The organism is Pseudomonas sp. AC247, from assembly GCF_979258015.1.
Genome location: NZ_OZ409829.1, coordinates 2,099,869 through 3,022,614, shown reverse-complemented (window position 1 = coordinate 3,022,614; position 922,746 = coordinate 2,099,869). Strand labels below are relative to the sequence as shown.

776 protein-coding genes, 6 tRNA genes, 20 pseudogenes and 3 riboswitches (1 of these 805 only partly in view) are annotated in these 922,746 nt (G+C 59.4%); of the genes and pseudogenes, 426 read left to right on the top strand and 376 right to left on the bottom strand.

Going from position 1 to position 922,746, the window contains the following annotated elements:
* The first annotated feature begins 115 nt into the window (after positions 1 to 115).
* Positions 116 to 1,525, top strand: coding sequence for a serralysin family metalloprotease (locus ACZZ0B_RS13805; protein WP_463545482.1), 1,410 nt, complete (start codon positions 116 to 118; stop codon positions 1,523 to 1,525).
* Between the two features lie 172 nt (positions 1,526 to 1,697).
* On the top strand, positions 1,698 to 2,066 hold the full coding sequence (locus ACZZ0B_RS13800; RefSeq protein WP_463545481.1) for a DUF427 domain-containing protein: 369 nt from the start codon (positions 1,698 to 1,700) through the stop codon (positions 2,064 to 2,066).
* 190 nt (positions 2,067 to 2,256) lie between these two features.
* Here ACZZ0B_RS13800 and ACZZ0B_RS13795 read toward each other — a convergent pair whose 3' ends face one another.
* A complete protein-coding gene (locus ACZZ0B_RS13795; RefSeq protein ID WP_463545480.1) occupies positions 2,257 to 3,879 on the bottom strand; it encodes an MFS transporter in 1,623 nt (540 codons plus the stop codon).
* Between the two features lie 160 nt (positions 3,880 to 4,039).
* Positions 4,040 to 5,686: a GMC family oxidoreductase gene (locus ACZZ0B_RS13790; protein ID WP_463545479.1), complete on the bottom strand. Its 1,647-nt coding sequence runs from the start codon at positions 5,684 to 5,686 to the stop codon at positions 4,040 to 4,042.
* A gap of 133 nt (positions 5,687 to 5,819) precedes the next feature.
* On the opposite strand from ACZZ0B_RS13790, the gene ACZZ0B_RS13785 reads away from it, so the two are divergent.
* The 4 genes from ACZZ0B_RS13785 to arsH all read left to right on the top strand — a co-directional run bounded on the left by ACZZ0B_RS13785 (position 5,820) and on the right by arsH (position 8,438).
* On the top strand, positions 5,820 to 6,719 hold the full coding sequence (locus ACZZ0B_RS13785; protein WP_440096109.1) for a LysR family transcriptional regulator: 900 nt from the start codon (positions 5,820 to 5,822) through the stop codon (positions 6,717 to 6,719).
* A 173-nt stretch (positions 6,720 to 6,892) separates the two neighbouring features.
* A complete protein-coding gene (locus tag ACZZ0B_RS13780) occupies positions 6,893 to 7,240 on the top strand; it encodes a metalloregulator ArsR/SmtB family transcription factor (protein ID WP_045122919.1) in 348 nt (115 codons plus the stop codon).
* A gap of 19 nt (positions 7,241 to 7,259) precedes the next feature.
* A complete protein-coding gene (locus ACZZ0B_RS13775) occupies positions 7,260 to 7,730 on the top strand; it encodes an arsenate reductase ArsC (protein WP_463545478.1) in 471 nt (156 codons plus the stop codon).
* Between the two features lie 9 nt (positions 7,731 to 7,739).
* On the top strand, positions 7,740 to 8,438 hold the full coding sequence (gene arsH, locus ACZZ0B_RS13770) for an arsenical resistance protein ArsH (protein ID WP_463545477.1): 699 nt from the start codon (positions 7,740 to 7,742) through the stop codon (positions 8,436 to 8,438).
* 20 nt (positions 8,439 to 8,458) lie between these two features.
* Here arsH and ACZZ0B_RS13765 read toward each other — a convergent pair whose 3' ends face one another.
* Positions 8,459 to 9,571: an aromatic ring-hydroxylating dioxygenase subunit alpha gene (locus ACZZ0B_RS13765; protein WP_008077300.1), complete on the bottom strand. Its 1,113-nt coding sequence runs from the start codon at positions 9,569 to 9,571 to the stop codon at positions 8,459 to 8,461.
* 306 nt (positions 9,572 to 9,877) lie between these two features.
* On the opposite strand from ACZZ0B_RS13765, the gene ACZZ0B_RS13760 reads away from it, so the two are divergent.
* The 5 genes from ACZZ0B_RS13760 to dapF all read left to right on the top strand — a co-directional run bounded on the left by ACZZ0B_RS13760 (position 9,878) and on the right by dapF (position 13,632).
* Positions 9,878 to 11,140: an MFS transporter gene (locus ACZZ0B_RS13760; protein ID WP_463545476.1), complete on the top strand. Its 1,263-nt coding sequence runs from the start codon at positions 9,878 to 9,880 to the stop codon at positions 11,138 to 11,140.
* A gap of 124 nt (positions 11,141 to 11,264) precedes the next feature.
* Entirely contained in the window at positions 11,265 to 11,717 is a 453-nt protein-coding gene (locus ACZZ0B_RS13755) for a GNAT family N-acetyltransferase (RefSeq protein WP_463545475.1), read from the top strand.
* 404 nt (positions 11,718 to 12,121) lie between these two features.
* A complete protein-coding gene (locus ACZZ0B_RS13750) occupies positions 12,122 to 12,337 on the top strand; it encodes a DUF4287 domain-containing protein (RefSeq protein ID WP_008077296.1) in 216 nt (71 codons plus the stop codon).
* A 13-nt stretch (positions 12,338 to 12,350) separates the two neighbouring features.
* Complete coding sequence (locus tag ACZZ0B_RS13745) at positions 12,351 to 12,854, top strand: GNAT family N-acetyltransferase (protein WP_463545474.1); 504 nt, start codon at positions 12,351 to 12,353, stop codon at positions 12,852 to 12,854.
* Positions 12,835 to 13,632: a diaminopimelate epimerase gene (gene dapF, locus ACZZ0B_RS13740; protein WP_463545473.1), complete on the top strand. Its 798-nt coding sequence runs from the start codon at positions 12,835 to 12,837 to the stop codon at positions 13,630 to 13,632. The genes ACZZ0B_RS13745 and dapF overlap by 20 nt, the downstream gene beginning before the upstream one ends.
* Before the next feature lie 199 nt (positions 13,633 to 13,831).
* On the opposite strand, the gene gabP is transcribed toward dapF, so the two are convergent.
* Complete coding sequence (gabP, locus tag ACZZ0B_RS13735) at positions 13,832 to 15,232, bottom strand: GABA permease (RefSeq protein WP_463545472.1); 1,401 nt, start codon at positions 15,230 to 15,232, stop codon at positions 13,832 to 13,834.
* A gap of 351 nt (positions 15,233 to 15,583) precedes the next feature.
* On the opposite strand from gabP, the gene ACZZ0B_RS13730 reads away from it, so the two are divergent.
* Complete coding sequence (locus tag ACZZ0B_RS13730; protein ID WP_440096100.1) at positions 15,584 to 16,000, top strand: hypothetical protein; 417 nt, start codon at positions 15,584 to 15,586, stop codon at positions 15,998 to 16,000.
* A gap of 183 nt (positions 16,001 to 16,183) precedes the next feature.
* Here ACZZ0B_RS13730 and ACZZ0B_RS13725 read toward each other — a convergent pair whose 3' ends face one another.
* Entirely contained in the window at positions 16,184 to 16,891 is a 708-nt protein-coding gene (locus tag ACZZ0B_RS13725; RefSeq protein ID WP_463545471.1) for a DUF2059 domain-containing protein, read from the bottom strand.
* A gap of 870 nt (positions 16,892 to 17,761) precedes the next feature.
* Between ACZZ0B_RS13725 and ACZZ0B_RS13720 the strand changes: the two genes are divergently transcribed.
* The 7 genes and pseudogenes from ACZZ0B_RS13720 (at position 17,762) to ACZZ0B_RS13690 (ending at position 22,789) form a co-directional block, all read left to right on the top strand.
* Positions 17,762 to 18,127, top strand: a complete 366-nt coding sequence (locus tag ACZZ0B_RS13720; protein WP_463545470.1) for a DUF6124 family protein — start codon at positions 17,762 to 17,764, stop codon at positions 18,125 to 18,127.
* A 196-nt stretch (positions 18,128 to 18,323) separates the two neighbouring features.
* Positions 18,324 to 18,716 carry a DUF6124 family protein gene (locus ACZZ0B_RS13715; protein ID WP_463545469.1) on the top strand — a complete coding sequence of 131 codons (393 nt, stop codon included), beginning with the start codon at positions 18,324 to 18,326 and terminating at the stop codon, positions 18,714 to 18,716.
* 116 nt (positions 18,717 to 18,832) lie between these two features.
* Positions 18,833 to 18,999: pseudogene (locus tag ACZZ0B_RS13710) on the top strand (DUF6124 family protein); the annotation flags it as partial.
* Positions 19,000 to 19,138: 139 nt separating this feature from the next.
* A complete protein-coding gene (locus tag ACZZ0B_RS13705; protein ID WP_463545468.1) occupies positions 19,139 to 20,680 on the top strand; it encodes a T6SS phospholipase effector Tle1-like catalytic domain-containing protein in 1,542 nt (513 codons plus the stop codon).
* A complete protein-coding gene (locus ACZZ0B_RS13700) occupies positions 20,680 to 21,333 on the top strand; it encodes a DUF2931 family protein (protein WP_440095029.1) in 654 nt (217 codons plus the stop codon). The genes ACZZ0B_RS13705 and ACZZ0B_RS13700 overlap by 1 nt, the downstream gene beginning before the upstream one ends.
* Positions 21,334 to 21,836: 503 nt before the next feature.
* Positions 21,837 to 22,202 (top strand): DUF6124 family protein, encoded by a 366-nt coding sequence (locus tag ACZZ0B_RS13695; protein ID WP_008083877.1) that lies wholly within the window; start codon positions 21,837 to 21,839, stop codon positions 22,200 to 22,202.
* A gap of 194 nt (positions 22,203 to 22,396) precedes the next feature.
* Positions 22,397 to 22,789 carry a DUF6124 family protein gene (locus tag ACZZ0B_RS13690; RefSeq protein ID WP_008084229.1) on the top strand — a complete coding sequence of 131 codons (393 nt, stop codon included), beginning with the start codon at positions 22,397 to 22,399 and terminating at the stop codon, positions 22,787 to 22,789.
* A gap of 813 nt (positions 22,790 to 23,602) precedes the next feature.
* Here the strand turns inward: ACZZ0B_RS13690 and ACZZ0B_RS13685 are convergent.
* From ACZZ0B_RS13685 to ACZZ0B_RS13670, 4 genes are all read right to left on the bottom strand, one after another.
* A complete protein-coding gene (locus tag ACZZ0B_RS13685) occupies positions 23,603 to 24,397 on the bottom strand; it encodes a hypothetical protein (RefSeq protein ID WP_463545467.1) in 795 nt (264 codons plus the stop codon).
* Between the two features lie 313 nt (positions 24,398 to 24,710).
* The gene (locus tag ACZZ0B_RS13680; RefSeq protein WP_463545466.1) at positions 24,711 to 25,832 is read right to left on the bottom strand and encodes a DNA alkylation repair protein; all 1,122 of its coding nucleotides are present in this window, start codon (positions 25,830 to 25,832) and stop codon (positions 24,711 to 24,713) included.
* 2 nt (positions 25,833 to 25,834) lie between these two features.
* Positions 25,835 to 26,440 (bottom strand): glutathione S-transferase, encoded by a 606-nt coding sequence (locus tag ACZZ0B_RS13675; protein ID WP_463545465.1) that lies wholly within the window; start codon positions 26,438 to 26,440, stop codon positions 25,835 to 25,837.
* A 62-nt stretch (positions 26,441 to 26,502) separates the two neighbouring features.
* Positions 26,503 to 27,411, bottom strand: coding sequence for a MurR/RpiR family transcriptional regulator (locus ACZZ0B_RS13670; RefSeq protein ID WP_463545464.1), 909 nt, complete (start codon positions 27,409 to 27,411; stop codon positions 26,503 to 26,505).
* A 442-nt stretch (positions 27,412 to 27,853) separates the two neighbouring features.
* Here ACZZ0B_RS13670 and ACZZ0B_RS13665 point away from each other — a divergent pair, with 442 nt between their 5' ends.
* From ACZZ0B_RS13665 to ACZZ0B_RS13655, 3 genes are all read left to right on the top strand, one after another.
* Entirely contained in the window at positions 27,854 to 28,258 is a 405-nt protein-coding gene (locus ACZZ0B_RS13665; RefSeq protein WP_008084239.1) for a TraR/DksA family transcriptional regulator, read from the top strand.
* Positions 28,259 to 28,482: 224 nt separating this feature from the next.
* Positions 28,483 to 30,087, top strand: coding sequence for a methyl-accepting chemotaxis protein (locus ACZZ0B_RS13660; protein ID WP_463545463.1), 1,605 nt, complete (start codon positions 28,483 to 28,485; stop codon positions 30,085 to 30,087).
* Positions 30,088 to 30,200: 113 nt separating this feature from the next.
* Positions 30,201 to 30,404: a hypothetical protein gene (locus ACZZ0B_RS13655; protein ID WP_008084245.1), complete on the top strand. Its 204-nt coding sequence runs from the start codon at positions 30,201 to 30,203 to the stop codon at positions 30,402 to 30,404.
* 6 nt (positions 30,405 to 30,410) lie between these two features.
* Here the strand turns inward: ACZZ0B_RS13655 and ACZZ0B_RS13650 are convergent, their stop codons facing one another.
* On the bottom strand, positions 30,411 to 30,647 hold the full coding sequence (locus ACZZ0B_RS13650; protein ID WP_463545462.1) for a DUF2789 family protein: 237 nt from the start codon (positions 30,645 to 30,647) through the stop codon (positions 30,411 to 30,413).
* Positions 30,648 to 30,695: 48 nt separating this feature from the next.
* A complete protein-coding gene (locus tag ACZZ0B_RS13645; RefSeq protein WP_256677687.1) occupies positions 30,696 to 30,917 on the bottom strand; it encodes a hypothetical protein in 222 nt (73 codons plus the stop codon).
* Positions 30,918 to 31,396: 479 nt separating this feature from the next.
* Here ACZZ0B_RS13645 and ACZZ0B_RS13640 point away from each other — a divergent pair, with 479 nt between their 5' ends.
* The 3 genes from ACZZ0B_RS13640 to ACZZ0B_RS13630 all read left to right on the top strand — a co-directional run bounded on the left by ACZZ0B_RS13640 (position 31,397) and on the right by ACZZ0B_RS13630 (position 33,181).
* Positions 31,397 to 31,846 (top strand): hypothetical protein, encoded by a 450-nt coding sequence (locus tag ACZZ0B_RS13640; RefSeq protein ID WP_177323325.1) that lies wholly within the window; start codon positions 31,397 to 31,399, stop codon positions 31,844 to 31,846.
* Entirely contained in the window at positions 31,843 to 32,040 is a 198-nt protein-coding gene (locus tag ACZZ0B_RS13635; protein ID WP_463545461.1) for a hypothetical protein, read from the top strand. The genes ACZZ0B_RS13640 and ACZZ0B_RS13635 overlap by 4 nt, the downstream gene beginning before the upstream one ends.
* Before the next feature lie 127 nt (positions 32,041 to 32,167).
* Positions 32,168 to 33,181, top strand: coding sequence for an ABC transporter substrate-binding protein (locus ACZZ0B_RS13630; protein ID WP_440095043.1), 1,014 nt, complete (start codon positions 32,168 to 32,170; stop codon positions 33,179 to 33,181).
* Positions 33,182 to 33,287: 106 nt separating this feature from the next.
* Here ACZZ0B_RS13630 and ACZZ0B_RS13625 read toward each other — a convergent pair whose 3' ends face one another.
* Together ACZZ0B_RS13625 and ACZZ0B_RS13620 are read right to left on the bottom strand one after the other, a co-directional pair.
* The gene (locus ACZZ0B_RS13625) at positions 33,288 to 35,420 is read right to left on the bottom strand and encodes a TonB-dependent receptor (RefSeq protein WP_463545460.1); all 2,133 of its coding nucleotides are present in this window, start codon (positions 35,418 to 35,420) and stop codon (positions 33,288 to 33,290) included.
* A 92-nt stretch (positions 35,421 to 35,512) separates the two neighbouring features.
* Positions 35,513 to 35,902 carry a DUF2946 domain-containing protein gene (locus ACZZ0B_RS13620; RefSeq protein WP_463545459.1) on the bottom strand — a complete coding sequence of 130 codons (390 nt, stop codon included), beginning with the start codon at positions 35,900 to 35,902 and terminating at the stop codon, positions 35,513 to 35,515.
* A 94-nt stretch (positions 35,903 to 35,996) separates the two neighbouring features.
* Here ACZZ0B_RS13620 and ACZZ0B_RS13615 point away from each other — a divergent pair, with 94 nt between their 5' ends.
* A complete protein-coding gene (locus tag ACZZ0B_RS13615; protein ID WP_463545458.1) occupies positions 35,997 to 36,437 on the top strand; it encodes a DUF3995 domain-containing protein in 441 nt (146 codons plus the stop codon).
* An 83-nt stretch (positions 36,438 to 36,520) separates the two neighbouring features.
* On the opposite strand, the gene ACZZ0B_RS13610 is transcribed toward ACZZ0B_RS13615, so the two are convergent.
* From ACZZ0B_RS13610 to ACZZ0B_RS13580, 7 genes are all read right to left on the bottom strand, one after another.
* Positions 36,521 to 36,883: a Na+/H+ antiporter subunit G gene (locus tag ACZZ0B_RS13610; protein WP_008085860.1), complete on the bottom strand. Its 363-nt coding sequence runs from the start codon at positions 36,881 to 36,883 to the stop codon at positions 36,521 to 36,523.
* Entirely contained in the window at positions 36,880 to 37,158 is a 279-nt protein-coding gene (locus ACZZ0B_RS13605; protein ID WP_463545457.1) for a K+/H+ antiporter subunit F, read from the bottom strand. The genes ACZZ0B_RS13610 and ACZZ0B_RS13605 overlap by 4 nt, the downstream gene beginning before the upstream one ends.
* Positions 37,155 to 37,643, bottom strand: a complete 489-nt coding sequence (locus ACZZ0B_RS13600; protein ID WP_008085858.1) for a Na+/H+ antiporter subunit E — start codon at positions 37,641 to 37,643, stop codon at positions 37,155 to 37,157. Before ACZZ0B_RS13600 ends, ACZZ0B_RS13605 begins: the two co-directional genes overlap by 4 nt.
* Positions 37,640 to 39,319 (bottom strand): monovalent cation/H+ antiporter subunit D, encoded by a 1,680-nt coding sequence (locus tag ACZZ0B_RS13595; RefSeq protein WP_463545456.1) that lies wholly within the window; start codon positions 39,317 to 39,319, stop codon positions 37,640 to 37,642. The genes ACZZ0B_RS13600 and ACZZ0B_RS13595 overlap by 4 nt, the downstream gene beginning before the upstream one ends.
* Entirely contained in the window at positions 39,316 to 39,660 is a 345-nt protein-coding gene (locus tag ACZZ0B_RS13590) for a Na+/H+ antiporter subunit C (RefSeq protein WP_008085854.1), read from the bottom strand. The genes ACZZ0B_RS13595 and ACZZ0B_RS13590 overlap by 4 nt, the downstream gene beginning before the upstream one ends.
* Positions 39,660 to 42,578 (bottom strand): monovalent cation/H+ antiporter subunit A, encoded by a 2,919-nt coding sequence (locus ACZZ0B_RS13585; RefSeq protein ID WP_463545455.1) that lies wholly within the window; start codon positions 42,576 to 42,578, stop codon positions 39,660 to 39,662. The genes ACZZ0B_RS13590 and ACZZ0B_RS13585 overlap by 1 nt, the downstream gene beginning before the upstream one ends.
* Positions 42,579 to 42,795: 217 nt before the next feature.
* Positions 42,796 to 43,734 (bottom strand): DMT family transporter, encoded by a 939-nt coding sequence (locus tag ACZZ0B_RS13580; protein ID WP_008085851.1) that lies wholly within the window; start codon positions 43,732 to 43,734, stop codon positions 42,796 to 42,798.
* 85 nt (positions 43,735 to 43,819) lie between these two features.
* On the opposite strand from ACZZ0B_RS13580, the gene ACZZ0B_RS13575 reads away from it, so the two are divergent.
* The gene (locus tag ACZZ0B_RS13575; RefSeq protein ID WP_440095051.1) at positions 43,820 to 44,383 is read left to right on the top strand and encodes a helix-turn-helix domain-containing protein; all 564 of its coding nucleotides are present in this window, start codon (positions 43,820 to 43,822) and stop codon (positions 44,381 to 44,383) included.
* The gene (locus ACZZ0B_RS13570) at positions 44,384 to 45,778 is read left to right on the top strand and encodes an FAD/NAD(P)-binding protein (RefSeq protein ID WP_463545454.1); all 1,395 of its coding nucleotides are present in this window, start codon (positions 44,384 to 44,386) and stop codon (positions 45,776 to 45,778) included.
* A gap of 260 nt (positions 45,779 to 46,038) precedes the next feature.
* Here ACZZ0B_RS13570 and ACZZ0B_RS13565 read toward each other — a convergent pair whose 3' ends face one another.
* Together ACZZ0B_RS13565 and ppnN are read right to left on the bottom strand one after the other, a co-directional pair.
* A complete protein-coding gene (locus ACZZ0B_RS13565; RefSeq protein WP_463545453.1) occupies positions 46,039 to 46,773 on the bottom strand; it encodes a substrate-binding periplasmic protein in 735 nt (244 codons plus the stop codon).
* A gap of 217 nt (positions 46,774 to 46,990) precedes the next feature.
* A complete protein-coding gene (gene ppnN / locus ACZZ0B_RS13560) occupies positions 46,991 to 48,364 on the bottom strand; it encodes a nucleotide 5'-monophosphate nucleosidase PpnN (protein ID WP_105704980.1) in 1,374 nt (457 codons plus the stop codon).
* Positions 48,365 to 48,587: 223 nt separating this feature from the next.
* Between ppnN and ACZZ0B_RS13555 the strand changes: the two genes are divergently transcribed.
* Positions 48,588 to 49,115, top strand: coding sequence for a DUF3087 domain-containing protein (locus tag ACZZ0B_RS13555; RefSeq protein WP_463545452.1), 528 nt, complete (start codon positions 48,588 to 48,590; stop codon positions 49,113 to 49,115).
* Here the strand turns inward: ACZZ0B_RS13555 and ACZZ0B_RS13550 are convergent.
* Together ACZZ0B_RS13550 and ACZZ0B_RS13545 are read right to left on the bottom strand one after the other, a co-directional pair.
* Positions 49,112 to 49,492 (bottom strand): DUF2784 domain-containing protein, encoded by a 381-nt coding sequence (locus ACZZ0B_RS13550; RefSeq protein WP_158830856.1) that lies wholly within the window; start codon positions 49,490 to 49,492, stop codon positions 49,112 to 49,114. The genes ACZZ0B_RS13555 and ACZZ0B_RS13550 overlap by 4 nt on opposite strands.
* Before the next feature lie 52 nt (positions 49,493 to 49,544).
* Positions 49,545 to 50,480, bottom strand: coding sequence for a GGDEF domain-containing protein (locus ACZZ0B_RS13545; RefSeq protein ID WP_463545451.1), 936 nt, complete (start codon positions 50,478 to 50,480; stop codon positions 49,545 to 49,547).
* Positions 50,481 to 50,663: 183 nt separating this feature from the next.
* On the opposite strand from ACZZ0B_RS13545, the gene ACZZ0B_RS13540 reads away from it, so the two are divergent.
* From ACZZ0B_RS13540 to ACZZ0B_RS13530, 3 genes are all read left to right on the top strand, one after another.
* Entirely contained in the window at positions 50,664 to 51,362 is a 699-nt protein-coding gene (locus ACZZ0B_RS13540; protein WP_045123274.1) for an AzlC family ABC transporter permease, read from the top strand.
* The gene (locus ACZZ0B_RS13535; RefSeq protein WP_176472272.1) at positions 51,362 to 51,673 is read left to right on the top strand and encodes an AzlD domain-containing protein; all 312 of its coding nucleotides are present in this window, start codon (positions 51,362 to 51,364) and stop codon (positions 51,671 to 51,673) included. Before ACZZ0B_RS13540 ends, ACZZ0B_RS13535 begins: the two co-directional genes overlap by 1 nt.
* 63 nt (positions 51,674 to 51,736) lie before the next feature.
* Positions 51,737 to 51,883, top strand: a complete 147-nt coding sequence (locus tag ACZZ0B_RS13530; protein ID WP_178116848.1) for a hypothetical protein — start codon at positions 51,737 to 51,739, stop codon at positions 51,881 to 51,883.
* Between the two features lie 47 nt (positions 51,884 to 51,930).
* Here the strand turns inward: ACZZ0B_RS13530 and ACZZ0B_RS13525 are convergent, their stop codons facing one another.
* The 4 genes from ACZZ0B_RS13525 to ACZZ0B_RS13510 form a co-directional block, all read right to left on the bottom strand.
* Positions 51,931 to 52,203, bottom strand: coding sequence for a hypothetical protein (locus ACZZ0B_RS13525; protein WP_158830860.1), 273 nt, complete (start codon positions 52,201 to 52,203; stop codon positions 51,931 to 51,933).
* Between the two features lie 345 nt (positions 52,204 to 52,548).
* Positions 52,549 to 53,229 carry an SOS response-associated peptidase gene (locus ACZZ0B_RS13520; protein ID WP_008085829.1) on the bottom strand — a complete coding sequence of 227 codons (681 nt, stop codon included), beginning with the start codon at positions 53,227 to 53,229 and terminating at the stop codon, positions 52,549 to 52,551.
* A 47-nt stretch (positions 53,230 to 53,276) separates the two neighbouring features.
* Entirely contained in the window at positions 53,277 to 54,116 is an 840-nt protein-coding gene (locus tag ACZZ0B_RS13515; protein WP_463545450.1) for an ABC transporter permease, read from the bottom strand.
* Positions 54,117 to 54,178: 62 nt separating this feature from the next.
* Positions 54,179 to 55,159 (bottom strand): aliphatic sulfonate ABC transporter substrate-binding protein, encoded by a 981-nt coding sequence (locus ACZZ0B_RS13510; protein WP_463545449.1) that lies wholly within the window; start codon positions 55,157 to 55,159, stop codon positions 54,179 to 54,181.
* Positions 55,160 to 55,454: 295 nt separating this feature from the next.
* Between ACZZ0B_RS13510 and ACZZ0B_RS13505 the strand changes: the two genes are divergently transcribed.
* The 3 genes from ACZZ0B_RS13505 (at position 55,455) to ACZZ0B_RS13495 (ending at position 57,787) form a co-directional block, all read left to right on the top strand.
* Positions 55,455 to 56,402: an ABC transporter substrate-binding protein gene (locus ACZZ0B_RS13505; RefSeq protein ID WP_463545448.1), complete on the top strand. Its 948-nt coding sequence runs from the start codon at positions 55,455 to 55,457 to the stop codon at positions 56,400 to 56,402.
* 131 nt (positions 56,403 to 56,533) lie between these two features.
* Positions 56,534 to 57,433, top strand: coding sequence for a polysaccharide deacetylase family protein (locus tag ACZZ0B_RS13500; protein WP_463545447.1), 900 nt, complete (start codon positions 56,534 to 56,536; stop codon positions 57,431 to 57,433).
* Between the two features lie 111 nt (positions 57,434 to 57,544).
* On the top strand, positions 57,545 to 57,787 hold the full coding sequence (locus ACZZ0B_RS13495) for a DUF1652 domain-containing protein (protein WP_008085818.1): 243 nt from the start codon (positions 57,545 to 57,547) through the stop codon (positions 57,785 to 57,787).
* A gap of 4 nt (positions 57,788 to 57,791) precedes the next feature.
* Here the strand turns inward: ACZZ0B_RS13495 and ACZZ0B_RS13490 are convergent, their stop codons facing one another.
* On the bottom strand, positions 57,792 to 58,154 hold the full coding sequence (locus ACZZ0B_RS13490) for an NUDIX hydrolase (protein ID WP_158830865.1): 363 nt from the start codon (positions 58,152 to 58,154) through the stop codon (positions 57,792 to 57,794).
* Between the two features lie 223 nt (positions 58,155 to 58,377).
* Between ACZZ0B_RS13490 and ACZZ0B_RS13485 the strand changes: the two genes are divergently transcribed.
* Complete coding sequence (locus ACZZ0B_RS13485) at positions 58,378 to 58,575, top strand: DUF2188 domain-containing protein (protein ID WP_463545446.1); 198 nt, start codon at positions 58,378 to 58,380, stop codon at positions 58,573 to 58,575.
* Positions 58,576 to 58,644: 69 nt separating this feature from the next.
* Here the strand turns inward: ACZZ0B_RS13485 and ACZZ0B_RS13480 are convergent, their stop codons facing one another.
* Positions 58,645 to 58,884 (bottom strand): hypothetical protein, encoded by a 240-nt coding sequence (locus ACZZ0B_RS13480; RefSeq protein WP_008085812.1) that lies wholly within the window; start codon positions 58,882 to 58,884, stop codon positions 58,645 to 58,647.
* A gap of 186 nt (positions 58,885 to 59,070) precedes the next feature.
* Between ACZZ0B_RS13480 and ACZZ0B_RS13475 the strand changes: the two genes are divergently transcribed.
* The gene (locus ACZZ0B_RS13475; RefSeq protein WP_008085810.1) at positions 59,071 to 59,406 is read left to right on the top strand and encodes a hypothetical protein; all 336 of its coding nucleotides are present in this window, start codon (positions 59,071 to 59,073) and stop codon (positions 59,404 to 59,406) included.
* Between the two features lie 78 nt (positions 59,407 to 59,484).
* On the opposite strand, the gene ACZZ0B_RS13470 is transcribed toward ACZZ0B_RS13475, so the two are convergent.
* Positions 59,485 to 60,033 (bottom strand): RrF2 family transcriptional regulator, encoded by a 549-nt coding sequence (locus ACZZ0B_RS13470; RefSeq protein ID WP_463545445.1) that lies wholly within the window; start codon positions 60,031 to 60,033, stop codon positions 59,485 to 59,487.
* 292 nt (positions 60,034 to 60,325) lie between these two features.
* Here ACZZ0B_RS13470 and ACZZ0B_RS13465 point away from each other — a divergent pair, with 292 nt between their 5' ends.
* Positions 60,326 to 61,531 (top strand): NAD(P)/FAD-dependent oxidoreductase, encoded by a 1,206-nt coding sequence (locus ACZZ0B_RS13465; protein WP_463545444.1) that lies wholly within the window; start codon positions 60,326 to 60,328, stop codon positions 61,529 to 61,531.
* A 163-nt stretch (positions 61,532 to 61,694) separates the two neighbouring features.
* Positions 61,695 to 62,285 carry a DUF6338 family protein gene (locus ACZZ0B_RS13460; protein ID WP_008085806.1) on the top strand — a complete coding sequence of 197 codons (591 nt, stop codon included), beginning with the start codon at positions 61,695 to 61,697 and terminating at the stop codon, positions 62,283 to 62,285.
* A 143-nt stretch (positions 62,286 to 62,428) separates the two neighbouring features.
* Here ACZZ0B_RS13460 and ACZZ0B_RS13455 read toward each other — a convergent pair whose 3' ends face one another.
* Positions 62,429 to 63,328, bottom strand: a complete 900-nt coding sequence (locus ACZZ0B_RS13455) for a LysR family transcriptional regulator (protein ID WP_008085804.1) — start codon at positions 63,326 to 63,328, stop codon at positions 62,429 to 62,431.
* Between the two features lie 120 nt (positions 63,329 to 63,448).
* Between ACZZ0B_RS13455 and ACZZ0B_RS13450 the strand changes: the two genes are divergently transcribed.
* Positions 63,449 to 64,816 carry an MFS transporter gene (locus ACZZ0B_RS13450; protein WP_463545443.1) on the top strand — a complete coding sequence of 456 codons (1,368 nt, stop codon included), beginning with the start codon at positions 63,449 to 63,451 and terminating at the stop codon, positions 64,814 to 64,816.
* A gap of 30 nt (positions 64,817 to 64,846) precedes the next feature.
* Positions 64,847 to 66,121, top strand: coding sequence for a glucarate dehydratase family protein (locus ACZZ0B_RS13445; protein ID WP_463545442.1), 1,275 nt, complete (start codon positions 64,847 to 64,849; stop codon positions 66,119 to 66,121).
* Between the two features lie 121 nt (positions 66,122 to 66,242).
* Here ACZZ0B_RS13445 and ACZZ0B_RS13440 read toward each other — a convergent pair whose 3' ends face one another.
* The gene (locus ACZZ0B_RS13440; RefSeq protein ID WP_463545441.1) at positions 66,243 to 67,127 is read right to left on the bottom strand and encodes a LysR substrate-binding domain-containing protein; all 885 of its coding nucleotides are present in this window, start codon (positions 67,125 to 67,127) and stop codon (positions 66,243 to 66,245) included.
* 158 nt (positions 67,128 to 67,285) lie between these two features.
* On the opposite strand from ACZZ0B_RS13440, the gene ydiJ reads away from it, so the two are divergent.
* Positions 67,286 to 70,312 (top strand): D-2-hydroxyglutarate dehydrogenase YdiJ, encoded by a 3,027-nt coding sequence (gene ydiJ, locus ACZZ0B_RS13435; protein WP_463545440.1) that lies wholly within the window; start codon positions 67,286 to 67,288, stop codon positions 70,310 to 70,312.
* Here ydiJ and ACZZ0B_RS13430 read toward each other — a convergent pair.
* The 3 genes from ACZZ0B_RS13430 to ACZZ0B_RS13420 all read right to left on the bottom strand — a co-directional run bounded on the left by ACZZ0B_RS13430 (position 70,245) and on the right by ACZZ0B_RS13420 (position 73,301).
* Positions 70,245 to 70,931 (bottom strand): paraquat-inducible protein A, encoded by a 687-nt coding sequence (locus ACZZ0B_RS13430; protein WP_463545439.1) that lies wholly within the window; start codon positions 70,929 to 70,931, stop codon positions 70,245 to 70,247. The two genes, ydiJ and ACZZ0B_RS13430, sit on opposite strands and share 68 nt — an antisense overlap.
* Entirely contained in the window at positions 70,928 to 71,524 is a 597-nt protein-coding gene (locus ACZZ0B_RS13425; RefSeq protein ID WP_008085792.1) for a paraquat-inducible protein A, read from the bottom strand. Before ACZZ0B_RS13425 ends, ACZZ0B_RS13430 begins: the two co-directional genes overlap by 4 nt.
* A gap of 385 nt (positions 71,525 to 71,909) precedes the next feature.
* A complete protein-coding gene (locus ACZZ0B_RS13420; RefSeq protein ID WP_463545438.1) occupies positions 71,910 to 73,301 on the bottom strand; it encodes an aldehyde dehydrogenase family protein in 1,392 nt (463 codons plus the stop codon).
* A gap of 103 nt (positions 73,302 to 73,404) precedes the next feature.
* Between ACZZ0B_RS13420 and ptrR the strand changes: the two genes are divergently transcribed.
* The 4 genes from ptrR (at position 73,405) to ACZZ0B_RS13400 (ending at position 75,907) form a co-directional block, all read left to right on the top strand.
* Complete coding sequence (gene ptrR, locus ACZZ0B_RS13415) at positions 73,405 to 74,283, top strand: putrescine utilization regulator PtrR (RefSeq protein ID WP_463546938.1); 879 nt, start codon at positions 73,405 to 73,407, stop codon at positions 74,281 to 74,283.
* A gap of 82 nt (positions 74,284 to 74,365) precedes the next feature.
* A complete protein-coding gene (locus ACZZ0B_RS13410) occupies positions 74,366 to 75,028 on the top strand; it encodes a M24 family metallopeptidase (protein ID WP_008086100.1) in 663 nt (220 codons plus the stop codon).
* A gap of 9 nt (positions 75,029 to 75,037) precedes the next feature.
* Positions 75,038 to 75,382 (top strand): gamma-glutamylcyclotransferase family protein, encoded by a 345-nt coding sequence (locus tag ACZZ0B_RS13405; RefSeq protein ID WP_282357002.1) that lies wholly within the window; start codon positions 75,038 to 75,040, stop codon positions 75,380 to 75,382.
* 96 nt (positions 75,383 to 75,478) lie between these two features.
* A complete protein-coding gene (locus tag ACZZ0B_RS13400) occupies positions 75,479 to 75,907 on the top strand; it encodes a TOBE domain-containing protein (protein ID WP_463545437.1) in 429 nt (142 codons plus the stop codon).
* 55 nt (positions 75,908 to 75,962) lie between these two features.
* Here the strand turns inward: ACZZ0B_RS13400 and ACZZ0B_RS13395 are convergent, their stop codons facing one another.
* Both ACZZ0B_RS13395 and ACZZ0B_RS13390 read right to left on the bottom strand, forming a co-directional pair.
* A complete protein-coding gene (locus ACZZ0B_RS13395) occupies positions 75,963 to 76,586 on the bottom strand; it encodes a glutathione S-transferase family protein (protein WP_463545436.1) in 624 nt (207 codons plus the stop codon).
* A gap of 225 nt (positions 76,587 to 76,811) precedes the next feature.
* On the bottom strand, positions 76,812 to 78,227 hold the full coding sequence (locus tag ACZZ0B_RS13390; protein WP_282357007.1) for a purine-cytosine permease family protein: 1,416 nt from the start codon (positions 78,225 to 78,227) through the stop codon (positions 76,812 to 76,814).
* Between the two features lie 464 nt (positions 78,228 to 78,691).
* On the opposite strand from ACZZ0B_RS13390, the gene ACZZ0B_RS13385 reads away from it, so the two are divergent.
* The gene (locus tag ACZZ0B_RS13385) at positions 78,692 to 79,603 is read left to right on the top strand and encodes a LysR family transcriptional regulator (RefSeq protein ID WP_463545435.1); all 912 of its coding nucleotides are present in this window, start codon (positions 78,692 to 78,694) and stop codon (positions 79,601 to 79,603) included.
* Positions 79,604 to 79,621: 18 nt separating this feature from the next.
* On the opposite strand, the gene argE is transcribed toward ACZZ0B_RS13385, so the two are convergent.
* The 5 genes from argE to ACZZ0B_RS13360 all read right to left on the bottom strand — a co-directional run bounded on the left by argE (position 79,622) and on the right by ACZZ0B_RS13360 (position 84,544).
* Positions 79,622 to 80,770, bottom strand: a complete 1,149-nt coding sequence (gene argE / locus ACZZ0B_RS13380) for an acetylornithine deacetylase (protein WP_463545434.1) — start codon at positions 80,768 to 80,770, stop codon at positions 79,622 to 79,624.
* Positions 80,767 to 81,444, bottom strand: a complete 678-nt coding sequence (locus tag ACZZ0B_RS13375; RefSeq protein WP_158830883.1) for a DUF1028 domain-containing protein — start codon at positions 81,442 to 81,444, stop codon at positions 80,767 to 80,769. Before ACZZ0B_RS13375 ends, argE begins: the two co-directional genes overlap by 4 nt.
* 120 nt (positions 81,445 to 81,564) lie before the next feature.
* Positions 81,565 to 81,981, bottom strand: a complete 417-nt coding sequence (locus ACZZ0B_RS13370) for a RidA family protein (protein WP_008086115.1) — start codon at positions 81,979 to 81,981, stop codon at positions 81,565 to 81,567.
* Positions 81,982 to 82,039: 58 nt separating this feature from the next.
* Complete coding sequence (locus ACZZ0B_RS13365) at positions 82,040 to 83,359, bottom strand: flavin-containing monooxygenase (RefSeq protein WP_463545433.1); 1,320 nt, start codon at positions 83,357 to 83,359, stop codon at positions 82,040 to 82,042.
* A gap of 366 nt (positions 83,360 to 83,725) precedes the next feature.
* A complete protein-coding gene (locus tag ACZZ0B_RS13360; protein WP_463545432.1) occupies positions 83,726 to 84,544 on the bottom strand; it encodes an alpha/beta fold hydrolase in 819 nt (272 codons plus the stop codon).
* A 163-nt stretch (positions 84,545 to 84,707) separates the two neighbouring features.
* Between ACZZ0B_RS13360 and ACZZ0B_RS13355 the strand changes: the two genes are divergently transcribed.
* Together ACZZ0B_RS13355 and ACZZ0B_RS13350 are read left to right on the top strand one after the other, a co-directional pair.
* On the top strand, positions 84,708 to 85,157 hold the full coding sequence (locus ACZZ0B_RS13355) for a winged helix-turn-helix transcriptional regulator (RefSeq protein ID WP_158830886.1): 450 nt from the start codon (positions 84,708 to 84,710) through the stop codon (positions 85,155 to 85,157).
* Between the two features lie 208 nt (positions 85,158 to 85,365).
* The gene (locus ACZZ0B_RS13350; protein ID WP_008086125.1) at positions 85,366 to 85,752 is read left to right on the top strand and encodes a hypothetical protein; all 387 of its coding nucleotides are present in this window, start codon (positions 85,366 to 85,368) and stop codon (positions 85,750 to 85,752) included.
* 551 nt (positions 85,753 to 86,303) lie between these two features.
* Here ACZZ0B_RS13350 and ACZZ0B_RS13345 read toward each other — a convergent pair.
* Positions 86,304 to 87,347 (bottom strand): LLM class flavin-dependent oxidoreductase, encoded by a 1,044-nt coding sequence (locus tag ACZZ0B_RS13345; RefSeq protein WP_463545431.1) that lies wholly within the window; start codon positions 87,345 to 87,347, stop codon positions 86,304 to 86,306.
* Between the two features lie 203 nt (positions 87,348 to 87,550).
* On the opposite strand from ACZZ0B_RS13345, the pseudogene ACZZ0B_RS13340 reads away from it, so the two are divergent.
* Positions 87,551 to 88,591 (top strand): annotated as a pseudogene (locus tag ACZZ0B_RS13340) (cache domain-containing protein); the annotation flags it as partial.
* A gap of 138 nt (positions 88,592 to 88,729) precedes the next feature.
* On the top strand, positions 88,730 to 89,497 hold the full coding sequence (locus ACZZ0B_RS13335; protein WP_463546937.1) for a methyl-accepting chemotaxis protein: 768 nt from the start codon (positions 88,730 to 88,732) through the stop codon (positions 89,495 to 89,497).
* Between the two features lie 139 nt (positions 89,498 to 89,636).
* Here the strand turns inward: ACZZ0B_RS13335 and ACZZ0B_RS13330 are convergent.
* The 3 genes and pseudogenes from ACZZ0B_RS13330 to ACZZ0B_RS13320 form a co-directional block, all read right to left on the bottom strand.
* Positions 89,637 to 89,735: pseudogene (locus ACZZ0B_RS13330) on the bottom strand (flavin reductase family protein); the annotation flags it as partial.
* Between the two features lie 187 nt (positions 89,736 to 89,922).
* Positions 89,923 to 90,033 (bottom strand): annotated as a pseudogene (locus ACZZ0B_RS13325) (flavin reductase family protein); the annotation flags it as partial.
* Between the two features lie 171 nt (positions 90,034 to 90,204).
* On the bottom strand, positions 90,205 to 90,690 hold the full coding sequence (locus ACZZ0B_RS13320; RefSeq protein WP_463545430.1) for a flavin reductase family protein: 486 nt from the start codon (positions 90,688 to 90,690) through the stop codon (positions 90,205 to 90,207).
* A 323-nt stretch (positions 90,691 to 91,013) separates the two neighbouring features.
* Between ACZZ0B_RS13320 and ACZZ0B_RS13315 the strand changes: the two genes are divergently transcribed.
* Both ACZZ0B_RS13315 and ACZZ0B_RS13310 read left to right on the top strand, forming a co-directional pair.
* Entirely contained in the window at positions 91,014 to 92,420 is a 1,407-nt protein-coding gene (locus ACZZ0B_RS13315) for a purine-cytosine permease family protein (RefSeq protein ID WP_008082749.1), read from the top strand.
* Between the two features lie 358 nt (positions 92,421 to 92,778).
* On the top strand, positions 92,779 to 93,879 hold the full coding sequence (locus tag ACZZ0B_RS13310) for a polyamine ABC transporter substrate-binding protein (protein WP_008082750.1): 1,101 nt from the start codon (positions 92,779 to 92,781) through the stop codon (positions 93,877 to 93,879).
* Positions 93,880 to 94,006: 127 nt separating this feature from the next.
* Here ACZZ0B_RS13310 and ACZZ0B_RS13305 read toward each other — a convergent pair whose 3' ends face one another.
* Entirely contained in the window at positions 94,007 to 94,984 is a 978-nt protein-coding gene (locus ACZZ0B_RS13305) for a TerC family protein (RefSeq protein ID WP_463545429.1), read from the bottom strand.
* A 196-nt stretch (positions 94,985 to 95,180) separates the two neighbouring features.
* Between ACZZ0B_RS13305 and ACZZ0B_RS13300 the strand changes: the two genes are divergently transcribed.
* Positions 95,181 to 96,125, top strand: coding sequence for a Dyp-type peroxidase (locus tag ACZZ0B_RS13300; protein ID WP_463545428.1), 945 nt, complete (start codon positions 95,181 to 95,183; stop codon positions 96,123 to 96,125).
* Here the strand turns inward: ACZZ0B_RS13300 and ACZZ0B_RS13295 are convergent, their stop codons facing one another.
* Positions 96,126 to 96,914, bottom strand: coding sequence for an AraC family transcriptional regulator (locus ACZZ0B_RS13295; protein WP_463545427.1), 789 nt, complete (start codon positions 96,912 to 96,914; stop codon positions 96,126 to 96,128).
* Between the two features lie 84 nt (positions 96,915 to 96,998).
* On the opposite strand from ACZZ0B_RS13295, the gene ACZZ0B_RS13290 reads away from it, so the two are divergent.
* Positions 96,999 to 97,997 (top strand): bile acid:sodium symporter family protein, encoded by a 999-nt coding sequence (locus ACZZ0B_RS13290; protein ID WP_463545426.1) that lies wholly within the window; start codon positions 96,999 to 97,001, stop codon positions 97,995 to 97,997.
* A gap of 92 nt (positions 97,998 to 98,089) precedes the next feature.
* Here the strand turns inward: ACZZ0B_RS13290 and ACZZ0B_RS13285 are convergent, their stop codons facing one another.
* Positions 98,090 to 98,692: a LuxR C-terminal-related transcriptional regulator gene (locus ACZZ0B_RS13285; protein ID WP_440095096.1), complete on the bottom strand. Its 603-nt coding sequence runs from the start codon at positions 98,690 to 98,692 to the stop codon at positions 98,090 to 98,092.
* A 115-nt stretch (positions 98,693 to 98,807) separates the two neighbouring features.
* Between ACZZ0B_RS13285 and ACZZ0B_RS13280 the strand changes: the two genes are divergently transcribed.
* Positions 98,808 to 100,436, top strand: a complete 1,629-nt coding sequence (locus ACZZ0B_RS13280) for an ATP-binding response regulator (protein ID WP_463545425.1) — start codon at positions 98,808 to 98,810, stop codon at positions 100,434 to 100,436.
* Between the two features lie 116 nt (positions 100,437 to 100,552).
* On the opposite strand, the gene yecR is transcribed toward ACZZ0B_RS13280, so the two are convergent.
* The 4 genes from yecR to ACZZ0B_RS13260 form a co-directional block, all read right to left on the bottom strand.
* A complete protein-coding gene (gene yecR, locus ACZZ0B_RS13275; protein WP_008082757.1) occupies positions 100,553 to 100,861 on the bottom strand; it encodes a YecR family lipoprotein in 309 nt (102 codons plus the stop codon).
* A 190-nt stretch (positions 100,862 to 101,051) separates the two neighbouring features.
* Positions 101,052 to 101,660, bottom strand: coding sequence for a phage infection protein (locus ACZZ0B_RS13270; protein WP_463545424.1), 609 nt, complete (start codon positions 101,658 to 101,660; stop codon positions 101,052 to 101,054).
* A 553-nt stretch (positions 101,661 to 102,213) separates the two neighbouring features.
* Positions 102,214 to 103,386, bottom strand: coding sequence for a cystathionine gamma-synthase (locus tag ACZZ0B_RS13265; RefSeq protein WP_440095101.1), 1,173 nt, complete (start codon positions 103,384 to 103,386; stop codon positions 102,214 to 102,216).
* On the bottom strand, positions 103,383 to 104,759 hold the full coding sequence (locus tag ACZZ0B_RS13260; RefSeq protein WP_008085127.1) for a pyridoxal-phosphate dependent enzyme: 1,377 nt from the start codon (positions 104,757 to 104,759) through the stop codon (positions 103,383 to 103,385). Before ACZZ0B_RS13260 ends, ACZZ0B_RS13265 begins: the two co-directional genes overlap by 4 nt.
* Positions 104,760 to 105,182: 423 nt before the next feature.
* Between ACZZ0B_RS13260 and metE the strand changes: the two genes are divergently transcribed.
* Together metE and ACZZ0B_RS13250 are read left to right on the top strand one after the other, a co-directional pair.
* Positions 105,183 to 107,471, top strand: a complete 2,289-nt coding sequence (gene metE / locus ACZZ0B_RS13255) for a 5-methyltetrahydropteroyltriglutamate--homocysteine S-methyltransferase (RefSeq protein WP_463545423.1) — start codon at positions 105,183 to 105,185, stop codon at positions 107,469 to 107,471.
* Between the two features lie 214 nt (positions 107,472 to 107,685).
* Entirely contained in the window at positions 107,686 to 108,237 is a 552-nt protein-coding gene (locus ACZZ0B_RS13250; RefSeq protein ID WP_463545422.1) for a GNAT family N-acetyltransferase, read from the top strand.
* On the opposite strand, the gene ACZZ0B_RS13245 is transcribed toward ACZZ0B_RS13250, so the two are convergent.
* The 4 genes from ACZZ0B_RS13245 to ACZZ0B_RS13230 all read right to left on the bottom strand — a co-directional run bounded on the left by ACZZ0B_RS13245 (position 108,176) and on the right by ACZZ0B_RS13230 (position 112,280).
* Positions 108,176 to 108,940: an ABC transporter ATP-binding protein gene (locus tag ACZZ0B_RS13245; protein ID WP_463545421.1), complete on the bottom strand. Its 765-nt coding sequence runs from the start codon at positions 108,938 to 108,940 to the stop codon at positions 108,176 to 108,178. The two genes, ACZZ0B_RS13250 and ACZZ0B_RS13245, sit on opposite strands and share 62 nt — an antisense overlap.
* Positions 108,937 to 109,941: a FecCD family ABC transporter permease gene (locus ACZZ0B_RS13240; RefSeq protein WP_177323340.1), complete on the bottom strand. Its 1,005-nt coding sequence runs from the start codon at positions 109,939 to 109,941 to the stop codon at positions 108,937 to 108,939. The genes ACZZ0B_RS13245 and ACZZ0B_RS13240 overlap by 4 nt, the downstream gene beginning before the upstream one ends.
* Positions 109,942 to 109,949: 8 nt before the next feature.
* Positions 109,950 to 110,963, bottom strand: coding sequence for an ABC transporter substrate-binding protein (locus tag ACZZ0B_RS13235; protein WP_463545420.1), 1,014 nt, complete (start codon positions 110,961 to 110,963; stop codon positions 109,950 to 109,952).
* A gap of 145 nt (positions 110,964 to 111,108) precedes the next feature.
* Positions 111,109 to 111,302, bottom strand: a riboswitch (cobalamin riboswitch).
* Positions 111,303 to 111,344: 42 nt separating this feature from the next.
* Positions 111,345 to 112,280: a Ppx/GppA family phosphatase gene (locus ACZZ0B_RS13230; protein ID WP_158830904.1), complete on the bottom strand. Its 936-nt coding sequence runs from the start codon at positions 112,278 to 112,280 to the stop codon at positions 111,345 to 111,347.
* Positions 112,281 to 112,288: 8 nt separating this feature from the next.
* On the opposite strand from ACZZ0B_RS13230, the gene ACZZ0B_RS13225 reads away from it, so the two are divergent.
* The 3 genes from ACZZ0B_RS13225 to map all read left to right on the top strand — a co-directional run bounded on the left by ACZZ0B_RS13225 (position 112,289) and on the right by map (position 113,698).
* Positions 112,289 to 112,498, top strand: coding sequence for a hypothetical protein (locus ACZZ0B_RS13225; RefSeq protein WP_463545419.1), 210 nt, complete (start codon positions 112,289 to 112,291; stop codon positions 112,496 to 112,498).
* Between the two features lie 184 nt (positions 112,499 to 112,682).
* Positions 112,683 to 112,910 (top strand): ParD-like family protein, encoded by a 228-nt coding sequence (locus ACZZ0B_RS13220; RefSeq protein WP_007918027.1) that lies wholly within the window; start codon positions 112,683 to 112,685, stop codon positions 112,908 to 112,910.
* Positions 112,907 to 113,698 (top strand): type I methionyl aminopeptidase, encoded by a 792-nt coding sequence (map, locus tag ACZZ0B_RS13215; RefSeq protein WP_463545418.1) that lies wholly within the window; start codon positions 112,907 to 112,909, stop codon positions 113,696 to 113,698. Before ACZZ0B_RS13220 ends, map begins: the two co-directional genes overlap by 4 nt.
* Positions 113,699 to 113,908: 210 nt before the next feature.
* Here map and ACZZ0B_RS13210 read toward each other — a convergent pair whose 3' ends face one another.
* Entirely contained in the window at positions 113,909 to 114,802 is an 894-nt protein-coding gene (locus tag ACZZ0B_RS13210; RefSeq protein WP_463545417.1) for an alpha/beta hydrolase family protein, read from the bottom strand.
* Positions 114,803 to 114,833: 31 nt separating this feature from the next.
* Positions 114,834 to 115,631 carry a crotonase/enoyl-CoA hydratase family protein gene (locus ACZZ0B_RS13205; RefSeq protein WP_110720953.1) on the bottom strand — a complete coding sequence of 266 codons (798 nt, stop codon included), beginning with the start codon at positions 115,629 to 115,631 and terminating at the stop codon, positions 114,834 to 114,836.
* Positions 115,632 to 115,780: 149 nt separating this feature from the next.
* Between ACZZ0B_RS13205 and ACZZ0B_RS13200 the strand changes: the two genes are divergently transcribed.
* Entirely contained in the window at positions 115,781 to 116,356 is a 576-nt protein-coding gene (locus ACZZ0B_RS13200; RefSeq protein ID WP_463545416.1) for a TetR/AcrR family transcriptional regulator, read from the top strand.
* 81 nt (positions 116,357 to 116,437) lie between these two features.
* Complete coding sequence (locus ACZZ0B_RS13195; protein ID WP_463545415.1) at positions 116,438 to 117,163, top strand: transporter substrate-binding domain-containing protein; 726 nt, start codon at positions 116,438 to 116,440, stop codon at positions 117,161 to 117,163.
* Positions 117,164 to 117,443: 280 nt separating this feature from the next.
* Here the strand turns inward: ACZZ0B_RS13195 and ACZZ0B_RS13190 are convergent, their stop codons facing one another.
* From ACZZ0B_RS13190 to ribBA, 5 genes are all read right to left on the bottom strand, one after another.
* The gene (locus ACZZ0B_RS13190) at positions 117,444 to 118,598 is read right to left on the bottom strand and encodes an ABC transporter ATP-binding protein (RefSeq protein ID WP_463545414.1); all 1,155 of its coding nucleotides are present in this window, start codon (positions 118,596 to 118,598) and stop codon (positions 117,444 to 117,446) included.
* Positions 118,599 to 118,614: 16 nt separating this feature from the next.
* Positions 118,615 to 119,424, bottom strand: coding sequence for an ABC transporter permease (locus ACZZ0B_RS13185; RefSeq protein ID WP_463545413.1), 810 nt, complete (start codon positions 119,422 to 119,424; stop codon positions 118,615 to 118,617).
* A gap of 6 nt (positions 119,425 to 119,430) precedes the next feature.
* Positions 119,431 to 120,378 carry an ABC transporter permease gene (locus tag ACZZ0B_RS13180; protein ID WP_463546936.1) on the bottom strand — a complete coding sequence of 316 codons (948 nt, stop codon included), beginning with the start codon at positions 120,376 to 120,378 and terminating at the stop codon, positions 119,431 to 119,433.
* The gene (locus tag ACZZ0B_RS13175) at positions 120,375 to 121,400 is read right to left on the bottom strand and encodes an ABC transporter substrate-binding protein (protein WP_008088087.1); all 1,026 of its coding nucleotides are present in this window, start codon (positions 121,398 to 121,400) and stop codon (positions 120,375 to 120,377) included. The genes ACZZ0B_RS13180 and ACZZ0B_RS13175 overlap by 4 nt, the downstream gene beginning before the upstream one ends.
* Positions 121,401 to 121,720: 320 nt before the next feature.
* A complete protein-coding gene (gene ribBA, locus ACZZ0B_RS13170; protein WP_064119862.1) occupies positions 121,721 to 122,830 on the bottom strand; it encodes a bifunctional 3,4-dihydroxy-2-butanone-4-phosphate synthase/GTP cyclohydrolase II in 1,110 nt (369 codons plus the stop codon).
* Positions 122,831 to 122,898: 68 nt separating this feature from the next.
* On the opposite strand from ribBA, the gene ACZZ0B_RS13165 reads away from it, so the two are divergent.
* Positions 122,899 to 123,195 carry a DUF1330 domain-containing protein gene (locus ACZZ0B_RS13165; protein ID WP_008088081.1) on the top strand — a complete coding sequence of 99 codons (297 nt, stop codon included), beginning with the start codon at positions 122,899 to 122,901 and terminating at the stop codon, positions 123,193 to 123,195.
* A gap of 197 nt (positions 123,196 to 123,392) precedes the next feature.
* Here ACZZ0B_RS13165 and ACZZ0B_RS13160 read toward each other — a convergent pair whose 3' ends face one another.
* The 7 genes from ACZZ0B_RS13160 to ACZZ0B_RS13130 all read right to left on the bottom strand — a co-directional run bounded on the left by ACZZ0B_RS13160 (position 123,393) and on the right by ACZZ0B_RS13130 (position 128,811).
* Positions 123,393 to 123,956, bottom strand: a complete 564-nt coding sequence (locus tag ACZZ0B_RS13160; protein WP_158830922.1) for an NUDIX hydrolase — start codon at positions 123,954 to 123,956, stop codon at positions 123,393 to 123,395.
* Between the two features lies 1 nt (position 123,957).
* A complete protein-coding gene (locus ACZZ0B_RS13155; RefSeq protein ID WP_110720961.1) occupies positions 123,958 to 124,722 on the bottom strand; it encodes a GntR family transcriptional regulator in 765 nt (254 codons plus the stop codon).
* A 42-nt stretch (positions 124,723 to 124,764) separates the two neighbouring features.
* Positions 124,765 to 125,169: a carboxymuconolactone decarboxylase family protein gene (locus ACZZ0B_RS13150; RefSeq protein ID WP_008088075.1), complete on the bottom strand. Its 405-nt coding sequence runs from the start codon at positions 125,167 to 125,169 to the stop codon at positions 124,765 to 124,767.
* A gap of 210 nt (positions 125,170 to 125,379) precedes the next feature.
* On the bottom strand, positions 125,380 to 125,865 hold the full coding sequence (locus ACZZ0B_RS13145) for a flavin reductase family protein (RefSeq protein WP_038368096.1): 486 nt from the start codon (positions 125,863 to 125,865) through the stop codon (positions 125,380 to 125,382).
* 12 nt (positions 125,866 to 125,877) lie between these two features.
* On the bottom strand, positions 125,878 to 127,359 hold the full coding sequence (locus tag ACZZ0B_RS13140; protein ID WP_463545412.1) for an aldehyde dehydrogenase: 1,482 nt from the start codon (positions 127,357 to 127,359) through the stop codon (positions 125,878 to 125,880).
* On the bottom strand, positions 127,356 to 128,189 hold the full coding sequence (locus ACZZ0B_RS13135) for an alpha/beta fold hydrolase (protein WP_129392924.1): 834 nt from the start codon (positions 128,187 to 128,189) through the stop codon (positions 127,356 to 127,358). The genes ACZZ0B_RS13140 and ACZZ0B_RS13135 overlap by 4 nt, the downstream gene beginning before the upstream one ends.
* 31 nt (positions 128,190 to 128,220) lie before the next feature.
* Positions 128,221 to 128,811: an amino acid synthesis family protein gene (locus ACZZ0B_RS13130; protein ID WP_007917992.1), complete on the bottom strand. Its 591-nt coding sequence runs from the start codon at positions 128,809 to 128,811 to the stop codon at positions 128,221 to 128,223.
* 426 nt (positions 128,812 to 129,237) lie between these two features.
* Between ACZZ0B_RS13130 and ACZZ0B_RS13125 the strand changes: the two genes are divergently transcribed.
* The gene (locus ACZZ0B_RS13125) at positions 129,238 to 130,281 is read left to right on the top strand and encodes a WD40/YVTN/BNR-like repeat-containing protein (RefSeq protein WP_463545411.1); all 1,044 of its coding nucleotides are present in this window, start codon (positions 129,238 to 129,240) and stop codon (positions 130,279 to 130,281) included.
* Positions 130,278 to 132,662 carry an efflux RND transporter permease subunit gene (locus ACZZ0B_RS13120; RefSeq protein WP_008088046.1) on the top strand — a complete coding sequence of 795 codons (2,385 nt, stop codon included), beginning with the start codon at positions 130,278 to 130,280 and terminating at the stop codon, positions 132,660 to 132,662. Before ACZZ0B_RS13125 ends, ACZZ0B_RS13120 begins: the two co-directional genes overlap by 4 nt.
* A gap of 180 nt (positions 132,663 to 132,842) precedes the next feature.
* On the opposite strand, the gene ACZZ0B_RS13115 is transcribed toward ACZZ0B_RS13120, so the two are convergent.
* Together ACZZ0B_RS13115 and ACZZ0B_RS13110 are read right to left on the bottom strand one after the other, a co-directional pair.
* Entirely contained in the window at positions 132,843 to 133,562 is a 720-nt protein-coding gene (locus ACZZ0B_RS13115; RefSeq protein WP_463545410.1) for a FadR/GntR family transcriptional regulator, read from the bottom strand.
* Positions 133,563 to 133,785: 223 nt separating this feature from the next.
* Positions 133,786 to 135,522, bottom strand: coding sequence for an IlvD/Edd family dehydratase (locus ACZZ0B_RS13110; RefSeq protein ID WP_008088043.1), 1,737 nt, complete (start codon positions 135,520 to 135,522; stop codon positions 133,786 to 133,788).
* A 193-nt stretch (positions 135,523 to 135,715) separates the two neighbouring features.
* Between ACZZ0B_RS13110 and ACZZ0B_RS13105 the strand changes: the two genes are divergently transcribed.
* The 8 genes from ACZZ0B_RS13105 to ACZZ0B_RS13070 all read left to right on the top strand — a co-directional run bounded on the left by ACZZ0B_RS13105 (position 135,716) and on the right by ACZZ0B_RS13070 (position 142,474).
* The gene (locus ACZZ0B_RS13105; protein WP_008088041.1) at positions 135,716 to 137,038 is read left to right on the top strand and encodes an MFS transporter; all 1,323 of its coding nucleotides are present in this window, start codon (positions 135,716 to 135,718) and stop codon (positions 137,036 to 137,038) included.
* A gap of 145 nt (positions 137,039 to 137,183) precedes the next feature.
* A complete protein-coding gene (gene araD1 / locus ACZZ0B_RS13100; RefSeq protein ID WP_440095130.1) occupies positions 137,184 to 138,176 on the top strand; it encodes an AraD1 family protein in 993 nt (330 codons plus the stop codon).
* Between the two features lie 9 nt (positions 138,177 to 138,185).
* Positions 138,186 to 139,766 (top strand): aldehyde dehydrogenase (NADP(+)), encoded by a 1,581-nt coding sequence (locus tag ACZZ0B_RS13095; protein ID WP_463545409.1) that lies wholly within the window; start codon positions 138,186 to 138,188, stop codon positions 139,764 to 139,766.
* A gap of 154 nt (positions 139,767 to 139,920) precedes the next feature.
* Positions 139,921 to 140,232: a DUF5629 family protein gene (locus ACZZ0B_RS13090; RefSeq protein ID WP_440095133.1), complete on the top strand. Its 312-nt coding sequence runs from the start codon at positions 139,921 to 139,923 to the stop codon at positions 140,230 to 140,232.
* Positions 140,219 to 141,394 carry a lactonase family protein gene (locus tag ACZZ0B_RS13085; protein ID WP_463545408.1) on the top strand — a complete coding sequence of 392 codons (1,176 nt, stop codon included), beginning with the start codon at positions 140,219 to 140,221 and terminating at the stop codon, positions 141,392 to 141,394. The genes ACZZ0B_RS13090 and ACZZ0B_RS13085 overlap by 14 nt, the downstream gene beginning before the upstream one ends.
* A gap of 156 nt (positions 141,395 to 141,550) precedes the next feature.
* Positions 141,551 to 141,730, top strand: coding sequence for a hypothetical protein (locus ACZZ0B_RS13080; RefSeq protein ID WP_008088024.1), 180 nt, complete (start codon positions 141,551 to 141,553; stop codon positions 141,728 to 141,730).
* 277 nt (positions 141,731 to 142,007) lie between these two features.
* Positions 142,008 to 142,220, top strand: a complete 213-nt coding sequence (locus ACZZ0B_RS13075) for a hypothetical protein (RefSeq protein ID WP_158833268.1) — start codon at positions 142,008 to 142,010, stop codon at positions 142,218 to 142,220.
* The gene (locus ACZZ0B_RS13070) at positions 142,217 to 142,474 is read left to right on the top strand and encodes a hypothetical protein (RefSeq protein ID WP_008088022.1); all 258 of its coding nucleotides are present in this window, start codon (positions 142,217 to 142,219) and stop codon (positions 142,472 to 142,474) included. The genes ACZZ0B_RS13075 and ACZZ0B_RS13070 overlap by 4 nt, the downstream gene beginning before the upstream one ends.
* Positions 142,475 to 142,792: 318 nt before the next feature.
* Here the strand turns inward: ACZZ0B_RS13070 and ACZZ0B_RS13065 are convergent, their stop codons facing one another.
* Genes ACZZ0B_RS13065 through ACZZ0B_RS13055 form a run of 3 tightly spaced genes read right to left on the bottom strand, consistent with a single transcriptional unit; the run spans position 142,793 to position 148,256 of the window.
* The gene (locus ACZZ0B_RS13065) at positions 142,793 to 143,377 is read right to left on the bottom strand and encodes a glutathione S-transferase (protein WP_463545407.1); all 585 of its coding nucleotides are present in this window, start codon (positions 143,375 to 143,377) and stop codon (positions 142,793 to 142,795) included.
* Entirely contained in the window at positions 143,374 to 147,015 is a 3,642-nt protein-coding gene (locus ACZZ0B_RS13060) for an SbcC/MukB-like Walker B domain-containing protein (RefSeq protein ID WP_463545406.1), read from the bottom strand. Before ACZZ0B_RS13060 ends, ACZZ0B_RS13065 begins: the two co-directional genes overlap by 4 nt.
* Positions 147,012 to 148,256, bottom strand: a complete 1,245-nt coding sequence (locus ACZZ0B_RS13055) for an exonuclease SbcCD subunit D C-terminal domain-containing protein (RefSeq protein ID WP_008088019.1) — start codon at positions 148,254 to 148,256, stop codon at positions 147,012 to 147,014. Before ACZZ0B_RS13055 ends, ACZZ0B_RS13060 begins: the two co-directional genes overlap by 4 nt.
* 269 nt (positions 148,257 to 148,525) lie before the next feature.
* On the opposite strand from ACZZ0B_RS13055, the gene ACZZ0B_RS13050 reads away from it, so the two are divergent.
* From ACZZ0B_RS13050 to ACZZ0B_RS13040, 3 genes are all read left to right on the top strand, one after another.
* Positions 148,526 to 149,023, top strand: a complete 498-nt coding sequence (locus tag ACZZ0B_RS13050; RefSeq protein ID WP_463545405.1) for a hypothetical protein — start codon at positions 148,526 to 148,528, stop codon at positions 149,021 to 149,023.
* Between the two features lie 144 nt (positions 149,024 to 149,167).
* Positions 149,168 to 149,632 (top strand): hypothetical protein, encoded by a 465-nt coding sequence (locus ACZZ0B_RS13045; protein ID WP_463545404.1) that lies wholly within the window; start codon positions 149,168 to 149,170, stop codon positions 149,630 to 149,632.
* 824 nt (positions 149,633 to 150,456) lie between these two features.
* Positions 150,457 to 150,849 carry a hypothetical protein gene (locus ACZZ0B_RS13040; RefSeq protein WP_463545403.1) on the top strand — a complete coding sequence of 131 codons (393 nt, stop codon included), beginning with the start codon at positions 150,457 to 150,459 and terminating at the stop codon, positions 150,847 to 150,849.
* Between the two features lie 188 nt (positions 150,850 to 151,037).
* On the opposite strand, the gene ACZZ0B_RS13035 is transcribed toward ACZZ0B_RS13040, so the two are convergent.
* The 7 genes from ACZZ0B_RS13035 to ACZZ0B_RS13005 all read right to left on the bottom strand — a co-directional run bounded on the left by ACZZ0B_RS13035 (position 151,038) and on the right by ACZZ0B_RS13005 (position 158,551).
* Positions 151,038 to 152,675, bottom strand: coding sequence for a BatD family protein (locus ACZZ0B_RS13035; protein WP_463545402.1), 1,638 nt, complete (start codon positions 152,673 to 152,675; stop codon positions 151,038 to 151,040).
* The gene (locus ACZZ0B_RS13030) at positions 152,672 to 154,405 is read right to left on the bottom strand and encodes a vWA domain-containing protein (RefSeq protein WP_463545401.1); all 1,734 of its coding nucleotides are present in this window, start codon (positions 154,403 to 154,405) and stop codon (positions 152,672 to 152,674) included. Before ACZZ0B_RS13030 ends, ACZZ0B_RS13035 begins: the two co-directional genes overlap by 4 nt.
* Complete coding sequence (locus ACZZ0B_RS13025; RefSeq protein WP_463545400.1) at positions 154,402 to 155,481, bottom strand: vWA domain-containing protein; 1,080 nt, start codon at positions 155,479 to 155,481, stop codon at positions 154,402 to 154,404. Before ACZZ0B_RS13025 ends, ACZZ0B_RS13030 begins: the two co-directional genes overlap by 4 nt.
* Positions 155,474 to 155,971: a DUF4381 domain-containing protein gene (locus ACZZ0B_RS13020; protein WP_064119837.1), complete on the bottom strand. Its 498-nt coding sequence runs from the start codon at positions 155,969 to 155,971 to the stop codon at positions 155,474 to 155,476. Before ACZZ0B_RS13020 ends, ACZZ0B_RS13025 begins: the two co-directional genes overlap by 8 nt.
* Positions 155,968 to 156,912 (bottom strand): DUF58 domain-containing protein, encoded by a 945-nt coding sequence (locus ACZZ0B_RS13015; RefSeq protein ID WP_008088002.1) that lies wholly within the window; start codon positions 156,910 to 156,912, stop codon positions 155,968 to 155,970. The genes ACZZ0B_RS13020 and ACZZ0B_RS13015 overlap by 4 nt, the downstream gene beginning before the upstream one ends.
* Positions 156,913 to 156,917: 5 nt before the next feature.
* Positions 156,918 to 157,877 carry an AAA family ATPase gene (locus tag ACZZ0B_RS13010; protein ID WP_003218556.1) on the bottom strand — a complete coding sequence of 320 codons (960 nt, stop codon included), beginning with the start codon at positions 157,875 to 157,877 and terminating at the stop codon, positions 156,918 to 156,920.
* A 320-nt stretch (positions 157,878 to 158,197) separates the two neighbouring features.
* Positions 158,198 to 158,551, bottom strand: coding sequence for a hypothetical protein (locus ACZZ0B_RS13005; protein WP_008088001.1), 354 nt, complete (start codon positions 158,549 to 158,551; stop codon positions 158,198 to 158,200).
* Between the two features lie 504 nt (positions 158,552 to 159,055).
* Between ACZZ0B_RS13005 and ACZZ0B_RS13000 the strand changes: the two genes are divergently transcribed.
* Entirely contained in the window at positions 159,056 to 163,951 is a 4,896-nt protein-coding gene (locus ACZZ0B_RS13000) for an NAD-glutamate dehydrogenase (protein WP_008087999.1), read from the top strand.
* 98 nt (positions 163,952 to 164,049) lie between these two features.
* Here the strand turns inward: ACZZ0B_RS13000 and ACZZ0B_RS12995 are convergent, their stop codons facing one another.
* From ACZZ0B_RS12995 to pdxR, 5 genes are all read right to left on the bottom strand, one after another.
* Positions 164,050 to 165,297, bottom strand: coding sequence for a hypothetical protein (locus ACZZ0B_RS12995; RefSeq protein WP_463545399.1), 1,248 nt, complete (start codon positions 165,295 to 165,297; stop codon positions 164,050 to 164,052).
* A gap of 251 nt (positions 165,298 to 165,548) precedes the next feature.
* The gene (locus tag ACZZ0B_RS12990; RefSeq protein WP_463545398.1) at positions 165,549 to 166,262 is read right to left on the bottom strand and encodes an ATPase; all 714 of its coding nucleotides are present in this window, start codon (positions 166,260 to 166,262) and stop codon (positions 165,549 to 165,551) included.
* 229 nt (positions 166,263 to 166,491) lie between these two features.
* A complete protein-coding gene (locus ACZZ0B_RS12985) occupies positions 166,492 to 166,896 on the bottom strand; it encodes a cupin domain-containing protein (RefSeq protein ID WP_463545397.1) in 405 nt (134 codons plus the stop codon).
* 231 nt (positions 166,897 to 167,127) lie between these two features.
* Complete coding sequence (locus ACZZ0B_RS12980; RefSeq protein WP_008087993.1) at positions 167,128 to 167,421, bottom strand: putative quinol monooxygenase; 294 nt, start codon at positions 167,419 to 167,421, stop codon at positions 167,128 to 167,130.
* A gap of 123 nt (positions 167,422 to 167,544) precedes the next feature.
* Entirely contained in the window at positions 167,545 to 168,978 is a 1,434-nt protein-coding gene (gene pdxR, locus ACZZ0B_RS12975) for a MocR-like pyridoxine biosynthesis transcription factor PdxR (RefSeq protein WP_463545396.1), read from the bottom strand.
* A gap of 307 nt (positions 168,979 to 169,285) precedes the next feature.
* On the opposite strand from pdxR, the gene ACZZ0B_RS12970 reads away from it, so the two are divergent.
* The gene (locus ACZZ0B_RS12970; RefSeq protein WP_095122853.1) at positions 169,286 to 169,726 is read left to right on the top strand and encodes a carboxymuconolactone decarboxylase family protein; all 441 of its coding nucleotides are present in this window, start codon (positions 169,286 to 169,288) and stop codon (positions 169,724 to 169,726) included.
* A 99-nt stretch (positions 169,727 to 169,825) separates the two neighbouring features.
* Here the strand turns inward: ACZZ0B_RS12970 and ACZZ0B_RS12965 are convergent, their stop codons facing one another.
* Positions 169,826 to 170,140 (bottom strand): hypothetical protein, encoded by a 315-nt coding sequence (locus ACZZ0B_RS12965; protein ID WP_008087988.1) that lies wholly within the window; start codon positions 170,138 to 170,140, stop codon positions 169,826 to 169,828.
* Between the two features lie 207 nt (positions 170,141 to 170,347).
* Between ACZZ0B_RS12965 and ACZZ0B_RS12960 the strand changes: the two genes are divergently transcribed.
* Genes ACZZ0B_RS12960 through ACZZ0B_RS12950 form a run of 3 tightly spaced genes read left to right on the top strand, consistent with a single transcriptional unit; the run spans position 170,348 to position 172,531 of the window.
* Positions 170,348 to 171,013 carry a secretin and TonB N-terminal domain-containing protein gene (locus ACZZ0B_RS12960; RefSeq protein WP_463545395.1) on the top strand — a complete coding sequence of 222 codons (666 nt, stop codon included), beginning with the start codon at positions 170,348 to 170,350 and terminating at the stop codon, positions 171,011 to 171,013.
* A complete protein-coding gene (locus ACZZ0B_RS12955) occupies positions 171,010 to 171,561 on the top strand; it encodes an RNA polymerase sigma factor (RefSeq protein WP_007913935.1) in 552 nt (183 codons plus the stop codon). Before ACZZ0B_RS12960 ends, ACZZ0B_RS12955 begins: the two co-directional genes overlap by 4 nt.
* Before the next feature lie 31 nt (positions 171,562 to 171,592).
* Positions 171,593 to 172,531, top strand: a complete 939-nt coding sequence (locus tag ACZZ0B_RS12950; RefSeq protein WP_463545393.1) for a FecR family protein — start codon at positions 171,593 to 171,595, stop codon at positions 172,529 to 172,531.
* Positions 172,532 to 172,738: 207 nt separating this feature from the next.
* On the opposite strand, the gene ACZZ0B_RS12945 is transcribed toward ACZZ0B_RS12950, so the two are convergent.
* Both ACZZ0B_RS12945 and gspH read right to left on the bottom strand, forming a co-directional pair.
* A complete protein-coding gene (locus ACZZ0B_RS12945) occupies positions 172,739 to 173,347 on the bottom strand; it encodes a prepilin-type N-terminal cleavage/methylation domain-containing protein (protein ID WP_463545392.1) in 609 nt (202 codons plus the stop codon).
* Complete coding sequence (gspH, locus tag ACZZ0B_RS12940) at positions 173,344 to 173,790, bottom strand: type II secretion system minor pseudopilin GspH (protein ID WP_007913940.1); 447 nt, start codon at positions 173,788 to 173,790, stop codon at positions 173,344 to 173,346. The genes ACZZ0B_RS12945 and gspH overlap by 4 nt, the downstream gene beginning before the upstream one ends.
* 120 nt (positions 173,791 to 173,910) lie before the next feature.
* Here gspH and ACZZ0B_RS12935 point away from each other — a divergent pair, with 120 nt between their 5' ends.
* Positions 173,911 to 174,342, top strand: coding sequence for a type II secretion system protein N (locus tag ACZZ0B_RS12935; protein WP_463545391.1), 432 nt, complete (start codon positions 173,911 to 173,913; stop codon positions 174,340 to 174,342).
* A gap of 234 nt (positions 174,343 to 174,576) precedes the next feature.
* The gene (locus tag ACZZ0B_RS12930; RefSeq protein WP_463545390.1) at positions 174,577 to 177,474 is read left to right on the top strand and encodes a DEAD/DEAH box helicase; all 2,898 of its coding nucleotides are present in this window, start codon (positions 174,577 to 174,579) and stop codon (positions 177,472 to 177,474) included.
* A 201-nt stretch (positions 177,475 to 177,675) separates the two neighbouring features.
* Here the strand turns inward: ACZZ0B_RS12930 and ACZZ0B_RS12925 are convergent, their stop codons facing one another.
* Both ACZZ0B_RS12925 and ACZZ0B_RS12920 read right to left on the bottom strand, forming a co-directional pair.
* Positions 177,676 to 179,160 carry a DUF6602 domain-containing protein gene (locus ACZZ0B_RS12925; protein ID WP_463545389.1) on the bottom strand — a complete coding sequence of 495 codons (1,485 nt, stop codon included), beginning with the start codon at positions 179,158 to 179,160 and terminating at the stop codon, positions 177,676 to 177,678.
* A gap of 383 nt (positions 179,161 to 179,543) precedes the next feature.
* Positions 179,544 to 179,738 (bottom strand): annotated as a pseudogene (locus tag ACZZ0B_RS12920) (GNAT family N-acetyltransferase); the annotation flags it as partial.
* Between the two features lie 60 nt (positions 179,739 to 179,798).
* On the opposite strand from ACZZ0B_RS12920, the gene ACZZ0B_RS12915 reads away from it, so the two are divergent.
* A protein-coding gene (locus ACZZ0B_RS12915; RefSeq protein ID WP_202949186.1) for an IS3 family transposase occupies positions 179,799 to 180,982 on the top strand; the annotation gives its coding sequence in 2 pieces (ribosomal slippage) (positions 179,799 to 180,063 and positions 180,063 to 180,982; 1,185 coding nt in all).
* Positions 180,983 to 180,991: 9 nt separating this feature from the next.
* Here the strand turns inward: ACZZ0B_RS12915 and ACZZ0B_RS12910 are convergent.
* From ACZZ0B_RS12910 to gspI, 4 genes and pseudogenes are all read right to left on the bottom strand, one after another.
* Positions 180,992 to 181,285: pseudogene (locus ACZZ0B_RS12910) on the bottom strand (GNAT family N-acetyltransferase); the annotation flags it as partial.
* A gap of 357 nt (positions 181,286 to 181,642) precedes the next feature.
* Positions 181,643 to 182,212 carry a LemA family protein gene (locus ACZZ0B_RS12905; RefSeq protein WP_008087941.1) on the bottom strand — a complete coding sequence of 190 codons (570 nt, stop codon included), beginning with the start codon at positions 182,210 to 182,212 and terminating at the stop codon, positions 181,643 to 181,645.
* A gap of 3 nt (positions 182,213 to 182,215) precedes the next feature.
* Complete coding sequence (locus ACZZ0B_RS12900) at positions 182,216 to 183,319, bottom strand: hypothetical protein (RefSeq protein ID WP_463545388.1); 1,104 nt, start codon at positions 183,317 to 183,319, stop codon at positions 182,216 to 182,218.
* A gap of 309 nt (positions 183,320 to 183,628) precedes the next feature.
* Positions 183,629 to 184,003: a type II secretion system minor pseudopilin GspI gene (gspI, locus tag ACZZ0B_RS12895; protein WP_463545387.1), complete on the bottom strand. Its 375-nt coding sequence runs from the start codon at positions 184,001 to 184,003 to the stop codon at positions 183,629 to 183,631.
* 147 nt (positions 184,004 to 184,150) lie between these two features.
* Here gspI and gspG point away from each other — a divergent pair, with 147 nt between their 5' ends.
* The 10 genes from gspG (at position 184,151) to ACZZ0B_RS12845 (ending at position 206,935) form a co-directional block, all read left to right on the top strand.
* On the top strand, positions 184,151 to 184,609 hold the full coding sequence (gene gspG, locus ACZZ0B_RS12890; RefSeq protein ID WP_007918211.1) for a type II secretion system major pseudopilin GspG: 459 nt from the start codon (positions 184,151 to 184,153) through the stop codon (positions 184,607 to 184,609).
* An 8-nt stretch (positions 184,610 to 184,617) separates the two neighbouring features.
* Positions 184,618 to 185,577 (top strand): type II secretion system minor pseudopilin GspK, encoded by a 960-nt coding sequence (gspK, locus tag ACZZ0B_RS12885; RefSeq protein ID WP_463545386.1) that lies wholly within the window; start codon positions 184,618 to 184,620, stop codon positions 185,575 to 185,577.
* Entirely contained in the window at positions 185,574 to 186,752 is a 1,179-nt protein-coding gene (gspL, locus tag ACZZ0B_RS12880) for a type II secretion system protein GspL (RefSeq protein ID WP_463545385.1), read from the top strand. Before gspK ends, gspL begins: the two co-directional genes overlap by 4 nt.
* On the top strand, positions 186,745 to 187,293 hold the full coding sequence (gspM, locus tag ACZZ0B_RS12875) for a type II secretion system protein GspM (protein ID WP_463545384.1): 549 nt from the start codon (positions 186,745 to 186,747) through the stop codon (positions 187,291 to 187,293). Before gspL ends, gspM begins: the two co-directional genes overlap by 8 nt.
* The gene (gene gspD / locus ACZZ0B_RS12870) at positions 187,290 to 189,677 is read left to right on the top strand and encodes a type II secretion system secretin GspD (RefSeq protein ID WP_463545383.1); all 2,388 of its coding nucleotides are present in this window, start codon (positions 187,290 to 187,292) and stop codon (positions 189,675 to 189,677) included. The genes gspM and gspD overlap by 4 nt, the downstream gene beginning before the upstream one ends.
* Positions 189,674 to 190,027 carry a hypothetical protein gene (locus ACZZ0B_RS12865; protein WP_463545382.1) on the top strand — a complete coding sequence of 118 codons (354 nt, stop codon included), beginning with the start codon at positions 189,674 to 189,676 and terminating at the stop codon, positions 190,025 to 190,027. The genes gspD and ACZZ0B_RS12865 overlap by 4 nt, the downstream gene beginning before the upstream one ends.
* Positions 190,024 to 191,430 carry a type II secretion system ATPase GspE gene (gene gspE, locus ACZZ0B_RS12860; protein WP_463545381.1) on the top strand — a complete coding sequence of 469 codons (1,407 nt, stop codon included), beginning with the start codon at positions 190,024 to 190,026 and terminating at the stop codon, positions 191,428 to 191,430. Before ACZZ0B_RS12865 ends, gspE begins: the two co-directional genes overlap by 4 nt.
* Entirely contained in the window at positions 191,430 to 192,641 is a 1,212-nt protein-coding gene (gene gspF, locus ACZZ0B_RS12855) for a type II secretion system inner membrane protein GspF (RefSeq protein WP_463545380.1), read from the top strand. The genes gspE and gspF overlap by 1 nt, the downstream gene beginning before the upstream one ends.
* Positions 192,642 to 193,127: 486 nt before the next feature.
* On the top strand, positions 193,128 to 194,234 hold the full coding sequence (locus ACZZ0B_RS12850) for a substrate-binding domain-containing protein (protein ID WP_440095192.1): 1,107 nt from the start codon (positions 193,128 to 193,130) through the stop codon (positions 194,232 to 194,234).
* Between the two features lie 203 nt (positions 194,235 to 194,437).
* On the top strand, positions 194,438 to 206,935 hold the full coding sequence (locus ACZZ0B_RS12845; RefSeq protein ID WP_463545379.1) for a filamentous haemagglutinin family protein: 12,498 nt from the start codon (positions 194,438 to 194,440) through the stop codon (positions 206,933 to 206,935).
* Between the two features lie 189 nt (positions 206,936 to 207,124).
* On the opposite strand, the gene ACZZ0B_RS12840 is transcribed toward ACZZ0B_RS12845, so the two are convergent.
* The gene (locus ACZZ0B_RS12840) at positions 207,125 to 208,072 is read right to left on the bottom strand and encodes a SphA family protein (RefSeq protein WP_440095196.1); all 948 of its coding nucleotides are present in this window, start codon (positions 208,070 to 208,072) and stop codon (positions 207,125 to 207,127) included.
* A gap of 210 nt (positions 208,073 to 208,282) precedes the next feature.
* Between ACZZ0B_RS12840 and ACZZ0B_RS12835 the strand changes: the two genes are divergently transcribed.
* The 11 genes from ACZZ0B_RS12835 to ACZZ0B_RS12785 all read left to right on the top strand — a co-directional run bounded on the left by ACZZ0B_RS12835 (position 208,283) and on the right by ACZZ0B_RS12785 (position 219,003).
* Positions 208,283 to 209,320, top strand: coding sequence for an AraC family transcriptional regulator (locus tag ACZZ0B_RS12835; protein ID WP_463545378.1), 1,038 nt, complete (start codon positions 208,283 to 208,285; stop codon positions 209,318 to 209,320).
* Positions 209,321 to 209,548: 228 nt separating this feature from the next.
* The gene (locus ACZZ0B_RS12830) at positions 209,549 to 210,436 is read left to right on the top strand and encodes a Dyp-type peroxidase (protein WP_440095199.1); all 888 of its coding nucleotides are present in this window, start codon (positions 209,549 to 209,551) and stop codon (positions 210,434 to 210,436) included.
* A gap of 10 nt (positions 210,437 to 210,446) precedes the next feature.
* Entirely contained in the window at positions 210,447 to 211,415 is a 969-nt protein-coding gene (locus ACZZ0B_RS12825) for a Gfo/Idh/MocA family protein (protein WP_440095201.1), read from the top strand.
* 220 nt (positions 211,416 to 211,635) lie between these two features.
* Complete coding sequence (locus ACZZ0B_RS12820; RefSeq protein ID WP_463545377.1) at positions 211,636 to 212,388, top strand: GntR family transcriptional regulator; 753 nt, start codon at positions 211,636 to 211,638, stop codon at positions 212,386 to 212,388.
* Entirely contained in the window at positions 212,385 to 214,115 is a 1,731-nt protein-coding gene (locus ACZZ0B_RS12815; RefSeq protein WP_463545376.1) for a fumarate reductase/succinate dehydrogenase flavoprotein subunit, read from the top strand. The genes ACZZ0B_RS12820 and ACZZ0B_RS12815 overlap by 4 nt, the downstream gene beginning before the upstream one ends.
* A gap of 28 nt (positions 214,116 to 214,143) precedes the next feature.
* Complete coding sequence (locus tag ACZZ0B_RS12810; protein WP_401389261.1) at positions 214,144 to 214,389, top strand: 4Fe-4S dicluster domain-containing protein; 246 nt, start codon at positions 214,144 to 214,146, stop codon at positions 214,387 to 214,389.
* Between the two features lie 230 nt (positions 214,390 to 214,619).
* Positions 214,620 to 216,023, top strand: coding sequence for an ABC transporter substrate-binding protein (locus ACZZ0B_RS12805; protein ID WP_463545375.1), 1,404 nt, complete (start codon positions 214,620 to 214,622; stop codon positions 216,021 to 216,023).
* Positions 216,024 to 216,144: 121 nt separating this feature from the next.
* Positions 216,145 to 216,927 (top strand): ABC transporter permease, encoded by a 783-nt coding sequence (locus tag ACZZ0B_RS12800; protein ID WP_463545374.1) that lies wholly within the window; start codon positions 216,145 to 216,147, stop codon positions 216,925 to 216,927.
* A complete protein-coding gene (locus tag ACZZ0B_RS12795) occupies positions 216,927 to 217,775 on the top strand; it encodes an ABC transporter ATP-binding protein (protein ID WP_463545373.1) in 849 nt (282 codons plus the stop codon). The genes ACZZ0B_RS12800 and ACZZ0B_RS12795 overlap by 1 nt, the downstream gene beginning before the upstream one ends.
* Positions 217,772 to 218,734 (top strand): HEAT repeat domain-containing protein, encoded by a 963-nt coding sequence (locus ACZZ0B_RS12790; protein ID WP_463545372.1) that lies wholly within the window; start codon positions 217,772 to 217,774, stop codon positions 218,732 to 218,734. The genes ACZZ0B_RS12795 and ACZZ0B_RS12790 overlap by 4 nt, the downstream gene beginning before the upstream one ends.
* On the top strand, positions 218,731 to 219,003 hold the full coding sequence (locus ACZZ0B_RS12785) for a DUF971 domain-containing protein (RefSeq protein WP_463545371.1): 273 nt from the start codon (positions 218,731 to 218,733) through the stop codon (positions 219,001 to 219,003). Before ACZZ0B_RS12790 ends, ACZZ0B_RS12785 begins: the two co-directional genes overlap by 4 nt.
* A 133-nt stretch (positions 219,004 to 219,136) precedes the next feature.
* Here the strand turns inward: ACZZ0B_RS12785 and ACZZ0B_RS12780 are convergent, their stop codons facing one another.
* From ACZZ0B_RS12780 to ACZZ0B_RS12770, 3 genes are all read right to left on the bottom strand, one after another.
* A complete protein-coding gene (locus ACZZ0B_RS12780; RefSeq protein ID WP_463545370.1) occupies positions 219,137 to 220,795 on the bottom strand; it encodes a phosphoethanolamine transferase in 1,659 nt (552 codons plus the stop codon).
* Between the two features lie 216 nt (positions 220,796 to 221,011).
* A complete protein-coding gene (locus tag ACZZ0B_RS12775; protein ID WP_463545369.1) occupies positions 221,012 to 221,749 on the bottom strand; it encodes a TorF family putative porin in 738 nt (245 codons plus the stop codon).
* Positions 221,750 to 221,896: 147 nt separating this feature from the next.
* Positions 221,897 to 223,639 carry an amidohydrolase gene (locus tag ACZZ0B_RS12770; protein WP_463545368.1) on the bottom strand — a complete coding sequence of 581 codons (1,743 nt, stop codon included), beginning with the start codon at positions 223,637 to 223,639 and terminating at the stop codon, positions 221,897 to 221,899.
* A 103-nt stretch (positions 223,640 to 223,742) separates the two neighbouring features.
* Here ACZZ0B_RS12770 and ACZZ0B_RS12765 point away from each other — a divergent pair, with 103 nt between their 5' ends.
* The 8 genes from ACZZ0B_RS12765 to ACZZ0B_RS12730 all read left to right on the top strand — a co-directional run bounded on the left by ACZZ0B_RS12765 (position 223,743) and on the right by ACZZ0B_RS12730 (position 232,585).
* Positions 223,743 to 224,660, top strand: a complete 918-nt coding sequence (locus tag ACZZ0B_RS12765) for a LysR family transcriptional regulator (protein WP_038368857.1) — start codon at positions 223,743 to 223,745, stop codon at positions 224,658 to 224,660.
* Between the two features lie 199 nt (positions 224,661 to 224,859).
* Positions 224,860 to 225,477, top strand: coding sequence for a transcriptional repressor LexA (gene lexA, locus ACZZ0B_RS12760; protein WP_008085871.1), 618 nt, complete (start codon positions 224,860 to 224,862; stop codon positions 225,475 to 225,477).
* Positions 225,477 to 226,094, top strand: a complete 618-nt coding sequence (gene imuA / locus ACZZ0B_RS12755; RefSeq protein ID WP_053120911.1) for a translesion DNA synthesis-associated protein ImuA — start codon at positions 225,477 to 225,479, stop codon at positions 226,092 to 226,094. Before lexA ends, imuA begins: the two co-directional genes overlap by 1 nt.
* A 7-nt stretch (positions 226,095 to 226,101) precedes the next feature.
* Complete coding sequence (locus tag ACZZ0B_RS12750; RefSeq protein ID WP_463545367.1) at positions 226,102 to 227,517, top strand: Y-family DNA polymerase; 1,416 nt, start codon at positions 226,102 to 226,104, stop codon at positions 227,515 to 227,517.
* Positions 227,493 to 230,591, top strand: coding sequence for an error-prone DNA polymerase (locus tag ACZZ0B_RS12745; RefSeq protein ID WP_463545366.1), 3,099 nt, complete (start codon positions 227,493 to 227,495; stop codon positions 230,589 to 230,591). The genes ACZZ0B_RS12750 and ACZZ0B_RS12745 overlap by 25 nt, the downstream gene beginning before the upstream one ends.
* Before the next feature lie 250 nt (positions 230,592 to 230,841).
* Positions 230,842 to 231,528 carry a CsgG/HfaB family protein gene (locus tag ACZZ0B_RS12740; protein ID WP_440095317.1) on the top strand — a complete coding sequence of 229 codons (687 nt, stop codon included), beginning with the start codon at positions 230,842 to 230,844 and terminating at the stop codon, positions 231,526 to 231,528.
* A gap of 32 nt (positions 231,529 to 231,560) precedes the next feature.
* On the top strand, positions 231,561 to 231,929 hold the full coding sequence (locus ACZZ0B_RS12735; protein WP_463545365.1) for a DUF4810 domain-containing protein: 369 nt from the start codon (positions 231,561 to 231,563) through the stop codon (positions 231,927 to 231,929).
* Positions 231,926 to 232,585 carry a DUF799 domain-containing protein gene (locus tag ACZZ0B_RS12730; protein WP_008085883.1) on the top strand — a complete coding sequence of 220 codons (660 nt, stop codon included), beginning with the start codon at positions 231,926 to 231,928 and terminating at the stop codon, positions 232,583 to 232,585. Before ACZZ0B_RS12735 ends, ACZZ0B_RS12730 begins: the two co-directional genes overlap by 4 nt.
* 194 nt (positions 232,586 to 232,779) lie before the next feature.
* Here the strand turns inward: ACZZ0B_RS12730 and ACZZ0B_RS12725 are convergent, their stop codons facing one another.
* The 7 genes from ACZZ0B_RS12725 to ACZZ0B_RS12695 all read right to left on the bottom strand — a co-directional run bounded on the left by ACZZ0B_RS12725 (position 232,780) and on the right by ACZZ0B_RS12695 (position 240,148).
* Positions 232,780 to 233,442, bottom strand: coding sequence for a flavin reductase family protein (locus ACZZ0B_RS12725; protein ID WP_008085884.1), 663 nt, complete (start codon positions 233,440 to 233,442; stop codon positions 232,780 to 232,782).
* Between the two features lie 11 nt (positions 233,443 to 233,453).
* Positions 233,454 to 234,941: an amidohydrolase family protein gene (locus tag ACZZ0B_RS12720; protein ID WP_463545364.1), complete on the bottom strand. Its 1,488-nt coding sequence runs from the start codon at positions 234,939 to 234,941 to the stop codon at positions 233,454 to 233,456.
* The gene (locus ACZZ0B_RS12715; RefSeq protein WP_463545363.1) at positions 234,938 to 236,134 is read right to left on the bottom strand and encodes an amidohydrolase family protein; all 1,197 of its coding nucleotides are present in this window, start codon (positions 236,132 to 236,134) and stop codon (positions 234,938 to 234,940) included. Before ACZZ0B_RS12715 ends, ACZZ0B_RS12720 begins: the two co-directional genes overlap by 4 nt.
* A 156-nt stretch (positions 236,135 to 236,290) precedes the next feature.
* The gene (locus ACZZ0B_RS12710; protein ID WP_463545362.1) at positions 236,291 to 237,343 is read right to left on the bottom strand and encodes an extracellular solute-binding protein; all 1,053 of its coding nucleotides are present in this window, start codon (positions 237,341 to 237,343) and stop codon (positions 236,291 to 236,293) included.
* A 15-nt stretch (positions 237,344 to 237,358) separates the two neighbouring features.
* Positions 237,359 to 238,147 (bottom strand): ABC transporter permease, encoded by a 789-nt coding sequence (locus ACZZ0B_RS12705; RefSeq protein ID WP_038368894.1) that lies wholly within the window; start codon positions 238,145 to 238,147, stop codon positions 237,359 to 237,361.
* A complete protein-coding gene (locus ACZZ0B_RS12700; protein ID WP_158830061.1) occupies positions 238,144 to 239,061 on the bottom strand; it encodes an ABC transporter permease in 918 nt (305 codons plus the stop codon). The genes ACZZ0B_RS12705 and ACZZ0B_RS12700 overlap by 4 nt, the downstream gene beginning before the upstream one ends.
* A 1-nt stretch (position 239,062) precedes the next feature.
* Positions 239,063 to 240,148: an ABC transporter ATP-binding protein gene (locus ACZZ0B_RS12695; protein ID WP_008085894.1), complete on the bottom strand. Its 1,086-nt coding sequence runs from the start codon at positions 240,146 to 240,148 to the stop codon at positions 239,063 to 239,065.
* 140 nt (positions 240,149 to 240,288) lie between these two features.
* Here ACZZ0B_RS12695 and ACZZ0B_RS12690 point away from each other — a divergent pair, with 140 nt between their 5' ends.
* The 3 genes and pseudogenes from ACZZ0B_RS12690 (at position 240,289) to ACZZ0B_RS12680 (ending at position 247,059) form a co-directional block, all read left to right on the top strand.
* Complete coding sequence (locus ACZZ0B_RS12690) at positions 240,289 to 240,978, top strand: GntR family transcriptional regulator (RefSeq protein WP_008085895.1); 690 nt, start codon at positions 240,289 to 240,291, stop codon at positions 240,976 to 240,978.
* Positions 240,979 to 241,112: 134 nt separating this feature from the next.
* Positions 241,113 to 243,224, top strand: a complete 2,112-nt coding sequence (locus ACZZ0B_RS12685) for a hybrid sensor histidine kinase/response regulator (RefSeq protein ID WP_463545361.1) — start codon at positions 241,113 to 241,115, stop codon at positions 243,222 to 243,224.
* Positions 243,225 to 244,425: 1,201 nt separating this feature from the next.
* A pseudogene (locus tag ACZZ0B_RS12680) lies at positions 244,426 to 247,059 on the top strand (excinuclease ABC subunit UvrA).
* A 106-nt stretch (positions 247,060 to 247,165) separates the two neighbouring features.
* On the opposite strand, the gene ACZZ0B_RS12675 reads toward ACZZ0B_RS12680, so the two are convergent.
* From ACZZ0B_RS12675 to ACZZ0B_RS12650, 6 genes are read right to left on the bottom strand one after another with little or no spacing between them, the layout of a single operon-like run.
* Complete coding sequence (locus tag ACZZ0B_RS12675; protein ID WP_463545360.1) at positions 247,166 to 249,109, bottom strand: response regulator; 1,944 nt, start codon at positions 249,107 to 249,109, stop codon at positions 247,166 to 247,168.
* Complete coding sequence (locus tag ACZZ0B_RS12670) at positions 249,099 to 249,974, bottom strand: sensor histidine kinase (protein WP_440095227.1); 876 nt, start codon at positions 249,972 to 249,974, stop codon at positions 249,099 to 249,101. The genes ACZZ0B_RS12675 and ACZZ0B_RS12670 overlap by 11 nt, the downstream gene beginning before the upstream one ends.
* On the bottom strand, positions 249,967 to 250,977 hold the full coding sequence (locus ACZZ0B_RS12665; protein ID WP_463546935.1) for an ATP-binding protein: 1,011 nt from the start codon (positions 250,975 to 250,977) through the stop codon (positions 249,967 to 249,969). The genes ACZZ0B_RS12670 and ACZZ0B_RS12665 overlap by 8 nt, the downstream gene beginning before the upstream one ends.
* Entirely contained in the window at positions 250,974 to 251,378 is a 405-nt protein-coding gene (locus tag ACZZ0B_RS12660; protein ID WP_008084828.1) for an anti-sigma regulatory factor, read from the bottom strand. Before ACZZ0B_RS12660 ends, ACZZ0B_RS12665 begins: the two co-directional genes overlap by 4 nt.
* Positions 251,375 to 251,737 carry an STAS domain-containing protein gene (locus ACZZ0B_RS12655; protein ID WP_034155679.1) on the bottom strand — a complete coding sequence of 121 codons (363 nt, stop codon included), beginning with the start codon at positions 251,735 to 251,737 and terminating at the stop codon, positions 251,375 to 251,377. The genes ACZZ0B_RS12660 and ACZZ0B_RS12655 overlap by 4 nt, the downstream gene beginning before the upstream one ends.
* Before the next feature lie 3 nt (positions 251,738 to 251,740).
* The gene (locus tag ACZZ0B_RS12650; protein WP_440095228.1) at positions 251,741 to 252,592 is read right to left on the bottom strand and encodes an STAS domain-containing protein; all 852 of its coding nucleotides are present in this window, start codon (positions 252,590 to 252,592) and stop codon (positions 251,741 to 251,743) included.
* Between the two features lie 251 nt (positions 252,593 to 252,843).
* Here ACZZ0B_RS12650 and ACZZ0B_RS12645 point away from each other — a divergent pair, with 251 nt between their 5' ends.
* Entirely contained in the window at positions 252,844 to 253,113 is a 270-nt protein-coding gene (locus ACZZ0B_RS12645) for a hypothetical protein (RefSeq protein ID WP_463545359.1), read from the top strand.
* Positions 253,114 to 253,168: 55 nt separating this feature from the next.
* Here the strand turns inward: ACZZ0B_RS12645 and ACZZ0B_RS12640 are convergent, their stop codons facing one another.
* Positions 253,169 to 253,690, bottom strand: a complete 522-nt coding sequence (locus ACZZ0B_RS12640; RefSeq protein WP_008084823.1) for a DUF4142 domain-containing protein — start codon at positions 253,688 to 253,690, stop codon at positions 253,169 to 253,171.
* A gap of 206 nt (positions 253,691 to 253,896) precedes the next feature.
* On the opposite strand from ACZZ0B_RS12640, the gene ACZZ0B_RS12635 reads away from it, so the two are divergent.
* The gene (locus ACZZ0B_RS12635) at positions 253,897 to 254,139 is read left to right on the top strand and encodes a DUF465 domain-containing protein (RefSeq protein WP_463545358.1); all 243 of its coding nucleotides are present in this window, start codon (positions 253,897 to 253,899) and stop codon (positions 254,137 to 254,139) included.
* 109 nt (positions 254,140 to 254,248) lie between these two features.
* Positions 254,249 to 254,413 carry a hypothetical protein gene (locus tag ACZZ0B_RS12630; protein WP_008084820.1) on the top strand — a complete coding sequence of 55 codons (165 nt, stop codon included), beginning with the start codon at positions 254,249 to 254,251 and terminating at the stop codon, positions 254,411 to 254,413.
* A gap of 265 nt (positions 254,414 to 254,678) precedes the next feature.
* Here ACZZ0B_RS12630 and ACZZ0B_RS12625 read toward each other — a convergent pair whose 3' ends face one another.
* The 4 genes from ACZZ0B_RS12625 to ACZZ0B_RS12610 all read right to left on the bottom strand — a co-directional run bounded on the left by ACZZ0B_RS12625 (position 254,679) and on the right by ACZZ0B_RS12610 (position 260,033).
* Positions 254,679 to 255,755 (bottom strand): SMP-30/gluconolactonase/LRE family protein, encoded by a 1,077-nt coding sequence (locus tag ACZZ0B_RS12625; protein ID WP_463545357.1) that lies wholly within the window; start codon positions 255,753 to 255,755, stop codon positions 254,679 to 254,681.
* Complete coding sequence (locus ACZZ0B_RS12620; protein ID WP_463545356.1) at positions 255,752 to 256,897, bottom strand: sterol desaturase/SRPBCC family protein; 1,146 nt, start codon at positions 256,895 to 256,897, stop codon at positions 255,752 to 255,754. The genes ACZZ0B_RS12625 and ACZZ0B_RS12620 overlap by 4 nt, the downstream gene beginning before the upstream one ends.
* Positions 256,898 to 257,009: 112 nt before the next feature.
* On the bottom strand, positions 257,010 to 257,873 hold the full coding sequence (locus ACZZ0B_RS12615; protein ID WP_158830068.1) for a LysR family transcriptional regulator: 864 nt from the start codon (positions 257,871 to 257,873) through the stop codon (positions 257,010 to 257,012).
* A 441-nt stretch (positions 257,874 to 258,314) separates the two neighbouring features.
* Complete coding sequence (locus tag ACZZ0B_RS12610) at positions 258,315 to 260,033, bottom strand: hydrogenase maturation protein (protein WP_463545355.1); 1,719 nt, start codon at positions 260,031 to 260,033, stop codon at positions 258,315 to 258,317.
* A 298-nt stretch (positions 260,034 to 260,331) separates the two neighbouring features.
* On the opposite strand from ACZZ0B_RS12610, the gene ACZZ0B_RS12605 reads away from it, so the two are divergent.
* From ACZZ0B_RS12605 to ACZZ0B_RS12545, 13 genes are all read left to right on the top strand, one after another.
* Positions 260,332 to 260,838, top strand: coding sequence for a sigma-70 family RNA polymerase sigma factor (locus ACZZ0B_RS12605; protein WP_463545354.1), 507 nt, complete (start codon positions 260,332 to 260,334; stop codon positions 260,836 to 260,838).
* Entirely contained in the window at positions 260,835 to 261,785 is a 951-nt protein-coding gene (locus tag ACZZ0B_RS12600) for a FecR domain-containing protein (RefSeq protein ID WP_463545353.1), read from the top strand. Before ACZZ0B_RS12605 ends, ACZZ0B_RS12600 begins: the two co-directional genes overlap by 4 nt.
* Positions 261,786 to 261,998: 213 nt before the next feature.
* Positions 261,999 to 264,920 (top strand): TonB-dependent receptor domain-containing protein, encoded by a 2,922-nt coding sequence (locus tag ACZZ0B_RS12595; RefSeq protein ID WP_463545352.1) that lies wholly within the window; start codon positions 261,999 to 262,001, stop codon positions 264,918 to 264,920.
* A gap of 271 nt (positions 264,921 to 265,191) precedes the next feature.
* On the top strand, positions 265,192 to 265,668 hold the full coding sequence (locus ACZZ0B_RS12590) for an antitoxin Xre/MbcA/ParS toxin-binding domain-containing protein (RefSeq protein ID WP_081500502.1): 477 nt from the start codon (positions 265,192 to 265,194) through the stop codon (positions 265,666 to 265,668).
* Positions 265,665 to 266,168 carry an RES family NAD+ phosphorylase gene (locus ACZZ0B_RS12585; protein ID WP_008080452.1) on the top strand — a complete coding sequence of 168 codons (504 nt, stop codon included), beginning with the start codon at positions 265,665 to 265,667 and terminating at the stop codon, positions 266,166 to 266,168. Before ACZZ0B_RS12590 ends, ACZZ0B_RS12585 begins: the two co-directional genes overlap by 4 nt.
* 118 nt (positions 266,169 to 266,286) lie before the next feature.
* Entirely contained in the window at positions 266,287 to 268,941 is a 2,655-nt protein-coding gene (locus ACZZ0B_RS12580) for a TonB-dependent receptor (RefSeq protein WP_463545351.1), read from the top strand.
* 304 nt (positions 268,942 to 269,245) lie between these two features.
* The gene (locus tag ACZZ0B_RS12575; protein ID WP_463545350.1) at positions 269,246 to 271,087 is read left to right on the top strand and encodes an extracellular solute-binding protein; all 1,842 of its coding nucleotides are present in this window, start codon (positions 269,246 to 269,248) and stop codon (positions 271,085 to 271,087) included.
* Positions 271,074 to 272,138: a microcin C ABC transporter permease YejB gene (locus tag ACZZ0B_RS12570; RefSeq protein WP_463545349.1), complete on the top strand. Its 1,065-nt coding sequence runs from the start codon at positions 271,074 to 271,076 to the stop codon at positions 272,136 to 272,138. The genes ACZZ0B_RS12575 and ACZZ0B_RS12570 overlap by 14 nt, the downstream gene beginning before the upstream one ends.
* A complete protein-coding gene (locus ACZZ0B_RS12565; protein ID WP_463545348.1) occupies positions 272,138 to 273,160 on the top strand; it encodes an ABC transporter permease in 1,023 nt (340 codons plus the stop codon). The genes ACZZ0B_RS12570 and ACZZ0B_RS12565 overlap by 1 nt, the downstream gene beginning before the upstream one ends.
* A gap of 1 nt (position 273,161) precedes the next feature.
* Positions 273,162 to 274,781: an ABC transporter ATP-binding protein gene (locus tag ACZZ0B_RS12560; RefSeq protein ID WP_463545347.1), complete on the top strand. Its 1,620-nt coding sequence runs from the start codon at positions 273,162 to 273,164 to the stop codon at positions 274,779 to 274,781.
* A 43-nt stretch (positions 274,782 to 274,824) separates the two neighbouring features.
* Complete coding sequence (locus tag ACZZ0B_RS12555) at positions 274,825 to 275,352, top strand: PAAR domain-containing protein (protein WP_158830043.1); 528 nt, start codon at positions 274,825 to 274,827, stop codon at positions 275,350 to 275,352.
* A gap of 12 nt (positions 275,353 to 275,364) precedes the next feature.
* The gene (locus ACZZ0B_RS12550) at positions 275,365 to 276,405 is read left to right on the top strand and encodes a hypothetical protein (protein ID WP_008080459.1); all 1,041 of its coding nucleotides are present in this window, start codon (positions 275,365 to 275,367) and stop codon (positions 276,403 to 276,405) included.
* Between the two features lie 92 nt (positions 276,406 to 276,497).
* Positions 276,498 to 276,998, top strand: a complete 501-nt coding sequence (locus ACZZ0B_RS12545; RefSeq protein ID WP_008080460.1) for a hypothetical protein — start codon at positions 276,498 to 276,500, stop codon at positions 276,996 to 276,998.
* 59 nt (positions 276,999 to 277,057) lie between these two features.
* On the opposite strand, the gene ACZZ0B_RS12540 is transcribed toward ACZZ0B_RS12545, so the two are convergent.
* Together ACZZ0B_RS12540 and ACZZ0B_RS12535 are read right to left on the bottom strand one after the other, a co-directional pair.
* Entirely contained in the window at positions 277,058 to 277,375 is a 318-nt protein-coding gene (locus ACZZ0B_RS12540) for an SCP2 sterol-binding domain-containing protein (protein WP_007912567.1), read from the bottom strand.
* Positions 277,376 to 277,439: 64 nt separating this feature from the next.
* Positions 277,440 to 278,150 (bottom strand): histidine phosphatase family protein, encoded by a 711-nt coding sequence (locus ACZZ0B_RS12535; RefSeq protein WP_463545346.1) that lies wholly within the window; start codon positions 278,148 to 278,150, stop codon positions 277,440 to 277,442.
* Positions 278,151 to 278,355: 205 nt separating this feature from the next.
* On the opposite strand from ACZZ0B_RS12535, the gene sohB reads away from it, so the two are divergent.
* The 3 genes from sohB to ACZZ0B_RS12520 all read left to right on the top strand — a co-directional run bounded on the left by sohB (position 278,356) and on the right by ACZZ0B_RS12520 (position 283,576).
* Entirely contained in the window at positions 278,356 to 279,387 is a 1,032-nt protein-coding gene (gene sohB / locus ACZZ0B_RS12530; protein ID WP_008080462.1) for a protease SohB, read from the top strand.
* Between the two features lie 191 nt (positions 279,388 to 279,578).
* Positions 279,579 to 283,436 (top strand): leucine-rich repeat domain-containing protein, encoded by a 3,858-nt coding sequence (locus ACZZ0B_RS12525; RefSeq protein WP_463545345.1) that lies wholly within the window; start codon positions 279,579 to 279,581, stop codon positions 283,434 to 283,436.
* Positions 283,433 to 283,576, top strand: a complete 144-nt coding sequence (locus tag ACZZ0B_RS12520) for a hypothetical protein (RefSeq protein WP_440095247.1) — start codon at positions 283,433 to 283,435, stop codon at positions 283,574 to 283,576. Before ACZZ0B_RS12525 ends, ACZZ0B_RS12520 begins: the two co-directional genes overlap by 4 nt.
* On the opposite strand, the gene ACZZ0B_RS12515 is transcribed toward ACZZ0B_RS12520, so the two are convergent.
* Together ACZZ0B_RS12515 and ACZZ0B_RS12510 are read right to left on the bottom strand one after the other, a co-directional pair.
* Positions 283,573 to 284,067 carry a DUF934 domain-containing protein gene (locus tag ACZZ0B_RS12515; protein ID WP_008080464.1) on the bottom strand — a complete coding sequence of 165 codons (495 nt, stop codon included), beginning with the start codon at positions 284,065 to 284,067 and terminating at the stop codon, positions 283,573 to 283,575. The genes ACZZ0B_RS12520 and ACZZ0B_RS12515 overlap by 4 nt on opposite strands.
* On the bottom strand, positions 284,051 to 285,709 hold the full coding sequence (locus ACZZ0B_RS12510) for a nitrite/sulfite reductase (protein WP_158830036.1): 1,659 nt from the start codon (positions 285,707 to 285,709) through the stop codon (positions 284,051 to 284,053). Before ACZZ0B_RS12510 ends, ACZZ0B_RS12515 begins: the two co-directional genes overlap by 17 nt.
* A 525-nt stretch (positions 285,710 to 286,234) precedes the next feature.
* On the opposite strand from ACZZ0B_RS12510, the gene ACZZ0B_RS12505 reads away from it, so the two are divergent.
* A complete protein-coding gene (locus ACZZ0B_RS12505; protein WP_463545344.1) occupies positions 286,235 to 287,308 on the top strand; it encodes an ABC transporter substrate-binding protein in 1,074 nt (357 codons plus the stop codon).
* A gap of 6 nt (positions 287,309 to 287,314) precedes the next feature.
* Here the strand turns inward: ACZZ0B_RS12505 and ACZZ0B_RS12500 are convergent, their stop codons facing one another.
* Entirely contained in the window at positions 287,315 to 287,533 is a 219-nt protein-coding gene (locus ACZZ0B_RS12500; RefSeq protein WP_008080467.1) for a DUF2970 domain-containing protein, read from the bottom strand.
* Between the two features lie 152 nt (positions 287,534 to 287,685).
* On the opposite strand from ACZZ0B_RS12500, the gene ACZZ0B_RS12495 reads away from it, so the two are divergent.
* Positions 287,686 to 294,348: an NEL-type E3 ubiquitin ligase domain-containing protein gene (locus tag ACZZ0B_RS12495; RefSeq protein ID WP_463545343.1), complete on the top strand. Its 6,663-nt coding sequence runs from the start codon at positions 287,686 to 287,688 to the stop codon at positions 294,346 to 294,348.
* Between the two features lie 62 nt (positions 294,349 to 294,410).
* On the opposite strand, the gene metH is transcribed toward ACZZ0B_RS12495, so the two are convergent.
* The gene (gene metH, locus ACZZ0B_RS12490) at positions 294,411 to 298,121 is read right to left on the bottom strand and encodes a methionine synthase (RefSeq protein ID WP_463545342.1); all 3,711 of its coding nucleotides are present in this window, start codon (positions 298,119 to 298,121) and stop codon (positions 294,411 to 294,413) included.
* 155 nt (positions 298,122 to 298,276) lie between these two features.
* Here metH and ACZZ0B_RS12485 point away from each other — a divergent pair, with 155 nt between their 5' ends.
* The 3 genes from ACZZ0B_RS12485 to nfuA all read left to right on the top strand — a co-directional run bounded on the left by ACZZ0B_RS12485 (position 298,277) and on the right by nfuA (position 302,486).
* A complete protein-coding gene (locus tag ACZZ0B_RS12485; RefSeq protein ID WP_008080470.1) occupies positions 298,277 to 300,595 on the top strand; it encodes a fatty acid cis/trans isomerase in 2,319 nt (772 codons plus the stop codon).
* Positions 300,596 to 300,821: 226 nt separating this feature from the next.
* On the top strand, positions 300,822 to 301,844 hold the full coding sequence (locus ACZZ0B_RS12480; protein WP_463545341.1) for an acyltransferase family protein: 1,023 nt from the start codon (positions 300,822 to 300,824) through the stop codon (positions 301,842 to 301,844).
* 57 nt (positions 301,845 to 301,901) lie between these two features.
* The gene (gene nfuA, locus ACZZ0B_RS12475) at positions 301,902 to 302,486 is read left to right on the top strand and encodes a Fe-S biogenesis protein NfuA (protein ID WP_007912592.1); all 585 of its coding nucleotides are present in this window, start codon (positions 301,902 to 301,904) and stop codon (positions 302,484 to 302,486) included.
* A gap of 211 nt (positions 302,487 to 302,697) precedes the next feature.
* Here nfuA and cobM read toward each other — a convergent pair whose 3' ends face one another.
* From cobM to ACZZ0B_RS12455, 4 genes are all read right to left on the bottom strand, one after another.
* Positions 302,698 to 303,444, bottom strand: a complete 747-nt coding sequence (cobM, locus tag ACZZ0B_RS12470; protein ID WP_463545340.1) for a precorrin-4 C(11)-methyltransferase — start codon at positions 303,442 to 303,444, stop codon at positions 302,698 to 302,700.
* Between the two features lie 81 nt (positions 303,445 to 303,525).
* Complete coding sequence (locus tag ACZZ0B_RS12465; protein WP_008080473.1) at positions 303,526 to 303,939, bottom strand: cobalamin biosynthesis protein; 414 nt, start codon at positions 303,937 to 303,939, stop codon at positions 303,526 to 303,528.
* Positions 303,936 to 304,637 carry a CbtA family protein gene (locus tag ACZZ0B_RS12460; protein WP_463545339.1) on the bottom strand — a complete coding sequence of 234 codons (702 nt, stop codon included), beginning with the start codon at positions 304,635 to 304,637 and terminating at the stop codon, positions 303,936 to 303,938. Before ACZZ0B_RS12460 ends, ACZZ0B_RS12465 begins: the two co-directional genes overlap by 4 nt.
* Positions 304,638 to 304,648: 11 nt before the next feature.
* Positions 304,649 to 304,846 (bottom strand): CbtB domain-containing protein, encoded by a 198-nt coding sequence (locus ACZZ0B_RS12455; protein WP_008080475.1) that lies wholly within the window; start codon positions 304,844 to 304,846, stop codon positions 304,649 to 304,651.
* 124 nt (positions 304,847 to 304,970) lie between these two features.
* Positions 304,971 to 305,192: riboswitch (cobalamin riboswitch) on the bottom strand.
* Between the two features lie 969 nt (positions 305,193 to 306,161).
* Positions 306,162 to 306,373: riboswitch (cobalamin riboswitch) on the top strand.
* A gap of 99 nt (positions 306,374 to 306,472) precedes the next feature.
* Between ACZZ0B_RS12455 and cobW the strand changes: the two genes are divergently transcribed.
* The 5 genes from cobW (at position 306,473) to ACZZ0B_RS12430 (ending at position 314,942) form a co-directional block, all read left to right on the top strand.
* Entirely contained in the window at positions 306,473 to 307,546 is a 1,074-nt protein-coding gene (cobW, locus tag ACZZ0B_RS12450) for a cobalamin biosynthesis protein CobW (protein WP_463545338.1), read from the top strand.
* Positions 307,547 to 307,549: 3 nt separating this feature from the next.
* Positions 307,550 to 311,398: a cobaltochelatase subunit CobN gene (cobN, locus tag ACZZ0B_RS12445; RefSeq protein ID WP_463545337.1), complete on the top strand. Its 3,849-nt coding sequence runs from the start codon at positions 307,550 to 307,552 to the stop codon at positions 311,396 to 311,398.
* A 138-nt stretch (positions 311,399 to 311,536) separates the two neighbouring features.
* Positions 311,537 to 312,541 (top strand): ATP-binding protein, encoded by a 1,005-nt coding sequence (locus tag ACZZ0B_RS12440; protein WP_463545336.1) that lies wholly within the window; start codon positions 311,537 to 311,539, stop codon positions 312,539 to 312,541.
* Positions 312,542 to 312,561: 20 nt separating this feature from the next.
* A complete protein-coding gene (locus tag ACZZ0B_RS12435) occupies positions 312,562 to 313,206 on the top strand; it encodes a vWA domain-containing protein (RefSeq protein ID WP_463545335.1) in 645 nt (214 codons plus the stop codon).
* Between the two features lie 89 nt (positions 313,207 to 313,295).
* On the top strand, positions 313,296 to 314,942 hold the full coding sequence (locus ACZZ0B_RS12430) for a phospholipase D-like domain-containing protein (protein WP_463545334.1): 1,647 nt from the start codon (positions 313,296 to 313,298) through the stop codon (positions 314,940 to 314,942).
* Between the two features lie 64 nt (positions 314,943 to 315,006).
* Here ACZZ0B_RS12430 and ACZZ0B_RS12425 read toward each other — a convergent pair whose 3' ends face one another.
* Positions 315,007 to 315,324, bottom strand: a complete 318-nt coding sequence (locus tag ACZZ0B_RS12425; RefSeq protein ID WP_008088645.1) for an ElaB/YgaM/YqjD family protein — start codon at positions 315,322 to 315,324, stop codon at positions 315,007 to 315,009.
* 154 nt (positions 315,325 to 315,478) lie between these two features.
* Between ACZZ0B_RS12425 and ACZZ0B_RS12420 the strand changes: the two genes are divergently transcribed.
* Positions 315,479 to 315,733 carry a hypothetical protein gene (locus ACZZ0B_RS12420; protein ID WP_008088647.1) on the top strand — a complete coding sequence of 85 codons (255 nt, stop codon included), beginning with the start codon at positions 315,479 to 315,481 and terminating at the stop codon, positions 315,731 to 315,733.
* A 3-nt stretch (positions 315,734 to 315,736) separates the two neighbouring features.
* On the opposite strand, the gene ACZZ0B_RS12415 is transcribed toward ACZZ0B_RS12420, so the two are convergent.
* Entirely contained in the window at positions 315,737 to 316,645 is a 909-nt protein-coding gene (locus ACZZ0B_RS12415; protein ID WP_008088649.1) for a LysR family transcriptional regulator, read from the bottom strand.
* A gap of 84 nt (positions 316,646 to 316,729) precedes the next feature.
* Here ACZZ0B_RS12415 and ACZZ0B_RS12410 point away from each other — a divergent pair, with 84 nt between their 5' ends.
* The gene (locus tag ACZZ0B_RS12410; RefSeq protein WP_440095263.1) at positions 316,730 to 317,653 is read left to right on the top strand and encodes a carbon-nitrogen hydrolase family protein; all 924 of its coding nucleotides are present in this window, start codon (positions 316,730 to 316,732) and stop codon (positions 317,651 to 317,653) included.
* Positions 317,654 to 317,755: 102 nt separating this feature from the next.
* On the opposite strand, the gene ACZZ0B_RS12405 is transcribed toward ACZZ0B_RS12410, so the two are convergent.
* From ACZZ0B_RS12405 to ACZZ0B_RS12390, 4 genes are all read right to left on the bottom strand, one after another.
* A complete protein-coding gene (locus ACZZ0B_RS12405) occupies positions 317,756 to 318,301 on the bottom strand; it encodes a GNAT family N-acetyltransferase (protein WP_158831601.1) in 546 nt (181 codons plus the stop codon).
* 53 nt (positions 318,302 to 318,354) lie between these two features.
* The gene (locus tag ACZZ0B_RS12400; protein WP_008088652.1) at positions 318,355 to 318,828 is read right to left on the bottom strand and encodes an LEA/WHy family protein; all 474 of its coding nucleotides are present in this window, start codon (positions 318,826 to 318,828) and stop codon (positions 318,355 to 318,357) included.
* 65 nt (positions 318,829 to 318,893) lie between these two features.
* Positions 318,894 to 320,360 carry a nucleobase:cation symporter-2 family protein gene (locus tag ACZZ0B_RS12395; protein WP_008088653.1) on the bottom strand — a complete coding sequence of 489 codons (1,467 nt, stop codon included), beginning with the start codon at positions 320,358 to 320,360 and terminating at the stop codon, positions 318,894 to 318,896.
* 377 nt (positions 320,361 to 320,737) lie between these two features.
* A complete protein-coding gene (locus ACZZ0B_RS12390; RefSeq protein ID WP_463545333.1) occupies positions 320,738 to 321,631 on the bottom strand; it encodes a LysR family transcriptional regulator in 894 nt (297 codons plus the stop codon).
* A 99-nt stretch (positions 321,632 to 321,730) separates the two neighbouring features.
* Here ACZZ0B_RS12390 and ACZZ0B_RS12385 point away from each other — a divergent pair, with 99 nt between their 5' ends.
* Positions 321,731 to 322,822: a polyamine ABC transporter substrate-binding protein gene (locus tag ACZZ0B_RS12385; RefSeq protein WP_463545332.1), complete on the top strand. Its 1,092-nt coding sequence runs from the start codon at positions 321,731 to 321,733 to the stop codon at positions 322,820 to 322,822.
* Between the two features lie 29 nt (positions 322,823 to 322,851).
* Positions 322,852 to 323,811: an agmatinase gene (gene speB, locus ACZZ0B_RS12380; RefSeq protein ID WP_463545331.1), complete on the top strand. Its 960-nt coding sequence runs from the start codon at positions 322,852 to 322,854 to the stop codon at positions 323,809 to 323,811.
* A 105-nt stretch (positions 323,812 to 323,916) separates the two neighbouring features.
* Here the strand turns inward: speB and ACZZ0B_RS12375 are convergent, their stop codons facing one another.
* A complete protein-coding gene (locus ACZZ0B_RS12375) occupies positions 323,917 to 324,969 on the bottom strand; it encodes an aldo/keto reductase (RefSeq protein WP_463545330.1) in 1,053 nt (350 codons plus the stop codon).
* A 353-nt stretch (positions 324,970 to 325,322) separates the two neighbouring features.
* Here ACZZ0B_RS12375 and zapE point away from each other — a divergent pair, with 353 nt between their 5' ends.
* From zapE to ACZZ0B_RS12360, 3 genes are all read left to right on the top strand, one after another.
* Positions 325,323 to 326,441, top strand: coding sequence for a cell division protein ZapE (gene zapE, locus ACZZ0B_RS12370; protein WP_463545329.1), 1,119 nt, complete (start codon positions 325,323 to 325,325; stop codon positions 326,439 to 326,441).
* Positions 326,442 to 326,461: 20 nt separating this feature from the next.
* Positions 326,462 to 327,043 (top strand): DinB family protein, encoded by a 582-nt coding sequence (locus ACZZ0B_RS12365; protein ID WP_008088659.1) that lies wholly within the window; start codon positions 326,462 to 326,464, stop codon positions 327,041 to 327,043.
* A 209-nt stretch (positions 327,044 to 327,252) separates the two neighbouring features.
* A complete protein-coding gene (locus tag ACZZ0B_RS12360; protein WP_008088660.1) occupies positions 327,253 to 327,750 on the top strand; it encodes a GNAT family N-acetyltransferase in 498 nt (165 codons plus the stop codon).
* An 83-nt stretch (positions 327,751 to 327,833) separates the two neighbouring features.
* On the opposite strand, the gene ACZZ0B_RS12355 is transcribed toward ACZZ0B_RS12360, so the two are convergent.
* The 4 genes from ACZZ0B_RS12355 to ACZZ0B_RS12340 form a co-directional block, all read right to left on the bottom strand.
* Complete coding sequence (locus ACZZ0B_RS12355) at positions 327,834 to 328,043, bottom strand: hypothetical protein (protein WP_158835594.1); 210 nt, start codon at positions 328,041 to 328,043, stop codon at positions 327,834 to 327,836.
* Between the two features lie 235 nt (positions 328,044 to 328,278).
* Complete coding sequence (locus ACZZ0B_RS12350; protein ID WP_463545328.1) at positions 328,279 to 330,525, bottom strand: TonB-dependent siderophore receptor; 2,247 nt, start codon at positions 330,523 to 330,525, stop codon at positions 328,279 to 328,281.
* 236 nt (positions 330,526 to 330,761) lie between these two features.
* The gene (locus ACZZ0B_RS12345) at positions 330,762 to 332,510 is read right to left on the bottom strand and encodes a phosphoethanolamine transferase CptA (protein ID WP_463545327.1); all 1,749 of its coding nucleotides are present in this window, start codon (positions 332,508 to 332,510) and stop codon (positions 330,762 to 330,764) included.
* A gap of 199 nt (positions 332,511 to 332,709) precedes the next feature.
* On the bottom strand, positions 332,710 to 332,892 hold the full coding sequence (locus ACZZ0B_RS12340) for a DUF6026 family protein (RefSeq protein ID WP_008082537.1): 183 nt from the start codon (positions 332,890 to 332,892) through the stop codon (positions 332,710 to 332,712).
* Positions 332,893 to 333,165: 273 nt separating this feature from the next.
* Here ACZZ0B_RS12340 and gnd point away from each other — a divergent pair, with 273 nt between their 5' ends.
* Genes gnd through ACZZ0B_RS12325 form a run of 3 tightly spaced genes read left to right on the top strand, consistent with a single transcriptional unit; the run spans position 333,166 to position 336,481 of the window.
* Positions 333,166 to 334,146: a phosphogluconate dehydrogenase (NAD(+)-dependent, decarboxylating) gene (gene gnd, locus ACZZ0B_RS12335; protein WP_008082539.1), complete on the top strand. Its 981-nt coding sequence runs from the start codon at positions 333,166 to 333,168 to the stop codon at positions 334,144 to 334,146.
* On the top strand, positions 334,143 to 335,666 hold the full coding sequence (gene zwf, locus ACZZ0B_RS12330) for a glucose-6-phosphate dehydrogenase (protein WP_008082541.1): 1,524 nt from the start codon (positions 334,143 to 334,145) through the stop codon (positions 335,664 to 335,666). Before gnd ends, zwf begins: the two co-directional genes overlap by 4 nt.
* Complete coding sequence (locus ACZZ0B_RS12325) at positions 335,663 to 336,481, top strand: HAD family hydrolase (RefSeq protein WP_463545326.1); 819 nt, start codon at positions 335,663 to 335,665, stop codon at positions 336,479 to 336,481. Before zwf ends, ACZZ0B_RS12325 begins: the two co-directional genes overlap by 4 nt.
* A gap of 114 nt (positions 336,482 to 336,595) precedes the next feature.
* Here ACZZ0B_RS12325 and nhaB read toward each other — a convergent pair whose 3' ends face one another.
* The 3 genes from nhaB to ACZZ0B_RS12310 all read right to left on the bottom strand — a co-directional run bounded on the left by nhaB (position 336,596) and on the right by ACZZ0B_RS12310 (position 340,114).
* A complete protein-coding gene (nhaB, locus tag ACZZ0B_RS12320; RefSeq protein ID WP_463545325.1) occupies positions 336,596 to 338,098 on the bottom strand; it encodes a sodium/proton antiporter NhaB in 1,503 nt (500 codons plus the stop codon).
* Between the two features lie 172 nt (positions 338,099 to 338,270).
* Entirely contained in the window at positions 338,271 to 339,563 is a 1,293-nt protein-coding gene (locus ACZZ0B_RS12315) for an NHL repeat-containing protein (protein ID WP_463545324.1), read from the bottom strand.
* A 284-nt stretch (positions 339,564 to 339,847) separates the two neighbouring features.
* Positions 339,848 to 340,114, bottom strand: coding sequence for a hypothetical protein (locus tag ACZZ0B_RS12310; RefSeq protein ID WP_008078918.1), 267 nt, complete (start codon positions 340,112 to 340,114; stop codon positions 339,848 to 339,850).
* A gap of 355 nt (positions 340,115 to 340,469) precedes the next feature.
* Here ACZZ0B_RS12310 and ACZZ0B_RS12305 point away from each other — a divergent pair, with 355 nt between their 5' ends.
* Positions 340,470 to 341,795, top strand: coding sequence for a sigma-54 dependent transcriptional regulator (locus ACZZ0B_RS12305; RefSeq protein WP_008078919.1), 1,326 nt, complete (start codon positions 340,470 to 340,472; stop codon positions 341,793 to 341,795).
* An 89-nt stretch (positions 341,796 to 341,884) separates the two neighbouring features.
* Here ACZZ0B_RS12305 and ACZZ0B_RS12300 read toward each other — a convergent pair whose 3' ends face one another.
* The 9 genes from ACZZ0B_RS12300 to ACZZ0B_RS12260 all read right to left on the bottom strand — a co-directional run bounded on the left by ACZZ0B_RS12300 (position 341,885) and on the right by ACZZ0B_RS12260 (position 350,105).
* Positions 341,885 to 343,192, bottom strand: coding sequence for a hypothetical protein (locus ACZZ0B_RS12300; RefSeq protein ID WP_463545323.1), 1,308 nt, complete (start codon positions 343,190 to 343,192; stop codon positions 341,885 to 341,887).
* 45 nt (positions 343,193 to 343,237) lie between these two features.
* The gene (locus ACZZ0B_RS12295; protein WP_463545322.1) at positions 343,238 to 343,984 is read right to left on the bottom strand and encodes a hypothetical protein; all 747 of its coding nucleotides are present in this window, start codon (positions 343,982 to 343,984) and stop codon (positions 343,238 to 343,240) included.
* A 44-nt stretch (positions 343,985 to 344,028) separates the two neighbouring features.
* Positions 344,029 to 344,709, bottom strand: coding sequence for a C39 family peptidase (locus ACZZ0B_RS12290; RefSeq protein WP_463545321.1), 681 nt, complete (start codon positions 344,707 to 344,709; stop codon positions 344,029 to 344,031).
* 63 nt (positions 344,710 to 344,772) lie between these two features.
* Positions 344,773 to 345,780, bottom strand: a complete 1,008-nt coding sequence (locus ACZZ0B_RS12285) for a heme utilization protein (protein WP_463545320.1) — start codon at positions 345,778 to 345,780, stop codon at positions 344,773 to 344,775.
* A gap of 73 nt (positions 345,781 to 345,853) precedes the next feature.
* On the bottom strand, positions 345,854 to 346,429 hold the full coding sequence (locus tag ACZZ0B_RS12280; protein ID WP_463545319.1) for an adhesin: 576 nt from the start codon (positions 346,427 to 346,429) through the stop codon (positions 345,854 to 345,856).
* A 1-nt stretch (position 346,430) separates the two neighbouring features.
* Positions 346,431 to 346,880, bottom strand: coding sequence for a hypothetical protein (locus ACZZ0B_RS12275; RefSeq protein ID WP_463545318.1), 450 nt, complete (start codon positions 346,878 to 346,880; stop codon positions 346,431 to 346,433).
* 357 nt (positions 346,881 to 347,237) lie between these two features.
* On the bottom strand, positions 347,238 to 347,762 hold the full coding sequence (locus ACZZ0B_RS12270) for an AAA family ATPase (RefSeq protein WP_158835647.1): 525 nt from the start codon (positions 347,760 to 347,762) through the stop codon (positions 347,238 to 347,240).
* Complete coding sequence (gene pnuC / locus ACZZ0B_RS12265; protein WP_158835632.1) at positions 347,759 to 348,322, bottom strand: nicotinamide riboside transporter PnuC; 564 nt, start codon at positions 348,320 to 348,322, stop codon at positions 347,759 to 347,761. The genes ACZZ0B_RS12270 and pnuC overlap by 4 nt, the downstream gene beginning before the upstream one ends.
* Positions 348,323 to 348,470: 148 nt before the next feature.
* On the bottom strand, positions 348,471 to 350,105 hold the full coding sequence (locus ACZZ0B_RS12260) for a methyl-accepting chemotaxis protein (RefSeq protein ID WP_440095280.1): 1,635 nt from the start codon (positions 350,103 to 350,105) through the stop codon (positions 348,471 to 348,473).
* Positions 350,106 to 350,410: 305 nt separating this feature from the next.
* On the opposite strand from ACZZ0B_RS12260, the gene ACZZ0B_RS12255 reads away from it, so the two are divergent.
* Complete coding sequence (locus tag ACZZ0B_RS12255; RefSeq protein WP_463545317.1) at positions 350,411 to 351,241, top strand: undecaprenyl-diphosphate phosphatase; 831 nt, start codon at positions 350,411 to 350,413, stop codon at positions 351,239 to 351,241.
* Positions 351,238 to 351,666: a DUF1294 domain-containing protein gene (locus ACZZ0B_RS12250; protein WP_463545316.1), complete on the top strand. Its 429-nt coding sequence runs from the start codon at positions 351,238 to 351,240 to the stop codon at positions 351,664 to 351,666. Before ACZZ0B_RS12255 ends, ACZZ0B_RS12250 begins: the two co-directional genes overlap by 4 nt.
* Before the next feature lie 124 nt (positions 351,667 to 351,790).
* Here the strand turns inward: ACZZ0B_RS12250 and ACZZ0B_RS12245 are convergent, their stop codons facing one another.
* Both ACZZ0B_RS12245 and ACZZ0B_RS12240 read right to left on the bottom strand, forming a co-directional pair.
* Complete coding sequence (locus tag ACZZ0B_RS12245; protein WP_008078931.1) at positions 351,791 to 352,150, bottom strand: MmcQ/YjbR family DNA-binding protein; 360 nt, start codon at positions 352,148 to 352,150, stop codon at positions 351,791 to 351,793.
* Complete coding sequence (locus ACZZ0B_RS12240) at positions 352,147 to 353,055, bottom strand: LysR substrate-binding domain-containing protein (RefSeq protein WP_158831914.1); 909 nt, start codon at positions 353,053 to 353,055, stop codon at positions 352,147 to 352,149. Before ACZZ0B_RS12240 ends, ACZZ0B_RS12245 begins: the two co-directional genes overlap by 4 nt.
* Positions 353,056 to 353,183: 128 nt before the next feature.
* Here ACZZ0B_RS12240 and ACZZ0B_RS12235 point away from each other — a divergent pair, with 128 nt between their 5' ends.
* Positions 353,184 to 353,795 (top strand): FMN-dependent NADH-azoreductase, encoded by a 612-nt coding sequence (locus tag ACZZ0B_RS12235; protein WP_008079110.1) that lies wholly within the window; start codon positions 353,184 to 353,186, stop codon positions 353,793 to 353,795.
* A gap of 236 nt (positions 353,796 to 354,031) precedes the next feature.
* Positions 354,032 to 355,069, top strand: a complete 1,038-nt coding sequence (locus tag ACZZ0B_RS12230; protein WP_008079112.1) for an alpha/beta hydrolase family protein — start codon at positions 354,032 to 354,034, stop codon at positions 355,067 to 355,069.
* A 92-nt stretch (positions 355,070 to 355,161) separates the two neighbouring features.
* Here ACZZ0B_RS12230 and ACZZ0B_RS12225 read toward each other — a convergent pair whose 3' ends face one another.
* Entirely contained in the window at positions 355,162 to 356,349 is a 1,188-nt protein-coding gene (locus tag ACZZ0B_RS12225) for an MFS transporter (RefSeq protein ID WP_463545315.1), read from the bottom strand.
* Between the two features lie 39 nt (positions 356,350 to 356,388).
* Between ACZZ0B_RS12225 and ACZZ0B_RS12220 the strand changes: the two genes are divergently transcribed.
* The gene (locus ACZZ0B_RS12220) at positions 356,389 to 356,562 is read left to right on the top strand and encodes a hypothetical protein (protein ID WP_463545314.1); all 174 of its coding nucleotides are present in this window, start codon (positions 356,389 to 356,391) and stop codon (positions 356,560 to 356,562) included.
* Here ACZZ0B_RS12220 and ACZZ0B_RS12215 read toward each other — a convergent pair.
* Positions 356,559 to 358,145 carry an ABC-F family ATPase gene (locus ACZZ0B_RS12215; protein WP_081500496.1) on the bottom strand — a complete coding sequence of 529 codons (1,587 nt, stop codon included), beginning with the start codon at positions 358,143 to 358,145 and terminating at the stop codon, positions 356,559 to 356,561. The two genes, ACZZ0B_RS12220 and ACZZ0B_RS12215, sit on opposite strands and share 4 nt — an antisense overlap.
* A 381-nt stretch (positions 358,146 to 358,526) precedes the next feature.
* Between ACZZ0B_RS12215 and lpxO the strand changes: the two genes are divergently transcribed.
* The gene (lpxO, locus tag ACZZ0B_RS12210) at positions 358,527 to 359,426 is read left to right on the top strand and encodes a lipid A hydroxylase LpxO (RefSeq protein ID WP_463545313.1); all 900 of its coding nucleotides are present in this window, start codon (positions 358,527 to 358,529) and stop codon (positions 359,424 to 359,426) included.
* On the opposite strand, the gene ACZZ0B_RS12205 is transcribed toward lpxO, so the two are convergent.
* On the bottom strand, positions 359,419 to 359,925 hold the full coding sequence (locus tag ACZZ0B_RS12205; RefSeq protein ID WP_463545312.1) for a hypothetical protein: 507 nt from the start codon (positions 359,923 to 359,925) through the stop codon (positions 359,419 to 359,421). The two genes, lpxO and ACZZ0B_RS12205, sit on opposite strands and share 8 nt — an antisense overlap.
* Before the next feature lie 21 nt (positions 359,926 to 359,946).
* Complete coding sequence (gene ku / locus ACZZ0B_RS12200; protein WP_008079127.1) at positions 359,947 to 360,801, bottom strand: non-homologous end joining protein Ku; 855 nt, start codon at positions 360,799 to 360,801, stop codon at positions 359,947 to 359,949.
* A 190-nt stretch (positions 360,802 to 360,991) separates the two neighbouring features.
* Here ku and ACZZ0B_RS12195 point away from each other — a divergent pair, with 190 nt between their 5' ends.
* Both ACZZ0B_RS12195 and ACZZ0B_RS12190 read left to right on the top strand, forming a co-directional pair.
* Positions 360,992 to 361,333: a hypothetical protein gene (locus ACZZ0B_RS12195; RefSeq protein ID WP_463545311.1), complete on the top strand. Its 342-nt coding sequence runs from the start codon at positions 360,992 to 360,994 to the stop codon at positions 361,331 to 361,333.
* A gap of 52 nt (positions 361,334 to 361,385) precedes the next feature.
* Positions 361,386 to 362,531, top strand: a complete 1,146-nt coding sequence (locus tag ACZZ0B_RS12190) for a PQQ-dependent sugar dehydrogenase (RefSeq protein ID WP_463545310.1) — start codon at positions 361,386 to 361,388, stop codon at positions 362,529 to 362,531.
* A 114-nt stretch (positions 362,532 to 362,645) separates the two neighbouring features.
* Here ACZZ0B_RS12190 and ACZZ0B_RS12185 read toward each other — a convergent pair whose 3' ends face one another.
* A complete protein-coding gene (locus ACZZ0B_RS12185; RefSeq protein WP_463545309.1) occupies positions 362,646 to 363,746 on the bottom strand; it encodes a peptidase C39 family protein in 1,101 nt (366 codons plus the stop codon).
* Positions 363,747 to 363,838: 92 nt separating this feature from the next.
* On the opposite strand from ACZZ0B_RS12185, the gene ACZZ0B_RS12180 reads away from it, so the two are divergent.
* Positions 363,839 to 365,413: a RimK family alpha-L-glutamate ligase gene (locus ACZZ0B_RS12180; RefSeq protein ID WP_008079134.1), complete on the top strand. Its 1,575-nt coding sequence runs from the start codon at positions 363,839 to 363,841 to the stop codon at positions 365,411 to 365,413.
* A 7-nt stretch (positions 365,414 to 365,420) separates the two neighbouring features.
* Positions 365,421 to 366,344 carry a magnesium transporter CorA family protein gene (locus ACZZ0B_RS12175; RefSeq protein WP_463545308.1) on the top strand — a complete coding sequence of 308 codons (924 nt, stop codon included), beginning with the start codon at positions 365,421 to 365,423 and terminating at the stop codon, positions 366,342 to 366,344.
* Positions 366,345 to 366,487: 143 nt separating this feature from the next.
* Here the strand turns inward: ACZZ0B_RS12175 and ACZZ0B_RS12170 are convergent, their stop codons facing one another.
* Positions 366,488 to 366,823: a DUF2834 domain-containing protein gene (locus ACZZ0B_RS12170; RefSeq protein ID WP_008079139.1), complete on the bottom strand. Its 336-nt coding sequence runs from the start codon at positions 366,821 to 366,823 to the stop codon at positions 366,488 to 366,490.
* 340 nt (positions 366,824 to 367,163) lie between these two features.
* On the opposite strand from ACZZ0B_RS12170, the pseudogene ilvA reads away from it, so the two are divergent.
* Positions 367,164 to 368,159: pseudogene (gene ilvA / locus ACZZ0B_RS12165) on the top strand (threonine ammonia-lyase, biosynthetic); the annotation flags it as partial.
* A 30-nt stretch (positions 368,160 to 368,189) separates the two neighbouring features.
* On the opposite strand, the gene ACZZ0B_RS12160 reads toward ilvA, so the two are convergent.
* A complete protein-coding gene (locus ACZZ0B_RS12160) occupies positions 368,190 to 368,495 on the bottom strand; it encodes an NIPSNAP family protein (protein ID WP_008079542.1) in 306 nt (101 codons plus the stop codon).
* A gap of 21 nt (positions 368,496 to 368,516) precedes the next feature.
* Entirely contained in the window at positions 368,517 to 369,002 is a 486-nt protein-coding gene (gene eco, locus ACZZ0B_RS12155) for a serine protease inhibitor ecotin (protein ID WP_008079540.1), read from the bottom strand.
* Between the two features lie 368 nt (positions 369,003 to 369,370).
* Between eco and ACZZ0B_RS12150 the strand changes: the two genes are divergently transcribed.
* The gene (locus tag ACZZ0B_RS12150; protein ID WP_008079538.1) at positions 369,371 to 369,640 is read left to right on the top strand and encodes a DUF1652 domain-containing protein; all 270 of its coding nucleotides are present in this window, start codon (positions 369,371 to 369,373) and stop codon (positions 369,638 to 369,640) included.
* Here the strand turns inward: ACZZ0B_RS12150 and ACZZ0B_RS12145 are convergent.
* The 6 genes from ACZZ0B_RS12145 to ACZZ0B_RS12120 form a co-directional block, all read right to left on the bottom strand.
* Entirely contained in the window at positions 369,637 to 370,035 is a 399-nt protein-coding gene (locus ACZZ0B_RS12145) for a hypothetical protein (RefSeq protein WP_008079537.1), read from the bottom strand. The genes ACZZ0B_RS12150 and ACZZ0B_RS12145 overlap by 4 nt on opposite strands.
* A gap of 90 nt (positions 370,036 to 370,125) precedes the next feature.
* The gene (locus tag ACZZ0B_RS12140; RefSeq protein ID WP_463545307.1) at positions 370,126 to 370,395 is read right to left on the bottom strand and encodes a DUF2790 domain-containing protein; all 270 of its coding nucleotides are present in this window, start codon (positions 370,393 to 370,395) and stop codon (positions 370,126 to 370,128) included.
* Between the two features lie 225 nt (positions 370,396 to 370,620).
* Positions 370,621 to 371,169, bottom strand: coding sequence for a hypothetical protein (locus ACZZ0B_RS12135; RefSeq protein ID WP_463545306.1), 549 nt, complete (start codon positions 371,167 to 371,169; stop codon positions 370,621 to 370,623).
* A gap of 34 nt (positions 371,170 to 371,203) precedes the next feature.
* Entirely contained in the window at positions 371,204 to 371,866 is a 663-nt protein-coding gene (locus ACZZ0B_RS12130; protein ID WP_463545305.1) for a hypothetical protein, read from the bottom strand.
* A 68-nt stretch (positions 371,867 to 371,934) separates the two neighbouring features.
* A complete protein-coding gene (locus tag ACZZ0B_RS12125) occupies positions 371,935 to 372,771 on the bottom strand; it encodes a hypothetical protein (RefSeq protein WP_463545304.1) in 837 nt (278 codons plus the stop codon).
* 183 nt (positions 372,772 to 372,954) lie between these two features.
* Positions 372,955 to 374,952: a type VI secretion system Vgr family protein gene (locus tag ACZZ0B_RS12120; protein ID WP_463545303.1), complete on the bottom strand. Its 1,998-nt coding sequence runs from the start codon at positions 374,950 to 374,952 to the stop codon at positions 372,955 to 372,957.
* A gap of 374 nt (positions 374,953 to 375,326) precedes the next feature.
* On the opposite strand from ACZZ0B_RS12120, the gene ACZZ0B_RS12115 reads away from it, so the two are divergent.
* Positions 375,327 to 376,628 (top strand): OprD family porin, encoded by a 1,302-nt coding sequence (locus ACZZ0B_RS12115; RefSeq protein WP_463545302.1) that lies wholly within the window; start codon positions 375,327 to 375,329, stop codon positions 376,626 to 376,628.
* 143 nt (positions 376,629 to 376,771) lie between these two features.
* On the opposite strand, the gene ACZZ0B_RS12110 is transcribed toward ACZZ0B_RS12115, so the two are convergent.
* The 13 genes from ACZZ0B_RS12110 to ACZZ0B_RS12050 all read right to left on the bottom strand — a co-directional run bounded on the left by ACZZ0B_RS12110 (position 376,772) and on the right by ACZZ0B_RS12050 (position 391,126).
* The gene (locus ACZZ0B_RS12110) at positions 376,772 to 377,392 is read right to left on the bottom strand and encodes a transglycosylase SLT domain-containing protein (RefSeq protein WP_008079528.1); all 621 of its coding nucleotides are present in this window, start codon (positions 377,390 to 377,392) and stop codon (positions 376,772 to 376,774) included.
* Between the two features lie 45 nt (positions 377,393 to 377,437).
* The gene (locus ACZZ0B_RS12105) at positions 377,438 to 378,376 is read right to left on the bottom strand and encodes a carbohydrate kinase family protein (RefSeq protein ID WP_463545301.1); all 939 of its coding nucleotides are present in this window, start codon (positions 378,374 to 378,376) and stop codon (positions 377,438 to 377,440) included.
* 13 nt (positions 378,377 to 378,389) lie between these two features.
* On the bottom strand, positions 378,390 to 379,886 hold the full coding sequence (gene xylB, locus ACZZ0B_RS12100) for a xylulokinase (RefSeq protein WP_463545300.1): 1,497 nt from the start codon (positions 379,884 to 379,886) through the stop codon (positions 378,390 to 378,392).
* Between the two features lie 126 nt (positions 379,887 to 380,012).
* Positions 380,013 to 381,488, bottom strand: coding sequence for a mannitol dehydrogenase family protein (locus ACZZ0B_RS12095; RefSeq protein ID WP_463545299.1), 1,476 nt, complete (start codon positions 381,486 to 381,488; stop codon positions 380,013 to 380,015).
* A gap of 19 nt (positions 381,489 to 381,507) precedes the next feature.
* Positions 381,508 to 382,611 carry an ABC transporter ATP-binding protein gene (locus ACZZ0B_RS12090; protein ID WP_463545298.1) on the bottom strand — a complete coding sequence of 368 codons (1,104 nt, stop codon included), beginning with the start codon at positions 382,609 to 382,611 and terminating at the stop codon, positions 381,508 to 381,510.
* A gap of 164 nt (positions 382,612 to 382,775) precedes the next feature.
* Positions 382,776 to 383,606, bottom strand: coding sequence for a carbohydrate ABC transporter permease (locus ACZZ0B_RS12085; protein ID WP_003225143.1), 831 nt, complete (start codon positions 383,604 to 383,606; stop codon positions 382,776 to 382,778).
* 8 nt (positions 383,607 to 383,614) lie between these two features.
* The gene (locus ACZZ0B_RS12080; RefSeq protein ID WP_053119886.1) at positions 383,615 to 384,541 is read right to left on the bottom strand and encodes a carbohydrate ABC transporter permease; all 927 of its coding nucleotides are present in this window, start codon (positions 384,539 to 384,541) and stop codon (positions 383,615 to 383,617) included.
* Between the two features lie 154 nt (positions 384,542 to 384,695).
* Positions 384,696 to 386,006 carry an ABC transporter substrate-binding protein gene (locus ACZZ0B_RS12075; RefSeq protein ID WP_008079510.1) on the bottom strand — a complete coding sequence of 437 codons (1,311 nt, stop codon included), beginning with the start codon at positions 386,004 to 386,006 and terminating at the stop codon, positions 384,696 to 384,698.
* Between the two features lie 332 nt (positions 386,007 to 386,338).
* Positions 386,339 to 387,244: an AraC family transcriptional regulator gene (locus tag ACZZ0B_RS12070; RefSeq protein ID WP_008079509.1), complete on the bottom strand. Its 906-nt coding sequence runs from the start codon at positions 387,242 to 387,244 to the stop codon at positions 386,339 to 386,341.
* A 76-nt stretch (positions 387,245 to 387,320) separates the two neighbouring features.
* Positions 387,321 to 388,202: a PI-PLC domain-containing protein gene (locus ACZZ0B_RS12065; RefSeq protein WP_440095301.1), complete on the bottom strand. Its 882-nt coding sequence runs from the start codon at positions 388,200 to 388,202 to the stop codon at positions 387,321 to 387,323.
* Between the two features lie 196 nt (positions 388,203 to 388,398).
* On the bottom strand, positions 388,399 to 389,262 hold the full coding sequence (locus ACZZ0B_RS12060; RefSeq protein WP_463545297.1) for a phospholipase: 864 nt from the start codon (positions 389,260 to 389,262) through the stop codon (positions 388,399 to 388,401).
* A gap of 133 nt (positions 389,263 to 389,395) precedes the next feature.
* Positions 389,396 to 390,688: a glycosyltransferase gene (locus ACZZ0B_RS12055; RefSeq protein WP_463545296.1), complete on the bottom strand. Its 1,293-nt coding sequence runs from the start codon at positions 390,686 to 390,688 to the stop codon at positions 389,396 to 389,398.
* A 69-nt stretch (positions 390,689 to 390,757) separates the two neighbouring features.
* Positions 390,758 to 391,126 carry a response regulator gene (locus tag ACZZ0B_RS12050; RefSeq protein ID WP_463545295.1) on the bottom strand — a complete coding sequence of 123 codons (369 nt, stop codon included), beginning with the start codon at positions 391,124 to 391,126 and terminating at the stop codon, positions 390,758 to 390,760.
* Between the two features lie 253 nt (positions 391,127 to 391,379).
* Between ACZZ0B_RS12050 and ACZZ0B_RS12045 the strand changes: the two genes are divergently transcribed.
* From ACZZ0B_RS12045 to ACZZ0B_RS12025, 5 genes are read left to right on the top strand one after another with little or no spacing between them, the layout of a single operon-like run.
* Entirely contained in the window at positions 391,380 to 394,871 is a 3,492-nt protein-coding gene (locus ACZZ0B_RS12045) for a response regulator (RefSeq protein ID WP_008079504.1), read from the top strand.
* The gene (locus ACZZ0B_RS12040) at positions 394,871 to 395,704 is read left to right on the top strand and encodes a CheR family methyltransferase (protein ID WP_008079503.1); all 834 of its coding nucleotides are present in this window, start codon (positions 394,871 to 394,873) and stop codon (positions 395,702 to 395,704) included. The genes ACZZ0B_RS12045 and ACZZ0B_RS12040 overlap by 1 nt, the downstream gene beginning before the upstream one ends.
* A complete protein-coding gene (locus ACZZ0B_RS12035; protein WP_008079502.1) occupies positions 395,701 to 396,294 on the top strand; it encodes a chemotaxis protein CheB in 594 nt (197 codons plus the stop codon). The genes ACZZ0B_RS12040 and ACZZ0B_RS12035 overlap by 4 nt, the downstream gene beginning before the upstream one ends.
* Positions 396,288 to 397,502, top strand: a complete 1,215-nt coding sequence (locus tag ACZZ0B_RS12030; RefSeq protein WP_008079501.1) for a hybrid sensor histidine kinase/response regulator — start codon at positions 396,288 to 396,290, stop codon at positions 397,500 to 397,502. Before ACZZ0B_RS12035 ends, ACZZ0B_RS12030 begins: the two co-directional genes overlap by 7 nt.
* 44 nt (positions 397,503 to 397,546) lie before the next feature.
* Positions 397,547 to 397,924 (top strand): response regulator, encoded by a 378-nt coding sequence (locus ACZZ0B_RS12025; RefSeq protein ID WP_008079490.1) that lies wholly within the window; start codon positions 397,547 to 397,549, stop codon positions 397,922 to 397,924.
* A gap of 103 nt (positions 397,925 to 398,027) precedes the next feature.
* Here the strand turns inward: ACZZ0B_RS12025 and ACZZ0B_RS12020 are convergent, their stop codons facing one another.
* From ACZZ0B_RS12020 to ACZZ0B_RS12010, 3 genes are all read right to left on the bottom strand, one after another.
* On the bottom strand, positions 398,028 to 399,698 hold the full coding sequence (locus tag ACZZ0B_RS12020) for a response regulator (protein ID WP_463545294.1): 1,671 nt from the start codon (positions 399,696 to 399,698) through the stop codon (positions 398,028 to 398,030).
* Positions 399,695 to 401,197 (bottom strand): ATPase domain-containing protein, encoded by a 1,503-nt coding sequence (locus ACZZ0B_RS12015; RefSeq protein WP_158832926.1) that lies wholly within the window; start codon positions 401,195 to 401,197, stop codon positions 399,695 to 399,697. The genes ACZZ0B_RS12020 and ACZZ0B_RS12015 overlap by 4 nt, the downstream gene beginning before the upstream one ends.
* Before the next feature lie 132 nt (positions 401,198 to 401,329).
* Positions 401,330 to 402,385, bottom strand: coding sequence for a tetratricopeptide repeat protein (locus tag ACZZ0B_RS12010; RefSeq protein ID WP_008079483.1), 1,056 nt, complete (start codon positions 402,383 to 402,385; stop codon positions 401,330 to 401,332).
* 172 nt (positions 402,386 to 402,557) lie between these two features.
* Between ACZZ0B_RS12010 and ACZZ0B_RS12005 the strand changes: the two genes are divergently transcribed.
* Genes ACZZ0B_RS12005 through ACZZ0B_RS11995 form a run of 3 tightly spaced genes read left to right on the top strand, consistent with a single transcriptional unit; the run spans position 402,558 to position 405,841 of the window.
* Positions 402,558 to 404,693, top strand: coding sequence for an FUSC family protein (locus tag ACZZ0B_RS12005; RefSeq protein ID WP_463545293.1), 2,136 nt, complete (start codon positions 402,558 to 402,560; stop codon positions 404,691 to 404,693).
* Positions 404,683 to 404,883 carry a DUF1656 domain-containing protein gene (locus ACZZ0B_RS12000; protein ID WP_008079479.1) on the top strand — a complete coding sequence of 67 codons (201 nt, stop codon included), beginning with the start codon at positions 404,683 to 404,685 and terminating at the stop codon, positions 404,881 to 404,883. Before ACZZ0B_RS12005 ends, ACZZ0B_RS12000 begins: the two co-directional genes overlap by 11 nt.
* A gap of 4 nt (positions 404,884 to 404,887) precedes the next feature.
* On the top strand, positions 404,888 to 405,841 hold the full coding sequence (locus ACZZ0B_RS11995; protein WP_440095308.1) for a biotin/lipoyl-binding protein: 954 nt from the start codon (positions 404,888 to 404,890) through the stop codon (positions 405,839 to 405,841).
* A 193-nt stretch (positions 405,842 to 406,034) separates the two neighbouring features.
* On the opposite strand, the gene ACZZ0B_RS11990 is transcribed toward ACZZ0B_RS11995, so the two are convergent.
* From ACZZ0B_RS11990 to ACZZ0B_RS11960, 7 genes are all read right to left on the bottom strand, one after another.
* On the bottom strand, positions 406,035 to 407,456 hold the full coding sequence (locus ACZZ0B_RS11990; protein ID WP_463545292.1) for an efflux transporter outer membrane subunit: 1,422 nt from the start codon (positions 407,454 to 407,456) through the stop codon (positions 406,035 to 406,037).
* On the bottom strand, positions 407,453 to 410,644 hold the full coding sequence (locus ACZZ0B_RS11985) for an efflux RND transporter permease subunit (protein ID WP_463545291.1): 3,192 nt from the start codon (positions 410,642 to 410,644) through the stop codon (positions 407,453 to 407,455). Before ACZZ0B_RS11985 ends, ACZZ0B_RS11990 begins: the two co-directional genes overlap by 4 nt.
* 15 nt (positions 410,645 to 410,659) lie before the next feature.
* A complete protein-coding gene (gene mexE / locus ACZZ0B_RS11980) occupies positions 410,660 to 411,913 on the bottom strand; it encodes a multidrug efflux RND transporter periplasmic adaptor subunit MexE (RefSeq protein WP_158832914.1) in 1,254 nt (417 codons plus the stop codon).
* 267 nt (positions 411,914 to 412,180) lie between these two features.
* A complete protein-coding gene (locus ACZZ0B_RS11975) occupies positions 412,181 to 412,633 on the bottom strand; it encodes a DUF805 domain-containing protein (protein ID WP_463545290.1) in 453 nt (150 codons plus the stop codon).
* Positions 412,634 to 412,648: 15 nt separating this feature from the next.
* Entirely contained in the window at positions 412,649 to 412,996 is a 348-nt protein-coding gene (locus ACZZ0B_RS11970) for a DUF4190 domain-containing protein (RefSeq protein ID WP_008086479.1), read from the bottom strand.
* A gap of 159 nt (positions 412,997 to 413,155) precedes the next feature.
* A complete protein-coding gene (locus ACZZ0B_RS11965; RefSeq protein ID WP_463545289.1) occupies positions 413,156 to 413,809 on the bottom strand; it encodes a hypothetical protein in 654 nt (217 codons plus the stop codon).
* Positions 413,810 to 413,950: 141 nt separating this feature from the next.
* Positions 413,951 to 414,865: a LysR family transcriptional regulator gene (locus ACZZ0B_RS11960; protein ID WP_008086482.1), complete on the bottom strand. Its 915-nt coding sequence runs from the start codon at positions 414,863 to 414,865 to the stop codon at positions 413,951 to 413,953.
* Between the two features lie 269 nt (positions 414,866 to 415,134).
* On the opposite strand from ACZZ0B_RS11960, the gene ACZZ0B_RS11955 reads away from it, so the two are divergent.
* The 4 genes from ACZZ0B_RS11955 (at position 415,135) to pgm (ending at position 421,375) form a co-directional block, all read left to right on the top strand.
* Positions 415,135 to 416,157, top strand: coding sequence for a zinc-dependent alcohol dehydrogenase family protein (locus tag ACZZ0B_RS11955; RefSeq protein WP_008086484.1), 1,023 nt, complete (start codon positions 415,135 to 415,137; stop codon positions 416,155 to 416,157).
* Positions 416,158 to 416,705: 548 nt separating this feature from the next.
* Complete coding sequence (locus tag ACZZ0B_RS11950; protein ID WP_463545288.1) at positions 416,706 to 418,172, top strand: hypothetical protein; 1,467 nt, start codon at positions 416,706 to 416,708, stop codon at positions 418,170 to 418,172.
* Between the two features lie 49 nt (positions 418,173 to 418,221).
* Complete coding sequence (locus ACZZ0B_RS11945) at positions 418,222 to 419,622, top strand: aminotransferase-like domain-containing protein (RefSeq protein WP_463545287.1); 1,401 nt, start codon at positions 418,222 to 418,224, stop codon at positions 419,620 to 419,622.
* Positions 419,623 to 419,728: 106 nt separating this feature from the next.
* Positions 419,729 to 421,375 (top strand): phosphoglucomutase (alpha-D-glucose-1,6-bisphosphate-dependent), encoded by a 1,647-nt coding sequence (pgm, locus tag ACZZ0B_RS11940; protein WP_463545286.1) that lies wholly within the window; start codon positions 419,729 to 419,731, stop codon positions 421,373 to 421,375.
* 140 nt (positions 421,376 to 421,515) lie between these two features.
* Here the strand turns inward: pgm and ACZZ0B_RS11935 are convergent, their stop codons facing one another.
* Positions 421,516 to 422,211 (bottom strand): pirin family protein, encoded by a 696-nt coding sequence (locus ACZZ0B_RS11935; RefSeq protein ID WP_463545285.1) that lies wholly within the window; start codon positions 422,209 to 422,211, stop codon positions 421,516 to 421,518.
* A gap of 238 nt (positions 422,212 to 422,449) precedes the next feature.
* Between ACZZ0B_RS11935 and ACZZ0B_RS11930 the strand changes: the two genes are divergently transcribed.
* The gene (locus ACZZ0B_RS11930) at positions 422,450 to 424,924 is read left to right on the top strand and encodes a UvrD-helicase domain-containing protein (RefSeq protein ID WP_463545284.1); all 2,475 of its coding nucleotides are present in this window, start codon (positions 422,450 to 422,452) and stop codon (positions 424,922 to 424,924) included.
* A gap of 49 nt (positions 424,925 to 424,973) precedes the next feature.
* Here the strand turns inward: ACZZ0B_RS11930 and ACZZ0B_RS11925 are convergent, their stop codons facing one another.
* Positions 424,974 to 425,246 carry a DUF1652 domain-containing protein gene (locus ACZZ0B_RS11925; RefSeq protein WP_008086496.1) on the bottom strand — a complete coding sequence of 91 codons (273 nt, stop codon included), beginning with the start codon at positions 425,244 to 425,246 and terminating at the stop codon, positions 424,974 to 424,976.
* Positions 425,247 to 425,509: 263 nt separating this feature from the next.
* On the opposite strand from ACZZ0B_RS11925, the gene ACZZ0B_RS11920 reads away from it, so the two are divergent.
* From ACZZ0B_RS11920 to ACZZ0B_RS11850, 15 genes are all read left to right on the top strand, one after another.
* On the top strand, positions 425,510 to 426,325 hold the full coding sequence (locus tag ACZZ0B_RS11920) for a helix-turn-helix domain-containing protein (RefSeq protein ID WP_463545283.1): 816 nt from the start codon (positions 425,510 to 425,512) through the stop codon (positions 426,323 to 426,325).
* Between the two features lie 52 nt (positions 426,326 to 426,377).
* A complete protein-coding gene (locus ACZZ0B_RS11915; RefSeq protein WP_463545282.1) occupies positions 426,378 to 427,784 on the top strand; it encodes an NAD(P)/FAD-dependent oxidoreductase in 1,407 nt (468 codons plus the stop codon).
* A 30-nt stretch (positions 427,785 to 427,814) separates the two neighbouring features.
* Positions 427,815 to 428,159, top strand: a complete 345-nt coding sequence (locus ACZZ0B_RS11910; protein WP_463545281.1) for a cupin domain-containing protein — start codon at positions 427,815 to 427,817, stop codon at positions 428,157 to 428,159.
* Between the two features lie 54 nt (positions 428,160 to 428,213).
* The gene (locus ACZZ0B_RS11905) at positions 428,214 to 429,299 is read left to right on the top strand and encodes a polyamine ABC transporter substrate-binding protein (RefSeq protein WP_463545280.1); all 1,086 of its coding nucleotides are present in this window, start codon (positions 428,214 to 428,216) and stop codon (positions 429,297 to 429,299) included.
* Positions 429,300 to 429,827: 528 nt separating this feature from the next.
* Positions 429,828 to 431,294, top strand: coding sequence for a serralysin family metalloprotease (locus tag ACZZ0B_RS11900; protein ID WP_008086507.1), 1,467 nt, complete (start codon positions 429,828 to 429,830; stop codon positions 431,292 to 431,294).
* Between the two features lie 94 nt (positions 431,295 to 431,388).
* Positions 431,389 to 431,811, top strand: a complete 423-nt coding sequence (locus tag ACZZ0B_RS11895) for an AprI/Inh family metalloprotease inhibitor (protein ID WP_463545279.1) — start codon at positions 431,389 to 431,391, stop codon at positions 431,809 to 431,811.
* Positions 431,812 to 432,021: 210 nt separating this feature from the next.
* A complete protein-coding gene (locus ACZZ0B_RS11890; protein ID WP_008086511.1) occupies positions 432,022 to 433,797 on the top strand; it encodes a type I secretion system permease/ATPase in 1,776 nt (591 codons plus the stop codon).
* A complete protein-coding gene (locus ACZZ0B_RS11885; protein WP_008086513.1) occupies positions 433,794 to 435,143 on the top strand; it encodes an HlyD family type I secretion periplasmic adaptor subunit in 1,350 nt (449 codons plus the stop codon). Before ACZZ0B_RS11890 ends, ACZZ0B_RS11885 begins: the two co-directional genes overlap by 4 nt.
* Before the next feature lie 2 nt (positions 435,144 to 435,145).
* Positions 435,146 to 436,519 carry a TolC family outer membrane protein gene (locus ACZZ0B_RS11880; protein WP_463545278.1) on the top strand — a complete coding sequence of 458 codons (1,374 nt, stop codon included), beginning with the start codon at positions 435,146 to 435,148 and terminating at the stop codon, positions 436,517 to 436,519.
* A 197-nt stretch (positions 436,520 to 436,716) separates the two neighbouring features.
* Positions 436,717 to 436,932: a hypothetical protein gene (locus ACZZ0B_RS11875; RefSeq protein ID WP_463545277.1), complete on the top strand. Its 216-nt coding sequence runs from the start codon at positions 436,717 to 436,719 to the stop codon at positions 436,930 to 436,932.
* A 364-nt stretch (positions 436,933 to 437,296) separates the two neighbouring features.
* Positions 437,297 to 440,251 carry an autotransporter serine peptidase EprS gene (eprS, locus tag ACZZ0B_RS11870; protein ID WP_463545276.1) on the top strand — a complete coding sequence of 985 codons (2,955 nt, stop codon included), beginning with the start codon at positions 437,297 to 437,299 and terminating at the stop codon, positions 440,249 to 440,251.
* A gap of 210 nt (positions 440,252 to 440,461) precedes the next feature.
* Entirely contained in the window at positions 440,462 to 443,539 is a 3,078-nt protein-coding gene (locus ACZZ0B_RS11865; RefSeq protein WP_463545275.1) for an autotransporter domain-containing protein, read from the top strand.
* 70 nt (positions 443,540 to 443,609) lie between these two features.
* On the top strand, positions 443,610 to 445,298 hold the full coding sequence (locus tag ACZZ0B_RS11860) for a polyurethane esterase (RefSeq protein ID WP_463545274.1): 1,689 nt from the start codon (positions 443,610 to 443,612) through the stop codon (positions 445,296 to 445,298).
* A gap of 210 nt (positions 445,299 to 445,508) precedes the next feature.
* Positions 445,509 to 447,362, top strand: a complete 1,854-nt coding sequence (locus tag ACZZ0B_RS11855; RefSeq protein ID WP_463545273.1) for a polyurethane esterase — start codon at positions 445,509 to 445,511, stop codon at positions 447,360 to 447,362.
* Between the two features lie 199 nt (positions 447,363 to 447,561).
* On the top strand, positions 447,562 to 447,936 hold the full coding sequence (locus ACZZ0B_RS11850) for a hypothetical protein (RefSeq protein WP_463545272.1): 375 nt from the start codon (positions 447,562 to 447,564) through the stop codon (positions 447,934 to 447,936).
* Positions 447,937 to 448,032: 96 nt separating this feature from the next.
* Here ACZZ0B_RS11850 and ACZZ0B_RS11845 read toward each other — a convergent pair whose 3' ends face one another.
* Positions 448,033 to 448,257: a YgdI/YgdR family lipoprotein gene (locus tag ACZZ0B_RS11845; protein ID WP_008084086.1), complete on the bottom strand. Its 225-nt coding sequence runs from the start codon at positions 448,255 to 448,257 to the stop codon at positions 448,033 to 448,035.
* Between the two features lie 192 nt (positions 448,258 to 448,449).
* On the opposite strand from ACZZ0B_RS11845, the gene ACZZ0B_RS11840 reads away from it, so the two are divergent.
* The 4 genes from ACZZ0B_RS11840 to ACZZ0B_RS11825 all read left to right on the top strand — a co-directional run bounded on the left by ACZZ0B_RS11840 (position 448,450) and on the right by ACZZ0B_RS11825 (position 455,031).
* The gene (locus tag ACZZ0B_RS11840) at positions 448,450 to 450,102 is read left to right on the top strand and encodes a VRR-NUC domain-containing protein (protein WP_463545271.1); all 1,653 of its coding nucleotides are present in this window, start codon (positions 448,450 to 448,452) and stop codon (positions 450,100 to 450,102) included.
* Entirely contained in the window at positions 450,099 to 452,429 is a 2,331-nt protein-coding gene (locus ACZZ0B_RS11835; RefSeq protein ID WP_463545270.1) for an ATP-dependent DNA helicase, read from the top strand. Before ACZZ0B_RS11840 ends, ACZZ0B_RS11835 begins: the two co-directional genes overlap by 4 nt.
* Before the next feature lie 66 nt (positions 452,430 to 452,495).
* Entirely contained in the window at positions 452,496 to 454,415 is a 1,920-nt protein-coding gene (locus ACZZ0B_RS11830) for a hybrid sensor histidine kinase/response regulator (protein WP_463545269.1), read from the top strand.
* 79 nt (positions 454,416 to 454,494) lie between these two features.
* Positions 454,495 to 455,031, top strand: coding sequence for a hypothetical protein (locus ACZZ0B_RS11825; RefSeq protein ID WP_008084092.1), 537 nt, complete (start codon positions 454,495 to 454,497; stop codon positions 455,029 to 455,031).
* Positions 455,032 to 455,085: 54 nt separating this feature from the next.
* Here ACZZ0B_RS11825 and ACZZ0B_RS11820 read toward each other — a convergent pair whose 3' ends face one another.
* The 4 genes from ACZZ0B_RS11820 to ACZZ0B_RS11805 form a co-directional block, all read right to left on the bottom strand.
* Positions 455,086 to 455,382: a hypothetical protein gene (locus ACZZ0B_RS11820; protein WP_008084094.1), complete on the bottom strand. Its 297-nt coding sequence runs from the start codon at positions 455,380 to 455,382 to the stop codon at positions 455,086 to 455,088.
* A 262-nt stretch (positions 455,383 to 455,644) separates the two neighbouring features.
* Positions 455,645 to 456,973: a cation:proton antiporter gene (locus ACZZ0B_RS11815; RefSeq protein WP_463545268.1), complete on the bottom strand. Its 1,329-nt coding sequence runs from the start codon at positions 456,971 to 456,973 to the stop codon at positions 455,645 to 455,647.
* 147 nt (positions 456,974 to 457,120) lie between these two features.
* Positions 457,121 to 457,978 (bottom strand): glucose 1-dehydrogenase, encoded by an 858-nt coding sequence (locus ACZZ0B_RS11810; RefSeq protein WP_463545267.1) that lies wholly within the window; start codon positions 457,976 to 457,978, stop codon positions 457,121 to 457,123.
* Positions 457,979 to 458,186: 208 nt separating this feature from the next.
* Entirely contained in the window at positions 458,187 to 459,341 is a 1,155-nt protein-coding gene (locus tag ACZZ0B_RS11805; protein ID WP_463545266.1) for a MalY/PatB family protein, read from the bottom strand.
* 333 nt (positions 459,342 to 459,674) lie between these two features.
* Between ACZZ0B_RS11805 and fdnG the strand changes: the two genes are divergently transcribed.
* From fdnG to ACZZ0B_RS11765, 8 genes are all read left to right on the top strand, one after another.
* Positions 459,675 to 462,740, top strand: a complete 3,066-nt coding sequence (gene fdnG / locus ACZZ0B_RS11800; protein ID WP_463545265.1) for a formate dehydrogenase-N subunit alpha — start codon at positions 459,675 to 459,677, stop codon at positions 462,738 to 462,740.
* Positions 462,741 to 462,754: 14 nt separating this feature from the next.
* A complete protein-coding gene (fdxH, locus tag ACZZ0B_RS11795; protein ID WP_008082738.1) occupies positions 462,755 to 463,690 on the top strand; it encodes a formate dehydrogenase subunit beta in 936 nt (311 codons plus the stop codon).
* Positions 463,687 to 464,352 (top strand): formate dehydrogenase subunit gamma, encoded by a 666-nt coding sequence (locus ACZZ0B_RS11790; protein ID WP_463545264.1) that lies wholly within the window; start codon positions 463,687 to 463,689, stop codon positions 464,350 to 464,352. The genes fdxH and ACZZ0B_RS11790 overlap by 4 nt, the downstream gene beginning before the upstream one ends.
* A 3-nt stretch (positions 464,353 to 464,355) precedes the next feature.
* Positions 464,356 to 465,282 carry a formate dehydrogenase accessory protein FdhE gene (gene fdhE / locus ACZZ0B_RS11785; protein WP_463545263.1) on the top strand — a complete coding sequence of 309 codons (927 nt, stop codon included), beginning with the start codon at positions 464,356 to 464,358 and terminating at the stop codon, positions 465,280 to 465,282.
* A 45-nt stretch (positions 465,283 to 465,327) separates the two neighbouring features.
* Positions 465,328 to 466,731 (top strand): L-seryl-tRNA(Sec) selenium transferase, encoded by a 1,404-nt coding sequence (gene selA / locus ACZZ0B_RS11780; protein WP_463546934.1) that lies wholly within the window; start codon positions 465,328 to 465,330, stop codon positions 466,729 to 466,731.
* Entirely contained in the window at positions 466,728 to 468,644 is a 1,917-nt protein-coding gene (selB, locus tag ACZZ0B_RS11775) for a selenocysteine-specific translation elongation factor (protein ID WP_463546933.1), read from the top strand. The genes selA and selB overlap by 4 nt, the downstream gene beginning before the upstream one ends.
* A 6-nt stretch (positions 468,645 to 468,650) precedes the next feature.
* Positions 468,651 to 468,746 (top strand) — tRNA-Sec (locus tag ACZZ0B_RS11770).
* Between the two features lie 196 nt (positions 468,747 to 468,942).
* Positions 468,943 to 469,197 carry a hypothetical protein gene (locus ACZZ0B_RS11765; protein ID WP_463545262.1) on the top strand — a complete coding sequence of 85 codons (255 nt, stop codon included), beginning with the start codon at positions 468,943 to 468,945 and terminating at the stop codon, positions 469,195 to 469,197.
* A 15-nt stretch (positions 469,198 to 469,212) separates the two neighbouring features.
* Here ACZZ0B_RS11765 and ACZZ0B_RS11760 read toward each other — a convergent pair whose 3' ends face one another.
* The 3 genes from ACZZ0B_RS11760 to ACZZ0B_RS11750 all read right to left on the bottom strand — a co-directional run bounded on the left by ACZZ0B_RS11760 (position 469,213) and on the right by ACZZ0B_RS11750 (position 474,720).
* A complete protein-coding gene (locus ACZZ0B_RS11760) occupies positions 469,213 to 470,508 on the bottom strand; it encodes an OprD family porin (protein WP_463545261.1) in 1,296 nt (431 codons plus the stop codon).
* Positions 470,509 to 471,082: 574 nt separating this feature from the next.
* Positions 471,083 to 472,786, bottom strand: a complete 1,704-nt coding sequence (locus ACZZ0B_RS11755) for an amidase (RefSeq protein ID WP_463545260.1) — start codon at positions 472,784 to 472,786, stop codon at positions 471,083 to 471,085.
* A 551-nt stretch (positions 472,787 to 473,337) separates the two neighbouring features.
* The gene (locus tag ACZZ0B_RS11750; RefSeq protein ID WP_463545259.1) at positions 473,338 to 474,720 is read right to left on the bottom strand and encodes an aspartate aminotransferase family protein; all 1,383 of its coding nucleotides are present in this window, start codon (positions 474,718 to 474,720) and stop codon (positions 473,338 to 473,340) included.
* A gap of 148 nt (positions 474,721 to 474,868) precedes the next feature.
* On the opposite strand from ACZZ0B_RS11750, the gene ACZZ0B_RS11745 reads away from it, so the two are divergent.
* The gene (locus ACZZ0B_RS11745) at positions 474,869 to 475,474 is read left to right on the top strand and encodes a TetR/AcrR family transcriptional regulator (protein ID WP_463545258.1); all 606 of its coding nucleotides are present in this window, start codon (positions 474,869 to 474,871) and stop codon (positions 475,472 to 475,474) included.
* A 158-nt stretch (positions 475,475 to 475,632) separates the two neighbouring features.
* Here ACZZ0B_RS11745 and ACZZ0B_RS11740 read toward each other — a convergent pair whose 3' ends face one another.
* Positions 475,633 to 476,910, bottom strand: coding sequence for an OmpP1/FadL family transporter (locus ACZZ0B_RS11740; protein ID WP_463545257.1), 1,278 nt, complete (start codon positions 476,908 to 476,910; stop codon positions 475,633 to 475,635).
* Between the two features lie 175 nt (positions 476,911 to 477,085).
* On the opposite strand from ACZZ0B_RS11740, the gene ACZZ0B_RS11735 reads away from it, so the two are divergent.
* The 3 genes from ACZZ0B_RS11735 to aspT all read left to right on the top strand — a co-directional run bounded on the left by ACZZ0B_RS11735 (position 477,086) and on the right by aspT (position 481,628).
* Positions 477,086 to 478,201 carry an AI-2E family transporter gene (locus tag ACZZ0B_RS11735; protein ID WP_463545256.1) on the top strand — a complete coding sequence of 372 codons (1,116 nt, stop codon included), beginning with the start codon at positions 477,086 to 477,088 and terminating at the stop codon, positions 478,199 to 478,201.
* A 96-nt stretch (positions 478,202 to 478,297) separates the two neighbouring features.
* Positions 478,298 to 479,911: a mechanosensitive ion channel family protein gene (locus ACZZ0B_RS11730; protein WP_008082716.1), complete on the top strand. Its 1,614-nt coding sequence runs from the start codon at positions 478,298 to 478,300 to the stop codon at positions 479,909 to 479,911.
* Between the two features lie 25 nt (positions 479,912 to 479,936).
* Positions 479,937 to 481,628 carry an aspartate-alanine antiporter gene (gene aspT, locus ACZZ0B_RS11725; RefSeq protein ID WP_463545255.1) on the top strand — a complete coding sequence of 564 codons (1,692 nt, stop codon included), beginning with the start codon at positions 479,937 to 479,939 and terminating at the stop codon, positions 481,626 to 481,628.
* A gap of 699 nt (positions 481,629 to 482,327) precedes the next feature.
* Here the strand turns inward: aspT and ACZZ0B_RS11720 are convergent.
* From ACZZ0B_RS11720 to ACZZ0B_RS11700, 5 genes are read right to left on the bottom strand one after another with little or no spacing between them, the layout of a single operon-like run.
* Positions 482,328 to 484,424, bottom strand: a complete 2,097-nt coding sequence (locus ACZZ0B_RS11720; protein WP_463545254.1) for an HlyD family efflux transporter periplasmic adaptor subunit — start codon at positions 484,422 to 484,424, stop codon at positions 482,328 to 482,330.
* The gene (locus tag ACZZ0B_RS11715) at positions 484,424 to 485,773 is read right to left on the bottom strand and encodes an efflux RND transporter periplasmic adaptor subunit (RefSeq protein WP_463545253.1); all 1,350 of its coding nucleotides are present in this window, start codon (positions 485,771 to 485,773) and stop codon (positions 484,424 to 484,426) included. The genes ACZZ0B_RS11720 and ACZZ0B_RS11715 overlap by 1 nt, the downstream gene beginning before the upstream one ends.
* Positions 485,770 to 486,543: an efflux RND transporter periplasmic adaptor subunit gene (locus ACZZ0B_RS11710; protein WP_463545252.1), complete on the bottom strand. Its 774-nt coding sequence runs from the start codon at positions 486,541 to 486,543 to the stop codon at positions 485,770 to 485,772. Before ACZZ0B_RS11710 ends, ACZZ0B_RS11715 begins: the two co-directional genes overlap by 4 nt.
* The gene (locus ACZZ0B_RS11705) at positions 486,524 to 488,062 is read right to left on the bottom strand and encodes a TolC family protein (RefSeq protein WP_440093714.1); all 1,539 of its coding nucleotides are present in this window, start codon (positions 488,060 to 488,062) and stop codon (positions 486,524 to 486,526) included. The genes ACZZ0B_RS11710 and ACZZ0B_RS11705 overlap by 20 nt, the downstream gene beginning before the upstream one ends.
* Before the next feature lie 44 nt (positions 488,063 to 488,106).
* On the bottom strand, positions 488,107 to 499,422 hold the full coding sequence (locus tag ACZZ0B_RS11700; RefSeq protein ID WP_463545251.1) for a VCBS domain-containing protein: 11,316 nt from the start codon (positions 499,420 to 499,422) through the stop codon (positions 488,107 to 488,109).
* A gap of 262 nt (positions 499,423 to 499,684) precedes the next feature.
* On the opposite strand from ACZZ0B_RS11700, the gene ACZZ0B_RS11695 reads away from it, so the two are divergent.
* Together ACZZ0B_RS11695 and ACZZ0B_RS11690 are read left to right on the top strand one after the other, a co-directional pair.
* Positions 499,685 to 500,473, top strand: coding sequence for a DUF2092 domain-containing protein (locus ACZZ0B_RS11695; protein WP_463545250.1), 789 nt, complete (start codon positions 499,685 to 499,687; stop codon positions 500,471 to 500,473).
* 1 nt (position 500,474) lies between these two features.
* Positions 500,475 to 501,071 (top strand): hypothetical protein, encoded by a 597-nt coding sequence (locus ACZZ0B_RS11690; RefSeq protein ID WP_440093718.1) that lies wholly within the window; start codon positions 500,475 to 500,477, stop codon positions 501,069 to 501,071.
* A gap of 15 nt (positions 501,072 to 501,086) precedes the next feature.
* On the opposite strand, the gene ACZZ0B_RS11685 is transcribed toward ACZZ0B_RS11690, so the two are convergent.
* The 5 genes from ACZZ0B_RS11685 to ACZZ0B_RS11665 form a co-directional block, all read right to left on the bottom strand.
* Positions 501,087 to 501,680, bottom strand: coding sequence for a DUF502 domain-containing protein (locus ACZZ0B_RS11685; RefSeq protein WP_008077553.1), 594 nt, complete (start codon positions 501,678 to 501,680; stop codon positions 501,087 to 501,089).
* A 219-nt stretch (positions 501,681 to 501,899) separates the two neighbouring features.
* Positions 501,900 to 503,402: a glycine betaine/L-proline transporter ProP gene (gene proP / locus ACZZ0B_RS11680; protein WP_158830965.1), complete on the bottom strand. Its 1,503-nt coding sequence runs from the start codon at positions 503,400 to 503,402 to the stop codon at positions 501,900 to 501,902.
* Positions 503,403 to 503,673: 271 nt separating this feature from the next.
* Entirely contained in the window at positions 503,674 to 504,033 is a 360-nt protein-coding gene (locus tag ACZZ0B_RS11675) for a DUF6124 family protein (protein ID WP_463545249.1), read from the bottom strand.
* A 1,060-nt stretch (positions 504,034 to 505,093) separates the two neighbouring features.
* Complete coding sequence (locus ACZZ0B_RS11670) at positions 505,094 to 505,753, bottom strand: DUF3313 domain-containing protein (RefSeq protein WP_463545248.1); 660 nt, start codon at positions 505,751 to 505,753, stop codon at positions 505,094 to 505,096.
* Positions 505,753 to 506,067 carry a hypothetical protein gene (locus tag ACZZ0B_RS11665; protein ID WP_008077389.1) on the bottom strand — a complete coding sequence of 105 codons (315 nt, stop codon included), beginning with the start codon at positions 506,065 to 506,067 and terminating at the stop codon, positions 505,753 to 505,755. The genes ACZZ0B_RS11670 and ACZZ0B_RS11665 overlap by 1 nt, the downstream gene beginning before the upstream one ends.
* 147 nt (positions 506,068 to 506,214) lie before the next feature.
* Here ACZZ0B_RS11665 and ACZZ0B_RS11660 point away from each other — a divergent pair, with 147 nt between their 5' ends.
* The 3 genes from ACZZ0B_RS11660 to ACZZ0B_RS11650 all read left to right on the top strand — a co-directional run bounded on the left by ACZZ0B_RS11660 (position 506,215) and on the right by ACZZ0B_RS11650 (position 509,534).
* The gene (locus ACZZ0B_RS11660; RefSeq protein WP_463545247.1) at positions 506,215 to 506,937 is read left to right on the top strand and encodes a response regulator; all 723 of its coding nucleotides are present in this window, start codon (positions 506,215 to 506,217) and stop codon (positions 506,935 to 506,937) included.
* Positions 506,934 to 508,262, top strand: coding sequence for an ATP-binding protein (locus ACZZ0B_RS11655; RefSeq protein WP_463545246.1), 1,329 nt, complete (start codon positions 506,934 to 506,936; stop codon positions 508,260 to 508,262). Before ACZZ0B_RS11660 ends, ACZZ0B_RS11655 begins: the two co-directional genes overlap by 4 nt.
* Positions 508,263 to 508,349: 87 nt before the next feature.
* The gene (locus ACZZ0B_RS11650; protein WP_463545245.1) at positions 508,350 to 509,534 is read left to right on the top strand and encodes a DUF2252 family protein; all 1,185 of its coding nucleotides are present in this window, start codon (positions 508,350 to 508,352) and stop codon (positions 509,532 to 509,534) included.
* A 13-nt stretch (positions 509,535 to 509,547) separates the two neighbouring features.
* On the opposite strand, the gene ACZZ0B_RS11645 is transcribed toward ACZZ0B_RS11650, so the two are convergent.
* Positions 509,548 to 510,651, bottom strand: a complete 1,104-nt coding sequence (locus ACZZ0B_RS11645) for a GlxA family transcriptional regulator (RefSeq protein WP_463545244.1) — start codon at positions 510,649 to 510,651, stop codon at positions 509,548 to 509,550.
* 48 nt (positions 510,652 to 510,699) lie between these two features.
* Between ACZZ0B_RS11645 and ACZZ0B_RS11640 the strand changes: the two genes are divergently transcribed.
* From ACZZ0B_RS11640 to ACZZ0B_RS11610, 7 genes are all read left to right on the top strand, one after another.
* Positions 510,700 to 511,686, top strand: coding sequence for an ABC transporter substrate-binding protein (locus ACZZ0B_RS11640; RefSeq protein ID WP_463545243.1), 987 nt, complete (start codon positions 510,700 to 510,702; stop codon positions 511,684 to 511,686).
* A gap of 64 nt (positions 511,687 to 511,750) precedes the next feature.
* A complete protein-coding gene (locus ACZZ0B_RS11635; protein WP_463545242.1) occupies positions 511,751 to 512,869 on the top strand; it encodes an aryl-sulfate sulfotransferase in 1,119 nt (372 codons plus the stop codon).
* A gap of 102 nt (positions 512,870 to 512,971) precedes the next feature.
* Entirely contained in the window at positions 512,972 to 515,269 is a 2,298-nt protein-coding gene (locus ACZZ0B_RS11630; RefSeq protein ID WP_463545241.1) for a TonB-dependent receptor, read from the top strand.
* Between the two features lie 84 nt (positions 515,270 to 515,353).
* Complete coding sequence (locus tag ACZZ0B_RS11625; protein WP_463545240.1) at positions 515,354 to 516,643, top strand: NAD(P)/FAD-dependent oxidoreductase; 1,290 nt, start codon at positions 515,354 to 515,356, stop codon at positions 516,641 to 516,643.
* Positions 516,644 to 516,656: 13 nt separating this feature from the next.
* On the top strand, positions 516,657 to 517,214 hold the full coding sequence (locus tag ACZZ0B_RS11620) for a helix-turn-helix domain-containing protein (protein WP_463545239.1): 558 nt from the start codon (positions 516,657 to 516,659) through the stop codon (positions 517,212 to 517,214).
* 21 nt (positions 517,215 to 517,235) lie between these two features.
* The gene (locus ACZZ0B_RS11615; protein WP_463545238.1) at positions 517,236 to 518,582 is read left to right on the top strand and encodes a glutamine synthetase family protein; all 1,347 of its coding nucleotides are present in this window, start codon (positions 517,236 to 517,238) and stop codon (positions 518,580 to 518,582) included.
* Between the two features lie 137 nt (positions 518,583 to 518,719).
* The gene (locus ACZZ0B_RS11610; protein WP_158830987.1) at positions 518,720 to 519,016 is read left to right on the top strand and encodes a DUF3144 domain-containing protein; all 297 of its coding nucleotides are present in this window, start codon (positions 518,720 to 518,722) and stop codon (positions 519,014 to 519,016) included.
* 192 nt (positions 519,017 to 519,208) lie between these two features.
* Here ACZZ0B_RS11610 and ACZZ0B_RS11605 read toward each other — a convergent pair whose 3' ends face one another.
* Positions 519,209 to 519,949 carry a hypothetical protein gene (locus tag ACZZ0B_RS11605; RefSeq protein WP_463545237.1) on the bottom strand — a complete coding sequence of 247 codons (741 nt, stop codon included), beginning with the start codon at positions 519,947 to 519,949 and terminating at the stop codon, positions 519,209 to 519,211.
* 333 nt (positions 519,950 to 520,282) lie between these two features.
* Between ACZZ0B_RS11605 and ACZZ0B_RS11600 the strand changes: the two genes are divergently transcribed.
* From ACZZ0B_RS11600 to ACZZ0B_RS11585, 4 genes are all read left to right on the top strand, one after another.
* On the top strand, positions 520,283 to 522,607 hold the full coding sequence (locus ACZZ0B_RS11600; protein WP_463545236.1) for a hypothetical protein: 2,325 nt from the start codon (positions 520,283 to 520,285) through the stop codon (positions 522,605 to 522,607).
* Positions 522,598 to 523,830: a hypothetical protein gene (locus ACZZ0B_RS11595; RefSeq protein ID WP_463545235.1), complete on the top strand. Its 1,233-nt coding sequence runs from the start codon at positions 522,598 to 522,600 to the stop codon at positions 523,828 to 523,830. The genes ACZZ0B_RS11600 and ACZZ0B_RS11595 overlap by 10 nt, the downstream gene beginning before the upstream one ends.
* A gap of 10 nt (positions 523,831 to 523,840) precedes the next feature.
* The gene (locus tag ACZZ0B_RS11590) at positions 523,841 to 524,524 is read left to right on the top strand and encodes a DUF1266 domain-containing protein (RefSeq protein ID WP_463545234.1); all 684 of its coding nucleotides are present in this window, start codon (positions 523,841 to 523,843) and stop codon (positions 524,522 to 524,524) included.
* A 100-nt stretch (positions 524,525 to 524,624) separates the two neighbouring features.
* Positions 524,625 to 526,484 (top strand): ABC transporter ATP-binding protein, encoded by a 1,860-nt coding sequence (locus ACZZ0B_RS11585; protein ID WP_463545233.1) that lies wholly within the window; start codon positions 524,625 to 524,627, stop codon positions 526,482 to 526,484.
* A gap of 63 nt (positions 526,485 to 526,547) precedes the next feature.
* Here the strand turns inward: ACZZ0B_RS11585 and ACZZ0B_RS11580 are convergent, their stop codons facing one another.
* Together ACZZ0B_RS11580 and ACZZ0B_RS11575 are read right to left on the bottom strand one after the other, a co-directional pair.
* A complete protein-coding gene (locus tag ACZZ0B_RS11580; RefSeq protein WP_463545232.1) occupies positions 526,548 to 526,679 on the bottom strand; it encodes a hypothetical protein in 132 nt (43 codons plus the stop codon).
* A gap of 30 nt (positions 526,680 to 526,709) precedes the next feature.
* Positions 526,710 to 527,186: a hypothetical protein gene (locus ACZZ0B_RS11575; protein WP_008077423.1), complete on the bottom strand. Its 477-nt coding sequence runs from the start codon at positions 527,184 to 527,186 to the stop codon at positions 526,710 to 526,712.
* A gap of 179 nt (positions 527,187 to 527,365) precedes the next feature.
* Here ACZZ0B_RS11575 and ACZZ0B_RS11570 point away from each other — a divergent pair, with 179 nt between their 5' ends.
* On the top strand, positions 527,366 to 527,566 hold the full coding sequence (locus ACZZ0B_RS11570) for a hypothetical protein (protein WP_008077425.1): 201 nt from the start codon (positions 527,366 to 527,368) through the stop codon (positions 527,564 to 527,566).
* Positions 527,567 to 527,633: 67 nt separating this feature from the next.
* Here the strand turns inward: ACZZ0B_RS11570 and ACZZ0B_RS11565 are convergent, their stop codons facing one another.
* The gene (locus ACZZ0B_RS11565) at positions 527,634 to 528,932 is read right to left on the bottom strand and encodes a carbohydrate porin (protein ID WP_463545231.1); all 1,299 of its coding nucleotides are present in this window, start codon (positions 528,930 to 528,932) and stop codon (positions 527,634 to 527,636) included.
* Positions 528,933 to 529,035: 103 nt separating this feature from the next.
* The gene (locus tag ACZZ0B_RS11560) at positions 529,036 to 531,441 is read right to left on the bottom strand and encodes a glucose/quinate/shikimate family membrane-bound PQQ-dependent dehydrogenase (RefSeq protein ID WP_463545230.1); all 2,406 of its coding nucleotides are present in this window, start codon (positions 531,439 to 531,441) and stop codon (positions 529,036 to 529,038) included.
* 372 nt (positions 531,442 to 531,813) lie between these two features.
* Between ACZZ0B_RS11560 and solA the strand changes: the two genes are divergently transcribed.
* The 3 genes from solA (at position 531,814) to ACZZ0B_RS11545 (ending at position 540,655) form a co-directional block, all read left to right on the top strand.
* Positions 531,814 to 532,992, top strand: coding sequence for an N-methyl-L-tryptophan oxidase (gene solA, locus ACZZ0B_RS11555; protein ID WP_463545229.1), 1,179 nt, complete (start codon positions 531,814 to 531,816; stop codon positions 532,990 to 532,992).
* Positions 532,989 to 533,768: a MetQ/NlpA family ABC transporter substrate-binding protein gene (locus ACZZ0B_RS11550; RefSeq protein ID WP_158831011.1), complete on the top strand. Its 780-nt coding sequence runs from the start codon at positions 532,989 to 532,991 to the stop codon at positions 533,766 to 533,768. The genes solA and ACZZ0B_RS11550 overlap by 4 nt, the downstream gene beginning before the upstream one ends.
* Positions 533,769 to 534,019: 251 nt before the next feature.
* Complete coding sequence (locus tag ACZZ0B_RS11545) at positions 534,020 to 540,655, top strand: DUF3320 domain-containing protein (protein ID WP_463545228.1); 6,636 nt, start codon at positions 534,020 to 534,022, stop codon at positions 540,653 to 540,655.
* 11 nt (positions 540,656 to 540,666) lie between these two features.
* Here the strand turns inward: ACZZ0B_RS11545 and ACZZ0B_RS11540 are convergent, their stop codons facing one another.
* The 3 genes from ACZZ0B_RS11540 to ACZZ0B_RS11530 form a co-directional block, all read right to left on the bottom strand.
* Complete coding sequence (locus ACZZ0B_RS11540; protein ID WP_463545227.1) at positions 540,667 to 541,569, bottom strand: bestrophin family protein; 903 nt, start codon at positions 541,567 to 541,569, stop codon at positions 540,667 to 540,669.
* Between the two features lie 186 nt (positions 541,570 to 541,755).
* Positions 541,756 to 542,280 (bottom strand): hypothetical protein, encoded by a 525-nt coding sequence (locus ACZZ0B_RS11535; RefSeq protein WP_463545226.1) that lies wholly within the window; start codon positions 542,278 to 542,280, stop codon positions 541,756 to 541,758.
* 122 nt (positions 542,281 to 542,402) lie between these two features.
* Positions 542,403 to 543,536 (bottom strand): aminotransferase class V-fold PLP-dependent enzyme, encoded by a 1,134-nt coding sequence (locus tag ACZZ0B_RS11530; protein ID WP_463545225.1) that lies wholly within the window; start codon positions 543,534 to 543,536, stop codon positions 542,403 to 542,405.
* 221 nt (positions 543,537 to 543,757) lie between these two features.
* On the opposite strand from ACZZ0B_RS11530, the gene ACZZ0B_RS11525 reads away from it, so the two are divergent.
* Positions 543,758 to 544,369: a dTMP kinase gene (locus ACZZ0B_RS11525; RefSeq protein WP_463545224.1), complete on the top strand. Its 612-nt coding sequence runs from the start codon at positions 543,758 to 543,760 to the stop codon at positions 544,367 to 544,369.
* A gap of 189 nt (positions 544,370 to 544,558) precedes the next feature.
* On the top strand, positions 544,559 to 545,623 hold the full coding sequence (locus ACZZ0B_RS11520) for a restriction endonuclease (protein WP_463545223.1): 1,065 nt from the start codon (positions 544,559 to 544,561) through the stop codon (positions 545,621 to 545,623).
* Positions 545,624 to 545,971: 348 nt separating this feature from the next.
* Here the strand turns inward: ACZZ0B_RS11520 and ACZZ0B_RS11515 are convergent, their stop codons facing one another.
* From ACZZ0B_RS11515 to ACZZ0B_RS11500, 4 genes are all read right to left on the bottom strand, one after another.
* Complete coding sequence (locus ACZZ0B_RS11515; RefSeq protein ID WP_463545222.1) at positions 545,972 to 546,487, bottom strand: cupin domain-containing protein; 516 nt, start codon at positions 546,485 to 546,487, stop codon at positions 545,972 to 545,974.
* 104 nt (positions 546,488 to 546,591) lie between these two features.
* Positions 546,592 to 548,061, bottom strand: coding sequence for an MFS transporter (locus tag ACZZ0B_RS11510; RefSeq protein WP_463545221.1), 1,470 nt, complete (start codon positions 548,059 to 548,061; stop codon positions 546,592 to 546,594).
* Between the two features lie 56 nt (positions 548,062 to 548,117).
* Positions 548,118 to 548,933, bottom strand: coding sequence for a shikimate dehydrogenase (gene aroE, locus ACZZ0B_RS11505; RefSeq protein ID WP_463545220.1), 816 nt, complete (start codon positions 548,931 to 548,933; stop codon positions 548,118 to 548,120).
* 20 nt (positions 548,934 to 548,953) lie between these two features.
* Entirely contained in the window at positions 548,954 to 549,718 is a 765-nt protein-coding gene (locus ACZZ0B_RS11500) for an SDR family oxidoreductase (protein ID WP_463545219.1), read from the bottom strand.
* Between the two features lie 141 nt (positions 549,719 to 549,859).
* Between ACZZ0B_RS11500 and ACZZ0B_RS11495 the strand changes: the two genes are divergently transcribed.
* The 3 genes from ACZZ0B_RS11495 (at position 549,860) to ACZZ0B_RS11485 (ending at position 552,354) form a co-directional block, all read left to right on the top strand.
* Positions 549,860 to 550,741, top strand: a complete 882-nt coding sequence (locus ACZZ0B_RS11495) for a LysR substrate-binding domain-containing protein (protein WP_158831388.1) — start codon at positions 549,860 to 549,862, stop codon at positions 550,739 to 550,741.
* A gap of 270 nt (positions 550,742 to 551,011) precedes the next feature.
* Entirely contained in the window at positions 551,012 to 551,704 is a 693-nt protein-coding gene (locus tag ACZZ0B_RS11490) for a 3-oxoacid CoA-transferase subunit A (RefSeq protein WP_463545218.1), read from the top strand.
* Between the two features lie 8 nt (positions 551,705 to 551,712).
* On the top strand, positions 551,713 to 552,354 hold the full coding sequence (locus tag ACZZ0B_RS11485) for a 3-oxoacid CoA-transferase subunit B (protein ID WP_158831392.1): 642 nt from the start codon (positions 551,713 to 551,715) through the stop codon (positions 552,352 to 552,354).
* A 122-nt stretch (positions 552,355 to 552,476) separates the two neighbouring features.
* Here ACZZ0B_RS11485 and ACZZ0B_RS11480 read toward each other — a convergent pair whose 3' ends face one another.
* On the bottom strand, positions 552,477 to 553,655 hold the full coding sequence (locus ACZZ0B_RS11480) for a M20 aminoacylase family protein (RefSeq protein ID WP_008077445.1): 1,179 nt from the start codon (positions 553,653 to 553,655) through the stop codon (positions 552,477 to 552,479).
* Between the two features lie 3 nt (positions 553,656 to 553,658).
* On the bottom strand, positions 553,659 to 554,978 hold the full coding sequence (locus tag ACZZ0B_RS11475) for an MFS transporter (protein WP_463545217.1): 1,320 nt from the start codon (positions 554,976 to 554,978) through the stop codon (positions 553,659 to 553,661).
* A 388-nt stretch (positions 554,979 to 555,366) separates the two neighbouring features.
* On the opposite strand from ACZZ0B_RS11475, the gene ACZZ0B_RS11470 reads away from it, so the two are divergent.
* Complete coding sequence (locus ACZZ0B_RS11470; protein WP_463545216.1) at positions 555,367 to 556,506, top strand: porin; 1,140 nt, start codon at positions 555,367 to 555,369, stop codon at positions 556,504 to 556,506.
* Here the strand turns inward: ACZZ0B_RS11470 and ACZZ0B_RS11465 are convergent.
* Entirely contained in the window at positions 556,503 to 557,426 is a 924-nt protein-coding gene (locus ACZZ0B_RS11465) for a LysR family transcriptional regulator (RefSeq protein WP_463545215.1), read from the bottom strand. The genes ACZZ0B_RS11470 and ACZZ0B_RS11465 overlap by 4 nt on opposite strands.
* A 160-nt stretch (positions 557,427 to 557,586) precedes the next feature.
* Here ACZZ0B_RS11465 and ACZZ0B_RS11460 point away from each other — a divergent pair, with 160 nt between their 5' ends.
* Positions 557,587 to 558,648, top strand: coding sequence for an SDR family oxidoreductase (locus tag ACZZ0B_RS11460; protein ID WP_463545214.1), 1,062 nt, complete (start codon positions 557,587 to 557,589; stop codon positions 558,646 to 558,648).
* Positions 558,649 to 558,908: 260 nt separating this feature from the next.
* On the opposite strand, the gene ACZZ0B_RS11455 is transcribed toward ACZZ0B_RS11460, so the two are convergent.
* Positions 558,909 to 559,145 carry a hypothetical protein gene (locus ACZZ0B_RS11455; RefSeq protein ID WP_007917634.1) on the bottom strand — a complete coding sequence of 79 codons (237 nt, stop codon included), beginning with the start codon at positions 559,143 to 559,145 and terminating at the stop codon, positions 558,909 to 558,911.
* Positions 559,146 to 559,374: 229 nt separating this feature from the next.
* Here ACZZ0B_RS11455 and ACZZ0B_RS11450 point away from each other — a divergent pair, with 229 nt between their 5' ends.
* Both ACZZ0B_RS11450 and ACZZ0B_RS11445 read left to right on the top strand, forming a co-directional pair.
* Positions 559,375 to 559,695 (top strand): hypothetical protein, encoded by a 321-nt coding sequence (locus ACZZ0B_RS11450; RefSeq protein ID WP_463545213.1) that lies wholly within the window; start codon positions 559,375 to 559,377, stop codon positions 559,693 to 559,695.
* Between the two features lie 52 nt (positions 559,696 to 559,747).
* Positions 559,748 to 559,921: pseudogene (locus ACZZ0B_RS11445) on the top strand (HAD family hydrolase); the annotation flags it as partial.
* 157 nt (positions 559,922 to 560,078) lie between these two features.
* Here the strand turns inward: ACZZ0B_RS11445 and ACZZ0B_RS11440 are convergent.
* Positions 560,079 to 560,177 (bottom strand): annotated as a pseudogene (locus ACZZ0B_RS11440) (transcriptional regulator); the annotation flags it as partial.
* 343 nt (positions 560,178 to 560,520) lie between these two features.
* Here ACZZ0B_RS11440 and ACZZ0B_RS11435 point away from each other — a divergent pair.
* The 4 genes from ACZZ0B_RS11435 to ACZZ0B_RS11420 all read left to right on the top strand — a co-directional run bounded on the left by ACZZ0B_RS11435 (position 560,521) and on the right by ACZZ0B_RS11420 (position 563,473).
* Positions 560,521 to 560,952, top strand: coding sequence for a LexA family protein (locus tag ACZZ0B_RS11435; RefSeq protein ID WP_008077459.1), 432 nt, complete (start codon positions 560,521 to 560,523; stop codon positions 560,950 to 560,952).
* Positions 560,939 to 562,219, top strand: a complete 1,281-nt coding sequence (gene umuC, locus ACZZ0B_RS11430) for a translesion error-prone DNA polymerase V subunit UmuC (RefSeq protein WP_463545212.1) — start codon at positions 560,939 to 560,941, stop codon at positions 562,217 to 562,219. The genes ACZZ0B_RS11435 and umuC overlap by 14 nt, the downstream gene beginning before the upstream one ends.
* A gap of 128 nt (positions 562,220 to 562,347) precedes the next feature.
* Positions 562,348 to 562,905: a lipocalin family protein gene (locus ACZZ0B_RS11425; RefSeq protein WP_463545211.1), complete on the top strand. Its 558-nt coding sequence runs from the start codon at positions 562,348 to 562,350 to the stop codon at positions 562,903 to 562,905.
* 43 nt (positions 562,906 to 562,948) lie between these two features.
* Positions 562,949 to 563,473: a DUF3833 domain-containing protein gene (locus ACZZ0B_RS11420; RefSeq protein WP_440093794.1), complete on the top strand. Its 525-nt coding sequence runs from the start codon at positions 562,949 to 562,951 to the stop codon at positions 563,471 to 563,473.
* Positions 563,474 to 563,541: 68 nt separating this feature from the next.
* On the opposite strand, the gene ACZZ0B_RS11415 is transcribed toward ACZZ0B_RS11420, so the two are convergent.
* Positions 563,542 to 564,129 carry a TetR/AcrR family transcriptional regulator gene (locus tag ACZZ0B_RS11415; RefSeq protein WP_463546932.1) on the bottom strand — a complete coding sequence of 196 codons (588 nt, stop codon included), beginning with the start codon at positions 564,127 to 564,129 and terminating at the stop codon, positions 563,542 to 563,544.
* 149 nt (positions 564,130 to 564,278) lie between these two features.
* Here ACZZ0B_RS11415 and ACZZ0B_RS11410 point away from each other — a divergent pair, with 149 nt between their 5' ends.
* The 4 genes and pseudogenes from ACZZ0B_RS11410 (at position 564,279) to ACZZ0B_RS11395 (ending at position 568,204) form a co-directional block, all read left to right on the top strand.
* Positions 564,279 to 565,379 carry an alkene reductase gene (locus ACZZ0B_RS11410; RefSeq protein ID WP_463545210.1) on the top strand — a complete coding sequence of 367 codons (1,101 nt, stop codon included), beginning with the start codon at positions 564,279 to 564,281 and terminating at the stop codon, positions 565,377 to 565,379.
* Positions 565,380 to 565,418: 39 nt separating this feature from the next.
* Positions 565,419 to 566,207 carry an SDR family NAD(P)-dependent oxidoreductase gene (locus tag ACZZ0B_RS11405; RefSeq protein ID WP_463545209.1) on the top strand — a complete coding sequence of 263 codons (789 nt, stop codon included), beginning with the start codon at positions 565,419 to 565,421 and terminating at the stop codon, positions 566,205 to 566,207.
* A gap of 82 nt (positions 566,208 to 566,289) precedes the next feature.
* Positions 566,290 to 567,156 (top strand): annotated as a pseudogene (locus ACZZ0B_RS11400) (alpha/beta fold hydrolase); the annotation flags it as partial.
* A gap of 49 nt (positions 567,157 to 567,205) precedes the next feature.
* Positions 567,206 to 568,204, top strand: coding sequence for an NADP-dependent oxidoreductase (locus ACZZ0B_RS11395; protein ID WP_463545208.1), 999 nt, complete (start codon positions 567,206 to 567,208; stop codon positions 568,202 to 568,204).
* A 382-nt stretch (positions 568,205 to 568,586) separates the two neighbouring features.
* On the opposite strand, the gene ACZZ0B_RS11390 is transcribed toward ACZZ0B_RS11395, so the two are convergent.
* A complete protein-coding gene (locus tag ACZZ0B_RS11390; protein WP_463546931.1) occupies positions 568,587 to 569,093 on the bottom strand; it encodes a P-loop nucleotide/nucleoside kinase family protein in 507 nt (168 codons plus the stop codon).
* Between the two features lie 204 nt (positions 569,094 to 569,297).
* Here ACZZ0B_RS11390 and ACZZ0B_RS11385 point away from each other — a divergent pair.
* Positions 569,298 to 569,576 (top strand): annotated as a pseudogene (locus tag ACZZ0B_RS11385) (M24 family metallopeptidase); the annotation flags it as partial.
* Positions 569,577 to 569,798: 222 nt separating this feature from the next.
* On the opposite strand, the gene ACZZ0B_RS11380 reads toward ACZZ0B_RS11385, so the two are convergent.
* The 3 genes and pseudogenes from ACZZ0B_RS11380 to ACZZ0B_RS11370 all read right to left on the bottom strand — a co-directional run bounded on the left by ACZZ0B_RS11380 (position 569,799) and on the right by ACZZ0B_RS11370 (position 571,895).
* Positions 569,799 to 570,137 (bottom strand): MarR family winged helix-turn-helix transcriptional regulator, encoded by a 339-nt coding sequence (locus tag ACZZ0B_RS11380; protein ID WP_463545207.1) that lies wholly within the window; start codon positions 570,135 to 570,137, stop codon positions 569,799 to 569,801.
* A 23-nt stretch (positions 570,138 to 570,160) separates the two neighbouring features.
* Positions 570,161 to 570,283: pseudogene (locus ACZZ0B_RS11375) on the bottom strand (LysR family transcriptional regulator); the annotation flags it as partial.
* Between the two features lie 106 nt (positions 570,284 to 570,389).
* The gene (locus ACZZ0B_RS11370) at positions 570,390 to 571,895 is read right to left on the bottom strand and encodes a diguanylate cyclase (RefSeq protein ID WP_463545206.1); all 1,506 of its coding nucleotides are present in this window, start codon (positions 571,893 to 571,895) and stop codon (positions 570,390 to 570,392) included.
* A 257-nt stretch (positions 571,896 to 572,152) separates the two neighbouring features.
* On the opposite strand from ACZZ0B_RS11370, the gene ACZZ0B_RS11365 reads away from it, so the two are divergent.
* Complete coding sequence (locus ACZZ0B_RS11365) at positions 572,153 to 573,274, top strand: SMP-30/gluconolactonase/LRE family protein (RefSeq protein WP_463545205.1); 1,122 nt, start codon at positions 572,153 to 572,155, stop codon at positions 573,272 to 573,274.
* Positions 573,275 to 573,461: 187 nt separating this feature from the next.
* Here the strand turns inward: ACZZ0B_RS11365 and ACZZ0B_RS11360 are convergent, their stop codons facing one another.
* Entirely contained in the window at positions 573,462 to 574,628 is a 1,167-nt protein-coding gene (locus ACZZ0B_RS11360; protein ID WP_463545204.1) for an MFS transporter, read from the bottom strand.
* A 94-nt stretch (positions 574,629 to 574,722) separates the two neighbouring features.
* On the opposite strand from ACZZ0B_RS11360, the gene ACZZ0B_RS11355 reads away from it, so the two are divergent.
* From ACZZ0B_RS11355 to ACZZ0B_RS11345, 3 genes are all read left to right on the top strand, one after another.
* Entirely contained in the window at positions 574,723 to 575,652 is a 930-nt protein-coding gene (locus ACZZ0B_RS11355) for a LysR family transcriptional regulator (RefSeq protein WP_463545203.1), read from the top strand.
* 288 nt (positions 575,653 to 575,940) lie between these two features.
* A complete protein-coding gene (locus ACZZ0B_RS11350; protein WP_158831416.1) occupies positions 575,941 to 576,612 on the top strand; it encodes a lipopolysaccharide kinase InaA family protein in 672 nt (223 codons plus the stop codon).
* A 317-nt stretch (positions 576,613 to 576,929) separates the two neighbouring features.
* A complete protein-coding gene (locus ACZZ0B_RS11345; RefSeq protein WP_463545202.1) occupies positions 576,930 to 578,273 on the top strand; it encodes an MFS transporter in 1,344 nt (447 codons plus the stop codon).
* A gap of 152 nt (positions 578,274 to 578,425) precedes the next feature.
* On the opposite strand, the gene panB is transcribed toward ACZZ0B_RS11345, so the two are convergent.
* The 7 genes from panB to ACZZ0B_RS11310 are packed head-to-tail and all read right to left on the bottom strand — an operon-like array spanning position 578,426 to position 585,465.
* Positions 578,426 to 579,250: a 3-methyl-2-oxobutanoate hydroxymethyltransferase gene (panB, locus tag ACZZ0B_RS11340; RefSeq protein WP_158831420.1), complete on the bottom strand. Its 825-nt coding sequence runs from the start codon at positions 579,248 to 579,250 to the stop codon at positions 578,426 to 578,428.
* Positions 579,251 to 579,290: 40 nt separating this feature from the next.
* Positions 579,291 to 580,088: an alpha/beta fold hydrolase gene (locus ACZZ0B_RS11335; RefSeq protein ID WP_463545201.1), complete on the bottom strand. Its 798-nt coding sequence runs from the start codon at positions 580,086 to 580,088 to the stop codon at positions 579,291 to 579,293.
* Positions 580,085 to 581,293 carry an MFS transporter gene (locus ACZZ0B_RS11330; RefSeq protein ID WP_158831424.1) on the bottom strand — a complete coding sequence of 403 codons (1,209 nt, stop codon included), beginning with the start codon at positions 581,291 to 581,293 and terminating at the stop codon, positions 580,085 to 580,087. The genes ACZZ0B_RS11335 and ACZZ0B_RS11330 overlap by 4 nt, the downstream gene beginning before the upstream one ends.
* 6 nt (positions 581,294 to 581,299) lie before the next feature.
* The gene (locus ACZZ0B_RS11325; RefSeq protein WP_463545200.1) at positions 581,300 to 582,481 is read right to left on the bottom strand and encodes an acyl-CoA dehydrogenase family protein; all 1,182 of its coding nucleotides are present in this window, start codon (positions 582,479 to 582,481) and stop codon (positions 581,300 to 581,302) included.
* Positions 582,482 to 582,519: 38 nt separating this feature from the next.
* Positions 582,520 to 583,647, bottom strand: coding sequence for an acyl-CoA dehydrogenase family protein (locus tag ACZZ0B_RS11320; protein WP_463545199.1), 1,128 nt, complete (start codon positions 583,645 to 583,647; stop codon positions 582,520 to 582,522).
* Positions 583,648 to 583,676: 29 nt separating this feature from the next.
* Complete coding sequence (locus ACZZ0B_RS11315) at positions 583,677 to 583,937, bottom strand: acyl carrier protein (RefSeq protein ID WP_463545198.1); 261 nt, start codon at positions 583,935 to 583,937, stop codon at positions 583,677 to 583,679.
* Positions 583,930 to 585,465, bottom strand: coding sequence for an AMP-binding protein (locus ACZZ0B_RS11310; protein WP_463545197.1), 1,536 nt, complete (start codon positions 585,463 to 585,465; stop codon positions 583,930 to 583,932). The genes ACZZ0B_RS11315 and ACZZ0B_RS11310 overlap by 8 nt, the downstream gene beginning before the upstream one ends.
* 133 nt (positions 585,466 to 585,598) lie before the next feature.
* On the opposite strand from ACZZ0B_RS11310, the gene ACZZ0B_RS11305 reads away from it, so the two are divergent.
* Positions 585,599 to 586,495: a LysR family transcriptional regulator gene (locus ACZZ0B_RS11305; RefSeq protein WP_158831434.1), complete on the top strand. Its 897-nt coding sequence runs from the start codon at positions 585,599 to 585,601 to the stop codon at positions 586,493 to 586,495.
* A gap of 153 nt (positions 586,496 to 586,648) precedes the next feature.
* On the opposite strand, the gene ACZZ0B_RS11300 is transcribed toward ACZZ0B_RS11305, so the two are convergent.
* The 4 genes from ACZZ0B_RS11300 to ACZZ0B_RS11285 all read right to left on the bottom strand — a co-directional run bounded on the left by ACZZ0B_RS11300 (position 586,649) and on the right by ACZZ0B_RS11285 (position 591,562).
* Positions 586,649 to 589,048 (bottom strand): TonB-dependent siderophore receptor, encoded by a 2,400-nt coding sequence (locus ACZZ0B_RS11300; RefSeq protein WP_463545196.1) that lies wholly within the window; start codon positions 589,046 to 589,048, stop codon positions 586,649 to 586,651.
* A gap of 67 nt (positions 589,049 to 589,115) precedes the next feature.
* Positions 589,116 to 590,063 (bottom strand): FecR domain-containing protein, encoded by a 948-nt coding sequence (locus ACZZ0B_RS11295; protein ID WP_463545195.1) that lies wholly within the window; start codon positions 590,061 to 590,063, stop codon positions 589,116 to 589,118.
* On the bottom strand, positions 590,063 to 590,572 hold the full coding sequence (locus ACZZ0B_RS11290) for a sigma-70 family RNA polymerase sigma factor (RefSeq protein WP_463545194.1): 510 nt from the start codon (positions 590,570 to 590,572) through the stop codon (positions 590,063 to 590,065). Before ACZZ0B_RS11290 ends, ACZZ0B_RS11295 begins: the two co-directional genes overlap by 1 nt.
* A gap of 90 nt (positions 590,573 to 590,662) precedes the next feature.
* Complete coding sequence (locus ACZZ0B_RS11285) at positions 590,663 to 591,562, bottom strand: helix-turn-helix domain-containing protein (RefSeq protein ID WP_463545193.1); 900 nt, start codon at positions 591,560 to 591,562, stop codon at positions 590,663 to 590,665.
* A gap of 162 nt (positions 591,563 to 591,724) precedes the next feature.
* Between ACZZ0B_RS11285 and ACZZ0B_RS11280 the strand changes: the two genes are divergently transcribed.
* From ACZZ0B_RS11280 to ACZZ0B_RS11245, 8 genes are all read left to right on the top strand, one after another.
* Positions 591,725 to 593,083 (top strand): glutamine synthetase family protein, encoded by a 1,359-nt coding sequence (locus ACZZ0B_RS11280; RefSeq protein WP_045123278.1) that lies wholly within the window; start codon positions 591,725 to 591,727, stop codon positions 593,081 to 593,083.
* A 155-nt stretch (positions 593,084 to 593,238) separates the two neighbouring features.
* Positions 593,239 to 594,327, top strand: a complete 1,089-nt coding sequence (locus ACZZ0B_RS11275; RefSeq protein WP_440093824.1) for a polyamine ABC transporter substrate-binding protein — start codon at positions 593,239 to 593,241, stop codon at positions 594,325 to 594,327.
* Positions 594,324 to 595,625 (top strand): NAD(P)/FAD-dependent oxidoreductase, encoded by a 1,302-nt coding sequence (locus ACZZ0B_RS11270; protein WP_463545192.1) that lies wholly within the window; start codon positions 594,324 to 594,326, stop codon positions 595,623 to 595,625. The genes ACZZ0B_RS11275 and ACZZ0B_RS11270 overlap by 4 nt, the downstream gene beginning before the upstream one ends.
* A 228-nt stretch (positions 595,626 to 595,853) precedes the next feature.
* Positions 595,854 to 597,509, top strand: coding sequence for a PqiB family protein (locus ACZZ0B_RS11265; RefSeq protein WP_008086011.1), 1,656 nt, complete (start codon positions 595,854 to 595,856; stop codon positions 597,507 to 597,509).
* Between the two features lie 16 nt (positions 597,510 to 597,525).
* Complete coding sequence (locus ACZZ0B_RS11260) at positions 597,526 to 598,077, top strand: PqiC family protein (protein ID WP_463545191.1); 552 nt, start codon at positions 597,526 to 597,528, stop codon at positions 598,075 to 598,077.
* 211 nt (positions 598,078 to 598,288) lie between these two features.
* Positions 598,289 to 599,302 (top strand): iron ABC transporter substrate-binding protein, encoded by a 1,014-nt coding sequence (locus ACZZ0B_RS11255; protein ID WP_463545190.1) that lies wholly within the window; start codon positions 598,289 to 598,291, stop codon positions 599,300 to 599,302.
* A gap of 3 nt (positions 599,303 to 599,305) precedes the next feature.
* On the top strand, positions 599,306 to 600,901 hold the full coding sequence (locus ACZZ0B_RS11250) for an ABC transporter permease (RefSeq protein WP_463546930.1): 1,596 nt from the start codon (positions 599,306 to 599,308) through the stop codon (positions 600,899 to 600,901).
* Complete coding sequence (locus tag ACZZ0B_RS11245) at positions 600,898 to 601,956, top strand: ABC transporter ATP-binding protein (RefSeq protein ID WP_463545189.1); 1,059 nt, start codon at positions 600,898 to 600,900, stop codon at positions 601,954 to 601,956. Before ACZZ0B_RS11250 ends, ACZZ0B_RS11245 begins: the two co-directional genes overlap by 4 nt.
* On the opposite strand, the gene ACZZ0B_RS11240 is transcribed toward ACZZ0B_RS11245, so the two are convergent.
* Positions 601,957 to 602,802 (bottom strand): site-specific integrase, encoded by an 846-nt coding sequence (locus ACZZ0B_RS11240; protein WP_463546929.1) that lies wholly within the window; start codon positions 602,800 to 602,802, stop codon positions 601,957 to 601,959. It lies immediately after the preceding gene.
* A gap of 446 nt (positions 602,803 to 603,248) precedes the next feature.
* Between ACZZ0B_RS11240 and arnB the strand changes: the two genes are divergently transcribed.
* The 11 genes and pseudogenes from arnB to ACZZ0B_RS11185 all read left to right on the top strand — a co-directional run bounded on the left by arnB (position 603,249) and on the right by ACZZ0B_RS11185 (position 614,648).
* Complete coding sequence (gene arnB, locus ACZZ0B_RS11235; RefSeq protein ID WP_463545188.1) at positions 603,249 to 604,397, top strand: UDP-4-amino-4-deoxy-L-arabinose aminotransferase; 1,149 nt, start codon at positions 603,249 to 603,251, stop codon at positions 604,395 to 604,397.
* A complete protein-coding gene (gene arnC, locus ACZZ0B_RS11230; RefSeq protein ID WP_463545187.1) occupies positions 604,394 to 605,410 on the top strand; it encodes an undecaprenyl-phosphate 4-deoxy-4-formamido-L-arabinose transferase in 1,017 nt (338 codons plus the stop codon). Before arnB ends, arnC begins: the two co-directional genes overlap by 4 nt.
* The gene (arnA, locus tag ACZZ0B_RS11225; protein WP_463545186.1) at positions 605,407 to 607,398 is read left to right on the top strand and encodes a bifunctional UDP-4-amino-4-deoxy-L-arabinose formyltransferase/UDP-glucuronic acid oxidase ArnA; all 1,992 of its coding nucleotides are present in this window, start codon (positions 605,407 to 605,409) and stop codon (positions 607,396 to 607,398) included. The genes arnC and arnA overlap by 4 nt, the downstream gene beginning before the upstream one ends.
* The gene (gene arnD, locus ACZZ0B_RS11220) at positions 607,398 to 608,282 is read left to right on the top strand and encodes a 4-deoxy-4-formamido-L-arabinose-phosphoundecaprenol deformylase (RefSeq protein ID WP_463545185.1); all 885 of its coding nucleotides are present in this window, start codon (positions 607,398 to 607,400) and stop codon (positions 608,280 to 608,282) included. Before arnA ends, arnD begins: the two co-directional genes overlap by 1 nt.
* Complete coding sequence (gene arnT, locus ACZZ0B_RS11215) at positions 608,279 to 609,931, top strand: lipid IV(A) 4-amino-4-deoxy-L-arabinosyltransferase (RefSeq protein ID WP_463545184.1); 1,653 nt, start codon at positions 608,279 to 608,281, stop codon at positions 609,929 to 609,931. Before arnD ends, arnT begins: the two co-directional genes overlap by 4 nt.
* On the top strand, positions 609,928 to 610,275 hold the full coding sequence (gene arnE / locus ACZZ0B_RS11210) for a 4-amino-4-deoxy-L-arabinose-phosphoundecaprenol flippase subunit ArnE (protein ID WP_008086033.1): 348 nt from the start codon (positions 609,928 to 609,930) through the stop codon (positions 610,273 to 610,275). Before arnT ends, arnE begins: the two co-directional genes overlap by 4 nt.
* Positions 610,272 to 610,676 (top strand): 4-amino-4-deoxy-L-arabinose-phosphoundecaprenol flippase subunit ArnF, encoded by a 405-nt coding sequence (gene arnF / locus ACZZ0B_RS11205; protein WP_463545183.1) that lies wholly within the window; start codon positions 610,272 to 610,274, stop codon positions 610,674 to 610,676. Before arnE ends, arnF begins: the two co-directional genes overlap by 4 nt.
* Positions 610,673 to 612,087, top strand: a pseudogene (locus tag ACZZ0B_RS11200) (UDP-glucose dehydrogenase family protein). The gene arnF and the pseudogene ACZZ0B_RS11200 overlap by 4 nt, the downstream one beginning before the upstream one ends.
* A 115-nt stretch (positions 612,088 to 612,202) precedes the next feature.
* Positions 612,203 to 612,379, top strand: a pseudogene (locus ACZZ0B_RS11195) (GNAT family N-acetyltransferase); the annotation flags it as partial.
* Positions 612,380 to 612,626: 247 nt separating this feature from the next.
* On the top strand, positions 612,627 to 613,805 hold the full coding sequence (locus ACZZ0B_RS11190) for an MFS transporter (protein ID WP_463545182.1): 1,179 nt from the start codon (positions 612,627 to 612,629) through the stop codon (positions 613,803 to 613,805).
* A gap of 156 nt (positions 613,806 to 613,961) precedes the next feature.
* Positions 613,962 to 614,648, top strand: coding sequence for an HPP family protein (locus ACZZ0B_RS11185; protein ID WP_008082558.1), 687 nt, complete (start codon positions 613,962 to 613,964; stop codon positions 614,646 to 614,648).
* A gap of 89 nt (positions 614,649 to 614,737) precedes the next feature.
* On the opposite strand, the gene ACZZ0B_RS11180 is transcribed toward ACZZ0B_RS11185, so the two are convergent.
* From ACZZ0B_RS11180 to ACZZ0B_RS11170, 3 genes are all read right to left on the bottom strand, one after another.
* Positions 614,738 to 615,097 carry a hypothetical protein gene (locus tag ACZZ0B_RS11180; RefSeq protein ID WP_008082559.1) on the bottom strand — a complete coding sequence of 120 codons (360 nt, stop codon included), beginning with the start codon at positions 615,095 to 615,097 and terminating at the stop codon, positions 614,738 to 614,740.
* Positions 615,098 to 615,185: 88 nt separating this feature from the next.
* Positions 615,186 to 615,887, bottom strand: coding sequence for a hypothetical protein (locus ACZZ0B_RS11175; RefSeq protein WP_463545181.1), 702 nt, complete (start codon positions 615,885 to 615,887; stop codon positions 615,186 to 615,188).
* 303 nt (positions 615,888 to 616,190) lie between these two features.
* Positions 616,191 to 616,355 carry a PAAR domain-containing protein gene (locus ACZZ0B_RS11170; protein WP_463545180.1) on the bottom strand — a complete coding sequence of 55 codons (165 nt, stop codon included), beginning with the start codon at positions 616,353 to 616,355 and terminating at the stop codon, positions 616,191 to 616,193.
* 432 nt (positions 616,356 to 616,787) lie between these two features.
* Here ACZZ0B_RS11170 and ACZZ0B_RS11165 point away from each other — a divergent pair, with 432 nt between their 5' ends.
* Positions 616,788 to 617,894 (top strand): enoyl-CoA hydratase/isomerase family protein, encoded by a 1,107-nt coding sequence (locus ACZZ0B_RS11165; protein ID WP_463545179.1) that lies wholly within the window; start codon positions 616,788 to 616,790, stop codon positions 617,892 to 617,894.
* A 3-nt stretch (positions 617,895 to 617,897) separates the two neighbouring features.
* Complete coding sequence (locus ACZZ0B_RS11160) at positions 617,898 to 619,049, top strand: acyl-CoA dehydrogenase family protein (RefSeq protein WP_463545178.1); 1,152 nt, start codon at positions 617,898 to 617,900, stop codon at positions 619,047 to 619,049.
* A 111-nt stretch (positions 619,050 to 619,160) separates the two neighbouring features.
* Here ACZZ0B_RS11160 and ACZZ0B_RS11155 read toward each other — a convergent pair whose 3' ends face one another.
* The 6 genes from ACZZ0B_RS11155 to ACZZ0B_RS11130 all read right to left on the bottom strand — a co-directional run bounded on the left by ACZZ0B_RS11155 (position 619,161) and on the right by ACZZ0B_RS11130 (position 626,302).
* Entirely contained in the window at positions 619,161 to 619,934 is a 774-nt protein-coding gene (locus ACZZ0B_RS11155) for an enoyl-CoA hydratase (RefSeq protein ID WP_463545177.1), read from the bottom strand.
* Between the two features lie 122 nt (positions 619,935 to 620,056).
* Positions 620,057 to 621,184, bottom strand: coding sequence for an acyl-CoA dehydrogenase (locus ACZZ0B_RS11150; RefSeq protein WP_007918873.1), 1,128 nt, complete (start codon positions 621,182 to 621,184; stop codon positions 620,057 to 620,059).
* A 138-nt stretch (positions 621,185 to 621,322) separates the two neighbouring features.
* Positions 621,323 to 622,516, bottom strand: coding sequence for an acetyl-CoA C-acyltransferase (locus ACZZ0B_RS11145; protein WP_463545176.1), 1,194 nt, complete (start codon positions 622,514 to 622,516; stop codon positions 621,323 to 621,325).
* A gap of 11 nt (positions 622,517 to 622,527) precedes the next feature.
* Positions 622,528 to 623,289 carry an SDR family NAD(P)-dependent oxidoreductase gene (locus ACZZ0B_RS11140; RefSeq protein ID WP_053120266.1) on the bottom strand — a complete coding sequence of 254 codons (762 nt, stop codon included), beginning with the start codon at positions 623,287 to 623,289 and terminating at the stop codon, positions 622,528 to 622,530.
* 16 nt (positions 623,290 to 623,305) lie between these two features.
* Complete coding sequence (locus ACZZ0B_RS11135) at positions 623,306 to 624,970, bottom strand: AMP-binding protein (RefSeq protein ID WP_463545175.1); 1,665 nt, start codon at positions 624,968 to 624,970, stop codon at positions 623,306 to 623,308.
* Positions 624,971 to 625,285: 315 nt separating this feature from the next.
* On the bottom strand, positions 625,286 to 626,302 hold the full coding sequence (locus ACZZ0B_RS11130; protein WP_463545174.1) for an AraC family transcriptional regulator: 1,017 nt from the start codon (positions 626,300 to 626,302) through the stop codon (positions 625,286 to 625,288).
* A gap of 263 nt (positions 626,303 to 626,565) precedes the next feature.
* Here ACZZ0B_RS11130 and efeU point away from each other — a divergent pair, with 263 nt between their 5' ends.
* The 4 genes from efeU to efeO (ACZZ0B_RS11110) are packed head-to-tail and all read left to right on the top strand — an operon-like array spanning position 626,566 to position 630,788.
* A complete protein-coding gene (gene efeU / locus ACZZ0B_RS11125) occupies positions 626,566 to 627,411 on the top strand; it encodes an iron uptake transporter permease EfeU (RefSeq protein ID WP_008082581.1) in 846 nt (281 codons plus the stop codon).
* Between the two features lie 8 nt (positions 627,412 to 627,419).
* Positions 627,420 to 628,619, top strand: coding sequence for an iron uptake system protein EfeO (gene efeO, locus ACZZ0B_RS11120; RefSeq protein ID WP_463545173.1), 1,200 nt, complete (start codon positions 627,420 to 627,422; stop codon positions 628,617 to 628,619).
* A gap of 17 nt (positions 628,620 to 628,636) precedes the next feature.
* A complete protein-coding gene (gene efeB / locus ACZZ0B_RS11115) occupies positions 628,637 to 629,935 on the top strand; it encodes an iron uptake transporter deferrochelatase/peroxidase subunit (protein WP_463545172.1) in 1,299 nt (432 codons plus the stop codon).
* Between the two features lie 28 nt (positions 629,936 to 629,963).
* The gene (efeO, locus tag ACZZ0B_RS11110) at positions 629,964 to 630,788 is read left to right on the top strand and encodes an iron uptake system protein EfeO (RefSeq protein WP_008082584.1); all 825 of its coding nucleotides are present in this window, start codon (positions 629,964 to 629,966) and stop codon (positions 630,786 to 630,788) included.
* A gap of 123 nt (positions 630,789 to 630,911) precedes the next feature.
* On the opposite strand, the gene pssA is transcribed toward efeO (ACZZ0B_RS11110), so the two are convergent.
* The gene (pssA, locus tag ACZZ0B_RS11105) at positions 630,912 to 632,255 is read right to left on the bottom strand and encodes a CDP-diacylglycerol--serine O-phosphatidyltransferase (protein WP_440093858.1); all 1,344 of its coding nucleotides are present in this window, start codon (positions 632,253 to 632,255) and stop codon (positions 630,912 to 630,914) included.
* Positions 632,256 to 632,459: 204 nt separating this feature from the next.
* Here pssA and ACZZ0B_RS11100 point away from each other — a divergent pair, with 204 nt between their 5' ends.
* Both ACZZ0B_RS11100 and ACZZ0B_RS11095 read left to right on the top strand, forming a co-directional pair.
* Positions 632,460 to 633,023, top strand: a complete 564-nt coding sequence (locus ACZZ0B_RS11100; RefSeq protein WP_440093860.1) for a TetR/AcrR family transcriptional regulator — start codon at positions 632,460 to 632,462, stop codon at positions 633,021 to 633,023.
* Between the two features lie 55 nt (positions 633,024 to 633,078).
* On the top strand, positions 633,079 to 633,558 hold the full coding sequence (locus ACZZ0B_RS11095) for a nuclear transport factor 2 family protein (RefSeq protein WP_008082590.1): 480 nt from the start codon (positions 633,079 to 633,081) through the stop codon (positions 633,556 to 633,558).
* Positions 633,559 to 633,662: 104 nt separating this feature from the next.
* On the opposite strand, the gene sfnG is transcribed toward ACZZ0B_RS11095, so the two are convergent.
* Positions 633,663 to 634,745 (bottom strand): dimethylsulfone monooxygenase SfnG, encoded by a 1,083-nt coding sequence (gene sfnG, locus ACZZ0B_RS11090; RefSeq protein WP_158834493.1) that lies wholly within the window; start codon positions 634,743 to 634,745, stop codon positions 633,663 to 633,665.
* Between the two features lie 333 nt (positions 634,746 to 635,078).
* Between sfnG and ACZZ0B_RS11085 the strand changes: the two genes are divergently transcribed.
* Positions 635,079 to 635,858 (top strand): TSUP family transporter, encoded by a 780-nt coding sequence (locus tag ACZZ0B_RS11085; protein WP_463545171.1) that lies wholly within the window; start codon positions 635,079 to 635,081, stop codon positions 635,856 to 635,858.
* Here the strand turns inward: ACZZ0B_RS11085 and nudC are convergent.
* The 3 genes from nudC to ACZZ0B_RS11070 form a co-directional block, all read right to left on the bottom strand.
* Entirely contained in the window at positions 635,826 to 636,656 is an 831-nt protein-coding gene (gene nudC, locus ACZZ0B_RS11080; RefSeq protein WP_463545170.1) for an NAD(+) diphosphatase, read from the bottom strand. The genes ACZZ0B_RS11085 and nudC overlap by 33 nt on opposite strands.
* Positions 636,657 to 636,662: 6 nt before the next feature.
* A complete protein-coding gene (locus tag ACZZ0B_RS11075; RefSeq protein WP_440093865.1) occupies positions 636,663 to 637,475 on the bottom strand; it encodes a crotonase/enoyl-CoA hydratase family protein in 813 nt (270 codons plus the stop codon).
* Between the two features lie 194 nt (positions 637,476 to 637,669).
* Complete coding sequence (locus ACZZ0B_RS11070) at positions 637,670 to 638,440, bottom strand: class I SAM-dependent methyltransferase (protein WP_463545169.1); 771 nt, start codon at positions 638,438 to 638,440, stop codon at positions 637,670 to 637,672.
* Between the two features lie 159 nt (positions 638,441 to 638,599).
* Here ACZZ0B_RS11070 and ACZZ0B_RS11065 point away from each other — a divergent pair, with 159 nt between their 5' ends.
* The 3 genes from ACZZ0B_RS11065 to ACZZ0B_RS11055 are packed head-to-tail and all read left to right on the top strand — an operon-like array spanning position 638,600 to position 640,435.
* Complete coding sequence (locus tag ACZZ0B_RS11065) at positions 638,600 to 639,133, top strand: tetratricopeptide repeat protein (protein WP_440093867.1); 534 nt, start codon at positions 638,600 to 638,602, stop codon at positions 639,131 to 639,133.
* Between the two features lie 19 nt (positions 639,134 to 639,152).
* On the top strand, positions 639,153 to 639,683 hold the full coding sequence (locus ACZZ0B_RS11060) for an RNA polymerase sigma factor (RefSeq protein ID WP_440094260.1): 531 nt from the start codon (positions 639,153 to 639,155) through the stop codon (positions 639,681 to 639,683).
* Positions 639,680 to 640,435, top strand: coding sequence for an anti-sigma factor family protein (locus ACZZ0B_RS11055; protein WP_463545168.1), 756 nt, complete (start codon positions 639,680 to 639,682; stop codon positions 640,433 to 640,435). The genes ACZZ0B_RS11060 and ACZZ0B_RS11055 overlap by 4 nt, the downstream gene beginning before the upstream one ends.
* A gap of 126 nt (positions 640,436 to 640,561) precedes the next feature.
* Here ACZZ0B_RS11055 and ACZZ0B_RS11050 read toward each other — a convergent pair whose 3' ends face one another.
* Together ACZZ0B_RS11050 and ACZZ0B_RS11045 are read right to left on the bottom strand one after the other, a co-directional pair.
* Positions 640,562 to 641,863 (bottom strand): ATP-binding protein, encoded by a 1,302-nt coding sequence (locus ACZZ0B_RS11050; RefSeq protein ID WP_463545167.1) that lies wholly within the window; start codon positions 641,861 to 641,863, stop codon positions 640,562 to 640,564.
* 4 nt (positions 641,864 to 641,867) lie between these two features.
* The gene (locus ACZZ0B_RS11045) at positions 641,868 to 642,569 is read right to left on the bottom strand and encodes a response regulator (RefSeq protein ID WP_007912171.1); all 702 of its coding nucleotides are present in this window, start codon (positions 642,567 to 642,569) and stop codon (positions 641,868 to 641,870) included.
* 291 nt (positions 642,570 to 642,860) lie between these two features.
* On the opposite strand from ACZZ0B_RS11045, the gene ACZZ0B_RS11040 reads away from it, so the two are divergent.
* The 4 genes from ACZZ0B_RS11040 to ACZZ0B_RS11025 all read left to right on the top strand — a co-directional run bounded on the left by ACZZ0B_RS11040 (position 642,861) and on the right by ACZZ0B_RS11025 (position 648,493).
* Positions 642,861 to 644,018, top strand: a complete 1,158-nt coding sequence (locus tag ACZZ0B_RS11040) for an efflux RND transporter periplasmic adaptor subunit (protein WP_463545166.1) — start codon at positions 642,861 to 642,863, stop codon at positions 644,016 to 644,018.
* Between the two features lie 15 nt (positions 644,019 to 644,033).
* On the top strand, positions 644,034 to 647,129 hold the full coding sequence (locus ACZZ0B_RS11035) for a multidrug efflux RND transporter permease subunit (protein WP_463545165.1): 3,096 nt from the start codon (positions 644,034 to 644,036) through the stop codon (positions 647,127 to 647,129).
* 138 nt (positions 647,130 to 647,267) lie between these two features.
* On the top strand, positions 647,268 to 647,909 hold the full coding sequence (locus ACZZ0B_RS11030; RefSeq protein WP_158834838.1) for a DUF1345 domain-containing protein: 642 nt from the start codon (positions 647,268 to 647,270) through the stop codon (positions 647,907 to 647,909).
* Between the two features lie 149 nt (positions 647,910 to 648,058).
* Positions 648,059 to 648,493, top strand: a complete 435-nt coding sequence (locus ACZZ0B_RS11025; RefSeq protein ID WP_440093875.1) for a hypothetical protein — start codon at positions 648,059 to 648,061, stop codon at positions 648,491 to 648,493.
* A gap of 52 nt (positions 648,494 to 648,545) precedes the next feature.
* Here ACZZ0B_RS11025 and ACZZ0B_RS11020 read toward each other — a convergent pair whose 3' ends face one another.
* From ACZZ0B_RS11020 to ACZZ0B_RS11010, 3 genes are all read right to left on the bottom strand, one after another.
* A complete protein-coding gene (locus tag ACZZ0B_RS11020; RefSeq protein WP_463545164.1) occupies positions 648,546 to 651,443 on the bottom strand; it encodes an autotransporter outer membrane beta-barrel domain-containing protein in 2,898 nt (965 codons plus the stop codon).
* Between the two features lie 238 nt (positions 651,444 to 651,681).
* A complete protein-coding gene (locus ACZZ0B_RS11015) occupies positions 651,682 to 653,751 on the bottom strand; it encodes a hypothetical protein (RefSeq protein WP_463545163.1) in 2,070 nt (689 codons plus the stop codon).
* An 85-nt stretch (positions 653,752 to 653,836) separates the two neighbouring features.
* Positions 653,837 to 654,634: a hypothetical protein gene (locus ACZZ0B_RS11010; protein ID WP_463545162.1), complete on the bottom strand. Its 798-nt coding sequence runs from the start codon at positions 654,632 to 654,634 to the stop codon at positions 653,837 to 653,839.
* Positions 654,635 to 654,889: 255 nt separating this feature from the next.
* On the opposite strand from ACZZ0B_RS11010, the gene ACZZ0B_RS11005 reads away from it, so the two are divergent.
* The 5 genes from ACZZ0B_RS11005 (at position 654,890) to ACZZ0B_RS10985 (ending at position 660,234) form a co-directional block, all read left to right on the top strand.
* Entirely contained in the window at positions 654,890 to 655,918 is a 1,029-nt protein-coding gene (locus tag ACZZ0B_RS11005) for a LacI family DNA-binding transcriptional regulator (protein WP_463545161.1), read from the top strand.
* A gap of 175 nt (positions 655,919 to 656,093) precedes the next feature.
* Positions 656,094 to 656,876: a sugar phosphate isomerase/epimerase family protein gene (locus tag ACZZ0B_RS11000; RefSeq protein WP_463545160.1), complete on the top strand. Its 783-nt coding sequence runs from the start codon at positions 656,094 to 656,096 to the stop codon at positions 656,874 to 656,876.
* Complete coding sequence (locus ACZZ0B_RS10995; RefSeq protein ID WP_463545159.1) at positions 656,869 to 657,840, top strand: sugar kinase; 972 nt, start codon at positions 656,869 to 656,871, stop codon at positions 657,838 to 657,840. Before ACZZ0B_RS11000 ends, ACZZ0B_RS10995 begins: the two co-directional genes overlap by 8 nt.
* Before the next feature lie 104 nt (positions 657,841 to 657,944).
* Positions 657,945 to 659,243, top strand: a complete 1,299-nt coding sequence (locus tag ACZZ0B_RS10990) for an MFS transporter (RefSeq protein ID WP_463545158.1) — start codon at positions 657,945 to 657,947, stop codon at positions 659,241 to 659,243.
* A 13-nt stretch (positions 659,244 to 659,256) separates the two neighbouring features.
* Positions 659,257 to 660,234: a 2-hydroxyacid dehydrogenase gene (locus tag ACZZ0B_RS10985; RefSeq protein WP_463545157.1), complete on the top strand. Its 978-nt coding sequence runs from the start codon at positions 659,257 to 659,259 to the stop codon at positions 660,232 to 660,234.
* A 127-nt stretch (positions 660,235 to 660,361) separates the two neighbouring features.
* Here ACZZ0B_RS10985 and ACZZ0B_RS10980 read toward each other — a convergent pair whose 3' ends face one another.
* The 4 genes from ACZZ0B_RS10980 to ACZZ0B_RS10965 form a co-directional block, all read right to left on the bottom strand.
* Positions 660,362 to 661,549 carry a pyridoxal phosphate-dependent aminotransferase gene (locus ACZZ0B_RS10980; protein WP_158834868.1) on the bottom strand — a complete coding sequence of 396 codons (1,188 nt, stop codon included), beginning with the start codon at positions 661,547 to 661,549 and terminating at the stop codon, positions 660,362 to 660,364.
* 41 nt (positions 661,550 to 661,590) lie between these two features.
* Entirely contained in the window at positions 661,591 to 663,216 is a 1,626-nt protein-coding gene (locus ACZZ0B_RS10975; RefSeq protein WP_440093888.1) for a methyl-accepting chemotaxis protein, read from the bottom strand.
* A 294-nt stretch (positions 663,217 to 663,510) separates the two neighbouring features.
* On the bottom strand, positions 663,511 to 664,647 hold the full coding sequence (locus ACZZ0B_RS10970) for a glycerate kinase (RefSeq protein WP_463545156.1): 1,137 nt from the start codon (positions 664,645 to 664,647) through the stop codon (positions 663,511 to 663,513).
* A 242-nt stretch (positions 664,648 to 664,889) separates the two neighbouring features.
* Complete coding sequence (locus tag ACZZ0B_RS10965; protein WP_463545155.1) at positions 664,890 to 666,011, bottom strand: sugar diacid recognition domain-containing protein; 1,122 nt, start codon at positions 666,009 to 666,011, stop codon at positions 664,890 to 664,892.
* A gap of 171 nt (positions 666,012 to 666,182) precedes the next feature.
* Here ACZZ0B_RS10965 and ACZZ0B_RS10960 point away from each other — a divergent pair, with 171 nt between their 5' ends.
* The 3 genes from ACZZ0B_RS10960 (at position 666,183) to rarD (ending at position 669,758) form a co-directional block, all read left to right on the top strand.
* Positions 666,183 to 667,493, top strand: coding sequence for an MFS transporter (locus ACZZ0B_RS10960; RefSeq protein ID WP_008082649.1), 1,311 nt, complete (start codon positions 666,183 to 666,185; stop codon positions 667,491 to 667,493).
* Between the two features lie 173 nt (positions 667,494 to 667,666).
* The gene (locus ACZZ0B_RS10955) at positions 667,667 to 668,680 is read left to right on the top strand and encodes an aldo/keto reductase (RefSeq protein ID WP_440093894.1); all 1,014 of its coding nucleotides are present in this window, start codon (positions 667,667 to 667,669) and stop codon (positions 668,678 to 668,680) included.
* A gap of 196 nt (positions 668,681 to 668,876) precedes the next feature.
* Positions 668,877 to 669,758 carry an EamA family transporter RarD gene (gene rarD, locus ACZZ0B_RS10950; protein ID WP_463545154.1) on the top strand — a complete coding sequence of 294 codons (882 nt, stop codon included), beginning with the start codon at positions 668,877 to 668,879 and terminating at the stop codon, positions 669,756 to 669,758.
* 145 nt (positions 669,759 to 669,903) lie between these two features.
* On the opposite strand, the gene hppD is transcribed toward rarD, so the two are convergent.
* Together hppD and ACZZ0B_RS10940 are read right to left on the bottom strand one after the other, a co-directional pair.
* Complete coding sequence (hppD, locus tag ACZZ0B_RS10945; RefSeq protein WP_016984437.1) at positions 669,904 to 670,980, bottom strand: 4-hydroxyphenylpyruvate dioxygenase; 1,077 nt, start codon at positions 670,978 to 670,980, stop codon at positions 669,904 to 669,906.
* Between the two features lie 244 nt (positions 670,981 to 671,224).
* A complete protein-coding gene (locus tag ACZZ0B_RS10940; RefSeq protein WP_440093898.1) occupies positions 671,225 to 672,172 on the bottom strand; it encodes a DMT family transporter in 948 nt (315 codons plus the stop codon).
* A gap of 79 nt (positions 672,173 to 672,251) precedes the next feature.
* Here ACZZ0B_RS10940 and ACZZ0B_RS10935 point away from each other — a divergent pair, with 79 nt between their 5' ends.
* The 3 genes from ACZZ0B_RS10935 (at position 672,252) to ACZZ0B_RS10925 (ending at position 675,375) form a co-directional block, all read left to right on the top strand.
* Positions 672,252 to 673,124, top strand: a complete 873-nt coding sequence (locus ACZZ0B_RS10935) for a LysR family transcriptional regulator (RefSeq protein WP_463545153.1) — start codon at positions 672,252 to 672,254, stop codon at positions 673,122 to 673,124.
* Between the two features lie 115 nt (positions 673,125 to 673,239).
* Positions 673,240 to 674,775, top strand: coding sequence for an EAL domain-containing protein (locus ACZZ0B_RS10930; RefSeq protein WP_463545152.1), 1,536 nt, complete (start codon positions 673,240 to 673,242; stop codon positions 674,773 to 674,775).
* Positions 674,776 to 675,009: 234 nt separating this feature from the next.
* Positions 675,010 to 675,375 carry a histone-like nucleoid-structuring protein, MvaT/MvaU family gene (locus ACZZ0B_RS10925; RefSeq protein WP_007912217.1) on the top strand — a complete coding sequence of 122 codons (366 nt, stop codon included), beginning with the start codon at positions 675,010 to 675,012 and terminating at the stop codon, positions 675,373 to 675,375.
* Positions 675,376 to 675,593: 218 nt separating this feature from the next.
* Here the strand turns inward: ACZZ0B_RS10925 and ACZZ0B_RS10920 are convergent, their stop codons facing one another.
* Positions 675,594 to 676,112, bottom strand: coding sequence for a DUF4946 domain-containing protein (locus tag ACZZ0B_RS10920; protein WP_158834933.1), 519 nt, complete (start codon positions 676,110 to 676,112; stop codon positions 675,594 to 675,596).
* A 139-nt stretch (positions 676,113 to 676,251) separates the two neighbouring features.
* Here ACZZ0B_RS10920 and gloA point away from each other — a divergent pair, with 139 nt between their 5' ends.
* Positions 676,252 to 676,773, top strand: a complete 522-nt coding sequence (gene gloA, locus ACZZ0B_RS10915) for a lactoylglutathione lyase (RefSeq protein ID WP_008082664.1) — start codon at positions 676,252 to 676,254, stop codon at positions 676,771 to 676,773.
* A gap of 169 nt (positions 676,774 to 676,942) precedes the next feature.
* Here gloA and ahpF read toward each other — a convergent pair whose 3' ends face one another.
* From ahpF to ACZZ0B_RS10900, 3 genes are all read right to left on the bottom strand, one after another.
* A complete protein-coding gene (gene ahpF, locus ACZZ0B_RS10910; RefSeq protein WP_463545151.1) occupies positions 676,943 to 678,505 on the bottom strand; it encodes an alkyl hydroperoxide reductase subunit F in 1,563 nt (520 codons plus the stop codon).
* Positions 678,506 to 678,629: 124 nt separating this feature from the next.
* Complete coding sequence (gene ahpC, locus ACZZ0B_RS10905) at positions 678,630 to 679,193, bottom strand: alkyl hydroperoxide reductase subunit C (RefSeq protein ID WP_007912224.1); 564 nt, start codon at positions 679,191 to 679,193, stop codon at positions 678,630 to 678,632.
* A 139-nt stretch (positions 679,194 to 679,332) separates the two neighbouring features.
* Positions 679,333 to 680,268, bottom strand: a complete 936-nt coding sequence (locus ACZZ0B_RS10900; RefSeq protein ID WP_463545150.1) for a site-specific integrase — start codon at positions 680,266 to 680,268, stop codon at positions 679,333 to 679,335.
* A 177-nt stretch (positions 680,269 to 680,445) separates the two neighbouring features.
* Between ACZZ0B_RS10900 and ACZZ0B_RS10895 the strand changes: the two genes are divergently transcribed.
* Complete coding sequence (locus ACZZ0B_RS10895) at positions 680,446 to 681,462, top strand: DNA-binding protein (RefSeq protein WP_440093910.1); 1,017 nt, start codon at positions 680,446 to 680,448, stop codon at positions 681,460 to 681,462.
* Here the strand turns inward: ACZZ0B_RS10895 and gorA are convergent.
* Entirely contained in the window at positions 681,459 to 682,817 is a 1,359-nt protein-coding gene (gorA, locus tag ACZZ0B_RS10890; protein ID WP_008082669.1) for a glutathione-disulfide reductase, read from the bottom strand. The two genes, ACZZ0B_RS10895 and gorA, sit on opposite strands and share 4 nt — an antisense overlap.
* A 128-nt stretch (positions 682,818 to 682,945) precedes the next feature.
* Positions 682,946 to 683,785 (bottom strand): UTP--glucose-1-phosphate uridylyltransferase GalU, encoded by an 840-nt coding sequence (galU, locus tag ACZZ0B_RS10885; RefSeq protein WP_008082670.1) that lies wholly within the window; start codon positions 683,783 to 683,785, stop codon positions 682,946 to 682,948.
* 258 nt (positions 683,786 to 684,043) lie between these two features.
* On the opposite strand from galU, the gene ACZZ0B_RS10880 reads away from it, so the two are divergent.
* Positions 684,044 to 684,229, top strand: a complete 186-nt coding sequence (locus ACZZ0B_RS10880) for a hypothetical protein (protein ID WP_008082671.1) — start codon at positions 684,044 to 684,046, stop codon at positions 684,227 to 684,229.
* 145 nt (positions 684,230 to 684,374) lie between these two features.
* Positions 684,375 to 684,656, top strand: a complete 282-nt coding sequence (locus ACZZ0B_RS10875) for a hypothetical protein (RefSeq protein WP_045123167.1) — start codon at positions 684,375 to 684,377, stop codon at positions 684,654 to 684,656.
* 3 nt (positions 684,657 to 684,659) lie between these two features.
* Here the strand turns inward: ACZZ0B_RS10875 and ACZZ0B_RS10870 are convergent, their stop codons facing one another.
* A complete protein-coding gene (locus ACZZ0B_RS10870) occupies positions 684,660 to 684,890 on the bottom strand; it encodes a hypothetical protein (protein ID WP_008082673.1) in 231 nt (76 codons plus the stop codon).
* Positions 684,891 to 684,962: 72 nt separating this feature from the next.
* Positions 684,963 to 685,319 (bottom strand): hypothetical protein, encoded by a 357-nt coding sequence (locus ACZZ0B_RS10865; RefSeq protein WP_008082674.1) that lies wholly within the window; start codon positions 685,317 to 685,319, stop codon positions 684,963 to 684,965.
* Between the two features lie 211 nt (positions 685,320 to 685,530).
* On the opposite strand from ACZZ0B_RS10865, the gene ACZZ0B_RS10860 reads away from it, so the two are divergent.
* The 5 genes and pseudogenes from ACZZ0B_RS10860 (at position 685,531) to ada (ending at position 688,173) form a co-directional block, all read left to right on the top strand.
* Entirely contained in the window at positions 685,531 to 685,833 is a 303-nt protein-coding gene (locus tag ACZZ0B_RS10860; RefSeq protein ID WP_007946189.1) for a DUF1883 domain-containing protein, read from the top strand.
* A gap of 28 nt (positions 685,834 to 685,861) precedes the next feature.
* Positions 685,862 to 686,035: a hypothetical protein gene (locus ACZZ0B_RS10855; protein WP_008082676.1), complete on the top strand. Its 174-nt coding sequence runs from the start codon at positions 685,862 to 685,864 to the stop codon at positions 686,033 to 686,035.
* Between the two features lie 221 nt (positions 686,036 to 686,256).
* Positions 686,257 to 686,337 (top strand): annotated as a pseudogene (locus tag ACZZ0B_RS10850) (2OG-Fe(II) oxygenase); the annotation flags it as partial.
* 5 nt (positions 686,338 to 686,342) lie between these two features.
* Positions 686,343 to 687,008: a DNA oxidative demethylase AlkB gene (gene alkB / locus ACZZ0B_RS10845; RefSeq protein WP_463546928.1), complete on the top strand. Its 666-nt coding sequence runs from the start codon at positions 686,343 to 686,345 to the stop codon at positions 687,006 to 687,008.
* 100 nt (positions 687,009 to 687,108) lie between these two features.
* Entirely contained in the window at positions 687,109 to 688,173 is a 1,065-nt protein-coding gene (ada, locus tag ACZZ0B_RS10840; protein ID WP_463545149.1) for a bifunctional DNA-binding transcriptional regulator/O6-methylguanine-DNA methyltransferase Ada, read from the top strand.
* Here ada and ACZZ0B_RS10835 read toward each other — a convergent pair.
* Both ACZZ0B_RS10835 and acuI read right to left on the bottom strand, forming a co-directional pair.
* A complete protein-coding gene (locus ACZZ0B_RS10835; RefSeq protein ID WP_463545148.1) occupies positions 688,170 to 688,628 on the bottom strand; it encodes a GyrI-like domain-containing protein in 459 nt (152 codons plus the stop codon). The genes ada and ACZZ0B_RS10835 overlap by 4 nt on opposite strands.
* Before the next feature lie 62 nt (positions 688,629 to 688,690).
* Positions 688,691 to 689,674, bottom strand: coding sequence for an acrylyl-CoA reductase (NADPH) (acuI, locus tag ACZZ0B_RS10830; RefSeq protein WP_463545147.1), 984 nt, complete (start codon positions 689,672 to 689,674; stop codon positions 688,691 to 688,693).
* Positions 689,675 to 689,862: 188 nt separating this feature from the next.
* Between acuI and ACZZ0B_RS10825 the strand changes: the two genes are divergently transcribed.
* The 11 genes and pseudogenes from ACZZ0B_RS10825 (at position 689,863) to ACZZ0B_RS10775 (ending at position 700,298) form a co-directional block, all read left to right on the top strand.
* Positions 689,863 to 692,313 carry an autotransporter gene (locus tag ACZZ0B_RS10825; RefSeq protein ID WP_463545146.1) on the top strand — a complete coding sequence of 817 codons (2,451 nt, stop codon included), beginning with the start codon at positions 689,863 to 689,865 and terminating at the stop codon, positions 692,311 to 692,313.
* A gap of 100 nt (positions 692,314 to 692,413) precedes the next feature.
* The gene (locus ACZZ0B_RS10820) at positions 692,414 to 693,493 is read left to right on the top strand and encodes an NAD(P)H-dependent flavin oxidoreductase (RefSeq protein ID WP_463545145.1); all 1,080 of its coding nucleotides are present in this window, start codon (positions 692,414 to 692,416) and stop codon (positions 693,491 to 693,493) included.
* Positions 693,494 to 693,648: 155 nt separating this feature from the next.
* The gene (modA, locus tag ACZZ0B_RS10815; protein WP_008082689.1) at positions 693,649 to 694,416 is read left to right on the top strand and encodes a molybdate ABC transporter substrate-binding protein; all 768 of its coding nucleotides are present in this window, start codon (positions 693,649 to 693,651) and stop codon (positions 694,414 to 694,416) included.
* Entirely contained in the window at positions 694,417 to 695,097 is a 681-nt protein-coding gene (gene modB, locus ACZZ0B_RS10810; protein ID WP_008082690.1) for a molybdate ABC transporter permease subunit, read from the top strand.
* A gap of 3 nt (positions 695,098 to 695,100) precedes the next feature.
* Positions 695,101 to 696,180 (top strand): molybdenum ABC transporter ATP-binding protein, encoded by a 1,080-nt coding sequence (modC, locus tag ACZZ0B_RS10805; protein WP_463545144.1) that lies wholly within the window; start codon positions 695,101 to 695,103, stop codon positions 696,178 to 696,180.
* 72 nt (positions 696,181 to 696,252) lie between these two features.
* Positions 696,253 to 697,290, top strand: coding sequence for a DNA topoisomerase IB (locus ACZZ0B_RS10800; protein ID WP_463546927.1), 1,038 nt, complete (start codon positions 696,253 to 696,255; stop codon positions 697,288 to 697,290).
* A 260-nt stretch (positions 697,291 to 697,550) separates the two neighbouring features.
* A pseudogene (locus tag ACZZ0B_RS10795) lies at positions 697,551 to 697,904 on the top strand (ATP-binding cassette domain-containing protein); the annotation flags it as partial.
* A 90-nt stretch (positions 697,905 to 697,994) separates the two neighbouring features.
* The gene (locus tag ACZZ0B_RS10790; RefSeq protein WP_463546926.1) at positions 697,995 to 699,074 is read left to right on the top strand and encodes an ATP-binding cassette domain-containing protein; all 1,080 of its coding nucleotides are present in this window, start codon (positions 697,995 to 697,997) and stop codon (positions 699,072 to 699,074) included.
* A gap of 71 nt (positions 699,075 to 699,145) precedes the next feature.
* Positions 699,146 to 699,376, top strand: a complete 231-nt coding sequence (locus tag ACZZ0B_RS10785) for a hypothetical protein (RefSeq protein WP_158834930.1) — start codon at positions 699,146 to 699,148, stop codon at positions 699,374 to 699,376.
* A gap of 121 nt (positions 699,377 to 699,497) precedes the next feature.
* Positions 699,498 to 699,728 (top strand): hypothetical protein, encoded by a 231-nt coding sequence (locus ACZZ0B_RS10780; protein ID WP_008082703.1) that lies wholly within the window; start codon positions 699,498 to 699,500, stop codon positions 699,726 to 699,728.
* Between the two features lie 285 nt (positions 699,729 to 700,013).
* The gene (locus ACZZ0B_RS10775; protein WP_463545143.1) at positions 700,014 to 700,298 is read left to right on the top strand and encodes a hypothetical protein; all 285 of its coding nucleotides are present in this window, start codon (positions 700,014 to 700,016) and stop codon (positions 700,296 to 700,298) included.
* 120 nt (positions 700,299 to 700,418) lie between these two features.
* Here the strand turns inward: ACZZ0B_RS10775 and ACZZ0B_RS10770 are convergent, their stop codons facing one another.
* The 9 genes from ACZZ0B_RS10770 to ACZZ0B_RS10730 form a co-directional block, all read right to left on the bottom strand.
* Positions 700,419 to 700,790 (bottom strand): c-type cytochrome, encoded by a 372-nt coding sequence (locus ACZZ0B_RS10770; protein WP_463545142.1) that lies wholly within the window; start codon positions 700,788 to 700,790, stop codon positions 700,419 to 700,421.
* A 226-nt stretch (positions 700,791 to 701,016) separates the two neighbouring features.
* A tRNA-Leu gene (locus ACZZ0B_RS10765) sits at positions 701,017 to 701,103 on the bottom strand.
* A 193-nt stretch (positions 701,104 to 701,296) separates the two neighbouring features.
* Positions 701,297 to 701,370: transfer RNA gene (locus ACZZ0B_RS10760), tRNA-Cys, on the bottom strand.
* Between the two features lie 47 nt (positions 701,371 to 701,417).
* Positions 701,418 to 701,493 (bottom strand) — tRNA-Gly (locus ACZZ0B_RS10755).
* A gap of 60 nt (positions 701,494 to 701,553) precedes the next feature.
* Positions 701,554 to 702,114, bottom strand: coding sequence for a CDP-diacylglycerol--glycerol-3-phosphate 3-phosphatidyltransferase (gene pgsA, locus ACZZ0B_RS10750; RefSeq protein WP_008080159.1), 561 nt, complete (start codon positions 702,112 to 702,114; stop codon positions 701,554 to 701,556).
* 32 nt (positions 702,115 to 702,146) lie between these two features.
* A complete protein-coding gene (gene uvrC / locus ACZZ0B_RS10745; protein WP_463545141.1) occupies positions 702,147 to 703,970 on the bottom strand; it encodes an excinuclease ABC subunit UvrC in 1,824 nt (607 codons plus the stop codon).
* Positions 703,971 to 703,972: 2 nt separating this feature from the next.
* Positions 703,973 to 704,614 (bottom strand): response regulator transcription factor GacA, encoded by a 642-nt coding sequence (gene gacA / locus ACZZ0B_RS10740; protein WP_024012761.1) that lies wholly within the window; start codon positions 704,612 to 704,614, stop codon positions 703,973 to 703,975.
* 127 nt (positions 704,615 to 704,741) lie between these two features.
* Entirely contained in the window at positions 704,742 to 705,185 is a 444-nt protein-coding gene (locus ACZZ0B_RS10735; RefSeq protein ID WP_008080157.1) for a GNAT family N-acetyltransferase, read from the bottom strand.
* The gene (locus tag ACZZ0B_RS10730) at positions 705,182 to 705,943 is read right to left on the bottom strand and encodes a carbon-nitrogen hydrolase family protein (protein WP_463545140.1); all 762 of its coding nucleotides are present in this window, start codon (positions 705,941 to 705,943) and stop codon (positions 705,182 to 705,184) included. The genes ACZZ0B_RS10735 and ACZZ0B_RS10730 overlap by 4 nt, the downstream gene beginning before the upstream one ends.
* Positions 705,944 to 706,559: 616 nt before the next feature.
* Between ACZZ0B_RS10730 and ACZZ0B_RS10725 the strand changes: the two genes are divergently transcribed.
* Positions 706,560 to 707,636, top strand: coding sequence for a 3-deoxy-7-phosphoheptulonate synthase (locus ACZZ0B_RS10725; RefSeq protein ID WP_463545139.1), 1,077 nt, complete (start codon positions 706,560 to 706,562; stop codon positions 707,634 to 707,636).
* Positions 707,637 to 707,683: 47 nt separating this feature from the next.
* Here the strand turns inward: ACZZ0B_RS10725 and ACZZ0B_RS10720 are convergent, their stop codons facing one another.
* The gene (locus ACZZ0B_RS10720; RefSeq protein ID WP_463545138.1) at positions 707,684 to 708,874 is read right to left on the bottom strand and encodes a hypothetical protein; all 1,191 of its coding nucleotides are present in this window, start codon (positions 708,872 to 708,874) and stop codon (positions 707,684 to 707,686) included.
* A gap of 333 nt (positions 708,875 to 709,207) precedes the next feature.
* Here ACZZ0B_RS10720 and ACZZ0B_RS10715 point away from each other — a divergent pair, with 333 nt between their 5' ends.
* The 10 genes from ACZZ0B_RS10715 to ACZZ0B_RS10670 all read left to right on the top strand — a co-directional run bounded on the left by ACZZ0B_RS10715 (position 709,208) and on the right by ACZZ0B_RS10670 (position 722,247).
* Positions 709,208 to 710,077, top strand: a complete 870-nt coding sequence (locus ACZZ0B_RS10715; protein ID WP_463545137.1) for an esterase/lipase family protein — start codon at positions 709,208 to 709,210, stop codon at positions 710,075 to 710,077.
* A 96-nt stretch (positions 710,078 to 710,173) separates the two neighbouring features.
* Positions 710,174 to 710,455 carry a peptidylprolyl isomerase gene (locus ACZZ0B_RS10710; RefSeq protein ID WP_008080151.1) on the top strand — a complete coding sequence of 94 codons (282 nt, stop codon included), beginning with the start codon at positions 710,174 to 710,176 and terminating at the stop codon, positions 710,453 to 710,455.
* A 136-nt stretch (positions 710,456 to 710,591) separates the two neighbouring features.
* Positions 710,592 to 712,460, top strand: coding sequence for an extracellular solute-binding protein (locus ACZZ0B_RS10705; protein WP_463545136.1), 1,869 nt, complete (start codon positions 710,592 to 710,594; stop codon positions 712,458 to 712,460).
* Positions 712,460 to 713,521: a microcin C ABC transporter permease YejB gene (locus ACZZ0B_RS10700; protein WP_008080149.1), complete on the top strand. Its 1,062-nt coding sequence runs from the start codon at positions 712,460 to 712,462 to the stop codon at positions 713,519 to 713,521. Before ACZZ0B_RS10705 ends, ACZZ0B_RS10700 begins: the two co-directional genes overlap by 1 nt.
* Complete coding sequence (locus tag ACZZ0B_RS10695; RefSeq protein ID WP_440093950.1) at positions 713,521 to 714,543, top strand: ABC transporter permease; 1,023 nt, start codon at positions 713,521 to 713,523, stop codon at positions 714,541 to 714,543. Before ACZZ0B_RS10700 ends, ACZZ0B_RS10695 begins: the two co-directional genes overlap by 1 nt.
* A 14-nt stretch (positions 714,544 to 714,557) precedes the next feature.
* Positions 714,558 to 716,132 carry an ABC transporter ATP-binding protein gene (locus ACZZ0B_RS10690; RefSeq protein ID WP_463545135.1) on the top strand — a complete coding sequence of 525 codons (1,575 nt, stop codon included), beginning with the start codon at positions 714,558 to 714,560 and terminating at the stop codon, positions 716,130 to 716,132.
* 139 nt (positions 716,133 to 716,271) lie between these two features.
* A complete protein-coding gene (locus ACZZ0B_RS10685; protein ID WP_463545134.1) occupies positions 716,272 to 717,684 on the top strand; it encodes a sigma-54 interaction domain-containing protein in 1,413 nt (470 codons plus the stop codon).
* A gap of 277 nt (positions 717,685 to 717,961) precedes the next feature.
* A complete protein-coding gene (locus ACZZ0B_RS10680; RefSeq protein ID WP_463545133.1) occupies positions 717,962 to 719,353 on the top strand; it encodes a GntP family permease in 1,392 nt (463 codons plus the stop codon).
* A gap of 7 nt (positions 719,354 to 719,360) precedes the next feature.
* Entirely contained in the window at positions 719,361 to 720,134 is a 774-nt protein-coding gene (gene hbdH, locus ACZZ0B_RS10675) for a 3-hydroxybutyrate dehydrogenase (protein ID WP_008080141.1), read from the top strand.
* Positions 720,135 to 720,291: 157 nt separating this feature from the next.
* Positions 720,292 to 722,247 carry an acetoacetate--CoA ligase gene (locus ACZZ0B_RS10670; protein WP_463545132.1) on the top strand — a complete coding sequence of 652 codons (1,956 nt, stop codon included), beginning with the start codon at positions 720,292 to 720,294 and terminating at the stop codon, positions 722,245 to 722,247.
* Positions 722,248 to 722,253: 6 nt separating this feature from the next.
* Here ACZZ0B_RS10670 and ACZZ0B_RS10665 read toward each other — a convergent pair whose 3' ends face one another.
* Positions 722,254 to 723,360 (bottom strand): PilT/PilU family type 4a pilus ATPase, encoded by a 1,107-nt coding sequence (locus tag ACZZ0B_RS10665; protein ID WP_463545131.1) that lies wholly within the window; start codon positions 723,358 to 723,360, stop codon positions 722,254 to 722,256.
* 132 nt (positions 723,361 to 723,492) lie between these two features.
* On the opposite strand from ACZZ0B_RS10665, the gene ACZZ0B_RS10660 reads away from it, so the two are divergent.
* The gene (locus tag ACZZ0B_RS10660; RefSeq protein ID WP_463545130.1) at positions 723,493 to 726,030 is read left to right on the top strand and encodes a PAS domain-containing hybrid sensor histidine kinase/response regulator; all 2,538 of its coding nucleotides are present in this window, start codon (positions 723,493 to 723,495) and stop codon (positions 726,028 to 726,030) included.
* Between the two features lie 52 nt (positions 726,031 to 726,082).
* The gene (locus ACZZ0B_RS10655; protein WP_007912322.1) at positions 726,083 to 726,358 is read left to right on the top strand and encodes a peptidylprolyl isomerase; all 276 of its coding nucleotides are present in this window, start codon (positions 726,083 to 726,085) and stop codon (positions 726,356 to 726,358) included.
* A gap of 96 nt (positions 726,359 to 726,454) precedes the next feature.
* On the opposite strand, the gene kdgK is transcribed toward ACZZ0B_RS10655, so the two are convergent.
* The 9 genes from kdgK to ACZZ0B_RS10610 all read right to left on the bottom strand — a co-directional run bounded on the left by kdgK (position 726,455) and on the right by ACZZ0B_RS10610 (position 733,928).
* Positions 726,455 to 727,399 carry a 2-dehydro-3-deoxygluconokinase gene (kdgK, locus tag ACZZ0B_RS10650; RefSeq protein ID WP_463545129.1) on the bottom strand — a complete coding sequence of 315 codons (945 nt, stop codon included), beginning with the start codon at positions 727,397 to 727,399 and terminating at the stop codon, positions 726,455 to 726,457.
* Positions 727,400 to 727,539: 140 nt separating this feature from the next.
* Positions 727,540 to 728,754, bottom strand: a complete 1,215-nt coding sequence (locus ACZZ0B_RS10645) for an amino acid deaminase (protein ID WP_440093964.1) — start codon at positions 728,752 to 728,754, stop codon at positions 727,540 to 727,542.
* Between the two features lie 39 nt (positions 728,755 to 728,793).
* Complete coding sequence (locus ACZZ0B_RS10640) at positions 728,794 to 729,558, bottom strand: IclR family transcriptional regulator (protein WP_008080131.1); 765 nt, start codon at positions 729,556 to 729,558, stop codon at positions 728,794 to 728,796.
* A 163-nt stretch (positions 729,559 to 729,721) separates the two neighbouring features.
* Positions 729,722 to 730,111 carry a RidA family protein gene (locus tag ACZZ0B_RS10635; RefSeq protein WP_440093966.1) on the bottom strand — a complete coding sequence of 130 codons (390 nt, stop codon included), beginning with the start codon at positions 730,109 to 730,111 and terminating at the stop codon, positions 729,722 to 729,724.
* Between the two features lie 31 nt (positions 730,112 to 730,142).
* The gene (locus ACZZ0B_RS10630) at positions 730,143 to 730,940 is read right to left on the bottom strand and encodes an amino acid ABC transporter ATP-binding protein (protein WP_463545128.1); all 798 of its coding nucleotides are present in this window, start codon (positions 730,938 to 730,940) and stop codon (positions 730,143 to 730,145) included.
* Positions 730,937 to 731,599: an amino acid ABC transporter permease gene (locus tag ACZZ0B_RS10625; protein ID WP_463545127.1), complete on the bottom strand. Its 663-nt coding sequence runs from the start codon at positions 731,597 to 731,599 to the stop codon at positions 730,937 to 730,939. The genes ACZZ0B_RS10630 and ACZZ0B_RS10625 overlap by 4 nt, the downstream gene beginning before the upstream one ends.
* 9 nt (positions 731,600 to 731,608) lie before the next feature.
* Positions 731,609 to 732,271 carry an amino acid ABC transporter permease gene (locus ACZZ0B_RS10620; RefSeq protein ID WP_003225455.1) on the bottom strand — a complete coding sequence of 221 codons (663 nt, stop codon included), beginning with the start codon at positions 732,269 to 732,271 and terminating at the stop codon, positions 731,609 to 731,611.
* 51 nt (positions 732,272 to 732,322) lie between these two features.
* On the bottom strand, positions 732,323 to 733,171 hold the full coding sequence (locus ACZZ0B_RS10615) for a transporter substrate-binding domain-containing protein (protein ID WP_008078012.1): 849 nt from the start codon (positions 733,169 to 733,171) through the stop codon (positions 732,323 to 732,325).
* A 346-nt stretch (positions 733,172 to 733,517) separates the two neighbouring features.
* On the bottom strand, positions 733,518 to 733,928 hold the full coding sequence (locus tag ACZZ0B_RS10610) for a hypothetical protein (RefSeq protein ID WP_463545126.1): 411 nt from the start codon (positions 733,926 to 733,928) through the stop codon (positions 733,518 to 733,520).
* A 183-nt stretch (positions 733,929 to 734,111) separates the two neighbouring features.
* Between ACZZ0B_RS10610 and ACZZ0B_RS10605 the strand changes: the two genes are divergently transcribed.
* Positions 734,112 to 734,576, top strand: a complete 465-nt coding sequence (locus ACZZ0B_RS10605; RefSeq protein ID WP_463545125.1) for a thioredoxin family protein — start codon at positions 734,112 to 734,114, stop codon at positions 734,574 to 734,576.
* 120 nt (positions 734,577 to 734,696) lie between these two features.
* On the opposite strand, the gene ACZZ0B_RS10600 is transcribed toward ACZZ0B_RS10605, so the two are convergent.
* Both ACZZ0B_RS10600 and ACZZ0B_RS10595 read right to left on the bottom strand, forming a co-directional pair.
* On the bottom strand, positions 734,697 to 736,256 hold the full coding sequence (locus ACZZ0B_RS10600) for a TerC family protein (RefSeq protein WP_463545124.1): 1,560 nt from the start codon (positions 736,254 to 736,256) through the stop codon (positions 734,697 to 734,699).
* Positions 736,257 to 736,599: 343 nt separating this feature from the next.
* Positions 736,600 to 737,640, bottom strand: a complete 1,041-nt coding sequence (locus ACZZ0B_RS10595) for an Ldh family oxidoreductase (RefSeq protein ID WP_463545123.1) — start codon at positions 737,638 to 737,640, stop codon at positions 736,600 to 736,602.
* A 240-nt stretch (positions 737,641 to 737,880) separates the two neighbouring features.
* Between ACZZ0B_RS10595 and ACZZ0B_RS10590 the strand changes: the two genes are divergently transcribed.
* Positions 737,881 to 742,665 carry a dermonecrotic toxin domain-containing protein gene (locus ACZZ0B_RS10590; protein ID WP_463545122.1) on the top strand — a complete coding sequence of 1,595 codons (4,785 nt, stop codon included), beginning with the start codon at positions 737,881 to 737,883 and terminating at the stop codon, positions 742,663 to 742,665.
* Between the two features lie 61 nt (positions 742,666 to 742,726).
* Here the strand turns inward: ACZZ0B_RS10590 and ACZZ0B_RS10585 are convergent, their stop codons facing one another.
* Positions 742,727 to 742,996: a PepSY domain-containing protein gene (locus ACZZ0B_RS10585; protein WP_008077864.1), complete on the bottom strand. Its 270-nt coding sequence runs from the start codon at positions 742,994 to 742,996 to the stop codon at positions 742,727 to 742,729.
* A gap of 152 nt (positions 742,997 to 743,148) precedes the next feature.
* On the opposite strand from ACZZ0B_RS10585, the gene ACZZ0B_RS10580 reads away from it, so the two are divergent.
* Complete coding sequence (locus ACZZ0B_RS10580) at positions 743,149 to 744,153, top strand: FecR family protein (protein ID WP_463545121.1); 1,005 nt, start codon at positions 743,149 to 743,151, stop codon at positions 744,151 to 744,153.
* A 56-nt stretch (positions 744,154 to 744,209) separates the two neighbouring features.
* On the opposite strand, the gene pvdQ is transcribed toward ACZZ0B_RS10580, so the two are convergent.
* On the bottom strand, positions 744,210 to 746,555 hold the full coding sequence (pvdQ, locus tag ACZZ0B_RS10575; RefSeq protein ID WP_463545120.1) for a bifunctional acylase PvdQ: 2,346 nt from the start codon (positions 746,553 to 746,555) through the stop codon (positions 744,210 to 744,212).
* A gap of 297 nt (positions 746,556 to 746,852) precedes the next feature.
* Here pvdQ and ACZZ0B_RS10570 point away from each other — a divergent pair, with 297 nt between their 5' ends.
* Complete coding sequence (locus ACZZ0B_RS10570; protein ID WP_463545119.1) at positions 746,853 to 747,227, top strand: fe2+ zn2+ uptake regulation protein; 375 nt, start codon at positions 746,853 to 746,855, stop codon at positions 747,225 to 747,227.
* An 18-nt stretch (positions 747,228 to 747,245) separates the two neighbouring features.
* Here ACZZ0B_RS10570 and ACZZ0B_RS10565 read toward each other — a convergent pair whose 3' ends face one another.
* Positions 747,246 to 747,434 carry a hypothetical protein gene (locus ACZZ0B_RS10565; RefSeq protein WP_008077621.1) on the bottom strand — a complete coding sequence of 63 codons (189 nt, stop codon included), beginning with the start codon at positions 747,432 to 747,434 and terminating at the stop codon, positions 747,246 to 747,248.
* A 157-nt stretch (positions 747,435 to 747,591) separates the two neighbouring features.
* Between ACZZ0B_RS10565 and ACZZ0B_RS10560 the strand changes: the two genes are divergently transcribed.
* The 6 genes from ACZZ0B_RS10560 (at position 747,592) to ACZZ0B_RS10535 (ending at position 755,015) form a co-directional block, all read left to right on the top strand.
* Complete coding sequence (locus ACZZ0B_RS10560) at positions 747,592 to 747,732, top strand: hypothetical protein (RefSeq protein WP_008077622.1); 141 nt, start codon at positions 747,592 to 747,594, stop codon at positions 747,730 to 747,732.
* A gap of 243 nt (positions 747,733 to 747,975) precedes the next feature.
* A complete protein-coding gene (locus ACZZ0B_RS10555) occupies positions 747,976 to 749,223 on the top strand; it encodes an MFS transporter (protein WP_463545118.1) in 1,248 nt (415 codons plus the stop codon).
* 10 nt (positions 749,224 to 749,233) lie between these two features.
* On the top strand, positions 749,234 to 750,364 hold the full coding sequence (locus ACZZ0B_RS10550; protein WP_463545117.1) for a LuxE/PaaK family acyltransferase: 1,131 nt from the start codon (positions 749,234 to 749,236) through the stop codon (positions 750,362 to 750,364).
* A 1-nt stretch (position 750,365) separates the two neighbouring features.
* A complete protein-coding gene (locus tag ACZZ0B_RS10545) occupies positions 750,366 to 752,768 on the top strand; it encodes an aldehyde dehydrogenase family protein (protein WP_463545116.1) in 2,403 nt (800 codons plus the stop codon).
* Between the two features lie 43 nt (positions 752,769 to 752,811).
* Complete coding sequence (locus tag ACZZ0B_RS10540; protein ID WP_463545115.1) at positions 752,812 to 754,101, top strand: phenylacetate--CoA ligase family protein; 1,290 nt, start codon at positions 752,812 to 752,814, stop codon at positions 754,099 to 754,101.
* Positions 754,101 to 755,015, top strand: coding sequence for an N-acetyltransferase family protein (locus tag ACZZ0B_RS10535; RefSeq protein WP_463545114.1), 915 nt, complete (start codon positions 754,101 to 754,103; stop codon positions 755,013 to 755,015). Before ACZZ0B_RS10540 ends, ACZZ0B_RS10535 begins: the two co-directional genes overlap by 1 nt.
* Positions 755,016 to 755,065: 50 nt before the next feature.
* On the opposite strand, the gene ACZZ0B_RS10530 is transcribed toward ACZZ0B_RS10535, so the two are convergent.
* Entirely contained in the window at positions 755,066 to 755,599 is a 534-nt protein-coding gene (locus ACZZ0B_RS10530) for a hypothetical protein (RefSeq protein WP_158835285.1), read from the bottom strand.
* Between the two features lie 381 nt (positions 755,600 to 755,980).
* Between ACZZ0B_RS10530 and ACZZ0B_RS10525 the strand changes: the two genes are divergently transcribed.
* The 18 genes from ACZZ0B_RS10525 to ACZZ0B_RS10440 all read left to right on the top strand — a co-directional run bounded on the left by ACZZ0B_RS10525 (position 755,981) and on the right by ACZZ0B_RS10440 (position 779,334).
* Positions 755,981 to 757,972, top strand: coding sequence for a methyl-accepting chemotaxis protein (locus tag ACZZ0B_RS10525; protein ID WP_158835282.1), 1,992 nt, complete (start codon positions 755,981 to 755,983; stop codon positions 757,970 to 757,972).
* Positions 757,973 to 758,238: 266 nt separating this feature from the next.
* The gene (locus ACZZ0B_RS10520; RefSeq protein ID WP_463545113.1) at positions 758,239 to 758,685 is read left to right on the top strand and encodes a DUF411 domain-containing protein; all 447 of its coding nucleotides are present in this window, start codon (positions 758,239 to 758,241) and stop codon (positions 758,683 to 758,685) included.
* Positions 758,685 to 759,119 (top strand): YqaA family protein, encoded by a 435-nt coding sequence (locus ACZZ0B_RS10515; RefSeq protein ID WP_158835275.1) that lies wholly within the window; start codon positions 758,685 to 758,687, stop codon positions 759,117 to 759,119. The genes ACZZ0B_RS10520 and ACZZ0B_RS10515 overlap by 1 nt, the downstream gene beginning before the upstream one ends.
* An 86-nt stretch (positions 759,120 to 759,205) precedes the next feature.
* The gene (locus tag ACZZ0B_RS10510; protein ID WP_008077638.1) at positions 759,206 to 760,252 is read left to right on the top strand and encodes an alpha/beta fold hydrolase; all 1,047 of its coding nucleotides are present in this window, start codon (positions 759,206 to 759,208) and stop codon (positions 760,250 to 760,252) included.
* 13 nt (positions 760,253 to 760,265) lie between these two features.
* A complete protein-coding gene (locus tag ACZZ0B_RS10505) occupies positions 760,266 to 761,225 on the top strand; it encodes a D-2-hydroxyacid dehydrogenase family protein (protein WP_463545112.1) in 960 nt (319 codons plus the stop codon).
* 646 nt (positions 761,226 to 761,871) lie between these two features.
* Positions 761,872 to 763,458, top strand: a complete 1,587-nt coding sequence (gene glgA / locus ACZZ0B_RS10500) for a glycogen synthase GlgA (RefSeq protein WP_463545111.1) — start codon at positions 761,872 to 761,874, stop codon at positions 763,456 to 763,458.
* 14 nt (positions 763,459 to 763,472) lie between these two features.
* Entirely contained in the window at positions 763,473 to 765,275 is a 1,803-nt protein-coding gene (gene treZ / locus ACZZ0B_RS10495) for a malto-oligosyltrehalose trehalohydrolase (RefSeq protein WP_463545110.1), read from the top strand.
* Positions 765,272 to 767,350 carry a 4-alpha-glucanotransferase gene (malQ, locus tag ACZZ0B_RS10490; RefSeq protein WP_463545109.1) on the top strand — a complete coding sequence of 693 codons (2,079 nt, stop codon included), beginning with the start codon at positions 765,272 to 765,274 and terminating at the stop codon, positions 767,348 to 767,350. Before treZ ends, malQ begins: the two co-directional genes overlap by 4 nt.
* Positions 767,347 to 770,115: a malto-oligosyltrehalose synthase gene (locus ACZZ0B_RS10485; protein ID WP_463545108.1), complete on the top strand. Its 2,769-nt coding sequence runs from the start codon at positions 767,347 to 767,349 to the stop codon at positions 770,113 to 770,115. The genes malQ and ACZZ0B_RS10485 overlap by 4 nt, the downstream gene beginning before the upstream one ends.
* Positions 770,116 to 770,142: 27 nt before the next feature.
* The gene (locus ACZZ0B_RS10480; protein ID WP_463545107.1) at positions 770,143 to 770,448 is read left to right on the top strand and encodes a DUF2934 domain-containing protein; all 306 of its coding nucleotides are present in this window, start codon (positions 770,143 to 770,145) and stop codon (positions 770,446 to 770,448) included.
* Between the two features lie 328 nt (positions 770,449 to 770,776).
* Positions 770,777 to 772,936 (top strand): glycogen debranching protein GlgX, encoded by a 2,160-nt coding sequence (gene glgX / locus ACZZ0B_RS10475; RefSeq protein WP_440093999.1) that lies wholly within the window; start codon positions 770,777 to 770,779, stop codon positions 772,934 to 772,936.
* Position 772,937: 1 nt separating this feature from the next.
* Positions 772,938 to 773,936 (top strand): acyl-CoA dehydrogenase family protein, encoded by a 999-nt coding sequence (locus tag ACZZ0B_RS10470; RefSeq protein WP_440094001.1) that lies wholly within the window; start codon positions 772,938 to 772,940, stop codon positions 773,934 to 773,936.
* Positions 773,933 to 774,691: a PIG-L deacetylase family protein gene (locus ACZZ0B_RS10465; RefSeq protein WP_008084146.1), complete on the top strand. Its 759-nt coding sequence runs from the start codon at positions 773,933 to 773,935 to the stop codon at positions 774,689 to 774,691. Before ACZZ0B_RS10470 ends, ACZZ0B_RS10465 begins: the two co-directional genes overlap by 4 nt.
* The gene (locus ACZZ0B_RS10460) at positions 774,688 to 775,287 is read left to right on the top strand and encodes an SAM-dependent methyltransferase (protein ID WP_008084143.1); all 600 of its coding nucleotides are present in this window, start codon (positions 774,688 to 774,690) and stop codon (positions 775,285 to 775,287) included. Before ACZZ0B_RS10465 ends, ACZZ0B_RS10460 begins: the two co-directional genes overlap by 4 nt.
* A complete protein-coding gene (locus ACZZ0B_RS10455; RefSeq protein ID WP_463545106.1) occupies positions 775,284 to 775,940 on the top strand; it encodes a glycosyltransferase family 2 protein in 657 nt (218 codons plus the stop codon). The genes ACZZ0B_RS10460 and ACZZ0B_RS10455 overlap by 4 nt, the downstream gene beginning before the upstream one ends.
* Positions 775,941 to 776,125: 185 nt before the next feature.
* Entirely contained in the window at positions 776,126 to 776,884 is a 759-nt protein-coding gene (locus tag ACZZ0B_RS10450) for a PIG-L deacetylase family protein (protein WP_008084139.1), read from the top strand.
* A 191-nt stretch (positions 776,885 to 777,075) separates the two neighbouring features.
* Complete coding sequence (locus ACZZ0B_RS10445; RefSeq protein WP_463545105.1) at positions 777,076 to 777,858, top strand: endonuclease/exonuclease/phosphatase family protein; 783 nt, start codon at positions 777,076 to 777,078, stop codon at positions 777,856 to 777,858.
* Between the two features lie 405 nt (positions 777,859 to 778,263).
* Positions 778,264 to 779,334 carry an autotransporter domain-containing protein gene (locus ACZZ0B_RS10440; protein ID WP_463545104.1) on the top strand — a complete coding sequence of 357 codons (1,071 nt, stop codon included), beginning with the start codon at positions 778,264 to 778,266 and terminating at the stop codon, positions 779,332 to 779,334.
* Between the two features lie 875 nt (positions 779,335 to 780,209).
* Here ACZZ0B_RS10440 and glgB read toward each other — a convergent pair.
* From glgB to ACZZ0B_RS10425, 3 genes are all read right to left on the bottom strand, one after another.
* Positions 780,210 to 782,441: a 1,4-alpha-glucan branching protein GlgB gene (gene glgB, locus ACZZ0B_RS10435; protein ID WP_463545103.1), complete on the bottom strand. Its 2,232-nt coding sequence runs from the start codon at positions 782,439 to 782,441 to the stop codon at positions 780,210 to 780,212.
* 2 nt (positions 782,442 to 782,443) lie between these two features.
* Positions 782,444 to 785,785, bottom strand: coding sequence for a maltose alpha-D-glucosyltransferase (gene treS / locus ACZZ0B_RS10430; RefSeq protein ID WP_463545102.1), 3,342 nt, complete (start codon positions 785,783 to 785,785; stop codon positions 782,444 to 782,446).
* Positions 785,786 to 785,931: 146 nt separating this feature from the next.
* Positions 785,932 to 787,929, bottom strand: coding sequence for an alpha-1,4-glucan--maltose-1-phosphate maltosyltransferase (locus ACZZ0B_RS10425; RefSeq protein WP_463545101.1), 1,998 nt, complete (start codon positions 787,927 to 787,929; stop codon positions 785,932 to 785,934).
* Positions 787,930 to 788,145: 216 nt separating this feature from the next.
* On the opposite strand from ACZZ0B_RS10425, the gene ACZZ0B_RS10420 reads away from it, so the two are divergent.
* Positions 788,146 to 788,304: a hypothetical protein gene (locus ACZZ0B_RS10420; RefSeq protein WP_008087190.1), complete on the top strand. Its 159-nt coding sequence runs from the start codon at positions 788,146 to 788,148 to the stop codon at positions 788,302 to 788,304.
* Positions 788,305 to 788,449: 145 nt separating this feature from the next.
* Here ACZZ0B_RS10420 and ACZZ0B_RS10415 read toward each other — a convergent pair whose 3' ends face one another.
* Positions 788,450 to 788,962, bottom strand: a complete 513-nt coding sequence (locus tag ACZZ0B_RS10415) for an MgtC/SapB family protein (protein WP_158835580.1) — start codon at positions 788,960 to 788,962, stop codon at positions 788,450 to 788,452.
* A 123-nt stretch (positions 788,963 to 789,085) separates the two neighbouring features.
* Here ACZZ0B_RS10415 and ACZZ0B_RS10410 point away from each other — a divergent pair, with 123 nt between their 5' ends.
* From ACZZ0B_RS10410 to mapR, 3 genes are all read left to right on the top strand, one after another.
* Positions 789,086 to 789,334, top strand: a complete 249-nt coding sequence (locus ACZZ0B_RS10410) for a DUF3203 family protein (RefSeq protein WP_008087195.1) — start codon at positions 789,086 to 789,088, stop codon at positions 789,332 to 789,334.
* A gap of 195 nt (positions 789,335 to 789,529) precedes the next feature.
* A complete protein-coding gene (ccoG, locus tag ACZZ0B_RS10405) occupies positions 789,530 to 790,960 on the top strand; it encodes a cytochrome c oxidase accessory protein CcoG (RefSeq protein ID WP_463545100.1) in 1,431 nt (476 codons plus the stop codon).
* Between the two features lie 240 nt (positions 790,961 to 791,200).
* A complete protein-coding gene (mapR, locus tag ACZZ0B_RS10400; RefSeq protein WP_008087199.1) occupies positions 791,201 to 792,610 on the top strand; it encodes a GntR family transcriptional regulator MpaR in 1,410 nt (469 codons plus the stop codon).
* 150 nt (positions 792,611 to 792,760) lie between these two features.
* On the opposite strand, the gene ACZZ0B_RS10395 is transcribed toward mapR, so the two are convergent.
* The 7 genes from ACZZ0B_RS10395 to tpx all read right to left on the bottom strand — a co-directional run bounded on the left by ACZZ0B_RS10395 (position 792,761) and on the right by tpx (position 806,416).
* Positions 792,761 to 793,507 carry an SDR family oxidoreductase gene (locus ACZZ0B_RS10395; protein ID WP_008087201.1) on the bottom strand — a complete coding sequence of 249 codons (747 nt, stop codon included), beginning with the start codon at positions 793,505 to 793,507 and terminating at the stop codon, positions 792,761 to 792,763.
* 123 nt (positions 793,508 to 793,630) lie between these two features.
* Complete coding sequence (locus tag ACZZ0B_RS10390; protein WP_463545099.1) at positions 793,631 to 795,712, bottom strand: putative bifunctional diguanylate cyclase/phosphodiesterase; 2,082 nt, start codon at positions 795,710 to 795,712, stop codon at positions 793,631 to 793,633.
* An 895-nt stretch (positions 795,713 to 796,607) separates the two neighbouring features.
* Positions 796,608 to 798,077 carry an efflux transporter outer membrane subunit gene (locus ACZZ0B_RS10385; protein ID WP_463545098.1) on the bottom strand — a complete coding sequence of 490 codons (1,470 nt, stop codon included), beginning with the start codon at positions 798,075 to 798,077 and terminating at the stop codon, positions 796,608 to 796,610.
* Positions 798,074 to 801,181: an efflux RND transporter permease subunit gene (locus tag ACZZ0B_RS10380; RefSeq protein ID WP_008086444.1), complete on the bottom strand. Its 3,108-nt coding sequence runs from the start codon at positions 801,179 to 801,181 to the stop codon at positions 798,074 to 798,076. The genes ACZZ0B_RS10385 and ACZZ0B_RS10380 overlap by 4 nt, the downstream gene beginning before the upstream one ends.
* 142 nt (positions 801,182 to 801,323) lie before the next feature.
* Entirely contained in the window at positions 801,324 to 804,425 is a 3,102-nt protein-coding gene (locus ACZZ0B_RS10375) for an MdtB/MuxB family multidrug efflux RND transporter permease subunit (RefSeq protein WP_463545097.1), read from the bottom strand.
* A complete protein-coding gene (locus ACZZ0B_RS10370) occupies positions 804,422 to 805,729 on the bottom strand; it encodes an MdtA/MuxA family multidrug efflux RND transporter periplasmic adaptor subunit (RefSeq protein ID WP_008086448.1) in 1,308 nt (435 codons plus the stop codon). The genes ACZZ0B_RS10375 and ACZZ0B_RS10370 overlap by 4 nt, the downstream gene beginning before the upstream one ends.
* A gap of 186 nt (positions 805,730 to 805,915) precedes the next feature.
* The gene (gene tpx, locus ACZZ0B_RS10365) at positions 805,916 to 806,416 is read right to left on the bottom strand and encodes a thiol peroxidase (RefSeq protein ID WP_008086450.1); all 501 of its coding nucleotides are present in this window, start codon (positions 806,414 to 806,416) and stop codon (positions 805,916 to 805,918) included.
* A 351-nt stretch (positions 806,417 to 806,767) separates the two neighbouring features.
* Here tpx and ACZZ0B_RS10360 point away from each other — a divergent pair, with 351 nt between their 5' ends.
* The 13 genes from ACZZ0B_RS10360 to ACZZ0B_RS10300 all read left to right on the top strand — a co-directional run bounded on the left by ACZZ0B_RS10360 (position 806,768) and on the right by ACZZ0B_RS10300 (position 821,261).
* Positions 806,768 to 807,196 carry a YciI family protein gene (locus ACZZ0B_RS10360; protein ID WP_008079293.1) on the top strand — a complete coding sequence of 143 codons (429 nt, stop codon included), beginning with the start codon at positions 806,768 to 806,770 and terminating at the stop codon, positions 807,194 to 807,196.
* A gap of 275 nt (positions 807,197 to 807,471) precedes the next feature.
* The gene (locus ACZZ0B_RS10355; RefSeq protein ID WP_463545096.1) at positions 807,472 to 808,263 is read left to right on the top strand and encodes a hypothetical protein; all 792 of its coding nucleotides are present in this window, start codon (positions 807,472 to 807,474) and stop codon (positions 808,261 to 808,263) included.
* A 10-nt stretch (positions 808,264 to 808,273) separates the two neighbouring features.
* Positions 808,274 to 808,459, top strand: a complete 186-nt coding sequence (locus tag ACZZ0B_RS10350) for a hypothetical protein (protein WP_463545095.1) — start codon at positions 808,274 to 808,276, stop codon at positions 808,457 to 808,459.
* On the top strand, positions 808,459 to 809,409 hold the full coding sequence (locus ACZZ0B_RS10345; RefSeq protein WP_440094027.1) for a SphA family protein: 951 nt from the start codon (positions 808,459 to 808,461) through the stop codon (positions 809,407 to 809,409). The genes ACZZ0B_RS10350 and ACZZ0B_RS10345 overlap by 1 nt, the downstream gene beginning before the upstream one ends.
* Before the next feature lie 23 nt (positions 809,410 to 809,432).
* Positions 809,433 to 810,413: an AAA family ATPase gene (locus tag ACZZ0B_RS10340; protein WP_440094029.1), complete on the top strand. Its 981-nt coding sequence runs from the start codon at positions 809,433 to 809,435 to the stop codon at positions 810,411 to 810,413.
* On the top strand, positions 810,410 to 811,345 hold the full coding sequence (locus ACZZ0B_RS10335; RefSeq protein ID WP_463545094.1) for a DUF58 domain-containing protein: 936 nt from the start codon (positions 810,410 to 810,412) through the stop codon (positions 811,343 to 811,345). Before ACZZ0B_RS10340 ends, ACZZ0B_RS10335 begins: the two co-directional genes overlap by 4 nt.
* The gene (locus ACZZ0B_RS10330) at positions 811,342 to 811,917 is read left to right on the top strand and encodes a DUF4381 domain-containing protein (RefSeq protein WP_463545093.1); all 576 of its coding nucleotides are present in this window, start codon (positions 811,342 to 811,344) and stop codon (positions 811,915 to 811,917) included. The genes ACZZ0B_RS10335 and ACZZ0B_RS10330 overlap by 4 nt, the downstream gene beginning before the upstream one ends.
* Entirely contained in the window at positions 811,904 to 812,896 is a 993-nt protein-coding gene (locus ACZZ0B_RS10325; RefSeq protein ID WP_463545092.1) for a vWA domain-containing protein, read from the top strand. The genes ACZZ0B_RS10330 and ACZZ0B_RS10325 overlap by 14 nt, the downstream gene beginning before the upstream one ends.
* Position 812,897: 1 nt before the next feature.
* On the top strand, positions 812,898 to 814,478 hold the full coding sequence (locus ACZZ0B_RS10320) for a VWA domain-containing protein (RefSeq protein ID WP_463545091.1): 1,581 nt from the start codon (positions 812,898 to 812,900) through the stop codon (positions 814,476 to 814,478).
* Positions 814,475 to 815,899: a BatD family protein gene (locus ACZZ0B_RS10315; RefSeq protein WP_463545090.1), complete on the top strand. Its 1,425-nt coding sequence runs from the start codon at positions 814,475 to 814,477 to the stop codon at positions 815,897 to 815,899. Before ACZZ0B_RS10320 ends, ACZZ0B_RS10315 begins: the two co-directional genes overlap by 4 nt.
* Positions 815,896 to 816,918 carry an HAD family hydrolase gene (locus ACZZ0B_RS10310; protein ID WP_463545089.1) on the top strand — a complete coding sequence of 341 codons (1,023 nt, stop codon included), beginning with the start codon at positions 815,896 to 815,898 and terminating at the stop codon, positions 816,916 to 816,918. Before ACZZ0B_RS10315 ends, ACZZ0B_RS10310 begins: the two co-directional genes overlap by 4 nt.
* A 73-nt stretch (positions 816,919 to 816,991) precedes the next feature.
* Positions 816,992 to 818,572 (top strand): arylsulfatase, encoded by a 1,581-nt coding sequence (locus tag ACZZ0B_RS10305; protein ID WP_008079323.1) that lies wholly within the window; start codon positions 816,992 to 816,994, stop codon positions 818,570 to 818,572.
* A gap of 184 nt (positions 818,573 to 818,756) precedes the next feature.
* Complete coding sequence (locus ACZZ0B_RS10300) at positions 818,757 to 821,261, top strand: fused MFS/spermidine synthase (protein ID WP_463545088.1); 2,505 nt, start codon at positions 818,757 to 818,759, stop codon at positions 821,259 to 821,261.
* 133 nt (positions 821,262 to 821,394) lie between these two features.
* Here ACZZ0B_RS10300 and ACZZ0B_RS10295 read toward each other — a convergent pair whose 3' ends face one another.
* Entirely contained in the window at positions 821,395 to 822,072 is a 678-nt protein-coding gene (locus ACZZ0B_RS10295) for a DUF3313 domain-containing protein (protein WP_463545087.1), read from the bottom strand.
* Positions 822,073 to 822,286: 214 nt separating this feature from the next.
* On the opposite strand from ACZZ0B_RS10295, the gene ACZZ0B_RS10290 reads away from it, so the two are divergent.
* Complete coding sequence (locus ACZZ0B_RS10290) at positions 822,287 to 824,653, top strand: tetratricopeptide repeat protein (protein WP_463545086.1); 2,367 nt, start codon at positions 822,287 to 822,289, stop codon at positions 824,651 to 824,653.
* A gap of 150 nt (positions 824,654 to 824,803) precedes the next feature.
* Here ACZZ0B_RS10290 and ACZZ0B_RS10285 read toward each other — a convergent pair whose 3' ends face one another.
* The 3 genes from ACZZ0B_RS10285 to ACZZ0B_RS10275 all read right to left on the bottom strand — a co-directional run bounded on the left by ACZZ0B_RS10285 (position 824,804) and on the right by ACZZ0B_RS10275 (position 828,148).
* A complete protein-coding gene (locus ACZZ0B_RS10285; RefSeq protein WP_008079337.1) occupies positions 824,804 to 825,778 on the bottom strand; it encodes a hypothetical protein in 975 nt (324 codons plus the stop codon).
* A gap of 220 nt (positions 825,779 to 825,998) precedes the next feature.
* A complete protein-coding gene (locus tag ACZZ0B_RS10280) occupies positions 825,999 to 826,478 on the bottom strand; it encodes a DUF934 domain-containing protein (protein ID WP_463545085.1) in 480 nt (159 codons plus the stop codon).
* Entirely contained in the window at positions 826,475 to 828,148 is a 1,674-nt protein-coding gene (locus ACZZ0B_RS10275) for a nitrite/sulfite reductase (RefSeq protein WP_463545084.1), read from the bottom strand. Before ACZZ0B_RS10275 ends, ACZZ0B_RS10280 begins: the two co-directional genes overlap by 4 nt.
* A 345-nt stretch (positions 828,149 to 828,493) precedes the next feature.
* On the opposite strand from ACZZ0B_RS10275, the gene ccoN reads away from it, so the two are divergent.
* Positions 828,494 to 829,921, top strand: coding sequence for a cytochrome-c oxidase, cbb3-type subunit I (gene ccoN, locus ACZZ0B_RS10270; protein ID WP_463545083.1), 1,428 nt, complete (start codon positions 828,494 to 828,496; stop codon positions 829,919 to 829,921).
* An 18-nt stretch (positions 829,922 to 829,939) separates the two neighbouring features.
* A complete protein-coding gene (locus ACZZ0B_RS10265; RefSeq protein WP_008081551.1) occupies positions 829,940 to 830,158 on the top strand; it encodes a hypothetical protein in 219 nt (72 codons plus the stop codon).
* 149 nt (positions 830,159 to 830,307) lie between these two features.
* On the opposite strand, the gene ACZZ0B_RS10260 is transcribed toward ACZZ0B_RS10265, so the two are convergent.
* Positions 830,308 to 830,799, bottom strand: a complete 492-nt coding sequence (locus tag ACZZ0B_RS10260) for a hypothetical protein (protein ID WP_158834049.1) — start codon at positions 830,797 to 830,799, stop codon at positions 830,308 to 830,310.
* A gap of 211 nt (positions 830,800 to 831,010) precedes the next feature.
* On the opposite strand from ACZZ0B_RS10260, the gene ACZZ0B_RS10255 reads away from it, so the two are divergent.
* From ACZZ0B_RS10255 to ACZZ0B_RS10240, 4 genes are all read left to right on the top strand, one after another.
* The gene (locus ACZZ0B_RS10255) at positions 831,011 to 832,399 is read left to right on the top strand and encodes a hypothetical protein (protein WP_463545082.1); all 1,389 of its coding nucleotides are present in this window, start codon (positions 831,011 to 831,013) and stop codon (positions 832,397 to 832,399) included.
* Between the two features lie 74 nt (positions 832,400 to 832,473).
* The gene (locus tag ACZZ0B_RS10250) at positions 832,474 to 833,442 is read left to right on the top strand and encodes a halovibrin HvnC (protein WP_463545081.1); all 969 of its coding nucleotides are present in this window, start codon (positions 832,474 to 832,476) and stop codon (positions 833,440 to 833,442) included.
* Positions 833,439 to 833,894 carry a DUF2599 domain-containing protein gene (locus ACZZ0B_RS10245; RefSeq protein WP_440094048.1) on the top strand — a complete coding sequence of 152 codons (456 nt, stop codon included), beginning with the start codon at positions 833,439 to 833,441 and terminating at the stop codon, positions 833,892 to 833,894. Before ACZZ0B_RS10250 ends, ACZZ0B_RS10245 begins: the two co-directional genes overlap by 4 nt.
* Before the next feature lie 115 nt (positions 833,895 to 834,009).
* Complete coding sequence (locus ACZZ0B_RS10240; RefSeq protein WP_463545080.1) at positions 834,010 to 834,702, top strand: aspartate/glutamate racemase family protein; 693 nt, start codon at positions 834,010 to 834,012, stop codon at positions 834,700 to 834,702.
* Between the two features lies 1 nt (position 834,703).
* Here ACZZ0B_RS10240 and ACZZ0B_RS10235 read toward each other — a convergent pair whose 3' ends face one another.
* On the bottom strand, positions 834,704 to 835,222 hold the full coding sequence (locus ACZZ0B_RS10235) for a GNAT family N-acetyltransferase (protein ID WP_440094052.1): 519 nt from the start codon (positions 835,220 to 835,222) through the stop codon (positions 834,704 to 834,706).
* 244 nt (positions 835,223 to 835,466) lie between these two features.
* On the opposite strand from ACZZ0B_RS10235, the gene ACZZ0B_RS10230 reads away from it, so the two are divergent.
* Positions 835,467 to 836,258, top strand: a complete 792-nt coding sequence (locus ACZZ0B_RS10230) for a hypothetical protein (RefSeq protein WP_463545079.1) — start codon at positions 835,467 to 835,469, stop codon at positions 836,256 to 836,258.
* Positions 836,259 to 836,301: 43 nt separating this feature from the next.
* Here the strand turns inward: ACZZ0B_RS10230 and ACZZ0B_RS10225 are convergent, their stop codons facing one another.
* The 13 genes from ACZZ0B_RS10225 to ACZZ0B_RS10165 form a co-directional block, all read right to left on the bottom strand.
* Positions 836,302 to 837,282 carry a LysR substrate-binding domain-containing protein gene (locus tag ACZZ0B_RS10225; RefSeq protein ID WP_463545078.1) on the bottom strand — a complete coding sequence of 327 codons (981 nt, stop codon included), beginning with the start codon at positions 837,280 to 837,282 and terminating at the stop codon, positions 836,302 to 836,304.
* 149 nt (positions 837,283 to 837,431) lie between these two features.
* A complete protein-coding gene (locus tag ACZZ0B_RS10220) occupies positions 837,432 to 838,373 on the bottom strand; it encodes a peptidylprolyl isomerase (RefSeq protein ID WP_463545077.1) in 942 nt (313 codons plus the stop codon).
* Positions 838,370 to 838,840: a YbjN domain-containing protein gene (locus ACZZ0B_RS10215; RefSeq protein ID WP_463545076.1), complete on the bottom strand. Its 471-nt coding sequence runs from the start codon at positions 838,838 to 838,840 to the stop codon at positions 838,370 to 838,372. The genes ACZZ0B_RS10220 and ACZZ0B_RS10215 overlap by 4 nt, the downstream gene beginning before the upstream one ends.
* Before the next feature lie 30 nt (positions 838,841 to 838,870).
* Entirely contained in the window at positions 838,871 to 839,500 is a 630-nt protein-coding gene (locus tag ACZZ0B_RS10210) for a hypothetical protein (protein ID WP_008081530.1), read from the bottom strand.
* A gap of 17 nt (positions 839,501 to 839,517) precedes the next feature.
* Positions 839,518 to 841,221 carry a putative porin gene (locus ACZZ0B_RS10205; RefSeq protein WP_463545075.1) on the bottom strand — a complete coding sequence of 568 codons (1,704 nt, stop codon included), beginning with the start codon at positions 841,219 to 841,221 and terminating at the stop codon, positions 839,518 to 839,520.
* A gap of 52 nt (positions 841,222 to 841,273) precedes the next feature.
* Positions 841,274 to 841,978, bottom strand: coding sequence for an energy transducer TonB family protein (locus ACZZ0B_RS10200; RefSeq protein WP_463545074.1), 705 nt, complete (start codon positions 841,976 to 841,978; stop codon positions 841,274 to 841,276).
* Positions 841,979 to 841,981: 3 nt separating this feature from the next.
* Positions 841,982 to 842,407 carry an ExbD/TolR family protein gene (locus tag ACZZ0B_RS10195; protein ID WP_007915482.1) on the bottom strand — a complete coding sequence of 142 codons (426 nt, stop codon included), beginning with the start codon at positions 842,405 to 842,407 and terminating at the stop codon, positions 841,982 to 841,984.
* 11 nt (positions 842,408 to 842,418) lie between these two features.
* A complete protein-coding gene (locus ACZZ0B_RS10190) occupies positions 842,419 to 844,218 on the bottom strand; it encodes a DUF2341 domain-containing protein (RefSeq protein WP_463545073.1) in 1,800 nt (599 codons plus the stop codon).
* A 14-nt stretch (positions 844,219 to 844,232) separates the two neighbouring features.
* Positions 844,233 to 845,831, bottom strand: a complete 1,599-nt coding sequence (locus ACZZ0B_RS10185) for a ShlB/FhaC/HecB family hemolysin secretion/activation protein (RefSeq protein WP_463545072.1) — start codon at positions 845,829 to 845,831, stop codon at positions 844,233 to 844,235.
* Between the two features lie 59 nt (positions 845,832 to 845,890).
* A complete protein-coding gene (locus ACZZ0B_RS10180; RefSeq protein WP_008081526.1) occupies positions 845,891 to 846,502 on the bottom strand; it encodes a transposase in 612 nt (203 codons plus the stop codon).
* A gap of 260 nt (positions 846,503 to 846,762) precedes the next feature.
* Positions 846,763 to 847,971 (bottom strand): DSD1 family PLP-dependent enzyme, encoded by a 1,209-nt coding sequence (locus ACZZ0B_RS10175; protein WP_463546925.1) that lies wholly within the window; start codon positions 847,969 to 847,971, stop codon positions 846,763 to 846,765.
* Positions 847,972 to 848,045: 74 nt separating this feature from the next.
* Complete coding sequence (locus ACZZ0B_RS10170) at positions 848,046 to 849,374, bottom strand: D-arabinono-1,4-lactone oxidase (protein ID WP_463546924.1); 1,329 nt, start codon at positions 849,372 to 849,374, stop codon at positions 848,046 to 848,048.
* 76 nt (positions 849,375 to 849,450) lie between these two features.
* Positions 849,451 to 849,804 carry a c-type cytochrome gene (locus ACZZ0B_RS10165; RefSeq protein ID WP_463545071.1) on the bottom strand — a complete coding sequence of 118 codons (354 nt, stop codon included), beginning with the start codon at positions 849,802 to 849,804 and terminating at the stop codon, positions 849,451 to 849,453.
* Between the two features lie 353 nt (positions 849,805 to 850,157).
* Between ACZZ0B_RS10165 and ACZZ0B_RS10160 the strand changes: the two genes are divergently transcribed.
* The 5 genes from ACZZ0B_RS10160 to ACZZ0B_RS10140 all read left to right on the top strand — a co-directional run bounded on the left by ACZZ0B_RS10160 (position 850,158) and on the right by ACZZ0B_RS10140 (position 856,316).
* Positions 850,158 to 851,783 (top strand): NADP-dependent glyceraldehyde-3-phosphate dehydrogenase, encoded by a 1,626-nt coding sequence (locus tag ACZZ0B_RS10160; RefSeq protein WP_463545070.1) that lies wholly within the window; start codon positions 850,158 to 850,160, stop codon positions 851,781 to 851,783.
* 130 nt (positions 851,784 to 851,913) lie between these two features.
* Positions 851,914 to 852,264 carry a DUF3302 domain-containing protein gene (locus tag ACZZ0B_RS10155; RefSeq protein WP_008081520.1) on the top strand — a complete coding sequence of 117 codons (351 nt, stop codon included), beginning with the start codon at positions 851,914 to 851,916 and terminating at the stop codon, positions 852,262 to 852,264.
* A 5-nt stretch (positions 852,265 to 852,269) separates the two neighbouring features.
* Complete coding sequence (locus ACZZ0B_RS10150) at positions 852,270 to 853,229, top strand: HlyD family secretion protein (RefSeq protein ID WP_008081519.1); 960 nt, start codon at positions 852,270 to 852,272, stop codon at positions 853,227 to 853,229.
* A 61-nt stretch (positions 853,230 to 853,290) separates the two neighbouring features.
* On the top strand, positions 853,291 to 854,331 hold the full coding sequence (locus tag ACZZ0B_RS10145) for an FUSC family protein (RefSeq protein WP_440094068.1): 1,041 nt from the start codon (positions 853,291 to 853,293) through the stop codon (positions 854,329 to 854,331).
* A gap of 83 nt (positions 854,332 to 854,414) precedes the next feature.
* On the top strand, positions 854,415 to 856,316 hold the full coding sequence (locus tag ACZZ0B_RS10140) for an acyltransferase family protein (protein ID WP_463546923.1): 1,902 nt from the start codon (positions 854,415 to 854,417) through the stop codon (positions 856,314 to 856,316).
* Here the strand turns inward: ACZZ0B_RS10140 and ACZZ0B_RS10135 are convergent.
* Positions 856,313 to 857,212, bottom strand: a complete 900-nt coding sequence (locus ACZZ0B_RS10135; protein ID WP_463545069.1) for a DMT family transporter — start codon at positions 857,210 to 857,212, stop codon at positions 856,313 to 856,315. The genes ACZZ0B_RS10140 and ACZZ0B_RS10135 overlap by 4 nt on opposite strands.
* Positions 857,213 to 857,361: 149 nt before the next feature.
* Between ACZZ0B_RS10135 and ACZZ0B_RS10130 the strand changes: the two genes are divergently transcribed.
* Both ACZZ0B_RS10130 and ACZZ0B_RS10125 read left to right on the top strand, forming a co-directional pair.
* Positions 857,362 to 857,799, top strand: a complete 438-nt coding sequence (locus ACZZ0B_RS10130) for an Lrp/AsnC family transcriptional regulator (RefSeq protein WP_008081511.1) — start codon at positions 857,362 to 857,364, stop codon at positions 857,797 to 857,799.
* Between the two features lie 58 nt (positions 857,800 to 857,857).
* A complete protein-coding gene (locus tag ACZZ0B_RS10125) occupies positions 857,858 to 858,184 on the top strand; it encodes a YceK/YidQ family lipoprotein (protein ID WP_008081509.1) in 327 nt (108 codons plus the stop codon).
* Between the two features lie 71 nt (positions 858,185 to 858,255).
* Here ACZZ0B_RS10125 and ACZZ0B_RS10120 read toward each other — a convergent pair whose 3' ends face one another.
* Positions 858,256 to 858,927: a Bax inhibitor-1/YccA family protein gene (locus ACZZ0B_RS10120; RefSeq protein WP_008081508.1), complete on the bottom strand. Its 672-nt coding sequence runs from the start codon at positions 858,925 to 858,927 to the stop codon at positions 858,256 to 858,258.
* A 122-nt stretch (positions 858,928 to 859,049) separates the two neighbouring features.
* Here ACZZ0B_RS10120 and ACZZ0B_RS10115 point away from each other — a divergent pair.
* Positions 859,050 to 859,137: transfer RNA gene (locus ACZZ0B_RS10115), tRNA-Ser, on the top strand.
* Between the two features lie 255 nt (positions 859,138 to 859,392).
* Here ACZZ0B_RS10115 and ACZZ0B_RS10110 read toward each other — a convergent pair.
* On the bottom strand, positions 859,393 to 859,689 hold the full coding sequence (locus ACZZ0B_RS10110) for a hypothetical protein (protein WP_463545068.1): 297 nt from the start codon (positions 859,687 to 859,689) through the stop codon (positions 859,393 to 859,395).
* Positions 859,690 to 859,759: 70 nt separating this feature from the next.
* Complete coding sequence (locus tag ACZZ0B_RS10105) at positions 859,760 to 859,948, bottom strand: hypothetical protein (protein ID WP_463545067.1); 189 nt, start codon at positions 859,946 to 859,948, stop codon at positions 859,760 to 859,762.
* A gap of 114 nt (positions 859,949 to 860,062) precedes the next feature.
* On the opposite strand from ACZZ0B_RS10105, the gene ACZZ0B_RS10100 reads away from it, so the two are divergent.
* Positions 860,063 to 860,410: a hypothetical protein gene (locus ACZZ0B_RS10100; protein WP_463545066.1), complete on the top strand. Its 348-nt coding sequence runs from the start codon at positions 860,063 to 860,065 to the stop codon at positions 860,408 to 860,410.
* Between the two features lie 32 nt (positions 860,411 to 860,442).
* Here ACZZ0B_RS10100 and ACZZ0B_RS10095 read toward each other — a convergent pair.
* Both ACZZ0B_RS10095 and ACZZ0B_RS10090 read right to left on the bottom strand, forming a co-directional pair.
* Positions 860,443 to 860,566 (bottom strand): annotated as a pseudogene (locus ACZZ0B_RS10095) (phage holin family protein); the annotation flags it as partial.
* Positions 860,567 to 860,590: 24 nt separating this feature from the next.
* Positions 860,591 to 862,717, bottom strand: coding sequence for a TonB-dependent siderophore receptor (locus ACZZ0B_RS10090; protein ID WP_463545065.1), 2,127 nt, complete (start codon positions 862,715 to 862,717; stop codon positions 860,591 to 860,593).
* A gap of 287 nt (positions 862,718 to 863,004) precedes the next feature.
* On the opposite strand from ACZZ0B_RS10090, the gene ACZZ0B_RS10085 reads away from it, so the two are divergent.
* Together ACZZ0B_RS10085 and ACZZ0B_RS10080 are read left to right on the top strand one after the other, a co-directional pair.
* Complete coding sequence (locus tag ACZZ0B_RS10085) at positions 863,005 to 864,162, top strand: response regulator (RefSeq protein WP_440094088.1); 1,158 nt, start codon at positions 863,005 to 863,007, stop codon at positions 864,160 to 864,162.
* Positions 864,163 to 864,205: 43 nt separating this feature from the next.
* Entirely contained in the window at positions 864,206 to 868,585 is a 4,380-nt protein-coding gene (locus ACZZ0B_RS10080; protein ID WP_463545064.1) for a response regulator, read from the top strand.
* Between the two features lie 169 nt (positions 868,586 to 868,754).
* On the opposite strand, the gene ACZZ0B_RS10075 is transcribed toward ACZZ0B_RS10080, so the two are convergent.
* Together ACZZ0B_RS10075 and ACZZ0B_RS10070 are read right to left on the bottom strand one after the other, a co-directional pair.
* Entirely contained in the window at positions 868,755 to 869,120 is a 366-nt protein-coding gene (locus ACZZ0B_RS10075) for a DUF6124 family protein (protein ID WP_463545063.1), read from the bottom strand.
* 186 nt (positions 869,121 to 869,306) lie between these two features.
* Entirely contained in the window at positions 869,307 to 869,672 is a 366-nt protein-coding gene (locus tag ACZZ0B_RS10070) for a DUF6124 family protein (RefSeq protein ID WP_008080779.1), read from the bottom strand.
* Between the two features lie 931 nt (positions 869,673 to 870,603).
* Between ACZZ0B_RS10070 and ACZZ0B_RS10065 the strand changes: the two genes are divergently transcribed.
* The 6 genes from ACZZ0B_RS10065 to ACZZ0B_RS10040 all read left to right on the top strand — a co-directional run bounded on the left by ACZZ0B_RS10065 (position 870,604) and on the right by ACZZ0B_RS10040 (position 876,868).
* The gene (locus ACZZ0B_RS10065) at positions 870,604 to 871,758 is read left to right on the top strand and encodes a dsDNA nuclease domain-containing protein (RefSeq protein WP_463545062.1); all 1,155 of its coding nucleotides are present in this window, start codon (positions 870,604 to 870,606) and stop codon (positions 871,756 to 871,758) included.
* Positions 871,755 to 872,240 (top strand): hypothetical protein, encoded by a 486-nt coding sequence (locus ACZZ0B_RS10060; protein ID WP_463545061.1) that lies wholly within the window; start codon positions 871,755 to 871,757, stop codon positions 872,238 to 872,240. The genes ACZZ0B_RS10065 and ACZZ0B_RS10060 overlap by 4 nt, the downstream gene beginning before the upstream one ends.
* Positions 872,230 to 874,011 carry a hypothetical protein gene (locus tag ACZZ0B_RS10055; protein WP_463545060.1) on the top strand — a complete coding sequence of 594 codons (1,782 nt, stop codon included), beginning with the start codon at positions 872,230 to 872,232 and terminating at the stop codon, positions 874,009 to 874,011. Before ACZZ0B_RS10060 ends, ACZZ0B_RS10055 begins: the two co-directional genes overlap by 11 nt.
* 232 nt (positions 874,012 to 874,243) lie before the next feature.
* A complete protein-coding gene (locus ACZZ0B_RS10050) occupies positions 874,244 to 875,146 on the top strand; it encodes a hypothetical protein (protein WP_463545059.1) in 903 nt (300 codons plus the stop codon).
* Between the two features lie 53 nt (positions 875,147 to 875,199).
* Entirely contained in the window at positions 875,200 to 875,928 is a 729-nt protein-coding gene (locus ACZZ0B_RS10045) for a hypothetical protein (protein WP_463545058.1), read from the top strand.
* A 304-nt stretch (positions 875,929 to 876,232) separates the two neighbouring features.
* Positions 876,233 to 876,868, top strand: coding sequence for a hypothetical protein (locus ACZZ0B_RS10040; RefSeq protein WP_463545057.1), 636 nt, complete (start codon positions 876,233 to 876,235; stop codon positions 876,866 to 876,868).
* A 219-nt stretch (positions 876,869 to 877,087) separates the two neighbouring features.
* Here ACZZ0B_RS10040 and ACZZ0B_RS10035 read toward each other — a convergent pair whose 3' ends face one another.
* Both ACZZ0B_RS10035 and ACZZ0B_RS10030 read right to left on the bottom strand, forming a co-directional pair.
* A complete protein-coding gene (locus tag ACZZ0B_RS10035) occupies positions 877,088 to 877,618 on the bottom strand; it encodes a glyoxalase superfamily protein (protein ID WP_008080772.1) in 531 nt (176 codons plus the stop codon).
* Positions 877,619 to 877,886: 268 nt separating this feature from the next.
* Positions 877,887 to 878,348 carry an anti-virulence regulator CigR family protein gene (locus ACZZ0B_RS10030; protein ID WP_463545056.1) on the bottom strand — a complete coding sequence of 154 codons (462 nt, stop codon included), beginning with the start codon at positions 878,346 to 878,348 and terminating at the stop codon, positions 877,887 to 877,889.
* A 189-nt stretch (positions 878,349 to 878,537) separates the two neighbouring features.
* Between ACZZ0B_RS10030 and ACZZ0B_RS10025 the strand changes: the two genes are divergently transcribed.
* Both ACZZ0B_RS10025 and ACZZ0B_RS10020 read left to right on the top strand, forming a co-directional pair.
* The gene (locus ACZZ0B_RS10025; protein ID WP_463545055.1) at positions 878,538 to 879,140 is read left to right on the top strand and encodes a hypothetical protein; all 603 of its coding nucleotides are present in this window, start codon (positions 878,538 to 878,540) and stop codon (positions 879,138 to 879,140) included.
* Between the two features lie 179 nt (positions 879,141 to 879,319).
* On the top strand, positions 879,320 to 880,120 hold the full coding sequence (locus ACZZ0B_RS10020; RefSeq protein ID WP_463545054.1) for a hypothetical protein: 801 nt from the start codon (positions 879,320 to 879,322) through the stop codon (positions 880,118 to 880,120).
* A gap of 118 nt (positions 880,121 to 880,238) precedes the next feature.
* On the opposite strand, the gene ACZZ0B_RS10015 is transcribed toward ACZZ0B_RS10020, so the two are convergent.
* The 6 genes from ACZZ0B_RS10015 to ACZZ0B_RS09990 all read right to left on the bottom strand — a co-directional run bounded on the left by ACZZ0B_RS10015 (position 880,239) and on the right by ACZZ0B_RS09990 (position 888,218).
* A complete protein-coding gene (locus ACZZ0B_RS10015; protein ID WP_463545053.1) occupies positions 880,239 to 882,629 on the bottom strand; it encodes a TonB-dependent siderophore receptor in 2,391 nt (796 codons plus the stop codon).
* A 121-nt stretch (positions 882,630 to 882,750) separates the two neighbouring features.
* Complete coding sequence (locus ACZZ0B_RS10010; protein WP_463545052.1) at positions 882,751 to 883,731, bottom strand: FecR domain-containing protein; 981 nt, start codon at positions 883,729 to 883,731, stop codon at positions 882,751 to 882,753.
* A complete protein-coding gene (locus ACZZ0B_RS10005; RefSeq protein ID WP_158829841.1) occupies positions 883,718 to 884,233 on the bottom strand; it encodes a sigma-70 family RNA polymerase sigma factor in 516 nt (171 codons plus the stop codon). The genes ACZZ0B_RS10010 and ACZZ0B_RS10005 overlap by 14 nt, the downstream gene beginning before the upstream one ends.
* Positions 884,234 to 884,498: 265 nt before the next feature.
* The gene (locus ACZZ0B_RS10000; protein WP_463545051.1) at positions 884,499 to 885,449 is read right to left on the bottom strand and encodes a LysR family transcriptional regulator; all 951 of its coding nucleotides are present in this window, start codon (positions 885,447 to 885,449) and stop codon (positions 884,499 to 884,501) included.
* Between the two features lie 154 nt (positions 885,450 to 885,603).
* Complete coding sequence (locus ACZZ0B_RS09995; protein WP_008080744.1) at positions 885,604 to 886,734, bottom strand: alkene reductase; 1,131 nt, start codon at positions 886,732 to 886,734, stop codon at positions 885,604 to 885,606.
* Between the two features lie 284 nt (positions 886,735 to 887,018).
* A complete protein-coding gene (locus tag ACZZ0B_RS09990) occupies positions 887,019 to 888,218 on the bottom strand; it encodes an MFS transporter (protein ID WP_463545050.1) in 1,200 nt (399 codons plus the stop codon).
* A 232-nt stretch (positions 888,219 to 888,450) separates the two neighbouring features.
* On the opposite strand from ACZZ0B_RS09990, the gene ACZZ0B_RS09985 reads away from it, so the two are divergent.
* The 6 genes from ACZZ0B_RS09985 (at position 888,451) to ACZZ0B_RS09960 (ending at position 895,765) form a co-directional block, all read left to right on the top strand.
* Positions 888,451 to 889,383 (top strand): AraC family transcriptional regulator, encoded by a 933-nt coding sequence (locus tag ACZZ0B_RS09985; protein WP_463545049.1) that lies wholly within the window; start codon positions 888,451 to 888,453, stop codon positions 889,381 to 889,383.
* 88 nt (positions 889,384 to 889,471) lie between these two features.
* The gene (locus ACZZ0B_RS09980; RefSeq protein ID WP_463545048.1) at positions 889,472 to 889,927 is read left to right on the top strand and encodes a (2Fe-2S)-binding protein; all 456 of its coding nucleotides are present in this window, start codon (positions 889,472 to 889,474) and stop codon (positions 889,925 to 889,927) included.
* Positions 889,927 to 892,179 (top strand): xanthine dehydrogenase family protein molybdopterin-binding subunit, encoded by a 2,253-nt coding sequence (locus ACZZ0B_RS09975; protein ID WP_463545047.1) that lies wholly within the window; start codon positions 889,927 to 889,929, stop codon positions 892,177 to 892,179. Before ACZZ0B_RS09980 ends, ACZZ0B_RS09975 begins: the two co-directional genes overlap by 1 nt.
* 17 nt (positions 892,180 to 892,196) lie before the next feature.
* Positions 892,197 to 893,549, top strand: a complete 1,353-nt coding sequence (locus ACZZ0B_RS09970; RefSeq protein ID WP_463545046.1) for a c-type cytochrome — start codon at positions 892,197 to 892,199, stop codon at positions 893,547 to 893,549.
* Between the two features lie 11 nt (positions 893,550 to 893,560).
* Complete coding sequence (locus ACZZ0B_RS09965) at positions 893,561 to 894,577, top strand: XdhC family protein (protein ID WP_463545045.1); 1,017 nt, start codon at positions 893,561 to 893,563, stop codon at positions 894,575 to 894,577.
* 228 nt (positions 894,578 to 894,805) lie between these two features.
* The gene (locus tag ACZZ0B_RS09960) at positions 894,806 to 895,765 is read left to right on the top strand and encodes an EamA family transporter (RefSeq protein ID WP_463545044.1); all 960 of its coding nucleotides are present in this window, start codon (positions 894,806 to 894,808) and stop codon (positions 895,763 to 895,765) included.
* 93 nt (positions 895,766 to 895,858) lie between these two features.
* Here the strand turns inward: ACZZ0B_RS09960 and ACZZ0B_RS09955 are convergent, their stop codons facing one another.
* Genes ACZZ0B_RS09955 through galB form a run of 3 tightly spaced genes read right to left on the bottom strand, consistent with a single transcriptional unit; the run spans position 895,859 to position 898,397 of the window.
* Entirely contained in the window at positions 895,859 to 896,947 is a 1,089-nt protein-coding gene (locus ACZZ0B_RS09955) for a 4-oxalomesaconate tautomerase (protein WP_463545043.1), read from the bottom strand.
* A gap of 2 nt (positions 896,948 to 896,949) precedes the next feature.
* Entirely contained in the window at positions 896,950 to 897,666 is a 717-nt protein-coding gene (locus ACZZ0B_RS09950; RefSeq protein ID WP_008080734.1) for a 4-carboxy-4-hydroxy-2-oxoadipate aldolase/oxaloacetate decarboxylase, read from the bottom strand.
* A complete protein-coding gene (gene galB / locus ACZZ0B_RS09945; protein ID WP_008080733.1) occupies positions 897,663 to 898,397 on the bottom strand; it encodes a 4-oxalmesaconate hydratase in 735 nt (244 codons plus the stop codon). The genes ACZZ0B_RS09950 and galB overlap by 4 nt, the downstream gene beginning before the upstream one ends.
* Before the next feature lie 156 nt (positions 898,398 to 898,553).
* On the opposite strand from galB, the gene ACZZ0B_RS09940 reads away from it, so the two are divergent.
* Entirely contained in the window at positions 898,554 to 899,789 is a 1,236-nt protein-coding gene (locus ACZZ0B_RS09940) for a LysR family transcriptional regulator (RefSeq protein ID WP_463545042.1), read from the top strand.
* Here ACZZ0B_RS09940 and ACZZ0B_RS09935 read toward each other — a convergent pair.
* From ACZZ0B_RS09935 to ACZZ0B_RS09910, 6 genes are all read right to left on the bottom strand, one after another.
* The gene (locus ACZZ0B_RS09935; RefSeq protein ID WP_463545041.1) at positions 899,764 to 901,011 is read right to left on the bottom strand and encodes an OprD family porin; all 1,248 of its coding nucleotides are present in this window, start codon (positions 901,009 to 901,011) and stop codon (positions 899,764 to 899,766) included. The genes ACZZ0B_RS09940 and ACZZ0B_RS09935 overlap by 26 nt on opposite strands.
* A gap of 124 nt (positions 901,012 to 901,135) precedes the next feature.
* Positions 901,136 to 902,398, bottom strand: coding sequence for a gallate dioxygenase (locus ACZZ0B_RS09930; RefSeq protein ID WP_463545040.1), 1,263 nt, complete (start codon positions 902,396 to 902,398; stop codon positions 901,136 to 901,138).
* A 24-nt stretch (positions 902,399 to 902,422) separates the two neighbouring features.
* Positions 902,423 to 903,760, bottom strand: coding sequence for an MFS transporter (locus tag ACZZ0B_RS09925; protein WP_008080727.1), 1,338 nt, complete (start codon positions 903,758 to 903,760; stop codon positions 902,423 to 902,425).
* A gap of 371 nt (positions 903,761 to 904,131) precedes the next feature.
* Entirely contained in the window at positions 904,132 to 904,767 is a 636-nt protein-coding gene (locus ACZZ0B_RS09920; RefSeq protein WP_463545039.1) for a DUF2625 domain-containing protein, read from the bottom strand.
* Between the two features lie 197 nt (positions 904,768 to 904,964).
* Positions 904,965 to 905,117, bottom strand: coding sequence for a hypothetical protein (locus ACZZ0B_RS09915; protein WP_158829799.1), 153 nt, complete (start codon positions 905,115 to 905,117; stop codon positions 904,965 to 904,967).
* A 73-nt stretch (positions 905,118 to 905,190) separates the two neighbouring features.
* A complete protein-coding gene (locus ACZZ0B_RS09910; RefSeq protein ID WP_463545038.1) occupies positions 905,191 to 905,436 on the bottom strand; it encodes a hypothetical protein in 246 nt (81 codons plus the stop codon).
* Between the two features lie 357 nt (positions 905,437 to 905,793).
* On the opposite strand from ACZZ0B_RS09910, the gene ACZZ0B_RS09905 reads away from it, so the two are divergent.
* A complete protein-coding gene (locus tag ACZZ0B_RS09905; RefSeq protein WP_158829795.1) occupies positions 905,794 to 906,156 on the top strand; it encodes a hypothetical protein in 363 nt (120 codons plus the stop codon).
* Between the two features lie 15 nt (positions 906,157 to 906,171).
* On the opposite strand, the gene ACZZ0B_RS09900 is transcribed toward ACZZ0B_RS09905, so the two are convergent.
* Together ACZZ0B_RS09900 and ACZZ0B_RS09895 are read right to left on the bottom strand one after the other, a co-directional pair.
* Complete coding sequence (locus ACZZ0B_RS09900; RefSeq protein WP_238552702.1) at positions 906,172 to 906,357, bottom strand: YceK/YidQ family lipoprotein; 186 nt, start codon at positions 906,355 to 906,357, stop codon at positions 906,172 to 906,174.
* 92 nt (positions 906,358 to 906,449) lie between these two features.
* Positions 906,450 to 906,995: an NADAR family protein gene (locus ACZZ0B_RS09895; RefSeq protein ID WP_463545037.1), complete on the bottom strand. Its 546-nt coding sequence runs from the start codon at positions 906,993 to 906,995 to the stop codon at positions 906,450 to 906,452.
* 45 nt (positions 906,996 to 907,040) lie between these two features.
* Between ACZZ0B_RS09895 and ACZZ0B_RS09890 the strand changes: the two genes are divergently transcribed.
* The gene (locus ACZZ0B_RS09890; RefSeq protein ID WP_158829791.1) at positions 907,041 to 907,250 is read left to right on the top strand and encodes a hypothetical protein; all 210 of its coding nucleotides are present in this window, start codon (positions 907,041 to 907,043) and stop codon (positions 907,248 to 907,250) included.
* A gap of 15 nt (positions 907,251 to 907,265) precedes the next feature.
* On the opposite strand, the gene ACZZ0B_RS09885 is transcribed toward ACZZ0B_RS09890, so the two are convergent.
* Positions 907,266 to 907,499: a YceK/YidQ family lipoprotein gene (locus tag ACZZ0B_RS09885; protein WP_158829789.1), complete on the bottom strand. Its 234-nt coding sequence runs from the start codon at positions 907,497 to 907,499 to the stop codon at positions 907,266 to 907,268.
* A gap of 135 nt (positions 907,500 to 907,634) precedes the next feature.
* Positions 907,635 to 908,522: a transcriptional regulator GcvA gene (locus tag ACZZ0B_RS09880; RefSeq protein WP_463545036.1), complete on the bottom strand. Its 888-nt coding sequence runs from the start codon at positions 908,520 to 908,522 to the stop codon at positions 907,635 to 907,637.
* 110 nt (positions 908,523 to 908,632) lie between these two features.
* Here ACZZ0B_RS09880 and gstA point away from each other — a divergent pair, with 110 nt between their 5' ends.
* From gstA to ACZZ0B_RS09865, 3 genes are all read left to right on the top strand, one after another.
* Positions 908,633 to 909,244 carry a glutathione transferase GstA gene (gene gstA / locus ACZZ0B_RS09875; protein ID WP_463545035.1) on the top strand — a complete coding sequence of 204 codons (612 nt, stop codon included), beginning with the start codon at positions 908,633 to 908,635 and terminating at the stop codon, positions 909,242 to 909,244.
* Between the two features lie 144 nt (positions 909,245 to 909,388).
* Positions 909,389 to 909,769, top strand: coding sequence for a RidA family protein (locus ACZZ0B_RS09870; RefSeq protein ID WP_158829783.1), 381 nt, complete (start codon positions 909,389 to 909,391; stop codon positions 909,767 to 909,769).
* Positions 909,770 to 909,967: 198 nt separating this feature from the next.
* Positions 909,968 to 911,956: a peptidase U32 family protein gene (locus tag ACZZ0B_RS09865; RefSeq protein WP_463545034.1), complete on the top strand. Its 1,989-nt coding sequence runs from the start codon at positions 909,968 to 909,970 to the stop codon at positions 911,954 to 911,956.
* 113 nt (positions 911,957 to 912,069) lie between these two features.
* Here ACZZ0B_RS09865 and ACZZ0B_RS09860 read toward each other — a convergent pair.
* The 6 genes and pseudogenes from ACZZ0B_RS09860 to ACZZ0B_RS09835 all read right to left on the bottom strand — a co-directional run bounded on the left by ACZZ0B_RS09860 (position 912,070) and on the right by ACZZ0B_RS09835 (position 917,973).
* Positions 912,070 to 912,144 (bottom strand) — tRNA-Gln (locus tag ACZZ0B_RS09860).
* A gap of 512 nt (positions 912,145 to 912,656) precedes the next feature.
* Positions 912,657 to 913,682, bottom strand: coding sequence for a GlxA family transcriptional regulator (locus ACZZ0B_RS09855; RefSeq protein ID WP_158829779.1), 1,026 nt, complete (start codon positions 913,680 to 913,682; stop codon positions 912,657 to 912,659).
* A 50-nt stretch (positions 913,683 to 913,732) separates the two neighbouring features.
* Positions 913,733 to 914,854, bottom strand: coding sequence for an agmatine deiminase family protein (locus tag ACZZ0B_RS09850; RefSeq protein WP_463545033.1), 1,122 nt, complete (start codon positions 914,852 to 914,854; stop codon positions 913,733 to 913,735).
* Positions 914,855 to 914,902: 48 nt separating this feature from the next.
* Positions 914,903 to 916,006, bottom strand: coding sequence for an extracellular solute-binding protein (locus tag ACZZ0B_RS09845; RefSeq protein ID WP_463545032.1), 1,104 nt, complete (start codon positions 916,004 to 916,006; stop codon positions 914,903 to 914,905).
* Position 916,007: 1 nt separating this feature from the next.
* A pseudogene (aguB, locus tag ACZZ0B_RS09840) lies at positions 916,008 to 916,916 on the bottom strand (N-carbamoylputrescine amidase).
* A 4-nt stretch (positions 916,917 to 916,920) separates the two neighbouring features.
* Positions 916,921 to 917,973: an agmatine deiminase family protein gene (locus tag ACZZ0B_RS09835; protein ID WP_463545031.1), complete on the bottom strand. Its 1,053-nt coding sequence runs from the start codon at positions 917,971 to 917,973 to the stop codon at positions 916,921 to 916,923.
* A gap of 111 nt (positions 917,974 to 918,084) precedes the next feature.
* Between ACZZ0B_RS09835 and ACZZ0B_RS09830 the strand changes: the two genes are divergently transcribed.
* Positions 918,085 to 918,945 carry a LysR substrate-binding domain-containing protein gene (locus tag ACZZ0B_RS09830; protein ID WP_463545030.1) on the top strand — a complete coding sequence of 287 codons (861 nt, stop codon included), beginning with the start codon at positions 918,085 to 918,087 and terminating at the stop codon, positions 918,943 to 918,945.
* Here the strand turns inward: ACZZ0B_RS09830 and ACZZ0B_RS09825 are convergent.
* Positions 918,932 to 919,849, bottom strand: a complete 918-nt coding sequence (locus ACZZ0B_RS09825) for a LysR family transcriptional regulator (RefSeq protein WP_008080674.1) — start codon at positions 919,847 to 919,849, stop codon at positions 918,932 to 918,934. The genes ACZZ0B_RS09830 and ACZZ0B_RS09825 overlap by 14 nt on opposite strands.
* Positions 919,850 to 919,965: 116 nt before the next feature.
* Here ACZZ0B_RS09825 and ACZZ0B_RS09820 point away from each other — a divergent pair, with 116 nt between their 5' ends.
* The 5 genes and pseudogenes from ACZZ0B_RS09820 to ACZZ0B_RS09800 form a co-directional block, all read left to right on the top strand.
* Positions 919,966 to 920,367, top strand: a complete 402-nt coding sequence (locus ACZZ0B_RS09820) for a RidA family protein (RefSeq protein WP_463545029.1) — start codon at positions 919,966 to 919,968, stop codon at positions 920,365 to 920,367.
* A 73-nt stretch (positions 920,368 to 920,440) separates the two neighbouring features.
* Entirely contained in the window at positions 920,441 to 920,998 is a 558-nt protein-coding gene (locus tag ACZZ0B_RS09815) for a helix-turn-helix domain-containing protein (RefSeq protein WP_158829763.1), read from the top strand.
* Between the two features lie 75 nt (positions 920,999 to 921,073).
* A pseudogene (locus ACZZ0B_RS09810) lies at positions 921,074 to 921,634 on the top strand (HD domain-containing protein); the annotation flags it as partial.
* Complete coding sequence (locus tag ACZZ0B_RS09805; protein ID WP_463546922.1) at positions 921,635 to 922,141, top strand: GNAT family N-acetyltransferase; 507 nt, start codon at positions 921,635 to 921,637, stop codon at positions 922,139 to 922,141.
* 116 nt (positions 922,142 to 922,257) lie between these two features.
* A protein-coding gene (locus tag ACZZ0B_RS09800; RefSeq protein ID WP_463545028.1) for an SDR family oxidoreductase crosses the window boundary here: on the top strand, positions 922,258 to 922,746 show its 5' portion. Its footprint extends 231 nt past the window's final position; the window shows 489 of its 720 coding nt (coding positions 1-489); the start codon lies at positions 922,258 to 922,260; its stop codon lies off the right edge, out of view.

Sequence of the window (922,746 nt, the reverse complement as noted above, 5' to 3'; positions counted from 1 at the left end):
GTGTGGGCGTGTGTCAGGTTCCCAGCGTCTCAACAACGCGCGCGACAGGACGGCCTCGCCAGGAGATCGCCGTAGTCTGTCGGACACTGACTACTTTGAAACAAGGACGTACACCATGCCTCAAGCATCCTCCAGCGCCAGCACGGCGTTCACCACCGTCGACACCTTCAGCCACCTCTACGACCGTGGCGGTGACACGTTGGTCAACGGCAAACCGTCGTTCACCGCCGACCAGGCCGCTGACGAAATCCTGCGCAAGGGCCTGTCGTGGGGCGATAAAAACGCCGACGGCAAAATCGACCTCAGCTACAACTTCCTCAGCGAAAAACCGGCGAACTACAACGCCAAACTGGGCAACTTCAGCGAATTCAGCGCTCAGCAAAAGGCGCAAGCGGTGCTGGCCATGCAGTCCTGGGCCGACGTCGCCAACGTCACGTTCAGCGAAGGCAAGGGCGGTGACGGTCACATGACCTTCGGCAACTACGACGTCAGTACCGGCGGCGCCGCGTTTGCCTACCTGCCGAGCGGTGGCAGCTATGACGGCCAGTCGTGGTACCTGATCAACGATCAATATCAGGTCAACAAGACCCCGGACACCAACAACTACGGGCGGCAGACCCTGACCCACGAAATCGGGCACACCCTCGGTCTGTCACATCCAGGCGCCTACAACGCCGGCAATGGTAACCCGACCTACGGCGACGCCAAATACGCCGAAGACAGCCGTGGCTACAGCCTGATGAGCTACTGGAGTGAAACCAACACCGGCCAGGATTTCAGCAAGGACGGCAGCGGTGCCTATGCTTCGGCGCCGCTGCTGGACGACATTGTGGCGGTGCAAAAGCTGTACGGCGCCAATTATGAAACCCGCGCCGGTGACACCACCTACGGCTTCAGCTCCAACGCAGAGCGTGATTTTTACAGCGCGACTTCGGCGTCGTCGAAAGTGGTGTTTTCGGTGTGGGACGGCGGTGGCAATGACACCCTGAACTTCTCCGGCTTCAAACAGAATCAGAAAATCAACCTCAACGAAGGTTCGTTCTCCGATGTCGGCGGCATGGTCGGCAACGTTTCGATCGCGCATGGCGTGACCGTGGAAAACGCCATTGGCGGCACGGGCAATGACTTGCTGATCGGCAACGCGGCGGTCAATGTCCTGTTCGGCGGTGCCGGCAACGACATTCTCTACGGCGGCGGTGGCGGTGACACATTGTGGGGCGGTGAGGGTGCCGATACGTTCGTGTTCGGCGCGGCCAGCGATTCGACCAATAACCAGCCTGACTGGATCATGGATTTCAAAAGTGGTCTGGACAAGATCGACCTGTCGGGCATTGCCGGGTTCGCGTCGGGCGCGGCGTCGTTGAATTTTGTCAGCCACTTCACCGGGCATGCCGGCGATGCGATCCTGACGTACTACGGACAAAGCGATCAGACCACGTTGCTGGTTGACCTTACGGGGCAGGGTGCGATTGATTTTGCCGTGGGTGTCGTGGGGCAGGCGTTGGCGAGCGATATCGTCGCCTGATCTGACGCACCGGGCATCGGTTGTAGCTGTGTGGTGAGGGGATCAATCCCCTCACCACACAGCTAACGTCGTGCAGCGTATTGCTTGATAGCCGTTCGGCTGCGAATCCGGCGCGATTGGCAACCATGAGTTATACCTGAGCCGGTCTCTTCGCCGTCTCCAGGAGAACCCCATGAAAAGCTCCGGCCCCAGCCCCGTCATCAACCTCGAACAACTCGCCGGCTGCCTGCTGGTGAAGTTTCACGGCATTCAGGTCGCTGCCTCCTCCCATGCGCTGATCCTCAACGAAGCCAACTACCCGCCGGTCTATTACGTCCCCCGCGAAGACATCGACGAGAAGTACTTCGCCCGCACCGACCATACCAGTTACTGCCCGTACAAGGGCGACGCCAACTACTTCAGCCTGCAAGTGCCGGGGCACGAAGGGGCGAACGCGGTGTGGACTTACGAAAATCCGAAAGTGTCGGTCGCGCCGATCCGCGATTACGTGGCGTTCTACCCCGATCAAGTGAAGTTCGAGGTGATCAAGGTCGAGGCCTGAACTCAGTTATTCAGATCGATAAGTTGTGGCGAGGGGATTTATCCCCGTTGGGCTGCGCAGCGGCCCTGATGGCTGCAACCTTGGTGTGTCTGACTCGCCAAGGTTGCAGGGTTGGGGGCTGCTGCGCAGCCCATCGGGGATAAATCCCCTCGCCACGGGGGGGTAATCAGGCAGTTTTTTTCGGGTAGGCTCAGTTTTTGTCGAGGTCGATGTTTTTGGTTTCGCGCAGGCAGATCATTCCGACGACCAGGCTCACCCCGGTAATCAGCACCGGGTACCACAGCCCATAGAAGATGTCCCCGGTGTACACCACCAAGGCAAACGACACCGTCGGCAGGAAACCGCCAAACCAGCCGTTGCCGATGTGGTACGGCAGCGACATCGAGGTGTAGCGAATCCGCGTCGGAAACAGCTCAACCATTAACGCCGCCAGCGGCCCGTAGCACATGGCCGAAATAATGATCAGCGCCACGATCAGCGCGACAATCATTGGCTTGTTGATCTGTTGCGCATCGGCCTGTTGCGGGTAGCCGGCGAGGGTGATCGCGCCGCGCAATGCCGCTTCGTCGTAGCCGTCGAGTTTCACGTCACCGACGCTGATTTGTATCGCACTGCCAGCCGGCGCAGCGACGCTGGAGTAGGGCAGGCCTTGCTTGACCAGGAAGGTTTTCGCCTTGTCGCACGGACTGTCGAATTTCGCCTTGCCGACCGGATCGAACTGGAAAGTGCAGGTCGCCGGGTCCGCCATCACCGTAATCGGCGCCTGACGGCTGGCCTGATCGATTGCCGGGTTCGCATAGTGCGCCAGCGATTTGAAAATCGGAAAGTACAGCGCCGTCGCCAGCAGCAAGCCGAGCATCAGCACCGGTTTGCGCCCGACCTTGTCCGACAGCCAGCCGAAAATGATGAAGAACGGCGCACCGATCACCACGCTGATGATCAGCAAGGTGTTGGCCACCGCCGGGTCCATTTTCAGGAACTGGGTGAGGAAGAACAGCACGTAGAACTGCGCCGCGTAGAAAGTCACCGCTTGCCCGGCGTTGATGCTGAACAGGGCGATCAGCACGACCTTGAGGTTTTCCCATTTGCCGAACGATTCGCGGATTGGCGCCCTCGAGGTTTTGCCTTCTTCCTTCATTTTCAGGTACGCCGGCGACTCGTGCAGGCTCAGGCGAATCCAGGTGGAAATGCCCAGCAGCACGATCGACAGCAGGAACGGAATGCGCCAGCCCCACACTTCAAACTGGTCACCGGTGAAGTAGCGGCAACCGAGCACCACCAGCAGCGAGAGCAGCAGGCCGAGGGTCGCGGTGGACTGAATCCAGCTGGTGTGAAAGCCGCGCTTGCCGATTGGCGCGTGCTCCGCCACGTAGGTCGCCGCGCCGCCGTATTCACCGCCGAGCGCCAGGCCCTGAAGCATGCGCAGCACCACGAGGATGATCGGTGCGGCGATGCCGATGCTGGCGTAGGTCGGCAGCAGGCCGACGCAGAACGTCGCGATGCCCATCAAAATGATCGTCGCGAGGAAGGTGTATTTGCGCCCGATCATGTCCCCCAACCGACCAAACACCAGCGCCCCGAACGGCCGCACGATAAAGCCTGCGGCGAAGGCCATCAGCGCAAAGATGAACGCCGTGGTGTCGTTGACCCCGGCGAAAAACTGCTTGCTGATCACCGCCGCGAGGGCGCCGTAGAGGAAAAAGTCATACCACTCGAACACCGTACCCAGTGATGAAGCGAAGATGACTTTCTGCGTGGCATTGCTGGTACTGGCGCTGCTCGCAACGTCCAGCGGCTGAGCGTGTTCTGACATATCGGTATCCCTCACAGTGATTGTTTTTGTTGTTCCACTGATGCTCGATGTCCATGAATCAAACGCAATCCCCTGTAGGAGCTGCCGCAGGCTGCGATCTTTTGATCTTGGTTTTGATTTCAAAAATTCAAAGTCAAAAGATCGCAGCCTTCGGCAGCTCCTACAGGGTTTGGGCCAGTTCCGGTTTTGCGGTGCTGCTCCTGGTGGTGGGGTTGAGGATCAGTTGGGCCGCTTTTTCGGCAATCATCAGCGTAGGCGAACAGGTGTTGCCCGAGGTGATACGCGGCATGATCGAGGCGTCGGCGATGCGCAAACCGGGGACACCGTGCACACGCAACTGTGCATCGACCACCGCGTCACCGTCATTGCCCATGCGGCAGGTGCCGACCGGGTGGAAAATCGTCGTGCCGATTGTCGCCGCCGCTTGCTGTAACTCTGCTTCGCTTTGCAGGCTGGCGCCGGGCAGGTACTCGACCGGTTTGAACGCTTGCAGGGCAGGGGCGCTGACGATGCGCCGGGTCAGGCGAATCGCATCCGCTGCCACGCGCAAATCTTCCGGATGGCTGAGGTAGTTGGGTTGAATCAGCGGCGCGTGCTGTGGGTCGGCCGAACGGATTTCGATGCGGCCACGGCTCTGCGGACGCAGATCACACACCGACGCAGTAAACGCCGGAAAGCTGTGCAACGGTTCGCCAAAGCGCTCCAGCGACAACGGCTGCACGTGATATTCCAGATTCGCCGAAGTCTGCTCCGGCCCCGAACGCGCAAATGCGCCCAACTGACTCGGCGCCATCGACAGCGGCCCGCTGCGGTCATACAGATAACGCAGGCCCATGCCCATCTTGCCCCAGACGCTGCCGGCGATCTGATTCAGCGTGCGCGCGTTTTCCAGCTTGTAGATCAGGCGCAGTTGCAGGTGATCCTGCAGGTTGCCGCCGACGCCCGGCAATTCATGGATCACGCCGATACCGAGGCGTTCCAGCAACGGCCGCGGACCAATCCCGGAGCGCTGTAAAATGCTCGGCGAGCCGACCGATCCGGCGCACAAGACGATCTCTTTGCGCGCCTTGAACTGTTTGACCTGACCTTCATGTCGCGCACTCACTTTCGATGCGCGCCCGTCCTCCAGCACAACCCGATCCACTTCAACCCCGGTCAGCACCGTCAGGTTCGCCCGATCACGCACAGGTTTGAGAAAAGCCTTCGCCGCGTTCCAGCGCACGCCGGCCTTCTGATTGACCTGAAAGTAGCCGCAACCCTCGTTGTCGCCCTGATTGAAGTCTTCGATGCTGGCGATGCCGCTTTGCTCGGCGGCGCTGCGAAACGCATCCAGAATCGGCCACGAAAGCCGCTGTTGTTCGACGCGCCATTCACCCTTGGCGCCGTGGAATTCAGCCGCGCCGGCAAAGTGGTTTTCGCTCTGTTTGAACAGCGGCAGCACGTCATTCCAGGCCCAGCCCGGATTGCCCTCGGCCGCCCAGCCATCATAGTCGTTGGCCTGGCCGCGCATGTAGATCATGCCGTTGATGGAAGAACACCCGCCGAGCACTTTGCCGCGCGGATAACTCAGCGCACGACCGTTGAGGCCCGCTTGTTCTTCGGTCTTGAAGCACCAGTCGGTGCGCGGGTTACCGATGCAGAACAGGTAACCGACAGGTATGTGAATCCACGCATAGTTGTCGCGCCCGCCGGCTTCGAGCAACAGCACGCGCTGCTGCGGATCCGCCGACAGTCGATTGGCCAGCAGGCACCCGGCAGGGCCGGCGCCGACCACGATGTAGTCGTATTCATCGAGGGAAGTCTGCATTCCCTGACCTCGCTTTTTGTTTTTATTGTCGGACACTCTAGTTGTTAGCTTTCGTCAAAAGAATGTTAGTTTTTGCGCAGCCGCTGTGCGTTTTTAAACAGCCTGCATAGACCTTAGCCGACAAGGACACAGCATGTTCGACTGGAACGACCTGCGGTTTTTTCTCGAACTGCAACGCAGTGGGCGCCTGCTCACCGCTGCCCGCCGTCTCAACACCACCCACGCCACCGTCGCCCGGCACATCGAGGCCATCGAAAAGAGCCTCGGCACTGCGCTGTTCGTCCAGCATGCGCAAGGCTATGAGATGACCCCGGCGGGGGAGGCGCTGCTCAAACATGCGGAAGCGATGGAGAACGTGGCATTGTTGGCGCAGGAAGAAATCACCCAATCGACCGCGCCGCTGGGCAAGATTCGCGTGGGGGTTACTGAAGGGCTGGGGATCAAGTTTCTGGCCAGTCGGATGATTGGACTGTTTGAGCGTTATCCGGGGCTGGAAGTGGAACTGGTGGCGGTGCCGCGCTTTGTCAGCATCCTCAACCGTGAGGCGGAAATCAGCATTCATCTGGAGCGCCCGGCGGCGGACATGCTGGTGACGCGCAAACTCACCGATTACCGCCTCGCGCTCTATGCCAGTCAACGCTACCTCGACAAAGCGCCGCCGCTGCAAAGCCGTGAAGATTTGGGCCGGCATGCGTGGATCGGCTATGTCGACGATTTGCTGTTCAGCCAGGAACTGATGTTCCTCAACAGCTTCTGTCGCAGCCCGCGGGTGGTGTTTCACAGCACCAGCGTCATCGCCCAACAGGAAGCCGCGCGGTCGGGTTTGGGCATTGCGGTGTTGCCGTGCTACATGGCCGAGTCCGATCCGGATCTGGTGCCGTTGTTGCCGGATGAAAGTATCGAGCGCAGTTACTGGATCAGCACGCGGCGCGAGTTGCATAAATCGGTGCGGCTGCGGGTGGTCTGGGATTATGTGGTGGGGTTGTGTGAGGCGGAGCAGGGGTTGTTACGCGGACAGTCCTGCCTACCGTAGATCCTTTGTAGGAGTGAGCCTGCTCGCGATAGCGGTGTGCCAGTCGACATCTGACTCACAGACATAACGCTATCGCGAGCAGGCTCACTCCTACAGGGGGGGCAACAAATTCAACGTTGATTAATATATGGATATCCGTATATTCGGGTTTCCGTATGTATTGGTGCCGTTCCATGCTCACCCCTACCGAAGTCTTCAAGAGCCTCGCCGACGAAACCCGCGTGCGCGCCATCCTGCTGATTGCCGATCAAGGTGAACTCTGTGTCTGCGAGCTGATGTGTGCGCTTGACGACAGTCAGCCAAAGATCAGCCGTCACCTCGCGCAACTGCGCAGCAACGGCCTGCTGCTCGATCGCCGTCAGGGGCAATGGGTCTACTACCGCCTTAATCCGCAGTTGCCCGATTGGGTTCGCGAAATTCTCCAGGTGACGTCCGGGGCCAACACTGACTGGCTCAAGGACAACGCGTCTCGCCTGCAAAACATGGATGGCCGCCCGGTTCGCGAAGCCGCCTGCTGCTGACACTTCACTGGAGCACCTCATGCGAATCCTGTTCATGTGCACGGCCAACAGCTGCCGCAGCATCCTCTCGGAAGCCATGTTCAATCACTTGGCACCGCGCGGATTTGAAGCGGTGAGTGCCGGCAGTTTTCCCAAAGGCCAAGTGCTGCCGCGCAGTCTGTTGACCCTGCAACACGCCGGCATTGCCATCAATGGCTTGCACAGCAAAGGCAACGACGCTTTCGAAGGCAACCCGCCAGACATCGTCATCACCGTGTGCGACAAAGCCGCCGGCGAGACCTGCCCGGTGTATTTCCGCCCGGCGCTCAAGGCCCATTGGGGATTGGAAGATCCCTCCGAAGTATCAGGTGACGAGGCCACGGTGAATGGCGCTTTCCACGCGACATTGATGCGTATCGGCCAGCGCTGCCAGGCCTTCCTCGATCTGCCCTTTGAAACCCTCAGCCGCGATGAATTGAAAACCGCGCTCGACCGCATCGGCGCGCTTTAAGGAACACTCATGTCAGCCCACCTGCCAAACCTCGATGCCAGCTTGTTCGATAACGCCAACCCCGCGAAGCCCGGCGAACACAAACCGCGCATTCTGTTGCTGTACGGCTCGACCCGTGAGCGCTCCTTCAGCCGTTTACTGGTGGAGGAGGCCGCTCGGTTGCTGGAACACTTCGGCGCCGAAACGCGCGTCTTCAATCCGTCGGGTTTGCCGCTGCCCGACGACGCCCCGGTCGACCATCCCAAAGTGCAGGAACTGCGCGATCTGGTGCTGTGGTCGGAAGGGCAAGTGTGGTGTTCACCCGAACGTCACGGCGCCATGTCTGCTGTGTTCAAGGCGCAGATCGACTGGATCCCGCTGGAGCTCGGCGCTGTGCGTCCGACCCAGGGCAAAACCCTGGCGGTGATGCAGGTCTGCGGCGGCTCGCAGTCGTTCAACGTGGTCAACCAGTTGCGCGTGTTGGGTCGCTGGATGCGCATGTTCACCATCCCCAACCAATCCTCGGTGCCCAAGGCCTACATGGAGTTCGACGAGGCAGGGCGGATGAAACCGTCGCCGTTCTACGACCGAGTGGTCGACGTGATGGAGGAGTTGGTGAAGTTCACCGTGTTGCTGCGCGATCAGCAGACGCATCTGGTCGACCGCTACTCCGAACGCAAGGAAACTGCTGAGCAGTTGATGGCAAGGGTCAATCAGCGCTCGATCTGAATGCGAGAAAAAGCCCTGATTCAACTGCTGGCGGTTACGTCGATCAGCGGAATCGGTTCGATCGCCCAGGCACGGCTGTTGCGTCTTTCGGGGCACGGAATGGCGCAGGCCTTGCGCCCGGTAAAGTCGCGGGCGAGCCGTGCTTCATCGATCTGCCAGCCCAGGCGCTCCAGTTCGCGAAGGCGTTTGCGCAAGGCGATCTGCAGCGCATCGGACTTCAACGAAACTTCTTGCTGCCAGGAGTCCGGTACGCGCTCCGGGCGCACGTTGCGCAGTACTGCGTGATCCTGTCGGAAAATCTTCAGATTGCTGGCGACGAAGCGTCCGTCGAGCAAGCGCGAGCGTAGAAACGTGCGGCCCATCATCCACCACGTGCGCGTGCGGTTGGCGTCCACTGGCACATGGGCCGCAACAATGTAGATCCGCCAGCCATTGGGTAATTGCAATTGCAGCGTGGTACACGGGCCTGACAAATGAAACCCGGGCACGGTTGTCACGCTGACCTGCTCGGTGGCTGATTTGCGCCTGAACAGCCCGGTGCGCTTGGGTCGCTTCATCAACATTCGGGCCTGACCCTGCCACGCATCGCTGTCGACGTCGAACGCTTCGATTTCCGGATGAGCCGGGTCGCCGAAGGTCGAACCATGCACGAAAGGCGCGTGTGCAAAATCCAGCCCGTTCTCGATGACCCGATCCCAACTGGCTTCCCAGTCAAAGTGCCCACTGACTACGCGAACGTTGGCATCATCGAGCCAATCCAGGGCAGGAAGCGGCGGGCGTTCAGCCTCTGGCAAATCGCCTAGAAAGGCCCAGATCCAGCCGTAGCGTTCCTCTGTCGGGTACGCATCAACCCGCGCCTTCTCCGGGATCCGCAGAGTGGGCTGAGCGGGAATCTGCACGCACCGGCCGTCACCGTCGAAGCGCCAGCCGTGGTAGGGGCACTGCACGCTGTCGCCGACCTTGGCCCCGGCCGATAGCGAACCCCCACGGTGCACGCAAATATCGGACAGCAGACGTGCCTTGCCGTGGCTGTCGCGGAAGGCGACAAACGACTGGCCGAGCAGGCGTATCGGCGCGATCTCTTGGCTCAACTGCGATGAGGGAAGGATGACGTACCAAAGGTTTTTGAGCATGGGTTGGGATGACCGAAAGGGTAGGGACGGGGCTCTGGACGCTTTGAGCATAGATCCGGGCTGGCAGTTCACCGAATGAACTGCATGCGCTCAGATTCGATCATGGTTTTGCAGAAAATCGCCATGCGTCGCTTCGGCCTGCTGGACGAGGTGCCGGGCGAAGACCTACACGGAGGGGGTTTCAGCTCTGGTTTTAATCGCAGGCGAGAACAGTTGGCCCATGCAACTAACTGGTCGAGCCACAGGTCACTCAATCAGCGGAGGTCGATTCAATTCGCACGACCTCGAATATCGAAGACGCTGCCCGTGGCCACTCATCTCGATCGTCGCAACAACCTGTCACTGGACAGCCTGAATTTCTTCCTCGCCGATGTGCGCGACGGGCTCGGGCCCTATCTGGCGATTTACCTGCTGGCGGTTCATCAATGGGACCCGGCCAGCATCGGCCTGGTCATGACCCTTGCCGGAATCGCCGCGCTCATCACGCAAACGCCAGCAGGCGCATTGGTCGATAGTACGCGTCGCAAACGAGCGATCATTGTCATTGCGGCGTTGCTGGTGACGGGCAGTTGTCTAGTGTTGCCTTTCGTCACCTCGTTCAGTCTTGTGGCGCTGACTCAAGCCCTCAGCGCTGTCGCCGCATCGATTTTTGCGCCGGCGATTTCGGCGATCACCTTAGGCATTACCGGGCCGCGCGCCTTCACGCGACGCACCGGGCGCAACGAAACGTTCAACCATGCAGGCAATGCCTGTGCGGCGCTGTTGGCCGGGCTGTTTGCTTACCTGTTCGGCCCGGTAGCCGTGTTCTATCTCATGGCGGCGATGGCGCTCGCCAGCGTCATCGCCGTGTCCTTTGTTTCGCCAGAGGCCATCGACCATGATCTGGCCCGAGGCCTGAACCCCGGCGGTGCCGGGCATGGCACACAACCCTCTGGTTTGTCGGTACTGCTCAAGAACAAACCGCTGCTGATGTTTGCCGTGTGCTGCGCGTTGTTCCACTTGGCGAACGCGGCGATGCTGCCGCTGGTGAGCCAGAAACTGGCGCAGGCCAATCTGCAGATGGCCACGCCGTTGACGTCCGCCTGTATCGTCGCGGCGCAATTGGTCATGGTGCCCGTCGCCTTGCTGTGCGGGGCCAAGGCCGATGTCTGGGGGCGCAAGCCGTTGCTGCTCGCAGGCTTCCTGATTTTGCCGTTGCGTGGCGTACTGTATGTGTGGTCCGACGACCCTTATTGGCTGGTCGCGGTGCAGTTGCTCGACGGTGTGGGCGCGGGGATTTTCGGCGCGCTGTTTCCAGTGGTGGTGAAAGACCTCACGTTGGGCACCGGGCATTTCAACGTCAGCCTGGGCGCGCTCTCGACTGCGTTCGGTCTGGGCGCTGCATTGAGTAACGGCCTTGCGGGATTCGTGGTGCAGGCCGCTGGCTACAGTGCGGCGTTTTTGACACTGGCCGTGGTCGCCGCCGCTGCGTTGATTCTGCTTTGGGTGGCCGTTCCCGAGACGTTGCAGTGTTCAAGTGCGCAAGCAGATACGCCGCAAGGCGCTCTTCGAAGTTCATCTTGCCCATGAGCATCAGCCTGTCGTGATCCCGAACGAACGGCCATTCTTGATTGAGCCTCTAGGCTGCGCATCGCGGGTTGGCGCCGCTTTTGCTTGAAACAGCTGCAAGGCCTTTCAAGAATGGAGAGATGCAATGAGGGAATGGGTTACGGGCGGCGACATCCACAAGGATAACTTGCAGGCGATCTGTGACGGTGTCATAGAGCATGGCCGCGCTTTATCTGAGGCACGCGGCGGGCGGGCGCAGCCCATCGCCTGTCTGGTCATGGAGAATGGGCAACTCGTCGGCGGTGCAACCGGCAGAACCGAGTTCAGACGCTTGTTTGTCAATTACCTGTGGGTCGATGCGCAACGGCGCAGCATGGGGCTGGGGGCTGAAGCGTTGCACAGGCTTGAGGCGCGAGCCGTTGAACGGGGATGCGTGGACGCCTTGATCGAAACCCTCGATGACGACGTCGCCGAGTGGTACTCGCGGTGTGGATATCAAGTGATAGCGCATGTGCCGCAGTACTGCGGGCCATGGAGTCGGCATACGTTGTTGAAAACGCTCGACGGAGCTCATGGAAATGCTGCCGATGAGCAATAGCCATACCCGCAGTAGCATGCCAATCAGCGGCATGCTTCATCACGGCGAGATCAATGTTTCATCCCTGGAAGCATCGCTGCGCTTCTGGCGACCGTTGCTGTGGCCCGCAACACTACGGCCTTTACTGTGAAGATCCGGACAAGATCAAGGTAGAGATCGTTGCGTCGGGGCTTTGTGCTGTTCAGGGTGAATGCCCTTGGGTTGATCCAGCGTGACAACGACACCCGGAGTAAACCCGATATTGCCGGCAGGCCAGGATTCATGGTCGTCCGAGCGATCCGTCAAAGTCGGTTTGAACTGAAGCACTGAAGCCACTTGCCGGGACCACGACGCGCGTCCACTCTATGGCATGCCGACAAGGAGCGTCAGCCGACTCTCCGTCGCGACCACAGGGAGCTTGCAGCATGAGCGAAGACAGCAAAGTCAAAGGCCCGGCATCCTACTTTCCCGCCATCGAAAAAAAGTACGGCCAACCCATCGAACATTGGCTGAACCTGCTCGCCAGCCTCCACGACAAAAAACACATGGAACGGGTTGCCTGGCTCAAGACTGAGCACGGCATGGGCCATGGCCACGCCAACGCGCTGGTCGCGTACCATCTGGCCAACAGCAAACAGTGAGGGCAGGGTAGCCATGAACTTCAGCCACCGGCCAGTGACGGCCGACGATGTCCAAACCGTCTGCGGTTTTCCGCAGGGTGTTCAAGAGTTGTACTTCATGTTCCCGAAGGCGCAATACCCGCTGACGGCAGAGCAGATGCACACCGCGATCAGCCAGCGCTTCGACTCCACGGTGTTCCTGGCCAACGGCGAGTTCGTCGGTTTCGCCAACTTCTACCGTGCTGAACACAACGCTATCTGTTGCATCGGCAACGTCATCGTCGCGCCCTATGCGCGAGGCCAAGGCGTGGCCCGATACATCATCGAAACGATGACGGCACTGGCCTTCGAAAAGTACCAGGCCCGCGAAGTGCAGTTGTCCTGCTTCAACGAAAACACCGCCGGCCTGTTGCTCTACCCTAAACTCGGCTTCGTGCCGTTCGCCATTGAAGAGCGACCGGCACCGAACGGCGGGCGTTCGGCGCTCATTCACATGACCCGCAGTCGAGGCGCCATCGATGCCGCTCAGCTTCCATAAAATGCACGCCAACGGCGATGACTTCGTCGTGGTCGATGCGCGAAACACCACCAACCCGATCACCAGCCAACTGGCCCGACAGTTGGGTGATCGCCACCGAGGCATCGGTTTCAACCAACTCGCCGTAGTGCTCGATTGCGCGGATGCCGATGCACAGTTGCAGTTCTGGAACGCCGACGGCTCGGCGCTCGATGTGTGCGGCAGCGCCACCCGTGGCGCCGCCGACCGACTGATGCGCGAAGCCAGCCGAAAATCGATCACCCTGCGCACCCAGCGCGGTGTGCTCCACTGTGAACGCACGCCCAGCGGACTGATCTCGGTCGACATGGGCCAACCGCTGCTCGCCTGGGAGGACATTCCTCTGACCGAGGCACACGACACGCTTGTGCTGCCGCTGCCCGGCGACCCCGCCGCGTGCAGCATGGGCAACCCGCATTGCACCTATTTCGTCGAAGACCTCAGCATCCTCGACCTCGCCGCCGTCGGCCCAACCCTCGAAACGCATCCGCTGTTCCCGCACAAAACCAACGTGCACTTCGTCCAGATCCTCGACCGCAGCCACATCCGCCTGCGCATCTGGGAACGCAACGGCGCAATCCCGCTCGGCTCCGGCTCCTGTGCTTGCGGCGCCGCAGTAAACGGCATCCGCCGAGGCCTGCTCGACCCAACCGTCATCGTCGAATGCGACGGCGGCCCCGTCACCGTCCACTGGAACGGCACCGACAGCGTCACCCTGAGCGGCCCGGTCGAACCGATCTTCTCCGGCACAATCCCTTAAGCATTCCGGTCGGCCCGCTCTCTGCAGAAAAACCCCCTGATTCCCCCGCAGGAGCGGCCCATGCTCAACGGTCTGAGCACGGCGCTCAGCCCCACGTGGGCGTTCTTTTGCTGAAAGCGGATGCCATCGAGCTGCCGAATTATGCCGAGCAACAGCGGGGATAGATTTGGATGTGATTTCCTACAGCTCAGGCGTCGGTTTACCCCGCAGACGTCACCCGCGCAGCCTGCGTAGGATCACGCGACGTCACCAGCCCGAGGAAGGAAATCACCAGCGCCAGGCCGATGGTTGTGGTGACTTCGGTGCGGTGTTGCGGCGTGAGCATCATCACCGCCAGCGCCGCGCAGATGAACACAATCACCAGCCAGGTCAGCCAGGGAAACAGCCACATGCGAAAGGTCAGCTCGACGTTGCGCTGACGCAACAGCTTGCGCATACGCAACTGCGACACCGCAATCGCCAGGTACACCAGCAACGCAATCGCCCCGGAACTGGCCAGCAGGAACTCGAACAGCCCGGCGGGCATGATGTAACTCCACACGGTAATCGCCGCGCCGAGCACGGTGCTGGCGATAACGGCTGCGCGTGGCACGCCTTCCGAAGAGGTCGCTTTCAGCGCCTTCGGCGCATCGCCACGACGGCCCAGCGAGTACAACATGCGCGAGGCAATGTAGATCGAGGAGTTCATGCAACTGGCCACGGCAATCAGCACGACCACATCGACCATGAACTTGGCGTGGGGAATGTTCATGATTTCCAGCGCCCGCTGATACGAACCGACCGAGGCCAGCAACGGGTCGTTCCAGGGCACCACGGAAATCACCACGAAAATCGACAGCAGGTAAAACACGCCGATGCGCCAGATCACCGAGCGCGTCGCCTTGGCAATGTTGCGCGCCGGGTCATTCGATTCGGCGGCGGCGATGGTCACAGCTTCCGTACCGATGAAACTGAACATGATGGTGATGAAAGCACCGACGACCGCCGACAGCCCATTAGGGGCAAAGCCACCGTGTTCAGCCATCAAACCGCTCAACCCGCTGACCTCCCGGTCGGGCACCCAGCCCATCAACACAGCAAAACCGACGCCGATAAAACCAATGATCGCCACGACCTTGGCCATCGCGAACCAGAACTCGAATTCACCATATTTCGACACGCTGAACAGGTTGGTCACCACCAACGCAATGATCGACACCAAGGCGAACAGCCAGGCATCGATCTGCGGAAACCATTGGTGCAGCACATGGCCGGCCGCCAGCGCTTCAATCGGAATCACCAGCACCCAGAACCACCAGTAAAGCCAACCGATGGTAAAACCGGCCCAGCGCCCGATGGCCTGATCGGCATAGGTGGAAAACGAGCCGGTGTCGGGATTGGCCACCGCCATTTCGCCGAGCATGCGCATGACCAGAACGACGAGCAACCCTGAGAAAAGATACGCCAGCAGCACGGCGGGGCCGGCCGCTGCGATGGCGTGTCCTGAGCCTACGAACAAACCGGCACCGATGATGCCGGCGATTGACAGCATGGTGACGTGACGAGGCTTGAAGCCCTGCGCCAATTGGCTACTCGAATCCTTGGAGTTCGGGCTAATCATCGGTTTTTTTATTCTCTGCTGATCGACATTTAAGCGGGTTGAAAGGGGCAACCAAGCATTGCTGTTGCCTGCTGAATGGCTTGGAAACAGCCCCCTTCAAACGCTGCAGTTCTTATCAAACCGATCATCTCGATACGGCTATTTTTATGAAAAGACGCGTCACCTTACCCGGCTTTTCTGCTGATTCAGATGCCTGATCACGCCACCATCGTGTCTGATATCGACACACGGACACCTTACGGTCTTGTTGGAAACCCGTCAGTCACTGGGAGCTGCGTATTCGCTACAACCGGCGTTCTCAACACTTTTCGTCTATTATCCCGACCACTTTTCAAGCGTTGAGACCTTGCCATGCAAGAGGATTACTGGCCCTTCCATCTTTTCGGGGCGACATTCGCCAGTGAGGCCGAGGCACAGCAATTTGTTTTCGAACAGTGGGAGCCGCAGCCTCTCGAAACGGCATCAGACAGCGTGTACTCTGCATGGGAAGAGCGCAATCCGACGTGGCGGTTATCAGAGGAGCTAGGGTTCCACATGGACTCGGATTTCGTGGAGCTCGCCAATAATCCGGAAGATCTCATCGCGCAGATCCAGAGCCCGTCCGAGAGAGAAAGTGTGGCAGCTACAGCGACAGCATTTACCCACCTCATTCTGGTGGGGATGAATGCTATCTGGGGGGATAGACGCTCGGCGTCAACTCAGCTTGAGTCGCCAGTGCGCTCACCAGAAAGCACAGCAACGTTTACCTACCTCGGGAAATTCAACTGAACGCAAAGTTCTACAGCGAAGGAAGCAGGGCGGATCCATTCTGCTAGAGCAGGTTGGCGGACAGCTTCAAACCATCAGCCAAGCGGCGTCGGCTGAACCCAGGCCGCCCTTCACGAAGTGTGCACTTCGCCAAAACGGACAACCCGGGCCTGTCGTCACAGGCACTGCATCGGGCCTGAGCGCTTAGCGATTAAATCTCGTATTCATCTCATCCAGCACTTCAACGATCTCCGGATCTCGTTCCTTCAACCTGTTTTCGAAGGTGTCCTGCGCGTTGGAATAAGCGTCGCCCATTTTGCTCATGAAGCCGCGACCTTCGGGTGTGTCAGCAAAAATGCTCTTGGCTTGTTCGGGATGGAAGTGGGCACGAATCGCCGCATCCAATTCATCCGCCTGCAAATTGGCCGCATAGGAGTCGATAAACAGCTCCTGCATCTCCTTGAACGGGGCTTTGTCTTCCAAGACTGTGCGGATGTCTTCGTCCATCACTTCCAAGAAGCGCGGCGAGTAGCTTTGCATCGTCGTTTGCACGAGGTCGTCGTAAACCTCTTTGAGCTGACTCACTTCGACCAATTCCCTGGCCTTGTCCTGACTCCCTCCGCAGGCGGTCATTGACGTTGCAAGCAACAAAACCAGCGCTGCCGTTCTCAAACCCATGAGCCATTGTCCTTGTTCAATGTAAAGGTGCCGATTGCCTGGCGCAGGTTCGAACACTGCTTCCATAGCAAACCCGCAGAAGTGCAGGGCGCCGCATTTTAAGCCGACTCCCCCCATTCCCCAAACCCCCAACGCCCCTGCTTCCGTAGGAGCAAAGCTTGCTCGCGAAAACGCCTTCAGCAGCACCAAAAAATCCAATCCAGCTAAAACCCAAACGAGCCAAGCCAAATCCATGCCGCTGACCAATAAACAGGAAATAACCCGCTTGTTTAAACGAAGCCTCAAGCAACCACATAAGCCCTATAACGCCTTGCGCCATTGCCTACGACTAAGCCAGAATCCGCCGGCTTGTGCGCCTGGAACTCCCTCCGTATCTTGATTCCCGTCACTGCTCATCAGTGATCGGGTCTGCAAGCCCGCCGGAAAACCAGTCGCATAGCCCTGCCAACAGGACACTTGTTCGTGTCTACTCAATGGCGGCTTTGTGCGGGAGACCTTCGGGTCTGCCGGGTTCCTGGTTTCCCGGTCTTGCAGACCCGCGCATAGCTGCCACCCATCCTGCTTTCCATAGCAAACCCGCAGAAGTGCAGGGGCCGCAATTCTAAGCCGACTGCCCCCATTCCCCAAACCCCCACCGCCCCTGCTGCCGTAGGAGCAAAGCTTGCTCGCGAAGACGCCTTCAGCCGCACCAAAAAATCCAATCCAGCTAAAACCCAAACGAGCCAAGCCAAATCCATGCCGCTGACCACTAAACAGGAAATAACCCGCTTGTTTAAACGAAGCCTCCAGCAACCACCTAAGCCCTACAACGCCTTGCGCCATTGCCTACGACTAAGCCAGAATCCGCTGGCTTGTGCGCCTAGCTCGCGGGTTCTATTGTCTGTCGGTCGCTGAAAAACAGTGATCGGGTTTGGTAGCCCGCCATAACTAGTCGCATCGCACACCGTTTGCAGACCTCTCCAGGTCGCTGCTCAATGGTGGCCATGCGCAGGACACCTTCGGGTGTGCCGGGTCCTAGTTACCGGTCTACCAACCCGCGTATGGCCGCCACCTTCGTTTGGTAGCGAATGTGAAGGCTCCTTTTTATTAACTAGGAGTTTCACCGTGTTCAAAGTAACGCCAAACCCACCGGACGCCGATCCGATCCCGTACGACCCAACGCTTGAACCTCAAAAGATAAAAGAGGCGACCGACCGCGCCATCAACTTCTATCTCAACCCAGGCACACTGAAACTCTCAATCCCCTCCCGCAAGTCCAGCAAGATCTTCCTCGTCGATCCCGCCGTGGACGAAGAAACCCTGCTCGTCGAAGCCTGCGAATCATTGGCAGCCGCCAGCGACATGGCACGCGACATCGGCGACGTCGTCGACCACTCCCAGCGCCGAGCCATGCTGATGCTGCATCAGGTGATCATGCTGAGCGAACTCATGGTCAATCGAATACTGGATAGCCGCCGCTTACCCAACTAGCCGACAGACCAACGGATGAGGGGGCTCGCCCCTTCATACTCAAATCAGAGTTCCATGTAGGAGCTGCCGCAGGCTGCGATCTTTTGATCGTGTTTTTTCACAATCAATATCAAGATCAAAAGATCGCAGCCTTCGGCAGCTCCTACGGGATGTTCATTTTTTCGCAGTACCGATGGGTACTCACCTGGAGTTCCAGATGCCTGAAACCACACCCCAATCAGCGGTAACAGATCCGATATCCCCCTACGAATCCCTAAATTCAAGAAAGCTCCACGAAGCCGCCGAACGCGCCCTCGATCATTACCTTTTACCAGCAGGCACGAGCAAACCCGAGCCCTACAGCCCCAGCAGCATGTTCATGGTCAACCCGCAAACCGACACCGAGTCATTACTCGCAAACGCCTGCGAGTCCCTGGCATCGGCAACGGTGATGCTCGGCGATTTCGCTGGAACGCTGGACGGGCCGAACCGCCACACCTTGCAAGGCATCGCTCAAGTAGTGATGTTGGGGGAATTGGCGGTCAACCAGGCGTTGGATAACGTTGAACTGAAGCAGCCAGTTTCAGAGGTCGCAACCGGAATGAAATAGTCCGAGCAGCCCACAATCTGTGGCGAGGGGAGCTTGCTCCCGACCAGGCGCGAACCTCCCTTAGCCACTAAACCAACGAATCAAACAAGACCGGCGTACTTTCCGAAAATAAATCCGTCGCCAACAACAGCAAAACCCTCGGTTCGGCCAGTGCAATGCTCATCAACTTCGCCCCGGGTTCGACAAGTCCCACCGCAAGACTGCGTTCGGCATTGCGCAGAACGTGATGCTCGGCGAACTCGCAGTAAATCAGGCGTTGGACAGCGTAAAAATCGCCCTCTGACCACCCACCGCGACGAGGGGAAACCCTCGTCACTAAACGCGGTCTGAACAACGCTGGCACAGGGCCACGGCTTGTGCCGCGCAGTCTCGACTGTCACCCTTCGCGCCGTTCTTCAAGGATCAGAACAAGGAATCAAGGATTGAGTGGTTACGTCCCCAACCCACCAAAAAACCATCGCTACGCAGAAGCCAAACCCGTCGATATTCATGCCCAGCGTTGGGCTGAGTATGAGAAGCACGGGAAAGAGCCTGCGCGTGAACCTGAGAAAGTCGGGATCGCGCTGAGGATTGGGGTGTTCTTCGATGGCACAGGCAACAACGCAAGTAATGCTGCCGCAGGCCTGATCTGTGGTGCGCATCACCCTATTGCGCCCAAAGACATTCCTGCTAGCTGCCAGCCGTACATGAGTAATCCGGATAGCAGCTACGGTAACGATGTCAGTAATGTGAAGAAGCTGAGCGATTTGTATGACGTTCCTCGAGCTGCTGAAGGCCCGGGGGCTCGGAAAAAAGCTTTTGGTATGGTCTATGTCGAAGGTATTGGCACCCGCTCAGGTGAAGAAGACAGTACCCTGGGAGCGGGGGCCGGACGAGGCGAAACGGGCGTCGCAGGGCGTGTCCAATCTTCTTTTGCGTCGATCAGCCAACGTATCACTGAGGTCTTGGAGAAAAATCCAGGCTGTGAAATCACATCGTTGACTTTCGATACTTTCGGTTTCAGTCGTGGCGCGGCAGCAGCTCGGCACTTTGCCAACGAAATCGTTCGCGGCAAGCAGGGTCCACTAGGTGACGTCCTTCGGAGCAATTCCGATGCCTTCAGTCAGACCTTCGTTGATCAATACAAGTCGGATATCAACATGGGTTTTATCGGCTTGTTTGATACTGTTCCATCAATTGCCGGCTGGTCTAATCTCGGCAACATCAAAAGTTCGATCGCGACGGGCATCCGGCTCTATCTGGATCGACGGTTTTTCACCGATGTTGTCCAATTGGTTGCTCGTGATGAATGCAGAGGTAACTTCGCGCTCAGTCGCGTAGCTCCCGATCATGCAGAGATCGTACTGCCTGGTGTTCATTCCGATATTGGTGGAGGCTATCTTGAGGACGCTGAAGAATGCGTGCTCGTCAGCCCAATGCAAACATTTGAAGTGTCTATCCACACCGACGTCGCAACCACATCGATCTACCAGGACGCAGTAGCTGTAAAAAATAAATGGCTAGCGAGAGGCTGGCCGTCTGAAATGTTGGAAATTGTTACACCGCCTGCGCTGCTGATACCGAACAGTTCACAGGATCGAATGAGTCCTCAAGTCAAACGCATCTACGCCGCTGTACAGCTTAAACGGCCGGTGAGTGGAATGCTGTCGAGGGTGCATTTACGCGTCATGTATCAGCAGGCAAAAGCGAAAGGTGTTCGTTTCCAAGAAATCCCCGAAACGGCAGAGTTTGCAATTCCAGAGGAGCTTCAAGCCTTATGTGATCGGTTTGTCTCTGGCGATTACACGACTACACCCCAAGAAGAGCAAATGCTAAGGCTTAAGTACATTCATACATCTGCCAACTGGAATCACCCGCTAGGGCGACGTGATGGGAGCGGCTTGAGAGCGGTCTACATCAACGCCCCCACGAGTGATTCAGTACGAGTTCGGCACCCTCATGTACCCGACTGGACGCTTTGGTAATGAAATTAATACTGGCCTCGCTCTGCATATTGTTAGTGTCCGGTTGTAATGCTGACCCACTCTCTGCAAAAAAAGACCCGAAATCCCCATGGTGGGAGCTTGGCTTTGTCGAACCGGATTACATGAAAGTCTGGGTTGAAGATACGGCAGTTGAGGACATCAAGGGGAAGACGATCCCACGCACTGGCGGTGGGTCCGCCTCGGGCGGGCAGCCAGAAGACGGAACAGATTCTGCCCGTGGCTGGGACGGAGTTGGCGCCTCTGCGAGGCCGGTAGTCGGCGCCGATCTTCCCAAGCGAATCTTCGTTCGCTGGCAGTCCATCGTAGAACCTCAAACCTATCGAGCCTGGGTGGATATACCCGAAGAGGCCAGACAACTGATGCTGACATCGGTGAATCAACGCTGCGCGAAAACTCCAGACCAGACAGCTACCTATATATCTTCGGTCTATCTGGGTTTAGCTCCCGGCGGTGCCATCCAGGTTTGGGTAAGAGATTCATGTCACCATCCGGTCGAAGTGGCGAAAGCTCAGGCCGAAATCGAGCCGTTGGGGCCAAGTCAGGGGAAAACCCAAGGACGATACGCCTATCCCGTCAGTGAGAAGTCCAAACGGTATATCGAGAAATGGGGCATTCCTTACGGGAGTTGGTAAACCGTCATGCAATAAAGGAAAAGGGCGGTGGCAGGATTTAATCGTGGCCTGGCGCCGATTTCTCCCCGGGACCTGTGCGGCTGGATCAGTAACGGTTTGTAGGAAAACACCACGAAGGAGGCGGGCGTTTTCCGCGCGTAAACGTAACGCTTAAAGCGCGTTTAAATTACACGAACTGTTACTCCATAAAGGCTACGTCAGCTTGCGCCGTTGCCTACGCCTACTACAGAATCCGCCGGCATACGCCGCTATGGGGCGGGCTATATCGTTTCCCGGTCACTGCAAAACAGTGATCGGGTTTGGTAGCCCGCTTTGATACGTTCGTATTGCGCCACCTTATGTCGTCATTCTATTTGACTGCGTTTTTTTGGGGGACATGCGTGGGGCTCATTCGTGAGCGCCGGGTTTCGTATCGACCGGTCTACCAACCCGCGCATGGCCGCCACCCATCGTTTGGTAGCGAGGGTGAGGGCTCTTATTTATTTCGATACGAGACTTCATCTATGTTCAAAGTAACGCCAAACCCACCGGATGCCGATCCGATCCCGTACGACCCAACGCTTGAACCTCAAAAGATAAAAGAGGCGACCGACCGCGCCATCAACTTCTATCTCAATCCAGGCTCACTGAAACTCTCAATCCCCTCCCGCAAGTCCAGCAAGATCTTCCTCGTCGATCCCTCCGTGGATGAAGAAACCTTGCTCGTCGAAGCCTGCGAATCATTGGCAGCCGCCAGCGACATGGCCCGCGACATCGGCGACGTCGTCGACCACTCCCAGCGCCGAGCCATGTTGATGCTGCATCAAGTGATCATGCTGAGCGAACTCATGGTCAATCGAATACTGGATAGCCGCCGCCTACCCAACTAGCCGACAGACCATATGAAGGGCCCCCCCCCCTTCATACACAAATCAGAGTTCCATGTAGGAGCTGCCGAAGGCTGCGATCTTTTGATCTTGTTTTCTCACAATCAATATCAAGATCAAAAGATCGCAGCCTGCGGCAGCTCCTACAGGATGTTCATTTTTTCGCAGTACCGATGGGTACTCACCTGGAGTTCCAGATGCCTGAAACCACACCCCAATCAGCGGTCACAGATCCGATATCCCCCTACGAATCCTTAAACTCAAGAAAGCTCCACGAAGCCGCAGAACGCGCCCTCGATCATTACCTTTTACCAGCAGGCACGACCAAACCCGAACCCTACAGCCCCAGCAGCATGTTCATGGTCAACCCGCAAACCGACACCGAGTCATTACTGGCAAACGCCTGCGAGTCCCTGGCATCGGCAACGGTAATGCTCGGCGATTTCGCCGGCACGCTGGACGGGCCGAACCGCCACACCTTGCAAGGAATCGCTCAAGTAGTGATGTTGGGGGAATTGGCGGTCAACAAGGCATTAGATAACGTCGAACTTAAGCAGCCAGTTTCAGAGCCCGTCAGCGGACTGAAATAGGCTGGGTGACCAACAACCTGTGGCGAGGGAGCTTGCTCCCGCTCAGGCGCGATTATCCCTTCGCCACTAAACCAGCGAATCAAACAAGATCAACTTATCTTATGAAAATAGATCCGTCCTTTTTTTCGCATTGGCCCGGCAGAATCGATCTACTCCGGCACAATTCCCGACAGCCAATTACAACCTAACGCAATCCCACTGTAGGAGCTGCCGAAGGCTGCGATCTTTGACCGGTTATAGCTGAACGAGATAACGCACTCTTTTTAATTCGGAATGGTTTTAAAAGACTGTCAGTTTTTACAGTGCTGTAAATTTATGTGAAGAGTTAATCTAAAACCTTACAAAAACTCACGGATTTCTTACTTGCCCGTATGGCAAATCGAGGGAAAGAAATGGTACAGACTACTACTTCAACGCGTAATGGGGTCATCTTATCAGTAACCATTGATGAGGAATATTATAAGGATCGGTGTTCGTTGGAACAAATAAAGTCAATGCGTAATAGTGGTGTGCCCGTCTTTTATTATCGTGTTAGGTGGGAGGATTGTTCTGAGGGTGCCTTGATTTCCAAGGGTCAATTTCCAAGTGTAGCTGTCGGTGATTCAGTTGTAGTGGATGTTACCGATGGTTCAATGGGTAGACATTATGGCTGGCCTGAAAAAGTTTGAACTTAAATCAAGTGGGGCCTGTTAGATAGTGCATCCATGCAATTCCTTATGAAAAACAAAGGGGACGTATTTATTTTCTGAAAATAGATCCGTCCCTTTTTCTAAATAGCCCGGTCGAGAAAAGAAAGAAAATTGTTCGTCATGGCTATTTGATAATGAAGCCGCTGTATGGTGTTGAAGGTGGAATCTCGAAATAATCTCCTTTGTTATTTATGGTGGGCGTTGTATGTAGAAATAGGTTGATGTTCGTGTCGTGTGTTAGTTGTGAAAAATAGGCTTGACCAGGTCTAACAATTATTCGAATACGTGCCCGATTAATGCCGTCGTTCAGCTTGTTGAACGTTTGTATAAAAAAAGACCCGCCATACAGTTTGACCGAAGCAGGCCCCCAAGCAATAGAGCTGTTGTTTACTGCGCTTAGGTTTCCTCCTCCCGTGTGGATCAGCGAGGTAAATGCGTTGGCGTAACTTGATGTTTGATTCGCAATCGTAAGCTGATGCTGATTTCTTTCACCAGTGCTCATAGTTTGCCATGCATCGACTACCTCCTGAAAAGTACCTGGGTGGGTTACTGGGGATGTTCGCACTTGTTGTGAGAGTCGAAGCAATTGTGTTGGATCAGGGTCGGTCTTTCTGCTGGAAACAGGGATTATCCCCAAATGAGTTGGTACGGTTGTGGGAGGCACCGCTGTGGTGAATTTTTTCGGTTTTCCGGGGGCTCCGGAAGACTCGGTGGTTTCTTTCTCGTGCCTGCATCCCGTTACATGTCTGTTTAAAGCGCGGAAAAAGATATTAATTTTACCTTGTACAGGGGCGACCCTCTCTAAGCATTCAGGTTCTGGGCAAAAATAGTAGAGGGTCGAATTACTGTTTGCATATTCCACCGACACTTTTTCCCCAAGTTCCCAGCAGATTGCAATGGTCATCAAGTCGGAGCTCATTGGTGTTTTTCCTTTGGTCTGTATATGGGGGTCAAGAAATTCAGTAATAAAAGAATTTCCATTATTTGAGTATATATTTCTGGGTGCTTAAATAAATTTTCTATATGACTTTTGAGTTTTTGAAGCTCTGTTATTGTGCTGGTTTGATCAAGAAATTTATTCGCTTTATAAAAGCTTGAGAATACAGCGGCATTCTTGAGGTGAAAAATGGTCTGATGGGAGCTGTTGAAGTTGATAGCAATCATCTCCGCTTTTAGCTGCAACTAAACTTAAGTGACAGCCAACTTCCTCCACGATTTTGCTAGATCAATCATTATGCAGATGTTGTGTCATTTTGTATGATTTCGAACATGCTACCGGCCAACACCTCCCCGTTAACCATCACCCGAACCCCATGTCGCCCAACATGATGCTTGCGCGTCGTAAAATCCTTAATCACCTGCCGCCTCACCAAAACCTCACTCCCAAACCCCGCCAACTCCAACGTCTTCAACTTAAAAACCTTCGCCGAAACCCCGCCATTCGCCTTCACATAGTCAATCGCATAATCAATCACCAACCGCTGTTCCACCGGCACGGTCGACTTCACTGTAAACGACAACGTAATCGTCTCGCCCAACCGCACCACCGCCGGCTCCACCCGCACATCCAACAACTCAACCTCAGCCTTCGCCCCCGCGCCGATCACCGTCAGCGCGCGCACGTCCCCCTGTTTGATCAAACTCCGCAACGCATGCTTGGCAATCCACGCGGTGTGCTTATTCTCCAGCGACCACCCCTCAATCACATCCAGCACCCATTCCGGGTGCTCCTTGGTGACGTCATTCAGGTGGTTCGCCACCGACTTGCGCACGTAGAGGCTGTCGTCGGCCTTCAGCCGGTCCAGTATCCCGGCGGCCAACTGAGGATTGGCTTGTACCGCTTCCAACCGAAACGACCAAGGCAGGCGAGGGCGGCTGCCTTCGCTGGCCAGGCGGCGGACGTGGTGGTTTTCGTCTTGCGCCCAGTCGTGCATCAATTCCAGCGAGCGCTCCAGGTCGCTGCGCAGAAAGTGGCGGATGGCGAATTCGGATGAGCCGAAAGCGGTGAAGTACTTCAGCGCTTGCATCGAGGTGTCAAACTCGTGCCCGCCGTAGCTCGCCACGTAGTGCGGCAGGCACATGCTGACGAATCCACTGTTCAGCCGTGGTGCTAGCTGAAAAAGCACGTCGAGTGAGTCTTCGTAGCCCAGCGGCAGCACGGCATGCAGGCTTTCGCTGACTCGCGCCATGCGTTGCATCACTGATAATTCAGCGAGTCCGTCCTGAGCCTGTTTTAGAAACGCCTTGGCCTTGAACGCGGGATACACGGCGCTCAATTCCTCAGCGATATGGCGCAGGCGTTCGGCGTTGAAGATTTCCTTTAACGCCGGGGCGGCGGTGTCGGTGGTGCTCATGGTCAGGTCATCGGCGTGCTGACGAACGCTTCGAGCGTTTCGGCGTAGGCGGTGTATTGCGCGATGTGGGGGTAGCGGCGGGTGTCGATCTGGTCGGGGACGACGAGGTCGGTGAAGCTCCAGGCCACAGCGAGGCTGATGCCCGCCTGGGTCAGGGTGCCGTTGGTGGGTAGGCCGTTTTGCGCAAGTTCTTGTTCGAGGGCGGTGAATGCGGCGGCGAGTTGGTCTTCGACGCGTTCGACCCACGGCTGGTATTGAATGTCGGCCGGGCGCAAGTTGCGCTCGTAATAGAGCTGCACGGATTTTTCGCAGGCGGCGAGGCTGAGGCCGATCAGGCGCAGGGCGTGGGCGCGTTGTTTGAGGTCGGCCGGTAGCAGGCTTTTGCTGACGCTGGCTTCGAGGTAGTCGAGGATCAGTGTCGAGTCCATCAGGACCACGCCGTCGTCGAGGATCAGCGTCGGCGCTTTGACCACCGGGTTGATTTGCTGGAATTGCTCGAAGTGACGGAACACCGAGACTGACTCGTGTTCGAGGTCGATGCCCAGGCGTTTGGCGGAGATCGCCACGCGACGCACGTACGGGGAGTCCAGCATGCCGATCAGTTTCATGACGCGTTCCTTCAAGTCGAACCGGTGGGGTAGGCATAACCTAGCCGAGCTTGAAGCAATTGTCAGTCGTCGAATCCCGCTTGTTCGTGGATCTCATCGACATTCAGTTCCAGGCGATAGGCCACTGCCACGAACAACGCTTGGCACAGGCACAACGTTGCGCTCAGTGAACGAAAGGCGAGGGCGCTGCCTTCGTTGACCAGCAGAACGCTGTTCGCGCGTTTGGCCAGGGGCGAGAGGTGGCTGTCGGTGAGGATCAGTGAGTTGGCCTCCTGCTGGCGGGCGTAGCGCAGGCAGTGTTGGGTTTCCTTGGCGTAGGGGGTGAAGCTGATGGCGATGACCAGGTCGTTGGCGCGCACGCTGCGCATCTGCTCGCGATAGCTGCCGCCGAGCCCCGAGACCAGGTGAATCCGCTTGTGAGTGTGTTGCAAGTTGTAAACGAGGTAATCGGCGACGGCGAAGGAGCGGCGCACGCCGATGACGTAGATGTTGTCGGCATTGACGATGAGGTCGACGGCTTTTTCGAAGGCGACGTCGTCGAGTTCGCGGCCCAGGCGTTCGATGCCGGAGCGCGTGGCGTCGATGCATTCACGGGCGAGGTCGCCGTCACTGGCTTGCTGCGACTGGTTGGCGATCATGCTGCGGATGCGTTGCTGATAGTTCTGCACCGGTGAGGCTTTGTGGGTGTAGGCGGTGCGGAACAGCGCCTGCATCTCACTGAAGCCGCTGAAACCGAAGCGCTGCGAGAAACGCACGATGGCCGACGGATGCACTTCGCATTCGCGGGCGATGTCGCTGATGCGGTCGACCATGATCCGGTCGCTCTGCTGGCTCATGTAACTGGCGACGCGTTTGAGCTGGCGCGGCAGGGCTTCGTATTGCTCGGTGATCAGATGCAGCAGGCGCTCGGCATTGATCGGAGGGCTGGCGAGCGGGCGCTCTTCGTTGGCCGGCAGATCGGGGCGGGGCATAAAGTATCCTTCGGGCTGGTCGATCAACCTGTGGCGAGGGAGGTTGCTTCCTCACCACAAAGTGCTAGGTTGCGGCTGATATTAGGAGGCCTTCGCCGGCTCTGCTGTGCTGAAACGATGCACCGGTTGATGAAAATGTTGCGGCGGGTTGCGGCTGGTTTAGCCGTTTGTCTTCTATATACCTCCACTCGACTGAATTTCTTGCTATAAACGCACTCCGATGACCGCTGTGAAGCTCGTGTCAGAGCAGTTTCCGGGCTTTGTCGGACAAATTCCCTGTATTTACAGTTGCTGAGGCCTCAAACGGGCCTTAGACTGCCGCCCCTCGTAAATTGAGTGCCGGGTGGCGTTTGCAATAAACGATGCCTTTTCGTCGACCGGACACGGTTCGCCGGAACGCTCCCTATTTCGCCTTAATGCACGTTTTTTTATAGAGATATCAATGACAAAGGACAAGTTGCTGGCCATGCCGGCAGATGACTACATGAATTCCGAGCAACACGCTTTCTTCACTGAGCTGTTGCAGAACATGAAAGTCGAAACCCATGAGCGCATTGAGCAAAATCGTATCGCCATCGAAAGCCTGGACACCCCGGCTGACCCGGCGGACGCGGCTTCGGTTGAAGAAGAGCGCACTTGGCTGGTCAACGCGATCGATCGCGACCAGCGCATGCTGCCGCAACTGGAACAAGCCCTTGAGCGCATCAAGGAAGACAGTTTTGGCTGGTGCGACGACAGCGGCGAGGCCATTGGCCTGAAGCGCCTGCTGATCAGCCCGACCACCAAGTACTGCATCGAAGCTCAAGAGCGTCACGAGCAGATCGACAAGCACCAGCGTCAGGCCTGATTCTGTGGGGTGACCCCTTGAATAGGGGCGCCTGGAAAAGATCGCAGCCTTCGGCAACTCCTACAGGGGTTGTTGGGGCTGCGATCTTTGCTTTTTGTCGTCTGTGATATTTCCACGCGGTTCATTGACCTGCTGCAGAGCCCACGACTAACGGACCATGGATAATGGCGTTGTAGTGGCGTTTAATGCAGTCACAACAATGAGAACAAGCGTGGGGTGTTGATATGACGAGAGATGGATCTCTGGTTGGGGCTCTGCCTGCACCAGTGCTTTTGCCGAAAAACCGCTGGATCGCTCCGACCCTGCAAAGCATCGCCCTGATGTTGTTGCTGGCCGGCATGACGCTGGGTGAGTGGTCGCTTTACCTCGGTATGCCGTTAGCGGTGCTGATTGTCTGGCTGCCGCGCCTGCGTTCCCGAGCCGTCCCCGCTGTACCGCCTGCCGACACCGGCAGCGCAATGTCTGAACTGACCCGCGACCTTTCCTACACCACCAGCCATAACGCGTTGTCGGCGGCGGGCGTGGCGTTTTCGGTCAAGGAACTGGCCAGCAAACTCGAATCGCAACTCGATGCGGCGGCGCAGATCGTCAGCAACGCCGAGGCGATGATCGCCACCGAACACGCCACCTCGCAGCTCAGCCGTGAAGCGTTGGCAGCCGCCAGCGAGGCGCATCACAGCAGTGCGGCCGGGCGTAGCGAACTGGTCGATTCGATTGCGCTGATGCACCAGCTCAGCCAGCGCGCCAATGCCAGCCGTGAACTGATCGAAGCCTTGAGCGTGCGCAGCGATGACATTCAGCGGGTGACGCTGGTGATTCAGTCCATCGCCAGCCAGACCAACCTGCTGGCGCTGAACGCGGCGATTGAAGCCGCGCGGGCTGGTGAGCATGGGCGTGGTTTTGCCGTGGTCGCGGATGAGGTGCGTGGCCTGGCCGCGCGGACGGCGGCGGCGACGGGCGAGGTCGGTGAGATGGTTGCCGACATTCAGCAACGCACGGCGCAAGTGGTGGAGCAGATTCGCGAGCTGTCCAGCGATCTGCACACCGGTGTCGAGCAGGTCGAGCACACCGGTCAGCACCTGCAGAACATCGCGCGACTGGCCGCCGGGGTGGAAGGTCAGGTGGGCGAGATTGCCCGTGGCGCCGAGACCAACCGCGAACAACTCGACAGTCTGTTCAAGGCGATCGAGCAGATGCGCAGCGACTTGGCGATCAGCGATCAACAGACCCGACGCCTCGCCGACGCCGCCGTGCAGATGGAAGGGCAGGCCGAAACGATCAGCGAGCGTCTGGCCGAAGTCGGTCTGGATGACTATCACCAGCGCATCTACGACTTGGCCCGCGAGGGTGCGAGCCAGATTGCCGCGCGCTTCGAGGCGGACGTCGAGCAGGGGCGGATCAGCCTCGAAGATCTGTTCGATCGCCAGTATCAAGCGATCGGCAATACCCAGCCACCCAAGTATCAAACCCGTTTCGACCGTTATACCGATCAAATCCTGCCGGCGATTCAGGAGCCTTTGTTGCCGCGTCACGAAGGCCTGGTGTTTGCCATCGCCTGCACGCAGCAGGGTTATGTGCCGACGCATAATCAGCTGTTCAGTCAGCCGCTGACTGGCGATGCGCAGGTTGATGCCGTCAACAACCGCACCAAGCGCAAGTTCGCCGATCGCACCGGGATTCGTTGCGGCAGCCATCAACAACCGGTGCTGTTGCAAACATACACGCGCGATACCGGTGAGCTGATGCATGACCTGTCGGTGCCGATCATGATCAAGGGCCGGCATTGGGGTGGTTTGCGCCTGGGCTATAAGCCGGAACGCGCGCGCTGAGCGATTGTTACCGCCGATGCAATGAATCTGTGCACGGCGGTTGCTGTTTCCTCTCGACAGAAAGCATTAATCTGACCACTTAGTTAGGTTGCTAATGATTTCGGGAGGTCTGCATGCAGTGCAGAGTTGATGTTGCCGTGATGATCGGCAGCGGTGTACCCGCCGGTTTGCGCGCGATGGGGCAAAGCGTTTGCTGGGTGGTGTTGCTCAACGGTGAGCGCCGCGGTACCGCGTTTGCCAGTCGCGACGAGGCCGAAGAGTGCAAGGCTGCCTGGCTCGCGCAATTGCAAGCCGAGGCCGGTGACAGCCTGCACTGATCAGATTTACTTGCCGGGGTGCAGGCGCACGTTCAGCTCATCGACCACGACCGCTTCTTCGCCGTCGGCACGTAACCATTCCTTGAGCAGTTGCGCCTGTTGCGGCGACCAAAAGTCGGCGTCGATCAGTTTGGTGTTGGCGTCCAGTGGATGCGCTTCGATGAAGTCGTCAATTGCATTGCCTTCGGAAGGCAGGCCCAGTTGGTCGAACAGGGTTTTCAGATCGTAGGCTGGCAGTTCCATCGTGTGCTCCTTGGGTTGATGCCGAAATGGCACGGTCGATCATTCTCTTTATCTGAGGCAGCCACTCGCCAGGAGTTCGATTTTCGACTCCAGTGAGCGGGCGAGGGCGCAGGCTTCGTTGTGGTCCTTGCGGAAACCTCTTACGCGGCCGGTCGAGATTTCCTGGATATGAAAGAACGCCGTCCCAGCCGGGATCACCAGAAAACGTGGGTTTCTGGAGCGCTCGGCTGGCTCCGCCGGATTCTTGAGCGGGCTGATATGCAGCGTCATCGGTGATTGGTTGGTGGCGTCAGGCTTTGAGGCAAAGTGAGTCAGAGTGCACATATGAAGTCCTTTTCATCGGTCGGCAGCTATTTACCGGCCGTTTCGGGTAGTCGTAATGAGCATTGCTGCTCTAGAATCGCCAGTACCTGTTGACGACAGGGCTTATCTAAAGCAATTTTTCACGGGCGATATGTCGGAAAAGTGCTTTTTTTCGTGAGAATTTTCCCTAAAGTTCGTAGTCAGCTTTCTCTGTCCGCCAGTAAGGATTTTTCCTTCAAGGTTTGGCGACATCGGGGCAAGTTTCGCGAGTGACATTCCAGTAGTCTTACGAGCCTCGCGATCGATTGAGCACTCTGCTCACTTCGGGCTTTTATTTGAGTCATTTGGCAGCACCGTCGGCCTGGCCGTTTTTTTTGCCGTGCGCGTTTTCCGTGGACGGTTTTTTCAGATGTGGGGATGTTTCTTTGGCAGTCAGTAACCTCGATATGCATGCTTTGTTCGTGCTGGGTGATTTGCGCGCAAAGCTGGTCAAGTTGTTCCAGTCGCGTTTTGTTTACATCACCGAGCAAAATCCCGAAGGCATTTACGTCGCCGAGATCGACACCGAAAGCGCGTTGGTGGTCGATGACAAACCGGGGCTCAAGCTCAAGGTTGGCGATCATTTCAGCGCCTCGGTCCTGCCCAGCCGTGAAGGCGGCAAGATGGATATCCGTTTTCGCGAAATCAAACTGACGGTGTATGGCCTGGGCGATTACGCCTTCGTCGAGACGGCTGACGGCAGCGCGATTCTGTTCAAGGAAGGCCATAGCGTGGTGACCGTGTTTGCCGCTCATGCGCAGTTGCAGGAAGGCCTGACCAAGACCCTCAAAGCCGTCACCGCCAAAGCCGCCAAGTGGCGCAAGGGCGAATTGGTGACCTTCAAGGCCAGCGAGTGAGTCGCGCCGATTTCCATGCGCAAAACATCGACACCGCGCGCGAGGAGGCCCAGCGATTGTTCGCTGCGAAGGCCGAGTTGCAAGGCGCGTGGTTGAATTGGGTGGCGGCGCAGATCTACACGTTGCGTCCAGCGGAATACGCCAGCATGGTCAGACGCGAGCTGCAAAGCTTGCAGGAAAAATCTGATTCGTAACCTCGTCCGGGTTCGGGCCCGGAAAAAGCAGGAACCTCGGCTACAGTCAGTTGACTGAGTATTCAGAGGCTTGCGGTCTTCTGTCAGGCCATCCTGCTATTGCTGTGAACAGCACGAGGTGCAATGCATGAACGGATTTCGACGGTTGTTGGCCGCGAGCGTGGCCACATTCGGTTTGCTGACGTCAGCGCAAACGGTGGTCGCGGCAGAGACGCCGATCCATTTTGCCGACCTGAACTGGGAAAGTGGCAGCCTGATCACGGATGTCCTGCGGATCATCGTCGAGAAAGGTTACGGGTTGCCGACCGACACGTTGCCCGGCACTACCATCACGCTGGAAACCGCACTGGCCAACAACGACATTCAGGTGATTGGCGAAGAGTGGGCGGGGCGCAGTCCGGTGTGGGTCAAGGCTGAAGCCGAAGGCAAAGTGGTCAGCCTCGGCGATACGGTCAAGGGCGCCACCGAAGGCTGGTGGGTGCCGGAATACGTGATCAAGGGCGACCCGGCCAAGGGCATCAAAGCGCTGGCGCCGGACTTGCGCAGTGTCAGTGATCTGAAAAAATACAAGGATGTGTTCAAGGATCCGGAGAACCCAAGCAAGGGGCGTTTCCTCAACAGCCCGATCGGCTGGACCTCGGAAGTGGTCAACAAACAGAAGCTGACCGCGTATGGGCTGCAGGATGACTTCACCAATTTCCGCAGTGGCTCCGGCGCGGCGCTGGACGCGGAGATCAGTTCTTCGATCCGTCGCGGCAAACCGGTGTTGTTCTACTACTGGTCGCCGACGCCGCTGCTGGGCAAATTCAAACTGGTGCAGCTGGAAGAACCCGCGTTCGATGCCGAAGCCTGGAAGACCCTGACCGACGCGGACAACCCCAATCCGAAACCCACGCGCTCGCTGGCCTCGAAGCTGTCGATTGGCGTGTCGACGCCGTTTCAGAAGCAATATCCGCAGATCACCGAGTTCTTCAGCAAGGTCGACTTTCCGATCGAGCCGCTGAACAAGGCGCTGGCCGAGATGAGCGAAAAACACACCGCGCCGCGCGACGCGGCGGTCGCGTTCATGAAGGCGCACCCGGACGTGTGGCAGGCGTGGTTGCCGAAGGATGTCGCGGAAAAAGTATCCACCAACCTCTAACGCACCGCTTCATGTAGGAGCTGCCGCAGGCTGCGATCTTTTGATCCTGTCTGTAAAAAAACAGATCAAAAGATCGCAGCCTTCGGCAGCTCCTACAGGGTGGGGTTTAGAATCGGGTTTGTATGGCCAATTCGAAGGTGCGTGGGGTGCCGAGGTAATACGCGGGCGAAACATGCGCAAACTCGGCGTACACCTCATTAGTCAGGTTGCGTACCCGGCCGGTCACGGTGGTGTGCGAGTCGACCTTGTAGCTGAGGAAACTGCCGAACAATGTATACGACGGCACCGTCATGGTGTTGGCGGTGTCGGCGTACACCGACGCCACGTAGCGCGCATCCACCCCACCTTGCCATTGCGGCGAAAAATCATAGGTCAGCCACAGATTGCCGACCCGATCCGGCACGTTGGTGGGCGTATTCCCTTTGCGTGAAACCACCACGCCGGCGGCATTCTTCTCGGTGAAATCGTCGTACTGCGCGTCGACCCAGGCGAAATTGCCTTCCGCCAGCAGCTTGTCTGTAAGGCGTAATGAGCTGGCGATCTCTATCCCTTTCGAGGTCTGCTGGCCGACTGGAATACTGCTGGTCGGGTCCAGCGGGTCGGTCACGGCGAAGTCCTTTCGCTCAATCGTGTAAGCGGCAACGGTCGCCGAACCACGGCCATTCAGATAATCGAATTTGCTGCCGATTTCCCACTGCTTGCCCGTCGAGACGTCAAAGTCCTGTGTGCCATTCGGTTGCTCGGCGGCGGTGCTGTATTGCACGTAAACGTTGGCCGATGGAATGAACTGGTAGGTCAGGCCGGCGCGTCCGGTCAGCGGTTCCCAACTGCGCTTGAGGTGTTTTGGATTGGTCGCGGTCACGGCGCGGTGGTTGGTTACGTCGAGGTCGATGTCGTCGTAACGCAGGCCAGTGAGCAGCGACAGTTTGTCGGTCAGCGCCAGGCGATTTTCCACGAACAACGCTTGGGTGGTGACCTCGTTGGTCTTGTCGCTGACCAGCTTGGGGTTGGTGCCAGGAATGTCATAGAAATACCCCGGACGATAGTTGTCCGGATCGACCGTACTCGCACCTTTGATGTTGAGCGGTGAGTTGGTCGTCTGGTTGACCTTGTACTCGAAGCCCCCCGACCAGGTCGTATCGAGGCCAAGCAACGTGTTGTCGTGGCGCAGTTCGAACTGGTTGCCATTCTGCTCGCCCTGATGGCGCACTTGATAGGCGGTGGAGCGATTCACCGCCGTGTTGTCGGCGTTGTACTGATAGGTTTCGAGGTTGCGGTAATCGCGCTGGCTGTCGAGGTGGTACAGCGTATTGCGCAGTGTGGTGCTGTCGTTGATGCGGTAGTCGATGATCGAGCGCACCCAGATCGTCCGCTGTTCGTAACGGCCGTCCTCGACGTTGTAGTTGTTGAAGCGATTGTGTTTGTCGATCTTCAACTCGCCGGCCTTGGGGTTGAGTACCGGCGTACCCCAATAGGGGCTGTCTTCGTGTTCGTCCTGATATTCCAGGGCGAGGGTGTGCGAGAGGTTGGGCGTGAGGTCGCTGAGTAATGAGAACGCCACGCTCCAGGCATCGCGCTCCTGGCGGTCGATGTAGCCGTTGCCGGTGTTGTGGCTGACGTCGAGCCGCGCGTAGTGCTGCACGTCGGCGCTTGGGTCGGTCAGGGCGTGGTTGAGGCCGAACGCGGTTTCGGTGGTGTCATAAGTGCCGTAGCTGACGCGGCCTTCAATGGCCTGCTCCTGGCGGGAGGCAAGTTTGGTCACGTAGTTGAGCGAGCCGCCCACGGAACCTGCGCCGTTGATCAGCGACGAGGGGCCGCCGACCAGTTCAACCCGATCATAGATCCACGCATCCACCGGCCGGGCGAGGCCGCCGGACACGTTGATGCCGTTGAACATCTGGGTGATCTGGCTGCTGGTGAAGCCGCGATAGGAGACGAAACCGCCGAAGCCCGGCGGTGCGCTGGCGTTGACGCCGGGCAGGGTGTTGGCGGCGTCCTGGAAATTCTGCGCGCCGTGGCGTTCGATGTCGTTGCGATTGGCGATGGCCACCGAGGCCGGCGTGTCACGCACGCTCAAGCCGAGGCGTGAGGCCATGCCGCTGGACTGGTCGAGGGCAAGGCCCGGCTCATTAGCGGCTTCGCCATCGATGGTGATCGGCGCGAGATCCACAGTGGATTGCGCCCAGACGTTAACGGACAGGCAGCCGCACAGGCTCGCCAGCAGAGTGAGTTGTTTCATCATTGAATCCTGAATGCTTGTCTAGGAGTCAGCGCACAGGCGAATGCCGCGCGTTGGCGCAGTGGGCTGACAAATCAAAAAGGCAGGGACACTCAGGCGAGCGGCGGGGCGCGAGGGTTGGCCGAGGGCCAGGTGAAGCGGGCAGGAAGGTCGGCGCTGACGATGGGCGCCAGCGGCGGGCTGTGCTGTTCCGGGAGGATCGCCAGGGTCAGGCTGGAGTTGAACGCCGGGCCCATGCCGCCACCGACCGAGCACAGCGGGCAGCCGAATGCCTTGGACAGGGTCGGCAGTTGTTCTTCGTTGGGATTGGACGCCAACGGCGCTTGAGTGGCCGGGTCGACTGTACAGAATTGGCCGCCGATGCCGTTGAGCTGCATGCCGACCATTTGTCCGTGACCGATGCTGCACGCGAACACGTTGAACAGGACGCAGCAATAAAGCATCCAGGCCAGCAGTGAGCGATCGGTTCGGGAGAATTTCATGGGGCGGCACTTTACCGTACCGCTGATCGGTCGTGCACTTGAAAAAAATGCGACTAGGATGATTTGTTCAAATCCCTTTCCAAGGATTTCAACCATGACCTTTGTGTTGGCTCAATGGCTGGTGACAATTTTTGCAGTGATCGCCTTGATGCATGTGTATTGGGCGTTGGGTGGGCAGTGGGCGGCGGCAGTGGTGGTGCCGCAGGTGCCAGTGCGCGGTTTTGTCGCAACGGTGCGACCGGCGTTCAAACCGTCGGGCTGGCTGACGCTGGTCGTGGCTGCCGCGCTGCTAACGATTGCAGCGTTGGTGTGTATGCGGGTTGGCTGGGGAATGCCGGCGGTCAGTCACAAAGCGTTGCAGTGGGTGATCAGCGCGATTGCGCTGTTGATGTTTGCACGGGCGATTGGTGATTCGAATCTGGTGGGGTTTTTCAAAGAGGTGAAGGGTTCGCGATTTGCCCGGCTGGATACGTGGGTGTATTCGCCGTTGTGCGCGATCTTGGGATCAGGGTTGTTGGCGGTGGCTTGGGTGTAAGAGCGGGATCAAAAGATCGCAGCCTTCGGCAGCTCCTACAGGGATCAATGTAGGAGCTGCCGAAGGCTGCGATCTTTTACGGGTCAACTGCCGCTTTCGGTGCGACGGCTGCTGACTTCGGCCGGCACATCGTCGCCAGCCATACGCTTGCGGAACAATGCCGCCCGCGCCAGCAGCAATGTCGTCACCGGCACGGTGATCGCCAGCAAAATCGGAATCAGCCAGGCGTGTACCACCGGCCCGGACTTCAGTGCCGAGAAGCAGATGATCGACGCCAATGCCACGCACCAGGCGCCCAGCGTCGAAGCCAGTGCTGGCGGGTGCATGCGTTGGAAATAATCCTTCATCCGCAACAAACCTAGCGCACCGATCAGCGCAAACACGCCGCTGAGCACCAGCAGGATCGCCACCGGAATTTCCACCCACAAAGACAATTCAGCGGTCATTCGATCACCTCGCCACGCAGCAGGAATTTCGCCAGGGCAAATGAGCCGACGAAGCCGAACAGCGAAATCAACAGCGCTGCTTCGAAGTAAGTATCGCTGGAATAACGAATGCCCAGGGTCAGCATCATCAGCATGGCGACGATGTACAGGTAGTCCAGCGCCAGGACCCGATCCTGCGCTGACGGCCCTTTGAACAGACGCACCAGCGTCAATACCATCGCCAGCGAAAACAGGAACAGCGTCAGCAGGATCGCGTTTGACAGTAAGGGGCTCATTCGAAAATCTCCATCAACGGCCGCTCGTAAGTGCTCTTGAAGTGCTCGATGAACTGCGCTTCGTCGTCCAGATCCCAGACGTGCAGCAACAAAATGCTGCGATCCAGCGCCAGCTCCGACCACACCGTGCCGGGCACCACGGTGCAGATCATCGCCAGTGTCGCCAGACCGTGGGCGTCGCGCAGGTCGAGCGGCACTTTGACGAAGCGTGAGCGCAGTGGACGGCGACCGGCATTGAGCACGCCCCAGGCGACGATCAGATTGGACACCACCACGTCACGACCAACGAGCAAGAACAGTCGCACGATCGTCCCCGGACGACGGATGCGCACTTGTTTCGGGCGCAGTTTGCGCATCATCAATGGCGCGGCAAAACCGAGTATTGCGCCGATGAGCAAGTTGCCCGGGCTGATCGACAGGTTCAGCGTCAGCCACAAGGCCCACAGCGCCAGCGACAGCAAGGGTGCAGGAAACACGCGCTTCATGGCTGCACCTCGAGCATGGCGGCTTTGCTTGCCGGGCTCGGTACCGCGCAGGTACCGAGCACCGCCATCACGTATTGCTGCGGATTGTTCAGCGCCTCGGCGGTGGCCTGGGTGTAGCGCAGCAGCGGTTCTGCCTTGAAGGTCAGGGCAATGCTCAGCCCCAGCAGCAGGAAGATCGGTGCGCATTCAAGTTTGCGCAGCAGTGGCGAAGGGCGCTCCTCGGGTGTCCAGAAACGCTGAATGCCGAGACGCGAGAACGCCATCAGCGAGGCCAGCCCGGAGAGAATCAACAGCGCCAGCAAGGCCCACGCGCCAGTGGAAATCGGCGCGCCAGTGCCCAGGCCCAGCGGATTGAGTAACGCACCGATCAGGCTGAGTTTGCCGATGAAGCCGGACAGCGGCGGCATGCCGATGATCAACAGCGCACAGGCAATGAAGCTCAGGCCGAGAAACGCCATGGTCCACGGGATGACCTGGCCGACCACGGCTTTTTGCTCGTCGTCGAGGTTGATGCCTTTGGGCGGTTGCAGGGATTCCTGCGGGCGCGGCAGCAATTCGCTTTCGTCTTCCAGCGGGATCTCATTGGCCGAGCGCGAACGTTCGATCAATTCGGCCAGCAGGAACAGTGCGCTCAGTGCCAGCGTCGAGCTGACCAGATAGAACAGCGCCGCGCCGATCAGGTTCGGCTGGGCAAAGCCAATGGCCGACAACAGGATCCCGGCCGACACCAGAATGCTCAGGCTGGCCATGCGTTCCAGCCGTTGCGCGGCAAGAATCGCCAGCGCCGCACAGGCCATGGTCGCCATGCCGCCGTAGATCAGCCAGTCGCCGCCGAAGAATGCCGACGCCCCGGCTTGCCCGGAGAACAGCAGCGTCCACAGGCGCAGCAGGGTGTAGATGCCGACCTTGGTCATGATCGCGAACATCGCCGCCACCGGGGCACTGGCCGAGGAATAGGCTGGCACCAGCCAGAAGTTCAGCGGCCACATGCCAGCCTTGGCCAGGAACGCTACCGCCAGAATCGCCGCACCCGCGTGCAACAGGCCTCGGTCGGCTTCCGGCACCAGCGGAATCTTCAGCGCGAGGTCGGCCATGTTCAGCGTGCCGGTGACGCCGTAGATCAGCGCCGCGCCGATCAGGAACAGCGACGAGGCGAGCAGGTTGATCGAAATGTAATGCAGCCCCGACGACACCCGCGCCCGGCCCGAGCCATGCAGCAACAGGCCATAGGACGCAGCGAGCAACACTTCGAAGAACACGAACAGGTTGAACAGGTCCGCCGTCAGGAACGCGCCATACAGCCCCATCAACTGAATCTGGAACAGCGCATGGAAACTTGAACCAGCACCGTCCCAGCGCGCCATCGCGAAGAGCAGGGCGCTGACACCGATGATCCCGGTCAGCACGAGCATCAGTGCCGACAAACGATCGACCACCAGCACGATGCCGAACGGAGCCTGCCAGTTGCCCGGCAGGTACACGCCGATGGAGCCGGGCACACCGGTGGTTTGCGTCCATTGCAGGAGCATCACCGAGATGAACAGGCCGACCAGGCTGGAGAACAGGTTGATTTTCGCCTTCAGAGGCCGGTGCCGTTCGCCGAGCATCAGCATGATGGCGGCGGTCAGCAGCGGCAGCAGAATCGGTGCGGCGATCAGGTGAGTCATCGCCATCATTCTTTAGGCTCCCGGCCGTCGACGTGGTCAGTGCCGGTCAGACCGCGCGAGGCGAGCAGAACGACGAGGAACAATGCGGTCATGGCGAAGCTGATGACGATCGCGGTGAGGACCAGTGCCTGCGGCAGCGGGTCGGTGTAGTGCAGCAAGTCTTGCGTGACGCCGTCCTTGATCACCGGTTCCTTGCCGATAAACAGGCTGCCCATGCTGAAGATGAACAGGTTGACCGCGTACGACAGCAGGCACAGGCCCATGACCACCTGAAAGGTCCGTGGCCGCAGGATCAGCCAGACGCCCGAGGCGGCGAGGACGCCGATGGCGATTGCGATGACTTCTTCCATCAGACGGCTCCTTTGCTGGCGACGGACTTGGGCAGCGATGCAGTCTTGTGACCCCGCACCGATTGGTGGGCGAGGGCGGTGAGGATCAACAGCGTCGAACCGACCACCACGCCATACACGCCGATGTCGAAGAACAGTGCGCTGGCGACATGAATGTCACCCAGCACCGGCAGGCTGAAATGCCAGGTGTGCGTGGTCAGGAACGGATAACCGACCAGCATTGCGCCCAGGCCTGTGGCCGTGGCGAACAGCAGCCCGGTGCCCATCCAGCGCAGCGGTCGCAGGCTCATTTGCGCTTCGACCCACTGTGTACCGGCGACCATGTATTGCAGGATGAACGCCACCGACATCACCAGCCCGGCGACGAAACCGCCGCCCGGCTGGTTGTGCCCGCGCATGAACAGATAGAACGACACCACCAGCGCAATCGGCAGCAGCAGGCGCACCAGCACCGCCGGCACCATCATGAAGCCGAGTGCGGTGTCGCTGGCCGAACGCGGGTTGACCAGGTCGGTGACCACGTCGGGCGCGAGCAGGCGCTGCTGGGCTGGCAGTTGCAGGCTTTCTTTCGGCGGGCGGAAGCGTCGCAGCAGGGCGAACACGGTCAGCGCCACCGCGACCAGAACGGTGATTTCACCGAGCGTGTCGAAGCCACGGAAGTCCACCAGCATCACGTTGACCACGTTGCTGCCACCGCCCTCGGGCATGGCGCGGCTGAGGTAGAACGAAGAAATGTCGTTAGGCGTCTGCCGCGTGAGCATCGCGTAGGACAGCAGCGCCATGCCGCCACCGACGGCAATCGACAGCAGCAAGTCGCGCAGACGACGAATGCGCGCCTTGCGCAGGGTGCTCGGCAATGGCGAGACTTCTTCGATCCGCCGTGGCAGCCAGCGCAGACCGAGCAGGATCAGCACCGTGGTCACCACTTCGACCGCCAGTTGCGTCAGGGCCAGATCCGGTGCGGAGAACCAGACGAAGGTCACGCAGGTCATCAGGCCACAGACGCTGACCATGGTCAGTGCGGCGAGACGGTGATACTTGGCCTGCCATGCGGCGCCGAGGGCGCAGACAATCGCCAGCAGCCACAGGGTCACGAAGACGATCGAACCGGGAATCTTCGGCCGGTCGCCCCAGCTCAGGCTGCTGTGCAACATCGGGATCAGGCCGGCGAGCACTGCCGCCAGCACCATCAGGAACAATTGCATCTGCAGGCGCTTGGTGCCCAGACGTCGCTCGACGCGACGGGCCATGCGCATCATCACCACCAGGCTGCGCTCGAACAGGCGCTTGCCGTTGAAGCGACCCACCAGTGGCGGATATTTGAAACGGCCGAGCTTGAATTGGTTACGCAACAGCAGATACAAGACGATGCCGCCGGACATGGCGATCAGGCTCATGATCATCGGCGCGTTCAAGCCGTGCCAGATCGCCAGGCTGTATTCCGGCAACGTGCCGCCCACCACTGGCAACGCAGCAGCAGCAAGCAGCGGGCCGACGATCTGCGCCGGGAAAATCCCCACCAGCAGGCAGGTAAACACCAGCAGCTCGACCGGCGCGCGCATCCAGCGCGGCGGTTCGTGCGGGGTGTGCGGCAGGTCGGTGGCCGGCGGGCCGAAGAACACGTCGACAGTAAAGCGCAACGAGTAGGCGACGCTGAACGTACCGGCGATGGTCGCGACAATTGGCAACGCCGCTTCGACCCACGCCGTGGCATTGATGAACACGGTTTCGGCGAAGAACATCTCTTTCGACAAGAAACCGTTGAGCAGTGGCACGCCGGCCATCGAGGCGCTGGCGACCATGGCCAGTGTCGCGGTGAACGGAATCAGTTTGATCAGGCCGCTGAGTTTGCGGATGTCACGGGTGCCGCTTTCATGGTCAATGATGCCCGCCGCCATGAATAGCGAGGCTTTGAATGTGGCGTGATTGAGGATATGGAACACCGCTGCGACGGCCGCCAGCGGGCTGTTCAGGCCCAGCAACAGGGTGATCAGGCCGAGGTGGCTGATGGTCGAGTACGCCAGTAATCCTTTGAGATCGTTCTGGAACATCGCGCAATAGGCGCCGAGCAACAACGTACACGCGCCGGCACCGCTGACGATGTAGAACCATTCTTCACTGCCGGACAGTGACGGCCACAGGCGCGCCAGCAGGAAAACCCCGGCCTTGACCATGGTGGCCGAGTGCAGATACGCAGAGACTGGCGTGGGCGCCGCCATGGCGTGGGGCAGCCAGAAGTGAAACGGGAATTGGGCACTTTTGCTGAGTGCGCCGATGAGGATGAGGGGTAACAGGATAGGGTAGAGGGCGTGTGCGCGAATCATGTCGCCGGCGGCCAGGACCTTGTCGAGGTCATAGCTGCCAACGACATGGCCGAGAATCATGACCCCCGCCAGCAGGCATAACCCACCCGCACCGGTGACCATCAGCGCCATGTAAGCGCCGCGACGCGCATCGGCGCGGTGGTGCCAATAGCCAATCAACAGAAACGAGAAGAGGCTGGTCAGCTCCCAGAAAAACACGATCTGGATCAGGTTGCCGGAAATCACCAGGCCGAGCATGGCGCCCATGAACGCCAGGAAAAACGCGAAGAAACGCGGCACCGGGTCATCCGGCGACATGTAATAACGCGCGTATAAAGAGACGAGGGTACCGATGCCCAGTACCAGCATCGAGAACAGCCAGGCAAAGCCGTCCATGCGCAGGACAAAGTTCAGACCGAGGCTGGGCAGCCACATGAACTCTTCGCGGATGACGCCGCCATGGGCGATTTGCGGGTACAACAACGCAACCTGGACGGTGCCGATCAAAGCGACCAGACCCGCCAGCAGGGATTCGGTATTACGCGCGTTGTGTGGCAGCACCGCTGCCAGACAGCTGCCAATGAATGGCAGAAGCAGTAGAACTATCAGGGACATAGGCTTCTAATCTGCGGAAGTTTGTGAAGCATCATACGTGCCAGTTCCCCGATCACCAAACGCCAGGATGTCTCAGAATCCTACAAAGTAGTCCGAATGTTTATGTTTGGCATTGTTTCGAGGAGTTCGTGGAGGCCGAAAAGATCGCAGCCTGCGGCAGCTCCTACATTAATCCCGTGTAGACGCTGCCGCAGGCTGCGATCTTTTGATCGTGCTTTCAGTTGCTGCTTTCACCCTCCAACTCTTCATCGACTTCAGCAACAACCTTACCCTTGGTCTTCAACTCACTGACAATCACTGCCGCGACAATCAACCCGGCCCCGACCAGCGCAATCGCCGGCAGCCGCTCCCCCGCAATCCGCCCGACAATCCCGGCCCACACCGGCTCACCGGCATAGATCAACGTCGCCCGAGTCGGCGAAACACTCTTCTGCGCCCAATTCATCGCCACCTGAATCGCCGCACTCGCCGCGCCCAGCCCCAGCGCAGTCACCAGCAACGTCCAGGAAAAGTCCGGAATCAATTCACCGGTCGGCACCACCAGCAAAAACGACAACACTGACGTCGTCGCCAGTTGCACAACAGTCACCCGGCGTACATCGACCTGGCCGGCGTAGGTGCTGATCAGAATAATTTCCGCCGCAATCGCGATGGCGCTGATCAGCGTGGCAATTTCACCGGGGCTGAAATTCAGCGCGGCGCCCGATGGCCCCGACAGCAGCATCAAACCGGTAAACGCCAACATGATGCCGATGCTCGGCATCAACCCCGGGCGCCGGCCAAGCACCAACCATTGCAGCAGCGGCACAAACGGCACGTAAAGCGCGGTAATAAATGCCGATTGGCTGCTGGGGATCGTCTGCAATCCAACCGTCTGCAAGCCGTAACCGAGCATGATCGCCACACCGATAAAGGCACCGGCCTTGAGTTCGAACAGGGTCAGGTCGCGCAGGTGACGCCAGGAGAACAGCGCGACGATGCATGCCGCTGCGGCAAAGCGCAGGCCGACGAAGAACATTGGTCCGCTGACGGTCATCGCGTGCTGAACCAGCAAAAAGGTGCCGCCCCAGATCATGGTGATCAGTACCAGCACGCATTCGGCTTTGCTGAATTTCGAGAAACGGAGGGAGGTGGGGGAGTTGTTCACCGACGTCATGACCTTGCGCACTGTAAAAGGCAGGACGCACAATGCGCCCAACGTTGCGCAGTATACTGCCCAACCCCACCGAGTGAGCAATATAGTGCCCAAAGATTCCAGCCCAAGAATGTCCGTCCTTCAGCACGTCAGTCAGAACGTTCGGCGCCTGCGCCATGCGGCGGACATGAGTCAGACCGTGCTCGCGGAAAAGTCCGGCGTCAGTCGGCGGATGCTGGTGGCGATCGAGGCCGGTGAGAAAAATGTCAGCCTGACCACGCTCGATCGCGTTGCCGCTGCGCTGGAAGTCGCCTTCAGTGATTTGATCCAGGCCCCGGAGGCGCGCGACCCGAGCCGGATCAATGAGCTGGCGTGGGCGGGTACCATTCCGGGCAGCAAAGCGGTGCTGCTGTCGAAAGCCACCGCCACCCGCGAAGTCGAGCAGTGGGAGTGGTGCCTGCAACCGGGCGAAGTCTATCCCTCGCAACCGGATGCCGAGGGTTGGAGCGAGCAGATTTATGTCTTCGCAGGTTGCTTGACGTTGATGCTCGGCGATCAGCCGCAGCACATTGGCACCGGCGAGTTTTTCATGTTCGCCAGCAATCAGCCGCACACCTATCGCAATGATGGCGACGTCGCGGCGCGGTTCGTTCGTAATGTGGTGATTTGAATGAGTCAGAACGCAGACATCCTGATCATTGGCGGGGGCCTCAGCGGCACGATGCTGGCGGTGCAACTGCTGCGCCTGCCTGGCCAGCGCACGATTGTGATTGTCGAGCCGCGTACCGAGTTGGGGCGTGGCGAGGCCTATAGCGCCGTCGAGTTGGGCCATACGCTCAATGGCAACGCGGCACGGATGAGTGTCGAGCCGGACAACCCTGATGACCTGACGCAATGGCTGACCGCGCACATTGCCGCCGGTGGCTGGCCGGAATCGGCCGAGCAGGCTGTGCCGATCAGTGAACTGTTCCCGCCGCGCGGGCTGTTTGGTGTGTATGTACAGCAGCGCTTGGCCGAAGCGCAGGCGATTGGTGCGACGTACGGTTCGACGGTTGAGCATGTGCGGGCGGAAGTGGGTGATCTGCAGGCGGATGTCGACGCCGTGCAGCTGACTTTGAGCGATGGGCAACGATTGCGGGCCGGGTTTGCGGTCATTGCAACAGGCATGTTTCCTGCGGCTCGCACCCCGCAGACCGAATCCAGTGGTGTTAACGCGGCCGCGCTGGATCCGTGGGACGTTGCGGCCATGCGCCAACTCGATCCGCAATCGACCGTGCTGATCATCGGCTCCGGCCTGACCATGGTCGATGCTGTCGTCTCACTGGAGCAGGCCGGGCATCGCGGGCCGATCGAGGTGTTTTCCCGGCACGGCCTGTTACCCCATGTACGTCGACAACCACCGGCCTGGGTGGATTTTCTGGGCGAAGATCACAGCCTCCGTTCGCCGCGACAGTTGCTGCGCGAATTACGTCGGCAGTGTCGTGACGCAATCGCCCAAGGCATCGATTGGCAAGCACCCCTGGACACCGTGCGTGTGCACATTGCCCGATTGTGGAGTCAGGCGACTGACGAGCAGCGTCGACAATTCGTACGTCACGTGCGGCCGTGGTGGGAGAGCCATTATCATCGCTCACCGCCGTTGAGCGCCGAACTGCTGCAGCGGTTGCACAGCCAAGGTCGGTTGCGTATTCACGCAGCCTCGTTCAAAGGCCTTGAGCCCGATTCGAACGCTGCTGTGAGCATCCGCATCCGTCGTCGTGGCGAACACGAGACGTGCGTCGTGCAGGGCGCGGCGTTGATCAACTCCAGTGGCATCGAGTACGACTGGCGGCGTGTCGCACGACCGTTGCCGCAACAGTTGCTGGCTCGCGGATTGGCGCAACCGGGGCCGTTGGCGTTGGGGATTGCAGCGACAGCTGAAGGTGCGGTGCTGGATGCGAACGGGGTGCCCGCCAAGCGGTTGTTCGCCATGGGGCCGCCGTTGCGGGGGATGTGGTGGGAGAGTACGGCGGTGACCGATGTTGCGTTGCAGGCGAAGGCACTGGCGGCGCGTCTTGTGGTTTGAGGCTGCCTGAATTGGCCCCATCGCTGGCAAACCAGCTCCCACAGGTTTCTGCTGCCGCCACAAAGTCTTCATTCAACCAAATCCCTGTAGGAGTGAGCCTGCTCGCGATAGCGGTGTGTCAGCCCCATTCATCCAGGCTGATACACCGCGATCGCGAGCAGGCTCACTCCTACAAGGGATTGTGTGTAGCCATTAATCTTGAGCCCCCTGAATCCCTGTGGGCGCTGGCTTGCCAGCGATGGGGCCTTTTGAGCCAGTAGCTATCTTGGCAGTGCACCTACCAGCCAGCGCTGACGCAGCTGTTCCAGCCGACCATTGGCGCGCAATTTGTTCAGGGCGCGTTGCCAGCGGGCGACCTGGTGCGGATCGGTTTGCAGCGAGAAGGCGATGTAGGTGTCCTGTTTCATCAGCGGGATCTGATACTGCAAGCGCCCGGGTTCCATGCCTTGGCCGCGCGCCAGTGAGGCGATCGACAAGGTGTCGGAGACCACGAAGTCGGTTCGGCCAAGACTGAACAGACGCATCATCTGCTCGGGTGTTTCCACGCCGTAGAGATTGTTCAGGTTTTGCTGTTGCAGAAAACTGTAGGCCAGCCATTTGCGCGGCACGGTGATGCGGCCGATCGCATCGGCTTCGCGCAAATCGTGCACCGGCGGGTGTTGGTTGTCCTGGGCGTACAGGGCAGTTTCCACTTCAATCAACGGCCCGACCCACTGATAGCGATTGTCGCGCTCATCGGTGCGCAACACGGTGAACACACCGGTGTCCGGATGCTCACTGGCCAGATGCAGCGCGCGCAGCAACGGCACTTGTTGCAGGTGGATCTGATCACCGGTTTGCTCGGCCAGCGCACGGACCACGTCGACGCCGTAGCCGACCAGTTGATCACCTTGCAGGAAATGCAGGGGCGGGTGGTTGTCGCTGAGCAGTTGCAGATCCGCCGCGTTGGCCGTGAGGGCCAACAACGAGAGCAGACACGCGGCAATCCGTTTCATGAAACGTCCCTGAAAAAACAATCGCGCAGCTTATTACGGGCCGAGGGTGGCTGTCGTGAGGAATCTGCGGGGCTTTTGTGTCAGAAAACAGGACGGATCGGTTAGGTGGTATGGATGCGAACTGTAGGAGTGAGCCTGCTCACGATGGCGGCGAATCAATCAACATTGATGCTGATTGACAGACCGCTATCGCGAGCAGGCTCGCTCCTGCAGGGGGTTATGCCACGACTCGGTAGCACGGCACGTACGCCGCGCCGCCCGGCAGCTTCATCCGGTGCTGGGCGACGAAGGCTTTGAGCAGTGCATCCAGCGGCTGCATGATCGCTGCGTCGCCACGAATCTGATACGGCCCGTGTTCTTCGATCAAACGAATGCCCTTGTCCTTGACGTTGCCGGCAACGATTCCTGAAAACGCCCGACGCAGATTCGCCGCGAGTTCATGCGGTGGCTGGTCGCGGTGCAGCTTGAGGTTGGCCATGTTTTCGTGGGTCGGATCGAACGGACGCTGGAAGCCTTCGTCGATCTTCAGGAGCCAGTTGAAGTGGAACGCGTCGTTGCGCTCGCGACGGAACTGCTTCACCGCTTTCAGGCCTTGAGTCATCTGCCGCGCCACTTCGGCCGGGTCGTCGATGATGATCTCGTAGTGCTGCTTGGCGGCTTCACCGAGGGTGGCGGTGACGAAGGCGTCGAGCTGCTCCAGATACGGCGCAGCGTGTTTCGGCCCGGTGAGAATGACCGGGAACGGCAGGCCGGCGTTGTCCGGGTGCATCAGGATGCCGAGCAGATAAAGGAATTCTTCAGCGGTACCGGCACCGCCCGGGAAGATGATGATGCCGTGGCCAACGCGCACGAAGGCTTCCAGACGTTTCTCGATGTCCGGCAGAATCACCAGCTCGTTGACGATCGGGTTTGGCGCTTCGGCGGCGATGATGCCCGGCTCGGTCAAGCCGAGGTAGCGGCCGCCATGAATACGCTGTTTGGCGTGGGCGATGGTCGCGCCTTTCATCGGGCCTTTCATCACGCCGGGGCCGCAGCCGGTGCAGATGTCGAGGCTGCGCAGGCCCAGTTCGTGGCCGACTTTCTTGGTGTATTTGTATTCTTCGGTGTTGATCGAGTGGCCGCCCCAGCACACGACGATCTTCGGCTCGACGCCCGGACGCAGGGTGCGTGCGTTGCGCAGCAGGTGGAAGACATAGTCGCTGATGCCTTGCGAGGTGGTCAGGTCGATGCGCTGGCTGTCGAGTTCGTTTTCGGTGTAGACAATGTCGCGCAGGGCGCTGAAGAGCATTTCACGGGTGCTGGCGATCATTTCGCCGTCGACGAAGGCATCGGCCGGAGCGTTCAACAGCTCCAGGCGTACGCCACGATCCTGTTGGTGAATGCGGATTTCGAAGTCCTTGTAGGCTTCGAGGATGGTCTTGGCGTTATCAACATGGGCGCCGGTGTTGAGGATGGCCAGGGCGCACTGGCGGAAGAGGGTGTAGGTGCTGCCGGATCCGGCTTCGCTCAGTTGCTGAACTTCACGTTGAGAAAGGGTTTCCAGGCTGCCTTTCGGGCTGACCGAGGCATTGATTACGTGTCGTTGGGTCATGCAATGATCCTTAAAACGATGTCATCTCAAGACTAGGCGATGGCATCCGAATAGTGTGTATCCATGAATGAAGATGGCACGATCTGCGCTGTACCGCCATGTCCCCGTTGGACGCTGAAAAGATGAAAAGGAGCCCCAGCATAGCTAAATCCCTCGTGGAGGCGATAATGCGCCGACGAGTTTTTTTGATTGCCCCTTTTGTCGCTCAAGGAAGTCATTTGTGATGTTCGAGATTCAACCGATGGACGCCGCCACCTTTCGCCAGCAGACCCGCCGCAGCACGATCATCATCGCCGTGCTGTTCCTGGTGCTGGCGATGTTGTTTTCCAGCGTCGCGGTGGCGCTGTTCGGCGAGCCTGGCGGCGATAACCTGCGGTTCAATGTCGGCGGCGTGTTTGTGGCGTTTCTGCTGACGGCGGGTTTGCTGCGCGGGCGCTTCTGGCATCAGACCTGGATGGCCCCGGCGGTGTACAACTGGCGGCTCAAGCGCAGCCTGATGAGCATCACCAATGTGATGCATCAGGTGACGGCAGCCGTCGAGAAGAATGATCCGACGGCCATGAAAGTGCTGCGTTTCTACCATCTGGGGCTGACGCAGATGCATGAACTGGATGGCAACTCCAGTGATCACGGGCAACTGTGGCGCGAAGTCGAGGCGCACAAGGAGCGGATGCAGGCGCTGGATCTCAATACCGAACAGACGCGCCTGGATCCAGCGTGGCTGGAACACCTCAAACAGGCTTCGCGTTAAAGCGCCTGCTTGCTGCGCAGTTTCCAAGCGCGGAACAGGCGACCGTAGACCAGCAGATTGACCGCCAGCACCACGCTGCCAAGCGCCAGTTGAATCTGCGGAGTAAGCCCGGCCGGGTAGATGATCGGCCAGATGTAATGCTCGATGAAGCCGCCGGCGTATTCGGTCTGCCCGGCGGCGTGGCGCATGAGGTTTTCCCAGTACGTCAGCGGGCAGGTCAGGTGCAGCACTTCGACCGCCACGCCCCAGGCGGCTGCGGGTAAGTGCAGCCACATCAAACGCGGCCACTTGAGCACCAGCAGTCCGCCGAACAGCACGAACAAAATAAAGCACAAATGAAACAGCACCAGCCCGTCGGCTGCGATTCGGTACAGCATGGTGTCTCCCTGACGTCGTTGCGATGGCCGCTATGTTACGCCAGCGAGCGCGTTATCGCTCACTGCGAAAGTCGGCAAACTCGGCGCGCATCCGTCCATTGTGTTTGGCCTGGTAGAGCAGTTTGTCGACTTGTTCGATGAAGGGCAGGGGATCGCTGGCAATTGCCGGCTGCGCAGTGCCGACACCAAGACTCAGGCTGACCAGCGAAGACACCGGCGAATGCGCGTGGGCAATCTGCTGCTGACGAATCAGGTGCAGGCATTTGCGCGCCACCAGGCGGGCTGACTCGGCGTCGGTTTCCGGCAATAGCCAGACGAACTCTTCACCGCCGATCCGTGCAATGAAATCCCGTGGTCGGTTGGCCGCCAGCGACAGCGTCTTGGCTACTTGGCGCAGGCATTCGTCGCCTTTGAGATGGCCGTAATGGTCGTTGTATTGCTTGAAATAATCGATATCGAGGATCAGCAGCGACAACGGCAATCCGCTGCGCTGCGCGCTGACCCACTCGCGTTCGAGCACGGTGTCGAACATCCGCCGGTTGGCGATGCCGGTGAGGCCGTCCTGGAACGAATACTCTTCCAGTTGCTTTTGCAGGCGGATCAGGTGTTCTTCGGTTTTCTTGCGTTCACTGATATCGAACATGAACCCCACCAGCGCCTCGACTTCGCCGTCCTTGCGCACCACGTGCACGACGTCGCGGATCCACACGTAATCACCGCTGCGGGTCAGGGCGCGATAGTCGGCCTCGTGATCGACGCCGGCGCGGGATTGCGAAACGCAAAACTCGACGACGTAATCACGATCATCCGGGTGCATGCGCTCGACCCAATCGTTGACCCCGATCCAACTGTCCTGCTGCCAGCCCAGCAGGGTTTCGATCTGCGGGCCGATGTAGCTGAAGGTCATGGTTTTCCAGTCGATCCGCCACGGGATGGCTTTGGTCGATTCCAGCAGAGTCTTGTACACGTCACTGTCGATGGCGGTCATGGCGGGGCACGGTCTCGGAGGGAAAATGCGCTGCCAGCATGTTGTTGGCGCGCAACGCTTGCAAGCAGCACGCCGATGAACGGCGACGTTGCGGAGATTTCTTGCAAGTGCGCAAGATTGTTCAAGCCAAAAAACAGCCATTACTGGCAGAGTTGGCGACTGTTTCCTCGGTTGAAGAGCGTTATGTCTGACTCACTCATGCCGCGCAGTGCGTTTCTTCGCGGCGCTGCGGCGATCATGCCGCTGTCACTGGCCACCGCACCCTGGGGGCTGTTGGCCGGTTCCATGGCGATTGAAGCCAACCTTACGCCGTTGCAAGGTCAGGGTCTGTCGAGCATTGTCTTTGCTGGCGCTGCGCAGTTGGTGGCGATCGGCATGCTCAAGGGCGGCGCAGGGATTTTCTCGATTCTGCTGACGACGTTGCTGCTGACCTCGCAGCATTTGTTGTACGGCATGAGCATGCGCTCGGTGATTTCACCGCTGCCGGGGCGTTGGCGGATCGGTTTGGGCTTTTTGCTCACCGATGAATTGTTCGCGCTGACCAGTCAGCATGATCGCCAACAGTTCAATCGCTGGTATGCGCTGGGCGTCGGTCTGACGTTCTACATCGCCTGGAATCTCTTTACCCTGGCTGGCATCGTCTTGGGCAGCAGCATTCCGGGGCTGGAACATCTGGGGCTGGATTTCTCGATCGCGGCCACCTTCATTGCCTTGATCACGCCGGTGGTGCGTAACGTGCCGACGGTGGTTTGCGTGGCGGTATCGCTGTTCTGTTCGGTGCTGTTCAGTTATTGGCAATGGGGTTCGGCGCTGGTGCTGTCGGGGTTGGCGGGCATGACCGCCGGGTTTATCTGCAACAAGCTGTATCGGGGGCGCGCATGATGGTTTGGGCAGTGATATTCGGCATGGGCATTCTGGTGTTCCTCAACCGTTACGTGTTTCTCGAACCGCGCTTGCCGGTGCGTTTGAGCAGCAATGCTCGGCAGTTTCTCGGGTTTGCGGTGCCGGGCATGCTCACCGCCATTTGCGGGCCGATCGTGTTCATGCCGGACAAACAGCTGAATCTGCAGTGGGACAACCCTTATCTGCTTAGTTCGCTGGTGGCCATTGCCCTGGTGATCTACACACGCAATACCTTGCTCAGCATGTTATTGAGCATGGCGTTCTTCTTTTTACTGCGTTGGTGGTTGTAAGTTGTCTGATGGAAACTGTTCTACGCTGTAAAGATGACCCTTTACTTGTGACAGGAGGCGAGCATGGCGACTGAGCAGAAGCATCCGGAACCGGATGACGAAGACAACGATGAGCCGACGCAAGAAGAAATAGAGCGGGAGAAGCACAAGGAACAAACCTGGAAGCACGATGACGGCAGAGAGCTTTCAGATCCTGACCGCAAGTTTTGACCAGTTACCACAAAAAAAGCCCCGCAAATGCGGGGCTTTTTGTTGTGTCAGAGATCGTCCAACTGCGTGAAATCGGGGTGTGAAGCCCGATATCCCAAGGTTCTGTCGATCCAGGCATTCAACTCGTTGACCATCACCGGCGGATGACCGGGATACCCTTCGAGGGTGGTGCGCAGGACGCGTTCGATGTCGGGAACGGTACGCAGGTTTCGGGTCTTGATGTAGTGGCCGATAAAACAGTCGAGTTCAAAGCGTTCTGTCATCGACAGATAAACACACTCCAGGCCGCTGACCTGTTTGATTGCAAAATCGTCGCGCAACTTATTTCTCTGCAAGGCTTGTAAAAGTTGTTGTGGATTCCTGGTTTCTTGACTCTTTGGTCAACTGGTATACCAATCGGAAATGCGGCGCGCATGCTAGCCGTAGTGCTACTAAATGTATGTATGACGATTGAAATGTCAGACAGGCGGTTAGTTCACTCAAACGACTGTTTTATTCAGGCTGTCTCAAGGATGAAACACCCCTTGTAACGCCAACGGCTCACCGGTAGGAGCTGCCGCAGGCGGCGATCTTTTGATCTTGCTTTTGCTCATGAAGAAACAAGGGCAAAAGATCGCAGCCTGCGGCAGCTCCTACATGAGTGAACGGGTGAGGTTGGGGGATGTTTAGGCTTGCTGAATAATTAAGTTGGCGCCCTGATTGCGTGAGTTACCGACTGCTTTACCGACTTTGTACCATTCGAACGTTTCAGGGCTTTCACCTTCGAACAAGAGCATTTGTTCGGCGCGTTCGGCGGGCGTCGCCGGGTCGAGCCATTCCTGCGCCAATTCTGCGCGAAACACCACTGGCCGTCGGTCATGGATATCGAGCATGCCGCCCACGCTGTCGGCGGTGATGATCACGAAACCATCGTCGTCCCGAGCCTGCGCCTCGGGCGTAGGACATTGACCGATGGCTGCGCAGAAAACCGGACCTTGATCTGCCCGACGAATCAGCCAGGGTTGTCGGGTTTTGTCGTCGTCATCGACCCATTCAAACCAGTTGTCGACGGGGACGATCAGCCGATGGCGCCAGATCGCGCGAAAGAACGAGCCATGGGCGACTTTCTCCACCCGCGCATTGATTGGCGCGGCGCGATCCTTGGCCCAATGCGGACGCCAGCCCCAGCGCAGGTTGTCGGCGAAAAGCGTTTGCCCCTGCTGGTGGAGCACGGCCAGTGCGGTGGTCGGTGCAGCGTTGTAGCGAGCCAATGGCGCGTCGCCGACATGATTGATCAGCGCATCGGGAATGCTCAGGACGGCGACAAAGTCGTGGATGCCTCGGTACTGCGAGAGTCTTCCGCACATGGGCTGAATCTCCGGTAGGAAATTTCAGCGTAGTTGCTTCTTCGCACTCAATCCTGTGCGCCCTGACCGGTGAACGTATCGCGCCATTTCAGCCAGCGTCGTTCGAGCACCGCCAGCACACCGTCGCTGAGCTTGCCGAGCAAGGCCAGCACGATAATCGCCGCCAGTACGATGTCCGGCCGTGAGGTTTCGCGGCCGTCACTGAGCAGATAGCCCAGGCCTTTGGTGGCGGCGATCAACTCGGCCGCAACGAGAAACATCCACGCCAGACTCATGCCGCTGCGCAACCCGGTGAACAAACCGGGCAGGGCGGCGGGCAGCAAGATTCGCCGCACCAATTGCAGGCGGCTGAAGCCGTAGATATGACCGACCTCGACCAGTTTGCGATCGATGTTGCGAATGGCCGCGACGACGTTGACGTACACCGGGAAGAACGCGCCAATGGCGATCAAGACGATTTTCGAGGTTTCATCAATGCCCAGCCACAGCAACAACAGTGGCACCCAGGCCAGACTCGGAATTGCGCGCAGGGCGGCATAGGTCGGCTCCAGATACGCCTCGGCTTCGCGGCTCAAACCGACCCACGCGGCAAATACCAACGCCAGACTGGCGCCAATGGCGAAGCCCAACAGCACGCGAATCAGGCTCGCGCCGATGTGTTTCCACAAGGCGCCTTCGGCGAGGTCGGTGAGGGTCAGGGCGATCTCGCTGGGCGCGGGCATCTGGTAGGACGGCAGCCAGCCGATGCGTACGATAATTTCCAGCAGCACAACGATCAGCAGCGGTAAGGCCAGACCTTTGAAACGGCGCTGCCAGGTCGGATGAAGGGGCGACGTGCGTCGCGGCGCAACGAGTGGCGCGGGCAGTTGTTTGCTGTGACTGTTCATGAAATCGGGCTCCGCTCACGACAAAACCGCGACGGGCGCGGATTTGTCATGAAACTGTTCGGTTACTGGCGGGCGACGGCTTGCTGCACACCGCTGTCGAGCAATTGATCGATGACTTGATCGACATTCCCCCCGCGCCGCACCAACTCTTCGGAGACCAGAATCGGCGCGGCAGCCTTGGAGGCACTGACATCGTTTGTCGTCAGTTGCGGGCTGCTCAGGTCGGTGCGCGACAGCTGCAATTTGGCCACGTCCAGCGGCAGTCCGGATTCCTTGGCGAGCAGGGCGGCGAACGCGTCAGGGTTTTTCAGCGCCCAGTCGCGGGCCTGTTCGTAGGCCTTGATCACCGTCTCGATGGTTTGCGGATGCTCCTTGGCGTACTGCTCAGTGACGCTGATCACCCCGTAACTGTTGAAGGCCGGGTTGCGGTAGAGCAAGCGCGAACCCGCCTGCACCTGGCTGGCGGCCATATGCGGATCAAGGCCGGCCCAGGCGTCGACATCGCCTTTTTCCAGCGCCGTGCGGCCATCGGGATGTTGCAGGTGCACCAGTTCGACGTCGTCTTTTTTCAAGCCGGCCTGTTGCAGGCTGCGCAAGGTAAACAGGTAAGGATCGGTGCCTTTGGTCGCGGCGATCTTTTTGCCCTTGAGGTCGGCGATGGATTGATACGGCGAATCTTTGCGCACCACCAGCGCAGTCCATTCGGCGCGGCTGTAGACGTAAACCGATTGGATCGGACTGCCATTGGCACGGCTCAGCACTGCCGCGAGGCTGGCGCTGGAGGCGAAATCAACGCCGCCGCTGTTGAGGTATTCCAGCGAGCGGTTGCTGCCCTGGCTCAACACCCAGCTGACTTTGGTGTTGGGCAGGGCCTTTTCGAGGAAGCCGAAATTCTTCAGCACCAGGCTCACCGGCGAGTAATAGGCGTAATCAAGGTGCACCTCCGCCGGTGCGATTTCGGCGGCATGAGCGATGGGTTGCAGGCTCAGGGCAATGGCGCTGGCAGCCAGCAGTGTCTTGATACGAGGGAAGAACGATGTCATGGGCGCGCTCCGGCGAAGGCACAGGTTTCTTATGTCAAAAAAGATATTTTTATCGAATGCTTCCTGCATGAATGGAATATTGCAGGCTCTGTGCCATGTGCGCCAAAGCCCCGGAATACGGGGGATTTATTGCTTGGGAGGAGTATTCAGGTGTTGCGGGTGGAACAGTGTGGACGGCCACTGTTGCTCAGCCAACAGTCGATAGTGACGGTGCTGAGCTTATGCGTTAATCGAATTTCAAAAGTAAATATTAAGAGCGTTATGGTCTATGCAAACCCTCTTTGCAGGACTCGCCATGAAGCTTTCCCGTTTCCTACGTCGCGCGCTGACCGCGGCTTTATTTACCTCACCACTTTCCTACGCCGCCGAGCCGTTAGTCCTGCACGTGGGTGATCAGAATTACTACAACATCCGCGCTTCGGTGGAAGCCTCCGGGGTTTTGAAGGACGCGCCTTACACCGTCGACTGGAAACACTTTCAGGCCGCAGCGCCGCTGGCAGAAGCCTTGCAGACTGGATCGCTGGATCTGGGCTTTCTCGGAGACTCGGGCTTTCTGTTTCTGGCGGCAAAACAGGCACCAGTGAAACTCATCGGTGTTTCACGGCAGAACCCCGACACCATTGCCCTGCTGGTGCCGAAGGACTCGCCGGTGCAAACCATTGCCGACCTGAAGGGCAAGAAAGTCGCCTATTGGCCGGGGGCGTGGAGTCAACAGTTGACGCTGCGCGCACTGGAGCAGGGCGGTCTGCCGGAAAACTATGTCGACTTCGTCAAATTGATGCCGATCGATGCCGCCGCCGCATTGCCGCAGGGCAGCATCGATGCCTTCCCGGTCTGGGAACCGTACATTTCCCAGCAGATCCTGTTCTCCGGCGCACGGCCGATTCTCACTGCCAAAAACCTGATGCCGGGGCTCAGCGCTATCGCGGCCTCGACGCCATCGATCGATAGCAAGCGTGAGGCAATCGCCGATTTTCTCGGGCGTTTGAAGCAGGCACGGGCCTGGGTTGACAACCATACCGACGAGTACGCCGATCTGTGGGCGAAGAAGGCCAATCTCGATCAGCAGGTTTCCCGGCATTGGTTGCGCCAAGCGCACATGACCGTCGGGCCGGTGGATCAGCAAGCCGCGACGGACCTGCAAAGCACCGCAGACTTCCTGTTCAAGGTCAAAGCGCTGCCGACACCGTTGGCGACTGCGGGGATCATCGACAACTCTTTCCAACAAGCGTTTGCGCGCTGAACGAGCGTCGGAACCAAACCCTGTGTACCTTATCCAACCTCGGCTCGTAGCGCCGGGCACAAGGATGGATGAGGGCGAGGGAGTTTTGCCAGTCGACAACCTGACCACAGTGGTCGAAAGCAAGGCAAAACATGACCTCCGGATTCAAACTTGTGTGGGCCGCGGTGATTGCCCTAGGGCTGGCCGGCTGCATCGCCGCGCCCATCGAAATGACCGCGCAAACCGAAACACGCCTCAAGGCCCGGGCGCCCGTGCGCTTCCTGCTGACGTTCGATGATGGCCCCAGTGCGTCGAGTTTCTGGAACCCATCGGCGACCGTGCTCGACAGCCTCAAGGACAATCCGCTGCAACCCGGCATCAAAGCGGTGTTTTTCGTCCAGACCCGCGCCCCCCGCGCCGGTAACAGCGACATTGGCCGCGGCATCATGCGTCGCGAACACGCAGAAGGGCATATCCTCGGTTTTCACACCGCCACGCATTGGCACACCAACCATCGCTCGCTCGATCCGCAAGAACTCGAAGAATCGCTGACTCACGGCACGGCTGATATCGCGGCGATCACCGGCGCGCCGCCGACATTGCTGCGCCCGCCTTTCTGGAATTATGACAAGCGCACGTTTGCCGCTTATCAGCAGCATGGCTTACACGTTTTACTCACGGATATAAGCGCCAATGACGGCAAAATCTGGGGATTCAATGCCAGCCCGCGTCGCCGGGCAAACATGCTGCGGCAACTGTCGGTCGTGCGTGAAGAGGTGGCGCTGGGTAAGTTTCCGACGGTCGATGGGGTGATTCCGGTGGTGGTGACCTTTCATGACCTCAACCGCTACACCGCGCGGCATGCGCGCGAATACCTGCAGATCCTGCTCGACAGCGCCGCAGCGACGGGGGTGAGATTGGCGGACAAGCCGTTCTATGATGATCACGCTGCCCTGGAGAAAGCCGCGCTGGCGCGAACGGTTCAGCAAAGTTCGGAAGCGGTGGAGCTGCCCGGCATCTGGAACTGGATCTGGAATCACGACGCTGAATGAAGAGGTAAATGAAAGTTGTGATCCAGTTGGCATTTTTGTATCGAGCACGACACATATTGCTCATCTATGCTCAACGGATCGATCGATTTACCGCCTGCGAGGCGTCCGCCCATGCTTGCGATCACTGACATTTGCCGCATCGTCGAGTCCGGCTTTCCTGCGCTCAAATGTGACTGCACGCCATCCGCACAGGGGCTTTTGCAGATCAAGGTGTATGAGCCGGAAAGTGGCCGGGTGGACTTACTGCTCAATGGCGTTTCCCCGGAGCACCTCGTCACCATCCGTGACATTTCCAACTTCATCGGCGAGTTGCGCACCGAAATGACGGCGGGGCGCCGCGCCTTTGCGGGCTGAGCCCCTATAAACGACGTTGGAAAGCCTGCACGATGCGCAGCGTCGCCTCGCTGGTGTTGAGATTCTGCACCGCGTCCAGCGGGTGCCAGATGCAATCGATGATTTCATTCTGCGGGCGCACCTCATCGATGTTCAGCACTGAAGCTTCGTAGACGTGATGCCTTGTGCCGCCGGTTTGCAGTTCCATCAAATACAGCACATCGTCGGCGTCCAGCCCGGTTTCCTCCTGCAATTCGCGCACGGCTGCATGGGCTCGGGTTTCCCCTGGCTCGACTTTGCCGCCGGGCAAAGTCCAGCGACAGTGGGGTTTGCGCACCAGGAGAATGTGGCGATCCTGTTCGCAAATGACGGTGGCACGTACTTTCATCTGTTACCTATTTACTGCTTGTCACGAAAATGTAATGAAACTGCAATATTCGAGCCGCGCCCGGATTTAAAGGTTCCCGTTGAGTTTAGGAGCGCTTGACTGAGCGAAAAGTGCCGGCACTTTGACTTGTTGCGTTGGCGACACCCGGTTGGCATCCGATTTTGATCCGGGTGTAAGGTTAGAACGTGAAGCTGAATCCACCGTTAGCAAAAAGGAGGTGCCCATGAGCATTCCGATGCTGAACAAGATGCACATGAACGGGTATGACGTGCTCAGCGTAAATAACGGCCCATGGCGGGTTTGCACCCAGGGTGATCGTCTGGCCTCGTTTGCCAGCAAAGAGGAAGCGCTGGCGTATGCCGCAGCACTGCCTGGCTACAAAAAACGCCCGACGCGCGTGCAAAGTCACAAAACAAGCTGATTGGCGGTTAAAAAAAACAGCCCCGGTATAGACCGGGGCTGTTTGTTTGGGGTCGGATGGAGCTCGGGATCAGTGCACTTTGGTTCGACTGATGGCGCGTGCTTTCACTTCTTTGGCGTAAAGCTGCAAGCGTTCTTCATCGCTTTGCAGTACTTCGCAGGATCTCAATACAGTCTGCGCATCCGCTTCATTGCCGGACTTGCGCAACTGTTCAGCAATACGTTTAAGGTCGACTGCCGACCATCTCAGGTCCGATGCGACACTTTGCAGGTCGCGTTGAAGTTCGTGTTCGTATTCATTGAGCCGCATGATCACCTCCAGAACGTTCTCGGTAGAAAATAGTAGTCGCATTTTCCGCCAGCGGTGCAAGGCTTGCCTGTCGTTGGGCTGAGCGGTTGTGAAAAATTGTCCAAAGTTTCGCAAAGACGCTGTGCCACGATGGATGTACACCCGGTTACACGTTACATTCGCTTTTTTTCAGAGCAGGGAAACACCATGCGGATGTGGATCGGGAGTTTGGCGTTGGTCATGTTGGCAGGGTGCTCGTTGCCGGCGTCACTGGTGCCGGGTGAGCCGAATGTCAGCAAGATCAGTGGCAAGGCCCCCAAAGACTATGCCGCGTGTGTATTACCGTTGTGGCAGCAAGACGTTGCCAAGACTACGCAAACGTCGATCTCCAACGGTTATCGCATCACCGCGCCGAGCGTCATTACCGCTGACGAAATTCTCGACATCGTCAAATACAAGGACGGCAGCCGGGTGTCGTTGTACCAGGGGCCACCGTGGGCCAAGTCGGGTTCGTTGCGCAAATCGGTGCGCGACTGCCTGTAACGTCATTTGAAGGTGCAAAAAAAGCAGAAGCCGGGTCAACGGCTTCTGCTTTTTTTTCGACTTTTTGACACGAGGCCGTCAGTCTGAAATGTCGGTGAGCGGGATGCTCCCCACGTTGCCCTTTTTCTCTCGTCGATCCTGAATCCAGTCTTCCACTTGCTGGCCGAACTGCGCCGGCGCCTTGCGCCCGACCTTGCGCGCAATGTCGAGGATGGTTTGTTGGGCGAGGGCTTCTTCCATGCGTTTTTGCGCGTTCATCATCGCACCATGGATCGAACAGGTGCCCTCGATCGCCCACTCTGGCGGATTGCCTTCAAACAGGGCGCAACGCCCGCGGATGTCGCGGCATTCGAAAATATTCTTGCGTCCGTCGATGGCGTTGACGATATCGAGCAGGGTGATTTCATCCGCCGGCCGCGCCAGGCTGAAGCCGCCGCGCACGCCTTCACTGGCTACCACCAGTTTGGCCTTGGCCAGTTTGGTGAAAATCTTCGCCAGATACTCCACTGGCACGCCCTGCAATTCGGCGAGATCACGCACGCTGGCCTCGCGGCTGTTACCGCCGTTGCCAACCAGAAAGGCCAGGCAATGAATACCGTATTCGACGCCTGCACTGTAAAGAGACATAGATAAGTCCGACTTGATTTGTCGCAAATACTAGCAGTCCGAGCGGCGATCGGCAATCCGCTGGATTGGCCAGATTTACCGTTTTACGGGCTTTTAACCCATGTATTTGAGGGTTTTTCTGTTAAATGTGAGCGTTTAAGTATCGGTTAATTAGATTAAACCAATCGAATAATCTGACTTGTTGGATTTATATCCGACCAATACAGTCGGCGCTATCGGGGAGATAGCCAAACACCTCCGGACCTATTCATGACGCCCTTTTAAAGGGCACGGCTTTTCTGGAGATTCACAAATGAAGCAGCAGATTCTGGTAATTGGCGCCGGTTTTGGCGGCATGTGGTCGGCATTGAGCGCGACACGTCTGGTCGATATTCATGGCCGTGTCGATGTTCAAATCAGCGTGCTTGCACCGCAGGCGGAACTGCGTGTGCGCCCACGTTTCTACGAGCCGAACGCTCATCAACTGGCAGCACCGCTGCACGAACTGTTCGAAGCGGTCGGCGTTCACTTCATCAAAGGAGCGGCCGAGACCATCGACGTGGCGGCCAAAACTGTCGGTTACACCGATGCCTCCGGCAGCAAAAAAACCGTCCACTTCGACAAGCTGGTGTTGGCCAGTGGCAGTGGTCTGGCTCAGTCCGACACGCCGGGCGTCGCGCAGCATGCTTTTGACGTTGATCAGATCGAGGCGGCAATCCGCCTGGAAACGCATCTGAAATCACTGAAAGACCAGCCTGAGAGTCCGGCACGCAACACCGTGGTCGTCGCTGGTGGCGGCTTCACCGGGATTGAAACCGCGACCGAAATGCCAGGGCGTCTGCGCGAAATACTCGGTGAGCAGGCCGATCTCAAGGTGATCATCGTGGATCGCGGGCAGAAGATCGGTATTTCGATGGGCGAAGAAATCAGCCAGTCGATCATCGAGGCCAGTGCAGAACTGGGCGTCGAATGGCGTTTGGGTGTCTCGGTGCAGTCGGTCGATGCCAGTGGCGTGACACTGTCTGACGGCCAGCACATCGAGGCGAAAACGGTGATCTGGACTACAGGTGTGCGCGCCAGTTCGTTGACCGAGCAGATTCCGGCCGAGCGCGACAAGCAGGGTCGCCTGCATGTCGATTCCCACCTGAAAGTGATCGGCCAGGACGACATCTTTGCCACGGGTGACGTGGCTTACGCGGCCACCGACGATATCGGCAACTATGCACTGATGACCTGCCAGCACGCGATTTCGCTGGGGCGGCACGCCGGTAACAACGTTGCTGCGCAACTGCTCGGGGTCGAGCCGACGCCGTACAGCCAGCCGAAATACGTGACCTGCCTGGACCTCGGTGCCTGGGGCGCGGTGTACACCGAGGGCTGGGATCGTCAGGTGAAACTGGTCAAGCAGGAAGGCAAAACCTTGAAGACCCAGATCAATACGCAGTGGATCTATCCGCCGGCGGCTGATCGCGTGAGTGCGCTGGCAGCGGCGGATCCGATGATTCCTGTGGTCGCCTGAGCCACGGCAGAGAAGGGCGCGGATCTGATGCGCTGGAGGCGGTTCGCAATGCGCTGTGACAGTTGCTGGCAGAGGGTTTTTTCTGCAGCGACTAGGCTTTTGAGTGCCAGCCACAGGAGGGGCTGGCATTTTTGTTTGTTGGCTGTTTCAAGGAGCTTGGATCATGGATGATCTGGTGAAAGATGTTATTCCGCTGTTGCAGTATTTGATTCCCGGGTTTTTATCGACGTGGATTTTTTATTCACTTACAGCGTTCAGGCGGCCTGATACGTTTGGCCAGATCGTGCAGGCGCTGATTTTCACGTTCGTGATTCAAGGGGCGGTACTGGGGATTGGCGTGCTGTGTCTGTGGGTAGGCAGCCAAGGATTTTCCTTGGGCCAATGGAATGCCAAAACCGAAACAGGGTGGGCATTTGTTGTTTCACTGTCACTCGGACTGTTTTTCTGCCGCATAGTCTCCAGCGACAAATTGCATGGATGGTTACGTACTAGAAATCTGACGAAACAATCTTCCTACCCCAGTGAATGGTTCAGTTCTTTCGCCCAGTATCATCGCCTGGTCACTCTGCATTTGACTGATGACAGGCGCCTGTTTGGTTGGCCTGCGCAGTGGCCTCCGGAGTCTGCCAATGGCCAATTCGTGATGCAGAATCCGCGATGGCTGAAAAGCGATGGCACCGTGGTGCCTTCCGGGGCCGAATTTTTGCTGATAGATTCCGCGAAGGTTCAGTGGGTTGAGTTCAGCCCGTTATAAGAGGTTACGTCATGACCGCCAGAGCATCTCAACCCATGCCACCAAACGTGGCGCGTCTTTTCGCAGGCCCGGACGGCAAGCCTTCGCCGAATCTCAAAGGCCCCAGTGCGCCACCTCCGGCACCAAAACGCTAAATAACCCTTTCAGCCCCAACCTTCCTTCACCGCCCGGCGAATCGCCTCCAGCAACATCGCGAACGCCGGGTTGTCGTTGTTCTCCCGCCAGATCAGGTGCAGTTCGCTCTGCACCCCTTCACCCAGATCGATCTCGCGAAACACCACATTCCGGAACACCACACTGGTGGCGCAGCGCGGCACCAGCGCCAGGCCCATGCCGGCGTTGACCAGCGCCAGAATCGTCAGCGACGACCCCAGCCACTGCACATAATCCGGCGCGACCCGGGCTGAGCGCAGCATGCCGGTCAGCAGTTCGTTGAATGGCGGATAGGCAGCGTGGGAGTACATCAGGAACGGCTGTTTATCCAGATCACCGACTGATACTTCAAGCGCAGTCGCCAGTGGATGATTGCTCGGCACTGCCAGCACAAACGGTTCACGCACCAGGCATTCGGTGGCGTAGCCCGGCTCCAGCAACGGAGCGCGGGCGATGCCCAGATCGATGCGTCGCGCGCGCAGTGCTTCGTGCTGCTGGTAGGTGTTCATCTCCGAGAGATCGATTTTCACCTGCGGCTGTTTCAGCCGGGCTTCGGCGATGACCTTGGGCAAAAATTCATACACCGCGCTGCCGACAAAGCTGATGTTCACCGAACCGATATCGCCCTCGGCAAACCGTCGGGCGGTGACGGCGGCTTGCTGGGCGCGCTCGAGCAGGTTCTGTGCTTCGATGAAGAAAGCCCGGCCTGCCGCCGTGAGCGCGACGCTGCGCGTGCTGCGGGTAAACAGTTCGACGCCGAGGTGATGTTCCAGCAACTGGATCTGCCGGCTCAGCGGTGGCTGGGTCATGTTCAGTCGCTCGGCGGCGCGGCGAAAGTTCAGTTCCGTGGCGACGGTGGTGAAGCAGCGTAGTTGGGTGAGTTCGAACATTGATCTAATCCAGGTATCAATCGAATGCCAAGTTAGATTAGACGGGATCAATGATCGCCGTCCATGATCAACTCCATCGCTTCACGCCATCCCTAAAAAAACAAGATCGGGAGTCGCCTCTTGAAAACCCTGCAGAGTTCGCCGGATGTCACGGTACTCGCCCGTGCCGCCGCCAAGGTCAAGCGCCATGTGCTGCCGCTGTTCGTGGTGATGTTCATCGTCAACTACATCGACCGGGTCAATATCGGTTTCGTGCGCAGCCACCTGGAAACCGATCTGGGCATCGGCGCTGCGGCCTATGGGCTTGGCGCCGGGCTGTTTTTCGTGGGCTACGCACTGTTCGAAGTGCCGTCCAACATGCTGCTGCAACGCTACGGCGCGCGGGTCTGGCTAACGCGGATCATGTTCACCTGGGGTGCCGCCGCCATGGCCATGGCGTTCGTCAAAGGTGAAACCAGTTTCTACGTGCTGCGCTTTATTCTCGGTGCGGCGGAGGCGGGGTTCTTTCCGGGGATCATTTATTACTTCACCCAATGGCTGCCGGCCTCTGAGCGCGGCAAGACCATGGCGGTATTTCTCAGTGGTTCGGCGATTGCCTCGGTGATCTCCGGACCGGTGTCCGGTGCGCTTCTGCACATCAGCGGGCTGGGCCTGCATGGCTGGCAGTGGATGTTCCTGATCGAGGGTGCGGCATCCGTGGTGCTCTGTGGGTTTGTCTGGTTCTGGCTGCAATCGCATCCGCGTCAGGCCAAATGGTTGAGCGAAGAGGAGCGTGAAGCGCTGGTCGCGGCGATTGCCGAAGAGCAGCGAGCCCGTGAAGCGGTGCAAGAGGCCAAACCGTCGATGTTCAAACTGTTGGCGGATCGGCAGATCGCGCTGTTCTGTTTCATCTATTTTTCCATCGCCCTGACCATTTACGGCGCGACGTTCTGGCTGCCGAGCATGATCAAGAAGATGGGCAACCTCGGCGACTTCCAGGTCGGCCTGCTCAATTCGATCCCGTGGATTATCTCGATTGTCGCCATGTACGGCTTCGCGGCGATGGCCGGCAAGTGGAAGTTCCAGCAAGCCTGGGTCGCCCTGACGCTGGTGATCGCGGCGATCGGCATGTTCATGTCGACCACCGGCGGACCTATCTTCGCCTTCGTCGCGATCTGTTTCGCGGCCATCGGTTTCAAGGCGGCGTCGGCGCTGTTCTGGCCGATTCCGCAGAGCTATCTGGATGCGCGCATCGTCGCTGCGGTGATCGCATTGATCAACTCGATCGGCAACCTCGGCGGCTTCGTGGCGCCCACCGCGTTCGGCTTTCTCGAGCAAACCACCGGCTCCATCGAGGGCGGTCTGTATGGCCTGGCCGCGACGTCGCTGATCGCTGCGGTGGTGATCTTTTTTGCCCGCACGGCGCCCGGCGCAAAAGGTAAAAACCTTGCAAAGCCGCATGACGGGGCCGCCGTTGTCGTGACGGCCAGCCCGGCCGCGAGCCATTGAATTGATTGTTGATCTGTCAGGAGCGTTACCTTGAAAATCACCCGCGTAACCGTGACCCCGATTGCCTTCCGTGATCCGCCGTTGCTCAACGCCAGCGGCATCCACGAACCCTTCGCCCTGCGTTCGATCATCGAGATCGAAAGCGACAACGGCTACATCGGCCTCGGCGAAAGCTACGGCGACGCCCCGGCGCTGGCGATCCAGCAGCAGTTGCAGTCGCAGCTGATCGGCCTCGATCCATTCAACCTCAACCAGTTGCGCGCCATCGTGCAGGCCACCGTCGCGGCGAACAAACCGGCCAGTGTTGCCGGTGCCGAGCTGGCACCCGGTTCCCACGCGAGCAAAGCGGTGAGCAACGCCTACTCGGCGTTCGAGGTGGCCTTTCTCGATTTGCAGGCGCATTACCTGAACGTGCCATTGGTGGACCTGCTCGGCGGCGCCATTCGCGATGAGGTGCCGTTCAGTGCCTATCTGTTCTTCAAGTACGCACAGCACGTCGATTCGCCGTACAAACCAGATAACTGGGGCGAAGCGCTCAGCGAGCAGCAAATCGTTGCGCAGGCTGCACGGATGATCGAGGCGTACGGTTTCAAAAGCATCAAGCTCAAGGCCGGTACATTGCCGCCGGAGCATGAAGTGGCGTGCATCAAGGCCTTGAAAAAAGCTTTTCCCGGTTATCCGTTGCGCATTGATCCGAACGGCAACTGGTCACTGGCAACGTCTATTCGCATGGCCGAGTTGCTCGGTGATGATCTGCAGTATTACGAAGACCCGACCCCGGGCCTCGATGGCATGGCCGAATTGCACAAGCGCACGGGCCTGCCGCTGGCGACCAATATGGTGGTCACCGATTTCGACGAATTTCGCCGCAGTGTCGCGCAGAACAGCGTGCAGATCGTCCTCGCCGACCATCATTATTGGGGCGGCCTGCGCGACACGCAGACGCTGGCGAAGATGTGCGATGTGTTCGGTGTTGGCGTGTCGATGCATTCCAATTCGCACCTGGGCATCAGCCTGATGGCGATGGCGCATGTGGCGGCGGCCGTGCCGAATCTGGATTACGCCTGCGACACGCATTACCCGTGGCAGGAGTCGGATGAAGAAGTCATCAAGGGCGGCAAGCTGCCGATTGTCGACGGCTGCGTGAAGATCACGCGAGCGCCGGGGCTTGGGCTGGAACTGGATCACGAGCAGTTGGGCAAGCTGCATGATCAGTACCTGACGTGCGGGATTCGTCAGCGTGACGATGTGCGGCAGATGCAACGCTATAAGCCGGACTGGAAGGCGGTCAAACCGAGGTTTTGATAGCGTCAGGACTGGCCTCATCGCGGGCAAGCCCGCTCCCACAGGTTCTTCGTTGAATACAGAGTTTGCAATCGACACGACAACCTGTGGGAGCGGGCTTGCCCGCGATGAGGTTCTCCAGTCAGAGTGTCTTTACCAGCCAATCCCGAAACGCTTTCAGCGATGGCAGATTTTCATTGCGCGGCGGATACACCAGGTAATAGCTGCGTCGGCTGGTAATCGCTTCCCCGAGTTGCAGCAGATCACCATTCAATAACTCATCCTCCACCAAAATCCGCGGCACCAATCCCACCCCGATATTCGCCCGCACTGCCTGAATCAAGTGCGAGGTCATCTCAAAACTCGGGCCGATGCGCATGCTGCGGTGGGGCAGGCCGTGATGACTGAACCATTCCGCCCATGCCTGCGCATTGCTGCTGACGTTGAGCAGCAGTTGCCCGGCGATCCGCTGTTCGGCGTCATTACGCTCGGCAGCCGAGAGCTGCGCGCTGGCGATCACCACCAGCTCTTCGGTGTGCAGGGGCAGGGCGGTCAGCCCCGGCCACTCTCCGCTGCCGACGCAAATCGCCGCATCGATTTCGCTGGTATCAAAGTCGATTGCTTCGATACGCGAATGCAAATGCACCGTCATGCCCGGGTGGGCGTTATAGAAATCCTTGAGTCGCGGCAACAGCCACTTCGAACCGAAGGTCGGTAGCGTCGCCAGGCGCAAACTGTGAACGCCGGAACCAAACGCCATCGCCTGCAATGTCGCGCTGCGAATTTGCCCCAACGCCTCTGCCAGCTCGCGCTGATACATGCGCCCGACGTCGGTGAGCACCACTTGCCGGCCTTCACGAGTGAACAAGCGCATGCCGAGCATTTTCTCGAGAATCTGCACTTGCCGGCTGACCGCGCTTTGCGTCAGCGACAGTTCATGCGCCGCGCGGGTGTAGCTTTCATGGCGTGCGGCAGCCTCGAACGCCAGCAATAACGACATCGACGGTGTGAGCGTGCGCGGATTCATTCGTAAAAGTCATCAATAGCGGGTCGAATTTACGGTTGTCCCAAGGTCGTTCAGCAATGAACATGGGCACCATTAGATGGCGCAGCCTGACGCAATCATTCATTGCGTACAACTGTTCAGCGCCACATAGCCCGATGTTGACCGAGATTTCCTGACCGATGATTGCCCAGCTGTCCCCCGCCAAAGCCCTGGCCGCCGATTACCAACAGTTCCTGAATGCGCTGAAGAACAGCGGTTTTCGCGGTGAAATCAGCGCCGATTACGCCAGCCGCGTGGTGCTGGCGACCGACAACTCGATCTATCAGCGCTTGCCGCAAGCGGCGGTGTTTCCGATGGACGCCGATGACGTCGCGCGGGTGGCGCGACTGATCGCCGAGCCGGCCTATCAACACGTGGTGATCACCCCGCGCGGCGGCGGCACCGGTACCAATGGCCAATCGTTGACCGATGGCATCGTCGTCGACCTGTCGCGGCACATGAACCGCATCCTCGAAATCAACGTCGAGGAGCGCTGGGTGCGCGTGCAGGCCGGGGTGGTCAAGGATCAGCTCAACGCCGCACTGAAATCTGCCGGGCTGTTCTTCGCCCCTGAGCTGTCGACCTCCAACCGCGCCACCGTCGGCGGCATGATCAACACCGATGCCAGCGGGCAGGGCAGTTGCACCTACGGCAAGACCCGCGACCATGTGCTTGAACTCGACATGGTCTTGCGCGGTGGCGAGCGTTTGCACGGTCAGCCGCTGGAAGAGCGCGAACTGCAAGCGCTTTGCGCCCGCACAGATCGCGTCGGCGAAGTCTATCGCTGTGCTCGGCAGATCATTGATGAGCAGGGTGAGCTGATCAAAGAACGCTTCCCCGATCTCAATCGTTGCCTGACCGGTTATGACCTCGCGCACTTGCGTGAAGCGGACAACCGTTTCAACCTCAACAGCGTGCTGTGCGGCGCCGAAGGCTCGCTGGGTTTCGTGGTCGAGGCACGCCTGAATGTGCTGCCGATCCCCACGCACACGATGCTGGTGAACATCCGCTACGCCGGGTTCATGGACGCCTTGCGCGATGCGCGGGCGTTGATGGCGCTCAAGCCGTTATCGATCGAAACCGTCGACTCGAAAGTCTTGCTGCTGGCGATGCAGGACATCGTCTGGCACGGTGTCGCCGAATACTTCCCGGCGAGCGCCGAGCGGCCGACTCTGGGCATCAATCTGGTCGAGTTCTGTGGTGACGATCCGGAAGAGTTGAAACGGCGGGTCGAGGCGTTTGTCGAGCACTTGAGCAGCGACCGCACGGTCGAGCGTCTGGGCCACACACTGGCGGTCGGCCACGCGGCGGTAAACAAGGTCTACGGCATGCGCAAACGGGCGGTGGGCTTGCTCGGCAACGTCGCCGGTGAAGCGCGGCCGCAGCCGTTTGTCGAAGACACGGCGGTGCCGCCGCAGCATCTGGCCGAGTACATCGCCGAATTGCGCGACCTGCTCGACAGCCACGGTTTGCAGTACGGCATGTTCGGTCACGTCGATGCGGGCGTGCTGCACGTGCGACCGATTCTCGACATGAAAGACCCGCAGCAAGCCGCGCTGGTGCGTCCGGTGTCCGATGGCGTCGCGGCGCTGACCCAGCGTTACGGCGGTCTGCTGTGGGGCGAGCACGGCAAAGGTCTGCGTTCGGAATACGCGCCGGCATTTTTCGGTGAACTCTATCCGGCGCTGCAAGCACTGAAAGCGGCGTTCGACCCGTTCAACCAGTTCAACCCCGGCAAGATCGCCACCCCAGCCAACACCGATGCGGCGTTGCTGAAGATCGACGAAGTGACCCTGCGCGGTGAACTCGATCGGCAGATCGACGAAAAGGTCTGGCAGGACTACGGCGCGGCCATGCACTGCAACGGCAACGGCGCCTGCTACAACTTCGACCCGGATGATGCGATGTGCCCGTCATGGAAGGCCACCCGCGAGCGTTCGCAGTCGCCGAAGGGGCGCGCGTCGTTGATCCGCGAGTGGCTGCGTTTGCAGGGCGAGGCGGGCGTCGATGTGTTGTCTGATGCCATGCGCAAACCGGCGTTTTTCAGCACGCTGTGGCAGCGCTGGCGCAACACGCGTCAGCAGTCCGAAGATTTCTCTCATGAGGTTTACGACGCCATGGCCGGTTGCCTGGCGTGCAAGTCCTGCGCGGGGCAGTGCCCGGTGAAGGTCAATGTGCCGGAGTTTCGTTCACGCTTTCTTGAGCTGTATCACGGCCGCTATCTGCGTCCGGCGCGGGATTATCTGATCGCCTCGCTGGAGTACAGCATTCCGTACATGGCGCGAATTGCGGCGCTGTACAACGGCATGATGGGCGCTGCGTGGGTGCGTGGTCTGCTAGAGCGTGTCGGCGGCATGGTCGATGTGCCGTTGCTCAGTCGTTTTGATTTTCATGCCGCCATGCGTCGCTGGCAAGTGCAACCGGCCACGGTCTCGACCTTGTCCGCACTGACCGAGGCGCAACGTGAACGCAGTGTGGTGATCGTCCAGGATGCGTTCACGCGTTACTTCGAAGCGCCGCTGCTGGCCGACCTGGTCGAGCTGATTTCGCGTCTTGGTTATCAGGTTTATCTGGCACCGTTCAGCGCCAATGGCAAGCCGTTGCACGTGCAGGGTTTCCTGTCGGCGTTCAATCGCGCGGCGTTGCGCAATGCGCGGCAGTTGCGTGAGCTTGCAGATATTGGCGTGCCGCTGCTGGGCCTTGATCCGGCCATGACCCTGGTCTATCGCCAGGAATATTTGAAAGTACCCGGCATGCAACAATGCCCGGACGTGGCGCTGGTGCAGGAGTGGCTGCTCAAGGTCATGCCGGAGCAAGCGCCTCAGGATCATCGCGAAGAATTCCGACTGCTCGCCCATTGCACCGAAAAAACCAACGCACCGGCCGCGACCCGCCAGTGGGAGCAGGTATTCGAGCGTGCCGGTTTGCAACTGGCGACGCAGGCCACGGGGTGCTGCGGCATGTCCGGCACCTATGGCCACGAGGCGCGCAACCGTGAAACCTCAGCGGTGATTTACCAGCAGTCGTGGGCGCGTCAGGTCGATGCGCCGGCAGAGAAGGGCGAAGCACTGGCCACCGGTTATTCTTGCCGCAGCCAGGTTAAACGCCAGTCGGATCAGGCACTGCGCCACCCGTTGCAGGTGTTGCTTGAGGTTCAACGTCGCTGAGGTCGTTGCCCGTGTCCTTGTCCCAGATCAGGCGCGGATCGAAACTCATCGCCGCGAGCATGGTGAACACCACGACCAGGCCGAAAAACAGAATGCCCGGTCGTGGCTCGATATCGCCCAGCGCCTGGAATTTCACCAGCGCCGCGACTAGCGCCACCACCAGCACGTCGAGCATTGACCAATAGCCGATCAGCTCGACGAAGCGGTACAGTTTCGAACGCTCTTTGCGCGCCCAGGCGCTGTCGCGTTGCACGGTGGTCAGCAGCAGGGTCAGGGCAACAAACTTGATCCCCGGCACGGCAATACTGGCGATGAAGATGATCAGCGCAATGTCCCACGCCCCAGCCTCCCAGAACTCCAGCACGCCGCTCATGATCGTGCTGTCGGCGCCGCTGCCGAGCATGGTGGTGTTCATCACTGGCAAGAGATTGGCCGGCACGTAAAACGCCAGCGCGGCGAGCATGTAGGCCCAGGTGCGCGTCAACGAATTGGTCTTGCGCCGATGCAGCGGCGCGTCGCAGCGCGGACATTCATGCGGCTCGTCGGTCATGTCGCAAGCCAGCCCGCAGCTGTGACACAGGCACAGATTGAGTTCGCTGGCGGTCGGTGGTCGCTTCATAGAATGTCCCAGAGGTCACGGATGTCGCGACCGGCAATGCGGATCATCATCAGGCTCAGTACCGCCAGCGCGAACAGGCCGATGCCGGGCAACACGTCGAGCAAGCCGGCGAGTTTGAACACCGCGACCATGGCGCCGAGCAAACACACTTCGAGCATGCTCCAGGGGCGCAGGGTTTCCAGCCAGCGCATGCACAGCTTGAACCCCGGCGCACGCTGTCCGCCGAGGGCGAAGCCCAGCACCCAAATCAACAATACGAGCTGAAATGCCGGGGCAATGATGATGGCAATGGCCGCGACCATGGCGATGAAGGTGATCGGCCCCTGACTCAGCGCCAGCACCGAGTCCCACAGCGTCGCGCTGTTTTTCAGGCCTTTCATGCTGATGCTCATCACCGGGTAGAAGTTGGCAAACAGCCACAGCACCGCCGCCGTGAACGTCAGCGCGAGCCGCTGCTCAACGCTCAAACCATTGAAGCGCTGAAGCACGCCACCGCAGCGTACGCACGAGGTTTTCTGGTGTTTGCCGAGCACGGCTTTTTCATACACACAATCGCAGTGCTCGCAGATGATCAGGTGTTCGGTGTTGACCATGGACAACGCTCGACAGCAAAGACCTGATCACTATAGACGCTCCCTTGTAGGAGCTGCCGCAGGCTGCGATCTTTTGATGTTGTTTTTTAAAAGGCAAGATCAACAGATCGCAGCCTGCGGCAGCTCCTACAGGGGCAATGGATTGAGTGCGGGATTCGCTGACCACGTCTGCAAACACACACCCCAACCCCAACAGGTCTGGCGAATGAGTGTCTGGTTCAAGGTTATGCTTCGGCGTTCCAGTGAACATCTGTTTTGACTGACGCGACGCCTTCGCGCATCCAACCCTGTAGGAGCTGCCGCAGGCTGCGATCTTTTGATGTTGTTTTTAAGACAAGATCAACAGATCGCAGCCTTCGGCAGCTCCTACATGGCGTCGGATCGGTTATTTGCGGTCGAGCCATACGGTTTGGGCGTTGCAGAATTCGCGGACGCCGAAGTGCGACAGTTCGCGGCCGAAACCGCTTTTCTTCACGCCGCCGAAGGTTACGCGCGGGTCGCTGGCGGAGTAGCCGTTGATGAACACGCCGCCGGTTTCCAGTTCGCTGGTCAGTTGCTGGGCCAGTGGCACGTTGGCGGTGTAGATCGTCGCGGTCAGGCCGAACTCGCTGTCGTTGGCCAGCGCTACTGCATGGGCGCAATCGCGGGCGGTAATGATCGAGGCGACCGGGCCGAACAGTTCCTGTTTGAACGAGGTCATGCGGTCGGTGACATCGGCCAGCACGGTGGGCTCGTAGTAGTTGCCGGCGCCTGCGGTTTTGCCGCCACCGAGCAACAGCGTCGCGCCTTCTTCAAGGGTGTCGCGCACTTGCTGATCGAGTTCATCACGCAGATCGAAACGCGCCATCGGGCCAATGTAAGTGTCGGCGGCCAATGGGTCGCCCACTTTCAGCTTGCGCGTGGCTTCGACGAATTTGCGGGTGAACTCTTCAACCACGCCTTCTTCGATGATCAGACGCTTGGCCGCTGCGCAGACCTGGCCGGAGTTCTGATAGCGGCCGATGACTGCTGCCTGCACGGCTTCGTCGATATCAGCATCGTTGAGCACGATGAACGGGTCGGAGCCGCCCAATTCAAGCACGCATTTCTTCAGCGCAGCACCGGCCTGAGCGCCGATGGCCATGCCGGCACGGACGCTACCGGTCAGGGTCACCGCAGCAATGCGCGGGTCGGCAATGGCGGTCGAAACGCCTTCCGGGGTGACGTTGATCACTTCAAACACGCCGTCAGCAAAACCGGCACGGGTGAAGGCGTCGCGCAGCAGATAAGCGCTGCCCATCACGTTCGGCGCATGCTTAAGCACGTAAGTGTTGCCGGCGATCAGCGCAGGAACGGCGCCGCGCAGCACTTGCCAGATCGGGAAGTTCCACGGCATCACAGCAAGGATCGGGCCGAGCGGACGGTACTCGATGCGTGCCTTGCCGCCTTCAACCTGAGTCGGCTCCGCGTCGAGCATGGCCGGGCCGTTTTCGGCGTACCACTCGCAGAGCTTGGCGCATTTCTCGATTTCGCCACGGGCCTGAGCGATCGGCTTGCCCATTTCCTGAGTGATCATGGTCGCCATGGCTTCAGCGGTGTCACGCAGCGCGCCGGCGAGGGCGGTCAGCAAACGCGAGCGATCCTGCAGCGGCTTGCGTTTCCATTTGCCGAAGCCGTAAGCAGCGCGGGTCAGCGCGGCGTCGAGTGCGGCGGCGGATTCAAATGCGTAGTGGCCGATCTGCTCGCCGGTGGCTGGGTTGATCGAGATGGCGTGGGTCTGGCTGGAAATCTGGCTCATGGTCTCGTCCTGCATGTTCGTCGGATGAGCCTAGAGTAGGGTGGTGTTTGTTTTCTGGAAACTGAATAATAAAGATCGTTTCTTTCACGATTGGAGAATGACTGTGGATCTGGTGCAGCTGGAAATCTTCAAAGCCGTTGCCGAACACGGCAGCATCAGCGCCGCCGCCACGCAGATCCACCGCGTGCCGTCGAACCTGACCACGCGGATCAAGCAGCTTGAGCAGGATCTGGGTGTCGATCTGTTCATTCGCGAGAAAAGTCGTCTGCGCCTGTCGCCGGCCGGATGGAGTTTTCTCGAATACGCGCGGCGCATTCTCGACCTGGTGCAAGAGGCCCGCGCCACCGTGGCCGGCGAAGAACCGCAGGGCGCGTTTCCTTTGGGTTCACTGGAAAGTACAGCAGCGGTGCGCATCCCCGAACTGCTCGCGGCGTATAACCAACTTCATCCGAAAGTTGATCTGGACCTGTCCACCGGGCCCTCGGGGACGATGATCGACGGCGTGCTCTCCGGGCGTCTCGCGGCAGCATTCGTCGACGGCCCGGTGCTGCATCCGACGCTGGAAGGCGTACCGGCCTTCGAAGAAGAAATGGTCATCATCGCGCCACTCAATCACGCCCCGGTAAAGCGTGCAGCGGATGTGAATGGCGAGAATATTTACGCCTTCCGCTCCAACTGCTCCTACCGTCATCACTTCGAAAAATGGTTCAGCACCGATGCCGCCGTGCCGGGCAAGATTTTCGAAATGGAGTCCTACCACGGCATGCTCGCGTGTGTCAGTGCAGGTGCTGGGCTGGCGCTGATGCCGCGCAAAATGCTGCAAAGCATGCCCGGTAGTGCGACGGTCAGCGTCTGGCCGCTGGCGAAGGATTTCCGCTATCTGACCACGTGGCTTGTTTGGCGACGGGGGACGGTGTCGCGCAGTTTGAGCATGTTTGTCCGTTTGCTTGAAGAGCGCGGGGTGGTACGCGCAGAAGAGTAATTGACACCTTGTGTCATGGCTGTATCTTTATCGGCTTTTCGCAATATAAAAAACTATACAGCGCGGCCATGAGGACAAGGAAATGACCACAGCATTAAGCGGTAAAGAAGCGGTCGGCGAACGTTTTGTGCTGGAAACGATGCGCCACGCCCAACAACTCACCTGGAAAGCCGTCGACGCCATTGCCGAGGTGATCAAACCGGGCATGCTTGAATCCGAAGCGACGGCGCGAGGCAAGGAAATCCTCGCCGAATTGGGCATGGACCGGATCTGGCATCCGCTGCTGATTCGCTTCGGTGCCAACACGCTGAAGACCTTCAAACAGCGCTCCGACGGCGATCCGGTGCTCGGTGAGGACGACATTTTCTTCATCGACATGGGCGTGGTCTGGCAAGGTCACGAAGGCGATGCGGGTGCGACTTACACCACCGGTTCCGACTCGCAAATGATTGCCTGCGCGGCGGCTGCCAAGGAATTGTTCGACCGGGTCGAAGCGTTCTGGCGCAAGGGTGTTTCCGGCGTTGAGCTTTACCGCTATGCGACTGAACAGGCCGAAGCGATGGGTTGGGTACTGAACCTGAACATTAAAGGGCACCGGGTCAGCGATTTCCCGCATGCGATTCACCGTGGCGGCGATCTGGGCGATTTCGAGCAGGCGCCGAACGCCGGCGTTTGGATTCTGGAAATCCAGATCGCCCATCCGACGCGGCCGTTCGGCGCTTTTTACGAAGACTTGCTCATTTAGGAAAGCCTCATGACTACACCTGATGTTTTGCTTTTTTCCTACGGCACTTTGCAGGATCGCGCCGTGCAACTCTCCAACTTCGGCCGCGAGCTGCAAGGGCGCCCGGACAGTCTGCCGGGCTATAAGCAGGAAATGGTCGAGATCACCGATCCTGCGGTGCTCGCCACCAGCGGCAAGACCCACCATCCGATCGTGCAGGAAAGTAGCAATGCGGCCGATGAGATTGCCGGCACGGTTTTCCAGATCACCGCGCAGGAGCTGGCGGCAGCTGATGAATACGAAGTGGCGGACTACAAACGCGTCAGCGTGCTGCTAAAGTCTGGAGTCGATGCATGGGTTTACGTGCAGGCGTGACAACAGAGCGCAGCGCTGTAGTTGTTTTTATATAGCGCCAGCTTCGATGATGCATGCCGTTTCCTAACTCCAAAGTCAAAAAACAGGACGTCAATCATGAAAGTCAGCGCACGCAACGTATTCAAAGGCAAAGTCAGCAATGTTCAGGCCGGCGCCGTCAACGCCGAAGTGGTTCTGACCCTGGCTGGCGGTAAGCAGTTGGTTGCCGTCGTGACCATGGAAAGCATCAAGAACCTTGGCATCGCCGTCGGCAAGGAAGCCGTTGCGCTGATCAAGGCGCCGTGGGTGATGCTGATGACTGAATCCAGCGACATTCGCCTGTCGGCGCGCAATTGCCTGGAAGGCAAAGTGCTGAGCGTGACGGACGGTGCGGTCAACGCTGAGGTGGTGATCGAGTTGGCTGGCGGTTCAAAGGTCTACTCGATCGTGACCCGCGATGCCGTTGCCGAACTGGGCCTGGCCAAAGGCGTCAGCGCGACGGCAGTGATCAAGGCTTCGCACATCATTCTGGGTGTTCCGGCCTGATAGTTTTTTCAGGCAAATAAAAAACCGCTGATTCCGGGATCAGCGGTTTTTTGCGTTATGGCGTGCCGTTTCGGCCGTACAGGCGATAGCCCTCGCGTTGGTTCAGGCGGTCGTAATAGGCGCTGACGGCGGGCAAGTGCGGATGCTTGAGCGGTGTTTCGAACCAGCGGTTAACCGAGAGTCCGATCGGGATGTCCGCCAGTGAAAACTCGTTGCCGCTGACGTAAGCACCGGCAGATTCCAGCTGTCGATTCAGAATCTCCATGTTCTTCGACCATTGCTCGATCCCGACCGCCAGTGCAGCGCTGTCCTGATAGTCCGGCGACTTGCGCACCAGCGACATCAGCGGATACGACCACGAGCGATTCAGTTCCGAAGCCTGCCAGTCAATCCACTGATCGACCCGCGCCCGGGCCATCGGCTCAGTCGGATAAAGCTGCGCGCCGCCGTAGCGCGAGGCCAGATAACGAATGATCGTATTCGATTCCCACAACGTGAAATCGCCGTCCTGAATTACCGGCACCATGGCGCATGGATTCAGCTTCAAAAAATCCGGTGTATTCGTGGAGTGGAACCCTGATCCCCAATCTTCGCGCTCGAACGGGATCTCCAGCTCAGCGCAAGTCCAGAGCACTTTACGCACGTTGATTGATGAGGCCTTACCGAGTATTCGCAACATTGGATGTCCCTTTCCCTCGAGTCGTAAGACCTCAAGAAATAACACATCACCCTTCAGCAGGCCCACTGTCGTTCAGTTAAAACGTCGGCGTGAAGAAAGTTAATCGGTGGCGAGGGAGCCTGCTCCCGCTGGGGCGCGTGGCGGCCCCACTCGTTATCTCATGAGTGCAGGGCCTGCTGTGCAGTCCAGCGGGAGCAAGCTCCCTCGCCACAGAAAGGTGTCAACTCACAGACTGCTCGCCAGTTTCCCGCCCATCATCCGTCGACGATAGGACGTATCCCGATTCGCCAACCAGAAGTACAGCGGCGACGTCACCAGCAAGCCCACCAGCCACGACAGATCCGCGCCGTTGATGTGTGCCGACACCGGGCCGACGTACAGCGGCGTGTTCATGAACGGGATCTGCACGGCGATGCCGATCGCGTAGGCCAGCAAGGCCTGCGGGTTGTAGCGGCCGTAGATGCCGCCATCGACCTGGAAGATCGACTGGATGTCGTATTGGCCTTTGTGGATCGCGTAGAAGTCGATCAGGTTGATCGCCGTCCACGGCACAAGCACCACCAGCAGCACCAGAACCATGTCGACGAAGTGACCGATAAAGTCTTTAGAGGCGCCGACAGCGGCGAAGCAGCAGGCCAGCAGCACGATGATCGAGATCACTGCGCGGCTCTTGGCGGTGGGGATCCAGCGGTAGGCGAAGGTCTGCACCAGAGTGATCAGCGACAGCACCGCGCCGTAAAGATTGAGGGCGTTGTGGCTGATCACGCTGAGCAGGAACAACACCAGCATCAGCGGGCCAATCGAGCCAGTGGCCATTTTCACCGCGTCCATGGTGTCCATGCCAACCGGTGTGGCAAGCACGGCAACGGCACCGAAAATGAACGCCAGGCTCGAACCGAGCGCCGAACCCAGATAGGTCGTCCAGAACGTCGAAGAGACTTTCACGTCCGCCGGCAAGTAACGCGAATAGTCGGACACGTAAGGTGCGAACGCGATTTGCCACAGCGCCGCCAGTGACACGGTGGCCAGCCAGCCGGAGAGGTTGAAGCTGCCACGGGTGAGGAAGTCATCGGTTTGAATGTGGGTGAAGATGTAGCCGAACCCCACAACGATGCCGATGCCCAGCACCCAGGTGCCGATGCGGTTGAGCACGTGGATGAAGCGGTAGCCGATGATGCCGATGATCCCCGAACCCACGGCGCCGATAACAATGCCGACCGGCACCGGAACGCTGTCGACCACGCCGTGCAACGACTTGCCGGCAAGGACGATGTTGGAGGCGAAGAAGCCGATGTACATGACGCCGGCAATCAGCACCACCAGCAGGGCGCCGAGGGAGCCGAACTGCGCGCGGCTCTGGATCATCTGCGGAATGCCCATCTGCGGGCCTTGCGCCGAGTGCAGCGCCATCAGCACGCCGCCGACCAGATGGCCGACGAGGATCGCGACGATGCCCCAGACCAGATTCAAGTGAAACAACTGCACGCCCAGCGCACCGGTGACGATGGGCAACGGCGCGATGTTACCGCCGAACCAGAGCGTGAACAGATCCCTGACCTTTCCGTGGCGATCTTCGGGGGGCACGTATCCTATCGTGTGTTTTTCAATCAGCGGAGCGGAGGATGCTGCAGGGGTAGCCATGACGAACTCCAAGGCAAGGATGAGTACGTGGACGTACTTCGGCAAGCGCCGGCACGGGCGGCGCAATTCTTGTTGAAGCGATCATGGGTAAAGCGTCGGGATAGATAAATTAGTAAGTTTGTTGCTACAGACGTTAAAAAAAATATGCTCTGGGGGAGGCATGGCTCCGGTATGTTCAGTCGTCACCCTCATCCGGCTTTGCTCAGTCCTGTGGGGAGGGCATCTTTTGTGGCGAGGGGATTTATCTGTGGCGAGGGGATTTATCCCCGATGGGGCGCGAAGCGGCCCCTCTTTTGATTTTAAAAACAGGGGCCGCTGCGCAGCCCAACGGGGATAAATCCCCTCGCCACATATAAATCCTCTGACACAGATAAGTCCTTCTGCCACAGATGGTTCCCCTCACCAAAGGTGCATTCTGCAGGAGCTGCCGAAGGCTGCGTTCCTTTGATTTTCTGGAGATTTCCATGGCCGCCTACAACCTGCGTCAGCTCAAATACTTCGTCACCACCGCCGATTGCGGCAGCGTCGCCGAAGCCTCGCGCAAGCTGTACATCGCGCAGCCGTCGGTCTCCACCGCGATCAAGCATCTGGAAGAAAGCTTCGGTGTGCAGTTGTTCATCCGCCATCACGCCCAGGGCGTTTCACTGACGCCGAGCGGTTCGCGCTTCTATCGCAAGGCGCTGGAGCTGTTGCGCGTTGCCCACGAGTTCGAACAAAACGCCCTGGCCGACAACGACGTGGTCTCCGGACAGATCGATATCGGCTGTTTCGAAACCGTCGCGCCGCTGTACCTGCCGCGCCTGATCGCCTGCTTCAAAAAGCGCTGGCCCGGCGTGGAAATCCGCATTCGCGACGGCGAACAACAGGAACTGGTGCAAGCCCTGACCGCCGGCAGCATCGACGTCGCGATGATGTTCGAGCACGACCTCGACAGCACCATCGAAACCACACCACTGATGCCCCCACAGCAGCCGTACGCCTTGCTCCCGGCCAACCATCGCTTCGCGCAACAGGCCAAGGTCTCGCTGCATGATCTGGTGCTGGAACCAATGATCCTGCTCGACGTGGTGCCGAGCCGCACCTACTTCGTGAGCATCTTCGAAGAGCGCGGACTGACGCCGAATATCGTCTTCAGCTCACCGTCGATCGAGATGGTGCGCGGCATGGTCGGCAACGGTTTCGGCTTTTCGATTCTGGTGACCAAACCGTTCAGCGACTACACCTACGACGGCCAGCAAGTCGTGTGTGTGCCGCTGGCGGAAACGGTGACCGGTTCGGGCTTGTCGGCGGCATGGTTGCGCCGTGTGCAACTGACCAAACCGGTGCAGTTGTTTGTCGACCATTGCCGTGAGGAATTGGCCCGACTGTACGCGTGAGCGCAGTCGAGCCGGGTTTCAATCGCGGATATACGCCAGCACACGTTGGAGCATGTCATCGCAAGCACTCAGTTGATCGAGGCTGACAAACTCATCGGGTTTGTGGCCCTGATCCATGCTGCCGGGGCCGCAGACCACGGTCGGAATGCCCACCGCATCAAACAAACCACCTTCAGTGCCGAACGCCACCGTGCCGAATTCCGTTGAGCCGCAGAACGCCGCAATCAACTCGGCAGCCTGACTCTGCGCATCGGTGACCAGCCCTGGATAGGCCGACAACTCGCTGAAACGAATTTCACTCTGCGCACTGACCGCACGCATACGCGGCAGCACTTCACGCTCGGCATAGTTCTTCAATGCCTCGGCAACCAAGGCTGGATCCTGCGAGGGCAGGGCGCGGATTTCGAAATCGAAACGGCAATCGGCGGGCACGATGTTCAGTGCTTTGCCGCCGCTGATCACGCCGGTTTGCACGGTGCTGTAAGGCGGATCGAAGCGTTTGTCGTGATGCTCCGGCGCTTTCAGTTGCTGACCGAGGCGCCCCAGCTCGCCGATCAGTTCGGCGGCGTACTCGATGGCGTTGACCCCAAGCGGGGCGTAGGCCGAATGGCACGGATGGCCGTGCACATCGCAGCGCATCGCCAGTTTGCCTTTGTGCCCGAGCACCGGTTTCAGTTCGGTCGGCTCGCCGATGATGCACAGCAGCGGTTTGACCGGACGTTGCTGCAGAACCCTGAGCAGCGAGCGCACGCCGAGGCAGCCGACTTCTTCGTCATACGACAACGCGATGTGCACCGGGACGCGCAACGACGCCTGCACCAGCGCCGGCACCAAGGCGAGCACGCAGGCGATGTAGCCCTTCATATCCGCCGTGCCTCGGCCAAACAGCTTGCCATCGCGCTCAGTAAGTTCGAACGGTGGCAGTGTCCACGGCTGGCCGTCGACCGGCACCACATCGGTGTGCCCGGACAGCACGATGCCCGGTTGATCCACCGGGCCGATCGTGGCGAACAGGTTGGCTTTGCTGCGCTCATCGTTGTAGATCAGCGCGCACGGTACGTCGAAACCTTCGAGGTAATCGCGGACGAATTCGATCAGTTGCAAGTTGGATTCGCGGCTGGTGGTGTCGAACGCCACCAGCGCTCTGAGCAACTCGACGCTGTTCATCGATCATCACCGGCTACGCCGTAACCTGGAGCCTTGGCGGGGTCGAGGGCGCGGTCGATGTAGTCCTGCAGTTGCGGCTGGTAGGCGTCCCAGAGTTTTTGCAGCTGACCGATCGGGTTTTCATCGGCCCAGTCGACGCGCAGGTTGACGATCGGCCAGGTCTGTTCGCCGACCACCACGACCGCTGCCGAATGCACCGGGCCGGCTTCGCCACCGAGGGCTTGCGCCGCGTGCAGGGCTTTGAGCAGACGGTCGGCGAGTTGGCCTTCGCCGTCTTCAAAGGCGCGGACCATGGCTTCGATCACCGAGCGACCGGCGAGCATGTTGCCGGCGGCCACGCATTGTTCACCGGAGACGGCGTTGTGCACGCCGAGGGTTTGCGAGCCGCTGAAATGCGCGGTCTGGCCCAGATGATTGATCGCGGTAATCTGGCGGTACTGGCTGTAGCCGTTGCGCGTGAGAACTTTGTCCAGCGCGTCGTCCGGGGCCAGGCCTTGCTCCATCAACGCGAGGACTTCCGGGCCGAGGGAGGGCAGGGTGATGTTCTGGCTCGATACCGCGCCGACGCCCGGCAGCAGCCAGGGGCAGCGCGCGCCGACGGCGATGCTGGAGGAACTGATGGCGACACCGAACTGGCCGGTTTCGGCGCAGCGGGCTGCGATTGAAAAGGTCATCTAATGAACTCCTTGTGTGTCTGGGCCGGCCTCATCGCGAGCAGGCTCACTCCTACAGGTGAACGCATTCCCAATGTAGGAGTGAGCCTGCTCGCGATGGCCACAACTCGGTGTGATGTCTTACTCGGGAATCACTGCAATCACATCAATCTCCATCAACCACTGCGGTTGCCCCAGCGCCGACACCACCAGACCGGTGGAGATCGGGAACACGCCCTTGAGCCACTTGCCCACTTCGCCATACACCGCCTCGCGATAACGCGGGTCGATCAGGTAGGTGGTGGTCTTGACGATGTGGCTCATGTCGCTGCCGGCTTCTTCCAGCAGTTGCTTGACGTTGCGCATGGCTTGTTCGGCCTGCGCACGCGGATCACCCAGCCCCACCAGGTTGCCGTCGAAATCAGTGCCGACCTGACCACGCACATAGACGGTGTTGCCGGCACGCACGGCTTGGCACAGGTCGTTGTCCAGCGTCTGGTTCGGGTAAGTGTCTTTGGTGTTGAACATACGAATGCGCGTGTGGGTTGGCTTGCTCATGTGCAGCTCCAGAATCAGGTTTGCCCGGTGCAATCGGCGCCGGATCGAAAGAGAAAAATCAGGCGTCGACGGTGTCGGCGACTTTGTTGTGCGCAGGCGAGTGCAGCTCGGCTTCACGCTGCTCGGCATCGCGGTAGTCGAGATACTTGCGCTGGGTGGCGATGTGATCGGCGACGTGTTTGGCGTCGTGCCAAACACCCCAGATGAACGACGAACCGCGACGCGACTGCCACGGCAAACCGAGGAAATACACACCCGGTTCGCTCGACACACCGCGCTGATGCACAGGCTTGCCTTTGTCATCGAACGCCGCGACTTGCAGCCAGGAATAATCCACGGCAAAACCAGTGGCCCAGATGATCGAGGTGATGCCAACCTTGGCCAGATCCAGATCGGCCAGCGGATGCTTCACGCACTCAGGCTCTGGAAACGTTTCGCGAGCTTCAGGTTCTTCCGGCAGATCGAGGCCGTTACGCTCGATGTAGGCGTCGGCCGCATCGAGCAGCGCCAGATAGTTTTCGTCACCGCGATTGAGGTTGCCGACCAGATCCTGTTTGAAGGTCACCACGCCGTTGTTGAACGATTCTGTGACGCCGACCAGGGTCATGCCGCGATGGGCCAGGCCACGAAAATCGATGGTGCGGCCACCATGGGCACCACTGACTGCAATGGTCACGTGCTCGCGGCCAGGTTTCATCGCCGCTTGATCCCACTCGCCGAGCACGCCCAGCCACCAGCAGAAATCACGGTTGCGGTAAGCGCGAGGCGGGCGGTCGTGAGCGCCGACAGACAGGTAAACCTGCTTGCCCGAGCGCTGCAGTTCATCGGCAATCTGCACGCCAGAAGAGCCTGCACCGACCACCAGCACCGCGCCCTGAGGCAATTGCTGCGGGTTGCGATAGTCAGCGGAGTGGATTTGCAGCAGGCGTTCGTCTTGCGGGGCGATCGCGGGAATCACCGGTTTCTGGAACGGGCCGGTGGCGGCGACCACGCGGCTGGCTTCGATCACACCTTCGGAGGTCTCGACGGTGAAACCGGGGCGACCGACATTGCGCACCACGCTTTTCACGTCGACGCCGGTACGAATCGGTGCGTTGAATTTCTTCGCATAGGCTTCGAAGTAATCGGCCACACGTTCTTTCGGGGCGAAACCGTCGGGGTCGACGTCATCGAATTCCAGACCCGGAAAGCGGTCGTGCCACGCCGGGCCGTTGGCGACCAGCGAATCCCAGCGCCCGGTGCGCCAGCGTTCGGCGATGCGATTGCGCTCCAGCACCAGGTGCGGCACACCGAGTTTGCTCAGGTGCTCGCTCATGGCTACGCCTGCCTGGCCGGCACCCACGATCAGCGTGTCTGTTTTTATTATTTCAGTGGTCATCTCTACATCCTTCCTAGCAAGGCAGTTGGATTCGGGCGCTGTTGGCTTGTCCGTTTGGCTTGAGGTCAGACTAGGGAGAGGGGCGATATCGGTAAAATATTATTAAGCTGGGATGTGAAGATAAAATTCTGATGCAGGGAGGTTAAGGCCTTTAAATCCGGGGGTTCTGGCAGTGGACGAACCTGCAACTACAAACAAAAATCTTCAACCAGCGTGCGATCCTTGTGGTGAGGGGATTTATCCCCGTTGGGTCGCGAAGCGGCCCCTCTTTTGATTTCAAAAAAGAGACTGCTGCGCAGTCCAACGGGGCAGTGCGACGTTTCGCTAAATCCCCTAACCACAGTGGTTACGGGAACCTTGGAGGGTTTATCGGTTGAGGAACGCCAGCAAATCTTCATTCAATGCTTGCGCATGCGTCACTGCGAACCCATGCGGTGCACCGGCATACACCTTCAACTCAGCACCCTTGATCTGCGCAGCAGCCTGCTTACCCGTGGTTTCAAACGGCACGATCTGATCGCCGTCACCATGGATCACCAGCGTTGGCACATCGATCTTGGCCATGTCCGGGCGGAAGTCGGTTTCCGAGAACGCCGTCACGCAATCCACCGTGCCCTTGAGCGACGCCAGCAGTGCGACGTTGAGGGTTTGGGTGAGTACGCCGGCAGAAACGGTCTGGCCCTGATTGGTGCCATAAAACGGAGCCGCGAAGTCAGCGATGAACTGCGCACGATCCTTCAGCAAACCCGCCTTGATCCCGTCAAACACTGACTTGTCGACACCCTGCGGGAAGTCAGGCTTTTTGCCGAACAACGGCGTCACCGCGCCCAGCAACACAAGGCCAGCAACACGTTCGCTGCCATGCCGGGCGATGTAGCGGCTGACATCGCCGCCGCCCATGGAGAAGCCCACCAGGGTGACGTCTCGCAGGTCGAGATGGTTGATCAGTTGCGCGATGTCGTCGGCGAAGGTGTCGTAGTCGTAGCCGTTCCACGGCTGTTCCGAGCGCCCGAAACCGCGACGGTCGAAAGCGATCGTGCGGTAACCGCGACTGCTCAGGTATTCCATCTGGTATTCCCACATGTCGGCATCCAGCGGCCAGCCGTGGCTGAACAGCACGGGCTTACCACTGCCCCAATCCTTGTAATAGATTTCGATGCCGTCTTGAGTGAAGAACGTGCTCATGCAAACTCCTTGCGTCAGGGATCGCTCGTAAAGCCGAAATGGCCGACTTCACTATCGGCGCAAAGCGCGACGGCTACTTGTATGCAGGTGCTGGGTTATACAGGTGCTAATCCACAGCAGAGTTGTATGATGCAACCTTTGATCCGTCAGTGGAGTACCTTTCGTGAAGCGCAAAAGCCTGCAAGGCGCGGCCTGCCCGGTGGCGCGGACACTGGATCTGATCGGTGACTGGTGGTCGTTGCTGATCATTCGTGACGCGCTGGAGGGGATTCGGCGATTCAGTGATTTTCAGAAAAACCTGGACATCGCCAAGAACATGCTCAGCGCCCGGCTCAAGGGCCTGGTCGAGCAGGGCATCCTGCAAACGGTGCCCGCAGCGGATGGCGGTGCGCATAAGGAATACGTGCTGACCGAGCGTGGCAAAGCCCTGCAGACGGTGATCGTGGCGTTGTCGCAATGGGGCGGGGAATTCATGTACGCGCCGGGCGAGCCGGGCTCGGTGATGGTCGATGCGCAGAATCGCCAGCCGCTGCGCAAGTTGGAGCTGGTGGCCGAGGATGGTCGTGTGCTTGCACCGCAAGATGTGTCCACGCGGCTCGGCGTTGCGCATTGAGGTATATTTTCCGGGCTCGTCAGTGCCCAAGGATTACGTGCTTCGGGAGTTGGAGGCCGCGTTCGAAGCCAAGGACGCCGACAGTGTTGAATGTGTGCAGGTCTTTGCGGCGACTGTCCCAGGCGCAGATTCCTGTTCTATCCTAGCGTGCGGCCAGATTGTCAGCCGCGATGAGTTGACCCTGATCCAGCAGAGGAGGCCGGAGTAAATGTCGTTATCCGCAATGATCATTTCCTCAAGAAAACTAACCGTAGAAGATTTCAGAGCGGCTGTTCTCGCCGCCGGTGGATTCGTTAACACTGGCGGGAAGCCTCGGGGGACAATCGGTGAAGGCGACTCGGATATATGGCTGTCATTGCTTCCGGAGTATTGGTTTTACGAGATGTACGACAGCGAAGATCGTCTGGAATGGCAGAACGTATTGGGTGATCCTCCCCAATCGCTGATTGAAATAAACCTTGACCATACACAACACTCGAGATTGATGTACCGGGTGTTCTTTTTGAGCGTTGCGAAACTCTGGCCTTGTATTTTGTCCGACGTCGACGATGCTCTGCTGTCCGGTGATCAGGTTGCTCAAAAATATGGGTGTTGAGTAGAACGCGTTAGCCGATTCGCTTGAGAAGTTGAGGTGGCATCGCAGCGAGTGGCTGTGAGGCTGGCTCGCTTTCTCGTCAAAGGGCTGTTTAATTGTGATCCGCCGTGGGGGAGGGGAATGTCTGATGGCGTGCGAGCAGTGTGGCGCAAGATTGGTTGCTTTTAAGGCTGGCCGCACTCAGGGCTTACAGTGTGTCCAGTGTGGCGCATCGGTGGTGACCACCCATTTTTCGCCTATGGAAATGGATGAGACCCAATATGAGGTGCACTGTCGCGGGGACTATCGAGATTAGGCGCATGTCAGAGCGGTAGCAGTAGCGACCGGTGGCAATCTTTTAGAGGCAAGAACTTTGCTGCAGCAGGACCTTCCTCTAGTGATGGTCGGTCAGGCGCAAGAGGTTTTAAAGGTTCGAAAGAATCTTCTGGCTGCTGGAGTGACTTGCGAAATCCGCCCCGAATTTCATTGGCAATAAAGTTGTCAGGACTGTTAAAAAAACGCCCCGAATCAATCGGGGCGTTTTCATCGGCCAGGCCTGATCAGCAGATCACTTAGCGAAACGCCGGCACCACGTGTTTGATAAACAGCTCCAGCGACTTTTTCTTCTCTTCATGCGGCAAGCTGTTGTCGCACCAGAAACTGAACTCATCCACGCCCAGCTCCTGGTAGTACTTGATGCGCGGAATAATCTCTTCCGGCGTACCGATCATCGCGGTCTTGTGCAGGCTTTCCAGCTCGAACTCAGGACGTCCGGCAAACTTCTCTTCCGGGCTTGGCGCGAGGAAGCCGTTGAGCGGGGTTTGCTTGTTGCCGAACCACGCATCGAAGGTGCGATAGAACCGCGAAATCGCTTTGGCGCCGACTTTCCAGCCGTCCGGATCGTCGGCGGTGTGTACGTGGGTGTGGCGCAGCACCATCAATTGCGGGCGCGGCACGTCCGGGTTGTTGTCCAGCGCCGTCTGGAATTTGTTCTTCAGGTCGAGGACTTCTTCGTCGCCCTTCATCAACGGTGTGACCATGACGTTGCAGCCGTTGGCCACGGCGAAGTTGTGCGAATCCGGGTCGCGGGCGGCGATCCACATCGGTGGGTTCGGCTGCTGAATCGGCTTCGGCACGCTGGTCGAAGTGGGGAATTTCCAGATGTCGCCGTCATGGGCGTAATCGCCTTGCCACAGGGCGCGGACCACCGGAACCATCTCGCGCAGCGCCTGGCCGCCGCTTGAGGCAGGCATGCCGCCGGCCATGCGATCGAATTCAACCTGATAGGCGCCACGCGCCAGACCGACTTCCATGCGACCGTTGCTGATGACGTCGAGCAGGGCGCATTCACCGGCGACCCGCAACGGGTGCCAGAACGGCGCAATGATGGTGCCGGCGCCGAGATGAATGGTGGTGGTTTTCGCCGCGAGGTAGGCCAGCAGCGGCATCGGGCTTGGCGAGATGGTGTATTCCATGGCGTGGTGTTCGCCAATCCACACGGTGCTGAAACCGCCGGCCTCGGCCATCAGGGTGAGTTCGGTCAGGTCTTCGAACAGTTGGCGGTGGCTGACGCTTTCGTCCCAGCGTTCCATGTGTACGAACAGGGAAAATTTCATGACGCTACCTCGGATCTTTTGTTGATGGCCGGTCGTTTGCGGGCCTGTGTCACTGGCATGAGCGATGAACGCTCGCAAGTCTTCTCACCATTCAAGCACGCCTTCGAGGACGGCTGGTCGGTTGATTGAATATTGGTATACCATAATACGGAATATCCGCAAAATATTTCTGACCGACACTTCGAACAAGGAAGGCGCAGTAGATGAACATAAAACAAAAATTGACCATGGCGTTCGCGGTGATCGCCAGCCTGCCGGTTTTGCTGGTGGCGGTGCTGATCATCCTCAACGTACGCGATGGTGCGCGGGACACCTTTATCGACAGCACCGGGAGGGAGGTGCGTCAGGTCGAAAACGCCATGCAGCTGTTCTTCGAAGGTATCAGCCAGAACGTGGCGTATCTGGCTGAACATCCGCAATTGCAGGGGATTGATGGCAGCCTCAAGCGCTACCTGAGCAGTGATGCCGCGCAGATCCCGGTGGGGCCGCAGGATCAGCAGGTATTCAGTTTGTTCGCCGGACTGGCCAAGGCCCATCCGGCTTACACCTATCTGTCGTTGGGGACGCAGGAGGGCGGTTATCTGTTCTGGCCGGGTGACCCGAAGCTGGGCAGTTACGATCCGCGCACGCGGCCCTGGTACAAAACCGCGATGGCCAATCCTGGCAAAACCCTGCGCACCGACGCCTATTACTGGGCGGCGGATGACGTGGTGCTGGTGAGTACTGTGCGCAGCTTCAACAATCAGTTGGGCAGCAACGCCGGTGTGGTAAACATCGACGTGTCGCTCAAGCAACTGACCGATCTGGTCAAGCAGATCCGCCTCGGCGACAGTGGTTACCTGATGCTGATGGAAGCCAACAACACCGTGCTGGTCGACCCCAGCGATCCGGCGCACAACTTCAAAAAACTCAACGATCTGGGCGATGGCTACAAACAACTGGCCGAGGCCGGCAAGGGCTTGGTGGAAGTGGAATTGGCCGGCGAGCGTTACATGGCGCTGGTCTGGCCATCGGAGACACTGGGCTGGCGTTTTGTCGGGCTGGTCAAGGCCAGTGAAGTCATGGCCGGCGCCACGCGGCTGACGTGGATCATCGGCGCCATCGCGGTGGTGTGCGCGTTGCTGTTTGCCATGGCCGGTGCGTGGTTTGCCGGGTTGATGGTCAAGCCGATCCGTGGTGTGGCCAGCGGTCTGGAAGGCATTGCCCAAGGCGAAGGCGATCTGACCGCGCGGCTGACGGTGCGCGGGCAAGATGAAACCGCGCAACTCGCGGGCTGGTTCAACCAGTTTCTTGAGGCGATCCGTACCCTGATTCAGCGCATCGGTCAGGCGGCCGGGCAGATCCACAGTAGCTCCGGCAGCGCTACCGAGGTTTCGGCGGAAATGGCCGAAGTCGCCTTGCGGCAGCGCGAGGCGGTCGAGATGGTCTCGACGGCATTTCATGAAATGGTCGCCACCTCCAACGAGGTCGCGCGTTCGTGCAGCCAGGCAGCGGACTCGGCCGATAACGGCCAGCGTCAGGCGCACACCGGGCAGCAGCAGATCGATGCGGCGGTGAGCAATGTCGGCCGGCTGAGTCAGGAGATCGGTCACAGCGCCGAGTCGATGCAGCAACTGGAGAAGGACAGCAACGATATTCAGTCGATTCTCGGCACCATCCGTTCGATTGCCGAGCAGACCAACCTGCTCGCGCTCAATGCGGCGATCGAAGCGGCGCGGGCGGGCGAGCAGGGCCGTGGATTTGCGGTGGTTGCCGATGAAGTCCGGGCGCTGGCCAAACGCACGGCGGATTCCACCGGCGAGATCGACGCGCTGCTGGGTAATCTGGCGCGACGCACCCATCAAATGGGCAAGCAGATGCACGCCAGCCTCGAGGTGTCGCAGGAGACCGTGGTGTCGATCAATGAGGCGCGGGCGAGTTTCGAGTTGATTCGCGAATCGGTGGACGTGATCCGCGACATGAACACGCAGATCGCCACGGCGGCGGAGGAGCAGCATCAAGTAGCCGAAGACATCAATCGGCACATCAGCCAGATCCATGGCGATGCGCAGTTGGTGGCCAGTCTGGCGGATTCAACCCGCGAGGACGCGCAAAACCTGACGGCGTTGTCACAGACGTTGAATCAACTGGTGAGCCGCTTCCGCACCTGACCGCGCCAGCCCAGACACCACAAAACCTGTGGGAGCTGGCTTGCCAGCGATGGCGTCATCACAGTCAACATTAATGCTGACTGCACTGACGCTATCGCTGGCAAGCCAGCTCCCACAGGGTTATGTGTTGAAAAGGGGATCAGGCCACAGCGGGCAGGGCGCCCATCTTGCCGTGGCAGTACACCAACGGCGCGGCAACTTGTTCGGGCACGATCAGGTTCTTCACCGCGCCGACCATGGCGTTGTCACAGACATTGAATCAACTGGTGGCCGCTTCCAAACCTGACCGCGCCAGCCCAAATACCAAAAAACCTGTGGGAGCTGGCTTGCCAGCGATGGCGTCATCACAGTCAACATTAATGCTGACTGCACTGACGCTATCGCTGGCAAGCCAGCTCCCACAGGGTTATGTGTTGAAAAGGGGATCAGGCCGCAGCGGGCAGGGCGCCCATCTTGCCGTGGCAGTACACCAACGGCGCGGCAACTTGTTCGGGCACGATCAGGTTCTTCACCGCGCCGACCATGATCGCGTAGTCGTGGTGTGACGGTTGTGCACCTGACCCCGCCAGTCCAAACACCAAAAAAACCTGTAGGAGTGAGCCTGCTCGCGATAGCCTCATGTCAGTCGACCTTTAGTTAACTGACACACCGCTATCGCGAGCAGGCTCACTCCTACAGTTGATTTGTGTTGATCCAGGGGTTCTGGATCAAGCCACAGCGGGCAGGGCGCCCATCTTGCCGTGGCAGTACACCAGCGGCCCGGCAACCTGCTCGGGCACGATCAGGTTCTTCACCGCGCCGACCATGATCGCGTGGTCACCCCCTTCATATTCGCGCCACAGCTCGCACTCGATCACTGCCGTTGCATTGGCCAGAATCGGGTTGCCCAACTCGCTCAACGTCCACTCGATGCCCTGCGCCTTGTCCTTGCCTTTACGGGCGAAGGCGTAGGCTTCGCTTTGCTGGCTACCGGATAAAAGGTGAATGGCAAAACGTTTGTTCTTGATCAAAACCGGATAGGAATCAGAGCTGTAGTTGGGGCAGAACAGCACCAGCGCCGGGTCCATCGACAGCGAACTGAACGCGCTGGCGGTCAGGCCGACGATCTGGCCATCGTCATCCAGCGTGGTGATGACAGTGACGCCGGACGGGAACGAGCCCATGACTTGTTTGTAGATGGCAGCATCGATCATTGGGTGGTCCTCGGGTGGTGTGACGCGGTTTTTATGTGTTTGTAGGTCTGATGGTATACCGTAATACATTCTTTGCAAGGGATTTTCAGGTGAACCGATAAACGTGCTGCTTTCGTCGGAAAGTCAATGTTTACGGGGCTTTCACCTGGTCAGAGGCGTGCGGAATCAGCGAGGATGGCGGATCAGATAGCGTTCAAATTAGCGGATCAGTCTTGTGCAAAGTTTGGAATACCATAATATGGTTTGCATCTGAGGGGCGACCAGAGAGTCCCCCGGTTTGGCTTCATACAACGATAAGAACAGACAAACTCGAGTTCATGCATATGTCCCAGATGTCCCGGCAAGATCCGTTGATCGAGAATCATACGGTCGACTACGTCCCACTCGCGGAACGCCACGGGAAGGCCCGCGACCTGTTCACCCTTTGGTTCAGCACCAACATTGCGCCACTGCCCATTGTCACCGGCGCCATGGTGGTTCAAGTGTTCCATCTCGATTTGTTCTGGGGGCTGCTGGCGATTGCGCTCGGGCACATGATCGGCGGCGTGGTGATCGCGCTGGCGTCGGCCCAGGGCCCGCGCATGGGCATTCCGCAGATGGTCCAGAGTCGTGGTCAGTTCGGCCGCTATGGTGCGCTGCTGATCGTGTTTTTTGCGGCGATCATCTACATCGGCTTTTTCATTTCCAACATCGTGCTGGCCGGTAAATCCATCGTCGGCATCGCGCCGTCGGTGCCGGCGCCGCTGAGCATTCTGATCGGTGCGTTGGCGGCCACGGCGATTGGCGTGATCGGCTACAACTTCATTCACACGCTGAACCGCATCGGTACCTGGGTGATGGGCAGCGCGTTGCTGGCCGGTTTCATCTACATCTTTGCCCATGACTTGCCGGCGGACTTCTTTACGCGCGGCAGTTTCAACCTGTCGGGCTGGCTGGCGACGGTGTCGCTGGGGATCATCTGGCAGATCAGTTTCTCGCCGTACGTCTCTGACTATTCGCGTTACCTGCCGGCCGATATTGGTATCGCCAAGCCGTTCTGGGCGACGTATCTGGGCGCGACGCTGGGCACGATTTTGTCTTTCACGTTTGGCGCCGTGGCCGTGCTGGCGACGCCGGAAGGCACTGAAGCGATGGTCGCGGTCAAGCAGTCCACCGGGTGGCTGGGTCCGATTCTGATGGTGCTGTTCTTGCTCAATATCATCAGCCACAACGCGCTGAATCTGTACGGCGCGGTGCTCTCGATCATCACCTCAATCCAGACCTTCGCCAGCCAATGGACGCCAAGCATCAAGGTGCGCGTGGTGCTGTCGAGCGTGGTGTTGGCCGGTTGCTGCGTGGTGGCGCTGGGGGCGTCGGCGGATTTCATTTCCGAGTTCATCGGCCTGATTCTGGCGCTGTTGCTGGTGCTGGTGCCGTGGGCTTCGATCAACCTGATCGACTTCTACCTGATCAAGCGTGGCTGCTACGACATCACCTCGATCTTCCAGGCTGACGGCGGCATCTACGGTCGCTTCAATCTGCACGCGATCGTTGCCTACTTCATTGGCATCATTGTGCAGTTGCCGTTTGCCAACACTTCGCTGTACGTAGGGCCTTACGCCAATCTGGTGGATGGTGCGGACTTGTCTTGGCTGGTTGGTCTGGTGGTTACTGTGCCGCTGTATTACTGCCTGGCGACACGTGGCCAAGCGCAGCAGAGCAGGGTGGCAAAACTGGGCTACACAGACTGAGTCCCCCCGCAGCCAAAACTGTGGCGAGGGGATTTATCCCCGATCGGCTGCGAAGCAGTCGTGAAATCAGCGAATGCGTTCCTCCCTGGGATTGAACGGGGGGCGCTTCGCAGCCCATCGGGGATAAATCCCCTCGCCACAAGTGATTTGCAGGATGCTCGCGCATCCGGGTGGTCATTCATATTGGCCACATCGATCCCCTTTTGGCCCATCCCCCACTGTGATCCGTCTACGCTGTCGGCAAGAATCAAAACCACAACTAGACGCTGGACCTTTTTACCCCGGCTACCCTTACAGCCGCTGCCGTGTACAGAACATAAAAACCATCGAACTCACGCCGCATTCTGGGGATACAACCATGGTCACGATGAAACGCATTCTGGGTGCCACCGTGTGTGGGCTGACGCTGCTGGCCAGCGCCGTCCAGGCCGAGCAACGCGAACTGCGGGTATACAACTGGGCGGATTACATTCTGCCGTCGGTGCCCAAGGATTTCGCTGCAAAAAGTGGCATCAAAGTGATCTGGGACACCTTCGACACCAATGAATCGCTGGAAGCCAAACTGCTCACCGGCAACTCCGGCTACGACCTCGTCGTGCCGTCGAACCAGTTCCTCGAAACGCAGATCAAGGCGGGCGTGTTCCAGAAACTCGACAAGTCGAAACTGCCGAACTGGAGCCACCAGGATCCGGAGCTGTTGAAACTGCTGGGCAAGAACGACCCGGGCAACCAGTACGGCGTGCCTTACATGGTCGGCACCGTGCTGATCGGCTTCAACCCGGCGAAGGTCAAGGCTGCGCTGGGCGATAACGCGCCGGTCGACAGTTGGGATCTGGTGTTCAAGCCGGAGAACATGGAAAAGCTAAAATCCTGCGGCGTAGCAATGCTCGATTCACCGACGGAAATTCTGCCGCTGGCCCTGCATTATCTAGGACTCGATCCAAACAGCCAGAACCCCGCCGACTATGAAAAAGCCAAAGAACTGATGCTCAAGGTCCGCCCCTACGTGACCTACTTCAACTCGGCCAAGTACATGACCGACATCGCCAACGGCGACATCTGCGTGGCCATCGGGTATTCGGGCAGTTTCTACCAGTTCGGCAACCGTGCCAAAGAGGCGAAAAACGGTGTCGTGGTCGACTGGCGCTTGCCGAAGGAAGGCGCGCCGATCTGGTTCGATACCTTCGCGATTCCGAAGAGCGCGAAAAATGTCGAAGAGGCGCACGAATTCCTCAACAACTTGCTCGATCCGAAAGTGATCGCGCCCATCAGTGACTTCCTCGGCTACCCGAATGCGAACAAGGATTCGATCCCGCTGATCAACAAAGAAATCACTGACAACCCGAACCTGACACCAACGCCGGAGGCGCTGAAAAACCTCTACGTCGTCCAGCCATTGCCGCAAAAACTGGAACGCGTACGCACCCGCGTCTGGACCAACATCAAATCCGACAAATAACCCTCTGTTTCTATTACATCTACATCGCCGGATCGTGAAAACAACCCGTGTAGGGGCTGCCGCAGGCTGCGATCTTTTGACTTTGTTTTAAAAGACAAGATCAAAAGATCGCAGCCTGCGGCAGCTCCTACAGGAGGTTTGTGCGGTTCTCTTTGCGGGAGATGAGCAGGCTCAACAGGACCGAGCCGAGAACCACCCCACCCACTACCGCCAGCGACCACTCCACCGGCATGTGCAACCACGGCATCAACACCATCTTGGTGCCGATAAATACCAACACAATCGCCAGCCCATACTTGAGCAAATGAAAGCGCTCAGCCATGTCCGCCAGCAGGAAGTACAGCGCCCGCAGGCCCATGATCGCGAAGATGTTCGAGGTGAAAATGATGAACGGGTCGGTGGTCACAGCGAAGATTGCCGGGATGCTGTCGACCGCAAACATCAAGTCGCTCGCTTCGATCAACACCAACACCAGAAACATCGGCGTCGCCCAACGCACGCCGTTTTGCACAATGAAAAACCGCTCGCCATGAAAGCCGCTGGTAATGCGCAAATGCCCGCGTACCCAGCGCAGCAAGGGATTGTTGTCGAGGTCCGGTTGATGCTCGGCGAACACCAGCATCTTGACCCCGGTGATGATCAGGAACACACCGAACGCGTACAGCAGCCATGCGAACTGTGACACCAGCCACACGCCGGCGAAGATCATCGCCGCGCGCATCACAATCGCCCCGAGCACGCCGTACAGCAGCACCCGTCGCTGCAACTCGGGCGGCACGGCGAAGTAGCTGAAGATCATCACGAAGATGAACATGTTGTCGATCGACAGCGATTGCTCGATCAGGTAACCGGTGAGAAATTCCAGAGTCTTCTGCCGGGCGATATCCGCGCCGAACGTGCCGTTCAGGTACCACCAGAGCAGGGCGGCGAAGCTCAGCGCCAACAAGCACCAGGCAATGACCCAGGACAAGGCTTCGCGCACTGACACCCGGTGCGCCTTGCGTCCACCGAAAACAAACAGGTCCAATGCCAGCATCGCTAGCACAAAGACGATGAAGGCGCCCCACATCCAGGGTTCGCCGATGTTGATGTGAGTGGTTGGCATGTCACGCTCCCTGTCTGTGATTCGATTAGGCTCAGACGAAGCCATGCTAGCGGTGCGTTGGCGGGCAAGAAAAATCGTTTATTTCTGCGGTAGAGTTCGATAAAAACGAAGTCTCGGGCCAACAGGGGCATCCGATTCTTTCCTCGATTTCGGGTCGCACCGTTGGTGTCACCCTTACGGAGCGGCATTTTCAGCCATGCAAACCGACATTCTCGAACCGCAAGCCGTGTGCAGCCCGATCACCCGCAGCGCGATTTTTATCGTCGCGACACTCAATGAGGGGGCCGACGCCGCCGCAACCGTGAAAGGCTGGTGCGGTGATGTTGCCGGGCTGGTGCGGTCGGTCGGCAAGCGCGTGCCGTCAGGCAATCTGACCTGTATCTGCGGCTTTTCCTCGAACGCCTGGGATCGCCTGTTCGGCCACCCGCGCCCGGCGTCCCTGCACAGCTTTCGCGAATTCGGTGGAGAAGGGCGCCACGCACCGTCAACTCCGGGCGACCTGCTGTTGCACATCCGTGCCGATCAGATGGACCTGTGCTTTGAACTGGCCACGCAAATCATGGCCGTGCTGGGCGACGCCGTCACCGTGGTCGACGAGGTGCAGGGCTTCCGCTATTTCGACATGCGCGGCATCATCGGTTTTGTCGACGGCACGGAAAACCCTGTCGGGCGCAAAGCGGTCAATTTCACCATCGTCGGTGACGAAGATCCGGACTTCAGCGGCGGCAGCTACGTGCTGGTGCAGAAGTACCTGCACAACATGACTGCGTGGAATTCGCTGAGTGTCGAAGCGCAGGAACGGGTGATCGGTCGCAAGAAACTCTCCGACATCGAACTGGACGACTCGGTGAAACCGAGCAACTCGCACAGTGCGCTGACGACGATCACCACGGCGGAGGGCGAGGAAGTGAAGATCCTCCGTGACAACATGCCGTTCGGGCGGCCGGGCGCTGGCGAATTCGGCACTTTTTTCATCGGTTACGCACGCAAACCTGAACCGATGGAGCAGATGCTGGAGAACATGTTTGTCGGCAAGCCGGTGGGTAACTATGACAAGTTGCTCGACTTCAGCACCGCCGTCACCGGCGGCTTGTACTTCGTACCTTCAGCCGATCTGCTGGAAGAACTCGCGGAGCGTTGATCAGCGAAAAAACTCCCCCGGCGTTTCGCCAAACTGTTGTCGGAACGCCGCGATAAACGCCGACGTCGAGTCGTAGCCGCAGGCCAGCGCCACATCGGTGACGCGTTCGCCTTTCTCCAGCGGCGTCAGCGCCCCGAGCAAGCGCAGGCGTTGACGCCAGGCGCGGAAGGTCAGGCCGGTGTCGCGCAGGAACAGGCGGGTGAGGGTTTTTTCAGTGACGCCGAATTTCTCGCTCCAGTGGCTCAGCGTGGTCTGTTGTTCTGGATGTTGTTCAAGGCTCAGGTAGATCTGCTTTAAGCGGACGTCTTGCGGCAGCGGCAGCATCAGGTCGATCTGCGGCGCTTCGGCCAGTTGATCGAGGATCACTTGGGCGAGGCGTCCATGCGGGCCGCTCTGGTCGTATTCCACCGGAACCTGACTGAACGCGCGGATCAGTTCCCTGAGCAGATCGCTGACGCCGAGCACGTGACAACGCTCGATTGCCCATCCGGCAACGCTGCAATCGATGTACAGACTGCGCATTTCGGTGTGCGGCGAGCTGAACACCCGATGCGGCACACCCGCCGGAATCCACACGGCGCGCTCGGGCGGGGCGACGAAGCGTCCTGCGCTGGTCTGTATTTCCAGCACGCCCTGAATCGCGTACGACAACTGCACCCACGGATGACTGTGGCGCCGGGTCAGGGCGCGATTGGGCAGCGATTCGGTGCGCCCGTACAGCGGACGCGGCAGGCTGGGCAGCCCGGGAATGCTGCGGCGCACGCTTTTGTCATGTCCTTTAGGCGGCATCTTGTGGCCCTTCGGCGTTAGTCGGTAATTTGTAGTCACGTTAGAGTCGTCGGCACGCACTGGCAACCCCCGGATGAGCACACCATGACGCGCCCCAGATTTTTACCCGACAATTTCACCCTCACGCTGGTCGGCGTGGTCCTGCTGGCGAGTTTTCTGCCGGCCAGCGGCCAAGTCGCGGTCGGCTTCGGCTGGCTGACTAACCTGGCGATTGCCCTGCTGTTTTTCCTGCATGGCGCCAAACTGTCCCGTGAATCGATCATTGCCGGCGCCGGCCACTGGCGCCTGCACTTGCTGGTGTTCGGCCTGACCTTTGTGCTTTTCCCGTTATTGGGCCTGGCGCTGAAACCACTGCTGTCACCGTTGATCGGCGACAAGTTGTACATGGGCATGCTGTATCTCTGCGCACTGCCCGCCACGGTGCAGTCGGCGATTGCTTTCACTTCTTTGGCACGGGGCAATATTCCGGCGGCGATTTGCAGCGCGGCGGCGTCGAGTCTGTTCGGGATTTTCCTCACGCCGTTGCTGGTGACCCTGCTGCTCAACGTCCACGGTGATGGCGGCTCGACGCTTGATGCAATCCTGAAAATCAGCGTGCAATTGCTGCTGCCATTCATTGCCGGGCAGATCGCCCGTCGCTGGATCGGCGCGTGGGTCGGGCGCAACAAGAACTGGCTGAAGTTCGTCGATCAGGGCTCGATTCTGTTGGTGGTTTACGGTGCGTTCAGCGAAGCGGTCAACGAAGGCATCTGGCATCAGATTCCGCTGTTCGAGTTGCTGGGGCTGGTGGTGGTCTGCTGCATCCTGCTGGCGCTGGTGTTGCTGGCCTCGACCCTGTTGGGCAAGGTGTTTGGCTTCAATCAGGAAGACCGCATCACCATCCTGTTCTGCGGTTCGAAAAAGAGTCTGGCCACTGGCGTGCCGATGGCGCAGGTGCTGTTTGCCGGTAGCACGATTGGCGTGTTGATTCTGCCGCTGATGCTGTTCCACCAGATTCAGTTGATGGTCTGCGCGGTGTTGGCCCAGCGCTACGCCAAGCGCCCTGAGTCGGTGCCCGAGCTGATGGCGCAAGTCGACCCATAACACACCGTCTACGTGTAGGAGCTGCCGAAGGCTGCGATCTTTTGATCTTGTCTTTAAAAACAAAGTCAAAAGATCGCAGCCTGCGGCAGCTCCTACAGAGTTCCTGCGTATTTCACGGCTGCCGCCCGCGAGGGCACGTTTAACGTGCGCAACAACGAAGACACATGAATCCGTACCGTGAACGGTGAAATATCCAGTTCGCGGGCGATTTCCTTGTTGGTCTTGCCTTGGGCAATCAAGCGCAGCACGTCCTGCTGACGAGGCGTGAGGGCGGCGCCGGTTTCCAGCGGCAACAAGCCCGAAGGCGCAAACTTCACCAGCACCTCACCTTCACGAATCGCCAGAATCGCCTGACCGATTTCATCGGGGGCAATGTTCTTGCCGATAAAACCGTCGATCCCGGCGGCCATGACTTCGCTGATCAGCGACTCATCATCCACCATCGACACCACTATCAACGTGGTACGCGGCAAGCGTCGACGCAGTTCGGCCAACTGGCTGACGCAGGTCAGCCCGGGGAACCTGAGATCGAGAATCAGCGTCTCGGGTTCGTCACCCAAGGGCAGCAGGGCCAGTACGGCGTCGAGGTCACCGGCTTCGTCGATAACGGCTTCGGGCAGCAAACGCTGAACCGTGTGCAGCATTGCTTCGCGAAACAGCGGGTGATCGTCGGCTATGATAATTCGGCAGGTCATGGCATGACCCTCCCTGGGTCAGGCGTTGCTTAAGGCCTGCACATTAGCACCGAGCGCAAGGGTTGCCTGTAGGTTCCTTTTGATTTTGACGATTGCCGCACAAGGATGTTTAACCATGAAGTTCGAGAAAAACACCGAACTCGACCAGGCCAATCTGCGCATTATCATCGCCAGTATTGCCGTGGTTTACATGCTCATCCTCGGTTTTTTGCCGGGCCAGCGCTTCGATACGTATCTGCCGGTGGTCACCTACATCTTTGTGTTTTTGCTGGCCTCGATAGGCTTGCGTCAGGCGATTGCGCGCTGGCCGGGGCATTACCCGGCGCGGCGGATTTTCGCCATGGTCCACGATTACACCGGCACCTGCTTTGGCCTTGTGGTCGGTGGCGAGGCGGCGTTGCCGCTGTATGCGGTGATCATCTGGGTCAACCTCGGCAATGGTATGCGCTATGGCTCGCGTTATCTGGCGATTGCCACGGCATTGGCGTTGCTGGCGCTGGTGTGTGTTTATCGTCTGACCCCGGTGTGGCAGGCGCAACCGTTCATGGTGTTGATGCTGATCATCACCAGCACGGTGATCCCGTTTTATGCGCACTTGCTGTTGGAGCGTACGCGCAAGGCCTCCGAAGAGGCGGTGGCGGCGAATCTGGAAAAGTCGCGGTTTCTTGCCCAGGCCAGTCATGATTTGCGCCAGCCTATTCACTCTATCGGCCTGTTCACCGCGTGCCTGCGTGAGTCACGATTAGGCGATGAGGAGCGGCGTCTGGTCGACAATATCGACCGTTCATTGCTCAATGTTTCACAGCTGTTTCGCTCGATTCTCGATCTGTACACCCTCGATAACGGTCGCGTCCTGCCGAAACTGCAAAGTGTGAATCTGGGCGAATGGCTGGCGGAGCTGATTCGCCAGAACGCTGAAGCCGCACATTGGGCCGGCGTTGAGCTGCGCTTGCGACCTTGCCCGTACTGGGTTCAGACCGATCCGGCACTGCTGGCGACCATGGTGCAAAACGTGCTTTCCAACTGCTTCAAATACGGTGCGCATCGGCCGGTTTTGATCGGCGTGCGTCGGCGCGGGGCAGGGCTGGCCATTGTGATTTATGACCAAGGCCACGGAATTGCCGAAGAGCATCTGGCCAAGGTGTTCGAGGAGTTTTATCGGGTGCGGCAAGTGCGTGACAAAGACGTCGAAGGCGTGGGGCTGGGGCTGGCGATCGTCAAGCGTCTGGGAGAGTTGATCGGCGTAAGTGTTGCCCTGCGCTCGCGGCTCGGGCGGGGAACGGCGGTGACCTTGTACGGGTTGCCGATCACCTCACCGCCGCAGTCAGCGGTCAATCGGGATGAGGCGCGTCAGGTCGGTTTGCTGACCGGGCTGAAGGTGTGTCTGGTGGAGGATGATCGCAACGTATTGCTCGCGACTTCGGCGCTGTTGGAGCGTTGGGGCTGCTCGGTGCAGGCGGAGCTAAGTGCGCAGAATCTGGTTACCGACTGCGACATCATCGTTGCCGACTATGACCTCGGCACCCACGCTACCGGAATCGAATGCATCGACGATGTGCGCAGGCAACGCGGTTGGGCCGTGCCAGCGATGATCATCACCGGACATGACGTCGAAAAAATCCAGGCAGCCCTGCACGACCGTGACATCGCCATTCTGTCCAAACCGGTACGCCCGGCCGAACTGCGCGCGACCTTGCGAGCCCTGCGCGATCGCCAGCCCGAACTCACCGAAAATGCCTTGTAGGTGTCCATGGGTCTGTAGGCGCTGCGGCACGCTGCGATCTTTTGATGTTGATGAGAAGAGCAGGATCAAAAGATCGCAGCCTCGTTGCACTCGACAGCTCCTACAGGGTCAAGCGTCTAGCGCTTGCACAGGTAATCCTGGGTGATGGTGGTCTGCAGGCAGTTGTATTGCCCCATGGTGCGGCAGATGTTTTTCTCGGAGCCGGTGACCTCGGCGTTTTTGTATCCCCAGGTCTTGCAGCGTTGCGCGGCGACGGTCAGGCCTTGTTCGGCGCTGGTCTGGCCGCTTTCGAATTGGCCCAGTTCATAGGAGACCTGGACGACGCCATCGTTTTTGCTGCCGCCAGTGGCTTCCCATTGTTTCGGCGTGGCGCAGCCAGTGAGGAACAGGGCGCTAAGCGTGAGTGTTGCGATCAGGGATTTCATAGTGTTTCTTCCTTGGTGTTGTTCTGATTTCCAGGCACAACGATCCGCACGCTGCGAACAGGCAACGTCGAGGAGCATCGGGGATGCGGGGAATATAACGCCAGGTGAGGAGGCGGTCGATTAGCACAAATGTGCTAGTGCGGTGCTCAACAGGCGGCTCGTGGGAACCGCCCGTTGGGCCAAGGGATGATTACTGAGGGCTGTTGAACTGGTCGGAATAACTGCCTGTCATCAATGCGGAGGCGACCCGATCAGAGCCGACGCCGACCCGCGAATAGGCAACTCGGTTGACACCGGTACGATCAGCGCCATCAGCCGCCAATGCGCCTGCACCGACATGATCGGCACCATCAGCCGCCAATGCGCCTGCACCGACATGATCGGCACCATCAGAAGCGACTGCGCCCGCACCGACATGCTCAGCCCCGTCGGAAGCGACCGCGCCCGCACCAACATGGTCAGCCCCATCAGAAGCCACCACGCCTGCACCGACATGATCGGCGCCGTCAGAAGCCACCGCGCCTGCACCAACATGGTCGGCGCCGTCAGACGCCACCGAGCCTGCACCAACATGATCGGCGCCGTCAGAAGCCACCGCGCCTGCACCGACATGATCGGCGCCGTCAGAAGCCACCGCGCCCGTACCGACATGATCGGCGCCGTCAGAAGCCACCGCGCCCGCACCGACATGATCGGCGCCATCGGACGCCAACGCCTGCGGCTGCGCCGCCCAGACATTGGGCACCACAACGGTCGCCACGACCGCCAGAAGCACGCCTGACAACAGCTTGTGTTTCATAGTTTTCTCCATGACCCGTCAGCCACAACGCGATGAGGCATCGTTCGTCGCTTATTCGTTGGCGCTGCGACTCATTGGCTTGGGTCAGTCTGGTGGGCGAAAGGCACGGGCACACCGTCTGGCGTGCGGGTGTCGACATAATCATGATCGAACTGGTTGAGTATAGATCGCGCTAGCGAGGCGGCGTGGCGGGGGGATCGACGGGCGTTAGGCGCTTCTCTTCCTGTACCGGTCAGACACAGTTGAAATCAATCTAAAAACGACGAAGCGGTTCGGCGAGCCTTTGCTAGTCTCAAAGAGGTAGGCGAAGACGCAGACTGATGCGCAATCGGATAGCAAGGGGGCGTGGGGCGCGCTCCGAAAGGTACACGGTTAGAAAGATCTCCGCGCTGAGATCCAGCCCTTATGCCGTGTGAAGCAGCCGAGGCCGTACCTTTTCAATTTGGCCCGGTACTGTGGGAAGCCCGATAAACCTTGTAAGCCAGAGACCAGCACTGGCCGCCTGCTCGAACACCAAAGCCCGCTTCGTGCGGGCTTTGTCGTTCTTGCCCGGTCAGATCGATTGCAGCGCCTGCGCCAGATCGGCGCGCAGGTCTTCGACGTCCTCGACGCCCACCGACAGACGCACCAGACCATCGCCAATGCCCAGTTTGGCGCGGGTATCCGCCGGAATGGTTGCGTGGGTCATGATCGCCGGATGCTCGATCAGGCTTTCCACGCCACCGAGACTTTCCGCCAGGGCGAAGATCTTCACGTTCTCAAGGAAGCGCCGCGCGCCCGCCAGATCACTGTTCAGATCGACGGAAATCATCCCGCCAAAACCACGCATCTGGCGCTTGGCCAACTCATGTTGCGGGTGCGACTCAAGGCCCGGATAGTAGACGCGTTTGATTTGCGGCTGTTGCTCCAGCCACCGCGCCAGATCCAGCGCGTTGCTGCAATGACGTTCCATGCGCAGCGCCAGGGTTTTCACCCCGCGCAGGGTCAGAAACGCATCGAACGGCCCGGCAATCGCACCGACCGCGTTCTGCAGAAAGCCCAGCTTCTCGGCCAGTTCTTCGTTCTGGCCGACCACGGCAATGCCGCCGATCACATCGGAGTGACCGTTCAAGTATTTGGTGGTCGAGTGCAGCACGATATCGAAACCCAACTCCAGCGGACGCTGGATATAAGGGCTGGCGAAGGTGTTGTCGGCTACGCAAATAATTCCGCGAGCGCGGCAGATACGGGCGATCGCGGCCAGATCCGAGAGGCTCAGCAGCGGGTTGGTCGGGGTCTCGACCATGACCATGCGCGTGTCGTCCTGCAAAGACGCTTCGAACGCCGACAGATCGGCCAGATCGACAAAGCTGAAGCGGTGCCCGGCACTGCGCTGACGGACCTTGTCGAACAGGCGGAAGGTGCCGCCGTACAAGTCATTGCCGGAGACGATGTGCGAGCCGGCATCGAGCAATTCCAGCACCGTGGAAATGGCCGCCAGCCCGGAAGCGAAGGCGAATGCGCGGGTGCCACCTTCCAGATCCGCCACGCAGCGCTCCAGGGCAAAACGCGTCGGGTTGTGCGAGCGCCCGTAATCGAAACCCTTGTGTACGCCGGGGCTGTCTTGCAGGTAGGTGGAGTTGGCGTAGATCGGCGGCATCAGTGCGCCGGTGGTCGGGTCCGGCGTTTGCCCGGCGTGGATCACCCGGGTCGCGAAGCCTTGGGATTTGTCGTCGTGCTGACTCATGCGAGGGATCTCCGTAATTGGTTGAGCATGTCGGTGCGGGTGATCAGGCCATGGAAGCCCGATGCATCGGCAATGATGGCGACGAGGCCACGGCTGAGTACCGATTCGAGCTCGGACAGGCTGGCGCCGGGTGCAAGGGTTTGCAGTTTGTCGGTCATCACGCTGGAGACCGATTGGCTGAAGCGAGCGGCGTCTTCATGCACTGGCAGGAGGATGTCCGATTCATCGATCACGCCGACCAGTTGCTTGCCTTCCACCAGCACCGGCAATTGCGAGACATCCGCCAGGCGCATGCGCTGGAATGCGGTCAGCAGGGTGTCGTCAGGGCCGACACTGATCACCCGGCCGTCTTCGAAACGGCGGGCGATCAAGTCACGCAAATCGCCGTAGCCCTTACGCTGCAACAGGCCTTGATCGGTCATCCATTGGTCGTTGTAGACCTTCGACAGATAACGCGTGCCGGTGTCGCAGACAAAACTCACCACGCGTTTCGGCTCGGTCTGTTCGCGGCAATAACGCAGTGCGGCGGCGAGCAGGGTGCCGGTCGACGAACCACCCAGAATGCCTTCGGCCTTGAGCAACTGACGGGCGTGGTCGAAGCTTTCCTCATCGCTGATCGAGTAGGCGTGGCGCACGCTGGAGAGGTCGGTGATCGATGGAATGAAGTCTTCGCCAATGCCTTCCACCGCCCATGAACCGGGCGTCGGCATTGTGCCGTCACGGCTGTATTGGGCCATGACCGAACCGACCGGGTCAGCCAGGACCATTTCCAGATCCGGCTGCACGCGTTTGAAGAAACGGCTCAGGCCCGTCAGCGTGCCGGCCGAACCGACACCGACGACGATGGCGTCCAGATCATGTTCGGTCTGCGCCCAGATTTCCGGCGCGGTGCTGCATTCGTGGGCCAGCGGGTTGGCCGGGTTGTTGAACTGGTCGGCGAAGAATGCGCCGGGAATGTCCTTGGCCAGACGCGCGGCGACGTCCTGGTAATACTCGGGATGGCCCTTGCCGACGTCGGAGCGGGTGATGTGTACTTCGGCGCCCATGGCCTTCAGGTGCAGGACTTTTTCGGTGGACATTTTGTCCGGCACCACCAGCACCACACGATAGCCTTTGGCGCGACCAACCAGTGCCAGGCCCAGGCCAGTGTTACCGGCAGTGGCTTCAACAATGGTGCCACCGGGTTGCAGACGCCCATCGCGTTCGGCGGCGTCGATCATCGCCAGACCGATGCGGTCCTTGATCGAACCCCCGGGGTTCTGCGATTCAAGTTTGAGAAACAGCGTGCACGGCCCGGTATCGAAGCGGGTGACTTGCACCAGCGGAGTATTGCCGATCAGCCCAAGTACGGCAGGGCGTGATTCCTTTGACATTTCTTCACCTCTTAGTGGTGTTGATCGCGTTCCAATCGCGGGGAAAAGACTCGCGTGCAACATAGGCTCAGACATCCTCTGTCGCAACCATTAGTCCGTCGCCAATACAGCCAATTCGATCTAACGATAGATCGAAATCAAAGACCTGTAGGGGGGCTTTTGGGGGCGTTTATACGGAGGCGTCATTGAGTTTTCAAAGGGCGCCTTCATGGCGACGAACAGCTTGAATTGCCGAGAAATTTCCTGCCGCAAAAACCGTTCAACCGTCGTCCGCGATTTCAACTTTGCAGTGTTTTCAGGTGACAGGCTGCGATTAGTTGATCATGAGGGAAACTCGCGATGATCAAGATTAAAATGAGTTTGTCTCACTAGTCGCTGCTGCCGACAATGGCCGCCATCAACAAGACATTGGAGTTGTTTGTTATGGCACTGGCCCATTCCCTTGGATTTCCGCGCATCGGTCGCGACCGCGAACTGAAGAAAGCGCAAGAGGCGTTCTGGAAAGGAGAACTGAACGAGGCAGGCCTGCGTGACGTCGGTCGCGAGCTGCGCAAGGCCCATTGGGACTTGCAGAAAAACGCCGGCATCGAGTTGCTGCCAGTTGGCGATTTCGCCTGGTACGACCAAGTGCTGACGCACTCGCTGATGTTCGGTGTGATCCCTGAGCGCTTCCGTCCGCACGACGGCAAAGCCAACCTGCACACCCTTTTTGGCATGGCGCGCGGCGTCAGCGACAGTTGCTGCGGCGGGGCACACGCTCAGGAAATGACCAAGTGGTTCGACACCAATTACCACTATCTGGTCCCGGAATTCAGTGCGGATCAACAGTTCCAATTGGGCTGGGAGCAGTTGTTCGAAGAAGTCGAAGAAGCGCGCGCACTGGGGCATAACGTCAAACCGGTGATCATCGGCCCGCTGACTTACCTGTGGCTGGGCAAGGCCAAAGGCGCGGAGTTCGACAAACTCGAATTGCTTGATCGCCTGCTGCCGCTGTACGGGCAGATCTTCTCGCGTCTCGCGGCCCAAGGCGTCGAGTGGGTGCAGATCGATGAGCCGATTCTGGTGCTCGACCTGCCGCAAGAATGGAAGAACGCTTTCGAGCGTGCCTACAACCAGATCCAGCGCGATCCGCTGAAGAAACTGCTGGCTACGTACTTCGGGGGCCTGGAAGAAAACCTCGGTTTGGCCGCCAACCTGCCGGTCGACGGTTTGCACATTGATCTGGTGCGCGCACCGGAGCAATACCCGACCATTCTTGATCGCTTGCCGGCTTATAAAGTGTTGTCCCTGGGCGTGGTCAACGGCCGTAATGTCTGGCGCTGCGATCTGGAAAATGCCTTGGCGACTTTGCAGCATGCGCACGAGCGTCTGGGCGATCGCCTGTGGGTCGCGCCGTCCTGCTCGTTGCTGCACAGCCCGGTGGATCTGGGCCGTGAAGACAAGCTCGATGCCGAGCTGAAAAGCTGGCTGGCCTTTGCCGTACAGAAGTGCGAAGAAGTGGCGGTGCTGGCTCAAGCCGTCAACCAACCGGAAGCGCCGAAAGTGCTGCGTGCCCTGACCGTAAGCCGTTCGGTGCAGGCCGCCCGCGCGGCGTCGCCACGTATTCACAAGCCTGCCGTTCAGGCTCGGGTGGCGGCAATCACCGCCAAGGACAGCCAGCGTCAATCGCTGTTTGCCAAGCGCATTGCCAAGCAGCGCGCTGGTCTCGATCTGCCGCTGTTCCCGACCACAACCATCGGTTCGTTCCCGCAAACCGGGTCGATTCGTCTCGCACGCCAGTCGTTCAAGCAAGGCAAGCTGACCCTTTCCGAATACACCGAAGCGATGCACAGCGAAATCCGCCACGCGGTGGAAATCCAGGAGCGTCTGGGCCTCGATGTGCTGGTGCACGGTGAAGCCGAACGCAACGACATGGTCGAATACTTCGCCGAGCAACTCGACGGCTACGTTTTCACCCGCTTTGGCTGGGTGCAAAGCTACGGTTCGCGTTGTGTGAAACCGGCAGTGATCTTCGGCGACTTGAGCCGTCCGAAAGCCATGACCGTCGAGTGGATCCGCTACGCTCAGGGCCTGACCGACAAGGTCATGAAAGGCATGCTGACCGGTCCGGTGACGATGCTGATGTGGTCGTTCCCGCGTGAAGACGTCAGCCGTGAAGTGCAGGCCCGGCAACTGGCGCTGGCAATCCGTGACGAAGTGGTTGACCTGGAAGCTGCCGGCATCAAGATCGTGCAGATTGACGAAGCGGCGTTCCGTGAAGGCCTGCCGTTGCGTCAGGCGCAGTGGCAGCCTTATCTGGATTGGGCGACGGAAGTGTTCCGCCTGTGCGCCTCGGGTGTGCGCGACGAAACGCAGATCCACACGCACATGTGCTACAGCGAGTTCAACGACGTGATCGAGTCGATCGCGGCGATGGATGCCGACGTGATCACCATCGAAACCTCACGTTCGGACATGGAGCTGCTGGACGCCTTCGAAGCCTTTGCCTACCCGAACGACATCGGCCCGGGCGTCTACGACATCCACTCGCCACGCATTCCGGATGCTTCGGAAATGGCTAATCTGCTGCGCAAGGCGGCCAAGCGTATTCCGGCAGAACGCCTGTGGGTCAACCCGGACTGCGGCCTGAAAACCCGCGGCTGGCCGGAAACCGAAGCGGCGCTGGTGCACATGGTCACCGCCGCCCGCCAACTGCGCAAAGAGCTGGCCTGACACCTACAGCTGGAATACACACAATCCCCTGTAGGAGTGAGCCTGCTCGCGATGGCGTCGCATCAGTCACTAATGAGTTGACTGACACACCGCTATCGCGAGCAGGCTCACTCCTACAAGGGTTGTGTATGAAGTTCAGAATCGGGGATTTCCTTGGCATCGCCGGGAGGCTGTTGCTACTGTGCCCAGCCGCAGTTCAGGTGTTTGCCGCTACATGAGTGATCAACCCGTTATCCAGACCGTATCCGACGCCGACATTCCTGAAGTGCTGGATTTTGTTCTAAAGGCCCGCGCCGAGCTTTTCCCGAAGCTGAGCGCGACGGGCATGCCCGACGATCTGGCGCGTTTTGCCGAGGTTTATCTGCATGGGGCAGGGCGCTTTCTGATCGCTCGCCACGAAGGGCAAATCGTCGCGTCCATCGGCTATCTCCCTTATGACCGACGCTTCCCGCACCTTGCCTATCCCGACCGCACAGTGGTGGAGGTCGTGCGTCTGTTCGTCCTGCCTGCGCAGCGCCGTTCAGGGCTGGCCGGCGCACTGTATGGATCACTCAAGGATCTGGCACTCGCCAACGCAGTAGACGTGATTTACCTGCACACCCATCCGTTTCTGCCGGGCGCCATCGCGTTCTGGCAGCGGCAGGGTTTCGAGATCATTGATGCCGACGCTGACCCGGTGTGGCAGACCACACACATGCACGCCGTCATGCGTGGAAACGTAGAATCTGCGCCCCGTCAAACGGATCCGTCAGGTAATGCGCTCTGACCCCGAATGTTTCCTGCAACCGCTGCGGTGTCAGCACCTCCAGCGGTTCGCCCAACGCCACCAGCCGCCCGCGCTCCAGCACCGCCAGACGATCGCATTTTAACGCCTGATTCAGATCATGCAGGGCGATCAACGTGGTCACCGGCAACGCCTGCACCACGTTGAGAATGGTCAGTTGATGCTGAATGTCGAGATGATTGGCCGGCTCATCCAGCAATAGAATTTGCGGTCGCTGCGCCAATGCCCGAGCGATGTGTACGCGTTGTCGCTCACCGCCCGACAGGCTGCGCCAGAGACGATTGCGCAGGTGCGTCGCGTCAACGTCGGTCAGCGCCTGTTGGACGATGGCATCGTCAGCCGCCGACCACGGTTGCAGCGCCGACAGCCACGGCGTGCGCCCCAGCGCTACAGCGTCGAACACGCGAATGCCGTCGTCGGTGTCAGCCTGTTGCTCGACCACTGCAAGTTTCTGCGCAATGCTGCGGCGGGACATTTTGCCCAGACGCTGACCGTCGAGCAGTACTTCGCCAGCGCTCGGTTCGCGCAACCCGGCCAACAGTTTCAACAGGGTCGATTTGCCCGAACCGTTGGGCCCGACGATACCGAGGGTCTCGCCGCGCTCGACCGCAAGGCTGACACCGTTGAGCAACTCGGCACCGCGCACCTTGAAGGTCAACCCGGAACAACTCAGAACGCCGCTCATCGAGCAGACCTGCGTGCGACCAGAATCAACGCGAACACCGGCGCACCGACCAGCGCGGTGATCACGCCGACCGGAATCACCTGCCCCTTGATCAAGGTGCGCGACAACACGTCGGCGGCGATCAAAAACACCGCGCCCCCCAACGCACTGGCCGGCAACAGCCGAGCATGCCCGGTGCCGAGCAGCAGACGTGCGGCATGCGGAATCACCAGCCCGACAAAGCCTATCGAGCCGACAATCGAGACCATCACCGCTGTCACCAGCGCCGCACAGCCGATCAGCAGAATCTGCACCCGGCGCACCGCAATGCCGAGGGACGCCGCCGAGTCTGCGCCAAAGGTAAACGCATCCAGCGCGCGACGATGCCACAGGCACACGACCAGACCGGCGAATGCCACCGGCACTGCCAGCCACACCGACGGCCAACGCACGCCGCCGAGATTGCCAAGCAGCCAGAACATGATGCCGCGCGCCTGTTCCGAGCTGGCTGAGCGGGTAATCAGAAACGCGGTCAGTGCATTGAACAGCTGCGAGCCGGCGATGCCCGCGAGAATGATTTGTCCGGTGCCACTGGCCGAGCCGCTGACCCGCGCCAGCACAATCACCAGCACAAACGCCGTCACCGCCCCGGCAAACGCGCCCGCCGACAGCGAAACCACCCCGGCGCCGACGCCGAGCAATGCCACCATCACCGCGCCGGTCGAGGCGCCGGCGGAGATGCCCAGCAGATACGGATCGGCCAACGGGTTGCGCAACAGCGACTGCAAAATCACCCCGCACGTCGCCAACCCGGCACCACAGGCCGCGGCGACCAGTGCGCGGGTCAATCGATAGTTCCAGACAATGCCTTCGTCGATGGGGTCGAGCGCATAGCCGGCGCCCCACAGTTTGTTGGCGAGGACTTGCAACACCACGCCCGGTTCAATCGAGGTCTCACCGATGGCCACGCCGGCAACCACTGCAATCAACAGTGTCGCCAAGGCCAGCAGCGTACGGATCAGGCTTGCACTCATTGCGACAGGTCATAGCCGTTGATGGCCGTGGCCAGTTGTTCCAGGCCATCGAACATGCGCAGGCTCGCCTGCATGGCCATGGCGTCGAGAACGATGATGCGGTTGTGTTTCACCGCGTCCATGTTGCGCGTCACCGGGTCGCTGCGCAGGAAGGCGAGTTTCTTTTCATGGTCGTCAGCGGGGAAGCGTCGACGGTCCATTCGGGCGATGACGAGGAAGGTCGGGTTGGCCTTGGCGATGGTTTCCCAGCCAACCGTTGGCCACTCTTCATCGGATTGCACCACGTTGCGCACGCCGAGGGTGCTGAGCATGAAATCGGGAATGCCTTTGTGTCCGGCCACGAACGGCTCGATGTCCATCTGTGCGCTGGAGAACCAGACCAGCGCGCTGGCGTCCTTCAGCTGTTTGCCCTGGGCGATGGCAATCGAGCGGGCGAGACTGGCCTTGAGTGCGTCGTTGAGCTGCTGGCCACGCTCCTGCACATCGAAGATTTGCGCCAGTTGACTCACGCTCTTGTAGATCGTGTCGATGCGAAACGGTGCCAGGCGCGTGCCGTCGGCGCCGACGAGGTTGTCCTTGGCTTCGCAATCGGAGGGCAGCAGGTACGTCGGAATCTTCAGTTCATGAAACTGTTCGCGAGTGCCGACCGCGCCTTGCGGGCCGACCATCCATTCCAGCTCCACGGCGACCAGTTCCGGACGCTTGCCGATCACCGATTCAAAACTCGGCTCGTTATCGGCCAGGCGCTCGATCTGGTCGTTCTGCGCCTTGTACTTGGCCAGCACGTTGTTGAACCACAGCGAAGTGCCGACGACTTTGTCGCCCAGACCCAGGGCGTAAAGCATTTCCGTGCCGGCCTGGCCGATGGTCACCGTGCGCGTCGGGGCGTGTTGGAAGGTGAGGGTGCTGCCGCAGTTTTCCACCGTCAGCGGGTAAGCGGTCGGTGCCGCGTGGGCCAGGGTGCAAAGGCTCAGGCCAGTGATGAAGGTGGCAACGCGGGGCAGCAGCATGAGGCAGTCTCCGGGGAATCCGTACGCGGAGCGGGAGAGTACGGATTGGAAACACACCATCGAACGCGGTCAGGGCAACAGCGCAAGGCCGGTCATCCATTGAAGATGCGCACGGCACGATGTCCTTCCCGGACACCCCGCCGGTTAGTGAGTCACTGTGCCGGCAGGTCTCCTGACTGATGCGTCATCGCCTGGCTCCGGCCTTCCCGGGATTCACCCAGTGGCAGTCGTGGAGCAGGCTCGGCACCTACAGTTGCGGGGGCAGTTCCGGTCAGTGCTGTGCGAGCACCTCGGATTCCCTCTTAGTCCCCTTCGGGAACCGGCGGCGGCATGGTAGTCGATCGAGCCGCTGAAGGGGAGACGAATCTGCCGCAGCGAGGATTAGTGTTGGCTCATCAAACCGTGCAACACGCCCAAACGCAGGCCCGGTTCGGATGGCAGCATTTGCGCGATGCCAAACACTTTGAACGCCGCCAGCATCAACACCAGTCCACCGGGGAGAATGCTTTGGCGGTGCGGTTGCAGGCCGGCGAGTTGCAATTGCTGGACGTTGTTGACTTTCAGCAGCAGCAGCGACAGGCGCAGCAGTCCGCCGTAGGTGATGCCGTCCTGACCCAAATCGTTGAGGCGGTTGGCCTTGAGCACTTTGGCCAGCATGCGCGCGGTGCCGGAAGAGCCGATGGTCTGCTGCCAGCCCTGAGCACGATAGCGCCGGGCAACTTTTTCAAACTGCAGGATGGCGAAGCGCTCGGCTTCCTGCAGCGCGCCGGCGGACACATCGCCGCCGCGAAAGAAACGCGTGCTCAAGGTGCCGCTGCCGATGGCGATGCTCTCGGTCAGCAACGGCTGTGAACCCTGGCCGAGGATCAGCTCGGTGGAACCGCCGCCGATGTCGACCACCAGGCGCAGGTCTTCGGCGCTCGGCAAGGCGTGAGTCACGCCGGCGTAGACCAGGCGCGCTTCTTCATGGCCGCAAATCACATCGATGGGGAAGCCCAGATGCCGTTCGGCACTGGCCAGAAACAGCTGCGCGTTATCCGCTTCACGCACCGCACTGGTCGCCACCGCACGTACCCGGCCGGCCTCGAAACCGCGCAGTTTTTTGCCGAACCGCGCCAACGCCTGCCAGCCGCGATCCAGCGCCAGCGCATCCAGCGCGCCGCCATCAAAGCCTTCGGCAAGACGCACCGGTTCGCGCAGGGTTTTCACTTCCTGAATCAAGAAGCCTTTGCGACTGCGCACCGACTGGCCGATCATCAGGCGAAAGGCATTCGAACCCAAGTCGATGGCAGCGAACAGCGGGGCGTGTTCTTTCATGGGAATCCTTGCAAAACAGCCGTCACGCGGCGCAAGACGGTTTGCGAGGATTCTGCCGCGATCTTGATGACAGCCTGATGACGGGGCAGGGGCGGTTCAGTGAATTTACGGCTGTCATGACACTGTCATTATTCAGCGTCTATGCTTGGCTCAATACATCGCGTGTTCTTGAAGTTTCTGCTGCCATTCGTGGCAGCTTTTTTTTGCCTGCGATTTGAGCGAAGCAAACCATTACACATACCCCTGTAGGAGCTGCCGAAGGCTGCGATCTTTTGACTTTGTTTTTGGAGAGCAAGATCAAAAGATCGCAGCCTTCGGCAGCTCCTACAGGGGTCGTATTTGCAATTTTTAATAGAGGCTGGCTAATATACGTTCCATATACACATCGTATCGGATTCATATATGGGCATCGTAAAGATTTCAGAGGACATGCACGAGAACCTGCGTATCTCCAGCAACGCTCTCAGCCGCTCGATCAACGCGCAAGCCGAGCACTGGATGCGCATCGGCATGCTCGCCGAACTGCACCCCAACCTCGACCACAGCGCCATTTGCCGCTTGCTGATCCGCGCCGAACAGAACGGCGGGCTGGATCTGCAACAACTGACTCAGGAAGCCGTCAGCGCATGAGAAACCAGATCAAGATCAACACCCCGGCCGACATCGCGCAATCGCGCGCCGCCGGCAAACTCGCCGCTGAAGTACTGGCGATGCTGGTGCCGCACGTCAAGGCGGGCGTCACCACTGATCAGCTCGATCAACTGTGCAACGACTACATCGTCAATGTGCAAAAAGCAGTGCCGGCCAACGTCGGTTATCACGGCTTTCCGAAAACCGTCTGCGCCTCGGTCAATGATGTGGTCTGTCACGGCATTCCGTCGGGCACGCCGTTGAAGGATGGCGACATCGTCAACCTCGACATCGCGGTGATCAAGGACGGCTGGTTCGGCGACACCAGCCGCATGTACATGGTCGGCGAGGCAACACCCGAGGCGCAGCATCTGATCAAGACTACCTATGACGCCATGTGCGCGGGGATTCGCGTGGTCAAGCCAGGCGCCACCTTGGGCGATATCGGCCACGCGATCCAGACGTTGGCGGAGAAGGAAGGCTTCAGCGTCGTACGCGAGTATTGCGGGCACGGGATCGGCAAGGTCTATCACGATGAGCCGCAGATTCTGCATTACGGCCTTCCCGATCAAGGCATGAAACTCAAGGCCGGGATGATTTTTACCGTGGAGCCGATGCTCAATGCCGGTAAACGTCACGTGAAGAACATGCCGGACGGCTGGACGGTGCTGACCAAGGATGGCTCGTTGTCAGCGCAGTGGGAGCATATGGTGGCGGTGACGGAGACGGGCTTCGAAATCCTCACCGCCTGGCCCGACGACATCGAAGGCTATTCCCCGATCACCTAAACACCATAAACCCTCTGTGGGAGCTCGCTCGCGAAGACGCCGTGTCAGTCAACATCAACATTGAATGACACAGCGCATTCGCGAGCAGGCTCGCTCCCACAGTTGGAATGCACTCCTGTAGGAGCTGTCGAGTGAAACGAGGCTGCGATCTGTTGATCTTGTTTTTAACAGCAAGATCAACAGATCGCAGCCTGCGCCAGCTCCTACAAGTTATGTGGTGTATGCAGGGATGCTTTGCAGCCAATCAAGCACCTCATCCCACAACGGCTGTGCGCTTTCACGGAAGTAACCCATGTGCCCGTACGGTTTGCTGCCCAGTGGCGGCTGCAGATCCAGCAATGTCAGCGGCGCATTCACCATGGCTTTGACAAACGCATCGCGCGAACGCGGCGGCGCCCACGGATCATCGACCGACGTGGCGAAAACGCATGGCGTTGTGACCTCGGCGTAGAGCGCATGCAGATGGCTCATCTCGGGGTCGTCGAAGTAGTAGTGGGGGAATTTGCACCAGCGTTTCCAGTCGTTGTAAACGCCCAGCGGCAAATCATCGCCCATGCCTAGCATGCTCCAGGCCATGTAGCCCTTGCGAGCAACGATCGCCGGCAGGACCCATTTCCACATCAGGCTGATTTTCCACGCCTCGGTTCGGGACATCCAGCCGCTCCACCCCGCGCCACTGCCCAGGGTGTAGCAAGCTGTCAGGGCGGGGTGATTGGGCAACAGACCAATCGCGTGACCACCAAACGAATGGCCGACCCAATACAACGGCAACGCTTCCTGGCTTAGCAGATCCACTGCCGCCGCCAGATCCTGATAAGCCCAATCCAGATAAGACATCTCAAAGCCTTTGAGGGAAGCCGGCTTCGATTCACCGATGCCCCGGTAATCGAGGGTCAGCACGTGAAAGCCCTGGCGCGCCGCGTGCTCGGCAAAACGCCGATAAAAGCGCTGCTGGACCCCGGTGGCACCGGCCATGATCAGGTTACCTTTGACGACGCCCGCTGCGCCGTAGCGCTTGGCGGACAACGGATAACCATCGCGGGCAATGAGGGCGATGTCCTGTCTCTGGATCGATTCGGCAAAGGCTGCGGCCATGGTGTTCATGAAATTGTTCCGAGTGAGTTGAGCAAAGCCTTCAGCGACCTTTGAACTGCGGTTCGCGCTTTTGCATCATCGCCATGACGCCTTCGCGGACATCCTCGGTTTTGATCAGGGCCAGCAGTTGTTCATCAAGCTTCGACAGTGCCGCATCGTCTCCCTGATCCTGCGCCAGAAACGCCGATTGCAGCGTCGCCTGAATCGCCAGAGGCGCAGCCTTGGCAATGCGTTCGGCGTATTCGATGGCGCGTGCCAGAGTCTGACCGGGTGCGACCACTTCGGTCAGCAGGCGCATGTGCAGGGCGGCAGTGGCATCGAACTCTTCCCCCGTGAGCATGTAGCGCATGGCGGCGGTCCAGCCCGCTGCGCGGGTGAAGCGCACGGTGGAACCGCCGGCGGGTGAGATCCCGCGCAACACTTCCAGATGAGCGAAACGGGCACTGGTGGCGGCAATGCTGATGTCGGCGTTGAGCATCAATTCGATGCCCGCCGTCCAGCAAATGCCTTCAATGGCAACCACCACTGGTTTACGCCTGCGCGGTTTGGAAACGCCCCATGGGTCGATGCCTTCTTCAGGATACTTGAAGGCGCCTGACACCAGTTTCGGCGTCAGCTCCATCAAGTCCAGGCCTGCGGTGAAGTGCTCGCCATACGCGAACAGCACGGCGCAGCGCAGTTCGTCATTGCGCTCATACTCGCCGATGGCCAATGCCAGGTCCGTCAGCATTGCACTGTCGAATGCGTTGCGTTTGCCGGCGCGATCCAGACCGATCAAAAACAACTGACCGCGTTGTTCGCGGGTGACTCGGCCGGGGCCACTGTTGGCTTCGTTCATCTCTGCTCTCCCTGATTTTTTGTCGGCGGCCAGTTACTGACCATCTGTTCGGTAAATAGAAACTAAACGAACAGTTGGTAACCGTCAAATTGAGAAGGGCAGGCTTATGTCATAGAATCACCGCCAGTTATCCGGATCAGGAAATACCCGTGCGACCGTTGAAAATCCCCCGTGAAGAGCTGCTCCTGCGGTGCGCCAATACCTTCAAACGCCTCGGCTACCATGGCACCACCATGGACGTACTCGCGTCCGCTTGCGGCTTTACCAAGGCTTCGTTCTATCACCACTATCCGAACAAGGAGGCCTTGCTGCGTGACGTGCTCGACTGGACGCATCAGGTCATCAACCAGACCTTGTTTGCCGTTGCCTTCGACGAAAAACTCACGCCACAAGAACGCCTGAGCAAAATGGGCCGCAAGGCTGCGCGGCTGTTTCAGGATGACTCGATTGGTTGCCTGATGGGCGTGGTGGCGGTCGATGCGGCGTACGGTAAAAGTGAATTGCTGGAGCCGATTCGCGGCTTTTTCGATGCATGGACCAAGGCGTTTGCGCATTTGCTGGAAGGCCAGGCCGATGAGGGACAAGCCTTGCTGACCGCTCGACAATGGGTGGCGGATTACGAGGGGGCGATTCTGCTGGCGCGGGTCTATGGTGACGCGGCTTACATCGATGCGGTGACGCGTCGGGCGCTGGAACACTTGAGTGCCTGTCAGGCACCGACATAAGGTTTACGCGCTGTGTGTTGTGTCCTCGACAGTGTCAGCCACGACGCACACTGACTTTTTATCCGATCAGGGAGCAACACCATGAGTGCAATCACCCCGGCCGTGATGGCCGATCTCGCGCCCGACGGCGTGCTGCATGCCGCCATCAATTTTGGCAACCCGGTGCTGGCACAGCGCGGGGCGGACGGTGCGCCGCAGGGTGTTTCGGTGGCATTGGCCAAAGCATTGGCTGCCGAGTTGGGTGTCGAATTGGAGATGCGCACCTTTGATGCGGCGGGCAAGGTCTTCGCGGCGTTGGAAGAGGGCGTATGGAATCTGGCGTTTCTTGCGATCGAGCCGGTGCGTGAGGCGCAGATCGCGTTCAGCGAGCCGTACGTGATTATTGAAGGGACTTATCTGATCGAAGCGCAGGCACCGTATCGCAACGTCGAGGATCTCGATCAGCCAGGATTGCGACTGGCCGTTGGCAAAGGCGCAGCCTATGACCTGTTCCTCAGTCGTACGCTGCAGCACGCACAATTGGAGCGTGCCGAAACCTCGGCGGGTGCCGTTGACCTGTTTATCGAGCAACACCTGGATGCCGCCGCCGGTGTCCGTCAGCCATTGCAGAAGGTCGCGGATGCCGACGCGCGTTACCGCGTGCTGGACGGTGCATTCACGGCGATTCGCCAGGCCATGGCCGTGCCCCGTGGGCGCAGGGCCGGCGCGGCGTATGTGCGGGCGTTTGTCGAGCGCAAGAAGGCTGAGGGGTTTGTCGCTGCAGCGCTCGCCGAGAGCGGGCAGGGCGATGTGACGGTGGCGCCTTGAGACCAAAAAAAGGGCCACCGCGGCCCGACGCTTGGGTGGCCCTGAGGGGGACATTCTTGAAATGACGGCAGACCCTGTGGGAGCGAGCCTGCTCGCGAAGAGGCCGTGTCAGTCAACCTTAACGTTGAATGACACACCGCATTCGCGAGCAGGCTCGCTCCCACATTTGGAATGCATTCCTGTAGGAGCTGTCGAGTGAAACGAGGCTGCGATCTTTTGATCTTGTTTTTTCACAGCAAGATCAGAAGATCGCAGCCTTCGGCAGCTCCTACAGGGGGTTTCAGTGGGAACCGGCGGCTTTGTTGAGGTCGCTTTCGCTCCATTCGGTGTAGACGCAGGCATCAGCCGTGGCCCAGCGTACTTGCACCGGGTCGCCAGCCTTGAGCGGCATGCCTGCCGCCGACAGTGCTTTCACCGTCATCGACGTGCCGCCCGAGGTGACCACGCTGCACGTCTGGCTCTCGCCGAGGAACAGCACTTCTACGACCTTCGCTGAAACCTCATTCCAACCCGACGGCAACGGTTCGCTGATTGCCTGCGACACGCTCAACGCCTGCGCCTTTTCCGGCCGCACCATCAGCAAAACATCCTGATCGGTGTGCAACCCAGCGGTCAGTCGAATCGACAATGACTGCCCTTCAAACGAAGCCGCCGCATTACCCTGCGCCTTGAGCTTGAGGAAGTTCGAGTTGCCGAGGAACGACGCCACAAACGCATTCGGCGGGTTCTGATAAAGGTCGTAACCGCTGCCCAATCCCACAATCTTGCCATGACTGAAAATCGCAATGCGCTGCGACAAGCGCATGGCTTCTTCCTGGTCGTGGGTCACGTAAACGATGGTGATGCCCAGACGGCGATGCAGTTGGCGCAGTTCGTCCTGCAAATCCTCGCGCAGTTTTTTATCCAGCGCACCGAGCGGTTCGTCCATCAGCAAAATGCGTGGTTCGTAGACCAAGGCGCGGGCGATGGCGACACGTTGTTGCTGGCCGCCAGACAACTGCGAAGGGCGACGATGGGCGAACTGTTCCAGTTGCACCAGTTTCAGCATCGCATCGACGCGCTTTTCACGTTCGGCGGCCGCGAGTTTGCGAATCGCCAGCGGGAAGGCAATGTTGTCGCGCACCGACAAATGCGGGAACAACGAATAGCGTTGAAACACCATGCCGATGTCACGCTTGTGCGGCGGCACATTGACCAACGATTCACCGTTGACGAGGATTTCGCCGCTGCTCGGCGTTTCAAACCCGGCGAGCATCGACAGCGTGGTGCTTTTGCCCGAGCCGCTGGAGCCGAGAAAGGTGAGGAATTCACCGTCCTTGATGTCCAGCGAGATGTTGTCGACGGCGGCAAAGTCGCCGTAGTGCTTGTTCAGGTTGCGCAGGCTGACCAGGGGTTTGTCGTTCTGCTGGGAAGCGTCTTTGATCACGGCACTCATGTCGTACTCCTGGCGCTCAGGCGCTGATTTCGTTGCGCCGGCGCAGGGCGGCGGCGATGACCATGACCAATACTGACAAGCCGATCAGCAGCGTCGAAGCGACGGCGATCACTGGCGTCAGGTCCTGGCGCAAGGTGGTCCACATTTTCACGGGAAGGGTTTGCAGGGTCGGGCTGGCCATCATCACGCTGAGCACCACTTCGTCCCACGAAACCAGGAAGGCGAAGAGGGCGCCGGCGACCATGCCCGGACGAATCGCCGGGAAGGTCACCTTGAACACCGCTTGCAACCGTGAGGCGCCGCAGATCACCGCCGCGTCTTCAATCGACTGATCGAACAGCTTCAGCGAGTTGATGATCGAGATGATGGTGAACGGCAGCGCGACGATCACATGGCTGACGACGAAGGCGAACATCGTCCCGGTGTAACCGAGCTTGAGGAACAGCGCGTACACCGCCACGGCGATGATCACCAGCGGCACGATCATCGGCAGGGTGAACAGGCCGTAGAGCATTTCCCGGCCGGGAAAACGTCCGCGCACCAGCGCAAACGCCGTCGGCAAACCAAGGGCCACGGCGCAGATCGTCGTCAGCACAGCAACCTTGAGGCTGGCGGCAGCGGCGCTCATCCAGTCCTGGTTGGAGAAGAACTGGCCGTACCATTTCAGCGTCCAGCCCGGTGGCGGAAACACCAGCCACTGCGAGGAGCCGAACGACAGCAGCACGATAAAGACGATCGGCAACAGCAGGAACAGACCGATCAGCCCGGTGGTGGCGTACAAGCCGAAGCGCATGCGCCGGCTCATCGCATTGGGGGTCAGGAGCATGTCGGCTTACCTCGCGTTACTGGCGCCAACCGGGGATTCCGGCTGAAGCTTCAGGTAGAAGTAGAACAGCACCAAAGTGATCGCGATCAGCAACGCGGCGCCGGCACTGGCCAGGCCCCAGTTGAGGAACGATTGCACCTGCTGAATGATGAACTCCGGCAGCATCATGTTCTGCGCCCCGCCGAGCAGCGCCGGAGTCACGTAGTAACCGAGTGACATGACGAACACCATCAGGCCACCGGAGGCCAGACCCGGCCGACACAGCGGCAGGAACACCCGGAAGAAGTTGGTCCATGGACTGGCACCGCAGATCGAGCCGGCCTGCAGAATCATCGGATCGATGGCCTGCATGGTCGCCTGCAACGGCAGGACGATGAACGGGATCATGATGTAGCTCATGCCGATCACCACGCCGGTGAGGTTGTGCACCATCTCCAGTGGCTGATCGATGATGCCCATCGCCATCAAGGCCTTGTTGATCACGCCCGAAGCCTGCAGCAACACCAGCCACGAATAGGTGCGGGCGAGCAGGCTGGTCCACATCGACAACAGCACGATGTTGAGAATCCAGCGCCCCCAGCCGCGCGGCACCAGCGTGATCGCCCAGGCCAGTGGAAAGCCCAGCAGCAGGCTGAACAGCGTTACCAGCCCAGCCACCGAAAAGGTGTTGAGCAGCACTCGGGCATAGGCCGAGTTGGCGAACAGTTGTTCATAGTTGCCAAGGCCAGGCGTCGGTTCGAGCACGCCGCGCAACAGCAGGCCAATCAACGGTGCGAGAAAAAACAGGCCGATGAACAGCAGCGCCGGTAAGAGGTTGCCGGCGCCGCGCCAGCGTTGTCTGAGGGACGGGGCTTGCTGCATCGCAACCGCCTGTGTTCCGTGGGCCGAGCCGGCAGCGCTGGTCGCGCTGCCGGTGGCAGTGGAGGGACGGGACGCGGTGGCCGCCATTTTCATTTGACCAGCCATTCGTTCCACCGTGTCGCGATGGCCTGGCCGTTTTTGGCCCAGTACGCGAAATCAAGAGTGATCTGATCCTTAGCGTAGGCAGTCGGCAGGTTGGGGGCCAGCGTCGAATCCAGACGCTCCACACTGTCGAGGTTGACCGGGGCGTAGGCGGTCAGGTTGGAGAAGTCGGCCTGGCCTTTGGCGCTGCTGGCGCTGGCGAGAAACTTCATCGCCGCGTCCTTGTTTTTCGAACCTTTTGGAATCACCAGAATGTCGGCCATGACCAGGTTCTGTTTCCAGCTCACGCCCACCGGGGCGCCGTCTTCTTGCAGGGCGTGGATACGACCGTTCCAGAACTGGCCCATGCTCGCTTCACCGGACGCCAGCAGTTGCTGCGACTGCGCGCCGCCGCCCCACCAGACGATGTCTTTCTTGATGGTGTCGAGTTTCTTGAAGGCGCGATCCAGATCCAGCGGGTAGAGCTTGTCGGCGGCTACGCCATCGGCCAGCAGCGCCAGTTCGAGCACGCCTGGGCTTGGCCATTTATAGAGGGCGCGTTTGCCGGGGTAGGTTTTGGTGTCGAACAGGGCGCTCCAGTCCTGCGGCTTGTTGGCGCCGAGTTTGCCCTCGTTGTAGCCGAGGACGAAGGAGAAGAAGAACGAGCCGACGCCGTGATCGCTGACGAAGCGCGGGTCGATCTTGTCGCGCTGAATCACTTTGAAATCGAGGGGTTCGAGCAGGCCTTCAGCGGCGGCGCGTAGCGCGAAATCGGCTTCGACATCGACCACGTCCCATTGCACGTTGCCGCTCTCGACCATGGCTTTGAGTTTGCCGTAGTCGGTCGGGCCGTCCTGCACGACGGTGATGCCGCTGGCCTTGCTGAACGGATCGGCCCAGGCCTGTTTCTGCGCGTCCTGGGTGCTTCCGCCCCAGCTGACGAAGTTCACGCTTTCGGCCGCCATTGCAGCCTGGCCGGTGACGCTGAGCAGTCCCGCAAAAAAGATCGCGGTTGCAGCTTTGTTCAACACCATGTTCACGCCCTCATTGTTGTGTTTTTGAGCGGGCTTGCGTTGTTGCCCGCCTGTCGGGAGCAGTAGCTGGACGTTCGTTGAAGCGTCCGGTCTATGGAATATCATATTATGGTATTCCAAACTTTGTGCAAGCACTTTGCCTTACCGGTTATCTGGCGGCTGTCCTTTTTTGTGGTTCGAAGAAATGGATCTGAAAAGCAAAACCCCTGTAGGAGTGAGCCTGCTCGCGATTGCGGTGTATCAGCCAATATCATTGTTGAATGTCACACCGCAATCGCGAGCAGGCTCACTCCTACATTTGGATTTGTGTTCGTCGTGGGTTATTCGGTGAAGGGGATGCTTTCGACCACTTCCAGGTCATACCCGGTCAACCCGGCGTATTTGAGCGGCGGGCCGAGATGGCGGAGTTTGCCAACCCCCAGATTCTGCAGAATCTGCGCCCCAGTCCCCACCTCGGAATAAATCCGCGATTGCGAACGACTGAACTGCCGTGGCGGTTGGGTCAATTGCGGCACCCGCTCCAGCAGCGCCTGCGACGACTCGTGATTGGCCAGCACCACCACAACCCCATGCCCCTCAGCCGCGACCCGTTGCAGCGCCGCCCACAGCGTCCAGTTGGTCGGCCCGCTGTACTCGGCGCCGACCAGATCCCGCAACGGATCGATCACGTGCACGCGCACCAGCGTCGGTTCTTCACGGCGCAAATCGCCCATGACCATCGCCATGTGCACGCCGCCCTCGATGCGATCCTCAAAGGTGATCAAACGGAACGTGCCATGCACCGTCGGCAGCTCGCGTTCACCAATCCGTTCAATGGTGTGTTCGGTGCTCAGGCGATAGTGGATCAGGTCGGCGATGGTGCCGATCTTGATCCCGTGCTTGCGCGCAAACACCTCCAGATCCGGGCGGCGGGCCATGGTGCCGTCGTCGTTCATCACCTCGACGATCACCGAGGCTGGCGTAAACCCTGCGAGGCGTGCAAGGTCACAACCCGCCTCGGTATGCCCGGCGCGGGTCAGCACGCCACCTTCCTTGGCGCGCAGCGGGAAGATGTGGCCCGGCTGCACCAGGTCTTCGGCGCGGGCATTCGGAGCAACGGCAGCAGCAACGGTGCAGGCGCGATCAGCCGCCGAGATGCCGGTGGTCACGCCCACCGCCGCTTCGATCGACACGGTAAACGCGGTGCTGAACACGCTGCCATTGGCCGGCACCATTTGCTCCAGGCCCAGACGCTGGCAGTGGGCGTCGGTGAGCGTCAGGCAAATCAGCCCGCGCGCTTCACGGGCCATGAAGCTGATCGCCTCAGGCGTGCAACGGTCGGCGGCCAGCAACAGGTCGCCTTCGTTTTCGCGGTCTTCGTCATCGACCAGCAAAACCATTTTGCCGAGGCGATAATCTTCGATGATTTCTTCAATGCTGTTGAAGGCCATGCTGGACTCTCAAGGTTCGTTGGAAATATATTGGTATACCATAATACAAAATCAACAAAGAGGTCACTATGAAGGCGTACTGGATTGCTCATGTGGATATAGCCGATGCCGATCACTACAGCCAATACACCCAGCGCGCGCCGGCAGCCTTCGCCGCGTTTGGCGCGAAGTTTCTGGCAAGAGGCGGGCGCAGCGAGGCGATGGAAGGGCGCGAGACGCCGCAGCGCAGCGTGGTGATCGAGTTCGAGAGCTATGAAAAGGCTGTGGCGTGCTACCACTCGGCGGCGTACCAGGAGGCGAAAAGTTACCGCGAGGAATGGGCGAGGGCGGAGATCATCATCGTCGAAGGCATGCCGCCAGTTTAAGCAGCATCACAAACCCCCTGTAGGAGCTTGATCGTTCCCACGCTCCGCGTGGGAATGCCTCTTCGGACGCTCCGCGTTCGGCTTTGAAAGGGACGCGGAGCGTCGCGGGCTGCATTCCCACGCGGAGCGTGGGAACGATCAAAGATCGCAGCCTTCGGCAGCTCCTACAGGGATTTTTGGGTGTCAGAGGGATGTGATCAGCGGATAAAGTGGATCTTGCCGCTATCATCATTGCCCATGTAAATCCCATACACCCCAGCCTGACGCTCTTCGATGTAGCGCTCAAGAATCTGCCGGATCGCCGGGTAATAGATCTGCTCCCACGGAATGTCTTCCGGGGCGAAGAATTTGTAATCCATGGTCTCCGGCCCATACTGCCCGGTAATCTCCAGCGCGATCGCGCGGAAGATGATGTACACCTCGCTGATCTTCGGCACGCTGAAAATCGAGTACGGCGAGACGATTTCCGCGCGCACGCCGCTTTCTTCCCAGACTTCGCGGACGGCCGCTTGCTCGGTGGTCTCGCCGCTTTCCATGAAACCGGCGGGCAGCGTCCAGGTGCCCGGGCGCGGGGGAATCGCCCGTTGGCACAGCAGGTATTTGCCGTCCTGCTCGATGATGCAGCCGGCAATGATTTTCGGATTGATGTAGTGGATGTAACCGCAGCCACGGCACATCAGGCGCTCGTGCGTATCGCCCGGCGGCACCTGCTGACCGAGGTCAGGGCCACCGCATTTCGGGCAAAAGCTCGGGCTGAACATATCAGTGACCTATACGGGGTTCTTTCAGCGCGATCGGCAGGGTCATGGCCGGCGTGCCTTTAACGACAGAGCCGGTCTCTTCCTGTTTGCGCTTGAGGTAGTCGAGCGCTACCGCAGCGGCAGCGCGTACGTGGTCGACACAGGCCTGATGCGCCACCAGCGGATCGCCGCCCTTGATCGCCTCGACCATTTTTTCCATTTCCTGATTACTCGCGCCGCGACGGTTTTCCTGCGATACCGAAGTCGCGCGCAGGTAGCTGATGCGCGCCTGCAACTGACGCAACTGAGTGGCCGCGACATGGTTGCCCGAACCTTCGAGCAGCACGTCGTAGAAGCCTTGCACCGAGTCGATCACCTGTTGCAGTTCGCCGTCCTTGAGCGCCTTGCGGTTCTCGTCGAGGGCTTTTTCCAGGGCCTTGATGTCCTTGGCTTTGGCGCGCAGGGTGAACAACTGCACGATCAAGCCTTCGAGCACGCAACGCAGTTCGTAGATGTCGACGGCATCGGCGAGGGTGATGATCGCCACGCGCGGGCCTTTGGCATCGGCGAACTCGACCAGGCCTTCGGATTCCAGGTGACGCAAGGCCTCGCGCACGGAGGTGCGGCTGACGCCCAGGCGATCGCACAGATCGCGCTCGACCAGACGATCACCGGGCATGAGCTGGAAATTCATGATCGCGCTACGCAGTTTATCCAGCACGATTTCGCGCAGGGTAACGGGGTTGCGATTGACCTTGAAGCTGTCGTCGAGGGGCTGGCGTTTCATGGGGTCCGCTCTTTCGGTTGGCTGTCCATGCCAGACGGGCATCTAAACAGCCGAGGGGTTAACTGGGGCTTCGGCGTCGGCTTCGGCAAAGGCTTCACGGGCCAGCCGGAAACTGTCCACGGCTGCCGGAACGCCGCAATAGATGCCGACCTGAAGCAGAATTTCGCGTATTTGCTCACGACTCAGGCCGTTACGCAAGGCGCCACGCACATGCAGCTTGAGTTCGTGCGGACGGTTGAGCGCCGAGATCATCGCCAGGTTGATCATGCTGCGCTCCTTGAGCGACAAGCCTTCACGCCCCCAGACGTGGCCCCAGCAGTATTCGGTGACCATTTCCTGCAGGGGGCGGGTGAAGTCGTCGGCGTTCTCGATTGAGCGCTGCACGTAGGCTTCACCCAATACCTGAGTGCGGATCTTCAGGCCTTTTTCATACTTTTCGTTACTCATCATTCCTCCTCACAACGCATACCCACCTGTTGGAATGAAACCTGTGGTGAGGGGATTTATCCCCGACGGGGTGCGAAGCAGCCCCAACACCTGCAACCGCGATTTGCCAGACATACCGCGTGCGATGGTTTTACGGCTGCTTCGCAGCCGGTCGGGGATAAATCCCCTCACCACAATGGGCAGTTCCACAGTGGGATGTGTGTGGATCTGTCAGGCCAATGTCGGCAACGGGCCGAGCTTGCCTTTGTGGTAGATCATCGGTGTCACCGGTTGCTCGGGCAGGATCAGGTTCTTCACCGCACCGACGATGATCGCGTGATCACCACCATCATATTCCCGCCACAATTCGCACTCGATGATCGCCGTCGCCTTGGCGAGGATCGGGTTACCGAGTTCGCTTAAATGCCACTCGATACCGGCGGCCTTGTCCTTGCCTTTACCGGCGAAAGCATAGGCCTCGGCGGTCTGGTCAGCCGACAGCAAGTGAATCGCAAACTTCTTGCTGTCACGCAGAATCGGATAAGTGTCGGAGGCGTAGTTGGGGCAGAACAGCACCAGCGCCGGGTCGATCGACAGCGCGCTGAACGCACTGGCGGTGATGCCGACGATCCCGCCCTCCGGGTCAACAGTGGTAACCACCGTGACGCCGGACGGGAACGAGCTCATGACGTCTTTATAAATGCCGGGTTCGATCATTTCGCAGGACTCCTAGCGCATCACAAACGGATCAGGCATTGGCGCCTGAGACAAGTTGATCCACACCGTTTTCAGTTCGGTGTAGGCCAGCACCGAATCGATGCCGCTTTCGCGTCCATAGCCACTGTTCTTGAAGCCGCCGATCGGTGCCATCGCTGACACCGCGCGGTAAGTGTTGACCCAGATAATCCCCGAACGCACATCGCGAGCGAGGCGATGAGCCCGGCCCAGGTCGCGCGTCCAGATGCCGGCCGCGAGGCCGAACTGCGAGTCGTTGGCGATCGCCAGCGCTTCGGCTTCATCTTTAAAGCGGATTACCGAAGCCACCGGGCCGAAGACTTCTTCCTGCATGATCTTCATCGAATTGCGGTCGCATTCGAACAGCGTTGGCTCATAGAACCAGCCTTCGCCGAGATCGGTCGGCCGCTTGCCGCCAGTGCGCAGACGCGCGCCTTCAGCGATGGCATCAGCGACCAGACCTTCCACTACCGCCAGTTGCTGCGCGGTAGCCATCGGGCCCATCTCGCTGTTGTCTTCTTGCGGGTTGCCGATGCGGATGCGCTGGGCGCGTTCGACCAAGCGATTGACGAATTCTTCGTAGATTTCGTCCTGCACCAACAGCCGCGAACCGGACACGCAGCTCTGCCCGGACGCCGCATAAATCCCGGCAATCGCGCCGTTGATCGCGCTGTCCAGATCGGCGTCGGCGAAGATGATGTTCGGCGACTTGCCACCCAGTTCCAGCGACAGCTTGGCGAAGTTCTCGGCGCTGCTGCGCACCACATGCCGCGCTGTCGCCGCGCCGCCGGTGAAGGCGATTTTGCGGATCAGCGGATGGCGGGTGAGGGCGGCGCCCGTGCTCGGGCCGTAACCGGTGACGACGTTGACCACGCCCGGAGGAATCCCGGCTTCGAGGGCCAGACGCGCCAGTTCCAGAATCGTTGCCGAGGCGTGCTCGGACGGCTTGATCACAATCGTGTTGCCAGCGGCGAGGGCCGGGGCGAGTTTGATTGCGGTCAGATACAGCGGGCTGTTCCACGGAATGATCGCGGCCACCACACCCATCGCTTCGTGCACGGTGTAGGCGAACAGATCCGGCTTATCCAGTGGCAGCGTGCCGCCTTCAAGCTTGTCGGCAAGGCCGGCGGTGTAGTGGAGGAACTCCGGCAGATAACTGACCTGGCCACGGGTTTCGCGGATCAGCTTGCCGTTGTCGCGGCTTTCCAGCTGCGCCAGTTGTTCTTTATTTTCGGCGATCAAGTCACCGAGACGGCGCAGCAGTTTGCCGCGTGCGGTGGCGGTAAGGCCACGCCAGGCCGGGCTGTCGAAGGCAGTCTGTGCCGATTGCACGGCGCGTTCGACGTCCGCCTCATCAGCGTCGGGCAGCTCGGCCCAGGCTTGCGCCGTAGCCGGGTTGAGGCTTTCGAAGGTCTTGCCGGAGAGGGCGTCGACCCATTCTCCGCCGATGCACATCTGGAAGCGTGCGAGTGTCATGCAACGATCCCCTTTATATGGTTTTGTCGGGAGTGTGCGAATTGGAGAAATTCCAACAGCGTCTGATTGACCAGACGCGGCGACTCTACGGGCATCATATGCCGTTGCTCGGGCAGCACGGCAACCTTTGCACCGGGGATGCGTCGAGCCAGTTGCTCGGCCATTTCCGGGGTCGAACCCGGGTCGAGTTCGCCGGTGGCGATCAGCGTCGGCGCCTGAATGCTGCCCAGATCGTCAACGCGGTACATGTCTTGGGTGGCGAACAATTCGTAAGTGGTCAGGTAGCCTTGCGGATCATTGCCGGCGAGGGTCTGGCGAATCGCCGCGATCTGCGCCGGATTAGCCGCCTGATATTCGCGGCTGAACCAGCGTGACAGCGCCGCTTCGGCATTCGCGTCCGGGCCATGTTCGGCCGCTTGCGCGGTGCGAGCAATGACGCCGGCACGCTGTTCTTCGCTGCGGTTGAACACGCTGTTCAACACTACCAGGCTTTGCAGGCGCTGCGGGTAATGCAGGGCAAAGGCCCGCGCGACCAGACCGCCCATGGAGAAACCGATCACCGCTGCCTGCGGCAGATTCAGATGATCAAGCAGCTCCAGCAACTGATCGGCGTAACCGAGCAGATTGGTGCCGCTGGCCGGTCGCGGGCTGGCGCCATGGCCGAGCATGTCGTAGGCGATCACTTGGTATTGGCTGGACAGGCCGACAATCTGGCCGCCCCACATTTCTTTATTCAGGCCCACGCCGTGGATCAAAACCACGGGCTGGCCTTGGCCGGTCGCCAGGTAACTGGTGCCAGCCGGGGTGAGTTCAGCGGTGAGCCGAATCATGGAGCGCTCCTGCAATGCCTTTTTATTGTGGTTACTGGGCTTTTTCGGCGGCCAGTTCTTCCAGATCGATGTAGCGGTTGCCAATGCGCGGGTGCAGGCGACCACCGTCGGCGCAGCCCAGCACGACAACGATTTCGTCGGCACGCGGCGCGTCTTCGATCTGCATTTCCAGAGTGATGTAGTGCGAACGCTGACCTTCGTCGTCCTTGTGCATCATCGGGATCTGGATCGAGGTGCCCGGGCCGCCGCGCTTGTTGGTGAAGCTCAAGTAGCTCTTGGCGTTGACGGCTTCACGGTAGTGGTTGCCGAAGCGCAGGGTGTGGATCACGGCGGAGGCGTGTTCGATCTCGCCGTCAGCACCGACCACGGCGGCTTTGCCGTAGGCCTCGATCTTCTCGGCACCGCCGATGATGCCGACCAGACGCTCAACCATCAGCGCACCGAGGTCGGAGCAGTTGGCGCGGATCTGCGGCTTGAGGTCTTCGACGAAACCGTTGCCCACCCAAGGGTTTTTCATCACCACGGCGAGGCCGACCATGGTCACTGGCTTGTCAGTGGCTTTGCCGCCTTCGATGAAGGTTTCTTCGACATAGCTGACGATCTTGCGAATTTCGAAACTCATGAGCTGCTCCGTAGGGGATTGAGAGTGTCTGTGCGTCTGATGGTATACCATAATACCGATCGTGCAAGTCCCCTCCGCAAGATTCCCCTCATCCATCCGACGAATCCTCCGTCATCACAACGCAAAATCCCTGTAGGAGCTGCGGCACGCTGCGATCTTTTGATCTTTAAAGACCAGGATCAAAAGATCGCAGCCTCGTTTCACTCGTCAGCTCCTACAGGGGGATGCGTTCATTCCGTGCGGTTAACAAAAGATAACGTGGCGCCGATTGTCAGACGTTTCGAAAGCCCGATAGGATGAGCCAGCTTCCGAAGTGGCTCTGGATTGCGGGTTTCAGGACTATGCTCCTGAGCAGCCATCAGCGGAGCACACTTGCGGCGCCCTTGAAGGCCAGATGGCCTAACAATAATAAAGAGGGGAAGGTCTATGAGTCGTTGCCGCCCGCCGGCGTTACGCAACACCGCGTTGCTGGCCACAGCACTGTCCATGCTGGGTCTGGCCACGTTATCGGCACCGGTGATCGCCGCCGAGGCCCCAGCCGACGTGGTCTATGCCACCGAATCCGGCAAAGCCGCGAAAAGCCTGATTCTCGATGTTGTCCACGCCGGAGCTCGGTTGGTGGCGGTCGGGGATCGCGGGCACATCCTTTATTCCGATGATCAGGGCAAAACCTGGACCCAGGCCAAGGTGCCGAGCCGGCAACTGCTCACCGCCGTGTATTTTGTCGACGACAAACACGGCTGGGCGGTCGGGCATGACGCACAAATCCTCGCCAGCGCAGACGGCGGTCTGACCTGGACCAAGCAATTTGAAGACCTCAAACGTGAATCGCCGCTGCTCGATGTCTGGTTCAAGGACGTCAACAGCGGCTTCGCCGTGGGCGCTTATGGTGCGCTGTTGGAAACCACCGACGGCGGCAAGAATTGGCAAGACGTCAGCGATCGCCTCGACAACGAAGACCAGTTCCACCTCAACGCCATCGCGGCGGTGAAGGATGCCGGGCTGTTCATCGTCGGCGAGTCGGGCAGCATGTTCCGCTCCGCCGACGACGGCCAGACCTGGGAAAAACTCGAAGGCCCGTACGAAGGTTCGCTGTTCGGCGTGATCGGCACGGCCCAGCCACAAACCCTGTTGGCCTATGGGCTGCGCGGCAACCTCTACCGCTCTACCGATTTCGGCAGCAGCTGGGAGCAGGTCGAGCTGAAAGCCGCGCGCGGTGCGCTGGAGTTCGGCCTCTCAGGCGCAACCTTGCTGCCGGACGGTTCGATTGTGATCGTCGGCAACGGCGGCTCGGTGGTCAGCAGCAGCGACAACGGCGAAACGTTCAGCGTGTTCAACCGTCCGGATCGCATCTCGCTGTCTTCCGTCACCGCGGCCGGCGACGGCAATCTGATTCTGACCGGGCAGGGTGGCGTTCACACCACTCAGCCAAACGGCGCCGAAGTTAATAATAAGAAGGCGGGGCTATGACTTCCTTGATCACTCCTCAGCAGGAAAAGGCGACGTTCCTTGAACGCCTGATCTTCAACAACCGCCCGGCAGTGATTCTGATCTGTCTGGTGGTGAGCATTTTCCTGTTCTGGCAGGCGACGCTGATCCGGCCGTCGACCAGTTTCGAAAAAATGATCCCGCTCAAGCATCCGTTCATCGAGAAGATGATGGAGCACCGCAACGACCTGGCGAACCTCGGCAACACCGTGCGCATTTCGGTCGAAGCCACTGACGGCGACATCTTCTCGAAGGAATACATGGAGACCCTGCGCCAGATCAACGACGAGGTGTTCTACATTTCCGGCGTTGACCGTTCCGGTCTGAAGTCGCTGTGGAGCCCGAGCGTACGCTGGACCGAAGTGACCGAAGAGGGTTTTGCCGGCGGTGAAGTGATCCCGCAGAGCTACAACGGCTCGCAGGACAGCCTCGATCTGCTGCGCAACAACGTGCTCAAGTCCGGCCAGGTCGGGCGTCTGGTGTCCAACGACTTCAAGTCGAGCATCGTCGACATTCCGCTGCTGGAGTCCTATCCGGACCCGCAGGATCAGGGCAAGTTGCTGGCGCTGGACTATCGCCAGTTCTCCCATGAACTCGAAGACAAGATCCGCAACAAGTTCGAAGCGCAAAACCCCAACATCAAGATCCACATCGTCGGTTTCGCCAAGAAAGTCGGCGACTTGATCGACGGTCTGGTGATGGTGGTGCTGTTCTTCGGCATCGCGTTTGTCATCACCCTGATCCTGCTGCTGTGGTTCACCAACTGCGTGCGCAGCACCATCGCGGTACTGAGTACGACGCTGGTGGCGGTGGTTTGGCAGCTTGGTTTGATGCACTTCTTCGGTTTCGGGCTCGATCCCTATTCGATGCTGGTGCCGTTCCTGATCTTTGCCATCGGTATTTCCCACGGCGTGCAGAAGATCAACGGTATCGCCTTGCAATCCAGCGAGGCCGACAACGCCCTGACCGCAGCGCGGCGCACCTTCCGGCAGCTGTTCCTGCCGGGGATGATCGCGATTCTCGCGGATGCGGTGGGCTTCATCACGCTGCTGATCATCGATATCGGTGTGATCCGTGAACTGGCCATTGGCGCGTCGATCGGCGTGGCGGTGATCGTGTTCACCAACCTGATCCTGCTGCCGGTGGCGATTTCCTATGTCGGCATCAGCAAGCGCGCCATCGCCAAGAGCAAGAAAGACGCGAATCGCGAACATCCTTTCTGGCGCTTGCTGTCGAACTTCGCCAACCCGAAAGTTGCACGCATCTCGGTAGTGCTGGCGCTGATCGCCTTCGGTGGCGGCCTCTGGTACAGCCAGAACCTGAAAATCGGCGACCTCGACCAGGGCGCACCGGAACTGCGTCCGGACTCGCGCTACAACAAGGACAACAACTTCATCATCAACAACTACTCGACCAGTTCCGACGTGCTGGTGGTGATGGTCAAGACCAAGTCGGAAGGCTGCTCACGCTACGAAGCCATGGCGCCGATCGACGAGCTGATGTGGAAGATGCAGAACACCGAGGGCGTGCAGTCGGCGATCTCGCTGGTGACCGTGTCCAAGCAGATGATCAAGGGCATGAACGAGGGCAACCTGAAGTGGGAAACCCTGTCGCGTAACCCGGACGTGCTGAACAACTCGATTGCCCGCGCAGACGGCCTGTACAACAACAGTTGCTCGCTGGCACCGGTGCTGGTGTTCCTCAACGATCACAAGGCTGAAACTCTGGATCGGGCCGTTCACGCGGTGCAGGAATTCGCCAAGGACAACAACAAGGACGGTCTGGAATTCATCCTCGCCGCCGGTAACGCCGGGATCGAAGCGGCCACCAACGAAGTCATCAAACAGGCTGAGCTGACCATCCTGATTCTGGTGTACATCTGCGTGGCGGTGATGTGCATGATCACCTTCCGTTCGTGGGCGGCGACCTTGTGCATCGTCCTGCCGCTGGTGCTGACCTCGGTACTCGGCAACGCGCTGATGGCGTTCATGGGCATCGGCGTGAAAGTCGCGACGCTGCCGGTGGTGGCGCTGGGTGTGGGCATTGGTGTCGACTACGGCATCTATATTTACAGCCGCCTGGAAAGTTTCCTGCGTGCCGGCCTGCCATTGCAGGAAGCCTATTACCAGACGCTGAAATCCACCGGTAAAGCCGTACTGTTTACCGGTCTGTGCCTGGCGATCGGCGTGTGCACGTGGATCTTCTCGGCGATCAAGTTCCAGGCCGATATGGGGCTGATGCTGACCTTTATGTTGCTGTGGAACATGTTCGGTGCGTTGTGGCTGCTGCCGGCACTGGCGAAGTTCCTGATCAAGCCGGAGAAACTGGCGGGGCAGAAGGGTAATTCGCTGTTTGCGCATTGATCTGAAGGGCTGAAACGACAAAGCCGCAACCTAGGGTTGCGGCTTTTTTATTTCCCGAATTCCACGCAGATCAAATGTAGGAGTGAGCCTGCTCGCGATAGCGGTGTGCCAGTCGGGAAATGGTTTACTGATACACCGCTATCGCGAGCAGGCTCACTCCTACAGGGGAATAGTGGTGTGTCAGGAGAGTTCTGTGCCAAGCACGACGCTGAGCGCACTGCGCGCATCATCCAGCTGCACCAGCGTTGCGTGGCGAGCGCCAAGGGCATCACGGTTTTCGATGGCGGTCAGAATTGCTTTGTGCCGAGGCAACGCCAGCTCATGCAGATTCGGCCGCTGATTCGAATGCTTCAACGCCTCGGCAATCGCCACCGAGAGCATGTTGCACAGATTCGCCAGCAAATCGTTGTGTGTCGCATCGGCAATCCGGCTGTGGAAATCCAGGTCCGGCTGCAACAACGCTTCTGGCGTCGGCGCCGCTTCCATGCGTTGATACGCCTCGCCAATCGCGGCAATATCAGCCTCGGTCGCGTGCTGAGCAGCGAGGGCAGCGGCGGCCGGTTCAATAATGCTGCGCACACTCGTCAGCACATTGAAAAATTCATTCTGCGGGCTGCTTTGCATCAGCCAATGCAGTACGTCCGGGTCGAGCATGTGCCATTCGCGGCGTGCCTTGACCACTGTTCCCACACGCGGCCTGGAATACACCAGACCCTTGGCCACCAACACCCGCGTGGCTTCACGCAACACCGGCCGGCTGACCGCGTACTCCTCGCAGAGCAAAGCTTCGGCGGGCAGTTTGTCGTCGGGCTTGAAGCGTCCGGAGACGATCTGCATGCCCAGTTCCTGGACGATGCGCGAGTGCATGCTTTTGCGGTCGGAGGGTTTGCGGTAATCCATGGGGAACGGCGCGATCCTGAGCGATGGAGATGCCGCGCATCATAGCAGGCACCAGACAAACTTGAGGGAGTACACAAAAGCAAATGTAGGAGTGAGCCTGCTCGCGATTGCGGTGTGTCAGCTGAACAATTGCTGACTGACACACCGCAATCGCGAGCAGGCTCACTCCTACAGGGGAATGCATTCCGATGTAGGAGCTGCCGAAGGCTGCGATCTTTTGCTCTTAATGGGAATGGCGCGGCACTTCAGCCCCTCGGCAACCGACCAGGAAGTCAAAGTCACAGCCCTGATCCGCCTGCAGCACATGGTCGATGTACAACTGACGATACCCCCCCACCAACAATTGCTGCGGCGGTTGCAAATCTGCCATGCGCGCCGCCAGTTCGGCATCCGGAATATCCAGGTGCAAACGCCCGGTGGCGCAATCCAGCTCGATCCAGTCGCCTTCCTTCACCGTCGCCAAAGGCCCGCCAGCCGCCGCTTCCGGCGCCACGTGCAAGACCACCGTGCCGTACGCGGTGCCGCTCATCCGTGCATCGGAGATACGCACCATGTCCGTCACACCCTGCGCCAACAGCTTTGCCGGTAAACCCATGTTGCCGACTTCGGCCATGCCCGGATAACCCTTCGGCCCGCAGTTCTTCATTACCAGAATCGAATCTTTATCGACGTCCAGCTCCGGATCGTTGATCCGCGCCTTGTACATGTCGAAGTTCTCGAACACCACCGCACGGCCGCGATGCTGCATCAGTTCCGGCGTGGCGGCGGACGGCTTTAGCACTGCACCGAGCGGCGCCAGATTGCCGCGCAACACACAAATTCCGCCGTCGGCGCGAATCGGATTGTCGAGCGTGCGGATCACCTCGTCTTCGCCATAGATCGGCGCGTCCTTGGTGTTCTCGCCGATGGACTTGCCATTGACGGTCAACGCATTCGGATGAGGAATCAGATTGGCTTCACCGAGACGGCGCAGCACCGCTGGTAAACCACCGGCGTAATAGAACTCCTCCATCAGGAAACGTCCGGACGGTTGCAGGTCGACAATGGTCGGCATGCCGCGCCCCATGCGCGTCCAGTCATCCAGATCCAGCTCGACACCGATGCGCCCGGCGATGGCTTTCAAGTGAATCACCGCGTTGGTCGAACCACCGATGGCCGCGTTAACCCGAATAGCGTTTTCGAAGGCTTCCTTAGTGAGGATCTTCGATAGACGAAGGTCTTCGCGCACCATCTCCACCGCGCGCATGCCGGACATGTGCGCCAACACATAACGTCGCGCATCCACCGCCGGAATCGCCGCGTTGTGCGGCAGCGAAGTGCCGAGTGCTTCAGCCATGCACGCCATGGTCGACGCGGTGCCCATGGTGTTGCAGGTGCCCGCCGAACGCGACATGCCGCCCTCGGCTGCAAGGAAATCGTCGATGGTGATGGTGCCAGCCTTGACCTGTTCGCTGAGCTGCCAGACCACAGTGCCCGAGCCGATGTCCTTGCCCTTGTGCTTGCCGTTGAGCATCGGCCCGCCGGTCACGACAATCGCCGGCACGTCGCAACTGGCCGCGCCCATCAGCAGCGCCGGGGTGGTTTTGTCGCAACCGGTCAGCAGTACCACGCCGTCAATCGGGTTGCCGCGAATCGCTTCTTCGACGTCCATGCTCGCCAGGTTGCGGGTGAGCATGGCGGTCGGGCGCAGGTTCGATTCGCCGTTGGAGAACACCGGGAATTCCACTGGAAAACCACCGGCCTCGATCACCCCGCGTTTGACGTGCTCCGCGATCTGGCGGAAGTGCGCGTTGCACGGGGTCAGTTCCGACCAGGTGTTGCAGATGCCGATGATCGGCTTGCCGTGGAACTGGTGGTCGGCGATGCCCTGATTCTTCATCCAGCTGCGGTACATGAAGCCGTTCTTGTCGGCCGTGCCAAACCATTGGGCGGAGCGCAGGGTGGGTTTCTTATCAGACATGATCGATTCTCTTATTGTATGACTATAGTGTTCCAGCTACGGCTTAATCTAAGCTCAAAATCCTAGGTTTGGAAGTGTTGTTGGTGAATTAGTATTACTATATAGTCGTTTTCGACGGAGGGATGGCCCTGGCGGTTTACCGTGAGAGGCGTCCCCCGAGGTTCTATAAAAACAACAATCGGAGACCGATCTCATGAGCCAGGAACTGCGGCTGATACGGCGCATTACGCTGAAACTGATTCCCTTCCTGATCCTGCTGTACCTGATCGCCTATGTGGATCGCTCCGCCGTCGGCTTCGCCAAGCTGCACATGGGCGCCGATATCGGCATCGGCGATGCGGCTTACGGCCTCGGTGCCGGGCTGTTCTTCATTGGCTACTTCCTTCTCGAAATCCCCAGCAACCTGATGCTCGAACGCTTCGGCGCACGGCGCTGGTTCGCGCGAATCATGATCACCTGGGGCGCCATCACCATCGGCATGGCCTTCGTCCAGGGCCCGCACAGTTTCTACGTGATGCGCTTTCTGCTCGGCGCGGCCGAGGCGGGGTTCTTCCCCGGCGTTCTCTACTACATCACCCAATGGTTCCCGGTACGCCACCGCGGCAAGATTCTGGGGCTGTTCATTCTTTCCCAGCCCATCGCGATGATGATCACCGGCCCTGTGTCCGGCGGTTTGCTCGGCATGGACGGCGTGCTCGGCCTGCACGGCTGGCAGTGGCTGTTCATCGTCATCGGCACCCCGGCGATCCTGCTGACCTGGCCGGTCTTGCGCTGGTTGCCGGACGGTCCGCAGCAAGTGAAATGGATGGATCAGGCCGAGAAAGACTGGCTTACCGGTGAACTGAAAAAGGATCTGCAGGAATACGGCCAGACCCGCCACGGCAACCCGCTGCATGCGCTGAAAGACAAACGCGTGTTGCTGCTGGCGCTGTTTTACCTGCCGGTGACGTTGAGCATTTATGGCTTGGGTTTGTGGTTGCCGACGCTGATCAAACAGTTCGGTGGCAGCGATCTGGTCACCGGTTTCGTCTCATCGGTGCCGTACATCTTCGGGATCATCGGTCTGCTGATCGTGCCGCGCAGTTCTGACCGTTTGAATGATCGCTACGGGCACCTCGCCGTGCTTTATGTGCTGGGCGCGATTGGTCTGTTCATGAGCGCTTGGCTGTCGTTGCCGGTGGCGCAACTGGCGGCATTGTGTCTGGTGGCGTTTGCGCTGTTTTCCTGCACGGCGGTGTTCTGGACCTTGCCGGGGCGGTTCTTTGCCGGTGCGAGTGCGGCGGCGGGGATTGCCTTGATCAATTCGGTGGGCAATCTCGGCGGGTACATCGGGCCGTTCGTGATTGGTGCGTTGAAGGAATACACCGGCAATCTGGCGTCAGGGCTGTACTTCCTCTCGGGGGTGATGGTGTTCGGCTTGATCCTGACCGGCATCGTCTACCGTGTACTGGAACGCAAACACGTGCTGCCGGTTGACCAATTCGCCGCCAGTGCCCGCGGTGCAACCCGTACCTGACTGACCAACACCGGTCCTCTGTAGGAGTGAGCCTGCTCGCGATAGCGGTCTATCAGTTGACAACTTTTTGGCTGACACACCGCTATCGCGAGCAGGCTCACTCCTACAAGGATCTGCGGTGTTTCGAATAACACAGGAGAAAATCATGCATCTGGTTCAATTCGAATTAAGCAACCGCGAACGCCGCGTCGGCGTGGTCGACAACGGTCTGGTGCGCGAAGTGCAGGACGCCCGCACAGTGCGCGATCTGGCCCTGGCCGCGATCGAGGCCGGCAACACCCTTGAGCAGCAAGTGCAAACCTTGGGCCTCGGCATCAGCCACGACTACGCCGAACTGCTGTCACAACTGCGCATCCTGCCGCCACTCGACCACCCGGACCCGGCGCACATGCTGATCAGCGGCACCGGCCTGACCCATCTGGGCAGCGCTTCGGCGCGTGACAAGATGCACCAGCAAGCCGGCGACGAAGCGACGATGACTGACACCATGCGTATCTTCAAATGGGGCGTGGAGGGCGGCAAACCGGCGGCGGGGCAGGCCGGTGTGCAACCGGAATGGTTCTATAAAGGCGATGGCAGCATCGTCGTCCGCCCCGGCCAGCCGTTCCCGGTACCGCCGTTTGCCGAAGACGCCGGCGAGGAGCCAGAAATGGCCGGCCTCTACCTCATCGGCAACGACGGCAAGCCTTATCGACTGGGCTTTGCGGTCGGCAACGAGTTCTCCGATCACATCATGGAGCGCAAGAATTACCTGTACCTCGCGCACTCGAAATTGCGCAGTTGCAGCTATGGCCCGGAACTTCGCACCGGTCAATTGCCTCAACATCTGGCAGGCACCAGTCGCATCCTGCGTGACGGCGAAGTGCTCTGGCAGAACGAGTTTCTCAGTGGCGAGGCGAACATGTGCCACAGTCTCGCCAACCTCGAATACCACCACTTCAAGTACAGCCAGTTCCTGCGTCCCGGCGACGTGCACATCCATTTCTTCGGCACCGCGACCCTGTCGTTTGCCGATGGCATCCGCACCCAGCCGGGCGACGTCTTCGAAATCAGCCAGGCCGAATTCGGCGCACCGCTGGTCAACGGCATCGTTCCGGTTCCAGCGGCGTTTGAACCGGACAGCATCGGCACCCTTTAAGGAGATCCCATGACTCAGATTCTCGGTCACAACTACATTGGCGGTCAGCGCAGCGCCGCTGGCAATGTAAAACTGCAATCGGTCGACGCCACCACGGGCGAGCAACTGCCCCACGATTTCATTCAGGCCACGGTTGAAGAAGTCGACGCCGCCGCCAAAGCCGCCGCTGCCGCGTACCCGGCCTATCGCAGCCTCAGCGCCGAACGCCGCGCGCAGTTTCTCGACGCGATTGCCGATGAGCTGGACGCGCTGGGTGATGACTTCGTTGCCGTGGTCTGCCGCGAAACCGCGTTGCCGGCCGGTCGTATTCAGGGGGAGCGCGGGCGTACCAGCGGGCAAATGCGCTTGTTTGCCAAAGTGCTGCGTCGCGGCGATTTTTACGGTGCACGAATTGATTTGCCGTTGCCGGATCGTCAGCCGTTGCCACGTCCGGATCTGCGTCAATACCGCATCGGCCTCGGCCCTGTAGCGGTGTTCGGCGCGAGCAACTTTCCATTGGCATTTTCCACCGCTGGCGGCGACACCGCGTCGGCATTGGCCGCCGGTTGCCCAGTAGTGTTCAAGGCCCACAGCGGTCACATGGCGACAGCAGAACTGGTCGCCGATGCACTGATCCGCGCAGCGGAAAAAACCGCGATGCCGGCGGGCGTGTTCAACATGATCTACGGCGGTGGCGTCGGTGAATGGCTGGTCAAGCACCCGGCGATTCAGGCGGTCGGTTTCACCGGTTCGCTCAAGGGGGGTCGTGCGCTGTGCGACATGGCTGCCGCGCGCCCGCAGCCGATCCCGGTGTTCGCCGAGATGTCGAGCATCAACCCGGTGATCGTTTTGCCGCAGGCACTGGCCGAGCGATCCGAAACCATCGCCCGCGATTTGACCGCCTCGGTGGTGCAGGGCTGCGGTCAGTTCTGTACCAATCCGGGTCTGGTCATCGGGATTCGCTCGCCAGAGTTCAGCGCGTTCGTGCAGCAGGTCGCTGGTTTGATCGGTGATCAACCGGCGCAAACCATGCTCAACGCTGGCACCCTTGGCAGCTACGGCAAAGGCTTGCAGAAGCTGATGGCGCATCCTGGCATCGAGCATCTGGCGGGCAATGCGCAGCAAGGCAATCAGGCGCAGCCGCAGTTGTTCAAGGCGGACGCCAGCCTGTTGATCGATGGCGATGAAGTGCTCCAGGAAGAAGTGTTTGGCCCGACCACGGTGATTGTCGAAGTGGCCGACAAAGCCCAGCTCAGCGCCGCGCTGCACGGCCTGCATGGGCAACTGACGGCGACGATTATCGGTGAGCTGGCGGACTTCGAGCGCTTCGCCGAACTGACGCCGCTGCTGGAACAGAAGGTCGGGCGCATTCTGCTCAACGGCTATCCGACCGGTGTCGAAGTGTGCGATTCGATGGTCCACGGCGGGCCATACCCGGCAACGTCCGATGCGCGCGGCACCTCCGTCGGCACGCTGGCCATCGACCGTTTCCTGCGCCCGGTGTGCTTCCAGAACTACCCGGACAGCTTGTTGCCCGAGCCCCTGAAAAACGCCAACCCATTGCGCATCCAGCGCCTGGTCGACGGCAAACCTAGCCGCGAAGCCCTCTGAAAAACACCCCTGTAGGAGCTGCCGAAGGCTGCGATCTTTTGATCTTGATCTTAAAAACAAAATCAAAAGATCGCAGCCTTCGGCAGCTCCTACAGGGGGAGTGGGGCGCCATGAGCTATCATTGGCCCTTTCCCCCCTAGAAAGACTGTTTGCCATGACTGCCCAAACCCTTCTCAACGCCCTCGAACACTGCGGTATGGTCGAAATCGACGGCCTGCATGCCTTCGAATTCGCTCTCGACGAAGACGACAACCTGCACATCGAATGCATCGATGGTCGTGCGGCCAAGCATTGGGAATTCACCCCGGCCCAGGTGGCAGCGGCGACGTTTGATGACTCGCTGCAGAGCTGGTTGATCATCGGCTATTTCAATGAAACCAAAGCGATCGGCGAACACCGCCTGGTGTGCCATGGCGATGTCGTCAGCAGCAGCGACGACGAGGATGAGACTGATGAAAATGCGTAAATTCTGGCCGCTGCTGATGGCCGGCAGCGTCGGCGCCATGGGCCTGTCCACGGCCTCCGCAGAAAGCTTCCAGTTGCTGGTCGGTTCTTACACCGCCGGCACCAGCCAGGGCATATATCGAATGAATTTCGACAGCGCCACTGGCCAGATCGAGGCCAAGCCGCTGCAAGTGGTCAAGAGCGAAAACCCGTCGTGGCTGACCCTGTCCAAAGACCAGCATCGCCTGTTCGTGGTCAATGAAAACGGCCCGGGCCAGAAAGACCCGGTCGGCCGCGTCAGCAGCTATTCGATCGATCCGAAAACCCACGCCCTGACCCTGATCAATCAAGTGCAGAGCCTGGGCAACGAGCCGACCCATTCGAGCCTCAGCGCTGACGCCAGCCATTTGTTCGTCAGTAACTATTCGGTGGTGGAAGATCCGGGTGGAACGCTGGCGGTGTTGCCGGTCGGTGCCGACGGCAAGCTCAAACCCGTTGTGCAAATGAGTGCGCACCCGGCGAGTCGGGTCAATCCTGAGCGCCAGGCCTCGAACCACGTGCACTCGACAGTTTCCTCGCCGGACGGTCGCTACGTGTTCTCCAATGACCTGGGCGCGGACAAGGTCTTCATTTACCAATTCGATCCGAAAGCCAACCCGGACTTGCCGCTGACCCCGGCGAAAACCGCCTCGATCGCCTTGCCGGCCGGCAGCGGCCCGCGTCATCTGCTGTTCAGTGCTGACGGTAAACACGCCTGGCTGAGCATGGAAATGAGCGCGCAGGTTGCGGTGTTCGATTACAACGACGGCGTGCTGACGCAAACCCAGCTGGTCGATCTGGCCGCGGGTCAGCCGACTTCGGACAAGGCCGGTGCCGCGCTGCACACTTCGGCGGATGGCAAGTTCCTCTACGTCAGCAACCGTGGCACTGCCAATCAACTGGTGGTGTTCAGCATCGATCCGGCGACCGCCCAACTCAAAGAGCTGCAAAAGCGTTCGGTGGAAGGTGATCACCCGCGCGAATTCAGCCTTGATCCGAGCGGCAAGTTCTTGCTGATTGCCAACCAGAAGAGCAACCAGATTGTCGTCGTTGAACGCGACAGCAAGACCGGTTTGCTCGGCAAAACCGTGCAAAAACTGCCGATGGACGCCCCGAGCGATCTCAAGTTTCTAGTGCGACAATAAGCCACAGGCCCCGTTTTACGGGGCCTGTCTCTTTGTATTAATCGCGCTGATATCCGGTAATGCTACAAAGCATTTCAAGCGATCAACCCTCGAGCGTTAAGTTTGCTTCACAGCCCAACCGGGCAAGCAAGCCAACCGAACACGAGGGTTACCGCCATGAACTTCAATCTCTTCTCCGTTATCGCCGCTTCCGCCATCTCCGCCACCGTGGTGCTGCCAGCCGGTGCCAACGTTGAAATCGCCAGCAAAAAATCCCACACCCAGAGCTACACCCAAAAATACCTGCAACAGAGCGCCAACTTCTACGCCGCCCTGGATCACAAAACCCAACACTGAACGCCTGCACACAACTCCCCTGTAGGAGCTGCCGAAGGCTGCGATCTTTTGACTTTCAAGATCAAAAGATCGCAGCCTTCGGCAGCTCCTACATGTTTGTGCGCGTGTTGATCGTCGCCCTCGTGTGCGTTTCGTAGCGTCATAGGTTTTCTCGAATGCGCAAATAGACCGGCTAAATAATCAACGAAGCTGATGTTCACTATGGCAAACCCTGAGTGGTTACCCCGGCTTTTTTGATCGATTCTGTGGCCATCGAAACATGCCCACGGAGAACACCATGGCCAGCGCAATCCTTCATTCAGCCAAACGCGGCGCCTACCTGGCCATCGGTCTTTACTTGGCCGTGGTGCTGGTTGTCAGCATCGCCTCGCAGATGGAACACACCTTCGACGCGCCGATCGACGTCGCCCACCCCGGCATCCAGTTTGAAGTCCGCTCGCAGAGCGTGATGGTCGACCGGGCGGAACTCGCGGGAGTTGGCGGCGCATGAAAGGCTACAGACTTTGGGTCATCGCCAGTCTGGCGGTCATGACCAACGGCGCCTCGTTATTGGGCGTCGGCCAAGGCTCGGTGGGCGGTTTGGCGCGGGCCATAGAGGCCAATCACAGCATTGCGCACAATATCGAACGGGCGAATACGTTGGGACTGATGGCGGGGAATCCGCCGGTGAAGGCCGCCGCCAATTTCCTCGGCCCCTTCGAAGTGGATTGCATGGCGCTCGGGATGTGCAATGCGCTTGCCTAGACATCGCAATTCATTGTGGTGATGGAATTTATTGTGGCGAGGGGATTTATCCCCGTTGGGCTGCGAAGCAGCCCCAAATCCTGCAACTCAAATTTGCCTGATACACCGCATAGAATGGTTTCACGACTGCTTCGCAGCCGAACGGGGATAAATCCCCTCGCCACAATAAATCCCCTCACCACAGGGTTGATCGTTCCCACGCTCTGCGTGGGAATGCAGCCCCGGACGCTCTGCGTCCAATTGGAACGCGGAGCGTCCCTCGAGGCATTCCCACGCGGAGCGTGGGAACGATCAATCAGGCAGGAAGGAAGGAGAGGGTTACTTCTTCATGATCGAGGTGAAGAGGTCGGACTCGAGGAAATTGTGCAACCAAGCCTGCAGACGCGGATAAGGCGTCTGCGCAAACCACTCACGATCGACATGCGCAAACTGCCGAACAAACGGCAGCAGGGCGATATCCGCCAGGCTCGGATGATCCGCCAGCAAATAATCGCGATCCTGCAGCAACCCCTCCAGCCGCTGCAAATACACCGCACCCTCAGCCCGATAAACCTCCATCGGTTGCTCCGGATAACGCTCGGCATACTTGTAGCGATTCAAATCAACCTTGAACCCCTGATCATTCGCCTCGATCAACTCGGCAATTCGCGAATCGCCATCAAGCAACCAGTTCTGCGGGTCATTCTGCGCCAACGCCCAGCGCATGATCTCCAGGCTCTCATCAATCACCCGACCGTCCGCATCCAGCACCGGCACCGTGCCCTTGGGCGAGATCGCCAGCATCTCCGCCGGTTTGGCCTTGAGGCTGACTTCAACGATGTCCACCGGCACACCCGAATAACGCAACGCCATCCGCGCCCGCATCGCATACGGGCAGCGGCGGAACGAGTACAGCGTGTTCATTTCACCTCCAGTGTGCTCAAACCGTTGCCCTGACGCTGCACCTGAATCTGCACGGGAATCCGTTCGTGCATTTCCTGCACATGGGAAATCACCGCGACCTTGCGCCCTTGCGCCTGCAAGCCGTCCAGCGCATCCATCGCCAGTTGCAGCGACTCCGGATCGAGGCTGCCGAAGCCTTCGTCGATAAACAGCGATTCGATCTTCAGCGTGCTAGACGCCATCGACGCCAGGCCCAATGCCAACGCCAGCGACACCAGGAACGTTTCGCCGCCAGACAACGAATGCACCGAGCGCAGTTCGTCACCCATTTCGGTGTCCATCACCAGCAAGCCGAGCATGCTGCCGCCGCGTTTCAGGCGGTAGCGTTTGACCAGTTGGCGCAATTGCACGTTGGCGTGATGCACCAGCAGGTCGAGGTTGTAGGCCTGGGCGATCTTGCGGAAGGTGTCGCCGGTCGCGGAGCCGATCAGCGCACTGAGCCGCGCCCAACGCTGATACTCGGCGTAGGCATCAGCAATCTGCTGGGCCAGCGCCTGATTGGCGTTCTGTCGGCGCTGGTCTTCGACCTGTTCGGCACGCAGTTCGGCGCATTGCTGTTCGCTGACGGTGAACTGGTTCTGCAGATCCGTCAGGGCCGTGGCGAGTTGCTCGGCGTCGAGATTGCCGTTGCTTTGGGCTTGATGGTCGACCAGTAACCGCTCACGTTCCTGCAACAAGACCGTGGCTTGCTCGATGGCTTTTTCGTTCAGTTGCAAGCGCTGGCGCAGCTCGGTGAACTGCGCGTCGTCGACTCGCAGCAAGTCTTCGAGACCGCCATCATCCAGCTCGGGATGGCGCGCGCGCCAGTCGGCTATCTTGCCGGCCAGATCCTGGTCCTCGCTTTCCAGTGCCTGCAAACGCTGTTGCTGCGCCTTGAGCTCAGCGGCGATCTGCACCAACTGCGTGCGCACGCTTTGCAGTTCCTGCGCCGTGGCGGTTTCGGCGTTGCGCGCCTGTTCCACGGCGTGTTCCAGCTGCTGCTGCCAGTGCTCGGCGCAGTTGTGCTCGCCAAGCAATTGCGCGAGTTTCTGCTGGCAGACTTGCTGCTGTTCGGCCAGCGCGTTGAACTGCTGCTCGGCCGCTTGCGCTTGCTGCACGCGGGTCAGCTGTCGGTCCTGTTCTTTCTCCAGCGTCTGCTGGCGTTGCTGCTGCTCGCTCAATTCTTCCTTTTGCTGCTCGACCTGTGCCAGGCGCTCGGCGATCTGCCGGTCGAGTTGCATGAACGTCGCCGCCGGTTCCTGGCGCAGGGCTTCAAGGGTGTCGGCCGGTAGCAGCGTGCCAAACGCCGTCAGTTCCTCGTCGAGGCGTTGACGGTCGCTGCTCAGCTCGCGCTGCTGATTGCTCAAGTGCTGCGCGGCTTGTTGATGTGCGGTTTCCGCCTGACGCAACTGTTGAGTCAGGCGCGCGGCATCCTGTTGCAGGGTGAGCAGGGCGCTCTGGCGCTGTTCGTCCTGCGTGATGCTCTGGTTCAACTGCTCGTTCTGGCGGAGGAGCCAGGCGTCGCGCTTGTCAGCGTCCTGATTCAGCAACTGCGCGGACAACGGATGGGCTTCGAAGCTCGGCGCAAGCGCCTGTTGCTGGCTCGCCAGTTGTTCTTGCTGTTGCAGCAGTTCTTTCTGCTGCGCGATGACGCCACCGACTTCGGCGCGCAGTTCGATGAGCTTTTCCTTGAGCTGATCGACCACTTGCTGGGCGTTGGCCTGCTCACTTTCATCGTGACGGCCGAGGCTTTGCAGCAGTGCTTCGGGCTGGTGATACGGATGCTCATTGCTGCCACACACCGGGCACGGTTGATCGTCCTGCAACTGCGCACGCAACTCTTCGACACTGGCACTGCGCGCCAGGCGCTGGCGCTCAAGCAGTTCGCGGGTGACGTTGAGGGTTTGCTCGGCGACGGTCAGTTCGGCTTTGCTTTTCACCCCGTCCTGCGTCAGGCGCTCGCGTTCCTGTTGAGCGCTGAGCTGGCGTTGTTGCAGTTCGGCACCGCGCTTGTCCAGATCCTGCTGGCTGGCCCACAGGCGCGACAGGTCTTCAAAGGCGCGCAGCTGTTTGCGGTTGTCCTGCAACAGCGTGCCGAGGATGCCTATCTGTTCGGCGACGGCATCCGGCTCGGCGCCGGCCTCTTTGAACAGCACCTCAAGTTGCTGCTTCTGCGTGGTCAACGCTTCGGCGCTGCGCGTGGCGTTTTCTTCGAGGCTCGCCAGTTCGGCCTGGCCCTTGTTCAGGCGATTGCCGATCAGCATCAGCTGCTGCAGACGATCGCGATAGGCATTCCACGCATCGCTCAACGGCGCCAGATGCGCGCTTTGCGCAAGCTCGGCAGCGATGCGCTGCAAGCGTTCGGCGACCTCGCTCTGTTTTTCCTGCAAGGCTTGAATGGCGCCCTGGCCGTCGCTGCACTGCTGTTGCGCGTTGGTTTTGGCGTCAGCGCAAGCGGCGACATCTTTGGCCAGGCGGGCGAGGGTGCTTTGCTCTTCGAAAGCCTGACGCAACAATGGCGCATTTTCCGACTGACGCTGCTGCGCTTCGCTCAGGGCCACTTTTGCCGCACTGAGATCTTGCTCAAGTTGCGTCTGGCGTTCAGTCAGTTCGGCGTGCTGCCGGGTGTGCTCGGCAATCTGTGCCGCCAACGGTGTCAGCAGCGCATCGAGCTCGGTTTTGCGCGCGAACTGGTGACGTTGCGGGCCGAGCTGCTCCAGGCGGTTGAGCTTCACGCGTTCGCCGGCCAGACCTTCCCATTGCTGTCGGGCGCTGTGCAATTGTTCGGTGGCAGCTTGCTGTGCATCCTGCAACAGCCGCAAATCCTTGAGCCAGCTGTGCTGTTGCTCAAGCTGTTTGAGTTGCGCCTGCTGCAACTTCAGTTGCTGTTGCGCGGCGTTGAAACGCTCATCCAGTTCCGCCCGCGCTTCGGGCGCGAGCGGAGTGACGCCGGTGGCCTGATCCTGCAACAGCTTGTGCGCTTCGCGGGCCTCTTTGGTCTTGTCGAAGGCGCGGCGGCCGAGACGGGTGTACAGCGCGGTGTCGGTGAGCTTTTCCAGCAGTTCGCTACGGTCGTTATCGTCCGCTTTGAGGAAGGCGCTGAACTCGCTCTGCGCCAGCAGCACGGCGCGGGTGAACTGTTCGAAGTTCAGGCCGAGTGCCGCTTCCAGTTGGGTTTTGTACTCGCCTTTCTGGCTGGCGAGCAGCTGATCCTGATCGATGTCGCGCAGGCTCTGACGGCTGGCCTGCAACTTGCCGCCGGCCTTTTCGCGGGCGCGATTGGCTTCCCAGCGCGCGCGATAGCGCCGGCCATCGACACCGACAAAATCCACTTCGGCATAGCCTTCACCGGTGCCGCGACGCAACAGGGTGCGCGGGTCGCCAGTGGCGATTTCGCCGTCGGCATCGGGGACTTTGGCGTCACGGCCGGTGTTGTTCAGGCGCGGCACGGCGCCGAACAGCGCCAGGCACAACGCATCGAGCAGGGTGCTTTTACCCGCGCCGGTCGGGCCAGTGATCGCGAACAAACCGGCGCTGGCCAGCGGTTCAGCGGTGAAATCGATTTCGAATGGCCCGGCCAATGAGGCGAGGTTCTTCAAGCGAATGGCGAGAATCTTCATGGCTGCTCGCCCTCCAGTTGCACGTCTTGCAGCAGTTCGGCGAAGTCCTTCAGCGTCTGCTCATCGACTTCGTTGCCGTAGTTGTCGAGCCAGGCGCGGCTGAACAACTCCTGCGGGGTCAGTTGGTCGAGTTCGATCAGCGTAGTGCCGTCCGCCTCGCCGTCAGCGCCCCGGTTGCCGGCGTATTCAGCGGCGATACGCACCAGGCGCACGGCTTTGCCTTGCAGGGCGTTTTCCACTTGGTGGCGCAGATCCGGTTGCGGCTCGTCGAGGGTTACGCGCACTTCGAGCCACGGCTGGCGTTGGGTTTCGGCGAGCAGGTCGATGTTCGGCAAATCTGCCAGTTGCAGCAGGATCTCGGCCAGCGGTGCCGGGCCGATGCGTTGGAGCTGGACCGATCTCGGAATGTGTTTCGACTCGACGCTGATCAGGGTTTCACCCTCAAGCAGGACGTCGAGAATCTGATGTTCATATTTGATCTCGGAGAACGACAACGGAATCGGCGAACCGCTGTAGCGAATGCGCTCCTCACCGTTGACCTTCTGCGGCTTGTGCAAATGGCCGAGGGCGACGTAACTGATGCTCGGCCCGAACAGGCTGGCGGGCAGGGCTTCGGCGTTACCGATGATCAGGCTGCGCTCGGAATCTTCCGATACCGAGCCGCCGGCCATGTGCGCGTGGCTGATGGCAATCAAAGCCTGACCGGGTTGGCGCTTGGCGTTGGCCGCTTCGATCAGCCATTCGTGCACCTGACCGATGCCGCGCAAATAGTTGTCGCCCAGATGCGCGCCCGTCACTTCCGCCGGGCGCAGGAACGGCAGCGCCAGGCACCACGCGGCGATCTCGCCTTGGGCATTGGGCAGTGGCAGCAGCAGACGTTCGGCATCGAGTTGGCCGTCATCCAGCCACAACACCCGACCCAGCGCGTGCGTACGCAAACGGCGCATCAACGGCGCCGGCAGTTCAATCCGCGAGCCGGAATCGTGGTTGCCGGCGATCATCACGATGGTCAGCAACGGCTGCTGCTCGTGGGCGCTGACGATGAAGTCGTAGAGACGTTCCTGGGCTTTGACCGGCGGGTTGACCGTGTCGAAGATGTCACCGGCAATCAGCAGCACATCCGGCTGCGCCAGTTTCAGTTGATCCAGCAGCCATTCGAGAAAACAGGCGTGCTCGAAATCGCGCTCCTGGCCGTGCAGGTTTTGCCCAAGGTGCCAGTCGGAGGTGTGAAACAGACGCAAGGCGGACTCCGCAACAATTAAGGAGGTGATGGCCGCGCGGGAATGAAGAGGCGGCGAAAGAGGGGAGAGTTTACAGATTATTGCGGTGCGAGGGCTTGTCCGGAAGGTGGAGGCGATGATTTCGGTGAGTCCCTTAATTGACGACCCAACGCCGGTTACCTACCATTTAGCCATTATATTGATATCATTTTGAGGTCGAACAATCCGTCGGGCTTCATCCTCCGCGCCACGATAGCCCACACAGCGATATAGAGTTTGGAGCAAGTGCAATGAAACGGGTCAATTCGATACCTTCTGTTACTGACACCCACGCGTATTGTTCCTGGAAAAAACAATGGTCGAGCCAAGAAGATCTGGATGTTCATTCGTACATCTTTGATCAATGCAGGCCCGACCATGTTTTGATGTTTTCCAATATGCTCTTCCCTGACTTTGTGGTAGCCGAGGGTGGTGTATTTTTAGGGCGAAATTTTTCAGATGAAGTGTTTGACAGGTGCTTTGCCCTTGCCTCCGGTAATCTTTCAAAGACTGAGCAGTTATTGAATGTTGTGAGGATCTATGACGTTTTTGGTTTGGGTGCCCGTGATGTTTCGGATGATGTTTTTCTTCAATTGTGCAATGTGATTGGTTTTTCGTGGCGCATGGTGCTGAAAGAGAAGTTTCCAGAGAAGGTCTTCTGCGTAGAGGTGTCGAACTCAGAGCAAAACTATGGCCCGGCTATTACTTTTCACCAGGTTGGGCCACTGAGTTTGGGAGCCGGAACATGAGACGTCGGGACTCGGAGCAAGAGGCGGATTTTTATGGGACTTTGAGAAAACTCTCGTCTTTGGATGAGTGGCATCTATCCGTGCGCTATACACCTGTGCAGCACCCGGTGCTTGGCGGAGTGGCATGATGCTTGAGGGAAGCGTGTGAAACTTAACAATGAAATGGAGCAAATGCTCACTCGTGCGGGACGTGCTTCTCTGGACGGCGAGTTGGCGGATATCGCAAGGTCCGGTTTCGTGGAACGGGATGGCTGTGTTTTTCTGGCGAGTCTGGAGAGCTTCCAGAAGCATGTAAGCCTGAAGAATTTCCCAGATAGAACGGGATATGAATGTTTCGTAAATTCGATCCATGCCGATGATTATGTAAACGCTGATTTTTTGGCATGCGCGTGCTCCTACCTGTCTTTAGTGTTTGAGGCGTGGAACAAGTCATGTATGCCGGGAGTTCTGCGGGGAGTCATTTCGGGTGACGAATTCGATGCGACGGTGAAGTTTCATCTACTGCGCCCAGGGGAAACCTGGCTGAGCGATGACCTTGAAGGGTATGAGGAAGCAGTGCTTACCGTTGAATCGAGTGACAAGGGATTTGTTGAGGCATACGGAGTATGAAAATCTAACGACGGCATGGGAGCTCGAAGAGTTGGAAGCCCAGCCAGAATTGGCAGCCATCTTTCTGGGTTACGCGGAGACGATGGCCAAATTCGCCAGTGGCTGGATCCGGTGGAGGAATATTTATTTGCCTACGAATTTTTGGCCCGTGACGAGTCGAGGTCAGCCCTTGAAAGCCCCTTTGACGAGTTTTTGAAACGTCCGTATTCCGTAGTCCCGACTGACGCATACGATGATTTGGGACTTCATGTCTACTTCGATGATGCCTTGATGGTCGTCGGTGTAGAATTTTTGAAATGGGCCCAATTCACTTGGCGCGGTCAGCGATTGGCAGGTGAAGAGGTACTTTTCGTTCAGCCGTTCCTGACAGGATAAAGTGGTCTGTCGCCGGTTTACTTCAGTACACCGTGAAAAAATTTTTATCACGTGGGTGTGACTCTAAAATTGCCATAAGGCAAAACTTGAACAGAAAAAGGAAGCTTCAGTAGCCATGCCAAAATTTGCTTGTGTATGCGGTCACGTCATTAACCTGTCGCGAGGGACGTCCGAGTTTGAAATGTCTCTGGTGGCTGAACAGAAGATAGATGAAATTGGCTGTGCGCTAGCAAATCGCTGGCTGTCTGAAGAAGAATTCTACGAAACGATAGACCAAGGGGCTGTTACGGTTTATCGATGCCAGCCGTGCGGGCGGATGCATGTGGATCAAGGGGGTGGAATGTTTACTTCTTATATAAAGGAAGTAAACGAGTCGTCTGAGGCTTGATATGACGACACAGAGCGCGTTGGATAACGCTGTGCGACGTTCTTTTGATTGGGGAGTAGAAATGAATGTTGGCGGTCGTGTTGACTTGCAAGGTTGGCTTGTAATTATAAATCATAGTTTGTTCCTCGTTCCGGAGAACTACTCCGAAAACTATGAGGAGGGTGATCGCTATGAGATTTCAAGGCCAGAGATAATATTTGCTATTGCGGAGTTAATACTTCCACTTGGTGGAGGGAAGAGCTTTATATTTCACAGGTCGAATTTGTCGGGAGTCGTGGTAGGCGACTCTCCGACCAAAATAGATCCCGTGTCGCTGTCTGTTGAGGAGAGAGGGCGTGGATATATTTGCATAGACGTTGCAGCTGCTTCTATAGATAGATACAGAGAGCGATATGAGGCTTTTTGTGAAAAGGGGTATTCGGTTAATTCAAATGACTGGTTGGATTATTTATAAGAATGTAATCGTCTGTCCTCTGGAAATGACAGGTAAACTTTAAATCTGCGCATCAATCTGCGTGCCGCCGATTGCCTTCAGTCTTTTTTAATCTTTAGCAAAATCGAAAGATCGCAGCCTTCGGCAGCTCCTACACGGGGAATACACTCCCCTGTAGGAGCTGCCGAAGGCTGCGATCTTTTGATCTTTTACTTCGGATAAAGCGGTGGCAAACCACTGTCGCCCACTGGGTCGTGTACGCGCTCAGCGGTCGGAATCGTGCGGATCGCTCGCCACAAATCTTCACCTTGCCAATGTTGGCCGGTTTCGCTGTACAGCGCGCCGTTGAGCCCGTCGAGGGCATCTGACAACGGCACAAACCGCGCCGCCATGTCCGCCAGGGTTTCCGGCTGCTGACGCGCCCATGCATCCAGCGCCTGCCGTGTCGCTTGCGGGTCGTTGGCCTGGCTTGCGCGTTTGATGTCGTCCATCAAGGTGCGCGGGCTCGGGCCGGTTTGGGCGGCGCGATGCACCGCCGGTTGCCAGCGCGCGCGCCACCACAGGCCGAAGCCGAGCAGGGTGGTGCAGGCGAGAATCAGTGTGCTCAACTTCCACCACCACAACACATCGTTATCGACGACACTCGGTTGCAGCGTACCGGCCGGGGTGTCGACCTGCAGGCTCGGGTTGTTCGCCACTTGCAGCGTGCGCGCCGGCAGGCTGCTGTGTTCCAGGTGATCTTCGAAGGTGTTCCACCACACCACGTCCACCGTCGGCAGGTCGATTGCACCGCTGCGGCTCGGCACCAGCGCTTCGCGTTCTTCGCGGCTGCCGACCAGCCCGCGGTCGGTGCTTTGATTGCTCAGCACCGGTTGATCGGGGTAGCGGCGCAAACCGTTGACGTCGGTGGCGGGCAGCGCCGGCAGTTGCGAGCTGGCCAGGCCTTCGACTTTCAGGGTCAGGCTGCGGGTCAACGAGTCGCCGATCTGCGTGTGTTCCGGTTCAGGGTTCCAGCTCTCGCTCAAACTCAGGCTGCGCGCCGGCAGCCAAGGGGCATCGACCGGATAAGTGAGCGGCTTGGGTTTGACCGTCAACGGGATCGCCGAGGAACTGACGCGCATCAGTTTGCCCGGCTTCGGCCCCTGCGCATTGTTGTCTTGTGCGGGCTGCGTATCGACCAGCGTGGCGCTGAACGTTTGCGGGGTAATCGTCAGCAAACCACTGTGCTGCGGGTAGATCGCATAGCGCATTTCGATCACGCCATGGCGCACGCCGTTGAGGTCTTTTTCGTAGGTGCGCGTATCGCCCAGTTGCTCGATGCGCGCATCGGCGATCTGCAACGGGGTCAGGCTGCTGTCGTCGTACAGCGACACCGAATGGTAGATGCGCAACGTCAGGATCGCCTGGGCCTGCACGTAGACGCTGGACTGGTCGAGGCTGGCTTCGATGAACACCGGATCGAGGCTGTTCTTGTCTTCGCGGGTATCGCTTTCAACCACTTGCACGGTGATCGGCTGGCTCTGCACGTCGCCCATCTGCAACGGCGGAATGACCACGCTGCCGTTCTCTTTCGGCAACAGCGTGATGATCCAGCGCGTGGTCGCGCGGTTGTCGCCATTGAGGGTGTTGAGCTGGTTGACCTGGCGCGTGCCACGCACTTCGAACAGCGGCTCCAGCGGTGTCAGGTCAGGTTTGCCGAACTGGGTGACGTCGCTGGTTTCGAGGGTGAGCTCGACCGTCTCGCCGGAGTTCAGGCGACTGCGATCCACACTGGCGGTCAGCTCGGCGCCATCAGCGATGGCCGAGCAAATCAGCAGGGGCAGCAAGAGAGCGGTGAAGCGGGTCATCGAGTGTTTTCCTGATCCTGATGTTGTTGCTGTTCGTACCAGAATTTGCGTCGCAGCAGTTCGCCCGGATCGTCCGGGATCTTGCCCAGCCATTGTTCCAGTGCCTGACGCTGCTCGCCGTCGAGGTTGTTCTCGCTTGGGCGCAGGGTCGGCACGGTGTCCGTCTGTTCTTCCTCATCGCTGCCCGGTATTTCATTGGGGCCGGGCTGCGGCGGTGTGGTCGGTGGCGGTTCGCTGGCAGGCTCGGCGGGTTGCGCCTCGCTCGGGCTTTCGCTTTTCACTGCTGGCGGCGGTGCGGTCGCGGGCGGCTCGTCGCCGGGCAAGTTCTGCTCGGTCGGTTTGCGTTCCGGTTCGGCGGGCGGCGGCGTGCGTTTCTGCTTCAGCAGGTTCTCTACCAGCGCCTTGTTGGTCTGCGCCGGGCGCAAATCCGGTTGCAGCTCCAGGGCCTGTTCATAGGCATCGATCGCCGCTTCCAGCTCACCACTTTTTGCCAGCGCGTTGCCACGATTGTAGTGGGCGCGGGCATCGCTGCCTTCGGCGAAGCGCTGAGCGGCGCCACTGTAGTCGCCGGCCTCGTACAACGCCACCCCTTGCCACTGGTGATCAGCAAAATGTTGCGCCGCTTCGGCGGGGCGTTTCTGCTTGAGCAAGTGCAGGCCCTGTTGATCCGGGCGCAGCCACAAATCTTCGAAGTCGAAAGCGTAGCTCTGCTGCGGCAAGCAGAACAGCAGCGGCAGGCAGAACAACCAGCCACGCCGCCCGGCGCACGCAGCCAGCAACAACAGCGGCAACAGCAGCCAGTAACCCTGATCGGCCCAGGTATCCAGGCGCACGGTCTGGCCATCGTCGCGCAGACTGCGCGGGCCGTTGAGCAGGCCGAGCGCGCCAAGATCCGCCTCGTCGAGGCGGGCAGGGTGGTATTCACCACCGACGCTGTTGAGGAATGCGCTCAGGCCCGGGCTGTCGAGTTGCGGCACACGAATCGCGCCTTGTTCATCCTTGAGGAAGCTGCCGTCCTCCTGGGCAATCGGCGCACCTTCAGCGGTGCCGACACCGAGCATCAGCAGTTGCGCCGATTCACCGCTGAGCGCACGACGAATGCCTTGGCGTTCCTCTTCGTTCAAGGAAGAGCCGATCAGCAGAATCCGTCCCTGACCGAGCGCGCCCTGTTTCAACAACGCCAGCGCTTTGCGCACCGCCAGATCGGCGCGATGACCGCTTTCCGGCATCAGCGACGGTTTCAGCGCATCGAGCAGATTGCGACTGGTGGCCAGATCATCCGACAGTGGCACCAACGTGTGTGCGCTGCCGGCGTAAACGACAATCGCGGTCTGCGCATCGCTGCGTGCTTGTAACAGGTCGAACAGCTTGCGCCGTGCCTGTTCCAGCCGCGTCGGCGGCGAGTCGGTGGCGAGCATTTCCGGGGTCAGCTCCAGCACCACCACCAACGGGTCGGCGGGTTTCTGGCTGGTCTGTTCGACGCGCTCCCAACTCGGCCCGAGCAGCGCCAGAATCGTCAGCAGCCACGCCACGCCAAGGGCGATCCACGGCAGTTTGCTGTCGCGCCCGCTGCCACCGCTGAGCAGGGTGGCGTGGAACGCTGGCGGCAGGATCATCTGCCAGCGCCCGGCACGTTTCTGCCGGTGCCAGAGCTGCCAGATCAGCCAGCCGAGCAGCGGCAATAACAGCAACCACCAAGGGCGGAACCAGTGCGGCCAGAGCGCGATCATCGGCGCCTCCGCAGACGCAGGCGCTTGAGGCGCTCGCGCCAGTCAGGCAGCGGACTTTGCAGATACAGCTCCTTGGTGAACAGGCGTTGCAGCGGGTTATCCGGCCACAATTCGCGGGCGACCAGCAATAGGCTCAACCACAACGCGAGCGCCAGCGGCCAGTGATACAAGGCTTGCGCCGGACGCGCCTGGGTCGGTTGTTGAGTCACCGGTTCGAGCTGGTCGAGGGTGTCCTTGATCGCTTGCAGCTCTTTGCCGTCGTGCGCGCGGAAGTATTGCCCGCCGGTGACTTCGGCGATGGCCTTGAGCGCCGGTTCGTCGAGGTCCAGGCTCGGATTGACGCCGAGCAGACCGGTCGAACCGCTGTCCTCGGGATTGGCGCCGATGCCGATCGGATAGATTTTCACGCCTTCGCTGGCTGCCAGTTTCGCGGCCGTCAGCGGATCGATCTCGCCGCCATTGTTGGCGCCGTCGGTGACCAGAATCAGTACGCGGCTTTGCGCCGGGCGCATGCGCAGGCGTTTCAGCGCCAGACCGATGGCGTCGCCGATGGCGGTGTTCTTGCCGGCGATGCCGATTCGCGCCTCGTCGAGCCAGACGCGCACGGTGTGGCGATCAAACGTCAGCGGCGCTTGCAGGTACGCCTGACTGCCGAAGAGGATCAAGCCAACGCGGTCGCCGTCGCGGCTTTCCAGGAAGTCGCCGAGCAAATGCTGAACCAGCGAAAGACGGCTGACGTCTTCGTCCTGCCACTGCATGTCGGGGAAATCCATGGAGCCGGACACGTCCACCGCCACCAGCAGATCACGGCCGCTGGCGGCAATCGGCAACGGTTCGCCGAGCCATTGCGGGCGGGCGGCGGCGGTCAACAGCAACAGCCACAGGAGCATGAAAGGCGCCTGTTGGCGCCACGCTGGCAGGTTGGCACGGGCGCGACGGCGGGCGAGGCCTTCGAGGTCGGACAGAAAGCTGACTTTCAGCGCCGGTTCGCCGCTGTCGGCCACCGGCAATACGAGGCGCATCAACCACGGCAGCGGCAACAGCGCAAAGATCCACGGCCAGGCGAACTCAAACATGTTTGCGAATCCACGTGTCGACGGCTTGGGTCAGGCCGGCGATGGCCTTGTCGTCGAGTTTGCATTCCGGTTTGTACGCGCCTTCGACCAGCACCATCCAGCGCGTCAGGCCCGCCGCCGGGCAGCGGTTATCAAGGAACGCCAGCCATTTACGCCCGTTGAGGGTGTGGCTCTGGCTGTACGGATAATGGTTGCGGCACAGGCGTTTGAGCAGGCCGTTGAGTTGTTGCAGCCAGGCGCCAGCCGGGGCGCCGTCGTAGGGCTTGGGCATCTGCGCCAGTTCGGCGAGGGCGGCAATGCGCACCGGGTCGAGCGGCTGTTCGGCACGTACGATCGGGCGTTTCTTCATGGGAATGAAACGGCGCAGCTTCCAAGCGGCGAAACCGAGCAGCGGCAGCAACAGAAGCAGCAGCCACCAGCCCGGCGCCGGTGGCCAGAAGGCAATCGGTGGCGGCGAGATCAGCGGTTGCAGTTGTTCGAGGCCGTTCATCGACCTTTCCCCGGACGCTGCGGATTGAGGAACTCGCGCATCTGCTCGACCATTTCACTTTGCGTGCTCAGCGGCATCAGCAACACCCGCAACTTTTGCGCGAGCAGTTCCCAGCGGGCGATGCGTGCTTCGGCTTGGGCGCGATAAGTCTGGCGCAGGTCGAAATTCAGCGTGTCGAGTTCCAGTTGTGCGCCGCGCTCGGCAAACCTCAGCAGGCCGGCGGCGGGGAGGGCGTGATCCAGCGGATCAGAGATGGGCAGCATCAGCAGATCGCAATGGCGCGCCAGCAGGCTCAGCTGTTGTTCGGCGCTGTCGGACAACGCGCGTTCATCGCAGATCACGATGGCCAGGCTGCCGGGCCGCAGCACTTCGCGGGCGCGGCGCAGGGCTACGCCGAAGGCATCGCGATCTGGCTCACGCTCGGTGTGCAGCGACTGATTGACCTTCACCAGACGGTTGAGCAGTTGCAGCAGGCTTTGCTTGCTGCGTCGTGGCTTGATTTCGTAATGCTCGTTGTCACCGAATACCAGTCCGCCGACCCGATCGTTGTGGCCAAGCGCGGCCCAGCCGATCAGCGCCGCCGCTTGCGCCGCCAGTACCGATTTGAACATCAGCCCGGAACCGAAAAACAGCCGCGTGCTTTGCTCGACCATGATGAAAATCGGCCGTTCGCGTTCTTCATGGAACAGCTTGGTGTGCGGCTCTTGCGTGCGCGCCGTCACGCGCCAGTCGATGGTGCGCACGTCGTCGCCGGCCTGATACACCCGCACCTGATCAAAGTCGACGCCGCGACCACGGAATTTCGAGTGATGCAGGCCGATCAGCGGGCTGCGCTGGCTCGGCGTGGAAAACAGCTGCACTTCGCGCACCCGGTGGCGCATCTCGATCAGCTCGGCGAGGCTGACGCGGATGCCCGGTTCGGACGGCAGGGGGGCGTTCATAGGGGTCAAGCGACGGCTACGACGTCGAGAATCCGCTGCACCACCCGATCCTGATCGATGCCGGCGGCTTCGGCTTCAAACGACAAAATGATGCGGTGACGCAACACGTCGAACAGCACCGCTTGAATGTCTTCCGGGCTGACGAAGTCGCGACCGGCCAGCCAGGCGTGGGCGCGGGCGCAGCGGTCGAGGGCGATGGAACCGCGCGGGCTGGCGCCATAGGCGATCCACTCGGCCATTTCCGGGTCGAACTTGGCCGGCGTACGGGTGGCCATGACCAGTTGCACGAGGTATTCCTCCACGGCGTCGGCCATGTACAAACCAAGGATTTCCTTGCGTGCAGCGAAGATCGCCTGCTGGCTGACCCGGCGCTCGGGTTTGGTCTCACCGTTCAGCGCTTCGCCACGGGCCTGCTGGAGGATGCGCCGTTCGACGGCGGCATCCGGGAAACCGATTTTCACGTGCATCAGGAAACGGTCGAGCTGCGCTTCTGGCAACGGATACGTGCCTTCCTGCTCGATCGGGTTCTGTGTGGCCATGACCAGGAAGAGAGGCGACAGCTCGTAGGTGCTGCGGCCGACACTGACCTGACGCTCGGCCATGGCTTCGAGCAGCGCCGATTGCACCTTGGCCGGCGCGCGGTTGATTTCGTCCGCCAGCACCAGGTTGTGGAAGATCGGCCCTTGCTGGAACACGAAACTGCCGGTTTCCGGGCGATAGATCTCGGTGCCGGTGATATCGGCCGGCAGCAGGTCCGGGGTGAACTGGATGCGATGGAACTGGGCCTCGATGCCCTCGGCGAGTTCTTTGATCGCTTTGGTCTTGGCCAGACCCGGAGCGCCCTCGACCAGCATATGGCCGTCGGCGAGCAGGGCGATGAGCAAACGCTCGATGAGTTTTTCCTGGCCGAGAATCTGCGTTGAAAGAAAGGTTCGCAGCGCCAATAGCGCTTCACGATGTTCCATCGGTGACTGTTCCTGGAAAGGGATGGCCACGGGCGTTCGGATAACGCCGGGGCTGGGGGCGTTACTTTAATCCATCGCGGGGGGTGGCGACTAACGGCATTTTGTAGAAAAGGGCAAAAGATCGCAGCCTTCGGCAGCTCCTACAGGTGATTGCATTCCAATGTAGGAGCTGCCGCAGGCTGCGATCTTTTGGCTGTCTGTGAAGGCCTCATCGCTGGCAAGCCAGCTCCCACAGGGACCGATGTGTTGCATAGATCGCGTTCACACCGCTGATACCTGTGGGAGCTGGCTTGCCAGCGATGGGGCCAGTTCGAGCGCAATCAAACTTCGTTAATGAAGGTACCCGTCCCATCAAGGATGTTCTTCAGGGTCTCGACAACCTCATCCATGTCCACCATGTCCGGATTGAAGCTGATCTCCAGCACATCATCCCCATTCAACGCATCAGCATCCGCCGCCGCGATCTCGATCTTCAGCAGCGTCGAAGTCAACGTGACTTTCACCCCGTCGAGCGTCGAAGGCTCGCCATCCAGGGTGATCTCCAGCTCATCCTCATCCGGGTAGCGGCTCATCAGGAACATGTCGCCCTTGTCGCTGTGGCAGCACAGCATGGCCATGTTGTCTTCTTCGTCGTCGCACGGGTTGACGATCAGTAGGGCGGTGGTCATTTGCATGGTCAATTCCTGCCTCAAGGGGCGTATCGGTCGCTAATGGGCGCGATTCTGCCAGTCCTCGGGAATTTCTGCATGTGAGAGTGTCAGAGGATGTGTCGTGAACGCGACGTGGGTCAATGGTCATTTCTGGCACGCATGTACCGTAAAAACGGGGATTCAGACCAGCGTTTTGCGCCACGAGTGCTAGTGTTTACCGGTGCGAAAGCCTTGGTTTACGTGCCGATGACCGAATATGTCGCAGCACCGCAAGCAGACACATTGTCGCACCCATTAAGCTGCGCAACGGATGAGCACCCGTAAAGGCATTGCCGGCACCGTCGGCAGTCGCTTTTGCAGATGCCCATTCAATGGAAGGTGAATGTGACCTGAGTGTCTCGTCCAGCTTCACCCACCTGTCCCCCTGTTTCCTCTGCCCGAGAATCAGGAACAGGGCGACACAAGCCCCGAAAGGGGTGTTGCACGCGACGCTTTCCATCAATAACAAGCTTAAGCGGAGTACCACAGATGGCGTTCTTCACCGCAGCCAGCAAAGCCGACTTCCAGCACCAACTGCAAGCGGCACTGGCGCAGCACATCAGTGAACAGGCACTGCCACAAGTGGCGCTGTTCGCTGAACAATTCTTCGGCATCATTTCTCTGGACGAGCTGACTCAACGTCGCCTCTCCGACCTCGCTGGCTGTACTCTTTCTGCGTGGCGCCTGCTTGAGCGCTTCGATCACGCGCAACCGCAAGTGCGCGTCTACAACCCCGATTACGAGCGTCATGGCTGGCAGTCGACCCACACCGCGGTCGAAGTCCTGCACCATGACCTGCCATTCCTCGTCGACTCGGTTCGTACCGAACTGAACCGTCGCGGCTACAGCATCCATACCCTGCAAACCACCGTGCTCAGCGTGCGTCGTGGCAGCAAGGGCGAGTTGCTGGAAATCCTGCCGAAGGGCAGTACCGGCGAAGGCGTTCTGCACGAATCGCTGATGTACCTGGAAATCGACCGCTGCGCCAACGCGGCCGAACTGAATGTGCTGAGCAAAGAGCTGGAACAGGTTCTCGGTGAAGTCCGCGTTGCGGTCGCCGATTTCGAGCCGATGAAAGCCAAGGTGCAGGACATCCTCACCCAGCTCGACAACAGCGCGTTCGCCGTCGATGCCGACGAAAAGAACGAAATCAAAAGCTTCCTGGAATGGCTGGTGGGCAACCACTTCACCTTCCTCGGCTACGAAGAATTCGTGGTCACCGATCAGGCCGATGGCGGCCACATCGAGTACGACCAGAATTCCTTCCTCGGCCTGACCAAACTGCTGCGCACCGGCCTGACCTACGATGACCTGCGCATCGAAGACTACGCGGTGAACTACCTGCGCGAACCGACCCTGCTGTCGTTCGCCAAGGCTGCGCACCCGAGCCGTGTACACCGTCCGGCTTACCCGGACTACGTGTCGATCCGTGAAATCGACGCTGACGGCAAAGTCATCAAGGAACACCGTTTCATGGGCCTGTACACCTCCTCGGTGTATGGCGAGAGCGTGCGGGTTATCCCGTTCATCCGCCGCAAGGTCGAAGAAATCGAAACGCGCTCCGGCTTCCAGTCCAAGGCTCACCTGGGCAAGGAACTGGCGCAGGTGCTTGAAGTATTGCCGCGTGATGACCTGTTCCAGACCCCGGTCGACGAACTCTTCACCACGGTGATGTCGATCGTGCAGATCCAGGAACGCAACAAGATCCGCGTGTTCCTGCGCAAAGACCCGTACGGTCGTTTCTGCTACTGCCTGGCCTACGTGCCGCGCGACATCTACTCCACCGAAGTTCGCCAGAAGATCCAGCAAGTGCTGATGGAACGTCTGAAGGCTTCCGATTGCGAATTCTGGACGTTCTTCTCCGAATCGGTGCTGGCGCGCGTGCAGTTGATCCTGCGTGTCGACCCGAAAAACCGTCTCGACATCGACCCGGTGCTGCTGGAAAAAGAAGTCGTGCAAGCCTGCCGCAGCTGGCAGGACGACTACGCCGCACTGACCGTCGAAAGCTTCGGCGAAGCCCACGGCACCAACGTGCTGGCCGACTTCCCGAAAGGCTTCCCGGCCGGTTACCGCGAGCGTTTCGCAGCGCATTCGGCCGTGGTCGACATGCAGCACCTGCTGAGCCTCAACGAAAAAAATCCGCTGGTGATGAGCTTCTATCAGCCGCTCGGTCAGGTCTCCGGCCAACGCGAGCTGCATTGCAAGCTGTACCACGCCGACACGCCGCTGGCGTTGTCCGACGTCTTGCCGATTCTGGAAAACCTCGGCCTGCGCGTGCTGGGTGAATTCCCGTACCGCCTGCGTCACACCAACGGCCGCGAGTTCTGGATTCACGACTTCGCGTTCACCGCCGCTGAAGGTCTGGACCTCGACATCCAGCAGCTCAACGACACCCTGCAGGACGCCTTCGTCCACATCGTCCGTGGCGAAGCCGAGAACGATGCGTTCAACCGTCTGGTGCTGACCGCCGGCCTGCCTTGGCGCGACGTCGCACTGCTGCGCGCTTACGCCCGTTACCTGAAGCAGATTCGTCTGGGCTTCGATCTGGGTTACATCGCCAGCACCCTGAACAACCACACCGACATCGCTCGTGAGCTGACCCGGTTGTTCAAGACCCGCTTCTATCTGGCGCGCAAGCTCAGCGACGACGATCTGGAAGACAAGCAACAGCGTCTGGAACAAGCGATTCTGACCGCACTGGACGACGTTCAGGTGCTCAACGAAGACCGCATCCTGCGTCGTTACCTCGATCTGATCAAAGCCACGCTGCGGACCAACTTCTATCAGACTGATGCCAACGGCCAGAACAAGTCGTACTTCAGCTTCAAGTTCAACCCACACGCGATCCCTGAACTGCCGAAGCCAGTGCCGAAGTTCGAAATCTTCGTCTACTCGCCACGCGTTGAAGGCGTGCACCTGCGCTTCGGTAACGTCGCTCGTGGTGGTCTGCGCTGGTCCGACCGTGAAGAAGACTTCCGTACCGAAGTCCTCGGCTTGGTTAAAGCTCAACAAGTGAAGAACTCGGTCATCGTGCCAGTGGGCGCGAAGGGCGGCTTCCTGCCGCGTCGCCTGCCACTGGGCGGCAGCCGTGACGAGATCGCGGCCGAGGGCATCGCCTGCTACCGCATCTTCATTTCTGGTCTGTTGGACATCACCGACAACCTGAAAGACGGCGCGCTGGTGCCGCCATTGAACGTGGTTCGCCACGACGATGACGACCCGTACCTGGTAGTGGCAGCGGACAAGGGCACTGCGACCTTCTCCGACATCGCCAACGGCATTGCCATCGACTACGGCTTCTGGCTGGGTGACGCGTTTGCGTCCGGTGGTTCGGCCGGTTACGACCACAAGAAAATGGGCATTACCGCCAAAGGCGCGTGGGTCGGCGTACAACGTCACTTCCGCGAGCGCGGCATCAATGTTCAGGAAGACAGCATCACTGTTGTCGGCGTCGGCGACATGGCCGGTGACGTGTTCGGTAACGGCCTGTTGATGTCCGACAAGCTGCAACTGGTCGCGGCCTTCAACCACCTGCACATCTTCATCGATCCAAACCCGAACCCGGCGACCAGCTTCGTCGAGCGTCAGCGCATGTTCGACCTGCCGCGTTCGGCCTGGACCGACTACGACACCAGCATCATGTCCGAAGGTGGCGGTATCTTCTCGCGCAGCGCGAAGAGCATCGCAATCTCCCCGCAGATGCAGGAACGCTTCGACATCAAGGCTGACAAGCTGACCCCGACCGAACTGCTGAACGCCTTGCTCAAGGCGCCGGTGGATCTGCTGTGGAACGGCGGTATCGGTACTTACGTCAAGGCCAGCACTGAAAGCCACGCCGATGTCGGCGACAAGGCCAACGATGCACTACGCGTGAACGGTAACGAGCTGCGCTGCAAAGTGGTGGGCGAGGGCGGTAACCTCGGCATGACCCAACTGGGTCGTGTGGAGTTCGGTCTGAATGGCGGTGGTTCCAACACCGACTTCATCGACAACGCCGGTGGTGTGGACTGTTCCGACCACGAAGTAAACATCAAGATCCTGCTGAACGAAGTGGTTCAGGCCGGTGACATGACCGACAAGCAACGCAACCAGTTGCTGGCGAGCATGACCGACGAAGTCGGCAATCTGGTGCTGGGCAACAACTACAAGCAGACTCAGGCGCTGTCGCTGGCGGCGCGTCGTGCTTATGCGCGCATCGCTGAGTACAAGCGTCTGATGGGCGATCTGGAAGGCCGTGGCAAGCTGGACCGTGCCATCGAGTTCCTGCCGACCGAAGAGCAGATCAACGAGCGTATTGCCGAAGGCCACGGTCTGACCCGTCCTGAGCTGTCGGTGCTGATCTCGTACAGCAAAATCGATCTCAAAGAGCAGCTGTTGGGCTCGCTGGTGCCGGACGACGATTACCTGACCCGCGACATGGAAACGGCGTTCCCGCCGACGCTGGTCAGCAAGTTCTCCGAAGCCATGCGTCGTCACCGTCTGAAGCGCGAGATCGTCAGCACCCAGATCGCCAACGACCTGGTCAACCACATGGGCATCACCTTCGTTCAGCGACTCAAAGAGTCGACCGGCATGAGCCCGGCGAACGTGGCCGGCGCTTATGTGATCGTGCGCGACATCTTCCACCTCCCGCACTGGTTCCGTCAGATCGAAGCGCTGGATTATCAGGTTTCCGCTGACGTTCAGCTGGAGCTGATGGACGAGCTGATGCGTCTGGGCCGCCGCGCCACGCGCTGGTTCCTGCGTGCCCGTCGCAACGAGCAGAACGCTGCCCGTGACGTCGCGCATTTCGGTCCGCACCTGAAAGAGCTGGGCCTGAAACTCGACGAACTGCTGAGCGGCGAAATCCGTGAAAACTGGCAGTCTCGCTATCAGGCGTACGTCGAAGCCGGTGTGCCGGAATTGCTGGCGCGTATGGTGGCGGGCACCTCGCACCTGTACACCTTGCTGCCGATCATCGAAGCGTCCGACGTGACTGGCCAGAACCCTGCCGAAGTGGCGAAAGCCTACTTCGCCGTGGGCAGCGCGCTGGACATCACCTGGTACCTGCAACAGATCAGCGCACTGCCGGTTGAAAACAACTGGCAAGCCCTGGCCCGTGAAGCGTTCCGTGACGACGTCGACTGGCAACAACGTGCGATCACCATCTCCGTCCTGCAACAGGGCGACGGCACTCAGGACGTGGAAACACGCCTGGCGCTGTGGATGGAACAGCACGAAAGCATGATCTCGCGCTGGCGCGCCATGCTGGTGGAAATCCGCGCTGCGAGCGGCACGGACTACGCCATGTATGCAGTGGCCAACCGTGAACTGCTGGATCTGGCGTTGAGTGGGCAAGCGGTAGTGCCTGCGGTTGCTGCGAATGCCGAGCTTGAACTGGCGTAAGTAGTGGCTGAATGAAAAAGCCCCGGTGTCGAGAGATGCCGGGGCTTTTTTATACCTGAAAGCTGTCCAGTTCAGGTGCTAAGGAGCGATGCGTTGGTTCAAGCAATAAAGCGCAGCAGCTTCGGACGCTTAAGATTCTCAGTAAATGCCGTGGTGCCGATGACCACAACTCGCCCGAGCGTATCAACGGAGATGGCTTCCCCTTGAGACGCTTTCGCTCGTGTCCAGCCGATTCGCGGGGCAAATGAGGTGTCAGGACTTCCATTCGGCAAGTACCGTGCAATCGCGATGGCGTTGAGGTCGTCGAAGTTGGTCATTGAATCGCTAACGGTTAACACACGGTTTTCGGTATCTACTGCGCCGCTGTTCCAAACGAAATGTGGTATTGCATCATCGGGTGTCAGTACGGGGGCACCGCTGTTGAAGTTGAGGTCAGTCTCTCCGTTCTCATCCACGCAAATGAGCAACCCTTTTTTCGACTCCGAGTCAAAGCTGCCAATGCCAATCACCCTTTTTTTATCGATGGCCACTAATTTGAAGAGACGGCTGAACGCTTTCAAAGAGGTGAGAAAGTAAAAGCCGTTTTTTGCATAGTTTGTGTCCAGCTCGCCTGTCATATGGTAGCGAGCCATCATCCCGAAATGCTTTCCGTTGACCCGGGCAATGCCACCCACCAGAATAAAATCCGGGTCGGTCTGCAACAGGCAGTTGGTAGTCAGCTGATATTCCGCGTGCGTGACGTTGATGTAGCCCATGCCATGGTTGAAACCCTCATCCGTGCTGTCATCGCTTTTTAGTCGAATGATGTACCCGTTTGAAACAAACAGAATTCCTCCGTCATTAGTAACGACTGGATGGCTGTTAACGCTGACTGACGCCTGTGCAGACTCATCAGACTGCTGCAGTGTTCGGGCTCCGAGGGGAAGGGCAACAATGACTTTGCCTTCATTGCCAAACTCCCTTACGTATCTGCCGTTCGAGTCAAACAGGGCGAAAGCGGGGAGGTACCCCATTTTGCCTGTGTAGCCGCCGCTGAGCAGAATTCTTCCGGTGCCAGGCATGACTGAAACACTGGTCGCAGACGAAGCATAACCTTCGGCAAATTCATCTTTGAGCTGGCTTTCATCCGCGAAAGTCAGATCAGGTTCGCCGTTTGGCCGAATCCTGCCAATGACGAACTTGCGATCGGAGTTGGCGACGTAGACGATATTGTTGTTGGCGTCCGTGTCGACACCCGCACCGACGCCTATTTCGTGGTCTGGCATATTGATGATGAGCTCACCTTTGCCGGCGAAATCAAAGTCGAGATGGGCCGGTATCTTCGGTTCAAGCTGTACGGTAGTCATGACTGAGTCTCGTGTTTGCAATATTCCGATGACTTGAACATTCATTGCAGCCGTTCAAATCGGAGAGGCTCATTAGGAAACTGGCGACCGATGACCGTCTACTGTCAACTCTGACAGTGGACGGCCTGGGTTTCGTATGACTGGGAGAGAATTTGTCGTCAGAACTGGCGCCATCGCGAGCAGGCTCACTCCTACAGGGGGAACGCATTCCAACTGTAGGAGTGAGCCTGCTCGCGATGGCGCCCTTTATCTCAATACAACTTCTGACCTTGCTGACTATCAAGCATCGACACTTTGTCCGCAGGCCGTGCGACTAAATTGTTGAGCGACTGGTCAAACTTCTGCAACGCTCGAACTTGCACATCCTGCTGCTGATTAATATCCGCCACGATCTCTTCCGAACGCTTGAAGTCCGCCCACACCGGCGTCAATTCCCGTGCATCCGAACCTTTCGCCGTACCGATATAGTTCAACCGCGCATCATAAAAATCGGCACTGACATCGGCCTTGATATCGGAGCTGCGCGAAGTAATCAGTTGGCTGTGGGTGTCGACGATCGCCACCACATCTGGCCGGGCCGCACGCAGGCTTTGTATGTCCGGATACACCGTCACTGAGCCGAATTGACGCTGTAAGGAGGCGTTGACCCATTCCACCGCCATGTCTGGTTTTGAGCTGGCGACGTAGGCATCGTGGATCGGTTGCACCAGCAGGCTCTGGCCGAAACCGGTGCCGGCGTTGGCCTGGTAGTCGCGCAGGTATTCGCGGTTGGTCTGGGTGCTCGGGCTGTAGACCACGCCCAGGGAAACACCGGGGCCGCTTTTGACCAACGTGGCGCTGCTGCGGCCGGTTGGATGAGGCAGCAACGTATCCAGGGATGAGACTGCTTTCGGGGCGGTAGGGACCGAACAGGCGGACAAGGTTAAAACCGATATCGCCAACACACTGGCAAACGCAAGTTTCATGGTGTTTCTCCCGTGAAACAACATCAGTCGGAAAGTTTTAAGTTGTCGTCAATGACGGCAGTTAATTCAGACTAACCCCGTCAAGCTTTAAGTAACCTGACAATTTGCTGTCTGGTTTGCTGTTGAATAGTTTTATTCGCTGTAACCCGATTCGGTTAATTGCGTCGGGAAATAAAAAGGCGCAAATCGATGATTTGCGCCTTTTTATTTATGGCTGATTAAACATCCATCAGTTTTTCAGCGGAATCAGCACTTGCTCATCCGGCGACAGCACCATGAACACCAGCAACTTCGCCGGCTTGGTTTTGCTGGCGTTTTTCGAGACCAGATGTTCGGAGCCGGCGGGCTCGTACCAGAATTGACCCTTCTTGTAGGTGATCGCCTGTTCGCCCTTCACCTGGGAAATCACCTCGCCGTCGAGTACGTAAGCCATCGCGGTGCCGTCGTGTTTGTGGGCGATGGAGGACTGGCCGGGTTTGTAGTCGACCTCGATCATCATGGCTTTTTTGCCAGGGGCGTTTTTCAGCATCTGGTCCTGGAGGACGGTGACTTTTTCCGAGGGGTCGTGGGCGAAAGCGGCCGAGGCGCAGAGGCTCAAGGCGAGGGCGGCGGCGAAGAAGGGCAGGGTTTTCATGGCGGGTTACCTGTGAGGGTTGGGGGTGCAATCACAGTAGTCCGCAGGGTGGCGCATTCAAACGGCCAATATTCGGGAAGATTGGGTGACCAATTGGAGGTTATTCAGCGTGTTTGAGTATGCCATCGCTGGCAAGCCAGCTCCCACAGGGTTCAGCGTCGTTCGATAATTTAATCAACGACACAAAACCCTGTAGGAGCTGCCGCAGGCTGCGATCTTTTGATCTTGCTCTCAGACGATAGGGAAACTATTGAAATCGACGCTATTGGCCAATCGACTATCGATCAGGTCAATAAACCCTTGCGCCTCGGGCCGGTTGAAATGCGCCTGCATCGCCGCTTCCGACTGCCAGCGCGCACTGACCGTCCAGCGGTGGCTGTCCTCGGGGCAGCGGTCGACCAGGTAGGAATCGCAGCCCGGCGTTTCGCGCAGGGTTTCAACGATCTTCTGCAGTTGCTTGCCCAGTTCATCCGAGCGGCCGGCGGCGGCCTGCACCTGGACCGTATTGATCACTTCGTTGGACATTGCTCACACTCCTGAATCAGGCCGGACGAATCCTGCTCATTGAGGGATAACGCCTGTGCAGGATAGGCCTGCACCCCCTGAACACCAATAACCAATCGGCGGTTAAATCTTTAGGCCAATCATTCAGGCAACTTGTTGCAGGATGTCGCGCAAGCGATCCAGGGCGATATCGATGTCCAGGGTTTCGATGGCGCCGAAGCCGAAGTACAGGCCATTTTTTGGCGGCTGCTGATAATAGAAGCCGTTGATCGAGTACAAACCGACTTCGACTTTTCTCGCCAGCTCGATCACCAGCGCCAGGTCGATCGGCACCTTGCAGAACACCGCCATATGGAACCCGGCGCTGGCCGGCACCGCGTCCAGCCATGGCGACAGATCAGTCGCCATACGCGCGAGAATCCGCTCGCGGCGCTGCGCGTAGATCGCATGACAGCGGCGGATATGTTTGAGCAGACAACCCTCGGCGATGAACTTGGCCAGCGCCCATTGCGGCAGGGTCGAGGCGTGCAGGTCGGTGAGTTGCTTGGCACGGATCACCGCTTCGAGGATCGCCGGCGGCAGAATCGCATAACCCAGGCGCAATTCCGGCAGCAGGGTTTTCGAGAACGTCCCGACGTAGGCGACGATGCCGCGCTGATCGAGATTGAACAGCGAATCGGTCGGCCGGCCTTCGTAGCGGAACTCGCTGTCATAGTCGTCCTCGATGATGATCGCGCCCAACTCATGAGCGCGAGCCAGCAAGGCTTCACGGCGCGCCTGACTCATCGGCATGCCTAGCGGAAACTGGTGCGACGGCGTCACATAGATGAGGCGCGTGCCATCGGGAATGTGCTCAACCTGAATGCCCTCGGCATCCACCGGAATCCCCACCACCTCAGCGCCATGGGTGCCGAACAGCAGGCGCGCCGGCGGATAACCGGGGTCTTCCATCGCCACCAGACTGCCGGGGCGAATCAACACGCGGGTGATCAGGTCCAGCGCCTGTTGCGCCCCGTTGCACACGACGATGTCTTCGTCCTGACAGTTGATCCCACGGGAAAACGCGATGTGCCGGGCAATCGCATTGCGCAGCGCCGGCAGGCCTTCGGCGACACTGTAGAAACCCTTGGACTGGCCCATCTGGCGCATCGCATGGGCGACGCAGCGGCGCCAGTCATCCTGCGGAAACTGGCCCTTACTGGTCGCACCACCGATGAAGTCGTAGCGCAGCGAGCCTTCCAGTGTCGGATGGCGCAGGAACACCGGCAGATTGCGCCAGCTCTCGATCACCTCGGCACTGGCCAGTTCGGTGTGGCTTTGCTTGCGCTGGACCTGCGCCGGGCGCGCGTTGACGTAGGTGCCTTTGCCGATCACCCCGGTGAGGAAGTTTTCGTAGGTCAGTTGCGCGTAGGTGTCGGAAATGGTCTTGCGCGAGATGCCCAGTTGCTCGGCGAGCAGACGGCTGGGCGGTAATTGCGTGCCAGCGGCCAGGCGCCCGGACTCGATGGCACCGCGCAGCTGCTGATACAGCTGACCGGCAAGATCCTTGCGGCCGTTGATCACGACATGAAGTTCCATACCGACGAGGCTCCCGAGCTATTAGGCGTGCCGGCCAGATTACCGCTGAAGCGTGATCCACAACAGTTGCGCACCCCAAAAACCCAAAATTGGCGCAGTCCTCTGTAGGAGCTGCCGAAGGCTGCGATCTTTTGATCTCGCTTTTCAAAAGACCACACCAAAAGATCGCAGCCTTCGGCAGCTCCTACAGGGGGATTGGTGTTTGGCGGGGATTCAGTGGTGTAGCGGTTTTCCGTGCAATTGGGGCTGTAATGCATCGCTGTCGGCGTTTACGGTGAAGTCATTATTCCGTCCACCGAGAACCGCTATGTCCCCGCGCCTGGATTACTACAACGCTTCGCCCAAGGCGATGAAAGCGATGATTGCCATGGAGGCGCTGACCGCCAACCTCAGTATCGAGCAGCCGCTGCTGCAACTGATCCGCATCCGTGCTTCACAACTCAACGGCTGCGCATTCTGCACCGACATGCACTCGGTGGACGCGCGGCGGGCCGGGGAGAGTGATCGGCGCCTGTATGCCATTGCAGTGTGGCGCGACAGCAACTTCTTCAACCCGCGTGAGCGTGCAGCGCTGGCCTGGGCGGAGGCGGTGACGTTGTTGGCGGAAAGCCGCGTGCCTGATGACGTTTATGAACAGGCGCGCGAGCAATTCAGCGAAGGCGAAATGGTCGACCTGACCATGGCCGTCACCACCATCAACAGCTGGAACCGCCTCGCGGTGAGCTTTCGCCAAACGCCTAGCGATTGAAGATCAAAAGATCGCAGCCTTCGGCAGCTCCTACAGGGAACGATCAAAATCCCATGTAGGAGCTGCCGAAGGCTGCGATCTTTTGATTGTGACGTTGCCCTAATTCGCCGGCCGTTGCGGTTTCACCGAGGTGCCAAAGGTATTGCCCATCCGCGTACTGGTCGCCGCCGGTGTCGCCAGCCCAACCTGATTCGGTGGACGCTTATTCACCGGCACATTCAGCGCCTCTTGATTCTTCTCTGCCGCCGCAGCGCCTTCCGGGTTGTTGCCCATCTGCTGGCTCAAACAGTCGTAATTCGGCGCCTTGTAGCCGCCGACTGTCACTTCCACGCAGCCCAACGGCTGCTCGGCATAAGCGCTCGACAGCGCCATCAACAACAGCCCGCCAAGGCTCAATCGCCACAGTGTGTTCATGCTCGCCTCCTGGCCGGCCCGACGGGGCCGCGCTTTGGCTTGAGTCTAGTGCAAGCCGTGCGCAATTCCCGTGATGGTTTTTTTGCACCGCCCGTCACACCAGATTCATAAACAGCCCTCAGGATGACGATTTCCAAGGATTCGTCAGCCGTGCAGCGAGGCAATTCCACGGACGGTTTTCAGCGTTCAACAAGGCTTGTGCGCCGGATGTGTCTGGGGTGGCTGCTTGGCTGTGCGGCGGGCCAGGCCATGGCCGACGCTGTGCCGGCGGACCTGCGGATGACGCTGCACATTCCGGCACAGGATCTGGCCCGCGCGCTGGATCAGTACAGCCACGCTACTGGCGTTGCGGTGCTGGTCGACAGCCAGTTGAGTCGCGGTCGTCGCTCGCTGGCGGTGGACGGTGAATTCACCGCCGCCGATGCCCTGCGTCGATTGCTCGGCGGCAGCGGTTTGATGGCGCGTTATGCCCGCGACGATGCGTTTACGTTGCAAGTGGCGCAGGTCGAAGACGTGCCGACGCCGCCGCAAAAACAGACGCCGGAAAGCGTCGCGGTCAACCGCAGTTACGCGACAGCGGTGCAAGCAGCGATCGAGCGCAACCTGTGCCGCTCGCCGCTGACCCGTCCGGGCAGTTACCGCGCGGTGTTGCAGGTCTGGGTCGGCCGCGACGGCTTGGTGCAGCACAACCGGTTGGTCACTTCGACCGGTGATGTACGGCGCGACAACGCGCTGGTGGAAAGTTTTCGCAACCTCAAAATCGACCGGCCGACGCCCAGCGCCTTGCGTCAGCCGGTCACGTTGCTGTTGTTACCGGAGTCGTCAGGGAAACGCATGGAATGCACCAAATGGGAAGGAGTTTCCGGGGGATGAAAGACACCGGACAAGGTTCGATGGTCCAACTGTTCCTGACGTCCTACGAGGACTTTCGGGTGCGCCTGCGCCGGCGTCTCGGCTCGGAGGATCTGGCCAACGACGTGCTGCACGAAACCTACCTGCGCGTCGACCGTATGGAGACGCCGCCGAACGTCCTGCGGCCCAACGCCTACCTCTATCGCATGGCCCTGAACATCGCCGCCGACCGCCGTCAGGCCGATGCGCGCCTGCTCACCGGCGAGGAAGTCGAGGAGCTGCTGCAAATCGGCGACGAGGCACTGGACCCGGCGCGAGTGGTCGGTGGGCAAAAGGAAATCCAGTCACTGCTCAGTGCGTTGTATGAGCTGCCAGCACGGCGCCGGAAGATCTTCATCGCCGCGCGCCTGGAAGAGGCGCCGCACCTGGAAATTTCCCAGCGTTTCGGCATTTCCACGCGCATGGTCGAGAAGGAAATCAAAGCCGCATTGGGCTTCTGCGCCGCAAAACTGGAAAGAAAAGTGTTTCAGCGGTTCGGTCGCGGGGCCGGAAAACCGTCTTCTGAATAGTGCCCGATCAATTCGTTGAGAATCTGCGCGTTTGAACATCTTTCGACTGACACCTGCCGAGCCATCGGCGGCCGACAATCTGCACAGCGAAGCCCGCGACTGGCTGGTCCTGCTGACCTCCGGCCGCGCCACCGTGGCCGACGCCCGCGCCTTGCGCGAATGGTGCGCGCAGAGCGCCGAACATGCGCAGGCTTTCGAGCAGGCCAAGGTGTTGTGGCACAACCTGCAACCCGCCGCAGAAGGCGTGCAGGCACCGCGCGGGTTTGGCCGTCGCGCCTTTCTCGGCGGCGCGATTGCCGCGTCCGCGGCGTTTTTGCTGGTACGCGGGACCATTCCCGGCGGCTTCGAAGGGCTCGGCGCCGACTACATCACTGAAGTTGGCCAACAGCGCCGCTTCGAACCGGCGCAAGGCGTGAGCCTGGAGCTGAACACCCAGACGCGGATCAATCAGCGCTCCATCGATAACGGCGTGCAAGGCTTTGAACTGGTCAGCGGCGAAGTCGAAGTGCAGACCGCGCGGTTGCCGCTGGCGATGCAGGCTGGAGGAGGGTGGTTGCGCGCCAGTCAAGCACGTTTCAACCTGCGCAACACCGATCAACAAGTCTGCGTGACCTGCCTTGATGGCGCGGTTGAAGTGGATGTTGAAGGTCGCAGCTTGCGCCTCGAACCGGGCCAGCAAGTGACCTACGACGCCCGGCAAGTCGGCAGCGTACAAAGCGTCGACACAGCCGCCGTGATGAACTGGCGCCAACAAGTCCTGGTCTTCAACGGCGCGACCCTCAGCCAGATGATCGACGAAATCAACCGCTACCGCCCCGGCATGTTGCTGCTGCTCAACCGCGAACTCGGCCAACGCCGCGTCCAGGCCCGCTTCAGCCTCGACCAACTCGCCGGCGTCGCACTGCTCATCCGCGATGCCTACGGCATCAAATGCACCGAACTACCCGGCGGCGTAGTCGTCCTCAGCTAACCCACACCCACCAACACAGCGCCACCCCCTGTGGGAGCTGGCTCGCCAGCGATGGCGGCCTCACAGCCAACCACCCCCCAACTGACTACCCCCAATCCAAATGTAGGAGCTGCCGAAGGCTGCGATCTTCTGATCTTCAAAATCAAAGTCAAAAGATCGCAGCCTTCGGCAGCTCCTACAGGAATATCCGAGCAGAAGGGATACATGTCACTCCAACGGCCCAATCACCTGCCGATACTTCTCCACCCCCTGCGCCGTCCCCCGACTCAACCGAATCTCCAACCCCAACGGATCCTCCCGCCGATTCCCGCTCAACTGCCGCCACCCCTTATCCACCTCCCAAACCCGCACCTGCACATCACTGACATCACTCAAAACAGCCACCCCATTCCCAGGCGCCGGCAGCGGATACCGACTCCGCGCCTCAGCCACCGCCCGATACAACGTGTCGCCCTTGACCCACCATCGCACCCGCTGCAACGCCCCCGGCTGATCCGCCGCCGTACGAATAATGTCCAACCGAAACCCCTTACTGTCGCTACTGCGTACAGTCAGAGCGGGCGGCGCCGTCACTGGCTCATCATCCACGCCAACCTTCTTCGGCTCCGTCAACTCAATCCCCGCCCGCATCTCCACATCCCGCTGCAACTGATTCAGCGCCCGCAACAAACCGTCACTCTGCTCACTGCTCGCCTGCAAATGACTGTCCGCCCGCGTCACACTGTCCAGCCCCCGCCAGGCAATCAAACTCACCACCGCCATCAACAGAATCGCGACCATCACCTCAATCAACGTAAACCCTTGCTGGCGCTTCATTGCAGGCTGATCCTTCCGCTGCCATCACGCAGCACACTCAAGCGATTCAACCCATCCGACAACGTCAATTGCAGCGGCGGATTAATCCACTCAGCGTTCAGCACGACCTTCTGTTTCGGCTCCACCCGCACCTCCATCTTCGGACTCTGCCAGGCACGCGGCCGCAACTGCGGATCCTGCGCGAAATGATCAAACCCCTTGCCACTGTCACTGCGCCGACTAAAGCGAAACCCCTTGGCATCACTCACCCACACAATCGGCCGGCCATCGGCCCGAGCCTCCGCCTGCGCCACCTGCAGCAACTGCGCCACCCGCTCAGCATCCTTGCGCAGCAACTGCAACGGATCCGGCTTGATACTCAGGCTGATCGCCGCACTGGCGATGCCGATGATCACCAGCACCACCATCAACTCGATCAGCGTAAAACCCTGTTGCCTGTTCATCGCGCGCGCGCTCCTTTGCGTCCTGCGCCATCGTGCACGGCCAACATGTAAGGCGTGTGAAATAAAACGGAGAGAATTGCCGCGTAGGCTGACAGCAGGGATAAAAAGGAGATTCAACCCATGACCTTCACCGCACGCATTTCCCCACCCCAAATAGTCCAGGCCCTCGCGCTGCTCGCCGCGCTGGTCGGCGTGGCGACATGGTCGTCGCTGCTGCTGACCTCCGCCGAATCACACACCCCGGCAGCGGCCCCGCAGTTGCTGGCGGCGCGCAGTGATAGCCCGGCGTTGCAGTGGTTTTCCAATCAAACGGCGCCGATGGATATCAAGGTGAGCGGGGTGATGGCGGGGAGTCGGGGGGCGGTGGCGATACTGAGTTTGAACGATGGGCCGCCGAGGAGTTTTTTGCAGGGGGAGAAGGTGGGGCCTGGGGTGAAGTTGGTGGCGGTGGAGGGGGATGGGGTGGTGATTGAGCAGGGTGGGGAGACGGTGCGGTTGGGGGTGGAGAGGTTGGGGGAGGGGGTGGTGTTGCCGAGGTTGGTGAGGCCGTGATTTGCAGGGGAGGGGTCAGTATTTTTGCCGTTTCTTTAAGTGCCAGTTCAGTTCGAGTGACTCTGTAAAGGCTCTGCATTTCACAGCCCCGCTTTAACCAAATTGCCGCTCTGACGCTTAGTAGGATGGCCAAGATGGCCATTTAATGCTACGTATACTTCTACCAATTCGGACATTCAGCGCCCAGATTGCTCTGGACGCTTGCACCCAAACGCGTAACAGGAGTTGCTAGGCATGAGGGATACCTTTCCAGTTGAACACGGTCTATCCGCTTCTGTGGCCGATGGGTTGGTCTACCGATCCGAGGGGGCGATTTCCCTCACTGATGTTCAGTACCTCGCGTTGGAGTCTGGCGTGGCGCATGGACGAAGCATGCTGGTGGTTTCCCCCACCTCCACCGGAAAGACTCAAATTGGGCTCTGGGCTATTGCTGAAGGACTACTGACGGGGAATAAAACAGTCTATCTGGTGACCCACCGCGCACTGGCCAAGCAGAAGTTTGAAGACTTCAAAACGTTGTTGTTGGATAAATATTTAGAGAACGATGGTGCTTCCATGGTTATTGCCACGGGGGACTACGTCGAAGATGCCATGGGGCAGTATTCTGCGGCTCCTCTAAGTGCTCCTTTGGTAATTGCTACATATGAAAAATATTTAGCGCTACTGTCGGCATCTGGGGTGCCGAAAAGCATGCAAAATACGATTGTCGTGTGCGATGAAATTCAGCTGATGGGAGACGAAAACCGCGGGCAAAATGTTGAAGTCCTTTTAACTCTTATGCGGAACGCGGGTTGGAAACAGTTTGTAGGATTGTCAGCAGTTTTAAAAAGCAAGGACGCCCAGGACTTAGCTAACTGGCTGCGGGTTCAGCTTATTTTCGAGCAAAAGCGCGAGAAACATTTACGGTATGAATGCTGGATTGGCGATCAGATTTATTCGGTAAGCAGTGCGAAACCTGATGTGATGGAATCGGACAAGCGACTGCCTGCTGGCGTTAAAGCCGAAACGATTTCAGCTTTAACATATCTGCTTAAGCAAGAAAGTCCCCCGCTTCCAATCATCGTCTTTTGCATGAAAAAGCAAGATACTTATGATCTTGCTGAGGCTTTTGTAGCTTCGTACCACAAGGGTAAGCAAGGACAGCTGTCGTTAGAGTTTGATACCTTGCCTGAAACTTCAGCTAACACGATGCTAGCGAAGATACTGGATCTCCGAGTTGCGAGTCATAATGCGGATTTGACTGACGAAGAACGAGGAGTAGTGGAACGTTATTTGTCAGAAAATAAGCTGGATGTTGTATTTGCTACAAGTACTTTAGCAGCAGGAGTGAATTTTCCTCTAGGGGCAGCAGTATTTGCTAATTGGGAACGTTGGGACGGCCAGCAAAGGCAGTATGTCGCAATAGATAGCGCAGAGTTCCACAACATGTCCGGGCGGGTCGGGCGTATGGGGTTTGAACATGCAGAAGGGCGTGTAATATATTTTGGTACCGGGCCGCAACGCGCACTAGCTACAAGTTATCTATCAATAGAGCAGCTTCCTGAAATCAAAGCGCGAATTGTGCCTGGTAGGTTCGGTCAGCTTTCACTGCAACTGATATCTTCAGGGTTGTGCAACAACAGAGCCGAGCTTGAAGAGCTCGTTTGCACAACGTTCAGTGCGTTAAGGGAAGAAGATAACAACTTAACTGCATTTAAGACGTGGCCGAGTAAAGTCGGTCTTGCTCTGGCTGGGTTGATTGATGCTGGCTTCGTCGTTGAAACATCTGGTGGGGACCTAAGCCCTACGCCAGTGGGGCGAGCGGTCGGGTTCAGTGGTTTGCTACCTGAAACCGGGGTGTTTTTAATCAACTTTCTGTCTAGGAAATCACTTTATTTGGCAGAGCTCATTGGGCATCTTGAATCGGCGGATCTCAAGTCCAGGCTAGAGATGCTTATCTTTTCCGCATGCTTATCCAGCCCTGAGTTTCGTCCGAGAAATGGAGTCAAACCTACTCGGTTCCTGCATTATCAGTTGAAAGATCCTATTTATGATGCGCAGCACCTCGCAGATGACCTAATGGAATCAATTTGGCAAGTTGATCCAGTACCTACTAACGCGGCATGGTTGTGCCAGAAATGGACTAGCGGTGTTGAGATTAGGGCGATTGAGCGTGAAGTTAAATCTCTGAGTGCTGGCGCTATCAAAGAAATGAACAGAAACCTATCCTGGGTCCTGCAGGGCTTAGCTGGGATAGCTATGTCCGCCGCCGATAAGCGCGTGCCGCCAGTTCTTCGTCCGCCACAATTAAGAGTGGATGATACTTTGCTGCGCGCTATATCTAAGTTAACGCGCTACATTCGAAGATTGGCATATAGAGTCCAAGAGGGGTTGCCTGATGACATTCTCTGGATGACAGGTGTATCTCCGGCGGGTAGCGCTCTAAAGCTATATAGGCATGAAATGCTACTCTTGAAGCAGCATGGAGTTATAACGCCGCAACTGCTTATGCTTGGCAGTCCTGAGGCAAACTCAGCAAGAATTTTAGCTTTTGTAAAATCTAAGCCTAATGCTCAAGCTAAAGCAAATTGGGTACGAGACGCTTGTCGAGATTGGAAAGTTGATCAGCGAAAACGAATGTCTGTGAGACATCTGAAACGAGCTAGCAGATGCGATAGCAAGGCTCTAATCGAGAACTATTATGAAGCGAAAGGTGATGCGTTTGAAGTGGCGTTTGAACAGGTTCTTGTACAGCTAAATGTAGCGTTCGAGAAATTAGATGATAAGACTAAAACTGGTGCGCCCGACTATTTAATCAAATTCTTCGATTCGCCTCCTGTTGTGGTCGAGCTAAAATCGAAAGAGGGAGATAAACTTGTCGATTACAACAAGGCGGTAGAGGTTTTAGCGGCCTCCGAAATACATGGTTTTAGAGACTGCTTTTGCGTAACTCTTTGCCATCCAGGAGTAGATCCGAGTGTGCCACAGCAAATTGCATTCTGTGGCCGGTTAAGCGTAGTTGAAAGTGGGGATTTAGGTGAGGCTCTATTACGATTGTGTGAGGGAAGCCTAACGCAACAACAAGTGTGGCAGTGGCTCTGCACCCCTGGGCAAGCCGTCGCAGAAGATCTACCATTTCGTTTGTATAATTGATTAGTTTCTACAATAAAATGGTGAGGCCTATAGCCCTGCTATTTCTAGTAGGGCTGAAGGCCTTATATCTAGTGCGTAGGCGATTTTGATAACTTTCAAAATTCTTACTGATCGCCCATGGTCTCATGGATATTTTCGATTGACTGGTTATGGTCGGAAGCTGCTGTGCGTGACTTCTTCCGATTAATAGTGGGCGCTTGCCTATTCGCCCATAAAAATAATTGACATATAGTTAGGCTCAATGCTGTTTTCTGAGCACCACAAGTCAAAACGCTCAATCTCCGATCCGACGAACCCTGTCTCATCGTCATTGGTGATCACGTACGTTTGTGAATGTATTGGTCTGACGTATCCGTCAACACGCATGAACTGTCGAGTACTTACTAAGGCCTCAGCCATTTGTTCAATAGTTACACCATGATTTTGGATTAGATATTCACTCATGCCGTCATCCAAAGGAAGATATCCTCCATGCATTGCCATTATATTTATTGCAGATATTTCAGCCTGATCTACCTTCGAAGGCGACCAAAGATTATTATCGTCTCGTACCATATGTTTTTCTTGGAATTCTTCAGTTCTATAAGCCCAGCCTGCGGCATCACCGATTTCCTTTGCCTCCGCAATTAATAGGGGCTGAACACTATCCATATGAAGTCCATCATCCCAAGGCATTTTGGCGTTAAAGTACTCGCCAATTTTTGACCAGATCAATTCTAAAATCAACTTTGCAGAGTTGTGCCTGGTAGAAAATACCGAAACCCATTCATTTTTATTCTGAATAACTAAAAAAGGATTGCCGCCACCTTTCACGAGGCAGAAGTTATTGGATGTAACAAGTGTAGGGATGCTTGGTATCCCCCAGCCACCTCCGCTTTTCCAAGCTTCTTCAAGAATATCTGAAAATGCAGTTCTAAGACCTTTTTCGGTTTTATATCCCTCGTAACCATGGATTATAGAAATAGGCGCCAATGACTCTTGAACAAGTGCATAAAATAATATGCCATCAGCTTTCGATAAGTGGTGCATGTCAAGATATTCCTCAGGTCCTACTCTGCCAGTTAATTGAGAGAAACGTCGGCGCGCATTAGTGATATCTGGTTTGTATCCTTCATTAATCAATCGATCTTCGAAATTATCAGCAAATTTTCTTCTGATTTTGGCCAAGTGCTGCATTGCATCAGCGTAATCAGCCTTACGCAAACTTTTCTTGACTTCGAAAATGCAAAGCACGCTATTTATGTCATATTTGTGCTGCTGCGTAAGCCCAAATCTTTCCCCCTGGCCATGAACCAACATACAATCAATTTGCTCAGCTAGCATCTCACCCCCAATTGAGATAAAACCTGAAACAACACGCAAATCTAAGTGCTTGGGAATGGCGAAATCTTGATATAGACCTTGCTTCGTTATCTCTTCATAGGCAGTGCCGAGAGTCGGCATGTGAGGCATATCAAATCCATCGAGCTTTCTTTTCTCGATTTCAATGAATTCTTCAAGAAGCTCCGATGCTTTGCGAATCATATAACCTCCATTGGCAATTTTTTCTATAGGTTGTGAAATAACTTTATTATCGCCGTCTACAATTGTCGCTTGTAACCGATTCAAGTCCGTTAAGATCGGTAGTAAGCGTCCACTCATGGTATCAAAGAAAGAATCCACTTCCGCTTGGTAGTAACATGCCATCGCTGCTCTCGCCGATTACCTGCGCGAACTGTAGTTTATTATTTTTTATAACGAACGCATCACTTCTCGCACAAGCTTTTCAAACAGGTTCCGGTGGTGGGGCTGGTTGATTTGGATGCGGCCGATTGAATGGTCGCTTTGGTTCGGGCCATTGCCTGGAACGTTGCCAGTCTGTTGCCGGTTTTGGGGGGCTTGCGAGTAGAAGCGGCCCTCACCCCAGCCCTCTCCCGGAGGGAGAGGGGGCCGACCGAGTTGTCTTGCGGGGTATATCGACCTGAAAGATTTTGGCGATTGTGGCTTTCAGGAAAAGGACCTGGATTTATTCTTGAAAAATACATCCGTACCTTTGAATGTTCCTGACGGGGCACCGTATCAAGATGTGCCTAGTCGCTCAAATCAACGGCATTACCGTTAGCCCGGACATAATAATTATCGAATTCACCGCTTTCGACGAACACGAAGCCATGGCGAGTGTAGAAGCGATTTGAAGCGCTTTCCTTGAGTGCACCCACCTTGATGGGACGCCCGATCTCATCAGCCTCTCTGAAAATCCGAGTAAGCACTTCAGAGCCGATGCAGTGGTCTAATTTCCCCGGACACCCCGATAGGTGGAAAATACATCTATCGAGGAGTTATTCATGACCAAAAAACGCAGGGCATTCGACGACAGCTTCAAGCTGCAAGTCGTGAAGATGATCAAGGATCAGGGGCTAACCGTTACGCAGGTTTGCCAAGATTTGAACATTGGTGAGACAGCCGTTCGACGCTGGGTTCAACAGTACGAGGCAGAGCAACTGGGGCAGGCCGGAATCGGCAAGCCATTGACGGCAGAGCAACAGCGCATCCGGCAATTGGAACAGGAAAATCGCCAGCTCAAGATGGATAACGACATCTTAAAAAAGGCTACGGCCTTCTTTGCCCGCGAGCTGAAGTAAGGTATCGACTGGTTCGGCAGCTGCAACAGAAGGCCTACTCAGTGACACATGTCTGTCGGTTACTGAGCATCAGTCGCTCGGGCTTCTATGAGTCGCAAAAGCGTGCTGATGCGCCCGTCCGGCAGAGTTGTCCTGTCGTTGTGCAACTCAAGGCGTCTTTTGCCGAGAGTGGTGGCTGCTACGGCAGCCGGCCCTTGCGCGACGCTTTGCGCGGCAAAGGCCTGTCTGTTGGGCTGTATAAAATCCGCCGTTTGATGCGTGCCAATGGGCTACGTTCGGCTTGGAAGCGCAAGTTTGTGCACACGACCGATAGCAATCATGATCTGCCGATTGCCGAAAATGTACTGAGCCGAAAATTTGATCCGGCGGCGCCAAACAAGGCTTGGGTGGCAGACATCACCTACATCCGCACCCGCAGTGGCTGGCTGTATCTGGCCGTGGTGTTGGACTTGTTTTCACGCAAGATCGTGGGCTGGTCGATGGCTCCGAACATGCCGGCAGAGCTGGTGTGCACTGCGATGCAACTGGCCATCGCACAGCGCCAACCGCCGCCAGGCCTGATTGCCCACTCGGATCGTGGCAGCCAATACGCGAGTGCAACTTACAGAGAGTTACTGGCAAGAAACGACATGCAGCAGAGCATGAGCCGTAAAGGTAATTGCTGGGACAATGCGGTGATGGAACGCTTCTTCCTGAGCTTGAAAATGGAGCGGGTATGGCGACGTGACTACGCCAATCATACCGAAGCGATCCGCGACATCACCGAGTACATCGTTGGGTATTACAACAACGAACGGCTTCACTCGAAACTGGGATATCTGCCACCGACAGTCTATGAGCGGGCGATGGCGTCAAAACCACCTATCGAGGTGTCCGGAATTAGTTGACCACTGCACGATTCCTGCTCCTTGAGCACTGGGTATCACATACAAGTGGTCAAGCAGCAGCTCGCTGTGCTGGTCTTTGATTACGACAAAACCGACCAGATCACCTGAGACTTCTATGCGGCGTGTGCTGTTAGCGTCGAACCCAGCAAGAAATCGTTCGCGCGCACGATCCGGGTTAAATCGTCCAAGCCGTTCAAGGCTCTCGCGCATGGCCTCAATCCTTATGGCTACCAGATCTTCCAGGTCGTTATTGGACGCTGCGCATAAAACGACAGCGGAGTTTTGATCAGCGGAGGCTGGCATAACGAGCACCCTAAACATGGCCGGTCGGTGATTATAGAGAACAGCATCCGCATAACCACTGCGGCCTCGGTTCAGGGGAGGCGATGGCTCCTTGTCAGCTTCAGGGGGATGTGTTCGCCGGACGCTTACGTCTGTTGAGGCAAGGGGACGGATCTGTGGTGGGGGCCGAGACGCAATGAAGATTCCGATAGATATGCGGGGGGCGGGATCACTGGGTGATTGAGCGGTGTTGGTTCTGGCGCTTTCGCGAGCAGGCTCACTCCTACAGGGGGGTTGGGTCGGTACGGATATTTTGTTCGGCTGAGGTAGGGGGGCGAACCATCACCCTCATGGGTGATGGTCGACGTATTGTGCGAATTAGAAATTCGGGGTGTAGGAGAAGCCTTGCGATGCTTCGGTATCGGAGAACGGTATTACCGGCGATTTCTTGTTGAACAGGCTGTTGACGACGGAGCCTGGGAACATTTCGATGGAGTTGTTGAACAGTTCGACGTTGCGGTTGTAGATGGTGATGGCCGCGCCGACGTTTTCTTGCTGTTCGGTAATCTCACGCATCATGTTGTTCGCCGATTCAGATGCTTTCAGGTCAGGGTAAGCCTCGAAGGTGACGCGCAAGCCACCCATCAGCTCCCTTGAAGCGGTTTCTACTGTCGCGAGGGCATTGCCGTCCGCTCCAGCAGGCAGGCTGTGGATCGCGCTGCGCAGGCCGGCGATTTTTTCGAGGAGGCTGGACTCGAAGACCATGAAGTCTGCGAGCACTTTTTGCAGTTGGTCGAGCACCTTGGTCTTCTGGCGTTCGTAAACGAGGACGTCCGACCAGGCACGTTGGACTCGGTTGTGACCGCCAACAATGCCGTTATAGATGACGACGCCCGCTACGATGATGACTACAGCGATAACAATGGCGAGGGTGAGTGTAGTGTCCATGTCTTACTTCTCTTGGCGGCTTGTTAGGGGAGAGGCGGCAAAGTTGTCATCGTGCAGTTCACTGAGTGCATGACTCCATTGGAGTGCAGACACCAGGCCCGGCAGTTCGACACCCGCAGCAATTTCTGCGTAAAACTCGTTGGGTGAAGACAGCGAATATTGAGTACCGTACGTGAGCAGGTCGCTGTTGGCGAAGCTGAGGCAGAGTTTTCCACTGTCGGCGAACTCCAGGTTCGGAACCTTGAGTACGTTGAATACCTTCAACAAGTGCAGCACCGTCGAAGGTTTGATGAACTTCGCACAGGTCATCTCGCTGCGCCCGGTCAAACGGAACGCTTTATTAAAATCCGGAGACGCCGTGTCCATGCGGCTCGGATAGTCGTTTTGTGATTGCCCGTCAGTTCTGACCGATACGCCGGTGACCCACGGAAAGTCGATGACCAGACTGTAGCGGTCGTAGTGGTCATACACCACTCGAGTCTCTGTTTTAGTGCCTCCCTTGCCGTCGTTAACGGTGATTTTTACCTTTCGTTTGTCGACGTAGTGCAGGCGGTGGTACTCGTAAGCGAGGTTGTGCAGCGGGCCGGTAAATACACCCTGCATCGACTGCAGCAATTCGCGGCTGTAGTTACCCCGCCGGTAATCAGCAAATTGCGCATCCAACTTGCTGAGGGTATAGCGCGGGTCTTCTGCCAGGCGGGTCAATCCGTTGTGGAAGTAGGATGACAGGCGAGCGATTCTGCTACTGAGTGAAGGCAAACGATCAGATTTGGTCTTCATCCATGCCAGACTTCCACCGGTAGAAACGATGCCGAGCACACCAAGGATCACGGGGAACAAGTCGGGGTCAATTTGCAGACGGTAAAAAAAAGAAGCGACGGTGTAGGTGTTCGCATACTTGGGAAAGGCCACCGCGCTCGCGATCAATAGCAGGCCCGCGCCGAAAAACCACCATGCGCGTGTGAAACTGAATTTGAGCGGGCCGTTGTACGAGACGAACTCTTGGATCGTCTTCAATAGGTCGGTATTGGATTGAGCCGTGGCAAGACTGGCTTCGCTGTCAGCCAGCAACTTGTTTAACTTCGCGTTCTGCGATGTGTTGGCCATGTCAGGTATCCATTGATTCAGGGATGCCTGATGCGCGAGCAACGGCCTGGATTGAGGATTTGGCTTTGTTCATAAACTGTCAGAAATGTTGAAAAGGAGTGGACGATACCATTGTTGTGCCATCACTGCTTCTGGTGGATAGCAAGCGTTGGCAATGGTCGAGCATTGCGACAGGCAATCCCCTGTTAAAGCGAAGCACACGCGCTGTTTCCGCTGCCCAAGATATTCATGTAGGAGCTGCCGAAGGCTGCGATCTTTTGATTTTGCCTTTTAAAAGCCAGATCAAAAGATCGCAGCCTGCGGCAGCTCCTACAGGGGGTGGTTTAGTAGGGTTTCGAGTTTTGCTAGGGGCGGTGCATCCTGGTTACGGTCGAATACCTGGATGCCGATTTTTAGCAATCGACCATGTTCTGCCGACGCGATCACTTGTTCACAGCGCAGCAACAACCGCCCCTGATCGCAGTCCTGCGCTTTCATGCCCATCGGCAACTTGCCTTCCAGGCGCAGCTCGGCCATGCGGCTTTGCGCCGCCAGCATTGCAACCGAGCGATCCCGCAGAATCCCGCTGCTCTGCGTCATCAACCCCGCCACGCGCACAGCCGCCGACATCGCCACGGCAATAATCGCCAGCGCCACCAGCACTTCAATCAATGTGAAACCGTCTTCCCGCGAACGCGCACGCATAAACCGCCCAAAACCAAAACCCAGCCGTCGACGCTAACCCCCGTGCTTGACGGCTTGACGACGAAAACACCCGAGGATTTTCAACATCACTGACATATCTTCTTGCAACACTGCGCGTCGAATCGAATCAAGCCAGGGATTGTCGAGATGGATATCGCACCTTTCAAATCGCTTCAGCAACCGTTGCGCACGCCGCGTGGGCAGCAGGGTTTTACCCTGATCGAGATCATGGTGGTCGTGGTGATTCTGGGGATTTTGGCAGCGATGGTGGTGCCCAAGGTGCTCGACCGGCCGGATCAGGCGCGGGCGACGGCGGCGAAGCAGGACATTGGTGGGTTGATGCAGGCGTTGAAGTTGTATCGCCTCGATCACGGCACTTACCCGAGCATGAATCAGGGGCTGAAGGTGTTGGTGGAGCGGCCGGCGGATGCGAAGAACAGCAATTGGCGTTCGTACCTGGAGCGCTTGCCGAACGATCCGTGGGGGCGTCCTTATCAGTACCTCAACCCCGGCGCCAATGGCGAGATCGACATCTTTTCCCTCGGTGCCGACGGTCAGCCTGACGGCGACGGCGTGAATGCCGATATCGGTTCCTGGCAGTTGTAAGGCCGGCCATGAACAGCCGCTCGCCTGAGGGGGCGAAGCAACAGGGTATGGCGATTATCAGCGCGTTGTTGATTGCGGCCGTGGTGGCGGTGATTGCGGCGGGCATGTTGACGCGCCAGAGCGTGTCGACCCGTGCGCTGGAGGCGGATCAGCAGCGTGTGCAGGGGCGTTGGCTGGTGCAGGGCGGGTTGGAGATCAGCCGACAATTGCTCTGGGACGACCGTCAGCGCGACCCGTTGACCCGGCTCGATCAGCCGTGGGCGAAGCGTCTCTCCACGCAAGGTTTTGAAGGGCGGCTGGAGGATGAGCAGGGCAAATTCAACCTGCGCAATCTGGTGGCCAACGAGCGGGTTGATGAGGCGCAGGTCGCGGCGTTTCAGCGCTTGTGCGAGTTGATCGGGGTCAGTGCCGGGTTGAGTCAGCGCATCAGTCAGCGGGTGATTGCTTCGTACCCGCGACTGCTGAATGCGCAGATGGCCGAGGCGCCGAAAAGTGGTTTCGACAGCGGTCGCGCGACGTCGCCCAACGCTTCACACAAACCGCAGAATCCGACAATGCCGATGCTGCGCAGCCTTGATGATTTGCGCAGCCTGGACGGCGTGAATGAGGCGGTGATGGGCAAACTGGCGCCGTACCTGACGGTGATTCCGGCGACGACCTGGCTCAACGGCAACACCGCCACGGCGCCGGTCTTGGCTGCGTATGTGCCGGGGCTGTCGCTGGAGCGTGCCAATGCGTTGATCGCCGAGCGTGATGCCGGGCGCTGGTTTATCAACCGTGGCGATTTCTTCAACCGTTTGCGCATGCCGCAACTGGAGTTGACCAGCGTCAAAGTCGGCATCACCAGTGACTGGTTTCGCCTGCGCGGCGAGGCGCGACGCGATCAGCGGCGGGTCAGTCTTGAGGCGTTGTTGCATCGCAGCGAGGACCGCTTGCCGCAGGTGATCTGGTCGCGGGTGGGCGTATGAGTCAGTTGAAAGTGGCGTTGCCGCCGTTGGCGGAACTGGATCTGCACAGTCAATTGCACTGCGCTTGGCTGGATCGTCAAGGCCAGGTCACGCGGGAAGAACGCCATAGTCTGAGCCAGTTGGGCCAGCAGTCGAAACTGCCACCGCTGGTGTGTTTTCTGCACCCGGCTGACAGCCTGTTGGCGAGTCTCGATTTACCGCCGTTGCCCGCCAACAAGATTGTCGCGGCGGTGCAGTGTGCGGCGCAGGCGTTGATGCTGGGCGACAGCAGCGAGATGCACATTGCGCACAGCTCGCGGGACGAGGCCGGGCAGGTGCAGATCGCCTGGGCGCCTCGGCAGGCGTTGTTGCGTTTTGGTCAGTTGCTGAAAAGTGCTGGGCTGAACCTGCGCGGACTCTACCCGGCGCCGTACTGTTTGCCTGTGTTGCCCGGCACCGTTGCTTGCGTGCAGGACGGGCATTTATTGCTGCGTGACAGTGTGCAAGCGGCGCGGGTGCAGCCGTTGTTCGATGACGGCCTCGACGGTGTTGTTTGGGAACCGGGTGCGACTCTTCACTGGATCGGCGATCAACCGCCGCCGGGTGCTGAATTGCCGATGAGTGATGCGCAGCGCTGGACTGGGCCGTTGCCCGGTTGGGGGCTGCACGGCGCGGTGCAAACGCAGAACACCGAGCATCGCGGTTGGGGCCGAGCCATTGGATTTTCGGCGTTGGCCGTGGCGGTGTGGGTGATCGGTTTGAACCTGTATGCCGCCCGCGAAGCTGGGCAGGGTCAGCAGTTGAAAACCCAGATGAACCTGCGGGTAAAACAGGCCTTCCCTGAGTTGCCGGTGATCCTCAACCCGCTGCAACAGGCCCGTCAGCAACTGGCGGCGCGGCAGAAGGGCGCGGCGGATGATCCGGCGCAGACTTTTAATCGGCTGGTGTTGCAGGCGGGCAGCGGCATGCCGTCGATGGCCGGCAGTGTCGAGCGGCTGGCGTTTGTCGACGGTGTCTTGCAACTGAGTCTGCTGAGCGATGCCCGTCGCGGCGGCAATGATCAGGAGTGGCAAAGCACTTTGGCCCAGGCCGGTATCAGCGTGACGGCAGATGACGAGGGCTGGACTTTGCGTCCGGCCACTGAAGCCACCCCAAGCGAGAGCGATGACAGCGGCGGAGCAGAAGAAGATGAATAGGGCCTCGCTCGCGCTGTACCGCGCCAAGTGGCAACGCTTTAACGCTCAGGTGCAGGCGCGCTGGCAGCCGTTGGCGTTGCGCGAAAAACGCATGGTCGCCGGCATGGCCGTTGCGCTGATCGGCTTGCTGCTGTGGGTCGCGCTGATCCAGCCGCCGCTGAAGAAAATCACTTATTGGCAAGCGGAGACGCCAAAGCTGCGTGCGCAGACCGAAGCGCTGGAAGTGCTGCTGCGTGAAGTCAGCGTGCGCCCGGACGGGCAAAACGTGGCGCAGTCGCTGGAGCAGACTCTGCAAGCCAGCGGCCTGGCCGGGCACTATCAATTGCAGGCCGGGGAGGCCGGTGCCTGGCAGTTGACCTTCGACGCGGCGCCGGCCGACGCCGTGCTCGACTGGCTGTTGAGCAACCCGGCACAACTTTCTCTGCAAGTGGTCGAGGCCCGTTTGCAACGCGCAGACAACCCCTCGACCGAAGTCACTGCCGGCACTTTGTCAGGCACCGTTCGCATGGATCAGGCGCTGGGCGCTAAGGAAGCTTCATGAAGGGGTCAGGATCCAAACCGGCACGTCTGGCGTTGCCGATGCTGCTGATGGCGTTGAGCGCGTGCAGCAACACCACCACACTGCAGAACCAGCCGCCATTGCTGGTCGACAGTGAACTGGGCCGGCCGCTGGCCAACACCCAGCGCAGCGGCGACGCGGTGCTCGACCGCGAACGTGCGCAGGCCCAGGCGCGACCGGCGCCGAAGCAATTGCACAACATCAGCAAGAGTGCGCGCAGTGGGGCGGCGGCGTCATCGGGCATTGCCTTGGCGAGTAATCCTTTGGGCGATCAACCGGTGACGCTGAATTTTGTCGACGCCGATATTCAAGCGGTGGTGCGGGCGTTGTCGCGTTCCACCGGGCAGCAGTTTTTGGTCGACCCTCGGGTGAAGGGCACGTTGACGCTGGTGTCCGAAGGTCAGGTGCCTGCGCGGCAGGCTTACGACATGCTGCTGGCGGCGCTGCGCATGCAGGGTTTCAGTGTGGTTGATGTCGGCGGTGTGGCGCAGGTGGTGCCGGAGGCGGATGCGAAACTTTTGGGTGGGCCGATTTACAGCGCTGACAAACCGGCGGGCAATGGCATGCTCACGCGCACGTTTCGTCTGCAATACGAGAACGCGGTGAACCTGATTCCGGTGCTGCGGCCGATCGTTTCGCCGAACAATCCGATCAATGCCTATCCGGGCAATAACACCATTGTCATCACCGATTACGCGGAGAACCTGACCCGCGTTGCGCAGTTGATTGCGAGCATTGATTCGCCGAGCGCGATTGACACCGATGTGGTGCAGATTCAGAACGGTATCGCTGCTGACATTGCGCCGATGGTGGCGGATTTGTTGGATGCGCCGGGCAATGATCCGACGCAGAAAATTGCGGTGATTGGTGATCCGCGTTCCAACACCATCATCATTCGTGCCGGCAGTCCGGAGCGTACCGAGCTGGCGCGTAATCTGATCTACAAACTGGATAACGCGCAGAGCAATCCGAGCAATCTGCATGTGGTTTATCTGCGTAATGCGCAGGCTGCGAAACTGGCGCAGGCTTTGCGGGGTTTGCTCACGGGAGAGAGTGACAGCGGCACCAGCGACAGTGCGCGATCGGTGCTCAGTGCGATGGGTGGCAGCACCGGTGGCAATGCTGGGCAGAATGGCCAGAGCGGTACGCAAAGCAGCGGCTCAACATCGACTAACAGCAGCGGCGGCACGGGCGGCAGTTACGCGCAGGGCAGTAGTGGCGGCGGAACCAGCAGTGGCGGCGCGCAGAATAGTGAACAGAACGTCGCTTTCAGCGCCGGTGGCGTGACCATTCAGGCTGACGCCACCACCAACACCTTGCTGATTTCTGCGCCGGAGCCGTTGTATCGGAACTTGCGTGAGGTGATCGATCTGCTTGACCAACGCCGCGCGCAAGTGGTGATCGAAAGCCTGATCGTCGAAGTCGGCGAGGACGATGCCAGTGAGTTTGGAGTGCAGTGGCAGACCGGCAACCTCGGGGGTAATGGCGTGATCGGTGGCGCGAATCTGGGTGGTTCGGGGATCAACGTCACCGGCAAGACCAGCATCGACGTGTTGCCGCAGGGTTTGAACCTGGGCTACGTCAACGGCACCGTCGATATTCCGGGGATCGGCAAGATTCTCGACCTGAAAGTGCTGGCCCGGGCGTTGAAGAGCAAGGGCGGCACCAATGTGCTGTCGACGCCGAACCTGCTGACGCTGGACAACGAAGCGGCGAGTATTTTTGTTGGCCAGACCATTCCGTTTGTCAGCGGCAGTTACGTGACTGGCGGTGGGGGCACCAGCAACAACCCGTTCCAGACGGTGACCCGAGAAGAGGTCGGCTTGAAGCTCAACGTGCGCCCGCAGATTTCCGAGGGCGGCACGGTCAAGCTCGATATTTATCAGGAAGTCAGCAGCATTGATGAACGCGCCTCGAACAGTGCGGCGTCGGCGGGGATTGTCACCAACAAACGCGCGATTGATACCAGCATTCTGCTGGATGACGGGCAGATCATGGTGCTCGGCGGGTTGCTGCAGGATGGCTACAGTCAGAGCAACGACGCGGTGCCATGGCTGGGCAGTCTGCCGGGGATTGGTGCGTTGTTTCGCAACGAGCGCCGGGCGATCACCAAGACCAACCTGATGGTGTTCCTGCGCCCGTACATCATCCGCGACAGCGAAGCGGGGCGCAGCATCACGCTCAACCGCTACGACTTCATGCGCCGCGCCCAGGGCGGTTTGCAGCCGGAACGCAGCTGGGCAATGCCGGACATGCAGGCGCCGCAGTTGCCGACGGCGGCACAGGGCGTGCCGGCGGTGGCGCCTACCGCAGGCCCACGCGCCACGATAAAAGCCGTGCCAATTGAAGGGAGCACGCGCTTTTGAAACCGACCCTCAATCTGAAAAATAACCCTGTGGCGAGGGGATTCATCCCCGATGGGTTGCGAAGCAGCCCCAAAACCTGCAACCACATTTTTTCAGACATGCCGAGTGTTTCGGATTTGCGACTGCTGCGCAGCCGATCGGGGATGAATCCCCTCGCCACAGGGGACCGGATTGCCAAAGCAATCGAGTGCAACACCGGACCTGTAGGAGCTGCCGAAGGCTGCGATCTGTTGATCTTTGGCCCCTTGGGTCCGTCGAAGAGCCAGATCAACAGATCGCAGCCTTCGGCAGCTCCTACATGGGGTTGGCGGGTGGGCAATGCCGCAGGGGATCTGGAGGGTTTGAGATGAGTGTGTTGCCTTACGCCTGGGCCAAGGCGCAGCGGATTTTGTTGTGTGATGGGGTGTTGACGGTGTGTCCGTCGACGCCGGGCTGGTCGATCAGTGAGGCGCGGCGGCAGTTTGCTGCGACCACGATTCAGCGGGTGCGCGATGATGAGCTGGATGGTTTGCTAGCCGCCGCTTACGCCGACACCGGCAGTGCGGCGGCGGTGGTCGGGGCGGCGGAAAACGAAGTCGACCTCGATCGGCTGATGCAGGACATGCCGGAAATCACCGACCTGCTCGACACTCAGGACGGTGCGCCGGTGATTCGCATGATCAACGCGCTGCTGACCCAGGCTGCGCGCGACGAGGCCAGTGACATTCACATCGAACCCTTCGAAACCCATTCGGTGGTGCGCTATCGGGTCGACGGCACGCTGCGTGACGTGGTCTCGCCGCGCAAGGCGTTGCACGGTGCGCTGGTGTCGCGGATCAAGATCATGGCCCAGCTCGACATCGCCGAAAAACGCCTGCCACAGGACGGTCGCATTGCCCTGCGTGTGGCCGGTCGGCCGATCGATATTCGTGTTTCAACCGTGCCGACCGGTCACGGCGAACGCGTGGTGATGCGTCTGCTCGACAAACAGGCCGGGCGTCTGCACCTGGAAACGTTGGGCATGGATGCGCAAGTATTGGCCAAACTCGATCACCTGATCCGCCAGCCCCACGGCATCGTCCTGGTCACTGGCCCCACCGGCAGCGGCAAAACCACCAGCCTCTATGCGACACTCGCGCGCCTCGATGCGAGCACCAGCAACATCCTCACCGTGGAAGACCCGGTGGAATACGACCTCCCGGGCATCAGCCAGATTCAGGTCAACGCCAAGATCGACATGACCTTTGCCCTGGCGTTGCGAGCGATCCTGCGGCAAGACCCGGACATCATCATGATCGGTGAGATCCGCGATCTGGAAACCGCACAAATCGCCGTGCAGGCCTCGCTGACCGGGCATTTGGTGTTGGCCACCTTGCACACCAACGATGCGGTGTCGGCGGTCAACCGCTTGATCGACATGGGCGTCGAACCGTTTCTGTTGGCGTCTTCAATGCTCGGCGTGCTCGCGCAAAGATTGGTGCGACGCCTGTGCAATCAGTGCAAGCAAGAAGACCCAACGGCACCGGACACCTGGCGCCCGGTGGGTTGCCCGGCGTGCAATCAAACCGGTTACAGCGGCCGCACCGGCATACACGAATTGTTCTGCATCGACGACGACATCCGCACCCTGATCCATCAAGGGGCAGGGGAGCAGGCCTTGCGCGCCTCAGCGGCCAAAGCCGGGATGTTCAGCCTGCGTGAGGACGGCGAGCGCTGGATTCGCAGCGGCGCCACGGCCCCTGAAGAAATCTTGCGTGTGACACGGGACGCCTGATGAATCGCTATCGTTTTGAAGCTGCTGATGCCACTGGCAAGATCGAATCCGGGCACCTTGAGGCGGACAGTCAAAGCGCCGCTTTCACAACATTACGCGGGCGCGGGTTGACCGCACTGTCGGTGCACAAGGAAAGCAATGTCGCCCAACACGGCGGTGGTGGATTGTTCAGCGCCAAACTTTCGGACAACGATCTGGCCTGGGCCACGCGGCAATTGGCGAGTCTGCTGGGCGCGAGTCTGCCGCTGGAAGCTGCACTCAGCGCCACAGTCGAACAGGCCGAGAAAAAACACATCGCCCACACCCTCAGCGCTGTGCGTGCAGATGTGCGCAGCGGCATGCGTCTGGCGGAATCGTTGGCGGCAAGGCCACGGGATTTTCCCGAGATCTACCGCGCACTGATTGCGGCTGGCGAGGAGTCCGGCGATCTGGCGCAGGTCATGGAGCGGCTGGCGGATTACATCGAGGAGCGTAATAACCTGCGCGGCAAGATTCTCACCGCGTTTATCTATCCGGGTGTGGTCGGGCTGGTCTCGATCGGCATCGTGATTTTCTTGCTCAGCTACGTAGTGCCGCAGGTGGTCAGTGCGTTTTCCCAGGCGCGGCAGGACTTGCCGGGATTAACCCTGGCGATGCTCAACGCCAGTGATTTCATCCGCAGTTGGGGCTGGTTGTGTGCGGCGATCATCGCAGGCGCGTTCTGGAGCTGGCGCTTGTATCTGCGCAATCCGGCAGCACGTTTGAGTTGGCATCATCGGGTGTTGAAGTTGCCGTTGTTCGGGCGATTTATTCTGGGCCTGAACACCGCACGTTTCGCCTCAACGTTGGCAATTCTCGGTGGCGCCGGGGTGCCGTTGTTGCGCGCACTGGAGGCGGCGCGGCAGACCTTGTCCAACGACCGCTTGAGTTTGAGTGTCACTGAAGCAACGGCCAAGGTGCGTGAGGGCGTGAACCTGGCGGCAGCGTTGCGCGTGGAGAATGTGTTTCCACCGGTGTTGATTCACCTGATCGCCAGCGGCGAAAAGACTGGGTCGCTGCCTCCGATGCTTGAGCGCGCGGCGCAAACCCTGTCGCGCGATATCGAACGCCGGGCAATGGGCATGACGGCGCTGCTTGAACCGCTGATGATTGTGGTGATGGGCGGGGTGGTGTTGGTGATTGTGATGGCGGTGTTGTTGCCGATCATTGAGATCAATCAATTGGTCCAGTAGCAGGTTTTGATGGTGTCTGACCTGGCCTCATCGCTGGCAAGCCAGCTCCCACAGGGGGCGGAGTTGTTGATGCGATCTGTGTCACAACAGAAAACCTGTGGGAGCTGGCTTGCCAGCGATGGGGCCAGTCGGGGCAATAAATAATCCAGATTTTTTCCCAGGACTGCGGCATCACCCGACCCTCGATTCCCCCATCCTCGGGTTCTCCTTTCTGTCATCTGCAACCACCCGCCAACGGCTCCAGCCCGATTCCGCCAAACCCCCAATCCAGACGCGCCGCCGGCCAGCGCAAACACCCGAGAAAATGCCTTCAGAAACACCTCGCAGCTCCCGAGGTTTTTTCCTTTATCTGTCACCGGAAACTGCGAATTTCTCAGTGCGACTTCACCACGGCCAACGCCAGCGAGGGCCCGGTGAGTCTTCCCAGTGTCATGCAAGCAACCCCGAAAACCTGTGTTCACAAACCAGTTGAAAAGGAGATTCTTCATGTTCAAGCGCACTCTGATCGCCGCCTCCCTGACCGTCGCCGCTCTGGCTTCCGCGCAAGCCATGGCCGTTACCGGTGGTGGTGCAACGCTGCCTGCCGCTCTGTACAAAGGTTCTGCCGACAGCATCCTGCCAGCCAACTTCTCCTACGCCGCCATCGGTAGCGGCGGTGGCAAGACTGCTTTCCTGAAGAACAACCCGGCTGGCTTCGGCACCACCGGCACCGTGCACTTCGCCGGTAGCGACTCGATCCTCAGCGCTTCGGAACTCAGCACCTACAACACCGACTTCGGTGCTTCGTACGGCCCGCTGATCCAACTGCCTTCGGTGGCCACTTCGGTTGCTATCCCTTACAAAAAATCCGGCCAGACTGCTCTGAACCTGACCAGCGCTCAGCTGTGCGATGCTTTCTCCGGCGCTAAAACCACTTGGGGCGCTCTGCTGGGAACGGCTGACACCACCCCGATCCGCGTGGTTTATCGCAACGTTTCCAGCGGTACTACGGAAATCCTCACCCGTCACCTGAACTCGGTTTGCTCGAGTCAGTTCGTGACCAACTCGACCTTCACTGCCGCTCGCGTCGGTGGCGGCGCTCTGCCTACTGGCTGGGTCGGCGTTGCCAACACTTCTGATGTTGCCACTGCCGTTAACGCGGTTGATGGCTCCATCGGTTATGTCGGTCCGGACGGTGTCGACGCTACCAGCAACGCTGTCGTTGCTCGCGTAAACGGCGTTCAGCCAACGTCGGCCAACGTCACGCTGGCACTGTTGTCGGCGTCCGCGCCTTCGACTGCAGCCCAGGCCGCAAACCCGGCCAACTGGTCGCCAGTGGTGCCTAACCCGACTTCCGGTTACAAACTGGCTGCTTACACCAACTTCATCTTCGGCCAGTGCTACAAGGATGCAGCCGTGGCCGCTGACGTTAAAGCGTTCCTGACCACCCACTACAGCAACCCGGGCAATAACGCCGCGACTCAGGCTCACAAATTCGTCGCTGTGCCTACCGCCTGGAAAACCGCTGTAACCGCCAACTTCATCACCAACTCGTCGGGCAACAACCTGGACATCAACAACGCCAGCGTCTGCAACGCTATCGGTCGTCCTTAAGCTCAGACTGCCGTAACACAAATGACGGCAACCTTCGGGTTGCCGTCATTTTTTTTGCCCGACTACTCCTCGAACATGAAGTTTGTGTGACATCCGTTCGGTCGCGGCCCTCGCCAACGGCCTATGTCGTAACAGCAGGTTTTTGCAGGCCTGCGGCAGCTTTGGCCACCCAAGTGTGGCAATCAAAAAAGGATCTCGTAGTGATGCTCGCTCGCCCATCCCGTCGTCGTACCCGTGTTCTGTCCTCCAGGCGTGAAGCTCTGGAGCCGACGCTGTGGCTGCTCAAGCCGTTGGCGCACGCCGTGGCGTTGTGTCTGGTGGCGGGCAGTGCGCAGGCGCAGACGGCGTTCAGTTCGAGCTGGTTTGCTGCCAAGGGCGCAGCGCAGCAAGCCGCGGCGGCACGGCCGAGCATGGGCGGTTTGCCGGGCATGACGCCACCGCTGGCTCAACAACAAAAAGCCAATCAGCAGCTGCAGCGTTCGATCCAGACCTTGAACAACACCGTTGCCGCGATTGCCGCACAACAAGCGGCGCAGGCGGCCGGACGTGCAGCGGCGCTGGGCACGGTGCAGTTTGTGCCGGACGGTCTGGGTGAGGGCGGTTTGAAAGTCGATAACAGCCTCGCCCAGGGTTGGCAGAACGCCAAGGGCCCACAGCAGACTCAGGCTGACGGCAAGACCACGGTGCAGATCGAGCAGACCGCCGACAAAGCGATCCTCAACTGGGAAACCTTCAACGTCGGCCGCAACACCACGGTCGAATTCGCTCAACAAGCGAACTGGGCGGTGCTCAACCGGGTCAACGACCCGAGTGCGCGGGCCAGTCAGATTCAGGGGCAGATCAAGGGCGCCGGCACGGTGATGCTGGTCAACCGCAACGGCATCGTTTTCAGCGGCAGCAGCCAGGTCAACGTGCGCAACCTGGTGGCGGCGGCGGCCAATATCACCGATATCCAGTTCCGCGACCGTGGGCTGTATTTCGACAGCACCGGCACTCAGCCGACGTTCACCGACGCGGCTGGCAAGGTGTTGGTGGAGCGCGGCGCGTCCATCGAGACGCACAAACCGGCGGTGTCCACCGATGCCGGTGGCTATGCGTTACTGCTGGGCAACGAAGTGCAGAACGACGGCAGCATCAGTACCGCCAAAGGGCAGACGGTGTTGGCTGCTGGTGATCGCTTTTACATTCGCAAAGGCTCGGGCACTGAGGGTAATACCTTTTCGACGACGTTTGGCAGTGAGGTCACGCCGGGCTTCAAGGCCGGGGCCGTTGCCGGCAAAGTCACCAACAACGGGCTGATTCAGTCCGCCACCGGCGACATCACCCTGGCCGGTCATGAAGTGGTGCAGAACGGTGTTTTGCTCGCCAGCACTTCGGTGTCCACGCGCGGCACGATTCATTTGCTCAACCCGAGCACTGACAGCACCGGCAGCGTCACGCTGGGGCAGGGCAGCGCCACGGCAATCATGCTCGACAGCAGCGACCTCACGGCGCTCGACAGTCAACGCGACGCCGCGCTGACCGGCGTCAACGCCAACAACCGCATCCGTGGCGATCAATCGCGCATCGAGATCCAGAGCGGCGGCAGCGTCGAGTTCCAGAACGGCTCGATTACCTTGGCGACCGGCGGCCAGGTCGCGGTCAGTGCGCAACGACGCAGTGTGGTCCGTGATGGCGCGATGATCGATGTGTCCGGCGCCCTCGGCGTCAAGGTCGCGATGGAAAACAACAACATCAAGATCAACGTGCAGGGCAACGAACAGCGCGACGCGTCGATCAACCGCGAGAAGGGCGCGCTCAACAGCAACGACGTCTGGGTCGATGTCCGCGAATTGGTCTACGTGCCGGCCGGCACCAACGGCTATGCCACGGATCGCTGGTACACGGCGGGTGGCTTGCTGGAAGTGGGCGGTTACCTCGGCACCCAAGGCCACAGCATCGGCGAATGGATGGCCCAGGGCGGTACGGTGAGTTTCGCCGGTAACGACGTGGTCACCGAGAAGGGGTCGCTGATCAATCTGTCTGGCGGCACGCTGGATGTGCAGAGCGGCCAGATTCGTCAGAGCTGGCTGCGCGGTGCCGACGGCAAACTTTACGAAGTCTCGCACGCGCCAGGCGATCTGCTCTACACCGGGCTGTACAAAGGCTATGAGGACAGCAGCGAACGCTGGGGCCAGACCAGTTACTTCTACAACCCGCTGATCGCGCCGCGCTCACGGTTCGAGTCGGGTTACACCGTCGGCCGCGACGCCGGGCAACTGGTGATCGCCACTGCCAATGCGGTACTCGACGGGCAAATGATCGGCGAGGTGTATCAGGGCGAACGGCAGAATCAGGCGCCGAAACCGGTGCTCGACGGCTATGAACAAAGTCAGACAGCACTGGCGCGGCGAGCGCAATTGATCGTCGGCAGTTACGAGCCGACCTACGTCGCGGCGGCGAGTGGCTTGTTGTATACGCTCAATCCGACTCTGGACCAGGTGCAAATGGGCGGCGAACGTCCGCTTGCCGGCAGTGATCTGGACCTGGCCGGGGCGGTGTCCGATGCACGCAAGGGCAAGTTGTTTCTCGATAACGATCAACTCAATGGCTTGCGCCTCGGTGCGCTCAAAGTGGCGGCTAAGGATCAGGTCGTCGTCGACGGCGCACTGACGGTCGATAACGGTGGCGACATCACCCTGTATGCCCCGGATGTGCAGATCGGCTCTGACCTGACTGCGCGTGGCGGTAGCCTGCGCCTGGGCAACGTGCTCAATCAATTCCTCTCCAGCGATACCGCCGACACTCGGCTCACGGCCAAGGCCGACAAGACGACGCAGGTCAACGTGGCCGACGGTGTGCGACTCGATACGCGTGGCGTGTGGAGCAATTTGCGCACTAACCCGGACGATGGCGCGAACCTCGCGTACTTGAATGGCGGCCTGGTATCGGTCCGCAGCAGTGGCGATATCGATATCGGCGCGGGCAGTCTGCTCGATGTGTCCTCCGGCGGCGCTGTGCTGGCCAACGGCAAGACCCGGGGTGGCAAGGGCGGCGACTTGACGCTGGAATCCAGTGCGATTTCGGCGCCCGGTAAAACCCATCTCGACCTTGCGGGTGAGTTGCGTGGCTACGGCGTTACGGGCGGCGGCACGCTGACGGTGCAGGCCAACAAGATCCTCGTTGGCCAGACCGACCAGGCATTGACCGACAACACCCTGCAACTGTCCGGCGATCTGTTCAGCAAGGGGTTTTCCGCCTACAACCTGATCGGCCTGAGCGGGCTGGATGTTGCCGAAGACACCGCGATTGACGTCACCCTGCCGGTGTTCCGATTCGGTGATGCCGCGCCGAATCAGGTCAGTGGTGTCGATCCGCAAACGGCGCTTGAGTTGTGGACGCCGACGCTGTTCCAGGAAAACCCGGCCAAGGGCCTGCTGACCCAACGCGCCGGCGCCAGCCTGATGCTGCAGGGCGGCGCCAGCCTGATCGGCTTGATTGATGCCGCCAACAGCCCGTTGACCCTGGGCCGCGGTTCGCGCATCAGTGTCGATCCGGGGCAGAGCATCAAGCTGCGCGGGGCGGGGCAGATTACGGTCGAAGGTGAACTGAATGCCTGGGGCGGGACGATTGATATTCGTCAGCAACAGTTTGGCGCGATCAACCCGGGCACCTCCAATCAAGTGGCGGATTCGACTGCGCACAACCGTTCGATCTGGATCGGCGAGCAGGCCGTACTGGATGTCGCCGGACGCGCCAATACGGCCATTGATGTTCTGGGGCGCACGTACGGTCAGGTCGGCAAGGGCGGCAGCATCATCATTGGTGGCGAAATTGACCCGAAACTGGCGACGGCCACAGCGGCCGATGCCTATGTCATCGTTCGTCAAGGGGCTCGAATCGATGCGTCCGGCACCGAAGCTGTTCTCGATATCGCCGATCAGGAGCCGACCCGCGTTGCAACCGATGGCGGGCGCATCAGCCTGAGCTCCTACAACGGCTTGTTCATGGAGGGCAGCTTGCGTGCGGCGGCCGGAGGTGTCGGCGCTGCCGGTGGGCGTCTGGAGCTGGCGCTTGAGGTCCCGTTGTACTTGGATTCGGCAGGCAATGCGGTGCGCGCGCCGAGGGAAATCATTATCGGGCAAGGCTCTGGGGACCAGAAGCTGTCCGCCAACCTGCGGCCGGGCGATGGCGACGATAGTTTGCGCTACGGGCAGACGCGCCTGAGTGCGGATGAGTTGATGGCCGGCGGTTTCGACAACCTGAGTCTGCTGAGCAACGGCTTGCTGTCGTTTGACGGTGACGTCAATTTGCACATGAATCAGAGCCTCAATCTGTATGCCGGGGCGCTCTCGCTGGCAGAAAATTCCACTGATGCGGCACGTATCGATTTGCGCGCGCCGTACCTGCGCCTGTCCGGTGTCGGTACTTACTTTGAAGCGCCCACCATGACGCGGCCACGGGTGACCCTCAATCCCACGAACCGATTGTCGCAGGCCACGTTCAATGCCTCGGCGAATCTGCTGGATGTGGGCAACGGACTGTCGTTCGGTACGCAGGGTGCGATCTTGCAACAGCAAGGACCTGCCGTTGCATACAGCCGCCGGGCATTCGGCCTGGTGTCGCTCGACAGCAGCGGTGACCTGCGTTTCCTCGCGCCCAATGACCGTGCCGAAAAAACCCGCGTGTGGACCCCGGGAGACTTGAATCTCGGTGCGGCGCAAATCTACCCCGCCACGGGCGTGCAGGCTGACGTCCGCGCCGGCTATCAGGGCGCCGACCGGGCGAACGAACACACCCTGCGGATCAGCGGTCGCGGCGCGGCACCTGCGGCGGTGCCTTATTCTGTATTCGGCAGTTTGAGCCTGACCGCAGGCACCATCGAGCAGGGCGGGGTGATCCGTGCACCGTTGGGCCTGATTACCCTGGGTGACGATGTTCTAACCGCCACACGTGAGGTGCGCCTGTTGCCGGGCAGCATGACGTCGGTCAGCGCCGCCGGGCTGGTCATGCCTTACGGTGGCACCACCGACGGCATCGACTATCGCTACAACGACAAGTCGGTCATCTTGAATGGCATCACTGGCCAAACCAATGGCGTGGTCGTCAACTCGCAATACATCGATGTACAGGGCGGTGCGACTCTTGATCTGTCCGGTGGCGGTGATCTTCGCGGCGCCGGTTTCGTTTCAGGGCGCGGCGGCTCCACCGATGCCCGTCTCAATCCGTTGGTGCGCAATGCCGCTGACGGCACCTTCAGCTTGCCAGGGCTTGCGAGCAATCCGGTGTACGCCATCGTGCCGGGCAATCAGAGCGTGTATGCGCCGGTGGTGGCAGAGGCCGCTGCGGTAGATCCGCGGGTCGGCCAGCAGATCACCCTTGGCGCCGGCGTGCCCGGTCTGGCAGCCGGCACCTATACCTTGTTGCCCTCCAGCTTTGCCCTGTTGCCGGGGGCGTTCCGCGTTGAAGTGAATGCTCAGGCGACGCCGAGCGGGACGACGCCTGCGCTACAACTGCGCAACGGTTCCTGGACCAGCAGCGGGCAGATGTCGATTGCCAATACCGCTTTGCGTGACAGCCTCGCCAGTCAAGTGATCCTGACGTCTGCCGATGTGTTGCGCCGCTACTCGCAATACAACGAAACCAGCTTGACCCAGTTCATCTACAGCGATGCCGCGCGACGGGGCGTGCCGCGTGCGCTGGCACCCATGGACGGCAAGACGCTGGACTTGCGTCTGAACGCCGGTGGCGAACAAGACATTGCTTTGCAGTTCAACGGGCAGGCGCTGTTCAAGGCCGCCGAGGGTGGCTTTACCGGCACCGCCGTATTGCGCGGGGGCAATGCCGGCGCGAACTTTGAAATCCTTGGTGCAGGGCTTGCGCCAACCGCTGACTTCGATGGCGTCTCGGTCTACGCGGACACGCTCAACAACCTCAACGCCGGACGCCTGAGCATCGGAGCGATGCCGAATGTCATGTACGGCAACTCGGCCAACATCATCGGATTCCTTGGCACCAGCAAAGACATTGTTCTGCGTGAAGGGGCGATCCTGTCGGCGCCGGAAGTCTTGTTGCGCACCACGTCGACCCTTGGTGGCATCACGGTCGAGGCGGGGGCCGGGATCAATACACTGGGACGCGGCGATGTGGCCTACGACTCAACGGCCGGCTATTTCTATCAGCCTGACCAATCCAGTCTGTTGCTCGCTTCCAACGGCTGGACCCATGTTCTGGCGCCGAAAGCGGCCAGCGGCATTTCCGGCGGTGGCAGCATCCGCATCGGTGTCTGCACCACGACTGTGTGCAGCAACCCGGCGATCCTTTATTCGGACGGCAGTCTGACGGCCGCCACGGATAATCAATTCGAACTCGACGAAGCGGTGCGTTTCGGCACGCGCCACCTGGCGCTTTCGGTCGGCTCGGTCAACGCCGGCAGCGCCGAAGCACTGGCAGCGGCAGGCAGTCGCGTACCGGCGGGGTTGATGCTCAACCAAAACGTGCTCAATCGCCTGCTGCGTGGCGATACGCAGTACGGCGCACCGGCGTTGGAAACCCTGAGCCTGACCACCCGCGATGCTTTCAATTTCTACGGCAACGTGAGCCTCGACACTCTCGATCCGCAGACCGGCCAGAGTAAATTGCAGAACCTGGTGCTGGTCACTCCGGCGATCTATGGCTTGGGCAATGCCAACGATGTGGCGAGCATCCGCACCGCCAATTTGATCTGGAACGGCGCCACGCAAAGCCCTGGCGGCGTGATCACCGCTGGCGCCGGTACGGGCAGCGGCACGCTGGACATTCAGGCGCAACGTATCGAGTTGGGTTACGACTCGATGCCGCAAGCGAGCGGCCTGGATCAGAACAATCGTCTGGCGCTGGGTTTTGCCAACGTCAACCTGACCGCCAGCGACCGCATCACCGCCAACCACAAGGGCAGCCTCGCGGTGTATCAGGAGCAGGGCACTTACGACCCGGTCAAGGGTTACCGCTACAGCGGCGGCAACCTGAATCTGCGTACGCCGTTGCTTACCGGTGAAGCGGCGTCGGTCAGTGTGCTCAAGGCTGGCAACAATCTGACGCTCAGCGGTGGCGGGGCTGCCGGGGTGGCGGACGCGCTGGGTGCCGAGTTGAACCTTGAGGCTCGCAACATCGTGCTCGATAGCCGTATCGCCCTGGCCAGCGGCAAGCTGACGGTCAAGTCCGAAGGCGATTTGACCCTCGGCAATGCTGCGGTGCTGGACATTGCCGGGCGTACGTTGCCGTTCAACGATGTGAACAAGTACAGCTGGGGCGGCGACGTGTCGCTGTACAGCGCCAACGGCAATATCCGGCAGGCGGCGGGCTCGCGGATTGATCTGTCGGCGAAGAATCATCAGGCCGGCAACCTCACGGCCACTGCGCTGGGCGACGTTGCCGGGACAGTCGACTTGCAGGGTGAAATCCTCGGCGGCAGCAGCGGTTATTACGATGCCGGCGGCACGCTGGTGCCGTACAAGGCCGGGGGCGTGGACATCCGCGCGCAAAACCTCGGTGGGGATGCCTCGGCGCAGTTCGCCGCACTCAATCAACGCCTGAACGCCGGACAGGTGTTCGGCAGCCGCAGTTTGCAGCTCAAGCAAGGCAATCTTGTGATCGGCGATGGCCTCAAGGCCGGTGACATCAATGTCTCGGTGGACAACGGCAGCCTGACGGTGGCCGGTCTGATTGACGCCAGTGGCGAGCGCGTCGGCAACATTCGTCTGGCGGCGAAAAACGGTATGACGCTGGCCGGCAACAGCGTGCTCGACGCCCACGGTCGAGTCTTGCGCGTCGACAGCTACGGCAAGATCATCGATGCGCCGAACCGCGCCACGGTGGAGCTCAATTCCGGCGAGGGCGTGCTCACGCTGGCATCCGGCGCGCGCATCGACCTGCGTCACGGCACCGATGCGCTGCCCGGTTTCCTCGCCGGTCAACACGACGGAATGCTGCGCGGCACCCTGGAATTGAACGCGCCGCGTCTGGGCAGCAATGACATCGCCATCGACGCCAGCGGTGCGTTGACCATTCAGGGCGCTCGCTCCATTGGCCTCAACGCTACACGCCGCTACACCGATGCCCGCGATGGCGTCGATCAAGCGGTCAGTGGCCGACCGTATCAAGTCATCGATCAGGCCATGCTTGATCGCATCCATGGCGACAGCAACACCTTCATCAATGCGGCGCTGGGCAACAGCGATCTGCTGCAACGCAAACTCGCCGGTCTGAACAACGCTGCCTACGCCGATGCATTCCATTTGCGTCCGGGCGTGGAAATCGCCAGCAAGACGGCCGACGGCGACCTGGTGGTGGAGGGCGATCTGGACTTGTCCGGTTATCGCTATGCCAGCCTCAATCCGCACACGCGCTTGAACCCGGCGGTGTACGGTTCCGGTGAGGCCGGCAACCTGGTGATCCGCGCGGGTGGCAACCTCGATATTTACGGCAGCATCAACGACGGTTTCGCGCCGCCGCCGGTAACTCAGGACGACGCCGGCTGGAAATTGATTGCCGGTGTGCAGCCGTTCGGCGCTGATCTGATCGTGCCGGGCAGCGGGGTTTCGCTGGCTGAAGGGACACAGTTCCCGGTTGGCGCCACGCTCAATTACGACGTGACAATTCAGGGCGCGGTGTTGGCCAGCGGCACGTTGCTGCCGACTCAGGCAGTGTTGGCTGAGGCGTATACCTTTAGCGCCGGCACGGTGTTGGCCGGGGCCATCCATGATGCCAGTGGCAACCTGCTGTACGCGGCGGGGACGTTGTTCAGTGACAGTGTGACGGTGCCGGCGAACAGCCGTTTGGGTGCCGGTATCCGTCTGAACAAGGCGACCAGCCTGCAAGCCATGAACTGGCCCAAAGGCGTGCCGTTGCCGGGGGTTTACAACGCCGACCTGCAAAGCGTTTCCGGGGTCAGGCTGAGTGGTTCGCTGGCATTGCTGCGCGGATCGCTGATTCCTTCCATGACCGACGTGAAACTGGCCGACGGCACTTCATTGATCGAACTGCGTCCGTTTACCGGCGACCAGCAAGGCAAGAACTGGGCAGTGGCGAGCATGTTGCCGTCGGGCAGTGCGTCGTGGTCGATGCGGGTGGTGGCGGGTGCAGATCTTGGCGCCGCTGACAGTCGGGCGGTGCGGCCGCTGACCACTGAGGGCAATCTGCGCCTGGCGGATACTCACTACGGGGTGAAAGTGACAACTTCGGCGGGGAAACTGGTCTGGACTGCTGACAACCCGTTTGGTTTTGCCGAGTTTGAGCCTGTGCCAGATGAGTATCTTCCCCTTTGCGATGTACAGGTGGGTAGCTGCGCACCCATGGCGCGCTGGGTCTGGGCACCAGGCAGCGGATTGGGAGCCGATTATGAGCCAGTCCCGGAAGACTTCCAGATTATCTGTGAAGTACAACCTGATCTGTGCATCGGCAACAATCCGGGGAAATCCGCCAATGCCCATACGCAGATGTTCAGCGTATTACGCACCGGCACTGGCGATCTCGACCTGATCGCCGCCGGCAATCTGAGCATGGACTCGCCGTTCGGCGTGTATACCGCAGGCACTCAGTCAGCCAACGTTGACCCGCTCTATAACCAGAAACGCGGGCATCTCTCGGACAGCGATTCGGTGCTGGGCACGGCGGGTGCCGACTATGAGAAATGGGTCAACGGTGGCGCGGACAGCTTGTATCAAGCCTGGTATCCGCAGTTGGGCGGCAACCTGACGATCAACGCCGGGGGCTCGGTTTCCGCCGATTCAATAGGCAAGAAGGCGCTATCGTCGGGTGGCGGTTTCCGTGAGCAGATTGCCAGCGCGTCAGTGGGTAACTGGCTGTGGCGCCAAGGCACAGGCAATCCGGATGTGCCCACCGCCTGGTGGATCAACTTCGGCAGTTACGCCACTCAGTTGATGACAGCCGACGGCAATACCGAACCGTATCTGATGGGCTTCACCGGTTTCGGCACCTTGGGCGGCGGTAATATCAGCCTGCGTGCCGGAGGTGACGCCGGTATGCTCAAACCGTTGGGCGATGCCATCAATTATCCGCGCAGCCAAGGGCTTATCGTTGCCGTGGGTAGCACGGGTCGTATAGCCAGCGATGGCAGCGTGCAGATGACCGGCGGCGGCGATATGGACATTCGCATCGGCGGCGCACTGAACCCATCGCTGCAAGCGCGGGCCGGGGATAACGGGACTAAGCCGCCGAGGCACGACCTGCAAGGCGCGCTGATCAATTTGCGCGGGGCGGCGCAATTGACGGGCGGGGCACTGGGCGGCATCAACCTGCAATACGGTGCCATTTCACAGTCGCATGATGTCCGTGAAACCCGACCGCTGGATCCTTTCACCTCGACCACCAGCAACGCGTCCGGTGGTCTGGTGCTGATTCCTGGTGACTCGGGCATGAGCCTCAACACCCGGGGTGATCTGGTGCTGGGCGGTGCGGCCGATCCCGGTCGGGTGCGTCTGTTCAATGCCTCGCCGCTGCTCGATAGCAGCGGCAATATGGGTATCGGCGGCATCCTGAGCGGCTTCTCGCTCTGGACCGATCACACCGCCATCGATCTGTTTTCTGCCGGTGGCAATCTCACGCCGAGTACTCAATTGGCGGAGGTCGATGGGCGTCTCGACCCTGTGAACGGCGCCAATACCTCGCCCACCGATGGGCGCTTTGTCTATCCGTCGATTCTTCGAGCTGTGGCGGCTCAGGGGTCGATTTATGCCGGTCCATCGGCGGCATACGGCGAGGGCAACGCAGCGCCGACTACCGCGTATTCACTGTTGTTGGCACCTTCGGCAGCCGGACAACTCGAACTGTTGGCCGGCGATTCCATCTATGCCGGTGGCTATGCGATCAATCAATCCGGCGCTAGCCCACTGGCCATTGCCACGCCTTTCAAACCGGCATTCCAAGCCTTCTCCAGCAGTAGGGTCCAGAAGCCCCTCAACAGCAACTACGCCAGCGACGGTGTCAAGCCTGACGCCAATTCGCGTTATCCGTTGTTCGCTTTTGGTCCCAACAGCTATTCCGGATTGAATGACGTGCAGGGACCCGCAAGGTTTTATGCCTTGACCGGCGATCTGGTGGGGATACGCAGTGGTGAGACGTTGAGATTCGATAACTCGAAACGCACGTGGTACGAAGCCGCAGGCCCGGTCTGGATGGTTGCCGGACGTGACATCGTGGCATCCGGGACCAACCTGGGCCAACCGACAGCCGTGCGGCCCGATGAGATGGGCGTGGGTCGGGAAGGCATCACCTCGACCGGCAACCTGTTCGTTCATAACGACCCGCGAGATGTATCGCGGGTGTCGGCCGGACGCGACATTCTTTACAGCAGCTTCGATATTGCCGGCCCAGGCACGCTGGACATTAACGCCGGGCGCAACATCCTCATGGAGAACCGCGCCAGTATCACCAGCCTGGGTTCGTTGGTGGCCGGGGATCAGCGGCCTGGCGCCAGTGTGGTGCTGCAGGCGGGCACAGGCGCGCAAGGGCTGGATTACTCACGGTTCATCGCGCGTTACCTGAACCCGCAGAACCTCGCTGATCCGCAGGCCTCTCTCAACGGCCAGCCAGGCAAAGTGGTCAAGACCTACCTGGACGAGTTGCAGAGCTGGCTGACCCTCGGCTATGGCTTCAGCGGCAATGCCGAACAGGCACAAGCGTTCTACGCCGCGATGCCGAGCGCTGAACAGGCAATCTTCGCGCGTCAGGTGTACTTCGCTGAACTGCGTGCCGGCGGTCTGGAATACAACGATGTCGACGGCCCGCGCACTGGCAGCTATCTGCGCGGTCGCAACGCCATTGCCGCGTTGTTCCCGAGCACTGATGTGGCGGGCAATCCGATCCGCTACGACGGCGATATCACGCTGTACGGCGGCGCTGGGGTCAAGACCCTGTTCGGCGGCGACATCCAGATGCTCACGCCGGGCGGTGGTCAAGTATTCGGCATCGAAGGCGCGGCACCACCGTCGACGGCGGGGATCATCACCCAAGGCTCGGGCAACATTCAGCTTTACTCGCAGGGCAGCATCTTGCTCGGCCAGAGCCGGATCATGACCACCTTCGGTGGCTCGATTCTCGGCTGGTCCGCCGAGGGCGACATCAACGCCGGTCGCGGTTCGAAAACCACCGTGGTCTACACCCCGCCGAAACGGGTTTACGACACTTGGGGCAACGTGACCCTGTCGCCGTCGGTACCGAGCACCGGCGCCGGTATCGCCACACTCAACCCGATCGCCGAAGTGGCGCCGGGTGACATCGACCTGATCGCGCCGCTCGGCACCATTGATGCCGGCGAGGCGGGGATTCGTGTGTCGGGCAACGTCAACATTGCCGCACTGACGGTGGTCAACGCCGCTAACATTTCGGTGCAGGGCAAGGCGTCGGGTGTGCCGGTGGTGTCGGCGGTGAACACCGGCGCGATCACATCAGCCAGTTCCGCTGCATCCTCGGCCACGCAAGCGGCGGAAGACGTCGCCCGTCAGCAGCAAGCAGCAGCGCGGCAGAACCAGGCGTCGGTGTTTACCGTGCAGGTATTGAGTTTCGGCAATGAGCAACTCGCGCCGTCGCGCGATGGTGCAAGCCGTGCCCCGGCGCCGGGCTACAACCCGAACAGCCCGGTGCAGGTGCTGGGGGCAGGGGCGCTGGATGAACAGGCGAAACAGCAGTTGACCGAGGAGGAGCGTGGGCAACTGACCTTGTAACAGACTCTCGTGCAGTACGTTTGGGCGGCCGGTTGGTCGCCCTTTTTTTGTCTGCTAAAAACTTCGGAACTGGCCACATCCCTTGTAGGAGTGAGCCTGCTCGCGATAGCGGTTTGTCAGTTGCTGATGTGTTGTCTGACACACCGCTATCGCGAGCAGGCTCACTCCCACAGGGGATTGCGGTGGGTTTCAGAAGGCGTAGGGGATGCTGACTTTTGCCCAGAGCATTTCGCCTTGCGGGCGGTTCTCCACATCAAATTCCTTGGCCCAGCGAATCTCCGCGCTGGCGTACTTGAGAAAGGTGAAGTGCAGCGCCGGGCCAATCGCGAAGACTTCGCCGCGCACGCCGTCATCGACGTCCTGTCCGGCAAACTGCACGGTGTGGCCGAACTGTTTGTCGTCGGTGGTCTGCTTGAGGTAGTAGCCGTTGAGGCCGAGCATCAAGTCATCAGTGATCTTGTAGCTGGCCGAATAATCGAAGTGGAAGATCTGCCCGGATTTGTAGTCGGTGTCCTTGTTCTTCTCGTTGAAGCTGTAGGTGGTCTTCATCGACACTTCGGTCTTGTCGGTCGGCAGCCAGGTGAAGGAGAACAACGGTTTGTAGGTGTAGAAATTGTTGCTGGTGTTGGCCAGCCGATCGACGCTGTATTCGCCGGTCGGCACGGTGACTTCGATGGCCGCGCCGAGGGTCAGGTTCTTGCCCATGTCCCACAGAATGATCGGCGCAATGGTGGTATCGCCCATGCCTTCGCGGGTGTCGCTCAGGCCGAACACCGAGACTTCCTGCTTCAACCACGGCTGCGCGATGTAGCCGGCCAGCCGCCCGCCAAACACGCGCACCGGGCTCAGGTAGTCGAGGCGGGGGATCACTGCGGTCGACTCGATCTCGACATCGTGCACTTTGCCGCCCAGTGAACTGATGTTCAGGCTGCGCGATTTGTAGTGGTTGTAGTAGAGGTTGAACGCGACCATGTTCTCCGGAAGGCTGTCTACTTCCAGCGGCAACATGAAGAAACCGTCGGTGCCGGGGCCGATGTTGTCGACGCCGGCTTCGGTCGCCAACGCTGGTAGGGTCACGGCGCCGCCCAGCAAGCAAAGGGCCAGGCGCAGGGGGAATGTCGCGCGGTTCGGGTGCATATCCGTCCTCATTATTATTGTGTTTTGGGCGCAACGCCGGCACGCAGTCCGCCCGGCACTCTAGAAATAAGCGCTTGGCGCCCGGCAGGGCAGGGTATTGGCGGACACTGAGGGGGACTTCTGCGGACAGCTGGCAAACCCTGTGCTAACTTCCATCGACATAACCGGTTACAAAAATAACAATCAAGCGTGATCCGGAATGTCATCCCCATGAATGTAAAAGTCCAAGACCCGACTTTCGAACTGGCGCTGGTCTCGCCGTTCCTCCTGCAAACCCTCGCCGAAGTCGCGCAGAACAAGGGCGTCGACCCCGAAAGCCTGTGCCGTGGCCTGGGCTTCACCCTTGAAGATCTGCAAGACCCGGCGCAGCGAATTTCCTATCGCCAGGCCGTGGCAATGATTCAACGCGCACTCAAAGTGCTGCCCAATCAAGGTTTGGGGCTGTGGGTCGGCGCGCAGAACGTGCTGGGTACGCTGGGTTTGCTTGGGCATGTGTTGTCGCTGTGCAAGACTTTGCGCGATGCCTTTGCCCTCGGGATTCGTCATCAGCACACCTCGGGCGGGATTGTGGTGTCCAGTGTCGATGTGGTCGGCGCTCAGGTGCATCTCGATGCTGAATGTCGCTTGCTGTTTGCCGATGTTCAGGTGTTCGCGGTGGAAGAGTTTTTCGCCAGTTTGCTGGTGTACGGCCGAGCTTTGGCGGGCGCTGATTTCAAGCCGATTGCCGTCGAGTTTGTGCACGCCGCGCCGGATTACCTCAGCGAATACCATCGTCTGCTGGGACCGGAGGTGCGTTTTGGTTGCTTGCACAATCGCATGCTGATCGATGTGCAATGGCTGGACGTCAACTTGCCCAATCATCATTCGCTGGCGCTGCGTCAGGCCGTCGCCTTGCTGGAGCTGGAAGCGGCGCAGGTGCATCAGAAGCTTGATCTGATTCAGGCGGTGGAGCGGGCGATTGCCCGGGATCTGAGTCGCGGCAGCCATATCGAAAAGATTGCCGGTGATTTGAACATGAGCAGTCGCACATTGCGTCGGCGCTTGACCGAGCATGCGCTGACGTTTGAGGCGCTGCTGGAGCAGGTGCGCCAGGCGCGGACGATGAGTTTGCTGGCCAATCCTGATATGCCGATCGAGCGGATCACTGAAGAAGTCGGCTACAGCGATGTGCGCAGTTTTCGCCGGGCGTTCAAGCGCTGGACGGGGCTCAGCCCGAGTGCGTGGCGGCATGAGAGCACTACGGCTTAGTGCACATGACCCTTTGTGGCGAGGGGATTTATCCCCGATGGGCTGCGAAGCAGTCCTGAAAACCGGTCACCGCGATTTATCAGATGTACCGAATTGAATGAAATTGGGGCTGCTTCGCAGTCCATCAGGGATAAATTCCCTCGCCACAGGTCATCGTCAGCGCCTTCTGAATCCCCACAAACTGTCCGGCCACAGGTAAACTCCCGCGCACTTTTCCAAGGAGTTCACATGAGTTACTACCAGCCGGGCATTCTCGCCACCCCCGTTCCTGCGCAAGCGCGCCACCTGTTTTTCGCCCTCGAGTCGGTAGCAGCACTGCCGCAGGCGATCGACAACCTGATCAATCAGGTGGACGGCAAGTCGGCAGTGGTCGGTTTTGGCGAGTCCCTGGCCAAGGCCCTCAACGTGCAGATCGACGGCCTGCGCAGCTTCCCGGCCATGAGCGGCGTCGGCGTCGAAAACCCGTCGACCCAACACGCACTGTGGGTCTGGCTGCACGGCGTCGACCGTGGTGAACTGCTCAATCGTTGCGACGCCCTCGAAGCCGCACTGGCCCCGGCGCTGCGCCTGGTCGAAATGCAGGAAGCCTTCCGCCACAAGGACGGCCACGACCTCACCGGTTACGAAGACGGCACCGAAAACCCGCACGACGAAGCCGCCATCGCCGCCGCCCTGCAAAGCGCCGGCACTGACGGCATGATCGGTGGCAGCTTCGCCGCGATCCAGCAGTGGCAGCACGACCTCAAGGGTTTCCACAAACTCTCGGCCGATGACAAAGACAACATCATGGGCCGTCGCCTCAGCGACAACGAAGAGATCGACGACGCGCCCGTTTCCGCCCACGTCAAACGCACCGCGCAGGAAAGCTTCGCACCGGAAGCGTTCGTCGTGCGCCGCTCGATGCCGTGGATTGAAGGTGATCGCGCCGGGCTGATGTTCCTCGCCTTTGGTTTCTCGCTGGATGCCTTCGAAGCGCAATTGCGGCGCATGAGCGGCCTGGAAGATGGCATTACCGACGGTTTGTATCGCATCAGCCGGCCGATCACCGGCGGCTACTACTGGTGCCCGCCGCTGAAGGACGGTCACCTCGATCTGCGCGCCTTGCGCATCGGCTAAAGGAATGGACATGGACGTGGTGCGTTGGGGCATGATCGGTTGCGGCAGCGTCGCTGAACGCAAGAGCGGGCCGGCCTTCTATAAGGCGCCCGGTTCGGCGCTGGTGGCGGTGATGGGCCGACGCCTTGAGGCGGTGACTGACTACGCCGCGCGCCACGGCATTGCGCGGGTCTACACCGACGTCGATGCGCTGATCAACGATCCCGAGGTCGACGCGGTGTACATCGCCACGCCGCCCGACAGCCACCACGCCTACAGCCTGAAAGTCGCTGCCGCCGGCAAACATTGCTGCGTGGAAAAGCCGATGGCGCTGAACGCCGGGCAAAGCCGCGAGATGCAGCAGGCGTTTGCCGAGGCCGGATTGCATTTGTTTGTTTCCTACTACCGCCGTTCGTTGCCGCGTTTTGCGCAGGTTCGGCAGTGGCTGGAGGAGGGGCGTATTGGTGAGGTTCGGCATCTGAGCTGGACGCTGAGCAAAGCGCCGTCGCCGGTTGATCTGGACGGTCGCGACAACTGGCGTACCGATCCGGCGGTGGCCGGTGGCGGTTACTTTGCCGACCTCGCCAGCCATGGCTTTGACCTGTTCCAGTATCTGCTCGGCGACATTGTCGAAGTCGCTGGATTCACCGCGCGTCAAGCCGGTTTGTATGCCGCCGAAGATGCCGTCAGCGCCAGTTGGCGGTTTGCCTCCGGGGCGCTGGGCATGGGTTGCTGGAATTTTGTTGCGGATCGGCGCGAGGATCGCGTCGAGATTATCGGCAGCCTTGGGCGGATCAGTTTTTCGGTGTTTGATGAGCATCCCGTGCAATTGCATGCCGATGAAATCATTAGCCTGGAAATCCCGCATCACGAACATATTCAGTGGCATCACGTGCTGGGCATGAATGCGCATATTCGTGGTGGTTCAGAACATCCCGCCGTCGCCGAACAAGCGCTCAAGACCGATTGGGTCATGGATCAAATTCTCAAACGCCACTGACCTCCAGTCTTACACCATCCCCTGTGGGAGCTGGCTTGCCAGCGATAGCGGTGGTTCAGATAGCCAATCAGTTGGCTGACAGAACGCCATCGCTGGCAAGCCAGCTCCCACAGGGAATCGCGTGTGTCATGCATCTAAGGTTATGCCCAAACAATCTTTCTAACCTTGTCATAACAACTCTAAGATCACGTCATAACTCGTTATAACAAGTGATCCCGTGATGACCGATAACGTTCTCTCCCTCAGTAGCGTTCCTCTGCACACCCAATTACGCGACGTCCTCCGTGCGCGCATTCTCGACGGCGAATACCCGCAAGACAGCCAGATGCCTTCCGAAAGCGAGCTGGGTGCGCTGTTCAAAGTCAGCCGCATCACCGTGCGTCAGGCGCTCGGCGATCTGCAAAAAGAGGGGCTGATCTTCAAGATCCACGGCAAAGGCACCTTCGTCGCCAAGCCGAAAACCTTTCAAAACGTCAGCAGCCTGCAAGGCCTCGCCGAGTCGATGACCGGGCGTGGCTACGAGGTGATCAACCGCCTGCGCAGCTTCAAATTCATCCCGGCCGACAAGCGCGTCGCCGAGCGTTTGCAGGTCGCCGAAGGCGAGATCGTCGCGCAGATCAAACGCGTGCGGTTGATCAATCGCGAGCCGATTTCGCTGGAAATCACTTACCTGCCAAAAGCCGTCGGCGAGCGCCTGGAGAAGGCCGATCTGGTCACCCGCGACATCTTCCTGATCCTCGAAAACGACTGCGGCATCGCCCTCGGCCACGCAGATCTGGCCATCGACGCGGTGCTGGCCGACAGCGACCTGACCCAGGCGCTGAACGTCGAGGCTGGCTCGCCGATCATGCGCATTGAACGCCTGACCCACGACGCGCAGGGCGAGCCGCTGGACTTCGAACACCTTTACTACCGTGGCGATGCGTTCCAGTACCGCCTGCGGATCGACCGGCAAAAAGGGGAGCAGGCATGACCCGCAACGTTCTCGAACAGGAATACGACATCGTCGTCATCGGCGGTGGCACAGCAGGCCCGATGGCCGCGATCAAAGCCAAGGAAAAGAACCGCGACTTGCGCGTGTTGCTGGTCGACAAGGCCAACGTCAAACGCAGCGGCGCGATCAGCATGGGCATGGACGGCCTGAACAACGCGATCATTCCCGGGCACTCGACGCCTGAGCAGTACACCAAGGAAATCACCATCGCCAACGACGGCATCGTTAACCAAGCTGCGGTGTATGCCTACGCGACCCACAGCTTCGAAACCATCGAACAGTTGGATCGCTGGGGTGTGAAGTTCGAGAAGGACGAAACCGGCGATTACGCGGTGAAAAAAGTCCATCACATGGGCGCCTACGTGCTGCCGATGCCGGAAGGGCACGACATCAAAAAGGTCCTTTATCGCCAGTTGAAACGTGCGCGGGTGAGCATCACCAATCGCCTCGTCTGCACGCGGTTGCTGACTGACGAGGAGGGCGCCGTCAACGGTGTGATGGGCTTCGACTGCCGCACCGCCGACTTTCATGTGATCAAAGCCAAAGCGGTGATCCTCGCCTGCGGCGCCGCCGGACGACTCGGCCTGCCATCGTCGGGCTACCTGATGGGCACCTACGAAAACCCGACCAATGCCGGCGACGGCTATGCGATGGCTTATCACGCCGGCGCCGAACTGGCCAACCTCGAATGCTTCCAGATCAACCCGCTGATCAAGGATTACAACGGCCCGGCCTGCGCTTACGTCACCGGCCCGTTGGGCGGCTATACCGCCAACAACAAGGGCGAACGCTTCATCGAGTGCGACTACTGGAGCGGGCAGATGATGTGGGAGTTTCATCAGGAACTGGAGAGTGGCAACGGCCCGGTGTTCCTCAAACTCGATCACCTGGCCGAGGAAACCATCCAGAACATCGAGGAAATCCTGCACAGCAACGAGCGCCCGAGTCGCGGCCAGTTTCACGCCAATCGCGGCACCGATTACCGCACGCAAATGGTTGAAATGCACATCTCCGAAATCGGTTTTTGCAGCGGTCACTCGGCGTCTGGCGTGTGGGTCAATGAACGCGCCGAGACCTCGGTGAAAGGCTTGTACTCGGCGGGTGACATGGCCGCTGTGCCGCATAACTACATGCTCGGCGCGTTCACCTACGGCTGGTTTGCCGGGCACAACGCCGCTGATTTCGTCGCCGGGCGCGAGTTTTCCGCGCTGGATGCCGAGCAGATCGAGAAAGAAAAAGCCCGGGTCTACGCACCGCTGGATCGCGAACATGGCCTGCCGCCGGCACAGGTCGAGTACAAGCTACGACGCTTCGTCAACGATTACCTGCAACCGCCGAAAGTCACCAAGAAAATGCAGATCGGCCTGCAACGCTTCAGCGACATCGAACGCGATCTCGAGCAGATGAAGGCCAACAACGCCCACGAACTGATGCGTGCGATGGAGACCAGCGTGATCCGCGACTGCGCCGAAATGGCCGCCCGCGCCTCATTGTTCCGCGCCGAAAGCCGTTGGGGTCTGTACCACTATCGCGTCGATCACCCGCAGCGCAACGACAGCGAGTGGTTCTGCCATTGCCACCTGAAGAAGGGTGATGACGGCCAGATGACCAGTTTCAAGAAAGCCGTCGAGCCTTACATCATCCCGCTCGATGCCGAAGAAATGCAGGCCTACGACCGCTTGCGGGTCGGCGCTTTCGCCGCTTGATACATCAATAAATCAAAGAGTCCGAACCATGGCCTATCAAGCTCAGGAAATCTTCTTCCGCTCCAACGCCCCCGTCACCGTGGACGAGGACAAATGCATCGCCGAAAAGGGCTGCACCGTGTGCATCGACGTTTGCCCGATGGACTTGCTGGCGATCAACCCGGCGACGCAGAAGGCCTACATGGCGTTCGATGAATGCTGGTACTGCATGCCGTGCGAGAAGGATTGCCCGACGGGCGCCGTGAAAGTCGACATCCCCTATCTCCTGCGTTGAAACCCGATCCCTTGTAGGAGTGAGCCTGCTCGCGATAGCGGTGGGTCAGATGTAGATGTGCTGGCTGACACACCGCTATCGCGAGCAGGCTCACTCCTACAGTAGATCTACGACACCGCAAAGCCATCCGGAAACACCGGACGCTGGATTCACCGAAAACCCCTCGTTTCCCACCGCGCCCTGATCGCGGCGGAGACGAACTCAAATAAATGATTCGAGGGGAAACAACCATGTTGCGTGCAGCAATCGCCGGTCTGGTACTGGCTTCGTTCACCTTGTCGGCCTCGGCCGAAACCATCCGCATCGCCATCGGCACCCAGGACACCACCATCAACTGCGCCGCTGGCGGGTTGTTGATTCGAGAGCTGGGCCTGCTCGACAAATACCTGCCCCACGACGGCGCCTACAAAGACGCCAAGTACGACGTGCAGTGGAAGAACTTCACCAGTGGCGCACCGCTGACCAACGAGATGGTTGCCGGCAAACTCGACTTCGGCGCCATGGCCGATTTCCCCGGCGCGTTCAACGGCGTGGCGTTTGAAACCGCTGGCAAGCACAGCCTGTTCATCAGCGTGTTGTCGGGCAGTATCAAGGGCAGCGGCAACGGCATCGTCGTGCCGAGCGCGTCGGGTGTGCAGTCGCTGAGCGAACTCAAAGGCAAGACTATTTCCGTACCGTTTGCCTCCACCGCCCACGGCATGTTGCTGCGTGCCGTGGCGGCGCAGGGTTGGGACCCGCTGAAAGACGTCAACATCATCGCCCAGCCACCAGAAGTCGCCGGCTCCGCGTTGCAGGCCGGCAAGATCGACGCCCACGCCGATTTTGTGCCGTTCGCCGAACTGTTCCCAAGCCGGGGCTTCGCCCGCAAGATCTACGACGGCGCCCAGGCCAATGCACCGACGTTCCACGGTGCGCTGGTGGATCAGGCGTACGCGAAGAAGTATCCGGAGGTCGTCGTTGCTTACCTGCGCGCGAGCATCGAGGCCAATCAGTTGCTCACCGCTGAGCCTGAGAAATACAGCGAACTGATCGCCAAAGTCACCGGTGTCGATGCCGAGGTGAATTACCTGTTCCACGGCCCGCTCGGTGTGCAAACCCGCGACCTGAGCTGGAAGCCTGAATATCGCCAGGCGGTCGGCACGGCGATCGATACGCTGAAGCTGCTGAAGAAGGCTGATCGCGGGCTCGATCTGAACAATTTCATCGACGACCAGTACATCCGTGCGGCGTTCAAAGCATCGAACCTCGATTACACCGCGCAACTGGCCAACTACGCGCAGACGCCGCTGAAGGCCACGGATGCAGCGTCCGGTAAAGCGATCACTGACTTCAGCCATGTCGCTGAAATCTGGGTGCGCGGCGAAGACAAAGTGCGCCAGTACGCCTCGGCGGAAGAGGCGTTCACTGCACTGGCCGCGTTGAAGCAGGAAGGCAAAAACATCCGTGCGGTGTATGCGCAGGCCAGTGACAGCGGGATCAAGTTGCTCGCTGAACAGGCGTGGTTTGCCAGTGATGCGAAAGGGCGTCTGAGCGCGTTCCTGCTCAAAGGCCAGGCCCAGCAATACGCCTCGGCCCAGGGCGGCAAAGTCCTCGATTTCACCGACGCCACCACCCAGGCCGTCGCCACCCGCTAACCGACATCCCCCTGTAGGAGCTGCCGCAGGCTGCGATCTTTTGATGTTGACTTTAAAAAACAAGATCAAAAGATCGCAGCCTGCGGCAGCTCCTACAGGGGTTGGGTTGAGAGGAATTATCGTGTACCGATCATTTACGCGTTGGGTTCCGCGGGCCGCCTCCTTGCTGCTCTGCCTGCTGTTCTGGCAACTCGCCGCCAGTCACCACTGGAACCTCGGCCTCGTTACCTTCGCCAACGTGCCGACGCCTGTCGCGGTGATCGAAGCAGCATTGGGCCTGGGCGACTCCGGCAAGCTCCTGCAACACCTGACCGCCAGCCTCAGCCGTGTCTTCGCCGGCTATCTCGCCGCGCTAGTGATCGGCATCGCCCTGGGCTTGGCCATCGGCCGCTCGAAATGGGCCGAAGACTTGCTGCTGCCACCGCTGGAAGTCCTGCGCCCGATCCCCGCCGTCGCGTGGATTCCGCTGGCGATCCTGATGTTCCCGTCCTCTGAACTGTCGATGGTCTTCATAACCTTCACCGGCGCACTGTTCCCGATCCTGCTCAACACCGTGCACGGCGTAGAAGGCGTCGATCCACGCCTGATCGCCTCAGCCAAAAGCCTTGGGGCAGGGCACCGGGCGATCCTGCTGGAAGTGATTCTGCCGGGTGCTGCGCCAAGCATCATCACGGGGCTGGCGATCGGCATGGGCACTTCGTGGTTCTGCCTGGTGACGGCGGAAATGATCTCCGGCCAGTTCGGCATCGGTTACTACACCTGGGAGTCCTACACGATTCAGAACTACGCCGACATCGTCGTCGGCATGCTCTTGATCGGTGTGCTGGGCATGGGCAGCAGTCTGCTGATCAAACGTCTGGGCGGGTTGTTCACGCCCTGGCATCGACCGCGAGGAAAAGCCTGATGAGCGCGATGCAAACCCCGGAAGGGCGGATCGATATTCGCCAATTGTCCATCGTCCTCGGCCAAGGAAGTGAAGCGTTCGAAGCGGTGCGGGAACTCGATTGCCAGATCGAACCCGGCCAGTTCGTGTGCATTCTCGGCCCGTCCGGTTGTGGCAAATCGACCTTGCTCGGTGCGCTGGCCGGGCATTTGAGTGCGCACGCCGGCAGCCTCAAAGTCGATGGCGGCGAAGTGTCCGGGCCGTCACCGCAGCGCGGCATGGTGTTCCAGCATCACACGCTGTTTCCGTGGCGCACGGTGCGTGACAACGTGGCATTCGGCCTGAAAATGCGCGGCATCGGCAAGGCTGAACGGCATCGCGCCGCCGATGACATTCTCAAACTGGTCGGCCTCGAAGGCTTCGCCGAGCGTTGGCCCGATCAACTGTCCGGCGGCATGCAGCAACGCGTGGAAATCGCCCGGGTGCTGGTCAATCGCCCGCGCCTGTTGCTGATGGACGAGCCGTTCGGCGCGCTGGATGCGCTGACCCGGCTGAACATGCAAGAGCTGCTGCTGGACATCTGGACGCGCATCCGCACCACCGTAGTGTTCGTCACCCACGATATCGACGAGGCGCTGTTCCTCGCCGATCGCTTGCTGGTGATGAGCGCGCGGCCGGGGCGAATCATCGAAGATTTGCGTCTGGAGTTCGCCCGCCCGCGCACCAGCGAACTGGTGACCAGCGCCGAATTTTCCCGCCTCAAGCGCCACTGCCTCGACCTGCTGCGCCACGACGACGACCGACCGCTGCCGCGCCTCAATCCGCTCGGCCTGCCTCCCGAAAACCCTTTGCCGCGATTTGCCCTATGACCTCTATTTTTGCTGTGACCGATAACGACGACATCCTCGCCCTGCAACCGCGCCTGACTGCAGAAGACGCTGGCGTGCGCCGTATTGCCCTGATTGATCTGGCCGATCTCGAAGAGCCGGATGGCTTGCTCTGGCTGGTTGATCGGCTGGGACAAGATCCTGCCGAAGAAGTCCGCGCCGAAGCCGCGCGGTTGCTGGAAGCCTGGGAGGATGAGGAAGTCGTGCAAGCGCTGTGCGAGGCGCTGACCGATTCGGCGCCCGCCGTGCGATCCGCTGCCGCGCAGAGTCTGAGCTTGCTGAAAACCGAAGCGGCGGGGCAGGTGATTCTGCCGTGGACTGATCATGCGGATGTCAGCGTGCGTATCGCGGCGTTCCGTGCCTTGCGTGAGTTGCGTTTCGCCGATGCCGCGCCTGCTGCAGTCACCGCGCTGAACGATGCCGACGCCAGTGTTCGTCGCGAAGCCGTCGGGGTGCTCGGCTGGCTCAAGCAACTTGACGCATTACCGGCATTAGCCCGATTGGCCAGCGATGACCCCGACACCGAAGTGCGCCGCGCGGCCACCGGCGCGTTGGGCCTGGCCTCCAGCGCCGAAGTCCTGCCGGCTCTGCGTCAGGCCTTGCAGGACAGCGCCTGGCAAGTGCGCGAAGAAGCCGCGACGACCTTGGGCAAGGTCGGCCACATTGATGCGGGCTCAGCGTTGGTCGAAGCGCTGAGCGACGATTATTGGCAAGTGCGTTTGCGCGCCACCCGCAGCCTCGGTCGTTTGCGTTTCGCGCCGGCACTCGACGCGTTGATCGACACCCTCGGCCATCGCATCAGCAATCTGCGCAAAGAGGCCGCGCTGGCCTTGGGCGAGTTGCATGATCGCGGTGCCGTGGCCGCGTTGCAGGCTGCGCAGGATGACGGCGACCCGGAAGTGCGCAAAGCCGTGCGCATTGCCCTGAGTCAATTGCAATGAACCCGCTGTCGGTCAGTAACTCGCAAAGCGAGCGGACGTTACGCCTGGGTTGGCCAGACGGCCGCGAACAGCAACTCAACCACGCCGAACTGCGCCGCCAGTGTCCCTGCTCGCAATGCCGCGCCTTCCGCCTGAAAGGCCTGACGCCGATGGTCGATGATCGCGTACGCCTGATCGAACTCAACCCCCAGGGCTACGGCGTACAACTGATCTTCAGCGACGGCCACCAACGCGGCATCTACCCGTGGCCCTATCTGGCAAACCTATGACAATCCCTGTAGGAGCTGCCGAAGGCTGCGATCTTTTGATCCTGTTTTTAACAATCAACATCAAAAGATCGCAGCCTTCGGCAGCTCCTACATTGATCATTGCCAATTGCCAATCAGCAATCAGCCAGTCGGGTTATTGCGCGGCGGTCATTGAAGGCCGGCAGCCATGGAAAATATCCAGCCCCGGTTGATACAGCGAGGTCTTTACCTCAAACAACCCCAGCAACGAGTGAAACAGGTTGTCGTGGCTCAGATCTGCCTGCGCAGTCTTGCCTTGCAGGCACCCGCGATCAATCCCTTCATTGGCCAGTGTGTGATCACCAAACCACATCACCATCGGCACATGCGTTTGCGCTTCAGGCGCCAGCGCATAGGGCGCCGCATGCAGATAGAGGCCATTTTCGCCCAGCGATTCACCGTGATCGGAGACGTACACCATCGACGTATCCAGTGTCTGTTGATTGCGCTTGAGCAACTCGATGACCTTGGCGAGAAAGTGGTCGGTGTACAAAATCGTGTTGTCGTACACGTTCACCAGTTCATCGCGGCTGCAACTGCCCAACTGGTTGGTGTGGCAGATCGGCTTGAAACGCTCCATGTCTTGCGGGTAGCGCTGGTAATACTCGGGGCCGTGGCTACCGTCCGCATGCAGGACGATGATCGCGTGGCCCTTGAGGCTGTCGATGTAGCCTTGCAGGTCCGCCAGCAGCGATTCATCGAGGCAGTTGTTGCCGTCGCAGAACGGCCCCGGCTGGTTCTTCGCGATGTCGCGGTGCGGTACGCGCAGGCAGGTGCCTTTGCAGTCGCTGTTGTTGTCCAGCCACAGCACCTGCACGCCGGCGCGCTGGAGGATGTCGAGCAGGCCTTGGTAGGTTTTGCCTTTCTTGTCGCTGTAGTCCTCACGCGGGAACATCGAGAACATGCACGGTACCGACACCGCCGTCGACGTGCCGCAGGAATGCACTTGAGTGAAATTGAGGATGTCGAGTTTGCTCAACTCGGGATTGGTCTCGCGCTCATAGCCGTTCAGCGAAAAGTGATCGGCGCGGGCGGTTTCACCGACCACGAAGACCATCAGCGATTTTTTCTCGCGACTGGCAGCCTTGGCGCTCATCACCGCGTCTTCGCCGATGGCCTGCACCACGAAGTGCTTTTTGATGCCCAGGCGTTGCTTGGTGTATTTGCTGATCGCGTAGATGTAATTGGTCGGGTTGATGAAGTGAGTGAGCTTGTCTTCTTCGCGAAAGATCGGCGCGTAAGTCGAATAGAACGTGCCCACTGAGGCGGCGATCACCAGCACGCAACCGACGATCACCAGAACCTTGTTGAGCAACCCGCGAAAGAACGGCCGATAACTCACCGGCCAACGCCAGATCAGCGCCGCCGGCAACACACCGAGCAGCAACACGTAAGCGAGCAACTTGCCGTTGAACAGCGCGGCGGCTTCGGATGGATTGGTTTCAAAGACGTTCTGGATCATCACCGTGTCGATGGTGATCCCGTATTCATTCATGAAATACGCCGCGCAGGCCGAGAGCAGGGCAACCACGGTGAGCACCGGTTTCAGCGTCCAGCGAAATGACACCAGCGTCAGCAGCAGAGTGATAGCCGCCCACAAAAACAGCCCGAACGAGGCGAAGAACCCCAGTTTGTGCGCGCCTTGCAAAGTGATCAGCGTGCCCAGCGCCTTCCAGGTCGCCAGGTTGTACAGCGCGACCAATGCCAGGGAAAACAGCAGCACCAGTCGGGTCGGAGTGATGGACGGTAAGCGCAGTCCGTTGCCCAAAGCCATTCGCACTTTTCCTCTACTCAAATAGAAAACACACACGGTTGCGCGTGTAACAGTAGAAGAACAATAGTAAAAATTCCGTAAACATCCTGTAACAAGTCGAAAGCACAGCAAAACCCTGTAGGAGCTGCCGAAGGCTGCGATCTTTTGATCTTGATCTTTAAAAACAAGATCAAAAGATCGCAGCCTTCGGCAGCTCCTACAGTGGGGGCGTGGGGTTCAGAAGGATTTGCTTAGGCTGGCGACGACGGTGGCGGTGCAGACGTCTTTGAAGCCCCAGTTGCTCAGGCATTGGCTTTGTGAGAGGTCAGTGTCGATGTAGCTCAGGCCCAACACCACGCCGGCGAGGTTGTGAGTGAGTTTCACCTCCCATTCGCGGTACGAGTCTTCAGCGCTGCCCGACGCCGAGTACAAATGCGGATCCTTGAAATCCATGTTGCCGTAACGCAGCTTCAGCCCCGAGTCATACGGCAGTTCAGTTTCATAACCGATGTAGGTGTACAGCGAGTTCTGCTTGCTATCGATCCCCGGCGCGTCGCTGGAGTAATACGCCGCCAGTTTCACCCCGTACACGCCGAGAATTCCGTAGACCTCGCTCTGGTTGAACTGGCTTTCCTTGGGGTAGGCGTATTTGATGTAGCCCAGATCAAGGCTGACATCCTCGGTCGCCTGCCACAGCCAACCGCCGTAGTAATCGACTTCCTGGCGGGTTTTCAGGCCGCCGCCGAAATCAACGTTGGAGCTCCATGCGCCAAGGTACAGTCCGCTGCTGTGAGCGAGGGTCAAACCGGCCTGCACGGCAGGATCGTTTTGCGTTTGCGAGATGCCGCGAGTGCGGTAATCGCTGACTAAATTCAGGTCCACCACCAGCGCAAAATCATCGTTCAAAGGGATCGCTTGGCTGCTCAAGGGCAGCGCGCTCAATAAACTCAGGGCGAACAGGGGCAAGGCTTTCATGTGAAGTCCCGATGTTGTGATTGTTTTGGGGGCAGGAGGTAAACCTGTAGGAGCTGCCGAAGGCTGCGATCTTTTGATCTTGGTTTTTAAAATCAAAGTCAAAAGATCGCAGCCTGCGGCAGCTCCTACTTGGGAGAGATTTTCTTGTTATTGGGTGGCGGTGTAGACCTGACGGCCGCCGAACCAGGTTTGCAGCACTTTGGTGTCATGCAGGGCTTTGTTGTCGACGCTGAACACGTCGCGATCCAGCACGATAAAGTCCGCCTGCTTGCCCGGCGTCAGCGAGCCGATCTGTTTCTCCAGACCAATCGTGCGCGCCGCGTTGACCGTGTAGGCGTAGAACATGGTGTCGCGGTCCAGACGCTCATCAGCATTGAGTACGCCCAACGGGCCGACGCGGGTGATCGCCTGCGCCATGGCGTTGAACGGGTTCGGCGACGACACCGGCCAGTCACTCGCGCCGGCAATCGTCGCGCCTTGTTTGAGCAGCGAATGCGCCGGGTACTGATAGCGGAAGGCGAGGGCGCTGACGTAGGGCTTGATCATGTCAGTGGTGTAGTCGTCGGCGCTGGCCCAGAGCAATTGCATCGAGGCGATGACGTTGAGCGGTTTGAAACGGGCGAACTCTTTCGGGTTGACCATTTGCAGGTGAGTGATCGAATGGGTCACACCGCTCTGGCGATCCTTGCGCGCCTGGGCGATGCCGTTCAGCGATTCACGCACCGCGCGGTCGCCGATGGCGTGGATGTGCACCAGCCAGCCGCGTTGGTCGATGGCGCTGACCAGTTCGCCGAAATGCTGCGGGTCGATCAGCAGTTCGCCCTGTTTGTGCGAATTGCTGTACGGATCGATCATCGCCGCGCTCTGCGCCGGGAACTCGATCACGCCGTCGGCGAAGATCTTGATCCCGGGTAACGTCAGATTCGGGATGCCTTGGAATTGCTGGCGCACCTTGTCCAGCGTGTCGAGGTCGGCGGGCACGCTTTTCGGGTTGGCGACCAGCAGCGCCGCGACATGCACGCTCATGTCGCCGCTTTCCGACAACGCTTTATAGGCCGGCAGCACGCCGACGGTTTTCTCGGTGGGTTTGAGCGCGAACACCGCTTCGCCCGGGGCGGCGTTGGCGGCCGGGTCCATCCACGCGGTGATGCCGAGGCTGTTGTTGTAGCGCACGGCGGATTTGGCGGCATTGAGCATGTCGGCGGGGCTCGGCACCGGCATTTTCGAGGCGACCCGATCCCAACCGGCGTCGACCACAAAGCCGTTCGGTTCGCCGCTGGCCAGTTTGCCGATGGTGTCTTTTTCCGCGTCGGGCAGGGTTTTCAGCAGGGCCGCATCAATCCCGGCACGCTTGAGCATGACGTTGTTGGCCCACGCGGTGTGGTGGTCGCTGCCGATAAACACCACCGGCACATCGGCCCATTCGCCGCTGTTGAAGGTGTTGCCCAAGGCCTCGGCTTGCGCCCAATAAGCCGAACTCATCCCGGCAATGCTCAGCACGTCGCCATGTTTGGCCTTGCCGTCTGCACGCCAGTCGCGCAGACGTTTTTGCAGCTCGTCGAGATCGACGACTTCGTCTTCCATGTTCGCCGAAACCATTTCCAGTCCGCCGAAAATCGCGTGGGAGTGGCTGTCGATCAGGCCGGGCATCAGCGCTTTGCCCTTGAGGTCGATGACTTGAGTGCCGGGTTCGATCAAGGCTTTGATCTGCGCGTCGGTGCCAACTTTCAACACTTTGCCGTTTTCCACGGCGAGGGCCTGAACCTTCGGTTGCGCACGGTCGGCGGTGAAAATCTTGCCGTTGAGCAGGATCAGATCAGGGGCGGCCATGGCTTCCATCGAGGCAAAACTTACAGCGGCTACCAACAGACTCGGGATGAATCTTTTCATTGAAGATTTCCTTGTTATTGCGTCTGATGGCGAGATTAGTGGCTGGCAGCGGCTGACAGAACGCCTCCCGCACGAAAAACGTTTTTGCCTGAATGGAAAAAGCATGGACAAGTTGGGTGCATTGAAAATGTTCGTGGTCACTGCGCAACTCGGCAGTTTCAGCCGCGCTGCCGAGCAGTTGGGCAAGACCCCGTCGGCGCTGACCAAAGCGGTCAATCATCTGGAGTCTGAACTGGGTGCGCGGTTGTTCGAGCGCAGCACGCGGCGGATCTTGCTGACTGAAATCGGCCGGGTCTACCTGGAAACCGCGCGGCTGGTGTTGCAGCGGCTGGACGAGGCCAGCGAGGAAATCGAGCAATTGCAGCACGGCTTGCGCGGCAGCCTGAAAATCACTGCACCGCTGGCGTATGGCCGGGCGTTTCTCGATCAGGTGTGTGACGGCTTTTTGCAGCAATACCCGCAGATCAGTCTGCAAGTGGACCTGTGCGATGCCTTCGTCAATCTGCTGGAAAGTGGTTATGACCTGGCGTTGCGCGAGGGCCACGATGATTTGCCGGGGTTGATTGCGCGGGTGGTCGGCAGCAATCGCCTGGCGTTGTGCGGCAGCCCGGAATACTTGGCGCGCAAGGGCTTGCCGGTGAATCCGCAGACCCTTGAACAGCATGAATGGCTGCTTTATCAGCATCCGTTGCTCAGCCGCGAATTCTGGTGGGCCGAGCGCGATGGCCAGCGTTTGAGTCTGGCGCAACCGACGGCGCCGTTGTTGCGCAGTGATAATTACGATTTGTTGCTGGCCAGTGCTCTGGCCGGGCGAGGATTGCTGCACACGCCACTGTGGAGCGCCGCGCCGTACATTGCCGATGGGCGACTGGTGCGGGTCATGGCGGATTACGAGATCGACCCGGACACCTTTGGCCCGCACATTCTGGCGGTGTATCCGAGCCATCGGCGGGCCACGGCGAAAGTGGTGGCCTTCATTGATTACATCGCCGAATTCCTCGCCGAACGTGGCCTTAACTGACACCCCCCGCACTGATCGTTCCCACGCTCTGCGTGGGAATGCCTCTAGGGACGCTCTGCGTCCAGTGACGCGGAGCGTCACGGGCTGCATTCCCACGCAGAGCGTGGGAACGATCAATCGCGGCCCGAGCCTTCGGCAGCTCCTACGTCGGCCTAGGCCGACTGGCGGCGCTTGTCAGGAAAATCCTACAGGAGTACAAATGTACTCCATGACAAACCTCACTCCCCGCCGTACCGCCATCCTGACCTTCATCCGCGATCGCATCGCCGAACACGGTCAGCCCCCAAGCCTCGCTGAAATCAGCGAGGCTTTTGGTTTTGCCTCGCGCAGCGTGGCGCGCAAGCATGTGCTCGCGCTCACTGAAGCCGGGTTCATCGAGGTCAATCCGAATCAGGCCCGGGGCATTCGTTTGCTCGGGCAACCGCCGCGTCCGGAGCTGCTCGACATCCCCGTGCTTGGCCGCGTCGCTGCCGGTGCGCCGATTGGCGCCGATGCCGACGTCCATAGCCGCTTGCTGCTCGACCCGGCGCTGTTCTCGCGCACGCCCGATTACATGCTGCGGGTGCAGGGCGATTCGATGATCGAGGACGGCATTCTCGACGGTGATCTGGTCGGCGTGCGGCGCAATCCCGAGGCGCTCAACGGCCAGATCGTCGTGGCGCGGCTCGACGGTGAAGTCACCATCAAACGCTTCGAACGGCTCGGCGATGAAGTGCGGCTGTTGCCGCGCAACCCGGCGTACCAGCCGATTGTCGTGCGCGACGATCAGGATCTGGCGATCGAAGGGGTGTTCTGCGGTCTGGTGAGGCAAGGCTGATGGGCGCCGTCGTTGCGTTGGATACGCTGTTCAATGGCGGCCAGGTCTGGAAGGGCCGGCCTGCGCCACCGGCCGCCAGCCCGCAACCGACCGGGCATGCGGCGCTGGACGCGGCACTGCCCAGCGGTGGCTGGCCGGAAGCGGCGCTGAGCGAAATTCTCCTGGCCGGCCCCGGTGTTGGTGAGTTGCAACTGGTCTGGCCGACGCTGGCGCGGTTGTCGGCGGCGGGCGAGCGCATCGTGCTGGTGGCGCCGCCGTTCGTGCCGTACCCGCAGGCGTGGGAGAACGCCGGGGTCGATTTGCGTCAGTTGTCGGTGATTCAAGCCAGCGAGCGCGATGCCTTGTGGGCGGCCGAACAGTGCTTGCGTTCGGGCAGTTGCGGCGCGGTGCTGTGCTGGCCGCACAAGGCCGATGACCGTGCCTTGCGGCGTTTGCAGGTGGCGGCGGAAACCGGCCAGACCCTGGCGTTTGCCTGGCGACCGTTGAGCGAAGCGGTGAATCCGTCACCGGCGGCGCTGCGCATTGCCATCGACGCCAAACCCGCACAGTTGCGCGTGCTCAAGTGCCGTGGCGGCCTCGCACGTACGGCGCCGATTGCCTTTGCCGTGGGGCACTGAGGTCGCCATGCGCTGGGTCTGTATTGTTTTTCCGCAATTGGCGCTGGACGCGGTGTTGCGCCAACGTCCCGACCCCGATGAGCCGTTGGTGCTGCTCAGCGGCCCGGCCCAACGTCGGGTGCTGCAAGCGGTCAACCCGGCAGCGCGCAAACTCGGTTTGCGCGCTGGCCAGTCGATGACCGCTGCGCAGGCGATGAGCAAAGGCTTTGCCACCGCCGATTACGAAGCGGCCGAGGTCGAACACTGGCAGCAGTTCCTCGCCGCGTGGGCCTACGGCTTCAGCGCGCAGGTCAGCGTGCATTACCCGCGCGCCGTGGTGTTCGAGATCGAGTCGAGCCTGGGCCTGTTCGGTTCCTGGGCCCAGTTCGAAGCGCGGCTGCGCAAGGAACTGACCGAACTGGGCTTTCGCCATCGCATCGTTGCCGCACCGAATCCGGTGGCGGCGCGGGTGCTGGCCAATGCTTATGACGGCTTGGTGGTGCCGGACGGCGAGGCTTTGCAGCATCACCTCGGCCAATTGCCTGTCGACCGCGTCGGCCTGGAACCGGCCGTGGCCACGGCGTTGTCGCGCATGGGCCTGCGCAACCTCAGTCAGCTGCAGAGCCTGCCGCGTCAGGCGCTGGCCCGGCGTTTCGAGGCGCAGATGCTCAAACACCTCGACACCTTGTTCGGTGCGCGGCCATTGGCGCTGGAGTTCTACCTGCCGCCGGATCGTTTTGATGTGCGCATCGAACTGAATTTCGACGTGCAATCGCATCAGGCCTTGCTGTTCCCGTTACGGCGTTTGACCGGTGACCTGTCGGCGTTCCTCTGCGGGCGTGACAGCGGCGTGCAGCGTTTCGATCTGCATCTGGAACACGCCGGGTTGCCGGACACGCTGATCAAAGTCGGCCTGCTCAGCGCCGAACGGGATCCGGCGATGCTCTTCGAACTGGCGCGCGGACGGCTGGAACAAGTGCAGGTCGAGGCACCGGTGCGTGGCTTTCGCTTGCGTGCCGAGGACCTGCCGAGTTTCGTCCCGCAGTTTCAGGAACTGTTCGATGACCGTCCGCAGCAGACGTTGCCGTGGGAGCAATTGCGCGAACGCCTGCGCGCGCGGTTGGGCGATGACGCGGTGCAGGGGCTGCGCTTCCAGGCCGATCACCGCCCTGAGTGCGCTTGGCAGCATGGCGTCGATAAACAACGCTGCAGCGGGTTGCCGAGCGTGCACCGTCCCGGCTGGTTGCTCGGTGAGCCGCAGAGTGTGGCAGAAGGTTCGGCGCGGATTCTCATGGGCCCGGAACGCATCGAATCGGGCTGGTGGGACGGTGACGATGTGCGCCGCGATTACTACCTGATCCAGAACCGTGCCGGTCAGCAGGGCTGGGCTTATCGGGCGGTGGGTGAGGGCGGTCCGCTGTGGCTGCAGGGCTGGTTTGCATGAGCGAGGGTTATGCCGAACTGCACTGCCTGTCGAACTTCAGTTTCCAGCGCGGTGCGTCCAGTGCCCTTGAGCTGTTTCAGCGGGCAAAAAAACACGGTTATCAAGCGCTGGCAATCACCGATGAATGCACGCTGGCCGGGATTGTGCGGGCGTGGCAAGCGGCGAAGTCGGTGGAGCTGCCGCTGATCATCGGCAGCGAAATCCGCATCGAAAACGGCCCGAAGCTGGTGCTGCTGGTGGAGAACCTGGCGGGCTATCAGGCGCTGTGCGGCTTGATCACCCGTGCCCGCCGGCGCACGCAAAAGGGCCAGTATCAGGTGCTGCGCGAGGATTTTGACGAACCCTTGTCGGGCCTGCTGGTGTTGTGGGTGCCGGACTCGCTCGATGCAGTGGAAGAGGGCCGCTGGTTGCAGCAGACCTTCGGCGAGCGCTTGTGGCTGGCGGTGCAGTTGCATTGCGGACAGAACGATCAGCAGCGTCTGGCAGCGCTGTTGAGTCTGGCCGCTGAGTTGCAGATTCCGGCGGTGGCCAGCGGTGATGTGCACATGCACGCCCGTGGCCGTCGCGCTTTGCAGGACACCATGACGGCGATCCGTCATCACGTGCCGGTGGCCGAGGCCGGGTTGCGTTTGCACCCCAATGGCGAGCGGCATTTACGGACTGTCGAGGTGCTACACGAGTTGTATCCGCCGGCCTTGCTGGATGCCTCGGTGGCTCTGGCCCGGCGTTGCACGTTCGATCTCGGCGAATTGCGTTATCAATATCCCAAGGAGTTAGTGCCCAAGGGGCACAGCGCCAGTTCCTGGCTGCGTCACCTGACCGAAGAAGGCATCGCCTGGCGCTGGCCCAAAGGCCCGCAAGCGAAAGTGCTCAAGCAGATCGACGATGAACTGCAACTGATCGCCGAACTCGGCTACGAAAGCTACTTCCTCACCGTGCATGACGTGGTGCGCTTTGCCCGTGAGCAAAACATCCTCTGTCAGGGCCGTGGTTCGGCGGCCAACTCGGCGGTGTGTTTCGCCTTGGGCATCACCGAAATCGATCCGGATCGCACCACGCTGCTGTTTGAGCGTTTCATGTCCAAGGAGCGTAACGAGCCACCGGACATCGACGTCGACTTCGAGCACGAACGCCGCGAAGAAGTCCTGCAATACGTATTTCGCCGTTATGGTCGCCAGCGCGCGGCGTTGACCGCTGTGGTCAGTACTTACCACGCCGCCGGTGCGGTACGTGATGTGGCCAAGGCCCTGGGCCTGCCGCCGGATCAGATCAACGCATTGGCCGATTGCTGTGGCCACTGGAGCGATGAAACGCCGCCGCTGGAACGCTTGCTTGAGGGTGGCTTCGACCCGCAGAGCCCGGTGCTGCGCCGAGTGCTGAGCCTGACCGGGCAACTGATCGGCTTCCCCCGGCACCTGTCGCAACACCCCGGCGGCTTCGTGATTTCCGAGCAACCGCTGGACACCCTGGTGCCGGTCGAGAATGCGGCGATGGCTGATCGCACGATCATTCAATGGGACAAGGACGACCTCGACGCGGTCGGCCTGCTCAAGGTGGATATTCTTGCCCTCGGCATGCTCAGTGCGATCCGCCGTTGCTTCGACCTGCTGCGTCGCCATCGCGATCTCGATCTGAGCCTGGCGAAGATCCCGGCCGAAGACAAACCGACCTACGAGATGATCAGCCGCGCCGACACCATTGGCGTGTTCCAGATCGAGTCGCGGGCGCAGATGTCGATGCTGCCGCGCCTGAAACCAGCGAAGTTCTATGACCTGGTGATTGAGGTGGCCATCGTCCGGCCGGGGCCGATTCAGGGCGGGATGGTCCATCCGTACCTGCGCCGGCGCAATAAAGAAGAAAAAGAAACCTATCCGTCGCCAGAACTCAAGGTCGTTCTGGAAAGAACCCTGGGCGTGCCGCTGTTTCAGGAACAGGTGATGCAGATTGCCATCGTCGCCGCCGATTATAGCCCCGGCGAGGCCGATCAGTTGCGCCGCTCGATGGCCGCATGGAAACGCCACGGCGGGCTCGAACCGCACAAGGAGCGCCTGGCTGCCGGGATGAAAAAGAACGGCTATACGCCAGAGTTCGCCGCGCAGATTTTCGAGCAGATCAAAGGTTTCGGCAGCTACGGTTTTCCCGAATCCCACGCCGCCAGTTTTGCTTTGCTGACCTATGCCAGTTGTTGGCTCAAGTGCCACGAGCCGGCGGCGTTCGCCTGTGCGCTGATCAACAGCTGGCCGATGGGTTTCTACAGCCCCGATCAGATTTTGCAGGACGCCCGCCGGCATCATTTGCAGATTCGCCCGGTGGACGTGCGCGCCAGTGACTGGGATTGCAGCCTGGAAACCACCACGGCGGCGCAACCGGCGATCCGCATGGGCCTGCGGATGATCAAGGGCTTTCGCGAGGACGATGCCCGGCGTATCGAGGCGGCGCGGGCGCGCGGGGCGTTTGCCGATGTCGCCGATTTGGGTGAACGGGCCGCACTCGACAGTCGGGCGCAGGCGTTGCTGGCCGATTCCGGGGCGTTGCGCGGTCTGGCCGGGCACCGGCATCGGGCGCGCTGGGAGGTGGCGGGGGTGCAGAAACAACTTGGCTTATTTGCCGGGTTGCCGAGCCAGGAAGAGCCTGATGTAGTGCTGCCCAAGCCGAGTGTCGGTGAGGATCTGCACGCGGATTACACGACGATTGGCACCACGCTGGGCCCGCATCCACTGGCGCTGTTGCGCGGTGAATTGAAGGCGCGACGCTGCCGCAGTTCGCAGGAATTGCTCGACGTTGAACACGGCCGGCCGGTGAGCGTTGCCGGGCTGGTTACCGGGCGACAACGTCCGGGTACCGCCAGTGGCGTGACCTTCGTGACCCTGGAAGACGAGTTCGGCAACGTCAATGTGGTGGTCTGGCGCGATCTGGCCGAGCGTCAACGCCAGGTTTTGGTCGGCTCGCAACTGCTCAAGGTCGACGGCCGCTGGGAACGCGAAGGCGAAGTGCGCCACCTGATCGCCGGACGCCTGAGCGACCTCAGCCCGCTGCTCAACGGCATCCGCGTGCAGAGCCGCGATTTCCACTGACGTCGCCTTTCAGCCGCACCACAATAATGTAGGAGCTGCCGAAGGCTGCGATCTTTTGATCTTGTTGTTGAAGATCAAAAGATCGCAGCCTTCGGCAGCTCCTACAGAGGGTGAGCAAGCCAATTCGTTGGCGTCAAAAAAACCTGTTAGTAGTGATGGCACTTTGTCATAATGCCGGCCCTTTTCCGCTCCCCACCACGTTTGTCGTGCCGGGATACCCCCTGTTTTTCAAAAGGAATACTCAGTGAGAATGATCTCCCGGATGTTGGTTTCAGGCGTTGCGATTGCTGTGCTCGGCACGTTGGCCAGCACGCTCGCCGGCTGCGCCACCGAAAGCTCCCGCGCGTTGCCGGTAGCCAAGGTTGAAAGCGCTACTCAAGTCTGGACCGGCGTTCGTGTGCCAATGGCCGTGGGCAAGTTCGACAACCGCTCCAGCTATATGCGCGGCATTTTCTCCGACGGCGTCGACCGTCTCGGCGGTCAGGCCAAGACCATCCTCATCACCCACCTGCAGCAGACCAACCGCTTCAGCGTGCTGGATCGCGACAACATGGGCGAAATCCAGCAGGAAGCGGCGATCAAGGGCCAGGCCCAGCGGCTGAAAGGTGCTGATTACGTGGTCACCGGTGACGTTACCGAGTTCGGCCGCAAAGAGATTGGCGATCATCAGTTGTTCGGCATTCTCGGCCGTGGCAAGACCCAGATCGCTTACGCCAAGGTCAACTTGAACATCGTTAACATCAGCACTTCCGAAGTGGTTTATTCGACGCAAGGCGCTGGCGAGTACGCCTTGTCCAACCGCGAAATCGTCGGCTTCGGCGGCACCGCTGCGTACGACTCCACCCTCAACGGCAAAGTACTGGATCTGGCCATGCGCGAGGCGATCAATCGTCTGGTCGATGGCATGAATGCCGGTGCCTGGAAGCCGGGCAACTGATCGACGCCCATTCATTGCAAGGAGCAACACCCATGAATTTGACGTTGTCGCGCTCGCTGATGGCGCTGACGCTGGCCGCCAGTGCCCTGCTGGCCGGTTGTGCCGGCCCGAAAACCCTGTACCAGTGGGAAGACTACCAACCGCAGGTCTACGAATACTTCAAGGGCGAAGAGCCCAAGGAAGCACAGGCTGAAGTGCTCGAACGTGATCTGCAAAAGATCCGCTCCACCGGCAAAGCCGTGCCGCCGGGTTACCACGCGCACCTTGGCTTGCTCTATCTGAGCATGGGCAAGGACGATCAAATGGTGCAGCAGTTCCGCACCGAGAAAGCGCTGTTCCCCGAGTCCGGCCCGTACATGGATTTTCTGCTTAAAAACGCCAAGACCGGAGACGCCCGATGATCTCGCGTACGCTGAAACTATTGGCCGCCGGTTTGGCCCTGACCGTACTCGGTGGCTGCGTTGCGCCCAAGTCCGTGGATTATTCGGCCTACAAACAGGCGCGGCCGAAGACCATTCTGGTGTTGCCGCCGCTGAATACCTCGCCGGATGTGAAGGCCTCGTACAGCCTGTTGTCGCAGGTGACGTTCCCGCTGGCCGAGGCCGGTTACTACGTGTTGCCGATCGCGCTGGTGGACGAAACTTTCCGCCAGAACGGCCTGACCACCCCGGATGACATCCATCAGGCACCGCCGAACAAACTGCAGGAAATCTTCGGTGCGGACGCGGCGCTGTACATCACCGTGACCGAATACGGCACGCGTTACATGGTGATCAGCAGTGAAACGGCGGTGACCGCGACAGCGAAGCTGGTCGACCTGAAGAGCGGCACCACGCTGTGGACCGGTTCGGCACGGGCGTCGAGCGAAGAGGGCGGCAATAACGGTGGTGGCGGTCTGATCGGCATGCTGATCACCGCGGCGGTGAAGCAGATCATCAACAGTTCCACCGATGCCGGTTACCCGATTGCCGGTGTGGCGAGCAATCGCCTGCTCTCTGCGGGGCATCCGGCGGGCCTACTGTACGGGCCGCGTTCGCCGAAATACGGCACTGACTGAAAAATCAAAAGATCGCAGCCTTCGGCAGCTCCTACAGGGAGAATGCATTGATCGTTCCCACGCTCTGCGTGGGAACGCATCCCGTGACGCTCCGCGTCACAGTGGACGCAGAGCGTCCATGGCGGCATTCCCACGCGGAGCGTGGGAACGATCAGTAGGAGCTGCCGCAGGCTGCGATCTTTTGCTGTTGGCGTTTATTTGCCAGCGGGCCAAAACCGTTCGCCACCGCCCGGTGCCTCCGTCCACGCTTGCAACGAGCGGGTCGGCAAATCGAAGTAATCGCGGGTGCGCGCGTAGCCATGGCCGCCCATCCGGCCAATCGCATCCAGCCCCAATTGATCGATGTACAAGGTTTTCGGGTCGATCAACTCATCGCGCACATGCGCCATCAATACCTCGCCAAAAATGATCTCCCGCGACTGGCCGATGTTCAGTGCCATCATCCGCCGGCACTCCAGCGCCACCGGGGCTTCGCCGATGCGTGGGCATTTCACCGTGGTGCCGGCAATCGCCGTCAGCCCTGCAGCGGTCAGCTCATCGAAGCCCGGCGCGAACGGCACAGCGCAGACATTCATGGCTTCCACCAGTGCATCGCTGACGATGTTAACGGTGAATTCCTGATTGAGCTGGATATTGCGCGTGGTGTCTTTCGGGCTCTGGTCGCCGTAATTCTCTACGCCCAACGCGAGGATCGGTGGGTCCGCCGACAGCGCATTAAAGAAACTGAACGGCGCGGCATTGATCCGGCCCTCGCCATCAATGGTGGTTACCAGCGCAATCGGCCGGGGCACGACGCTGCCGATCAGGATCTTGTATTTTTCCCGTGGGCTGAGTTGGCTGAAATCAAAACTGTGCATGGCAAAAACCTCTAGGAAAGTGGATCGATGGCGCTCAATGGTGCGTCGGCGCTGTAGTCATCGGCGAACGGAATGGCCGGCTGGAACAGGTTTTTCCAGTCTGGCCGGTTAAACGCGCGGTCGCTGTGGCTGCGCATGAGCTTTTCAAATTGGCGTTGCGCCTGGCGTTGCAGGGCGGGGTAGTCGACGCCGCTGACCTGACCGTCGTGCATCACGCAACGACCGTCGATGTAACTGGCGATGCAATCGTCGCCGCGCCCGGTCAACAGCAGGTTTTTCAAAGGGTCGAACAACGGGCCCAAATGCAGGCCGCGCAGGCTGAACACGGTGATGTCGGCTTTAGCGCCGGGGGCCAGACGCCCGAGGTCATCGCGCCCCAGCGCCCGCGCGCCGCCGAGGGTGGCGGCGTTGTACAGATCAAGGCTGCTGGTCAGCGCCGAGCCGCCCTCCATCAACCGCGCGATGTTCAAACCGTGGCGCATGTTTTCCAGCAGATCTGCCGGCCAGGTATCAGTGCCGAGGGCAAAGTTGATGCCTTTGGCCCGGTAGCGACCGAACGAGTTCAGCGCCTCGCCATCACGGGCGAACACCAACGGGCAATGCACCAGACTCGCGCCGCCATCAATGACCCGCTGCAAGTCGTCATCGCCCGTGGTGTAAATGCCGTGCGGTAACAGACTGCGCGGCGTGAGCAAGTTCAGCTGCTGCAACCAACCGAGCGGCGAGGCGCCGCGCAATTGCTCGACCATCGCCACTTCGCTGAGCGCCTGACAGCAATGCACGCGCATCGGCGCATTCAGTTCGCGGCTCAGCGCCGAGGTGCGTTGCAGCAGCGCCGGGGTGCAGGTCTGGATGCGATCGGGCAGCAGCGCGCCGCGAATCAAGCCGTCATGCGCGCCGTCAAAATCCTTGAAGAAACGTTCTGCCGCATCAAGGCCGGCCAACCCGCGAGCCTCATCCCAGTGATGGGCCAAGGTGTCGTCGGCCTGCCAATAACTCATGCCACTCATGTAGCAGGGGCCGAGGTAAGTGCGTAAACCGAGTTCACCGGCAACGTCGGCGACGGCGGCAAATTCGTCGTAGGTTTCCGCCCACTCGCGGTAGTACATCGAGGTGATCGGCATCGCCGTGGTGATGCCGTTGCGGATCAACTGGGTGAAGGCGTAGCGGTATTTGAAGACCTCTTCTTCCGGGCTGTAAGTTTCACGCGGGCCGGCGGCCAGATACTCGGCAGACCACATGCGGCCCATGGCGCGCTCGTCGCCGTTGTCCAGCGTCAGCACCGTGGAATCGAGATCGCCCAGCGCATCCAGGTCGATGAAGCCGGGGCCGATCAGCGCATTGCCGTAGTCGATCCACTGATCCACCGGCCCCGCATAACCGCGTCCGACAAACTCGATGCGCGAGCCGGCAAACACCACTTCACCGTCGCGCCACAGCACATGCTGCGTGCCGTCGAAGCCGACCACGCAACTGGCGCGCAGGCCGATGCGTTTCACAGCCGGCTGTCCAGCAAGCGACCGCCACTGGCGATCAAGCAACCCGCGCGATAGACCTGGCGCAACGGCCGCGCAACGACCGCTTCGCCAAGGGTCTCGACCGGCATCAGCAAGAAGTCCGCGCGCTGACCGAGCGCAAAGCCGTAATCCTCAATGCCCAGCGCCCGAGCGCCATTCACCGTGGCCGCTTCAAACGCCGCCGCCAGTTCATCGTCCTTGCCCAGGTCAAAGCGAAACGCCAGCAACATCGCCCGTTCGAGCATGTCGCCATTGCCCATCGGCGACCACGCATCACGAATGCCGTCGGAACCCAGGCAGACGTTCACCCCGGCCTCGCGCAACGCCAGAAACGGAGGCACGGCGGTGTCGGCCGGCGCTGAACTCATCAGCGAAATCCCCAGCGCCGCCAAGCGCTCGGCAACCGGTTTGACCTGACTCCACGGCAACATGCCGAGGCAATAGGCGTGGCTGATCATGACTCGTTTTTGCAGGCCGAAACGCTCGGTGTAATCGGCGATCAGCGCGATCTGCCACAAGCCCAGTTCACCTTTGTCGTGCAGGTGAATATCCACGCCACGACCGAACTCGGCCGCCAGTTTGAAGACGAAATCCAGTTGCGCAATCGGGTCGTTGTCGATGCCGCAAGGGTCGAGTCCACCGACGTTTTCCACGCCCAGCGCCATCGCTTCGCGCATCAGTTCGGCGGTGCCGGGGCGACTGATCAAACCGGTTTGCGGGAACACCACCAGTTGCAGGTCGATCAGGTCTTTGTAGCGTTCGCGCAATTGCTGCATGGCTTCGACGTGGCGCAGGCCGAATTCCGGGTCGATGTCGACGTGGCAGCGCATCGTCAGCGAGCCGCGGGCGATGCAGTTTTCCAACAGCGTGCCGGCGCGTTCGGCGATCGGCGCGGTGACTTCACGGAGGATACGGCGCTCGTTGCTGATGTAGTCCTTGAGCGTCGGCCCGGCGCTGTTTGGGCGCCAGGGTTGGCCGTAGAGGGTTTTGTCGAGGTGGACGTGGCTTTCGACCAAAGCGCTGGTGAGCAATTGGTTGTGGCCATCGATGTCGGTGGCGCCCAGCGGTGCATTGTTGGCCGGACGGCGCTGAGTGAAGCGGCCGTTTTCGATCAGCAGGTCTTCGGCGGCGGCGCCGTAGGGGCGCACGTTGCGTAGCCAGTGTGGCTGGGTCATTTCTTTACCTCTAGTTCAATGGTATCTGGGCGGGCCTCATCGCTGGCAAGCCAGCTCCCACAGGTGTCGAGGTGTGCCCACTTTCTGTGTGCGACACAGATCCCTGTGGGAGCTGGCTTGCCAGCGATGGTCGCCCCTCGATTTCAGATCAGGTGATCAACCCTTGAGCTTCGACCAGATCCGATCCTGCAGCTCGCGAGCCTTGTTGCTGCATTCCTTCTCCGGGCGCAAACGCGAGGCGTATTCCTCCGGCATGTTGATCGCGTCCATCACCTTCCACTTCGGATCAAGCAACGAATCGCTTTGAATCCCGTTGGCGTAAGCAATAGCGTTGGAGACGGCGGCGGCGTTCTCCGGCTTCATCATCCAGTCGATAAAGATCTTCGCGTTACCCGGGTGCGGCGCGCTTTTCGGCACGGCGAAGTTGTCCTGGAACATCGCCACGCCTTCACGCGGATAGACGTATTTGATCGTGCTCTTCTGCAAGGTCGCCCGCGCGGTCGAGCCGTTCCAGTTCTGCATCATGATCACCTCGCCCGAGGCCATGCGGTCGACGGTGTTGTCGGAGCTGTACATCTTCAAAAACGGTTTCTGTTTTTGCAGCAATTCCAGAATGCGCTTGGCGTCCTGCGGGTTTTCGCTGCACTCATCAACGTTCAGGTAATGGCTGGCGGCGTTGATCACGCTGCTCGACGTATCGAGGGCGGCGAGCTGGCCTTGCAGCTCTTTGCGCGGTTCGAAGAACTCTTTCCACGAGTCATCCAGTTTGCCGCCGGGCACCCGCGCACTGTCGTAGGAGAAGCCGGTGGTGCCCCACAGATACGGCGCCGAGAACTTGCGCCCCGGGTCGAAACCCGGATCGCGGAACGGCCCCTTCACGTACTGGAAGTTGCTCAGGCTCGGCGCGTCGATTTCCATCAGCAGGTCCTGCTTGATCAGCGTCTGCATGATCGACTGCGACGGCACGATCACGTCATACGCGGCGCCGCCGGCCTGCAATTTCGCGAGCAAAGTTTCGTTGCTGTCGTAACCGTCCATGGTCACTTTGATGCCGGTTTCCTTCTCGAATTTGGCCAACAGATCGACCGGGTAGTAGTCGGTCCAGTTGTAGAAAAACAGTTCTTTTGGTTCGGCAGCGTGGGCGCCGAACGCGGCGAAACAACTCAGGGCCAGACCGGATACTGCCAAACGCAGGCTTTTGACTTTCATGAGAGTGCTCCAGATTTATTGTTGTTTACCGCGTTGGCCCAGCCAGAAGGCCAGCACCACCAGGACAATCGAGATCAGCAGCATCAGCGTCGAGATCGCATTGATTTCCGGCGTCACGCCAGCCTTGATCGCCGAGAAGATGTACACCGGCAACGTTGTCGAACCGGGGCCGGCGACGAAAAAGGTCATGATGAAATCGTCGAGGCTGACCACGAACGCCAGCACCGCACCGGACAACACCGCCGGCCACAACAGCGGCAAGGTCACGCGGCGGAACACCTGCCACGGATTGGCGTAGAGATCGTTCGCCGCTTCCAGCAGGCTCTTGTCCAGATCGTTGAGCCGCGCACGGATCGGCAGATAAGCAAAAGGAATGCAGAAGCCGATGTGCGCGACGATCACCGTGAGCAAACCTAGCTTGATGCCCAGCGCCATGAACAGCAGCAGGGTGGCCACAGCGGTGACGATCTCTGGCAGGATCAGCGGCAGGTTGATCCCGCCCTCGACCATTTTCTGCCCGTAGAACGGCCGGTACGTGGCCAGCGCCGCGAGCAGGGCAATGGCCGTGGCGCAGACCGTGGCAATCGTTGCGACGATGATCGAATTCAGCGCCGCCGTCTGAATCGACGGGTTGGCCAGAATCCGCCCGTACCAGGCAAAGGAAAACTCGGTCCACACCGTCGCCGAGCGGTTGGCGTTGAAGCTGTAGGCGATCAACACGAAGATCGGCAGGTACAGATAAGCGAGGATCAGCAGGCTGATTTCGCGGGTTGCCGGGAGTTTTTTCAGGTGCAGGGAAATCATGCTTTCGCCCCCCGATTAATAGTCTTCGCCGTGCGACGGCTGTACAGCGCGTAAAGCACCAGCGACACCAGCAGAATCGCCAGCAACAGGAACGACAGCGAACTGCCCAGCGGCCAATTGCGCGCCGTGCCGAACTGTTGCTGGATCAGGTTGCCGATCATCAGCGTCTTGCCGCCGCCAAGAATCGCCGGGGTTATGAAGGCGCCGAGGCTCGGCACAAACACCAGCAACGCGCCGGCAATCACGCCCGGCATCGACAGTGGCAGAATGATCCGGCGCAACGCGTGCCAGCGATTCGCCCCGAGGTCATAAGCGGCTTCCACCAGACGCCAGTCGAGTTTTTCCAGCGTCGAGTAGATCGGCAGAATCATGAACGGCAGGAAGCTGTAAACCAGACCGACACTTACCGCGAAATCGTTGTAGAGCAGGGTGATGCCGCCGGCGCTGGGGAACAGGGCGTTAAGGCTTTGCGCAACCCAGCCGTGTTCGCGCAGGATGATCAGCCACGCGTAGTTGCGGATCAGCAGGTTGGTCCAGAACGGAATGGTGATGAGCAAGACCATCAGGTTGCGTCGGCGCGGGGTCAGGCTCGACATCCACAACGCCACCGGAAAACCGAACAGGAAACACAACACGGTGGTGCCACCGGCCTGCAGCACCGAGCGCAGCAACGCTTGGGCATAGACCCAGTTCAGTTCCAATTCGCCGTCAAAACCTTCCTGGAAAAACAGCTGCACGTAACTTTGCAGCTGCCATTGCGCTTGCCAGTCGACGCCACCGTAGGTATTGCGCGGTAGCAGGCTGATGTAGCCCATGATCCCCAGCGGAATGGCGATCAGGGCGAGCAGGGTCAACACCACCGGGCTAAGCAACAGCGCGCGGTTGAGGGCAGGGGAAGTGCTGCTGACGCTCATCTCAGGCCTCCATCAACAGGCAGGCGTGCGGCGGCAGGTGCACGGCAACGCGTTCGCCGACTGCGCGGCCAGGGTTCAGGCCTTCGTTGTTTTCGCGCAGCATGACTTTGATGTCGTTGTTCAGCCGGCACTGGTACAGCGTCGCGGTGCCGACGTAGAGCACCGCTTCGATCACTCCGCGCAGGTGATGCGGCTGGCTGGCATCGACCAGTTGCGAACGCTCCGGGCGGAACGCCAGTTGCACGCTGCTGCCATTGAAGCCCTGCGGCTGACAGGCAATCTCGACCGGCATGCCGTTGGGCACGAAGAGTTTTTCGTTGTGTTCGCCGTGCTTGAGCTGGCCGGGGAGGAAGTTGATGTCGCCGATGAACTGCGCGACAAAGCGGTGTTTGGGGTGCTCGTAGATATCGGTCGGGGTGCCGATCTGCAGGATCTTGCCGGCCGACATCACCGCGATGCGGTCGGACAGGGTCAGCGCTTCTTCCTGATCGTGGGTGACGAAGATGAAGGTGATCCCGGCTTCTTTCTGCACGCGCTTGAGTTCGACCTGCATTTCTTTGCGCAGCTTGAGGTCGAGCGCTGACAGCGGTTCGTCGAGCAACAGCACTTTCGGTTTCGGCGCCAGGGCCCGGGCCAGAGCCACGCGCTGCTGTTGACCGCCGGAGAGTTCCGCCGGTTTGCGTCCGGCCAGATGCTCCATTTGCACCAGCGCGAGCATTTCGTTGACGCGATCGGCAATCAACTTGCGCTCAAGACCCTGCATCTCGAGCCCGAAGGCGATATTCTGCGCCACACTCATGTGTGGAAACAGCGCGTAACTCTGGAACACCGTGTTGACCCGGCGCTTGAATGGCGGCAGGTCATTGACCGGTTCACCGGCCAAACGAATCTCGCCTTCACTGACGTGTTCGAAGCCGGCGATGGTGCGCAGCAGGGTGGTTTTACCGCAGCCCGAGGGGCCTAGCAGAGTAAAGAATTCATTGTCGGCGATGTTCACCGAAACATTGTCGAGGGCCGGCGCGAGGCCTGGATCATCGGAATACCGTTTTGAGACGTTGCGCACTTCAATTGCTATTGGTTGACCCATAATGGTGCAATCCTCTATTTATTGTATGCAATATCTGAATGCAATTTAGAAATACCCGGATTAATCTGCGTGTGCAACCCCCTTTTTCCATGGCCGTGCATCGCCAGGGGATGGTTGCCTGACGCCAAAGGAGTGTTCGAATGACCGAGAAGAAACTGGAAACCACGGTCGACCGCGTCTACCAAGGGGTTTACGAGGCGATCAGCAAGCGTTCATTGCGCCCGGGGATGAAGCTGGGCGAGGCCTCGCTGGCTGAGTTATTTAATGTCAGCCGCACGTCGGTGCGCGCTGCATTGAAGCAGTTGGAGGCCGATGGACTGGTCACAACCGAGCCCAACAAAGGGGCATCGGTGTCGCTGCCGAGCAATGAAGAAATCCGTTCGCTGTTCGAAACCCGCCGGCTGATCGAGATCGGCATCGTCACCGAACTGTGCCGACGCAAGGACAGCGCGGCGATGCAGGACTTGCGTGAACATTTATTGCTGGAGGATGAAGCCCACGCTGCCGGTGACCACGAACGGCTGATCCATCTGCTTGGCGAGTTCCACATCAAACTGGCGCGCAGCCTGAACAACCCGGTGTTGCTCGACTGGTTCCAGAAACTGATCTCGCGCGCCTCGCTGTATGCCGCTGCACTGGATGACGACAGCCACGAGGTGTGCCGCGATGACGAACACCTGCGCCTGATCGAATACATCGAGGCCGGCAATCAGAGCGCCGCCATCGAGCTGACCTGCATGCATTTGAACGGCATCGAAAAAGCCATTCTCGACGTCGCCGCGAAGATGAAAACTGGCTACCATCCGCTCAAACACCTGATCGGGGTCTAGCCTCCAAACGGCGATGAAATCGGCTATACCTCAAATGAAACCAATACGACTGAAGACGCTCGAAACAGACGGGCGTCGCGTCGTTCTGGCGTTGCGATTTATCGGGCAATCACCACAGGACACCGAGTCAGTCGATGCAGTTTTTATCCGATAGCCACGGTTGTGATGGCTGGCAAGGCGAAATGGCCGAACGCATCCGCGCGTTCGATTGGCGCCACACCGAACTTGGCCCGTTGCATAGCTGGCCGGCGAGCCTGTGCAGCACGGTGCAATTGATGCTGGCCTCGCCGCTGCCGATGGTCATGCTTTGGGGCCGTGCCGGCTACATGATCTACAACGACGCCTACTCGAAATTTGCCGGTGGCCGCCATCCGTATCTGCTCGGTGTGCCGGTAGAGCTGGGCTGGCCGGAAGTCGCCGAATTCAACCGGCATGTGGTCGATACCTGTCTGGCCGGCGGCACCTTGTCGTTCCGCAACAAAGAGCTGGTGCTGTTGCGCGACGGCGTCCCCGAAGATGTCTGGATGGACCTGTATTACAGCCCGGTGGCCAACGATGACGGCGAGCCGGCCGGGGTCATGGCGATGGTGGTCGAGACCACCGAATTCATGCGTTCCGAGCGCCTGCGCCAGGCGGCCGAAGATGCCTATCGCGCCGACAATGAACGGGTGCGCCTGGCGCTGAATGCCGGGGCCTTGCTCGGCTCGTTTGTCTGGGACGTGAAGAACAACAGGCTGTCGGCGGACGAACGTTTTGCCCGCACGTTCTCCTATCCACCGAATCAGGACCTGAGCAACCTGGCTCAAGACATCGCCGAGTCGCGCGTCCACCCCGATGATTTCGCCTGGGTGCAGGAACGTGTTGCGCATTCCGTGCAGACCGGCGAGCCGTACAACGCTGAGTATCGGGTCATGCGCAGCGATGGCAGTTACATCTGGGTGCTGGCCAGCGGTGGTTGCGAGTTTGATGAGGACGGCCGGCCGCTGCGTTTCCCCGGGGTGTTGATCGATATTCATGAACGCAAGAATGCTGAAGAATCCCTGCTCAAATTCACCCGTAATCTCGAACAGCGTGTCGGCGAAGAGGTCGAGGCGCGCCTGGCGGCTGAAGAACAGTTACGCCAGTCGCAGAAGCTTGAGGCCATCGGCGGTCTGACCGGCGGCGTTGCCCATGACTTCAATAATCTGCTGCAAGTGATCGCCGGCAACCTGCACTTGCTGGCCCGGCACGAGCCCGACAACGCCAACGTGCAGCGCCGCGTCAGTGCTTCGCTGGCAGCAGTGGAACGCGGAGCCAAGCTGTCTTCGCAGTTGCTCGCATTTGCCCGTCGTCAGCCGCTGTCGCCGGCGGTGTGCAATCCGCAGCAGATCTTCGAAGGCGTCGGCGAGTTGCTGCAGCGGGCACTGGGCGAAACCATTCAGATCGATGTGCAACTGCCGCCCGTGCCGTGGCACATCAACGTCGATCGCAATCAGCTGGAAAACGCCATTCTCAATCTGGCGATCAATGCTCGCGATGCCATGAAAGGCGAGGGCACCATTGGTCTCAGCGCTGCCAATGTGCGGCTCGACCGCGAGTTCTGTGCCGGCAAAGGCATCGTCCCCGGCGAGTTTGTAAGGGTGGCGGTCAGCGACAGCGGCGCGGGGATCCCGGCGCACATTCTGGAGCAGGTGTTCGAACCGTTTTTCACCACCAAGGCGGATGGCCAAGGCACCGGGTTGGGTTTGAGCATGGTCTTCGGTTTCGTCAAACAGAGCGGCGGGCATGTCGACATCGACAGTGCGGTGGGCGAAGGCACGCGCGTGCAGTTGTACTTTCCGCGCAGTTTGCGCCCGATCCTTGATGAAGCGCCCAACTTGCAACGACAGCAGAGCGGTGGCCACGAATCGATTCTGGTGGTCGAGGACAACGACGCGGTACGCGCCTCGGCGGTCGAGTTGCTGCGCGAAGAAGGCTATCGCGTATTGACCGCCGGTAACGGCGATGTGGCGATGCAAATGCTGCTGGAAGGCGTCGAGGTCGACCTGATCTTCACCGACGTGGTCATGCCGGGCCTGATCAAAAGCTCCGACCTGTTTGCCTGGGCCAAGGTGCAGACGCCGCCGGTGGCAGTACTGTTCACCTCCGGGCATACCCGCGACATCATTTCACGCAATCACCAACTGAGCCCCGATACGCATTTGCTGGGTAAACCGTACAGCCCGGAGGCAATGCTGCAGATGATTCGCGCGGTGCTTAATGCCTGACTGACAGAACCCTGTGTCTACCGGGATTCTGTGGCGCAAGGAAGTTACCTGAGGTGCAAGGAAACTATCCGAGGTCTAAGGAAAGTACCCGAGGGGTAAGGAAATTACCTGAGGTGTAAGGAAATTACCTGAGGTGTAAGGAAACTACCCGAGGTGTAAGGAAACTACCCGAGGTGTAAGGAAATTACTTGTGGCGAGGGGATTTATCCCCGCTGGAGTGCGAAGCGCTCCCCTGCATTTCTTCAGGTATACCGAGGGGGCAGGATCTACGACTGCTGCGCAGCCGATCGGGGATAAATCCCCTCGCCACAGGAACTCACCTGTCACACAAAACTCACTAGTCATAGAGATCTGATCTGGCACCAGAGTTTTTCAAGCAATCTTCCGATCAAGGCCCGCCAATGACTTCGAAGCTTAATTCCGAAGCGCTCCCCTGCATTTCTTCAGGTATACCGAGGGGCAGGATCTACGACTGCTGCGCAGCCGATCGGGGATAAATCCCCTCGCCACAGGAACTCACCTGTCACACAAAACTCACTAGACATAGAGATCTGATCTGGCACCAGAGTTTTTCAAGCAATCTTCCGATCAAGGCCCGCCAATGACTTCGAAGCGTAATTCCAAAGCGCTCCCCTGCATTTCTTCAGGTATACCGAGGGGCAGGATCTACGACTGCTGCGCAGCCGATCGGGGATAAATCCCCTCGCCACAGGAACTCACCTGTCACACAAAACTCACTAGACATAGAGATCTGATCTGGCACCAGAGTTTTTCAAGCAATCTTCCGATCAAGGCCCGCCAATGACTTCGAAGCGTAATTCCGAAGCGCTCCCCTGCATTTCTTCAGGTATACCGAGGAGCAGGATCTACGACTGCTGCGCAGCCGATCGGGGATAAATCCCCTCGCCACAGGAACTCACCTGTCACACAAAACTCACTAGTCATAGAGATCTGATCTGGCACCAGAGTTTTTCAAGCAATCTTCCGATCAAGGCCCGCCAATGACTTCGAAGCGTAATTCCAAAGCGCTCCCCTGCATTTCTTCAGGTATACCGAGGGGCAGGATCTACGACTGCTGCGCAGCCGATCGGGGATAAATCCCCTCGCCACAGGAACTCACTTGTCACACAAAACTCACTAGTCATAGAGATCTGATCTGGCACCAGAGTTTTTCAAGCAATCTTCCGATCAAGGCCCGCCAATGACTTCCAAGCGTAACTCCAAAGCGCCCGCCGGCATGGTTCGGGTGCGTGGCGCCCGTGAACATAACCTGAAGAACGTCGACATCGACATCCCTCGCGATGCGCTGGTGGTGTTCACCGGGGTGTCCGGTTCGGGCAAATCCTCGCTGGCATTTTCGACTCTGTACGCCGAAGCGCAGCGGCGTTACTTCGAGTCGGTGGCACCGTATGCACGACGCCTGATCGATCAGGTCGGCGTACCAGACGTCGATTCCATCGAAGGCCTGCCGCCCGCCGTGGCCCTGCAACAACAGCGCGGCACGCCGAGTACGCGCTCGTCGGTGGGCAGCGTCACCACGTTATCGAGTCTGATCCGCATGCTCTATTCGCGCGCCGGCAGTTACCCGCCGGGGCAGGCGATGCTGTACGCCGAAGACTTTTAGCCGAACACCCCGCAGGGTGCGTGCCCGGACTGCCATGGCCTCGGCCGGGTCTATGAGGTTACCGAAGCGCTGATGGTGCCCGATCCGAACCTGACCATCCGCCAGCGCGCCGTGGCGTCCTGGCCGCTGGCGTGGCAAGGGCAGAACCTGCGCGACATCCTCGTGACCATGGGCATCGACGTCGACATCCCGTGGAAGAAACTGCCGAAAAAGCAGCGCGACTGGATTCTCTTCACCGAAGAAACCCCGACCGTGCCGGTGTACGCCGGGCTGACCCCGGAAGAAACCCGCGTCGCCCTCAAGCGCAAAATGGAGCCGAGCTACCAAGGCACCTTCACCGGTGCGCGCCGCTACATCCTCCACACCTTCACCCACTCGCAAAGTGCGCTGATGAAGAAGCGCGTTTCGCAGTTCATGCTCGGCAGCCCTTGCCCGTTGTGTGACGGCAAACGCCTCAAGCGTGAAGCGTTGTCGGTGACCTTTGCCGGCTACGACATTGGCGAGCTGTCGCAGATGCCGTTGCTGCAAGTGGCCGAGGTGTTGCGGCCCGTCGCGGCGCAGAGTTATCTGGAGCACGCCGAAGAAACCGGCGAGACCTTGAGCCATGCGCAAACCCGCGAGGCCCGTCAGCAACGGGTGGCCCATGGCGCCAGTGGGCATGCCAGCGCGCCGGACGTGCGACACACGCCGAACCTGTCACTGGAGAAACGTCTGGCGGCGCAGCGTATTGCCGAGGATCTGCTGGAGCGGGTCAGCACGCTGACCGACCTGGGCCTCGGTTATCTGGCGCTGGAGCGCAGCACGCCGACATTGTCGTCCGGTGAGTTGCAGCGCTTGCGGCTGGCGACACAATTGGGGTCGCAATTGTTTGGCGTGATCTATGTGCTCGACGAACCCTCGGCCGGTTTGCACCCGGCGGACGGCGAGGCGCTGTTCGAGGCCTTGCAACGGCTGAAAGCTGACGGCAATACGCTGTTCGTGGTCGAGCATGACCTGGAAACCATGCGCCGCGCCGACTGGCTGATCGACGTTGGCCCGGCGGCGGGCGAGCAGGGTGGGCAGGTGTTGTACAGCGGCCCTCCGGCAGGATTGGCCGGGATTGAAGCGTCGCAGACTCGCGCTTATCTGTTTGCCGAAACCGGGCGGCCAACCCGTGCGGCACGCAAGCCGACGGCGTGGTTGAAACTGGACGGTATCACTCGCAACAACCTGAATAATCTCAGCGCTGAATTCCCGCTGGGCTGCTTCACTTCGGTGACCGGCGTGTCCGGGTCCGGCAAGTCGAGTCTGGTCAGTCAGGCGTTGCTGGAGCTGGTCGGCGCGCAACTCGGGCGGCCGACTGCCGAGGCGGAGCCTGAAGAACTCAGCCTTGAAGATGATGCGCCGCAGTTCAGCAGCGGCCAGGTCACGTCAGGGCTGGAGTCGATCAAACGGCTGGTGCAAGTCGATCAGAAACCCATCGGCCGCACGCCGCGCTCCAATCTGGCGACCTACACCGGCCTGTTCGATAACGTGCGCAAGCTGTTCGCCGCGACGCCCGAAGCCAGGGCTGCGGGTTACGACGCCGGGCAATTCTCCTTCAACGTCGCCAAGGGCCGTTGCGCCACGTGCGAGGGTGAAGGCTTTGTCAGCGTGGAATTGTTGTTCATGCCCAGCGTGTACGCGCCGTGCCCGACCTGTCATGGCGCGCGGTACGACCCGCAGACGCTGGCAATTCTTTGGGAGGGCTTGAGCATCGCGCAGGTGCTGCAATTGACCGTCGATGAAGCGGTGACGGTGTTTGCCGGGCAGCCGGGGATTCGGCGTTCTTTGGAAGTGCTGCGTGATATCGGCCTCGGGTATTTAAGGCTCGGGCAACCGGCCACGGAGCTGTCGGGCGGTGAAGCGCAACGGATCAAACTGGCCACCGAGCTGCAGCGTAATCAACGTGGCGCGACGTTGTATGTGCTGGATGAGCCGACCACAGGGTTGCATCCGCGCGATGTCGATCGGCTATTGGAGCAACTGGACACGCTGGTGACGGCGGGGCACACGGTGATCGTGGTCGAGCACGAAATGCGCGTGGTTGCGCAGAGTGACTGGGTGATCGACATTGGGCCGGGAGCGGGGGATCAGGGCGGCAGGATTGTCGCCGCTGGCACGCCGCAGAAGGTTGCGGCGAGCAAGAAGAGCAAGACTGCGCCGTTTTTGGCCCGTGCCTTGAGCCGATGAGATTTGGTGCCCTTATTGGCCCCATCGCTGGCAAGCCAGCTCCCACATTGGTTCTGTAAATGACACTAATCCCTGTGGGAGCTGGCTTGCCAGCGATGACGGTCTGTCAGGCGCCGTCGAGGGTGCGGCGGACTTTTTCGAGCAGTTCGCTGATCTGGAACGGTTTGACCAACATGTCCATGCCGCTGCCCAGAAACACCTGCCGATTGATCGCCGTTTCTGCATACCCGGTCATGAACAGAATCGGCAAACCCTCACGCCAGCCCCGCGCAACGTCTGCCAATTCACGGCCACTCATGCGCGGCAAGCCGACATCGGTCAGCAGCAGGTTGATCGAGGCATCGTTCTGCAAGCGCTCCAGCGCCGTTTCGATATCCGCCGCCTGCGTGCAGCGGTAACCCGCGTCTTCCAATACTTCGGTGACGAACATGCGCACCGACGGCATGTCCTCGACGATCAACACATGCTCACCCGTGCCTTGTGGGTCGACAACCGGTGACGGCACATCAGCGCCGGTAGGATCGCTGGTAGCCGGCAACATGATCGTCACCTCGGTGCCGCGCCGCGCCACGCTGCGAATGTGTGCGTCACCCCCGGATTGGCGGGCAAAACCATAGATCGTCGACAGCCCCAACCCCGTGCCCTGGCCCAGCGGTTTGGTGGTGAAGAAGGGGTCAAACACCTTGTCGATGACATTGTGCTCGATCCCGGTGCCGTCATCGCGCACCGACAACGCCACATACGCGCCATCGGCCAGATTCGGATCGCCATGGGAGTAGGCGGCATAGGTGTTGACCCAAATGTTGCCACCCGAAGGCAACGCATCGCGGGCGTTGATAACCAGGTTGAGCACCGCGCTTTCCAGTTGCACCGGGTCGACCAGCGCAATCGCCGGTTTCGATGTCAGCTCAAGCTTGAGGTTGATCCGTTCACCGATGGTGCGCACCAGCAATTCTTCCAGCGAGCGCACCTGCTCATTGATGTCCACCGGCCGCGTATCCAGCGGTTGCTGGCGGGCAAACGCCAGCAGACGATGGGTCAGCGACGCGGCACTCATGGCCGAATTCAGCGCGGCCTCGGAGTAAAACTGCACCTTGTCCAGACGTTGATCGGCGACGCGTTTCTGGATCAGTTCCAGGCTGGTGATGATCCCGGTCAGCAGGTTGTTGAAGTCATGCGCGATGCCGCCAGTGAGCTTGCCCAACGCATCCATTTTCTGCACTTGCAGCAGTTGCGATTCGGCGCGCACGCGCTCGGCGACTTCCTTGGCCAATTGCGTGGTGGTGTCGTTCAGTTGCGCCAGGTGCGAGCGTTCGCGATGACGGTGCTCGGTGACGTCCTCGACAAACACCAGGCTCAACTCTGGCGTGCGATAGGGCGAAATCTGCCACTCGGTCTCGCGAAGCTCGCCGAGCACACGCATGTTCAGCGTGCCCTTCCAGCGCTCGCCATCGACCAGGCGCAGACGCAGTTCGTTGAGAATCGCGCTCTGATCGTCGGCGAAGCATTCGCACAGGGTTTGCGGGTCCTGATTGTCGAGGATCAGTTGCGCGAAAGCGTGGTTGCATTCATGCACTTTCAAATGTGCATCAAGCACTGCAATCGGTGCCGAGACGTTGACGAAAATCTCGCGAAAGCGCGCCTCGCTCTCACGCAGGGCATTTTCGGTGTCGCGTACTCGCAGCAGCGTGCGCAGGGTCGCCAGCAGCACGTCGGGATCGACCGGGTGAATCAGGTAAGCGTCGGCACCGGCGTCGAGGCCGGTGATGATGTCGCCGGTCTGGATCGAGGCGGCGGACACGTGGATCACCGGCAACAACGCCGTGCGCGCGTCAGCGCGCAAAATCCGCACGATGTCGAAACCGCTCATGTCCGGCAGATTGACGTCGAGGATCAGCGCATCGAGCGGTTCGCTTTCGATCAGCGCCAGCCCATCAGTGCCGGTGCCGGCTTCCAGCACCTCATAATCGTGGCGCTCCAGGCGTCGGCGCAGGGCGTAGCGAGTGGCGACGTTGTCGTCGACGATCAACAGGCGGATGTCACGTTTCATCGACGTTCTCCAGAGCGATCGCCAGCGGAATGATCACGAAGAAGGTCGAACCGACCCCTGGCGTGCTTTCCAGCCCGACTTCACCGCCCAGCAGGGCCGCGAAGCGTTTACACAGCGACAGGCCCAGCCCGGTACCGCGCAGACGCTTCTGCAACGGCGAGTCGACCTGGGAAAAGTCCTCGAACAATGCGCCATGCAGCTCGGCAGCGATACCAATACCGGTGTCGCTCACGGCAAAACGCACTTTGTCGACGCCTTCGAGCCGCGCCGATACCCGCACTTCGCCACGGGTGGTGAACTTCAGCGAGTTGGAAATGAAGTTACGCAGGATCTGTGCGAGCTTCTTATCGTCGGTGTACAGGCGCGGCAAGCCGACCGGTTCTTCGAAGATCAGATCGACGGCGGAGGCATCGACAATCGGCCGGAACATCCCGCGCAGGGCGGAGAACAGGTCGAACATGTCGAACCACGCCGGAGAAATGGTGATGCGCCCGGCCTCGATTTTGGCCAGATCGAGCAGGTCATCGACCATGTCGCTGAGTTCGCGCGCAGCCGTGCTGACGAACGCCACCTGCTTGTGTTGTTCGGGACTGAGCGGGCCGTCGAGTTCATCGGCGAGCAGGCTGTTGATACTGAGGATCGAGCCCAATGGCGTGCGAAATTCGTGGCTCATGTACGACAGAAAACGGCTTTTCAGATCCGAGGCCTGACGCAGCTCTTCGGCCTGGGTGTCGAGTTCGGCGTACAGGGCCAGCACGCCCTGATTGGTTTCATCGAGTTCTTCGCGCAGGGCCGCGGTTTCGCTCTGCAACTGCGCGATCAGCGCGGTCTGCTCGGCGCTGCTCAGAATGGGCGACTCAGCCATGGGCGGCCTCCAGGGCAACGACCAGCACCGTTACATCGTCGCGCCCGCGACAGAAGTCGCGGTGCAGGACGCTGGCTATCACGGCGGGGTGGCGGTGCACCAGGCCGGGGTAGTCTTGAAGGTTCCAACGGGACTGCAAGCCGTCGCTGTACATGATCAATAGATGTCCGTTCACGTGAGCATAGTCAAAGGGCCGGGCTTTCCGGTATTGCACGCCGACGATTCCCGGGTGCGAGGCCAGTCCGCGGGATTTGTCGGCGGCGATCAGGCTGGCGCCGATGTTGCCGACGCCGGCGAAGGTCAGGTGGTCGCGCCGCGCATCGAACTGGGCAAAAGCGACGGCGCCACCGCGGCTGCCGATCATGTCACGGTGCAGATCTTCCATCAGCATGACTGGTTCGGCGAAGGGTGTCAGGGCAAAGGTTTCGGCGCCTGCAAGACCGGCGCGTTCGGCTTCTTCGCCATGGCCCAGGCCGTCGATGATCAGCGCGCTGATGTTGTCGTCTTCATAGGCCAGGTGCCAGACATCGCCGCAGGCAGGATCGTTGTGCAGTGAGTGCTGGCTGACTCCGAAACGAATGTCCGGCGCCCGATCGGTGCGCGGATACAGTCGCGCCAACAACACCGCGCCACGGGCATCGGCGTACACGTCAAACACTTCGGTCTGGCGTGATATTGAGCCAAGACCGATGCCTTGAGTGCCTCCGGTCGAGAAACCGTCGGCCAGACAAGCCTCCAGATCAAAGCCCTGCGCGCGGTCTACGGCGAGCATTTCGATGCCGAAACCCTTCGGGCGCGTTAACACCCGCAAGTGCATTTCGCCGTGGCTGGCGTGCTTGAGCACGTTGCTTGCCAGCTCTGTTGCCACCAGCGCCACGCGTCCGGCATCGCGCTCATCGAAGCCATGCCGTTCGGCCAGTTGCTGCGCGGTACGCCGTGCGTAGCCGATCTGGCTGCTGTCCTCGATCGGCAGCACTTGGGTCAGGCTTGTGCCGATATTCATGTCCATCGGGTAATCGTTATTCGAGTGCCTTTGCCGGGCTCGGTGTCCAGTTCAAACTCTTCCACCAGCCGTTTGGCGCCGGTCAGGCCCAGCCCCATGCCACTGCCGGAGGTCCAGCCATCGGTCATTGCCAGTTTCAAGTCGGGAATGCCCGGGCCTTCATCGCGGAAGGTCAGGCGCAGACCGACCTTGTGATCCTCATCGAGAATTTGCCAGTCCATGTCACCGCCGCCACCGTACACCATGGTGTTGCGTGCCAGTTCGCTGACGGCCGTGACCATTTTGGTCAGGTCGATCAGGCGCATGCCGCACTCGGTGGCGAGCTTGCGCGCGGTCTGACGCGCGAGCACGACATCCTGCTCGATGTGGATGGGTTGAGTACCGCTACTGCGCACGGTCATTGCTGCAATACTCGTTCTCGCAGCAGTTTCATCCCTCGCTCGACATTCAGCGCGGTACTTACGCCGGGCAAGGTCATGCCGAGTTCAACCAAGGTAATCGCGACCGCTGGCTGCATTCCCACCAATACAGTTTCGGCGTCCATGATTTTCGACAGGCCGGAAATCGTGCCGATCATCCGCCCGATGAACGAGTCGACCATGTCCAGCGCCGAGATGTCGATCAACACCCCGCGCGCCGAGGTTTTACTGATGCGCTCGGACAAATCGTCCTGCAGGGTGAGGGCGAGTTGGTCGTGCATGTCGACCTGAATCGTCACCAGCAGGAAGTCGCCCATTTGTAGGATCGGGATACGTTCCATTGCTTAAGCCGTTTTGACGAAGGTGGTACCCAAACGGGTCAGCGCCAGCTTCAGCGCATCCGCCAGATTGGCCTTGGTGACTACGCCTTGCAGATCGAGGCCCAGATGCACGATGGTTTGCGCGATTTGCGGGCGCACGCCGCTGATGATGCAGTCGGCACCCATCAGGCGGATCGCCGTCACGGTTTTCAGCAGGTGTTGGGCGACGAGGGTGTCGACGGTCGGCACGCCGGTGATGTCGATGATGGCGATTTCCGAACCGGTGTCGACGATGCGCTGCAGCAGCGATTCCATCACCACTTGGGTGCGCTGCGAGTCGAGGGTGCCGATCATCGGCAGCGCCAAAACGCCGTCCCACAGCTTGACCACCGGGGTCGACAGCTCCAGCAATTCTTCCTGTTGACGCTTGATCACCGCTTCGCGGGATTTCTGGAAAGTACGGATGGTGTGCATGCCGAACGCGTCGAGCAGCTCGGAAACTTCCCAGAGTTGTTCGGCGAGCAGTGCCGGTTGTTCTTTGTAATGGGCCTGGAGCAGGTTAAACAACGGGCCTTTGAGGGCGAAGATGAAGCTGGCGGTCTGCTGCGAATCCTGACCGAGCAGGGCGCGGCTGTGGGAAAGCTTTTCGAGGAACTGACGGGTCGATTCCCAGCCCGGGGCATTGATATTGGTGCCGTTGTCGCTTTCCAGGCCGCTGACCACCAATTGCAGGAACTCGCTGGTCTGTTGCTGTACATCGTGACCTTTCAAATTACGCGTGGCACCGCTGGTTTCCAGCCCGTTGACCCATTCGCCCAGCAGTTGTGTCTGTTTGTTTTTCATCGCATCGAGTGTGCTGTTCTGCAGTGCTGCCATGTGCCTGTTGCTCCGTAGCGAATTAGGGGCCGATCCTGGAAAAATGACCGGCGCGGAATCAATGACATTTGCCGTTTGAAATAGTTGTTCGTTGCCGCGAGGATATTTTTGATCTGGCGCAAAGAACGCCCCGGTAACTTTAGTCGGCGTGGCAAGGAGTGGAGATGTTTTGAACGTTGGCGCGGGCCAGCCTTCGAATGTTCAAGGCCCGACTGGTTTCAGTCGCGCTTGCTTTGACGACCGAGGTGAACATGAACGAGCAATCGAAGCAACAACAGAATCAGTCCGCCGAACCGATCAACCGTAACGACCCGGCGATCGACCCGCAAGTGCCGGGGCAACCGGTGCCAACGCAGCAACAGGGTGATAAAGAACAGGCGCAAAGCGCTGACCCGGCGGTGGATCAGAAGAATCAGCACACGGACAACGACAATGAATTCAGTCCGGGTTTCGAGCCGAAGCCGGATCGGGCGAAGCCGGGGGAGGAGACGGATGCCGATATTGATACGGACGGCGGTTAAGATCGGCGGACATGACAAGGCCGCATCCAATGGATGCGGCCTTTTTTATGGACAGTTACTTGCTCGGGTGTTTGGCCTGCAACTCTTTCGCCGCGGCCAGGTGCTTCTCCAGCGCCGGGAGCATTTTCTGCGCAAACGCCTTCAATTCAGTCGCGCCCTTGACCTTGTCATCCGTCACGGTATTAGCCTGTTTCTTGAACAGCTCGATGGTTTCTTCGTGGGCTTTCACCTGATTATTGGCGTAAGCGGCATCGAACGATTCATCGCGCAGGTCGAGGATTTTTTCCTTGGCCTGTTTGACCAGCGTCGTGGTGTCCGGGACTTCGATATCGTTGGCCTTGGCAATGCTCGCCAGTTCATCGTTGGCCTTGCCATGGTCAGTGATCATCATGTTGGCGAAGGCCTTGATGTCGGCAGACGCGCTTTTTTCCAGGGCCAGCCGGCTGGTTTCGATTTCGGCAATGCCACCGGCGGCCGCGTTATCGACAAAGTCATTGTCAGTGGCGGCGAAAGCGCTGCCCATGCCGGTGCTCAAAGCGACAGCCAAAAACAGATGACGCAGGTTGAATCCGTCCATTGGTGTATCTCCACGCAGGTTTTTATGGGTGTTATGCAATGGAGGCAACGCGGCGAATAAAGGTTTTATCGCATTTGCGACAGGGCGACGAACGGGCACCGCTGGTCTGACAGGTGGTCGACAGAACCGTCCAACCAAGGCCATTCTGATACTTGGCCCGCGCAATCGGTCGCGTTGGCCAGCCGATCAACTGACGGAGGTGTTCCATGCCGGTTTCCCATGACCTGTTTCAGGACTTGAGTTGCACAAAGGAAGAGATCCAGCAAAAACGCACCCAGGATCCACGACTGGATTCACTGATCAACAAGTATTCCCAGGCTGACGCCGACGTGGTCAAGGCCGAAAAGGCCACATCGGATGCCCCCAGCGACGACACACTGAAAAAACTCAAAGAGAAGCGTCTGAAGGTCAAGGACGAGATCGTCAGCCATTTACAGATATCGTCATGATCCACATTTGATCCGCCGACCTGCGGTTGCGGATTGACGGGAACGACAGCCACGACCGGCACCTCGAATGTTCAGAGTCTTCAATCAGCGACTCTTTGCGAGGTGCCTTATGAACGATCCCAAATTTCCCAGTGAAGAGCAGGGCGCTTTTGACCCGGTTCCGACGCATCCCGAGCCTAATAGCCCGGCGCACACCACGGCCAATCCTGATGAGCCGGATGAAGAATTGCCGGAAGACGAAGATCCCGACAAGTTCGATAAATCCAGCAACTGACAGACCGCCATCGCTGGCAAGCCAGCTCCCACAGTGGAGGGTGTTGACCACAAACCCTGCGACCAACATTCCCCCCTGCAGGAGTGAGCCTGCTCGCGATGAGGCCAGCCCGGTCAACATCCTCATTGACTGAACCAACGTCATCGCGAGCAGGCTCACTCCTACAGAGTTCTGTAGTACATCCATAATCCCGAGCGACACAAAAACCTGTGGGAGCTGGCTTGCCAGCGATGGCGTCAGTCAATCCAATACATATCCTGCGGTTTCACTTCAGCGCCGCATCCAATGGCAACCGCGCCATGTGCGTCGCCTTCAGCGAGCCGAAATACAACCACTGCCCATACTCGCGCACCGTGGTGATTGGCGAATAATTGCCGCTGCTGGTGTCTTGCAGATTGGCGATCACCTTGCCGTCCAGATCCAGCCCCAGCACAAACCCGCGTTTCTCCACCGGTTTGGGCAATACCGTCAGTGACCGCGCGATCATCTTGCGCACGAACGGATGCCCGGCCGTGCCATCCAGCAGCGGCGTACGTGGCGCATACAGCGCGACCCAAAACCGCTTGCTGCCATTGAACGCCAGGTTGTCCGGCAGCCCGGGGAGGTTGTCGATGAACAGGTCATGCGTGCCGGCCTTGGGGCCGGTCAGCCAGTAACGACTGATGCGGTAGGCGCCGGTTTCGTTGACCAATACATAGGCGTCATCCGGGCCGAGGGTCACGCCGTTGGCAAACTGCAGCTTGTCCAGCAGAACACTGGTTTTGCCGCTCTGGAAGTCATAGCGCAGCAGACGGCCATCGCCGCTGTGTTCGATGATCGCCTCGCCGTCGTGCCCGTAGCCCCAACGGCTGGAAGCATCGCTGAAGTAGGCGTAGTGCCCGGACTGGTCGATGGCGACATCATCGGTGAAACCGAACGCCACGCCATTGGCCTCCGTGGTCAATGGGATCAGGCGGCCCTGCGCGTCGAGCGAGAGCAAGCCCTTGACCGCGTCGGCGATCACCAGCAGACCGTTCGGATGCCGCGCCAGTCCCAGCGGCCGCCCGCCCGTATCCGCCAGCACCTGGCGCGCCTTGCCGTCGAGGCTGGTGCGGATCAGTCGGCCGTCGTGCAGCCCGGTGATCAAGAAGTCTTCCTCCAGCAACAACGCCTCAGGCCCTTCAATGTCGCTCGGCCCGACCTGTGCCGCACCTTTGAGTCGCTGGTTTTCGGCATACAGCCCAGCGGTCAGCGAGGGCGCTGGCTGGGGATTCCAGGCGACGGGTTCGACTTTGGTGGGCATCAGCAGCAAAAAGGCGATGACGATGACGATCAGCAGCAGAAAAATGTGCCGCAGCTTCATGCGCTCGCCCTCGCTGACAGCGTGTACTGCGCTGCCATATCGCGTAACGCCAGCATTGAAGCGGCCGATTCGCGCTCGATGCGCCGTTTGAGTAGTAACCGGTTGGCAATGCGCATGCCCAAGCCCTCGAAACGGTAGTCGAGGGTGCGAACAAACCGTGTAGCGCTGGCATCCCCTGAACATTCATACGTCAGCAGCAGTGACAGACCATGATCGCCTTGGGCGCGTGCGCACCAGCGCCGGCCAGGCAAATATTCGGTGACTTCCCAACGCAAGTGACCCGCCCGCCCGCCGGCATGAATATCCTCCTCGAAGTGCGCGCCGGCGTGCAGCGGGCCTTGCGCGCCGTCGATCTTCAGCGACGACGGATGCCATTCTGGCCAGCGGCTGACGCTGGCGGCGTAGGCGAGGACGGCGATCGGCTCGCCGGCGATATCGATCTGGTGCTGCATGCGGGTCATGGGCATTCTCGAATAGCTCAAGGGGCTGGCTTCGGGCTCCCAGTACAGGGTGCCGAACAGGTAATCCATCAACGGCAAAACGATATTGAAATTGCGCTCCTGCATGCGCTCGCGCCGGTGATGCAGCTCGTGCAGGCGGCGCATCTGGCGGATCCACGGCAAGCGGGCCAGCGGGTTGTTCGGCGGCAGATGCTCACAGGCGTGAAACACCTCATACGTCAGGTAACCGAGCACCATGCAACCGCCAAACAACCCGGCCACGTTGGCGTTGAATTGTGCGAACAGCCACCACAAGGGCAGGGTGATGACCAGCGTGTGGATGACGATCAGCCACGCCGGAAACAGAATCACCCGCCAGTCGCGAGCGCTGTCGTAGGTCATGTGGCCGGGGGTGAAGAAGCTGTGATGGTCGCCGGCGTGCCGCGCGTAGAACAGTTTGGCGAAGGCCTTTTTTTGATGGCCGAGATGGCGATGAACCATGTACACGGCACAGTTGAAAAACAGCAACGTCAGCGGCACGGTCAGCCATTCGAGCGCGCTTGCCTGATGCACTCGGCCCCAGAACACACCAATGGCGAGCGCACCGAACAGCAGCACAAACGCGCCGTGCAGCCACGGGTTGTACAACGGATGGATCGCCGCACGGTAGCGGCTGCGAAATGCCTCGGTGGTCTGCCTCACTGCGTTCACCTGTGGGTATTGTTGTTATACCCGGCAGATTAGCCGATCCGGCGGTTTGTGCAGGTCAGACCTTGAGGTCACATGCGCCAGGATCCGGTGCAAAGCGGCCGCTTCAGCTCAACGGGTTCCAGCGTTGTGACCAGTCGTCATCGGTCCGGATCACTTCGCGCAGCAGGTCGAAGGCGTGCTGCAGCGTCGCCGAGTCGCGGTCGCGCGAATAGACCAGGTAGGTCGGGTAGCTGAATTCCGGGGCTTTGGTCACCGGTTCCAGTGCGCCGCTTTCCAGGTAGGTGCGCACGACGCGGGTGCGGAAATAGCCGCTGCCGCCGTTTTCGAGGATGTATTGCAGGGCCAGCGGGCCGAGGTTGAAACTCAGCGCAGCCTTGGCCTTTTCGGGCAGGGCGGCGTCGTGCTGCCGGCGGAAATCCGGACCCCAGTCGATGTAGACGTAGGGATCCGGACGGTCGGGTGCGCGCACCAGAATCAGTTTCTCTTCGAGCACTTGCTCGACCTGCAGGCCCGGCCAGTATTCCGGCTGATAGACCAGCGCCGCGTCGAGTACGCCCAATTCGAGTTGGCGCAGCAGGTTTTCGCCATCGCGGATTTCCATGCGCAGCGCATGGCCAGGGATTTTCTCACGCAGTTCGGCGGCCCAACTGAGCATCAGCGGGTTGCACAGGCTGACTTCGCCGCCGATGTGCAGCACGTTGTGATAACCCTCGGGCAGCGGCAGGTCACGGCGGGCGGCCTCCCAGGTCTGCACCAGTTGGTTGGCGTAGACCACGAACGCTTCGCCATTGGGCGTCAGCTTCGCCCCGGCGCGGTTGCGCACGAACAGCGTGCTGCCCAACTGGCTTTCGAGTTTCTGCACCCGAGCGGTGATCGCCGTTTGCGTGACGAACAGCTTTTGCGCGGCAGCGGCGAGACTGCCGTGGCGGACGATTTCAAGAAAGGTGCGGGCGAGGTCGATGTCCATGGGCTGGCCGGTGTTTGAAGTGCGCGCATTGTAAGTGGCCACTCGGTACCGCGTCATCGTTCATCGCTGGCAAGCCAGCTCCCACAATTTTAGAGGCGTTTTCAAAACCTGTGCCTAAACGCAAAACCCTGTAGGCGTGAGCCCGCTCGCGATGGCGTTGGTTCAGCCAATGAGGATGTTGGCTGGGCTGGCCTCATCGCGAGCAGGCTCACTCCTACAGGATTTTGTGGCGCTCAGGATTACGGATCTACCCCCGAACGGTGTAGGAGTGAGCCTGCTCGCGATGGCGTCGGTTCAGCCAATGAGGATATTGGCTGGGCTGGCCTCATCGCGAGCAGGCTCACGCCTACAGGGGGCAATGTTGATCACAGGGTTTGTGGTCAACACCGTCCACTGTGGGAGCTGGCTTGCCAGCGATGGGGGCATTGCAGACGCTGGAGATCAGTCAGTCAGCTCAACGTCCTGGACTCGTGCCCAGTCTTCGATCAATCGCGCCGGCGTGTCGCAGACTTTGCGTTTGTAGACGAAGTGGCGGCATTTCTCGGCGAATTGACTGCGGTTGTAGAGCATGTCTTCCTGCATTTCTTGCAACTCGTTGGCGCGGCATTGCTGGATCAGCAGATGATCGACCCGCGACTTGCGTTCACGCACTGCCGCGTAGGTCGGGTCGTTCAACGCACCATTGGCGCGTTGCAGCAGCCACAGGGCAAATTCATCCGGGCAGCGCGGGCCGATTTCCTGGACCATGCCCAGTTGCAACGCCTGCTGGGCACTGACCGGCAAACACGCCTGGGTCAGTTGTTCGGCCATCGCCGGGCCGACCGCACGGGGCAAACTGTAGGTCCAGTATTCCGAGCCATACAAACCCATACTCTTGTAATGCGGATTGAGCACGATATCGGCCCGCGCGAAGACGACGTCCGCCGCCAGCGCGAGCATCACGCCGCCCGCGCCGGCATTGCCGGTCACGCCGCTGACCACCAGTTGCCGCGCGCTGAGCAGCTCTGCGCAGACATCATCGATCGCCTGGATATTCGCCCACGCCTCTGCGCCCGGATCCTGAGCGGCCTGAATCACGTTCAGGTGCACACCGTTGGAAAAGCTGCCGCGACCGCCCTTGATCAACAGCACTTGCGTATCACGGGCCTTGGCCCAGCGCAGCGCCTCGACCAGGCGCTGGCACTGCTCGGTGCTCATCGCGCCGTTATAGAACTCCAATGTCAGCTCGCCAACATGCCCGGACTCGCGATAGGCAATCGGCTGATACGCTTCGGCGCTGAACGGCTGACTGGCGATTGACCAATCCAGGTTCGGCACATTCGCCAGTTGCCCGGCCAGCACATGCCGTGCCGGCTGCTTGAAGGTTTCCTCGTCCGGTTGCGGTTTGCGTCGCAGGGCACCGATCCACACGCTGTGATCACCGGTGGCCACCAGCACCGCGTCGTCATGCACCGCGAGAATGTCGCCGGGCATGCCTGTGCGCGAATCCAGGTGTGCGTCGTACACGTAGTACTGACCGCCGGCCAGACTCGCCAGCACACCCGGCTGGCCGTCCGCCGCATCGATGCAGCGTTTGATAAAGCGTGCGCAGTCGTGCCATGTAAAGCTGCGATCATCCTGCTTCATGTTCGGCTGCAAGCGCCCGCGCACGGCGGGATTGCTGTAATCCAGCGGCACTGGGACAAACCCTTCGCGAAATTTTTCCACCACCTCGCGAATGCACAGCATCGCCGCGTCGCTGACCCGGCCGTTATACAACTCGGATTTGCGCAGACCCGCCGGCAGGTTGAATTCGCAGGTCGCCCAGACTGGCCCGGCGTCCATTTCTTCCACCGCTTGCAAGGCGGTCACGCCCCAGCTCGGCAGCTCGTTGGTGATTGCCCAGTCCAGCGCGCTGGCACCCCGATCGCCGACGATGCCCGGATGAATGATCACCACCGGTCGCTGGGTATTTCGCCACAGCGCCTCGGGTACGCGGTCCTTGAGGAATGGACAGATCACCAGATCTGCGGCGCTGTTTTCGATCTGTTCGCACACGGCGCTTTCATCGGTAAACAGCACGACGCTGGGTGAATGGCCGGCCTGACGCAATTCCAGCCAGGCACGTTGGGTCAGTCCGTTAAACGCTGACGACAGCAGAATGATGTTGAGCGATTGCATGGTGAGTCTTCCTTGAGTGGGATCAGCCGCGGGCTCCCGGTGAGCCGTCCTTGGCCTTCGATGGAGCGAGGAGATTAATCAGTGGTTGGGGCTGCGCCAGTGATCGAAGTCAACGTTGTGTCAGCCAGTGTTTCCGCAGCGACGAAGCGCCTTATTCTAAAAGGTTTGCTTGTGATGTTTTTTTATTACTTCAAATGTGCGCAACCCTATTGCACAGTCGCGCCTGATCAGAGCCGGACGATCCCGGCAGAACGATGGTTTTTCGCAGCGGGTGGGACCCGTTTTCAGGGAGCAAGGCATGGGTGGACATAACCCGCATTATCAGATCGTCGGGCAGATGTTCCAAAAGGACTATCGCTGGCTGTGCGCTGCCGTTAGCCGCACGCTGGGCTGCCCGCACAGTGCACAGGACATCGCATCGGAAACGTTTCTGCGAGTATTGGCCTTGCCGGACCCGACAGCGATTCGCGAGCCCAGGGCGTTGTTGACCACCATTGCCCGGCGGTTGGTGTACGAAGGCTGGCGGCGCCAGGATCTCGAACGCGCTTATCTGCAAAGCCTGGCGCTGGCGCCAGAGCCGGTGCATCCGTCGCCGGAAGAGCGGGCGTTGGTGATCGAAGCGCTGTTGGCGGTCGATCGCTTGCTCAACGGGTTGTCGGCCAAGGCCAAAGCAGCGTTTCTCTATCATCAGCTCGACGGTCTGACCTACAGCGAGATCGGCGAGCGCCTCGGCGTGTCCACCAGTCGCGTGCAGCAATACATGGTCGAGGCGTTCAAGCGTTGCTATCAGGCGATGCAGGCATGAGGGCGGACGAAACGCTGATCGATGAAGCCGCGCAATGGATGGCGCTGTTGCAATCGGGTGACGTCAGCCTCGGCGAGCGGGCGGCGTTCGAAGCCTGGCGCACGGCCGATCCACGGCACCAGCAGATCATCGAGCAAATGGGCGGTGGCCTGAACCTGTTGCGCAATCCGAACTTGCGCGCAGTGCCGCGCAACAGTCTGCTGCACAGCCTCAATGCACCGTCGAGTCGGCGGCGATTTATCAGCGGCAGTTTGAGTGTGCTCGGTGTGGCGGTGTTGGCCGGGTTGCTCGGGCGGCGTTATGGCTGGCTGCCCGAGGCTGGTGAATTATCGACGGGAACCGGCGAACGACGGGATTTTGCGTTGCAGGATGGCAGTGCGTTGACCCTCAACGCGCGCAGTCGCGTGGTGCCGTTGTTCGACAGTACGCAGCGCCTGCTGGCCTTGCGCAGTGGCGAGTTGCTGGTGGACGTGGCGAAGGACCCGTCGCGGCCGTTTGTGGTCGAGACCGAGCACGGTCGCATTCGCGCCCTCGGGACGAAATTTCTCGTGCAGCACAATGACGATTCCACACGATTGGTGATGTTGCATTCACAGGTCGAAGTGGTCACGGCCAGCGGTGCGCGGCAAGTGGTCGAGGCGGGGGAGAGTCTGCTGTTCAACGATCGCGGCATCCTGTCATTGCAGCGCAGCAACAGTCACGAAAGTGCCTGGACGCAAGGTCGTCTGGAGGTTCGCGACCGGCCGCTCAGTGAGGTGATTGACAGCTTGCGTCGCTACCGTCGCGGCATTGTGCATGTCAGCGCTGAGGTCGCCGATTTGCGCCTGAGCGGCCTCTATCCGCTGGACGACAGTGACCGCACGTTGCAGTTGCTCGAGCGCTCTTTACCGATCCGCATCCTTTGGCACAACCCCTACTGGATCAGCATCGAACCTCGCCCCAGTTAAACCCGAACACCACCCCTGTAGGAGCTGCCGCAGGCTGCGATCTGTTGATCTTGTTATTCAAGGATCAAGATCAAAAGATCGCAGCCTGCGGCAGCTCCTACAGGGGGGGATTCTGGTTATAGGGATATGACTTCTTGGCCTAATCGATGCTCTATAAAAAGCGCCGGTTCACTGCTCATTCCCTGCAGACGCCTTCAACAGGGAAACCCCTCGATGTACTCATTCAAACAACAATTACCTCGACTGACCCTCGCCGCCGCTTTGGCGCTGGGCATGGGACCATTGACTGCGTTGGCGCAGTCGCCCGCAGCGGCGGTGTTCACCTTCGACATTGCCAGCGGCCCGCTCGATGAGGTGCTGCTGGACATCTCGCGGCAGACCGGCGTACCGATCTCCTTCAGCCAGGACCTGGTGCAAGGCAGACGCAGTGCGGCGGTGCGCGGTGCATTGGGCGGGCGTCAGGCCGTGGAAAAAGCGCTGCTTGGCAGCGGCCTGCAAGTCGAGCAAAGCGCTCAGGGCTTGAGTGTTCGCGAAGGCGATGTGGCGGCTGTCGCGCCGGCAAAAGTCAGCGCCGTGACGCCGGCCAGCAGCGCCGATTACCGCATGGAAAAAGTCACCGTCACTGGCTCGCGCATCGCCCGTGCGCAGAGCGATGGAGCGACGCCAGTCAACGTCATCACCCACGAAGAAATGGAAGCGCGCGGCTACAAAAACGTCTACGACGCCTTGGCCACCCAGACTCAAAACACCGGCATGACTCAGGGCGAAGACTACGGCAATACCTGGCAGCCGGCGGCCAGCGCGCTGAACCTGCGCGGTCTTGGGCCCAACCACACGCTGGTGCTGATCAATGGCCGTCGCGTCGCCGATTACCCGACGCCCTACGATGGCAAGGTCAACTTCACCAACCTGGCGAACATTCCGTCGGCGGTCATCGAACGCATCGAAATCCTCAGCAGCGGCGCGTCGGCGATTTACGGCTCGGACGCGATTGCCGGGGTGGTCAACATCATCCTCAAAGACAAGATCAACGGCGTCGACGTCAACCTCAAGGGCGGCACCAGTGAGCGCGGTGGTGGCGACAATCAGCGCTTGCAGATCAGTGGCGGCGGCAGCTGGGGCGACTTCGATGGTTTGTTCGGACTTGAACTGACCAACCGCGATCCGATCTGGGCCGATGATCGCGGCTTCATGCAGAGCGGCCCGCTGGCCGATGTCGGTTACCGCCGCGACCTGAGCAACAGCCGTTATCTGGGGCCGGGCTGCGGCGCCTACCAAGGCACGTTCGACAACAAACTGTTCAACAACGGCGGTCGCTGCCGCACCGACCAGATGTACAACGATTACTGGACGGTGCAGACCCAGAAGGAAAACTACGACGGTTACACGCGCGGCACCTGGCACTTCAGCGACAGCGGTCAGGTCTTCGCTGACTTGATGTATGGCCTCGATCACATTCAGAACAACACCCGCGGCCCGACCTTCACCTCCCCGGACTTCGTCAACCAGAACAGCGGCAATCTGGAGCGCTGGTATCGTCGTTTCGGTGAAGAGGAAATCGGCGGCCGTACCAGTAACAACAGCAAGTGGCGCGACACCTCGTGGACCGGCACCCTTGGCCTTTCCGACAAGATTGCCGACACCGGCTGGAACTATGATCTGGCGGCCAACCGTTCCGAGTATCGCAGCGTCCGCACCACGCGTTACACGCCGCTGTCGTCGATTCAGGACTTCTACCTCGGCCCGCAGTTGGGTGTCAGCGGCGGCTATCCGGTGTTTGCTCCGGACGCTTCGCGCCTCGACCGGCCATTGACGCCGCAGGAGTGGCAGCAATTTCGCGGCAACATGACCCAAAGCAGCAAATCGGTGTCGACCAGTTACAACGCGTCGGTCAATGGCGATCTGTTTGATTTGCCGGCAGGGCCGGTAGGGTTCGCCGGTGTGCTGGAAGCGGGTAAACAGGAATATCGCGTGGACCCGGACGACGGCCTCAACGACGGCACCTTTTACGGCGTGAGCCCGGCACAAAGCTCCGGCGGCTCGCGCAAGCGTTACGCGGCGGGCGGCGAGTTCAGCATCCCGGTCACCGACACCGTGCTGGCCACTGCGGCGGGGCGCTGGGATCAATACAAGTTCAGCGGTCGCACCGAGCAGCAGAAAACCTACAACCTCGGTCTGGAATGGCGCCCGGTGACCAGCCTGTTGCTGCGCGGCAGTTACGGCACCAGTTTCCGCGCGCCGGACCTCAATTACATCTACCAGTCCGACAGCAACGGCTACTACCCGGCGCAGATCGACTATTACGGTTGCAGCCAGGGCGTGGAGGGCGCCTGTGATCGCGGGCGGGTCGATTACACGCAAAGCGGCACGGCGAATCTGGAGTCGGAACGGGGCAAGTCGTGGACCTACGGTTTTGTCTGGTCGCCGTCGCGCAACTTCGATTTTTCCACTGACTTCTGGCGCGTCGAGATCGATGACCTGCTGACCACCGTTGACGAAAACCGCTTGCTGCAAGAAGAGAATGAATGCCGCAACGGCAGCCAGGACATCAACTCGGCCAATTGCCAATCGACGCTGGCACGCATTGATCGTAACGCCGGCAACGCCGCCATTGATCCCAATCAGTTACAGCGCGTGCGGGTCAATGCGATCAACGCCGCCAGTGAACGGGTCAGCGGCCTCGATTTCAAGAGCAACATTCGCTGGGGCGCGGGGCAGTACGGCGCGTTCAGCTCGGCGCTGGGCTATACCTTGGTGCTTTCGCATTATTACAAGGAGTCCGACGACGCACCGACCCAGGACTGGCGCACCTCGCGCACCAATTACGACTGGCGCAGCAAGGTCAACGCGAGCCTGACCTGGGATTACCAGAACGCCACGGCCACGCTGATGGGCATTCGTTACGGTTCGGTCACCAACGGCGCCGGTGACGGGCGTCTGTCGCCCTGGACAGTGTTCAACGCCAGTGCGCGTTACAAATTGAATGACCGGGCCAGCGTCGGCCTGACGGTGAACAACCTGCTCAATCAGGTTAAACACGATGATTCGGCGGGCTGGCCTTATTACCCGACCGGTAACTACGACCCTTACGGCCGGCAGTGGTGGCTGGATATGAGTTATCACTTCGGCAGTTAAACAGGGCAAGTACGTCGTATACGTCCTACGGAAACTGGAGCCGCTTGTGCGTTATTGGGGATTTTTCCGACGACTTTTTCAGGTTGGTCGTCGGAAGCGCGATCTATAGCATCGGACCTGACATTGAAGTCGCTGAGCGGCTTGAACGCTCAGGTTCCCAGATAAAGGATCGATTATGCGTACCCCACACATCGAGCATGAAACGCCTGCTTATTCCCTGCGTAACTTCTGGATCGACGATCGCGCCAGATGCCCCATGGAGGATGTCGCAATGCCCACGCCAAAAACGCCCCGGCTGACGGGGCTAAAGAAGGTCGCGGGCAAGCCTGTCGATTTGCTCGTGCATGGCCAGGACCTCGGTGACGATGCCATGCTGATTGTCCGCCTTACCGACCAGGGCTTTGAGCTGAGCGACGTCGTCAACATGCTTTCAACTTCCGAAATGTACCTGCGCGAAGACATGGTCAAACGCATCACCGGCAGGTCTGTCAGAACCGTGCAGCGGTTGTTGAAGGAAGGCAAATCGATACGGCTTGACTCGCAGCAGAGTGTCGTCGCCTACCAATATGCGCTGGTGCTGGAGATGGCCACTCGGGCGTTCGGGGGGCTGTCACAGGCGGAGATATGGATGCAAAAACCCACCCCTTACCTTAACGGCTACGTACCGTTGGAACTGACCCGCCACCCACTGGGTTTCCAGATGGTCGAGCAATACTTGTGTCAGCTCCTGTACGGGGGTTACCCATGAATCCCTTGCCCTGGGAAGGGCACTGGTATGGCTGGCGCCTGGATCAGGAGGCCTACGGAGAGACGTGGGACAGCGGGATGGGTTCAAAACTGAAGGGTGGTCGATGGAATGCGCCTGGCCGGCGAGTCGTCTATGCATCTGTCGACCCGTCCTCGGCCATTCTGGAGGTAGCAGCCAATAATAGTTTTGATGCACTGGACAGAGAGCCCTATGTGTTGACGTGCTTTGAGGTCATCCGCGATGCACGGGTCAAAGTCGTTCAGCCCGAAGAGGTACCGAATCCTTACTGGTTGAGTCCCGCGTGGCCGTCTCCCAATCAACAGCGGTTTGCCGACGCTTTACTGGATGAGCATCCATTTCTCCTGATTCCCTCGGCGGCAACCCGCCACTCGTGGAATCTGCTGGTGAGCTGCGACCTGGCAGAGGGGCAATTCAGGATGGTCTCCCAGGAGCGGTTTGGCCTGGATACCCGGTTGTTGAGGGAGGTGACATTGGCTTGATACGGACGCACGGCATTTTGTGCATAACCTCATCACCCAACGGTCTAAACCGCCCTCTATAAATCCTTATTCTTCATCGCACATCCCTGCATAAACCAAAACGCAGGGATGGCTGTTCATGATTCAGTTTTCACCCGTCAAATCACCTTTGAGCCTGGCCTTGCTGCTGGCAATCAACACGCTGCCAGCCATTGCCGCCGACAGCACAGCAACCGAACCGACCACCCAGTTGCAACGCGTCGAAGTCACGGGTACGGCGATCCGCCGGGTCGATGCCGAAACGGCAGTGCCAGTGACCATTCTGCGCGTCGAAGAGTTGCGCGAGCAGGGCGTTTCGACCACGGAGGAGCTGGTCAGCCGCATTTCTGCCAACCAGTCTTCGGTCGGTTCCGGGCGCTCGGTCGGGTCGAGCAGCGGCGGTGCGGCTTATGCGGACTTGCGCGGCATCGGCGCTAACAAGACGCTGGTGCTGCTCAACGGACGGCGTCTGAGCAACAACGCCACCAATGCGATCAATGGCTCCGGTGTCGACCTCAACACCATTCCATTCGCTGCCATCGACCGCGTTGAGGTGCTGCGCGATGGTGCTTCGGCGTTGTATGGCACCGACGCGATCGGCGGGGTGATCAACTTCATCACCAAGACCAGTCTCACCGAAGGTCAGATCAGCACCAATTACGACACGCCGACGCATTCGGGCGGCGGCGAAAGTCGCAATTTCAGCGGTAGCTGGGGCTTCGGCGATTTGCAGGATGACCGCTTCAACGTCTTCGGCGTGGTCAGTTACGACAAACAGCAACGACTGGCCGCCGATGACCGCGATTACACGTACAACTACCAGCCCGGTCGCGGCCTCGATTACACCTCCGGGACTGCGTCGCCCGCCAACTGGAGCCAGGGCCGCAATGCGACTAATCCATTGGCCGGTTCCGGTTGCAACGCCCCGGGGCTGCTGTCGCGCAACGGTATCTGCCGTCAAAGCCTGTGGAATTATCTTGATCTGGTGCCGGAAACCGAGAAGACCTCGGCGTTCGCCAAAGCCACCGGCAAGCTCTCGGACGATCACAACGTCAGCCTCGAATACTTCTGGGCTCGCAACGAGAACCGTACACAGATCGGGCCGGGCACCTTGATGGGCAATCAGGTCAATCCTGGTACTGCGTTCTATCCGGGCAACGGCATCACGCCTGGGCCAAGTGGTTTCGCCCTTGATCCGACACAACCGGTCGACGTCAACTGGCGTGAAACCGCCGTTGGCGCACGCCAGCATGAAGATGACAACACCAGTCAGCGTCTGCTCCTGAGTTTCGATGGCACGCTCGCCGGTTGGGATTACAACCTCGGCGCCTCGTACAACCAGAACAAAGTGGTCAACAGCATTGAGGCCGGCTACGTCAACGACCGTGCGGTCAGTGACGGCATTGCCAACGGCGTGATCGACCCTTTCGGTCCACAGACGGCGGCAGGTTCTGCGCTGTTGGCGGCCAACGCGGTCGACGGTGACTACGCCACAGCGGTAGGGCGCGTGAAGGCGATCGACGGGCGCATCAGCCGCGAGATCGGCGACTGGTTCGGTGCCGGCCCTTCGGCGCTGGCGCTGGGAGGCGAGTATCGCAAGGAAGATTTCCATCAGGACTTTGCGCAGTTTGCCGGCGACGTACAGAGCCTCGGCGTTGACCCTAACGGCAGTGTCGCCGGGGATCGCAGCGTCTCGGCCGAATACGCCGAGGTCAACGTGCCGGTGCTCGATAGCCTGGAATTGTCCGCCGCGGTTCGTCACGACAAGTACAGCGATTTTGGCAGCACCACCAATCCTAAATACTCGTTCCGCTTCCAGCCGTTCAAGGAACTGGTGGTGCGTGGAGCCTACAGTGAAGGCTTCCGCGCGCCGTCGTTGTATGAGCTGTACAACCCGAACTTCACGACCTTCACCAATGCCAACTACAACGATCCGCGTTTGTGCGCCGGTGGTAATCCGAGCAACGGCGGCATCGCCAACCGTGACTGCGCACAACAGTTCAACCGCAGCACCGGTGGCAACACCGACCTGAGCCCGGAAACCGCGCGTAACGTCACCCTCGGTTTTGTCTATCAACCGTTCGAACGCCTGACCACGGGCCTCGATTTCTGGTGGATCGACATTGCCAACCAGATCGCCGAGTTCCCGGAATCGGCTGTGTTCGAGAACCCGGAGTTGTACCCGGAACGGCTGATCCGCAAGCCTGATGGCTCCATCGACCATATCGTCACGGGCCTGGCCAACCTCGGCAAGATCAAGACCAACGGCGTCGATGTCAGCTTCGACTACCGCTTGCCGAGCACCCCGTACGGCAATTTCGGCATCGGCCTGCAAGGCACTTACGTCACCCGATATGACTACCAGCAGCAACAGAAGGGCGACTACATCGACAAGCTCGGCGACTTCCGGGGCGGCGACTTTGCCTCGGCCGGCGCGGTGGCACGCTGGCGGCACAGCCTGACCGGCAGCTGGAATTACGGCGCGTACGGCGTAGCGCTGACCAACCGCTACACCAGCGGTTACCACGACTCCGACCGCGACACCCATGACTACGTCGGCTCGTACAACGTTTGGGATCTGGCCGGTACCTACACCTGGCGCAAAACCCTCAGCGTGACCCTCGGCGCGAAAAACCTGTTCGACCGCGAGCCACCGTTCAGCAACCAGACCTACACGTTCCAGAGCGGTTACGACCCGAAATATGGCGATCCGTTTGGGCGGACGCTGTACACGCGGGTCGCCTACAAATTCTGAATAAGCCCCTGCAGGAGCTGCCGCAGGCTGCGATCTGTTGATTTTCCAACGGCAAAAGATCGCAGCCTCCGCGGCTCCTGCAGAACAGGTTTTAGCAGTTGGTGCGGATTTTAGTCAGTTATTGATCTAAAGCCTGCCCTATAAACATGGCCGGCCTGTTGCACATCACAGGTAGGCAGAAGGTGTGTTGACTGTTCTGGCCCCATCGCTGGCAAGCCAGCTCCCACATGGAATACAGACCCTGTGGGAGCTGGCTTGCCAGCGATGAGGCCAGTAGCAGCAACCTGTAAAAAGGGATCTGCCCATGTTCTCTAGGCTTATTGTGTTCAGCGCTTTCGCGCTTTTAACCCCGCTCAGTTGGGCGGCGCCGCAACCGGCACTCACGGTCTACGGCGAAGCGCCCAAGTACGCCGCTGATTTTCAGCATCTGGCCTACGCCAACCCCAATGCGCCGAAGGGCGGAAGCTTGCGTCGCTCCTCGCTGGAAAGCGGCCCGTTCGATCACCTGATTCCCTACACCGACAAAGGCACCGGCGTGGCCGATATCGATGGCTGGCTCTACGCGCCGCTGGCCTATCGCAGCAAAGACGAGCCCTACAGCGTCTACGGTCTGGTGGCGCAGCAGATGGAGCTGGACAGCGACCGCCGCTGGTTGCGTTTTTACCTCAACCCCAATGCGCGTTTCGACGACGGCACGCCGATCACCGCTGAAGATGTGCGCTACACCTTTAACCTCTTCATCACGCAGGGCAGCCTCAAATACCGTCAGCAGTTTCGCGATGTCGCCGAGGTTGTTGTGGAGTCGCCGACGCAAGTGCGCTTCATCTTCAAGAACAACGACAGCCGCACCTTGCCGCTGGATCTGGCGACACTACCGGTGCTGCCCGAACATTGGTGGCGGACACGTGATTTCGCCGAGGGCGGCGGTTTCGAAATTCCGCCGGGCAGCGGCCCGTATCGGATCAGCGCCGTCGATGCCGGGCGCAGCGTGAAATTCCAACGGGTGCAGGACTGGTGGGCCAAGGATCTGCCAATCACCCGTGGGCTCTACAACTTCGATCAATTGAGCGTGGAGTTCTTCGCCGACACCGACGTGTCGCGGCAAGTGCTCAAGGCCGGCGGCTTCGATTACAACCGCGAGTTCTCCGCCACCAGCTACACCATCGGCTATGCCGGGGCCGCGCTGGAGCAAGGCAGATTACTTCGTGAACATCTCGCACCCGGCGCCGCTCAAGGTGCGCAGGGTTTTGTGTTCAACCTGCAGAAACCGCCGTTTCAGGATCGCCGCGTGCGCCAGGCAATCGCCATGCTCTGGGATTTCGAATGGACTAACCGGCAGATGATGCGCGGCATGTACCTGCGTCAGCACAGCTACTTCTCCCACAGCGCACTGGCGGCCCGTGAACTGCCGGACGCCGAGGAATTGAAAATCCTCGAACCCTGGCGCGGCAGGATTCCCGACGAGGTCTTCACTCAGGTGTTCCAGGCGCCGAAAACGGATGGCAGCGGCAACATTCGCGCCGAGCAATTACAGGCGCTGAAGTTGCTCGAAGAGGCTGGCTGGAAACCGCGCGGCGATCAGTTGGTGAACGCCAATGGCGAGCCACTGCACTTCACCTTCCTTAACGGCCAGAAGGGCTTCGAACGACTGCTGTTGCCCTTCAAACGCAATCTCGCACAGATCGGCATCGGCTTCGATATCCGCCAGGTCGACACCGCGCAATACACCAACCGCGTGCGCAATCGCGACTACGACATGATCGTCGCCGGCTACCCGGTGAGCCAGGCACCGGGGCGCGAGCTGTTCAATTACTTCGGTTCCGATGGCGCCGATGATCCCGGCTCGAACAATTACATGGTACTGCGCGATCCGGCCGTCGATGCACTGCTCGAAGGGCTGGTGCAGGCCGACAATCGCGAGAGTCTGCTGCGTCACGCGCACGCCCTGGATCGCGTGCTGCAGTGGGGTTACTACTGGGTTCCGAATTATTACCCGCCGGGGATTTCCACGGTGTGGTGGAACCGCTTCGGTCGTCCGGCCATTGCGCCGCTGTACGACGCCGGTCTCGACAGCTGGTGGGAAATCAGCCCGACCGCACTGACTTCGACTCAGATGCAAAAGGAGTACAGCCATGTGGGGTTATAGCCTGCGGCGTCTGCTGTTGATCGTGCCGACCTTGTTGGCGATTCTGCTGGTCAACTTCGTCATCGTCCAGGCCGCGCCCGGTGGCCCGGTAGAGCAGGCCATCGCACGCTTGCAAGGCATTGGCGTCGGCGCGGCCGTGGGCTCCAGCCATGTCGAAACGGTGGGTGGTGAATCCCGCGCGACACGAGGGCTGGACCCGAAACTGGTGGCCGACATCGAGCGTCAGTACGGCTTCGACAAACCCGCCAGCGAGCGCTTGTGGCTGATGCTCAAAAGCTATGCACAACTGGATTTCGGTCAGAGTTTCTTTCGCGGTGCCAGCGTCACTGAACTGATCTGGCAGAAGCTGCCGGTCACCTTGTCGCTGGGCCTGTGGGCGACACTGATCACCTATCTGGTGTCGATACCGCTGGGTATTCGCAAAGCGGTGCACAACGGCTCGGCGTTCGATGTCTGGAGCAGCGTGGCGATCATCGTCGGTTATGCGTTGCCGGGATTTCTGTTCGCGCTGCTGCTGATCGTGGTGTTTGCCGGCGGCACGGCGCTGGACTGGTTTCCGGTGCGCGGGCTGGTGTCCGAGAATTTCGCCGAGCTGACCCCGTGGGGCAAGGTCGCCGACTATTTCTGGCACCTGGTCTTGCCGGTGACGGCGTTGGTGATCGGCGGTTTTGCCACCTTGACGATCCTCACCAAGAACAGCTTTCTCAACGAGATCTCGCGCCTGTACGTGGTGACTGCGCGCGCCAAAGGGCTGAGTCAACGGCAGGTGTTGTACGGCCATGTGTTTCGCAACGCGATGCTGCTGGTCGTCGCCGGTTTGCCGCAAGCGTTGGTGACGGTGTTCTTCGGCGGTTCGCTGCTGATCGAAGTGATCTTTTCCCTCGATGGCCTCGGTCGGCTCAGTTACGAAGCGGCGGTGGCGCGCGATTACCCGGTGGTGTTCGGCTCGCTGTTCATCTTCACGTTGTTCGGCCTATTGATAAAACTGCTCGGCGACCTCTGCTACACGCTGGTCGACCCGCGCATCGACTTCACCGCGAGGGCTGCCTGATGCTGACCTTATCTCCAATCGGCCAGCGCCGCTGGGCGCGCTTCAAGGCGCATCGGCGTGGCTGGTGGTCGTTGTGGCTGTTTCTCGCGCTGTTCGGCCTGAGCCTCGGTGGTGAGCTGGTGGCCAATGACAAACCGCTGTTGGTGACGTATCAGGGCGACTGGTACTTTCCGGCGTTCAAGCGCTACACCGAGGAGGATTTCGGCGGCGAGCTGCCTTTTCAACCGGACTATCGCAGCGCGCAGGTGCGGCAATTGATCGAAGGGCAGGGCGGACGGATGTGGTTTGCGCCGATTCCGTTTGCGTTCGACACGGTCAATTACGACCTGACGGAGCCTGCGCCGAGTCCGCCCAGTGGCGCCAACTGGCTGGGCACCGATGATCAGGCGCGGGACGTGCTGGCGCGGGTGATTTTCGGCACACGCGTATCGCTGTTGTTTGCCTTGGCGCTGACGGCGGCGAGTGCGCTGATCGGTATCGCCGCCGGGGCATTGCAGGGCTACTACGGCGGCTGGGTCGACCTGATCGGTCAGCGCGTGCTGGAGGTGTGGTCGGGGCTGCCGGTGTTGTACCTGCTGATCATTCTGTCCGGGTTTGTCGAGCCGAATTTCTGGTGGCTGCTGGGGATCATGGCGCTGTTTTCCTGGTTGAGCCTGGTCGATGTGGTGCGGGCCGAGTTCCTGCGCAGCCGTGGCCTGGAATATGTGAAAGCGGCACGCGCGCTGGGTGTGGGCGATGCGCAAGTGATCGTTCGGCACATCCTGCCCAACGCCATGAGCGCAACACTGACTTATCTGCCGTTCATTCTCACCGGGGCGATCGCGACCTTGTCGGCGCTGGATTTTCTCGGGTTTGGCATGCCGGCCGGCAGTGCTTCGCTGGGCGAGTTGATCGGCCAGGGCAAAAGTAATCTGCAAGCGCCGTGGCTCGGTCTGACCGCGTTCTTTGCCTTGGCGCTGATCCTTTCATTGCTGGTATTCATCGGCGAGGCCTGCCGCGATGCGTTTGATCCGAGGACTTGATATGCCTGAACATCTGATCGAAATACGCGACCTGCGCGTCGCTTTCAATGGCCAGCCAGTGGTGCACGGCATCGACCTCGATATCCGCCCCGGCGAATGTCTGGCGCTGGTTGGTGAGTCCGGCTCGGGTAAATCGGTGACGGCCCACAGCATTCTGCAATTGCTTGACCCGGCCATCACGCAGATTGACGGCAGCATCCGCTATGCCGGCGAGGAGTTGCTTGGCGTGCATGAGCGCTACTTGCGGCAATTGCGTGGCAACCGCATTGCGATGATTTTTCAGGAGCCGATGAGTTCACTGAACCCTTTGCACACGATTGAGCGGCAACTGGGCGAAAGCCTGGCGCTGCACAAGGGGCTGGCCGGGGCGGCGGCGCGTCAGCGCATTGTGCAGTTGCTCGAACTGGTGGGCATTCAACGCCCGCGCGAACGGCTCAAGGCCTATCCGCATCAACTCTCGGGCGGTCAGCGCCAACGGGTGATGATTGCCATGGCGCTCGCCTGCGAGCCGCAGTTGCTGATCGCCGATGAGCCGACCACGGCGCTGGACGTGACCGTGCAACGCAAGATTTTGTTGCTGCTCAAAGAACTGCAGGAGCGGCTGGGCATGGCGCTGTTGATCATCAGTCATGATCTGAACCTGGTGCGCAATATCGCTCAGCGGGTGGCGGTCATGCGTGGCGGATTGATCGTCGAGCAAGCGCCCTGTGACCAGTTGTTCAGCGCGCCGCAGCATCCTTACAGCATTGAGTTGCTCAACGCCGAGCCCGGTGGTGAGGCGTTGTGCCGGGAGCCCGCTGAGAATTTGCTGGAGGTGCGTGACCTCCATGTGCGCTTTCGTTTGGGCGGCGGTTGGTTGCGCGCGAAGTCCTGGTTGCACGCGGTCAACGGCATTGATTTGAATCTTCAGCGCGGCAAAACCCTGGGGATTGTTGGCGAGTCTGGTTCAGGCAAGTCGACATTGGGCCAGGCCATTCTGCGTTTGCTGGATGCCCAGGGCAGCATTCGCTTTCAGGGCGAGGCGCTGGAGCACTTGAGCGGCAAGCAACTCAGGCCGCTGCGCAAACGCCTGCAAGTGGTGTTTCAGGATCCGTTCGGCAGCCTCAGTCCGCGCCTGTGCGTGGAGCAGATCATCGCTGAAGGTTTACAGGTGCACAGCGATTTGAACGCCGGCGAGCGTGAGAGGGCGGTGATCGATGTGCTGCGTGAAGTCGGCCTCGATCCGGCCACCCGCCATCGCTATCCCCACGAGTTCTCCGGTGGTCAGCGGCAACGCATCGCCATTGCCCGGGCGCTGGTGCTCAAGCCCGACTTGATCCTGCTGGATGAACCGACGTCGGCTCTGGATCGCACGGTGCAAAAGCAGATCGTGGCTTTGTTGCGGCGTTTGCAGCAAGAACATGGCCTGACTTACCTGTTCATCAGCCACGATCTGGCGGTGGTGCGAGCGCTGGCGCATGACCTCATCGTGATGAAGGAGGGCCAGGTGGTGGAGCATGGTCAGACGGATCAACTGTTTGCGGGGGCGCGGCATCCTTATACGCAGGAGCTATTGGCGGCATCGTTTGCCACAGCGGTTTTGCCTGTGACACATACCGACAGACTTTTATCCGTCGTGTAGATCCGGTACATTCCGCGTCCTGGCCAATACAAGGAAGTAGATGATGGCAAAACCTGCCGCTCGACTCAGTGATCTCAATGCCTGCCCGGTGACCGGTCACGGTACCAATGCAAGCAACAGCGGTTCACCCGACGTGAACATCAACGGCATGCCCGTGCTGCGTGTTGGCGATACCACGGCTTGCGGCGACTCGGTCACCGAAGGCATCGGCAACATCCTGATCAATGGCAAACCCATTGCCTTTCTTGGCAGCGCCACCGCGCATGGCGGTGTGATCATCACCGGCTCCGGTGACGTCTTCGTCGGCACTGCCGTCGGCTCTGCGCCATTTACCCCGATCATCACCGTGCCCAAGCACAGCGAACGTTTCCAACTGGTCGATGAAACCACCGGCGAAGCCATTCCCGACATGCTCTTTTGCATCGAAACCGGTGACGGCCAGCGCCTCGTCGGCCATACCGACAACCATGGTAACGCCGCGCGGGTATTCACCGCCGATCCCACCTCCATTGTCGTGCAATGGGGCAAGGAAGCCGCCGCTCATCTGGATGCACTGGGCATCGCTTACTAAGGAAGGTTCAACGTGGCGACACCGGAAAAGAAACAGGGCGAGACCAGCGATCAACACGCGACGACGCAGGTGAAGGGCACACTGGCGCAGGACTATGTGACAGTCGTGGGCGCCTCTTACCTCGGCTTTATCGCCAACATGCGTGGTCAGCGCGGCAACATGATGAACTTCATAAATCAGGGAATTCGTCAGATCAGAAGTTATCCGCCGTCCACGCCGAGTTACTCGATTCAAAGGGCATTTCTGATCTTCAAGGATGAGTACGACCCGAAGCTGTTGGCGGAGGTCAAAAAAATCGTGACCGAGCGTTACGGTGCCGAGTATCGCGAGTACGACTCCATTTCGCAGTTGGTTGATTTCGTCGCCACGCGAAAGCGCAGGGGTCGAGAAATCAAGCAAATGGATTTCTTTTCTCATGGTGTGGTGGGGAGCATCGAATTGGGATACGAACTGGATAAGCGCGACAGTTACCGACTGCGCGATGCCCAGGCTCGCATGTTTACTCCTGATGCGTTCGCCTATGGCGCGAAGATTTACTCGTATGCCTGCCGTACCGGATTGGGTATCAACGCAAACCTGAAAGTGGCGGAAAATGAAGACCCGCACTTTGAACTCAGTCTTGCCCAAATCATGGCTGACGCGACGGGCGCAACCGTGTGGGCGTTTCCGCGGCGAAGTTTGTACGATCAGACCTATGGCACCGATGAAGATCGCGCGGCGGTGGATAAGGCGCCGGCCAAACAGGAAGCCGACAAGGCTGCGAGCCGTGCTTACCGCAAAAGTCTCAGTGATTACCAGCGTCGGCTGACGGCCCATCGCGCCGCCAGCAAAAATCCTGACGCTCAGTTGCCGAATGAGAGTCCACCTGTCCAGCCCACCAAAACGTTGAGCGAGAAAGATGCCGCGCTATTGAAACAGGCTCAAGGCAGAGAGCACTACAACGATACACTGGGTTATCCCCTGGACGCTGAAGGTGCTGTCCATGGTGTGCGATCGGGTAATACGCCGGACGGCGTTCCGAAAAAATTGTGCGAATACAAGCCAGCCAAATGACGCTAACCCTTAAAAAAACCACAGTTTGTGCGGCTGGCCTATTGGCCATCGCGGTTTTGCTGGGTCTATATCTTGTTGGCAAGGAAGACGACATGTCCTCGAAAGTAATGATGTATTACGGCATCTGGAGTCCAGACGACAATCGTTTCGACGCCACTCGCTGGTTCAGCAGCGGAATGTACAAAAGGCGCCTGATGGGCACTCCGGCCGAAGCCAGTACAGAAACCATGTTGCGCAGTAAACCTCTGCCCATTGTCGCGAACATGAATGATGACCTGGTCGCTATCGCTGGCGTGGCGCTTGAGTATGATTTTCCCGAGGTCAATACCGACTCCCTGATCAATGATCCGCCGATTCTGACAGGACGCGTCAAGTACTGGGCCAGCAAGTTCGACAAGCCGGACAAGCCGGTTGATCTCTATAACCTGTTCTTGAATTTGGGGCAGGAGCGGTTTGTCATCACCTTCAGTCGAGACGCGCAGACCGGTGAACTGATAGACAAAAACAGTGCAAGGCGGGTGTCTGCGGATCAAGAAGCCGATGCGCAATATGTTCAGATCTTCAAGGAGCTGGACGCCGCCGGCAACCCTTAACCCAGAAACGACAAATCCCGCCATCAAGGCGGGATTTGTTTTTCAAGCGGACCGCAGTCTTACGACGGGAACAGCTCGGACAGTTTCATCGACAGCATCATGTCGCCTTCAACGCGCAGCTTGCCGCCCATGAAAGCCTGCATGCCGTCGGTTTCGCCGCTGACGATACCTTTCAGGGTTTCGCTGTCCAGCACCAGTGTGCAGTTGGCGTCCGGGTTTTCACCTTCCTGGATATCGCAGGTGCCATCTTTGACGATCAGCGAGTACTGCTTGTCTTCGTCGGTGATGTTGAAACCGAAGACCAGATCCAGACCGGCAGCAGCGGCTGGGTTGAACTTGGCTTGCATTGCTTTTACGGCATCGGCTACGGAGGTCATGGTTCGATCCTTTCTTGGATAGTAGGCGCTGGTTGATTACAGCAAGGTTCACAGCTAACCGGACTCAACGGAAAGTGATGAGTTCCGGAGCCTTCAACAGCTGCAGATGTGCATGACTGTTAAAGGAGGCCAAAGCCACCTCGCGACCGCGGAACTTCAGCTGGTTGAGCGAGGTGTTGACGATTTGCCAGTTCAATTCAAAGGCCTGTTTTGCCGGCATTTGCGTAATGAGGTGGAGCAGGGCGGTGATGGTGCCGCCGGAGGTAAAGACTGCGATCTTCTGGTTTTTTTCAGCCTGTTCAAGGATTCGATGCAATCCAGCCTGGACCCGTTCAACGAAGCCCAGCCAGCTTTCCAGCCCTGGCGTGTCGTAAGTGCCGGCCAGCCAGCGCTCGATGATCAGGGCGAAAATACGCTGGAACTCGGCACGGTTCTGTGCGGCGTTGCGCAGGATGTCGAGGGCTTCCGGTTCGTCTTCCAGCATCGCCGGGAGCAGGGCGCGGATCACCGCGTCGGCATCGAATTCATTGAATGCGGAATCAGTCTCCAGCGTCGGCACTTTCAGGCCTTTGGCGCTGAACTGCTCAAGTGCGCTGGTGGCTGTGTGCTGCTGACGACGCAAGTCGCCGGCAATGCAGCGATCGAAGCTGAGCCCCAGTTCAGCCAGGTGCTGACCGAGGATTTCTGCCTGGCGCACACCGGTCGGCGACAGGACGTCATAGTCGTCTGCACCAAAAGAGGCCTGGCCATGTCGAATCAAGTAGATGCTGCCCACGTCCGCGTCATCCCGGTACGTTGAAGGTTGTGGCGAGGTTATGAGGATGATGGGTAGCTGTCAATGAAAAAACATACGCTTGTTTGAAATGCCCGTTACAGGCGTGTTGCCAGAGGTTTCACGGCTGGCCGACGAGCCGGCGCATGGGTATGCTGACGTCATCCCGCGTGTGTTGCACATCCGCGCATTGTTTTAAGGAGTCTCTGTGGAGTTTTTGACTGAATACGCCAGCTTCCTGGCAAAGACCGTGACCCTGGTGATCGCCATTCTGGTGGTGCTCGCCAGTTTTGCCGCGTTGCGCAGCAAGGGCCGGCGCAAATCGGCCGGTCAGCTGCAGGTCAGCAAGCTCAATGATTTTTACAAAGGCCTGCGCGAGCGTCTGGAGCAGACCCTGCTCGACAAAGACCAGCTCAAGGCTTTGCGCAAGGGGCAGGCCAAGACCGAAAAAACCGAGAAGAAGCAGAAGAACAAACCTGACGCCAAAGCGCGGGTATTCGTGCTGGATTTCGACGGCGACATCAAGGCCTCGGCCACCGAAAGCCTGCGCCATGAAATCACTGCACTGCTGACCCTCGCCACGCCGAAAGACGAAGTTGTCCTGCGTCTGGAAAGCGGCGGCGGCATGGTTCACAGCTATGGCCTGGCGTCCTCGCAACTGGCGCGGATCCGTGAAGCCGGTGTGCCATTGACCGTGTGCATCGACAAGGTCGCGGCCAGCGGCGGCTACATGATGGCGTGCATCGGTGAGAAGATCATCAGCGCCCCGTTCGCGATTCTCGGCTCGATCGGCGTGGTCGCGCAGCTCCCCAACGTCAACCGCCTGCTGAAAAAGCACGACATCGATTTCGAAGTGCTGACCGCCGGCGAATACAAACGCACCCTGACCGTGTTTGGCGAAAACACCGAAAAGGGCCGGGAGAAATTCCAGGAAGACCTCGATATCACCCATCAACTGTTCAAGAACTTTGTATCGCGCTATCGCCCGCAACTGGCGATCGACGAAGTGGCCACCGGTGAAGTCTGGCTCGGGGTCGCAGCGCTCGATAAACAACTGGTCGACGAACTGAAAACCAGTGACGAGTACCTGGCGGAGCGCGCGAAGAAGTCCGAGGTTTACCACTTGCATTACGCCGAGCGCAAAAGCCTGCAGGAGCGCATCGGCATGGCCGCCAGCGGTTCGGTGGATCGCGTGCTGTTGACCTGGTGGAGCCGCTTGACCCAACAACGCTTCTGGTAACGCTCGAAATCAAAAGATCGCCAGCCCCTACAGATATCCCCATGTAGGAGCTGCCGAAGGCTGCGATCTTTTGATCTTAACCCCCCCCACTAAGCGAATTTTCCTCGCCCATCGCGGAAACGTCCTGCATTTTTCTCGCCGCGCATCCTCTAGGTTAATGACTCCTGTAGCGATGCAAAGGATTGCAGAGAATGATGGAGAACGCAGAAACCCGCCGAAACAGGCATCAGCAGTGGGCCCTCGAACTGGAAACCGCGTTGCCGCACAGCGCCACCCGGTTCACCAGCAACCTGATTGAAAGCCGCTGGGGTGCCGATATCGCGCCGATGACGTCGCAACTGGCGTATCTGCAATACGATTTTCGTGGTTATCCCGCGCTTGAAGGGATTCATCAGGGACGCCTCAAGAGGACTGAAAGTCTGCTTCACGCGGCCATGAGCAATCAGCAGACGGTCGGCGCCGGGCGTTTCGGTGAAACAGTATTTGGTCTGTACACCCCGCCTCCAGTGGGGCCGCGTATCAATATCGCCGACATCGATGAATCGGCGTTTCCCGAGGGCGGGCATGCGGACTATGAAGGCATCTACCGACAAACCATTCCCCAGCGTTACGAACCGCAAACGCAACTCGCACTGCAGCCACACGCCTTCAAACGCTGGGTATGGACACTGGAACTCAAAAATCAATACAGCGCCTACGTCAAACAGGCCTGGCCGGCCGACGCCGACATTGAGACAGGCAACGATTTTCCTCTGAAAACCACAGTAAAGTTCGCCTATGTCTTGGCTGCTTACCTGCAACATCAAGAACAAACGCTGTCTGACGATGGGCTGAAACTGGCATTGCGCGGAGCAGGGCTGGATCCGCAACAATCCTGGGAATCACTCACCCTTGAGCATTTGCAAGGGCGCTTTATCGAGCCAAAGGACATCCAGTTCAGCCGCTTGCGCATCTATCGTTATGTCGCGACCGACATCTGGTGTTTCTCTCAACAGGGCCACGGTCGAAGGTTGCTCTATGTCCCCGGCAACTCGTCGCCCTTTCAGGAGTTCGCCGATGTTCAAGCGATGCGCCACTGGCTGACCGAGGTGGGGCGCAATTTCGACATGAGCAGCGCCCTGGCCGCGCACTTCATGGAGGATGATCGCGTTGACGGCGTTCTGCACGCCGGTGTGCTTACGGCCCTGCAAGGCATGGCGATATACCCGCGGCAACATCACCTGACCCCCTCCGCCGGTTTCTTTAACAACGATGGTTACTGGAAGCCGGCCGACTACGCCAATCTGGACAAGGTCGCTGAGGGCACTGATCCATTTGCGCAGATGGTGAGGGCGATGAAACAAGCGGCGCTCGCCAGCATTGCCACGATCCATGATGACGCCGAGGTCAATCGTCAGCAATTGAACGCAGTGGTCGAGCCGCTGGTGCAGTGGCTCAACCGATACGGGCCGTTGGCGCTATTGATTCCCGGCGGCGAAGGCTTGTTGGCATTGGCCGGTCTGATTGATGCCGGATACGGGCTCGCCGAGACGGTCAACGCGACAAACACAACCGAACGTTCGCAGGGCATTACTCGAACCGTGTTCGGTGTATTGAACGCGCTACCGGTGCTGGCAGGGCAATTGATCGCTCACGCAGAACCCGCCATCGTAAAAAGCCTGCAAGAGGAGTCAGTTGCCGCGCGCCAGGCTACGGAGCATTCTGCCGGGGTGGCCGAGCCCGGCGTAGCACTGTCGGTCGAAGAGCAAATTGCCTTGATGCAGGGTATCGGGCCAAGCATCGAGCGGTTCAGCAATCATGTCTTGCTGCAGATTCGCCATGTCAGTGGCGTGAGCGATGACGCTCTGCGCCTGATGCAGACTGACGGCCGAGTGCTCACGCCAATTTTGCAGGACACCATCAGCCGTTTCGCCATTGATCAGGATCTGCAAGAGGCCATCGATGCGCTCCCTGAATACTCGGCGCAGGCTCAACAACTGCAACGCACCCGAGCCGAAACCTTCCATCAGCGTCATGAAGCCCTGCAACAATCTGATAATTCCTGGGTCAGGCTGTTTCGCCAGCAATATCCGCAACTCCCCACGAGTGCGGTGGAGCAAATGCTTGACCGCTCAGGCGTGGACATCGCTGCGCCGCATACCCTCGCCGACAGCAAGCGTGTTTTCAGCCGGTTGGCTGATAAGGCGCAACAGTACGAACAACACTTTCGGGTCTGTCGAGCCTTTGAAGGGCTCTATCTGAAGTCGTCGATTAGTGCAGACAGCGATGTTCTGGTTCTGCATACCCTCGAGCGTTTGCCCGGCTGGTCGTCATCAACACGAATCGAAGTACTTGAGGGCGGCGCAGGTTCGAGGGTGATCGACAGTATTGGCATACCCTCCGCAGGCGTTAAAACGCAACTGGCCAAAACGTCCGGGATGGCGTTTGAGCAGCGCCTGCTCAATGTTCTGACAATTGAACAGCGCTCGGCGCTGGGGTTGCGCCTCGATCATGAACTGGCTGACCTTCGGGCGAAAATCCGATTGCACGCTTTAACACAACCCGAGCTGATGCTCGGACTGCGTCGGATGGATACGGGGGCTCACTTTCATTTCGCCGGGTTACGCGGCGGCGGTTTTCCCGCTACGGCCCACGACGCAGACTTTTCCAGGCAGGTGATGAGGCTCCAGGTCAAAGAAATTTACCCGGCTGTTTCCGATGCTCAAGCCGACGATTTTTTGCGTGCGCTCGGCTCGGGGGCGCAGGTTGAACTGGATAGGCTAAGACTGCAAACGGCACAGTTGCGCAACGACATCACCGAGTGGATCGAAGACATCCACACGGACATCCATGACATGGATGTCGAATTACTGCCGGACAGCGAAGGCCTCGCACGGGGCATGAGTGCTGTCGAAATCGAAGAAGAAAACGATGCCCGCCTCGAAGTCCGGATGGACAGGGAGCGCGAAATTCGTTACGAGCTGGCCGAAGAGTTGATTGCCATTTGGCAAAAACGCAGTGGGCCTGAGAGCCGAGTGTATGAGGATGGCCGGTTTATCGGTTTTCACCTGGACATGGATTTCGATCCCATGCACAGCTTGCCGCAACTCAACGTCAAGTTTCGCGACGTCATTTCGCTATCGATGCCTGATTTTCAAGTGACCCAGCGCGGCAGCATCAATGGCTTTCTCGAATGCTTCCCGAACCTGCGCTGGTTGGGCATGAGGGGCGTCGATTTACGTCTTTTCAATGAACTGGCCCAGGAGGTTGGCAAATTGCCCCCCGCCATCAGCCAGATGAGCCAATTGGAGACGCTTGATCTGAGTTCAACCGGGTTGGTTTTAACGGATGAAACCGCCGGAAAAATCGCCGGGTTGAAGCGACTGCGTATCATCGACCTCAGTAGTAACCCGTTGGGCGTTGCGCCACTGCTGATGGGTATGCCTGAACTGCGCCAGCTCAAGCTGCGCGGCGCCGGCCTCACCGTGAGCCCTGTCGGCATTTTTGACTATCCCTACCTACGGCGTCTGGATCTGCGCGATAACCGACTGACCCGCATACCCGAAGCCGTGCGGCGACAGTCGGTGGCAGAGGGGAACGTGCTGCTGTCCGGCAATCCGCTGAGTGATCCCGACAGTTTGCGCTGGGTGGTGGAGCATCGTCAGCAAAGCGGCATCAATGTGTGGATGGGGATGCCGACACACACTGTGTTTCTTCCGGGGGCCTGGACGGCTGGATTATCGGCTGAGCGTGCGGAGCTGTTCAGCGCACGCTGGGAGCGGATAGCGGTCATGCCGGGGGGAGACCGACTCTTTGGCACACTTGGAGTGCTGACCCGTACAGCGGATTACATCGTTGATTATGTACCGTTGCAAAGTCGTGTCTGGCGGATGTTTGAGGCCATGGATGCTTCCCCCGCACTGCGCCGGTACCTGTTTCAGGATGTGCAATGGCCAGCGCTGGACGGTCAGGATCCGTTTGCCAGTTTTACTCGGCTTGAAGAAACAATAGCCACTTACATTGAGTCACCGGTGAAAAAACCTAGGCTCGATGGAGGGGAGCGATCATGAATACGCCTACTGCAATGACGCCCGAAGTGCTTTTGCGCGAATGGCGGCGACTGCAACAGCGTCAATTTTCAACGCAAAAAAAATCTGAAACCGGATCAGCTCCGGTTTCAGATTCGGGTGTTGCGGCTAACGCGGGTTAGCGACGACGGAACAGCGGCAGCGGCTCGTCGGTGGCAGCCTGGTAAGTCACCGAGAAGTCCTTGAGACCTTCAAGGGCTTCGTACGGGTCTTTATCAGGGCGCACGGCAAAGGCGTCGAAACCGCAGCGGTGCATATAGAACAGCTGGTCGCGCAGCACGTCGCCAATCGCCCGCAGTTCGCCTTTGAAACCATAACGGTCGCGCAGCAAACGGGCGTTGGAGTAATTACGGCCGTCGGTGAATGCGGGGAAGTTCAGGGCAATCACCTGGAACTCAGCCACGTCTTCACCGATTTCTTCAGCTTCTTCGTCGGCGTCCAGCCAGACACCCAGGCCACCGTCGCGAGCCTTGAGCATGCGGCTGTGTTCACGCCACAGTTGCAACGGCACGATCAGATCGTCGCAGTTGCTGATCTCGTCGATGTTGAAATCCTTGGGCAGCAAGTGCCAGGTTTCGTCGACGACCTCGTTGTTCTTAATGATTCGCTGCATAGACGCGTTCCTTGAAGAGGTCGATGCCAATACGCTGATAGGTGTCAATGAAGCGCTCGTCTTCGGTACGTTGTTCAACGTACACGTCGATCAGCTTCGAAATCACGTCAGGCATGACTTCCTGAGCGAAGGACGGGCCGAGGATCTTGCCCAGGCTTGCGTCACGGCTGGCGCTGCCGCCGAGGGAGACCTGATAGAACTCTTCGCCTTTCTTGTCCACCCCGAGAATGCCGATGTGGCCGACGTGGTGGTGACCACAGGCGTTCATGCAACCGGAGATGTTCAGGTCCAGCTCACCAATGTCGAACAGGTAGTCGAGGTCGTCGAAACGACGCTGGATCGACTCGGCAATCGGGATCGACTTGGCGTTGGCCAGCGAGCAGAAATCACCGCCAGGGCAGCAGATGATGTCGGTCAGCAGGCCGATGTTCGGCGTGGCGAAACCGCCTTCACGCAGTTCGCCCCACAGGGTGAACAACTGGCTTTGCTCGACGTCGGCGAGAATGATGTTCTGTTCGTGCGAGGTGCGCAGTTGACCGAAGCTGTAGCGGTCGGCCAGATCGGCGACGGCGTCCAGCTGCTTGTCGGTGATGTCGCCCGGGGCAACGCCGGTCGGTTTCAGCGACAGGGTCACAGCCACATAACCCGGCTTCTTGTGCGCCAAGGTATTGCGAGTGCGCCAGCGGGCGAAACCCGGATGCTCTTTGTCGAGATCGGCCAGTTGCGCGGTCTGGTTGTCCAGCGCCTTGTAGTCCGGGTCGACGAAGTGCTTGGCCACACGCTGCAGTTCGGCTTCGGTCAGTGTGGTCTGGCCACCGCGAAGGTGTTCCATTTCCGCATCGACTTTCTGTGCGAACACTTCAGGCGTGAGCGCTTTGACAAGGATCTTGATCCGCGCCTTGTATTTGTTGTCGCGACGGCCGTAGCGGTTGTACACCCGCAAAATGGCGTCGAGGTAGCTCAACAGATCCTGCCACGGCAGGAATTCATTGATGAATGCACCCACTACCGGCGTACGCCCGAGGCCACCGCCGACCAGTACACGGAAGCCCAGTTCGCCAGCGGCGTTGTGCACCGGCTCAAGGCCAATGTCGTGGACTTCGATGGCGGCGCGGTCAGCGGTCGAACCGTTGACGGCGATTTTGAATTTGCGCGGCAGGTAGGCGAATTCCGGGTGGAACGTCGTCCACTGGCGGACGATCTCGCACCATGGGCGCGGGTCGATCACTTCGTCGGCGGCGACACCGGCGAACTGGTCGGTGGTGACGTTGCGCAGGCAGTTGCCGCTGGTCTGGATCGCGTGCATCTGCACGGTGGCCAGTTCAGCGAGGATGTCCGGGATGTCTTCCACCGCCGGCCAGTTGAACTGCACGTTCTGCCGCGTACTGATGTGGGCGTAGCCCTTGTCGTAGTCGCGGGCAATCTTGGCCATCATGCGCATCTGACGCGAAGTCAGTTGGCCGTAAGGCACCGCCACACGCAACATCGGCGCAAAACGCTGGATGTAGAGGCCATTTTGCAGGCGCAGGGGGCGGAATTCTTCTTCGCTCAGCTCACCTGCCAGATAGCGTCGGGTCTGATCACGGAACTGCTTGACGCGGTCCTCGATGATCCGCTGATCGTACTCGTCATATACGTACATATAAGTCCTGTTCTCAGGCTTGGGCCACTCGGAAAACGCTGCGTTTTCGCTTGCTGGAGTCCGAATTGTGCCTCTGCAATTCTGCGCGCACGGCCGCGCACTCCCTAACGGAGCCGGGGCAATATACCCGTTTGCAGTTATGCGCAAAAGTGATGTTTGAGTATATGTAAAGAACCAAATGGCCTAACGAGAATGGCTGTCAACTAATCCACATTTGTCGTGCGGACAATCATCGTCTTAACTGTGGTCGAGTCTTTCTGCAATCACCGATAAAACCGACAAGAGGCGATGCAATGAGCAATCCGACCAAGGCAAGAAAAAGCGATAGCAGTGTCGATGCGTGGGCCATTCTGTTCCTGATCATTTTGGTCGTAGGGACGGCGGTATTCTGGGTCAGTCATCAGTAAACGACCCATCCGGGCCCGCTTCCGACAGATTGTCGGACAAAAAACGGGATCAGGCATCAATAGCCGGTGGTTCGATGGCTATAATGCGCGGCCATTTTTCCCTGGGCCCGGATGACTCATGTTCAAGCTTTTGCACCTCAGTCTGCTGCTGTTAAGCGCGGCTTTTGCTACCGCTGCGCGAGCGGAGTCGGTGCTGTTTCTCAGTCCAGGCTCGACCGAGGAAGCGTTCTGGGTCAGCTATTCGCAATTCATGCAGGCGGCTGCGCGTGACCTTGGCATCGACCTGCAGATTGTCTATTCGCAACGTCAACCTGAACGGACCCTGGCCCAGGCTCGCGTGGCTTTGCAGGGGGCGACGCGGCCCGACTACCTGATTTTCGTCAACGAACAATATGTCGCGCCACAGATCCTGCGTCTGGCGCAGGACAGCGGGGTCAAGCTGTTCATGGTCAACGCCGCGTTGACGGTCGATCAAGAGGCATTGATCGGCAAACGCAGTGACCGGATCGGCAGCCTGGTACCCAATGACGAGCAGGGCGGCTACCTGATGATGAAGGAGCTGATTCGTTTGCATCGGCCCGTGGCTGGCAATGAGTCGATTGAAGTACTGGCCTTCTCCGGCCTGAAGATCACCCCGTCGGCGCAACTGCGTGAACACGGCATGCAGCGGGCCCTGGCCGAGCATCCACAGGTGCGTTTGCGGCAACTGGTCTACAGCGGCTGGACGCAGGAGCGCGCCTATGAACAGGCCAAGCAACTGTTTGGCCGATATCCGAATGTTTCGCTGGTGTGGTCGGCCAATGATGAAATGGCCTTCGGGGCGATGCGCGCGTTTGCCGAGACCGGCAAGGTGCCCGGCAAAGACGCCTTGTTCAGTGCGGTCAATACGTCACCGGCGGCGTTGCAGGCATTGGTTGACGGCCGCCTCAGCGCATTGGTCGGCGGGCATTTCACGCTCGGTGGCTGGGCATTGGTCGAGTTGCACGACGTCGAGCAAGGCGTGGATCTGAATCGCTACGGCGGCCGTGATCGACAGATCCCCTTGCTGCAACTGATCGACAGCGCCCACGCGCGAAAACTGCTTGCCATGGGTGAATCGCCGAACTACGGGGTGAATTTTCGCAAACTCTCGGCAAAGGATCGGCCGGCGTCCTATCGCTACCCGTTCAATCTGCAAACCCTGATGCGCTGAACGCCATCAGACACCGGCGAAATGCAGCACCAGTTTGACGATGGCAAACAGCGTCAGGGCGAACACTGCCGTGAACAAAATACCCAGCACCACGAAATGGCTGGGCTTGCCGTGGGTGAAATCCCTTGCCCGGTTCTTGCCACTTTGCACCCCGAACGCCGCTGCCATGACGCTGTGCAGCATCTGCCAGAAGGTTGGCGGTTTATTGTCGACTGGATCGTCCATAAATCCCTCGTCATCACAGTGTGAAATCCAAGCATAGACAATTAAATGCCTGCGGGTCGCTGACAAAAGTGACGGCATATATATATGTACCGCCATCGCCAACGCCGCAGGTGATTGACTGACGCCTCATTCACAAGCCGTCAGGATTTCACATGCGAGCACTCATACCGGGCCGGGAGGAGGGCCTGTACAAGCATTTCGTCAAACAGAAACTGCACAAGCGGCTGCGTCATTTCAGCCCCGAAAACATCCGGCAACTAGATCGGGCCAGAACTCCCGGAGGTCTGCCCGAAGGGGCGCTGCCCGAGTGGTTCGAAGTGCTGAGCGAGGTGCAACGGCAAATCGTGCGCGACAGTCAGCAACGCAGCCGCGAGTCCAGTCAGAATCTGGCGAAAACCCTCAAAGGGCTCAAGGGTGTCGTCGAATTTGCGCAACCCTTGCTTGAAGACGCGCTGCTTGAAAAGTTTGGCATCAAGGTCGATACGGCCAACACCTGGCTTTACACCGAGCTTTACCGCAACAGGCTCATCACCGATGAAAACCTGCTGCAATTGGCGTTACGAAATTTTGCCGACGAGCAGCCCTTCGCTGAAACAGACATCATCGCGGAACAGGGGGAGAGGGCGCCCATCGTTGATGAAAACCAAGGACTTTATGGCTGGTATTACCCCAAATTCGGCCACTCCCAGTGCTACAGAATCAAGAAGCTGGCGATCAAGCCCAGCGACTTTGCGCTGTTATGCCGTGAGCTGGATATCGGCAAGCAATATCAGCAGCACTTGGCGGCAATATTTGATGCGGCCGACACCGCTGCAACGGTCAAGGCACAGACCATTGAAGCGTGGAAAGACAGCCTGAGGGCCCATGCGCACATTGCTCGCCTGAAGTCGCTGCTGAGCCCGACCGCCTATCTGGCGGTGCTCGGCGTACTTAACGAAGAGCCGGCGACGACGCTGGATGGCGAACCCGTTGTGTTCAGCCAGCTGCATGTACTGGGCTTGCCTGCGAGCGAGATGTTTGTGCTGGGGGCGAATCGACGCAAACAGAAAAAAATTGACCTGAGCTTGAGCAATCCCGGCACCAACCTGTTCAACGTGCTCGCGTACACGGACTCACGGATCATCGTCTGCATACCGGGTGACCCGGTGGCTCCGATCAAGGAATACGCGTCGCTCAAGGCATTCGAAAAGGATTTAGCGTCGCGCCTGCGGGACGACGCCTATCAGCGCGCGTTTTTACGTCTTATCCCGCATGGCGACGCTGGCAGGTTTCTTGGCAGCGTTCAGTCAGCGTTGCAGACGCTGAAATGGAATCCAGACGCACCGCACCGGGAACAAACGCTGTTCGGGCATCTCGACGGAATTTATCAACGGGTTTATCGAGACGACCCAGTGCTGGATCTGGCGGAAAGTTTTTTTGACGAAAACTTGTTCGGCGAGTTGTACAGCCGCCACGAGGCGCGTCTTAAGGAGTCCTCCGCACAGTTGGCGGTGCCGACCGCCACGGTCGACCATGACGCCTGGTATGCGCGGTTGGCGCGCTATGCCGAATGGGGCTTGAACATATTGAACGTCGCAGCGTTCTTTATCCCGGGGCTGGGCGAAGTGATGATGGCCGTGATGGCCGTGCAGTTGACGCTGGACGTGTATCACGGCGTGGAAGCCTGGAGCGTTGGCGACCGTGATCAGGCATGGCGTTATCTCAGCGCTGTCGCAACGAACCTGGCGTTTATGGCTGTTATCGGCGCGGCTGTCAGTAAAGCGCCGAAAATCCTCTCGGCACCGTTAGTCGACGGCATGGTCAAGGTCAAACTGCCGTTTGGTGACGAGCAACTCTGGCGGCCGGGCCTGGCGCCGTACAAAAGCTCGGTTGTGCTGCCGTCCACGCTTGAACCCAATCGTCTTGGGCAATATGAAGTAGACGGTAGAACGTTCATTCGCGTGGACGGTGAGGTGTATGAGCAAACCTTTGACGCGAGCCTCGGCCGCTGGCGCCTCAAACATCCGAGCAACCCGAATGCCTATCAGCCAGCGCTGCGCTCCAATGGCCAGGGCGCCTGGCGTCACGATTTCGAACGCCCGCTGCAATGGGATCGTACGACGCTGCTCAGACGCATGGGCCACGCAACCGATGGGCTGGATACGGCAACATTGGAGAACATCGCGCGGATCAGTGGGGTCAACGACAGCGTGCTGCGCAAAATGCACGTCGATCACCAATCCATGCCCTCGGTCTTGTCCGATGCCTTGCGCCTGTTTCACGAGGGTGTTCCCGCCGAAACGGCGCTAACGCCTGAAATCAAACAGCTGCAAAGCACCTTCCCGAGCCTGTCGAATGACGCTGCACAAGAGGTGTTGAATGCTGCCACCGCTCGGGAGCGCCGGTTTAACCGACGTAGCGGGCGGCTGCCGGTGAGTCTCCTGCTGAAGGCGCGCACTCGCGCCAGAGTCGGGCGAATGAACCGGGCGCTGGCCGGCATGCAACTGCCAGGCCTGGCGTCCTTCGACAGTCAGCGTCTGGCGTTACAGGCGTTGGAGAAACAACCAGGCTGGCCGCGATCATTGCGACTCGAAGTGCGCCAACACGACTGCACCGGCAAGGTGCTTGCGAGTATCGGCAGCGAGTCGGCCGAAGATGTCAAATACGTGGTCACTGACGGCGGTCAACATCATCAACCCGGGCAGTTCCAAGCCTTCGACAGCCAGGGCAGTGCGTTAAACAGTGTGCCCCGCCACGGCGACAACTTTTATCAATCGTTGATGCACGCCTTACCGGACAATGCGCGCATCAAGCTCGGCCTGCCAGACGTCTGGCAGAGCGCAGAGTTGCAGAAAACGCTGAGCCAATATGCTCTGGCGCATCGAGCGGAGATGCTCGAAACCTTATTCCCGAATGTTTCCAGCCGACGGTTCAAGTCGCCGTCACGTCTGGCGGACAATCGTACTGGCTACCTCTTGAGCGGCCGTGGTGCGGACGCGATGGTCAACCCCTCGTTGATCTCAAGGGTTCGCGACCTCTATCCGGACTTTTCGGATGACTCGGCGCAGATGATGATCAATCACCTGTTGCTGGGTGGAAGTACCGAGACGCAAATTGCGCATTTGCTCAACCTGCGCGCCATGGAGTACGAGACGCTCGCCATAGAACTTGATCAGTGGAGCGCCCAGGATGACGTGTCGTTGGCCCGTCAACAAACGGCGCAAATGGTCAAGGACGCCTGGCGGCTGCGGGGGCTGGTCGACGTCCCGGCCGGGATTCATCTGGAATGGGGTAACGCCGGTTTGTTGCCGGAGCTGACAGCGCATTTCCCTCACGTCAGCAGTCTGCAGTTAAGTGTCGACAGTTTGCTCAGTCAGAGCAGCGAATCGTTGATGCGGCAGTTTCCTAACGTCCGTTCACTTGAGCTTTACGTCTGGAGTCCCCTCCAGTCAGCACGGCTGGCCGAGAAACTCAAAACGCTCCCCGGCATTCGTGAATTGCTGCTGGGTGGCAATCTCGGCAACGAGTTCAGTGAGGCGGCGCAGTCGCTGGTCAATGTCATGCCGCAATTGGAGAGCCTGACGCTGCGCGGAATATCCAGCGAACTGGATGTCAGCCAATTGCCCCGGCTGCGGGCATTGAATGTGGCGGGTACCCTCGAACATTGGCCCAAAGGCATTCTGGAATTGCCCGGGCTTGAGCAAGTAAACCTTCGACAAGCCAACATAAAGGCGTTGCCTGCCGAGTTGTTTGCAGGTCACGAAAAACTGTGGCGAGGGCTGGATCTCAACTGGGCGCGGCTCGACGCTGAACAATTCGTCAAAGCTTATGAATACGTCCGAGACAATCCTGCGCATGTGTTGGACAGCGTGCAGATACTCGAACGCTACAGTCGGGATTCATTACAGATAGCGATGGATTGCGGCAGCGATCTTTCCTCCGCCGCGCTCAGGCAACTGAAGGCGCGAGGCCTGTCAGGCCGGGCACTGCTCGAGCACATTAATGCGGTGCGCCGGGATATGCAGGTATTGTCCGGGCAACTGACCGAATGGCAGGAACGCTCACCCATCGTCAACGGCCGTGCTGTTGATCAGAACGCTCGGCGCAACACGGCCCGACTGATTCGTGAATCCTGGCAAGAGGGGTTGCGCCAACGCGTCGGCATAAGTGAGGAAGTACCTGTCAGTGCTGAACCTCAACCGGGATCTTCAAGCTCGCACACCTTGCCGGTTGTTGCGGCGGATAATGTATTCCTGCTGGACTTGTCGGGGGCGCCACTCGGTGACTTGCCTGATTTATCCGCGTTGACCGCCACGGATTTTTCCCATGTGCTGACACTCAAGTTGTCAGAAGTGGTGGCTCCGGTTGATGCCTTGAATCAATTTCTGCCGCACTTCAGCGAGGTTCGCACGCTGGATCTGAGCCGCAATCAGCTGTTCGATTTGCCCTCGACACTCAAGCAACTGGCAAAGCTGAAAGACCTCGGGCTGCAGCACAATTATCTGACCATCACGCCCTCGTTGCAGGGGCGTTTGAACGGACTGTCAGGGCTGGAAACCCTCGATTTGCGCTACAACCGTGTCGAGTCGCTGAACGTTACGACTTTGCGCGCGCTGAAGCGCTTGCGCCTGGGCCACACCGCGCTCGCCGCTTGGCCCGAGGGCGTGCTGGAGTTGCCTGCGCTGACCCGGCTGGAGCTGAACAACAGCGCAGTCGTGAATGTACCCGAGGCCGTGTTCAGCGGGCACGACCAGCTCCAGGTCGATCTGGGAGGATGTCGACTGACGACCAAGGCCCGACACGATCTGCTGGCCAACAGTCATGAATTTGCGCCAATGGGCATTTCCAGAACTGACTTGCGTGAGGGGTTCACCCTGGGCGGCCCCGCGTATTTTCCGCCATTGGTCAGCCAGTTTCCGGAGCTGTTGTTGCCGCTGAGAGTGGAGTCTGCAGAGCAGTTGGCGAGAATGACGGCCAAGGCACGCCTGCAAAGGCTTGACCCGGATCTGCGCGACTCCGAGGCGTTGCAGGCGGTTGATGATCTGACACTGAGTCACGGAGCTGGAGCGTTGTTCGCCCGGATGGATGATTGGAACCAGCAGTTTCAGGCGTTGACCGAATCCCTGAATCAATGGATCACTCAGCCGCCGTTTCAGTTGAGGGAAATGAGTCTGCCGCTCTGGGTCAGCGCTGTGGAGCGGCGTAAAGCCGCCGATCAGATAATGGCGTGCTGGCGTCAGAATCTGCGGGGAGTACCTGCGGCGGAACGTGGCAGCGCCGTTTTCACCCTTGATCTGTCCGAGAATCCCTTAGGCGATTTGCCGACGCTGGCAGGGGATTTCTCTCATGTCGGCACGTTGAAACTGAACAAGGTTTTTATTAGCGAGCAGGGCCTGGACGGTTTTCTCGGGGCATTCCAAGGCATCCATACACTGGAGCTGAACGGCAATCTTCTGGCGAACCTGCCCGCGCCTGTTTTTGCGATCCATGATCTCAAGCGCCTGTCGGCGTCGGTAAACCGATTGAGATCGACGCCGCAACTGACAACGCAACTTGCGACGTTGCCTCAGTTGCAGTCGCTGAACCTGTCGCACAACTGGCTGGAATCGCTGGACGTCAGGCCACTCACCCAGCTTGAGGCACTCAATCTGCAAACCAATCGACTGGTAGCGTGGCCCGAAGGAGTGCTCGAACTGCCTTCGCTCACAACGCTGAATCTGCGAGACAACATGCTCGAAGCCGTGCCCCCGGCCTTGATGACTGAGCGCTACCGCCGATTGCGTGAAGGCGTGGATTTGTCGAGCAATGACAGCCTGAACGGGCAGAGCCTGATAATGCTGCGCAACGAGATTAATCCCGGTGAGACAATCATGGGCTGGTCTGCCGAGGAGCTCGACGAGGTACTGGACAGCGAGGACACTGAAAGCATTTTCGGCAGTGATACCTCGCCGCTCAGTGATGAAGAGGTGGATGTCGACCATGTCACCGGTGACGAGGCCCGCCGCCGCTGGATCGATCCAGCGTCAAATGACGCCCAAGAACTAACGCGAATCTGGGGCGATTTCGAGCAGCAGCCTGACAGTGCGGCGTTCTTCAATCTGCTCGACCGCATGGAGGGCACCAAGGACTTTGCGCTTGGGCGTACTGACCTCACTCGTCGTGTACATCGGGTGTTGAAAGCCGCTGACAGCGATGAAAGCTTGAGGCGCACGGTGTTTGCGATGGCGCAATCGGCGCAGACCTGTGGTGACGGGCGCATCCTGTTATTCAGCGACATTGAGGTGAAGGTCTTCGAGTTCGAAACCGTCAAATCCACGCCCCTGAATCAGCAGGACAGTGTGCTGTTCAAACTGGGCAGAAAGCTGTTTCGCCTCGGTCGAATTGAAAAAATCGCCAATCGCGACGTGTTGCAACGCCAGGCGCTAGGCGGCAGACCGGATCCGGCGGAAGTCCGGCTGGCTTATCGGATTGGTCTGGGTGACAGGCTGGAACTGCCAGGGCAGCCGAAAGACATGCTCTACAGTGGCAACGTCAGCGCCGGCACACTGGACACCGCTTACGCCGAAGTGATTGCGGCCGAGCAGTCGGCTGACTTCGTGGAGGATCTGGTCACGCGCGATTACTGGATCGCCCAATTGAAGCGCAAATACCCACGGCGATTCGCTGCTTTAAAAGACAAACAGGCGCAAATTCAGGGCGAGCTGGAAGATCGTTATACAGAGATAACCGAGGCGTACCTGACGGAAGTCGGGGCGCTGGAGGTAGAGTTCAAAACCCAGGAAACCGGGTTGTTGCTTGAGCTGACGACCACTGAACGGCAACAGTTCAGCGTGTAAGAGAGACGCATGAAACCTCGGTAGCCAGACGGTCTACCGAGGTTTTTTTCAAGCTGCGTTGATCAGTTGTCGTAGCCCAGATTCGGCGCCAGCCAACGCTCGGTCACGCTCAGCTCCTGGCCTTTGCGCGAGGTGTAGCTGGCGATCTGATCCTTATCGACTTTGCCCACAGCAAAGTACTGCGCCTGTGGATGCGCGAAGTACCAGCCACTGACCGCTGCCGCCGGGAACATTGCATAGTGCTCGGTGAGGAACACACCGCTGCGACCGGCACGCATTTCTTCGGCTTCCGGGTCGAGCAAGGCAAACAGCGCGGCCTTCTCAGTGTGATCCGGGCAGGCCGGATAACCCGGGGCAGGGCGGATACCGCTGTATTGCTCTTTGATCAGCGCTTCGTTGTCGAGGGTTTCGTCCTTGGCATAACCCCAGTGCTCTTTACGCACCTGCTGGTGCAGCCATTCGGCGCAAGCCTCGGCCAAACGGTCGGCCAGCGCTTTGACCATGATCGAGTTGTAGTCGTCGCCAGCGTCTTGGTAAGCCTTGGCGACTTCTTCGGCGCCGATGCCGGCGGTGGTAATGAAACCACCGACGTAGTCGGTCACTTCGCTGTCTTTCGGTGCAACGAAGTCGGCCAGCGAGAAGTTCGGTTTGCCGTCGGTCTTGATGATCTGCTGGCGCAAGTGATGCAGTTTGGCCAATGGCTGACCGTCATCGCCGTACAGCTCGATGTCGTCTTCATGCACCTGATTGGCCGGCCAGAAACCGAACACCGCGCGGGCGCTGATCAGCTTCTCGTCGATCAGCTTGGCGAGCATTTCCTGCGCATCCTTGTACAGCGAAGTCGCGGCTTCACCGACCACTTCGTCTTCGAGAATGCGCGGGAATTTGCCGGCCAGATCCCAAGAGATGAAGAACGGCGTCCAGTCGATGTATTCAGCGAGGACTTTCAGGTCAATTTTGTCCAGAACCTTGCTGCCGGTGAAGGTTGGTTTGACGGGCTGATAAGTCGCCCAATCAAACTGCGGCTTCTTGGCGATCGCAGCGGCGTAGCTTAGGCGTTCGGTGCGGGCACTGCGGTTGGCGGTACGTTCGCGCACTTCAACGTATTCGGCGCGGGTTCTTTCGACGAAACCGGCCTTCAGTTCCCTGGACAGCAACTGCGTCGCCACACCCACCGCGCGGGAAGCGTCGGTCACGTAAACCACGGCATCGTTGCTGTACTTCGGCTCGATCTTCACCGCCGTGTGCGCTTTGGAGGTGGTCGCACCACCGATCATCAGCGGCAGGTGGAAGTCCTGACGCTGCATCTCACGCGCAACGTGGACCATTTCATCCAGCGAAGGGGTGATCAGGCCGGACAAACCGATGATGTCGCACTTCTGCTCTTTGGCCACCTGCAGAATCTTCTCGGCCGGCACCATCACGCCGAGGTCGACGATGTCGTAGCCGTTGCAACCGAGCACCACGCCAACAATGTTCTTGCCGATGTCGTGCACGTCACCCTTGACGGTGGCCATGAGGATCTTGCCCTTGGCTTCCGGCTTGTCGCCTTTTTCCAGTTCGATGAACGGGATCAAGTGCGCTACGGCCTGCTTCATCACACGGGCGGATTTCACCACTTGCGGGAGGAACATTTTGCCGGCGCCGAACAGGTCGCCGACGATGTTCATGCCGGACATCAGCGGGCCTTCGATCACTTCGATCGGGCGGGCGAACGACTGGCGCGATTCTTCGGTGTCTTCAACGATGTGCGTGGTGATGCCTTTGACCAGCGCATGCTCCAGACGCTTGTTGACCTCCCAACTGCGCCACTCTTCGGTCTCGGCTTCTTTGACGCTACCGTCGCCCTTGTATTTGTCGGCGATGGCGAGGAGGGCGTCAGTGCCGTTTGGCGTGCGGTTGAGCACCACGTCTTCAACGGCGTCGCGCAACTCTTGCGGGATCTGGTCGTAGATCTCCAGCTGACCGGCGTTGACGATGCCCATGGTCAGGCCCGCGCGGATCGCATACAGCAGGAACACCGAGTGGATCGCCTCGCGCACCGGGTTGTTGCCCCGGAACGAGAACGACACGTTGGACACGCCGCCCGAGGTCAGCGCGTACGGCAGCTCGTCGCGGATGTAGGCACAAGCATTGATGAAGTCCACAGCGTAGTTGTTGTGTTCTTCGATACCGGTGGCGACGGCGAAGATGTTCGGGTCGAAGATGATATCTTCCGGCGGGAAGCCGACTTCGTTGACCAGAATGTCGTAAGAGCGTTTGCAGATCTCTTTCTTGCGCGCTTCGGTGTCGGCCTGGCCGGCTTCGTCGAACGCCATCACCACAACGGCGGCGCCGTAGCGCTTGCACAGTTTGGCGTGGTGGATGAACTGCTCGACGCCTTCTTTCATGCTGATCGAGTTGACGATGCCCTTGCCCTGAATGCACTTCAGGCCCGCTTCGATGACTTCCCATTTCGACGAGTCGATCATGATCGGCACGCGCGAGATGTCCGGTTCGCCGGCGATCAGATTGAGGAAGGTCACCATGGCCTTCTTCGAATCGAGCATCCCTTCGTCCATGTTGATGTCGATCACCTGCGCGCCGGCCTCGACCTGTTGCAGGGCGACTTCCAGCGCTTCGGTGTAGTTGTCTTCACGGATCAGCCGGGCGAATTTCGCCGAGCCAGTGATGTTGGTGCGCTCGCCGACGTTGACGAACAGCGAGCTGCGATCGATGGTGAACGGCTCCAGACCCGAGAGGCGGCAAGCTTTGGGGATGTCCGGAATCTGCCGCGGCGCGTAACCGGCGACGGCTTTGGCGATGGCTTCGATGTGCCCCGGCGTGGTGCCGCAGCAACCGCCGACAATATTGAGGAAGCCGCTCTGGGCGAATTCTTCGATGACCTTGGCGGTTTCCGACGGCAGTTCGTCGTACTCGCCGAATTCGTTCGGCAGGCCGGCGTTCGGATGCGCGGACACGTGGGTGCTGGCCTTGTTCGACAGCTCTTCCAGGTACGGACGCAATTCACTGGCGCCGAGTGCGCAGTTGAGGCCGACGGAAATCGGCTTGGCGTGCGCTACCGAGTTCCAGAACGCTTCGGTGGTCTGGCCCGACAGGGTGCGGCCAGACGCATCGGTGATGGTCCCGGAAATCATGATCGGCAGTTCGATGTGCAGCTCTTCGAACACGCCTTGCACGGCGAAGATCGCCGCTTTGGCGTTGAGGGTGTCGAAAATGGTTTCGATCAGGATCAGGTCGGCGCCGCCCTCGATCAGACCTTTGGTGGCTTCGGTGTAGTTCTCCACCAGCTCATCAAATGTGACGTTGCGATAGCCCGGGTTGTTGACGTCTGGCGACAGCGAGCAGGTGCGGCTGGTCGGGCCGAGCACGCCGGCAACGAAGCGTGGCTTGTCCGGGTTCTCAGCGGTCTTGGCATCGGCGACCTTGCGCGCCAGGCGAGCGCCTTCTACGTTTAACTCGTACGCCAGTTCTTCCATGCCGTAGTCGGCCATGGAAATGCGCGTGGCGTTGAAGGTGTTGGTTTCGAGGATGTCGGCGCCGGCATCCAGATAGGCTTTCTCGATGCCGCCGATCACGTCGGGACGGGTGATGACCAACAGGTCGTTGTTGCCCTTGACGTCACTCGGCCAGTCAGCGAAGCGTTTGCCGCGATAATCCTGCTCTTCGAGCTTGTAGCTCTGGATCATCGTGCCCATACCGCCGTCGAGTATCAGGATGCGCTCTTTGAGAGCCTGCTTGAGAGCTTGAAGACGGACGCTGCGATCGGACATTTGGACTACTCGGAAAGACCATTACGAAGGAGCGGGATCATAACAAACCTGTGCGGTTTTGGAGCATGCGGCGCTTTTGCATGAATATCGCTCATGTTGGTACGGACGTCATAATGTAGAATCGCGGCGTTTTTTATAAAATCGAGATCAGCAGCATGTCTTACCGCGTCATGGGTTTTGTGTTGCTGTTTCTCAGCTGGGGCGCCGTGGCGCAAGAGCCAGCGGCTGCACCGGCCATTTCTCCTTCGATTTCCCCTTCTATTTCCTACACCCGCGATATCCAGCCGATCTTCACCGAGAAATGCGTGGCCTGTCATGCGTGCTACGACTCCGCCTGCCAGCTCAATCTCGGCAGTGGCGAGGGCGCAGCCCGTGGTGCGAGCAAAATGCCGGTGTATGACGGCGAGCGCACTGTCGCGGCGCCGACCACTCGCTTGTTTTACGACGCCTTCGGCAAGCGCGCCTGGCAGCAAAAGGACTTCTATTCGGTACTCGACGCCCAAGGCAGCCAAGCAGCGTTGATGGCGCGGATGCTGGAATTGGGGCACACGACGCCGCTGACGCCTAACGCGAAACTTCCCGAAGACATCGTCTTGGGTCTGAATCGGGCAAACCAGTGCGCCATGCCCGCCGAATTCGAGGGTTACGCCGGGGCGCACCCGAAAGAGGGCATGCCGCTGGCAGTCACTGGCCTGACCGATCAGCAATACCAGACCTTGCAACGCTGGCTCGCCTCCGGTGCACCGATCGACGAACAAGGCCTGGCGCCGAGCGCTAAAGAATCCCTGCAAATCGTCCAGTGGGAAAATCTGCTCAACAGCCCCGGTGCCCGCGAAAGCCTGGTCGGCCGTTGGTTGTACGAGCATCTGTTCCTCGCGCACCTTTATTTCAAGGACGGCGAGCCTGGGCATTTCTTCCAGTGGGTGCGTTCGCGCACACCGACTGGCCAGCCGATCGACCTGATCGCCACCCGTCGCCCGAACGACGATCCCGGCACGCAGGTGTATTACCGCTTGTGGCCGGTGCAAGGGGTGATCGTGCACAAGACCCACATCACCTATCCGCTGAGCGCGGCGAAGATGGCGCGGGTCAAGAGTCTGTTCTACAGCGGCAACTGGCAGGTCAATGCCTTGCCGGGCTACGGCCCGCAGAGCCGCGCCAACCCGTTCGCCACGTTTGAGGCGATTCCGGCGCAGGCGCGTTATCAGTTCATGCTCGATAACGCCGAATACTTTGTCCGCACGTTTATTCGCGGGCCGGTGTGCCGCGGGCAGATCGCCACCGACGTGATCCGCGACAACTTCTGGGCGCTGTTCCAGGCGCCGGAACATGACCTGTACATCACCGACCCGAACTATCGCGGCCAGGCCACGCCATTGCTGGCGATGCCGGGGCAGAACGACGATGTCGGCAGCGTCCTGAGCCTGTGGCACAACTATCGCGACAAACGTAATGAATACGAGGCGTTGCGTCGCGACAGTTATGCCGAAGTCCCTGCGCCGAGTTGGTCGACGCTGTGGGCCGGCAACGACAACGCGCTGCTGAGCATTTTCCGCCACTTCGACAGTGCTTCGGTGACCAAGGGCTTGATCGGCGAAGTGCCGCAGACGATGTGGTTGTTCGACTATCCGCTGCTTGAACGCACGTATTACCAGTTGGCGGTCAATTTCGACGTGTTCGGCAACGTCTCCCACCAGGCGCAGACTCGCCTGTATTTCGACCTGATTCGCAACGGCGCCGAGCAGAACTTCCTGCGCCTGATGCCGGCCGATTCGCGCGAGGACTATCTGGACGATTGGTACCAGAACAGCGGCCAGTTCAAGATGTGGCTCGATTACGAAGCCATCGATGACGACAAGCCAACCGCGCTGAAACTCAACGAGAAAGACCCGAAATACGACTTCGCCATGCAATTGCTGGCGCGTTACGGCGACTTGAATGCGCGCCCCGACCCGATCAATCGCTGCGACGGCGCTTATTGCTCGCGGCCGAACATCGAGCCAGCGCTGCAAAATGCTGAACAGGCGCTGAGCCGCCTGACTTCACGCCCGGCGGCTGGTTTAAAGGTGATTGATCAGTTGCCGGAAGCAACGATGCTGCGCGTTGAAACCGCCAGCGGCAAACGCGAGGTGTACAGCCTGTTGCGCAACCGCGCGCACAGCAACGTGGCGTTTTTGCTCGGTGAGTCGCTGCGCTATCAGCCCGGATTGGACACGCTGACTGTTTATCCGGGCGTGCTTAGCAGCTACCCGAATTTCATCTTCAACGTTCCGGCGCAGCAGGTGCCGGACTTCGTCGACGCGATGGAGAATGCCAAGGACGCCAACCGGTTCGAGAAAATCGTCGAACGTTGGGGCATCCGCCGCAGTCACCCGCAGTTCTGGTTCTATTTCCACGACCTGAGCCAGTACCTGCACGAAACCGACCCGGTGGAAGAGGGCGTGCTGGACATGAACCGCTACGAGAATCTTTGATCTTTTGCGGCCGACCCGCTGTCCCACCCATAAGCAACACCGCAAAACCCCTGTAGGCGCTGTGTAGGAGCTGTCGAGTGCAACGAGGCTGCGATCTTTTGACCTTGAAAATCAAAATCAAAAGATCGCAGCGTGCCGCAGCTCCTACATGAATTCAGCGCCATATCGAAGTATTCGGATGACGTTGGGGCGGTGCTGGATTTGAGGGTGTGGACGGGAGCGGGCGATGTTGATTTCAGTGCAGGCCCTGCGTGCGCTTGCCGCGTGGACGGTGGTCTGCCATCACTTCATGCAGATTTTTTTCAATTTCGAAGCACGCGGGCCGATCGGCCAGTTGTTCATCGACAAAGGCGCGGTGGGCGTGGATATCTTCTTCGTCATCAGCGGTCTGGTGATTTTCCTCTCCACCGAGAACAAACCGCTGCCGCCCGCGCGCTTTCTGCTGTACCGGTTGTTCCGCATTGTCCCGGCGTACTGGCTGTACACCGTGCTGATGGCGTTACTGGTGGTGTTTGCCCAGCCGCTATTGCCCGATCAAACGGTGGACTGGAACCATCTGCTGCTGTCCTTGCTGTTTATCCCGACTGAAAACCCCGGCGGCTACGGCATTTACCCGACGTTGAATGTCGGCTGGACGCTGAATTACGAAATGCTCTTCTACGTGCTGTTCGCCTGGGCGCTGCTGTTTCGCTTGCAGGTGCGCCTGCTGGTGGTCGCGGCGCTGCTGTTTGCGGTGAGTCAGGCGTGGACGGGGTTTGGCTGGATCAGCGAATTTTATCGTTCGGACATCGTCTACGAGTTTTTGCTGGGGATCGGCATCGGCATGCTCCATCGTCGGGGCTGGATTGGCGCCGGTCTATGGCTGCCGCTGGCCGGGATCGTCGCGGCATTGTTGGCGATTTATCACCTGGCGCCGGCGCCTCGCCTGCTCAATTGGGGCGTGCCGAGTGCGGTGCTGGTGATGTCGTGCATGGCGCTGGAGCGTTATGTCGAGCGCAGTCGGCTGCTGAAACTGCTCGGCGACTGCTCGTATTCGGTGTACTTGATGCACGTGCTGGTGCTGTCGGCGGGCGGTTTTCTGGCGCGGCGCTACGGGATCAACCCGTATTTCATGTTCGTCGTGTGTGCGCTGGCGATTGGGATCGGCTCGTGGTTGAGCTACGAGTGGGTGGAAAAACGCAGCTATCGTTGGCTCAAGGCACGAATCGACGGCGAGTCGGACGCGAATCTTTCCCGACAAAAATACTAGGACTTTGTCCGGCGCAGCGATTGGCGTAAACTGCGCCCAAGCCTGCGAGGAGTTTCCATGACCGCTATTACCATTACCGACGCCGCCCACGATTACCTGGCCGATCTGCTCTCCAAGCAGAACACCCCGGGCATCGGCATCCGCGTCTTCATCACCCAGCCTGGCACTCAGTACGCCGAAACCTGCATTGCCTACTGCAAGCCGGGCGAAGAAAAACCTGAAGACACCGCGCTGGGGCTGAAAAGCTTCACCGCGTACATCGATCACTTCAGCGAAGCGTTTCTTGACGACGCCGTTGTCGACTATGCCACCGACCGTATGGGCGGTCAGCTGACCATCAAGGCGCCAAACGCCAAAGTACCGATGGTCAACGCCGACAGCCCGGTCAACGAGCGCATCAACTATTACCTGCAAACCGAAATCAACCCGGGGCTGGCCAGCCACGGCGGTCAGGTCAGTCTGATCGATGTGGTTGAAGACGGCATCGCTGTTCTGCAATTCGGCGGCGGCTGCCAAGGCTGCGGCCAGGCGGACGTGACCCTCAAGGAAGGCATTGAGCGCACTTTGCTTGAGCGCATTCCTGAGCTGAAGGGCGTTCGTGACGTGACCGACCATACGCAGAAAGAAAACGCCTACTACTGAGTAAGGTGTTCGCTGCGGAGAAGAAAAACGGCGCTGTGGCGAGGGGATTTATCCCCGATGAACTGCGCAGCAGTTCCAATTCAGGCAATGCATTTTCCCGTGATGAATGCATTGTCTGAAGCCACAGAATCAAAAGATCGCAGCCTTCGGCAGCTCCTACATTGGAATGTGTTTCCCTGTAGGAGCTGCCGAAGGCTGCGATCTTTTGCTTTCAGGGTCTGTAAAGGTGTGCATGCCCCGCGCGGTACAGCGATGACTCGCTAAACACCTCACTCCCCAACACCCGCCCGACCAGTATCAACGCCGTACGCCGAAAGCCTTTCGCTTCAACCTTCCCGGCAATATCCGCCAGCGTCCCGACCACCCAATCCTGATCCGGCCACGTCGCCCGGTGAATCACCGCAATCGGGCAATCAGCGCCGTAATGCGGCAATAGCTCGGCCAGAATCTTGTCTAGGTGATTAACGCCCAAATGAATCGCCATGGTCGCACCGTGCTGCGCCAGACTGCCGAGTTCTTCACCCGCGGGCATCGCGGTTTTATCGGCATAGCGGGTCAGAATCACGCTTTGTGAAATGTCCGGCAGCGTCAGCTCCGCACCCAGCAATGCCGCACACGCCGCCGTTGCCGTCACGCCGGGAACGATCTCAAACGGAATATTCAGCTCGCGCAAATAGCGAATCTGCTCACCAATCGCGCCATACAGACTCGGATCGCCGGAATGCACCCGCGCCACATCCTGACCGTTCGCGTGCGCGGTTTTGATCAGTTCGATGATCTGTTCCAGATGCAATTCGGCGCTGTTGACCACCGTTTCAGCCTGATGACCTTCAAGCACCGCCGTCGGCACCAGCGAGCCTGCATAGATGATCACCGGGCAACTGCGGATCAGCCGCTGGCCTTTGACGGTGATCAGTTCCGGGTCGCCGGGGCCGGCGCCGATGAAGTAGACGGTCATCGTAGAATCCTGTGAAAAAGAGGCGCAGCAATGGCTTCAGATGAAGATTGCTCATGATCGATGGCGGGGATTATCGGGTTTTTACGCGGCGCCGGCCAATGCGAAGGTGGCCTGGGCGTATTTTTGCCGGGAAATCAGCAGTTTTGCCGGTGCCTGAATCAACTGTTCGGCGAGGGCCAGCGCAGCACTTTCGGCAACGCCGTAACAACCGGTGCGTTCGTAAGCGATCTCGGAACGATGGCTGAGTCGCTCTTGGTAACTGGCCAATTCCTCGCTGCTGAAGTACAGCAATGGCAACGCCAGTTGTGCGGCGAGTTCCTGTAAACCGGGTTCATCGCGTTTCAGGTCGATACTGGCCAGAGCCTTGACCGCATGAAGCTCGATGCGATGTGCCTGTAACGCCTGATCAAGTAACGCGCGCAGCGTGCTGGCAGGGCAGCCGCGCTGGCAGCCCAGGCCGACCACAAAGGTCGGCGCTGCGCTGTCATTTGTCATGCGTGGTATTGGCCAGCGCTTTTGCGGCGGAACAACCAGGCACTGATCAGGCCCAGGGTCAGCCAGAACACTACGTTGGTCAGCTGCGAAGCGATTTTGAACTGCGCTTCCAATGCTTCAGGGGCGAGCATCGAATGCACTTGCGGCTGTGGGGCGCCGATCACGTGCGGCACGGCGAGAATCGCCACACCGAGGACTTTCATCAGCCAGTGACGGCTGAACGCGATCAATGACAGGCCGACGGCAGTCGACGCGGCAGTGCCGATCCACCACATCTGTCGCGAAGCCAGATCAGCGGCCGCGGTGCCCGGCAGTTCTGGCGGCAGGCCCAAAGTCGGCGCGAGGACGAACGTGGCGTAGCCGGCCAGGCCCCAGAGCAGGCCTTGCGAGGTTTTGGTCGGTGCGCGCAGGGTGTAAAGGCCGGCGAGCATCAGGGCGAAACCGACGGCTACCACCAGATTGCCGCCCGTGGTCGAGACCACGCGCTGCCAGCCGTCTTCCGGCTCCCAGGCTTCGGCGTCGTGGGTGTGGCCGGCCATGGCGCCTTCGGCGTGTTCATGCACGGCGATGGGTTCGGCTTTTTCGAAAGTTTCCGCTTGAAGAATCAGCGGCGAGACCCAGAAGCTTTGCAGCAGGGTGAGGAGCAGGGCGGCCAGAAGACCGGTGAACCCTGCGGTTTGCGCAATACGCTTGATCATGTCGGCAGGTCTCAGTGGCACGGGAACGCGGCGCTGTGGCGGGTATCGTGGGCGGCGTTGTGCACCGCTTCGATGTGCGAGAAGCCGGCGAAGTAGACCAGGCTGGCGCCGAGGATCGACGCGAAGATCGCGGCGCTCAGGCGTTGGCTCAGTGTGGCGCTGCTGGTGATTTTGTCCGTGTTGCTGCCGGTGCTGCTGATGATCGACATGGCGCTTCCCTCTGGAGTGTCAGCGGGTGAATCGAGCGCATGAAAACCCCTGCGGGTCGGGCTCGCAGAGGTTCGAACAGCGCCCGCCCACCGCGGGTTTGTTATGTTCAGCGACGCACGAGGTGCGAGCTGTGTGTTGCGGGCCGGTCTCCGGGCTCACGAGGGGTTGGCGTCAGGCCGACCTGCAAGCGTCTCCTTCCCATGCCGTACGGGCACAGTGGTTTTGACGCTTCGCTCGCTTACCGTTGCGGGGGCAGCACCGGACTGACATGGGCTTGAGTAAAGCACATGATTCACCGGTTTCCCGTTTCACCCTGTGAAGGGCACCCGTAACAAGTTGTGTAGGAGAGCATGGGGTTGGGTTTTTAGTCAATTTTTTGGGGTGGATCCGTTGCTGCGGTAACGGCGTCTTAGGGTTCCGCCCTTACGGCGGGTCACCTTTTCCAAACGCCGAAAAGGTAACCGAAAAGGCTTGCTCCTACGTGCGGCCCGCTCGCTGGGGCTCGGGGTCCCTTCGCTCCGGGATCGATCCGGGCGCAGCGCCTACGGTTTGCTTCGCTGCACCTCCTCTCGCTGTGTTTGGCTGCGCCAAACGGTCGCTGCGCTCCCACGCCCGGATCAATCCCTCCACTCAGCCTTCCGACGTCGCCTTACAGATCAAAAGCCGCAGCCGAGCTAACGCTCATCCTGTTGAGTGGTGAGGAGCGTGGGTGTTCCGCTTTTGATTTTCGTAGGAGCAAAGCTTGCTCGCGATGACAACATACTTTCCGATGCGATCACCTGTAGGAGCTGCCGAAGGCCGCGATCCTTTGACTTTATCTTTTAAGAGCAAGATCAAAAGATCGCAGCCTGCGGCAGCTCCTACATGGGTTATCGGCTGTGCTTTTTGTTCGCTGGCGAAAGCAGGCTGGCAGCCTACCCACCTTTCGACGCAATCCCCTGTAGGAGCTGCCGAAGGCTGCGATCTTTTGATCTGCTTTGGCTCTGGCTTTTGATCTTTTGCCCCTTCGGCAGGCCGAGCGTAGGTGTCCATCCGGGGGGCAGGCGCGCAGCGCCGTGCGGCGCAGCCGCACACATCGAGAGGAGGTGCAGCGAAGCAAACCGTAGGCGATGCCCCCGGATGGACACCGTAGTGAGGGAACACTGAGCCTCAGCGAAGTGCCGTACGCCGGGGCAAAGCCTTTTGGGTTACCTTTTCGGCGTTTGGAAAAGGTGACTCGCTGTAAGAGCGAAACCGCCAGCGGCAGCACCCGCAGCAACGGATATGCCCCCAATACCAAAACTCAACGCCCATTGACCCACCACCAACCGATGCGTAGCCTTGCGCTTTCGAGGTTCTTCGGCCCACGCCGAAGCTAAGAAGGGAACGCGGTCAATGCCGCGGCTGCCCCCGCAACTGTGAACGGTGATGTTCGCTGCCACGCCACTGCCAGCTCAATCGATGAGCCCGCGGGAAGGCGCAGCAAACGCCAGGCCTCGCGCCTGAACACCGTCAGCCAGGAGACCTGCCTCGTCACAGATTCTCACTACAACCGGGCGGGGTGATCCGGTGGCGAACTCTCCAGGCACGCACGCGCGCTGCCGGTTCTCGTCCCGTATGCCCGCCGCTTGCCAAAGGGCATACCGATGAAAACACTGGCCAAACTCCCCGTCACCATCGTCACCGGCTTCCTCGGCTCGGGCAAAACCACGCTCCTGCGGCACATGCTCGACAACGCGCAGGGCCGTCGTATCGCGGTGATCGTCAACGAGTTTGGCGAGCTGGGCATCGACGGTGAAATCCTCAAGCAATGCACCATCGGCTGCAGCGAAGAAGAAGCGGTTGGTCGCGTCTACGAACTGGCCAACGGCTGCCTGTGCTGCACCGTTCAGGAAGAATTCTTCCCGGTGATGCGCGAACTGGTCGCGCGTCGTGGTGACCTCGACCACATCCTCATCGAAACCTCGGGCCTGGCCCTGCCGAAACCTTTGGTCCAAGCCTTCCAGTGGCCGGAAATCCGCAGCGCCTGCACCGTTGATGCAGTGATCACCGTGGTCGACAGCCCGGCCGTGGCCGCTGGCACCTTCGCCGCGTTCCCGGATCAGGTCGATGCGCAGCGCAAACTCGACCCGAACCTCGATCACGAATCGCCGCTGCACGAACTGTTCGCCGACCAATTGGCCAGCGCCGACCTGGTGATCCTCAACAAGGCCGACCAGACCAGCCCGGAAGACCTCGCTCGCGTACGTGCCGAAGTCGCCGAAGAGTTGCCTCCGGCGGTGAAAATCATCGAGGCCAGCAACGGTCGTCTGCCGCTGGACGTGCTGATCGGCCTCGGCGCCGGTTCCGAAGAACACATCGACAGCCGTCACAGCCATCACGATCACCACCACGGTGATGGCGATGACGATCACGATGACCACGATCACGACGCTTTCGACTCGATCTCCATCGAACTGCCGCAAGCCGACGAAAGCCTGCTGCTCGACGCCCTGACGCAACTGGTGGTCAAGCACGGCATCCTCCGTGTCAAAGGTTTCGCCGCTATCCCGAACAAACCAATGCGCTTGCTGATCCAAGGCGTGGGCACGCGTTTCGACAAGCATTTCGACCGTCAGTGGGGCGCCGAGGAAGTGCGCGTGACGCGTCTGGTGTTGATCGGTCAGGAACTCGACGCGGCGCAACTCGAAGCGCAACTGCGCGCTGCGCTCAGCGTTTAAGCCATGCACCTGCTCAGGACTCAGCCCGGCGGTTTCGTCTCGGATGACAACATTGCCGACCTTGGCCAAACCCCCGCCGAGCTGGTGATCCTGTGCAGCGGTGATTCCAGCCTGGCGCTGCTCGCCGAAGCGGCGCAGCAGTTGCCCGAGGATTATCCGAGCCTGCGTCTGGCCAATCCGATGCAGGTGCAGAATCACGCTTCGGTCGACTTGTACGTCGATGAAGTGTTGCGTCACGCCAAGGTCATCCTGATTTCGCTGCACGGCGGCATCGCCTATTGGCGGTATGGCGTCGAGCGTATGATCGAGTTGGCCGAGCGCGGTGTGCAGGTGATTCTGGTGCCGGGTGATGATCGGCCCGATCCGGAGCTCAGCGACTTGAGCACCGTCAACGCCGAAGATCGCGACCGGCTCTGGCAGTTCTTGCGCCAAGGCGGCCTGGGCAACGCACTGGATTTCTTCCGTTGCATGGCCAGCCGTTGGCTCGGCCGCGATTACGCATGGAACGAGCCGCAAACCCTGCCGCGCACGGCGATTTACCACCCGACTAAAAACACCGCTGCACTGAGTGACTGGCAAGCCGAATGGCGGCCTGAGCAACCGGTTGCGGCAGTGCTGTTTTACCGCTCGCATTTGCAAGCGGCGAACACCGCGTTCATCAATGTTTTTTGCCAGCGTTTGCAGGCGGCGGGGCTTAATCCGCTGCCGATCGCGGTGGCCAGTTTGAAAGAGCCCGGCTGCCTCTCGGTGGTCGAGGATTGGCTGGATGAAGTCGAGGCAGGGGTGATATTGAACACCACCGGTTTCGCTCAATCCAGCCCTGAAGCGCCGCATTTGCGGCCGTTTCGCCGCAACATTCCGGTGATTCAGGCGATCTGCGCGCAAGACAACGAGCCCGGCTGGCGCGACAGTGAGCAGGGCCTCGGCCCGCGTGATCTGGCGATGCACATTGCCTTGCCGGAACTCGACGGGCGCATTATCAGCCGGCCGATCAGCTTCAAGGATCTGGCCTGGCGCAGCGAGCGCAGTCAGTCCGATGTGGTCTGCTATCGCGCGCAGCCTGAGCGTATGGATTTTGTCGCTGAACTGGCAAGGCGCTGGATCGATCTGGCGCGGGTGCCGAATGGCGAAAAACGCATCGCCTTGATTCTCGCCAACTACCCGACCCGCGATGGGCGCATCGGCAATGGCGTCGGCCTCGACACCCCGGCGGCGGCGCTGAATATTCTTCGCGCCTTGCAGGCCGAGGGCTATCCGATCACGGCAGAACTGCCGAATAGCGGCACCGAGTTGATCCAGCAATTGCTCGGCGGCGTCAGCAACGATCTCGACACCATTGACTTGCGGCCCTGCCAGCAAAGCCTGGCCATGGACGCTTACCTGGCGATGTTCAACGCGTTGCCCGAAGCCAATCGCAGCGCCGTGGTCGAGCGCTGGGGATCGCCGCAAAACGATCCGCTGTGCCGCGACGGGCGGATGATGATCGCCGGCATTCGTTTCGGCCTGACCTTCGTCGGCATTCAGCCGGCGCGCGGTTATCAGGTCGATCCGAGCGCGGTCTATCACGATCCGGATCTGGTGCCGCCACACGGCTATCTGGCGTTCTATTTCTGGTTGCGCAACACCTACGGCGCGCACGGCGTGATTCACGTCGGCAAGCACGGCAACCTCGAATGGCTGCCGGGCAAAGGCGTCGGCCTCTCGGAAAACTGCTGGCCGGATGCGCTGCTCGGGCCGCTGCCGAATATCTACCCGTTTATCGTCAACGATCCGGGTGAGGGCGCCCAAGCCAAGCGGCGCACGCAAGCGGTGATCATCGACCACCTGATGCCGCCGCTGACCCGCGCCGAAACCTACGGGCCGTTGCGCAATCTGGAACTGTTGGCCGACGAATATTACGAGGCGCAACTGCTCGATCCGCGCCGTGCCCGTGAGTTGCAGCGCGACATCCTGCAACTGGTCCGCGACACGCAGATTGATCGTGAACTGCAACTGGATGCGGGCCTGGACAGTGACGCCGATGCGGCGATCTGGCTGCCGCGCCTGGATACCTATTTGTGTGATCTGAAGGAATCGCAGATTCGCGATGGCCTGCACATCTTCGGTGAGTCGCCGAGCGGACGTTTGCGCATTGATACGTTGTTGGCCTTGCTGCGGATTCCGCGAGGGGACGGCAAAGGCGCGCAATCGAGCCTGCTGCGCGCACTGGCCAAGGCGTTCGAACTCGGCTTCGATCCGCTCGATTGCGCGCTGGCTGAGCCATGGATCGGCCCGCGCCCGGAGGCGCTGCAATCGCAAAGCAACGAAGCCTGGCGCACCGCCGGCGACACCCGCGAACGCCTCGAACTGTTCGCCACCCAACTGATCTCCCAGTCACTGCAATCCCCTTGTAGGAGTGAGCCTGCTCGCGATAGCGGAGTGTCAGTCGCTGGAGATTTACCTGATCCACCGCTATCGCGAGCAGGCTCACTCCTACAGGGACCGCGTTGGGCGGAGGTCAGCGCAATCATTCAGAATCTGCGGGAGGTCGTCGCGCCACGTCTGGACGCCTGCGGCCCCGCCGAAATGCGTGGTCTGCTCGACGCCCTCGGCGGTCGTTTTGTGCCCGCCGGCCCCAGCGGCGCACCCAGCCGTGGCCGCCTCGACGTCCTGCCCACCGGCCGCAACTTCTACTCGGTCGACGTGCGCAACCTGCCGACCACCACCGCGTGGCGCATCGGTTTCCAATCGGCGACGTTGATTCTAGAACGGCACCTGCAAGACCACGGCGATCACCTGCGCCAGCTCGGCCTGTCCGTGTGGGGTACCGCGACCATGCGCACCGGTGGCGACGACATTGCCCAAGCGATGGCATTGATGGGCGTGCGCCCGGTCTGGGCCACGGGCAGTCAGCGTGTCGATGATTTCGAGATTTTGCCGCTGAGCCTGCTCGACCGCCCGCGCGTCGATGTCACGCTGCGGGTCTCGGGGTTCTTCCGTGATGCGTTTGCCAATCTGATCCGCCTGTTCGACGCCGCCGTGCAAGCCGTGGCAGCGCTCGACGAACCGGACGATCTCAATCCGTTGGCGGCCAAAGTGCGCGCGGAACGCGAGGCGCTGCTGCAATCCGGCCTCGACGAAGACACTGCACGACGTCAGGCCGGTTGGCGGATTTTTGGTGCCAAACCCGGTGCCTACGGCGCGGGCGTGCAGGGCGCCATCGACGGGCGTTTGTGGCAAAGCCGCGACGATCTGGCCGAGGTCTATCTGAACTGGGGCGCTTACGCTTATGGCGGTGCCGACGAAGGCACGGCCGCCCGCGAGCAATTCGTCCAGCGCCTGAGCCAAGTGCAAGCGGTGCTGCAGAATCAGGACAATCGCGAGCACGACTTGCTCGATTCCAACGACTATTACCAGTTTCAGGGTGGCATGCTCGCCGCCGTCGAAACGTTGCGCGGCGAAACTGCCGCCAGTTATCACGGCGACCACAGTCAGCCGGATCTGCCGAAAATTCGCACCTTGAAGGAAGAGCTGAACCGGGTGATCCGCTCGCGGGCGGCGAATCCGAAATGGATCGACGGGGTCAAGCGCCATGGCTATAAAGGCGCGTTCGAACTGGCGGCGACGGTCGACAACCTGTTCGCGTTTGATGCGACGACGCAGTTGATCGACGATCATCAGTACGCTTTGCTGGCAGACGCGTATCTGTTGGATCCGGCGACGCGGGATTTCGTCCGCGAGCACAACCCGCATGCGCTGCGCGACATGACCGAGCGCATGCTCGAAGCGCAACAGCGGGGGATGTGGCAGGAGCCGGGGGCTTATAAAGAAGCGCTGGAAAATCTACTGCTGGATATAGAAGAAGATAACTGACGCGATCCCTTGCAGGCCTTCGCCTGCTTGCGATAGCGCTGTGTCATTGAGAACTGAATTGCCTGACACGCCGCCATCGCGAGCAGGCTCGCTCCTACCGTTTGAAAACTTTTCACCGACCATGACTGAGTAACCAAGATGACCGACACTCCGCATTTCCCGCTCTCCGCCGTGGTCGGCGCCGATGACTTGAAACTCGCCCTGTGCCTCACCGCCATCGACCCGAAAATCGGCGGCGTGCTGATCGAAGGCCCGCGCGGCATGGCCAAATCGACATTGGCGCGCGGCTTGGCCGACTTGCTCGCCAGCGGTCAGTTCGTCACCTTGCCGCTGGGCGCCACCGAAGAACGGCTGGTCGGCACCCTCGACCTCGACGCGGCCCTGAGCGAGGGCCGGGCGCAGTTTTCGCCGGGCGTACTGGCGAAGGCCGACGGCGGGGTGCTGTATGTCGATGAAGTCAATTTGCTGCCCGATCATCTGGTCGATCTGCTGCTCGACGTCGCCGCCAGCGGCACCAACTTGATCGAACGCGACGGCATCTCTCATCGCCATTCGGCAAAGTTCGTGTTGATCGGCACGATGAACCCGGAAGAGGGCGAGTTGCGTCCGCAGTTGCTCGATCGTTTCGGCTTGAACGTTGCTCTCAGCGGTCACACCGCACCGGTCGAGCGTGGGCAAATCATTCGCCGTCGACTGGATTTCGACAGTGACCCGCAAGCCTTCTGCGCACAGTGGGAAACCCAGCAGCAAACCCTGCGCGAACGCTGCGAGAACGCCCGCGTTGCGCTGGTCAATATTGCCCTGGACGATGGCGCACTTGCCCAGATCACCGAGCGTTGTTTCGCCGCCGGGGTCGACGGTTTGCGCGCTGATCTGGTCTGGCTGCGCGCCGCTCGGGCGCATGCCGCGTGGCGCGGTGCCAAGGTAATCGGGGACGAGGATATCGACGCCGTTGCCGAATTTGCCTTGCGCCATCGACGTCGCGAACAGTCCGCGCCCAGCCAGCAACAGCCGCCTCAATCCCAAGGCAATGCGCCGTCCGAATCGCGTGAAGGGCAGGGCCAGTGGGGCGATCTGCCCGCACCGGCACTCGCCACCGGCGCGCGCCGTGAAGTGCCGAGCTGGCCGCCAAAAAAGCCCTAGGCATTCGCCCCCGATCCGACGTGGGGGCGAATGCCAGACCCCGTGCCGGGCGCCTCGACAACGGCCGTCAGGGCCAGCGTCACGCGGCCCGCAGTGGCTCGGTGAACTGGCCGGGCACGCTGCTCAAGGGACGTCCGCAACGTCGCGCCGATCTGTTGTTTCAATGGCGTAGCCGTTCTGCGCATGAGCTATGGCTGGTGATTGTCGATGCGTCGGCCTCGACACGCCGTCATCAAGCACTGAGCGATGCCAAAGGATTGCTCGCGCAATTGTTTGACGATGCCTACCGCCAGCGCGCGCGGCTGGCGTTGCTGACGGCCAGCGGTGCAGCGCCGAAGTGGCAGGTGCAAGGCTTGAAGGCTTCTTCGGGCTTGCGCGCATGGCTCGATGGGCTGGGCGCCGGCGGTGGCACGCCGCTGGTGGCGGCGTTACTCCAGGCGCAGCAATGGTTGACGCTGCGGCGCAAGCGTTTTCCTGCCGAGCAGCAGCGCTTGCTGGTGGTGACGGATGGACGCTTGAAGGATGTGTCTGGCGTGTCGGCACCGCAATGTCCGGGGCTGTTGATCGACATCGAGCGCGGGCCGATCCGCTTGGGTCGCGCCCGGGAGCTGGCGACGGCGCTGGATCTGGGCTATCGGCACATTGATGAGGTCAACAGGGTTTGATCTGACCTCTTCGCGGCAAGCCTTGCTCCTGCACGCGAAAGCCGCCACTCGGTCTATGCTGGCCGCAAACCAATCACAAGGAGTGAGCGATGCGCGTTTTGGTGAAAAACCTTCAGGACGATTTTCGCGTCAAGGCCTACGCCGGCACCAACGGCGTATTGCTGGCCATCGACCTCGCCGAACCGCGCCGCCAAGGCTTGCTCGGCTTCGCCATCGAAAAGCAGCAGGGCAACAAGCCGTGGCTGTTTCTGTTCAACAGCCTGACCTTCCCCGGCAAAACCCACACCTTCGCGCAGTTCCACGCGACGCCGAGTGACCTGGCGCCGCTGCAGAAATTTCGCTGGGCCGATTACGCGGTCAATCCGGGGATGACCCTTCACTACCGCGTCCATCTGGCCTACGGCACCCCGGACGCGCCGCAACTGGGTGAATCGCTGGAGCTGACGATCACCGCGGATGACGGTCACCCGGCCAATCAGAGCGTGATTTTCAACCGCGCAGTGGCCGCCAGTCAGGCATTCCAGCGCAAGTTTCCCGAGCTCGACGCACAAATCGGCGCCAACAAGAACATGCCCATCGAAGCCTGGCCCGACGCTGCCCGGCAATGGCTGGAAAATGGTTTGCTCGGGCGTCTGCTGGGTTTTATCGAACGGGCAGTTGATGACCAATGGGCGCTGGACATCGCGATCTATGAATATCAGTTACAGGCGATTGTCGATGCGGTGAACGCTTCGTTTGCGCGCGGCGTGCAGGTGCGGGTTGTGTACCACGCGCGGCCCGATGACGAAGACACCACGATCAACGAGGCCAGCCTGGCCAAGCTGCCTGCCGCGAATAAACGCGGGCGGGTCACCCACAATATTTTTCACAACAAGTTCATCGTACTCAGCCGGCTCGACGCCACGGGCCAGCGGCAGCCGCAAGCGCTGTTGTGTGGCAGCACCAATTTCACCGCCAATGGCGTTTATCGCCAGGCCAACGTAGTGCATGTGCTCGATGACGCGGCGGTGAGCCTTCGCTATCTGCAAACCTTTGAAGAGGTGTGGGCGACGCCGGACGATGTCGGTGCGACCCGCGCATGGATCAACGAACATAACCCGATGGATGCCACGCAGCCGTTGTTCGCCGGATTCTCGCCGCGCACCGGCGGCGCTGATTTGCGTGAGTTTGTCGAGATCATCGAGGCGGCGAAAAAAGACCTGCTGTTCGTCACCGCGTTCAGCCTGCCGGACGCCATTCTCAACGCGCTACTGGGGCAGCCTCACGACGACATCTTGCGTTTCGGCCTGCAAAACACCGCCAGCCGCATCACTGGATTCCACGCCGATCGCAGCGCCGAATTCGCTGCCACGGCGCTGCTCAACACAGGGCTGGAGGGCTGGCTGCGCGAGAACATGAAAGGCCAGAAGGGTAATTTGCTGGTGCACACCAAAGCGGTGGTCACCGACTTCACCACCGACGCGCCAACCATTATCAGCGGCAGCCACAACCTCAGCAGTTCGGCGAGTAACGGCAACGACGAAAACTACCTGATCATTCGCGGCGACACCGACCTGGCCGACCGTTACGGTCTGGAGTTGCTGCGGTTTTACGAGCATTATCGATTTCGCTATTTCGCCAGGAAGCTGGCCTTGAAGCAGGTACAGCCCTTGGCCGTGGATGATCGCTGGACCGACGATTATTACGTTGCCGGCGATCTGCACCAGCTCTCACGGCTGCGTTTTGCCGGCCGCTGAATCGCGCGCATGAAAAATGCCAGTCAGGTCGCCCTGACTGGCATGTTTGTCCGGCGTGGACGGCCTAACGACGACCGAGCAACAGGCCTACCACCAGACCAAAACCGGCCGAAATGGCCACGGTCTGCCATGGATGGCCGCCAATGTAGCTTTCGGTGGCGTCAACCGCCGGTTTGGTGCGGTCGCGCACGCTCGACACTGATTCCAGCGCCTGCTGCAATTTCTGGGCGATTTGTCCGCGCAGGGTTTCCGCTTCCTCGCCAACCAGTGAAGCGCTGTTCTTGAGCAGTTTGTCGGACTCCTCGATCAGCGCCTGAAGTTCGCTGAAGGCTTGATCCTTGATTTGATCCTGGGCGGCTTGCACGGCGGATTTCCGGGCCATTGGGTAACTCCTTGCAGGTGAATGGACAGTGATCAATGGAGTGTGGCGTCAGTCAAAAAGTTGCACTGAATTTAGGTCAGAAAGAAAAACCTGCGCGGGAGATTTCCGTCGAGCGTGTAAGATGTCGCCATTTTATGCAGCAGGATAATTCCCCATGAGTTTCAATCTGGCCGACAAATCCCTCGCAGAGCGCGCTGCGCTGGAAGACGAGAAATCCCGTCTGTTCGAACTCTGGCAGAACAATCTGGGCAAAGCCAAAGGCGAAGCCGCGCGCCTGTTCGGCGAGCGTGGCAAGCGCAAGGGCAAATGGGCGGAGTGGGTGCGTTCTGAGCTGGACGGCATGTCGCCGCCGGAATTCGCCAACATGGTGCGCAGTGAAGTCAATCGCCTGATGGCGGCGAACAAGTAAACCTTAGCGGAAACTGGCGGCAATCGCTTCGCGCACCTTGACCACCACCGGATCGATCTGCGTGCTGGTGCGCCAGCCGAGTTCGATCGGGTAGCGCGGCAGGGCCAGCGGGCAGGGCAGCAAGCTCAGCCCGCTAAGCGCCGCAATGCTCGCGGCGGCGTGCGTCGGAATCGTCGCCACCGCCTGACTGCCCTTGAGCAGATAAGGCAGCGCGGCAAAATGGCTGGTCGACGCACACACCCGACGGCTCAGGCCCAGCGCCGCCAACCCCTCATCGGTGATGCCGATAAAACCGCCGGACGACACCAGAATGTGCTCGCGGGCGACAAACGCTTGCAGATCTATCTGCTGCTGACCCGGTGCAAGGCTCGCCGGATCGACCAGGCAGGCATAACCGCTTTCCCCCAACACTTGCCGACTGAGCAAGCGCTCGGCAAAACCGCCAGCGGTGATCGCCAGGTCGATGCTGCGTTCCATCAGGTCACGGGCGACGATCTGGCTGTGGGTCTGGCGGAAAATCAGGCGCAACTTCGGCGCGCTGCGGGCAATTTCTTCGATCAGGCGGCGACCGTAGGCAATCTCGAAATCATCTGACAGGCCTACGGTTACCGAGCGGCCCTCGTATTGATGGGCCGCCGGATCGACCATGGCCAGGCTTTGCCGACATTTGTTCAGTGCCTCGCTGACCACCGGTTTCAACTGATTGGCCTGCAGTGTCGGCGCCAGTCCGCGCCCGGTGCGCACGAATAATTGATCGCCGTACACCTCACGCAAGCGCCGCAACGCCGCACTGACCGCCGATTGCGTGACGCCCAGGCGCAACGCCGCGCGGCTGGCGCTGGATTCCTCATGCAAGGCTTCGAAGACTTTCAGCAGGTTGAGGTCGACGTTGGCGATATTCATTTGGCTCATATCATTCAGCAGTGTTCTGGGCTTTATTCATGATCGCGTGGCGCCGCAAAATCAGCAACCTCGGAACCTGATGGAGTAAACGTGATGGCCAAATCAATTGTTGCCGCCCTGCAAATCGGCTCGTTGCCCGGTGGCAAAGGTGAAACCCTGGAGCAGATTCTCGGTTGGGAAGCGGCGATCATCGAATCCGGCGCAGCGCTGGTGGTGATGCCGGAAGCACTGCTCGGCGGTTATCCGAAAGGTGAGGCGTTCGGCACGCAGTTGGGATATCGATTGCCGGAAGGGCGTGAGGCCTACGCCCGCTACTTCGCCAATGCCATCGATGTGCCGGGCGCCGAAACCGAAGCGCTGGCCGATTTGTCCGCACGGACCGGGGCCAATCTGGTGATCGGCGTGATCGAGCGCGCGGGCAGTACGTTGTATTGCACGGTGCTGTATTTCGACCCGCAGGCCGGGCTCGTCGGCAAGCACCGCAAACTCATGCCGACCGGCACCGAACGGCTGATCTGGGGCAAGGGGGACGGTTCGACGCTGCCGGTGCTCGACACCCAGGTTGGCAAGCTCGGTGCGGTGGTGTGTTGGGAAAACATGATGCCGCTGTTGCGCACGGCGATGTATGCCAAGGGCGTTGAGGTCTGGTGCGCGCCGACAGTCGATGAGCGCGAGATGTGGCAGGTGAGCATGCGCCATATCGCCCACGAGGGCCGCTGCTTTGTGGTCAGCGCCTGTCAGGTGCAGGCCTCGCCGAATGCGCTGGGCGTAGAGATCGCCAATTGGCCAGCGGACCGACCGTTGATTGCCGGTGGCAGCGTGATCGTCGGGCCAATGGGCGACGTGTTGGCCGGACCGCTGCGCGGTGAGGCTGGATTGCTCACCGCCGAAATCGATACTGCAGAACTGGTGCGCGCACGGTATGACTACGACGTGGTCGGCCACTATGCACGGCCGGACGTGTTCGAACTGAGCGTGGACGAACGCGCCAAACCCGGCGTGCGCTTCACAACATAAACCCGAAAATCCCCTGTAGGAGCTGCCGAAGGCTGCGATCTTTTGATCTTTTTAACAACAAGATCAAAAGATCGCAGCCTTCGGCAGCTCCTACAGGGGGGCTTAGTGGTTTTGCAGCCATTCTTCGCGGGTGATTTCCCAGATGTCACGGGGGAAGCGGCCGCTGACGAAGTTGTCCTCGTCGGTTCGAATCAGGCGCATGCCCGCACGCTCGGACAGTTTGCGCGAGCCGAGGTTGGGCGCCGCTTTGGGCACGCGCATCACCGTACGATTCAGAGTGATAAACCAGTATTCGCTCACCGCCGCACACGCTTCAGTCATCAACCCTTGACCCTGCCACGCCGGTGCCAGCCACAGGCCACGGTTGTTGTCCTGCTGATCCATCAGGCTGATGTTGCCGATCAACTGTTCGGGCGCTGACTTCAAGCGAATCGACCAATGCCATTCCTTGCCGGCCGCCACTGCTGGTAAAGCAATGTCGCGCAAGTAGGTGAGCGCACCATCTTCGGGGTAGGGCCAGGGGACGGCGGCGTTCAGATAACGCACCACCTCCCACTGCGCAAACTGTTGCTGCACCGCTTGGGCATCGGCCAGTTGCAGCGCACGCAGGATCAGCCGTTCGGTGTACAACGTCGGTGTATCTTCCATAAACCTGCAGCCTCCCTGAGTGTCTTTGATAGACGTGCGAGGCTAACGCATTTTTACCAGGTCGCGGCACTGGCCTTGGGCAAGCTCAGCTTGCCACTGTCGACGAAACGCATGGTGCCGAACAAGCCGCCCGCGAGTTTGCCGTGCAACACGTAGGGCAGGTTGTCGAGGGTTTGTGTCTGGCTGAGGCCGAGGGTCTGGCGCAGTACCGAGAAGGCGGAAATGCTGACGGGTACGCTGACGATGGTTTCGGAAAAGCGCGGGATCGAGCCGCTCTGATCGCTCACACCCGAGGCCAGCGAATGGCCGTTGACCTCAAGATCGAGGGCGATGCCGTTGTAATCGATCGCGGTTTCGTTGGGGTTTTGCACGCGCAACTTGATGGCGAAGCGCACTTCCAGGTCCTGGCTCGGCAACGGTTCGAGACCAACCACATTGATGTTCACCGGATCACGGTTGGGAAACAGCGCGCAGGCACTGAGGGACAGCAGCAGTAGCGACAGCATGACGGCGTGGAGGCGGCGCATAAACGGTCTCTCAAAAAAAAGGGCTGAACCGTTGCCGGCTCAGCCCTTTGTTCCAAGGCCAGACGTTAGCGGTTCAACTGTGCGACAGCCGCCGCCGGGGCAGGTTCACCTTTGGCCGGCATGTCCGGATTTTCCATGACCTGAAGAATCGACGCTTCCGGGTCGAAATCGTCCTCTTCCAGCTCGATGAATTCTTCCGGCAGGAAGATATTCAGCACGATAGCGCAGAGTGCGCCAACGGTGATTGGCGATTCGAAGATATTGCGCAGCGCTTGCGGCAGTTCACGCAGAACCTCCGGCACGGCGGCGATGCCCAGGCCCATGCCGAGGGAAATCGCCACGATGAGCATGTTGCGCCGATGCAGACCGGCTTCGGCAAGGATCTTGATTCCGGCCACGGCGACGGTGCCGAACATCACCAGTTCAGCGCCGCCGAGTACCGGTTTCGGCATCAATTGCAGCACCGCGCCGATCATCGGGAACAGGCCCAGCAGCACCAGCAGACCGGCGATGAAGAACGCCACGTAGCGGCTGGCCACGCCGGTGAGCTGGATCACACCGTTGTTCTGCGCGAACGTCACCATCGGCATGCTGTTGAACACCGCCGCCATGGCCGAGTTAAGGCCGTCGGCGAGCAGGCCGGACTTGATCCGGCGGATGTACAGCGGGCCTTTCACCGGTTGCCGCGAGATCATCGAGTTGGCGGTCAAGTCGCCCGCAGCCTCCAGCGGCGACACGAGGAAAATCACCGCCACCGGGACGAACGCCACCCAGTCGAAGTTGAAACCGTACTTGAACGGCACGGGCACGCTGACCAGCGGCACCTCGGGCATCGAGGCGAAATCCACCGTGCCCATCAGCCACGCCACCACGTAGCCGAGGGTCAGGCCAATGACGATCGCGCCCAGACGCAGAAACGGCACGTCGACGCGGTTGAGCACAACGATGGTGCCGATCACCAGCGCCGCCAAGAAGAGGTGACTGGAGGCGCCAAGGTCAGGCGCGCCGAAACCGCCGGCAATGTCGGTCATCGCGACCTTGATCAGCGACAGCCCCATCAGGGTGATGATTGTGCCGGTGACCACCGGGGTGATCAGCATGCGCAATTTGCCGATGAACTGGCTCAGCACCACTTCGATGAACGCGGCGAAGAAACACACGCCGAAGATCGTCGAGAGGATTTCATCGGTGCCGCCACCGCGTGCCTTGACCATGAAACCGGCGCTGAGAATCACGCTGATAAAGGAAAAGCTGGTGCCTTGCAGGCACAACAAACCAGAACCGACCGGGCCGAAACGCTTGGCCTGCACGAAGGTGCCGAGACCGGAGACGAACAGCGCCATGCTGATCAGGTAAGGGATTTCACTGTGCAGGCCGAGAGCACCACCCATGATCAAGGTCGGGGTGATGATGCCGACGAAGCTCGCCAGCACGTGTTGCAGGGCGGCAAACACGGTCGCCGTGAGGTGCGGACGGTCGTTGAGACCGTAGATCAGGTCGTTGTTGCGCGAGGCTTTTTCAGAGGCGGTCATGGTGATTTGCGTGCCGCGAGGCGGTGCCGGGTCAGAAAATGGGTGCGCAGGATGCCGCAAGCGGGCGGCGAGGGCAACGCAATAAAATTGCCTGAAAGGTCAGGTTTTATTGGCTCAGGGGGCTTTTTGCTGCCAACCCTGGCACAAGTCACACCCGTGAAGAGCAGGATCTATCTATGCAGAGCAGGATTTATCTGTGTAAAGAGGGATTCATCTGTGGCGAGGGGATTTATCCCCGATGGACTGCGCAGCAGTCCCCTGCATTTTCAACAGGCAAAAGAGCCGGGGCCGCTGCGCGCCCCATCGGGGATAAATCCCCTCGCCACAAGTGTTCTATTGCCATCAATGAGTTGTTCCATACCCGGTCATTGCGGTGTTCAGGTGAAGGCTGCCAACAAGTCTTTTTCGAATGCCTTTTGCGCATCCCCGGGCACCTGCGCTCGATGCCGGGCGAGATGGAAGGCCACTTCGAAACTCAACTCGCCGGGACGCAAGGCGCGCAGCAAACCATTGGCTTGCCACTGATGCGCATAGTGGTCCGGCAGATAACCGACATGTTTGCCCGACAGGATAAACGCCAACGTGCCCTCGATCTGCTCCGATCGCGCCGAACAGACCTTGCCCTGGAACGGCTCGTCGCTGCGCAAAAAACGGTAGGGATGATCGACTCGGTCGCATGCCGCAAGCGCCGCATCACTGGGCGCCGCGTCGGTAAACAACGGATGCCCCGGCGCGCAATACAGATGCTGGGTTTCGCTGAACAACTGCCGATAATCGAAGGCGCTCTGCACTTGCGAGAAATAGCCGATCGCCAGATCCAGCCGCTGTTGCAACAGCAGGCGTTCCATTTCGCCGGGCATGGCGCTGATCAACTCGATGCGCACCGACTCGTCGCGCTCGCGAAAACGCCGGATGGCCGCGGCGACGCGTTGCAGCACTGACTGATCGACCGACTCGGAAATCCCCAGCCGTACTTCACCGATCAAGCGTCCGGCGACGCCGTTGGATTGATGGCGAAACAACTCGATCGACTCGAACAGCGCACGCACCGCGATCAGCAATTGCTCACCCTTGGGGGTCACGCTGAATCCGCCTTTACCCCGGCTGCACAGGCGATAACCCAAGCGGGTTTCCAGTTTGGCCATTTGCTGGCTGATGCTCGACTGGCTCAGGCCCAGATCACCTTGCGCGGCACTGAAACCACCGCACTCGACCACCCGCACAAACAGGCGCAGCAACTGCAAATCAATGTCGTGGAGTTGCCCCAACATCACATTACTCCGGGATAAAGTCAGGATAATTATTCAGCTATTTTTCTAATGTATCCGACGGCGCATCCTGCAACCACTTCCTCCGGTCAGGTGTTCGTCATGGCTCCCTTGTTCAAGCTGTGTTTCCCCGCGCTGTTGTTGTCCGTGGCCATCCACGCTCAGGCCGAGGAGAAAACCCTCAACCTCTACAGCTGGGCCGATTACGTACCGCCGCAAACCTTGCAGCGTTTCGAGCAGGAAACCGGCATCCACGTGCGCTACGACACGTTTGATACCTCAGAGGTGCTGGAAACCAAACTGCTCACCGGTGGCAGCGGGTATGACGTTGTCGTTCCATCGTCCAGCGTGTTGGCCCGGGGATTGGCCGCAGGCGCGCTGAAAGAAATCCCCCACGACGGACTCAAGGGCTACGCCAATCTTGATCCGGACTTGCTGGCGAAACTTGCCGCCGTTGATCCCGGCAATCGCTATGGCGTGCCATACACCTGGGGCACGTTGGGGCTGGGCATGAATGTCGAAGCGGTGAAGCAGCGTCTGCCGGACGTGCCATTGAATAGCCTCGATTTGCTGTTCAAACCTGAATATGCCAGCAAGCTCAAAGATTGCGGGATCGCAATTCTGGATTCGCCGCAGGAAGTCATCGGTCTGGCCCTGCATTATTTGGGCAAAGATCCCTACAGCACTGACAAACAGGACTTGGCAGCGGCCGAGGCGTTGCTGCAAAAACTTCAACCGTCGGTGCTCTACGTCGCCACCGGCCGGCAGATCAATGACTTGGCCAGCGGCAACGTGTGTCTGGCGCTGACCTATAACGGCGACGCGAGTATGGCCGCCGATCAGGCGCGCAAGGCCAACAAACCTTACGAAGTCGCGTATCGCATTCCCAAGGAAGGCACGCTGATCTGGCAAGACAACCTCGCCATTCCCAAAGACGCGCCGCACCCCGACGCCGCCCGGGCCTTTATCGAATTCATGTTGCGCCCCGATTCGGTGGCTGAGCTGACTAATACGCTGTTCTTCGCCACTGCCAATCAGGCCGCGACGCCGCTGATGGATGAAGCCGTGCGCAGCGATCCCGACATCTACCCGCCGAGCGATGTGCGCGCGCGGCTGTACGCCGATCGCAGCATGAGCCTCAAGGACATGCGCCAGCGCACGCGCCTCTGGACCACTTTCCGTAGCCACCAATAGCCCTGAATACAATAAGAAGGAGCACTCCGATGGACGTGCCAATGCAAAACGACCAGGCCATGACCCGTGACAGCCTCTACGGCACTGCCGCCGAAAGCACTTACGCCGGCATCACCAGTTTCATGCGCCGACGCTACAGCCGTGACTTGCGTGGCGTCGACGTTGCCGTCAGCGGCGTGCCATTCGACACCGCCACCAGCAACCGTCCCGGCGCACGTTTCGGACCGCGCGGGATTCGCGCAGCCTCCACCGGGATTGCCTGGGAGCGCCACTGGCCGTGGGCATTCGACCCGTTCGATCATCTGGCCGTTATCGATTACGGCGACTGCGATTTCGATTACGGCTCACCGCACAGCATCCCGGAAAGCATCGAGGCCCACGCCGAACACATTCTCAATGCCGGCAGCGCCATGCTCACCTTCGGCGGCGACCACTTCATCAGCTACCCGCTGCTCAAGGCACATGCGCGCAAACACGGCACGCTGTCGCTGATTCACTTCGACGCCCACAGCGACACCTGGCCAGATGAAGAGGGCAAGCGTGTCGACCACGGCACCATGTTCTGGCACGCCGCGCGGGAAGGCTTGGTCGATCCGGCGCGCTCGGTACAGATCGGCTTGCGCACCACCAACGACGACCCGATGGGTTTCCAGATACTCGACGCGCGGCAAGTGCATCGGCGTGGCTGCGAAGCGATTGTCGAAGCGATCCGCGCGCGGGTCGGCGACAACCCGGTGTATCTGACCTTCGACATCGACTGCCTCGACCCGGCCTTTGCGCCCGGCACCGGCACACCGGTGTGCGGTGGCCTGAGCACGGTGCAGGCACTGGAGATTCTCGGTGGCTTGCGCGGGATCAATCTGGTCGGCATGGACGTCGTCGAAGTCGCCCCGGCCTACGATCACGCCGACGTCACCTCGCTGGCCGCCGCCACGCTGGCGATGGAAATGCTTTGCCTCTACGCCGCCCGACACAAAGTCGATCTCTGATTAACACCGCATAACCTGCAGGAGTGAGCCTGCTCGCGAAGACGCCAGTTCAGCCAACATGAATGTTGAATGACACACCGCCTTCGCGAGCAGATCCCAAAACTCTTACGCCACCGGAACCTTAGGCAAATCCAGTATCTGCGAACCGGTAAAACGCGGAGTCGAGCTGACAATCGTCTCGTGTGGAACACCCGCCGCCGTGCTGCTGATGCCATCGAGTCGGGCCAGTTGGTCATCGCTCAATTGCACGTCGAGTGCACCCAGCGTCGCATCAAGTTGTTCACGAGTCCGCGATCCCAGAATCGGAATCAGCGCGGTGGTTGAGCGCTTGGCTTTTTCCCGCAACCAGGCAATGGCGACGTGGGTCGGGCTAACGCCGATTTCGCTGGCGACCGCCAGCAAAGTATCGAGGAGGGCGGTTTCCCGAGCGCTCTTTTCCGCATGCACCAACATGCCGAGTTTCGTCGCACGGTTGTTGTCATCGTTGCCGCGATACTTGCCGGTGAGGAAGCCGCCGCCCAGTGGCGACCACAGTGTGGCGGCCAAACCGAGGGCTTCAGCCATCGGCAGCAACTCGCGTTCAGCGCTGCGTTCGGCAAGGCTGTACTCGACCTGAATCGCCGCAATCGGCGCAAAGCCACGCACCTCTGCAAGCACGTCGGCACGGGCGATGCGCCATGCCGGGAAGTTCGACAATCCGGCGTAGTGAATTTTCCCCGCGCGTACCAGGTCATCAAATCCACGCAGGATTTCTTCCATCGGCGTCACGCCGTCGCTGATATGCGCCCAGAACAGATCGATGTGATCGGTGTTCAAGCGTTTCAGGCTTTCTTCGACGGCGCGCACCATGTTTTTACGGCTGTTGCCGGTGTGGGAAATGCCGTCCGCCGGTGTAGTACCCATCGTGTATTTGCTGGCGATCACCAGACGATCACGTTCCGGGGCGATGAACTCGCTGAGCATCGATTCCGATTGCCCACCCTGATAGCCATTGGCGGTATCAATGAAATTGCCCCCGGCATCGAGATAGCCATCAAAGATGCGCTTGGCTTCATCGCGCTCCGCGCCGTGGCCCCAACCGGTGCCGAAGTTGCCAGCGCCCAGCGCCAGTTCCGAAACACGCAGGCCGGTTTTACGGCCGAAAACCTTGTAATGCATGACGATGTCCTCGATGAAATCAAATGGTGGAAATAAGATTACGGTCGAAATATGGCGACAATATGATGCTGGTAATATTGGCTGTCAATACGCTTGGTGCTCAACGGTCAGCCGGTTACCGCGGGGGGGAATGCATGCGTGGTCGACGCCTTAAACCTCACTGTTTAAGCAACACCCACAGACACTCTTTTCAGGCTACGCAACTTTGCGCCTTTGCCTACAGCCAAGCCAGAATCCGCCGGCTCGTGCGCTTGGGGTCCGGTCTTTATCGTTTGCGGGTCGCGAGCAGCGGGCATCACTGACTGATTTGATCGTTGCCACACGTTCAGCAGGGTCATGGCATACTGCCGCGCATGACTTTCGACTCTCCTCTAAGCGCCTGGCAGCACGCCATCGAACACAAGGGCTTCATCCAGGATGAAGCTCAGGAACACGCGGTCTGGGCGCTGCAAAAATGCCACGAAGCCTTGCATGCCGGAGCCCGCGCGGTCACCGGCGTTTACCTGTGGGGCCCGGTCGGGCGCGGAAAAACCTGGCTGATGGATCAGTTCTATCAGAGCCTGCGGGTGCCGGCGCGACGTCAGCATTTTCACCATTTCATGGGTTGGGTTCACCAGCGTTCGTTTCAGTTGAGCGGCATTGCCGACCCGTTGCGCGCATTGGCCAAAGAGCTGGCGGCCGAAGTGCGCGTGTTGTGTTTCGATGAACTGTTCGTCAATGACATTGGCGATGCGATCATTCTCGGGCGCCTGTTCCAAGTGATGTTCGACGAAGGCGTGGTGGTGGTCTGCACTTCCAACCTGCCGCCGGATGATTTGTATGCCGATGGCTTCAACCGTGACCGTTTTACCCCGGCGATTGCGGCGATCAAGGCGCACATGCAGGTGGTGCCGGTGAACGGTGCCGAAGATCATCGCCTGCACCCAGGCGCCGGTCTGCAGCGTTATTTTGTTGCCACACCGGGCGCGGCCAGTGCGTTGGGCGAGGTGTTTCAGGCTCTGGCGGCCGGGGAATCGGCCAGTGACCAGCCGGTGTCGGTCGGACATCGGGTGTTGAATGTGGTGCAAGCCAGCGAAGCAGTGTTGTGGTGCCGCTACGCTGATCTTTGCGAACAGCCTTTTGCCGCCATGGATTTCATCGCGCTGTGCGATACCTACCGAGCTATTCTGTTGGGCGAGGTACCCAACCTCAGCGCGCAGAAGCGGGAAGGGCGCATCGCCCGTGGTACAGAAGACAGCGCCGAGCGGGTAGTGGCAGGGGATCGAGAACTCCCGCAGTTGTCGGTACACGACGATGGTGTGCGCCGCTTTATTGCGCTGGTCGATGAGTGCTACGACCGTAAGGTGCCGCTGTACGTCGAGGCACACGTGCCAATGGACGCGCTGTACACCGAGGGTTATCTGGAATTCCCGTTCCGCCGCACCCTCAGCCGCTTGCAGGAGATGCAATTGCAGCGCTTTGCCGAAGCTTGATCAGTGAAGAGGGCGCCGACATGACCCAACCGCTGTCCCATCATCTACTGACCCAGGCGTATCAGAACGCCTGGGCCAATCACCGACTGGCCAAGGCTTGGGCGCAGCTCTCTGACGCCGACCTTGCGGCACCACGGGTGAGCTTTTTTCCGGGCATTCGCCTGACCCTCAATCACATCCTCACCTGCGACTGGTTCTACGTCGATGCGCTGGAACGCGAGTTGCGCGGCGATGAGCCGCATCCCGATTGCTACGTGTTTTTCACTCAGGACGAACCGTTTACCGAGGCTGCCGCGTTGCGTGCCGAACAGGCCCATGTCGATCGGCGTCTGATCGCCTATTGCGAGCAACTGCGCGACGCCGACCTTGCGCGTATCGTCACCATTGCTCGCGACACGCCGCAACACGACAGCCGTTTGCGCATGCTGGCGCACTTGTTTGAGCATCAGATCCATCACCGTGGCCAGGTGCATGCGATGCTCAGCGGTACGTCGGTAAAGCCGCCGCAACTGGATGAGTTTTTTTGTGCCGGTGAAAGTGCCCTGCGTGCGCAGGACTTCGCCGAGCTGGGCTGGACTGAAGAGTTGATTTGGGGGCATTGATAACAGCAAAAGATCGCAGCCTTCGGCAGCTCCTACAGTGAGTACGGTATTCCCATGTAGGAGCTGCCGAAGGCAGCGATCTTTTGATCTTTTGATCTTTTGATCTTTTGCTGTTGCGGGTTGCCCACCAGTTCCCCCCCGCGCTAAGGTCGAGCAGCCTGTCAGCGTGCATTTTGCGCGCCGGGGCTCATGTGTATTCGGGGATGGAAATGGATTCCGCAGAGATTCTTGTGCTTCAGGCCAGCTACACCAATCCACTGCATGCCGAGGCCATCGGCATCGTGCTCAATCATTACGCAGAAGACCCCATGGGCGGCGGTCATTCGCTCGATCCTGATCTGCTGCGACGGTTGCCGGAAGAACTGGCCCGTCGGCCTTACGCTTTCAGTGTGCTGGCGTTCGTCGGCGGTGAGCCGGCAGGGCTGGTCAATTGCTTCGAGGGATTTTCAACCTTTGCCTGCAAGCCGTTGGTCAACGTCCACGATGTGGCGGTGGTGGGCAAATTTCGCGGCCTCGGCCTGAGCCAGAAAATGCTGCAAAAAGTCGAGGACATCGCCCGTCAGCGTGGTTGCTGCAAGATCACCCTCGAAGTGCTGGAAGGCAATCCAGTTGCGCAGGGTTCCTACCGAAAATTCGGCTTTGCGCCGGGCATGTTCAATCCGGAGCACGGGCGCATGCTGTTCTGGATCAAGGATCTGCAGGCATAAAAAAAGGCGCCCGAACAGGGCGCCCAACTGTCATCTCTCAGGCCGGAGCGCAGCCGTGAGAGGTCCATCGGTTGCTCGATAAATCAGTTGCGATAAGACTCGGTCACTTGTGCGGTCTGGTCGGCGGGGACCCGCAGCTCTTGGGCTTTGGCGTCGCTGGCCGGCGCACTTTGCGTGCGCTGGACCGGGAAGTTGTCGTAGTAATGGTGCATGCGCTCGGCGCCGCCTTCGGCGAAAACGCTGGCAGAGCCAAGGGTGAGCAGACCTGCAAGGATTGCTGTGGTGGTTTTCATGGTGCCTCCTACTGAAAAACGTCGGAGCCGTTCATCCATGAAGCAGAACTCGGAACAAAGTCTGTAGGAGGTGAATTAACTCGGGGTTAACGCAGTGGAACGCCTGTCACCCAAACTGTGGTGAGGGAGCTTGCTCCCGCCGGAGGGCGAGCATCTCCCTGGAACAAGGGCCTGCTGCGCAGTCCATCGGGGATAAATCCCCTCACCACAGGTGATCTCAGTTAGCTGGGGAGGGTTAGAGCTTCCAGTCGAGGCTCAGCGTTACGGTGCGTGGGTCTCCCCAGTACACGCCGTTGTAGAAGCCAACGTTGTCGTAATACTTCTTGTCGAACAGGTTGTTGACGTTCAGCGAGGCCGACAGGTGCTTGTCGAACTCATAACGCGACATCAGGTTGACCACGGTGTAGGCGTCCTGGTTGATGCGCGTACGTTCAGTGAGAATCCGCCCGTTGGCGCCGCGCCCGATCGGACGGTTGGAGTTGCCGTAGACGTCGCTCTGCCAATTGACCGCGCCGCCGACGGTCAGCGCATTCCAGTTGCCTGGCAAGCGATACGCCGTGGACAATCGGAACATGTTCAGCGGCTGGTTGGTGTTGCTTCGTACCTTTTCACCATTGGCCGAGTGGGTGTAGGTGTAGCCGGCGGTCATGTTCCAGCCAGTGAGCACTTCACCCGAAACTTCAGCTTCGAAGCCGTTGACCTTGTTGCCTTTGCCGCCGCTCTTGTAGAACTCCTCGCCGGTGACCGGATCCGGTGCGACCGAATCGTCGACTTCGGCGACGTTGTCCTGTTTGCTCCAGAACAATGCGGTCGACAGGTTCAGACGTTCTTCCAGCAGACTGCCCTTGAGTCCCAGTTCGTAGTTGCTGCCCACCACGGGGTCGAGGTAGTTGCGACTGCTGTCACGGTTGCTTTGCGGTTTGAAGATGTCGGTGTAGCTGACGTAGGCGGTGTATTCCGGGGTCAGGTCGTAAAGCAGGCCGGCGTACGGCGTCCAGATGTCGTTTTGACGCTGACGGGTTGCGTCGAAACGACTCAATTGCAATTGGCTGTCGTAATAGTTATCGCGACTGGATTCGTCCCAACTGCCGTAACGGCTGCCGAGCACAGCATGTAATTGGTCGGTAAAGCTCAAGCGGGTGGCGAGGTAACCGGCCTTTTGCCGGGTCTGGCTTTTCGAGCCACTGAGTCCCGTCACCGTGTCCGGGAATTTGGCGATGTCGCCCATGTATTTCCAGTCACGGATGTTTGCGTAGTCCGCCGCAGTCGGGCCGTCAACGGTATACGGCGAGTCGGCACGGTATTGGGCCTCGCCATAGCCGACCATCAATTCGTGTTCGCGGCCCAGCAAAGAGTACGGGCCGGACAAGTTGAAGTCGTAAGCCTTCATGCTCTGATCGCCGATCATGTGCCCCATGTACGCGACCATCCCGCTGCGATCGGCTTCAGGAAAACCGCCACCGCCATAATAGGTTTTGCCGTCGGAATCGCTTTTACGATGGGTGTACGCGGCTTTCAAATGCCAACCGCCGGCAAGTTGCTGATCCAGCGTGGCGAAGGCGGTCTTGTCGCGCAGCGGCCAGGAACTCCACGAGGTCGCCATGTTGGTTGAACGACCCAGTCCCGCTTTGCTGCCATCGGCGTTCCAGTACGGCACCGTGCCCCAGGACGTGCCTTGCACTTGTTTGTCTTGGTAGTCGTAGCCCACGGCCAATACGGTTGATTCGGTCAGGTCCGCTTCGAGAATGCCGTAACCGACCTCGCGTTGCAGCGCGTATTTATCCTTGATCGACTGGCTGTCGCGATAGGCCAGCACCGTGCGCCCGCGTAAACGACCGTCGAAGGCCAGCGGGCCGCCAACGTCGACGTAACTGTAGTAATCGTCGTAACTGCCGCCGCTGACCCCGGCCAGAGCCTGCAGTTGTGCCGTCGGACGCTTGCGCACCATGTTGATGGTCGCTGACGGATCGCCCGCGCCGGTGGTCAGCCCCGTGGCGCCGCGCACCACCTCGATGCGGTCGTAGATGATGGTATCGGCGTCGGACTTCATGCGGCCGAAGGTGTTGAGCATGCCGTCAATCTGGAAGTTGTTGATCGAGTAGCCGCGTGACGAATAGCTGACCCGGTCGGAATCGAGGTGCTGTACCACCACGCCGGTGGTCTGCTGCATGGCCTCGGTCAACGTACCGAGTTTGAAATCATCCATTTGCTGGCGGGTGACCACCGACACTGACTGCGGAGTTTCCTTGATCGACAGGTTCAGCCGAGTCGCGGTGCTCATCGCACCGGTGGTGTAAGCGTCAGTGTTTTCGGTGGTGGTGCCCAGGCCTTCGGCGGTGACATCGGTCGCAGCAAGTTCCAACGCTGTAGCGGCCGGATTTGCCGGGTTTGCGGTATCGTTTTCAGCCAGTAGATCAGCGCTGAACGCAGCGCTGCACAGACCGAGCGTGAGGGTCATGGAACGGGTGATGGGCGCGAACATCGCAGCCGACTCCTTGTCTTCGAGGGGAAATATCCTTTGGTTCAAAGACGAAGAGGGGAGACGCGATTTAGTAACAAACGAGAAATATTATTATTTAAGGCCTTCCCCAACCCCGTAGGAGCTGCCGCAGGCTGCGATCTTTTGATCTGTTTTTCAAAACACAAAATCAAAAGATCGCAGCCTGCGGCAGCTCCTACCGGGTAGAAGAAAGGGGCCATGTCGGCCCCTTGCTGGTGTTACTTCTGTGCGATGTCCGCTGGCACCGTGTCGGGCTTTTTCGGCTTCATCAGACTGAAGTCGATCAAGGCCCGCTGCTCACGCTCATACGGGTTGCCGATCATCAGCGGACGCGCCTTGAAGCTGTCGCTGACCAGGCTCTTGCTGCGGTCCAGTTCATCGAAACTCAAACCGGCCATGTCCGCCCAGGTGTGGATCAAGTGCGAACTGCTGTATGGCCGCCCCAGATCGCCGGCGAAGTTCCAGTCATGGTTTTCTTTCCATTTCGGCGACGCCCAGGCCATGAACGGGATGGTGTACATCGGCGCGGTGGGTTTGTTTTCGTTGCGGCCCAGGGTTTTATGGCCGACCGAATCGAACACGTCTTCGCCGTGGTCGGACAGGTACAGCAAAAAGCCGTTCGGGTCGGACTTGGCGTAGTCCTTGATCAGGCTGGACACCACGAAGTCGTTGTACAGCACCGCGTTGTCGTAGCTGTTGTAGGTCGGCACTTGATCATCACGCACGCCGGCCGGCACGCCTTCGCGGTCCTGGAACTTGTCGAAGCTCGGCGGATAACGGTACTGATAGCTCATGTGCGTGCCGAGCAAATGCACGACGATCAGTTTGCGCTGTGCCGGATCAGTCAGGGCCTTGTTGAACGGCTCGATCACGTCACCATCGTATTGCGCGGCGTTCTGGTTGCGGTTGTTGTTCAGGTAGACCTGCTCATCCGCCTGCTCGGAGAACGTGGTGAGCATGGTGTTGCGCTTGGTCATGGTCTGCTGGTTGGTGATCCAGAAGGTTTTGTAGCCTGCCTGTTTCATCATGCTGACCAGCGACGGCGTCGACAGGTAAAGGTCCGGGTTTTCCTCGTCGGCGAAGGTCAGCACTTGCTGCAGCGCCTCGATGGTGTAAGGGCGCGGGGTGATGACGTTGTCGAAGACCGCCAGTTGATCCTTGAGCTTGTCCAGTTCCGGCGTGGTCTTGCGCGGGTAACCGTAGAGGCTCATGCGCTGACGGTTGGTCGATTCGCCGATCACCAGCACCAGCGTGGAAGGCTGGTTGGCGCCAGCGTCCTTGAGGTTGTGCAGCGGCGGGATCTTGCTCGCGCTGTGCAACATGCCCTGCATTTCCGCCAGAGTGTCCAGATAGCGGTGATAGGCCACGGCCATCTGCCACGGCACCGCCGGCTCGATGCGGGTTTCAAACTTCTCGAAACCGCCGGCGAAGCTGCCGGTGCGCATCGTTTGCTTGACCAGCGGGTAACCGACGACGGCCACGATGATCGCCATGGCGGCCACAAACGCGCGGCCGCGGGGCATGTATACCGGGCGCAGGCGAGTCCAGAGGAAATACGCGAACAGGGTGTGGGCGAGGAACGCAGGGACCATCCACCAGGCAAAGTACTGGGTCATGTACTCGCCCGCTTCAGAAATGTTCGACTCGAACATGATGAAGATGACGCTCTGCGAGAATTCCTGCTGATAGATAAAGAAATAACCCAGGCTGGCCATCGAGCAGGCCCACAACACGACACCGATGATGGCGGCGAGCAGCTTGGTGCGTTGGGGGAACAGCAGCATCGGCGCCAGCCAGATCGCGCTCATCACGAACGCCTGACGGAACCCGGTGAAACCCGAAGTGCCGGTCAGCTGGATCAGCAGTTGGGTGATACCCGAGAAATACCAGAAGAACACGAACAGCCAGAGAAACCCGGCCCAGTCGAAACCTGTCGCAGTCGTTTTGCTGCGTTTGAACAATGCCATTCAGCACTCCAGCTCAGTCGTTGCAACCACCGCCGGAGAGCTTCCATGAAACCGACGAACGGAGGCCGCACGCGAACGCCCGGCCAGAATGCGCCGGAGTATCACCAAGGGAATGTGAAAACTTTGTTAGTTGCAGATGACTGACAGAGGTGAATCATGTCGGGAACGACGGACGCCGTTCCCGAAACACGCGGGCAGTTCAGGCGTGCGGGTTGCGCATGACCACCGGCAGAGGTTTCGGCTGAGCGCCCTGAGTCAACGCGCGCAGCTGCGCCAGCTCCTGCTTGAGTTGGTCACGTTCGTCTTTCAACTGGCGCAATTCATCGCGACGGATTGTCACGTACAGGGTTTGTGGCGGCATTGCTGTGTGTACTGTGCCCATTGCTCACCTCGCAAATGGCGTGCATCAACTGTAAATAGCGGCCGTTTTTGGCTGCTGACTTACTATCGGCGCCAATTTTGATTTCTTTTGCCTGTGAATGGAACTTTTTTATTTTTCATGGTCGGTGTGTCTTCGCCACGTTTCGGGGCGTTATCAGTCTGATTCGGGCACAATGCACGGAAACTTCATCGCAACGCTCTGGACTAACCTCCATCAGTCGCGTTGGGCTATAACCCATGACACACATTTATTTGTAGTAAGGAGCATCAGCACATGCAACTCGGGATTATTGGACTGGGCCGCATGGGCGGCAATATTGCGCGACGTCTGATGCTCAACGGTCACACCACCGTTGTTTACGACCGCAATACCGCTTTCATCGATAACCTGGTCGCCGAGGGCTCCACGGGCGTCGCAGACCTGCCTGCACTGGTTGCCGGCCTGGCCAAACCGCGTGCGGTCTGGGTCATGCTGCCGGCCGGCGCGCCGACCGAAGACACCATCAACACCCTGAGCACACTGCTTGAAGCCGGCGACACCATCATCGACGGCGGCAACACCAACTATAAGGATGATATTCGCCGGGCCAAGACCCTGAACGAGAAGGGCCTGCACTACATCGACGTCGGCACCTCCGGCGGCGTCTGGGGCCTGGAGCGCGGCTATTGCATGATGATCGGCGGCGACGCTGAAACCGTGCAGCGCCTCGATCCACTGTTCGCCGCACTGGCGCCGGGCATGGGTGACATCCCGCGCACCAAGGATCGCAAGTCCGATGACCACCGTGCCGAGCACGGCTACATCCACGCCGGTCCTGCCGGCGCCGGGCACTTTGTGAAGATGATTCACAACGGTATCGAGTACGGCATGATGGCCGCGTTCGCCGAGGGCTTCGACATCCTCAAGACCAAATCCAGCGAGCGTCTGCCGGAAGATCAGCGGTTTGATCTGAACGTGGCCGACATTGCTGAAGTCTGGCGTCGCGGCAGCGTCGTTTCCTCGTGGTTGCTCGACCTGACCGCCGACGCACTGGCCAGCGATCCGAAGCTCGACGGCTTCTCCGGTTCGGTTGCCGACAGCGGCGAAGGTCAATGGACCATCGAAGCGGCCATGGAGCAAGCGGTGCCGGTGCCGGTGCTGTCGAACTCGCTGTTCTCGCGCTACCGCTCGCGCGGCCAGGGCACCTTTGGCGACAAGATTCTTTCGGCCCAGCGCTTCGGCTTCGGCGGCCACGTGGAGACACCGAAGAAATGACCCATACGATCCGCAGGAAATCCAAGGCAGAACCCGCACCACCGACCACGCTGTTTCTGTTCGGTGCCCACGGCGACCTGGTCAAGCGCTTGCTGATGCCGGCGCTGTACAACCTCAGTCGCGACGGCTTGCTTGACGAAAACCTGCGGATCGTTGGCGTTGACCACAACGCCATTACCGATGAGGCCTTCGCGCAGAAGCTCGAAGACTTCATCCGTACCGAAGTGGCGGCGAAAGTCGGCAAGGGCGATCAGATGCTTGATCCGGCCTTGTGGGCCAAGCTCGCCAAAGGTATCAGCTACGTCCAGGGCGACTTCCTGGACGACAGCACTTATTCCGCGCTGGCGGCGAAAATCGCCGACAGTGGCACCGGCAATGCGGTGTTCTATCTGGCCACCGCGCCGCGTTTCTTCAGTGAAGTGGTGCGCCGACTCGGCAGTGCCGGCTTGCTCGAAGAAACTCCCGAAGCGTTCAGAAGGGTGGTGATCGAGAAGCCGTTCGGCTCCGACCTGCAAACCGCTGAAGCGTTGAACGCCTGTTTGCTCAAGGTGATGTCCGAGAAGCAGATCTATCGCATCGACCATTACCTGGGCAAGGAAACCGTGCAGAACATTCTGGTCAGCCGGTTCTCCAACAGCCTGTTCGAAGCCTTCTGGAACAACCATTACATCGACCACGTGCAGATCACTGCGGCGGAAACCGTTGGCGTCGAAACCCGTGGCAGTTTTTACGAACACACCGGCGCACTGCGCGACATGGTGCCCAATCACCTGTTCCAGTTGCTGGCCATGGTTGCCATGGAACCGCCGGCGGCGTTCGGCGCTGATGCGGTGCGCGGCGAAAAAGCCAAGGTGGTCGGCGCGATCCGTCCGTGGACGACTGAAGAGGCACGGGCCAACTCGGTTCGCGGCCAATACAGCGCGGGCGAAGTCGATGGCAAATCTCTGAACGGCTATCGCCAGGAGCCCAACGTCGCGCCGGACAGCAGCACCGAAACCTACGTGGCGCTGAAGGTGATGATCGATAACTGGCGCTGGGTCGGCGTGCCGTTCTACTTGCGCACCGGCAAGCGCATGAGCGTGCGCGACACCGAGATCGTCATCTGCTTCAAACCGGCGCCGTACGCGCAGTTCCGCGACACCGAAGTCGACGAGTTGCAGCCGACTTACTTGCGTATCCAGATTCAGCCGAACGAAGGCATGTGGTTCGACCTGCTGGCCAAGCGGCCGGGGCCGGCGCTGAACATGGCCAACATCGAGCTGGGTTTTGCTTATAAGGACTTTTTTGAGATGCAGCCGTCGACGGGTTACGAAACCCTGATCTACGACTGCCTGACCGGCGATCAGACGCTGTTCCAGCGCGCCGACAACATCGAGAACGGCTGGCGCGCCGTGCAACCGTTCCTCGATGCCTGGCAACAGGACGCGAGCGTGCAGACTTACGCCGCCGGTGAAGACGGCCCACAAGCCGCCGAAGATCTGCTGACTCGCGATGGTCGCGTCTGGCATGGCCTCGGATGAGTGACGTGCCGAAGCAACCCATCCGTTTTCTGCTCAGTGACATGGACGGCACGCTGTTGCTGCCCGATCACACGCTGAGCCAGCGCACCATCGACGCGGTTCGCGCCTTGCGTGAGGCGGGCGTGTTGTTCAGCCTCGCCACCGGGCGGCCGCCCAAAGCCATGTTGCAGCAGATCGAGGCCTTGGGCGTTGATCTGCCGACGGCGGCGTTCAATGGCGGGACCATCGTCAATCCTGATGGCAGTCTGCTGGTGGCGCATTACTTGCCGGCAACGACTGCACTGATTGCGCTGGCGACGTTTGCCGATCAGCCGGAGGTGGAAATCTGGGTGTTCAGCGGCGGCGACTGGCTGCTCAAGGACCCGCACGGGCCGATGGTGCCGCGCGAGCAGCATGGCCTCGGTTATCCGCCAGTGGTGGTTGAAAGTTTCGAGCCGTATCTGGAACGTATCGACAAGATCGTCGCGACCAGCAACAACACCGAACTGTTGATTGAACTGGAAGCGCGGTTGCTGCCGAAGGTCAACGGCATGGCGCAAGTGTCGCGTTCGCAACCGGTGTATCTGGACGTCACTGCGCTGGAGGCCAACAAAGGCACCGCGCTGGCGACACTGGCCGAACACCTGGGCATACCGCTGGAACACACCGCTGCGATCGGCGACGGCGGCAACGACCCGGCGATGTTCCATTGCGCAGGATTATCGATTGCCATGGGCCAAGCGGAAGACGCCGTAAAACGCCAGGCCGACGTGGTCACCGCTCCCAACACCGAAGACGGCGTCGCCTTAGCGATCGAAAAATACATCCTCCAATAACACCTGTAGGAGCTGCCGAAGGCTCGGGCCGCGATCGGACGATCTTTTGATCTTGTTTTTATGCAGCAAGATCAACAGATCGCAGCCTTCGGCAGCTCCTACATGAGGTTGGGGTTAGAGCCAGTAGCTGACGGCGTACCAGCCCAGCAGGCCCATCACGAAGGTGTACGGCAACGCCATCCACACCATTCGTCCATACGACAAGCGCACCAGCGGTGCAATCGCCGACGTCAGCAGGAACAGAAACGCCGCCTGACCATTCGGCGTGGCCACGCTCGGCAGGTTGGTGCCGGTGTTGATCGCAATCGCCAGCGTTTCGAAATGCTCACGGCTCATGTGTCCGGCGAGGAACGCCTGCTTCACTTCAGTGATGTAAATGGTCGCGACAAACACGTTGTCGCTGATTGCTGACAACAAGCCGTTGGCAATAAACAGCATGCCCGGTTGTTGCTCGACCGGCAGCGCCAGCACCCATTGAATCAGCGGTGCAAACAGTTGTTGATCGTGAATCACCGCCACCACCGCAAAAAACACCACCAGCAACGCAGTGAACGGCATGGCGTCCTTGAACGCGCTGCCCAGGCGATGCTCGTCGGTAATCCCGGTGAACGCAGTGATCAGCACAATCACCATCAAGCCGATCAGGCCGACTTCAGCGACGTGAAACGCCAGGCAACCGATCAGGATCAATGCCGCCGCACCTTGCACCAGCAACGCGGCGCGTTGGCGTGGCGTACGTTCGGCGTTGTCTTCGGCGGCGTAGTTGGCCAGCACGGCGCGAACGTTTTCCGGCAGCAGCGTGCCGTAACCGAACCAGCGCAGTTTCTCCAACAACACGCAGGTCACCAGGCCCGCCGCCAGCACCGGCAACGACACCGGGGCAACTTTCTGGAAGAACTCGCCAAAATGCCAGCCCATTTCGTGGCCGATCAGCAGATTCTGCGGCTCGCCGACCAGTGTGCAGACACCGCCCAACGCCGTGCCGACCGCGCCGTGCATCAGCAGGCTGCGCAAGAATGCGCGGAATTGATCGAGATCGTCATGATGCAGTGTCGGCAGGTGCTGGTCGTCGCCGAATTCGCTGTCCTGGCGTGGGTCATTGCCCGAGGCAACACGGTGATACACCGAATAGAAACCGACAGCGGCGCTGATGATCACCGCGGTGACGGTCAGTGCATCGAGGAATGCCGAGAGAAAGGCCGAGAGAAAGCAGAACATCAACGCCAGCGCCGCTTTCGAACGCACGCCCAGCAACAGGCGCGAGAACAGATACAGCAGCAGATCCTTCATGAAATAGATGCCGGCGACCATGAACATCAGCAGCAGGATTACCGGAAAGTTGTGCAGCAACTCATCGTAAAGTGCCTGTGGCGTGGTCATTTTTAACAGCAGCGCTTCGATCAGCAACAGCCCGCCAGGCATCAGCGGATAACACTTGAGCGCCATGGCCAGGGTGAAAATGAACTCGATCACCAGCAGCCAGCCGGCGGCAACCGGGCCGACAGACCATAACACCAGGGCATTGAGGATCAGGAAGCCAACGATGGTCGCCTTGTACCAGCGTGGCGAGTGCCCGAGAAAATTTTGCGCGAACGCCTGGGCCATTGAACCGGACATCGCTTGCTCCTTGTCTTTAGAAGCGCGCAAGTTGCCGGATGTGTCACGCAAGTTCAAGTGCTGAATGCCCCCCTCACCCCTGTAGGAGCTGCCGCAGGCTGCGATCTTTTGATCTGGGTTTTAAAAAAACAAGATCAAAAGATCGCAGCCTGCGGCAGCTCCTACATTGGATTTATTCGGGGTTGAGGTAGCGCGCGACCATCGCCCGGTAGTTGCCATCCAGCGAATAACCGCCGACAAGAATCCCGCCGTCCGCTTGCAAGGCCAGCGAATTGGCCGTGTCCAGGCTTCGCCCAAGACGTGTGCGCAGCCAGCCATTGCCATCGCCGAAACGCTGATCGAGGTCACCATCAGGCAAATAGCGCGCGACGATAAAGTCTGCTTCAACGCCGCCAATGGTCGCGCCGACGGCAATCATGCGCCCGTCCTGCATGCGTTGAGCGGCGTTCCACTGGCAGCCACTGGGGCCGATGTCGAGTAACTGCGGCAGGCCGTCATGGCGGTGCAAGTCGGCGCGACCATTGTGATGCAGGCTCAGAGAAAGACAGTGACTCGGGTCGCGGCTGCTGCCGAAACAGTGCAGGTGTTGCGCCGACTCGATCACCTGGCTGACCTGCGCACTGCGCCCGCCAGCGGTAAACGACATAAAACCGTCGACGGCAAACCGCTCATCCAGACGGCCATCAGGCAGGTAACGCGCCAACAGGCCTTCTTGCGGAAAATCGATGGAGCCGGCGACCATGATCCGCCCGTCCTCCTGCAACAGCAGGCTGCTCAGCCAGGTATTGAGCAACAAATGGCGGATCATCACGAAGCCACGACCGTTGAACGTCTCGTCCAGGCTGCCGTCAGGCTTGAGACGGATGAGCATGCCGGCATGGTCGGCCAGTTCGAAGTGATGATTGGCAATCAGCAGCACATGGCCGTCAGGTTGCACGGCGACATCGCAGGCCTCCGCGCCCGGTACACCCGGCGGCAGCCAGTTATCGCGGGTGCCCATGGACAAGTCGCCCGGCAGGCGCACGACTTGCACGCCGTTATCGCCAAATGTCGGGTCCGGATTGCCCAGGGCATCGAAACGGGCGAGGGCGGGCAAGGTGCGGTGGGTGTTTTCGTAGTGGAGGCCGGCCAGCAGGATTCGGCCATCAGCGAGTACCTGCACTTTACTGGCTGATGCTTCAAAGCCGTGGGCATATTCGCCGATGACACTGCCGTGATGCGCAAACCCGAGATCCGCCGAACCGTCGGCGAGCAATCGCGCCAGGCCGAATCGGCTGCCTTGGGCCGTGCCGACTTTGGCGGCCACCAGCACGCGGCCCTGCTGATCGACAGCGACGCCTTGCGTCATGCTCGACTCACTGCCGGCAAAATACACTTGCGCGATGCCGCGAGTCGCAAAGGTCTGATCAAGTTGTCCGGCGCTATTTAACGGCGGCGCCAGCGCGAAAGCGTTCGAGCTGAACATGCACGCATCTCCTTGCGAGTTGACCATGACCCGGGAACCGGGTGGGTAACTGCATGAGCCGAACATTCAATACTTGATGATCAAGAAGTACAACGGTGAGAACTAACAGGCGGAGGGTCGCACTGTGCCACAACAGTGTCTTTTTGAACCAATGGCAAGCCTGCCAAGCAGTTGGGCCTGACGCCACTGTTTAAAGTTATACAAACGTGTGTGCGGACGAAAAGAAAGTGCAACTAAGGGAAAGAGGGCGGATGACGTTAATGTCATCCGCATCACCCGTGAAATCAGTGTGGCATCGACCACGATTGCAGCAGGTAGCCTTCTTCGCTCAACTCGGCGCGGGCTTGTTGCAGCAGTTGTTCGAGTTGTGCCGGATCGGAGTAGGCACTGCTTGGAATCTGTTTGCGGCCAATGTGGGAGTTGGTCCGATCAATAACGGTCAGGCTCAGTTCGCCATTGCCGTCTTGTGGCGCCCAGGCCACGCACTGGAAGGGTTTGAACGCGTGGTTGGCAATCAAAAGAGCTTCGTTGATACGGAGCGGGGCGGTCATGGGGTCTTCTCTCTGTAATGCCCAATCAAGTGATAGGCCGTCGGTTGGGCTTACCGTTCGGCTGGTTACTTGTACTGATGCACGCAACCCGCTAACGGGTCACACTCGAAACAAAGAAATTTCAACTTTCTTGCATAGACCTGGCTTTTAGACAGCTTTTGAAAGCTCGGTGAAAGCTTTTCAGTAATGAAATAGTCGATAGCTAACTAACAACCGCGCTGCTTATAACGCGTTTGTTTGTACACCTATAAGCAATCGATACAAGGCGCTGTCAAAATCTTGCTAATGTTACAGTCGGGTCTGCCAAATGACTGTTTTTACAATCATTTCTAATATTTGGCGCCAAGGAACAGTCATGAGCGAAGCGCCTGCGTTACGACGTTTATTGGTGGTCGACCCGTGCGACGACTGTCACCGCTTATTGCCCGGTTTACGCGCGGTAGGCTGGGATGTCGACAGTTGTACGCTGGAAAATGCCGCCGACCGCAGCTGCGATGTCGGCTTGCTGCGATTACAGCCTTTTCACCTGGAACGGCCGGAAGCGGTGAAAGAGTTGATCAGTCGCAGCGGCACGGAATGGATCGCTGTGCTGAATCAGGAAGTACTGCGCCTGCAGAACGTTGGCGACTTCGTCTGCGAATGGTTTTTCGATTTCCATACCCTGCCGTTCGACGTGTCTCGGGTGCAAGTCACCCTCGGCCGGGCGTTCGGCATGGCACGCCTGCGCGGGCAGGGCACAATTCACGTCGACCAGCCCGAACATGAATTGCTCGGCGACAGCAAACCGATCCGCGAACTGCGCAAATTGCTCAGCAAACTGGCGCCGACTGAATCGCCCGTGTTGATCCGTGGCGAAAGCGGCACCGGTAAAGAGCTGGTCGCGCGCACGCTGCATCGGCAGTCGCAACGCCACAGCAAACCGTTTGTGGCGATCAATTGCGGGGCAATTCCCGAACACTTGATCCAGTCCGAGCTGTTTGGTCACGAAAAAGGTGCGTTTACCGGCGCGCATCAGCGCAAGGTCGGCCGCATCGAAGCGGCCAACGGCGGCACCTTGTTCCTTGATGAAATTGGTGACCTGCCGCTGGAGTTGCAGGCCAATCTGCTGCGGTTTCTTCAGGAAAAACACATTGAACGGGTCGGTGGCAGTCAGCCGATTCCCGTTGATGTGCGCGTATTGGCAGCGACTCACGTTGATCTAGAGTCGGCGATCGAGAAGAAGCGCTTTCGCGAGGATTTGTACTACCGGCTCAATGTGCTGCAAGTGGTCACCGCGCCTTTGCGTGAACGGCACGGTGACTTGTCGATGCTGGCCAACCACTTTTCGCATTTCTACAGCCACGAAACCGGTCGACGTCCGCGCAGTTTCAGTGAAGATGCGCTGATTGCGATGGGTAAACACGATTGGCCGGGCAATGTCCGTGAGTTGGCCAACCGCGTTCGTCGCGGACTGGTGCTGGCCGAGGGGCGGCAGATCGAGGCGCGCGACCTGGGCCTGATCAGTCAGCATTCGATCGCTACGCCAATGGGCACGCTGGAAGATTACAAGACGCGAGCTGAACGTCAGGCATTGTGCGATGTGTTGAACCGGCACAGTGACAATCTGAGCATTGCGGCGAAGGTACTTGGGGTGTCCCGTCCAACGTTTTACCGGCTGCTGCACAAGCATCAGATTCGCTAGAAGATCAAAAGATCGCAGCCTGCGGCAGCTCCTACAAGGGTAATCCTGTAGGAGCTGCCGCAGGCTGTGATCTTTTGCTGTTGCTCTGCTTAGAAGTAGTACGGGAATTTCAGGCTGAAGGAAAAGTCCGGTGCATCGTCGGTCATACCGATCGACAGGTTGGGCACGATGGTCAGGTTGTCGGTGGCCGCAATGGTCATGCCGACGTTGAAGTAACCGGCGTTGGCGTCGCTGGACACCACCGATTCCCAATCCCCGCCATCCTGTTTCAGCTTGCTTTTGCGTTGTACCAGGTCAGATACGGAGAACGACATACTCATCTTCTCGTTCAGCGCAAACGCAATACCGGCGCCGATCTGGAAGCTGTCGCCAATGCGCACCTTGCCCGGGGTTTTCTGGTTGACGGTCGAGCTGATGTCGTCGAACGATTCTTCCAGGTTGTGGGTGTAGGACAAGCTGCCGAACAGTACGGCCGGGTCGAACGTCTTGACCAGCGAGATCCCCGGGGTGATCGACCAGACGCCGTTGCCGGTTGGCAGGGTGTCAGGCACGAACAGGTTGGAGTTGGCATCGGTCTGACGCAGCTTGATACCGAACGGGTCCTTGCCGGTAGGTGCCTTGACCCGCAAGGTGACCACGGCGTCCGGCGTATTGACCGATTCGTCGAGGAATTTGTAGGCGATACCGAAGTTGACGTCGCCAATGGTCGGGTCGCGAGAAACGTCCTGTTCAGTGGTGACGTTGGAGGCGCCGCCGTTACCGCCGCCGGATTGATACGTCGAATCGCGGTAGACCACCGGCACGTTCAGGTCGAACTGCCAGCGATTGTCGAAGTTGTACCGGCCCGTGAGGTCGAGGGTCCAGGTGTCGGCCTTGATCCGGTCAAGGTTGATGTTGCCAAGGAAGATCGAATCCAGCGCGAGAAAGCCGTTGAGGATCAACTGACGGGTGTCATAACGCGAATAGGTGACACCGGTTTCAAAGCTGAACTTGCCCCCGCCGAAGAAGCCGCTGGCCTCGTCGTACAGGTTGGACACGCTCTGTGCCGGTTGCGAATCGTCCGCCAGTGATTGCCCATAAGAAGCGCCACTGCCCCCGGCTGCGCCCCCCGACGCTGCTGCGGCCCCGGTGCCGGTGGCCACTTTTGGATTGCCTTTGAGGTCCGACGGCGACTTGGCCAGACGTTTCGGTTGCGGCGCCGCCGGTTGGTCTTCAACCTGGCGGACTCGCTGTTCGAGGACTGCCAAGGCTTTTTGTTGTACTTCGTATCGTTGCTTAAGCTCCAGTAGTTCCTGTTTCAGGACTTCTACATCGGCGTCCGGTGCCGCTTGCAGCATGGCTGCGGGTAGAAGGGTACTCAAACATACAGCCGCACGCAGTGATACTGATCGATACATGAAAAAGCCGTCCCTTTAAGCCCAATGATCGAGACTCAGCGTAGTTCAATATCCAATATTGCGTAGTGCCCTGAGTTGAGTCAGGTTGCAGTCCAGTGCACCGGCGCTCATGCCGTTATTGTTCAGTACGACGTTGAGTTGAGTCATGTTATTGACCACGTTGGCACTGCCAAGCAAACGGGTGTTCTGCAGCAAACCGCCCTGGGCGACTTGTTGCAAGGCTGTGCCCTGATTGCCGGAGGCCTGAATGGCCATTTGTACGCCGCCGTTGGTGGCTGAAACCGCCACGCTGCCTGCGGCGTTACTGCCGCCGATGGTCTGCCCTGTCATCAGCGCCTGCCCTTGCGCGGGCACGATGGCGGGGGCCTGATTGGCTTCCGAGACATTGATCGCGACGTTGTTGGAGGCGGTATTACTGTCACCGGCTGCGCGCACGCTTTGCGTCACACCCTGGCTACTGTTGAGGCCGGCGCCACCGGTGATCGTGCCGGTACCTGTCGGCAGGGTGCTGCCGTTGCCATGTTCCTTGATTGTTTGTACATAGAATTCAGGTTTTACCGATGCAGCCTGAAGTTGCATCGAAGTCGAAGCCCCGATCAAATCGCCACCGGCGTTGCGCCAGGTACTGCTCATGACAATGCCGAAGCTGATAATCCGCCCCGGCATCACATAACGACCACGTAACTCGGACAACTCTTTGTCTTGTACTTCTATAGGTTTGAATCCTGCATTGGCATAGCCTGACGCACTCGCTGCCAGGCAGGCGGCGGCCAGCCAGTATGAGGTTTTCATTTGCTGCTCCCGGGACATCCAGCCCCATTCTTTATAATCGGCGATTAAAAGAAGTCGCTCTGTATGAACCCGAAGTCCATCAATTCAGCATCTCTGACAGGGTTGAAGCCATCCAGCTTGTTCTTGGCGGTCAGCGGCACCGGAGGGCTACGCAAGGCATTTGTCTTGTCGTATCCGGGGCCAACGATGGCGAAAACAATGCCGTTCCAACCTTTGACAAAGTCATCGTGTTTGTAGCGTTTGTGGCCCAGAACCGGGTCTCCGATGTAAACCCAATCCTTGTCCGAACGCTGCAGAACCACGAAATGCTTGTAGCCGCGAATTTCCATCAGTACCACCACCGGGATTGTTACAGCATCGAGTTTTTCCGGCGGAATCTTGTAGCCCCTGGCGCGCATGCCGATGCTTTCTATGTAGCGCTTCATGTCAAGCATGGAAAAACCCTGAGTACGAACAAGGTCCTGGTCAGCGTTGACCAGCATGCCTTTGATGATGTGCTCTTCATCGACGTCGAGCCAATAGGCCTGGCGTAATACCGTGGCCAGTGCGGCGGCGCCGCAGCTGAAATCGGTTTTCTGTTCGACGATGTCGGCAAACTTGCGCTCACGAATGCTTTGCACGTTCTTGTAGACGAGTACGCCGCCGGGAAGGGCAGCGACTGGCATCTGGCCGGCCTGAGTCAGGCCACAGACGCAAAGCAGGGCGAGGAGGGCAGTCTTACGCATGATCGATACGCCTTTGCGGACTGAGGAAAAGCCCCGTTTCCGGGGCTTTCGTTTCGATCGCGACTACAGGCAGGCTTTGCAACCTGCAGCGATGGACAGCGAGTTGCTTTGTTGGTTACCAACACCGGCGGCGTTGTTGTAACCAGCGTTGCCGGAGAAGTTGTTACCAACGTTGGAGATATTTGCGTTGTTGGTTACAGGGTTTTTCCAGCCGTCTGGGGTCAGCACTTGTTGCGTGGTTACACCGGCGAGACCGAAGATGCCGACAGCTTCAAAGGTCGCTTTCTGATCTTTGCTGCCGCCGTTGCCGCCATGGCCACGGTCGTTGTCGCCATAACCGCCACCACCATGGCCTTTATCGCCTTCGATGGTCGCTTTGCCAGCTGCCACGAATGCGCCAGCAGCGGTGAAGGTGCCTCTCAGAGTATCGGTTTTGTAGGTTTGAGTGCCGTTGTTGGACACAGTCAACCCAGTGGAGCTTTGGTTGGCAGCAGCAGCGGCGTTAGCTACACGACCACCGGATACCGCAATGGCCAGGTTGTTTTTCTGTTGGTTGAAGTTGCCGGCACTGTTGTTCACACCGATGTTGCCGGAACCGCCGTTACCCACGTTGTTGAGGTTGGCGTTGTTGGTTGTCGAGTAGTTGGCAACCGCGTTGTTGTTGTTGACCTGAGTCGCGCTGGAAACGGACACGGCAGAGCCAAAGATGAAGCTTTCGTCGGCAGTTGCCAGTGCAGCGGCGTTGTCTTGTTGGTTGCCATCGCCGGCGGTGTTGTTCATGCCGACGTTGCCGTTGGTGCCATTGGCCGAGTCGCGAACGGAGGCATCATTTTTGGTGCCTTGGTTGCCCACCAGGTTGCCATCGCTGTTCTGCGTATCGAGTACGGCAGCACCAGCGCCGGCGCCAATTTGCAGAAGTTGTTCCAGGGTAGGGCCTTTGGGTTCATGGTTGCCATGACCATTGCCGTGCCCGTTACCATGATCGTCATCACGACCGCCTGCCTGTGCTGCGATTGCCATCACTGCTGCAAGTGCGAAAACCAGTGGTTTGAGAGCCATTGTAGGTTTCATGGTGTTTCTCCATCGTGCTTATTAGTTGGTTAAGTGTTGGTACTTTCTAATTGCACTGCTTTTTTTGTTTGGGTCAGTCAGCGACCCGGATGCTCAGGGTGTTAGCCATTCGGTTCCCCACCCCGGCACTCTGGTTCACCTGGATTACCCCGCGGCTGCCGGTGAAGGCCTGATCACTTGTCGTGACCTGGCGACTGCCGGGTGAGGTACCAGTTGCTCCTGAGCTCGGTAATAACGCCACGTTCTGTTGTGAAAGGGCGCTGTCGTCAACGCTCTGCGGGCCGGCACTGATGCTGACGCGCGTAACGTTGGCCATCTGGTTGTTGGCACCGGCGCCCTGGTTCACACCGAGGATGCCGTTGCCGTTACTGAAAGAGTTGCCACCAATGGTTGCGCTGGCATTCGTCGCTGGGTTGCCTGGCGTGTCGATGTGCTGGCGCACGATGGTGGTGGCGCTGGCGGCCGTGCCAATGGCGATGGCCTTGGTGTTGGTCTGTTGCATCTGGTCGCCGGCGGCCTGGTTGACGTTGTAGTTGCCGCGGTACTGAATGCCGGTGTCCTGAATGTTCGCGTTGTTCACTGAGCTGGGGTCGGCCGCCATGGCACTGGCGCAACCAAAGAGGGCAAGCAGGAGCAGGGAACGATTCATCTTATTGGCCTCCAGCCATGCGGGTCAGCGGCGCAAGGCCTGCGCCCATGGCGCGGTTGACGGTATTGGAGATGGATCCGCCGGCGCCGCCGCCGTGGCCGCTGCTCATGCCGGGCAGGCCGTTGGGATTGGTCAGGGTGTTCATGCCGGGCAGATTCGAGGTCGGCGTGTTGATGTTGCCGCGTATCGAAGAGCCACTGGCCACACTGGCAAACTCACCGTCATTGAGTTCGGTGCTGCTCATCGCCTGATTGATGCGGGCTGAAGGGTTGGCATTGACGGTGGTTGGATAGGGGTCTTTGCCGCCGCTGCGGCCGATAGGGATAGGTTGAACGTCGCGATTGAGGACGATCACACCGTTGCCTTCTGCCTGCACATTGAGGCTGATCAATGTGCTGGCTGCTGATCCGATCAGCAGGAGGCAGGTCATGCTCTTTTTGAAATTCCCCACGGCAGCAATTCCTTCTTCAGTGGGCTGGCCCTAGTCAGCGTTGTGAAGGAGAGAGCGAAAGCTGTGCCGCTTTTTAAATACTCATTGATTTCAGATGCTTACGTGAATCGAGCAAAGGTTTGATACACAAGCTGTTTCATTGATGAAACACGCACATTGGCATCGACCTGTCTATTGGCTGAACAAAGCTCTGGAACGAGGGTTTGCGGTGATGTGTTTCAACTGCGTAACAGGTCGGCCGACAAAACGCTCGAGGCCGTTGAAACGGCCACTCTGCCGTTAAGTGTGTGTTTCAGGAATGGACACTTTGCCCCCAGAACAGGGGAAAACAGTGGGGCAGGAGCCCCTTGAACCGGGTTATTCGCAAAGCAATTGTGCAACCGCCGCAAAAGCTTGCGTCTGCCGCTCAGCCCAATTGCCTTGAATGATTTGCACGGATTGCTGATGTTGCTCAAGCCAGGCGCGCGTGGCGTTGAAGAAGGCCAGACGCTGCTCCAGATCTGGCTGGCAGCGTTGACCGTCATCGGTCCAGTCGATGTGCTCCGGGGATAACAGAAGGTGCAAGTCGTATCGGCGTGCCAGCAGCTCGGGTTCGAGCCAGGCCGGGCAGGCGCCGAACAGCGTCTGGCTCCACAGCATGTTGCTCAGCAGGTGCGTATCGAGAATCAGCAGCGCCGGTCTTTGCGCACGCGCCTGATCTTCCCACTGCAATTGGCCACGGGCGATCTCGGGGATGTCTGCCAGGCAAGTATCACGCGGGTTCTGCTCAATGAACCAGCGCACGTATTCGTCCACCCGTACGCCGCCGAACTGTTGTTGCAGGCCCGCCGCCAGCCAGCTCTTGCCGGTGGATTCCGGCCCGGTAAGCACCACGACTTTCATGTGCGCAACGCCGGGTCGGCGCGCCATTCACGATAGCCTTGCACCGCGATCAGGGTGAACAGGCCGTACAAGGCTGCGGTGAGGTAAAGATCCTTATAGATGAACAGCCCGACAAAGATCACATCGAGGACAAACCACAGTGCCCAGCACTGCAGACGTTTCTGCGCCATCCACAACTGCGCAACCAGGCTGAACGCCGTCAACGCTGCGTCGAGCCAAGGCTGTGCGGCATCCGTCCAGTGCGCCATGGCCGCGCCCAGCAGCAGGCTGCCGACAGCGCCGACGCTGAGCCCGATCAGGATTGAACGCTGATCGAGACGTGTGACCTGCCGCCCGTCGTGCATCGTCCCGGCCCGTGTCCATTGCCACCAGCCGTAGACTTGCAGCGCGGCGTAGATCACTTGCAGCAACATGTCCGAATACAGCTTCACCTCAAAGAAGATCCAGCTGTAGAGCAACACCATGACCAGACCGATCGGCCAGCACCATGGGTTCTGTTTGACCGTCAGCCAGACGGCAATCACACCGAGGGCGGCGGCAAACAGTTCAAGCCCGGACATGGGGATTCCTTGGGGGGAGAAAAGAAGGGAGCGGATTGTACCCAAAAACCTGTAGGAGTGAGCCTGCTCGCGATAGCGGTTTTGTCAGCAACGCTAATGTTGGCTGATAGAGCGCTATCGCGAGCAGGCTCACTCCTACAGGGGTAGGTCAGACGCGGAACTGGCGTAGCAGGCCGTTGAGTTGTTCGCTCAGTTGGCCGAGCTTCACGCTGGCCGCACTCGACTGCTCTGCAGCGATCGCCGTGCTGTGCGAAAGACCAGCCGCCTGGGTGACGTTCTGGTTGATGTCCTCGACCACATGCGCCTGCTGCAAAGTAGCGCTGGCAATCGAGGCATTCAAACCATTGAGGTTGCGCAACGCCTGGCCAATGGCATTCAGGCTGGCACCCGCGAGGCCGGCCTGTTCGATGGTCAGTTGCGACGCCTTGCTGCTGTCGCCGATGACTTTCACGGCGGCTTCGGAATGATTTTGCAGGCGCTCGATCATCGACTGAATCTCGGCCGTCGATTTCTGCGTGCGCTGCGCCAACAGGCGCACTTCATCGGCGACCACGGCAAAACCGCGTCCCTGCTCACCGGCCCGCGCCGCTTCAATCGCGGCGTTGAGCGCCAGCAGGTTGGTCTGTTCGGCAATCGAGCGAATCACCTCCAGTACGCTGCCAATCTGCGTGCTCTCGGCGGCGAGGGTGCGGATCACCTCGACCGCCTGATCGATGGTGCCCGAAAGCTTGTCGATCTGTTGCAGGCTGCCGTCGATGTTGATCTGGCCCTGCTGCGCCTGCGCTTCGGCATCACGCATTTCAGCGGCGGCATGTTCGGCATTCTTCGCCACGTCCTGTACGCCGTAGGTCACCTCGTTGATCGCAGTGGCCACCAGTTCCATCTGCTGCGATTGCTGTTGGCTGCGTTGCTGCGCCTGCGAGGCGTCGTTGCCCAGCTCGCTGGACGACTGGCCCAGTGCGCTGGCCGAGACCTGCAAGTCGCCGATCACCCGGCGCAATTTCGCGGTGAAGGCATTGAAATGATGCGCCAGTTCGGTGACTTCATCCTTGCCGTGGGTATCGAGGCTGCGGGTCAGGTCGCTTTCGCCGCTGGCAATGTTGGCCATCGCGTTCACAGTTTCCTGCAACGGACGCACGATGCTGCGGGCGATCAGAATCACCAGCAGGGCCATGATCAGCGCAATCGCCAAGCCGATGACCGTGGCTTTGATCACCTGGCCCTTGAACTCTGCCTGCACATCGTCGACGTAAACGCCGGAGCCGATCACCCAGCCCCACGGTTCGAACAGCTTGACGTAAGAGGTTTTCGCCACCGGCTCACTGGCGCCGGGTTTCGGCCAACGGTAGTCGACCATGCCGGCGCCTTTGGCGCGGGCGATGGCGACCATTTCGTTGAACACCGCAAAACCGTCCGGATCTCGGATCGCCGAGAGGTTCTGACCTTCGAGTTTCGGGTTGGTCGGGTGCATGACCATCACGGGCGTGAGGTCGTTGATCCAGAAATAGTCGCTCTGGTCATAGCGCAGACCACGAATCGCGGTCAGCGCCTGCTTTTGCGCTAGCTCTTTGCTCAAGGTGCCGGCGGTTTCCAGGTCATGGTAGTAGGTGAGCAGGCCGCTGGCCGTCTGCACCACATGTTGGGTTTTCTGGGCTTTGGCGTGATACAGGTCATCGTGGATCTGCTTGAGCATCAACACGCCCAAGGTCAGCAACATGACCACGGCCACCACCAAAATGAGCCACAAGCGTCGGCTGATCGACACACTGCGCAAGCTGTTCATAACGCTGTCACTCCGAATTCTTTTTCTTGTAATAAACGACCGCCAGCATCCAACCACGATTTTGTGAGCGGGCATACGCGACCCAAGTCGTATAACGCGGCAGCGCTATTAAGGCTTGTCTGTTAGGATTTCGGCCCCGCGCGTAAAAACCTGAATCCAAGTTGATATTTCACGGAATTTTGACTGTTTCGTGTGGATCCTGTGCGCGCGGAATCGGTACAGCTACAAACAGCTACGCTGAACGCAGTGAACGTAAGAAAAATACTATCGGGGCATGCCGCCGTGCATCGCTCTTTGGGGGATTGATGGATCTTTGGACCGCCTTGCAGGCACTGATTCTTGGAGTTGTAGAGGGGCTGACGGAGTTTTTGCCCATTTCCAGTACCGGACACCAGATCATTGTTGCCGACTTGCTCGACTTCGGCGGCGAACGGGCCATGGCGTTCAACATCATCATTCAGCTCGGCGCGATCCTCGCGGTGGTCTGGGAGTTTCGCCGCAAGATTCTCGACGTGGTGATTGGCTTACCGACGCAGCCAAGCGCTCGACGGTTTACTGCCAATCTGCTGATCGCTTTCTTGCCGGCCGTGGTGTTGGGGGTGATTTTTGCCGACCTGATCCACGAATACCTGTTCAACCCGATCACGGTCGCGGCCGCGCTGATAGTGGGCGGCGTCATCATGTTGTGGGCGGAAAAGCGTCAGCATGAAGTACATGCCGAAACCGTCGACGAGATCACCTGGAAGGACGCCCTGAAAGTTGGTTTTGCGCAGTGCCTGGCAATGATTCCCGGTACTTCGCGCTCCGGCTCGACGATCATTGGCGGCTTGCTGTTTGGTCTGTCGCGTAAAACCGCTACCGAGTTCTCGTTCTTCCTCGCCATGCCGACCATGGTGGGTGCGGCGGTGTACTCGGGCTACAAGTATCGCCACCTGTTCGTGCCGGCGGACTTCCCGGTATTCGCCATCGGCTTCGTGACGGCGTTTATCTTCGCCATGATCGCCGTGCGCGGCTTGCTCAAGTTCATCGCCAGCCACAGTTACGCGGCATTTGCCTGGTACCGGATCGTCTTCGGCCTGGTCATCCTCGCCACGTGGCAATTCGGCTGGGTCGACTGGGCGGCGGCCAAACCATGAATGATTCTCGCGCACGTCGCCCTGAAGGTCGGCCTTTGGCTGGCAACATCCAATATCTGAAATTGAAACTGGTGGTGTTGCTGATCGTCTGTGCGTTGCCGTTATACGGCTCGCTGTCGATGTGGCTGCACGGGATCTCGCTGGTGCCATTGGCAGGGTACGGGATCGTCAGTGTGCTGGCGTTCTTCCTGTACTGGGCAGACAAGCGCAAGGCCCGCACCGGTGCCTGGCGCACGCCGGAGAACATCCTTCACGCGGTGGAACTGGCCGGCGGCTGGCCGGGCGCATTGATCGCCCAGCAGGTTTTTCGGCACAAGACGCGCAAGGTGTCGTTCCAGATTCTGTTCTGGGTGATCGTCTTGCTGCACCAGATATTCTGGATTGACCAACTGTTCATCGGCATGAAACTGCTGGCCCTGTTCTAAAAAATACCACCCCGTAGGAGCTGCCGAAGGCTGCGATCTATTGACTTTGATCTTTTAAAAATCAGAATCAAAAGATCGTCCGATCGCGGCCCGAGCCTCCGGCAGCTCCTACAAAGGATCGGGGTTACAGCAGTAAACCGATTTGGGTTTTTTTCGGCAGTTTGCTCACCACCAACTGGTGCGAGCGCTGCAACAATCCGCGCAATTCCTCGGCACCCAGCGGGTAGGGCGGGTGCATGATGATCCACTGCGCCCGCGCCAGATACGGCGCCGGGTGAATGCCGGGGCGGTCGCAATGGCCGAGAAACAGATCCTTGTCGACCTTGAACGCCAGCGAATCACCGCGCAGCCCCTGCAAGGCAAACATCTTGTTGCCGGCAATCGAAAACACCCGCACACCGCCCCATTTGTAATCCTCGCGCGCGCCCGGCAACGCCAGGCAAAATTCGGCGACGTCCGCTTCGCTCATCCTTCCCTTTTTCATAACAACCGCTCCCCACAGGCATTGAACGATTCGACCAGGTGATCGATCCACGCGCGCACCGCCGGCATCACCCCGCGCCGATGCGGGTACACCGCTTGCAGCCAGCCACCGGGCAATGACCACTCTGGCAGCAGTTGCAGCAGTGTGCCGTTTTGCAGTTCTTCTTCGCAGTACATCATCGGCAGCAACGTGAAACCCTGGCCGGCCAGCACGCAGGCTTTGCGCACAATAAAGTCATCGATACCCAGCCGGGCTTCCATGTTCAACTCGAAACTGTTGCCCTGCTGGTCCAGCAGGCGCACATGAACCAGACGATCCGCTTCCAAAGCGCCAAGCACCGGCAGCGTTCGCAAATCTTGCGGATGGTTGATCGATTGCCCCTGAATAAACGCCGGACTGGCCACCACAACCATTTGCGCCTGGCGCAAGCGCCGGGTGACCAGCAAAGGGTCCTCATCACCGTGTTCGCGCACGCGCAGGGCCACATCAAAGCCTTCGCCGACCAGATCGACGCGGCGGTTGAGCAATACAACTTCCAGCTGCACCTGGGGGAATTTACCGAGGAATTCGCTGATCACCCATGGCAGCATCTCGCGCGCCAGACCGGTCGGGCAAGACACCCGCAAGCGTCCACGCGGCTCGCTCGACATGCTCGCCACCGCCTCATCGGCCATTTCCGCTTCCAGCAACATCGCCTGACAGTGACGCAAGTAACGCTCACCGACCGCCGTGAGGTTGAGTTGGCGCGTGGTGCGCTGCAGCAAACGCGCGCCGAGGCGTTCTTCCAGTTCGGCGATGCGCCGTGACAGCCGCGATTTGGGAATGCCGAGTAAACGCCCGGCCGCCGCGAATCCGCCGGCCTCGACGACTTTGGCGAAATAGTAGAGATCGTTGAGGTCTTGCATGGCTGAATTCCAACTGTTCTATCAATGGGACAAACTATCGCATTTCAGGCGGCTAATCATCCATTGGTTTCTTGCGTAGGATTGTCTCCATTCCGTCGCCACCGGCGATTCATTCCAGGAGATTCCACATGAAACTGCTGCATATCGATTCGAGCATTCTGGGCGACAACTCGGCTTCCCGTCAGTTGAGCAGCGAAGTCGTCAAAGCCTGGCAAGTCGCCGAGCCAAGCGCTGTCGTGACTTACCGCGACCTGGCAGCCGACGCCATCAGCCACTTCTCGTCGACCACTCTGGTGGCGGCCGGCACCACTGCTGAACTGCGCAACGCCGCACAGCAGCACGAAGCCGAACTGAGTGCTTCGACCCTGGCCGAGTTCATCGCTGCCGACGCCGTCGTCATCGCCGCACCGATGTACAACTTCACTGTGCCGACCCAACTCAAGGCGTGGATCGATCGCGTTGCCGTCGCCGGTCAGACCTTCCGTTACACCGAAGCCGGCCCCGAAGGGCTGTGCGGCGGCAAAAAAGTGGTGATCGTTTCCACGGCTGGCGGCATCCACGCCGGTCAGGCCAGCGGCATCGCCCACGAAGAATACTTGAAGCTGGTTCTGGGCTTCCTCGGCATCACCGACATTGAAATCGTCCGTGCCGAAGGCCTGGCGTACGGCGACGAAGTCCGTAACAACGCCATGACTGCAGCCCAAGCGAAGATCAGCGAGCAACTGTTCGCCGCCGCGTAAGGCTTGCGTAAAGAACAGCTGAGGTTCAGGTAACACCGAAAAAACTCTGTATTCTGGTTCTGCAAGGGCCGAATACGGAGTTTTTTGTTTCTGACTGTTACATAATCTGGCCCGGGTTATGCAGTCAAACGATCAGCGTCTGAATGCATTGTCGTACCGCAGCGCCGAATCCCCGGCGTTTCTGGCCCGCAACGCAATGGATCTTTCGATTGAGTAACAACAGGGTGGGGCATCCGATGATGCGTCTTTGTGCAACGTTACTGATTTGCCTGATCGGCAGCCTGAATTCAGTGCAAGCTGCGCCGGGGCGACATCCTGTCTGGAGCGTCGGCTACCACGAGATGACGTTCCTCGATCCGCTGGACCTGCAGCCGATGCGCGCCATCGCGTTCTATCCCTCAAGTGATCGCGAGCACATGAGCCTGCTCGAAGGCTATTCCGTCGAGGCCGGCGAGGACACCAAGGTCGCGATCGGCCGCTTTCCGATGCTGATGCTTTCGCACGGCAACACCGGCACACCACTGGCCTTGCACGACCTCGCCACATCGCTGGCCCGCAAAGGCTTCGTCGTGGTCGCGGTGATTCATCCCGGCGACAATTCCAAGGATCACAGTCGGCTCGGCACCTTGAGTAATCTGTACGGGCGGCCGATCCAGATTTCCGAAGCCATCACCGCAACCCTTGGCGACCGCATGTTGGCGCCGTACGTCAACCCCGAGCAGGTCGGCGTGATCGGTTATTCCGCGGGCGGCGAGACCGCGTTGATTCTGTCCGGCGCGCAACCGGACCTGGATCGTCTGCGGCGTTATTGCCAGGAACGCCCGGATGACCGTGACGCCTGCAACACCCAGGGCGAACTCATCGTTGATCGCGACGATTTGCAACCGGTGGCCGATCCCCGCGTGCATGCGTTACTGCTGATGGCGCCGCTGAGCCTGAAGTTCGGCCGCCACACCCTGGCCGACGTGCATGTGCCAGTGCTGCTCTACAGTGGCGATGGCGACAAACTCGTCGCGTTCGACAAAAACGCCGCTGCGCTGGCGCGCAAACTGCCGACCGCGCCGGACTTCAAATTGCTGGCCGGGGCAGGGCACTTTGTGTTCATGGCGCCGTGCAATGAAGAACAGATCCGCGCCATGCCGGCGCTGTGTACCGACGCCGACGGTGTCGACCGCGAAGACATTCACCGCAACCTCATCTCCGAGGCTGGACGCTTCTTCTCCCATGCGCTGGGCCAAGCGACACGCGCCGGCATGCAGACTGCCGATCAATAGATCAAAAGATCGCAGCCTTCGGCAGCTCCTACATGATCTGCGCTATGCCCATGTAGGAGCTGCCGAAGGCTGCGATCTTTTGACTTTGCTTTTCAGTTCGTGGCACGACGCATCAGCAGCAACGTCAGCCCCAGCCCGATCACTGACAACAAAGCCGCACTGAAGAATATCCACGAATACCCCAGGTTCAGCGCCACCGCGCCCATCAGCGGCCCGGCAATCGCCAGCGCCAGATCGAAGAACACCGCATACGCCCCCAGCCCCGAGCCACGGCTGGAACTCGGCACCTGCTTGATCGCCTCGACCCCCAACGCCGGATACACCAGCGACAGGCCAAACCCGGCCATCCCCGCACCGATCAAGGCGAACGCCGTGGACGGCGCCAGCCACAGCATCACCAACCCGACCGTTTCGATGGTCATGCAGGCGATGGCCGAGCGGAAACCACCAAAGCGGCTGATCGCGGAAATGAACAGCAGTCGCGACAGGATGAAGCACACGCCAAACACGGTCAGGCAGTAAGCCGCACCGCTCCAGCCGCGGTTGAGGTAATAGAGGGTGATGAAGGTGGTCAGCGTGCCGTAACCGATCGAGGCCAGGGTCAGACTGGCGCCAAACGGTGCGATCCTGCCGAACACTGCCCAAAACGGCAGCCGTTCGCCACGAATCACCGGCACCGACGGTTTGTTGCGAATCAGCAGCAGCGCGCCCGCCGCCAGCACCGACAGCGCAATACCGAGGCTGGTGAAACCGTAGTCGGCCACCATCACCACACCCAGCGGTGCGCCGATGGCAATCGCACCGTAAGAGGCGATGCCGTTCCAGCCAATCGACTTCGCAGTGTGTTCGACACCGACCTGGCCCATGCACCAACTGATCGTGCCGACCCCGATCAAGCCTTGGGCGATACCGAGCAACAAGCGTCCGGCAATCAATATCAGCAAGCTGGTCAGCGGCAAGCTTTGCAGCAACGTCGATACCAGCGTCAGCGCGCCACTGAGCACAATGCCCCATAAGCCATAAATGATCGCCCGTTTGGTGCCAATGGTGTCCGACATGCGCCCGGCCATCGGCCGACTGAGCAGGGTGGCGAGGTACTGCGAGCCGATCACTAGCCCGGCGATGATCGCGCTGAAGCCCAATTGTTCGTGCACATAACCCGGCAACACCGCGATCGGTAAACCGATGCAGAGGAAGGCAATAAAGGTGTAGAAAACGATGGAGACGATCTGCAGGGTGATCGCCATGGAGCTTTGCGGTGGCTGTTGCTGCGCAGACATGAGGACTCGTTCGCGGGCGGCGGTGGGAGAGTTCGCATCATGGCTTGGGTGTTGGATAAAAGAAAGCAGGCTAACGATCAAAAGATCGCAGCCTTCGGCAGCTCCTACATGGGAACTCCTGTAGGAGCTGCCGAAGGCTGCGATCTGTTGATCTTCAAAACCAAAAAGCCCCGTCACATGGACAGGGCTTTTCAGATTGCAGCAGCGTTTTAGAACACGACGCCCTGGCTACGCAGGTAGTCATCGTAGGTGCCGCTGAAGTCAGTCACGCCATCCGGGCTCAGCTCGATGATGCGCGTGGCCAGGGACGATACGAACTCACGGTCGTGGCTGACGAAGATCAGCGTGCCCGGGTAGTTTTCCAGCGCCAGGTTCAGCGCCTCGATCGATTCCATGTCCAAGTGGTTGGTCGGTTCGTCCATGATCAGCACGTTCGGCTTTTGCAGGATCAACTTGCCGAACAGCATGCGACCTTGCTCACCACCGGAAATCACTTTGACCGACTTGAGGATCTCGTCGTTGGAAAACAGCATGCGGCCCAAAGTACCGCGAATCATCTGCTCGCCCTGGGTCCACTGACCCATCCAGTCGAACAGGGTGACATCGTCTTCGAAGTCGTGCGCGTGATCCTGAGCGTAGTAGCCCAGTTCAGCGGCGTCGGTCCACTTGACGCTACCGGCATCCGGGGTCAGTTCGTTGACCAGGGTGCGCAGCAGGGTGGTCTTGCCGATACCGTTCGGGCCGATGATCGCTACGCGCTCGCCGGCTTCAACCTGGAAGCTGAAATCCTTGAACAACGGCTTGCCGTCGAAACCTTTGGCCATCTTTTCAACCATGACAGCCTGACGGTGCAGCTTCTTGTTCTGATCGAAGCGGATGAACGGGCTGACGCGGCTCGAAGGCTTGACCTCGGCCAGCTGAATCTTGTCGATCGCCTTGGCACGCGAAGTGGCCTGCTTGGCTTTCGAGGCGTTGGCCGAGAAGCGGCTGACGAACGATTGCAGTTCGGAAATCTGCGCCTTCTTCTTGGCGTTGTCCGACAGCAGTTGCTCGCGGGACTGGGTCGCCACGGTCATGTACTCGTCGTAGTTGCCCGGGAACAGGCGCAGCTCGCCGTAATCCAGGTCAGCCATGTGCGTGCACACGCTGTTCAGGAAGTGACGGTCGTGAGAGATGATGATCATCAGGCTGTTACGCTGAGTCAGGATGTTTTCCAGCCAGCGAATGGTGTTGATGTCCAGGTGGTTGGTCGGTTCGTCGAGCAACAGCACTTCCGGATCGGAAAACAGTGCCTGCGCCAGCAATACGCGCAGTTTCCAGCCTGGCGAGACTTCGCTCATCGGGCCAAAGTGTTGCTCGATGCCGATACCCAGGCCCAGCAACAGTTCACCGGCACGCGACTCGGCGGTGTAGCCGTCCATCTCGGCGAATTCGGTTTCCAGCTCGGCCACGGCCATGCCGTCTTCTTCAGACATTTCCGGCAGCGAGTAGATGCGATCGCGCTCGGCCTTGACCTTCCACAGCTCTTCGTGGCCCATGATCACGGTATCGATCACGGTGAATTCTTCGTAGGCGAACTGATCCTGGCGCAATTTACCCAGACGTACGTTCGGCTCGAGCATGACCTGGCCGGCGGAAGGGTCGAGGTCGCCACCGAGGATTTTCATGAAGGTCGACTTGCCGCAACCGTTGGCGCCGATCAGGCCATAGCGGTTACCCGCGCCGAATTTGACCGAAACGTTTTCGAAGAGCGGCTTGGCGCCGAACTGCATCGTGATGTTAGCTGTAGAGATCAAGAGTTTTTCCTGCGAAGCATTCTGAGTAGCGAGGGTGCGGCTGGAGCGCTTGGCCCGAGTCAAAGTGCGCTGAAGCGGGGAGGTTCCCGTCATCAACCAAGGGGGGCGCGTAAAGTTTGGCGGCGATTGTACTGGTCTGGCTCTTTAAACGATAGGGCGAAGACGCCGCGGACGCCGATTGGCGCAAACACGGGACAGTTTTTCACAGATGAGGGTTCACTATCGGTTACAAAGTGTGGCTAAAATGCCATGCATATCACCCAGCGCCTTCAACCGCGTGGGCTCAAGGACGTGCCATTTGTATTCAGACCTCTGCATAAGACGCCAGGCCTTGGGCCATCGGGCGCGCAGTTTGCTCACTTCTGACGTGTGACGATTTCCGTGAAACTCATCATTGCTGCTATTTATGTCATTTCCATTGCATACGTTCATCTTCGTGGCCGTGTGCGCCACAAACTCGGCCGGCAATTGAGCGATCACTCGACGTTTCTGGCGCCGATCAACTGCTTTCTGTACCTGTTCTCGAAAAAGCCGAACAAACCTTACCTCGATCCGGCTGACTTTCCTGATTTGAGCCCGTTGCAGGCACATTGGCAGGAGATCCGCGAAGAAGGCCGGAATTTGTTGCGTGCCGGGGAGATCAAACGCTCCAACCAATACGACGATGTCGGTTTCAATTCGTTTTTTAAAACGGGGTGGAAGCGCTTCTACCTGAAGTGGTACGGCGACAGCCATCCGTCGGCGATGAAACTGTGCCCGCGCACCACTGAACTGGTACAAAGCATCGGCTCGATCAAAGCGGCGATGTTCGCCGAATTGCCGCCGGGTTCGAAACTGGTTCGTCACCGTGACCCGTACGCCGGTTCCTATCGGTATCACCTGGGTCTGGAAACGCCGAACGATGAAGGTTGCTACATCAATGTCGACGGTGAGAACTATCACTGGCGCGACGGTGAAGCGGTGATGTTTGACGAGACGTTTATCCATTACGCGGAAAACACCACCGACAAGAATCGGATCATCCTGTTCTGCGACATCGAACGTCCGATGAAGTACCGCTGGGCGGCGGCGTTTAACGCCTGGTTCAGCCGTACCGTGATGTCAGCGGCCGGTGCCCCGAACGATGCCGGGGACCGTACCGGCGGCATTAACCGTTTGTTTACCAAGATCTACAAAATTCGTCTGCGTGGCAAAGAGCTGAAAAAGCGCAATCGCAAGCTGTATTACATGGAAAAGTGGGCGATCTTCGGTAGCTTGCTGGCGATCTTCATTCTTATCTGATTCCTCGACCTGATGCGAAGATCAAGATCAAAAGATCGCAGCGTGCCGCAGCTCCTACAGGATTGCTCAAGGCATCTGTAGGAGCTGACGAGTGAAACGAGGCTGCGATCTTTTGATCTGTTGTTAAGATCAAAATCAAAAGATCGCAGCGTGCCGCAGCTCCTACAGGATTGCTCAAGGCATCTGTAGGAGCTGACGAGTGAAACGAGGCTGCGATCTTTTGATCTGTTGTGAAGATCAGAATCAAAAGATCGCAGCGTGCCGCAGCTCCTACAGGATCGCTCAAGGCATCTGTAGGAGCTGACGAGTGAAACGAGGCTGCGATCTTTTGATCTGTTGTGAAGATCAGAATCAAAAGATCACAGCGTGCCGCAGCTCCTACAGGATCGTTCAAGGCATCTGTAGGAGCTGACGAGTGAAACGAGGCTGCGATCTTTTGATCTGTTGTGAAGATCAGAATCAAAAGATCACAGCGTGCCGCAGCACCTACATTGAACATCACTTTTGCACAGACAAGCTGTCAGCTACCTGACGCTTTCTTCGTTCTCTTGGCCGGAGCCGCCTTGGCCTTTGGCTTCGCCGCCGCTTTCCCACCCAGACTGCGTTTAAGCAGTTCGGTCAAATCGATGACATCAGCCGATTTGCGCTCTTCCTCGCCACCCACTGTTTCGACATCCTCGATCTTGCCTTCATGGGCCTTCTTCTCCACCAGCGCCATGATCTTGTCTTCAAACTCGTCGTTGTAATCTTCGGGTTTCCAGTCGCCGCTCATGTCCTGCACCAGACGTTTGGCCATGTCCAGTTCACCCTTGGCCAACTGTGGCTTGGTCACTTCGGTGCCTAAGTCCAGCTCATCCAGGCCGCGAACTTCCTGCGGCCAGCGCAGCTTCACCAGCACCAGCGCCGACTCGAGCGGCATCAACGCCGCCAGATACTGCCGGGTATGCAGCACCACGCGGGCGAGGGCGACCTTGTTGGTTTTGCTCAATGTTTCACGCAACAGCGCGTAAACCTTGCCGCCGCGCTTGTCGGGCGCCAGGTAATACGGCGTGTCGATGTTTTGCAGGGGGATCTGATCGGCGTCGACAAAGGAAAAGATGTCGATGGTCTGCGTTGAAACAGGGTGTGCCGAGCGAATTTCCTCTTCGCTGAGCACCACATAGCGACCCTTCTCGTACGCCACACCTTTGACGATGTGCTCTTTGGTGACCTCCTTGCCGGTCACCTTGTTCACGCGTTTATAGCCCACCGGGTCCATGCTGCGGCTGTCGAGCCAATCGAAATCCACGCCATGGGACGATGTCGCCGACACCAGTGCGACGGGGATGTGTACCAGTCCGAAACTGATCGCGCCTTTCCAGATTGCCCGAGCCATGGTGGTGTTCTCCGAGTGATGATCGGATGACCCGCCATGGCGCGCGAAAGTTTCCGCTGATTGCGTTGGCTCGCGGCAGCTTGGTCAAGTCGTGTTACATGTTGTTTAACGCCTGTGACTTAACAAATCCGAACCCTGCGCGTAGCGTGGACTCGAAGGCTCTATTCCCCGCGCATCGAGAGGCCGCTCCATGAACCGAATTCTGCTTGTCCTCGCTGTTCTCGCCCTCGGCGCGGGTTGGGCTAACGCGGACGTCATGCAGCCGGCTTCTGCGCAGCTGCTCGCCCAGAGTCCCACAGGTAACAGCAACAACCCCTACAACAGCCCGATTCGGCGGGCCAACCCCAACAGTATGCAAGGCACCCGGCCGAGTACGCCGCCCGTGCGCGGCCCCAATACGGTGCCCATGCCGCGCCAGCCCACCGTCGAGAACCGTGGCATCGGTAATGGCCAACCGATTCGCTCGGTACCCAGTACACCCCCCACCTTTATTCCCAATCCACCTTCACGGAGCAGCGACAGCAACCGATGAACGCCAGGACTGAGGTTCTGCCTGTCTTTGAAACGAACAAAAGGAATCGTGCATGTTGCGTAAAACCCTTCTAGCCAGTCTCTGCGCCGGTGCGCTGATCAGCGTCCCGGCATTCGCCGCCGCCCCCAAAGAGCTGCAAAGCGAGCAGGGCACCCTCGAAGTCACGACGATCACCCAAGGGCTTGAACATCCCTGGTCGCTGGCCTTTCTGCCCGATCGCCAAGGCATGCTGGTGACGGAACGACCGGGCAACCTGCGGGTGGTCGGGGCTGACGGCAAACTGTCGGCGCCCATCAATGGCGTGCCGAAGGTCTGGGCCAAGGGGCAGGGCGGCTTGCTCGATGTGGTGCTGTCGCCGGACTTCAAGCAGGATCGCCTGATTTACCTGTCGTACGCTGAAGGTGGCGGTGCGGGTGACAAGGCCGGCACGGCGGTGGGGCGTGGGCGACTGTCGGATGACCTGACAACACTCAAGGATTTCAAGGTGATCTTCCGTCAGGAACCGAAGTTATCGGTCGGCAATCACTTCGGCTCGCGTCTGGTGTTCGACCGGGACGGCTATCTGTTCATTACCCTGGGTGAAAACAACGACCGCCCGACGGCGCAGGATCTCGACAAACTGCAAGGCAAAATCGTGCGGATCTACCCGGACGGCAAGGTGCCGGACGACAATCCCTTTGTCGGCCAGTCCGGCGTACGCCCGGAAATCTGGGCCTACGGCATTCGCAACCCGCAGGGTGCAGCGCTCAATCCCTGGAACGGCACGCTCTGGGAAAACGAGCACGGCCCGCGGGGTGGCGACGAGGTGAATATCATCGAGCGCGGCAAGAACTACGGCTGGCCACTGGCAACGCACGGCATCAACTATTCGATGCAACCGATTCCGGAAGCGCAGGGCAAAACGGCTGAAGGCACAGTTGCACCGCACCATGTGTGGGAGAAATCACCGGGCGTCTCGGGCATGGCGTTCTATGACAGCGATCGCTTCAAACCGTGGCAACACAACGCGTTTGTCGGCGCATTGGTGACGCAGGAATTGATCCGCTTGCAGTTCGATGGCGACAAAGTGGTGCATGAGGAGCGTTTGCTTGGTGAACTCAAACAGCGGATCCGTGATGTGCGACAGGGGCCGGATGGCTACCTCTATGTGCTGACGGACGAGGCCAAGGGTTCGCTGTACAAAGTCGGCCTGAAATAACCAGCTCCTGTGGCGAGGGGATTTATCCCCGATGGATTGCGCAGCAATCCACGCTTTTAGCAAAAGTAGGCCGCTGCGCGGCTTATCGGGAATAAATCCCCTCGCCACAGGGTGCTAAGCGTCGCGGGAAAACAGTGTGACTGCAGCGCGCAACTTGCCTCGGCCAAAGCGGCACATTTTGTCGAATTCGCCATGGCTGACCGGCAAATGCTGGCAGTCCATCGGCTGTCGGTGCTGGCTGTGATCAACGTCCGGGTCATGCAGATAGACAAAATCCGCATCACAGTCGGTGACCATCACCCAGTGCGGTGATTTGGAGCGTGTCAGCCGATAGCTGCTGATCAACACCAGCGGTTGCCCACCGGCATCCAGCATGGCCGGCAAATCCAGTGGTGCAGCGATCAGCGTCTCGACGTCCGTCTCTCCTAACTGCGCGGTGAACTCCTCGTGTACCAGGCGCATGACGTCTTTTTTATGCGTATCGCGCACACCGTCAAGAAACAATGGCCCGGCCATGCTCAGTTGCAAACTCACCTGAAACCCGCGTCGCCAAGCCGCGAGCGCCAAACCCTGCGGGCTGCATCCGCCATGGCCCGAAGTCATGAACACCGTGGTTGCCTCGCGCCAGATTTGCAGCTCTTCGCGTCGCTCCAGCAAGCGCTCCGGGTGCAGCGCGCCCATGGCCATCAACAGACAGGCCGGGCCACAGGTGAAATCGGTGGTTTGCCGGTAATAGGGCACTTTGATGCTGCGCGAATCACGGTGCTGGAGAATACGTTTCTCCAACCGCAAGGCGTCGGCGTGGTCTTCGTAGTAATCGTGAACCAAAGCGAAGCGCCGGTAGCCATTGCCTTCGTACAACGCAATCGCGGCGGGGTTATCGGTACGCACCTCCAGGCGCAGATAGGCGCAATCGTGCTCCAGCGCGCAGGCCTCGATCCGTTGCAGCAATTGCTTGCCCAGCCCGGTCCCACGCGCGTCAGTGGCAATGGCTATTGAATAGAGCCGCGCCAACGATGTGCCGCGATGAAACAACACCAGCGCATAACCGAGCAACTGGCCGTCATGCTCAGCCACCAGCAATCGCCCGTGGGCACGATTAATCATCCACTGGAAACGGCGACGGGTCAGCCTGTCCGTGGTGAAACATTGCACTTCCAATGCCAGCAGTGCGGGCAAGTCTTCAACTGATGCCGGACGAAAAACAGTACTCATATGACCACCGTAAAAGTTGCGTAACGAAACGAGACTTTCGAAAAACTTCGTGCTTAATAGAAAAGGTCTTGTTCTCCAACGGATCAATCTCTATGTCAGCGGTACAGGGTCATTGGCGCGAAGTATCCGAGCAAAGTTTGCCGGCGGCAACTTATTTAAATCCAGCAGTCAGAGCCTCCAGTCGAGTGCTAATCATTGTCGAGCGCAAGGAAGATTGGGCCTCCTACTTTCCCAGCGAAGACATCATCACTGCTCAGCAATACCTTGAGCAAAGCCGTGACAGCGAGGCGGGCAAGCGCGTGCAGGTGATCAACCTGTGTCGCAGCTACAAGTACCTGGGGCACGGCTATTACTGCTCGCTGCTGGCCGAAGCGCGCGGGCACAAGGTGATTCCGTCCGTGCGCACGATCAGCGAACTGACCAAAAAGTCACTCTACGGCCTGGCGCTGGATGATCTTGATAAAACCCTGGAAAAGGCCCTCAGTCATAATCTTTACAGCGATACCGAGGGCTTCACCCTGACACTTTATTTCGGTCGAACGCATATCGAACCTTTGCAGGATCTGGCCCGACAATTATTTGAAGTGTTTCCCTGTCCGATACTGTTAGTTGAGTTTCGCCGAACTAACGGTTGGCACATCGAAGGCATTAAGTCCGGTGCGCTGCACAAGTTGCGCGACGATCAGGAAGATCAGTTCGCCCACGCGCTCGACGGCTTCAGCCGTAAAGTCTGGCGAGTACCGCGCTCGCCACAAGTGGCGCGGTATGACCTGGCCATTCTTCACGATCCCCAGGAAGCGTTGCCGCCCTCCAACAGCAAAGCGCTGGAAAACTTCATCCGCGTCGGCAAGACCATGGGCATCGATGTCGAGTTGATCGAGCGCAAGGACTATGCGCGGCTCGCCGAGTACGACGGCTTGCTGATTCGCGAAACCACCAGCGTCGACAACCACACCTACCGTTTCGCCAAGAAAGCCGAAAGTGAGGGGCTGGTGGTCATGGACGATCCGACGTCGATTCTGCGTTGTACCAACAAGGTCTATCTGACCGACCTGCTCAACAGCCATCAATTGGGCATGCCCGCCACCGAAATCCTCTACAAGGAGCGACCCGAGGACTTCGAACGGGTCGGTGAGCGCCTGGGGTTTCCCTTGGTACTGAAGATTCCCGACGGCTGTTTCTCGCGCGGGGTGATCAAGGTCGAAAGCCAGCAGGCGCTGCTTGAAGCGACCGCCGAACTGTTTGAACACTCGGTGTTGTTGCTGGCTCAAGAGTTTTTCTACACCGAGTACGACTGGCGCATCGGCGTGCTCAACCGTAAGCCGATCTTCGCCTGCCAATACTTCATGTCCAAGGGACACTGGCAAATCTACAACCACAAAGCCAAGGGGCAAGACGTCAACGGCGAATGCCGCACCCTCGCTGTCCATGAAGCCCCGCGTGCGGTGGTTGAGTTGGCGGTGAAGACGGCCAATCTGATTGGCGACGGCCTCTACGGCGTCGACCTGAAACAGGCCGGCGACAAAGTGGTAGTGATCGAGGTCAACGACAACCCGAACCTCGATGCCGGCATCGAAGACGCCTATTTGCAGGACGATCTGTATTCGCTGGTACTCGAGGAGTTTGTACGGCGCCTGGAGTTGAAACGGCGCGGACAGGCCTGGTGACGCGCCGATGATCAACAGTTTTGCATTGAGCCACGGCGCTTTGCAGCGGGTCGAGCGACTGGATGCCGAGGTGATGCTGTTCAGCAACCCCGACGCCGCCGAGCGCGAGTTGCTGCACAGTCATTTCAAAGTCGATGAACACGCACTGGCTTCGGCGCTGGACCCCGACGAAGTGTCACGTATCGAGTTTCACCCGGATCACTTGTTCCTTATCTGGAAGCGTCCGGAAAATTATTCCGGCGGCGGCAGCCTGGCCTTTGAAGTGTCGTCCTGTGGCTTGCTGTTCGCGCCGGGGCAATTGCTGGTGATTGCGACTGACGACACGCCTTTGCATGGTCTCGGCACCCGCCAATCGTTAAACACGCCGCTGGATGTGTTGCTCGACTTGCTGTTCAACAACATCCATCACTACCTCGGCCACTTGAAGGTGATCAAACTGGTCGCCCGCGAATTGCAGCAGAAATTCAATGCGTCGATGCAGAATCAGCACCTGGTGCAGATGTTCAACCTCAGCGAAAGCCTGATCTATTACATCAACGCGCTGCACAGTAACGGCGCGGTACTGACGCGCCTGCGCAATCACGCCGAGAAGCAGCATTTTGGCGGCGAGGCGCTGGGGCTGATCGACGACCTGATCATCGAAAACAACCAGTGTTACAAGCAGGCGGAAATCTATTCCACGGTGTTTTCCGGGCTGATCGACGCGCGTGGCAACCTGATGAACAACAGCATGAACAATCTGCTGCGCAAGCTGACGTTGATCAACGTGGTGTTTTTGCCGCTGAACCTGATTGCGAGCATTGGCGGTATGTCGGAGTTCAGCATGATGACCGCCGGGACGCCGTGGTGGGTGTCTTATCCGGTGTTTCTGCTGGTGATGATGGTGGGGGCGGGGGGAATGTTGTTTGGGTTGCGGCGGTTGGCCAGGTGATTTGTGCTGTTCCATCCACCGCCATCGCTGGCAAGCCAGCTCCCACAGAAACTCGGGAGGTCACAACACCCGTGGACACCCTGAATCCTTGTGGGAGCTGGCTTGCCAGCGATAGCTATTTCGTAAACTCTGCATGATTTTGATCAGCCCGCTTGCGTTACGTCCACCGTTTTACGCCGCTGCTGAACCCCACGCACCACCAAATACAACAACGGCCCGATCGACACAAAAACCGCCGTCAGCAACAGGTAGGGCAGCACCGACCAGAACGACTGTCCCCGCGATTTGGCATCCTTGACCATCCATATCCCGGCCAAGGTCGCCAGCAGATAAAGATCAATCACCACCTGCGCGGTGTCGGGCCGCGACATCAGACTGATGCCGAAGTCGATCAGCGACTGTTCAGCCTGGAGCATCACCGACACCGTGTAACCGGTAAAAGCGAGGAGCGCTGTGAGGGGCAGGGCGACGGACATCATGCATTCGATCCTTGAACGGCTGAGTGGAGCTGGCAGATTACAAGCGTCTGGCAAAATTGGCCATTGACTTGCCCGCAACGCTCGCGCTAATTTCCAGCACATGAATTCCACCGTACTGCGTTGCCAGCCAAGCATTATTACCGCCATTCCTCATTTGGCGGGCTAGCTCACGACTGCAGCACCCAACCCGCCCTAGAGGCGGGTTTTCATTTTCTGTCTCCAGGTAAAAAAACACCCCCGGTAGGAGCTGCCGCAGGCTGCGATCTTTTGATCTTGCTTTTAAAGATCAAGATCAAAAGATCGCAGCCTGCGGCAGCTCCTACAGGGGGTTATCAAGGAGATGAAGATGACGTATACCGACGATCAGCAAGCCCTGCTTGAGCAATACGTGAAGAAGATTCTTGCCGCGCCCGTTTATGACCTGGCCGTGCGTACGCCGTTGCAGGCTGCGCCGGCACTGTCCGAAGCGTTGGGCAACCGCATCCTGCTCAAGCGCGAAGATCTGCAGCCGACGTTCTCTTTCAAAATCCGTGGCGCCTACAACAAACTGGTGCAATTGAGCGATGCGCAGAAAGCGCGCGGGGTGATCACCGCGTCTGCCGGCAATCACGCGCAAGGCGTGGCGCTGGCGGCGCGCGAGCTCGGAATTGCCGCGACTATCGTCATGCCGAAGTCGACGCCGGAACTGAAAGTGCTTGGCGTGCGAAGTCGTGGCGCCGAAGCGCTGCTGCACGGTGAGAGTTTTCCGTTTGCACTGGCTCATGCACTGCAACTTGCCGAGCAGACCGGGCGCACCTTTGTTTCACCGTTCGATGATCCGCACGTGATCGCCGGGCAAGGCACCGTCGCCATGGAAATCCTCCGCCAGCACCAGGGCGCACTGGACGCGATCTTTATTCCGGTCGGCGGTGGCGGGTTGATCGCGGGCATCGCGGCCTATATCAAATACCTGCGCCCGGACGTGCGGATCATCGGCGTCGAATCCGAACACTCTGCATGCCTGCAAGCCGCCCTGCACGCAGGAGAACGGGTCGTCCTGCCCAATGTCGGCACTTTCGCCGATGGTGTGGCGGTGGCGCAGATCGGTGAGTTCGGCTTTGAGGTTTGCCGGTTTTGTGTCGACGAAGTCATCACCGTCAGCAACGATGAACTGTGCGCAGCGATAAAGAACATCTACGACGACACCCGCTCGATCACCGAGCCCTCCGGCGCCTTGGCCGTGGCCGGGATCAAGCAGTTCGTGGCGCGCACGGGAGTCCGCGAGCAAACTTTCGTCGCCATCGATTCCGGTGCGAACATCAATTTCGACAGTTTGCGGCATGTCGCCGAGCGCGCGGCGGCGTGCAGCGTCCCGGCGTGATGTCGGTCAGGCCAGCAACGGGCGCAGGAATGTGCGCTCGTAGCTGACAATGAACTTCTTCTCGACCAGCGTCGCCACCAGCGCCGTGCTCTCCGGGTCGGTCATGGCGATATGCCGATAGCTTTCGTAATCGGCCAGCGAGGGAAAGCTGAACAGGCAGTAAGCGATGTTGCTGGCGCCTTCCGATGGCAGAAAATAGCCGTGATGGCTGCCGCCCAGGCGCTCGACAATTCCGAGCCAGGCCTTGGCGTAAGCCTCGAATTCGGTCAACTGGTAAGGATCAATGACATATCTGACGTGGCAGGTAATCAACAGCGGCGCTCCTTGTTCTGATTATTCCTGAAGGGCTGTTCCGGTTTTGTCCGAGGCCGACCAGATGCGGTAGCGCACTTCGACATTGGATGGGGCATAGACCACGACCGGCAGTTTGCTGTTGTAGCGCAGCATGAAGCCATCACCGACAACCGGTACGAACGCGCGTTTTTTCTTCGAGCCGGGAGGGCAGGCCATCATCGTGCTCGTCGGACCGATGACATTCTCAAGGCGATAAAACGGGTAACCCCAGCCTTGCAGGCTCTTTTCATCGAGAATCCCGTCCAGTTTCTGGCGGTTGCAATCCACTTCGAGGGTTTTACCCGCGAGGATCTCGACCCGGAAGTTTTCTTCCTGCGCCTGTTTGGGTAAGTGTATGACCTGGCGGGTGAAGCCGGCTTCGGCTTTCGGGTACGGGGCCACGTCTTCAAGTTTGGCGGCGTGGGCGAACGTGGACAGATTTGCGATAACGAGCCCGGTGGTCGCGTAAATGCGTAAAGAACCCATGGAAGCCTCCTGGCGGGTGTAGGGTGATTGACAGGCATTCTTACTGTCACAGGCAGCGAATGCAAACCCGCAACAGATTGCAAAATGCAACGTACCCTCCAGCCATTCCGGCATTTTGCAACTGGCAAAACGCTGGCCATCGCGCCAAGTCATTGATTTTTCGAGGGTCAAAATGAGCCGATGAAAGGCACGTTTTATGCGTCTTTTCAGTGCGGCGCACCGGGTTTGGGCGCCTACACTCCAATGGGCATTTCGCAGTACCACCGTTTGCCGCACCAGGGAAACAGCGGGGACACACCCGTGCAGGAGCAGCAAAAGGTCAGCGTGAATACTTGATTGGCAATCGCACAGTAAGGAGAGGGTTCGCCATGTTTCTGTCTGCCTTGGAACTTCGTAACATCATTGAAAGCAGTTTTCTGCCAAAACGCTGCCAGTGCACCTTGTCGCCCGACTTGTCGATGACCGTCAAAGTGTTTGGCGATCATCAGACCGATCAGGTCGATTTGTTGGTCAGTGGCATCGACGCCAGCCACCTCAATGGCTGTCGTGAAATCAATGAACTGATCGCAGGGCTGCGCTCGGACTTGAAGGAACAAGCTACGCCACACCACTACAGCCCACGCTCCAGAGCCGTTTAACGCACCGTTTCACTCAGTTCGACCGTCACGCGCCGGGCCTGCACGAAACCGAGGCCCAGCGCGAACTCGACCAGCACCGCGAGCAAAATCCCGGGGCCGGCGTGGCCGTTCAGCCATTCTCCGAAACCGAGCACTGCCAAACCAAAACAGCCGACCATAAAACCGTTGCTCAGCGCACTTCGTGTCGATGACGGCGGCGCATTGCGTACCAGGAAAAACATCACCCCCAGCGCCGCGAACAACATGGCGCTGCGCCGCGCGACAAACCCGGCTCCGTCGGAATATTCAATGCTCCAGATCGCCAACAACAGTTCGGGGAAAAAGCCCCAGACCAGCGCGAGCACACAACACAACGAAGCAGTGATCCCAGACAACGTGCGAAACGACAACTGCATGGCGAGTCCTTTGCGGCAGTGAGGAGGACCCCGAGCATAACCTCCGGAGCACGCCAAGCCTACCGCAAACCCGCAAATCAGAGCTTTCCGTCAGTTTTGATAACTGCACGCGTCAGACAATTTCCGATAGCTGATTTCCTCAGGCTTACCGTTGTTGTCGATGTATTTCATGTCTGCGGTAATCACCTTGCAATCCATTGTGGGTGGCTCGGTCAACGACACCACTTTCGCCACGTGCAGCGGCATGCCGTACTGATAAGGCACGGCTTTGGAGGTGGCGGACGTGTCATTGGCCTGGGCCAGCCCGGCGCAGGCTGTGCAGGCGAGGGCGGCGGTGAGCAGGAAGGGACGAATGTTCATCAAAGGACTCCCGAGCAACGGAAAGAAGTTCGGCGTGACGCGGGCCGAACCTGCCGCACTGGGCGTCGGCCAAAACGGTCGAGGGCGTGCGGTTCAGTAGAGTTTTCGACCACGGCGTTAAGCGATGGTTAACCCGGCTGAACGCCGGCTGTCAGGGAATGGGAGTTTTTTTGAGGAGTAGGGCCGATTCTTTGTAAAAACTTCATTTGTATCGAGCGAGAGTGGTTAGAGTTTTAACGTCACCAGCGTTTCATTCTTCACGTGTGAATGAGCGGGAAACTCATCCGTTTCCTGATAGCGGTCACTGGGGCCATAGATCAGGTATTTGTGCGAACTCTCATGACCCACGTTCGCAAAAATCACCTGAGGACCTTGCTCCGTCAGCCAGATCCATCCCGGACGGTTTCTTTCAGCGAATTCGATTCGCCCGATCTTGTGATCGACAACATCCAGATAGAACAGCACCCCTTGCAGGTAATTCGAGGTGAATTCACCCGAGACCAGCAGCACACGCGAACCCTCTTTCAGTGGCACACATCGCGACTGCACGTTACTCCCTCGAGAAGCATCCGCGTCTTCGTACAGGAAACCCGCTGCATCTGGCTGCCGCACCCGGTACACATCAGTACCCGAAAGGGGATGCCCGCGAAGCAGCGAAATCACGCTTAGGCTGTCACCCAACTGACAACTGAGCTGAGTCGTAAACCGAGGTTCAGTGGCCAGGGCGTGAGAGCTCAGGATGGTGACCAACAAGCCCAGGAGGATTTTTCTCACGGGGACATTCTCGAGTGTGTTTCGAGCGGGCTGTTCATGACTGAACCGAAACTGGCACCCGGCTCAAAAACAGCGTCAGACCTTGCTGATAAAGCTCCGCGTCCATCGCATCGCTGTGCCTGGGGATGTGATAGGCCTTGCCCTTGCTGTCCAGTTTGGCGCAGGCAACGGAGTAAAAGTCGGGCGTGACTTTGAGTCGCACGATCTGCGCCCAGGCCAGGCTGGCTTTGGCGCTCTTGCCTTTGGTATTGATCAGGGTGAAACCCTGTTCGTCGAGTTGCAGGCGATAATTTCCCTCAGACGCCTTGAGCTGCGTGCGTAACTTCATTTCGATCAGGCGCTGGCTCGCACGACGAAAAGGCGCACGCGGCTTCGCACGGTTGTCAGCGATGCGTTTGCGCAAAGGGTTTAACAGGCGATCGGAGTAAAACCACCAACTCCCCGTAAAAACCACGGCGAACAGCACCATGGCGATTAAAGTCTGTGCGCTGAGTAAGCGCGCGGGGAAATAGATCGCCAGCAAACCACCGGCCAGCCCCAGGAAAAACAGCAGCGGTGCGAGCAAGCGGTCTTGCAACTGCTGCATATGAACCAACAGCCGCGCCTGCAGCTGATCATCCTTGAGCAGCTCCTGCTCAAGCAGTGCGCCGATCCGCATCCGCGTGTGTTCTGGGGTGATGCTGAACTGCAATTCCATGGTGCTGAATCCGACGTCCGTGTTTGATAGGCGAGAAGCTTATGCGGTTGTGTTTCGCCAGACAGGCGTTACTCGGTGCAGTTTGGATAAACGGAGCACTCGCGGCCGTTGATTTTGAATTTTTTGAACACTGGCGGTTTCTGGCATCTTTCGGAGGTTGCGCTGCCTTGACACGGTTTCCATCCCTGGGTGGTTTTAATCCACCGATTGTCCATGCTCGGTACTTCATCTTCTGATAGGCGGTAAGTAAAACTGATTTCGCTGTTTTTAAGCGTTGAGCGTTGAACGGCTCCGCCCGGTTTACCGCGTTCGTAATAGTCGGCGGGCACGTTCCAATTTGAATCCGCCGCACTGCACGATAATATTTTTGAAATGCCGTCATCTTCGATTCTTGCAACGCTGAGCTGGAACATCCAGGTGCACAGGCCTCTGAACTCAGCGGTTCCAGGCGCAGAAGGGGTCACACCACCCGACGCTGTGCCCCCTCTGACAGATATTCCGCCGACATCCCCACCGATATCCAGGGAAGATGGGCCATAGCGGCCGTCGATGGCCACGGCTACCCGCGTTAACGCCAGGGTGCATCCAGCGATGTGATAGCTCAAAGGGATTTTGAAACGGGTCGTTTGCGCCCTGTCTTTTACATCAACGCTATCGGTTTTTTGATGCCGTCTTGGTTGTGTGCTGCCCAGGCCTGGCACATAAACGTCGCAGTTCTGGCCGGACTCCGGCGAATACTGCGATTTGAACGTCAGTTCGAAGTTGGCAGGTGAATTCGCAATCAAGGTGAACGTGTCGGCCCCGTAGTCGCCGGTCATGCTGTCAGCCGAGCTGCAGGCACCGATCAAAGGGAACGTCAGACACAGTAATGATTTCATCCTGGATGAGCGCGCGAATGTGCGCATTTTTTATTTCCTCGGGAGGCGTTTACCACTGATGGGTGAACGCTTGTCTTGCGGTATGCAAAAGGCCTGGGGAGTCAGCCACGACTCCCCTCTGACGGGTAAACCATTTGCTCTGCCAACGGTTGAGGGCGTGGCCCAAGCTGTGGTCCCCAGCCCGCTTTTGCGACGGGCTTTGCAGATCGGTTAGCGCGCTTTGGCCGGCAGGATTTGCGCGACGGCGGGGACGAGCAGGGCACCGGCCTTGTCTGTTGCCGCGGCCAAGGGGATGACCGGTGGCAGGATGGCAATGCCTGTGCCGGCGCCCGGGCCGCCGCCCGAGTTGACCTTGACCTCGGCGCCGCTGATGGTCACGCCACCGGCATCGACTTTGACAAAACTGCCGCCAGCCTTGGCCGTAAGCTCCATGCCGCCCTCGACCACAACCTTGTCACCCGCGTGGTAGTGAATCTCGGTCCCGGCTTCAACGAATTGCGCAGTCCCGACTTTCACATGCTGGGTCACGCCCACGGTGAGGTGGTCGTCAGCGCGCATTTCACTGATGCGATCCAAGTGCGTAATCCGGTGTTCTTCAACCTTGAATTCGCTCAGGGTGTTGGCTTCGACGGTGTCATGGCGTTCGTTGCCGACGCGGATCTTCTGGTCGTGCTCGATGTTCTCGTCCCAATCGCGCTGGGCGTGGATGTAGATCTGCTCGATGCCTTTCTTGTCTTCGATGCGAAACTCGTTGTAGCCCTTGCCGCCCGGGGAGCTGAGGGTCTTGAAGGTGCTGCGGGTCTTGTTCGCCGGCAGGTCGTAGGGGACGACGTTTTCCTTGTGGTACAGGCAGCCGGTGACCAGCGGTTGATCGGGATCGCCTTCAAGGAAGGTAACGAGGACTTCCATGCCGATGCGCGGGATGGCGATGCCGCCGTAGGCACTGCCGGCCCAACCGCTGGCGACGCGCATCCAGCAGGTGGTCTTGTCGTCGGCCTGGCCGTCGCGGTCCCAGTGGAATTGCACTTTGATGCGGCCGTATTGATCGCAGTGGATTTCTTCGCCGGACGGGCCAGTGACGACGGCGGTCTGGCTACCGAGCACTTTTGGCTTTGGATGCTCAAGGGCCGGGCGGTAGTGCGCGTCCCACGGCGTGGCGAGGAAGCTGTTGCGGTAGCCCTGGTGGAAATCGCTTTTGTTGTCGGTGACGTCGCTGGTGACGTTTTCGCCGAGCACTTGCGGCTGCTTGCCTTCGTGGAAGACTTCCAGCAGCAACCACAGCTCATTCCATTCAGCGCGCGGATGTTCGGCCAGCGTGAGGAAATGGCCGCTGGTGAACGTCGGTTCGTCACCTTTGCCTTCGGCGAGTTTGTAGTCGCTGCGATGGCGTTCCAGCGCACGGGTCGAGAGGAACTTGCCGCGCTCGCGGGTGGTGAAGCGGCCGGGGTAGTCGTAGTCCTCCAGGTCCGGGGAGAACTCGGATTTGGCCGCGCCTTCGGGCAGCAGCTTCGGTTTTTCGAAATCGTAGTCGCGGCGGCTGACGCGGCTGGTGCGGGTTTCCAGGCGCAGGTTGAAGCGCTTGACCACCGGTTTGTCGGCGCTCATTCCGGAGTCTTGCTGGTAACTCACGGCTTTGAGTTTGCGGAACACCGTCTGGTCGTCGCCGAACACCAGTTTGTGGCCGCTGCTGCTGTGCTGGAAGTGGAAGTGGATACCTTCCTCTTCACACAGGCGCTGGATGAAGTGCAGGTCGGATTCGTCGTATTGCACGCAGTATTCGCGTTCCGGGTATTCGGCACTGAGCTGGAAGTTGTAGGCGTCGGCCAGAATGCCGCGATCTTCCAGAACCTGGGCAATGATCTTCGGCACGGTGAGCTGCTGGAAAATCTGCTGATCATGGTTGTGCTGCAGATAGGCCAGTTGCGGCACGAGGCTGATGCTGTAACGGGTCAGGGTCTTGCCGGAATCGCCTTGCTCGATGCGATACACCAAACCGTGGATCTTGCCTTCGCCGGTGGCGCCGAAGGTCAGGAAACCGGGTTTGTGCAGCAGTTCTTCGAGTTTCAGGTCGGGGCGCGCGCTGACCAGTTCGAGGTCGAAACGGAACGGTTCGTTGAGGGCTTCGCGACCGGTGAAGCTGAGGACTTGCAGGTCGGCGTTGGCGCCTTCAAGCGTGAGGGTGATGTGGGTTGCGTTGGCGTCCAGCATGCCTTGAATTCCGTCCATTGAATAAGCAGGGGACGGATGATGGAGGATTAAACCGCCTCGTTCAAGGCGCAAATGCCGTATGCGTGGTCCCTCAAGGTCATAGGGAAAACCCTTAGGTGAGGGTTTTCACCCAATGAAATCGGGCGATTCAAGGTCGTTGTGAGTGATGGCGACGTGGAATTATTCGGCCACCCGCTAAAGAATCGTCAGTCAGTTTCAGACTAAAGTCGCCTGTGGCCCGTCAAAGCCATCTGCCATCATTGCCGCTCACCCCTGCGTGTTCACTTCTTCCCGGCTCATCCTCGACCCGGGACGGGAGCTATTTTTCTGGCTTATTGCGCCTTTGCGCAAACGCTGCAATGTTGGAGTTTTTCATGCGTCCCCCATTCCCCCTCATCACCCCGCGCCAGTCGTTTGGCTTCGGAGCTGTTGTGCTGTGCGCCGGTTTTGCCGCGCAGGTTCAGGCCAGCGGTTTTCTCGAAGACACCACGGCGAAAATCGAATCGCGCACGGTGTATTTCAACCGCGATTTCCGTGATGGTCACACCTCGAACGACCAAGGCGCGTCCAAGCGTGAAGAGTCGGCTCAGGGTTTTATTCTCAACCTGCAATCGGGCTACACCGAAGGCACGGTCGGTTTTGGTCTCGATGCATTGGGCATGCTCGGTTTTCAACTCGATTCCAGCCCGGACCGCAGCAACAGCGGTTTGCTGCCCTCCAGCGGCAGCGATCCGCGCGGCTCGAAAGGCCAGTACGCAAAAATGGGGTTGACCGCCAAGGTCAAGGTCTCGGACACCGTATTGAAATACGGCGCGCTGCTGCCGGACCTGCCGTTGCTGAAGTACAACGACGGTCGTTTGCTGCCGACGATGTTCAACGGCGCCATGCTCACCTCGAAAGAGCTGAAAGACCTGACCTTCATGGCCGCGCGCCTGGACAAGTACACCGCGCGTGACTCCACCGATTCGCAAGACATCCGCGTGCATTGCAAGAACAAGCGCTACGCGTGCAACACCACCGCCGATCATTTCGACATGTACGGTTTCGATTACAAGATCAACGATCGCCTGACCGCGCAATATCACTACGCCGAACTGGAAGATATTTATCGTCAGCACTTCGTTGGCCTGTTGGGCAATCAAGCGCTGGCTGGTGGTGTGCTGAAAGCGGATCTGCGTGTGCTGAAGAGTGCCGATAGCGGCGATGCCAAGGCGGGGTCCATCGATAACCGTGCATTGAGCGGCATGCTGTCCTACGCGCACAGCGGGCATACCCTCAGCGCCGGTTGGCAGCGCATGAACGGCGACAACTCGATGCCGTACCTCGATGGCAGCAATCCGTATCTGGTCAACTATGTGCAGGTCAACGACTTCGCCGCGGCGCAGGAACGTTCCTGGCAGCTGCGTTACGACTATGACTTCAAGGCCATCGGCATCAATGGCCTGAGCTTCCTGACCCGTTACGTCAACGGTGACCACATCAAGGTGTTGGGCAGCGATCAGGAAGGCAAAGAGTGGGAACGTGACAGCGAGTTGAAGTACGTGATTCAAGCCGGCACGTTCAAGGACGTCAGTTTGCGTCTGCGCAATGCGACGTATCGGACCAACTACGAGAAGTTCGCCCGCGATGTCGATGAGACACGGTTGATTGTGAGTTATAGCTTTTCGGTGTTGTAGGTCTTGGATGTGTAGTGCTTGATCGGGCGCTATCGCGAGCAGGCTCACTCCTACAGGGGATCTTCAGTGGACGCGGATATCGTGTTCGACATTGATCCATTGCAGGAGTGAGCCTGTTCGCGATGAGGCCCTTGAAGTCACCGTTACAGCCAATGCCAGAAGCGGCTCCAGAACCCTCGGTTCAGGTCGTCCTTGCAGCCGGCATATTGCTGGGCGTACAGGTCCGAGCGATTCTGCACTTTGCGCGCCGTTGGCATCAGCCAGGCTTTGCTCGCATAAGTCTTGTTGCGATAACCGCCCCAACCCTCGTGGTAGTTGAGGTACTGGTTGTACGCGTCGTATTTGTAGACGCCATTGATGGTGGTGGTCTTGTCCATGTACCAGCCGACAAAGTCGATGGCGTCATCGAAGTCTTCACGGTCGGCACCGTGTCGGCCGGTGCTTTTCTGGTAGTCGGACCAGACTTCGTCCTTGGCCTGAGCGTAACCCGAAGCCGTGGTCACCCGGCCCCATGGAATCACCCAGAGCAAGTATTTACGCGGGGTTTTGGCGTCGTAGCGATAGCCGGACTCTTGATACATGATCGCGAAGGGCACCTGAATCGGTACCCCCCAGCGTTTTTGCGTGACCTGTGCGGCGTCGTACCAATCGCTTTTTTCCCGGAAAATGTCGCAGAGGTTTTCCGGCGAGCGCGGCGGCGAAGTACCGCAACCGGTCAATAGCGTTGCCAGTGTCAAAAGTCCAAGCGTCTGCCTGCAGTTCAAAAGCCGTTATCCCGTCGTGCGCAAAAAGGCCGACAGTCTACGCGCTCAGGACAATTGGTGACGATAGGGCAAATCCGGACCGGTCTTGCTGCAGGTCAGCGCAGCGGCTTGCACGGCGAACTTGAGCATTGTGTCGATCTGTTCGCGAGCCAGTTGCTGCACGCCTTGCACCGAATCCAGACCCTGCTCGGTCAGCCAGGTGATCAGCGCGGCCTGGAAGGTATCGCCGGCGCCGACGGTATCGGCAATCGTCACTGGGCAGGCCGGTACCGACCAGGAGCCGTGGGTGCGGCTGAACACCGTTGCGCCTTCAGCGCCACGGGTCAGGAAAACGATCTGGCAGCGATGCTCCAGCCAACCCTCGATCACGCGCTGCGGGTCGGCTTCGGGGTAGAGCAGGCTCAAGTCTTCGTCACTGACTTTGATCAGGTCTGCCAGCTGCACCAGCGTGGCAATGCGTTCGCGCCACAGGTCGATATTCGGTTGCGGGTTGAGGCGCACGTTCGGGTCGAGGCTGATCAGGCGTTTGCCGCTTTCGCGTTGAACCAGGGCCAACAACGTGTCGCCGATCGGTTGCACCACCAGTGAAAACGAACCGACATGCAAGCCACGCACTTCGGGGCCGAGGGTGGGCAAATGCGCCATGCTCAACTGCCGATCGGCGCAACCTTCGCCACGGAAACTGTAATGCGGCGAGCCGTTGGCACCCACCGCGACCATCGCCAGCGTGGTCGGCGCGGCGAAATCCACCAGGTAGTCAGGCCGTACGCCTTCCTCCTGCAGCACCTGCTGCAAACGGCGGCCGAGGTAGTCCGTCGACAGTCCACCGAACAGCGCTGAGTCCACGCCCAGCCGGCGCAGGCCAACGGCGACGTTGAACGGCGAACCGCCGGCAATCGCCTTGAAATTCACTTTCGAGGCCAGACCGCTGGCATCGTCTTCACTGAAGAAATCAAACAGGGCTTCGCCACACACCAGGTACATAGTTGTTTGCTCTTTATAGGGTTGCGACATGCTGTTGATAGCGTTCATAAGCCTGCTGGAACGCCGCGACATTGGCGGCAATCGGCAGGGTTTCACTGCTCAGGTCGAGTGTTACGCAACGCTGGCACAGATCCGCCAAGGTATCTTCGTGACCGTTCGACCAGGATTTGCACCACGCGGCCTGAATCGCCGCGCCTAAGGCTGCGGCCTCACTTTGCTCGGTGCAGATGACCGGGGTGTTCATGATGTCGGCGACGATCTGCCGCCACACCGCACTTTTCGAACCGCCGCCAATCAGGCAAATGCTGCGGCTTTGTAAACCATTCTGACGCAGTAAATCCAGCCCGTAGCGCAAACCGAAGGTGGTGCCTTCGACAGCGGCGCGGCACAGATTGGCCTGGGTCAGATTGTTCAGGGTCAGGCCATGCAGGCTGCCGGTGGCATGGGGCAGGGCGGGAACCCGTTCGCCGTTGAAAAACGGCAATAGACTGACACCGTCCGCGCCAATCGGCGCTTGCGCCACGAGGTCGTTGAACTGTTCAAGATCGAGCTCGAACAGCTCGCGAATCGCACCGGTGGCGTTGGTCAGGTTCATGGTGCAGATCAGCGGCAACCAGCCACCGCTGGAGGAACAAAACGTCGCAACCGAAGCATCCGGGCTGACTTTCGGTACGTCGGAGTAGGCGTAAACGGTGCCTGAAGATCCGAGGCTCATGGTAATCGCGCCAGGCTGGATATTGCCGGTGCCAATGGCGCCCATCATATTGTCGCCGCCGCCGCTGGAGACCAGCGCTTCAGGGTTGATGCCGAGGTGTTCGGCAATCGCCGGCAGAATTTTGCCCACGGCTTCATGTGCATCGATCAGCTCAGGCAATGCCGCTTGCAGGCGCCCGCTGGCGTCGATGTCGCGCAGCAATTGCAAGTCCCATTGACGGCTGCGCACGTTGAAGTAGCCGGTGCCGGAGGCGTCACCGTATTCGCTGCAGGCACGGCCGGTCAGCCAGAAATTCAGGTAGTCGTGGGGCAGCAGAATCCGCGCGATGCGCGAGAAAACGGCGGGATGCTGCTCTTTGGTCCACAACAGTTTGGACACGGTATAGCCCGGCGCGATGACCACGCCGAGGCGCTCCAGCGAACCTTTTTCGCCGCCGAGATGAACCAGCAGTCGGTAGTTTTCCGCTGACGTTTCGGTGTCGCACCACAGTTTCGCCGGGCGCAGGACTTCACCTTGATCATCCACCAGGACCAGACCATGTTGCTGCCCGGACACGCCGATGCCGAGGATGGATTGGCCATCGACATTCGCCGCGACTAACGCGTTGCGGGTGGCGAGAGCGAAGGCCTCCAGCCATTGCTGAGTGTCTTGCTCGCGCCGGCCATTGGCGCCGCTGATCATCGTGTGCGCGGCGGCGCCCTGGCCGAGGACTTCGCCGCTGACGGCGTCGAGGATGATCGCTTTGGTGCCTTGGGTGCCGCAGTCGATGCCGAGGAAGAGTTGTCGGGTTGTCATGAGGACTCCACAAGTCGCTCGTTCCCACGCTCTGCGTGGGAATGCCTCAATGGACGCTCTGCGTCCGCTGTTGAATGGGGACGCGGAGCGTCCCGGGCTGCATTCCCACGCAGAGCGTGGGAACGATCAGGCTGCCAGTATTTTTTCCAGCGTCCGCGTCACACCCTCTTCACGCAAGCTGTTGCAGCACCATTCAAACGCCGCGACAAATTCCGCCGAACGCGGTATCGCGGTCCCGAAGATCTCCTCAACGGCCAATAGCCGCTGGGTAATCAGCGCGTCATCCGCCACCAATGCCTGGCAAAACGTCGCCCGTGGATCAGGAATCGAATAGGTATCACCGTTCTCATCCACACCCTTCAAATACAACGCCCATGCCGCGACCACCAGCGCCGCACGCTTGGTTTCCTGGCCATCGGCAATCAACCGATTGATCGTCGGAATGGTGAACTTGGGAAACTTCGACGAGCCATCCGAACACACTCGCTCCAGCTGGTCGGCAATCGCCTGATTGGAAAAACGCGCGACCAACGTGTCCTTGTACTCGGTCAAATCAATGCCCGGCACCGGCGCCAGTTGCGGGGTCACGTCCAGGTCCATGTAGGCACGCATATAACGTACAAACAGCGGGTCGTTCATGGTCTCGTGAACAAACCGATAACCCTTCAAAAAGCCCAAATACGTCAGTGCCAGATGACTGCCGTTGAGCAGTTTGATTTTCATCTCTTCGTACGGAGATACGTCGTCGGTGAACTGCACGCCAACCTTTTCCCAGGCGGGCCGACCATTGACGAATTTATCCTCCAGTACCCATTGCACAAACGGCTCGCAGACCACCGGCCAGGCATCGTCGACCCCGTGTTTATCGGCCAGTTGCAGGCGATGTGCGGTGCTGGTCATTGGCGTGATGCGGTCGACCATGGCGTTGGGGAAACTGACGTTGGCGTCGATCCAGCTGCACAGATTGCTATTGCGCAGCGTGGCAAATGCCAGCAACGCCTTGCGGGTCACCGCGCCGTTGTGCGGCAAGTTATCGCAAGACATCACGGTGAACGCCGGGATGCCCGCCGCGCGGCGTTTTTCCAGGGCTGCACACAAGAAACCGAACACGGTTTGCGGCGCGTCAGGGTGGGCGAGGTCTTGCTGAATCTGCGGCAGGTGCGCCATGAATTCGCCGTTGCTGTCATCGATGCAGTAACCGCCCTCGGTGATGGTCAGCGAGACAATGCGGATCTGCGGGTCGGCGAGTTTGTCGATCAGTGCCTGAGCACCGTCTTCGGCCAGCAACATGTCGCGAATCGCGCCGATCACGCGCACTTCGGTGTCGTCGCTGTCACCCAGTTCGAACAGGGTGAACAGGTAGTCCTGTTCCTTGAGATCGTCGCGGGCGCGGCGATCTTCTGCGCGCAGGCCAACGCCGCAGATCGCCCAGTCCAGCGCTTCGCCGGTGTTCATCAGCGCATCGGTGTAATACGCCTGATGCGCGCGGTGAAAACCGCCGACGCCGATGTGCGCGATGCCCTGACGAGTGTCGCCGAGGCGGTAAGCCGGCAGCTTTACTTCGCTCGCCAGGCCGTGGAGATTCTGTTGATTGAGTTTCATTGGGCAAGTCTCTCGAAAATCAGGCCGCAGCACGCAGCGGGCGGGTCAGCGCTACGCCATCGGCATCGAATAAATGGCAGTGGGCCGCGTCCAGATGCAGGCTCAGTTGCTCGCCGTAACGGCTGGCCAGATCACCGCGCACGCGCATGGTCAGCGCTTCGCCGGCAGTGGTGATGACGTGGCAAAAGGTGTCGCTGCCGAGGCGCTCACTGACATCAGCGGTGACTTGCAGGGTGCAGTCGCCGGCTTGCGCCAGTTCCAGATGCTCCGGGCGAATGCCAAGGGTCACGGCGCTGCCGACACTGAGGCTGGCGGCGTTGAAGGGCAGGGTGACGCGCGTGCCGGCGTCCAGTGAGACTTCGCAGCTCTGGGCATCGACGCGGGCAATCTTGCCTTTGAGGAAGCCCATTTTCGGTGTGCCGAGAAACCCGGCGACGAACAGATTGGCCGGTTGGTGATACAGATCCAGCGGCGAGCCGACCTGCTCGATTTTTCCGCCATTGAGTACCACGACTTTGTCGGCCATGGTCATCGCTTCGACCTGATCGTGGGTTACGTAAATCATCGTCGCTTGCAGGTCTTTGTGCAGGCGCAGCAGTTCCAGACGCATCTGCACGCGCAGCGCCGCGTCGAGGTTGGACAGCGGCTCGTCGAACAGGAAGATTTTCGGATTGCGCACGATGGCGCGGCCGATGGCCACACGCTGGCGCTGGCCGCCGGAGAGCTGTTTCGGTTTGCGTTCCAGCATTGGGCCGAGTTCAAGAATGCGCGCGGCTTCGCCGACTTTCTTCTCGACTTCGGCTTTCGGTACGCCGGCCAGGTCGAGGGCAAACGACATGTTCTTTTTCACGGTCATGTGCGGGTACAGCGCGTAGGTCTGGAACACCATCGCCAGGTCACGCTTCGCCGGGCTGACTTCGGTGATGTCGCGGCCATCGAGTTCGATGGTGCCGCCGCTGACTTCTTCAAGGCCGGCGATCAGTCGCAGCAGGGTGGACTTGCCGCAGCCGGACGGGCCGACGAAGACCACGAATTCCTTGTCGTTCACTTCCAGGTCGATGCCTTTGATGATGGAGAAGCCTTCGAAGCCTTTTTGCAGATTCTTGATTTTCAGGTTGGCCATGATGATGGGCCTCCGCAATTTATTATTCAGTTGAACCGGATCGGCTGTTCTGTAGGAGTGAGCCTGCTCGCGATGAGGCCGTTTCAGCCGACATCATTGCTGAATGACACTCCGCTATCGCGAGCAGGCTCACTCCTACAGGGGGTGTGTTGGGTTCGGGATATTCATTTCACGGCGCCGAAGGACAGGCCACGCACCAGTTGTTTCTGGCTGATCCAGCCGAAGATCAGGATCGGCGCGCAGGCCAGGGTCGACACCGCCGACAACTTGGCCCAGAACAACCCTTCGGGGCTCGAATACGAGGCGATCAACGCGGTCAGTGGCGCGGCTTTCGAGGAGGTCAGGTTCAGCGACCAGAACGCCTCGTTCCAGCACAGAATCAGCGACAGCAGCACGGTCGAGGCGAGGCCGCCCTTGGCGATCGGCAGCAGCACGCGAACCATTTCCTGCCACAACGTGGCGCCGTCGAGGCGGGCGGCTTCGAGGATGTCTTTGGGGATGTCCTTGAAGTAGGTGTAAATCATCCAGACCACGATCGGCAGGTTGATCAGCGTGTAAATCACGATCAGCGCGATGCGTGTGTCGAGCAGACCGAAGCTCTTGGCCAGCAGGTAGATCGGCATCAGCACGCCCACCGGCGGCAGCATCTTGGTCGACAGCATCCACAGCAGCGTGCCTTTGGTGCGCTGGGTTTCATAGAACGCCATCGAGTAAGCCGCCGGCACCGCGATCAGCAGGCACAACGCGGTGGCGCTGAAGGAAATCACCACCGAGTTCCAGGCGAAACTGAAATAGTCGCTGCGCTCGTTGATGTGCAGGTAGTTCTCCAGCGTCGGCGTGAAGATGAACTGCGGCGGCGTGGCGAACGCGTCGATTTCGGTTTTGAAACTGGTCATCACCATCCAGAAGATCGGGAAGAAAATCACGATCGCGATGGCCCAGGCCAGGGTGCCGAGCAGCAGGCTTTGCAGCCGGCGGGATTGTTGGAGAGTCATGGCAGGCCTCAGGCTTTGTCAGTCAGGTTTTTGCCGATCATCCGCACCAGAATGATCGCGGCGATGTTGGCGATCACCACGGCAATCAAGCCGCCCGCCGAGGCCATGCCGACATCGAACTGCACCAGCGCCTGGTTGTAGATCAGGTAGGCGAGGTTGGTCGAGGCGTAGCCGGGGCCGCCGTTGGTGGTGGTGAAAATCTCGGCGAACACCGACAGCAGGAAGATCGTTTCGATCATCACTACCACGGCAATCGGTCGTGCCAGATGCGGCAGGGTCAGGTGCCAGAAAATCGCGATCGGCCCGGCACCGTCGAGGCGCGCGGCCTCTTTCTGTTCCTGGTCCAGCGACTGCATGGCGGTCATCAGAATCAGGATCGCGAAGGGCAGCCATTGCCACGAGACAATGATGATGATCGACAGCAACGGGTAGTGAGCGAGCCAGTCCACCGGTTGCGCGCCGAACAGTTTCCATATGTAGGCGAGGATCCCCGAGACCGGATGGAAGATCAGGTTCTTCCAGATCAGCGCACCGACCGTGGGCATGATGAAGAACGGCGAAATCAGCATGACCCGCACGATGCCGCGACCGAGGAATTCGCTCGCTTCAAGCAGCGCGCTGATGAGCACGCCGAGTACCACGCTGATCAGCAGCACGCTGCCGACCAGCAACAAGGTGTTGGTCGCGCCGGGCATGAAACCCGAATCCGTCAGGAAGTACGTGAAGTTCTCCAACCCGACGAATTCGTTTTCACCGGGGTAGAGCAGGTTGTAGCGGATCAGCGAGAAGTAAATGGTCATGCCCAGCGGCACGATCATCCACAGTAGCAACAGGGCCACCGAAGGGCTGACCAGAAACCAGCCAGGATTGCGTACGCGGACCTTGCGCTGCGGCTGAGACAAGTCGATGTGGGCTTTGGCAGTAGAAGTATTCATGGCGATCAGAACCGAGTCATACAGACCTATGGAGATCTAATGTAGGAGTGAGCCTGCTCGCGATGGCGGTTTTCCATCTAACACAGTCGGTGACTGATACACCGCTATCGCGAGCAGGCTCACTCCTACAAAAGGCAGGAGCGAGCGGTGCGGGTTACTTGGGATAACCGGCGCGCTTCATCTCGCGTTCGGTGGTCTGCTGGGCGGCGGCCAAGGCTTGATCCACCGTGGTCTGGCCGATCAGCGCCGCCGAGAACAGCTTGCCGACTTGGGTGCCCACTGCCTGGAACTCAGGAATGGTCACCAGTTGAATGCCGATGTACGGCACCGGTTTCAGCGTCGGTTTGCTTGGGTCAGCAACCTTCAGCGATTCCAGCGTGACCTTGGCAAACGGTGCGGCGCTCATGTACGCATCGCTGTAGGTCGAGGCGCGGGTGCCTGGCGGGACGTTGGCGATGCCGTCGGTCTTGGCGACCAGTTCGCCGTACTCTTTGGACGTGGCCCAGGCGCTGAATTCTTTCGCAGCGTCCTTGGCCTTGGAACTGGTCGGAATCGCCAGTGCCCACGAATACAGCCAGGCCGAACCTTTGTCGGTGACCTGGTGCGGAGCGAACGTGAAGCCGACGTGATCAGCGACTTTGCTCTGGGTTTTGTCGGTGACGAACGATCCGGCGACGCTGGCGTCGACCCAGATCGCGCACTTGCCGCTGTTGAACAGGGCGAGGTTTTCGTTGAAGCCGTTGCTCGATGCCCCCGGTGGGCCGGATTTCTTCATGGTGTCGACGTAGAAGTTCAGCGCGTTCTTCCACTCGGGGCCGTTGAATTCCGGCTGCCATTTTTCATCGAACCAGCGCGCGCCGTAGGCGTTGGCAACGGTGCTGATCAGCGCCATGTTCTCGCCCCAGCCAGCCTTGCCACGCAAGCAAATGCCGTACTGTTCTTTATCCTTGTTGGTGAGTTTTTCGGCGAACCCGGCAATTTCTTCCCAGGTTGGGCGTTCCGGCATGCTCAGCCCGGCGTCCTTGAACAGATCGGTGCGGTAGTAAGTGATCGAGCTTTCCGCGTAGAACGGCAGGGCGTACAGCGAGCCCTTGACCGACAGGCCTTCACGCACCGACGGGAACACATCGTCGAGGGCGTAACTGGCCGGCAGATCTTTCATCGGTTCCAGCCAACCTTTAGCGCCCCACAGTGCCGCTTCGTACATGCCGATGGTCAATACATCGAACTGGCCGCCCTGGGTGGCAATGTCGGTGGTCAGGCGCTGGCGCAGGACGTTTTCTTCCAGTACCACCCAATTGAGCTTGATGTCCGGATGCTCGGTCTCGAAGGTTTTCGAGAGCTTTTGCATGCGGATCATGTCGCTGTTGTTGACGGTGGCGATGGTCAGGGTCTGGGCGCCAAGGCTGACGCTGCTGAGGGTCATGCAGGTGAGGGCAAGCAGAGCTTTTGCAGTGGGTTGCATCGTGCACTCCTTTTCTGCGCCCGGCGGGGGCAGAAGGACAGTTATTGTTTTTGTGTCTTCCTGTGCAGGAAGAATGTGCACTGATTACAGCCTTCAATTGCAGGGCTGACAAATCATCCCTAGCACTTTTATCGATACTTTTTTGCACTGGGGTTTGGCGATGGAAACGCAGGGAAGGGGTTTGTAGCGGTGCGGGGCTATCGAATGTGTACAGGTTTCACACGGAACTGTAGGAGTGAGCCTGCTCGCGATAGCGATGTGTCAGTGCACCATCCGCGGCGCTGACACGGCGCCATCGCGAGCAGGCTCACTCCTACAAGGGAATGGTGGTGTCAGCCGTGGTTTTGTTCGGTCAGGCGCTGCACCGCCAGGCGGCGGTAATGCGACGGCGTCATACCCTTGAGCTGCTGAAAGCGCCGATTGAAATTGGAAATATTGTTGAAGCCGGATTCGAAACACACCTCGGTCACCGGTTTATCGCCATCGGCCAGCAGCTCGCAGGATTTGCTGATGCGCAGGCGATTGACGAACTCGATGAAATTGCGTCCTGTGGCCTGTTTGAATACGCGGCTGAAATAAGTCGGCGTCATGCCCAGATGCTCGGCGACTTCCTCCAGCGATATGTCCCGAGCGTAATGGCTGAAAATGTAATCGACGGCGCGGTTGGTCCGATCAATGTTGTGCTCATCAGCCAGTTGCGGCGTTGTGGCGCCGGACAACAACTGGAAATCATCACTGGCAGCGAGCAGTTCCATCAAGATAAAAAAGTGCCCAAGCCGGGTGATGCCCTTGGAGTCAGCGATCCGTTGCATCAAGGTCATCGCTTGGCGAATGGTGCGTTTGCAGCGGAATTCGATGCCGTACTGCGCGCGCTCAAGCAAAGGCGCCAGGCTTTTCAGTTCGGCAAATACCTGATGACCCGTCTCGAACAGCTCATCGGTGAAATTGACCAGCATGTCGCGTTTTTCCACGATTTCATCTTCCGCCACCTGGCTGATCCAGTTGTGCGGCAGATTCGGGCCGGTGAGAAACAACGTCTCCGGATAGAAGTTGCCGATGTAGTCACCGATAAAAACCTTGCCGGAGCTGGCGACGATCAGGTGCAGTTCGTATTCCTTGTGAAAATGCCAGCGCACCAGCGGGCAGGGAAAGCCATGCTGGCGATAGATGATGGACAACCCGTTATGGTCATCCATCAACTCGTAGGAAGGGTCGGTCACGCGGGTTGTTCGAGTCATGGCTAGGCGCTTTTTTTATTATCGCCCGCCAATCATGCCCCTTTCATGCCGGGTTCCACCACTCACATCGAATGGCTCAGCCCCTTGTCAGTAGCGAGTCGCCGTAAACTGCCTTCATGCTGGTGGCGCTCCAGCACAGGCGGACGATATCCGATTCCTCGAAAAAATCGGTGTTGATGATGCTGCAGCGGGTCACCCAGTCTCGTGTGGTGTCGAACCAGTCATTGATCTGGTTCTTGATGTGTTGCGGCCCGCCCAGTAACGAATAGCTGGTCGCCGACAGCGACCAGAGCACACGCGGATAGCCAGTTCGTTCAAGGGTTGTCTTGACGTGCGAGTGCAAGTCATCGGTGTCTGCGAAACGCTTGCCGCTCCACTTGTGCCAAATGAACGGCCAGAACACATCCTCGTCCAGTTCGCGCTTGGCGGCCGCAGCCATCACCACTCGGCGGCGCGGGCTTTTACGTTTGAGTTGCTCGACGGTCAGGTGGGCGTCCGTGGACGGTATGACATGTTCGCCCAAACGTTCGATCAGCACGTCATTGAGGCGCTGGTAATCAAACGGTTTTTCGCCATCGGCCAACTCGTGGAAATCGAGCACGATGAATTCGTGCGGATGGTTTGCGAGGAAGCTGATAACAGCGCTGACAAGCTCCTCAAGCGTGCGTCCGGATTGATAGCCGTTGTGATGGAAGTAGAACGATGATGACTGCGCAGTATTGGAATACCCGAGGCGAATATCGAAGGCTCTGGCGCCGTGGGCCAACTGCCAGGCAAATGAATCGTTCTGGCAGGTGGTCCAGTTGCCGCGCAACGCATCGTGGTGGGCGGCTTTTTTGTCCATGCCGCAGTTATGCGTGCCGGGCCAAATGACATCGGTCAGTTTCAGTCGACCGATGTCCAATACTTTGCTCATCCAGTTCTGTTTATCGAGTTCGCCGGAAATAGTGCTGTTCATGACAAGTCCTTGTCGTGATCTTCGTACCCGTCCATGGTGCGAAGTGATTACATGAAGTGGGAGTGACGACTTGCCACCTCCCGAGTTTGCCGTTGAGCAACGGCTTTCATGTCACAGCGTAGAACTGAATGGCGGTATCGCCAGCGTTTGAAATGTCTGCACAAACATAGCGATTTGATGGCTATCCAAATCGGGATCAGCGTGCCTTGAGCAAGTTGGCTGCGCGACAGAAATCAACGATTTTCGATTCCTCAATGAAATCGACATTAATGATGTTGCACTTGCGTGCCCAGTCGCTGTTTTTCGGGTCGAACATGGCATTCAGTTCGTCGTGTATATCAGTTGGGCCACCGGTGGCGCTGTAACACGTCGCGGACAGTGTCCAGTTATACCAACTGCTGGGCGGTGCGCTTATAACTGTCGTAATAAATGCTCGCAGCTCGGCAATGTTAGTAGTGGCTATGCCAGACCATTTGCTCACCACCTCGTCATGAAACAGCTTGGCGTCCAGTTCGCTGTGCCGTGGGGCGCACACCAGTACCCTTTGCAGCGGACTGACGCGTTTGAGTTCTGCCAATGTCAGACGCTTGTTTGCCGCGGGAATCATCCGTGGTTCCAGCGCCTGTACAACCAGCGCGTTGAACAGTTTGAAATCAAATGCGCCCTTTAAGCTTTTGAAATTTTTAAAGTCGAGAACAATGAACTCATCGGGGTTCACGCTGAGAAAATCCCAGACATCAACGAGCAAGTCTTTCAGCGTGCGCGAAGACAGATATTCGTTATGGTGAAAGCGAAACCTGTCGGTGCCGCTTTTGCCACTGGGATCATGAATCAAGCGCACATCGAGGGCCCGGGAACCGTTGTCCAGTTGGCTTCTGAACGATTGATGCTGGCACGCCAGCCAGTGTTTGCCCGGTATCAGTGCGTAAGAGGCCTGCCAGTCACAACCGGCATTGTGGGTGCCCGGCAATGTCAATTCACTGAGCGTCAAACGTTCTATTTGTGGTGTTGCCGCCATCCAGTTTCTGGTCGATTGGTTATTCGGAGTGTTGATAGTCATTAATATACCCCTGCAAGGTTTAAAGAGTTGTGCCGTACTCATTGTCAAGTTGAGCGGTGCGGCGAATGCAGGGTTGTTATAATGCCTGGCATAAACTTGGCCAAGTGCAAGTTTGATGATTGTTGTGTGTTGTTTACGGTTTCTGGTTCTTTGCTTCAATCCATTGCGACATGTATTGAGTGCTCTTGTGCATGTGGTGACGCAACATGCTGCCAGTAAAGTTATTGCTTCTAAGTGCCTGTAAGTTGTTTTGGTAGTGCAATAACGTGTTGATCAGTGCCGGCCCGTGTACCGATTGCTGATAGCGATCGGTCAACAATTGATATCCTGCCGATTGCGTCTGTTGCCAGTGCACTGGGTCGTTGTATAACCGAACAGCTTCATCGGCCAGCGCCTGCGCCGACACGTTCACCGCCCCCGGCCACGGATGATCGCCGTGCATGGCTTCGGCGCCGATCGGCGTGGTAACACTCGGCGTGCCGCAGAGCATGGCATCGACCAGTTTGCCCTTGATGCCGGCGCCGAACCGCAAGGGTGCCAGGCAAATCCTTGCAGCCGACATCACTTGCAACGCATCTTCAGCCCAGTTCATCACATGAAAGCCTTGCGCAGGGTTGTGCAGGGCAGTGGCTTTCGGTGGGGTGTAAGCGCCGTAAAGGTGCAGTTGCGCCTTGGGTAGTTTTGCCCGGATCAGTGGCCATACCGTGGATTTCATCCAGAGCACGGCATCCCAGTTCGGTGCATGGCGGAAGTTGCCGATGCTCAGGAAGTGTTCACGTTCGTCGAATGCGCGCGGTGTGATCGTGGGTGGATCGATCATCAGCGGACACCAGTGCAGCAACTCGCCCGGCAGGCCGAACTGCTCACGCAGCAGCTCAATCTCGACCTCGGAGATCATCAGGTTGAGGTCGCAGCGATAGAGTGCGGCGATCTCGCGTTTAGCCAGATCGGTGTCGGCCATCAGCTGGAACTCTTCGCGCAGGGCCGGGGCGAACAATTCGCTGAAGTCATTTTCATCGGCGCTGGCCTTCAAGCGGTCCTTGAGCCGCTGATGACGGGCATGCCGCAGGCTTTGCAGGTCGGACGTCTCCAATACGCGCAAGGCATCGGGGCAATGTTTTTCGACGCGCCAACCGAACTGCTCTTCCATCATGAACTGGTCGAACAGCACGATATCCGGCGCCAGTTCTGCAATGAAGGTATCGAAAGAGCTGCTGTTGAGCTCGATCGGCACTTCCCGAATGCCCAGTTCGGCCAAATCAGCCTTGTGCTCGCCGGGGCCGGCCGGGCTGCTGAAGGTGATCTCCCAGCCTTGCTGCAAAAACGTTTCAAGGATCTGCATGACATGCCCGCTGGCAGCCGAAGAGCGTGGTTCCGGCCAGACGTAGCCAATAACCAGGACTTTGGTGGCGGGGACTTGATTCATGCGCGGGTATTCCTTGAGGCGGGCTGTGGCAAAAAACGGGGCGCAATTAAACCACAGCCAGCCCGGGTATCAGGTGTTCGGGTTGAGAACAGCCTTGACCTTGTCGCGCAACTGATCAATAGAGAACGGCTTGCCAATGACGTGCATGTCCGCCGGCACATCAATCGTTTCTGCGTAACCACTGGCGAACAGGATCGGCAGAGCAGGACGCAGCTTGCGCGCTTCGGTGGCCAGTTCACGGCCGTCCATGCCGGGCAGGCCGACGTCGGTCATCATCAGGTCGATGTGTCGGGACGCGTCGCCGAGAACCTCCAGCGCCTGCTCGCTGCCGTCCGCCTCCAGCACCTTGAACTCCAGTTCCTCCAACACATCGACAATGAGCATGCGCACGATGTCGTCGTCTTCTACGACAAGGATGGTGGACAGGGTGGCGGACATAATAAAGGCTCTCAAGGGGTGAAATTCAGGGGCGCCGGTCGATCAGAAATGCCGGGCTCTTGCATGAGTAAGTGGCGCATAGCCACAAGTTCCCGTGCGGATACAAAAAAGAATAGTGGCAAGGATAACTGCTGGCTGCAGTGCAAGCGCGGGCAAATCGGCAAATTTGCTGCTAAACCGATCAGAAAAATGGATCCACGCCGCCGTTTTGGGGCAAACTCTCTGGTTTTCAACAGTTCGACAAGGCTGCCCCATGTCCTCTCCGTCTTCGGTTGATGAGCAACGGTTTCGCAAACTTCTGAGTCGCAACATCGGCCTGCCTTTAGGCGTCGGTCTGCTCAGTGCCGTGTTCTTCGTGTCGCTGATCACTTATCTGCTGTCGGTCATTCAATGGGTGGAGCACACCGACCGGGTGATCAATAACGCCAACGAAGCGGTGAAACTCACCGTGGACCTGGAAACCGGCATGCGCGGCTTCTTGCTCAGCGGCGACGAGCACTTCCTTGATCCGTATGAGACGGCCAGGCCGCGCATCGCCGTCGCGCTCAAGACGCTGACCGAGCTGACGATCGACAACCCGGTGCAAACCGATCGCTTGCGTCGCCTTGAGGCGTTGCAGACCGAGTGGGCCAATTACGCGCAATCGATGATCGATCTGCAGCGAGCCAGCGGCGATTATCGCGGCGCGGTGAAGGCTGGGCGGGGCAAGCGCCTGACGGACGAGATTCGTAAACAATTCGAGGACGTGATTGAAACCGAGCAGGTCTTGCGCACTTCGCGCAATGAAGACGTGCGCCGCACAACAATCTGGAGCATCAGCCTGTACCTGCTGTTTATCGCCGGTATCAGCGGTCTGCTGGCGTACATTGGCCGTCGTGATCTGATGACGCTGTCGCAAAATTACAGCGCCAACCTCGCTGCACAACAGGCCAGCGCCGGGCGTCTGGAACAGCAGGCATGGTTGCGCAACGGTCAGACCGAACTGGCCGAACAGGTTCTGGGGCAACTGAGCCTCAATCTGCTGGGCCGCAATATCCTGCAATTCTGTGCGCAATACCTCGGCACTGCGGTGGCAGCGTTGTATGTGCGTGAAGAACATGGCGGCCTGAAACGCGTCGCGACTTATGGCTTCTCCCGCGAACAGGAAGCGCAGGATCAGTCGATCTACAGCGGCGAAGGCATCGTCGGTCAGGTGGCCCAACAGGCGCGTCTGATCCGTCTGGATTCGGTGCCGGTGGACTATTTCAAGGTCAGCTCCGGGCTCGGTGAAGGCCTGCCGCACAGCGTGCTGGTGGTACCGACCAGTGATGACGACCGAGTCAATGGCGTGATCGAACTGGGCTTCCTCCGTCCGTTGAATGACCGCGACATCGAATTGCTGGAACTGATTGCCGGCAACATCGGCACTTCGATCGAGGCGGCGCGCTACCGTCAGCGCTTGCAAGAAGTGCTGGCCGAAACCCAGCAGCTCAACGAAGAGTTGCAGGTGCAGCAGGAAGAACTGAAAACCGCCAACGAAGAACTCGAAGAGCAGTCGCGGATTCTCAAAGAGTCCCAGGCGCATCTGGAAACCCAGCAAGTCGAGCTGGAGCAGACCAACGAGCAGCTTGCCGAACAAGCGGAAACGCTGGCGTCGCAGCGCGACGCCATGGACCTGAAAAACACCGAACTGAATCAGGCCCAAGTGCAACTGGAAGAGCGCGCCGAAGAGTTGCAACGTTCGAGCAAGTACAAATCCGAGTTCCTTGCCAACATGTCTCACGAACTGCGCACGCCGCTGAACAGTTCGCTGATCCTCGCCAAGTTGCTGGCGGAAAACCCGCAGGACAACCTCAGTGCCGAACAGGTCAAGTTTGCCGAGTCGATCTATTCGGCCGGTAATGATTTGCTGAACCTGATCAACGACATTCTGGATATCTCCAAGGTCGAAGCCGGCAAGCTTGAAGTGCTTCCGGAGAACACCAGCGTTGCGCGTCTGGCCGATGGCCTGCGTGGCGTATTCGAGCCGATGGCCAAAGACAAACAGCTGAACTTCACTGTCGACCTGCAGCCGGGCACACCGGGGATGCTGTTCACCGACCGTCAGCGTCTGGAGCAGGTGATCAAGAACCTGCTGTCCAATGCGGTGAAATTCACTGAAAAAGGTACGGTCAGTCTGACCATCGCCGGCCAGCCGGATGATCGTATTGCCTTTATCGTGCGCGATTCGGGGATAGGCATCGCCCCGGATCAGCAGGAAAGCATTTTCGAAGCGTTCCGTCAGGCGGACGGCACCACCAACCGCAAGTACGGCGGCACCGGTCTGGGCCTGTCGATCTCGCGCGATCTGGCGACGCTGCTTGGCGGCTCGATCAGCGTCAGCAGTACGCCGGGGCAGGGCAGTGTGTTCACTCTGTTGTTGCCGCAGCAATACAGCGAGGGCGGCGAAATATCCAGCGCGCCATCGACCTTCACCCCGCCAGCACCGAGCGCACCAGCACCCGTGGCCCCCGTCGTTTCGCCGTTGGCCCCGGTGCACATTCCGCGTTTTGCCGATGACCGCGACAAGGCCCCGTTTGCCACGCGCTGCATCCTGGTGGTGGAAGACGAGCCCAACTTCGCGCATATCCTGTATGACTTGGCCCACGAGCTGGGTTATCAGTGCCTGGTAGCCCATGGCGCCGATGAAGGTTACGACCTGGCCCGCGAATTCGTCCCGGACGCCATCCTGCTCGACATGCGCCTGCCGGATCATTCTGGCCTCACCGTGCTACAGCGCCTGAAAGAGCACGCGGAAACCCGCCACATTCCGGTCCACGTGATTTCAGTCGAAGACCGCGTTGAAGCAGCCATGCACATGGGCGCCATCGGCTATGCGGTGAAACCCACCACCCGCGAAGAGCTCAAGGACGTGTTCGCCCGTCTTGAGGCCAAGCTGACGCAGAAGGTCAAACGCGTGCTGCTGGTCGAGGACGATGACCTGCAACGCGAAAGCATTGCGCGACTGATTGGCGACGAGGACATCGAAATTACCGCCGTCGGCCTCGCACAAGATGCGCTGGAGCTGCTGCGCACGACGATCTATGACTGCATGGTCATCGACCTGAAGCTGCCGGACATGCTCGGCAACGATTTGCTCAAGCGCATGTCCACGGAAGACATCTGCTCGTTCCCGCCAGTCATCGTCTACACCGGGCGTAATCTGACCCGCGATGAAGAGGCCGAACTGCGCAAGTATTCGCGCTCGATCATCATCAAGGGCGCGCGTTCGCCGGAGCGTTTGCTCGACGAAGTCACACTCTTTTTGCACAAAGTCGAATCGCAGTTGTCCCATGAACGGCAGAAGATGCTCAAGACCGCGCGCAGCCGCGACAAGGTCTTCGAGGGGCGCAAGGTGCTGTTGGTGGACGACGATGTGCGTAACATTTTCGCCCTGACCAGCGCCCTGGAACACAAAGGCGCAGTCGTGGTGATCGGCCGTAACGGCCGTGAAGCGATTGAAAAATTGAATGAAGTCGAGGACATCGACCTGGTGCTGATGGACGTGATGATGCCGGAAATGGATGGTTTCGAAGCCACCATTGAAATCCGCAAGGATCCGCGCTGGCGCAAGCTGCCGATCATCGCGGTGACGGCCAAGGCCATGAAGGATGATCAGGAGCGCTGCCTGCAGGCAGGCGCCAACGATTACCTGGCCAAGCCCATCGACCTGGATCGCCTGTTCTCGCTGATTCGCGTGTGGTTACCGAAGATGGAACGCATTTAGTGGAACGCAGTACACCCGCCGAACGAAACAGCGAGATCGAATTACGCTTGTTGATCGAGGCTATTTACCTCAAATACAGCTACGATTTTCGCGATTACTCCGGCGCTTCGATCAAGCGCCGGGTGCAACACGCGCTGAGTCAGTTCGAGTGCGCGACCATTTCGGCGCTGCAGGAAAAAGTCCTGCACGATCCGACGGCGTTCATGCAATTGCTGCAGTTGCTGACGATTCCGGTCAGCGAGATGTTCCGCGATCCGTCGCACTTTCTGGCGATTCGCAGGGAAGTGGTGCCGCTGTTGCGCACCTATCCATCGATCAAGATCTGGATCGCCGGTTGCAGCACGGGCGAGGAAGTCTATTCAATGGCGATCCTGCTGCGCGAAGAGGGTTTGCTGGATCGCACGATCATCTACGCCACCGACATCAATCCGCGCTCGCTGGACAAGGCCAAGCAGGGCATTTTCTCGATGGAAAATGTTCGCGCCTACACCGCCAACTACCAGCAGGCCGGGGGGCAGTGCTCTTTTGCCGACTACTATACAGCGGCGTACGGCTACGCGATTTTCGACAAGAGCTTGTGCGAGAACGTGACCTTCGCCGATCACAGCCTGGCGACCGACAGTGTGTTCTCTGAAACCCAATTGATTTCCTGCCGCAACGTGTTGATCTACTTCAACAAGAAACTGCAGGATCGCGCGTTCGGGCTGTTCCATGAGTCGCTGTGCCATCGCGGTTTCCTGGTGCTCGGCAGCAAGGAAACGCTGGATTTTTCCAACTACGCCAACCAGTTCGAACCCTTGGTCAAGCAAGAACGGATCTACCGCAAATCATGAACGAGGCCGTGGACTTACCTCGAATCGAGGCAATTGTGGTCGGTGCTTCCGCCGGTGGCGTTGAGGCCCTGTTGAGCCTGCTGGGGCCGCTTCGGCAGGGCTTCGTGCTGCCGATCATTGTGGTGTTGCATTTGCCGGAAGAGCGCCGCAGCCAGCTGGCTGAAGTGTTCTCCAGGCGTATAGATATGCCGGTACACGAGGCGATCGACAAACAGGACATTGTCGCCGGCACCGTGTACTTCGCCACGCCCGGTTATCACCTGTCGGTGGAGCAGGATCGCAGCCTGTCCTTGAGCCTTGAAGACCGCGTGCATTATTCCCGGCCCTCGATCGATTACCTGTTCGAGTCGGCCGCTGATGCCTATGGTCCGGCACTGGCCGCTGTATTGCTGACCGGCGCCAATCATGACGGCGCGCGCGGCCTGGCTGAAGTCAAACGGCGGGGCGGACTGACCATTGTCCAGGACCCGCAAGAGGCGCAGGTCGCCACCATGCCTCAGGCTGCACTGAACGTTCAGCAGCCAGATCATGTCCTACCCATTCACGGCATCGGCCGTCTGCTTGTCGAGCTGGAACGAATCGCATGCTGAGTAATATCCAAGCCAAGTTGCTGATCGTCGACGATCTGCCGGAAAACCTCCTGGCCCTCGAAGCGCTGATCAAACGTGAAGACCGCACCGTCTATAAGGCGTTGTCGGCGGACGAAGCGTTGTCGCTGCTGTTGCAGCACGAATTCGCCATGGCCATCCTCGATGTGCAGATGCCCGGCATGAACGGCTTCGAGCTCGCCGAGTTGATGCGCGGCACCGAAAAAACCAAGAACATCCCGATCATTTTCGTCAGCGCCGCCGGCCGTGAACTGAACTACGCGTTCAAAGGCTATGAGAGCGGGGCGGTGGATTTCCTGCACAAGCCGCTGGATATTCACGCGGTGAAGAGCAAGGTCAACGTCTTCGTCGACCTGTACCGCCAGAGCAAGGCCATGAAGCAGCAGGTCGAAGCGCTGGAGCAGGCCCGCCGCGAGCAAGAGGCGCTGCTGGAGCAATTGCAAAGCACGCAACTGGAACTGGAGCAGGCGGTACGGATGCGCGACGACTTCATGTCAATCGTCGCCCATGAAGTGCGCACACCGCTCAATGGCCTGATACTCGAAACCCAATTGCGCAAGATGCACCTGGCGCGCGACAACGCTGCAGCCTTCACCCTCGACAAGATGCACGCCATGGTCGACCGCGATGAGCGGCAGATCAAAAGCCTGATCCGCTTGATCGAAGACATGCTCGACGTGTCGCGTATTCGCACTGGCAAATTGTCGATTCGGCCAAACCGTTTTGATCTGGTGCAGCTGGTCAGCAACCTGTTGCAGAACTTTGCGCAGCAGATCGAAGCGGCGGAAACTGAAGTGTCCTTTACCGCGACAGAACCGGTTGAGGGGCATTGGGACGAGTTCCGCATCGAGCAGGTGGTTTCCAACCTGATCACCAACGCCCTGCGTTACGGCGGGCGCAGCCTGGTTCAGGTGCGTGTTTACCGAGAGGGCAATGAAGCGCGGGTCGAGGTTCAGGATCGCGGCATCGGTATCAGTCCCGAAAACCAGAAACGCATTTTTCAACAGTTCGAACGGGTTTCCGCCAAGACGGTAGTCGCCGGGCTCGGATTGGGTCTGTTCATTTCCGAGCAGATCGTCGCCGCCCATGGCGGCTCCATCGTCGTCGAGAGTGAAATCAACGAGGGCGCCCTGTTTCGCGTTTGTCTGCCGATCGAGGAAAACGGCAAATCCGACGCAACCTCTGAGTGACCACACGGTCGTATCAGCAGCTATTGACCGAACAAAGGCTTCCCATGAGCGTAGATGCACAAGATGTAGTACTCGTCGTCGAGGACGAACCGGTTATCTTGATGATCCTGACCGATTATTTGTCAGGGCAGGGATATCGCGTGCTGCAAGCCGAAAACGGCGAGCAGGCGTTCGAGATTCTCGCGAGCAAACCGCATCTGGACATGTTGATTACCGACTTCCGCCTGCCTGGCGGCATTTCCGGCGTGCAAATCGCCGAACCTGCCGTGAAGCTGCGCCCCGACCTTAAAGTGATCTTCATCAGCGGTTATCCGCAGGAGATTCGCGAGACCGGCAGCCCGATCACGCGCCGGGCGCCGATACTGGAAAAGCCGTTCGACCTGGACGTGCTGCAGGAAAAAATTCAGGAATTGCTGGCCTGATACCTATGTAGGAGCTGCCGAAGGCTGCGATCTTTTGATCCTGTTTTTTACAAGACAAATCAAAAAATCGCAGCCTTCGGCAGCTCCTACAGTGCTTGGATCATCAGCTTTTGATCATTTCACGCACCTTGGCGGTCAACAGATCGAAGGTGAACGGCTTGGTGATCATCTGCATGCCCGAGTCGAGAAACCCGCCACGCACGGCCGCGTGTTCGGCGTAACCGGTGATGAACAGTACTTTCAGGCCGGGGCGGTATTGGCGGCCGACCTCCGCCAATTGCCGGCCATTCATACCGGGCAAACCGACATCACTGATCAGCAGATCGATACGCTGTGCCGAATTGAGAATCGGCACGGCGCCATCGGCGTCGCTGGCCTCCACAAACGCATAACCCAACTCACTGAGCACTGCGCTGACCAGCACACGCACAGCCGGGTCGTCTTCGACGATCAATACGGTTTCGCCATCCAGGGCGTCCGGCGCTTGCTGGATAGCAGTAGCAGACTGTTCAAGTTCTTCGCCACGGAAGCGCGGCAGATACAGTTTGACCGTGGTGCCCTGGTCGATTTCGCTGTCAATCGAGACATGGCCACGGGACTGTTTGCTAAAGCCGTAAATCATCGACAGGCCCAACCCGGTGCCCTGGCCGATCGGCTTGGTGGTGAAAAATGGGTCAAAGGCTCGATTGATCACGCTCTGGGGCATGCCGCTGCCGTTGTCGGTGACGCTGAGCATCACGTAATCGCCGGGTGCCAGATTGCTGTACGCTTCGGTGAATTGAGGGTGCAGCACTTGGTTGCTGGTTTCGACCACCAGTTTGCCGCCATCCGGCATGGCGTCGCGAGCGTTGATCACGAGGTTGAGCAGGGCGCTTTCCAGTTGATTGGGATCGGCTTCGGCGACCCACAAATTGTCGTCCAGACGCATGTCCAGCTGGATGCTTTCGTTGAGGCTGCGCTGCAGCAGTTCACCCATCGACATGACCAGGCTGTTCATCTGCACTGCTTTGGAGTCGAGTGACTGGCGCCGCGAGAATGCCAGCAGACGATGGGTGAGGCCGGCGGCACGGTTAGCTGAAGTGACACCCAGATCAATCAGGCTGTCCAGATCTTCCGTGCGCCCACGGGCCAAACGCCTGCGCAACAGCTCCAGGCTGCCGATGATGCCGGTCAGCATGTTGTTGAAGTCGTGGGCGATGCCGCCGGTCAACTGGCCGACCGCTTCCATTTTCTGCGACTGACGCAGCGCTTCTTCATTGTGGCGCAGTTGCGCGGTGCGCTCCTCCACCTGCTGTTCAAGGGTCTCCATCGTTGATTGCAGGCGTCGTTCGCTTTCACTCAGGTCGATCAGTCGATCGCGGGCCTCGTACTGTCGTCGTCGCCCGCGCAGTGCGGCGGATACCAGGCTGACCAAGGTTGCCGGGTGAAACGGACGTTCAAGGAATGTCACGTTGCCTAACAGTTTGCTGAGTTGCGAGGAGGGGCCTTGTTCCTGACCGCCATGATGGGTCAATAGCACGATCGGCAAGTCTGACCACGCCGGTTGTTGCTCAAGGTGCTCGAACAACGCTTCCAGTTCCGGGCCGCGCAGCGCTTCAGCAGCAATCACCAGCAGGCCGGCGCCAAGCTCAAACTCCGTGCACAGCGAGCCAAGCCCTGCCGTGACCAGTCCGCAATAACCGGCTTCGTTGAGGATCATCAATGCAATTTGGCTGTCGCGACCCACGGGCGCCAGAATCAGCGCCCGTTCGGCCAGTGGCACCGACACTGTCACGAGCTTTCTTCCTGAAGCAGCGGTTTGCTCGCACCGAGGTAAGTCGGTACACCGCGCAGTACGCCCTGAAAGGCTTCCAGCGGTTCACCGATGGTCATGCCTTGTGCCGAAATACGGTATTCACGAATGGTCGATTCGTGGCTGCCGGTGCGTTTCTTGATGATCGAAATGGCCCGACGGACTTTGCCGATGGCTTCAAAGTAACGCAACAGAATCACCGTGTCGGCAAGATAAGTAATGTCGACCGGTGCCTGCATGTCGCCGACCAGACCGTGTTGCGCGACTGTCATGAACGTCGCTGCACCTTTGCGATTGAGGTACAGCAGCAGTTCGTGCATGTGCAGCACCAGAGCGTTTTCTTCCGGCATCGCGGCCTGGTAACCGTTGATGCTATCGATCACCACGGTTTTGATCTGGCCTTCATCGACGCAACGTCGCACGCGATGGGAGAACTCGCCGGGGGATAGCTCCGCCGCATCTACCTGTTCGATCAGCAGATTGCCGGTGGCCTGCAGCGCCTTGAGGTCGATACCGATGTTGTTCATGCGCTCGAAGAGCAGACCTAACTCTTCATCGAAGATGAACAGTGCGGCTTTCTCACCACGACGCACGGCGGCTGCGGCGAAAATCATCGAGATCAGCGATTTACCGGTACCGGCCGGGCCGAGAATCAGCGTGCTGGAACCGGTTTCGATACCACCGCCGAGCAACGCGTCCATTTCCTTGATGCCACTGGTCAACTGCAGGCGGGCGTAGTCGCCACGATGCTCTGCCGCCACCAGCCTGGGGAACACATGCACACCGTCGCCCATGATGGTGAAGTCGTGGAACCCCCCCCGGTATTTCTGCCCTCGGTATTTGACCACTCGAACGCGCCGGCGCTCGGCGCCATAGTTGGGGGTCAACTCTTCAAGGCGAATCACCCCGTGCGCCACGCTGTGTACGGTTTTGTCGAGGGATTCAGTGGTCAGGTCGTCCAGCAGCAGCACCGTGGCGTCGTAGCGCACGAAGTAATGCTTGATCGCAAGGATCTGGCGGCGATAGCGCAATGAACTCTGCGCCAGCAGGCGAATCTCCGAGAGGCTGTCGAGCACCACGCGAGTGGGTTTGAAACGTTCGACCACTTCGAAGATCTGCTTGGTCGCTTCGCCCAGTTCCAGGTCGGAGGAATACAGCAGGCTTTGCTGATGCTCGGCGTTGAGCAGGCTTTCCGGGGGCGTCAGCTCGAAGATCTCGATGTTGTCGCCCAATTCCCAGCCATGGGACAGCGCCCCTTGGCGCAACTCACGCTCGGTTTCCGACAACGTGATGTACAACGAGCGTTCGCCGGCTCGTGCGCCGGCCAGTAGAAAATGCAAAGCGACCGTGGTTTTGCCGGTGCCGGGCTCACCCTCCAGCAAGAAAACATGACCGCGAGACAAGCCACCGGCAAGGATGTCATCCAGACCGACAATGCCGGTAGCGGCTTTCGCACTGATCAACTCGTTAGATGTAGACAAAAAATGCCCTCTCATGACTAGGGGAATCGAGGCGGCTGACTGAAACAGACGGCCTGATTACTTGACCCGCAGGCGTGATGGCAGTTCCACATATTCTTGCAGGATGTGACGAAGAATAGCGTCTATTGCAGCTCAAAGGCCTTGTTGCAGGGCCGGATCGTCCGGATTGAGCTGTTCCAGTTGCGCCAGTAAAACTTGCACATTCTGCAACTGGCCACTCTCTTTCCAGTAATTGATCAGCAGGACCCGGGCCTTACGGTCGGAGGGGTGACGCTGGACGATGTCCTGCAATTGCTTTTGCGCCGCTTCCAGCTCTTCGGCGCTGTGCAAGGTGGTCGCCAGGTCGTAGCGATAATCCTTGTTGTCGGGGTCCAGTTCGACGGCCTTGGATAAACCCAGCAGGGCGAACTCGCGCTGGCCGTGGTGCAGCAACCACAGGCCCAGAGCATGTTGCAGATACGCCGAATCAGGTTGAGCTTTCAATTGTCGGGCGAGTAATTGCCGCGCGGCGTCGCTCTGGCCCAGGCGATCCAGCACATCGATCTGCATGACCAGCGCCGGCAGGTTGCCTGGTTCCAGTTGCAGGGTATTTTCCAGTGCTTGCTGTGCCTCTTTGAGTTCGGCGTTGTGCAAATGCAGGCGTGCCAATTGCGCATAGGTTTCAGCGCTTGGTGCCTGGCCCTTGAGGGCTTGCTCCCAGCTATCGATGCCTTGCTGCAGGGGCGCGAAATACAGGCCCAGCTCATCCGGCGTCAAACCGAGCAACGCGTTGATCGCGGCGAAACGCACAGTTTGATCTTCATCATCGAGCAACGGCCCAAGCAACAGGCTGCGTTGGCCGCCGGGCACCAGACCAACCACACTTTTGATCGCGGCCAGGCGTACTTCGGGCGCTTCGCTCTGCAAGTCGGCGTCGGCCAGTTTCAACGCCTGTGGGCTCGGGTAGTTGGGCAATTCGGCATGCAGCCAGACACGGCGTTTGACCGACAGGTCCGGGCGCCCCAATTGCTGGTACAACTGACGCGCCGCACCCGGCTGGCCGGCACGTGCCGCCGCCAACGCCTCGCTGTATCCATGTTTGATCGCTTCGGGCACCACAGGGGCGCTGGTGCGCAGGGACAGCCAGCCGACGAGAATGACGAGTACGAGGCCAAGGCTGATAAACAGATAGCGGCGGGACTGATGCATGCAGGTTTCCGAAAGCAGGCGTACTTGAGCAGAGCGGCAAGCTTCGGTCAGCGCGCGCCGTGAGTCAAACCCATTGCCAGCGAATCGCCCTACAACTCGCGTCGACTTTGTGAACCGTCAGGCTTGCGATGCAGTGTCTACGCTTGCAGGAGTTGCTTCGACGAGTGCGCCCATGCAAGCCCTGTTCAATTACTTCAAAGCGGTCATCCATCCCGGTCAGGCGGTACTGCTGTTTGCCTTGCGCACTGTTGTGGCGGGCTTGCTGACGCTGTATCTGGCTTTTCTGTTTGATCTTGACCAGCCCAAGTGGTCGATCATGGCGGTGGTGATTGTCAGCCAGCCGCTGGCTGGAATGGCGCTTGCGCGCAGTTTTGGCCAAGTGATCGGCACCACACTCGGGGCCGCCGTGGCCGTGCTGATCATGGCGATTTTTCCGCAGGCGCCACTGCCATTTATCACGACCCTGGCATTGTGGCTGGCGCTGTGCACCGCCGGCGGGACGCTGCTGCGCTACACCAGCTCCCAGGCGTTCGTGCTCAGTGGCTACACCGCAGTCGTGGTCGCCTTGTTGGCGATTCCGGATCAGGACGGCCCCTTTTTGCTGGCCGTCACGCGGGTGACCGAAACGTTGCTGGCGGTGGCGTGCGTCTGTGTGGTGAGCCTGCTCACGGCCCGGCCGGAAGCGGTGGCAAAAGGGTACTTCGCCAAGGTCGATCAAGTCATCAAGCTGGTTGCCGTTCATGCGGCTGCGGTGATTCGCACGGAAGAAAGCGAGGCTGACTTCCAGCGCCGACAAATGCAATTGCTGACCGAGATCAGTGCACTGGAGGGGTTGCGCCGGCATCTGTATTTCGACGCTCCACGCTTGCGCAGTGCCAACAATCTGGTGCTGCTGTTGGGCAATCAATTGATGTTGCTGACTTCCAGATTGACCGCGTTGCGTCATCAGCGGCAATTGCTCACCGAGCGTTGGGAGGGTGACTTGCCTGAGGATGTCCAGCGTCTGCGTGCCGAGGAACTGGCATTTCTCGATCAACTGGCGGAGCAGGGGCGTTCGCTTTCTGCCGAAACGCGCCACGGCTTTGTCACGCTGCAGCATCAGTTCGATCAACTGGCCTACAAGGCCGAGCAACTGACCGAAGACATGAGTGCCACCTTGCGCTCGCTGGCGTGGGCGTTGCGCTGGGAGCAGGCGCGGCTGCTGCAACAACTGGAGCAGATTCTCGAATTGAGCGATGCCATTCAGGAAGGACGCGAAGCCAGTTGCCTCTATCGGGGGCAGGCCAGCCCGCTGCATCTGGATTTCACCTTGGCCTCGATGAATGCCATCCGTGCCTTTACCGCGTTGCTGGTGGCGGGGCTGATCTGGATCGAGACCGCCTGGGACGGTGCGCGTGGCGGGATGATTCTGGTGGGAATCCTCTGTTCGCTGATGGCGACGTTTCCGCGACCACTGCTGGCTGCGCAGAGTTATGCGCGCGGGTTGGGGCTGGCCCTGCTGGTGTCAGCGCTCTACCAATTCATACTGGTGCCGGCGGTCAGTGATTTCGAGTGGCTGGCCTTGTTGCTCGCACCGCTGCTCTACGTCATTGCGGTTGGCCTCGCGAGCCCGGCGACGGCGGGGATCGGCATGGGTCTGGGTTTGTCGAGTTTCCTGATGCTCGGCCCGCAGAATATCGGCACCGGGCAGAACAGCGCGATTCAATGGTTCGAATTTGCCGGGGCTTACGTCAGTGCGGCGATGCTGGCGCTGATTGTCTACGCGTGGATTTTTCCGTTTCGCCCGGCGTGGCGTATTCGCCGCTTGTATAAAGAGGCGCGCGAGCAGGTGTATGAGCTGACCAAAAGCCCGGCCACCGATGAGCAACAGTTCGCATTCGAAAGCCGTATGGTCGATCGCCTGACCAGCATGCTCGGCCTGCTGCCTGCGGTAAATGATCGGGCGATGCAGCGACTCTATGAAATCAGCCTCGCCTGTGTCGCGCTGGGGGTGGCGATGCATCAGCTACGTCAGCAGGCGCAGAACAATCAGTTACTGTCGGACCCGTTCAGCCGCCGGCTGTCCTCGGCATTACGCAAGACCGGGCGCTTTGTTGCCGGACGTGCAGAAGTGCAACTGACGCCACTGTTGGCAACCTTGCACGACTTGGGCGATGAACTGGACGATCTGCATGTCGCCAGTCACGAGCATTTATGGTCGGTGTTTCGCATGCGCGTCGCCCTGCTGATCGTGGTGTCGTTCCTGGAGCGCCATGGTGACGAGTTGCAAAATTCCACCTCGGAAGGAGCGCCAGCCCTTGCCCATTGATTTCGAGATTGGCGGCGTTTATCTGCCGCCCATTGCCCAGGCCTTGTTACTGGCAATCCCCCTGTTCATGTTGCTCGACTGGCTCTTGCGCCGCCTGGGCGTACTGCGCCTGGTCTGGCATGAGGCCCTGTTCGAAGGCGCCTTGTATGCCTGCGTGTGTGCCGCGCTGATTCTGCTGATGGGAGCCTGATGCCTTGAAAGTGTTATTCGCAAGATTGCTGACGCTGGCCGTGGTGGTTCTTGCCATCGTGCTTGGCTGGTTCGCCTGGGAGCATTACACCCGCGCGCCGTGGACCCGCGATGCCCGGGTGAGGGCTGATGTGGTGACGTTGTCGGCCGATGTTTCGGGGCGCATCGTCAGCCTCGCCGTGCAAGACAACCAGCATGTCGAAAAGGGTCAATTGCTGCTGGAAATCGACCCGGCACGTTACACATTGGCGGTCGAGCATGCGCGCCGCTCAGTCGAAGTGGCCAAGGCCACCTTGGGGCAGTCGCAAGCAGCGATCGTTGCCAGTGAAGCATTGCTCAAACAGCGTCAAAGCGAAGAACGTCGGCGACGTACGCTCAAGCAAGGGTTTGCTATCTCGGGCGAGGAATGGGAAAAATCCAGCACCGACGTGGCCGTGGCACAGGCCGATCTGTTGCGCAATCAGGCCAACCTCGGGCTGGCCGAAGCCAACGTGCAATTGGCAATTGCCGCGCAGACCCAGGCTGAACTGGATTTGCAGCGTACCCGCGTTGAGTCCCCGGTCAGCGGCTACGTGACCAACCTGTTGACCCGTGAGGGCGATTACGCCGTGAGCGGCGGCGCCTTGTTGGCATTGGTGGATAGCGATTCGTTCTACATCAGCGGCTATTTTGAAGAAACCAAACTGCCGCGTATCGAGGAGGGCGATCGGGTACGGATTCAATTGATGAGCGGAGAAACCTTCGGCGGCACCGTGCAGAGCATCGCTTTCGCCATCGCCGATCGGGAAAACGCACCGGGCAGTCGTCTGCTGGCCAACATCAACCCGAGTTATACCTGGGTCAAACTGGCCCAGCGCGTACCGGTGCGAATCGGCATCGATAACGACTACGCCGGCAAAAACCGCCTGCGCGCCGGCACCACCGCAACCGTCACCGTCCTGGAATCAAGAAACCCCTAACCCTCCTTGTAGGAGCTGCCGCAGGCTGCGATCTTTTGATCTTGGTTTTTAACGATCAAGATCAAAAGATCGCAGCCTGCGGCAGCTCCTACAGGGGGGATTTGGGGGCACAAAAAAGCCCCGCGACCGAATGATACGCGGGGCAAAAAATTTGGTTGGTTGCGGCCAACCAAAGGAGCTCTTTAACAATCGATTACTGGCTTGCAACGGTCTCCGGTTGCCAGCCGCCGCCAAGGGCTTTGTAAATCGCGACAATGCCGCGATACAAATCGACTTCAGCCTGGGCCTGAGTGTCTTCAGCGTTCAGACGTTCGCGTTGCGCATCGAGCAGCACAAGGAAGTCCGTGGTGCCTTCGCGGTAGCGAATCTCGGCCAGGTCAGCTGCCTTGCGGCTCGACTCACTCTGGCGAATCAGCGAGATCAAGCGCTGCTGACGTTTGCCGTAATCGCTGAAGGCGTTTTCCGATTCTTCCAGGGCCAGCAGGACTTGCTGCTCGTAAGTCGCCAGTGCGCCTTCGGCCTCGGCATCGGCGCCGCGCAAACGCGCTCGCACACTGCCAAGGTCGAACGCTGCCCAAGTGATGCTCGGGCCAAGTGCCCAGGCGTTGGCCGCCGAGGAACCGATTTGCGAACCGCGCCCGGCTGTCCAGCCGAGGAAGCCGCTGAGACTGACCCGTGGGAACAGATCGGCTTTCGCCACGCCAATTCGCGCCGTGGCCGAGGCCAGTTGGCGTTCGGCGCTGAGGATGTCCGGACGGCGTTGCAGCAGCTCGCCCGGATTGCCAATTGGCAAGGCTTTGGCAATCGCCGGCAAGTCTTTTGGACTGAGGTCGACGGTCAGCTTGTCCGGACGCTCACCCAGCAGGGTGGCGATACGGTTTTTCTGCCGAACCTGTTCTGCCTGCAGTTGCGGCACACTGGCTTCGACCGAGGCCAGACGCGCATCGGCACGTTCGACATCAAGCTGATCGCCGACACCGGCGTCCCGCAGGCTGATGGTGATCTTGCGCGACTCCTGCTGGTTGTTCAGGTTGGCCACGGCGATCTTTTCGCGCAATTGCGCACCGCGCAGTTGACCGTAGGCATCGACCAGTTCGGCAATCATGGTGACTTGCAGTTGGTACAGATCGGCTTCGGCAGCCTGCTGATCGGCGTCGCTGGCTTCCAGATTGCGTTGGATGCGGCCGAACAGGTCCAGCTCCCACGCCATGTCGAGGCCCAGGTCATAGCGTTCGCTGTTGACTCGATTAGTGGTCTGGCCCGGGATTTGTCCCTTGGCCAGATCACTGCTGGCACGGCTGGTGATGGTCGGCATTGCGTCGTTGCTGGCGTCGTCGCGGATCGCCCGAGCGGCTTTCCAGCGAGCGAATGCCACGCGCAGATCACGGTTGCCTCGCAGCGATTGCGTCACCAACTGGTTGAGGGTCGGATCATCGAACTGCTGCCACCAAATGCCTTCGAATTTCGAACGGTCAAAGTTCTTTTGCCCGGCGGCGCCGTCAGTGGCGGCCGTGATGTTGGCCGCCTCCGTGGCTGGGGTCTTGTAGTCGGGGCCGACGGCGCAGGCGCTGAGGGCCAGCACCAGCAGACTCGGCAGGAAGACTTTCAGACTCATTGTTGCGCCTCCAGTGGCTTTTGAAGATTGAGCGCCCTGGCCGCTTTGCGCTGCTCGCCGCGTTCGACAAAGTTGCGGATCAATACGTAGAACACTGGCGTCAGCAACAGACCGAAGAAGGTCACCCCGAGCATCCCGGAGAACACCGCCACGCCCATGGCATGACGCATCTCGGCACCGGCACCGCTGGAGAACACCAGTGGCACCACACCCATGATGAACGCGAAGGAGGTCATCAGGATCGGCCGCAGACGCAGACGGCAAGCTTCCAGTACCGCCGCGAGCGGGTTGAGGCCTTCTTCCTGTTTATCCTTGGCGAACTCAACGATCAGAATCGCGTTCTTACACGCCAGTCCCACCAGTACGATCAAGCCGATCTGGGTGAAGATGTTGTTGTCACCGCCGGAGATGATCACGCCGGTGATGGCCGACAGCAGGGTCATCGGTACGATCAGGATCACCGCCAGTGGCAGGCTCCAGCTTTCGTATTGAGCGGCGAGCACCAGGAACGCCAGCAATACGCAGAGCGGGAACACGAACAGCGCGGTGTTGCCGGACAGAATCTGCTGGTAGGTCAGGTCGGTCCACTCGTAGGTCATGCCGTTCGGAAGTTCTTCCTTGAGCAGTTTCTCGATGGCTTTTTCGGCCTGGCCGGAGCTGTAGCCTGGTGCTGCGGCACCGTTGATTTCAGCAGTGATGAAGCCGTTGTAGTGCATCACGCGATCCGGGCCCGAGGTGTCGCTGACCTTGATGAAGGTCGCCAGCGGGATCATTTCGCCTTTGTTGTTGCGCACTTTCAGCTGACCGATCTGATCGGATTCGAGGCGGAACTGCTGTTCGGCCTGAACGTTGACCTGATAGGTGCGCCCGAAACGGTTGAAGTCGTTGGCATACAGCGAACCCAGATAGATCTGCAGGGTGTCGAAGATGTCGCTGACGGCCACGCCGTGGGTCTTGGCTTTTTCACGGTCGATGGCAGCATCGACCTGCGGCACGTTCACGGTGTAACTGGTGAACAGGCCCGCCAGTTCCGGCACGTTGTGGCTCTTGTTGATGATGTTCATCGTTTCTTTGTACAGCTCGTCGTAGCCGAGGTTGCCCCGGTCTTCGATTTGCAGACGGAAACCACCAATGGTGCCCAGACCTTGTACCGGCGGTGGCGGGAAGATCGCCATGTACGCTTCCTGAATGTTGGCGAACTGGCCGTTCAAGGCACCGGCAATCGCACCGGCAGACATGCTCGGGTCTTTACGCTCGTCGAACGGTTTCAGGGTCACGAACACGATGCCGGCGTTCGGGCTGTTGGTGAAGCCGTTGATCGACAGGCCCGGGAAGGCAACGGCGCTTTCCACGCCTGGCTGTTTCAGCGCCAGGTCGGACATGCGCTTGATCACGTCTTCGGTGCGATCCAGGCTCGAAGCGTCCGGCAGTTGCGCGAAGGCCACCAGGTATTGCTTGTCCTGGCCCGGTACGAAGCCGGTCGGGGTGCTGGAGAAACCGAAGAAGGTCAGCACCATCAAGCCTGCGTACAGGAGGAGGGCGATGCCGCTGCTGCGGATAACCCGGCCAACCGTGCCGACGTAGCCATGGCTGGCACGATCAAAGAAACGGTTGAACGGACGGAACAACCAGCCACCGAAGATCTTGTCGAGCACTTTCGAGAAACGGTCTTTCGGTGCGTCGTGGCTCCTCAGCAACACAGCGGCCAGCGCTGGCGACAGAGTCAGCGAGTTAAACGCCGAGATCACCGTCGAGATCGCGATGGTCAGTGCGAACTGCTTGTAGAACTGCCCAGTGAGGCCGGAGATGAAGGCCGCCGGAATGAACACTGCACACAGCACGAGTGCCGTGGCAACGATCGGACCGGTCACTTCACGCATGGCGCGCTTGGTGGCTTCCACCGGGTTCAATCCGAGTTCGATGTTCCGTTCGACGTTCTCCACCACGACGATGGCGTCGTCCACCACGATACCGATGGCCAGTACCAGGCCGAATAGCGACAGCGCGTTCAGCGAGAAGCCGAACAGGTGCATCACCGCAAACGTACCGATCAACGATACCGGCACCGCCACCAATGGAATGATCGAGGCGCGCCAGGTTTGCAGGAACAGGATCACCACCAGTACCACGAGAATCAGTGCTTCGAAGAGGGTGTGAACCACCGCTTCGATCGAGCCGCGCACGAAGATCGTCGGGTCATAGACGATGCTGTAGTCCATGCCTTGCGGGAAGCCTTTCTTCAACTCGTCCATTTTCGCCCGAACGTCGTTCGAGATGTCGATGGCATTGGAGCCTGGACGCTGAAAGATCGGGATGGCCACGGCAGGCTGGTTGTCCAGCAACGAACGCAGCGCATATTGGCTGGAACCTAGCTCAACGCGAGCGATGTCTTTGAGGCGCGTGATTTCACCGTCGTCGCCTGCACGAATGATGATGTTCTCGAACTCTTCCTCGGAGACCAGACGGCCCTGAGTGTTGACCGACAGCTGGAAGCTCTGGGCATTCGGGGCAGGGGGCGCACCCAATTGACCGGCGGCCACCTGGCGGTTTTGCTCACGAATCGCGGTGACCACATCGGTCGCGGTCAGGTTGCGCGAAGCGGTCTTGTTCGGATCGAGCCAGACACGCAGAGAGTAGTCACCCATACCGAACAGTTGCACGTCACCGACACCGTTCAGACGCGCCAGCTCATCCTTGATGTTGAGGATCGCGTAGTTCGACAGATAAAGCATGTCGTAGCGTTTGTCCGGCGAGGTCAAGTGCACAACCATGGTCAGATCGGGCGAAGCCTTGTCGACGGTGATACCGATGCGCGTCACTTCCTCGGGAAGTTTCGGTTCGGTTCGGGTCACGCGGTTTTGCACCTGCACCTGCGCATTGTCCAGGTCAGTGCCCAGGGCGAAGGTGATGGTCAGGGTGATCTTGCCGTCGGCAGTCGACTGCGAGGACATGTACAGCATGTTCTCGACGCCGGTGATGGCCTGCTCCAGCGGAGCCGCCACGGTTTCACCGATGACTTTAGGGTTGGCGCCCGGGAAGTTCGCACGTACGACCACGGTCGGTGGCACGACTTCCGGGTATTCGCTGATCGGCAGTTGGAACAGCGAGATCGCACCGGCGATCAGGATCAGCAGCGACAGCACCGCTGCGAAGATCGGCCGTGAAATGAAGAATTGGGAAAAATTCATCGGAGTTGTCGTCCCTTAACCGCGTGGGGTCGTGGCGGCCAGCTTCACAACCGCACCGGACGCACCCTTGGCAGGGGCGACTTTGGGCAGGTTGCTGGCTTCCAGCGCTTGACGTTGTTGAGCGAGTGCCGCAATCGTTTGTTCGCTGGCCATCGGCACCACTTCTGGGGTGACCGGCGAGCCAGGGCGAACCCGTTGCAGGCCCTTGACGATGATCGTGTCGTCCTTGTTCAGGCCGGTACGGACGATGCGCAGGCCTTCGATTTTCGGACCGAGTTCGACGGCGCGGTACGCGGTTTTGTTGTCCGCATCCATCACCAGCACGAACTTCTTGCCGAGGTCGGTGCCGACGGCTTCGTCGTTGATCAGCATGGCGTTGTAGGTGCCGCTGCCGACCAGTTTCAGTCGTGCGTACAAGCCTGGGGTGTAGGTGCCGTCGCTGTTATCGAACACCGCGCGACCACGGATGGTGCCGGTTTTCGGGTTGACCTGGTTGTCGACGAAGTTCATCTGGCCCAGGTGCGGGTTGCCGTCTTCATTGGACAGGCCCATGTACACCGGGGTGGTGGCGCCGCGCTGACCGTTACGGGCAAGTTGGGTGTACTTGAGGAACACACGCTCATCGGCGTCGAAGTAGGCGTAGACGCGGTCGGTGGAAACAACGCTGGTCAGTGGCGTTGTGTCGGCGGTCACCAGATTGCCGGCGGTGATCTCGGCACGGCTGACGCGGCCACTGATCGGCGCGGTGACGCGGGTGAAGCTGAGGTTCAGTTTGGCCAGATCCAGTTGCGCTTGCAGTGCGCCAACGGCGGCGCGGGCTTCTTGGGCAGCGCTGGTGCGCGAGTCGGCCAGTTCGGCAGAAATCGCGTTGCTGGCACGCAGACGCTCACCACGGCCGGCTTCGTTTTCGCTGCGGGTGGCGTTGGCACGGGATTGGGCTACCAGGGCTTCGAGGCGGCGTACCTCGGCCTGGAACGGGCGCGGATCGATCTGGAACAGCAGGTCGCCTTTCTTGACCAGGGCGCCTTCAGTGAAAGCGACATCGTCGATCTGGCCGGAGACCCGTGGACGAATTTCAACGGTTTCCGGTGCTTCGAGGCGCCCGGTGAATTCGTCCCATTCGTTGACCGGTTGTTCGATCACCTTGGCCACGCTGACTTTGGCAGCAGGTGCGGTGGCGGCAGTCTCCGGAGTCTTGCCGCAGGCGCTCATCACCAGTACGGCCAACAAGGCCAACGGGAAGCGCAAATGTTTGAGTGACTGTTCCATGGATGCATCCGCCAATGTATTGAAGATGGGCGGATGATGCTCGGCGGGGTGTGATGGCACGAATCGAATGAAGCAAAGGTAACTATCATTCGGAATGATATAAGACCGAAGCGAGCCCTCTAGCATGCACCTTTCGTTAGGGGGCTATCAATATCTGTGATGAAAGTTTCATGATGGGTTACCTGGCAAGTCACGTTGCATGTGCAGATGCCAGAAACAAAGAGACGGCCATGAAGGCCGTCTCGATCAGCCAGAGGCTGGTGTGTATCAGTTGATGCCTTTGCGGTTCGGACCGAAACGGTTCGGGCCCGGCTGGCTGTCTTGCGCCAGGAACACCAGGTTGACGATTGGCAGCAGCATCCACCAGCCGCTGCGGTCGGTATCGTGCATACGGCGCACACCAACGGCAATGCTCGGCAGGAACGCCGCCAGGCTATACAGGTTGTACAGGATGCCGCCGGTCTGAAGCAGGGCATCGACAACGCCGAAACCAATGGAGACGCACAGGCTGATCAGAAAGAACATCCAGTATTCACGGCGAGTCGCCCGGCCCTGAAACACGACGTAATTCTTGAACGCTTCCACATAAGGATTACCCGTCGCAATGGCGGGGCCCTGTGCATAGGACTGTTGGGTTGCTTGCGGCGCCCCACATTGTGGGCAAGCCACGGCCAGAGTGCTTATTTCCTTGGCGCAACCGCGGCAGAAAACCATGCTCATATTTTTTCCCTAAAATTAATCAATCGACAGCCCTAGAAACACAAGCCCAGCCAAGCCCGACAAGACAACGCCGGCGATTGCGAGATTGTGTCCAGGGTTTCTTTTGTTGATGCTGATGATGCCGCAGATGAGACCGGCAACAGCGAAAGCGCCCAAACCGGTGAGCGTATCTCTGTCCCATTCGGAATCATCAAATAGGCTGAGTACACAGAGGATGCCTAAAACCAACGAAACGATGGCCAGCCATGGCGTACCGACTGCGTGAGGCGGCACGACGGCCTGTTGGCTCGCCCCGCATTGGGGGCAGGAGGGCGCCGTTTCGTGAAGCTCCTTGGCGCAAGCACGACAATAGACCATTGCCATCGTTTTCCTTAACTGAGTGCGAAATCCCCGACCTTCCATAGGCCGAGGCGGCGCTAAGTTAATCTTTATTACCAAATTTGTCATCAGGCACTGTGCCATTAATGGCATTTTTGCCAAAAGCGAGGCTTGGTAGTGCATTTCGGGGTGCTATTAAGGGCGTCAAGTCTGCGGAGTTTCATCCACTACGCTGACCTGCAATCGCAAGGTCAGGCCCTGCAGTTGTCTGTTTTTCAGAACGCCCAATAGTGGTCCTTTGCGTACCTTGCCGTTGGCATCCACCCCGACGCAACGGAGATCATGCATCTTTGAACCTTCACGCTCGGGGTCTTTCCAGCGACAGCGCACTGCAAGCACTTGCTCGTCCAGACGAATCGCAGGCTCTTCGTCTTCTCTCAGGAACGTCTCGACCTCCACCTCGACAGTGGACACGCCAAACTCTTCCGGATCGGTGCCGGGTTGCCCCTGAATCCGGAAGCTGAAACCGCTGAGTACGGCCAAGCAATCGGCGACGGTGTAACTCACCCTGACCTCGAACTCAGTAGTGAACGGTTCGGCATGCGCGGGGCTGTAGAAGTCTTTTCTGTCAGGGTCGGGGTCCCCGGCGTAATCCTCGGGCAACAGACATACACCGCCGAACAACGGACTGTAATGCGCGGTTGTATCGACACTGAACTGAGCCGGCATCTGCGTTTTCAGCGTGGTGTAATTCGACATCATTGCGCAACCACTGCCGAGCATTGCCAGGCTGATCAATAGCAGCGTGCGCAGGGCGCGCACTACGGGAGTTGCGTAGACGTGTTGCAGAAAAAGCATTAAGTCCGTCCTTGTGACTTTGTATGAGGCTGTGGATTGCGGGGGGCGTATCTTAAGTGATTCCTGCGGCGCCATGCGCATGATTGTTCAGATGCAAAAAAGCCCCTGGAACGGGGCTTTGACGGTGTTTTGCAGTTCGGCTCAGAGACTGTCCGGGTCGCCGAAGAACATCTGAATCCGCGACCTCAACCAACGCTCCCCCGGATCATTATCCTGCGACCCACGCCACGCCATGTGCAGCTCGAACGTGCGCGTCGGCAACGGCGGATCTTCCGCCCGAACCCCGCCAGCCGCCGTCAACGCTTCCGCCGTGTAATCGGGCACGGTGGCAACAATGTCAGTGCCGGCAAGCAGCGTACTCAAACCGTTGAACTGCGGCACGGCCAGCACCACGTGCCGTTTGCGGCCGAGCTTCTCCAGTTCCTCATCAATAAACCCGCTGAGGTCGCCCGCAAACGACACCAGCGCATGCGGCCGCGCGCAGTAGTCATCCAGGCTCAACGGCCCCGGCACGGTGTCGGCGCGCAGCAGTTTCGGCTGGCTGCGGCGCAAGACTTTGCGCTTGGCGTTGGCCGGCAGGTCGGTGGTGTAGCTGACGCCGATGGAGATTTCGCCTGAGGCCAGCAGGCCCGGCATCAAGATGTAGTTGACGCGGCGCACCACCAGCACGATTCCCGGCGACTCGGCGCGCAGGCGTTTGAGCAACATCGGCAGAAGCGCGAACTCGACGTCATCGGACAAACCGATGCGGAACACCGAGGTGCTGGTCGCCGGGTCGAACTCGGACGCGCGGCTGACAGCCGTGGAAATCGAATCGAGGGCAGGCGAGAGCAGGGCGAAGATTTCTACCGCCCGGGCGGACGGTTCCATGCTGCGCCCGGTGCGGACAAATAGCGGGTCATCGAACAGGCTACGCAGGCGCGAGAGCGCCGCACTGATCGCTGGTTGACCGAGAAACAGCTTTTCCGCCGCCCGGGTCACGCTGCGTTCGTGCATCAATGTTTCGAATACGATCAACAGGTTCAGGTCGACACGACGCAGGTCATTACGATTCATCTGGAGTCCTGGCAGAGTCATCAAGCTTGACGAGAGCGGCCATATGAGAACAATGGCCGGCATGAATCTTACGGGGAAAGGCTGGTACTCTGCACCGGAAAATTCAGCTTTACTGAGACGGTGGCAGCAGTTTTTCATGGATTTTGCCAATGCCGCCCCTGCTGCGGAATCAATAACAGGCATGTCGACTATTAATAGCCACTGATAGTCTTGGGTCAAAAGCCCAGATAGAGTTCATGGCATTAGAGGTTACTTTGACGAGGTTTGCGATGTCCCGCACGATCCGTTTTCACAAGTTTGGTCCCGCCGAGGTGCTCAAATGCGAAGAGCATGCGGCCGCTCAGCCAGGTCCTGGCGAAGTGCAGGTGCGTGTCGAAGCGATCGGCATCAGCTGGTATGACACGCTCTGGCGTCAGAACCTGGCCTCGTCTCAGGCACGTTTGCCTGCAGGCCTCGGTCACGAGATGGCCGGTGTGGTCACCGCCGTCGGTGACGGTGTCGATGATCTGTCGGTAGGCGACAAGGTTGCCAGCTTTCCGGCCGAGAGCGCGAATGATTATCCGGTCTACGGCGAGCAGATCGTGCTGCCCCGTACCGCGCTGACCCGTTATCCAGACGTCCTCAGCCCGATCGAAGCCAGCGTGCATTACACGCCGCTGCTGATTGCCTATTTTGCTTACGCCGATCTGGCGCGGGTCAAACCGGGGCAATTCGCCTTGGTCACTGACGCCAGCCATTGTGCCGGACCGTCCTTTGTACAGCTGGGCAAAGCATTGGGTGTCCGCGTGATTGCCGCCACCAAAACGGCGGAAGAGCGTGAGTACCTGCTGTCTCTTGGCGCCGAGAAAGTCATCGTCACCGAGGAAGAAGATCTGCTGATGCGGATCAACAAGATCACCGACAACCGCGGCGTTGATGTGGTGTTCGATGGCCTTGGTGGCCCGCAGATGTCGTTGCTGGGTGACGTGCTTGCACCGCGCGGCAGCCTGGTGTTGTACGGTCTGCAAGGAGGTAACCAGACGCCGTTTCCGGCTTGTGCAGCGTTCCAGAAGAACATTCAGTTCTTTGTCCACTGCATCGGCAACTTCACCGGCAAGCCGGAACTGGGCATCACTCAGGATCACGTCGCATTGCAACGTGCCTTGCGTGACATTAATCAGCTGACTGCCGATCGTGTGCTTCTGCCACTCAAGACTCGAGTGTTCCCGTTCAACGAGTTCGTCGAGGCGCACCGCTACATGGACGAATGCCCATGCCGTGAACGGGTCGCTTTGCAAGTCGAACCGGCGTAATACCTCAGATCAGAGTCCGTGGCCCCACGGACTCTTTGTGTTTATCCCGCCCCACCCCCGAGACAGCCTGCGCCACAGCCGCGCGGGGCAGTTCAGCAACTGAACTGCTTTTTGCTCTCGATCTGTATCTTCTAATCATCATATAAGCCCTGATAATTGAATGATTACTTTCATCTCAAGGAATGAGCCATGTCTGTGCATTCTATTTGTCCTGCGCGCTATCAAGCGTCTACTTATTTCCGCCACGTCAATTTCTGTTTAATAGTTGTAGGGCGATTCCGAAGCTGCGTCTTTTTTTCTTGTGCTCAATTGTCGTGGGACGTTGTGGGAAGTTTCCTAGGGCATTTTATAAGAAAAAAAACACTAGCAATAACAATGGGTTGAATTCACTGTTTAAAACAGCGCAAACCTTTAACAGCTCAAGTGTTTCCAATAACTACGGTTGCGTAAGTGTTAGCATCTGAGCGTCTATTACTTATTGATGAATTGTCACGCGGCCGCCTTTTCTGTCCGTGCGACATGAAACTATTGATACCGGGTGCATACCGATGAGCACGATCCATGACCAGGCAATGAATTACGTCTACCAGCAAGTATTGCAGCGTTTGCTGAGTTTCTTCTCGCGTGCGGAGCGTACGGCCCTGCAGTTGCTGATCCAGCGACTGTCTGTGGCAGCGGGTGGTATGGAGCACATCGGTAATTTCAAGGTATTGGTGGTTCAGTCCGGGTCACGCGACAGTTGTTACACGCTGGCGTTGCTGCGCGCCGCACAACTGAGCATCGCCGGGAGAGCCCCCGCGACCTTCCAGCTGCGTGTGGCCACTTTGCGCTGGAGCGGCAGCGGTCAGTCAGCCCTGCAAAACATGCATCGCAGCTTCAGCGCCCTGTTTCTGCATGACGACCCACGGGTCGAGCTGTTAATGGTTGATCATCGAGAGGTGATGCCCTTTGATTACCAGGCGCCCATCGGCGAGAGCGGTCGTGATGCGCACCGCCGCAACTTATTGATGGTGGGGCATTGCCGCACCTGGAATGAGCCGCTGGAATTTTGGGATGACGCCTACCTGGCAACGGCCGAGTTTTATGGGCAGATTGCCCGCTGGAATAACGGCGTGGATGCGATGATCGGCAGTGAAACACCGCGCCGGCAGTCACTGTTTCTCGAAGGCCTCAATCGTGCCGCCCAGAAGGCCGGAATAGGCGGGCTTGCGGAGAACCGCGGTGGTTTTGAGATGCTGTTTCCACTGCTTGATCAATTGGGAGGCGATTACTACCGGCACTTCTATACCGATGACGAAACAACCCCATGGCGCCCGGAAGGGCAATTTGAAGCCTGCCGTCGCACCAGCTACATCGATATCAACGACATGATTGTCGGCAAGCTGGAGGAGCGCTGGCCATTGCTCAGTGAATTCCTCGGCGTGCAGGCCGACGATCTGTCGTTGTATCAGGGCGATAACGAATTCGCTGATCCGTTGCTGGCTGCTCATTTACAGGGATTACAGGCCAGCCTCGTCGAGGCGCGAACGTACGAGGCGGGCGTTTCCGAATTTCTTCAGGACACGTTGCTCGGCATGCGCCGCAAGCAAGTGCCGGAGCCGGTGTGCGAGCAGTTGATTGCCGCGTTCGGAAATTTGTCAGACCTTGATCAACTGCGTGCGAGGGCTTCAAAGCAACTGCAGGAAACGTTTGAACTGAGTGAAGTCCAGGTGGCGTGCCTGATGTTTGCACCCTTTATAAACAAAGGGTCGGGGCTTGAACGATTCTTGCGTCATTGCCATCCCGGCATGTTGGTGGCCCTGCCGGACCTGCATCGTGCGATGCAAGGTTTGCATGCCTCCGAGCAAGTGATGAAGTGGATGGTTGATGTCAGCGGCTTGCCGGTCAAACTGATTGCCCGCTTGTATGCCATGGGGCCTGTGTGCATGGCGCAGGCATGCGGCAACGCTGCGCAGGGCACAGGGCTGGACACTGGATCGAGCCTTTCAGCCGTCGACCGGACGGCGGAAGGTTAAGCGTGAGTCGTCAACCGACAATGGCAGCCATAACTCAGGTTTTTGGGTCATGAAGGCCCTGCGGCAGAACGGTTTCGCGTATCAGGCGGTTTACCGTTATTTGAATCTGCTGATTGATGAGTCTGACAGTGATCGCACGGTGCGCTTGCCTTCTTTGCGGCATCTGGCGGATCGGTTGAATGTATCGATATCCACCATCCAGTACGCTTATTCATTGCTGGAAAAGGAAGGGCGCGTCTTTTCAGTGGCCAAATCGGGCTATTACGCGCAAACCGCGCCGTCGTTGATTTCGACGGGCAGTGCTGATGATCTGCTTGAAGCGGTATACGTCAATGCCAGGCGTGCGGGCATGTGCGTATTGAGCGCCGATGATCCGGCTTCGCTGCAACCACTGGACAGTCCCTTGTTGATGCTGGAGCGGGAGTTGTTGCGTCAATATCCGCGTCAGCCACTGCTACAGATGCAACCCTGCGGCGAGCTTGAGTTGCGCACGGTCCTTGCCGCGCGCTACACCACCTGCGCTGTGAATGGCTGGCAGGCAGATGATGTGTATATCGGGGCGGATCTGCGCGGTGTGTTGGAGATACTGATCTCCGTTCTCCAGTTGCGAGGCGCAACCGTACTGATCGAATCGCCGTGTGACTGGATGATCCTGCGGCTGTTTCAAGCGTTCGAGGTACAGGTCATCGAGTTGCCCTTGCAGACCGATGGCGGTCTTGACCCGCAACGTCTGGCATCCTTGCTCGCCAGTGAACGTGTTGGCCTGGTTGTGCTGTCGTCGGTCCTGAACATGCCCCACGGCAGTATCAGCCCGCAAGCCAACCGGCAAGTCATTGCGCAACTGCTCGCAAACCATGGCACGTGGGTATTGGAGAATGACAGTTGCAGTGAGCTGGCGGACGTTCCGCATGTGCAGCGCTTGCGCGAATGGGTCGACCCTGATCGGTTGCTGATTTTTTCCGCCTTCGACAGGATCATCGGTGCCGAGGCGCCTTACGGTTTTGTCTTGTCTCGGCAATGGCGCAGTGAGTTGCAACGGTATTTTCTGCTGCGATCCTTCCGTTTGTCTGCCGCTCGCCAGAAAGCGATCGCGCGGCTGTTGGCTAGTGGGCGCGTCGATCAGCATCTGCAGGTATTGCGGCGGTTGCTCAAAGAGCGCCGAACGCAACTGATTCAACTGCTGCGCGAACGTTTGGGGGAGGCCGTGCAGATCATCGATCCGCAGGGTGGGGCCACGGTCTGGATGCATTCGGTGAGACCTGTGGACATGAGCGAAGTGTTCCATGGTTTGCTCAAGCAGCAGGTAGTCATCGCACCTGGCGAGCTGTTCAGTCTCAATGGTCACTACGCTCATCACTTGCGACTGAGCCCGATCTGTCACAGCGAACACGATCTGGCGACTGTGGTCGGGCTGGTCGGGGATGCCCTGCGTCTCGCGCCCGGAGGCTGATGTTAAAAAACTTCCGGGATGCGCCGGATACATCCCATCGCACTGCGGTCAAACTGCCAGTAAACTGCGCTGTATTTCCTGAACCACTCTATCTCAGAGGTTTTGCATGACACTCAGTCCTTTTGCGGGCAAACCGGCACCGGCAGAATTGTTGGTCGACATCCCGCGACTGGTAACGGCCTATTACACCGGCCAACCTGATGCATCGGTTTCCACCCAGCGTGTAGCGTTCGGTACGTCCGGACACCGGGGCAGTTCCTTCGACCTGAGTTTCAATGAGTGGCACGTTCTGGCGATCAGCCAGGCCATCTGCCTGTACCGCGAGGCCCAGGGCATCACCGGCCCGCTGTTCGTTGGCATCGATACCCACGCCTTGTCGACTCCGGCCGGCGCGAGCGCTCTGGAAGTGCTGGCAGCCAACGGCGTGACCGTTATGATTGCCGAGGGTGACGAATACACCCCGACGCCAGCGATCTCCCACGCCATTCTCTGCTACAACCGCGGCCGCACCTCGGGCCTCGCCGACGGCATCGTCATCACGCCGTCGCACAACCCGCCACAAAGCGGCGGCTACAAATACAACCCAACCAACGGCGGCCCGGCCGACACCCACATCACCAAGTGGATCGAAGCCAAGGCCAACGAACTGCTGGCCAATAAACTGGCGGGCGTGAAGCGCATCAGTTACCAGCAGGCACTCAAGGCCAGCACGACTCATCGTCACGACTACCTGAACAGCTACGTTGCCGACCTGATCAACGTGATCGACTTCGATGCCATCCGTGACGCCAAATTGCGTCTGGGCGTTGATCCGTTGGGCGGAGCAGGGGTGCGCTACTGGTCGGCCATTGCCGAGCACTACCGCCTGGATCTGCAAGTGGTGAACAAGGAGGTCGATGCGACTTTCCGCTTCATGACCGTCGACTGGGACGGCCAGATTCGCATGGACCCATCGTCCAGCCACGCCATGCAAGGCCTGATCGGCCTGAAAGAGCGTTTCGACGTAGCATTCGCCTGTGACCCGGACCACGACCGCCATGGCATCGTGACGCCATCGGGTGGCTTGTTGGCGCCAAACAACTATCTGGCAGTTTCCATCGATTACTTGTTCCAGAACCGTCCGCAATGGCGCGCCGATGCCGCCGTGGGTAAAACCGTGGTCAGTAGCGGTCTGATCGATCGTGTCGCCAAGCGCCTGGGCCGTCGCCTGTACGAAGTGCCGGTCGGATTCAAATGGTTCGCTGATGGCTTGTTCGACGGCTCGTTGGGTTTCGGTGGCGAGGAAAGCGCTGGTGCATCGTTCCTGCGTAAGGACGGTGGTGTGTGGAGCACCGACAAGGACGGTCTGATCCCGGCCTTGCTGGCTGCCGAAATGACCGCTCGCACGGGCCGCGACCCGAGCCAGGCGTATCGCGCGCTGACCGATGAACTGGGCGAGCCGTTCTCGGTACGTGTAGACGCCAAGGCCAACCCGGAGCAGAAGGCGTTGCTGAGTAAGCTGTCGCCGGCACAGGTGACCTCGACCGAACTGGCAGGCGAGAAGATCCAGAGCATCCTCAGCCACGCGCCGGGCAACGATCAAGCCATTGGCGGTCTGAAAGTGATGACCGAAAACGGCTGGTTCGCCGCGCGTCCGTCGGGCACCGAGGACATCTACAAGATCTACGCCGAAAGCTTCATCAGTGACGACCACCTCAAGCAACTGGTGGTTGAAGCACAGACCTTGGTGGATGGGGCGATTTCCACTAAGTAACCTGGGCCTGCACACTTTGTAGGTGATGCATCTGTGGTGAGGGGATAAATCCCCTCACCACAAAGACACTCAGCTACAGGGCCGTATGTCAGATGCAAAGAAGGGGTGACCAAATGGTCACCCCTTTTTTTGTCTGCCACTCAAGCCAGATCGACCAGCACGATCTCACTGTCTTCAATCGCCATGACCGTCAACACCTGCTCATCGGCAACCGCCACGCCGTCTCGAGCTTGTGCACGCAAACCATTGACCTCAATCACTCCGGTTGCCGGCACCAGATAGGCCCGACGTCCTTCATCGAGTCGGTATTCGGCCGTTTCCCCAGCCTTGATGTTCGCTGCGACCAAGCGTGCATCGGCACGAATGCGCAAACTCTGGTCATCACCGTCCTTGCCACTCGCCAGCGTCACAAAGCCTTCACGCTGACCTTTGGGGAATGGCTTGGCACCCCACGACGGCGGTGCGCCGGTTTCAGTCGGCAGGATCCAGATCTGAAAGATCTTGGTGTCTTTGGCTTCCAGGTTGTATTCGCTGTGCGCGATACCGGTGCCAGCGCTCATCACCTGGACGTCGCCAGCTTCGGTGCGACCCTTGTTGCCGAGGTTGTCCTGGTGAGTAATTGCGCCTTCACGCACATAGGTGATGATTTCCATGTCGCGGTGCGGGTGCTGCGGGAAGCCCGTGCCGGCGGCAATGATGTCGTCGTTCCACACCCGCAGGTTGCCCCAGCTCATACGGTGCGGATCGTAATACTCGGCGAACGAAAAGTGATGGTGGGCATCCAGCCAGCCATGATGGGCACCGCCCAGCGAGCTGAAAGGTCTGAGTTCAAGCATGATCGTCTCCTGAAACCGGTGGTTTATGGCGCTGATCATCTATCAGGAAAGCATCGATAAAAAGCGTAAAAAGTGCGGCATCAGGATCGAATTAATCGATTGAATGAAGGTTGCAAATTGCTTCAACTCACCTTCAATTCATCGCCTAAACCAATGACATGAAAGCATTTCGCTAGAACTGCGCGGCAAATACAGACACCATAGCCCTCGACAGCCTCACACCCTGGAGCCCCTCAGCGTGGTGCAACACATTCCCGATCTTCCTCCCGAACTTCGTCCACTGGCTGAAATGCCGTGGTTCAAACGCTTGGCCGCGCGGTTCTTTGGCCATGGCCTGACGCGCCTGCGCGCGCAGCATCGCGCGTCGTGGTTGCATGGCCAGGCTGATGGTTTTCGCAGTGGTCACACCGCAGGCGTCGAGTACGGTTTTAATGAAGGCAAGCTCGAAGGCCTGGAAGAAGGGCGGCAAGTCCTGCTGATCCGCGACAGCCGCAGCACCGAACATCGTCCACCGAGTGTCGATAATCATTTGTTCGACGACTGGCGGCTGCCGCTGACCGCTGAACTCAAAAAGCGCATCAAGGCTGACGTCGCCCGTTTGCTACCCGAGCACGCGCAGCCTAGCGCCGCGCAATGGAAGATGATTTTCAGCGACACGCCATCGACGTCAGTGGTTGCTGGCGCCGGCGCCGGCAAGTCGACCACGCTGGTCTTGCGCATTCTGTTACTGAACCACTATCTGGGGTTTGAACTCGATTCGCTCACCGTGGTGACGTTCACCCGCGAATCGCGCAAGGATTTCATCAATAAACTGATCGAACTATTCACGCTCTGGGGGCAGCCATTGGGCCTCAAGCAGGCGCGGGAACTGGTGCGCACGTTCCATTCGCGCATCCTGCCGATGGTGCGCAGCCTGCCGGGATTCGAACGTTTGCAGGCGTTTGAAAACCTCAGCCACCGCGTGCAGGGCAGTGATGAAGACGTCGACAGCAATCCGTTTGACCTGCGCATCAACGACGCCCAACGTCAGCAACTCAACGCCTGTTATCACCGCTTGTTCAACGAGGACGAGCGTTTCCGCCAGTTGATTCAGCCGTTGTCGCGCGCCGGCTTGCAACTCAAGGAGCTTGAGCGCGAGCATCCCGACGTGCAGAAGCGCATGGCCGTGACCGAACTGGCGGCCAAGCGTGATGAGGAATTGTGCGACGCCATTGAAGACCTGTGGTTGCGCGCCGGTGCCTGGCCGATCAAGGGCATCGAGCCCAAGCGTCAGACTTTCGACATCAATGGCTCGACATTCCACAGCCATGGCTACATCCCAAGCCTGGATGCCTGGGTGGTGCTCGGTTTTGATTCGCAGGAAAGCCCGCAAATCTGTCGCCCCAACGCCAAACTTTCAGTGCGCGCGGAGTGGGCTGTAAAACGCACCCTGTTTCAAGCTTTCTGTCGTAATCCATTGATATGGTTGGATTCCTACGAATCTTCCAGGCGCGTATTGGCGACGTTGGCAGGTGACGCGACTGCAGGGCCTGGCTTCGATTACAAGGTCAAAGGCGAGTTGGCGTCTGCGCCGTTACTCGACTGTTTTGTCGCTGCGGCAGGCTTTATCGAGAACCTGGGGCTGGACGTTCCGGACGCCGTCGGGCGAATGAGCTTTGCCAAGGACGATCCGGATCGGTTCTTCTTTGAAGCGCTGAGCCTGTTCTGGCGTGCGTTTGAAGATCATTTGCTGGACCAGAAGCCCCCCGTGATGACCTACAACCGAATGTTCGCGCTGTTCAGCGAACATTCGCCAGAGAACCTCAAGCTGATCAGCGATGAGTTGCTGCGGTCGATGTCGCATCTGATGATCGATGAATTTCAGGACGTTTCGCCGCAGATCGTCTCGTGGATTCGCGCCAGCCTCACTGAAATCCGCAGTCGCGGGCCGGCCATGCATGTCGGCCGGGGCGCTCAGCGCTCGTCATTGCTTTGCGTGGGAGATGACTGGCAGTCGATTTACGGCTGGCGTGGCAGTTCGCCCAGTTACTTCATGGAATTCAACAAGGAATTCCCTTCGCCAAGCACCACGCGGGTGATGCTCAGCGACAACTACCGCAGCCATCAGCACATCATTGACGCCGCTGAGCATATCGTTCGCGCCGCACCGGCAATTGCTGGCAAAAAAGCCAAGGCCAGTGGCGAGCCGAAGCCTTTGCAGCCCGTCAAGGTACTGGAACGCGACGATCAGGCCTTGGGCGAGCGCCTTGCCGAGCACTATCGTCAGGGTGATTCAATCTTGATGCTGTATCGAAAAAGCAGCGATACGTTATTGATTGAACAGCATATTCAGTCAGTAGTTAATGTGGATTCGAGCTTGCCTTATGAGGCCCGCCGACTTAAGCAACTGACGTATCACAGTGCCAAGGGCCTGCAGGCCGATGCGGTGTTCCTGCTCGGCGATTGCCAGCACCTGACCAGCTCGCCGTACAAGAATCAGGTCTATCGCATGGCCGGCTTGGGCAAAAGTGGCGACAGCGAGCCGTACGACAGCGCACAAAAGGACGAAATCCTGCGCCTGGCGTACGTCGGCATTACCCGGGCGGTCAGCCATTGCTACTGGTACGTCGAGCCGCAGGAAAATCAGGCAGTGAGCATGCCTAGGGCATCTGATCGTGTCGCTGCGGGCAAGGCATTTTTTGCCGATCACCGGCCAGCGAAGAAAATCGCCTAAGTACAAAAAAGCCCGCATCGCTGCGGGCTTTTCGTTTTAAATCATGATGTTATGCATAACTCCTGAGCAATTCTGGAGGTACGAAAGCCTCCAGCTCATCCTCCACCGCCTCGATAATTCGCTCGACATCCGCCGCATTCATCACCGTGGCACACGGGATGCCGGCGATGGCGATCATGGTTTCGCCACTGGCGCGATCAAACAGTCGGGCAATCATGCTGCCCGGTGCATCCATCGTCGCCTCGAAACCCATGGGATGAAAATGCCAGCGCATCAGCTGGCAGGCGTTGGGGAACGTGACTTTGCTTGACCCTTTGTTCATGTGTTGCCCGCCTTCTTCATCGAGCGATTCCTTTTGCTCATGTTAGGTGGGAAGAGCCTTCATTGGCTCAACCGGTGACTGACATTAAAAGTAGCATCCGCGTGTGAATTTCCTGTGAGATTTTTCAGTTCATTTTGCGATTGCTTCGCATTTTTTGATGTAAGTCACGGCCTACGCAATCATCGCCAAAGTGCCACTACGGATTAGTCATTGAAGCCTGTGCCGAACTTGGGCAAGCTCGATTCTTTTTCGCCGAGCCTTTTATGCACGACGACGACGACGGCCCGGAACAGACCCAGGCAACGGCCGCCACGGTCATGCGCTATCACCTGAGCTGGAAACACCGCGATCTGGACGCCGTGATGGCGCTGTATCACCCGGACATTCAATACAACGATTTCTTTCAGAATCGGGTGCTCGGCCTCGACGAGTTGCGCGAGTACGTGCGCGTCAGCATGCCGCGTGAATCCGACGAACTGCTTGAGCATTGCGACCGCATTCGCGTCGACGGCAGCACCGCGTTCATTCAATACGAAGTGACTCTGCGCGGTGGCGACGGCCTGGTGTCGTTTCGCTCCAGCGAAGCGATCACGGTCAAGGACGGGCTGATCTGGCGCGTCAACGAATACGCCTCGCTGGTGCGCACGCAAACCGCTGGCGCGACCTCATCAAGCCAGCGCCCGGCGGTGAGTCGCCTCGGGTTGTCGCCGCGGCAATTGAGCTTCATGGCCGACGACTTGCAGCAGTACTTCGAAAAACAGCAGCCCTATCTGGACCCCGAACTCGACCTGCAACGGGTGGCGAAGGAGTGTGGGTACAGTCGCAATCAGATTTCCTACCTGCTCAACCAAGTGCTCGGGCAAAGCTTCTATCGCTACGTCAATCAGGCACGCTTGCAGCATTTGCTGCGTTCACTGGAACACGCCGCGCCACCCGTGCGCATTGATGAACTGGCGTTCGCCGCCGGGTTCAATTCGCTGTCGGCGTTTTACAGTTGCTTCCGCCAACACACCGGGCAATCGCCGAAGGCTTACGCGAAACAAATTTCTTTGCGGACACGCGCGCAAGACTTGTCCTGAGGACAGCCACTAGGATCGACGCCATCGAAGGTTTTCAGTGGCGGAGTCTTGCATGCCGGCGTGGCGCACTATCAGTTTGTGGATGGATCAACTCGACGAGCCGCTGACCGCGCGGCCCGAGCTTGAGCGGGATCTGGATGTCGACGTGGCAATTATCGGCGCCGGGTACACCGGGTTGTGGACGGCCTACTACCTGAAGAAGCTGGCGCCAGGCCTGGACATCGCCATCGTCGAGGCGCAAACCGCCGGGTTTGGTGCGTCCGGTCGTAATGGCGGTTGGCTGATGGGCAATCTGCTCGGTGAAGATCGACTGCTGGCCGGTCTGTCGCCGCAACAGCGCCGCGCTTCATTCGACCTGCTGCACAGCATTCCTGATGAAGTAGAAGTTGTCCTCGAACGCGAAGGGATCGACTGCGATTATCGCAAGGGCGGGGTGCTTTACTGCGCAGCACGCTACCCGGAGCAAGAGGCGACGTTGCGTGAATACCTGGCCAAGTTGCACAGCCAGGGCCTGACCGACAACGATTACCGCTGGCTCAGCCCTGAGCAACTTGCGCAGCAGATTCGTATCGCCAAACCCTACGGTGGCATCTTCGCGCCGCACGTGGCGACCATTCACCCGGCCAAACTGGTGCGCGGCCTGGCGCGTACCGTGCAGAACATGGGCGTGAAGATCTACGAGAACAGTCCGGTCACCCACTGGCAATCCGGCAGCTTGCGCACGGCCAAGGCCAGGGTGCGCAGCCGCTGGATCGTGCCGGCGGTGGAAGGCTATTCGGTGACGTTGCCGCCGCTGGGTCGCTATCAGTTGCCGGTGCAAAGCCTGATCGTCGCCACCGAACCGCTGTCCGCCGCCACCTGGGATGAAATTGGCCTCAATCGCGGCCAAGCCTTCAGCGAATTCAGCCGTCAGGTCACTTATGGCCAGCGTAGCGCCGACAACCGCCTGATCTTTGGCGCCCGTGGCGGTTATCAGTTCGCCGGCAAGCTGCGCCACAACTTTGATCTGACCCGCGATGAGGTCGAACTGCGGCGCTATCTGTTCGGCGAACTGTTCCCGCAACTGAAAAACGTGCAGATCACCCACGCCTGGGGCGGCAACCTCGGTATGTCGCGCCATTTCAAGCCGCACATGCTCTGCGATCGCGCCAATGGCATCGCGCTGTCCGGCGGTTATGGCGGGGAGGGCGTCGGCGCCAGCAACCTCGGCGGTCGCACCTTGGCCGATCTGATTCTTGAGCGCGATACCGAACTGGTACATCAACCGTGGGTACTGCCGGACGGCGGCATTCATGCACTGCGCGCCTGGGAGCCGGAGCCGTGTCGCTGGCTCGGTTACAACGCGATCATCAAAAGTTTTGTCCATGAAGACCAGACCCTGGCCAACCCGGCGACGGCGCCATGGCGGCGCAAGCTCGCCAGCCAGGTCGCGGGGTTCATGGAAGGTTTCATGCACTAACGCCGTTCTCTTCAAAAGACAGGTAAGACCATGAGCATTACCCAGTTCAAGAACACCGCAACCCTGCAACTTGATGAATCCAACCCGGTCGCCGTGCCCCTCGGCGAGCCGATCGCGATCGCCTCGACCACCAGCGTCGAGCGCGACGACGGCGTCGAAACCGGCGTCTGGGAATGCACCCCGGGGCGCTGGCGTCGGCAGATCACCGCGCAGGAATTCTGCCATTTCATCTCCGGGCGCTGCACGTTCACCCCGGATGGCGGTGGCGAAACCCTGCACATACAAGGCGGCGACGCACTGATGTTGCCAGCCAACACGCTCGGTATCTGGGATATCCAGGAGACCGTGCGCAAGACCTACGTGCTGATTTTCTGATTATTTGATCCTTTGATTGCCTGCCAACAAAAAAACCTACACAGGAATCGATCCATGATCCGCAAAACCCTCGCTCTGGCACCGCTGATGCTCGCCGTTTCTTTCGCCCAAGCGGCGGAAACGGTCAAGGTTTACAACTGGTCCGATTACATCGCACCGGACACCACCAAGAATTTCGAGAAGGACACCGGCTTCGGCGTCACCTATGACGTCTACGACAGCAACGAAACCCTCGACGGCAAGTTGATGACCGGCAAATCCGGTTACGACGTGGTGTTCCCGTCCAACCACTTCATGGCCCGGCAGATCCAGGGCGGGGCGCTGAAGAAGCTCGACAAGAGCCAGTTGCCGAACTGGAAGAACCTCAACCCGGTGTTGCTCAAGGCCTTGCAGGTCAATGATCCGAACAACGAACACGGTTTCCCGTACCTGTGGGGCAGCACCGGCATCGGCTACAACATTGCCAAGGTCAAAGCCGTGCTGGGCGATGACGCGCCGGTGGATTCCTGGGACTTGATCTTCAAGCCCGAGAACATGGAAAAGCTGCAGAAGTGCGGGGTGGCGATCCTCGACAACGGCCCGGAATTGCTGCCGGCGGCGCTCAACTATCTGGGCTTGCCGCACCACAGCAAAAATCCCGAGGACTATAAGAAGGCCGAAGCGCTGCTGATGAAAGTGCGGCCGTACGTCAGCTACTTCCACTCCTCGAAATACACCAGCGACCTGGCCAACGGCGATATCTGCGTGGCAGTCGGTTTCTCCGGCGACATCCTGCAAGCGGAAAACCGCGCCAAGGAAGCCAAGAACGGTGTCGACATCGGTTACAACATTCCCAAGGAAGGTGCCGCCATCTGGTTCGACATGGTCGCCATGCCGGTCGACGCCCCGGACGAGAAGGCCGGTTACGCGTTCATGAACTACCTGCTGCGCCCGGACGTCATGGCCGGCATCAGTAATTACGTGCATTACGCTAACGGCAATGAACAGGCCGACAGCCTGATAGACCCGACGATCAAGAACGACACCAAGGTGTACCCGAGCCCGGAAATGATGGGCAAATTGTTTGCGCTGGAGGCGATGCCACTGAATATTGACCGCATCCGGACGCGGGTGTGGAACAAAATTCGCACTGGCAGCTGAGCATTCCCCGGTAATCCCTATAAACCCTGAAACCCTGAAATTCTGAGACCCTGAAATCATGAAATCCTGTAGGAGCCGACGAGTGAAACGAGGCTGCGATCTTTTGATTTTAAAATTTCAAGATCAAAAGATCGCAGCCTCGTTTCACTCGTCAGCTCCTACAGTTTGGTTGCGTTTTTAAGGGGGGGGGCAGGGGTTGATATCAATACACTGGCACTGCACTGTTGAAGTGCGGAAAAGTGAGACGCATCTAACAAAAAACAACTTACCGATATTTAATAATTAAATAGAAAATCGTCAGACAATTAGACGCAAGTCAGCAACTTCAAACAATCTTTCGGCGCCACACGCTTTGTTTACGGCAGTTTTACCAAACAGTTCAATTTGATCTCAAAAAAACGCTAGACGTCAGATTTCAAATTGTGTCAGGTTTCTGATGCCTTCATTGGGCGAGTGATAGGACGATCTCGCCAGGGATTGTCGCTATCGGACAAAAACTGTTCCATTGCTAAACAAGGAAGTGTGTTTATGTCGAAAGTTAAAGCTAATGCTATTGATACCGCCGAACAGGCTTTCCAGCTGTCCGCGGCGCCGCAACCTCTGGCCGCAGCCAGCTCGGCGTATAACCAGATCGATAGCTTCAGCCATCAATACGATCGTGGCGGCAACCTCACGGTCAATGGCAAACCCTCCTTCTCCGTCGACCAGGCCGCAACCCAGTTGCTGCGCGACGGCGCTGCCTACCAGGACAAGGATGGCAGCGGCAAGATCGAACTCACCTACACGTTCCTGACCTCGGCATCGTCCAGCACGATGAACAAGCACGGGATCAGCGGGTTCAGTCAGTTCAGTACTCAACAACAGACCCAGGCCAAGCTCGCCATGCAATCCTGGGCCGATGTGGCCAACGTGACCTTCACCGAGAAAGCCTCGGGCGGCGACGGCCACATGACCTTCGGCAACTACAGCGGCGGCCAGGATGGCGCAGCAGCGTTTGCCTATCTGCCGGGCACCGGCAACGGTTATGACGGTACCTCGTGGTACTTGATTAACAGTGGCTACACGCAAAACAAAAACCCGGATCTGAACAACTACGGTCGTCAGACCCTGACTCACGAGATCGGTCACAGCCTCGGCCTTGCTCACCCTGGCGACTACAACGCCGGTAATGGCAACCCGACTTACAACGACGCGTCCTATGGCCAGGACACCCGCGGCTACAGCGTCATGAGTTACTGGAGCGAAAGCAATACCAACCAGAACTTCAGCAAGGGCGGGGTGGAAGCCTATTCCTCCGGTCCGCTGATGGACGATATCGCTGCTATCCAGAAGCTCTACGGCGCCAACATGAACACCCGTACCGGTGACACCACCTACGGCTTCAACTCCAACGCCGGCCGCGATTTCCTCAGCGCCTCGTCGTCGAGCGACAAGCTGGTGTTCTCGGTCTGGGATGCGGGCGGCAAGGACACCTTCGACTTTTCGGGTTTCACCCAGAACCAGAAGATCAACCTCAACGAAGCCTCGTTCTCCGACGTTGGTGGTCTGGTGGGTAACGTCTCGATCGCCAAGGGCGTGACCATCGAGAACGCCATCGGCGGCTCGGGCAACGACCTGCTGATCGGCAACAACGTGTCGAACGAGCTCAAGGGCGGTGCCGGCAACGACATCCTCTACGGCGCTGGTGGTGCCGACAAGCTGTGGGGCGGCGCAGGTTCGGACACGTTCGTGTTCGCGGCCAGTTCCGACTCCAAGCCGGGTGCGATCGATCAGATCCTCGATTTCGTCAGCGGTCTGGACAAAATCGACCTGACCGGCATCACCAAGGGTGCAGGCCTGCACTTCGTCAGCGCCTTCACCGGTGCTGCGGGCGATGCAGTACTGACCTCGTCGGGCGGCAACAGCCTGTTGTCGGTGGACTTCTCCGGGCATGGCGTGGCTGACTTCGCTGTCAGCACCGTGGGCCAGGCGGCGACCAGCGACATCGTGGCGTGATGTAACAGTGGGAAGCGGCGCGTCATGCGCCGCTTTCTTCACTTGCATCGGTTGAATCTGTAGGCAAGGCTACGCGCCGGAGCGAAATATTCCCATGATCAATAAAGCTTTTACCTACAAGGCAATGGCGTGGCTTTCGGCGGCGTTCATCATGATTTCAGGAGCAACCAGCATGGCAAGCAGCCTCAGGCTCGAAGAACCTTCCGTATTGGCCGGACGATGGCAAGCAACGTTGTCCACGCGCGGCGAGGACCCTCAGGCGCAAAAACTGCAGGACAAACCTTCGAATACTTGCCTGGTCGAGTTGCAGGCCGACAAGGTGCTGGGCAAAGGTGCCGACTGTCTAGGCGCGTGGCTCGAAGAAGTGCCGATCGGCTGGTTTCCCGATCCTGACGGTCTGTCGATCACCGGCAAGGAAGGTTCAAGAATCCAGTTCTTCAGCCGACAACGTGATGGGCTTTATCTGACCACTTTGAAGTCGGGCCTGGTGATTACGCTCGAGCGCACGACGCCATAACGCTGATGACTGTGTTCGCGACAGGTTTTTAATATAAAGCGCCACAAGGTGGTTATAAGCAAAGCGCTCGACAACAACTGCACCGTAATAAACAGCGGAAGTTGTTATGAAAGTGTAAGCGGCCACTTGAACAGCAAGTCCCGGCGATGCGCCGATAATTAATTGAAGTCCCGCCAAAGATGGGCGGGATAACTCTTTCAGGAATAATCAATGAAGATGGCGAAGGCCCCAGCCACCGCTCCCTTATTCAAGGCATTGGGTGACTATAAAAGCATCCTGATCAGCGTTGGCTGTTTTACCGCACTGATTAACGTGCTGATGCTGGTGCCCTCCATCTATATGCTTCAGGTTTACGACCGCGTGTTGTCGTCACAGAACGAAACCACGCTGGTCATGCTGTCGCTGATGGTGGTCGGATTCTTTGCCTTCATCGGTCTGCTGGAGGTGATTCGCAGTTTTATCGTAATCCGCATCGGCAGCCAGTTGGAGCGGCGCTTCAACCTGCGGGTCTATCAGGCCGCGTTCGAGCGCAACCTGTTCAAAGGCGAGGGCAACGCCGGGCAATCGCTGGGCGATCTGACGCACATTCGCCAGTTCGTCACCGGCCCTGCGCTGTTCGCGTTCTTCGATGCGCCGTGGTTCCCGGTCTATCTGTTCGTCATCTATCTATTCAACGTCTGGCTGGGCGTATTGGCCACCGCCGGCGCACTGCTGTTGATCGCTCTGGCGTGCCTCAACGAATACATGACCAAAAAGCCGCTGGGCGATGCCGCCGGTTTTTCGCAGAAATCCAGCCAACTGGCCACCAGTCACCTGCACAACGCCGAAACCATTCAAGCGATGGGCATGCTCGGTTCGCTGCGCAAGCGCTGGTTTCAGGTGCATTCGCGCTTTCTCGGGCTGCAGAATCAGGCCAGCGACACCGGCGCGGTGATCAGCTCGCTGAGTAAAACCCTGCGACTGTGCCTGCAATCGCTGGTGCTGGGCCTGGGTGCGTTGTTGGTGATCAAGGGCGACATGACCGCTGGCATGATGATCGCCGGTTCCATTCTGATGGGGCGAGTGCTGAGCCCGATCGATCAGTTGATCGCGGTGTGGAAGCAGTGGAGCGGGGCGAAGCTGGCTTATCGCCGTCTGGATGCGCTGCTGCAAGCCTTCCCGCCGAGCGACGAGGCCATGGCGCTGCCGGCGCCGAAAGGCCAGATCACGTTCGAACAAGTCAGCGCCGGCCCGCCGGGGCAGCGCGCAGCGACCTTGCACATGGTCAATTTCAATCTCGGCGCCGGTGAAGTGCTCGGCGTACTCGGCGCGTCCGGTTCGGGCAAATCGACCCTGGCCCGAGTGCTGGTCGGCGTCTGGCCAACCCTCGGCGGCATCGTGCGTCTGGACGGCGCCGACATTCACCGCTGGAACCGTGACCAGCTCGGCCCGTACATCGGCTACCTGCCACAAGACATTGAGCTGTTCAGCGGCAGCATTGCCGAGAACATCGCCCGTTTCAGCGAGGCCGATCCGCAGAAAGTCGTGGCGGCCGCGCAACAGGCCGGCGTGCACGAGATGATCCTGCGTCTGCCGCAAGGCTACGACACGCAATTGGGTGAAGACGGCAGCGGCTTGTCCGGGGGCCAGAAGCAGCGCGTGGCCCTGGCCCGGGCCATGTATGGCACGCCAAGCCTGGTGGTGCTGGATGAACCGAACTCCAACCTCGACACCGTCGGCGAAGCCGCGCTGGCCAGCGCCATTGCCGCGCTCAAGGCCCAGGGCACCACCGTGGTGCTGGTGACGCACCGTTCCTCGGTGCTGGCCCAGGCCGACAAGCTGCTGGTGCTCAACGACGGCCGTCTGCAAGCCTTTGGCCCAAGCCAGGATGTGCTCAAGGCACTGTCCGGCCAGCAAGAGCAACAGCGTGAAAAACCTGCACAAGCACCGGGCGGGCTCAGCATGAGCCGGCAGTATCAGCCCACGACAAGGAATTCGGGTGTATGAGCAGCGCCAGCATGAACACTGAAAACGAAGCGAACATGGAACACGCCTACCTCACCGAACGTCCGGAGCGCGATGCGAAGTTCTTCGCGCGCATGGGCTGGATTCTGGCCATCGTCGGCGCCGGCAGTTTTTTCACCTGGGCGGCTTTGGCGCCGCTCGATCAAGGTATCCCGGTGCAGGGCACCGTCGTTGTCTCGGGCAAACGCAAAGCCGTGCAATCGATGAGCAGCGGCGTGGTCAGCCGGATTCTGGTGCGCGAAGGCGAGATCGTGAAACAGGGCCAGCCGCTGTTCCGCCTCGACCAGACGCAAGTCGCCGCCGACGTGCAATCGCTGCAAGCCCAATACCGCATGGCCTGGGCGAGCCTGGCGCGCTGGCAGGCGGAACGTGACAATCTCAAGCAGGTGACCTTTCCGCCTGAGCTGAGCAACGATCCGGATCCGCGCCTGGCCCTCGTGCTCGAAGGCCAGCGCCAACTGTTCAGCAGCCGTCGCGAAGCGTTCTACCGTGAACAAGCAGCCTTGCGCGCCAGCATCGAGGGCGCCACCGCGCAACTGGCGGGCATGCGCCGTGCGCGCACCGACCTGAATGCGCAGGCCGACTCCCTGCAACAACAACTGAGCAACCTGCAACCGCTGGCCGACAACGGCTACATCCCGCGCAATCGCTTGATGGAATATCAGCGCCAACTGTCGCAAGTGCAGCAACAACTGGCCGAGAACACCGGTGAAAGCGGCCGCGTGGAGCAGGGCATCCTCGAATCGCGCCTGAAGCTGCAACAGCATGGCGAGGAATACCAGAAGGAAGTGCGTACGCAGCTGGCCGATGCCCAGCTGAAAAGCGTAACCCTGTCCGAGCAATTGACCTCTGCCGGTTTCGACCTGCAACACAGCGAGATCATGGCCACTGCCGACGGTGTTGCGGTCAATCTCGGCGTCCACACTGAAGGCGCCGTCGTGCGTCAGGGCGAAACCCTGCTGGAGATCGTGCCGCAAGGCACCACGCTGGAAGTGGAAGGGCATTTGCCGATCAACCTGATCGACAAGGTCGGCACGCATCTGCCCGTGGACATCCTGTTTACCGCGTTCAACCAGAGCAAAACCCCGCGTGTACCGGGCGAAGTCAGCCTGATTTCCGCCGACCAGATGGTCGATGAGAAAACCGGCGTGCCGTATTACGTGTTGCGCAGCAGCGTCAGCGATCAGGCCATGGAGAAACTCAACGGTCTGGTGATCAAGCCCGGCATGCCCGCAGAAATGTTCGTGCGTACCGGCGAACGTTCACTCCTCAACTATCTGTTCAAACCGCTGCTCGACCGGGCAGGCTCCGCGTTGACCGAGGAATAAGGATGTTCGGCTGTATGAAAAAGCTTTCGATACTCGCGGCGGCAATGATGCTGCTCGCGAGTCACTCAGCAGTGGCGGCCCTGGGGCCGTTCGAGATTTACGAGCAGGCGCTGCGCAATGACCCGGTGTTCCTCGGGGCGATCAAGGAGCGCGATGCCGGTCTGGAGAATCGCGCCATTGGCCGCGCCGGGTTGTTGCCAAAGCTTGGTTACACCTACAACAAGGGCCGTAACTCGTCAAAAGCGACTTCGCTGGACGAACGCGCGCGCAATCGTACCGACGATCGCAACTACAGCAGCTACGGCTCGGCGCTGACCCTGCAACAACCTTTGCTCGACTACGAAGCCTACGCGGCGTATCGCAAGGGCGTGGCGCAATCACTGTTCGCCGACGAAAACTTTCGTGGCAAAAGCCAGGAGTTGCTGGTACGCGTGCTGGACTACTACACCAAGGCTTTGTTTGCTCAGGATCAGATCGACATCGCCCAGGCAAAGAAGAAGGCCTACGAGCAGCAGTTTCAGCAGAACGAGCACATGTTCAAACAGGGCGAGGGCACCCGCACCGACATTCTTGAGGCGGAGTCGCGCTATGAATTGGCGACTGCCGAGGAGATCGAAGCGCGTAATGAACAAGACGCCGCGTTGCGCGAACTGGGGGCACTGGTTGGCGTCCCGGCCGTAGACATTACCGATCTGGTGCCGCTGGATCAGAACTTCCAGACGTTTACCTTACAGCCCGCCAACTTCGACACCTGGCACGAGATGGCGATCAGCAATAACCCCAATCTCGCCTCGCAGCGCCAGGCCGTGGAAGTGGCGCGGTATGAAGTGGAACGCAATCGGGCCGGGCATCTGCCGAAAATCAACGCCTATGCCTCGATGCGGCAGAACGAATCGGAAAGCGGCAACACCTACAACCAGCGCTACGAAACCAACACGATTGGCCTCGAAGTCAGCGTGCCGCTGTTCGCCGGTGGCGGGGTGTCGGCGTCGACCCGTCAAGCCAGCCGCAGCATGGAGCAGGCCGAGTACGAACTCGACGGCAAGACCCGCGAGACCTTGATTGAACTGCGTCGCCAGTTCAGCGCGTGTCTGTCGGGGGTAAATAAATTGCGCGCTTATCAAAAGGCACTGACGTCTGCCGAAGCGTTGGTGGTATCGACCAAGCAAAGCATTCTTGGCGGTGAACGGACCAATCTCGATGCGTTGAACGCCGAGCAACAACTGTTCACCACCCGGCGCGATCTGGCGCAGGCGCGGTACGACTATTTGATGGCCTGGACCAAATTGCATTACTACGCCGGCACCTTGAGCGAACAGGATCTGGCGCGGGTCGACGAAGCCTTTGGCCACGTCCCCGGTCACCGCGTCAATTGATGGTTTTGCGCAGACCTGTGGCGAGGGGATTTATCCCCGAACGGCTGCGCAGCAGTCGCACATTCATGCAGTGCGGTTATTTCCGGGAGACCGCCGGGGGCGCTTCGCACCCCATCGGGGATAAACCCCCTCGCCACGGGGGACAGTGTTTCCCTGGTGAAGCAACGCTAAACACATAAAAACAATGAGTGGTGAACATGGACGTACGCATCAAGCCGATTTCGGTCGGCACCCTCAGCGAGCAGGTTCTGGCGCAGGGCACGAAACCTTTGGCCCCCTCGCCAATTGATATTTTTCTCAGACCTGTGGCGAGGGGATTTATCCCCGTTCGGCTGCGCAGCAGTCGCACATCCATGCGGCGCGGTTATTTCCGGGAGACCGCCGGGGGGCGCTTCGCGCCCCATCGGGGATAAATCCCCTCGCCACGGGGGACAGTGTTTTCCCTGGTGAAGCAACGCTAAACACATAAAAACAATGAGTGGTGAACATGGACCTACGCATCAAGCCGATTTCGGTCGGCACCCTCAGCGAACAGAATCGGGCGCAGGTCACGAAACCTTTGGGCCCCGCGCCAATTGATATTTTTCGCAGACCTGTGGCGAGGGGATTTATCCCCGAACGGCTGCGCAGCAGTCGCACATTCATGCAGTGCGGTTATTTCCGGGAGACCGCTGGGGGGCGCTTCGCACCCCATCGGGGATAAATCCCCTCGCCACGGGGGACAGTGTTTTCCCTGGTGAAGCAACGCTAAACACATAAAAACAATGAGTGGTGAACATGGACGTACGCATCAAGCCGATTTCGGTCGGCACCCTGCTGCTTGTGATTTCGACAACCCACGCTCAGGCGCAGTACCTGGAGACCGGCAAACCCGGCGATTCCGCCAGTTGGCGCAGCGCCGAGTTCCTGCGTGACTGGGGGCTGAGCCGGATGCAGGCCGATCGGGCCTATGCCGCTGGCATCACCGGCAAAGGCGTGAAAATCGGCGCTCTCGACTCTGGTTTCGATGCGGCCCATCCCGAGTTCGCCACCGACCGCTATCACCCGGTACTGGCCAACGGCGGCTACGTCGACGGCTCATTGTTCAATGTCGATGGCACGCTCAACCCCAACAACGACTCCCACGGCACTCACGTCGTTGGCACCATGGGCGCGTCGCGCGACGGCAGCGGTATGCACGGCGTGGCCTACAACGCGCAGATCTACGTCGGCAACACCAATAAAAATGACAGCTTTCTGTTCGGCCCCAATCCCGATCCGCGCTACTTCAAAGCCGCGTACAACGCCCTGGCGGATGCCGGCGTGCGCGCAATCAACAACAGCTGGGGCAGTCAGCCGCCGGATGTCAGTTATCGCACCCTGGCCGATCTGCATGCCGCCTATGCGCAGCATTGGAATCGGGGCACCTGGCTCGACGCGGCGGCCGAGGTGTCCTCGCAGCGCGGCGTGATCAATGTGTTCAGCGCCGGCAACAGCGGCTACCCGAATGCCAGCGTGCGTTCGGCGCTGCCGTACTTTCAGCCGGAGATTGAAGGCCACTGGCTGGCCGTGTCGGGGCTCGATCAAAGTAATCAGCAGAAGTACAACCAATGTGGCATCGCCAAGTATTGGTGCATCACCACGCCCGGCGCGAAAATCGACAGCACCATTCCCGGTGGCGGTTACGCGATCAAGTCCGGCACCTCGATGTCGGCGCCCCACGCGACCGGCGCACTGGCGCTGGTGATGGAGCGCTACCCGTACATGAACAATCAGCAGGCGCTGGAAACCCTGCTGACCACCGCCACGCAACTCGATGGCTCGGTGACCGATGCACCGACCGAGCGGGTCGGCTGGGGCGTGGCCAACCTGAGCCGGGCGATGCGCGGGCCGGGGCAATTGCTCGGTGCGTTCGACGCCAATCTGGGCGCTGGGCAAAGCGACGTCTGGAGCAATGACATCTCCGACAAGGCACTGATCCAGCGTCAACGCGAAGACCTAGCCGAACACAGTGCCTGGCAGCAGACGCTGCAAGACAAAGGCTGGCAGAACGGTGTGGCGGCTGGCGCCAGTCAGCAGGATCAAACCGATTACGCAGTCGGCATGGCCCGCGAGGCTGCAGCGGCGGGGCGGCTGTATCAGGGCAGCCTGATCAAATCGGGAGCAGGGCACCTGGTCCTCAGCGGCGACAACACTTATCGCGGCCCGACCACCATCAATGGCGGCCTGCTCACGGTGAACGGTTCGCTGGCCTCGGCAGTCACCGTCAACGACAGCGGTACCCTTGGCGGCTCCGGACGCATCGGTGCACTGACCGCCAACAGCGGCGGTCGCGTGGCGCCAGGCAATTCCATCGGCACGTTGGCGGTGGCCGGTGACGTGACGTTTGCCCCAGGCTCGATCTACGCCGTGGAGCTGTCGCCCACTCGCAGCGACCGCATCGTCGCCGGCGGCGCAGCCTCGATCAGCGGCGCCACGGTCAGCCTGTCGCTGGAAAACAGCCCGACATTGCTCAGCACCGTTGAAGTGCAGAGCCTGCTCGGTCATCAGTACGACATCCTGCAGGCAGCCGCTGGCGTTCAGGGCCAGTTTGGTGCGGTGCTGCCGAGTTACCTGTTCATCGGTGGCAGCCTCGATTATGCCGCCAACGGCATTCAACTCAACATCGAACGCAACGCAACGTCCTTCGCCAGCGTCGGCCAGACGCCGAATCAACGTTCGGTCGCGGCGGCTGTCGAGGGTTTGGGCGCCGGCAACTCGGTGTATGAAAGCCTGTTGCTGTCGCCTTCGGCGGCGTCCGCGCAACAAGCCTTCCAGCAACTCAGCGGGGAAATTTACCCAGCGCTCGGCTCGGTGCTGATCAACGACAGCCGCCAATTACGCGATGCCGTGGGCGAGCGCTTGCACGATGCCGGTGCGGCGCAAGGCAACGGCTGGGTTAAGGCACTCGGCGCCTGGGGCAGCACCGATTCGGGCCACGACACAGCGGGTTACAGCACTTCGATTGGCGGTCTGTTGGCCGGTGTCGACGGGGCGCTGGATGAGCAGACGCGCATCGGTCTGGTCACCGGCTACAGCGACAGTTCGTTGAGCATGGGTTCGGGCACGCACTCCTCGGCCAAGGTCGACAGCTATCACCTCGGCGCCTACGCCGGCCATGACCTCGGCGCCTGGCGCTTGAGCACCGGTGCGGCGTACAGCTGGCATCGCGCCGACGTCAAACGCGATCTGCAATACGGCGAGGTCAGTGCAAAACAGAAAGCCAAAGTGGACGCGGCCACCACGCAAGTCTTTGCCGAGGCGGCGTACCGGCTGCACTTGCAACCGCTGGCACTGGAACCGTTCGCCAACCTGGCCTACGTGCATCTCGACACGGAAGGTTTCACCGAGAAGAGTGACGCTGCCGCGCTGAAAAGCTCCGGCGATCAGCGCGATGCGGTGCTGAGCACCCTCGGGGTGCGCGCGATCAAGACGTTCAATCTGTCGGCGGCGCAGTCGCTGGATGTCAGCGGCCATCTCGGCTGGCAGCACAGCCTGAGCGATATCGACGCTGAGCAGCACCTGCGTTTTGCCAGCGCTGGCACGCCTTATTCGGTGGAGAGCTCGGCACTGGTGCGCGACGCCGCGCTGGTCGGCGTGCAGGCGAGCCTGGCGCTGAGCCGCGATGTTCGGGTGAACCTTGATTACAACGGACAACTGGCCAATCGCGAGAAGCTGCATGGCGTTGGCTTGAGCTTGAACTGGCAGTTCTGACCCGATTTATCGCTGACCTGCTCCTTGTGGTGAGGGGATTTATCCCCGATGGGGTGCGAAGCAGCCCCCGGCATCTTCCAGACACACCGAGTGGTCTGGATTTGCGACTGCTGCGCGGCCGATCGGGGATAAATCCCCTGGCCACAGGTCAGTGCGTTGACCGCACGAGATACACGGATTTTTCGCAACATCACTAAGGAAGGTCGCTGGATGAATAACAACAATACCCCCGCGCAAACGGGTGGCCGTTTTGCCCTGAAAAGCCTCACGCTCGCCGTGCTGTGTGCGATCGGCACAGCCCATGCCGCGCCGTACGTGGAAAACGCTCGCAATGGCGATCCGGCCAGTTGGCGCAGCAAGGAATTCCAGGCCGACTGGGGCCTGGGCGCCATCGGTGCCGATTACGCCTACGCCGCCGGCTACACCGGCAAAGGCGTGAAGCTCGGCATCTTCGACCAACCGGTCTACGCCGCACACCCGGAGTTCTCCGGCAGCAACAAGGTCATCACTCTGGTCACCAGCGGCATCCGCGAATACACCGATCCGTACATTCCGGTGAAAGCCGGGGACGCGTTTCGCTATGACGGTTCGCCCTCGGTCGGCTCCGACGGCAAACTCGGCGCCCACGGCACCCACGTCGGCGGTATCGCCGCAGGCAGCCGTGACGGCGGGCCGATGCACGGCGTCGCGTTCGGTGCGCAGATCATCAGCGCCGACAACGGTGACCCGGGCCCGGAAGACGGCATCGTTCGCGGCAACGACGGTGCGGTGTACAAGGCCGGTTGGGATGCCCTGATCGCCAGCGGCGCACGGATCATCAACAACAGCTGGGGCATCGGCATCACTGACCGCTTCGACCTCGGCGGCAAGGACCCGGCGTACCCGCATTTCACCGTCAACGACGCGCAATTGCAGTTCAATGAAATCCGCACCTTGCTCGGCACCAAACCCGGTGGTGCCTATGACGGCGCCATTGCCGCCGCACGCAGCGGCATCGTGACGATCTTCGCCGCCGGCAACGATTACAACCTCAACAACCCTGACGCGATCGCCGGCCTCGGCTATTTCGTCCCGGATATCGCGCCGAACTGGATCACCGTCGCCGCATTGCAGCAGAACCCGGACCTGGCCAGCGCCAACCCGTACATCATGAGTACGTTCTCATCGCGCTGCGGTTACACCGCGAGTTTCTGCGTGTCGGCACCGGGCACGAAAATCTTCAGCTCGATCATCGAGGGCACCAACGCCGACAACCTGACCACCAGCTACAAAAACTACAACGGCACCTCGATGGCCGCGCCGCACGTGGCCGGTTCCATGGCCGTGCTGATGGAGCGCTTCCCGTACATGAGCGGTGATCAGGTCGCGACGGTCTTGCGTACCACCGCCACCGACCTCGGCGCGCCGGGCATCGACGCGTTGTACGGCTGGGGCATGATCAACCTGCGCAAGGGGATTGATGGCCCGGCGATGTTCGTCACCGAACAGGACATCCCTGAAGAGTTCCGGATTCAGGGCGCTTACGGCTCCGGCCAGTTCGTTGCAGACCTGCCGGGCATCGGCGCGATCATTGATCAGGGCAAACCCACCGAGCGCGTGTGCAACGACATCACCTGCGGCCTCGACACTTGGCGCAACGACATTTCCGGTCACGGCGGCCTGACCAAGCAAGGCATCGGCACCCTGGTGATGACCGGTAACAACACCTACAGCGGCCCGACCCTGGTCAATCAGGGCCGTCTGGCCATCAATGGTTCGCTGGCGTCGGCGGTCACCGTCAATGACAGCGGCATCCTTGGCGGTAACGGCCGCATCGGCGCACTGTCGGTGAAAAACGGCGGTACCGTGGCACCGGGCAATTCCATCGGCACCCTGAACGTTGCCGGTGACGTGACTTTCGAGCCGGGCTCTACCTACGCGGTCGAGGTCTCGCCGATGTCCAGCGACAAGATTGTCGCCGGTGGCAAGGCTGTGATCGACGGCGCCACGGTCAGCCTGTCGCTGGAAAACAGCCCGACGCTATTGACCACCACTGAAGTGAAAAGCCTGCTCGGTACGCAATTCAACATCTTGCAGGCAGCGGGTGGCATCGAGGGGCAATTCGGCCAGGTGCTGCCGAACTACGCGTTCCTCGGCGGCACGCTGGCGTACTCGGCCAGCGGCGTGCAACTGGATGTCGGGCGCAACGGTGCGTCATTTGCCAGCGTCGGCCTGACGCCGAACCAGCGTGCGGTGGGTGCGGCGGCCGAACGCCTGGGCGCCGGCAATGCGTTGTTCGAGACCCTGCTGCTGTCGCCTGACGCGGCTTCGGCGCAACAAGCCTTCCAGCAGTTGTCCGGCGAGATTCACCCGGCCATCGGCACGCTGCTGATCAACGACAGCCGTTACCTGCGTGATGCCGTGGGCGAGCGTCTGCGCGAGCGTGATCTGTTCAACGCCGATGCACCGAGCGATGACCGCAGCAACGCCTGGGTCAAGGTGCTGGGTTCTTGGGGCACCAGCGACGGTGGCAATAAATACGCGGACTCCACCAGTTCCATCGGTGGCCTGCTGGCCGGTGTCGATGGCTTGATTGCTGAAGATACTCGGCTGGGTTTCGTTACCGGTTATAGCGACAGCTCGTTGAGCATGGGCAGCGGCACGCATTCGTCGGCGTCGGTCGACAGCTACCACTTGGGTGCGTACCTGGGGCATCAGATGGATGCGCTGCGCCTGACCGTTGGCGGCGCTTACAGCTGGCACCGCATCGATGCAAAACGTGACCTGCAATTCGGTGACGTCAGCGGCAAGCAGAAAACCAAACGCGACGCGACCACGGCGCAATTGTTCACGGAAGCGGCTTATGATCTGGGCCTGCAACCGATGAACCTGGAACCGTTCGCCAATCTGTCTTACGTTCACCTCAACACCGAAAGCTTTACCGAGAAGGGTGATGCTGCCGCGCTCAAAGGCAGTGAAGACAACCGCGATGTGCTGCTGTCGACCTTGGGTGTGCGCGCCAAACGCAGTTTCGCCCTGTCGGACAAGCATCAGCTGGAACTGGGCGCGAGCCTGGGCTGGCAGCACAACCTGAGCAGTGTTGACGCTGAAAACCATCTGGCCTTTGCCAATGGCAACAGCGCGTTCACCGTTCAGAGCGTGTCGATGGATCGCGATGCGGCGGTGGTCGGCGTGCGTGCGGGTCTGGCGCTCAATCGCGATGTGCGGGTGAACCTGGATTACAACGGACTGATCGGTTCGAACGAGAAGGACCACGGTCTGGGCCTGACCCTGGATTGGCAGTTCTAAAGAGCACTCAAGGCATACCGGCAGTTCTGTAACGGACTGCCGTTTTTTTCAAAGGAAGAGAGAGCACAACATGGGATTGTTCGATTACAAGAATGCCGATGGCAAAGCGTTGTACAGCGACGCCATCGCACTGACGCTGTATGCCTACACGCCCACCGGCCAGCCATTGCCGGCAACCGCCTGGGCACCGGTCGCTGCGACCGCGCTGGGTTATCAAGGCAAGGTCGGGCCGCAAGGCACGTTCTTCGGCGAGAAGGACGGTTTCACCAGCGCCGAGGCCGAAGTGCTCGGCAAATACGACGCTGCAGGCAAGTTGATCGGCATCGGGATCGCGTTTCGTGGCACCGGCGGTCTGGGCTACAGCGACACCTTCGGTGACCTGAAAAACAATCTGCTGGCGGCCATCGGCCCATCGGATTACGCGAGCAATTACGCGAAAAACGCCTTCGACAACCTGCTCAAGGCAGTCGCCGCATTTGCGACAGCCAACGGCATTGCCGGCAAAGACGTGCTGATCAGCGGCCACAGCCTCGGCGGGCTCGGGGTCAACAGCGTCGCCGAACTGAGCGCGGGCAACTGGGGCGGGTTCTTCAAAGACGCCAACTACGTTGCGTTCGCCTCGCCGACCCAGAGCAGCACCGGCAACAACGTGTTGAACATCGGCTACGAGAACGATCCGGTGTTCCGCGTGCTCGATGGCACCACCTTCAGCACCGCCTCGATGGGCAAGCACGACAAGCCGCACGAATCGACCACCGATAACATCGTCAACTTCAACGAAAACTACGCCTCCACCGCGCAGAACCTCGTGCCGTTCAGCATCATCAATCCCATGAGCTGGTCGGCCCATAGTTCGCTGGGTTATGCCGATGGCCTGAACCGGGTGATCGATTCGAAGTTCTACAACCTCACCAGCAAGGACTCGACGATCATCGTTTCCAACCTGGAAGAGGCCTCGCGCGGTAAAACCTGGGTCGAGGACCTCGGTCGCAGCGGCGAGCCGCACACCGGCAGCACCTTCATCATCGGTACCGACAGCAACGACTGGCTCAAGGGCGGGGCGGGCAACGACTTCCTGGAAGGACGCGGCGGCGATGACCGTTTCCGCGATGACGGCGGCTTCAACATTCTGCTGGGCGGCCAAGGGCACAACACCTTTGAACTGCAGAAGCCGTTGCAGAACTTCAGCTTTGCCAACGACGGCGACGGCACCCTGTATGTGCGCGACGCCTATGGCGGCATCAGCATGACCCGCGACATCGGCGCGCTGGTGAGCAAAGAAGCGGGTTCGTGGTGGGGCAGCAAGGAAATCACCTGGAACGTCACCGCCAAGGGTCTGACCAACGGCAACGAACTGACCCAGTACAACCACTCACTCAACGGCGACGCCTACGGCAATGCCCTGCACGCGACTGCCGACGGTGACTGGCTGTTCGGCCTGGGCGGCGACGACAAGCTGATCAGCGACAAGGGCCATGTGACCTTCGTCGGCGGCGCTGGCAACGACGTGATGACAGCGGTAGGTGGCAACAACACGTTCCTGTTCAGCGGCGCGTTCGGTTTCGATGCCATCAACGGCTATCAGGGCAGCGACAAACTGGTGTTCATGGGCGTTGAAGGTGCGGGGCAGGGCTACGACTACAAGCAGCACGCGTCGCAGTCGGGCAACGATACCGTGCTGAAGATTGGCGACTATGCCGTGACGCTGATCGGGGTCGGCGTGGCTAACCTGTCGGATTCGGCATTCGTCTTCGCCTGACGACGACATCCCCCCCTGTAGGAGCTGCCGAAGGCTGCGATCTGTTGATCCTGTTATTCAAAAAAATCAAAAGATCGCAGCCTCGTGTCACTCGTCAGCGCCTACAAGGGGGATTTGTATGGGGTGATTAAATGCTCCGGGGCGTTCCCGTGGGGCGCCCTGGCTGTGAGCTATCTCTGCACAATTCCAACAAAGAGAGAGGCAATAGCAATGGGTGTGTATGACTACAAGAACTTCGGCACAGCCGATTCCAAGGCGCTGTTCAGCGATGCCATGGCGATCACGCTGTATTCCTATCACAACCTCGACAACGGTTTTGCCGCTGGCTATCAGCACAACGGTTTCGGTCTCGGCCTGCCCGCCACCCTGGTCACCGCGCTGATTGGCGGCACCGATTCACAAGGCGTGATCCCCGGCATTCCATGGAATCCCGACTCGGAAAAACTCGCCCTCGATGCGGTAAAAGCGGCTGGCTGGACGCCGATCACCGCCTCGCAACTGGGCTACGCCGGCAAGACCGATGCCCGCGGAACCTTCTTCGGCGAGAAGGCCGGCTACACCAGCGCTCAGGTTGAAATCCTCGGCAAATACGACGCCCAGGGGCATCTCACGGAATTAGGCATCGCCTTCCGTGGCACCAGCGGCCCGCGGGAAATCCTCATCGGCGACTCGATTGGCGATGTGATCAACGATCTGCTCGCCGCGTTTGGTCCCAAGGATTACGCGAAGAATTACGTCGGTGAAGCATTCGGCAACCTGCTCAATGACGTCATGGCGTTTGCCAAGGCCAACGGTCTGACCGGCAAAGACGTGTTGATCAGCGGCCACAGCCTCGGCGGATTGGCAGTCAACAGCATGGCGGACTTGAGTGGCGGCAAGTGGGGCGGGTTCTTCGCTGACTCCAACTACATTGCCTACGCCTCGCCCACACAAAGCAGCACCGACAAAGTCCTCAATGTCGGCTACGAAAATGACCCGGTGTTTCGTGCGCTTGACGGCTCGACCTTCACCGGCGCCTCGGTCGGCGTGCACGACGCACCGCACGCCTCGACCACCGACAACATCGTCAGCTTCAACGACCACTACGCCTCAACCGCGTGGAACCTGCTGCCGTACTCGATCCTGAATATTCCGACGTGGATTTCGCACCTGCCGACCGCTTATGGCGACGGCATGAACCGGGTCATCGACTCGAAGTTCTACGACCTGACCAGCCGCGACTCGACGATTATTGTCGCCAACCTGTCCGACCCGGCGCGCGCCAACACCTGGGTGCAGGATCTCAACCGCAACGCCGACCCGCACAAGGGCAGCACGTTCATCATCGGCAGCGATGGCAACGACCTGATCCAGGGCGGCAGCGGCAATGACTATCTCGAAGGCCGCGCCGGCAACGACAGCTTCCGCGACGGCGGCGGTTACAACATCATTCTGGGCGGGCAGGGCAGCAATACCCTCGATTTGCAGAAGTCGGTCAACACGTTTGACTTTGCCAATGATGGCGCCGGCAATCTGTACATCCGCGATGCCAATGGCGGGATCAGCATCACCCGTGACATCGGCAGCATCGTCACCAAGGAGCCGGGGTTCCTCTGGGGCCTGTTCAAGGATGACGTCACCCACAGCGTGACCGCGAGCGGTTTGAAAGTCGGCAACAACCTCACCGCTTACGAGTCCAGCGTCAAAGGCAGCAGCGGCGCCGACACGCTCAAGGCACACGCCGGCGGCGACTGGTTGTTTGGCCTCGACGGCAACGATCACCTGATTGGCGGCAGCGGCAACGACGTGTTTGTTGGCGGCGCCGGCAATGACCTGATGGAATCGGGGGGCGGGGCGGACACGTTCCTGTTCAACGGTGCGTTCGGGCAGGATCGAGTGCTCGGGTTCACGTCCAACGACAAACTGGTGTTCCTCGGTGTGCAGGGCGTGTTGCCGACCGACGACTTCCGCGCCCATGCCTCGACGGTAGGGCAGGATACGGTGCTGACGTTCGGCAATGATTCAGTGACGCTGGTCGGGGTTTCGCTCAACAGCCTGAGCGCCGACGGCATCGTCATCGCCTGATAGGCCTCTTCGCGGGCAAGCCTTGCTCCTACACTGTAGGAGCAGGGCTTGCCCGCGAAGAACGATAACGCCATCTGAAAAGTGACTCATAAGCCAGACACTGACTCAAACCCCCTGCAAAAACAGGAAATGCGGCCTAAAGCGAGCGCGTGCACACACGTTCTACAGCTAGCCGCCATTGAGTACAGGAGATTCACACGTGAAAGGTTTCAAGGGGTATGTCGGTACGCTGGGGCTGGCACTGTTGTCAGCCAATGCCTGGGCCGACCTGCCTCAAAGCTCGATTCTGAGCCGTTATGGCATCACCACCGAACAATTGCCGGCGCCAGCCAAAACCGAAGTGGTTGAACCGATTGAAGAGAAAAGCCGCTTTCAGATCCAGCCCGAACAGCCCTTCGTGACCCTGCGTCTGGGCGATGGCAAGCAGCCGCAAACCACCGGCAACCTGAGCATCGACCGCATGGCCCAACAGGATTTTGAACGTTGCCAACGTCTACAGGGTGAAGTAGCTCGTCGTGGCGGCACCTACATGCGCTGCGACAACAGCCTGCCAGGCATGCCCGCCTTCGAATAACCTGCAGGAGCTGCCGCAGGCTGCGATCTGTTGATCTTGATTTTTAAAAACAAGATCAACAGATCGCAGCCTTCGGCAGCTCCTACAGAAGTGGGGTCAGTCTTCTTTGCGTACGGTGGCGACTTCGTCGGCGCGGACTTTCACTTTGGCGCCGGAAATATCTTCGAACTCATAGAAGCCGTCCTTGGTTTTGGTCTTCGGCATGTCCTTGGTCAAATACTGGGTGCCGTTCTGCAGGGTCACCACGGTTTGCGTCGAGCAACCGCCCAACACCAGCAGGGCCGCTACCGCCAAGGGAATGCCCAGCGTCTTGATTTTCATACCCACCTCTGACTCCTCATGTTGTGATACCGAGCATTGTCGGTGTTCTAACGCGGTTGGTGCCGTCCCATCGGGAAAAGTTCGATACGCCGGTTAAAAAATGCCATTGATCCTTTTCCGTTTGCACCGGGCAGGGCAGAACTGGTATCTGTACGCATAACCAGTACTCGCTCGCCATGGCCCTGAATTCCCGTGACTGCCAACCCGCTCGACGATCCGTTCTATTACCTCAACAACTTCCGCCAAGTGCTTGATTGGCTTGAGCTTCGCTATGGCGATGTGATGAGCGAAACCGAGCACGGGTTTATCCGCGACTTCAATGCCTTGCCCCGCGCCTCGCAGGGGTTGCTGGTGCGCATGGTCATGCGCAAGGGTGTGCACTTTCGCGCGAGCAAACTCGACTACCGCGAAATCGGCGACATCGTCGACGCCGCGCAACCCTTGCTGGTTCAGGGCTGGATTGACGAGCACGCACCGCTGGCGATGGCCGAACTGTTTGACGTGTTGCTCAAGGCCGAGATTCTGCATGCGTTTGGTGCGGCCATCGACACACCGAAAGGGCGCAAGGATGCCTGGCTGCCGCTGCTCGCCGAGCAGTTCAGCGAAGCGCGCAGCCTGCGCAACTGGGCGCCTACGCTTGAAGATCGCCTGTTCAGCCTGACCATCATGGACCTCTGCGACCGCTTGCGCCTGATGTTCTTCGGCAACCTCTATCAGGACTGGTCGGAGTTCGTCCTCGCTGACCTGGGGATCTTCACTTACGAAAAAGTCGAGTTCTGCGCCGATTCCCGAGGCCTGCGCAGCCGTGAAGACGTCGACGCCTGCCTGTTCCTGCACAACTGCCAAGTGCGCTTCGAGGCCGGTGAGCCGGTGGAAACCATCGTCGAACAGGTTAGCGCCTTGCGCTTCGACAACCCATGGCTGCAACGCCGGCAAGGTAAGGTGCTGTTCCAGATTGGCCAATACTGCGAACGCCTCGGCGAATTTGCCCTGGCCCTGAACATTTACCGCGATTGCGCCTATCCGGGCGCCCGGCTGCGGATGATCCGGGTGCTGGAGCGTTGCGGCGAATACAGTCTGGCGCTGGATCTCGGCACGCTCGCCGGGCAGGCACCTGAAAGCACCGCTGAACAACAAGGTCTGCAACGCATAGTGCCGCGCTTGCGCCGCAAGCTCGGTGGCCCGCCGCTCAAACGTGCGCGGGCAAAACCGGTCGAGCGTCTGGATCTGCATTTGCCGCGTATCGATCCAGCACTGTCGGTGGAGTACTACGTGCAAGCCCATCTGCACGACGACGATGGCCCGGTGCATTACGTCGAAAACAGCCTGATCAACTCTTTGTTCGGATTGTTGTGCTGGCCGGCGATTTTTGCGCCGTTGCCGGGGGCGTTTTTTCACCCGTTCCAGCGCGGCCCGGTCGATCTGCTCAATGAAGACTTCCAGCAGCGTCGCGCCGAACTGTTCAAGGCCTGCCTCGGCGAACTTGACGACGGTCGCTATGCCGAGACCATCCGCCAACGTTTTGTTGCCAAGTGGGGCGTGCAATCGCCGTTCGTGTTCTGGGGCGCACTGAATGAAACGCTGCTGGAGCAAGCGCTGGCCTGCCTGCCCGCCGAGCACCTCAAGCATTGGTTCAATCGGCTGTTGCTCGACATCAAGGCCAACCGCGCGGGCATGCCCGACCTGATCCAGTTCTGGCCACAACACAAAACCTACCGAATGATCGAGGTCAAAGGCCCCGGCGATCGCCTGCAAGACAACCAATTGCGCTGGCTGGAGTTCTGCCATGAGCACCAGATGCCGGTCGCCGTGTGTTACGTGCAATGGGCGGAGCAGAGCGCTTGAGCTACAACATTGCCGTGCGGGCGCTGTGTGAGTTCACCGCCAAGACCGGCGACCTCGACCTGCGTTTCACGCCATCACCCACGGCGCTGGAAGGCATTGCCGGCCATCGCACGGTCGCCTCGCGGCGCAGCGACAGCTATCAAAGCGAAGTGGCGCTTGAAGGCACGTTCCGTCAGTTGCAAGTCAAGGGCAGGGCGGACGGCTACGACCCGGCGCAGAACTGCCTCGAGGAAGTCAAAACCTATCGCGGCGACCTGAGCAAACAACCGGCCAACCACCGTCAATTGCATTGGGCGCAAGCGAAAATCTACGGCTGGCTGATGTGCCGCAAGCTCGAACTTGAGCAGATCAATCTGGCGCTGGTGTATTTCGACATCGTCAGCGAGAAGGAAACCTGCCTGGTCGAAGCGTTCAGCGCCGAGGATCTGCAAGGTTTCTTCGAGCAGCAATGCACGCTGTTCCTGCATTGGGCCGAACAGGAAATGGCCCACCGCGAGGCGCGGAATCTGGCTGCGCAGCAATTGCGATTTCCCCACGTCGACTTTCGTCCCGGCCAACGGCACCTGGCGGAATCGGTGTTCAAGGCGATCAGCACCGGTCGCTGCCTGATGGCGCAGGCACCGACGGGCATCGGCAAAACCCTGGGCACGCTGTTTCCGATGCTCAAGGCCCTGGCGCCGCAGCAACTGGACAAAGTGTTCTTCCTGACCGCCAAGACACCCGGGCGCAAACTGGCGCTGGACGCCAGTCAGGTGCTGTTCGATCAGTCGGCAAGCTTGCCCTTGCGGGTCTTGGAGATGGTCGCCCGGGACAAGGCCTGCGAGCACCCGGACAAAGCCTGTCATGGCGAATCCTGCCCGTTGGCCCAAGGGTTTTACGATCGTTTGCCCGCCGCCCGCGAGGCGGCCAGTCGCCTGCAACTGCTTGATCAAGCGGCCATGCGCGAGGTCGCCGCGCAACATTCCGTGTGTCCGTACTACCTGAGCCAGGAAATGGCCCGTTGGGCTGACGTGGTGATCGCCGACTACAACTACTACTTCGACTTCAGCGCGATGCTGTTTGGTCTGGCCCAGCTCAACCAGTGGAAAGTCGCGGTGCTGGCGGATGAAGCGCACAACCTGGTCGAGCGCGGTCGGCAGATGTACAGCGCCAGTCTTGATCAGTTCGCGCTGGGCAGCGTACGCAAAACCGCACCCGAAGCCCTGAAAAATTCCCTGCAACGGCTCAATCGCGAGTGGAACGCGTTGCATGCGCCGCAATTGGCGGCGTATCAGGCGTATGACAAGGCACCGGAAAAGCTCCTGCAAGCCATCTCACTGTGTTGCGCGGCAATCGGCGATTACCTCAACGATCACCCGCAAGGTCTCGACAGCGGATTGCAGAACTTCTATTTCGATTTGCTGCAGTTTGGCCGCGTCGCCGAATTGTTCGACGAACACTATTTGTTCGACATCAGCAAGCGCGACCTCGACCGCAAGCGTCCGCTGTCGCAGTTGTGCCTGCGCAACGTGGTCCCGGCCGCGTTCATTGGCCCACGCCTTAAAGCGGCGCGCAGCAGCGTACTGTTTTCGGCAACGCTGAGCCCGCAGCATTACTACGCCGATCTGCTGGGCACGCCGGCCGACACCGTGTGGATCGACGTTGAATCGCCGTTCAGCGCCGAGCAGTTGCAGGTGCAGATCGTCAGTCGCATCTCGACGCGCTTCAATCATCGCCAGGCGTCGCTCGAACCCATTGTCGAACTCATCGCCCGACAGTTCAGCGAGCGTCCGGGCAACTATCTGGCGTTCTTCAGCAGCTTCGATTACCTGCAACAAGTGGCGCAACTGCTGGCCGAGCGTCATCCGCACATCACCCTTTGGCAGCAATCACGGGGCATGGCCGAAGGGTTGCGGCAGGCTTTTCTCGATCAATTCACCGCTGACAGTCAGGGCGTGGGTTTTGCCGTGCTCGGCGGCGCATTTGGCGAGGGCATCGATCTGCCGGGCTCGCGCCTGATCGGTGCCTTCATCGCAACCCTGGGCCTGGCGCAACTCAACCCGGTCAACGAACAGTTAAAACGGCGTATGGCGGCGATTTTCGGCGCCGGTTATGACTACACCTACCTGTATCCGGGCATGCAGAAAGTCGTGCAGGCGGCGGGGCGGGTCATCCGAACCCGCGAGGATCGCGGCGTGGTGATGCTGATCGACGACCGCTTTGCCGAGAGCCGGATCAAACAGTTGTTGCCCAAGTGGTGGTCGCTGGAACACGCGGGTTCGGGTTTTGAGCAGACTTTGCCCGAAGGCAGTCTTTCAGCATCCGGCCAGTCGATACGTTCAACGTAGAGCTTTCCAATTCAACGGTTTGACGCATACTCCTGTCAGTACCCAATGTGCCGTGAGTCGTACCTGATGAAGACAACCAACAAGAGCGCCGCCATCGAAGAGATGCGCTTCAGGCTGCTGATCGATGCCGTGGTCGATTACGCGATCTACATGATCGACCCGGACGGCATCATCACCAGCTGGAACTCCGGCGCCAAACGTTTCAAAGGGTATGAAGAGGCAGAAATTCTCGGCGAGCACTTTTCACGCTTCTATACCGCTGCTGATCGCGCTGCGGGTTTGCCGCAGAAAGCGCTCGACACCGCTATTAGCGAAGGGCGTTTCGAGGGCGAAGGCTGGCGGGTGCGCAAGGACGGCACCAACTTCTGGTGCCACGTGGTGATCGACCCGATCATTGACCCCGACGGCACGTTGCTGGGTTTTGCCAAGATCACCCGTGATCTCACCGATCGCAAAATGGCCGAAGAAACCCTCAAGCAAAGCGAACAGCAGTTCCGCCTGCTGGTACAAGGCGTCACCGATTACGCCATTTACATGCTCAGCCCCGAAGGTCGCGTCAGCAACTGGAACCAGGGCGCACAGCGCATCAAGGGCTATTTGCCGGAAGAAATCATCGGCCAGCATTTTTCGATCTTCTATACCCCGCAAGACCGTGAGCTGGGCGAGCCCCAGCGGGCGCTGGAGATCGCCACCCGCGAGGGTCGCTTTGAAAAAAAGAGTTGGCGCGTTCGCAAGGACGGCACGCAGTTCCTCGCCCATGTGGTGGTCGACGCCATCCGTGGAGACACCGGCACGCTGCTCGGTTTCGCCAAGATCACCCGCGATGTCACCGAAGCCCACTTGGCGCAGCAGGCACTGGAAAAAACCCGCGAGGCATTGTTCCAGGCGCAGAAGATGCAGGCCATCGGTCAACTCAGTGGCGGCATTGCTCATGACTTCAACAACCTGCTGACGGTAATCCTCGGCAATCTGGAAATCCTGCAGAAGCGCACGGGCGATGATCCGAAAATCACTCGCCTGCTGGAAAACGCCACTCAGGGCGCGCTGCGCGGCGTGTCGCTGACCCAACGCATGCTGGCGTTTGCCCGGCGCCAGGAGCTGAAAACCGAATCGGTGGATATTCCCAAACTGGTGCAAGGCATCACCGGGCTGTTGCGCAGTTCAATGGGGCCGGGCATCAGGATCGAAACACGCTTTGCCGAAAATATTGAGCCGGTGCTGGCAGACACCAACCAGCTGGAACTCGCCATCCTCAATCTGGCCACCAATGCCCGGGATGCCATGCCCAACGGTGGCAGTGTGGTGATCAGTGCTCAGCCGGAAGTGGTGCTGGAACACGGTCATTCGACGCTGGCGGCGGGTCGTTACGTCTGCCTGAGCCTGGTCGACACCGGCGAAGGCATGGATGCCGACACGCTTTTTTCGGCCAAAGACCCGTTTTTCACCACCAAGGGGTTGGGCAAAGGCACAGGCCTTGGCTTGTCGATGGTGCACGGCTTTATCGAGCAGCTCGGTGGCCGCTTCATTCTCAAAAGCGAAAAGGGTCAAGGCACTGCTGCTGAGCTATGGATTCCGGTGGCCGGTGAGGGCGTGGCGAGCAAGCCTTTATTTCCGCCCACAGAACCGGTCGCCGTGCCACGGCTGAGCGTGCTGGTGGTCGACGACGATTCGTTGGTCTTGACCAGTACCAGCCTGTTGCTTGAAGACCTCGGCCATCGGGTGATCAACGCCACCTCCGGTGCCCAGGCACTGACATTGTTCGACCAGGGCGAAGTGATAGACCTGATGATCACCGACATGGCCATGCCGCAGATGAGCGGGGCGCAACTGGCCCATGCGGTGCGGCTGCTCAAACCGGATCTGCCGATCATCCTCGCCACCGGTTATGCCGAACGTCTGGAAGGCTTTGCCGCGCAGCTGCCTCGTTTGCCGAAACCGTTTACCCAAATGAACCTGGTGGAGATCATTGCCCAATCGATGAAATGACGCAGGGTGCAATCCGGCTGAACTTGTCCGAGAGGGCAGCCTTCTAAAAGGTTTCCCCCCTCATCGGAGCAGGCGTCTCTTGTCTCGCATACTGACTCATCCGACCGCTGAAGAAACCCTCACCGAACATGACGCGAAGATGTTCGGCTCGCCCAAGGAGCGGCTGGATTTTTATCGGCGGGAAATCCAGTACGAAACCAGCATTCTGGCCAACCGCACGGATGCTTATCTGGCGGCGCAGTCCTTTCTGGTGATCGCCTTCGCCTCGTGCATGGCAAACCTCAACCCGGAATGGGGCAAGTTGTTCACCTTGGTAGTACCGCCGTTTCTGGCGTTGCTCGGCTTGCTCAGCTCGCTGAACGCCTGGCCTGGGATTCGTGCGGCGTACGACATCATCGACCACTGGCATTTCAAGCAAAGCCATTTGCTGCACAGTGAGCCGGTGATGGGCCTGGCGTATGACGAATCGCCGCTGTTCTGCGAGACGGAATCCAGCCACAAGGGTTATCGCAAATCGCTGTTGTTCTCGGTGCGCACGCCGTGGATCTTTGCGACTTTCTGGGTGCTGCTGGGCAGTTATGCGGTGTTCATCCAGGTAACCAACCCCGGCGGTTGAGCGGCAGGCAAAGAAAAACCCGGCAGTGTGAGCCGGGTTTTTTCTTTGCCTTGCTTATCCTGCTGTTGCCAACTCTCGGCGCAGTGCCTGTGAGTTTTGCGATGACATCGGGATCGGCGGGAAGTCTTCATTGAGCACGCACAGATGGTCGATGGCGTCCTCAAACATAAAATCGGCTTTCTTGCGCAACGCTCGATAGCGCTCGAACTGCTCAAAGTCGAGATTTTCCACTTCAAGCAATGCATTCGCTGCCCGATTAAGTGCATGGGCGTTTTCGAACAATTGACGATTGCGTTCCAGAGCCAATGCTCTGCAAGCCTTGATTTGCGCAGGAGTCGAACATTCTTTCATGACCGTGACCTTAAGTATTCGGGATTCCTTTTCATGGGCCTCAGGCCGCCGAGGAACCAAACCTGACGAGCCCCGCCGGAACGATCCAGAGGGGGTTAAGGTTGTGACCATCGACATTCGCGCAGAGATCCATTTTTTTCAAATATTTCCCCACCCCCCACCTGTAGGAGCTGCCGCAGGCTGCGATCTTTTGATCTTGACCTTGATCTCGAAAAACAAAATCAAAAGATCGTCCGATCGCGGCCCGAGCCTGCGGCAACTCCTACCGGTTTTTGTGTTGTTCGTAGCGCGCGAGGATTGGTTGCGTACTGATGCCGTGCAGCAAAATGCTCAGGGCCACGACCGATAGCGTCAGGTCTGTGCACAGCGTCGCGAGCGACCCGGTCAGCCCCTCGTTCAACGCATAAAACAGGTAAAACAGGCTGCCGATCCCACGAATGCCAAACCAGCCGATCAACAGCCGTTGCCGTCCCTCCAGCAAGGTGCCCCACGGCATAAAGGCAACGCACGCCGGGCGTATCAGGCAGAACAATACGCCGCCCACCACCAGCGCGCGCCAATCCCAATGCGCCACCAGCACCACCCCCAGCAGCGTCACCAGAAACACCTCCATGGCGCGTTCGACCAGACTGCCAAACGACAGCATGTCGCCCATCATGATGCCGGCGGCGACTTGGCTGCTTTCCAGCTTTTCGGTGTCGCCGTGCACAGCGTGCTGCGGTTCGACGTTCTGATGGCCGACTACCGGCTGCACCAAGTGTTCGGCTGGTGGCTGACCGGCCCCGGTGGATTTCACTTCAACCTGGCGCAGGCCGAGGCCGGCGGCGAACACCGATAGAAAGCCATAACCGCCAATGGCTTCAGCGCCGACATACGCCAATGCGATCAGCGACAGGGCCAGATAATCATTGGGGCTCAAGGTGCTGTCATCATTGCGAATGCGCAGTGACAAGGTCACGCGACCGATGCCGCGACCCATCCAGTAACCGGTCAAAAGCCCTGCGGGCACGGCCCACAGCACACTGCGCAAAACCCAGCCCTGCCAGTCGCCGTCACTGTGGATCAGCAACAGACCCAGAATCACAAACGGGAAAGCGATGCCGTCGTTCAAACCAGCCTCGCCGGACAGACCAAAGCGCACGCTGTCGACATCCCGCGCGTCATTGACCTGCACCAGTGCGGCCAGCACCGGGTCGGTCGGCGCCAGGATCGCGCCAACCAACAACGACGGCCCCCACGGCAACTGCAAGCCCCAATGCAGCAACAGGCAAACTCCGGCGATGGTCAGCACCATCACCGGCCCGGCCAGACCAAAAGCAATTCGCCAACGCTTGTCGCGTAATGGCAAACGTAATTTCAGCCCACAGACAAACAGCGAAAAGAGCACCGCCACTTCCGTCAGGTGCTCCATCCACAATGAGGCGTTTTCTACCGACAGTTGCAGCAAGCCCAGACCGCTGGGGCCGATACCGATCCCCAGCAACAGACACACCGCCGATGTCGTCACCGGCATCCAGCGCAGATAGGAAGACGTCAGTGCCAACGTCAGCAGCACGGCACCGAGCACGGCAACCCACACAGTAAAACTCATGATTTGCCGCCTTCAGTGATTAATGACGGGCGCCTGCAGAGACCCTTTTCCCCTGTAGGAGCTGCCGCAGGCTGCGATCTTTTGATCTTGCCCATTAAAACAAGATCAAAAGATCGCAGCCTGCGGCAGCTCCTACATCGATTGGTGTTAGAGCATTGGTTTGCCGCCGGTCACGCCGTAGCGCTGGCCGGTGATGTAGCTGGCTTCGTCCGAGGCCAGTAGCACGTAGATCGGCGCCACTTCCACCGGCTGGCCTGGGCGGCCGAGCGGGGTTTCGGCACCGAAGTTCTGCACTTCCTCGTCGGGCATGGTCGAGACGATCAGCGGCGTCCAGATCGGCCCCGGTGCCACGCAGTTCACGCGGATTTCCTTGGGCCCGAGCATCTGCGCCAGACCACCGGTGAAGTTGGCAATCGCGCCTTTGGTGGTCGCGTAGGCGAGCAGGGTGGGTTTGGGCATATCGGAGTTGATCGAACTGGTATTGATGATCGACGAGCCGGCGCGCATGTGTTTGATCGCCGCCTGGCACAGACGGAAGATCGCGGTGATGTTGACGTCGAACGTCATCACCCATTCCTCGTCGGGGATTTCCTCGAAGTTTTCGTGGGTCATCTGGAACGCGGCATTGTTGACCAGCACATCGATGCGACCGAAGCGCTCGACGGTGTCGTCGATCAAGGCCTGGCAATGGGCTTTTTGGGCAATGTCGCCGGGCAACAACAGGCACTGGCGCCCAGCCTGTTCAACCCAGCGCGCGGTCTCTTTGGCATCGTCATGCTCGTTCAGATAAGCAATTGCAACATCGGCACCTTCACGGGCGAAGGCGATCGCCACTGCACGGCCGATACCGCTGTCAGCCCCGGTGATCAGGGCGATCTTGCCGGCCAGACGCCCCGAACCCACATAGCTTTGCTCACCGCAATCGGGGTACGGCTCCATTTTGCGTTGCGAGCCTGGAACGGCTTGGGCTTGCGCGGGGAAGGGTGGTTTTGGATAGTCGGTCATCGCGGGTCTCCGAGGTCTCAGGGCAGGTATGGGCGGTTGACCCGGATGGTTTGCCGTGAGTTCGATCGGATTTACGACGGTCTTGCAGACAGATGAAAAACCTGTGGGAGCTGGCTTGCCAGCGATGGCGGCGTATCTGTAGACATCCATGCTAAATGTCAGACCGCTATCGCTGGCAAGCCAGCTCCCACAGTGTTTAGTGGTGATTTCAGGTATTGCGGTGAGTCAGGGCGCGTTCCATGCGGGCGATGCCTTCTTCCAGCAGCGAGCGCGGGCAGCCGAAGTTCAGGCGCACGAACTGTTGGTGCTGGTCACCGAAATCCACACCGGCGCTGAGGCCGACTTTGCCCTGTTCGAGGAAGAACTGCTGCGGGTTGTCCAGATCCAGCGCCGAACAATCCAGCCACGCCAGATAAGTACCCTGCGGCACATTGATCGTCACGCCCGGCAAACGGCTACGCACGGCTTCAACCAGCCAGTCGCGATTGGCCTGCAGATAGATCTTCAGCGCAGCGAGCCACGGCGCGCCTTCGCTATACGCCACGCGTGTCGCTTCCATGCCCAGCGGGTTGACGCTGTCGACCATGCCGCAACGCGCGTGGTTGACGCGTTCGCGCAGGGCGGGGTCCTGGATGATCATGAACGAGGTCTTCAGGCCGGCGATGTTGTAAGCCTTGCTCGCCGACATCAGGGTGATGGTGCGCCGGGCGATTTCCGGGCTCAGCGAGGCGGTCGGGATATGCGTGCGACCGTCGAAGCACAGTTCGGCATGGATCTCGTCGGAGATGATCCATGCGTCTTGCGCCACACAGATATCCGCCACGGCTTGCAGTTCTTCACGGCCAAATACTTTGCCGATCGGGTTGTGCGGGTTGCTCAGCAGCAGGGCGCCACCACCGTTCAGCGATTCACGCAGTGCGTCCAGCGAGGTCAGATAAGTACCGTCCGCCTGCGCGTCGAACTCCAGCTCGACCTTGTTCAAACCCCAATGCCCCGGTGCATGACGCAGCGGCGGATAGTTCGGTACCTGCACCACAACGTTCTGTTGCGGTTGCACCAACGCCTTCAGCGCCATGTTGAAGCCGGACTCGACGCCCGGCAGGAAGATCAACTCCTGCGGCTTGACCTTCCAGGCGAACTTGGCCCAGAGGTCAGCGACGATCGCTTCGCGCAAGTTGTCCTGCGCCACGCTGTAACCCACCAGCGGGTGCAGCAGGCGCTGTTGCAGTGCTTCGATGATTACCGGTGGCGCGGCGAAATCCATGTCAGCGACCCACATCGGCAACACGTCGGCCGGGTAGCGGCTCCATTTGGTGCTGCCGGTGTTGTGGCGGTCGAATAGCTGATCAAAATCGAAAGTCATGCGCGGTCTCGTCAAGGCGGGTTGATTCTGCCGGCCATGATAAACCCATGACCCTACGGGAACACACAAAACCTTGTGGGAGCTGGCTTGCCAGCGATGGCGTCGGCACATCCAATAATGTAGGTGACTGACCAACCGCGATCGCTGGCAAGCCAGCTCCCACAGGGATTGCAGTTGTTAGTGGGAGTGCCGACATGCGGCCGACGGTCGGTTTTCACACAGATCGTGTGGTCTTTGTCTACAGTGAAAAGGTCGGCAGACGTTTGCCGCAACCGTGTTTGTCCAGATAAAACCCGGCACAAGTACCGGGTTCCACCTGATCAGGAGTGCACGATGGATCTCAGCCGTCGTCAGTTCTTCAAGGTCGCCGGTATCGGCCTTGCAGGCTCGAGCCTGGGCGCGTTGGGCATGGCCCCGACGCCAGCCTTCGCCGAGCAGGTGCGCCACTTCAAGCTTGCCCACACCCATGAAACCCGCAACACCTGCCCGTATTGCTCGGTCGGTTGCGGTTTGATCATGTATAGCCAGGGCGATACCGCGAAGAACGTAGCGCAGAGCATCATTCACATCGAGGGCGACGCCGACCACCCGGTCAACCGCGGCACTCTCTGCCCGAAAGGCGCAGGCCTTCTCGACTTCATTCACAGCCCCGGCCGTTTGCTCTACCCGCAAACGCGCAAACCGGGCAGTAGTGAATGGACGCGGATCAGTTGGGACGAGGCACTCGACCGCATCGTCGACCTGATGAAGATCGACCGCGACGCCAACTTCATCGAACAAAATGCCAATGGGCAAACGGTGAATCGCTGGTTGACCACCGGGTTCCTCGCCGCGTCGGCGGCGTCCAACGAAGCCGGTTACATCACCCAGAAGGTGATTCGCAGTCTCGGCATGCTGGGGTTTGATAACCAGGCGCGTGTCTGACACGGCCCGACGGTGGCAAGTCTTGCCCCGACGTACGGCCGTGGTGCCATGACCAATACCTGGACCGATATCGCCAACGCGAATCTGATCCTGGTGATGGGCGGCAACGCAGCAGAAGCGCATCCGTGCGGCTTCAAATGGGTGACCGAGGCCAAAGCGCACAACGCTGCGCGGCTGATCGTGGTCGATCCGCGTTTTACCCGGACTGCTTCGGTGGCCGACTATTACGCGCCGATCCGCACCGGCACCGACATTGCCTTCATGGGCGGGCTGATCAACTACCTGCTGACCGAGGACAAAATCCAGCACGAGTACGTGCGCAATTACACCGACGTCTCGTTCATCGTCAAAGAAGGCTACGGCTTCGAAGACGGCATATTCAGCGGCTACGACGTTGCCAAGCGCAGCTACACCGACAAATCCGGTTGGGGTTACGAGATGGGCGACGACGGCTTTGCCAAAGTCGATCCGACCCTGCAACACCCGCGCTGCGTTTATCAATTGATGAAGGTGCATTACAGCCGCTACAACATCGACCTCGCCAGCCAGATTTGCGGGATGCCGGTCGATGCCATGCAGAAAATCTGGGACGAAATCGCCACCTGCTCGATTCCGGGCAAGACCATGACGATTCTCTACGCCCTCGGCTGGACCCAGCACTCGATCGGCGCGCAGATCATTCGCAGCGCGGCGATGGTGCAACTGCTTTTAGGCAACGTTGGCATGCCGGGCGGCGGGGTCAACGCCTTGCGCGGTCACTCGAACATTCAGGGCCTGACGGATCTGGGCCTGCTTTCGAATGCGCTGCCGGGCTATCTGACTTTGGGTCAGGACAGCGAGCAGGATTACGGTCAGTTCATCCACAAGCGCACGCAGGTTCCGCTTAGACCCGGCCAACTGTCCTACTGGCAGAACTACAGCAAATTTCACGTCAGCCTGATGAAGTCGTGGTACGGCGCCAACGCCACTGCCGAAAACAATTGGTGCTACGACCATTTGCCGAAACTCGACATCCCCAACTACGACGTCTTGAAAATGTTCGACCTGATGAGCCAGGGCAAGGTCAACGGCTACTTCTGCCAAGGCTTTAACCCGATCGCCGCGCTGCCGGACAAAAACCGCGTGATGGGTGCCCTGGCGAAATTGAAATGGCTGGTGGTGATGGACCCGTTGGCCACCGAGACCTCGGAGTTCTGGCACAACGTCGGGCCGTACAACGATGTGAAAAGCGCCGACATCCAGACCGAAGTCATTCGCCTGCCGACCACTTGTTTTGCCGAAGAGGACGGTTCGCTGGTCAACAGCAGTCGCTGGTTGCAATGGCACTGGAAAGGCGCCGATGGCCCGGGCGAAGCGCAGACCGACATTCGCATCATGGCCGAGATGTTCCTGCGCCTGCGTAAGCGCTATCAGGCCGAGGGCGGCAAATTCCCTGATCCGCTGCTGAAACTGACATGGCCGTACAAGATCCCCGACGAGCCTTCGCCGGAGGAACTGGCCAAGGAAATCAACGGCAGCGCTGTCGCCGATTTCACCGATGCCACTGGCGTCGCGGTCAAGGCCGGCTCACAACTCGCCGGGTTTGGTTTGCTCAAGGATGACGGCAGCACCGCGTCCGGCTGCTGGATTTTCGCCGGTAGCTGGACTGAGGCCGGCAACCAGATGGCGCGGCGCGACAACGCCGATCCGTATGGCATGCACCAGCATTTGGGCTGGGCATGGGCCTGGCCGGCCAATCGGCGGATTCTCTACAACCGCGCTTCGGCAGATGTTTCCGGTAAACCGTGGGATCCGAAAAAACGTCTGGTCTGGTGGAACGGCAAAGCCTGGGGCGGCACCGACGTGCCGGACTACAAGGCCGACGTGCCACCAGAAGCCGGGATGAACCCGTTCATCATGAACCCCGAAGGCGTGGCGCGATTCTTCGCCGTCGACAAGATGAACGAAGGGCCTTTCCCCGAGCATTACGAGCCGTTCGAAACGCCGATCGGCATCAACCCGCTGCACCCGCAAAACAAGAAAGCCACCAGCAACCCGGCGGCGCGGATCTTCGATTCGGTCTGGGAAACCCTCGGCGAGGCCAAGGACTTCCCGTACGCCGGCACCAGTTACCGGCTCACCGAGCATTTCCACTTCTGGAGCAAGCACTGCAAGTTGAACGCGATTGCTCAACCCGAGCAGTTCGTGGAAATCGGTGAGGTGCTGGCGAAAGAGAAGGGCATTGCTGCTGGAGATCGGGTGCGCGTCAGTTGCAAACGCGGCTTTATCGAAGCGGTGGCGGTGGTGACGAAGAGGATCCGGCCATTGCAGGTCAACGGCCAGGTTGTGCATCAGATAGGCATCCCGCTGCATTGGGGATTCACCGGCCTGACGCGTCACGGTTACCTGACCAACACCCTGGTGCCGTTCCTCGGCGATGGCAACACACAGACCCCGGAATCCAAGTCATTCCTGGTCAACGTGGAGAAGCTCTGATGGAGAATCTTTAAATGGCCAGCCAAGACATCATTGCCCGCTCGGCCACCACCACCGTGCCGCCGTCAGTGAGAAATCAGGAGGCGGTCGCCAAGCTGATCGACACCACCAAATGCATCGGCTGCAAGGCCTGCCAGGTCGCCTGCTCGGAATGGAACGAGTTGCGCGACGAGGTCGGCCACAACCACGGCACCTACGACAACCCGCAGGATTTGAGCGCAGAAACCTGGACGTTGATGCGCTTCACCGAGCACGAAACCGACGCCGGCAACCTCGAATGGCTGATCCGCAAGGACGGCTGCATGCACTGCGCCGAACCGGGTTGCCTGGCGGCGTGCCCGAGTCCCGGCGCGATCATCAAGCACGCTAACGGCATCGTCGATTTCGATCAGGATCACTGCATCGGTTGCGGTTATTGCATCACCGGTTGCCCGTTCAACATCCCGCGCATTTCGCAGAAGGATCACAAGGCCTACAAATGCACCTTGTGTTCAGATCGGGTCGCAGTCGGGCTGGAACCGGCCTGCGTAAAAACCTGCCCGACCGGCGCCATCGTCTTCGGCACCAAGGAAGACATGAAGGAACATGCCGCCGAGCGCATCGTCGACCTGAAAAGCCGTGGTTTCGAAAACGCCGGGCTGTATGACCCGGCGGGCGTTGGCGGCACCCATGTGATGTACGTGTTGCACCACGCCGATACGCCAACGATCTACGCCAACCTGCCGCAGGATCCGGCGATCAGTCCGTTGGTAGGCCTGTGGAAAGGCATCAGCAAACCCTTGGGTCTGTTGGCCATGGGCGCGGCGGTGTTGGCCGGGTTCTTCCATTACGTGCGCATTGGCCCCAACCGTGTTGAAGAGGATGAACATCCAACACCACCCGATACCTCGGTGCATGTCGTTGACCCGGCGGTACACACCTTCGATCCACGCGGGGAGGACCGGCCATGAGCAACAAGACGATCCTGCGCTACACCGCCAACCAGCGTACCAATCACTGGCTGGTGGCGATCCTGTTTTTCATGGCCGGGCTGTCCGGGCTGGCATTGTTTCATCCGTCGCTGTTCTGGCTGAGCAACCTGTTCGGCGGCGGGCCGTGGACGCGGATTCTGCATCCTTACATGGGCATCGCGATGTTTGTGTTGTTCCTCGGCCTGGTGTTTCGTTTCTGGCGTGCGAACTTCTTTATCAACAATGACTGGAAATGGATGCGCCGCATCGATCGGGTGCTGGTCAACGATGAAGAAAGCGTGCCGCCGGTGGGCAAATACAACGCCGGGCAGAAGCTGCTGTTCTGGACTTTACTGCTGTGCATGCTCGGGTTGCTGTTCACCGGGCTGGTGATCTGGCGCGCCTGGTTCAGCGCGTATTTCGGCATCACCGTGATTCGCTGGGCAATGCTGTTGCACGCGCTGGCCGGTTTCATTCTGGTGCTGAGCATCATCATTCACATCTACGCCGGGCTGTGGATCAAGGGCGCGGTCGACGCGATGATGCATGGCTGGGTCAGCCGCGCCTGGGCGAAGAAACACCATGAACTGTGGTATCGCGAGATCACCCGCGATGAACGCAACCCGGACGTGCCGGAGCGACCGATCACCAAAAAGGGCTGACTTTTGCCAACCATTCTGGAACCTGGGGAAATCGAGGCGGCGGCGAGTTCGCCGCCGTTTCTGCATCTGCCGCCGCACAATCTGTTTACCTTGCGCGCGCAACGGCTGGAGCAATTGGCCGAAGGGCATGCGCTGGCTGATTACCTGCGATTGATCGCCGGGTTGTGTCGGGTGCAGCAGCAAATCTTCGACGATCCGCCGCTGACGGCGCCGTTTGATCAACAACGCATCGAGGCATGTCAGCAGCATGGTTTGCCGCCGTTTGCCGCTGATACGTTGATCCGCGAAGACGCCTGGCAGGCGTATCTTGCGGCTCTGTTGCAACGTTATGTCCCTGATGAGCAGCCTGCCGTGGTCGATGCGCTGACGACGTTGCGGGTCGCCAGTACCGGCCAGTTACGTTCGTGGGCCGTGGCGTTGGTCAGCGGCCAATATTCAATGGTGCCGGCGCAACTGGTGCCGTTCCTGGGAGCGGCACTGCAAACGGCCTGGAGTCACTGGCTGCTCAGTGCGCCGAATCTGCAGCTGAAACCCGGTGACAGCCTCAGCCAATGCCCGGCCTGTGGTTCACCGGCGATGGCCGGGGTGATCCGTCATCGCGGCAAGCACAACGGTTTGCGCTATCTGGTGTGCTCGCTGTGTGCCTGCGAATGGCATGTGGTGCGGGTCAAATGCGTGTATTGCGAGTCGAGCAAGGGCCTGGACTATTTCAGCCTTGAGGATGATCGCCATGCCGCCAATCAGGCGCCGATAAGGGCGGAGGTCTGTCCGGGCTGTAACAGTTATCTGAAACTGGTTTATCTGGAAAACGATGCCGATGCGGAGGCGTTGTCGGGCGATTTGAGCAGTCTGCTTCTGGACATGCGTCTGGCCCAGGACGGTTATCAGCGTCTGGCACCGAATCTGTTGCTGGCTCCGGGAGACGAATGATCTGAGCGTCTACACTCTGGCGCAGTGATCTGTCTCCAGGAGTGGCTGATGTCCCTGCGGTTACCTTCCATTGATGGTGTGTTACGTCATCCCGCGTGTGTGCCTTTACTTGAGCGCCACGGACGTGAGTCGCTGCTGGCCAGTTTGCGGCAATTGCTCGATGAATTGCGCCCCGGCGTGTTGGACGGGCAACTGTCAGCCATCGAAATCAGCCCCGAAGTGCTCGCCGGTCGCGTCGGCGAACGCTTGGCGCAGCAACAACGCAGCAACGTGCGCCGGGTGTTTAACCTGACTGGCACGGTGCTGCACACCAACCTTGGCCGCGCGTTGTTGCCCGACGAAGCCATCGAAGCGGTGCAAATGGCCGCGCGATATCCGCTCAATCTGGAATTCGATCTGGCCAGCGGCAAACGCGGCGATCGCGATGATCTGATCGAAGGCCTGATCCGCGAACTGACCGGCGCCGAAGCCGTCACCGTGGTCAATAACAATGCCGCCGCTGTGCTGCTGACGCTCAACAGTCTGGGTGCGCGCAAGGAAGGCATTATCTCGCGCGGTGAGTTGATCGAAATCGGCGGCGCGTTTCGCATCCCCGACATCATGGCCCGCGCCGGCGTGCGTCTGCGTGAGGTCGGCACCACCAATCGTACCCATGCTCGCGACTACGAAGCAGCGATCAGCCCTCGCAGCGGTTTGATCATGCGCGTGCACGCGAGCAACTACAGCATCGAAGGTTTTACCGCGCGGGTGCCCACGGCCGAGCTGGCCGAGTTGGCCCATCGGCATGGCTTGCCGCTGCTGGAGGATCTGGGCAGCGGCAGTCTGCTCGATCTGACGCGTTGGGGCCTGCCGGCAGAACCGACGGTGCGCCAGGCATTGCTCGATGGCGCGGACATCGTCACCTTCAGCGGAGACAAGCTGCTCGGTGGGCCGCAGGCGGGACTGATCGTCGGGCGCAAAGAACTGATCGCGAAGATCAAGAAAAACCCGCTGAAACGCGCATTGCGGGTCGACAAGTTGACTTTGGCGGCACTGGAAGCGGTGCTCGGTCTGTACCGCGATCCGGATCGCCTCGCTGAGCGCTTGCCGAGTTTGCGCCTGCTGACGCGCCCGCAGGCCGACATCTTCGCGCAGGCCTCACGCTTGCAACCGGCGCTGGCTGACGTGCTGGGGGAAACCTGGACGGTCAGCGCCGTGCACGCCTTAGGCATGATCGGCAGCGGCAGCCAACCGGTGGCACGCTTGCCGAGCGCGGCACTATGCATGCGCCCGCAGGTGTCGAAGCGTTTGCGCGGGCGTTACTTGTTGAATCTTGAAGCCCAATTGCGCGGGCTGCCGATCCCGGTGCTCGGGCGAATAGACGACGATGCGCTGTGGCTGGACTTGCGCCAACTCGACGATGAGCCGGCGTGGCTCGCGCAGTTGCCACACTTGCAGGTCGATCGGTGATCGTCGGCACGGCGGGGCACATCGACCACGGCAAGACGTCGCTGCTGCAAGCCCTGACCGGGCAATCCGGCGACCGCCGCCCGCAGGAGCGCGAGCGCGGCATGACCATCGACCTCGGTTATCTCTATGCCGAACTCGAACCGGGGGCGGGCCTCACCGGGTTTATCGACGTGCCCGGTCATGAGAAATTCACCCACAACATGCTTGCTGGCGCGCAAGGCATTGATCTGGTGTTGCTGGTGGTCGCGGCGGATGACGGCGTGATGCCGCAGACCCGCGAACATCTGGCGATTGTCGAATTGCTCGGCATTCCCCGGGCGCTGGTGGCGATCACCAAATGTGACCGGGTCGAGGCGGGCAGGGTGGAGGAGGTTCAGCGCCAGGTGCTTGATCTGCTGGAAGCCGGGCCATTCGCCGAGGCGCCAATCGTGATTGTTTCGAGCGTCAGCGGGCAGGGCGTTGATCAGCTGCGCGAGGCGTTATTGCAGGTGCAACGTGACGTGCGGGTGCGCAGTCGCGAGGGTGGTTTTCGCCTGGCCATCGACCGTGCGTTCAGCGTTGCCGGCGCCGGGATTGTGGTGACCGGCACGGCGTTGGCCGGTGAGGTTTCAGTGGGCGATAAACTCACACTCGCACCGTCCGGCAAATCGGTCAGGGTGCGCGGCTTGCATGCGCAGAACCAGACTGCCGAGCAGGCCTTCGCCGGGCAGAGGGTTGCCTTGAACCTCAGCGGTGAACGCCTTGAACTGGCGCAGATCCATCGCGGCCAATGGCTGCTGGCGGAGTGGCTATATGCACCGACTCAGCGCATCGACATCGAATTCCAGCTGTTGCCCGGCGAGCGCACGTTCGAACATTTTCACCCCGTCCACGTACACCTCGGCACGCAGGATGTCATCGCGCGAGTCGCGTTGCTCGAAGGATCGCGTCTGAGTCCCGGCGCGAGCATGTTCGCGCAACTGCTGATCAACGCGCCGGTTCACGCGGTGCAGGGTGATCGGCTGATCCTGCGCGATTCCAGCGCGCAACGCACCCTCGGTGGCGGCCGGGTGCTCGACCCGTTTGCCCCGGCCCGACAACGCCGCAGCCCCGAACGACTGGCGCAACTTCAGGCCCTGGCCAGCAGCGAAAGCTTCGAACAGGTATTGCCGGTGTTGGTTGATCACAGCGCGGGCGGTCTTGATCCGCAACGGCTGGAACGTCAATTCAATCGCCTGCGTTCAACGTGGGCGCTGCCGGAAAACGTGCGGTTGATCGACACCCGTCAAGGCCCGGTGCTGTTCAACGTGCAGCGGTGGGGGCAGTTGAAATTCACCCTGTTGGAGCAACTGGCAAAGTTTCATGTGCTGGAGCCCGATCAAATGGGGCCGGACCGTGATCGTCTGAGGCGCTTCAGTGCGTTGCCGCTGGAACGTTCGACGTTCACCCGCCTGCTCGATGAATTGCGCGACACCGGCGCGATCACCGCCAGCGGCCCTTGGCTGCACCTGCCGGATCATCAGGTACGTTTGAATGCCGAGGACGAAATGCTTTGGCAACAACTGCAACCGGTGTTTGACCACGGTGGCTTCGACCCGCCGTGGGTACGTGACGCGGCCAAAGCACTTGGCCAGGACGACGCGGTGGTGCGCCTGCTGCTGCGCAAACTGGCGCGGCTGGGCCTGATGCATCAAGTGGTGCGCGACCTGTTTTTGACTGATGTGCAACTGCGCCGAATGGCTGACGTGTTGCTCAATCTCGCCAAGGAAAATCCGCAGATCCAGGTGACAACCTTCCGCGATGCGCTAGGCTTGGGACGCAAACGCTGTATTCAGTTCCTCGAATACTTCGACCGTATCGGCCTGACCCGGCGCAGCGGCGAATCACGACAAATCCGCTACGACAACGCGTTGGCCAGCGCCGACGCGCACTGAATTCAAGGAAGGCAATCGCGCCCGGTGGCGCGGCCGGGCTTCAAACCCGGTTGGGGACGGCATCCGTTCCCGGGCAGGTTCGACTCCGGCTGCCTTCCGCCATATTTGCGAGATCAAAAGATCGCAGCCTGCGGCGGCGCCTACATTGGTAATATCCGCCAATCCTGACAATGGACTGCCGGAGATTTGCTTGAGAAGTACAACCCGAAGCACAGTGCTTTTTTTCATTCTGTTGGTGTGCGCGAATGCTGCGGCGTGGCTTTATTTCGTGGTGACACACGCCTCGGCGACGCGCGGCATGCCCATGATCAGAACCACCGAACCCTTGTACATCGGCGGAATCGATGGCGACGGCACCCGCTACGTTCTGCCCGCCGGGGCGACGCTCTATGCCGATAAGCACTTTCCGGAAGGTTTTACGCGCTACATCGTCTACTTCAATCACAAGGGCCTGATCGAACACGAAGAGGTCGAGATGAAGCCGGAATATGGCGGCAATCTGATCGACCCGCTCTGGCTGGAAAACATCGATGAAGCCACGCAGACACCATAGATTCAGGCGGGTGTTTCAGAACGCCAATGGGTATTGGATCACCACGTAGATGCGGTCGATGTCATCGCCGGCCTGGGCGTCATTGGCGCGGTGGCTGACGTGGGAGAGCTGCACCGACAAGTCTTTTGCCGTGCCTGACTGGACGACGTATTTCAAATCAATATCCCGCTCCCAATGTTTGCCGCCATCGCCTTGCTGCGGCTGGAACTCACCGCTGTCGGCACCAAACGGGTTGTAGGCGCCGCCCTGAGGCGCATGGGTGCCGTCGATGTGGCTGCCGGAAACGTAGCGGGTCATGAAGCCCAGACCGGGGATGCCGAAGGCGCCGAAGTCGAGGTCATAGCGCACTTGCCAGGAGCGTTCGTGGGCGCCGTTGAAATCGGCGTATTTGATCGAGTTGGCGAGGTAGATCGAGTCGCCGCCGACAAAATCGAACGGCGTGTCGCCATTGATGCGCTGCCAGCCGAGCAGCAGCGCATGGGGGCCGAAGGCGTATTTGCCGGACAGGCTGAACGCAGTGTTGTCGATGGCACCAGCCAGCGTTCGGCCGGTGTCGCGGGTGTGATAAAGGTTGGCGTCGAGCAACACGCCGGATTGTTTGAAATGCAGATTGGCGTAGTACTGGTGCCAGGTGTCACTCAGGTCGGAGGCGTAGAGCGCGCCGCCGAGAGCGCTGTCAGGGAACAGATCGGCGCCGATAAAGCTGATACCGCCGGCTTCGGTATTGGCGCCATAGCCGTAAAAGTCGCCTTTGCCGGAGGAACTGTCCTGATTTTTGAACGCAGTGAAGTGACCGGCCACCAGATTGAGGTTGTCGATCTCGCGGCTGTTGAGCAGAAAGCCTGTGGCGTATTCCGGTTGCAGGCGTTTGTCTGAGGTGTCGAAGACCGGGGTTTCCACGGTCATTTCGCCGAAAGCGAGGGTGGTGCGTGAGGCCCTCAACTTGAGGGCACCGCCGGCGCTGGAATAGTCATTTTCGCTGCGCCCGTCACTGTCCACCGGCAGCAGCCCCGTGCCGGAATGGCCCTCGCCGCCATCGAGCTTCAAGCCGTAAAAGGCGTGCGCGTCGACGCCGAAACCAACTGCTCCCGGTGTGAATCCGGATGAGAAGGTGCCGATAAACCCCTGAGCCCATTCCTGTTTATAGTTTTGCCCGGAGGGTGAGGGCGATCGGTAGTCGTTGCTCAGATAGAAATTGCGGCTGAGCACTTCGGTTTTGGCGTCATCGAGAAAACCTTCAGCGGCAGCCGTTGCGCTCAAACCGCAGAGCAGCGCGAGTAAGGTAAGGCGCGAGGGGGCGCGGTCGATCATGGTCAGTGGCCAGCGGCAATTAAGGTGACCTGGATGATCGTGAAGTTTCAGGGAAAGCGATTGAGCCCATGTGCTGACTTGCTGTGGCAGTGCTGACGCCATCGCTGGCAAGCCATCTGGGGGGGGGCTCAGGATTAATGGCTAAGCACAATCCCTTGTAGGAGTGAGCCTGCTCGCGATAGCGGTGTGTCAGCCACATACATCCAAGCTGATTCATCGCCATCGCGAGCAGGTTCACTCCTACAGGGGTTTGCGTTGAATGCTATAAAGCCTTGAGCCTAGTCCTCTTTATATTTTGGTGAATGGGCTGACGCCATCGCTGGCAAGCCAGCTCCCACAGGGATTCAGGGGGGGGGCTCAAGATCAATGGCCACACATAATCCCTTGTAGGAGTGAGCCTGCTCGCGATGGCGGTGTATCAGCCACATTCATCCAAGCTGATTCATCACTATCGTGAGCAGGCTCACTCCTACAGGGTCTTGGTTGAATGAGGAAGAAACCTGTGGGAACTGGCTTGCCAGCGATGACGGTGTGTCAGGCAACACTTTGTTGACTGACACACCTTTTTACCGGGTTACGACAATGGCGGGGTGCGGGGCGGGATCTGGCGCTTGTTGCCGGTTGACTCGAATGCGGCGGCCAGGCGCAGCAGGCTCGAATCGTCGTAGGCGCGGCCAGCGAAGGTCAGACCGACCGGCATGCCGATGTCGGCCATCACGCCCATCGGCACGGTGACGGTGGGCACGCCGAGGTGGCGGATTGCAAGGTTGCCATTGGCGACCCAGATGCCGTTGCTCCAGGCAATGTCCGCCGACGCAGGATTGACGTCCGCATCCGCCGGGCCCACATCGGCGACCGTCGGGAACAGCACTGCGTCGAGGCCCAGCTCATCCATCCAGTCTTCGAGGTCGATACGCCGGGTCTGCTCCAGACCGCGCAGGCCGTCCGGAACTGTAGAAATCTCATTCCACGGAGTGATGCCGCGCTCGGCCATGCGCACGTATTCGTCCATGCCGGCCACCAGATCACCTTCACGGTTGGGCAGCGTGCCCGGTTCGTGCGGGAAGATCTTCGCCCCGTCGACGTCAACCAGACGATTGAGTTTCGGATCGCCGTTGGCGCGCAGAAAATCGTCAAACGCCCAGGCAGTCAGGTCCCACAGTTCGTGGTGGAGAAACTCTTTCGACACCAGGCCCCGGGTGAACACAGTCGGTGCGCCCGGACGGTCGCCCTCGCAATTGGAGACCAGCGGGAAGTCAGTTTCGATGACTTCGGCACCAGCAGCTTCGAGGGCCTGACGGGCCTGTTTCCACAGATCAATCACCGACTCGCGGGTGTTGATGCGCTGGCCAGTCGGGCCGCCGATGCCCGGCGCCTCGCTGGTGCCCGCTTCAGGGTCGGCATTGATGAACATGCGCGGCACGGCGAAACGCTTGCCGGCCAACGCCTTGGCATCGGCTGCCAGCTCAGCGTAAGCGGCAGGGCGCACGGAGTTGACGCTGGGGATCGGCACCCACGGTTGCAGGCGCCACAGATCGCCACGGGTGTCCGGGTCTTCGGCAACAACGATGTCGAGCACTTCCAGCAGGTCGGCCATGGTTCGTGCGTAAGGTACAACGACGTCCATGGTCGGCGTCAGCGGCCAGTTGCCGCGCACCGAAATCACACCGCGCGACGGCGTGTAGGCGCACAGACCATTGTTTGAAGCGGGGCCACGACCACTCGACCAGGTTTCTTCGGCCAGACCGAATGCGGCAAAACTCGCCGCCGTCGCCGTGCCGGCACCGTTGGACGAGCCAGACGCAAACGGCGCGGTCAGGTAATCGGCGTTGTACGGACTTTCAGCACGACCATAAACGCCGCGCTGCATGCCGCCATTGGCCATCGGCGGCATGTTGGTCTTGCCCAGGCAAATCGCCCCGGCCGCGCGCAGGCGTTCGATGGTGAACGCGTCGCGGTGCGCGACCAGATCGGCAAACGCCGGGCTGCCCGACGCGGCGGTCAGGCCCTTGACCAGATAACTGTCTTTGGCGGTGTAGGGAATGCCGTCGAGCGGGCCAAGGGTTTCGCCTTTGGCCCGGCGGGCGTCGGCGGCTTGCGCTTCGTTCAGCGCCTCGGGATTGCGTACCACCACGGCATTCAGCGCGGTCGGGGTGTCGGCGCCATCGTAGGCGTCGATGCGTGCAAGGTAGGCCAGCACCAGTTCAACGGCGGTGGTCTGGCCGGACTCCAGTGCTGCGCGCAGTTGGCCAATGGACACTTCGGTGACTTCGATCATGCGGTCACCGCCGTTTGAATGTGGGTGCTTTTCTTGGAAGGGGTGTTCATATCGGTTCTCGTTGCACGGCTTTAAGCGACAAGGTTAAGGCTGGCGCCTATTTAACACCAAGCGGCGCACGGAGTAATCGCCGCGATCCATCTTTGTCCGCCAATAACTACTGGACGGACACCTGCAGGAGCTGCGGCACGCTGCGATCTTTTGATGTTGTTTTCAAGATCAAGATCAAAAGATCGCAGCCTGCGGCAGCTCCTACATGGGTATTGCGCGGTGACGAAGGATTGATATTTGTCCGCCAATAACGGCCGGGCGGACACCTGTAGGAGCTGCGGCACGCTGCGATCTTTTGATGTTGTTTTAAGGTCAAGATCAAAAGATCGCAGCCTGCGGCAGCTCCTACATGGGTATTGCGCAGTGACGAAGGATTGATATTTGTCCGCCAATAACGGCCGGGCGGACACCTGTAGGAGCTGCGGCACGCTGCGATCTTTTGATGTTGTTTTAAGGTCAAGATCAAAAGATCGCAGCCTGCGGCAGCTCCTACATGGGTATTAGAGGACGCCGTACTCGCGCGCCGTGCGATCCACGGCAATCCGTGTTTTGTCGATCAACTCATCCAGCTCCGTGCGTGTGGCAATCAACGCCGGCGCCATGATCATCCGCCCCAACGTCGAGCGAATGATCAAACCCTCCTCAAACCCGATCGTACGGCAACGCCAGGCCATGTCGTTTTCATTGGCAAAACGCTTGCGACTGGCCTTGTCCTCGGCAAACTGCAACGCCGCCACCAACCCCACACCCTGAATCTCACCAACCAACGGATGATTGCCAAACACTTCGCGCAGGCAATTCTGCAGATACGGCCCGGTATCGGCCTTCACTTGCGCAACCACGCCCTCATCGCGCAACGCCTTGAGGTTGGCAATCGCCACCGCCGCCGCCACCGGGTGGCCGGAATAGGTCAGCCCGTGCGCAAACACACCGCCTTTTTCCACCAACGCCTCGGCCATGCGCCGCGACAGAATCAGGCCACCCATAGGGATGTAGCCCGAGGTCAGGCCCTTGGCGATCGACAGGGTGTCCGGCTCAAAGCCGAAGGTCTGATGCGCGAACCATTCGCCGGTGCGGCCGAACCCGCCGATCACTTCGTCGGCGCACAGCAGCACATCGTATTTACGGCAGATGCGCTGAATCTCCGGCCAGTACGTCGCCGGCGGAATGATCATGCCACCCGCACCCTGAAACGGTTCGGCGACAAACGCGGCGACCTTGTCGGCACCCAACTCAAGAATCTTGTCTTCCAGTTGCCGCGCCGCTTGCAGGCCGAACGCCTCCGGGCTGAGGTTGCCTTCGTGGGCGAACCAGTACGGTTCATCGATGTGCGCGACATCCGGGATAGTGCCGCCCATTTCGTGCATGAATTTCATGCCGCCCAGCGCCGTCGCCGCGAGGGTCGAGCCGTGGTAGCCGTTCCAGCGGCCGATCATGATTTTCTTCTCGGGCTTGCCCATCACCTGCCAGAACTTGCGCACCGTGCGGATCAGCACTTCGTTGGCTTCAGAGCCGGAGTTGGTGTAAATCGCGTGGCTGTAGTGCTTGGGCAGCAGGCTGAACAGCAGCTCGGACAGCTCGATCACCGCCGGGTGGGTCGTGTGGAAAAACATGTTGTAGTAGGGCAGTTGTTCCAACTGCGCGGTCGCGGCGGCGGCGAGATCCTTGCGGCCATAGCCGAGATTGGTACACCAAAGCCCGGACATGCCGTCCAGATAACGATTGCCGTCGTTGTCCCACAGTGCCAGACGATCACCGCTGACCATTACCCGCGGGCCTTCCTCGTTGAGAGCCTTCTGATCGACGAACGCGTGGATGTGGTGGGCAGCGTCAGCGGCTTGATAATCGCGGGTAGTGCGGGTCGAATCGAATTCGGCGGACATGGCGGATCTCCGGGACATTGAGCGAGTGAGTGCAACGCTGCACGAGTAAAGTTTTGTCACCTTAAAATATTTTTGTAAAGAAAATATTTGTCGGTGAAAAAATATCTCCGTAGGCTGGGCGCCATTGGCAAGGATCATCAGAGGCAACATGAGCGGACTCAGAGAGCGGCAGAAGGAACAGCGCCGGCAGGTGATTGCCGAGGCGGCGCTCGAGTTGTTCAAGCGCAACGGCTTTGCGGCCACCACGCTGGAGCAGATCGCCGTACAGGCCGGCGTTTCCGCCCCGACCGTGGTGAATTACTTCGGCGGCAAGCAGGAAATTTTGCTGGCGTTGCTCAAGCAACCTGACGAACAAGCCATGCGCGAGGCGCGGGCAAATCTCGACGATGACAGCGATCCGATGGAAGCGTTGTGCACGTTTGAAGGGCTGATGACCGATTACCAGCTACAAGCGATGCCGGCCTCGCTGTGGCGGGAACTGGCGCCGTTTCTGCTCACTGGCGATCTGGCCGAAGCGATGAGTCCATGGAACGCGGCGGTGATTGAAGAGACCAAGGCGCTGCTTCTGCATTTTCAGCAGGCTGGCAAGGTGCGCGAATCGATTGATCTCGACGTCGTGGCGACGCTGTTCAACCAGTACGCGAACATGGCGTTCATTCGTCTGGCGACACAGGAAACCCCGGACAGAGTTGCGCATGCCTTGCACATGCGCGGGGTTCTGCACCTGCTGTGTCACGGCATGCTGGAGCGCTGAGGTGAAAACTGTGGCGAGGGAGCTTGCTCCCGCTGGGCGCGCAGCGACCCTTCTTTAAAGCATGGGCCCGCTGCGCAGTCCAGCGGGAACAAGCTCCCTCGCCACAAGGGCTTCATTGCCACAGGATTCCGTGTGCATGGCAGTGGAATGCCACTGCATCAGAATCGCCACGTCACGCCACCACCAACAATATGCAGCGCGCTGTTGGGATAACTCCCTGACAGCGACTGGCCATTGCGCTTGGTTTGCTGCACGTCCATGTCGCCCAGCCAGACCAGCGTGTAATTGAGGTTGATGTCAGTGTCTTCGGCCAGTTTGTAGCTCAACCCGGTCGCCAGCCGCCAGGTCTCGTTCATCGGGTTGTCGACGGTGCGATCCTTATCCTTGACGGCGGAGCTGTCGTAACCCACGCCCATGTTCCAGCGCAGTTTCGGACTGATCTGGTTTTGCGCCCCGATCGACAGGTGCCAGGTGTCCTGATACTTGCGGTCGACCGAACGAGAGACATCACCTGCGGCTGAGTCTACCGACACGCCGATGTCGGCAAAGTCGCTCCAGTCCTGCCAGTTCACCGAACTCAGCAACGTCCATTGTTCGTTCAATTGATGGGCAATGCTCAGGGTCGCGGTCTGCGGGATGTTCATGTCGATTTCCAGCTCGTCAACGTCCAGCCGCGACAGCGCCAGATTGAGCAGCGGATTGCGAATGCCATGAACGGAAGGTGAGTCCTTGAATTCCAGTTTGACTTTACTGGTATAGGCCAGGCCGACGGTGGTGCGCTCATTCAACTGATAGCGCAGGCCGAGATTGATCCCGGTGCCGATGTCGGTGTCCTTGTACTGCAACTTGCCATCTTCCTGAAACGGCGTGCCCGGCAGGAAGGCGTTATTGTCGATGGCCATTTTTGTGTAGTAGTAGCCGTAGACCAGGCGTGGGCCAATGCCCATCGACAGGTCATCGGTGATCTTGTAGGCAAAGGTCGGTTGCATCGAAATGCCGATCAGCGACGATTCCTGGCTGAAGTAACGGCCGGCCCAGTCATCGTCGTACTTCACACTCAGACCGAAGTTGCCATACATGCCGAAACCAATGCTGGCACGGTCATTGATTTCGTGGCTGATAAAGAAACTGGTGCCCGGCAGGATCGGCAGTGGATTGCCGCCCTCGTTGCCGGAGAAGTCATTGTCGCTGTCGCGATCGAAGCCCAGACCTCCGAGCACGGCCTGACCGGTCAGCGAAACTTGCGTGCCCTTGAGCGCGGCAATCCCGGCCGGGTTACTCATCAGCACGCTGGGGTCGGTGGCCAGCGCGGCCGATCCGGCATTGGCCAGTCCTGCGCCTTCCTGGCCCGCTTCATACAGATCGATACCGCCCGCCAGCGCCTGACCGGTACTGCCCGCCAACGCAAGAATGATCAGGGAGTGCGTGGTTTTCATCCGGTACTTCCTTATAAATGGACCTGCATCAGTTTTAGACGTGCTTTGGCCCATGCACCAGTCAGCGCAGTCGTTTGTTCCATGCGGCGCCTCGCAAGGTGACGAAAAACCGCCGATCCCTCAGATGTGTTCTAGGCTCAGCCAACCGGTCAAAGGCTCCCTCAGGAGAATCGTTATGGAAGAAAAACCGCTGCTGGTCTTCAACAATTCCCGAGCGCTGCTGGACGTGCTGATCCGCGCGGGGCTGATCGCCACCCTGGTATTGTTTTGCTTCGACATCTTCCATCCGTTCCTCAACGTCATGCTGTGGGCGCTGATTCTGGCCATCACCCTGTATCCGTTGAATCAGACACTGGGACGCAAACTGGGCAATCGCTACGGTTGGGCGGCGGTTATTCTCGTGCTCTTCGGGCTGCTGATTCTGATGGTGCCGCTGAGCCTGCTCGGCGCCTCGGTTGCCGATTCAGTGAAGGTCGGCATGCACACGATGGAGGCGGGCCAATTCGAGATTCCGCCGCCACCGGCCAGCGTCGAGAGCTGGCCATTGATTGGCGCGCCGCTGTTCGGCATCTGGCAGCATGCCTCGCAGGATTTGAGCTGGGCCTTCAAAGAGCTGGCGCCGCACCTGAGCAACTGGGGCAAAGTGCTGCTGCACCAAGCGGCCGGTGTCGGCGCGGGGATTGTGGTGTTTGTCGTGGCCTTGATCGTTGCCGGCCTGATCATGAAAAACGGTGAGCGTGGGCACCGCACGGCCGTAGCGATCACCACACGGATTTCCGGGCCGGTACGCGGGCCGCAAATCGCCGAACTGTGCACTTCGACCATTCGCGCCGTGGCGCAAGGCGTGGTGGGGATCGCGTTTATCCAGATGCTGCTGATCGGTGTCGCGCTGGTGATCATGGGTATTCCGGCCGCCGGCATTCTGGCGTTGATGGTGCTGCTGCTGGGCATCATGCAATTGCCGGTTCTGCTGATTACCGTGCCGGTGGTGATCTATGTTTTTGCGCAGGATGGCGTCAGTGCCAGCACCGTCATCTTTACGGTGTGGATCATTATTGCCGGGCTCTCCGACAATGTGCTCAAACCCATGCTGCTGGGACGCGGCGTGGCGGTGCCAATGCCGGTGGTGCTGATCGGCGCACTCGGCGGCATGGTCACCAGCGGCATCATCGGCCTGTTCACCGGCCCGGTGATCCTCGCGGTGGGCTATGAACTGTTTATTGGTTGGGTCTATCAACCGGCCGATGTCACCGAGGTACTGGACGACACCCACCGAGAAAATTTGCCGTGACACTTGTTGGCGGGCGGGAATCTGACAACCGTTCATCGCTCAACTACGCTGGCTTACGTATCCCTCTCTGACACTTGGGCGTAAGGAAACAGGCGCATGCGAAGCAGGCTGCTGGCGGTTTGGATAGTGGTGTTCGCGGCGCTCTGGAGCGGGCTCGGCTGGGCGGTCGATGACGGGGCAAAAACGGCGGGCGAAGCGGTAGAGCTGAAGGTCGCCAACCGCAGCATCATGCTGTTTCGCGCGACCATTCTGGGGGAAGCACCGGCCTCGCGGGTCAAACGGGCAAAAATGGTCATCAGCGAGGCGCTGGATGAAGATGCGGCGCTGAACATCACCACCGACGCGATCCAGAACAGTTATATGGTGCTAATCGGCGACAAGCGTGCCTTCATCGTCGCACCCAACGACATCGACAGCCTCGAATACTCTTCGGTGCAACAAGCCGCTGAAGGCGCAGCGGAGAAACTGCGTCAGGTGGTGACTGAAACCCGCGAAGCGCGCAACCTGCAGATGATCCTGCGCTCACTGGGGCTGGCTGCCGTGGCCACGCTGGTTTACCTCGTGTTGCTGTGGTGCCTGGCGTATCTGCGCCGCAAGTTGCTGGCCAAACTCCCCGCGCTGATGGATCGCCACACCCAGGCGCTGAAGGTCGGCCGGGTGCAACTGATCGATTCCAACTTCCTCTATCCGCTGGTCAGCCGCTTGCTGCTGTTGCTGCGCTGGCTGGTGATTTTGCTGCTGACCTATGAATGGCTGGGTTTTGTCCTGTCGCGCTTTCCCTATACGCGGCCGTGGGGCGAAAGCCTCAACAATTACCTGTTCGAGCTGGCCGGGTATCTGTTGCAAGGCATTGTCGGGGCGATTCCCGGACTGGGCGTGGCGCTGGCGATTTTCTTTATCGCCCGTGGTGTCACCGCGTTCACCCGGAGAATTCTGCGCCGTATGGCCACGCCGGGCACTTTCAGTTGGCTCAATCACGAAACCCTGCAACCGACCCAACGCCTGACCGCGCTGGCGATCTGGTTGTTTGCGCTGGCCATGGCTTATCCGTACTTGCCAGGGGCGGGCACAGATGCGTTCAAGGGGTTGTCGGTGTTGATCGGCCTGATGATTTCCCTCGGCGCCACCAGCGTGGTCGGGCAGGCCGCTGCCGGTTTGATCCTCACCTACACACGCACGTTACGCCCCGGCGAGTTCGTCAAAATCGGCGAATACGAAGGCACGGTCACCGAACTGGGTATGTTCACCACGCGGATTCGTACCGGTCTGGGTGAAGTGCTGACACTGCCCAATTCGATGATCACCGGCACGGTCACCAAAAACTATTCGCGCACCGTGCAGGGCCCGGGCTACGTGGTCGATACCGTGGTGACCATCGGTTACGACACACCTTGGCGCCAGGTCGAAGCGATGTTGCTGGAGGCGGCGCAACGTACGCCGGGGATTCTCGAAGACCCGCCGGCGCAGGTGTTCCAGACGGCACTCTCGGACTTCTATCCCGAGTACCGATTGGTCGCACAGGCGATCCCGAGCCAGCCGCGACCCCGTGCGGTGTTGCTGAGCATGCTCCACGCCAATATTCAGGATGTGTTCAACGAGTACGGCGTGCAAATCATGTCGCCGCACTATCTTGGCGATCCACAACAAGAGAAATGGGTACCAAGGGACAAGTGGTACACCGCGCCAGCTCAAGAACCGAAGGATCAGTGACCGCCGTTCATAGGGAGTTCGCCCCATGCAGGAATTCATCCTCCACGCCTTACGCACTGACCCGGAAATCGCCGTGTTTCTGGCGATTGCCCTGGGGGTGTTTATCGGCCGGATTCGCATCGGCAGTTTTCACCTGGGCTCGGTGGCCGGTGCGTTGCTGATGGGCTTGCTGATCGGCCAGATCGGTCTGGAAGTGCCGGCGGGGTTGAAGTCGGTGTTTTTCGTGATGTTCATCTACGCCGTCGGTTTCAAAAGTGGCCCGGAGTTTTTCGGCAGCCTCAATCGTGGCACGCTGAAACTGGTGCTGCTTTCGGTGGTGCTGTGCGCGACGGCGCTGGGGGCGATTCTGCTGATGTACTCGGTGTTCGATTTCGACGCCGGATTTACCGCCGGGCTTGGCGCGGGCGCGCTGACCGACACGGCGATCATGGGCACCGCGACCAGCGCGATCAATCAACTGACGATTGATGCCGCGGCCAAGGCTCAGCTCAATAGCCACATGGCAATCGCCTATGCCATTACCTATCTGTTCGGCACCATCGGCCTGATCGTATTTGTCGGCAGCATCGCGCCGAAATTGCTCGGGGTGAACCTGCGTGAATCAGCGCGTGAACTGGAGCTGGAACTGGGCATCGCCAAGGAAGAGGAGGCGATCACCGTGCCCTATACGCGCATTGTGGTTCGGGCGCATCAGGTCGCCAGTAACGGCCAGGCGGATGGTCAGCGCATCGTCGATTTTGAAAAGCTGCATGACTCATTGACGGTGGAACGTGTGGTGCGCGCCGGGCAGATCATCGAGCGCGATGAACACTTCATCCTGATGGCCGGCGATGTGGTGGGCGTGTATGCCTTGCGCGATGCGGTGGGCACGCTGAGTCACTGGGTCGGGCCGGAGATCGATCATCCCGAGTCCTTGTCATTCCCGACGCGCGAAGTGGACATCGTGCTGACCTCGGCGGCGTTTGCCGGCAAAACCATTCATGAAGCGAAAACCCGATTGGCCAGCGATGGGCGCCTGGGGTGCTTCGTCAACACCATCTCCCGTCAGGGCTACGAACTGCCCTTGCTGCCCAACACGGTATTACGCCGTGGTGACGTGCTGACGTTGACCGGGCGCACGGCCAGTGTCGAAGCCATCGCCAAGCGTCTTGGACGGATTCGCAAGAACAACTACAAAAGCGATATCGCCATGCACACATTGGGCATGGTGCTCGGTTCACTGCTGGGGTTGTTGTCGACGCACGTCGGCATGATTCCGGTGGAGCTGGGCATCGGCGGCGGGGTGCTGGTCGCCGCATTGGTGATCGGCTGGTACAACTCGCGCCACCCGGAAATCGGCGCGTTGCCACCGGCGGCACAGTGGGCGTTTTCCGAGTTTGGCTTGACCGCATTCGGCGCCGTGGTCGGTTTGCTGGCCGGGCCAGCGGCGTTTGCCGCGATGAAGGAGCAGGGCCTGGCGTTGTTGTTGTCTGGCGCGGTGGTGACGATCTTGCCGCCATTGGTGGCGTTGTACTTCGGCCGCTACGTGCTGCGCTTGCACCCGATGATCCTGTTTGGCGCTCTGGCCGGCGCACAGACGGAAGCGGCTTCGATGAACAAGATCATCGAACAGTCGGGCAGCAACACCCCGGTGATCGGCTTCACCGTGTGCTACGCCATTTCCAACGTCTTGCTGGCCGTGTGCGGCCCGATCATCATCTTCGTGGTTGCCGGCTAACCCAAGGTTCCCACAACCCCTGTGGTGAGGGGATTTATCCCCGATGAGCTGTATGGTAACCCCGAACTTTTTGGCCCGGATCATCAGTGAAACCGTATCTCGCGGATTTGCGACTGCTGCGCAGCCGATCGGGGATAAATCCCCTCGCCACAGGTTTTGTATTGGCACGGCGCTCTGGGGGCATTCGGCAGGTACTGTCCTGCGTTGCGCCGTCCCTAGGCAGGCTGCGGCGATCATCATTTTCGTGGTTGCCGGCTAAACCAAAGCCTCTGTGGTGAGGGGATTTATCCCCGATGGGCTGTATGGCAGCCCCGAACTTTTTGGCCCGGATCATCAGTGAAACCGAATCTGGCGGATTTGCGACTGCTGCGCAGCCGATCGGGGATAAATCCCCTCACCACAGGTTTTGTATTGGCACAGCGTTTTGTGTGCATTCGGCAGGTAGAGTGCTGCGTTGCGCCGTCCCTAGGCAGGCTGCGGCCCGATCATCATTTTCGTGTTTGCTGGCTAACACAAAACATTCCCACAACCCCTGTGGTGAGGGGATTTATCCCCGATGGCTGCATGGCAGCCCCAGACCCTTTGGCCCGGATCATCAGGTAAACCGTATCTGGTGGATTTGCGACTGCTGCGCAGTCGATCGGGGATAAATCCCCTCACCACAGGTTTTGCATTGGGACTGGGTTTTGTGTGTATTTGTCAGAAGCCGCTTTCGCGCATCAGCACGGCCAGGACGTGCGTAGCGCCGTCCGCGAGCAGGCTGCGGCGTTCGCCTTCGATCTTCAGATGACCACGGGTTTCGCGCAGGCTCGCCAATGGCTCATCCAGTTGAATCAATACCTGAAACAACGCACTGCTTGGAATCAGCGAATGTTCGGCATTGGTCGTCGGCACGGGCCCGCCAAAGCGGGACGACAGCATGCGGTGCGACAACTGGCTGGCGCGGGTGCTGCCGATTTGTACAACACGGCCGGGCAGCGGCGCGGTTTGGCCGTCCGGGTAAAAACGCACATGATCACCGATCGCCATACGATGCACCTGATCCTGCGCGACATAAGCGTCGACTTGCCAACTGCGTGGATCGATCAGCACGCCCAAGGATTCCTGGCGACCCACCCATTGCCCCGGTTTCCAGTCCGGATTCACATCCAGCCAGATCCCGGCAAACGGCGTCTGCAGGTTGAGCCGGGCGATTTCCGAGCGGGCGGCGCGGGCCTCTTCGAACTGCACGTTGAGGCGCTGACGAGTTACGGCGTCTTCGGCGAGGCCGCCGGGGTCGGCAATCAGCCCGGACAGTCGTGCTTCATAACTGCGGGCGCTGGCTTCGCTGGTTTGCAGGCGCGAGGCGATGTCCGGTTCGTCCAGGGTGATCAGCGTTTCTCCGGCCTTGACCGGGCCGTCCGGATGAATCGACTGCAGGCGCGCCGGGTAGGGCGCATACACGCGCAACTGGTGTTCGGCGCGGGCGACACCGACCGCATCGATCTGCGTACGCCACGGCATCGCCAGGCCCAGCAGAATCGCCAACAGCACCGCGTAAAACATGATTTTGCGCCGACTCGCAATCGCCGCCCGATTCTTCCACCAGTGACCCAGTTCGCGCATCACCGGCATTGCGATAAACCACGACAGTTCGACCATGAACAGGAAAATCCCCAGAACCTTGAAGAAGAACAGGTAAACCGCCAGCGCAATCCCCAGAAACAGCACGAGTCGGTACACCCAAGTGATGATCGCGAAGGTCACCAGCAAGCGCCGCTGACCGCTCGGGAACGTTTCCGGCCAATCCTCCTGCAGCCCCAGCAGATTGCGCCGCAGGGTGACGCGCGCCAGGGCCGAGGCACGCTCGTGCAGGTTGGGAAAATCCAGCAGGTCGGAAAGAATGAAGTAACCGTCAAACCGCATGAACGGACTGGCATTCAACGCCAGTGACAGCAACCAACTGGTGGTCGCCAGATACAGCAGCGCATTACGCAGCGCGCCCGGGTCGCACAATGCCCAGCCCAGCGTCGACAACCCGGCCAGCGACAGCTCGGTGACGATGCCTGCCGAGGCGATTGCCAGCCGTTGCCGCGAGCGGCTGAGTTTCCAGCTCTCTCCGGTGTCGGTGTAGAGCATCGGCCACATCACCACAAACGCGATTCCCATGTGCCCGACCCGCAAGCCCAATCGCGTGGCGACCAAGGCATGCCCGAGTTCATGCAGGGTTTTCGCGACGATCAGCGCCAAGGCAAAACTGAACAGGCCTTCGGTGGAAAACGACTCGACCACGGCACTGGTGAACACGTCCCACTGTTGCAACACCAGAATAATCCCGAGCAGGCTCAGGCTCAGCACGACCATCCCCGTCAGCGGATGAAACAGCCAGCTCAGCGCCCGAGCGAGCACCTGCAATGGCTTTTGCGGGCGCAGCAGCGGGATGCGGAAAAACAGGTAATGGTGCAGCCACCAGCGCCAGGTCAGCCAACTGCCTTCTTCGCTTTTGCTCTTCAGGCGCTCAAGCGCGGCAGGCCCGGCGCGCAACAATTGGTGCTGCTCAAGGAACTGACGAAAATCGAGCACCTGCTCGACATCCGGTTTGAGTGCCGTGCCTTCGGCGATCTGCTCGCTGATCGCGCGGGGTGATTGACCCCAGCGCAGCAGGCACTCGAATTCCAGCCAGCCGATGCGGTAGAAACGGTTGATCACCGTGTCCTGAATCACCCACGCCGGTTCGCCGTTATTGCCGTGGGCCGCTTCACTCAAGCGCAAATCTTCGCGCAGGGGCGGCACCGGCAGATCGGCCGGATCGAGCATTACCAGCCACTCCAGGCACGCAGCGTCGCCAGCGGTCGGCGTAGGAGGTAATAACCGAGCATCACCCGACCGCCGTAAAGCTTCGCCGTGCCATGCAGGCCGAGGCGTGCGTGCTCCGTAGCGCCGTCAATGCTGGCGAGCAAGCGGTAGGCGACCACACCTTCATCGCTGGGCCGCGCCTGATAACTGGTTTCGAGAATCTGCCCCTTGAGCGGCGTCAGCGGGTACGCGGTCAGAAACAGCGTGACCTCGGCGCCCGGTTCCAGTGCGATGGCATCGGCCACCGCCAGTTGAATGAGCATGGCCGGCTGAGTCGGATCAGCCACCTGCATGATGCGCTCGCCCGTGACTACCGGCTTGCCCAGCCAATCGTTGGGATCGCTGAACACCGCAACGCCGGCCTTCGGCGACAGCACTTGCGTACGTTTCAATTGCGCCTGCACGGCTGCCAGTTCGGCCCGGCGCTGCTGCGCGCGACCGGCCAGCAAGGTCAACTCGCTTTTGCTTTGCGGGTTATCGAAGGCGCGCTGACTGGCTGCCTGCAACTCGGCATCGGCGACGGCGACTTCCTTGCCAAGCACTTCGGCGCGGCTGCGCAAAGTGGTTTCGTCGAGCGAAAACAGCGGCGTGCCGGCATCCACCGGTTGATTCGGCCGGACCTGGATCTTTTCGATCACGCCATCAATCGGCGAGCTGATGATCTGTGCCTGCCGCGAAACGATTTCCGTCGGCGCCAATGCCGTTTGCCGCACCGGCAACAGCAGCAACGCGCCGATCACGATCAGCCCCAGCAACAGTTGTTTGCGATTGGGCCGCCAGCGACTGAAACGCTTGCGCCGGGTCAGCGCCGCCCAGCAATACGCCCACGTGGCGACCAAGCCCTTGAGCGGTTGCCACAACACGGCCGGCGGTTCTTGCTCAAGCAGCAGGATCAACAGGCCCAGCCGTTGATTGTCACGATCGTGCACCGGCACGCACCACAGCCCCGACGGCCACCATTCGTTCCAGCCTTCGGCAATGTCGGCTGGCGGTGCGGCGGTTTCCTGGGTGATCCACACCGGCTCGGCGTCAGGCACTTGCGCCGCGACCCAGCGACTGGCCCGGCGTAGCCACACCAGATACGGCGAGTCCTCACTGGGCCGCGACAGACCTGAGACGTTCAGCAGTTCCAATGCAGATTCGCGCTGGGCAAACACCAGCGCCTGATGAAACTGCAGCAACGGGTACAAGTCGTTGGCCATGCTGAAGGCCAGACTGTTCAGCGAGTCGGCGGCCATGGCCTTGTCGCGCAGCGCATCGAGCTCCAGCAACAGGTGAGGGTGGGGCAGCAGCGGCTCGTTCATCGTCATGGGCGCGCGTCTTGATCGAACTGCGCCGTGCCGCTCATGCCGGCCATCAGGTCGGGGTATTTGTTATCGAGCCGGGCTTCCAGTTCAACCGTTTGCGCCACGGCATCGACGCGTGAATTGATGCCGCTGACATGGGCCGGGTAGGTCTTGCCGGTTTCATGGATGCTGACTTGCAGCGGCAGGCCGGGCTTGAGGTTTTTCAGCAGATTGGACGGCAGGTTCAGGCGGACTTTCAGCGCACCGTCGCTGACCAGATCAAACAGCGGCGTGCCCGCGGTGACGGTTTGATAAGGCTTGACGTAAACCTTGGCCACGCGCCCGGAAAACGGCGCAAGCACCTGGCAATAACTGCTTTGCGCCGCGCCCATGGCCCGTGCACCGTCAGCTTTTTGCACTTCGGTGTTGGCCATCGACACTTCGATATCGCCGACTGCGTTGAGCTGGCGCAACTGCTGTTTCGCTTGCAGGTTCTGTTTGGCCATGGCCAGTTCGGCGGCGGCGACTTTCGAGCGCGCTTCGGCTTCATTGCAGTTGAAGCGGGCGAGCAGTTCAGACTTGGCGACCTGTTCGCCGAACCCGGCTTTCAATTCCCCGAGGGTGCCAGCCATTTGGCTGGAGAGGGTGGTTTCCAGTTCGGCCGCGAGCAATACGCGAATGGCGCTGGCACTTTCCAGCGCGGGCGCCGAAGAGGTTTCTTCAGCATGGACGGGGAGGATCAGACTGGCCAACAGCAGCGCCCCGAAACGGGACTCACGGGCGATTTTGCGCATTCGGCGTTCCTTGCGAAGTGGCGGCGAGCAGGCGTTGTTGTTCTTGTTCGTTCAAGGTCCGCTGGATTTCCCGGGCCAGGGTCTTGATGTCGTGTTGCGAAATTTCCTTGGGCAGCACGTCCAGACCCACCGAGTTGTACATCCGCCCCCACGCGGCCTGAGCACTGGAGAATGCCGCTTCACGTTGATAACGCGAGAGCAGGTAACGGCCCTCGGAGCGAATCACTTCGAGTTCCGAGCCCAACGCGCCGGTTTTCGCCGCTTGTGCGTAGTTGAGCAGGCTGCGGTCGACGCGCAGGCTGTCTTCGGCAAACTCCACCTCTTGACGCGCCAGTTGATAGCGCAGGGTGCCGACCCGTACTTGCGTGAGAATCGCCATCGACAGCGCCACGCGACGGGTGTCGTCGGTTTCGCTCTGGGACTTTTCCGCGGCGTTCAGCGACGGCAGTTGCAGCAGGCGGATGAGGTTCATCGACACTTGCAGACCGGTGCTCATCCAGTCGTTGTTGTAGAGGTATTTGTTGGAGTCGTACTTGTAGCCGAAATCGACGCTGACGTTCGGCCACAACTGCGCCTTGGCGATCTCCAGATCCTTTTGGTTAACGCGTTTGCGATACCACTCTTCCATGATTTCCGGACGGTTCTCCAACGACAATTGCTCCAGCCGCGCCATGCTTTGACGGACCTCTGGCAACGGTGGATCGGGCATGTCGGCGAGGACCATTTTCGAGCCCGGCGGCAGCGACATCAGCGCCGACAATTCGGCCTGGGCAAATTCCAGATCCTGGCGGCGTACGGTCAGCAGATAAATCGAATCGAGCAGCGCACGCTGATAGGCGAGGATTTCCTGACGCGGCAGCAGGCCACGGGTCTCCGCTTCGCGAGCCGAGGTCAGCGCGGTGTGGGTGCGCATCAGCAGCTTGTCGACTTCGGGCATCAACCGCTGCGCGCCGAGTGCCCGCCAGTAAGCGTTGCGCACGTCTTGCAGGACGTTCTGCGCGACTTTGCGCCGACGTTCCTCAGCCATCAGGATCTGATCGGATTTCTGTTGCGTGCGGTAGTACGCGACACCGAAATCCAGCAGGCTCCAACTCAGGCCCAAACCATAAACTTCGCGATAGCGCTCTTCCGAGGTCGATGGCCGCAGGCTGACCTGGCGGTCTTCGATGCCGATCGAGGTGCCGCCGGAATCGTTGTCACGGCCGGCGTACCCGGCAGAGGCGACCAGACGCGGGAGCATTTCATGGCTGGAAACGTCGCGCAGGTCCGAGGCCAGCGCGCTTTCCATGAGTTTGAGGCGGTAATCGAGGTTGTATTTCAGCGCCCGCGCCGCCGCCTCGTAAAAGGTAATCGGCGCGGTGACCGGCTCCTGGCCGGAATACATGCGGGACTGGTCAGCGATGATGCGCTGGCGGTTTTCTTCATCGGTGGAGGGTTTGGGCTCCGTTGACGAGCAAGCACTGAGCAACAGTGCAGAAGCGATGGCGGTACTGAGAAGCCGGGTCGCATGTATACGCATGTTCATTCCTTTGTATTCTTGGAATTTTCTTCGGGTCGACTGCTTTACCGCTGCGTGCGCCGCTGTGCTGCATCGCGCAATTGCGCGCTGAAGCCCTTGGCCCGTGGTTTTTCCTGTTGTTTTTCCACGTGTGCCGGACTGTGCGTCAGATCGGCCGGGTTCAAGGTGAACAACGATGGATCGCTCAACAGTCCATCGGCACTCAACCCGGTCCGGCCCTGGCGCCCTTGAATCCACAGCAGATCCAGTTCGCTTTCCAGGCGACTGGTGCGCACCGCTTGCTGAACGAATTGCCCCGGCACCAGCCCCAGACCATTGCCCACTGACTCACTGGTGAATTCACCGACCGCTGCCAGACGCAAGTTGCTGCCATCGACGCCCCAAGCCGACAGCTCGGATATTTCTGCCGCACGCTCGACCACCGGCGTGACGAACACCGCCGGCTGTGGATCAGGGATCAGGAAATTGCGGTTCAGGGTGTTCGGGTCACGCTCGAAGTTGTTGCCACCCGGCGCCGGGATGAACGGCGTGGCGATATCGAGGGTGATCGTCAGTTCGGCCTGATCACTGGCACCGGCACGGTCGTTGATGGTGTAGGTGAACACGTCGCGCAGGATCTGCCCGAGACCGGCGGCGGCCAACACGGCGGGGTTGTTCTGGTCGATGGTGTAGGTGTAGCTGCCGTCGGCGTTCAGCACCAGTGTCCCGTACAAACCAATGATCGGCTGGCCAATCACGCCGGCCGTCCCTGAGCCCGCCTCGGCGCCAGTGCGCACACCGACCACCACCAGACTGTCGTTGCCATCGACATCGCCATCGTTGGGCAGCACGTTGCCGACGGTTTGCGGGGCAGGGGCCTGGTCGCTGGCAAAGCCGCTGTCGTTTTGCGCCACCGGCGCGTCGTTGGCGCCCTGAATCACCACGGTCAGGCGTGCGTCCGACGTCGCGCCGGCCGTGTCGGTCATGCGATAGGTGAAGGTTTCACTGAGGGTCTCGCCCGCCGTGCGCAGGGCCTGCACCACGGGATTGTTGTTGTCGATGACGTAGGTATAGCTGCCATCGGCGTTCAGCGTCAGTTGCCCATAGAGGCCGATCAACACTTGCCCGGCGCCCGTCGACTGGCCGGCCTGATTGGTAACGCTTTGCACGTGTTTGCTTTCGCCATTGGCGACGCTGTCGACATCCGTGTCGTTGTCCAGCACGTTGCCACTGGCATCGCTGCCCGGCGTGCCGTTATTGACGCCGCCGGCTTCGACCGCCGTGGCGCGGTCATCGACGGCAATGGGCGTGTCGTTGCGGCCATCGACGGTGATGCGCAGTTCGGCGGTGCTGGTGTCACCCCAGCGGTCGACAATGGTGTAGCTGAACACTTCAATGAGGGTCTGGCCGCTCTGGCGCAAGGCTTGAACGGCGGGCAGGTTATTGTCGACGGTGTAGGTGTAACTGCCGTCGGCGTTGATCAGCAGATCCCCATACAGACCGCGCAATGACGTGCCGACGCTGCCCACCGTGCCGATATCGTTGACGGTGCCGGTGTGAATGCCAATCACCGATAGCGGATCACTCTCGGCATCGGTGTCGTTGTCCAGCACGTTGCCGCCGGGGTTGAGGCCGGGTTGAGTGTTGTTGCTGCCGCCAGCCTCGATGGCTGTCGAGGTGTCGGCATTGGCCACCGGTGCCGAGTTACGCCCGCGAATGATGATGTGAATTTCCGCAAGATCCGTCTGCCCGCCACGGTCGCTGACCTGGTAGGTGAAGCGCTCGTTGAGAAATTGCAGCGGACCCAGGGCCAGCACTGCCGGGTTGCTCGAATCGAGGTTGTAGGTGTAGCTGCCGTCGGCGCCGATAATCAGTTGGCCATACAGGCCGCTAATCAGCGTGCCGTTGCTGTTGTCGGTGCCTGTCGTGACCCAGGCCAACGCGCCGCCGGCCGCTTCGGTGCCGAAACGGATGCCGGTAACGGTTTTGCTGTCGCCCTGATCGACATCGGTGTCATTGGGCAACACGTTACCGCTTGGGTTGACGCCATTGCCGTTGCCGTTATCCGCCACGGCCACCGACGTATCGTTGACCGCCACTGGTGCATCCCAGGCACCGTCAATGCGGATGCTCAACTGCGCGATGTCAGTGGCCCCGGCGATATCGCGCAGGCGATAGGTGAAGGTTTCCACCAGCGAATCGCCGACTTTCAATGCCTGCACGGCCGCAAGGTTGTTGTTGACCACGTAACTGTAGGTGCCATCGGTGTTAAGGGTCAGCGTGCCGTACAAACCGTTGAAGGTTTGCGCGCCAGCGACGGTGGTAAAGGTGCCACCGGCCGCTTCGCTGCCGGTGCGTATACCGGTGACCAGTTTGGCGTCGTTGGCATCGACATCGTTGTCATTGGTCAGCACGTTACCGCTCGGATTGACCCCGGGCGTGCCATTGAACGTGCCGCCGGCTTCAACCGCCACCGCCGTGTCGTCGCTGGCGATCGGGTTGTCGTTGGCCCCGCGAATGGTGATGGACAGCGTTGCGGTGCTGGTGGCGCCAGCGAGGTCGCGGATCTGGTAAGTGAAGGTTTCCGTCAGGGTGTCGGCATTGCTGCGCAGGGCCTGGACCTGCGGATTGAGGTTATCCAGCAGATAGCTGTAGCTGCCGTCGGCATTCAGGGTCAAGCGCCCGTAGGTGCCATTGAAGCCGCTGCCGATCAAGCCGACCGAGGAACCCTGATTGACGCCGATCACGCTGAGCACTTCGCCGTTGCCATCGACATCCGTGTCGTTGCTCAGCACATTGCCGCTCGGATTGATGCCCGGTGTGGCGTTGTTTGCACCGCCGGCCTCGACAGCGGTGTTGCTGTCGTTCTGCGCGACAGGCGTGTCGTTGCGTCCCTGGATGCTGATGTTCAGCGTGGCCCGGTCAGTGGCGCCGGTAGCATCTATCACTTCATAACTGAAGGCATCGAGCAGGGTGTTGCCGGCGCGCAAGGCTTGAACGGCCGCCAGACTGTTGTCGAGGCGATAGCTATAGCTGCCGTCGGCATTGAGCGTCAGCCAGCCGTAAGTACCGCGCAACTCCGTGCCCAATGTGCCTGCCGTGCCGGTGCCAGCCTCTGAGCCGGTGCGCACCGAGGACACCGCGCGGGTTTCGCCATAGTCGTAATTGGGCAGATCACCGGGGACTTCACCGCCGTCGACGTCGCTGTCGTTATCCAGCACGTTGCCCGTTGGGTCCTGACCTGGCTGGCTGTTGTTCAAACCGCCGGCTTCGATGGCCACGCCGGAATCGTCAGTGGCCAGCGGATTGTCGTTCTGCCCGCGAATCAACACGATGATTTCAGCGGTATCGATTTGCGGGTTCGCTCCGACGCCATCGCTGACGGTGTAGGTGAAGCGCTCCGAAAGCAGGTCAACGCTGCGGCGCAGGGCCTGCACGTCGGGGTTGCTGTTGTCGACTTCGTAGACGTAGCTGCCATCGGGGAAAATCGTCAGCGTGCCGTACAGTCCGGCTATCACCGTGCCGCCGAGATTCACGGCGATGGGCGTGCCCGGATCGCCGCTGGCGCCAGACTTGATCAGCGTCACCGTCAATGGATCGCCATCGGGGTCGGTGTCATTGGCCGTGACATCGCCTGACGGATTGACGCCCGGTGTGAGGTTGTTGAGGCCGCCGGCTTCGGTGGCAACGGCAATCACGTTTTGCGCCACGGGTGGGTCGTTGACGCCGTGCACGGTGATCACCAGTTGCGCGGTGTCGGTCAGGCCGGTGGTGTCGGTGACGCGATAGGTGAAAAACTCGGTCAGAGTCTGCCCCGGTGCCAGGGCCTGAACCGCCGCATTGGTGCTGTCGACGTCGTAGAAAAACGAGCCATCGGCGCCGATGCGCAAGGTGCCGTAGAGCCCGGTCACGACAGTGCCGTTGGCTGAGGTGGTGCCGGTGGCCACGCCGCTCAACACATCGACCGCCGGGTTGTAACTGGCTTCGCTTTTGTTGATCACGCCATTGACCAGCAACTGGCTGCTCGGTTGGTCGTTGGCATCGACGTCTTGATCGACGCCGTTGCCACCAGGCTGGGTGATCGGCCCGGGCCTGCTGGGGAATTGAATGACGTTGCCGCTGGGATTGCTTTCCGAGGCGCTGCCGTTGGTGGATGCGGCCTGCGCCGAGGCGGCGTCATCGCTGGCCACCGGGTTGTCGTTGGCGCCCTGAATGACAATGCGCAACTGCGCGACATCATCCAGCCCGCCGGCATCGGTCAGCCGATAGCTGAAAAACTCGACCAGTTGTTGCCCGGCACTCAGGCGCTGAACCGTGGCGTTGCTGTTGTTGACCACGTAGCTGTAAGTGCCGTCGGGATTGATGGTCAAGGTGCCGTAGAGCCCGGCAATCGCCGTGGCGCCGCTGACTGCGGTGAAATTGCCGGAACCGGCCTCGGCCACCGGGCGAATGCCGATTACGGTGCGGGTTTCGCCGTTGGCCGCGCTGTCGACGTCCAGATCATTGCTCAACACGTTGCCCCTGGCGTCACTGCCCGGTGTGCCGTTGTTGACACCGCCGGCCTCGATGGCCACACCGTCGTCATCGACGCCTTGCGGCGTGTCGTTGGCGCCCTGAATGGTCACGCTCAATGTGGCGGTCGAGGTTTCACCGGCAAGGTCAGCGAGGATGTAATTGAAGTTGTCCTGCAAGGTCTGGCCCGACACGCGCAGCGCCTGCACGGCGGCGTTGTTGTTATCGACGACGTATTGATAGGAGCCGTTGCTGCCAATCACCAATTGGCCGTACAGACCATTGATTACGGTCACGCCGAGCACCGGCGTCTGAATGCCGGCACCCGGGCCGACCGAGACCACGTGCAACTGATCGGCGTTGGTGGCGATGTCGACGTCAGTGTCATTGCTCAGCACATTGCCGCGCGGGTCGATACCGGCGGAGGCGTTGTTGGTACCGCCGGCCTCCAGGGCCGTGGCGCTGTCGTTGACGCCGACCGGGTTGTCGTTGACGGCGGCGAGGACGATTTGCAGGGTGTCGGTGTCCGTCAACGCATCGGCGGCCGTGCCGGGAATGCCGTCGCCATCGGCATCGCCGTAGTTGCCGCGATCGTTGCTGAGCACGGTCAGGGTGTCGGTGCCATTGAAGTTGGCATTGCCCAGATAACGCAGGCTGGCCAGCGCGGTGTTGATGTCGGCAAGGTTGCCGATCAGGGTCATGCTCGCGGTATTGGCCCCGCTGACCGTGACACCGGGCACTGTCGCGCCAAGGAACAGCGTGCCGTGAGTGACCGTGAGAATAACGCTGATGGCGCGGTCGTTGACGTTCGGGTCACGGTCGGCATCGACGTCGGCGACACTGATGCCGCCGATGTTCAGCACCACGTCTTCCTGACCGTTTTGGCTGCCGGGGAGGGTGTTGACCGGCGCGTCGTTCTGCTCGACATAACCGGCGTTGGCACTTTGCGTGTCGGCATCGCCCAACGTGATTGTGATCTGGCCGAGGGTGCCGGCATCACTGTCGACGCGCACGCGCAGCTCACCCACCGGTTGCGGGTAACTGACCAGCCCCGCAGGCACGTCAATGCGGAACACGCCCAGTGGCAAGACGCCGAAGTGGTACTGGCCATTGGCGTCGGTGACGGTGGTGAACTGCAAGTTGTCGGCGGTGGTATCGAGACGCCCGTCGGCGCCGGCCCAGGTCAGGGTCACGGTTTGCCCGGCCAGACCGGCGCCGTCCGGGGTGGCGCTGGCGGTCGGGCTGGCGGTGTCGTTCCACAACGTGCCGCTGATCACGCCGAGCCCGGCGTTATCACGCAAGATATATTGGTTCGGGCCAACGCTGCTGCCAGTACGTTCGCCGGTGGTGGTGCCATCGACACCGACGCTGTTGCCGCCCCAACTGGTGAAATCTTCCGGCAGGCTGCTCCAGGTCAGTGTGGCGTTGCTGCTGGCGACAACCGTGGAATTGGGCAGGTCGACCGAATAGCGCACCTGAATCTGCGCGCCGACATCCAGTTGGTCGAAGTTGACGCTCAGGCCCCCGCTGGTGCTGAAACTGATACCCGCCGGCAGATTGCCCGGGCCGTAACTCACGCCATTGATGCTGACGCTGAGCAGGGTGTAATTGCTGCCGCCGGCAAAGCTGTCGCTGACGTTGGCATCGAACGCCGGCAGGCCGCCGTTCTGGGTAAAACTCAGTTGCACCGTGGCGTTGCCGGTACTGCCGCCGGGGTTCGGATTGAAGGTGACGATCTGCTTGTCGAGGCCGCTGAAACCCGGCTCGACCACGCGCTCAAACACCGTGTCACTGACCGCACGGCCGGCGCCATTGACGATTTCCTGCGCGGTGACTGCCAGTTGTGCACCGGCAATGTTGGCGGCGATGTTGGTAACCCTTACGTTGAATTCGATGGAAATGCCTTCGAGGTCGTCATCGTTGCCATTGCCGTTGACCACGTTGCCCAGGTTGAACGTCACCACCTGACTGCCATCCGGGTTGGTGATGACGGTCAGCCGGCTCGGGTCGAAGATGCCTTGCGGTGCGAGGCCCGACAGATCGGCCGTGATCGGCAGCGCCTCGGGACTGTTTTCATTGCCATCAATGTTCAGCGTGCCGCCGACGATCAGGTTGGCGTCGCTGGTCAACCCACCGTTGGAAATGAAGGCAATGCGCAAGGCATTCACCAGCGCATCCGGCGAAATGAACTGCAAGCCGTTGGCCAGGGTAATTTGTATTTGATAGTTGGGGTTGTTGCCCTCGGGCACCAGCACCACCACGCGATAGCGGATCACTTCGCCGACGGTCACTTGTTCGACCGTCGCGGTGGTCGGCGAGGGCGCAGCGGTGTCCGGCAAGCCACCCACGCGGGAAATCTCGATCGCCTGGGCCACCGGAATCAGCAGGGTCGACAGGTTGCGGTAATCGTTGAGGGTGCCGCCATTGAGCACGCCATCGACGCCGCTGCGTTCGCCGCTGTCCGGGCCGTCGAGGCTGGTCCATTGCACATTGGCAACGTTGGCGATATTCGATAACGCCGCAGCACTGGCGTTGACCACGCCGCTGAGTTGCAAAACGATCGAGCCGCCCTTGGCAATGTCGATATTGGCGCCGCTGGCCGTGCGCAACTGGCCGCCGACAATTTCGAAGGCAACCCCGCCGTTGTTGGTCGCCCCGTTCTGATACAGCACGCCGACCAGCGTCACGTTGCTGAGCTGGGTGGGCAGGGTGTCGAGGAAACTGATGTCGAACGCGCTAAAATCGCTGGAGCCATTGCCGTTAGTAATGGTGATGTTGAAAGTCACCGTGTCGCCCTGGTCATAACCGCCAAGGCCGGAAGTGGAGGTGATCACCTGATTGACCTGCAGGGTCGGCTCGCGCACGGTCACCGTCGGCTGGCCACCGGTCAGGGCAACGTTGCGATCCACCGCGACTGCACCGTTTGGCGTGTCGCCATCCGGGTCGCTGAAAATCAACTGCGCATTGTTTTGCAGCGAGACGTTGGCCTGGTTGGCAATGACGTTGTTGGCCACCAGTTGCAGACGAATCACGAAGGTGTTGTTGCCGGTCTGGTTGTCCGCCGACACGCTGGACACGCTGAAGGTCCAGCGCCCGTCGACACCGTCGCCGCCCAACGTGCCGCCAATCCCGGTAAAACCACCAACCAGCACGCTGCCGGCAAAATCGGCGCCGAGCGCGCCACTGCCGGCACGCGTGGTGATGATCTGATAGCCGAGTCCGTTGTTGAAACTGGTGTCCAGGCGCATGCCGGGTGGAATCAGGTCTTCGATGCGCAGATTCTGCGTGGTGCCTTCGGGCAGGGTGATAACGATGTCATAGCGCATGCTTTCGCCGATCACCAGATCGCTGCCGCTGGTATGGGCGGCGCTGGAATCGCCAGCGTCCAGCGTGCCGTCAGCGAATACTTTGCTGATCACCGGGGCGGCGACCTGCTGGCTGGCCAGGTCGGTGAGGTCGGTCGGGGTGAAGTCGGTGCCGTCGTTGACGCTGGCGTAATTACTCAGGGTTGCCGTGGTTTGCAGGCTGCGGCTGGCCTCGATGGTCGCGCTGACCACGACGTCATAGCTGATCACTACCAGATTGGCGCCGCTGGTATCGGCTGCCGTGCCGCTGCGCCCGGCCAACAGACTGGCCTGGCCGCCGGCATCGAGGAAGGTGATCTGGTTGCCGCTGACGCTGTAGTCGGTGCCCAACACCAGCAAGGTGCCGTCGCCGCGATAGATCTGCAGGTTGGCCGCCGCCAGACTGCCGCCGACGAAACTCAGGCCGGAGGGCAGGGTGATGCTGGTGCTGACGTCAAACGCGCCACCGCCACCGCTGTTTTCAATCGCGGTGACCAGACGCAGACGGTCGGCACCGTCGATGTTATTGATGTTGCCATCGACCGCCGAAAGCTCAGTGACGCTGCCATTGAACGGTTTGCCGGTGCTGCCCGGCGGATTCCAGCTCCCCGTGGTGCCGGTCACCGTGCCGTTGGAGCCGGAGACCACGCCGTGCTTGATATTCAGCACCGGCTCGGCGACCGAAACAATCGCCACCACGTCCGAGGAAATCAGCGTGCGGTCGGTGAGGGTGGTCTGTTGGCTCGATTGCGCGAGGACGTCCAGCGAACGCTGATCGGCAAACGGTTGATCGCCCACTCTGACGGTGAAGCGAATGACGATGCGGCTGCCCGTGGTGGTATTGGTGGCGAAACTGCCGAAATCGAACACCACCGAGTTGCCATTGGCGCTGGTCACGCTGACCACGCCGCCGGCATTGGTATTGCCTGCGCCCAATTCCCATTGGCCGACGTCACCGCCCGAACCCCAGGTAATCCCGGTGACATTGAACAACGGCAGCGGCAGGTAAGCCGTCAGTTTGAACTGTTCGTAATCGCCGGTGACCAGGTCGTAGCTCAACTCAAAGGTCACTTCATCGCCGGGGCGTAATTCGCCATTGCCCGGCGGTGCGCCGTTGTTGACCTCGACCAGGCTGATATCGACGGTGCTGGTCGGAATCACACTGGTGGTAGCGGAACCGTCGGTTTCGCTTTCACCGGTGAGGTTGAATTGATCCTGCAACAGCGTGCCGTCAACCGTGGCGGTGTTGCCCAGTTCGTCACCTTCGTTGATGTCCGGGTGTGGGTTGCCCGATGGCGGCTTGTAGGTCTGGCCGACGATGGCCGAGTAGCTCAACACCGCCACCACCGCGCCTTGCAACGTGTCGTCGAAGGCCAGATCGCCGTTGAGCCAGCCGCGAACATTGGAAAACGCATTGCGCAGCGATTGTGCGATGTCGAAGACCATTGAGGTCGTGCCATCGGCATTATTGACCACGCTGGTGACCAGCGTAATGGTCTGCACCACACCGTTGATGGTCACGGTCAGGGTCGGCGTGCCGCTCAACGTCTGGCCGTCGCTGAGCTGATCGCGAATCACCAATTGGCCTTCGTTGAAGAAGTCCTTGCCGAAGGCAAAGTAGTCGGAAATCGCCAGGTTCAGGGTGTATTGCAGCGTGTCGCCGGGGCTGATGCCGGTGTGGCCGACGTCGTTCTGCATCGTCGCGTTTTTCACCAGCGTGATCGATTTGGCGATGAATTGCGTGCTTTGGCCGGTGCCGCTGAAGTCGATGGTGGTGTTTGGCGCAGTGAGGTCACGCGGGTCCAGCGGCACCCACTGGCCGGAAGCGGTTGGCGCGCCGAGGGTGACCGTCACGGCATCGCCGGTCACCGGATTGATGACGGGCTGGCCGTTGGCATCGACTTCCGGCACGTAGAACGCGACCACGGTATCGGTCTTGCCGGTGAGGCTGTCGTAGGTGACAGTGAACGAATTGATGTAGACGTCGTTGGCCGCAATCAGCACGGCGATTTGCGCCGCACCGGTCACCACGGTGCCGTCGTGCAGGGTAATCGACGTCACTCGGCCGCCGGCGCCGGGGGTGATCGAGTTGACCTGGATGTTGTCCGGCAGCGGTTGGGTGATCACGACGTTGGTCAGCGTCTGGCCAGGTGCCGGGGTCGCCGACAGGGTCAGCGTGCGCACGTAGTTGGGGCCGGTAGCGGTTTCGCCTTCCGGGGTATTGATGGTTTCGCTGACCGTAATCACCGTCGGGTGTACGACGAAAGCGGCGGTGCCGGCCTGAATCAGGCTGGGATCATTGGTCGGGTTGTCCAGCGCATCGTTGCCGAACTGAAAGCCGCCGCTGGCACGAATGGTCAGGTCGGGGGTGCCGTTGGAGAACGCGGTGTCCGCCAGGTTGCTCAGGCTGGCGGTGATCTGCACGCCGATCACCGGTTGCTGATTGGTGACACTGGCGAAGGGCAGTTCGATGACCACCAGTTTGTCGCCGGCGCGCATGCCGTAAGTAGCAGCGTTGATGATCAGGAAATTGCCATTGGCGTCTTTGGCCAGAGGGTGCGTGGCGTTGCCGTTGGCATCGAACGTCACCACATGGCTGATCAGGTTTTGCCCCAGGTAGGTGGCGGAGATGAAATTGACGCCGTCATTGCCATCCTTGCCGGTGGCCGGCATTGCCAGGTTGATGAACGGCGCGTAACCCACCTGCGTCGAGGTGTTGCTGAAATTCACGGTGAAGGTGAACCGGTCGCCGAGCAGCACATCACTGCCGCCGGTGGATACCGTGGCGGTTGGCGCGGCGTCGGCCAGCAATCCGTCGAAATGCGTCATCGCGAGGCTGCTGATGGCGATGCTCTTGTCGATGTCACCGACTTTGGTTTCCAGCGTCCAGTCGCCGCCGGCCTTGCTGCTGCCGGTGTCATTGCTGGAGGCGCCGACATCGGCGCCGGTCCAGCGCGCGAGTTCATTGACCAGGGTTTGCCCGGCCGCACCGGCGCCGACATCGCAGCCGTACAACTGAATGTCCGCACCTTGGGTCAGGTTGCTGCGCCACTGTTCGAGGGTTTTGCCCAGCGAATCGATGTTGTCCGAGCTGACGGTGCGGTTGCCCAAGGTGAATTGCCCGGCGGCGCCGTGGGACATGATCTGAATCGAATCGACCTTGCCCAGTTGCGCCAATGCGGCGGAGATCGCGGCCAGGCCGTCTTCGCCGACATTCACCACAATCGCGGTGACATTGCCGGGTAATTGCGCAAGCAACTGATCACGGTTTTCAATGCGACTGTCGATCACCAGCAAGTTGCGCGCGGCCGACGGTCCTTGCTCGCTGGCGGCGCGGCCTTCGGTGGGCGTGGCGTGCGGCACCTGAGCCTCGGCAGCGGCCGGCGGAGCGGCGGGATCGCTGTGATGCTGGTCGACCGTCGCCGAGGCGGCAGCGCCGTCGAACAGAATTCGGGGTTCCAGCGCCAGTGACTGACGCTGCGGGCGCAAATGAGCGCCGGAAAATCCACCGCGTGAACCTTGCATGATCGGCCCTCGTACTGCCTGCTGAATCCTTCCAATGAGTGCCGACGCCGGGCGACGGACAAATTCAGCGTAGGCCGTTTCTTACGGTTTTCCAGCGTCCAAGCCGCTATTTCAGGGCCTTGGAGATACGTGGCGTAGCAGCCTTTGGCTATCAGTGGGCAAGGCCTTTGTGCGCATTGGCGCACAACAACTCTGCGGTCTAGGCTGGTCAGTCAGTCGCCCTCGGGGCGCAACGCCCAACGCAGGGACAGGAGCGGAACCGATGAAAACCCCAGCCAGTATTGTCTGCCTGATGTTCACGCTGGTTCTCGCGCCGCCCGTGCGCGCCGAAGACCCGCCCGCCAGCCCTGCGCCCGAGGCTACCGACGACGCGCCACTGATCAATCCGCAAGTGGTCGACAAACTCATCGACATGGGCAATTACCTGCGCAGCCTGCCGAAATTTCAGGTAGATGCCCAAGTCTCGCGCGACACGGTTCTGGAGTCCGGGCAGAAGATCAAGACCGAGTCTGCCAACACCCTGAAAGTGGTCGGCCACGATCGTCTGTACGCGAAAAGCGAAGGCGATGTGCGCACCCGCGAGTTCTTCTACAACGGCAAAAAACTCACCCAGTATTCGCCGTACCTGAAGTACTACACCACAGTCGACGCCCCGGCCACCGTGGCGGAAACCCTGCACAGGGTCGAGAACTTCTACGGTGTGCAGGTGCCGATGGAGGATCTGTTTCTGTTCGGCAGCGATCAGGCACAGATCGATGCCTTGAAAGCTGCGTTGTACGTAGGCCCGTCGATCATCAAGGGCCAGCTCTGCGACCACTTGGCGTTTCGCCAGGAAGGCATCGACTGGCAACTGTGGCTGACCCGTTCCGACAAACCCTTGCCGTGCAAACTGGTGATCACCACCACGGACGAAAAGAGCTATCCCGAGTACAGCGCGGTGTATCAGTGGAACCTCAAGCCGACCATCCCGGAGACGCAATTCACCTTCAAACCGGGCAAGGGCGATGTGGCGATTGCGTTTAAAAAAGCCAGCGATCAGGGAGCGCAGTGACATGAACAAGTCGATGACGTGGAGTCTGTTGTTGTCGCTGGCCGCCGCAACGCTGTTGACCACAGGTTATGTCGCCGAGGCCGACGCCCGGCCGCAACGTGCTCAAGGGCATGCCCGCGCCAACGTCAACCGCGCGCCGGCACCCAACGCGCAACGGGCGCAGCGAATCAACGCACCGCAGCGGGCCAATCATGTGAACGCCAATAATCGGGTGAATGCGAATAACCGGGTGAACGCCGGCAATCGGGTGAATGCCGGCAACAATGTCGGCAACCGCACTTACGTCAACAACAGCAATCGCAACGTCAACCGTAACGTCAATATCGACAATCACCGCGATGTCGACATCGATGTCGACGGCCATGGCCGTTATGGCTACGACGATAACTACCATCCAATTGCGACGGCAGCGGCCGTAACGGCGACAGTCGCGGTGACGGCGGCGGTGGTCGGCTCGATTTTCACCCCGGCGCAAATGCCCAGCAGTTGCGTGCAGGTGATTCGCTACAACGTTGCCTACATGCAATGCGGCTCGACCTGGTACCAACCGCAGTATCAGGGCAGTGATGTGACGTATGTGGTGGTCAATGCACCTTGAGCAGGGCTGAGGCTTTCAGGCTTTCGGCAGCCAGGGTTGCATCTGCGCCAACATCCCGCGTCCGCCACGGCGCAAACCAGTGGCCAGCGTCAGCCACGACAGATCGCTGACGATGACTTGCGCGGCAGGCACCAGCCGTACCTCACCGGCGGTGCCGCCGGCAGGACCACCGTCCGGCATGAAAATCGTCAGCCAGTCATCCACGCTTTCGACGATCAGGCACAGCCGAAAGCCTTCGCCTTCGGCAATCATGCCGACCTTCGAACCCTCTTCGTTTTCCATCCCGGCAAACCGCGCGGTGGTGTCCTTGAATAGCTGATAGCCCGGCAAATTGCTCAGCAACTTGTTCTCGGTGGCCTCCAGCGCCCGCGCCGCCACTGAAGTGCGCGCGAGCAATCCGGCGAGAAAACACAGGACGATCAGCCCCAACAACGTGGCAACGGTCACCAGCGTGACGCCAGCCACATCAAAACCCTTGAACATCGGCAGCAGCTTCTCGACGGGGCCGCGCAGCAGGTGAATGGCTTTTTCGATCAACACGACGATCAGCACCAGCGGCAGGATAAACAACAGCCCACCGATGACGGTGGTCTTGATGAACTTGAACATGACGGCTCCTTGAATAACGGGCGATGCGCATTCAAGGCTAGCTGATGCCGGGCGACATGTTCGATATGGCTTGAGGGGAGAAATGACAGGTGGCGAGGACGCTTGCTCCCGCTGGGGGGGGGGCGAAGCGTCCCACGCATGATGCCTGGAGAGTTCGGGAGCAAGCACCCTCGCCACAATGACGAGCATGTTCTCTGCTGAGTGCGGTTCGATCTGGCCTCAGTCGATTCGCGGATGCTGTTGCGCCAACTCTTGGCGCTTGGCTTCCAGCGCGGCGATTTCGGCGTCGATGTCTTCGATTTTCTGCTCGATGTTGTCGTGGTGTTCTTGCAGCAGTTCCTTGGCTTCCTCAAGGTCCGAGGCCGCCGGTGCAGCGCCACGCAGGGGCTTGTTCGCGGTTTCCTTCATGGTCACGCCGGTGACCAGGCCGACCACGGCGATGACCATCAGGTAATACGCCGGCATGTACAGATCGTTGGTGCTTTCAACCAGCCAGGCGACCACGGTCGGCGTCAAACCCGCAATCAGCACCGAGACGTTGAAAGCTGCGGCCAATGCGCTGTAGCGAATGTGCGTGGGGAACATCGCTGGCAGGGTAGAAGCCATGACGCCGATAAAGAAGTTCAGCAGCACCGCCAGCATCAGCAGGCCGGCGAAGATCAAGCCGATCTTGCCGCTGTTGATCAGCATGAACGCCGGAATCGCCAGAATGAACAAACCGATGCTGCCGACGACGATGAAAGGCTTGCGGCCGATCTTGTCGCTGACGAAACCGATCAAGGGCTGCACGAACAGCATGCCGACCATGATCGCGATGATGATCAGCACGCCACGGTTTTCGCTGTAGTGCAGGTTGTGCGACAGGTAGCTCGGCATGTAGGTGAGCAGCATGTAGTAGGTGACGTTGGTCACGGCCACCACGCCAATGCAGGTCATCAGGCTGCGCCAGTGTTTGGTCGCGACTTCCTTGAACGACACTTTCGGGCCACGGGCCAGGCCTTCGCGGTCACCCTGTTCGAGTTTTTCGACGTGCTGCTGGAACGCCGGGGTTTCTTCCAGCGCATGGCGCAAGTAGAGGCCGATCATGCCCAGCGGCAGGGCGAGGAAGAACGGCAGGCGCCAGCCCCATTCTTCAAACTTGGCTTCGCCCAGCGTCGTCGAGATCAACACCACCACACCGGCACCGAAAACGAAACCGGCGATTGAGCCGAAATCCAGCCAGCTGCCAAGGAAACCGCGTTTGCGATCCGGCGCGTATTCGGCAACGAAGATCGACGCACCGGTGTATTCACCACCGACCGAGAACCCTTGAGCCATTTTCGCCAGCAACAACAGGATCGGCGCCCAGATGCCGATCGAGGCATAGGACGGGATCAGGCCGATGGCAAAGGTACTCAGCGACATGATCACGATGGTCGCGGCGAGGACTTTCTGCCGTCCGTACTTGTCGCCCAGCGCGCCAAAGAACAAACCGCCCAGCGGCCGGATCAGGAAGGGCACGGAGAACGTCGCGAGCGCGGCGATCATCTGCGTGCCGGGATCGGCTCCGGGGAAGAACACTTTGCCGAGCACATAGGCGACAAAGCCATAGACACCAAAGTCGAACCATTCCATGGCATTGCCCAGAGCGGCGGCGGTGATCGCCTTGCGCATCTTGGCGTCGTCGACAATGGTGATGTCGTTCAGGCCGATCGGCTTGACGGTTTTTTTGCGTGATTTCATCCGGGTATTCTCTTTGCTGATCCATCTTGCCGCGTAAATGCCATCGATTTGATGGCGCGTGCTCTTTGGCTCAGATACATGAGGACACGAAATAATTCACTGCTCGGCGCTTTTTTTCGCCGCACACCTCTGTAGGAGCTGCCGAAGGCTGCGATTTTGATCGTTCCCATGCTATGGGTGGGAATGCCGCCGGGGACGCTCTGCGTCCCACCATCAAGAGATCGCAGCCTTCGGCAGCTCCTACAGATCTCAGTGTAGTGAAGGGCGAGGGTTAGCTCGGCAATTGCAGATTATCCAGCACCCGATTCACCGCCAGTTCCCCGAGCATGATCAGTTGCGCAATGCCCAACAGCGTCCGGCGCTGCGACGCTGGTATGAGATGAGCGAAGTCATTGGCGATGGTTCTTGCGCTAGCGAGGGTTTCGCAGGCATCGACCAGCAGCTCCTCGTTTTTGAAGTCGGCGGTTACGGCGTACATCCTGCGAGGTTTACGGGGCGGTGGCGTGGAGTCCGGCGGGCAGAGGTAGTGATCGAGGGCGCGGTCGGCGGCGTCGTTGAGTTTTTTTGAATCGAGGGATTCGTAGGGGGAGGTGAGATCGGATTCGGGCGGGTTAGGCGTTGGTTTTATCATTGTGAAGCTCCTTGAGAAAAATGGAGCCGTCAGCCATCGCTGCTAAACGAAGAGGTGGCGGCTGTACGCGGGTTAGCAGACCAGGCTCAAGGATCCCGGCGCACCGAAGTGCCCCACGCAAAGCCGCCATTACATATTGGCGGAACTCACGTGCCTTGATAATTGCCGAGCTGCTAAACCCGATCGCTGATTCGTCAGCGACCGGACCACAATAGAACCCGCCCCCAAGGCGCACAAGCCGGCGGATTCTGGCGTAGCTGTAGGCAATTACGCAAGGTTGCGTAGCCTGATTACATGTCTTGGCGTGTCTTTTAAACGTGGGTGTTTAAAAGCCAAAGATGGCAGTCTCCGGAGTCGTCATCGGGTAAATGTTCATGGCTGCAATCTTGATGTTGGGACGCAGAGCGTGGGAACGATCAATAGGCCTTATACATAGATGCAATAGGGTAGCAGTGTTCAAAAGAGGGTTGAATGATGGGGCGACCATACATAGGAGTTGCCGAAGGCTGCGATTTTGATCGTTCCCATGCTCTGCGTGGGAATGCCGCCGGGGACGCTCTGCGTCCCAACATCAAAAGATCGCAGCCTTCGGCAGCTCCTACAGATATCGGTGTAGTGAGGGGGCGGGTTTGATCATGGTGAGCCGCCACATTTCGCTGCGAAACGAAGAGAGGTGGCAGCTGTACGCAGGTTCGCAGACCGGGAATCAAGGAACCCGGCATACCCGGAGGTATCCCGCGCACAGCCGCCATGAAGCACCGTTGCGATAAATATCGAGAGCAACGATCTGGAGCGCTGTGCGCCTTGATTGATCAGGGCTGCTAAACCCGATCGCTGATTTGTCAGCGACCGGACCACAATAGAACCCACCCCCAAGGCGCACAAGCCGGCGGATTCTGGCGTAGCTGTAGGCAATTACGCAAGGTTGCGTAGCCTGATTACATGTCTTGGCGTGTCTTTTAAACGTGGGTGTTTAAAAGCCAAGGATCGCGGTCCCGGCATGGCCATAGACGGATGGAAATACACCGTGATCTGCACGTTAAACAACAAAGCCGCGGTACTAGCGACGAAGCCCTACATACGATTGCCGCAGATCACTGGCCCAGCCATCCAGCACGACTTTGACGTCATCGGCCGTCAGCACTTGTTGGTCGTTTTCCAGTGCCACACCGGTGCCCGTGCGCACCACTTCGGCGATCACTTCGCCGGTCGAACCGTCCTCGAACGACACCTCGGTGGCGACTTCACTGTCCTGATCGCGGATGCCGGCAGCGGTACTCACTCCGGCCGCCACTAACGTGACCGGCAACCATTCATAAAAGCGCAAGCCCTGAGTGCTGGTGGCGACCTGAGTGATGGCGGGGCGTACGACCAACGTGTCCGGTCCCGGCTGATTGACCAGGTGCAAGACCTTGCCCAATTCCAGCCTGAGCGCCGCGTCGTAGTAGTCGGTGACGCCAGCGAGGGTGCTCAGCGGGATGCGCTCGGTCGGCTCGGCACTCGGGTAAAACTGGCTTGGCGCCAGGTACACCTGAGTGTAGCGAGCCCTCGCCAGGGCCGGGCTGACCCACGCCAGCAGCGGTTGACCGGATGGCGACTGACGCTCGCTCAACACGCTGTAGTCATGCAGAAACCCGGTGTGTTCGACCTTTTGATTGCTGCAGGCCGACAAACTCAGCGAGGCGCTACACAACACGGTCATCAGGCAATGGCTTCTCATCAACGCGCTGCCTGCTGCTTGGGTGTGCTGTGATCCGAGCACTCGATGTGCAACTGGCCGTGGCGCATGATCCATTCGACAAGGTCGGCGGCCGCGATGCTGTGCACGTACTCGACCCAATGCGCACTGGTCGGGCTGAATTGCTCGAAGTAGCGGCGCAGCACGATCCGGCTCTGATCGCCCGACACGCCCAGGCACGATTCCTGAAACACCACCGGCGTGTCGGGGCCGAGCGCGGCGGTGCGCTGGCTGAGGATCAAGGGACGGTTGCTGTGCTGTCCCTCGGTGCAATGGCTGTTGTTCAATACCTTCATGCGAACCCCCTCGATTGGAATGGCTGCAGAATGCGCGAGAGGTTTTGCCAGACGATGTCCGCTTGATGTCTGGCGTGCAGGAATGTTGCTCGATTGAAATAAATGACCCGGGCGGCGAAATGGCTTTAGATAGCCTCTTTTTGGTCCATGGATCCTGTAACCGTGAGCAGACTGTTGTTCGTCGACGATGACGTGGAAATTCTCGCGCTGCTGAAGAAGTTCTTTGTTCAGCACGGCTATGACGTCGACGTGGCGCCCCACGGCGAGGCCATGTGGGCGTCGATCGCCGAGCAGCGCCCGGACACGATCATTCTCGATCTGATGATGCCCGGCGAAGGCGGTTTGAGCCTGTGCCAGAAGGTCCGGGCGCAGATGGCCATTCCGATCATCATGCTCACCGCCATGGCTGAGCTCAGCGACCGCATTGTCGGGCTGGAACTGGGCGCAGACGATTACCTGACCAAACCGTTCGCCCCGCAGGAACTGCTCGCCCGGGTACGCGCCTTGCAGCGTCGCGCGGGCGAGCAGCGAGTGGCGGTCGAGCCTTCGCGGCCGGTGATCGCCTTCGCCGGTTGGCATCTGGACATCACCTGCCGCGAATTGCGTTCACCGCAAAACGTGATGATTCCGCTGTCCGGCGGTGAGTTCGATTTGCTCGTGGTGTTTCTCGACCATCCGCAGCGCATCCTCACCCGTGAACAGTTGATCGACCTGACCCACGGCCAGGGCCACGACGCGTTTGATCGCAGCATCGATGTGCAGGTCAGCCGTCTGCGCCGCAAGATCGAGCCGGACAGCAAGCGCCCGGACCTGATCCGTACCGTGCGTAACGGCGGCTATATGTTCACGGCCAAGGTCACGCGCTCGTGATCCGCCGACTGTTACCGGGCGATACCCTCAGCCGCCGGATTGCCCTGACCATCGTCGCAGCGATGCTCGCCTCACTGGCGCTGAACGCGCTGTTCGTGCAGGTCGCCGGCATCTGGGCGCGCCCGCCCATTGAACGCACGGGGCTGCTTGAGCAGATTGCCGCGACCTCGCGGGTGATCGAGGCGGCGCCCGTCAGCCTGCGCCCGCAGCTGGCGGACGCGGCGAGCAGCGCCATGCTGCAAGTGTCGTGGAAAGCGCAGCGCGCCGATTTCGATCTGCCCAATGACGGCGTTCGCGTCGAAGCGAGCCGGGTGCCGGTGCTGCAACAACTGCTCGGCGGCGATCGCAAGATCGAAGCCTTCAACCCTGACGACTGGCCGCGCAACAATCCCCGTGCGCATTACGCCGCGCTGGTGCAACTGGCGGACGGCAGCTGGTTGTCCTTTATTCCGCCTGAACGCAGCTGGGGTCTGGAGCTGGGCACGCGGATCGCAATCATCATCGCCCTGGGCCTGATCGCGACCTTTTTGGTTGCCTGGATCGCCACTCGGCAACTGGCCAATCCGTTGCAACGTTTCTCCCGTGCAGCGCGGCGATTCGGCACGGACCTGCGGGCGCCACCGATCAAGATCGAAGGCCCCCACGAAATTCGCCAGGCCATCGTCGCGTTCAACACCATGCAGGCGCAGATTCAGCACTTTATTGCCGAGCGCACCCACATGCTGGCGTCGATCTCGCATGATTTGCGCGCACCACTGACGCGCATGCGCCTGCGCAGCGAATTCATGGAAGACCTCGATCACCAGCGCAAGCTGATTCGCGATGTCGAAGAAATGCAGTCGATGATCAACGCGGCACTGGCGTTCTTTCGAGAAGACACGCACCGCGAGCCAAGCACCGCGTTCGACCTGTCGGAGCTGCTGCAAACCATCATTGATGACTATCGAGATCAGCAGATTGAGGTCGATTTCAGCGGCCCGGCGCATCTGGTGTACGACGGCCGACCGCTGGGCATCAAACGGGTGATCGTCAATCTGCTGGAGAACGCGGTGAAGTACGCGCAGCAGCCGCGCATTACGTTGCGCGCTGATGAGTATTCGATTTGCATTGAAGTCAGCGACACCGGCCCCGGTATACCCGAGGCCGCGCTGGAGCAGGTATTCGATCCGTTCTTTCGCCTGGAAGCTTCGCGCAACCGCGACACCGGGGGCGTTGGTCTTGGGCTGTCGGCGGCGCGCGCGATCGTGCGTGAACAGGGGGGCGAGCTGACGCTGAGCAACCGTCACGGCGCAGGGTTATTGGCGCGAGTCGAGCTGCCGCAATAACGAAAGGGTTGCGAATATCCTGAAACACTTTGAAACATTCGTGCGCTGCGGGCGGTCAACAGCTCACATCCCGCACAAGAAGTGTCCATGAAAACCCCGCGTCCCTCCGCCCGACTTGAACCGCTGTCGCAACTGCGCAATCTGAAAATGGCCCGCTCGGCGCACGCTTATGTGCGCGGCAGCACCGTGCAATTTTACGAGTGGCTGCACAGCCAACCGGGCCGCAGCCTGCCCAAAGGCCCGGCGGTGTGGATCTGCGGCGATTGCCATGCCGGCAATCTCGGCCCGACCGGAGACCTCAAAGGGCAGATCGACATTCATATTCGCGACCTCGACCAGACCGTCATCGGCAACCCGGCGCATGACCTGGTGCGCTTGGCACTGTCGCTGGCCACGGCGGCGCGGGGCTCGGACCTGCCTGGCGTGGCGACCGCACGCATGCTCGAAGAAATGATGCGCGGCTATGAGCAAGCCTTCGCCGGTGATCTGGATGAAGACCCGCCACGGCCGGCGCAAGTCAAAGCCGGCATGCGCAGTGCCGTGCAACGCACCTGGAAGCATTTGGCCGAGGAGCGCATCGAAAGCACCAAACCGACCATTCCATTGGGCAAACAGTTCTGGGCGCTGTCGCGCGATGAACGCGCTGCATTGAAAACCCTCTGCGCGACGCCGGAAATCCATACGCTGGTGACGTCGTTGAAGGGCCGCTCGAAGGATGATCGGGTGAAAATGCTCGACTCGGCGTATTGGGTGAAGGGCTGCAGTTCGTTGGGGCTCAAGCGTTATGCCGTGCTGCTGGGCGTGGGCAAGGGCGATGACGAGGAATATTGCCTGCTCGATATCAAGGAAGCCGTCGGTGCCGCCGCCCCCCGTGCCGCCCGAGCGGCCATGCCCCGCGACAACGGCAAACGCGTGGTCGAAGGCGCGCGGTTTCTTTCACCGGGGCTGGGCAATCGGATGCTGGCGACACGCATGCTTGATCACGGCTTTTTTGTTCGCGAGTTGCTGCCGCAGGACATGAAGCTGGAACTGGATCAGTTGAGTCAGCGCGATGCGATGCTCGCGGCCGGCTATCTGGCGCGGGTCGTCGGCGTGGCACATGCGCGGCAGATGGATCTGGCCACCCGATCCGAGTGGATGGCGGATTTGCAAACCTGTCGTTCGAAACGTCTGGACGCGCCTTCCTGGCTGTGGACCAGCGTCGTGCAACTGGTCGGCAATCATGAAAAGGGCTATCTGGAACATTGTCGGCGGTACGCGCTACAGCATTGACTGGCGCGTCGGGCTATTGGGCCAGTCCCGCCAAGGCAATGCCCAACGGCTGGGCCCCAACTGCCGTGGTGGCTTTCATTTCGCTGCGGTAGCCATTTGGGCTGGTGCCCAAGTGTTTTTGGAACGCGCGCCGCATGCGTTCCTCCCGGCCAAAACCCGCTGTTTCGGCAATGCGTTTGATCGGCTCGCTAGTGGTTTTGAGTAACCGAGTGGCCGTTTCCAGACGCAGGTTCTCCACCGCTTGCGCCGGTGTTTCGCCCGTGGCGGCAACGTAGGCGCGGGCAAAATGGCGCGGGCTCATGCCGAACTGTTCAGCCAGTCGCTCCACGCGCAGGTCACCGTTCAGATTCGCCGCAATCCACGCATGCAGCCGCGCCAGGCGCACGTCCGGATCGGTGCGCAAGGCGTTGGACTGGGCATTAAGCGAGGCGCTCAGTTGCGGCTGCTCCGCGCCGCGCCAGAGGAACACCGTGAAATACCGCGCCAGCGTCAACGCCGCTTGCGCGCCGAGGTCCTGTTCGACCAGCCCCAGCGCCAGATCAATCCCGGCGGTTGCGCCGCCGCATGTCCACAGATTGCCGTCGTGCAGGTACAGCGCCTCGGTCTGGCAATGTACCGCCGGATAGCGCGCCTGCAATTCGGCGGCAAATTTCCAGTGCGTCACCACTTGCCGGCCATCGAGTAACCCGGCAGCCGCCAAGGCAAAAGCACCCGTACCGATCGAACAGAGCCGGCGGATCTGCGTTGATCGCACCCGCAACCAGTCACAGGCCTGTTCGTCAGCTTCCAGCGCCGCCATTCCCGGGCCACCGGCGACGATCAACGTGTCGATCTGCGGCGCCATCTGATCGATCTGAGCAAGTGAGCAGGTCGCGACGCTGATGCCCGAGATCGACAAGACCTCGCCACCCTGCGGCGACGCCATCAGCAAGCGATAGGGCGGTTGACTGCTGAAAGCGCCGCCCAACACACGCGGTATCGCAGCGAAGACCTCCAACGGCCCGGCCGCATTCAGCAACAACAGATCATCGAACGCCAACACCACGACGGTGCGGACTGGCTGCGGCGGGGTGTCCGCCATGGCAGCAAAGGAGGGGTGTTTGGCATGGAGCGGCACGGCGGGCCTCGACATACTGAATTCAACGCAAAAAACGAGGCCACGACAATGCCGGTAAAACCCGCGACTGCCAAGTATTCACTCACCCGTCATCTCGGCCAGTGCCTGCAAGCACTGTGGTGCTGCGCGACTTTGTTGTTGGCGGTGCCGGCGGCCGAGGCAGCGTTGAAAGTCGGTGACCAAAGCGGTTTGACCCAAGCGTTGCTGAAGGCATCGGGGCAAGACCAAGGCATCACCTATGCATTGTCGTGGCATCCGTTTCTGGCCGGCACGACCTTGCTCGAAGCGCTGAGCGCCGGGGCGATCGATGCCGGTGTCGTCGGCAATGCGCCGCCGGTGTTCGCTCAGGCGGGAGGCTATGACGTGCGCATCGTCGGAGTGGCCAGCGGCGCGCAAAACAACAATGCGCTGCTGGTGCCGCAAGGTTCGACGGTCACGCAAGTCGCCGACCTCAAGGGTCAACGCATTGCCGTGGCCAAGGGCAGCAGCGGCCACTATCTGTTGCTGGCGGCGCTGCATCAAGCGGGCCTGACGCCACGCGATGTCAGCATCGCCTATGTCAGCCCGGTGGATGCGCAAAATGCCTTTGCCAGCGGCAAACTCGAGGGTTGGGCGGTGTGGTATCCGTTTGTGGGCCAGGCCACGTCACGCGGCGCACGGGTTTTGGTGGACGGCAGTGCCTGGCCGGAAACCGGGCTGAATTTCACCGTCGCCAGCCTCAAGGCCCTGAATGATCCGCAGCGGGCAGCGCAACTGGGCGATCTGCTCGGCAGACTGGCCCGTGCCCAAGCGTGGGCTACTGCGCACCCGCAGGCGTGGGCCGAAGTGTTTGCGCAAACCACCCGACTCCCCGTGGCGCTGGTGCAAGAGATGCTTGCGCAACAGGACCTGCATTACGTGCCGATCGAATCGTCGGTGATCCATTCGCAGCAGCAATTGGCCGATATGTTCGCCAGCGAACGGCTGATTCCACGACCGTTGCAGGTCGAGCAGATCTTCGACGACCGTTTCAACAGCGCCTTGCCCACCCCCTGACAACCCTTTCTGTTCACCGTGCCGCTTTGCTGGCGGCCGGGACTCACACGCCTGGAGAAAAGCCATGCCTAACCTCGAAATCACCACCCTCAAGCGGCGCAAAACCGGCCTGATCGCTGTCGACCATGCCCGCAGCGCTGGCGGCTACACGCTGTTCGCCCCGCAAACGGCGCAGGGCAATGTGTTCCTCATCGACCTCGATGGCGAGGTCGTCCATCGCTGGAAACTGCCACAACGCCCTGGCCGCGACGCGGTGATCCTGCGCAACGGCAACCTCGGTTACAACGGCAACCATCCGGATTCACCGGACCTGTTTCCGGGCTGGTCGGTGTGGCACGGCGGCGCGTTCAGCGAAGTGACACCGCAAGGCGAAGTGGTTTGGGAACACACGGATCTGCTGCATCACCACGATGCGCAATGGCTCGACAACGGCCATCTGCTCTACACCACCGCCGAGCCTTTAAGTGCAGAGCTGGCCCGGCGCGTGGTCGGCGGCATTCCCGGCAGCGAAGCACCGGGCGGGGTGATTTACGCCGACGTGGTCAAGGAAGTCGATCGCCAGGGCAACGTAGTCTGGGAGTGGCGCAGCTGGGAACACCTGCGCCCTGAGGATTATCCGTTGCACGAATGCTTCGAACGTCACCACTGGCCGATGACCAATGCGGTGACGCCCGGTCGCGACGGCAAAGTGATCCTCAGCCTGCGCAGCGTTTCGTCGGTGATTGCCGTGCAACGCGGCAGTGGCGAAGTGTTGTGGCGTCTGGGCCACGATCTGGTCGCGCAGCAACATTGCCCGAGTGAACTGGAAAACGGCAACGTACTGGTATTCGACAACGGCATCTTCCGTCCGCACGTGAGCATGCCGCACTCGCGCATCCTCGAAATCAACCCGTCGACGCAGCGCATTGAATGGCAATACGCCGATACGCCGGGCTACGCCTTTTTCACCCCGTTCATGGGCGGCGCACAGCGTTTGCACAACGGCAACACACTGATCACCGAGGCCAACTTCGGCCGATTGTTCGAAGTCACTCAGGCCGGTGAAGTGGTCTGGGAATACGTCAATCCGCACTTCGCGACCTATCCCGATGCGGCCTCGCAACGTTATCTGCCGGGCGCCAACAACGCGATATTCCGTGCCCACCGTTATCAGCGCGCAGATCTGCCATGGCTGCGTGACTGAACACCTACACATCCACCGCAACGATCACGCTCACGCACGCCACGCGCAGCGAAGTATCGACTCCTCTCGAAGAGCGGCTCCTCGCCGCTCCAGGAACCACCGATGAATCTTCTTTTTTCGCGCAACGTTTCAGCTGGCGCCCTGGGTTTGTGCTCGTTAATGCCGTTACAGCCTGCCACGGCCAGCGATTTACTCAACAACAACGATGTCCTGCAAACGGTTACGGTCGAATCCCGGCGCCGTAGCGAGGACGCTCAGCAAGTGCCCACGGCCATGAGCGTATTGGGCGCGCAGACGCTGGAGGAGCAACGCCTGTATCGCTTGCAGGATTTGCAGCAGGCGATGCCCAGCGTCAACGTCGCGTTCATGCACGCCCGGCAATCGAGCCTGTCGATTCGTGGCCTGGGCAACAACCCGGCCAGCGATGGCCTGGAAGGCAGCGCCGGGATTTATCTGGACAACGTCTATCTCGGACGCCCCGGTATGGCGGTGTTCGACTTGCTCGACGTCGAGCAGATCGAACTGCTGCGCGGCCCGCAAGGCACCTTGTTTGGCAAGAACACCACGGCCGGCGTGTTGAATATCACCACACGACGTCCGTCATCGACGCCGCAAGGCAGCTTCGCCAGCTCAATGGGCGAGGACGGTTATTCGCAAAACCAGGCGAGTTTTTCCGGCCCGCTCAATGACTCGCTGAGCGGACGCATCGCCGCGTACAAAACCTACGAAAATGGCTACGTGAAGAACCAGTTCGACGGCCATACCCTCGGCGGTGGCGTGCGGCAGGGCGTGCGTGGGCAACTGCTGTTCCAGCCCAACGACGATTTCAATGTGCGTTGGCTGGCCGATTATCACGAGGAAGATTCCAGTGCGGGCACACGCTCGTTGTTCAGCACCGGGCCGACCATCAATGGCGTCAACCGTTATCAACAACGTGCCGCCGCGGTTGGCGCGACGTTGGTGGACGGGCGCCGGGTCAATCTCGACGCCGATCAGAACGTCACGGTGTTTCAGGGCGGCACCTCGCTGGAGGCGAACTGGAACCTGCCCGGCGACTTCACGCTGACGTCGATCAGCGCTTATCGCTGGTGGGATTTCACGCCGCGTAACGATGATGAGCTGAACGTCGACGTGATGGACAACGTCGGCCAGTCGGCGCGCGACAAGCAATATTCACAGGAGATACGCCTGGCTTCGCCGGTCGGCGAACACTTCGACTACGTGTTGGGCGCGTATTACTTCCGTCAGGAGATGAGCAACAAGGTTTTCACCGACTACGGGCCGTTGGCCGATACCTGGAACGGTACCCCGCAAGGCGCGCTGAACAACGTCACCAGCATTGGCCATGGCGATGTCGACACCGACAGCTTTGCCACATTCGCCCAAGGCACCTGGCACCTGACGCCGCAAGTGGATTTCAGCCTCGGTGTGCGCGGTACCTATGAGCGCAAACTCGCCCAGGTCACGCGTAACGCACCGGTCGGTGGTGTCGCCGTCAGCGGTGCGGCAGCTGCCGCCAGGGCAGGGCGGTTGGGGGCGTATGATTCCGGCGACTTGAGCCTCTACAGCTTCAGCCCTTCGGCGCTGGCAAGCCTGGCCTGGCACGTCAGCGATCAGGTGCTGGCGTATGCCTCGTTGTCTCATGGCGAGAAGTCCGGCGGGGTCAATCTCAGCGTGGCGAGCGCGCCGGTGGCGGGGGCAGACTCATTGTTGATCGGCAGCGAACGGGCCAACGACGCCGAACTGGGCATCAAGACCACGCTGCTCGATCAGCGCCTGCTGCTCAATGCCAACCTGTTCTGGACCGTGGTCAACGGCTATCAGACCAATGCCTACGACGACGTCAACCTCACCAGTTACCTGACCAACGCCGGTACCGTGCGCAGCCGTGGCGTGGAAGTCGACAGCAGTTGGCGGCCGATCTCGGGGCTGACGATCAACCTCAACGGCGCCTTCAACGACGTGCGCTATCTGTCTTACGACGATGCCCCATGCCCGGCTGAAGTCGCCTTGCGTCCCGGCGCCCCGGCCGCCTGCGACCTGAGTGGCCACGCGGTGGTGGGCGCGTCGAAATGGGTCTTCAACAGCAACGCCAGTTATCAATGGAGTCTGCACAATGGCCTGCAACCCTACGTCAACGGCAGCTACGCGTGGCGCTCCCATGCGGTCGGCACCGTCGATGATTCCCGCGACGCGCAGTTGCCCGGCTACGGACTGGTGAACCTGTCCAGCGGGGTGCGCGGCGATTGGGGCAAGGGCCAGTGGGACGTGTCGTTGTGGTTGAAAAACGCCTTCGACAAGACCTACTACACGACCCTGTGGAATTCCCCGAACGGCGCCTACACCGGGGTGCTGGGCACACCGCGAACACTGGGCATGACGGCGCGCTACGATTTTTGATCGGGACAACGGCGGCTTGCCGGCGTGAAATTTATTCTGTAGATTTTCATGAAATTATAAAAAGATAATTTCACGAGGTCGCGAATGTTTCAGCAGTCCAGCCAGCACGTCGACAGTTATTACGCCCACAGTTGCGCCGATATTCTGCGCCAGCGACCGGCGCTGGAGGGCGAGCAGCACACCGACGTGGTGATCATCGGCGCCGGTTTCAGCGGCTTGCATACCGCGTTGCGACTGGCGCTGGCGGGCAAACGCGTGACCTTGCTGGAGGCCAGCCGTGTAGCGTGGGCAGCCTCGGGGCGTAACGGCGGGCAAGCGATTCTCGGCTGGTCATGTGACATGCCGCCACTGGAAGCCGCGCTGGGACATGAACGCGCTAAACGCTTGTGGGACGGCATGCGCTGGGCTGCGCAGGAATTGCGTGAGTTACCGGGGCGTCACGGTTTCGACATTGATTATCGCCCTGGGCATTTGTGGACATCGGTGATGCCACGACGAGTCAGTCTGCTCACCGAATGGCAACAAGAGGCCAGCCACAAGTGGGGCCACGATGCCTTGCAGTTCATCCCGCGCGAGGAGCTGCCGGCGTGGGTGGCCAGTGATCGCTATCAGGCCGGACTTTACGACCCGGAAGGCGCGCACCTCAATCCGTTGAAACTCGCCTTGGGCTTGGCGGGCGCCATCGAGCGTGCCGGTGGGCGTATCTATGAGCAAAGCAAAGCGTTGAGTTATCAGGAGGAGGGCGCAGGTTTTCGCGTTCACACCGCGCGCGGATCAGTGCGTGCCGATGTACTGGTGCTGGCCTGCAACGCCTATCTCGATGAACTCGACCCGCAACTGTCCAGCTGCATTTTGCCGGTGGGCACCTATCAAGTCGCCACCGCGCCGCTGGCACCTGATCTGGCCACGGCGTTGCTGCCGAGCAACGTCTGCGTAACCGACAACCAGTTCGTCCTCGATTACTTCCGCCGCACGCCGGACCACCGCTTGTTGTTTGGCGGTGGCTGCACCTACTTGGGCGGCATGCCGAAAGACATCGCCGCTGCGACCCGACCGTTTTTGCAGCGTGTGTTCCCGCAGCTCAAAGGTGTCGAGGTGGAATTCGCCTGGGGCGGGCACATCGACCTGACGCTCAAGCGCACACCGGACGTCGGCGGCGAAGGCAATCGTTACTGGCTGCAAGGCTATTCGGGCCACGGCGTATTGCCGACCCTGGCCGCCGCACGGGCGGTGTCTGCGGCCATTCTCGGCGAAGGTGATGAATTGGCGTTGTACCAGCGCTTGAGCAATGGCCGCTTTCCCGGCGGCAAGCATTTCGCCGCACCGCTGGAGGCGATCGGCAAAGCCTGGTATCGCCTGCGCGACAGTATTTGATGAGGCTTTGACGATGAACAAGCAAGAAGAGATCGCCGCGTTGGCGATCCTCATCCACGACCTGCGCAAGCACAAGAAGTGGACCCTCAAGGAGCTGGCCGACAAGATCGGCCGTTCGGTCGGTTTCCTCTCGCAGGTCGAGCGCGGCCTGTCGCGGCCGACGGTGGCGGACCTGACCGCGATCAGCGAAACCTTTGGCGTGCCGACCACCTATTTCTACAGTTTGCCCAAGCCCAAGGAGCTGCCGTGGGTGACGCGTCCGGACGAGCGCCGCACGTTGTATTACGCCAACGGCATCACCGACATTCTGGTGTCGCCGCGGATCCGCGCCTCGTTCTCCATGCTCGAAAGCCATCTCGAGGCTGGCGCGAGCAGCGGTGACCGCCACCTGACGGACAGCTCGGAGCAGGGCGGTTACGTGCTCGAAGGCGAACTGACGTTGTGGCTGGGCGATGACGAAGAACCCGCCACGCTCAAGGCTGGCGACAGCTTTCAGTTCGACAGCCACACCCGCTGCCGCTACGGCAACCTCACCGATCAGCTCACACGCGTGCTGTGGGTCTACACCTGATAACCATAAAGGATGAACACGATGGACGTTGTCTGCGCTGACCTGCTCGCTGAAGTACGGGCGTTTCGCCAACGCTACCCCGAGGTGCGTTATGTCGACCTGATATCCCTGGACATTCCCGGGCACTTTTATGGCAAGCGTTACCCGGTCGACATGCTTGAAAAAGTCGCCGCCGGCAGCGCACTGAAACTGCCGCAGAACTGCGTGTTGCTGGGCGTGCAGGGCGGCTTGTTCAACATCGGCGATTACTGTTTCAACGACGGCGACCCGGACGCCGTGCGCCGTTTGGTTCCGGGCACCTTGAAACCGGTGACCTGGGAAGCGCAGCCGTTGGGGCAGATGCTGATCACTTCGGACGGCACCGAAAAACCCATCGAATTCGAACCGCGAGAAGTGCTTGCACAGGTACTCAATCGCCTCGCACGCAAAGGCATTCATCCGGTGGTGGCGTTCGAACTGGAGTTTTACCTGTTCGACAAAAAACTGCGTGACGGTCTGCCGCAGTTCCCTCGCGATGAACTGAGCGACGACGCCGACGACCAACCGAACATGCACATCGAACGCCTGTCGCGTTTTGCCCCGGTGCTCGATGAAATGGTCGACGCCACGCGGGCGCAGGGCATCGATGCCACCGTGATCACCGCCGAACTCGGCCCCGGCCAGTTCGAAATCAACTTCGGCCACCTCGACGACGGCTTGCGCGCCGCCGATTGGGCAGCATTGTTCTGCCGCAGCACCCGTGGCGTTGCGCTGAAACACGGCTATCGCGCCAGTTTCATGGCCAAGCCATATTTGCAGCATCCGGGCAGCGGCATGCACGTGCACGTCAGCCTTTACGATTCAGCGGGTAACAATCTGTTGGCGGCGAACGATCAGCAGCCACTCCGCCATGCGGTCGCGGGGTGCCTGGAACTGCTGCCACACAGCATGCCGATCTTCGCGCCGAACCAGAACGCCATGCGCCGCCTGGGCGGCACGGTTAACACGGCAACCAAAGCCAGTTGGGGTTTTGAGGATCGCGATGCATGCCTGCGCATTCCGGAATCGGACGCGAAAAACCTGCGCGTCGAGTATCGCCTCGCAGGCGCGGACGCCAATCCGTATCTGGTGTTGGCGGCAATTCTGGTGGGCCTGGAGCATGGGCTGGCATCGGGCAAGGAGCCGATTGCGCCGCTCAATGAAGACCGCAGCAGCGGCATTGATTTCCCTAAGGAAATGTTCGAGGCCGTGCGTGCGATGCAGCATCAGCCGCAGTTGCGCGAGGGTATGGGCGCCGAGTTTGTCGATGTGTATTGCGAGAACAAACGTCAGGACCATCTGGCATTCATGCAGGAGATCAGTGCGCGGGAGTATCGCTGGTACTTGTGATGGCGGACATTGATGCGCGCAAGGTCATGCAAGGCTGTTTTTGGTCAGCAGCCTTTTTCATTTCACCGCGTAGCGCAGCCGAGGCGGGAAGTGTTCCAATTACGCAATTTCCCGACGTTGATAGAAGGTAATCCGCAATGACCGATACGACCGATGACGCTTTCTACGATCGCGCCGACGCCCACATCAGCCTGTCGAACGAGCAGCTCAAAGTGTTCGAAAACCTCGGCAAAGTCAGCGCATCGATGATGTTTGGCACCACCCGGTTCAATGCCTGGGTGAGCGCACGCAGCTTCAAGTCGGGCGAAGAAATGGCGCAAGCGCGCGAGGCGATGTTGAAGTACTTTTGTGAGCAGTACCGGATGATGCTCGAAGATAACCTTGACGACCATATCAACAATTTCAGCCAGTACATGACTGTGAAAGATGCCTGACTGACAGGATCTGGACTGCTTTGACTAACTCAATAAAGGACTATCTTTATGTCCGTCCGGGTGTTGAAAGCGGCGAAACGTATCCATTGGGTTTGGCCGTTTGGGTCGAAAGCCGCCATTCAGGCTGCATCAAGTCCAAGCGATTACTACAGATTGGCGCCAGGTTCTACAGTTGAATCGTCCCACGCGCAGTCAACGGACCGAGAACCGTGCAGCTTCGTCGAGTGCAGCCATCAGCTCCATCCGATTTGCAATTAGCTTAAGTCGGTCCGACTCAGAAAGATGTTTCCCAGGTGTGGGCAAAGCAGAAGCTGTGGCCTCGCGCCAGCGTGAATACAAAACGCCGGTAGTGGCGAAATCTGCTACTTGCGTCTTGCGCAGAAATGCCAGGTCGATCTGTTTAGCGATAATGGGATTGACTTTGGAGTAAGCAAACCGCGAAGACGGGTGGTTAGCCACAGCTACAGGCACGTCACCCGCTAACGCAGTAATTCGCTTACCGTTTCGCTTGCTGAAGCAGACGATCAACTCTGGTGCTAAAACCTCCAAGACTTCAGTAAACGTTCGCTTGCCGTTCTCCCAAGCTGCGTCCGACGGCTTTTCGCGAATGCTGGGTAAAAACTCCTGGATGAAGTTGTAATAGGCAATGCGATGCCAAAAATCACTCCTGTCTGCGCTGGAGAAGTGCTTTCGGGCATTCAAGATAGAAGCCATTATTTTAGTGAAATGCGCATGTTTGCGAAGCTTGGCTGTGGCTTGAGGATGTTTCTGGCCCAAGGCCAGAGCCTTCAACACTTCGGGTGTGACTGTCGGGCGCTCATGTTCTTTGGCCCCGTAGTGAGATTCGCAGACAACGAGAATGCGTAAACCGTGAATGCCGCGCTCGTAGTGCGCACCCACCCATGGTGCAAAACGGACCGTACTTTTGCTCATTTCCATCCTTGGTTTGTTTGTTCGGGTCAAGATTTTGGCCCAAGCGTAATCACACTGTCAGTTTAATAAAATAGCGATTGGGTTTGAAACTAGGGCAGTTACCGACCCGCGCCTGTTTCTTTAGAAATACTGAATGGCTTGTTTTGCCCCACCCACACTCTTGGTTTTTCAAACGCCAACTGGTAGCGTGCGCGGCCTCGCTGTATTGCCCGATCCCTTTCGTCATTCGTTGCCTGTGCAGGGCACACGCACACGAGTACCCGCTGCCCCACTTGAGGGCGCCGACGCAGGATGCATCGGGCGATGCACAGTCATTCGCAAATGGAGTTCACAATGACGCAAAACAGCACCGTGCTGTCCGGTATTGCGCTGGATCAATTCATGGATCGTCTTGAGGTCGAGCATCAGGAACACGGTGCCGATTATCTGCTGGGCCAACTGCGCGCCCAGCCGCTCAAGGCTGTCTCGCTGGAGTCGATTGGCCGTCTTTACGTGCTGTGGGTCAACGCCGGTGACGCTGAAGCGGCCAAGGCAGTACTGACCGACGATGGCCAGGCACTGATCGCGGCGACGCCGGGCGATGCGCGCAACGAACTCAAGGTCAATCTGCTGATTTTCCAACTGCGGCTCGGCAACTACCTCAAAGACGAGCAAGGCGTGCTGCTGGCGCTCGACACCCTGCAGCAATTGACCCACGAGTCGCTGCCGTTCGACATTGAACAGTACCGGCGCTACCGCATTTTCGACGACCTGCAACACGCCACCCTCGACATCGCCCTCAAGGCCATCGAGGTGCGTCACAGCCTGGCCCTGATCAACCCTGATCGTCACGCTTTGCGCGCCTGGGACGATGCCGATCAACAGCGGCGTCGGGCCCAGGTGCTGGCCGCTCATGAACGTGACGAAGCAGCGCGCGAAGCCGCACTGGCGGCGATTGATGCATTTCGCACGGCCGGCAACGATCAGGATATCGACGCTGACGACTGGCTATGGCTGGGCGATGCGCTGATCGAAATCGTGCCGTTACGCCTGGCGCTGTTCGAACAACCGGTAATGCAGTTGACCGCCGATTTGTCGCTGCCTCAGCGCCGGGAATGGGAAGTGCGCCTGGCGCGTCTGGCCGCCCGTTCACTGAAGGCCCAGGGCGACCTCGCGGGTGCATTGAAAGTCTGTGACGTGGCGACCCTGAGCCTGGATTCGGGCGGCGCTGACAACTTCGTCGATTACCATTTGCCATGGCTACTGGAGAACGGCCAGGTCGAAGAGGCGGGGCAACGTGCCTTCGAGGAAATCTATGAAGTGCGCGCTCACATGTGGCCGGGCACGGCCTATTGGGTCAACGAACGTCTGCTTGATGCTGCAGACGCGTCCGTGTGGTGGCCGCTGTGTGTAATGCGTGCCTGTGACGATCAAGCGGTGCTGGAACAGTTCCTTTCCGGCTTGCCATGGCGTGATGAGTCGACGCCGTCTCAAGGGGCGCTGCTCGATGCACTGCAGGCCGCGCGCGATGACCTGGAGCAAATCGACAACGTCTTCGCCCAGGCTCTGGCGGAGGCGCGACGTCGCGCGCCGGATCATCCGTGGATCAACCGCCTGGTGGCGGTGCGTGAAGGCCAGGCCGGGCGCATCGACGCCAACACCCAACTGGCAATGCTGCGTGAAGCCGTCTCGGCCGGTAACCTGCACGACAATCGCAGCAACTTCGCCCTGTTCAGTGCCCATGCCAGTGTGTTTGGTATCGCTGATGCCCTGCGCCAACCCTTGCCGCCATTGGCCAGCGGTATGTACTACTACCAGTTTGCGACCAACCTTTCGGGACTGGTCGAAACCCATGTCGAATCGCTCTCGGAAGAGCAAGCCGAACCTATCTGGTGGCAACTGCGCGAAGTACAGAAGGTTGCCTACGAACACGGCCAGGCCCGTATGGAGCAATGCATCACCAGCGGCCGCGGTCACCGCTCTGACGCCTGCGCACACCTGTACTCAATGCTGTGCGCCAACCTGGCGTTCAATTACCGCTGCTACAACGACAAGCTCATGGGCCGGGCCCTTGAATTGCATGCTCGCGGCATCGCCGCCAGCCCGTTCGCCGAACACTATCAGGGCATCCTGGAAAATCGCATCAAGATAAAGGACGACCAAGGCATCGCCGAAGCGGCCGAACAGCTCTGGCACTACGCAGCCGACCATGGTTACAGCCGCCACGACCCGGAAGAATACATTCAGGACGTTACCCGCGCGCTGTACCGACTGGACCGTGAACGCGAGATTCTGATCTGGCTGGAACGTCTTCTCAAATGGCAGGAAGAGTGCGAAATCAGCGACAAGGCGCTGGAATACTCGCCGCTGTTCGCACGCATGAAAATCGCCATGTACCTCTCCTACACGCTGCCGGAAGCAGCCACCAGCCTGTGGTTGCGTTACGCGCCGATCATCGACGAAGGCGCCGAACCGTCCCTGCTGGGCTGCGCCGGTGATGTGCTCAAGGGGCTCGGCCGCAACGAAGAAGCCGTGGCCTATTACCATCGCTCGATCCTGCGCAGTGATCCGAACAACCCGGTTGATCAGGGCAACAATGAACTGTTCCACCAGTGGGTCGCCGAATTGCAGGCGTCTGCAAAACCGGCCGCCAAGGCCTGGTGGCAAATATGGAAGTAACGGTGGACGGAGCCTCGCCACCGCGCCAGTCCGGTTACGCCCCGCGCAACGCACTCAATGCCGATCAACTCAAACGCGGCATTGCTGAGCGCAGCCTTGCTCGCGGCGATGCGCCGGAAGTCAGCAAATGGTTGCTCAACCATTTCTACCGTCATCTGGTCGGCAACTTCGAACCTGCGCGGCGGATCACCACGCGGGTAGAGGCGGCCGAGGCATTGGGCAGCGAGCCGCCAGCCTGGGTGGAAAGGCATTTGCACGACGCTGGCAAAGCGTCGCAGCAGACGCTGGCGCCGCTGGTCTGGGTCGATCCGCAGCAGGCGCCACTGCTGGCCGAGGAAGCGTTGCTGGTGGAGTTTCTGACCTCACGCCAGGGCACGGCACTGGCCGACAAGCTTGAACGCATCAATTGCCCACAAGCGCTGGCGCTGTGGCAAAAGGAACACGCGCAGATGGCGGCGCGGGTCGAGCAGGGCTGGTGCCAGAGCCGTCCCGAAGCCTTGCTTGTGCGGCTGACCACTGCTGAGCACGTCTTGCACGAACTGCGTCCCGAAAGTGATTGCCTGCGCGCGGAAATGGCCTTTGAAAGTTATGTGATGCGCCACTGCCTGGGCCAGTTCGCTGATCGCCGCGCCTTGACCGGCGGTTACGGCGAGCGCTATGCCGAAGCGGTGGAGCAGCAGCGCATGCGCGTGTTCAGTTTTCGCGATGCCCAGGGCCAACCCCACATCACCATCAGCCTGATCGTCCAGGCCGACGGCACCTTGACGGTCGAGCAGGTCAAAGGCAAACAGAACCGGCCACCGGTTGAACGCTACTACCAAGACCTGCTGCAGTGCCTGAACGCCTTGCACACCGACCAGCAAACGCCCGCCGACTGCATCGCCATCGGTATCGTGCGCACTGAAGCCGGTTGGCTGCGCATCGAAGACGTCAGCGACCCGACCGCGCAGACTCGTCTGGTGGCGCGGTATCCGCAATTGTACGAGCGCCTTGATGCGCCGTCGGCGATGGTCGAATGGCTGGTGGCCGGGCGACAGCCGCAGCAATTTTTGCAGGTTGCCCCGCAAGCGGTGTCGGTCAAATACGCCATCCGACATATTTTCAGCAAGCGCATTGAGCGTCAGGCCAGTGAACCGCTGTGCCTGACCGAAGGCGTGCCGTGGCCGGACATGGCGCCGGCCACTGCCGAGGAAATCCAGACCTGGCAGGCTCGGACAAGGTGAGGGGAACGGCATGTTTTTAATGATTGCAGTGGTTGTTTCAGTCTGGTTGTTGTGGCAAGCATTCAAGCCCCGCCGTGCGCCGTTGTTCAGCCCACGCAAGCACTGGTCGCTGCTGCTGGCCAAACCTATGGCCGATGCGATGGGCGTCGAGGGCTTCTATTCGTCGGCGTGTGATCACTTCAACGAGCAGGCGCAGAAGATCCTCCGGGCAGCGTTGCTGCACCAGGCCGGGATACGCAGCCATTGCGATGACGAGGCGGTGCGGGCGCACTTCAGTGCAACCCTTGAACGGCAATGGTTCGGCCTCGACCTGCAAGCGCTGAAAGCCGACGATGAGCCGCGCGCGGCCATGGCTTTTACTTGCGTGCGGGTGGCGTTTCTGGTCCGTTGCGCACTGTTGATGCACTGGCTCGAACCCGCTGTCGCCTGGCGTGTGTTGCTGCTCAATGCGCAGCGTGCGCAGGACTGTTTCGACAGTTGGGAAGATTTCGGCAAAGCCTACCAGCAGGGGCGCGAGCAGTGGGTGGCGGCATTTCGCGTCGACTCGTTGGGCGAGGCGTTCCACGAGCAGCATCTGCGCCAGTTGCTGACGCCCGGCAGCGGTGCCTGGAACGCTATCCCTTGGCATACGCCAGCGGCGTTGAGCCCGACGCCGGCAAGGTCGTTCAGCAAAATGCGTCAAGCGATTCGCTGAGGGCGAAAAGCCGTTCCATCGAGCACACACTTTTTCACAAAGACCTCCAAGCCACCGATCAATGGCAGAATCCCCTTACTTGAAAGTTTTGGAGATCACCATGCTTCGTGTGTTTGAACGAAGGCTCGACCCTTTTCCTCCTGACGAGGTACCGCCACCGCCCACCGGCCTGGCGCGGTTCCTCTGGGCTTGCACCCGTGGTGCGCGCGGTTACATCCTTGCGCTGGCGCTACTCAGTGCCGCTGTATCGATTTATGAAGCGTGGCTGTTTTCCTTCCTCGGCCAAGTCGTCGATCTGCTCTCGACCTGGCAGGCCGGCGGCGAAGCGGCGGCGCAGGAGAGTCGGGTGTTGTGGGGTATGGGCATCGTCATGGTGCTCAGTGTCGGGCTGGTGGCGTTGCGCACGATGGTGCAGCACCAGATTCTGGCGATTAACTTGCCGCTGCGCCTGCGTTGGGATTTCCATCGGCTGATGCTGCGGCAAAGCCTTTCGTTTTTCTCCGACGAGTTTTCCGGTCGGGTCACCACCAAAGTGATGCAGACGGCGCTGGCGGTGCGCGATGTGTTGTTCACGATGATCGAGATTCTGCCGGGGATCGGTGTGTATTTCATTGCGATCATCGCGTTGGCCGGCGGTTTTGCGCTGAAGCTGATGCTGCCGTTCCTCGCCTGGGTCGTGCTGTTCGGCCTGGCCATGTGGTACTTCGTGCCGCGTCTGGGCAAAGTGGGGCAGGAGCAGGCCAATGCGCGGTCGATGATGACCGGGCGCATCTCCGATGCGTACACCAACATCACCACGGTGAAGCTGTTCTCGCACTCCAATCGCGAAGCGCATTTCGCGCGGGCGGCGATGGAAGATTTCAAGCTGACCGGTTTTCGGCAGATGCGTCTGGTCAGCCTGTTCGAGATCGTCAATCAGGCGTTAGTGGTTGGATTGATCATGTCGGCGGGCGGTTATGCGCTGTGGCTGTGGCATCAAGGCGAGGTCGGCGCCGGTGCGGTGGCGGCGATCACCGCCATGGCGTTGCGCATCAATGGCATGTCGAACTGGATCATGTGGCAGATGACCTCGCTGTTCGAAAGCATCGGCACCTTGCACGATGGTATGGCAACGCTGACCCAGGGCACCAAGGTGCAAGACGCGCCGGATGCCGGCGTACTGAAGACTTCCGGCGGCGCGGTGACTTTCGACAACGTCAGCTTCAATTACAACGGCGAACGCCAGGTGCTTGATGGCCTGAGCTTGAATATCCGTCCGGGTGAAAAAATTGGCCTGGTGGGCCGTTCTGGCGCCGGCAAATCGACCTTGATCAACTTGTTGCTGCGCTTTTACGACATTGATCGCGGGGAGATTCGCATCGATGGCCAGAACATCGCGCACGTGACGCAAGACAGCTTGCGCAGTTGCATCGGCATGGTCACGCAGGATACTTCGCTGCTGCACCGTTCGATTCGCGACAACATTGCTTACGGCAGGCCCGATGCCACCGACGCGCAGATTCGCAGCGCGGCGGCCAGCGCCCAGGCCGATGAGTTCATCAGTCAATTGAGTGATCGTCAGGGCCATACCGGCTACGACACGCTGGTCGGTGAACGCGGGATCAAGTTGTCGGGCGGCCAGCGTCAGCGTGTCGCGATTGCGCGTGTGATGCTGAAGAACGCGCCCATCCTGTTGCTCGACGAAGCCACCAGCGCGCTGGATTCGGAAGTCGAAGTGGCGATTCAGGAAAGCCTCGATGACATGATGCAGGGCAAGACCGTGATCGCGATTGCTCACCGCTTGTCGACAATTGCAGCGATGGACCGGCTGATTGTCATGGACGAAGGACGCATCATCGAACAGGGCACCCACAGCGAACTGCTGGAACTGAACGGCGTCTATGCGCGGCTTTGGCAGCATCAGAGCGGCGGGTTCCTCGGCGAGGATCAGGGCGTGGTGGAGGCCTTGGATCAGGCCTGATGATCACGTACAAAAAAACCGGCCTTGCGCCGGTTTTTTTGTCGCCGAATGGGCGCTGCGCGCTCAGGGTGACTGCCAGGGCCCGCCATCCGCTACGGGCACCTCACCCAGATCATAAGGATTGATGCCTTCAAGACAGCCGACATTGAAACCGAGGTCACACTGGATGAGCGTGTTACCGATCTGCTTGAGCATGACTGGGCCTCCGTCGACCTCGAGCGCTGTTTATCTGGCGCGACCGCGAGCACGATTGATCGCCAACAGACAGAGGCCTACGAGCGTTGCCGCACCTGCAACCAGTAATGCAGAGGGTTGCATCGGCTGACGCGGGCCGGTACTGCCGCGTCGTTGGGGCATATCCAGTTGCCGGGTTGAAAAGGTCGATTCGACAAGCGGCGGTAATGAGCTGACGCTTTGCGCCTGATACGGCAACTCCTCGATGCTCAGACGCAGACCATCGCTCAACTCCAGTGTCAGCGCGGTGATCGTGCCAACGATTCTGTCGGGGTAAACCGGTTCGCCGGCGGGATCGAGCTGGTCATACAAGAAATTCTGGCCTTCGAGCCAGCCGACGGCGGTCTGCAGTTCAGGGCCCAGGTAGTATTTTCCGTCGAGGAAAAAGCCGGGGAATTGAGGCGCGCGCTCTACGCTTTCAATGCAATAACGCTCACCCGGTTTCATACCGGTTGCAGGGGCAATCATGGTGAATTCCTCTGATGGTTTTGCGATAGAGAACAGAGATCACTCAGGGTTCCATGCAAAGGAGGAAAGGTAGCTGTCGGCCTTGAGGCGTGCCATTCGTCCAGTGGCGGGCACTCGCGGTGGTGGAGAGTCTCTGACGTTCAAGCGCGGAATTTCCGTGCATCAGCAGGAGAGCCAGCATGGACATTGATGAGAAAGCGCCGGGCAACCAGTCTCAACAGCAAGTCACGCGCACCACGGACAATGAGACCGGGCATGATCCGCGGCGCGATGAAGCTGAGGTGCCGCTGCCGGCGGACGACGAGGCGTCGGTCGATGAAGACATGAGCGACGTGGACGCGGCCAACTCGGTCGCAAGCGAACATCCGCAGTCGAGATAATTGCAAGGCAATAAAAAACCCGGCATTTACGCCGGGTTTTTATGGCCTGCTATCCCCGCACATTCGGTCAGAGCGACGCTTTCACCTGCAGACCAAACACCAACGCATTGTCGATGTCCTGCCCGGAGAACGCGCCCGGCTCGATGATGTATTGCATGTTCGGGCGCAGGGTCAGCCACGGGGTGGCTTGATAACCGTAGCCCAGCTCGATCAATTGCTCGGCGCTGTCCAGGTTCGGGAACGCGGTGCCATTGTTCAGCGCAGCGTCTTGCAGCACATCGCGGCTGCGCGGGTTCGGCACGGCACGGCCGTAGCCCAAGGCGACGGTGTCACGCGGGCGACCTTCGAACGGTTTGTACAGAACCACGCCGGTGCCGTACCACTTGCTGAACGGCGAGGCCGCTTCGCTGGCCGCCGAGTATTGACCGAACGCGTGCAGGCTGCGGCCTTCCGACGACTCCGAGCGCCACACGGCTTGATCGACCAGCAGGTAATGACCGCCGCGACCGGACACTTCTTTGCTGCTGCCAATGCGTTTCACGTCGGAGCTGTCGTAGTAATAGCCGACCTTGTATTCGCCCGGCAGCTCACCGGCATGCTTGTACACCAGTTCGATTGGCACCACGGTGCCGGTGGTGTGTTTCGGGCCAAGATGCCAGGCTCGGCTGGAGTTGCCGTTACTTTCCGGGTCGACGTTGAACGCCGCCACGCGCAGTTGCCAGGAGGACGACAGGTCGTATTTGACCCGCACGCCCAAATGCGCGTTGGGGTAGTTGGTCCAGCCGCTGCCGCCGGACATGTTCAGCGGGTGACCGCAGAAACCAGCGTTCATGAAGTTACAGAGAATGCCGCTGTCGAGGCCGCCGAGGTCGTTGCCCATGGCCATGTAACCAAGCTTCACGTTGAGCGCCGGGGTGAACAGGCTGCGCTCGTAGCTCAATTCGGTCAGGCGCGTGTACAGGCCGCCGTAGTTTTCCTGGATCGGCAGACGGTTGCCGACGAGGTCTTCCGAGGCGCTGTTGCCGCGACGGTCGTTGATGGTCAACTGAACCTTGCCAGCGTTGTCGACGCCGTACAGTTTGCTCAGATCGAACTGCACGCCGAGCTTGATGTTCTGCGAGTAGCGCGCCGAGCGATGCAGGCCGCCGTCAGCGTTATAGGCGGTTTCGCCGCTGTAGTCGCCGGTGAACTTGACGCCTTCTTCATCCATCTGGTGACGCAAGCCACCCCAGTCACCGGTGAGGGTGCTGCGGGTCAACAGATCGGAATCGTTGTCGGCCAGCGCGGGGAGGGCAGTGGTGCACGCGACGCCCAGCAACAGGCCTTTGAACAGGTCGGAACGGGAAAAACCAACAGCCGATAGCATGTAAATCTTCCTGCAGAAAACTTGAGCAATAGGGGAAAAGCAGCGCGGCACCCGAGGGTGCCGCGCTCAAAAAAGCGTCCGCGTTTAACGTGGACGCTGGGGGTTACGGCAGAGCGTAAGCCATGACGTAGTCGCCACGATCGGTCGACTGACGCGCGCCGCCGGCGGTGATGACGATGTACTGTTTGCCGGTTTTCGGCGAAACGTAGGTCATCGGGCCGCCCTGGCTGCCAACCGGCAGACGCGATTTCCAGACTTCTTCACCGTTGCCGCTGTTGAACGCGCGCAGGTAGAAGTCCTGAGTGCCGGCGATGAAGATCAAACCACCTTGGGTCGACAGGGTGCCGCCGAGGGTTGGCAGACCGATCTTGATCGGCAAGTGCATGCGGATGCCCAGTGGACCGGTGTCTTCAACGGTGCCGACTGGAACCTGCCAGGCGACTTTCTGGGTCTTCATGTCGATCGCGGTCAGCGTGCCGAACGGCGGCGCCTGGCAAGGAATGCCGGCCACCGACAGGAAGCGGTTCTTGTTCACGGCGTACGGCGTGCCTTTCAGCGGAACGGCGCCCATACCAGTGTTCAGTGCTTCGCCACCGCCAGCCGCCTGGCCTTTGTTCTGCGACGGGATCATCTGAATCCACAGACCCAGGCGCATGTCGTTGACGAAGATGAAGCCGTGCACTGGGTCAGTCGAAATGCTGCCCCAGTTCATGCCGCCCAGCGAACCCGGGAAGCTCAGCGATTTGTCAGTGCCCGGCGCGGTGTACAGGCCGTCGTAGCGCATGCCTTTGAAGTCGATACGGCAGAGCAGCTGGTCGTACGGCGTGGCGCCCCACATGTCCGATTCGGTCAAGTGCTGAGCACCGATTTCTGGCATGCCCACCGATTTCGGCTGGGTAGGGGAGTACGGTTCGTTCGGGATGTTCGCTGCTTTGACCGGGACTTCTTTAACGTCGGTCAGCGGTTTGCCGGTGGCACGGTCGAGCACGTAGATCTGCCCGGCCTTGGTGCCGATGACCACGGCCGGTACGGTTTTGCCGTCCTTGGTGAAGTCGATCAGGCTCGGCTGCATCGGCAGGTCGAAGTCCCAGAGGTCGTTGTGCACGGTCTGGAACACCCAGCGTTCTGCGCCCGTGGTCGCGTCCAAAGCAAGGATCGAAGCACCGTAGGTGTGATCCAGTTTGCTGCGCTCGACACCATAGATGTCGGTCGACGAACTGCCCATCGGCAGGAATACCGTGTTGGTGGCCGGGTCATAAGACATCGGCGCCCAGCTGTTCGGCGTGCTGCGCACGTAGGTGCTGCCGTCGGCCGGAGCCTTTTTATCCTGCGGATTGCCCGGGTCGAACGCCCAGCGCATGGCGCCAGTGATCACGTCGAAACCACGGATCACGCCGCCCGGCATGTCTGCTTGCACGTTGTCAGCCACGCGACCGCCAACCACCACGGTGGTGCCAGCCATCAATGGCGCGGAGGACAACTGATAGTAGCTGTCCGGCACATCACCCAGACCGGCCTTCAGATCCACTTGGCCGTTGTTGCCGAAACCCTGGCAGAACTCGCCGGTGTCCGCATCGACCGCGATCAGGCGCGCATCGATGGTGTTGGTCAGCAAACGACGCTGGCAATTGGCAGCCGGCGCAGGTTTGGCTTCGATGATGCTCGAGTTGGACGGCTGAGCAATGGCGGCGGTGGCGTCGAAATACGCCATGCCACGGCAGCGCTGCCAGACTTTCGACTGTGCGTTGATCGAGTTCTTCCACAGTTCTTTGCCGGTGTCGGCATCGAGCGCGATCAGGTTGTTGTGCGGGGTGCAGATAAAGACTTTGTTGCCGATTTGCAGCGGGGTCAGCTGGTCTTCGGCGCCGTTGCCATCGCTCTCGGCGATATCACCGGTGTGGTAGGTCCACGCGACTTTCAACTTGTCGACGTTGTTGCGATTGATCTGGTCCAGCGCGGCGAAGCGGCTGCCACCTTCGGTATTACCGTAGTGCGCCCAGTCTTTTTGCGCCTTGTCCGGCTCGACCGGAGTCAGGCCCGGGCCGGTGCCGGTTGCGGCAACGGTCGGGTGAGCGACGAACATATTGCCGGCCGCCACAACCACGCCAACCGCCAGCACCGCCGCCACGGCATAAGCGCCGCGGCCCGCGACGCCACCGTTGGCACGCTTGAGCAGCGGATAGACCAGCGCCACGACCAGGCCGATCACGCTGAACATGAACAGCCGCGAGAACACCGGCCAGAACACCAGGCCAGCATCGCTCACTGCCCAGATCGCGGTGCCCACCAGGAACGCGGCGAACAACCACGCACCGGCCGGCTTGAAACGCGCGATCAACAGACCGGCAACGGCCATGACCAGGCCACCCAGCAGGAAGTACCACGAACCTCCCAAGCTGACCAACTTCACGCCGCCCGCAGCCAGCGCCAAGCCGAGCAGGGCGATGACGACGCCCAGCCCGACCAGAATGAATTTTGATATGCCCGAGAGGCTTTGACTCTGCTTCACGTTGAGTGTCCCGTTGAAATGAGGCGCGCATTATATAGTTAGGTAACTACCTAGTTAAATCACAAATTTCAACGTGAAGCGTAGTTCGCGCTTTTGACTCGCGCCTGAGGTGGCTCAAATGTTGAAAAGTCTGTCGAAATGCGCACAAAAATCGCTGTTCTGTAAGATTTATTGTGATTTTTGACAGATATAGACTGTCGCGTCTTCAGGCTTAAATCATTTGCGCCGGGTTGTAAATGCGACGAATAAGCGCCCAATAGCCCGATACAGAGCGATCAGCAGACGCATCGAGCTATATGGATATGCTTTTTTAATCTTGGAATTCGTAGTGTTTTACCGCTCAACTGGCGCCTTTTTGATAGGTGGCTATTTATGTCCGAGCGATGTGATGTGCTGGTTTTAGGCTTGGGCGCGATGGGCGCCGCCACGGTTTATCAGTTGGCGAAAGCGGGGGTTAACGTCGTCGGTATCGATCGCCATCACCCGCCGCATAATCTCGGTTCCAGCCACGGTGATACGCGCATCACCCGACTTTCGGTGGGAGAGGGTGCGCAATATGTGCCGATCGTGCGCAATTCTCATCGCATCTGGCGTGAGCTGGAGGCATTGTCGGGCGAGTCGCTGTTCGAGCAATCCGGGTTGCTGGTGTTAACGTCGAGCAGCGAGTTCGATCCTGAAGATCAGACCGACTTCACCTTGCGCACCATCGGTCTGGCGCAAACCTACGGCATCGAGCACGAAGTCTTGTCCGCCAAACAGATTCGCCAGCGCTTCCCGCAATTCGCCCACGCGCACGACTCGGCCATCGGTTATTTCGAACCGGGTGGCGGCTTCGTGCGCCCGGAGCGCTGCATCGATGTGCAGCTCAAACTCGCCGAGCAACACGGGGCGACGCTGTATAAAGGCGAGACCGTCACCGGCATCACTTCGAACGAGGAGGGTGTCACCGTCACCACCGACCGCCGCACCCTGTTTGCCAACAAACTGGTGATCAGCGCGGGCAACTGGAACGGCGAATGGCTCGGTGAGCGTTATGAAAATCTGCTGAGTGTCTACCGGCAAAAACTGTTCTGGTTCGAACTGGAGGAGGACGCCGGACTGGTGGGCCACTCGCCGACGTTCATCCTCACTCACGGCCGTGGTGACGACAACATCAACTACGGATTTCCCGCTTTATCTGGCGAAGGCAGTATGAAAATCGCCACCGCGCAGTACCACACCGCATCGGCGCCGCAGGTCATCGACCGCACGGTTTCAGCAACCGAAGCGCAGGACATGTACGAGCACCAGGTACACAACCGCATCGCCGGCGTGACCTCGACAGTCGTCAAGTCCGCCGTCTGCGCCTACACCGTGACACCGGATCGCCATTTCATTATCGACGAACATCCGTCGCTGCAGCACACCCTGTTCGTCTCGGCCTGCTCCGGACATGGCTTCAAACATTCCGCAGCACTCGGCGAGGCGTTCGCACAATGGTGCATACGCGGCTCGACCGACCTGGATCTGTCCTCTTTCTCCCTGAAACGCTTCGAAGGAACACTATCGTGAAACGCGTCGCGCTCTCCGTTGCACTGCTGGTCGCCGCCATGGGCAATGCCTACGCCGAAACCCTGAAAATCGCCGTGGTGCCTGTGCCCCATGCCGAGATTCTGGAGTTCTTGAAGCCTGAACTGGCCAAAGAGGGGGTGACGCTGGAGGTCAAAGTCTTCTCTGATTACATTCAGCCGGATCGGCAGACCGATGAAGGCTTGCTCGACGCCAACTATTTCCAAAGCAAGCCGTATTACGAGGCCTACAAAAAAGACCGCCCGAGCAGCGATCAAGTGCCTGTCGTCGCCGTGCACATCGAACCGTTCGGCGCCTACTCGAAGAAGATCAAAAACATCAGTGAACTCAAGGATGGCGCGACCATTGCCATTCCCAACGACCCGACCAACTCCGGTCGAGCGCTGCTGCTGATCGCCAAGCAAGGCCTGATCACACTCAAAGATCCCGACAACATCATGGCCACGCGCCTGGACATCGTTAGCAATCCCAAACATCTGAAGTTCCAGGAACTGGAAGCGGCCATGCTGCCGCGGGTGTTGAATCAGGTTGATTTGGCCCTGATCAACGCCAACTACGCCCTGGAAGCCAAACTGGTGCCGCACAAAGACGCGCTGTTCATCGAAAGCTCGGAGTCGCCCTACGCCAATTACCTGTACGTGCGTCGCGACAAGGCCAACGACCCGGCGGTGCAGAAGCTGGGTGCACTGCTCAACTCGCCGCAGGTGAAGCAGTTCATTCTTGAGCGTTATCACGGTGATGTGGTGCCGGCGTTCTGATTGACTTGGGAGCCGTCAGTAGATCTGACGGTTCTCAGCTCCCTCAAGCGTTCTCTTCAATCCCTCCAGGGAACCATTCTCTATCGGTATTTGCTCAGTGGCGGAGTGAGCCTATCAGGACAGGTGACCGACCAAAGGCATATAAAGATTGTTTGGCTAAAGGCTATCATCTCGCCATTAGCTCAAGCGGAGCCCCAATTGACCGGGTTATCGCCTGCACTCCCTTGAGCCTTCAACAAGGAAGGTTGCGCATGGTCGACGTCGTCCAGCTCGTCACGCCCCCCGAGGCCCCCGCCCCCAAAGAGCTGAAAATTCTTGCCACGTTGGTGACGAAGCTCAACCTTGCGGATTTTCAAAACGCGATCCCGGTGTTGCGCGAGTTGCGCATTTCCAACGAAACAGCTGAGCGTTTCACCAACGCGACACTGACATTGAACTCGTCACCAGAAGTGCTCAAGCCAAAGGTCTGGCGTCTTGACGAAATAGCCGCCGAAGCCTTCCGCGCGATTCCAGGCCTGGATCTGGTGCTGGACGGCCCATTGCTGAACCGCCTGACCGAAGCGGAGATGTCCACCTTCACCTTCACGCTGGAGGCAGATGACCGGGAAAACCCGGGTGCAACCAAGGAAATTGCCCGGCTGGAGCAGGTGGTTGAGCTGATGCCTCGCAATCAGTGGGGCGGTCTGCGGCACATTCCCGACATGACGGCCGCGTTTGTCCAACCTAATGAGGCCGCAGTCGAGCGCCTGCTCAAGCAAGCTGCCGAACTGCTGCGAATGAGCGATAAGCCATCGGGGCTCAATGGTTACGAAGGTGGCGCCAAGCGAGCCTGGCAACTGGCCTCGGCAATTTGGGGCGCAGTCGCCCGATTGAAACTGGACTATGCATTGCCGCCTGCCAGTTTTGAGCAGTGCGGGCAGAAAGTGCGCAGTCCCAGTCAGATCACCGACTCCGGGCTTGCTACTTGCCTCGATCTTGCTTTGTTTTTCTGTGCCGCCCTTGAGCAGGCCGGGCTAAATCCCGTAATGATTTTTACTGAAGGCCACGCCTTTGCCGGGCTCTGGCTAAAACCGGAAGAGTTCACCACCACGCTGGTGGATGACATCACTGCCGTACGCAAGCGTGTGAAGCTCAAAGAACTCGCGTTGTTCGAGACTACGCTGCTGACGCAACATCCGGTGCCGTCCTTTTCCTACGCGGTAGAGCGAGGCAATCAACAAATTGCTGAAGATGCAGAGGCCCGGTTCGAGATGTTGCTGGACATCCGCCGCGCACGACTGCAACGCATCAAACCGTTGGCGAGTCCTGAGAGCCAAACTGCGCGACTGATTGCGATCGATTTAGAGGAAGAAGGACCGCCACCGTTGCTGGTGGAGGAGGCCGGACACCTCTCGGATGAAACCGGCGCTTTCGAAGCCGAGGATATTTCCAGGCTGGATCCCGCCGACCGTTTGGGGCGCTGGCAGCGCAAACTTCTCGACCTGTCTCTGCGTAACAACCTGCTCAACTTCAAGGCGGGCAAGCGTGCGCTGAAACTTGAGGCCCCTGACCCTGGCGCATTGGAGGATCTGCTTTCCAGCGGCCAGCGTCTGCGCTTGCTGACCCGCCCCGACCTCATGGATGGCGCCGATCCTCGAGAGAAAGCACTTTATGAGCAGCGCGAGCGTGAAGATGTAAGGCGTCGTCACGCCGAAGACGCGCTCAAGCGCAAGGAAGTGTTCGTCGCACTTTCTAACGCAGAAATGGATGCGCGCCTCACCGAACTCTATCGCAGCGCTCGTACCGCCTTGCAGGAAGGCGGGTCGAACACGTTGTACCTGGCGATTGGTTTCCTCAGTTGGACCCGGGAAGATCGTGGCGGCCAGCGCTACCGTGCACCGTTGGTCCTGGTGCCTGTGAGCCTGGAGCGCAAAAGTGCGCGCTCGGGATTTTCAATCGTATTGCACGACGACGAGCCGCGTTTCAACCCGACACTTATCGAAATGCTGCGCCAGGACTTCGAGCTGGGGCTGGGCTCGCTGGAGCACGAGCTGCCTCAAGACGAGTCCGGCCTGGACATCGCCGCCATCTGGAACAAAGTCGGCCAGGCGATCAAAGACGTCCCGGGCTGGGAGCTGAGCGAGGATGTCGTCCTGTCGATGTTCTCTTTCGCCAAATACCTGATGTGGCAGGATCTGGCGCAGAACGCTGAGCATTTGCGACAAAGCCCGGTGGTCCAGCACTTGCTGGACACGCCTCGAGATTCTTTTGTGTCGCAAACACCGTTCCCGGAGGCCGCGTCGCTGGACCGCGACTTTGGCCCCACGGAGGTGTTCTGTCCGCTGCCTTCTGACTCCTCACAGCTGTGCGCCGTCCTCGCCGCCGCGAAAGGCAAAGATTTTGTGTTGATCGGCCCTCCGGGGACAGGCAAGAGCCAGACCATCGCCAACATGATTGCCCAGTCGATTGCACAGGGTAGTCGCGTGCTGTTTGTCTCCGAAAAAATCGCCGCACTGGATGTGGTTTACCGACGCCTGAGGGAAATCGGGCTGGGCGAGTTCTGTCTTGAATTGCATTCGAGCAAAGCGCGCAAGACCGAGGTATTGGCGCAACTGCAATCGGCGTGGGAAGCCACAGGGCAGATCGATGCAGCGGCCTGGGAACTGGAAGCACAGCGCCTCGCGACCTTGCGCGACAGCCTGAACATCTACGTGGAGCGCCTGCATCGTCGCCATGGCAACGGGTACACGGTTTACGATGCCATCGGGATTGTCACCTCTGGCATCGACGAACCGGTGGCGCCAGTGGCCTGGATATCGCCAGCGTTCCATGATCAGAAAGACATGCTTGAGCTACGTGAGCTGGCTGATCGTCTTGAGGTTAACGCGCAGGCGGTCGGTTACGGACAATTGGCCGGTCATGTGTTTTCGTCAGTGGGTCAGGCGCAATGGTCCCCTCACTGGCAGCAGCAGTTTGTCCAGGCCGCACGTGATGTCCTGCCCTGCGCGCAGGATGCACAACGCAGCGTGGATCGATTCGTTGAACTGGCCGGGTTGCCGGCGACCTCATCCACGCCGACAGCGCTGGAAGGGCTTACGCTCCTGTCGCAAGTGCTGTCGACGGCCGCCGGCCATGACTGGCGTTTTGCGCTGCGTGCGGATGCCCGTTCACTGGCCCAGCAATTGTCTGAAGGCTGTACGTGGATTGAACAGCATCGAGCCATCAATACCCGGCTTTCTGCGCTTTGGCCATCAAGGGTAACGACCGACGTCAAACGTGGTGTCGAGTTGTTGTTGCTGCGCCGCAAGACTTTTTCCGAGCTGGGCAATCCGTGGTCGGCGGACGTCATCGACAAACTGCAGCAGGCCGTCGCACAGCTATGTCATATCGACGAACTCACTCAAAAACTTTCCGTGAGTTATGGCGACGCCATAGAGACGATTGATGTCACCCAGCTCCTGCATGACTGGAATGAAGCTGAGCAAGCGATCTGGCCCAAGTCGTGGCTTGGCCGTCGACGTATCACTGGACTGCTCAGCGCAACCCAGACCACTGCCGGAGAGGCTGACGTAGGTAGGGATCTCAATCTCTGGGTTGAAATACGTGCCACGCGCGCCAGCATTGATGCTCTGGATGTCGGGCAGCTCTGTGATCCCGTGTGGAAGGGGTCGAAATCTGAAAGCACTCACTTGACGCTTGCCGTCGCACTGCAGCAAGCGGTGCAACTGCAGAAAGACGAAACGATGTGGCTGGACGAAGGCTTTCAATCGATCGAACAAGGCCATTTGGGAGAAGTTCTGAAGGCCGAACTCGAGCGGTTACGTTCGCTACGCAATCTGGATCAACAGATCGCTGAACTGTCGTCTTTGAAGGACCAGACCGAAGCGCTGTGGCAAGGTCTGGGGTCCAACACCGACAGGTTATCAGCAGCACTGCGCTTCCAGGCTGAGCGACGTGAAATCGAAGACCGAGGCCGTTTGACCGATGACCATCCGGATGTGGAGGAGGGCCGTTGCGGCCTGACCCTCAAGGCTGATTTCTTTCTGCTTAAGGAAAGGGCCGCGCTTGAGCGAAACCTCGTAGAACGGGCGGACCTGAAAGAAACGGTGCCACTCTGGCAAGACCTCAAGAGCAACATTGAACACGCTCGCCAAGCGGTGGAGTTCCAGCGACAGCTCGCAACGGCTATCGCCAAACTCGCACTCAGCCCCGAGCAAATCGTGGCGTACAAAGCACCGCTGCACAGTCTTCTGGGTGATGGAAACGCACTGCTGGAAGCAGAAGGGGCGATCAATCTGGCGGGTGTCAGCCTGCGCGAGAAACTTGCCCTGCTTGGCCGCAGCGCTGCCGAGCTGACCAGCATTGGCCACTTCACTGAATCGGGTATCGGCGAGGTCGCAGAGCTGTCGATCGAGCGGCTCATATTCAATTGCGAGTCGGTCATCTCATCGGAGGCTCGCCTTAGAGCCTGGTGTGCCTGGCGCAAGGTCAAAGACGAGGCGTTGGCGAAGGGGCTGGCGTCGATAGTCAGTGCCCTTGAGAACGGCGCGATAGCCCCTGGCAAAGTCCGTCGTGTGCTGGAAGTGAACTACGCACGCTGGTGGCTTAACGCGACCGTGGATAACGAGGAGGTCATACGCTCATTTGTCAGCGCCGAGCACGAGCAGCGCATCCGCGACTTCCGCACACTGGACGACAAGTTCATTGCCTTGACCCGTGACTGGCTGCGTGCGCGGCTCTGTGCGGATTTGCCCAGTCAGGACAGTGTCAGTCGCTCCTCCGAGTGGGGTTTGCTTCGGCATGAAATGGGTAAAAAGACCAAGCACATCCCATTGCGCGAGCTCATGAGCCGTGCACCGGAAGCACTGACCAAACTGACCCCATGTCTGCTGATGAGCCCGCTTTCCATCGCCCAGTATCTACCGCCGGCCTCGGCTCCTTTTGACCTGGTGATTTTTGACGAGGCCTCGCAGATTCCAGTCTGGGATGCGATCGGTGCTATGGCTCGCGGCCGCCAAGTGGTCATGGTCGGCGACCCGAAACAGCTTCCACCGACCTCGTTCTTTGATCGCGCCGAGTCGACGGCAGAGGACGAAGATGTCGAGTCGGATCTGGAAAGCATCCTCGATGAATGCATCAGCGCGAACCTGCCAACGCGCAACCTTAACTGGCACTACCGCAGTCGCCACGAAAGCCTGATTGCCTTCTCCAACGAGCGCTATTACCAGTCCAAGCTGGTGACGTTCCCCTCGCCGTTCACCACTGACCGCGCCGTGAAACTCTGCCCGGTCGCCGGTGTGTACGAGAAGGGTGGGTCGAGAACCAACCCGATTGAGGCGCGCGCGCTGGTGGCCGACCTCGTTGCCCGGTTGAAATCAGCGGACTTCCGCGAGTCAGGCCATACCGTCGGCGTCGTGACCTTCAACGGCGAACAGCAGAAACTCATCGAAGACTTGCTGGATGATGCCTGCCGTAAGGATCCGTCTTTAGAGCCTTACTTCGCCGAGTCAGAGCTGGAGCCGGTGTTCGTTAAAAACCTCGAGAGCGTTCAGGGCGACGAGCGAGACATCATTTATTTCTCGATCACCTACGCCAAAGATGCTGCCGGCGTGATGTCGATGAACTTCGGCCCGTTAAACCGCCAAGGGGGAGAACGGCGGCTGAACGTCGCCGTCACCCGCGCACGTCAGGAGCTTCGGGTGTTTGCGACGCTGCGCCCCGAACACATGGACCTGGCGCGGACACAGGCGATCGGCGTACGTGACCTCAAACACTTCCTCGAGTTTGCCGAGCGAGGCCCGCAAGCACTGGTTGAAGCCAACTTCGGCAGCATCGGTGGTTTTGATAGCCCCTTTGAGGAAGCCGTGGCGGCAGCCTTGGTCAAGAAAGGCTGGCAAGTTCATACGCAAATCGGCGTGTCGTCGTTCCGTATTGACCTGGGTGTCATCCATCCGGATTTGCCGGGGCGCTTCCTGGCCGGTATCGAATGCGATGGTGCAACCTACCATCGCAGCGCCACCGCGCGGGATCGCGACAAACTCCGCGAATACGTGTTGCGCGGCCTCGGCTGGGAAATTGTGCGCATCTGGTCGACTGACTGGTGGGTCGACGCCCTCGGTACCGCAGAAAAGGTTCATCAGCAGCTGACCGAGCTACTGACGCAGTCACGTGCCAAGCAAGCTGCAATTGATGCAGCGCATGAGGCTGAGCGTCTCGAAGTGGATGCTGCCGTGGCGCAGGTGCTTGAGGTCGTGGATGAGGTGGGCCAAGCCCCTGCCGAAGATGATTTCCAATGGGGTGTACCGGATGTAGCCGCTGCGCCGCAGCAATATGCCCGGGCCGCCGTCCCGCGTTCGAGCGAGGCTGCTGAGATCAGAAACATCCCGGTTGATTACTTTCTTTTTCGAGAAGTCGACCCCAAAGAAGCCGTCGAAACGGTCGATCCAGAGCAGTTTTTTGAGGCGGGGTATACCCCCATCCTTGAGCAAATGATCGAGTACATCGTCAATGAAGAAGGACCGGTCCTGGATACGGTCCTCGCTCGGCGCATCGCCCGCACGCATGGCTGGGTAAGGACTGGCGCACGTATCCGCGATCGCGTCGATCAACTGGCGAAGGCTCGGTTCAGGACGCATGAGGAAGATTCGCTGGGTGTTTTCTACTGGCCAAGTCATCTGGAAGCCGATTCAGACGTGGCTTTCAGACGCGCCGGGGCCGATGAGGCGAGAAGCGTCATGGAGGTCTGCCTGCCTGAACTGTGCGCGCTTGTCACAGAGCTGATCGAGGCAGGTCACCAGTCCGAAGCGCTTATTTATGCAGTGGCCAAAGAGATGGGCATTCAGAAACTGGCCCAAGCGGGGCGGCAGCGTATCGAGACGGCGGTGCGCCACGTGAACGGGGAGAGCTAGTGGGAGGAAGGTTAGACATTCTCTTCAATCCTGCGCACGTCCCCCAACGAATCACGCTGCATCGACTGCAGGTTTTTCTCGATGGTTTCGCACAGCGCTTCCATCTGAATCTGATGCTCGCTGTGGCGAAACGGGCTTTGCAGATCGGTGCCGATGCGCTCGATGGCCAGCAGCATGAAACCGACCACGGTGGAGGCCAGCGGTGTGAACCAGCCAAGAGACTCCACCAGCCCCACCGGTACGATCAGGCAGAACAGCGAAATAAACAGGCGCGGGAAATACACATAAGGGTAGGGCAGCGGCGTATTAGCAATGCGCTCCATGCCGCCCTGGCTGTTGGACAAATCCACCAGTGTCGATTCCAGCCGCGCCAGACGAATGCTGTCCAGACGCCCGGCGTTGTATTCCCGGGCAAGCAGCGCGGCCGAGCCGGTGAGGATGTCGTTGGCAAAGTTATTGGTGGTGCCACTGCGGGCGAATTCGTCAGCGGGAATGAACGCCCGGACCTCTTCAGGGCAAGGCTGGCCTTGCAGATGCGCGGCGAGGCAATTGACATAGGCGACGTGGCGGCGCAGCAGGGTCGACTTGACCGGATTAACCTCACTGCCAGGGTCATCCAGTAACGTCAGCACCTGCCGGGCGAAGCTGCGCGAATGGTTGATCATCGAACCCCACAGCGTCCGCGCTTCCCACCAGCGGTTGTACGCGCTGCTGTTACGGAAACTGATCAGCACGATCAACGCCGAACCCAACAAAGTCAGAGGCATCAGCGGCAAATTCAGCTTGGCGTTGAGGAAAAGCATGAAGTCCACGGTGACCGCAATATCCCAGAGCAACAGCCAGAACAAGGCCCAGCCGACATAACCCAGGGTCTTGATGATCAAACGGTATTTTTTGACGATGGCAGCTTTCAAACGGAAACCTCGTGGCGAGCGGGAAGCATTGATGCCTTAGCTCGGACGGTGGTTTGGGGTGAAAGGTTCGGTGGCTGATTTCAGGCAGGTCGCAAATTGGTTGGGTGAGCGAGTTTAGTCGGGACGCAATAAACAGCGGCTTTTGATAGGAAAAAGCCGCTGATGGAAAGAGCTAAGGTATGACGATCAAGCGAAACTCAAACGTCGTTTTTCGCGAGCCTGTTTGTATTCGGCCTGCAGGCTAAACCACACAAAAGTGCAAAACACCAGGCCTCCCAAGGCATCCATCGAAAACTGTCCAGCCTGGAAAAAACCACGTTGTTGCATCTGGCTATATTCCCAGCCCCAAGATCCCGCCACATAGATAAAAGTTATTGCGACCACCCACTGCGCGACGAACACTTTAGAGAACGCGGTCAGCATTCTGCGGCGTAGCAAGACAAACCAACCCGTTCGAAAGCGTGTTTTACGAAAGGGTGCTTTAGCCGTGTAGCGCGAAACCAGCAAGATAGCCAGCAACGCGATCCCCGATGCGGCCATTGAACCCAAAAAGTGTTCAATAAGGCTCGGCTCATTGAAGCTAAGGGTTTTGAAAGCCACGTTAACAGTCGAGTCCAGTCGGAATCGGCTAGTGAGCGCCAGTGCAGAAGCACCGATCGCAACAATAAATGCCATCCAGAACAGCTTGTTCGGGAATCCGGATTTTTGCATTGACTTACCTTTGGGTCGGTTGAAAAACGAAGGTCGACATGACCGTTGTCGATAATACGGTGCCGAACTGGCATTGCAATCCAAACCAGGGCTTCGTTTTTCAGCGCGCCCATCAAAGGCTACTAGTCAACCATCACCTCATCCAGCGCCTGCTCTAGCGTACTCACAGTGCGTTCGATATTGTGCAGTTTTTCCAGCCCGAACAGCCCGATACGGAAGGTCTGGAAGTCGGCCGGCTCGTCGCATTGCAGCGGCACGCCGGCGGCGATCTGCAGGCCATGGCTGGCAAATTTCTTGCCGTTTTTGATATCGGCATCGTCGGTGTAGCTCACCACGACGCCCGGCGCCTGAAAGCCTGCCGCGGCGACGCTTTTGAAGCCTTTGCCGGTCAACAGGGTGCGCACCCGATCGCCCAGCGCCTGTTGCTCGTCGCGAATCTTGTCGAAACCGTAGGCTTGCGTCTCTTTCATCACCTCGTTGAAGCGTGCAAGGGAATCGCTCGGCATCGTCGCATGGTAGGCATGTCCGCCTTGTTCATAGGCCTGCATGATCTGCAGCCACTTTTTCAGGTCACAGGCAAAGCTGCTGCTTTGGGTGTGCTCGATACGCTCCAGCGCTAAAGCACTGAACATCACCAGCGCGCAGCATGGCGATGCGCTCCAGCCTTTTTGCGGAGCGCTGATCAGCAGGTCAACGGCGCATTTGTGCATATCAACCCAAAGCGTGCCCGAGGCGATGCAGTCCAGCACGAACAGACCGCCCACCGCATGCACGGCGTCGCCGACGGACCGCAGGTAGTCGTCGGGCAGGATGATCCCGGATGAGGTTTCAACGTGAGGGGCGAAGACGATCTTCGGCTTTTGCGTCGCGATCGCTGCCAGCACTTCGTCCAGCGGCGGCGGGGCGTACGCGGCCTGATGACCGCTTTCCACCGGCCGGGCTTTCAGCACCGTGGTGGCCGCCGGGATATTGCCCATCTCGAGGATCTGGCTCCAGCGATAACTGAACCAGCCGTTGCGTATCACCAGGCATTGCTGGCCGGTAGCAAACTGGCGCGCCACCGCTTCCATGCCGAAGGTGCCGCTGCCCGGCACCACCGCAACCGCCTCGGCGTTGTAGACCTGCTTCAGGGTCTTGGAGATGTTCTTCATCACCGCTTGAAAGGACTGCGACATGTGGTTCAGCGAGCGGTCGGTGTAGACCACGGAGTACTCGACCAACCCCTCGGGATCGATACTGGGATAGAGCTTTGACATGGCGTAACTCCTTTGGCAGAGATGTCAGTGGGTTCGACCCTGCCTCAAGCCATGACAAATGACAAGTTGGCCGGATTGAATGGCGGCTTCGGTCAAGCGGCATTGAAAAGCTCGGGTGAGCATCATTGGGACGCAAGTGTAGGCAAAGGGCAGGGATGAGCTGATGCAATTGCGCAAATGCGGTTAGAGTGCTCGCCATAGTCTTGATCGTTGTGTGAAGAATGAATCCCTTGCTGTTTATTTCTCTGGATGGCCCCAAAGGCACCGGCAAAACCACACTGTTGGAGGCCGTTACCGCAGCACTGAGAGCGGACAAGCAGAAAGTCATTCGGCTTTGCGAGAGAAAAAGCGATCCCTTCAGGGCTGAAACCATGGCCCTCGTTAACCAACTCGCCAGAAATCCTTCCGCGGAACTCGAGTGGGCTGTGTGTCAGCGTTTTGCCGATAGCCGAAGCTGGATCTCCCGACACGTGCTGCCTGAACAACCGCCGAACAGCATCATCCTGATTGATCGTTGGTATCCGTCGGATGCCGCCTTTCGCCACACCGTGCCGTTTGCAGAAATTCTTCAATTGAACATGGAGCGAGACGTGCGAGTGCCGGATCTGCATGTCGGGGTCGTCACTGCACCGGATATTTCATGGGCGAGGGCAACAGCACGATCGCGCGGGCTGGGCGGCACGGTGATTCAGAAGCACGCCGAGCATGTTGCGTGTACCGAGATGTTCGAGCAGGCGGTTGCGGATCAGGGCTGGGTGTTGTGCCGTAATGAAGGGACAATCGAGGAGGCGACGATGCAGGTGGTCAGTGAGATTTATAGAGTGCTTCGGTGATTGTCGAGGTGCAAAAGGACATCCATCCGGGCCATTGCCCATCATTTCATTCTGCTCGGGCCAGAGTCGCCATAGGAATCGAATCGGGGGAGGGTGAGGCGAAGCCAGTGCTCAGCCACACTGGATGCATGAACAGTTAGTTGCTAGAATCCTGGCAATATTCCATATTTATTTATGCCAAGGATGATGATGAGCACCGGCTCTCTTCAAATCAATTTAGGTCTTTTTGAACCTACTCTTTTAGCTCTGTACGTTCTTGCAGCCATCTTGCTCATCGCGCTCTACCGCAAGACCGATGCTCAATGGTGGACGCCGTTTGTGCACGGCATCTTTTTTGCCATCGTGACCATCATCGCCGGCGCCTGCGGCGTTTCAGACAAGTACACGAATCCGGCTCTCTTCATCACGCTCTGTACCGTCGTGGGCTACTACGTTTTCAGCATCAGTGCCTATGTTTTCAATGTGGTGCGCAGATCGATGCGCATGAACCGACTCTGGTCTGCGATCCCGAGAGACCAGCGTCGCAGAAAACCGCACTGGCCATGGACGCCTTTCAATGAAGCCTGGTACGACACTGCGCACTCAACCCTGGGCGAAATGCTTCAAAACGCTCAGATCACAGAGGGGCTGGCGCTCCTTGAGGAGCTTACCGAAGAGCACCTGATCACGCTTTCAAGGAAGCGAATCCAGTGTGCCTACAAAGACGAGTACGAGATCCTGCGAGACGGCGATTGGCCAAAGCACGCAAAGTACTTCATCAAGGCAGTCGCTATTCCTGCGATGGAGGCGCATGGGCTCACTGTGCATCCTCCGCTTAAAGCCATGCTCGAATTGATGAATGACATCGTCCCGGCCACCGCGTCACTCGATGACCAAACAACAGAAACTCAGCTTCACGAGCACAGCTCCGGCTCTGACTATGAGATGCATGTGGCGCGGATCCTGGAAGAGGCCGACTGGCAGGCGAAGATGACACCGGCCACCGGGGATCATGGTGCAGACATCATTGCTATCAAAGGCTCCTTTCAGGCGGCGATCCAGTGCAAGTATTACTCCCAGCCTGTTGGTAACGGTAGCGTCCAGGAGGCTTACTCTGCGAAAGGCTTTTACCGCTGTGATGTGGGCGCCGTAGTCTCTAACGCGTCCTTCACGAAAGCCGCTCGAACAGCCGCTACCAGCCTGAATGTGCCACTTCTTCACCATGACGACCTCGTTGAAACCCTTGAGAAGCTGCGAATGCACGCGTTGACTTGAGTTCGTCTCGGGCGCGTCGAGCTTGCATAGGCGCGCGGTGTTTCCTGGTGGGCTGGCGCAGGTGGCTTTGTGTTGCGCTCAAAGCCTAGTTTTCTGATAGGACTGGAGGGGTAACGCGAGGGGCTGATTTTCCACTAGACGGAGTTTTGTGCAAAAACCGACTGAGGTTTAGTGGATTGGACACTGAAAGCTAGATGCCGTCAGCCATAGGACATGATTTAACATAATATACATTACACGTAACACGATATTACAGATCTAGCCCAGTCACACACTGGAATTGAATCTCCAGCATCACCTCCAAGCACCTTTAACCTCGCCGATGCCCATCCTTGAAATCTCCACCTCTCAATCATCGTCACGCGTCAGCATTTCTATCAGCACTCGATGCTGTGGAAACCGCGCCGACAGTTTCCGTCGATCACCCATCTCCATGTCCGCAAAATCAAATCCAGGTGAAACCGCTTCACTGATCAATCCAAATCCGTTCGAACCGCTCAGCAAGCGTGAAGCTTTCCAGATCCCGCCTGGTACGTGTAATTGCAATTGCTGACCGCTCAAAACTTCACTACCCATCACCAGCGTTTGCAGTGAACCGTCAGCATGAATGAGGCTGTACTCAATGGCGTCGCCCAAATGGAAATAATGCAGAATGTCGGATTGGTTGAAATGGAACTGGCCCACCGGCGAATCTTCGGTCAGCAGATAGTAAATCGAGGTCATCAGGTATCGAGGACCACCCGTGGTTTCGAGCATTTCTCTATGATCAGCCTGATAGGTTCTGCGGAAATAGCCGCCTTCGACGTGAGGCTCCAGGTCCAGCGCTTTGATGACGTCCTGTGCAGGGTTTTGGTGTGAAATCATGGCCTTATCCGTAAAATTGGCAGTGTTTGACTTTAGCTCTACTAAACGGTCATTTAGTAGAGCTAAGTATTGACTCTAGTCGATGCCCTCCTCCAAAGGCACCTTCAGCGCGCCCTGATGCTATGCCGGGCGGTAATCACCGAACCCACGTGAACGCCTGAAATGTCCCCGCTCATCACTTTTCCTGCACGGGCCATTTCCCAGGCATCGCGGGCCTCGTCCAGGTCACGGTTGAGTGTTTCCGGTGTCTTGAACGTGGTGTACAGAGTGATCAACGTGAGCAGGCTCAGATAGCAAGCGATCGGCAGCCATGCATTGATCCCCGCGCTGGCATCGCCGTCATGGCTCGCCACTACCAGAGCGATGATGCCAGCCCCGATCATCGGCGCAATGCCCCCGGCGATGACCGCGGACACTTCCCGAGCGATCGATACCCCCATATAACGGTGACGCGAGCCAAAGAGTTCAGGCATCAACGCAGCCTGGGTGCCGAACATGCCCCAGGTCCCGATGCCCAGCGCGATGGAGATCGCAATGATGCTCGCCACTACATCGCCAAGACTCAGCACCCACCACACCGGAAATGCCAGTGCCAGTTGTAGCACTGCGAAAGCCCGGTAGACCACGACACGACCAAACCGGTCGCTGAGTTTTCCGGCAATCGGCACGGTCATCGCGCCGAGGCAGGCTGCACAGATCAGGGTCAAGACGCCCACCGGCCCTTGCAAACCCACGACGCCGACGATGTAGCTCACCGCCAAAGCCTGGTATATCGATGACCCACCGTTCTCTCCAAGGCGCAGCCCGATACCGAGCAACAACGTCGGTCTGGAGTGTTCCATCGCACTTTTCAATGGGTTGTCGCAGACACGCTTGAGCGCCTTGAGACGCACGAACGTCGGTGATTCCTGAAGCGACATACGCATGTACAAGGCCAATGCCACGATGACCACACTGCTGAAAAACGGCACGCGCCAAAGCCCGCTCTCAATGACGTTGTCATTGCCGCTGACCACCAGGAAATACACCAGCGCCGCGAGGATGGTGCCCAACTGAATACCGAGGAATGGCAACGCCGCGTAGAAACCGCGCCGCCCCTCGGGCGCGTATTCGGTCATCATCACTGCCGCACCGGCCTGCTCCGCCCCGGCACCCAGCCCCTGCAAAAGGCGCAGGACGACTAACAATACCGGTGCCAGATAACCGATCTGATGGAAGGTAGGCAGTGCGCCAATCAGGGTGCTGGAAATACCCATCAACAGCACCGTGGACGTCAGCACGAACTTGCGCCCTACCCGATCACCCAGCATGCCGAACAGTACGCCGCCCAAGGGGCGTACCGCAAAGCCCAGAAAGTAGGTGCCGAAACTGGCGATCAGGCTCATGGCACGGGTCTGCTCGGGGAAGAACAGCGGCCCGAAGATCAGCGCCGAGGCCAAGGTATAAAGTGCGAAGTCGTAGTATTCAAGGGCGCTGCCCAAAGAGCAGGCCCAGGCGGCGCGATGCAGGTCTTTCTTTTGTTCGCGCGCGTCGGGGATCAAAGCAACGTCGGATGGTGAGTGATCATGAGCCATCGTGTTACCTCCAGGTGCCTTTCTGGCATCTTGTTATTCACGGGTAGTGGGATTGCTTACAATTTCAGGCGCTGTATTTCCTCGAGCATGGCCTGCTCCATGATGTCGATGGGCGCGTCTTTGCCGGTGTACAGCTCGATCTGCCGACAAGCCTGATGCACCAACATGCGAGTGCCGGAGACGGTGCGGCAACCCAGCGTTTTGGCTTGCAACAGCAGCGCGGTCTGCACCGGCATGAAAGCCACATCCATCACAATCAGGTGGCTGGCCAGAACGCCGTCCAGCGGGTTGCTCTCAGGCTGTTTGAAACCTACGGAGGTGGCGTTTATGACGATGTCGAACGACGTCGCCGCAAATGCTCCGACGTTGCCGCCCCACCGGGCGCCGAGATCCTCGGCCAGGGCGGCACCACGTTCGATGCTGCGGTTGAATACCGTGACCTCCGCCGCTGCTTGCAGGCAACCGTAAACCACCGCGCGAGCTGCGCCGCCGGCACCGATCACAGCGATACGCTTACCACTCAGATCGGTGACTTCTTGCAGGGCGCGCACGGCTCCCAGGTAGTCGGTGTTGTAACCGGTCAACACGCCCTCGACGTTGTTGATGGTGTTGACCGCACCAATCACTTGGGCCGATTCGTCGATCTTGTCCAGACAAGGCATGACTGCAGTTTTGTACGGCATCGAAACGTTCATGCCGCGCACGCCCAGCGCGCGAATGGCCGCCACGGCCGCAACCGGATCTTCGACGCCGAAACAGACAAAGGTGTAGTCCAGGCCCAATGCGGCGTAAGCGGCGTTGTGGATTTTTGCCGAAAGCGAAAACGGCGACCCCATGATGGATCCACACAAGGTTGGCAGGGATTGAGGCATGTTGGTGTCCTTCACGAGAGTTAGACGACGCTGGTCAAGCCACCATCGACAAAAAGGGTCTGGCCGTTGACGAAGTCGGAGGCTGACGAAGCGAGAAACACCGCCGCACCGCACAGTTCCTCGACATTGCCCCAGCGTCCGGCAGGCGTTCGTTGCACCAGCCAGTCGGAAAAAGCCGAGTCATCGACCAGCGCCTGGTTCAGTTCGGTTCGGAAATAGCCAGGGGCCAGGGCATTGATCTGCAGGCCATGCCTGGCCCAGTCGGCGCACATGCCACGAGTGAGCATGCGCACGGCCCCTTTGCTGGCGGCATACGGCGCGATAGAGGCGCGAGCCAGTTCGCTTTGTACCGAGCCGATGTTAATGATCTTGCCGCGCCGGCGAGCAATCATGTGTCGGGCCACGGCCTTGGACACGTTGAAGACGCCATCGAGATTGGTGCTCATGAGTCGATGCCAGTCTTGCGCACTCACGTCTTCAAGCGCCTGACGATGTTGCAAACCGGCGTTGTTGATCAGAATGTCGATCGGGCCTGAGCGGTGTTCCAGCGCATCGATCGCGGTTGCAACGGCCTGGTGGTCGGTCACGTCGAACAATGAATATTCCGCGTCCAGCCCCTCATCCCGTAACAACGCGCAGGCACTTTGTGCGCGTTGGGCATCGCGACCATTAATCACCACCTGAGCGCCCGCCTGTGCCAACCCGCGCGCCAGAGCAAGCCCAATACCTCGCACCGAGCCGGTGATCAGCGCCCGACGCTGATTCAGGCGAAAGTTATCGATCATCTGTGCCTCCCCTTCTTGGTTTTATGCATAGGGCAACGACCCCACTTTCGACCGCTTCCGCCCCGGCGTGCCAATCGTTTATGGTGATGCCGTAATCACCGATCGTGATCACCAGAAACACCGTACGGATCAGGAGGATCAATGGAACTCAAGCATTTGCGGGCTTTTGCAGCCTTGGCTGAGGAACTGCACTTTGGTCGTGCGGCAGCGCGTCTGCACATCGTCCAGCCGGCGTTGAGTGCGCAGATACGCGCACTGGAAGACGATGTTGGCGCGCTGCTGTTCGAACGTGATCGTCACGGCGTCGAGTTGACCGAGGAAGGTGCGCTGTTTCTCCCCGAAGCCTTGGCAACCCTGCGTCAGGCCGCTCGGGCCCGTGAAGTGTTGCAACAGGCGGCAGCCGGAGAAGCCGGGGTGCTGCGTCTGGCATTTGTGTCGTCGACGCTGGCGCACTTGTTGCCAACGCTTGTGCGTACGCTGGAGCAGCGCTACCCGCGCATCGAGCTGGAACTCAAGGACATGCCCTCGCTGCCGCAGACCCGGGCTTTGCTGGACAACGCCCTGGATTTCGGTCTGGTGCGCTTACCCTTGAATGTGCCTGGCGTACACACCCGTTTGCTCTTCGAGGAGTCGCTGGTGGTGGCGCTGCCGCAAGACCACGCACTTTGCAGCCAGGCTCGTATAAAACCTCAAGATCTGGCCGGATCTGCGGTATTGGTGCTCGCGCGCAAATTCGCGCCCGGTTTATACGACCAAATGCTGGCGGGTTTTCATCGCCGCAAAGTGACGTTGACCATCGCCCGGGAAATGGGTGAGTTCACTACACAATTGGCATTGGTCGCTGCCGGGCTGGGCGTCGGTATTTTGCCAGGTGGCGCCGCTTCAGCGCTGCCAGTCGGCGTGGTGACCCGGCCACTGGCGCTGCCCATGAGCGGCGCGGGCATCGGTGTGGCCTGGCTCGGACTGGAAAACCCACGGAAGCGAGCATTGATGACAGTGCTGGACGAACTCTATCCAGTGTAAGAAATACATCCAATGTTCCGGCAACTGATGTTTGATCCCTTCAGTGAGTGAGTTTCAGACGCTAAGGGCAGCATCATCAGCGTCAACTCGTCACCGCACGGAACGGGAATGACTCAAGGTAGCGTTCGCTGATCGCACGACATCAAGTGCCGCCCCTCCTTCACTGGCAAATTGTTTGGCAGGCTATGCACACCGGTGCAGTCACCGTGATTCAAGCGGTTTTTGCAGCCAGATTTCGCTGTCTAGTCAACATGAAACATGGGGTACGCCTTGATCGATAAAACGTTTGAATCCATCGCTGCCGCACTTGATGGGATAGCCGATGGCTCGACCATCATGGTCGGTGGTTTTGGTACCGCCGGCATGCCATCCGAACTTGTGGATGGTGTGATCGCCTCGGGCGCCCGCGAGCTGACCATCATCAGCAACAATGCCGGCAATGGTGAAATCGGTCTCGCCGCCTTGCTCAAGGCTGGGCGGGTTGCCAAGGTCATCTGTTCGTTTCCGCGCCAATCCGATTCCTATGTATTCGACGAACTTTACCTGGCCGGAAAGGTACAGCTTGAAGTCGTTCCGCAAGGCAACCTGGCGGAACGCATTCGCGCCGCCGGTTCAGGCATCGGTGCGTTTTATTCGCCAACAGGCTATGGAACGCTACTGGCTGAAGGCAAGGAGACGCGGGTGATCGACGGCCGCAACTACGTGCTGGAAATGCCGCTGCACGCCGATGTGGCACTGATCAAGGCCGAAAAAGGTGATCGCTGGGGCAACCTCACCTATCGCAAGGCTGCACGTAATTTTGGGCCGATCATGGCCATGGCGGCGACAACGGCTATCGCTCAGGTCAACCAGATCGTCGAGTTGGGCGAGCTGGATCCCGAGCACATTGTCACACCGGGGATCTTCGTTCAGCGCGTAGTTGCCGTGCCACTCGCCCGTCTTCCGAAAGCCAACGCCAACTGAGGTCCGCCATGACTGTTTTGAACAAACTTTCGCGTAGCGAAATGGCCCAGCGTGTGGCCGACGATATTCTTGAAGGCTCCTACGTGAACCTCGGCATTGGCGTGCCGACGCTGGTGGCCAATTATCTGGGTGACAAGGAAGTGTTCCTGCACAGCGAAAACGGTGTGTTGGGCATGGGCCCGAGTCCGGCGCCGGGCGAGGAAGACGATGATCTGATCAATGCCGGCAAACAACACGTAACACTGCTGGCCGGGGGTGCCTACTTTCATCACGCCGACTCCTTTTCAATGATGCGTGGTGGACACATCGATATCGCCGTTCTGGGTGCTTTTCAGGTCTCGGTCAACGGTGACCTGGCCAACTGGCACACCGGTGCTGAAGGTTCCATTCCGGCCGTGGGCGGCGCCATGGACCTCGCGACTGGCGCACGCCAAGTGTTCGTCATGATGGATCACCTGACCAAGACAGGCGAAAGCAAGTTGGTGCCGCAATGCACCTACCCGCTGACCGGCATTGGCTGTGTGACGCGGATTTATACTGACTTGGCCATCCTCGACGTGACGGCTGAGGGCTTGAAGGTCAGGGAGATTCTGGCTGATATCAGCTTTGAAGATCTGCAATCGCTCAGTGGTGTGCCGCTGATCCAGTGACGGGGTTCGTCGGTTCGCTCCCCCCTGCGCCGGACGACATTGCGTACGTCCGGCGATGGATTCTGACGCTTGAGTTTCAAAACCGCAGGGCCAGCGCTGGCGGTCGAAGCTGATCAGAGTGCTCAGGCGAGAAAGTCTTCCACCAGTTTTACCCAGCAATCGGCGCCCAACCGGATCAGCTCATCATTGAAGTCATAGTGCGGGTTGTGCACGGAGCAGCCGTGAAACTCGCCCTCACCATTGCCCAGCAAGAAATAGCACCCCGGCACTTCTGCGAGCATCCAGGCGAAGTCCTCGGTACCCATGACCTTTGGTCCTCGGCTTTGCAGGTGGCCAGGTTCAAAAAGTGGTTCAAGGCTTTCGCGCACTCTTTGTGTTTCGGTGGCGTCGTTGATCAGTGCCGGGGCCAGCGGAGTGAACTCCAGGTCAATGCTCACGCCGAATGATTGCTCGTGACCGCGGATGATCTGCTCAAGTCGCCGATTGATCTTTTGCTGAGTCTGCGGAGTATCGGTACGCACGCTGATCAGCATGCGCGCCTCATCAGGAATGATGTTGTAGACACTCCCGGCCTGGAGCATTCCGATGCTGATGACCGCGTACTCTTCTGGGCCGAGATTGCGCGACTTGATGGTCTGGATCGCATTGATCAGGCTGGCTACAACAGGCAATGGATCAACCGATTTCTCTGGCATGGCGCCGTGTCCACCTTGGCCGGTGATAAGCAGTGACACACGTTCCGAGGACGCCATGGTCGGCCCCGCCTGAACCACAGCGGTGCCCAACGGGTAACCGGGCATGTTATGCAGCGCGAAAATCGCATCGCAGGGAAAACGCTGAAACAGGCCGTCGTCGATCATCGCCTTGGCCCCACACAAGCCCTCCTCGTCCGGTTGGAAAATCAGATTCAGGGTGCCGTTGAATTCGCCGTGGGTTGCCAGACGATAAGCCGCCGCGAGCAGGATTGCGGTGTGCCCGTCATGCCCGCAGGCGTGCATGCGATCGGCAATCTGGCTGGCATGCGCAAAGGTGTTTTTTTCTTGCATGGGCAGCGCGTCCATGTCGGCGCGCAGACCGATACGGCGTGGGCCCTCGCCTCTTTTCAGGACACCGACCAAGCCATGCCCGCCGATACCGCGATGCACCTGATAGCCCCATTGCGTCAGTTTGGCGGCGACCAGTTCAGCGGTGTTCGGGGTTTCGCCGCCCAACTCAGGCGCAGCATGAATTTGTCGGCGCAAGGCGATGAAGCTTTGCAGTTCGGTTTCGCTTAACGCTGATTTATTTTGTTGGTTGCGCATGGGTCAGTCTCGTCCAATGTTTTCCGGGAACAGTTTCAGGCAGCACAGGCTGATTACGCCGCCGACAAGCAGGTAGAACGCCGGGGCCGTGGGTGTGTTGAGTGCCGAGGTAAGCCAAGTGGCGATCAACGGTGAGAAGCCGCCGAACAAAGTGACGCCGAAGCTGTAACTCACCGAGGTGCCGAGCGCGCGGTGGGGCTTGGCGAAGGCTTCCATGATCATCGCGAAAAACGCCCCGGAGCCCACGCAACCTGGCAGGACTAGCAGTGCAACGATCAGCATCGCGATGTACAAGTCAGTGGTATGCGACAACAGCCAAAGTGCGGGCCATGCTGCGATAACCGGTAAGGTCATCGTCCAGACCAACAGTTTTTTGCGCAGACCGTGGCGGTCGGCGTAACGCCCTGCAATTGGAGTGATGATCGCCAGGCACGCGGCTGCAACGCAGGCAATCGCCAAGGCGCTGCGCTGCGGATAATGCAGCGCGCTCACCAGATACGCCGGCATATAGAAAATGAACAAATACATGCCGATGGTGGCGCTCGCCATCAGGCCGGTGGCGAGTGCGGTGTTGCGCAGATCAATGACCTCGCGCCAGCCGGGTTTGCGCACGGTTGAAGGGGCGGCGCTGATCGTGGTCTGTTCAAGGGTTTCCGGCAGGCAGCGGCGGATGTACCAGCCGACAGGGCCAATCAGCAAACCGATGACAAAAGGAATACGCCAACCCCATGCTTCCAGGTCGGGCGCGGTCATGACACTGCTCAGAAGAAGTCCGATGCCAGCCCCGACCAGCGCCGCGTAACCCTGACTCGCAGCCTGCCAACTGACGTTGCTGCAACGATTGCCGGTCGCCGACGATTCCATCATTAACACCGAGGCGGTGCCGATTTCGCCGCCAGCGGAAAAACCTTGAGTCAGCCGGCCGATAACCAGCAGAGCAGTGCCCAATACCCCGGCTTGCTGATAAGTGGGGGCGAATGCGATCAGCGCTGTACCTAGAGTCATCAGTGCGATGGTCAGCGTTAGCGCGGCCTTGCGCCCTTTCCTGTCGGCGAAACGGCCAATCACCATTGCTCCGACCGGACGCATCAGAAAGCCCACTCCGAACGCCGTCAACGACATCAGCAATGAGGCGATCGGCGACTGGGCGGGGAAAAAGTTCTTGGCGATGATCACGGCAAAAAAGCTGTAGATCGTGAAGTCGTACATCTCTAGGGCATTGCCGAGGGCGCACGCTACCGTGGCTTTTCTTGAGTTGGATGTGGCCGGATTGGAACGCATCGTTCCGTCGGCCAGGGAAGTGTCCGAATGCAGGGTCGTCATGGCACGCTCCGATTTCTTATTGGCGTTATGCGAGACCAACTATCGGGGAACTCCGAAGACGAATCACTTGCGCTTTTTGCAGGCAATTAACCACTGGTTAACTTGCTTGCGTCACGTCCTTTGAATGCGCCCTACAACGGTGCCGCGCGAGGGCTTGAAGGCGGGTATCGCACCAATGGCTTCCATTCTCCAGACTCATGCAGTCGCCGAATCGAGGTAATCGGGCTTGTTTTTGTGATCTTTGCGCACTCTTGTTGCCCTCAATGCACCGGTCATTCGCCAGCAAATTAACCATTAGGCATAGCCATGCAAAATTGACCATTTCCGCCGGTTTTTATTTTCGTGGAGGCTGCGATCCATCAGCCATCACGTCTACGGAGCGTCTGAAATGGTTATGTCCGCCGCGCGCAATTGTTCATTGACCGCTTTGCTGTTGGGGCTCGGGCTACCGACGTACAGCCAGGCTGAGGGATTCCCTGCCATTGCCCGAGTAGCGCCGGGATTTGGCTATTACAACGTCGATAAGGGTTACACCGACAAGCTCAATGTCTACGGCACGCTCGATGCGTTTGTGAATTACCAGGACTCGGGCCATCACTCCGGAAGCAAACTTGCGGGCGGTGGCGCCTGGACCAATAAGCTCGGGCTTTACATGCGCAAGGCCCTCAACCCGGACACGGTGCTGGAGTTCGACGTCGAGGAAGGTTTCAACCTCAATGGCCAAGCGCTCGACGAGCACTGGAAGCAGGTCGGCACGCTACGGTTGGCCGTAGCGGCGCTGCGTTCTCGGGACTACGGCAAGCTGGAATTCGGTAAAACCTATGGCATGGGCACGCCGACGTTTGCTGATCCGTTCCTGGCCACCTACGGTTCGCCCTATACCTACCTGACCAGCCCGCCGGCCGGGCGTGGTGCCTATTATCTGGATATGCGCCCCAAGCACACCCTCGCCTACACCACGCCAAAATTCGCCGGTTTCAGCGTGGCCACCGCCGTGAGCCTGGGCTTGAACGATACCGCCAGCTCCGGCAAAACCGTGCGCGGCAAAGGCATGAGTGTTCAGTACAGCAATGCGCGGTGGATTTTGCTGGGCTCATTCAATGATTACTTGAGCGATCCATGGGACGACGGCGACCGTCAGCGGCAGACCCACAACTACTTCAAAAGTGCTTCGGCGTTTTATGACTTCGGGCCGCTGTCTGCCAATGTCACCTGGCAGCGCCAGGACGTCGACTACCACGCCACACCGAGCATGAGCGCATGGACGTTGGGCCTTTCCGCGCCCGTCGGCAAAGCCGATGTGGCGCGCATGGCACTGGTCAAGCGCGACATCGAATTCGGCGACAAGGACGCCACCGGGATCATGGTCGGCTACGACCATTTCCTGAAAAAGAACTGGGCCATCTACGGTCGGCTCGCCCTGATCGATAACCGCCCCGAATCCGCCATCAGCTATGCGGGAATCCCCCTCGAGCAAAGCGGCGACGACCCCAGCAACCTGGCCGTCGGCATGTACTATCACTTCTAGTAAGTCGGCTCTGCCGAAGACTCAGCGGCCAATTTGGATTTGAGACCGCTGAACAGATCTCTCGCCGGCGACGTCAGCGAATGGCGGTCAACGCATACCAGATAAATCGGGTACTCCGGGATGACCTCCTCGACTTCGACGAGGACCAGTTCCGGTACCCGTCCCGGCGGCAGTGCACTGCCCAGCGCCAGATTGCTCAGGGTCATGAACGCATCGGCATTCTCGACCAGGCGCAAGGCCAGAAACAACGAGGCGCACTCGATGACCTTCTGCGGCGGATGAATATCGTTGACCTCGAACATTTGGTAGAACTGTGAGGATCGGTCGTCTACCTCGTCCAGGCTGATCCAGTTGGCGTACTGCAATTGCCGCAACGAGGGCGAATGCCGCATCGGGTTGTTCGGACTGCATACCACCGTGCCCTTGATCCGGTGCAGGGCTTCCCAATCGAGATTCAGACGTTGAGTGTTTTGTTGAGACGTCAGGGCAAAGTCCAGCGTCCCGTCGCGCAAACGCTGGACGATATGGCTGGGGCGCAGCTCGATCAGCTTGATCCGCACGCGAGGGTTCTTGGCCTGATAGTCACTGATGCATTTCTCAAAACCCGGCAGCATGGCGGTCAGTGAAGTGACGCCGACAGCCACCTCCCCCACGGCCATGTCGTGAATATTGTCGGCCTCGATTTGCAGGCGCCGCATGCTCTCGACCGCCATGTGCGCATGCCGGATGATCCGCCGGCCTTCGTCAGTCAACGACATGCCTTTATAGGAACGCTGCAGCAGGGTCAGGCCCAATTCGCGCTCCAGATCCTTGATGGAACGGCTCAGCGCAGGCTGGGTGACATGCAACATCTGCGAGGCTTCATTGATGCTGCCGCACTGGTTGATCGCGACCAAGGCTCTGATTTGATGGAATTTCACGGTGTGCGACTCGCTTTTTATTTGGCGCCAACCATAAAGCAAGATGCCGGCCAGTTACCACTCTGTCGCTGAGCGCAGCTCGCCAGGCTGATGCGGATCCGCTTTAGGTTGAACCTCTGTTGCTGACGTGGACTCCCAAACCTGAATTCAGGAGAAACGTATGACCCAGACAGCTTTGGTCGTGGGCGCCAGCGGCATCGTCGGCAGCGCCATCACCCAGTTACTCATCGACAACCAGTGGCAGGTCGCCGCGCTCTCGAGGCACCCGTCGCCAGTGCAAGGCGTGATACCTATCGCGGCAGACCTTCAGGATCCTGCTTCGCTGGAGCATGCGCTGGCAGATTTGAAACCCACTCATGTGTTCATTACCACATGGTCACGGCAAGCCACGGAGGCCGAGAACATTCGTGTCAATGCCGCCATGGTTCGCAATGTCCTCGACGCCATTCGTCCAGCCAAGAGTGTCAAGCACGTAGCACTGGTGACTGGCCTGAAACACTACCTCGGCCCATTCGAAGCTTATGGTAAGGGCAGCCTTCCGCAGACACCGTTTCGCGAAGACCAGGGGCGACTGGATGTCGAGAATTTCTACTACGCCCAAGAAGACGAACTCTTCGCCGCTGCTGCAAAGGACGGCTTCACCTGGAGCGTTCATCGCCCGCATACCGTCACCGGGGTTGCTGTAGGTAATGCGATGAACATGGCAACCACCCTCGCCGTCTATGCCTCGATTTGCAAACAGACCCATCGCCCTTTCGTTTTTCCAGGATCAAAAGTGCAGTGGGACAGCCTTACCGATATGACGGACGCCCGGCAGTTGGCGAAACAACAACTGTGGGCGGCCACCACGCCGGCTGCGGCCAATCAGGCATTCAACGTCACGAATGGCGATGTATTCCGCTGGAAATGGATGTGGAGCCGAATTGCCGACTACTTCGACTTGCCTGCTGCCGATTATCCCGCTTCACTTTCGCCGCTCGAGAAGCAGATGGATAACGACCAGGCAGCATGGACGCAAATGGTTGCGGAACACGGTTTGAAAGAATCCGATATTGGTCGCCTGGTGTCCCCATGGCACACCGATGCAGATCTCGGCCGCCCCATCGAAGTAGTCACGGATATGTCGAAAAGCCGTGCAATGGGCTTCACTGCGTATCAAGCAAGCGATCAGGCATTTTTCGACGTGTTCGACAAACTACGCGAGATGCGCTTGATACCCTAGGTTCTGCCAGCAACGCTGTCTGATTTTTCCACCGAACCAACCGCGCTACTCCCATCACGATAATTTCACATTGGCGGGTGTACGGTTGTGACAGCTCCTTAAGTGTTTCCCGACCCGTGCCCCCATCGCGGGTCTTTTTTTGTGCTGAACAAAGAGATCAGTGTCTTTATGTGATGTGCTCCGCACTATGGCTTGAACGTGCCAGTCATCGTTGATACAGCGACCTCCGCGTGCCAATCAGCAAGCATGCTGCCACCCCGTCAGCGTGGATCCTGCTGAGTATCCATCACCGCATTATCCGTCTCCTCCCGCACACGCTCAGGGTCTAGCCCGACGTCGTCATCAAGCGGACGCTCACCCTCGTTATCCGGCAGTTCGTCAATCCCCTCCTCCTTCATCGGGTCAACCTCAGTGCGCCCCGGGCTCAATGGATCGGGTGACGTGGGCATTGGGTCGTCCTCACCCATACCGCCTTGAAGCTTAGGATCGTGATTCATAGACACCTCTCAGTACCCTCAATGGTGGGGGCATGTACCTTTGAGAGGGTTGGTATTTCGAGTGTTCGATTTATTGGCTTACCGACCGTCGCCAGCCTGCCATTTCAGCCTTTCAGTCATCTCGATGGAACGTTGCGCAAGCCCCTATCCTCTATCGCAACACCAGCGAATCTGAGGACTTCATCATGAAGTATCTGGAGAAGCGGCCTTTGAAGATCGGAGGTGAGGAATGCATCCAGTAACACCTGACGGTCGTTACTTCGTTGTCAAAGGGCAGCTGTGGCGCTGTTCAAATCCATCATTGCAAGAGGACGTGCGCCAGCGTCTCGTCGATGCACTCATGGCAGCTCGACGGGAGGTGAAGAAAGCAAAGGATGCGGAAGACGAATCGCAGATGAAGCGCGCTCGGGAAAAAGTACAACTGGCCAAAGTAGCGCTTGGTGAGCGGGGCCCTGTTTGGTGGGTTGATGGCAGTCCTGATTTCAATCGATTCCGGGTCACTAACTCGCCTTATGCTGAATGGTTCAGGTTGCTTCATGCGTCTGATTAACCCTTGGCTCAAGGCGGAAGCAAGGCGATGGAAACCGCAGTGGCATTCATGCATCGGCGACGCCATCTGGGACATGCTTGCCGCACGACGCTGCAAGGCCACCGGTATAGGGCTGCTTTCAGGTGGTTATGACACAGGAGAGCTTGAACGTGCAGGTGCACTCCGAGTCTACGAGGATCCTCTGGCACTGCTGCAGCACCTGGACGAGGTGGCTTCCCGTCCGTGAGCCTTCTGTAGACACTCATTCAAATGCCCCCCTGCCAACGTATTGGCAGAAGACGCCGCGCTTACAACCTGAATACAGCTACGAAATCACCCCCAAGTTGACTAAAAAACGATAACTAAAAAGGGCCTTGTCAGGCCCTTTTGTATTTAAACCAAAATCACTTGGCCAACCAGGACTCGACAGTCGCGGAGCCGTGCTCAGCTTTCCAGTCTTTCAACGTCTTGTGATTACCACCCTTGGTTTCAACAACACGGCCCGCACTTACAAGGAGTAGCGCCCGAGGTCTCTCGCCCGGACAGCCGATATTAATATCTGTTTCCAAGCGACAATAGGCCCCGAGTTGATTCCCTGTGCATGGCCGATGCTCCCTTTCTTATTGATGAGTATCCGCCTCCTCAGCCGGATAAACCTCTCGACTGGCCAAAGTATCACCAGCTGCTCTGGCGCTAGCTCCTTGAGGTAGTGATCCATCGATTCGCAGATCGAGTAGCGTCCGCACAGGGTGTCACCCGTCGAATTGTCGTACCTATGAGATTGACCGCAAGCGAAGCAAATCGTTAACTGTATATACGTACAGCTAACCTCTTAAGGCTTGCATCATGAGCATCACCATCCTCGGCCCTCTCGCGTCTGGCGGCATAAAGCTGCCCTTCTATTCATCCAGGGTGCCGGCGGGTTTCCCCTCCCCTGCGGCTGATCACATCGAAAAACACATTTCCCTCGATGAGCTGTTCGATATCCGCGCGCCGCACGTGTACCTGGTGAGAATTGATGGAGACAGCATGCAGGGCGCCGGCATCTATTCAGGGGATCTGGTGGTCGTTGATCGGAGCATCGATGCGGTCAGCGGCGATATTGTCATCGCAGCACTCAATTCCGAGCCCTTCTGCAAGCGTCTGCTTCTGCGCGAGAACGCCGTGATGCTTTTGTCAGAGAATTCAAAATACCCGGCAAGGCATGTCATGGAGGGCGATGAGCTGGTGATCTGGGGTGTGGTGAAATACAGCGTGCGCAATCATGAAAACACTTGAGCCAGTCTTTGCCCTGATTGACTGCAACAGCTTCTATGCGAGCTGCGAGCGAGTGTTCAGACCCGACCTGGCAAAGACACCTATCGTGGTGCTGTCCAACAACGACGGCTGCGTGATCGCGCGCAGCTACGACGCCAAGCCTTTCGTGAAAATGGGCCAGCCGTACTTTCAAATCAAAGATCACCTTCGCCGGCATGGAGTCGTGGCCTTCAGCAGTAATTACGCTCTGTACGGCGATATGAGCGAACGCGTCATGACGATCATCGAATCGATGGTGCCAGCGCTCGAGGTCTACAGCATTGACGAGGCGTTTGCCGATCTGACCGGCGTCCCAGGCGATCTATGTGCTTTTGGGCGGCATATGCGTTCCACTCTTTTCAAGCGCACGGGGGTTCCAGTCGGGGTGGGTATTGCCCGCACCAAAACCCTGGCGAAGCTCGCCAACCATACCGCCAAGCGGCTGCTGGATATCACCGGTGGTGTGGTGGATCTGTGTGACCCGTTCAAACGCGACTGGACGCTGCGCAACACTGATGTCGGCGAGGTCTGGGGCATCGGCAGGCGCATGAGGGCCCACCTGGAAACAATGGGCATCAAGACCGCCATGGACTTGGCGAAAGCCGATCCGTGGATGCTTCGTCAGAAATTCAGCGTGGTAATCGAAAAGACCGCTCGCGAGCTTGCCGGCACGTCCTGTCTGGAACTGGGTGAAGCTGCCCCACCCAAGCAAGAGATTTGCTGTAGCCGGATGTTCGGCACCCGGCTCACGCAGATCGAGCCGATCAAGGAGGCCGTCGCCACCTACACCCAGCGCGCGGCGGAAAAGCTCAGAGCGCAAAACTCGCTGTGCAAGAAGATCCGCGTGAGTATCAGGACAGGCATGTTCAATCCCGAAGAAGCGAAGTACGCGAACGGCGCACTCGTCGAACTCCCCTACCCGACAAACGACGTTCGACTCATGACCAAGGCTGCGACCGAAGCGGTCAATCGCCTCTTCCGACCAGGCTTCAAATACAGCAAAGCGGAAGTTCTGCTGATGGATTTGCGCCAGCCCGGTGAATTCACGGATGACTTGTTTGCACATTCCCAGCCCGTTACGGCGGACAAAGTGATGACCGTCCTCGATGAAATCAATGGTCGTTGGGGAAAGGGAGTTCTTCGCCTGGCCAGCGTGCCGGCGGCGCCTGATTGGGCGATGCGCCGGGAGTTGATGAGTCAGAGCTACACGACGAAGGTTGATCAGCTGTGGACGGTAATGGCCCGGTAAGCGGTCGTTGAAAGCGCACGGCAACCTGCATGAGCGGGCCATCGTATCGATTGCAAGTTGATAGCACTTTTCACGCTCACCCTACCTCCAATGACATGTGCGTTTCTCCTGACAACCTGGAGGTCTCTATGTCGATACGCAAGATCGTTCTGCTTTGCTGTTTGGGTGTGGCACTCGCCGGGTGCGCAGGCTCGGGCCAGGAGCCCCCTCCCACCACCATGCAAGTCGACCTGCAAAAATACCAAGGCACCTGGTACGAGCAGGCCAGGTTGCCTATGTTCTTCCAGCGCAATTGCCAGCAGTCAGAAGCGCATTACGGTCTGCGTGATGATGGCCGCATTGACGTCACCAATCGTTGCAGGGAACAGGATGACGAATGGAAAGAGGTACGCGGAATTGCCGAATCGCAGCAGCCAGGCAAAACAGACAAGCTCTGGGTGCAGTTTGATAACTGGTTCAGCCGCATCGCGCCAGGAATAACCAAAGGCGAGTATTGGGTGCTTTACCACGACCCCGCCTACCAGTTCGCACTGGTCGGCCACCCGAACCGGGAATATCTATGGGTGCTTTCACGCGCCTCTGAAATTAACGGCGTCAACCGCGAACAGCTGCTGAAGATTGCTCAGCAACAGGGGTATGACACCAGCAAACTGATCTGGCGTCCGGCAGACCCGACCAAGCCCTAGCCCACTGGGCACCTTACGCCCGGAGACCTTCGAGGAAATGCACATGCTCAAGAAATGGATACTGCTGCTATGCATTGGCCTAGCAAGCTGCAGCCAGGTGGATGTGCAGACCTACAGCCACGAGACGCCCACGCTTGAGTTGCGCGAATTCTTCGAGGGCCGGGTCGAAGCGTGGGGCATGTTTCAAAAGCACTCGGGCGAGGTCACGAAGCGCTTTCATGTGGTCATCAATGGCCACTCCGAAGGCCGCAGACTGATCCTCGACGAGTCGTTTACCTACAGCGACGGTACTACGCAAAAACGAGTGTGGACGCTAACCCCTGCTGGCCCTGGCCAATGGCGCGGAACCGCTGGCGACGTGGTGGGCGAGGCGCTTGGTGAGGTGGCAGGCAATGCACTGCGCTGGAAATATGTGCTGAACCTTCCGGTGGATGGCAAGGAGTATGAAGTTCATTTAGATGACTGGATGTACCTGATGGACAAGAACACCCTGATAAATCGCTCGTTCATGAGCAAATTTGGTGTAGAGGTCGGCCAGATCACTTTGTTCTTTCGCAAAGAGCCTTGAGGCCGAGGGTGACTGCTCCATGATGGTACTGCCACGGATGACGCTATGCGCTTTCAATGAATGCCTCTCTACACCGTCTTCACGTCATCGACCGGCAATGAAGCAACCATTTCTGCCCGGCACACCTCAAGAATTTCATCAGCAAGTGCGGAATCATCCGGGCAGGCACGCGACAGAATAATAGCGCCGACGGCCCGCGACAGCAGGTCGATCATCTTCTTGCGCCCCTCACCCGCCTCGGCCTCCGGCCCTGTCGGGTACTTCTCGCCCAGGGTTTGCAGGGTGTGCTCAATGCCTTGGGCAAATGTCGCTTTCACCTCATCTGACTGGCGCGCCGCGTCGCCGCCCAACGCGGCCATGGTGCAACCGTCACCACGTCCGTCGCGATGCTCTCTGTTCACGTAGACGTTGATGAAGCCCGGCACATCCAGCGCCTGAGCGCCGGTCAGCGATTTGGCCAGACTGCACGCCGAGGCTTCGGCCATTAGGTCGGCCTTCGACCCGAAGTGTTTGTAGAAACCGCCATGGGTAAAACCGGCGGCCGCCATGAGATCGGCCACGCCGACGCCGTCAAAGCCGCGCTCACGGAACAGCTCTGAGGCCGTTTCAACGATGTGCTCTCGATTGGCCTGCGCCTGGGCCTTGGTCACTCTCACGTGCAATACCTCGTGTTTGCGGGGAAATCCTGCGCCCGATAATACATAGATGTTGGCCATAATCAAAACCGTTGACAGTTTAGATTTCGATCATCATCCTAATTGCTCGCACCATCGATCTTCATCAACGGCCACGGAAGAAACATCAGATGACCGAGCAAACCCTGTTCTCCCCTTACACGCTGGGCAAACTCACTCTGGCGAACCGCGTCGTTCTCGCGCCGCTGACACGCAACCGCGCCGGTCAAGGTTTCGTCCCCAGCGAATTCGCGGCGACCTATTACAGCCAGCGCGCCAGCGCCGGTTTGTTGATCAGCGAAGCCACGCAAATCTCCCGACAGGGCCAGGGTTACCAGGACACCCCGGGGATCTACACGCCGGCACAGATCGACGGCTGGCGCGGCGTGACCGACGCGGTGCATGCCAAGGGCGGAATAATCTTCCTGCAACTGTGGCATGTCGGCCGCGTCTCGCACGTCGACCTGCAAGAAAACGGCGTCGCCCCGGTGGCCCCTTCTGCGCTGCGCGCCGCCACCAAAGTGTTCGTAAACAACCACTTCGAAGACGTTTCCGAGCCGCGCGCACTGGACATCAGCGAACTGCCGGGCATCGTCAACGATTTCCGCCAGGCGGCGGCCAACGCGATCGCCGCTGGCTTCGATGGCGTGGAAATTCACGGTGCCAACGGCTACCTGCTCGATCAATTCCTCAAGGACAACTCCAATCTGCGCACCGATGCTTACGGCGGCTCGATTGAAAATCGCGCGCGTCTGTTGCTCGACGTGACGGCGGCTGTAGTCGGTGAGATCGGTGCAGACCGCACCGGTGTTCGCCTGTCGCCGGTGTCGCCGGCCAATGGCGTCTCCAGCAGTGATCCGCAGGCGCAATTCGATTACCTCGTCGAACAACTCGACGACCTCGCCGTGGTTTACCTACATGTGGTCGAAGGCGCGACCGGCGGTCCGCGTGACGTGGCGCCCTTCAATTTCGCCGCCCTGCGCCAGCGCTTCAAAAACACCTACATCGCCAACAACGGCTATGACCTCGATCTGGCCACCTCACGGATCGCTGAAGACCAGGCCGACCTGATCGCCTTCGGTCGCCCGTTCATTGGCAATCCGGATCTGGTGGAACGCCTGAAACGTGGCGCGCCGTTGTCCGCGTTCAATCCCGCCACCCTCTATGGCGGCGGCGCGGCAGGCTACATCGACTACCCGACACTGGCTGAATCGAGCGTCAGCGCAAGCTAAGCGCACTCTTTTTCTCACCTCCTCAAAGAGAGATACCCCATGAGCACTCGCCCTACTGTTCTGATCACTGGCGCCTCCACCGGCATTGGCGCCGTCTACGCCGAACGCTTTGCGCAACGCGGCCACGATCTGGTACTGGTCGCCCGCGATCAGGCGCGCCTGGACGCACTGGCCGCACGCTTGCACGGTGAACATGAGGTCGCGGTCGATGTGATCCCGGCGGACCTGACTCAATCCGGCGATCTGACCGTCGTTGAAAACCGTCTGCGCGACGACGCCCGCATCGGCATCCTCGTCAATAACGCCGGTGCCGCGCTGTCCGGCCATTTCGTCGAGCAAAGCACCGACAAAGTGGCGCAACTGGTCGCCCTCAACACCACCGCGCTGGTGCGACTGGCCAGCGCCGTCGCTCCACGTCTGGTCAAGGCCGGTGACGGTGCGATCATCAACATCGGTTCGGTGGTAGGCCTCGCGCCGGAATTCGGCATGACGGTCTACGGCGCGACCAAGGCCTTTGTGCTGTTTCTGTCCCAGGGTTTAAGTCTGGAATTGTCGCCTCAGGGCGTCTACGTGCAGGCGGTGCTGCCGGCCGCCACGCGCACGGAAATCTGGGATCGCTCCGGCGTCGACATCAACACCCTGAGCGAAATCATGGAAGTGGGCGATCTGGTGGATGCCGCTCTCGTGGGCTTCGATCGTCGCGAGCCCGTGACCATTCCGCCGCTGCACGAAGCGGAGCGCTGGGATGTCCTGCAGGGCGCACGTCTGGGCCTGATCGGGCAAATCCGTCAGTCTGCGGTTGCTCAGCGTTACCAGACTCCAGAGTGATGTTCAGGTAGCGAGCATGTTGGGCGGATTCGCTGCAGGCGCAAGGCGCTGAACCGAATCCGTCCTGCAATCCGGAGTAGTCATGAATTCAGCACAAACAAATCTGCCTTCGGGTTCGCCGACGTCGTTCATCCACGCGGCAAACCAGTCCGTCACCGCCAACGGCGTTCGCATTGCCTATCGCGACACTGGACCCGCCACCGGCGTGCCTCTCGTATTGTTCAACCATTGGGGCGCAGTGCTCGACAACTTCGACCCCGCGATCATCGATGGCCTGGCGCAAACCCGACGCGTCATCACCACCGACTATCGCGGCATCGGCGGCTCGGGTGGAACCGCGCCACTGACCGTCGGCGAGATGGCTGACGATGCCATCCAGTTGATCCGCGCGCTGCGGCTGGACACCGTTGATGTGCTCGGCTTCTCCCTCGGCGGTTTCGTCGCTCAGGACATCGCTCTGAAGGCCCCTGAACTGGTGCGGCGGTTGATTCTGACCGGCACCGGGCCAGCCGGCGGCAGCGATATCGACAAGGTTGGCCCGGTGACGTGGCCATTGATCCTCAAAGGCCTGCTGACCCTGCGCGATCCGAAGTTCTATCTGTTTTTCACGTCTACGGCCAACGGCCGTCGATCGGCCTCGCAGTATTTGCAGCGCCTGCAAACTCGCAAAAACAATCGCGATCAAGGCCCGACGCCCCGCGCTTTCCTGCGCCAGTTGAAAGCGATCACCGCGTGGGGCAAGCAGCCGCCGCAAGACCTTGGGCGTTTGCAGTCACCGACGCTGGTCGTCAACGGCGACACCGACATCATGGTGCCCAGCGTCAATTCGTTTGAACTGGCCAAGCGAATCCCCAACGCAGAATTGGTGATTTATCAGGATGCCGGACACGGCGGGATTTTCCAGCACCATGTTGATTTTGTGGCCAAGGCGCAGGCGTTCCTCGATGCCTGTCCACGTCCCGACTACCCTCCCTACAACCGACAAGAGCCGCACCTCGATGAAAGCCTTTCTGATTGATCGCTACGGCAAGCAACCCGGACGCCTCGGCGAAGCGCCAGCCCCTGAAGTGGGGAGCCGCGACGTCTTGATCGAGGTCCATGCCAGTAGTGTCAACGTGCTGGACTCGAAGATCAGCACAGGCGAATTCAAGCTGATCCTGCCCTACTCGTTTCCGCTGATTCTGGGCAACGACCTGGCGGGTGTCGTGGTGACGGTCGGCTCTAAAGTGACACGCTTCAAACCGGGTGACGAGGTGTACGCTCGCCCGCCGGAAGCACGGATCGGCACGTTCGCCGAGAGGATTGCCGTGGACGAGAACGCGATCGCCCTGAAACCGGCCAATACCAGCATGGCGCAAGCCGCGTCCCTGCCCTTGGTGGCACTGACGGCCTGGCAAGTGCTGGTCGACACCGCCCGCCTGCAACAGGGCCAGAAGGTGTTGATTCATGCCGGCTCCGGCGGCGTCGGCAACGTTGCCATCCAGCTTGCCAAACACCTGGGTGCCTTTGTCGCCACAACCACCAGCACCGCGAATGTCGAATGGGTCAAGGCGCTGGGGGCTGACGTGGTCATCGACTACAAAAAGCAGAATTTCGAAGATGTCTTGCACGGCTACGACGTGGTGTTGAACAGCCTTGGCACCGATGTCCTGAAAAAGTCACTCAAGGTCCTCAAGCCCGGCGGCCAGCTGATTTCGATCTCAGGGCCGCCCACTGCGCTATTCGCACAGGAGCAAGGATTATCCTGGCCATTGCGGCAGGTAATGCGTCTGCTGAGCCTCGGCATTCGGCGCAAGACACGCAAGCAGGACATCAGGTACACGTTCGTGTTCATGCGCGCCAACGGCGCCCAACTGCACCAAATCAGCGCGCTGGTTGAGGCCGGCATCATCAATCCGGTGATTGATCGAACGTTTCCCTTTGAATCAACGGCAGAGGCGCTGAAATACGTCGAACAGGGACGAGCCAAAGGCAAGGTCGTGGTTACGATCAAATGACTACCCGCCCATCGATGACTACCGAAGTGCCCGAGCAACTTTTAGCACACCAACACTCCTCATCCGGACTGAGCGATTCGACTGCAATAGAGTTGCCAAAACAGGTACTGCAGCAAACAGACCTCGCACCTGTTGCACCAACAGTGATCCTATGGCGCAGTTTAATGCTTGAGCAGTAGACGGGTATGGCTAGCTCCGAATATCGCTAACGCCAGTGCGCTATCTGAGATAGGAAAGTATCGGGTGAATGATTCTGGCCGAAAGCGGCTATTTGTGGGCAGCAGCAATTGGCCGAAAGCTGCCGTTCTCGATCGCCAGCGCTCGGCCAGAAGCGGCAAGCGTCTGCTGATCACCCCTTGCTACGTTGAGCTTTCAGCTGGCGCTACTTCTCGGATAAAAATCGTTTAGTGATCATTGCCACTGCCTCCGCCGGAGACGTCAGGGCTGTGTCTATATCAAACGGAGTGTTATCCCATGGCTCATATTCATGATCCAATACAGACTGCCAGGTTGGTGGCGTCAGGCCAGGAACATCAATCTTCCTGGTTTCTACCCGTCGTTGGTGTTCGTATTTATCAGAGCAAACCACCTGAATATTCACTAATCGAGCACCAGAGCGAGTAGCGATCTCGCTCCACGCCTTTCGGCTTTCAACTACAGGGTTAACACAGTCGACTATGACTGTACTACCAAAGCGAAGATTGCTCAGAGCAAGCTCATTAGCGACCATATAACCGCTCCGCCCCACGTCTTGTGCCAGAGCACCGGAATTTCGGATAGCCTGCTCAATCGTATCGATCCGCAGATACACCGCACTTGTTCTGGTGGCAAGGTCACTTGCTATAGTCGTTTTTCCAGTACCGGGAAGGCCGCTGAAGACAATAAGCATTCTATGTCCTTCGATTAGAGAGTTGGCCCAGTCTAGGCCAAAAAGCTGACGTTCAATTTTGCTCAAGCGCCTGCTCCATCATTCAAGGACAACGATAGAGGCTTCACTCATGCCAGCACCACGCAATCTACTGGTACAGACCGCAGCGAAATCCGTCCTGTCGCAGCTCGTTGACCATATAAAACCACCCGAGGGTATGAGGCAGAGCGCAGTCTGCATGCCCTCACGCTACGAACGGTCAGTCCTGAAACCACGTTCAATGAACTGTTCGATTTGGCGAATGAGTCAATAATCGATATCGGTTTCGAAAATCTCGATTTTCTTGGCAACGTTGGTCACAGCATCTGCGAGCAGCGCGATCAAAGGCTTTACATAGAATCAGGCAACGAACGAAAGTTGGGCGAGGTGGCGTGCTTCACATTCGAGCCACATATCCGGATCAGAAACGGTAAGTGGGGTTACAAGCACGAAAACATTTACTAATTCGACGATGATGGCGTCGCTTGTGAGTTGTAAAGGACTCACAACGCTGTCGATCCACAAATGAGGCTGTTTACTGAGGCTATAGGCAAACACCTCAGGGCGGCACATCCCAAGGATTTCATCAGCCAGTGCGGCATCATCCGGGCTGCCGCTTGAAGCCTGCTTAAGCGCATGGACCGGCCAATCGAAGCATTTATCAGCAATAAATCGGTTTTCCCTGACTCACTCATCACTCGGGTCATAACTGTTCACATTGCGCACTTGCAAATGCAGGCGCCCAAGCAAGTCAACCAACGTGTCGACCTCGGCCGGGGTCAATCCGCTGAGCAGACGCGACTCTCGCTCAAGTGCAACTTTGAGCACGCGGTCATGCAGTTCTTTACCGCTGGCCGTCAATCGTACGGTGTAACGCCGCGCGTCCCTGGGATCAAGTTGGCTGGTGATCCGCCCCGCTGCTTCCAGCGTTTGCAATGAACGACTGACAGCGCTCTTGTCGAGGCCGATGGCCTGGCAGATTCGATTGGCGGTGATGTCGGATTCAACGGCCAGCATTGAAAGCATTCGCCATTCAACCACGCCGATTCCAGTGCCGAACTGGCAGCTGACTGTCCCAGGCATAGACGCTCGGCCGCCCGGCTGACACTGCACTCGCTCAGCAAAGCGTCCAGCGCAACCAACAGATTAAGGTCGAGGCGTCGATATCGCATGTCGGTTCCGTCGAAGGCGGTGGCTCATGTTGGCCCGCAGTGACGGGCGGGTATCGTCAACGGCGATACCAGGCGCCAGTGCGGATCCTGGAGTAAAGAACATCGGCTATTGGCCGTCACGCGCAAACTGGTTACGCCCCAACGCCTTGGCCTTGTACAGCGCCTGATCAGCCGCTTCGATCAACCCCTGCAAGTCCTCGAGTTGCGCGCCGGTCGCCGTGGCGATGCCGATGCTCACGCTCAGGCGCTCGACCGGGCTGGCGCTGTGGGCGATGTTCTGTTGCTTGAGGCGGTCGAGGATGAGTTGCGCCACCACTGCGGCGCCTTCAGCGTCGGTGTCCGGCATGATGATGCCCATCTCTTCGCCGCCATAACGCGCCACCAGGTCTGACGGCCGACGCACACATTCCTCGAGTATCTTGCCGACGGTTTGCAGGCAGGCATCACCGGCGACATGACCGAATGAGTCGTTGAACAGCTTGAAGTAATCGATATCTATCATCAGCAATGCCAGCGTCGTACCGTCACGTTTTGCGCGCCGTGCTTCGATAGCGAGACTCTCGTCAAAACAGCGTCGGTTGGCCAGCCCCGTCAATGCGTCTTTCATCGCGAGCAACTCGAGTTGCCGATTGGATGAGAGCAGCTGCTGCTGGGTGCCGCGCAATTGATCTTCGGCCTTGGTGCGCCGGCGGATATCCAGAATCAGGAACCAGCCGATCAAGCCTGTAAGCCCAAGTAGCCCAGCCACCACCACGGCCGACAGCAACGCCTCCAGGCGCCACGCGGCCAATGCCTCGCGTTTGCCGAGGGCGACGGTGGTGATCAAGGGCAACCGATCACTCTTGCGGAAGGCGTACAGCCGCTCAACGCCGTCCAGGCTGGAGGTGAACGACGCGGTGCCGACTGAGTGATCGACCAGATACTTCGCATAGATGGGCGACTTGGAAAAGTTGCGGCCCATGTCCTGCTCGCGAAATGGATAGCGAACCAGCAACGTGCCATCGGTATACGACAAGCCGATGGCGCCGTCCTGCCCGACGTCGAGCTTGCCAAACAGGCGCAGGAAGTTTTCCACCCCCAACGTCACCGCCACCACGCCGGCAAACTCGCCGTGAGCATCGTTGAAACGGCGGCTGACGGTAATCACCCATTCCTGATTGGAGCGGCTCTGAATCGGTGGCCCGATGAAAGTCTCGCGGGAGGGATCATCGCGATGATGGATGAAATAGGCGCGATCACTGCTGTTCGATCCGGCGGGAATCGGCCGGTTGGAAGACATCAGCCAGCGGCCCTGAGTGTCGTAGATGGTGATGCCACTGAGCTGTGGCATCAACGGTTCCTGGCGCTTGACCAGGGCACTCAGGCGCTGAATCTGCGCGGGGCCACTGCCTTCGGTTTCCAGACGTTCGACGAGGCCGAGCAACAGCAATGAACTCTGGCGCACGATACCTTCGGAGTACGTCGCCAACGCCTGGGTCAGGTTCAAGCCATGGACGTTGACTTCTTCCAGTGCACGCTCTCGAGAGGCCAACACTTTCCACACCGTCAATGACGCGAGGGAACAACCGATCACACACAGCAAAAGCACAACCAGATGAGTATCACGCTTCACATTGCTACCTTTTGGAAAGTCCGGTTTTCCGTTTCAGCGACTCATGACTAACTCAACGGCGGCGGACTCCTGCGCTCGCCGCGAGCAAGGATACAAGCAGTGGTGAAACGTTGCAGCAACAGATTGTGCAGGGAATCACTGGGTGAAGTCTCGCGACACAGGCTCAGTAACAGAATCCACGAATGAGTTGTACGATGTCCTAACACGAGGTATTACTACCTCTCCCCCAAAAACAATAAAACCACGGAGATCGCTACATGGACTCATCCCTGTCCGCCAAGCCTGAAAGCCTTGACCAAGCGGTAGGCAATACCCGCCGCAGCTTCCTGAAAAAATCCCTCGCCGTTTCCGCCACGCTCGCTACCGTCGGCAGCACCGCACTGACGCGGATCGCCGAGGCCGCCGAACCCTTGAGTCAGCGCTACCCTGATCCGCTGATTCACATCCTCGATGACAGCTTCCTTGAGCTGCGAATTTTCAACGCCAGCGTTGAGAAACTCGCCACCGGTATGCGCTGGGCCGAAGGGCCGGTGTGGGTTGGTGATGGCCGCTATCTGTTGGTCAGCGACATCCCCAACAATCGCATCATGCGCTGGGACGAAATCACTGACACCTTCACCGTGTACCGCGAACACTCCAACTTTTCCAACGGCATGTGCCGGGATCGCCAAGGACGTCTGATCGTCTGCGAAGGCTCCACCACCACCAGCGAAGGCCGGCGCATCACGCGCACCGAAGCCAATGGCACGATCACCGTGCTGGCCGACAGCTTTGACGGCAAACCCTTCAACTCGCCCAACGACATCGTCTGCAAAAGTGACGGATCGATCTGGTTCAGCGATCCGCCCTTCCAGACCGGCAACAACTACGAAGGCCACAAAATCACCCCGAGCCAACCCCACGCCGTTTACCGCATCGACGGCGAGAGCAAAAAAGTCACGCGGGTCATCGACGACCTCAACGGCCCCAACGGCCTGTGCTTTTCTCCGGATGAAAAAACCCTGTACGTCGTCGAAGGACGCGCCAAGCCCAATCGCCTGATCTGGGCTATTACAGTGAAAGATGACGGCACCCTCGGCGAACGCCGCAAGCACATTGAGGGGCTGGAGTACGCTGCCATCGACGGCATCAAATGCGACGAAGCGGGCAACCTGTGGTGCGGCTGGGGCGGCAATGGCGATCCCAAGGCCGACCTGGAAAAACTCGACGGCGTCCGCGTTTTCAATCCGCAGGGCAAAGCCATCGGGCACATTTCGCTGCCAGAGCGCTGCCCTAACCTGTGCTTCGGAGGACGCGAAGGGAACCGGCTGTTCATGGCCAGCAGTCACTCGATCTATTCGCTGTTTGTGAACACTCGCGGGACTACGTTTGCGTTGTAAAAAAGCTCGTCTCGCGACGGTTTCGCGAGTGTCGAAACAATACCGGCCGCGCATCCGAGGATGCGCGGCATTCAAGCGCGGTTACTGTTTTCGCCCTGCCGGATCTTGTAAAAACGGATGATGACAGATGCTCCATCGAGCGGGCCTTTATCAATGGCCCTCGTAGCTAACCCAGCGTGGCTGCTTGTCATACCACGGCGGCTGCAATCGTTCTGGAGCGCCACGCAAACGCCAACACCATCAGCAGCCCCAGGCCCGCCATTGCCGCGCCGGCCAGGGAGATCGCCGGATAGCCCAGACCCGCGTTGATCACCGCGCCGCCCAGCGCCGCGCCGATCGCATTGCCAAAATTAAAGGCGCCGATATTCACCGCCGAGGCCAGATTGGGCGCGTCCTTCGCGGCTTCCATCACACGCATCTGTAGCGGCGGCACCAGAGCGAAGCTGGCGATACCCCAGATCAGAATCGCCACGGCGGCTGGCAGCGGCCAGCGCATCAGTACGGTGAACGCCAACAAGACCACAATCAGCACGCTCAGCGAGGCAATCAGGGTGCGATCTATCGAGCGGTCTGCGGCTTTGCCGCCCCACATGTTGCCCAGCGTCAAACCGACACCGTAGAGCACCAGCATGGCGGTGATGAAGGCGGTAGATGCATGGGTCTCGTTGCTGAGGATCGGTGCGATGTAAGTGAACACGGTAAACATCGCGCTCGAGCCAACGACGGTCAGGGCCAACGCGCCCAGCACCGGGCCGCGCGCCAATACCCGAATTTCGGCCATGACCCCGACGCTTTGCGGCGCCCGCACATTGGGCAGCGCGAACCACAGCGCCGCCATCGTCACCACGCCCAATCCGGTAATGCCCCAGAAAGCCGTACGCCAACCGTACAACTCGCCGAACCAGGCCGCCAACGGCACACCGCCGATAGTCGCCAGGGTCAGGCCCATGAACATCGCGGCCACCGCTCCGGCACGTTTCTCCGGAGCGACCAGGCTGGCGGCGACAATCGAGCCAACACCAAAAAATGCGCCATGGTTCAGCGAGGTCACCACCCTGGCGATCATGAGGCTGTAGTAATCGGTGGCCAAGGCTGACATCAGATTACCCAGGGTAAAAATCGCCATCAGCCCGATCAGCAGATAGCGCCGGGGAATCTTGCCGGTGGTCAGGGTCATCAGTGGTGCGCCGAGCAACACGCCCAGCGCATAGGCACTGACCAGCAAACCGGCAGCGGGAATGGAAACGCCCAAGTCTGCAGCGATACCCGGCAACATGCCCATGGGGGCGAATTCTGTTACGCCGATGCCAAAGGCACCGACGGCGAGTGCAACAAGTGGTGGATTGATACGCATGGAAAGCTCCTTATCTATGCCGCCAATGCTACGATCCCGGCTTTTCAGGCGGTAGACTGCATTTTTGGCAATCACCTTTGCGTAGGAGGCACAAGTGGATTTCAACGGCAGGTCAGGTGAAATGAGCGTGTTCACCACCGTGGCGCAGGAAGGCAGTCTCTCGGCCGCCGCGCGTGCACTCGGCCTGACGCCCTCGGCAGTCAGTCGGATCATCGCGCGCACCGAGCAACGTCTCGGCACCCGCCTGCTGTTGCGCACCACTCGCGCGATCACCTTCACGGCCGAGGGCGAAGCGTTCCTGCGCGGCGCCCGGCGTATCCTTGCCGACATGGACGAGGTCGAAGAAGCCATCGCCGATCAGGGCGTACCCAGAGGGCGATTGCGGGTCAGTGCCGCTCTTGGCCATGGGCGGCTGGCCATCGTTCCTTTGGTCGCAGCCTTCAGCGCCCGTTACCCGAACATCGTCGTCGACCTCACCCTCGGCGACGAAGTGGTCGATATTCTCGGCGGGCAAGCCGACGTCGCAATCCGCTTTGGCCATCTGCCCGACAGCCCGCTGACCGCGCGCAGAATCGGCAACACCGGCCAGGTCGTGGTGGCATCGCCCGAATATCTGCAGCGCCACGGCATCCCTCAGGAACCGCAAGACCTGCTACAGCACAACTGCCTGCGCTTCAACTTTCGCCGTGCCGAACCCAACTGGCCGTTCCGCCGCGATGGCAAAGAGTTTTCCCTGAAGGTCAGCGGCAACATCGAATGCAGCAGTGGTGAAGCGCTGGCACAACTCGCGCGGGCCGGTGCCGGCATCGCACGCATCGGGGAGTTCAGCGTGAGCGAGGACCTGCAGCGCGGCGAGTTGATTGCGCTGTTGGAGGCCTGGAACCCGGGAGATCAGGAACCGATTCATGCGGTGTTCGTCGGCGGCGCGGCGATGCCGGCGCGGGTGCGATTATTCGTGGACTTCTTGCTGGAACATCACCGGATGTCAGCGGATGTGCGAATTAAGTCTTCCGGGGACTCGTGATATTGAACGTCTTGAATGGCCGTCGCGACAGCCTGCTTTCGGCCAAGAGCAGATAATCGCGGGCGGCGGCTTACACTCAGAAGCAGATTCCTCGAAGCAGCAAACACATTCTGCAGGCATCCCTCCAATTGCGTACTTTCGTCACGTAGTTGCGTAATAGTCCAAAGCAGGCGTTAACCTCTGCGATTAACGGGGAACTATTCTCGTCCACTAATAGACTGAGCTGCTATTGCGACCATAATGCAAACGTCGCACGCAAACAGTTTTCTACAATAAATGGAGCGCAGAATGGGCCGGGCACACGATGAGTTTGAGTACTGGTGGGGTACGTCCGGATCGTGGGTTGAACCACCGAATGTGCGCCGCAGCGGCACCAGCGGTGTCCAGTTGGTAGTGCAAGATAACAGGACGTTCTTCGTCAAGCGTCAGACCGGCCATCTGTTTCGTAGTCTCCGTTACCCCACTGGCCGCCCCACTGCTCTGCGTGAAGGTATTGCCCTTTCCAGACTTGAGGAACTGGGCGTGAATGCGCCAAAACCGGTGTTTTATGGTGCGAGAAAAGTCCGAGGCACATGGCAAGGTGTTTTGGTTACCGCAGACCTGGGCGGCTTCATCGATCTGGATACCTGGTATAGCCAGGGCTCTGCAAGCATGTTGACGACAGAGCAGCATCAGCAACTTTTCAAGCGTCTGGCGCAAATGCTGGCGCGGATGCACTCGGGCAAATGGCAGCACGGTTGCATGCGTTCCAAACACATCTTCATCAAGGCGTCGATAACTGACACTGACTTCGATTTCGAACTGGCGCTGCTTGACCTGGAAAAATCTCGCGGTCGCGCTACGGCAATGAGTGCGGCGCGTCACGACATTCCCCAACTCAGACGGCATTCTTTCTGGGATGAGTCGCAGTGGCAGCATTTCCTTTCCTGCTACGAGCAAGCCATTGGCAGAGCCATTTGAGATACAGGAAGGTCAGTGCGAAAGCATCAAGATCAATAAGAGGGTAGGCTTGCCAATCAAGCGCTGTACTTATGATGTAACGAGCATGCCAAAGCATTTCATAAGCCAATTGCGGGCTGCGTCCTAACGCCGCAGCTCACCGCTATTGGCAAATCCCGCACAAGCCTTAGAATCCCGCGCGCTGTCGCAGTCGCCGGATCGGGTGATTGACGCGCACCTGAAGGCTGGCCACACCTCCTCGACGTGTGTCCGACATAACCGCCCTGCCCGATCGGCAGGCACTTGCCCAACAACACACACGTCGGCCTGGCAATCGCATGCGCAGAGGCGCACGTTCCGCTGTTCGATCTCTAGAGGTTTTTATGTCTCCGCGTTTGCTGGCCATGGCGCTGGCGCCTTTGCTCGGGCTGTTCATTGTTGCGCTGGGCAACGGTTTTCTGTCTTCTCTGACCACCCTTCGTCTCGACGCCGCCGGTGCCTCGACCACGATGATCGGCATCGTCTCATCGGCCTACTTTATTGGCCTGACGCTGGGTGCGGTGTTCAACGACCGCTTGATTCTGCGCATCGGGCACATCCGCGCCTACGGCAGCTTTGCCTCGCTGATCGCCGTGACCATCCTGTTGCAGGGATTGTTCTATGACACTTGGGGCTGGTTCGCCCTGCGCCTGATCAATGGCTGGGCCACGGTGGGTGTGTTTCTGGTGATCGAAAGCTGGCTACTGCTGGCGGGCGACGCAAAGATTCGCGGGCGCTTGCTCGCGTTGTACATGATCGTGTTGTACGGCGCCGGTGTGCTGGGCCAGGCAACGCTGGGGAAAATCACCGGTTTGAGCGACAGCGCACCATTCATGGTCGCCGGTATGCTCGCTTCGTTGTCAGTGTTGCCGATCGTGATTCTGCCACGCGTTTCGCCGCTGCTCGATCAGGTTGAGCCGCTCAAGCCTCGACAACTGTTGGGCGTGACGCCGACCGGGCTGGTTGGCTGTTTCGGCTCGGGTGTGACCATCGCGGCGATTTACACCTTGCTGCCGTTGTACCTGCAACGCAGCGGCCTGAATGTCGGCGAAGTCGGCAGCATGATGGCCTGGACGATTCTCGGCGCGATGCTTCTGCAATACCCGGTGGGACGCTGGTCCGATCACAAGGATCGCTTGCAGGTGCTGACGATTCTGACGATCGCGTGCACGGTGTTGTCGCTGGTGATTGTCTTGCTGCCACTGACTGCAACGATGCTCGCCGCGATGCTGTTTCTGCTCGGTGGCGGCGTGTTTGCGCTGTATCCGGTTGCCGTCAGCCACGCCGCCGATCGCGCTCCGGCCGAAGCGTTGGTGCCGATGATTCAGGGCTTGCTGCTGATCAACTCGCTGGGCTCGGCGATCAGCCCGATGATGATCTCGCCGGTGATGAACTCGTTCGGCGCCAACGGTCTGTTCTGGGTCTTCGCGCTGGTCAATCTGTGCATGGTCACGTTTTTCCTCTGGCGCCGTGGCAAACGCCCGGTTCCGGCCAATCCTGCGCCTTTTGCGGCGGCGGCCACGTTCTCGCCGACCGGTGCGGAGCTGCGAGTGACCGAAGACTTGCGTCAGGCGGTGCAGGAGCATCCGCCCATGGTCGATGCGTTGAGTGGCGAGCCTGGACCACACTGTGAAAGGCGCTGAGCGCTGCATGTCCTTTTCGCCAACAGGACAATAGGCGCGCCGTGAACAAAGCAAAAAAGCCAGTGCGGCGCTTGTCACACCACACTGGCCGGTTGTTAACGCAGTAACCCGCAATCAGCTACAGATGCAGCGAGCTGCCAGCGTTATTGATCTCAGCGTTTAACGCCAAAACAGTGCGAGAGTTCAGGGAAGCTGCCATCGCGAACCTCCGCTGAAAACTGGCCAACCGCATCGCGGATGACCGCATGGACGTCGGCATAACGTTTAGCGAAACGCGGCACAAAATCACCGCCAAGCCCCAGAATGTCCTCGATCACCAGGACCTGGCCATCGCACGCGGGCGACGCGCCGATGCCAATCGTTGGCACACTGAGCGTTTCGGTCAGCTCGCGGGCGAGCGGCTCTGCCAGCCCTTCCAGCACAAAGCAAAAGGCCCCGGCTTGCTCCATCGCCGTGGCGGCTTCACGGATAGCGTTCGCCGATGAGTCGTCCATGCCCTGGGCGCGGAATCCGCCCATGGTGTTGACGAACTGAGGCATCAAGCCGATATGCGCCATCACCGGGATACCGCGCTCCACCAGAAACTGCACGGTGGGAGCCATGGCCGCGCTGCCTTCCAGTTTGACCGCGGCGACATTGGCTTCCTGCATCAACCGTGCGGCACTGCGAAAGGCCTGGACCGGTGATTCCTGGTAGGAGGCGAACGGCAGATCGGCCACGACGCAGGCTCGGCGTGTCGCCTGAACGACAGCGCGACTGTGTTGAATCGTCTGATCCAGGCTGAAGTGCAGTGTGTTGGGCTGCCCGTAGGCAACCATCGCAGTCGAATCCCCCATCAGGATAACGTCGACGAATTCGTCAACGATCTCAGCGAGCGAGCGATTGTGCGCGGTCAACGAAACGATCTTGCGTTTGCCCTTGCACGCTCTGATGTCCGGCACTGATAGCCGACGGGTTTCACTTGCTGCAGTACTCATGGCGTGAGCTCCTTGCCAATAGCGATGAAGGAAATACCTTTTAAAGCGACGCTGACGCGAGTTCGGCTCTGGGCGAGGTGCCCGTCATCTGGCCAACGAATTCGACGATCAGGTCAAGTGTGTGCTCCGTCTGATCGAGATGCGGAGAGTGTCCGCAATCCATCAGGCAATGCCGGGTGACCGCTGCGGGTATCTTTTGCTCAATGGAATCGAGTTGTGCCAGCGTTCCGTATTCGTCCCGATCGCCCTGCAACACCAAGACAGGGCAATCGATATCGGCCAGGCAATGCTCAATATTCCACTCAAGAAAATCATCGGCAGCCCAGACGCTGCTCCACCCCACAAATACGGCTTTGGGGTCGGGATGAAACAGAGCCAGTTGCCGTTCCAGACTCCCGTCCAGGAACGAATTTCGTGCGGCGGCAATGCCGCTCAATGTGATCGACTCGACGAACACATGCGGCGCGAACAGCACCAGCCCGGCAACAGGAAATCTGCTCGCGTGGAGTAATGCGATGGAGGCGCCATCGCTGTGCCCCACCAGCAGAGGGTTGCGTAACTGCAGTTTCGCCAGCAGTTCAGGCAATACCTGCTGTGCCTCCACATGCATATAGTCTGATCGGCGTGGCAACGCTGCGCGAGACGAATGGCCATAGCCAAAACGGCTGTAAGCGAGCACTCGACGCCCGGTCATGGCTGCCAGTCGATACGGGACACGTCGCCACATCGCAATGCATCCGAGGCCCTCATGCAGCAGGACCAGCGGAGGACGATCGGCATCCCCGTCGATCAGCAAATAGTCAATATCACCACCACTTAGCGAGATCGTCGCCATCATTCACTCTCTACTGCAATTGCCAAATCTGGCTCCGGCGCTGAACCTAGCGCCAGCACCGCGCGGCTACTGAAAATGGCCATCAGCGTCACTAACCCGCCGAACAAGCCTATGGTTGAAGACATCTCCCATACGGACAACAGCAGGCCCACCCCGACCACGGGCACAATCAACCCCAGATAGGCCGCGACGAAAAACGCCGAACTGACTTCCGCCATGCGATCGGCAGGCGACAACATCGTCACCAGGCCCAACCCGCCACGCAGCACCATGCCCGCGCCCATCCCGCCCAGCACCGCGCCACCGAGAAATAACGTCAGGGAGGTAAATTCAAAGGCCAGCCAGACACTGGCCAACGCCACCGGCAGCAGCAATACACCCACTGGGACAACTCGCCGGGGCGCCATGCGCAACACCAGCAACTGGCCGATGGCAGCACTGCAAAACGCCAGGAATACAATGCTGCCGCTCAACAGAATGCCGCTCTGATGCAACCCGACCGCCAGGAAACGACCAGCCAGCGCGGCGAACAGACCGAGAAAGCTGAAGCCGCACAGCACCGACATCGCCACGGCCATAAAGGCCTGCCGCATCTCGCTCGGTATCCGCAGGCGCTGCAACCGTAGCGGCGGACGAGAACCGCCATGGATCACCGTTTCCGGCAGCCAGGGCAACAGCACAGCGGGCAACAGCATCAACAGCAATACGACATAACTGGCGTGGAGCGGTTGCGCCGCCTGCTCTGCCACCCAGCCAGACAGTAGTGCGCCAAAGCCGAGCCCGCCCATGTTGCTCAAGCTGGCGATCAACGCCGCGAGCGACCGATTCCCCAGCAATTCGGCCAGATAGGCCGTGCTGGCGCCCACCATCAACCCGACAGCCATCCCCGATAACAGGCGGCCAACGAACAAGCCGACTAACGTCGGCCAGAGCAAAAAGCTCAGCAGGCTCGCCAGCGTCAATCCGATCCCGAGCCCGAGCACCACGCGTCGGCCGAGCAGATCGGACAGTCGGCCAAATATCAGCAGCTTGAACAGTATCGCCAGTGCGTAGGAGGCAAAGACCAACGTCACCCAGAACGGCGACAAGTCCAGTTGCCTGGCGTAGAGCGGATAAAGAGGCGTCGGCAACGTGCCCACCATCATCACCACTAACAACAGATAAGTGCTGAGCCAGACGGCGCGGTTGAATCGGTGCGAAATGCCCATGAGCCGTTACCAGTCAATCTGTCGAGTATCGAACAGATTGACCCCCAACTGGGCTTTGCCCAAGTACTCCAGACAGTCCATCGGCTTGGCTGGCATGACACTGCAGAAAAACGATTCGCGCAGCAATCGTTCCAGTGGCCGGCTGCGATTCAAGGTGCTCGCACCACAGATCTTCACCGCCGCCATGGCCATCTTCGGCGCCAGTTCACCGATGAAGTATTTGGCCGCATGCACAGCAGCATTCGCCTCGATCGTTCCACGCCGCTCCACAATGAGTGTGCCTGCATGATTGAGCAGCGCGCGCCCGGCTTGCAGCTCCGCTGACAGCCTGCCGACTTCTTGATGGATTGCGCTGGATTCGCGCTGGGAAGGCGTGGCGCGCACGCCTTCGGTGATGTGTTGCAGCAACGCAGTGGCGATCCCGAAATAGACGCCGGTATAGCCGGCAATCATCCAGTGGGGCTCACGTACCAGTTTGAATAAAGACATGCCTTCGACGGCCAGAAACAAACGCTGGCGGGTGAGCAGCACATTCTCGAACGTCATGCTGGCGGTCTGAGTGCCGTTCATGGCAAACCCGTCCCACACCTGTCCGCACTGCACACCTTCGTCGTGGCGTCCGACCACGAAGTGGCTGATCTCGCTATCGCTATCGTTGCCTTCAGGTTTTGCCGTGACAACGATGTAGTCCGCAGCGCCCGCCAACGACACGAACGACTTGCTGCCGTTGAGCAGAAAGCCGCCGGCATGCGCCCGGTAATGGGTCTGGATACCTCGCAAGCGCGCGCCACTGCCCAGCTCCGACGTCGCCGAAGCGAACATCTTGTTGTGCGCGATCACCTCGTCGAATACCCAGGCGCGAAAGGCATCCGCCGCCACTGACAGCGTTTTCCCCGCCGACTCGCACAACGAGCCAAGCGCCACGTTGTGCATGTTGAAGCCCAGCGCCGTCGCCGCGTCATACTGCGCAAGTCGCGCCAGAACCTGGCTGTATTGCAGATAATTCAGACCTGCGCCCCCCGCCTCGCGAGGGATCAGCAAGCCTAAAAGTCCCGACTCCTTGATCAGTTGATAGCTTTCGCGACTGTCCGATTGCTGGTTATCCACCAACGGCGCCAAGTCGACCAACTGGGTACCGATGCGATCTACCAAGGCGAAAATTTCATCGATTTGATCTGGCAAAGCCATAAACGTTGACCTTCTATTTTTTCAGAAGCGCAAAGCGCTCAGTTCTCGACGGGCAAACCAGCCTGGCGCGCAACGCTGATGCGGAGCAGATCGTTCACCCCCGCATAGGTCATTGAAGCCAGTGGGCTGATGAGATCGATCGCGCGACCGGAATCGCCGATGTAAGAGCGCACGCCACCCAACTGAGCGGCCAACTGCGACAGCCGCGTAAAGTCTTCGGAAACCGATATCTTGACCATCGCCGCCTCACCGCTCAGCTGGCGCACAGTCACCCCGGCGTCGATGCGTCGCGCAATGCCGTAGAGCAGTTTTCGCGAGCGATAGAGGTACAGGCTCATGTCAGCCACGTGCCCCGCCACCAGGTGACTGGCGCTCATCGATCGACCGAAGTGGGTGCGCTCCCGGCTCCACGCGACTGTCTGATCGAGCATTCGGCGCATCGGCCCCAGCGCATAACCCATCAACAACGCGCGTTCCCACGTGGTGGTCGCGGTCATGACAGAGAAACCCGCGCCCTCGCCGCCCAGCAGGCTGTGCTCCTCCAGCCGTACGCCGTCAAAGCTCAACACTCCCATCGGCACGCCGGGCAACGCGGTCTTGTCCAGCGGAGCACCGCGCACCACGCCTGGCGCCGAGAGGTCAACCAGTGCGACGGACAAGTCGAAGGGAGATCGGCCCTTGCCGGTACGGACGAACACCAACGCGTGATCCGCCACCGGGGCGGCGGTGATGAAGCGTTTCTCGCCAGTTAATCGATAGCTACCATCCGCCTGGCGTTGTGCCACGGTTTCCATCGACATCGGATCACTGCCGCCATGTGCCTCAGTCAGCGCGTGACACAACACTGTCTCGCCGTCTTCCAGGCCTGCCAGTTGTCTGCGCTGCTCGGCATTCAGCCAGGCCTGCATCGGCAATTGCATACCAAACAACTGTGACGCCAGCGCATAGCAAAGGGCTGGACTGATGCCGCTCAGGCCCAATCCTTCCACCATCGCCAGCTTGTTGGTCACTGTGCCATCCGAGGCACGCAGCAAGCCGGTCCTGGCGGCCAGCAACCATTGCTCCCGGAAGGTTTTGCCTTCCAGTTCAGGCCGCAACGCCTGCCCTTGCAAGCAACTCTCCTGCACGGTTTGCTCAACTGTTTTGTCTTCGTTTACGAACAGCATGACTCGCCCTCTCTGTTATCTGCACAGACTCAAGCGAGTTCGACCCGGTTGGCTTCAATCACGGCCCACAACGTGGCCGGCGTGCGAAACGAAGCGGCGATGACTTTTTCTTCCGGAAACGCGATGCCGAACTTTCTCTCGACGTCGGTGACGATGGAGATGATGGTCAGAGAGTCCAGCCAGCCCTCCTCCAGCAGAGCCGTATCGGGCAACACGGTAAGGTCTTCACCTTGGTATTGGGTCAGCAGATTTGCCTGGATCAGCAAGCACAGCGCTTCAATGTTATTCATTGCCTATCTCTTCCATGTTTACGCTCAACATGCCCAAAGCACGTCGATCTATTTTGCCGTTGGCCGTCGCGGGCAGCTTTCGCGCCATACGAATGCCATCCGGTTGCATCCTCTTGGGTAATGCACTGTTCAAGCCGCGAAGAATGTCTGCGCGACTGGCGCCGGCACTCACCACATGTACCCAGATTTCGGCCTCCGGCGTTGTGCCTTGGCGAACCACGACCGCCGCCGTTTCAATGCCGGGCAACGCCAGTACCGCACTTTCGATGTCGAGCAGATCGATACGGTGACCGCGGCGCTTGACCTGATGATCACGGCGGCCCTGCAAATGAAAACGACCATCGGCCGCCTGATAGCCGATGTCCCCTGTGCCATAGGCCAGCCTTTGCACGCCATCGCGGAAATACACGTTCTTACGGGCATCGCGGCAGATGCCGTCGACCAGATAACCGGCGAAGACCGTTGGGCCAGCAACGAAAATCTCGCCCTGCGCAGCCGCGCGACCGTCCTCGCCGATAAGCTCGACTTCTACCCCCTCGATTGCCCAGCCGATTGACGGTAAAACCGTGTCGACACCCGCCAGGCTCACCTGTTCTGCGGTACACACATTGGTCTCGGTGGGGCCATACAGGTTGTAAAACGGCAAGTCGGGGAATGCCGTCAGATAGCGTGCCAGCAGCTGTGGCGGGAATGGTTCACCGGCGTACAACGCAGCGCGCAGAGCCGATGGCCGCGCCTGCTCGATTGCCCCCTGCTGCAACAGCATCTGATACAAGGTCGGGACGGCGTAAAACACCGAGATACGCTGCTCATCCAGCCAACGCGTGACATCGCGAGGAAACATCTTCAAGAAGTCTGGCATCAGGCAAAGACAGGCTCCCGCCAGTGCGGTCGAGAACAGGTCGAAGGTCGTCAGATCGAAGGTGAGTGCCGCTTGTGAGCCCACCCGATCCTCGCAACTCAGAGCCACCGTGCGGGCTGCCCAGGCAGAAAAATGCAAGACGTTGGCGTGGGTCAGGCATACGCCCTTGGGCGAACCGGTACTGCCCGAGGTAAACAAGACATAACCGCCCTCGTCCCCGGCATGTCGTTGCGGTTGCCCTGGCAAGGCAAACAGCAATAGCCCGTCCACTGTGCGAACATCGCCAGCCTGACCATGAATGGCAACCACCCTGGCCGCTGCGGCCTGGCTTGCCACAGTTGCCAGCAAAAAATCCAGGTCGGCGTTGGCCAACATGCGTGCGCCCCGTTCCGCGGGGTCCTTGATATCCATCGGAGCAACTAATGCGCCCAGCCTCAATGCGGCATAAATGGCCACAACAGCGCTTGCACTTTTGGCGATATAAATGCCTATTCGATCGCCCGGCTGAACGCCTTGCACCCGCATCAACTCACATAACTTATTAACTGTTCCGTTAAGTTGTTCGTAGCTGAATGTGCCATCTTGCGCTTCCAGTGCCGATCTCTGCGGATAACGCTGTGCAGCCGCAACCAGTGCCTGATCAAGCCGAATACAATCATTGAACACGGTTGGCCTCTACTTCCAAATTGATATGTCCTGTCGTGGCACCAGGGCAATTGGGGTGGCGATAGTAGAAGGATTCTTCCAACCAGAGTGAATGAACAATTTTTATAAACACTATGCGGAAATGGCATACAAGATGGATCTGAAAAACTTACGCTACTTCGTCGAAGTGACGGAGCATGGAAGCTTCTCGAAGGCCTCCCACAATATTCATGTCACGCAACCGGCGCTGAGCAAAGCGGTGCAACAGCTTGAAGAAGAACTGGGCTCGACGCTGCTGGTGCGCAGCCGTCCAGGCGTGCCATCACGTTTGACGCCATCGGGTGAAGTGGTTTTCCACCACGCCAAACGCATACTCAGTCGCAGCAAGCAAATGCTCACCGACGTCAACCTGCTCAATAGCCTCGTCACCGGCGTGCTTAAGCTGGGCCTGCCGCCGCTAGGCAGTACCGATCACATTGCCTTTGTGTTGACCGAGTTTCGGCAGCGCTTCCCGCAAGTGGAACTGCAGTTGCGCGAACAAGGTGGGCAAGCGCTGGAAGACGCTGTGCGCAAGGGCGAAATAGAACTGGCAATCAGCCTGCGCCCGGATGACGAGGAACTCGCGTGGCTGCCGATTTGCGAGGAACCACTGGTTGTCGTCCTGCCGCCGCGCCACCCACTTGCCAGCCGCCATCGGCTGAGTCTGCCCGATCTGGCGCATCACCCATGGGTCCAGTTACAAGGCGCCTCCATTCTCAATCACCGCATCAAGCTCTGTTGCCCTGATCTGGACGTCAGCCGTCTGCAAGTAGCCAAGAGTGACAACCTGGCTTTTTGCCTGTCATTGGTGGCTGCGAATGCGGGCCTTATGGTACTGCCCAGACTTTTGGCGCAACACCATATTCCGCCCGGTGTGGAAATTGTCCCGCTTGAATGCGCCGAACTTCAGTGGCAACTGGTTGCCATCTGGCGCAAGAACTCGCAACTGTCGGTGGCGGCACAACAATGGCTTGAATTGCTGGCCAATCAAGGGGGCAATAATCTGGAATAACGTCGTGATCCAACGACCTGCAGGCATTCAGTAAAGTTCGGACTCGATACTTGAATCACGAATGCTTACTCATTGTTTTTCAGGCATACAAAAGGACAATAACCATTTCCTGTTTGAAAGCCCGTCCTTGGGCTTTCGCTAAATTACAGCCACTCAAAAATCCACAGTCGCCGACAACAGATAAGTTCGCGGCGTCGACAGGGTCAACCCCGGTTCACTGTCATCCGAAGCCCCCGCCGAACTCCAGTAACGCTTGTCCAGCACGTTCTCGACATTGGCGCGCAAGGTCACGGTTTTCTCATCGACCTTGAAGGCATAGCGCGTGCCCACATCAAAACGCTCCCAGGCGTCGATTTGCTTCTCGTTGGACTGATCCAGATATTGCGAGCTGGAATAAATTCCGCGCCCGGTCAACGTCAGTCCCTGCACGGTCGGCACGTCCCATTCGGCGCCCAGATTGACGTTGTATTTCGGGGTCGCCGGCGCGCGATTGCCGTCGAACGTGCCGTTGGTGGTCTTGGTCAGTTCACTGTCGATGAACATCACGCCGCCCAACAGCCGGAAGCCTTTCAACGGCTCGCCGAACACGCTCAGTTCGACCCCGTCGTTCTGGCGTTTGCCGTTGGGGCCGAAGACGCGTGTCGTGGCATTGGTTTCGTAAGCGGGCTGTTTGATCCGGAATACTGCGGCGGTCAGCGCGTAGGCACCCGCGTCGTACTTGGCGCCGACTTCAACCTGGCGACTGATGAACGGCGGGAAGATTTCGTCCTCGTTGATCGAGGTCGAAGGGGCGATCTTGCCTTGGCTGAGGCCTTCCATGTAGTTGGCGTACAGCGACAACTTGTCCGTCGCCTTGAACAGAATGCCGCCCGAGGGCGAGACTTTTTCTTCATCGTAGGCCGTGTCGCCTTTGACGTCATCGCTCCAGTCATCGACTTTCACCCGTTGCCAGCGAGCGCCCAGCGTCAACAGCAATCGATCGTCGAAGAACCCCAGCGTATCGGACAACGCCACGCCGCTGAAGCGGTTTTCGGTGTAGACCTTGGCGTCGTAGCGCGTCGGTGTGCCGGGTTTTGCCGTTTCCACCGGCTCATACAGGTTGCTGCGCCCGGTGGCGTAGCGCGCACCGCCATTCTCGAAATCCATGTAGAAATAGCTGGCCGCGAGGTTGACCTCGTGGCTCACCGGCCCGGTATGGAACCAGTTGCGCACACCGGCCGTGGCCGTGCGCACGTTTTCGTCGCGGGTGAAGTCGCGCGGCAGAACGCTGAAATCACCGGCGTCGTTGGTCACGGATACGGCGTGGCGCAAGAAGTCATGATTACTTTTGCGCGCACCGACGCCGCCGTACAGCATTACCGAATCACTGACATCGAACTCGGCATTGAGCGTGCCGAAGGTGTCCTCGGTTTTCGCCTGGCTCCACGGTTGCGCGTAGTTGCGATGCACATTGTTCGCGCTCGGCACCTTGGCATTGGCCGCGACTTGCACGCGTTCCTGCGGTGCATCGGTGTCGCGTTCGGTGTGGCCGATATCCGTCGACAGGCGCAGGCGTTCGCCGCGAAAATCGAGGCCGAGCACCGCCATGTCACGGTCGACACTTTGATGATCCCACTCCGTGTCACCGGACTGTTTGACGCCGTTGAAGCGCAAACCGAACTGGTTGTCTTCGCCAAAACGGCGACCGACGTCCACGGCGCCACCGAGCTGATTATTGGAGGCGTAGTTGGCGGTCAACGAGGTGATCGGCTGGTCGCTGGCGCGCTTGGGCACCACGTTGATCCCCCCACCGACACTGCCCCGTGGCGAAATGCCGTTGATCAACTGGCTCGGGCCTTTGAGGATGTCGACGCGGTCGGCCATCTCCATGTCGATCGTGTAGGTCGGCAACACGCCGTAGAGGCCGTTATAGGCAACGTCGCTGTTGAACAGACTGAAACCACGGATGGTGAACTGCTCATAGCGGCCACCCGCCGGGTTGGTCGCGCGCACTGACGGGTCGCTGCCGATCAGGTCGCCCAAGGTACGCGCCTGCTGGTTCTTCACCGCCTCACTGGTGTAAGTGGTCATGCTGAACGGGGTTTCCATGAAGTCCCTGGAGCCCAGCAAACCCTGTGAGCCCCGGCGCGCCACCTGTCCACCGGCAAACACATCGGCGTCGGTTGTGCCGGTCGCACCGAGAATCGAAGTCGGCGCCAATTGCAGGCTGCTGCCATCGGCCGCAGGAATCAACGTGTAAGCGTGATCGCCCACCGGTTGCAATTGCAGACCGCTGCCCGACAACAGCCGAGTGAAGCCCTCTTCCACGCCATATTCACCGGCCAGGCCATTGCTGTTGCGGCCGCTCACCAGTGCGGGATCGACTGACAGATTGACCCCGGCCAACCCGGCAAAACGCGTCAGCGCCGCACTCAGACTGCCGGCGGGCACCTGATAATTGCGCCGGGCGTCATCGGCCCAACTGGATTGCATCAATACCGGGCTGGCACTCAGGCTCAGCACGAAGCTCAACTGCAACAACGGACGCAAACGACTTGGGAATACTGCGGGCATTGGAAGAAGCTCTCGATTTTGTTCACTTACCTGCAATGACCGGTAAGGCGAAGAAAAGGGACAGGCTTCAGACGATATTTTTTCGCGGCGTCAGCGTGACCCAGAAACGCGTACGCGAATGCACCTCCAGCGGCAAGCTTGCCGCCAGCAGCGCCAGCACTTTATCGGTGTCGTCGAGACGGAAACTGCCGGTGATGCGCAGGCTTTCCAGGGCCGGCTCCCACCGCAACAACCCTGAGCGATAACGACTCAACTCGCGCAGGAAGTCGCCCAGTGGCTGGTTCTGCGCCATCAACACGCCGTCGCGCCAGCCGGGCATTTTCGTGTCGTAAGGCGTGACCAAACCGGCGCCTGAGGCTTGCAGGTTAATCTGTTGCCCTGCATTCAGTTGCAGCAAAGGCCCGTGCAACGGCTGCAATTGCACCGATCCGCTGAGCACCGATACGTTGCAATCACGCTCGTTGAGACGCACGCAGACTTCGCTACGGCTGACGATGATCCGGCCGTAAGGCGCATTGATCGTCAGCGCCGCGCCGCCACGAACGTTGAGCGCCATTTCGCCGCGCACCAGGGTCAGTTCACGGCTGGTGAGATCGACATTCACCGCACTCGCGGTGTTCAGTTGCAAGGTGCTGCCATCGGCCAGCTGCATCTGTTTGTGTTCGCCGGTGCTGGTGTGCAAATCGGCGCGCCAGACGTCCAACGGTAGTTGGCGACTGATCAGCCACGCCGTCGGCACCAATGCGGCCAGAGCCAGCGCCCGTTTCAGCGCCGCACGCCGCGCCAGGTCCGGGCGATCCAGTGTGGCCATGGCCAATTCTGCGGGCAGACTGGAAAAACGCTGGCGCAACAACTGGATCTTCTGCCAAGCGTTTTCGTGGCGGCTGTCGCTGTCGCGCCAGGCCTTCAGCCGCGAGTGATCCGTTTCACTGGCTTCACCCGATTCGAGCAACGCCAGCCATTGCGCGGCGGCGCGCGCCACTTCCCGCGCTTCATTACCGGGCGCTGTTCTCATCATAGATCTAGCATCAAACAATGCTCGTAAGCCGTTGTCATATAACGTTTTATTGTTCGCTCGGAAACTTTCAAGCGCTCGGCAATCTCGCGATAACCCAGGCCTTCGAGCTGACTCCATAGAAACGCCTTACGCACTGCTCGCGGCAAGCCATCGAGCAATTCATCCAGCGCTTGCAGGGTTTCCAAAAGCACCCAACGTTGCTCGGGCGACGGCACGCATTCTTCGGGCAATTGCGCGAGGGCTTCGAGATAGGCTTTTTCCAGGCTGCGACGCGTGTAGAAATTGCTCAGCAGGCGTTTGCCGACGGTCAACAGGTACGCCCGTGGCTCACGCATGTCGGCAATCGGTTGCGCACTGCAGAGCACACGCACAAAGGTGTCCTGACTCAGGTCCGCCGCATCCCAGGCATTGCCCATGCGCCGCCGTAGCCAGGTTTCCAGCCAGCCTTGATGATCGCGATACAGTTCGTGCAGGTGCTGCGGCGATGGCGTCGCTGCTTCAGTCATCTCAAGAGTCCTGCGCGAAGTCAGTGTCAAATGAGAGTGATTCTATTTAACTTGCGCGCCGACACAAAGCCTTTTTATCCGCTACGGCATTCAAGAGCGCTTTAGCGTCTCGCTCGGTAATTCCTTGAACAACGCCCGATAACTGCTTGAAAACCGTCCCAGATGCCAGAACGACCACTGCATGGCCACCTCGGCAACGGTGGTTTCCGTGGGGCGACGCTTGAGCAGTTCGCGGTGGGCGCTGTTCAACCGGCGCAGGCGTAACCAGTGGCTGGGCGTCATGCCGGTGTAGGCCTTGAAGGCCTGTTGCAACTGACGCAATGACACGCCCGCAACCTGCGAGAGTTCGAGCAGATTGAGGGTCTCTTCCGCTGAGTCCGCCGCCCAATCACCGACGCGTTTCATGATGGCGCGCTCTTCAGTGCGCCGCTGCAAGCCGCCGCCGTCCAGACACACCCGCGCATTGTCGAGGATGAATAGACAGTCATCCAACAGCTGCTTGGTTAGACCATCTTTATCAAGCGGATCAACAGCTTGCGACAACTTCGTGAGAGTCGAGCTTAACCAGCGACTGAACAAGGCGTTCTGCCCGCAGTTGAGCTGGGTCATGAACATCCCTTCCAGTTTTGCCACGTCCAGACCGTGCTGGCGAACGAACTCAGGGCCGAACACCACGGCGATTTCCTGGTAGTTCTCCGGGGTGATCCAGATGTTGCGACTGTCTTCATTGAGCAGATAAAGCGCGTTGTCGCTGCGATCAAAACAGAACGCCAGCGCCCCCGACGGCGCACTGAAATTCTGCTCGACGCGGGTGTTCATCTGCTCTTCGTAGACCTCGACGCCTTGCAGATCCAGATAGCGGATCTGCCCGGCGAAATGGCCTGGCGACATCTGTTGGTAATGCTGTACCCAACCCGGTGTCACGCGGACTTGTTCAGCGACATCGGCGGTGTTGAACGCTTGTACCTGGAGCGGATTGCACGTTGTCATGGGGTGACCTTGCGCACTCTTTTGGTGCGCTTTGGTGCTGCTTAAAGTGGATAGATGGAACTGCAAGGCTCGCCCAAGATAGTCGTCAACGCGCCACAGGGGAAGGGGCGGAAGATGAAACCCGCCCTCCCCGGCGTCTATAAAACCAATAACGAGGTCTTTATGAATGCCCCTTTCGATCAGCTGTTCACGTGGCTGAAAGATCACAAGATTACCGAAGTCGAATGTGTGGTCAGCGACCTGACCGGCATTGCCCGCGGCAAGATCGCACCGACCAACAAGTTCCTGCATGAGCGAGGCATGCGCCTGCCGGAAAGTGTGCTGCTGCAAACGGTAACCGGGGATTTTGTCGACGACGACATCTACTACGACCTGCTCGATCCTGCCGACATCGACATGGTCTGCAAACCAGTGGCTGACGCGGTCTACGTGATTCCATGGGCGATCGAACCAACCGCCATCGTCATCCACGACACCTTCGACAAATTCGGCAACCCGATCGAACTGTCGCCGCGCAACGTGCTGAAGAAAGTCTTGCAGCTGTACACCGACAAAGGCTGGAAGCCGATTGTTGCGCCGGAAATGGAGTTCTACCTGACCCAACGTTGCGAAGACCCGGATTTGCCGCTGAAGGCACCGCTGGGCCGTTCGGGCCGTGCGGAAAGCGGTCGTCAGTCGTTTTCCATCGATGCCGCCAACGAATTCGATCCGCTGTTCGAAGACGTCTACGACTGGTGCGAACTGCAAGGCCTGGACCTCGACACGCTGATCCACGAAGACGGCCCGGCGCAGATGGAAATCAACTTCCGCCACGGCGATGCGCTGGATCTGGCCGACCAGATCACCGTGTTCAAACGCACCATGCGTGAGGCCGCGCTCAAGCACAACGTCGCCGCGACGTTCATGGCCAAGCCGATCGGCGATGAGCCCGGCAGCGCCATGCACATTCACCAGAGCGTGGTCGAGATCGCCACCGGCAAGCCGATCTTTGCCAACGCAGACGGGCAGATGAGCGAGCTGTTCCTCAATTACATCGGCGGTTTGCAGAAGTACATCCCGAAAGTGCTGCCGATGTTCGCGCCGAACGTCAATTCGTTCCGCCGCTTCCTGCCGGATACCTCGGCGCCGGTCAACGTCGAATGGGGCGAAGAAAACCGCACCGTCGGCCTGCGTGTGCCGACTTCCAGCCCTGAGGCGATGCGCGTGGAAAACCGCTTGCCGGGCGCGGATGCCAACCCGTATCTGGCGATTGCCGCGAGCCTGCTCTGCGGTTACATCGGCATGGTCGATGGCATCGAGCCGAGCGCCGGGGTACAGGGCCGCGCCTACGAACGCCGCAACCTGCGTTTGCCGATCACCATCGAAGAAGCGCTGACGCAGATGGAAGAGTGCGAAACCGTGGCGAAATATCTGGGCGACAAGTTCGTCCGTGGTTACGTCGCGGTGAAGCGTGCCGAGCATGAAAACTTCAAGCGCGTGATCAGCTCGTGGGAGCGTGAGTTCCTGATGCTCAGCGTTTAATTCAAATTTGCACAAAACCTGTGGGAGCGGGCTTGCCCGCGATGGCGGCGGCACATTCAGCAGTGATGTCGAAGCTGCCGGCCTCATCGCGGGCAAGCCCGCTCCCACAGGATTAGCGAACCACCTGAAAAGTCCAATAAATTAGAGGTGTCGATATGCGTCTGTTGAAATCCATGGTACCCGCCGCTCTGGCCCTGATGTGCAGCGTTGGAGCACACGCCCAGCCCCAGGTCAGCGTCTACAACTGGACCGACTACATCGGCGAAACCACCCTCGCCGACTTCCAGGCAAAAACCGGGATCAAGGTGATCTACGACGTCTTCGACTCCAACGAAACCCTCGAAGGCAAGCTCCTCGCCGGGCGCACCGGGTACGACGTGGTCGTGCCATCCAACCACTTCCTCGCTCGTCAGGTGAAGGCCGGGGCGTTCCTCAAACTGGATCGCGCGCAACTGCCGAACTTCAAGAACCTTGATCCGAAGCTGCTTGAACTGCTGGAGAAAAACGACCCGGGCAACGAGCACTCGGTGCCGTACCTGTGGGGCACCAACGGCATCGGCTACAACGTCGACAAGGTCAAGCAAGTGCTGGGCATCGATCACATCGATTCCTGGGCTGTGCTGTTCGAACCCGAGAACCTGAAAAAACTCACCCAGTGCGGCGTGTCGATGATGGATTCCGCCGACGAAGTCTTCCCTGCGGTGCTCAACTACATGGGCATGGACCCACGCAGCGAAAACCCCGAAGACTACAAAAAAGCCGAAGCGAAACTGCTGAGCATTCGTCCGTACATCACCTATTTCCATTCCTCCAAATACGTCTCGGATCTGGCCAACGGTGACATCTGCGTAGCCTTCGGTTATTCCGGCGACGTGTTCCAGGCCGCCAACCGCGCCAAGGAAGCGAAGAACGGCGTGAACATCGCCTACGCCATCCCGAAAGAAGGCGCCAACCTGTGGTTCGACCTGCTGGCGATTCCGGCCGATGCGAGCAACACCAAAGAAGCTCACGCCTTCATCAATTACCTGCTCGATCCGCAAGTGATTGCCAAGGTCAGCGCTTCGGTCGGTTACGCCAACCCGAACCCGGCCGCCAAGCAGTTCATGGATCCGGAGCTGGTCAACAACCCTGAGGTGTATCCGCCACAGGAAGTGCTCGACAAGCTCTACATCTCTACCACCCCGCCCCAGGCGATCATGCGTCTGATGACCCGCTCCTGGAGCAAAGTGAAGTCGAACAAATGAATCAGTACACCGAAGAACACGCCCGCTCCTACTACGCAGCTTCAGCGCGGGCGACCACAGCGTATCCGCAACTGGAAGGTGAGCTGAGCGCCGATGTCTGCGTGATCGGCGGCGGGTTCACCGGGGTCAACACGGCCATTGAACTGGCACAGCGCGGGCTTTCGGTGATTCTGATCGAAGGCCGGCGCATCGGTTGGGGCGCCAGCGGGCGTAATGGCGGGCAGTTGATTCGTGGCATTGGCCATGACGTCGACGGCTTCGCCAAGTATGTCGGCCAGGACGGCGTGCGTTACTTGCAGCGCGCCGGCATCGACTCGGTGGAACTGGTGCGCCAGCGCATCGGCGACCACGGCATCGAGTGCGACCTGCGTTGGGGCTTCTGCGATCTGGCCAACACCTCTGCGCAGTTCGATGCATTCAAGGAAGAACTGGTCGACCTCGCCGAACTCGGTTATGCCCACGAAACCCGCCTGATCGGCCCGGAGCAGATTCGCCAGCAAGTGGTCAACTCCGAGATCTATGCCGGTGGGCTGGTGGACATGGGTTCCGGGCATCTGCATCCGCTGGATCTGGTGCAAGGCGAAGCGCGGCTGGCGGCCTCCCTTGGCGTGCGGATCTTCGAGCAAAGTCAGGTGCTGGAAATCATCCATGGCGCGACCGTGCAGGTGCGTTGTGCCCATGGCACGGTGCGTGCCGGCAGCCTGGTGCTCGGCTGCAATGCGCATCTGGATGAACTCGAACAACAACTCAGTGGCAAAGTGCTGCCGGCCGGCAGTTACATCATTGCCACCGAACCGTTGTCCGAGGAGCGCGCCGCGCAACTGATCCCGCAGAATCTGGCAGTGTGCGACCAGAAAGTCGGTCTCGATTATTACCGGCTCTCGGCTGACCGGCGCTTGTTGTTCGGCGGTGCCTGCCATTATTCCGGGCGCGATCCTGCGGACATCGCGGCTTATATGCGGCCGAAGATGCTTAAGGTCTTCCCGCAATTGGCCGACGTGCGCATCGATTACCAGTGGGGCGGCAAGATCGGCATCACCGCCAACCGTTTCCCGCAGGTCGGGCGGCTCAAGCAGCATCCGAATGTGTTTTATGCGCAGGGCTACTCCGGCCATGGCCTGAACGTCACCCACTGGTGCGCAAAACTGCTCGGCGAAGCCATTCATGCCGGGCACAGCCAAGGTATGGACGTGTTCAGCGGCGTGCCGCACATGACCTTCCCCGGCGGCCCGGCGCTGCGCTCGCCCCTGTTGGCGCTGGGCATGTTCTGGTATCGCCTGCGCGAAATCCTTGGCTAACCCCCTACCCAATCTGATCGTTCCCACGCTCCGCGTGGGAATGCCTCAAGGGACGCTCTGCGTCCAGTGACGCGGAGCGTCACGGGCTGCGTTCCCACGCGGAGCGTGGGAACGATCAATAGCGGCATATGCGCTATACAGATTTGCTCTATCGCCAAGCACTTCTATATTGATGAGGTGCTTTTGCGTTCCTGACGCTCAGTGCCCAATCAATCGAGGAGGACATGGATGAAGTCGTCAGCCACCGACGAGCCGCGAGCACCAGGCCAGGCCCCCATCAAAACCCGCCGTTTCGGCATCTCACTGGTCTGGATCGTGCCGATCGTGGCCGTGCTGGTGGGCATCTCGCTGGTCGTGCACAACATCCTCCAGGAAGGCCCGACCATCGTGGTCACCTTCAAGACCGGCAGCGGGCTGACGGCGAACAAGACCGAGGTCAAGTACCGCAACGTGGTTGTCGGCCAGGTCACGGATGTCGAGTTGAGCGATGACCAGAAAAGCGTCAACGCCACCATCAAGCTGGCCAAACAGGCCGAAACCTTCACCCGTGAAGACTCGCAGTTCTGGGTCGTGCGCCCACGGATCGGCGCCGGCGGTGTTTCCGGCATCGACACCCTGCTCTCCGGTGACTACATCGGTGCCGACATCGGCCAGTCCAATGCCCGCGCGAAAAACTTCAAAGGCCTGGAAAACCCGCCCCCCATTACCTACGGCGAGCCCGGCAAACGCTTCATGTTGCATGCCTCAGACCTCGGATCGCTGGACATCGGCTCCCCCGTTTACTACCGCAAGATTCCGGTTGGCCAAGTCGTCACTTACGCCCTCGACCCCGACGGCAAAGGCGTCAATATCGAAGTGTTCATCCATGCGCCGAACGATGCCTTCGTCACCGAAAACACACGTTTCTGGAACGCCAGCGGCATCGACGTCAATGTCGGCGCCAACGGCTTTGCGGTGAAGACCGAATCGCTCTCGACCCTGCTGGTCGGCGGCATCGCCTTCCGCGCTCCGGAATACAGCCCCAACGACGTCGCAGCGGCCGAAGACAAAGACTTCGAACTGTTCGCCGAGCAGAGCACCGCACTCGCCCCGCCCAACGGCAAGGCGCAGTACTTGAGTCTGCGCTTCGACCAATCCCTGCGCGGCCTGAAAGTTGATGCGCCGGTGGAGTTCCTTGGCATGGAGATCGGCCGAGTGGTCGGGATCAATCTGGATTTCGATGCGAAAAAACGCAGCTTCCCGCTCAACGTCGGCATCGTCATTTACCCGCAGCGCCTGGGCATGGCCTACGGCAAAATGCTCACCGCTTTCAAGCATGACCCCAACGACGAAGCGGCCGGTATTCGTCTGATCGGTACCTTTATCGACAATGGCCTGCGTGCGCAGGCGCGCAGCGGCAATCTGCTGACCGGGCAGCTTTACGTTGCCTTGGACTTCTTCCCGAAAGCCGAGAAAGTCGCGTTCGATCCGACGTTGCGCCCGGTGATGATCCCGACCGTGCCGGGTAGCCTTGAACAGTTGCAGGAAAAACTCGAAGCCGTGGTCGACAAACTCAACAAGCTGCCGGTTGATCGCATTGCCAGCAACCTCGACAGCAACCTGGTCGAACTGCGCAAAGGCCTGACCCAGTTCAACGCGAAGACCTTGCCGGGCGTGCAAAACACCCTCGCCGACGTCAGCAAAACCCTACAGTCCGCCAGCTCGACCCTGGCCGAAGATTCACCGCAACGCGAAAAGCTCACCGAGACCCTCGACGAACTCGGCCGCATGTCGCGCTCCCTGCGTGAACTCTCGGATTACCTCGGTCGCCATCCGGAATCGCTGATTCGCGGTCGCCCAGACAACGCAGCGCCGCTGGACCTGAAAGGACCGCCACGCAATTGAGCACAGGAGCTTAACCATGGCTTTACCGCTGAAGATCACCGTGCTCGCTGCTTGCATGCTGCTCGGCGCGTGCCGCAGCGACCCGATCAGTTTTCATACGCTGACGCCGGTGCAAGTGGGCAGCGCCCGCCCCGGGGCGCAAATCCCGATTGAAGCCATCACCGTACCGCCGCAGGTCGACCGCCCGCAAATTGTCATTCGCCAGGGCAACAGCGGTTTGGCGATCCTTGAAACTCAATGGTGGGGCGCGAGTCTGGCGGATGAGCTGCGCAGTGCACTGGTCGATCAACTGAGCAATTCCAGCGGTCGCGGCGATGTGTCGGTGCGCATCGAGGTGCAACGTTTTGATTCGATCCCCGGCCAATACGCTCTGATCGATGCGAAATGGCGGCTGCGTCCGCTGGGTGACACCGACAGTGGCCTGGTCACTTGCCGCTCGACTTTGCAAACGCCGTCAGGGCCGAGCATCAATGAGCTGGTGACCGCTCAGCAAAACAACGTCAAACGCCTGGCTGCACTCATCAGTCAGGCGGCAGGCAACCCGCGCGGCTGCCCGTCTTCCTCCTGAATCACACCTTCTGGCTCCAGCTTAAGACGCACGGCTCTCGTGCGTCGGCGAGTCGCTGCTAATCTGAATAGGAATGACATGTATTAACCGTCTTTTTGGCGGTTTTTTCTCATCTGTCAGCCTGATTTGCCCGCGACTCAACAATGCAAACCCTTCGCCTCACGTCCGGCGAAGGCTTGCCCATAACGTATAAAAAGCCAGGAGCCCGCCCATGAGTCCACACCTTCCCGCCTTCCTGAAACACGCCGCACTGGCCACCGCCCTGCTCGGTTCCGCCCCACTGTGGGCTGCCGACGGCGTTGGCTTGTTGGTCTACAACGCCCAGCATGAAAGCCTGACCAAGGCCTGGGTCGCTGGTTTCACCGAAGAAACCGGCATTCCGGTGACCATCCGCAATGGCGATGACACCGAAATGGGCAATCAACTGGTTCAGGAAGGTACGGCTTCCCCGGCAGACGTATTCCTCACCGAGAACTCCCCGGCGATGGTGCTGGTCGACAACGCCAAGCTGTTTGCGCCGATTGCGCCAGCCACCTTGGAACAGGTGGAAGCGGCTTACCGCCCGGCGCATGGCCAGTGGATCGGCATCGCCGCGCGATCAACCGTATTCGTCTACAACCCGGCCAAACTGGCGGAAAAAGACCTGCCGAAATCCCTGCTCGATCTGGCCAAACCCGAGTGGAAAGGTCGCTGGGCCGCCTCCCCGGCCGGTGCCGATTTCCAGGCCATCGTCGCGGCGGTGCTTGAGCAGAAAGGCGAAGCCGCCACGCTCGACTGGCTCAAAGGCATGAAGACCAACGCCACCGTGTATCGCGGCAACAGCGCCGTGCTCAAAGCGGTGAATGCCGGGCAGATCGACAGCGGCGTGATCTACCACTATTACAGCTTCGTCGATCAGTCCAAAACCGGCGAAAACAGCAAGAACACCAAGCTCTACTACTTCAAGCATCAGGACCCCGGCGCGTTCGTCAGTACCTCCGGCGCCGGCGTGCTGGCCTCCAGCAAACATCAGGAAGACGCGCAGAAGTTCGTCAAATACATCACCGGCAAGGAAGGCCAGGAAATTCTCCACAGCGGCACCTCGTTTGAATACGCGGTGGGCAAAGACGCGCCTTCGAATTCTAAACTGACGCCGTTGAAGGAGCTAGATGCGCCAAAAGTCGATGCATCGAAACTCGACAGCAAGAAAGCCGTCGAGCTGATGACCCAGGCGGGAATTCTGTAAGTGATCCCGGAACCTTTACCGGCGGAAATCGCTGCGGCGTCTTCCGCTCACCTGCCACTGAAAATCCGCGCCCTCAACGGGCGCGGGGGGTCGTGGGTGGTTGCGCTGGCGATCACGGTTTCACTGCTGTCGTTGCTGCCGACTGCGTTTGTGATCGGCGTGTCGTGGGCGACCGGTTGGGCGACTATCGAAGCCCTGGTGTTTCGCCCAAGGGTTGGCGAACTGCTGATCAACACGGTGCTGCTGGTGTTGATCACCCTGCCCTTGTGCATTGTGCTCGGCACGACGCTGGCGTGGCTGACCGAACGCAGCAACCTGCCCGGGCGGCGCCTGTGGTCATTGCTTGCAGTGGCGCCGTTGGCGGTGCCGGCGTTCGTGCACAGCTATGCGTGGGTCAGCCTGATTCCATCGATCCATGGATTGCCGGCCGGAGTGCTGGTGTCGGTGATCGCCTATTTCCCGTTCCTTTATCTGCCGGCTGCAGCGACCTTGCGGCGACTCGATCCAGCGATAGAAGACGTTGCCGAATCCCTCGGTCTCAAGCCCTGGGCGGTGTTTTTCCGCGTGGTGCTGCCGCAGTTGCGCCTGGCGATTTGTGGCGGTGCGTTGCTGGTCGGTCTGCATCTGCTGGCCGAATACGGGCTCTACGCAATGATTCGCTTCGACACCTTCACCACGGCGATTTTCGATCAGTTCAAATCGACCTTCAACGGCCCGGCGGCGAACATGCTCGCGGGGGTTCTGGCTCTGTGTTGTCTGGCCATGCTCACCGTCGAATCTGCCGCGCGGGGCAAGGCACGTTATGCCCGCGTGGGTTCTGGCAGCGCGCGCGAACAACGCACGGTGTTGTTGAGTCGCGGCGCCAAAGCGCTTGGGTTGGGTCTGCAAGTGCTGACGTGCCTGCTCGCCCTTGGCGTACCGTTGCTGACGCTGGGCCGCTGGTTGGTCGCCGGCGGTGTAGAGGTCTGGGAAAGCGATGAGTTGCTGCCCGCGTTGTTGCAAACCCTGTCGTTCGGCGTGGCCGGCGCGTTGCTGACCAGCCTCGCGGCGATCCCCATTGCCTGGCTGTCGATCCGCGCGCCGGGCAAATTGCAGCGCCTGCTGGAAGGCTGCAATTACATCACCAGTTCGCTGCCGGGGATTGTCGTGGCGCTGGCACTGGTGACCGTGACCATCCATTTCGCCCGGCCGATCTACCAGACCACGATTACGGTGCTGCTCGCCTATCTGCTGATGTTTCTGCCACGCGCACTGGTCAGCCTGCGTGCCGGTTTTGCCCAGGCCCCGGTAGAACTGGAGAACATCGCGCAAAGCCTCGGCCGTTCGCCGCTGCGCGCGTTGTGGCTGATTACCTTGCGCCTCGCTGCTCCCGGCGCGGCGGCCGGCGCCGCCCTGGTGTTTCTGGCGATCACCAATGAATTGACCGCGACTTTACTGCTCGCACCCAACGGCACCCGAACCTTGGCCACCGGTTTCTGGGCCATGACCAGTGAAATCGATTACGCCGCCGCAGCGCCTTACGCACTATTGATGGTGCTGTTATCGCTGCCGCTGACGGCCATCCTCTACCACCAATCCAGGCGCACCGCTGGCCGATGAACGCACTTGAACTGATCTCCCTGAGCAAAGCCTTTGGCGCGCAGCAAGCGCTGGACGACATCTGCCTGTCCGTCCCGACCGGTAGCCGCACGGTGATTGTCGGCCCGTCGGGCTCCGGCAAAACCACGCTGTTGCGGATGATCGCCGGCTTCGAATTTCCCGACGCCGGCAGCCTGATGCTCAATGGTCAGGTGCTGGTCGACAGCACCCACGCCGTACCGGCTTATCAGCGGCAGATTGGCTATGTGCCGCAGGACGGCGCGCTGTTTCCGCACATGACCGTCGCTGCCAACATCGGTTTTGGTCTGGCCCTGACAGGATCGGCAAAAACCGAACGTATCGCACAACTGATGGACAGCGTTTCTCTGGATACCAACATGGCCAACCGTTGGCCGCATGAATTGTCCGGCGGTCAGCAGCAACGGGTTTCGCTGGCTCGCGCACTGGCCCAGCAGCCGCGATTGATGCTGCTCGATGAACCGTTCTCGGCGCTCGACACCGGCCTGCGCAGCGCCATGCGCAAAATGGTCGCGCGCTTGCTCGAAGACGCGGGCGTCACGACGATTCTGGTCACCCACGATCAGGGCGAAGCGTTGTCGTTTGCCGACCAGTTGGCGGTGATGCGTGGCGGGCGTCTGGTGCAGTCCGGACATCCGATGGATTTGTATCGGTACCCGCACGATGAGCAAACTGCGCATTTTCTCGGAGAAGCCGTGGTGATGCCCGCGCGCATTGAATCCGGGCTGGCCCATTGCGACCTCGGCCCGGTGCCGGTCGACAGCAACGGTTTCATTGGCGACGCGCAGATCATGCTGCGACCGGAGCAACTGCAGGTGGGCGGCGCAGTCATCGGTAATCAGGGTTGCCATGCCGTGGTCACCGAGCGCGATTTTGCCGGCAACACCTGCACGTTGACCGTCGAACTACGCTCGTCAACCAGTCAGGATCCGGGGCGCTCACTGTTAGTGCGCAGCTCCGGCATGCACGCGCCACCCGCCGGCAGCCCGGTGCAATTGTCAGTGCTCGGCGCCGCTCACGTGTTCACCGCGTCCTGATCACAGGTCGAAGCGATCCACCGCCCGCCGCCGTTCGTTGTCGTCACGCACATCGTAGTTGGCGGTGGTCTGGATATTGCTGTGGTGCGCCAGTTTCTGCGCGATCGACAGGTCGTGCTCCTCGATCACCCGAGTGATGAACGAACGGCGGAAATCGTGCGGCATGATCTTCACCCCGACCTGGGTGCCGCGCTGCCGGGCAATGTAATAGATCGCGTGTTTGGTGATGCGCTCGCGGGTGATGTGGCTGCCGCGACGGATGCGGTTGAACAGAAAGGCATCGTCGCTCTCGCCTTCCTTGAGTTGCTCGCGGCGAAACTCCAGCCATTTATTGAGCTTGTCGAACGCCCACGTCGGCGCATATTTGATCAGTTGTTTATTGCCCTTGCCGGTGACGGTCAGGCTGCGTTCGCGGAAGTCGACTTGATTCAAGTCCAGGTCCACCGACTCCGATTTGCGCATGCCGGTGCCGTACAACAAGGCGATCACCGCCGCATCGCGCAGGCCCTGCGGACGTGGGTCGGCGGCGCAGACTTCCATCAGTTCGTGAATCAGCGTGCGCTTCAAATTGCGCCCCTGGGACAAACGCGTGCCGGCAATACCTTTGACCGAACGCATTTTCAGCAGATGGTCCTGACCGATCAGGCTCATGCGCCAGGCTTCATTCATTACGCCGCGCACGGCATTCACATACAGCGAAGAAGTATTTGGCGCATAACCGTCGGCGCGCAACGCGGCGACCAGCGCGATGACGTCTTCGGGCTGCAGCCCGTGCCAGGGGATTTCCTCGATGTCGACGTCTTCGAAACCGAGGCGGTCGGCGGCGTCCTGCAAGACATACCGCATGGTCAGTTGGCTGGACGGCGCCAGACGGGCCAGATACAGCGTCAGCGGATTAGTGTTGGACGGGGTGGATTCAGTACTCGACAAGTCAATCAAACGAAACGGCCTTGAATAGAAAACAGTTCAACAAAACAACTTAAAAGTGCAAAGAAACTTATATAAGGAACGACTTTTCCGTAGGACTTTTCTATTAAAAGTGCCGATGAACGGAGGAAGTCTGAACGGTGGCTGTATGGCTAACAGATAAACGAATCGCCGACCGGTTTTTCATGTTCCTTTGACAAAAACGGGCATAACCTTAGTTACAACAGGTTGCCCCGAAAGGCCTACAACCTGCCGTCCGCGGACTTAAAAGTCAATCAGGCATTCCCCGGCCGGTATCCCAAACCATTGAAATCACATGTTTTTCAGACAATTGGCTGAAGGATGGCTGTCGCCTCGAGGTTCTTATGAGTCAAGCGTTTCTGCCGTTTTCGCGTCCGAGTATCGGTGAAGAAGAAATAGCCGCCGTCGAACAAGTATTACGTTCAGGCTGGATTACTACCGGCCCCCAGAACCAGGCATTGGAAGAACAGTTTTCCGCTTATATAGGTTGCCAACATGCGGTGGCACTTTCCTCGGCAACCGGCGGCATGCATATCACGCTGCTCGCCCTGGGCATTGGCCCGGGTGATGAAGTCATTACGCCGTCGCAAACCTGGGTCTCGACCGCCAACATGATCTCGTTGCTCGGCGCCAAACCGGTGTTCGTCGACGTCGACCGCGACACGCTGATGACCGACGCCGCACGCATCGAAGCCGCGATCACGCCGCGCACCAAAGCGATCATCCCGGTGCATTACGCCGGTGCCGCGTTTGATCTCGATCCGCTGTACGCCCTGGCTGAAAAACACGGGATCGCCGTGATCGAAGACGCCGCACACGCCGCCGGCACCCGCTACATGGGCCGCCACGTCGGTGCGCAAGGCACGGCGATTTTCTCCTTCCACGCGATCAAGAACATGACGTGTGCCGAAGGCGCGATGTTCGTCAGCGACGACGCAGCACTGGCCAGTCGTGTGCGCATGCTCAAGTTCCATGGTCTGGGTGTTGACGCCTACGACCGCCTGACCGGTGGCCGCAAGCCGCAGGCGCAAGTGATGGAGCCGGGGTTCAAATACAACCTCGCTGACATCAACGCCGCGATCGCCCTGGTGCAATTGCAGCGGCTCGACGCGATCAATGCGCGCCGCACCGAACTGGCCGCCGCCTATCGGCAAAAACTCGAAGGCCTGCCGGTGCAGCCGCTGGCCGTGCCCGACTACGCGCAGACCCACGCCTGGCACCTGTTCATCCTGCGCATCGACAGCGAGCGCTGCGGCATGGACCGCGAAGCCTTCATGAAAGGCTTGCAGGACCAAGGCATCGGCACCGGCATCCATTTCATCGCCACCCACCTGCACACCTGGTATCGCCAGCGTGACCCTCACCTGTACCTGCCCAATACCGAATGGAACTCGGCGCGGCTGTGCTCGATTCCGTTGTTCCCCGACATGAGCGATCAAGACCTTGATCGCGTGGTCGGCGCCATCGCCACTCTTATGGACAAACGCCTGTGAAACCCTATCCGATCCGCTGTGTGTCGATCGTCATCCCGGTCTACAACGAACAGGACAGCCTGCCGCAACTGCTGCGCCGCACCGAAGCGGCGTGCCGGATGCTGCGTCACGATTATGAAATCGTCCTCGTCGACGACGGCAGCCGTGACGAGTCCGCCAACCTGCTGGAAGAAGCCGCGAGCCGTGAAGACAGCCCGTTCGTGGCGGTCATGCTCAACCGCAACTACGGCCAGCACGCGGCAATCATGGCCGGTTTCGAGCAGTGCAAAGGCGACGTGGTGATCACCCTCGACGCCGACCTGCAGAACCCGCCGGAGGAAATTCCGCGCCTGGTCGCCGAAGCCGAGAAAGGCTACGACGTGGTCGGCACCGTGCGCGGCAACCGTCAGGACTCGGCATTGCGCCGCTACCCCTCGAAGCTGATCAACCTCGCCGTGCAGCGCTCCACCGGCGTCGCCATGAGCGACTACGGCTGCATGCTGCGCGCTTACCGCCGCACGATCATCGACGCGATGCTCGCCTGCCGTGAACGCAGCACCTTCATCCCGATCCTGGCCAACAGCTTTGCCCGCCACACCACGGAAATCGACGTCGCCCACGCCGAGCGTGAACACGGCGATTCGAAATACAGCCCGATGCGTTTGATCAACCTGATGTTCGACCTGATCACCTGCATGACCACCACGCCGTTGCGCTTGCTGAGCATTGTCGGTTTCACCATGGCCGGGCTCGGCTTGTTGTTTGCCGCCGTGCTGATTGTCCTGCGTCTGACGCTCGGCGCCGGCTGGGCGGGCGATGGCTTGTTTGTGCTGTTCGCCGTGTTGTTCGTGTTCACCGGTGGCCAGTTCATCGGCATGGGCCTGCTCGGCGAATACCTGGGGCGCATGTACAGCGACGTGCGTGCCCGCCCGCGTTTTTTCGTTGAAAAAGTCTTGCGCGGCCAACCCGCCATGCCGCCGCGCGCCATCACCGTCGACGGTCTCTCCTCCTCCAATGATCAGGTTCTCTCATGAGTGCAAAAACTGTTGTCTTCGCTTACCACGACATTGGCTGCGCCGGCATTCAAGCCCTGCTCGACAGCGGCTACGACATCGCTGCTGTGTTCACTCACGCCGATGACCCGAAAGAAACCGCGTTCTATGCCTCGGTTGCGCAACTGTGCGCGCAAAAAGGCATCCCGGTGCACGCCCCGGAAGACGTCAATCACCCACTGTGGATCGAGCGCATTGCCAAGCTCGACCCGGAATACATTTTCTCCTTCTACTACCGCAACCTGCTGAGCGAACAGCTGCTGACCACCGCGAAAAAAGGTGCGTTCAACCTGCACGGCTCGTTGCTGCCGAGCTACCGTGGTCGCGCCCCAGCCAACTGGGTGCTGGTCAACGGCGAGACCGAAACCGGCGTGACCCTGCACCGCATGGTCAAGCGTGCCGATGCCGGCGCCATCGTCGCTCAGCAACGCGTGGCCATCGAACGCAGCGACACCGCGTTGAGCCTGCACGGCAAATTGCGCATCGCCGCGACCGATCTGCTGCGCGACATCTTGCCCGCGATGCTGCAAGGCAAGATCAGCGAAACCCCACAGAACGAATCGAAGGCCACAGTCTTCGGCCGTCGCAGCGCAGCGGACGGCAAACTGCTCTGGGCGAAACCTGCCGAGCAGTTGTTCAACCTGGTTCGCGCCGTGACCCAACCTTATCCGGGTGCATTCTGCGCCGTGGGTGAGCACAAACTGATCGTCTGGAGCGCTGAAGTCGTCAAAGGCAACGACGGTCAGGCGCCGGGCCGCGTGATCAGCGTCGATCCGCTGCGCATCGCCTGCGGTGAAGATTCGCTGGTGGTGCTCTCCGGTCAGCGCAACGACAACGGCCTGTTCCTCAGCGGCCCGCAACTGGCCAACGAACTCGGTCTGGTCGACGGTTCGCTGCTGCGCGGTGCCGAGTCCGGCCGTGCGCCACGGCGTACCCGCGTGCTGATCCTCGGCGTCAACGGTTTCATCGGCAATCACTTGTCCGAGCGCCTGCTGCGTGACGACCGCTACGAAGTGTATGGCCTGGACATCGGCTCCGACGCCATCGAGCGTCTGCGCAGTCACCCGCACTTTCACTACGTCGAAGGCGATATCAGCATTCACTCGGAGTGGATCGAGTACCACATCAAGAAGTGCGACGTGGTGCTGCCACTGGTAGCGATTGCCACGCCAATCGAATACACCCGCAACCCGCTGCGCGTGTTCGAACTCGACTTTGAGGAAAACCTGAAACTGGTGCGCTACTGCGTCAAGTACAACAAGCGCGTGATCTTCCCGTCGACCTCGGAAGTCTATGGCATGTGCAAGGACAAGCACTTCGACGAAGACACCTCGAACCTGGTGGTCGGCCCGATCAACAAGCAGCGCTGGATCTATTCGGTATCCAAGCAATTGCTGGATCGGGTGATCTGGGCCTACGGCGCCAAGGGTTTGAATTTCACCCTGTTCCGCCCTTTCAACTGGATGGGCCCGCGCCTTGATCGCCTGGATTCGGCCCGTATTGGCAGCTCCCGCGCCATCACCCAGTTGATCCTCAACCTGGTCGAAGGCACGCCAATCCGTCTGTTTGACGGTGGCGAGCAGAAACGCTGCTTCACCGATATTGCCGACGGCGTCGAAGCACTGGCGCGGATCATCGATAACGATGGCGACGTCTGCAACGGCCAGATCATCAACATCGGCAACCCGGACAACGAAGCGAGTATTCGCCAGTTGGGTGAAGAATTGCTGCGCCAGTTTGAAGCGCATCCGCTGCGCGACAACTTCCCGCCGTTCGCCGGTTTCCGCGACGTCGAGAGCAAGGCGTTCTACGGCGCCGGTTATCAGGATGTCGAACACCGCAAGCCAAGCATCGCCAACGCCAAGCGCCTGCTCGACTGGACGCCGACCGTGGAAATGCGCGAGACCATCGGCAACACGCTCGACTTCTTTTTGCGTGAAGCCATGCTCGAACAGGCGGACAAGCGCTAATGCAGGCCGGTCTACGCATCGACGTCGACACCTTTCGCGGCACCCGTGACGGTGTGCCGCGCTTGCTGGAAATGCTCGACGAGGCGCAGATCAAGGCAACGTTTTTCTTCAGTGTCGGCCCCGACAACATGGGCCGGCATCTGTGGCGCCTGATCCGCCCGCAGTTCCTCTGGAAAATGCTCCGCTCCAATGCTGCCGGCCTGTATGGCTGGGATATTTTGCTGGCCGGCACGGCGTGGCCGGGCAAACCGATTGGCCGCGAACTCGGGCACCTGATGCGTCAGGCCCGCGACGCCGGTCATGAGGTTGGCCTGCATGCGTGGGATCACCACGGCTGGCAGGCGAATGCCGGGCGCTGGAGTAACGCGCAACTGATCGAACAGATCCGTCAGGGCGTCGACACCTTGAGCGACATTCTCGGTGAAAAAATCCTCTGTTCGGCCGCCGCCGGTTGGCGTGCCGACGAGCGCGTGATCGAGGCCAAGCAAGCCTTCGGTTTTCGCTACAACAGCGATTGCCGTGGCACGCGGCTGTTCCGGCCGTTGTTGGCGGACGGCACGCCGGGCACGCCGCAGATCCCGGTGGATCTGCCGACCTTCGACGAAGTGGTCGGCCCCATCGTCGCGGCGCGGGACTTCAATGGTTTCATTCTTGATCACTTTCGTGCGCAACAGCTCAACGTCTACACCATTCATGCCGAAGTCGAAGGGATTCTGCTGGCTGAGGATTTTCGTCAACTGCTGGCCGCTGCGCGCCAGCGAGGCATCGACTTCACACCGCTGGGCGACTTGTTGCCCGAGTTCTTCAACAGCTTGCCCGTGGGTCGCGTACAACGCGGCGCCCTCGACGGCCGTGAAGGCTGGCTGGGAGTGCAAGGCGCATGACTAAACGCTGGGCATTGCCATTGCTGCTGTTGGGCATCTGTCTGCTGGCTTACCTGCTGCCATTGGGCACGCATGGTTTGTGGATTCCTGATGAGACGCGCTACGCGCAAATCAGTCAGGACATGTTGCTGAGTGGCAACTGGGTGTCGCCACACTTCATGAGCCTGCGCTACTTCGAGAAGCCGATTGCCGGCTATTGGATGATCGCGTTGGGCCAGGAAGTGTTCGGGCAGAACCTGTTTGGGGTGCGCTTCGCTTCGGCGCTGAGCACCGGGTTGAGCGTGTTGCTGTGTTACCTGGTCGCCCGGCGTTTGTGGAACGAGCCACGCAAAAGCTTTGCCTGCGCCCTGCTCTACATGAGTTTCACCATCGTTGCCGGTCAGGCCGGGTATGCCAACCTCGATCCGCAATTCACCTTTTGGGTCAACCTGAGCCTGGTGGCGCTGTGGTTTGCCGTCGACAGTCAAACCAGCGGCAAGCGCATGCTTGCCTGGGCAGTGCTGGGTCTGGCGTGTGGCATGGGCTTCATGACCAAGGGTTTCCTCGCGTGGCTGTTACCGGTGTTGATCGCTCTGCCGTGGATGCTTTGGCAAAAACGCTGGCGTGAACTGCTGATGTACGGCCCGGTGGCGATTGCCATCGCGATCGTCGTCGGCTTGCCGTGGGTGCTGTCGGTGCATGCACAAGAGCCCGACTACTGGCGGTTCTTCTTCTGGCACGAACACATTCGCCGCTTTGCCGGTGACGATGCCCAACACGACGCGCCATGGTGGTTTTATCTGCCGCTGCTGGTGGCGTTCAGTCTGCCGTGGGCGGGTTTGATCCCGACCACGCTCAAGCAAGCCTGGCAAACGCGCGCCCAGCCCCGGGTGGTGTTTCTCTTGCTGTGGCTGCTGATGCCGCTGCTGTTTTTCAGCCTGAGCAACGGCAAATTGCCGACCTACATTCTGCCGTGCTTGCTGCCGATGGCGTTGCTGCTCGGTCATGCGCTGGCCGACCGTTTGCGTCTGGAGCAAGGTCGGGCGCTGAGCATCAATGGTTTGCTGAATTTGCTCTTGGGTGTCGTCACGCTGATTGCGCTGGTGTACCTGCAACTGACCAAACCGGTGTACGACCACGAATTGCACAGCATGGTGCTGGTGTTCATTGCCCTGATCGGCTGGATCATCGCCAACCTGCTGCAAGCGTTCCTGCCGTTGCAGTGCTGGGCGGCGCCGGCGCTGGGCAGTCTGTTGCTGATCGCGGTATTGCCGGCCGCGATGCCCAAATCGGTGGTGGCCAACAAGATGCCCGACCAATTCATCAAGCATCACGTCACCGAACTGGCGCAGACCGATCACCTGCTGAGCAACGACCTCGGCGCGGCGTCGGCGCTGGCCTGGCGTCTGAAAACGCCGCAAGTCGCGTTGTACAACACGATAGGCGAATTGAAATATGGCCTTGCCTATCCTGACGGCATTCAACAATGGGTCGATCCCGATCAAGTGCAACAGTGGATGCGCGAGGCGCGCCGCAGCGGTTCGGTCGGCGTGGTGATGCGCGTCAAGGGGCAGGACGAACTGGACGAAATCGACAGATTGCCAAAGGACGGCGTCCGTTATGAGCAGGGCAACCTGGTGATCATGATTCTGCCCAAGGAGGCGTCATGAGCCTGTTGCTGCTGTTGGCCGCTTGCCTGCTGACCTGTCTGGGACAGGTTGCGCAAAAGTACGCCGTGGAGAGCTGGCGCGGTGTTGAGTCGACATGGGCCGCCAAACTGCGCTCGCCGTGGTTGTGGCTGGCCCTGCTCGCCCTCGGCTCAGGTCTGCTGGTGTGGCTGCTGGTATTGCAGCGCCTGGAAGTCGGCATCGCCTACCCGATGCTCAGCCTCAATTTCGTGCTGATCACCCTGATCGCCCGCTTCGTCTTCCGCGAGCCCATCGACCGTCAGCATTGGTTGGGCGTGGCCTTGGTGATCGGCGGCGTGGTGTTGTTGTTGGGGCAGCAATCATGAACGCGCGTCGCGGAATCACTTTCGCCCTGGGCAGCGTTTTGCTGGTCAGTGCCGCGCAACTCGCGATGCGCTGGAGCATGACCCGCCTGCCCGTGCCGGAACACTGGCTAGCGCTGGACAGCCTCGACCTGCGCGCACTGGCCGTGGTCATCGCGGCGATTGTTGCCTACGCCCTGTCGATGCTCTGCTGGCTCGTCACCCTGCGTGACCTGCCGCTGGGCCGCGCCTATTCGCTGCTGAGCATCAGCTACGCGCTGGTGTATCTGCTGGCGGCCAGTCTGCCGCTGTTCAACGAATCCTTCAGTTTCACTAAATCACTGGGCGTGGCGCTGGTCATGCTCGGGGTCATCACCATCAACACTCGTCCGGCTCGTGCGCCCGCATTCAGGAGTGCTCCATGAAAATCACAGTATTTGGCAGCGGTTACGTCGGTCTGGTGCAAGCGGCCGTGCTGGCCGAGGTCGGCCATGATGTCGTGTGCATGGACGTCGACCAGAAGAAGGTCGACCTGTTGCGCCAGGGTCACGTCAGCATCTTCGAACCGGGGCTGGCCAGCCTGGTGCGCGAAGGCCTCGATTCGAAACGCCTGCTGTTCACCACCGATGAAAAACTCGCGGTGCAGCACGGTCGGGTGGCGTTTATTGCGGTGGGGACGCCGTCGCGTGAGGACGGTTCAGCGGATCTGCGTTACGTGCTTTCAGTGGGCGACGCGATTGCTCGCCATCGTGAGCAGCCGCTGATTCTGGTGGAAAAATCCACCGTGCCGGTGGGCACCGGCGACACCTTGCGCACGCACATCGAAAAAGCCCTGATCAAGGTCGGTCGCCTGCTGCAGTTCGATATCGTCTCCAACCCGGAGTTTCTCAAGGAAGGCTCGGCGGTTGCCGACTGCCGCCGGCCGGACCGCATCGTCATCGGTTGCGAAGGCGATGAGGTGCGCGACGTGATGCGTGACCTGTATTCGCCGTTCAACCGCAACCATGACCGCATCATGTTCATGGACCTGCGCAGCGCCGAGCTGACCAAATACGCCGCCAACTGCATGCTGGCGACCAAGATCAGTTTCATCAACCAGATCGCCGAACTCGCCGAACACCTTGGCGCCGACATTGAATCGGTGCGTCAGGGCATCGGTGCCGATACGCGCATCGGTTACCACTTCATCTATCCAGGCTGCGGTTATGGCGGTTCGTGTTTCCCCAAAGACATGCGTGCGCTGATCCACAGTGCCGAAGAAGCGCACTGTTCCAGCGACTTGCTGCAAGCGGTCGAGGCGATCAATCAGCGGCAGAAACACAAGTTGTTTGAGCGCATCAATGCGTTCTACCAAGGCGAACTGCGCGGCAAGACTTTTGCCCTGTGGGGCTTGGCGTTCAAACCTAACACCGACGACATGCGCGACGCACCGAGCCGCGTGCTGCTGGAGGAATTGTGGGCGGCTGGCGCCAGCGTGCGCGCGTTCGACCCGGAAGCCATGCAGGAGACCCAGAACCTTTACCCTGACGAATCGAGACTGATGCTGATGGGCACCCCGGAATCGGTATTGCCCGGCGCTGACGCCTTGATCATCTGCACCGAATGGCAGCAGTTCAAGGCGCCGGATTTTGACCTGATCAAACAGCGCCTCAACACTCCGGTGATCTTCGACGGCCGTAACCTCTACGACGCCGAGCGTCTGGAGCGCAACGGCATCCAGTACTTCCCGATGGGCCGTGGCGAATCGCGCAAATTGCCGATTCCGCTGCAACAGTGGCCGCACGCGTCCGACGTCGCTTGATGAGGCAGTCGCTCTGTACGCCGCCCCCCTTGTAGGAGCTGCCGAAGGCTGCGATCTTTTGATTGATCGTTCCCACGCTCCGCGTGGGAATGCAGCCAGAGACGCTCCGCGTCCCAAAATCAAAAGATCGCAGCCTGCGGCAGCTCCTACATGAATATGCTCATTCGCCTTGCACGGCCCGCTGACGCAGCGGCCCTCCCCGCCATCGAACGTTCGGCTGCGGAACTGTTTCGTCTTGACCCGCAATTGGCTTGGCTGGCGGATGCCGAGGTGGCGGATGTTGCGCAACATTTGCGGGCTATCGAGGAGGCAAATGTGTGGGTCGCCGAAACTCCCGAACTGGCGGGTTTGCTCCTGCCGACAATTCCCCTGTAGGAGCTGCCGCAGGCTGCGATCTTTTGACTGATCGTTCCCACGCTCCGCGTGGGAATGCAGCCGGGGACGCTCCGCGTCCGAAATCAAAAGATCGCAGCCTGCGGCAGCTCCTACCGGATTGTATTTGACCGGGGATGGTTGTCCGGTGAGCATGGCGTACGCCCGCCAGGCATTTTCAAATAAGGACATTGACCTCTTCGTGGCCACCTACTCGCGCTTCATCCGCCGGTTGATGATCAGCTCGCTGACCGTCGTTATCAGCCGCGCCCTGATCAGCCCGCTGCTGACCCTGTTCCTCAGCAACAAACTCGGCCTCAACCCGCAAGACGTCGGCCTGCTCCTGGGCATCGCGGTATTCAGTGCCACGCTGTTGTCGCTGTACGGCGGCTACATCATCGATCGGCTGGACAAGCGGCAGTTGCTGATCCTGAGCATGTTGTCGAGCGGCATCGGCCTGATGCTGCTGACCTTCGCGCAGAACCTGTATCTGGTCACCGTGGTGCTGATCATCAGCGAAACTGCGTCGGCGTTGTTCCTGATTGGCTCCAAGGCGATCCTCAGTGAAAACCTGCCGGTTGGCCAGCGGGTCAAGGCGTTTTCGCTGAACTACACGCTGACCAACATCGGCTATGCCGTCGGCCCGATGATCGGCGTGGTGATTGCCGGTATCCAGCCGTCAGCGCCCTTCATCGTTGCGGGCGCGATCGCCATTGGCAGCATTTTCCTGCTGCTAGGCGCCACGAAAGAAGCGAATCCGATTACCGCAGTCGGCCAGCCGCAAAGTTTTCTCAAGACCCTGATCATCCTGAAAAACGACCGCACGATGATCCTGTTTACCCTCGGTTGCCTGCTGAGCACATTGGTGCACGGGCGCTTCACTCTGTACCTGTCGCAATACCTGCTGGTCACCCACACCCAGCAACAGACGCTGGACACCATGGCCGCCCTGCTCGCCTGCAACGCGATCACAGTGATTTTGCTGCAGTACCAGATCGGCCGTTTTCTCAAGCGCGAGCACCTGCGTCAGTGGATTGCCGGCGGTACGGCGCTGTTCATCGTCGGGCTGATCGGTTTCAGTCTGGCCGACAGCCTGGTCGGCTGGTGCGTGGCGATGTTCATCTTCACCCTCGGCGAGATGATCATTTACCCGGCGGACTTTCTGTTTGTCGACACCCTGGCCCCCGAAGAACTGCGCGGCAGCTACTACGGCGCACAGAATCTGGCGGCCTTGGGCGGTGCGGCGAGCCCGGTGATGTGCGGGTTTCTGCTGATGCACACGCCGGCGCCCGTGATGTTCTACGCCTTGAGTGCCTTGGCGGCAGTTGGCGGCTATTTATGTTTCGTCAGTGGCCGCCGCATAGCTTTAGTGCAAAAATAATGCATTCAAACTGCATTTATATGAATTTGTCAGCATCGAGCCAGACCGGCACACTGTGCGCGTTCCTCCCCCAATGTTGGAACACTTCGAGGGCTTTCCGGATTGCCGGACAAGTCCTTTTTTTTGCCCTGAATTTGCTGCAAGGATCGGATTCACATGCTCGCTCGCTGGTTGCCCGCCGCCATCAACACCCGCCCGACCGAATGGAGCCGCGCCGCTATCGGCATGGCTTTGGGGACGCTGTTTAGTGTGTGGCTTTGCGCTCAGGTGTTTGGCCATGAAGTGGCTTATCACCTGATCGGCCCGTTGGGTGCTTCGGCGGTGTTGCTGTTCGCCGTGTCGTCCGGCGCACTCGCCCAGCCGTGGTCGATCATTGGCGGTTATCTGTGTGCCGGCGTCGTCGCGCTGCTGGTCGCACACGTGCTGGGACGAACCCTCGGTAGTGCCTGTCTGGCGGCGGGCATGGCGCTGATTCTGATGTGCTGGTTGCGCTGCCTGCACCCGCCGGCCGGTGCCTTGGCCTTGACCCTGGTGTTGGCCGATCCGGCGACCATCGCCATGGACTGGAAAGCCATGGAACCGGTGATGCTCGGTGCCGCGTGCCTGTTGCTCAGCGCCTTGGCCTACAACAATCTGACGCGGATTCGTTACCCGAAACGCCCGGCAGAACCGGCGCCGGTTCTGGCCCCGGTCGACAGCCAGGCAATCACCGCCGATGACCTCAAGCTGGCGCTGGCCGACATGGAAGCGTTCATCGACATCACCCCCGAAGACCTCGAACAACTGATCCACGCCAGCGAACTGCACGCCAAACGCCGCAGCATCACCGCAACCTTCACCTGACCCCTAATGTAGGAGCTGCCGCAGGCTGCGATCTTTTGATCTTCTTAAAGAGGCACAATCGCATTCTTTGGCAGCGCCGACATAATCGCTTAGTCCGGCATAGACCGGATGATATCGGCCAAATCATCCTTGGTGATTTCATTTGCCTTTATTGCTTCAGCGACATCTTTCTTTGAGAGCGGGAAACGTTTAAAAATCTCCTTCAATGTATCCGCATCAACATTTGTCAGCCAGAGAGGATCAATTAAAGTGCCGCCATACTCAGGCTTCATAGGCACCTCATCACCAGCAATAACGCCCTGATGATTAAAGTAAACCATATAACGACTGAATCCCTCGGGATAGCTTTGATCATAATAAAGTGTGGTACCTCGAGGCAGCACGTAATAATTTTCATCATCGCCGCGCCCGGCAATCATCAAAGGCTCTCTTGTCTTAACCATATCCATGCTTCGACTCCTTATCAAACCAGTAGAAACAACAAAAAATAGTGCGCCAACATTGATCAATGTCACTGCGATCAAAAATAGTGACAACCTACTTTTTGTAAATATTTTTCTTATCATAGCGTGCCTCAGTGTTGCCTTCGAGCATGGCCTGAAAATCTGCCGGCATGAATATTCCATCCCGAGGAGAGCTTTGAGTGTGCGTCGCTTGTCTTTCCACCCAAGAAAGCCCCCTCAGCTCTGCATACTGCTCGGGGTTTTGTATGATTGCCTTTCCTGAAACCTTAGCCCCGCCAATGGTCATGGTTGTACAGTTGTTCGTCGTTGGCTGATAACTCTCGGGCAAAAGATATCGAGTCGAAGTAGGAAACTTCTTTCTCAATTCTTTTTTTCTCGCAATGACGCCATCGAAGTACGTATTCACCGCCTCGGCTTCTTTATTACCCAGATAATAAACAAAACCCGTTGTAGTCCTCCCGTAGCGGTTTTCGTTCGCTATGTACGCATTGAAAGATGTCCATACATTGAAGATACCCTCTCCTTCACTTTTGAAAGGCCCCCATACCAGCCCATACCGCCCGAAGTCGTAGGTGATGTCTTTATTATCCACGACAACGCGCAAAGCAGCGTGACCGTAAGTATGATCTTCTCCTTTTAACGTATAGGGGCCTCCGATTAGAATTTCCATAAATGCACCGGACACTGCCAATCTATTCGTCTTGGTGGTTTTGCCTGATGCACCTGAAGATTTTGCTGCCTGTTTGGTACCAGACGTCTTGGTAGGCTGAACCATTAAAGATGTTCCGTATCTTCAAGTTTCGGGAATTTTATACTGCAACTTCCCCTGGGAATATTTGCCACATGCACGAAGCCATTTCCGTCAAGAACACCGGTCATCACAGTTCCATCGGGCAGCGTCAGTTCATATGCTTCGTTGGCGATAGGCTCATCTCTATCGTCAAGCAACTGAAACTCAACAAAAGTCTTTTCTTTGAGAAATTCCGAGAAAAAACTGGTCGAAGCACCACCCCCAAACTCACCGACAAAAGTATCGGGGGAACCAGCCGTTATCGTCGCGCCACATGCTGTTTGCGAGTCAACGTGCGCTACGTCTTTCCCTCACCCGAAGACATGCGGAGGAGTAGATATCTCCTACCAAAGCCACGGGCATTGAGTTAACAAAAATCGGGCTTGATCCGGTAGTGATATTCCCACCGTGACTGCCCGGATCTCCTAGTCGTGCGACTGGCTTTCCTGCCATCGTTTAGTCTCCTTCTAACATCACGAACTGGCGGATGTTACCTGATCTTCGATGGTTCCTGAACAAATGAAACTATACGGGAACTGGCTTACACGATAAGAAGCCTCCTCCCATGCACCGCCGGTTGACTGACCTTTGCTCACTTCCTATCGACGTGAAAGATGTGCTCGGCCGACAGATTCTGAAGCGGATTTGAAGCAAGAGCTGTTAAATACAACGAAGCCGCGATCTTTTGATCTTGAAAAAACAAGATCAAAAGATCGCATCCTTCGGCAGCTCCTACATGAGCCCGCGTATATTTTTGGGTAAGGTAAAAACGCAGACAGGCCCTGCAGATATCCCCGTTGTACAGGGCAAATTTGCACTGTTACGATCCGGTAACGCTCGCGCGCGAGCTTCTCGAATAAAGACAATAAAAGCAGGGAGTTACTGATGACAGCTCAGGCTTCATCCCCGCGGACTCAGTCCATGGATGCCACGCAAGACGACGTGCTGGCCGAGGTTCGCAACCACATCGGTCACCTGACCCTCAACCGCCCCGCCGGCCTCAACGCCATCACCCTCGACATGGTGCGCCTGCTGCAACAACAGCTCGACGCCTGGGCGGCTGACGCCAATGTCCATGCAGTAGTGCTGCGCGGTGCCGGTGAAAAAGCCTTCTGCGCCGGCGGCGACATTCGCTTGCTGTACGACAGCTTCAAAAGCGGCGATACCTTGCACGAAGACTTCTTCGTCGAGGAATACGCCCTCGACCTGACAATCCACCACTACCGCAAACCGGTGCTGGCCTTGATGGACGGTTTTGTCCTCGGCGGCGGCATGGGCCTGGTGCAGGGCGCGGATCTGCGCGTGGTCACCGAGAAGAGCCGACTGGCGATGCCGGAAGTGGCCATCGGTTATTTCCCGGACGTCGGCGGCAGTTATTTCCTGTCGCGGATTCCCGGTGAACTGGGGATTTATCTGGGCGTCAGCGGCGTACAGATTCGCGCGGCCGATGCGCTCTATTGCGGCCTCGCCGACTGGTATCTGGACAGCAGCAAACTGGCGCTGCTCGATGAAAAACTCGATCAACTGGAATGGCAAGATACGCCGCTCAAGGCGCTGCAGAACCTGTTGGCCAAACACGCCGTGCAAACCCTGGCCGATCCGCCACTGGAAGCGCTGCGCCCGGCCATCGACCACTTCTTCGCCCTGCCCGACGTGCCAAGCATGGTCGAGCAACTGCGCGCGGTCACCGTCGCCGACAGTCATGAATGGGCAACCGCCACCGCGAATCTGCTGGAAACCCGCTCGCCACTGGCCATGGCCGTGACCCTGGACATGCTCCGTCGCGGCCGTCACCTGAGCCTGGAACAGTGCTTCGCACTGGAGCTGCATCTGGACCGCCAGTGGTTTGAGCGCGGCGACTTGATCGAGGGCGTACGTGCCCTGCTGATCGACAAAGACAAGACACCTCGCTGGAACCCGCCGACTCTGACTGCGCTCGACGCGGACCATGTCGCGAGTTTCTTCCACGGGTTTGCTGAGAGCGGGAACTGAGCCATGCACGATCTCGAACTGACTGAAGAACAAGTGATGATCCGCGACATGGCCCGGGACTTCGCCCGTGGCGAAATCGCACCGCACGCGCAAGCGTGGGAAAAGGCTGGCTGGATCGACGACGCGCTGGTCGCGAAGATGGGCGAACTGGGTTTGCTCGGCATGGTGGTGCCCGAAGAATGGGGCGGTACTTATGTTGACTACGTGGCGTATGCCTTGGCGGTCGAAGAGATTTCCGCAGGCGATGGCGCGACTGGCGCGTTCATGAGTATCCACAACTCGGTCGGCTGCGGCCCGGTGCTCAACTACGGCAGCGAAGCACAAAAGCAAACCTGGCTGGCGGATCTGGCCAGTGGCAAAACCATCGGCTGCTTCTGCCTGACCGAGCCGCAGGCCGGCTCCGAGGCGCACAACCTGCGCACCCGCGCCGAGCTGCGCGACGGCCAGTGGGTGATCAACGGTTCCAAGCAATTTGTCAGCAATGGCAAACGGGCAAAACTGGCGATCGTGTTTGCAGTGACCGATCCCGATCTGGGCAAGAAAGGCATTTCGGCGTTTCTGGTACCGACGGATACCGCCGGTTTTATCGTTGATCGCACCGAACACAAAATGGGTATCCGTGCTTCCGACACCTGCGCCGTGACGTTGAACAACTGCAGCATTCCCGAGGCCAACCTGCTCGGCGAACGCGGCAAAGGCCTGGCGATTGCCCTGTCCAATCTTGAGGGCGGACGTATCGGCATCGCCGCTCAGGCGCTCGGCATAGCCCGCGCGGCGTTTGAAGCGGCGCTCGCCTACTCGAAAGATCGGGTGCAGTTCGACAAGCCGATCATCGAACACCAGAGCATCGCCAACCTGCTGGCCGACATGCACATGCAGATCAACGCGGCACGCCTGCTGATCCTGCACGCGGCGCGCCTGCGTTCGGCGGGTAAACCGTGTTTGTCGGAAGCCTCGCAGGCCAAATTGTTTGCCTCGGAAATGGCCGAGAAGGTCTGTTCGTCAGCGATTCAGATTCATGGCGGGTATGGCTATCTGGAGGATTATCCGGTCGAGAAGTACTACCGCGATGCGCGGATCACGCAGATATATGAGGGGTCGAGCGAGATACAGCGGATGGTCATTGCTCGCGACCTGAAGAACTACCAGCTCTAACCTGTAGGAGCTGTCGAGTGCAACGAGGCTGCGATCCTTTGATCCTGAGAGCAAAATCAAAAGATCGCAGCCTGCGGCAGCTCCTACAGAATGCAGGAACTGGCCGCGATGTTATTTGCCCTGGAACTCCGGCGCACGCTTGGCGACGAACGCCGCCATGCCTTCCTTCTGATCCTGCGTGGCAAACGCCGCATGGAACACCCGGCGCTCAAACCGTACGCCTTCAGTCAGGTTGACTTCGAACGCACGATTCACGCTCTCCTTGACCATCATCGCAATCGGCAACGACTTGCTGGCGATCACCGCCGCCACCTTTAGCGCTTCATCGAGCAGCTCATCGCTCGGCACGATACGCGCCACAATCCCGCAACGCTCCGCTTCCACCGCATCAATCAAGCGCCCGCTCAAACACATCTCCATGGCCTTGGCCTTGCCTACGGCGCGGGTCAAACGCTGGGTTCCGCCCATGCCCGGCAACACGCCGAGGTTGATTTCCGGTTGGCCGAATTTGGCGTTGTCGCCGGCCAGAATGAAGTCGCACATCAGCGCCAGTTCACAGCCACCGCCAAGGGCGAAACCGTTGACTGCGGCGATGATCGGCTTGCGTCGGTTAGCCACGCGATCGCTGTCGCTGAACAGGTCATCCATGTAGATCTGCGGGTAGGTCAGCTCAGCCATTTCCTTGATGTCGGCACCGGCGGCGAAGGCTTTTTTCGAACCGGTGATGACGATGCAACCGATGTTCGCGTCCGCTTCCAAGGTATCCAGCGCCTGATTGACTTCGCTGACCAGCTGCGCGTTCAGGGCATTCAGCGCCTGCGGACGGTTGAGGGTGATCAGGCCAACGCGGCCGTGGTTTTCCAGCAGAATCGTTTCGTAGCTCATACATAACTCCTGAATTCATTCCTGTAGGAGCTGCCGCAGGCTGCGATCTGTTGACTTTGATTTTCAAGATCAAAAGATCGCAGCCTCGTTGCACTCGTCAGCTCCTACACACGGGGGTGGGTTTATAGGTTGCGGGAGATGACCATGCGCTGAATGTCGCTGGTGCCTTCGTAAATCTGGCAGACGCGCACGTCGCGGTAGATGCGTTCCAGCGGGAAGTCGTTGAGGTAACCGTAACCGCCTAGCGTCTGCAATGCCATCGAACAGACCTTCTCGGCCATTTCCGAGGCGAACAGTTTGGCCATCGATGCCTCGACCAGTGCCGGTTGCCCACTGTCGCGCAAAGCGGCGGCGTAATGCACCATTTGCCGCGCGACGGCGATCTGCGTGGCCATGTCGGCGAGGCGGAAGGCGACAGCCTGGTGTTCGATGATCGGCTTGCCGAAGGTGTCACGCTCACGGGCGTAATCACGCGCCGCTTCGAATGCCGCACGGGCCATGCCCACCGATTGCGAGGCGATGCCGACACGGCCGCCCTCAAGGTTGGCCAAGGCAATCTTGTAGCCCTCGCCCTCCTCGCCCAAACGGTTGGCCACCGGCACTTTCACGTCTTCGAAGAGAATCTGGCAAGTGTCAGAGGCGTGCTGGCCGAGCTTGTCTTCGACGCGAGCGACTTTATAGCCCGGCGAATCGGTCGGCACGATGAACGCCGTGATCCCGCGCTTGCCGGCGCTCGGATCAGTCACCGCAAAAACGATGACGATCCCGGCGTTTTGCCCGGAAGTGATGAACTGTTTGCAGCCGTTCAACACATAGTGATCGCCTTCCAGCCGCGCGCGGGTTTTCAGGCTGCTGGCGTCGGAACCGGCTTGTGGCTCGGTCAGCGCGAAGGCACCGAGCATGGCACCGCTGGCCAGCGGCTTGAGGAAACGCTCGCGCTGATCGTCGTTGCCGAATTTGAGGATCGGCACGCAGCCGACCGAGTTGTGCACGCTCATGATCGTTGAGCAGGCGCCATCGCCCGCAGCGATTTCTTCCAGGGCCATGGCGTACGCCAGGTAGCCGGTGTCGCAACCGCCCCACTGCTCCGGCACGAGCATGCCGAAGAAGCCCAGCTCGGCCATTTCACCGATGGCTTCCTTGGGGAAGCGGTGTTCGCGATCCCACTCGGCGGCGAACGGCTTGAGGCGTTCCTCGGCAAACTGCCGGGCCATGTCGCGGATCTGGGTTTGGTCTTCGTTGGGAATCATGCTGAATCCTTAAATCCGGTTGACCACACCCCCCTGTAGGAGCTGCCGCAGGCTGCGATCTTTTGATCTTGATCTTAAAAACAAGATCAAAAGATCGCAGCCTCGTTGCACTCGACAGCTCCTACATGGGGAGAGTGTTTAGTAGAGGCATTCCACGGCCATGGCTGTGGCTTCGCCACCGCCGATGCAGATCGCAGCGATACCGCGCTTGAGGTTTCGCTGGCGCAGGGCCGACAGCAATGTCACCAGAATCCGCGCACCCGACGCACCGATCGGATGGCCCAGCGCACATGCACCGCCATGCACGTTGAGCTTGTCGTGGGGGATTTCCAGATCCGTCATCGCCGCCATGCCGACCACGGCAAACGCTTCGTTGACCTCGAACAGATCAACGTCACCCAGCGACCAGCCGGTTTTCTTGATCAGCTTCTTGATCGCACCAATCGGCGCCACCGGGAACAGGCCGGGGGTATCGGCGAACGCGGCATGACCATGGATCACGGCCAACGGTTTCAGCCCCAGTTTCTGTGCCTGCGACTGACGCATCAGCAGCAGCGCCGCCGCGCCGTCAGAGATCGAACTGGAATTGGCCGCCGTCACCGTGCCGCCTTCGCGGAAGGCCGGTTTCAGTGAGGCGATCTTGTCCAGTTTGGCTTTCGGCGGCTGCTCGTCGTTGCTGATCAGCACCTGTTCTTTGCCGACGGTCACGGTCAGCGGGACGATTTCGTCCTTGAAGCTGCCGTCCTGAATCGCCTGCTGCGCGCGGGTGGTCGAGGCGATGGCAAAGGCATCCTGCGCTTCGCGGCTGAAATGATTGGTCTCGGCACAATCTTCGGCAAAGGTGCCCATCAGGCGCCCCTTGTCGTAGGCGTCTTCGAGGCCGTCGAGGAACATCGAATCAAGCACGCGACCATGGCCCATGCGGTAACCGGCGCGAGCGCGATCCAGCAGATACGGCGAGTTGGACATGCTCTCCATGCCGCCAGCGATGACCACATCGGCACTGCCGGCGATCAGCATGTCGTGGGCGAGAATGGTGGTCTCCATGCCCGAACCGCACATCTTGTTGACGGTGGTGCAACGGGTCGATTTGTCCAGCCCGGCCCCCAGCGCAGCCTGACGCGCCGGCGCCTGGCCGAGACCTGCGGGCAACACACAACCAAACAGCACTTCATCGACCGCGTCGCTGGCGACACCGGCACGTTCAACCGCAGCCTTGATCGCCGCAGCGCCGAGTTGCGGCGCGGTGAGGCTTTTCAGTTCACCCTGAAAACCGCCCATTGGCGTACGCACGGCGCTGACGATAACAATCGGATCGTTGGAAATAGTCATGACAAATCCTCTTACTTGGCGGCCATGCGCAAGGCGCCGTCGAGACGGATCACCTCGCCGTTGAGCATGCTGTTTTCGATGATATGCCGAACCAGTGCAGCGTATTCGGCAGGCTTGCCCAAGCGCGGCGGGAACGGTACGCCGGCAGCCAGCGAATCGCGCACTTCCGGGGTCATGCCGGCCATCATCGGCGTTTCGAAAATGCCCGGTGCGATGGTCATCACGCGAATGCCGAAACGCGCCAGTTCACGGGCGGCGGGCAGAGTCAGACTGGCGATTGCGCCTTTGGATGCGGCGTAAGCCGCTTGGCCGATCTGGCCGTCGAATGCTGCCACCGAGGCGGTGTTGATGATTACACCGCGTTCGCCGTCGGCATTGGCTTCGGATTCGGCAATCGCCGCAGCGGCCAGACGCAGCATGTTGAAGCTACCGATCAGGTTGACGTTGATCACTTGCGCGAAGCTGCTCAACGCATGCGGGCCGTTCTTGCCGAGGATCTTCTCGCCTCGCACGATACCGGCGCAGTTGACCAGACCGTTGAGGCTGCCAAACGCGGCGACGGTCGCTTGCACGGCGGCTTCGGCGGCGGCTTCGTTGCTGATGTCGGCGACCACACTTTGCGCGCCCAGACGCTGGGCCTGAGCAGCGACGGCTTCGGCATTCATGTCCACCAACATCACTTTGGCGCCGGCATTCACCAGTAATTCAGCGGTCGCGGCGCCAAGGCCGGAGGCGCCGCCAGTGACGATAAAAACCTTGTTCTCGATCTGCATGACTGTAGGTCCTGATTCAAGCTGAAACGTTAGACGCCGCGGCCTCTTGAGCCTTGGCGATTTCCTGGTTGCGCAAGATAAAGCGCTGCAATTTGCCGCTCGGGGTCTTGGGCAATTCGCTGACAAATTCGATTTCACGCGGGTACGAATGCGCGGCCAGACGTTTGCGCACGTGTTGGCGCAGTTCTTCGGCCAGCTCCGGCGCGGCACGGTATTGCGCACTGAGCACGACGAAGGCTTTGACCAGTTCGGTGCGCTCCGGGTCCGGTTTGCCGACGACCGCCGCTTCGACCACTGCCGGGTGTTCGATCAGCGCACTTTCCACGTCGAACGGACCGACGCGATAGCCGGAAGTGGTGATCACGTCATCGCTGCGACCGACGAAACTGATGCTGCCGTCCGGATTCCATTCCACGGTGTCGCCGCTGAGGTAGTAATCGCCGACGAAGGCTTTGGTCGGCGCACCTTCGTAGCCACCGAACCAGCACATCGGCGATTGCGGGCGGTCGATGGCGAGGATGCCGGGCTGGCCGACGCCGAGTTCGTTGTACTGATCATCGAGCACGACGATGCGATGGCCCGGCGAGGCAAAACCGGCGGCACCGACGTGAACCGCGTGGTCGAGGCCGTGGTGGTTGCACAGGACCATGCCCAGTTCGGTCTGGCCGTAGTGATCGTGAATGACCACGTCGAGGTTGTCGGCGAACCAGCGGATCACTTCTGGGTTCAGGGGCTCGCCGGCGCTGCTGACAATGCGCAGTTTGCCCTTGATCGACTTGGCAAACTCATCACCGCCGGCAATCAGCAGGCGGTAGGCCGTCGGTGAACCGGTGAGGTTGGTGATGCCGTATTTGTTGATCACCCGGCAGGTGCTTTCGAGGGTGAACGGGCCATCGTAGAAAGTGATCGGATGCCCCATCGACAAAGGGCCGGTGACGCCGAAATAAATGCCGTAGGCCCAGCCGGGATCGGCGACGTTCCAGAATGAATCTTCCGGGCGCAGATCCACGGCATCGCGGGTGTAGCTCTGGAAGGCGACGATGGCTTTGAGCGGCACCGACAGCGCTTTCGACGGGCCTGTGGTGCCCGAGGTGAACATCAGCAGGAACGGATCTTCACCGGTCAGCAGCACCGGTTCGCAAACGTTGGAATAGTTGGCCAGTTCGGCCCAGAAGCTGTAATCGCCACGGACGATGCCCTGGCCTTTGGCGCCGCCGACGGTGACCAGGGTTGGGCAATCGGCAACCTCAGCGAGTTTCGGCCGGTTGACCGCGTCGGTGACCACCACTTTGGCGCCTGAGCTGGTCAGGCGATGTTCAAGGGCTTTGGGGCCGAACGCGGTGAACAGTGGCTGATACACCGCGCCGATGCGCCAGGTGGCGAGCACGGTGATGAGTAATTCGATGTTGCGTGGCAGCAGGCCGGCGACCTTGTCACCCTTCTGCACGCCTTGGGCGAGAAGGAAATTGGCGAAACGCGCGGCTTTGTCTTGCAGATCGCTGAAAGTGTACGTCGCACTGGCGCCGTCGCGACCTTCCCAGAACAGCGCGATACGCCCCGGCAAGGCATGACGGTCGCAGCATTCGACGCAGGCATTGAGTGCCTCAAGCGTACCGCTGAGCGCGGCATCCACGGTGTGCTGATAGTTGAACTGTGTGGTGGCAGACAAGTAATCGCGCATTGCCAGAATCCCTCTGTGTTTTTATTAGGCTGGGAAGCGTAAACAACAGAGGGATAGTCGCGCTGTGTGGGGGTTGGGGCAATGGTCAAAGCCATCAAAGTGGCTGACTGGTTTGGCCAAGACAGCTCAACATCGCCCCCCCTGCCGATCGTTCCCACGCTCCGCGTGGGAATGCAGTCCCGGACGCTCTGCGTCCACTTCAGAATTGGAACGCGGAGCGTCCCATCAGGCATTCCCACGCGGAGCGTGGGAACGATCATCACAGGGGGAATGCCTTTCAAATGTAGGAGTGAGCCTGCTCGCGATAGGGCCGGGTCAGACAACCTCATTGAGGATCAGCGTGCGGTAATGCCCCGGATTCGACCCCGACCACTTACGAAACGCCTTATAAAACGAACTCGCATCGGCAAACCCCAACCGGCTGGCAATCTCGACAAAACTGATCGAAGGCTCCGCCAGCCAGACAATCGCCAATTCCTTGCGCACGCTGTCCTTGAGGCCCTGATACGTCTGCCCTTCCTCGGCCAGTCGTCGGCGCAAGGTCGAGGCCGACATGCACAACTGCTGGGCCAAAGCCTCGGTTTCCGGCCATTGCTCCGCCGGCAACTGCCGCAGATCCTGCTTGATCCGACTGGCGAGACTCTCCGGGTCGCGGTACTTCACCAGAATGTTCGCCGGCGCGTGGGCCAAAAAGCGTTTCAGCTCTTCGGCAGAACGTTTGATCGGTAGCTCAAGGCAATCCGCGGAAAAGATCATTCGCGTACGGGGGCGATCGAAACGCAGGTTCTCCGAGAACATCACCCGGTAGTCATCGGTAAAATCCGGCTCAGGACAGCGCAGTTCGATGGCCAGAATCGGAATCCGCCGTCCCGCCAGCCAGCAGGCGACGCCGTGGACGATCATCCAATACGTGAAATAGGTGAAGGCACGGCGCGGATCGTTGTCATCCTCATGCAGAACAATCTCCGCGAGACTTTGCTGATGCACCAACTGCGCCGGCAGGCGCTCCAGCATCAACGACAGAAAGCTCAGCCCCGTGCTCAAACCCGCCGCCAGCGTCGGTTGCGCCATCGCGCTGCGGCAGAGGAATTCCAGGCTGCCGGACTTGAGCTTGCGTGAGTCCATGCCAAAAAACTCGTCGTCGCCACGTCGGGCCAGCAGGCGCCAGAGTCTGGCGTACTGCGAGGCCGGTACCCGCCCGCCCTCGGATTGCAGCAGCGCCGGATCAATCCCGACCTTGTTCAAGACTTCATCCGTGGCCACGCCCGGGGCACAACTTTGCAGCAGCGCTTCACGCACCAGTTGCACGGCGATGGTGTCTTTTTCCGACATGGAGCGCGGTAAACCTTGTTGTTTTTTGAGTGGCAAGCATCTTACCGCAACCCATGCAGGAGCTGCCGCAGGCTGCGATCTTTTGATGTTGATCGTAAAAAAAACAGATCAAAAGATCGCAGCCTGCGGCAGCTCCTACATGAGAATGGTTGTTCTTCGAGTTGTTCAGCAACTGTTCAGGTTTGTGTCAATGATTGTCATGTGAGAATGCTTGTCATTATGTTACAACTTGTAACCCCTCAGAATGACTTATTGGACACCGAATGCTCGTTCCCTTTCTGATCATGCTGCGCGAAGGCATTGAAGCCGCGCTGATCGTTGGCATCATCGCCAGCTACCTCCAGCAAACCGGCCGTGGCCAATGGATGCCTGCCGTGTGGATCGGCGTTTTCCTCGCCGCCGCCCTCGCCCTGCTGGTCGGTGGAGGTCTGGAACTGGTCAGCGCGGAATTTCCGCAGAAGCAGCAGGAACTGTTCGAAGGCATTGTCGGACTGGTTGCGGTGGGCATTCTCAGCTCGATGGTGTTCTGGATGCGCAAAGTCGCGCGTTCGATCAAGCATTCGCTGCAAGCCTCACTCGATCACGCGCTGACTTCTTCCAAGCATCAGGTGATCGCGTTGATCGCCATGGTGTTTTTTGCTGTGGCCCGCGAAGGTCTGGAAACAGTGTTCTTCCTCCTCGCGGTGTTCCAGCAGAGCGAAGGCCCGGGCGCGCCGATCGGTGCCCTGCTCGGCCTGATCCTGGCGATCATCGTCGGGTTCCTGATCTACAGCGGCAGCATGCGCCTGAATCTTTCGGCGTTCTTCAAGTGGACCGGCCTGTTCATTCTGGTGGTAGCCGCCGGGATTCTCGCCAATTCGGTGCAGGCCCTGCATGAAGCCGGGCTGTGGAACCACCTGCAAACCGTGCTGTTCGACTTCAGCGCGACGCTGCCGATGGATGGCCCGCTGGGCTCGGTGCTCGCCGGCATGTTCGGTTATCAGGATGCACCGACCGTCAGCACCCTTGGTGCCTACCTGCTTTATCTGGTGATGGCGCTGGTGATGTTTTTTTACCCGGCTCCCGCGCCGAAGCCCTCCGCACAATCGTCTTCCGTTTCCAGCCAATAAGGGCATTCATGTCAAAGCCTAATACTCCTCAGGCCTCGCCTCCCCGCGCCTTGCGTTGGGCGGTGGCCGGTTCGGTGGTCATCATGATCGCCGCCGGTGGCCTGTTCTGGTACGCCTCGAAAATGGCGGCGGCCAAGCGTCAGCACAATCACGATGAAGTGGTGGTCAATATCCATCCGGGCAGTTGCGAACCGAATGCGCTGACCGTACCGGCCGGCCGCGCCAGTTTCCGCATCGTCAACCGCTCCGACCGCGCGGTGGAATGGGAAATCCTCGACGGCGTGCTGGTTGTCGAAGAACGCGAGAACATCGCGCCGGGCCTGAGCCAGGTGATCAACGCCAATCTGCAACCCGGCGATTACGCGATCACCTGTGGCCTGCTGAGCAACCCGCGCGGCACCTTGCACGTCACGCCGACTGCCGCCTCCGATGCGGCCGCGAAAGCCAAACCGTCGATGGTCGCTTTCGTCGGGCCGCTGTCGGAATTCCGTGTGTACCTGGCCAGCCAGGGCAGCGCGCTGATCAAAGCCGTGACCGCGCTCAATCAAGCGATTGAAAGCGGCGACTTGAGCCAGGCTCAGGCGCTGTACCTGCCTGCCCGTGCGGCGTATCAGCGTCTGGCCCCGGCCGCGCAGCGCCTGGCGGAACTGGATAACAGCATCAACGCCCGCGCCGATTACTTCGAAAAACGCGAGCAGGATCCGGCCTTCGTCGGCTTCCACCGCCTCGAATTCGGCCTGTTCCAGCAGCGTAAACTCGATGAGCTGACGCCAGTTGCCCAACGCCTGCTCAGCGACGTCACCACGCTCAAACAGCAACTGCTCGCGCAATCGCTGCCACCGGAGCAACTGGTGAACATCGTCGTGCGCAACCTCAACACTCTGGCCGACGTCCGTGCTGCCAGCGGCGAAGAGGAACGCTACAGCCACAGCGACCTCAACGGTTTCGCCGCAAATGCCGAAACCGCACACAAAGTCGTCGATCTGCTGCGGCCAATGCTGACCAAGTCAGCCGCTGACCTGCTGCCGAAAATCGACAAGGCCTTGGCGGACTTCGACACCGAACTCAACAGTTACAAGATCAAGGACGGCTACGCCAGCTACGACTCCGTCAGCGGCGAACAACGCAAGCAGATCGCCGACAAGGCCCAGGCTCTGGCCGACGCACTGGATGGCATTGATCCCGCCCTCGGCCTCTCCGGCCTGTAAGCAGAAGACGAGTACCGATGAACGATTCAGAACCACTCAACCTGCAACGTCGCCGTGTCCTGATGGGCATGGGCGCCGCCGGTGTCGCCCTCGCCGGCTCAGCCCTGAGCTGCCCGGCCATGGCCGCCACGCCGGCGCAAGTCACCGAAGCACCGAGCAGCGACAAAACCGAAGACCGCCACGATTTCCACGGCGTGCACCAGACCGGCATCGTCACCCCGCGCCCCGCATCCGGCATGCTGGTTTCGTTCGACGTGTTGGCCAGTGATCGCGAAGACCTTGAGCGATTGTTCCGCTCCCTCAACGAACGCATCGCGTTCCTGATGAAGGGCGGCCCGGTTGAGCAGATCGACCCGAAACTGCCGCCGCCGGATTCCGGCATCCTCGGCCCGAACGTGACGCCGGACAACCTGACCATCACCGTTTCCGTCGGCGAATCGCTGTTCGACGAGCGCTTTGGTCTGGCCGATGCCAAGCCCAAGCGCCTGCAACGCATGGTCGGTTTCCCCAACGATGCGCTGGAAGCCGATTGCTGCCATGGCGACCTGAGCCTGCAGTTTTGCTCCAACACCACCGACACCAACATTCACGCCCTGCGCGACATCGTCAAGAACCTGCCCGATCTGCTGCTGGTGCGCTGGAAGCAGGAAGGCAGCGTGCCGCCGCAAGCCCCGGCGAAAGCCGGTGTGCCGGCGCAATCGGCGCGTAACTTTCTTGGATTTCGCGACGGCTCGGCCAACCCGAACTCCAACGATAGCAAAGCCATGGACAGCATCGTCTGGGTGCAACCGGGCAGCGATGAGCCGGCCTGGGCTGCGCATGGTAGCTACCAAGCGGTGCGGATCATTCGCAACTTTGTCGAGCGCTGGGATCGCACGCCGCTGCAGGAACAGGAAAGCATCCTCGGCCGGGTAAAAACCTCCGGCGCGCCTATCGGTGGCAAACACGAAACTGAAGTCCCGGACTACCACAAAGACCCGGAAGGCAAGCTGACCAAACTCGACGCGCACATTCGTCTGGCCAACCCGCGAACCGCTGCGAGTCAGGCCAACCTGATCCTGCGCCGGCCATTCAACTATTCGAATGGCGTGAACAAGAACGGCCAACTCGACATGGGCCTGCTGTTCATCTGTTACCAGGCCGATCTGGAAAAAGGCTTTATCACCGTGCAGACCCGCCTCAACGGCGAACCGCTTGAGGAATACCTCAAACCGGTCGGCGGCGGTTACTTCTTCACCCTGCCGGGTGTCACGGGCGACAAGGATTTCATCGGTCGCTCGCTGCTCAACGCCACACAACCCAAAACCGCTGCCTAAAAACAACATTCAACACTGGAGCCGCCCCATGAAGAAGACGCCACTCGCGTTATTGCTGACCCTTGGTTTGCTCAACACCCCGCTGTCGGCATTCGCCGCGACAGCGCCGCTGGATCTGGTCGGGCCGGTGTCGGACTACAAGATTTACGTCACCGAGCAACTCGATGAGCTGGGCAGCCACACCCAACAGTTCACCGACGCCGTGAAAAAAGGCGACCTGGCCACGGCGCAAAAGCTCTACGCGCCGACTCGCGTCTACTACGAGTCGATCGAGCCGATTGCCGAGCTGTTCAGTGACCTCGATGCGTCCATCGATTCGCGCGTCGACGACCACGAGAAAGGCGTGAAGGCTGACGACTTCACCGGTTTCCATCGCATCGAGTACACGCTGTTCTCGGAGAAAAGCACCCAGGGCCTGAACGAACTGGCGGACAAGCTCAACAGCGACGTCAAAGACCTGCAAACCCGTGTGGCCGGCCTGACCTTCCCGCCTGAAAAAGTAGTCGGTGGCGCTGCTGCGCTGCTGGAAGAAGTCGCCGCAACCAAGATCTCCGGTGAAGAAGATCGCTACAGCCACACCGACCTGTATGACTTCCAGGGCAATATCGACGGCGCGAAGAAAATCGTCGATCTGTTCCGTCCGCAGATCGAGCAGCAGGACAAGGCATTCGTCGCGAAGGTCGACAAGAACTTTGCCACGGTCGACAAGATTCTGGCCAAGTACAAGACCAAGGATGGTGGGTTTGAAACCTATGACAAGGTGAAGGATAACGACCGTAAGGCGCTGGTCGGGCCGGTGAATACACTGGCGGAAGACCTGTCCACGTTGCGTGGCAAGCTTGGTCTGAATTGATTTTTTGTAGCGTCTAGCAAGGCCCCATCGCGAGCAGGCTCACTCCTACATTTGGAATGCGTTCCCCTGTAGGAGTGAGCCTGCTCGCGATAGCGGCTGCATGACCGCCACAAATGTAAAACCTTACAAAATCCGGTACAGCAACCGCTCGATCCGCACCCGACTCACGCGCTTGAGAAACTTGGCCACCCCGGCCGGGTATTCCGGCAAGGTCTCCAGGCTCTGGAAATTCTCGATCCGCGTGGTATGGCGGAAAATTTCTTCCAGCTCCTTCGCCCGTGGTTCCAGCCATTCCCCCTTCGGGTCCTCAATCAGCAGCGCGTTTTCCAGATCCAGACGGAACGCCCGTGGATTAAGGTTATTGCCGGTCAGCAGCGTATAACGCTGATCGACCCACATGCCCTTGAGGTGATAGGTGTTATCGCCATCACGCCACAAGTGCAGGTTCAACTGGCCGCTGTCGATGTTGCGCTGATGGCGTTTGGCAAAGCGGCGCAGGCTGATCTCGTACAGGTACGGCAGCGCGGCGATCACTTTGAACGGCTCGCTCGGCGGGATGTAGAAATCGTTGGCAGTCTTGTCGCCGACGACGATGTCGATCTTCACGCCACGCGCCAATGCGCGGTTGATCTCGCGGATGACCCCCAGCGGCAAATTGAAATACGGCGTGCAAATGGTCAGCTGCTTTTGCGCGCTGGCAATCAGCTCGAGAATCGCCCGGTTCAGCGGGTTGTTCTTGCCAACACCAAGCAACGGCGTAACGCACAGACCGTCTCTGGCAGTGCTGCCAGTGGCGGTGTCGTACGTTGCATATTTGAGACGACTGCGCAGATCACCGATGTCGTTGCGCAGGCTGCGCGTAGTCGGCAGGTTGGGCAGATCGAGGCGATGCACAGCTTTGGATTCGATCAGGCCATGCTTGACCAGGTGATGCATCGAGTCCGCCAGTTCGTGGCTTTGCAGCACGTGATAGCGGTCGAAACGGTACTTGTCGAACTTGTGCAGGTAAACGTTGTTCAGGCTGGCACCGCTGTAGACCACGCAATCGTCGATCACGAAGCCTTTCAAATGCAGAACGCCGAACAGCTCGCGAGTCTGCACTGGCACGCCGTACACCGGCACTTCGCTCTGGTGCGTGCGGGTCATTTCCTGGTACCACGCCGAATTGCCCGGCTGCTTGCCGGCCCCGATCAGCCCGCGCTGGGCGCGCAGCCAATCGACCACCACGGCGATTTCCAGCTCAGGGCGTTTGAGCTTGGCGGCGTGCAAGGCATCGAGGATTTCCTGACCGGCTTCGTCTTGCTGCAGATACAGCGCGACGATGTAGATGCGCTGGGTCGCCGCAGCGATTTTTTCCAGCAGGCAACGACGGAACTCGGCGGCGCCGGACAGAATGGTCACGGCCTCGGCGGTCAGCGGGAAGCTGCGCAATTTGGGCAGCAAGGAACGTTTGAAAAGCAACGGCATAGGGCTCGCAATGGGTCGAATCCGAAGAACCCGAGAGCTTACACCATCGCATCCTTCGGGTCTTGTTAGTGCCTGTAAACAGATCAAAAGATCGCAGCCTTCGGCAGCTCCTACACAGACCAATGTAGGAGCTGCCGAAGGCTGCGATCTTTTGATCTTAAAAAACAATTGCAAAAGGAGAACACTCGTTCTACTGTCGGCCACATGAACGAACTAACCAATACCGAAACCCGCGACATCATTCTCGATGTCACCGAAAAGCTGATCTACAAAAGTGGCATCGCTGCCACCAGCATGGATCTTCTGGTGAAAACCGCCGGTGTCTCGAGAAAAAGCATCTACCGTTATTTTGCGGATAAGGACGAACTGGTTGCCGCCGCTCTGCAACGTCGTGACATTCGCTGGATGCACTGGTACCGAAACGCCGTCGATCAAGCCGAAAGCCCGGCAGATCGCCTGCTCAACCTGTTTACCGTACTCAACGGCTGGTTTGCCTCGGAAGGCTTTCGCGGCTGTGCATTCATCAACACCAGCGGCGAAACCGGTGACCCGAACCACCCGGTGCGGCTGGTGGCCAAGGAACACAAACAGAAGCTGCTCGACTACGTGTGCGAGCTGTGTACCGAATATGGCACCGAAGACCCGCAACTGCTGGCCAAACAGTTGCTGATCCTGATTGACGGTGCCATTACCGTAGCGCTTGTGATGGGTGATCACAGTGCCGCCGATAATGCGCAATGCATGGCGCGTAAGTTATTGGGCCTGTAATGCCTTGATAAGCCGGACTTGATGTTCAACTATTAATTAGACCGGGAGACCGAACATGTCGACTGCAGCCCAGTTACGTCCGCCACTGCCCCCCTTCAACCGTGAATCGGCCATCGAGAAAGTTCGTTTGGCCGAAGACGGCTGGAATTCCCGCGATCCGGAAAAGGTATCGCTGGCCTATACCCTCGACACGAAATGGCGCAACCGTGCCGAATTCGCCAACAACCGCGAAGAAGCCAAAGCCTTTCTGACCCGCAAGTGGGCGAAAGAACTGGATTACCGCTTGATCAAGGAACTGTGGGCTTACTCCGATACGCGCATCGCCGTGCGTTATGCCTATGAATGGCACGACGATTCGGGTAACTGGTTTCGCTCCTACGGCAACGAGAACTGGGAGTTCGATGAACAGGGCCTGATGTTCCAGCGCTATGCGTGCATCAACGACATGCCGATCAAAGAGAGCGAGCGCAAGTTCCACTGGCCACTGGGCCGCCGCCCGGACGATCACCCCGGCCTGTCCGACCTCGGCCTGTAACCCCCACCCCTGTAGGAGCTGCCGAAGGCTGCGATCTTTTGATGTTGTTTTCAAGATCAAAAGATCGCAGCCTTCGGCAGCTCCTACAAGGGGATGTGCTGCGGTCAGGCGACGGCGGCAGTCTTCTCGACCTCCAGTTCGCGTACCAGTGGCAACACTCGCTGGCCGAAGTACTCCACTTCTTCCTGAAAGTGCAGAAACCCCGCCAACACCAGATCCACCCCCACCGCCTTCAACGCGACAATCCGCTCGGCAATCTGCAACGGCGTACCAATCAGATTGGTTTTGAAGCCGTCGTTGTACTGCACCAGATCCTCGAACGTCGATTTTGCCCAGTTGCCCTCGCCCTCCGGTGAGGCCCTGCCCGCCTGTTTCGCAGCATCGCCAAACGCGTTCACCGCTTCCGGATCGGCCTGATCGATGATCTGCGCCAACACCGCCCGCGCCTCTTCTTCGGTGTCGCGGGCGATGACAAACGCGTTGACGCCAATCTTCACCGAGTGATTGTTCGCCGCGGCCTTGGCACGAATATCGTCAACCTGCGCCTTGATCCCCTCAACGCTGTTGCCGTTAGTGAAATACCAGTCCGAGACCCTTGCCGCCATGTCCCGTGCTGCCCGCGAGCTGCCACCCTGAAAAATCTCCGGACGGCCCAGCGGTTTTGGCTTGAGGGTGTAATTATCGAAACGGTAGAAGTCGCCGCGAAAGGTGAAATTGTCCTGGCTCCAGACACCCCGCAACGAACGGATGAATTCCTCGGAACGGCGGTAGCGCTCGTCGTGTTCCAGCCAATGTTCGCCGATGGCCTGGAACTCGCCTTTGAACCAGCCGCTGACGATGTTTACCGCGATGCGGCCGTTGGTGAGTTGATCGATGGTCGCCAGTTGTTTGGCCGCCAGTGCTGGTTGCCACGGGCCGGGCAAAATGGCTGCGATGACTTTCAGCCTGGTCGTGGCGGCCAGCAAGGCATGGCTGAACGCAACCGACTCATGCTGGAACTCGGCGCCGTAACCGGCGGTGAAGCGGATCTGCGTCAGCGCGTATTCAAACCCGGCGGCTTCGGCGATTTGTGCCAGTTTGCGGTTGTAGTCGATGCCCCAATCGGTGCGTTGCTCGATCTTGCTGACCACCAGCCCACCGCTGACGTTCGGCACCCAGTAGGCAAATTTCACGGCTTGCTGACTCATTGGCGTGTCCTCGGGACATTTGCGGAGATGGGAGAGGTAGAGCAGCAAGCGTGCCAGCCTGAAAATGCCCGGATTTGTCGGGTTTATCGGTTGTGCAGATGTTTTGCAGAAAGAGATTTGTTGGCTGCATGTTGGGTGGGCAACAGTGGGGTGATGGGGGGCCGGACTGGCGTCTTCGCGAGCAGGCTCACTCCTACATTTGAAACGCATTCCCCTGTAGGAGTGAGCCTGCTCGCGATTGGGCCTTACGGGTCGCCGCAACAGTTGGATACAGGTAACATAACCGCCCTCCCCGCAGCTCCCGTTCTGCGCCCTGCCGAATAAGCCGATTCCATGCCTTTCGAACTCAGCGTTGACCTCACCACCCTGGCCATTCTGGCCCTTGTCGCTTTCGTTGCCGGTTTCATTGATGCCATCGCCGGCGGTGGTGGTCTGCTGACCACGCCTGCACTGCTGACGGCCGGCCTGCCGCCGCACCTGGTGCTGGGCACCAACAAACTCAGTTCTACCTTTGGCTCGGCCACTGCCAGTTTCACCTTCTACCGCCGCAAGCTGTTCCACCCACGGCAATGGGTACACGCGATTATCGGCACGCTGGTCGGCGCGTTGACCGGCGCCATCGTCGCCCATTACTTGCCGGCGGAATGGCTGAACAAAATGCTCCCGGTGATCGTCTTCGCTTGCGGCTTGTACCTGTTATTCGGCGGCACACCAAAAGCGCCGCTGGACAGCGACGCACCGATCAAAAAGAAATGGCAATCGACCCAAGGCTTCAGCCTCGGTTTCTACGACGGTGTGGCCGGCCCCGGTACCGGCGCTTTCTGGACAGTCAGCAGTCTGTTGCTGTACCCGATCGATCTGGTCAAGGCCAGCGGTGTGGCGCGCAGCATGAACTTCGTCAGCAACATCGCGGCGCTGTCGGTGTTCGTGTTTTCCGGGCAGGTGGACTGGATCATCGGCCTGAGCATGGGCCTGTCGGTAATGGTCGGCGCGTTCTTTGGCGCGCGCACCGCAATCAGCGGTGGCGCCAAGTTCATTCGCCCGGTGTTCATCACCGTGGTGCTGGGTTTGACCGTGCGCCTAGCCTGGCAGCACTGGTTCAGCGTGGCCTAAGCGCCGCGCCACGTAGACGTCGATCAAATAACGGGCAATCGACTTTGACGCCGGCAACGGCGGCAGGTCGTGCACGTTGAACCACTGGGCGTCTTCGATCTCGTCTTCCTGACAGACAATCTCACCACCGGCGTATTCGGCATGGAAGCCGAGCATCATCGAGTGCGGGAACGGCCAGCACTGGCTGCCCAGGTACTGAATGTTCTTCACCTCGATCTGCACTTCTTCGCGCACTTCACGAATCAGGCAATCCTCGGCCGATTCGCCCGGCTCGGCAAACCCGGCCAACGTGCTGTAAACCCCGGTGACGAAACGCGGTGAACGCGCCAGCAGAATCTCGTCGCCACGCGTGATCAGCACAATCATGCTCGGCGAAATGCGCGGATAACTGCGCAGGTCGCACGGCTGGCAATACATCGCCCGCTCGCGCGGCACTTGCGTCATGGCTTGCCCGCAGTTGCCACAGAAACGATGCTCGCGCGCCCAGGTGCCGATCTGCGCGGCGTAGCCGAGCACTTTGTAAATCGTGTGATCGCCATCGAGCATGAACGCCCGCAGACCTTTCCAGTTGCAACCCGGCACCTCGCTGGCACTGCGCAGTTCCAGCAAATACACCGGTTCGCCGTCGAGATGGCCAATGCCGTGCTCGGTGAGGACTGACAAGTCCTGACGCTTGAGCCATTCCCGGGGGAACAGCGCGCCATTGTCATCGAACAGAAAGCCTTCCGGGCTGCGCGCCACGGCCCAGCCGCCCGGTTGATCGGTGTCGAGTACTGCAGTGGTCCAGCGAGCTGTCATGGTTTCTCAGTCCAGAAATTCGGGTTTCTGTTTGCTCATGTGGGCGGCCATGGCCACGCGCAAATCAGTGGATTGCAGCATGGCGGCGTTCCAAGTGGCAACGTATTCGAGGCCGTCGTCGATGCGATGGTCGCGCATGTAGCTGATCATTTCCTTGGTGCCGGTGACCGCTATCGGCGATTTAGAGGCGATCTCGCGAGCGATGTCGAGCACGCCTTCGAGCAGCGCGTCCTTGTCGCTGTAGACGCGATTGACCAGGCCAATGCTACGCGCCTCGTCAGCGCCGAAGGTGCGACCGGTGTAAGCCAGTTCACGCAGCATGCCGTCCCCGATGATCCGTGGCAACCGTTGCAAAGTGCCAACATCGGCGGCCATGCCGATATCGATTTCCTTGATCGAGAATTGCGCGTCTTCGGCGGCGTAACGCATGTCGCAGGCCGCGATCAGGTCGATCGCACCGCCCAGGCAGTAACCCTGAATCGCCGCGAGCACCGGTTTGCGGCAGTTGTCGACGGCATTGAACGACGCTTGCAGGGTGAGGATCTTGCGGCGCAGCAGGCGTGCGTTGCGGCCGACGTCTTTGCCCAGCTCATTGGCGACACCGGCGAGCATCATCAGGTCGATGCCCGAGGAGAAATGTTTGCCGTTGCCGCTGAGCACCACCACGCGCACTTCGTCGGTGTCGTCGATCCACTGGAAAATCTCGACGATCTCGCTCCAGAACGCCGCGTTCATCGAATTGATCTTTTCCGGACGATTGATCTGCACATGGGCGATGTTGTCGGCCAGTTCGACGTTGAAGGCGGAGTATTGAGTCATGGCAGTGATCCTTTACCGGGCTGAAAATGAGGCCCGAACTATAACAAGGCATCACGGTGGCGGTTCGGCCAAATGCGGGACTGACTTGAGGAGATGTACTGCAACACTCCACCCTGTAGGAGCTGCCGCAGGCTGCGATCTTTTGATGCTGATTTTAGAAGACCAGATCAAAAGATCGCAGCCTGCGGCAGCTCCTACAGGGATTTTCGTGTCACGAAGGCTGCGGTTTCGTAGGGGACTGTTACTACATCCTTGCCGCGCAACTCGGGCTCGGACGCGATCAACGCGCGAATCTGCTCATCGATCCTGGCCCGCTGCGCCTGCGGCAACGCGGCAATGAAACTGGTCGAACGCACGCGGTTAAACAAGACATCCTCCGGCGAGCCGGTATGCCCATTGTGAAACTGCTGCAACTGCAGTGGCCCGAACGCCGGGTGTGGAAACGCCTTGCGCCATTCGCCGGTGTAATAACGCGGCGTATCACCTTCCAGCGCATTAACGATGGCGTCCAGCTTCGGCACCCAGCGCACTTGAGTGTCACGCAGGTTCCAGATCAACCCCAACTTGCCGCCAGGCTTGAGCACTCGAGCGATCTCGGTCAACGCGGCTTCGCTGGCAAACCAGTGAAACGCCTGCGCGCAAATCACCACGTCGACCGACGCATCCGGTAGCGGCAGATCGGTCGCCGTGCCATGCACGGCCAACACCTGCGGCCAGGCATCAGAAAGTTTCTCAAGCATCTGCGCCACGGGTTCGACGGCGATAACCTGCGCGCCCGTGGCCACCAACCGACCGGTGAATTTGCCGGTACCGGCGCCCAGATCGATCACCGTCTTGTGATCATCCAGACCTAACGTTGCCGTCAGCCAGTCACTGACTTGCGGCGGGTAATCCGGACGCCCTTTGACGTAGGTATCGGCGGCCGTTTTGTAGCCCCCGGTGGAATGATGGAGATGATCGTTCATGGCAGTCCCCCTTAACACAGAGCTTCGGATCAACGGCAGACGCTTGCGAGCATAGCGCCGGAATTTGTGCCTGACTTGAACAGTCACTGACTAAGCAATGAATAAAATTTCACCCTGTGGTGTTCAAAGTGAAACATAACCCCCTGTGGAGCCTTGCCCATGACTATCCGTTCCGTTATGTTCGCCGCCCCGTTGCTGCTGGCGGCGGCGCTGTCCAGCCACTTGGCCTTTGCCAACGGTGATGAAGACGACCCGGTGCAGAAGCCCGAGTGCCCCAAAGGCCAGGTCTGGGACAGCAAGACGCAAAAATGCGTACTGCAGACCAGCAGCCTGCTGCCGGACGCCGACCGTACCGATTACGCCTATCGTCTGGCCAAGGACGGTCGTTATGAAGAAGCCCTGGCACTGCTCGACACGCTGAAAAACCCGGACACCGCCAAGGCCCTCAACTATCGCGGCTACGCCACGCGCAAACTGGGACGCACCGACGAAGGCATCGGCTATTACCTGAAATCGGTGAAACTCGATCCGCAATACGCGCAAGTGCGCGAATACCTCGGCGAAGCCTACGTGATCAAAGGCCGCGTCGACCTGGCGCAGGAACAACTGCAGCAGATCAAATCGATTTGCGGCACGTCCTGCGAGGAATATCAGGACCTGGCGCAAGCCATCAACGATTCATCGAAAACCTGACCATCAATAACCGGAGGCCATCATCGTCAGCGATCAGGCATTCAGAGCAGAACTCGGACAGCATCTGGCGCGGCTCTGGCGTTACGGCTTGCTGCTGTCGCGCAATCGGCATGTCGCCGAGGATCTGGTGCAGGCGACCTGTGTGCGGGCGCTGGAACGTGCCGGTCAGTACGTGGCCGGAACGCGCATGGACCGCTGGTTGCTGAGCATTCTGCATTCGATCTGGCTCAATGAAGTTCGCTCGCGCCGCGTGCGTCAGGGCTCGGGACAGGTCGACGCCGAAGGTCAATTGGCGGTTGATGGTGAATACGCTGCGCAGACTCATGTGCTGGCCGCGCAAGTGATTCGCCGGGTGGACGCCCTGCCCGAGAGCCAGCGCGAAACCGTTTACCTGGCCTACGTCGAAGGCCTGTCCTACCGCGAAGTGGCCGAGATTCTGCAAGTGCCGATCGGCACGGTGATGAGCCGGCTGGCCACCGCGCGCCTGAAGCTTGCCGAGTATCCGCCGCTACAAGCCGTACCGAAAACCACCGAAGGAGATCGCCCATGAACACACCTTCGGATGAACAACTGGTCGCCTATCTGGACGACGAACTCGACCCCGGCTATCGCCAGCAATTGAAGGACGCGATTGCCGATGATCCGCTGCTCAACTTGCGCGTGCAGTGGCTGAGCCGCAGCAGCCTGTCGTACAGGAACGCCTACGATGAACTCGCACGGCAAGCCCCGCTGGAACGTTTGCAGGCGCGGCTGGACGCGATTCCTGCACGGGAACCTCAGGGACTGAGTCGACGCTGGTTCATCGGCGCTGCCGCCGCAGGTCTGGTGGCTGCCGGCGTGCTGGCTGACCGCTTGTTTCTCGCCTGGCACACCCGGCAAGCGCAAGACTGGCGCACTCTGGTGGGCGACTACATGGCGCTCTACGTGCCGCAGACACTCGAACATTTGCCGGCCGACGAAGCAGCGCAACGCGCGCAATTGCGTACGATTGATGCCCGCCTCGGGTTGAACCTCACGCCCGCCGTGTTGAAGCTGCCCGGTGCCGAGTTCCGACGCGCGCAAATGCTTGAATACGACGGCGTGGCGATTGCGCAAATCGTTTATCTGGATGCGCGTTACGGACCGCTGGCACTGTGTGTCACCCGCTCGAACAGTGGCAATCGGGCGCTGGCACATGAACGTCGACACAGCATGAACGTAGTGTTCTGGACCCAGGGGCAACATGCGTGGATGTTGATCGGCCATAACCCGGCCAACGAGCTGGCGCACATGGCCACATCCCTGAGCAACAACCCCACCTGAACCCTACCTCTGTAGGAGCTGCCGAAGGCTCGGGCCGCCATCGGACGATCTTTTGATCTTGTCTTTTTTTGATCTTGTCTTTCTAAAGATCAAAAGATCGCAGCCTTCGGCAGCTCCTACAGAGGTTCAGGCGGTGAGGGGTAGCCAGAGGCGGAAGCGCGCACCACCCAACGGTGAAGACTCCACGGTCAGCGTGCCGCCCTGGGCTTCCAGCGCTCGGCGGCTGATGGCCAGGCCCAGACCGAACCCGCCGGTGGCTCGGTCGCGGCTGCGGTCGAGGCGATAGAACGGCTCGAAGATCCGCTCGCGTTCATCATCGGGGATGCCGATACCATCGTCATCGACCCAGATTTCGCACCCCTCACCGTTGACCTGCACGCCAATCTGAATGCGCTTTTCGCAATAGCGCATGGCATTGCGCAGCAGGTTCTGGATCGCGCGTGCGGTCAGGCGCGGATCCAGCGAAAAGCGTTCGAGCTGCCCGTGCAGCAAGACATCGATGACGATGTCCGGCGACTCCAGTTCCTCATCGACACTGCCCAGAATGCTGTCGATAAACTCGTCCAGCGACACCTCGACCTGCTCCGGCAGTTGCGCCGGGTTTTGCAATCGGCTGTAAGACAGCAACTCCAGCACCAACTCGTCCAGCTCGCGGATGTGCGCGACCAGCCCCTGCAAGCGCTCGCGGCTGGCAGTCGGCAAGTCGTCGGACAGCGCCAGGGCGAGGCCGAAATCCAGCCGCGTCAACGGCGTGCGCAGCTCGTGGGACACGGCATTGAGCAAGTCTCGTTGTTGATTGAGCAGGTTTTCGATGTCGCCGGCCATGGTGTCGAACACATTGGCGAGGCTGCCGATGTTGGAACTCGCGGCGATGTTGGTACGTTCGCTCAAATGGCCCTTGCCGAAACGCTCGGCGGTGCCCCTGAGCCGTTCGAGGTCACGCCAGTGCGGCCGCAGCCACATCAACAGGCACGCCAGCAAGGTTGCCCCCACCAGCACGTTGATGCTCCAGTACAGCAAATTGACGTCCATCGGATCGGGCGGCACGACCATTTGCACGGCCATTTCGTTGTCCAGCGGCGTCACCGCCAGCGTGCGCCAGCCCCAGTCGCCGATGCGCACCATGTTTTCTCCGCGCAACAACCGCTCGCGTTCAATCGCCGTGAACTCGGGGTCATCGATGCGCGCCAGGACGATGTGCAGCGGTTGGAAATCCTGGTCCATTGATGCTGCGAGCGCCGGCCACTGATCTCGCGGCGTGGCGTGAAACTGCCGGGTGATCAGCGATTGCAAGCCGCGCGAATAATCGAGGTTGTAGGTGACAAAACGCTCGCGGAACGCCATGACCACCAGATCCGGCACCAGATAGATCGCCGCGCTGTACGAGACGATCGTCACCAGATACAGGCGAAACAGGATGCGAAACATCAGTTCAGCATTCCCATTCGGAACGGCTGAACAAGTACCCCTTGCCCCACACGGTCTTGATCTTGCGCGCTTCGCCGGCATGATCGTCGAACTTGCGCCGCAATTTCGAGATCGCGACGTCCACCGAACGGTCGGTGCCGTTGAATTCGATGCCGCGCAGGCGTTGCAGGATCTGATCGCGGCTGAGCACTTCGCCGGCGTGCCGCGCCAGCACCACCAACAAGTTGTATTCGCCACTGGACAGCTCAACCGGCTGGTCACGCCAGGTCACGGTGCGCTCGGACAGATCGATGCACAGATTGCCCATGAGGATACGGTCGTTGGCCGTCAACGGTTCGCCAAGGCTGCTGCGACGCAACAGCGTGCGGACACGGGCCAGCAGCACGCGAGGCTCGCACGGTTTGGTGACGTAGTCATCGGCGCCCATTTCCAGGCCCAGCACCTGATCATGGCTGTCATCGCGTGCTGTCAGCATCAATATCGGCAGCGTGGCCGAGTCTGCACGCAGCAAGCGGCAGACTTGCAGGCCATCGAGGCCGGGCAACATCAGGTCGAGGATCACCAGGTCCGGCGGATTGACTCGGGCCCGCTCACGTACGTGGTCACCACGGCCGATAACGCTGACAGAGTAACCGTTGCGCTCCAGGTAGCTGGAAATCAGTTCAGCGAGGGCGGTGTCGTCTTCGACCAGGAGGATGTTGGGCATGGGTGATCCAGAAAGTGCAGTGGCGAATGTTCGGGCCTCATCGCGAACAGGCTCACTCCTACAGTGGAGCGTTGCCAGACACCGGTTCTGTGCCCGACACCCTCCCTGTAGGAGTGAGCCTGCTCGCGATAGCTATTGAACTGTCGCAATAAATTTCAAGGCGTAAAGGATATACGCCCTCACCCGTCCCTGAGTAAAACCCTTACACAATTTCACACAGCGCCTACAAAGCTTCACCGCTAATCTCGGCGACTGCCCGTAGGATGCGGGCATCAATATTGGGGGTAGTACATGTCGAACAAACTGCTGGCCGGGCTCGGCCTGATCGCATTGGCGCTGTCACTGAGCGCCTGTGATTCATCCTCGAAAGCCGAAGAGCAGGCGCCGCCCGCCACCGTGCGCATCGAGACCATCGAAACCCGCCCCCTGTCGATCAGCAGCGAACTGAGCGGGCGCATCGCCGCCCCGCGTATCGCCGAAGTGCGCGCCCGGGTGGCCGGCGTGGTCCTGCAACGCAGCTTTCGCGAAGGCAGTGACGTGAAAAAGGGCGATGTACTGTTCCGCATCGACCCGGCACCGTTCAAGGCCGATCTCGACAGCGCCGACGCCGCTTTACGCAAGGCCGAAGCCAATGCGTTTCAGGCGAAGTTGCAAGAACAGCGCTACGCCCAGCTGATCGATGACAAAGCCATCAGCGCGCAGGATTACGACAACGCCCGGGCCATGGCCCGGCAAACCGCCGCCGACGTCGCGGCCAACAAGGCTGCCGTCGAGCGGGCCAGACTCAATCTGGGTTACGCCACGGTCACTGCACCGATTTCCGGGCGTGTCGGGCGTGCGCTGGTCACCGAAGGCGCCTTGGTCGGGCAGAACGAAACCACGCCATTGGCATTGATTCAGCAGCTCGACCCGATCCACGCCGACGTCACCCAGTCGACCCGTGAGCTGAACGAACTGCGCCGCGCGTTCCGCTCCGGTCAGTTGCACCAGGTTGGCCAGGATCAAGTCAAAGCCACATTGATTCAGGACGACGGCAGCCTCTACCCGTTGCCGGGCAAGTTGCTCTTCGCTGATATCACGGTTGACCCGGGCACCGGCCAGATCATTCTGCGCAGCGAGTTCCCCAACCCCGACCTCGACCTGCTGCCGGGCAGCTTTGTGCGTGTGCGTCTTGAGCAGGCGACGATCCAGAACGGCATTACCGTGCCGCAACGTGCGGTACAGCGTGACAGCGCCGGTATTGCGCAAGTGCTGACGGTCGATGAGCAAATGCGCATCGCCCAGCAACCGGTGCAACTGGGCGCGGTGCAAAACGATCGCTGGATCGTCACCGGCGGCCTCAAGCGCGGCGACCGCATTGTCATCGAAGGCCTGCAACACGCCCGTCCCGGCGAAAAAGTGCAGATCGACGACACCCCTCTTCCACTTGCCCAGGCTTCTGGTCAGTAAGCAGGACGCTTTCATATGCCGCAGTTCTTTATCGACCGCCCGGTATTCGCCTGGGTGGTCGCACTGTTCATCCTGTTGGCCGGTGCGCTGGCCATCCCGCAGCTACCCGTGGCGCAATACCCGGATGTCGCGCCGCCACAGATCGAAATCTATGCCGTGTACCCCGGCGCTTCGGCGCAAACCGTCGATGAAAGCGTGGTCAGCCTGATCGAGGAAGAGCTCAACGGCGCCGATCACTTGCTGTACTTCGAATCGCAGAGCAGCCTCGGCAGCGCGACGATCAAAGCTACTTTTCAGCCGGGCACCAACCCGGAACTGGCGCAGGTCGATGTGCAGAACCGTCTCAAAGTGGTCGAGTCGCGCCTGCCGCAAGCCGTCAATCAGCAAGGCTTGCAGGTGGAGAAGGTCTCTTCCGGTTTCCTGCTGCTGATTACCTTGACCTCCAGCGACGGCAAACTCGATGACGTAGCGCTCAGCGATTATCTGGCGCGCAATGTCATGAACGAAATCAAGCGTCTGGACGGCGTCGGCAAGGCGCAGCTATATGGCGCCGAACGTGCCATGCGCATTTGGGTCGACCCGCAGAAGCTGATCGGTTTCAACCTGACGCCGGCTGACGTCAACGCCGCCATCACCGCACAGAATGCGCAGGTGTCTGCCGGCAGCATCGGCGACCTGCCCAACCCGTCCAGCCAGGAAATCACCGCGACGATTTTGGTCAAGGGTCAGTTATCGACGCCTGAAGAATTTGCCGACATCGTGCTCAAGGCCAATCCGGACGGCTCGACCGTGCGTATCGGCGACGTGGCAAGGGTCGAGATCGGCAGTCAGGAATACCAGTTCGGCACACGCCTGAATGGCAAGCCGTCCACCGCCGTTGGTGTGCAGCTGTCGCCGGGGGCCAATGCGCTCGCCACCGCAACCCTGGTGCGGGCGAAGATGGATGAGCTGTCGCGCTACTTCCCGGTGGGCGTTGAATACAAGATCCCGTACGACACATCGCCGTTCGTCAAAGTCTCGATCACCAAAGTGGTGTACACCCTCGGCGAGGCGATGTTGCTGGTGTTTGCGGTGATGTTCCTGTTCCTGCAGAACGTCCGTTACACATTGATCCCGACGCTGGTGGTGCCGGTCGCACTGATGGGCACCTTCGCCACGATGTTGGCGCTGGGTTTCTCGATCAACGTGCTGACCATGTTCGGCATGGTGCTGGCCATCGGCATTCTGGTGGACGACGCCATTGTTGTGGTGGAGAACGTCGAGCGGATCATGGCCACCGAAGGCTTGTCGCCCAAAGAGGCGACACGCAAAGCCATGACGCAAATCACCGGCGCCATCATCGGCATCACCTTGGTGCTGGTCGCGGTGTTCATTCCGATGGCGTTCATGCAGGGTTCGGTCGGGGTGATCTACCAGCAGTTTTCGTTGTCGATGGCGACGTCGATCCTGTTCTCGGCCTTCCTCGCCCTGACGCTGACGCCCGCCTTGTGCGCAACACTGCTCAAGCCGATTGCCAAAGGCGAGCATCACGAGAAATCCGGATTCTTCGGCTGGTTCAACCGCCGCTTCGAACACCTGACCGATCGTTATCAGGGCTGGGTCGGTTATGCGCTCAAACGCACCGGGCGTTACCTGCTGATCTACGTCGTGCTGTTGGTCGGGCTGGGGATTTGCTTCATGCGCCTGCCCTCCTCGTTCCTGCCGGTGGAAGATCAGGGCTACACCATCACCGATATTCAACTGCCACCTGGCGCGACCAAGAATCGCACGGTGCAGGTTGCCGAACAGTTCGAGGCGCACAACGCCGGCGAGCCGGGGATCAGTGACAGCGTGGTGATTCTGGGCTTCAGTTTTTCCGGCAGCGGCCAGAACGCTGCACTGGCGTTTTCTACACTCAAGGACTGGTCGCAACGGGGCAGCGACGATTCGGCGAGTTCGATTGCCGATCGCGCCAACATCGCCCTCAGCCAGATCAAGGATGCAATGGCGTTCGCTGTATTGCCGCCACCCGTTGACGGCCTCGGCACCTCCAGCGGTTTCGAATTCCGCCTGCAGGATCGCGGCGGCCTCGGCCATGCCACGCTGATGCAGGCGCGCACCGAACTATTGGCGGCGGCGGAGAAGAGCCCGGTGCTGATGAATGTGCGTGAAAGCGCACTGGCCGAAGCGCCGCAAGTGCAACTGGAAGTGGATCGCAAACAGGCTAACGCGCTGGGCGTATCGTTCGCCGATATTGGCAACGTACTGTCGACCGCGGTGGGCTCGGCGTATATCAACGACTTCCCCAATCAGGGGCGGATGCAACGCGTTGTGGTGCAGGCCGAAGGTGATCAACGCAGTCAGGTAGACGACCTGCTGAAAATGCACGTGCGCAACAACAACGGGAAAATGGTGCCGTTGTCAGCGTTCGTCCAGGCCAAATGGATTCAGGGCCCGGCGCAACTCACCCGCTATAACGGTTACCCAGCCATTTCGATTTCCGGTGAACCGGCGCCCGGCCACAGCACCGGTGAAGCCATGGCCGAGATCGAACGTCTGGTGGCGCAAGGGCCGAAGGGCCTGGGTCAGGAATGGACAGGGCTGTCCTTGCAGGAGCGTTTGTCCGGTAGCCAAGCGCCGATTCTGCTCGGCTTGTCGCTGCTGATCGTGTTCCTGTGTCTGGCGGCGCTGTACGAGAGTTGGTCAATTCCGACCTCGGTGTTGCTCGTGGTGCCGCTGGGTGTGCTCGGCGCGGTGTTGGCCGTGACGCTGCGCGGCATGCCCAACGATGTGTTTTTCAAAGTCGGGCTGATCACCATCATTGGTCTGTCGGCGAAGAACGCGATCCTGATCATTGAGTTCGCCAAGAGTCTCTATGACGAAGGGCATGACCTGATTGATGCGACGTTGCAGGCAGCACGTTTGCGTCTGCGCCCGATCGTGATGACATCGCTGGCGTTCATTCTCGGTGTAGTGCCGCTAGCGATTGCCACTGGCGCCAGTTCGGCAAGCCAACAGGCGATCGGTACTGGCGTGATCGGCGGGATGATTACCGCAACGCTGGCAGTCATCTTCGTACCTGTCTTCTTCGTGGTCGTCATGAAGCTCGTACAACGCTTCACCAAGCACTGATGCAAATGCAGGAGCTGCCTCAGGCTGCGAACTTTTGACGTTGTTTTGAAAATCAAAAGATCGCAGCCTGCGGCAGCTCCTACAAAAGCGTGTTTGCGTGAGCTATGGTGCTGGGATTGTTCACTCTTGTGAGTTCTCATGCGCTTCCTTGCCCGTACCCACCCTCGCCTGTCAGCTGCCGCTCTGGTTGGGCTCTGCGCGGGTCTGTTGGCCCCGGCCGATTCGACCATCAGTAAAATCCTCATCGGCTGGAACGCCGGCGTCTGGACCTACCTGGCCCTGATGCTGTGGCTGACCGTGCGCGCCAAGGCGCCGGACGTCAAACGCATCGCTGAAATCGAAGACGAAAATGCCGGGCTGGTGTTGTTCGTTGTCTGCATCGCGGCGCTGGCCAGCCTGGCGACCATTACCTTTGAACTGGCCGGTAGCAAAGACCTTGAAACCACTCGAAAACTGCTGCATTACGGTTTTACCGCAATGACGGTCATCGGCTCGTGGTTGTTGATCGGCATGATCTTCAGCGTCCACTACGCCAGGCTTTACTACACATGGGACGGCAAGGAACCCGCCCTGCGGTTTGCCGAAGGACTGACAACGCCCAACTATTGGGATTTTCTGTATTTCTCGTTCACCATCGGTGTTGCGGTGCAAACCGCCGACGTGGGTGTCGCGACTCGTGACCTGCGCAAGATAGTGCTTGCACAATCGTTAATTGGATTCGTGTTCAACACGGCGATACTAGGCTTTTCCATCAACATTGCCGCGGGCTTGTTCGGCTGATGGCGCGAGTATTGAAATCACACTGCAAACACGCTGTAAACTGTCAGAGTTGACAGTTTACAACCGCAATCCGCTGCGCTTTGATGGATTGTCCCTGAACAGGCCAACTCAGGCCTCTGGATACCTTCACTCGCATAGAGGATTGGATGATGAAAAAAAATACCCGATTGAATCCCGAGGTCCCTTTCTTCACGGCCGTCGTTGACGGTCTTCCCTTTACCGCCAATCAGCGACTTGTTGAAGAAGTGAGTTTGGCTCCCCCGCTTGATCATCATTATATTTTCTACGGCATTCAGCGCGAAGTTAACCTGGAGTATCGGGAAATCCGCATCATTGTGCCAACATCGCTGGAATTCCAGGCCTATACACTGGGCAGGCCTGAGTCAGAGGCGCGTTTTGAATTCATTGATAACTCGATGAATGTCTATGTTGGAGTTGAAGGCACGATCACGCTCTGCGAATCGAGCAAACCGGAGTACGGCGCAGTAGCCGCTTGGTTCACCCTGAGAGCCGAGGATGACGGCACTGACAGATCAATCGACATTAATGGTCGCTTTGACATGTTGCTTCCAGTGATTCGTTAACTACAAAAAAACCCCGACACTGGTCGGGGTCTTTTTTTGCTGAAATCGCAGCTTAATAGTTATAACTTACGCCGACATTGCCACTCCAGTTTTGATCAATACTCTGGCCTTTGCTGCCACCTAACTCCGCGTAAACCTGCCATTTATTCTGCGCTGCCACCCAGTTCATCCCAACAGCGTACTCGACATTGGTACTGGATGGATCGCTGTTGAAATCATCATCATTAACTTCAACATCGTTGCTTTTGACAAACTCATGGCCGACCGCCATACGCGCCCTTGGTTGAAATTTACCGCCGCCACTCAAGGCAAATTCGCGCCCGACAGTCACACCGACTTTACCCTGAAGCGAGCGTGCAGCATCGGTGTCCACTTGCAGGCCATTGTCCATTCGATATTGCTTGCCTTCAACAGCCGCAAGTCCCACTTGCACAAAAGGCTCAATGAACACGCGGTTGTAAAATTCGATGTGCTTACCTGTTTCAACGGTTGCGCTAAGACCGAGGTTTTTATACTTGCCTTGGCTGCGTGTGCCATCACTCATCGTCACTTTGGTCTTGTTATCGAATTGGTTGACCTTCCCGACGACATCCAGGTAGAGACCGCTTTCGACGTCGAACAATGTACCGTAGACGCCCGCATTTACACTGTCGACCGTTGCTGTAGAACCGTTTTTCAAATCGAGATCCGTGCGCCCGGCCCCGGCAAACGCACCGATCAGCCATTGTTGACCGCCCAGTTGCGCTTGTGTGTCGGCACCCAGGGCAAAACCTCGCTGGTTTTGAGTAAACCCGCCTCCGTACGCGTTCGAGACGTTGTACTGACTGCCATAGCTGCGAGTCCAGACGCTGTTGCTGAGGTGTTTGACCGACTCACCATTGCGGGCTGCACCGAACGAGTTGGCGCCACCGCTCCCCAGGCGGCGATCGCCCATACGGCTGTTCAGCGTCGTCATCTCTCCATAAAGGATGCTGGGCGCGCTGCCAGCAACCGCCACCGCGGCGTTGGTAGACGTACTGACTGTCTGGTTGGGACGCAGGTAAAGTCCCTCGCCTTCTCTGGCCAGCTCGTAGGTACGGGAGCCGGCATCGACCAGCTTGCTCAAGGCAAAGTTGGCATCGCCGCTGGCAATATTGCCGATCCTGACGTCGTCGGAGTTTGCCGGATTGGTGCCACTTGCCGTCACTTGAAGCTTGTGGTCGCCACTGGCGCTTTGGGTGACGTTCAAAAAACCGCTGTCGTGCGTATCAACGTCCGTCTGAATGACAAATGTACCCGTGCCAGAAAGTGTCGCCACATCCAGTTGATGGTTAAGTCCCAGATGGACAACCCCTTTCTCCAACTGCAGGTTATGCACCGTAGCGTTACCGGTGGTCAGCCATTGGCTGTCATTACGAATCTGCAGGTCGGAAGAGTTTTCAATTGCACCGGTCAATGTGGATGCGTTATTCAGCACAACGCTACCGCCCTGTGCGGTCTTGACATCACCCACCAGACTGGAGCCGTTATTCAACGAGAGGCTGGCGACTTCGGTCACACCACCGACGATTTTGCTGAGACTGTTGATCACTACCTGGTCGACATCATGCACGTTGCCAGTCAACGTCGAACCGTTCTGGAATTGCACGCTATCAGCACTTTCAATACTGCCGGTCAATGTGCTTTGGTTATCGAAAACCACCTGCGAGACATTGCGCAGATTGCCATTGAACGTCGAACCATTAAGAAATTGTGCATTGCCGGTGTCGAGTATTTCACCGCTCATTTTACTCTGGGCGTCAAACACGACCTGATCGACGTCACGCAGATCACCGTTCATCGTCGATGCATTGAGGAAACGCACACTACTGGCGCCGAGTACATCACCGGTCATAGCGCTTTGCGTATCAAACACGACCTGATCGACGTCACGCAGATCACCACTCAACGTCGAGCCATTGAGGAACTGCACAGTGTCGGCGCCGAGTACGTCACCGGTCATTGTGCTTTGAGTGTCGAAGGCAATCTGCGCAACGTTCTCAAGATTGCCTGTAAGCGTCGACGCATTCTGGAAACGGGCAATGGCCGAACTGCTGTTGTCGACTACCACAGCGCCGTTAACCAGACTGTTGTCGACAACAAGATCAACCGTCGCACCTTGCTTGACCTCAATCGCGTTGCCGTTGCCGCCAGACAACGAGGAACGGTTGGCCAGGGCGATGTTGACCGTTGTACCGGTCAAGTTGGTGTAATCCGTGGAAATACCAGGCCCGCTGCTCCCAACGACATGGGAGTTATCCAGCGTCACTGTTGAAGCCTCAGTCCGGGTCGGCTCGCTACCAATCAATAACCCTGTGGTGCCGCCGATGACCGAGGAGTTGGTTGCCCTGAACGTGCCATTCAGCAGCCTTACCCCTTGCGAGGCGGCACCTGTCGCAGTCAACTGACTGTCGTTCAGATCAAGCACTCCCAAACCGTTGATCTGCGCAGCAAAAGTCACCGCCGTCACCGTGCTGTTGCTCAACTTCACGCTGGACCCGGTCTGGTCCTGAATGTTTCGCGTCAAGAACAAGCCTGACCCATTGCTGATCACTGTGCTGTTCGTCAACTCCGCGCTGCTGCTCGCCAATCGGAGCGCGTCGCCGGTACCGAGGGTGTTTTCAATGGTTCCGCCATTCATATTCATGATCGAAAGCCGTTCAAGCCGGATTTGCTGGTTGTAGCCACCATTGACCGAGAGCTTTGCAGTCAGTGCGGTAATGTTCTGGGTGACCGCATCGTTGGCAATCAGCTCGGAGTTAGGGTTTAACGTCCAGGATTCAACGGCGGATGTACTGTCTATCGTCTTGACTTCGCCGGGATTTAGCGCACCCGCCTGTGTCGCAGAGACCGATAGCATTAACAAAACAAAGGAAGAGGCCTCACGGCAATATTGAATATTTCGAAACTTATAAATTAATGAACTAGGCATACTAAAAGACCTGAGCAATCTTGCGCCTTATAAAAACAACACGAATGCTGCGCTGAGAAACAAATTTCAAGAATGCGGGAGACTACAGACACAGCTGCGCATTTTCTGTAGGAATAGTCCTACTTCTTTGAAGGGCGAATCTTAGAGGTGCATTGGCACAGGAGTGTTTTATTGATAGGCAGGGCAATCAGGGCGCCCCAACCAGTACCAAGGCACTGGTTGAGGCTTCCACTACGGGTTAACCGTCACTCCCCGCGCCCAAATCATCACAATAAAGAAGGCTGCTATTGCGAACCCGAACAGGATGCATCTCTTTTTTCGAGTTGAACTTAGTGCCTCCCAAGTCTATTTCATACCAGATTTGCGCGTAATGAAATGTAACCGGATTGGTCGGCGGGGTTGCCTCTTGAATGTCTTTGAAAAGCTTATAATCCATTTCAAAAACAAGATCCGCGTTCCCTGCTGGCATAGGCAGGGCTTGCGTGAAATCAACGCCCGTAATGGGACCGGTAGCGTCGTCTTTTTCCCATCCTTGCATGCGCATTGTTACTTCACGGCCTGATGGTGCATCGCGCTGCCCGCCAGGCACCGAGACTTTAAGCGGCGGTACGGTTGTTACACCGCCAGTAACTGTTCGAGGCACCATCGTTTTGCAGGTGATGTAGCGTTTTGCACCCAACTCGATAAACGGCGGGCCTTTGTGGTCCAGCAAGCTGATTTGAAACGTTTCTACCAATACGTCAGTGGCAGGTGCCTGGCGCATGATATTGGGGTTGCCCGGATATTCAATGGTGTAATAAGCCGCAACGGTGCCGAGGCCTGCTTCTGAAATAAGCGAAAAATCCACATCGATGAATACTGATGTATCGGCGTTGGTCATTGTTTCATTGCCTACGCTTTTCCCAGCCCACCAAAACGTAATCAACGCGTCTTCTAGAAGGTTGGGAGCCCCCGTCCATCGGGTTGCAGTGAAGCGTACAGGTTTGTCAATATCCGCTGTCGTCAGATGGTTCAGGGCACCAGCCCCCGCCTGACCCTTGATTTCAACAGGAAGCAAATTATCGTTATCCAGATCCGGCAGAAGATCTGGCTCTGGCCCGGGAAATACAAAATTCACAAATAATGATGTTTCAGGTGAATCAATTGCCGTATTGGTTCCCCGTTTTAACGTATAAGACAGCTGTACAGTGACTTCACCTGTTGCCCCAGTTGTTACTTCATCCAAAATGTCATAGGACAGGTTGAACGGCAAGGGACCCGGTTTACTCCCCAGATCATCGGTTCCAACCACTTTCGGCGCTCCCGTTGGGCCTTTAATGGATACCGTTATCACATCTTTCGGATCGCCGTTATCCGGATAATCAATCAATACATATATTTTGGTTCCAACGGGCAAAAATGTGCCAAGGCTGATTTCCTCTGAATGCGTCGGCCCCGCCGCCGGAACTCTCAACGGTTTCAGTATCGGCGGCGGCAAAAATGCAATCGGTAAGGTTGGAGCGCCCGCCAATACAGAGTCCAGTGATTTATTCAACGGCGCATCATGCAAGACATAGCGATGATAAAGTCCGCCGTTGGGGAGTGTTTTAAGCACATCGACAGGGACTGTGAACTCACCCGAAGTTGCCCCTGCGGCCTTCGGAAAAACGCCACGGGGATAGACGACTGGCATTGTAGTAGTCGTGCCGGACCGGTTTGAAGCACAAAAAGTAACGAGATCATTATCCTGATTATGCAGATAATCTTTGGCGATCTGGACTACCAGGCCAGCAGGATTTTTTACTACCCACGCATCATTGATCACCTCGCCGCCAGCGACGTCGAGATTCTTGAAAACCGCAAAAGGCGGAGATGCTCGACTATAAGGATTTTTTACGTAATAAGGAGGGTTCTTGTCGACGCTGAATTCAATCGGATCTGAGTTATCTTCAATCCCCAACCCGTCTTCGATGTGAAAGCGGCAGAAATACTCAGTCGGGCCGGGTATACCGGGATCATCGGGGATTTTTGTAGTATCCACTGGAATATCGTGTGGAAAAAAACCAGTGAAATCATCGGGAATATCGACTTCGCCCAACAGCACTTCACCCAGGCCCTTTTTATTGCCAAGCACTCTAGCCTTGCCACCGCCAAACAGACCGTCTTTCAACGCCATTATCGTGACACTTATACTCGGTTTGTTTAGTTCTTCGAGCAGTATTCTACCGTCGCCCGGAATCTGCCCTTTGATTTCGGGAGGATCGGCCAAGGGGCCAGAGCGAGAACCACTGCCTGGTAATAGTTTTTTTATATCTTCCTTCACAGTCATATCATTCACTCCTTCTGCCGATAAAACCCGGGGTCAGATCTGCTTCGCCACGATGACTGTCCCACCGCCCTGCAAAGAGGACACTTCAGACGTAACAAGGCAAATTACCAGGGATAACTCTGTCAACTCTGGCCAATGCGGCCATCGATCTGCCAATGATTTTCCCGTTGCGAGCCAGCGTATAAATCGCCGTCATCGAATCGTTATCTATCAACGGTTTAATACAGGGAACAAATTCCACGAACTGAGCAAACCCGCGATCGATTTCCTCAATGCTCAAGTCCCGGGAATAGGTCGCCTTGGCTTCCGGCACAATGTGCTCATCATGTTCGCCAGGGTAGCCATTGATACTTCGAAATCCTTGAACTTCCAGTGAGAACCTATCGCCTTCAAGTGCCAACGTTTGCACGGGTATGTTTAGATGAATACCCGCCGTCAATACCGGGCGAGTTCCGCAGGTGTAATACCCATAAATATCCAAATTTGAAAAACCGGGCCTTGGCAGTGGTTCGATGGGCCTCTGGGTGTGATCAATGATCAACGGCTTCTGCGGCGACCGGTCGGGAAATTCAAACGCGGTCACGATGTAATAAATCAAGGCTTGGCCATCGACCAACATTCGCGCAGCAGTGATCGGTATCGTGACCTCTGCGGGAACTATCCCTGTCGGGTATTTGTTTTCATAGATAAGTTCCTCTTTACCATTCTGCAACCAGAAAACTTGCAAGTGATCGTCAAACGATGTCTCTTCCCAGCGCGGTATACGTGCAATGGTTCCACTTAATAATATGGGATAAGGAATAATCCCGGCCGGATTACTCACGCCATCAAGCGTTATGGCGGCCGCCCGCGTTCCTGACCTGGCCCTGCTGGCTTTTATCAAGTGATTTCCCATATCGGATGAGTGACGTCGCCAAGTCGGACTTGTCAGGTTCGAGACTTCTTCAATTGATCCTGGGGTGATTAAGCGACGATTGAGCGGGTGTTGACTACTGTCAGATCTGACAGGTTTTAATACCGCTCGTCGGTTTTTACCGACGGACCGACTTCGCTTTTATTCAAAGCACTTGACGCACACCTTGACAGTGGTGCCTTATGAAACCGGTTTCAGCACCACCCAAAAATAAGGTCCACCGATGTGAATGACTTCTCCGCCGCACAGCGCAGCCGTGTCACCATGCTTGATGTTGCCGAGCGCGCCGGCGTCTCCAAGGCCAGCGTTTCGCGCTTCATAGGCGATGATCGCGCCCTGCTTTCCGATGCCATTGCCTCGCGCATCGAACACGCCATCGCCGAACTCGGCTATCGCCCCAATCAGATGGCCCGTGGCCTCAAGCGCGGTCGTACGCGCCTGATCGGCATGTTGGTTGCCGACATCCGTAATCCTTATTCAATTGCCGTGATGCACGGGGTGGAAACCGCTTGCCGTGCGCACGGTTACAGCCTGGTGGTGTGCAATACCGACCGCGATGACGAGCAGGAGCGCCAGCATTTGGCGCTGTTGCGCTCGTACAACATCGAAGGGCTGATCGTGAACACCCTTGGCCACCACCGCGACGAGTTGCATGAATTGCATCGCGAAATGCCAATGGTGTTGGTGGATCGCAAGGTCGCCGGGCTCGACAGCGATATGGTCGGCCTGAATAACGCGCAAGCGGTGGAGATGGCACTCGCTCATCTCGAACAGCGCGGCTATCGCGACGTGGTGCTGGTGACCGAGCCGTACGACGGCACCAGTTCGCGAGTCGAGCGCGTCAGTAGTTTTCAGGCGCAGATCGCCCAGCGATCACTGCTAAGCGGAACGGTTTTGGAAACCGGCGACAACCTGACTGGCGCTCTTCAATCGTTCTTGCACAAAGCGGGGGCCGGCCCCAAAGCACTGTTTTGCGCCAATGGCGTCGCAGCGCTGGCCTGCGTCAAAGCATTGCGCGAGATCGGTTGCCGTTTATTCGATGATATCGGCGTGATCGCCCTGGATGATCTGGATTGGTATCCGTTGGTGGGGAGCGGGATTACCGCGCTGGCCCAACCGACACAAGAGATTGGCGCGCGGGCGTTTGAGTGTCTGCTCAAGCGCTTGCGTGGTGATGGCGAGCCGGCGCGGGTGCTGGATTTTGCACCGGTGCTGGTTGAACGTGGGTCGACCCGTCAGAGCGACGGTGTTTGAGCTGACGCTATCGCTGGCAAGCCAGCTCCCACAGTGTCCGGGGCGTATAACAATTTTTTGTACACGGCCATGAACCTGTGGGAGCTGGCTTGCCAGCGATGGGGCTTGAAGGAACAACACAAAACTGCCTGATTTTTTTGAACAAAAATGAAACCGGTTTCAGAGGTCAATAACAATGAATAAACCTGCCGTCTCCATCAGTTTGTCCAGCTACGGCGCCGAACTTGTCCGCCAGCGCGGGCAAGGCGCTTTCATCGAAATCCTCGCCACGGCCGGGGCCGATCGCATCGAATGGCGCGAAGAGCTGCTGACGCGCGAAGACCCGGCCCAGTTGGCTGAGGCTACACAGGCCCAAGGGCTGCAAAGCATCTACTCGTCGCCCACTGAACTGTGGCTCGCCGGTCAGGCGCAACCCAACCCCGAACTGATCACCGCGCTGCACAACGCCGAAACCTTCGGCTCGAAGTGGCTCAAGGTGTCGCTCGGTTATTTCACCGACACCAACGATCTGCAGGCACTGGCCGAACGTTTGAAGCACAGTCCGGTGCAGTTGCTGGTGGAGAACGACCAGACCCTGCAAGGCGGCCGAATCGAACCGTTCCAGCGCTTCTTCGCCGCCGTCGAACAGCACAATCTGCCGATCAAGATGACTTTCGACATTGGCAACTGGCAATGGCAAGACCAGTCCGCCGCCAGCGCCGCGCGCCTGCTGGGCCGCCACGTCGGTTACGTGCATTGCAAAGCCGTGGCGCGTCGCGCTGACGGCAAACTGATAGCCGTGCCGCCCGCCGTCAGCGATCTGCATCTGTGGGAACAACTGCTGCGGCACATGGCCCAAGGCGTTATGCGCGCTGCCGAGTACCCGCTGCAAGGCGAGGACCTGGTCGAGTTGACCCGCGAACACGTCGCCGCCCTCGCCCACCTCGGCCAATCGAGTCTGGAGCCTGCTCATGTCTGAGATCGATATTCTCTCGTTCGGCGAAACCATGGCGATGTTCGTCGCCGAGCAAACGGGTGATCTGGCCGCGGTCGAGCAATTTCACAAGCGCATCGCCGGCGCCGACAGCAACGTTGCCATTGGCCTGTCGCGCCTGGGCTTCAACGTCACTTGGCTGAGCCGGGTCGGTCAAGACTCGCTCGGGCGCTTCGTTGTCGAAACGCTGACAAAAGAAGGTCTGGATTGCAGTCATGTCGAGGTCGACAGCGCCCACCCGACCGGTTTCCAGTTGAAGTCTCGCAGTGACGATGGCAGCGATCCGCAGGTCGAGTATTTCCGGCGCGGCTCGGCGGCCAGCCATCTATCGCCGCAGTCGATCACCGCACAATTACTCAGCGCCCGTCACCTGCACGCCACCGGTATTCCTCCGGCACTGTCAGCCTCGGCGCGGGAGATGTCCGTTGAATTGATGAGCCGCATGCGCAACGCGGGACGCAGCGTCTCGTTCGATCCCAATCTGCGCCCGAGCCTGTGGGCCAGCGAGCGCGAGATGATCACCGAGATCAACCGCCTCGCCGCCCTCGCCCACTGGGTGCTGCCGGGATTGAGCGAGGGTCGCTTGCTCACCGGCTTCGACGACCCGGCCGACATTGCCGCGTTTTATCTCGATCAAGGCGCAGAAGCCGTGGCGATCAAGCTAGGCCCGCAGGGTGCTTATTACCGCACGCAGTTGGCGCAGGGTTTTGTTGCCGGCGTGCCGGTGGCCCACGTCGTCGACACGGTGGGTGCCGGTGATGGCTTTGCGGTCGGGATGATCAGTGCCTTGCTGGAGCATCAGAGTTTTGCCGAGGCGGTGCAGCGTGCGAACTGGATTGGCAGCCGCGCGGTGCAGAGTCGCGGGGATATGGAGGGCCTTCCAACCCGGGCTGAACTATTCACCGAATTCCAAGACGCCAATCGCGAGCAGGCTCACTCCTACATTTGAAATGCGTCCCCCTGTAGGAGTGAGCCTGCTCGCGATGAGGCCCTGACAGACAACATTCATTGAACCTGCTGCGACAAAAACAACAAGCTCAGGAGCCACAAACCATGAAAACCGTGACCCTCGCCACCCGCCGCTGGTGGTACATCATGCCAATCGTATTCATCACCTACAGCCTGGCGTATCTGGACCGCGCCAACTACGGTTTTGCCGCTGCCTCGGGCATGGCCGAAGACCTGATGATCACCCCGGGCCTGTCTTCGCTGCTCGGTGCGCTGTTCTTTCTCGGGTACTTTTTCTTCCAGGTGCCGGGCGCAATCTATGCGCAAAAGCACAGCGTGAAGAAACTGATATTCGTCAGCCTGATTCTCTGGGGTGGCCTCGCCACGTTGACCGGCGTGGTCTCCAACGCCTATTGGCTGATCGTCATCCGCTTCATGCTCGGCGTGGTCGAAGCGGCGGTGATGCCAGCGATGCTGGTGTACCTGTGCCACTGGTTCACCCGCGCCGAACGCTCGCGGGCCAACACTTTCCTGATCCTCGGCAACCCGGTGACCATGCTGTGGATGTCGGTGGTCTCGGGGTATCTGGTGCAGCATTTCAGCTGGCGCTGGATGTTCATCATCGAAGGTTTGCCGGCAGTGCTTTGGGCGTTTATCTGGTGGCGCCTGGCCGATGATCGTCCGTCCGAGGCCAAGTGGCTCAACGACCAGGAAAAGCAGGATCTGGAAAGCGCCCTGGCAGCCGAACAGGTTGGTATCAAGGCGGTGAAAAACTACGCCGAGGCCTTCCGTTCGGCAAAGGTGATTATTCTGGCGCTGCAGTTTTTCTGCTGGAGCATCGGCGTGTACGGCTTTGTGCTGTGGCTGCCGTCGATCCTCAAGGCCGGCGCGCAAATGGACATGATCGAGGCCGGCTGGCTGTCGGCGCTGCCGTATCTGGCGGCGGTGATCGGCATGCTTGTGGTGTCGTGGGGTTCGGACAAGTTGCAGAAACGCAAACGCTTCGTCTGGCCGCCGCTGCTGATCGCATCGATCGCTTTCTACGGTTCGTACGCGCTGGGCGCTGAACATTTCTGGTGGTCTTACACCTTGCTGGTGATTGCCGGCGCCTGCATGTACGCACCGTACGGGCCGTTCTTTGCCATCGTCCCGGAGATTCTCCCCGCCAACGTCGCCGGTGGCGCGATGGCGCTGATCAACAGCATGGGCGCGCTCGGTTCATTCGGCGGCTCGTACCTGGTCGGTTACCTGAACAGCACCACCGGTTCGCCCGGCGCATCCTACCTGTTGATGAGCGGCGCGTTGTTACTGTCGGTGGTGCTGACGATTTTCCTCAAGCCCGGCGCGAGTGATCGCGTGGTGGCCAAAGCCGTGACTACGCGCCATGTACCGGCCCATTCCTGAAGAGACTTTTGCCATGAAAAAACACGTCGTGTTGTACAAGAAACTCTCGCCAGCGCTGATGGCGCGCCTGCAAGAACAGTGCGAAGTAACACTGATCGAAAGCCTCGACCCCGACGGCCTCATGCAACTGCGCGACGCCCTGCCCCATGCCCACGGTCTGCTCGGCGCCAGTCTGAAACTCGATGCGGCGTTGCTCGATCTGGCGCCGCAGCTTGAAGCGATTGCCAGCGTTTCGGTGGGCGTCGACAACTACGACATCGCCTACCTGAACACACGGCAGATCATGCTCACCAACACCCCGGACGTCCTCACCGAAACCACTGCTGACACTGGCTTCGCCTTGGTCCTCGCCGCCGCCCGGTGTGTGGTGGAACTGGCGAACCTGGTGCGCAACGGCCAGTGGCAACGCAATATCGGCCCGGCGCACTTTGGCACCGATGTGCACGGCAAGACGCTGGGGATCATCGGCATGGGCCGCATTGGCGAAGCATTGGCGCAGCGTGGCCATTTCGGCTTTGGCATGCCGGTGATCTATCACAGTCAGTCGCGCAAACCGGCAGTCGAGGCGCGTTTTGCTGCGCAGTATCGAAGCCTTGAAGATTTGCTGCAGCAAGCCGATTTCATTTGCCTGACCTTGCCGTTGACGGCGCAGACAGAAGGTTTGATCGGGGCTGAGCAGTTTGCGTTGATGCGCCCGGAGAGCATCTTTATCAACATCTCGCGGGGCAAGGTTGTTGATGAGGCGGCGATGATTGATGCGCTGCGCGAAAAGCGCATTCGCGCGGCGGGGCTGGATGTGTTCGAGCGCGAGCCACTGGATCAGGCGTCGCCGTTGTTGCAGCTTGATAACGTGGTGGCGACGCCGCACATGGGCTCGGCGACGCATGAAACGCGTGAGGCGATGGCGCGGTGTGCGGTGGATAATCTGCTGGCGGCGTTGAGTGGAGAGAAACCGGGGAATCTGGTGAACCCACCAGCCCGGCAGGGCTGAGAATTTCATTGACTGTTCAATGGCTATCGCGAGCAGGCTCACTCCTACAGGGTTGTGGTGCACGCCTCAAATCATTGTAGGAGTGAGCCTGCTCGCGATGAGGCCAGTACCGGCGACCCAAAAACCATCAGGCACTGCGCGCCTGTAAAAGCTGCGCCGCACACAGCGCAATCCGCGCGCAGGCATCGGCGAGTTTCACCCGATCCAGCACCAATCCCAGACGAATATGCCCCGCCGCGCTCGGGCCGAATGCCTCGCCGGCCAGCACCGACACGCCGTAACCTTCCAGCAAGCGCTCGGCGAATGCCTGCGCGCCAAGCCCGGTCTGGCGCACATCGACCATGACAAACATGCCGCCATCCGGACGAATCGGATACAGCCCCGGACAACCGTGCAAACGCTCGCACACCAAATCCCGGCGCAAGCGATATTCTTCGCGCATCTGCGTCACTTCCGGCAGGTCCGACTTCAGCGCCACCTCCGCAGCTTTTTGCACAAAGTCCGGCAGGCCGAACAACATGCTCAGCGACAGATTGACCAGATGTTCCGCCAACGGCTTGGGGCCGATCATCCAGCCGATGCGCCAGCCGGTCATGGCATGGGATTTCGACAGGCTGTTGATGGTCGCCGTGCGTTCGGCCATGCCCGGCAGGCTTGCCGGGCTGATGTGCTCGCCTTCATATAAAAGGTCGCTGTAGACCTCATCGCTGATCAGCCACAGGTCATGACGAATGCACAGCGCTGCCAATTCCTGCCAAATCAGCAAAGACAGGCTCGCGCCGGAGGGATTGTTCGGGCTGTTGAGCAACAGCGCGCGGGTTTTCGAGGTAATTCGTGCAGCGACATCGGCAGGATCGACCCGAAAACCGTTTTCCGGTTTCACCGGCACCGGCACCACCGTCGCCCCGCACGCGCCGAACACCCCTTCGTAGGTGACATACATCGGCTCGGCGACGATCACTTCATCACCCGGATCGAGCAGACACTGCGCCACTGAATACACCGCGCATTGCGCGCCGGGCATGATGATCACATGGTCGGCATCGACCGCCTGACCGCTGCGCGCCCGATGGCGCCCGGCGATCAGCTTGCGCAGCGCCACGCGGCCGCGCACTTCGGAATAATGGGTATCGCCCGCCAACAGGCTATCGATGGCCCCGTGGATGATCGGCAGCGGCGTATCGAAATCCGGATCACCCACCGTCAGCAGCAGGATATCGACACCCTCGGCGCGCAACTCCAGCGCTCGGTCGTGAATCTGCCAGGCTGCTGCTCCTTCCCCGGCGATTCGTTGGGTCAAGGCTGAATAGCGCATGTACGTCTCCTGATTGCGCGGTCTCCAGCCTTCACCCTATCTCAAATCACAAAACGCGCCACCATGGCATTCAAATCCACCGCCAGACGTGACAGTTCATGCGTCGCGGCGCTGGTCTGGTTGGCTCCGGCGGCCGATTGCGTGGCCAGGTCGCGGATGTTGACCAGGTTGCGATCGACCTCGCGCGAAACTTGCGCCTGCTCTTCCGACGCACTGGCGATAACCAGATTGCGCTCGTTGATCTGATGGATCGACTGGGTGATCTGTTCCAGCGCCACGCCAGCGGCGCGGGCCATTTCCAGCGTCGACTGCGTGCGCTGGTTGCTCTGCTGCATCGACGAAACCGCTTCGCCGGTGCCGTTCTGGATGCCGGCGACCATTTTTTCGATTTCCTGGGTCGACTGCGCGGTGCGATGGGCCAAGGCGCGCACCTCGTCCGCCACCACGGCGAAACCGCGCCCGGCTTCACCGGCACGCGCCGCTTCGATCGCCGCGTTGAGGGCCAGCAGGTTGGTCTGTTCGGCAATGGCGCGGATCACGTCGAGCACCTTGCCGATGTCGCGCCCTTGCGCCGCGAGGCCTTCGATCATTTGCGCGGTGTTCTGCACGTCATGGGTCATGGTCTGGATCGCATCAACGGTTTTCACCACTTGATCGCGACCTTCACGCGCGGCGTGGGTCGACTGGTTCGAGGCTTCTGAGGTCGAGACGGCGTTACGCGCGACTTCTTCCACAGCGGCGGTCATTTCGTTGACGGCCGTGGCGGCTTGCTCGATTTCATTGTTCTGTTGTTGCAGGCCGCGTGAGGCTTCTTCAGTCACGGCGCTGAGTTCTTCGGCGGCGGCGCCCAGTTGCGTGGCGGAACCGGCGATCTGCTCGATGGTTTTGCGCAGGTTGCTCTGCATCGCTGCCAGCGCTTGGAGCAGGCGCGCCGGTTCGTCGTTGCCGTCGACCTCAATGAGTTTGGTCAGGTTGCCGCCCGCAATGGTTTGCGCGGCGGCGACTGCGCGATTCAGCGGCGTGACGATGCTGCGGGTCAGCAGCCAGGCGAGCAACACAGTGGCCATGGCCGCCACCAGCGCGACGATGATAATCCCGGTGATGGCGCTGTCGTAGTGCTCACCGGCCTGGATCGACGCGGCTTTGGCGTCGGCAGCGTTGATGGCGATCAGTTTGTTCAGCTGTTCGCCCATCTGATCGGTGCCGTCCTTGATTCGCGTATTGATCAGGTTGCGCATCTCATCGAGTTTGTCCTGACGCGACAGGTCCATCATTTGATTCTGCGCTTGCAGGTAGTTGTCCAGGGTATTGGCGAAGGTCTGGTACAGCGCGCGCTCTTCCGGGCCGGCCGGCAACGCGGCATAACTGGCCTGGGCGGCGCGAACCTTGTCGACCAGGGCGGCAATGCGCGTTTGTGCTTCCTGCAAACCGGCGGCTTCGCGGTTGACCAATATGCGGAACGACAGAATGCGCAGGCGCAGGACGTTTTCCGTCACCACGCTGAGATGAGTCACGCTGGGCAGCTGCGTCGAGTCCATGTCGACCGAGGCCTGGCGGATGATCGACATGCGGTTGACGGCGAACACGCCGAGCACAATCACCAACAGGGCGATGAAGGCAAAACCGAGGAAGGCACGGGGCGCGATGTTCAGGTTACGCAAGGACATAGTTGGACTCTCGGATGATAGAAACTACGAGCGTCCTTGCCGTGATCACTGGCCCTTGAGAGGGCTTCAGTCCGGCGTCACTGTTTTGGGAAGTCTTTGTGCGCGCCTGTTAGCTGTATCGGCCAGGCTTGAGGAAGATTGCGGGTCAAGAGCAAGTATTTTTCAGGGTGTTACAACAATGAAACAGTGTTCACCCCACATGTAGGAGCTGCCGAAGGCTGCGATCTTTTGATCCTGTTTTTGTAAAGCAAGATCAAAAGATCGCAGCCTTCGGCAGCTCCTACAGGGGTTGGGTCAGGGTTTGGCGAGTTGCCAGACGCGGGCGACGTCGGTGGCGCGTTCGCTCAGCAGGCGTGGTGCTTCGGCGCAGGCCTTTTCCAGTGTCATCGGTCCGCTGGTCACGGCAAACGCGGCATCGATGCCATGCACATAGAGGTCTTGATAACCCTCGCCCAACGTCCCGGCAATGACGATCACCGGCACGTTTTGTTGTTTGGCGATCCGTGCCACGCCAAACGGGGTTTTGCCGCGCAGGGTTTGTGCGTCAAACCGACCTTCGCCGGTGATCACCAGATCCGCGCCTTTGACGGCTTCGGCCAGGCCGACCAGTTCGGCCACCACTTCGACGCCAGCCTGGAATTGCGCCCCGAGAAACGCTTTGGCAGCGAAACCCAAACCACCCGCCGCGCCGCAGCCCGGTTCATCACGAACGTCTTTGTCCAGCGCCTGCGCGCACAGGTCAGCAAAGTGGCCCAAGGCCTGATCGAGTTGCTCAACCTGCGCAGGCGATGCACCTTTCTGCGGACCGAAGATCGCCGAGGCGCCGTGTGGGCCACACAGCGGATTGTTGACGTCGGCAGCGATGTCGAACCGCACCTGCGCCAGTCGCGGATCCAGCTCGCGCAGATCAAGCCGCGCCAGTTGCGCCAACGCGAGGCCGCCGGGCACCAGCGACTGATTTTGTGCATCGAACAGCTTGACGCCCAACGCCTGCATCGCGCCGGCGCCTGCGTCATTGGTCGCGCTGCCGCCAATCGCCAGAATGATCCGCTGCGCGCCGGCATCCAGCGCTGCACGAATCAACTCGCCGGTGCCAAACGTGCTACTGACGCAGGCATCGCGCTGCCCGGTTGGCACCAGTTGCAAGCCACTGGCCTCGGCCATTTCGATGATTGCGGTGTGGTTGTGCGGCAACCAGCCCCACGCGGCGTCAACCGGCGCGCCGAGCGGGCCGCGCACGCGGGTGCGGCGCAGTTCGCCTTCACAGGCAGCAAGAATCGACTCGACCGTGCCTTCACCACCATCGGCCATCGGGCATTTGACCAGCGTTGCCTGTGGCCACACTTGCGCCAGGCCTCGGGCAATGGCCTCGGCGACGCCTTGGGCACTCAGGCTGTCCTTGAACGAATCGGGGGCGATGACGATCTTCATGATGATTCTCCAGTTCCAATGCCCCTCATGCTGCCAGTCGGCATGCACATTGACGCCTGTCCGCTGCACAATTTGCACAGACGTTTATTGTTCATTTATACAAGGCAGTGGAATTGACGTTTGGTCTCATGGCCTCATCGCTGGCAAGCCAGCTCCCACAGGGTTTGTGTTGACACGTTATTTGTGAACACAGCAAAACCTGTGGGAGCTGGCTTGCCAGCGATGGCGTCCTCAAGAACACCTCAGATAGGCACATCAGTCTGCGGCAGGAGCTGCACCCCGAGGTACAGCGCCAGCATACCGTCCAGCCGCAGCGGGTCGACGCCACTGAGTTCGGCAATCCGCTCCATCCGGTAACGCAGGCTGTTGCGGTGGATGCCCAGTGCATCGGCGCATGCCTGGCTTTGGCCGTCGTGCTCGCACCAGGTGCGCAGCGTGGCCAACAACTGGCCATTGCTGTCCTTGGCGATCACCTTGCGCAGCGGCTTGAGCAGTTCATCCAGCGCATCATCGTTGCGATGGCGCCACAACATCACCGGCAGCCGATAGCGATTGAGCGTCAGCAGCCGTGAATGCGGCAGTACGTCTCGCCCGTAGGCCAGCAAGTCACCGACCCGGCGATAACACCGGCGCAAACCGAGCAGGCCTTCAGCCTGGCCACCCACGGCAATGCGCAAAATGTTCCAGCCCATGCCATCGAGTTTTTCCAGCAAACGATCATGCTCGACGTTCTGGCTGGCCGGGCGACACCACAGCAGTGACGATTTCGCCGAACTCACGCACCAACTGTCGGGATAGCGCGACGTCAGCCAGGCGCTCAGCGCGTCGACGGTTTGCCCCGGCCCATGTTCCAGCCCCAACTCGAACAGGTACGGCACCCGCGTCAATTGCGGTTTGAGCCCCAACTGCTGCGCTTCGTCAAACAGGCGCGGTGAATCGCCCGCCTCGCTCAACAGCAACGCCAGCAGATCATCGCAACGCTGCCGCCGCCATTGCTGTTCGGCCTGTTGATTGCGCTGGCCGACCAGCATCTCGGCGGTCATGCGCACCAGCTCGGCGTACGTGCGCAGTTGCTCGGGCTCGCCGGTGATGCCCAATACGCCGATCAGGCGCTGATCGAGCAGCAACGGCAGATTGATCCCCGGTTGCACGCCTTTGAGGTGCACCGCCGTCTGCGCGTCGATCTCCACCACTCGGCTGTTGGCCAGCACCAGTTGCGCGCCTTCGTGGCGGGTGTTGATGCGTTCCGGCTCGCCGCTGCCGAGGATCAATCCCTGACTGTCCATCACGTTGACGTTGTAGGGCAAAATGGCCATGGCCCGGTCGACGATGTCCTGAGCGAGGTCGTGATCGAGTTCGAACATAGTCTGTAAATCCTTGAAAACACGCGCGGACGGGTTGTTCACCCGCACAGGGTCTGGCGGCAAACCCTGTGCTCAGGCACAAAGACAATCCTGCCAATGGTGGTCGAGACTCTCAGGGCGATCAACGTTACCCTTTGTATCGCAAAAAATCATAATAAAGAGAGAGCCGCTATGTCGCACAGCGCCGCAGCTACCCAGACCAAAGAAGACGATAAAAATGCCGTTTACAAGCGCATCACCCTGCGTTTGATCCCCTTCATCTTCATCTGCTACTTGTTCAACTACCTCGACCGGGTCAACGTTGGATTTGCCAAACTGCAGATGCTCGACGCACTGAAATTCAGCGAAACCGTGTACGGCCTTGGCGCCGGGATTTTCTTCATCGGCTACGTGCTGTGCGGCGTACCGAGCAACCTGGCGTTGACCAAGTTCGGTCCACGACGCTGGATTGCCGTGATGATGATCACCTGGGGCACGCTGTCCACGTGTCTGTTGTTCGTCACCACACCGACCGAGTTTTACACCCTGCGCCTGTTCACCGGTGCCGCCGAAGCGGGCTTCTTCCCGGGCGTCGTGCTGTACCTCTCGCAGTGGTTCCCGACCTTCCGCCGTGGCCGGATCATGGCGCTGTTCATGTCGGCCATCCCGGTCTCGGGTTTGCTCGGCAGCCCGTTCTCTGGCTGGATCCTCAATCACTTCGCCGCCGGACAAGGTGGTTTGGCAGGCTGGCAGTGGATGTTCTTGCTGCAAGGCATTCCAACCGTGATCCTTGGCGCCCTCGCCTATTTCCTCCTGAGCGACAGCTTCGCCCATGCCAAATGGCTGACCCCGCATGAACGCGCGGTGCTGGAGGCGGATCAGGCTGAAGACCTGGCGAACAAACCGAAAACCACCTCCGACTCGCTGCTGGCGGTGTTCAAGAACCCGGCGATCTGGGCCTTCGGCCTGATCTACTTCTGTATCCAGAGTGGTGTGTACGCGATCAACTTCTGGCTGCCGTCGATCATCAAAAACCTCGGTTTCAGCGACAACCTGGTGATCGGCTGGCTCAGTGCGATTCCGTACCTGCTGGCGGCGGTGTTCATGCTGGTCGTCGGGCGTTCGGCAGACTTGCGCAAAGAACGCCGCTGGCACCTGGTGGTGCCGATGTTGATGGGCGCGATCGGTCTGGTGATTGCGGTGAATTTCGCCGCTAACCCGGCCATTGCCATTCTCGGCCTGACCATTGCGACCATGGGCGCGCTGACCGGCCTGCCGATGTTCTGGCCTGTGCCAACGGCGATGTTGAGTGCCGGTGCGGCTGCCGGTGGCTTGGCGCTGATCAACTCGATGGGGCAAATGGCTGGGTTCCTCAGTCCGTATCTGGTCGGTTGGGTCAAGGACAGCACCGGGTCGACCGATGCAGCGTTGTATCTGCTGGCGGGCGTGATTGTTGGCGGGAGTCTGTTGGCGTTGCGGATGACGCGGACGTTGCGGGCTTAATAAAAAGTCAAAAGATCGCAGCCTTCGGCAGCTCCTACAGGGGATCACGGTCTCATGTAGGAGCTGCCGCAGGCTGCGATCTTTTTGCATTTTAAAAGGAACAACAATTCACTTTGCGCCCTGTGAATCATCTGGTATTTGTTGGGGTTTCCCATCGACCAAAGGATTTCGGCATGAGCTATCGCACACTGGGTCACTCGGGGCTGCGGGTGTCCACCCTCACCCTGGGCACGATGATGTTTGGCGAGCAGACCAGCACCGAGGACTCGCTGCGCATCATCGACAAGGCCTGGGATCAAGGCATCAACTTCATTGATACCGCCGACGTCTACACCAACGGTCGCTCGGAAGAAATCGTCGGCGAAGCGATTGCCCGCCATCGCCACGAATGGGTACTGGCGAGCAAAGTCGGTTTCGGCCCGGCGGACGGCGTGCCGAACCGCAGCGGTTTGAGCCGCAAACACATTTTCAACGGCCTGGAGGCCAGCCTGACGCGGCTCGGCACCGACTATCTCGACATCTATTACCTGCACCGCGAAGACCACAACACGCCGCTGGAAGTCACTGTTTCGGCGATTGGCGATCTGATTCGCCAGGGCAAGATTCGCTATTGGGGCCTGTCCAATTACCGTGGTTGGCGCATTGCCGAGGCCGTTCGCATTGCTGACAAACTCGGGATTGATCGCCCGGTGATCAGCCAGCCGCTGTACAACATTGTCAACCGTCAGGCCGAGACCGAGCAAATAACCGCAGCGCAAACCTACGGTCTCGGCGTAGTGCCTTACAGCCCGCTGGCCCGTGGCGTGCTCAGCGGCAAATACGCGCCCGACATCAAGCCGGACGCCAACAGCCGCGCCGGACGTCAGGACAAACGCATTCTGGAAACCGAATGGCGCGTGGAGTCGCTGCGTATCGCCCAGCAGATCCAGCAATACACCGAGCAACGCGGCGTTGGCATGGTCGAATTCGCGATTGCCTGGGTGTTGAACAACAGCGCGGTGACCTCGGCGATCGTCGGGCCACGCACTGAGGAACAGTGGGATGCGTACACCAAGGCGCAGGCAGTGAAGATCACCGCGCAAGATGAAGCGTTTATTGATTCGCTGGTGACGCCGGGGCATGCATCAACACCGGGGTTCAACGATGTGAGCCATTTTGTGTCCGGGCGCAAACCCCACTCAATCTGACGCCCCCTCCTGTAGGAGCTGCCGAAGGTTGCGATCTTTTGATTCTGTTTTTTTTAAATCAAAAGATCGCAGCCTTCGGCAGCTCCTACAATTTTGTGTACAGGGCTGTTGAAAATAATGACCATCCGGCCAATATTCAGCACAGAAACCACGTATCCTTCGCGCCCCGTTCGCCCATCACCCCCGCGAGGACAGTTTGTCTAAAGGTATCGCTCTATCGGTTTCAGCCTCGGTGCTGTTTGCCGTCATGTACTTCTACACCTCGTTGCTCACCCCGTTGAGCGGCGTAGAGATTTTCGGCTGGCGGATGCTGCTGACCGTGCCGTGCATGACCGTGTTCATGCTGGTGTCCGGGGAATGGCGGCGCGTGATGGAGTTGGTTCGCCTGATGGCGGCGAAGCCAAAATTGATCGCCGGCCTGATCGTCTCGGCCGCCCTGCTCGGCGTGCAACTGTGGCTGTTCATGTGGGCGCCATTGAACGGCTACAGCCTTGATGTTTCGCTGGGTTATTTCCTGCTGCCGCTGGCGATGGTCTTGACCGGGCGGATTGCCTACGGCGAAAGCCTGTCGTACCTGCAGAAAGTCGCGGTGTTTTTCGCTTCGTTGGGCGTGTTGAACGAGTTGTATCAGGTCGGCGGGTTTTCCTGGGCGACGCTGGTCGTCGTCGTTGGCTATCCGCTGTATTTCGTGCTGCGCAAGTACTTGAAAACCGACCACCTCGGTGGCTTGTGGGTCGACATGACGCTGATGTTGCCAATCGCCTACTGGTTTGTGCATGGCGGCGAACAGGGTTTTGGCGTGTTCGATCAATACCCGGGGTTGATGTGGCTGATTCCGTTGCTCGGCCTGATCAGTGCGTCGGCGTTGGTGGTGTACATCATTGCCAGCCGTTTGCTGCCGTTTAGCCTTTTTGGTTTGTTGAGTTATGTTGAGCCGGTGTTGTTGCTCGGTGTGGCGTTGTTGCTGGGTGAGAGCATCAAGTCCGGGGAATGGCTGACGTATATTCCCATCTGGCTGGCGGTGGTTGTGCTGGTGTTTGAAGGGTTCAAACATTTGATGCGTCAGCGTCGTCCTTAAAAGCAAAAGATCGCAGCCTGCGGCAGCTCCTACATTTGGAATGCATCTTCCCTGTAGGAGCTGCCGCAGGCTGCGATCTTTTGATCGTAAAAAAAATCCCGGCCCTGCATCGCTGCAGGCCGGGATTTTTCAGTTCAGTGGCGGATTACTCAGTGGCAAGCACACCACGGCGCACCTGATCACGCTCGATCGATTCGAACAGTGCCTTGAAGTTACCCTCGCCGAAGCCATCGTCGCCTTTACGCTGGATGAATTCGAAGAACACCGGGCCCATCAGGGTTTCCGAGAAGATCTGCAGCAGCAGACGCTTGTCGCCCTGCTCCGATGCACCATCGAGCAAGATGCCGCGCGATTGCAGTTGATCGACCGGCTCACCGTGATTCGGCAGGCGACCTTCGAGCATTTCGTAGTAGGTGTCCGGCGGCGCGGTCATGAAGCGCATGCCGATTTTCTTCAGTTGATCCCAGGTCTTGATCAGGTCGTCGGTGAGGAACGCGACGTGCTGGATGCCCTCGCCGTTGAACTGCATCAGGAACTCTTCGATCTGACCTGCGCCCTTGGACGATTCTTCGTTCAGCGGGATGCGGATCATGCCGTCTGGCGCGGTCATCGCTTTCGAGGTCAGGCCGGTGTATTCGCCTTTGATGTCGAAGTAGCGGATCTCGCGGAAGTTGAACAGCTTCTCGTAGAAGTTCGCCCAGTAAGCCATGCGACCGCGATAGACGTTGTGGGTCAGGTGGTCGATGATTTTCAGGCCAGCACCCACCGGATTGCGATCAACGCCTTCGATGAACACAAAGTCGATGTCGTAGATCGAGCTGCCTTCGCCGAAACGGTCGATCAGGTACAGCGGCGCGCCGCCAATGCCTTTGATCGCCGGCAGGTTCAGCTCCATCGGCCCGGTTTCGATGTGGATCGGCTGAGCCCCGAGTTCCAGTGCGCGGTTGTAGGCTTTTTGCGAATCTTTTACGCGGAACGCCATGCCGCACACCGACGGGCCATGTTCGGCGGCGAAGTACGAAGCGACGCTGTTGGGTTCGTTGTTGAGGATCAGGTTGATCGCGCCCTGACGATACAGGTGCACGTTCTTCGAACGGTGGGTGGCGACTTTGGTGAAGCCCATGATCTCGAAGATCGGCTCCAGGGTGCCCGGCACCGGCGACGCGAGCTCGATGAATTCAAAGCCCATCAGGCCCATTGGGTTTTCGTATAAATCGGTCATGGTGACGCCTCATCATTCTTATCAAATTAACCAGGGTTATTTGTCAGTCTGCGAGGTCGGTGGGTGGCGCACAGGAGATGCCACGCACACTGCGGGCGAGGAAGTCACCGTAGATCAGTTGAAACCCGAATATCTTCATTGTCGACCCAAGGCTTTTGCGGGCGAGGCTTCTGCTGCCAGAAGACGATTATTATTGTATGCGTAACCCGATTCTACACAGCGTAAATAGGCTTGTCTGCTCTCTCTATAAAATCCGCTTTTTTGCGCCCGGTGCAAGGGGTTTGTTGCACAGGTAAATGCCCCACAGGATCAGCGCACCGCCCAGGCACATGGCCAGCGTCAACTGTTCGCCAAGTAGCAGCGCGCCGAGGATCACCGCAGTCAACGGATTCAAGGCGATAAACACGCCGGAACGTGTCGCGCCGATTTTGCGAATGCCGTCGTAGTAACCGATGTAGGCCAGCGCCGAACCGAGCACGCCGAGATAAAGCAGGCTCAGCCATTGCGGCGTGCCGAGGCCGATCAATGTCGTCCAGCTCAGTTCGCCACGCAGTGCAGCCAGCGTCCAGAGCATGAGCGTGCCGATCAGGATCGAATACGTCACCGTCTGCACCGGGCCGAGTGCCTGATTCAGGCCACGGGAAAACAGCGAGTAAACGCCCCACCCCAGCACGCAGCCGAGAATCAACAGGTCGCCCATCCAGGCATCCGCTGTTGCCGCCAGCAATTGTGGGTTGCGGCTGACAATCACCAGGCTCGCGCCCGCCATGCACAGCGCGATGCCGCCGACTTTCAGCCTGCCCAGACGCTCTTTGAACAACAGCCAGGACGCAAGGCCGATCACCGCCGGATTCAACGCGACAATCAACGAAGCGCGTGAGGCGTTGATGTAGTGCAGGCCGTAAAAGAAGCACAGGTTATAGAAGAAAATCCCGAAGAAACCCAACAGTGTCAATTGCAGCCACTGCCGGGGCGTCGGGCGCGCCAACGGCACCCGCGCCAGCCATAAAAATCCCAGCAGTGCCGCACTGGCCAGCAAGAAGCGCAGGCTGGCGGCGAACAGCGGGCTGAGACTGCCGGCGAGAAATCGCCCGGCAACGAACGTCCCGCCCCAGATCATGGTCACGGCGGCCAGGGTCAGGTAAACCGGCATGTCGGAAGGTGTCGCGTGGGTCTGTGCAAAATGGCGCATATCACTCCAGAGGGGAAAAGCAGCAACGATGCCGTATCATTCACTTCATTCCTGATCATCGTAAAATGAGCAAAAACTCATGACCCTCACCCAACTGGAAATCTTCTCGCTGGTCGCCGAGCTACGCGGTTTCACCCTGGCGGCCCATCGTTTGGGTATTTCCCAGTCGGCGGTGTCCCACGCAATGAAGTCGCTGGAACAGGAACTGGGCGTCGAGTTGCTGCGTCGGCATCAATCGTCGGTGGAACTTAGCGACATTGGCCAGCAACTGTTGCTGCGCGCGCGTTCAATGCTCGGCCTGGCCAACACGCTGCGTCAGGAAGCGGCCGATGCCCGCGGCATGAAAACCGGCACATTGCGCATTGGCTCGTTCGGCCCGACCTCATCGATCAAATTGCTGCCAAAGATTCTTCATCGATTTCGCCAGGCGCATCCGGGCATTGAGGTACACATTGATGAAGGGCCGGACCGACAGGTGACGCAGTGGCTCGAAGAGCGGCGAATCGATGTTGGTTTTGTTGTGCTGCCGCAAGAGCGCTTCGACACTTTCGCCTTGATCGAGGACCAGATGGTCGCCCTGCTGGCGCTCGATCACCCGCTGGCGACGCGTTCCGCGGTGAGCCTGAAGGACCTGTGCGACGACCCGTTCGTGCTCACCCAGGCCGGTTCTTCGGAACTGGTGTCGCGGCTGTTCATGGCGGCAGGCCTGCAACCGAACATTCGCTACCGCTGCTCCCAATTGCTCAGCACCCTCGACACGGTCAGTCGGGGCGACGCGATCACGATTGTGGCCGAAGGCTCGTTGCCAGACGATCCAACGCCGCGTTACGTGAGGAAACCGTTGTTGCCCGTTGTGCAGCGTCAGATCGGCCTGGCCGTCCTCGATCAGCGTCAGTCATCACCCGCCGCACGGGCGTTTATCGAGTTGGCGACGCGCCTCAATCATCAATGAGCAGCACAAGCGTCGACGGCCATCTATCCTCCCCTCTGGCTCCACTGTTTTTGCGCCGTGCGCCATTGCTCGGCCTGCACTTCAGAGCCCTATTCCATCGCGACAGGATGCGCCCATGCCGTTGACCGTCAGAACCCGCCGCAAGCGCAGCATCCGTATCGTCGTGACGCTGCTCAGCGGCCTGCTCCCGATCGTCTTCGGCAGTGTGATTCTGTATCTGCAGGCTGAGCGCACGCTACAACAGAGCACTCGGCAAACCGCGGAGGAGGCCCTGCGCCAGTTCGACTTGATGCTCGACAACACCGCTCAAGCCGCTCACGAACTGTTGCCGCTGGCCGGAAAAGACTGTGAAGGGGTGAAACTGGCGCTGCGCGAGCAAGTCACCCGCCGCCCGTTCGTGCGTTCGACCAATCTGGTCTGGGACAACAACCTGTATTGCAGTTCACTGTTCGGTCCCTTCAAGGAAGCAGTCAATGCAGGCAATTACCACGAGGGCAAACTGTGGCTGATGAATGGCAATCCGGTCACGCCCAATACCGCATTGCTGGTGTATCGCCTGAGTGACGGTCGTGGCGGCGCACTGACCACGCTGGATGGCTATCACTTGAGCAACATTTTGCGACTGATCGGCCGGGAAACCCTGCTGTTGCTGCAAGTCGGTGACAACTGGCTGTCCGCTGACGGCAAAGTGCATCAGGGTGACCTGCCCGAGTTGCCTGTGGCACAAAGCATGTTGCAGTCCAATCGCTACGCCTTCAGTGTTTCTGCAGGTTTCCCGCAGGGCGAAACCTGGCGCTACATGGCCGACGCATACCCACCACTGTTCAGTCTGCTGATCTTTTTCGGTGTGGTCTCCGGTGCGATCGGCCACATCGTGCAGAAGCGCTCGACGTCACCAAGCCATGAGATGCTTCGCGCGCTAGAGGCAGGCGAGTTCATTCCGTACTTCCAGCCCGTGGTGCATGGCGACAGTAAACAATGGTCGGGCACTGAAGTGCTGATGCGCTGGAATCATCCCAAGGAAGGCCTGGTGCGCCCGGATCTGTTTATCCCGTTCGCCGAACACTCCGGACTCATTGTGCCGATGACCCGCGCGCTGATGCAGCAGACCGCGGCGCTGTTGGGGCCACAGTCTGCGGGCTTTGCCACGCCGTTTCATATCGGCATCAACATTACCGCGAGCCATTGCCACGACCTGGAACTGGTCGAGGACTGCAGGGAGTTTCTTGCGGCCTTCATGCCGGGCAGCATCAGCCTGGTCCTGGAGCTGACCGAACGCGAGCTGATCGAACCGACTGACATCACCCGTCAACTGTTCGAACAGTTGCACTCGCTGGGTGTGAAAATCGCGATCGACGACTTCGGTACCGGCCATTCAAGTCTCGGTTACTTGCGCAAATTCAATGTCGACTTCCTCAAGATCGATCAGAGCTTCGTCGCAATGATCGGTATTGACGCGCTCTCGCGGCATATTCTCGACACGATTATCGAACTCTCGGCCAAGCTGGATCTGGGTATTGTTGCCGAAGGTGTCGAAACTCAGGCGCAAGCCGAATACCTGACCGCTCATCACGTTAACTTCATGCAAGGCTATCTGTTTGGCAAACCCATGCCCGCCGCCGACTTCATCAACGCATTAAGTCACCATTAACTAAACGCGATTAAGCCGCAGCTGCCGATTCGGCGCACCAAATTGATACAAAAGACCGCTGTTGTTACATGAAGACAACAACAGGATTTACTCTGAGCGCATTAACTACTACAATTTTTTCAACCTGAGCAAGATTGGCAGGTGAGCCACTTATCACCGAGTCGCTTCAAGGCTCTTGGCTTACAGCTTTGTTTGCGGTTGGTATCAGCCAAATACACTATTGGAGTAAAGATATTGTCCAGACTCGCTGAATTTCGTGCAGCTGAAAAGGCCCTTCAGGAACAGCTCAAGCAGCTGGAGTCGCTGAAGAACGATGCCGGGCTCAAGAAAGAAATCGAATTCGAAGAAAAGCTCCAGGGGCTGATGAAAACCTACGGCAAAGGCCTGAAAGACATCATCGCCATTCTCGATCCGAACCCGGCAAAATCCGGCCTGCAAACCTCTGCAGCCCCTAAAACCCGCCGCGCACGCGTGGTCAAGGTTTATCACAACCCGCACACCGGTGAACTGATTGAAACCAAAGGTGGCAACCACCGTGGCCTGAAAGCCTGGAAGGAACAATACGGTGCAGCCACCGTTGATTCCTGGTTGCGCGGTTAATTCCACGCCAACAAAAAAGCCCTGCTCGATGCAGGGCTTTTTTATTGACAATATCTAACAAATGAAATGATTTTCATCGAGCAAGTTGAGATCGTCCTGTAACGTGCGAACGGTAGAGCGCTAAAATATTTTGCGCCGCGATGTTGCGATCAGCACCACGGTTAAACTTTGTGCTTAATCCGTTCGGGTATCTAACCGCGCGGCAATAGAACAGCGCGTTAAAGTTTCAGGCTGTTTCTCACCGCCACTATTTCTTCGGCACTCGCTTTATAAACCTCGGCCTGTCCGGCATAGGAAAGAACGTACGCCTTATCCGCCTCGACCGCTGCCACCAAGGTTTGCGACAAAACATGCCGGCCGTTTTCGGTGATCGTGCAAGTGGTTTCCAGGGCAGACAAAGACCCCAGCGTCGCCGGGTGCACTTTGTTGCAGACGCTTTGATAACCGCCCTGGAAAAAGTCTTTCTGGATCGACTTGCGCATCTCCAGCAGCACGCCCTGCAAGTTGACTTGGTGACCCGCCTCTACCTGCGTCATGGTCAACTCCATCACCATCACCTGATTGCCATCGGCATCGTTTTTCACCGCCCGCTGCCGGGAAACCTGCGCTGATGCATCAGGCAGTGCTTCCACCTCCCAACCCGCCGGCCAGGTAATGCCGGGCTCGGCCGCCGACACGTCAGCGGCAGCAACAGAAAACGCAAAACAAACTAACAGGGGTTTGAACAGTCGGATCATTGCCGCACGCACTCGCAGATTGAGCGACAAAGTCTGAGCCCCGCCCGCGCGCAGGGCAAGTCCGCCCTTTCATTTGGCGATGCTGGCAGGCATGCGTATCATTGCGCCCATTCACTCGCCCATTGTTATTGGAGGGCCCATGAGCCTGCACGAACTGAACACTTTCCCCGGCGTCACCGCCACGCCAGACAGCGCAACCCGCAACTTCGTCTTCAACCACACCATGCTGCGTGTGAAAGACATCACCAAGTCCCTGGACTTCTACACCCGCGTACTGGGTTTCTCGCTGGTCGAGAAGCGCGATTTCGCCGAAGCCGAGTTCAGCCTGTACTTCCTCGCGCTGGTCGACAAGGCACAGATCCCGGACGATGCCGCCGCACGTACCGAGTGGATGAAGTCGATCCCGGGCATTCTGGAACTGACTCACAACCACGGCACCGAAAACGATGCAGACTTCGCCTACCACAACGGCAACACCGATCCGCGTGGTTTTGGCCACATCTGCATTTCGGTGCCGGACATCGTGGCGGCGTGCGCACGTTTTGAAGAATTGGGTTGCGACTTCCAGAAACGCCTGACCGATGGCCGCATGAAGAGCCTGGCATTCATCAAGGATCCGGACGGTTACTGGGTCGAAATCATCCAGCCAACCCCGCTGTAACTGACAGCCCTCTGTAGGAGTGAGCCTGCTCGCGATTGCGCTGTGTCAGGCCATGGTGTTCTGAATGTGCCGCCGCAATCGCGAGCAGGCTCACTCCTACAAATTGGATGTGTGTCAGGCATAAAAAACCCGTGATCGCTCACGGGTTTTTTCAGTTCTGCCAGGACGTTTAAGCCGGAGCGGACGTGCGAATCAAGTGATCAAACGCGCTCAACGAAGCCTTGGCGCCCTCGCCCACCGCAATCACGATTTGCTTGTACGGCACAGTCGTCACGTCACCAGCAGCAAAGATCCCCGGAATCGAAGTCTCGCCACGGTTATCGACAATGATCTCGCCACGCGGCGACAGCTCGATGGTGCCTTTGAGCCAGTCCGTGTTCGGCAGCAAACCGATCTGCACGAAGATCCCTTCCAACTCGACCGTGCGCAGTTCGTCAGTGTTGCGGTCCTTGTAGCGCAGGCCGTTGACCTTCTGCCCGTCGCCAGTCACTTCAGTGGTTTGCGCACTGGTGATCACGGTAACGTTCTTGAGGCTGTGCAATTTGCGCTGCAATACGGCGTCGGCACGCAGTTGCACGTCGAATTCCAGCAACGTTACGTGAGACACGATACCGGCCAGGTCGATCGCCGCTTCAACGCCGGAGTTACCGCCGCCGATCACCGCGACACGCTTGCCCTTGAACAACGGACCATCGCAGTGCGGGCAGTACGCCACGCCTTTGTTGCGGTAATCCTGCTCACCCGGGACGTTCATTTCACGCCAGCGCGCGCCGGTCGCCAGAATCACGCTTTTGGCTTTCAGGGTCGCACCGCTGGCAAAGCGGATTTCGTGCAGCTCGCCGTTCTTGCCCGGGATCAGCTTGTCGGCACGTTGCAGGTTCATGATGTCGACGTCGTACTGCTTGACGTGTTCTTCCAATGCCGTGGCCAGCTTCGGCCCTTCGGTTTCCTGCACGGAAATAAAGTTCTCGATGGCCATAGTGTCGAGCACCTGACCGCCGAAGCGTTCAGCGGCAACACCGGTGCGGATGCCTTTGCGGGCGGCATAGATGGCTGCCGAAGCACCGGCCGGGCCACCGCCGACGACCAGTACGTCGAAAGCGTCTTTGGCGCTGATCTTCTCGGCCTGACGCTCGATGGCACCGGTGTCGAGTTTGGCGAGAATCTCTTCCAGGCCCATGCGGCCCTGACCGAAGTTTTCACCGTTCAAGTAGATGCTCGGCACGGCCATGATCTTGCGATCGTTGACTTCGTCCTGGAACAGCGCGCCGTCGATGGCGACGTGGCGGATGTTCGGGTTGAGCACTGCCATCAGGTTCAGCGCCTGGACCACGTCCGGGCAGTTCTGGCAGGACAGCGAGAAATAAGTCTCGAAGCTGAACTCGCCTTTGAGCGAGCGGATTTGCTCGATCACTTCAACACTGGCCTTCGATGGATGACCGCCGACTTGCAGTAAGGCCAGTACCAACGAAGTGAATTCGTGGCCCATCGGGATACCGGCGAAACGCAGACTGATGTCAGCGCCCGGGCGGTTGATCGAGAACGATGGCTTGCGTGCATCGTCACCGCTGTCGATCAAGGTAATTTGGCTCGAAAGACTGGCAACGTCTTTCAGCAGTTCCAGCATTTCACGGGATTTCGCACCGTCGTCGAGGGAAGCAACGATCTCGATCGGCTGGGTGACCCGTTCCAGGTACGATTTCAACTGGGCTTTAAGATTGGCGTCCAACATACGGGCGATTTCCTTTATTTGAGGCGAAAAAAAGCCCGAGCGAATCTCGCCCGGGCATTTTTAGGGGGCGGTGCAGCGTACTTAAGAAGGTGCGGCGTACCGCCCTGAGTTGCGTGTCACAGACTTAGATCTTGCCGACCAGGTCCAGGGACGGAGCCAGAGTGGCCTCGCCTTCTTTCCACTTGGCTGGGCAAACTTCGCCTGGGTGAGCAGCAACGTACTGAGCAGCCTTGATCTTGCGCAGCAGCTCGGAAGCGTCACGGCCAACGCCGCCATCGTTCAGTTCAACGATTTTGATCTGGCCTTCAGGGTTGATCACGAAGGTGCCACGGTCAGCCAGACCCACTTCTTCGATCAGCACGTCGAAGTTGCGGGAGATGGCGTGGGTCGGGTCGCCGATCATGGTGTATTCGATTTTGCCGATGGCTGGCGAAGTGTTGTGCCAGGCAGCGTGGGCAAAGTGGGTGTCGGTGGAAACGCTGTAGATCTCTACGCCGAGTTTCTGGAAGGCAGCGTAGTTGTCAGCCAGGTCTTCCAGTTCGGTTGGGCAAACGAAGGTGAAGTCGGCTGGGTAGAAGAACACGACCGACCACTTGCCTTTCAGGTCAGCGTCCGAGACTTGAACGAAGTCGCCGTTTTTGAACGCGGTAGCTTTGAACGGTTTTACTTGGCTGTTGATGATAGGCATTGATGACTCTCCGTCAGGGTTGTGAATTCGATGGGTGAATCCTACCCACTCGCTCGACGGATGGCTCATTGGCAAACCTGATGCTGCTGATTTGTTTTCGCTATTAGCTGACTGTATTAATAGAAGAAAACGATATCTACTACGAAGCCGGGTTATCCATAATCCGAGCCATCCCCTGGAATGGGTTGGCTTCAACATAGCGCATGGCGGACTTCATGTCCTTCCAGCCCACGTAGCTCATCAGGGATTTCAGATCCCAACCGCTTTGATGGGCCCACGTCGCAAAGCCACGGCGCAAGGAGTGACTGGTGTAGTTCTCGGCAGCGATGCCGGCGCGCTGCAATGTCTGGCGCAATAAAGGGATGATGCTGTTGGCGTGCAGACCCTCCTCGTTCAGATTGCCCCAGCGATCGATGCTGCGAAAAACCGGGCCGCGCACCAGCGCCGCTTCGGTGATCCAGTCGATATAAGCCTGCACCGGGCACAGCTTGAGCAGCGCCGGGGCTTGATAGGTCTGCCCGAGGTTTTCCCGATCACCCTTGCTGCGCGGCAAATACAAGGTGATGCCTTTGCCAGCGTGCGCTTGCACGTGTTCGATTTGCAGGCGGCAGAGTTCGTCGCTGCGGAAGCCGCGCCAAAAGCCCAGCAGAATCAGTGCGCGATCACGGTAAGCCTTGAGCAGTAACGGACGATCCTGCTGCTCGCGCGCGATTTGCACTTCGTGCTCCAGCCAATCGATGACGCGCTGCAGATCCTGCAACTGCAGCGGCTCGGCCTGTTTTTCCTGCGCCGGATGCAGCGCCCTTATGCCCTTGAACACTTTGCGCACCACTGGCGACTTGGTCGGGTCGGCAAAGCCTTGGCTGTTGTGCCACTGCGCCAGCGCCGACAGACGCAGTTTCAAGGTGTTAATCGAAAGCTCGCCCGCGTGCGCCACCAGATACCGCGCAACGCTATCGGCGGTGGCCGGCAGGAACCCACCCCACTTCACTTCGAAATGCTCGATGGCCGCGCGATAGCTACGGCGCGTGTTGTCACGGGTGGCGGCTTGCAGATAGCGATCCAGATCGCTCATGGGCTGTTTTCTCGCTGGCGTACTGATACAGGGATGCAGATGTGCATTTTGCCGTCTGACACTGGGTAATACCAGTATATCCCGCCTCTTATATTTCAGTCATTTACCTTTATTTTCAGCATGGTACACTGCGTACTTTAGTGGCATGTACCACAGTACGAAACCGTAGGAGTTCACATGGCCCGTGGCGGCATTACTAAAGCACTGGTGCAGATCGCGCGCACAGCAATCCTGGCGCGTGGCGAACACCCAAGCATCGATGCAGTACGCATCGAAATGGGCAACACCGGCTCGAAAACCACGATCCATCGCTATTTGAAGGAGCTGGACGACGGCGCTCAACCGATCGAAGCTTCAGCAGAACCCATCGACGATGAGTTGACCGCCCTCGTCTCCCGTCTCGCTCAGCGACTGAAAGAGCAGGCGCAAGAGCCCATCGAGCAGGCTCGCGAGCAGTTCGAAGAACAGCGTGAGGCGCTGGAATCAGAGTTGAAGCAAGTTCGTCAGGCGCTGGAAAAAATCGAGCACGAGCACGGCATTCAAGGCGCTGCGCTGGAGCGCGAGTCCGAAGCACTGAACAACACGCGCTCGATGTTGCAGACCGAACAAACTCGCAACGCCGGTTTGAATCAGGCTCTGGCCGACTTCGAGTTGCGCTTGCAGGACAAGGACGAGCAGATCCGCTCGCTGGAAGAAAAGCATCTGCACGCTCGCGATGCGCTGGAACACTACCGCAACGCCACCAGAGAACAGCGCGAGCAGGAGCAGAGTCGCCACGAAGGCCAGGTGCAGCAGATTCAGGCAGAATTGCGTCAGGCGCAGCAAAGCGCGTTGGTGCGTCAGGACGAAATCACTCAATTGCACCGCGACAACGAACGCCTGCTCACGGAAAACCGTGGCACTCTGCGCGAACTGAACCTGATGCAGGATCAGCTCAAGCAAAGCAATCAGCGCCAGGATCAATTGCTGGAACAGGCGACGCGCGTCGACAGCGAGCGCACCCTCCTCCAGGAACGCTTGCGCGTGGCCACCCTAGAAAGCCAGACACTCAAGCAGAACATCGAGGAGCAGACGCTGCTCAATCAGTCGCTGGAAAAGGCGTTAAGCAACGCTCAGACGAGCCTGGAAGAAAGCCTGCGTCTGGCGTCTACCGTTGCGGCAGCGCCAGACTCAGCCAAACCGAAGGACGCTTAAGCGCCGACCGGCGTACGCATGGTGACAAACTCTTCGGCGGCCGTCGGGTGTACCCCGATCGTGTCGTCGAAGTCGCGCTTGGTCGCGCCAGCCTTAAGAGCAATCGCCAAACCCTGAACGATTTCGCCAGCGTCCGGGCCGACCATGTGGCAGCCGAGGACTTTGTCGGTCTTGCCGTCGACTACCAGTTTCATCAGCGTCTTTTCCTGACACTCGGTCAAGGTCAGCTTCATCGGGCGGAAGCGGCTCTCGAAAATCACCACGTCGTGACCAGCCTCGCGCGCCTCTTCTTCGGTCAAACCGACTGTACCGATGTTCGGCAGGCTGAACACTGCGGTCGGGATCATCTTGTAATCCACTGGACGGTATTGCTCAGGCTTGAACAGACGACGCGCTACGGCCATGCCTTCTGCCAGAGCCACAGGCGTCAGCTGTACACGACCGATGACATCGCCCAGCGCCAGAATCGATGGCTCGCTGGTCTGGTATTGCTCGTCGACCTTGATGAAGCCTTTGTCGGTGAGCTGCACATCGGTGTTTTCCAGCCCCAGATTGTCTAGCATCGGACGCCGGCCGGTGGCGTAGAAAATGCAATCCGCTTCCAGCTCACGACCATCCTTGAGGGTGGCTTTCAGGCTGCCGTCGGCCTGCTTGTCGATGCGCGCAATGTCGGCGTTGAATTGCAGATCCAGACCACGCTTGGTCAGCTCTTCCTGCAAATGCTTGCGCACCGAACCATCAAAACCGCGCAGGAACAGATCACCGCGATACAGCAGCGTGGTGTTCGCGCCGAGACCATGGAAAATCCCGGCGAACTCGACTGCGATGTAACCGCCGCCAACCACCAGCACACGTTTTGGCAGTTCTTTGAGGAAGAACGCCTCGTTCGAACCGATCGCATGCTCGCGCCCCGGAATCTCCGGAATCTGTGGCCAGCCACCGGTAGCAATCAGAATATTCTTCGCGGTAAAGCGCTCACCATTCACCTCAACCTCATGCGGGCCGACAATCTTCGCGTGCGCTTCATGCAAGGTCACGCCACTGTTGACCAGCAAATTGCGATAAATGCCGTTGAGGCGATTAATCTCGCGATCCTTGTTGGCAATCAGCGTCGCCCAGTCAAAATTCGCCTCACCCAGGCTCCAGCCAAAACCGGACGCCTGCTCAAAGTCTTCGGCGAAATGCGCGCCGTACACCAGCAACTTTTTCGGCACACAGCCGACGTTGACACAGGTCCCGCCCAGATAACGGCTCTCCGCCACCGCCACTTTCGCGCCAAAACCGGCCGCAAAACGCGCAGCGCGCACACCGCCGGAACCGGCGCCAATCACATAAAGGTCAAAATCGTAGGCCATTTCTATCTCCTCGGCAGGGGATCAGCATACCTGCAGATGCCCATTGGGCAAGCACTGCCATTCGCATGGGAGGGCAAAATGAAAAAACCCGCCGAAGCGGGTTTTTCTTACAAACCAATCAAGCGCTCTTAGTAAGCCTTGCCAGTCTTGTAGAAGTTTTCGAAGCAGAAGTTTGTCGCTTCGATGTAGCCTTCAGCGCCACCGCAGTCGAAACGCTTGCCTTTGAACTTGTAGGCCATGACGCAGCCGTTCTGGGCTTGTTTCATCAGGGCGTCGGTGATCTGGATTTCGCCGCCCTTGCCTGGCTCGGTTTGTTCGATCAGGTCGAAGATGTCCGGAGTCAGGATGTAACGGCCGATGATCGCCAGGTTCGACGGCGCGTCTTCCGGCTTTGGCTTCTCGACCATGCTGTGCACGCGATAGATGTCGTCGCGGATCATTTCGCCAGCGATTACGCCGTACTTGCTGGTTTCCTCTGGATCGACTTCCTGGATGGCGATGATCGAGCAGCGGAACTGCTTGTACAGCTTGACCATTTGGGTCAGTACGCCGTCGCCGTCGAGGTTGACGCACAGGTCGTCCGCCAGTACCACGGCGAACGGTTCGTCACCGATCAGCGGACGACCGGTCAGGATCGCGTGGCCGAGGCCTTTCATTTCGGTCTGACGGGTGTAGGAGAACGAGCACTCGTCGAGCAGTTTGCGGATACCGACCAGGTATTTCTCTTTGTCGGTGCCCTTGATCTGGTTTTCCAGCTCGTAGCTGATGTCAAAGTGGTCTTCCAGCGCGCGTTTGCCACGACCGGTCACGATGGAGATTTCAGTCAGGCCAGCGTCCAGAGCTTCTTCAACGCCGTACTGGATCAGTGGCTTGTTTACCACCGGCAGCATTTCTTTGGGCATGGCTTTAGTCGCTGGCAGGAAGCGAGTACCGTAACCGGCTGCTGGGAACAAGCATTTCTTGATCATATAAGTCCTTGAAAAGGCTGTGTGTACGAGTTTCGGCGCAGTCTAATCAGGCGGCGTGCACCTTACAATGCCCCGCACTGGCTAACCGATGCCATCATAGAGAAATATTCTCGCCGATAGTTCCGTTGGCGCTCTCAGGCAGCAAAATCAGCTTAGCCCAAAGATACTGCCAAACTGCATCACCATACGCGCATCGCCCCCCAATGCGAGCATTTGCCGGTATCATGGCGCCTTTGAACCAGCGAACGAGACAGATAGATGGCCGCGGTAAAAATCGTCAACGGGTATGTGATCGACAAGAAAGACGGCAAGTGGACGCTGACCACGACCAACGGCGAGCACATCGCCGGCCCCTTCGACAGCGAGCAAATGGCGACTGATGTGGCATCGGTGTTTACCGACACGCCTGCATCGGCGAAGCGTCGTGGTAAAGATCAGGACTGATCAAAGGCGACACGCCCCGAGCCCTGCCCATGTGCAGGGCTTTTTTGTACGCGCGTGCAAACAAGTGGCCAATCGCTATAACCTTTTCGCACCGGCGCTGTCAGAGCGTCTAGTCCCCCACGCTGAAGACGACATAACCATGAACATGAATAAATTGCTGCCCCTTCTTGCGGTACTGGCGCTGAGCGGCTGCGCGACCTCAGAAACCACTTACCTGAACAACGGCGAACAGGGCCTGTCCATCGATTGCTCGGGCGAGGCCAACTCCTGGGCCACCTGCTACGAAAAGGCAGATGCCTCCTGCGCCGGTACCGGGTATCGCATCGTCGGGACTGACGGCACACCGCAGCCCAAGGAAAGCGACAAGACCCTCGGCGTCGACGTCGGCAATTACAAAAACCGCAGCGTCGTCGTGGTCTGCAAATAGCCGTTACATGTGGATTTCGGCGAACTTGATCCCTAGGCCGCGCACGACTTCGATCAAGTCGTCGAGCCGGTTGAAGGATTCGACTTCGTCGTTATCGTCGACCAAGAAGTAACTGCGCCCGGCGCTTTTCTTGAAAAAAACGATCCACTCCCCCGGATTCGCCGGATTTTGAATCACATGGGTGGCAGAGATCAGGCCCTCTACGTGGCGCTCCCGTACTTGCTCTCGCTTCATCCCGACTCCATAAAGAAAAATGCCGTCACAGCAGGACTGTGACGGCATCGATGCTGATAACTGAAGAGTCTATCAGCCAGAAATGCAGGCATTGGCAGCGTTACGCACATCCCGTGGGCGCACTGGCACGTTGGACATGCGCTCATGCAGCTTGATGCTGCTGCCGCCGGAGCGGTCTTCGATATCAAAGACCGCGGCCGGGCCGGAAGACAGTTTGCCCGGGACAATTACCCGAACCCCGTCCTTGTGCGGCTGCAACTGCAACGCGCCACGGCTGTCCGCGAGCTTTTCGGCCAGGCACTGCGCATATTCATGGGGTTTCTTACCGGAGATCACACTCATGGTCGGCAGTGTTTCATTGATTTCGGAAACACTCGCGCAACCACCCATAGCCAGAATCAACGGCACACACACCACACCCCACTTCATACAAAACCTCCGTTAAAGACCGTCCGACAGCACAAATGCCGTTTTTCTCCGGGGCCTTCTGCATTTAACCCGCATCCGATTGCGAATATCTGTTCAAAATTGTCAAACCAACGCCCGACGGCCAGATAATAACCCGTGCGGGCTGATAAACTGCGCCCAATCGACAAGCTATCGTTTTGATTTTGTAGAAAAAGCCCTTCTGGAGGCGCCCATGAAATTTATTCACCAGCGCGAGCACCTCAACGAAGACGACATCGTCGTCATCCAATGCTCGCAAACCTGCAACATCCGTCTGATGAACGACGCCAACTTCCGCAGCTTTAAAAATGGCGGCCGTCACACCTATCACGGCGGCGCTTTCGACACGTTTCCGGCCCGCATCACTGCACCGAGCACCGGTTTCTGGAACATCACCATCGACACCGTCAACCGTCGCCCGATCAGTGTTACGCGCAAACCGACGTTGACCCACTCGATCAAGATCATCCGTCGCTCCAGCACCAAACTCAGCTGAGCCGCCCCGCCCATTCAGACAGGTAAGCATGACCGTGGCCCAAACGACCAAATACGTCATCAAGTACAAGCTCAACGGTGAGCGCCGTTTCGAGTTCGCGCAACTGGTAAACGGCACCGAAGCAGAAGCCAAGGCCGAGCTCGACAAACTCCATGACTCGCAAGACGTCATCAGCGATATCGCCGTCAGCAAAGCCCTGTAACACCCCGTCGGGGAGTTCGACCGCAAGCGGCGGAGTGTTCTGCCGCAACGCCAAGCCCAAACTGACCGCCTCGACCTTGAGTCAAGGAGTCAGCATGTCGATGCCCCCTTCCCGGCTGGCAACGCTCGGCTGGGCAAACCTGGAACACCAGCTGGATCAGCACGGCTGCGTCATTATTCGCTCGCCACTGGGGCGCAAGGTGTAATCGACGGCGAATATCGGTGACCCTGCGTCACGGCGTCAGTCGCCTGCACAGTGGCAATCGGCATACCCTAGGCATCATCTTTCACGACGCTTTGTGACTAGCATGCACCCGAGCAATTTCGATCTATTCGCCGACCACGAAACCGAGCAGCAACCGCGCGCCGAGCAAATTGGCGAGCAGTCGTGGCTGCTGCGCGGTTTTGCCCTGCCGTTGATCGAGCAACTGTTGCCCGCACTCGAGTCGATTCTCCTCGCAGCGCCCCTGCGTCACATGATGACGCCGGGCGGTTTCAGCATGTCGGTGGGCACCAGCAGTTGTGGGGCGCTGGGCTGGATCACTGATCGCACTGGCTATCGCTATTCAAGTGTCGATCCGCTGAGCGGATTGCCGTGGCCGGCGTTGCCGCCGGTGTTTGCCGAGCTGGCCCATTCGGCGGCGGCACGCGCAGGCTTTGCCGGGTTCGACGCCGATTCCTGCCTGATCAACCGATATGTCCCAGGCGCCAAGATGTCATTGCATCAAGACAAAGACGAAAAGGCCTACGCAGCACCGATCGTTTCGCTGTCGCTCGGATTACCGGCGATGTTTCTGTTTGGCGGTTTCAATCGCAGTGACAAAAGCCAGCGTATTGCGCTGCTGCATGGCGATATGGTGATCTGGGGCGGCGCTGACCGTTTGCGCTTCCATGGCGTGTTGCCGATCAAGCAAGGTCGACACCCGCGCCTCGGCGAACAGCGGATCAACCTGACCTTCCGCGTTGCAGGATAAATACAAAAGGATCGCCGGCAGAGTTTGACCGCAAGGCCCGGAGTGTTGCGGCCCGCGCCGCTGGTTAACCTGAATCAAACAGGCCAACGGACTACCGCTCATGAAAACGCTTTCGACTACCCTTAACATCGAAGACGATCCACGCTGGGCCGCCGTGATTGCCCGGGACCCTCGGGCGGACGGCCAGTTTGTCTATGCGGTCAAAACCACCGGCATCTATTGCCGCCCAAGCAGCCTCGCACGCTTGCCGAAGCCGCAGAATGTCGAGTTTTTCGACACCGCCGAACAGGCCGAAGCAGCGGGTTACCGGCCGAGCAAGCGCGCCGGCAAGGATCAAAGTGAAGTCGCCGCACAGCATGCCGCGACCGTAGCAACCGCCTGCCGCCAGATCGAATCTGCCGAGACGTTGCCGACGCTCAATCAACTGGCCGACACCGCCGGACTGAGCCCGTTTCACTTCCACCGCATATTCAAAGCCGCGACCGGCCTCACACCCAAAGGCTATGCCGCCGCCCAGCGCTCGCGCAAAGTGCGCGAACGCCTGGCTGACGGTGGTTCGGTGACGGATGCGTTGTATGACGCAGGATTCAATTCCAACAGCCGCTTCTACGAGGCAGCCGATTACGTGCTGGGCATGAAACCCGGCGACTATCGCGCTGCCGGGCAAAACAACGACATTCGTTTCGCCGTCGGCCAATGCTCGCTCGGGGCGATTCTGGTGGCGCAAAGCGAACGCGGGGTGTGCGCGATTCTGCTGGGCGATGATCCGCATCAACTGGTCTGCGATCTGCAGGATCAATTTCGCAAGGCGAATCTGATCGGTGCCGATGACGGTTTTGAGCAGTTGATTGCTAAGGTTGTGGGGTTTGTCGAAGCGCCGGCGATTGGCCTGGATTTGCCACTGGATGTCCGTGGCACCGCGTTTCAGGAGCGCGTTTGGCAAGCGCTGCGGGAAATCCCCGCCGGCAGCACTGCCAGTTACGCCGACATTGCTCAACGCATCGGCGCCCCAACGTCCATGCGTGCCGTGGCCCAGGCGTGTGGTGCCAACCGGCTGGCCGTGGCGATCCCCTGCCATCGCGTGGTGCGCAGCGACGGCAATCTGTCCGGCTATCGCTGGGGTGTTGAGCGTAAACGCCAGTTGCTTGAGCGCGAGCTGACTTAGCGAATACCGATATGGACCGCGACTGACTCGGGGCCGGTGTAGCTTTCGAAATCAGTCGCGAAGCGCCGTTGAATTTGTGGGTTGGCCTCGAAGAAGGTCCAAATCTTGCCCCAGGTAGCAATCACTGCATCAGGCAGCGGCCCCTGCGCCTCGAACACCAGATAGTCGCCTGCTTCAATAGTGACTGACTGGAAATCCGCAGAAGGCTCGTCCACCGCAACACCCGCCGTGACATCGAATGCGCCCGAGGCATCGGCCTCGTAAGCCGAATACACGCCGTAGACCGGAGAACCGACGCGTTTGCCGGGAATAACCTCGGCCAAGCCCTTAGCGAAAAACTCACCCCACATCGGGCCAATCTTCGCTGTTTCAGGGTTGGGTTCTACTGCATTGGTCGTGCGCACACACAGACCCGAGACCGTGAACGCGTCGATCTGCTGTCGTTTCAAGTCCATCGAAAAATCTGCTCCCTGCTGATTGAGTGCGGCTGTGCAGCGCCGCGATGGCGCTTACTGTGTCAGCGATTGACGTCTACCACAACCCGTCCGCGCAGCTGTCCCGCGAGCAATTCTGGCGCTGCGTCAATCGCTTCGCTCAAGGCGATTTCGTGACTGATCAATGACAACAAGGCGAAGTCCAGATCCCTCGCTAAACGATCCCAGGCGTGCAAACGTCGCGCTTTGGGCTGGGTGACACTATTAACCCCGGCCAGCGTAACGCCACGCAAAATGAACGGCGCCACGGACGCCGGAAAATCCATGCCCTGGGCCAGACCGCACGCAGCAACCGTGCCTTCGGCGCATGTACTGGCACAAGCATTCGCCAGCGTGTGGCTGCCGACAGAGTCGATCACCGCCGCCCAGCGTTCTTTGACCAAGGGTTTGCCCGGCTCGGACAACGTGGCGCGATCAATGATTTCGCTGGCGCCCAATTGCCGCAGATATTCATGCTCGGCCACCCGGCCAGTGGACGCTACGACGCGATAGCCGAGCTGGCTGAGCAGCGCGATGGCGAAACTGCCGACACCGCCATTGGCGCCCGTGACCAGCACCTCGCCCTGATCCGGCGTCACGCCGTTGTGCTCCAGCGCCAGAATGCACAGCATCGCCGTATAACCCGCGGTGCCGATGGCCATCGCTTGCGCTGCGGTAAAGGCTTTGGGCAACGGGATCAACCAGTCGCCATTGAGTCGGACTTTCTGTGCCAACCCGCCCCAATGGTTTTCGCCCACTCCCCAACCATTGAGCAGGACGTGGTCGCCGACTTTATAGTCGGGGTGCGAGCTGACCTCGACCGTTCCGGCCAGATCGATCCCCGGCACCATCGGAAACTTGCGCACCACCGGGCTGCTGCCGGTAATCGCCAGACCATCCTTGAAATTCAGCGTGCTGTAGGCGACGCGCACCGTTACATCGCCTTCGGGCAACTGATCGTCATTGAGTTGCTGAAGATTGGCGCGATAACCGCTGTCGTCTTTGTCGATCACAATGGCATTGAACATGATGGCCTCGCAGGACGGATTTTCAGAATGTCGTGCCTTGAAATACCACATCGCAACACATTGCCACACTCGACTTTCTGCCAATCCGCGAATCGACCGGGTATTTCCATGACGGGCGACTATGCTTTTTCGACGACCGTGGATTCGCGGTTTTTCCCCAGGCAAACGGTCTGTCGATGGAGCTGACAATGTCTTACCCGCGTGCGCTGTTCATGATGTTGATGGTGGGTCTGCTGAGCATTGGCAATACCTGGGCGGCGCCTGCCAGCAAGGCTAACGAGGCGGCACCGAGCGAGCCGGCCTGGCCTCAGGTCATCACCAGCGGCAAGGCCAAACTGACGGTGTACCAGCCGCAACTCGACAGTTGGGATGGCTACACCCTGAACGCGCGCGCCGCCGTCGAAGCCAGTGGTGCCGATGGCAAATCCACCTACGGTATCGTCCAGTTCAGTGCCCACACACTCGTCGACAAGGCCACGCGCTGGGTCGCGCTCGACCAGTACAAGATCATCAAGGCGGATTTCCCGGCGGATGCCAGTCAATCGCAGACCTGGCTCGCGGCCCTGCAGAAAGACGCCGACAGTCGCAAGAAAACCATTTCGCTGGATCAACTGGAAGCGGCCGTCGGCGTGCTCTCGGCAGAACAGAAAGCCGACAGCGCGCCACTGGAAAATACCCCGCCCACCATCATGAGTTCCGATGTCCCGGCGCTGCTGGTGTACATCGACGGCGATGCGGCCTATCGGCCTGTCGAAGGCACCGACTTGCAGCGCGTGATCAACACGCGCCCGCTGCTGCTCAAGGATGCGCAAGGCAAACACTATCTGCATGTCTTCGATGGCTGGATGGTTGCCGACCGGTTGAACGGTGATTACGCCCTCCTGCCCTCGCCACCCGCCGAACTGGAGCAAGCCAAACAGGCCGCGATCAAGAGTCGGCAAGTCGATTTGCTGACCGGTCAGAGTGATCCCAAAGACAAGGTCCCCAGTCTGGCCAAACCGCCGCAACCGAAAATTTTCATCGCCACCACACCTACCGAACTGCTCGTCACCGATGGCGCCGCGCAATGGTTGCCGATTCAGGGCACCCGCCTGTTGTACGTGAGCAACACCACCGGACACATCTTCAAGGAGATTGGCGACCAGAACAGTTACGTGCTGATCTCCGGGCGTTGGTTCCGCGCCAATGACATGAAGGGACCATGGACGTTTACCCCGGCGGATAAACTGCCTGCAGATTTCGCCAACATTCCCGATGACAGCCCGAAAGAGAACGTCAAAGCCTCGGTAGCCGGCACCCCGCAAGCCAAGGAAGCCGCCATTGCTGCGACGATTCCGCAGACTTCGGCAATCAAGAAAAGCGCTGTGAAAATGACCGCGCCACAGTTCGATGGCGAGCCACAACTCAAAGCCATCAACAGCACGCCATTGCAATACGTGGTCAACAGCGCCACGCCGATTATCCGCGTCGACAACGCCAGTTGGTACGCGGTGGAAAACGGTATCTGGTTCACCTCCACCACGGTCAACGGCCCCTGGGTTGTGGCCGGCGCCGTGCCGGCAGTGATCTACTCGATTCCGCCAAGCTCGCCCATGCATTACCTCACCTACGTCAAAGTCTACGAGGCCAGTGGCGACACCGTGGTGGTCGGTTACACCCCCGGTTACCAGGGTTCCAATCTGGACCCGGCCACCGGCGTCGTGGTCTATGGCACCGGTTATCCATATACGCCGTGGGTGGGCAACGTCTGGTATGGGCCACCCGTCACTTACGGCTTCGGTGTCGCCATCCGCTACACACCCTGGACAGGCTGGACGTTCGGTTTCGGTTTCGGCTGGAGCTGGGGAGGCAGCACGGTCGCGATGGGTTGGGGATGGGGCGCCTATCCGTGGTGGGGCAATTACGGCTGGGGTTACGCCTGGGGCCCGCACTTGTATCCCGCGCCGCTGGCGTGGGGCGGCGCGGCTTACGGTTATCACGGTGGCGCAGTGGCCTGGGGGCCCGGCGGCTGGGCAGGTACCACCGGCAATATTTATCATCAGTGGGGAGATCGAGCGACTGTCAGCCGCTACGGCGCAGGTTATAACGCCTGGACGGGCAATCGCTGGGCCGGTCAGGTCGGTTCCTCCTACAACTCGCGCACCGGGGTCGCCGCTGCCGGGCAACGTGGCGCAGTACACAACGTCTACACCGGTAACTACGCCGCCGGGCGCAGCGGTGAAGTGGTCGGCCCGAACGGTGGGGCGATCGCCGGTGGCCGCGTGACTGCGGGCAATGTGCGCAACGGTACGCAAGTGACGGCCAATCGCGGCGCGGTCTACAACCCCAACACCGGCAACACCACGCAATTTGGCGGCATTCATGGACGCAACGGCGGTGCCGCGCACATCGGTGACAACGTTTACGCCGGCCACGATGGCAACGTGTACAAGAAGACCGACAACGGTTGGCAGTCAATGGTCGGGGGCGGCGGCACACGAACAGCACCGATCAACAACAATGCGCAATTGCAGAACCTCAACCGTGAATCCGCTGCACGCAATTTTGGTAACCAGCGCACCAACAACTTTCACAACTCTTCGCAATTCATGAACCATTCGTTTGGCGGCGGTGGAGGTGGCGGTTTTCACCGACGCTGAAAACCTGAACAACAGGTTCTGAATTTCGAACTGGCTCTGAGCCGGGTTTTACTGTTAAAAAACCGGCTCTGCCCGTTTCGTTGTTCGGAGAACCGCTGTCATGAGCCAATGGCCCGATACCCGCATTCTTGATCTTTTCGGCATCGAATTGCCGATCATTCAGGCGCCGATGGCCGGTGCGACGAACGCATCCATGGTGATCGCCGTGTGCAACGCCGGTGGCCTCGGCTCTATGCCGGCGGCGATGCTGAGCATCGAGCAATTGCGCGAAGCCCTGCAGACCATTCGTCAACACACCACCAAACCGTTCAACGTCAATTTCTTCTGCCATCAGCCTCCAGCGGCGGATGAGCAACGCGCCAGTGACTGGAAGAATCTGCTGGAACCTTACTACCGTGAACTGGGCGTCGATTTTGATGCGCCGACGCCGGTGTCCAACCGCGCGCCATTCGATGCGGCGGCATGCGAAGTGCTGGAAGAGTTTCGCCCGCAGGTGGTGAGCTTTCACTTCGGTCTGCCGGAGCAATCCTTGCTTGATCGGGTCAAGGCCACGGGAGCGAAAATTCTGTCCTCGGCCACCACTGTCGAAGAAGCCGTATGGCTGGAGCACAACGGTTGTGATGCGATCATCGCCATGGGCTATGAGGCTGGCGGTCATCGCGGGATGTTTCTCAGTGAAGATTTGAGCAGCCAGGTTGGCACGTTTGCGCTGCTGCCGCAGGTCGTCGATGCCGTGAGTGTGCCGGTGATTGCCGCCGGGGCTATTGCTGATCCTCGGGGTGTCGCGGCAGCATTCATGTTGGGCGCAGCTGCGGTGCAAGTGGGCACGGCCTATCTGTTCACGCCAGAAGCGAAGGTCAGTGCCGCGCATCACCAGGCCCTGCGTTCTGCCAAAGAAAGTGAAACCGCCGTCACCAATCTTTTTACCGGTCGCCCGGCGCGGGGTATTCTCAACCGCGTGATGCGCGAGCTGGGCCCGATGTCGCCGGCGGCACCGGCCTTTCCGTTGGCCGGAGGCGCGTTGATGCCATTGCGGGCGAAAAACGAATCGCAGTTTGCCAACCTCTGGGCCGGACAGGCATTCACGTTGGGTCGCGATGTCAGCAGCGCGGAGCTGACACGGCAATTGGCCGAGGGTGGACTGCAGAAACTGACTCAGGGTCAAGAGCGATCACGATGAGCGATGCCACCCCTGTTGGCATTGCTTAAAGCAACACTTTCCGTTTAGCGGCATTTCGCTATATATTTCGCTATATAGCGATTTCACCCCTCGCATCGGGCGGTCCACCTCCAACAATAACTGCCCTCTGCACACGCCAACAACGGAGCTGTTACATGACCATTCGTGCCTCACGTTTTGCCCCTACCTGCCTGGCCACCTTGTTGGCGGTGTTTGCCGTCGGTGCCGCCCAGGCTGATGAAGTGCAAGTGGCTGTCGCAGCCAACTTCACCGCACCGATCCAGGCGATCGCCGCCGATTTCGAAAAAGACACCGGGCACAAACTGGTCGCAGCCTACGGCGCCACCGGTCAGTTCTACACCCAGATCAAAAACGGCGCGCCGTTTGAAGTGTTCCTCTCGGCAGACGACACCACTCCGGAAAAACTCGAGAAGGAAGGCGATACCGTCAAAGGCTCGCGCTTCACTTACGCCATCGGCACCCTGGCGCTGTGGTCGGCGAAAGAAGGTTACGTTGACGCCAAAGGCGAAGTTCTGAAAAAGAACGAATACCAGCACCTGTCTATCGCCAATCCAAAAGCGGCGCCATACGGTCTGGCTGCCACCCAAGTGCTGGAAAAGCTCAAGCTGACCGAAGCAACCAAAACCAAAATCGTTGAAGGCCAGAACATCACTCAGGCCTACCAGTTTGTTTCCACCGGTAACGCCGAGCTGGGCTTCGTTGCCCTGTCGCAGATCTTCAAGGATGGCAAAGTCACCAGCGGCTCGGCGTGGATCGTGCCGGCCAGCATGCACGACCCGATCAAACAGGACGCGGTAATCCTCAACAAAGGCAAAGACAACGCCGCCGCCAAGGCCCTGGTTGAATACCTCAAAGGTCCGAAAGCCGCGGCGGTGATCAAGTCTTACGGCTATCAGCTCTAAATGTCGCTGACGAGTGCCGATTTCGCGGCGATCTGGCTGACCCTGAAACTGGCGTCCCTGACCACCGCGATCCTGCTGGTGGTCGGCACTCCGATTGCCCTGTGGTTGTCGCGCACCCGTTCCTGGTTGCGCGGCCCGATCGGGGCGATCGTCGCCCTGCCCCTCGTGTTGCCGCCGACTGTGATCGGCTTTTACCTGCTGTTGATGATGGGCCCGCACGGCTTTCTCGGCCAATTCACTCAATGGCTGGGCCTGGGCACCCTGACGTTCAGCTTCACTGGGCTGGTAATCGGTTCGGTGATCTATTCCATGCCGTTCGTGGTGCAACCGTTGCAAAACGCGTTCTCGGCGATCGGCACCCGCCCACTGGAAGTGGCCGCGACCTTGCGCGCCAATCCATGGGACACTTTTTTCAGCGTGATTCTGCCGCTCGCTCGCCCAGGATTTGTCACGGCGGCGATCCTCGGGTTCGCGCACACCGTCGGTGAATTCGGCGTCGTGCTGATGATCGGCGGCAACATCCCCGACAAGACTCGCGTGGTTTCGGTGCAGATCTACGATCACGTCGAAGCCATGGAATACGCACAAGCGCACTGGCTGGCCGGTGCGATGCTGGTGTTTTCGTTCCTGGTGTTGCTGGCGCTGTACTCCAGCCGCAAGACTCGCGCTGGCTGGAGCTGATCAATGATCGATGCACGTCTGCAACTGGCTTATTCCGGCTTCAACCTCGACGTCGACCTGCATTTGCCGGGTCGCGGCGTCTCCGCGCTGTTCGGCCATTCCGGCTCAGGCAAGACCACTTGCCTGCGTTGCATTGCCGGGCTTGAACGCGCCGAACACGGTTTCGTGCAAATCAACGACGAAATCTGGCAGGACAGCGATAACGGCATTTTTGTCCCGCCACACAAGCGCGCACTGGGTTATGTGTTTCAGGAATCCAGCCTTTTTCCACACTTGTCCGTGCTGGCCAATCTGCAATTCGGCCTCAAGCGCATTGCCAGATCCCAGCGTCGCGTCGACATGGCGCAAGCCACCGAACTGCTCGGCATTGGCCATTTACTTGAACGTCATCCGCAGCATTTGTCCGGGGGTGAACGCCAGCGGGTCGGCATCGCCCGCGCCTTGCTGACCAGTCCGAAACTGCTGCTGATGGACGAACCCCTCGCCGCGCTCGACAGCCAGCGCAAAAACGAAATCCTCCCATACCTGCAACGCCTGCACGACGAACTGGATATTCCGGTGCTGTACGTCAGCCACGCGCAGGACGAAGTGGCCCGTCTGGCCGATCACCTGGTGTTGCTCAGCGAAGGCAAAGCGCTGGCCAGTGGCCCGATCGGCGAAACCCTTGCGCGCCTCGACCTGCCGATGGCCATGGGTGATGACGCGGGCGTGATCATCGAGGGGCAAGTCAGTGCCTACGATGCGGAGTATCAATTGCTCAGCCTGCAACTGCCCGCGACCGCAATGAACATCCGCGTGACGCACGCACCGATGTCAGTGGGCCAGGCCCTGCGCTGCAAGGTGCACGCGCGCGACATCAGTCTGACTCTGCAAAACAACGAACTCAGCAGCATCCTCAATCGCCTGCCGGTCACAGTGGTCAGCGAGCAGGCGGCGGAGAACGCCGCGCATGTGCTGATCCGTCTCGACGCCGGCGGGACGCCGTTGCTGGCGCGGATCACACGGTTCTCCCGGGATCAGTTGGGCGTGCATCCGGGCCAGCAACTCTGGGCGCAGATCAAGGCTGTCGCCGTACTCGCGTAAATCATTCGGCACCACGGCAACGGCGCGCGGTCAATGGTTTTACAGACCACCGCGCCACCGAAGGAAGCCGCCATGCCCGATACCGAGTTGATCGATGCTCTGCCATCCGACCTGCACTATGTCGATGACACGCAGCCCGGTATCACCCGCAAGAAACTGCGCGGTAAATTCAGTTATTACGAGCCGTCCGGCCAGCGCATCACCGATCCCGACGAGATCAAACGCATCAACGCCCTCGCCGTGCCGCCGGCTTACACCAATGTGTGGATCTGCCCCGACCCGCGCGGCCATCTGCAAGCGACCGGCCGTGATGCCCGTGGCCGCAAGCAATATCGCTATCACTCGCGCTGGCGCGAAGTGCGCGATGCTGACAAGTATTCGCGTCTGCGTGAATTCGGGCAGGCATTGCCAAAACTGCGCAAGCAACTGGAAACGCTGCTGGAGGCACCTGGATTCAGTCGCGACAAGGTCATGGCCACAGTGATCACCTTGCTCGACGCCACGCTCATTCGCGTCGGCAATACACAGTACGCCCGTGACAACCGCTCTTATGGTCTGACCACGCTGCGCAGCCGCCACGTTGAAGTCAACGGCAGTGCGATCCTGTTTCAGTTTCGCGGCAAAAGCGGCATCGAACACCAGATCACCGTCAAGGATCGGCGCCTGGCGCGCATCATCAAGCGCTGCCTGGAGATTCCCGGGCAAAACCTGTTTCAGTACCTGGATGAAAACGGTGAGCGACACACAGTCAGCTCTTCGGACGTCAACGCCTACCTGCAAACGCTCACCGGCGCCGACTTCACCGCCAAGGATTACCGCACCTGGGCCGGCAGCGCCCTCGCATTGGCGGTGCTGCGAGAGCTGAGCCATGAGACGGAGACTGAAGCCAAGCGGCATGTGGTGGAGATGGTCAAGGGTGTCGCCAAGCAGCTGGGCAATACGCCTGCGGTGTGTCGCAAGTGCTACATCCACCCCGCCGTGGTGGAAAAATTCATGCTCGGCGCCCTCGCCGAATTACCGCGACCGCGAATTCGCAAAGGCTTGCGTGCCGAGGAAGTGGCGCTGGCAATGTTTCTCGAACGCATGAGCGAGATGACAGACACGCCTTGATCGATTGCCCATCATCCTCTAGGCTAGCCACCTTTCCCCCTCCCAGGACGACCGCAGAAGTGAACAACCCGGCCCTTTAAAAATGCATTCGCGACACGCCGTCAACGGCACGTGTCAGTTTTCACGACATTTTTCTGGAGGTGCCGATGACTCACGTCTCGCGTACGCCTGCACTCGTCTCGCTGAACCAATTGAGCTTTCAATTCGCCAGCGGCGAGACGATTTTCGACGCACTGAATCTCACGTTCGATCACTTGCCGACCGCCATTGTGGGGCGCAACGGTGCCGGCAAAAGTGTGCTTGCACGGCTGATCGCCGGCCATCTGCAGCCTACTGCGGGCAGTGTGGTGCAAGCGGTTGCAGTGCGTTATATCCCACAGATATTCGTCACCACGCCCGGCCAGTCGATCGCCGAAGCGACGGGCACGGCTTCAGTGCTCGCGGCCTTGCAACGGCTGAAACTCGGTAGCGCCACCGATGACGATTTCGACACCATCGGTGAGCAATGGGATCTGGCAGAGCGCCTTCGCCAGCTTCTCGACGAGGCCGGGCTCAGTGAGCTCGATGCGACGGATCTGACGGAACATCTCAGCGGCGGTCAGCAGGCCCGGATCGCCCTGATTGGCGCACTGTTGAGCCAGGCGCAATTGCTGATACTCGATGAGCCCACCAATCATCTGGACAGCGCCGGCCGGCAATGGCTGATGAGCAGGCTCGAACAATGGCGCGGCGGTCTGATTGTGGTCAGCCATGATCGGCAGTTGCTGCAGCACATGCGCAGGATCGTCGAACTCACGTCGTTGGGCGCGACGGTGTTCAGCGGCTGTTACGCGGATTTCGTAGAACAACGCCAGCGCCAACGGGCGGCGGCTCAGGCGCAGCTCGATCAGGCACGCATTGAGCGCCAGCGGCACCGCGCGCGTCTGCAACGCGAGCACGACACGATCCAGTGTCACGCCGCCGGCAGCCGACGCAATGCCGAAACGGCCAACGTTTCCAGCATGGAGCGGTCGGCCATGAAAGCCGCCGCGAAGGAGATCATGGGCCAGATCAAAGTCGGCCATCAGGCCCGTAAAGCCGATCTGGACGAGCGCGTTCGCGAGGCATACGCCCGAGTCGTGCCGGATGATGGAGTGTTGATCAACCTGCCTGGCAGCGTTGTGCCCTGCGGTCGCCAAGTATGCACGCTGGTGGACGCCTGTCTGCCGTGGCTGCCGGCGGATGCATTGACCCGCCGCGTGAACCTGAACATCCACGGCCCGATGCGCATTGCTATCAGTGGCCCGAACGGCTGTGGCAAGTCGACCCTGCTGAAAATGCTCGCTACAGAACTGGCACCTGTGAGCGGTGAATGCAGCACCCATGTGCCTTTTGCGTTTCTCGATCAGCAACTGAAGCTACTGGATGCCCAAACCAGCATCGTTGAACAATTGCAGGCCCAGCAGACACCGCTCAACCAAGGCACCTTGCGCAGTTTCCTGGCCCAGTTGCAACTGAATGCACAGCGCGTGACGCAACCCTGTGACTTGCTCAGCGGCGGTGAACGCCTGAAAGCCGCTCTCGCCCTGGCGTTATGGCGCCAGACGCCGGCGCAACTGCTGTTGCTCGATGAACCGACCAATCACCTTGATCTGGCTTCGGTACAGGCATTTGAACAAGCCTTGCAGACATTTCCGGGCGCGATTGTCGCCGTTTCCCACGATCTGGCGTTTCTCCAGGGGTTGCATCCCAGCCATTGGCTCACTTGGCACCCCGCCGGCTGGCACTGGCAACCGACGAATTGAGCTGTCTATTTTTTGCACGATTGCCGCAGGCTTCTATAGTTGATCTGACACGAATCAACTGCGGTGACGCCATGGAAGACATTTTCGTCGTGAAGCGTTGCAACAAGATCATTATTCACGGTCGGCGCGCCGGCGAAAGCCAGCACGATCCCGCCGAAGCCATTGGCTGGTTTCGCATCTGCGACACCCGCACCGGCGGTTTCATCGGCGACGGCTACGACGCCCAGGAGGACGCACAGCGCGAATGTCAGCGCCTCAATGCAGTCAGTTCGCCCATACCGGCCCGCGAGGTTTCCGGCTGATGCCGATCATAACCGGGTCTATACTGAAACCAGCTGAAGGAGCAGCACCCCAACGGCACAAGGCTCGCCACTCGCGGGCTTTTTGCTGCAGCTCAGCGGTTTCATAGAACGGAGGTGTTCCATGTCCGAAAAAGAGTCCATCACCACCCTCCTCACCCTGCTCGACGCCCGGCAGGCGCGCCTCGCAGCCGCTTGCAAGGAGATCGCCGATTGGGTCGATCACCAAGGCGGCCATCCGACAGCCCTGCGCATTCGCGATCGGCTGAACGACATCGAGAAGGATGCCCCGCTGATTCGCAACACGTTGTCGGCGCTCAAACCTGTGGATCGGCCACTGCCACGCTTCAGATAATCATCACGGTACCAACCCATCGCCCCGCCGCAAGGTTCGCGGGGCGTTGAACGGCAATTGCAGTGTTGTCGAGTGATCGATTGCGCGGCACTTTCAGACTTTCCTGGTCAAACTGTTTCTTTTCACACAATCCTCACATCTGCGCGCTTACAGTGAATTCACTCCTTTAGTGATTCCCTTTAACGCCCGCCCGCATGCGGGTGTTTTTTTGCCGATAGTTCGCCTGCCGAACAGTCATGGCTGTCAGTTGTCATAACTTTGTACACGTCACGAAGGAGACAGTTCATGGTTATCCATTTCAACGTCGACGGGCATCTGGCCTGTGGCCATAAAGGCAAACACCTCACTGCCAGTCGCGAACTCAATCGCGTGAAATGCCGCAGCTGCCGCAACACCGATGCCTACAAACAAGCGCGAAAAGATCAACGCAACAACGCACGCCGTGTCGCCCGTCAGGCAAAAACCACGCACCACGCCGTCAACTGGCGCGCGGAGTGGACTGAACGCCTGGCCGGGATGGCCGGACGGCAACGCTTGCCTCGTGGCTTTGCCCGGCAAGCGTACGTTTAAACCTGCATAAAAAATGGGCCGATAAAATCGGCCCATTTGCGTTAGTTGTTCCCTGACAATTTTTAACTCGTCCGTTTCCGATCGTGTTCACGCGAGTCTGCGCTCTCTACGTAACTTCACCTACTTAACAATCACGCCTCTCATGTATTGATTCAGATCTCGTAGATCATTAACAGTCCAAGCATGGGGCACCAGCTTTACACCATTCTCTCGCAACGTTTTGGGGATCAAGTCCCCATTCGGGCGAAGTATGATCGATGACACGATAACGCCTGGATAATCACTGAATCGCTTCTTGAAGGCAGAAGTGGTCAGGTCAGGCGTAGGCGGATTGCTTTTATGGGCCAGCGGGCCGGTTCCTTTAATCTCGGCTCCATGACACATGGCACATCTCTGTGTATAGAGCGCTTTGCCATTGGCCGTATCCCCGAAGGACAATGAGGTTTGAACCAGTGTTACCAGCGCTAACGACGCGGCGAATAATATTTTCATCCTTGATGCAGCCTTAATCCTGGCAAAAGATGACGCGCGATTGGCATCAGCTATAGAAAGGGCGAAACAGTTTTGATGCGGCGCACAGACGACCAAGCCGTACGTCCACGATCGAAAGGCAAAAAGTAATGCCTAGCAAGTGAATTGCGCACCCACATCAAAATAACCGACCGGAAACAAACAAGGGCTTGCATCAGCTTTCGCCCGCAAACCCTTGATTTTAAGATGGTGCCCGAAGCCGGAATCGAACCGGCACGCCCTTACGAGCGGGGGATTTTAAGTCCCATGCGTCTACCAGTTTCGCCATTCGGGCGGTAGCGCGGTGTTGCCGCTGCATTGCTCAAGTCGCGACCTGACGGGAAACAGGCTTGAGCAGCAGAGCGGGAAATATATACATCACTTCCCGCTGAAGCAAGTTCGCAATGGCCGTTTTCAAGACTAAATCTTTCGACACATTGGAAATAAAAAAGCTCCGTAAATCATGGATCTACGGAGCTTGTTTATAGTGGAGGCCGAGGTCGGAATCGAACCGGCGTAGGTGGATTTGCAATCCACTGCATAACCATTTTGCTACTCGGCCTCAAAACGTCTGTTATCAGTAGCACAACAACAAACGCGTTTTAAACTTGGAGCGGGAAACGAGACTCGAACTCGCGACCCCGACCTTGGCAAGGTCGTGCTCTACCAACTGAGCTATTCCCGCTTGGTGATGCGCATTCTATAGAATTAAGAAGCTCCGTCAACCCCTTGATTCAAAAAAGTTTTATTTCTTTTCGACATCAGTCTTCAGATGCGGCCAGGCCGCGCGAAGGTATTGAACCATCGACCACAGCGTCAGGCCTGCAGACACCATCAGCAAGGCATAGCCCAGAACGACCCAGAAACTGAAGTCCCGCGGATTGGCCAACAGGATAACCAGCGCAAGCATTTGCGCCGCGGTTTTCCATTTGCCGAGGTTGGAAACAGCAACATGGGCGCGAGCCCCGAGTTCGGCCATCCATTCGCGCAACGCCGACACCACGATCTCACGACCGATGATCACGGCGGCTGGCAACGTGAGCCAGAGATTGCCGTGCTCTTGCACCAGCAACACCAGCGCCACTGCCACCATGAGCTTGTCGGCCACCGGATCAAGGAACGCGCCAAACGGCGTGCTCTGCTCCAGGCGGCGGGCCAGATAACCATCCAGCCAGTCCGTCGCTGCCGCAAAGGCAAACACCGAGGCGGAGGCCATGTAACTCCACTGGTAAGGCAGATAGAACAGCAAAATGAAGATCGGGATGAGCAGGACGCGTAGAACGGTAATCAGATTAGGGATATTCATCGGCACAACTGGCTACGAGGTGAGGGGGCATTCTACTCGCTATGCAGGTTCGCATAAATCGACTCTGCGAGCTTTTTACTGATCCCCGGGGCTTTGGCGATCTCTTCGATGCTTGCACGAGACAGTTCCTGCAATCCACCAAAATGTTTTAGCAAGTCGCGGCGCCGTGTCGGCCCGACTCCCGCAACGCCTTCCAGCGTTGAGTTTCGCCGGGTTTTGCCACGGCGAGCGCGGTGTCCCGTAATTGCGAAACGGTGGGCTTCGTCACGGATCTGCTGAATCAGGTGCAATGCCGGCGAATCACCACGCAAGGTGAACTCGTGCGCCGCATCATTCAGATACAACGTTTCGAAGCCCGCCTTTCGCGTTGCGCCCTTCGCCACCCCGAGCAGAATCAGATCGGGGACGGCCAGTTCATTGAGCACGTCACGCGCCATCGAAAGCTGGCCCTTGCCACCGTCCACCAACAGAATGTCCGGCAACTTGCCCTCGCCTTCCTTCAGCTTGCTGAAGCGTCGTGTCAACGCCTGGTGCATGGCGGCATAGTCATCACCTGCCGTGACACCTTCGATGTTATACCGCCGGTAATCCGATTTGATCGCGCCTTCCGGGCCAAATACCACGCAGGAGGCGACTGTCGCTTCGCCGCTGGAGTGACTGATGTCGTAACACTCCAGGCGCTGCGGTGGCTCATCCAGGTTCAGCACTTCAGCCAACGCGTCAAACCGCGCAGCGGTGTGTTGACGGTTGGCCAGGCGCGCGCCCAAAGCCTGTTCAGCGTTGGTAACCGCCAGTTGCTGCCAGCGCGCACGCGTCCCGCGCACCCGATGACTGATAGCCAGTTCGCGGCCACGCAGTTCATGAATCGCCTCGATCAGCGTCGGGAAGTCTTCGTGCACCACGTTGACGATCAATTCGCTCGGCAAATCGCGCTCCGGGCTGCTGATGAAGTATTGGCCGAGGAAGGCCGCCATGACTTCAGAGACATCCTCTTCAATCCCCACTTGCGGGAAGAAGTTCTTGCTGCCCAGCACGCGTCCGCCACGAACACTGATCAAATGTACGCAAGCGCCGCCCGGATTGACGAAGGCTGCAATGACATCGATATCACCCGTACCGCCCTCCATGCTCTGCTGATCCTGCACGCGACGCAGCAATGCAATCTGATCACGCAACTCGGCGGCGCGTTCGAACTCGAGATTGATCGCCGCCTCCTCCATTGCCGTGGACAGTTCATTGGTCAGGGCATGGCTGCGCCCCTCGAGAAACATCACCGAGTGCCGCACATCCTCGGCATAAACCTCAGGCTCGACCAGACCGACACAGGGCGCCTTGCAACGCTTGATCTGATATTGCAGGCACGGGCGTGTGCGGTTCTTGTAGTAACTGTCTTCGCACTGACGAACGAAAAAAGTCTTTTGCAGCAAACTGAGACTTTCACGAATGGCCCCGGCGCTCGGATATGGACCAAAGTACTTGCCCTTGGCCTTTTTCGCCCCGCGATGGATGCTCAGACGCGGAAACTGGCCGTCAGACAGAAAGACGTAAGGGTAGGATTTATCGTCGCGCAACAGAATGTTGTACGGCGGGCGCCATTCCTTGATCAGCGTTTGCTCTAGCAGCAGCGCTTCGGTTTCGTTGGCGGTGATGGTCGTTTCGACCTGCGCTATGCGCCCCACCAATGCGGCGGTTTTCGGTGCCAGGCCGGTCTTGCGGAAATAGCTGGCCAAGCGTTTTTTGAGGTTCTTGGCCTTGCCGACGTACAGCAGACGCGCATCGCTGTCGAACATCCGATAGACGCCGGGGCGCCCACTGACAGTCGACAGAAAAGCGCCGGAATCAAATGTTTCAGTCATGATCAGGCGCTGGCATCGACCATGCCATGGCGAACCGCTAAAAGCGTCAACTCGACATCGCTACTGATCGAAAGCTTCTCGAAAATACGGTAGCGGTAGGTGTTCACGGTTTTCGGGGACAGGCACAACTTGTCGGAAATTATCTGGACTTTCTGACAGCCGACAATCATCAAGGCGATTTGAATCTCCCGTTCGGACAAGGCATCGAACGGCGAATCGTTGGTCGGTTGAAAGGACTTGATTGCCAACTGTTGAGCAATCTGCGGACTGATGTAACGCTGGCCAGCGAATACCAGGCGAATGGCCTGAACCATTTCCGGCAGCCCCGCGCCCTTGGTCAGATAGCCGGCGGCTCCGGCCTGCAGCAACCTCGTAGGGAATGGGTCTTCCTCACAAACCGTCACGGCAACCACTTTGATGTCCGGATGACTGCGCAACAGTTTGCGCGTCGCTTCCAGGCCACCGATGCCAGGCATCTTGACATCCATCAGGACGACATCGGGTTTCAACTCACGCGCCTTGATCAGGGACTCTTCCCCGGACTCGGCCTGGCCGACCACTTGCAGGCCATCGATATCGGCCAGCATACGTGTAATGCCTGTACGAACGAGATCATGGTCATCGACCACTAGCACCCTAATCAAGCAGACACCTCGCGATATGGTCTTATTGGGATGCCGGACACCTTAGCAAAAAGTGCCAGACAGACCTAGCAGAAAGCCGCATTTAAAAAGTTTCAATTCATCTTTCAGAGCTTGCCAGCCGTGGGTTTCAGAGCACAGGTGTTCTTAAATCGAGCTGCATGCGCAAGAAACACTCATCTTTACCTTGAAGCTGTAGTCCTTTTCTCTGATACAAATTTTTTGCCGGATTATTTTCAAAGACCGTGAGACGCAGTGCCGGACGTCTTTCCTTGCTGGCTATCTCGATAACCTGATCAATTGCCCAGGAACCTGCCCCCTGCCCCTGAAACGCCTCAGCTATCTGCAGTTCTCGGATATACAAGGCACGAGCATCCCGACTGAGACTGAAAAAACCGATCGCCACTTCATCGCGACAGATCAACCAACTCTCTCGTCCAGACCACGCGACATCAAACGCGTCGTCCTGCCACAACAAATCATGCTGAATGTAATAACGCAGCATGTTCTGACAGGTGAGCGACCTGGCGAATGCCAAATCCTCAGGCGATGTGCGACGCAGCTGAAATGTCATACCGCTCGTACTACGGCAAGTACTTCACCCTGCCATACACCTTCGATTCTGCGGGCGACCACCAGGCAATCTCCGGAGCCTGGGGCCGATACAATCAGCGCACCATCCTCGGACCAGATCGCACTGCGCCCTGCCGACTGCCAGCCGCCGGTAAGGCCACCATGATTGGCCATCAGTACGGCCATTGAGTGCCGGCGAGCGTAGCCTTGTAGCAGCGCGGTGTCGGGCGCATAACCTGCTTCTCCGATTAATGCCCCGGCAGCATAAACGTTGGCCCCTAGGGCGCAGGCGTTCGCTGCGTGGCTGGCGTGGGAAAAGTCCGCGCAGACTGCCAGCGCAACGGTATCGCTGCCAATTTTCACGTTGGCCCCGCCGTTTCCAGGTGCAAAAATCAGCTCCTCCCCCGCATGCAAGTGTTGCTTGCTGTAAACACTGAGCGAGCCGTCTGCGCCTAACACCAGCGCGCCTATCACCACCGCTGAACGCGGCGTCAATCGAATCGGCATCCCCACGACAGCCGTAACACCAAGCTCTCGAGCAAGATCCCGTAGCGGTTGCAGCACGCCATCTTGCGGATCAATCGCCAATGCAGCGGCTACCTCGCCCTCATACCCGGTCAGCGACAACTCCGGAAATACCACCAATTCAACGCCCTGCTCCGCCGCCACTTCGATAAAGCGCAGGTGGCGATCGATATTGGCGGCGAGATCACCGGCAATGGAAATTGATTGGGCTGCGGCCATGGTCAGCGTCGACATGATGCGTCCTTGGGATAGAGGCAAAACACAGAGTGTGTCACACCGTGCTCAGCACTCAAGCGATAGGCAGATTAATGCGCATGCCATAGCATTTTCTGATTGCTGTGGCGTATCGGCCTCTAGTAAGCTCGGCGCATTCATCGGAGACAGATCATGTTCAACGCCCTACCACAGCTTCTGACGGCCAGCGCACTGCGCTCGGTTGCGGCTGCGCGTTTGAATGGCGTTTGCGCTCCTGCCAGCTTTTATTTTGGGTATTGGTTTAGCCACTGGCGCGCCTGATACCCACACGGCGCCCATAAAAACGGGTCGCCACCAGAGAATTCTCAACCCCCGGTCGGCCTCCCGACCGGGGGTTTTGTTTTTTCAGGCCCAAACTTTTTAGCAACACTCCAGACAATTTGAGGAATCACCCAATGAACTACGCCACTTATTACCGTTACGACATTTTTTCCGCCTGGCGATTTACCAGCCTCCGCTCGGGACAGCCTGCCGCCTCCGATCGGTCACCCACAGGTGGCAAGCACACACACGCAGCCCATACGGCCAATTGTCGAACACCCCAGTAGGGCCGAGTGCGCGGGAAGCCCCCGCCTCCAGCCCAGGAAGACCGAATATGAACTCCTCCGTTTCTGCTTTGCCACTGTCTACACTCGACTGCGCCAACGAGGCACTGACGTTACGTCTGCCGAGTTCGCTGCAACTCAAGCAGCAATTGCCCCTGAGCAATGCCCTGACCCTGCAGGTCGCCGCCCACCGCCAGGCGGCTCGGGCGATTCTCGATGGACAAGATCCACGCCTGCTGGTGATCGTTGGTCCTTGCTCGATCCATGACCCAAAATCCGCCCTCGAATACGCCGGCAAACTCGCCCGACTCGCCGATCAAGTCAGTGATGAAATGCTGCTGGTCATGCGCGCCTATGTCGAAAAACCGCGAACGACGGTTGGCTGGAAAGGCCTGGCATACGACCCCCACCTTGATGGCAGTGACGACATGGCGGCCGGCCTGACGCTGTCCCGTGAACTGATGCTGGGAATGATCCACCTGGGCCTCCCCGTCGCTACCGAACTGCTGCAACCCATGGCTGCCGGTTACTTCGATGACCTGTTGAGCTGGGTTGCCATCGGCGCCCGTACAACCGAATCCCAGATTCACCGCGAGATGGCCAGCGGATTGAACATGCCCGTCGGCTTCAAAAATGGTACCGACGGTGGCGTGGCCATCGCAGTCGATGCAATGCGTTCGGCAGCCCATCCACACAGGCATTTCGGTGTCGACAGCCAAGGTCATCCGGCAATCATTCAGTCAACCGGCAACCCGGACACCCACTTGGTGCTGCGTGGTGGCCATCAGGGCCCTAATTACGATCGAAACAGCGTCGAAAAAATCAGCGCCGAGCTCGCCCGACTGAAAATCCCGAGCCGGATCATGGTTGATTGCAGTCACGCCAACAGCGGTAAAGACCCTCTGCGCCAACCGGCCGTCTTCAACGATGTGCTGGAGCAACGCCTGCGGGGCGATCATTCGCTGATCGGCATGATGATCGAGTCACACCTGTTCGAAGGTTGCCAACCACTGAAGCCATCGCTGCAATACGGCGTCTCCATTACCGATGGATGCCTCGGCTTCAACGCGACAGAACGCTTGTTGCTGGATGCCGCACACCGCCTGAAAAACCAAAACCAGCGCTGAAGTGAAGATCAGACTTCCGGCGCATAGGGCGCCGGAAGCACAGAACGTTACTCCACGTGCACCTGCGTCACCTCGGATACCTGACTGACATCGTCCGTTCGCTCCACCGAATAGGCGATGCGCACTGTCGACCCCTGATGCTCACGCCAAAAACGATGAGGGACGATAAACACCAGCGGCTGTCCCGCCGAGTCGCGGGTGATTTCCCTATCGTCGCGGTGATTGAAGAAATCTCCATCGCACTTCAGATAGACCAACTCTCCTGCCTGTGCCTGAGCATTGCCGATCACCACGGTAATACCGTCGGTAGAATCCGCTATATCCAGAATGCCGTCTTGAGCCTCCAATACGTCCGGCGCAGCCAATCTTCCGCGAATCAGCGACGCGATAACCACTTTCGCGGACTCGGAGTCGCGCGCTTCGCCGCCTTTCGATTCAACCCGATATCGGACGAACGCCTCACTGCCAAGGTGCGCAACGAAACATTCAGGCGGGAGCCAGAACGACAGTGCTTCCCCCACCGCATAGGCCGCAACGGTCAACGCATCGTCAAATCCATTGTTCGGCGCACCTTGCCAGCTCAGCAGGACTCGATCGCCTTCTGCCATCCGTGCGTATGGCTGCAGGCTGACCCGTGCACCATCGGGGAATCTTTCGGGATCCAGAACACCGCCGACCGTGTCGTCGACACAAGGCGCAAGCAAATGAGTCCAAACATCTCCGACATCCATTTGCACACGTTCCGAAACAGCAGGTTCAGCGCATGTCGCACTGTAAAGCGTCCAGTAGATTTCCAGTGATCCGCCATCCAGCGCTGCGACGTGAACACCCTTGATGACGAATACAACGTCCTTGCCTACTTGCTCTTCGCTGATGAAGCGGGACACCTCGTGATGATAAGTGAAACCATCAATATCCAGCCCTTCCCAGTGCAGCAATAGCTTGTCACCGCAAGCCATGCCCGGATAAGGCGCAATCCGTGCAATGACTCTTTTCAAAGAGGGATCCAGTGCGGCATCCGTGACAGCATCGAGGGAAGGTACTGGCAAGCGTACGGTTGCCGCACGGATATCAATGCCTTCACCTGCCTGATAGCAAAACTCCAGAGTTGTCTCATCCACCTTGAAACTCAGCCGCCCCCGACCATTGAGTGAAATCCGACCATCCGGTGTGGCGCCTGACGCTCCACCGTTCTGCTGCGTTGACGGTATTTTCGAGTGTGCCTCATACAGAGTCATCGATGCCTCCATTCCTTGGAAAAAACGCCGTCTTCAATGACCGCGTCGACAGCCCTATTGAACGCTATTGCGCAACGCCAGGATGTCAGCCAAAGCGCTAAGTACGCGGGGCAAACACTGCCAGCAAGGTAGGCAAACAACTGAAAAACACCTCAAAACCAGCAGTAGACGGCGGCACATTCGGAGGTGGATCTCAGCATTATCCGAAATTTCGTACATCCACTGATCCAGATTCAAACAGCATCTGAAGCCTCTTCGTACTTCACCGAATGAATGACTGTTTTAGAGTGACCCGCAGATCTCACCGAGAACTTCTGCGATAAGGTAAATAGCATGCAACGGAATGCCACAACGCACTACCCGATCCTATTGATCCATGGTCTGTTCGGATTCGAGCGCATCGGCCACTTCGAACTTTTCCATGAGGTTCGCAAGGCACTCGTAGCGGCGGGCAGCCGAGTGTTTGTGCCACATCTCTCAGCGGCTCATGACAACGAAGTCCGCGGAGAACAGTTATTGCTGCAAATTGATCGTGTGCTCAAAGGCACAGGTGCCGACAAAGTCAACCTGATCGGACACAGTCAAGGCGCACTCACCGCGCGTTATGCTGCTGCGCTTGCCCCACACAACGTCGCGTCAGTGACTTCGGTCAGCGGACCCAATCAGGGCTCCGAAGTGGCCGACACCCTGCGTCAGGCACTCATCCCCGGGCGATTGCCGGAGCATATTGCCAACAACGTAGCCACGCTGTTTGCAGATTTTCTGGCCCTGCTCAGTGGCAGCCTGCTGCTGCCGCAACATGCAGTGGCGGCGCTCAACGCCCTGACGAGCGAAGGCGTAGGACGATTCAACGATAAATACCCGCAAGGTTTACCCGACACGTGGGGCGGGCATGGACCGACCCTGGTCAACGGCGTTCGCTATTATTCCTGGAGCGGAATCCTCGCCGATCACGGCTCGCACACCCTTGACCCGGGCAATATCATTTGCAGGGCACTTTCCAGGCACTTCAATAAAGACGCCGGGCAAAACGATGGACTTGTCGGCCGTTTCAGCTCCCATTTGGGCGAGGTAATCCGTTCGGACCTGCCTCTTGACCATCTGTCGAGTCTGGGTGGCACGGCGACAGTCCATGCAGTCACGCCGAATCCGATTGACCTCTATGTAGAGCACGCCTATCGCCTGCAAGCAGCAGAACTCTAGGGCCAACGCGATACATGCAAGGGAACTTTGCCGAGAAATCGCCCACTGAATCCGGTAGGCTCCACACTTTACTGAAATAGATTGGAGAGTTTCCCCATGGCTAAAGCCACTGCCCGCCACATCCTGGTTTCCAGCGAAGACAAGTGCAACGAACTCAAGGCTCAAATCGAAGCCGGTGCCGACTTCGCCGAAGTGGCCAAGAGCAACTCCACCTGCCCATCCAGCCGTCAGGGCGGTGATCTGGGCTCGTTCGGCCCAGGCCAGATGGTCAAGGAATTCGACACCGTCGTATTCAGCGCACCGATCAACGTCGTACAGGGTCCGGTGAAAACCCAGTTCGGTTATCACCTGCTGGAAGTTACCAGCCGCCAGGACTGATTCCGTGTCCTGATGGAAGCAGCAGCGGCCCGCCATTTGGTGGGCCGCTGTGTTTCAGTTACACGATACGGCTGGCGACCGGAGCGCTGCTCGCGTACAAATTACGCTTATCGATCACCCGGCTTTAAGGCTGACAATGCGACTGGCTTTCCCCACATTGATGTTCACTGCCGTGGCTCTGCTCCTGGGCGCCGCCGGTGTGAACGCAACACCGCAACATGCGTTGACCGTTTACGGCGAACCGGCCAGGTACCCCGCCGGATTCAGTCACTTCGCCTACACCAATCCGCAAGCGCCGAAGGGCGGGACGATGCGTCGATCGGCGATCGAAATCGGTCACTTCGACCATGTCCTTCCTTATATAGACAAAGGCATCGGCGTCACCCAGATCGACGGCATGCTGTATTCCCCGCTGGCCCAGCGCTCGATGGACGAACCGTACACCGTCTATGGTCTGGTCGCACAGAAAATGGAGCGTTCGGACGACGGTCTGTCGCTGCGTTTCTTCATCAACCCCAAGGCACGTTTCGCCGACGGCAAGCCGATCACCGCCGAAGACGTGCGCTACACCTACGATCTGCTGATGACTCAGGGCAGCCTGCGCTACCGCACACAGTTCGCCGACGTCAAAGGCGTCGAAGTCGAAGCACCGTTGACGGTGCGGTTCGACTTCAAGAGCAACGAAAACCGCACGCTGCCGCTGGACATCGCGACATTGCCGGTGTTTCCCGAGCATTGGTGGAAAAGCCGCGACTTCGCCGGCGGCGGCGGTTACGAGGCACCGCTTGGCAGCGGCCCTTACCGGGTCGGCAAAGTCGACTCAGGGCGCAGCATTACGTTCGAGCGCAATCCCGACTGGTGGGGTAAAGACCTGCCGGTCAGCCGTGGTCTCTACAACTTCGATCACTTCAGCATCGAATACTTCGGTGACACCGACGTCGCGCGCCAGGTGCTGCGCGGCGGCGCTTATGACTACAACCGAGAGTTTTCCGCCACCGGCTACTCGATTGGCTACGACAGCCCGGCGCTGAGTGACGGGCGCCTGCAGAAAGCCCACTTGGCTACCGAGGCGCCCCAATCGGCCCAGGGTTTTGTGTTCAATCTGCAAAAACCGATGTTCCAGGACCGCCGCGTGCGTCAGGCACTGGCGATGCTCTGGGATTTCGAATGGAGCAACCGGCAGATGATGCGCAACCTGTACATCCGCCAGCAGAGCTACTTTTCCAACACTGATCTGGCCGCCCGTGAGTTGCCCGATGCGGCAGAACTGAAAATCCTTGAACCGCTACGCGGCCAGGTGCCTGACGAAGTGTTCAGCACAGTTTTCAAGGCGCCGAAAACCGATGGCAGCGGCTTGATCCGTGACAAACAGCTGCAAGCACTCGAACTGCTCGAACAGGCTGGCTGGAAACCTGACGGCGATCAACTGGTGAACGCTGAGGGCGAGCCGCTCAGTTTCACGTTTCTGGTCAGCCAGAACGGCCTGGATCGCCTGCTGCTGCCTTACAAACGTACGTTGAAACAGATCGGTATCGACCTCAATATCCGCCGCATCGACTCCTCGCAATACGTCAATCGCCTGATGAGCCGCGACTACGACATGATCGTCACCGGTTACCCGGTGACCACTTCGCCGGGCGGCGAATTGCTCAATTACTTCGGCTCGGCGTCGGCCAACGACCCGGGCGCCAACAACTATATGGTGTTGAAAAACCCAGCCGTCGACACCCTGATCAACGGCCTGATCCGCGCCTCGACCCAGTCCGACATGCTCCACTACGCCCATGCGCTGGACCGGGTGCTGCAATGGAACTACTACTGGATCCCCAATTATTATCCGCCGGGCACCTCGACGGTCTGGTGGAACCGGTTCGGCATTCCGTCGGTTCAGGCCAGCAATGACGAAGCCATCGAGAGCTGGTGGGAAATCAGCAGCACACCGCTGACCAACCAGCAGATGACGGCCGAGAAAATCGGCCGTGGCAGACCCGGAGGACCGCACTGATGTGGGGTTACATACTGCGGCGCCTGCTGCTGATCATTCCGACACTGGTGATCATTCTGCTGGTCAATTTCGTCATCATCCAGGCGGCGCCCGGCGGCCCGGTCGAACAGGCCATTGCTCATCTGCAAGGCATCGGCGGAACAAATGTCGGGGGCGGCGCGAGTGAAACCACGAGCAACACGTCACGCGCCAGCCGAGGCCTTGATCCGCAACTGATCAAGGACATCGAAAAGCAATACGGCTTCGACAAACCGGCGCACGAACGCCTGTGGCTGATGCTGAAAAACTATGCGCAACTGGACTTTGGCAAAAGCTTCTTCCGCGGCGCCACGGTCACCGACCTGATTCTGGAAAAAATGCCGGTGACCATTTCCCTTGGACTGTGGGCGACGCTGATCACGTACCTGGTGTCGATCCCGCTGGGCATCCGCAAAGCGGTGCATCACGGCAGTCATTTCGACATCTGGAGCAGCACGGCGATCATCATCGGTTACGCAATGCCGGCGTTTCTGTTTGCGATGTTCCTCATCGTGGTGTTTGCCGGTGGCACTTCGCTGAACTGGTTCCCGGTGCGTGGACTGGTCTCGGACAACTTCGAATCGCTGTCGACCCTGGGCAAGATCGCCGATTACTTCTGGCACCTGGTGTTGCCGGTCACGGCACTGGTGATTGGCGGTTTCGCGACACTGACAATCCTGACGAAAAACTCGTTCCTGAACGAGATCACCCGCCAATACGTGGTGACGGCCCGGGCCAAAGGCTTGAGTGAACGTCGTGTGCTGTACGGCCACGTGTTTCGCAACGCCATGCTGCTGGTGGTATCAGGCATTCCGCAGGCGTTCATCAGTGTGTTTTTCGCCGGCTCGTTACTGATCGAAGTGATCTTCTCCCTCGACGGCCTCGGACGCATGAGCTACGAAGCGGCGGTGTCACGCGACTACCCCGTGGTGTTCGGCTCACTGTTCATCTTCACCCTGTTCGGCCTGCTGATAAAACTGATCGGCGACCTGTGCTACACGCTGGTTGACCCGCGTATCGACTTTGCCGCGAGGAACGCCTGATGTTCAAATTCTCGCCGTTGGGCCGACGCCGCTTTGAGCGCTTCAAGAAAAACCGTCGTGGGTGGTGGTCGTTGTGGCTGTTCATTGGCCTGTTCCTGCTGACGCTGGGTGGCGAGTTGATCGCCAATGACAAGCCACTGATGGTCAGTTATCAAGGTCAGTGGTACTTCCCGGTGTTCAAGCGCCACACGGAACAGGAATTCGGCGGGCAACTGCCCTTCCAGGCCGACTACCGCAGTGATTATGTGCAGAACCTGATACGCAAGGACGGCGGCTGGCTGCTGTTCCCACCGATTCCTTTCAGCGACGACACGCCAAACTACGAACTCAACAAACCTGCGCCGAGCCCGCCCACGGCGGTGAACTGGCTGGGTACCGACGATCAGGCACGGGATGTGCTGGCGCGGGTGATTTTCGGCGCGCGGGTGTCGATTCTGTTTGCCTTGATGCTGACGTTTGTCAGCGCATTGATCGGCATCGCCGCGGGCGCGCTGCAAGGATATTACGGCGGCTGGGTTGACCTGCTCGGGCAGCGTTTGCTTGAGGTCTGGTCGGGATTGCCGGTGCTGTACTTGCTGATCATCCTCTCCGGATTTGTCGAGCCCAACTTCTGGTGGCTGCTGGGCATCATGGCGCTGTTCTCCTGGCTGGCGCTGGTGGATGTGGTCCGCGCCGAATTCCTGCGCGGGCGTAATCTGGAATACGTCAAAGCCGCGCGCGCGCTGGGCCTGACGGATCGCAAAGTGATTGTCCGCCACATCCTGCCCAACGCCATGAACGCGACGCTGAGCTATTTGCCGTTCATTCTGACCGGAGCGATTTCCACCCTCACCGCGCTGGATTTCCTCGGTTTTGGCATGCCCGCCGGCAGCGCCTCACTCGGCGAACTGATTGGTCAGGGTAAACAAAACCTGCAGGCGCCATGGCTTGGGCTGACAGCGTTTTTCACCCTGGCATTGATACTTTCGTTGCTGGTGTTTATCGGCGAAGCGTTGCGTGACGCCTTCGACCCACGCTCTTGAAACCGAGATTGAAGATGACTGACAACCTGATCGAAATCCGTGACCTCAGCGTTGCCTTCCATGGCCAGACCGTGGTGCGCAACCTGTGTCTGGACATTCGCCCGGGCGAATGCCTGGCATTGGTCGGCGAATCGGGGTCGGGCAAATCGGTGACGGCGCATTCGATCCTGCAATTGCTGCCCGAGTGTGACGCTCACACCACTGGCAGCATTCGTTACCGTGGCGAGGAGTTGGTGGGCGCCGATCCGAAGGTGCTGCGCGAGTTGCGCGGGAACCGCATCGCGATGATTTTTCAAGAACCGATGACCTCGCTCAACCCACTGCACACCATCGAAAAGCAGATTGGCGAAACCCTCTTGCTCCATCGCGGCCTCGGTGGCAAAGCGGCGCAGTTGCGTATTCTTGAATTGCTGCAATTGGTCGGCATCCAGAAACCGGCAGAACGGCTCAAGGCTTATCCGCATCAGTTGTCCGGTGGGCAGCGGCAACGGGTGATGATCGCCATGGCACTGGCCTGCGAGCCAGAGCTGTTGATCGCCGACGAGCCGACCACGGCGCTCGATGTGACGGTACAGCGCAAGATTCTGCTGTTGCTCAAATCCTTGCAACAACGACTCGGCATGTCGCTGCTGTTGATCAGCCATGACCTCAACCTGGTGCGCAGCATCGCCCAGCGCGTCTGCGTGATGAAGGCGGGCGAGATCGTCGAGCAGGCACCGTGTGAAACCCTGTTTACCGAACCTAAACACCCCTATAGCTGCGTGTTGCTCAATGCCGAGCCGGAAGGCGAAGCCCTGCCCCGCGATGAGCGCGAAAACGTGCTCGAAGTCGATGATCTGCGCGTCGAATTTGTCGTCGGTGGCGGGCTGTTTCAGCGCAAGCAATACCTGCGTGCGGTGGACGGCATCAGCCTGAACATCCAGCGCGGCAAGACGCTGGGTATCGTTGGCGAATCCGGGTCGGGCAAGTCGACACTGGGCCAGGCGATCCTGCGTCTGCTCGACTCCGAAGGCAGCATCCGCTTCCAGGGTGAAGCTCTCGACGGTCTCAATCAGAAACAACTGCGGCCGTGGCGCCGGCAAATGCAGGTGGTGTTTCAGGACCCGTTCGGCAGCCTCAGCCCACGTATGTCGGTGGCGCAGATCATCAGTGAAGGCCTTGAGGTGCACTGTGAATCGACGGCGTATGAATGCGACGAGCAAGTGATTCGGGTGCTCAAGGAGGTCGGCCTTGATCCAGAGAGTCGCCATCGCTACCCCCACGAATTTTCCGGCGGCCAGCGGCAACGTATCGCCATTGCCCGCGCGTTGGTGCTCAAACCTGCGTTGATATTGCTCGATGAACCCACGTCGGCGCTGGATCGCACGGTACAGAAACAAGTGGTCGCCCTGCTCCGCCAGTTGCAGGAAAAGTACGGTTTGACCTATCTGTTCATCAGCCACGACCTGGCGGTGGTGCGCGCATTGGCGCACGACATGATCGTGATCAAGGACGGCAAGGTGGTTGAACGCGGCCCGAGCCACGACGTGTTCGATTCGCCACAGCATCCGTATACCAAAGAGCTGTTGGCGGCGGCGCATCCGGGGTAGGCATAATCCGGGCAAATCGATACACCGTGTCGCACTCATCGCGAGCAGGCTCACTCCTACAGAAGCGCGCGTTCCTTTGTAGGAGTGAGCCTGCTCGCGATAGCGTCACCACTGGCGAAAGACATTCAGGATCTGGCAGATGAACACCACCGAAAGCCTCAAGGACTACCAACGGGTTCGCACCCTGGCGATCCGCTCGCTGTTCGAGATCATCGAGCAGTCGAGTGAAGGCACGGTGATTGTTGATCGCGATGCCAACATCGTCTGGATGAATGAGCGCTACGCCCGTCGTTTCGGCCTCGAATCCGCTGCTGGCGCGATCGGCAAGCCTTGCGAAAGCGTGATCCCCGGCAGTTTGTTGCGCGAAGTCGTGCGCAGCGGCCGGCCCATTCTTCTGGACATGCAAGACACCCCGAAAGAGCCACTGGTGGTGATGCGTCTGCCGATCCACGACGACGCAGGCAGCGTGATCGGGGCCATCGGTTTTGCCCTGTTCGATGAGTTGCGCACCCTGTCGCCGATGCTCAAGCGTTACCTGAGCATGCAGGAAGAACTGGCTTCCACTCGCTCGCTGCTGCGCGCACGGCAGACCAAATATAATTTTGCTCATTTCATTGGCACCAGTGCTGCCAGCCTCGAAGTCAAACGCCGCGCCCGGCGCAGTGCCAGCGCCGAGTCACCGGTCTTGCTGCTGGGGGAAACCGGCACTGGCAAAGAGTTGCTCGCTCAGGCCATTCACAGCGCTTCGCCACGGGCGCACAAAGCCTTTGTCAGCATCAACAGCGCAGCGATTCCCGAGGCACTGCTGGAGGCGGAGTTTTTCGGTACCGCACCGGGCGCCTTTACTGGCGCTGATCGCAAGGGCCGCACCGGCAAACTGCAGATCGCTCAGGGCGGCACATTGTTTCTCGACGAAATCGGCGACATGCCCTTACCGCTGCAAAGCAAGTTGCTGCGTGTGTTGCAGGAAAAAGAGTTCGAGCCCGTAGGCTCCAATGAAGTGATCCAGAGCGATGTGCGGGTGATCGCAGCGACGTCGACAGATTTGCAGGCAGCGATCAAACGCGGTGAGTTTCGCGCCGATTTGTATTACCGGCTCAATGTCTTGCCGATCAACGTACCGCCATTGCGTGAGCGCCTTGATGACTTGCCAGCACTGAGTGAAGCGATCCTCGAAGAGTTGCGCAGTCAGCATGAACTGCATCGCGATGCGTTGGCGCTGCTCGGCCAGCACGCTTGGCCGGGCAACATCCGCGAACTGCGCAATGTGCTCGAGCGTGCGGCGTTGCTCAGCGATGACTTGATGTTGACGGAGCAGGACATCCGCGCGGCGATCGGCACGTTTACCCCGGTTGAACGTACGGCCCCGCCGCCCCTTGAGCGCACCGCCGATGAGACATTTGCGCAGGCGAGGGAGCGGTTTGACCGGCAATTGATCCAGTCGACGCTGGCGCAATGCGCGGGCAAGGTGCCGCAGGCAGCGGCTCGTCTGGGGCTGGGGCGGTCGACGTTGTACAAGAAAATGCTGGCGTTGGGGATTGCTGATTCCTGAAAAAGAGACATTGTCTCTTTATTGAGAATATCCATTGAAGATCAAAAGATCGCAGCCTTCGGCAGCTCCTACACGAATTCCAATGTAGGAGCTGCCGAAGGCTGCGATCTTTTTGGGGCTACACAAGTCTCATAAAAGAGATAAAAGGGATAAACCGATCAGGCAGAAACGAATTATCTCCCTATATTTCAATAGCTTAATGTTCTGGCACAAATCTCGCTAAGTCCTCTCCCACAACGTTTCAACCACAAAAATAACAATTCTGGAGAGACACACCATGAGTGTGATCATTGCCTTGGCGGCCCTCGCGCTGCTGATGCTTGCGGCCTATCGTGGCTACAGCGTTATCCTCTTTGCCCCGATTGCCGCCCTCGGCGCTGTCCTGCTGACTGACCCTTCTGCGGTTGCCCCTGCCTTCACCGGGGTGTTCATGGAGAAAATGGTCGGTTTCATCAAGCTGTACTTCCCTGTGTTCCTGCTCGGCGCAGTGTTCGGCAAGCTGATCGAACTGTCCGGTTTCTCGCGCTCGATTGTCGCGGCGGCGATTCGCCTGCTCGGCACCAAACAGGCGATGTTGGTGATCGTGCTGGTCTGCGCCTTGCTCACCTACGGCGGCGTGTCGTTGTTCGTCGTGGTGTTCGCGGTGTATCCGTTTGCTGCCGAGATGTTCCGCCAGAGCAACATCCCCAAACGCCTGATCCCGGCGACCATCGCACTGGGCGCGTTTTCCTTCACCATGGACGCCCTGCCCGGCACGCCGCAGATCCAGAACATCATCCCCAGCACCTTCTTCAACACCACCGCATGGGCAGCGCCGTGGCTGGGTGTGATCGGCACGATTTTCGTGTTCTGCGCCGGCATGCTGTTCCTGCAGCGTCAGCGCAACAAGGCGCAACGCGCCGGTGAAGGCTACGGCACGGAACTGCGCAATGAGCCGGAGACGGCTGAAGACCTGACCCTGCCCAACCCGTGGATGGCCCTGTCGCCGTTGCTGGCGGTGGGCATCATGAACCTGTTATTCACTCAATGGATTCCGCAGTGGTACGGCAAGACGCACAGCCTCGCGCTGCCGGGCATGGCCGCGCCGGTCACCACTGAAATCGCCAAACTCACGGCGATCTGGGCGGTTCAGGCAGCCTTGTTGATCGGGATTTTGATGGTGCTGGCGTTCGGCTTCAAAGCCATCCGCAGCAAACTCGCGGAAGGCAGCAAAAGCGCGGTCAGCGGCGCACTGCTGGCGGCAATGAACACTGCATCGGAATACGGCTTCGGCGCGGTGATTGCCTCGCTGCCAGGCTTTCTGGTGCTGGCCGACTGGCTCAAGGGCATTCCCAATCCACTGGTCAATGAAGCCGTTACCGTGACCTTGCTCGCCGGTATCACCGGCTCCGCCTCGGGCGGCATGAGCATCGCGCTGGCGGCCATGTCCGAGCAATTCATCGCGGCCGCCCATGCCGCAAACATTCCGCTGGAAGTGCTGCACCGCGTCGCCGCCATGGCCAGCGGCGGCATGGACACCCTGCCGCACAACGGCGCGGTGATTACGCTGCTGGCGGTGACTGGCCTGACCCACCGCGAAGCCTACAAAGACATTTTCTGTATTACGCTGATCAAGACCCTGGCGGTTTTCGTGGTGATCGGCACTTTCTACGCCACTGGCATTGTGTGAGGTATTCATGACCACTCTTTCCGGCAAGACCGCACTGGTAACCGGCTCCACCAGCGGCATTGGCCTGGGCATCGCGTTGAGCCTGGCCAAGGCTGGCGCCAACCTGATCCTCAACGGCTTCGGCGATGCTTCAGCGGTGATCGCCGACGTCGGTCAGTTCGGCGGCAAGGTCGGCCACCACCCGGCCGACGTCAGCGACCCGGCACAGATCGCCGAGATGATCGCTTACGCCGAGCGCGAGTTCGGCGGCGTGGACATTCTGGTCAATAACGCCGGCATCCAGCATGTCGCTGCGGTGGAGGAGTTCCCGGTAGAACGCTGGGACTCGATCATCGCGATCAACCTGTCTTCGGTGTTTCACAGCACCCGCCTGAGCCTGCCGGGCATGCGCAGTAAAGGTTGGGGGCGGATCATCAACATTGCCTCGGTGCATGGCCAGGTCGGTTCGACCGGCAAAGCCGCCTATGTGGCCGCCAAGCACGGGGTGATCGGCCTGACCAAGGTGGTCGGCCTGGAAACTGCAACCAGCAATGTCACCTGCAACGCCATTTGCCCGGGCTGGGTATTGACGCCTCTGGTGCAGAAACAGATCGACGATCGTGCGGCCAAAGGCGTCGATCCGCAGCAGGCGCAACATGATTTGCTGGCCGAGAAGCAACCGTCGCTGGAGTTCGTCACGCCGCAGCATCTGGGGGAACTGGTGTTGTTCCTGTGCAGCGAGGCCGGCAGCCAGGTACGCGGTGCCGCGTGGAATATTGATGGCGGCTGGCTGGCCCAATAACCCGGCCCTTTGTAGGAGTGAGCCTGCTCGCGATGGCGGGTTAAGCGTCAACATCATCGATGACTGGCAGGCCGCTATCGCGAGCAGGCTCACGCCTACAGAAAACCGGCACTTTTACCTGCGCCGTGTGCATGAACCCGAAAACAAGAGGCAATCAATGTCCGACATCCTCTGGCAACCCGATGCCAACCGTATCGCCCACTCGCGCATGGACATGTTCCGGCGCGCGGTCAATCAGCGCCATTCGCTGAAACTCGACGACTACCCTGCGCTGCACCAATGGAGCATCGAGCAACGCTCGGAATTCTGGCAGGACATCGTCGATTTTTTCGACATTCGCTTCCACACCCAGCCCGACGCTGTATTGCGTGAGGGCGAAACAATGCCCGGCGCCGAATGGTTTCCGGGCGCAACACTGAACTTCGCCGAACACCTGCTGCGCCGTCGCGACGATGCCCTCGCGGTGATTGCTGTCGGCGAAAATGGCCAGCGTGAGCAACTGACGTGGGCCGAACTGGCTGAGCACGTCGCCGGGTTCCAGGTCAGTCTGCAGGCGGCGGGCGTTGGCCTCGGCGACCGGGTCGCCGCGTGCATGCCCAATACCTGGCAGACCCTGGTGGCGATGTTGGCGACTACCAGCCTTGGCGCGATCTGGTCGTGCTCTTCCCCGGATTTCGGCACCCACGGGGTGATTGATCGCTTCGGCCAGATCGAGCCGAAAGTGCTGATCACCTGCGCCGGTTATCGCTATGCCGGCAAAGACATCGACCAAACGACGAAGCTCAACGAAATCCTTGAGCAACTGCCTTCACTGCAACAGCTGATCATAGTGCCCTACTCGCGTGCGCAAGCGCGCATCGGCGACTACCGAACGCACGCCGAAGTGCACCTGTGGGATGACTTCTACGAGCCCGCTGGCGAACCGCACTTTGTTCCGGTGCCGTTTAATCATCCGCTGTATGTGCTGTATTCCAGCGGCACCACCGGTGTGCCCAAATGCATCATTCACAGCACCGGCGGCGTGCTGCTGCAGCATGCCAAGGAACACGGCCTGCATTGCGACCTTGGCCCCGGCGATCGTTTGTTTTACTACACGACTTGCGGCTGGATGATGTGGAACTGGCTGGTCTCGGCGCTCGCGGTCGGCAGCGCGGTGGTGCTGTACGACGGCTCGCCGTTTTACCCGGACAACGCGCGGTTGCTGGACTTGATCGACGACGAGCGCCTCAGCGTGTTCGGCACCAGCCCTAAGTTTCTCGCGACCCTTGAAGCCAACCACGTCAAACCCCGCGACAGCCATGATCTGAGCAGCCTGAAAACCCTGCTGTGTACCGGTTCAGCGCTGTCGCCGCAAAGCTACGATTTCGTTTATCGCGATCTCAAGCCTGACGTTTGTCTGGCCTCGATGTCCGGCGGCACCGATATCGTCTCGTGCTTCGTCAACGGCAACCCACTCTCGCCGGTCCGTCGCGGTGAAATCATGGGCAAGAGTCTGGGCATGGCCGTTGAAGTGTGGAACGACGCTGGCCAGCCGGTGATCGCCGAAAAAGGCGAACTGGTCTGTACCCGGCATTTCCCGGCGATGCCCATCGGGCTGTGGAACGACGCGGACGGCAGCCGGTTGCGGCAGTCATATTTCAGCCTGTTTCCCGGCGTCTGGGCGCAGGGCGACTACGCCGAACAACTGCCCAATGGCGGCATGATGATTCACGGCCGTTCGGACGCCGTGCTCAATCCCGGCGGCGTGCGCATCGGCACGGCGGAAATCTATCGCCAGGTGGATAAAGTCCCGCAGGTGCTGGACAGCGTGGCCATCGGTCAACAATGGCAAGACGATGTGCGCGTGGTGTTGTTCGTGCGCCTTGCAGACGGCATCGAACTGGATGAAACCCTGCAACAACAGATTCGCCAGGTGATCCGCGCCAACACCACGCCACGGCATGTGCCGGCAAAAATCGTCGCGGTGACCGACATCCCACGCACCATCAGCGGCAAGGTGGTTGAGCTGGCCGTCCGTAACGTGGTGCACGGCGAGAGGGTCAAAAACACCGATGCACTGGCCAACCCCGAGGCACTGGAGCAGTTTCGCAACCGCGCTGAACTCAACGACTGAAACCGCTCAATCCATCAGCCCCCACTCACCCGAAGTGGGTGGCGCCGGCGTGGCATCGGCCTGCAACTTCAGGCGCAGACGCAGGTTGTTCACCGAGTCGGCATGTTTGAGCGCTTCGTCTTCGCTGATGACGCCTTCCACCACCAAAGCGTGCAGCGCCGCATCGAAGGTCTGCATGCCCAGTTCGGTGGATTTTTCCATGATGCCTTTGAGCTCGCCCAATTCATTGCGCCGGATCAGGTCGCCAATGGTCGGCGTGCCCAGCATCACTTCGACTGCCGCGCGTCGTTGGCCGTCCAGCGTGCGCACCAAGCGCTGCGAAACAAAGGCTTTGAGGTTATTGCCCAAGGCATGCAGCAACTGCGGCCGCCGCTCTTCAGCAAACAGATTGATGATTCGGTCGAGCGCCTGATTGGCATTGTTCGCGTGCAGGGTCGACAGCACCAGATGGCCGGTTTCGGCAAAGGCCAGGGCATGCTCCATGGTTTCGCGGTCGCGGATTTCGCCGATCAGCACCACGTCAGGCGCCTGGCGCAAGGTGTTTTTCAGCGCGGCATGAAAACTGCGCGTATCGACACCGACTTCGCGCTGGTTGATGATCGACCGCCGATGGCGATGGATGTACTCGATCGGGTCTTCGATGGTAACGATGTGCCCGCTGCTGTGGCGGTTGCGATGATCGATCAGCGCCGCCAGCGACGTCGACTTGCCGGAGTCGGTGGCGCCGACAAACAGAATCAGGCCCTGCTTGAGCATGACCGAGTCGAGCAATACCGGCGGCAACTTGAGGTCTTCGAAACGCGGAATATCCAGCTTGACGTTGCGGATGACAATCGACACATCATTGCGCTGCTTGAAAATGTTGACGCGAAAGCGGCCGATGCCGGCGCGCGAGATCGCCAGGTTCATTTCCAGATCGCGGTCGAACTCCTGCCGCTGTTCGGCGTCCATCAGGGAACTGGCGATGGCCGCCACCTCGCCAGGCTTGAACGACTGTTCGCTCAACGGCGTCAGCACCCCTTGAAAACGTGCACTGGGTGGCGCCCCGGTCGACAGGAACAGGTCCGAGCCGTGCTGGCTGGCCAGGCGTGTTAACAGTGCATCGATTTCCATGGCAAAAAGCACCCGCGAAGCTTGCAAAAATTCAGACGTGGCCCGCGGCGGTGACGCAGCGGTACATTGAGCGTCTACCGTCCTGAAGGATTGTAGACGCCGCCTCAACGAACGATGCTCAGGACTGATGTGATGAACGCTGTACCCACCAACGACGATGCGCTGGCGCTGATCGCCCGTACCGACTGGACCCGCAGCCCGCTGGGCAGTGCCAGTGCGTGGCCGCAAAGCCTGCGCACCGCGGTGGACATCGTGCTGCACTCGCCGATGCCGATGCTGTTGCTGTGGGGGCCGCAACTCACGCAGATCTACAACAACGGCTTCGCCATGCTGGCCGGCCACAAGCATCCGCACGCTTTCGGACAACCGGCGCACCTGATATGGCCAGAACTTCGAGACTTTACCGACCCGATTTACAGCGCCGTCCTACAAGGTCAGGTGCGCACCTACACCGAACGCCGCTTCACTTTGCAGCGTGAGGGCAAAGAGTCGGACTTCTGGCTGGACCTGACTTACAGCCCGATCCGCGACGAAACCGCGCAAGTCGCCGGGATTCTGGTCACGGCCATCGAGACGAACGAGCGCAGGCGCATCGCCCTGGAGCTGCAACAACGTTCCGAAGAAAGCCTCAAGGCTCAACGCGAAAGCGAAGAACGCCTGCAACTGGCCCTCGCCGCCACCGATGCGGTGGGCACGTGGGATTGGGACATTGCCGAAGACCGTTTTATCGCCGATACGCATTTCGCCCAGTTGCACGGAGTCGATCCTGCGCAGGCGCGCCAGTTGCCGATCAGCGACTACCTGCAAGGCGTGCACCCCGAAGACCGCGCGATGGTTGCGCGCAGCATCAAGCATTGCATCACGCATGGCACCGAATACGCCGAGGAATATCGCCTGCTGCAGGCCGATGGCGAGTTGCGCTGGGTGTTCGCGCGTGGCCGCTGCTACAAGGATCATCATGGCCGGCCGATGCGGTTCCTCGGTGCCGCGCTGGACCTGACCGAGCGCAAACACACGGAACAGGCGCTGCGCCAGAGTCAGACCGAATTACAGTTGATCATCAACGCCATGCCGATCCTGATCAGCTACGTCGACCACGAGGAACGTTTTCGCCTGAACAACGCCGCTTACCTGGATTGGTACGGGCTGACGCCGCAGGAGCTGTATGGGCGCACCATCCGCGAGGTCATTGGCGAAGAAGCCTACTTCCTGCGCGCGCCCTACATTGCCGAGGCACTGGCGGGTCGCTCCTGCTCGTTCAGCCTCTATACACCGCACCGAGATGGCAGCAACAGACATGCCTTGATGAATTATTTGCCGCGTCACGGTGCCGATGGTGCGGTGAACGGTTTCTATATCTTCGTCATCGACGAAACCGAACGCAAAAAGACTGAAGAAGCGCTGCGCAATCTCAACGAAACGCTGGAAGAGCGTGTCAGCGCGCGGACCGAACAACTGGCTCAGGCCAATCAACGCCTGCAGAACGAGATGTTCGAGCGCGAGCGAGCCGAAGACGCACTACGCCATGCGCAGAAGATGGAAGCCGTCGGCCAGCTCACTGGTGGCATTGCCCATGACTTCAACAACATGTTGACCGGGATCATCGGCAGTCTGGACCTGATGCAACGCTATATCGCCAATGGCCGCGCCGATGAGATCGGTCGTTTTACCGAAGCGGCGGTGTCCTCGGCCAATCGCGCCGCCGCACTGACCCATCGGTTGCTGGCGTTTTCGCGGCGCCAGTCGCTGGATCGCAAAACCCTCAACGTCAATGAGCTGATTCATTCGCTGGAGGATCTGATCCGTCGCACCAAGGGCGACCCGATCGAACTTGAACTGCGCCTGGCCGAGCCGGTATGGCCGGTCAGCACCGACGTCAGTCAACTGGAAAATGCCCTGCTCAATCTGGTGATCAATGCCCGCGATGCCATGCCCGACGGTGGCGAGTTGCTGATCGAAACGGCCAACGTCTACCTTGATGGCAGTGATATCACCACGCTGGAACCGGTCAAGGCCGGCGATTACCTGATGCTCGCGGTCAGTGACAACGGCACCGGCATGACGCCTTCCGTGCGCTCCAAGGCCTTCGACCCCTTCTTCACCACCAAGCCGATTGGCCAGGGCACCGGGCTGGGCCTGTCGATGATTTACGGTTTTGCCCAGCAGTCCGGCGGCCATGTCAGCCTCGACAGCCTGCCGGGGCAAGGCACCTGCGTGCGCCTGTATTTGCCACGGTTGCAAGGCCTGGAGCCGGAACGCCCGGCGGCCGAACCGATCCAGCAGCCAACGGCCGCCGCCAACGGTGAAACCGTGGTTGTGGTCGAAGACGACCCGGCGGTGCGCATGCTCGTGCTCGATCTGCTCAAGGAGCTGGGTTATCAAGCGTACGAAGCCGAGGATGCAAAAACCGCCCTGCCCTTGCTGGAATCGAATCTGCGGGTGGATCTTCTAGTGACCGACGTCGGTTTGCCGGGCATGAACGGTCGGCAACTGGCGGAGATTGCCCGCCAGCATCGGCCGGGGCTGAAAGTGCTGTTCATGACCGGCTATGCGCAGAAAGCCGCCGAACGTCAGGGCTTTCTTGAAGACGGCATGGACATGGTCGCCAAACCCTTTGCCATTGAGCTGCTGGCCAGCAAGATCCGCACGATGATCAGCCAAACCCCGTGACTTGAGGCATAATCCCGCGCCCCGACGTCACCCCGTTATCAGGTACCGCACGATGAAAGCCCAAGCCCGCCACATTCTGGTGAAAACCGCCGAAGAGGCCGAACAGCTCAAACAACGTATCGCCAAGGGTGAGGCGTTTGATGTGCTGGCGAAAAAATTCTCCACCTGCCCGTCCGGCAAGCGTGGCGGCGATCTGGGGGAAGTTCGACCGGGGCAGATGGTCGGCGCGATCGATGCGGTAATCTTCAAAAAACCGCTGCGCACGGTGCATGGGCCGATCAAGAGCAAGTTTGGTTATCACCTGGTCCAAGTCTTCTACCGCGACTGAAACATCCATGTAGGAGCTGCCGCAGGCTGCGATCTGTTGATCTTGTTGTTCAAAATCAGGATCAAAAGATCGCAGCCTTCGGCAGCTCCTACAGGGTTATTGTTTTGCTTGCTTGGGGATCAGGGCGCCAGGGACTTGAATCACCTGACTCGCCAATTGGTGTCCGGCCTGCGCAGCCTCTACCGGACTGCCGCCCATCAAGCGCGCTGCCAGATACGCCGCACTGAACGAATCCCCCGCCGCCGTGGTGTCGATAACCTTCGCAACCTTCTGCGCCGGCACTTCAAACGCCTCGCCATCACAGCCAATCAGACACGCCTCGGCGCCGCGCTTGAGCACCACTTCCGGCGTGCCGATTTGCGCGTAGGTCGCAAACACCTCTTCGCAATCCGCAAAACCAAACAGTGCCTGTTCGTCATCCACCGTCAGCAAAGCCAGGTCTACGTAGGGCAAGACACTGCAATACGCGGCCCGTGCTTCCTCCACCGATGCCCACAAACGTGGACGGTAGTTGTTGTCGAAGACGATTCGCGCATCGCGCTGTCGGGCTTCGATCAAGGTCTGGATGAGTTTCTCACGGCCCTGCACACCGAGCACCGCCAGGGTGATGCCGCTGAAATACAGCACGTCGTAATCCGGCAGCGCGGCGAGGATCGGCTCGGCGGCCGGTGTGGTAAAGCAGTCGCGCACCGCCGCTTCGTTGCGCCAGTAGAGGAAGCGCCGCTCGCCATTGGCGTCGGTCTGGATGCAATACAAGCCCGGCAAGCGACCGGGCAGGCGTTGCACCATGGAAAGACCGATGCCTTCGTCCGTCCAGATCCGGCACATGGCGTCGCTGAAGCTGTCATCGCCCAGCGCGGTGACGTAGTCGACTTGCGCCTTGTCACCCAAGGCTCGGGACAGATAAACCGCCGTGTTCAGCGTGTCGCCGCCGAAGCTTTGCTGCAGGCTGCCGTCGGCGCGTTGCTGAAGTTCGATCATGCATTCGCCGATCAGGGCGATGCGCGGGGTGTTGGGGCCCAAGGGGCTTAGGGAGTTCATCTTGTGGTGTCTCTGTGGATTCACGTGTGTCTGTTACGGCCCCATCGCTGGCAAGCCAGCTCCCACAAGGATTAGCAATCAACCCCCGGCCCCTGTGGGAGCTGGCTTGCCAGCGATTGGGTGCGACGCGGTCTCAAGCCTTAGAAACAGGTTTCCATGCGCTCGACCACGGTCAGTTGATCATCCACCAGCAAACCGACGCGCCACTTGTCGAACGTCAGGCACGGATGCGACGTCCCAAAGGAGATGATGTCGCCAACGCGCAACGCCACACCCGGTGCCACCGTCATGAACGCGTGCTGATCCATCACTGCCGTCACTTTGCAGGCACTGACGTCGTCGCCCGTCGCAGGCACCACGTCGGCTTTGTAACGCAACAACGGCACCGGCAAACCGGCATCAAACGCGACATCACGCTTGCCCAAAGCAATCACCGCAAACCCCGGCTCCGGCATCGACTGGACATGTGCCCAGACTTCCAGCGCCGGGCGCAAACCCTCTTGCAGGTCACTGCGGCGATCGAGCACGCAGCACTGCGCTTCTTTATAGATCCCGTGGTCGTGCGCAACATAACTGCCCGGACGCAAGACGCTGAGGAAGCGTCCGCCAGCATTCTGCGCTTCGAACGATTCGGCAATCAGGTCGTACCACGCTGAGCCCGACGCGGTGATGATCGGCTTGGCAATCGCAAACGCGCCGCTGTCCTGCAACTGCACGGCGAGGCGCACCAGCGAGGCGGCGAATTCACGAATGCCACTGACCGCGTGATCGCCGTGGATCACCCCTTCGTAACCTTCGATGCCGGTCAGGGCCAGCGCCGGTTGGGCGTTGATGGCCTTGGCCAGTTCAATGACTTCCTGCTCGCTGCGGCAACCGCAACGACCACCGACCACACCGTACTCAATCATCACGTTCAACTTGACCCCGCGCGAAGCGAAGTACGCCCCGAGATCGGCGACGTTGTCCGGGTGATCGACCATGCAATAGAAATCGAACGACGGATCGGCCAGCAGATCGGCAATCAGTGCCATATTCGGCGTGCCGACCAGTTGGTTGGCCATCAGCACCCGGCGCACACCGTGGGCATAGGCTGCGCGGGTCTGCGTGGCGCTGGCGAGGGTGATGCCCCACGCGCCGGCGTCGAGCTGACGCTTGAACAGCGCCGGGGTCATGCTGGTTTTGCCGTGGGGCGCCAGCTCGGCGCCGCTGTCGCTGACAAAACTTTGCATCCAGCGGATGTTGTGCTCCAGCGCTTCGCGATGCAGCACCAGCGCGGGCAGGCTGACGTCTCGCGCCAGGTGCGCGCCGATGCTGGCGTCGCCTTTTTCCCCGGCAGTGTTGATGGCAGTCGTCATGGTCGAACTCCTCACATTCGCGGCCGCAGGCGGTCGCGGTTATTCGTTGATACGCCGGGCGAGGCTGTTGGCACTCTCGATCAGCACCCGGCGATAGTCGTTGTAATTGTTCTTCGCATCGGCCCGTGGGGCGACGATGCACAGGGTGCAGATAGCCACGCCATTACGGTCTTTGACCGGGGCGGCGAAGCAATGGGTAAAGGTGTCGGCGACACTGTCGAAAGAGAAAAATCCATCGAGGCCGGCCTGGCGGATTTGCGCCAGAAACAGTTCCAGCGGCAAGCGCTCGCCGTCGGGCAGGATGTAGTCGTCTTCGTCGATCAGGTCGATGATCTGCTGGTCGCTCAAGTGTGCAAGCAGCAAGCGACCGGAAGCCGTCCACGGGATCGGCGCGTTTTCGCCGATATCGGAGGAGATCCGAAAATGCCGCTCGCCCTCCTTCATCAGCGCCACCGTGTATTTTCGCCCGTTGAGCAGGCACATCTGCGCGGTTTCATGGGTCTGGCTGACGATCTCCTGCAAGGCGTGATCGGCTTCGCGACTGAGGTCGAAATGACGTAGATGCGCCTGCCCGAGGAAATACAGCTGCCGGCCGAGATAGACATGACCGTCCTTGCCCACCGGCTCGAGAATCCGTCGCTCCAGCAACGAGGCAACCAATTCGTAGACCGTGGATTTCGGGCTGCCGATGCCGTTGGCAATATCGTTCGGGCGCAGCGGCTGGCCGATCTCCTTGAGGAAGTCGAGGATATCGAACGCCCGGTCCAGACCGCGGGCCCGGCGTTTGATGGTGTCTTCGGTCATGTCATTACTCACTCAATATTCCCTGTAGGAGCTGCCGCAGGCTGCGATCTTTTGATCTTGCCTTTCTGGCGCTTCCAAAAATGCCAAAAGATCGCAGCCTTCGGCAGCTCCTACAAGGGTCATCGTCAGTCAGGTAACCGTTTACGCGCAAACGCGCGAGTGATCAGGGCTTTTTCTTGTAGGCGATGCAGTCGATCTCGACCTTGCAATCAACCATCATGCTCGCCTGCACACAGGCTCGCGCCGGGGCGTGCTCGGGTTTGAAGTACTCGCCGAAAACCTTGTTGAAACTGCTGAAATCACGCGGATCGTCCAGCCACACACCGGCGCGCACGACATCTTCCAGGCCATAACCGGCCTCTTCGAGAATCGCGATCAGGTTCTTCATGGTCTGGTGGGTCTGCTCGACGATGCCGCCGACAATGATCTCGCCATCCACCGCTGGCACCTGCCCGGAAACGTGCAGCCAGCCATCCGCCTCGACAGCGCGGGCGAATGGACGTGGCTGGCCGCCAGCGGCGGTGCTGCCGGTGCCGTAACGAGTAATGGTCATGGGTATTTCTCCTGATTACAAAAGTGAAAAGTCAGAACCGCGTGCTTTTGAGAAACTCAGCCAGACGCGGTGATTGCGGGCGTTCGAACAGATCCTTGGGAGGCCCCTGCTCTTCGATTCGCCCCTGATTCATGAAAACGATCTTGTCCGAGACCTCGAAGGCAAAACGCATCTCGTGGGTCACCAGCAACATGGTCATGCCGTCCTCGGCCAGGCCCTTGATCACGTTGAGCACCTCGCCCACCAGCTCAGGGTCAAGGGCCGAAGTGACTTCGTCGAACAGCATCAGACTCGGGTTCATCGCAATCGCCCGGGCGATCGCCACGCGCTGTTGCTGACCACCGGACAACTGACCGGGAAAGTGATTGCGCCGCTCCAGCAGGCCCACGCGCTCAAGCCATTTCTCGGCGAGCACGACGGCTTCGTCCTTGTGCATCTTCTTCACTTTGAGCAGACCCAAGGTGACGTTCTGTAACGCGGTGAGATGCGGGAACAGATTGAATTGCTGAAACGCCATGCCGGTCATTGCGCGATGCCGGGCGATGACCTTTTCCGCATGGCGCACGCGTTTGCCGTTGCTTTCGTCGTAGCCGATGGATTCGCCGTCAAGCAGGATCTGCCCGCCCTGGAATTCTTCGAGCATGTTCACGCAACGCAGCAGCGTGGTTTTGCCCGATCCGCTGGAACCGATCAGCGTCACCACGTTGCCGCGCTGCATGCTCAGGTCGACGCCCTTGAGCACTTCGACCGCGCCGTATTGCTTGTGCAGGCCACGAATGTCCAGCAGCGGCTGGCCGTTCTGAAGGTTGCAAACTGGAGTTTCAATCATGGCAAGGCCACCCGCTTTTCAATGTGCCGGCCGAGTAATTCGATGCCGTAGTTGATGACGAAGAACAGAAAACCGGCGAACAGATAGAACTCCAGGGTCATGAAGTTCCGGGCGATGATCTGTTGCGTGCTGAGCAGCAACTCGGCGACACCGATCACCGAGAGCAAGGTCGAGGCCTTGACAATTTCGGTGGACGAATTGACCCAGGTCGGCAGGATCTGCCGCAACGCCTGAGGCAACAACACGTAGCCGAGGGATTGGTAGAACGTCAGGCCGATGGCCTGGCTCGCTTCCATCTGTCCACGCGGCAACGCTTGCAACGCACCACGGACAATTTCAGCGACGTGCGAGCCGCAGAACAGCGTCAGCCCTAACGCACCGGCCTGAAACGCAGTGATCTGCCAACCGAGTGCCGGCGCCATATAAAAGCAGGCCAGCACCAGCACAAACACCGGCGTGCCGCGAATCAGGTCGACATAAAAGCGAAACGGCGCGCGCATCCAGAACTTGCCGTACGTCAGCACCAGACCGGCGACCACGCCGAGCATCGTGCCGAGCAGGATCGCCAGCGCCGACACTTGCACACTGGTTATAAAGCCCTGCAAAAGCGGCTCGCGCGCCACCCACAATTCATGTAGCCAACTGGGCGATTCGTACATCACAGCCTCCTATCGGCGGATCGCCAGACGCTGCTCGAGGTAACGCAGCAGCATGGCAATGAGGTAACAGGCCGCGACATACAACGCCGTGGTCACCAGCCAGGTTTCGATCACCCGGTAGCTCTCGACGTTGATCTTGCGCGCGTAATAAGTCAGCTCCGGCACTGCAATCGCAGCAGCGAGCGAGGTGTCCTTGAACAGCGAAATGAAGTTGTTCGACAGCGCCGGCAAGACGTTGCGCAGCATCACCGGCACGGTGACGTAAGCCTTGACCTGCCACTCGCCCAGACCGATCGCCAACCCCGCTTCGCGCTGGCCCTTGGGAATGCTCAGCAAACCGCCACGGAACACTTCGGTCAGATAGGCCCCGGCATACAACGAGAGCGTGATGATGAACGACGGAATCTTGTCCAGACGAATCCCGAGGCTCGGCAGTGCAAAGTAGATCAACAGAATCAACACCAGAATCGGCGTGTTACGCACCACCGTGACGTACACCGAGGCCAGCACCCGCAGAGCGCGATGCTTTGAAAGCAAGGCAAACGCCATCAGCAGGCCGATCACGCAGCCAATCGCGATCGACACCAAGGCCAGTTCAAGGCCCAGACCGAGCCCCGCCAGCAAGGTGTCGAAATCGCGCCACACGGCGGCAAAGTTCAACTGATAGTTCATGGTCAGCAGTACCTTGAGCAGGGCGACATGCATCGCCCCACTCTCACGGGATCATTTGAATTCGACGGGGAAACCGATCGCGGGCGATGGCAGATCAACACCGAACCATTGCTTGAACGACGCCGCATAAGTCGGGAATTCAACCCCGGTCATGGCTTCATGCAACGCGGTGTTGACGAAGTTCAGCCAGTCCTGATCGCCGCGTTTGACAGCGCAGGCATAGGTTTGCGGGCTCCAGGCGTAAGTCGGGCTGCGATAACGGCCAGGGTTCTGCACCATCAGGTATTTGACCGAGGACTGGTCGGTGGCGGCGGCATCGGCGCGACCGGAGTTCACCGCCTGATACATCAGGTCGACACTGTCGTACTGGTCAACCTTGGCTTTCGGCAGAGCCTGATGCACGAGTTCTTCGGCGTAGACGTTTTGCAGCACGGCCACGGTGACGCCGTCGCCAGCGGCTTGCAGGTCTTCGATTTCCTTGTACTTGCTGTTGTTTGGCAGCAGCAGACCCACGCCTTCGCGGTAATACGGCAGCGTGAACGCCACTTGCTGCGCGCGGCTGGCAGTGACGGTGATGAACTGGCAGCTCATGTCGACCTTGTCGGTCAGCAGATTGGGAATCCGCGCATCGGACGACTGCACCACGAACTCGACCTTGCTCGGGTCGTTGAACAGGCCTTTGGCGACGATGCGCGCGATGTCGATATCAAATCCCTGCAACTTGCCATCCGCGCCCTGGAAATGCCATGGCGCATTGGTGCTCCCGGTGCCCACGATCAATTTGCCACGGGCCAGCACGCTGTCGAGCTTACTGTCGGCTGCCTGAGCGAGCCCCATGACAGTGGAAGAAGCCGCAAGAACAAAAACACACGCTTTGAACAAGGAAGGTCGGCGATGCATGGCAAGCACTCCAGGATTTGTGTTTATTCCGCTATACCGGAACACGGTTTGTTACTACGGAATAGACAGCAGAAAGTGTGCCACAGGAATGGGCGGACGTCCTGGAGAATATGAAACGTGATGTGAATCAGAGGGATGGAAGCAGGTGGAAAAAATGCCTAACGTGAACGTCTAGATACCAGCGCTACATTTAGCTACATTTTCTGATGTCGGTGACACATCTGGGCACATCTGCATCAATCTGATGCTTGAATTGGGCGGGGTAAAATTTCGCACGCTACAGGGATAAACTTCAACGCCGTGGGAGCACTATCAGCTCCCAGACGAAGTCTTTTTGGGCCAATGGTCAATCAATCGAGATCAGTCGGACATTACGATATTTCCCGCCCACCTGATTGCCCCTCAGCGCCAAGCTAAACAAATCCGGGCCGCCTGATTGCTGAGCAGCAACTTCAAATGTCATTGCGTAGGGCAGATAGTCGGGCCCGGTCCTCACATCAATTTGCTTGCGCAAACCGGACATTTCCAATGCAAGATTAACGTAACTTTTTGATGCTTCCGGAAACAAACACTCGAAAGAAAAATAGTACGTACCAGCAGCCAGCTCCAGGGTTTGCTCAGCCGCTGCACCTTCCTTTACATGACAGTAACCGTCGCGGATCTCCGCCCACGCCGGGCTGCCAGGACTCAAGTAGATCCGCCACTCCTTATCGCCTTGAGAAAAATCGCCATTTGGGATCAGGTTATCTGTTTGCATTGTGTAACTCCTGTCAACGAATAGACGCTTCCATGCGTCATTGCCTATCAATGCAGCTTCGGAAGCGGCCCATTGATTCAATACTCAAAAACGCATCTGCACACCTGTCATATCTGACAGTAGATTTGCCTGAGTCCTTACTTGTAACGTCTGCAGACATCAACGGTTATTGAGGCTACCCGGATGAACACGATGACTTCACGTGCAGATCTGGCCCTGGTCTACCGCAAAGCCTTGAAAACCTGGCGCCCGGTGATTTTCTACTTCGCGAATGAAGATTGTCCTGCGTGTGAGTGGGCAAGTCCGGTTTTTCGCCAGGTAGCCGAACCTTTTCGGCATCGGGCCGCCATCTATATGCTCAACACTCGCGAAACACCTCGTCACCCGCTTGTCACTGGAACCCCGACGGTGCTGTTCTATCAGGACGGCAAACTGCTGAAGAAACTCAAAGGCTTCGCCAGTGAAGACACATTAAGTGAAGATTTCGCCAGGCACATCGGCAAGACCAAAGCCCGTACCGTGCACCAAAAGCCTACGCATGATCTGACCTGGCTACGCAGTACGCTGCGCACTCTGTGCACCCTCCCCCGAACTGCTGGCCGGCGAAATGTGCCGAGTGGTGCGAAAACAACCGACAGCATCGCGTGACCCTCTGTATCACTTTCCACCTGTAGGAGCTGCCGCAGGCTGCGATCTTTTGATCTTGTTCTTGAAAACGCCAGGATCAAAAGATCGCAGCCTGCGGCAGCTCCTACAGGGGTATGTGGTTCAGGGTTGGTTTTGGGTCAGCAATACCCGTGTCACGCGACGCTCTTCGACCTTGACCACGGTCATTTGCCATTCCTCGTAGTCCAGCCGATCGCCAACCATCGGCAATCGATCGAGCAAGCTCATCACCAACCCGGCCAACGTCTGGTAATCCTCGGTCGGCTCTGCGCCGAACCCGGTACGCTGCCGAACTCGCATCAGGTTCAGCGCGCCGCTGACCATGAACCCGCCGTGCTCCTCGATCACATCCGGGCCTTCGATTTCGCTGGCATCAGGCAGCTCGCCGGCAATCGATTCGAGAATGTCGGTCATGGTCAAAACGCCGACAAAGTCACCGAATTCATTGACCACGAAGGCAATGTGGGTTGAGGCCGCACGCATTTGCTCCAGCGCGTTGAGGATCGAATAACTGTCGAGCAGATTGATCGTCTGGCGTGCAAGGTGTTCCAGATTCGGCTCTTCGCCGGCCAGGTATTCCTTGAGCAACTCCTTTTTGTGCACGAAGCCCAACGGCTCATCCACCGCGCCATCACGAATCAGCGGCAGACGTGAGTAGGACGAGTGCATCAACTTCGTGCGAATGCTCTCAGCATCGTCTGCCAGATCAATGCAGTCGACATCGGCACGCACGGTCATCAGTGCCCGAATCGGCCGTTCGGCCAATTGCAGTACACCACTGATCATTACCCGCTCGCGTCGGTCGAACAGCTCCGCGATCGGTGCGTCGCCATTATCCAACAGGTCGGAAATCTCTTCGCCGACCTCCTCCACGGCCAGCTTGCGGCCGCCCAGCAAACGCATCACCGCATGCGCCGTACGCTCGCGCATCGGCCGCAAACCCTGCATGGAGCGCTTGCGTCGGGCCCTGGCGATCTGGTTGAACACCTCGATCAGGATCGAGAAACCAATCGCCGCGTACAGATAACCTTTCGGGATGTGGAAGCCCAGGCCTTCGGCCGTCAAGGCGAAACCGATCATCATCAAAAAGCCCAGACACAGCATGATCACGGTCGGGTGCGCATTGACGAAGCGCGTCAATGGCTTGCTCGCGACGATCATCAGGCCGATGGAAATGATCACCGCGATCATCATCACCGCCAGTTCATCGACCATGCCCACAGCGGTAATGACCGCGTCCAGCGAGAACACCGCGTCGAGTACCACAATCTGCGCCACGATCGGCCAGAACAGCGCATACGCCGTGTTACTCGAACGCTCGCCGACATGCCCCTCCAGACGCTCATGCAATTCCATGGTGGCCTTGAACAACAGGAACACGCCACCAAACAGCATGATCAGGTCACGGCCGGAAAAGCTCTTGTCGAACACTTCGAACAACGGCTGAGTGAGCGTCACCAGCCAGGAAATACTCGCCAACAGGCCCAGGCGCATGATCAGTGCCAGCGACAAGCCAATGATCCGCGCGCGGTCACGCTGATGCGGAGGCAGTTTGTCCGCCAGAATCGCGATGAACACCAGGTTGTCGATGCCCAGCACCAACTCCAGCACGATCAGTGTCAAAAGTCCCAGCCACGCCGTGGGATCCGCTAACCATTCCATAAAATGTCTCGATCTCTCTTCAGTGAATTCAGGCTGCCGGACACGGCAAAGTGCAACGCGAAAGCTCTGAGGCTGCGTTGTCTACGATGTTCGGGAGTCGGAAAACTGGATGCTGCGAGTGCGTCAAGACCGCGCCATGGCGCAGGGAAAACGGAAAACTGGGAGGCTCCGAGAGGGTGTTCATGCAAGTCCTGAATGGAAAAAGGCCTTGAAGCGTACAGGCACTCGCAGGCATTTCCCCAGCCACAAATTATTTCAAAATCTGTAAGAACGCCTCGACAATCGCCCTGTAAGGCTGGCTGCCGCCTTCCGCCCGGCAGCCATTTTCATCAGAGTGAATCGCTTAAAATCCTGCCAGGTGCTGAAGTTGTTCCAGGGTCTGCGCCTCCAGCACAATCCCTCGCTCCAGAGATTTTTCCCGCTGCAAATGTCGACGATCACCCGGCAGGCGCTTGAGTCCGACGCCGTGCATCTGCCGCACCAGTTCATGACTGCGCTCGGCAAAACTCTGCCCGGCGGCTTTGCTCGGATCGATCACGATCAGCAATTGACCGGTCCACGGGGTTTTCGCGCCGGGATGATTGTTCCAGTCGAATTCGAAAGAGAAATTGCCCCCCGTCAGCGCCGCCGCCAACAACTCAACCATCATCGACAGGGCCGAGCCCTTGTGACCGCCGAACGGCAGCAACGCACCGCCCTCCAGAATCGCTTTCGGGTCCTGCGTCGGCTGACCAAGGCTGTCGACGCCCATCCCGGCCGGCAAACGCTCGCCTTTACGCGCGGCAATCTGCACATCGCCATGGGCAATGGCGCTCGTGGCCAGATCGAAGACAATCGGCGCAGCCCCCGCACGTGGCGCGGCGAAAGCGATCGGATTGGTGCCGAACAGCGGCCGGTCGGCGCCATGCGGCACCACGCAGGTCATGCTGTTGACCACACTCAGGGCCACCAGACCTTCTTCGGCGAAAGGTTCAACGTCCGGCCACAGCGCGGCGAAATGATGCGAGTTGCGAATGGCCAGAACCGCGATGCCGGCACTGCGGGCCTTTTCCACCAACAATGGCCGTGCCGCCTCCAGTGCTGGCTGGGCAAAGCCGTTGGCAGCGTCGACCCGCACAAACCCCGAGGCGACATCTTCGACCTGCGGCACTGCCTGCCCGTTGACCCAGCCGCTGTTGAGGGTCGACACATAACCGGGAATGCGGAACACGCCATGGCTGTGAGCACCGTCACGTTCGGCACCCGCGCAATTGGCGGCCAGCGATCGGGCGACGGCGGCAGAGGTACCGTGGCGCAGAAAAATCGTTTCAAGCAGTTGAGTCAACGCCGCCAGCGACAGCGTTGATGAGACAGCAGACGACACAGGATCGGATGGCGCAGACATCTGAAGCTCCAGATTAATTATTGGAGGGAACAACAGCGTACGAACTCGCGAACCGATTAATCACGCCGCCAAGGCAACGTGTCAACCCTCGAACACGGCGGGCCGGGGCAACGGCGTCACAGATTGGCACATTGCGCCCGGCTGCGTGCGGTAACTATGTACCACCTGCCCGCCCCCTGCGACTCATAACCTAGAGCCTCAATCTATCGGCGCTGCAACGCGCCCCGTCGAGACTCGATCATGTCTGCAGCTGTTTCTCCGTTGTTGTTTCCCGAAACCCTGAATTCGCCCGGTCTCTGGAATGAGCTAAGGCGAACGCATGGGTTGTCACACAAGGAATTCGACTGGCTGGCCCACACCCAACTGGCCACACAAGCGCTACGTAGCCAACAGATCCCGCCGATGCTGGCGCAGCGCATCCTGCTCAGCGTCACAGGCCTGCCCGCCGTGCCATTGGCCGGCTGTTTTACCCTCGGTGCGACCCCGGATGACGGCGGCGAGATTCTCTACACACCTTATGAAGGCATCAAAAAGCACCACAGCCGCGCCGACCTCAAGGAACAGCTGAAAAAACGCCTCGATACGCCGGGCACCGCCGAACGTTTATTGGCGTTCCTGCCGATCAGTCAACGCCGGCGGCTGCTGGAAGCCGATGACCTTCAGATCAGTTTTCAAAGCATCGGCGACGATATATTCGACGACCAGCGAGCAGGCATCACTCAAGCCCAGCAGGTAAACGCGCAAGCGATGCTGGCTGAACTGCAGCAACTCCCCTCCCTCGCTTCAATGATCGAGCACGTCTTGCAAGGGTTGCTCCGGGACGCATTCCCCGGGGTGCAACAGCGTCACACGCGCGTCAGTTTTTACCTCAGTCCTGATCTCGGTATAACCCGACACTGGCTCGACGTCCTGAGTTTGAGCGACGCCGTGCTGATGTATTACCGACACGGAAAATGGCCGCAAGGCTCACTGCACGAGTATTCCAATCCGGCGCAACCGCCGGCGCTGGCAGATCAGGCGCGGTGGGAGAATGCCGTTATCAGCGCTGCAGGTAAATTGACCGTGCTGCTGTTCGAGCGCCTTGAAATGTACTGGCAGTCGCCTTGCGCAGAGGGTTCCACGCGTCGCGATTTTTTTGCGCAGGCACTTGAAGATCAGGCCCGCGCCGACCTGTTGCTCAAACGAGAAACCAATATCATTGATGCTGCACAGTTCACGACCTTGCACGCCATGATAGAACCGCTGCCGTCAGTCTCTCGTCTGCCCACCATCGAGACCGTGCGCATGTGGGAGTACCAGGCCAACTACGTCGAACTGGCAGGCTCGTTGATGATCAGCCACACCAACGCCTACCTGTACACACCGACCCACGGCCTGCAAGTACTCAGGGATTACTCGGATCTCAAGCAAACCCTGCTGAGCAAGTTCAAGCGTGCCGGTCACGAGGACGAACTGTACGGGCTGTTGAATCTTGAGGAACGCAACCGTTTCATCGGTTTCGATCACCCGCAGGTAACGGGCGAAGTCATTTCCGGCGAGATTTTCAAAGTATTGTTTGAATTCATCCTGACCAAACAACGGCGCAACGTCGACTACGCGTTGCAGGTGTTTCGCCACAGCGATGGTGCCGTGGACGCACATGCCCTTTGCGACAAGGCGCTGGATATCCGCACGATGCTCCACGAGCAGTTGCTGACGTTCGATGACTTCGATCGCTGGAGTACGCGCCCGATACTGCTCGGACATCAGCAACCCTCGCAGGTACTGGCCGACAAAACCACGATTGCGATCAAATCGTTCGACGACGTCAGGACCCTCCTGGCCGCAGAATTCGCTGCCCAACCGTTATCTCCCGCGGCTGATCAACGGGTCTATCTGGAGAACATGAAACCAAGGCTGGCGCATGCACTGTTCGTGGGCGTATGCGGCGAAGCAGAACTGCGGGTCATTCACGGCACGCTGCAACGCCCCCAGCGGGCAATTGTCGATGCGGTGTTCAACGCTGACCAGCCGACACGCAAGGATCGACGCTCCCTCAATGGTTTTCGCCCGGACGCCTGGTCCCTGACGGTGAATGTGTCCGGGGAGAACAACCCATTGCCTCTCGATCAGTGTGTTCTTCTGACCGAGCGCGGCGGACTCGATACGGAGCACTCCGGCCGGGTGATGCTGTGGACACCCGCGCTGGGACTTCAGGCATTCGACAGCATTGTCAGTGCTCGAAAAGCATTGAACCAGCGACTTGAGGGCAGCGTTCAACGACTGGCGTTGCTGGAGAACCTGCGCGCCTATCCACAAATGCTCCACCGCCGATACTCGTTAGGGCCGTTGCAGTTGATCGAAGGCAATGTACTGGATGCCTGCATGCAATCGGCGATCGAGCTCTATCTCGCTCGTGCCGAACAACTGCGCAAGCGTCTGCCGGATCATGCACAAATGACCCAGGCACTGTCTGCTCTGAGAAACAATCTGCTCGAAACCAATCTGCAGCGGGCCACCGACCTTGCCCAGGCCATCCGGCAACAACAATTACTTCCGGCATGGCTGGGCATGGCGCCGCTTGCCGAGCAACAACGCCACCTCGAACTGCTGGAGCAATGGCGCAACAGCGTTATCGATGACAAGGACTACCTGCACGGTATTGCCCCCCTGGCCCGCTATGTACGCGAGACGCTGCAGTCGTTGCTGGAAGCTCGATTTGCCGGGCGTCATCTGGACCCGCTACAGATTGAAGTCACCCCTGACCTGGCCCTCGCCGGGCCGGCACGCAACCTGGTCGAATTCGCCTTGAACCACGTCAACATCGCTCAGGGCACTGGCTTCAAAGTGACTTCAAGCACCTTGCAGGCATTACCGGCCGGCCTGGATCAACAGGCTGTCCGCCAGATGCTCTTGTCCCTCGCCATCCCGACTGTCTACGCCAGGACGGTCACCGACACGCTTTCGCAAAACACCGCACAGGCCGCTGTGCGCCAGCAGCGTTTCTTACGACAAGTTCCCTGGCAACTGCTGCAACATGCCCACGCATTGAAACTGCAACAGCGCTTGTCCGAGCAGGCCTACGACCTGATCAGCCAGGTACTGGACATGCCGGATGGCAAGGCACGCGCCAGCGTCGAGGGCGCTCATGCGCGCGTATCGCCGCTGGCACTGATCAAGACGCCCGGCGCTGCACCGGTGGAAACACTGGCAATGTATGTGATCGACTCTTCGCGACCTGGTCCAACCGTGCTCTACACACCCTATGCCGAGGAGGCGTTTCGCGAATTCGCCAGCGAGACCGATCTGATCAGCGCGCTGAATACGCCGGGCTCACTGCAGGATTTGCTGATTCGACGCTCGCCCGAACATCAGCAAGCATCGTTGCGCGGTTTATTAGCGTCGAGCGTCGGCGAATCCAGCGAAATGACGTTATCGGTCAATGCCGTCGACAACCATTTCCTGTCCCGTTTGTACCAGGACAACATCGCCCTCTTGCCGCACCTGCTCGCCAGTCAAGTGCAACGTACTGCCCAAGCGGATTGGGAGGCGGCCAAAAACCTCTTCAGCGATGGCATCAAACTGATCTCCGGCCTGTTGCCGGGCAAACTCGCCTACGTGTCATTTCTCTGGCGAAGCTACAAAGACTTCAAGGACTCCGCCGAAGCCTTGCAGGATCATCACTGGAAACGCGCGCTGAAGGCGTTTATCGCCGGTGCTCTGCAAATGATCAGCATGGGTCGTCTATCGATGGAGGAATCCGCTGAAACCGCTGCGGAGAGCGCGTCGCAGCCCCGGCAAATCTCTCCAGCGCCCGTCCATCGCGCCCGGATAAATCCGACGGCACCGTCACGCACCGAGTTGCAATCGTTCGAGTCCACAACCGTCGCATTATCCGAACTGCGCCATGACGCCGAAAGCGCGACTTACCTCAATACCCACGACAGACGCACCTACGCGGCCATTGCCGGCAAGGTTTACCGTGTCGACAAACCAGGTGTTGTGTGGCGAATGGTTAACGACCGTACCTATGGTCCCAGTTTGCATAAAACTGCCACGCAACTGGTGCTGGACCCGGACCGGCACACCATCCACTACGGCAAGGCCATGTCGAAAATGTACAACCGGTATGCGACCGACCGCGAACGCCGACTGGTGCTGAACATCGAAGCACACGGTATGGAGGATATTCGCGCCAAACACCCGGACAAGGCGCGCATGTTGGTCCAGGCCGTCGATATGGCCCGCTACTATGCGTTCAACAGCCTGCACAATCTGGCGCAGTTGAAAAGGGACCTTCCCGGAACGCGTCTGGATCGTTTCCTCAAGTCGTTTTTTGATGTAAACACCGTCGACAGCACGCTTCTCGGTAAAGTGAAAAACGCGATCGTCCCCGTCTGTAAGGCGCTGGTGGATCCTGCGGAAGATCTGATGAACACCGATCGTTTCATCATCGGCTCGAACAAATATCCCGAGGCCAACCTGATCGCGTTTGTGCTCGATGATGACGAGCATCGCAAGGTGCATTTCACCGAGAAATTTTTCGCCCAACAACTGGATTGGTACAAGTCTTCGCTGACCGAACCTTTCAATGTCGACGGGCATGCCCAGGCGTCCATTCTGATCCATGAATTCGCTCATCAACGTTGCAATGCCGTCGACATTGCCTCGCTGGAAGCCCGACGACCGTTTACCGATCTGATTGAAACGATTACCGGCCAGGGCGCGGCGATGAAAAACTCCCAGCAGACCTTCCAGCGTGAGGCGCTGTCTCTGGCGACCCCGCGACAAGAGTTGTTTTCCCGCTGGAGCGACAAGCGTCAGTCGTGGATCGGGTTCGATCAGATCGCGGAAATGTCCAATGTCAGCAAGGAAATTCTCGACGCGACACTGAGCCCCACACTGGCGGCGGCACGCGACGCATTCCTCGATCAACAGACGCCTTATCCGCGAATTGAGACGATCTTGCGCAATGCCGATTCGATTGCCTTTCTGATTTGCGAGATGGGCAGGCAGCTCGATCCGGTGCCGGCTGGTTCGCCGTAGCCCAGGCAAAAAAAATGCGCAGGCCTGGCCTGCGCATGTGCTGGTTGGTTTGAAGCGCGGATCAGTCCTTCTGATCCCTCAAGATATTGCCGGAAGCGCCATCGATGCGAAATTCGTAGACCACGCCATCAGCCTTGCGCCCTTCGCCCTTCCAGTAGCCATTGTTGTCGGCTTCGATTTCATAGACTTCAACGTAACCGGCCTTGGTCTTGACGGTTTCGATGGCTTTTTCAATGGTAATCCAGCCAGCACCTGGCTTGTCCGCCCATGCAGCACCCGCACTGAGCAACGTGGCAGTGGCAATCACGGCGGCGAAGGTTCTTTTGATCATTTTTTCACTCCATTTATGGATAGTAGTCAGTGGCGTCCTGCTTTTTGGGCGTCAGAGCGAAAAATAAGTTCCACTTTGATGGTTAATTGCCATGACTGATGTTCTCGGCAACTTCCCCTCAAGGTTAGAATGTGCGAAATCAGGACGAGTCAATGACCCAAGACACTCTATCGGAAGCCGAATACGATGCGATCACTGATGCCGCCGCGCATTGGTGCATGCGTCTGCACGCCGCCGACTGCACGGACGAAGAGCGTCGCGCATTCGAACAATGGCATGCCGCTCACCCCCTGCATGCGTTCGAGTATGAGGCCATGCTGGAAATCTGGGACGTTGCCGAGCATCTGCCGCGCCCGGAACCTGCGCCTGTCGTGCTGCCAGGCAGCCAGCGTTCCCGTCCATGGCGTCAATATGCGGTAGCTGCCGGTGTCTGTGTGCTTGCGCTGCCACTGGCGGCGTACACCGGCTGGAATCTCGGCTGGTTGCCCAACAGCTATCAGCATTTCGCCGCCACTGATGCGGTGCGTCAGGTGATCCTGAGTGACGGCAGCCAACTTGAATTGAACCTCAATACGGATCTGACCTTCAGCAACTACAAGAATGAACGTCGCGTCACGCTGAAAAAAGGCGAAGCGTTCTTCACCGTCAGCCACGATCTGACCCACCCGTTTATCGTTCGTGCAGGCGAAGGCCAGATTCGCGTGACCGGTACGCGGTTCAACGTCTGGTTGTATGAAGATCAGGTGCGGGTGAACCTGATTGAAGGTTCGGTACTGGTGACCAGCGATGCCACACTGCCGGGCGATGGCTTGCGCCTCGGGCCGTCGATGCAGGCCCGTTACAGGCACGGTGATTACATGCCGCAGATCAGCCAGACCTACGCCAACGACACAGCGTTGGCCTGGCGCAGCGGCAAACTGGTGCTGGACAATCTGGCCCTCAATGAAGCGCTGCCGCTGATCAACCGTTACCTGAACAATCCGTTGATGCTCGCCGACACCAGTACCGGCTCGATTCGGGTTGGCGGCGTCTACAACATCAAAGAGCTGCACAATCTGGTGAACTCCCTGCCCAAAGTGCTGCCGGTCTATCTGACACGCAACAAGGAAGGCAACCCGGTCATCAACTCGTTGCCGCAAAAACCGGTAAAAAACTGAAGGCCACCTCCTTTGACGGAATGTGGCCCTCGGGTCTTGCTGTAGACACAATCCAGTTATTGCGCCGCGACTTTCCCTGCCTTGTCCACGGTCTCGCCGACCGTCTGCACCTGATACTGCGGGTCAGCCTGGATCTGCTGCTCGGTAAACGGCAACACACTCCACTGCTTCTTCGAAAAGGCCTCGGTCTGATCACGCGAGTATTTCGACGCTGGATCACTGGACAGCGAGAACGCCAACAGCCCCTGCGCATGCGGTCCTTTTTCATCGAACGTCACGACTTGCAGGTAGCTGGTGCCACTGACCACCTCAAGTTTGCCATCCTCGCGCGGAACACTTTGAATCGCGTTGTAAATACCTAACGTCCCCGGCCCGCCGTGGATAGGCGTCTGTTGGCCACCACTGCTGACCACCTGGATATCACCCCAGCGCGTTTGCGCCTTGAGGCCCATTTTGCCGGTCGACTCGGCAGAGGCCAGCATCGCTTCGCGCAGTGCCTGTGCCACGGCCGGTTGCTTGACCGCCAGACCGCGCGGGGTATGTTGCGCATCGTTCGGATCGAAGGCGACGCTCCAGATATCCGGCGATTCCTGCAGCGCCTGCATGATGTGCTGAAAATGCACCAGGCCCAGGCCGGAATCGAGGTTTGCCCGACCATCCCAGGCTTTGAGGCTGGCGCACACAGGCTTCAATGTCGCTGCGTCGGCGCCCAGGTCAGCCGCGCAAAACTTCAGCAGATCCGGTACCACCAGTGTCGCCAGATACACCTGATCGTCCATGACCATTTGTTGCAGGTCTTTCACCGCCAGCAAGCCTTTTTTGCTTAGTTGACCCAACCGGTCAAGGGCGAACCGGGAGCGTAATCCCAGCGGTTGGCCTTGCTGACTGATCAGCGGCGAGAAACCCGTCAATGGTTGCGCCGGGTTGGCCAGCCATGCGGAATCGTTGGAGTGCTGGACAAAGTCCTTGCGCAGCAATTGCGGTAATTGACTGGCGGCATAAATACCCTTCTGCGCCGCTTGCGGATCAATGTCCCAGGCGCAGGCGCTATTGGCGCCGTCCAGCACGATCATCTGCAAACCGGCACGCGGGTCACTGCATTTGGCCAGCTTGTCGACGCTGACATTCGGCACCACCGACAGATTCATGTACAGCGTCTGCCCCTGGTCATCCACGGCCAGGGTATTGACCCAGGGAATACCCTGAATCTTGTGCACCGAATCCTGCAAGTCCTTGAGACTGGCGGCCTGATTCATCGCGTACCACTGCTTCAGCACACGGTCGTTGTCGAGATTGGCATCACGCAGGCTGTAAGCAAACTGGTTATCCCAGTCAAGCTTGCCCGGCCATTGCACAATCGGGCCGAACTGCGAGCTATAGACGTCACGCGCCACCGGCACCACTTGGCCGTCGGCCTGTTTGACCTGCACAGTCACGGTCTGCTTGCTCATCGGCAGCGACTGACCGTCCAGCAGATAGCGTGTCGGGTCTTTCGGATCAAGCTGAAGGCGATACAGCGTGAAGTGCTTGGACGAGTCGACGGTGTGCGTCCACGCCAGATGCTGGTTGAAGCCGATATTGATCATCGGCAAGCCGGGCAATGCGGCGCCCATGACGTCGAGTTTGCCGGGGATGGTCAGGTGCATCTGATAAAAACGCATGCCGCCCACCCACGGGAAATGCGGATTTGCCAACAACATGCCACGGCCATTGAATGAGCGCTCGCTGCCCACGGCCACCGCGTTGCTGCCACGGTCCAGGGCAAAACGCTGCTGACGCGCGTCGGCCAACTGGTAAGCGTGGTTGTCGTGCTCGACGCGCGCGGTGGCTTGCGGCGGCGTGGCGCCCGCCAAGGCTTCGGCAAACTGGCCAACGCCACCTTCCACCAGCAGACGCCGGGTCAGCTTCACCAGATCCTCTGGGGCGATATCGCGCACCCATTCGCCCTGGCACTGCTGCGGCAAGCCTTGCTGGCGACGCTCGGCGAGATAAGTGTTGTAGCCGGCGGCATAACCCTCGACCAGATCACGCACCTGAGCGGTTTGCGCCTGCCAGAACGTCTGGACGGCCTCAGGGGTATTGAGCCATGTGAAGAACACATCACTGACGCGATTCTCGCGCTCTTCGACGGTGAATTGATCGGGGCCGAAATAACGTGAACGCTGGCCATTGACCGTAACGATCTCATTGGCCAGCAGGCAAAGGTTGTCCTGTGCGTAGGCATAGCCGATGCCAAAACCCAGGCCACGTTCATTCTCTGCACGGATGTGCGGAACACCAAAACCGGTGCGGCGGATATCGGCATGGGCCTCAGTGGCCGGACTGAAGGCATGCGCCGACAGACTCAGTCCGAAAAACATACTGGCAAGGGTCAGCCGTGTTAACTGCCTGGAAATAATCACGCTCGCTCCTGATCGAAATACCGAGGAGCGGATCTGACCTTGCCACGCGAATGGGACGGCAGCGGATCCGCTCTGGAAACACCCACGCGTCCACGCGCAATGAGCCTGTCCAAGAAACGAAACCGGAGAAAAAAATTTAGCCCGATAAAGGGCATTCTCGAGCCGTGAAAACGTGGAAAAGACGAAATGGCGACGAATTTTCTACATTTTTTCTTTCATGATTTGTCGAGCTGAAACGTCTTGTTTAGAGAGAGCAAAAAAACCTTTGCCGATCAGGCCCTGAAAAGGAGTAATCGCATGTACAACTCGCAACTACCAACGGAAGGTAGCCAGGCGCCACAAGGAGCTTCCATGAGCCCGCACGCGAGCGATTTCGGACAACGCGTGGAACGTCACGGCAACGAACGTATCCGGTTGCTGCTGAAAAGTTTTGGTCTGCGCACCAGCCTGATTCGCCTGAAAGTCATCGACGCCTTGCGGGTCGCGGCACAAACCGACCGTCGTCTGGGCGTTCGCGGTGTGCACAGCCAGTTGCTGGACCTGGACATCCCGCTGTCGTTTCTCAGTGTGCGCGAAGTCCTCAAGCGCCTGTGCGCCGAAGGCGTCATTACATTCAATGCGGATAAGAGCTACAGCCTGCATCCACAGGCCGCGGCCCTTCTCACCGAGTAAAACCTGCTGCGATTGCCGTCAGGATTTGACCTTGCGGCGCAGCACGGCATTGATAATCACCACGACCACTGCAACCCCGATGGCGATGTACTGGAACATTTTCTCGGTGATCATTCCCGCGTTTTGCAGCCAGGACAGGCCGAGCATGATCAGCAGCACGGACACGGCGATCACAATCGAATAAATCAAGCGTTGCTTGTGGGTCATTGCGGGTTCCTGAAACGTTTGAATGTATCTGGTTTGTATCCGCTTGCATGCCATGCGCATACCGTTTCACGGGGATGCGCTGCAACAAACGGGGTCTCATGTTACAGCCGATGAAGAGTTTTGGCTTCATGACGGCTTAACCATGAGGATTTTTGAAATGCTGCGTCGAATCACCTGGCTGATTCCCGTTCTCGCCCTGCTGACCCTGAGTGGCTGCATCATCTTCCCCCACGGCGGCTGGCACGGCGATCACCATCGTTATTACCAGGGTGGCCCTGGCTATTACCAACATCGATAGAACAGGATTGTTCGCCCCGCCTCCCAGCCATTGAATGCCTGAGGCGAGGAATAGACCGCCGATCCACCTCCTCCCAATGCCCGCCTCTGCGCGGGCATTTCTGTTTCTGCGCAACGGCGCCGTTCAACCCGGTTAAATACGCTGCAAGCATTTGAAATCTAATGTCGCAGCAAACCGTTAGGCTCTCTGAGCCTCTGCACCTAGTCTCCAGCAAGCTTTTTCGACTTGCTAACAAGGACGACCATGCAGAGAACATTAATCAATATCGGGCCTGCAAAACTCATTGGTTTCTGCCTGGCACTTACAGGATTCGAGCTGCTGACCTATCTGGCCAGTGACATGATCATGCCGGCAATGCTGGCCATAACAGATGAATTCGAAGCCGATCCACGGCACGTTCCGAACGCGTTCAATCTCTACCTGATCGGCGGTGTCTGCCTGCAATGGCTGATTGGTCCGCTGTCCGATCGGCTGGGGCGTCGACGCTTGCTCTTGAGCGGATGCGCGCTGTTCAGTGTCGCCTGCATCGCCGCCGTCACGACGCGGCATATTGAAACATTCAACCTGCTGCGCCTGATCCAGGGCATGGGGCTGGGATTCGTCGTGGCGGTCAGCTATCCAGCCCTGCAAGAAGTGTTCTGCGAAGCCGATGCCGTGCGCCTGATGGCGTTGCTCGGTAACGTCGCGCTGCTGTCACCGTTGCTGGGGCCGTTGCTCGGCAGCCTGTTGCTGGAATGGCTGACCTGGAGAGAGCTGTTCTGCAGCCTGGGTCTGGCGGCAGCCGGTATCTGGCTCGGACTGTACGTCTGCATGCCGGAAACAGTGGGCGTGGCGCGCCGTGATGGCCAGCAATTGGCGCCAGCCGCTCTGTGCTGGCGGCAAACGTGCCAGCGTTATGGGGCGCTGCTGAGCAATCGCCGATTCCTCTGCGCAAGCCTCGCACTCGGCCTGATGAGCCTGCCATTGATTGCCTGGATCGGGCTCTCGCCTTTATTGCTGATTCAGTTGCAGGGCCTGACTCCGCGAGCCTATGGCCTGTGGCAAATTCCGATCTTTTCGGGCGTCATCGCCGGCAATCTGATATTGGCCCGCTTGCTCGTCAACCACACCCTGCCCAGCTTGATTCGTCTTGCCCTGTGGCCATTCTGCACCGGTCTTGCAGGGCTCATCGCCTGCGCATTGCTGACCACTGACGCTGAACCAGTGGTTGCCAGCCTGGCGTTGTATTGCGTCGGGCTGGGCATCAGCAACGCCGCACTTTTTCGCTTGGCCCTGTTTGCAAGTGATGACGGCAAAGGCCTGGTCAGCGCCACCATCGGCATGCTCTCGATTGCCGTGATGGGCGCTGGCGGCCTTGTCATTGCGGCTAACGGCGGCGGCAATCGCCTTGAGCACTTCGCGCTGTGGGCAGCCTTTGGCGGTCTGCTGTGCCTGCCGTTCCTCTACGGGTTCTTGAAGGGTACCGACACCCCCGGAACTCAATCTCGATAAAGGAATATTGATGACCTGTTTCCCTTTCAGTGATGCGCTTTGTGCGTTACCGCACCCCTATTGCCCGGATTCAGTACCTGACGGTCTGTTTGACCAGGCCATGGCCGAAATCAGCCGGTTTCATTGCCAAAATACCCCCGACTACGAACGCTGGCTGAACGCTAATGGTCTCGCCATACAAGACCTGGAGCAGATGAAGGACTGGTCGCTGTTGCCTCCGATCTTTGCCAACTTCTTCAAGCAACGACTGCTGTCGAGCAGCACCGGGAAGGATGCACTCGAGCTCACCTCCTCCGGTACCACCGGCGAGAAAAGCCGTCTGCGCTACGACAACCGGAGCATGGCCGCCGCCCAGTTCATGGTCGAACGCATTTTCGATCATTACCACTGGAATACCCCAGATACCCCCTGCAATTACCTGCTGCTGAGCTACGAACCTGAAGGCCATATCACCCTGGGGACTTCCTACACCGACCAGTTTCTCTGCCGTTTTGCGCCCATCAATCGCCTGGTTTACGGACTGCGCCTCACCGGAGACGGGCATGAGTTCGACGTGTTCGGTGTGATTGCCGCGTTGCAGTCCTTCGCCGAAGAAGGCCTGCCGGTGCGAATTTTCGGTTTTCCGGCTTTTTTGTGGCACGCCCTCGAACGAATGCGCGACACAGGGGTGGCCGATGTCCAGTTGCCGGCACGGTCGCTGGCGTTTTTCGGTGGAGGCTGGAAAACCCAGGCGGCACGACAAATCCCCAAATCAACACTGTATGCCCGCATTCACCAGCAATTGGGCATTGAAACGGCGTCCTGTCGCGATGGCTACGGCGCGGTGGAGCACCCCGTGCCTTACATAGAATGTGCCCGCCATCATTTTCACGTGCCGGTCTATTCGAAAGCGTACGTGCGCAATCCTGCAGATTTTTCCGTTTTGCCTTACGGTCAGAAAGGGCTCTTGGGCTTCGTCTCGCCCTACATCTCATCCAGCCCTGCGCATGCGGTGGTGATGAGTGACCTGGCGACATTACATCCCGGTCAGCACTGCGGTTGCGGGCTGACCAGCGACTGGTTCGAGCTGCACGGTCGTGCAGGCACTGACACCGGTAGGAGCTGTGCCATGGCGGCAGCCGAACTGCTCGGAGGGCATTGATATGTACTTGATTGAAGGGAATCTGCACACCGACATCCATTTCGACGAAGCGCTGGGCCTTCTATACCCACAGCTTCCGCAGTACCTGGGCACAGCGCTGACAAGTGCAACGGTGATCGACGCCGCCGCACAGTTCGCTGAACACCTGCACGACACGTCTTTGGCGGTGGAACTGGAGGCTGAACAATGTCAGGCGTTGAGCGACTTCTGCCATCCCGATGCATTACGCGCCAAGCTTGAACGCGAACTGGGCGACCATCCTGATTCGTTGCGGCGGTTTGATTATTGCCAACCTCGCTTTGAACGCTGGAGCCCCCTTGGGCTGGTGGTGCACATCACGCCATCCAACGCGCCGCTGTTGGCATTCTGCGCGGTGCTTGAAAGCCTGCTGGCCGGCAATATCAATTGGTTGCGTCCCAGCAGCAGTGATCAGGGGCTGACCGCGCGGTTGCTCCAGGCATTCGTGCAGTGCGATCCAAGTGGACAACTGGCGCACTACATCGCGGTAATACCGGTCAGTACCGAGCATATCGCCCGGCTGTGCAAACACGCCAACGGGGTGGCTGCCTGGGGCGGGGAATCGGCCCTGCAGGCTATCCGCCGGCAAATACCGGCCGGCTGTCGCTGGATCGATTGGGGGCATCGCATCAGCTTCGTCTACATGACGCCCGATGCCGCCAACACGCAGGCACTGGAGGCGGTGGCGGATGAAGTTTGCCGCCTCGATCAGCAAGCCTGCTCCAGCCCGCAATGGCTACTGATAGACAGTGATGACGCGGATGTTCTGCGTGACATCGGCGCACGCCTGGCGGCGGCGTTCGAACGCCGTACCGGGCAGTGGCCCGCGCTGGTCCCGACGCTGCAAGAAGCTTCGCAGATCACCACCGATACCCAGATGGTGCGGTTGGCACAGAGTTTTTCCGGACAAACCGGCCATGTCTGGAATGCACCGGGCTGGCGAGTGATCTGGGCGCATGACCGGCAACTCAGGCCCTCGCCACTGTTTCGCAGCGTACTGCTCAAACCCGTGCCTCGCGCATTACTCACCCAGACCTTGCACACCTGGCGCAACGTCTTGCAGAGCTGCGCACTGATCTGCAACGAACTGCAGACCGCAGCGCTTGCGCAATCACTGATCAGTGCCGGCGTCACACGCATTGCCCCGATCAACGGCATCCACGACGGCTATGACGGGGAACCCCATGACGGCGTCTACGCGCTACAGCGATTGTGTCGACGCGTGTCAGTCAGTTTGTCCGCGACCGCGCTGCCCTTTCACGCCACCCTCGACGGCCCTACCACGTCTGCGCCGCCCGGCAATCGACCGATCATGAGCAAAGAGGCATTTATCAACCAAGCGGTACAACCGACAGCCCGGCTGTTTTTCCGCTCGGGAGGCAGTAGCGGCACCCCGACACTGTCGGGCTACAGCTACCGCGACTTTGAGCGCCAGATGCGCGCCACTGCTGACGGATTATTGGCCGCCGGACTCGATCCGACCTGCGATCGGGTGATGAATCTGTTCTTCAGTGGTGGGCTGTACGGCGGCTTTTTCAGCTTCGCCAAAGTCCTGGAATTGATGGGCGCGACGCATTTGCCAATGGGTACCACCGCCGATGAAGACTACCGTGAAATCGCGCAGCTGATCATTGACCAGCGGGTGACGGTGCTGATGGGCATGCCGAGTACCCTGCATCGACTGTTTCTCAACGAGCACGAACGACTGCGCGCCTACGGCGCTATCAGCAAGGTATTTCTCGGCGGTGAACATCTCAGCGAACACAGTCGCGAACTGCTGCACAGTTGCGGCGTCTCCAGCATTCGTTCGGCGATTTATGGCAGCGTCGACGCCGGCCCGCTGGGCCACGCCTGCAAAGCGAGCGGGGACGGCGTGTTTCATCTGATGAGTGATATTCAGCACTTGGAAATCGTCGCGTTCGATGAGGACACCGCTGTCATCGGCAATGAGATCGGTCGACTGTTGTTCACCTCCAGAGCCCGGGAAGGTCAGCGCGTTGAACGTTACGACGTGGGCGATAGCGGTCGCTGGGTACCCGGTTCCTGCAACTGTGGCCTGCCCTCCCCGCGATTCGAACTGTTGCAGCGCCACGGCAAGTTGATCCGCATCGGCACCGACTTCATCTGTTTGAGTGAATTGGCCGAGCACCTGCAATGCCCTTTCCAACTGCTGCTCGACCACACACCCGAGGGTGTCGAGCGCATGCGTGTGCGCTGCGGACACTCACCCACTGATGTTCGGGCGCGACTGTCGAACTACGCAACGTTGGCGACCGCCAATGCAAGCGGGCTGTTGGTTATAGACGTTGAAGTCTGTGCGATCGAACAGTTCACGCGAAACAGAAACAGCGGCAAAACGCCCCTTCTGATTGATTCGCGGCGATGACGCGCGACGCAGATCACCCTTGACAATAATTAGAGAAAAAACCGTGACCACTGACCACCCTCTGAATGAGTTGATCACCTTCGCTCATCGGCATTCCGATTTTTACAGCCAACACCTTTCAGGCGCGGCCGCGCCTATGACGTTGCTCAGCGAACTGCCAGTGCTCGACCCGGCCGAATATTGGCGTCACAGCGACAACCTTGATCAATGGCCTGTATTGACCGGGCCGATCGAGCAGGCATTGATTTTCAAGACCGGCGGATCAACCAGCGCCGGCAAACTGTCTGTCTATACCCGTGAGGAATGGCGAACACTGGTCAGCGACTTCGGCAAGAGTCTGACGCCACAATTCAAGCCCGGTGACCGGGTTGCCAATCTGTTCTTTGCCGGCGACCTGTATGCAAGCTTTCTGTTCATCCACGGCGCCTTGGCAAACGTCGCCGAGGACATCAGCGAGTTCCCTTTCACCGGTGACGTCGATGCCGAAGTTCTGGCGCAAGCCATTGTTCGCCACCGAATCAACGTACTCGCTGGCGTACCCGCACATTTGCTGACCTTCGCCAGCCTGTTGAACCGCCGGGGCCAAGCTCTCAACGGCGTCGACACGATACTGTACGGCGGAGAAAGCCTGTTCGCCTCGCAACGCCAGATGCTCCGCCAGGTATTCCCCGCCGCCCGGATCACTTCCATCGGCTACGCCAGCGTCGACGCCGGATTTATTGGCGCCAGCCACCGTGACTGCGCAGACGGCGAACATCGCATGCCGGACGCTCACGCCGTGCTGGAAATCATTGACGAGCAATCGGGGGAAGTCATTGACGACTGCGATCGCACGGGCATGCTGGTGTTGACCAACCTCACGCGCCGATTGATGCCGTTGATTCGTTATCCCGTGGGCGATCGCGCCTGTTGGCGGGAGCCCGCCGGAACAGCGATGCGCAAATTTGCGCTCAAGGGGCGTAGCGCCAACAGCCAGCGGGTACGGGTCGGCACGCTGTCCCTGAGCCCTGTCGAAATCGGCGAAATCGTCCAGCACTCGGTCGGTTGCGATGACTGGCAACTGGTGATCGAACAGAGCGTTCACAAAGATGTATTGACCCTGAAATGGGTACCGCGTGAATTTTCCCGTGCCTGCACCAACGACGAGCAAACCCTTCAACTCGCCCTGATCAAACAGTACCCGCTGATCGATCAACTGCAGGCCGATCAGCGTCTGGATCTGCACGTGCAGTGCTGCCGGACAGATGATCTGCAGCGTCACCCGCGCTCAGGCAAATGCCTGCGGTTCCTCGACCGGCGCGACTATGGCCCTGATGCGATGGAGTACACGTGATGGAGCCACTGATCCTGCGCAACTATCGCCAATCCGATGCGGCAGCTGTCAGCCAGCTGTTTCGCCAAGTGTACGGTGACCGCTACGTTCAACCGCATGTCTATCTGCCCCGCATGATCAGCCAGAATCATACTGACAACCGCTGGCATTCTTTAGTCGCGGAGGTGGATGAACAGATACTCGGGCACGCTACGCTGTTACGCGACATTACGGCACACAGCGCCGAACTGGCGTTGAGCGTCGTTCACCCGCAAACCCGCGGCCAAAATATTGCGACTCGCCTGGGCGAGCGATTATTGAACCATGCTCAGGCACTGGGGTGTCGCTATGTATCGATCAAACAGGTGACTCACCATCCCTATACGCAGCGCATGGCGATCAACCTTGGCTTTCAAAGCACCGGGCTATTGCCAGACTATGTGCCTTCACCATTCGGCGAGTCTGGGCTGGAAACGATTGTCATCGGGGTCCGCCCCGTTGACGGCAACCGTTGCCCTCTGCCACAGCAGCGCTGGCCCGCGAGCTGCGCGGATTTCATGCAACATTTGAGCAGCGTGTTTGGCACGCAAGAGCGCACTTTTCACTGGCGTGGCGCAGCGATTCAAATCGATCAACAGGCCAATCGTTATGACATGGTGCTGAAGACACTCGGCCATGGCTTGCTCAAACAGTTGCGTGACTTGCCTGCACATTGGCTGGTGTCGATCCGGCTCAAACTGTCCCGGCGATTTGCCCATGACCTGAGCAGGTTGGCCGCCATCGGTTTCATATTCACCGGGCTGGCCCCTGGCAACGGTGACTATCGTGGTTGGCTGGCGCTGTTTCATCGAGGCTTCAGTCGAAGAACACTGCAACTGCAATGCCCACTCATGCAGCGCCTGCATGAAGAGGCCCAGCACAATATCGCGGGATGACGGAACGCAAAAATGGCCCGTAGCGCAGGCATACGGGCCATTGTCGGGTCTTATGCTTTGGCGCGGATACCCTGGTCCGTCGGCGCCGTCTGGCCATTGCCCATGCCATAGGTCTTGAGGTTCTGCAGCACGTAAATGGCTTTCTTGTACTCCGGGATCAAGCCATTGGCGTATTTGTCACCCTTGATATTGTTGGTCTGGATGGTATCCAGTTGCGTGGCGAAATACTCCAGCGCATTGAACTTGGCGTCCGGTTCCTTCTGCACACCAAAACGGTCGAACTTGTCGCCCGCGTTGAGCAGCGTCATCGCCGTCAAATCAGAAATAAGGCCCTTACTGCGCAAAAACGTACTCAGATTACCCAACTGTTTCGCCGACACGTTTTCCGGGTCGAAACCTTTGATGTTCTTGTGCAGCTTCTGCTTGTCCATCTCGAGGGTATTAAGCACGCTCGGGTCATTGCCAACCAGTGCCAGCATCTGCTTGACCTTGGCATTCTGCGAAACCGCCTGGCCACGAGAGCTGGTGTCCTTGACCAACAAGCCACCTTTGGCCTGCCAACCTCCGGTGTAACCGATCGTCATGACTCTGCTCCTTGTAAAGCCGACATGGGAAATGTCCTTTTTGACCTGTTTTAGTGCACGAAAGTATCGACGGGCAAAGTAATGGCACCAACTGCTTTTATCGATTTTTTACAATTCAGATACATTTGCAGAACACCGGAAAAAATCTCTGAAAGCATTGCTATAGAGCCTCCAACCAAAATACTTCGTCTAGTACTTCTGCTCTAACCCGACAGTCAATAAGTCACTTGTAAGACTTTCGATACTTTCCATCGGTCGACAATATGTTTTCTTGCACGAAAGTACCTAAAGCTTCCCCCGGCACCGACGATACGTATAAAAGCCCACAGCGTTTTACCTCTCGAATCCACAATAAGAATCGCAGCACAAGGACCGGTTTCCATGCCCGCATTCCGTACCATTCAGGCTCGTTACACCCTGTTTCTGGTTCTGTTCATCCTGCTGCTGTCGGTGCTGACGGTGGTCGGTATCAGCCAACTGGTCGCGCCCAAATTGCGGCACACCGAAGAGCAAGTGGTGCTCAACCGCATCGCCGAAGTCGCCGAACAGATTCAGGGCGAATTGAACAAGGTTCAGTCACAACAACGCAGCATCACCCAGACCATCCCGCTGCTCGACAGTGCCGCGATCGACACGGTATTGCCGGGGCTGGTGGATCAGTACGGTGAGCTGAAGGTTTTTGGTGGCGGGATCTGGCCATTGCCGGGCCAGCGTGAAGCCGGGCGCAATAAATTCAGCACCTTCTGGCACCGCGACGCCTCGGGCAAGCTGGCGGTGAACACCTTCTGGAACAGCGACGCTGCGCCCAACTATTACGACCAGAGCTGGTACAAGGGCGGCATGGCCACGCCACGCGGTCAGTGCGCCTGGGCCGCCGCCTATAAAGACGACGCCAGCGCCGAGCCGCGCACCAACTGCGCAATGGCGATCCAGAAAAATGGCAGTGCCTGGGGCGTGTCGACCATTGACGTGACCCTCGGCTTCTTCAACGACCTGGTCGCCCGCAAGGAAAAAGACCTCAATGCCGAGATGCTCATCGTCGAGGCCGACGGCAAGATCATCAGCAACAGCTCGCGCATCAGCGGCCCGATCGTACTGAAGAACATCAGTGAACTGGCCGGCAGCTCGACCTTCGCCAGCCAGATCAAAACCGGCCTGCAAAATCGCGAGCAGGCGCAACGCGTCGAGTTCGACAATAACGGTCAGGACAGCACGTTCTTCATGCGCCCGATCGAAGGCACACCCTGGTTTCTCGCCACCGCCCTGCCGACCAAGATGCTCACCGCGCAGCGTGACGATGTACTCAGCACCCTGAGCCTGTTGCAGATTCCGCTAGTGATTCTGCTGGTGTTGCTGCAAGTCTACGCAATCCGCCAGTTGATCCAGCGCATGAAAGCGCTGAAGGCCAACATCGATCTGCTCTCCAGCGGCGATGCCGACCTGACTAAACGCATCACCATTCGCGCTGAAGATGAACTCGGCGCGATCGGCCACTCGATCAACACCTTTATCACCTACCTGCAAAACATGATTGGCGAAGTCACCCAGGCCACTGGCGCCATGGCGTCGAGCCTCGACAACCTGCAACGCACCTCGGCACACACCAGCCAGATTCTGCTGCGTCATGCTTCGGAAACCGATCAGACCGTTACCGCCATCACCGAGATGAGCTCGACGGCAGACAGCGTTGCGCAAAACGCCGCCGAAACCGCAGCGTTCACTCAGCGCGCCAACGAAAACGCCGACCGCTCGCGGGTTGTCGTCGGCGAAGCAACCAACAGCGTGGTGGCGCTGATCGACGAAGTGGCCAGCGCGACGCACAAAGTTGAAAACATGCAGCAGGACGCCCAGCGCATTACCGAGATTCTCGGCGTGATCGGTGCGATTGCCGGCCAGACCAACTTGCTCGCGCTTAACGCGGCGATTGAAGCCGCGCGCGCCGGTGAGCAGGGCCGCGGCTTTGCCGTGGTCGCTGATGAAGTGCGCGCCCTCGCCGCCCGGACACAGGCCAGTACCTCGGAAATCAACGAGATGCTGACCCGCCTGACCCAAGGCGTGAGTTCCTCGGTCGCGGCCATGGAGAACACTCAGGCCAGTTGCCAATCGGCGGCCGACGCCACGGCACGAGTCAATTCGGGCCTGGATGAAATGGCCGGTTCGGTCAGCCACATCAACAGCCTCAGCACGCAAATCGCCACCGCAGCCGAACAGCAAAGCGCCGTGACCGAGGAGATCAACCGCAGCATGGTGCAGATCCGCCACATGGTCGACGAACTGGTGCAGAGCGGCCAGGCCAGCGAACTCAACACCCGCCAGTTGCTCGAAGCCAACAGCCGCGTCAGCGCGATCATGGGCCGCTTCAAAGTCCGCTAACCTAAACCCTGTAGGCGCTGCCGCAGGCTGCGATCTGTTGATCTGGATTTTAAAAGATCAACATCAACAGATCGCAGCCTGCGGCAGCTCCTACAGGGTGGTGCCTTACCGACTTGTCATCTTGCGCTCAGGGTTTTGTCAGGTTTGATCTACGATCATCCTGCCAGCCTGTCTTGTAGCAACTGGAAACACTCCGTTGGTGCCGGACAGGAAAAACCGGTCAAAATACGCTCCTTTTTGACCGCCAACCGAGTCGAGATCCCGTCATGCGAACCTCTCTGCGTCTGGTCGCCCTGAGCGCCCTGTTCATCTCCTCCCTGGCCCAGGCCGCCGACCTGATCCCGATCGAAGTCCATCGCGACGCCAATTGCGGCTGCTGCAAAAAGTGGATCAGTCATCTCGAAGCCAACGGCTTCAAAGTTGAAGACCATGTCGAAAGCGACATGGCCAGCTTCAAACAGCAACACGGCGTGCCACCGCGTCTGGCGTCGTGCCACACCGCTATCATCCATGGCAAATTCGTCGAAGGCCATGTGCCGGCTGAGCAAGTGCTGGCACTGAGCAAGCGCGATGACTTGTTGGGCGTTGCCGCCCCGGGCATGCCGATGGGTTCGCCGGGCATGGAAATGGACGGCATGAGCGATGCCTATCAGGTCATCGGCCTGAAGAAGGACGGCGCTGATGTGGTGGTGGCGGACTACCCGGCTCATTGATGGGCGCTGCGTATTACGGGCTGTTCCTGGCCGCGTTCGGCGCGGCGACATTGTTGCCGTTGCAGTCCGAGGCGTTGCTGGTCGGCTTGATTGTCAGTGATCATTACTGGTTGTGGGGTTTGCTGGCGGTGGCGACCCTGGGCAACGTGCTCGGTTCGCTGGTCAATTGGTGGTTGGGCCGGGGCATCGAACGGTTCCAGGATCGGCGCTGGTTTCCGGTCAGCCCCAGGCACATGGCGCAGGCGCGCAAGCACTATCTACGTTACGGCCACTGGTCGTTGCTACTCAGCTGGCTACCGATCATTGGCGACCCGCTGACGCTGATCGCCGGGGTCATGCGCGAGCCGCTCGGACGTTTCCTGCTGATTGTCACTCTCGCCAAAGGTGCACGTTATGGCGTGCTGGCCATGCTGACCCTTGGCTGGCTCGGTTGAACCATCAGCTACCCCCATTGCCTGTGTTTAACGTCACCGTAATCCAGCCGTTCCAGCATCGGCCGATTTTCATGGAGTTTGCCCTTATGACCGTCACGCGTTCCCGCTGGCTTCCCGGCCTCTTCCTCAGCGCTGCCCTGCCGCTGTTCGCGCACGCCGCCACCGAGGCAGCGCCTGCCGAGGGCCCGGCCTACGGCCCGGAGCTGCAAGGCTTCGAATACCCTTACACACTTAAACACTTCGCCTTCCAATCTCAGGGCAAATCCCTGCAGATGGGTTACATGGACGTCGCTGCCCACGGCAAGGCCAACGGCCGCACCGTGGTGCTGATGCACGGCAAGAATTTTTGCGCGGCCACTTGGGACAGCTCGATCAAGGCCTTGAGCGAGGCCGGCTTCCGGGTGATTGCGCCGGATCAGATCGGTTTCTGTACTTCCAGCAAACCGGACAACTATCAGTACAGTTTCCAGCAACTGGCGACCAACACCCAGCAGTTGCTCAAGGCGCTGGGCATTCAGAAAGCCACCCTGCTCGGCCATTCCACCGGTGGCATGCTCGCCACCCGTTACGCGCTGCTGTTCCCGGAGCAGGTCGAACAACTGGCACTGGTCAACCCGATCGGCCTGGAAGACTGGAAAGCCCTTGGCGTGCCCTATCGCACGGTCGATCAATGGTATGAGCGCGAACTGAAAGTCAGCGCTCAAGGCATTCGCGACTACGAACGCAGCACTTATTACGACGGCCGCTGGAAACCTGAATTCGACCGTTGGGTCGACATGCTCGCCGGCCTCAGCAAAGGCCCGGGCAAAACTCAAGTCGCGTGGAACTCGGCCCTGATCTACGACATGATTTTCACCCAGCCGGTGTACTACGAGTTCAAGGACTTGAAGATGCCGACCCTGTTGCTGATCGGCACTTCGGACACCACAGCCATTGGCAAGGACCTTGCGCCACCTGAGGTGAAAGCGAAAATCGGCCACTACGACGTGCTCGGCAAACACGTGGCCAAGCTGATCCCGCAATCGACGCTGGTGGAATTTCCCGGCATGGGTCACGCGCCGCAAATGGAAGAACCGGCGCAGTTCCACAAGGCCTTGCTCGGCTGGCTGAACACAACCAATCCTGTTCGTTGATGAGGTGAAGCTGATGGCGGTGCAGATTGCAGTGATCGATGACTGGCAGGACGTGGCGCGCGACGTGGTCGACTGGTCAGTGCTCGACAGCCTCGGTGAGGTGACGTTCGAACATGACTATCCGACAGACAACGCAACCCTGGCCAAGCGTTTGGCCAAGTATCAGGTGATTTGCGTGATGCGCGAGCGCACACGCTTTGATGAAGATCTGCTCGAGCGGCTGCCCAATCTCAAGCTGCTGGTCACCGGCGGCATGCGCAATGCGGCGCTGGACATGCAGGCGGCGGCGAAACTTGGCATCAAGGTCTGCGGCACTGACAGCTACAAGCACGCCGCGCCGGAGCTGACCTGGGCACTGATCATGGCGGCCACGCGCAATCTGGTAAACGAAGCCAATTCACTGCGGGCCGGCCAATGGCAGCAAGGCCTGGGCGGTGATCTGCACGGCCGCACGCTGGGCATTCTTGGCCTTGGCAGCATCGGCCAGAAAGTCGCCCAGTTCGGGCAGGTCTTCGGCATGCGGGTGATCGCCTGGAGCGAGAACCTCACGGCTGAGCGAGCCGAACAGGCTGGCGTCAGTTATGTCAGCAAGCAGCAACTGTTCGAACAGGCTGATGTGCTGTCGGTGCATCTGGTGCTCAGCGAGCGCAGTCGCGGACTGGTCGATGCGCAAGCGCTGAGCTGGATGAAACCGACGGCGCTGCTGGTCAACACGGCGCGCGGGCCGATCGTCGATGAAGCGGCGCTGATCAAGGCGTTGCAGAAACAGCAGATCGCCGGGGCGGCGCTGGATGTCTTCGAGCAGGAGCCGCTACCGGCCCTGCACCCCTTTCGCACACTCGACAACGTGCTGGCGACGCCGCACGTGGGGTACGTCAGTCGGCAGAACTATGAGCAGTTCTTTTCGCAGATGATCGAAGATATTCAGGCCTGGGCTGCGGGGGAGCCGATTCGCCTGATGAATTGGTATTGAGTCATATCCGGTTTGGATGGTGAATGTGCCATCGTCTTCGCGAGCAAGCTTTGCTCCTACATGGGACGGATTGCGATGTAGGAGCAAGGCTTGCCCGCGATGGGGCAGTCACTGTCCCCCCATCAACAATGTGTTCGCACCACAACAGTGCGACTGCACTCCTCGCTAGCACAGAATCGTGACCGACCAGTCACCGTTTTGGCCCTTCCTCGCAAAAAAAACTGCACTTCGTCGGTGCGTTTGCCCTCCAAAAGCCAAGTTGCCGTTAACGGCAAACCGATTGTCGAACAATTTACCCATTTGCTCTGGCCCGCTCTAGGATCTGGCCTAGACTGGATTTTTCAGGGTTCGACCTGCCGGTCATCTTGCGGAAAAAAACTCGAAACTTTTGCACGAAGCGGCGGGTCATCTGAAAGGTAGGGCCAAAGTGGCTGGTGCAATCCTTGCAATAGCCCAATCACCCATTCTGCTTGCGCGTGTTGGGTAGCGTTTGCTCACCGATGCGTAGCGCGATTGCGCTCGCGTAATTCATGTTGGAGCTGCCGCAGGCTGCGATCTTTGCTTTTAAACGATCAAAAGATCGCAGCCTGCGGCAGCGCCTACAGGGAAAGAGAGAAGAATCAGATCAACAACACGGGAGATTCATATGATCAGTGCGGCATTGGATATTCAGGGAGAGCGTGCTCAGCAGGCGGTTGGCGAAGCGAGCACCATCAGCGTTCCCGGCAGCCGACAGATCAACGTCCCCGGCACCAAGACGCTGACTCCGGTAGCGAGCCAGAATCCCAACAAGAAGAAAGTGTTGTTCGTGACCTCGGAAATCGCCGATCTGGTGAAAACCGGCGGCCTGGGTGACGTGTCTGCCGCCCTGCCCCGCGCCATGGCGCACCTGCACGATGTGCGCGTGCTGATCCCCGGTTACCCGCAAGTGATGCACAGCGAGAACCCGATTCACATCATCGGCGAACTCGGCGGCCATGCTGCGCTGCCACCGTGCAAAATCGGTCGCATGGACATGCCCGACGGCCTGGTGATCTACGTGTTGATCTGCCCTGAACTCTACGAGCGCGAAGGCTCGCCCTACGGCGCCAACAATGGCCGTGACTGGCCGGATAACCATATTCGCTTCGCCCGTCTCGGTCTGGCCGCTGCCGACATCGCCGCCAACCTTGCACAAATCCACTGGTGCCCGGATCTGGTGCACGCCCATGACTGGCCAGCAGGCCTGGCCCCGGCGTACATGCACTGGCGCGGGCAGCGCACGCCAACCCTGTTCACCATTCACAACCTTGCTTATCAAGGGGTGACCAGCCTCGGCTCGTGCCCAGAGCTGGGCATTCCCAACCATGCCCTGCAACAGGAAGGCATGGAATTCTACGGCAAGATGTCGTTCCTCAAGGCCGGCATGGCCTATTCGAGCCACATCACCACGGTCAGCGCGACTTACGCGCAGGAAATCACCACCCCGGATTTCGGCTGCGGCCTCGACGGTTTCCTCGCCGCCAAGACCCAGCAAGGTTTGCTCAGCGGTATCCCTAACGGTATCGACGAGAGCTGGGACGCTGCCACTGATCCACACCTGTTCGCACCGTTCGCCATTGGCGACTGGGAAGGCAAAGCCGTCAACGCCGCCCATGTCCGCGAACTGTTCGAACTGAATGACTCGGAAGGTCCGCTGTTTGCCGTGGTTTCCCGGCTGGTTTATCAGAAAGGCCTCGATCTGACTCAAGCCGTCTCTGAATACATCGTGCAGAACGGTGGCCAGATCGCGATCATCGGTCGCGGCGAGCCGGAAGAAGAACAAGCCATGCGCGAACTGGCACTGCGTTTCCCTGGCCAGATCGGTGTGCGCATCGGCTTCAATGAAACCGACGCCCGCCGCATGTTCGCCGGCAGCGATTTCCTGTTAATGCCGTCGCGTTACGAACCCTGCGGGTTGAGTCAGATGTACGCCCAGCGGTTCGGCTCGCTGCCGGTCGCGCGCAACACCGGCGGGCTGGCTGACACCATTGAAAACGGCATCACCGGGTTCCTTTTCGACGAATCCACCGCCGAAAGCTATCAAGAAGCCCTGAGCCGCGCGTTCAAAGTCTTCGCCTATCCTGAACTGCTCAATGCCATGCGTTGCCGGGCAATGGCCGCGCCGTTCAACTGGTGCAAAGCGGTTGAACCGTACGCCGAACTCTATGAACAACTGGTGGCCAAGGCCTTGGGTAAAGCAATTCACAAGTAACAGGGAGGTCAACGATGCCGTTACGGTCTACTGAAACCTGGCCACACGGCGCGATCATGCTGGATGCCGAGCACACGCAATTTGCGTTGTGGGCACCGGATGCGTTTTACGTCAGCGTCGAACTGGAAGACGGCCAGTCGCTGCCAATGCTGCCGCAGGCAGACGGCTGGTTCGTGATCAAGGCCCGCTGTGCGGCGGGCACGCGTTACCGCTACAACATCGATGGTGAACTGGAGGTGCCCGACCCGGCCTCCAGAGCGCAGGACGGCGACCTCGACCGCCACAGCGTGGTGGTTGATCCGCTGGCCTATCAATGGCGACACAGTGCCTGGCACGGTCGGCCGTGGAGCGAAGCGGTGATCTACGAGTTGCACGTCGGTGCGCTCGGCGGCTTCGCTGAAGTCGAACAACACCTGGCGCGCCTCGCCGGTCTGGGCATCACCGCCATCGAACTGATGCCGCTGGCGCAGTTCCCCGGCGATCGCAATTGGGGCTACGACGGCGTCTTGCCTTACGCACCGCAAGCCTCTTACGGCACCCCGGAACAACTCAAACACCTGATCGACAGCGCCCATGGCCACGGCCTCGCGGTGATTCTCGACGTGGTCTACAACCACTTCGGCCCCGACGGCAATTACCTGCACCGTTACGCCAAAGGCTTTTTCCGCGAAGACAAGCACACGCCGTGGGGCGCGGCGATCGATTTTCGCCGCGACGAAGTGCGCGAATTCTTTATCGAAAACGCCCTGATGTGGTTGCTCGAATACCGCTTCGACGGTCTGCGCCTCGATGCGGTGCATGCCATCGAAGACCCGGATTTCCTCACCGAGATGGCCCAGCGCATCCGCGCGCAAATCGACCCGAATCGGCATGTCTGGCTGACTGTGGAAAACGAACTCAACCAGTCCAGCCTGCTCGAATACGACTACGACGCGCAGTGGAACGACGACGGCCACAACGCCCTGCACGTACTGCTCACCGGTGAAACCGACGCCTATTACGCCGACTATGCCGCGCAACCCACCGAACAACTGGTGCGCTGCCTGAGTCAGGGCTTTGTGTTCCAGGGCCACATCACCCGTCATGGCGAACCTCGCGGCGAGCCCAGTGAACACTTGCCGTCCACCGCGTTTGTGCTGTTCCTGCAAAACCACGATCAGATCGGCAACCGCGCGTTCGGCGAGCGTCTGCATCAGCTGGCCGATCCACGCGCCGTGCAGGCAGCGACGGTATTGTTGCTGCTGTCACCGATGATTCCGCTGATGTTCATGGGCGACGAATTCGCCGCCGAACAGCCGTTCCTGTTTTTCACCAGTCACCACGGTGAATTAGCCGAACTGGTGCGCGAGGGCCGCCGCAATGAATTCGCGGCGTTCAGCGCTTTCACCGACCCGCACAAGCGTGAACAGATTCCTGATCCGAATGGCGAAAAAACCTTCCACGCCTCTCAGCCGAGGTTGATTGGCAATGGCAGCGTGAAACAGCAGGAAACCCTCGCGCTGTACCAAAAACTGCTGCAATTTCGCCATCAATACATCATCCCCCATCTGTCCGGCACGCAAGCGCTCGGCGCCCATATGCTCGGGTTTGGCGCGGTCAGTGCGCGCTGGCGCCTGGGCAATGGCAGTGAGCTGCGAATTGACCTGAACCTCAGCGACACGCCAGTGGTCAACCCTCCACAGACCGAAACCGTGTGGCTGTTTCAACAGCCGCCCAGCGCCGATCTGTCGGAATCGGGCGAACTGCCCGCGTATTGCGCGCTTGTCAGCCTCACGGCCGCAACCCCTTTGCAACCTCTGGATGGAGAGCGCCTATGAGCGATGCGCAACTGGAAATTCTGGCCAGCCGAGCCGGCCTCGCCGTCGACTGGATCGACGCCAACGGCCGCCCGCAAAAAGTCGCCCCGGCGGTGCTGCGCAATGTCCTCATAGGACTCGGCCACCCGGCCAGCACGGCTCAGGAAATCGATGCCAGCCTGCTGCAACTGCAAGAAGTGCAACAAGATCGCCACCTGCCGCCGCTGCTGACCAGCGACGTCGGCGTCAGCCTCGATCTGGCGCGCTATTTCGCCCCAGAGACGCCTTGTGAAATCCACCTCGAAGACGGTTCGCGACTGAACCTCAAACTCGACAACGAAGCGATGTTGCCCGGCCTGATTCCGGTCGGTTATCAGCAGGTACACATCGCCGATCAATATTTCACCCTGGCCGTGGCGCCGGAACGCTGCTTCAGCGTTGGCGACGCGGTGGACAACCCGATCCCCCGTGCCTGGGGCCTCAGCGTGCAGTTGTATTCGTTGCGTCGCCCTGGCGATGGCGGTTTTGGCGACACTCAGGCGCTGGAAGAACTGGCTCGTGTGGCCGGTGAGCGTGGCGCCGAGGCGCTGGCGATCAGCCCGCTGCACGCAATGTTCAGCGCTGATACCGGGCGCTACAGCCCGTATTCGCCGTCCAGTCGCTTGTTTCTCAATTCGCTGTACGCCGCGCCCGGCGCGATACTCGGCGAACGGGCACTACGCGACGCCATCGACGCGGCAGGTCTGGCCGCCCAATTTGCGCAACTGGAAGACCTGAAACTGATCGACTGGCCAGCCGCCGCCGAGGCCAAACAGAAACTGCTGCAAGCGCTGTATGAAGGCTTCGTCGCCGGCGATCATCCGCTGCACCCGGACTTTGCCAGTTTCCGTCACGCCGGCGGCGAAGCGCTGGAGAATCACTGCCGCTTCGAAGCGATTCAGGAAATGCGCGCCGCGCGCGGGGAAAATCTCGACTGGCGGCAATGGCCGGAGCACTGGCACGACCCGCGCGGCGCGGCGCTGGCAGCGTTCGCCGAGGAATACGCCGAGCGCATCGGTTACTTCGCTTTTTGCCAATGGCTGATTCACCGCTGCCTGGAGCGCGCACAGACCGCCGCTCGCAGCGCGGGCATGGGCATTGGCCTGATCGCAGACCTGGCGGTCGGGGCCGATGGCGCCGGCAGTCAGGCCTGGAGTTTTCAGGATGAGCTGCTCGCCTCGCTGACCGTCGGTGCGCCGCCGGACATTCTCAACCGCTCCGGGCAAGGCTGGGGGATTTCCGCGTTCTCCCCGGAAGGTCTGATCCGCAATGGTTTCCGCGCATTCATCGACATGCTCCGTGCCAACTTCGCCCATGCCGGCGGCTTGCGTATTGACCATGTCATGGGCCTGCAACGCTTGTGGGTGATTCCTAACGGCTCCGCCCCGGCGGATGGCGCCTATCTGTATTACCCGGTCGACGATTTGCTGCGTTTGCTGACGCTCGAATCCCATCGTCACCAAGCCATCGTCCTCGGCGAAGACCTCGGCACTGTGCCAGACGGTCTGCGCGAAAAGCTCATCGCCCGCTCGATGCTCGGCATGCGCGTGTTGCTGTTCGAACAGGACAACACCCATTTCAAACCGATCCTCGACTGGCCGGACAACGCGCTGGCGACCACCAGCACCCATGATCTGCCGACGATCAATGGCTGGTGGCACGGTCGCGACATCGACTGGAATGCGCGGCTGGGTTTTGTCGATGCCAACGGTGAAATCGAATGGCGCCACCATCGCCAGCGTGAGCGCGAAGGCCTGCGCAGCGCCTTGAGTCAGGATCCGCAGAACTTTCGCGAGGAATCCCACGAGGCCGATCAAGTGGTCGATGCCGCCGTGCGTTTCCTCGGCCATACCCGCGCGCCCCTGGTGCTGCTGCCAATCGAAGACGCGTTGGGCATCAACGAGCAAGCCAATTTCCCGGGCACCATCGACACGCACCCGAACTGGTCGCGACGTTTGCCCGGTACCAGCGAAGCCTTGCTCGATGACGCCGATGCAGCGCGCCGTCTGGAATTGCTCGCCTGCGCAAGGCTTCAGGCTGCCGAGCGTGACCAATGAACCAAACGCTCATCCAGCCACTGCGCGCGACGTTGCGCCTGCAATTTCATAAAGGGTTCACCCTCGAACAAGCGGTACCGTTGGTGCCGTATTTTGCCCAATTGGGTATCAGCCACATATACGCCTCGCCGCTGCTCGCGGCGCGGGCCGGCTCGATGCACGGCTACGATGTGGTCGACCCGACCCAAGTCAATCCGGAACTCGGTGGCGAAGCGGCGCTGCGAAATTTAGTCAGCACCCTGCGCGAGCACGGCATGGGGCTGATCCTCGACATCGTTTCCAACCACATGGCCGTGGGCGGCAACGACAATCCGTGGTGGCTTGACCTGCTCGAATGGGGACGACTGAGCCCTTATGGCGAATTTTTCGACATTCAGTGGCACTCGCCGGATCCGTTGATGGAAGGCCAGTTGTTGCTGCCCTTTCTAGGCAGCGACTACGGTGTGGCGTTGCAGGAAGGCACGCTGAAGCTGCATTTCAATGCAGAAAAAGGCAGCTTCTACGTCGAGCATTACGACCACCATTTCCCGATCTGCCCAAGCGATTACGCTGACATCCTCAAACCCGAGGAGGCGCTCAAGTCTTTGGCCGATCGCTTCAGTACCCTCAGCTACCAGACCGATGCGCATTCGCTGGCGATCCCCTTGAAGGAAGAGCTGCGGCAACTGGCAAGCGATCCGCAGGTTCTCGAAGCGCTTCAAAACAACCTGAAAAATTTCGACTCGACCACTGAAGAAGGCTTCCAATCGCTGCATCAGCTACTGGAGCGACAAAGCTATCGCCTGGCCAGTTGGCGCACCGCTGCCGACGACATCAACTGGCGGCGCTTTTTCGACATCAATGAACTCGGCGGTTTACGCGTCGAGCGTCCGGCAGTGTTCGAAGCAACGCACGGCAAAATCTTCCAGTTGATCGCCGAAGGGCTGGTCGACGGCTTGCGCATCGACCACATCGACGGCCTCGCCGACCCGCGCGGTTACTGCCGCAAATTGCGTCGACGCCTTGACCTGATCGCGCCAGACCGACACTTGCCGATCTACGTCGAGAAGATCCTCGGCGCCGGTGAAACCCTGCACCGCGATTGGGCGGTGGACGGCACCACCGGTTATGAATTCATGAATCAATTGTCGCTGTTGCAGCATTATCCCGACGGCGAATACGTCCTCGGTGACCTGTGGCAACGGCGCACCGAACGGCCCGCCGCGTTCATCGAAGAAGCGCAATTGGCGCGCCAGCAGATCCTCAACGGCTCGCTGGCCAGCGACTGCGAAAGCGTGGCGCAGGCCTTGCTGCAAGTGGCTCGCGACGACCTGATGACCCGCGACTTGACCCTCGGTGCGATCCGCCGGGTGTTGCAGGCGCTGATCGTGCATTTCCCGGTCTATCGCACTTACATCGGTGCAATGGGTCGTTCGGCGCAGGACGAGGTGTTTTTCCAGCACGCCATGGACGGTGCCCGGCAAACCCTCAGCGAAGCCGACTGGCCGGTACTCGACTGCGTCGCGGCCTGGCTCGGTGGCACACCGTGGCGGCGCAAACCGCGTGGCCGCTCGCGGAAAATCCTCAAGCACGCTTGCGTACGTTTTCAACAATTGACCTCACCGGCAGCCGCGAAAGCCGTGGAAGACACTGCGCTGTATCGCTCGGCGGTGCTGCTGTCGCGCAATGATGTGGGTTACAACACCGAACAGTTCAGCGCGCCGGTCAGTGATTTCCACGCGGTCAATCAGCGACGTCTCGCCGAATTCCCGGACAACCTGCTGGCCACCGCGACCCACGATCACAAGCGCGGCGAAGACACCCGCGCGCGCCTGGCGGTGCTCAGCGAACGCAGCCACTGGTACGCCGAGCAGATCGAATTGTGGCGCGCCCTCGCCCGCCCGGTTCGCGTTGATGACCAGGTACCGTCGGCGGGTGATGAGCTGATCCTCTATCAAGCTTTGCTCGGCAGTTGGCCGCTGGATCTGCGCGACGATGATCAGGGCGGTTTCGTCGACTACGCCAAGCGCATCTGGCAATGGCAACAAAAAGCCCTGCGTGAGGCCAAGCTGCAAAGCAGCTGGAGCGCGCCGAACGAGGCCTATGAAAACGCCACCCAGGCCTTCACCGAAAAACTCCTGACCGGCGCCGACGGTGAACTGCTGCGCGCCGCACTGGCCAAGACCGTCAACAGCATCGCCGCGGCCGGCGCGCTCAATGGCTTGGCGCAAACCTTGCTGCGCATGACCGTGCCGGGGGTGCCGGATCTGTATCAGGGCAACGAGTATTGGGATTTCAGCCTGGTCGATCCGGACAACCGCCGGCCGGTGGATTACGCCGCGCACGCGCAGTCCTTGCAGGCGCCTCTGCCACCTGCGCAGCTGCTGGCGAACTGGCGTGACGGGCGTATCAAGCAGGCCTTGATCGCCGAGGTGCTGAACCTGCGTGCCGAGCATGCCGGGCTGTTCCGCCATGGCTCGTACCAGGCCTTGGAGGTGCTGGGCGATCAGGCGCACAACGTGCTCGCGTTTGCCCGCGAACACGAGGGGAAACAGGCCATCGTGATCGTACCGATCCGTTGCGCCACGCTGCTGGAAAACGGTGCTGTACCTCAGGTCGATGCGCTGCGCTGGGGCGATACGCGGGTGGTTTTACCGTTCGCCGCCTCTGACGCAAACCTGAAGGGACTTTTTTCAAGCCGCGCAGTCACAAAAAACAGGGAGCTGAATATCAGCGACGCGCTGGGGGATGTCCCGGTCAATCTCTTTATCCAACACTTAACGTAAGCACGAGTTCAGTTCAGGAGCATTGCGATGAGCACCGACGATAAACGCATCCGCGAATTCGCCTATCAGATCTGGGAGTCCGAAGGTCAGCCAGAAGGTCAGGAAGCGCGCCATTGGGAGATGGCCCGCAAACTGGCTGAAGCAGAAGCCTTGGCACCGAAAAAACCACCGAAGGCTGCGGGCAGTAAAGCCGCTGGCAAGACAGCCGAGCCGAAAGCACCGGCCGCCAAACCAAAACCGCCGGCCAAAGCCAAACCGGCCAGCGCTGCCAAGGTGATTCCGCCAGGCGAAAAAGCCGCCGAGAAAAAGCCCAAGGCGCCGCGCAAGCCTTAGGCGATCTAAAGCTAAACCGGATTATTGAACTGAATGAATGTGTGGCGGGCTTGCTCGCCACCGAGGGCGCGTTCGTCCTCAAGAAATACACAAACCCCTTGTTTAAACCGGCTTCTGTGGTGAATGGATTTTTGTGGCGAGGGGATTTATCCCCGTTGGGTTGCGAAGCAGCCCCAAATGCTGCACTTGCGGAGTGTCAGACATACCGCGTGCAATGGTTTTGCGACTGCTGTGCAGCCGAACGGGGATAAATCCCCTCGCCACAAAATCTCGCTCCTACCGGGAATCGGTTTCAACTGAACTGTCCCCGTTTTTTGCAGGAGCAATCATGACCCGTCCAAAAAAAGCCGAACCCACCGCGCACGCCGAGCCTTCGAGAATTCGTGAAGGCCTGCCCTTCCCGCTCGGTGCGACCTGGGATGGTCTGGGGGTGAACTTTGCCCTGTTCTCCGCCAACGCCACCAAGGTCGAATTGTGCATCTTCGACGATGCCGGCGAAGTCGAACTCGAACGCATCGAACTGCCGGAATACACCGACGAGATCTACCACGGCTACCTGCCCGATGCGCACCCGGGGCTGATCTACGGCTACCGCGTCTACGGCCCGTATGACCCGGCGAACGGGCACCGTTTCAACCACAACAAATTGCTCATAGACCCCTACGCCAAACAACTGGTCGGCGAGCTGAAATGGTCGGAAGCGCTGTTCGGCTACACCATCGGCCACCCCGACGCCGACCTCAGTTTCGACGAACGCGACAGCGCGCCATTCGTGCCCAAGTGCAAAGTCATCGACCCGGCGCACACCTGGGGCAACGACCAGCGTGTCAGTGTGCCGTGGGACAAAACCATCATTTACGAAACTCACGTACGCGGCATCAGCATGCGTCACCCCTCGGTGCCGGAAAACGTGCGAGGAACCTTCGCCGGCCTGATGAATGACGACGTGCTCAAGCACATTCGCAGCGTCGGCGTTTCGTCGGTCGAGTTGTTGCCGATCCACGCCTTCGTCAACGACCAGCACCTGCTGCACAAAGGCATGACCAATTACTGGGGCTACAACAGCATCGCGTTTTTCGCCCCGGACCCGCGTTATCTGGCCAGCGGCAAGATCGCCGAGTTCAAGGAGATGGTCGCGCACCTGCACGAGGCCAATCTCGAAGTAATCCTCGACGTGGTCTACAACCACACCGCCGAGGGCAACGAGCAAGGCCCGACCCTGTCGATGCGCGGCATCGACAACGCGTCCTACTACCGCTTGATGCCTGACGACAAACGCTTCTACATCAACGATTCCGGCACCGGCAACACGCTGGATCTGAGCCATCCGTGCGTACTGCAAATGGTCACCGACTCGCTGCGTTACTGGGCCACGGAAATGCACGTCGACGGTTTCCGCTTCGACCTGGCGACTATTCTTGGCCGTTATCACGATGGCTTCGACGAGCGTCACAGCTTCCTCGTCGCCTGCCGTCAGGACCCGGTGCTGCGTCAGGTGAAAATGATCGCCGAGCCGTGGGACTGCGGCCCCGGTGGCTATCAGGTCGGCAACTTCCCGCCGGGCTGGGTCGAGTGGAACGACAAGTTTCGCGACACCGTGCGGGCCTTCTGGAAAGGCGATGACGGCCAGGTTGCCGACTTCGCCAGCCGCATGACCGCTTCTGGCGAGATGTTCAATCAGCGTGGACGGCGGCCGTATTCGTCGGTGAATTTCATCACCGCCCACGACGGTTTCACCCTCAACGATCTGGTCTCGTACAACGACAAGCACAACGAAGCCAACGACGAGAACAATCAGGACGGCAGCAATAACAATCTGTCGTGGAACCACGGCGTCGAAGGCCCGACCGACGACCCGGAAATCAATGCGCTGCGCCACCGGCAGATGCGCAACTTCTTCGCGACCCTGTTGCTGTCGCAAGGCACGCCGATGATTGTTGCCGGTGACGAATTCGCCCGCACCCAGGACGGTAACAACAACGCTTATTGCCAGGACAGCGAGATCGGCTGGGTCAATTGGGACCTGAGTGAAGACGGCAAGGCGCTGCTGAAATTCGTCAAACGCCTGATCAAGTTGCGTCTGGCTTACCCGATCCTGCGTCGCGGTCGTTTTCTCGTCGGCGAGTACAACGAGGACATCGGCGTCAAGGACGTCACCTGGCTGGCGCCGGACGCCACCGAGATGACCACCGAGCATTGGCACGATGCGCACAACCGTTGCCTGGGCATGCTGCTCGATGGCCGCGCGCAGGAAACCGGCATTCGCCGCAAGGGTGGCGATGCGACCCTGCTGCTGGTGGTCAACGCGCACCACGACATCGTCAACTTCACCTTGCCGGAAGTGCCGGACGGTGGTTTCTGGACCTGCATGATCGATACCAATCAGCCGTCGATCCGTGGTCAGGAGCGTTTTGACTTCGGCCATGAATACTCGGTGACCGGCCGTTCGCTGTTGCTGTTCGAACTGCAACACGAAGAAGAAGATTGATATGGACCTGCAAAACTATCTCGCTCGCCGCACGCCGGATTATCCCGACACGGCGACCCTCGGCGCCTGTCTGCGGGCGATGGTCGAGGCCGGGCATGATCGTTTGCCGTTGCCCGGTAGCGGCCTGACGCTGGAGCGTTTCCAGCGTCTGGCCGATGTCGCCGGGCATGATCTGGGGTTGTGCAAACTCTACGAAGGCCATACCGATGCGTTGGCGATCATCGAACAACTCGGTGGCTCGCCGACGCCCGGCAGCACGTGGGGCATGTGGGCTGCAGAACCGCCACAGGCACGAGTGAAGGTCAGTCCCGCCGGGCACATGGTCGCACTGAACGGGCGCAAGGCGTGGTGCTCCGGCGCCGCGGTGCTCAGTCATGCCTTGCTGACCGCTTGGGACGCCGATGATCAGCAACAACTGGTGGCGGTGGCACTCGATCAACCGGGCGTGACCATCACCGATCAAGGCTGGCAAGCCGTAGGCATGGGCGCCACCGGCAGTGTTGAAGTGGTGTTCGATGGCGCCGAAGGCCAAGCCATCGGCAATCCTGGCGATTACTTGCAACGTCCGGGTTTCTGGCAGGGCGGCGTCGGCATTGCCGCGTGCTGGTACGGCGCCGCACGGCGGATTGCCGATTCGCTGCGCCAGCAATGTGCGCAACGTGAAGAGCCGCATGCCCTCGCCCACCTCGGCGCAGTCGACACGGCCTTGCAAGCGGCGGCTGACGTGCTGCGTTTCAGCGCCTTGCACATTGATGCGCACCCCGAGGACAACGCCGAACTGCTCGCCCGACGCGCTCGTGCTGTCGTCGAGCACTCCGCTGAGCAGGTGATCCGCGAAGTCGGTCGCGCGCTGGGCGCCGGGCCGTATTGCAAGGATCGTCACTTCGCTCGTTTGATCGCCGACCTGCCGGTGTTCCTGCGGCAAAGCCATGCCGAGCGCGACCTCGCCGCCCTCGGTCAACTGATTGCCCGTCAACCCGATGAGGTCTGGTCGCTATGAAAGCCAATCCGATCGTCGGCCAAGGCACGTCTTTGCATCAATGGCAGGCCTCGCGGCATCTGGCAGAGTTGCAAAGTATCGACATTCTCAGCCTGGTGCCCCCAGGTGCGCGGGCCGTGATTGTTGCCCCGCATCCGGACGATGAAGTGCTCGGTTGCGGAGGTCTGCTGCAGTTGCTTGCCGCTGCCGGGCGCGACTTGCAATTGATCTCGGTCACCGACGGCAGCGCCAGTCATCCCGGCTCCGAACGCTGGCCGGTCGAACGCTTGAGCGTGATCCGTCCACAAGAATCCGCCGAAGCCCTGCGCCGCCTCGGTCTGCCGATGCACCGTTTGAAGTGGCTGCGCGGTGGTTTCACCGACACTCAGGTGGCGGCTCAGGAACAACAACTGAGCGCGTTCATCGAACAGCATCTGCGCGCCAACGACGTGGTGTTTACCACTTGGCGCGAGGATGGCCATTGCGACCACGAAGCCGTGGGCCGCGCCAGTGCCGAAGCGGCGCGCCGGGTCGGTGCCATCTGCCATGAGTTGCCGGTGTGGACGTGGCACTGGGCGACGCCTGAAGACGCCGTCGTGCCGTGGCAGCGAGCGCGCAAGATTCTGCTGACGCCGGCGCAAGTCGCGCGCAAACGCCACGCGGTGCACGCCTTTGCCAGCCAACTGGAAGGTGACGCGCAAGCGGGACTCGCCCCGGTGCTCGCGCCCTACGTGATCGACCGCCTGCTGCAGCCTTTCGAAGTGGTGTTTTTATGAGTGTCGAGGATCGCTATTTCGACGGTCTGTTCGCCGGCAACGATGACCCCTGGGCCTTCCGCGAGCGCTGGTACGAACAGCGCAAACGCGCCATCACCCTCGCCGCTCTGCCGCGCCCGCACTATCGATCGATTTTCGAACCCGGCTGCGCCAACGGTGAGTTGAGCGCTGAACTGGCCCGCCGTTGCGACCGCCTGTTGTGCTGCGACACCGCCAGTGCCGCCGTGCGTCTGGCGCAAACCCGCTTGAGCGTATTTGACCATGCCGAGGTACGGCAAAACCGCCTGCCGGGTGACTGGCCGGAGGAAAAATTCGACCTGATTGTATTTAGCGAAATCGGCTACTACCTCGATAGCCAGGATCTGACAGCCGTTATCCGTCACATCAGCCATTCCCTGACCGCCGACGGCCAATTGCTCGCTTGCCACTGGCGCCCGCCGATTGATGACTGCCCGCTGAATGCGCGGCAGGTTCACGATTTGATTCACGAGCAACTGCAACTGCCGCGTCTGGTGCTGCATCAGGAGGCGGACTTCATACTTGAGGTCTGGAGCCGTGAACCACGTTCGGTCGCCGCACTGGAGGGCTTGCGATGATCGGCATTCTGATCCCGGCGCACAACGAAGAAGACTTGCTCGACGAATGCCTGAGCGCCGCGCTGCGCGCCAGCAAGCACGCCTTGCTCGCCGGCGAACCGGTCGAAGTGCTGGTAGTGCTGGACAGCTGCACCGATCGCTCGGCGCACATCGTCGGCCGTTATCCGGTGCTGAACCTGCAGATCGAGGCGCGCAACGTCGGCCAGGCCCGCGCTGCCGGTGCGCGTCTGCTGCTGGAGCGCGGCGCACGCTGGATCGCCTGCTCGGACGCCGACAGCCGCGTGGCCGACGACTGGCTGGTGGCGCAACTCGGGCTCGGCGCTGACGCGGTATGCGGCACCGTGACGGTGGAACACTGGCATGAATCGTTCGATCAGGCCGCGCAAATCCGCTATCAGAGCCACTATCGCTGCTGTGACGGGCACCGGCATATCCACGGTGCAAACCTGGGCATCAGCGCCGATGCCTACCGCTGGGCCGGCGGTTTTCAACCGCTGGCGTGCGATGAAGACGTGCAACTGGTGCGTGAGCTGGAGCTGTCCGGCGCCAACATTGCCTGGAGCCATCGCCCGCAGGTTCACACCAGCGCCCGTCTGGACAGCCGCGCACGCGGCGGATTTGGCGATTATCTGCGACAACTGGCACAGCTTTGAGAAAAAAAACCAGATCAGGCTAATCTGTCACGAGACGAACAGCGCTTCTTGAGCAATACTCTGCTGCGCGGCAATCCAGGGTTCGGAGCGTCGTACGGCAATCAACCTGCCTTCACGGGTCGACCAGCGGCTTTTTATGTCTGCGTGCGCGACTGAGGGCGAGACACTACAAGGACGTCGCACCCATGAAACTGTTATCCCTCAGCGAAAGCGGGCAGCCAGCGCAGATATGGAACAGCGCCCCGCAACTCGACAACATTCCCGTCATCAATACCCGCAGTCTGGTCCCGCCCGGTGCGCGCGCCGTGGTCATTGCCCCGCACCCCGGCGATGAAGTGGTGACATCCGGCGGTCTCCTGCAGTTACTGGCCAACCTCGGCCATCCCCTGCAATTACTCTCGATCACCGACGGCAGCGCCAGCCATCCCGGTTCGCGGCAGTGGTCGGAAAAACGCCTGAGCGTGTTTCGCCCCCAGGAAAGCGTCGAAGCCCTGCGCCGTCTGGGCCTGCCCATGCACAGCCTGAAATGGGTGCGCGGTGGTTTCAACGACAGCGGCCTGATGGATCAGGAAACGCAACTGACCGAATTCATCAGCCGTTACTTGCGCCCCGGCGACGTGGTGTTCAGCACATGGCGCGGTGATGGCAACAACGACCATGAAGCCGTCGGACGAGCCAGCGCCAGAGCGGCGGAACTGACCGGGGCGACCTTTCACGATGTGCCGATCTGGGCCTGGCACTGGCCGGAGCGCGAGCACAAGTTGATCCCCTGGGAGCGCGCCCGCAAAATTCGCCTCGACACTTGGACCGTCGCGCGCAAAAGCCACGCCACCCATGCCTACGCCAGCCAGCTCAGCGACGAACCGGCACTGGGCCTTGCAGCCAAACTGTCGCCGATGGTGCTCGAACGCATGCGCCAGCCCTACGAAATCGTCTTCCTCTAAAAAAACAACAGCCCCCTGTAGGAGCTGCCGAAGGCTCGGGCCGCGATCGGACGATCTTTTGAAGTTGGCTGCTAAAAACAAGATCAAAAGATCGCAGCCTTCGGCAGCTCCTACACGGATGGGTATGAAAAGGAACTGCTGGGCCTCTGCATCAGTCGCATGAATAAGCAGACAGATTCAGAGGAGTGCACGTGTCCAGCGATCCCAAGCGTCACCTTAACGATGCGCCCGGCATTCATCGCCTGCGCGTGCTGACGGTCAATACGCACAAGGGTTTCACCGCGCTCAATCGGCGTTTCATCTTGCCGGAACTGCGCGAAGCCGTGCGCAGCACGGCCGCCGACCTGGTGTTTCTGCAAGAGGTGGTGGGTGAGCACGAACGTCATTCGAGCCGTTACAACGAATGGCCGCAAACCTCGCAGTACGAGTTTCTCGCCGACAGTATGTGGAGCGATTTCGCTTACGGACGCAACGCCGTGTACCCCAACGGTCACCACGGCAATGCCCTGCTGTCGAAATACCCGATTCGCGAATACCGTAATCTCGACGTGTCGATCACCGGCCCCGAACGCCGCGGCCTGCTGCACTGTGTGCTGGACGTACCGGGGCATGCAGAGGTCCACGCGATCTGCGTACACTTGAGCCTGCTCGAAAGCCATCGCCAGTTGCAGCTGCAACTGCTCTGCGAATTGCTCGAATCCCTGCCGGACGATGCCCCGGTGATCATCGCCGGCGACTTCAACGACTGGCAGTTGCAGGGCAATGCGGCCCTCTCCCGCCGTGACTATTTGCACGAAGCGTTCGAACGTCATCATGGCCGCCCGGCCAAGACCTACCCGGCACGTTTCCCCTTGCTGCGACTGGACCGCATCTACTTGCGCAATGCCAGCAGCCACGACCCACGTATCCTCGGCAACAAGCCGTGGACGCATCTCTCCGATCACCTGCCGCTGGCGGTTGAAGTTCACCTGTAATCATGCGATTGCCTGGACGAAATATTGACAGCAACGCCCTACACGCAGTGATCGGCCATATGGGGGGTTTGCATGTGATGGCAGACCTTCCGTCGGCAATAAAACCTCCGTATGGCGAGGCTTTCCTTCGATATTCCATACAAACAACCACTTAGTTATGTGCAGAAAAACAAACGCTTGCAAACCCCGTTTTGCCACTACCGCTCATCGTTCAATTTCTTGACGAGCACGCGCGACTCTTCTTATCTCTACCTTACTACCCCCGGAATCACTGCCCGGGGCGAGCCTTCGGACACTCGCGAAATCGAGCGGCCACGGTTCGCCCCGCTCCATTCGGTCGCCCCTCGTTCGGGGTAGGAGAGACGCCACACAGAGAGAATGCATGCGCTTGCAAGGTAGACCTCCATGAGAACTTCAATTACCCCACACGAGATCAAAATCACATTCTGCACAGTGTCGAGTTCTATCTTGCTGTGCTCATCCATGGAGGCGCAGGCCGGTCCTGCGGCGGATGAAACCACGCCGTGGTATCGCGCGGACGTACCGGTCATGACCTTGCCAGCGACCGTCATCACTCCCGATCAGCAACGCTTCAGCTCACGGCCGGACGTGCGTGGCGCCAACCTGATCACTGAAGACCTCGCACCGAATGCCTGGGATCAGCTCTACGGACGCCCTGCCCGTCAGGCGCAAAACGATGTGTTGTCCTCGGGTTTTGCGATGCCTGGCAGTGGCGACTTTAAGGGTCCGGCGATCCTGACTCTGCAAAGTGGCAGCGGTCATACCCAGACCATCGGCCTGATCGGCGGCCTCAACCAGATTCAAGCCAACGGCAACGGCCTGCTCACCAGTCGCGCCCAAAGCGATCCGACCACCGACACCCTCAACCTGCAAGGGCAGAGCCTCGGCGCCTATTACAGCCTGACCGGCGCGCAAGGCTGGCACGTCGACCTGTCCGCCAGCGGTGGCCGCGTCAGTGGCTTCAGCCGCAACGAACAAGGCGCGCGGCAAGCCACTGAAGGCAGCGCACTGACCTTTTCGGTGGAGGGCGGTTTTCCGATTGGTTTGAGTGAGAATTGGGTGGTGGAACCGCAGGCGCAACTGATCAACCAGCGCATCACCCTAGACACGCCGTATGCCGGATCGGGGAATGCCTCATCAACAGACCTGACCGCCTGGAGCGGTCGTGTCGGTGCCCGGCTGAAAGGCAGTTACGACTTGAACGGTCTGCCGGTCGAACCGTACGTGCGCACCAACCTCTGGCACACGGTGTACACCGGCAATACGGTGACGCTCGATCAGGTCGACAAGATCAGCAGCAGTCGCAAGTCGTCGACCGTTGAATTGGGCCTGGGACTGGTGGCGCGCATGACACCGTCGGTGAGTCTGTATGTGAGTGCCGATTACAGCAGCGATGTCGACGACAACGATTTGAATGGCCTGATTGGCAGCCTGGGTGTGCGCATGCGTTGGTGAGCTTCAGATCACCGAAGATTCCTGCGGGAGCTGGCTTGCCAGCGAAGGCGGCGTGTCAGTCACCAAAAATGCTGAAAGTGACGGCCTCATCGCGGGCAAGCCCGCTCCCACAGGTTTTGCAGCGCCTTGGATCAACCCTCAGGCTTGAGGATCAACACCGCCGATGGCGGCAGGTCAGCTCCAGCGATATTGATGGCAACGATTTGAATGGCCTGATCGGCAGCCTGGGTGTGCGCATGCGTTGGTGAGCTTCAGATCACCGAAGATCCCTATGGGAGCTGGCTTGCCAGCGAAGGCGGCGTGTCAGTCACCAAAAATGCTGAAAGTGACGGCCTCATCGCGGGCAAGCCCGCTCCCACAGGTTTTGCAGCGCCTTGGATCAACCCTCAGGCTTGAGGATCAGCACCGCCAACGGCGGCAGGTTCAGTTCCAGCGATATTGATGGCAACGATTTGAATGCCTGATTGGCAGCCTGGGTGTGCGCATGCGTGGGTGAGCTTCAGATCACCGAAGATCCCTGTGGGAGCTGGCTTGCCAGCGAAGGCGGCGTGTCAGTCACCAAAAATGCTGAAAGTGACGGCCTCATCGCGGGCAAGCCCGCTCCCACAGGTTTTGCAGCGCCTTGGATCAACCCTCAGGCTTGAGGATCAACACCGCCAATGGCGGCAGGTCAGTTCCAGCGATATTGATGGCAACGATTTGAATGGCCTGATTGGCAGCCTGGGTGTGCGCATGCGCTGGTGAGCTTCAGATCACCGAAGATCCCTGTGGGAGCTGGCTTGCCAGCGAAGGCGGCGTGTCAGTCACCAAAAATGCTGAAAGTGACGGCCTCATCGCGGGCAAGCCCGCTCCCACAGGTTTTGCAGCGCCTTGGATCAACCCTCAGGCTTGAGGATCAGCACCGCCAACGGCGGCAGGTTCAGTTCCAGCGATAACGACTGGCCATGGCTTGGCACTTCCTCGGTAAACGCCCCGCCGCCATTGCCGTAATTGGAACCGGCATAGGTGTCGGCATCGCTGTTGAGCAGCTCTGTCCAGCGCCCGGCAAACGGCACGCCCACGCGATAGGCCTGACGCGGTACCGGGGTAAAGTTGGCCACCACCAGCACCGGTTGGCCGTCCTTGCTCCAGCGCAGCCAGGCGTAAACGCTGTTGATCGCATCATCGCCAATCAACCACTGGAACCCCTGCGGCGCGTCATCCTGATCGTGCAGCGCTGGCTCCTCGCGATACAGCCGATTAAGGTCGCCAACCAGTTTCTGTACGCCCTTGTGCTCGGAATACTGCAGCAGATACCAATCCAGCTGCTGATCGTGATTCCACTCGCGCCACTGGCCAAACTCGCAACCCATGAACAACAGCTTCTTGCCCGGGTGCGTCCACATGAAACTCAGATAAGCCCGCAGATTCGCGAATTTCTGCCAGCGATCGCCGGGCATCTTGTCGATCAGCGAGTGTTTGCCATGCACCACTTCATCGTGGGAGATCGGCAAGATGAAGCGCTCAGACCAGGCGTAGACCAGGCCGAAACTCAGCTCATTGTGGTGATGCGCGCGGTACACCGGATCCTGCTGAATGTAATGCAGCGAATCGTGCATCCAGCCCATGTTCCACTTGTAGGCAAAACCGAGGCCGCCCTGCTGGGTGCTCTGACTGACGCCCGGCCACGCCGTGGATTCCTCGGCGATCACCAGGGCGCCTGGCGCTTCCAGCTCTACCACGTCATTCAAGTGCCGGAGAAAATCGATGGCTTCCAGATTTTCCCGCCCGCCGTGACGGTTCGGCACCCACTCGCCCGCCTTGCGCGAATAGTCGCGGTACAGCATCGAGGCCACCGCATCGACGCGCAAACCATCGACATGGAAATGCTTCAACCAGTGCAGCCCGGAGGCCAGCATATAGCCGTGCACTTCGGTGCGCCCCAGGTTGTAGATCAGCGTGTCCCAATCCTGATGGAAACCTTCCAGCGGATTGCCATATTCGTACAGCGCGGTGCCGTCGAACTGCGCCATGCCGTGAGCATCGGTCGGGAAATGCGCCGGCACCCAGTCAAGGATCACGCCAATTTCCGCCCGGTGGCAGGCGTCGACGAATTCCGCGAACTGCGCCGGCGAGCCGTAGCGCGCACTCGGGGCAAATTGCGAGAGCAATTGATAACCCCAGGAACCGCCAAACGGGTGCTCCATGATCGGCATCAATTCAATGTGGGTGAAGCCCAGTTCCTTGACGTAAGGAATCAGCCGCTCGGCCAATTCCGGCCAGGTGTACTGACGCGCCACCTCGCCCAGATCATCCAGCTCGCACTGCCAGGAACCGGCGTGCAGTTCATAGATCGACAATGGCGCCGAATGCTTGTGGCGGTCACGGCGGCTGTTCATCCAGTCGTGATCCTGCCAATCGATTTGCAGCGGCTCGGCGACTTTCGACGCGGTGTCCGGCGGCAGACTGGTGGCCAGCGCCATCGGGTCAGCCTTGAGCGGCAAGATCCCGTGGGCGCCGAGAATTTCATATTTGTACAACTCACCCGCTTGCAGGCGCGGGATAAACAACTCCCAGACCCCGGACGGATGGCGCAAGCGCATCGGATGGCGACGGCCGTCCCAGACGTTGAAATCACCGACCACCGAGACCCGCCGGGCATTCGGCGCCCATACGGCAAACCGCACGCCGTCGATGCCATCGACAGTTTTCAGCTGCGCGCCAAGGCAGGCGCTGAGGTCGCGGTGATTGCCCTCGGCGAACAGATACAAATCCATTTCACCGAGTAACTGGCCGAAGCTGTACGGATCTTCCGCGACCTGCTCGCCACCGGCCCAGCGCGTGCGCAACTGGTACGGCCGCGCCTGCTCGAAATGGCCGACAAACAGCCCCGGCGTTTCGGTTTGCTCCAGCGGGCCGCGTTCTTCGCCGCTGTCCTTGTCCAGCACCACAACGCTCAACGCACCGGGCAGATAAGCGCGAATGAATTGCCCGCCAGCGCCATCGCCATGCGGGCCAAGAATTGAAAAAGGATCGTGATGTTCAGCACGCACCAAGGCATCGATATCTTTCGCCGAGGGCAGCAATGCTTCTTTGACCTGACCCTGTTCCTTGTTCGAGAAACTCATGACTACTCTCCACCAAGATCGGAAAAGGGTTTAAGCCCCGTCAATAACCCATACAAACCGTGCAACGGCACGGGCAGCCACGTGGGGCGATTTTCGGCTTCATAGGCCACTTCATAGGCCGCCTTCTCCAGACCGAACAATGCCAGCGCAGCGTCGGCCCCTTCAGGATCTTGCCAAGCATGATCAAGACTAGCTGCCGCGCGGCGATATGCCTGAACAAATGCTTCACGCGCTTCAAGCAGATAGCGTTCCGCCACGCGACGGCGGGCGTCTTCGGACTCGGCACTGTGGTCGACGTTGTGGACGTTGATGGTCATCGCCGCCGCGTAATCGAAGGAGCGCAGCACACCACTGACATCTTTGTACGGACTGTGTTTGCCACGGCGCTCGCTCAATGGCCGCGCCGGTTCGCCCTCAAAGTCGATCAGGTAGGCATCGCCTTTGATCACCAGCACCTGGCCCAGGTGCAGATCGCCATGCACGCGAATGCGCAAGCCACCAGTGGCTTTCTTCGCCAGGTCCTGCACATGGGCGAGGATGGTTTTTTTCTCGTCGACCAGCCGTTTCACCAGCTTCTGATCCGCCGCACTGAGTTCGCCCTGATGCTGCTTGAGCAACTTCAGCGCGTGTTCGACTTGAGCAGCAATATCCTTGGCCGTCGCTTGCATGTCCTTGGCGGTGGACACCTGCGGGGCGAAATCGGCGTTGTCGGTCGGTGCCGCGAGCACGTTGTGCATCTCGCCCAGGCGTTGGCCGAGCATGCTGGCAAAATCCTTCAATTCGCCCAGCGCGTTGTAATGTTGCTCCTGCTCGGACATGGCATCGGCAAGTTCATCGCGCAGTGCCCGTTCGAGGTTGTTCTGCGTCCATTCCCAAGCGTCGCCCTGATTGCTCAGATAGCCTTGGGCGATCATCAGCAAGTTGTCTTCGCCCTTGGCATCGCGACGAATCACCGAGCCAAGCAATGGGGAAATATTCTCGAAACCAGCCTCGGTCAGGTACGCGCTCATCTCCAGTTCCGGGTGCACGCCAGAAGCCACTTTGCGGATCAGCTTGAGCACCAGGCTGTTGCCGATCACCACCGAACTGTTCGACTGCTCAGCCGACAGATAGCGCACTTCCGACTCGGCACCGAGGCCGAGTTTTTCCAGTTGCGCCGTCGGTGCGAAACGGATCTCGCCCTCGGTTGATTCCAGCACGGTGTTGTTCTGCATGCCTTGCAGCACGGCGCGAATAAACGCTTCGAGGCTGAACGCATCGGTGATCAAACCGACCTGACGCACGCGACGAACGCGCGACAACGCCAGTTGCTGCGGCAGCGCCGGGCCGACCTGATCTTCGGAGATAAAACCGAACGGCAACTGATAACGGCTGGTCTGGCCAGCGCTGGTGACCTCGATTTCGCTGAGCAGCACCGGATGTTGGGCGTCGCCAAAGCGCACACCGTAGGCCAGATTCACCTTGTCGATGGCCGCGTCCTTGCCGGCGAACCAGCGACGGTTCTGCAGCCAGCTCGGCAGAATGTTTTGCTCCAGCGTCGCGCGGGACGGCGCTTCGAGCAGCTCTTCCATGCGTTTTTTCAGCACCAGCGTGGTGAAGTCCGGCAGGCTCTGCGCAGGTTCCACGTGCCAGCTCGGCATCTGATTTTCCGTGGCAAGCGCAAACCAGTAGAAACCGTACGGCGCCAGGGTCAGGAGGAAATTCAACTGGCCAATCGGCGGGAACGCGTTACCGCCGAGCATCTCCACCGGCACCATGCCGACGTACGCCGACAGGTCCAGTTCCGCCGCTTGCGCGCTGCGCGACACGTTAGCCACGCAGAGGATGATTTCGTGTTTGCCGTCGGCGTCGGTGAATTCGCGGGTGTACGCGAGAATCCTTCGGTTGCTCGGCGAAAGCATCTTCAGCGTGCCGCGACCGAACGCCTTGGACTGCTTGCGCACGGCAAGCATGCGTCGCGTCCAGTTGAGCAACGAATGCGGATCACCCGCCTGGGTTTCGACGTTGACCGACAGGTAACCGTATTGCGGGTCCATGATCGGCGGCAGCACCAGGCTTGCCGGATCGGCGCGGGAGAAGCCGCCATTGCGGTCGATCGACCACTGCATCGGCGTGCGTACGCCGTCGCGGTCGCCGAGATAAATGTTGTCGCCCATGCCGATCTCGTCGCCGTAATACAACGTTGGCGTGCCGGGCATCGACAGCAGCAGGCTGTTAAGCAACTCGACACGACGACGGTCGCGCTCCATCAGCGGTGCCAGGCGTCGACGAATACCGAGGTTGATCCGTGCGCGGCGGTCAGCGGCGTAGTAATTCCACAGGTAGTCACGCTCTTTGTCGGTGACCATTTCCAGGGTCAATTCATCGTGGTTGCGCAGAAAAATCGCCCACTGGCAATTGGCGGGAATTTCCGGGGTCTGGCGCAAAATGTCGGTGATCGGGAAGCGATCCTCCTGGGCTAACGCCATGTACATGCGCGGCATCAGCGGGAAGTGGAACGCCATGTGGCATTCGTCGCCATTCAAGCCGCTGGCGTCGGTGTCACCGAAATACAGCTGGGTGTCTTCCGGCCATTGGTTGGCCTCGGCGAGCAGCATGCGGTCGGGGTAATTGGCGTCGATTTCGGCGCGAATCTGCTTGAGGACGTCATGGGTCTCGGGGAGGTTTTCGTTGTTGGTGCCGTCGCGCTCGATCAGGTACGGAATGGCGTCGAGGCGCAGGCCGTCGATGCCCATGTCCAGCCAGTAACGCATCACCGAGAGCACGGCTTTCATCACTTGCGGGTTATCGAAATTCAAGTCCGGCTGGTGCGAATAGAAACGATGCCAGAAGTACTGGCCGGCGACCGGGTCCCAGGTCCAGTTGGACTTTTCCGTGTCGAGAAAAATGATCCGCGTGCCGTCGTATTTCTGATCGTCATCGGACCACACGTAAAAATCCCGTGCCGCCGAGCCGGGCTTGGCTTTGCGCGCGCGCTGGAACCACGGGTGCTGGTCAGAGGTGTGGTTGATGACCAGCTCGGTGATCACCCGCAAACCACGTTTATGCGCCTCGGCGATGAAGCGCTTGGCATCGGCCATGGTCCCGTAATCGCTGTGTACGCCACGGTATTCGGCAATGTCGTAGCCGTCGTCACGGCGTGGCGAGGGATAGAACGGCAACAGCCAGATGGTGTTGACGCCGAGTTCGGCGATGTAATCGAGTTTGGCGATCAGGCCGGGAAAGTCGCCGATCCCGTCATTGTTGGAGTCGAAAAACGATTTTACGTGAACCTGATAGATCACCGCATCCTTGTACCAGAGCGGGTCTTTGATAAAGGTGGCTGCCTTGGGTTTCTTCGCCATGTGAAACTCCTGCTGAATTCTTGAGAAGCGTCCCACGATGATCGTCCCCACGCTCTGCGTGGGAATGCCGCCATGGACGCTCTGCGTCCGATTTTGGACGCAGAGCGTCCCGGGATGCATTCCCACGCAGAGCGTGGGAACGATCATTACGTAGTGGTGATTCGCCAGATGCCGAACGGCTGGTAAGCCGGGTCTATGCGCATGAACTGGTATTTGCCATGCCAGTCCCAGCGATGTCCGTTCATCAAATCTTCACCATGGGTCGTCGCATCGTCCGGCAAGCCCATTTCCCACAGCGGCAGTTCGAAATTCGCTTCCTGCACGTTATGCGGATCGAGGCTGACCGCGACCAGAATGAAATTGCTGCCATCGGCGCTGCGCTTGCCGAAGTACAGAATGTTGTCGTTCCAGGCGTTGTAGACCTTCAGGCCCAGATGCGTGTGCAACGCCGGGTTCTGCCGGCGGATGCGGTTGAGCTGGGCGATCTCGGCAATGATGTTGCCCGGTGCGGTGAAGTCGCGGACGCGAATCTCGTACTTCTCCGAATCGAGGTACTCCTCTTTACCCGGCACCGGCGCCGCTTCGCACAGTTCATAGCCCGAATACATGCCCCACAGGCCCGAACCCATGGTGGCCAGCGCCGCGCGGATCAGGAAACCCGGACGCCCGGACTCATGCAGGAACGCCGGGTTGATGTCGGGCGTGTTGACGAAGAAATTCGGCCGGTAGCACTCGCGCCACGGCGATTCATTCAGCTCGGTGAGGTACGTGGCCAGTTCGGCCTTGGTGTTGCGCCAGGTGAAATAGGTGTAACTCTGCGTGTACCCGACCTTGCCCAACCGCGCCATCATCGCCGGCGTGGTGAACGCCTCGGCGAGGAAGATCACTTCCGGGTGCAACGCCCGCACATCGGCAATCAACCATTGCCAGAACGGCAACGGTTTGGTGTGCGGGTTGTCGACGCGGAAGATCTTCACACCCTCCTCGACCCAACCGATGACGATGTCGCGCAGCTCGACCCACAGGCTCGGAATCGCATCCGGCGCGTAAAAGTCGACGTTGACGATGTCCTGATATTTCTTCGGCGGGTTTTCCGCGTATTTGATCGTGCCGTCCGGGCGCCAGTTGAACCAGCCCGGATGCTGCTTGAGCCACGGGTGATCCTGAGAACACTGAATGGCGAAATCGAGAGCGATTTCCAGACCATGATCGGCAGCCGCCGCCACCAGTCGACGGAAGTCTTCGCGAGTACCGAGTTGCGAGTGAATCGCCTCGTGACCACCCTCCTCGCTGCCAATCGCATACGGACTGCCAGGATCATCCGGGCCAGCGCTCAGCGAATTGTTGCGACCCTTGCGATGCGCGCGGCCGATCGGGTGGATCGGCGTGAAGTACAACACGTCGAAACCCATGTCCTGGATCATCGGCAAGCGCGAGTGCACGTCATTAAAGGTGCCGTGACGTTTGGGGTCATCGGTGATCGAGCGTGGAAACAGCTCGTACCAACTGGCGAACTCGGCCAGCTCACGCTCGACGTCTACCGGGAATTCAGGGCTGACGCTCAAGTAGGCGCGGTGATCGGCCTCGGCCATCAATTGCGCACTGCGCGAGTGCAGAAACAGCGCGACCTGCTCGGTTTCGAGCAACCCCGACAGTTCATGGTGCAGCGCGGCGAGCTGTTCGCTGAGCTGGCCTTCGCTGCGTTCGGCGGCCTGTTGCACCATCGTCCGGCCTTCTTGCAACTCGAGCGAAACCGGTACGGCGGCGGTGTGTTTCTTCTCCAGCTCGTACTGGAAACTGGCGAAGTGATCGATCCACGCTTCGATGCAATAGAGGAAACGGCCCTGATGCTCAGGGCGGAACTGGCCTTGCCAGCCGTTATTGCCTTGATCGGACATGACCTCGCTTTGCCAGGTCTCCTCGCCTTCCTCGCGCCAGCGAATGCGCACGGCCAATTTGTCGTGGCCATCGGCAAACACCTTGCTGGTGACCACAACTTCGCGTCCGGCAATCGACTTGACGGCAAACTGGCCGCCATCGAGGGTCGGCTGGGTGTTTTCAATGGCGATGCGTGGCAACAACAAGGCCTGCGATAGCGGGATGTGCGGGTTGTAGCTCAGTTCTGAGGGGGTTTCAGCAGTCATTGAGCATCTCTCCTTAACGCCCAAAGGACGCTCTTGTGCCGGTTCAGCGTTCGCAATCGAACGCCCGTCCGGAATGAACTCACTTAGGTTCCGAGCGACCTGCCCCGGGAAAAGTTCAGATGAAATTGCCGTTACAGAAAAGCGGATCGAATTCGCCACGAGGTGGTCAATCCACTTAAGCACTTCTCACGCCATGTGCCACACGGAGGTCCACCGATGAACATCCCGATCCCGGCCGAAACACCCGATCCGAACATCGACAAACCCACCCTGCCCGAAACCGAACCGCAACCGATTCCCGAGCAGGAACCACCAGGCACCACACCACCGCCCAAGGAAGAACCACCAACGACCATGCCCCCCGTGATCCTCTGAATCCGCCACCCCTCAGGTACCTGATCGTTCCCACGCTCGGCGTGGGAATGCAGCCCGGGACGCTCCGCGTCCCCAAGCGGACGCAGAGCGTCCATTGAGGCATCCCCACGCAGAGCGTGGGAATGATCAGCCGGCGCAGGAGCGATCAGTGGTCATCCGTCTTCTGCTCTTCCTTCTCGAAAAACTTCACGATCCGTGGCATCACGCTGAAGATGCCCAACGCCAACAAGGTACTGAGCAACGCCGTCGCCTCTTTGCCCATCCCTGCCGCCACGCCAATTGCCGCTGTCATCCACAGACCCGCCGCTGTGGTCAGGCCCTTTACGTGACCTTCGTCGCCTTCCGGGTTCTTCAAAATAGTCCCGGCGCCGAGGAAACCGATCCCGGCAATCACCCCCTGCAGCACCCGGCTCATCGCATCGGACTCCGCCCCTGACGTTTGCGGCACCAGCACAAACAGCGCCGCGCCGAGTGCCACCAGCATGTGCGTGCGCACCCCGGCGGCCTTGCCTTTGTGCTCACGCTCAAACCCGAGAATCCCGCCGAGAATCGCCGCCATCAGCAGGCGTACGGTAATGCGCGTCAGCTGCGACGCATCGCCGACGTCGGCGAATTCCGCTTGCAGGGTTGCCCACACTTCATGCCACCACGCGTTCATCGTGCAGTCCTTGTTATTGGCTCATAGACGATGGACAGCGGCGACCATTAATCAGTTGCGCAGAACGATCAGCGAAGCGCGCGCCCTAACCTTGCAGATACCCCTGAAAAAAGGACTGCCGCCATGCCTCTGCGAGTCGATGAATCCAATCCCGAGCAAAAAGTGTGTTTTTTCACCGTCGAAAATGGTGAGGAAATTCGCATTTGCGACACCCTTGAAGTCAGGACAGATAGCGACAAAGCCATGTCTTTCGTTGAAATAGAAGGCCGCCGCGTTTACATCACCGAAGCCGAGGCCGACGCCTTGACCGTTGCCGGTGCCAGAGACGGTCGCAAGCACCTGAAGGCCGACGAGAGTGATTCGGTGATTTGACTGACCCGGATCAACACCCGGCGCAAACGTCTGCGATAGGCGTTTGCGCCTTTGTCTGCGGGCTGCTTCAAGTTGACGCAGGCGCTGTGCAAAAAGCCATCTGATCCGCTTTTTATTGAAATACCTGAGTCTGTTATGCAAACAGATCGACGCTCATAGTGCTCTGGCCTGATGGAGGCTGATGAGCGAATAACCATGAGCGAACAAATCCCCGTCCGAACCGTAGAAGCATCTCCCACTATAAAAAGTGTGCCCGCACGCCCAATGAAGGCGACGGCCAAATCCAGCGACAACCAGATTCACACCCGCAGCTTCACCGGTCTGTTTCGCACCTTGCGCATGAGCGGCGCGGGGTTTCTGTTTTTGCTGTTCTTCGGCACCGTGTGGCTGAACTGGGGTGGCCGGCAGGCAGTGCTCTGGGACCTTTCCGAAAGCAAATTCCACATCTTCGGCGCGACCTTCTGGCCACAGGATTTCATCCTGCTCTCGGCGTTGTTGATCATTGCCGCGTTCGGCCTGTTCGCCATCACCGTGTTCGCTGGCCGGGTCTGGTGCGGCTACACCTGCCCGCAGAGCTCGTGGACGTGGATCTTCATGTGGTGCGAAAAAATCACTGAAGGTGAGCGCAACCAGCGCATCAAACTGCAAGCCGCACCGTGGAGCCTGAACAAGCTCGCGCGGCGTGCGGCCAAGCACACCTTGTGGCTGGCGATCAGCGTGATGACCGGCCTGACCTTCGTCGGCTACTTCACCCCGATCCGGCCACTGGCCGAAGAGCTGCTGACCTTGCAGATCGGCGGTGTCAGCCTGTTCTGGGTGCTGTTTTTCACCGCTGCCACTTACATCAACGCCGGTTGGCTGCGTGAAGCGGTGTGCATGCACATGTGCCCATATGCGCGCTTCCAGAGCGTGATGTTCGACAAGGACACCCTCGCGATTGCCTACGACGTGGCCCGTGGCGAAAACCGTGGCCCGCGCAAACGTGACGTCAAACCGCTTGAAGCCGGGCTCGGCGATTGCATCGACTGCCAGTTGTGCGTGCAGGTCTGCCCGACCGGCATCGACATTCGTGACGGCTTGCAGATGGAGTGCATCGGTTGCGCGGCGTGCATCGACGCCTGTGATTCGATCATGGACAAGATGAACTACCCGCGCGGTTTGATCCGCTACAGTTCCGAGCGCGAATTGCAGGGTGGCAAGACGCACCTGCTGCGGCCCCGACTTATCGGCTACACCGTGGTGCTGCTGGCAATGATTGGCGCTCTGGCGCTGGCGTTGGTCGAGCGGCCGATGGTGTCGCTGGACGTGACCAAGGATCGTGGGCTATTCCGCGAGAACGGTCAGGGCCAGATCGAAAACATCTATAGCCTCAAAGTCATCAACAAGACCCAGCAACGCCAGGACTACAACCTGACGCTGGTGGATGGTGATGGCTTCCAGCTGCAAGGCAAGACCGAACTGAGCCTGGCACCGGGGGAAATTGTCGATGTGCCGGTGTCGGTGGCGATGACCACGGAGCGCCCGGCCAGCAGCTCGCAGACCCTGAGCTTCAAGATTGCCGACAGCGATGAGCCTGAGGTTTACAGTGTGGCGAAGAGCAGGTTTGTTGCGCCGATGAATCGCTGAACCGTTAGAATCCGGCCCCTCACCCCAGCCCTCTCCCAGGGGTAGAGGGGGCCGACCGAGGTGTCTGTCGCTATACATCGACCTGACAGACCGAGTCGATTATGGATTCAGCAAAGCATGTTCAGGTCGGTGTAGTTCACAAGCATCCCCCAATCAGTCCCCTCTCCCTCTGGGAGAGGGTTAGGGTGAGGGGCAGTTCTCCTGACACACCTCATCATCAACCAGCACCAAGGCTCCTCGATGAAACGCTACGAAAAATTCGCCGACGACATCGCTGAACTGATCCGCTCCGGCGTCCTCGGCCCCGGCCAGCGCGTGCCTTCGGTGCGTTACGCGAGCCAGACCTACGGCGTCAGCCCGTCCACGGTGTTCCAGGCGTATTACCTGCTGGAACGCCGTGGCCTGATTCGTGCCCGGCCGCGCTCCGGGTACTTCGTCAACACCCACGCGCCAAGCCCGTTTTCCGAGCCCGTCATCAGCAGTCACGTCAATGACTCCACCGAAGTCGATGTCAGCGAACTGGTGTTCTCGGTACTGGAATCGATCAAGGACCCGAGCACCGTACCCTTCGGCTCGGCGTTCCCCAGCCCGACGCTATTCCCGCTGCAACGCCTGTCGCGTTCGCTGGCCAGCGCCGCCCGCGAGATGGACCCGCGCATGGTTGTCACCGACATGTCGCCGGGCAACCCGCAACTGCGTCGACAGATAGCCCTGCGCTATATGGTTGGCGGCCTGATGCTGCCGATGGAAGAACTGCTGATCACCAACGGCGCCCTCGAAGCACTGAATCTTTGCCTGCAAGCGGTGACCGAGCCCGGCGATCTGGTGGCCATCGAGGCCCCGGCGTTTTACGCCAGCCTGCAAGTGCTGGAACGGCTGAAACTCAAAGCCGTGGAAATCCCCGTGCACCCGCGCGACGGCATCGACCTCGGCGTGCTTGCGCAGACTCTGGAACGTCATCCGATCAAGGCCTGCTGGTGCATGACCAGTTTCCAGAACCCGATGGGCGCGACCATGCCTGAGGCGAAGAAACAGGAACTGGTCGAACTGCTGCGCCGTCATCAGGTGCCGCTGATCGAAGACGACGTCTATGCCGAGCTTTATTACGGCCAGCAGGCACCGAAACCGGCCAAGGCCTTCGACACCGAAGGTTTGGTCATGCATTGCGGCTCGTTCGCCAAGAGCCTCGCCCCCGGCTACCGCATCGGTTGGGTGGCCGCCGGGCGTTACGCGCAGAAAATCGAACGGCTGAAACTGATGACCTCGCTGTGCGCCTCGATGCCGGCGCAAGCGGCGATTGCCGACTATCTGCAACACGGTGGCTACGACCGGCATCTGCGCAAATTGCGTTACGCACTGGAAGAACAACAGAGCGCGATGCTCGCCGCGATTGCCCGCTACTTCCCGGCACAGACACGGGTCAGCCAACCGGCAGGCGGCTACTTCTTGTGGCTGGAATTACCGCCGCAGATGGATTCGCTCAAGCTGTTTCAGATGGCATTGGCGCAGGGCATCAGCATCGCACCGGGACCGATTTTTTCGCCGACGCAGCGTTTCAGGAATTGTATTCGCCTTAATTACGGCAGCCCGTGGACCGAGGATTCGGAAAAGGCCATGGAGACGTTGGGGCGGATTGTGCGGTCGTTCTGATAATTCGATGTTGAATGCGCGGGCCTCATCGCTGGCAAGCCAGCTCCCACAGGTTTCTTGGTCTCTCACACATTTTGTGTACGCTGAAGATCCCTGTGGGAGCTGGCTTGCCAGCGATGGCGCCGCAACTATTCACACACATTGAAAAAATTAACGCCCGCCACCGAGATCAACAAACGTCCCCGTCGCATACGAAGCCTTATCCGACAACAACCAGACAATTGCCTCCGCCACCTCATCCGGCCGCCCCCCACGGGCCATCGGAATCGCTGACTCCAGCTTGCTGACCCGATCCGGATCGCCGCTCAGTGCGTGGAAATCGGTATAGATGAACCCCGGACGTACTGCATTGACGCGAATCCCCTCGCCCGCCACTTCCTTGGACAAACCGATGGTAAACGAGTCCAGCGCGCCTTTTGAGGCGGCGTAATCGACGTACTCATTCGGCGAGCCCAGTCGCGAGGCTACCGAGGAGACGTTGACGATACTGCCGCCCTGCCCGCCGTGTTTGGGCGACATGCGCAGGATCGCGTGCTTGGCACAGAGGATTGGCGCCAGCACGTTGGTTTTCATGATTTTGAGGATGCGGAATTCGGACATTTCATCGACCCGAGATTTGTGTCCGACGGTGCCAGCATTGTTCACCAGTGCGGTGACGCGGCCCAATTCGGTGTCGACCCGGTGAAACAGCGCGACCACTTCGTCTTCGATACTGACGTCGGCGCGGACCGCAATGGCTTGTGCGCCCAGAGCACGGACTTGTTCCAGCACGCTTTGCGCGGCCTGTTCGTCTTGCTGGTAATTGATGCAGATCCGATAGCCTTGCTCGGCAGCCAACAGCGCCGTAGCGGCGCCGATCCCGCGCCCGCCACCGGTGATCACAATGACTTTATCCATGCTGGCCTTTCCCCCCAATGCACCCATAACAGTCGGGGGAAAGAATAACCGCCCTTGACGGGTTTTGCATGGGCTGTGTTGGCAGCAGAACCGCCCATGCAAAACCCCTCACCACAATAAACCTCAGACTGCTGACAGTTCCTTGCCGCGCACGATGTCTTGCATGAAGCGCTCCGCCGGCATCGGGTGCCCGAGCAGATAACCCTGCAACGAATCACAGCCCAGCTGAGTGAGGAAATCCTGTTGCACGCCGGTTTCAACACCTTCGGCGACAATGCGCAAACCCAGTGCCTGACCCAGCGCGACGATCGCCGACACAATCGCCGCATCATCACTGTCGTGCTCGAGATCGCGGACAAAACCACGGTCAATTTTCAGCTCATTGGCCGGCAGGCGCTTGAGGTACATCAGGCTCGAATAACCGGTACCAAAGTCGTCGATGGACAGGTCGACGCCCATGTCCGACAACTCCTGCAACACAGTCATGCTCGCGTCAGCATCGCTCATGGCCGTGGTTTCAGTGATTTCCAGCGTCAGGCTATTGGCCGGCAAATGATGCGTAGCCAGTGCCTTGGCAACGCTTTGTACCAGCCCGGCATGGCAGAACTGCAACGCCGACAGGTTCACCGCAATACGCCAATCGGTGTAACCCAGCACGTACCACTCGCGCATCTGCCGGCAAGCCTCGTTGAGCACCCATTCGCCGATCGGGATGATCAGGCCGGTCTTCTCCGCCAGTTCGATGAACTTGTCCGGCATGAGCATGCCGTGCAGCGGATGCTGCCAGCGCAACAGTGCTTCGGCACCAACCGGGTTACCCGTGGCGGCGTTGAACTTGGGTTGGTAATACAAGCTGAACTGGCTGTGTTCCAGTGCCGCGCGCAGGTCCTGCAACAGCTGCAACTGCTTGCGCGCGTTGTTGTTCATCGACGCGTCAAAGAAGCTGTAACCGTTTTTGCCGAGCCCCTTGGCGTGGTACATCGCCGCGTCGGCATTCATCAACAGTTCCTGAGCGTTCAGGCCATTGCCCGGGTACAGAGCAATGCCAACGCTGGCGGAAATCTGCAAATCATGTTCGGCAACACGGAACGGCCGCGCAATCAGGCCTACCTGACGCGCCGCCAGACCCAATGCATCATTGGGTTCGGTCAGGCGCACCAACAGCACAAACTCGTCGCCGCCAATCCGCGCCAGGGTGTCCAGGCTGCGCAGGTCTTCACGCAGACGCACGCCCACCTCGCGCAACAACTGATCGCCCATGTGGTGGCCGAAAGCATCGTTGACCGGTTTGAATCCGTCCAGATCGATAAACATCAAGGCAAAACAGCCGCCCTGCTCATGGACTTTTTTCATCGCCTGATTGATCCGGTCATCGAGCAGCATGCGATTGGGTAGACCGGTCAGGGTGTCGTGTAGCGCCAGTTGCGTGAGTTCGCGGTTGGCCACCGTCAGCGAGTGCGCCAGATCGGCGGTGCGCGCTTCGAGGCGTGCGTCGAGGATCGATGTGAGCAATGCGATCGACAGCACCGCCAGCGTGGTGATCAGCACCAGGCTGTCGAGGCCGTTGCCCTTCAGACCATTGAGGGTGGCGCCGCAGAAGCTGCCATCGGGAAACTGCGCGGCGGCCATGCCGGTGTAATGCATGCCGACAATGGCAATGCCCATGATCACCGCTGCCCCGGCGCGAATCAGGCGCACATAGGGCGAATGCTGGCGCAGGCGAAAGGCGATCCACAGGGCGGCGGCCGAAGCACCGACGGCGATCAGCAAGGACGCGCCGAACAGCGCCGGGTCATAGTCGATCCCGGGTGTCATGCGCATGGCGGCCATCCCGGTGTAATGCATCGCGCTGATGCCGGCGCCCATGATCAAGGCGCCGAATGCATGCTGCAGGATCGGCAATTTCGGCTGGCTGACCAGCCACAAGGCAAACCCGCAGGACAGCACCGCGATCAGCAGCGACAGCGCGGTAATGGTGATGTCGTAGCCCAGATCGATCGGCAGTTTGAAGGCGAGCATGCCGATGAAGTGCATCGACCAGACGCCGACACCCATGGCCAGCGCACCGCCTGCCGTCCAGAAATGCACGGCACGTCCCTTGGCGGTGGCAATGCGCCCGGTCAGGTCAAGTGCGGTGTATGACGCGAGGATCGCCACGCACAGCGAAATGAAAACCAGGGTGAACGAATAACTACCGATGAGCATGTGCATTCTCGTGGCGACCCGATCCGTACTGCGTCCATTCTCGGCCGGGCAAATGCGCCGATTGTACTGATTGCACAGAAGAACGCACTGACAAAGTAATCAAATTGCCACTAACCCGATGAAACGTTTGTTTGATCGTCCTACAAGGCTCTGGAAAGCACTTCTCCCCCCGTAGGAGCTGCCGGAGGCTGCGATCTTTTGACCTTGATTCTTTAACAAGCAAGATCAAAGGATCGCAGCCTCGTTTCACTCGACAGCTCCTACATAAGCCGCCGCCCCTGTAGGAGCTGCCGGAGGCTGCGATCTTTTGACCTTGATTCTTTAACAGGCAAGATCAGAGGATCGCAGCCTCGTTTCACTCGACAGCTCCTACATAAGCCGCCGCCCTGTAGGAGCTGCCGCAGGCTGCGATCTTTTGACCTTGATTCTTTAACAGGCAAGATCAAAGGATCGCAGCCTCGTTTCACTCGACAGCTCCTACATAAGCCACCGCCCTGTAGGAGCTGCCGAAGGCTGCGATCTTTTGACCTTGATTCTTTAACAGGCAAGATCAGAAGATCGCAGCCTCGTTTCACTCGACAGCTCCTACATAAGCCACCGCCCTGTAGGAGCTGCCGAAGGCTGCGATCTTTTGACCTTGATTCTTTAACAAGCAAGATCAAAGGATCGCAGCCTCGTTTCACTCGACAGCTCCTACATAAGCCACCGCCCTGTAGGAGCTGCCGAAGGCTGCGATCTTTTGACCTTGATTCTTTAACAGGCAAGATCAGAGGATCGCAGCCTCGTTTCACTCGACAGCTCCTACATAAGCCACCGCCCTGTAGGAGCTGCCGAAGGCTGCGATCTTTTGATTTTGATCTCGCAGCCTGCGGCAGGTTCTAAAGGGAGGTTATCGTCACTTGGAGTCGCTCACATCCAGTTGCCCGTCCCAACCACCGCCCAATGCGGCGATCAGTTGCACGCTGGCGATCAGGCGGCTCTGCAGGATGTTCAGCACGCTGCGCTCGTTGCTCAATGCCGTGGCTTGCACCACGACCACGTCGATGTAGGCAATCAATCCGGCCTTGTACTGGTTTTCCGTCAGACGCAGCGAATCACGCGCCGCGTCGAGCGCTTCCTGGCGCACCGCCGCTTCGTCTTCATACACCTTGAGCTGCACCAGGTAGTTTTCCACCTCGCGGAAACCATCGAGCACGGTCTGGCGATACTTGGCCACGGTCTGGTCATACACCGCTTCGGTCCTGTCAACCTCCGCCGAACGAATGCCGCCGTCGAACAGCGGCAAGTCCAGCTTGGGCCCGACCGACCAGAAACGGTTGGGCAAACTGATCAAGTCATTTGAGGTACTGCTGCTGTAACCGCCGCTCAGACTCAGCGACAGGTCGGGGTAATACGCCGCTTTCGCCACGCCGATGTTGGCATTGGCCGCAATCACCGAACGCTCGGCCGAGGCGATGTCGGGACGCCGTTCCAACAGCTGCGAAGGCAGACTCAACGGCACTTGTGGCAGGTTGGGAATGTTCTGCGTTTCGGCGATATTGAAATCCGCCGGGGCTTGCCCGGTCAGCACGGCAATCGCGTTCTCGAACTGCGCGCGCTGCCAGATCAGATCGACCAGATCAGCCTGAGTGCTTTTCAGCTGGGTTTGCGCCTGGGCCACCGCGTCTCGCCCGGAAACACCGGCGCGGTACTGGTTCTGTGTCATTTTCAGCGAACGTTCATACGCCGCAACGGTGGCTTCGAGCAGTCGTTTCTGCTGATCGATCACCCGCAATTGCAGGTAGTTCTGCACCAGCTCCGACTGCTGGCTCAGGCGCATCGCCGCCAGATCGGCAAAACTCGCCTGGGCACTGGCCTGATCCGCCTCAAGTCCCCGGCGCAATTTGCCCCAGATATCAGCTTCCCAACTGACGCCCAACTGCGCGTTGTAGGTATCTCGAATCCCGCTCGAGGAACTGCTCAGACTCGAACTGCTGCTGCCAGTGCCCTGACTGGAGCGGGTCTTGCCCACGCTCAGATCGACACTCGGGTAAAACGCCCCGCGCGCACTGCGCACCAGCGCCTGGGCCTGACGAAACTGGGCTTCGGATTGCGCGACGGTCTGGTTGGAGCTGTTGAGTTTCTCGATCAGCCCGTTGAGCTGCTGATCACCGTACAGCTCCCACCAGGCACCACGCGCCAGCGAATCGCTGGGATTGGCCTGACGCCAGCCCTCGGCTTCCTTGTACTGGGCAATTTCAGCGGTTTGCGGGCGCTGGTAGTCCGGGCCGACAGCGCAGGCACTGAGCAACGCCACGCACAGCGACAGGCTCAACAGACGCGAGCCGCGAACAGAGGCCAGATGGATAAGCGAACGGTCAGTCATAGCGGAGTTTCCAGAGCGGCGTCAGTGCGCACGCCACGCCATTTGTTGAAGCGATGGCGCAGCTTGTCGAGATAAAGGTAAACCACGGGTGTGGTGTAGAGCGTCAGCACCTGGCTGAAAATCAGCCCGCCGATAATCGTCAGGCCCAATGGCTGACGCATTTCCGCACCTTCGGCGCGGCCGAGCAGCAACGGCAAGGCGCCGAGAATCGCTGCCAGCGTGGTCATCAGGATCGGGCGCAGTCGTTGCAGGCAGGCACTGCGGATCGATTCCAGCGGGGTCATGCCCTGATGACGCTCCAGTTGCAAGGCGAGGTCGATCATCAGGATGGCGTTTTTCTTCACCACACCGATCAGCAGGAACAGGCCGAGCAATGAAATCAGGCTGAACTCGCCACCCAACGCATAGATCGACAGCAGCGCCCCGACACCTGCCGACGGCAAGGTCGAGAGAATCGTCAGCGGGTGAATATAGCTTTCATACAGCACGCCCAGCACCAGATACACCGCCAGCAGCGCACCGAGGATCATGAACGGCTGACTCTTCTGAGTGGCGGCGAAGGCGTCGGCAGTACCGGCCATTTTCGCAATGACATCTTCCGGCAAGCCGACCTTGGCGATCGCCCGTTCAATGGCCGCGCTGCCCTGCTCTACCGTGACGCCTTCGGCCATGTCGAAGGCAATATCCTCCGAGGCGAACTGGCCTTCGTGGCTGACGCGGTCGTCTTCCAGGCTGTTTTCATAATGCGCGAAGGTCGACAGTGGAATCCGCGCGCCGTCAGCGGTGATCACCTGCACCTGTTTGAGCGTCACCGGGTCCTGGGCGTATTTCGGATTGACCTCCATCACCACCTGGTACTGGTTGAGGCTGTCGTAGATCGTCGAAATCTGCCGCTGGCTGTAAGCGTTGTTCAGCACCGCCGTGACCATGTCCATGTCCACGCCAAGGCGTTTGGCCTGGTCACGGTCGACAATCAACGTCACCTGCTGCGCACCCGCCCCTTCTTTGGCGTCAATGGCGGTCAGTTCGGGCAAGGCCCGAAGCGCGGCCACGACTTTTGGGTACCATTTGCGCAACTCACCCAGATCACCGCTTTGCAGGATGTAACTGTACTGCGACGAAGTCTGCTCGCGGCCACCGCCAAACTGCAGGTCCTGGTCCGCCATCAGCATCAATTGCGCACCGGCGACCTTGGGCATTTCCTTGCGCAGGCGTTCGATGACTTTCTGCGCCGACAGCTGACGTTCCTTGATCGGTTTCAACCGCACCAGCATGAAGGCGTTATTAGTGCCGTTGGTGCCGCCGATGAACCCGGCAACACTTTCCACGGCTTCGTCCTTGAGCACGGCGCGGCGGAAAACCTCCATTTTCGGCTGCATCACGCTGAATGACAAACCGTCATCACCGCGCACAAAACCGATCAATTGGCCGGTGTCCTGCTGCGGCATGAAGGTTTTCGGCACCACGACGTACAGTGCGACGTTCACCCCGACGGTGATCAGCAGACTCAGCAGCGTCAGGCGGCGGTGGCGCAGCACCCAGTCGAGGCTGGTGGCGTATTTGCCGACCATCCAGTCGTTGGTCCGCCGGCTCCAGCGTTGCAGGCGGTTTTCCTGGCCCGGCGTGTGCGGCTTGAGCCAGCGCGCGCAGAGCATCGGTGTCAGCGTCAGGGAAACCACCAGCGACACCACAATCGCGGCAGCCAGCGTGATCGAGAACTCACGGAACAGACTCTCGACAATCCCGCCCATGAACAGGATCGATAAAAACACCGCGACCAGCGACACGTTCATCGACAGCAAGGTGAAGCCGACTTCCTTGGCTCCGAGGTACGCGGCCTGCATCGGTTTGACGCCTTCGTCGATGTGCCGGGAAATGTTCTCCAGCACCACGATGGCGTCGTCGACCACCAACCCGGTAGCGAGAATCAGCGCCATCAGCGACAGGTTGTTCAGCGAGAATCCGTAGAGGTACATCACCGCAAAGGTACCGACCAGCGACACCGGCACGGCAAGCGTCGGAATCAGCGAGGCGCGGAAGTTACCGAGGAACAGGAACACCACCAGGATCACCAGCGCCACGGCAATCAGCAAGGTCATCTCGGCTTCGTGCAGGGTCGCCTTGATCACCGGCGAGCGATCCATCGCCAGATTGAGCTTCACACTGGCTGGCAATACCGCTTGCAGCGCTGGAAGTTGCGCCTTGATCTCGTTGACGGTCTCGATGATGTTGGCACCGGCCTGACGGTTGATCACCAACAAGACGGCCGCGTCATCGTTGAAGAAACCGCTGTTGTAACGGTCTTCGACGCCGTCGCTGACCTTGGCCACATCCTTCAGGCGCAGCGCGGCGCCATCGGCATAGTGGATGATCAGCGATTCGTAATCCTTGGCTTTTTCCAGTTGATCATTGGCCTGAATCTGCCACAACCGCTGGCTGTCTTCGACCGAACCCTTGGGCCGACGTACGTTGGCATCGGCGATAGTCTTGCGTACATCATCGAGCGCCACGCCGTACTGGTTCAGCGCCTGCGGTTCAAGTTCGATACGCACCGCCGGCAGCGAACTGCCGCCGATCTGCACTTCACCGACGCCCTGCACCTGCGACAGGCTCTGCGACAGAATGGTCGAGGCCAGATCGTACAGCTGGCCTTTTTCCAGCACGTCCGAGGTCAGCGACAGCACCATGATCGGTGCTTGCGACGGGTTAACCTTCTTGTAGGTCGGCATGCTGCGCATCCCGCTTGGCAACAGGTTGCGCGAGGCGTTGATCGCGGCCTGCACTTCACGCGCTGCGCCATTGATGTCGCGGTCGAGATCAAATTGCAGGATGACCCGGGTCGAACCCTGGCTGGAACGGCTGCTCATGGTGTTGACGCCGGCAATCGCGCCGAATGAACGTTCCAGCGGCGTCGCCACGGTGGACGCCATGACTTCCGGACTGGCACCGGGCAGGCTCGCCTGCACCACGATCACCGGGAAATCCATTTGCGGCAGCGGCGCCACTGGCAACAAGCCGAAGCTGACACCGCCCAGCAGCATGATTGCGAGGCTCAGGAGCATGGTCGCTACAGGGCGCTTGATGAAAGGACCGGACAGATTCATCGCACGCGATCCCCAGCTTCACCGCACACCCCTGTAGGAGTGAGCCTGCTCGCGATAGCAATTTGTCTGCTCACATAAATGTTGGATGTGCCGGCCTCATCGCGAGCAGGCTCACTCCTACATGGGGAATGCGTGCAGACAGTCATACCGGCGCCTCTTCAGTGTCGGCATTGGTTTTGCCAAAGCGGCGGCCGAGACGGTCGAAATACAGGTAGATCACCGGGGTGGTGAACAGCGTCAGCACTTGGCTCACCAGCAAGCCGCCGACCATCACCAGACCCAACGGTTGACGCAACTCGGCGCCAGAACCGGTGGCCAGCATCAGCGGCACCGCACCGAACAATGCCGCCAGCGTGGTCATCAGGATCGGCCGGAAGCGCAGCAGCGCCGCCTGGTAAATCGCCTGTTCCGGCGCCATGCCCTGGTTGCGCTCAGCATCGAGGGCGAAGTCGATCATCATGATCGCGTTCTTTTTCACAATACCGATCAACAGAATGATGCCGATGATCGCGATCATGCCCAGGTCGTTACCGCTGAGCAGCAACGCCAGCAAGGCGCCAACGGCGGCCGATGGCAACGTCGAAAGAATGGTGATCGGGTGAATGTAACTTTCATAAAGCACGCCGAGCACGATGTACATGGTCACCACGGCGGCCAGAATCAGCAGCAAGGTGCTCGACAGCGAGGCCTGGAACGCCTCGGCGGCGCCCTGGAATTGCGTCTGCACGCCCACCGGCATGCCGATGTCTTTCTGCACCTGTTCGATCACGTCCACCGCATGCCCCAGCGCCACACCCGGCGCAAGGTTGAACGACATCATCACAGCCGGGAACTGGCCGATGTGGGTGATCGCCAGTTGCGCCTGGCGTTCCTCGACGTGGGCCAGACTCGACAGGCGCACCTGCGCGCCGTCCGTGGTCTTGACGTGAATCTGGTCCAGCGCCTGCGGGCCGATCTTCTCACCGGCCTGAGCCTGCAGCACCACGCGGTACTGGCTGGCCTGGGTGTAGATGGTCGAAATCTGCCGTTGGCCGAAAGCGTCGTACAGCGCATCAGTGATGTTCGCCACTGACACACCGAGACGCGAGGCAGCATCACGGTCAATCACCAGATACACCTGCAAACCCTTGTCCTGCAAATCACTGGCCACGTCCGTCAGTTCCGGGCGCTGCGCCAGCGCCTCGACCAGTCGACCGCTCCATTGGCTGAGCAACTCGGAATCCGGCGAAGACATGCTGAACTGATACTGCGTGCGGCTGACACGGTCTTCGATGGTCAGGTCCTGCACCGGCTGCATGAACAGACGGATACCGACCAGTTTGTCGACTTGCGGCTGCAACCGCGCAATGACTTCACTGGCCGTGAGATCGCGATCGCCATGGGGTTTGAGGTTGATCAGCAAGCGGCCGCTGTTGAGCGTCGCATTATCGCCGTCGACACCGATGTAGGACGACAGGCTCTGCACGGCCGGGTCTTCAAGAATGATCTTCGCCAGTGCCTGTTGGCGATCACCCATCGCGGCAAAGGAGATCGATTGCGGCGCCTCGGAAATGCCCTGGATCACGCCGGTGTCTTGCACCGGGAAGAAGCCCTTCGGTACGACCATGTAAAGGAATACGGTCAATGCCAAGGTGCCAATCGCCACCAGCAAGGTCAGGGGCTGGTGTTTCAGCACCCAGCGCAGCATCCGCCCGTACTCGGCAATCATCCAGTCGATCACCGCACCACTGCCGCGATAGAAACGCCCCTGTTCGTGTTCCTCCGGTTCACGCTTGAGCAGACGCGCGCACATCATTGGCGTCAGGGTCAGCGAGACCACCAGGGAAATCAGGATGGCGACGGCCAGGGTAATGGCGAACTCGCGGAACAGGCGCCCGACCACGTCGGCCATGAACAGCAACGGAATCAGTACCGCGATCAGCGACAGGGTCAGCGAGATCAGGGTGAAGCCGATCTGCTTGGCACCTTTCAGCGCCGCCTGCATCGGGCTGTCGCCCTCCTCGATAAATCGGGAGATGTTTTCCAGCATGACGATGGCGTCATCGACCACAAAACCAGTGGCGATGGTCAACGCCATCAGCGTCAGGTTGTTGACCGAGAAGCCGGCCAGGTACATCACCCCGAAGGTGCCGATCAGCGACAAAGGCACGGCCACCGAGGGAATAATCGTCGCACTGGCGCGGCGCAGGAACAGGAACGTGACCATCACCACCAGCGCAATGGCGATCAGCAATTCATGCTGGACGTCAGTAACCGAGGCGCGGATGGTTTGCGTCCGGTCGGTCAACACGGTGACATCGAGACCGGCCGGCAAGTTGTCGGTGATGCTCGGCAGCAACGCCTTGATGCGGTCGACCACTTCAATGACGTTGGCGCCCGGTTGACGCTGAATGTTCAGCAGGACGGCCTGATTCTGGTTGGCCCACGCGGCGAGACGTTCGTTTTCGGCGCCATCGACGATTTCCGCGACATCCTTGAGGCGCAACGGTGCGCCGTTCTTGTAGGCAAGGATCAGATTGGCGTAGTCCTCGGGCGACGTCAGTTGGTCGTTGGCGTCGAGCATCGACACCCGGGTCGGGCCGTCGAAGTTGCCTTTCGGCTGGTTGACGTTGGAGGCACCGATCAGGGTGCGCACATCCGACAGGTTCAGGCTGTTGGCCGCCAGTGCCTCGGGGTTGACCTTGATCCGCACGGCCTGACGCTGGCCGCCGGCAATGCTGACCATGCCGACGCCGCTGATCTGGGCGATTTTCTGCGCCATGCGCGTGTCGACCAGGTCATTGAGCTTGGGTAGCAGCATAGTTTTCGAGGTGATGGCCAGGGTCAGCACCGGGGTGTCGGCCGGGTTGACCTTGTTGTACACCGGCGGTGCCGGCAGATCGCTCGGCAGCAGGTTGGTTGCCGCGTTGATGGCGGCTTGCACCTGTTGCTCGGCGACGTCCATGTTGATGTCGAGGCTGAAACGCAGGGTCAGCACCGAGGCGCCACCGGAACTGGTCGAGGCCATTTGCGTCAGGCCCGGCATCTGCCCGAACTGGCGCTCGAGCGGTGCGGTGACGGCGCTGGTCATCACGTCCGGGCTGGCGCCGGGATACAGGGTCATGACGCGGATGGTCGGGTAATCGACCTGCGGCAACGCCGAAACCGGCAACAGACGGTAAGCGATCAAGCCGGCCAGGACGATGGCCAGCATGCTCAGGGTAGTGGCTACCGGACGGAGGATGAACAGCCGCGAAATTTTCATGCGCCCTTCTTGGCCTTGTCAGTCACTGCCGCGTCCGTCGGGTTGGCGGCCGATTTGCCCTGCAGGTGTTCGGTCGGGGTGGTCGGGACCTGGTTGCTGTCGTTGACCACCTCCACTTCGCTGCCCTCTTTCAAACGGTCAGTGCCCTCGAGCACAACGCGGTCGCCAGCAGCCAGGCCTTCGGTGACCACCGTGTTATTGCCATCGCTGGCGCCGATCTTCAGTTGGCGAATAGTGACTTTCTTGTCGCCGTCCAGCGCGTAGACGAAGGTGCCGTTGGTGCCGAATTGAATGGCCGCGGACGGCGCCAGAATCACGCCCTTGAGGGTGTCTGCCAGCAGGTGCACGTTGACGAACTGATTGGGGAACAGCGACTGATCGCGGTTTTCGTAGCGCGCCTTGAATTTCAGCGTGCCGGTGGCGACATCAATCTGGTTGTCGAGGCTTTGCAGCACGCCGGTCGCTTGCAGTTTGGTATCGCCGCGATCCCACGCTTCGGCCGGCAGTTTCGCGCCGCTGCGGTAGCGGGCGAGTACGGTTTCGAGGCTGTTTTCCGGCAAGGTGAAGGCGACGCTGATCGGTTGGGTCTGGGTGATGACTGCGAGGAACGTGGTGTCATTGGCCGCGACGAGGTTGCCGACGTCGACCTGACGCAGACCGACACGACCGGCAATCGGCGCGCGGATTCGAGTGAATTCGAGATTGAGCTTGGCGTCGTTGACGGCCGCCTGATTGGTTTTCACCGTGCCCAGGTACTGGCCGACCAGCGCTTCGGCGGTGTCCAGGGTCTGCTTGGCGATGCTGTCCTCTTTGAACAGGCCGCGATAACGCTCGACATCGACCTGAGCGTTTTTCAGTTGCGCCTGATTCTGCAGCAAGGTGCCTTCAGCCTGCAGCAAGGCATTCTGGTAAGGACGCGGATCGATCTCGGCGAGCAGGTCGCCGGCCTTGACCATCTGGCCTTCTTCGAAATTGATCTTCACCAGTTCGCCGCCAACGCGGCTGCGCACATTGATGGTATTGAGTGCGGTGACCGTGCCCAGCGCCTTGTAATACAGCGGGAAGTCCCCGGTGACCGCCGGTGCCACGCGCACCGGTATCGGCCCGGCGCCACCGCCGAAGCCCGGCCGCATCATGCCCGAACGCCCGGTATGCCCGGCGGCCGCTTTCTCTCCGCCCTCCTTGTGGGCTGAGCCGGCAGGCCAGAATTTCCAGCACAGGACGGCGATAACCAACAAGACAAGCAGGCTGATCAGCCAGCGACGGGAGTTGCGGGGGGACGATTGCATGGAATGATTAACCATTGGGCGCGTGGGCTTCTTTTACGGGAGGCTGAACGATAAGCACTGGTGGGGAATTAGCAAAGCAGCTTTACCGGCAATTTACCTTCAACTTACGTTTCAAGGTGTGAGGCAAAACACTGATACACAAATGAAAACGGCCTGGACAGGGCCAGGCCGTTAACAATTGTAAACGCGTTGTAGCAGAGCTTACTTCAGTACGGCCAGAGCAGCGTCGTAGTTCGGCTCTTCAGCGATTTCCTTGACCAGTTCGCTGTGCAGGACGTTGTCGTTTTCGTCCAGAACTACCACGGCACGGGCGGTCAGGCCTTTCAGCGGGCCGTCAGCGATGGCCACGCCGTAGTTCTCGATGAACTCGGCGCCGCGCAGGGTCGACAGGTTTTGCACGTTTTCCAGGCCTTCGGCGCCGCAGAAACGCGCTTGGGCGAACGGCAGGTCAGCCGAGATGCACAGCACTACAGTGTTTGCCACTTCGTTGGCCTGAGCGTTGAACTTGCGCACGGAAGTCGCGCAGGTCGGGGTGTCGACGCTTGGGAAGATGTTGAGGACTTTGCGCTTGCCGGCGAAGTCTTTCAGGGTAACGTCGGACAGATTGCCGGCAACCAGGGAAAAGGCTGGCGCCTTGGAACCGGCTTGTGGCAATTGGCCGTTAACTTGAACCGGATTGCCTTTGAGGGTGACTTGAGCCATGACTTCAGTCCTTCTAGTGTTTTGAGTGGAAAGCATGCAAGAGGCCGAAGTTAACCACGAAATTGTCCGACGACCTATGCCCCGCTTGAAAATTGTCGGGCGACAGCACAAAAAATTGTATACAACCCGACACCCCCGTAGGAGCTGCCGAAGGCTGCGATCTTTTGATCTTGGTTTTTAACGACAAGATCAAAAGATCGCAGCCTGCGGCAGCTCCTACATTAATAGTTGCAGCGTGTCGGGTTGAGTTTGTTAAAGCGCAGGTTTGCATCTTTTATTTAGAGAACCTGTCGATTCACCGCTGGCCCGTTCGACTAACCAACGAATCCCACACGCCACGGAGTAACCGCCATGCGATTCATGATCTTTGTCAAAGCCAGCGCCGATTCCGAAGCCGGCATCATGCCCAGCGAACAATTGATTACCGAAATGGGTAATTTCAACGAAGAACTGTCCAAGGCCGGCATTCTGGTCGATTGCGATGGCCTGCACCCCAGCAGCAAAGGCGCCCGCGTACGTTTCTCCGGCGATCAACGCACGGTCATCGACGGCCCCTTTATCGAAACCAAAGAACTGGTCGCCGGCTACTGGATCTGGGAAGTGAAATCGAAAGAAGAAGCCATCGAATGGGTCAAGCGCTGCCCTAACCCGATGCCTGGTACCGAATCCGAAATCGAAATCCGCCAGATATTCTCCGCCGAAGACTTCGGCGCCGAATTCACCCCTGAGGCTCGTGCACAAGAAGAACGCATCCGCGAACAAGCCAAGAAAAACACATGACTTCCCCTGTAGGAGCTGCCGAAGGCTGCGATCTTTTGATCTTTAACAACAGATCAAAAGATCGCAGCCTTCGGCAGCTCCTACAGAGATATTTTTTATGTACACAATTTGATTGTGAATCCGCACACAAAACCAAAGAATTAATCCATTCGACTGGCTAACTCCCGATTAGCTGCTAGCGTCATTCAGACGTGTCCTACAGGCTTGATAAGCAAGGGATTACGCCCTACGGCCGAGAAGTGCCGAGCTGTCCAAAAGCCACCAGGGAATCGGGGATGAAGTGCAATCGAGTGGGGAAGACTCTGTTTCTGGCGAGTTCGCTAGCGGCTGCTTGCTGCGCGCAGGCGGATAACGCCGAGGACTCCAATAAAAGCAACAACCCGCTCAACGTGGCGCCGGGCGCCAATCTGCAGGACTACTACACCCCCAAACTCTACGACAGCAACGCGCACAGCAATGACGTGTTGCTGCGCGGCACCTTGCCGATCGCGCCGAGCGATTTCATCGGCGTGCCGCAACTGGTCCGCGCGACGCTGCCGATCAGCACCCGACCCGATCCGCACAACGGTTACAGCACCGGCATCGGCGATCTCAACCTGTTCGACATCTTCATTCTGAAAACCGAAGGCGTGCAGTTGGGTATCGGCCCGCTGATCACGGCGCCGACCGCCGAACAGGACGAACTTGGCACCGGCAAATGGCAAGGTGGCCTCGCCGCCGTGGCCATCGATTCCTCGCCGCGCGGTCTGCTCGGCGCCCTTGTGCAATATCAAAGCTCCTTCGCTGGCGACAATGACCGCCCGCACGTCGAGAGCGCAACGATGCAGCCGTTCATCATCCATAACCTGGAAAAAGGCTGGTATCTGCGCTCCACCGGCACCTGGACCTTCGACCTGAAAAACGACACCCACTACATCCCGATCGGCCTCGGTGTCGGCAAGGCGTGGAAGGCTGGCAGCAACATTCTCAACGCCTTCGTCGAGCCGCAGTGGACGGTTGACCGCAAGGGCGACGGACTGCCGCAGTTCGTGGTGTACACCGGCATCAACGTGACGTTTGGCAAGTAAGGAAAACTGTATGCGAACAGCCCTCAAAGCCGCCGGCTATGCCCTGATGACGATGTTCGTCAGCTGCGGGGTCGGCGCACAGGATTTCATCCAACGTTCGCCTTCAGTCAGGGCCGACCTCAAGGCAACGCCCGAGCACCAGGTGTTGCCGGCATTCGATTTTTTTGACAGTCAGAACCATAAGCGGAGTGTTTGATGGTCAAGCCTAACGTTGTGCGCCCGTTGCTGGCGCTGTGCATGATCGGCAGTCCTCTGCTTTACGCAGCAGAGGGCGGCGTGGGCCGACCGATTACCGGTCAGCAGGTATTCTCCAATGCCGGCATCGTTCCGCCGGAGCCGGGCTGGGTGACGTCGTTGACCAGCATCTGGTACGACGGCTCGCTCAAGGGCAGCAACGGCGCGCCGATTTCCGGTGCGGTCAGTGGCGGGATCGACATGAAAGTCTCCTACACCATGGCCAACTTCACCCACGTCTGGGACACCGGCAAGGGTCGCTGGAACTACGCCTCTGCGGTGGGCATTCCGGTGCAGTACACCGACATCAAGGCGAACATCACCGGCCCGCGCGGACGCACCCTCGGTGACAGCGATTCCGGCACGCAATTCGCCGACGCGCTGATCACGCCGATTGCCGCCGGTTACCACTTCGATGAACTGAACCACATTTCGCTGTCGCTACCCATCTACGTACCGACCGGCGCCTATAACGATGATCGGCTGGCCAACCCTGGACAGAACAACTACACGTTCATGCCCACCGTGGCGTTCACTCATCTGGATGGCAAGGGTGGCGAGTTCACCTTGTCCAGCGGTCTTGAGTTCTATACCGAAAACGACGCCACGGACTATCGCAACGGCAACATTTTCACCCTCGATGCACTGTGGACCCATGGTTTCGGCGAAGGCTGGAGTGCCGGGGTCGCGGCGGGTTACATCCAGCAAATCACCGATGACAAGGGCCAGACCGCCGACACGTTCAACGGCTATCGCGGGCGCTCGGTCGGTGCCGGCCCGGTGATTGGCTGGGCCGGCAAATTCGCCGACGCCCAGGCCAACATCAGTGCGCGCTGGGTGCCCGAGTTCGACACCAAGAACCGCCCTGAAGGCAACGGCTTCAGCGTCAACCTGACCCTGGCGTTTTTCTAGACCGGACACAAAGGATTGCTGCCATGACTGCTCTTACCGACCTCAACGCCCTGCAAGCCAGCATCGCCGAAGCAGTGCTCGGCCAGGATCAAGTCATCCGGCAGATCCTCCTCGGTCTGTTGGCCAACGGCCATTTGCTGCTGGAGAGTTTGCCGGGGCTGGCCAAGACCCGCACGGTCAAGGCGCTGGCCAAACACCTTGACGCGAAGATGAGCCGCATCCAGTTCACCCCGGATCTGCTGCCGTCGGACATCACCGGTGCCGAGGTGCTGCATCAGGTCGAAGGCAAGAACGAGATCCGCTTCCAGCCCGGCCCGTTGTTTGGCAACTTGATCCTCGCTGACGAAATCAACCGCGCGCCGGCCAAGGTGCAAGCGGCGTTGCTCGAAGCCATGGAGGAGCGGCAGATCACCGTGGCGGGTAACAGTCATGTGCTGCCCGAGTTGTTTATCGTCGTGGCCACGCAGAACCCGATCGAACAGGAAGGCACTTACCCGTTGCCGGAAGCGCAGATGGACCGCTTCCTGATGAAGGTGCTGCTCGATTACCCGAGCGCAGAAAACGAGAGCCAAGTGCTGCGTCTGCTGCGCAACGAAGAGTTCGCCCAAGGCGCCAACACCACGCCCGCCAAGGGCTTCAGCCTGTCGCAGGATGTAATCTTCGCAGCCCGCAAAGAGGTCAGCGCGGTGCATGTGTCACCGGCCATCGACAGCTATCTGATCGACCTGATCAACGCCACCCGCCACCCCGCCGATTACGACGAAGACCTCGGCCGCTGGATTTCAATCGGCGCCAGCCCGCGTGGCGGCATTGGCCTGGACCGTTGTGCGCGCGCCGATGCGTGGTTGCAGGGTCAGGATTTTGTCTCGCCGGACAATGTGCGTGCGGTGGTGCATCCAGTGCTGCGTCATCGCCTGCAACTGAGCTATGACGCGGTGGCCGATGGCGTCAGCGCCGATCAGGTGCTTGATCGCATTCTCGATAAAGTGGCGATTCCGGCATGAACGACGAAGGTCTGGTCTACGTCTCTCTCGCGCAATTGATGGCGCTGGAGTTCAAGGCCCGTGACCTGAGTTTTCTTGCCCGCCAACCACAGGGCAGCATCCTCGCTGGCAACCATGCCTCACGCCTGCGTGGCCGTGGCTTGAACTTCGATGAGCTGCGCCGTTACCAACCGGGCGACGACTTGCGCCATCTCGACTGGCGTGCGTCGCTGCGCACCGGCAAACCGGTGGTGCGCACCTTCACCGAGGAGCGCGACCGCCCCGCGCTGATCGTGGTCGACCAACGCATGTCGATGTTTTTCGGCTCGCAACGCAGTTTCAAATCCGCCGTGGCTGCCGAGTTGGCTGCGCTGGCGGCGTGGATGGTGTTCCATGCCGGCGACCGGGTCGGCGGCCTGGTGTTCAACGATCAACGCATCGACAGCGTCGCCCCGTTGCGCAGCCGCAAACGCGTGGAGGCCTTGCTCAGCCGCATCGCCGAGCAGAACCGTGCACTGAACGCGGGCAGTCCTGACGCTGAGGACGAGGATCAACTCGATAAGGTCTTGCAGCGCTGCCTCGCCCTCGCCGGCCACGATCATTTGATCTGCATCGTCAGCGACTTCGCCGGCGCCGGTGAGCGCACCTTGCAACTGATGCGGCAACTGTCAGCGCACAACGACGTGATCGCCCTGCAAGTCTACGATCCGTTGGCGCTGAAGCTGCCGGACAACGGCCGGCTGCTGGTGACGCAAGGTGAGTTGCAGGTGGAACTGGCCATCGAAAAACGCAACGTGCATCAGCCGCTGGGGGATTTTCTCAGCGGCCGGCTCAAGGACGTCGCCACCCTGCTGCGCCGCAGTCAGGTGCCGTTGATGATGATCAGCACCGCCGAAGAGGCTCATGCGCAATTGCGCACCGAACTCGGCAAGAGCGCCGGAGCACGGCGGTGAATCCGAATATCCCGAGCATCGAGCAACTCAAGGAGTTGGGCCTGCCGACGCCGGTCAGTTATGCGCCGCAGACGTGGGGCTGGTGGGTAGTGCTTGGGGTTTTGATTCTGCTCACGCTGATTATTGCCATCAGTCGCTATCGGCAATGGCAACGGGATCAATATCGGCGTGAAGCACTGGCGAGATTGGCGCAGTTGCGCAGCCGCAGTGATGACCTCAATGCACTGCGTGAACTGCCCGAACTGCTCAAACGCGTCGCCCTCTCGATGCCCACGCCGACCTCATGCAGGAGCTGCCGAAGGCTGCGATCTTTTGCTCTGGCTTTTAAAAAACACAATCAAGAGATCGCAGCCTTCGGCAGCTCCTACAGGGTCGGGGCGTTGGGGAGAGAGGATTGGCAAGCCTTCTTGCAGCAGCACAGCAAAAAGCTTCTACCGGCTGATTTCAGTGCGCAACTGGCGCAACTCGCTTACGCCCCGGACGACGTATTGCGCGCCCTGCCCGCGCCGCAGCGCCAGGCGTTGTTCGACACCTGCCAACACTGGGTGGAGCATCATCATGTGGCAGCTTGATTACCCATGGTTGTTGCTTCTATTGCCGCTGCCCTGGCTGGCGTACCGCTACCTGCCCGCCTACAACGAGGCCCGCAGCGCCGTGCGCGTACCGTTTTTCAATGCCATGAGCCGGGCTGTCGGTGAAGCACCCGGCACTGTCGGCAGTCGACGCAATCACTGGCAATTGCTGTTGAATGTTCTGCTGTGGGCGTTGATTCTGCTGGCCACTGCACGCCCGGTGTTCGTCGAAAAGCCGATCGAACGCCAACAACCGGTGCGCGACCTGATGCTGGCCATCGACATCTCGCAGTCGATGGAAACCGAAGACTTCACCAACGCCAGCGGTGTGAAAATCAATCGCCTGGCGGCGGTCAAAGAAGTCGTGCAAGGCTTCATCGACAAGCGCAAGGACGACCGCCTCGGGCTGATCGTATTCGGCAGCGGCGCCTATTCGCAGGCACCATTGACCCTCGATCATGCCAGCCTGTCGCTGCTTCTGGCAGACACCGGCATCGGCATGGCCGGGCCCAACACCGCGATCGGCGATGCCATCGGCTTGAGTCTGAAGCTGCTGGATCAGGCGCATGAGCAGGAAAAAGTGCTGATCCTGCTCACGGACGGCAACGACACCAGCAGCGCGATCACCCCGGATCACGCCGCCGAAATGGCCGCCAACAAGGGCGTGATCATCCACACCATCGGCATCGGCGATCCGAGCGCATCGGGCGAAGCCAAGGTCAACCTGGCGGGGCTGGAGCAGATTGCCAAGACCACCGGCGGGCAATTCTTCCGCGCCGAAGACCGCACCGCGCTGGATCAGGTCTACAGCACGCTTGATCGGCTGACGCCACATGAGGTGAAAACCCTCAGCCACCAGCCGCAACGGGAACTGTTCTACTGGCCGCTGGGCGCCGCCATGGTGCTGTTGGCGCTGTATCACCTCGGCGCGCTGCTGCGTCCGCGTTTATCGCTCGCGCGTCAACGGCAGGAGGCCTGAGATGGAGATCAATCTCGGTGACTTCCATTTCCTGCGACCGCTGTGGCTGATCCTCGCGCTGTTCGGTGCTGCATTGCCGCTGATCTGGCGCCGCAGCCGTGACCTGCAACGACGGCTGCGCGGCAACATCGCCGAGCATCTGTTGCCGCACTTGTTGATTACCCCACAGGATCATCAGCGGCTGCGGCCGGTGCATCTGCTGTGCGCAGTAATGATCCTTGGCGCGGTGGCAGCGGCCGGGCCGACCTGGGAGCAGGACCGCCCGGACTTTCTGCAGAACCGCGCGCCATTGATCGTCGCCGTGGACCTGTCGCCGTCGATGGACGCCAACGATGTGCAACCGACCCGACTGGAAGCGGCCAAACACAAACTTCACGACTTGATCCAGCGCCGTGCCGGTGCACGCACCGCATTGATCGCCTACGCCGGCAGCGCGCATCTGGTGCTGCCGCCAACGGATGATCCGGCGCTGCTCGACACGTTCATTCAAGCCCTCGGCACCGGGCTGATCGATAAGCCGGGCGAAGATGTCGGTGCGGTGATCGATCAAGCCAAGCGCCTGCTCAGTGCCGAGAAAACCCCGGGCAGCCTGCTGCTGCTCACCGACGGTGCTGACACCTCGCGACTCGACGGGCTCGACAAACGCCTGCACGACAGTCAGCTGCAAGTGTTGGTGCTGGCGGTTGGCAGCGAGGACGGCGGGGTTGTCCAGGGCGCCGGTGGCCAGCCGAAAATCGACAGCAATGGTCGTCCGATCCTCGGCAGCTTCGATCAGGCGGCGCTCAAACAACTGGCGTCGGCCGTCGATGCACCGCTCGGCAGCCTGACCCTGAATGACGATGATCTGAACTGGATCGAGCTGCACGCTCAGCAGCACTTTCAGAGTGCCAGCGCCGAACAGCGCGAACTGCACTGGAAAGACGCCGGATACTGGTTGTGCTGGCCGTTGCTGGTGCTGGCATTGTTCGGTGTGCGCAAGGGCTGGAGCGTGAACTGGATGCCGGCGCTCTTGCTCGCCGCAGGTCTTGGCTGGCCAGCGGCGCCGGCGCAGGCAAATGCCTTGAGCGACGCCTTCTTCACCCGTGATCAACAAGGGCGCTGGGCGTTCGAGCACGAACATTTTCCGCAAGCCGCGGCGTTGTTCGTCGACCCGTACTGGAAAGGCGTTGCGGCCTATCACGCCGCCGATTACGACCTCGCGCTGGCGACTTTCGCGCGGCTGGACACACCGCAAGCGTATTTCTATCTGGGCAATATTTATGTGCGGCGCTTCAAGTTCGATGAAGCCATCGCCGCCTACACCCAGGCGTTGAAGCTACAGCCGCAATTCCCGGAAGCGACGGCCAATCTGGCCTTGGCCCAGGCATTGCTCAAAGACACCGAAAGCGCAGAAAAGAATGCCCCGCAGACCAAGCCCGACGAGGTGAAATTCGACAAGGCACCGGGCAAGGGTCAGAGCAAAAAGGTTGAAACCGAACAGGCCGCGTCCGATGCGCTGTGGTTGCAAAACCTGACCACCTCACCGGCGAAGTTTCTCAAGCAGAAGTTCAACTTGCAGGATCAGGCGGGGGCCAAGCCATGATCCCTTTGAACCGAGTAATGGCAATCGCGAGCAGGCTCACTCCTACAGGGGACGCGCACTACACACAAAACCACTGTAGGAGTGAGCCTGCTCGCGATAGCGTCCGCCCACACACCACAACTCTTTTGGCTGCTCTCGCCGTCAGCCTGTTCACTGTCCAAGCCTTTGCAGCCGAACCGCAACTCAAGGTCCAGGCCCACCTGCAACCCGCCGAAGGCGCCATGGTCGGCGGCCTGGTCGAGCTGCAACTCGACGTCCTCACCGACACCTGGTTCACCAGCGCCGCCACCCTGCCCGAATTGAAACTCGACGGTGCACTGGTGATGCCACCGGACGGACAGGCCCAGCACCTCAATCAGACCATCGAGGGCCAGTCATTCAGCGGTTTGCGCTATAGCTACCTGATCACACCGAACGTCGCGCGCACTTTCGCCATCCCCGCCCTGACCGTAAGCGCCACGCCCGGTCAGGCGACAACGCAAATCAGCGCGCAGAGCCAACCCGTGCAATTCAGCGCGGCACAACCGCCCGGTTTCAAACCGGGGGAAACCCCGTTGGTGGCCAACGCTGTGCGGTTTACCCAGACTGTCACGCACTCGGCCAACCCGCTGAAAGTCGGCGACAGCATTACCCGCCAACTGACCCTGCAAGCAGACGGCGCACTGGCCATGGCCTTGCCCATACCGACACTGGATGATGCCGCCGGGCTGGGCCGCTATACCAAAACCCCGCAAGTCAGCAGCCTCGATGACGGTCGCGGCGATATCCTCGGCGGGCAGCGTGTCGACAGCGTGACTTACCGTATCGACCAGGCTGGCTCGCACACCTTGCCGGCCATCGAGGTGAAATGGTGGGATGCCAGCAGCCGGCAATTGCGCACCACGCAAGTCCCGGCGGTTACGTTCGAGGCCGTCGCTGACACGGCTTACAAACCGGTGTTTTCGATCGCCGAAGACCTCAGGCAGCTCGGTCAGAATCGCCTGCACGTTTCCACCCGCTGGTTGCTGTGGCTGAGCTTACTGGCGGTGGCCATTGGTGCCATTTATCTGCTGCGCCCTGCCCTCAGCCGTGCCCGCCAGCAATGGCAAGCGCGCAAGCTCGCGCGGCAAGTGGCCTGGCAGCAATCGGCGGACTGCGCCTGGCAACAAATCGCCCCGCAACTCGACGCCAGACCGCCACAGTTGAGCGCCTTATACCTGTGGCTGCGGCGCAGTCGACTGGGGCTGAAACTGGTTGATGCCGGCCCGCGCCTGCAAGGACTGTTACGTGGCCTTTACGGCCGCGAACCCACCACCGAGCAAACACTCGTTCAATTGCGCCAATCGTTGACTACGCTTCACAGTCAGGCCGAGCAGCAGCAGGCGAAACCGGCCTCGGCCCTGCGCCCGCTCAACCCCGTTCACGAGAAGGATTTCCCATGACGAACCCGCCGCAGCACCGTCAACGCTTCAATCTGGCGCTGTTGTTTGCGCTCGCTCTGCCGCTGCTGGCCCAGGCCAGTGAGCCGTTGCCATCGTGGAACGACGGCCCGGCAAAAAAAAGCATCATCGAATTCGTCCAGGCCGTCACCGACCAGACCAGCAAGGACTTCGTCAAACCCGCCGAGCGCATCGCCGTGTTCGACAACGACGGCACCCTGTGGAGCGAGCAACCGGCGTACTTCGAATTGCTCTTCGCCTTCGACGAGGTCAAGCGCACCGCCGCGCAGCACCCGGAATGGAAAACCACGCAGCCGTTCAAGGCCGTGCTGGAAAACGACCACAAGGCCTTGGCCGCTTCCGGCATGGACGGCTTGCTGAAAATCGTCGGTGCCACTCACACCGGCATGACCACCGAAGCGTTCGATGACTACGCCAAGACCTGGCTGAGCCAGGCGCGTCATCCGAAAACCGGCAAGCCCTACACCGAAATGATCTTCCAGCCGATGCTGGAGATGCTCGATTACCTGCGCAGCCAGGACTTCAAGACCTACATCGTCTCCGGCGGCGACACCGGGTTCATGCGTGCCTTCGCCGAAAAGGTCTATGGCATCCCGCCGGAACAGGTGATCGGCACCACGTTCATTACTTCATTTCAATACAAGGACGGCAGAGCCTCGATCGTGCGGACGCCAAAACTGGCGCACAACGACGACGGCGCGGGCAAACCGGAAAGCATTGATGCGGTGATCGGTCGCCGGCCGATCCTCGCCTTTGGCAACTCCGACGGTGACCTGCAAATGCTCCAGTGGACCGCCGCCGGTTCCGGCAAACGTTTGATGGGCCTGGTGCATCACACCGACGCCAAGCGCGAGTGGGCCTATGACCGCAAATCCGATATCGGGCGCCTCGACAAGGCTCTCGACGAAGCGAATTCCCGTGGCTGGACCGTGGTGGACATGGCGTCCGAATGGTGCCGGATTTACCCCTTCGAACCGCCGGCAACCGAGCAGGTGCAATAAGAAAAAAGCGTGCTGCAGGACTGCAATAAACGTAAGTCGCAATAAACGACCCCCGCGAAAAGGAGCAAGTCAGATGACTCGCATACGCAAGTGGCTACCGAAACTCGCCCTGGTGGCGACCTCGGTGATGGCGCTGTCGGCAACCGCCACAGCGGCTGAAAAACCCAACATTCTGGTGATCTTCGGCGATGACATCGGCCAGACCAACATCAGTGCCTATTCCATGGGCGTGGTGGGGTACAAGACGCCGAACATCGACCGAATCGCCAAAGAAGGCATGATGTTCACCGATTACTACGCGGAGAACAGCTGTACGGCTGGACGATCGTCGTTCATCACCGGGCAGACGCCACTGCGTACCGGGCTGTCGAAAGTCGGCATTCCAGGCGCTCCGGTAGGCCTGCAAAAACGTGACATCACCATTGCCCAGGCACTCAAGTCGCAAGGTTATGCGACCGGGCAGTTCGGCAAGAACCACTTGGGCGACAAAGACGAATACCTGCCGACCAACCACGGTTTCGACGAGTTCTTCGGCAACCTGTACCACCTCAATGCGGAAGAGGAACCTGAGCGCCCGTACTGGCCAAAAGATGACGCTGAGTTCGTCAAGGCCGTTTCGCCCCGTGGCGTGATTCACAGCTTCGCCGACGGCAAGATTGAAGACACCGGCGCGCTGACCACCAAGCGCATGGAAACCATCGACGACGAAACCACGGCGGCGGCACAAGCGTTCATCGAGAAACAGGCCAAGGCGGACAAACCGTTCTTCGTCTGGATGAACACCACGCGCATGCACCTTTACACCCACGTGCGTGATTCGATGAAGGGCCAGAGCGGCATGCCCGGCAACGAATACGCAGACGGCATGCTCGAGCACGACGGCGACGTCGGCAAACTGCTGAAAACTCTCGATGACCTGAAAATCACCGACAACACCATCGTCGTCTACACCACCGACAACGGCCCGAACCAGTTCTCCTGGCCGGACGCGGCGACCACGCCGTTCCGTAACGAGAAAAACTCCAACTGGGAAGGCGCCTACCGCGTACCGGCGATGGTTCGCTGGCCGGGCAAGATCAAACCGGGTGAAGTCACCAACGAAATGTTCTCGGGCCTGGACTGGTTCCCGACCTTGCTCGCGGCGGCCGGTGACGCCGATGTCACCAACAAGTTGCTCAAAGGCTGGGCGCCGACCTCTGGCGGTACCAGCTTCAAGGTGCATCTGGACGGTTACAACCAATTGCCTTTCCTGACCGGCCAAAGCCCTAAGAGTGAGCGCAAAGAGTTCTACTACTTCAACGACGACGGCGTACTGGTGTCGATGCGCTATGGCAACTGGAAAGCGGTGTTCTGCGAACAACGTGCACCGGGGGGCTTCAAGGTCTGGAGCGAACCGTTCGTGTGTCTGCGCGTACCGAAAATCTTCAACCTGCGCATGGACCCGTATGAACGTGCTGATACCGTTTCCGATCAGTACTACGACTGGACCACCAAAAACGTTTATCTGACCGAGATGGCGGTGATGAAGTCGGCGGCGTTCCTGCAGACCTTCGTCGAGTATCCACCGAGCCAGAAACCGGCCAGCTTCAGTATTGACCAGATCCGCGCTGCGGTTGACGCGAAAATCGCTGAAAAAATGAAAGCTGCACAGTAAGACTGCAAGACTGCCGCCCGCCCTCACCGGCGGGCGGCCTCTATCCCAAACCGGACGTAGCCCTTGTAGGAGCTGCCGCAGGCTGCGATCTTTTGATCTTTGTTTTTTAGATCAAGATCAAAAGATCGCAGCCTGCGGCAGCTCCTACAGGGGGTGGCCGGTTATTTTGTATAAGGCAATTCGTATGTCCTCACGTATCGCCAGCAAGCCGTCGGCCGTACCCGTCTCGCTATCGGCCGCTCCGGCGCTGATCATTCCCGCCCTGCTGCTGTGCATCTCCGGTGCTGCTGCGCTGGTCTATCAGGTGTTGTGGATCAAGCAACTGTCATTGGTGGTCGGCGTCGAGGTGTATGCGATCACCACCGGCATCAGCGCGTTTTTTGCCGGGCTGGCGATCGGTGGCTGGCTGTTCGGACGCTTTGCCGATCGCTTGCAGCAGCCGGTGTTGTTGTACGCCGGGCTGGAGGTGTTGGTGGCGATTCTTGGCGTAGGTGCAACGGTTGCCATGAGCCTGGCAGCCAGTCCATTTGCCTGGCTGCAAAGTCATGTCGGCCTGCTGGCCTGGCTGCTGCCATTTGCGCTGGTGGGCATTCCGGCGGTGCTGATGGGCGGCACGTTGCCGGTGCTGGTGCGTTCATTGGCGACTGACCCAGGCAAGGCCGGTGGTCAGTTGTATGCGGCGAATACTCTGGGCGCGATTGTCGGCACGTTGCTCGCCGCGTTTGTGTTGATCGCCACGCTCGGCGTGCGTGGCAGCGCGCTGTTTGCGGCGATGCTCAACCTGCTGGCCGCCATTGGCGCGTTGTGGTTCGCGCGGCAACATCCCTTGCCGGTGGCAGCCCCGAGCAAACCGCACAGCGAGAAAGCCACGGATCGCACCGCACTCTGGTTGTATGCCATCGCCGGTGGCGTGGCGCTGGGGTATGAGGTGGTCTGGTCGCAATCGATCGTGCAGTTCATGAGCACCCGCACCTATGCGTTTGCCGTGGTGCTGGCGACTTACCTGACCGGTCTGTTTATCGGCAGCGCCCTGCTCGCCCGTCGCGTGGAGCGCATTCGTGATCCGTGGGGGGTGTTCGGCCTGCTGATCGCCGGCGCCGGACTGGTCGCCCTGCTGGAAATCGCCCTGCTCGGCCGCTGGCTAGTCCTCGCCCAGACCCAGACCGAAATGTGGTTGCTGAGCCTGGGCGTCAGCGAACTGGCGGGCATGAGCGCACGCTTCGCCGTGGCGGCGCTGTGCATCGTGTTTGTCCCGACGTTGCTGCTGGGCGCGGCGTTTCCGCTGGCCCTGCGCCTGAGCGTCGGCCATGAGCGTGTCGGGCGCGATGTCGGTGCGGTGGTGGCGTTCAATACCTTGGGCGGAATTGTCGGGGTGATGCTCTGTGGCTTCCTGCTGATTCCGCTGCTGGGGCTGGTGCGGACCTTGGGTCTGCTGGCGATCATCGCGGCGGGTGTCGGCTACTGTGCCGTGCGCAAAGGCCACCACGTGAAGAAAGGTCGGCGCCAGCTCGTCGTCACTCTGGGGCTGGTCTCGGTTGCCGTGGCCCTGCTGACCCCGGTCGACAAACTCGCCAGCCTGTTGCCCGGTGCGCGCAACGGCACGCTGGCATTCTACGAAGAAGGCCGTGGCGGCACCGTCGCAGTGGTCGCACAAGGTCGCGGCGAGAACAACTTCCATCGCCTGTACATTCAGGGAGTGTCGAACACCGGTGACGCCATGCCGTCGTTGCGCTACATGCGCATTCAGGCGCTGCTGCCGCTGCTGATCCACAACGGCGAACCGCGCTCGACGCTGGTGATCGGTTTCGGCACCGGCATCACCGCCGGTGCGATGCTGCGCTATCCGGGGCTGGAACACCGGGTGGTCGCCGAGCTGCTGCCATCGGTGGTTAAAGCGGCGCCGTTGTTCAAGGGTAACTTCAATGCCGCCAGCGATCCCGGTGTCGATGTACGCCTGCGCGATGGCCGCCAGGAACTGCTGCGCAGCGCCCAGACTTACGACCTGATCACCCTTGAACCGCCACCGCCCTCCGCTGCCGGCGTGGTCAATCTGTATTCGCGGGACTTCTATCAACTGGCGGCCAGTCGCCTTGAGGAAAAAGGCATCGTCGCGCAATGGCTGCCATTGCCGACGCAGAACATCGATGACTCGCGTTCCCTGGTGCGCAGCTTCCTCGACGTATTCCCGTATGCCTCGCTGTGGACCAGCGAGTTCCACGAGATGCTGCTAGTCGGTTCGATGACACCAATGCAACTGGATGCAGCGAAGATCACCGAGCGTTTCCAACAGGACAGCGTACGCAGCACCTTGCAGGATGTCGGCATCGGTTCGGCCGCTGCGCTAATGGCGACCTGGGTCACCGATCGCGCAGGCCTGGAACGCTTCGCTGCTGATGCCCCCGCCGTGACTGACGACCAACCGAGGATCGAATACGCGCCGTGGGTGCGCAGCAAGGAGATCACCCGCGTGCTGCCGGCGTTGCTGGATTTGTATCAGGCGCCGCCGCTGGTGAACGCCGATGCCGGGTTCACAGAGCGCATGGAAACCCATCGCCAGCGTCTGATGCAGTTTTATCGGGCGAGCCTGCATGCGTATGACGGCGATCGGGATGCGTGGGGGCGGGATATGCGCGAGGTGATGCGCTGGGATGGCGGCAATCCGTATTACCGCTGGTTTACCGGGCAATGATGTAGCGCCCTTGCGAATGCCATCGCGGGCAAGCCCGCTCCCACAGGGATTTGTGTTGTGAATGTGATTATTGATTCACAGCGATCCATGTGGGAGCGGGCTTGCCCGCGATGAGGCCATCAGCCTCGATGCATTATTTGGATTCAGACTTCAGTTTCAGATACATCTGATGCATGTCACTCGCCCAGCCGTCGATCACGGCTTTGACATCATCGGCCGTCAATGCCTGCGTGTCATTTTCCAACGGTTTGCCGGTGCCTTTGCGCACCACTTGAGACACCACCTTGTTGCTGCCGCCATCGAGAAAGACCGCTTCAGTGGCCAGGGTGGTTTCCTGATCGCGGATGCCACTGGCAGTGCTGACTGCAGCAGCAACCAAGGCAATCGGGATCACTTCATACGCATGCAGGCCTTCAGTCTTGCTGCTCACCGCAGTAATTGCCGGGCGAATCACGATCACCCCGGGCCCAGGGCCGGCGGCCAGTGGCAGCGATTTGCTCAGCTCACGCTTGAGCGCCTGATCGTAGTAGCTGGTGATGCCGTTGAGGGTCTGCTGGGAAATTTTCGCGGTCGGTTGCGGTTTCGGATACAGCTGGCTCGGCTCGACGTAGACGCTGGTGAACTTGCTGATATCGACCTTGGGATCAATCCAGCGCATGACCTCGGCGCCAGAAGGTGACTTGGCTTCCTTCAGTTGGCTGTAGTCCTTGAGAAACCCTGAGTAATCCTCGGGAGCGACGGTTTTACTGGAACAACCCACTACGCCAAGGGTAGCGATGCACAGCGTGCCCATCATTACTGCTAGCTTCATGCTGTAACTCCTGTCAGACGGCCGAAAACTTTTATAGAACGGGAGTTACAGGTATAGCTAAATCCTCAGTAAATGCGATTGCACATTAAAACATTCACGCGCACCTGCGCAGCGGATCACAACCGTCATTTGACAGACGCACGCGAGACGGCAAAGCTGCACCGAGCTTGAACGCACGCCAGACGGCAAATGCACCTGGACTACGGAAGTCGCAATGCCCAAGCATAAAAATAAAACAGCACAACCTGACCCTGATTCGTCTCGACCTTCTTTTTTTTCGCGCTACGTGTTCCCCCTCACCATCGGTGTGCTGCTGGCCGCCGTGGCGGGCATCGGCTGGTTTCTGTTCAGCCCTGCACCGGTGCCGGTCAAGGCGCCGCCGATCACTGCGCCCGCACCAGCTCCTGCTCCAGCCAAGCCCGAAGCGGTGGCGCTGAAGCCGGCAACGATGGTCGACGAGCAACAATGCCAGGGCTGCCACAACGAGCAGGTCAAGGACTGGCAAGGCTCGCATCACCAATTGGCGATGCAAGCGGCAAACACCGAGACGATGCTCGGCGACTTCAACAACGTCACCTTCAAGGCGGAAAAAGACACCACGCGCTTCTCGCGCAAGGGCGATGAGTTCTGGGTCAACACGCCCGGCATCGACGGCAAGAATGCCGACTTCAAAGTGGCCTACACCTTCGGCATCGCGCCGCTGCAGCAATACCTGCTCGACGTCGGCGAAGGTCGCCTGCAAGCCCTCGGTGTGGCGTGGGATACCGAGAAGCACCGCTGGTTTCATCTCTATCCCGGCCAGGGCGTGAACTTCAAGAATCCACTGCACTGGAGCAAGCCAAGCCAGAACGCCAACTTCATGTGCGTCGAATGCCATACCACCGGTTTCAAGCGCAATTTCGATGCCGCGAGCAATACCTTCAACAGCCAGTGGAACAGCCTCGGGGTTGGTTGCCAGGCTTGCCACGGTGCGGCATCCAATCACCTCGAATGGACGAAGAAAAAAGGCGACCTGATCCACCAGGGTTTCGACGTCGATCTCAAAGATAAAAACGCCACGGTGGAAATCGAAACTTGCGCCCGCTGCCACGCACGCCGCGCACCGCTGGGCGATGGCTACACCGTCGGCAAACGGCTGATGGACGATTACCTGCCGAGCACCCTCACCCGAGAACTGTATGCGCTGGACGGCAAGATCAAGGACGAAGTGTTCGAGCACGGCTCATTCCTGCAAAGCAAAATGTTCGACAAGGGCGTGCGTTGCAGCAATTGCCACAACCCGCACAGCAACGAACTGAAAGCACCGGGTAACGCGGTGTGCCTGCAATGTCACAACACCGCCGGCAAAACCTCGGTCGAAGGCGTGGATGGCAAAGGCCTGCAAGCAAAAAACTACGACTCCATTGAACACACCCGCCACACCTTGGGGCAGCCCGGTTCGCAATGCGTGGATTGCCACATGCCCGGCAAGTTCTATATGGGCAACGATTTGCGCCACGACCACAGTTTCAGCATTCCCAACCCGGAACGCGCGCAGAAGCTCGGCACACCGGACGCCTGCCTGACCTGCCATCAAGGCAAGGCCGGCGACAAGGTCACGGCGAAGTTCAAATTGTGGAGCGCTTCTACCGCCCCGCAGGCACCGCGTTACGACGAAAGTCTGTGGCTGATTCGCAATGGTCAACCCGGCGCCGCCGATGCGCTGTATGAGCAGTTGCAGCGCAGCGATCTGCCAGCGATTCAGCGGGCGACATTGCTGGCAGAGTTGCCGCTGTATCCGAGCGAGCAGGCCCTGAAACTGGCGACTCAGGCCCTGAAAAACCCACAGCCGCAGGTTCGTGAAAGCGCGGTGCGGGCGATCAGCGCGTTCTTGCCGCCACCGGAACGCGCGCCGTTGTTATCGCCGCTGCTGGGCGATCCGGTGAAAGCGGTGCGTATTGTCGCGGCGCGGGACTTGCTCGGGGTCGCCCGCAGCAACGCGCTCGGCGCAGCGCAAGCCCACTGGGAGTCGGCAATTGCCGAGTACGAAGCAGTGCAGAAAAGTCTTCTGGAACGCGCCGAGGCCAATCTGAATCTGGCCATGCTGTATCAGGCCAGCGGTCGTGGCTCGGAAGTCGAAGACTTGCTGCGCGCAGCCCTCAAGCGCGACCCGGATTTCTACCCGGCACTGGTCACACTGGTGCAGTGGCTGGAAGCCAATGGTCGCGGGCAAGAGGCGCAAAAGCTGCTGCAGGACAGTCTCAAGGAACACCCGGACGCCGCTCTGTTGCAGCACACCCAAGGCCTGTCGCTGATCCGCGCCGGCAAGCCTGGCGAGGCCATGTCAGCGCTGAAAAAAGCCGCGCAACTGGAGCCACAGAACGCGCAGTACGGCTACGTGCTCGCGGTGGCATTGCATGAAAGTGGCAAGGTCGATGAGGCGTGCGAAATACTCGAAGGCCTGCTCAAGGTTCAGCCGGCGAACCGCAACGCGCGGCTGTCGCTGATCCAGTGGTACCTCGACAGCGGGCAAGAGCCGAAGGCGCAGGTGCTGCTGCAAGGCTGGAAGAAAATGAACATGGGCGACCCGGCCCTGAAATAAAACCCTTGGCCCGCAATGTTCAATGTAGGAGCTGCCGCAGGCTGCGATCTTTTGATTTTGGGACGCCGAGCGACCTCGGCGGCATTCCCACGCAGAGCGTGGGAACGATCAATCGCAGCCTGCGGCAGCGCCTACAGGTTCAGCGCAGATTTACCAGGAGGAGGTTTCGCCACTGCGCAATGCCATCTCGCGGCGGCTGTTGATGTGCATCGCCTTGATCAACGACACCGTGCCCACCAGCAAAATCGCCGCCCCCAAGAGGAAATCGATGTTGTACAGCTGGAAGTCCTGCACCGGACCGATCAGCAATACCCGCACGATCGCAGCGCCCAACAGCGTGGCAAGAAAGTCGATCCCCGGCTCATTACGGTAGAACACCAGCAACAACGGCAGGCACAGCACCAGCAGCAGCAACAGCACAACCACCTTGAACGAACCCTTGCGCTCGACACTGAACGCGCATTCGTGCGGCCCGTACGCTTTGTAGTCGTCGTCGCGGATCATCGAGTTTTTCTCGTTGATGTAGTCGACGCGGTTGTACTTCTGGATCGGCGTAAAGGTGTTGGACATCTCCATCAGCGTGGTGATGTTCTTGAAGCGCAGGTCGATGCGCTCGCTGCCCTTGAGGTAATAGAGCACCGGTTTGTAGCCGTAGCGATAGGTGTCGAACGGAAATTCGGTGACCTGGCCCTGCACGCCGATCGGGCGTGGCTCAAGCTCGGCGGAGGCGCTTTTGTTGGTGGCGGACAAGTTGCGGCTCAGTGGCTGCAGCTTGACCTGCTCAAGGAAGATCGGCGTGACGCCGTACGACCACTGCAACGGCTCCAGGCGCAGACGCAGCTCGTTGCGGCCCAGGTCATATCGGTTGAAGGTGCGTTCCGAGACCACCAGCGAACCGCTGAGCATGAACTCGCCGCGCAGGTTGTTGGTGACGCGCAAGGTCAACTGATCCTTGCCCAGCAGCGCTGCTTCAGTGGACGGCGGTGTGCCGCACCACGCGGTGCTTTCGCCGACACCGCCAAGCTGGCCGCCGCTGTTTTCCTTGAATACGTAAAAGTAACTGGCCCACAGCGTCAGCAGCAAAAGAAACGCTGTGAGGCCGAGAATTTTTTTGCCCGGACTCACTGATCAGACTCCCTTCTTCGGTTCCATCGTCCAGCCGAAAACCCGCTGGCGACGGCGACTCTACCAAAAGGCCATCAGTGACCCAAGGGAAAATGCCTGATTTGTCAGGTTTCTAGGGGTTTCCCCGGTGTACATCGAAGATCAAAAGATCGCAGCCTGCGGCAGCTCCTACACGCGATCCACTGCAGGAGCTGCCGCAGGCTGCGATCTTTTTTAACCGTCAACGCCGACGAAAAAGCGGACGCGGCTCGATCACCGAACGCCCATACAACACGCTCATGCCCGCCAATCCTTTCAGCGCATCCTCAGCCGATTTGTCCTCACGCACCGCAAAACTGTCAAACCCGCACTGGCGCATATGGCTGAGCTGATCACGCAGCACATCACCAATCGCGCGCAACTCCCCGGCCCACCCGAACCGACTGCGCAGCAGATACGCCTGACTATAGGCGCGGCCATCGCGAAAACTTGGAAAATCCAGTGCGATCAACGGCAGCGACGCCAGCCACGGCACCAGGCTTTCCACCTCATCGTCCGGGCCGAGCCACACGGCGTGGGTCGAGGGTGACTCCAGCCAGTGTGTCAGCGGCAACATCAGCAAACCTTGCGGCCTCGGCATCGAGGGCTCACGTACCAGCGTCCATGGATCATCCGTCACGATCCGCGCCACGCCCTGCTCCAGCCGCAACAGATTGTTCATGCTGTCGCCTCCAGCGTCTTCGGATAGACCCGCTCCTTGAATGGCTCCAGGCCGATCCGCGCAACGGTGTCGACGAACAATTCCTCGTGCTCGCGATAGCGGACAAACGTGCCGATGATCCGCTCGATCACCTGCGGCACTTCAGCGGCGCTGAACGACGGGCCGATGACTTTGCCCAACGCACTGTTTTTGCCTTGGGCGCCGCCGAGGGTGATCTGGTACCACTCGCTGCCGTTTTTATCGACACCGAGAATGCCGATGTTGCCGATGTGGTGATGGCCACAGGCGTTTATGCAGCCGGAGATGTTCAGGCTGATATCACCCAGATCGTGCAGGTAATCGAGGTTGTCGAAACGCGCCTGAATCGCCTGGGCGATCGGGATCGACTTGGCGTTGGCCAACGCACAGAAATCACCGCCGGGGCAGGCAATGATGTCGGTGAGCAAGCCGACGTTGGCGCTGCCCAGATCGTGTTTGCACGCCAGTTGCCACAGCGCAAACAGCTCGGATTTGGGCACATCCGGCAGGACAATGTTCTGCTCATGGGCAATGCGGATCTCGCCAAAACCAAAGCGCTGCGACCAGTCGGCCACCGCCAGCATCTGCCCGCCCGTCACGTCCCCCGGTGGCGCCGCCATGCCCGGTTTGGTCGACAGCACCACGCTGGTGTAGCCGGGCACTTTATGCGGCTGCACATTGCGCGCGACCCAACGGGCAAACGCCGGGCTCTCGGCCAGGTGCGTGCCGAAGTCCAGATCCGTGCCGGCCAGTGCACGATAGTCCGGCGGCACGAAGGCGCTGGCGACGCGCTGATATTCAGCCTCGGTCAACTGCGCCGGGCCATCCTTGAGGTGCTGCCATTCCTCTTCGACTTCGTTGGCGAACGCCTCGATGCCCAGCGCCTTGACCAGTATCTTGATCCGCGCCTTGTACTTGTTGTCGCGCCGGCCATGGCGGTTGTACACGCGCAAAACGGCCTCGACGTAAGACAGCAAATGCTGCCACGGCAAGCCTTCGCGAATCTGCAAGCCGAGGATCGGCGTACGCCCCAGACCGCCGCCAACGATGACCCGCAGCAACATCTGCCCGTCGCGGCCAGGATAAAGATACAGGCCGATGTCATGCATCATGATCGCCGCGCGATCCTGCTTCGCCGAGCAAATGGCGATCTTGAATTTGCGTGGCAGAAACAGGAATTCCGGATTGATCGTCGACCACTGCCGCAGAATCTCGGCCAGCGGGCGCGGGTCGATCAATTCGTCTGCCGCCACCCCGGCGAAGGCTTCGGTGGTGATGTTGCGCACGCAGTTGCCGGAGGTCTGGATCGCGTGCATGTTGACCTGCGCGAGGCGTTCGAGGATGTCCGGTACCTCGGCCAGTTCGATCCAGTTGAACTGCATGTTCTGCCGCGTGGTGAAGTGGCCGTAACCGCGATCGTAATCGCTGGCGATGCTCGCCAAGGTGCGCATCTGCTCGGCGCTCAACGTGCCGTAGGGAATCGCCACCCGCAGCATGTAGGCGTGCTTCTGCATGTACAGGCCGTTTTGCAGGCGCAGCGGCAGAAACTCTTCTTCGCTCAACTCCCCGGCCAGGAAGCGCTCGACCTGATCGCGAAACTGCGCAACGCGCTCGAACACCAGCGCCCGGTCGTAATCATCGTATTGATACATGCCACTGCCACCTCATCAGGACGCACACAATTCCTGTAGGCCTTCGCCTGGTCGCGATAGCGGTGTGTCAGGCAACTGCTGTTGACTGACACACCGCTATCGCGACCAGGCGAAGGCCTACAGATTTTGATAGCACTATGCCGATGCAGCGCAGCACGTTACAGATTCACCTGAAGCGATAAAAACCATATCAGGGCGCGGCAGAACGCCGCAGCCAGCACTTCAATCTGATCCGCACAAATGAAAGATTCCTGAGCCTGTTTTGTTTCTGGTGGGGTTTCTACAGTGCAGCTCATGCCAGACCGGGTGGCCTGGCAAGACTTTGCAACCGTGGATGAACTGACCATGAGCACAGCAACAATCGGACAGGCTTACAACTACAAGGTCGTCCGCCAATTCGTCATCGCGACGATTTTCTGGGGTGTGGTGGGGATGGCGATGGGGGTTTTGATCGCCTCGCAACTGGTGTGGCCAGAGATGAACCTCGACCTGCCGTGGACCACCTTCGGCCGCTTGCGCCCTTTGCACACCAGCCTGGTGATTTTTGGCTTCGCCGGCAGCGCGCAATTCGCCGCCAGTTACTACGCGGTGCAGCGTACCTGTCAGGTGCGGCTGTATTCCGACACCCTCGCCGCGTTCACTTTCTGGGGCTGGCAATCGGTGATCGTGATCATGCTGATCACCCTGCCGCTGGGCTGCACCACCACCAAGGAATACGCCGAGATCGAATTCTCTGGCGCGGTGTGGATGGCCGTGGTCTGGGTCGCCTACGCCGTGGTGTTCTTCACCACCGTGGTGCAGCGCAAGACCAAGCACATCTACGTCGGCAACTGGTTTTTCGGCGCGTTCATTCTGGTGATCGCCATGCTCCACGTGGTCAATCACCTGTCGATTCCGGTGGACTGGTTCAAGTCGTATCCAGTGTATTCCGGCGCCACCGATGCGATGGTGCAGTGGTGGTACGGGCACAACGCGGTGGGCTTCTTCTTGACCACCGGTTTCCTCGGGATGATGTATTACTTCGTGCCGAAACAGGTCAACCGCCCGGTGTATTCGTATCGGTTGTCGATCGTGCATTTCTGGGCGCTGATCACCCTGTACATCTGGGCCGGCCCGCATCACTTGCACTACACCGCGCTGCCGGACTGGGCACAGTCACTGGGCATGGCGATGTCGCTGATCCTGCTCGCGCCGAGCTGGGGCGGGATGATCAACGGCATGATGACCTTGTCCGGCGCCTGGCATAAGTTGCGCACCGACCCGATCCTGCGCTTCCTCGTGCTGTCGCTGGCGTTCTACGGCATGTCGACCTTCGAAGGGCCGATGATGGCGATCAAAACGGTCAATGCCCTCTCCCACTACACCGACTGGACCATCGGCCACGTACACGCCGGCGCCTTGGGCTGGGTGGCAATGATCACTTTCGGCGCGACCTATCACATGGTGCCGAAAGTCTTTGGCCGCGAGCAGATGTACAGCACGCCGCTGATCAACCTGCACTTCTGGCTGGCGACCATCGGCACGGTGTTGTACATCGCTTCGATGTGGGTCAACGGCATCACTCAGGGCCTGATGTGGCGGGCGATCAACGAGGACGGGACGCTGACCTATTCGTTCGTCGAAGCCCTGCAGGCCAGTCATCCAGGGTTCATCGTGCGCTTTGCCGGCGGGGTGTTCTTCCTCACGGGGATGTTGCTGATGGCCTACAACGTGTGGCGTACGGTGCGGGTTGCGGACGTCGCGCTGGCCCACCGTGAAGCACAGATCGCCTGAGGCAGGGAGCCACTCGTGATGGAGATTTTCTTTGATGTGTTGGGCGTGGTGTTTCTGTGGCTGGCGGTGGAGTACTGCTTGCGGCGGGAGACGGCGGACAGCCTGGATGAAGCAAGCATGGTGCCGTTTGCCGATGACCCGGAAGTAGCGCGGCGGGTTGAGCGGGCCACTGGTAAAACCGTAAACGCGGTGGCGCCAGAGGTGGCCAAACCCGGCTGGATCAACCTCGACATGTAATCCCCCCCCTGTAGGAGCTGCCGCAGGCTGCGATCGATCGTTCCCACGCTCTGCGTGGGAATGCAGCCGAGGACGCTCTGCGTCCCAAGATCAAAAGATCGCAGCCTGCGGCAGCTCCTACAGGCTTGCGTGCAAATTCAGGTTCTGGATCAGTTGCGGTCGCGCGGGATCAGGCTTTGCAATTGCTGCGCGAGGAAGTTCGCATCAAACACGAACGTGTCGGGATCTTTCAACCCGTTGGTCTTGCGCCATTGCCACTGACCGTCCGCCAACCCCACCAGCGAAATACTGCCGTACCGCGCCGCGGTCAGGCCCATCACTGCCAGTGAGATCTGGCCCGCGCTGCCCATCACATCGGGCACGAACTCCACCGGTTTGCCGGCAATCACGATGCTCAGCTTTTCGGTCTTGAAGGTCGAGGTTTCCACCGGCGTGCTCGGTCCGAAGGCGACATAGGCTTCACGGCTCACTTCCAGCAGATGAGGCGCCTGCACCGGTTCCAGCCACTGCTGAATCTGCGCAAACAGCTCAGCAATCCGCGCTGCCCATGTCGCCGACTGGGTCTCGAACAATTGTTTTTTGTGCGCTTCGCTTTCGGCGTAGTGACGAAGCATCTCGCCCAGTTGTTGTACGTCATTCATTGGAACGATCCTCGGGGAGCTTGCGAAGCTTGATAGTGGCAGATCGAGGGACGCCCGTACGTTAATCCTGCAAACGCCATTGTTCCCGGCAATGGCTCGCAGCGACGAACGGTATGGATTTCGGCACCTCCCCTGTCAGATCTGACAGTAGGCACAAAGCGCCACAGCGGATTAGATGACTGCTCAACGGCAGATAACGGGAGCGGGTGACATGGCAGGCGCAAATGGCGGTAAACCACGGTCGGACATTTTCCCCCCGAAAATCCCCGGTTCGATCCCATCAATCATCCATCCGGATAACCCAGACGTTGGCATTCCGCTTTCGCTGGATAAAGACGGCAACATCGTTCTGCTGATCGAGCCCTGGTCATCCCAGGCCGAGAATGACAACGCGGAAGTGTTACTTAACGGCTCCAATACGGCGGACGCCAGCAAAGTCATCGGAGCAGGTGAAGAGAACAAATCATTCCCTCTGAATTTTCCAACCACCAAGCTCGCGAACGGCATCAACCTGATGCGCTTGCGCGTGACAAGACCCCCCCAACAACCCGAAACCTCTCTCGACCTGAAAATTCTCTTCCACACACCGCGCCCTGGCAGCGAAGTGACAGGTTCCGGCGACAACCCAAACCTGATCATGACACTACCGGCCGATGTGGTTGCCAATGGAGTCAATGCCGATCGCGCCAGTCAGGGCGTGGATGTCAAACTGCAATACATTCATATGCGCCTGGGCGATGTCATTACGCTCTACCTTGACGGCAAACCCGGCGACAAAAAACACACCGTGACCGCTGCCGAAGCCACTGCCCAGCAAATCGTCATCACACTGACCACCGCTGATTTCTGGCAGGACAATCCTCAGTTCGCATTGCGCTTCAGGGTGACGGACGTCATTGGCAACTCCTCAGGCCCGAATGCCATCTGGTCGCGGACAACCCTCATCGACGTCCACGTCAAACGCGTCGACCTCGACCTGACCGCCCCGAAAGTGCTGGAAGCCAAGGACGCAAATGGCACGGTCATCAATTTCGAGCGCGACTTCTATCGAGAGGATTTCGCCACTGTCGAGGTTGCGTACACCGGCTCCAACACCGGGCAACGCGTCAAAGCCATATTCGCCGGTCGTAATTTCAGATGGATCAGTGATGTCCAGACAGTCAACACGCCTGGGCAAATCCTGCCCTTCAAAGTGCCGCGACTGGAAGTGGTCGACAGCATCCGCAGCAATGCAAAGGTTTCGTATACGGTCCAGTTGCCAGGTACCACCACCGACGTCCCTTCCAAGGAGCTCGATCTTCGAATCACAGCGCAAAAACACGCCCTCCCGGAACCGACTCTGAACGCTGCCAAGACCAATCTGCGAATTTATTACCCGACGCTTGAAGCCACTTACAAATACCGGATCGCGCTGCACGGTGTCACCACCCGTTATGGCGACGAGTTGTACATCGGGCAGGCGAATTACACCGATGTTGCGGTTCCGTCGGCGTGGCTCACGGAGAACCGGGGGAAGGACGTGTTGTTCAACTACACGCTAAAACGTGTGGGCAGCACTGATCCCATCATTTTTTCGTGGTGCCTGCGAGTCACGCTGTAACGGTACTCGACCACGCGCAAATCGCTCACTGAAAGTCTCTGCAAACGTTGTCCCACCACGACAAGGAATTCGTCATGCGTAAAATATTCGGTTTACTGGTTATCGCTTTATTGGCCGGGTGCGTACAGACCGCGACCCAACCGCCCGAGATCGTCAGCACCCGCGACATTCAAGTCCTCGATGGCGCCGCTGTCGCGACAGAGCTCACCCGGCTTTACGGGCTGACATCCGCCAACTGCAATGGCATTGATTCGCGACCAGCCTTTCTCTGTTCAGGCGTGACTCTGAGGGTCACCGAGAAAGATCCGGCCCAGAAGTACAAGGTCTGGGATCCCAGCCCCACCTCTGTGAAAAGTGGCGGCGTGTCCTTTTCCTATCTACGCAAGGATGCCAACTTCGGGCGCCTGGCATGGGGGAACAATAACGGCTATATCATCTTTCCGATCTTCGGCGCCCCCAAGGAAAAATACGATCTCGACTACCTGTGCGCTTATCCATATGACGCCTGGACAACAACCCGCAACACCAATGCCGTCTGCGTTGCTCACCCTGACTACCCCACCCAGAGCCGACTTTGCCAAAACGCTGGCGTAACCACCGCAGAGCAATGGTATACGGTCTGGTCAATACCCGGTGGCAACCCCAACCAGCGTCAATGCGCCTTCGACGTCAGTGATGGTCGCAATCACCTGGCAGCGCCGGCCTTCTATCAATCCATACGCGCCAGAGGCCTGGCAGGCGTCAGTGGCGTCAATGAACACAACGAACTGCTGGTCAAGACCTGGTGCGACCCGACCTCGACCGATCCGAAAAAGTCCTGCACGCAAAGTGCCCCCCCGAATCAGTTTCCGCTCATGGCCTTCTTCTATATCTACGGTGGGGACAACAAAGGCCTGGCCGACGCCCAATACAACCAGAAGGATTTTCATAATTCGACCAACCCGAAAATCGTCGTGCCGATCATTCGTCTGACCCCCTCTGCCGCGAATATCGGCACCGCCACGTTCACCTACGATGCAGCCGATCAGGCGGTGACGCAATGAGCCGCTCCCGCACGTTTGCAAATGGCCTGATGTACGCGGCGGCAAGCATCGGTTTGCTCATGGGGCTCGGTTCAGTTGCACAGGCGCAAGCGCTGAAAACGGCCTCCGACCGCACCTCGATCACCGTTGTGCGCTGCGATAGATACATTCAAAGCGCCAAGTGGGTTTACCGGGACCACCAATGGTCGTTTGCGATTACACCGACGCCCTGCGGCCGTGAAACCCAACCCGACTCGACACCGTTTCTGTGGGATGAACTGACGCGCGACTACTCCAACAGCCGCTATTGGGCCAACACCCATGGCATGCGCCATCAGGTGATTTGCCATCTGGCGATCGCTCGCGACAAACCGGAATGGTTTATCGAACCAGGTCGTCCGGATGTCGGCTACGACAAAACCTTGGCAGCAGGTTGCAACCACACGGAGCCGTTGCCGGAGCCCGCACCATGACACTTGGGTAAAAGATCAGCGATACAGTTGATTGGCGCTGGCAACACGCGTTGAACACATGGACACTGCGGGCAGACCCGGACATACCCACCGGGTCATTGCCCGAGGAATTTCAATGCGTACCATCGGCCTGATCGGCGGCATGAGCTGGGAGTCCAGCGCTGAATACTATCGACTGATCAATCAGCAAGTGCGCGACTGCCTCGGGCCACTGCGCTCTGCACAGCTATTGATGTACAGCGTCGACTTCGGCCCGGTCGAACAAGCCCAGCACGCCGGGCGCTGGGACGATGCCACAGCGATTCTGGTGGACGCCGCCCGCAGGCTGCAAGCAGGCGGTGCAGAGTGCGTGGTGCTGTGTACCAACACCATGCACAAGGTCGCGGAGCAGATTCAGGCGGCGATCGCCATTCCGTTTCTGCACATTGCCGAACCGGCCGCCCAGGCGGCGCTGGATATCGAAGCACGGACCGTTGGGCTGCTGGGGACTGCATTCACCATGGAGCAGGACTTCCTCAAGCAGCGCTTGATTGCCCGGGGTTTGACCGTGTTGATACCGGACGACGCCGAGCGCAGGGACGTACACCGGATCATTTATGAAGAACTCTGCGTGGGCGTCATCAGCGAGACATCGCGCCAGACCTACCGGCAGGTGATTGAATCGCTGACCGCGCGCGGTGCTCAAGCGATCATTCTCGGCTGCACGGAAATCGGCCTGCTGATCAAACCCGAACACAGCGCTGTGCCCCTGCTCGACACCACCGAGCTGCATGCGCAGTCGGCGGTGGCGTTCGCCTTGGGCGACTGATTCAGGCTTTGGCGACGTGGCGCAAGCGCGCCATGCTCAAGGTGTCCACCCATTGCCCGTCGCGCACCGCGTAGTCACGGAACAGCCCCTCGGTCTCGAAGCCGAATTTACGGTAGAGACCGATCGCCGCCTCGTTATCGGCGTACACCGACAGTTCGACGCGGTGCAGATTCATCCAGTTGTCGGCCACCTCCAGCGCCGCCGCCAGCAACCGGGAACCGACCCCTTTACGCTGCCATGCCACGGCGACACCCATGCCGATACTGCCGGCGTGGCTGCGCCGGATCCGTGAATAGTTTTCCAGCCCGAGATTGCCAATCACCACGCCCTGATGCAGCGCCACCAGTTGCACCACTCGCTCATTGTCCGGCATCACGCGTTTGCGCCAAACCTCGGTGGACTGAAACGGCATTTGCAGCACCTGCCGAGTCACGAACGGATCGTTGTACAGCGCAGTGATGCCCTCGACGTGGCTTTCGTTGAAACGCGCGATATGAATGGCGTCGTTGTGTTCAGGCATGGCAGGTCCTTCCGTGGTCGCTGTGTGGCCGACCACTCTAAACCGTAACCTCAAACCCGCACAAACAGCAGGTGCTGCCGAAGGCCGCGATAGTTTGATCCGACTTCTGAAAAATCAAGACTCTCAACTCAAAACAGTTCACTGCCGGGCACAAACTCGCCCCACCTGTCAGACCTGACAGGTGCATTCCCCCGCAAAAAACGCTTTGATAAGTCCTGCCGCGCATACACAGGAGCGTCCTTCAGTGACCACACCCGATACGTTCGTCGTCAGCATTTTTTACCCGCCAAGGGTCAAGGGCCAGACCACTCCCGTCGAAGGCGCACATATCGGTGTGCCGCTGAACGCCTACGACCTGGTCAGTGATGGCAAAGGTGCCGAGGTCAAGGTCGATCCGCCATTGTCAGGCACACTCAAATCAGGTGATGTCATGACCCTGTGGCTGCAAGGACAAGCCGCCTTGCTAAGCGCACAAACGGTTGAGGACCCGGACGCGTGTATTTTTCTGCGTATTCCCACCGGTCGGTTACAGCCGGACCGGGTCAACGAGCTGTATTACACGGTCGAGCGCAAGCGCCAGCACATCGGCACTTCCGAACCTGCATTGAGGGTTCTTTACAACGCCATCCGCCCAGGCCTGAAACATCAAACGCGCTACCCGGGCGGACACTCCGAACTGGCCCTGGTGCTTCCCGACGCCATCAAAAACGGCGTCGGCGCAGATTTCGTCAGCGCGCAGCTCCGCGTGTCCTACCCCTACTGCCGCGCCTATGACCGCATCAGCCTGAAATGCAACGATGAACACCTCAACGTCAGCGTGAGCAAAGACGAAGCGCCGCAGCCGCCGAACCCCGGTTCGGCGGCACCTACAAGCATTCTCCTGACTGTCGACCGCGCGTTTCTCGACAAGGCCAGGCGTGTGGATCGCACACTCAGCTTCTCCTTCACCGTCACCGATCAACTGGGTAACGGTCCGGACCCCGATACGCCGTGGTCGTCCGTGCAGACGGTTGACGAAAACCTCGGCGGTCACTGATTGCCAGGTGACTGACGCCGGCGTCGGGCAACCCCGACCGGCTTCACGCCTGAAACCACTCCCGGCGCTCGTTGAAGGTGTGGTGGATCAGCTCGATCAGGGTTTGCACTTCGGGTACCCGCTCGGATTCGGCATTCACCGCCAGCCATGCCTGTAACTGCATGGGTTCGTCGAACAAGCCTGGCAACGCCACCAGTCCCCGATCAAAGCGACTCATGTAGGTCGGCAGCAAACCGATGCACGCGCTGCAGCGGATCATTTCCAGCATCAGTTCGTAGGATTGCATTTGCACCACGCCGGCCAGCCGTTGTTCAACCAGCGTATTCCAGGGGCGAAAGCTGTCGATCTGTCGATCATGTTGCCATTGCACCAGCATGAAATCGGCCAGATCGTCGGTAGTGTCCGGGCGCGCGGTGACGCGGGAGTAGCGTTTGGCGATGTGCGGCAGATAGTCCAGGCGCGCCAGGCGCTGCGCTGCACCCGTTGCGAAGGTCGGGCCGGGATGCGGGGTTTCACCGTGGGCCAGCCAGAGCACGACATCGGCGCTGACCGCGCGCAAGGACAACTCGCTGTCCAGCGCAATAATGTCCAGACGCACACTGGCGTTGCGGCGCAGCAAAGCGATCAGATCACGGCCGAGGATGTCATGCAGGATCGATTCGGCGACGGCCAGGCGAATCAGCGGTTGTTCGACCACCGGCAATGTGCGCTCGTGGGCCAACGCCACCAGTCTGGCCTGCAATTGCTGACCTTCTCGGGTCAGGCTCAGGGCACTGCCCTGAAAGCTGAACAACGAGTGCTGCAGGTCTTGTTCGAGCTGCGCCAGTTGTTTGCGCAGCAGGGTCGAACGCACGTTGAGGCTGCGCGCGGCCTGCATGAAGCAGCCGCAGCGGGCGCTCACCAGAAAATATTGCGCAATCTCGGCATCAATCGTTGCGGCATGCTCCAGCCAGCCATCGCCTTTGTCCTGCGCCCAACGATACTCGGCGCTGCCCTGTCGTCCTGCGGGTTCGGTGAATGACATCGATGACTCCCTGTCGATCTTTGTATGTATCGTTAAGCAGCTCCCCTGTAGGAGTGAGCCTGCTCGCGATAGCGGTGGGTCAGGTTAGTCAATGTCAACTGACAGACCGCTATCGCGAGCAGGCTCACTCCTACAGGGGGCAATGTGTTTCAGTTGCTTAGGACTTTGTTGAGTTCGGCGCCGTCGATGCTCAGCGTGGCGGTGTTGAGCATGCCGTCCAGGTAGGCCTGGGCGATCTGTTCCTGACGCTGGCCGCGCAGGGCCTGGGTCAGTTGATCGCGCAATTCATCAAGGCTCGCCGTGCGCGCCGGTTGTTGCTCGGTGAGTTTGATCACGTGAAACCCGGCAGCACTTTGCACGGGCTCGGAAACGGCGCCGACCTTGAGCCGAGCAACGGCGCCACGTACTTCCGGCACCAGTTGTTGCAACGGCTGCAAACCGCTATCACCGCCGCGTTCAGCGGTCACTCGGTCCTGCGAATATTGAGTCGCCAGTGCAGCAAATTCCGCCGGCGTCGCCTGAGCTTTTTTGCTCAACTCCGTAGCCTGTTTGCGCACCGCTTCCAGCGCTTGCGGATCGCTCACCCCGAGGAAAATCTGACTGACCCGGTACAACGCCGGGGTCTGCCAATTCGACTTTCCGGCGTCATAGGCCTGCTGCAATTCAGCCGCACTCGGGTAGTCCTTGGGCACTTCGCTGACCGAACGCAAGTAATCACGAAAGACGATCTGCTCGGTGGCTGCACGAGTCTGCCGCGCCACATCTGGACGCTGTGCCCAGCCTTGCGCATCAGCCTGTTCCAGCACCGCTTTCTCGGCCAGACGCGTGCGAATCCAGCGTTCCAGCGCTTCACGATTACCGCGCAATTGCTCGCGGGTTTCCGGTGGAACTGTCGCCAGCAATGCCTGCAATTCCTCAGGCGACACCTGCTGATTACCCAGACGCGCCACCGCTGGCCCCGTAGCAACCGCCGCCAGCGGCGACGATTGCTGCGCGGCGACCGGGTCACTGCCCGGTCGCACCACCAGCGCCACGGCCACCACCAACAGCGCCACCGCAGCGGCGCTGATCACCATGGCAGGCTTTTTCACAGCGCGACTTCCTCTTGCTCGGCGACGGCGACTTTCGCGGTTTGCGCCGTACCGGCCTGAGTGAAATCACGCAGATAAACGATGAACTCCTGCAACAGGCGATCCCACAGTTCCAGATTGCCGCGCAGATGATCGTTGCTCACACCCGCGGCCACCACTACGTCCATTTCCATCACCAGAAACTCGCCCTGCAACGACAACCGCGCGAAACGGCGCGTGGCGTTCCACTGCTCGGCCACTCCCTTGGGCAACTCACCCTGTACGCGCAGTGCACAGCTGAAGGTGAAATCGACGTAGCTGCCCTGCTCCACCGCCGGATTGCCGAAACGCACGGCGTAACCAATGCCCTGGCTGGCGCTGAGCAACTGGACGATGCCGTTCTGCTCGGTTTCGTTGACGCGATAACCGGCGGTTTGCAGGACTTCGGTCAGGGATTTTGGCGATACGTGGGTGATCAATTGAGTCATCGTTTCTTCCTTGTTTATCCGTCTTTTAAATCAGTGCGAGAGCGCGGCTTGCGGCGCGTCGAATTGAGTCTTGTAAAGGTCATCACCGAAACCTTGGGCCAGTTCATCGAACTTGACCCGGGCGCTGCCCGCGAAGGGCTGGCGGATCTTCATTACCTCGGCCACATCGATGTTTTCGTAGGCGGTGAGGATCTGTTTGGCGACGCCGTACATCTGCTGATTCTTGACTGAACATTGCTGCACTTGTGTGTCACGTTCAGTCAATTGCGCTTGAAGCTTAGACCGTTCTGCCTCTTTGGCACGGGCCATGACCAACAGCTCGTCATAGGCTTTTTTGAACTTGCCGGTCTGCTCGGCGCTGGCCGCCACTTGCGCCTGCGCCTGGCTGTGCAGGCTCTGTTGCTGCCCGGCGAGTTGCTCGGCGACGCCTTTGGCTTTGGCCAGTTCGGCGGTCAATTGCTTGATCTGCGCCTGCGCCGCCTTGACCTCGTTCTGTGCCGCCAATTGCGCGGCGCTGGCCTGGGCCTGCTGGCTTTGCAGGGCCTGCAACTGCTGGGCGGTGCTGCGCAACTGGGTACGCAAGCGCTCTTCCATGCCTTCGGCACTCGCCCCGGTGGCGATCAACAACCCAAGCCCAAGCGATAACAAACGCGTTTTCATAACCCTCTCCCGGCGCCTTAGAAGCGCGTGTTGAGCTCAAGCTGCAAGACGTCGATGTCGAACGGCGCGCCGTACACCGCTTCGGTACTCATCCAGCGACCCGTCGCATAAACGTTCTTCGCCAGACCGTAGTTGCCGCCGATGAAATAGCCCTTGGCGTTGGTGCCGCCGAGGTGGAACGACGAGTCGTTGAAACCGTCCGGCAAGGCATCCGGCTGGATGTATTTGTAGCCGGCGAACATGTTCCAGTCGCCCTGCTTCTTCAGCTCCAGCGCACTGCCGAGGGTGAACTGCACCATCCACGCATTGGCGCCGCTTTCGATGTTGCCGTTGCTGTCGAGGTTGTTGACGATCTGCCCGGCCGAGCGCTTGCGCATGTCGCCTTCGTCGTAGCTCAAGTTGTGGATGTAGTTGCCTTGGCTGCGCAACTTGAAGTCTTGCGGCAGGTCGGCGTCCCACACCACGTTGAGATCGAGCAGGTTGAACTCGGAGGCCAGGCCGACGTATTGCGGTTGCGGCGTGGTGCTCGGGTTGAGCGGGTTCGGGGTGATGTCGCGCAGCAGGAACACGCTGTTGCCCTTCTGCATGAACGCTGTGCGGCTGCCGTCGCTGTCGCAACCCGGCGCGCCGGCCCACGGTTCGCAAGGGCTGGAGCGTTCGCCCTGAATGTCGTCGAAACGGTAATAAGCCAACGCACCTTTCAAGCGGTTGTTGCTGTTGATCGCCCACTTGGCGCCGACTTGCGCACCGTACAGCCACTTGTTGTCGCTCTCTTCCTTGTCGAAACCGTTGCTGCTGGTGGTGTCGTTGGTGTAGTCCACCGGGAATGCACCGACGGTGCCGAACACGCCCCAATCGCGGTTGAGCTTGTGGTCGAAAATCGCTGCCACACCGTCGAAATTCAGGTCGTTGGAATAGAGCATGTCGGTGGACATGAACGGGTTGGCGAAGCGCCCGCCGGTCAAGGTCAGCTCATCCGTCGGCTTCCAGTTGAGGTAACCCTGATCGAGCCAGATGTCTTTCTTGGCGAAACCGCCGCCGAGGCTTTGCGTGGTCGATACCGGGTTGTTGTCCGAGCCGGTGCCGATGCGAATACCGGCGGTCCATTCCGGCGAGATCAGCGCTTTCATGCCCAGCCGTGCGCGGATGCGGAACTGATTGGTGCGGTCTTCGCGGGTGTTGAGCAGCGGCGGCAGGCTGGTGCTGCTGTTGGGGTTTACGTCGTACGGGCCGTTGTTATTGAGCTTGGCGAAGTCGACGATTTCGTTGCTGTTGTTATCCGAGTAGTAGCGCGATTCGTCACGCAGGCGAATGTCGCCGTCGAAACTGATGCGCGCAGCCCATTCCGGAAAGCTGTTGGGCGCGGCCCAGTTTTCCTGTTTGGCGGTGGCCATGACTTCGGCCTTGACCTGATCGCGGATCTGGTCGCGCACCGCGGCCGGCACGTATTGCACACGCACATCGCCCGGCGCCGCCACTGGCCCCGCCGCCACAGCGGTGGATGCCGCAGCCTGTTTAGCCTGGGCCGCTTCGTTCTGCGCCTGAGCGATCAGTGCGTCGGCCTTGTCCTGTTTCAAAATGCCCTGCTCGACCAGCAAGCGGATCAGATTGATCGTGGCGTTCTCCGAGGGCGCGGGCGCAGGCGCTGCCGCGGCCTGACCGACCAGGGTCGCGATGACCATGCCGACCGCCAGGGACAATCGATTCACGTTGGAAATCATCTGCACACAACTCCTTTTGGCAAAGCTTGAAGGCTTGGCAATAAATAATCGGTTAACCCGGACGCCGCCCTTGCAGGGACAGGCGCACAGGCAAAGTGATGGAGGCCGGAGGCCGTTCGCTCAGGGCCGGGGCACCGCGTAGCGCGGCCAGCACCTGCGTATCAATCTCGGGATTGCCACTGGACTTGATCAGTTCGACGCGGGTGATCTCGCCGACGCTGCTCAGCCACACATCGGCCTGCAACGAGAACGCGAGGTTGCGCAGCTCGGGGTTCTCGCGCAGCAAACGCTGGAAGGTGAACGCCAGAAACTGGCTGTACGTCCCCGTGCCCAAACGCCCACCACCAGTGCCAGCCATGCCGCTGCCCTTGCCCGCGCCGATGTTGAAGGCGTCGTTGCCGGACTGAGCGTCACCGTCCATTTGCATCGGGTTGGCCAGATCGTCCGCCGGTGATGGCGGGGCTTCCTCTTCGGGCTTGACCTCTTCTGGCTCGGGTGTCGGTTCCGGCTCGACGACTTTCTCTTCGACCGGGGTTTCTGGCTCCGGCGGTTTCTCCGGCGGCGGTGGAGGTGGTGGCGGCAACGGAATGATCGTCGGCACCTTCGGCGCTTCGCGGCGGATGCCGCTCATGTCATTCGCCCACTGCCACAGGAACCACGCGGCGAGCGCGCCGATCAGCAATCCGGCGCCCCACTTCGCGTGACGCAGCGCTGGTTTTTTCACCGGCAGCGGCTCGATCGGGAGTTGTGCAGTCATGACTCAGCCCTGACTCGGTTTGCCGGTCACAAGACCGACCTGGGACAGTTCGAGCCGGCGCAACAGGTCCAGCACTTCGATGACTTTCTGGTATTGCACGGTCGCATCACCGCGCACGATCACCGGGAAGTCCGGGCTCTGCGCCTTCTCGATGCGCAGGCGTTCTTCCAGCTCGGCCAGCGTCACCGGGTAAGCGTCGAGGAACACCTGGCCGCCGTCGTTGACCGAAATTGCCTTGGTCTTGGCCTCGGACAGCGACACGGAGGCGCTGGCCTTGGGCAGGTTGATCTGGATCCCGGAAACCTGCGCAGTGGCGGTGAGGATGAACATCACCAGCACCACCATCAGCACGTCGACCAGCGGGGTGATGTTGATGCTGTCCACCGCGGCATCTTCGTCATCGTCGTGGGAGGCATTTACGGACGCCATGTCAGTGCTCCTCAGGCCGGTACGGAATGGTTGGCGTGATGGCCGCGCTGATGCGAGGCCTCACTGAACTGGCTCTCGCCGTGCATCTCCGCCAGCCGGGTGATGAACTCGTCGACGAACACGCGCATGTCGGCGCTGACTTCCTTGTTGCGGGTGATCAGGCGGTTGTAGCCAAACAGCGCCGGGATCGCGACGAACAGGCCCATGGCGGTGGCGAGCAAAGCGGCAGCCATGCCCGGCGCGATGGCATTGATGTTGACGTCGCCGGCCATCGCCGTGCCGAGGAACACCACCATGATCCCCAGCACCGTGCCGAGCAGGCCGATGTACGGGCCACCGGCGATGGCGTTGGACAGGGTCGAGAGTTTCGAGCTGAGCTGCTGGTTTTCGCGGGTACGCACGCCGTCCATGGAGCAGCGGATCGCTTCGATGGTCGCCGCCGAAACCGACGAGGTATCGGCGCCCTGCTCGCGGCGGGTGCGGATCTCTTTGACGGCCACCAGGTACAGGCGCCACAGCGACGAATGCTGCAAACGCTGGGCGAGTTGCGCGTCGTCGGCGAACATCTCCAGACGCGTGCCGACCTTGGCGAATTGCACGCGGAAGTCTTCGTTGGCGGCAGACACGCGGCTGAGGCTGCGGTTCTTGCGCAGCATGATGATCCACGACTGGAACATCATCAGCACCAGCACGGCGATGATCACCCAGGCGTCGATGGGCACGGCGTTGAGCAGGAAACCGAGGCTGCCGAAACCGAAACCGGACTGCTCTTCGTCGACACCGTAAGCGACCAGTTTCGACTCGGCGCCTTGCGAGGTAGCGTCAGCCAGCAACAGCGGTGCCGGACGGGCGACTTTCGACAGGCGCAGTTCGTCGATGGCGCCCACGAACGGCTGGAATGGCCCTTCGTGCAGATCGGCGCCGATGGCCATGACCGAGTTGAAGGCCGGCATCGCCTGAGCGAGGGTCGCGCCTTCGCGGCCATTGATGTACAGGGTGACTTTGGCACCTTCAGCGGTCAGTGCAACGTGTTGCCATTGGCCAGGATTCAGCGCCTGTGTGGCGACGGCGCGTTGGCCATCGATCTCTACAAACGGCACACCTTGGTTCGTACCGATCAACAGGCTGTTGGCGCCTTCACGACGGGCGAGAATCAGTTGCTCGCCATTGGCCTGATCCAGTCGCAGCCAGGCACTGAAAGTGAACGCACTGCCAGCGTTGTGTTGCAGCGAAGGGCTGGCCGGCAACAACAACGGCTGACCGCTGAACTGCAACGCGCGCCCTACTACACCGTCAATCGCCGCGCCGGTCGCACTTTGCGCCGTGTTGCCATAGGCGGTGGTGTCTTTGGCCGGGGTGCCGGTGGCGCCGTCAAAGTGATAGAGCGCGGTGTAATTGGGGTCGAAGGTCAGTTGGCCGTTGCCGGTCGCCGGAGCCTTTTGATTGCCGTAATACATCCAGATGTCCTGGCGCTGACCGCCCTCGACATTCGGCACATCGACCCAGATCAGCGCCATGCCCATCAGTGCGTCGAAGCTTTCGATCTGATGATTGAGCACGGTCTTGTCATCGGCGGCGACGAAGCGCAGGTCCGAGCCGTCCTCCTTCACGCCGTCAAAGGTGAAGTTGCCGGTGTGCAGGCGCACCAGCAGCGCGGTGCGGCCGAGGGCCTGATTGATCGCCGCGCCTTGTGGCGTGGTGTCGACGGCAATCTGTTTGCGGTAGTGCCAGTCGTCCTGCCACCAGGCCTGAGCCGTGGCCGGGAGCACGAAGCCCAGGCAGATCAACAACGAAAGGAAGAGGCGCTGCATGAACGTGCTCCTTGTCAGAAAGTGGCTTGAAGGTTGAAGTGCAGGCGCGATTCCTGTTTCGAGGTGTTCGGCCCTTCGAGTAGCGGGTAGCCCCAGTCGAGGCTGCCGGACAGCCATTTGCTCAGGCTGGCGCGGGTGCCGAGGCCGACGCTGGCCAAGGCATAACTGGCGTCCTGATCCGGCAGCTCGTCGCGCAGGTACAGTTGCGCGCCTTCGGCAAAGGCGTAGAAACGCCAGTCCTGCATCCATGTGCCGGCGTACTTGGCCAGCGATGGCGTGCGCAGTTCCTGGCTGAGCAGCAAACCGTCATCGCCGGTGCGTTCGGCAGCCAGATAGCCGCGTACTGAAGTGGCGCCACCGGCGGAGAATTGTTCGTTGGAAACCAACGGCCCGGAGGCGAGCTGGAACGCGGCTTTGCTCGCGCTTTGCCAGTCGCTGTCGAAGGTCCAGGTGTAATTCGTGTCGCCCTTGAGCACGGCGAAGCTAGGTTTCGCGCGATAGCGTTTGTAGTCGAAATCTTCGTCGGAGCTGCCGTAGCCGAAGATGCTGCGAGTGGCGGCAACCAGGCTCAGACCGAGGCCGAGCTGGCTCTTCTCGGTGTAGCGATAGCCGTTGTAGGCGAAGGTGAACGGTGCGTATTGCAGCGGCACCTTGTCGCTTTCGCCGGAGAGGGTCAGGCGTTCGTCGAAGTCCTTGAAGTCGATGCCGGCCGACAGCGAATTCGACCAGTTGCCGCTCGACGGCAGCGTATAAATCGCCGACACGCCGTAGCTGTGGCCCTTGCCGAGCACGTTGCTGCCGCCGATGGTGGCGACGTTGCTGTCGGACTGGTAACCGGAGAACTGCACGCTCCAGCGATCGGTCAGCGGCGCGCTGTAGGAGCCCGACCAGACCTTGGCGTTGTCGGTTTCCTGTGGCGCGGTGAAGAACGTCAGGTTGACGCTGTGGCCGAGTTGCCAAAGGTTGTTGTAGCCGAGGCTGGTGACGGTGCGCAGCTTTTCCGTGTCGGCGCTGTAATCGTTGTTGAGGCCGACGCTGGCGGTCCACGGGTTCTGGTCTTCGACCTGCAAATCGACGTCCATGGTGCCGGGGCGCTGACCTTCGCGCACCAGCGGCATGACTTGCCGACCCGGGGTTTTGTTGAGCTGCGCCAGTTCACCCTGAACCTTGGCAAAGTCCGGCACCTCACCCTCTTTCAGCGCCGGCACGTCGTCGCGAATGTCCAGCGGCGAATAGTGTTTGGCGCCGACCACACGCACGCGGCCGACCTTGGTTTCGCTGACTTGCAGGTAAACGATGCCGTCGGCGACGGCTTGCTCCGGCAGCTCGACGAACACCGACTGATAGCCGCGCTCCTGATAGGCTTTTTGCAACGCGTCGCGCGCGCCTTCGATATCCGTGAGGGCTTTTTGCGGGCCGAGAAACGGGTACACCGCCTCTTCGATCGCCCGCGCATCGAGCACGGTATTGCCGCGCACGAAGTATTCGTTGACGTCGACCAGACGCTGCGCCGCTGCGTTGTCGGCAGCCTCCTCGGCCAATGCCGGCTGCGCGCCCGCCGTCACCAGCAGCCAGCCCCACAGCGCCAGCCGTGACTTGAAAATCGGTTCCACACTACCCCCTGAATTCGCGATGACCTGTTGGCGCTTGCGCGCCTGGTGTGTTGCCGCTGTTAATTGCTGACGTGCGGGGCACAGGCGTGCTTGCCCAGCCACGTGTGCAACAGCGCGAAGTTCAGCGAGAACTCGGGCATTTGCAGCAAGGCACCGCAGAACACTTCGCCGATGATTTTTTGAATGAGCAGCACCGCCCGTGGCTCGTTGAGCAACGTGGTGATGTCGCGACTGAGGACGTTGAAGCTCCAGACTTTCTGGTTCAGGCCAAGACCTGCGAACCAGCGGAACAGCAGGTTGTAGTTGAGCTGTTCATACAGTTGCTGCTCGCTGGGCACCGAATACAGCAGTTGCAGAAGCAGGATGTGCATGACCGTTTGCGCAGGGATCAGCATGCCGGGCTCGGCATCGAGGTCGAGCAGGAGGTCACGGTGGGCATCGAGCAAGTCGTCGATCTGCGGGCGCAGCAACACCAGCGAATGGCCCGGCGGAATGTAGCTGGAGACCTCTTTCAAGGCGCCCTGCCAGTCATCCTGCGAGACGATCCAGACCCACGGCGCGCCGTAGCGATACACCGAAACCGGCTTCTTGCGCGCGGCTTCGACGATCTTCGACAGGCGTTGATCGAGTTCCTGCATGCCCACTTTCGAGTAGCGTTCCATAGTCCCCATTGCCTCACTCCCGGCGTCCCGCCTCGGCTTGTGAAAAGCGCCCCGTTGGGCTCCTCAAGCGCGTTACATAGGCATGACCGGACTGGCGATGTGCTACCGAACTTTTGTCATAAAAGCTTCATTACCGCGTATGGGTGTACACACATCCAATGTAGGAGTGAGCCTGCTCGCGATAGCGTCCTGTCAGTTGATATTTATTTTGCTGACACACCGCTATCGCGAGCAGGCTCACTCCTACAGGGGATTTGTGGTGATGCGGGTCAGGTGTAGACGGGCCAGGTGTCGACGATTTTGCCGTTGCGCACCGCCAGCAGGTCGCCGAATTGCAGGAGCACGGCTTCGGTCTGGGTCGGGCGCAGGAAGACTTGATCTTCTATCGTCAGGCCGACAGCGCTGGAGCCATTGACCATCTCTTGATTGGAGCTGCGTCCGTAGACGCTGTTGCTCTGTAAACCCTGGGGCGATTCGAATTCGGCCATCCAGTTGCCGCCGTAGATGAAGAAGGTCTGGCGCTGGTTGGCGTCCCACCACGAGAACAGTTTCGACTTGTCGTCCAGCGCCGGGATGTTCACCGCGCCGGTGCTTTTCAGCACGGGCGTGGCGATGTAGGTCGCTGGCACGTGCTCGGTCAGCGACGGCAAATCGTAGTGCGTCGGTTTGAGCATCGCCGTGCCCACCGACACTTCCGTGCTGAGTTTTTCGTTTTCGTGAATGCGGTAACTCGGGCTGCCGGCGGTATTCAGGCACAAGCCGTCATGCCACAACGCGGGAAACTGCTGGCGGGTGAAATCGACGCAACGCTGATAAGTCACCATGACCTTGGCGAACAGTTCCTCGGGCGAACCGAGAATGCCCGGCACGCCCATGCCCACGAACGGGTCGTAACCCATGAATCCGGCGAATTCCAGATGCTGTGGATTGGCGCTGATCAACGTGAGCATCTGCCCCAGCCTATTCAAGTCGCTGACGCCGCCGCGATGCAGGCCGACGTCCAGCTCGATGTTGATGCGCATCCGCGTGCCCAGACCCTGTGCGAGCTTGAGGTATTGCTGCAAGCGCTCCGGCCCGTCGAGCAGCCATTGCAGCTGCCTCGAGGGGTCGAACGGGCCTTTGTGGGTTTGGTAGAACAGCTCTGCCGAGCGCACCGGCAACGGCTTGCCGAGCAGAATGTCGGACTGCGCAAATACCTGCGCATCGTGATTGAGAAACGGCTGATGGAACGACATCAGCTTCTGCGTCCCGGCACGTTGCGCGATGTAGCTCAACAACCCAGGCGATGGCAGTGACTTCTCCACCAACCGCAACTGTTTGCCGCCACGCTTGACCGATTGCATCACCACATCGATGTTGTGATCGAGGCGATCCAGATCAATCAGCAGCACCGGACGCATCGGACCTTTACCCTTCAACTCATTGTTCAGCGCACGAAAATAATCGTCGTACGGCGCGCCGCGATCCCCCGGTCGCAGCCATGCGCCAACGCCGGCCAACAACGCGCCAACCCCCAACGTGCCAAGGAGAAAACTGCGTCGATTAACGGCCATCAGTTCACCCCCAGAATCGACGACAGATGCGCATTGAGAAAGCGCCCACTGGGATCGATCGCCTGGCGTACATCGACAAATTCACGCCAGCGCGGGTACAGCGGTTGCAGGTTTTTCGCGTTGAGCGTGTGCAACTTGCCCCAATGCGGACGGCCGTTGTACTTCCAGAAGATCGGCTCGACCGCCGCAAAGAAGTTGTGATGATCCATCTGGTAATGCTGGTGTACCGAGATCGAACAACTGTCGCGGCCCTCGAACATGCTCAGCGGAATATCGTCAGACTTGACGTAGCGGTACTCAATGGGAAACCAGGTGCGCAGGTCCTTGTCCTGAATCAGCTTGAGAATCTCGCGCAGACACGCCGGGCCATGTTCAGCCGGCACCGAGTATTCCATTTCATTGAACCGCACGGTGCGCACGTTGGCGTAGATGTCGAACGAGTCGCCGACGCGATCATCGAAACTGGCCAGATGACGCAGGCTGTTGAGCATTGTGCGGCGCACGTCAGGGAAGTCACTGCCGTACTTGTCGATCTTCTCGATCAGGGTGACGAACTCGTTGCCGCCCTCTTCTTCCGGGCTGATCGGCGGCGTGGCCGGGTCGTCGGTTTCGTTGAGGGCGATCGACAAGGCGTAGTCGGAATGGGTGACCACGAGCATTTCCCAGTGCTGGTTTTCCCTCGTGTTCTTGTCGATGTCTTCGAGCAGCTCTTCGGTCTTGGCGATCCATTGGCGTTCGCGCAGGCGATAGGCCGGGCGGTTTTGCAGGCGGATTTTCGTCGCCACACCGAGGGCGCCAAGGGAAACCCGCGCGGCGTTGAATACTTCGGGATGGCGTTGGCTATCGCAGTCGAGCACCTCGCCACTGGCCGTTACCAGTTGCATGCCGCAGACGTGGGCCGAGTAGGACTGGAAGTTTTTGCCAGTACCGTGGGTCGAAGTCGAGATTGCCCCGGCGAGGGTCTGGTAATCGATGTCGGCCATGTTTTGCAGGGCCTGACCAATATCTTTCAGCGGCACGCCCATGCGTGACATCGGCGTACCGGCGGCGAATTCGGCTTGCAGGGTTTTCGCGTCATGCTCGAGCAAACCGTTGAAGTAGCTCAGCGACAACAGCGTGCCGTCGGTGGGCACCAGCGCACTGAACGAATGCGCTGAACCGACCGGGCGAATCTTGCCTTGCGCCTGTTTGATGACGGTCGTCAGTTCGTCGAGATTTTTCGGTGCCAGCCGCGCCGCCGGCAGGCAACTCTGCCCGCCCGACCAGTTGCGCCACGGGATCAGGCGTGGCGCGCGCATCAACTGGCCCAATGCCGGATGGCTCGCCAATGCGCTGAACGCACCGACAATACTTGCCCGCTGCAACAACTGACGCCGTGTCAGATCCATGGTCATGCCGGGCACCTTATTGTGGGAGGGGCTGGTCGGCCATGAAGCCGATCAATTGCAGGAATTGTTCTTCGCTGCACTCGACGCACTGGCCCATCGGCGGCATGCCGTTGTAGCCATTGATGGCGTGGTCGAGCAGCGTGTCGGTGCCCTGCTGAATGCGCGGCTCCCAGGCTTTGCGGTCACCGGTGAGTGGCGCGTTGGCGGCGGGGTTGGCGTGGCACAACTGGCAACTGTTGGCGTAGATCTGTGCCAGCGCCGGGTCTTTGGGGGTCGCGTTGTTGGTGGTGACCACGGGGTTGGGTTCATCGCCGCAACCGGGCAGCATCATGGCCAACGCCAGCAGTAAAGTGAGTCGGATTGCCCGCATAACGGCCTCGCTTATTGTTGTCGTCACACCTTAAGGCAGCGACCGCAGCGGGTTGAGGGCATTGCGGGACATTGAGGGGGGCAAACGGGGCCAGCCCATTACCTGAAGATGATCGTTCCCACGCTCCGCGTGGGAATGCAGCCCTGGACGCTCTGCGTCCGCTTGGAACGCGGAGCGTCCCGTGAGGCATTCCCACGCAGAGCGTGGGAACGATCATGTGTGGAGGCCTGCTCTGCTGTGCGCGTTTGCGTGACATTCGGGTGACATTTGCGGGTTTAAATTTCGGCGCATTCAGGCGTATAACCTGTAGAGACTTTTAGCTCTGCAAGCGGACATCAACACGGGGTAGCGACATGACCACAGCAAACATCCTTGGCAACCTGTTCCCTTCTGTCAGCGACATCCCGGAAAAATACCGCCTCGACGGTCAGGTCGAGCAACGCGATTATCTCGTCGACGGCCAATTGCGCCGCTGGGACGGCCCGCTCGCCACCGTGCGCAGCCCGGTCTATCTGCACGGTGAAAACGGCGACGAACAAGTCATCCTCGGCAGTACGCCGCTGCTCGACGCCGACACCGCGCTCACTGCCCTTGACGCCGCCGTGCGCGCCTACGACCGTGGCCAGGGCCTCTGGCCGACCATGCGCGTGGCCGAACGCATCCAGCACGTCGAAGCCTTCCTCGGGCGCATGCGCCAACAGCGCGATGCCGTGGTGAAGCTGCTGATGTGGGAAATCGGCAAGAACCTCAAGGACTCGGAAAAAGAGTTCGACCGTACCTGCGACTACATCGTCGACACCATCAATGCGCTCAAGGAACTCGACCGCCGTTCCAGCCGTTTCGAGCTGGAACAGGACACCCTCGGCCAGATCCGCCGCGTCCCGCTCGGCGTCGCGCTGTGCATGGGCCCTTACAACTATCCGCTTAACGAGACGTTCACTACGCTGATCCCGGCGCTGATCATGGGCAACACCGTGGTGTTCAAACCGGCCAAGCTCGGCGTGCTGTTGATTCGTCCGTTGCTGGAAGCGTTCCGCGACAGCTTCCCGACCGGCGTGATCAACGTCATCTACGGCAGTGGCCGCGAAACCGTCAGCGCGCTGATGGCCAGCGGCAAGATCGATATCTTCGCGTTTATCGGCACCAACAAGGCCGCCAGCGACTTGAAAAAGCTGCACCCCAAACCACACCGCTTGCGTGCAGCGCTGGGTCTGGATGCGAAAAATCCGGGCATCGTCTTGCCGGAGGTCGATCTCGACAACGCCGTCAGCGAAGCCGTCACCGGTTCGCTGTCATTCAATGGCCAGCGCTGCACCGCGCTGAAAATCCTCTTCGTCCACGAAGATGTCGTCGACAGTTTCATCGAAAAATTCAACGCCAAACTGACCACGCTGAAGCCGGGCATGCCGTGGGACAGCGGCGTGTCGCTGACGCCGTTGCCGGAGTTGGGCAAGGTCGATTACCTGCATGGCTTGGTGGCCGACGCGCGCGCCAAAGGTGCCGAAGTGGTCAACCCCAATGGTGGCGAATCCCGCGAGTCGTTCTTCTACCCGGCGGTGCTGTACCCGGTGAACCCGCAGATGCGCGTGTATCAGGAAGAACAATTCGGCCCGGTTGTGCCGATCGTGCCCTATCGTCATCTCGACACCGTGATCGACTACGTGCTGGAGTCGGACTTCGGTCAGCAGTTGAGTATCTTCGGCACCAACCCGGTGGCGGTGGGTCGTCTGGTCGATACGTTCGCCAACCAGGTCGGGCGGATCAACCTCAATGCCCAGTGCCAGCGCGGCCCGGACACTTACCCGTTCAACGGCCGCAAAAATTCCGCCGAAGGTACGCTCTCGGTACACGATGCATTGCGGGTGTTCTCGATCCGTACGCTGGTGGCAACCAAGTTCCAGGACAGCAACAAGGACTTGATCAGCGAGATCATTCGCGGGCGTGATTCGAGCTTCCTGACCACCGATTATATTTTCTGAGCAACCGTCACCCGGATCGCAAATAAGCACAAAGGAGACAGCATCCGGTTATGACCCAAAGTGGCCAAGCGCCCGGCCAATCAGTGTCTACACTGATGCCAGCACTGTGCTGGATGCCGGGAGCTTGATCATGCTTGATTACTTTGCGTTAGGTATTTTGGTGTTTGTAGGGCTTGTGCTTTTTTACGGGATCATCGTGTTGCATGACATTCCGTACGAAATCGCCGTCCACCGTAACCATCCGCATCAGGATGCAATCCATGCCACTGGCTGGGTCAGTCTGTTCACGCTGCATGCGCTCTGGCCGTTTTTGTGGATCTGGGCCATGGCCTATCGAGAAGATCGCGGCTGGGGGTTCGGTGACGGCAAATCCGTGCAAAACCACGTCATTCACCTTGAGCAACAGGTGGTCGAACTAAAAGGTCGCATCGAACGACTCGAAGCGCTGAACGCCACTGCCCCCCACAACAGGGAGGGCTGAACACCATGGATCTGCTCCTTATCCTGACCTACGCCGCGTTCTGCGTCGCACTGTTCAAGATCTTCCGCATCCCGCTGAACAAATGGACGGTACCCACGGCCGTACTCGGCGGCATTCTGCTGATCGGCGCCTTGATTTTCACCATGAACTACAACCATCCCTACTCCGAGGTGGCGCGCACGTACTTCGTTTCTGTGCCGGTCATTCCCATCGTTAGCGGCCAGGTGATCGACGTGCCGGTGAAGGGGAACGAGCCGCTGGAAAAAGGCGACGTGCTGTTTCGCATCGACCCTACGCCGTTTCAAAACCGGGTGAAGTCGCTGAAGGCGCAACTGATTGCCGCCAAGGGTGATCGCTACCGGATTACTGAACTGATCCGGCGCAACTTCGGCACGCAACGTGAACTGGATGCCGCCATCGCCCGCACCGACGATCTGCAGGCGCAACTGGACAACGCCCAATTTGAACTGGACAACACCACCGTTCGCGCACCAAGCAAAGGCTTTGTCACCCATGTTTCGCTGCGTCCGGGGATGATGGCGAGCAAGTTGCCGTTACGCCCCTCGATGGTGTTCATCCCCGAAGAAGGCCAGTATTTCGCTGCGTGGATGCGCCAGAACAGCCTGCTGCGTCTGACCGTGGGTGATGAGGCGGAAGTGGCCTTCGACGGCATTCCCGGCAAAGTGTTTGCCGGCCGGGTAAAAAATGTCATAGGGGTGATCGCCGAAGGCCAGGTGCAACCGTCCGGCACGCTTATCGGCTACACCGGTTCGCCGCCCGCCGGGCGCGTGCCGGTGATCATTGAAATCACCGATCCTGACTTCGCCCAGTACAGCAAGCAAATGCCCGGCGGCGCCTATGGCCAGGCGGCGCTGTACAGTCAGCACTTTCACCATATTGGCGCGATGCGCAAAATCCTGCTGCGCATGTCGGCCTGGATGAATTACATTTTTCCTTTCCATTGACCTGAAGCCGAATAACGAGAGGCCCGCACTGAGTACTTACAGCACCCATCGACTGCCGCCCTTGCTGCGCCGTGTCTTGCGTCCGTTGCTTGATCCTTATCGACGTTATCGCCACGCGCGACTGATCCATGCGGTGCGCGTGGCGCTCGGGTTGCTGGCAACCATCCTGCTGACCACCGGCATCAACCTGCCCCACGGTGAATGGGCCTCGGTGACCATGCTGGTGGTGATCGGCGGTTTGCAGCATCACGGCAACATTGGCAAGAAAGCGGCGGAACGGGCGACCGGCACCTTGATCGGCGCGGGCGTTGGTTTGCTGCTGGTGGCGCAGCAGGCGTGGCTCGGCATGCCGTGGCTGACATATTTTGCGATGGCGGTGGTCTGCGGTTTTTTCTCTTATCACGCCATCGGCAAAGGGGGCTACACCGCCCTGCTCTCGGCGATCACCGTGTTTATCGTCGCCGGGCATGGCGACAACCCGATCACCGACGGTTTGTGGCGCGGCGTCGACATTCTCATCGGGATTGCCCTCGCTCTGGCCTTCTCTTTTGCCCTGCCGCTCTACGCGGTGTATTCGTGGCGCTACAACCTAGCCGATGCCCTGCGTGATTGCGCTACGGTGTATGGGCGGATCATCGGCGGCCAACCGGTCAGCGCCGATGAACATTTGAAATTGATGGGCCGTCTCGGCGCGGTGATGGTGCAATTACGCTCACTGATGCCGTCGGTGTCCAAGGAAGTGAAGATTTCCATGACCGAACTCGATGCCATCCAGCGCAACCTGCGCATGTGCATCAGCACATTGGAAATCCTCGGCAACACGCGACCGGATGCCAACGATCCAGAAGCCATGGCCCATCTGCAATCAGCGCTGAAGGCCGAGCACCGGCAGATTCGCGTGCAGTTGATCGGCATGGCGCGGGCGTTGAAGAGCGGCGCCTCGCAGCGGTTGGAGCGGCCAATGGAGTTGCCGGACGCCAGCCTCGATGCACCGGTGTACAGCGCGCTGGATGGCTACCGACTGCTGACGCGACAACTGGCCGCCAACATCGGCGAAATGCGCCAACGCCTGGCGAAAACCGCCCCGCACTGGAACATCTGAGCCACTCGGCATAATTTCCATGTAACAACGCCGACATGATCACTACAATGCGCCATCGCAACGTCAGTGACATGGATGCGCATATGCAGTTCAGGAAGAATATCAATGCGTTACGGGCACTGGCCGTTCTCTCGGTGGTGCTCTTTCACTTCAAGATCCAGGGTTTTGACGGCGGGTTTGCCGGCGTCGACGTGTTTTTCGTGATTTCCGGATTCCTGATGACCGGAATCATCTTCACAGGCCTGCAACAACAGAAATTCTCCCTCCTCGGGTTCTACGCCTCCCGAGCCCGGCGGATCATTCCGGCGCTGCTGACGTTGTGCGTGGCACTGCTGATCTTCGGTTACGTGTACCTGCCGCTGGATGATTTCCGCGAGTCGATCCGCACGATCAAAAGCAGCCTGCTGTTCAGCTCCAACTTCCTGTTTGCCAAAGACGGCAATTATTTCGACGCGCCCTTGCACGAGAACTGGCTGCTGCACACGTGGTCGCTGTCGGTGGAGTGGCAGTTCTACATGCTCTATCCCGTGCTGATCATGGGGTTCTACAAATACCTGGGCGCAGAAAAAACCAGACGTGCGCTGCTCGTGCTGGCATTGATTTCGTTCGGGGCGTCGGTGGTGTTGTCGCAGACAAAGCCGATTTTTGCCTTTTACATGCTGCCGACGCGCGCCTGGGAAATGATCGCTGGAGGTCTGGTCTTCCTGTTTCCGCTGCGTCTCAGCCAGCGCAACGGTTCACTGTGCGAAGGCCTGGGCCTGGTCGCCATCTTCATCAGCGTGCTGTGCTTTTCCGAGGATGATCTCTGGCCGGGTTACCTGGCGCTGTTGCCCGTACTGGGGACGATGCTGGTGATCTACGGCAACACCCAGTCGCTGTTCAGTCGCAGCAGAGTCTTGCAGTTTATCGGCAGCATCTCCTACTCCGTTTACCTCTGGCACTGGCCGCTGGTGGTGCTGTTGTACCTGTGCGGTCTGTTGAGCAGTTGGCCGCATGTGCTGGGGGCGATCGCTTGTTCATTGCTGCTGGGTGCCCTGTCTTTCTACTGTGTCGAATCGAAGGTCAAGAAGGTTTCGACAGCCCCGCGAACGCTGTTCAAATTTGCCTCACTGACGGTCGGGGTCATTGCCGTGGCGGCGATGACGTCATCGCTGGTCAAGCAATATCCAGGCGCGCGATTGGCGTTTGTCGACCTCGGTCAACCGCAGTACACCAGCAAGTTGTACCCGCAGGAATGCTACCCGAACGCCTACGCGGCGGCGGACTGCAAACTGGGCACGGGTGAAGTCTCGGTGATTTTGTTCGGCGACAGTCATGCGCAATCGACTGCCGCCGCCGTACAGATAGACAACCCGCAAGCCGCCCTGTCGTGGTCCCGCGGCGGCTGCCCGCCCCTGCAGAACTTCGAGATGCGCGACAAGCCTCTGCAAAGCCAGTGCCTTGCCTTCAATCACGAAAAGCTTGAAGTGCTGAAACACTCATACCAGGGGGTGCCGGTGGTGCTGTTCAGTCGGGCGGCGCTGTATGCCGATCCAGGCAGAAACAACAGCTACCGCATTCGCTTTCCCGAGCAAGTGGCGCCCGGCGAATCGGCTTTTGTCGATGCCTATGTGGCCGAATACAGCAAAACCGTGTGCGAGATTGCGCAAAACCACCCGGTTTACATCGTCAGGCCGATCCCCGAAATGCCTTTCAGTGTTTACAAAGGCTTGAATCTCAATCAGCGTTTGTTTCAGCAGGCGTCCGACATTTCCGTCCCGCTGGTCGACTATCAAAAACGCAACAGAATCGCCAATTTCACCATTGAAGCCGCCGCCAGGCAGTGCAACGCAACAGTGATCGATCCAACGCCTTACCTGTGCCCGAACGGCAACTGCATGGGCTCGCGGGACGGCGTGCCGTTGTATTTCGACGACAACCATCTGGTCGATGCTGGCAATCAGCAACTCAAAGGCGTGTTCAAAGAACTGATCAAGTCCATTTAAGGCCGCGCGACGACACGCGCTCTCGACTTGAAGCCCCAACCCTGTTGCATGCCCGCAGCCGCCAGCAGGATCGCGACTACGCCGAGCCATTGCAGTGGCTGCAGGTGGTGGCCGAACGCGAACCAGTCAACGAAAATCGCGGCGATCGGGTAGATGAAAGACAGCGCGCCGGTCAGCGCCGTCGGCAATTTCTGAATCGCGCCGTACAGCAGCACATACATCAGGCCGGTGTGTACGATGCCCAAAGTGATCAGGCTGGCCCAGGCGCTCGGCGCCTGCGGCAACGCGCTGACCTGCGCGAACGGTGCCAGCAGCAACACCCCGGTGCACACTTGAATCAGCGCGATCAGGTGTGGCGGCGTGCCCGTCAGGCGCTTGATGATCAGTGCCGCGATCGCATAGAGCAAGGCTGCGCCCAACGCCAGAGCAATGCCCAACAAATAGTCGCTGCCGCTCTCGCCCTGCGTGCCATGAGCGCTGACAATCGCCAGCATTCCGGCAAAAGAAATCCCTAGCCAGAACAACTTTTGCAGGGTGATTTTTTCGCCAAGCAACAGCGCCGCCAATCCGACCAACATGAACGGCTGCACGTTGTACACCGCCGTGCCAATGGCAATCGAGGCCCGCGAATACGAGGCAAACAGCAGCAGCCAGTTGCCGACGATGGCTACGCCGCTGAGTATGGCGAGCAGAAAGGTAGTACGGGTCAGAATGCCCGGACGCAAAAAGCCGAATGCCGCGCAGATCAGTAACAGGGTCGCGGCGCCGAATACGCAGCGCCAGAACACCACGTCGAGTACGGGTTGCCCGGACACCAGCACGAACCAGCCGATCGTTCCGGAGATCAGCATGGCAGCGGTCATCTCCAACGAGCCGCGACGGGTGGATTTGTCCATCATTAATCTCCTGAGCATTAGGCGAAAGCATGGCAAAAGTATGCCAAGCCGACACGGCACCGCTCCAGCGCAAAAAGCAGGCTAAACTCGCCATCTGCCTTTTTTATCGTGGGTAGTTTTGCTCATTTGCCTAATCCAGGAGTTTCCCAATGACCGACGATATTGATCAGATCCTCATCAGCGCATTGATGGAGGATTCGCGGCGCTCGCTCAAGGCGCTGGCGCACATCAGCGGGTTGTCGTCGCCCAGCGTGGCCGAGCGTCTGCGGCGCCTGGAGGAACGTGGTGTGCTCAAGGGCTACACCGTCGAGATCGATCCGAAATGCTTTGGCTACCAGTTGCAGGCAATCGTGCGCGTGCGGCCACTGCCGGGGCAATTGCAAGAGGTGGAGCGGCAGATCATGTCCATCCCCGAATTCACCGAGTGCGACAAGGTCACCGGTGAGGACTGCTTTATCGCCCGCTTGCACGTGCGCTCGATGGAGCAACTGGACACCCTCCTCGACCGCTTGAACACCTTGGCGGAAACCAATACCGCGATCGTCAAGAAGACCCCCGTCAAGCGCCGACTGCCGCCGATGGCTTAAGTGCTATTTCTGCACGTTCAGCGTAGATTGAGTTTTTTCCGGCGAAGGATTGGCGGCGATGAGAATTCAGTTAATGGTGCTGGCAGCGTTGATGCTGGTGGGTTGTGGCACGGTTCAGACGGTCGTGCGCAGCGATCAGGCGGCAGCGGATGGCTTGAAGAAGCAGAAATCCTATTGCGGCGCAGTCCCTCGGATCTACAGCGGTGTCATGTACGATTTTTGCAGCCTGCATGCGCCTTTGGGCGAGGGCAAGGACGCAAACGACTACAACACGGCTGTCCCAGGGTTATTGGTTGACGCGGTGGTGTCCGGAGCACTTGATACCCTGCTGCTGCCCTATACCCTGTATCGGCAAAGTACCGACGGCAGCATCATCATCAACTAATCCCCCTGTGCTTTCCTGCAGTCGAAAAAAAACCCGCCTAAGCGGGTTTTTTGTTGCTTCACAGGCTGCGATCAGTCGTCGCGGCTCATGATGCCGAAGATCTGCAACAAGCTGATGAACAGGTTGTAGATCGATACATACAGGCTGATGGTCGCCATGATGTAGTTACGCTCGCCGCCGTGAATGATGGCGCTGGTCTGGAACAGGATGCACACGGACGAGAACAGCACGAAACCTGCGCTGATCGCCAGTTGCAAGCCGCTGATCTGGAAGAAGAAGCTTGCCAGCGTTGCACCCAGCAGGACGAAGAAACCGGCGGTGATGAAACCACCGAGGAAGCTCATGTCCTTGCGAGTGATCAGCACGTAAGCCGACAGACCACCGAACACCAGCGCCGTCATCGCGAACGCCGAACTGACAACTTCAGCGCCGCCCTGCATGCCCAGGTAACGGTTGAGGATCGGGCCGAGCAGGAAACCCATGAAACCGGTCAGCGCAAACGCGGATACCAGGCCCCACGCGGAATCACGGAGTTTGTTGGTGAGGAAGAACAGCCCGTAGAAGCCGATCAGCACCACGAAAATATTCGGGTAGCCAACACGCATCTGCTGAGCGACGAAAGCCATCACACCGCTGAATGCGAGGGTCAGCGCCAGTAGGCCGTAAGTGTTGCGCAGGACGCGGCTAACCTCTAGCTGCTCAGCCTGCACGCTGTTATTAACTGCGTAATCCTGTTCGCGCATGGCGACACTCCTGTTGGTTTGAAACGTTCAGTCGCAAAGATCATAACAGACGCTCTGTAACAAGCCATGCAGAGAGTTTGACAGTGTGTTTCATTCAGGTATTATGGCGCCCGCAACGCAACGGAGGTGTGGCCGAGTGGTTTAAGGCAACGGTCTTGAAAACCGTCGACTGTAACAGGTCCATGAGTTCGAATCCCATCGCCTCCGCCATCTTATGTACGACAAAGCCCTGATTATTCAGGGCTTTGTCGTTTCTGGCGTCCTGAAAAATTTCTGCCGTGCCAGATGCGTTCCATAACTTTTGTGGATGCGCTCCATGACTCGCCTTGTTTTCCCCCTTCTATGGCGTCCTGCCGAACGTAAAACACTCTTCATGTAACACGGTGCTAGGAGTCTTTTTCTTGGAGTGCTCGCATATGGGATATACCGACGGCAATATGATCCGTCAGCACTACGGGACGTAGATCAATCAGGACGGACCCGGCGTGGTGGGCATGCTGCAAAGTAGGTATTCTGCAGAGCGCTGTAGTCACAGATCTTGCCGCACATGAAAAATCTGATGCCCTTCACATCATGGCACTTTTGATAATCGTCATAGGTGATCGTGTTGCCACTGGTGATCTGGGAGTCATAGGCGATCACGCCATCTTTATAGGCAATGGGCGTCATGCGCGGCCGCGCTAGGATTTTTGGTGTTCGAGTAAGTGCAAAGAGTTGAGCTGAACGGAAAGCGGGAATATCGGATTCTGAGATCGAATCCACCCTTTAGGCTTTCCCTATGCGCAATTTTCTCCGTGCAATCGTGTTTTTTACTCTCCTGCTGCTACCAGCCTCAACCCACCATGATGTTGGTCTGCACCTGTGCGTGCCCGTGCGGCAAGGAAACGACCAGGCCCTGGGGCAAGCCGGCAGACTTGGCAGCGTCGACGGCCTTTGCGATCGTGGTATCCAGTTCGATCAGTACTTTGTTGATGTCTTGACTCAATGGCAGTGCGTGGCGAAGGCGCGTTACGTTGGTCACGCTTCCCTCCAATCGGCGAGTTGGCTTTTTTGGGAAAATGCAGTACGCGAGTCGGGTATCATCGGTTCTCCTAGAATTTTCGAGAACGCAACGCTCATGCATGGACGCCTTTTGTTGGCCGCTCTGGTTATCTCCCCCTCTCTCGCTATCGCAGCCCCTTCTCCCTACGCCTACGACGAAGCCCCTAGTGATGGCTTCATGTATGCCATGAGGTATCAGCAAGCGAAATTGGCTTGTAGCTCGCTTCCAGATGACCTTGAAGCGGACTATGCAAAGGCGATGCGATTGACCGCAGAAAACAGCTCCGAATTTGAGAAGACCTACACGAAAGGCCTGGCAGCAAACCCACGGTGGCGTAAACCTGCGACGGCTGAAGAGCAGGAGGCAGAGTGCAATCAAGCACAGGTGGCGCTTCGTGTGACGGTCAGACTTGCACGGCAGTGGTTCCCCGGCGGTTGGTAACAACTAGCAGCATTCGCAAAGTGCAATCTGTCTTATTCGGCCTTCCGGCTAGGCAACTTAAAGTCAGTCACCCGATCCGCGATGTTGCGGATCTTCTCCCCCCAGGAAGCCAACCCAGCCGCCGGCGAAGGTGGCCATGCTCTGGGGTAGGCCGAATGTAGTGGTCACCAACACTCCAAGCTACAAGGTATAAGAAATACCAACCTGCACAGTCCGCGGTGCCCCCGGATAGGCGTAGACGTTACCGAATGCGCCCTCTTCGTAGTCACGATCAAAGAGGTTTTTCACGTCAAGATTGAGCCGCACCTTGTCATTGATCTTGTAGAAGCTGAGCAGGTCGACAACGGTGTAGCTGCCCATCGAAAAAGCCGTGTTGGCGGTTTGTCCGGCGCGCTCGTCGACGTACTTGAGCCCGGTGCCCAAGCCCAGCCCCTTGAGGGTGCCGTCCTGGAACTCATACATGTTCAGCAGGCTGAAGCTGTTTTTCGGGATGTTCATCAGTCGCGTGCCAGAGCGCAGTACGTTGTCTTTGGTCACTTCGGCATCGACATAGGCGTAGCCGCCAATCACGCGCCATTCGGGCGTCAGGTTGCCGGCAACGTTGACGTCGAAACCACGGCTGCGCACCTCGCCGGCCGCAACGCTGAAGGTTGAATCAACAGGGTCGGTGGTCAACACGTTGCGCTTTTCGATTTGATAGACCGCCGCGTCGACACTCAACTGCTGATCCAGCGCTTCCCACTTGATCCCCATTTCGTAGGACTTGCCTTTCTCCGGCTCGAACCCACCGCCCTGGCGACTGGCGCCGGTGTTCGGCTTGAAGGAGCGAGCGGTATCGGCGTACACCGCCAATGTGTCGGTCAAATCGTAGGTGACGCCGATGCGCGGTGTCACCGCATTGTCACTCGCCTGCCAACTCTTGGCGCCGGGCACGTAGGTTTCGTAGTCATGTTCGAAGCGTTCGAAACGCGCTCCGGCCAGCACTTTCAGTTTGTCGGTCAACGCCACCTGATCCTGCACAAACGCGGCATACGTCTTGAGGTTTTCCTTGTCGTGAGTCGGCGTGCGGGTGAGTGCCGGACGCGGCTGGCCGTACACCGGGTCGAAGATGTCGATCGGATAGGCCCCGACGGCTCCGCTGGAGCGTTGAATGATCGACTTGTAGTCGTAATCCTCATACTCGATGCCGGTAAGCAAGGTGTGCTGCAAACCCGCGGTATCGAAATGCCCGGTCAGATTGAGCTGGGTATCCTTGTCGGTCCACTCCAGCTTGCGATAGTTGAAATTGCGCCCCAGGGTGCGACCGTCAGCGGCAATACCGTTGGCCTCGATAGCGTTGCCCTTGAGCGATCCGTCAAGCCACTGAAAACCGCCGCCCAGGGTCCAATCGTCGTTGAGCATGTGCTCGAAACGCAGTTGCGCCATGTTGTTATCGTTATGCAGTTTGCCTGCGTCTTTTTCGCCAAAAAAACTGTCGCGCGAGGCGGTACCTGTCTGTTTCGCATAGCGGGTAACGCCTCGATCCAGAGGCGCGTTGTTGCGCATGAAATCGCCTTCGAAAACCAGCTTGGTCGCGTCGGTTGCCTGCCAGGAGAGCACCGGCGCGATGCCGTAGCGCTCGGTTTCGACGTGATCGCGAAAGGTGTCGCCGCCCTCGCCCACTAAGTTCAGTCGATAGGCCAGACGCCCTTCCTCGTCGAGCGGACCGGAAGCGTCCAGCGTGCCGCGCTTCATGCCCTGATCGTTGAGCTGGCTACCCAGAGTGACGGTGCGCTCGGCCAACGGCTGTTTGGACACCACGTTGAAGGTGCCGCCAGGATCACCCCGACCGTAAAGCATGGTGGCCGGGCCGCGCAGCACTTCGAGGCGTTCTATGGTGTTGGCATCCGGCATGTTCGGATAGCCGCGGTTGATCGGAAAACCGTTGCGATAAAACTCGCCGGTGGTGAAGCCACGCACGGTAAATGTGGTCAGGCCCTGACCACCAAAATTGTTCGCCCGTCCCACGCCCCCGGCGTAATCGAGCGCGTCCTGCAAACGGGTGGCGCCCAGATCCTCGACCGCGTCTTTCGAGACCACACTGATCGATTGCGGGGTTTCGTGGATCGACGTGTCGGTGCGTGTGGCACTGGCTGAGCGAGTCGCCCGATAACCCTGCACCGGGCCGTCTGCCCTTTCGTAATTCGCAGTGCCGATAACATCGGTCGCGTCCAACTCCAGCGTCGAGGGAGATCCCTCCGTTTGTTCAGCCCATGAGGCAGGCGACAACACTTGCAGCACACAAATGGAAAGCAGGGTACGACGCATGAAGAAAGAAACCTTTACGAATAGGCCAATACAGGGAGTAAATCCGCCAAAAACTCCCGCGCATGCTATACAAACCCATTCGCAATTAACACAAATTCCCATTAACGTTTAAGTGGCCATTGTGCAGGAACGCTTTTGGCCAGTAACAGACATTCGATTTAGTGCCTGTTCGAACCGACCTTGCAGATCTCCACCTAGCGATTGCAGCTTTTCTAGCTACGCTTGCCAGCAAGAGATTGGTGCACGTACGCCCACTCTTTAATCGTCTGGCAAGGGAGCCAACAACCATGGATAGCACTCAGGGCGTTTATCCATCAGCGACCGTTCTTGTGGTCGACGACACCCCCGACAACCTGATGTTGATCGCTGAGTTGCTGAAGGACAAATATCGGGTCAAGGCCGCCAACAGTGGCGAGAAAGCCTTGCGCCTTCTACAGGCCGACCCCCTTCCCGACCTGATCCTGCTGGACATCATGATGCCGGGGCTGTCCGGTTATGACGTTGCCGAGCAGCTCAAACTTGATGCCCGCATTCGCCATATACCGATCATTTTCCTGACCTCCATGACCGCCACGGAGGACGAGATTCGCGGCTTGAGCCTCGGTGCTGCGGATTACATCACCAAGCCGATCATCCCCCCGGTGCTCATGGCCAGGGTCGAGACGCAGATCAAGCTCAAGGCCGTTGCCGATTTCCTGCGCAATCAGAACGATTTTCTGGAGCAGGAAGTGCAACGGCGTACCCGCGAGGTGATCGCCATCCAGGATGTCACGATCCACGCCATGGCCTCGCTGGCCGAAACCCGTGACAACGAAACCGGCAACCACATTCGCCGCACCCAGCACTACATCAAACGGCTGGCTGAACTGTTGCGCAATCATCCGCGCTTCCGGCACTTCCTCGACGACGAGACCATCAAGCTGCTCTTCAAATCGGCACCGCTGCACGATATCGGCAAGATTGGCATTCCCGATCGTATCCTGCTCAAACCGGGACGGCTGACCCCGGAAGAATTCGAGGTCATGAAGACCCACACCACATTGGGGCGCGACGCCATCCAGCACGCGGAGGATCAGTTGGGCATAAACGTCGACTTCCTTCATTTGGCCAAGGAAATTGCCTACGGCCATCAGGAAAAGTGGGATGGCAGTGGCTATCCGCAAGGCGTGGCCACCGACGACATCCCGATCAGCGCGAGGTTGATGGCCGTGGCAGATGTCTACGATGCGTTGATCAGCCGCCGCGTGTACAAGCCCGGCATGCCTCATGAGCAGGCGGTGAAAATCATCCGCGAAGGCCGGGGCTCTCATTTTGATCCGGACATCTGTGACGTGTTTCTCGCCAATGCCGAGCAGTTTCGCGCAATTGCCGAGCAATTCGCCGACAGCGACCAGGACATGGCCAGGCAGTTAGCCCTGCTTGAGCAGATTGCCGACCGGCCCTGAGCCCCGCGCATCCGTTTGCACATCCCGTTGAAAGAGGCCGTTTATGAACAGACTGTTCGAGATGCTCGAGCGCCTGTCTCTGCGCAGTAAATTGATCATCGGCTTCGCTGCGCTGCTGATATTGATCCTGATATTGGGCGTGCAAAGCCTGCGCACCCAGTATTCGCTCAAAAATGAAATGCAGCAGTTGTACCAACAGGATCTGGTGGGTATCCAGCATGTGCAGGAAGTTCGGGTGCAGTTGCCGCATCTGTTGCTCGCCATGCAACGTGCAATCGCGACCAACAATGCGGACATCCGAATCAGCGCCAGAGCCCAGATGGATGCCGCCCAACAGCGACTCCACGAAGCGCTGGAGCAGGTTCGCCCGACACTGCGCCGAAAGAGCAGCATCAGCAGCCTGGTGGAATTCGAAGTGTTATTGCAGCGTCTGCAAAAAGATGGCGATGAAGCACTGGAATTGGCCGGCAAAGGCTCTCTGGGGCAGGCGTTGATGTTGCTCAACAGTAAGGACTTTCTTGCGCTGGAACAGGGCGGCGACGGGCTGCTCACCCAGATCGAAAAGAACAAGGAAGCCGACATCCACGATACAGCGAAGAACCTGGCTGAGTACGCAGAGCGCAGTACTACGATCACGTACATCTTGCTGCTGGGTGGTTCGGCACTGGCCTTGCTGTTGACCTGGCTGGTCAGTTATTCCATTCGCGTGCCGCTGAACCGCGTACGTGTGGCCGTGGACGAATTGGCGTCGGGCAAGCTCGACGGCCAGATCCCGCACACCGACCTGCGCAACGAAACCGGCGATCTGGCGCGGGCCATTGCCACGCTGCAGGTGGAGGCTTGTCAGCTTGAGCGCCAACGCTGGGTGAAAGCTCACGCCTCGCTCATGCAAGTCGATCTGCAACAGGCCGAGACGCCGCAACAATTGGCCCAGGCTTTTTTCAGCCGCATCGCGCCCCGTCTGGGCATGTGCCAGGGGGCGCTTTACGTGCTCTATGAGGGCGCGGCGCGCCTGCAATTAGTCGGCGGTTATGCGGTGGACAGTGAGCACCCGTTGCCCGCCGAGCTTGAACTCGGTGAAGGGTTGCTTGGCCAGTGCGCGCTGGATCGCCAACCCCGTCAGCTTGAGGATCTGCCCGAATCGTTCTGGCATGTGCGCGCGCAGTTGGGCGCAACTGCCGCCAGCCATTTGCTGGTGCAGCCGGTGCTGCGTGGCGAACGCCTGCTCGGGGTTATGGAAATGGCCGGTTTTCGCCAACTGGAAGAGAACCAAGCGCTGCTGCTGCAAGAAGTTCTGCCCAGGCTAGCCGGTGCCATGGCCATTATGGAACGCAGTGAGGCAGCCCAGGCGCTGCTCTTGGAAACTCGCCGTCAGGCAGACGAAATGGGCGCGCAAGCCTTGCAACTGGAACATCAGGCCAGCGAGCTGGAGGCCCAGCAGGTCGCACTGCGCGCCACCGAGGCCTGGTACCGCGGCATCATCGAGGCGGCACCGGATGGCATGCTGGTGTTGGGAGCCGACGGTCGCATCCTGATGACCAACCCGCAAATGGACACTTTGTTTGGCTACTCACCGGGCGAGCTGATTGGCGCCAGCATTGAGCGTCTGGTACCGCAGGCTGCCCGCCAGCGGCATGTCAAGTTACGCGACGGGTTCATTGCCAGCGGCGGAACCCGGCAGATGGGCGGCGATCTGGACGATCTGAGCGGCGTGCGCAAAGACGGCAGCCTGTTCTCCGTGGAAATCGGCCTTTCCCACTTGCCCCGTCTGGAGGGTCGTGGCGTCTGCGTGTGCGCCTCGGTGCGCGATGTCAGCGAGCGCAGGGCAATGGAGGCCAGGTTGCGCACTGCCAGCGATCGCCTGAACCTGGCACAGGAGTCCGGTGACATCGGTCTGTTCGACGTCGATCTGGTCAGCGGCACAAACTATTGGACTCCCCAACTCGAAACCCTGTTTGGTCTGGAGCCTGGCGGGTTCGGTGGCACGCTGGCGCACTGGCAGGCGCTGGTGCATCCCGACGATTTGGCGCGGGTCAGTAGTACGTTTGAGAGCGCCGTGCAGAGTGATAATGATCGCGTCGAATTCGACTTTCGCATCGTGCGCAAAAACGATGGGCAGGTGCGCACGTTCCGCTCGCTCAACCGTTTTTCCCGCACGGCGGACGGCAAGCCTTTGCGCGCAACCGGCATCAACATCGACGTCACGGCACTGGCAGAGGCCAGGGCCACGGCCGAAGAGGCCACTCAGGCCAAGAGCGAGTTTCTCGCCAACATGAGCCATGAGATCCGCACGCCGATGAACGCCATCATCGGCATGAGCCACTTGGCGCTGCGTACCGAACTGGATAATCGTCAGCGCAACTACATAGAAAAGGTGCACCGCTCGGCGGAGAATCTGCTGGGGATCATCAACGACATCCTCGATTTTTCCAAGATCGAGGCCGGCCGGATGAGCCTCGAACAGGTGCCTTTCCGCCTGGAAGACGTGCTCGACAGCTTCGCCGCCATGATTGGCCTGAAGACCGAGGACAAGGGTCTGGAATTGTTGTTCCAGATCCCGCCCGACTTGCCCACAGCCCTGCTCGGCGATCCCCTGCGGCTGGGGCAAGTACTGATCAACCTCGGCAACAACGCGGCCAAGTTCACCGAACACGGAGACATTGTGGTCGGCGTGGAAGCAATTGGCACGCTCACGGACAGCGTGCAGCTGCATTTCTGGGTGCGCGACACCGGCATCGGCATGACTGTCGAGCAATGTTCACGCCTGTTCCAGTCGTTCAGTCAGGCGGACACTTCGATCACCCGCAAATATGGCGGCACCGGTTTGGGATTGTCTATTTCCAGGAAACTGGTGGAGCTGATGGCCGGCCGAATCTGGGTCGAAAGCGAGCCGGGAGTCGGCTCCACGTTCCACTTCCAGGTACAACTCGGCGTACAGCAAAATGTTCTGCCACCTCGTATGTTCAAGGCTGGCGAGCTGTCAGGCATGCGTGTTCTTGTCGTGGATGACAACGCCAGTGCCCGTGAAATCCTCTCGGGCATGGCGCGCAGCTTTGGCCTGGAAGTGGACGTCGCACAGAGCGGTAGTCTGGCGCTGCACATGTTGGCCGACGCCGAGCATAAGGTGCTGCCTTACGATCTGGTCTTGATGGACTGGCGCATGCCGGGCATGGATGGCATGGAAGCCGTGAGCAAAATGCAGTCCGCCAGTCTGATGCGCACCCCATCGGTCATCATGATCACCGCTTTTGGCCGCGAAGAAGCCCGCGAAGAAGCCGAACGCCAGGGCATCCAGTTACCGGTGGTTCTGACCAAACCCGTCACGCCGTCCTCATTACTCGAAGCCGTCGGTGTAGTGCTGGACAGAGACACGCAAAGCAATACTCGGGCTGGCGAACGCACCCAAGAGAATGCCAGTACCGTAGCCAGTCTAAATGGCGCCCGGCTGCTCTTGGTCGAAGACAATGAGCTGAATCAGGAACTGGCCAGCGAGCTGCTGGAAAGTGTCGGCATACGCTTGCGACTCGCCACGCACGGCCAAGAGGCGTTGGATATTCTCGGCGAGGATGGCGACTTCGATGGCGTACTGATGGATTGCCAGATGCCGGTGATGGATGGCTACACGGCCACCCGAAAAATTCGCCAGCAACCGCGCTTCAGCACTCTGCCAGTGATCGCCATGACCGCCAACGCAATGGACGGTGACCGCGAGCGCGCGCTCGAATGCGGTATGAACGACCATATCTCCAAGCCACTCAATGTCGAAACCATGTTCGCCACAATGGCAAAATGGATCAAGCCACGAGCCGCTCAAGCATCGCTGAGCGCAGGTTTCGCCGATGGCTTGCCAGATCGTCTTGAGGGCATTGACCTGACTGCGGGACTCGCCACCTGCATGGGGCGGCGGGATCTCTACTTACGTCTGCTCTGCAAGTTTCGCGATACTCAGACAGATTTTGCCAAGCAATTTCAGGCGGCACGGATCGATCCGGATCCTGGTGCTGCCGCACGGCTGGCGCACAGTTTGCGCGGCACCGCCGGCAACATCGGCGCCAAGGCAGTGGCGCAGGCCTGCGCTTTGCTGGAACAGGCCTGTCAGGACGGCGAACCGGTTACGGTAGTGCAAGCGCTAGCGACGCAGGTCGAGCATTGCTTGCTCCCGACCCTGGCGGCCCTGGCCGACCTCAAGGCAGACAAATCGGCCGGCACAGGTGATGGCCTGCAGAACGACTCGGCAATCAACGAGCAACTGAACAGGCTCGTGGGTCTTCTGGACGAAGGTGACACGGCGGCTTTGGACGCGCTTGCGGGACTGCGCAACATGCCACTCGCTCGGGCGTTGGCAGAGCGACTGGCACAGGTCGCGGTGCAGGTAGAACTGTTCGACTTTGATCGCGCCTTGAAGCTTCTGGAGGATAAATGAGATGAGTCACCCGCTCCTGCTCGGTTCATTGGCAGTACTCTGCATCACACCCAAAAAAGGGAGACGGATTTATTTCAGACAATAAACCCGTCCCCCTTTTGCGCGTTGATTTCTTGGCTAGGGACCTCGCTTCCTGGCCACTTATTCCGAATCAGCCAGGCACAAAACCCTAGGCCGGCTGCTTCAGCTCGACGTTATCCAACGCCTTGTTCACCGCCAACTCCCCCAACATCACCACCTGCGCAATCCCCAACAGCGTATTGCGGTTCGGCCCTTCCAGCATCCCGGCAAAATCCCCGAGCATCACCGTCGCCGAGGCCAACGACTCACAGGCATTGACCAGCAACGTTTCCGTGTCGGATTGCGGGTTGACCATGAACAAAGTGCTGGGGCTGTACGGCGTCGCCATGATCTTCTCAGGCGCAAGATAATGATCAAGCGCCCGCTCCGCCGCCGCATTAAGCTTCTTCGAATCGAATGATTCATACGGCGACGCCGGATCTATCACCGGCGGACTGTTAGTGGTTTCGGACATCAATTGAAACTCCACAAGCACCCATCAAGGCACTCCAAAAGAAATATGAATCCCCACCCTGTAGGAGCTGCCGCAGGCTGCGATCCCTTGATCTGCTCTTCAACAATCGAAAACAAAATCAACAGATCGCAGCCTACGGCAGCTCCTACACAGAGTTTCGCGGCCTAGCCGTCAATGACGCAGCGCTTAGTTCGGCAAGCGGCGACCATCCAGAACTCGATTCACCATCAACTCACTCAGCATGATCACCTGATGCAGCATCAGCATGGTTCGGCGTTGTGAGTTGTCGACGACATCGCTCATGTCTCGTGCCATGTCACTGGCGGCGGCCAACGACTCGCAGGCTTCGAGGAGTAGTGTTTCTTCGTCCACGGCGGGATCGATGAGGAAGATCTTGCTGGTTTTGCGGGATGGGATTGAGAGCTTGAGTGAGCCGGGGTTGAGATAGAAATTGATGGCGCGGTCGGTCGCCTCTCGTATCTTTTGAGGCTCGAGGGTTGGGTCGTACGGGATCGGATCGGCGTCCGGTGGGTTTGGGGTAACTTTGAACATAGATGAAGCTCCTAACACTATTAATGGAGGCTTCACCCTTTCGCTACCAAACGAAGGGTGGCGGCCATGCAGAGGTTGGTAGACCGGGTGTTAGGATCCGGCGCGCCCTAGGACGCCCTATACATGGCCACCATAATCGAGCGAGAAACCTCGACGACAGTGGGCTGTACAACTAACACCGGGCTACCAAACCCGATCACTGTTTTTCAGTGACGGGGAAACGATATAGCCCGCTGCATAGTCGTGTATGCCGGCGGATTCTGGCGTACGCGTAGGCAACGGCGCAAGGCGTTGTAGCCTTTGTGGCGTAACGGTTTGTGTAATTTAAACGCGCTTGCCGAGTTATGTTTATTCGAGGGGAATGCCTGATTCCTTGCTGGTTTTCTCGTACAAACCATTACTGATTCAGAACGAAGCCACCCTTATTGAAGGGCTGCTTTCGGCCAGAAGCAGCCTCTCAGGGCGGGGCAGAAACGGACGTCTGACAAAACACCTATTCGTCTTAAATACGATCCCCAATGGCGAACAGCACACCGGCACGATCAGGGGGCTGCGGTATCTTGCCAAGTACAAGGCACCGGACAGTGCCAACGTAATCATCTATCACACAGAGTGAGGAGATTGTGTGCGGCAACCTAGATTGCCCAGCATCGTTTACTGATGGCGATCAGCCGCATATGATGTACCAACTGAAAGAACGTCAGCCCCAAGGGCCTTAGCAATGGAAGCTAATCGTGAATATCTGCGCTCACGACATCATACTACTCAAGTCCGGCAGCTTGTTGCGATCACATCCGAACACGCCCGTTACCTCACTAAATGCCATGTGTGCCGCCGAACCGTTTTTTTTGGGGGGGGCACGCAACTGCAGCGCTTCTCAACCATTCAGAATAGCCGGTTCCAATCTGACAAAGAACGCTGAGCGCTATATATGAAACTTCATGAAGTTAAGGCTCGCGAGTTGAACGGTAGAGATACCATTCACCGATTTAAGGCCCAATTCAAAGCCGCAAGCCTAGAATGCTTAGCACTCCTCGAAGACTGCGCCATTGAGCGAGTCTTTTGCGACTACCACGAAGATTACGTGGTCAAGTTTATGGATGACGGGGAGATTTACTACCGCTTCGTACAGGTCAAAACAAAGACAAAGCAGAACCATCTTTACAACATCCTAGAGATATTTGGTATCAAAAAAACCAAAAAAACCGGCCACGATTTACCTAACAGCTTTGCCGGCAAGATGTTATTGCACGTCGATAACTTCGGCGACACCTGTCACTCTCTCGTCATCTTAACGAACATCAACTTCGACGATGATGTCGAAGGGTTGGTCAACGATGCACAATCCGGCAATGTTGTATCCAAACACACGGCAACGCTCATAACTGAAACTAAAAATCTTGTACCAAGTCTAGCAGCAAAGACCGACAAAGAAGTTCTCGACTTCCTGTCCCACCTAAAGCTAGTGCCTCGCCAGCAAATCCTGAACGAGGACGACGACAACTTCGTTTCAAGCGCACATGGTCAAATTTACAAATACAGTGAAATCAATTTAACTCCGAAGGAGGTTCGGCTTTTGATCATTCAGCTTCTATCATTAATAGAAAGCAAATCATCAGAAGAAATAAAAGACTGCATGACCGAGGATATGCTTAATGATAAAGCGAGTGTGACCCTCGATGACATGCTCGACATCCTTGCCATTTCTCGCCCGGCCTATTATCTCCTCAGAAATGGCGGCGACTCGAACGCTATTAAAAGCGTTTCGATTCTTCAGCGCGTATTAAAGCGAAATAACTATAAAGAAGAAACGCTTAACTCATTTGCAAACTTCAAGTCGCAGTGGGAAACCTGGTATCGAGTTAACAGGCACACAATCCAAGAGCTAAAACTACTTGAGCTGATGGATGAAATAACAAGTCTGACAGATAACCTAGCTGTCGGGAAAATAGACATGAAGACAATTACTGGCGCGGTCATCAAGCTAACAACTGATCTTCGCAAGTTATTAGACCGCAATGACCTAACTGAAGAATTAATTTTTGGAGCCGTACTGTCTGAAATCGTGAAAGGAGAGTCTTCATGAATTTCCGTGAAGCTGTGGCTGCAGCAAACACTGAGTCCCAAAGCCTTAACTTCTCGTACTCGCCAAGAAACAGGTCTGACGTTTTGGGTAATGAGACTTTATTTCATATCCCTTTAATTGCATTGACCATAATTTTACTCGCACGTAGCCAAGCAAAGCCTAAACGTAACGACATTGGCATGCTGGTTGGGCAGTGCTTTGAACAGAGCATTGCCAGTTTCAAGGGTTCAACGCAAGAACTAGGTTGGTCTGCGAACTTAAGAGTAAGAACAATTAAGGCGCTGACATTCTTGGAAGACGCTGAAATGGTCGTCGTTAATAAACACAACTCTCGGATCGATGCCGCAGAGCCTGGCAAGAAATTCATAGACAAAGTCATGAGCGAAGAAAGCCACCTTTGCGTGGCGCTCTTAACCATCAAAAGATCATATAGAAATATCTGCAAAGAACGAGACATCGAGGCCAAACTAGATGAAATTTGAATCCCTGCAGTTCTTTGCAAGCCATGGTGGTGGATGGGGTTCTCAAGAGCTGAGGTTTGGTAAATCTGTTACTCAGCTATTCGCCCTTAATGGAAGTGGGAAAACACCGCTAATCCAATCCATCATGTTTTGTCTCGGATTAGACGTCCAGTTTCGTGAAGATATCATTCGGAATACTGGAAAGGTCGTTCTGCGAGTAAATATAAACACTAACTTACTTTCCTTTGAGCGGAAGGTAGGGGAGAAATACGACATCACCGTTAGCAGCGACGGCAAAACTATCAATCGCTTCTATAACGATGAAGACTTTTCCAGGTTCATGCTGGGCATCTTGAACCTAAGATCTGAGCGTCTGACTACCAATAGTGACACCGCTACAATTCCGTATTTCTCGGCGATACTGCCACTATTTTATCTAGACCAAGACACCGGTTATTCGGACTATTACGTTCCGCCGCGACATAGCTTTATCAAAGCTCAGTATTCCGAAATGATTCGCCTAGCCGTGGGCCTCCCTGCCAGAAGCTCATTCGACGCGGCCAAAAAGACGATTAATCTCAAAAAAGAACTCGACTACCTGGATAAGACTATCACAGATAGCCGTAAGCTTATGGAGAGGCTACGACAAGACCTCCCAGCCGCTCCACGACTTGAAGCAGATATTGAGCGTGATATTACCTCACTAAAAGCTCGTCTTGATGAGTTGAAGACAACCAAGGACATTAAAAGCGAGACATTAAACAGCTTCGACTTTTTGATTACCGATCTTCGTCGCCAGCACCGAGAGATAGCCTCACAGCATATAACCCTAGAGTCGAGGATTCGCAGTTCGTCTCAAATACGAGATGAGATCGAAAGCGAAATCGAGACACTGGATTTGAATGAAGAAGCTCGCCGTGCATTCATTTCTTTTAGCGAAATATGCACAACCCCCTCGTGCGGGATGTTTCTCGTCAGCTCTGACTCGTATGGCAAAAGCCTGCTTTATCTTAAAGATCAGCTGAAAGACCTGGAAGCCGTGACCGTCGCGAATATACAGCAGGCTGAAGCTCTGCAGACCAAGATGACTTGGCTAGAAGGACAAATCGCTGATCTTTCCGCAAAGAGAGGGATTGCAGAGCGCGAAGCAGGGATTGAGATGTTCATTGAGGCGATCAGTAAAATTGCCTCCGAACTCTTCGAGTTAGAGCTCGAAAAAGGTCAACAACAGAAATACAAGAGCCAAGAAGGTAAGCACCTCGAACTGCTGAATCGGCGAGAGGCGGTTCAAAACGAGCTAGAGTCTCTCGGAAAAACCAGAGAGCAATCTCCGGATGTAATGCGATTCAAGCTCGCGTTAGCTGAGAAAATGGCCCGTTGGCTCGACATCCTAAACTCCAAGAACATCTCCAGAGAGATCCATATCGACAGTGATCTGAAGCCAATTCTTGGCTCTGAGAAGCTTGGGATCATCAAAGGAAGCTCTAAGGCTCGTACGGTGCTCGCATTCCACGCTGCTCTATTTGAAATCTGTACCGGCAATCCAACCTCGCCCTTCCGAACATTGATATTCGATACCCCTCGGCAGCAGGAGATTCACTCAGAGGATCTGGATGCGTACATCAAAGAGCTAAAAGTAGTGGCTTTAAAAAATAACGCTCAGGTTATCTTCTCGACCACCAGTTACCGCTTCGAGATCGACCCGGCAACGGATGAAGAATGGCTTCCAAAGTTCGGTGGTTTTGAACAGCCAATGTACCTCGGATATTTCAATAATATTCTGGGCTCATAGTCTTTAGTTCTCAAACTGCTCCAGCAGTACGAACTACCCCCCTTCACTGTACAAGGTGCTCCATGACAGCTTTGGTTCAGCTTCTCAGCCTTATCGGCCAGGTTGTTCTTTATGAAGAAAGTAGTTGAGACGCGACCTTGAATCCCGTTAGTTTGTAGACGCTAAAGGGCTGCTTTTAGCCGGAAGCGCACACTCACCAAAATTTGGTTAATTAAATAAAGGAATGAAAACAATGACAACCAGCCAAGAAAAGCTAAAGTCAAGGGTCATGGAGTGGCTTCAGGAAGAAGGATATCCATTAGAGTTTTATACAGCAGCTGTTTTCTCAAAGAGCCACTTTGAGGTGACTCAAGGCGCGCATGTTATTGACAAGACCGGGAAGGCGCGCGAGCTAGACATTATAGCGGGTCACAGCAGGTTAACAAATAGTTCAAATTTTAAGCTATGCAGAGTAATTGAATGCAAGTGGAGCGGTGATAAGCCTTGGATATTGTTCAAAGATAGCAGCACGGTTCTCTCCTCCATTCAAATCGCCAACTTAATATCATCAAAATCAGGTGAGGCACTCACGTGGGCAATGGCAGCTGACAAGTCGATTACTGATTTACCTATTTTTTCCAGTAGCGGGTTCTCATTTTCCGGGCGGCAGGCGCTTGGCAAGAGCGACTTATTCTACCAAGCGGTGCAAGGTGTTGTAACAAACAGCATTAGTTTGGCTCGACAGTACGATGAAATATACCCAGCCGAGCATCCAGACAAGGAAGTTACTGTTTTCGTAGCACTGCCCACGATTGTTGTTTCCGGTGAGCTATTTGAGGCCAGCTATCAGGCAGACAACGACCAAGTTAAACTGGAGTCAGTGAATCACTCACGTCTGTATTGGCAGGGAAATGAGGATCGTCACTCTGGAGTCGTGGTTGATATAATTACAAAAGATTACCTTTCAGATTTCCTAAATGAGCAGCACTGGCAAATGGGAAGGCTTCTAAATGAATTTGGCAGCTACCTCAATCTCTTGCAGTTCAGCTTCAGTAATAAAACCACAGAATTCCTTCAAGCTCCGGACTGCCAGCGTGGATATATAGGGAAGCCTGAATTACTAGAGAGAATGCAGATAGAAAGCGTCAAGTCATAAAATAAGCACTCGAAAAAACCACATCCTCAATACCCCCACCAACTGGAGTTCTAATGAGTTGCCTAATTTGCGGGATCTCTCCAACAATAAAGTCTCACCTTATACCAAAGGCCATGGCTCAGGAGGTGCAAGCGGGAAAGGCTCATGCTGTAGCTATCAACCCTGATAGTTATGTTTACACTCAGTCAGGAGTATTTGAGCGCGAGATTCTGTGTGGAAATTGTGATAACAAGCTCGGGCATTACGAAAATATTGCAATCAAAGCATTTCGCAATATACGTCAAGATGCCAAAGATAAAAGCTACCGCGAGTGCACTCTGATGGGGGTGGCAGGTGACGACATTCTTCGATTTGCGGCTGGGGTTCTTTGGAAGTATAGTGTTGCATCCGAAAAGAATGGTAGAGTTACTCTCGGGCCTTACAAACAAATACTAGAAGATATTGTTTTTCATAACAAGCCGATACCATCAAGCGTCGACGCTATCCTTTTCCGCCTTAAAACGCATGATGCAGACGATGGAGTGTTCGCCTACCGGCTGCCGTCGCCAGATCGGCAAGAACTTGTTAATGGCTATCGTCTCCTTGTGGGCGGTATATTTATTTTCATAAAGCTTGATAAGCAATCTCCCCAGAATGGCGCCCTACAGAGGCGCTCTATACGAGGCAATCCTGACTTGCGCTACACCGTGATGCCGGCTCAGGATTTTGAAGAGTATCAGCGTGCGGACGAACTAGCACATGGCGGGCAACTATCTTTGTTCTTAGATAAGCAAGATATTTAAAGCGATCAATTGTCAGAGATAAATAGCGAAATATAATTTCCTTTTCTTGGACAACTCTGCTGATTTACCTCATCCGGGCCTAACGCATTGGTACCTAAAGAAACTTAATCCCAAATCTCCGGCAGCACACTTGAAAGCCCACGCTGCCGAAACCGTCATCCTAGGATCAATACATGATGTCCTCAATGAGTAGCAATCTAAAATGACCGGCTGCTCTTGGCCGAAAGCGGTCGCTTAAAAATCTACTATACTGGCGTTGATTCAGGCCAAGCTTGGAATTTTGCGTTTCACAAGGGAGGTACTCATGACACTGGTGGAAAGCTCTGAGTTCATTCGTCACAAGCGTTCACTTGACGTACTTGCGAGACAGCGTCCCGGCTATGTTTACTTAATATCAAGGTTTGATGATGACGACAGTACAATTTGCACATTCGGAAGTATGGGGTATAGAGTTAATCCAATAAAGACTGGGGTTGGAGGCGTTGCGCTCGTCACATTAGCAGGCATGAAACAGCAGCAAAGGGTTCAGCCTACCGATGTCTTACGAGGCCCTTTCATAAGGGGTAGCCAAACCGTTCTCGGTAATCTAAGGGTCATCGAGAATCCGCAACAAGGTGGCGGCCATGCGGAAGAACTGTTTCTGAGGAAACTCCCTCAAATGTTTAATGAATATGGCGCTGCAAGTAAGATTGATATTTTTATTTCCAAAATTCCTTGCGCCTCAGCATCCTCAAATTGGATATTGCCCACTGCAAACGGTGATCTGCTGCTTCCTTCTGGTTGCGCTAACAAGCTAGCTGCCGTCATTCGATCGAATGACGGCATTACTTGGCGAATATGGTGGGAGCACGGTTATCCGAATCCAGCCACTCATACTGAGAGCATTGGCGCATTGTCACAGCTAAGAGGTTTGGCAATTGTTCAGCAATACTTTGGATAATGTGGAACATCCCCTCTGCCGTCCACGCCTCTTTACCCACTAAATGCTATCAGTCTAGACACAGGATGAAGTTGCAGGAAAGGCGCAGAGCCTAGCCAATGACCGATATTGGCCATCAGCGGTCGGTTGCGAACGTCCACTTTTGGCCGATTACTGCCCCCCACTAAGAGCAACAATCGAACCAAAGCGGACCAGGTCTCCCCAGCCCGCAAACCATGATCAGCTTTGGCAGAATCGAATTCGATTGCCGAATGGGTCATAAACCTCCAGAACCTGACCCCAGCCCTGTTGAACAATATCCGGACGTCCGTAGCCGTATCGTTTGCTCTGTAATTCGTCCCGGAGCAGTTCGATGTTTTGCATCGGGACGAATATCGTCGATCCCGGGCTCGCATCGCCATGATGTTCGGAAAGATGGAGTTGCAGACCGTTGCGGCTGATGCCCAGGTACAGCGGTAGATCCGCTTCGAACCGGTGCTCGAATTCGACGCTGAAACCAAGAAAATCAAGGTAGAACTCGCGCGCCTTGGTTTCGTCGAACATCCGCAATATCGGGATGGCTTTGTCGAATGTCATGGCGGGTTGGGTAACTTCCTGGGGAAGCATTGCTGACGCAGTGTTCCAGTCCTTGTAGCCCAACTGGTGCGCCACTGTTTCCAGAGCCGCGGAGTGACTCACTGTTTGATTGCGCGACTCTAGCGAAGCACGCAGCTTCTTGGCCATCTGCTTGGCTTGTTCGATTGAAAACATCGTTCCTCCTGTCGTCGAGGCATTTTGGTGCTCGCGTTGCCAAACCTCGACTCTCAAGAGATGCGACAGGATCTGGGAAGAGAAGCAATGCTTTCACCTTTCCTTTCGGAAGCGAGCGGCGGGCAGCATCAGCCCGCGCTGATGGTACATGGAAAGTCCGCGCCACACAGTGCAGATAAGTAAAAACGTGGCGCGGATGTTTCGCGATAAAAGTTCTTCCGAACTGAAGTGAGACACGGGCGATGAGATGGATTGAACCTGAGTTTTACTAATCAAATGCGCCGTTGAGAACTTCATAAATGATGCCGGTGGCGATCGCAACCAGAATCAAGTCAGTACCCGCTTGTTGCCACTCGTAGCCATCATAATGGGGTAGCTTGCCAGCCAACCTTCCGTCCAGCTTCTTGGCGATGCCCGGTGGCAGCGGCTTTCCTCTCGCCAGGTTTTTCTGTATGCCGGGTGGAAGCGAAGAGCCGGGATTCCAATAGTTCCGGTAGCCGTCAATCACACCCAAGACGCCAGAACGATCAACAATGGGCGCGCGGTCCAGGTTGCCCGAGCCAGACCCTTTACCTTTACCTCCCTGATTCCCGTGCGCCTGACTATTCTGTGGCGCACCCTTTCCGTTGCCTTTGCCATTTCCATTGCCCGGATCTGACATTGCAGGCACCGAGCCCACCGCCAAAGCAAGGCACGTAAAAGACGTTACGAGAAAGCGAATTACCGTCATTACAGCCTCCATGGAATGAAATGCTTCTTGGAATGTAGACGATATTGCAGCGATCAGTTGGCTCTCAGAACGCCCGGGCGGCGCCCTCCCCCTGCTGTCGCTTACCGCTCCAACGATTTTTTTCACCTTTCCCGCAATGCTCCTTCTTTCCTGCGGTCTCTACCCTGACTTTGCAAAAGGACAGGCTCCATGTCGATACGCTCTACGCTCTGCCTGCTGACTCTGCCGTTGTTCGCAGGCTGCCAGTATTTCCCCCACACCGATTACTTCACCGCACCTGAAAACCAGCCCGACCCTGCCTGGATACGTATCGTCAATTTCACTCAGCATGCCGATCTGTACCAGTACGAAAACGGTAAGCGTTCGGGCGGCGTCATTCGCAGTGGGCCGCTTCCGTTCATCCACACGCAGGATGAAGGTATGCCCAAAGCAGGGCAAAACCTCACCTCCGACTATTACGAAACCCGGGTCCGCCCCGGAATCGAAACGCACGTGGGTATGTTCTGGGAGGGCGCGCGCACGCAAACGTGCTCCGTCACGGCGAAGTTCACGCCCCAGGCCGGGCGCTTTTACCAGTTCAGGCTGACATCAGGTTCCGCAGGCACCTGTACGTTGTACCCGTCGCTGATCGAGCGCGATAAGGACGGAGACGGGTGGCATCTCACGCCAAACTCGCAGGTGACGTACAAGGGCGAAGGGCCGACGGCCAAAACCCATTACAACAATAGCCGCTTCGAGGATCCCGATTACCATCCACCTGCGGATCTCTACCCCGGCACAGACGTTTTATAAAGAGGCTGGCGAGCACAGGTTCAGCGCTGTAACACGACTAGTAGGAATCGTTCATTGAGTGTCAGAAATGACCGGAAAACGCTCGACGAACGAGCATCAGAAGATGCTGATTGCATGGGCGGCGTTTGCCGCGCAAACCGAGTTTCTGTAGCAAGACCCTGCCTCGGTCAAGGACGCCGATGTTTGGCAGCGTCTTTGGTTCGAACTGGAGATCAGACTTCGCTCACGAGCTGTCGAGAAATTCAAACGACGAGCCTTGGCAGATTCTCCAGCAGCGTTTCGAACGCAGCGCGATCTGTATAATTCCCCGCCGCGAAGATTCGCAAAAAAATATTCGTCATTTATATGTACCTTCCAGCAGCAAAGGACGCTTGATGAGAACCCCGCTACTCGCCCTTACCCTCGCAGCTCTATTAAGCGCATGCACCATCCCCTATGAAACCCCGGAAGCCCGCGCCAATATCGAGCGCGATCTGAAGCTCAACGCAGATGAAATCGTCACTATCACCGAGACCAACTGGTGCTTGTCTGCCTATGGCGATTTGCAAGTGTGCAAACCCAAGCAAGGCCTGGGTGTGCTGACCAAGAGCAAGCTAGTACTGGCCTTGTACAAGGGCGGCATGTACCAGCAGGCTGAAGTCATCAACGCCAGCGATGTGCAGTGTGCCCACCTGCGTAGTGGCAGAGCCGCAGCCGATATTTTCTACCTGTTCAGTGATCGGTGGTTCGCCATGCTGGCGCCGATTACCCCAGGAGGTGCCTTGGCCCTCGACAAGAAGGCCCAGTTTCTGAACGTACTGGTACCACCAAACACTGAGAGTTTCACGGCTGAGCAAGGAAGTTTTATCAGGGAAACCGATCGCAAGAATTACTCGGCTGTGGCGGTTCCAGGTACCCAAGCCTATGTCGGAACCAGCCAGAGTATTCGCGAGAGCTTTAATCCGTGTACGCAGGGGAAGAACCGCTCAGCCGCACCTTAAGTCCTGATCTGAGTGGCCAGCGGCTTCCAGCAATGAGCGGCGGGTTTTGGCCAGGTTGACGGTGCCCGCAGTTAAGCGGGCACCGCTTCCTACAGGGGAAAAAGGCCTACACGTCTGCTTACCACTTGTAACTCACTTTGGCGGTAATCTCGCGACCCGGGTTGTAGAAGTTTGCGGTGCCGGAACCGACCACGTGCTGCTCATCCAGCAGGTTGCTGAGGTTGACCGCTAGGTCGGTGCCCTTGGCGATCTTGTAGTTGAACGCGGCGTCGAACAGCGTGGTGCCATCGCTTTTGCCGGAGTTGGCGGCATCGAAGTAGTAAGAGCCGACGTAGCGCGCACCCAGGCCAACGCTGACATCCGTGGCAGGCACATCGTAATAACTCCAGAGCGAAGCGGAATGCTTGGGTGCCGTGGCGAATTCATTACCCTTCAGGGAGCTGCCGTCGTACAACGAACCGCGCTGTACCTCGGACTCCATATAGGAATAACCACCGATCAGGCTGAGGTTCTGCGTCACCTGCGCCTTGGCCTCCAGGTCGAGGCCACGCGCCCGCGATTCGCCTACCGTCTGTTGCTCAATGATGCCGCTCGGCAGCACCACGGCGATGGTGACGTTTTCCTGGGTCAGGTCATAAACGGCTGCGGAGAACAGGGCGTCCATCCCCATCGGCGCGTACTTCACGCCTATCTCGTACTGCCTGCCCGTCTGCGGCGTGACGCCAACCTGCGGCGGCGAAACGGATTCGACCATGCTCACATAGGTGGACACCTCATCGTTGACGATATAGGTCAATGCACCTCGGTAAGAAGTTTCGGAGAAGGTGTCTTTCTCAGTGGATTCCAGGCCTTTGCTGGTCAGGTCCATCGAGTCATTGCGCACACCGCCGGTGACGATGAAACGCTCGTAGAACGACAGGTTCTGCTGCAGGAATACGGCCTTGGTGGTCGCGTCTCGCTTGTTGACGGCATACGGCGCGATTGAGCGTGAAACCCCAGTAAACACTGGGTTTGCAATGTCAATCGAGGTCGTCGGGGCGTAGACCGAGCTTTCCCTGGTGGTCGAATCGAGGTACTCCACGCCCACCAGGCTGCTGCTGTCGATGTTCTCGAAGCGGGCATCGTATTGCAGCATCAGATTGCCGTTGAACTGGTCGGCTTCGGTGTCCGTTCCAAACTGATAGCGGTCAACGGTGGTACCGACCCGTGCGGCGCTGTCGCTCAGATATACGTAGCCAAAATCATCGGTCAACTTGCTGTAGCGCAGATTGCTGCGCAGTACGAAGCCGTTGTCGAAGTCATGGGTGACGTTGCCGCTGAGGCTGGTGCGCTCGACATCGTGAAAGTTGTAGCTGGGCTCGCCATAAAACTTCTTGCGGTCGTATTCCTTGTCCAGCGGATAGCCACCACTGTTGGGCGAACTTTCGGTTTTCAGGTAGTCCAGAATCATCGTCGCCGACGTGTAATCCGTCGGTGCCCAGGTGAGGCCACCCATAAACAACTGGTTGTCGTCCTGCGAGTGATCGTATTCGCGGTCGCTGTTCTGGCCTTTGGCAGTAAAGCGCCCAGCGAGGGTTTTCTCGTCGTTCAGCGCATCCCCGACATCGATGCCTGTCTCGACATGGTCAAACGAACCGTAGGTCACATAGCCTTGGCCGAACTGCTCGAAGCGCGGCTGTTTGGTCACGAAATTCACCGAACCGCCCGGGTCCGCGGGGCCAAACAGCGTGGAGTTGGCGCCACGCAGAATCTCGATGCGCTCGTAAGCGAACGGGTCTTCGCGTACGCCGCGCATCGAACTCAGGGTCAAGCCATCACGGTAGGTTGTGGCCTGAAAGCCGCGGATCTGGAAATAGTCGTTGCGGTCATCCGTACCATAGAAGTCAGTGATCACGCCGGGCGTGTATTGCAGCGCCTCTTCCGTGGTGCTGACGCTGCGCTGTTCCATTTCCTTGTTGGTAACAACCGACACCGATGCCGGGGTATTGAGAATGCTGGTTGCGACCTTGCCGCCAACCCAGAGCTCCTTGGCGACCACCGAGTTGGCGTCGTCGTCGGCACTGACCCTGACCTTGGCATTGATGATGAGGGGTGCGAGGCGATAGTCCTCGACGTCCGTTGCGTCGAGTTCCAGCGGGCCGGCGGTCTTTACTTGAGGGACCAACAGGTAGGCATTCGGGCCTTGCTGTTCGATCTGCAATTCGCTGCCCTGCAGCAACGATGACAGCGCTGCGGACGTTTCAAGCGTGCCATTCACGCCAGCGGTGGTGCGGTTCGCCACACTCGACGCGTCGTAGGAAAGACTGATGCCGGCCTCACGCGCAAAGCGATCAAGCGCCGGCGCCAGTGGGCCGGCCGCGATGTTCCATTGCTTGACTGGATTGCTGTGGTCAGCGCTCGACGTTTGCGCCAGCGATGGCAATGCGTAGCTGCTGACAATCAAACCCAACATCGCGCCCTGCAAGGCACGATTTAAGGGATGGCGCTGTGAAACCGGGGACGAACTCATTTTCTCGCTCCAAGAAAGGACATCGGCAGACTGGCCTGTATTCCGGCCTTCCTTAGAAGTCGAACGAGAATGCGAAACCACCTCATTAATTTTCAGGCGGCGCAAAAAAGTTGTGATGGACTCAGGTGGCAGCGGTCACGGTCACCCAATAACGGGTCCGATAATCAATGTGCAAATGCAGTGATTGCGCGATCAATGCCAGGACTTGATCGTTGTCGGCGAGCTGAAAGGTGCCGGAAACGCGGAGATCAGCGACCTCGTCGGCGCAGCGCAGTACGCCGGGACGATAACGCGACAACTCCACGATGAAATCATTGAGGCGCATATTGCGCGCACTGATCACCCCGTCGCCCCAGCTCCATGGATCAAGGCCGTTGTCCCGGACCATGCGGGCGCCACTTGATGTGAACAGCAACTGATTGCCTGCCTGGACGCTGCGGCCCGCAGGCATTTGGCTGGAGCCGGGGAAAACCGTGACTGACCCTTCCTGAGCCGCGACCAGCGTGCCATCGTCACGTTCGCGTGCCAGAAAGCGCGAACTCTGAGCGCGCATGATTCCGTCACGTGTTTGTACCCAGAAGGGACGCGTGTGCGCCGAGTGCTCATCCGCGCCGACGTTCACGATGATTTCACCACGTCGCAGGATGATCAGCCGTCGCTGAGCATCGAAATCACTGTCGACAGCACTGTCGCTATTGAGCTGGATAAGGCTGCCGTCATCGAGCTGGACGCGTCGCTGCTCGCCGGTGCTACTGCGTTGTTGCGCAAGCATGGCGGGGACGGGTGTGTAGTCGCGGCCGAGCCAGGCTGCAGTGCCAACAGTCGCCAATAGGCCCAGCAGCTTCAGGCTCTCCCGCCGGCGCATTCCTTTATCGCTGCCATTGAGGGTTTGTCGGGCCAGTTGAACCGGCACGCCTGCGAACTCATCCCCAAGCGTTTCCACACGCTGCCACGCCAACACATGCTCTGGGCGCTGCTGCAGCCAGTGCTCAAAAGCGCGCTGTGTGGGTTCATCGGCCTGATTGAAGCGAAGGCGCACCAGCCATTGGATCGCCTGCTCGACAATGGCCGGATCCAGCGCCTGCGACTCACGACTCGACATAACGCAAGCGATAGCAGTGTTGCAGGGCCGTGGCCAGGTCGCGTTCCACCGTCGCGCGGGAAACACCCAGCTTTTCGGCGATTTGCGCGCACGTCAGACCGTCGAGTCGGGCAAATAAAAACGCTTGGCGAACTCTCGGTTTAAGCAGACCGAGCATGCGGTCTATGCGCTCGAGCGCATCCAGAATCAGCAGCCGGCTTTCTTCCGAGGGAACCTCGTGTTGAGGCAGCAACGTAACGCTTTCCAGGTAGGCACGTTCGAGTTCGCGACGACGATACTGATCAATCATCAGCCCGCGGGCGATGCTGCTCAAATAGGCGCGTGGCTCGCGCAAGGGGCTGGACTGACGCGATTTGAGCAGACGTACAAAGGTGTCCTGCGCCAGATCTGCAGCGTTATCGCGACATCCAATGCGTCGGATCAGCCAGCCGTGTAACCACGAATGGTGGGTGCGATAGAGCAGCCCCAGATCTGCAGTATCTAGCGTTTCGTCGCTGCCCATCGGAATCCCGGAAAGTACATAATTGATAATTAATCGCATTCTACTCACGCGATAGGCCTTAGGCAAATACGTGGAGCCCAGCGTTCGCATCCGGGCGAATGGCGTCATTGCGTGGGGTTTGGAGTGAAAGAATGCATCCGGCGTTTGGAAGATTTGAACGCTAGCCATCGAGCACTTTTGAATTTCAAAGTGCTTTCACCGGCCGCCAAATGATCTTGGTCAGTGCGAGGATGGTATGCCGCAATCGGTCAGAATTTTGAAACGCCTAAACATCACCCTCGCCCCGAGAATCCCCCAAATCATCCCAATAAGGCGGCGTGCCGATCGCTTTGATGAAGTAGTCCCATACCGCGCGTACCTTCTGCGAACGCAGACGATTCTCCGGCGAAAGCAGATGGATCTGGCTGGGCGTTTGCTCCACCGATCCTTCCCAATCCGGTAAAAGCCGAATGAGCTGCCGGCTGACGAAACGCTCGCGGCTAAACAGCCAGGACGGAAAAAACACGATCCCCCTGCCCGCCAGCGCGGCTTCCACCAAGACCTGACCATTGTTGCTTCGAAGCGGGCCGTGGACGTCGATGAGCTCGGCCGCGTCGCTGCCAGGCTTTCTGAAGTACCAGCGCTGCGCCCCGCCGGTCCCCTTGTAGACCAGGCAGGCATGATTGCGCAGCTCCTGCGGCGACGCGGGTTGGCCATGCTTCGCTATATAGTCTGCACTGGCACACAAGACGTATTGCTGATCGCAGATTTTGCGGCCGATCAATCCAGAGTCGCCCAATCGTCCGACCCGAAAAATAATGTCGGCGCCCTCCTGAATCGGGTCGATAAAAGCATCGGTGACCGTCAGCTCGACCGTCAGCTCGGGATACTGGTCATACAGTCCGTTCAACAGTTTGACGATGTGCAGGCTGCCGAACGCAACCGGCGCGTTAATCCGCACCAGTCCACGAACCTCGCCCCCCTTGCCGGTGATTTCCTCATCGGCGGCATCGAGCAGTTCGAGCACTTCACGGATCTGCAGGTAATAGCGCTCCCCCGCGTCCGTCAGTTTGACCGCACGGGTATTTCGATACAGCAGCTGCTGACCGACCTCGCGCTCCAGCGCCGCGATGAATCGCGAAACGGAGGACGCCGGCACGCGGAAGTGCCGAGCTGTCGCCGAAAAGCTTCCAGTCACGGCGACCATGGCGAAGTACCGGTGCGCTTTGAGGTGCATAAGGAATTCCGATCATCGAGAACAGTTGATTTGCACTACAGCAGAACTTCGTCTGCTTGTCCCGCCGCGAGATTTTTTCAGGGCTGTTTGCAGCAGACATGAAAAAGCAGCCGCCCCGAATAACGGTGGCGGCTGCCAATACTTCAGCGGCTACTTAGCCTTTGTAAGGCGGGTAATCAACATAACCCTCGGCCCCGCCGCCGTAGAAGGTTTCACGCCTGGCTTCGGTCAGCGGCCAGTTGTTTTGCAGCCGCGCCACCAGATCAGGGTTGCTGATGTAAGCGGTGCCGAACGCGGCGAGGTCGATGATGCCGTCCTTGATCAGATCCTCCGCACGCTGGCGCGACATGCCGCCCGCCAGAATCAGCGCCGTGTCCGGCAGTTTCGATTGGATGGTCGACAGCAAATCAAGGAATGTTGCCTTTGGCCCGCCGCCACCGCCCTCGGTACCCGGCGCAGGAAACCCGGACTGATCCATCACATGCACGTAAGCCAACTGCCGCGCGCCAATCTCTGTTGCCAGTGCGGTGTAGGTTTCATCGATCTGCTCATACAGCGGCATATCGAACAACTGGCCGTACGGCGAAATACGAATACCGACCCGGCCCGCGCCAATCCGCGCAACCACGGCATCGATCACTTCCAGCGTAAAGCGCAGACGATTCTCCAACTGATCTGCCGAGTACTGATCGGTTCGATCATTGACCAGCGGGTTCATGAACTGCTCGAACAAATAACCATTGGCGCCGTGAATTTCCACGCCATCGAAACCCGCCTCGATCGCGTTTTCCGCAGCCTGCGCAAACTCGCCGACGATCCGCGAAACCTCGGCCGTTTCCAGTTGGCGTGGCGCCGGCGGCTCTACCAGCGCCGGCTTGCCATCAGCGTCGTAACCGAACGCTGTCGCGCCGACTGCTCGCTTCGACGTGGCGCTCACCGGCAATTTTCCACCGTCCTGAATCGACGGGTGCGAGACACGACCGACGTGCCAGATCTGCGCAAACATCTTGCCACCCACCGCATGCACCGAGTCGGTAGTGAGGCGCCAGCCAGCGATCTGCTCGGCAGTGAAGATACCTGGGTTGAACAGATAACCCTGACCCTCACGGGAAATCGGCGTGCCCTCACTGACGATCAAGCCTGCAGTGGCACGTTGCGCGTAATACAACGCCACGCGTTCATCGGCGGCGTCATGCGGTGCACGCGAACGGGTCAGCGGCGCCATGACGATACGGTTTTTGAGCGTGGTGTCGCCCAGGCGCAATTCATTGAAGAGTGTCGACATTGGAGTATCCGAAGTAGATCGAGAGTAATGACGATCAGCGGAGCGACAGGTTGACGATGCGGACTGTCTCGAACTCGCGCCAAAGGCCTGGTGAGTTGCAACGATGAACCGATGCTAACTTCGGGGGATGGCGGCAACAATCCGGCGGAATCGCAAATGACTATTGCTTTTTCAGCAACGGCTTTGCATCGCAGGCGCCATTTTGTATGGCGCCATTCGAACAGGGCTTGCGTTCAGCGATGAGCATTAGCCATGGCCACAGGACTCGCCGATGCACGGACTCGTCAGGCTGCCGCGTTCGACCCGGCAAGATGAACTTCATCGGCACCGCGACCCGCCAGCCACGCAAGCACGGACGCCGCCACCAACACGGCCGCACTGAGCTCGAATGTGGCTTTGTACCCGCTCAGATCAAACGCCAGGCCGCCGACGATGGCCCCTGCGGCGATCGCCAGTTGCACGATGGCCACCAGCAAGCCGCCACCGGCTTCGGCATCATCAGGAAGGGTCTGGGCCAGCCATGTCCACCAGCCAACGGGAGCCGCAGTGGCGACCAGCCCCCACAGACCGAGCAGCAATGCGGTCAACAGCGGCGAGGCACCGAAGTTCACCAGGGCCAGTGCGATGACCGCCATGATCAAAGGGATAATGGTCAGCGTGCGGTAGAGGCCATTGCCGATGAATCTTTCGATCAGAAAGGTGCCGATAAAACCTGCAAGTCCCAGCCCCAGCAGCATGAACGACAGTGTTGAGACACTGACCCCCGTCACGCCCTCCAGAAATGGCCGCAGGTACGTGAACAGCATGAACTGCCCCATGAAAAATACGCTGACCGCGACCATCCCCAGCGCAACCGGCAGCCGTTTCATCAGGCGCAGCACGTTGCCGCTGCCCGCCCGAGGTTTCTCGGCCTTGAAAGACGGAAGACTGATCATCAGCCACACGGCCGCCAGCGCCGCGACCGGAACCACACAGAAAAATGCACCGCGCCAGCCGATCAACGAGCCAAGAAAGCTGCCCGCCGGGGCTGCGATGACCGTCGCCAGAGCGTTACCACTGTTGACGATCGCCAGCGCTCGGGACACTTGCTCCGGCGGTACCAGACGCATGGCAGTCGCCGCCGACAATGACCAGAACCCGCCGATGGCTATCCCGATCAAGGCTCGTCCAATCATGAAGGAAGGGTAACCCGGCGCGAGCGCGACGACCGTGCCTGAAACGATCATCAGCAAGGTCAGAGACAGCAATAACCTCTTGCGCTCGACGCGCGCGGCGACCGAGGCAATCAACAGGCTGGTGATCAAGGCAAAGCCACCAGAAACGGAAATCCCCTGCCCGGCCTGGCCTTCGGTGATGTGCAGGTCGGCTGCAATGGGTGTCAGCAGGCTGACGGGCATGAATTCTGAAGCGACCAGGGCGAATGCGGCCAACGACATGGCCAGCACGGCGCTCCAGCCGCGTTTTTCTGTAGAAGCAATTGTCATGAGAACTACCTGTGTTGCGCGAAAAGCGTAGAGGGGTGATGCGCAGGGGTTGGAACGATTGGATGCCTGCAAGGGCATGCCCCTGTAACAGTTCGACACATTCTCCCGGTCGATCCGCTGCTGCTCTAGCGCATTCCTCTTGAATGCTTGCCTGATCCTCTGAGGATGCAGGGGGATGGATAGGAAACGTCTGCCCGGCGGATTAGAGTTCGCTCAACAGGAGCGACCGACCATGATTCATATCTCCCCGCGCCATGAATCAACGCTGGCGTTGAACATCGACCCGCGCGTGAACGCACCGGGTGACTTCGCCACAGCCATACCCGGCCTGTCGCTGTTTCGCCGCGACCAGCCGGCGCCCCCCGCCGTGTGCATGATCGAACCGAGCCTGATTCTGGTGGGCCGTGGCGAAAAACGCCTGTGGGTCGGTGGTGAGGGCTACCGCTATGACCCTTCGCGGTTTCTGGTCACCTCGCTGGATCTGCCCGCCAACTCCGAAGTGATGCTCGCCAGCCCCACACTGCCTTGTGTCGGCCTCGTGCTGAAACTGGATGTCAGCATGCTCGCCGAGGTCATCACCAAAAGTGGCTTGCCCGCCAAGCGCCAGCAATCAACGGGGACGGGCGCCGGGATCGGCAGCCTGTCGTCCGCCCTGGAAGGCGCGCTCGATCGCCTGCTGGCATTGCTCGATGAGCCGGAGGCGATCCCGGTGCTGGCGCCGCTGATTCTGCGCGAAATCCACTACCGACTGCTCAACACCGATCAAGGCGCGCGGTTGCGGCAGATCACTGCCGTCGACGGTCAGGGGTACCGCATCGCCAAAGCCATCGACTGGCTGAAGGTCAACTACACCGCTGCCCTGCGTATCGACGATCTGGCCGCGCGGGTGCAGATGAGCGCGCCTACTTTTCACCTGCACTTTCGCCAACTGACTGGCATGAGTCCGCTGCAGTACCAGAAGTGGATGCGTCTGAACGAGGCCCGCCGGCTGATGTTGATGGAGCGCCTGGACGTTTCGCGGGCGGCATTTGCCGTCGGGTATGAAAGTCCTTCGCAGTTCAGCCGCGAATACGGCCGTCTGTTCGGCACCGCGCCAAGTCGTGACATGGCGCTGCTGCGTGGGCAACCACTTGAGGCAGAAGCGCTCGGCACCGCAACGATTTGAACGAACAACCAGCTTCACCGGTGATGCGCCTCGCCGCGTGTCACCGCTAATAACAAAGTACGTCAACCGATGATCAAGCGGGTGAACCATGGAACTACGAATCAACCAGAAGACCTATCAGGTCGATGCCGACGCCGATACGCCCCTGCTGTGGGTGATCCGCGATGATCTGGGCATGACCGGCACCAAGTACGGCTGCGGTCTGGCGCAATGCGGCGCCTGCTCGGTGCTGGTGGACGGCAATGTGGTGCGCTCGTGCGTCACGCCGGTGGCCGGTGTGGTCGGCCGGGAAGTCACCACCATTGAAGCCATCGAAGACGATGAAGTGGGCAAACGGGTGGTCTCGACCTGGGTCGATCTGCAGGTCGCCCAATGCGGTTACTGCCAGTCCGGGCAGGTGATGGCCGCCACCGCGCTGCTCAAGCAGAACCCCAAACCGAGTGATGCGCAGATCGAGGCGGCGATGGTCAATCTGTGCCGGTGTGGCACGTACAACGCCATCCATGCTGCGGTGCATGAGCTTGCCGGCAAGGGAGAAGCGTGATGAACGTTCGTATCGACCCTTCACAGCAAGCCTCGGCGCTTGATCTGCACGAACCGATCAATGTATCGCGCAGACGCTTCCTGACCGGCACCGCCGTCGGCGCACTGGTCCTCGGCTTTGGCCTGCCGCTCGGCTCGACACGCGCGCAAGCAGCGACTGCAGTGGCCAGTGCCGAGCGCGGCACGCAGGTCCCGGCGTTTCTGGAAATCCGCCCGGACAATCGCGTGCGCCTGCTCTGCCCGTTCATGGAAGGCGGACAAGGCACGTTCACCGCGATGGCGCAGATCGTCGGTGAAGAACTGGATGCCGACCCGGCGACCTTCCTCGTCGAAGCCGCCCCGCCAGGCGAGGCTTATGTGGTGATGGACAACGGCATGCGCATCACCGGCGGCAGCATGTCGGTGCGCATGAGTTACCCGGTCATGCGCCGCCTCGGCGCCCTCGCCCGCGCCATGTTGTTGCAGGCGGGCGCGCAGCAGCTCGGGGTGCCGGTGAGTGAGTTGAGCACCGAGCCCGGCAAGGTTGTGCATGCCAAGTCGGGCCGCTCGCTGGCCTACGGTGAGCTGGCCGAGCGCGCGATGGATCTGCCGGTTCCCGATCCGGCCTCCGTGACGCTACGGGATCCGAGCACGTTCCGCTGGATCGGCAAACCGGTGAAGCGCGTCGATGCCTACGACAAATCCACCGGCAAGGCGCTCTACAGCATTGATCTGAAAGTCGACGACATGCTCCATGCCGCCGTGCAACACGCCCCGCGCCTGGGGATGACGGTGGGCAAGCTGCGCAACGAAGACCAGGTCAAGGCAATGAAAGGCGTGCATTCCGTGCATCGTCTGCCGGGCGCCGTGGCGGTGGTCGCCGAACGCTGGTGGCACGCCAAGCGTGCAGTCGAGGCGATTCAGGTCGATTGGCAAGAGCCAACGGCCGACAGCCAGGTTCGGCCGATGCCCGCGGACTTTTCCAGCGATGCCTGGTTCAAGCGCCTCGCAGAAGATAAAGGCCCGGCCAAAGATGATGAAAACGAAGGCGACGTGGCGTCGATTCTCAAGGAAACCAAGACCCGCATCGACGCCACTTACCACAACCAATACCTGAACCACGGACAGTTGGAGCCACCTTCGGCACTGGCCCGATTCAATCCGGACGGCTCGCTGGAGATCTGGCTGCCGAATCAGGCGCCGGACATGTTCCGCGCGGACATCGCCAAACGCACGGGCCTCGATCTTTCACGCATCACCTTGCATTCGCCGCTGCTGGGCGGGTTCTTCGGTCGGCATTTTCTCTACGACTCCGCCAGTCCCTACCCTCAGGCGATCGCGCTGGCCAAAGCGGTCGGCCGACCGGTCAAACTGATCTGGAGTCGCGAGGAAGAGTTCCTGCGTGACGTGCTCCGCCCGGTTGCAGCAGTGAATTTTCGCGCTGCGCTGGACAACGACGGCTGGCCGCTGGCAATCGAAGCGGTCAGTGCCACCGAAGGGCCGACTGAGGCCCTCGCCGGCAAGCAAGGGGAGAAACTCGACCCCACGGCGCTTGAAGGCTTGTCGGGCAAGTCCTACGCGATCCCCAACAAACGCATCGCGCAGATCTACGTCAAAGGCCCGGCGATGCTCGGTTACTGGCGTTCGGTGGGCAACTCGCTGAACGACTTCTTCTATGAATCGTTCCTTGATGAACTCGCTGACAAGGGCGGCAAAGACCCGTTCGACTTGCGTCTGCATTTGCTGCGCGACAACAAACGCCTGACCACGCTGCTGCAAGCGGTGGGTGAACTGTCGGGCGGCTGGAAGCGCGGACCGTTTACCGCTGAGGATGGCAGCCGACGGGCGCGCGGCGTGGCCATGGCTTCGCCGTTTGGTACAGAGACGGCGGTGATCGCCGAGGTGTCCATCGAGAACGGCCAGGTCAAGGTGCACGACATCTGGCAGGCAATTGATCCCGGCAGCATCGTCAATCCGGCGATTGTCGAGGCTCAGGTGAACGGCGCCGTGGCGCTGGGACTGTCGCAGACGCTGGTGGAAGAAGCCGTGTGGATTGATGGCAAACCCCGGGCGCGCAACTACGACCTGTATCCGATCCTGCCGCCTGCGCGGATGGCGCGGGTACACGTGCGTGTGGTCGAGAGTGGAGAAAAAATGGGTGGCATCGGCGAACCACCGTTGCCTGCCGTCGCGCCCGCCGTCGCTAACGCGGTGGCAAGGCTAACCGGTCAGCGGGTGCGCAGCCTGCCCATGAGCCGACACACTTTCACCTGATCAGCGCCGGAGCGTTCATGAATAACAGCCGATTCGCAAGAACCGCTGGCTGGCTGGCAGTGCCGTGCCTGGTCGCGGCAGGCCTGCTGGCCTGGTATGTCACTCGCGAGCCCGCCTCGCCTCTCGAAAACCATCAGACGGCGGTGGCCGACATCGACCCGGCACTGATCGCAAGGGGCGAATACGTCGCCAGGCTCAGTGATTGTGTGGCCTGCCACAGTGTGCCGGGCGGTGCGCCATTTGCCGGTGGCCTGGAAATGGCCACGCCGCTGGGCGCAATCCATGCGACCAATATCACCCCGGACACGCAAACCGGTATCGGTCACTACAGCCTCGCGGACTTCGACCGCGCCGTGCGCCATGGCGTGGCACCCGGCAGTCGCCGTCTGTACCCGGCGATGCCCTACCCGTCCTATGCCAAGCTCAGCGATGACGACGTGCGGGCGCTGTATGCGTTCTTCATGAAAGGCGTGGCGCCGGTGAAACAGGCGAACATCCCGAGTGCCATTCCCTTTCCGCTGAACCTGCGCTGGCCGATCGCACTGTGGAACGGCGTATTTGTCGATGCCCAACCGTATGCCGCCAAACCGTCGCAGGATGAAACGTGGAACCGCGGCGCTTACCTCGTTCAGGGCGCCGGGCATTGCGGCAGTTGCCATACCCCGCGCGGCCTGGCGTTCAACGAGAAGGCACTGGATGAATCCGCTGCGCCGTTCCTCGCCGGCGCCTTGCTCGATGGCTGGTACGCGCCGAGCCTGCGTGATGATCACAACACCGGCCTGGGCCGCTGGAGCGAGGCGCAGATCGTGCAGTTCCTCAAGACCGGTCGCAATAAACATGCGGTGGTCTACGGTTCGATGACCGAAGCGTTCAACAACTCCACGCAGTTCATGAGCGATGACGATCTGACGGCCATTGCCCGTTATCTGAAGTCGCTGCCCGGGGATCGCGAGCGGGATGGCGCACCTTGGCAGTATCAGGCGGTTTCGGCAGCGGAACGTCTGGACGCGTCCGGTGCTCATACCTACGTGACGCGCTGTGCTTCCTGCCATGGTCTGGACGGCAAGGGCCAAGCGCAATGGATGCCACCGCTGGCCGGCGCGACTTCTGCACTGGCCAAGGAAAGCGCCTCGGCGATCAACATCACCCTCAATGGTTCGCAGCGTGTTGTCGCTGCCGGGGTGCCGGACGCCTATCGCATGCCGGCCTTCCGTGAGCAGTTGTCGGATCAGCAGATTGCCGAAGTGCTGACCTTCATGCGCAGCACCTGGGGCAATCAGGGCGGTGCTGTGGATGCGCAGACGGTTGCCAAGCTGCGTGAACATACCGATCCGGCCAGCAGCAGCCCGATCATCCTGCACATGCGTTAGAGGAGAGTGTGATGGAAAGCATCGACTTGCTGGTCCTGCGCACGGCGCGGGACTGGCTCGCCGCTGGCGAGCGTGTACTGCTCGCCACCGTGGCGCGCACATGGGGTTCTTCACCGCGCCCGACAGGGTCGATGATGGCCTTGCGTAACGACGGTCGCGTAGTCGGCAGCGTATCCGGCGGCTGCATCGAGGACGATCTGATCCATCGCTACACCACCGCTCATGGGGGCAACGGCTTAAACGACAGCGCACCGGATGTGGTGCGTTACGGCGTCAGTGCGGATGAGGCGCATCGCTTCGGCTTGCCCTGTGGCGGTACGCTTGAACTGGTCCTCGAGTTCAACCCCTGCTGGCAATCGCTGGATCAACTGTTGGCCCATCTGGATGCCGGACAACTGGTGCGTCGCAGCCTCGCCGTGGCGTCCGGTCAAATCACATTGCAACCCACGGTGACGCCGGAGCAGTTCAGTTTCGACGGCCAGCGGATGCTCAACACGCTGGGACCGGGTTACAGGATGCTGATGATCGGTGCCGGCGCGCTGGCCGAGTACCTGGCCACCATGGCGTTGTTCAACGGTTTCAAGGTCGCGGTGTGCGATCCCCGTCCGGAATACATCGAGACGTGGGCGGTGGACGGCGTCGAGCGCATCGTCGGCATGCCCGATGACGTGGTCCGCGACTTCGCGGTCGATCTCAGAACCTGCATCGTCGCCTTGAGTCATGACCCCAAACTCGACGATCTGGCACTGCTCGAAGCCCTCCATGGGCCGGCGTTTTACATCGGCGCCATCGGCTCGCGGCGCAACAGCCAACTGCGCCGCGAACGCCTGATCGAGCACTTTGGCCAGACCCCGGCCTCACTCGCGCGACTGCACGGACCGATCGGCATTTACATCGGCAGCAAGACACCGGCGGAAATCGCCGTCAGTGTGATGGCCGAAATTCTGGCGGCGAAGAATGGGGCGAGCTTGCCGAGTGAGCTTAGCGTTGCCCAGGGCAAGCACTCCGTTGAGTCTGCGGTCTCCTGATCGCAGATCTGTCTTTGACAGACGAAGCGCTGCAAACCTCAAGTCATACGATCTCTACCACTTTCATCGGCACCCGCAAGACAACCTAAACCCCTAAATTACGCGAACCACTTCAGAAACCCGCTTGCCGCTCCTTAACAAATGCGGTAAAAATCGACGAGGTTGTACGACAACATAATAAAAACCCACCCGCCAAACCCAGTGGCTTGGCACCGTTTGAGAGCTGCCATGTCCCGCCCTGTCTCTGCGCTAACCCTACCGCCGCCCTTCCCCCGCCATCTCGCCGTGATCATTCTGTTGTGCATGGGCTGTGCGTTCGCCGGTAATCATGTGGCGGCGCGGGTCGCTTTTGATGATGGCGCGGGCGTGTTGCTGGCGATTTTGCTGCGTTCTGGCGGGACCTTGCTGGTGCTCGCCATCCTGGTGCTGTGGCAGAGACAAAGCCTGCGGTTGCCGGCAGGTGCCTGGCGCTGGCAATTGCTCTTGGGTCTGCTGATCACCGCACAGAGCCTGTGCCTGTACTCTGCCGTCGCGCGGGTCCCGGTGGCGGTGGCGTTGCTGGTGGCCAACGTGTTTCCGATCCTGCTGGCGTTGCTGACCTGGGCCACGGGCGGCCCAAGACCCACCGCACGCACCGCTGCACTGATGGCTTTGATTCTGCTGGGCCTGGTGTTTGTGCTGGATGTTCCGGGGCGTCTGTCGAACGCAACCCAGGTCGGGGCGCATTGGTGGCTGGGCATAGCGCTCGCGTTTTGCGCCGCCAGCGTGTTCGCGTGCGCGCTGTGGATCACCGATCACAAGTTGTCTCAGGTACGGGGCTCGGCGCGCAGTCTCTTGACCATTTTCATCGTCTTCAGCAGCGTCAATCTGGCGGGATTGACTGGCGCCCTGCCAGGCGGACTGAACCTGCCCGCGACCGCAACCGGATGGCTGGCCCTCGCCACTTTGGTGGTGCTGTACGGCACCGGGTTTATCGTACTGTTCATTTCCGTGCCGCGGTTGGACATGCCACGCAATGCACCGGTGATGAACATCGAGCCACTGGCGACGTTGTTGATGGGCTGGATGGTGCTGGATCAAATGCTCAGTGCGGGGCAGATTCTGGGCGGAGTGATTGTGGTCACCGGCATCGTATTGCTGACGTATCGCAAAACAGCTATCAAGGCGCAGGCCAAAGCTGTGGCGTGAGAATTGCTTAACAGGATGTACAACAAAGCCCCGCTTGATTCGGGGCTTTGTCATTTCTGAGGGTTGCCTGCTACGCCGCATTCGAAGCCCAGTTCAACGAACGCTTGCAGCACGCCAGACAGCCGAAGGAATGCAGACCACGCCGTCGAACAATAACCGCGCCGTGCGCATCAGTCCGCAACCGGCAAGGTTCCCCTCCTTCAAGTGCAACGCCACTGTGAACTCACCCGTCGGGTGTTCGATCGACAGCCGTCTCGCATCGCCCTCCCCGGTAACCGCCATGGCCGCCGCCACACTGTCTTCGAGCAGGCAAGCTGCTGCCACGCTGACGGCGCCGAACACACCAATACTGGTGTGGCAGCGATGAGGAATGAAGCTGCGTGTGCTGATTGCGCCACCGGCCTGCGGCGGTGCAATCAGGCACATTTTCGGTACGTTGCGCAGGCGCACATCCCCCAGGTTCATGCGCGCCCCCGCTTGCAGGCGGATCGACTCCAGACGCTGCTTCAAGGGGGCATCGGCGTCGAGTTGCGCGGGGCGTTCATCACCGCTTCGGCCTACGTCTTGCGCGCGGATCAGCACCACCGGCATGCCGTTATCGATGCAGGTCACTTCAACGCCGTCGATGACGTCTCGCGCGTTGCCGGTCGGCAGTAAGGCGCCGCAACTGGAGCCGGCGACCTCTTCGAATTCGACGATCAACGCTGCCGCCTGGCCCGGAACCCCGTCGATTCTGGCGTCACCGTGATAGCGAACCTCGCCATCGGGCGTCGGCACATGGGCGATGGCGATCTGTCCGGTGTTTGCCATGTAGATTCGCACCGGCGTTACGTCCGTCGTGACTGCAACCAATCCGCGTTCAATGGCAAACGGGCCGACACCCGCGAGGATGTTCCCGCAGTTCTGTCCATAATCGACGCGCGCCTCCTCCACCAGCACTTGGGCAAACAGGTAGTCGACATCCGCGCCCTCACGGCTCGACGCTCCGATAATCGCCACCTTGCTGGTCAGCGAATCGCCGCCACCGATGCCGTCGATCTGCCGCGCATCCGGCGAGCCCATCACCGCCAGCAACACGCGGTCGCGCAGCGCTGGCTCTTGCGGTAGATCACTGGCAAGAAAATAGGCGCCTTTCGACGTGCCGCCGCGCATCAGCAGGCAGGGAATGCGAGTCTGCGCCATGCTCAGTCCCCCAATTCTTCAAGGCTGTCGACATACCGCAAACCCTTTTCAGCCAGACGTGCGCGCATGTTGTAGATGTCGAGCCCCAACTCGCCATTGGCCAGACGCACAGCCTTCTGCTCTTCCAGATCGGCCCGCGCACGACTGGCTTCGACGACATGCGGCACTTCGCTGCGACGCACCACGACCACACCGTCATCATCGGCGACGACCACATCGCCCGGATGCACCAGTTGACCGCCACACACCAGTGGCAGGTTGACCGAGCCAAGGGTTTCTTTGATCGTGCCTTGGGCACTGATCGCGCGGGACCAGACCGGGAAGCCCATTTCACGCAAGGTGTGGGTATCGCGAACCCCGGCGTCGATCACCAACGCACGCACACCGTGTGCCTTCAACGAGGTCGCCAGCAGGTCGCCGAAGTAGCCGTCGGTGCACGGTGAACTCGGTGCGACCACCAGAATGTCGCCGGGACGGCATTGCTCCACGGCCACATGAAACATCCAGTTGTCGCCCGGTGCGACCAGCACGGTCACCACTGAACCACTGATCGCCGTGCCCTGCTGAATCGGCCTGATCGAAGCAGCGAACAGCCCCTTGCGCCCCTGCGCTTCATGAATGGTCGCCACCCCAAAACTTCTCAGTTCATCGACCAGCGCCGCTTCGGCTCGCGGGATATGGCGCACGACGATGCCGGTCTTGCCGATATGTTCGCTCATGCCAGATTCTCCGTGACGCGCGGGAAGATGCTCTGGTAGCCCTCGCCATAAACAATGTTGCGGGTCGAGGTGATTCCGACATTTCGTTTGGCCTGCACACCGCGCTGCAGGGCGACACGGGTGTAGTACTCCCACAAGTGTTCCTGACCGGCCATGCACTGGATGGCCGCGTACTTCTTGTCCCAGACCTCGGTGATGTCGAGCAGCACATCGGGACGCCATTCGCACTGTTCGGGCTGATGCGGTTCGAAGCTGTACACCGGCGGCGCACCAATGATTTTTTCACCGGGTTTATAGCCTTCAGCCTGAGCGATGATGCGTGCCTCCTGCGTCAGGTTCATCGCCAGCGGATGGTCGTAGTTGTAGGGATCCTTGAGGGAATGACTGAGGACGAATTCCGGTTGCACCCGGCGAAACACATCGGCCAGGCGGAACAGGGTTTCCTTGTCGGCGCGCATCGGGTAATCGCCGATATCGAAGAACTCGACACTGGCGCCGAGAATATCGGCGGCAGCCTGAGCCTCTTCGCGGCGCGCGGTTTTGACTGTGTCTTCGCTCATCTCGCCTTTGCGCCACAGCTTGGCGGACTCACCGCGTTCGCCGAACGACAGGCAGACGATGTGGACGTTGTAACCTTGCTGCGCGTGCAAGGCGATGGCACCACCGGCACGCCAGACGAAATCGGCAGAGTGGGCGCTGACAACCAGCGCGTTTTTGGATGATGGGGTCATTGCGGATTCTCCTCCTGCGGTTGCCAAAAGCATCGCATCGCGGCCTGCCGGTGGAGTAATGCGTTCGAGTGTTTGAGGTATGCGTTTTTTTTATTGCCACTCGAACAGCGCAGTTGCATAGTCGCCTGATCCGCCAGCCTGCAGAGTCCTTGCCCCATGGAAACCCCTGAACTGCCCAGTCTGATGCACGTACGCGCCTTCGTCCGGGTGGCGGATCACGGCAGCGTTTCCAAGGCTTCGGTGGCGTTGTACCGGGCGCAATCGGTAGTCACCCGGTCCATCTCCGAACTTGAACAACACCTTGCGGTGACGCTGTTCGAACGTCATGCCAATGGTATGCGTTTGACCGATTTCGGCGTGCGCCTGTTGCCCCGCGCGCGACGGGTTCTGGCCGAGCTTGAGGCGGTGCCGAAGTTGCTCGGCCATGGCGACAAGGCAGCGGTCGAGCCGCTTTATCTGTTCCAGGCGCGACGCCTGCAAGTGTTCGTCAAACTCTGCGAAACCCAACACATGCAGACCGTGGCCAGCCTGCTGGGGTTGAGTCAGCCGGCCGTCAGTTCAACCCTGAAAGTGCTGGAAAACGGCTGCGGTCATTCACTGTTCGAGCGCACCCCGCGCGGCTTGCAACCGACGCGTGCGAGTCATGAGATTCTTTTTGCGATCCGCCGTGCGCTGAACGAATTACGCCATATCGAAACCGACATCACCGCCATTCGCGGCGCCCTGCACGGCGTGGTCCACGTCGGCGCCCTACCCCTTGGCCGCACGCGAATCCTGCCGGAAGCCATCGTGCAACTGGTCGAAGCACATCCGGGCATTCAAGTGATCACCAACGAGAGTCCGTTCGACCTGTTGGCGAGCGACTTGCGCGCCGGTGATGTCGATTTCATTTTTGGTGCGTTGCGCTCATCGGCCTACGCCAGTGACCTGGTGGGTGAAGCACTGCTGAGCGAAGAAATGGTGGTGCTCGCGCGACGTGATCATCCGCTCTGCGCCACAACTGACTTGCACGCGCATCTCGGCCAAGCGCGCTGGGTTTTGCCACGCGCGGGCTCGCCGGCGCGACAGATGCTCGAGGATTGCTTTGGCGGATTCGGGATGGCGGCGCCTCGACCGGTGGTGGAAAGCGCCGACATGGCGATCATTCGCGGGCTGCTGTTGCGCTCGGACATGCTCGCGGCCGTCTCGGCGCATCAATTGGAGCAGGAAATCGCTTCGGGCGAGCTGTGCATCCTGCCGCTGGAATTGAAACAGACCGCCCGGGCCATCGGCCTGACCTATCGCAACGGCTGCCTGCACTCACCGGTGGCTCAGGCACTGATGGACATGATCCGCCGGGTGATCCGGGCGCAAGCCGATGACGCGATTACAGCAGGCTCAATGGGTAGCTGATGATCAAGCGATTCTCGTCGAACTCGTTGCTGCTGTAATCGCGGCGAATGCTCGAGTTGCGCCAGCGCACGTTGAGATTCTTGAATGTGCCGCTTTGCAGCGTATAGCCCAACTCGGATTCTCGTCCCCACTCCTTGCCATCTGTGATCGCACCGCTGTGCACGTTGTCGCCGCTGATGTAGCGGTTCATCAGCGTCAACCCGGGCACGCCGAGGACGACGAAGTTATAGTCGTGACGCAGTTGCCAGGATTTCTCCCGGGCGTTGTCGTAGCTGTTGTTGTAACTGTCGTTGGCCAGTGTGCCGCCACTGGTGCCATTGACCCTCATCCACGCTTCGTCCCCGCTGAGTTTCTGCAGACCGAGGTAAAAGGTGTTGCCACCGTAGCGCGCCGACAGCAGCGCCGAAAAGGTACGGTTGTCCAGATCCCCGGCACGAGCACTGCCATCTTCACGCCCCCAGAAGTAGCCGAGGTTGGCGCCCAGCGTCCAGTCGCCAAGTGGCTGACTGTGCACCAATTGCAGATATTGCTGCTGGTAGATGTCCTTGAGCTGAGCATTCCACGCACCAATCATCGTGCGTTTGTCGTTGAATGCGTATTCGCCACCGACAAAATTGAAGCGATCAGAGGTGAACGCGGTTTTGCCCTGCATGAACATGTCTTCCATGCTCGAATCGTTGCGCGGGCTGTTCTGCCGGAACTGCCCGCCATACAGCGTCAGACCGTCGATGTCTTGCGACGTCAGCTGGCCGCCACGAAAGGTTTGAGGCAATGAGCGTCCGTCGTCGGAACGCAGGATCGGCAGCACCGGCATCCATTCGCCAACCTTGATTTCGGTTTTGCCGACTTTCATTTTTCCCGCAACGGCCAGGCGGCCGAACTCATTGGCTGGTCGTCCATCGCTGTCCAGTGGCAGCAACTGGGTGCCCCCAGTGCCTTGGCCGCCATCGAGTTTGAGCGAATACAGACCCAGCACATCCACTCCAAATCCCACCGTGCCTTGGGTAAAGCCGGATCGGGCGTCGAGAATGAAGTTTTGCGTCCACTCTTCGGCTTTGCCCTGTGCATAGGCGGGGTTGGTGAAATTGCGATTGATGTAGAAGTTACGCAGATTGAGATTGGCACTGGCGTCATCCATAAAGCCTGCGGCACTTGCCTCGACAGGCAGCGCACAAACAGCGGACAGCGTGAAGACTACGCGGGTATTGGCGGTGATTTTCATTGTTATTGTTATCCGTTTTTTTTGGCTGAAACAGTCCGCTGCGCCCGCAGGAAACAGGCGCAGTGAAGTCATTCAGGGGTGTTGCGAAAGCGGCCCGGAACGAGCCGCTGGTGAAGCTGAAGTGTTAGCGCGGCGTTTTACCGGCGACCGAATAAAGCACCTGCTGGTTACGGGTTTTCATGAACTCCTCCAGGCTTTGTCCACGCATCGCCGCGTAGATCTGCAGATTGGGCACGCCGAGCACGGCGGCGAGTTTTTCCAGCACAAAGAAAATTGCCCCGTAGTGGATCAAGCCGCGCCAGTCACGACGTTGCAGCAGATCCTGCTCTTCATCACTAAGTCCGGCCTCATCGAACAAGGCCTGCGGCTGATCAAGGAAACGCTGACGCCAGTCTGGCTCGATCATGCGGTGCAGGAACCTGTTCAACCGATAGCCTTTGGCGCTGCGTTCCAGCGTGAACGGATACGTGCCTTCAAGCTTTTCGATCCCGGCCAACTGGTGATGCATGTGCTGCAGGTGCCGCGCGGTCACGTCGGCGGGAACCGGGCGATCCTGGTTTTCCAGCAACAGCGTGGCAATGCCGGTCATCGACGGCAGGTAGTAATCCTGATGCAGGTTTTTCACCGTGGCCGACAGCGCGCCACGCATGATCAGCCAGGTGATCACCTCCGAGCCTTCCATGCCTCCCAACGTGGCGTATTCAGCGTGGGTCATCTCAGTGAGGCGTTGCGGATCATTGACCAGCAGATCAATGAACTGCTCGTCCCACTCCGGATTATTGAAACCGCAGCGCTCGCCGTGGACTTGATGGGACACGCCGCCAGTCGCGACGATAGCCACCTTCAGATCCTCGGGATAGCTTTCGATCGCCCGACGCAGTGCCTGGCCCAACTTGTAGCAACGCCGCGCACTCGGCACCGGGAATTGCAAAACGCCGACCTGCAGCGGCACGATTTCCACCGGCCAATCCGGCTCGCACGGCAACAGCGCCGACATCGGCGAGAAAAAGCCATGGTCGAGCGGTTTGTCACGGAAGAAACTCATGTCGAATTCATCCGCCACCAGGCTTTCGCCGATGTGTCGTGACAGCGCCGCGTGGCCGCCGATGCCCGGCAGTTCACGCGGATTGCCGCCCTCGTCTGCCACTTCGTAACGCTCATCGACCCCGAGAGAAAACGCACCGTAGTGATCAAAGAAAAACGACGTGACGTGGTCATTGAAGATGTAAAACAGCACATCCGGTTGCTGCTCCTTCAGCCACACTTTGATCGGCTCGAAGCCGCGAAAAATCGGTGCCCAGGCGGCCTCATGCTGTTTGTCGTGATCGACCGCGAAGCCTATGGTCGGGGTATGGGATACAGCGAGGCCACCAATGATGCGTGCCATAACGAGTTCCTTTGTCGAAAAAGATTAATGCGCCAGCAAGGCTCGATTGACTCGGCGCCGTGCATGACCGTTGGCCAGGATCGCCAGTGCGGCAATAAAGGCCGGCACACTCAACAGCGCGAACAGCAGCGGCAAGCCCAGCCCGAGACTGAGCACCGCACCACCGATGAGTGAACCAAAGATAGCCCCGAAGCGGCCGATACCCAGCATCCAGCTGACGCCGGTGGCACGACAGTCCGTCGGGTAGTAACCCGGTGCAAAAGCGTTCAGGCCGGTTTGCGCCCCGCTCATGCAGAAACCTGCTGCGACCACGCCGAATGCAAGCAGGCTGGATTCGAGACTGAACGCGCCCAGCAGCAGGATGAAAGCCCCGCCCAGCGCATAAGACGTAGCAATGACCGCATTCGGATTGCGTCGATCCATCGCCCAGCCAACCACAATGGCGCCGACGGTGCCGCCAATCTGGAACAGGCCGGTGATGGTCGCGGCGCGTTCAATGGACAGACCGCCTTCGCGCAACAATGTCGGCATCCAGCCCATGGTCAGGTAGATCACCAGCAAACCCATGAAGTACGTCGCCCACAGCGCGAGCGTGCCAAAGCGATATTGCTCGGTGAACAACAACCGCAGCGGGGCTTTCTGTTGCGCCTGCGGTTCGGCGATGACGAATGTCGTCGCCGCGCTGAACGTACCGCCCAGCTTGTTCAATACCTTGGCGATCTGGCTGGCGGGCGCATTGCGCGCAGCCAGAAAACGCGCCGACTCCGGCAACAGCAACCACATCAGCGGCAGCAGCAACATCGGCAGCATCCCGCCAGCGAGCAACACCGACTGCCAGCCGTGATGGGGAATCAGCCACGCCGCGAGAAACCCGCCTAATCCCGAACCCATGTTGAAACCGGTGAACATGATCGTGATGAACAACGATCGATTACGCTGCGGCAAATATTCGGCAAGCAACGTGGTGGTGTTGGGCAATGCCGCCCCCAATGCCACGCCGGTAAGCAAGCGCAGGGCTGCCAGTTCGTAAGGATTGCGAGCGAAAGCGCAGAGCAGGCTCAACACGCTGAAGCCAGTCACTGCCGTCAGCAGTACCTTTTTACGGCCGAGCCGATCGGCGTAAGGGCCGGCGGTCAGGGCGCCGATCGCCAGTCCAACCATACCGGCGCTCATCACCGGGCCGAACGCCGCTTTCGACAGGCCCCATTCCTGGATCAGCGAAGGTGCGATAAAGCCCATCACTGCCACGTCGAAGCCATCGAAAAGCACAATGAAAAAGCACAGCCCCATGATCAGCCACTGATAGCGGCCAACCGGCCGATTGTCGATCCACGCCTTGATGTCGACCGTTTCGTTACGCATGCTTGCACCTTCTTATTGTTGTGAAGTGCCCGACAGACCGAGGCATTGAGGCAGTCAGTAGACAGGCAACGACTGTCGAGCGTTGGCGTGACTCTAAGGCCGCACGTGCCTGCCCCGCCTCTGGGAAATCCTTAAGCAGGTATCGGTTTTTTTTATGAGGTGTTTTTTGAAGGGGGGATTGGCAGACAGCGGCGGGAGTAGACAGTGGGCTTGCGAGCCGCCCAACAAAAACGGCCCATGACAAAAAGCTTCATGGGCCGATAGAGAATCAGGCGTTCGGAACTCGACGAAACTGTCGATACGATCAGGCTGATAGTCGGAAAGAACACCAACCATGCCGTTTCAGGAAAGGTCTTTGCACCAGGCTGATTTCAACCCTCTTTCGCTGCGACATTCATTTCAAACTGCTCAATGACATCGACCCTCGTACGACGGCTCTTTTCGATAGAGCCTTCCTGCGTCCAAAGAAACGGAAAAAAGGAAAAACATTGATCGGCACTCAGTGCCTGCAAGTCATCCTGCCAGCTCGTCCAACGCAAACCGTCGTAGAAGTCGGCAATGCGCTCGCTCAAGGCCCAGCCAAGAAAGTCGCTGTAACCGATCTCCAATGGTTCCCACTGCAAAGTGTCGGGAGCCCAGTAATACATCGCGCCCACGTCATCACCCAGCCCGCCACCATTGATGGCAAAGAACCCGCCAACGGCATCATCGGCGACCAGCAAATACCCTTGCCCACGGCCATCGTTCCAGTCTGCGAGATTGCGCGATAATTGCCGATGCCCGGAACCCAGTACGCGCAACCATCCATGGTCGATCAATAAACCGCCCGTCTCGTAAGCAATGGCGCCCAACGTTGATCTCGTCGTGACCTGCAGCGCGAACAATACTCTTGCGTTATCGGCGGACGGCGGCAGCAATTGATGATTGCGGGTGGCTTCGGCCAACATGTCTTTCACGAGCGGTAAGGCGCTGTCGTGGTTGTCTATCAAGTCTTCCAGGCTTTTCATCTGCCAATCCATGGAAAAAAGGAAGCGATTGTAGCGCCGTGACCCTTTGCACTGAGTGGATACGTCACGATGAGGCGAGACGCAGTGCGGTGCTGCTTTGTTTTTTATTGATGTGTACCGCTACGCAACAGACAGCGGGGAATGTCGCATCGACCGAGTACAAACGATAAAGCCCAGCCAGTGGCTGGGCTTTATCATCACTGCTGGCGGACTTCGCGAATGGTTGCGCCGGGATATTTCTCGAGGATTTTGCGCTCAGCGTCTCTCTGATCGGTGCCGTTCTGCAGCACATTACTCATGCCGTTGCCGCTCTTGGTTTTCAGGCTGAAGACAAACGTTTTCACTGCCATTGTGCGATTCCTTCGCTATTGGAGGTAGAACTGTAGCATCGCTGATGTTCGCCAGCTTGCGGCCCAAGAGACTTCACGACTTCTCTATGCGCCCTTGCGCCAACTTGGTGTATGCAAAGTAACCACCGGCAATTTCGATTACCGCCAGCACCCCGAACATTGCGCCGAACATGAAAGAAGAAGCGATAAAGGCGATGGCAACAATGGCGATAAAAACCTTGATGATCTGATGCGTCTTTTCCTCGAAGGTAAACTTTCCACTCAGAAACAGACCGGCTGCCAGGCCGATCAAAACACCGACAATGAATCGCGCGAACATGACTCAACTCCCTTTGCTGATAAAGTCTGCAGCTTAACGTAAAACGCCTTTTCACCGCACCGGGCGGTTTCCGTCGTCAAGGCCTGGAATGACGCAATCGCCCACCTGTAGGAGCTGCGGCACGCTGCGATCTTTTGACGTTGATCTTTAAAGACCAGATCAAAAGATCGCAGCCTCGTTTCACTCGACAGCTCCTACAAAGAGATGAATCTTCGCGTCGTTCGGCAATGAGCTGAAGGCAATGGGGATGATTTTTCAACCCGCAAAATCAAGTTCGACGACAACACGCCGATACCCAACGCGACTAAGCCAGCAGGACGGTAACGCCATCCTGTCCACCTCTCAAGGAAGACCCGCATGAAAAGACTACTTATCGTCCTGGCCTCGGCAGGTTTACTCACTGCGTGTTCGGATGATGCCGGCAAACAGGAAATAAAAAATATCCTCGAGTGCTCAATGTCCGCCAAGTTGGTGGGAAAGCCGCAGATGATTGACGTGATCGCTGACCACGCCAATTGGGCATCGGCCAAGAGCGGTTACAAGCCATCAGTTGCCGAAACAAAGCAGATGCACGACGAAATCAAGGCCAAGTGGAATCTGAAATCAATGTCCAGACACGATCAGGACGTGGTGCTCGTTGGCATCTACAATTCCGCCCAATGTTCTGCGTTACATAAAGGTGACCCGATCACCGTGGACGATGTGCCACCGGACGCGTAACCCGCCAGAGCAGGCCTACATCAAACACGCCGGCACCGAAAGCGTGTCGGCCACCAGGGTAAAGGGCAAGTCGATAATAATCAGCGGCCCTACCAAGGGCATCATGTCTTCGAACTCGGCTTTCGTGCCGTTGAAGCAGGTAATGGGACTGAGGGCATTGGCAGCTATCCATGCGCAGCCACTCAATTGCGAGATGGCCACAATCAACAAGAACTTCCTTAGCACGTAACTTCCTTATTACTTCCAGTGTGTTGGCTGTAGACGCTACTGCAAGCGGCAAGTCACCTGACCGATCAGTTCTCGTCACGCACTTGCATAAGTGCAAACCCGAGCAAGTTCAGCCCCTTCCACCGATTAGGATCATTGGCCTGTTCATCGTCTTTGGTCAGGCCGATGCCCCAAATGCTGTCAACCGGGCTGGCCTCGACAATAATCCGTGAACCCGTGTCCTTGAGAAACGCATTCAGCTCAGGGTTCTGCGCAAACTTCGCCCGGCTTGCTCGTACGACAATTGCATAACGCTGCTCCAACCATGCTTGCTCGTTGAACCCACGCACCTTGCGGCCCAGTGCTTTGGCGGCATTAGGCGTCGGCGCCTGAAGTACTTGTGCGCGAATGTCCTCGTCACCAAACAGCGCGGCTTTCTCAGCCATCATGAAATGTTCGGCGGTCAGGTAGCGCTGCCCGTCGACAGTGAATTCGGCTTCGTACCATTGGCTGAAACACGAAGCGCTGACGCCTTTTTTACTGCGTTGGTGGCCCCAGAAAAAAACAAACTCCAGGGGGTCTCCCGCATTGAACCGGCTGCAAAGATCGTCCAGATATTTAGAGTCGTGCAATGATGCCTCCTCGGCGACTAGTGTTGATGTAAGAAGGATTCGCGAATGACGAAGAAACAGCCCGTCAGTAAAGAGGCCGCCACGGCGGCTGACATAGAGCGCTCCATCCAGGCCTTGAACAAAATGGCCGAACGTCTTTGGGGCGACGGTCGTGAGGCCGAAGCCAAAGCACTGCTCGACGCCCTTGATGCATTGAACCGGGCGCTCGACAGAATCCGCATTGGCGAAAGTCGCAGGGTTGTCACGCTGCATTAAGCCCGTGCGATGCGTTCAGAGATTGCAACTGTACTGATACTCGAACGGATAAAACAGCGTATCGACTACCAAGGAAAACGGCGCGTCGATTAGAACAAAGGGAATCACTGTGCCGTTGGAAATTTCAACTAGCCACCAATCAAAGCGAACGCCGATGTAGGGGCATCGATGGATGTAATCCATGCGCGTGGCGGTCGCGGCGCAACCGCTCAAAGTGATCAGGGCCAACAGAATGGCTGTTCGAAACACGTAATGTCCTTATTACTTCTGAACCGCAGAGTTGCATAGACGCTGGTGCCATCCGCGAGTCACCCGTGCAATCAACCCGCCGCACTCAAGGTTTGGAACTGCTTGTTCACCCGCTTATACAAAAGCCCCGCTGTTTTACCGCTGCGCCAACAGCCAAGTCCTGAAAGCCACGATCTTTTTCGTCTCTGCGGTTTCGCGGGGTGTTACCAGATAGAAGCCCAGATCGTCTTGCAAGCGCAGATCAAACGGCGCCACCAGACGACCTGCGCGCAGGTCATCATCCACATAGGTCGAACGCCCGATACACACGCCCTGCCCGTCAATCGCAGCCTGCACCGCCATCATCGCCAGGTCGAAAGTCAACCGGGGGCCTGCGGCGAATTGGGCGGGCTGACCAGCTGCACTGAGCCAGGTGCTCCAGTCATTGGCGGTCACGCCGCTGACTTGCAGCAGGGTGTGATGGGCCAGATCCGCCGGTACGTTCAAGGCTTTTGCGCCGCTGAGCAACGCGGGGCTGCACACCGGAAAAATCTCGTCAGACATCAGAAAATCGGCGCGCAAGCCCTTCCAGTCGCCCCGCCCATAACGAATCGCCGCATCAATGCCGCCCTTGCGAAAATCCACCAGGTCAGTGGAGGCGCTGACCCGCACATCGATATCGGCAAACGCCTGCTGGAACGACGGCAGTCGCGGCAGCAACCACTTCGATGCCACCGACACCAACGTATTGATGGTCAGCACGCTGTTGTTAGACGACGCCAACAATTGCTCCGTCGAATAGCGCAGTTCATGAAACGCCGCGCGAACGCCGGGCAAATAAGCCTGCCCGTGCTCACTGAGCGTCAGCCCCTCCTTGAGCCGCAGAAACAGTTGCACGCCCAACTCGTCTTCGAGTCGACGAATCTGATGACTGATCGCGGTTTGCGTGACGTTCAACTCTTCAGCGGCTTTGGTAAAACTCATATGGCGGGCGGCGCATTCAAAAGCTCGCAAACCATTCAAAGAAGGCAGTCCGGCGACCATGGAGAAATCCGCACTCATGAGATTTTGTCATACGCTAGCAGCATAAATGACCTTTGCGAATCCTGCGGCGGCAATAGATTCTGACGGCCTGCCCTCAACAAGGAAGCGCCATGAAACTGTATTTCGCCCCGATGACCTGCTCGTTGTCGCCGCACATTGTGCTGCGGGAACTGGGTCTGCCCTTCGAGTTGGTTCGCGTCAACAACCAGAGTAAACGCACCGCCGACGGTCGCGACTTCCGCGAGATCAACCCCAAGGGTTACGTCGCAGCCTTGCAGTTGGACAATGGCGAAGTATTGACGGAGGGCCCGGCGATTATGCAGTTCCTCGTCGATCAAGTCCCCGGCAACACGCTGGCTCCGGCAAACGGCACCTGGGAGCGCGCACGCTTGCAGGAACATCTGAATTTCATCAGCACGGAAATTCATGGCGCCAGCGCCCCGCTGTTCAATGCGCAGATTCCGCCCACGGTCAAAACGATTTTCCAGGACAAGCTGTTCAAGCGCCTGGACTACCTCAACCGCACGCTCGCTGATCAGGATTACCTGATGGGCACCTTCGGTGTGGCTGACGCCTATCTGTTTACCGTGCTGACGTGGCTGCCGGCGTTCAAAATCGACATCGAACACTGGCCTGCGCTTGCTGGCTACATGCAGCGCCTCGCCGCCCGGCCCAGCGTCCTTGCGGCCATGGCGGCAGAAGCGGCGACGCAGCCAGTCTGACCAATCGCTAGACCTTTTGTGCAGCCGTGGCGACTGCGTCACCCATTACGCGTAGAAACAGGATGCCGAATGGGCAAACGGGCCATGTCCACCGGGAATCTGTAAACTGGCGCGATTCTTAGTCGCTCACACAAGGGATCACCCATGGCCAACCAAGACATCACGTTCACTCCCGATCCGGACGCGGACTCCATTTCTTCGGACGTCACCACGTTCAACGGGATCATGATGTCCACACAGATTCCGACCCATGCCGATGGCAGCCTGGAACTGGGCGATATCACCCTGCAAAGCGAATGCACGCTGCAAGCGCTGAAGGTTGCCCTGGAGCGCGCCGGCAGTTCGATGGATCGCGTGATGCACCTGACCATCTACCTGACCGACATGGCCGACCGCGCTGCGTTCAACGAAGTGTACAAGCGCTTCTTCGCCAAACCTTGGCCGGTACGCGCCGCCGTTGGCGTAGCCTCCCTGGCCGTTGAAGGTATGCGCGTAGAAGTCACCGCCATGGCCGCCAAGGCCTGACCCACCACCCCAGCCCCTGTAGGAGCTGCCGAGTGAAACGAGGCTGCGATCTTTTGATCTTGATCTGAAAAGGTCAAAAGATCGCAGCGTGCCGCAGCTCCTACAAGGGCTCGGTGCCATCGGGCAGCACGGGCGTGCCGAGCACGCGATTCGGCGCTAGAATGCGCGCCTAACCGTGACAGCCTGACTAAAAAAACTATGTCCTTGCCCAAGCATCATCTGGAATTGCTCAGCCCTGCCCGCGATGTCGCCATCGCCCGTGAGGCGATCCTGCACGGCGCCGACGCCGTGTACATCGGCGGCCCGAGCTTCGGTGCGCGCCACAACGCCTGCAACGAAGTCGGCGAAATCGCCGAGCTGGTCGAATTCGCCCGCCGTTACCACGCGCGCATTTTCACCACCATCAACACCATCCTGCACGACAACGAACTGGAGCCGGCGCGCAAGCTGATCCATCAGTTGTACGACGCTGGTGTCGACGCGCTGATCGTTCAGGATCTGGGCGTGATGGAGCTGGACATTCCGCCGATCGAGCTGCACGCCTCGACCCAGACCGATATCCGCACCCTTGAGCGGGCGAAGTTCCTCGATCAGGCCGGCTTCTCGCAATTGGTATTGGCCCGAGAGCTGAACCTGCAAGAAATCCGCGCAATCGCCGACGAAACCGACGCTGCCATCGAATTCTTCATCCATGGCGCCTTGTGCGTGGCCTTCTCCGGCCAGTGCAACATCTCCCATGCGCAGACCGGCCGCAGCGCCAACCGTGGCGACTGCTCGCAAGCCTGCCGTTTGCCGTACACCCTCAAAGATGAAAAGGGTGGCGTGATCGCCTACGAAAAGCACCTGCTGTCGATGAAAGACAACAACCAGAGCGCCAACATCCGCGCGCTGGTCGAGGCCGGCGTGCGTTCGTTCAAGATCGAAGGTCGCTACAAGGACATGGGCTATGTGAAAAACATCACCGCCTACTACCGCCAGCGCCTCGACGACGTGCTCGAAGACCGCCCGGATCTGGCCCGCGCTTCCAGCGGCCGCACCGCGCACTTCTTCCTGCCTGACCCGGAAAAGACTTTCCACCGTGGCAGCACCGACTATTTTGTTACCGATCGCAAGATCGACATCGGCGCCTTCGACTCGCCGACCTTCACCGGCCTGCCGGTGGGCACCGTCGAGAAAGTCGGCAAACGCGACATGCAGGTCATCACCCACGAGCCACTGTCCAACGGCGACGGTTTGAACGTGCTGGTGAAACGCGAAGTGGTCGGTTTCCGCGCCAACATCGCTGAAGCCAAAGGCGAGTTCGAAGAAGACGGCGAGAAGCGCTACCGCTACCGCGTCGAGCCGAACGAAATGCCCGAAGGCCTGTTCAAGCTGCGTCCGAATCACCCGCTCAATCGCAACCTCGATCACAACTGGCAACAGGCGCTGCAAAAGACCTCGTCCGAGCGTCGCGTAGCCCTGAGCTGGGTCGCACGACTGCGTGAAGAACAGCTGGAAGTCACCGCCACCAGCGAAGAAGGCATCAGCGCCAGCGTCACCCTCAACGGCCCGTTCGGCGTCGCCAACAAGCCTGAGCAAGCGCTGGAACAGTTGCGCGATCTGCTCGGCCAACTCGGCACCACGCAGTATCACGCCACCGACATCAAGCTGGATGCGCCACAGGCGTTCTTCATCCCCAACTCGCAGCTCAAAGCCCTGCGCCGTGAAGTGATCGAGAACCTGACTGCAGCGCGTGTCGCCGCTCATCCGCGTGGCGGCCGTAAAGCCGAAACCAGCCCGCCGCCGGTGTACCCGGATTCGCACCTGACCTTCCTCGCCAACGTCTACAACCAGAAGGCGCGCGACTTCTATCACCGTCACGGCGTGAAGCTGATCGACGCTGCTTACGAAGCTCACGAGGAGGCGGGTGAAGTGCCGGTGATGATCACCAAGCACTGCCTGCGCTTCTCCTTCAACCTGTGCCCGAAACAGGCCAAAGGCGTGACCGGCGTGCGCACCAAAGTCGCGCCGATGCAGTTGATCCACGGCGATGAAGTACTGACGCTGAAGTTCGATTGCAAGCCGTGCGAAATGCACATCATCGGCAAGATGAAAGGCCACATCCTCAACCTGCCGCAACCGGGCAGCGTGGTCGGCCACATCAGCCCCGAAGACCTGATGAAAACCATTCCGCGCGCACCGCACTGAGTGGTTGGCGTGCGCGGTGCTTCGGCACCGCGTATGTCCACTTTTCCAAGCCTGGCCAAATCGCAGGCATAAAAAAACGCCAACTTCTTGCGAAGTTGGCGTTTTTTCGAATATGGCAGGGGCGGCTGGATTCGAACCAACGCATGGCAGGATCAAAACCTGCTGCCTTACCGCTTGGCGACGCCCCTACTGCTCTTTCCAGCTACTTCGTTAGGTTCGCTGTGAGAACGGGGCGCAATTTACCAAGGTTTATTCAGTTTGGGAAGCACGAAGTGAAATATTTTTTGTTTTAAAACAGCGACTTATTATTTTTCACTGATTCAGACGATCATCAGTGCGTTTCACCACCATGTTTCACCTTGGGTACGGGCGCCAAACGATTCATCAATCCACGCTTCGACACAACCTGCCGCAGGCGTTCGCCAAGGCTGTGATCAACACTCACCACCTGTAGAAACACCGCAAAAGGCTGACTGCTTGACTATTTGAAGGTGAGATTGAGGCTCGCGGGATGGTCAGAGGCGGTGTAAGAGTCTTGCAGATTTTTTGCCCGAACTGGCGTCATCGCGAGCAGGCTCACTCCTACAAGGGAACGCATTTCAAATGTAGGAGTGAGCCTGCTCGCGATGGCGCCAGTTCAGACACCCTTAAGCCCGCCGACTGCTAGAGGTGATGGCGTACGCGCAGGCAACGACCGGTGTTATTTGACCAGCCGTTTTTCCTTTGAAGGGCGATAACCAAAGAACGCGCTATAGCACTTGCTGAAATGGCTCGGCGAGACGAATCCGCAGGCCACCAGCACTTCCACTTGCGACAGCTCGGTGTGCTGCAACAAACGCCGCGCCTCGGTAATCCGCAGTTCGAGGTAATAACGCTGCGGCGTGGTGCCCAGTTGTTCCTTGAACAATCGCTCCAGTTGCCGACGCGAGCGCCCGGCGTACACCGCCAGTTGCTCCAGCTCCAACGGCTCCTCCAGATTGGCATCCATCAGCTTCACCACTTCCCGCAGCGGCGCACTGACGCAGATGTTTTCATCGGGCTTGATCCGTCGGTAACGCGATTCTTCAAACGCCAGAATGTCTTCGATGCCCTCGACCAACGCTTTGCCGTGCAAGCTTTTGATCCAGTCCAGCGCCATGTGAAACGCCCCGGACGGACTCGATGCGGTGAGGCGGTCACGATCAATCACGTAGGGTTCGCTGCTGACGTGGGTGCTCTTGGCGATTTCAGTCAGTGCCGGGCGATGTTCCGGGTGAATGGCGCAGCGATAGCCATCGAGCAATCCGGCGCGCCCGAGGAACCATGAACCGTTCCACAACCCGGCAAGGCTGGTACCGCGCTCTGCCGCCGCTTTGAGCAAATGAATGAACTCGTCACTCGCGCGCAACTCGGTGCGATAACCGCCGCACACCACCAGCAGATCCAGCTCCTCAAGTGCTGACAAATCAAGCCGCGCATCGGGCCGAATCACCAGCCCCAGGTCACTGACGACTTCGCCGTCGCCGAGCCCGAACGTGCGCGAGGCAAACAACCCCGGCCGCAGCAGATTGGTGGTGACTACAGTGTCCAGCGCCTGAGTGAAGGCCGGCAGCGAAAAGTGTTCAAGCAGCAGAAAACCGGTGCGGGTCAGGCGTGGGCTATCCGGGCTTTGCTCATTCAGATAGCGGAGGTTTTTCCCCTTCATGCCTCCGCTGAATTGGCGTCGTTCGATCAAGTTCGGGTCCATCGGTCATGTTGTTATGCGCCGATAGTTGGCTTGATCCGTTCAAGAGTCAATCACGCCTGTGGTTGATGGCTGGTGACGCAGTGAATCCCGCCGCCACCGGCGGCGATGGCATCGATGTTCAATTGGACGATGTCGCGGTCCGGGTACAGTTCGGACAACAGGTCGAACGCCTTTTTGTCCGCCGCTTTATCGCCAAATTCCGGGGCGATGATCGCGCCGTTGATCACGAAGTAGTTGATGTAACCGGCGGCGAAGTCCGGGTTGTTCTTGTTGAACTTGCTCTTGCGCGGATTCAGCGGCGGCGAAATCGTGTGGATCTGCAGCTTGCGCCCGTCGGCGTCAGTGGCGTTCCTGAGGATGTCCAGGTGCGCCAGCGTGACCTTGTGATCATAGGATTGAGGGTCGATGTCGAGGTTGGCGATCACCACGCCAGGCTTGATGAAGCGTGCGTAGAAGTCGACGTGGGCGTCGGTGATGTCCTTGCCCTTGATCCCCGGCAGCCAGATGATTTTGCGCAGGCCCAGGCGTTCTTTCAGTTCCGCTTCAACATCGGCCTTGCTCCAGTCGGGATTACGGTTGGCGTTAATCCAGCTGCTCTCGGTCATGATTGCGGTGCCGTGGCCGTCGACTTCGATGCCCCCGCCCTCGCCCACCAGATCAGTGCGGATGTATGTGGCTTGCGCGTCGTTGGCGACCAATCCGGCAATCTTCGCGTCCTTGCTGTGCTGCTGCTTGTTGCCCCAACCGTTGAAGTTGAAATCAACCGCGCCCAAACCGCCCTTGTCATCGATGACGAAATTGGCGCCGATGTCGCGCATCCAGATGTCGTCGAGTGCAGCGGTGACATAGGTGATATTGCTCGTCCCACAAAATTCTTCAGCAATGCTGCGCTCGTTCTTGCGGCAGAACACCGTGACCGGTTCATATCGGGCAATGGCGCGAGCAACACGGCCGAGGGCCTCCTGAACGTCTTCGGTGAAGTCTTCCCAGATCGCGTCCTGCGCACCGAAGGCGATATAAGCGCGTTCGTGTTTGTCGCCTTCGTCAGGCATGAACCAGCGACCCTGTGCGGCCGCCAGCACCTTGCCCGGCGACAGGCCTAGGCCCATAAAAGCAGCGCTCACACCGGCGGCAACCGTTACTTGTTTGATGAACTCACGACGAGTCGACATGCAGTGTATTCCTGTAAAAACGAGGGCCGGCAATGCGCCGGCCGTGGATCATTGGCCAGTGGCAGTCTTGAATTTAGTCCAGGTGCGCATGCGTGCGCGCATGTCGGCCTGAGGGATGTCTTTGCCCGGGATCAAACGAGCATAGGTCGCCTCGTCGAGGTAGATGTCCGGGTTGTCGCGCATGCTTACATCGACGTTCGCACGGGCCTTGACGTTGGAAGTCGGGTAACCGGTGAAGTTACTGATCGCGGCCATGTTCTGCGGACGCATGACGAAGTTGATGAATGCGTAGGCGTATTCCGGGTGTCTGGCGTCGACCGGAATGGCCATGGTGTCCATCCACACCGTGGTGCCTTCGCGAGGTACACGGTACTGAAACTTCGTGTGTTTCCCGGCGCTGTCCGAGGTGCGTTGGGCCTGGGTCATGTCGCCGCTGTAACCCAGCGACAGGCACAGGTTGCCATTGACCAGATCGGTCACCGGTTGCGACTGGAATTTGCGGATGTACGGACGCAACTTCATCAGCAACTCACTGGCCGCTGCCAGATCCTCGGCTTTGCCGCTGCGCGGATCGCGACCGAGGTAATTGAGCACCACCGCCAGTGCTTCGTCCGGCGAGTCGATCATTGAGATCCCGCAGTCGGCAAACTTCGCCGCCAGCTCGGGTTTGAACAACATGTCGAGGCTGTTCACCGGCGCATCAGCCATGCGCTTTTTGATCTGTTCTTCGTTGTAGGTCAGGCCGATGGTTCCCCAGGTGTAAGGCACCGTGGCTTTGCTGGAGTGCTCGTAGTGGCTGCGCAGTTTCTGCAAACCGGGTTCGATGTCGGCCAGTTCCGTCAGCTTCGATTGATCCAGCGGCATCAGGCTGCCGGCGCGCATCAAGCGCTCGGCAACGGTGTCACCGGGGAAGATCAGGTCGTACCCGCTGCCGCCGGAAAGTATCTTCGCTTCCAGCGTTTCGCTGCCGTCCATGACGTCGTAAATCACCTTGATCCCGGTTTCGGCGGTAAAGCGGCTCAGCGTGTCTTCGGCAAAATAATCGGCCCAGTTGTACAGCCGCAGGGTTTTGTCTTCGGCGCGCAGCGACGGCATCACGCAGATCAACGCCAGGCCCAGCGCGCCGAGCAAACACTTGTGATTGGTAGCCATGTCAAACCCCTTGAGTGTTCCAGCGTGCATGAAGGTGGCGACCGTCCTGACTCAGCAGCGGCCCATACATTTCCGGACGACGGTCGCGGTAGATGCCCCAGCTCAAACGCTCTTCGCGCATGGCCGTCAGATCGACGCCTTGCAGTAAAAAGCCAGTGCTGTCGCGGTCGGCAGCGGCGAGTAACTGGCCCTTGTGATCGCTGATGAACGACGAGCCGTAGAAGCTCATTTGCAGGCTCGAATCAGTGGTCGCCGTTTCGCGACCAACGCGGTTCGACGCCACCACCGGCAGTAGATTGGCAGCGGCGTGGCCGCGCATGGTCATCTGCCAATGGTCGCGGGAATCCAGCGCCGCGCAGCCCGGTTCCGAACCAATGGCGGTCGGATACAGCAGCACTTCAGCGCCCATCAAGGCCAGGCAACGCGCGGTTTCCGGGAACCACTGATCCCAGCAGATGCCGACACCGAGACGGCCGAACGCGGTGTCCCAGACTTTGAAACCGGTGTCACCGGGGCTGAAATATTCCTTCTCCTGATAACCGATGGCGTTGGGAATGTGCGTCTTGCGATACACCCCCAACAAACGCCCGTCGGCATCGGCCACGCTCAGCGAATTGAAGTAGGCGTTGCCGGCCTTCTCGAACCAGCTCAGCGGCAATACCACGCCCAACTCGCGAGCCAGTGCGGCGAAACGCGCGAGCACGCGACTGTCGCGATACTCCTCGGCCAACGCCATGTGTTTATGGCTTTGTTCGATGCAGAAGTACGGCGTGGCGAACAGTTCCTGCAAGAGGATCACTTGCGCGCCCTACTTCGCCGCATCACGGACGAGTTGCTCGGCACGATCAAGGTTGCCCGGTAAATCCCAGGTGCACGGCATCTGGGTGGTAGCAATGGTCAGCGTTGTCATGGTTTCAACCCTTCACCGGCCAGGCCGGCTGCTGTTGGGTGATGCAATGCACTCCGCCGCCGCCATGGGCCAGATGATTGATTTGCACCGGCACCACTTCGCGGCCGGGGAAGACTTTTTCCAGCACATTCGCCGCGACGTTGTCCGCCTCGATACCGTAAGCCGGCATGATGATCGCGCCGTTGGCGATGTAGAAATTGGTGTACGAGGCGCAAAACACTTCGGCTTCGCTGTCGACCGCGTCGGTGGCTTCGAACAGTTCGATTAGCGCGAATTTGCGTCCTTGCGCATCGGTGGCCAGCTCCAGCGCACGACGATTTTCCCGCGCCACTTCGGCGTAAACCGACGACTGATCGTGCGTTGCATCCACCAGCAACACGCCGGGACGGGCAAACGCGCAGACGCCATCGACATGGCCATCGGTCATGTCGCCGGTGACGTAATCCGGATCGCCCGGCAGCCAGATGGTTTTCTTCACGCCGAGCAGGCGGCTGAAAATCTCTTCCATCTCGGCTTTGCTCATGCCCGGATTACGGTTGGGATTGAGCAGCACGGATTCCGTGGTGATCAACGTGCCTTGGCCATCGACATGAATCGCCCCGCCCTCGTTGCTTAGCGGCGTACCGAAGCATTCCAGGCCGAGGTGATTGAGCGCGCGGCGCGCCAGGCTTTCGTCCAGATCGTGCGCCGACTTGCCACCCCAGGCGTTGAAGCGCCAACTCACGCCGGCCAGTCCCTGCTGCGGATGGCAGACAAACGTCGGGCCGGAGTCACGGCACCAACTGTCATTTACTGCCAACGGGATCAGCTCGATGTTCGGCCCGCACAACGCTTTGGCGCTGGCAATGGCCGATGGATCGACCACCAGTTTCACTGGTTCGAAACGGGCGATGGCATTGGCGACACGAGCGAAATCGTCCTGCACTTGCGCCAATGTCACGCACCAACCGGATTCCCACAACGTCTTGTTGTGCGGCCAGACCATCCACGTCGCCGCATGGGTCACCCACTCTGCCGGCATCATCCAGGCGCTGTTTTTATTGTCATTGTGCTGCATGATAAGCCTCGCTAGTTAAGCCACTGTGTTCAATGCGCTTATGCTACGGGCCGTAAAATAGGCAAACAAACGATGGATTTAGCAGACAACTGATTAGCGGAGCTTATCGATATGCTTAAACACTGGCCGCCGCTCAGCTCCCTGCGCGGCTTTGAAGCAGCCGCCCGGCTGGGCAGTTTTCACAAGGCGGCGGAAGAGTTGAGCCTCACGCAATCGGCGATCAGTCAGCAGATCCGCAACCTTGAGGCGTACCTGGAGCAGCCGCTGTTTTTTCGCAGCGGACGCAGCGTGGCGCTGACCGATGCCGGCCACGATTTGCTCAGCACCACGCAAGCGATGCTGCAGCAACTGGCCGTGGGCATTCGTCGTTTGGGCCAGTATCAGAAGCCCAATCAACTGGTGCTCAACACCACACCAGCGTTTGCCCGGCATTGGTTGCTGCCGCGACTGGCGGACTTTCGCCAGCAACACCCCGAGGTTGATCTGTGGATCTACAGCACCGATGAAGTGCCGGACATGGCCACGCAGACCATCGATTTGGCGGTGCGCGACGACATCAGTTCACAGGCCGAATGCAGCTTCAAAGTGCTGCTCGCCGATCGCCTCTACCCGGCCTGTCATCCGCGTGTTATCGCGCTACCGGCGGCACAGCGCACAACGTTGCATGGCGAGCGGGAAATGGACTGGAGTCACTGGGCGGTCGAGGCCGGAATCGATGTCGGCCAGCAGGATCAGGGGCTGAATTTCTCCGATCCGGGGTTGCTGCTCGACGCCGCGTGTTCGGGGCTCGGCATTGCCTTGGTGAGCCAGCTGCTCAGCCGTCAGGCACGCGCTGATGGTCTGTTGCAGCCCTTGGTCGAAGGCACCATTCGCGGGCCGAACTGGGCGTTGCTGACCCATCGCGACAGTGAACAGGAGCCGATGGCGCGCAGCTTCAGCGAGTGGCTGATCAATAACCTCAGCGATCAATAACCGGCGCATGCAGCGCCATCACCTCGACCACCCAGTCGATGAACACGCGCAGCTTGAGGCTGACATGGCGGTTCGGCGGATACGCGACGTACAGCGGCATCGGCTCCAGCTGCCAGTCGGCGAACAGCGGCAGCAATTCGCCCCGCGCCTCGTGCTCGCCGGACATGTACTTGGGCAACCACAGCACGCCCATGCCGGCCAGCCCCGCCGCGAGATAGGCATTGCCGTCGTCGACCGCCAACACGTGGCGGCCCTTGATGTGCAGGTTTTCGCTGGCCTTGTGCAAGGCGTAAGGTAACGGTTTGCCGGTGCGCGCCCAGAGAAAACCGACCACGCGATGATGGGAATCTTCCAGTTCGCGCGGATGCTCTGGCGTGCCTGATCGAGCCAGATAAGCCGGCGCGGCGAACACACCCAACGGCAGATCGGCGACCTTGCGCGCCCTCAACGACTGATCGAGTAATTCGCCGCCACGCACCACGCAATCGACGTTTTCATCGATGATGTCGACGATGCGGTCACTGACGCCCATGTCGATCTGGATATCCGGGTAGCGTGCGTGAAACTCGGGCAGCGCGGGGATCAGGATCAAGCGCGCCAACGGGCTCGGCACGTCCACGCGCAATCGGCCTCTGGGCAATGCCGCCGCGCCGGGCAGGCTGGTTTCGGCATCATCGAGGTCGGCCAGCAGCTTGATCACCCGCTCGTAATAAGCGGCGCCATCGGCGGTGACATTGACCTTGCGCGTGGTGCGGTTGAGCAACTTCACCCGCAACCGCGCCTCCAGTTGCTGCACCAGTTGAGTGACGGTGGTCTTGCTCATGTGCAGGGTTTCGGCAGCCTTGGTGAAACTCCCCGCCTCGACTACCCGGGCAAACGCCTGCATTGCGTCAAATCGATCCAAGGTGCGCGCCTCGATTGTTCGGGATTCACAAACAGTGAACGCCAAGCTTGCGCGTTTATCGCCCGCCTGCAAATACCTAAAGTGGCTTCATCAACTCACTGATGGAGACACTCCCCATGACTCAGCGCGATGTGGTTTTCCCGCCCGCCCGGCGCACACTTTATGAGCGCAATCGCTACTCGCCAGCGATTCGCTCCAACGGTTTTCTGTTTGTCTCCGGCCAGGTCGGCAGCACCGAGGACGGCACACCAGAGCCCGATCTTCAGGATCAGGTGCGGCAAGCTTTTAATAACCTCAATGCAATTCTTGATGAGGCCGGTTGCAGCTTCGACGATGTGGTCGATGTCACCGTGTTCATCGTAGATCCGCAGTCGAAGTTCGAGACGATCTGGAATGTCGTGCTGACGGAGTTCTGGGGCGATGCGCCGCATCCGACCGTGACCGCGGTTGGCGTGACCTGGCTGTATGGTTTTGATTTCGAGATCAAGGTGATTGCCAGGCTGCCCGACGCGGCCTGATCGTCAGGTGGATTTGCAACGCAGGCCGGCGGTCTTCAGACTGTCGGCCCTTCAATCTGTCCCGACACCCGTCATGTCTGATTCATTGCTCAAACCCGCCCTGCCCGGCATCGCCCTGCGTCGCTGGCGTTTGTTGCATCGCGTCAAACAAAGCCACGCGGCCCAGCTGTTCAACGTCACCCAATCGACGATTTCCCGCTGGGAGAGTGGCGTGCAGTCGATGGAGCCGGCGGCGCATTTACAGCTTGAGCAACTGCTCGCCGCTCGTCTCGACACCGCCGCCGACCAAGCCCTCGCCCGGCTGGTGTGCGATAGCGCGCGACCGGTGCATCTGGTCTGCGACCTGACCCACCGTTTGCTCGCTTGCTCCCCGGCCCGTGCCGCGCAATTTGCCAGCCCGTTGAGCCAATTGCTCGGGCAATCACTGTGGCGTTTCGTCACTGCAGAAATCGCCAGCAACGAACAGGCGCTCGACACGCTGGGCTGGCGCGAACTTCAGGCACCGCCGGCGCTGGAATTCATCACCGGCAGCAACGACTCCGACCTCGTGCCGATCCGTCAAAGCCTGTGCCGCTGGACGCGTATCCCCTTGTCTGACGGCACTGCTGCGCGGCTGGTCGAGACGCTCTGAACGCATATTTTATGCGTGGACGCTCAACCGCATCGGCTCTAGGCTTGCTGCTCGGTTCCACCACCGGGCAAATTTATGGACCTCGAAAAAATCAGCGGACGCCTTGAATTCCTGCGTGAAGCAGAAAAGCTCAAGGACGTTCTCCGAAGCGCACACACTTCAAGCGGCCGCACCGAAAGCACCGCCGAACACAGTTGGCGCCTGTGCCTGATGGCGATTGTCTTCGCCGATGAACTGGCCGGGCTCGACCTGCTAAAAGTGCTGAAGATGTGCGTGATTCACGACTTGGGCGAAGCGATCAACGGTGACATCCCCGCAGTCAACCAGGCAGCCTTTCCCGACAAGAGCGAACACGAGCGCAACGACCTCCTGCTGCTCACCCGCGCGCTCGATGACGTTCTGAGAAACGAAATTCTCGCGTTGTGGGACGACTACGAACACGCCCAGTCAGCCGAGGCCAAAGCGGTCAAGGCGCTGGACAAGCTGGAGACCCTGCTGCAACACACTCAGGGCCAGAACCCGGCGGATTTCGACTACCGCTTCAATCTGACCTACGGGCAAAAACACACCAGCGCCGAACCGATCTTCGCCGCGCTGCGAGCGCTTATCGACCACGACACCCGGGAAAAAATCAGCATGAACCTGACTGTTCGCAACGAACACAGCGACGACCTCGACACCATCACCCAACTCACCGAGGCCGCATTCCGTAACGAAGAGCACTCCAGCCATACCGAGCAGTTCATCGTCACTGCACTGCGCAACGCAGGCCAACTGAGCGTGTCGCTGGTCGCCGTGGACGACGGCAAGATCATCGGCCACGTGGCGATTTCACCGGTGACGATTTCCTCTGGCGCTACCGGTTGGTACGGCCTTGGCCCGATTTCGGTCTGGCCTGAGCGTCAGCACCAGGGCATCGGTTCGGCATTGATGAAAGCTGCACTGGCGCAACTGCAAAGCCTGGACGGCGTCGGTTGTGTGGTATTGGGCAATCCCGACTATTACGGGCGCTTCGGCTTCAAGCATCAGCCTGAACTGACGTTGCCAGGCGTTCCGCAGGAATACTTCCAGGCGCTGTCATTCGGGGCTGACTTTCCGAGGGGCGAAGTCAAATATCACGCTGCGTTTGAAGCGACCGAATAACCTTTAGCCCGCGCTGAGCGCTGGTAAATATCCGAACACACCCATTCGTTTGCCATTTCAGAGGTCGTCTGTTTGCATGCTCACCCACATCAGTCAGCAGATCAGGGAGAGGATCGATGAACATTTTGGTGGTGGGTGCCAGTAAAGGATTGGGCAGGGCTTTGATTGAAGGCTTGGGCAACGCGGGAGACACGTTGATCGGTGTTTCCCGCACACGCCCCGAGGGTTTGCTCAGCGATGCCGGGCGTCAGGTGCGCTGGGTGGAAGCCAACCTGATGGACCCGGTCAAAGCCGCGCACGATATCGCGCAGGCCGTTGCCGACGACGGGCTGGATACGCTGATTTACAACCTGGGGATCTGGGAGGAGTTTGCCTTCGATCCGGCGTATGAGTTTCTCGAAACCGCAGACGACGAACTGCAAGCCATCATCGGTTGCAACATCACTTCAACGATCCTGTTGATCAAACGCCTGCTCCCGCTTCTGCTGAAAAGCCCTCAACCTAGAATCATCCTCACAGGCTCAACCTCTGGGTTGCCGCAAAGCGGTCGCCCGGAAGTCGCCTTCGGCGCCTCGAAATTCGCCCTGCGCGGCATCGCTGATTCA

Bases quoted from the DNA above. Each gene is read 5' to 3' on its own strand.
- ACZZ0B_RS13805 (WP_463545482.1), top strand. From the start codon at position 116: ATGCCTCAAGCATCCTCCAGCGCCAGCACGGCGTTCACCACCGTCGAC.
- ACZZ0B_RS13800 (WP_463545481.1), top strand. From the start codon at position 1,698: ATGAAAAGCTCCGGCCCCAGCCCCGTCATCAACCTCGAACAACTCGCC.
- ACZZ0B_RS13795 (WP_463545480.1), bottom strand. From the start codon at position 3,879: ATGTCAGAACACGCTCAGCCGCTGGACGTTGCGAGCAGCGCCAGTACC.
- ACZZ0B_RS13790 (WP_463545479.1), bottom strand. From the start codon at position 5,686: ATGCAGACTTCCCTCGATGAATACGACTACATCGTGGTCGGCGCCGGC.
- ACZZ0B_RS13785 (WP_440096109.1), top strand. From the start codon at position 5,820: ATGTTCGACTGGAACGACCTGCGGTTTTTTCTCGAACTGCAACGCAGT.
- ACZZ0B_RS13780 (WP_045122919.1), top strand. From the start codon at position 6,893: ATGCTCACCCCTACCGAAGTCTTCAAGAGCCTCGCCGACGAAACCCGC.
- ACZZ0B_RS13775 (WP_463545478.1), top strand. From the start codon at position 7,260: ATGCGAATCCTGTTCATGTGCACGGCCAACAGCTGCCGCAGCATCCTC.
- arsH (WP_463545477.1), top strand. From the start codon at position 7,740: ATGTCAGCCCACCTGCCAAACCTCGATGCCAGCTTGTTCGATAACGCC.
- ACZZ0B_RS13765 (WP_008077300.1), bottom strand. From the start codon at position 9,571: ATGCTCAAAAACCTTTGGTACGTCATCCTTCCCTCATCGCAGTTGAGC.
- ACZZ0B_RS13755 (WP_463545475.1), top strand. From the start codon at position 11,265: ATGAGGGAATGGGTTACGGGCGGCGACATCCACAAGGATAACTTGCAG.
- ACZZ0B_RS13750 (WP_008077296.1), top strand. From the start codon at position 12,122: ATGAGCGAAGACAGCAAAGTCAAAGGCCCGGCATCCTACTTTCCCGCC.
- ACZZ0B_RS13745 (WP_463545474.1), top strand. From the start codon at position 12,351: ATGAACTTCAGCCACCGGCCAGTGACGGCCGACGATGTCCAAACCGTC.
- dapF (WP_463545473.1), top strand. From the start codon at position 12,835: ATGCCGCTCAGCTTCCATAAAATGCACGCCAACGGCGATGACTTCGTC.
- gabP (WP_463545472.1), bottom strand. From the start codon at position 15,232: ATGATTAGCCCGAACTCCAAGGATTCGAGTAGCCAATTGGCGCAGGGC.
- ACZZ0B_RS13730 (WP_440096100.1), top strand. From the start codon at position 15,584: ATGCAAGAGGATTACTGGCCCTTCCATCTTTTCGGGGCGACATTCGCC.
- ACZZ0B_RS13725 (WP_463545471.1), bottom strand. From the start codon at position 16,891: ATGGATTTGGCTTGGCTCGTTTGGGTTTTAGCTGGATTGGATTTTTTG.
- ACZZ0B_RS13715 (WP_463545469.1), top strand. From the start codon at position 18,324: ATGCCTGAAACCACACCCCAATCAGCGGTAACAGATCCGATATCCCCC.
- ACZZ0B_RS13700 (WP_440095029.1), top strand. From the start codon at position 20,680: ATGAAATTAATACTGGCCTCGCTCTGCATATTGTTAGTGTCCGGTTGT.
- ACZZ0B_RS13695 (WP_008083877.1), top strand. From the start codon at position 21,837: ATGTTCAAAGTAACGCCAAACCCACCGGATGCCGATCCGATCCCGTAC.
- ACZZ0B_RS13690 (WP_008084229.1), top strand. From the start codon at position 22,397: ATGCCTGAAACCACACCCCAATCAGCGGTCACAGATCCGATATCCCCC.
- ACZZ0B_RS13685 (WP_463545467.1), bottom strand. From the start codon at position 24,397: ATGAGCTCCGACTTGATGACCATTGCAATCTGCTGGGAACTTGGGGAA.
- ACZZ0B_RS13680 (WP_463545466.1), bottom strand. From the start codon at position 25,832: ATGAGCACCACCGACACCGCCGCCCCGGCGTTAAAGGAAATCTTCAAC.
- ACZZ0B_RS13675 (WP_463545465.1), bottom strand. From the start codon at position 26,440: ATGAAACTGATCGGCATGCTGGACTCCCCGTACGTGCGTCGCGTGGCG.
- ACZZ0B_RS13670 (WP_463545464.1), bottom strand. From the start codon at position 27,411: ATGCCCCGCCCCGATCTGCCGGCCAACGAAGAGCGCCCGCTCGCCAGC.
- ACZZ0B_RS13665 (WP_008084239.1), top strand. From the start codon at position 27,854: ATGACAAAGGACAAGTTGCTGGCCATGCCGGCAGATGACTACATGAAT.
- ACZZ0B_RS13660 (WP_463545463.1), top strand. From the start codon at position 28,483: ATGACGAGAGATGGATCTCTGGTTGGGGCTCTGCCTGCACCAGTGCTT.
- ACZZ0B_RS13655 (WP_008084245.1), top strand. From the start codon at position 30,201: ATGCAGTGCAGAGTTGATGTTGCCGTGATGATCGGCAGCGGTGTACCC.
- ACZZ0B_RS13650 (WP_463545462.1), bottom strand. From the start codon at position 30,647: ATGGAACTGCCAGCCTACGATCTGAAAACCCTGTTCGACCAACTGGGC.
- ACZZ0B_RS13645 (WP_256677687.1), bottom strand. From the start codon at position 30,917: ATGACGCTGCATATCAGCCCGCTCAAGAATCCGGCGGAGCCAGCCGAG.
- ACZZ0B_RS13640 (WP_177323325.1), top strand. From the start codon at position 31,397: ATGCATGCTTTGTTCGTGCTGGGTGATTTGCGCGCAAAGCTGGTCAAG.
- ACZZ0B_RS13630 (WP_440095043.1), top strand. From the start codon at position 32,168: ATGAACGGATTTCGACGGTTGTTGGCCGCGAGCGTGGCCACATTCGGT.
- ACZZ0B_RS13625 (WP_463545460.1), bottom strand. From the start codon at position 35,420: ATGAAACAACTCACTCTGCTGGCGAGCCTGTGCGGCTGCCTGTCCGTT.
- ACZZ0B_RS13620 (WP_463545459.1), bottom strand. From the start codon at position 35,902: ATGAAATTCTCCCGAACCGATCGCTCACTGCTGGCCTGGATGCTTTAT.
- ACZZ0B_RS13615 (WP_463545458.1), top strand. From the start codon at position 35,997: ATGACCTTTGTGTTGGCTCAATGGCTGGTGACAATTTTTGCAGTGATC.
- ACZZ0B_RS13610 (WP_008085860.1), bottom strand. From the start codon at position 36,883: ATGACCGCTGAATTGTCTTTGTGGGTGGAAATTCCGGTGGCGATCCTG.
- ACZZ0B_RS13605 (WP_463545457.1), bottom strand. From the start codon at position 37,158: ATGAGCCCCTTACTGTCAAACGCGATCCTGCTGACGCTGTTCCTGTTT.
- ACZZ0B_RS13600 (WP_008085858.1), bottom strand. From the start codon at position 37,643: ATGAAGCGCGTGTTTCCTGCACCCTTGCTGTCGCTGGCGCTGTGGGCC.
- ACZZ0B_RS13595 (WP_463545456.1), bottom strand. From the start codon at position 39,319: ATGATGGCGATGACTCACCTGATCGCCGCACCGATTCTGCTGCCGCTG.
- ACZZ0B_RS13590 (WP_008085854.1), bottom strand. From the start codon at position 39,660: ATGGAAGAAGTCATCGCAATCGCCATCGGCGTCCTCGCCGCCTCGGGC.
- ACZZ0B_RS13585 (WP_463545455.1), bottom strand. From the start codon at position 42,578: ATGTCCCTGATAGTTCTACTGCTTCTGCCATTCATTGGCAGCTGTCTG.
- ACZZ0B_RS13580 (WP_008085851.1), bottom strand. From the start codon at position 43,734: ATGACGTCGGTGAACAACTCCCCCACCTCCCTCCGTTTCTCGAAATTC.
- ACZZ0B_RS13570 (WP_463545454.1), top strand. From the start codon at position 44,384: ATGAGTCAGAACGCAGACATCCTGATCATTGGCGGGGGCCTCAGCGGC.
- ACZZ0B_RS13565 (WP_463545453.1), bottom strand. From the start codon at position 46,773: ATGAAACGGATTGCCGCGTGTCTGCTCTCGTTGTTGGCCCTCACGGCC.
- ppnN (WP_105704980.1), bottom strand. From the start codon at position 48,364: ATGACCCAACGACACGTAATCAATGCCTCGGTCAGCCCGAAAGGCAGC.
- ACZZ0B_RS13555 (WP_463545452.1), top strand. From the start codon at position 48,588: ATGTTCGAGATTCAACCGATGGACGCCGCCACCTTTCGCCAGCAGACC.
- ACZZ0B_RS13550 (WP_158830856.1), bottom strand. From the start codon at position 49,492: ATGCTGTACCGAATCGCAGCCGACGGGCTGGTGCTGTTTCATTTGTGC.
- ACZZ0B_RS13545 (WP_463545451.1), bottom strand. From the start codon at position 50,480: ATGACCGCCATCGACAGTGACGTGTACAAGACTCTGCTGGAATCGACC.
- ACZZ0B_RS13540 (WP_045123274.1), top strand. From the start codon at position 50,664: ATGTCTGACTCACTCATGCCGCGCAGTGCGTTTCTTCGCGGCGCTGCG.
- ACZZ0B_RS13535 (WP_176472272.1), top strand. From the start codon at position 51,362: ATGGTTTGGGCAGTGATATTCGGCATGGGCATTCTGGTGTTCCTCAAC.
- ACZZ0B_RS13530 (WP_178116848.1), top strand. From the start codon at position 51,737: ATGGCGACTGAGCAGAAGCATCCGGAACCGGATGACGAAGACAACGAT.
- ACZZ0B_RS13520 (WP_008085829.1), bottom strand. From the start codon at position 53,229: ATGTGCGGAAGACTCTCGCAGTACCGAGGCATCCACGACTTTGTCGCC.
- ACZZ0B_RS13515 (WP_463545450.1), bottom strand. From the start codon at position 54,116: ATGAACAGTCACAGCAAACAACTGCCCGCGCCACTCGTTGCGCCGCGA.
- ACZZ0B_RS13510 (WP_463545449.1), bottom strand. From the start codon at position 55,159: ATGACATCGTTCTTCCCTCGTATCAAGACACTGCTGGCTGCCAGCGCC.
- ACZZ0B_RS13505 (WP_463545448.1), top strand. From the start codon at position 55,455: ATGAAGCTTTCCCGTTTCCTACGTCGCGCGCTGACCGCGGCTTTATTT.
- ACZZ0B_RS13500 (WP_463545447.1), top strand. From the start codon at position 56,534: ATGACCTCCGGATTCAAACTTGTGTGGGCCGCGGTGATTGCCCTAGGG.
- ACZZ0B_RS13495 (WP_008085818.1), top strand. From the start codon at position 57,545: ATGCTTGCGATCACTGACATTTGCCGCATCGTCGAGTCCGGCTTTCCT.
- ACZZ0B_RS13490 (WP_158830865.1), bottom strand. From the start codon at position 58,154: ATGAAAGTACGTGCCACCGTCATTTGCGAACAGGATCGCCACATTCTC.
- ACZZ0B_RS13485 (WP_463545446.1), top strand. From the start codon at position 58,378: ATGAGCATTCCGATGCTGAACAAGATGCACATGAACGGGTATGACGTG.
- ACZZ0B_RS13480 (WP_008085812.1), bottom strand. From the start codon at position 58,884: ATGCGGCTCAATGAATACGAACACGAACTTCAACGCGACCTGCAAAGT.
- ACZZ0B_RS13475 (WP_008085810.1), top strand. From the start codon at position 59,071: ATGCGGATGTGGATCGGGAGTTTGGCGTTGGTCATGTTGGCAGGGTGC.
- ACZZ0B_RS13470 (WP_463545445.1), bottom strand. From the start codon at position 60,033: ATGTCTCTTTACAGTGCAGGCGTCGAATACGGTATTCATTGCCTGGCC.
- ACZZ0B_RS13465 (WP_463545444.1), top strand. From the start codon at position 60,326: ATGAAGCAGCAGATTCTGGTAATTGGCGCCGGTTTTGGCGGCATGTGG.
- ACZZ0B_RS13460 (WP_008085806.1), top strand. From the start codon at position 61,695: ATGGATGATCTGGTGAAAGATGTTATTCCGCTGTTGCAGTATTTGATT.
- ACZZ0B_RS13455 (WP_008085804.1), bottom strand. From the start codon at position 63,328: ATGTTCGAACTCACCCAACTACGCTGCTTCACCACCGTCGCCACGGAA.
- ACZZ0B_RS13440 (WP_463545441.1), bottom strand. From the start codon at position 67,127: ATGAATCCGCGCACGCTCACACCGTCGATGTCGTTATTGCTGGCGTTC.
- ydiJ (WP_463545440.1), top strand. From the start codon at position 67,286: ATGATTGCCCAGCTGTCCCCCGCCAAAGCCCTGGCCGCCGATTACCAA.
- ACZZ0B_RS13430 (WP_463545439.1), bottom strand. From the start codon at position 70,931: ATGAAGCGACCACCGACCGCCAGCGAACTCAATCTGTGCCTGTGTCAC.
- ACZZ0B_RS13425 (WP_008085792.1), bottom strand. From the start codon at position 71,524: ATGGTCAACACCGAACACCTGATCATCTGCGAGCACTGCGATTGTGTG.
- ACZZ0B_RS13420 (WP_463545438.1), bottom strand. From the start codon at position 73,301: ATGAGCCAGATTTCCAGCCAGACCCACGCCATCTCGATCAACCCAGCC.
- ACZZ0B_RS13410 (WP_008086100.1), top strand. From the start codon at position 74,366: ATGACCACAGCATTAAGCGGTAAAGAAGCGGTCGGCGAACGTTTTGTG.
- ACZZ0B_RS13405 (WP_282357002.1), top strand. From the start codon at position 75,038: ATGACTACACCTGATGTTTTGCTTTTTTCCTACGGCACTTTGCAGGAT.
- ACZZ0B_RS13400 (WP_463545437.1), top strand. From the start codon at position 75,479: ATGAAAGTCAGCGCACGCAACGTATTCAAAGGCAAAGTCAGCAATGTT.
- ACZZ0B_RS13395 (WP_463545436.1), bottom strand. From the start codon at position 76,586: ATGTTGCGAATACTCGGTAAGGCCTCATCAATCAACGTGCGTAAAGTG.
- ACZZ0B_RS13390 (WP_282357007.1), bottom strand. From the start codon at position 78,227: ATGGCTACCCCTGCAGCATCCTCCGCTCCGCTGATTGAAAAACACACG.
- ACZZ0B_RS13385 (WP_463545435.1), top strand. From the start codon at position 78,692: ATGGCCGCCTACAACCTGCGTCAGCTCAAATACTTCGTCACCACCGCC.
- argE (WP_463545434.1), bottom strand. From the start codon at position 80,770: ATGAACAGCGTCGAGTTGCTCAGAGCGCTGGTGGCGTTCGACACCACC.
- ACZZ0B_RS13375 (WP_158830883.1), bottom strand. From the start codon at position 81,444: ATGACCTTTTCAATCGCAGCCCGCTGCGCCGAAACCGGCCAGTTCGGT.
- ACZZ0B_RS13370 (WP_008086115.1), bottom strand. From the start codon at position 81,981: ATGAGCAAGCCAACCCACACGCGCATTCGTATGTTCAACACCAAAGAC.
- ACZZ0B_RS13365 (WP_463545433.1), bottom strand. From the start codon at position 83,359: ATGACCACTGAAATAATAAAAACAGACACGCTGATCGTGGGTGCCGGC.
- ACZZ0B_RS13360 (WP_463545432.1), bottom strand. From the start codon at position 84,544: ATGAGCACGTTCTTCACTCAAGACGGCATCGAAATCTATTACAAGGAT.
- ACZZ0B_RS13350 (WP_008086125.1), top strand. From the start codon at position 85,366: ATGTCGTTATCCGCAATGATCATTTCCTCAAGAAAACTAACCGTAGAA.
- ACZZ0B_RS13345 (WP_463545431.1), bottom strand. From the start codon at position 87,347: ATGAAATTTTCCCTGTTCGTACACATGGAACGCTGGGACGAAAGCGTC.
- ACZZ0B_RS13335 (WP_463546937.1), top strand. From the start codon at position 88,730: ATGGCCGAAGTCGCCTTGCGGCAGCGCGAGGCGGTCGAGATGGTCTCG.
- ACZZ0B_RS13320 (WP_463545430.1), bottom strand. From the start codon at position 90,690: ATGATCGATGCTGCCATCTACAAACAAGTCATGGGCTCGTTCCCGTCC.
- ACZZ0B_RS13315 (WP_008082749.1), top strand. From the start codon at position 91,014: ATGTCCCAGATGTCCCGGCAAGATCCGTTGATCGAGAATCATACGGTC.
- ACZZ0B_RS13310 (WP_008082750.1), top strand. From the start codon at position 92,779: ATGGTCACGATGAAACGCATTCTGGGTGCCACCGTGTGTGGGCTGACG.
- ACZZ0B_RS13305 (WP_463545429.1), bottom strand. From the start codon at position 94,984: ATGCCAACCACTCACATCAACATCGGCGAACCCTGGATGTGGGGCGCC.
- ACZZ0B_RS13300 (WP_463545428.1), top strand. From the start codon at position 95,181: ATGCAAACCGACATTCTCGAACCGCAAGCCGTGTGCAGCCCGATCACC.
- ACZZ0B_RS13295 (WP_463545427.1), bottom strand. From the start codon at position 96,914: ATGCCGCCTAAAGGACATGACAAAAGCGTGCGCCGCAGCATTCCCGGG.
- ACZZ0B_RS13290 (WP_463545426.1), top strand. From the start codon at position 96,999: ATGACGCGCCCCAGATTTTTACCCGACAATTTCACCCTCACGCTGGTC.
- ACZZ0B_RS13285 (WP_440095096.1), bottom strand. From the start codon at position 98,692: ATGACCTGCCGAATTATCATAGCCGACGATCACCCGCTGTTTCGCGAA.
- ACZZ0B_RS13280 (WP_463545425.1), top strand. From the start codon at position 98,808: ATGAAGTTCGAGAAAAACACCGAACTCGACCAGGCCAATCTGCGCATT.
- yecR (WP_008082757.1), bottom strand. From the start codon at position 100,861: ATGAAATCCCTGATCGCAACACTCACGCTTAGCGCCCTGTTCCTCACT.
- ACZZ0B_RS13270 (WP_463545424.1), bottom strand. From the start codon at position 101,660: ATGAAACACAAGCTGTTGTCAGGCGTGCTTCTGGCGGTCGTGGCGACC.
- ACZZ0B_RS13265 (WP_440095101.1), bottom strand. From the start codon at position 103,386: ATGAGTCAGCACGACGACAAATCCCAAGGCTTCGCGACCCGGGTGATC.
- ACZZ0B_RS13260 (WP_008085127.1), bottom strand. From the start codon at position 104,759: ATGTCAAAGGAATCACGCCCTGCCGTACTTGGGCTGATCGGCAATACT.
- metE (WP_463545423.1), top strand. From the start codon at position 105,183: ATGGCACTGGCCCATTCCCTTGGATTTCCGCGCATCGGTCGCGACCGC.
- ACZZ0B_RS13250 (WP_463545422.1), top strand. From the start codon at position 107,686: ATGAGTGATCAACCCGTTATCCAGACCGTATCCGACGCCGACATTCCT.
- ACZZ0B_RS13245 (WP_463545421.1), bottom strand. From the start codon at position 108,940: ATGAGCGGCGTTCTGAGTTGTTCCGGGTTGACCTTCAAGGTGCGCGGT.
- ACZZ0B_RS13235 (WP_463545420.1), bottom strand. From the start codon at position 110,963: ATGCTGCTGCCCCGCGTTGCCACCTTCATCACTGGCCTGAGCCTTTGC.
- ACZZ0B_RS13230 (WP_158830904.1), bottom strand. From the start codon at position 112,280: ATGAAAGAACACGCCCCGCTGTTCGCTGCCATCGACTTGGGTTCGAAT.
- ACZZ0B_RS13220 (WP_007918027.1), top strand. From the start codon at position 112,683: ATGGGCATCGTAAAGATTTCAGAGGACATGCACGAGAACCTGCGTATC.
- map (WP_463545418.1), top strand. From the start codon at position 112,907: ATGAGAAACCAGATCAAGATCAACACCCCGGCCGACATCGCGCAATCG.
- ACZZ0B_RS13210 (WP_463545417.1), bottom strand. From the start codon at position 114,802: ATGAACACCATGGCCGCAGCCTTTGCCGAATCGATCCAGAGACAGGAC.
- ACZZ0B_RS13205 (WP_110720953.1), bottom strand. From the start codon at position 115,631: ATGAACGAAGCCAACAGTGGCCCCGGCCGAGTCACCCGCGAACAACGC.
- ACZZ0B_RS13195 (WP_463545415.1), top strand. From the start codon at position 116,438: ATGAGTGCAATCACCCCGGCCGTGATGGCCGATCTCGCGCCCGACGGC.
- ACZZ0B_RS13190 (WP_463545414.1), bottom strand. From the start codon at position 118,598: ATGAGTGCCGTGATCAAAGACGCTTCCCAGCAGAACGACAAACCCCTG.
- ACZZ0B_RS13185 (WP_463545413.1), bottom strand. From the start codon at position 119,424: ATGCTCCTGACCCCCAATGCGATGAGCCGGCGCATGCGCTTCGGCTTG.
- ACZZ0B_RS13180 (WP_463546936.1), bottom strand. From the start codon at position 120,378: ATGAAAATGGCGGCCACCGCGTCCCGTCCCTCCACTGCCACCGGCAGC.
- ACZZ0B_RS13175 (WP_008088087.1), bottom strand. From the start codon at position 121,400: ATGGTGTTGAACAAAGCTGCAACCGCGATCTTTTTTGCGGGACTGCTC.
- ribBA (WP_064119862.1), bottom strand. From the start codon at position 122,830: ATGGCCTTCAACAGCATTGAAGAAATCATCGAAGATTATCGCCTCGGC.
- ACZZ0B_RS13165 (WP_008088081.1), top strand. From the start codon at position 122,899: ATGAAGGCGTACTGGATTGCTCATGTGGATATAGCCGATGCCGATCAC.
- ACZZ0B_RS13160 (WP_158830922.1), bottom strand. From the start codon at position 123,956: ATGTTCAGCCCGAGCTTTTGCCCGAAATGCGGTGGCCCTGACCTCGGT.
- ACZZ0B_RS13155 (WP_110720961.1), bottom strand. From the start codon at position 124,722: ATGAAACGCCAGCCCCTCGACGACAGCTTCAAGGTCAATCGCAACCCC.
- ACZZ0B_RS13150 (WP_008088075.1), bottom strand. From the start codon at position 125,169: ATGAGTAACGAAAAGTATGAAAAAGGCCTGAAGATCCGCACTCAGGTA.
- ACZZ0B_RS13145 (WP_038368096.1), bottom strand. From the start codon at position 125,865: ATGATCGAACCCGGCATTTATAAAGACGTCATGAGCTCGTTCCCGTCC.
- ACZZ0B_RS13140 (WP_463545412.1), bottom strand. From the start codon at position 127,359: ATGACACTCGCACGCTTCCAGATGTGCATCGGCGGAGAATGGGTCGAC.
- ACZZ0B_RS13135 (WP_129392924.1), bottom strand. From the start codon at position 128,189: ATGATTCGGCTCACCGCTGAACTCACCCCGGCTGGCACCAGTTACCTG.
- ACZZ0B_RS13130 (WP_007917992.1), bottom strand. From the start codon at position 128,811: ATGAGTTTCGAAATTCGCAAGATCGTCAGCTATGTCGAAGAAACCTTC.
- ACZZ0B_RS13125 (WP_463545411.1), top strand. From the start codon at position 129,238: ATGAGTCGTTGCCGCCCGCCGGCGTTACGCAACACCGCGTTGCTGGCC.
- ACZZ0B_RS13120 (WP_008088046.1), top strand. From the start codon at position 130,278: ATGACTTCCTTGATCACTCCTCAGCAGGAAAAGGCGACGTTCCTTGAA.
- ACZZ0B_RS13115 (WP_463545410.1), bottom strand. From the start codon at position 133,562: ATGGATTACCGCAAACCCTCCGACCGCAAAAGCATGCACTCGCGCATC.
- ACZZ0B_RS13110 (WP_008088043.1), bottom strand. From the start codon at position 135,522: ATGTCTGATAAGAAACCCACCCTGCGCTCCGCCCAATGGTTTGGCACG.
- ACZZ0B_RS13105 (WP_008088041.1), top strand. From the start codon at position 135,716: ATGAGCCAGGAACTGCGGCTGATACGGCGCATTACGCTGAAACTGATT.
- araD1 (WP_440095130.1), top strand. From the start codon at position 137,184: ATGCATCTGGTTCAATTCGAATTAAGCAACCGCGAACGCCGCGTCGGC.
- ACZZ0B_RS13095 (WP_463545409.1), top strand. From the start codon at position 138,186: ATGACTCAGATTCTCGGTCACAACTACATTGGCGGTCAGCGCAGCGCC.
- ACZZ0B_RS13090 (WP_440095133.1), top strand. From the start codon at position 139,921: ATGACTGCCCAAACCCTTCTCAACGCCCTCGAACACTGCGGTATGGTC.
- ACZZ0B_RS13085 (WP_463545408.1), top strand. From the start codon at position 140,219: ATGAAAATGCGTAAATTCTGGCCGCTGCTGATGGCCGGCAGCGTCGGC.
- ACZZ0B_RS13080 (WP_008088024.1), top strand. From the start codon at position 141,551: ATGAACTTCAATCTCTTCTCCGTTATCGCCGCTTCCGCCATCTCCGCC.
- ACZZ0B_RS13075 (WP_158833268.1), top strand. From the start codon at position 142,008: ATGGCCAGCGCAATCCTTCATTCAGCCAAACGCGGCGCCTACCTGGCC.
- ACZZ0B_RS13070 (WP_008088022.1), top strand. From the start codon at position 142,217: ATGAAAGGCTACAGACTTTGGGTCATCGCCAGTCTGGCGGTCATGACC.
- ACZZ0B_RS13065 (WP_463545407.1), bottom strand. From the start codon at position 143,377: ATGAACACGCTGTACTCGTTCCGCCGCTGCCCGTATGCGATGCGGGCG.
- ACZZ0B_RS13060 (WP_463545406.1), bottom strand. From the start codon at position 147,015: ATGAAGATTCTCGCCATTCGCTTGAAGAACCTCGCCTCATTGGCCGGG.
- ACZZ0B_RS13050 (WP_463545405.1), top strand. From the start codon at position 148,526: ATGAAACGGGTCAATTCGATACCTTCTGTTACTGACACCCACGCGTAT.
- ACZZ0B_RS13040 (WP_463545403.1), top strand. From the start codon at position 150,457: ATGAATGTTGGCGGTCGTGTTGACTTGCAAGGTTGGCTTGTAATTATA.
- ACZZ0B_RS13035 (WP_463545402.1), bottom strand. From the start codon at position 152,675: ATGACCCGCTTCACCGCTCTCTTGCTGCCCCTGCTGATTTGCTCGGCC.
- ACZZ0B_RS13030 (WP_463545401.1), bottom strand. From the start codon at position 154,405: ATGATCGCGCTCTGGCCGCACTGGTTCCGCCCTTGGTGGTTGCTGTTA.
- ACZZ0B_RS13025 (WP_463545400.1), bottom strand. From the start codon at position 155,481: ATGTTTGAGTTCGCCTGGCCGTGGATCTTTGCGCTGTTGCCGCTGCCG.
- ACZZ0B_RS13020 (WP_064119837.1), bottom strand. From the start codon at position 155,971: ATGAACGGCCTCGAACAACTGCAACCGCTGATCTCGCCGCCACCGATT.
- ACZZ0B_RS13015 (WP_008088002.1), bottom strand. From the start codon at position 156,912: ATGAACGCCCCCCTGCCGTCCGAACCGGGCATCCGCGTCAGCCTCGCC.
- ACZZ0B_RS13010 (WP_003218556.1), bottom strand. From the start codon at position 157,877: ATGGAACATCGTGAAGCGCTATTGGCGCTGCGAACCTTTCTTTCAACG.
- ACZZ0B_RS13005 (WP_008088001.1), bottom strand. From the start codon at position 158,551: ATGCAAATGACCACCGCCCTACTGATCGTCAACCCGTGCGACGACGAA.
- ACZZ0B_RS13000 (WP_008087999.1), top strand. From the start codon at position 159,056: ATGGCGTTCTTCACCGCAGCCAGCAAAGCCGACTTCCAGCACCAACTG.
- ACZZ0B_RS12995 (WP_463545399.1), bottom strand. From the start codon at position 165,297: ATGACTACCGTACAGCTTGAACCGAAGATACCGGCCCATCTCGACTTT.
- ACZZ0B_RS12990 (WP_463545398.1), bottom strand. From the start codon at position 166,262: ATGAAACTTGCGTTTGCCAGTGTGTTGGCGATATCGGTTTTAACCTTG.
- ACZZ0B_RS12985 (WP_463545397.1), bottom strand. From the start codon at position 166,896: ATGAAAACCCTGCCCTTCTTCGCCGCCGCCCTCGCCTTGAGCCTCTGC.
- ACZZ0B_RS12980 (WP_008087993.1), bottom strand. From the start codon at position 167,421: ATGTCCAACGAAGTGATCAATACGGTCCAGGTGCAGGCCGCCGCCGGC.
- pdxR (WP_463545396.1), bottom strand. From the start codon at position 168,978: ATGGAACTTCATGTCGTGATCAACGGCCGCAAGGATCTTGCCGGTCAG.
- ACZZ0B_RS12970 (WP_095122853.1), top strand. From the start codon at position 169,286: ATGTCCCCGCGCCTGGATTACTACAACGCTTCGCCCAAGGCGATGAAA.
- ACZZ0B_RS12965 (WP_008087988.1), bottom strand. From the start codon at position 170,140: ATGAACACACTGTGGCGATTGAGCCTTGGCGGGCTGTTGTTGATGGCG.
- ACZZ0B_RS12960 (WP_463545395.1), top strand. From the start codon at position 170,348: ATGTGTCTGGGGTGGCTGCTTGGCTGTGCGGCGGGCCAGGCCATGGCC.
- ACZZ0B_RS12955 (WP_007913935.1), top strand. From the start codon at position 171,010: ATGAAAGACACCGGACAAGGTTCGATGGTCCAACTGTTCCTGACGTCC.
- ACZZ0B_RS12945 (WP_463545392.1), bottom strand. From the start codon at position 173,347: ATGAAGCGCCAGCAAGGGTTTACGTTGATTGAGGTGATGGTCGCGATT.
- gspH (WP_007913940.1), bottom strand. From the start codon at position 173,790: ATGAACAGGCAACAGGGTTTTACGCTGATCGAGTTGATGGTGGTGCTG.
- ACZZ0B_RS12935 (WP_463545391.1), top strand. From the start codon at position 173,911: ATGACCTTCACCGCACGCATTTCCCCACCCCAAATAGTCCAGGCCCTC.
- ACZZ0B_RS12930 (WP_463545390.1), top strand. From the start codon at position 174,577: ATGAGGGATACCTTTCCAGTTGAACACGGTCTATCCGCTTCTGTGGCC.
- ACZZ0B_RS12925 (WP_463545389.1), bottom strand. From the start codon at position 179,160: ATGGCATGTTACTACCAAGCGGAAGTGGATTCTTTCTTTGATACCATG.
- ACZZ0B_RS12905 (WP_008087941.1), bottom strand. From the start codon at position 182,212: ATGGACACTACACTCACCCTCGCCATTGTTATCGCTGTAGTCATCATC.
- ACZZ0B_RS12900 (WP_463545388.1), bottom strand. From the start codon at position 183,319: ATGGCCAACACATCGCAGAACGCGAAGTTAAACAAGTTGCTGGCTGAC.
- gspI (WP_463545387.1), bottom strand. From the start codon at position 184,003: ATGCGTGCGCGTTCGCGGGAAGACGGTTTCACATTGATTGAAGTGCTG.
- gspG (WP_007918211.1), top strand. From the start codon at position 184,151: ATGGATATCGCACCTTTCAAATCGCTTCAGCAACCGTTGCGCACGCCG.
- gspK (WP_463545386.1), top strand. From the start codon at position 184,618: ATGAACAGCCGCTCGCCTGAGGGGGCGAAGCAACAGGGTATGGCGATT.
- gspL (WP_463545385.1), top strand. From the start codon at position 185,574: ATGAGTCAGTTGAAAGTGGCGTTGCCGCCGTTGGCGGAACTGGATCTG.
- gspM (WP_463545384.1), top strand. From the start codon at position 186,745: ATGAATAGGGCCTCGCTCGCGCTGTACCGCGCCAAGTGGCAACGCTTT.
- gspD (WP_463545383.1), top strand. From the start codon at position 187,290: ATGAAGGGGTCAGGATCCAAACCGGCACGTCTGGCGTTGCCGATGCTG.
- gspE (WP_463545381.1), top strand. From the start codon at position 190,024: ATGAGTGTGTTGCCTTACGCCTGGGCCAAGGCGCAGCGGATTTTGTTG.
- gspF (WP_463545380.1), top strand. From the start codon at position 191,430: ATGAATCGCTATCGTTTTGAAGCTGCTGATGCCACTGGCAAGATCGAA.
- ACZZ0B_RS12850 (WP_440095192.1), top strand. From the start codon at position 193,128: ATGTTCAAGCGCACTCTGATCGCCGCCTCCCTGACCGTCGCCGCTCTG.
- ACZZ0B_RS12845 (WP_463545379.1), top strand. From the start codon at position 194,438: ATGCTCGCTCGCCCATCCCGTCGTCGTACCCGTGTTCTGTCCTCCAGG.
- ACZZ0B_RS12840 (WP_440095196.1), bottom strand. From the start codon at position 208,072: ATGCACCCGAACCGCGCGACATTCCCCCTGCGCCTGGCCCTTTGCTTG.
- ACZZ0B_RS12835 (WP_463545378.1), top strand. From the start codon at position 208,283: ATGAATGTAAAAGTCCAAGACCCGACTTTCGAACTGGCGCTGGTCTCG.
- ACZZ0B_RS12830 (WP_440095199.1), top strand. From the start codon at position 209,549: ATGAGTTACTACCAGCCGGGCATTCTCGCCACCCCCGTTCCTGCGCAA.
- ACZZ0B_RS12825 (WP_440095201.1), top strand. From the start codon at position 210,447: ATGGACGTGGTGCGTTGGGGCATGATCGGTTGCGGCAGCGTCGCTGAA.
- ACZZ0B_RS12820 (WP_463545377.1), top strand. From the start codon at position 211,636: ATGACCGATAACGTTCTCTCCCTCAGTAGCGTTCCTCTGCACACCCAA.
- ACZZ0B_RS12815 (WP_463545376.1), top strand. From the start codon at position 212,385: ATGACCCGCAACGTTCTCGAACAGGAATACGACATCGTCGTCATCGGC.
- ACZZ0B_RS12810 (WP_401389261.1), top strand. From the start codon at position 214,144: ATGGCCTATCAAGCTCAGGAAATCTTCTTCCGCTCCAACGCCCCCGTC.
- ACZZ0B_RS12805 (WP_463545375.1), top strand. From the start codon at position 214,620: ATGTTGCGTGCAGCAATCGCCGGTCTGGTACTGGCTTCGTTCACCTTG.
- ACZZ0B_RS12795 (WP_463545373.1), top strand. From the start codon at position 216,927: ATGAGCGCGATGCAAACCCCGGAAGGGCGGATCGATATTCGCCAATTG.
- ACZZ0B_RS12790 (WP_463545372.1), top strand. From the start codon at position 217,772: ATGACCTCTATTTTTGCTGTGACCGATAACGACGACATCCTCGCCCTG.
- ACZZ0B_RS12785 (WP_463545371.1), top strand. From the start codon at position 218,731: ATGAACCCGCTGTCGGTCAGTAACTCGCAAAGCGAGCGGACGTTACGC.
- ACZZ0B_RS12780 (WP_463545370.1), bottom strand. From the start codon at position 220,795: ATGGCTTTGGGCAACGGACTGCGCTTACCGTCCATCACTCCGACCCGA.
- ACZZ0B_RS12775 (WP_463545369.1), bottom strand. From the start codon at position 221,749: ATGAAAGCCTTGCCCCTGTTCGCCCTGAGTTTATTGAGCGCGCTGCCC.
- ACZZ0B_RS12770 (WP_463545368.1), bottom strand. From the start codon at position 223,639: ATGAAAAGATTCATCCCGAGTCTGTTGGTAGCCGCTGTAAGTTTTGCC.
- ACZZ0B_RS12765 (WP_038368857.1), top strand. From the start codon at position 223,743: ATGGACAAGTTGGGTGCATTGAAAATGTTCGTGGTCACTGCGCAACTC.
- lexA (WP_008085871.1), top strand. From the start codon at position 224,860: ATGTACTCCATGACAAACCTCACTCCCCGCCGTACCGCCATCCTGACC.
- imuA (WP_053120911.1), top strand. From the start codon at position 225,477: ATGGGCGCCGTCGTTGCGTTGGATACGCTGTTCAATGGCGGCCAGGTC.
- ACZZ0B_RS12750 (WP_463545367.1), top strand. From the start codon at position 226,102: ATGCGCTGGGTCTGTATTGTTTTTCCGCAATTGGCGCTGGACGCGGTG.
- ACZZ0B_RS12740 (WP_440095317.1), top strand. From the start codon at position 230,842: ATGATCTCCCGGATGTTGGTTTCAGGCGTTGCGATTGCTGTGCTCGGC.
- ACZZ0B_RS12735 (WP_463545365.1), top strand. From the start codon at position 231,561: ATGAATTTGACGTTGTCGCGCTCGCTGATGGCGCTGACGCTGGCCGCC.
- ACZZ0B_RS12730 (WP_008085883.1), top strand. From the start codon at position 231,926: ATGATCTCGCGTACGCTGAAACTATTGGCCGCCGGTTTGGCCCTGACC.
- ACZZ0B_RS12725 (WP_008085884.1), bottom strand. From the start codon at position 233,442: ATGCACAGTTTTGATTTCAGCCAACTCAGCCCACGGGAAAAATACAAG.
- ACZZ0B_RS12715 (WP_463545363.1), bottom strand. From the start codon at position 236,134: ATGACCCAGCCACACTGGCTACGCAACGTGCGCCCCTACGGCGCCGCC.
- ACZZ0B_RS12710 (WP_463545362.1), bottom strand. From the start codon at position 237,343: ATGAAAGTCAAAAGCCTGCGTTTGGCAGTATCCGGTCTGGCCCTGAGT.
- ACZZ0B_RS12705 (WP_038368894.1), bottom strand. From the start codon at position 238,147: ATGATTTCCCTGCACCTGAAAAAACTCCCGGCAACCCGCGAAATCAGC.
- ACZZ0B_RS12700 (WP_158830061.1), bottom strand. From the start codon at position 239,061: ATGAGCGTCAGCAGCACTTCCCCTGCCCTCAACCGCGCGCTGTTGCTT.
- ACZZ0B_RS12695 (WP_008085894.1), bottom strand. From the start codon at position 240,148: ATGGGTCAACCAATAGCAATTGAAGTGCGCAACGTCTCAAAACGGTAT.
- ACZZ0B_RS12690 (WP_008085895.1), top strand. From the start codon at position 240,289: ATGACCGAGAAGAAACTGGAAACCACGGTCGACCGCGTCTACCAAGGG.
- ACZZ0B_RS12685 (WP_463545361.1), top strand. From the start codon at position 241,113: ATGCAGTTTTTATCCGATAGCCACGGTTGTGATGGCTGGCAAGGCGAA.
- ACZZ0B_RS12675 (WP_463545360.1), bottom strand. From the start codon at position 249,109: ATGAAACGTGACATCCGCCTGTTGATCGTCGACGACAACGTCGCCACT.
- ACZZ0B_RS12670 (WP_440095227.1), bottom strand. From the start codon at position 249,974: ATGGCTGAGTCGCCCATTCTGAGCAGCGCCGAGCAGACCGCGCTGATC.
- ACZZ0B_RS12665 (WP_463546935.1), bottom strand. From the start codon at position 250,977: ATGAATATCGGCACAAGCCTGACCCAAGTGCTGCCGATCGAGGACAGC.
- ACZZ0B_RS12660 (WP_008084828.1), bottom strand. From the start codon at position 251,378: ATGACCGTGCGCAGTAGCGGTACTCAACCCATCCACATCGAGCAGGAT.
- ACZZ0B_RS12655 (WP_034155679.1), bottom strand. From the start codon at position 251,737: ATGGAACGTATCCCGATCCTACAAATGGGCGACTTCCTGCTGGTGACG.
- ACZZ0B_RS12650 (WP_440095228.1), bottom strand. From the start codon at position 252,592: ATGGCAGCACTGCAGAACAGCACACTCGATGCGATGAAAAACAAACAG.
- ACZZ0B_RS12645 (WP_463545359.1), top strand. From the start codon at position 252,844: ATGAACGAGCAATCGAAGCAACAACAGAATCAGTCCGCCGAACCGATC.
- ACZZ0B_RS12640 (WP_008084823.1), bottom strand. From the start codon at position 253,690: ATGGACGGATTCAACCTGCGTCATCTGTTTTTGGCTGTCGCTTTGAGC.
- ACZZ0B_RS12635 (WP_463545358.1), top strand. From the start codon at position 253,897: ATGCCGGTTTCCCATGACCTGTTTCAGGACTTGAGTTGCACAAAGGAA.
- ACZZ0B_RS12630 (WP_008084820.1), top strand. From the start codon at position 254,249: ATGAACGATCCCAAATTTCCCAGTGAAGAGCAGGGCGCTTTTGACCCG.
- ACZZ0B_RS12625 (WP_463545357.1), bottom strand. From the start codon at position 255,755: ATGAAGCTGCGGCACATTTTTCTGCTGCTGATCGTCATCGTCATCGCC.
- ACZZ0B_RS12615 (WP_158830068.1), bottom strand. From the start codon at position 257,873: ATGGACATCGACCTCGCCCGCACCTTTCTTGAAATCGTCCGCCACGGC.
- ACZZ0B_RS12610 (WP_463545355.1), bottom strand. From the start codon at position 260,033: ATGCAATCGCTCAACATCATTCTGCTGTCGTCAGCGTTTAACGGACTG.
- ACZZ0B_RS12605 (WP_463545354.1), top strand. From the start codon at position 260,332: ATGGGTGGACATAACCCGCATTATCAGATCGTCGGGCAGATGTTCCAA.
- ACZZ0B_RS12600 (WP_463545353.1), top strand. From the start codon at position 260,835: ATGAGGGCGGACGAAACGCTGATCGATGAAGCCGCGCAATGGATGGCG.
- ACZZ0B_RS12595 (WP_463545352.1), top strand. From the start codon at position 261,999: ATGTACTCATTCAAACAACAATTACCTCGACTGACCCTCGCCGCCGCT.
- ACZZ0B_RS12590 (WP_081500502.1), top strand. From the start codon at position 265,192: ATGCCCACGCCAAAAACGCCCCGGCTGACGGGGCTAAAGAAGGTCGCG.
- ACZZ0B_RS12585 (WP_008080452.1), top strand. From the start codon at position 265,665: ATGAATCCCTTGCCCTGGGAAGGGCACTGGTATGGCTGGCGCCTGGAT.
- ACZZ0B_RS12580 (WP_463545351.1), top strand. From the start codon at position 266,287: ATGATTCAGTTTTCACCCGTCAAATCACCTTTGAGCCTGGCCTTGCTG.
- ACZZ0B_RS12575 (WP_463545350.1), top strand. From the start codon at position 269,246: ATGTTCTCTAGGCTTATTGTGTTCAGCGCTTTCGCGCTTTTAACCCCG.
- ACZZ0B_RS12570 (WP_463545349.1), top strand. From the start codon at position 271,074: ATGTGGGGTTATAGCCTGCGGCGTCTGCTGTTGATCGTGCCGACCTTG.
- ACZZ0B_RS12565 (WP_463545348.1), top strand. From the start codon at position 272,138: ATGCTGACCTTATCTCCAATCGGCCAGCGCCGCTGGGCGCGCTTCAAG.
- ACZZ0B_RS12560 (WP_463545347.1), top strand. From the start codon at position 273,162: ATGCCTGAACATCTGATCGAAATACGCGACCTGCGCGTCGCTTTCAAT.
- ACZZ0B_RS12555 (WP_158830043.1), top strand. From the start codon at position 274,825: ATGGCAAAACCTGCCGCTCGACTCAGTGATCTCAATGCCTGCCCGGTG.
- ACZZ0B_RS12545 (WP_008080460.1), top strand. From the start codon at position 276,498: ATGTCCTCGAAAGTAATGATGTATTACGGCATCTGGAGTCCAGACGAC.
- ACZZ0B_RS12540 (WP_007912567.1), bottom strand. From the start codon at position 277,375: ATGACCTCCGTAGCCGATGCCGTAAAAGCAATGCAAGCCAAGTTCAAC.
- ACZZ0B_RS12525 (WP_463545345.1), top strand. From the start codon at position 279,579: ATGATGGAGAACGCAGAAACCCGCCGAAACAGGCATCAGCAGTGGGCC.
- ACZZ0B_RS12520 (WP_440095247.1), top strand. From the start codon at position 283,433: ATGAATACGCCTACTGCAATGACGCCCGAAGTGCTTTTGCGCGAATGG.
- ACZZ0B_RS12515 (WP_008080464.1), bottom strand. From the start codon at position 284,067: ATGCAGCGAATCATTAAGAACAACGAGGTCGTCGACGAAACCTGGCAC.
- ACZZ0B_RS12510 (WP_158830036.1), bottom strand. From the start codon at position 285,709: ATGTACGTATATGACGAGTACGATCAGCGGATCATCGAGGACCGCGTC.
- ACZZ0B_RS12505 (WP_463545344.1), top strand. From the start codon at position 286,235: ATGTTCAAGCTTTTGCACCTCAGTCTGCTGCTGTTAAGCGCGGCTTTT.
- ACZZ0B_RS12500 (WP_008080467.1), bottom strand. From the start codon at position 287,533: ATGGACGATCCAGTCGACAATAAACCGCCAACCTTCTGGCAGATGCTG.
- ACZZ0B_RS12495 (WP_463545343.1), top strand. From the start codon at position 287,686: ATGCGAGCACTCATACCGGGCCGGGAGGAGGGCCTGTACAAGCATTTC.
- metH (WP_463545342.1), bottom strand. From the start codon at position 298,121: ATGTCCGATCGCAGCGTCCGTCTTCAAGCTCTCAAGCAGGCTCTCAAA.
- ACZZ0B_RS12485 (WP_008080470.1), top strand. From the start codon at position 298,277: ATGTCTTACCGCGTCATGGGTTTTGTGTTGCTGTTTCTCAGCTGGGGC.
- ACZZ0B_RS12480 (WP_463545341.1), top strand. From the start codon at position 300,822: ATGTTGATTTCAGTGCAGGCCCTGCGTGCGCTTGCCGCGTGGACGGTG.
- nfuA (WP_007912592.1), top strand. From the start codon at position 301,902: ATGACCGCTATTACCATTACCGACGCCGCCCACGATTACCTGGCCGAT.
- cobM (WP_463545340.1), bottom strand. From the start codon at position 303,444: ATGACCGTCTACTTCATCGGCGCCGGCCCCGGCGACCCGGAACTGATC.
- ACZZ0B_RS12465 (WP_008080473.1), bottom strand. From the start codon at position 303,939: ATGACAAATGACAGCGCAGCGCCGACCTTTGTGGTCGGCCTGGGCTGC.
- ACZZ0B_RS12460 (WP_463545339.1), bottom strand. From the start codon at position 304,637: ATGATCAAGCGTATTGCGCAAACCGCAGGGTTCACCGGTCTTCTGGCC.
- ACZZ0B_RS12455 (WP_008080475.1), bottom strand. From the start codon at position 304,846: ATGTCGATCATCAGCAGCACCGGCAGCAACACGGACAAAATCACCAGC.
- cobW (WP_463545338.1), top strand. From the start codon at position 306,473: ATGAAAACACTGGCCAAACTCCCCGTCACCATCGTCACCGGCTTCCTC.
- cobN (WP_463545337.1), top strand. From the start codon at position 307,550: ATGCACCTGCTCAGGACTCAGCCCGGCGGTTTCGTCTCGGATGACAAC.
- ACZZ0B_RS12440 (WP_463545336.1), top strand. From the start codon at position 311,537: ATGACCGACACTCCGCATTTCCCGCTCTCCGCCGTGGTCGGCGCCGAT.
- ACZZ0B_RS12430 (WP_463545334.1), top strand. From the start codon at position 313,296: ATGCGCGTTTTGGTGAAAAACCTTCAGGACGATTTTCGCGTCAAGGCC.
- ACZZ0B_RS12425 (WP_008088645.1), bottom strand. From the start codon at position 315,324: ATGGCCCGGAAATCCGCCGTGCAAGCCGCCCAGGATCAAATCAAGGAT.
- ACZZ0B_RS12420 (WP_008088647.1), top strand. From the start codon at position 315,479: ATGAGTTTCAATCTGGCCGACAAATCCCTCGCAGAGCGCGCTGCGCTG.
- ACZZ0B_RS12415 (WP_008088649.1), bottom strand. From the start codon at position 316,645: ATGAGCCAAATGAATATCGCCAACGTCGACCTCAACCTGCTGAAAGTC.
- ACZZ0B_RS12410 (WP_440095263.1), top strand. From the start codon at position 316,730: ATGGCCAAATCAATTGTTGCCGCCCTGCAAATCGGCTCGTTGCCCGGT.
- ACZZ0B_RS12405 (WP_158831601.1), bottom strand. From the start codon at position 318,301: ATGGAAGATACACCGACGTTGTACACCGAACGGCTGATCCTGCGTGCG.
- ACZZ0B_RS12400 (WP_008088652.1), bottom strand. From the start codon at position 318,828: ATGCGCCGCCTCCACGCCGTCATGCTGTCGCTACTGCTGCTGTCCCTC.
- ACZZ0B_RS12395 (WP_008088653.1), bottom strand. From the start codon at position 320,360: ATGACCGCCTCTGAAAAAGCCTCGCGCAACAACGACCTGATCTACGGT.
- ACZZ0B_RS12390 (WP_463545333.1), bottom strand. From the start codon at position 321,631: ATGTTGGGGCAACTCCACGACATTGATTTGCAGTTGCTGCGCCTGTTT.
- ACZZ0B_RS12385 (WP_463545332.1), top strand. From the start codon at position 321,731: ATGGCTCCCTTGTTCAAGCTGTGTTTCCCCGCGCTGTTGTTGTCCGTG.
- speB (WP_463545331.1), top strand. From the start codon at position 322,852: ATGGACGTGCCAATGCAAAACGACCAGGCCATGACCCGTGACAGCCTC.
- ACZZ0B_RS12375 (WP_463545330.1), bottom strand. From the start codon at position 324,969: ATGCATTACAAGGTTTTCGGCCGTAAAACCGGCCTGCGTGTTTCGGAA.
- zapE (WP_463545329.1), top strand. From the start codon at position 325,323: ATGACTTTCGACTCTCCTCTAAGCGCCTGGCAGCACGCCATCGAACAC.
- ACZZ0B_RS12365 (WP_008088659.1), top strand. From the start codon at position 326,462: ATGACCCAACCGCTGTCCCATCATCTACTGACCCAGGCGTATCAGAAC.
- ACZZ0B_RS12360 (WP_008088660.1), top strand. From the start codon at position 327,253: ATGGATTCCGCAGAGATTCTTGTGCTTCAGGCCAGCTACACCAATCCA.
- ACZZ0B_RS12355 (WP_158835594.1), bottom strand. From the start codon at position 328,043: ATGAAAACCACCACAGCAATCCTTGCAGGTCTGCTCACCCTTGGCTCT.
- ACZZ0B_RS12350 (WP_463545328.1), bottom strand. From the start codon at position 330,525: ATGTTCGCGCCCATCACCCGTTCCATGACCCTCACGCTCGGTCTGTGC.
- ACZZ0B_RS12345 (WP_463545327.1), bottom strand. From the start codon at position 332,510: ATGGCATTGTTCAAACGCAGCAAAACGACTGCGACAGGTTTCGACTGG.
- ACZZ0B_RS12340 (WP_008082537.1), bottom strand. From the start codon at position 332,892: ATGGGCACAGTACACACAGCAATGCCGCCACAAACCCTGTACGTGACA.
- gnd (WP_008082539.1), top strand. From the start codon at position 333,166: ATGCAACTCGGGATTATTGGACTGGGCCGCATGGGCGGCAATATTGCG.
- zwf (WP_008082541.1), top strand. From the start codon at position 334,143: ATGACCCATACGATCCGCAGGAAATCCAAGGCAGAACCCGCACCACCG.
- ACZZ0B_RS12325 (WP_463545326.1), top strand. From the start codon at position 335,663: ATGAGTGACGTGCCGAAGCAACCCATCCGTTTTCTGCTCAGTGACATG.
- nhaB (WP_463545325.1), bottom strand. From the start codon at position 338,098: ATGTCCGGTTCAATGGCCCAGGCGTTCGCGCAAAATTTTCTCGGGCAC.
- ACZZ0B_RS12315 (WP_463545324.1), bottom strand. From the start codon at position 339,563: ATGTTCAGCTCGAACGCTTTCGCGCTGGCGCCGCCGTTAAATAGCGCC.
- ACZZ0B_RS12310 (WP_008078918.1), bottom strand. From the start codon at position 340,114: ATGACCGCCCCGCTCCGTATCAACGAAGCTCTTTTGATTGCCAACCAC.
- ACZZ0B_RS12305 (WP_008078919.1), top strand. From the start codon at position 340,470: ATGAGCGAAGCGCCTGCGTTACGACGTTTATTGGTGGTCGACCCGTGC.
- ACZZ0B_RS12300 (WP_463545323.1), bottom strand. From the start codon at position 343,192: ATGTATCGATCAGTATCACTGCGTGCGGCTGTATGTTTGAGTACCCTT.
- ACZZ0B_RS12295 (WP_463545322.1), bottom strand. From the start codon at position 343,984: ATGAAAACCTCATACTGGCTGGCCGCCGCCTGCCTGGCAGCGAGTGCG.
- ACZZ0B_RS12290 (WP_463545321.1), bottom strand. From the start codon at position 344,709: ATGCGTAAGACTGCCCTCCTCGCCCTGCTTTGCGTCTGTGGCCTGACT.
- ACZZ0B_RS12285 (WP_463545320.1), bottom strand. From the start codon at position 345,780: ATGAAACCTACAATGGCTCTCAAACCACTGGTTTTCGCACTTGCAGCA.
- ACZZ0B_RS12280 (WP_463545319.1), bottom strand. From the start codon at position 346,429: ATGAATCGTTCCCTGCTCCTGCTTGCCCTCTTTGGTTGCGCCAGTGCC.
- ACZZ0B_RS12270 (WP_158835647.1), bottom strand. From the start codon at position 347,762: ATGAAAGTCGTGGTGCTTACCGGGCCGGAATCCACCGGCAAGAGCTGG.
- pnuC (WP_158835632.1), bottom strand. From the start codon at position 348,322: ATGTCCGGGCTTGAACTGTTTGCCGCCGCCCTCGGTGTGATTGCCGTC.
- ACZZ0B_RS12260 (WP_440095280.1), bottom strand. From the start codon at position 350,105: ATGAACAGCTTGCGCAGTGTGTCGATCAGCCGACGCTTGTGGCTCATT.
- ACZZ0B_RS12255 (WP_463545317.1), top strand. From the start codon at position 350,411: ATGGATCTTTGGACCGCCTTGCAGGCACTGATTCTTGGAGTTGTAGAG.
- ACZZ0B_RS12250 (WP_463545316.1), top strand. From the start codon at position 351,238: ATGAATGATTCTCGCGCACGTCGCCCTGAAGGTCGGCCTTTGGCTGGC.
- ACZZ0B_RS12245 (WP_008078931.1), bottom strand. From the start codon at position 352,150: ATGAAAAAGGGAAGGATGAGCGAAGCGGACGTCGCCGAATTTTGCCTG.
- ACZZ0B_RS12240 (WP_158831914.1), bottom strand. From the start codon at position 353,055: ATGCAAGACCTCAACGATCTCTACTATTTCGCCAAAGTCGTCGAGGCC.
- ACZZ0B_RS12235 (WP_008079110.1), top strand. From the start codon at position 353,184: ATGAAACTGCTGCATATCGATTCGAGCATTCTGGGCGACAACTCGGCT.
- ACZZ0B_RS12230 (WP_008079112.1), top strand. From the start codon at position 354,032: ATGATGCGTCTTTGTGCAACGTTACTGATTTGCCTGATCGGCAGCCTG.
- ACZZ0B_RS12225 (WP_463545315.1), bottom strand. From the start codon at position 356,349: ATGTCTGCGCAGCAACAGCCACCGCAAAGCTCCATGGCGATCACCCTG.
- ACZZ0B_RS12220 (WP_463545314.1), top strand. From the start codon at position 356,389: ATGGCTTGGGTGTTGGATAAAAGAAAGCAGGCTAACGATCAAAAGATC.
- ACZZ0B_RS12205 (WP_463545312.1), bottom strand. From the start codon at position 359,925: ATGTTCAATGTAGGTGCTGCGGCACGCTGTGATCTTTTGATTCTGATC.
- ku (WP_008079127.1), bottom strand. From the start codon at position 360,801: ATGGCTCGGGCAATCTGGAAAGGCGCGATCAGTTTCGGACTGGTACAC.
- ACZZ0B_RS12195 (WP_463545311.1), top strand. From the start codon at position 360,992: ATGAACCGAATTCTGCTTGTCCTCGCTGTTCTCGCCCTCGGCGCGGGT.
- ACZZ0B_RS12190 (WP_463545310.1), top strand. From the start codon at position 361,386: ATGTTGCGTAAAACCCTTCTAGCCAGTCTCTGCGCCGGTGCGCTGATC.
- ACZZ0B_RS12185 (WP_463545309.1), bottom strand. From the start codon at position 363,746: ATGAGTACTGTTTTTCGTCCGGCATCAGTTGAAGACTTGCCCGCACTG.
- ACZZ0B_RS12180 (WP_008079134.1), top strand. From the start codon at position 363,839: ATGTCAGCGGTACAGGGTCATTGGCGCGAAGTATCCGAGCAAAGTTTG.
- ACZZ0B_RS12175 (WP_463545308.1), top strand. From the start codon at position 365,421: ATGATCAACAGTTTTGCATTGAGCCACGGCGCTTTGCAGCGGGTCGAG.
- ACZZ0B_RS12170 (WP_008079139.1), bottom strand. From the start codon at position 366,823: ATGATGTCCGTCGCCCTGCCCCTCACAGCGCTCCTCGCTTTTACCGGT.
- eco (WP_008079540.1), bottom strand. From the start codon at position 369,002: ATGGGTTCTTTACGCATTTACGCGACCACCGGGCTCGTTATCGCAAAT.
- ACZZ0B_RS12150 (WP_008079538.1), top strand. From the start codon at position 369,371: ATGTTTCTGTCTGCCTTGGAACTTCGTAACATCATTGAAAGCAGTTTT.
- ACZZ0B_RS12145 (WP_008079537.1), bottom strand. From the start codon at position 370,035: ATGCAGTTGTCGTTTCGCACGTTGTCTGGGATCACTGCTTCGTTGTGT.
- ACZZ0B_RS12140 (WP_463545307.1), bottom strand. From the start codon at position 370,395: ATGAACATTCGTCCCTTCCTGCTCACCGCCGCCCTCGCCTGCACAGCC.
- ACZZ0B_RS12130 (WP_463545305.1), bottom strand. From the start codon at position 371,866: ATGGAATTGCAGTTCAGCATCACCCCAGAACACACGCGGATGCGGATC.
- ACZZ0B_RS12125 (WP_463545304.1), bottom strand. From the start codon at position 372,771: ATGCGCACATTCGCGCGCTCATCCAGGATGAAATCATTACTGTGTCTG.
- ACZZ0B_RS12120 (WP_463545303.1), bottom strand. From the start codon at position 374,952: ATGCTGGACGCCAACGCAACCCACATCACCCTCACGCTTGAAGGCGCC.
- ACZZ0B_RS12115 (WP_463545302.1), top strand. From the start codon at position 375,327: ATGCGTCCCCCATTCCCCCTCATCACCCCGCGCCAGTCGTTTGGCTTC.
- ACZZ0B_RS12105 (WP_463545301.1), bottom strand. From the start codon at position 378,376: ATGTACCTGGTGTGTGGCGAAGCCCTGTTTGATTTCTTCAGTGAAGAC.
- xylB (WP_463545300.1), bottom strand. From the start codon at position 379,886: ATGACAACCCGACAACTCTTCCTCGGCATCGACTGCGGCACCCAAGGC.
- ACZZ0B_RS12095 (WP_463545299.1), bottom strand. From the start codon at position 381,488: ATGAAACTCAATCAACAGAATCTCCACGGCCTGGCGAGCGAAGTAAAG.
- ACZZ0B_RS12090 (WP_463545298.1), bottom strand. From the start codon at position 382,611: ATGGCCAACCTGAAAATCAAGAATCTGCAAAAAGGCTTCGAAGGCTTC.
- ACZZ0B_RS12085 (WP_003225143.1), bottom strand. From the start codon at position 383,606: ATGACTCTCCAACAATCCCGCCGGCTGCAAAGCCTGCTGCTCGGCACC.
- ACZZ0B_RS12080 (WP_053119886.1), bottom strand. From the start codon at position 384,541: ATGAATACTTCTACTGCCAAAGCCCACATCGACTTGTCTCAGCCGCAG.
- ACZZ0B_RS12075 (WP_008079510.1), bottom strand. From the start codon at position 386,006: ATGCAACCCACTGCAAAAGCTCTGCTTGCCCTCACCTGCATGACCCTC.
- ACZZ0B_RS12070 (WP_008079509.1), bottom strand. From the start codon at position 387,244: ATGACTCGAACAACCCGCGTGACCGACCCTTCCTACGAGTTGATGGAT.
- ACZZ0B_RS12065 (WP_440095301.1), bottom strand. From the start codon at position 388,202: ATGAACAGCACTATTTCCGGCGAACTCGATAAACAGAACTGGATGAGC.
- ACZZ0B_RS12060 (WP_463545297.1), bottom strand. From the start codon at position 389,262: ATGACTATCAACACTCCGAATAACCAATCGACCAGAAACTGGATGGCG.
- ACZZ0B_RS12055 (WP_463545296.1), bottom strand. From the start codon at position 390,688: ATGAATCAAGTCCCCGCCACCAAAGTCCTGGTTATTGGCTACGTCTGG.
- ACZZ0B_RS12050 (WP_463545295.1), bottom strand. From the start codon at position 391,126: ATGTCCGCCACCCTGTCCACCATCCTTGTCGTAGAAGACGACGACATC.
- ACZZ0B_RS12045 (WP_008079504.1), top strand. From the start codon at position 391,380: ATGTCCTCTCCGTCTTCGGTTGATGAGCAACGGTTTCGCAAACTTCTG.
- ACZZ0B_RS12035 (WP_008079502.1), top strand. From the start codon at position 395,701: ATGAACGAGGCCGTGGACTTACCTCGAATCGAGGCAATTGTGGTCGGT.
- ACZZ0B_RS12030 (WP_008079501.1), top strand. From the start codon at position 396,288: ATGCTGAGTAATATCCAAGCCAAGTTGCTGATCGTCGACGATCTGCCG.
- ACZZ0B_RS12025 (WP_008079490.1), top strand. From the start codon at position 397,547: ATGAGCGTAGATGCACAAGATGTAGTACTCGTCGTCGAGGACGAACCG.
- ACZZ0B_RS12010 (WP_008079483.1), bottom strand. From the start codon at position 402,385: ATGCATCAGTCCCGCCGCTATCTGTTTATCAGCCTTGGCCTCGTACTC.
- ACZZ0B_RS12005 (WP_463545293.1), top strand. From the start codon at position 402,558: ATGCAAGCCCTGTTCAATTACTTCAAAGCGGTCATCCATCCCGGTCAG.
- ACZZ0B_RS11990 (WP_463545292.1), bottom strand. From the start codon at position 407,456: ATGAGTCTGAAAGTCTTCCTGCCGAGTCTGCTGGTGCTGGCCCTCAGC.
- ACZZ0B_RS11985 (WP_463545291.1), bottom strand. From the start codon at position 410,644: ATGAATTTTTCCCAATTCTTCATTTCACGGCCGATCTTCGCAGCGGTG.
- mexE (WP_158832914.1), bottom strand. From the start codon at position 411,913: ATGGAACAGTCACTCAAACATTTGCGCTTCCCGTTGGCCTTGTTGGCC.
- ACZZ0B_RS11975 (WP_463545290.1), bottom strand. From the start codon at position 412,633: ATGAGCATGGTTTTCTGCCGCGGTTGCGCCAAGGAAATAAGCACTCTG.
- ACZZ0B_RS11970 (WP_008086479.1), bottom strand. From the start codon at position 412,996: ATGGCAATGGTCTATTGTCGTGCTTGCGCCAAGGAGCTTCACGAAACG.
- ACZZ0B_RS11965 (WP_463545289.1), bottom strand. From the start codon at position 413,809: ATGCTTTTTCTGCAACACGTCTACGCAACTCCCGTAGTGCGCGCCCTG.
- ACZZ0B_RS11960 (WP_008086482.1), bottom strand. From the start codon at position 414,865: ATGAATCGTAATGACCTGCGTCGTGTCGACCTGAACCTGTTGATCGTA.
- ACZZ0B_RS11955 (WP_008086484.1), top strand. From the start codon at position 415,135: ATGTCCCGCACGATCCGTTTTCACAAGTTTGGTCCCGCCGAGGTGCTC.
- ACZZ0B_RS11950 (WP_463545288.1), top strand. From the start codon at position 416,706: ATGAGCACGATCCATGACCAGGCAATGAATTACGTCTACCAGCAAGTA.
- ACZZ0B_RS11945 (WP_463545287.1), top strand. From the start codon at position 418,222: ATGAAGGCCCTGCGGCAGAACGGTTTCGCGTATCAGGCGGTTTACCGT.
- pgm (WP_463545286.1), top strand. From the start codon at position 419,729: ATGACACTCAGTCCTTTTGCGGGCAAACCGGCACCGGCAGAATTGTTG.
- ACZZ0B_RS11935 (WP_463545285.1), bottom strand. From the start codon at position 422,211: ATGCTTGAACTCAGACCTTTCAGCTCGCTGGGCGGTGCCCATCATGGC.
- ACZZ0B_RS11925 (WP_008086496.1), bottom strand. From the start codon at position 425,246: ATGAACAAAGGGTCAAGCAAAGTCACGTTCCCCAACGCCTGCCAGCTG.
- ACZZ0B_RS11920 (WP_463545283.1), top strand. From the start codon at position 425,510: ATGCACGACGACGACGACGGCCCGGAACAGACCCAGGCAACGGCCGCC.
- ACZZ0B_RS11915 (WP_463545282.1), top strand. From the start codon at position 426,378: ATGCCGGCGTGGCGCACTATCAGTTTGTGGATGGATCAACTCGACGAG.
- ACZZ0B_RS11910 (WP_463545281.1), top strand. From the start codon at position 427,815: ATGAGCATTACCCAGTTCAAGAACACCGCAACCCTGCAACTTGATGAA.
- ACZZ0B_RS11905 (WP_463545280.1), top strand. From the start codon at position 428,214: ATGATCCGCAAAACCCTCGCTCTGGCACCGCTGATGCTCGCCGTTTCT.
- ACZZ0B_RS11900 (WP_008086507.1), top strand. From the start codon at position 429,828: ATGTCGAAAGTTAAAGCTAATGCTATTGATACCGCCGAACAGGCTTTC.
- ACZZ0B_RS11895 (WP_463545279.1), top strand. From the start codon at position 431,389: ATGATCAATAAAGCTTTTACCTACAAGGCAATGGCGTGGCTTTCGGCG.
- ACZZ0B_RS11890 (WP_008086511.1), top strand. From the start codon at position 432,022: ATGAAGATGGCGAAGGCCCCAGCCACCGCTCCCTTATTCAAGGCATTG.
- ACZZ0B_RS11885 (WP_008086513.1), top strand. From the start codon at position 433,794: ATGAGCAGCGCCAGCATGAACACTGAAAACGAAGCGAACATGGAACAC.
- ACZZ0B_RS11880 (WP_463545278.1), top strand. From the start codon at position 435,146: ATGTTCGGCTGTATGAAAAAGCTTTCGATACTCGCGGCGGCAATGATG.
- ACZZ0B_RS11875 (WP_463545277.1), top strand. From the start codon at position 436,717: ATGGACGTACGCATCAAGCCGATTTCGGTCGGCACCCTCAGCGAGCAG.
- eprS (WP_463545276.1), top strand. From the start codon at position 437,297: ATGGACGTACGCATCAAGCCGATTTCGGTCGGCACCCTGCTGCTTGTG.
- ACZZ0B_RS11865 (WP_463545275.1), top strand. From the start codon at position 440,462: ATGAATAACAACAATACCCCCGCGCAAACGGGTGGCCGTTTTGCCCTG.
- ACZZ0B_RS11860 (WP_463545274.1), top strand. From the start codon at position 443,610: ATGGGATTGTTCGATTACAAGAATGCCGATGGCAAAGCGTTGTACAGC.
- ACZZ0B_RS11855 (WP_463545273.1), top strand. From the start codon at position 445,509: ATGGGTGTGTATGACTACAAGAACTTCGGCACAGCCGATTCCAAGGCG.
- ACZZ0B_RS11845 (WP_008084086.1), bottom strand. From the start codon at position 448,257: ATGAAAATCAAGACGCTGGGCATTCCCTTGGCGGTAGCGGCCCTGCTG.
- ACZZ0B_RS11830 (WP_463545269.1), top strand. From the start codon at position 452,496: ATGAAGACAACCAACAAGAGCGCCGCCATCGAAGAGATGCGCTTCAGG.
- ACZZ0B_RS11820 (WP_008084094.1), bottom strand. From the start codon at position 455,382: ATGAAAGAATGTTCGACTCCTGCGCAAATCAAGGCTTGCAGAGCATTG.
- ACZZ0B_RS11815 (WP_463545268.1), bottom strand. From the start codon at position 456,973: ATGAGTTTTACTGTGTGGGTTGCCGTGCTCGGTGCCGTGCTGCTGACG.
- ACZZ0B_RS11810 (WP_463545267.1), bottom strand. From the start codon at position 457,978: ATGACCGACTATCCAAAACCACCCTTCCCCGCGCAAGCCCAAGCCGTT.
- ACZZ0B_RS11805 (WP_463545266.1), bottom strand. From the start codon at position 459,341: ATGACTTTCGATTTTGATCAGCTATTCGACCGCCACAACACCGGCAGC.
- fdxH (WP_008082738.1), top strand. From the start codon at position 462,755: ATGGCCAGCCAAGACATCATTGCCCGCTCGGCCACCACCACCGTGCCG.
- ACZZ0B_RS11790 (WP_463545264.1), top strand. From the start codon at position 463,687: ATGAGCAACAAGACGATCCTGCGCTACACCGCCAACCAGCGTACCAAT.
- ACZZ0B_RS11765 (WP_463545262.1), top strand. From the start codon at position 468,943: ATGCCCATGATCAGAACCACCGAACCCTTGTACATCGGCGGAATCGAT.
- ACZZ0B_RS11760 (WP_463545261.1), bottom strand. From the start codon at position 470,508: ATGATCGACCGCGCCCCCTCGCGCCTTACCTTACTCGCGCTGCTCTGC.
- ACZZ0B_RS11755 (WP_463545260.1), bottom strand. From the start codon at position 472,786: ATGATCGAAGTCACCGAAGTGTCCATTGGCCAACTGCGCGCAGCACTG.
- ACZZ0B_RS11750 (WP_463545259.1), bottom strand. From the start codon at position 474,720: ATGTCCGCCGAATTCGATTCGACCCGCACTACCCGCGATTATCAAGCC.
- ACZZ0B_RS11745 (WP_463545258.1), top strand. From the start codon at position 474,869: ATGAGCGGACTCAGAGAGCGGCAGAAGGAACAGCGCCGGCAGGTGATT.
- ACZZ0B_RS11740 (WP_463545257.1), bottom strand. From the start codon at position 476,910: ATGAAAACCACGCACTCCCTGATCATTCTTGCGTTGGCGGGCAGTACC.
- ACZZ0B_RS11735 (WP_463545256.1), top strand. From the start codon at position 477,086: ATGGAAGAAAAACCGCTGCTGGTCTTCAACAATTCCCGAGCGCTGCTG.
- ACZZ0B_RS11730 (WP_008082716.1), top strand. From the start codon at position 478,298: ATGCGAAGCAGGCTGCTGGCGGTTTGGATAGTGGTGTTCGCGGCGCTC.
- aspT (WP_463545255.1), top strand. From the start codon at position 479,937: ATGCAGGAATTCATCCTCCACGCCTTACGCACTGACCCGGAAATCGCC.
- ACZZ0B_RS11720 (WP_463545254.1), bottom strand. From the start codon at position 484,424: ATGCTCGATCCGGCCGATCTGCCGGTGCCGCCCCTGCGCGAAGATTTG.
- ACZZ0B_RS11715 (WP_463545253.1), bottom strand. From the start codon at position 485,773: ATGACGATGAACGAGCCGCTGCTGCCCCACCCTCACCTGTTGCTGGAG.
- ACZZ0B_RS11710 (WP_463545252.1), bottom strand. From the start codon at position 486,543: ATGCGCAAAATCGCCCGTGAGTCCCGTTTCGGGGCGCTGCTGTTGGCC.
- ACZZ0B_RS11705 (WP_440093714.1), bottom strand. From the start codon at position 488,062: ATGCGTATACATGCGACCCGGCTTCTCAGTACCGCCATCGCTTCTGCA.
- ACZZ0B_RS11700 (WP_463545251.1), bottom strand. From the start codon at position 499,422: ATGCAAGGTTCACGCGGTGGATTTTCCGGCGCTCATTTGCGCCCGCAG.
- ACZZ0B_RS11695 (WP_463545250.1), top strand. From the start codon at position 499,685: ATGAAAACCCCAGCCAGTATTGTCTGCCTGATGTTCACGCTGGTTCTC.
- ACZZ0B_RS11690 (WP_440093718.1), top strand. From the start codon at position 500,475: ATGAACAAGTCGATGACGTGGAGTCTGTTGTTGTCGCTGGCCGCCGCA.
- ACZZ0B_RS11685 (WP_008077553.1), bottom strand. From the start codon at position 501,680: ATGTTCAAGTTCATCAAGACCACCGTCATCGGTGGGCTGTTGTTTATC.
- proP (WP_158830965.1), bottom strand. From the start codon at position 503,402: ATGAAATCACGCAAAAAAACCGTCAAGCCGATCGGCCTGAACGACATC.
- ACZZ0B_RS11675 (WP_463545249.1), bottom strand. From the start codon at position 504,033: ATGATAAAACCAACGCCTAACCCGCCCGAATCCGATCTCACCTCCCCC.
- ACZZ0B_RS11670 (WP_463545248.1), bottom strand. From the start codon at position 505,753: ATGAGAAGCCATTGCCTGATGACCGTGTTGTGTAGCGCCTCGCTGAGT.
- ACZZ0B_RS11665 (WP_008077389.1), bottom strand. From the start codon at position 506,067: ATGAAGGTATTGAACAACAGCCATTGCACCGAGGGACAGCACAGCAAC.
- ACZZ0B_RS11660 (WP_463545247.1), top strand. From the start codon at position 506,215: ATGGATCCTGTAACCGTGAGCAGACTGTTGTTCGTCGACGATGACGTG.
- ACZZ0B_RS11650 (WP_463545245.1), top strand. From the start codon at position 508,350: ATGAAAACCCCGCGTCCCTCCGCCCGACTTGAACCGCTGTCGCAACTG.
- ACZZ0B_RS11640 (WP_463545243.1), top strand. From the start codon at position 510,700: ATGCCGGTAAAACCCGCGACTGCCAAGTATTCACTCACCCGTCATCTC.
- ACZZ0B_RS11635 (WP_463545242.1), top strand. From the start codon at position 511,751: ATGCCTAACCTCGAAATCACCACCCTCAAGCGGCGCAAAACCGGCCTG.
- ACZZ0B_RS11630 (WP_463545241.1), top strand. From the start codon at position 512,972: ATGAATCTTCTTTTTTCGCGCAACGTTTCAGCTGGCGCCCTGGGTTTG.
- ACZZ0B_RS11625 (WP_463545240.1), top strand. From the start codon at position 515,354: ATGTTTCAGCAGTCCAGCCAGCACGTCGACAGTTATTACGCCCACAGT.
- ACZZ0B_RS11620 (WP_463545239.1), top strand. From the start codon at position 516,657: ATGAACAAGCAAGAAGAGATCGCCGCGTTGGCGATCCTCATCCACGAC.
- ACZZ0B_RS11615 (WP_463545238.1), top strand. From the start codon at position 517,236: ATGGACGTTGTCTGCGCTGACCTGCTCGCTGAAGTACGGGCGTTTCGC.
- ACZZ0B_RS11610 (WP_158830987.1), top strand. From the start codon at position 518,720: ATGACCGATACGACCGATGACGCTTTCTACGATCGCGCCGACGCCCAC.
- ACZZ0B_RS11605 (WP_463545237.1), bottom strand. From the start codon at position 519,949: ATGAGCAAAAGTACGGTCCGTTTTGCACCATGGGTGGGTGCGCACTAC.
- ACZZ0B_RS11600 (WP_463545236.1), top strand. From the start codon at position 520,283: ATGACGCAAAACAGCACCGTGCTGTCCGGTATTGCGCTGGATCAATTC.
- ACZZ0B_RS11595 (WP_463545235.1), top strand. From the start codon at position 522,598: ATGGAAGTAACGGTGGACGGAGCCTCGCCACCGCGCCAGTCCGGTTAC.
- ACZZ0B_RS11590 (WP_463545234.1), top strand. From the start codon at position 523,841: ATGTTTTTAATGATTGCAGTGGTTGTTTCAGTCTGGTTGTTGTGGCAA.
- ACZZ0B_RS11585 (WP_463545233.1), top strand. From the start codon at position 524,625: ATGCTTCGTGTGTTTGAACGAAGGCTCGACCCTTTTCCTCCTGACGAG.
- ACZZ0B_RS11580 (WP_463545232.1), bottom strand. From the start codon at position 526,679: ATGCTCAAGCAGATCGGTAACACGCTCATCCAGTGTGACCTCGGTTTC.
- ACZZ0B_RS11575 (WP_008077423.1), bottom strand. From the start codon at position 527,186: ATGATTGCCCCTGCAACCGGTATGAAACCGGGTGAGCGTTATTGCATT.
- ACZZ0B_RS11570 (WP_008077425.1), top strand. From the start codon at position 527,366: ATGGACATTGATGAGAAAGCGCCGGGCAACCAGTCTCAACAGCAAGTC.
- ACZZ0B_RS11565 (WP_463545231.1), bottom strand. From the start codon at position 528,932: ATGCTATCGGCTGTTGGTTTTTCCCGTTCCGACCTGTTCAAAGGCCTG.
- solA (WP_463545229.1), top strand. From the start codon at position 531,814: ATGTCCGAGCGATGTGATGTGCTGGTTTTAGGCTTGGGCGCGATGGGC.
- ACZZ0B_RS11545 (WP_463545228.1), top strand. From the start codon at position 534,020: ATGGTCGACGTCGTCCAGCTCGTCACGCCCCCCGAGGCCCCCGCCCCC.
- ACZZ0B_RS11535 (WP_463545226.1), bottom strand. From the start codon at position 542,280: ATGCAAAAATCCGGATTCCCGAACAAGCTGTTCTGGATGGCATTTATT.
- ACZZ0B_RS11530 (WP_463545225.1), bottom strand. From the start codon at position 543,536: ATGTCAAAGCTCTATCCCAGTATCGATCCCGAGGGGTTGGTCGAGTAC.
- ACZZ0B_RS11525 (WP_463545224.1), top strand. From the start codon at position 543,758: ATGAATCCCTTGCTGTTTATTTCTCTGGATGGCCCCAAAGGCACCGGC.
- ACZZ0B_RS11520 (WP_463545223.1), top strand. From the start codon at position 544,559: ATGAGCACCGGCTCTCTTCAAATCAATTTAGGTCTTTTTGAACCTACT.
- ACZZ0B_RS11515 (WP_463545222.1), bottom strand. From the start codon at position 546,487: ATGATTTCACACCAAAACCCTGCACAGGACGTCATCAAAGCGCTGGAC.
- ACZZ0B_RS11510 (WP_463545221.1), bottom strand. From the start codon at position 548,061: ATGGCTCATGATCACTCACCATCCGACGTTGCTTTGATCCCCGACGCG.
- aroE (WP_463545220.1), bottom strand. From the start codon at position 548,933: ATGCCTCAATCCCTGCCAACCTTGTGTGGATCCATCATGGGGTCGCCG.
- ACZZ0B_RS11500 (WP_463545219.1), bottom strand. From the start codon at position 549,718: ATGATCGATAACTTTCGCCTGAATCAGCGTCGGGCGCTGATCACCGGC.
- ACZZ0B_RS11495 (WP_158831388.1), top strand. From the start codon at position 549,860: ATGGAACTCAAGCATTTGCGGGCTTTTGCAGCCTTGGCTGAGGAACTG.
- ACZZ0B_RS11485 (WP_158831392.1), top strand. From the start codon at position 551,713: ATGACTGTTTTGAACAAACTTTCGCGTAGCGAAATGGCCCAGCGTGTG.
- ACZZ0B_RS11480 (WP_008077445.1), bottom strand. From the start codon at position 553,655: ATGCGCAACCAACAAAATAAATCAGCGTTAAGCGAAACCGAACTGCAA.
- ACZZ0B_RS11475 (WP_463545217.1), bottom strand. From the start codon at position 554,978: ATGACGACCCTGCATTCGGACACTTCCCTGGCCGACGGAACGATGCGT.
- ACZZ0B_RS11470 (WP_463545216.1), top strand. From the start codon at position 555,367: ATGGTTATGTCCGCCGCGCGCAATTGTTCATTGACCGCTTTGCTGTTG.
- ACZZ0B_RS11460 (WP_463545214.1), top strand. From the start codon at position 557,587: ATGACCCAGACAGCTTTGGTCGTGGGCGCCAGCGGCATCGTCGGCAGC.
- ACZZ0B_RS11455 (WP_007917634.1), bottom strand. From the start codon at position 559,145: ATGAATCACGATCCTAAGCTTCAAGGCGGTATGGGTGAGGACGACCCA.
- ACZZ0B_RS11450 (WP_463545213.1), top strand. From the start codon at position 559,375: ATGCATCCAGTAACACCTGACGGTCGTTACTTCGTTGTCAAAGGGCAG.
- ACZZ0B_RS11435 (WP_008077459.1), top strand. From the start codon at position 560,521: ATGAGCATCACCATCCTCGGCCCTCTCGCGTCTGGCGGCATAAAGCTG.
- umuC (WP_463545212.1), top strand. From the start codon at position 560,939: ATGAAAACACTTGAGCCAGTCTTTGCCCTGATTGACTGCAACAGCTTC.
- ACZZ0B_RS11425 (WP_463545211.1), top strand. From the start codon at position 562,348: ATGTCGATACGCAAGATCGTTCTGCTTTGCTGTTTGGGTGTGGCACTC.
- ACZZ0B_RS11420 (WP_440093794.1), top strand. From the start codon at position 562,949: ATGCTCAAGAAATGGATACTGCTGCTATGCATTGGCCTAGCAAGCTGC.
- ACZZ0B_RS11410 (WP_463545210.1), top strand. From the start codon at position 564,279: ATGACCGAGCAAACCCTGTTCTCCCCTTACACGCTGGGCAAACTCACT.
- ACZZ0B_RS11405 (WP_463545209.1), top strand. From the start codon at position 565,419: ATGAGCACTCGCCCTACTGTTCTGATCACTGGCGCCTCCACCGGCATT.
- ACZZ0B_RS11395 (WP_463545208.1), top strand. From the start codon at position 567,206: ATGAAAGCCTTTCTGATTGATCGCTACGGCAAGCAACCCGGACGCCTC.
- ACZZ0B_RS11390 (WP_463546931.1), bottom strand. From the start codon at position 569,093: ATGCTTATTGTCTTCAGCGGCCTTCCCGGTACTGGAAAAACGACTATA.
- ACZZ0B_RS11380 (WP_463545207.1), bottom strand. From the start codon at position 570,137: ATGCTTTCAATGCTGGCCGTTGAATCCGACATCACCGCCAATCGAATC.
- ACZZ0B_RS11365 (WP_463545205.1), top strand. From the start codon at position 572,153: ATGGACTCATCCCTGTCCGCCAAGCCTGAAAGCCTTGACCAAGCGGTA.
- ACZZ0B_RS11360 (WP_463545204.1), bottom strand. From the start codon at position 574,628: ATGCGTATCAATCCACCACTTGTTGCACTCGCCGTCGGTGCCTTTGGC.
- ACZZ0B_RS11350 (WP_158831416.1), top strand. From the start codon at position 575,941: ATGGGCCGGGCACACGATGAGTTTGAGTACTGGTGGGGTACGTCCGGA.
- ACZZ0B_RS11345 (WP_463545202.1), top strand. From the start codon at position 576,930: ATGCGCAGAGGCGCACGTTCCGCTGTTCGATCTCTAGAGGTTTTTATG.
- panB (WP_158831420.1), bottom strand. From the start codon at position 579,250: ATGAGTACTGCAGCAAGTGAAACCCGTCGGCTATCAGTGCCGGACATC.
- ACZZ0B_RS11335 (WP_463545201.1), bottom strand. From the start codon at position 580,088: ATGATGGCGACGATCTCGCTAAGTGGTGGTGATATTGACTATTTGCTG.
- ACZZ0B_RS11330 (WP_158831424.1), bottom strand. From the start codon at position 581,293: ATGGGCATTTCGCACCGATTCAACCGCGCCGTCTGGCTCAGCACTTAT.
- ACZZ0B_RS11325 (WP_463545200.1), bottom strand. From the start codon at position 582,481: ATGGCTTTGCCAGATCAAATCGATGAAATTTTCGCCTTGGTAGATCGC.
- ACZZ0B_RS11320 (WP_463545199.1), bottom strand. From the start codon at position 583,647: ATGCTGTTCGTAAACGAAGACAAAACAGTTGAGCAAACCGTGCAGGAG.
- ACZZ0B_RS11315 (WP_463545198.1), bottom strand. From the start codon at position 583,937: ATGAATAACATTGAAGCGCTGTGCTTGCTGATCCAGGCAAATCTGCTG.
- ACZZ0B_RS11305 (WP_158831434.1), top strand. From the start codon at position 585,599: ATGGATCTGAAAAACTTACGCTACTTCGTCGAAGTGACGGAGCATGGA.
- ACZZ0B_RS11300 (WP_463545196.1), bottom strand. From the start codon at position 589,048: ATGCCCGCAGTATTCCCAAGTCGTTTGCGTCCGTTGTTGCAGTTGAGC.
- ACZZ0B_RS11295 (WP_463545195.1), bottom strand. From the start codon at position 590,063: ATGAGAACAGCGCCCGGTAATGAAGCGCGGGAAGTGGCGCGCGCCGCC.
- ACZZ0B_RS11290 (WP_463545194.1), bottom strand. From the start codon at position 590,572: ATGACTGAAGCAGCGACGCCATCGCCGCAGCACCTGCACGAACTGTAT.
- ACZZ0B_RS11285 (WP_463545193.1), bottom strand. From the start codon at position 591,562: ATGACAACGTGCAATCCGCTCCAGGTACAAGCGTTCAACACCGCCGAT.
- ACZZ0B_RS11280 (WP_045123278.1), top strand. From the start codon at position 591,725: ATGAATGCCCCTTTCGATCAGCTGTTCACGTGGCTGAAAGATCACAAG.
- ACZZ0B_RS11275 (WP_440093824.1), top strand. From the start codon at position 593,239: ATGCGTCTGTTGAAATCCATGGTACCCGCCGCTCTGGCCCTGATGTGC.
- ACZZ0B_RS11270 (WP_463545192.1), top strand. From the start codon at position 594,324: ATGAATCAGTACACCGAAGAACACGCCCGCTCCTACTACGCAGCTTCA.
- ACZZ0B_RS11265 (WP_008086011.1), top strand. From the start codon at position 595,854: ATGAAGTCGTCAGCCACCGACGAGCCGCGAGCACCAGGCCAGGCCCCC.
- ACZZ0B_RS11260 (WP_463545191.1), top strand. From the start codon at position 597,526: ATGGCTTTACCGCTGAAGATCACCGTGCTCGCTGCTTGCATGCTGCTC.
- ACZZ0B_RS11255 (WP_463545190.1), top strand. From the start codon at position 598,289: ATGAGTCCACACCTTCCCGCCTTCCTGAAACACGCCGCACTGGCCACC.
- ACZZ0B_RS11245 (WP_463545189.1), top strand. From the start codon at position 600,898: ATGAACGCACTTGAACTGATCTCCCTGAGCAAAGCCTTTGGCGCGCAG.
- ACZZ0B_RS11240 (WP_463546929.1), bottom strand. From the start codon at position 602,802: ATGCGGTATGTCTTGCAGGACGCCGCCGACCGCCTCGGTTTCGAAGAC.
- arnB (WP_463545188.1), top strand. From the start codon at position 603,249: ATGAGTCAAGCGTTTCTGCCGTTTTCGCGTCCGAGTATCGGTGAAGAA.
- arnA (WP_463545186.1), top strand. From the start codon at position 605,407: ATGAGTGCAAAAACTGTTGTCTTCGCTTACCACGACATTGGCTGCGCC.
- arnD (WP_463545185.1), top strand. From the start codon at position 607,398: ATGCAGGCCGGTCTACGCATCGACGTCGACACCTTTCGCGGCACCCGT.
- arnT (WP_463545184.1), top strand. From the start codon at position 608,279: ATGACTAAACGCTGGGCATTGCCATTGCTGCTGTTGGGCATCTGTCTG.
- arnE (WP_008086033.1), top strand. From the start codon at position 609,928: ATGAGCCTGTTGCTGCTGTTGGCCGCTTGCCTGCTGACCTGTCTGGGA.
- arnF (WP_463545183.1), top strand. From the start codon at position 610,272: ATGAACGCGCGTCGCGGAATCACTTTCGCCCTGGGCAGCGTTTTGCTG.
- ACZZ0B_RS11185 (WP_008082558.1), top strand. From the start codon at position 613,962: ATGCTCGCTCGCTGGTTGCCCGCCGCCATCAACACCCGCCCGACCGAA.
- ACZZ0B_RS11180 (WP_008082559.1), bottom strand. From the start codon at position 615,097: ATGGATATGGTTAAGACAAGAGAGCCTTTGATGATTGCCGGGCGCGGC.
- ACZZ0B_RS11175 (WP_463545181.1), bottom strand. From the start codon at position 615,887: ATGGTTCAGCCTACCAAGACGTCTGGTACCAAACAGGCAGCAAAATCT.
- ACZZ0B_RS11170 (WP_463545180.1), bottom strand. From the start codon at position 616,355: ATGGCAGGAAAGCCAGTCGCACGACTAGGAGATCCGGGCAGTCACGGT.
- ACZZ0B_RS11165 (WP_463545179.1), top strand. From the start codon at position 616,788: ATGACAGCTCAGGCTTCATCCCCGCGGACTCAGTCCATGGATGCCACG.
- ACZZ0B_RS11160 (WP_463545178.1), top strand. From the start codon at position 617,898: ATGCACGATCTCGAACTGACTGAAGAACAAGTGATGATCCGCGACATG.
- ACZZ0B_RS11155 (WP_463545177.1), bottom strand. From the start codon at position 619,934: ATGAGCTACGAAACGATTCTGCTGGAAAACCACGGCCGCGTTGGCCTG.
- ACZZ0B_RS11150 (WP_007918873.1), bottom strand. From the start codon at position 621,184: ATGATTCCCAACGAAGACCAAACCCAGATCCGCGACATGGCCCGGCAG.
- ACZZ0B_RS11145 (WP_463545176.1), bottom strand. From the start codon at position 622,516: ATGACTATTTCCAACGATCCGATTGTTATCGTCAGCGCCGTGCGTACG.
- ACZZ0B_RS11140 (WP_053120266.1), bottom strand. From the start codon at position 623,289: ATGCAGATCGAGAACAAGGTTTTTATCGTCACTGGCGGCGCCTCCGGC.
- ACZZ0B_RS11135 (WP_463545175.1), bottom strand. From the start codon at position 624,970: ATGCGCGATTACTTGTCTGCCACCACACAGTTCAACTATCAGCACACC.
- ACZZ0B_RS11130 (WP_463545174.1), bottom strand. From the start codon at position 626,302: ATGTCGGAAAAAGACACCATCGCCGTGCAACTGGTGCGTGAAGCGCTG.
- efeU (WP_008082581.1), top strand. From the start codon at position 626,566: ATGCTCGTTCCCTTTCTGATCATGCTGCGCGAAGGCATTGAAGCCGCG.
- efeO (WP_463545173.1), top strand. From the start codon at position 627,420: ATGTCAAAGCCTAATACTCCTCAGGCCTCGCCTCCCCGCGCCTTGCGT.
- efeB (WP_463545172.1), top strand. From the start codon at position 628,637: ATGAACGATTCAGAACCACTCAACCTGCAACGTCGCCGTGTCCTGATG.
- efeO (WP_008082584.1), top strand. From the start codon at position 629,964: ATGAAGAAGACGCCACTCGCGTTATTGCTGACCCTTGGTTTGCTCAAC.
- pssA (WP_440093858.1), bottom strand. From the start codon at position 632,255: ATGCCGTTGCTTTTCAAACGTTCCTTGCTGCCCAAATTGCGCAGCTTC.
- ACZZ0B_RS11100 (WP_440093860.1), top strand. From the start codon at position 632,460: ATGAACGAACTAACCAATACCGAAACCCGCGACATCATTCTCGATGTC.
- ACZZ0B_RS11095 (WP_008082590.1), top strand. From the start codon at position 633,079: ATGTCGACTGCAGCCCAGTTACGTCCGCCACTGCCCCCCTTCAACCGT.
- sfnG (WP_158834493.1), bottom strand. From the start codon at position 634,745: ATGAGTCAGCAAGCCGTGAAATTTGCCTACTGGGTGCCGAACGTCAGC.
- ACZZ0B_RS11085 (WP_463545171.1), top strand. From the start codon at position 635,079: ATGCCTTTCGAACTCAGCGTTGACCTCACCACCCTGGCCATTCTGGCC.
- nudC (WP_463545170.1), bottom strand. From the start codon at position 636,656: ATGACAGCTCGCTGGACCACTGCAGTACTCGACACCGATCAACCGGGC.
- ACZZ0B_RS11075 (WP_440093865.1), bottom strand. From the start codon at position 637,475: ATGACTCAATACTCCGCCTTCAACGTCGAACTGGCCGACAACATCGCC.
- ACZZ0B_RS11070 (WP_463545169.1), bottom strand. From the start codon at position 638,440: ATGAACGATCATCTCCATCATTCCACCGGGGGCTACAAAACGGCCGCC.
- ACZZ0B_RS11065 (WP_440093867.1), top strand. From the start codon at position 638,600: ATGACTATCCGTTCCGTTATGTTCGCCGCCCCGTTGCTGCTGGCGGCG.
- ACZZ0B_RS11055 (WP_463545168.1), top strand. From the start codon at position 639,680: ATGAACACACCTTCGGATGAACAACTGGTCGCCTATCTGGACGACGAA.
- ACZZ0B_RS11050 (WP_463545167.1), bottom strand. From the start codon at position 641,863: ATGTTTCGCATCCTGTTTCGCCTGTATCTGGTGACGATCGTCTCGTAC.
- ACZZ0B_RS11045 (WP_007912171.1), bottom strand. From the start codon at position 642,569: ATGCCCAACATCCTCCTGGTCGAAGACGACACCGCCCTCGCTGAACTG.
- ACZZ0B_RS11040 (WP_463545166.1), top strand. From the start codon at position 642,861: ATGTCGAACAAACTGCTGGCCGGGCTCGGCCTGATCGCATTGGCGCTG.
- ACZZ0B_RS11035 (WP_463545165.1), top strand. From the start codon at position 644,034: ATGCCGCAGTTCTTTATCGACCGCCCGGTATTCGCCTGGGTGGTCGCA.
- ACZZ0B_RS11030 (WP_158834838.1), top strand. From the start codon at position 647,268: ATGCGCTTCCTTGCCCGTACCCACCCTCGCCTGTCAGCTGCCGCTCTG.
- ACZZ0B_RS11025 (WP_440093875.1), top strand. From the start codon at position 648,059: ATGAAAAAAAATACCCGATTGAATCCCGAGGTCCCTTTCTTCACGGCC.
- ACZZ0B_RS11020 (WP_463545164.1), bottom strand. From the start codon at position 651,443: ATGCCTAGTTCATTAATTTATAAGTTTCGAAATATTCAATATTGCCGT.
- ACZZ0B_RS11015 (WP_463545163.1), bottom strand. From the start codon at position 653,751: ATGACTGTGAAGGAAGATATAAAAAAACTATTACCAGGCAGTGGTTCT.
- ACZZ0B_RS11000 (WP_463545160.1), top strand. From the start codon at position 656,094: ATGAATAAACCTGCCGTCTCCATCAGTTTGTCCAGCTACGGCGCCGAA.
- ACZZ0B_RS10995 (WP_463545159.1), top strand. From the start codon at position 656,869: ATGTCTGAGATCGATATTCTCTCGTTCGGCGAAACCATGGCGATGTTC.
- ACZZ0B_RS10990 (WP_463545158.1), top strand. From the start codon at position 657,945: ATGAAAACCGTGACCCTCGCCACCCGCCGCTGGTGGTACATCATGCCA.
- ACZZ0B_RS10985 (WP_463545157.1), top strand. From the start codon at position 659,257: ATGAAAAAACACGTCGTGTTGTACAAGAAACTCTCGCCAGCGCTGATG.
- ACZZ0B_RS10980 (WP_158834868.1), bottom strand. From the start codon at position 661,549: ATGCGCTATTCAGCCTTGACCCAACGAATCGCCGGGGAAGGAGCAGCA.
- ACZZ0B_RS10975 (WP_440093888.1), bottom strand. From the start codon at position 663,216: ATGTCCTTGCGTAACCTGAACATCGCGCCCCGTGCCTTCCTCGGTTTT.
- ACZZ0B_RS10970 (WP_463545156.1), bottom strand. From the start codon at position 664,647: ATGAAGATCGTCATCGCCCCCGATTCGTTCAAGGACAGCCTGAGTGCC.
- ACZZ0B_RS10965 (WP_463545155.1), bottom strand. From the start codon at position 666,011: ATGTTCGAACTCGATCACGACCTCGCTCAGGACATCGTCGACCGGGCC.
- ACZZ0B_RS10960 (WP_008082649.1), top strand. From the start codon at position 666,183: ATGTCGCACAGCGCCGCAGCTACCCAGACCAAAGAAGACGATAAAAAT.
- ACZZ0B_RS10955 (WP_440093894.1), top strand. From the start codon at position 667,667: ATGAGCTATCGCACACTGGGTCACTCGGGGCTGCGGGTGTCCACCCTC.
- hppD (WP_016984437.1), bottom strand. From the start codon at position 670,980: ATGACCGATTTATACGAAAACCCAATGGGCCTGATGGGCTTTGAATTC.
- ACZZ0B_RS10940 (WP_440093898.1), bottom strand. From the start codon at position 672,172: ATGCGCCATTTTGCACAGACCCACGCGACACCTTCCGACATGCCGGTT.
- ACZZ0B_RS10935 (WP_463545153.1), top strand. From the start codon at position 672,252: ATGACCCTCACCCAACTGGAAATCTTCTCGCTGGTCGCCGAGCTACGC.
- ACZZ0B_RS10930 (WP_463545152.1), top strand. From the start codon at position 673,240: ATGCCGTTGACCGTCAGAACCCGCCGCAAGCGCAGCATCCGTATCGTC.
- ACZZ0B_RS10920 (WP_158834933.1), bottom strand. From the start codon at position 676,112: ATGATCCGACTGTTCAAACCCCTGTTAGTTTGTTTTGCGTTTTCTGTT.
- gloA (WP_008082664.1), top strand. From the start codon at position 676,252: ATGAGCCTGCACGAACTGAACACTTTCCCCGGCGTCACCGCCACGCCA.
- ahpF (WP_463545151.1), bottom strand. From the start codon at position 678,505: ATGTTGGACGCCAATCTTAAAGCCCAGTTGAAATCGTACCTGGAACGG.
- ahpC (WP_007912224.1), bottom strand. From the start codon at position 679,193: ATGCCTATCATCAACAGCCAAGTAAAACCGTTCAAAGCTACCGCGTTC.
- ACZZ0B_RS10900 (WP_463545150.1), bottom strand. From the start codon at position 680,268: ATGAGCGATCTGGATCGCTATCTGCAAGCCGCCACCCGTGACAACACG.
- ACZZ0B_RS10895 (WP_440093910.1), top strand. From the start codon at position 680,446: ATGGCCCGTGGCGGCATTACTAAAGCACTGGTGCAGATCGCGCGCACA.
- gorA (WP_008082669.1), bottom strand. From the start codon at position 682,817: ATGGCCTACGATTTTGACCTTTATGTGATTGGCGCCGGTTCCGGCGGT.
- galU (WP_008082670.1), bottom strand. From the start codon at position 683,785: ATGATCAAGAAATGCTTGTTCCCAGCAGCCGGTTACGGTACTCGCTTC.
- ACZZ0B_RS10880 (WP_008082671.1), top strand. From the start codon at position 684,044: ATGGCCGCGGTAAAAATCGTCAACGGGTATGTGATCGACAAGAAAGAC.
- ACZZ0B_RS10875 (WP_045123167.1), top strand. From the start codon at position 684,375: ATGAATAAATTGCTGCCCCTTCTTGCGGTACTGGCGCTGAGCGGCTGC.
- ACZZ0B_RS10870 (WP_008082673.1), bottom strand. From the start codon at position 684,890: ATGAAGCGAGAGCAAGTACGGGAGCGCCACGTAGAGGGCCTGATCTCT.
- ACZZ0B_RS10865 (WP_008082674.1), bottom strand. From the start codon at position 685,319: ATGAAGTGGGGTGTGGTGTGTGTGCCGTTGATTCTGGCTATGGGTGGT.
- ACZZ0B_RS10860 (WP_007946189.1), top strand. From the start codon at position 685,531: ATGAAATTTATTCACCAGCGCGAGCACCTCAACGAAGACGACATCGTC.
- ACZZ0B_RS10855 (WP_008082676.1), top strand. From the start codon at position 685,862: ATGACCGTGGCCCAAACGACCAAATACGTCATCAAGTACAAGCTCAAC.
- alkB (WP_463546928.1), top strand. From the start codon at position 686,343: ATGCACCCGAGCAATTTCGATCTATTCGCCGACCACGAAACCGAGCAG.
- ada (WP_463545149.1), top strand. From the start codon at position 687,109: ATGAAAACGCTTTCGACTACCCTTAACATCGAAGACGATCCACGCTGG.
- ACZZ0B_RS10835 (WP_463545148.1), bottom strand. From the start codon at position 688,628: ATGGACTTGAAACGACAGCAGATCGACGCGTTCACGGTCTCGGGTCTG.
- acuI (WP_463545147.1), bottom strand. From the start codon at position 689,674: ATGTTCAATGCCATTGTGATCGACAAAGACGACAGCGGTTATCGCGCC.
- ACZZ0B_RS10825 (WP_463545146.1), top strand. From the start codon at position 689,863: ATGTCTTACCCGCGTGCGCTGTTCATGATGTTGATGGTGGGTCTGCTG.
- ACZZ0B_RS10820 (WP_463545145.1), top strand. From the start codon at position 692,414: ATGAGCCAATGGCCCGATACCCGCATTCTTGATCTTTTCGGCATCGAA.
- modA (WP_008082689.1), top strand. From the start codon at position 693,649: ATGACCATTCGTGCCTCACGTTTTGCCCCTACCTGCCTGGCCACCTTG.
- modB (WP_008082690.1), top strand. From the start codon at position 694,417: ATGTCGCTGACGAGTGCCGATTTCGCGGCGATCTGGCTGACCCTGAAA.
- modC (WP_463545144.1), top strand. From the start codon at position 695,101: ATGATCGATGCACGTCTGCAACTGGCTTATTCCGGCTTCAACCTCGAC.
- ACZZ0B_RS10800 (WP_463546927.1), top strand. From the start codon at position 696,253: ATGCCCGATACCGAGTTGATCGATGCTCTGCCATCCGACCTGCACTAT.
- ACZZ0B_RS10790 (WP_463546926.1), top strand. From the start codon at position 697,995: ATGAGCAGGCTCGAACAATGGCGCGGCGGTCTGATTGTGGTCAGCCAT.
- ACZZ0B_RS10785 (WP_158834930.1), top strand. From the start codon at position 699,146: ATGGAAGACATTTTCGTCGTGAAGCGTTGCAACAAGATCATTATTCAC.
- ACZZ0B_RS10780 (WP_008082703.1), top strand. From the start codon at position 699,498: ATGTCCGAAAAAGAGTCCATCACCACCCTCCTCACCCTGCTCGACGCC.
- ACZZ0B_RS10775 (WP_463545143.1), top strand. From the start codon at position 700,014: ATGGTTATCCATTTCAACGTCGACGGGCATCTGGCCTGTGGCCATAAA.
- ACZZ0B_RS10770 (WP_463545142.1), bottom strand. From the start codon at position 700,790: ATGAAAATATTATTCGCCGCGTCGTTAGCGCTGGTAACACTGGTTCAA.
- pgsA (WP_008080159.1), bottom strand. From the start codon at position 702,114: ATGAATATCCCTAATCTGATTACCGTTCTACGCGTCCTGCTCATCCCG.
- uvrC (WP_463545141.1), bottom strand. From the start codon at position 703,970: ATGACTGAAACATTTGATTCCGGCGCTTTTCTGTCGACTGTCAGTGGG.
- ACZZ0B_RS10735 (WP_008080157.1), bottom strand. From the start codon at position 705,185: ATGACATTTCAGCTGCGTCGCACATCGCCTGAGGATTTGGCATTCGCC.
- ACZZ0B_RS10730 (WP_463545140.1), bottom strand. From the start codon at position 705,943: ATGTCGACGCTGACCATGGCCGCAGCCCAATCAATTTCCATTGCCGGT.
- ACZZ0B_RS10725 (WP_463545139.1), top strand. From the start codon at position 706,560: ATGAACTCCTCCGTTTCTGCTTTGCCACTGTCTACACTCGACTGCGCC.
- ACZZ0B_RS10720 (WP_463545138.1), bottom strand. From the start codon at position 708,874: ATGACTCTGTATGAGGCACACTCGAAAATACCGTCAACGCAGCAGAAC.
- ACZZ0B_RS10715 (WP_463545137.1), top strand. From the start codon at position 709,208: ATGCAACGGAATGCCACAACGCACTACCCGATCCTATTGATCCATGGT.
- ACZZ0B_RS10710 (WP_008080151.1), top strand. From the start codon at position 710,174: ATGGCTAAAGCCACTGCCCGCCACATCCTGGTTTCCAGCGAAGACAAG.
- ACZZ0B_RS10705 (WP_463545136.1), top strand. From the start codon at position 710,592: ATGCGACTGGCTTTCCCCACATTGATGTTCACTGCCGTGGCTCTGCTC.
- ACZZ0B_RS10700 (WP_008080149.1), top strand. From the start codon at position 712,460: ATGTGGGGTTACATACTGCGGCGCCTGCTGCTGATCATTCCGACACTG.
- ACZZ0B_RS10695 (WP_440093950.1), top strand. From the start codon at position 713,521: ATGTTCAAATTCTCGCCGTTGGGCCGACGCCGCTTTGAGCGCTTCAAG.
- ACZZ0B_RS10690 (WP_463545135.1), top strand. From the start codon at position 714,558: ATGACTGACAACCTGATCGAAATCCGTGACCTCAGCGTTGCCTTCCAT.
- ACZZ0B_RS10685 (WP_463545134.1), top strand. From the start codon at position 716,272: ATGAACACCACCGAAAGCCTCAAGGACTACCAACGGGTTCGCACCCTG.
- ACZZ0B_RS10680 (WP_463545133.1), top strand. From the start codon at position 717,962: ATGAGTGTGATCATTGCCTTGGCGGCCCTCGCGCTGCTGATGCTTGCG.
- hbdH (WP_008080141.1), top strand. From the start codon at position 719,361: ATGACCACTCTTTCCGGCAAGACCGCACTGGTAACCGGCTCCACCAGC.
- ACZZ0B_RS10670 (WP_463545132.1), top strand. From the start codon at position 720,292: ATGTCCGACATCCTCTGGCAACCCGATGCCAACCGTATCGCCCACTCG.
- ACZZ0B_RS10665 (WP_463545131.1), bottom strand. From the start codon at position 723,360: ATGGAAATCGATGCACTGTTAACACGCCTGGCCAGCCAGCACGGCTCG.
- ACZZ0B_RS10660 (WP_463545130.1), top strand. From the start codon at position 723,493: ATGAACGCTGTACCCACCAACGACGATGCGCTGGCGCTGATCGCCCGT.
- ACZZ0B_RS10655 (WP_007912322.1), top strand. From the start codon at position 726,083: ATGAAAGCCCAAGCCCGCCACATTCTGGTGAAAACCGCCGAAGAGGCC.
- kdgK (WP_463545129.1), bottom strand. From the start codon at position 727,399: ATGAACTCCCTAAGCCCCTTGGGCCCCAACACCCCGCGCATCGCCCTG.
- ACZZ0B_RS10645 (WP_440093964.1), bottom strand. From the start codon at position 728,754: ATGACGACTGCCATCAACACTGCCGGGGAAAAAGGCGACGCCAGCATC.
- ACZZ0B_RS10640 (WP_008080131.1), bottom strand. From the start codon at position 729,558: ATGACCGAAGACACCATCAAACGCCGGGCCCGCGGTCTGGACCGGGCG.
- ACZZ0B_RS10635 (WP_440093966.1), bottom strand. From the start codon at position 730,111: ATGACCATTACTCGTTACGGCACCGGCAGCACCGCCGCTGGCGGCCAG.
- ACZZ0B_RS10630 (WP_463545128.1), bottom strand. From the start codon at position 730,940: ATGATTGAAACTCCAGTTTGCAACCTTCAGAACGGCCAGCCGCTGCTG.
- ACZZ0B_RS10625 (WP_463545127.1), bottom strand. From the start codon at position 731,599: ATGTACGAATCGCCCAGTTGGCTACATGAATTGTGGGTGGCGCGCGAG.
- ACZZ0B_RS10620 (WP_003225455.1), bottom strand. From the start codon at position 732,271: ATGAACTATCAGTTGAACTTTGCCGCCGTGTGGCGCGATTTCGACACC.
- ACZZ0B_RS10615 (WP_008078012.1), bottom strand. From the start codon at position 733,171: ATGCATCGCCGACCTTCCTTGTTCAAAGCGTGTGTTTTTGTTCTTGCG.
- ACZZ0B_RS10610 (WP_463545126.1), bottom strand. From the start codon at position 733,928: ATGCAAACAGATAACCTGATCCCAAATGGCGATTTTTCTCAAGGCGAT.
- ACZZ0B_RS10605 (WP_463545125.1), top strand. From the start codon at position 734,112: ATGAACACGATGACTTCACGTGCAGATCTGGCCCTGGTCTACCGCAAA.
- ACZZ0B_RS10600 (WP_463545124.1), bottom strand. From the start codon at position 736,256: ATGGAATGGTTAGCGGATCCCACGGCGTGGCTGGGACTTTTGACACTG.
- ACZZ0B_RS10595 (WP_463545123.1), bottom strand. From the start codon at position 737,640: ATGTCTGCGCCATCCGATCCTGTGTCGTCTGCTGTCTCATCAACGCTG.
- ACZZ0B_RS10590 (WP_463545122.1), top strand. From the start codon at position 737,881: ATGTCTGCAGCTGTTTCTCCGTTGTTGTTTCCCGAAACCCTGAATTCG.
- ACZZ0B_RS10585 (WP_008077864.1), bottom strand. From the start codon at position 742,996: ATGATCAAAAGAACCTTCGCCGCCGTGATTGCCACTGCCACGTTGCTC.
- ACZZ0B_RS10580 (WP_463545121.1), top strand. From the start codon at position 743,149: ATGACCCAAGACACTCTATCGGAAGCCGAATACGATGCGATCACTGAT.
- ACZZ0B_RS10570 (WP_463545119.1), top strand. From the start codon at position 746,853: ATGTACAACTCGCAACTACCAACGGAAGGTAGCCAGGCGCCACAAGGA.
- ACZZ0B_RS10565 (WP_008077621.1), bottom strand. From the start codon at position 747,434: ATGACCCACAAGCAACGCTTGATTTATTCGATTGTGATCGCCGTGTCC.
- ACZZ0B_RS10560 (WP_008077622.1), top strand. From the start codon at position 747,592: ATGCTGCGTCGAATCACCTGGCTGATTCCCGTTCTCGCCCTGCTGACC.
- ACZZ0B_RS10555 (WP_463545118.1), top strand. From the start codon at position 747,976: ATGCAGAGAACATTAATCAATATCGGGCCTGCAAAACTCATTGGTTTC.
- ACZZ0B_RS10550 (WP_463545117.1), top strand. From the start codon at position 749,234: ATGACCTGTTTCCCTTTCAGTGATGCGCTTTGTGCGTTACCGCACCCC.
- ACZZ0B_RS10545 (WP_463545116.1), top strand. From the start codon at position 750,366: ATGTACTTGATTGAAGGGAATCTGCACACCGACATCCATTTCGACGAA.
- ACZZ0B_RS10535 (WP_463545114.1), top strand. From the start codon at position 754,101: ATGGAGCCACTGATCCTGCGCAACTATCGCCAATCCGATGCGGCAGCT.
- ACZZ0B_RS10530 (WP_158835285.1), bottom strand. From the start codon at position 755,599: ATGACGATCGGTTACACCGGAGGTTGGCAGGCCAAAGGTGGCTTGTTG.
- ACZZ0B_RS10525 (WP_158835282.1), top strand. From the start codon at position 755,981: ATGCCCGCATTCCGTACCATTCAGGCTCGTTACACCCTGTTTCTGGTT.
- ACZZ0B_RS10520 (WP_463545113.1), top strand. From the start codon at position 758,239: ATGCGAACCTCTCTGCGTCTGGTCGCCCTGAGCGCCCTGTTCATCTCC.
- ACZZ0B_RS10515 (WP_158835275.1), top strand. From the start codon at position 758,685: ATGGGCGCTGCGTATTACGGGCTGTTCCTGGCCGCGTTCGGCGCGGCG.
- ACZZ0B_RS10510 (WP_008077638.1), top strand. From the start codon at position 759,206: ATGACCGTCACGCGTTCCCGCTGGCTTCCCGGCCTCTTCCTCAGCGCT.
- ACZZ0B_RS10505 (WP_463545112.1), top strand. From the start codon at position 760,266: ATGGCGGTGCAGATTGCAGTGATCGATGACTGGCAGGACGTGGCGCGC.
- glgA (WP_463545111.1), top strand. From the start codon at position 761,872: ATGATCAGTGCGGCATTGGATATTCAGGGAGAGCGTGCTCAGCAGGCG.
- treZ (WP_463545110.1), top strand. From the start codon at position 763,473: ATGCCGTTACGGTCTACTGAAACCTGGCCACACGGCGCGATCATGCTG.
- malQ (WP_463545109.1), top strand. From the start codon at position 765,272: ATGAGCGATGCGCAACTGGAAATTCTGGCCAGCCGAGCCGGCCTCGCC.
- ACZZ0B_RS10485 (WP_463545108.1), top strand. From the start codon at position 767,347: ATGAACCAAACGCTCATCCAGCCACTGCGCGCGACGTTGCGCCTGCAA.
- ACZZ0B_RS10480 (WP_463545107.1), top strand. From the start codon at position 770,143: ATGAGCACCGACGATAAACGCATCCGCGAATTCGCCTATCAGATCTGG.
- glgX (WP_440093999.1), top strand. From the start codon at position 770,777: ATGACCCGTCCAAAAAAAGCCGAACCCACCGCGCACGCCGAGCCTTCG.
- ACZZ0B_RS10470 (WP_440094001.1), top strand. From the start codon at position 772,938: ATGGACCTGCAAAACTATCTCGCTCGCCGCACGCCGGATTATCCCGAC.
- ACZZ0B_RS10465 (WP_008084146.1), top strand. From the start codon at position 773,933: ATGAAAGCCAATCCGATCGTCGGCCAAGGCACGTCTTTGCATCAATGG.
- ACZZ0B_RS10460 (WP_008084143.1), top strand. From the start codon at position 774,688: ATGAGTGTCGAGGATCGCTATTTCGACGGTCTGTTCGCCGGCAACGAT.
- ACZZ0B_RS10455 (WP_463545106.1), top strand. From the start codon at position 775,284: ATGATCGGCATTCTGATCCCGGCGCACAACGAAGAAGACTTGCTCGAC.
- ACZZ0B_RS10450 (WP_008084139.1), top strand. From the start codon at position 776,126: ATGAAACTGTTATCCCTCAGCGAAAGCGGGCAGCCAGCGCAGATATGG.
- ACZZ0B_RS10440 (WP_463545104.1), top strand. From the start codon at position 778,264: ATGAGAACTTCAATTACCCCACACGAGATCAAAATCACATTCTGCACA.
- glgB (WP_463545103.1), bottom strand. From the start codon at position 782,441: ATGAGTTTCTCGAACAAGGAACAGGGTCAGGTCAAAGAAGCATTGCTG.
- treS (WP_463545102.1), bottom strand. From the start codon at position 785,785: ATGGCGAAGAAACCCAAGGCAGCCACCTTTATCAAAGACCCGCTCTGG.
- ACZZ0B_RS10425 (WP_463545101.1), bottom strand. From the start codon at position 787,929: ATGACTGCTGAAACCCCCTCAGAACTGAGCTACAACCCGCACATCCCG.
- ACZZ0B_RS10420 (WP_008087190.1), top strand. From the start codon at position 788,146: ATGAACATCCCGATCCCGGCCGAAACACCCGATCCGAACATCGACAAA.
- ACZZ0B_RS10415 (WP_158835580.1), bottom strand. From the start codon at position 788,962: ATGAACGCGTGGTGGCATGAAGTGTGGGCAACCCTGCAAGCGGAATTC.
- ACZZ0B_RS10410 (WP_008087195.1), top strand. From the start codon at position 789,086: ATGCCTCTGCGAGTCGATGAATCCAATCCCGAGCAAAAAGTGTGTTTT.
- ccoG (WP_463545100.1), top strand. From the start codon at position 789,530: ATGAGCGAACAAATCCCCGTCCGAACCGTAGAAGCATCTCCCACTATA.
- mapR (WP_008087199.1), top strand. From the start codon at position 791,201: ATGAAACGCTACGAAAAATTCGCCGACGACATCGCTGAACTGATCCGC.
- ACZZ0B_RS10395 (WP_008087201.1), bottom strand. From the start codon at position 793,507: ATGGATAAAGTCATTGTGATCACCGGTGGCGGGCGCGGGATCGGCGCC.
- ACZZ0B_RS10390 (WP_463545099.1), bottom strand. From the start codon at position 795,712: ATGCTCATCGGTAGTTATTCGTTCACCCTGGTTTTCATTTCGCTGTGC.
- ACZZ0B_RS10385 (WP_463545098.1), bottom strand. From the start codon at position 798,077: ATGACTGACCGTTCGCTTATCCATCTGGCCTCTGTTCGCGGCTCGCGT.
- ACZZ0B_RS10380 (WP_008086444.1), bottom strand. From the start codon at position 801,181: ATGAATCTGTCCGGTCCTTTCATCAAGCGCCCTGTAGCGACCATGCTC.
- ACZZ0B_RS10375 (WP_463545097.1), bottom strand. From the start codon at position 804,425: ATGAAAATTTCGCGGCTGTTCATCCTCCGTCCGGTAGCCACTACCCTG.
- ACZZ0B_RS10370 (WP_008086448.1), bottom strand. From the start codon at position 805,729: ATGGTTAATCATTCCATGCAATCGTCCCCCCGCAACTCCCGTCGCTGG.
- tpx (WP_008086450.1), bottom strand. From the start codon at position 806,416: ATGGCTCAAGTCACCCTCAAAGGCAATCCGGTTCAAGTTAACGGCCAA.
- ACZZ0B_RS10360 (WP_008079293.1), top strand. From the start codon at position 806,768: ATGCGATTCATGATCTTTGTCAAAGCCAGCGCCGATTCCGAAGCCGGC.
- ACZZ0B_RS10355 (WP_463545096.1), top strand. From the start codon at position 807,472: ATGAAGTGCAATCGAGTGGGGAAGACTCTGTTTCTGGCGAGTTCGCTA.
- ACZZ0B_RS10350 (WP_463545095.1), top strand. From the start codon at position 808,274: ATGCGAACAGCCCTCAAAGCCGCCGGCTATGCCCTGATGACGATGTTC.
- ACZZ0B_RS10345 (WP_440094027.1), top strand. From the start codon at position 808,459: ATGGTCAAGCCTAACGTTGTGCGCCCGTTGCTGGCGCTGTGCATGATC.
- ACZZ0B_RS10340 (WP_440094029.1), top strand. From the start codon at position 809,433: ATGACTGCTCTTACCGACCTCAACGCCCTGCAAGCCAGCATCGCCGAA.
- ACZZ0B_RS10335 (WP_463545094.1), top strand. From the start codon at position 810,410: ATGAACGACGAAGGTCTGGTCTACGTCTCTCTCGCGCAATTGATGGCG.
- ACZZ0B_RS10325 (WP_463545092.1), top strand. From the start codon at position 811,904: ATGTGGCAGCTTGATTACCCATGGTTGTTGCTTCTATTGCCGCTGCCC.
- ACZZ0B_RS10320 (WP_463545091.1), top strand. From the start codon at position 812,898: ATGGAGATCAATCTCGGTGACTTCCATTTCCTGCGACCGCTGTGGCTG.
- ACZZ0B_RS10315 (WP_463545090.1), top strand. From the start codon at position 814,475: ATGATCCCTTTGAACCGAGTAATGGCAATCGCGAGCAGGCTCACTCCT.
- ACZZ0B_RS10310 (WP_463545089.1), top strand. From the start codon at position 815,896: ATGACGAACCCGCCGCAGCACCGTCAACGCTTCAATCTGGCGCTGTTG.
- ACZZ0B_RS10305 (WP_008079323.1), top strand. From the start codon at position 816,992: ATGACTCGCATACGCAAGTGGCTACCGAAACTCGCCCTGGTGGCGACC.
- ACZZ0B_RS10300 (WP_463545088.1), top strand. From the start codon at position 818,757: ATGTCCTCACGTATCGCCAGCAAGCCGTCGGCCGTACCCGTCTCGCTA.
- ACZZ0B_RS10295 (WP_463545087.1), bottom strand. From the start codon at position 822,072: ATGAAGCTAGCAGTAATGATGGGCACGCTGTGCATCGCTACCCTTGGC.
- ACZZ0B_RS10290 (WP_463545086.1), top strand. From the start codon at position 822,287: ATGCCCAAGCATAAAAATAAAACAGCACAACCTGACCCTGATTCGTCT.
- ACZZ0B_RS10280 (WP_463545085.1), bottom strand. From the start codon at position 826,478: ATGAACAATCTGTTGCGGCTGGAGCAGGGCGTGGCGCGGATCGTGACG.
- ACZZ0B_RS10275 (WP_463545084.1), bottom strand. From the start codon at position 828,148: ATGTATCAATACGATGATTACGACCGGGCGCTGGTGTTCGAGCGCGTT.
- ccoN (WP_463545083.1), top strand. From the start codon at position 828,494: ATGAGCACAGCAACAATCGGACAGGCTTACAACTACAAGGTCGTCCGC.
- ACZZ0B_RS10265 (WP_008081551.1), top strand. From the start codon at position 829,940: ATGGAGATTTTCTTTGATGTGTTGGGCGTGGTGTTTCTGTGGCTGGCG.
- ACZZ0B_RS10260 (WP_158834049.1), bottom strand. From the start codon at position 830,799: ATGAATGACGTACAACAACTGGGCGAGATGCTTCGTCACTACGCCGAA.
- ACZZ0B_RS10255 (WP_463545082.1), top strand. From the start codon at position 831,011: ATGGCAGGCGCAAATGGCGGTAAACCACGGTCGGACATTTTCCCCCCG.
- ACZZ0B_RS10250 (WP_463545081.1), top strand. From the start codon at position 832,474: ATGCGTAAAATATTCGGTTTACTGGTTATCGCTTTATTGGCCGGGTGC.
- ACZZ0B_RS10245 (WP_440094048.1), top strand. From the start codon at position 833,439: ATGAGCCGCTCCCGCACGTTTGCAAATGGCCTGATGTACGCGGCGGCA.
- ACZZ0B_RS10240 (WP_463545080.1), top strand. From the start codon at position 834,010: ATGCGTACCATCGGCCTGATCGGCGGCATGAGCTGGGAGTCCAGCGCT.
- ACZZ0B_RS10235 (WP_440094052.1), bottom strand. From the start codon at position 835,222: ATGCCTGAACACAACGACGCCATTCATATCGCGCGTTTCAACGAAAGC.
- ACZZ0B_RS10225 (WP_463545078.1), bottom strand. From the start codon at position 837,282: ATGTCATTCACCGAACCCGCAGGACGACAGGGCAGCGCCGAGTATCGT.
- ACZZ0B_RS10215 (WP_463545076.1), bottom strand. From the start codon at position 838,840: ATGACTCAATTGATCACCCACGTATCGCCAAAATCCCTGACCGAAGTC.
- ACZZ0B_RS10210 (WP_008081530.1), bottom strand. From the start codon at position 839,500: ATGAAAACGCGTTTGTTATCGCTTGGGCTTGGGTTGTTGATCGCCACC.
- ACZZ0B_RS10205 (WP_463545075.1), bottom strand. From the start codon at position 841,221: ATGATTTCCAACGTGAATCGATTGTCCCTGGCGGTCGGCATGGTCATC.
- ACZZ0B_RS10200 (WP_463545074.1), bottom strand. From the start codon at position 841,978: ATGACTGCACAACTCCCGATCGAGCCGCTGCCGGTGAAAAAACCAGCG.
- ACZZ0B_RS10195 (WP_007915482.1), bottom strand. From the start codon at position 842,407: ATGGCGTCCGTAAATGCCTCCCACGACGATGACGAAGATGCCGCGGTG.
- ACZZ0B_RS10190 (WP_463545073.1), bottom strand. From the start codon at position 844,218: ATGCAGCGCCTCTTCCTTTCGTTGTTGATCTGCCTGGGCTTCGTGCTC.
- ACZZ0B_RS10180 (WP_008081526.1), bottom strand. From the start codon at position 846,502: ATGGGGACTATGGAACGCTACTCGAAAGTGGGCATGCAGGAACTCGAT.
- ACZZ0B_RS10165 (WP_463545071.1), bottom strand. From the start codon at position 849,804: ATGCGGGCAATCCGACTCACTTTACTGCTGGCGTTGGCCATGATGCTG.
- ACZZ0B_RS10160 (WP_463545070.1), top strand. From the start codon at position 850,158: ATGACCACAGCAAACATCCTTGGCAACCTGTTCCCTTCTGTCAGCGAC.
- ACZZ0B_RS10155 (WP_008081520.1), top strand. From the start codon at position 851,914: ATGCTTGATTACTTTGCGTTAGGTATTTTGGTGTTTGTAGGGCTTGTG.
- ACZZ0B_RS10150 (WP_008081519.1), top strand. From the start codon at position 852,270: ATGGATCTGCTCCTTATCCTGACCTACGCCGCGTTCTGCGTCGCACTG.
- ACZZ0B_RS10140 (WP_463546923.1), top strand. From the start codon at position 854,415: ATGCAGTTCAGGAAGAATATCAATGCGTTACGGGCACTGGCCGTTCTC.
- ACZZ0B_RS10135 (WP_463545069.1), bottom strand. From the start codon at position 857,212: ATGGACAAATCCACCCGTCGCGGCTCGTTGGAGATGACCGCTGCCATG.
- ACZZ0B_RS10130 (WP_008081511.1), top strand. From the start codon at position 857,362: ATGACCGACGATATTGATCAGATCCTCATCAGCGCATTGATGGAGGAT.
- ACZZ0B_RS10125 (WP_008081509.1), top strand. From the start codon at position 857,858: ATGAGAATTCAGTTAATGGTGCTGGCAGCGTTGATGCTGGTGGGTTGT.
- ACZZ0B_RS10120 (WP_008081508.1), bottom strand. From the start codon at position 858,927: ATGCGCGAACAGGATTACGCAGTTAATAACAGCGTGCAGGCTGAGCAG.
- ACZZ0B_RS10090 (WP_463545065.1), bottom strand. From the start codon at position 862,717: ATGCGTCGTACCCTGCTTTCCATTTGTGTGCTGCAAGTGTTGTCGCCT.
- ACZZ0B_RS10085 (WP_440094088.1), top strand. From the start codon at position 863,005: ATGGATAGCACTCAGGGCGTTTATCCATCAGCGACCGTTCTTGTGGTC.
- ACZZ0B_RS10080 (WP_463545064.1), top strand. From the start codon at position 864,206: ATGAACAGACTGTTCGAGATGCTCGAGCGCCTGTCTCTGCGCAGTAAA.
- ACZZ0B_RS10075 (WP_463545063.1), bottom strand. From the start codon at position 869,120: ATGTCCGAAACCACTAACAGTCCGCCGGTGATAGATCCGGCGTCGCCG.
- ACZZ0B_RS10070 (WP_008080779.1), bottom strand. From the start codon at position 869,672: ATGTTCAAAGTTACCCCAAACCCACCGGACGCCGATCCGATCCCGTAC.
- ACZZ0B_RS10065 (WP_463545062.1), top strand. From the start codon at position 870,604: ATGAAACTTCATGAAGTTAAGGCTCGCGAGTTGAACGGTAGAGATACC.
- ACZZ0B_RS10060 (WP_463545061.1), top strand. From the start codon at position 871,755: ATGAATTTCCGTGAAGCTGTGGCTGCAGCAAACACTGAGTCCCAAAGC.
- ACZZ0B_RS10055 (WP_463545060.1), top strand. From the start codon at position 872,230: ATGAAATTTGAATCCCTGCAGTTCTTTGCAAGCCATGGTGGTGGATGG.
- ACZZ0B_RS10050 (WP_463545059.1), top strand. From the start codon at position 874,244: ATGACAACCAGCCAAGAAAAGCTAAAGTCAAGGGTCATGGAGTGGCTT.
- ACZZ0B_RS10045 (WP_463545058.1), top strand. From the start codon at position 875,200: ATGAGTTGCCTAATTTGCGGGATCTCTCCAACAATAAAGTCTCACCTT.
- ACZZ0B_RS10040 (WP_463545057.1), top strand. From the start codon at position 876,233: ATGACACTGGTGGAAAGCTCTGAGTTCATTCGTCACAAGCGTTCACTT.
- ACZZ0B_RS10035 (WP_008080772.1), bottom strand. From the start codon at position 877,618: ATGTTTTCAATCGAACAAGCCAAGCAGATGGCCAAGAAGCTGCGTGCT.
- ACZZ0B_RS10030 (WP_463545056.1), bottom strand. From the start codon at position 878,348: ATGACGGTAATTCGCTTTCTCGTAACGTCTTTTACGTGCCTTGCTTTG.
- ACZZ0B_RS10025 (WP_463545055.1), top strand. From the start codon at position 878,538: ATGTCGATACGCTCTACGCTCTGCCTGCTGACTCTGCCGTTGTTCGCA.
- ACZZ0B_RS10020 (WP_463545054.1), top strand. From the start codon at position 879,320: ATGTTTGGCAGCGTCTTTGGTTCGAACTGGAGATCAGACTTCGCTCAC.
- ACZZ0B_RS10015 (WP_463545053.1), bottom strand. From the start codon at position 882,629: ATGAGTTCGTCCCCGGTTTCACAGCGCCATCCCTTAAATCGTGCCTTG.
- ACZZ0B_RS10010 (WP_463545052.1), bottom strand. From the start codon at position 883,731: ATGTCGAGTCGTGAGTCGCAGGCGCTGGATCCGGCCATTGTCGAGCAG.
- ACZZ0B_RS10005 (WP_158829841.1), bottom strand. From the start codon at position 884,233: ATGGGCAGCGACGAAACGCTAGATACTGCAGATCTGGGGCTGCTCTAT.
- ACZZ0B_RS10000 (WP_463545051.1), bottom strand. From the start codon at position 885,449: ATGCACCTCAAAGCGCACCGGTACTTCGCCATGGTCGCCGTGACTGGA.
- ACZZ0B_RS09995 (WP_008080744.1), bottom strand. From the start codon at position 886,734: ATGTCGACACTCTTCAATGAATTGCGCCTGGGCGACACCACGCTCAAA.
- ACZZ0B_RS09990 (WP_463545050.1), bottom strand. From the start codon at position 888,218: ATGACAATTGCTTCTACAGAAAAACGCGGCTGGAGCGCCGTGCTGGCC.
- ACZZ0B_RS09985 (WP_463545049.1), top strand. From the start codon at position 888,451: ATGATTCATATCTCCCCGCGCCATGAATCAACGCTGGCGTTGAACATC.
- ACZZ0B_RS09980 (WP_463545048.1), top strand. From the start codon at position 889,472: ATGGAACTACGAATCAACCAGAAGACCTATCAGGTCGATGCCGACGCC.
- ACZZ0B_RS09975 (WP_463545047.1), top strand. From the start codon at position 889,927: ATGAACGTTCGTATCGACCCTTCACAGCAAGCCTCGGCGCTTGATCTG.
- ACZZ0B_RS09970 (WP_463545046.1), top strand. From the start codon at position 892,197: ATGAATAACAGCCGATTCGCAAGAACCGCTGGCTGGCTGGCAGTGCCG.
- ACZZ0B_RS09965 (WP_463545045.1), top strand. From the start codon at position 893,561: ATGGAAAGCATCGACTTGCTGGTCCTGCGCACGGCGCGGGACTGGCTC.
- ACZZ0B_RS09960 (WP_463545044.1), top strand. From the start codon at position 894,806: ATGTCCCGCCCTGTCTCTGCGCTAACCCTACCGCCGCCCTTCCCCCGC.
- ACZZ0B_RS09955 (WP_463545043.1), bottom strand. From the start codon at position 896,947: ATGGCGCAGACTCGCATTCCCTGCCTGCTGATGCGCGGCGGCACGTCG.
- ACZZ0B_RS09950 (WP_008080734.1), bottom strand. From the start codon at position 897,666: ATGAGCGAACATATCGGCAAGACCGGCATCGTCGTGCGCCATATCCCG.
- galB (WP_008080733.1), bottom strand. From the start codon at position 898,397: ATGACCCCATCATCCAAAAACGCGCTGGTTGTCAGCGCCCACTCTGCC.
- ACZZ0B_RS09940 (WP_463545042.1), top strand. From the start codon at position 898,554: ATGGAAACCCCTGAACTGCCCAGTCTGATGCACGTACGCGCCTTCGTC.
- ACZZ0B_RS09935 (WP_463545041.1), bottom strand. From the start codon at position 901,011: ATGAAAATCACCGCCAATACCCGCGTAGTCTTCACGCTGTCCGCTGTT.
- ACZZ0B_RS09930 (WP_463545040.1), bottom strand. From the start codon at position 902,398: ATGGCACGCATCATTGGTGGCCTCGCTGTATCCCATACCCCGACCATA.
- ACZZ0B_RS09925 (WP_008080727.1), bottom strand. From the start codon at position 903,760: ATGCGTAACGAAACGGTCGACATCAAGGCGTGGATCGACAATCGGCCG.
- ACZZ0B_RS09920 (WP_463545039.1), bottom strand. From the start codon at position 904,767: ATGAAAAGCCTGGAAGACTTGATAGACAACCACGACAGCGCCTTACCG.
- ACZZ0B_RS09915 (WP_158829799.1), bottom strand. From the start codon at position 905,117: ATGGCAGTGAAAACGTTTGTCTTCAGCCTGAAAACCAAGAGCGGCAAC.
- ACZZ0B_RS09910 (WP_463545038.1), bottom strand. From the start codon at position 905,436: ATGTTCGCGCGATTCATTGTCGGTGTTTTGATCGGCCTGGCAGCCGGT.
- ACZZ0B_RS09905 (WP_158829795.1), top strand. From the start codon at position 905,794: ATGAAAAGACTACTTATCGTCCTGGCCTCGGCAGGTTTACTCACTGCG.
- ACZZ0B_RS09890 (WP_158829791.1), top strand. From the start codon at position 907,041: ATGACGAAGAAACAGCCCGTCAGTAAAGAGGCCGCCACGGCGGCTGAC.
- ACZZ0B_RS09880 (WP_463545036.1), bottom strand. From the start codon at position 908,522: ATGGTCGCCGGACTGCCTTCTTTGAATGGTTTGCGAGCTTTTGAATGC.
- gstA (WP_463545035.1), top strand. From the start codon at position 908,633: ATGAAACTGTATTTCGCCCCGATGACCTGCTCGTTGTCGCCGCACATT.
- ACZZ0B_RS09870 (WP_158829783.1), top strand. From the start codon at position 909,389: ATGGCCAACCAAGACATCACGTTCACTCCCGATCCGGACGCGGACTCC.
- ACZZ0B_RS09865 (WP_463545034.1), top strand. From the start codon at position 909,968: ATGTCCTTGCCCAAGCATCATCTGGAATTGCTCAGCCCTGCCCGCGAT.
- ACZZ0B_RS09855 (WP_158829779.1), bottom strand. From the start codon at position 913,682: ATGGACCCGAACTTGATCGAACGACGCCAATTCAGCGGAGGCATGAAG.
- ACZZ0B_RS09850 (WP_463545033.1), bottom strand. From the start codon at position 914,854: ATGTCGACTCGTCGTGAGTTCATCAAACAAGTAACGGTTGCCGCCGGT.
- ACZZ0B_RS09845 (WP_463545032.1), bottom strand. From the start codon at position 916,006: ATGGCTACCAATCACAAGTGTTTGCTCGGCGCGCTGGGCCTGGCGTTG.
- ACZZ0B_RS09835 (WP_463545031.1), bottom strand. From the start codon at position 917,973: ATGCAGCACAATGACAATAAAAACAGCGCCTGGATGATGCCGGCAGAG.
- ACZZ0B_RS09830 (WP_463545030.1), top strand. From the start codon at position 918,085: ATGCTTAAACACTGGCCGCCGCTCAGCTCCCTGCGCGGCTTTGAAGCA.
- ACZZ0B_RS09820 (WP_463545029.1), top strand. From the start codon at position 919,966: ATGACTCAGCGCGATGTGGTTTTCCCGCCCGCCCGGCGCACACTTTAT.
- ACZZ0B_RS09815 (WP_158829763.1), top strand. From the start codon at position 920,441: ATGTCTGATTCATTGCTCAAACCCGCCCTGCCCGGCATCGCCCTGCGT.
- ACZZ0B_RS09805 (WP_463546922.1), top strand. From the start codon at position 921,635: ATGAACCTGACTGTTCGCAACGAACACAGCGACGACCTCGACACCATC.